Annotated in this window: 767 protein-coding genes, 15 tRNA genes, 3 rRNA genes, 1 other RNA gene, 5 pseudogenes and 2 riboswitches (2 of these 793 cut by a window edge); of the genes and pseudogenes, 445 read left to right on the forward strand and 346 right to left on the reverse strand. The window is 71.1% G+C overall.

Going from position 1 to position 922,746, the window contains the following annotated elements:
• Positions 1-235 carry the final stretch of an amidohydrolase family protein gene (locus tag OG522_RS21645; protein ID WP_329464647.1) on the forward strand. The gene continues 986 nt to the left of window position 1, outside the view, so 235 of the gene's 1,221 nt are visible here — the last part of the coding sequence; the start codon falls outside the window, past its left edge; its stop codon occupies positions 233-235.
• On the opposite strand, the gene OG522_RS21650 is transcribed toward OG522_RS21645, so the two are convergent.
• The gene (locus OG522_RS21650; RefSeq protein WP_329464648.1) at positions 232-909 is read right to left on the reverse strand and encodes a rhomboid family intramembrane serine protease; all 678 of its coding nucleotides are present in this window, start codon (positions 907-909) and stop codon (positions 232-234) included. The two genes, OG522_RS21645 and OG522_RS21650, sit on opposite strands and share 4 nt — an antisense overlap.
• Positions 910-1,191: 282 nt before the next feature.
• On the opposite strand from OG522_RS21650, the gene OG522_RS21655 reads away from it, so the two are divergent.
• The 5 genes from OG522_RS21655 (at position 1,192) to OG522_RS21675 (ending at position 8,091) form a co-directional block, all read left to right on the forward strand.
• Complete coding sequence (locus OG522_RS21655) at positions 1,192-2,139, forward strand: LLM class F420-dependent oxidoreductase (protein WP_329464649.1); 948 nt, start codon at positions 1,192-1,194, stop codon at positions 2,137-2,139.
• Between the two features lie 9 nt (positions 2,140-2,148).
• Positions 2,149-2,934 carry an SDR family NAD(P)-dependent oxidoreductase gene (locus OG522_RS21660; protein ID WP_329464650.1) on the forward strand — a complete coding sequence of 262 codons (786 nt, stop codon included), beginning with the start codon at positions 2,149-2,151 and terminating at the stop codon, positions 2,932-2,934.
• Between the two features lie 202 nt (positions 2,935-3,136).
• Positions 3,137-4,264 carry an LLM class flavin-dependent oxidoreductase gene (locus tag OG522_RS21665; RefSeq protein ID WP_329464651.1) on the forward strand — a complete coding sequence of 376 codons (1,128 nt, stop codon included), beginning with the start codon at positions 3,137-3,139 and terminating at the stop codon, positions 4,262-4,264.
• 630 nt (positions 4,265-4,894) lie between these two features.
• Positions 4,895-6,634 carry an N-acyl-D-amino-acid deacylase family protein gene (locus OG522_RS21670; RefSeq protein ID WP_329464652.1) on the forward strand — a complete coding sequence of 580 codons (1,740 nt, stop codon included), beginning with the start codon at positions 4,895-4,897 and terminating at the stop codon, positions 6,632-6,634.
• A complete protein-coding gene (locus OG522_RS21675) occupies positions 6,631-8,091 on the forward strand; it encodes an aldehyde dehydrogenase family protein (protein ID WP_329464653.1) in 1,461 nt (486 codons plus the stop codon). The genes OG522_RS21670 and OG522_RS21675 overlap by 4 nt, the downstream gene beginning before the upstream one ends.
• Before the next feature lie 92 nt (positions 8,092-8,183).
• Here the strand turns inward: OG522_RS21675 and OG522_RS21680 are convergent, their stop codons facing one another.
• The 4 genes from OG522_RS21680 to OG522_RS21695 all read right to left on the reverse strand — a co-directional run bounded on the left by OG522_RS21680 (position 8,184) and on the right by OG522_RS21695 (position 11,636).
• Complete coding sequence (locus OG522_RS21680) at positions 8,184-8,510, reverse strand: putative quinol monooxygenase (protein WP_329464654.1); 327 nt, start codon at positions 8,508-8,510, stop codon at positions 8,184-8,186.
• Between the two features lie 138 nt (positions 8,511-8,648).
• The gene (locus OG522_RS21685; protein WP_329464655.1) at positions 8,649-9,392 is read right to left on the reverse strand and encodes an IclR family transcriptional regulator; all 744 of its coding nucleotides are present in this window, start codon (positions 9,390-9,392) and stop codon (positions 8,649-8,651) included.
• A gap of 22 nt (positions 9,393-9,414) precedes the next feature.
• Complete coding sequence (locus OG522_RS21690; protein ID WP_329464656.1) at positions 9,415-10,029, reverse strand: Uma2 family endonuclease; 615 nt, start codon at positions 10,027-10,029, stop codon at positions 9,415-9,417.
• Positions 10,030-10,100: 71 nt separating this feature from the next.
• Complete coding sequence (locus OG522_RS21695; protein ID WP_329464657.1) at positions 10,101-11,636, reverse strand: CehA/McbA family metallohydrolase; 1,536 nt, start codon at positions 11,634-11,636, stop codon at positions 10,101-10,103.
• 249 nt (positions 11,637-11,885) lie between these two features.
• On the opposite strand from OG522_RS21695, the gene OG522_RS21700 reads away from it, so the two are divergent.
• Positions 11,886-12,722 (forward strand): LLM class F420-dependent oxidoreductase, encoded by an 837-nt coding sequence (locus tag OG522_RS21700; RefSeq protein WP_329464658.1) that lies wholly within the window; start codon positions 11,886-11,888, stop codon positions 12,720-12,722.
• Positions 12,723-12,770: 48 nt separating this feature from the next.
• On the opposite strand, the gene OG522_RS21705 is transcribed toward OG522_RS21700, so the two are convergent.
• Positions 12,771-14,468 carry a CocE/NonD family hydrolase gene (locus tag OG522_RS21705; protein WP_329464659.1) on the reverse strand — a complete coding sequence of 566 codons (1,698 nt, stop codon included), beginning with the start codon at positions 14,466-14,468 and terminating at the stop codon, positions 12,771-12,773.
• Positions 14,469-14,707: 239 nt separating this feature from the next.
• Here OG522_RS21705 and OG522_RS21710 point away from each other — a divergent pair, with 239 nt between their 5' ends.
• The 4 genes from OG522_RS21710 (at position 14,708) to OG522_RS21725 (ending at position 21,752) form a co-directional block, all read left to right on the forward strand.
• Positions 14,708-17,347: a bifunctional FO biosynthesis protein CofGH gene (locus tag OG522_RS21710; RefSeq protein ID WP_329464660.1), complete on the forward strand. Its 2,640-nt coding sequence runs from the start codon at positions 14,708-14,710 to the stop codon at positions 17,345-17,347.
• A gap of 74 nt (positions 17,348-17,421) precedes the next feature.
• A complete protein-coding gene (locus OG522_RS21715; protein WP_329464661.1) occupies positions 17,422-19,929 on the forward strand; it encodes a tetratricopeptide repeat protein in 2,508 nt (835 codons plus the stop codon).
• Positions 19,930-20,126: 197 nt separating this feature from the next.
• Positions 20,127-21,251, forward strand: coding sequence for an ADP-ribosylglycohydrolase family protein (locus OG522_RS21720; protein ID WP_329464662.1), 1,125 nt, complete (start codon positions 20,127-20,129; stop codon positions 21,249-21,251).
• A gap of 81 nt (positions 21,252-21,332) precedes the next feature.
• Positions 21,333-21,752, forward strand: coding sequence for a hypothetical protein (locus tag OG522_RS21725; protein ID WP_329464663.1), 420 nt, complete (start codon positions 21,333-21,335; stop codon positions 21,750-21,752).
• A 115-nt stretch (positions 21,753-21,867) separates the two neighbouring features.
• Here the strand turns inward: OG522_RS21725 and OG522_RS21730 are convergent, their stop codons facing one another.
• Both OG522_RS21730 and OG522_RS21735 read right to left on the reverse strand, forming a co-directional pair.
• Positions 21,868-23,442 (reverse strand): sodium:solute symporter family protein, encoded by a 1,575-nt coding sequence (locus tag OG522_RS21730; RefSeq protein WP_329464664.1) that lies wholly within the window; start codon positions 23,440-23,442, stop codon positions 21,868-21,870.
• A 422-nt stretch (positions 23,443-23,864) separates the two neighbouring features.
• Complete coding sequence (locus OG522_RS21735; protein ID WP_329464665.1) at positions 23,865-24,647, reverse strand: SDR family oxidoreductase; 783 nt, start codon at positions 24,645-24,647, stop codon at positions 23,865-23,867.
• Positions 24,648-24,728: 81 nt separating this feature from the next.
• Here OG522_RS21735 and OG522_RS21740 point away from each other — a divergent pair, with 81 nt between their 5' ends.
• Complete coding sequence (locus OG522_RS21740; protein WP_329464666.1) at positions 24,729-25,568, forward strand: hypothetical protein; 840 nt, start codon at positions 24,729-24,731, stop codon at positions 25,566-25,568.
• Between the two features lie 108 nt (positions 25,569-25,676).
• Here OG522_RS21740 and OG522_RS21745 read toward each other — a convergent pair whose 3' ends face one another.
• The 3 genes from OG522_RS21745 to OG522_RS21755 all read right to left on the reverse strand — a co-directional run bounded on the left by OG522_RS21745 (position 25,677) and on the right by OG522_RS21755 (position 27,886).
• A complete protein-coding gene (locus OG522_RS21745) occupies positions 25,677-25,880 on the reverse strand; it encodes a DUF397 domain-containing protein (RefSeq protein WP_329464667.1) in 204 nt (67 codons plus the stop codon).
• 168 nt (positions 25,881-26,048) lie between these two features.
• The gene (locus OG522_RS21750; protein ID WP_329464668.1) at positions 26,049-26,918 is read right to left on the reverse strand and encodes a helix-turn-helix domain-containing protein; all 870 of its coding nucleotides are present in this window, start codon (positions 26,916-26,918) and stop codon (positions 26,049-26,051) included.
• 212 nt (positions 26,919-27,130) lie between these two features.
• Entirely contained in the window at positions 27,131-27,886 is a 756-nt protein-coding gene (locus OG522_RS21755; protein ID WP_329464669.1) for a GOLPH3/VPS74 family protein, read from the reverse strand.
• A gap of 156 nt (positions 27,887-28,042) precedes the next feature.
• Between OG522_RS21755 and OG522_RS21760 the strand changes: the two genes are divergently transcribed.
• From OG522_RS21760 to OG522_RS21780, 5 genes are all read left to right on the forward strand, one after another.
• Entirely contained in the window at positions 28,043-31,102 is a 3,060-nt protein-coding gene (locus OG522_RS21760; protein WP_329464670.1) for a D-alanyl-D-alanine carboxypeptidase, read from the forward strand.
• A gap of 217 nt (positions 31,103-31,319) precedes the next feature.
• On the forward strand, positions 31,320-33,110 hold the full coding sequence (locus OG522_RS21765; protein ID WP_443074727.1) for an MFS transporter: 1,791 nt from the start codon (positions 31,320-31,322) through the stop codon (positions 33,108-33,110).
• A 205-nt stretch (positions 33,111-33,315) separates the two neighbouring features.
• Entirely contained in the window at positions 33,316-34,227 is a 912-nt protein-coding gene (locus tag OG522_RS21770) for an MBL fold metallo-hydrolase (protein ID WP_329464671.1), read from the forward strand.
• 109 nt (positions 34,228-34,336) lie between these two features.
• The gene (locus OG522_RS21775) at positions 34,337-34,840 is read left to right on the forward strand and encodes a potassium channel family protein (protein WP_329464672.1); all 504 of its coding nucleotides are present in this window, start codon (positions 34,337-34,339) and stop codon (positions 34,838-34,840) included.
• Positions 34,841-35,003: 163 nt separating this feature from the next.
• A complete protein-coding gene (locus OG522_RS21780; RefSeq protein ID WP_329464673.1) occupies positions 35,004-36,350 on the forward strand; it encodes a chloride channel protein in 1,347 nt (448 codons plus the stop codon).
• 174 nt (positions 36,351-36,524) lie between these two features.
• On the opposite strand, the gene OG522_RS21785 is transcribed toward OG522_RS21780, so the two are convergent.
• The 14 genes from OG522_RS21785 to OG522_RS21850 form a co-directional block, all read right to left on the reverse strand.
• Positions 36,525-36,806, reverse strand: coding sequence for a hypothetical protein (locus OG522_RS21785; RefSeq protein ID WP_329464674.1), 282 nt, complete (start codon positions 36,804-36,806; stop codon positions 36,525-36,527).
• Positions 36,807-37,116: 310 nt separating this feature from the next.
• A complete protein-coding gene (locus OG522_RS21790; protein ID WP_329464675.1) occupies positions 37,117-37,506 on the reverse strand; it encodes an SHOCT domain-containing protein in 390 nt (129 codons plus the stop codon).
• Between the two features lie 59 nt (positions 37,507-37,565).
• Positions 37,566-37,913 carry a carboxymuconolactone decarboxylase family protein gene (locus tag OG522_RS21795; protein ID WP_329464676.1) on the reverse strand — a complete coding sequence of 116 codons (348 nt, stop codon included), beginning with the start codon at positions 37,911-37,913 and terminating at the stop codon, positions 37,566-37,568.
• A 460-nt stretch (positions 37,914-38,373) separates the two neighbouring features.
• Positions 38,374-38,449: transfer RNA gene (locus OG522_RS21800), tRNA-Arg, on the reverse strand.
• A 56-nt stretch (positions 38,450-38,505) separates the two neighbouring features.
• On the reverse strand, positions 38,506-39,150 hold the full coding sequence (locus OG522_RS21805; RefSeq protein ID WP_329464677.1) for an NAD(P)H-binding protein: 645 nt from the start codon (positions 39,148-39,150) through the stop codon (positions 38,506-38,508).
• 73 nt (positions 39,151-39,223) lie between these two features.
• On the reverse strand, positions 39,224-40,207 hold the full coding sequence (locus OG522_RS21810; RefSeq protein ID WP_329464678.1) for an aldo/keto reductase: 984 nt from the start codon (positions 40,205-40,207) through the stop codon (positions 39,224-39,226).
• Positions 40,208-40,286: 79 nt separating this feature from the next.
• Positions 40,287-40,721 (reverse strand): MaoC family dehydratase, encoded by a 435-nt coding sequence (locus OG522_RS21815; protein ID WP_329464679.1) that lies wholly within the window; start codon positions 40,719-40,721, stop codon positions 40,287-40,289.
• Between the two features lie 5 nt (positions 40,722-40,726).
• A complete protein-coding gene (locus OG522_RS21820; RefSeq protein ID WP_329464680.1) occupies positions 40,727-41,179 on the reverse strand; it encodes an FAS1-like dehydratase domain-containing protein in 453 nt (150 codons plus the stop codon).
• Positions 41,180-41,301: 122 nt separating this feature from the next.
• Complete coding sequence (locus OG522_RS21825; protein WP_329464681.1) at positions 41,302-42,387, reverse strand: hypothetical protein; 1,086 nt, start codon at positions 42,385-42,387, stop codon at positions 41,302-41,304.
• Positions 42,388-42,589: 202 nt separating this feature from the next.
• Entirely contained in the window at positions 42,590-44,344 is a 1,755-nt protein-coding gene (locus OG522_RS21830) for an acetyl/propionyl/methylcrotonyl-CoA carboxylase subunit alpha (protein ID WP_329464683.1), read from the reverse strand.
• Positions 44,345-44,682: 338 nt separating this feature from the next.
• Positions 44,683-45,519, reverse strand: coding sequence for an AfsR/SARP family transcriptional regulator (locus OG522_RS21835; RefSeq protein WP_329464684.1), 837 nt, complete (start codon positions 45,517-45,519; stop codon positions 44,683-44,685).
• Between the two features lie 108 nt (positions 45,520-45,627).
• Positions 45,628-46,500 carry a 4'-phosphopantetheinyl transferase family protein gene (locus tag OG522_RS21840; protein WP_329464685.1) on the reverse strand — a complete coding sequence of 291 codons (873 nt, stop codon included), beginning with the start codon at positions 46,498-46,500 and terminating at the stop codon, positions 45,628-45,630.
• Between the two features lie 199 nt (positions 46,501-46,699).
• A complete protein-coding gene (locus OG522_RS21845) occupies positions 46,700-48,289 on the reverse strand; it encodes an MFS transporter (protein WP_329464686.1) in 1,590 nt (529 codons plus the stop codon).
• A gap of 170 nt (positions 48,290-48,459) precedes the next feature.
• Positions 48,460-49,743 carry an alpha/beta hydrolase gene (locus OG522_RS21850; protein WP_329464687.1) on the reverse strand — a complete coding sequence of 428 codons (1,284 nt, stop codon included), beginning with the start codon at positions 49,741-49,743 and terminating at the stop codon, positions 48,460-48,462.
• 170 nt (positions 49,744-49,913) lie between these two features.
• Here OG522_RS21850 and OG522_RS21855 point away from each other — a divergent pair, with 170 nt between their 5' ends.
• Complete coding sequence (locus OG522_RS21855) at positions 49,914-50,498, forward strand: TetR/AcrR family transcriptional regulator (RefSeq protein WP_329464688.1); 585 nt, start codon at positions 49,914-49,916, stop codon at positions 50,496-50,498.
• A 103-nt stretch (positions 50,499-50,601) separates the two neighbouring features.
• On the opposite strand, the gene OG522_RS21860 is transcribed toward OG522_RS21855, so the two are convergent.
• The 4 genes from OG522_RS21860 to OG522_RS21875 form a co-directional block, all read right to left on the reverse strand.
• A complete protein-coding gene (locus OG522_RS21860) occupies positions 50,602-51,051 on the reverse strand; it encodes an ester cyclase (RefSeq protein WP_329464689.1) in 450 nt (149 codons plus the stop codon).
• Positions 51,052-51,148: 97 nt separating this feature from the next.
• Entirely contained in the window at positions 51,149-51,853 is a 705-nt protein-coding gene (gene fabG, locus OG522_RS21865; RefSeq protein ID WP_329464690.1) for a 3-oxoacyl-ACP reductase FabG, read from the reverse strand.
• A gap of 42 nt (positions 51,854-51,895) precedes the next feature.
• On the reverse strand, positions 51,896-52,558 hold the full coding sequence (locus OG522_RS21870) for an HAD-IA family hydrolase (RefSeq protein WP_329464691.1): 663 nt from the start codon (positions 52,556-52,558) through the stop codon (positions 51,896-51,898).
• Complete coding sequence (locus tag OG522_RS21875; protein WP_329464692.1) at positions 52,555-53,556, reverse strand: ScbA/BarX family gamma-butyrolactone biosynthesis protein; 1,002 nt, start codon at positions 53,554-53,556, stop codon at positions 52,555-52,557. Before OG522_RS21875 ends, OG522_RS21870 begins: the two co-directional genes overlap by 4 nt.
• Before the next feature lie 346 nt (positions 53,557-53,902).
• Between OG522_RS21875 and OG522_RS21880 the strand changes: the two genes are divergently transcribed.
• Positions 53,903-55,447, forward strand: coding sequence for an acyl-CoA carboxylase subunit beta (locus OG522_RS21880; protein ID WP_329464693.1), 1,545 nt, complete (start codon positions 53,903-53,905; stop codon positions 55,445-55,447).
• Positions 55,448-55,473: 26 nt separating this feature from the next.
• On the forward strand, positions 55,474-55,677 hold the full coding sequence (locus OG522_RS21885; RefSeq protein WP_329464694.1) for an acyl-CoA carboxylase subunit epsilon: 204 nt from the start codon (positions 55,474-55,476) through the stop codon (positions 55,675-55,677).
• A gap of 83 nt (positions 55,678-55,760) precedes the next feature.
• On the opposite strand, the gene OG522_RS21890 is transcribed toward OG522_RS21885, so the two are convergent.
• The gene (locus tag OG522_RS21890; protein ID WP_329464695.1) at positions 55,761-56,801 is read right to left on the reverse strand and encodes a ketoacyl-ACP synthase III family protein; all 1,041 of its coding nucleotides are present in this window, start codon (positions 56,799-56,801) and stop codon (positions 55,761-55,763) included.
• 335 nt (positions 56,802-57,136) lie between these two features.
• Here OG522_RS21890 and OG522_RS21895 point away from each other — a divergent pair, with 335 nt between their 5' ends.
• From OG522_RS21895 to OG522_RS21905, 3 genes are read left to right on the forward strand one after another with little or no spacing between them, the layout of a single operon-like run.
• Positions 57,137-57,415 carry an acyl carrier protein gene (locus tag OG522_RS21895; RefSeq protein WP_329464696.1) on the forward strand — a complete coding sequence of 93 codons (279 nt, stop codon included), beginning with the start codon at positions 57,137-57,139 and terminating at the stop codon, positions 57,413-57,415.
• Positions 57,408-58,631, forward strand: a complete 1,224-nt coding sequence (locus tag OG522_RS21900) for a beta-ketoacyl-[acyl-carrier-protein] synthase family protein (protein WP_329464697.1) — start codon at positions 57,408-57,410, stop codon at positions 58,629-58,631. The genes OG522_RS21895 and OG522_RS21900 overlap by 8 nt, the downstream gene beginning before the upstream one ends.
• The gene (locus tag OG522_RS21905; protein WP_329464698.1) at positions 58,628-59,755 is read left to right on the forward strand and encodes a beta-ketoacyl synthase N-terminal-like domain-containing protein; all 1,128 of its coding nucleotides are present in this window, start codon (positions 58,628-58,630) and stop codon (positions 59,753-59,755) included. The genes OG522_RS21900 and OG522_RS21905 overlap by 4 nt, the downstream gene beginning before the upstream one ends.
• Here OG522_RS21905 and OG522_RS21910 read toward each other — a convergent pair.
• Both OG522_RS21910 and OG522_RS21915 read right to left on the reverse strand, forming a co-directional pair.
• Positions 59,741-60,457 (reverse strand): response regulator transcription factor, encoded by a 717-nt coding sequence (locus OG522_RS21910; RefSeq protein ID WP_329464699.1) that lies wholly within the window; start codon positions 60,455-60,457, stop codon positions 59,741-59,743. The genes OG522_RS21905 and OG522_RS21910 overlap by 15 nt on opposite strands.
• A gap of 14 nt (positions 60,458-60,471) precedes the next feature.
• Positions 60,472-61,545 (reverse strand): sensor histidine kinase, encoded by a 1,074-nt coding sequence (locus tag OG522_RS21915; RefSeq protein ID WP_329464700.1) that lies wholly within the window; start codon positions 61,543-61,545, stop codon positions 60,472-60,474.
• 354 nt (positions 61,546-61,899) lie between these two features.
• On the opposite strand from OG522_RS21915, the gene OG522_RS21920 reads away from it, so the two are divergent.
• On the forward strand, positions 61,900-62,523 hold the full coding sequence (locus OG522_RS21920; RefSeq protein ID WP_329464701.1) for a TetR/AcrR family transcriptional regulator: 624 nt from the start codon (positions 61,900-61,902) through the stop codon (positions 62,521-62,523).
• Positions 62,524-62,562: 39 nt separating this feature from the next.
• Here the strand turns inward: OG522_RS21920 and OG522_RS21925 are convergent, their stop codons facing one another.
• Entirely contained in the window at positions 62,563-63,225 is a 663-nt protein-coding gene (locus OG522_RS21925; RefSeq protein ID WP_329464702.1) for a ScbR family autoregulator-binding transcription factor, read from the reverse strand.
• Between the two features lie 132 nt (positions 63,226-63,357).
• Between OG522_RS21925 and OG522_RS21930 the strand changes: the two genes are divergently transcribed.
• Complete coding sequence (locus OG522_RS21930) at positions 63,358-64,341, forward strand: ScbA/BarX family gamma-butyrolactone biosynthesis protein (RefSeq protein ID WP_329464703.1); 984 nt, start codon at positions 63,358-63,360, stop codon at positions 64,339-64,341.
• Between the two features lie 21 nt (positions 64,342-64,362).
• Positions 64,363-65,292: an NAD-dependent epimerase/dehydratase family protein gene (locus OG522_RS21935; RefSeq protein WP_329464704.1), complete on the forward strand. Its 930-nt coding sequence runs from the start codon at positions 64,363-64,365 to the stop codon at positions 65,290-65,292.
• A gap of 21 nt (positions 65,293-65,313) precedes the next feature.
• Here the strand turns inward: OG522_RS21935 and OG522_RS21940 are convergent, their stop codons facing one another.
• On the reverse strand, positions 65,314-66,873 hold the full coding sequence (locus OG522_RS21940; protein WP_329464705.1) for an FAD-dependent monooxygenase: 1,560 nt from the start codon (positions 66,871-66,873) through the stop codon (positions 65,314-65,316).
• A gap of 155 nt (positions 66,874-67,028) precedes the next feature.
• Between OG522_RS21940 and OG522_RS21945 the strand changes: the two genes are divergently transcribed.
• Genes OG522_RS21945 through OG522_RS21955 form a run of 3 tightly spaced genes read left to right on the forward strand, consistent with a single transcriptional unit; the run spans position 67,029 to position 69,758 of the window.
• Positions 67,029-68,324 carry an alpha/beta hydrolase gene (locus OG522_RS21945; protein WP_329464706.1) on the forward strand — a complete coding sequence of 432 codons (1,296 nt, stop codon included), beginning with the start codon at positions 67,029-67,031 and terminating at the stop codon, positions 68,322-68,324.
• Between the two features lie 37 nt (positions 68,325-68,361).
• The gene (locus tag OG522_RS21950; RefSeq protein ID WP_329464707.1) at positions 68,362-68,754 is read left to right on the forward strand and encodes a PPOX class F420-dependent oxidoreductase; all 393 of its coding nucleotides are present in this window, start codon (positions 68,362-68,364) and stop codon (positions 68,752-68,754) included.
• Positions 68,755-68,759: 5 nt separating this feature from the next.
• The gene (locus OG522_RS21955; RefSeq protein ID WP_329464708.1) at positions 68,760-69,758 is read left to right on the forward strand and encodes an acyl-CoA thioesterase; all 999 of its coding nucleotides are present in this window, start codon (positions 68,760-68,762) and stop codon (positions 69,756-69,758) included.
• Positions 69,759-69,766: 8 nt separating this feature from the next.
• Here OG522_RS21955 and OG522_RS21960 read toward each other — a convergent pair whose 3' ends face one another.
• Positions 69,767-70,972 carry a L,D-transpeptidase gene (locus OG522_RS21960; RefSeq protein ID WP_329464709.1) on the reverse strand — a complete coding sequence of 402 codons (1,206 nt, stop codon included), beginning with the start codon at positions 70,970-70,972 and terminating at the stop codon, positions 69,767-69,769.
• Positions 70,973-71,097: 125 nt separating this feature from the next.
• On the opposite strand from OG522_RS21960, the gene OG522_RS21965 reads away from it, so the two are divergent.
• Positions 71,098-72,168: an LCP family protein gene (locus OG522_RS21965; RefSeq protein WP_329464710.1), complete on the forward strand. Its 1,071-nt coding sequence runs from the start codon at positions 71,098-71,100 to the stop codon at positions 72,166-72,168.
• 116 nt (positions 72,169-72,284) lie between these two features.
• Positions 72,285-73,976: a class I adenylate-forming enzyme family protein gene (locus OG522_RS21970; protein WP_329464711.1), complete on the forward strand. Its 1,692-nt coding sequence runs from the start codon at positions 72,285-72,287 to the stop codon at positions 73,974-73,976.
• A gap of 21 nt (positions 73,977-73,997) precedes the next feature.
• On the opposite strand, the gene OG522_RS21975 is transcribed toward OG522_RS21970, so the two are convergent.
• Positions 73,998-75,305, reverse strand: coding sequence for a M6 family metalloprotease domain-containing protein (locus OG522_RS21975; RefSeq protein ID WP_329467674.1), 1,308 nt, complete (start codon positions 75,303-75,305; stop codon positions 73,998-74,000).
• Between the two features lie 371 nt (positions 75,306-75,676).
• On the opposite strand from OG522_RS21975, the gene OG522_RS21980 reads away from it, so the two are divergent.
• Positions 75,677-76,327: a TetR/AcrR family transcriptional regulator gene (locus tag OG522_RS21980; RefSeq protein WP_329464712.1), complete on the forward strand. Its 651-nt coding sequence runs from the start codon at positions 75,677-75,679 to the stop codon at positions 76,325-76,327.
• 95 nt (positions 76,328-76,422) lie between these two features.
• Positions 76,423-77,970 carry an MFS transporter gene (locus tag OG522_RS21985; RefSeq protein WP_329464713.1) on the forward strand — a complete coding sequence of 516 codons (1,548 nt, stop codon included), beginning with the start codon at positions 76,423-76,425 and terminating at the stop codon, positions 77,968-77,970.
• A gap of 49 nt (positions 77,971-78,019) precedes the next feature.
• On the opposite strand, the gene OG522_RS21990 is transcribed toward OG522_RS21985, so the two are convergent.
• Entirely contained in the window at positions 78,020-78,511 is a 492-nt protein-coding gene (locus tag OG522_RS21990) for a MarR family winged helix-turn-helix transcriptional regulator (protein ID WP_329464714.1), read from the reverse strand.
• A gap of 173 nt (positions 78,512-78,684) precedes the next feature.
• On the opposite strand from OG522_RS21990, the gene OG522_RS21995 reads away from it, so the two are divergent.
• The gene (locus OG522_RS21995) at positions 78,685-79,470 is read left to right on the forward strand and encodes a dioxygenase family protein (protein WP_329464715.1); all 786 of its coding nucleotides are present in this window, start codon (positions 78,685-78,687) and stop codon (positions 79,468-79,470) included.
• Positions 79,471-79,509: 39 nt separating this feature from the next.
• Here the strand turns inward: OG522_RS21995 and OG522_RS22000 are convergent, their stop codons facing one another.
• Positions 79,510-80,025 (reverse strand): GNAT family N-acetyltransferase, encoded by a 516-nt coding sequence (locus tag OG522_RS22000; RefSeq protein ID WP_443074728.1) that lies wholly within the window; start codon positions 80,023-80,025, stop codon positions 79,510-79,512.
• Positions 80,026-80,194: 169 nt separating this feature from the next.
• Here OG522_RS22000 and OG522_RS22005 point away from each other — a divergent pair, with 169 nt between their 5' ends.
• A complete protein-coding gene (locus OG522_RS22005; RefSeq protein ID WP_329464717.1) occupies positions 80,195-81,193 on the forward strand; it encodes a sigma-70 family RNA polymerase sigma factor in 999 nt (332 codons plus the stop codon).
• Between the two features lie 107 nt (positions 81,194-81,300).
• Here OG522_RS22005 and OG522_RS22010 read toward each other — a convergent pair whose 3' ends face one another.
• A complete protein-coding gene (locus OG522_RS22010; protein WP_329464718.1) occupies positions 81,301-82,290 on the reverse strand; it encodes a helix-turn-helix transcriptional regulator in 990 nt (329 codons plus the stop codon).
• Between the two features lie 63 nt (positions 82,291-82,353).
• Between OG522_RS22010 and OG522_RS22015 the strand changes: the two genes are divergently transcribed.
• The 5 genes from OG522_RS22015 (at position 82,354) to OG522_RS22035 (ending at position 88,838) form a co-directional block, all read left to right on the forward strand.
• Complete coding sequence (locus OG522_RS22015; protein WP_329464719.1) at positions 82,354-83,883, forward strand: MFS transporter; 1,530 nt, start codon at positions 82,354-82,356, stop codon at positions 83,881-83,883.
• 214 nt (positions 83,884-84,097) lie between these two features.
• Positions 84,098-84,859 carry a DeoR/GlpR family DNA-binding transcription regulator gene (locus OG522_RS22020; protein ID WP_329464720.1) on the forward strand — a complete coding sequence of 254 codons (762 nt, stop codon included), beginning with the start codon at positions 84,098-84,100 and terminating at the stop codon, positions 84,857-84,859.
• On the forward strand, positions 84,859-85,806 hold the full coding sequence (pfkB, locus tag OG522_RS22025; protein WP_329467675.1) for a 1-phosphofructokinase: 948 nt from the start codon (positions 84,859-84,861) through the stop codon (positions 85,804-85,806). Before OG522_RS22020 ends, pfkB begins: the two co-directional genes overlap by 1 nt.
• A 37-nt stretch (positions 85,807-85,843) precedes the next feature.
• On the forward strand, positions 85,844-87,979 hold the full coding sequence (locus OG522_RS22030; protein WP_329464722.1) for a PTS fructose transporter subunit IIABC: 2,136 nt from the start codon (positions 85,844-85,846) through the stop codon (positions 87,977-87,979).
• 604 nt (positions 87,980-88,583) lie between these two features.
• A complete protein-coding gene (locus OG522_RS22035) occupies positions 88,584-88,838 on the forward strand; it encodes a hypothetical protein (RefSeq protein ID WP_329464723.1) in 255 nt (84 codons plus the stop codon).
• A gap of 52 nt (positions 88,839-88,890) precedes the next feature.
• Here the strand turns inward: OG522_RS22035 and OG522_RS22040 are convergent, their stop codons facing one another.
• The 7 genes from OG522_RS22040 to OG522_RS22070 all read right to left on the reverse strand — a co-directional run bounded on the left by OG522_RS22040 (position 88,891) and on the right by OG522_RS22070 (position 98,393).
• A complete protein-coding gene (locus OG522_RS22040) occupies positions 88,891-89,811 on the reverse strand; it encodes a DUF6227 family protein (protein WP_329464724.1) in 921 nt (306 codons plus the stop codon).
• Between the two features lie 158 nt (positions 89,812-89,969).
• Entirely contained in the window at positions 89,970-91,268 is a 1,299-nt protein-coding gene (locus OG522_RS22045; protein WP_329464725.1) for a L,D-transpeptidase, read from the reverse strand.
• A gap of 113 nt (positions 91,269-91,381) precedes the next feature.
• Positions 91,382-92,398, reverse strand: coding sequence for a P1 family peptidase (locus OG522_RS22050; protein ID WP_329464726.1), 1,017 nt, complete (start codon positions 92,396-92,398; stop codon positions 91,382-91,384).
• A gap of 28 nt (positions 92,399-92,426) precedes the next feature.
• Complete coding sequence (locus OG522_RS22055; protein ID WP_329464727.1) at positions 92,427-93,305, reverse strand: SDR family oxidoreductase; 879 nt, start codon at positions 93,303-93,305, stop codon at positions 92,427-92,429.
• A 201-nt stretch (positions 93,306-93,506) separates the two neighbouring features.
• Positions 93,507-96,173 (reverse strand): BTAD domain-containing putative transcriptional regulator, encoded by a 2,667-nt coding sequence (locus OG522_RS22060; RefSeq protein WP_329464728.1) that lies wholly within the window; start codon positions 96,171-96,173, stop codon positions 93,507-93,509.
• Positions 96,174-96,249: 76 nt separating this feature from the next.
• Positions 96,250-97,410: a low temperature requirement protein A gene (locus tag OG522_RS22065; RefSeq protein ID WP_329464729.1), complete on the reverse strand. Its 1,161-nt coding sequence runs from the start codon at positions 97,408-97,410 to the stop codon at positions 96,250-96,252.
• 344 nt (positions 97,411-97,754) lie between these two features.
• Entirely contained in the window at positions 97,755-98,393 is a 639-nt protein-coding gene (locus OG522_RS22070; RefSeq protein WP_329464730.1) for a class I SAM-dependent DNA methyltransferase, read from the reverse strand.
• 303 nt (positions 98,394-98,696) lie between these two features.
• Between OG522_RS22070 and OG522_RS22075 the strand changes: the two genes are divergently transcribed.
• The 7 genes from OG522_RS22075 (at position 98,697) to OG522_RS22105 (ending at position 104,536) form a co-directional block, all read left to right on the forward strand.
• On the forward strand, positions 98,697-98,834 hold the full coding sequence (locus tag OG522_RS22075; protein ID WP_443074729.1) for an ester cyclase: 138 nt from the start codon (positions 98,697-98,699) through the stop codon (positions 98,832-98,834).
• A 120-nt stretch (positions 98,835-98,954) separates the two neighbouring features.
• Positions 98,955-100,067, forward strand: a complete 1,113-nt coding sequence (locus OG522_RS22080) for an MFS transporter (RefSeq protein ID WP_443074730.1) — start codon at positions 98,955-98,957, stop codon at positions 100,065-100,067.
• Positions 100,064-102,364 (forward strand): molybdopterin oxidoreductase family protein, encoded by a 2,301-nt coding sequence (locus OG522_RS22085; RefSeq protein ID WP_329464732.1) that lies wholly within the window; start codon positions 100,064-100,066, stop codon positions 102,362-102,364. The genes OG522_RS22080 and OG522_RS22085 overlap by 4 nt, the downstream gene beginning before the upstream one ends.
• Positions 102,365-102,372: 8 nt before the next feature.
• Complete coding sequence (locus tag OG522_RS22090; RefSeq protein WP_329464733.1) at positions 102,373-102,975, forward strand: 4Fe-4S dicluster domain-containing protein; 603 nt, start codon at positions 102,373-102,375, stop codon at positions 102,973-102,975.
• Positions 102,972-103,622, forward strand: coding sequence for a QcrA and Rieske domain-containing protein (locus OG522_RS22095; RefSeq protein ID WP_329464734.1), 651 nt, complete (start codon positions 102,972-102,974; stop codon positions 103,620-103,622). Before OG522_RS22090 ends, OG522_RS22095 begins: the two co-directional genes overlap by 4 nt.
• A 182-nt stretch (positions 103,623-103,804) precedes the next feature.
• A complete protein-coding gene (locus OG522_RS22100; protein ID WP_329467677.1) occupies positions 103,805-104,152 on the forward strand; it encodes a hypothetical protein in 348 nt (115 codons plus the stop codon).
• 180 nt (positions 104,153-104,332) lie between these two features.
• Positions 104,333-104,536, forward strand: a complete 204-nt coding sequence (locus tag OG522_RS22105; RefSeq protein WP_329464735.1) for a hypothetical protein — start codon at positions 104,333-104,335, stop codon at positions 104,534-104,536.
• Between the two features lie 134 nt (positions 104,537-104,670).
• On the opposite strand, the gene mscL is transcribed toward OG522_RS22105, so the two are convergent.
• The 6 genes from mscL to OG522_RS22135 all read right to left on the reverse strand — a co-directional run bounded on the left by mscL (position 104,671) and on the right by OG522_RS22135 (position 110,606).
• The gene (mscL, locus tag OG522_RS22110; protein WP_329467678.1) at positions 104,671-105,144 is read right to left on the reverse strand and encodes a large conductance mechanosensitive channel protein MscL; all 474 of its coding nucleotides are present in this window, start codon (positions 105,142-105,144) and stop codon (positions 104,671-104,673) included.
• A 123-nt stretch (positions 105,145-105,267) separates the two neighbouring features.
• Positions 105,268-105,885 carry an RcpC/CpaB family pilus assembly protein gene (locus OG522_RS22115; RefSeq protein WP_329464736.1) on the reverse strand — a complete coding sequence of 206 codons (618 nt, stop codon included), beginning with the start codon at positions 105,883-105,885 and terminating at the stop codon, positions 105,268-105,270.
• A gap of 307 nt (positions 105,886-106,192) precedes the next feature.
• On the reverse strand, positions 106,193-107,026 hold the full coding sequence (locus OG522_RS22120) for an S-methyl-5'-thioadenosine phosphorylase (protein ID WP_329464737.1): 834 nt from the start codon (positions 107,024-107,026) through the stop codon (positions 106,193-106,195).
• Positions 107,027-107,102: 76 nt separating this feature from the next.
• Positions 107,103-107,408 carry an FmdB family zinc ribbon protein gene (locus tag OG522_RS22125; RefSeq protein ID WP_329464738.1) on the reverse strand — a complete coding sequence of 102 codons (306 nt, stop codon included), beginning with the start codon at positions 107,406-107,408 and terminating at the stop codon, positions 107,103-107,105.
• A 68-nt stretch (positions 107,409-107,476) separates the two neighbouring features.
• Positions 107,477-108,748, reverse strand: coding sequence for an MFS transporter (locus tag OG522_RS22130; RefSeq protein ID WP_329464739.1), 1,272 nt, complete (start codon positions 108,746-108,748; stop codon positions 107,477-107,479).
• 274 nt (positions 108,749-109,022) lie between these two features.
• The gene (locus tag OG522_RS22135) at positions 109,023-110,606 is read right to left on the reverse strand and encodes a potassium/proton antiporter (RefSeq protein WP_329467679.1); all 1,584 of its coding nucleotides are present in this window, start codon (positions 110,604-110,606) and stop codon (positions 109,023-109,025) included.
• A gap of 240 nt (positions 110,607-110,846) precedes the next feature.
• Here OG522_RS22135 and OG522_RS22140 point away from each other — a divergent pair, with 240 nt between their 5' ends.
• Positions 110,847-113,600: a penicillin acylase family protein gene (locus tag OG522_RS22140; RefSeq protein ID WP_329464740.1), complete on the forward strand. Its 2,754-nt coding sequence runs from the start codon at positions 110,847-110,849 to the stop codon at positions 113,598-113,600.
• Positions 113,601-113,652: 52 nt separating this feature from the next.
• Here the strand turns inward: OG522_RS22140 and OG522_RS22145 are convergent, their stop codons facing one another.
• The gene (locus OG522_RS22145) at positions 113,653-114,246 is read right to left on the reverse strand and encodes a 5-formyltetrahydrofolate cyclo-ligase (protein WP_329464741.1); all 594 of its coding nucleotides are present in this window, start codon (positions 114,244-114,246) and stop codon (positions 113,653-113,655) included.
• 93 nt (positions 114,247-114,339) lie between these two features.
• Between OG522_RS22145 and galU the strand changes: the two genes are divergently transcribed.
• The 7 genes from galU (at position 114,340) to OG522_RS22180 (ending at position 119,837) form a co-directional block, all read left to right on the forward strand.
• Positions 114,340-115,242 carry a UTP--glucose-1-phosphate uridylyltransferase GalU gene (galU, locus tag OG522_RS22150; protein ID WP_329464742.1) on the forward strand — a complete coding sequence of 301 codons (903 nt, stop codon included), beginning with the start codon at positions 114,340-114,342 and terminating at the stop codon, positions 115,240-115,242.
• Between the two features lie 6 nt (positions 115,243-115,248).
• A complete protein-coding gene (gene glp / locus OG522_RS22155) occupies positions 115,249-116,550 on the forward strand; it encodes a molybdotransferase-like divisome protein Glp (RefSeq protein WP_329464743.1) in 1,302 nt (433 codons plus the stop codon).
• A 59-nt stretch (positions 116,551-116,609) separates the two neighbouring features.
• Complete coding sequence (moaC, locus tag OG522_RS22160) at positions 116,610-117,113, forward strand: cyclic pyranopterin monophosphate synthase MoaC (RefSeq protein WP_329464744.1); 504 nt, start codon at positions 116,610-116,612, stop codon at positions 117,111-117,113.
• A 92-nt stretch (positions 117,114-117,205) separates the two neighbouring features.
• On the forward strand, positions 117,206-117,712 hold the full coding sequence (locus tag OG522_RS22165) for a MogA/MoaB family molybdenum cofactor biosynthesis protein (protein ID WP_329467680.1): 507 nt from the start codon (positions 117,206-117,208) through the stop codon (positions 117,710-117,712).
• Positions 117,709-118,341, forward strand: coding sequence for a GNAT family N-acetyltransferase (locus OG522_RS22170; RefSeq protein WP_329467681.1), 633 nt, complete (start codon positions 117,709-117,711; stop codon positions 118,339-118,341). The genes OG522_RS22165 and OG522_RS22170 overlap by 4 nt, the downstream gene beginning before the upstream one ends.
• 147 nt (positions 118,342-118,488) lie before the next feature.
• Positions 118,489-119,688, forward strand: coding sequence for a divisome protein SepX/GlpR (gene sepX / locus OG522_RS22175; protein ID WP_329464745.1), 1,200 nt, complete (start codon positions 118,489-118,491; stop codon positions 119,686-119,688).
• A gap of 75 nt (positions 119,689-119,763) precedes the next feature.
• Positions 119,764-119,837, forward strand: a tRNA-Ala gene (locus OG522_RS22180).
• Between the two features lie 87 nt (positions 119,838-119,924).
• On the opposite strand, the gene OG522_RS22185 is transcribed toward OG522_RS22180, so the two are convergent.
• Positions 119,925-120,419 carry a GNAT family N-acetyltransferase gene (locus OG522_RS22185; protein ID WP_443074731.1) on the reverse strand — a complete coding sequence of 165 codons (495 nt, stop codon included), beginning with the start codon at positions 120,417-120,419 and terminating at the stop codon, positions 119,925-119,927.
• Between the two features lie 49 nt (positions 120,420-120,468).
• Here OG522_RS22185 and OG522_RS22190 point away from each other — a divergent pair, with 49 nt between their 5' ends.
• Entirely contained in the window at positions 120,469-121,272 is an 804-nt protein-coding gene (locus OG522_RS22190) for an exodeoxyribonuclease III (protein ID WP_329464747.1), read from the forward strand.
• A gap of 110 nt (positions 121,273-121,382) precedes the next feature.
• Here OG522_RS22190 and OG522_RS22195 read toward each other — a convergent pair whose 3' ends face one another.
• Positions 121,383-122,003, reverse strand: coding sequence for a MerR family transcriptional regulator (locus tag OG522_RS22195; protein WP_329467682.1), 621 nt, complete (start codon positions 122,001-122,003; stop codon positions 121,383-121,385).
• A 205-nt stretch (positions 122,004-122,208) separates the two neighbouring features.
• On the opposite strand from OG522_RS22195, the gene OG522_RS22200 reads away from it, so the two are divergent.
• Genes OG522_RS22200 through OG522_RS22210 form a run of 3 tightly spaced genes read left to right on the forward strand, consistent with a single transcriptional unit; the run spans position 122,209 to position 125,554 of the window.
• Complete coding sequence (locus OG522_RS22200) at positions 122,209-123,732, forward strand: flavin-containing monooxygenase (RefSeq protein WP_329464748.1); 1,524 nt, start codon at positions 122,209-122,211, stop codon at positions 123,730-123,732.
• Entirely contained in the window at positions 123,729-124,667 is a 939-nt protein-coding gene (locus tag OG522_RS22205) for an alpha/beta fold hydrolase (RefSeq protein WP_329464749.1), read from the forward strand. The genes OG522_RS22200 and OG522_RS22205 overlap by 4 nt, the downstream gene beginning before the upstream one ends.
• Positions 124,664-125,554, forward strand: coding sequence for an SDR family oxidoreductase (locus OG522_RS22210; RefSeq protein WP_329464750.1), 891 nt, complete (start codon positions 124,664-124,666; stop codon positions 125,552-125,554). Before OG522_RS22205 ends, OG522_RS22210 begins: the two co-directional genes overlap by 4 nt.
• Before the next feature lie 37 nt (positions 125,555-125,591).
• Here OG522_RS22210 and OG522_RS22215 read toward each other — a convergent pair whose 3' ends face one another.
• Positions 125,592-128,852: a S41 family peptidase gene (locus tag OG522_RS22215; RefSeq protein WP_329464751.1), complete on the reverse strand. Its 3,261-nt coding sequence runs from the start codon at positions 128,850-128,852 to the stop codon at positions 125,592-125,594.
• A gap of 174 nt (positions 128,853-129,026) precedes the next feature.
• Here OG522_RS22215 and OG522_RS22220 point away from each other — a divergent pair, with 174 nt between their 5' ends.
• The gene (locus OG522_RS22220) at positions 129,027-129,602 is read left to right on the forward strand and encodes a TetR/AcrR family transcriptional regulator (protein WP_329464752.1); all 576 of its coding nucleotides are present in this window, start codon (positions 129,027-129,029) and stop codon (positions 129,600-129,602) included.
• Between the two features lie 121 nt (positions 129,603-129,723).
• Positions 129,724-131,955, forward strand: coding sequence for an MMPL family transporter (locus tag OG522_RS22225; protein ID WP_329464753.1), 2,232 nt, complete (start codon positions 129,724-129,726; stop codon positions 131,953-131,955).
• Positions 131,956-132,132: 177 nt separating this feature from the next.
• On the opposite strand, the gene OG522_RS22230 is transcribed toward OG522_RS22225, so the two are convergent.
• On the reverse strand, positions 132,133-132,534 hold the full coding sequence (locus OG522_RS22230; RefSeq protein WP_329464754.1) for an SsgA family sporulation/cell division regulator: 402 nt from the start codon (positions 132,532-132,534) through the stop codon (positions 132,133-132,135).
• Positions 132,535-132,743: 209 nt separating this feature from the next.
• Between OG522_RS22230 and OG522_RS22235 the strand changes: the two genes are divergently transcribed.
• From OG522_RS22235 to OG522_RS22255, 5 genes are all read left to right on the forward strand, one after another.
• Complete coding sequence (locus OG522_RS22235) at positions 132,744-133,790, forward strand: energy-coupling factor ABC transporter permease (protein WP_329464755.1); 1,047 nt, start codon at positions 132,744-132,746, stop codon at positions 133,788-133,790.
• Between the two features lies 1 nt (position 133,791).
• Entirely contained in the window at positions 133,792-134,553 is a 762-nt protein-coding gene (gene cbiQ / locus OG522_RS22240) for a cobalt ECF transporter T component CbiQ (protein ID WP_329464756.1), read from the forward strand.
• Complete coding sequence (locus OG522_RS22245) at positions 134,550-135,338, forward strand: energy-coupling factor ABC transporter ATP-binding protein (protein WP_329464757.1); 789 nt, start codon at positions 134,550-134,552, stop codon at positions 135,336-135,338. The genes cbiQ and OG522_RS22245 overlap by 4 nt, the downstream gene beginning before the upstream one ends.
• Positions 135,339-135,619: 281 nt before the next feature.
• Entirely contained in the window at positions 135,620-136,804 is a 1,185-nt protein-coding gene (locus OG522_RS22250) for a serine hydrolase domain-containing protein (RefSeq protein WP_329467683.1), read from the forward strand.
• A complete protein-coding gene (locus OG522_RS22255) occupies positions 136,801-137,583 on the forward strand; it encodes an SDR family NAD(P)-dependent oxidoreductase (RefSeq protein WP_329464758.1) in 783 nt (260 codons plus the stop codon). Before OG522_RS22250 ends, OG522_RS22255 begins: the two co-directional genes overlap by 4 nt.
• 156 nt (positions 137,584-137,739) lie before the next feature.
• Here OG522_RS22255 and OG522_RS22260 read toward each other — a convergent pair whose 3' ends face one another.
• Both OG522_RS22260 and OG522_RS22265 read right to left on the reverse strand, forming a co-directional pair.
• Entirely contained in the window at positions 137,740-139,380 is a 1,641-nt protein-coding gene (locus OG522_RS22260) for a penicillin-binding transpeptidase domain-containing protein (protein WP_329464759.1), read from the reverse strand.
• A gap of 134 nt (positions 139,381-139,514) precedes the next feature.
• Complete coding sequence (locus OG522_RS22265) at positions 139,515-141,332, reverse strand: dolichyl-phosphate-mannose--protein mannosyltransferase (RefSeq protein ID WP_329464760.1); 1,818 nt, start codon at positions 141,330-141,332, stop codon at positions 139,515-139,517.
• Between the two features lie 76 nt (positions 141,333-141,408).
• Here OG522_RS22265 and rsmI point away from each other — a divergent pair, with 76 nt between their 5' ends.
• The 10 genes from rsmI to OG522_RS22315 all read left to right on the forward strand — a co-directional run bounded on the left by rsmI (position 141,409) and on the right by OG522_RS22315 (position 154,122).
• A complete protein-coding gene (rsmI, locus tag OG522_RS22270) occupies positions 141,409-142,296 on the forward strand; it encodes a 16S rRNA (cytidine(1402)-2'-O)-methyltransferase (protein ID WP_329464761.1) in 888 nt (295 codons plus the stop codon).
• 192 nt (positions 142,297-142,488) lie between these two features.
• Positions 142,489-142,842: a hypothetical protein gene (locus OG522_RS22275; protein ID WP_329464762.1), complete on the forward strand. Its 354-nt coding sequence runs from the start codon at positions 142,489-142,491 to the stop codon at positions 142,840-142,842.
• A 33-nt stretch (positions 142,843-142,875) separates the two neighbouring features.
• Complete coding sequence (locus OG522_RS22280; protein WP_329464763.1) at positions 142,876-143,802, forward strand: TatD family hydrolase; 927 nt, start codon at positions 142,876-142,878, stop codon at positions 143,800-143,802.
• A 136-nt stretch (positions 143,803-143,938) separates the two neighbouring features.
• Positions 143,939-145,357, forward strand: coding sequence for a ubiquitin-like domain-containing protein (locus OG522_RS22285; RefSeq protein ID WP_443074732.1), 1,419 nt, complete (start codon positions 143,939-143,941; stop codon positions 145,355-145,357).
• Entirely contained in the window at positions 145,354-146,214 is an 861-nt protein-coding gene (gene rsmA, locus OG522_RS22290; protein WP_329464764.1) for a 16S rRNA (adenine(1518)-N(6)/adenine(1519)-N(6))-dimethyltransferase RsmA, read from the forward strand. Before OG522_RS22285 ends, rsmA begins: the two co-directional genes overlap by 4 nt.
• Positions 146,215-146,381: 167 nt before the next feature.
• Positions 146,382-147,284 (forward strand): 4-(cytidine 5'-diphospho)-2-C-methyl-D-erythritol kinase, encoded by a 903-nt coding sequence (locus OG522_RS22295; RefSeq protein WP_329464765.1) that lies wholly within the window; start codon positions 146,382-146,384, stop codon positions 147,282-147,284.
• Positions 147,285-147,481: 197 nt separating this feature from the next.
• Positions 147,482-149,287, forward strand: coding sequence for an ABC-F family ATP-binding cassette domain-containing protein (locus OG522_RS22300; protein WP_329464766.1), 1,806 nt, complete (start codon positions 147,482-147,484; stop codon positions 149,285-149,287).
• A 315-nt stretch (positions 149,288-149,602) separates the two neighbouring features.
• Positions 149,603-151,279, forward strand: coding sequence for an outer membrane protein assembly factor BamB family protein (locus OG522_RS22305; protein ID WP_329464767.1), 1,677 nt, complete (start codon positions 149,603-149,605; stop codon positions 151,277-151,279).
• Between the two features lie 46 nt (positions 151,280-151,325).
• Positions 151,326-153,161 (forward strand): outer membrane protein assembly factor BamB family protein, encoded by a 1,836-nt coding sequence (locus OG522_RS22310; protein WP_329464768.1) that lies wholly within the window; start codon positions 151,326-151,328, stop codon positions 153,159-153,161.
• Positions 153,162-153,432: 271 nt separating this feature from the next.
• A complete protein-coding gene (locus tag OG522_RS22315; RefSeq protein WP_329464770.1) occupies positions 153,433-154,122 on the forward strand; it encodes a helix-turn-helix transcriptional regulator in 690 nt (229 codons plus the stop codon).
• Between the two features lie 31 nt (positions 154,123-154,153).
• Here the strand turns inward: OG522_RS22315 and OG522_RS22320 are convergent, their stop codons facing one another.
• Positions 154,154-154,444, reverse strand: coding sequence for a hypothetical protein (locus tag OG522_RS22320; protein WP_329464771.1), 291 nt, complete (start codon positions 154,442-154,444; stop codon positions 154,154-154,156).
• A 15-nt stretch (positions 154,445-154,459) separates the two neighbouring features.
• Positions 154,460-156,130, reverse strand: a complete 1,671-nt coding sequence (locus OG522_RS22325; RefSeq protein WP_329464772.1) for a sodium:solute symporter family protein — start codon at positions 156,128-156,130, stop codon at positions 154,460-154,462.
• Between the two features lie 240 nt (positions 156,131-156,370).
• Here OG522_RS22325 and galT point away from each other — a divergent pair, with 240 nt between their 5' ends.
• Genes galT through galK form a run of 3 tightly spaced genes read left to right on the forward strand, consistent with a single transcriptional unit; the run spans position 156,371 to position 159,544 of the window.
• Positions 156,371-157,426, forward strand: a complete 1,056-nt coding sequence (galT, locus tag OG522_RS22330) for a galactose-1-phosphate uridylyltransferase (protein ID WP_329464773.1) — start codon at positions 156,371-156,373, stop codon at positions 157,424-157,426.
• Positions 157,423-158,391: a UDP-glucose 4-epimerase GalE gene (gene galE / locus OG522_RS22335; protein WP_329464774.1), complete on the forward strand. Its 969-nt coding sequence runs from the start codon at positions 157,423-157,425 to the stop codon at positions 158,389-158,391. The genes galT and galE (OG522_RS22335) overlap by 4 nt, the downstream gene beginning before the upstream one ends.
• Complete coding sequence (gene galK / locus OG522_RS22340) at positions 158,384-159,544, forward strand: galactokinase (protein WP_329464775.1); 1,161 nt, start codon at positions 158,384-158,386, stop codon at positions 159,542-159,544. Before galE (OG522_RS22335) ends, galK begins: the two co-directional genes overlap by 8 nt.
• 33 nt (positions 159,545-159,577) lie before the next feature.
• Here the strand turns inward: galK and OG522_RS22345 are convergent, their stop codons facing one another.
• The gene (locus tag OG522_RS22345; RefSeq protein ID WP_329464776.1) at positions 159,578-160,018 is read right to left on the reverse strand and encodes a GNAT family N-acetyltransferase; all 441 of its coding nucleotides are present in this window, start codon (positions 160,016-160,018) and stop codon (positions 159,578-159,580) included.
• Between the two features lie 264 nt (positions 160,019-160,282).
• Here OG522_RS22345 and OG522_RS22350 point away from each other — a divergent pair, with 264 nt between their 5' ends.
• The gene (locus tag OG522_RS22350) at positions 160,283-161,050 is read left to right on the forward strand and encodes a response regulator transcription factor (protein ID WP_329464777.1); all 768 of its coding nucleotides are present in this window, start codon (positions 160,283-160,285) and stop codon (positions 161,048-161,050) included.
• Here OG522_RS22350 and tamR read toward each other — a convergent pair.
• Entirely contained in the window at positions 161,009-161,506 is a 498-nt protein-coding gene (gene tamR / locus OG522_RS22355) for a MarR family transcriptional regulator TamR (RefSeq protein ID WP_329464778.1), read from the reverse strand. The genes OG522_RS22350 and tamR overlap by 42 nt on opposite strands.
• Positions 161,507-161,636: 130 nt before the next feature.
• Here tamR and OG522_RS22360 point away from each other — a divergent pair, with 130 nt between their 5' ends.
• Together OG522_RS22360 and OG522_RS22365 are read left to right on the forward strand one after the other, a co-directional pair.
• Positions 161,637-162,494, forward strand: coding sequence for a trans-aconitate 2-methyltransferase (locus OG522_RS22360; protein ID WP_329464779.1), 858 nt, complete (start codon positions 161,637-161,639; stop codon positions 162,492-162,494).
• 4 nt (positions 162,495-162,498) lie between these two features.
• On the forward strand, positions 162,499-162,864 hold the full coding sequence (locus OG522_RS22365) for a VOC family protein (RefSeq protein WP_329464780.1): 366 nt from the start codon (positions 162,499-162,501) through the stop codon (positions 162,862-162,864).
• Positions 162,865-162,950: 86 nt separating this feature from the next.
• Here OG522_RS22365 and OG522_RS22370 read toward each other — a convergent pair whose 3' ends face one another.
• From OG522_RS22370 to OG522_RS22380, 3 genes are all read right to left on the reverse strand, one after another.
• Positions 162,951-164,684, reverse strand: coding sequence for an FG-GAP-like repeat-containing protein (locus OG522_RS22370; RefSeq protein ID WP_329464781.1), 1,734 nt, complete (start codon positions 164,682-164,684; stop codon positions 162,951-162,953).
• A 273-nt stretch (positions 164,685-164,957) separates the two neighbouring features.
• Positions 164,958-165,695, reverse strand: a complete 738-nt coding sequence (locus OG522_RS22375; protein ID WP_329464782.1) for a TetR/AcrR family transcriptional regulator — start codon at positions 165,693-165,695, stop codon at positions 164,958-164,960.
• Entirely contained in the window at positions 165,692-166,687 is a 996-nt protein-coding gene (locus OG522_RS22380; protein WP_329464783.1) for an acyl-CoA desaturase, read from the reverse strand. The genes OG522_RS22375 and OG522_RS22380 overlap by 4 nt, the downstream gene beginning before the upstream one ends.
• A gap of 218 nt (positions 166,688-166,905) precedes the next feature.
• Here OG522_RS22380 and ppc point away from each other — a divergent pair, with 218 nt between their 5' ends.
• Positions 166,906-169,635, forward strand: a complete 2,730-nt coding sequence (gene ppc, locus OG522_RS22385) for a phosphoenolpyruvate carboxylase (RefSeq protein WP_329464784.1) — start codon at positions 166,906-166,908, stop codon at positions 169,633-169,635.
• 130 nt (positions 169,636-169,765) lie between these two features.
• On the opposite strand, the gene OG522_RS22390 is transcribed toward ppc, so the two are convergent.
• From OG522_RS22390 to OG522_RS22400, 3 genes are all read right to left on the reverse strand, one after another.
• Positions 169,766-170,233, reverse strand: coding sequence for a hypothetical protein (locus OG522_RS22390; RefSeq protein WP_329464785.1), 468 nt, complete (start codon positions 170,231-170,233; stop codon positions 169,766-169,768).
• Between the two features lie 66 nt (positions 170,234-170,299).
• Positions 170,300-170,893 (reverse strand): aminoacyl-tRNA hydrolase, encoded by a 594-nt coding sequence (pth, locus tag OG522_RS22395; RefSeq protein WP_329467685.1) that lies wholly within the window; start codon positions 170,891-170,893, stop codon positions 170,300-170,302.
• A gap of 125 nt (positions 170,894-171,018) precedes the next feature.
• On the reverse strand, positions 171,019-171,603 hold the full coding sequence (locus tag OG522_RS22400) for a 50S ribosomal protein L25/general stress protein Ctc (protein WP_329464786.1): 585 nt from the start codon (positions 171,601-171,603) through the stop codon (positions 171,019-171,021).
• Between the two features lie 236 nt (positions 171,604-171,839).
• Between OG522_RS22400 and OG522_RS22405 the strand changes: the two genes are divergently transcribed.
• Entirely contained in the window at positions 171,840-172,790 is a 951-nt protein-coding gene (locus OG522_RS22405) for a LysR family transcriptional regulator (protein ID WP_329464787.1), read from the forward strand.
• On the forward strand, positions 172,787-173,674 hold the full coding sequence (locus tag OG522_RS22410) for a serine hydrolase (RefSeq protein WP_329464788.1): 888 nt from the start codon (positions 172,787-172,789) through the stop codon (positions 173,672-173,674). The genes OG522_RS22405 and OG522_RS22410 overlap by 4 nt, the downstream gene beginning before the upstream one ends.
• Before the next feature lie 147 nt (positions 173,675-173,821).
• On the opposite strand, the gene OG522_RS22415 is transcribed toward OG522_RS22410, so the two are convergent.
• The 4 genes from OG522_RS22415 to OG522_RS22430 all read right to left on the reverse strand — a co-directional run bounded on the left by OG522_RS22415 (position 173,822) and on the right by OG522_RS22430 (position 177,453).
• Positions 173,822-174,796, reverse strand: coding sequence for a ribose-phosphate diphosphokinase (locus tag OG522_RS22415; protein WP_114039280.1), 975 nt, complete (start codon positions 174,794-174,796; stop codon positions 173,822-173,824).
• Positions 174,797-174,911: 115 nt separating this feature from the next.
• Positions 174,912-176,360, reverse strand: coding sequence for a bifunctional UDP-N-acetylglucosamine diphosphorylase/glucosamine-1-phosphate N-acetyltransferase GlmU (gene glmU, locus OG522_RS22420; protein WP_329464789.1), 1,449 nt, complete (start codon positions 176,358-176,360; stop codon positions 174,912-174,914).
• Positions 176,361-176,491: 131 nt separating this feature from the next.
• Positions 176,492-176,563 (reverse strand) — tRNA-Gln (locus tag OG522_RS22425).
• Positions 176,564-176,592: 29 nt separating this feature from the next.
• Complete coding sequence (locus tag OG522_RS22430) at positions 176,593-177,453, reverse strand: hypothetical protein (protein ID WP_329464790.1); 861 nt, start codon at positions 177,451-177,453, stop codon at positions 176,593-176,595.
• A 165-nt stretch (positions 177,454-177,618) separates the two neighbouring features.
• Here OG522_RS22430 and OG522_RS22435 point away from each other — a divergent pair, with 165 nt between their 5' ends.
• Positions 177,619-178,929 carry a sensor histidine kinase gene (locus tag OG522_RS22435; protein WP_329464791.1) on the forward strand — a complete coding sequence of 437 codons (1,311 nt, stop codon included), beginning with the start codon at positions 177,619-177,621 and terminating at the stop codon, positions 178,927-178,929.
• A 437-nt stretch (positions 178,930-179,366) separates the two neighbouring features.
• Here OG522_RS22435 and OG522_RS22440 read toward each other — a convergent pair whose 3' ends face one another.
• Positions 179,367-179,855: an SUKH-3 domain-containing protein gene (locus OG522_RS22440; RefSeq protein WP_329464792.1), complete on the reverse strand. Its 489-nt coding sequence runs from the start codon at positions 179,853-179,855 to the stop codon at positions 179,367-179,369.
• Positions 179,856-179,913: 58 nt separating this feature from the next.
• Entirely contained in the window at positions 179,914-180,423 is a 510-nt protein-coding gene (locus OG522_RS22445; RefSeq protein ID WP_329464793.1) for a YwqJ-related putative deaminase, read from the reverse strand.
• A gap of 248 nt (positions 180,424-180,671) precedes the next feature.
• Here OG522_RS22445 and OG522_RS22450 point away from each other — a divergent pair, with 248 nt between their 5' ends.
• The 3 genes from OG522_RS22450 (at position 180,672) to OG522_RS22460 (ending at position 185,485) form a co-directional block, all read left to right on the forward strand.
• Positions 180,672-181,658: an SMI1/KNR4 family protein gene (locus OG522_RS22450; protein WP_329464794.1), complete on the forward strand. Its 987-nt coding sequence runs from the start codon at positions 180,672-180,674 to the stop codon at positions 181,656-181,658.
• Positions 181,659-181,666: 8 nt separating this feature from the next.
• The gene (locus OG522_RS22455; RefSeq protein ID WP_329464795.1) at positions 181,667-184,387 is read left to right on the forward strand and encodes an SUKH-4 family immunity protein; all 2,721 of its coding nucleotides are present in this window, start codon (positions 181,667-181,669) and stop codon (positions 184,385-184,387) included.
• A 213-nt stretch (positions 184,388-184,600) separates the two neighbouring features.
• Entirely contained in the window at positions 184,601-185,485 is an 885-nt protein-coding gene (locus OG522_RS22460; RefSeq protein WP_329464796.1) for a cellulose-binding protein, read from the forward strand.
• A 176-nt stretch (positions 185,486-185,661) separates the two neighbouring features.
• On the opposite strand, the gene OG522_RS22465 is transcribed toward OG522_RS22460, so the two are convergent.
• A complete protein-coding gene (locus tag OG522_RS22465; protein ID WP_329464797.1) occupies positions 185,662-187,224 on the reverse strand; it encodes an MFS transporter in 1,563 nt (520 codons plus the stop codon).
• A 352-nt stretch (positions 187,225-187,576) separates the two neighbouring features.
• Here OG522_RS22465 and OG522_RS22470 point away from each other — a divergent pair, with 352 nt between their 5' ends.
• Both OG522_RS22470 and OG522_RS22475 read left to right on the forward strand, forming a co-directional pair.
• Entirely contained in the window at positions 187,577-188,365 is a 789-nt protein-coding gene (locus tag OG522_RS22470; protein ID WP_329464798.1) for an ABC transporter ATP-binding protein, read from the forward strand.
• A complete protein-coding gene (locus OG522_RS22475) occupies positions 188,362-190,938 on the forward strand; it encodes an ABC transporter permease (RefSeq protein WP_329464799.1) in 2,577 nt (858 codons plus the stop codon). The genes OG522_RS22470 and OG522_RS22475 overlap by 4 nt, the downstream gene beginning before the upstream one ends.
• Positions 190,939-191,023: 85 nt before the next feature.
• On the opposite strand, the gene OG522_RS22480 is transcribed toward OG522_RS22475, so the two are convergent.
• From OG522_RS22480 to OG522_RS22490, 3 genes are read right to left on the reverse strand one after another with little or no spacing between them, the layout of a single operon-like run.
• Positions 191,024-192,460 (reverse strand): DUF2079 domain-containing protein, encoded by a 1,437-nt coding sequence (locus OG522_RS22480; RefSeq protein ID WP_443074733.1) that lies wholly within the window; start codon positions 192,458-192,460, stop codon positions 191,024-191,026.
• Positions 192,461-192,475: 15 nt separating this feature from the next.
• Positions 192,476-192,943 (reverse strand): hypothetical protein, encoded by a 468-nt coding sequence (locus OG522_RS22485; RefSeq protein WP_329464800.1) that lies wholly within the window; start codon positions 192,941-192,943, stop codon positions 192,476-192,478.
• Positions 192,936-193,427, reverse strand: a complete 492-nt coding sequence (locus tag OG522_RS22490) for a SigE family RNA polymerase sigma factor (RefSeq protein ID WP_329464801.1) — start codon at positions 193,425-193,427, stop codon at positions 192,936-192,938. Before OG522_RS22490 ends, OG522_RS22485 begins: the two co-directional genes overlap by 8 nt.
• A 331-nt stretch (positions 193,428-193,758) precedes the next feature.
• On the opposite strand from OG522_RS22490, the gene mfd reads away from it, so the two are divergent.
• Together mfd and OG522_RS22500 are read left to right on the forward strand one after the other, a co-directional pair.
• Positions 193,759-197,292 carry a transcription-repair coupling factor gene (gene mfd / locus OG522_RS22495; RefSeq protein WP_329464802.1) on the forward strand — a complete coding sequence of 1,178 codons (3,534 nt, stop codon included), beginning with the start codon at positions 193,759-193,761 and terminating at the stop codon, positions 197,290-197,292.
• 236 nt (positions 197,293-197,528) lie between these two features.
• Entirely contained in the window at positions 197,529-198,212 is a 684-nt protein-coding gene (locus OG522_RS22500; protein ID WP_329464803.1) for an HNH endonuclease family protein, read from the forward strand.
• Positions 198,213-198,246: 34 nt separating this feature from the next.
• Here the strand turns inward: OG522_RS22500 and OG522_RS22505 are convergent, their stop codons facing one another.
• Positions 198,247-198,972, reverse strand: a complete 726-nt coding sequence (locus OG522_RS22505) for a hypothetical protein (protein WP_329464804.1) — start codon at positions 198,970-198,972, stop codon at positions 198,247-198,249.
• 233 nt (positions 198,973-199,205) lie between these two features.
• Here OG522_RS22505 and OG522_RS22510 point away from each other — a divergent pair, with 233 nt between their 5' ends.
• The 3 genes from OG522_RS22510 to OG522_RS22520 all read left to right on the forward strand — a co-directional run bounded on the left by OG522_RS22510 (position 199,206) and on the right by OG522_RS22520 (position 203,607).
• Entirely contained in the window at positions 199,206-201,275 is a 2,070-nt protein-coding gene (locus tag OG522_RS22510; RefSeq protein ID WP_329464805.1) for an N-6 DNA methylase, read from the forward strand.
• 197 nt (positions 201,276-201,472) lie between these two features.
• On the forward strand, positions 201,473-202,063 hold the full coding sequence (locus OG522_RS22515) for a hypothetical protein (RefSeq protein ID WP_329464806.1): 591 nt from the start codon (positions 201,473-201,475) through the stop codon (positions 202,061-202,063).
• Positions 202,060-203,607, forward strand: coding sequence for a serine/threonine-protein kinase (locus OG522_RS22520; RefSeq protein WP_329464807.1), 1,548 nt, complete (start codon positions 202,060-202,062; stop codon positions 203,605-203,607). Before OG522_RS22515 ends, OG522_RS22520 begins: the two co-directional genes overlap by 4 nt.
• 151 nt (positions 203,608-203,758) lie before the next feature.
• Here the strand turns inward: OG522_RS22520 and OG522_RS22525 are convergent, their stop codons facing one another.
• The gene (locus tag OG522_RS22525; RefSeq protein WP_329464808.1) at positions 203,759-206,260 is read right to left on the reverse strand and encodes a YfhO family protein; all 2,502 of its coding nucleotides are present in this window, start codon (positions 206,258-206,260) and stop codon (positions 203,759-203,761) included.
• A gap of 248 nt (positions 206,261-206,508) precedes the next feature.
• Here OG522_RS22525 and OG522_RS22530 point away from each other — a divergent pair, with 248 nt between their 5' ends.
• A complete protein-coding gene (locus OG522_RS22530) occupies positions 206,509-207,186 on the forward strand; it encodes a SurA N-terminal domain-containing protein (protein WP_329464809.1) in 678 nt (225 codons plus the stop codon).
• A 20-nt stretch (positions 207,187-207,206) separates the two neighbouring features.
• Positions 207,207-208,166, forward strand: coding sequence for a nucleoside triphosphate pyrophosphohydrolase (locus tag OG522_RS22535; protein ID WP_329464810.1), 960 nt, complete (start codon positions 207,207-207,209; stop codon positions 208,164-208,166).
• A 72-nt stretch (positions 208,167-208,238) separates the two neighbouring features.
• Here OG522_RS22535 and OG522_RS22540 read toward each other — a convergent pair whose 3' ends face one another.
• Positions 208,239-208,628 carry a cupin domain-containing protein gene (locus OG522_RS22540; RefSeq protein ID WP_329464811.1) on the reverse strand — a complete coding sequence of 130 codons (390 nt, stop codon included), beginning with the start codon at positions 208,626-208,628 and terminating at the stop codon, positions 208,239-208,241.
• A gap of 72 nt (positions 208,629-208,700) precedes the next feature.
• The gene (locus tag OG522_RS22545) at positions 208,701-209,597 is read right to left on the reverse strand and encodes an alpha/beta hydrolase (RefSeq protein ID WP_329464812.1); all 897 of its coding nucleotides are present in this window, start codon (positions 209,595-209,597) and stop codon (positions 208,701-208,703) included.
• 97 nt (positions 209,598-209,694) lie between these two features.
• Here OG522_RS22545 and OG522_RS22550 point away from each other — a divergent pair, with 97 nt between their 5' ends.
• The 10 genes from OG522_RS22550 to OG522_RS22595 all read left to right on the forward strand — a co-directional run bounded on the left by OG522_RS22550 (position 209,695) and on the right by OG522_RS22595 (position 221,366).
• Positions 209,695-210,729 (forward strand): helix-turn-helix domain-containing protein, encoded by a 1,035-nt coding sequence (locus OG522_RS22550; RefSeq protein WP_329464813.1) that lies wholly within the window; start codon positions 209,695-209,697, stop codon positions 210,727-210,729.
• A 236-nt stretch (positions 210,730-210,965) separates the two neighbouring features.
• Positions 210,966-212,228, forward strand: a complete 1,263-nt coding sequence (locus OG522_RS22555; protein ID WP_329464814.1) for a cytochrome P450 family protein — start codon at positions 210,966-210,968, stop codon at positions 212,226-212,228.
• A gap of 118 nt (positions 212,229-212,346) precedes the next feature.
• A complete protein-coding gene (locus OG522_RS22560) occupies positions 212,347-213,345 on the forward strand; it encodes a transglycosylase family protein (protein WP_329464815.1) in 999 nt (332 codons plus the stop codon).
• Positions 213,346-213,602: 257 nt separating this feature from the next.
• A riboswitch (cyclic di-AMP (ydaO/yuaA leader) is annotated at positions 213,603-213,767 on the forward strand.
• A 3-nt stretch (positions 213,768-213,770) separates the two neighbouring features.
• Complete coding sequence (locus tag OG522_RS22565) at positions 213,771-214,469, forward strand: transglycosylase family protein (RefSeq protein WP_329464816.1); 699 nt, start codon at positions 213,771-213,773, stop codon at positions 214,467-214,469.
• Positions 214,470-214,727: 258 nt separating this feature from the next.
• The gene (gene eno, locus OG522_RS22570) at positions 214,728-216,014 is read left to right on the forward strand and encodes a phosphopyruvate hydratase (protein WP_329464817.1); all 1,287 of its coding nucleotides are present in this window, start codon (positions 214,728-214,730) and stop codon (positions 216,012-216,014) included.
• 100 nt (positions 216,015-216,114) lie between these two features.
• Entirely contained in the window at positions 216,115-216,603 is a 489-nt protein-coding gene (locus tag OG522_RS22575) for an FtsB family cell division protein (protein ID WP_329464818.1), read from the forward strand.
• A 30-nt stretch (positions 216,604-216,633) separates the two neighbouring features.
• The gene (locus OG522_RS22580; protein ID WP_329464819.1) at positions 216,634-217,167 is read left to right on the forward strand and encodes a DUF501 domain-containing protein; all 534 of its coding nucleotides are present in this window, start codon (positions 216,634-216,636) and stop codon (positions 217,165-217,167) included.
• Positions 217,164-218,078, forward strand: coding sequence for a Ppx/GppA phosphatase family protein (locus OG522_RS22585; protein ID WP_329464820.1), 915 nt, complete (start codon positions 217,164-217,166; stop codon positions 218,076-218,078). Before OG522_RS22580 ends, OG522_RS22585 begins: the two co-directional genes overlap by 4 nt.
• Positions 218,079-218,448: 370 nt before the next feature.
• The gene (locus OG522_RS22590) at positions 218,449-219,846 is read left to right on the forward strand and encodes an NAD(P)/FAD-dependent oxidoreductase (protein ID WP_329464821.1); all 1,398 of its coding nucleotides are present in this window, start codon (positions 218,449-218,451) and stop codon (positions 219,844-219,846) included.
• 227 nt (positions 219,847-220,073) lie between these two features.
• Positions 220,074-221,366: a cyclopropane-fatty-acyl-phospholipid synthase family protein gene (locus tag OG522_RS22595; protein ID WP_329464822.1), complete on the forward strand. Its 1,293-nt coding sequence runs from the start codon at positions 220,074-220,076 to the stop codon at positions 221,364-221,366.
• An 89-nt stretch (positions 221,367-221,455) separates the two neighbouring features.
• Here OG522_RS22595 and OG522_RS22600 read toward each other — a convergent pair whose 3' ends face one another.
• Positions 221,456-223,987 carry an ABC transporter permease gene (locus tag OG522_RS22600; protein ID WP_329464823.1) on the reverse strand — a complete coding sequence of 844 codons (2,532 nt, stop codon included), beginning with the start codon at positions 223,985-223,987 and terminating at the stop codon, positions 221,456-221,458.
• Between the two features lie 99 nt (positions 223,988-224,086).
• Positions 224,087-224,857 (reverse strand): ABC transporter ATP-binding protein, encoded by a 771-nt coding sequence (locus tag OG522_RS22605; RefSeq protein ID WP_329464824.1) that lies wholly within the window; start codon positions 224,855-224,857, stop codon positions 224,087-224,089.
• A gap of 477 nt (positions 224,858-225,334) precedes the next feature.
• Between OG522_RS22605 and OG522_RS22610 the strand changes: the two genes are divergently transcribed.
• A tRNA-Leu gene (locus tag OG522_RS22610) sits at positions 225,335-225,416 on the forward strand.
• A 157-nt stretch (positions 225,417-225,573) separates the two neighbouring features.
• The gene (locus tag OG522_RS22615) at positions 225,574-226,443 is read left to right on the forward strand and encodes a Bax inhibitor-1/YccA family protein (RefSeq protein WP_329464825.1); all 870 of its coding nucleotides are present in this window, start codon (positions 225,574-225,576) and stop codon (positions 226,441-226,443) included.
• Between the two features lie 63 nt (positions 226,444-226,506).
• Here OG522_RS22615 and OG522_RS22620 read toward each other — a convergent pair whose 3' ends face one another.
• From OG522_RS22620 to OG522_RS22630, 3 genes are all read right to left on the reverse strand, one after another.
• Positions 226,507-227,703, reverse strand: a complete 1,197-nt coding sequence (locus OG522_RS22620) for a glycoside hydrolase family 64 protein (RefSeq protein WP_329464826.1) — start codon at positions 227,701-227,703, stop codon at positions 226,507-226,509.
• 17 nt (positions 227,704-227,720) lie between these two features.
• Positions 227,721-229,118 carry a glycoside hydrolase family 16 protein gene (locus OG522_RS22625; protein ID WP_329464827.1) on the reverse strand — a complete coding sequence of 466 codons (1,398 nt, stop codon included), beginning with the start codon at positions 229,116-229,118 and terminating at the stop codon, positions 227,721-227,723.
• Between the two features lie 256 nt (positions 229,119-229,374).
• Positions 229,375-229,605: a DUF4287 domain-containing protein gene (locus OG522_RS22630; protein ID WP_329464828.1), complete on the reverse strand. Its 231-nt coding sequence runs from the start codon at positions 229,603-229,605 to the stop codon at positions 229,375-229,377.
• A gap of 100 nt (positions 229,606-229,705) precedes the next feature.
• Here OG522_RS22630 and OG522_RS22635 point away from each other — a divergent pair, with 100 nt between their 5' ends.
• The gene (locus OG522_RS22635) at positions 229,706-230,032 is read left to right on the forward strand and encodes a hypothetical protein (protein ID WP_329464829.1); all 327 of its coding nucleotides are present in this window, start codon (positions 229,706-229,708) and stop codon (positions 230,030-230,032) included.
• 15 nt (positions 230,033-230,047) lie between these two features.
• Here the strand turns inward: OG522_RS22635 and OG522_RS22640 are convergent, their stop codons facing one another.
• The 3 genes from OG522_RS22640 to OG522_RS22650 all read right to left on the reverse strand — a co-directional run bounded on the left by OG522_RS22640 (position 230,048) and on the right by OG522_RS22650 (position 233,499).
• The gene (locus tag OG522_RS22640) at positions 230,048-230,833 is read right to left on the reverse strand and encodes a hypothetical protein (protein WP_329467687.1); all 786 of its coding nucleotides are present in this window, start codon (positions 230,831-230,833) and stop codon (positions 230,048-230,050) included.
• A 313-nt stretch (positions 230,834-231,146) separates the two neighbouring features.
• Positions 231,147-232,367, reverse strand: a complete 1,221-nt coding sequence (locus OG522_RS22645) for an acetyl-CoA C-acetyltransferase (protein ID WP_329464830.1) — start codon at positions 232,365-232,367, stop codon at positions 231,147-231,149.
• Positions 232,368-232,512: 145 nt separating this feature from the next.
• Positions 232,513-233,499, reverse strand: coding sequence for an SGNH/GDSL hydrolase family protein (locus tag OG522_RS22650; protein ID WP_329467688.1), 987 nt, complete (start codon positions 233,497-233,499; stop codon positions 232,513-232,515).
• 163 nt (positions 233,500-233,662) lie between these two features.
• Here OG522_RS22650 and OG522_RS22655 point away from each other — a divergent pair, with 163 nt between their 5' ends.
• A complete protein-coding gene (locus tag OG522_RS22655; RefSeq protein ID WP_329464831.1) occupies positions 233,663-235,051 on the forward strand; it encodes a cystathionine beta-synthase in 1,389 nt (462 codons plus the stop codon).
• Between the two features lie 349 nt (positions 235,052-235,400).
• Here OG522_RS22655 and OG522_RS22660 read toward each other — a convergent pair whose 3' ends face one another.
• Positions 235,401-235,847 carry a hypothetical protein gene (locus OG522_RS22660; RefSeq protein WP_329464832.1) on the reverse strand — a complete coding sequence of 149 codons (447 nt, stop codon included), beginning with the start codon at positions 235,845-235,847 and terminating at the stop codon, positions 235,401-235,403.
• A gap of 345 nt (positions 235,848-236,192) precedes the next feature.
• On the opposite strand from OG522_RS22660, the gene OG522_RS22665 reads away from it, so the two are divergent.
• Positions 236,193-237,032, forward strand: a complete 840-nt coding sequence (locus OG522_RS22665; protein WP_329464833.1) for a MurR/RpiR family transcriptional regulator — start codon at positions 236,193-236,195, stop codon at positions 237,030-237,032.
• A 125-nt stretch (positions 237,033-237,157) separates the two neighbouring features.
• Positions 237,158-237,724, forward strand: a complete 567-nt coding sequence (locus tag OG522_RS22670; RefSeq protein ID WP_329464834.1) for a hypothetical protein — start codon at positions 237,158-237,160, stop codon at positions 237,722-237,724.
• An 11-nt stretch (positions 237,725-237,735) separates the two neighbouring features.
• Here OG522_RS22670 and OG522_RS22675 read toward each other — a convergent pair whose 3' ends face one another.
• Positions 237,736-239,133 carry a diaminopimelate decarboxylase gene (locus tag OG522_RS22675; protein WP_329464835.1) on the reverse strand — a complete coding sequence of 466 codons (1,398 nt, stop codon included), beginning with the start codon at positions 239,131-239,133 and terminating at the stop codon, positions 237,736-237,738.
• 113 nt (positions 239,134-239,246) lie between these two features.
• Here OG522_RS22675 and hutU point away from each other — a divergent pair, with 113 nt between their 5' ends.
• The 4 genes from hutU (at position 239,247) to hutI (ending at position 244,890) form a co-directional block, all read left to right on the forward strand.
• On the forward strand, positions 239,247-240,911 hold the full coding sequence (gene hutU, locus OG522_RS22680; RefSeq protein ID WP_329464836.1) for a urocanate hydratase: 1,665 nt from the start codon (positions 239,247-239,249) through the stop codon (positions 240,909-240,911).
• 95 nt (positions 240,912-241,006) lie between these two features.
• Positions 241,007-242,197 (forward strand): allantoate amidohydrolase, encoded by a 1,191-nt coding sequence (locus OG522_RS22685; RefSeq protein WP_329467689.1) that lies wholly within the window; start codon positions 241,007-241,009, stop codon positions 242,195-242,197.
• Positions 242,188-243,525 carry a formimidoylglutamate deiminase gene (locus tag OG522_RS22690; protein WP_329464837.1) on the forward strand — a complete coding sequence of 446 codons (1,338 nt, stop codon included), beginning with the start codon at positions 242,188-242,190 and terminating at the stop codon, positions 243,523-243,525. Before OG522_RS22685 ends, OG522_RS22690 begins: the two co-directional genes overlap by 10 nt.
• A gap of 198 nt (positions 243,526-243,723) precedes the next feature.
• On the forward strand, positions 243,724-244,890 hold the full coding sequence (gene hutI / locus OG522_RS22695; protein WP_329464838.1) for an imidazolonepropionase: 1,167 nt from the start codon (positions 243,724-243,726) through the stop codon (positions 244,888-244,890).
• 94 nt (positions 244,891-244,984) lie between these two features.
• Here the strand turns inward: hutI and OG522_RS22700 are convergent, their stop codons facing one another.
• Positions 244,985-245,281 (reverse strand): hypothetical protein, encoded by a 297-nt coding sequence (locus OG522_RS22700; RefSeq protein ID WP_329464839.1) that lies wholly within the window; start codon positions 245,279-245,281, stop codon positions 244,985-244,987.
• A 273-nt stretch (positions 245,282-245,554) separates the two neighbouring features.
• Between OG522_RS22700 and OG522_RS22705 the strand changes: the two genes are divergently transcribed.
• The 6 genes from OG522_RS22705 (at position 245,555) to OG522_RS22730 (ending at position 252,564) form a co-directional block, all read left to right on the forward strand.
• Positions 245,555-246,625, forward strand: a complete 1,071-nt coding sequence (locus OG522_RS22705) for a GNAT family N-acetyltransferase (RefSeq protein WP_329464840.1) — start codon at positions 245,555-245,557, stop codon at positions 246,623-246,625.
• 128 nt (positions 246,626-246,753) lie between these two features.
• Positions 246,754-248,007, forward strand: coding sequence for a glycosyltransferase (locus OG522_RS22710; RefSeq protein WP_329467690.1), 1,254 nt, complete (start codon positions 246,754-246,756; stop codon positions 248,005-248,007).
• Positions 248,004-248,807 carry a polysaccharide deacetylase family protein gene (locus OG522_RS22715; RefSeq protein WP_329464841.1) on the forward strand — a complete coding sequence of 268 codons (804 nt, stop codon included), beginning with the start codon at positions 248,004-248,006 and terminating at the stop codon, positions 248,805-248,807. The genes OG522_RS22710 and OG522_RS22715 overlap by 4 nt, the downstream gene beginning before the upstream one ends.
• Before the next feature lie 126 nt (positions 248,808-248,933).
• The gene (locus OG522_RS22720) at positions 248,934-250,853 is read left to right on the forward strand and encodes a hypothetical protein (protein ID WP_329464842.1); all 1,920 of its coding nucleotides are present in this window, start codon (positions 248,934-248,936) and stop codon (positions 250,851-250,853) included.
• Between the two features lie 203 nt (positions 250,854-251,056).
• Positions 251,057-251,455 (forward strand): hypothetical protein, encoded by a 399-nt coding sequence (locus OG522_RS22725; protein WP_329464843.1) that lies wholly within the window; start codon positions 251,057-251,059, stop codon positions 251,453-251,455.
• Positions 251,452-252,564 (forward strand): glycoside hydrolase family 26 protein, encoded by a 1,113-nt coding sequence (locus OG522_RS22730; protein WP_329464844.1) that lies wholly within the window; start codon positions 251,452-251,454, stop codon positions 252,562-252,564. Before OG522_RS22725 ends, OG522_RS22730 begins: the two co-directional genes overlap by 4 nt.
• Here OG522_RS22730 and OG522_RS22735 read toward each other — a convergent pair.
• The 3 genes from OG522_RS22735 to OG522_RS22745 form a co-directional block, all read right to left on the reverse strand.
• Complete coding sequence (locus tag OG522_RS22735; protein WP_443074839.1) at positions 252,539-254,620, reverse strand: lipopolysaccharide biosynthesis protein; 2,082 nt, start codon at positions 254,618-254,620, stop codon at positions 252,539-252,541. The genes OG522_RS22730 and OG522_RS22735 overlap by 26 nt on opposite strands.
• A gap of 97 nt (positions 254,621-254,717) precedes the next feature.
• Positions 254,718-255,902 (reverse strand): DegT/DnrJ/EryC1/StrS family aminotransferase, encoded by a 1,185-nt coding sequence (locus tag OG522_RS22740; RefSeq protein ID WP_329464845.1) that lies wholly within the window; start codon positions 255,900-255,902, stop codon positions 254,718-254,720.
• Positions 255,903-256,019: 117 nt separating this feature from the next.
• A complete protein-coding gene (locus OG522_RS22745; protein WP_329464846.1) occupies positions 256,020-256,913 on the reverse strand; it encodes an RNA polymerase sigma factor SigF in 894 nt (297 codons plus the stop codon).
• 244 nt (positions 256,914-257,157) lie between these two features.
• Here OG522_RS22745 and OG522_RS22750 point away from each other — a divergent pair, with 244 nt between their 5' ends.
• The 6 genes from OG522_RS22750 to OG522_RS22775 all read left to right on the forward strand — a co-directional run bounded on the left by OG522_RS22750 (position 257,158) and on the right by OG522_RS22775 (position 262,482).
• Positions 257,158-257,526 (forward strand): STAS domain-containing protein, encoded by a 369-nt coding sequence (locus tag OG522_RS22750; RefSeq protein ID WP_329467692.1) that lies wholly within the window; start codon positions 257,158-257,160, stop codon positions 257,524-257,526.
• A 64-nt stretch (positions 257,527-257,590) separates the two neighbouring features.
• Positions 257,591-258,100: an ATP-binding protein gene (locus tag OG522_RS22755; protein ID WP_329464847.1), complete on the forward strand. Its 510-nt coding sequence runs from the start codon at positions 257,591-257,593 to the stop codon at positions 258,098-258,100.
• A gap of 180 nt (positions 258,101-258,280) precedes the next feature.
• Positions 258,281-258,940: a peptidase gene (locus tag OG522_RS22760; protein WP_329464848.1), complete on the forward strand. Its 660-nt coding sequence runs from the start codon at positions 258,281-258,283 to the stop codon at positions 258,938-258,940.
• Positions 258,941-258,995: 55 nt separating this feature from the next.
• Positions 258,996-259,928 (forward strand): hypothetical protein, encoded by a 933-nt coding sequence (locus tag OG522_RS22765; protein WP_329464849.1) that lies wholly within the window; start codon positions 258,996-258,998, stop codon positions 259,926-259,928.
• 59 nt (positions 259,929-259,987) lie between these two features.
• Positions 259,988-261,043: a hypothetical protein gene (locus OG522_RS22770; protein WP_329467693.1), complete on the forward strand. Its 1,056-nt coding sequence runs from the start codon at positions 259,988-259,990 to the stop codon at positions 261,041-261,043.
• A 14-nt stretch (positions 261,044-261,057) separates the two neighbouring features.
• On the forward strand, positions 261,058-262,482 hold the full coding sequence (locus tag OG522_RS22775) for a hypothetical protein (RefSeq protein ID WP_329467694.1): 1,425 nt from the start codon (positions 261,058-261,060) through the stop codon (positions 262,480-262,482).
• Positions 262,483-262,572: 90 nt separating this feature from the next.
• On the opposite strand, the gene OG522_RS22780 is transcribed toward OG522_RS22775, so the two are convergent.
• Positions 262,573-264,072: a peptide MFS transporter gene (locus OG522_RS22780; protein ID WP_329464850.1), complete on the reverse strand. Its 1,500-nt coding sequence runs from the start codon at positions 264,070-264,072 to the stop codon at positions 262,573-262,575.
• Positions 264,073-264,539: 467 nt separating this feature from the next.
• Here OG522_RS22780 and OG522_RS22785 point away from each other — a divergent pair, with 467 nt between their 5' ends.
• Entirely contained in the window at positions 264,540-265,217 is a 678-nt protein-coding gene (locus tag OG522_RS22785) for a response regulator transcription factor (RefSeq protein ID WP_053725082.1), read from the forward strand.
• Positions 265,218-265,230: 13 nt separating this feature from the next.
• Positions 265,231-266,502 (forward strand): ATP-binding protein, encoded by a 1,272-nt coding sequence (locus OG522_RS22790; protein WP_329464851.1) that lies wholly within the window; start codon positions 265,231-265,233, stop codon positions 266,500-266,502.
• Between the two features lie 48 nt (positions 266,503-266,550).
• On the opposite strand, the gene OG522_RS22795 is transcribed toward OG522_RS22790, so the two are convergent.
• Entirely contained in the window at positions 266,551-267,081 is a 531-nt protein-coding gene (locus OG522_RS22795) for a GtrA family protein (RefSeq protein WP_329464852.1), read from the reverse strand.
• A gap of 85 nt (positions 267,082-267,166) precedes the next feature.
• On the opposite strand from OG522_RS22795, the gene OG522_RS22800 reads away from it, so the two are divergent.
• From OG522_RS22800 to OG522_RS22815, 4 genes are all read left to right on the forward strand, one after another.
• Positions 267,167-268,378 (forward strand): 5-(carboxyamino)imidazole ribonucleotide synthase, encoded by a 1,212-nt coding sequence (locus OG522_RS22800; protein ID WP_329464853.1) that lies wholly within the window; start codon positions 267,167-267,169, stop codon positions 268,376-268,378.
• Positions 268,375-268,914 (forward strand): 5-(carboxyamino)imidazole ribonucleotide mutase, encoded by a 540-nt coding sequence (gene purE / locus OG522_RS22805; protein ID WP_329464854.1) that lies wholly within the window; start codon positions 268,375-268,377, stop codon positions 268,912-268,914. Before OG522_RS22800 ends, purE begins: the two co-directional genes overlap by 4 nt.
• Before the next feature lie 5 nt (positions 268,915-268,919).
• Positions 268,920-270,104 carry a dipeptidase gene (locus OG522_RS22810; protein ID WP_329464855.1) on the forward strand — a complete coding sequence of 395 codons (1,185 nt, stop codon included), beginning with the start codon at positions 268,920-268,922 and terminating at the stop codon, positions 270,102-270,104.
• A gap of 445 nt (positions 270,105-270,549) precedes the next feature.
• A complete protein-coding gene (locus OG522_RS22815; RefSeq protein ID WP_329464856.1) occupies positions 270,550-271,692 on the forward strand; it encodes a dipeptidase in 1,143 nt (380 codons plus the stop codon).
• Here the strand turns inward: OG522_RS22815 and OG522_RS22820 are convergent.
• Positions 271,689-273,014, reverse strand: a complete 1,326-nt coding sequence (locus tag OG522_RS22820) for a UDP-glucose dehydrogenase family protein (protein ID WP_329464857.1) — start codon at positions 273,012-273,014, stop codon at positions 271,689-271,691. The two genes, OG522_RS22815 and OG522_RS22820, sit on opposite strands and share 4 nt — an antisense overlap.
• A gap of 194 nt (positions 273,015-273,208) precedes the next feature.
• Between OG522_RS22820 and OG522_RS22825 the strand changes: the two genes are divergently transcribed.
• Positions 273,209-274,393, forward strand: coding sequence for an acyl-CoA dehydrogenase family protein (locus tag OG522_RS22825; RefSeq protein ID WP_329464858.1), 1,185 nt, complete (start codon positions 273,209-273,211; stop codon positions 274,391-274,393).
• 72 nt (positions 274,394-274,465) lie between these two features.
• Here OG522_RS22825 and OG522_RS22830 read toward each other — a convergent pair whose 3' ends face one another.
• Positions 274,466-275,791: an LCP family protein gene (locus OG522_RS22830; RefSeq protein WP_329464859.1), complete on the reverse strand. Its 1,326-nt coding sequence runs from the start codon at positions 275,789-275,791 to the stop codon at positions 274,466-274,468.
• 117 nt (positions 275,792-275,908) lie between these two features.
• Here OG522_RS22830 and OG522_RS22835 point away from each other — a divergent pair, with 117 nt between their 5' ends.
• On the forward strand, positions 275,909-276,433 hold the full coding sequence (locus OG522_RS22835) for an acyl-CoA thioesterase (RefSeq protein WP_329464860.1): 525 nt from the start codon (positions 275,909-275,911) through the stop codon (positions 276,431-276,433).
• 48 nt (positions 276,434-276,481) lie between these two features.
• Here the strand turns inward: OG522_RS22835 and OG522_RS22840 are convergent, their stop codons facing one another.
• Positions 276,482-277,969: an LCP family protein gene (locus OG522_RS22840; RefSeq protein WP_443074734.1), complete on the reverse strand. Its 1,488-nt coding sequence runs from the start codon at positions 277,967-277,969 to the stop codon at positions 276,482-276,484.
• A 119-nt stretch (positions 277,970-278,088) separates the two neighbouring features.
• Between OG522_RS22840 and OG522_RS22845 the strand changes: the two genes are divergently transcribed.
• Positions 278,089-279,105, forward strand: coding sequence for a glycosyltransferase family 2 protein (locus OG522_RS22845; RefSeq protein ID WP_329464861.1), 1,017 nt, complete (start codon positions 278,089-278,091; stop codon positions 279,103-279,105).
• A gap of 113 nt (positions 279,106-279,218) precedes the next feature.
• Here OG522_RS22845 and OG522_RS22850 read toward each other — a convergent pair whose 3' ends face one another.
• From OG522_RS22850 to OG522_RS22865, 4 genes are all read right to left on the reverse strand, one after another.
• Positions 279,219-280,985, reverse strand: a complete 1,767-nt coding sequence (locus tag OG522_RS22850; protein WP_329464862.1) for an LCP family protein — start codon at positions 280,983-280,985, stop codon at positions 279,219-279,221.
• Positions 280,986-281,043: 58 nt separating this feature from the next.
• Positions 281,044-282,774 carry an LCP family protein gene (locus OG522_RS22855; RefSeq protein WP_329464863.1) on the reverse strand — a complete coding sequence of 577 codons (1,731 nt, stop codon included), beginning with the start codon at positions 282,772-282,774 and terminating at the stop codon, positions 281,044-281,046.
• Between the two features lie 218 nt (positions 282,775-282,992).
• Positions 282,993-284,384, reverse strand: a complete 1,392-nt coding sequence (locus OG522_RS22860; protein WP_443074735.1) for an LCP family protein — start codon at positions 284,382-284,384, stop codon at positions 282,993-282,995.
• A gap of 195 nt (positions 284,385-284,579) precedes the next feature.
• Complete coding sequence (locus OG522_RS22865; RefSeq protein ID WP_329464865.1) at positions 284,580-285,332, reverse strand: TIGR03089 family protein; 753 nt, start codon at positions 285,330-285,332, stop codon at positions 284,580-284,582.
• A gap of 129 nt (positions 285,333-285,461) precedes the next feature.
• Here OG522_RS22865 and OG522_RS22870 point away from each other — a divergent pair, with 129 nt between their 5' ends.
• From OG522_RS22870 to OG522_RS22880, 3 genes are all read left to right on the forward strand, one after another.
• Positions 285,462-286,739, forward strand: a complete 1,278-nt coding sequence (locus OG522_RS22870) for a peptidoglycan recognition protein family protein (RefSeq protein ID WP_329464866.1) — start codon at positions 285,462-285,464, stop codon at positions 286,737-286,739.
• A 108-nt stretch (positions 286,740-286,847) separates the two neighbouring features.
• Positions 286,848-287,930, forward strand: a complete 1,083-nt coding sequence (locus OG522_RS22875) for an NDP-sugar synthase (RefSeq protein WP_329464867.1) — start codon at positions 286,848-286,850, stop codon at positions 287,928-287,930.
• Positions 287,931-288,086: 156 nt separating this feature from the next.
• The gene (locus OG522_RS22880; RefSeq protein ID WP_329464868.1) at positions 288,087-289,055 is read left to right on the forward strand and encodes a DNA-3-methyladenine glycosylase family protein; all 969 of its coding nucleotides are present in this window, start codon (positions 288,087-288,089) and stop codon (positions 289,053-289,055) included.
• Between the two features lie 6 nt (positions 289,056-289,061).
• On the opposite strand, the gene OG522_RS22885 is transcribed toward OG522_RS22880, so the two are convergent.
• From OG522_RS22885 to OG522_RS22895, 3 genes are all read right to left on the reverse strand, one after another.
• Complete coding sequence (locus tag OG522_RS22885; RefSeq protein WP_329464869.1) at positions 289,062-290,354, reverse strand: coenzyme F420-0:L-glutamate ligase; 1,293 nt, start codon at positions 290,352-290,354, stop codon at positions 289,062-289,064.
• Positions 290,351-291,307 carry a 2-phospho-L-lactate transferase gene (cofD, locus tag OG522_RS22890; protein WP_329464870.1) on the reverse strand — a complete coding sequence of 319 codons (957 nt, stop codon included), beginning with the start codon at positions 291,305-291,307 and terminating at the stop codon, positions 290,351-290,353. The genes OG522_RS22885 and cofD overlap by 4 nt, the downstream gene beginning before the upstream one ends.
• A gap of 63 nt (positions 291,308-291,370) precedes the next feature.
• Positions 291,371-291,913 (reverse strand): cysteine dioxygenase, encoded by a 543-nt coding sequence (locus tag OG522_RS22895; RefSeq protein WP_329464871.1) that lies wholly within the window; start codon positions 291,911-291,913, stop codon positions 291,371-291,373.
• Positions 291,914-292,625: 712 nt separating this feature from the next.
• Here OG522_RS22895 and OG522_RS22900 point away from each other — a divergent pair.
• The 3 genes from OG522_RS22900 (at position 292,626) to OG522_RS22910 (ending at position 298,565) form a co-directional block, all read left to right on the forward strand.
• Positions 292,626-292,889, forward strand: coding sequence for a WhiB family transcriptional regulator (locus OG522_RS22900; protein WP_053723761.1), 264 nt, complete (start codon positions 292,626-292,628; stop codon positions 292,887-292,889).
• Between the two features lie 265 nt (positions 292,890-293,154).
• Positions 293,155-297,003: a glycosyltransferase gene (locus tag OG522_RS22905; RefSeq protein ID WP_329464873.1), complete on the forward strand. Its 3,849-nt coding sequence runs from the start codon at positions 293,155-293,157 to the stop codon at positions 297,001-297,003.
• Positions 297,000-298,565: a DUF5719 family protein gene (locus OG522_RS22910; RefSeq protein ID WP_329464874.1), complete on the forward strand. Its 1,566-nt coding sequence runs from the start codon at positions 297,000-297,002 to the stop codon at positions 298,563-298,565. The genes OG522_RS22905 and OG522_RS22910 overlap by 4 nt, the downstream gene beginning before the upstream one ends.
• Positions 298,566-298,583: 18 nt before the next feature.
• Here OG522_RS22910 and OG522_RS22915 read toward each other — a convergent pair whose 3' ends face one another.
• A complete protein-coding gene (locus OG522_RS22915; RefSeq protein WP_329467696.1) occupies positions 298,584-299,060 on the reverse strand; it encodes a metallopeptidase family protein in 477 nt (158 codons plus the stop codon).
• A gap of 274 nt (positions 299,061-299,334) precedes the next feature.
• Between OG522_RS22915 and OG522_RS22920 the strand changes: the two genes are divergently transcribed.
• From OG522_RS22920 to OG522_RS22945, 6 genes are all read left to right on the forward strand, one after another.
• A complete protein-coding gene (locus OG522_RS22920; protein WP_329464875.1) occupies positions 299,335-299,754 on the forward strand; it encodes a DUF3499 domain-containing protein in 420 nt (139 codons plus the stop codon).
• Between the two features lie 191 nt (positions 299,755-299,945).
• Entirely contained in the window at positions 299,946-301,307 is a 1,362-nt protein-coding gene (locus OG522_RS22925) for a phosphomannomutase/phosphoglucomutase (protein ID WP_329464876.1), read from the forward strand.
• 213 nt (positions 301,308-301,520) lie between these two features.
• Positions 301,521-301,703, forward strand: coding sequence for a Trm112 family protein (locus OG522_RS22930; RefSeq protein ID WP_329464877.1), 183 nt, complete (start codon positions 301,521-301,523; stop codon positions 301,701-301,703).
• Between the two features lie 59 nt (positions 301,704-301,762).
• Positions 301,763-302,890 (forward strand): SIS domain-containing protein, encoded by a 1,128-nt coding sequence (locus OG522_RS22935; RefSeq protein ID WP_329464878.1) that lies wholly within the window; start codon positions 301,763-301,765, stop codon positions 302,888-302,890.
• 116 nt (positions 302,891-303,006) lie between these two features.
• Positions 303,007-304,173, forward strand: a complete 1,167-nt coding sequence (manA, locus tag OG522_RS22940; RefSeq protein ID WP_329464879.1) for a mannose-6-phosphate isomerase, class I — start codon at positions 303,007-303,009, stop codon at positions 304,171-304,173.
• 81 nt (positions 304,174-304,254) lie between these two features.
• Positions 304,255-305,214 (forward strand): cation diffusion facilitator family transporter, encoded by a 960-nt coding sequence (locus OG522_RS22945; RefSeq protein ID WP_329464880.1) that lies wholly within the window; start codon positions 304,255-304,257, stop codon positions 305,212-305,214.
• A 60-nt stretch (positions 305,215-305,274) separates the two neighbouring features.
• On the opposite strand, the gene OG522_RS22950 is transcribed toward OG522_RS22945, so the two are convergent.
• A complete protein-coding gene (locus tag OG522_RS22950; RefSeq protein ID WP_329464881.1) occupies positions 305,275-307,455 on the reverse strand; it encodes a fructose-specific PTS transporter subunit EIIC in 2,181 nt (726 codons plus the stop codon).
• 387 nt (positions 307,456-307,842) lie between these two features.
• Between OG522_RS22950 and ahcY the strand changes: the two genes are divergently transcribed.
• Both ahcY and OG522_RS22960 read left to right on the forward strand, forming a co-directional pair.
• Positions 307,843-309,306 carry an adenosylhomocysteinase gene (ahcY, locus tag OG522_RS22955; protein WP_329464882.1) on the forward strand — a complete coding sequence of 488 codons (1,464 nt, stop codon included), beginning with the start codon at positions 307,843-307,845 and terminating at the stop codon, positions 309,304-309,306.
• 1,206 nt (positions 309,307-310,512) lie between these two features.
• Positions 310,513-311,133: a hypothetical protein gene (locus OG522_RS22960; RefSeq protein WP_329464883.1), complete on the forward strand. Its 621-nt coding sequence runs from the start codon at positions 310,513-310,515 to the stop codon at positions 311,131-311,133.
• 56 nt (positions 311,134-311,189) lie between these two features.
• Here the strand turns inward: OG522_RS22960 and OG522_RS22965 are convergent, their stop codons facing one another.
• Positions 311,190-312,386: an RDD family protein gene (locus tag OG522_RS22965; RefSeq protein ID WP_329464884.1), complete on the reverse strand. Its 1,197-nt coding sequence runs from the start codon at positions 312,384-312,386 to the stop codon at positions 311,190-311,192.
• A 127-nt stretch (positions 312,387-312,513) separates the two neighbouring features.
• On the opposite strand from OG522_RS22965, the gene OG522_RS22970 reads away from it, so the two are divergent.
• The 4 genes from OG522_RS22970 to rrf all read left to right on the forward strand — a co-directional run bounded on the left by OG522_RS22970 (position 312,514) and on the right by rrf (position 319,285).
• Entirely contained in the window at positions 312,514-313,521 is a 1,008-nt protein-coding gene (locus tag OG522_RS22970; protein ID WP_329467697.1) for a stage II sporulation protein M, read from the forward strand.
• A 608-nt stretch (positions 313,522-314,129) separates the two neighbouring features.
• Positions 314,130-315,655, forward strand: a 16S ribosomal RNA gene (locus OG522_RS22975).
• 300 nt (positions 315,656-315,955) lie between these two features.
• A 23S ribosomal RNA gene (locus OG522_RS22980) occupies positions 315,956-319,080 on the forward strand.
• Between the two features lie 88 nt (positions 319,081-319,168).
• Positions 319,169-319,285, forward strand: a 5S ribosomal RNA gene (gene rrf, locus OG522_RS22985).
• Together the 16S, 23S and 5S rRNA genes form the textbook arrangement of a ribosomal RNA operon.
• Positions 319,286-319,398: 113 nt before the next feature.
• Here rrf and OG522_RS22990 read toward each other — a convergent pair.
• Genes OG522_RS22990 through OG522_RS23010 form a run of 5 tightly spaced genes read right to left on the reverse strand, consistent with a single transcriptional unit; the run spans position 319,399 to position 324,820 of the window.
• Positions 319,399-320,709 carry a DUF58 domain-containing protein gene (locus tag OG522_RS22990; RefSeq protein ID WP_329464885.1) on the reverse strand — a complete coding sequence of 437 codons (1,311 nt, stop codon included), beginning with the start codon at positions 320,707-320,709 and terminating at the stop codon, positions 319,399-319,401.
• Positions 320,710-320,717: 8 nt separating this feature from the next.
• Positions 320,718-321,701 (reverse strand): AAA family ATPase, encoded by a 984-nt coding sequence (locus OG522_RS22995; RefSeq protein WP_329464886.1) that lies wholly within the window; start codon positions 321,699-321,701, stop codon positions 320,718-320,720.
• Complete coding sequence (locus OG522_RS23000; protein ID WP_329464887.1) at positions 321,698-322,882, reverse strand: DUF4350 domain-containing protein; 1,185 nt, start codon at positions 322,880-322,882, stop codon at positions 321,698-321,700. Before OG522_RS23000 ends, OG522_RS22995 begins: the two co-directional genes overlap by 4 nt.
• Positions 322,879-323,574 carry a DUF4129 domain-containing protein gene (locus OG522_RS23005; protein ID WP_443074736.1) on the reverse strand — a complete coding sequence of 232 codons (696 nt, stop codon included), beginning with the start codon at positions 323,572-323,574 and terminating at the stop codon, positions 322,879-322,881. Before OG522_RS23005 ends, OG522_RS23000 begins: the two co-directional genes overlap by 4 nt.
• A 4-nt stretch (positions 323,575-323,578) precedes the next feature.
• Positions 323,579-324,820 (reverse strand): hypothetical protein, encoded by a 1,242-nt coding sequence (locus tag OG522_RS23010; RefSeq protein WP_329464888.1) that lies wholly within the window; start codon positions 324,818-324,820, stop codon positions 323,579-323,581.
• Positions 324,821-324,983: 163 nt separating this feature from the next.
• Between OG522_RS23010 and mtnA the strand changes: the two genes are divergently transcribed.
• From mtnA to OG522_RS23045, 7 genes are all read left to right on the forward strand, one after another.
• The gene (mtnA, locus tag OG522_RS23015) at positions 324,984-326,132 is read left to right on the forward strand and encodes an S-methyl-5-thioribose-1-phosphate isomerase (protein ID WP_329464889.1); all 1,149 of its coding nucleotides are present in this window, start codon (positions 324,984-324,986) and stop codon (positions 326,130-326,132) included.
• Between the two features lie 4 nt (positions 326,133-326,136).
• Positions 326,137-326,826, forward strand: a complete 690-nt coding sequence (mtrA, locus tag OG522_RS23020; RefSeq protein ID WP_189389435.1) for a two-component system response regulator MtrA — start codon at positions 326,137-326,139, stop codon at positions 326,824-326,826.
• 1 nt (position 326,827) lies between these two features.
• Entirely contained in the window at positions 326,828-328,813 is a 1,986-nt protein-coding gene (mtrB, locus tag OG522_RS23025) for an MtrAB system histidine kinase MtrB (RefSeq protein WP_329464890.1), read from the forward strand.
• On the forward strand, positions 328,803-330,728 hold the full coding sequence (locus OG522_RS23030) for an LpqB family beta-propeller domain-containing protein (protein WP_329464891.1): 1,926 nt from the start codon (positions 328,803-328,805) through the stop codon (positions 330,726-330,728). Before mtrB ends, OG522_RS23030 begins: the two co-directional genes overlap by 11 nt.
• Before the next feature lie 56 nt (positions 330,729-330,784).
• Positions 330,785-331,588 carry a ComF family protein gene (locus tag OG522_RS23035; RefSeq protein WP_329464892.1) on the forward strand — a complete coding sequence of 268 codons (804 nt, stop codon included), beginning with the start codon at positions 330,785-330,787 and terminating at the stop codon, positions 331,586-331,588.
• Positions 331,589-331,902: 314 nt separating this feature from the next.
• A complete protein-coding gene (gene hpf, locus OG522_RS23040) occupies positions 331,903-332,592 on the forward strand; it encodes a ribosome hibernation-promoting factor, HPF/YfiA family (protein WP_366421783.1) in 690 nt (229 codons plus the stop codon).
• Between the two features lie 248 nt (positions 332,593-332,840).
• The gene (locus OG522_RS23045; RefSeq protein WP_329464894.1) at positions 332,841-333,599 is read left to right on the forward strand and encodes a response regulator transcription factor; all 759 of its coding nucleotides are present in this window, start codon (positions 332,841-332,843) and stop codon (positions 333,597-333,599) included.
• On the opposite strand, the gene OG522_RS23050 is transcribed toward OG522_RS23045, so the two are convergent.
• Both OG522_RS23050 and OG522_RS23055 read right to left on the reverse strand, forming a co-directional pair.
• Complete coding sequence (locus OG522_RS23050; RefSeq protein WP_329464895.1) at positions 333,592-334,758, reverse strand: winged helix-turn-helix domain-containing protein; 1,167 nt, start codon at positions 334,756-334,758, stop codon at positions 333,592-333,594. The two genes, OG522_RS23045 and OG522_RS23050, sit on opposite strands and share 8 nt — an antisense overlap.
• A gap of 70 nt (positions 334,759-334,828) precedes the next feature.
• A complete protein-coding gene (locus OG522_RS23055) occupies positions 334,829-335,401 on the reverse strand; it encodes a GNAT family N-acetyltransferase (protein ID WP_329464896.1) in 573 nt (190 codons plus the stop codon).
• Positions 335,402-335,599: 198 nt separating this feature from the next.
• Here OG522_RS23055 and secA point away from each other — a divergent pair, with 198 nt between their 5' ends.
• Complete coding sequence (gene secA / locus OG522_RS23060) at positions 335,600-338,422, forward strand: preprotein translocase subunit SecA (RefSeq protein ID WP_329464897.1); 2,823 nt, start codon at positions 335,600-335,602, stop codon at positions 338,420-338,422.
• Positions 338,423-338,475: 53 nt separating this feature from the next.
• On the opposite strand, the gene OG522_RS23065 is transcribed toward secA, so the two are convergent.
• A complete protein-coding gene (locus OG522_RS23065) occupies positions 338,476-338,883 on the reverse strand; it encodes an Rv3235 family protein (RefSeq protein WP_329464898.1) in 408 nt (135 codons plus the stop codon).
• A gap of 277 nt (positions 338,884-339,160) precedes the next feature.
• Here OG522_RS23065 and OG522_RS23070 point away from each other — a divergent pair, with 277 nt between their 5' ends.
• Both OG522_RS23070 and OG522_RS23075 read left to right on the forward strand, forming a co-directional pair.
• Positions 339,161-339,667, forward strand: coding sequence for a DUF6912 family protein (locus tag OG522_RS23070; RefSeq protein WP_329464899.1), 507 nt, complete (start codon positions 339,161-339,163; stop codon positions 339,665-339,667).
• A 56-nt stretch (positions 339,668-339,723) separates the two neighbouring features.
• Entirely contained in the window at positions 339,724-340,419 is a 696-nt protein-coding gene (locus tag OG522_RS23075; RefSeq protein ID WP_329464900.1) for an HAD family hydrolase, read from the forward strand.
• Between the two features lie 117 nt (positions 340,420-340,536).
• On the opposite strand, the gene OG522_RS23080 is transcribed toward OG522_RS23075, so the two are convergent.
• On the reverse strand, positions 340,537-341,103 hold the full coding sequence (locus tag OG522_RS23080) for a DJ-1/PfpI family protein (RefSeq protein WP_329464901.1): 567 nt from the start codon (positions 341,101-341,103) through the stop codon (positions 340,537-340,539).
• Between the two features lie 495 nt (positions 341,104-341,598).
• Here OG522_RS23080 and OG522_RS23085 point away from each other — a divergent pair, with 495 nt between their 5' ends.
• Positions 341,599-346,572 (forward strand): NAD-glutamate dehydrogenase, encoded by a 4,974-nt coding sequence (locus OG522_RS23085; RefSeq protein ID WP_329464902.1) that lies wholly within the window; start codon positions 341,599-341,601, stop codon positions 346,570-346,572.
• 87 nt (positions 346,573-346,659) lie between these two features.
• Here OG522_RS23085 and OG522_RS23090 read toward each other — a convergent pair whose 3' ends face one another.
• From OG522_RS23090 to OG522_RS23100, 3 genes are all read right to left on the reverse strand, one after another.
• Positions 346,660-347,973, reverse strand: coding sequence for a glycosyltransferase family 87 protein (locus OG522_RS23090; RefSeq protein WP_329464903.1), 1,314 nt, complete (start codon positions 347,971-347,973; stop codon positions 346,660-346,662).
• A 75-nt stretch (positions 347,974-348,048) separates the two neighbouring features.
• A complete protein-coding gene (locus tag OG522_RS23095) occupies positions 348,049-348,846 on the reverse strand; it encodes an ABC transporter ATP-binding protein (protein WP_329467699.1) in 798 nt (265 codons plus the stop codon).
• Between the two features lie 4 nt (positions 348,847-348,850).
• Complete coding sequence (locus OG522_RS23100) at positions 348,851-349,759, reverse strand: ABC transporter permease (RefSeq protein ID WP_388436425.1); 909 nt, start codon at positions 349,757-349,759, stop codon at positions 348,851-348,853.
• A gap of 197 nt (positions 349,760-349,956) precedes the next feature.
• Between OG522_RS23100 and OG522_RS23105 the strand changes: the two genes are divergently transcribed.
• Positions 349,957-350,586 (forward strand): TetR/AcrR family transcriptional regulator, encoded by a 630-nt coding sequence (locus OG522_RS23105; protein WP_329464904.1) that lies wholly within the window; start codon positions 349,957-349,959, stop codon positions 350,584-350,586.
• 403 nt (positions 350,587-350,989) lie between these two features.
• Here the strand turns inward: OG522_RS23105 and OG522_RS23110 are convergent, their stop codons facing one another.
• From OG522_RS23110 to OG522_RS23125, 4 genes are all read right to left on the reverse strand, one after another.
• Positions 350,990-353,233 (reverse strand): bifunctional glycosyltransferase/CDP-glycerol:glycerophosphate glycerophosphotransferase, encoded by a 2,244-nt coding sequence (locus OG522_RS23110; protein WP_329464905.1) that lies wholly within the window; start codon positions 353,231-353,233, stop codon positions 350,990-350,992.
• 179 nt (positions 353,234-353,412) lie between these two features.
• Positions 353,413-354,309, reverse strand: coding sequence for a carbohydrate ABC transporter permease (locus OG522_RS23115; protein WP_329464906.1), 897 nt, complete (start codon positions 354,307-354,309; stop codon positions 353,413-353,415).
• Between the two features lie 132 nt (positions 354,310-354,441).
• Positions 354,442-355,794: a carbohydrate ABC transporter permease gene (locus OG522_RS23120; protein WP_329464907.1), complete on the reverse strand. Its 1,353-nt coding sequence runs from the start codon at positions 355,792-355,794 to the stop codon at positions 354,442-354,444.
• 7 nt (positions 355,795-355,801) lie between these two features.
• Positions 355,802-357,217: an ABC transporter substrate-binding protein gene (locus OG522_RS23125; protein WP_329464908.1), complete on the reverse strand. Its 1,416-nt coding sequence runs from the start codon at positions 357,215-357,217 to the stop codon at positions 355,802-355,804.
• A gap of 251 nt (positions 357,218-357,468) precedes the next feature.
• On the opposite strand from OG522_RS23125, the gene OG522_RS23130 reads away from it, so the two are divergent.
• On the forward strand, positions 357,469-358,344 hold the full coding sequence (locus tag OG522_RS23130) for an NmrA family NAD(P)-binding protein (protein WP_329464909.1): 876 nt from the start codon (positions 357,469-357,471) through the stop codon (positions 358,342-358,344).
• A gap of 55 nt (positions 358,345-358,399) precedes the next feature.
• On the opposite strand, the gene OG522_RS23135 is transcribed toward OG522_RS23130, so the two are convergent.
• Positions 358,400-361,570: an FtsK/SpoIIIE domain-containing protein gene (locus OG522_RS23135; RefSeq protein WP_329464910.1), complete on the reverse strand. Its 3,171-nt coding sequence runs from the start codon at positions 361,568-361,570 to the stop codon at positions 358,400-358,402.
• A gap of 426 nt (positions 361,571-361,996) precedes the next feature.
• Between OG522_RS23135 and OG522_RS23140 the strand changes: the two genes are divergently transcribed.
• From OG522_RS23140 to OG522_RS23155, 4 genes are all read left to right on the forward strand, one after another.
• Positions 361,997-363,661 (forward strand): serine/threonine-protein kinase, encoded by a 1,665-nt coding sequence (locus OG522_RS23140; protein WP_329464911.1) that lies wholly within the window; start codon positions 361,997-361,999, stop codon positions 363,659-363,661.
• Positions 363,662-363,803: 142 nt separating this feature from the next.
• Positions 363,804-365,048 (forward strand): serine/threonine-protein kinase, encoded by a 1,245-nt coding sequence (locus tag OG522_RS23145; RefSeq protein WP_329464912.1) that lies wholly within the window; start codon positions 363,804-363,806, stop codon positions 365,046-365,048.
• A gap of 60 nt (positions 365,049-365,108) precedes the next feature.
• Entirely contained in the window at positions 365,109-366,215 is a 1,107-nt protein-coding gene (prfB, locus tag OG522_RS23150) for a peptide chain release factor 2 (protein ID WP_329464913.1), read from the forward strand.
• A gap of 383 nt (positions 366,216-366,598) precedes the next feature.
• Positions 366,599-367,585, forward strand: coding sequence for a hypothetical protein (locus OG522_RS23155; RefSeq protein WP_329464914.1), 987 nt, complete (start codon positions 366,599-366,601; stop codon positions 367,583-367,585).
• A gap of 101 nt (positions 367,586-367,686) precedes the next feature.
• Here the strand turns inward: OG522_RS23155 and OG522_RS23160 are convergent, their stop codons facing one another.
• Positions 367,687-367,881 (reverse strand): hypothetical protein, encoded by a 195-nt coding sequence (locus OG522_RS23160; RefSeq protein WP_329464915.1) that lies wholly within the window; start codon positions 367,879-367,881, stop codon positions 367,687-367,689.
• 263 nt (positions 367,882-368,144) lie between these two features.
• Between OG522_RS23160 and ftsE the strand changes: the two genes are divergently transcribed.
• The 5 genes from ftsE (at position 368,145) to ssrA (ending at position 372,074) form a co-directional block, all read left to right on the forward strand.
• On the forward strand, positions 368,145-368,834 hold the full coding sequence (ftsE, locus tag OG522_RS23165; protein ID WP_053727228.1) for a cell division ATP-binding protein FtsE: 690 nt from the start codon (positions 368,145-368,147) through the stop codon (positions 368,832-368,834).
• Positions 368,835-368,880: 46 nt separating this feature from the next.
• A complete protein-coding gene (gene ftsX / locus OG522_RS23170; protein ID WP_329464916.1) occupies positions 368,881-369,798 on the forward strand; it encodes a permease-like cell division protein FtsX in 918 nt (305 codons plus the stop codon).
• Between the two features lie 79 nt (positions 369,799-369,877).
• Positions 369,878-371,065 carry a S41 family peptidase gene (locus tag OG522_RS23175; RefSeq protein ID WP_329464917.1) on the forward strand — a complete coding sequence of 396 codons (1,188 nt, stop codon included), beginning with the start codon at positions 369,878-369,880 and terminating at the stop codon, positions 371,063-371,065.
• Positions 371,066-371,099: 34 nt separating this feature from the next.
• Complete coding sequence (gene smpB, locus OG522_RS23180) at positions 371,100-371,627, forward strand: SsrA-binding protein SmpB (RefSeq protein ID WP_329464918.1); 528 nt, start codon at positions 371,100-371,102, stop codon at positions 371,625-371,627.
• Positions 371,628-371,704: 77 nt separating this feature from the next.
• Positions 371,705-372,074: a transfer-messenger RNA gene (gene ssrA, locus OG522_RS23185) on the forward strand.
• A gap of 66 nt (positions 372,075-372,140) precedes the next feature.
• On the opposite strand, the gene OG522_RS23190 is transcribed toward ssrA, so the two are convergent.
• Both OG522_RS23190 and OG522_RS23195 read right to left on the reverse strand, forming a co-directional pair.
• Positions 372,141-372,560 carry a hypothetical protein gene (locus OG522_RS23190; protein ID WP_329464919.1) on the reverse strand — a complete coding sequence of 140 codons (420 nt, stop codon included), beginning with the start codon at positions 372,558-372,560 and terminating at the stop codon, positions 372,141-372,143.
• A 57-nt stretch (positions 372,561-372,617) separates the two neighbouring features.
• Positions 372,618-373,856, reverse strand: a complete 1,239-nt coding sequence (locus OG522_RS23195) for an MFS transporter (protein WP_443074737.1) — start codon at positions 373,854-373,856, stop codon at positions 372,618-372,620.
• Between the two features lie 88 nt (positions 373,857-373,944).
• Here OG522_RS23195 and OG522_RS23200 point away from each other — a divergent pair, with 88 nt between their 5' ends.
• The 13 genes from OG522_RS23200 to OG522_RS23260 all read left to right on the forward strand — a co-directional run bounded on the left by OG522_RS23200 (position 373,945) and on the right by OG522_RS23260 (position 389,861).
• Positions 373,945-374,931 (forward strand): LysR family transcriptional regulator, encoded by a 987-nt coding sequence (locus OG522_RS23200; protein WP_329464921.1) that lies wholly within the window; start codon positions 373,945-373,947, stop codon positions 374,929-374,931.
• Between the two features lie 176 nt (positions 374,932-375,107).
• On the forward strand, positions 375,108-375,893 hold the full coding sequence (locus tag OG522_RS23205; RefSeq protein ID WP_329464922.1) for a hypothetical protein: 786 nt from the start codon (positions 375,108-375,110) through the stop codon (positions 375,891-375,893).
• 161 nt (positions 375,894-376,054) lie between these two features.
• The gene (locus OG522_RS23210; protein WP_329467701.1) at positions 376,055-378,169 is read left to right on the forward strand and encodes a bifunctional polysaccharide deacetylase/glycosyltransferase family 2 protein; all 2,115 of its coding nucleotides are present in this window, start codon (positions 376,055-376,057) and stop codon (positions 378,167-378,169) included.
• Positions 378,166-379,323, forward strand: coding sequence for an acyltransferase family protein (locus tag OG522_RS23215; RefSeq protein ID WP_329464923.1), 1,158 nt, complete (start codon positions 378,166-378,168; stop codon positions 379,321-379,323). The genes OG522_RS23210 and OG522_RS23215 overlap by 4 nt, the downstream gene beginning before the upstream one ends.
• A gap of 143 nt (positions 379,324-379,466) precedes the next feature.
• Positions 379,467-380,804, forward strand: a complete 1,338-nt coding sequence (locus OG522_RS23220) for a nitrate/nitrite transporter (RefSeq protein ID WP_329467702.1) — start codon at positions 379,467-379,469, stop codon at positions 380,802-380,804.
• 105 nt (positions 380,805-380,909) lie between these two features.
• Positions 380,910-382,064, forward strand: a complete 1,155-nt coding sequence (locus OG522_RS23225; protein ID WP_329464924.1) for a uroporphyrinogen-III synthase — start codon at positions 380,910-380,912, stop codon at positions 382,062-382,064.
• 47 nt (positions 382,065-382,111) lie between these two features.
• On the forward strand, positions 382,112-382,621 hold the full coding sequence (locus tag OG522_RS23230) for a GNAT family N-acetyltransferase (protein ID WP_329464925.1): 510 nt from the start codon (positions 382,112-382,114) through the stop codon (positions 382,619-382,621).
• Between the two features lie 101 nt (positions 382,622-382,722).
• Positions 382,723-383,283 (forward strand): CGNR zinc finger domain-containing protein, encoded by a 561-nt coding sequence (locus tag OG522_RS23235; protein WP_329464926.1) that lies wholly within the window; start codon positions 382,723-382,725, stop codon positions 383,281-383,283.
• 169 nt (positions 383,284-383,452) lie between these two features.
• On the forward strand, positions 383,453-384,040 hold the full coding sequence (locus OG522_RS23240; RefSeq protein ID WP_329467703.1) for a sigma-70 family RNA polymerase sigma factor: 588 nt from the start codon (positions 383,453-383,455) through the stop codon (positions 384,038-384,040).
• Complete coding sequence (locus tag OG522_RS23245) at positions 384,037-384,798, forward strand: anti-sigma factor family protein (RefSeq protein WP_329464927.1); 762 nt, start codon at positions 384,037-384,039, stop codon at positions 384,796-384,798. The genes OG522_RS23240 and OG522_RS23245 overlap by 4 nt, the downstream gene beginning before the upstream one ends.
• Before the next feature lie 117 nt (positions 384,799-384,915).
• The gene (locus OG522_RS23250; protein WP_443074738.1) at positions 384,916-387,309 is read left to right on the forward strand and encodes a HelD family protein; all 2,394 of its coding nucleotides are present in this window, start codon (positions 384,916-384,918) and stop codon (positions 387,307-387,309) included.
• Between the two features lie 464 nt (positions 387,310-387,773).
• Positions 387,774-389,207: an NAD-dependent malic enzyme gene (locus tag OG522_RS23255; RefSeq protein ID WP_329464929.1), complete on the forward strand. Its 1,434-nt coding sequence runs from the start codon at positions 387,774-387,776 to the stop codon at positions 389,205-389,207.
• Positions 389,208-389,579: 372 nt separating this feature from the next.
• Positions 389,580-389,861 (forward strand): HU family DNA-binding protein, encoded by a 282-nt coding sequence (locus OG522_RS23260; RefSeq protein WP_003968811.1) that lies wholly within the window; start codon positions 389,580-389,582, stop codon positions 389,859-389,861.
• 191 nt (positions 389,862-390,052) lie between these two features.
• Here OG522_RS23260 and murA read toward each other — a convergent pair whose 3' ends face one another.
• Positions 390,053-391,393 carry a UDP-N-acetylglucosamine 1-carboxyvinyltransferase gene (murA, locus tag OG522_RS23265; protein WP_329464930.1) on the reverse strand — a complete coding sequence of 447 codons (1,341 nt, stop codon included), beginning with the start codon at positions 391,391-391,393 and terminating at the stop codon, positions 390,053-390,055.
• Between the two features lie 308 nt (positions 391,394-391,701).
• Between murA and OG522_RS23270 the strand changes: the two genes are divergently transcribed.
• The 6 genes from OG522_RS23270 to OG522_RS23295 all read left to right on the forward strand — a co-directional run bounded on the left by OG522_RS23270 (position 391,702) and on the right by OG522_RS23295 (position 399,747).
• On the forward strand, positions 391,702-392,262 hold the full coding sequence (locus OG522_RS23270; RefSeq protein ID WP_053727200.1) for a YqgE/AlgH family protein: 561 nt from the start codon (positions 391,702-391,704) through the stop codon (positions 392,260-392,262).
• A 55-nt stretch (positions 392,263-392,317) separates the two neighbouring features.
• Complete coding sequence (locus OG522_RS23275; protein ID WP_078966510.1) at positions 392,318-392,605, forward strand: DUF3039 domain-containing protein; 288 nt, start codon at positions 392,318-392,320, stop codon at positions 392,603-392,605.
• Between the two features lie 326 nt (positions 392,606-392,931).
• Positions 392,932-394,593 carry a beta-N-acetylhexosaminidase gene (locus OG522_RS23280; protein WP_329464931.1) on the forward strand — a complete coding sequence of 554 codons (1,662 nt, stop codon included), beginning with the start codon at positions 392,932-392,934 and terminating at the stop codon, positions 394,591-394,593.
• 323 nt (positions 394,594-394,916) lie between these two features.
• A complete protein-coding gene (locus OG522_RS23285) occupies positions 394,917-395,816 on the forward strand; it encodes an FAD binding domain-containing protein (RefSeq protein WP_329464932.1) in 900 nt (299 codons plus the stop codon).
• The gene (locus OG522_RS23290) at positions 395,813-397,435 is read left to right on the forward strand and encodes a (2Fe-2S)-binding protein (RefSeq protein ID WP_329464933.1); all 1,623 of its coding nucleotides are present in this window, start codon (positions 395,813-395,815) and stop codon (positions 397,433-397,435) included. Before OG522_RS23285 ends, OG522_RS23290 begins: the two co-directional genes overlap by 4 nt.
• A complete protein-coding gene (locus OG522_RS23295; RefSeq protein WP_329464934.1) occupies positions 397,432-399,747 on the forward strand; it encodes a xanthine dehydrogenase family protein molybdopterin-binding subunit in 2,316 nt (771 codons plus the stop codon). The genes OG522_RS23290 and OG522_RS23295 overlap by 4 nt, the downstream gene beginning before the upstream one ends.
• A 67-nt stretch (positions 399,748-399,814) precedes the next feature.
• On the opposite strand, the gene OG522_RS23300 is transcribed toward OG522_RS23295, so the two are convergent.
• Positions 399,815-399,886, reverse strand: a tRNA-Cys gene (locus OG522_RS23300).
• Between the two features lie 286 nt (positions 399,887-400,172).
• Here OG522_RS23300 and OG522_RS23305 point away from each other — a divergent pair.
• The 5 genes from OG522_RS23305 (at position 400,173) to OG522_RS23325 (ending at position 404,671) form a co-directional block, all read left to right on the forward strand.
• Complete coding sequence (locus OG522_RS23305; protein ID WP_329464935.1) at positions 400,173-400,370, forward strand: plasmid mobilization protein; 198 nt, start codon at positions 400,173-400,175, stop codon at positions 400,368-400,370.
• Positions 400,370-400,738, forward strand: a complete 369-nt coding sequence (locus OG522_RS23310) for a type II toxin-antitoxin system death-on-curing family toxin (protein ID WP_329464936.1) — start codon at positions 400,370-400,372, stop codon at positions 400,736-400,738. The genes OG522_RS23305 and OG522_RS23310 overlap by 1 nt, the downstream gene beginning before the upstream one ends.
• 136 nt (positions 400,739-400,874) lie before the next feature.
• On the forward strand, positions 400,875-402,701 hold the full coding sequence (locus OG522_RS23315; RefSeq protein WP_329464937.1) for a DEAD/DEAH box helicase: 1,827 nt from the start codon (positions 400,875-400,877) through the stop codon (positions 402,699-402,701).
• Positions 402,702-403,184: 483 nt separating this feature from the next.
• Positions 403,185-403,826, forward strand: a complete 642-nt coding sequence (locus OG522_RS23320; protein ID WP_329464938.1) for an IclR family transcriptional regulator — start codon at positions 403,185-403,187, stop codon at positions 403,824-403,826.
• Positions 403,827-403,882: 56 nt separating this feature from the next.
• A complete protein-coding gene (locus OG522_RS23325; RefSeq protein ID WP_329464939.1) occupies positions 403,883-404,671 on the forward strand; it encodes a S16 family serine protease in 789 nt (262 codons plus the stop codon).
• Here OG522_RS23325 and OG522_RS23330 read toward each other — a convergent pair.
• From OG522_RS23330 to OG522_RS23345, 4 genes are all read right to left on the reverse strand, one after another.
• On the reverse strand, positions 404,604-405,914 hold the full coding sequence (locus tag OG522_RS23330; protein WP_329464940.1) for an MFS transporter: 1,311 nt from the start codon (positions 405,912-405,914) through the stop codon (positions 404,604-404,606). The genes OG522_RS23325 and OG522_RS23330 overlap by 68 nt on opposite strands.
• Positions 405,911-406,087 (reverse strand): hypothetical protein, encoded by a 177-nt coding sequence (locus OG522_RS23335; protein ID WP_329464941.1) that lies wholly within the window; start codon positions 406,085-406,087, stop codon positions 405,911-405,913. The genes OG522_RS23330 and OG522_RS23335 overlap by 4 nt, the downstream gene beginning before the upstream one ends.
• Positions 406,088-406,100: 13 nt before the next feature.
• Positions 406,101-406,721, reverse strand: coding sequence for an ArsR/SmtB family transcription factor (locus OG522_RS23340; RefSeq protein ID WP_329464942.1), 621 nt, complete (start codon positions 406,719-406,721; stop codon positions 406,101-406,103).
• Positions 406,722-406,872: 151 nt separating this feature from the next.
• Positions 406,873-407,358 (reverse strand): Lrp/AsnC family transcriptional regulator, encoded by a 486-nt coding sequence (locus OG522_RS23345; protein WP_329464943.1) that lies wholly within the window; start codon positions 407,356-407,358, stop codon positions 406,873-406,875.
• Between the two features lie 121 nt (positions 407,359-407,479).
• Between OG522_RS23345 and hppD the strand changes: the two genes are divergently transcribed.
• On the forward strand, positions 407,480-408,622 hold the full coding sequence (gene hppD / locus OG522_RS23350; RefSeq protein WP_329464944.1) for a 4-hydroxyphenylpyruvate dioxygenase: 1,143 nt from the start codon (positions 407,480-407,482) through the stop codon (positions 408,620-408,622).
• Positions 408,623-408,718: 96 nt separating this feature from the next.
• On the opposite strand, the gene OG522_RS23355 is transcribed toward hppD, so the two are convergent.
• Positions 408,719-410,353: a tetratricopeptide repeat protein gene (locus OG522_RS23355; protein WP_329464945.1), complete on the reverse strand. Its 1,635-nt coding sequence runs from the start codon at positions 410,351-410,353 to the stop codon at positions 408,719-408,721.
• 97 nt (positions 410,354-410,450) lie between these two features.
• Here OG522_RS23355 and OG522_RS23360 point away from each other — a divergent pair, with 97 nt between their 5' ends.
• A complete protein-coding gene (locus OG522_RS23360) occupies positions 410,451-411,818 on the forward strand; it encodes an FAD-binding oxidoreductase (protein ID WP_329464946.1) in 1,368 nt (455 codons plus the stop codon).
• 10 nt (positions 411,819-411,828) lie between these two features.
• Here OG522_RS23360 and OG522_RS23365 read toward each other — a convergent pair whose 3' ends face one another.
• A complete protein-coding gene (locus tag OG522_RS23365; protein ID WP_329464947.1) occupies positions 411,829-412,320 on the reverse strand; it encodes an SsgA family sporulation/cell division regulator in 492 nt (163 codons plus the stop codon).
• 259 nt (positions 412,321-412,579) lie between these two features.
• Positions 412,580-413,746 (reverse strand): glycosyltransferase family 39 protein, encoded by a 1,167-nt coding sequence (locus tag OG522_RS23370; protein ID WP_443074739.1) that lies wholly within the window; start codon positions 413,744-413,746, stop codon positions 412,580-412,582.
• 299 nt (positions 413,747-414,045) lie between these two features.
• Here OG522_RS23370 and OG522_RS23375 point away from each other — a divergent pair, with 299 nt between their 5' ends.
• Positions 414,046-415,497: an RDD family protein gene (locus OG522_RS23375; protein ID WP_329464948.1), complete on the forward strand. Its 1,452-nt coding sequence runs from the start codon at positions 414,046-414,048 to the stop codon at positions 415,495-415,497.
• A 113-nt stretch (positions 415,498-415,610) separates the two neighbouring features.
• Positions 415,611-416,405 (forward strand): RDD family protein, encoded by a 795-nt coding sequence (locus OG522_RS23380; protein ID WP_329464949.1) that lies wholly within the window; start codon positions 415,611-415,613, stop codon positions 416,403-416,405.
• Here OG522_RS23380 and OG522_RS23385 read toward each other — a convergent pair.
• Positions 416,391-416,723 carry a hypothetical protein gene (locus tag OG522_RS23385; protein WP_329464950.1) on the reverse strand — a complete coding sequence of 111 codons (333 nt, stop codon included), beginning with the start codon at positions 416,721-416,723 and terminating at the stop codon, positions 416,391-416,393. The two genes, OG522_RS23380 and OG522_RS23385, sit on opposite strands and share 15 nt — an antisense overlap.
• 421 nt (positions 416,724-417,144) lie before the next feature.
• On the opposite strand from OG522_RS23385, the gene OG522_RS23390 reads away from it, so the two are divergent.
• Both OG522_RS23390 and OG522_RS23395 read left to right on the forward strand, forming a co-directional pair.
• Entirely contained in the window at positions 417,145-419,535 is a 2,391-nt protein-coding gene (locus tag OG522_RS23390; RefSeq protein ID WP_329464951.1) for an immune inhibitor A domain-containing protein, read from the forward strand.
• A gap of 136 nt (positions 419,536-419,671) precedes the next feature.
• Entirely contained in the window at positions 419,672-419,974 is a 303-nt protein-coding gene (locus tag OG522_RS23395) for a hypothetical protein (RefSeq protein WP_329464952.1), read from the forward strand.
• Between the two features lie 43 nt (positions 419,975-420,017).
• Here OG522_RS23395 and OG522_RS23400 read toward each other — a convergent pair whose 3' ends face one another.
• Positions 420,018-420,605: an isochorismatase family protein gene (locus tag OG522_RS23400; protein WP_329464953.1), complete on the reverse strand. Its 588-nt coding sequence runs from the start codon at positions 420,603-420,605 to the stop codon at positions 420,018-420,020.
• A 116-nt stretch (positions 420,606-420,721) separates the two neighbouring features.
• Entirely contained in the window at positions 420,722-422,050 is a 1,329-nt protein-coding gene (locus tag OG522_RS23405; RefSeq protein ID WP_329464954.1) for a nicotinate phosphoribosyltransferase, read from the reverse strand.
• A gap of 282 nt (positions 422,051-422,332) precedes the next feature.
• Between OG522_RS23405 and clpS the strand changes: the two genes are divergently transcribed.
• The 7 genes from clpS (at position 422,333) to OG522_RS23440 (ending at position 427,117) form a co-directional block, all read left to right on the forward strand.
• Positions 422,333-422,638, forward strand: coding sequence for an ATP-dependent Clp protease adapter ClpS (gene clpS, locus OG522_RS23410; protein ID WP_053729472.1), 306 nt, complete (start codon positions 422,333-422,335; stop codon positions 422,636-422,638).
• Positions 422,638-423,219 (forward strand): DUF2017 domain-containing protein, encoded by a 582-nt coding sequence (locus tag OG522_RS23415; RefSeq protein ID WP_329464955.1) that lies wholly within the window; start codon positions 422,638-422,640, stop codon positions 423,217-423,219. Before clpS ends, OG522_RS23415 begins: the two co-directional genes overlap by 1 nt.
• A gap of 320 nt (positions 423,220-423,539) precedes the next feature.
• Positions 423,540-425,003: an amino acid permease gene (locus OG522_RS23420; RefSeq protein WP_329464956.1), complete on the forward strand. Its 1,464-nt coding sequence runs from the start codon at positions 423,540-423,542 to the stop codon at positions 425,001-425,003.
• An 85-nt stretch (positions 425,004-425,088) separates the two neighbouring features.
• Positions 425,089-425,511 (forward strand): M67 family metallopeptidase, encoded by a 423-nt coding sequence (locus tag OG522_RS23425; RefSeq protein WP_329464957.1) that lies wholly within the window; start codon positions 425,089-425,091, stop codon positions 425,509-425,511.
• A gap of 133 nt (positions 425,512-425,644) precedes the next feature.
• Entirely contained in the window at positions 425,645-425,773 is a 129-nt protein-coding gene (locus OG522_RS23430; RefSeq protein WP_329464958.1) for a putative leader peptide, read from the forward strand.
• A 113-nt stretch (positions 425,774-425,886) separates the two neighbouring features.
• The gene (locus OG522_RS23435) at positions 425,887-426,165 is read left to right on the forward strand and encodes a MoaD/ThiS family protein (RefSeq protein ID WP_329464959.1); all 279 of its coding nucleotides are present in this window, start codon (positions 425,887-425,889) and stop codon (positions 426,163-426,165) included.
• Position 426,166: 1 nt separating this feature from the next.
• Entirely contained in the window at positions 426,167-427,117 is a 951-nt protein-coding gene (locus OG522_RS23440) for a PLP-dependent cysteine synthase family protein (RefSeq protein WP_329464960.1), read from the forward strand.
• A gap of 19 nt (positions 427,118-427,136) precedes the next feature.
• Here OG522_RS23440 and OG522_RS23445 read toward each other — a convergent pair whose 3' ends face one another.
• Complete coding sequence (locus tag OG522_RS23445; protein WP_329464961.1) at positions 427,137-427,598, reverse strand: type II toxin-antitoxin system PemK/MazF family toxin; 462 nt, start codon at positions 427,596-427,598, stop codon at positions 427,137-427,139.
• A 233-nt stretch (positions 427,599-427,831) separates the two neighbouring features.
• Here OG522_RS23445 and OG522_RS23450 point away from each other — a divergent pair, with 233 nt between their 5' ends.
• Positions 427,832-428,584: an MBL fold metallo-hydrolase gene (locus tag OG522_RS23450; protein WP_329464962.1), complete on the forward strand. Its 753-nt coding sequence runs from the start codon at positions 427,832-427,834 to the stop codon at positions 428,582-428,584.
• Positions 428,585-428,651: 67 nt separating this feature from the next.
• Here OG522_RS23450 and OG522_RS23455 read toward each other — a convergent pair whose 3' ends face one another.
• Both OG522_RS23455 and OG522_RS23460 read right to left on the reverse strand, forming a co-directional pair.
• Positions 428,652-429,914 (reverse strand): PTS transporter subunit EIIC, encoded by a 1,263-nt coding sequence (locus OG522_RS23455; RefSeq protein ID WP_329464963.1) that lies wholly within the window; start codon positions 429,912-429,914, stop codon positions 428,652-428,654.
• Between the two features lie 290 nt (positions 429,915-430,204).
• Complete coding sequence (locus OG522_RS23460) at positions 430,205-431,500, reverse strand: PTS transporter subunit EIIC (protein WP_329464964.1); 1,296 nt, start codon at positions 431,498-431,500, stop codon at positions 430,205-430,207.
• 173 nt (positions 431,501-431,673) lie between these two features.
• On the opposite strand from OG522_RS23460, the gene OG522_RS23465 reads away from it, so the two are divergent.
• The 4 genes from OG522_RS23465 (at position 431,674) to rdgB (ending at position 434,220) form a co-directional block, all read left to right on the forward strand.
• Positions 431,674-431,967: a PTS glucose/sucrose transporter subunit IIB gene (locus OG522_RS23465; RefSeq protein ID WP_329464965.1), complete on the forward strand. Its 294-nt coding sequence runs from the start codon at positions 431,674-431,676 to the stop codon at positions 431,965-431,967.
• A 269-nt stretch (positions 431,968-432,236) separates the two neighbouring features.
• Complete coding sequence (gene rph, locus OG522_RS23470; RefSeq protein WP_329464966.1) at positions 432,237-432,974, forward strand: ribonuclease PH; 738 nt, start codon at positions 432,237-432,239, stop codon at positions 432,972-432,974.
• Positions 432,975-433,079: 105 nt separating this feature from the next.
• Positions 433,080-433,454 (forward strand): hypothetical protein, encoded by a 375-nt coding sequence (locus OG522_RS23475; protein WP_329464967.1) that lies wholly within the window; start codon positions 433,080-433,082, stop codon positions 433,452-433,454.
• 163 nt (positions 433,455-433,617) lie between these two features.
• Positions 433,618-434,220, forward strand: a complete 603-nt coding sequence (gene rdgB, locus OG522_RS23480) for an RdgB/HAM1 family non-canonical purine NTP pyrophosphatase (RefSeq protein ID WP_329464968.1) — start codon at positions 433,618-433,620, stop codon at positions 434,218-434,220.
• A 58-nt stretch (positions 434,221-434,278) separates the two neighbouring features.
• Here rdgB and OG522_RS23485 read toward each other — a convergent pair.
• The 4 genes from OG522_RS23485 to bcp all read right to left on the reverse strand — a co-directional run bounded on the left by OG522_RS23485 (position 434,279) and on the right by bcp (position 436,332).
• Positions 434,279-434,363: transfer RNA gene (locus tag OG522_RS23485), tRNA-Leu, on the reverse strand.
• 58 nt (positions 434,364-434,421) lie between these two features.
• On the reverse strand, positions 434,422-435,072 hold the full coding sequence (locus tag OG522_RS23490) for an HNH endonuclease (protein WP_329464969.1): 651 nt from the start codon (positions 435,070-435,072) through the stop codon (positions 434,422-434,424).
• Entirely contained in the window at positions 435,069-435,731 is a 663-nt protein-coding gene (locus OG522_RS23495) for an HNH endonuclease (RefSeq protein WP_329464970.1), read from the reverse strand. The genes OG522_RS23490 and OG522_RS23495 overlap by 4 nt, the downstream gene beginning before the upstream one ends.
• A gap of 133 nt (positions 435,732-435,864) precedes the next feature.
• On the reverse strand, positions 435,865-436,332 hold the full coding sequence (gene bcp / locus OG522_RS23500; RefSeq protein WP_329464971.1) for a thioredoxin-dependent thiol peroxidase: 468 nt from the start codon (positions 436,330-436,332) through the stop codon (positions 435,865-435,867).
• Between the two features lie 104 nt (positions 436,333-436,436).
• Between bcp and OG522_RS23505 the strand changes: the two genes are divergently transcribed.
• The 3 genes from OG522_RS23505 to OG522_RS23515 all read left to right on the forward strand — a co-directional run bounded on the left by OG522_RS23505 (position 436,437) and on the right by OG522_RS23515 (position 437,664).
• Positions 436,437-436,787: a DUF3618 domain-containing protein gene (locus OG522_RS23505; protein ID WP_329464972.1), complete on the forward strand. Its 351-nt coding sequence runs from the start codon at positions 436,437-436,439 to the stop codon at positions 436,785-436,787.
• A 43-nt stretch (positions 436,788-436,830) separates the two neighbouring features.
• Complete coding sequence (locus OG522_RS23510) at positions 436,831-437,163, forward strand: GroES family chaperonin (protein ID WP_329464973.1); 333 nt, start codon at positions 436,831-436,833, stop codon at positions 437,161-437,163.
• 83 nt (positions 437,164-437,246) lie between these two features.
• A riboswitch (guanidine-III (ykkC-III) riboswitch) is annotated at positions 437,247-437,311 on the forward strand.
• 32 nt (positions 437,312-437,343) lie between these two features.
• On the forward strand, positions 437,344-437,664 hold the full coding sequence (locus OG522_RS23515) for a DMT family transporter (protein WP_329464974.1): 321 nt from the start codon (positions 437,344-437,346) through the stop codon (positions 437,662-437,664).
• Positions 437,665-437,847: 183 nt separating this feature from the next.
• Here the strand turns inward: OG522_RS23515 and OG522_RS23520 are convergent, their stop codons facing one another.
• Positions 437,848-440,367, reverse strand: coding sequence for a transglycosylase domain-containing protein (locus tag OG522_RS23520; RefSeq protein ID WP_329464975.1), 2,520 nt, complete (start codon positions 440,365-440,367; stop codon positions 437,848-437,850).
• A 260-nt stretch (positions 440,368-440,627) separates the two neighbouring features.
• On the opposite strand from OG522_RS23520, the gene OG522_RS23525 reads away from it, so the two are divergent.
• From OG522_RS23525 to OG522_RS23540, 4 genes are all read left to right on the forward strand, one after another.
• Complete coding sequence (locus OG522_RS23525) at positions 440,628-441,428, forward strand: ABC transporter permease (protein WP_329464976.1); 801 nt, start codon at positions 440,628-440,630, stop codon at positions 441,426-441,428.
• Between the two features lie 220 nt (positions 441,429-441,648).
• Positions 441,649-442,449 (forward strand): ABC transporter permease, encoded by an 801-nt coding sequence (locus tag OG522_RS23530; RefSeq protein WP_329467705.1) that lies wholly within the window; start codon positions 441,649-441,651, stop codon positions 442,447-442,449.
• A gap of 3 nt (positions 442,450-442,452) precedes the next feature.
• Positions 442,453-443,412 (forward strand): ABC transporter ATP-binding protein, encoded by a 960-nt coding sequence (locus tag OG522_RS23535; protein ID WP_329464977.1) that lies wholly within the window; start codon positions 442,453-442,455, stop codon positions 443,410-443,412.
• A 43-nt stretch (positions 443,413-443,455) separates the two neighbouring features.
• Entirely contained in the window at positions 443,456-444,106 is a 651-nt protein-coding gene (locus OG522_RS23540; protein WP_329467706.1) for a DUF1707 SHOCT-like domain-containing protein, read from the forward strand.
• A 355-nt stretch (positions 444,107-444,461) separates the two neighbouring features.
• Here the strand turns inward: OG522_RS23540 and OG522_RS23545 are convergent, their stop codons facing one another.
• The gene (locus OG522_RS23545; protein ID WP_329464978.1) at positions 444,462-445,715 is read right to left on the reverse strand and encodes a GDSL-type esterase/lipase family protein; all 1,254 of its coding nucleotides are present in this window, start codon (positions 445,713-445,715) and stop codon (positions 444,462-444,464) included.
• A 260-nt stretch (positions 445,716-445,975) separates the two neighbouring features.
• On the opposite strand from OG522_RS23545, the gene OG522_RS23550 reads away from it, so the two are divergent.
• Entirely contained in the window at positions 445,976-447,322 is a 1,347-nt protein-coding gene (locus tag OG522_RS23550; protein WP_329464979.1) for a DUF445 domain-containing protein, read from the forward strand.
• 425 nt (positions 447,323-447,747) lie between these two features.
• Here the strand turns inward: OG522_RS23550 and OG522_RS23555 are convergent, their stop codons facing one another.
• From OG522_RS23555 to OG522_RS23565, 3 genes are all read right to left on the reverse strand, one after another.
• Positions 447,748-448,050, reverse strand: a complete 303-nt coding sequence (locus OG522_RS23555) for a hypothetical protein (RefSeq protein WP_329464980.1) — start codon at positions 448,048-448,050, stop codon at positions 447,748-447,750.
• Positions 448,051-448,222: 172 nt separating this feature from the next.
• Entirely contained in the window at positions 448,223-448,516 is a 294-nt protein-coding gene (locus OG522_RS23560) for a hypothetical protein (RefSeq protein WP_329464981.1), read from the reverse strand.
• 233 nt (positions 448,517-448,749) lie between these two features.
• Positions 448,750-449,457, reverse strand: coding sequence for a hypothetical protein (locus OG522_RS23565; protein ID WP_329464982.1), 708 nt, complete (start codon positions 449,455-449,457; stop codon positions 448,750-448,752).
• A 796-nt stretch (positions 449,458-450,253) separates the two neighbouring features.
• Here OG522_RS23565 and OG522_RS23570 point away from each other — a divergent pair.
• The 4 genes from OG522_RS23570 (at position 450,254) to OG522_RS23585 (ending at position 455,502) form a co-directional block, all read left to right on the forward strand.
• Entirely contained in the window at positions 450,254-450,943 is a 690-nt protein-coding gene (locus OG522_RS23570; protein WP_329467707.1) for a hypothetical protein, read from the forward strand.
• Positions 450,944-451,017: 74 nt separating this feature from the next.
• Positions 451,018-452,427 (forward strand): transcriptional regulator, encoded by a 1,410-nt coding sequence (locus OG522_RS23575; protein WP_329464983.1) that lies wholly within the window; start codon positions 451,018-451,020, stop codon positions 452,425-452,427.
• 6 nt (positions 452,428-452,433) lie between these two features.
• Positions 452,434-454,269 carry a DEAD/DEAH box helicase gene (locus OG522_RS23580; protein ID WP_329464984.1) on the forward strand — a complete coding sequence of 612 codons (1,836 nt, stop codon included), beginning with the start codon at positions 452,434-452,436 and terminating at the stop codon, positions 454,267-454,269.
• 174 nt (positions 454,270-454,443) lie between these two features.
• Positions 454,444-455,502 (forward strand): DNA cytosine methyltransferase, encoded by a 1,059-nt coding sequence (locus tag OG522_RS23585; protein ID WP_329464985.1) that lies wholly within the window; start codon positions 454,444-454,446, stop codon positions 455,500-455,502.
• Between the two features lie 4 nt (positions 455,503-455,506).
• Here the strand turns inward: OG522_RS23585 and OG522_RS23590 are convergent, their stop codons facing one another.
• Positions 455,507-455,959, reverse strand: coding sequence for a very short patch repair endonuclease (locus tag OG522_RS23590; protein ID WP_329464986.1), 453 nt, complete (start codon positions 455,957-455,959; stop codon positions 455,507-455,509).
• A gap of 546 nt (positions 455,960-456,505) precedes the next feature.
• Here OG522_RS23590 and OG522_RS23595 point away from each other — a divergent pair.
• The gene (locus OG522_RS23595) at positions 456,506-456,994 is read left to right on the forward strand and encodes a hypothetical protein (RefSeq protein ID WP_329464987.1); all 489 of its coding nucleotides are present in this window, start codon (positions 456,506-456,508) and stop codon (positions 456,992-456,994) included.
• Between the two features lie 60 nt (positions 456,995-457,054).
• Here the strand turns inward: OG522_RS23595 and OG522_RS23600 are convergent, their stop codons facing one another.
• Both OG522_RS23600 and OG522_RS23605 read right to left on the reverse strand, forming a co-directional pair.
• Complete coding sequence (locus OG522_RS23600) at positions 457,055-458,017, reverse strand: NaeI family type II restriction endonuclease (RefSeq protein ID WP_329464988.1); 963 nt, start codon at positions 458,015-458,017, stop codon at positions 457,055-457,057.
• A gap of 52 nt (positions 458,018-458,069) precedes the next feature.
• Positions 458,070-459,083 carry an SEC-C domain-containing protein gene (locus OG522_RS23605; RefSeq protein WP_329464989.1) on the reverse strand — a complete coding sequence of 338 codons (1,014 nt, stop codon included), beginning with the start codon at positions 459,081-459,083 and terminating at the stop codon, positions 458,070-458,072.
• A 116-nt stretch (positions 459,084-459,199) separates the two neighbouring features.
• On the opposite strand from OG522_RS23605, the gene OG522_RS23610 reads away from it, so the two are divergent.
• The 3 genes from OG522_RS23610 to OG522_RS23620 are packed head-to-tail and all read left to right on the forward strand — an operon-like array spanning position 459,200 to position 461,708.
• Positions 459,200-459,979: a class E sortase gene (locus tag OG522_RS23610; protein WP_329464990.1), complete on the forward strand. Its 780-nt coding sequence runs from the start codon at positions 459,200-459,202 to the stop codon at positions 459,977-459,979.
• Between the two features lie 9 nt (positions 459,980-459,988).
• Positions 459,989-460,228 carry a DUF3311 domain-containing protein gene (locus OG522_RS23615; protein WP_329464991.1) on the forward strand — a complete coding sequence of 80 codons (240 nt, stop codon included), beginning with the start codon at positions 459,989-459,991 and terminating at the stop codon, positions 460,226-460,228.
• Complete coding sequence (locus tag OG522_RS23620; protein WP_329464992.1) at positions 460,221-461,708, forward strand: sodium:solute symporter family protein; 1,488 nt, start codon at positions 460,221-460,223, stop codon at positions 461,706-461,708. The genes OG522_RS23615 and OG522_RS23620 overlap by 8 nt, the downstream gene beginning before the upstream one ends.
• A 102-nt stretch (positions 461,709-461,810) precedes the next feature.
• On the opposite strand, the gene OG522_RS23625 is transcribed toward OG522_RS23620, so the two are convergent.
• Positions 461,811-463,193 (reverse strand): MFS transporter, encoded by a 1,383-nt coding sequence (locus OG522_RS23625; protein WP_329464993.1) that lies wholly within the window; start codon positions 463,191-463,193, stop codon positions 461,811-461,813.
• Between the two features lie 162 nt (positions 463,194-463,355).
• On the opposite strand from OG522_RS23625, the gene OG522_RS23630 reads away from it, so the two are divergent.
• The 4 genes from OG522_RS23630 to OG522_RS23645 all read left to right on the forward strand — a co-directional run bounded on the left by OG522_RS23630 (position 463,356) and on the right by OG522_RS23645 (position 466,327).
• Complete coding sequence (locus tag OG522_RS23630) at positions 463,356-463,898, forward strand: winged helix-turn-helix transcriptional regulator (RefSeq protein WP_329464994.1); 543 nt, start codon at positions 463,356-463,358, stop codon at positions 463,896-463,898.
• Positions 463,899-464,143: 245 nt separating this feature from the next.
• Complete coding sequence (locus OG522_RS23635; protein WP_329464995.1) at positions 464,144-464,467, forward strand: DUF6412 domain-containing protein; 324 nt, start codon at positions 464,144-464,146, stop codon at positions 464,465-464,467.
• Between the two features lie 83 nt (positions 464,468-464,550).
• Positions 464,551-465,318, forward strand: a complete 768-nt coding sequence (locus tag OG522_RS23640; RefSeq protein ID WP_329464996.1) for a YidC/Oxa1 family membrane protein insertase — start codon at positions 464,551-464,553, stop codon at positions 465,316-465,318.
• Positions 465,319-465,469: 151 nt separating this feature from the next.
• Positions 465,470-466,327, forward strand: a complete 858-nt coding sequence (locus tag OG522_RS23645; protein ID WP_329464997.1) for a fumarylacetoacetate hydrolase family protein — start codon at positions 465,470-465,472, stop codon at positions 466,325-466,327.
• Between the two features lie 118 nt (positions 466,328-466,445).
• On the opposite strand, the gene OG522_RS23650 is transcribed toward OG522_RS23645, so the two are convergent.
• Both OG522_RS23650 and OG522_RS23655 read right to left on the reverse strand, forming a co-directional pair.
• Positions 466,446-466,895: a heme-degrading domain-containing protein gene (locus OG522_RS23650; RefSeq protein WP_329467708.1), complete on the reverse strand. Its 450-nt coding sequence runs from the start codon at positions 466,893-466,895 to the stop codon at positions 466,446-466,448.
• A gap of 113 nt (positions 466,896-467,008) precedes the next feature.
• Positions 467,009-468,106, reverse strand: coding sequence for a Gfo/Idh/MocA family oxidoreductase (locus OG522_RS23655; protein ID WP_329464998.1), 1,098 nt, complete (start codon positions 468,104-468,106; stop codon positions 467,009-467,011).
• A 56-nt stretch (positions 468,107-468,162) separates the two neighbouring features.
• Between OG522_RS23655 and OG522_RS23660 the strand changes: the two genes are divergently transcribed.
• The 15 genes from OG522_RS23660 to OG522_RS23730 all read left to right on the forward strand — a co-directional run bounded on the left by OG522_RS23660 (position 468,163) and on the right by OG522_RS23730 (position 483,000).
• Positions 468,163-469,263, forward strand: coding sequence for an ROK family transcriptional regulator (locus OG522_RS23660; protein ID WP_329464999.1), 1,101 nt, complete (start codon positions 468,163-468,165; stop codon positions 469,261-469,263).
• A 301-nt stretch (positions 469,264-469,564) separates the two neighbouring features.
• The gene (locus OG522_RS23665; protein ID WP_329465000.1) at positions 469,565-470,356 is read left to right on the forward strand and encodes a hypothetical protein; all 792 of its coding nucleotides are present in this window, start codon (positions 469,565-469,567) and stop codon (positions 470,354-470,356) included.
• Positions 470,357-470,569: 213 nt separating this feature from the next.
• A complete protein-coding gene (locus tag OG522_RS23670) occupies positions 470,570-471,331 on the forward strand; it encodes a GntR family transcriptional regulator (RefSeq protein ID WP_329467709.1) in 762 nt (253 codons plus the stop codon).
• Positions 471,332-471,468: 137 nt separating this feature from the next.
• Complete coding sequence (locus OG522_RS23675) at positions 471,469-472,599, forward strand: TIGR03364 family FAD-dependent oxidoreductase (protein WP_329467710.1); 1,131 nt, start codon at positions 471,469-471,471, stop codon at positions 472,597-472,599.
• 14 nt (positions 472,600-472,613) lie between these two features.
• Positions 472,614-473,309: a phosphonatase-like hydrolase gene (locus tag OG522_RS23680; RefSeq protein WP_329465001.1), complete on the forward strand. Its 696-nt coding sequence runs from the start codon at positions 472,614-472,616 to the stop codon at positions 473,307-473,309.
• Positions 473,306-474,364 carry an ABC transporter ATP-binding protein gene (locus OG522_RS23685; protein WP_329465002.1) on the forward strand — a complete coding sequence of 353 codons (1,059 nt, stop codon included), beginning with the start codon at positions 473,306-473,308 and terminating at the stop codon, positions 474,362-474,364. The genes OG522_RS23680 and OG522_RS23685 overlap by 4 nt, the downstream gene beginning before the upstream one ends.
• The gene (locus OG522_RS23690) at positions 474,357-475,229 is read left to right on the forward strand and encodes a 2-aminoethylphosphonate ABC transporter permease subunit (protein WP_329465003.1); all 873 of its coding nucleotides are present in this window, start codon (positions 474,357-474,359) and stop codon (positions 475,227-475,229) included. Before OG522_RS23685 ends, OG522_RS23690 begins: the two co-directional genes overlap by 8 nt.
• The gene (locus OG522_RS23695) at positions 475,216-476,013 is read left to right on the forward strand and encodes an ABC transporter permease (protein ID WP_329465004.1); all 798 of its coding nucleotides are present in this window, start codon (positions 475,216-475,218) and stop codon (positions 476,011-476,013) included. The genes OG522_RS23690 and OG522_RS23695 overlap by 14 nt, the downstream gene beginning before the upstream one ends.
• A 38-nt stretch (positions 476,014-476,051) precedes the next feature.
• Entirely contained in the window at positions 476,052-477,128 is a 1,077-nt protein-coding gene (locus tag OG522_RS23700) for a 2-aminoethylphosphonate ABC transporter substrate-binding protein (protein ID WP_329465005.1), read from the forward strand.
• Between the two features lie 126 nt (positions 477,129-477,254).
• Positions 477,255-478,034, forward strand: coding sequence for an HAD-IIA family hydrolase (locus tag OG522_RS23705; RefSeq protein ID WP_100578538.1), 780 nt, complete (start codon positions 477,255-477,257; stop codon positions 478,032-478,034).
• A 77-nt stretch (positions 478,035-478,111) separates the two neighbouring features.
• A complete protein-coding gene (locus OG522_RS23710; protein WP_329465006.1) occupies positions 478,112-478,732 on the forward strand; it encodes a hypothetical protein in 621 nt (206 codons plus the stop codon).
• Between the two features lies 1 nt (position 478,733).
• Positions 478,734-479,417: a class F sortase gene (locus OG522_RS23715; protein ID WP_329465007.1), complete on the forward strand. Its 684-nt coding sequence runs from the start codon at positions 478,734-478,736 to the stop codon at positions 479,415-479,417.
• A 338-nt stretch (positions 479,418-479,755) separates the two neighbouring features.
• The gene (locus tag OG522_RS23720) at positions 479,756-480,781 is read left to right on the forward strand and encodes a glycoside hydrolase family 6 protein (protein ID WP_329465008.1); all 1,026 of its coding nucleotides are present in this window, start codon (positions 479,756-479,758) and stop codon (positions 480,779-480,781) included.
• A 168-nt stretch (positions 480,782-480,949) separates the two neighbouring features.
• Positions 480,950-481,855: a hypothetical protein gene (locus tag OG522_RS23725; RefSeq protein ID WP_329465009.1), complete on the forward strand. Its 906-nt coding sequence runs from the start codon at positions 480,950-480,952 to the stop codon at positions 481,853-481,855.
• 125 nt (positions 481,856-481,980) lie between these two features.
• Complete coding sequence (locus OG522_RS23730) at positions 481,981-483,000, forward strand: hypothetical protein (RefSeq protein WP_329465010.1); 1,020 nt, start codon at positions 481,981-481,983, stop codon at positions 482,998-483,000.
• Here the strand turns inward: OG522_RS23730 and OG522_RS23735 are convergent.
• A tRNA-Lys gene (locus OG522_RS23735) sits at positions 482,966-483,039 on the reverse strand. The genes OG522_RS23730 and OG522_RS23735 overlap by 35 nt on opposite strands.
• Positions 483,040-483,232: 193 nt before the next feature.
• On the opposite strand from OG522_RS23735, the gene OG522_RS23740 reads away from it, so the two are divergent.
• The 4 genes from OG522_RS23740 to OG522_RS23755 all read left to right on the forward strand — a co-directional run bounded on the left by OG522_RS23740 (position 483,233) and on the right by OG522_RS23755 (position 489,374).
• Positions 483,233-485,155, forward strand: a complete 1,923-nt coding sequence (locus OG522_RS23740) for a peptidoglycan-binding protein (protein WP_329465011.1) — start codon at positions 483,233-483,235, stop codon at positions 485,153-485,155.
• A gap of 1,070 nt (positions 485,156-486,225) precedes the next feature.
• Positions 486,226-487,323, forward strand: coding sequence for an SPFH domain-containing protein (locus OG522_RS23745; RefSeq protein ID WP_329465012.1), 1,098 nt, complete (start codon positions 486,226-486,228; stop codon positions 487,321-487,323).
• Positions 487,324-487,756: 433 nt separating this feature from the next.
• Positions 487,757-488,356: a lytic polysaccharide monooxygenase auxiliary activity family 9 protein gene (locus OG522_RS23750; protein ID WP_329465013.1), complete on the forward strand. Its 600-nt coding sequence runs from the start codon at positions 487,757-487,759 to the stop codon at positions 488,354-488,356.
• Positions 488,357-488,471: 115 nt separating this feature from the next.
• Positions 488,472-489,374, forward strand: coding sequence for an SGNH/GDSL hydrolase family protein (locus OG522_RS23755; protein WP_329465014.1), 903 nt, complete (start codon positions 488,472-488,474; stop codon positions 489,372-489,374).
• On the opposite strand, the gene OG522_RS23760 is transcribed toward OG522_RS23755, so the two are convergent.
• Positions 489,371-490,894 carry an MFS transporter gene (locus OG522_RS23760; protein ID WP_329465015.1) on the reverse strand — a complete coding sequence of 508 codons (1,524 nt, stop codon included), beginning with the start codon at positions 490,892-490,894 and terminating at the stop codon, positions 489,371-489,373. The two genes, OG522_RS23755 and OG522_RS23760, sit on opposite strands and share 4 nt — an antisense overlap.
• A 386-nt stretch (positions 490,895-491,280) precedes the next feature.
• On the opposite strand from OG522_RS23760, the gene OG522_RS23765 reads away from it, so the two are divergent.
• Positions 491,281-491,754, forward strand: coding sequence for a hypothetical protein (locus OG522_RS23765; protein ID WP_329465016.1), 474 nt, complete (start codon positions 491,281-491,283; stop codon positions 491,752-491,754).
• 37 nt (positions 491,755-491,791) lie between these two features.
• Here the strand turns inward: OG522_RS23765 and OG522_RS23770 are convergent.
• Together OG522_RS23770 and OG522_RS23775 are read right to left on the reverse strand one after the other, a co-directional pair.
• Positions 491,792-492,639 (reverse strand): annotated as a pseudogene (locus tag OG522_RS23770) (helix-turn-helix domain-containing protein).
• Between the two features lie 22 nt (positions 492,640-492,661).
• Positions 492,662-493,415 (reverse strand): annotated as a pseudogene (locus OG522_RS23775) (DUF6879 family protein).
• 175 nt (positions 493,416-493,590) lie between these two features.
• Here OG522_RS23775 and OG522_RS23780 point away from each other — a divergent pair.
• Positions 493,591-493,803, forward strand: a complete 213-nt coding sequence (locus OG522_RS23780; protein ID WP_329465017.1) for a hypothetical protein — start codon at positions 493,591-493,593, stop codon at positions 493,801-493,803.
• Positions 493,804-493,842: 39 nt separating this feature from the next.
• Positions 493,843-494,061 carry a hypothetical protein gene (locus OG522_RS23785; protein WP_329465018.1) on the forward strand — a complete coding sequence of 73 codons (219 nt, stop codon included), beginning with the start codon at positions 493,843-493,845 and terminating at the stop codon, positions 494,059-494,061.
• Here the strand turns inward: OG522_RS23785 and OG522_RS23790 are convergent.
• From OG522_RS23790 to OG522_RS23820, 7 genes are all read right to left on the reverse strand, one after another.
• Positions 494,027-494,100: transfer RNA gene (locus OG522_RS23790), tRNA-Lys, on the reverse strand. The two genes, OG522_RS23785 and OG522_RS23790, sit on opposite strands and share 35 nt — an antisense overlap.
• Positions 494,101-494,173: 73 nt before the next feature.
• On the reverse strand, positions 494,174-494,932 hold the full coding sequence (locus tag OG522_RS23795; RefSeq protein ID WP_329465019.1) for an IclR family transcriptional regulator: 759 nt from the start codon (positions 494,930-494,932) through the stop codon (positions 494,174-494,176).
• 212 nt (positions 494,933-495,144) lie between these two features.
• Positions 495,145-495,906 carry an amino acid ABC transporter ATP-binding protein gene (locus tag OG522_RS23800; protein WP_329467711.1) on the reverse strand — a complete coding sequence of 254 codons (762 nt, stop codon included), beginning with the start codon at positions 495,904-495,906 and terminating at the stop codon, positions 495,145-495,147.
• Between the two features lie 142 nt (positions 495,907-496,048).
• On the reverse strand, positions 496,049-496,699 hold the full coding sequence (gene ehuD / locus OG522_RS23805; RefSeq protein ID WP_329465020.1) for an ectoine/hydroxyectoine ABC transporter permease subunit EhuD: 651 nt from the start codon (positions 496,697-496,699) through the stop codon (positions 496,049-496,051).
• Positions 496,696-497,352, reverse strand: a complete 657-nt coding sequence (ehuC, locus tag OG522_RS23810; RefSeq protein ID WP_329465022.1) for an ectoine/hydroxyectoine ABC transporter permease subunit EhuC — start codon at positions 497,350-497,352, stop codon at positions 496,696-496,698. Before ehuC ends, ehuD begins: the two co-directional genes overlap by 4 nt.
• The gene (gene ehuB, locus OG522_RS23815) at positions 497,349-498,227 is read right to left on the reverse strand and encodes an ectoine/hydroxyectoine ABC transporter substrate-binding protein EhuB (RefSeq protein ID WP_329465023.1); all 879 of its coding nucleotides are present in this window, start codon (positions 498,225-498,227) and stop codon (positions 497,349-497,351) included. The genes ehuC and ehuB overlap by 4 nt, the downstream gene beginning before the upstream one ends.
• Before the next feature lie 69 nt (positions 498,228-498,296).
• The gene (locus tag OG522_RS23820; RefSeq protein WP_329465024.1) at positions 498,297-499,694 is read right to left on the reverse strand and encodes an amidase; all 1,398 of its coding nucleotides are present in this window, start codon (positions 499,692-499,694) and stop codon (positions 498,297-498,299) included.
• Positions 499,695-499,810: 116 nt separating this feature from the next.
• On the opposite strand from OG522_RS23820, the gene OG522_RS23825 reads away from it, so the two are divergent.
• Together OG522_RS23825 and OG522_RS23830 are read left to right on the forward strand one after the other, a co-directional pair.
• Positions 499,811-500,905, forward strand: a complete 1,095-nt coding sequence (locus OG522_RS23825) for an LLM class flavin-dependent oxidoreductase (RefSeq protein ID WP_329465025.1) — start codon at positions 499,811-499,813, stop codon at positions 500,903-500,905.
• Between the two features lie 525 nt (positions 500,906-501,430).
• Positions 501,431-503,131 carry a glycosyl hydrolase family 18 protein gene (locus tag OG522_RS23830; protein ID WP_329465026.1) on the forward strand — a complete coding sequence of 567 codons (1,701 nt, stop codon included), beginning with the start codon at positions 501,431-501,433 and terminating at the stop codon, positions 503,129-503,131.
• A gap of 67 nt (positions 503,132-503,198) precedes the next feature.
• Here OG522_RS23830 and OG522_RS23835 read toward each other — a convergent pair whose 3' ends face one another.
• Positions 503,199-505,205: an EAL domain-containing protein gene (locus OG522_RS23835; protein ID WP_443074740.1), complete on the reverse strand. Its 2,007-nt coding sequence runs from the start codon at positions 505,203-505,205 to the stop codon at positions 503,199-503,201.
• Positions 505,206-505,544: 339 nt separating this feature from the next.
• Here OG522_RS23835 and OG522_RS23840 point away from each other — a divergent pair, with 339 nt between their 5' ends.
• The gene (locus OG522_RS23840) at positions 505,545-506,816 is read left to right on the forward strand and encodes a M6 family metalloprotease domain-containing protein (protein ID WP_329465027.1); all 1,272 of its coding nucleotides are present in this window, start codon (positions 505,545-505,547) and stop codon (positions 506,814-506,816) included.
• A 106-nt stretch (positions 506,817-506,922) separates the two neighbouring features.
• On the opposite strand, the gene OG522_RS23845 is transcribed toward OG522_RS23840, so the two are convergent.
• From OG522_RS23845 to OG522_RS23875, 7 genes are all read right to left on the reverse strand, one after another.
• Positions 506,923-506,996: transfer RNA gene (locus OG522_RS23845), tRNA-Lys, on the reverse strand.
• Positions 506,987-507,682: a bifunctional DNA primase/polymerase gene (locus OG522_RS23850; protein ID WP_329465028.1), complete on the reverse strand. Its 696-nt coding sequence runs from the start codon at positions 507,680-507,682 to the stop codon at positions 506,987-506,989. The genes OG522_RS23845 and OG522_RS23850 overlap by 10 nt, the downstream gene beginning before the upstream one ends.
• Positions 507,683-508,084: 402 nt before the next feature.
• Positions 508,085-508,435: a hypothetical protein gene (locus OG522_RS23855; protein ID WP_329465029.1), complete on the reverse strand. Its 351-nt coding sequence runs from the start codon at positions 508,433-508,435 to the stop codon at positions 508,085-508,087.
• Positions 508,436-508,581: 146 nt separating this feature from the next.
• On the reverse strand, positions 508,582-509,913 hold the full coding sequence (locus OG522_RS23860; RefSeq protein ID WP_329465030.1) for an AAA domain-containing protein: 1,332 nt from the start codon (positions 509,911-509,913) through the stop codon (positions 508,582-508,584).
• Complete coding sequence (locus tag OG522_RS23865; RefSeq protein ID WP_329465031.1) at positions 509,910-511,532, reverse strand: hypothetical protein; 1,623 nt, start codon at positions 511,530-511,532, stop codon at positions 509,910-509,912. Before OG522_RS23865 ends, OG522_RS23860 begins: the two co-directional genes overlap by 4 nt.
• A 91-nt stretch (positions 511,533-511,623) precedes the next feature.
• Complete coding sequence (locus tag OG522_RS23870) at positions 511,624-512,772, reverse strand: hypothetical protein (protein WP_329465032.1); 1,149 nt, start codon at positions 512,770-512,772, stop codon at positions 511,624-511,626.
• The gene (locus OG522_RS23875) at positions 512,693-513,580 is read right to left on the reverse strand and encodes a phosphatase PAP2 family protein (protein ID WP_329465033.1); all 888 of its coding nucleotides are present in this window, start codon (positions 513,578-513,580) and stop codon (positions 512,693-512,695) included. Before OG522_RS23875 ends, OG522_RS23870 begins: the two co-directional genes overlap by 80 nt.
• A 206-nt stretch (positions 513,581-513,786) precedes the next feature.
• Between OG522_RS23875 and OG522_RS23880 the strand changes: the two genes are divergently transcribed.
• Positions 513,787-514,392, forward strand: a complete 606-nt coding sequence (locus tag OG522_RS23880) for a histidine phosphatase family protein (RefSeq protein WP_329465034.1) — start codon at positions 513,787-513,789, stop codon at positions 514,390-514,392.
• A 160-nt stretch (positions 514,393-514,552) separates the two neighbouring features.
• Here OG522_RS23880 and OG522_RS23885 read toward each other — a convergent pair whose 3' ends face one another.
• Positions 514,553-515,977, reverse strand: coding sequence for a tetratricopeptide repeat protein (locus tag OG522_RS23885; protein WP_366341866.1), 1,425 nt, complete (start codon positions 515,975-515,977; stop codon positions 514,553-514,555).
• A gap of 231 nt (positions 515,978-516,208) precedes the next feature.
• On the opposite strand from OG522_RS23885, the gene OG522_RS23890 reads away from it, so the two are divergent.
• Both OG522_RS23890 and OG522_RS23895 read left to right on the forward strand, forming a co-directional pair.
• Entirely contained in the window at positions 516,209-516,688 is a 480-nt protein-coding gene (locus tag OG522_RS23890) for a hypothetical protein (protein ID WP_443074741.1), read from the forward strand.
• Positions 516,689-516,757: 69 nt separating this feature from the next.
• Complete coding sequence (locus tag OG522_RS23895) at positions 516,758-517,615, forward strand: spermidine synthase (RefSeq protein ID WP_329465036.1); 858 nt, start codon at positions 516,758-516,760, stop codon at positions 517,613-517,615.
• Between the two features lie 9 nt (positions 517,616-517,624).
• Here OG522_RS23895 and OG522_RS23900 read toward each other — a convergent pair whose 3' ends face one another.
• The gene (locus tag OG522_RS23900) at positions 517,625-518,182 is read right to left on the reverse strand and encodes a hypothetical protein (RefSeq protein ID WP_329465038.1); all 558 of its coding nucleotides are present in this window, start codon (positions 518,180-518,182) and stop codon (positions 517,625-517,627) included.
• A 99-nt stretch (positions 518,183-518,281) separates the two neighbouring features.
• Between OG522_RS23900 and OG522_RS23905 the strand changes: the two genes are divergently transcribed.
• Both OG522_RS23905 and OG522_RS23910 read left to right on the forward strand, forming a co-directional pair.
• On the forward strand, positions 518,282-518,971 hold the full coding sequence (locus tag OG522_RS23905; protein WP_329465039.1) for a response regulator transcription factor: 690 nt from the start codon (positions 518,282-518,284) through the stop codon (positions 518,969-518,971).
• Positions 518,968-520,359: a sensor histidine kinase gene (locus tag OG522_RS23910; protein ID WP_329465040.1), complete on the forward strand. Its 1,392-nt coding sequence runs from the start codon at positions 518,968-518,970 to the stop codon at positions 520,357-520,359. Before OG522_RS23905 ends, OG522_RS23910 begins: the two co-directional genes overlap by 4 nt.
• Positions 520,360-521,153: 794 nt before the next feature.
• On the opposite strand, the gene OG522_RS23915 is transcribed toward OG522_RS23910, so the two are convergent.
• Positions 521,154-521,660, reverse strand: a complete 507-nt coding sequence (locus tag OG522_RS23915) for a hypothetical protein (RefSeq protein WP_329465041.1) — start codon at positions 521,658-521,660, stop codon at positions 521,154-521,156.
• Positions 521,661-521,863: 203 nt separating this feature from the next.
• Positions 521,864-522,148, reverse strand: coding sequence for a hypothetical protein (locus OG522_RS23920; protein WP_329465042.1), 285 nt, complete (start codon positions 522,146-522,148; stop codon positions 521,864-521,866).
• A 336-nt stretch (positions 522,149-522,484) separates the two neighbouring features.
• On the opposite strand from OG522_RS23920, the gene OG522_RS23925 reads away from it, so the two are divergent.
• The gene (locus tag OG522_RS23925) at positions 522,485-523,687 is read left to right on the forward strand and encodes a helix-turn-helix transcriptional regulator (protein ID WP_329465043.1); all 1,203 of its coding nucleotides are present in this window, start codon (positions 522,485-522,487) and stop codon (positions 523,685-523,687) included.
• A 69-nt stretch (positions 523,688-523,756) separates the two neighbouring features.
• On the opposite strand, the gene OG522_RS23930 is transcribed toward OG522_RS23925, so the two are convergent.
• Positions 523,757-524,014: a hypothetical protein gene (locus OG522_RS23930; RefSeq protein ID WP_329465044.1), complete on the reverse strand. Its 258-nt coding sequence runs from the start codon at positions 524,012-524,014 to the stop codon at positions 523,757-523,759.
• Positions 524,015-524,214: 200 nt separating this feature from the next.
• Here OG522_RS23930 and OG522_RS23935 point away from each other — a divergent pair, with 200 nt between their 5' ends.
• Complete coding sequence (locus OG522_RS23935) at positions 524,215-525,696, forward strand: cellulose binding domain-containing protein (protein WP_329465045.1); 1,482 nt, start codon at positions 524,215-524,217, stop codon at positions 525,694-525,696.
• A gap of 42 nt (positions 525,697-525,738) precedes the next feature.
• Here OG522_RS23935 and OG522_RS23940 read toward each other — a convergent pair whose 3' ends face one another.
• The 6 genes from OG522_RS23940 to OG522_RS23965 are packed head-to-tail and all read right to left on the reverse strand — an operon-like array spanning position 525,739 to position 531,339.
• Complete coding sequence (locus OG522_RS23940) at positions 525,739-525,915, reverse strand: hypothetical protein (RefSeq protein WP_329465046.1); 177 nt, start codon at positions 525,913-525,915, stop codon at positions 525,739-525,741.
• On the reverse strand, positions 525,912-526,679 hold the full coding sequence (locus tag OG522_RS23945) for a MerR family transcriptional regulator (RefSeq protein ID WP_329465047.1): 768 nt from the start codon (positions 526,677-526,679) through the stop codon (positions 525,912-525,914). Before OG522_RS23945 ends, OG522_RS23940 begins: the two co-directional genes overlap by 4 nt.
• A gap of 33 nt (positions 526,680-526,712) precedes the next feature.
• On the reverse strand, positions 526,713-528,128 hold the full coding sequence (locus OG522_RS23950; RefSeq protein WP_329465048.1) for a GH1 family beta-glucosidase: 1,416 nt from the start codon (positions 528,126-528,128) through the stop codon (positions 526,713-526,715).
• 39 nt (positions 528,129-528,167) lie between these two features.
• The gene (locus OG522_RS23955; protein WP_329467714.1) at positions 528,168-529,049 is read right to left on the reverse strand and encodes a carbohydrate ABC transporter permease; all 882 of its coding nucleotides are present in this window, start codon (positions 529,047-529,049) and stop codon (positions 528,168-528,170) included.
• Positions 529,007-530,002 (reverse strand): carbohydrate ABC transporter permease, encoded by a 996-nt coding sequence (locus OG522_RS23960; protein WP_329465049.1) that lies wholly within the window; start codon positions 530,000-530,002, stop codon positions 529,007-529,009. Before OG522_RS23960 ends, OG522_RS23955 begins: the two co-directional genes overlap by 43 nt.
• A 2-nt stretch (positions 530,003-530,004) precedes the next feature.
• Positions 530,005-531,339: an ABC transporter substrate-binding protein gene (locus tag OG522_RS23965; protein WP_329465050.1), complete on the reverse strand. Its 1,335-nt coding sequence runs from the start codon at positions 531,337-531,339 to the stop codon at positions 530,005-530,007.
• Between the two features lie 234 nt (positions 531,340-531,573).
• On the opposite strand from OG522_RS23965, the gene OG522_RS23970 reads away from it, so the two are divergent.
• Positions 531,574-532,611, forward strand: a complete 1,038-nt coding sequence (locus tag OG522_RS23970) for a LacI family DNA-binding transcriptional regulator (protein WP_329465051.1) — start codon at positions 531,574-531,576, stop codon at positions 532,609-532,611.
• 114 nt (positions 532,612-532,725) lie between these two features.
• On the opposite strand, the gene OG522_RS23975 is transcribed toward OG522_RS23970, so the two are convergent.
• From OG522_RS23975 to OG522_RS23990, 4 genes are all read right to left on the reverse strand, one after another.
• Positions 532,726-532,798 (reverse strand) — tRNA-His (locus OG522_RS23975).
• 133 nt (positions 532,799-532,931) lie between these two features.
• Entirely contained in the window at positions 532,932-533,534 is a 603-nt protein-coding gene (orn, locus tag OG522_RS23980) for an oligoribonuclease (RefSeq protein ID WP_329465052.1), read from the reverse strand.
• 10 nt (positions 533,535-533,544) lie between these two features.
• A complete protein-coding gene (locus tag OG522_RS23985; RefSeq protein WP_329465053.1) occupies positions 533,545-534,795 on the reverse strand; it encodes a helix-turn-helix domain-containing protein in 1,251 nt (416 codons plus the stop codon).
• A gap of 387 nt (positions 534,796-535,182) precedes the next feature.
• Positions 535,183-535,503: a hypothetical protein gene (locus tag OG522_RS23990; protein WP_329465054.1), complete on the reverse strand. Its 321-nt coding sequence runs from the start codon at positions 535,501-535,503 to the stop codon at positions 535,183-535,185.
• A 433-nt stretch (positions 535,504-535,936) separates the two neighbouring features.
• Here OG522_RS23990 and OG522_RS23995 point away from each other — a divergent pair, with 433 nt between their 5' ends.
• Both OG522_RS23995 and OG522_RS24000 read left to right on the forward strand, forming a co-directional pair.
• Positions 535,937-536,458, forward strand: coding sequence for a universal stress protein (locus OG522_RS23995; protein ID WP_329465055.1), 522 nt, complete (start codon positions 535,937-535,939; stop codon positions 536,456-536,458).
• 165 nt (positions 536,459-536,623) lie between these two features.
• The gene (locus OG522_RS24000) at positions 536,624-537,193 is read left to right on the forward strand and encodes a GPR1/FUN34/YaaH family transporter (protein ID WP_329465056.1); all 570 of its coding nucleotides are present in this window, start codon (positions 536,624-536,626) and stop codon (positions 537,191-537,193) included.
• 124 nt (positions 537,194-537,317) lie between these two features.
• Here the strand turns inward: OG522_RS24000 and glmS are convergent, their stop codons facing one another.
• Positions 537,318-539,135, reverse strand: a complete 1,818-nt coding sequence (glmS, locus tag OG522_RS24005) for a glutamine--fructose-6-phosphate transaminase (isomerizing) (RefSeq protein ID WP_329465057.1) — start codon at positions 539,133-539,135, stop codon at positions 537,318-537,320.
• Between the two features lie 56 nt (positions 539,136-539,191).
• On the reverse strand, positions 539,192-539,473 hold the full coding sequence (locus tag OG522_RS24010; protein ID WP_329465058.1) for a hypothetical protein: 282 nt from the start codon (positions 539,471-539,473) through the stop codon (positions 539,192-539,194).
• Positions 539,474-539,730: 257 nt separating this feature from the next.
• Between OG522_RS24010 and OG522_RS24015 the strand changes: the two genes are divergently transcribed.
• Entirely contained in the window at positions 539,731-541,326 is a 1,596-nt protein-coding gene (locus OG522_RS24015; protein ID WP_329465059.1) for a beta-N-acetylhexosaminidase, read from the forward strand.
• 67 nt (positions 541,327-541,393) lie between these two features.
• Here OG522_RS24015 and OG522_RS24020 read toward each other — a convergent pair whose 3' ends face one another.
• The 12 genes from OG522_RS24020 to OG522_RS24075 all read right to left on the reverse strand — a co-directional run bounded on the left by OG522_RS24020 (position 541,394) and on the right by OG522_RS24075 (position 555,607).
• Positions 541,394-543,205 carry an IucA/IucC family protein gene (locus OG522_RS24020; RefSeq protein WP_329465060.1) on the reverse strand — a complete coding sequence of 604 codons (1,812 nt, stop codon included), beginning with the start codon at positions 543,203-543,205 and terminating at the stop codon, positions 541,394-541,396.
• Entirely contained in the window at positions 543,202-543,759 is a 558-nt protein-coding gene (locus OG522_RS24025; RefSeq protein WP_329465061.1) for a GNAT family N-acetyltransferase, read from the reverse strand. The genes OG522_RS24020 and OG522_RS24025 overlap by 4 nt, the downstream gene beginning before the upstream one ends.
• Positions 543,756-545,051 carry a lysine N(6)-hydroxylase/L-ornithine N(5)-oxygenase family protein gene (locus tag OG522_RS24030; protein WP_329465062.1) on the reverse strand — a complete coding sequence of 432 codons (1,296 nt, stop codon included), beginning with the start codon at positions 545,049-545,051 and terminating at the stop codon, positions 543,756-543,758. Before OG522_RS24030 ends, OG522_RS24025 begins: the two co-directional genes overlap by 4 nt.
• Positions 545,035-546,483, reverse strand: a complete 1,449-nt coding sequence (locus OG522_RS24035) for a pyridoxal phosphate-dependent decarboxylase family protein (RefSeq protein WP_329465063.1) — start codon at positions 546,481-546,483, stop codon at positions 545,035-545,037. The genes OG522_RS24030 and OG522_RS24035 overlap by 17 nt, the downstream gene beginning before the upstream one ends.
• A 227-nt stretch (positions 546,484-546,710) precedes the next feature.
• Complete coding sequence (locus tag OG522_RS24040) at positions 546,711-547,550, reverse strand: siderophore-interacting protein (protein WP_329465064.1); 840 nt, start codon at positions 547,548-547,550, stop codon at positions 546,711-546,713.
• Positions 547,551-547,552: 2 nt separating this feature from the next.
• On the reverse strand, positions 547,553-548,581 hold the full coding sequence (locus OG522_RS24045) for an ABC transporter substrate-binding protein (RefSeq protein WP_329465065.1): 1,029 nt from the start codon (positions 548,579-548,581) through the stop codon (positions 547,553-547,555).
• A gap of 111 nt (positions 548,582-548,692) precedes the next feature.
• Positions 548,693-549,337, reverse strand: a complete 645-nt coding sequence (locus OG522_RS24050) for a GNAT family N-acetyltransferase (protein WP_329465066.1) — start codon at positions 549,335-549,337, stop codon at positions 548,693-548,695.
• 44 nt (positions 549,338-549,381) lie between these two features.
• Complete coding sequence (locus tag OG522_RS24055; RefSeq protein ID WP_329465067.1) at positions 549,382-549,579, reverse strand: hypothetical protein; 198 nt, start codon at positions 549,577-549,579, stop codon at positions 549,382-549,384.
• Positions 549,580-549,838: 259 nt separating this feature from the next.
• On the reverse strand, positions 549,839-550,999 hold the full coding sequence (locus OG522_RS24060; RefSeq protein WP_329465068.1) for an acyl-CoA dehydrogenase family protein: 1,161 nt from the start codon (positions 550,997-550,999) through the stop codon (positions 549,839-549,841).
• 2 nt (positions 551,000-551,001) lie between these two features.
• Positions 551,002-551,937, reverse strand: a complete 936-nt coding sequence (locus OG522_RS24065) for a hydroxymethylglutaryl-CoA lyase (protein ID WP_329465069.1) — start codon at positions 551,935-551,937, stop codon at positions 551,002-551,004.
• Entirely contained in the window at positions 551,934-553,895 is a 1,962-nt protein-coding gene (locus tag OG522_RS24070) for an ATP-binding protein (RefSeq protein ID WP_329465070.1), read from the reverse strand. Before OG522_RS24070 ends, OG522_RS24065 begins: the two co-directional genes overlap by 4 nt.
• Before the next feature lie 74 nt (positions 553,896-553,969).
• On the reverse strand, positions 553,970-555,607 hold the full coding sequence (locus tag OG522_RS24075; protein ID WP_329465071.1) for a carboxyl transferase domain-containing protein: 1,638 nt from the start codon (positions 555,605-555,607) through the stop codon (positions 553,970-553,972).
• A gap of 118 nt (positions 555,608-555,725) precedes the next feature.
• Between OG522_RS24075 and OG522_RS24080 the strand changes: the two genes are divergently transcribed.
• Together OG522_RS24080 and OG522_RS24085 are read left to right on the forward strand one after the other, a co-directional pair.
• Positions 555,726-556,322: an SACE_7040 family transcriptional regulator gene (locus OG522_RS24080; RefSeq protein WP_329465072.1), complete on the forward strand. Its 597-nt coding sequence runs from the start codon at positions 555,726-555,728 to the stop codon at positions 556,320-556,322.
• Between the two features lie 89 nt (positions 556,323-556,411).
• Positions 556,412-557,182, forward strand: a complete 771-nt coding sequence (locus tag OG522_RS24085) for a phosphatase (RefSeq protein ID WP_329465074.1) — start codon at positions 556,412-556,414, stop codon at positions 557,180-557,182.
• Positions 557,183-557,444: 262 nt separating this feature from the next.
• On the opposite strand, the gene tesB is transcribed toward OG522_RS24085, so the two are convergent.
• The 3 genes from tesB to OG522_RS24100 all read right to left on the reverse strand — a co-directional run bounded on the left by tesB (position 557,445) and on the right by OG522_RS24100 (position 561,188).
• Positions 557,445-558,323, reverse strand: a complete 879-nt coding sequence (gene tesB / locus OG522_RS24090) for an acyl-CoA thioesterase II (protein ID WP_329465075.1) — start codon at positions 558,321-558,323, stop codon at positions 557,445-557,447.
• Between the two features lie 33 nt (positions 558,324-558,356).
• Complete coding sequence (locus OG522_RS24095) at positions 558,357-559,514, reverse strand: acyl-CoA dehydrogenase family protein (protein ID WP_329465076.1); 1,158 nt, start codon at positions 559,512-559,514, stop codon at positions 558,357-558,359.
• 63 nt (positions 559,515-559,577) lie between these two features.
• Positions 559,578-561,188, reverse strand: coding sequence for a PucR family transcriptional regulator ligand-binding domain-containing protein (locus OG522_RS24100; RefSeq protein WP_443074840.1), 1,611 nt, complete (start codon positions 561,186-561,188; stop codon positions 559,578-559,580).
• Positions 561,189-561,385: 197 nt separating this feature from the next.
• Here OG522_RS24100 and speB point away from each other — a divergent pair, with 197 nt between their 5' ends.
• The 5 genes from speB to OG522_RS24125 all read left to right on the forward strand — a co-directional run bounded on the left by speB (position 561,386) and on the right by OG522_RS24125 (position 569,909).
• Positions 561,386-562,354 carry an agmatinase gene (gene speB / locus OG522_RS24105; protein WP_053724308.1) on the forward strand — a complete coding sequence of 323 codons (969 nt, stop codon included), beginning with the start codon at positions 561,386-561,388 and terminating at the stop codon, positions 562,352-562,354.
• The gene (locus tag OG522_RS24110) at positions 562,354-564,024 is read left to right on the forward strand and encodes a thiamine pyrophosphate-binding protein (RefSeq protein WP_329465078.1); all 1,671 of its coding nucleotides are present in this window, start codon (positions 562,354-562,356) and stop codon (positions 564,022-564,024) included. The genes speB and OG522_RS24110 overlap by 1 nt, the downstream gene beginning before the upstream one ends.
• Positions 564,025-564,111: 87 nt before the next feature.
• On the forward strand, positions 564,112-567,918 hold the full coding sequence (locus OG522_RS24115; RefSeq protein ID WP_329465079.1) for an ABC transporter ATP-binding protein: 3,807 nt from the start codon (positions 564,112-564,114) through the stop codon (positions 567,916-567,918).
• 80 nt (positions 567,919-567,998) lie between these two features.
• Positions 567,999-568,391 carry a hypothetical protein gene (locus OG522_RS24120; RefSeq protein ID WP_329465080.1) on the forward strand — a complete coding sequence of 131 codons (393 nt, stop codon included), beginning with the start codon at positions 567,999-568,001 and terminating at the stop codon, positions 568,389-568,391.
• 111 nt (positions 568,392-568,502) lie between these two features.
• Positions 568,503-569,909, forward strand: coding sequence for a S28 family serine protease (locus tag OG522_RS24125; RefSeq protein ID WP_329465081.1), 1,407 nt, complete (start codon positions 568,503-568,505; stop codon positions 569,907-569,909).
• 48 nt (positions 569,910-569,957) lie between these two features.
• Here the strand turns inward: OG522_RS24125 and OG522_RS24130 are convergent, their stop codons facing one another.
• The 4 genes from OG522_RS24130 to OG522_RS24145 form a co-directional block, all read right to left on the reverse strand.
• Positions 569,958-570,689: a hypothetical protein gene (locus tag OG522_RS24130; protein ID WP_329465082.1), complete on the reverse strand. Its 732-nt coding sequence runs from the start codon at positions 570,687-570,689 to the stop codon at positions 569,958-569,960.
• Between the two features lie 129 nt (positions 570,690-570,818).
• Complete coding sequence (locus OG522_RS24135; RefSeq protein ID WP_329465083.1) at positions 570,819-572,672, reverse strand: glycoside hydrolase family 3 protein; 1,854 nt, start codon at positions 572,670-572,672, stop codon at positions 570,819-570,821.
• A 527-nt stretch (positions 572,673-573,199) separates the two neighbouring features.
• On the reverse strand, positions 573,200-573,655 hold the full coding sequence (locus OG522_RS24140; protein WP_329465084.1) for a carboxymuconolactone decarboxylase family protein: 456 nt from the start codon (positions 573,653-573,655) through the stop codon (positions 573,200-573,202).
• Between the two features lie 247 nt (positions 573,656-573,902).
• Complete coding sequence (locus OG522_RS24145) at positions 573,903-574,124, reverse strand: hypothetical protein (protein ID WP_329465085.1); 222 nt, start codon at positions 574,122-574,124, stop codon at positions 573,903-573,905.
• 113 nt (positions 574,125-574,237) lie between these two features.
• On the opposite strand from OG522_RS24145, the gene OG522_RS24150 reads away from it, so the two are divergent.
• Positions 574,238-575,068, forward strand: coding sequence for a helix-turn-helix domain-containing protein (locus OG522_RS24150; protein WP_329465086.1), 831 nt, complete (start codon positions 574,238-574,240; stop codon positions 575,066-575,068).
• A complete protein-coding gene (locus tag OG522_RS24155) occupies positions 575,049-575,351 on the forward strand; it encodes a DUF397 domain-containing protein (protein WP_329465087.1) in 303 nt (100 codons plus the stop codon). Before OG522_RS24150 ends, OG522_RS24155 begins: the two co-directional genes overlap by 20 nt.
• On the opposite strand, the gene OG522_RS24160 is transcribed toward OG522_RS24155, so the two are convergent.
• Positions 575,341-576,246, reverse strand: a complete 906-nt coding sequence (locus OG522_RS24160; RefSeq protein ID WP_329465088.1) for a LysR family transcriptional regulator — start codon at positions 576,244-576,246, stop codon at positions 575,341-575,343. The genes OG522_RS24155 and OG522_RS24160 overlap by 11 nt on opposite strands.
• Positions 576,247-576,344: 98 nt before the next feature.
• On the opposite strand from OG522_RS24160, the gene OG522_RS24165 reads away from it, so the two are divergent.
• On the forward strand, positions 576,345-577,319 hold the full coding sequence (locus tag OG522_RS24165; RefSeq protein WP_329465089.1) for an EamA family transporter: 975 nt from the start codon (positions 576,345-576,347) through the stop codon (positions 577,317-577,319).
• Here OG522_RS24165 and OG522_RS24170 read toward each other — a convergent pair.
• The 4 genes and pseudogenes from OG522_RS24170 to OG522_RS24185 form a co-directional block, all read right to left on the reverse strand.
• Positions 577,279-577,971 (reverse strand): annotated as a pseudogene (locus tag OG522_RS24170) (sugar phosphate isomerase/epimerase family protein); the annotation flags it as partial. The gene OG522_RS24165 and the pseudogene OG522_RS24170 overlap by 41 nt on opposite strands.
• A 169-nt stretch (positions 577,972-578,140) precedes the next feature.
• The gene (locus OG522_RS24175; RefSeq protein WP_329467715.1) at positions 578,141-578,938 is read right to left on the reverse strand and encodes a sugar phosphate isomerase/epimerase family protein; all 798 of its coding nucleotides are present in this window, start codon (positions 578,936-578,938) and stop codon (positions 578,141-578,143) included.
• Between the two features lie 50 nt (positions 578,939-578,988).
• Positions 578,989-580,158 (reverse strand): dihydrodipicolinate synthase family protein, encoded by a 1,170-nt coding sequence (locus OG522_RS24180; RefSeq protein ID WP_329465090.1) that lies wholly within the window; start codon positions 580,156-580,158, stop codon positions 578,989-578,991.
• The gene (locus OG522_RS24185) at positions 580,155-581,309 is read right to left on the reverse strand and encodes a Gfo/Idh/MocA family protein (RefSeq protein WP_329465091.1); all 1,155 of its coding nucleotides are present in this window, start codon (positions 581,307-581,309) and stop codon (positions 580,155-580,157) included. Before OG522_RS24185 ends, OG522_RS24180 begins: the two co-directional genes overlap by 4 nt.
• A gap of 184 nt (positions 581,310-581,493) precedes the next feature.
• On the opposite strand from OG522_RS24185, the gene OG522_RS24190 reads away from it, so the two are divergent.
• Positions 581,494-582,534 (forward strand): LacI family DNA-binding transcriptional regulator, encoded by a 1,041-nt coding sequence (locus OG522_RS24190; protein WP_329465092.1) that lies wholly within the window; start codon positions 581,494-581,496, stop codon positions 582,532-582,534.
• 126 nt (positions 582,535-582,660) lie between these two features.
• Here OG522_RS24190 and OG522_RS24195 read toward each other — a convergent pair whose 3' ends face one another.
• Positions 582,661-583,152 carry a MarR family winged helix-turn-helix transcriptional regulator gene (locus tag OG522_RS24195; RefSeq protein WP_329465093.1) on the reverse strand — a complete coding sequence of 164 codons (492 nt, stop codon included), beginning with the start codon at positions 583,150-583,152 and terminating at the stop codon, positions 582,661-582,663.
• A 70-nt stretch (positions 583,153-583,222) separates the two neighbouring features.
• On the opposite strand from OG522_RS24195, the gene OG522_RS24200 reads away from it, so the two are divergent.
• A complete protein-coding gene (locus OG522_RS24200) occupies positions 583,223-584,254 on the forward strand; it encodes an alpha/beta hydrolase (RefSeq protein ID WP_329465094.1) in 1,032 nt (343 codons plus the stop codon).
• A gap of 67 nt (positions 584,255-584,321) precedes the next feature.
• Here OG522_RS24200 and OG522_RS24205 read toward each other — a convergent pair whose 3' ends face one another.
• Complete coding sequence (locus OG522_RS24205; protein WP_329465095.1) at positions 584,322-585,434, reverse strand: CapA family protein; 1,113 nt, start codon at positions 585,432-585,434, stop codon at positions 584,322-584,324.
• Between the two features lie 742 nt (positions 585,435-586,176).
• Here OG522_RS24205 and recD2 point away from each other — a divergent pair.
• Together recD2 and OG522_RS24215 are read left to right on the forward strand one after the other, a co-directional pair.
• Positions 586,177-588,399: an SF1B family DNA helicase RecD2 gene (gene recD2, locus OG522_RS24210; RefSeq protein ID WP_329465096.1), complete on the forward strand. Its 2,223-nt coding sequence runs from the start codon at positions 586,177-586,179 to the stop codon at positions 588,397-588,399.
• A gap of 179 nt (positions 588,400-588,578) precedes the next feature.
• A complete protein-coding gene (locus OG522_RS24215; protein WP_329465097.1) occupies positions 588,579-589,877 on the forward strand; it encodes a citrate synthase in 1,299 nt (432 codons plus the stop codon).
• Positions 589,878-590,238: 361 nt separating this feature from the next.
• On the opposite strand, the gene OG522_RS24220 is transcribed toward OG522_RS24215, so the two are convergent.
• The 4 genes from OG522_RS24220 to OG522_RS24235 form a co-directional block, all read right to left on the reverse strand.
• Complete coding sequence (locus tag OG522_RS24220; protein ID WP_329465098.1) at positions 590,239-592,548, reverse strand: heavy metal translocating P-type ATPase; 2,310 nt, start codon at positions 592,546-592,548, stop codon at positions 590,239-590,241.
• A 2-nt stretch (positions 592,549-592,550) separates the two neighbouring features.
• The gene (locus OG522_RS24225) at positions 592,551-592,796 is read right to left on the reverse strand and encodes a heavy-metal-associated domain-containing protein (protein WP_329465099.1); all 246 of its coding nucleotides are present in this window, start codon (positions 592,794-592,796) and stop codon (positions 592,551-592,553) included.
• Between the two features lie 162 nt (positions 592,797-592,958).
• Entirely contained in the window at positions 592,959-593,162 is a 204-nt protein-coding gene (locus OG522_RS24230; RefSeq protein ID WP_329465100.1) for a helix-turn-helix transcriptional regulator, read from the reverse strand.
• 296 nt (positions 593,163-593,458) lie between these two features.
• Positions 593,459-594,361, reverse strand: coding sequence for a sugar phosphate isomerase/epimerase family protein (locus OG522_RS24235; protein WP_329465101.1), 903 nt, complete (start codon positions 594,359-594,361; stop codon positions 593,459-593,461).
• A gap of 133 nt (positions 594,362-594,494) precedes the next feature.
• On the opposite strand from OG522_RS24235, the gene iolC reads away from it, so the two are divergent.
• From iolC to mmsA, 5 genes are read left to right on the forward strand one after another with little or no spacing between them, the layout of a single operon-like run.
• A complete protein-coding gene (iolC, locus tag OG522_RS24240) occupies positions 594,495-595,514 on the forward strand; it encodes a 5-dehydro-2-deoxygluconokinase (RefSeq protein ID WP_329465102.1) in 1,020 nt (339 codons plus the stop codon).
• On the forward strand, positions 595,511-596,398 hold the full coding sequence (locus tag OG522_RS24245) for a Cgl0159 family (beta/alpha)8-fold protein (RefSeq protein ID WP_329465103.1): 888 nt from the start codon (positions 595,511-595,513) through the stop codon (positions 596,396-596,398). Before iolC ends, OG522_RS24245 begins: the two co-directional genes overlap by 4 nt.
• Before the next feature lie 16 nt (positions 596,399-596,414).
• Positions 596,415-597,230, forward strand: coding sequence for a 5-deoxy-glucuronate isomerase (iolB, locus tag OG522_RS24250; protein ID WP_329465104.1), 816 nt, complete (start codon positions 596,415-596,417; stop codon positions 597,228-597,230).
• Entirely contained in the window at positions 597,221-599,110 is a 1,890-nt protein-coding gene (iolD, locus tag OG522_RS24255) for a 3D-(3,5/4)-trihydroxycyclohexane-1,2-dione acylhydrolase (decyclizing) (RefSeq protein ID WP_329467716.1), read from the forward strand. Before iolB ends, iolD begins: the two co-directional genes overlap by 10 nt.
• A gap of 14 nt (positions 599,111-599,124) precedes the next feature.
• On the forward strand, positions 599,125-600,627 hold the full coding sequence (mmsA, locus tag OG522_RS24260) for a CoA-acylating methylmalonate-semialdehyde dehydrogenase (RefSeq protein ID WP_329465105.1): 1,503 nt from the start codon (positions 599,125-599,127) through the stop codon (positions 600,625-600,627).
• Positions 600,628-600,746: 119 nt separating this feature from the next.
• On the opposite strand, the gene OG522_RS24265 is transcribed toward mmsA, so the two are convergent.
• The gene (locus OG522_RS24265) at positions 600,747-601,451 is read right to left on the reverse strand and encodes a CTP synthase C-terminal region-related (seleno)protein (RefSeq protein ID WP_329465106.1); all 705 of its coding nucleotides are present in this window, start codon (positions 601,449-601,451) and stop codon (positions 600,747-600,749) included.
• Positions 601,452-601,544: 93 nt separating this feature from the next.
• On the opposite strand from OG522_RS24265, the gene OG522_RS24270 reads away from it, so the two are divergent.
• The 3 genes from OG522_RS24270 to OG522_RS24280 all read left to right on the forward strand — a co-directional run bounded on the left by OG522_RS24270 (position 601,545) and on the right by OG522_RS24280 (position 604,966).
• Positions 601,545-602,429: a LysR family transcriptional regulator gene (locus OG522_RS24270; RefSeq protein WP_329465107.1), complete on the forward strand. Its 885-nt coding sequence runs from the start codon at positions 601,545-601,547 to the stop codon at positions 602,427-602,429.
• Positions 602,430-602,742: 313 nt separating this feature from the next.
• Positions 602,743-604,149, forward strand: coding sequence for an APC family permease (locus OG522_RS24275; RefSeq protein WP_329465108.1), 1,407 nt, complete (start codon positions 602,743-602,745; stop codon positions 604,147-604,149).
• Between the two features lie 22 nt (positions 604,150-604,171).
• Complete coding sequence (locus OG522_RS24280) at positions 604,172-604,966, forward strand: maleylpyruvate isomerase family mycothiol-dependent enzyme (protein ID WP_329465109.1); 795 nt, start codon at positions 604,172-604,174, stop codon at positions 604,964-604,966.
• 23 nt (positions 604,967-604,989) lie between these two features.
• On the opposite strand, the gene OG522_RS24285 is transcribed toward OG522_RS24280, so the two are convergent.
• Positions 604,990-605,445: a GNAT family N-acetyltransferase gene (locus OG522_RS24285; protein WP_329465110.1), complete on the reverse strand. Its 456-nt coding sequence runs from the start codon at positions 605,443-605,445 to the stop codon at positions 604,990-604,992.
• A 151-nt stretch (positions 605,446-605,596) separates the two neighbouring features.
• On the opposite strand from OG522_RS24285, the gene OG522_RS24290 reads away from it, so the two are divergent.
• Both OG522_RS24290 and OG522_RS24295 read left to right on the forward strand, forming a co-directional pair.
• Positions 605,597-608,218, forward strand: coding sequence for an alpha/beta fold hydrolase (locus OG522_RS24290; RefSeq protein WP_329465111.1), 2,622 nt, complete (start codon positions 605,597-605,599; stop codon positions 608,216-608,218).
• Positions 608,215-609,084 carry an ABC transporter permease gene (locus OG522_RS24295; protein ID WP_329465112.1) on the forward strand — a complete coding sequence of 290 codons (870 nt, stop codon included), beginning with the start codon at positions 608,215-608,217 and terminating at the stop codon, positions 609,082-609,084. The genes OG522_RS24290 and OG522_RS24295 overlap by 4 nt, the downstream gene beginning before the upstream one ends.
• 78 nt (positions 609,085-609,162) lie before the next feature.
• Here the strand turns inward: OG522_RS24295 and OG522_RS24300 are convergent, their stop codons facing one another.
• Positions 609,163-610,437 carry an aminotransferase class I/II-fold pyridoxal phosphate-dependent enzyme gene (locus tag OG522_RS24300; RefSeq protein ID WP_329465113.1) on the reverse strand — a complete coding sequence of 425 codons (1,275 nt, stop codon included), beginning with the start codon at positions 610,435-610,437 and terminating at the stop codon, positions 609,163-609,165.
• Between the two features lie 252 nt (positions 610,438-610,689).
• On the opposite strand from OG522_RS24300, the gene OG522_RS24305 reads away from it, so the two are divergent.
• Positions 610,690-610,959: a hypothetical protein gene (locus tag OG522_RS24305; protein WP_329465114.1), complete on the forward strand. Its 270-nt coding sequence runs from the start codon at positions 610,690-610,692 to the stop codon at positions 610,957-610,959.
• A gap of 34 nt (positions 610,960-610,993) precedes the next feature.
• Here the strand turns inward: OG522_RS24305 and OG522_RS24310 are convergent, their stop codons facing one another.
• The 3 genes from OG522_RS24310 to OG522_RS24320 form a co-directional block, all read right to left on the reverse strand.
• Entirely contained in the window at positions 610,994-613,429 is a 2,436-nt protein-coding gene (locus OG522_RS24310) for an ATP-binding protein (RefSeq protein ID WP_329465115.1), read from the reverse strand.
• An 87-nt stretch (positions 613,430-613,516) separates the two neighbouring features.
• Positions 613,517-615,406 carry a hypothetical protein gene (locus OG522_RS24315; protein WP_329465116.1) on the reverse strand — a complete coding sequence of 630 codons (1,890 nt, stop codon included), beginning with the start codon at positions 615,404-615,406 and terminating at the stop codon, positions 613,517-613,519.
• Between the two features lie 396 nt (positions 615,407-615,802).
• A tRNA-Arg gene (locus OG522_RS24320) sits at positions 615,803-615,875 on the reverse strand.
• A 367-nt stretch (positions 615,876-616,242) separates the two neighbouring features.
• Between OG522_RS24320 and OG522_RS24325 the strand changes: the two genes are divergently transcribed.
• From OG522_RS24325 to OG522_RS24355, 7 genes are all read left to right on the forward strand, one after another.
• The gene (locus tag OG522_RS24325) at positions 616,243-617,847 is read left to right on the forward strand and encodes a dynamin family protein (RefSeq protein WP_329465117.1); all 1,605 of its coding nucleotides are present in this window, start codon (positions 616,243-616,245) and stop codon (positions 617,845-617,847) included.
• On the forward strand, positions 617,844-619,565 hold the full coding sequence (locus tag OG522_RS24330) for a GTPase (protein ID WP_329465118.1): 1,722 nt from the start codon (positions 617,844-617,846) through the stop codon (positions 619,563-619,565). The genes OG522_RS24325 and OG522_RS24330 overlap by 4 nt, the downstream gene beginning before the upstream one ends.
• Positions 619,566-619,899: 334 nt before the next feature.
• Positions 619,900-620,400, forward strand: a complete 501-nt coding sequence (locus OG522_RS24335; protein ID WP_329465119.1) for a single-stranded DNA-binding protein — start codon at positions 619,900-619,902, stop codon at positions 620,398-620,400.
• Positions 620,401-620,705: 305 nt separating this feature from the next.
• Positions 620,706-622,109, forward strand: a complete 1,404-nt coding sequence (locus OG522_RS24340) for a thioester domain-containing protein (protein WP_329465120.1) — start codon at positions 620,706-620,708, stop codon at positions 622,107-622,109.
• Between the two features lie 316 nt (positions 622,110-622,425).
• Complete coding sequence (gene ettA / locus OG522_RS24345) at positions 622,426-624,090, forward strand: energy-dependent translational throttle protein EttA (RefSeq protein ID WP_329465121.1); 1,665 nt, start codon at positions 622,426-622,428, stop codon at positions 624,088-624,090.
• Positions 624,091-624,096: 6 nt separating this feature from the next.
• Positions 624,097-624,549, forward strand: a complete 453-nt coding sequence (locus OG522_RS24350) for an acyl-CoA thioesterase (RefSeq protein WP_329465122.1) — start codon at positions 624,097-624,099, stop codon at positions 624,547-624,549.
• Positions 624,546-625,238: a hypothetical protein gene (locus OG522_RS24355; protein WP_329465123.1), complete on the forward strand. Its 693-nt coding sequence runs from the start codon at positions 624,546-624,548 to the stop codon at positions 625,236-625,238. The genes OG522_RS24350 and OG522_RS24355 overlap by 4 nt, the downstream gene beginning before the upstream one ends.
• Positions 625,239-625,247: 9 nt before the next feature.
• Here OG522_RS24355 and OG522_RS24360 read toward each other — a convergent pair whose 3' ends face one another.
• Positions 625,248-625,652 (reverse strand): globin, encoded by a 405-nt coding sequence (locus tag OG522_RS24360; RefSeq protein WP_329467717.1) that lies wholly within the window; start codon positions 625,650-625,652, stop codon positions 625,248-625,250.
• 139 nt (positions 625,653-625,791) lie between these two features.
• Here OG522_RS24360 and OG522_RS24365 point away from each other — a divergent pair, with 139 nt between their 5' ends.
• Positions 625,792-626,775, forward strand: coding sequence for a methyltransferase domain-containing protein (locus OG522_RS24365; protein ID WP_329465124.1), 984 nt, complete (start codon positions 625,792-625,794; stop codon positions 626,773-626,775).
• On the opposite strand, the gene OG522_RS24370 is transcribed toward OG522_RS24365, so the two are convergent.
• From OG522_RS24370 to OG522_RS24440, 15 genes are all read right to left on the reverse strand, one after another.
• Positions 626,756-628,102 (reverse strand): FHA domain-containing protein, encoded by a 1,347-nt coding sequence (locus tag OG522_RS24370; protein WP_329465125.1) that lies wholly within the window; start codon positions 628,100-628,102, stop codon positions 626,756-626,758. The genes OG522_RS24365 and OG522_RS24370 overlap by 20 nt on opposite strands.
• A 126-nt stretch (positions 628,103-628,228) precedes the next feature.
• Positions 628,229-629,584, reverse strand: coding sequence for a vWA domain-containing protein (locus OG522_RS24375; RefSeq protein ID WP_329465126.1), 1,356 nt, complete (start codon positions 629,582-629,584; stop codon positions 628,229-628,231).
• Positions 629,585-629,658: 74 nt separating this feature from the next.
• Entirely contained in the window at positions 629,659-630,969 is a 1,311-nt protein-coding gene (locus tag OG522_RS24380) for a protein phosphatase 2C domain-containing protein (protein ID WP_329465127.1), read from the reverse strand.
• Between the two features lie 2 nt (positions 630,970-630,971).
• A complete protein-coding gene (locus OG522_RS24385; protein ID WP_329467718.1) occupies positions 630,972-633,521 on the reverse strand; it encodes a serine/threonine-protein kinase in 2,550 nt (849 codons plus the stop codon).
• Positions 633,522-633,571: 50 nt separating this feature from the next.
• Entirely contained in the window at positions 633,572-634,849 is a 1,278-nt protein-coding gene (locus tag OG522_RS24390) for a hypothetical protein (protein WP_329465128.1), read from the reverse strand.
• Positions 634,850-634,941: 92 nt separating this feature from the next.
• Positions 634,942-636,000: a glutamate ABC transporter substrate-binding protein gene (locus OG522_RS24395; RefSeq protein ID WP_443074841.1), complete on the reverse strand. Its 1,059-nt coding sequence runs from the start codon at positions 635,998-636,000 to the stop codon at positions 634,942-634,944.
• Positions 636,001-636,059: 59 nt separating this feature from the next.
• A complete protein-coding gene (locus OG522_RS24400) occupies positions 636,060-637,484 on the reverse strand; it encodes a hypothetical protein (RefSeq protein WP_443074742.1) in 1,425 nt (474 codons plus the stop codon).
• A gap of 298 nt (positions 637,485-637,782) precedes the next feature.
• On the reverse strand, positions 637,783-638,757 hold the full coding sequence (locus OG522_RS24405) for an N-acetylglucosamine kinase (RefSeq protein WP_329467721.1): 975 nt from the start codon (positions 638,755-638,757) through the stop codon (positions 637,783-637,785).
• Complete coding sequence (locus OG522_RS24410) at positions 638,754-640,061, reverse strand: 6-phospho-beta-glucosidase (protein ID WP_329465129.1); 1,308 nt, start codon at positions 640,059-640,061, stop codon at positions 638,754-638,756. Before OG522_RS24410 ends, OG522_RS24405 begins: the two co-directional genes overlap by 4 nt.
• Before the next feature lie 5 nt (positions 640,062-640,066).
• Entirely contained in the window at positions 640,067-640,945 is an 879-nt protein-coding gene (locus tag OG522_RS24415) for a carbohydrate ABC transporter permease (RefSeq protein ID WP_329465130.1), read from the reverse strand.
• A gap of 1 nt (position 640,946) precedes the next feature.
• Positions 640,947-641,891: a carbohydrate ABC transporter permease gene (locus OG522_RS24420; RefSeq protein ID WP_329465131.1), complete on the reverse strand. Its 945-nt coding sequence runs from the start codon at positions 641,889-641,891 to the stop codon at positions 640,947-640,949.
• A 7-nt stretch (positions 641,892-641,898) separates the two neighbouring features.
• On the reverse strand, positions 641,899-643,236 hold the full coding sequence (locus OG522_RS24425; RefSeq protein ID WP_329465132.1) for an ABC transporter substrate-binding protein: 1,338 nt from the start codon (positions 643,234-643,236) through the stop codon (positions 641,899-641,901).
• Positions 643,237-643,285: 49 nt separating this feature from the next.
• Positions 643,286-644,446, reverse strand: coding sequence for an ROK family transcriptional regulator (locus OG522_RS24430; protein WP_443074743.1), 1,161 nt, complete (start codon positions 644,444-644,446; stop codon positions 643,286-643,288).
• A 197-nt stretch (positions 644,447-644,643) separates the two neighbouring features.
• Positions 644,644-644,835 carry a DUF397 domain-containing protein gene (locus OG522_RS24435; RefSeq protein ID WP_329465134.1) on the reverse strand — a complete coding sequence of 64 codons (192 nt, stop codon included), beginning with the start codon at positions 644,833-644,835 and terminating at the stop codon, positions 644,644-644,646.
• Between the two features lie 2 nt (positions 644,836-644,837).
• Entirely contained in the window at positions 644,838-645,710 is an 873-nt protein-coding gene (locus OG522_RS24440) for a helix-turn-helix domain-containing protein (RefSeq protein ID WP_329465135.1), read from the reverse strand.
• Positions 645,711-645,929: 219 nt separating this feature from the next.
• On the opposite strand from OG522_RS24440, the gene OG522_RS24445 reads away from it, so the two are divergent.
• A complete protein-coding gene (locus OG522_RS24445) occupies positions 645,930-646,457 on the forward strand; it encodes an ATP-binding protein (protein ID WP_329465136.1) in 528 nt (175 codons plus the stop codon).
• 72 nt (positions 646,458-646,529) lie between these two features.
• On the opposite strand, the gene OG522_RS24450 is transcribed toward OG522_RS24445, so the two are convergent.
• Positions 646,530-647,597 carry a mechanosensitive ion channel family protein gene (locus tag OG522_RS24450; RefSeq protein WP_329465137.1) on the reverse strand — a complete coding sequence of 356 codons (1,068 nt, stop codon included), beginning with the start codon at positions 647,595-647,597 and terminating at the stop codon, positions 646,530-646,532.
• Positions 647,598-647,849: 252 nt separating this feature from the next.
• Here OG522_RS24450 and OG522_RS24455 point away from each other — a divergent pair, with 252 nt between their 5' ends.
• From OG522_RS24455 to OG522_RS24470, 4 genes are all read left to right on the forward strand, one after another.
• Positions 647,850-648,386 (forward strand): HNH endonuclease, encoded by a 537-nt coding sequence (locus OG522_RS24455; protein ID WP_329465138.1) that lies wholly within the window; start codon positions 647,850-647,852, stop codon positions 648,384-648,386.
• Positions 648,387-648,802: 416 nt separating this feature from the next.
• Entirely contained in the window at positions 648,803-648,946 is a 144-nt protein-coding gene (locus OG522_RS24460) for a hypothetical protein (RefSeq protein WP_329467896.1), read from the forward strand.
• Positions 648,947-648,950: 4 nt separating this feature from the next.
• The gene (gene malQ / locus OG522_RS24465; RefSeq protein ID WP_329465139.1) at positions 648,951-650,996 is read left to right on the forward strand and encodes a 4-alpha-glucanotransferase; all 2,046 of its coding nucleotides are present in this window, start codon (positions 648,951-648,953) and stop codon (positions 650,994-650,996) included.
• Positions 650,997-651,064: 68 nt separating this feature from the next.
• Complete coding sequence (locus OG522_RS24470) at positions 651,065-651,304, forward strand: hypothetical protein (protein ID WP_329465140.1); 240 nt, start codon at positions 651,065-651,067, stop codon at positions 651,302-651,304.
• A gap of 297 nt (positions 651,305-651,601) precedes the next feature.
• Here OG522_RS24470 and OG522_RS24475 read toward each other — a convergent pair whose 3' ends face one another.
• A complete protein-coding gene (locus OG522_RS24475) occupies positions 651,602-652,090 on the reverse strand; it encodes a MarR family winged helix-turn-helix transcriptional regulator (protein ID WP_329467722.1) in 489 nt (162 codons plus the stop codon).
• Positions 652,091-652,307: 217 nt separating this feature from the next.
• On the opposite strand from OG522_RS24475, the gene OG522_RS24480 reads away from it, so the two are divergent.
• From OG522_RS24480 to OG522_RS24495, 4 genes are all read left to right on the forward strand, one after another.
• Entirely contained in the window at positions 652,308-653,594 is a 1,287-nt protein-coding gene (locus OG522_RS24480) for an MFS transporter (protein WP_329465141.1), read from the forward strand.
• Positions 653,595-653,739: 145 nt separating this feature from the next.
• Complete coding sequence (locus OG522_RS24485) at positions 653,740-654,696, forward strand: EamA family transporter (protein ID WP_329465142.1); 957 nt, start codon at positions 653,740-653,742, stop codon at positions 654,694-654,696.
• 37 nt (positions 654,697-654,733) lie between these two features.
• Positions 654,734-655,657 (forward strand): DMT family transporter, encoded by a 924-nt coding sequence (locus OG522_RS24490; RefSeq protein ID WP_443074744.1) that lies wholly within the window; start codon positions 654,734-654,736, stop codon positions 655,655-655,657.
• Between the two features lie 35 nt (positions 655,658-655,692).
• Positions 655,693-656,604, forward strand: coding sequence for a LysR family transcriptional regulator (locus OG522_RS24495; protein WP_329465143.1), 912 nt, complete (start codon positions 655,693-655,695; stop codon positions 656,602-656,604).
• Positions 656,605-656,612: 8 nt separating this feature from the next.
• Here the strand turns inward: OG522_RS24495 and OG522_RS24500 are convergent, their stop codons facing one another.
• Positions 656,613-657,518 (reverse strand): aldo/keto reductase, encoded by a 906-nt coding sequence (locus tag OG522_RS24500; RefSeq protein ID WP_329465144.1) that lies wholly within the window; start codon positions 657,516-657,518, stop codon positions 656,613-656,615.
• 166 nt (positions 657,519-657,684) lie between these two features.
• Between OG522_RS24500 and alc the strand changes: the two genes are divergently transcribed.
• On the forward strand, positions 657,685-658,842 hold the full coding sequence (gene alc, locus OG522_RS24505) for an allantoicase (RefSeq protein ID WP_329465145.1): 1,158 nt from the start codon (positions 657,685-657,687) through the stop codon (positions 658,840-658,842).
• Between the two features lie 318 nt (positions 658,843-659,160).
• On the opposite strand, the gene pepN (OG522_RS24510) is transcribed toward alc, so the two are convergent.
• Complete coding sequence (gene pepN / locus OG522_RS24510) at positions 659,161-661,734, reverse strand: aminopeptidase N (protein ID WP_329465146.1); 2,574 nt, start codon at positions 661,732-661,734, stop codon at positions 659,161-659,163.
• Between the two features lie 133 nt (positions 661,735-661,867).
• Between pepN (OG522_RS24510) and OG522_RS24515 the strand changes: the two genes are divergently transcribed.
• Positions 661,868-662,368 carry a DUF1203 domain-containing protein gene (locus OG522_RS24515; RefSeq protein ID WP_329465147.1) on the forward strand — a complete coding sequence of 167 codons (501 nt, stop codon included), beginning with the start codon at positions 661,868-661,870 and terminating at the stop codon, positions 662,366-662,368.
• A gap of 127 nt (positions 662,369-662,495) precedes the next feature.
• Here the strand turns inward: OG522_RS24515 and OG522_RS24520 are convergent, their stop codons facing one another.
• Together OG522_RS24520 and OG522_RS24525 are read right to left on the reverse strand one after the other, a co-directional pair.
• Positions 662,496-663,512 carry an aspartate-semialdehyde dehydrogenase gene (locus tag OG522_RS24520; RefSeq protein WP_329465148.1) on the reverse strand — a complete coding sequence of 339 codons (1,017 nt, stop codon included), beginning with the start codon at positions 663,510-663,512 and terminating at the stop codon, positions 662,496-662,498.
• Between the two features lie 334 nt (positions 663,513-663,846).
• Positions 663,847-667,179: a S8 family serine peptidase gene (locus OG522_RS24525; RefSeq protein ID WP_329465149.1), complete on the reverse strand. Its 3,333-nt coding sequence runs from the start codon at positions 667,177-667,179 to the stop codon at positions 663,847-663,849.
• A gap of 230 nt (positions 667,180-667,409) precedes the next feature.
• On the opposite strand from OG522_RS24525, the gene OG522_RS24530 reads away from it, so the two are divergent.
• Entirely contained in the window at positions 667,410-667,880 is a 471-nt protein-coding gene (locus OG522_RS24530) for an NUDIX hydrolase (RefSeq protein WP_329465150.1), read from the forward strand.
• Between the two features lie 52 nt (positions 667,881-667,932).
• On the opposite strand, the gene OG522_RS24535 is transcribed toward OG522_RS24530, so the two are convergent.
• Together OG522_RS24535 and pepN (OG522_RS24540) are read right to left on the reverse strand one after the other, a co-directional pair.
• The gene (locus OG522_RS24535) at positions 667,933-669,003 is read right to left on the reverse strand and encodes a hypothetical protein (RefSeq protein ID WP_329465151.1); all 1,071 of its coding nucleotides are present in this window, start codon (positions 669,001-669,003) and stop codon (positions 667,933-667,935) included.
• 136 nt (positions 669,004-669,139) lie between these two features.
• On the reverse strand, positions 669,140-671,710 hold the full coding sequence (pepN, locus tag OG522_RS24540) for an aminopeptidase N (RefSeq protein ID WP_329465152.1): 2,571 nt from the start codon (positions 671,708-671,710) through the stop codon (positions 669,140-669,142).
• A gap of 187 nt (positions 671,711-671,897) precedes the next feature.
• Between pepN (OG522_RS24540) and OG522_RS24545 the strand changes: the two genes are divergently transcribed.
• Positions 671,898-672,548, forward strand: a complete 651-nt coding sequence (locus OG522_RS24545; RefSeq protein WP_329465153.1) for a DsbA family protein — start codon at positions 671,898-671,900, stop codon at positions 672,546-672,548.
• 249 nt (positions 672,549-672,797) lie between these two features.
• On the opposite strand, the gene OG522_RS24550 is transcribed toward OG522_RS24545, so the two are convergent.
• The 3 genes from OG522_RS24550 to OG522_RS24560 form a co-directional block, all read right to left on the reverse strand.
• Positions 672,798-673,439 (reverse strand): superoxide dismutase, encoded by a 642-nt coding sequence (locus OG522_RS24550; protein ID WP_329465154.1) that lies wholly within the window; start codon positions 673,437-673,439, stop codon positions 672,798-672,800.
• Positions 673,440-673,601: 162 nt separating this feature from the next.
• Positions 673,602-675,011: an amino acid permease gene (locus tag OG522_RS24555; RefSeq protein ID WP_329465156.1), complete on the reverse strand. Its 1,410-nt coding sequence runs from the start codon at positions 675,009-675,011 to the stop codon at positions 673,602-673,604.
• A gap of 151 nt (positions 675,012-675,162) precedes the next feature.
• A complete protein-coding gene (locus OG522_RS24560) occupies positions 675,163-676,530 on the reverse strand; it encodes an amino acid permease (RefSeq protein WP_329465157.1) in 1,368 nt (455 codons plus the stop codon).
• Between the two features lie 258 nt (positions 676,531-676,788).
• Here OG522_RS24560 and OG522_RS24565 point away from each other — a divergent pair, with 258 nt between their 5' ends.
• Positions 676,789-677,376, forward strand: a complete 588-nt coding sequence (locus OG522_RS24565) for a biotin transporter BioY (RefSeq protein ID WP_329465158.1) — start codon at positions 676,789-676,791, stop codon at positions 677,374-677,376.
• Positions 677,377-677,460: 84 nt separating this feature from the next.
• Here OG522_RS24565 and OG522_RS24570 read toward each other — a convergent pair whose 3' ends face one another.
• Both OG522_RS24570 and OG522_RS24575 read right to left on the reverse strand, forming a co-directional pair.
• Positions 677,461-678,702: an FAD-binding oxidoreductase gene (locus tag OG522_RS24570; RefSeq protein WP_329465159.1), complete on the reverse strand. Its 1,242-nt coding sequence runs from the start codon at positions 678,700-678,702 to the stop codon at positions 677,461-677,463.
• Between the two features lie 181 nt (positions 678,703-678,883).
• Positions 678,884-679,696: an LPXTG cell wall anchor domain-containing protein gene (locus tag OG522_RS24575; protein ID WP_329465160.1), complete on the reverse strand. Its 813-nt coding sequence runs from the start codon at positions 679,694-679,696 to the stop codon at positions 678,884-678,886.
• A gap of 205 nt (positions 679,697-679,901) precedes the next feature.
• Between OG522_RS24575 and OG522_RS24580 the strand changes: the two genes are divergently transcribed.
• Complete coding sequence (locus tag OG522_RS24580; protein WP_443074745.1) at positions 679,902-681,401, forward strand: serine/threonine-protein kinase; 1,500 nt, start codon at positions 679,902-679,904, stop codon at positions 681,399-681,401.
• Here OG522_RS24580 and OG522_RS24585 read toward each other — a convergent pair.
• Positions 681,365-682,840, reverse strand: coding sequence for an amino acid permease (locus OG522_RS24585; RefSeq protein WP_329465162.1), 1,476 nt, complete (start codon positions 682,838-682,840; stop codon positions 681,365-681,367). The two genes, OG522_RS24580 and OG522_RS24585, sit on opposite strands and share 37 nt — an antisense overlap.
• Before the next feature lie 183 nt (positions 682,841-683,023).
• Here OG522_RS24585 and OG522_RS24590 point away from each other — a divergent pair, with 183 nt between their 5' ends.
• Both OG522_RS24590 and OG522_RS24595 read left to right on the forward strand, forming a co-directional pair.
• Entirely contained in the window at positions 683,024-683,512 is a 489-nt protein-coding gene (locus OG522_RS24590) for a ribose-5-phosphate isomerase (protein WP_329465163.1), read from the forward strand.
• Positions 683,513-683,521: 9 nt separating this feature from the next.
• Positions 683,522-684,331 carry an Fpg/Nei family DNA glycosylase gene (locus OG522_RS24595; RefSeq protein WP_329465164.1) on the forward strand — a complete coding sequence of 270 codons (810 nt, stop codon included), beginning with the start codon at positions 683,522-683,524 and terminating at the stop codon, positions 684,329-684,331.
• Positions 684,332-684,353: 22 nt separating this feature from the next.
• On the opposite strand, the gene OG522_RS24600 is transcribed toward OG522_RS24595, so the two are convergent.
• Entirely contained in the window at positions 684,354-685,583 is a 1,230-nt protein-coding gene (locus OG522_RS24600) for a GNAT family N-acetyltransferase (RefSeq protein WP_329465165.1), read from the reverse strand.
• A 141-nt stretch (positions 685,584-685,724) separates the two neighbouring features.
• Between OG522_RS24600 and OG522_RS24605 the strand changes: the two genes are divergently transcribed.
• From OG522_RS24605 to OG522_RS24615, 3 genes are all read left to right on the forward strand, one after another.
• Positions 685,725-686,870, forward strand: a complete 1,146-nt coding sequence (locus OG522_RS24605) for a PP2C family protein-serine/threonine phosphatase (protein ID WP_329465166.1) — start codon at positions 685,725-685,727, stop codon at positions 686,868-686,870.
• A 94-nt stretch (positions 686,871-686,964) separates the two neighbouring features.
• Positions 686,965-687,444 carry an HD domain-containing protein gene (locus OG522_RS24610; protein WP_329465167.1) on the forward strand — a complete coding sequence of 160 codons (480 nt, stop codon included), beginning with the start codon at positions 686,965-686,967 and terminating at the stop codon, positions 687,442-687,444.
• A 130-nt stretch (positions 687,445-687,574) separates the two neighbouring features.
• Positions 687,575-687,769 carry a hypothetical protein gene (locus OG522_RS24615; protein WP_329465168.1) on the forward strand — a complete coding sequence of 65 codons (195 nt, stop codon included), beginning with the start codon at positions 687,575-687,577 and terminating at the stop codon, positions 687,767-687,769.
• 109 nt (positions 687,770-687,878) lie between these two features.
• Here the strand turns inward: OG522_RS24615 and OG522_RS24620 are convergent.
• Positions 687,879-687,949, reverse strand: a tRNA-Gly gene (locus OG522_RS24620).
• Positions 687,950-688,188: 239 nt separating this feature from the next.
• Here OG522_RS24620 and OG522_RS24625 point away from each other — a divergent pair.
• From OG522_RS24625 to OG522_RS24650, 6 genes are all read left to right on the forward strand, one after another.
• Positions 688,189-688,265: transfer RNA gene (locus tag OG522_RS24625), tRNA-Pro, on the forward strand.
• 213 nt (positions 688,266-688,478) lie between these two features.
• Positions 688,479-689,873, forward strand: a complete 1,395-nt coding sequence (tig, locus tag OG522_RS24630; protein WP_329465169.1) for a trigger factor — start codon at positions 688,479-688,481, stop codon at positions 689,871-689,873.
• A gap of 255 nt (positions 689,874-690,128) precedes the next feature.
• Positions 690,129-690,737, forward strand: coding sequence for an ATP-dependent Clp protease proteolytic subunit (locus tag OG522_RS24635; RefSeq protein ID WP_329467724.1), 609 nt, complete (start codon positions 690,129-690,131; stop codon positions 690,735-690,737).
• 46 nt (positions 690,738-690,783) lie between these two features.
• On the forward strand, positions 690,784-691,467 hold the full coding sequence (locus OG522_RS24640; RefSeq protein ID WP_329467725.1) for an ATP-dependent Clp protease proteolytic subunit: 684 nt from the start codon (positions 690,784-690,786) through the stop codon (positions 691,465-691,467).
• Positions 691,468-691,643: 176 nt separating this feature from the next.
• Entirely contained in the window at positions 691,644-692,936 is a 1,293-nt protein-coding gene (clpX, locus tag OG522_RS24645) for an ATP-dependent Clp protease ATP-binding subunit ClpX (RefSeq protein WP_161254410.1), read from the forward strand.
• 672 nt (positions 692,937-693,608) lie between these two features.
• Positions 693,609-694,703 (forward strand): IS630 family transposase, encoded by a 1,095-nt coding sequence (locus OG522_RS24650; protein ID WP_329460845.1) that lies wholly within the window; start codon positions 693,609-693,611, stop codon positions 694,701-694,703.
• A gap of 340 nt (positions 694,704-695,043) precedes the next feature.
• On the opposite strand, the gene OG522_RS24655 is transcribed toward OG522_RS24650, so the two are convergent.
• The gene (locus tag OG522_RS24655; protein ID WP_329465170.1) at positions 695,044-696,018 is read right to left on the reverse strand and encodes a hypothetical protein; all 975 of its coding nucleotides are present in this window, start codon (positions 696,016-696,018) and stop codon (positions 695,044-695,046) included.
• A gap of 87 nt (positions 696,019-696,105) precedes the next feature.
• Complete coding sequence (gene tnpA / locus OG522_RS24660; RefSeq protein WP_329465171.1) at positions 696,106-696,702, reverse strand: IS200/IS605 family transposase; 597 nt, start codon at positions 696,700-696,702, stop codon at positions 696,106-696,108.
• Between the two features lie 83 nt (positions 696,703-696,785).
• On the opposite strand from tnpA, the gene OG522_RS24665 reads away from it, so the two are divergent.
• From OG522_RS24665 to OG522_RS24675, 3 genes are all read left to right on the forward strand, one after another.
• A complete protein-coding gene (locus tag OG522_RS24665; protein ID WP_329465172.1) occupies positions 696,786-698,174 on the forward strand; it encodes an RNA-guided endonuclease InsQ/TnpB family protein in 1,389 nt (462 codons plus the stop codon).
• Positions 698,175-698,200: 26 nt separating this feature from the next.
• Positions 698,201-700,825 (forward strand): valine--tRNA ligase, encoded by a 2,625-nt coding sequence (locus OG522_RS24670; RefSeq protein WP_329465173.1) that lies wholly within the window; start codon positions 698,201-698,203, stop codon positions 700,823-700,825.
• Between the two features lie 188 nt (positions 700,826-701,013).
• The gene (locus tag OG522_RS24675) at positions 701,014-702,177 is read left to right on the forward strand and encodes a sensor histidine kinase (protein WP_329465174.1); all 1,164 of its coding nucleotides are present in this window, start codon (positions 701,014-701,016) and stop codon (positions 702,175-702,177) included.
• Positions 702,178-702,397: 220 nt separating this feature from the next.
• Here the strand turns inward: OG522_RS24675 and OG522_RS24680 are convergent, their stop codons facing one another.
• Positions 702,398-703,405, reverse strand: a complete 1,008-nt coding sequence (locus OG522_RS24680; protein WP_329465175.1) for a rod shape-determining protein — start codon at positions 703,403-703,405, stop codon at positions 702,398-702,400.
• A gap of 102 nt (positions 703,406-703,507) precedes the next feature.
• Here OG522_RS24680 and folC point away from each other — a divergent pair, with 102 nt between their 5' ends.
• The 17 genes from folC to galE (OG522_RS24765) all read left to right on the forward strand — a co-directional run bounded on the left by folC (position 703,508) and on the right by galE (OG522_RS24765) (position 726,970).
• Positions 703,508-705,052, forward strand: coding sequence for a bifunctional tetrahydrofolate synthase/dihydrofolate synthase (gene folC / locus OG522_RS24685; protein ID WP_329465176.1), 1,545 nt, complete (start codon positions 703,508-703,510; stop codon positions 705,050-705,052).
• A gap of 4 nt (positions 705,053-705,056) precedes the next feature.
• Entirely contained in the window at positions 705,057-705,404 is a 348-nt protein-coding gene (locus OG522_RS24690; RefSeq protein ID WP_329465177.1) for a DUF4233 domain-containing protein, read from the forward strand.
• Between the two features lie 128 nt (positions 705,405-705,532).
• Positions 705,533-705,946, forward strand: coding sequence for a nucleoside-diphosphate kinase (ndk, locus tag OG522_RS24695; protein WP_329465178.1), 414 nt, complete (start codon positions 705,533-705,535; stop codon positions 705,944-705,946).
• A 266-nt stretch (positions 705,947-706,212) separates the two neighbouring features.
• Entirely contained in the window at positions 706,213-707,232 is a 1,020-nt protein-coding gene (locus tag OG522_RS24700) for a rod shape-determining protein (RefSeq protein WP_053727412.1), read from the forward strand.
• Positions 707,233-707,351: 119 nt separating this feature from the next.
• Entirely contained in the window at positions 707,352-708,476 is a 1,125-nt protein-coding gene (gene mreC, locus OG522_RS24705; RefSeq protein ID WP_329465179.1) for a rod shape-determining protein MreC, read from the forward strand.
• Between the two features lie 12 nt (positions 708,477-708,488).
• Positions 708,489-709,163: a rod shape-determining protein MreD gene (gene mreD, locus OG522_RS24710; RefSeq protein WP_329465180.1), complete on the forward strand. Its 675-nt coding sequence runs from the start codon at positions 708,489-708,491 to the stop codon at positions 709,161-709,163.
• Between the two features lie 19 nt (positions 709,164-709,182).
• Entirely contained in the window at positions 709,183-711,411 is a 2,229-nt protein-coding gene (gene mrdA, locus OG522_RS24715; protein WP_329465181.1) for a penicillin-binding protein 2, read from the forward strand.
• Between the two features lie 4 nt (positions 711,412-711,415).
• The gene (gene rodA, locus OG522_RS24720) at positions 711,416-712,606 is read left to right on the forward strand and encodes a rod shape-determining protein RodA (RefSeq protein WP_329465182.1); all 1,191 of its coding nucleotides are present in this window, start codon (positions 711,416-711,418) and stop codon (positions 712,604-712,606) included.
• A 91-nt stretch (positions 712,607-712,697) separates the two neighbouring features.
• Positions 712,698-714,242 carry a CYTH and CHAD domain-containing protein gene (locus OG522_RS24725; protein ID WP_329465183.1) on the forward strand — a complete coding sequence of 515 codons (1,545 nt, stop codon included), beginning with the start codon at positions 712,698-712,700 and terminating at the stop codon, positions 714,240-714,242.
• Positions 714,243-714,324: 82 nt separating this feature from the next.
• Entirely contained in the window at positions 714,325-716,250 is a 1,926-nt protein-coding gene (locus tag OG522_RS24730; RefSeq protein WP_329465184.1) for a TIGR03960 family B12-binding radical SAM protein, read from the forward strand.
• 351 nt (positions 716,251-716,601) lie between these two features.
• Positions 716,602-717,453, forward strand: coding sequence for a TIGR03936 family radical SAM-associated protein (locus OG522_RS24735; RefSeq protein ID WP_329465185.1), 852 nt, complete (start codon positions 716,602-716,604; stop codon positions 717,451-717,453).
• Positions 717,454-717,691: 238 nt separating this feature from the next.
• Positions 717,692-721,741, forward strand: a complete 4,050-nt coding sequence (locus OG522_RS24740) for an Rne/Rng family ribonuclease (protein ID WP_329465186.1) — start codon at positions 717,692-717,694, stop codon at positions 721,739-721,741.
• 381 nt (positions 721,742-722,122) lie between these two features.
• The gene (gene rplU / locus OG522_RS24745) at positions 722,123-722,443 is read left to right on the forward strand and encodes a 50S ribosomal protein L21 (protein WP_114036861.1); all 321 of its coding nucleotides are present in this window, start codon (positions 722,123-722,125) and stop codon (positions 722,441-722,443) included.
• Positions 722,444-722,457: 14 nt separating this feature from the next.
• A complete protein-coding gene (gene rpmA, locus OG522_RS24750; protein ID WP_267053230.1) occupies positions 722,458-722,712 on the forward strand; it encodes a 50S ribosomal protein L27 in 255 nt (84 codons plus the stop codon).
• A 142-nt stretch (positions 722,713-722,854) separates the two neighbouring features.
• Complete coding sequence (gene obgE, locus OG522_RS24755; protein WP_329465187.1) at positions 722,855-724,294, forward strand: GTPase ObgE; 1,440 nt, start codon at positions 722,855-722,857, stop codon at positions 724,292-724,294.
• A 53-nt stretch (positions 724,295-724,347) separates the two neighbouring features.
• Positions 724,348-725,970 (forward strand): glycosyltransferase family 2 protein, encoded by a 1,623-nt coding sequence (locus OG522_RS24760; protein ID WP_329465188.1) that lies wholly within the window; start codon positions 724,348-724,350, stop codon positions 725,968-725,970.
• Between the two features lie 16 nt (positions 725,971-725,986).
• Positions 725,987-726,970 (forward strand): UDP-glucose 4-epimerase GalE, encoded by a 984-nt coding sequence (gene galE / locus OG522_RS24765; protein WP_329465189.1) that lies wholly within the window; start codon positions 725,987-725,989, stop codon positions 726,968-726,970.
• Between the two features lie 62 nt (positions 726,971-727,032).
• On the opposite strand, the gene OG522_RS24770 is transcribed toward galE (OG522_RS24765), so the two are convergent.
• The 3 genes from OG522_RS24770 to OG522_RS24780 are packed head-to-tail and all read right to left on the reverse strand — an operon-like array spanning position 727,033 to position 732,614.
• Positions 727,033-728,556, reverse strand: a complete 1,524-nt coding sequence (locus OG522_RS24770; protein ID WP_329465190.1) for a DUF6056 family protein — start codon at positions 728,554-728,556, stop codon at positions 727,033-727,035.
• 24 nt (positions 728,557-728,580) lie between these two features.
• On the reverse strand, positions 728,581-729,747 hold the full coding sequence (locus tag OG522_RS24775) for a glycosyltransferase (RefSeq protein ID WP_329465191.1): 1,167 nt from the start codon (positions 729,745-729,747) through the stop codon (positions 728,581-728,583).
• Positions 729,744-732,614 carry a bifunctional glycosyltransferase/CDP-glycerol:glycerophosphate glycerophosphotransferase gene (locus OG522_RS24780; RefSeq protein WP_329465192.1) on the reverse strand — a complete coding sequence of 957 codons (2,871 nt, stop codon included), beginning with the start codon at positions 732,612-732,614 and terminating at the stop codon, positions 729,744-729,746. Before OG522_RS24780 ends, OG522_RS24775 begins: the two co-directional genes overlap by 4 nt.
• Positions 732,615-732,835: 221 nt before the next feature.
• Here OG522_RS24780 and OG522_RS24785 point away from each other — a divergent pair, with 221 nt between their 5' ends.
• The 3 genes from OG522_RS24785 to OG522_RS24795 are packed head-to-tail and all read left to right on the forward strand — an operon-like array spanning position 732,836 to position 736,817.
• Positions 732,836-735,397 carry a YfhO family protein gene (locus tag OG522_RS24785; RefSeq protein ID WP_329465193.1) on the forward strand — a complete coding sequence of 854 codons (2,562 nt, stop codon included), beginning with the start codon at positions 732,836-732,838 and terminating at the stop codon, positions 735,395-735,397.
• Positions 735,398-735,399: 2 nt separating this feature from the next.
• Entirely contained in the window at positions 735,400-736,389 is a 990-nt protein-coding gene (locus OG522_RS24790; protein WP_329467726.1) for a glycosyltransferase family 2 protein, read from the forward strand.
• Positions 736,389-736,817, forward strand: coding sequence for a GtrA family protein (locus tag OG522_RS24795; RefSeq protein ID WP_329465194.1), 429 nt, complete (start codon positions 736,389-736,391; stop codon positions 736,815-736,817). The genes OG522_RS24790 and OG522_RS24795 overlap by 1 nt, the downstream gene beginning before the upstream one ends.
• 102 nt (positions 736,818-736,919) lie before the next feature.
• Here the strand turns inward: OG522_RS24795 and OG522_RS24800 are convergent, their stop codons facing one another.
• Positions 736,920-739,127 carry a PIG-L family deacetylase gene (locus tag OG522_RS24800; RefSeq protein ID WP_329465195.1) on the reverse strand — a complete coding sequence of 736 codons (2,208 nt, stop codon included), beginning with the start codon at positions 739,125-739,127 and terminating at the stop codon, positions 736,920-736,922.
• Positions 739,128-739,434: 307 nt separating this feature from the next.
• On the opposite strand from OG522_RS24800, the gene proB reads away from it, so the two are divergent.
• The 5 genes and pseudogenes from proB to OG522_RS24825 all read left to right on the forward strand — a co-directional run bounded on the left by proB (position 739,435) and on the right by OG522_RS24825 (position 744,699).
• Positions 739,435-740,562, forward strand: coding sequence for a glutamate 5-kinase (gene proB / locus OG522_RS24805; protein ID WP_329465196.1), 1,128 nt, complete (start codon positions 739,435-739,437; stop codon positions 740,560-740,562).
• Between the two features lie 151 nt (positions 740,563-740,713).
• Positions 740,714-741,172: a hypothetical protein gene (locus OG522_RS24810; protein ID WP_329465197.1), complete on the forward strand. Its 459-nt coding sequence runs from the start codon at positions 740,714-740,716 to the stop codon at positions 741,170-741,172.
• A 70-nt stretch (positions 741,173-741,242) separates the two neighbouring features.
• Entirely contained in the window at positions 741,243-742,556 is a 1,314-nt protein-coding gene (locus OG522_RS24815) for a glutamate-5-semialdehyde dehydrogenase (protein WP_329465198.1), read from the forward strand.
• A 157-nt stretch (positions 742,557-742,713) separates the two neighbouring features.
• Positions 742,714-743,265, forward strand: a pseudogene (locus tag OG522_RS24820) (SCO2584 family spore wall biosynthesis protein); the annotation flags it as partial.
• Positions 743,266-743,619: 354 nt separating this feature from the next.
• Positions 743,620-744,699, forward strand: coding sequence for an SCO2583 family membrane protein (locus tag OG522_RS24825; protein ID WP_329465199.1), 1,080 nt, complete (start codon positions 743,620-743,622; stop codon positions 744,697-744,699).
• Between the two features lie 19 nt (positions 744,700-744,718).
• Here OG522_RS24825 and OG522_RS24830 read toward each other — a convergent pair whose 3' ends face one another.
• Positions 744,719-745,825 carry a M48 family metallopeptidase gene (locus OG522_RS24830; protein WP_329465200.1) on the reverse strand — a complete coding sequence of 369 codons (1,107 nt, stop codon included), beginning with the start codon at positions 745,823-745,825 and terminating at the stop codon, positions 744,719-744,721.
• Positions 745,826-745,935: 110 nt separating this feature from the next.
• On the opposite strand from OG522_RS24830, the gene OG522_RS24835 reads away from it, so the two are divergent.
• The 9 genes from OG522_RS24835 (at position 745,936) to OG522_RS24875 (ending at position 750,792) form a co-directional block, all read left to right on the forward strand.
• Positions 745,936-746,100, forward strand: a complete 165-nt coding sequence (locus OG522_RS24835) for a hypothetical protein (RefSeq protein ID WP_329465201.1) — start codon at positions 745,936-745,938, stop codon at positions 746,098-746,100.
• Positions 746,101-746,181: 81 nt separating this feature from the next.
• Entirely contained in the window at positions 746,182-746,346 is a 165-nt protein-coding gene (locus tag OG522_RS24840) for a hypothetical protein (protein WP_329465202.1), read from the forward strand.
• 37 nt (positions 746,347-746,383) lie between these two features.
• The gene (nadD, locus tag OG522_RS24845) at positions 746,384-747,001 is read left to right on the forward strand and encodes a nicotinate-nucleotide adenylyltransferase (protein ID WP_329465203.1); all 618 of its coding nucleotides are present in this window, start codon (positions 746,384-746,386) and stop codon (positions 746,999-747,001) included.
• Positions 747,002-747,047: 46 nt separating this feature from the next.
• Entirely contained in the window at positions 747,048-748,709 is a 1,662-nt protein-coding gene (locus tag OG522_RS24850; protein ID WP_329465204.1) for an LCP family protein, read from the forward strand.
• A gap of 142 nt (positions 748,710-748,851) precedes the next feature.
• Positions 748,852-749,292, forward strand: coding sequence for a ribosome silencing factor (rsfS, locus tag OG522_RS24855; RefSeq protein WP_329465205.1), 441 nt, complete (start codon positions 748,852-748,854; stop codon positions 749,290-749,292).
• Positions 749,289-749,945, forward strand: a complete 657-nt coding sequence (locus OG522_RS24860) for a histidine phosphatase family protein (RefSeq protein ID WP_329467727.1) — start codon at positions 749,289-749,291, stop codon at positions 749,943-749,945. The genes rsfS and OG522_RS24860 overlap by 4 nt, the downstream gene beginning before the upstream one ends.
• 104 nt (positions 749,946-750,049) lie before the next feature.
• Positions 750,050-750,122, forward strand: a tRNA-Ala gene (locus tag OG522_RS24865).
• Between the two features lie 263 nt (positions 750,123-750,385).
• Positions 750,386-750,556: a hypothetical protein gene (locus OG522_RS24870; RefSeq protein ID WP_329465206.1), complete on the forward strand. Its 171-nt coding sequence runs from the start codon at positions 750,386-750,388 to the stop codon at positions 750,554-750,556.
• Positions 750,557-750,558: 2 nt separating this feature from the next.
• Complete coding sequence (locus OG522_RS24875; protein ID WP_053726163.1) at positions 750,559-750,792, forward strand: hypothetical protein; 234 nt, start codon at positions 750,559-750,561, stop codon at positions 750,790-750,792.
• Here the strand turns inward: OG522_RS24875 and OG522_RS24880 are convergent.
• Positions 750,686-751,960 (reverse strand): annotated as a pseudogene (locus tag OG522_RS24880) (glycosyltransferase 87 family protein); the annotation flags it as partial. The gene OG522_RS24875 and the pseudogene OG522_RS24880 overlap by 107 nt on opposite strands.
• A gap of 116 nt (positions 751,961-752,076) precedes the next feature.
• On the opposite strand from OG522_RS24880, the gene OG522_RS24885 reads away from it, so the two are divergent.
• Positions 752,077-752,149 (forward strand) — tRNA-Ala (locus OG522_RS24885).
• 84 nt (positions 752,150-752,233) lie between these two features.
• On the opposite strand, the gene OG522_RS24890 is transcribed toward OG522_RS24885, so the two are convergent.
• Positions 752,234-753,793 (reverse strand): NADH-ubiquinone oxidoreductase-F iron-sulfur binding region domain-containing protein, encoded by a 1,560-nt coding sequence (locus OG522_RS24890; protein ID WP_329465207.1) that lies wholly within the window; start codon positions 753,791-753,793, stop codon positions 752,234-752,236.
• A gap of 28 nt (positions 753,794-753,821) precedes the next feature.
• Entirely contained in the window at positions 753,822-755,003 is a 1,182-nt protein-coding gene (locus tag OG522_RS24895; RefSeq protein WP_329465208.1) for a hypothetical protein, read from the reverse strand.
• Positions 755,004-755,375: 372 nt separating this feature from the next.
• Between OG522_RS24895 and leuS the strand changes: the two genes are divergently transcribed.
• From leuS to OG522_RS24925, 6 genes are all read left to right on the forward strand, one after another.
• Positions 755,376-758,249 (forward strand): leucine--tRNA ligase, encoded by a 2,874-nt coding sequence (leuS, locus tag OG522_RS24900; protein WP_329465209.1) that lies wholly within the window; start codon positions 755,376-755,378, stop codon positions 758,247-758,249.
• Positions 758,250-758,370: 121 nt separating this feature from the next.
• Positions 758,371-759,108 (forward strand): hypothetical protein, encoded by a 738-nt coding sequence (locus OG522_RS24905; RefSeq protein WP_329465210.1) that lies wholly within the window; start codon positions 758,371-758,373, stop codon positions 759,106-759,108.
• 68 nt (positions 759,109-759,176) lie between these two features.
• Positions 759,177-760,022, forward strand: a complete 846-nt coding sequence (locus OG522_RS24910) for a DegV family protein (protein WP_329465211.1) — start codon at positions 759,177-759,179, stop codon at positions 760,020-760,022.
• Between the two features lie 140 nt (positions 760,023-760,162).
• Positions 760,163-761,260, forward strand: a complete 1,098-nt coding sequence (locus OG522_RS24915) for a ComEA family DNA-binding protein (RefSeq protein WP_329465212.1) — start codon at positions 760,163-760,165, stop codon at positions 761,258-761,260.
• Between the two features lie 329 nt (positions 761,261-761,589).
• Entirely contained in the window at positions 761,590-764,379 is a 2,790-nt protein-coding gene (locus tag OG522_RS24920) for a ComEC/Rec2 family competence protein (protein ID WP_329465213.1), read from the forward strand.
• Positions 764,380-764,997: 618 nt separating this feature from the next.
• Positions 764,998-765,882 (forward strand): YceI family protein, encoded by an 885-nt coding sequence (locus tag OG522_RS24925; RefSeq protein WP_443074746.1) that lies wholly within the window; start codon positions 764,998-765,000, stop codon positions 765,880-765,882.
• Between the two features lie 25 nt (positions 765,883-765,907).
• Here the strand turns inward: OG522_RS24925 and OG522_RS24930 are convergent, their stop codons facing one another.
• Positions 765,908-766,156 (reverse strand): hypothetical protein, encoded by a 249-nt coding sequence (locus OG522_RS24930; RefSeq protein WP_329465214.1) that lies wholly within the window; start codon positions 766,154-766,156, stop codon positions 765,908-765,910.
• Positions 766,157-766,235: 79 nt separating this feature from the next.
• Between OG522_RS24930 and holA the strand changes: the two genes are divergently transcribed.
• Positions 766,236-767,222 carry a DNA polymerase III subunit delta gene (gene holA, locus OG522_RS24935; protein ID WP_329465215.1) on the forward strand — a complete coding sequence of 329 codons (987 nt, stop codon included), beginning with the start codon at positions 766,236-766,238 and terminating at the stop codon, positions 767,220-767,222.
• Between the two features lie 492 nt (positions 767,223-767,714).
• Here the strand turns inward: holA and OG522_RS24940 are convergent, their stop codons facing one another.
• From OG522_RS24940 to OG522_RS24965, 6 genes are read right to left on the reverse strand one after another with little or no spacing between them, the layout of a single operon-like run.
• Complete coding sequence (locus tag OG522_RS24940; protein WP_329465216.1) at positions 767,715-767,900, reverse strand: acyl-CoA carboxylase epsilon subunit; 186 nt, start codon at positions 767,898-767,900, stop codon at positions 767,715-767,717.
• 9 nt (positions 767,901-767,909) lie between these two features.
• Positions 767,910-769,490 (reverse strand): acyl-CoA carboxylase subunit beta, encoded by a 1,581-nt coding sequence (locus OG522_RS24945; protein ID WP_329465217.1) that lies wholly within the window; start codon positions 769,488-769,490, stop codon positions 767,910-767,912.
• 44 nt (positions 769,491-769,534) lie between these two features.
• Entirely contained in the window at positions 769,535-770,521 is a 987-nt protein-coding gene (locus tag OG522_RS24950) for a Gfo/Idh/MocA family protein (protein ID WP_329465218.1), read from the reverse strand.
• On the reverse strand, positions 770,514-771,971 hold the full coding sequence (locus OG522_RS24955) for an NDP-hexose 2,3-dehydratase family protein (RefSeq protein ID WP_329465219.1): 1,458 nt from the start codon (positions 771,969-771,971) through the stop codon (positions 770,514-770,516). Before OG522_RS24955 ends, OG522_RS24950 begins: the two co-directional genes overlap by 8 nt.
• A 53-nt stretch (positions 771,972-772,024) precedes the next feature.
• Positions 772,025-773,326 carry a lipopolysaccharide biosynthesis protein RfbH gene (gene rfbH, locus OG522_RS24960; protein WP_329465220.1) on the reverse strand — a complete coding sequence of 434 codons (1,302 nt, stop codon included), beginning with the start codon at positions 773,324-773,326 and terminating at the stop codon, positions 772,025-772,027.
• A 39-nt stretch (positions 773,327-773,365) separates the two neighbouring features.
• Entirely contained in the window at positions 773,366-774,391 is a 1,026-nt protein-coding gene (locus tag OG522_RS24965; RefSeq protein ID WP_329465221.1) for an NAD-dependent epimerase/dehydratase family protein, read from the reverse strand.
• 122 nt (positions 774,392-774,513) lie between these two features.
• Between OG522_RS24965 and OG522_RS24970 the strand changes: the two genes are divergently transcribed.
• Complete coding sequence (locus tag OG522_RS24970; RefSeq protein WP_329465222.1) at positions 774,514-775,137, forward strand: dTDP-4-dehydrorhamnose 3,5-epimerase family protein; 624 nt, start codon at positions 774,514-774,516, stop codon at positions 775,135-775,137.
• A 153-nt stretch (positions 775,138-775,290) separates the two neighbouring features.
• On the opposite strand, the gene OG522_RS24975 is transcribed toward OG522_RS24970, so the two are convergent.
• The 5 genes from OG522_RS24975 to OG522_RS24995 form a co-directional block, all read right to left on the reverse strand.
• The gene (locus OG522_RS24975; RefSeq protein WP_329465223.1) at positions 775,291-776,895 is read right to left on the reverse strand and encodes an FAD-dependent oxidoreductase; all 1,605 of its coding nucleotides are present in this window, start codon (positions 776,893-776,895) and stop codon (positions 775,291-775,293) included.
• Positions 776,892-777,926 carry a dTDP-glucose 4,6-dehydratase gene (gene rfbB, locus OG522_RS24980; RefSeq protein WP_329465224.1) on the reverse strand — a complete coding sequence of 345 codons (1,035 nt, stop codon included), beginning with the start codon at positions 777,924-777,926 and terminating at the stop codon, positions 776,892-776,894. The genes OG522_RS24975 and rfbB overlap by 4 nt, the downstream gene beginning before the upstream one ends.
• Entirely contained in the window at positions 777,923-778,990 is a 1,068-nt protein-coding gene (locus tag OG522_RS24985; RefSeq protein WP_329465225.1) for a glucose-1-phosphate thymidylyltransferase, read from the reverse strand. The genes rfbB and OG522_RS24985 overlap by 4 nt, the downstream gene beginning before the upstream one ends.
• A 109-nt stretch (positions 778,991-779,099) precedes the next feature.
• Complete coding sequence (gene ssuE / locus OG522_RS24990; protein ID WP_329465226.1) at positions 779,100-779,675, reverse strand: NADPH-dependent FMN reductase; 576 nt, start codon at positions 779,673-779,675, stop codon at positions 779,100-779,102.
• A 338-nt stretch (positions 779,676-780,013) separates the two neighbouring features.
• Entirely contained in the window at positions 780,014-781,156 is a 1,143-nt protein-coding gene (locus OG522_RS24995) for a MupA/Atu3671 family FMN-dependent luciferase-like monooxygenase (RefSeq protein ID WP_329465227.1), read from the reverse strand.
• Positions 781,157-781,548: 392 nt separating this feature from the next.
• On the opposite strand from OG522_RS24995, the gene OG522_RS25000 reads away from it, so the two are divergent.
• Together OG522_RS25000 and OG522_RS25005 are read left to right on the forward strand one after the other, a co-directional pair.
• Positions 781,549-783,072 carry a class I adenylate-forming enzyme family protein gene (locus OG522_RS25000; RefSeq protein WP_329465228.1) on the forward strand — a complete coding sequence of 508 codons (1,524 nt, stop codon included), beginning with the start codon at positions 781,549-781,551 and terminating at the stop codon, positions 783,070-783,072.
• A 38-nt stretch (positions 783,073-783,110) separates the two neighbouring features.
• Entirely contained in the window at positions 783,111-783,380 is a 270-nt protein-coding gene (locus OG522_RS25005) for a phosphopantetheine-binding protein (protein ID WP_329465229.1), read from the forward strand.
• 322 nt (positions 783,381-783,702) lie between these two features.
• On the opposite strand, the gene OG522_RS25010 is transcribed toward OG522_RS25005, so the two are convergent.
• The 10 genes from OG522_RS25010 to OG522_RS25055 form a co-directional block, all read right to left on the reverse strand.
• Positions 783,703-784,866 carry a nucleotide disphospho-sugar-binding domain-containing protein gene (locus tag OG522_RS25010; protein WP_329465230.1) on the reverse strand — a complete coding sequence of 388 codons (1,164 nt, stop codon included), beginning with the start codon at positions 784,864-784,866 and terminating at the stop codon, positions 783,703-783,705.
• A complete protein-coding gene (locus tag OG522_RS25015; RefSeq protein WP_329465231.1) occupies positions 784,754-786,517 on the reverse strand; it encodes an MFS transporter in 1,764 nt (587 codons plus the stop codon). The genes OG522_RS25010 and OG522_RS25015 overlap by 113 nt, the downstream gene beginning before the upstream one ends.
• Complete coding sequence (locus OG522_RS25020; RefSeq protein WP_329465232.1) at positions 786,514-787,683, reverse strand: nucleotide disphospho-sugar-binding domain-containing protein; 1,170 nt, start codon at positions 787,681-787,683, stop codon at positions 786,514-786,516. The genes OG522_RS25015 and OG522_RS25020 overlap by 4 nt, the downstream gene beginning before the upstream one ends.
• The gene (locus tag OG522_RS25025; protein WP_329465233.1) at positions 787,671-788,837 is read right to left on the reverse strand and encodes a nucleotide disphospho-sugar-binding domain-containing protein; all 1,167 of its coding nucleotides are present in this window, start codon (positions 788,835-788,837) and stop codon (positions 787,671-787,673) included. Before OG522_RS25025 ends, OG522_RS25020 begins: the two co-directional genes overlap by 13 nt.
• Positions 788,825-791,968: an amino acid adenylation domain-containing protein gene (locus OG522_RS25030; protein ID WP_329465234.1), complete on the reverse strand. Its 3,144-nt coding sequence runs from the start codon at positions 791,966-791,968 to the stop codon at positions 788,825-788,827. Before OG522_RS25030 ends, OG522_RS25025 begins: the two co-directional genes overlap by 13 nt.
• Complete coding sequence (locus tag OG522_RS25035) at positions 791,965-793,167, reverse strand: nucleotide disphospho-sugar-binding domain-containing protein (protein ID WP_329465235.1); 1,203 nt, start codon at positions 793,165-793,167, stop codon at positions 791,965-791,967. Before OG522_RS25035 ends, OG522_RS25030 begins: the two co-directional genes overlap by 4 nt.
• A gap of 139 nt (positions 793,168-793,306) precedes the next feature.
• Positions 793,307-794,020: an ABC transporter permease gene (locus OG522_RS25040; protein WP_053726133.1), complete on the reverse strand. Its 714-nt coding sequence runs from the start codon at positions 794,018-794,020 to the stop codon at positions 793,307-793,309.
• Entirely contained in the window at positions 794,020-794,946 is a 927-nt protein-coding gene (locus OG522_RS25045) for an ABC transporter ATP-binding protein (protein WP_329465237.1), read from the reverse strand. The genes OG522_RS25040 and OG522_RS25045 overlap by 1 nt, the downstream gene beginning before the upstream one ends.
• 43 nt (positions 794,947-794,989) lie before the next feature.
• Positions 794,990-796,156: a nucleotide disphospho-sugar-binding domain-containing protein gene (locus tag OG522_RS25050; RefSeq protein WP_329465238.1), complete on the reverse strand. Its 1,167-nt coding sequence runs from the start codon at positions 796,154-796,156 to the stop codon at positions 794,990-794,992.
• Entirely contained in the window at positions 796,144-797,343 is a 1,200-nt protein-coding gene (locus OG522_RS25055) for a glycosyltransferase (protein WP_329465239.1), read from the reverse strand. The genes OG522_RS25050 and OG522_RS25055 overlap by 13 nt, the downstream gene beginning before the upstream one ends.
• 215 nt (positions 797,344-797,558) lie before the next feature.
• On the opposite strand from OG522_RS25055, the gene OG522_RS25060 reads away from it, so the two are divergent.
• The 3 genes from OG522_RS25060 (at position 797,559) to OG522_RS25070 (ending at position 800,160) form a co-directional block, all read left to right on the forward strand.
• Positions 797,559-798,623, forward strand: a complete 1,065-nt coding sequence (locus OG522_RS25060) for a ketoacyl-ACP synthase III family protein (RefSeq protein WP_329465240.1) — start codon at positions 797,559-797,561, stop codon at positions 798,621-798,623.
• A gap of 34 nt (positions 798,624-798,657) precedes the next feature.
• Positions 798,658-799,419 carry an NAD-dependent epimerase/dehydratase family protein gene (locus tag OG522_RS25065; protein WP_329465241.1) on the forward strand — a complete coding sequence of 254 codons (762 nt, stop codon included), beginning with the start codon at positions 798,658-798,660 and terminating at the stop codon, positions 799,417-799,419.
• Positions 799,420-799,488: 69 nt separating this feature from the next.
• A complete protein-coding gene (locus OG522_RS25070; RefSeq protein ID WP_329465242.1) occupies positions 799,489-800,160 on the forward strand; it encodes an antibiotic biosynthesis monooxygenase in 672 nt (223 codons plus the stop codon).
• A 74-nt stretch (positions 800,161-800,234) separates the two neighbouring features.
• On the opposite strand, the gene OG522_RS25075 is transcribed toward OG522_RS25070, so the two are convergent.
• Genes OG522_RS25075 through OG522_RS25100 form a run of 6 tightly spaced genes read right to left on the reverse strand, consistent with a single transcriptional unit; the run spans position 800,235 to position 806,716 of the window.
• Complete coding sequence (locus tag OG522_RS25075) at positions 800,235-801,497, reverse strand: FAD-dependent monooxygenase (protein ID WP_329465243.1); 1,263 nt, start codon at positions 801,495-801,497, stop codon at positions 800,235-800,237.
• Positions 801,494-802,324: an SRPBCC family protein gene (locus tag OG522_RS25080; protein WP_329465244.1), complete on the reverse strand. Its 831-nt coding sequence runs from the start codon at positions 802,322-802,324 to the stop codon at positions 801,494-801,496. The genes OG522_RS25075 and OG522_RS25080 overlap by 4 nt, the downstream gene beginning before the upstream one ends.
• 11 nt (positions 802,325-802,335) lie before the next feature.
• Positions 802,336-803,364 (reverse strand): aldo/keto reductase, encoded by a 1,029-nt coding sequence (locus OG522_RS25085; protein WP_329465245.1) that lies wholly within the window; start codon positions 803,362-803,364, stop codon positions 802,336-802,338.
• Positions 803,365-803,407: 43 nt separating this feature from the next.
• Positions 803,408-804,931: a class I adenylate-forming enzyme family protein gene (locus tag OG522_RS25090; RefSeq protein ID WP_329465246.1), complete on the reverse strand. Its 1,524-nt coding sequence runs from the start codon at positions 804,929-804,931 to the stop codon at positions 803,408-803,410.
• Positions 804,924-805,874, reverse strand: coding sequence for an aromatase/cyclase (locus OG522_RS25095; protein ID WP_329465247.1), 951 nt, complete (start codon positions 805,872-805,874; stop codon positions 804,924-804,926). Before OG522_RS25095 ends, OG522_RS25090 begins: the two co-directional genes overlap by 8 nt.
• 44 nt (positions 805,875-805,918) lie before the next feature.
• Positions 805,919-806,716 (reverse strand): SDR family NAD(P)-dependent oxidoreductase, encoded by a 798-nt coding sequence (locus tag OG522_RS25100; protein WP_329465248.1) that lies wholly within the window; start codon positions 806,714-806,716, stop codon positions 805,919-805,921.
• Positions 806,717-806,882: 166 nt separating this feature from the next.
• On the opposite strand from OG522_RS25100, the gene OG522_RS25105 reads away from it, so the two are divergent.
• Positions 806,883-807,326, forward strand: coding sequence for a nuclear transport factor 2 family protein (locus tag OG522_RS25105; RefSeq protein WP_329465249.1), 444 nt, complete (start codon positions 806,883-806,885; stop codon positions 807,324-807,326).
• Positions 807,327-807,574: 248 nt separating this feature from the next.
• Here the strand turns inward: OG522_RS25105 and OG522_RS25110 are convergent, their stop codons facing one another.
• Positions 807,575-808,507 (reverse strand): LysR family transcriptional regulator, encoded by a 933-nt coding sequence (locus tag OG522_RS25110; protein ID WP_329465250.1) that lies wholly within the window; start codon positions 808,505-808,507, stop codon positions 807,575-807,577.
• Positions 808,508-808,624: 117 nt separating this feature from the next.
• Here OG522_RS25110 and OG522_RS25115 point away from each other — a divergent pair, with 117 nt between their 5' ends.
• Positions 808,625-809,470: an alpha/beta hydrolase gene (locus tag OG522_RS25115; RefSeq protein WP_329465251.1), complete on the forward strand. Its 846-nt coding sequence runs from the start codon at positions 808,625-808,627 to the stop codon at positions 809,468-809,470.
• Between the two features lie 64 nt (positions 809,471-809,534).
• Here OG522_RS25115 and OG522_RS25120 read toward each other — a convergent pair whose 3' ends face one another.
• The 6 genes from OG522_RS25120 to OG522_RS25145 form a co-directional block, all read right to left on the reverse strand.
• A complete protein-coding gene (locus tag OG522_RS25120; protein ID WP_329465252.1) occupies positions 809,535-809,789 on the reverse strand; it encodes an acyl carrier protein in 255 nt (84 codons plus the stop codon).
• Between the two features lie 40 nt (positions 809,790-809,829).
• Positions 809,830-811,077, reverse strand: a complete 1,248-nt coding sequence (locus OG522_RS25125; RefSeq protein ID WP_329465253.1) for a ketosynthase chain-length factor — start codon at positions 811,075-811,077, stop codon at positions 809,830-809,832.
• Positions 811,074-812,345, reverse strand: a complete 1,272-nt coding sequence (locus tag OG522_RS25130; RefSeq protein WP_329465254.1) for a beta-ketoacyl-[acyl-carrier-protein] synthase family protein — start codon at positions 812,343-812,345, stop codon at positions 811,074-811,076. The genes OG522_RS25125 and OG522_RS25130 overlap by 4 nt, the downstream gene beginning before the upstream one ends.
• A gap of 60 nt (positions 812,346-812,405) precedes the next feature.
• The gene (locus tag OG522_RS25135) at positions 812,406-813,245 is read right to left on the reverse strand and encodes a thioesterase II family protein (protein ID WP_329465255.1); all 840 of its coding nucleotides are present in this window, start codon (positions 813,243-813,245) and stop codon (positions 812,406-812,408) included.
• A complete protein-coding gene (locus OG522_RS25140; protein ID WP_329465256.1) occupies positions 813,242-814,012 on the reverse strand; it encodes a cyclase family protein in 771 nt (256 codons plus the stop codon). The genes OG522_RS25135 and OG522_RS25140 overlap by 4 nt, the downstream gene beginning before the upstream one ends.
• Before the next feature lie 156 nt (positions 814,013-814,168).
• Positions 814,169-814,987 (reverse strand): AfsR/SARP family transcriptional regulator, encoded by an 819-nt coding sequence (locus OG522_RS25145; protein WP_329465257.1) that lies wholly within the window; start codon positions 814,985-814,987, stop codon positions 814,169-814,171.
• A gap of 301 nt (positions 814,988-815,288) precedes the next feature.
• Here OG522_RS25145 and OG522_RS25150 point away from each other — a divergent pair, with 301 nt between their 5' ends.
• The 5 genes from OG522_RS25150 (at position 815,289) to OG522_RS25170 (ending at position 823,376) form a co-directional block, all read left to right on the forward strand.
• Positions 815,289-815,450: a hypothetical protein gene (locus OG522_RS25150; RefSeq protein WP_329465258.1), complete on the forward strand. Its 162-nt coding sequence runs from the start codon at positions 815,289-815,291 to the stop codon at positions 815,448-815,450.
• A complete protein-coding gene (locus OG522_RS25155) occupies positions 815,450-817,747 on the forward strand; it encodes a TOMM precursor leader peptide-binding protein (RefSeq protein ID WP_443074747.1) in 2,298 nt (765 codons plus the stop codon). Before OG522_RS25150 ends, OG522_RS25155 begins: the two co-directional genes overlap by 1 nt.
• 84 nt (positions 817,748-817,831) lie before the next feature.
• Positions 817,832-818,476: a hypothetical protein gene (locus OG522_RS25160; protein ID WP_329465260.1), complete on the forward strand. Its 645-nt coding sequence runs from the start codon at positions 817,832-817,834 to the stop codon at positions 818,474-818,476.
• Positions 818,477-818,595: 119 nt separating this feature from the next.
• Positions 818,596-820,950 carry a sensor histidine kinase gene (locus OG522_RS25165; protein ID WP_329465261.1) on the forward strand — a complete coding sequence of 785 codons (2,355 nt, stop codon included), beginning with the start codon at positions 818,596-818,598 and terminating at the stop codon, positions 820,948-820,950.
• 53 nt (positions 820,951-821,003) lie between these two features.
• Complete coding sequence (locus OG522_RS25170; RefSeq protein WP_329465262.1) at positions 821,004-823,376, forward strand: sensor histidine kinase; 2,373 nt, start codon at positions 821,004-821,006, stop codon at positions 823,374-823,376.
• 235 nt (positions 823,377-823,611) lie between these two features.
• On the opposite strand, the gene OG522_RS25175 is transcribed toward OG522_RS25170, so the two are convergent.
• Positions 823,612-824,226, reverse strand: coding sequence for a response regulator transcription factor (locus OG522_RS25175; RefSeq protein WP_329465263.1), 615 nt, complete (start codon positions 824,224-824,226; stop codon positions 823,612-823,614).
• A gap of 270 nt (positions 824,227-824,496) precedes the next feature.
• Here OG522_RS25175 and OG522_RS25180 point away from each other — a divergent pair, with 270 nt between their 5' ends.
• The 4 genes from OG522_RS25180 (at position 824,497) to OG522_RS25195 (ending at position 829,209) form a co-directional block, all read left to right on the forward strand.
• The gene (locus OG522_RS25180; protein WP_329465264.1) at positions 824,497-824,823 is read left to right on the forward strand and encodes a DUF6059 family protein; all 327 of its coding nucleotides are present in this window, start codon (positions 824,497-824,499) and stop codon (positions 824,821-824,823) included.
• Positions 824,824-824,925: 102 nt separating this feature from the next.
• Positions 824,926-826,641 carry a fatty acyl-AMP ligase gene (locus OG522_RS25185; protein WP_329465265.1) on the forward strand — a complete coding sequence of 572 codons (1,716 nt, stop codon included), beginning with the start codon at positions 824,926-824,928 and terminating at the stop codon, positions 826,639-826,641.
• Positions 826,642-826,645: 4 nt separating this feature from the next.
• On the forward strand, positions 826,646-828,379 hold the full coding sequence (locus tag OG522_RS25190; RefSeq protein WP_329465266.1) for an acyl-CoA dehydrogenase: 1,734 nt from the start codon (positions 826,646-826,648) through the stop codon (positions 828,377-828,379).
• Positions 828,376-829,209 (forward strand): 4'-phosphopantetheinyl transferase family protein, encoded by an 834-nt coding sequence (locus tag OG522_RS25195; RefSeq protein WP_329465267.1) that lies wholly within the window; start codon positions 828,376-828,378, stop codon positions 829,207-829,209. Before OG522_RS25190 ends, OG522_RS25195 begins: the two co-directional genes overlap by 4 nt.
• Before the next feature lie 209 nt (positions 829,210-829,418).
• On the opposite strand, the gene rpsT is transcribed toward OG522_RS25195, so the two are convergent.
• A complete protein-coding gene (rpsT, locus tag OG522_RS25200; protein WP_329465268.1) occupies positions 829,419-829,685 on the reverse strand; it encodes a 30S ribosomal protein S20 in 267 nt (88 codons plus the stop codon).
• Positions 829,686-829,911: 226 nt separating this feature from the next.
• Here rpsT and lepA point away from each other — a divergent pair, with 226 nt between their 5' ends.
• Together lepA and OG522_RS25210 are read left to right on the forward strand one after the other, a co-directional pair.
• Positions 829,912-831,777 carry a translation elongation factor 4 gene (gene lepA, locus OG522_RS25205; RefSeq protein WP_329465269.1) on the forward strand — a complete coding sequence of 622 codons (1,866 nt, stop codon included), beginning with the start codon at positions 829,912-829,914 and terminating at the stop codon, positions 831,775-831,777.
• 235 nt (positions 831,778-832,012) lie between these two features.
• Positions 832,013-833,896, forward strand: a complete 1,884-nt coding sequence (locus OG522_RS25210) for an AMP-dependent synthetase/ligase (protein ID WP_329465270.1) — start codon at positions 832,013-832,015, stop codon at positions 833,894-833,896.
• Between the two features lie 9 nt (positions 833,897-833,905).
• Here OG522_RS25210 and OG522_RS25215 read toward each other — a convergent pair whose 3' ends face one another.
• Both OG522_RS25215 and OG522_RS25220 read right to left on the reverse strand, forming a co-directional pair.
• Positions 833,906-834,490: a response regulator gene (locus tag OG522_RS25215; protein WP_329465271.1), complete on the reverse strand. Its 585-nt coding sequence runs from the start codon at positions 834,488-834,490 to the stop codon at positions 833,906-833,908.
• The gene (locus OG522_RS25220) at positions 834,487-838,572 is read right to left on the reverse strand and encodes a HAMP domain-containing protein (protein WP_443074842.1); all 4,086 of its coding nucleotides are present in this window, start codon (positions 838,570-838,572) and stop codon (positions 834,487-834,489) included. The genes OG522_RS25215 and OG522_RS25220 overlap by 4 nt, the downstream gene beginning before the upstream one ends.
• A gap of 92 nt (positions 838,573-838,664) precedes the next feature.
• Between OG522_RS25220 and OG522_RS25225 the strand changes: the two genes are divergently transcribed.
• Together OG522_RS25225 and hemW are read left to right on the forward strand one after the other, a co-directional pair.
• Positions 838,665-840,779 carry a SpoIIE family protein phosphatase gene (locus OG522_RS25225; RefSeq protein WP_443074748.1) on the forward strand — a complete coding sequence of 705 codons (2,115 nt, stop codon included), beginning with the start codon at positions 838,665-838,667 and terminating at the stop codon, positions 840,777-840,779.
• A gap of 28 nt (positions 840,780-840,807) precedes the next feature.
• Positions 840,808-842,040, forward strand: a complete 1,233-nt coding sequence (gene hemW / locus OG522_RS25230; RefSeq protein ID WP_329465274.1) for a radical SAM family heme chaperone HemW — start codon at positions 840,808-840,810, stop codon at positions 842,038-842,040.
• Between the two features lie 135 nt (positions 842,041-842,175).
• Here the strand turns inward: hemW and OG522_RS25235 are convergent, their stop codons facing one another.
• Both OG522_RS25235 and OG522_RS25240 read right to left on the reverse strand, forming a co-directional pair.
• Entirely contained in the window at positions 842,176-842,994 is an 819-nt protein-coding gene (locus OG522_RS25235; RefSeq protein ID WP_329465275.1) for a DUF3097 domain-containing protein, read from the reverse strand.
• A gap of 138 nt (positions 842,995-843,132) precedes the next feature.
• Positions 843,133-843,855: an MBL fold metallo-hydrolase gene (locus tag OG522_RS25240; protein WP_329465276.1), complete on the reverse strand. Its 723-nt coding sequence runs from the start codon at positions 843,853-843,855 to the stop codon at positions 843,133-843,135.
• A 156-nt stretch (positions 843,856-844,011) separates the two neighbouring features.
• Between OG522_RS25240 and hrcA the strand changes: the two genes are divergently transcribed.
• From hrcA to OG522_RS25280, 8 genes are all read left to right on the forward strand, one after another.
• A complete protein-coding gene (gene hrcA / locus OG522_RS25245) occupies positions 844,012-845,031 on the forward strand; it encodes a heat-inducible transcriptional repressor HrcA (protein WP_329465277.1) in 1,020 nt (339 codons plus the stop codon).
• The gene (dnaJ, locus tag OG522_RS25250) at positions 845,032-846,168 is read left to right on the forward strand and encodes a molecular chaperone DnaJ (protein ID WP_114035367.1); all 1,137 of its coding nucleotides are present in this window, start codon (positions 845,032-845,034) and stop codon (positions 846,166-846,168) included.
• A 180-nt stretch (positions 846,169-846,348) separates the two neighbouring features.
• Complete coding sequence (locus OG522_RS25255) at positions 846,349-847,440, forward strand: nitronate monooxygenase (protein ID WP_329465278.1); 1,092 nt, start codon at positions 846,349-846,351, stop codon at positions 847,438-847,440.
• Positions 847,437-848,180 carry a 16S rRNA (uracil(1498)-N(3))-methyltransferase gene (locus OG522_RS25260; RefSeq protein ID WP_329465279.1) on the forward strand — a complete coding sequence of 248 codons (744 nt, stop codon included), beginning with the start codon at positions 847,437-847,439 and terminating at the stop codon, positions 848,178-848,180. The genes OG522_RS25255 and OG522_RS25260 overlap by 4 nt, the downstream gene beginning before the upstream one ends.
• Positions 848,181-848,465: 285 nt before the next feature.
• Positions 848,466-848,969, forward strand: coding sequence for a hypothetical protein (locus OG522_RS25265; RefSeq protein ID WP_329465280.1), 504 nt, complete (start codon positions 848,466-848,468; stop codon positions 848,967-848,969).
• A 322-nt stretch (positions 848,970-849,291) separates the two neighbouring features.
• Positions 849,292-849,651: a histidine triad nucleotide-binding protein gene (locus tag OG522_RS25270; protein ID WP_329465281.1), complete on the forward strand. Its 360-nt coding sequence runs from the start codon at positions 849,292-849,294 to the stop codon at positions 849,649-849,651.
• Positions 849,652-849,692: 41 nt separating this feature from the next.
• The gene (locus OG522_RS25275; protein WP_329465282.1) at positions 849,693-850,604 is read left to right on the forward strand and encodes a ribonuclease Z; all 912 of its coding nucleotides are present in this window, start codon (positions 849,693-849,695) and stop codon (positions 850,602-850,604) included.
• 50 nt (positions 850,605-850,654) lie between these two features.
• Positions 850,655-851,653 (forward strand): adenosine deaminase, encoded by a 999-nt coding sequence (locus OG522_RS25280; RefSeq protein ID WP_329465284.1) that lies wholly within the window; start codon positions 850,655-850,657, stop codon positions 851,651-851,653.
• A 78-nt stretch (positions 851,654-851,731) separates the two neighbouring features.
• On the opposite strand, the gene OG522_RS25285 is transcribed toward OG522_RS25280, so the two are convergent.
• A complete protein-coding gene (locus OG522_RS25285) occupies positions 851,732-853,033 on the reverse strand; it encodes an MFS transporter (RefSeq protein WP_329465285.1) in 1,302 nt (433 codons plus the stop codon).
• Positions 853,034-853,328: 295 nt separating this feature from the next.
• On the opposite strand from OG522_RS25285, the gene OG522_RS25290 reads away from it, so the two are divergent.
• The 6 genes from OG522_RS25290 to OG522_RS25315 all read left to right on the forward strand — a co-directional run bounded on the left by OG522_RS25290 (position 853,329) and on the right by OG522_RS25315 (position 860,346).
• Positions 853,329-854,648: a glucarate dehydratase family protein gene (locus OG522_RS25290; protein ID WP_329465286.1), complete on the forward strand. Its 1,320-nt coding sequence runs from the start codon at positions 853,329-853,331 to the stop codon at positions 854,646-854,648.
• A 231-nt stretch (positions 854,649-854,879) separates the two neighbouring features.
• Positions 854,880-855,929 (forward strand): carbohydrate kinase family protein, encoded by a 1,050-nt coding sequence (locus tag OG522_RS25295; RefSeq protein WP_329467729.1) that lies wholly within the window; start codon positions 854,880-854,882, stop codon positions 855,927-855,929.
• 146 nt (positions 855,930-856,075) lie between these two features.
• Positions 856,076-858,190: a PhoH family protein gene (locus OG522_RS25300; protein ID WP_329465287.1), complete on the forward strand. Its 2,115-nt coding sequence runs from the start codon at positions 856,076-856,078 to the stop codon at positions 858,188-858,190.
• Positions 858,191-858,203: 13 nt separating this feature from the next.
• A complete protein-coding gene (gene ybeY, locus OG522_RS25305) occupies positions 858,204-858,704 on the forward strand; it encodes an rRNA maturation RNase YbeY (protein WP_329465288.1) in 501 nt (166 codons plus the stop codon).
• Positions 858,701-859,996 carry a hemolysin family protein gene (locus OG522_RS25310; RefSeq protein ID WP_329465289.1) on the forward strand — a complete coding sequence of 432 codons (1,296 nt, stop codon included), beginning with the start codon at positions 858,701-858,703 and terminating at the stop codon, positions 859,994-859,996. The genes ybeY and OG522_RS25310 overlap by 4 nt, the downstream gene beginning before the upstream one ends.
• Positions 859,993-860,346 carry an MmcQ/YjbR family DNA-binding protein gene (locus OG522_RS25315; protein WP_329465290.1) on the forward strand — a complete coding sequence of 118 codons (354 nt, stop codon included), beginning with the start codon at positions 859,993-859,995 and terminating at the stop codon, positions 860,344-860,346. The genes OG522_RS25310 and OG522_RS25315 overlap by 4 nt, the downstream gene beginning before the upstream one ends.
• A 4-nt stretch (positions 860,347-860,350) precedes the next feature.
• On the opposite strand, the gene OG522_RS25320 is transcribed toward OG522_RS25315, so the two are convergent.
• Entirely contained in the window at positions 860,351-861,784 is a 1,434-nt protein-coding gene (locus OG522_RS25320; RefSeq protein WP_329465291.1) for an MFS transporter, read from the reverse strand.
• 140 nt (positions 861,785-861,924) lie between these two features.
• On the opposite strand from OG522_RS25320, the gene OG522_RS25325 reads away from it, so the two are divergent.
• The 7 genes from OG522_RS25325 to era all read left to right on the forward strand — a co-directional run bounded on the left by OG522_RS25325 (position 861,925) and on the right by era (position 868,572).
• Complete coding sequence (locus tag OG522_RS25325; RefSeq protein ID WP_329467730.1) at positions 861,925-862,746, forward strand: helix-turn-helix transcriptional regulator; 822 nt, start codon at positions 861,925-861,927, stop codon at positions 862,744-862,746.
• Positions 862,747-862,792: 46 nt separating this feature from the next.
• Positions 862,793-863,137 carry a cytidine deaminase gene (locus tag OG522_RS25330; RefSeq protein WP_329465292.1) on the forward strand — a complete coding sequence of 115 codons (345 nt, stop codon included), beginning with the start codon at positions 862,793-862,795 and terminating at the stop codon, positions 863,135-863,137.
• A gap of 468 nt (positions 863,138-863,605) precedes the next feature.
• Positions 863,606-864,091, forward strand: a complete 486-nt coding sequence (locus OG522_RS25335; RefSeq protein WP_329465293.1) for a hypothetical protein — start codon at positions 863,606-863,608, stop codon at positions 864,089-864,091.
• Between the two features lie 237 nt (positions 864,092-864,328).
• The gene (locus OG522_RS25340; RefSeq protein WP_329465294.1) at positions 864,329-865,648 is read left to right on the forward strand and encodes a beta-xylosidase; all 1,320 of its coding nucleotides are present in this window, start codon (positions 864,329-864,331) and stop codon (positions 865,646-865,648) included.
• A 56-nt stretch (positions 865,649-865,704) separates the two neighbouring features.
• On the forward strand, positions 865,705-866,652 hold the full coding sequence (locus tag OG522_RS25345; protein ID WP_329465295.1) for a WxL protein peptidoglycan domain-containing protein: 948 nt from the start codon (positions 865,705-865,707) through the stop codon (positions 866,650-866,652).
• A 28-nt stretch (positions 866,653-866,680) separates the two neighbouring features.
• A complete protein-coding gene (locus OG522_RS25350) occupies positions 866,681-867,469 on the forward strand; it encodes a hypothetical protein (protein WP_329465296.1) in 789 nt (262 codons plus the stop codon).
• A gap of 149 nt (positions 867,470-867,618) precedes the next feature.
• Complete coding sequence (gene era / locus OG522_RS25355; RefSeq protein WP_329465297.1) at positions 867,619-868,572, forward strand: GTPase Era; 954 nt, start codon at positions 867,619-867,621, stop codon at positions 868,570-868,572.
• An 18-nt stretch (positions 868,573-868,590) separates the two neighbouring features.
• On the opposite strand, the gene OG522_RS25360 is transcribed toward era, so the two are convergent.
• Complete coding sequence (locus OG522_RS25360) at positions 868,591-869,403, reverse strand: GNAT family N-acetyltransferase (protein ID WP_443074843.1); 813 nt, start codon at positions 869,401-869,403, stop codon at positions 868,591-868,593.
• 70 nt (positions 869,404-869,473) lie between these two features.
• Positions 869,474-869,740 (reverse strand): protealysin inhibitor emfourin, encoded by a 267-nt coding sequence (locus OG522_RS25365; RefSeq protein WP_329465299.1) that lies wholly within the window; start codon positions 869,738-869,740, stop codon positions 869,474-869,476.
• Positions 869,741-870,077: 337 nt separating this feature from the next.
• Here OG522_RS25365 and leuA point away from each other — a divergent pair, with 337 nt between their 5' ends.
• Both leuA and OG522_RS25375 read left to right on the forward strand, forming a co-directional pair.
• Entirely contained in the window at positions 870,078-871,838 is a 1,761-nt protein-coding gene (gene leuA, locus OG522_RS25370) for a 2-isopropylmalate synthase (protein WP_329465300.1), read from the forward strand.
• A gap of 180 nt (positions 871,839-872,018) precedes the next feature.
• Positions 872,019-872,765, forward strand: coding sequence for a TerB family tellurite resistance protein (locus tag OG522_RS25375; protein ID WP_443074749.1), 747 nt, complete (start codon positions 872,019-872,021; stop codon positions 872,763-872,765).
• A gap of 91 nt (positions 872,766-872,856) precedes the next feature.
• On the opposite strand, the gene OG522_RS25380 is transcribed toward OG522_RS25375, so the two are convergent.
• Entirely contained in the window at positions 872,857-873,555 is a 699-nt protein-coding gene (locus OG522_RS25380; RefSeq protein ID WP_329465301.1) for a hypothetical protein, read from the reverse strand.
• Between the two features lie 300 nt (positions 873,556-873,855).
• Between OG522_RS25380 and recO the strand changes: the two genes are divergently transcribed.
• A complete protein-coding gene (recO, locus tag OG522_RS25385; protein ID WP_329465302.1) occupies positions 873,856-874,605 on the forward strand; it encodes a DNA repair protein RecO in 750 nt (249 codons plus the stop codon).
• Positions 874,606-874,627: 22 nt separating this feature from the next.
• Positions 874,628-875,473 (forward strand): isoprenyl transferase, encoded by an 846-nt coding sequence (locus tag OG522_RS25390; RefSeq protein WP_329465303.1) that lies wholly within the window; start codon positions 874,628-874,630, stop codon positions 875,471-875,473.
• Between the two features lie 97 nt (positions 875,474-875,570).
• On the opposite strand, the gene OG522_RS25395 is transcribed toward OG522_RS25390, so the two are convergent.
• Genes OG522_RS25395 through OG522_RS25410 form a run of 4 tightly spaced genes read right to left on the reverse strand, consistent with a single transcriptional unit; the run spans position 875,571 to position 878,759 of the window.
• Entirely contained in the window at positions 875,571-876,008 is a 438-nt protein-coding gene (locus OG522_RS25395; RefSeq protein WP_329465304.1) for a Fur family transcriptional regulator, read from the reverse strand.
• Positions 876,009-876,067: 59 nt separating this feature from the next.
• Complete coding sequence (locus OG522_RS25400; RefSeq protein ID WP_329467732.1) at positions 876,068-876,970, reverse strand: metal ABC transporter permease; 903 nt, start codon at positions 876,968-876,970, stop codon at positions 876,068-876,070.
• Positions 876,971-876,975: 5 nt separating this feature from the next.
• Positions 876,976-877,734 carry a metal ABC transporter ATP-binding protein gene (locus OG522_RS25405; RefSeq protein WP_329465305.1) on the reverse strand — a complete coding sequence of 253 codons (759 nt, stop codon included), beginning with the start codon at positions 877,732-877,734 and terminating at the stop codon, positions 876,976-876,978.
• Positions 877,735-877,766: 32 nt separating this feature from the next.
• Positions 877,767-878,759 (reverse strand): metal ABC transporter substrate-binding protein, encoded by a 993-nt coding sequence (locus tag OG522_RS25410; protein WP_329465306.1) that lies wholly within the window; start codon positions 878,757-878,759, stop codon positions 877,767-877,769.
• Between the two features lie 172 nt (positions 878,760-878,931).
• Here OG522_RS25410 and OG522_RS25415 point away from each other — a divergent pair, with 172 nt between their 5' ends.
• Entirely contained in the window at positions 878,932-880,314 is a 1,383-nt protein-coding gene (locus OG522_RS25415; protein WP_329465307.1) for a glycine--tRNA ligase, read from the forward strand.
• A 162-nt stretch (positions 880,315-880,476) separates the two neighbouring features.
• Here the strand turns inward: OG522_RS25415 and OG522_RS25420 are convergent, their stop codons facing one another.
• Positions 880,477-880,902, reverse strand: a complete 426-nt coding sequence (locus tag OG522_RS25420; protein WP_329465308.1) for a hypothetical protein — start codon at positions 880,900-880,902, stop codon at positions 880,477-880,479.
• A gap of 177 nt (positions 880,903-881,079) precedes the next feature.
• Between OG522_RS25420 and OG522_RS25425 the strand changes: the two genes are divergently transcribed.
• From OG522_RS25425 to OG522_RS25435, 3 genes are read left to right on the forward strand one after another with little or no spacing between them, the layout of a single operon-like run.
• Positions 881,080-882,327, forward strand: a complete 1,248-nt coding sequence (locus OG522_RS25425; RefSeq protein WP_329465309.1) for a sensor histidine kinase — start codon at positions 881,080-881,082, stop codon at positions 882,325-882,327.
• A complete protein-coding gene (locus OG522_RS25430) occupies positions 882,315-882,971 on the forward strand; it encodes a response regulator transcription factor (RefSeq protein ID WP_329465310.1) in 657 nt (218 codons plus the stop codon). Before OG522_RS25425 ends, OG522_RS25430 begins: the two co-directional genes overlap by 13 nt.
• Positions 882,968-883,807 carry a DUF4097 family beta strand repeat-containing protein gene (locus tag OG522_RS25435; protein WP_329465311.1) on the forward strand — a complete coding sequence of 280 codons (840 nt, stop codon included), beginning with the start codon at positions 882,968-882,970 and terminating at the stop codon, positions 883,805-883,807. The genes OG522_RS25430 and OG522_RS25435 overlap by 4 nt, the downstream gene beginning before the upstream one ends.
• Positions 883,808-883,864: 57 nt before the next feature.
• Here the strand turns inward: OG522_RS25435 and OG522_RS25440 are convergent, their stop codons facing one another.
• Both OG522_RS25440 and OG522_RS25445 read right to left on the reverse strand, forming a co-directional pair.
• Positions 883,865-884,461 carry a TetR/AcrR family transcriptional regulator gene (locus OG522_RS25440; RefSeq protein ID WP_329465312.1) on the reverse strand — a complete coding sequence of 199 codons (597 nt, stop codon included), beginning with the start codon at positions 884,459-884,461 and terminating at the stop codon, positions 883,865-883,867.
• 92 nt (positions 884,462-884,553) lie between these two features.
• Complete coding sequence (locus OG522_RS25445) at positions 884,554-885,558, reverse strand: aldo/keto reductase (protein ID WP_329465313.1); 1,005 nt, start codon at positions 885,556-885,558, stop codon at positions 884,554-884,556.
• A gap of 180 nt (positions 885,559-885,738) precedes the next feature.
• Here OG522_RS25445 and OG522_RS25450 point away from each other — a divergent pair, with 180 nt between their 5' ends.
• Complete coding sequence (locus tag OG522_RS25450; protein WP_329465314.1) at positions 885,739-885,921, forward strand: DUF6243 family protein; 183 nt, start codon at positions 885,739-885,741, stop codon at positions 885,919-885,921.
• A gap of 101 nt (positions 885,922-886,022) precedes the next feature.
• Here the strand turns inward: OG522_RS25450 and OG522_RS25455 are convergent, their stop codons facing one another.
• Positions 886,023-887,399 (reverse strand): MFS transporter, encoded by a 1,377-nt coding sequence (locus OG522_RS25455; RefSeq protein ID WP_329465315.1) that lies wholly within the window; start codon positions 887,397-887,399, stop codon positions 886,023-886,025.
• A gap of 183 nt (positions 887,400-887,582) precedes the next feature.
• Between OG522_RS25455 and OG522_RS25460 the strand changes: the two genes are divergently transcribed.
• Positions 887,583-888,458, forward strand: a complete 876-nt coding sequence (locus tag OG522_RS25460) for an MmyB family transcriptional regulator (RefSeq protein WP_329465316.1) — start codon at positions 887,583-887,585, stop codon at positions 888,456-888,458.
• Here OG522_RS25460 and OG522_RS25465 read toward each other — a convergent pair.
• Entirely contained in the window at positions 888,431-889,891 is a 1,461-nt protein-coding gene (locus OG522_RS25465) for an MFS transporter (RefSeq protein ID WP_329465317.1), read from the reverse strand. The two genes, OG522_RS25460 and OG522_RS25465, sit on opposite strands and share 28 nt — an antisense overlap.
• Before the next feature lie 125 nt (positions 889,892-890,016).
• Between OG522_RS25465 and dusB the strand changes: the two genes are divergently transcribed.
• The 3 genes from dusB (at position 890,017) to OG522_RS25480 (ending at position 895,886) form a co-directional block, all read left to right on the forward strand.
• The gene (gene dusB, locus OG522_RS25470; protein ID WP_382799415.1) at positions 890,017-891,162 is read left to right on the forward strand and encodes a tRNA dihydrouridine synthase DusB; all 1,146 of its coding nucleotides are present in this window, start codon (positions 890,017-890,019) and stop codon (positions 891,160-891,162) included.
• 411 nt (positions 891,163-891,573) lie between these two features.
• On the forward strand, positions 891,574-894,297 hold the full coding sequence (gene ppdK / locus OG522_RS25475; protein WP_329465318.1) for a pyruvate, phosphate dikinase: 2,724 nt from the start codon (positions 891,574-891,576) through the stop codon (positions 894,295-894,297).
• A gap of 557 nt (positions 894,298-894,854) precedes the next feature.
• Positions 894,855-895,886, forward strand: coding sequence for an ArsR/SmtB family transcription factor (locus OG522_RS25480; protein WP_329465319.1), 1,032 nt, complete (start codon positions 894,855-894,857; stop codon positions 895,884-895,886).
• On the opposite strand, the gene OG522_RS25485 is transcribed toward OG522_RS25480, so the two are convergent.
• The 4 genes from OG522_RS25485 to OG522_RS25500 form a co-directional block, all read right to left on the reverse strand.
• Positions 895,844-896,710, reverse strand: coding sequence for a carbohydrate ABC transporter permease (locus OG522_RS25485; RefSeq protein ID WP_329465320.1), 867 nt, complete (start codon positions 896,708-896,710; stop codon positions 895,844-895,846). The genes OG522_RS25480 and OG522_RS25485 overlap by 43 nt on opposite strands.
• The gene (locus OG522_RS25490) at positions 896,710-897,654 is read right to left on the reverse strand and encodes a carbohydrate ABC transporter permease (RefSeq protein ID WP_329465321.1); all 945 of its coding nucleotides are present in this window, start codon (positions 897,652-897,654) and stop codon (positions 896,710-896,712) included. The genes OG522_RS25485 and OG522_RS25490 overlap by 1 nt, the downstream gene beginning before the upstream one ends.
• 5 nt (positions 897,655-897,659) lie before the next feature.
• Positions 897,660-898,913, reverse strand: coding sequence for an ABC transporter substrate-binding protein (locus OG522_RS25495; protein WP_329465322.1), 1,254 nt, complete (start codon positions 898,911-898,913; stop codon positions 897,660-897,662).
• 111 nt (positions 898,914-899,024) lie between these two features.
• Positions 899,025-900,923 carry an APC family permease gene (locus tag OG522_RS25500; RefSeq protein ID WP_329465323.1) on the reverse strand — a complete coding sequence of 633 codons (1,899 nt, stop codon included), beginning with the start codon at positions 900,921-900,923 and terminating at the stop codon, positions 899,025-899,027.
• A 281-nt stretch (positions 900,924-901,204) separates the two neighbouring features.
• Here OG522_RS25500 and OG522_RS25505 point away from each other — a divergent pair, with 281 nt between their 5' ends.
• On the forward strand, positions 901,205-901,609 hold the full coding sequence (locus OG522_RS25505) for a VOC family protein (protein WP_329465324.1): 405 nt from the start codon (positions 901,205-901,207) through the stop codon (positions 901,607-901,609).
• Between the two features lie 3 nt (positions 901,610-901,612).
• On the opposite strand, the gene OG522_RS25510 is transcribed toward OG522_RS25505, so the two are convergent.
• The 7 genes from OG522_RS25510 to OG522_RS25540 form a co-directional block, all read right to left on the reverse strand.
• On the reverse strand, positions 901,613-902,536 hold the full coding sequence (locus OG522_RS25510; protein ID WP_329465325.1) for an oxidoreductase: 924 nt from the start codon (positions 902,534-902,536) through the stop codon (positions 901,613-901,615).
• 134 nt (positions 902,537-902,670) lie between these two features.
• Positions 902,671-903,009, reverse strand: a complete 339-nt coding sequence (gene nirD, locus OG522_RS25515; protein ID WP_329465326.1) for a nitrite reductase small subunit NirD — start codon at positions 903,007-903,009, stop codon at positions 902,671-902,673.
• Positions 903,006-905,474 (reverse strand): nitrite reductase large subunit NirB, encoded by a 2,469-nt coding sequence (gene nirB / locus OG522_RS25520; protein ID WP_329467734.1) that lies wholly within the window; start codon positions 905,472-905,474, stop codon positions 903,006-903,008. Before nirB ends, nirD begins: the two co-directional genes overlap by 4 nt.
• Positions 905,475-905,520: 46 nt before the next feature.
• Positions 905,521-906,693, reverse strand: coding sequence for an NAD(P)/FAD-dependent oxidoreductase (locus OG522_RS25525; protein WP_329465327.1), 1,173 nt, complete (start codon positions 906,691-906,693; stop codon positions 905,521-905,523).
• A gap of 149 nt (positions 906,694-906,842) precedes the next feature.
• Positions 906,843-907,499 carry a class F sortase gene (locus tag OG522_RS25530; protein ID WP_329467735.1) on the reverse strand — a complete coding sequence of 219 codons (657 nt, stop codon included), beginning with the start codon at positions 907,497-907,499 and terminating at the stop codon, positions 906,843-906,845.
• 45 nt (positions 907,500-907,544) lie between these two features.
• On the reverse strand, positions 907,545-908,351 hold the full coding sequence (locus OG522_RS25535) for a hypothetical protein (RefSeq protein WP_329467897.1): 807 nt from the start codon (positions 908,349-908,351) through the stop codon (positions 907,545-907,547).
• A gap of 209 nt (positions 908,352-908,560) precedes the next feature.
• Complete coding sequence (locus OG522_RS25540; protein WP_329465328.1) at positions 908,561-909,340, reverse strand: aminotransferase class IV; 780 nt, start codon at positions 909,338-909,340, stop codon at positions 908,561-908,563.
• Between the two features lie 70 nt (positions 909,341-909,410).
• Between OG522_RS25540 and OG522_RS25545 the strand changes: the two genes are divergently transcribed.
• The 3 genes from OG522_RS25545 (at position 909,411) to OG522_RS25555 (ending at position 910,974) form a co-directional block, all read left to right on the forward strand.
• Complete coding sequence (locus tag OG522_RS25545) at positions 909,411-910,010, forward strand: NADPH-dependent FMN reductase (RefSeq protein WP_329465329.1); 600 nt, start codon at positions 909,411-909,413, stop codon at positions 910,008-910,010.
• A 188-nt stretch (positions 910,011-910,198) separates the two neighbouring features.
• The gene (cutA, locus tag OG522_RS25550; protein WP_329465330.1) at positions 910,199-910,528 is read left to right on the forward strand and encodes a divalent-cation tolerance protein CutA; all 330 of its coding nucleotides are present in this window, start codon (positions 910,199-910,201) and stop codon (positions 910,526-910,528) included.
• Positions 910,525-910,974, forward strand: a complete 450-nt coding sequence (locus tag OG522_RS25555) for a gamma-glutamylcyclotransferase family protein (RefSeq protein ID WP_329465331.1) — start codon at positions 910,525-910,527, stop codon at positions 910,972-910,974. The genes cutA and OG522_RS25555 overlap by 4 nt, the downstream gene beginning before the upstream one ends.
• Here the strand turns inward: OG522_RS25555 and OG522_RS25560 are convergent.
• Both OG522_RS25560 and OG522_RS25565 read right to left on the reverse strand, forming a co-directional pair.
• On the reverse strand, positions 910,937-913,042 hold the full coding sequence (locus OG522_RS25560) for a molybdopterin oxidoreductase family protein (protein WP_329465332.1): 2,106 nt from the start codon (positions 913,040-913,042) through the stop codon (positions 910,937-910,939). The two genes, OG522_RS25555 and OG522_RS25560, sit on opposite strands and share 38 nt — an antisense overlap.
• Before the next feature lie 122 nt (positions 913,043-913,164).
• Positions 913,165-913,845: a SanA/YdcF family protein gene (locus tag OG522_RS25565; RefSeq protein WP_329465333.1), complete on the reverse strand. Its 681-nt coding sequence runs from the start codon at positions 913,843-913,845 to the stop codon at positions 913,165-913,167.
• Between the two features lie 457 nt (positions 913,846-914,302).
• Here OG522_RS25565 and OG522_RS25570 point away from each other — a divergent pair, with 457 nt between their 5' ends.
• From OG522_RS25570 to OG522_RS25590, 5 genes are all read left to right on the forward strand, one after another.
• On the forward strand, positions 914,303-915,253 hold the full coding sequence (locus OG522_RS25570) for a sirohydrochlorin chelatase (protein ID WP_329465334.1): 951 nt from the start codon (positions 914,303-914,305) through the stop codon (positions 915,251-915,253).
• Between the two features lie 71 nt (positions 915,254-915,324).
• Positions 915,325-916,605, forward strand: a complete 1,281-nt coding sequence (locus OG522_RS25575) for a deoxyguanosinetriphosphate triphosphohydrolase (RefSeq protein WP_329465336.1) — start codon at positions 915,325-915,327, stop codon at positions 916,603-916,605.
• 100 nt (positions 916,606-916,705) lie between these two features.
• Positions 916,706-917,968, forward strand: a complete 1,263-nt coding sequence (locus tag OG522_RS25580) for an NAD(P)/FAD-dependent oxidoreductase (RefSeq protein ID WP_329465337.1) — start codon at positions 916,706-916,708, stop codon at positions 917,966-917,968.
• 28 nt (positions 917,969-917,996) lie between these two features.
• The gene (gene dnaG / locus OG522_RS25585) at positions 917,997-919,889 is read left to right on the forward strand and encodes a DNA primase (protein ID WP_329465338.1); all 1,893 of its coding nucleotides are present in this window, start codon (positions 917,997-917,999) and stop codon (positions 919,887-919,889) included.
• Between the two features lie 323 nt (positions 919,890-920,212).
• Positions 920,213-921,295, forward strand: a complete 1,083-nt coding sequence (locus tag OG522_RS25590) for an RNA polymerase sigma factor (protein ID WP_443074750.1) — start codon at positions 920,213-920,215, stop codon at positions 921,293-921,295.
• A gap of 51 nt (positions 921,296-921,346) precedes the next feature.
• Here OG522_RS25590 and OG522_RS25595 read toward each other — a convergent pair whose 3' ends face one another.
• Positions 921,347-922,746 carry the 3' portion of an ABC transporter ATP-binding protein gene (locus OG522_RS25595; RefSeq protein ID WP_329465339.1) on the reverse strand. It continues 580 nt past the right edge of the window, so the window shows 1,400 of its 1,980 coding nt (coding positions 581-1,980); its start codon lies beyond the right edge, outside the window — the gene reads right to left on this strand; the stop codon is at positions 921,347-921,349.

A 922,746-nucleotide genomic window follows, 5' to 3' on the forward strand; every position in this document is an offset into this window, starting at 1 on the left:
CTTCGGCTGCTTCTTCGACGACGCGTTCGGGCTGCGCAACCTGGACGCCATCGGGGCGGGGAACGTCCTGTACGAGACCGACTACCCGCACTCCGACTCCACCTGGCCCAAGTCCAAGGAGGTCGGCGAGGCGCAGATGGGGCATCTGGCGCCGGACGTGGTGGACCGGATCGTCCGGGGCAACGCGATCGGGCTGCTGGGACTCACGGGCGAGGGGCTGTGGCCGGGGCGCTAGCCCGCCGCCCGGCTTTCCCACGGGCGGGGTTGGTGCCCGGGGACGACCAGCACGGCAACCGCGCCGATCACGCAGCCGGTCAGGACGCCCACGCCGTGGTTGTTGCTCAGCGCGCACAGGATGAGCCCGGCGACCGGGACGAGGAGGGGCAGGAGCCGGGCGGCGGGCGTCGCGGCGCGCAGCGTCCGTGCGACGGCGAGCGCGCCGACCAGGCCGCACAGGGCCACCGAGTCGCCGCCGCCGGTCACGCTCCAGCCCGCCATGCTCACCGCCTGGGCCGCGACCCCGCTCACCAGGAACACCAGCGGCATCAGGACCGGCCCGAGCAGCCGCTGGGCGACCGGGGCGACGACCACCGCCGCCGCCAGGTTGAAGGTCAGTTGGGGCCAGCCGGAGGTCTGCACAAGGAGTGCGGTCACCGCCCGCCACCAGGGTGCGCCGGGCTCGCGCTGGAGGTGATCCATGACGGAGGGGGCCACGGTCTGCACGACGGCCATCGCGGCCATCGCGGCGATCACCGCTACCGCGGCCCACGGCACCGGGCGCCGCCACAGGATGCGCAGCAGTTCGACGGGGCTGACGCGGCGGCCGCCGGCCTCAGCCTGGATGATCTTTGTGCCGGGCACCACGACGGCTGCCGCGCAGCAGTAGAGGATCACCATGTGGAGGGTCATGGCCCCAGGCTGCCAGGGCCGAGGGCCGGTCGGCAGGGAGGGGTGTGGTGAGCGGACGGTGACATTCGTCCCGGCCGCCGAAGCGCCGGACCGCCGGACCCCTGGGCGGTGACGCGTGTCCCAGCCGCCGAACCGCGCGCCGCTGTTGAGGTCGGCTTGCCCCGGTGTCATTAGTCAGGCCGGAACGCCCGCCGCGCACCCCTTGCCTGACGATACGTCAGCTACGACGATGGGTCCGCCAACCGTTGGTGACGGATCGTCAGATCAGGGTGAGGCGGGCGCATGGTGCGGATACTGCCGGACGGGCGACTGGTGTACGGGATGCAGCTTCCCGTGCAGTCTCAGAGCACCATCTACGCGGAGGGCTGGGAGGCTGCGGCGGGGCCCGGGGACCTGGCCGAGATCGCGCGGGCCGCCGACCGGGGCGGGTTCGCCTACATCGCGTGCTGCGAACACATCGCGATCCCGCGCCGCCTCGCCGGACCCATGGGCACGGTCTGGTACGACCCGGTCGCGACCCTCGCCTTCCTGGCGGGGATCACCGAACGCGTGCGGCTGATGAGTCATGTCGCGGTCGTCGGTCTGCGCCACCCCCTGATCACCGCCAAGCAGTACGCGACCTTGGACCACCTCAGCGGCGGGCGGCTGATCCTGGGGGTGGGCGCCGGTCACGTACAGGAGGAGTTCGAGGCGGTCGGGGCGGACTTCGCGGGGCGCGGGCCGGTCCTGGACGAGACGGTCGACGCGCTGCGGGCCGCGCTGGGGGCCGAGGAGTACCCCGAGTTCCAGGGCGAGCGGTTCTCCTTCAGCGGGCTCGGCCAGCGGCCCCGGCCGGCGCAGCAGCGCGTCCCGCTCTGGGTGGGCGGGTCCTCGCCCGCCGCAGTCCGCAGGGCCGCGCTGCGTGGCGACGGCTGGCTGCCGCAGGGCGACCCGAGGGACCGGCTCCCGGCCCAGATAGCCAGGGTGAGGGCGCTCCGCGAGGAGGCCGGGGTGGCGGAGCCCATCGTGATCGGCGCGATCACCGAGGCGCTGTACGTCGGTGAGCCCGGCTGGGAGACCGGCCGCCGCACCCTCACCGGCAAGCCCGAGGCCCTCGCCGAGTCGCTGCGCGCGTACGGCGCGATGGGCGTCGACCAGATCCAGGTGCGGTTCCGCTCCCGGGGGCGCGACGAACTCATCGACCAGATGGCCGCGTTCGGGGCCGATGTCGGCCCGTACCTCAACGACTAGGAGTCCAGCATGGGCAAGCTCGACGGGCGGGTCGTCCTCATCACCGGCGGGGCGCGTGGGCAGGGCGAGCAGGAGGCACGGCTGTTCGTGGCCGAAGGCGCACAGGTCGTCATAGCGGACGTGCTCGATGAACAAGGGGAGGCCCTGGCGAAGGAGTTGGGGCAGGACGCCGCCCGCTTCGTGCACCTGGACGTGAGCCGGGAGGAGGAGTGGGTGGCTGGGGTCGGGGCCGCCAAGGATGCCTTCGGGAAGATCGACGGACTGGTCAACAACGCGGGGATCCTTCGTTTCAACGCGCTCGTCGACACCCCGTTGGACGAGTTCATGCAGGTCGTCCAGGTCAACCAGGTCGGCTGCTTCCTCGGCATCAAGACGGTGGCGCCCGAGATCGGCGCGGCGGGCGGCGGCACCATCGTCAACACCGCCTCGTACACGGCGATGACCGGCATGAGCGCGGTGGGGACGTACGCGGCCACCAAGCACGCGATCCTCGGGCTCACCCGGGTCGCCTCACTGGAACTCGCGCACCTGAAGATCCGGGTCAACGCGGTGTGCCCGGGGGCCATCGACACCCCGATGTCCAACCCGGCCCAGCTCGACCCGACCGCCGACCCCGCCGAGACCTCGGCGGCTCTGGACGCGCTCTACCAGAAGCTCGTGCCGCTGGGCCGGGTCGGCAGGCCCGAGGAGGTGGCGGCGCTCGCGCTGTTCCTGTCCGCCGAGGACTCCTCGTACATCACCGGCCAGCCCTTCGTGATCGACGGGGGGTGGCTGGCGGGGGTGGCGTTGTTCTGACTGCCTGTCAGGTATGGGTTCGTCGGGTATTGACGGTCCCCCCGGCCGGTGGAACAGTCGACGCATCACAAACTGACGGGTCGTCAGAAATGGGAGCCCGTGGTTTTCGGCGGCTCGCGATTCGCACGAGCCTCACGATCCCCGTGACGCCATGACCCCGTGACCCCTGTGACTCCCGTGAAGGACGCGAAGGAGAAGTCCCTTGGAATTCGGACTCTTTGTGCAGGGATACGTGCCCGCCGCACGGTCCGCGGTCGACCCCGAGGCGGAGCACAAGGCGCTGATGGAGGAGACCCAGTACGTCATCCAGGCCGACAAGTCCGGCTTCAAGTACGCCTGGGCCTCCGAGCACCACTTCCTGGAGGAGTACTCGCACCTGTCGGCCAACGAGGTCTTCCTCGGCTACCTCGCCCACGCCACCGAGCGCATCCACCTCGGCTCGGGCATCTTCAATCCGCTGGCCCAGGTCAACCACCCCGTGAAGGTCGCGGAGAAGGTGGCGATGCTGGACCACCTGTCCGAGGGCCGCTTCGAGTTCGGGTCCGGGCGGGGGGCGGGGTCCCATGAAATCCTCGGGTTCATACCTGGTGTGACGGACATGAACTACACCAAGGAGATCTGGGAGGAGACCATCGCGGAGTTCCCCAAGATGTGGCTCCAGGAGGAGTACCCGGGCTTCCAGGGCAAGCACTGGTCGCTTCCGCCGCGGAAGATCTTCCCCAAGCCGTACGGGAAGTCCCACCCGGCCATGTGGTACGCCGCCGGGTCGCCGTCCTCGTACGCGATGGCGGCGAAGAAGGGGCTCGGGGTGCTCGGCTTCTCCGTGCAGAAGGTCTCCGACATGGAGTGGGTCCTGGAGCAGTACAAGACGGCCGTCCAGGAGGCGGAGCCGGTGGGCGACTTCGTCAACGACAACGTGATGGTCACGTCGACCGCCATCTGTGCGCCCACGCATGACGAGGCGGTCCAAATCGCCGTGAACGGTGGGCTCAACCGGCTCCAGTCGCTCGTGTTCCGCTACCACGACACGTTCCCGCGACCGGAGGGGATTCCGGAGTGGCCCGAGACCCTGCCCGAGTACAACGCGGAGATCATCGAGCTGCTGATCGCGGAGGAGCTGATGATCTGCGGGGATCCGGACGAGGTCACCGCGCAGTGCAAGCGGTGGGAGGCGGCGGGGGCAGACCAGTTGTCGTTCGGGCTGCCGATCGGGGTGCCGTTCGAGGAGACGATGCGGTCGATTCGGCTGATCGGGGAGCATGTGATTCCGCGGATCGATACGGATCCGGTTCACCGTACGTCCCGCTTCCGGGCGGCGTCGGGGGGCTGACCGCCGAGCACCCCCGCCTCCCTCTTGGGGCTCCGCCCCTCGAACCCCGGCGGGGGGTTGTTCGCCGGGTGCGGGCTGTCCGTGGCTGGTCGCGCAGTTCCTCGCGCCCCTTTTGGGGCTTCGCCCCTTGAGCCTTCGGGGGAGGGTTGTTTGCCGGGTGCGGGTCGTTTGTGGCTGGTCGCGCAGTTCCTCGCGCCCCTTTTGGGGGTTGGCACCTCCCCCGCCTTGAGGGCCGGGGGCGCATGGCGGGCTGGGGGTGGAGCGCCGGGCGGGGCTGTGTTGTCAGGGGCGCGGGGAACTGCGCGCTCAGCCACGCGCGGCCCGCGGACGCACTCGTAGCCCCTCGCGGGGTCTGGGGCGGCAGCCCCGGAAGGCCCAGCACCTTCCATGCCGAGCGACGGGTGGGCGGGTGGGCAAACCCCCGAAGAGACGCGGGGCGGTGTCTTCCCGGACCGCCGCCCCGTCACCGGCCCCGGCCGGAGGCCATCGCGGCGGCCCCCGGCCGGGGCACACCCGCGTACCGGAACGGCCGGGCCGGGGCACACCCGCGTACCGGAACGGCCGGGCCGGGGCACACCCGCGTACCGGGACAGGGGCGCATCCGCCAACCAGGACAGGAAAGGGACCGCCATGCTCGACCATCTCATCGCCGGGGCCACCCTCGTGGACGGGACCGGTGAGCCGGGCCGGCTTGCCGATGTCGGGATCCGGGGCGGCCGGATCGCCCTGGTCGCCGAACCCGGCACCGTCACCGAGGACACCCGCACCCGCGAGGACGCCACCGGACTCGTCCTCGCCCCCGGCTTCGTCGACCCGCACACCCACTACGACGCCCAGCTCTTCTGGGACCCGTACGCCACGCCCTCCATGAACCACGGCGTCACCACCGTCGCCGGCGGCAACTGCGGATTCACCCTCGCCCCACTCAACCCGGCCCGTCCCGAGGACGCCGACTACACCCGCCGCATGATGTCCAAGGTCGAGGGCATGTCCCTCAAAGCCCTTGAGGAGGGCGTCAGTTGGGGATGGTCATCCTTCGGTGAGTACCTGTCCGCTCTCGACGGGCGCATTGCCGTCAACGCCGGGTTCATGGTCGGGCACTGCGCGCTGCGGCGGCACGTCATGGGGCCGGACGCCGTCGGCGGGCAGCCCACCCCCGCACAGCTCGACGCCATGCTCGCCCTCCTCCACGACGCCATGGACGCCGGGGCCTGGGGGCTCTCCACCACCCAGTCCTCCACCCATTCGGACGGGGACGGGAAACCCGTAGCCTCCCGGCACGCCCGGCCCGCCGAACTGCTCGCGCTCAGCCGGGCGGTCGGCGAGCACGAGGGCACCCAGCTCGAAGCCATCGTCGCCGGGTGTCTGGATCAGTTCGGGGACGAGGAGATCGACCTGCTCGTCGAGATGAGCGCCGCGGCGGGGCGGCCGCTCAACTGGAACGTCCTCACCATCGACGCCGCCGTACCCGAGCGCGTACCGCGCCAGCTCGTCCCCAGTGAGCGCGCCCGCAAGGCCGGTGGCCGGATCGTCGCCCTCACGATGCCGATCCTCACTCCCATGAACATGTCGCTCGGCACCTTCTGCGCGCTCAACCTCATCCCGGGGTGGGGGGAGATACTCGCCCTGCCCGTGGCCGAACGCATCGCCAAGTTGCGGGACCCCGCCGTACGGGCCGAGATGCTGCGCCGGGCCGGCAGCAAGGAAGCCGGGATCTTCCGCCGGCTCGCCAACTTCGGACGGTACGTCATCGGCGATACGTACAGCCCCGAGAACGCGGGCCTGTCCGGCCGGGTCGTGGGCGACATCGCCACCGAACGGGGGCTCGACCCCTTCCACTGCCTGGTCGAGATCTGCGCCAACGACCAACTCCGTACGGTCCTTTGGCCCATGCCCACCGACAACGACCCCGCCACCTGGGCGCTGCGGCGTGAGACGTGGGAGCACGAGGACGTGCTGCTCGGCGGGTCCGACGCGGGGGCGCACCTGGACCGGATGTGCGGGGCCCCGTACACCACGCGGTTCCTCGGCGACTGCCTGCGCGGCCGCAAGCTCGTTCCGCTGGAGCGGGCCGTGAAGATGCTCACCGACGACCCCGCCCGGCTGTTCGGGCTCAGGGAGCGGGGGCGCGTCGAGGCGGGGTGGCACGCGGACCTCGTCCTCTTCGACCCCGCGCGCATCGAGGCCGGGCCCGCCACCCTCGTCCACGACCTGCCCGGCGACAGTCCCCGGCTCGACTCCAAGGCCCTCGGGATCGTCTCGGTCCGGGTCAACGGCGTCGAGACGATCCGCGACGACCGGGTGACGGGGGCCGTGCCCGGCACGGTGCTCCGCTCCGGGCGCGACACCAGGACGGTGAGCACCAAGTGAGCGACGAAGAAAGGAAGTTGTTCATCGGCGGGTCGTGGGTCGAGCCCGACGGCGGGCACTATCCCGTGCTCGATCCCGCCACCGAGGGCGTGGTCGGGCACGCGCCCGAGGCCAGTCGTGAGCAGGTGTACCAGGCCGCCGCGGCCGCCCGGGAAGCCTTCGGGCGCTGGTCCCGTACGCGTCCCGAGGAGCGGGCCACCATCCTCGACCGGGCCGCCGACCTCATGCAGCGCGACTTCGCCCCGAACGCCGACCTCGCCCGCGCCGAGACCGGCGCCACCACCGCCACCGCGCGCGACATGCAGGTCGCGGTCGGCATCTCGCGGTTCCGGAGGTACGCCAAGGGCGCCCTGGAGCCGGTGGAGCAGGCCGTCGCGCCCCAGATCAACGAGGCGGGGCCGATGGGGAAGGCCGGTGTCTTCGGGGCGCTGGCGGTGCGGCAGCCGGTGGGGGTGGTCACCTGCATCACCTCGTACAACAACCCCTGGGCCAACCCGGCGGGCAAGGTCGCGCCCGCGCTCGCCATGGGGAACACGGTCGTGGTCAAACCCGCCCCGCAGGATCCGCTGTCCGTTTTCAGGATGGCCGAGGCCCTGGAGGAGGCCGGGGTGCCGGGCGGGGTCGTGAACGTCGTCAGCGGGTCGGCGCCCGCCGTCGGGGAGGCGGCCGTCGACTCGCCGGACGTCGACATGGTGAGCTTCACCGGCAGTACCGCCGTGGGGCAGCGGATCGCCGAGGTGTGCGGGCGGCACATGAAGCGGCAGCTGATGGAGCTGGGCGGCAAGGGCGCGGCACTCGTCTTCGACGACGCCGACCTCGACTCGGCGACGCTGGGCATCGGCACGACGTTCGCCTTCTACAGCGGGCAGATCTGCACCGCGCCGACTCGCGTCCTGGTGCAGCGCGCCGTGCACGACCAGCTGATCGACAAGCTCACCGGGTACCTCGGCTTCATGAAGGTGGGGGACCCGGCGGCGCGGGGCACGGTGGTGGGGCCGGTGATCTCCGCCGCGCACCGCGACCGCATCGAGGCGTACGTCGAGCTGGGACGAAAAGAGGGCGCCCAGGTCGTGGCCGGTGGCCAACGCCCGGCGTTCTCGCGGGGGTTCTACGTCGCCCCGACCCTCCTCGCCGAGTGCACCAACGACATGCGGGTGGTGCGCGAGGAGATCTTCGGCCCGGTCGTGGTGGTCGTCCCCTTCGATGACGAGGAGGAGGGCGTCGCGCTGGCCAACGACAGCGAGTACGGGCTGATCGACTACGTCTGGTCCGGCGACGTGGCACGGGCCTTCCGGGTCGCCCGCCGGCTGCGCGCGGGCGGGGTCGGCGTCAACACCGTCGGCCGCAACATGGAGGCGCCGTTCGGCGGCTTCAAGAAGAGCGGGGTGGGACGCGACGTCGGCTCGTACGCGCTGCACGCGTACAGCGAACTCCAGTCGATCGTCTGGCCCGGCTGAGCGGACTTGTGGAAGCCCGGTACGGTACCTGGCCCTGACGGGGTGGGCCCCCGTCGGGCCGCCGCCCGCGAACGGCACTTCCCGCGTGGTGCTCAGTCGCGCGGCTGGAGCTCGGCCATCCGGCTCCAACCCCCGCCCGGCACCTCGACGTTGATGATTTCCGGGGTGCTGGCGATGGCGCCGGCCATCGCCGCCATGCCCGCCCGGAAGTGGTCGGAGTCGACGTGCGCCGCGCCCGCGGCCGAGTCGGCGAAGGCTTCGAGGAGGGTGTACCGGGTGGGGTCGTCCACGCTGCGCGACCAGTCGTAGAAGAGGTTGCCCGGCTCGGCGCGGGTGGCCCGGGTGAAATCGTCCACGATGGCCAGCCAGTCGTCGGCATGCTCGGGACGGACGGTGAACCTGACAGCGATGAAGATCATGCCCCCTACGGTGCGGGCGGGGTGGGAGCGCTGCAAGCGGGGGTGGCCCGGATTCCGAGGGGGTCGGAACGGGGGGCCCGGGACCACTCAGGCTCCCGGATTCCGAGGGGTCGGAACAGGAGCCCGGCCCGAAACCGCTCAGACCGTGGCCGCCAGCTCCGTCGCCGCCCGGGTCACCGCCGACCGGATCGCGCCGTGCCGTCCGCGGAACTCGGCGGTCTCCAGCGACACCGACAGGGCATGGACCGTGCCGTCCGCGCGCGGTCCCGGCAGGGCCACCGCGAGGCACGTGTAGGCCGGGTCCGCCTCGCCGATCGACACCGCGAAGCCCTGTCCCCGCACCCGGGTCAGCTCGGCCTCGAAACGGTCGGCGGCGGTGATCGTACGGTCGGTGAACCTGGCCATGCCGTGATCGGCGAGGTAGCGGCGCCGCACCGGCCGGGGGAGCCCGGCGAGCAGCGCCTTGCCGTGGGCGGTGGCGTGGGCGCGGAGCTCGGGGCCGGGGCTGAAGGGGTCGGCGGTGTCGGTGACGGGGGCGGTGCTGTCGACCACGGTGATCAGGCCGCCGCGGTACGCCGTGTAGTAGGCCTGGGCCCCGGTGGCCCGGCGCAGCCGCGGCAGGAGCTCGCCGACGCCCGGGGCGGGCCGCAGATGCCGCTGGAAGGACCGGTGCAGGGCGGGCACCCGCGGTCCGGGCGCGTACCCCTGGGGCGTCCGTGTGAGATGCCCGCGCGCGGTGAGCGGCCCGAGCAGGTGATAGACGGTCGACAGGGAACACCCCACCCGCCGGGCGATCGCCTTCGCCCCGACCGGCCCCGGCGCGTCGGCCACGGCATCCAGGATCGCGAGCGCACGGTCGACGGACTGGGGGGTGGTGGTCATGGACCGAGGGTAGGGGCGCCGGTCACTCCCGGGGGAATTCGTCCGTCGAGATGGTGAGGCCGAGGACTGTGCCCGTGAGGTCGAGGTCGTTGCCGAAGGGCACCCTGAGCTCGCTGACGTAGTCGCCTTTCTTGGGCTGGGTGTAGACGTGGCACTTGCCCTGATACGGGTCGGCGATCAGGTAGACCGGGATCTCGGCCGTCGCGTACGCGATCCGCTTGGGGTGGTAGTCGTTGTGGCCGGTGCCCTTCGAGACGACCTCGGCGACGAACTCGACGTCGTTGTGGACGAAGCGCCGCGCGCCGTGCTCGACCGACGCCTCGGACACCAGCGTGATGTCGGAGCAGAAGCCGTTGAGGTGGCCGGGGTAGTCGATCCGGACGTCGGAGAGGATTCGTTTCCGGGGGAACTTCGTCCTCAATTGTTCGAAGATGTCCGCAATGATGTCCCAGTGGATGCTCCGTTGCGGCGTCATGAAGATGCCCCCCTCGACAATGTCGATCCGGTAACCGTCGGGGGCGGTCTTCTCCAGCCACTTGAACAGTGCGTCGAGCGTGTGCTCGCTGTTCCTGTGCTCGGCCATCTCGATCCTGTCGTCGGTCCCGTCGTCCGTGATCCGGTCGTCGACAACGGTCATCGTGGCGCTCCTCCCCGGCCGTCTCTCGAACGAACACGGCCGCGCAGTACAACGATACGCACGCAGCCGCGTCACGCCGGGTGGTGATCGCCCAGGAACACCGGGTTGGTGAACGCCGTCAGCGGGCCCGGGAAGCCCTGGACGGCCGGGGCGTGGCGGACCTCGGCGCGTATGTACGCCGCGTTGGCCGGGGTGGTCCGCCACTGCGCCGTGCCCGTGCCCGAGGCGGGGAGCTGGGTGGTGTACCGGGTGCCCTGGTCGGTGACGAAGGACGCCGTGCAGCCGGGGGCGCCGGTGACCTCCAGGCGGGCCGTCACCGGCTCGTCCGGTTCGGCCCGCAGGCGTTCGCCGATTCCCGCGTGCCGGCCGTGGCCGCCGATGACCGAGAACGACACCGACACCGCCGCGGACTCCGCCACGTACGAGCGGCCCGCCTTCAGGCCCGCCTGGATCGCCTCCCGGGTCAGGTCGTCGGCGAGGACGACGGTCTGGGGGCCGCCGACGCGGTCCGGGTCGCGGTGCGCGTCGCTGTTGCCCATCGCCGGGAGCCACGGCCTGCCCGAACGTGCCGACAGCGCAAGGGAGTTGTCCCATTCCAGCAGGGACACCTCGTCGTCCGGGGTGTACGGGCCGTTCCACACCTCCACCGCGTCCGCGTCGCCGAAGCCGAACTTCCAGTTGCAGCCGACGCAGGTGGCGTGCGGATGGGCCGGGACGACAATGCCGCCCGCCCGGTGGACCTCGCGCGCGAAGTGGCCGAAGCGGTTGTCGCGGGCCCGGTAGCGCCAGTCGACGAAGGTGCCTCCCTCCATGCCGAGCGCCACCACGTGGCCGTTGCGGGTGGTGATCTCCTCGCCCGTCATGATGAGGAGGTCGTCGCCCCACAGGCCCTGCCACGCCCGGTGCGCCGAACTCGTGTTGTGCTCCGAGGTGTTGATGAAGTCCAGGCCCGCCGCGCGCGCGAGCGCCGCGATCCGGTCCGGGGTGCGCCCGCCGTCGGAGTGCACCGAGTGCAGGTGGCAGTCGCCCCGGTACCAGGCCCGGCCCCGTCCCTTGGCGCGCGGCGGCGGGTAGACGGGCTTCGGGGTCGGTGACGGCGCGCCGTACTTCAGCGTGATCGTCACCGTGTACGCCAGCCCCTGCGGGGCGACCGTGTACGGGCCGAGGGCGATGTGCCAGGTCCCGGCGCGCAGCGGGCCCGGCAGATAGCCCGGGGTCGCGTCGTCGGCGCGTACGAAGAACTCGGTGCGCGCCCCGCCCGACCAGCCTCGGAACCCCGCCCCACCGAGCGCCGTGCCGCGCTCGTCGAAGATGCCGATGTCGAGGGCGTTGCCCTGCGTGCCGGTCGGCACGGGCGGCTTCTCGTAGCTGTAGGAGACCGCCAACTCCCTTACGCCATCAGGGACTTCGAGCGGCAGGTACACGAAGTCGGGGGCGCCCGGCGGCAGGGTGCCGCGCACTGTCTTCGTCTCGTCGGCGCGGCCGGTGCCCGTGTTGGCGCCGCCTTCCGCGTTCGCGAAGTTCACGGTTCCCAAGGTAAGGGCGGCGGCCGCGCCCGTCACGATGAGTCCTCGTCTGCCGATGGATCCGGATCCGTTCTCGGTCATGACCAGAGCTCCCGGTGCGTTCGAGTGGATGCGAGGGGAAGAGGTGAGGTGCGGTGTCCGCTTGCTCCCCGAGCCGTTCCCGCTCACTCCCGGGGCCTTGCCTGCTTACTGTCGTACCCCTGTGTGAACGCGGGGAGTCGCCGAGTTGAGCATCCCTCGCGGTGGCCGGCGCCGGTGAGCGTGCCTTGCGGTCGCGGGGCGCTGGGGATAGGAAGTGATCCCACCGCAGACCGACCGGAAGGTATGCCGATGCGCATCGCCACCACGATCTTCCTGACCGACGAGACGATCACACCCGTCCGCATCGCCCGGGAGCTGGAGCAGCGCGGATTCTCTGGGCTCTATCTGCCGGAGCACACCCACATTCCGGTCGAGCGGGTCACCCCGTACCCGGCCGGCGGTGAGCTGCCGCGCGAGTACGGCCGCACCCTCGACCCGTTCGTCGCCCTCGGCCAGGCCGCCGCGGTGACCGAGGACCTGCACCTCGGGACCGGGATCACGCTGATCGCCCAGCACGATCCGATCGACCTGGCCAAGCAGATCGCCACCCTCGACCACCTCTCCGGCGGGCGCTTCACGCTCGGGTGCGGCTACGGCTGGAACAAGGAGGAGGCCGCCGACCACGGCGTCGAGTGGTCGGCCCGGCGCGACCTCACCCGCGATCGCGTCGCGCTGATGCGCGCCCTGTGGGCGGCCGAACCCACCGCCTACGAGGGCGAGTTCGGGTCGGTGAAGGCGTCGTACGCCCATCCCAAGCCGGTGCGCGGCGGCGCCCCGCGCATTTTGGTCGGCGGGGCCGCCGGGCCGAAGCTGTTCGCGCACATCGCCGAGTACGCCGACGGCTGGCTGCCGATCGGCGGGCGCGGCCTCTCCGAGTCGCTGCCGGTGCTGCGGCGGGTGTGGGAGGAGGCAGGGCGCGCGCCGGGGGACCTCCAGGTCGTTCCGTACGCGGTGCTGCCCGCCCCCGGCAAACTGGCGCACTACGCGGATCTCGGCATCGAGGAGGTCGTCCTCCAGCTGCCGTCGGCCGATGAGCGGGGGGTGCTCAAGGCCCTCGACGAGTACGGACCGTACGTGCGGCCGTGAAGCCGGGGGCGGCCCCGGTGCGCCGGGCCGCCCCCCTTTCGACGTGCCTCAGCTCAGCGGGAGTTCCAGGTAGGACGGGTCCTCGTCGGGCGAGGTGACCGTGATGGCGCCGGGCGGCTGGGCGGCGGGACCGTAGAACGGGTCCACCGAGTCGAGGACCAGCATCAGGCGGTGCCCCGCCCGCACGTCGTACCCGGTGGCCTGGAGCGCGATGTCGACGGTGACCGGTGCGTCGGGGTCACCGTCCCGGACGGTGTACGGCGCGTGCGTGATGATGCGGGCGATGCCGAGCGCGTTCACGTCGAAGAGGTACGCCACGAACGTCGAGTCCGGCGCGCTCGGCGCGACCGTCACCCGCAGCCGCGGCACGCCCCGCAACTGGTGCCGCGACGGCAGCGGCGCAGTCGACCACACCCCGGCGTCGTTCCGGTCGATCCGGCCCGTCCGGTACGTCTTGGGCAGCCCGGCCAGCTCGGCGTACCCGGTGAGCAGGATGGCGTCCGCGACGGTCGCGGGGGTGTCGGTGCCGGTGGTGAACGTGGTGCGCCAGCCGTTGCCGGGCTTGTCCAGGAGCCCGCCGTCCTGGGCGCCCTCGGCGGGCCCGGTGAGGTAGAAGCGCTCGGGGTCGCCGGTGGCCGCGTGCCAGCTGGGCCTGGACTCCAGCGTCCGGCTCCACATGATCTCGCTGACGACCTGGTCCTCGGCACCGGAGTCGGCGTCGAAGACGGCCGCCGCCTCCGCCTCGGAGCCGTCGTCGGCCGCTTCGAGCAGATGGTGGTCGAACCAGCGGTGCGCGTCCTGCCAGATCCGGTTGGGCAGCCCCAGGATGCCGGTCATCTCCGGCCCTGAATGGTCGCCGACCGACAGGAGCAGCCGCTTGGGGCCGCTCAGCGCGTTGAACATCTTCAGCGTCTGGTTGGTCGGGAACAGCGTCTCGTGCCAGGCGTTCGCGAACAGCACGGGCACCTGGCGCCGGTTGAGCTTGTCGACCCGGTGGTACGGCGAGCGCGAGGCCGCCCACCTCAGCGTCTCCGCCACGTTCCGGTTGGCCAGTACGTCGTCGAAGGCCTGCTGGGTGCGCGCGCTGAGCCGGGCGGTCTTCGCCGCGTCGAGCAGCGTCCGCACGGCGGCGACGTGCCGGGTGTCGTTCTCGTAGAACGCCTCGCCCAGATCGCCCCAGGTGCTGAGCGCGACCACCGCGTGCACCCGGCTGTCCTCGGCGGCGACCAGCTGGCTGATGCCGGAGCCGTACGAGTCGCCGAGGAAGCCGATCCTGCCGATCGCGCCGGGACCGCCGGCCTGGGCGATCAGGTAGTCCAGCGCCCGGATGCCGTCGGCGATGTCCGCCTCGCCGGCCACCTCGACCTCGCCGCCGGACTCGCCGAACCCCCGCGCGGTGTAGGCCAGTACGTGGTAGCCGCGGCGGGCGAAGCGCAGCGCCTGGATCGCGTAGACGGTCCAGCCCTGCTTGGCCCACGGCGAGGGCATCACGATCAGCGGGTGCGGTCCGGGGCCGTTGTGCAGCCATAAGGCGGCGTCGAGTTCGACACCGCCGTCGCCCGGCACGCCCACGCCGTCCAGGAAGGTCGCCGCCTTGCGCGCCTCGGTCACCTCGGCCGCCCGCGCGGGGGCGAGCCGCGAGGTGTCGCCGGTGCGCAGCGCCTCCACGACCTGTGCGAGCGCCGCTTCGTCCAGTTCCGGGTAGAGGCTCACCGCTGCGGCCGGCTGTTGTCCGTTTGAAGTCACGTCGGTCCCATTCCACTTCGTCGACTTGCACGGGTGTCGCGCTCGGGCCCGGAGCGACTCCCAGTATCGAGGTGAACGCACTCCGTATTGATGCCCTTTGGAGGTGATTGGCCGGAAACGCACGGCGGCGCGGGAAGGGTGGGCCTCGCGGGGCGGGGACGCTGTGCGCCGCCCGGCCCGGCGCCTGGTGGCAGGCGGTGCCCGCCGCGCGGTCAAACGCACGCTCGTATCCTCGGGGGATGACTTCCAGCGCGCAGCCCCCGCAGGCAGAAGGACCCGGCCCCGCCCCGCAGTCCTTCGCCGCCCCGACCGCCAACTCGATGCGGCGCGCGCTGAAACGCGCCAGGGACGGCGTGGCGCTGGACGTCGCCGAGGCCGCCGTGCTGCTCCAGGCCCGCGGCGCCGACCTCGCCGACCTCACCGGGTCCGCCGCGCGGGTGCGCGACGCGGGCCTGGCGGCCGCGGGCCGGCCCGGGGTCATCACCTACTCCAAGAGCGTGTTCATCCCGCTCACCCGGCTGTGCCGGGACAAGTGCCACTACTGCACCTTCGTCACCGTGCCCGGCAAGCTGCGCCGGGCCGGGCACGGGATGTTCATGTCCCCCGACGAGGTGCTCGACATCGCCCGCAAGGGCGCCGAACTCGGCTGCAAGGAAGCCCTGATCACGCTCGGCGACAAGCCCGAGGACCGCTGGCCCGAGGCCCGCGAGTGGCTGGACGCGCACGGCTACGACGACACCATCGCGTACGTGCGCGCCATGTCGATCCGCATCCTGGAGGAGACGGGACTGCTCCCGCACCTCAACCCGGGGGTCCTGTCCTGGACCGACTTCCAGCGCCTCAAGCCGGTCGCTCCCTCCATGGGCATGATGCTGGAGACGACCGCGACCCGCCTGTGGTCCGAGCCGGGCGGCCCGCACCACGGCTCCCCTGACAAGGAACCCGCCGTGCGGCTGCGGGTCCTTGAGGACGCGGGCCGCTCGTCGGTGCCGTTCACCAGCGGTCTGCTGATCGGCATCGGCGAGACGTACGAGGAGCGCGCCGACTCGCTGTTCGCGCTGCGCCGCATCGCGCGCTCGTACCACGGCATCCAGGAACTGATCATCCAGAACTTCCGCGCCAAGCCGGACACGGCGATGCGCGGCATGCCCGACGCCGAGCTCGACGACCTGGTGGCGACGGTCGCGGTGGCCCGGCACATCATGGGCCCCGCCGCCTGCCTCCAGGCGCCGCCGAACCTGGTCGCGGGGGAATACGCGCGGCTGATCGGCGCGGGGATCGACGACTGGGGCGGGGTCTCCCCGGTCACCATCGACCACGTGAACCCGGAGCGCCCGTGGCCCCGGATCGAGGAACTGGCGGACCGCTCGAAGGAGGCGGGCTTCTCGCTGCGTGAACGGCTGTGCATCTACCCGGAGTTCGTGCAGCGCGGCGAGCCGTGGCTGGACCCCCGGCTGCTGCCGCACCTGCGCGCCCTCGCGGACCCCGAGACTGGCCTGGCGAACGAGGCGGCCGAGGTCCGGGGCCTGCCCTGGCAGGAGCCCGACGAGGGGTTCGAGGCGTCCGGCCGCACCGATCTGCACCACACCATCGACACCGAGGGCCGCACTTCGGACCGCCGCGAGGACTTCGACTCCGTGTACGGAGACTGGGGCGCGCTGCGCGAGGCCGCGGCCCCGGGCATGGTCCCCTCGCGCATCGACGCCGACGTGCGCCACGCGCTCGCGGTGGCCGCCGACGACCCGACGAAACTGACCGACGCGGAGGCGCTCGCGCTGCTGCACGCGGACGGCGAGGCCTTGGACGCGCTGTGCCACGTCGCCGACGACCTGCGCAAGTCGGTGGTGGGCGACGACGTGACGTACATCGTCACGCGGAACATCAACTTCACCAACGTCTGCTACACCGGCTGCCGCTTCTGCGCGTTCGCGCAGCGCCGCACGGACGCGGACGCGTACACGCTGTCCCTGTCGCAGGTCGCCGACCGGGCCGAACAGGCCTGGGAAGTAGGGGCGGTCGAGGTCTGCATGCAGGGCGGCATCCACCCCGACCTGCCGGGCACGGCGTACTTCGACATCGCGAAGGCGGTGAAGGAGCGGGTGCCCGGCATGCACGTGCACGCCTTCTCGCCGATGGAGGTCGTGAACGGCGCGACCCGCACCGGCCTGTCGATCCGGGAGTGGCTGACGGCGGCGAAGGAAGCGGGCCTGGACTCGATCCCGGGGACGGCGGCGGAGATCCTGGACGACGAGGTCCGCTGGATCCTGACCAAGGGCAAGCTGCCGACGGCCACCTGGATCGAGGTCGTCAAGACCGCCCACGAACTGGGCATCCGCTCCTCGTCCACGATGATGTACGGACACGTCGACCAGCCCCGCCACTGGCTGGGCCACTTCCGCACGCTGGCCGGCATCCAGCAGGCCGCGCTCTCCAACAACGTGGCCGGCTTCACGGAGTTCGTGACGCTGCCCTTCATCCACACCAACGCCCCTGTCTACCTGGCGGGCATCGCGCGCCCCGGCCCCACGGCCCGCGACAACAGGGCGGTGACGGCGATGGCCCGCCTCCTGCTGCACCCCCACATCCCCAACATCCAGACCAGCTGGGTGAAGCTGGGTCAGGAGGGCGCGGCCGAGATGCTGCGCTCGGGCGCGAACGACCTGGGCGGCACCCTGATGGAGGAGACCATCTCCCGGATGGCGGGCTCCAGTTACGGCTCCTACCGTTCCATCAAGGACCTCGTGGCCATCGCGGACACGGCGGGCCGCCCGTCGCGCCCCCGCACTACGCTGTACGGGGCGGTGCCGGCGGAGCGGGTGGCCGCGGCCCACACCTCGGACGGCCACCTGCCGGAACTGCTGCCGGTGCTTGGGGACTGAGGCCGTCCGCCCAGGCCCCCTGGCGCCGCCCGATATGGTCGAAGGGGGCTGGGCCGAGGGGGAGGGGTTCGGGCGTGCAGGCTTCGATGCAGGAGCTCATCCGGCGGCGCAAGCGGGCCGGATTCGTGGGGCGGCGGGGTGAACTCGCCGCCTTCCAGCGGAACTTCGACGTTCCCGTGGACGACGAGCAGCACCGCTTCGTCTACTCCGTGCACGGCAACGCCGGGGTCGGCAAGACCTTCCTGGTACGGGAGCTGGAGCAGGCGGCCCGGGAGCGCGGGGCGGTGACCGCGTACACCGACGAGGGCGTCAACAGCGTGCCCGAGGCGCTGGGCGCCATCGGCGCGCACTTCGCGCGCCAGGGGCACCCGCTCAAGGCCCTCGACCGGATCCTGGCCACCTACCGCCAGCGTCGGTACGAGGCCGAGGCGGCCGGCGCCGGACCGGGCCCGGGTCCCTCGGCCGGGGCCGTCGTCGCCGCGCAGGCGGGCCTTGCCGGAATCGGGCTCGTACCCGGGGTGGGGGCGCTCGCCGGAGCCGTCGATCCAGCCCAACTCGCCCAGGGCGCCGACCGGTTGAGGGCAGCGCTCAGTGCGCGGCTCGGACGCCAGGAGGACGTGCAGCTGGTCCTCGACCCGCTGCGCGTGCTCACCCCCGTGTTCGTGGAGGAGCTGGGGCGCGTCGCCGCCCAGGTGCCGTGGGTGGCCCTCTTCTTCGACACGTACGAACTCACCGGCGCCTTCCTCGACGGCTGGCTGCGCGACCTGGTCTCCACCGACCGCTACGGCGGCCTTCCCGCCAACACCGTCCTGACGCTGTCGGGGCAGGGCCGGCACGACCCGTTGCGCTGGCCCGCCGCCGCGGACTTCGTTGCCGATCTGCCCCTGGAGCCCTTCACCGAGGACGAGGCGCGCCAACTCCTGGCCGCCAAAGGGGTGGTGGAGGAGGACGTCGTACGGGATGTCCTGCGGCTCTCCGGGCGGCTCCCGGTGCTGGTCAGCACGCTGGCGGGCAGCCGGCCCGCGACGCCGGGCGACATCGGCGACCCGAGCGCCACGGCGGTGGAGCGGTTCCTGAAGTGGGAGCCCGACCCGGTACGCAGGGCCGCCGCGCTCGAAGGGGCGCTGCCCAGGCGACTGGACGAGGACGTGTTCCGCGCGGCCGTCTCCGGCGACGCGGCCGGGCTGTTCGGCTGGCTGCGGTCGCTGCCGTTCGTCCGGGACCAGGGCGGCCGGATCAAGTACCACGAGGTCGTCCGCGCCCCCATGCAGCGCCTCCAGCGCACGTCCTCGCCGCAACGCTGGCGGGCCGGACACCAGCGGCTCGCCGCCTGGTACGCGCGGGAGCGGGCCGCGGCCGAGGGCGCTTCCGGCGAGCGCTGGCGCGACGAGGCGTGGCGCGAGCCGCGTCTGGAGGAGCTCTACCACCGGCTGTGCGCCGACCCGGCGGGCACCTTCGGCGAGGTCCTGCGTGACGGCATCGCCGCCTGCCGCCAGGGCACGGTCACCGCCCGCCGCTGGGCGCGGGTGATCGCGGACGCGGGCGAGGACGCCAACCGTGAGCCGCTGCGCACATGGGGCACCGCGTGCCTGGCCGCGCTCGCGGCCGAACGCGGCCAGTGCGTCGACGTCCTCGGCATGATGCTGGCCCGCCCCGAACTCACCGACGACGACCGGGTCGCGGTGCACGTCGCCCGTGCCTGGGGCCACTTCAGGGCCGAGGCGTACGAGGAGGCGCTCGCGGACCACCGGCGGGCCCTCACCCTGCACCCGCGCAGCGCCGACGCGCACCACGGGCGGGCGGTGCTGCACCGGGCCCTCGGCGACCACGCGGCGGCGCTCGCCGACCTCGACCGGCTCGAAGAGCTGGAGCCGGGGCTGCCCCGCGCACCGCGCGAACGCGGCGAGACCCACCGGCGTGCGGGCCGCTACGAGGAGGCCGTCGCCGAACTCGGCCGCGCCCTCGCGCTCGACCCGGCAGATGCCTTGACCCTGGGCAGCCGAGGCCAGGCATTGGCCCAACTCGACCGTCCCACCGAGGCGTTGGAGGACTTCGACCGGGCGCTGGCCATCGACCCCGACTACGGGTGGGCACTGGTGCGCCGGGCCCATGTGCGGGCCCTGCGCGGCGACACGGAGGGCGCGCTCGCCGACCTCGACCGGGCCGAGCGGCTCTCGCCGTCGTGGGCGTGGGTGCTCGGCGAGCGCGGTCTCGTGTACCGGTTCGCGGGGCGTTTCGAGGAGGCCGTCGAGCAGTTCGGGCGGGCGCTGCGCCTCGATCCCGGGTACGCGTGGGCGCTGGGTAGCCGGGCGGTGGCCCTCGCGGAACTGGGGCGCGTCACCGAGGCGCTGGCCGACCTGGACCGGGCGGTCGAGATGGTGCCGGGGTACGTGTGGGCCTACCAGCAGCGGGCCCGGCTGCACCGGTCGCTCGGCCGCGAGGAGCATGCGCTGGCCGACCTCGCCCGCGCCGAGCGGGCGGGGCACGCCCAGGGCATCCCCTCCGGGCCGCCCCCCGCCGACGAGGGCGGCCCCCGCCACCCGACCGCCCCGCCGGAGCCGGGGCCCGGCCCGAGGGGCTGAGCGCTCGGGAAGGCTGCTCGTGCCCCCGAGTTCTCGGCTTCGCCCGAACAGCGGGACCTCAGCGCGGCGGAGCCGCACGATGTCACAGCCCCGCGCCCCCCTGGCAGGGCGCGAGTGCCGCGGACTCCAGCAGCTGAGCAACGCTGATCAATTTGCCCTCTTAAACGGGCGCATCCGTTCAGGTACCGTGCTGCCGCATGAGCGCAGCAGCCGGAGCCGGAGGACCCGTTTGGGGTCGGGCCGAGCAACAGGACTTCCGTAGCCGGGTGCGGGGTTGTCTGCTCGGCGGGGCCATCGGGGACGCGCTCGGCGCGGGCGTCGCCCCGCTCGACCTCGGTGAGATCCGCGAGCGGTACGGACCCCAGGGGCTGGGCGACCTGGTGCCCGCGTACGGCCGCGCGGGCGCCGTCACCGCCGCCACCCAGCTCACCCTGTTCACCGTCGACGGGCTCATACGCGCCCAGGTGCGCCGCGACACCGGCGCCTGGCACCCGCCCACCGATGTGCACCGCGCCCATCTGCGGTGGGCCGCGACCCAGCGCGAATGGGGCCCCGACGAGCGCCGCGAGGACAACGGCTGGCTGGCGCGCGAGGAGTGGCTCTACGCCCGCCGCGACCCCGCCAAGGCCGCCCTCGCCGGGCTCGGCGACGACACCATGGGCACTCTGGAGCAGCCCAAGAACCCGGGCGCCGACGACCCGGCGGCGCTGACCCGCTCGGCACCCTTCGGGCTGCTCGTCGGGTGGGAGCCGCAGCTCGTGCTCCAGCTCGCCGTGGAGTGCGCGACCCAGACCCACGGCGACCCGTCGGCCTATCTGTCGGCGGGCGCGCTCGCCGTCATCGTCCATGGACTGGCCCGGGGCGAGTCCATGGACGGCGCCGTCCAGCGGGCGCTTGCGCAGCTCGCCCTGCGCCCCGGGCACCAGCGGGTCAGCGAGGCGCTCAAGCACGCGCTCGGCGCCGTACGCCAGGGCATGCCCAGCCCGTCCCTGGTCGCCACGCTCGGCACCGGGCACACCGCCGCCGAGGCCCTCGCGATCGCCGTGTACTGCGCGCTGGTCGGTGAGGACATCCGGCACGGGCTGCTGCTCGCGGTGAACCACGACGGCCCCTCGCAGGCCACCGGCTCCGTCTGCGGGAGCCTGCTCGGCGCGATGCACGGCGAGACCGCGCTGCCGCCCGCCTGGCTTGCCCAGCTCGAAGGCCGCTCGACGCTGCTGGAACTCGCCGACGACTTCGCGATGGAGATGACCCAGGGCCCCGCTCTGCACGGTCCCGCCGTCAACACGGCGAGCTGGCTGCTCCGCTATCCGAGGGGTTGAAACCACCTATTCGGGCGGATCCCCGGCCCCAGGTCCGCGTATACCTCGCGCGCGCACGCGCGGTCCGCAAGGGTCGTCGCCATGACCCCCCTCCCCGCGGTCCGCACCCGGGCCGCCCGCTGGTTCACCGCGCCGATGATCGCGCTCGCACTGCTCGGTACCGGCGCGGGCACCTCGGTCGCCGCCCCGGCCGACGACTCCGACCTCCCGCAGTACGTGCAGGGCGAGAACGAGCCCGCCTTCACCGACCCCTCGGCCGGCCAGAGCCAGGACGACCTGCCGCCATACGACGCCCAGCACGCGCAGCAGGCCGTTGACGACATGGTGATGGGCGAGAACGCCGACGCCGAGGGCCAGCACTACCCGCCCGGCGACGACGGCCAGAAGGACGGCTCCGCATGGCTGGGCCCGCACCGCGACGCCGCCTACCCGCCCGAGGGCGGCGACGGAGCGGACCAGCCCTCGCCGCACCCCCCGGGCGATCCGCAGATCGTCGGCTGAACCCGCACAGCGCGGCGGCCCGCGCCCGAAGGGCTTTTGTTCCGGTGGTCGTCGCACCAACGACCACTGGAAAGCACCGGGGGGCAGGCGGGCCGTCGCCCCCGTACTCGTCGGCTCAGTCCGTCGCCGCCACCTTCGCTTCCCCGGCCTCCGGCCGGCCCGGCACGGACGCCGCGGCCGGGGCCGAACTCCCACCGCCTTCATCGGAGTTGATGCTGGCGAGCAGCGCGTCCCGCTCCGGGGTGTCCTCCGGTTTGAGCAGGCCGATCACGACGTACAGGACGAGTGAGATCGCCAGCGGCACCGACACCTGCCACTGCAGGGCCACCCCGGTCTTCTGCGAGCCGTCCAGGTTGTAGTTGACGAAGAAGAACGCGAGCAGTCCCGCTGCCCAGCTGGTGAGCGCCGCCGTCGGACCGGACTTCCGGAACGTCTTGAGCATGCCCAGCATGAACGGGATGGCGATCGGACCCATGAGCCCGGCCACCCACTTGATCACGACGGTGATGATGTCCTTGAAGGCGGGCGAGTTGACCTGCGTGGCGATCGTCATCGACAGACCGAGGAAGACCAGTGTCGACAGGCGCGCCGCGAGAAGCCCCGAGCGCGAGGTCCAGGCGCGGGCCGACTTCGAGAGCACCGGCGCGATGTCCCGGGTGAAGACCGCCGAGATGGCGTTCGCGTCCGAGGAGCACATGGCCATGGTGTGCGAGAAGAAGCCGACGACGACCAGGCCGAGCATGCCGTGCGGCAGCAGCGATTCGGTCATCAGCGCGTACGCGTCCGAACCGTCCGGCTTCTTCGCGTGGACCAGGAGGGGGGCGCACCACATGGGGAAGAACAGCACGGTCGGCCACACCGCCCACAGGATCGCCGAGAGCCGGGCCGAACGGGTCGCCGAGCGCGCCGAGTCGGTGGCCATGTAGCGCTGGGCCTGGTTCCACATGCCGCCGTTGTACTCGAAGGTCTTGATGAACAGGAACGCCAGCAGGAAGGTGACGGTGTACGGCCCGGCCGTGGCGTGGGCGTGCGCGCTGGGCAGCTTGTCCCAGACCGTCCACAGGGTGGCGAAGCCGTCCAGCTTGCCCATGACGGCGATCAGCATCGCGAGTCCGGCGAGCAACTGGATGATGAACTGGCCCAGTTCGGTCAGGGCGTCGGCCCACAGACCGCCGACCGTGCAGTAGATCGCGGTGATGCAGCCCGTGATGAAGATGCCCTGGGTGATGGTGATGCCGGTGAAGACCGACAACAGGGTGGCGATCGCGGCCCACTTGGCGCCCACGTCGACGATCTTGAGCAGCAGTCCGGACCAGGCGAGGGCCTGCTGGGTGGAGACGTTGTAGCGGTTCTTGAGGTATTCGAGCGGCGAGGCGACGTGCAGCCGTGAGCGCAGCCGGTTGAGCCGGGGCGCGAAGAGCTTGGCGCCGACCCCGATGCCGACGGCGATCGGGAACGACCAGGTGACGAAGGAGGTGACGCCGTACTGGTAGGCGATGCCCGCGTAGCCGGTGAACATCACCGCGCTGTAGCCGGACATGTGGTGCGAGATGCCGGACAGCCACCACGGCATCCGGCCGCCGGCCGTGAAGAAGTCGGAGACGTTGTCGACCCGCTTGTGGGACCAGACGCCGATCGCGACCATCACGCCGAAGTAACCGATGAGCACGGCCCAGTCGAGACTGTTCATGTGCCCCCTCCCAGGGGTCCGCCTTGTGAACGTCAATGAAGTCGGAAGCTCTTCGTCAGCACGTCCGGTTCAGTAACGCCCCGTGCGGGAGCGGGACTTGGGGGATTGAACCTCTTGCCGGAGAGGATGGTCAAGACATTCGAGGGTCATGGATATGAACGCAGGTCAGGAAGTCGAACGATTTTGCCTTCCCTTTGCTTCTGGGGGTGTTGTCGCGCACGCGACCGGAGTCACACGATGAGCGGGCCCTTCGTCGCACTCCGCACAGAAACGAACGACCGCACGGGATGCGGGTCCCGTGCGGCCGGAAGGTCAGGTCCAACAGTGCTGTGTTTACCCGGGAGTTGGTGAGTCGCGGTGCCCGGCACGGGCGCCGGGACCTGTGACATGACCAGGTGGACGTCCGCCCCCGGCGGACCGGCTCAGCTCATCAACTCGCCCGCGTTCACCAGCAGGGACTGCCCGGTGATGGACCGGGCCCGGTCGCAGGCGAGGAAGACCACCGCCTCGGCCACGTCGCCGTCCGTGGCCAGCTCCGGCAGGGCCATCCGCTCGGTGAGCCGGGCGAGCACCTCCTCCTCGGGCACGCCGTCGGTCTGCGCGGTGAACTGGACGTACGCCTGCACCGGCGGGCCCCACATCCAGCCCGGCAGCACGGTGTTGACCCGGATCCGGTCCGGTCCGAGCTCGCGCGCCATCGAGTACATGGCCGAGGTCAGCGCGCCCTTCGAGGCCGCGTACGCCGCCTGCCGCACCTGCGAGGGCGCCGCCACCGCCGACTGCGTACCGATGATGACGACGGAGCCGCCGCGCCGCTTGAGTGCGGGCAGGCAGGCCCGGGTCATGCGGAGCGTGCCGAGCAGGTTCACGTCGATGACCTGCTGCCAGGTGGCGAAGTCCGCGTCCTGGAGGCCGCCGAAGTAGCTGTCCCAGGCCGCCACGTGCACGACCGCGTCGATCCCCCCGAAGCGCTCGGCCGCGAGCGCGGCGAGCGCCTCGCACTGGCCCTCGTCCGTGATGTCGGTCGCCAGGTACGCGGTGTGGGCGCCGTCCGGGTCGATCTCGGCCGCGGACTTGGCGAGGTTGGCCTCCGTGCGGGCGCCGAGGACCGCGTTGCCCCCGTCGCGCACGACGGCCGCGGCGACCTGGTGCCCGAGACCGGCCCCGACGCCGGACACGATGACGGTCTTCCCACTCAGCAACATCCGGTCGCCTCCCGGCTCTGGCACATCTTCTGACGGGGCGTCAGAGTAGGTCCGTCCGGTGGCCAAGGGAAGGGATGCGGCATGGCGGAGGACACACGGCCCGAGGTGTACGCGGAGCTGGCGTCGGTGGGGCCCTACGGGGTGCGCCCGGGGCACGCGCTGATCACCATGGTGGAGCCGCACCCGGGCCACGAGTACGCGTACAACCGCTGGTACGAGGACGACCACTACTACGCCGGTGCGATGGCCATGCCCTGGATGTACGCGGGGCGACGCTGGGTCGCCACCCGCGAACTCCAGGAGCTGCGCTACCCGGAGAAGTCCGCGGTCGCCCAGCCGGTGGGCGCCGGGTGCTACCTCTCCACGTACTGGGTCACCCAGGGCCGCTACGACGAGCACATGAAGTGGACCGTCGGCATCAACAAGCGCCTCAACCGCGACGGCCGGGTCTACCAGGACCGCACCCACGTCTTCACCGCCTTCCAGGACCACGAGGCGACCGTCTACCGGGACGGCGCCGCGGGCCCCCGCGACTACCACGCCCTGGACCATCCCTACGCCGGGCTGGTGTTGGAGGTCGTCGACGCCGAAAGCGTCGAGCAAAGGACCGAGTTGCTGAAATGGCTGCGCTCGCGCCATCTGCCGCGGCGGCTCGCCGGCGGCCCGGCCGCGATGGTGACGGTCTTCCGGCCCACCCCGCTGCCCGGCGACCGCATGACGTACGTGAAACAGGTGGAGGGCGTCGACACCCGCCTCACGCTGCTCTGGTTCCTCGAACGGGACCCGCGGGAGGTCTGGGCGGACCGCTTCACCGGGCTCGACACCCTGGTGGCCGGAACCGGCCTGGGGAAGGTGGAGTTGGTGGCACCGTTCATCCCGACCGTGCCGGGTACCGACCGCTACGTGGACCAACTGCGCTGACCGGAAACCGACATGGCCGAGCCCCCTCGGCCGGGACGGCGAACCAGTCGAGAGGGCTCTTTCGGTGCTGCTGGTGTGCGGTTGCTATCGCGCCCGCTGCTGCGCTGGTCAGCTGAGGGAGTCCCGGGTCACCTCGGCCACGAACGCGGTCCACGCGCCGGGGGCGAAGGAGATCGAGGGCCCCTCGCAGACTTTCGAGTCGCGCACCGCGATGGCGTGGGTCTCGGGTGACTTGACCTCAACGCATGCGCCGTTTCCGGTGGAGTACGAGGACTTGGTCCAGGTGTCCGTGGCGCCCTGAAGAATTGGCATGTTCGCTCCGGTCTTTGCCAGTTGGGTCTTTCTCGGCCAGCGGTGTTCGTTGGCGTGATCGACGCTACTCGCAGGTTCCGGGGTGTGCGGCGGCCATTCACTCGACCGGATGGCATATTCCGGCGGGGACTTCCACCGCGGTACGGGTGGGGTGTACGGTGCCGCACTTCACTCCGCGGAGCCCCTGGCGTACTCCTTGGCGATCTCGGTAATGAATTCCCGGGTCTGGTCCACATTCAGCGCCTGTGCCCGCAGATGCTCGTACATCACGCTGTATTTCTGGACATCATTCGCCTTTTCCAGATACAGGTCGCTGGTGACGCCTTCGATGTAAACGACGCTGGAGTCCGAGGCGTCCGGGAATTCCAGAATGGCGTATTGGCCGTTGATGCCCGGATGCGCGCCCATGCTGAACGGCAGTACCTGGACGGTGACATGGGGCAGTTGCGACTGCTGGATGAGGTGCTCCAGCTGCTCGATCATCAGCTGCCGGTCGCCGATCACGCGGCGCAGCGCCGCCTCGTCGATGACCACCCACAGCCGCAGCGGATTGTCCTGCGCCTGCACTCTCTCCTGCCGCCTCACCCTGACGCTGACCCGTTTCTCGACGTCGGTCGGCGCTGTCTCCGGAAGCGCCCCCGCGATCAGGGATTCGGCGTACTGACGGGTCTGGAGCAGCCCCGGCACGACCTGCGGATCGTAGACGCGCAGGCTCGCCGCGTCCGTCTCCAGGCCGATGTAGACGCTGTACGGGATGTCGCCGAAGGCGTGCCACCAGCCTTGCTGGCGGGAGTCCTTGGCCATCTGCATCAGCGAATCGACGATGCGGTGGTCGTCGACCTCGTACACCCCGCACAGATCGCGGACATCGCGCTGGCTGATGGACCGACGGCCGTTCTCCAAGCGGCTGATCTTCGACTGGGACACCAGCAGGCGTTCGGCGACCTCTTCGGCCGTCATGCCTTTCAGCTCGCGGAGTCTGCGCAGCTCCTGGCCCAGTCGGCGCCGCCTGACGGTGGGATTGACGTTGGACGCCACGGGTAACGCACCTCCGACTCACGGCTGTTCAATTCTTTCGCTCAGCAGACTGCCACCAATATCCGGGCGCGCGCTGGAAAATAGCGACACACAGCGACAACGCGAACGCGCGGGGCTGATGTGTCAGCCCCGCGCGTTCATGGTGCGGCTCCCGAACCGGGTCGGAGGGGACGTCGGTGCGGCGTTCGGTGCGACTGGTGGTGCGGGTCCTGCTAGTGGTGCACCACGGCTCGGGCCATCGTCCCGTGATGCGGCTGCATCGAGACGGCGGCCGCCACCGCATGGCGGCTTCCGCCGCTCGGCGCCGCGGCGGCGGGGCCGTTGCCGTTACGGCGCGGTTGAGCGGCCGCGCCGTTCTGGACGTCCATCACGGCGTGCGCGACGAGACCGCCCATCGGGTCGTGCCTGATCAGGTCCCTTAGCCGGGAGCGCGATGAACGCCCCTCGTTGCCGGGGTAGAGGTGCTTGCCGAGCCCGACTGCGTGGGCCAGCGCGGCAAGCGCCGCGGTCCGCGGGTCCGGCGGTACGCCGGTGCGGATCGCACTGTCCAGCCGGGCCCTGATGTCCCGGCTGATCGCCGTGTCCGTCGCTTGGTAGCGAGTCGTCGGCAGCACTCCGCACATCTGGCCCGATACGGCATGCACCATGCCGCACCTCTCCAGGTGCGCGAGGTAAATCTGGCGGAGCCCCAGGCGGGGTCCGCCGATCCAGTGGACGGCCCGTACCGGGCTGCCGCGCCTGCGCAGCAGTTCCAGTGCGGAGTCCAAGGTCGGATCTCCTGTCGGCCGTGCCATCACCACGGCGATACGATCCCCATCTGGGGCTATCCGTCCTGCCAGAGCCAGCTCCACTAGCTGTGCTCCGGCGAGGCCGAGGTCGAGCGACTGCGGCTGCGCTGTGGTGCCCGTGGCCGGGTCCAGAGCGAGCAGCAACAGCTCTTCCGGAATAGTTCTGCGGCTCCTGCCCATCCATGCCTCCCCGCGTGGATGAATGACAGGGTGACCCCTCTCACATTCATCTGTCGAGAGCGCCTGGTTGGTTCGTACGGGAACCGACAGGTATGTCGTTCTCGTCTAGCCGGGGGGTCCTGCCCGACACACAGGACACTGGTACATGGTTCGGACATGGTCCGGACCTACGTCGGCGGCGCCACGGGGCGCCTGGAGGAGGCATCGGTGGCGGGCGAGTCCCCCGACAAGTCGGAGCAGAAGCAGTCGTCGGGGGAGACGACTCGCAGTGAACGCGATCCGCGTCTCACACTCTCCGCGGCTTCGTCCCCTTCCGGCAAGGGGGAGGACGGCGCGGCGGCGGCCGGCGGTTCCGCATCCGCGTCGGGTTCTGGTTCTGGATCCGGCCCCGCCGGGTCCGGGTCCGCTCATGGTTCCGGTCGTGGTTCCGAAGCCACGGCCGGGGCGGGTGCCGTGGACCAGGCGACGGCGGTCTTCCGGGCCCCGCGCCAGGAGGACGGCGACTCCCGGCTCCGCGCGGCGGTGGCGGCGTGGGTCGACCAGGAGGCGGACGGAGGGGGCGACTCCGCGGTCGCGGCGAAGGCCGAGGGCGTGAAGGCCGAGCCCGCCACGCCGGAGGATGTCGCGGACAGCGGGGGTGCGAAGCCTGAGGCTGCCGAGCCGGAGGGTGCGGCGGCTGGGGCCGACGCGCCTGAGCGGGCTGTGGAGGGTGCGGCAGCTGGGGCTGACGCGCCTGAGCCCGTGGCTGCCGGGGGCGGGACGCCGGACGATGGGGCGCCGAAGGGTGGAACGCCGGGTTCGCGGAGCGCTGCCAAGGGGGCGGCGCCGGAAGACCCGGACGCGTTGTCGTCGCGCGCTGAAAAGAGCCCGGCTGCCGAGCCGAAGAGCGCCGCCAAGGGCGGGGCGCCCGAGAGCCCGGCCGCCGAGCCGGAGAGCGCGGCCGATGGTGGGGCGCCCGAGACCCCGGCCGCAGAACCGCAGGATGCCGCCAAGGGCGGCGCCCCCCAGTCGGAGACCCGTGGGCGCGGGGCCGCCGAGTCGGAGGACGGCTCCCGGGGCGGGGGCGCGAGACGCGAGGCGCCGCAGGCGCCCGCCAAGGCTGCCCCGGCGATGGACGATGCCGCTGAACCCGCCGCCCCCAAGTCCGGCGCCGCTAAGCCCGGCGTTGCTGAGGCAAGCAGCGACGCCAAGTCGACCGGCGACGCCACTGCCACCGATGCTGCCCGCACCACGGGCACGGGCAGCGACGCGAAGTCGACCGGGGCCGCCACCGACGTCGCCCCCACCGCCGGCACGGGCGCCGACAGCGACGCCAAGTCCACCGGCACCGACACCCCCGCACCCGGCTCCAGAGGCACCTCCTGGGGTGCCAAGCAGAGCCCCGCCACGGGTAGCGGAACAGATCAGCCCAGCCCCGCCGGAGGCAGTGGCAGCGGGACCGATCGGCCCAGCTCGGCCGGAGACAGCGGCAGCGGAATCGATCCGTCCGCCCCTGCCGACGGCAGCGGCGGCGTACATCGGCCCAGCCCCGCCGAAGGCGGCAGTAGCGGAACCGCTCAGTCCAGCCCCGCCGAAGGCGGCACTCGCGGAACCGATCAGCCCAGCCCCGCCACCGGCAGTCGCGGAACCGATAAACCCAGCACCACCAGCGGCAATCGCGGGGTCGATCAGCCGACCACCGCGTTCAAGGCCGTCGCGCCGCCCGCCGTCGATCAGCCGACGGCGATGCTCAAGCTGCCCTCGCCCAAGCGGGAGGCCCCCGCCGAGCGTGCGAGCCAGTTCGTGCCGCTGCGGACCGACGACGCGGGCGCGGGGACGGACGCACCCGTCCGGCAGCCCGGCGCTCCGAAGATCACTCCGCCGCCGGTCGTCGCGCCTCCCCAGGCGATGCCCGAGCACGCCGAGCGGACCAAGCAGCAGCCCCTGCCGCCGAAGCCCCCGCTCGACCTGCTCGCCGAGCTGACGAACACCCCGCCCCCGCCGCAGACCCCGGTCCGCACCACGGTGCGGCGGTTCAAGATATGGACCCCGCTGGTTCTGCTGCTGCTCGTCGTGTTTGCGGTCGTACAGATCGTGCGCCCGCTTCCGTCGCCGCGGCTGGCCCTCACCTCGTCGGCCACGTACACCTTCGCCGGTGACGCGCTCGGGCTGCCGTGGCCGGCCGAGGGGCAGTCGGCGGTCTCGGTGGACGGCGTGGGCAGCCTCGGTACGCACGGGGAGCAGAAGCCCGCCCCGCTGGCGAGTGTGGCCAAGACGATGACGGCGTACGTGATCCTCAAGGAGCACCCGATCTCCGGGAAGCAGGAGGGCCCGAAGATCACCGTCGACCAGCAGGCCGAGGACGACGCGAAGAAGCCCGACGAGTCGACGGCGCCGATCCGTAAGGACCAGCAGTTCACCGAGAAGCAGATGCTCGAACTGCTGATGATCCCGTCCGGCAACAACGCCGCCCGCCTGCTGGCCCGTTGGGACGCCGGGAACGAGGAGGCGTTCATCGCCAAGATGAACGCCACGGCCAAGGAACTGGGCATGACCAGCTCCACGTACACCGACCCGAGCGGTCTGAAGGAGACCACGGTCTCCACGCCGACCGACCAGCTCAAGCTGGCCCAGGCCGTCATGCAGAACGACGTGTTCCGCGGCATCGTCAATACGCCCCAGATCAAGATCCCGGGCATCCCCACGACGATCTACAACAACAACACGATCCTGCTCAAGCCGGGTGTCAGCGGTATCAAGACCGGCTCGTCGACCCCGGCCGGCGGCAATCTGCTGTGGGCGGCCGACACGGTCGTCGACGGCAAGAACCAGCGGATCTACGGCATAGTCATGGGCCAGCACACCGGCACCACCCTCGACAGCAAGCTGAAGGCCGCGATCAACAACAGCTACACGCTGATCCAGGCCGTCCAGAAGGCCGTCACCTCGGCGACCGTCGTCAAGAAGGGCGATGTCGTCGGATACGTCGACAACGGGCTCGGCGGCAAGACCCCCCTCGTCGCGGCCAAGGACCTCAAGGCCATCGGCTGGCCGGGTCTGAAGGTCGACGTGACGATCGGCGACGGCGGCAAGGCCGTGCCGCACTCGGCGAAGGCCGGCACCGTCGTGGGCGAGCTGTCCATCGGTTCGGGCCCCGGCCGCCAGACCGCGCCGGTCGAACTGGGCAGCGCCATGGCCGAGCCCGGGATCGGGGACAAACTCACCCGACTGGGCTGACCGGCCCCGGCCGCACGGAGCCCGCCCCGCAGGCCGGGGCGGGCCCCCGTGCTAGCTTCGGGCAACTCGGGGCGTCAGGACGGCGTCCTTGGACTGGGGCAGAATCGAGCCCTCCCGGTGATGGAAGTGCGGGCCGACCGGGCGGCCCCACGCGGACGCGGGCAGTCGCACGCGTCCGCGCATGTCAGGTGAGAGAGCGTGAGGCGGGAGAGCCGCAGTGACCACCGCTGATCCGACGCCCACCCGCGCCGACAGCACCACGATCGTCCCCGAGCCCAAGGGGCGAATACGTCTGGGCCCCGACTCGTGGCCGATGCGCCACCCCGTCGCCTTCGTGGCGGCGGTCGCGGCCGTCACCCACATCCTGTGGTTCTTCCTTCTCGCCAACAGCGGCGGTGACCTCGCGGCCCAGGACGCCTGGTCCGAGTTCGTCGGCCGCCACCCGGAGTCCGCGTACAACCTCGCCTGGTACGGCGGGATGCACCCGGTCTCCTACAGCGTCGTCTCGCCGTATCTGATGTCGGTCCTCGGTGTCCGTACGACGATGATGATCGCCGGGACCGGCTCGGCCGCGCTGACCGCGCTGATCCTGGTGCGGGTGAAGGCCGTCCGCAATCCGCTGGCCTGCTCGTTCGCCGCGCTGTTCGCCTTCCTGTGCAACGCCGTGTCGGGCCGGGTGACCTTCGGGCTCGGCACGATGTTCGCGCTGGGCGCGGTGGCCGCGGTGTTCTGCTGGCCGCGCAACCGGCGCGAGAACCGCTGGTCGAAGGCGGCCGTCGCAGCGCCGTGCGCCGCGCTCGCCACCGCGAGCAGCCCGGTCGCCGGGCTGTTCCTCGGCGTCGTCGCGGCCGCGCTGTTCCTGAACAAGCGCCGGCCGGGCGCGTACGCCATCGGCCTGCCACCGGTCGCGGTGGTCGCCCTGTCGGCGTGGCTGTTCCCCTTCTCCGGTACGCAGCCGATGTCGCTGGCCACCACCTCGCTGCCGTTCCTGTACGCGGTCCTGGTGCTCGTCCTCGTACCGAAGGACTGGCGCTCCGTCCGCACGGCCGCGCTGGTGTACGGCGTCGGCGTGCTGCTGTGCTTCGCGATCCACTCGCAGATCGGGTCCAACGTCACCCGGCTCGCGATGCTGTTCGGCGGCGTGGTGCTGCTCGCCGCACTGCCGTACATGGTGCCGAGGTCGCGCAAGTGGTACGCCCTGGTACTGGCCTTCGTCGGTCTGAACGTGTGGATCGGCTTCAAGTCGGCCGAGGACATCGTGCGCACCGCGCCCGCCGCGTCCTGGGCGCGCGATCTGGCGCCGCTGGTCGACCAGTTGCAGCGGGTCGACGCGGAGACCGGCCGGGTCGAGGTGGTCCCCGCCTCCAGCCACCGCGAGGCCTCGGCGTTCACGCCGTACGTGAACCTCGCCCGCGGCTGGAACCGGCAGGCCGACATGCAGCGCAACCCGCTGTTCTACGACGACACCCTGGACTCGGCGAGCTACCGCGCATGGCTGCACCGCTGGGCCGTCCGCTACGTGGTGCTGCCGATGGGCCCCGCGGACCAGAACGGCGACATCAAGGAGGCCAAGCTCATCCAGCAGGGCCAGCCGTATCTGAAGCCGGTGTGGTCCAACGAGCACTGGAAGCTGTACGCGGTCGACAGCCCGACCCCGCTCGCCGACCCGCCGGCCACCGTCAAGCACGCGGGCGAGGGCGAGCTGACCGTGGAGGTCCGCTCGCCGGGCAAGGTGCTGATCCGCGTCCCGTACTCGCCGTGGCTGAAACTCGTCGACGACAAGGGCAAGGGCGTGGAGCCGCCGCAGGAGACGGCCGAGTCCAAGCTCCGCGGCCACGGCCCGAAGTCGTTCACCAACGTGAACGGCTGCCTGCGCAAAGCCCCGCAGGACGGCTCGGGCGACGAATGGACCGAACTCCTCGCCCCGAAGCCCGGCACGTACCGGGTGGCGGCCCCGTACAGCATCCCCCGCGGGACGGGCTGCCCGACGGAGCTCGGGGGCTCGTAAAGCCCGCGCCCCAATGGGCGTGGGGGCGCGGACGATGGCCTCGGGTGTGCGGGGTTGCGGCACGTGGCGTCGGGCGCGGGGGTGCGGTGCGGACCTTGGCCTCGGGCGTGCGGGGTTGCAGGGGCATGGTGTCGGGGCGCGCGGGGCCGCGGGGCGTGTGAGAGTGGTGCGGGGGCCGGTATCCGCCCAGCACCGAGGGACCGACATGCCAGAGCAGACGACGCCGCCCCCGTCTCCGCCCCTGTCGTACGAGGTCTTCGTCGCGGACGGGGTGCCGCGGACGGACGGGATGCGGCTGCCGGACGGCGACCCGATCGTCTCATCGCCCGTCTCGTCCACCCTGATCCACGGCGAGCGCGACGCCGTCCTGGTGGACCCGCCGCTGGCCCGCGGCCAGATCGCGCAGGTCGCCGAGGGCGTGGAGCGCTCCGGCAAGCGGCTCGCGTACGTGTACATCACGCACGGCCATGGGGACCACTGGTTCGGCACGGCGGCGCTGCTCGACAGGTTCGGGGAGCCCGACACCGTCGTGTACGCGACCGGGGGCACGATCCGGAAGATGCGCGAGGAACTCGCGGGCAAGGACAGGGGGTTGGCGAAGACGTACCCGGACATCCCCGAGCACACCCCGATCCTCGCCGGGCCCGTACCGTCCGAGGGCTTCCGCCTGGAGGGCCACCTCATCGAGGCGGTCGAGACGGGCCACACCGACACCGACGGCACCTCCGCCCTGCACGTGCCGTCGATCGGCCTGGTAGTCGCCGGGGACGTCGTCTACAACGGGGTGCACCAGAGGTTGTCGGAGGGCGGCCTCCAGGCGTGGCACGACAACATCGAGAAGATCGCCGCGCTGAACCCGCGCCATGTGGTGGCGGGCCACAAGAACAAGGCCCTGCCGGACGACCCGAAGATCCTGGACGAGACCCGCGCCTACCTGCGCGACGCCATCCGCCTCCTGGCGTCCGGGCCGACCCCGGAGGAGTTCTACGAGGAGATGCTGAAACTCCACGGCGAGCGCCTCAACCCGGGGCCGCTCTGGTGCAGCACGGTGGAGCTGCTGGGCCGAGCGAGGGACGCGAAGCCCGAGCCCGCACCGTCGGGCCTCGAAACCGCGTGAGTACGACCTACGTGCGTGCGCCCGTGGTGACGTGATGACGAGACCCCGGCAGGCCGACCGTTTCCGCGCGTCCCCTCGGCGACTGCTGTTCTCGATGGTCCGATCCTCGGTGACCGTGGGCCTGTGGCTTGTTGTCTATTACCTGGTGCCGCTGGACCACGGCATCGGCATCGGTACAGCGGTCGCGCTGGTCGTAAGCCTCGTGCTTTTCGCAGGTGTGGTCGTCTGGCAGGTTCGAACCGTCACGAGATCCGCACACCCCCGGCTACGCGCCATCGAGACGCTGGCCACCGCCGGGCCGATCTTCCTGGTCATCTTCTCGGCGGCCTATGTGCTTCTGGCCAAGAACCAAGCCGGCTCTTTCACGGAAACGTTGGGGCGCACTGATGCCTTGTATTTCACCGTCACCGTGTTCGCGACGGTGGGCTTCGGAGACATCGCCCCGGTGACCGGGGCGGCACGGGTCCTGACCATGGTGCAGATGCTGGCCGACGTGATTCTGGTGGGAATGGTTGCGCGGATCCTTCTCGGCGCGGTCCGGATCGCGGAAGATGTCCGGTCGGCCGACTCCGGCGAGCCACCGGGCTCGGAAGGTCCGGTCGGTCAAGGGTGACGCGTCGGGTTTACCCGCATGGGCCGTGTCGGAATGCCCGCATGGGAACGGCGTGCCAGGCTCGGAACAGCGCCTGTCGTATCAGGTGGCGGAGCGTTCCAGGTTCGCTGATCGCGGCCCGTGAGAGCCCCAACGAGGTCCGCATCGCGAGGAGGCACTGCGCATGCCGGTCGACAGGACTGGACCCAAGACCCCGTCACCGTCGGACCCGCTGACTCTTCTGCGGAGCCGCGCGTACCTGATGCTTCTGGTGCTGTCCGCGCTGATCGGCGTGCCGGTGTCCGCGGCGGCGTTCGGCTTCCTCGCGCTGGTCGGCGAACTTCAGCCCTTGATCTACACGGATCTGCCCACGTCGCTGGGGTTCGACGGAACGCCACCGTGGTGGCCGTTGCCGCTGCTCGCCGTAGGAGGGCTTCTTACGGCACTGACGATCAAGTATCTGCCGGGGCACGGCGGTCATGAGCCGACAGCCGGGTTCAAGGCCGGCGGCCCGCCCACGCCCATCGAGCTGCCCGGCATCTTCCTCGCCGCTCTGGCGACGCTCTGCTTCGCCGCCGTCCTCGGACCCGAGGCTCCTCTCCTGGCGCTCGGCGGCGGGCTCGGCGCCGGCGCAGTGCGGATGGTCAAACGGAACCCCCCGGAGCAGGCGAGCGCGGTGTTGGGCGCGGCGGGCAGTTTTGCCGCCATCAGCTCGCTGCTGGGATCACCCCTGCTCGGAGCGTTCCTCCTGATGGAAGCCTCGGGGCTGGGTGGGCCGATGATGGCGATGGTGTTGGTGCCCGGCCTGCTGGCTGCGGGCATCGGCGCACTCATCTTCGTCGGGCTGGGATCCTGGACCGGGCTGGGCACCTACTCGCTGGCACTGAACCACGTCCCCAAGGCCACGCACCCGACAGCGGCAGAATTCGGCTGGGCTCTGGTCATCGGACTGTCAGCCGCCGTCGTGGGAGTGGGAATCAGATGGCTCGCCGTCCGGCTCAAGACGCACGTCGACAGGCGACGGGTGCCGGCCACGGTGGTCATGGGCCTAGTCGTGGCGGGGCTGGCGATCGGCTACGCGGAGGGCACTGGCAAAGCAGCGACCGACGTGTTGTATTCGGGGCAGACGGCGCTGGATCCACTCCTCACGCACAGCGCCGCGTATTCGGTGGGAGCGTTGTCGCTGCTGGTGCTGTGCAAGGGCCTGGCCTATGGCGCATCGCTCAGTAGTTTCAGAGGAGGCCCGATCTTTCCCTCGATGTTCGTGGGAGCGGCGGGCGGCATCCTGTTCTCCCACCTGCCAGGGCTGAGCCTGGTCGCGGGGTTCGCGATGGGTATCGGAGCGATGAGCGCCGCAATGCTGGGGCTTCCGATGGTCTCCGTCCTGCTTGCCACGCTGCTGATCGGAGCGGAGGGGCTCACGGTCATGCCGCTGGTGATCGTCACGGTCGTGGTCACGTACGTCGCGACGGCGAAGCTGACGCCTCCTCCCCCGGAGCCGAGGGAAGGGCCGGGGCCGCGTCGGCAGTAGCCGTGAGCTCGCTGAGGGAGCCCGCCCGTCTGTTTGCCGCGAGCCTGGGGTGCCGGCTGGGTCGTCCCCCAGAACGAGGCGAGACTTGCGGGCGGTCGGGGCCTGGATCCGGAACCCTGGGCATCCCTGCACCCACCGGGCCCGGGACCCGGTGGGCGGAGAGGATTCGCCGGACTACCGGGCGAGCGGCCCGTTCTGGGCGTCGGACGCGGACTGCCACGCCCGCAAACCCGCTCGGGACGCCTCTTTGGCCTGCTGCCACTTCGCGGCCGCCTGCTGGGTCGGGGGCACGTCCATGTCGCGGATCATGCGCCGGCCTGCGGTGAACACGGCCATGACCCCGATGGCCATGCCCGCGCTCGCCAACACGGCCCCGGCCGCGGTGAGCACGGCGCCGATCCTGACGAGCCGGGTGTCGATGTCGATCGTCCGATGGGACTGCTGGTGATGGTGCATAACTCCACCATCCATCCGAGGGAACCGCCCCGCATCCCGACTGACGGCTCAGGCCGCCGTTCGTGATTTCCGGTCCACCGGCTTGGTCCTGCTGATCCTCTTCGCGGCCTGCTCTCGCTGTTGTCCGTCGTCGCGGTCCGGGCGAACAGCATCGGCGGGACACGGACCGTGATGTCGCCACGGTGGGGCCGCTCGCCTCCGATCCCGATGCGCATCGCCTGGGTGCGGTCGGGCGGTTCGTGCACCGCTTCAAATGGTGGGTCGGGACCGCGGTCTTGGCCGTCGCCGCGATCGTCCTGGTCACCTGGAACTACCCGACCACGATGGTCGTGGTGTGGACCACGGTGATCGTGCTGGTGGGCTTCGCGGTCCGTTGGTTTCCTGGACACCGGCTCCGCACCGACGACCGACTCCCATGCAGCCGCCGCTTCCCTGACGTATCGCCAGGGAAGCGGTCGCGTGCGCCGCCGGCGGTGGTCTCGCGGATGTGGTCGTCGAACGCCTGCTGACGGGCTTGGACATGCTGCCTCTCGTGCTCGTCCATGTCCTTGCCGCGGGCCAGGACATGGACGAGCACGCCGAGGAAGGGGAGCACGACTACGAAGACGAGCCCCCCTGCCTTGCCCATTCCGCTGAGCGTGTCGTCCCGGAAGATGTCACCGATACAGCGAAAGAGCAGGACGAACCACAGGATCCACATGGTCGTCCAGAAGACCCCGAGAACCGGGTAGTCGTAGGCCAGGTTCGTGTGAGCGCTTCTTATTCCTCGCCTTCGTCGGGCAGGGTCAGACCGAAGGCTTCGCCGATATTGCGGGCGGCGGACACCACGCGGGCGCTGCCGACCACGGGGGCGACCGCCACGAGGACGCCCTGGATCTTCTCCACGGGCACGCCGAGTTCTTCGGCGGCGCCGACGTTGAGCAGGTACGAGGCGGGGGAGGCGTCCATGGCCACCAGCGCCGCGATACGCGCCAGCAGGTACGTCTCCGGGTCCAGCCCCGACCGCTCGAACGTGTCGAGCGTCATCTGGACAAGCGTTTCGAACACGGGGGCGTCCGCCTCGGCGAGGGCGCTGACACCACCTGTCCCGGTTGTTTCGGCTGCCATGATCCGGCTCCTTCTTCAGAGGGTGTGGTGCTGCTGTTCCTGGAGAACTCCATTTGAGCCCCGCCTGCCTGAAGTGGCATGACCCGCAGCGGGTGATTTTGGTTTTTCCGGGGTCGGCGGGCGGCACCGGCGAGGCGTCGTCACCGCCCACGCGGATGCCGTCCCCGACGACGCAGAAGCAACCGGGCTGGGTGACGATGTCGTCGCTGCCCACCTCCTGGCCGTCCACGCAGAGGGTGAGGGTGCCCGCAGCGCCGGGCATCGCGAGGTCGGGCATCGCGGGGTCGGCACTGCGGCCGCCCGCTGTGGCCCGGAGGCCGTGCCGGATGATGCTGATCCGTTGGGGGCGTTATGCGGGAGATCAACTCCCCATCCGCTCACGCAAACGGCCCCGGACGAGGAGTCCGAGGCCGAGTAGGGCCCTCCCGAGGGAGGAAGCCCAGTTCAGAGCTGTAACGCGTGGTGCCCCCGGCAGGATTCGAACCTGCGACACCCGCTTTAGGAGAGCGGTGCTCTATCCCCTGAGCTACGGAGGCGTGCTGCCGATGGCAGACGTGGACAGGGTAGCGGATGTGCGGGTGGGGGTGTGGGGTCAGGTCAGGGAGTGGAGGGCTTCGTCCAGGGGGCGGGGGCCGTCCGTCACTTCGAAGGTGCGGTTGTGGGTGGCCGGGACGGTCAGGCTGGCGACGGCCACCGCCGCCAGGTCCGCGCGGGACAGCTGGCCCTCCTCCACCTGCGGGCCCGCCGTGATCCGGCCCCGGGCCGCGCCGTCGTTCAGCCACGGCGGGCGGACCACCGTCCAGGTCAGGCCGGAGTGCATGAGGTGGCCGTCGGCCGCGTCCTTCGCCTCGCCGGTGGCGCGCAGATAGCGGGGCAGGCGGCTCTTGTCGCCGCTGCCCATCATGGACACCTGGATCCAGTGCCGTACGCCCGCGGCCGCCGCCGCGTCGATGGCGGCGACCACGCCCCGGTGGTCGATCAGCTCCGCCTGCTTCTTCGTCATGCTGCGGGTGGCCGCCGCGTTGATGACCGCCTCCGTCGAGGCGAACGCGTTCGCCAGCGCGGCGGGCGTCGGGGCGGCCAGGTCCAGTTCGGCGGTGTCGATTCCGGCGGCCCGCAGCTCGGCGGCGCGCGCCGCGGTCCGCACGACGGCGCGTACGGAGTGGCCCTGCGCCAGGAGTTGCTCGACCACGAGTCGGCCGGTGGCGCCGGTCGCGCCCAGGACGGTGATGTTCATGAGGGTGGGATTCCTTTGTTGGGAGGGGGGATTGGCTCGTGGGTCGGGAGCCGGGGAGTGTGGGGGAGGGCTGTCAGCGGTTCACCGTTGCCATCCGCGCGGCGTCATAGCGCGGCCCCACCACCGACCCCGCCGGAACCGCCCGTTCGATCTCGGTCACCTGCTCCGCCGTCAGCCGCAGGCCCACCGCCGCGAGGTTCTCCTCCAGGTGGCGGCGGCGCTTCGTGCCGGGGATGGGGACCACCTCGGGATCCTGGGCCAGCAGCCAGGCGAGGGCCAGTTGGGCCGGGGTCGCCTCCAGGCGGGTCGCGATGCGGCGCAGGCGGTCGACCAGGGTGAGGTTGGCGGCCAGGCCCGCGCCCCTGAAGCGCGGAGCGTGCCGGCGTACGTCGTCGTCGGCGAACTGCCCCGGATCGGCGATGGCGCCCGTCAGCAGACCGCGCCCCATCGGCGAGTACGCGACGAGGCCGATGCCCAGCTCACGCAGGACCGGCAGTACGTCGCTCTCGATGTCCCGGGTGAACAGCGAGTACTCGTACTGGCCCGCCGTGACCGGATGGACCGCGTGGGCCCTGCGTACCGTGGCGGCGGACGCCTCCGAGATGCCCAGGTGGCGCACCTTGCCCTCGCTCACCAGCTCGGCCAGCGCGCCCCAGGTTTCCTCGACGGGTACGGTCGTGTCGATGCGGTGCTGGTAGTACAGGTCCACGTGGTCCACGCCGAGGCGGCGCAGCGACGCCTCGCAGGCCGAACGGACGTAATCCGGGCGCCCGTTGATGCCCAGCGTCGTACCGTCCGGCGCGCGCTCGATGCCGAACTTCGTGGCAAGCACGACCTCCTCGCGGCGGCGCCCCGCGATGGCCCGGCCGACCAGGGTTTCGTTGGTGAACGGGCCGTACATGTCCGCGGTGTCCAGCAGCGTGACGCCCTGGTCCAGGGCGCGGTGCAGGGTGGCGATCGACTCCGCGTCGTCGCCGGCGCCGTAGAGGTCGCTCATCCCCATGCAGCCGAGGCCCAGCGCGGACACCTTCAGGCCCGAGAGCCGACGCTCGTGCATTCTTCTCCTGTCATACGTGAATGGCCGATGGTGCCGGTCGCCCTGGAGCGACCCGCCGGAGCAGTAACTCGCTTGCTTCTCAGGTCAGTTGGACTACCGCCCTTGCCATGCCCAGGACCTTCTGGCCCTTGCTCGTCGCCGTGATGTCGACGCGTACCGTGCGGGCCTCGTCGTCCAGCTTCGCCGCCACCTTCGCGCTCACTTCGATCAGCGCCCCGGTCTCGTCGTTGGGGACGACGACCGGCTTCGTGAAGCGCACGCCGTATTCGAGGACGGCACCCGGGTCGCCCGCCCAGTCCGTGACCACGCGAGCCGCCTCCGCCATCGTGAACATGCCATGGGCGATGACGTCGGGCAGCCCGACCTCCTTGGCCGCCCGCTCGTTCCAGTGGATCGGGTTGAAGTCGCCGGATGCGCCCGCGTACCGGACCAGGGTCGCGCGGGTCACGGGGAAGGACTGCGGCGGCAGTTGGGTGCCGGGCTCGACGTCCTCGTAACGGATCTTCGCGGTCATCTCCCTCACGCCCCTTCCGCCGCACGCGAGACGAGCTTCATCCAGGCCGTCACCACAAGCTCGCCTCCCTCGGCGTGAACATCGCCGCGTACGCTCAGGACGTCGTTGCCCGCCAGCGTCTCGGCCTTCTCCACGGTCGACGTCACCGTCAGGCGGTCACCCGCGTGGACCGGGCGCCGGTAGGCGAACTTCTGGTCGCCGTGCACCACCCGGCTGAAATCCAGGCCGAGTTCGGGGTCCTCGATGATCTGGCCCGCCGCCGCGAACGTGAGGGCGAAGACGAAGGTGGGCGGCGCGATCACATCGGTGTGCCCGAGTGCCTTGGCGGCCTCCGGGCCGGTGTGGGCGCCGCTCGCGTCCCCGATGGCCGCGGCGAACTCGCGGATCTTCTCGCGGCCGACTTCATAGGGCGCGGTGGGCGGATAGGTCCGCCCCACGAAAGACTGGTCGAGCGCCATACGGCTCGCCACCTCCTGCAAGTCGTCGTACGGACAGGGCGAGGCCGGGGCCGCGGATGGCGTGGCTGGGGGGAGCGTCGCCGTCCGCGGCCCCGGCAACCCCCGTCCTCGGGGGCCGGGGGTCAGAACTTGCGGAGAACGAAGCCGTCGCGGGTCTGGGTGCCGCCGCTGCCGAAGAGGACGTTCACATTGCTGCTCAGCACGTAGTTGCCGGACGGCGTGATCGCCACCGTGGTGGGCGCGGCCTCCGGGGAGGACGTCTTGCTCACCACGCCCGCGCTCTTCCAGCCGTCGTCCGAGCGGAGCTTGAACAGCGCGTCCACACCGGTGGAGCGGATGGTGTTGGTCGCCGCGTACAGCGTGCCGTCCGCGCCCAGCGCCATGCCGTCCGCGCCGACGGGGCGCTCCTTCAGCGCGACCTCGGTGAACTTCCTGGGGTCGTTCAGCGGGACGCGGAAGAGCTGGCCGGTGTCGTAGCGCACCACGATGATGAAGCCCGCCGGGTCGACGACGATGCCGTTGACGCCGACGTTCGGCAGGCCGTTCTCGTCCTTGCCCGCGTCCAGCGCCTTGTCCTGGAGGAACGTCGAGGCGTGCCCGGACGGGGTGACCTTGAAGATCGTGCCGCTGAACGAGTCGGTGACGTACGCGTTGCCCTTGGCGTCCAGCGCGAGGTCGTTGGCCAGGTGCAGGCCGGGAGCCTGGCTGAGCTCGATCCGCTTCTCCAGGGCGCCCGTCTTCAGGTTGAAGATTGCCAGGCCGCCGTAGCGGCCGCGGGTCTCCGGCGTGGAACCGACGCTGAGCAGGGCGTTCGGCCCCGCGTAGACGTCTCCGTACGTGGCGAGAAGGCGGTTGCGGGCGGCGTCCACGCGGATGCCACCCGTCGCGATCAGGCTCGGGTCGCTCACCAGGGTGTGCGGTATGCCGTCGGCGCCCACCGCCGAGATGGTGCCGTAGCGCAGCGAACCGATCAGGAAGGCGTTACGGGTCGGGTCCCAGGTCACGCCCTCGGGGTGGATGGCGTGGCCCACACCCTGGACCACGGGGGGCAGCTGGGTCGCGGCGGCGGCCGCCGCGGGGGCGTGCGGGGCGGGCTGCGGGGTGTGGGCCGACGCGGCCATCGGGAGCATCAGGACGGCGGCGAGGGACAGCGCGCCGGGGACGGCGGCTTTGCGTACGTGGCGCAGCCGGTGTGTGCGGTTCGACATGACAAATCCTCGTGTGGCGTTGGGAGTTGGAGGGGTGGTGCTGGGTGATGTCCGGTGGTCTTGGGTGGTCGTGGTGGACATGCAGACTTTGGGGGTGTGCGCGACGCCGTCGGTCGGGGGTGGCGCGGGCTCGTGCGTGCGGCACCGTCGGGCGTGGCCGTCGCGCAACGCGGTTGGCGCGGGCCCGTGCGTGCGGCAGGCCTCAGCTCTTGATGGCGCAGATCGTGGCGCCCGAGGTGACCGACGCGCCTACCGCCGCGGCCAGCTCCTGCACGGTGCCGGAGCGGTGGGCGTTGAGCGGCTGTTCCATCTTCATGGCTTCGAGGACGACGACGAGGTCGCCTTCGTTGACCTCTTGGCCTTCTTCGACGGCGACCTTGACGATGGTGCCCTGCATGGGTGAGGCGAGGGTGTCGCCGGATGCGGCTGAGCCGGCCTTCTTGGTGGCGCGGCGCTTGGGCTTGGCGCCGCCGGCGGCGGCGGTGCGGGCCAGGGTCATGCCGAGTGAGGACGGCAGGGAGACTTCGAGGCGCTTTCCGCCGACCTCGACGACGACCGTCTCGCGGCCCGGCTCCTCGTCCGTCTCGGCGTCGGCCGGAGCCGTGAACGCCGGGATCTCGTTGACGAATTCGGTTTCGATCCAGCGGGTGTGGATGTGGAAGGGGTCGCTGGTGAAGGCGGGGTCGGTGACGACGGCGCGGTGGAAGGGGATGGCGGTGGCCATGCCTTCGACGGTGAATTCGGCCAGGGCGCGTGCGGCGCGCTGGAGGGCTTGTTCGCGGGTGGCGCCGGTGACGATGAGTTTGGCGAGGAGGGAGTCCCAGGCGGGGCCGATGACGGAGCCGGATTCGACGCCGGTGTCGAGGCGGACGCCGGGGCCGGAGGGCGGGGCGAAGAGGGTGACGGTTCCGGGTGCGGGCAGGAAGCCGCGGCCGGGGTCTTCGCCGTTGATGCGGAACTCGAAGGAGTGGCCGCGCATGGCGGGGTCGTCGTAGCCGAGTTCTTCGCCGTCGGCGATGCGGAACATTTCGCGGACCAGGTCGATGCCGGTGACTTCTTCGGTGACCGGGTGTTCGACCTGGAGGCGGGTGTTGACCTCCAGGAAGGAGATCGTGCCGTCGGCGGCGACGAGGAACTCGACGGTGCCCGCGCCGACGTAGCCGGCTTCCTTGAGGATGGCTTTGGACGCGGCGTACAGCTCTGCGTTCTGGGCTTCTGTCAGGAACGGGGCGGGGGCTTCCTCGACCAGTTTCTGGTGGCGGCGCTGGAGTGAGCAGTCGCGGGTGGAGACGACGACGACGTTGCCGTGGGTGTCGGCCAGGCACTGGGTTTCGACGTGGCGGGGCTTGTCGAGGTAGCGCTCGACGAAGCACTCGCCGCGGCCGAACGCGGCGACGGCTTCGCGGACGGCGGAGTCGTAGAGCTCGGGGACTTCTTCGAGGGTGCGGGCGACTTTGAGGCCGCGGCCGCCGCCGCCGAAGGCGGCCTTGATCGCGATGGGCAGGCCGTGTTCCTGGGCGAACGCGACGACTTCGTCGGCGCCGGAGACGGGGTCGGGGGTTCCGGCGACGAGGGGGGCGCCGGCGCGCTGGGCGATGTGGCGGGCGGCCACCTTGTCGCCGAGGTCGCGGATGGCCTGGGGCGGCGGGCCGATCCAGGTGAGGCCGGCGTCCAGGACGGCCTGGGCGAAGTCGGCGTTCTCGGACAGGAATCCGTAGCCGGGGTGGATGGCGTCCGCGCCGGAGTCGGCCGCGGCCGCGAGGACTTTGGTGATGTCCAGGTAGCTGGCGGCCGGGGTGTCACCGCCCAGGGCGAACGCCTCGTCCGCGGCCCGGACATGCAGTGCATCCCGGTCCGGATCGGCGTAGACGGCTACGCTCGCGATCCCGGCATCCCGGCAGGCTCGGGCAACGCGGACAGCGATTTCGCCACGGTTGGCGATGAGCACCTTGCGCACGACGGCTCCTCAACAAGGGCAGGGCTGTGCAACCCGTACCGGCGATCTCGGACCGGAGGCTGGGGGTTCCTGGTGGTCCTGGTTCTATGAAGGGGCGGGAAGGGGAAGGGAGTTCGGGGCTCCCGGTCGGCACGGCCGCGAGGCTCGGGTGCAGACCATTCTGGTGATGCGGGAAATCGGGGAATGCGGGAAATCGGGGAATGCGGGAAATCGGGGAATGCGGGAAGTTCGGGGAATGTGGGAAATCTGCGGGCCCTGGGAATGCGGGCATCCCCTGGGAAGTCCCGGGAATCCGGTGTTGTCTCCGGAGTGGCCTCCGATGGGTCTCCGGTGGCGCTTCAGGAGGCGTGGGGGAGCCGGCTGATGGCCTGTGGGGGGCGCGAACCTGGGTTCGCCGCGATGGCGAGGCTTTCGCCGTCGATGCCGGAGAGAATGGCCCGCTGCATGTGCTGAAGGGCGGGCGACGGGTCGAGTCCGAGTTCTTCCTGGAGAATGGCCCGGAGTTCCTGATAGGCGTGCAGGGCGTCACCCCTGCGGCCGCAGCGGTACAGCGCGGTGATGAGCTGGCCGTGCAGCCATTCGTTCAGCGGGTGTCTGCTGACCAGGCTTCTGAGTTCCGCGGCGACGTGGCCGTGCTGGCCCAGCTGCATGTCGGCGCCGATCCGCTGCTGGAGCACCCTCATGTACAGCTCCTCCAGGTGCTGGACGTGCTGGTTGAGCACCGGGCCGCAGATGACATCGGTCAGCGCGTCCCCGCTCCAGGTGTCCAGGGCGAGCGAGAGAAGGCGTGAACCCTCCCTCAGCTCACCGGAGTTGAGCTGGGTTTCGCCTTGGCGGGCGAGCCGCTGGAAGACTTCCGCGTCGACCTGCTCGGGCACCGCGCGCAGGACGTAACCGGTGGCGGAGGTGTCTATCAGATCCGGCGGAATGGTGCCGCCGATCTCCTGCTTCAGGATCTGCCGGAGATGGTAGATGTGGGTGCGTACGGTCGACAGGGCGGTTTTCGGGGGTTCCTTTCCCCACAGTTCGTCCACCAGGGGGCCGTGGGAAACGACGGAGCCGGGCTGGAGAATCAGCAGGGACAGCAATTGCCGGACCTTCGGACCGCGTGGAGCGGAAAGGACCTTTCCGTTGTACTTGATCTCCAGAGGTCCGAGAACCTTGAACTGAAGCACCGTCCCCCCAGGTGGAGTTGAGTTGAATCTCAGCATCGCGCCGGCCGTGCGGGGAAGACATTTCCACGGGGTCGGGGGGCAGTACAAGGAAACGGGACGAAGGTTGATTCAGGCCACGTCGAACGATGTGGGGCGCGTGGGAATGAACTCCTCCGTTTCTATCAGGGCGGCGAAGGATCCGCTGCCCCGCGCCGCGTCTTTGGCTTGTTCTGTCACGGTCCTTGTCGCGGCCTCTGTCACGGCTGGCGCCAGGGTTTCGGGCAGCGCTTCAGGCAGGGCATCAGGCAGGGCTTCTGTCAGGACCGCGACCGAGGTCAGGACGTATCCGCCGGACAGGAGCTGCACCCAGCCGGTAAGGCGGTGCCGGTCCGGGAGCAGGCCCGTGGGCAGGCCGACGCTCAACTCGCCGTGTCTGACGCGTAGTTCGACGTCGTGGAAGACGGGGTCGCGCGGGCTGAGGCCGGACAGCGCCTTGTAGATGGCCTCCTTGGCGGAGAACAGCACCGACAGACGGCTCTCGGGGCGGCGGGCCCGCGCGATCCACTCGCGTTCGCGCGGGGTGCAAACCAGCCGCGCCGCGCCCCGGCTCAGCCGGTCGGTGCGCTCCAGATCGATGCCGGTGGCGACGACCGCGGGGTTGGTGCTGGCGATGCACACCCCGATGTGGCCGGTGCAGTGGCTGATGGAGCCGCGTACGCCCGTCGGGAAGAGCGGGCGGCGCCCGGCGCGCAGGACGGGGCCTTCGGTGCCGAGGGCGGCCAGGGCGCGGGCCGCCGCGAGCCGTCCGGCGACGAAGTCGGGCCGCTGGCCGCTCGGGAGCGCGCCGAGGAGCCGCTCCTCCTCGGGGTGCAGCGCGACGGCCGTGTCCGGTGTCGGCTGGAGCAGGGCGATGGCCGTGCCGGGCAGCGGGCCGGGCTGGATCAGACCGGGGGCGAGGGGTCTGAGAGCGGTCGTCGGGGCGGAGTGCAGGGTGCTCGGCATGGGTTCTCCCGCGGAGGCGAAGGACCTGAGACGTCGGCGCTGATGGCTGGGAAGGGGCAGGGGGCGCTGGGTTCGGTGGGCTGGGGGCATCGGCGGGCTGTGGGGCCTCAGGGCCTGAAACCGCCTGTCGCCCGGTGCTGGGGTGCACCGGGCGATCAGGACCGTCGTACGGGGGAGGTCGTACGGGCGGAGTTGGGGGTCAGACCGTCGCGTCGGCGGGGGTGCGGTCGGCGGTCTCTCCGGCCGGCTCGGCGGCGGGCTGGGCGTCCGGGCGGTCCGTCAGGATCAGGTGCAGGACGACCGCGCTGACGATGCAGATGGCGGCGGCACCCCACAGGACGATCTGGAAGCCGTCGCTGTAGCCCTGGCCGAGGAAGTCGGTGAAGGCGTCGCGGCTGCCGGCCGGGGCCTTGGCGACCGGGGCGTCCAGGTTGCCGCTGGTCACGCTGTCGGTGACGGCGCGGGCGTCGAGGCCGGTGCCCTGGGTGAAGCGGTCGAGCCCGCCGGAGATGCGGCCCTGGACCAGCGAGACGAGGGCGGCGACCATGCCGGCCACGGCGACCGCTTCGCTGGCGAGGCGGATGGTGTTGAACATGCCGCTCGCCATGCCGACCTTGGTGGGCGAGACGGTGCTGACGGCGGCGCCGTCCATCAGGCCGTAGATCAGGCCGATGCCGATGCCGATCAGCAGGAGCGGTCCGGCCAGGCCGAGCAGGCTGATGCCGGGGTGGATGACGGTCAGCCAGGCGAGGCCGACGGCGACCAGGACCAGGCTGCTGCTCAGGACGGTGCGCATGGACACACCGGCCTGGACGAGGCGTCCGGCGACCAGCGGGAAGGCGAGCACCGGGGCGGTCAGCAGCAGCATCGTGAGTCCGGCGCCGCTGTCGGTGAGCCCGTTGGCGCCGACCAGGTAGGACGGCAGCAGGACCATCAGGCCGACGAAGCCGAAGGAGACGGCGGTGGCGAGCAGGTTGACGGCCATAAAGCGGGGTTCGGCGAACAGCGACAGGTCGAACATGGGGTGCCGCTGGCGGCGCTCCACGAAGACGAAGGCGGCGAGCATCACGACGCATCCGGCGAACAGCGCGAGCACCGCGGTGCCGCCCCAGCCCCACTGCGGGCCCTCGATGATGGCGAGGGTGAAGAAGAACAGGGCCAGTGTGAAGGTGACGGTGCCCGCCCAGTCGACGGCGTTGGCGTCGGGGTCCTTGGACTCCTGGATCAGTCCCATGCCGAGCATGGACAGGACGGCGATCACGAACTGGACCCAGAAGATCGAGCGCCAGCCGAGCCCGGAGACCAGCAGGCCGGAGGTGGTCGGGCCGATCGCCAGACCGGCGCCGATGGTGACACCGACGTAGGCGAAGGCCTTGGTGCGGGCCGCGCCCTGGAACATGTTCGCCATGACGGACACACCGGCCGTCATCATGGCGGCGGCGGCGACACCGGCGATGCCGCGGGCCACGTCGAGGATCACGGCGCTGGAGGCGAGCGCGCCGACCAGGGCGGAGACGCCGTAGAGGCCCACGCCGAAGGCGAACACCCGCTTGCGGCCGATGCGGTCGGCGATCGATCCGGCCGCCATCATGAAGCTGGCCGCGGTGACGTTGTAGGCGTTGACGACCCACTGCAGCGGTACGACACCGGCGTGCAGGTCGTTGCCGATCGCGGGCAGGGCGACCGGGGCGCTGCTGAGGCCGTACGGAACGATGAACACGGCCAGGCACAGGGCGAAGATGGTGAGGCCCGCGCGGGGCGGTGCCTCCGGGGTGGCGACGGCAGCCATCGAAGGTCTCCTTGGTCGAGCGGTCGTGACGTGGGTGGCGGGGCGGTGCGAACGCCGGGTGGGGAGGGGTGGCAGGGGTACGGGGGTTGCCCCCTGCCACCCCCGTTCATGGGGGGCTTGCGCCCCGGTCGACGAGGGCTCGCGCCCGGTCAACTGGTTTTCGCGTACGGTCAGTTGGCGCGTCGCGGCAGGTCGCCCAGGAAGTGCGACAGGGTCTGGAGGAAGCGGTTGTCCTCCCAGCGGGCGTACACGATGTCCTGGTGGGTCAGAGCCGGGTCGGAGTGCAGGGAGAGCTGCGGGATCCGGCTGCCGGCCGTGACCGTCGCGGCGGCCTGCCCGGTGGTGCCGTTGGTCAGGCCCGACTGGAACGTGTAGAGCGGTACGTCGATGTCCTTGCCGTGCGGCAGGCGCAGGCCGAGCATTTCGGTGAGGTCGTTCTCGGCGAAGTCGATGGCCGCGACGAGGTCGAGCATCACGCGGTTGAGCGTGTACCAGACCCAGGCGCCGGGCCGCGGGCCCGCGAACGCGTCGGCCACGGTGGCCAGTTGGACCGGGCCGCCGTCGATCCAGGCGCCGGAGTCGGCGAGCCGGCCGGCGTTCACTGAGTACGAGGGGTGGGCGTGCGTGGCGTCCACGAGCCAGCCGAGCAGACCGGCGTTGGTGAGCTTGCGGTCGGTGCGGACGGCCTCGGGCAGGCGGTCGGCGAGGACCGCGGGGCCGTCGGGGTCGGCGAGCGCGTGCTGGGCGGCGAGCTGGAAGAAGACGGCGGCCGACTCGGGGCGGTCGCCCAGGCCGATGGTGGTGCTGGTGAAGTCCTCGAAGACGGCACCGCCCTCGATCGCGGCGAGCCAGCCCTTGGCGGCCTCGATCGGCAGGTCGAACTCCATGCCCGCGCCCGAGTAGGCGTTGTGCACGCCGCCGTCGACCACGGCGAGGCCCGCGAGGTCGCGGTAGCCGGGTGTGCCGTCGAAGTCCCAGGCCGCGTACAGGAGCGCGATGCTGGCACCGACGGACACACCGCCGAGGACGACCTCGCGCCGTCCGCCGTCGGAGGCGGCCATGACCACCCGGCGCAGGTCCTCGACGAGGACTTCGAGGCCCCACTGCGCGGCGTACAGGGACTCGGTGGGCTCCTGCACCTGGTAGTGGCCGCCTAGGTAGTACTCGGTGGCCTGCTCGGGGGCGTCGGCGAAGGCGGAGAGGTCGGCGAGGTTCTGCTCGCGGCGGTCGACGGCCCATACCTGGAGGTCGTCAGAGGCCCCGGCGAGGCTGCGGGCGGTGTGCTTGAAGACGCCCGCGCCGCCTTCGCGGCCGCCCAGCAGGACCAGCACCCGGCGGGCGTTCGTGCGGCCGATCTTGAGGACGCCGACCTGCTGCGCGTGGGCGGGGCCGGCGGCCTGGACACCCTGCACGAGCTCGTACGACTCGATCCAGTCCTGCTGGTCCTGCGTCATAACCATCCACTCCTCGGTAGTTGCAAGTTCTCGTCGACTCGCAACATCAATGTACCGAAGAAATCTGTAGTTGCAACATCAGTGATGCAAGTTCCCCTCCGTATTGCTACTTTGGTGTAACCTGGACCAGGAAATAGGCGCATCAGGCAACGGGAGAGGCGGGTCACGACGTGACGCAGACAACGAGAGAGCGGCCGCTGCGCGCCGACGCCGAGCGGACCGTGCGGAACATCCTGGAAGTGGCCGAGCGCGTGCTCGGCGAGGACCCGACGGCGAGCCTCGGGCAGATCGCCACGGCCGCCGGTGTCGCCCGCACCACGCTGCACCGGCGGTTCGCCTCCCGTGAGGCGCTCATCGACGCGATGGCCGCGCACGCCTTCCGGCAGGTCGAGGAGGCGATCGATGTCGGCCGCCCGGAGACCGCGCCCCCGATGGTGGCGCTGCACCAGATCACCGCGAACGTGATCCAGATCAAGAGCGGCTGGCGCTACACCGTCGGCCAGCCGCAGCTGCGCGAGCCGTCCGCCGTCGCCGCGCACGAGCGCATCTTCGCCAAGGGGCATCTGCTGCTCGAACGGGCCCAGCAGGCAGGCCTGTTGCGGCCGGACGCCGATCTGTCGTGGGCGCGGCGCGTCTACCACGCCCTCATCGAGCAGGCCATCATCGAGTCCGCGGAGAACGCCACCGACCCGGACACGCTCGCGGCGGCCGTGGTCGACACGTTGCTCAACGGCCTTGGTCCCGTTAAGTCCTGACGAGTCATCAGGCTCTGAGCACGCAAAAAGCGAGGGTGGTATCCGCACATGCGGATACCGCCCTCGCTGCGTCCCGTCGCCGGGAGCGGATCAAGCGTTCACATCAGGCCGTCGGGGCCGGCTTGGGGGCGCCCTTCAGCGGCTTGTCCCAGGCGCCGATCTGGCGGAACAGCTCCAGGTCGTCGCGGACCGCCCAGTGCTCGGCCACCTGGCCGTCGGCGATCCGGTAGACGTGCAGGTGCTGGACCCGCACCGACTTGCCGGTCGCCGGAACGCCCATGAAGTCCGTGACGTGCCGGCCGGTGAAGATCAGGCGCAGCAGCGCCCGGTCGCCCTTGGCGAACGAGTCGACGATCTCCCAGCGGGCGTCCTCCCAGACGCTGCGCATCCAGCGCGCGGTGTTCGCGTAGGCCTCGGGGCCGCGGGGCGAGCCCTCGGGGGCCTCGTGGTCGATGAAGTCCTCGGCTACCAGGCGCCGGGCCACCTCGTCGTCCCCGTCGTTGAAGATCTTGCCCATGTCCACGGCGATCTGCAGAACTTCTTCGTCCGTCATGGCGGACTCCTTCTGTGTGTTGTGGTGTGCGGAGGTAGGGGGTACTTGAGCCGCGCGGCAGAGCAACTGCCGTACTGTGCAAGGAAGTTGATGAGCTCTACTGGCCCATGCCGATGCCGCCGCCGACCGGGAGTGCGGCGCCGGTGACGTAGGCGGCTCCGTCGCCGGCCAGGAACCGGACGACCTCGGCGACCTCCTCGGGGGTGCCGGTGCGCTTCAGCGGGGTCTGGGCGAGCAGCTGGGCGCGCCGCTTGTCGGTGACGGCCTGGATCATGTCGGTCTCGATCAGGCCGGGCGTGACCATGTTGACGGTGATGTTGCGCGAGCCGAGTTCCCAGGCCAGCGAGCGGGTCAGGCCGAGCATGCCGGACTTGGAGGCGGCGTAGTTGGACTGCCCGGGTGAGCCGAGGAAGCCCATGATCGAGGAGACGAAGACGATCCGCCCCCACTTGGCACTGATCATGGAGCGCGAGACCAGCCGGGCCATCCGGAAGGAGCCGACGAGGTTGGTCTGGATGACGTCGTCGAAGTCCTCGTCGCGCATCATCGGCGCCAGGGCGTCGCGGGTGATGCCCGCGTTGGCGACGAGTACCCCGACCGGCCCGAACTGGGCCTCGACCTCGGCCACCGCGCGGCGCGAGGACTCCGGGTCGGTGACGTCGCAACGGACGCCGAACAGCCCCTCGGGCGGCTCGCCGGACCGGTGGGTGATGGCGACCTTGTCCCCGGCCTCGGCGAAGGCGCGGGCGATGGTCAGGCCGATTCCGCGGTTGCCGCCGGTGACCAGAACGGTGCGTGACATGGGTGGGTGTTCTCCTGTTTCGGACGCGGTGCGGACGCTGGTTCAGACGGCGGGCAGGACCGGCTCGGCCGGTCGCGCGAGGTACCGGGCCAGCTCGGCCGCGGCCGTATCGGCGTCGGTGAAGTGGACGGCCTGCCAGCCGGCGGCCTCGGCGCCCGCGCAGTTGGCGGCGATGTCGTCGACGAGCAGGCACTCGCCGGGGGCGACGCCCGCCAGTTCGGCGGCCGCCTCGAAGATCCGGCGCTCCGGCTTGCGCGCGCCGACCTCGAAGGACAGGACGAGCCCGTCGAAGAGGCCCTCGGGCGCCACCATCCGGCGCCACAGCGGGTCCCAGGCGGGCGGCATGTTCGACAGCATGCCGACGAATACACCCGTGCCGCGCAGCGCGCGCAGGTGGCCGAGCCAGGCCTCGTTGGTGGCGCGGCCGTCGAACCAGCGCTGCCCGAACCCGGTGAGGTCGGTGTCGACCCCGTCGGCCGCCAGCTGGGCGTTCATCCGCTCCACCCACTCCGGCTCGCTGAGCAGCGGGGTGTCGAGGGGGGCCATCAGGTCGACGCCGAACGGTTCGGCGACCGCCGCCATCGCCCGGCGCATCGCGTCGGCCGGAATGTCGTTCTGGCGGCAGAAGGCGTGCAGGTCGTCGTTGATCGGCGGAGTGAGGACGCCGCCGAAGTCGGTCCATACGGCGCGTACGGCGGTGCTCACAGGGCCTCCCCGGCCGGCGCGGGTGCCGCGGCGAACGACAGCGTGATCTCGCCGACCGAGACGTCGTCCTGGCGGAAGTCGACGGTGAAGGCGGCCGGCTGCCCGGCGCCCGAAGCGGCCCCGAGCGGGCGGGCGGTGGCGACGAGCGGCACGTCGAGTTCGGCGAAGCGCGTGAAGGTCGCCGAGCAACTGGTCACGGCCGCGCCGGTGGGCGCCCCGGCCAGATGGGCGAGCTGGCGGGCCGCCTCGGTGATGACCATCGCGGGTATGTGGTCGTAGGTGTGGTCGAACAGGCTGCTGTTCTCGAAGCGCGGCTCGACCTGCGCGGAAACGGTGCCCCCGGAGTGCCGCGGCTCGCCGAGGACGACGTTGGCCGGGTTGCGCCGGCCCACGTCGGCCGCGTCGGCGGGGTGGCTGCGCAGTACCGGGCCGAGGTCCTCGGTGAGCGGCGGCACCGACTTGCGCTGGAGGAAGCGGAGCTTGGCGTAGTCCTCGCTCTTCGCCGCGCCGACGTCGATCCGGGACCGGGCGACGACCTTGTCGCCGACCCGCAGTACGGCCTCGGAGTCCACCCCGAGCAGCCGGCCGCCGCGCCCTTCGCGGCGCACGACCCTGCCGGTCAGGTGCAGCTCCCCGGGACGGCCACCGGGAGCGAGCGCGTCCAGGTCCTCGATCTCGATGGACCAGTTGCTGACGAGGAAGGCCGTCTTGGCCGGGATGTCGAGCTGCCGGTGCGAGGCGGCGGTGCCGGCCTGCCGGGCGGCTTCGAGCAGCAGCAGGAAGTCGTACGTCACCGGCGTACGCAGGTGATCGCTGAAGTAGGCGTGCCCGAGGGGGAGTTGGGCGCCCGCCACATAGGTCTCGCGGCCCGTTCGCAGGAGGTCCGTGACCAGCACCTCCGACACCGCTGCCCGGTGCACCAGCGAACGTTCGATGGTGCGGGTGAAGGTCGGTACGGGATCCAGCTCCGGCGGAGCGGTGTCGCTCGGCGTTGTCATGCAGGAAACTCCTCTGTCGGCGCCGCCTGCGGCGGTCCGTGAATAAGGGGCTCGGCCCCGGCACGGGGCTGCCGCAATGCTCCCCGGCGCACATGGAAGTCCCGTGAAATTCATATGGAACTGCCCGGCAGCACAATTGCGGCGCCCAATCGGCGACCTTTTAGTTTACTTTCATGGCGCGCATACACCCTGTTGGTTCGCAGAATCTCCGGGAGCCGTATTTCCGATCGCTCCGCCGTTCCATGCATGGGAGTGCACTTCGATGACCGCTTTGGACGACCGTCCCCTCGCTGTGTCCTTGACGTCTTCGGCGTCTGTGGCGCCGGCCCCGCAGCCGCCTTCCGGTATGGAGGCGCGGACGGCCGAGCTGCTGCGGCTGCGGCAGTCCGTGCGCGGCGGGCCGGGGCCCAAGGCCACCGAAGCACAGCACGCCCGCGGCAAGATGACCGTCCACGAGCGCCTTGAGACGCTGTTCGACGAGGGGACGTTCGTCGAGATCGAGGGGCTGCGCCGGCACCGCGCCAGCGGCTTCGGCCTGGAGGACCGCCGACCGCACAGCGACGGCGTCGTCATCGGCTGGGGGCGCGTGCACGGGCGTACCGTCTTCGCCTTCGGGCACGACTTCCGGATCTTCGGCGGCTCGCTCGGCGAGTCCCACGCGGAGAAGATCCACAAGATCATGGACATGGCCGAGGCGGCCGGCGCCCCCCTGGTGAGCCTCAACGACGGCGCGGGCGCCCGCATCCAGGAAGGCGTCTCGGCGCTGGCCGGCTACGGCGGCATCTTCCGCCGCAATGTGCGCTGCTCCGGGGTGATCCCGCAGATCAGCGTGATGCTCGGGCCGTGCGCGGGCGGCGCCACCTACTCCCCGGCCCTCACCGACTTCGTCTTCATGGTGCGCGGCATCTCCCAGATGTTCATCACCGGACCCGATGTGGTGGAGGCCGTCACCGGCGAGAAGGTCAGCCACGAGGAGCTCGGCGGCGCCGACCTGCACGCCGCGGTCTCGGGCGCCGCGGCCTTCGCCTACGACGACGAGGCCTCCTGCCTGGAGGACGTGCGCTACCTCATCTCCCTGCTGCCCGCCAACAACAAGGAGCTGCCGCCGGCCGCCGCACCGGCGTCCCGCCTGAACACCCTGGACGAGGAACTGCTGCGCATGGTGCCGGCCGACCCGAACCAGCCGTACGACATGCGCGAGGTGATCGGACGGCTCGTCGACGACGGCGAGTTCCTGGAGGTCCACGAGCAGTGGGCGCCGAACCTGCTGTGCGTGCTCGCCCGCATCGACGGGCAGACCGTCGGGCTCATCGCCAACCAGCCCCGCCACCTGGCCGGCGTCCTCGACATCGAGGCGTCGCAGAAGGGCGCCTCGTTCATCCAGACCTGCGACGCGTTCAACATCCCGCTGGTGACCCTGGTGGACGTGCCGGGCTTCCTGCCGGGCACCGCCCAGGAGCACGGCGGCATCATCCGCCACGGCGCGAAACTCCTGTACGCGTACTGCAACGCGACGGTGCCCCGGGTGCAGGTCATCCTGCGCAAGGCCTACGGCGGCGCGTACATCGTGATGGACTCCCGCTCCATCGGCTGCGACCTGTCGTTCGCCTGGCCCACCAACGAGATCGCCGTGATGGGTGCCGAGGGCGCGGTCAACGTCATCCACCGGCGCGCGGTCGCCGCGTCCGACGACCCGGAGGCCACCCGCAGGGAGCTGACCGAGGAGTACCGGGACGCGCTGATGCACCCGTACTACGCGGCCGAGCGCGGCCTGGTCGACGACGTGATCGACCCGCGCACCACCCGGACCGTACTCGCCGAGGCACTGCGGGTGCTGCGCACCAAGCAGGAGCAGCTCGTGCCGCGCAAGCACGGCAACCCCCCGATGTAGTACCGGAGTTGAGAGAGGAAGCCGCGATGGACACCCAACCCTTCGCCCGGCCGGCCCTGCGCGTGCTTAGGGGCGAGCCCACCGGGGAGGAGCTGGCCGCGCTGACCGTGGTCATGCTGAGCCGCGCCGCCCCGCAGCCCGCCGAGACCGCGGCGCCCGCCCCGGCGCGGGGCCGCTGGCGTCCCGCCGTGCACCACCCGGCGGGAGCGTGGCGGACCGTACCGCAGTAGTAGACGTATCGGCCGTGGGGGCCGGCTCCGGCACCGAAACGGTGCGGAGCCGGCCCCCACGGCCGACCGCTTTCGTGGGTACGTCAGTCGCGCCCGGGTGCCTCGACCACCGCGCACGACCAGGTGAAGCCCGCCCCCGCGTTGAGCAGCAGACCGATCTGGCCGGGGGCGAGCGCGGAGCGGCGGACGACCTCGCTGAGCCCGGCCGGCAGGTCGCCGGTGCCCAGGTGGCCGGTCTCGCGGCCCCAGTCCACGGTGGGGGCGGCGACCAGTTCGCGCAGGACCGGGTTCCAGGCGCTCTCCAGGGTCTTGCGGCCGAGCCGGGGCAGCAGGACGAAGCGGATGCGCGGGTCGTCGGCGGCGAGGTCGGCGTCCCGGAGCGCGCCGGTCACCACGTGCCGGATCATGTCGTCGTTCACCTTGTTGAACGGTTCGATGCCGTTCTCGCGCAGGTAGACCCGTTTGGTGCGGCGCATGTCGACCATCGGCGAGTTGTCCCGGGGCAGCTCGGCGAACGGGTCGGCGCCGCGGTGCATCTCCTCCAGGTGCGGGGCGGCCGCGGTGTGCAGGGAGCGCAGCAGCAGCGGATCGCCCGCCGCGGCCGGCTGGCGCAGCACCACGGCGGTGGCCGCGTCCCCGTAGGCGGCGCCGTAGTCGCTGCGCCACCGGTCGAAGCCCGGCGCGCCGAACCGGTCGGCCGTCGTCACCAGCGCTCGGCGCTCCCCGGGCTCCAACGACAGCCGGGCGACGGCGAGTTCGAGGGCGGCCGCCCCGCCGTTGCAGATCTGCTGGATGCCCACCGGCACCGTGTCGTGCGCGCCGATCTGGTGCGCTATGTAGTGGGCCGGCGACCACAGGTCGTGGCCCTGGTAGTGCATCCAGGCGTGGCAGAGCAGCGCGAGGCCGGCCGCCGGGACGCCGCCGCTGCGCAGCGCGGAACGCGCCGCGAGCACCGCCATCTCCGGCGCCGACTCGCCGTCCGCGACCGGTAGTCGGGGGTGGCCGAGGTCGCGGGCCGCACGTGCCTCGACCCGCTGCTCGGCCACCGCGCACACGGCACTGTCACGCCCGTGCGGCAGCCACACGGCTGCCGCGGCGATACCCACTGGCACAGGCGGTCTCATGGGTGTTGGCCCCCTCACATCCGGCAGCGGGACGGTCCCGTCGCGGATTCTGATTCTCATCCGCGCAAATCGAATGCACATGAAAAGTGCATGGAAGTTGAGGCGGAATCAGCCAATCGGGGTTCTCCGGGGCCGGTCCGTTGTGGCAGCATCCTTTCGCAGAGGAAGTCGGCACCCGTTATTCCGGTCGCCTCCCGGCGGCCCGCAACGGCCTCCTATATTCATCCCGTACACCGCCGCGGCTGTTCTTTCCTTGCCGTGTTCCGCGGTCGGCGAAATGACATCACCAAGCAGAAGGCAGCCGAAATCGCGGCTGCCCAGTGAAGGGAAAAGAAATGTCGGAAAACCTGGCCGCATCCCTGTCGGCGGACCTGCGCACCCGTGTGCGGGACATCGTGGCCGACGTCCTGGAGGTGTCGGCCGAGGAGGTCGGCGAGCACCACAGCTTCGCGGACGACTTCGACGCCGACTCGCTGCTGATCATCGAGATGTTCTCCCGCTTCGAGCGGCAGCTGGGCATCGAGATCCCGCAGGAGGAGCTCGTCGACCTGGACGACCTGGCCTCGGCGTACGCCCTGATCGCCCGCCACACCAAAGCGGTCGCCGGTGTCTGAGTCCGGGCTGCGCCGGGTCGTGGTGACCGGTCTCGGTGCGGTGAGCAGCCTCGGCATCGGCGCCGGGGCGTTCACCGCGGCCGTCCGCGCCGGGCGCAGCGGAATCTCCGAGATCCAGTCGTTCGACACCGAGGGCTTCGAGCACACCCAGGCCGGCGAGGTGCACGACTTCCGGCCCCAGGACCACCTGGACCGGCTGCCGCTCGCCGAGTGGGGCCGCAGCAGCCAGTTCGCCGCGGCCGCAGCCAAGTTGGCCGCCCAGGACGCCGGTTGGGACCCTGAGGCCCTCTCAGCCGCCCGCGCGGGCAGCGCCATGGGCACCACCAACGGCGAGGCCCGGGTCTTCCAGGAGCTGACCGAGCAGTGGCTGGAGCGCGGGCCCGACGGGATCGACGGGGATCTCGCCGCCCAGGCCTCCGCCGACCGCATCGCGGCGGCCGTCAACACCGAACTGCGGCTGCGCGGTGAGGCGCAGACCTTCGGCACCGCCTGCTCGGCGAGCAACTACGCCATCGGGTACGGCTTCGACGTGATCCGCTCCGGCGCGGCCGACGTCATGCTGGTCGGCGGCGCCGACGCGGTGAACCGCGCCACCCACGCGGGCTTCCACCGCCTGGGCGCCATCGCCCCGGATTTGTGCCGTCCCTTCGACGAGCACCGCGGCGGCATCATGACCGCCGAGGGCGGCGCCGCCCTGCTGCTCGAATCGTGGGAGAGCGCCCGGTCCCGCGGGGCCCGCATGTACGCGGAAGTGCTCGGCTACGGCATCACGTGCGACGCCAAGCACCCCACCCAGCCCGACCGGGGCGGCATCGCCGAGTGCATCCGCCGCGCCCACCGCAGCGCCGGGGTCAAGCCCGACGAGGTCGACTACGTGTGCGCGCACGGCACCGGCACGGCGGCGAACGACTCCACCGAAGTCGCCGCGGTGCGCGAGGTGTTCGGCGAGCGCGTCCCGGCCATCAGCTCCATCAAGTCGATGCTCGGCCACACCATGGGCGCCGCCAGCGGCTTCGGCGCGCTGGCCTGCTGCATGGCTCTGTACGAGGGCTTCCTGCCGCCGACCGCGACGGTGCGCGAGGTGGACCCGGCCCTCGGCCCCGACCTGGACTGTGTTCCGGGGACGGCCCGCGCCGCCCGGCCGAAGATCGTGGAGAACCACGGCTTCGCGTTCGGCGGGAACAACGCCATCGTGATGCTGGGGAGGCCCGAATGAGCAGCAGCGTCGCACCCGCCCCGGTGCGGATCACCGGCTACGGGGTGCTGAGCGCCGCCGGGATCGGCGGCAAGGCCCTGTACGAGGCGCTCCGTTCGGGATCGCTGCCGGCCGGCGACGGCGGCGCGGCGGCGCTCGGCGGCAAGGCGGCCCCGCCGCTTGAGCTGCTGGGCGTCCCGGACTTCGACGCCCGCGAGCACCTCGGCCGCAAGGGGCTGAGCGCCCTGAGCCGGACCAGCACCCTGGGCATGACGGCGAGCGAGTTCGCGCTCGACAGCCTTCCGGGGCTGATCGACCCGGCGGAGCGCGCCGACACCGGGGTGGTGCTCGGCACCAGCACCGGCAGCGCCCGCGCGTTCTCGGAGTTCTTCCAGGACACCTACGAGCAGCAGCGCCCCTACCTGGTGAGCCCGTCCCTCTTCCCGGGGCTGCTGCTCAACCACTGCGCGAGCCAGGTGGCGATGCGGCACTCCTTCACCGGCGTCAACGCGAGCCTGGCCGGCGGCCGGATCTCCAGCCTGTCCGCGCTGCGTTACGCCCGCAACATCCTGGTCAACGGCCGGGCGAAGCGGCTGCTGACCGGCGGCGTGGAGGAGCTCAGCGCGCACTCCGCCTGGGCCTGGCACCACAGCGGGGTACTGGGTGATGGCGCGGTCCTGGGCGAGGGCAGTGCCGTCTTCGTCCTGGAACACAGCACGTCCGGCGATGCCGCGCTGGCCGAACTCGCTTCCTGCGAGGTCGCGTTCAGCCCGGCCGAAGACGGACCGCTCGCGGTCGCGGCGGCGCTGGCGCGCTGCGTCGAGGACGCGCTCGGTGCCGCGGGCGCGGCGCCCGGGGACATCTCCGTGGTCTCCGCGGGCGCCACCGGCGGGCGGGGCTGGACCGCGGTGGAGTCCCGCGGCCGGCACCGCGCGCTCGCCGGGCACGCCCCCGAGGTGCTGCGCGTGCAGGACGTCCTGGGCGAGACCTACAGCGCGAGCGGTGCGCTCCAGCTGGCTGCGCTGCTCGCCCACTGGGAGGCGGGTGACGCGGCCGGGGCCGGCGCGTGGGGCCTTGTCACCTCGGTGGGCAGCGACGGCTCGGTGGCGGCCGCGGTGCTGCGCCGCCCGTCAGCCACCGGATGAGCCAACTCCCGTACCGATGACGGCCGTTGGCCCGTGGATCAGTTCACGGGCCGACGGCCGCTGTCGTGCGGAGGGCATGGTGGGCGAGGGGATCAGCGAGGCCTGTACCGCCTTGTTGACCGCGTCGAGCCGCGACACCGCGCCCAACTTGCGGAACACGCTGTGCAGATGGCGCTTGACCGTGCCCTCGGTGATGTCCAGGGCGTCGGCTATCTGGCGGTTGCTCATCGCGGTCGCCGCTCGCGCGAGCACCTGGTGCTCCCGGCGCGACAACGGCTCGTCCCCGGTGGCGGGCGCGGCGGTGGACGGCACCAGGACCGTCGTCTGGTGGTCGTCCGCCATCGCCCGCGACAGCGCCACCAGCAGCGCCTTGCGGTCGATGCCCTTGTGCAGGACGCCCCGGGCGCCCGCGGCCAGGAGCTGGTCCACCGCATGCGGTTCGGCGTACGCGGACAGGAACAGGACCCGGGTGCGCGGTGCCACCCGCAGGACGCCGCGTACCGTGCCCGGCCCGTGGTTGCTCGGCATCTGGAGGTCCAGCAGGAGCAGGTCCGGCTGGTGCGCGGCGGCGCACCGGACGGCTTCGGCGCCGTCGCACGCGTACCCCACCACCGTCATCGAGGGCTGGGCGTTGAGCAGTTCGCCCAGTGCCTCGCGGAACAGGGCGTGGTCGTCGGCGACGACGATGCGGGTGGCAGGCATGGCAGGCGTCCTTGTCAGAGTCGAGTGCCCAGGGGCAGATGGATCTCGATGCGGGTGCCGCCGCCGGGGCCGTTCAGGATGCGCAGCCGGCCGCCGAGGTCCTCCACCCGCTCGGTCATGGAGCGGAGCCCGTGCCCGGCGTCGCCGGTGAGGCCGGTGCCGTCGTCCTCGACCCGCGCGTACAGCCAGCGCCGGGTGGTGCGCACGGTGACCTCGACCTGGCCGGCCGCGGCGTGCGCGAAACAGTTGCGCAGGGCCTCGCGCAGGACGAGGAACAGCTCGCGGCGGCAGCGTTCGGAGGCGGCGCTCTCGTCCCCGGTCACCGCGACGGTGACTCGCGCGGTGGGCGCGGCGTCCGCGAGGAACGCCTCGATCGCCTCGCGGACGGGCGGGGTGCGCCCCTGCTCGCGCAGGCCGCCGATCAGTGAGCGGTTCTCCCGCACCGCCTCGCCCAGCGCCTTCTTCGCCGCGGCGAGGTGCGCGGGGCCGTTGCCGGGGTCGTCCTCGCTCAGCTCGATCCGGTGCAGGGCCACCGCGAGGGCGTTGCCGAGTTCGTCGTGGAGCTGACGGGCGAGCCTGCGCCGCTCGCTCCAGCCGTGGTCGCCCTGCCAGAACGGGACGCCGGTGGTGCGCATGACATCGCCGAGGGTCCGTACCAGCGTCATCGCGTCGTGGTGCGGGGCGCCGCCTTCGACCGCGTGCGCCAGCGCGCATTCGAGCAGGAGGGAGGCAGCCGCGACCAGATGGTGCGGCGAGGCGTCGCCCGCCGGGGGCAGCTCCGGCGCGCTGGCGCCGTGCGGTGCCCCGAAGTCCTCGGCGTGGGCCAGCACATGACGTGCGAACGCGGTGAGCGCGGCGCGCAGATCGGGCACCTCGCGATCGGCCGGCAGCAGCGCGCTGGGCAGCGCCGCCCCGAACCGGTCCAGGATCGCCTCGCCTTCGCCCTTCAGGAGTACGGGGGCCGGCGCGGCTTGGTGGGTGAGCGGGGCCGGGGCGGTCGCGGCGTGGCGGGGCCGCGACGGACCGGGCCGCTGGGCCGCCCGCGCGAGTCCCTCCTGGAGGGCCTCCGCGAACCTGCCTGTGGCCACGGCACCCAGGACTCCTCCTGGGGCCGGCTGACGCACGGTGCGGGTCGAGCTATCCATCGGACTCCCTCAACGCTCATGTCCCACTGGGTAGCACCGACGATAACAAACAGACTTGTCTGGTTGTCAACTGGCCGCCTTCGGTGTCTCGCTATTCGGCTCCTGGGGTCCGTGGAGCCTACGTTGCTGCTCCCACCTGCTCTTTTGTTGGGTGTGGGGAAGTGTATGCAAGTGAAGAGTCGCCAGCCGATCGATGGGTGGCGAGCGAGATGCGTGGACGGTTTGGCGGCGTAAACAGACAGGGTTGTATGGTGTGGGGACGCTTTCGCCGTGACCCGGAAGGACAGGTGCCGCGCCATGCAGAAGCGCGCCGAGCAGACCCGTCAGGCGCTCATCCGCGCCACCGCCGAACTCATCGCCGACGGCGGGGTGCACGACGCCGGACTGGTCGGCATCTGCCGCAGCGCGGGCGTCAGCCGAGGCGCGCTCTATCACCACTTCCCGACCAAGGAATCGCTGGCGGCGGCCGTGTACGAGCAGGCGCGCACCGAGGTCGCCGGGCTGCTCGCCGCGGCCTTCGCGGATCGGGCGCCGGGAGCGGCGGCCGCGCGGTTCAGCTCCGCGCTCGTCACCGCGCTGCGGGAGGTCCCCACCGTACGGGCGGGCATGCGGCTCGGACCGGACGGCTCGACCGGGCCCACGCGGCTGCGCGAGGAGGTGCTCGGGCTCGTCCACCGCGAGGTGATCGGGCGCTGCCTGGACGGCCGGGAAGTTGCGGCCCGCGATCTGGCCGATCTGGCGGTCGTCGTGACGGCCGGTCTGGAATCCCTCGGCCGCACGGACGGGGCGTGGTGGCAGGGTGAGGCGTCGGACCGCATCTGGGGCATGCTCCGGCCGCTGTTCGGCCGGTCCGCTGCCGAGTCGAACCCGGTGGACCAGGTGGACCAGGTGGTCAACTCGCCCGAAGCGCAGGCGAGTTGAGGCACCGTCCCCCGTGCTGGCTGGACCGGGCCCCGCGCGCTAGGCGGCGGGTTCCACCCCGGATGCGGCGGGCCGTGCACCGGGCGGACCGGCCGGCCGGGTGGGCGGCATGGTCCGCAGCCGTCCGAGCATGCCGGGCGTCGCGATGCCCGGCAGCAGGAACCGCCACATCACCGAGACGCGCTCCAGCAGGTCCTGGCGTCCCGTGTAGACCTGCGAGATCAGCTGGAGGCCGGTGAAGGCCCCCACGATGAACTGGGTGATCTCGTCCAGGTCCACGCCCGGCAGCAGTTCACCCTGCCGGGCCGCGCCGCTCAGCAGCGCGTGGATCGCCTCGGCCGAGCGCTGATACGGGGTGCGGGCCGGCGCCGTGAACGACGTCTGCTCGACCGTGAGCCGCACACTGGCCCGCAGCACCGGATCGCTCTGGAGGCGGCGGGCGAACTCCATCGTGAGATCGATGGCCGCCTGTAGCTGTACGTCCTGCGGTGGCACCACGAGCGCTTCGCTCTGGGCGGCCACCAGTGCCGCCGCGATCGCCTCCTTGGACGGGAAGTGGTGGTAGAGGGCGCCCCTCGTCAGCCCGCTGAGGGCGAGGATGTCGTTGGTGCTCGCGGCGTCGTACCCCCGCTCGTCGAAGACGCGCGCCGCCGCCTCCAAGATCGTCTGCCGGGACCGGGTCCCGCGTTCCTGCTGTCCCATCTAAGTCCTCGATACCTTTGAAACCGAACTGACCTGTCTGTATCTTACTGGTTGCAGGTGATCATTAGCCAGCGCAGCCGGTGACTGACGTGCAGTCTTTCACCCTGCCCGCGAAGAGACAGGCCTCCTTGCATGCAGCGCAGTTCGAGCACCCTGATACCCACTGGTCACAACGCCTTTCTGGCCCCCGGGCCGGTCATCGTCCGCCAGCCCGCCGCGTCCGCGCGAGGGCTCACCACGACTGTTCCGCGCGAGTACGTGCACCGCGCCGCAGTCTCCGAAGTGCTCCTCACCAACTGGAAAACAGACAAGTCTGATTGCTTTTTGGTCAATGCTCAGTGGCCGCGCGGACACGCCCTCTTCGCGCCGACCGCCGACCACCAGGACCCGCTGCTGCTGGTCGAATCCGTGCGCCAGGTGGGGGCGCTGCTCGCCCACACCGAGTACGACGTGCCGTTCGGCCACCAGTTCCTGATGTGGAACATGTCCTTCTCCGCGCTGCCCGAAGCGCTCAGCGTGGGACCGACGCCGACCGAGGTCGAACTCCGCACCACCTGCCACGACATCGTGCGCCGCGGAAAGCAGCTCATGAGCATGGCGTACCACGTCAGCGTGGAGCGTGACGGGCTGCCGCTTGCGGTCGCCGAGGCGCGGTTCAGCTGCACCAGCCCGGCCGTCTACCGCAGGCTGCGCGGCGAACGCCCCACCACCACCGCCCTCGCCCTTCCGGTGGGCATCGCCCCCGGAAGCGTCGGACGGCCCGGATCCCGCGACGTGGTGCTCGCCGCGACGGGGGCCGGCACCCCCCTGCGCTGGCAGTTGCGGGTCGACACCTCGCACCCGATCTTCTTCGACCACCCCGTCGATCACGTGCCCGGCATGGTGCTCATCGAGTCCGCCCGCCAGGCCGCGTACGCCGCGACCGGGCTGACCGACGCCCTGCCCGTCCAGCTCGACAGCACCTTCACGCGCTACGCCGAACTCGACGCGCCCTGCTGGATCGAGGCCGAGCCGGGCCGGCCCGACGCGGCTGGAATCATTCCCGTACGCATCACCGGAACCCAGCGCGACGAGACCGTCTTCACGGCCACCGTCGGACTCCGCCCGCTCGTCTGAACCACCCCGGGAGACCGCCGCATGCCCACTGTCATGATCACCGGTGCCGGTGGCTTCATCGGCCGCCGCGTCACCCGCCAGGCTCGCAGCCTGGGCCTCCCCCTGAGGCTGCTGGCCCACCGCAGCCCCGTCGCCGCGGGCGCCCCCCACGTCCACAGCGTCTCGGCCGACCTCGCCGAACCCGGCTCGCTGCACGGCCTGTGCGAGGGAGTCGACATCCTGCTGCACTGCGCCTCACGGATCGGCGGTGACGCGCAGGACTGCGAGGCCGTCAACGCCCGCGGCACCGCCGCCCTCATGGCGGAGGCCGGGCGCGCCGGGGTGTCCCGCATCGTCTACCTGAGCACCGCCTCTGTCTACGGGCGCGGCACCTTCCGCCGCGCCAGGCCCGAGGACCTCGGCCGCGCCCCGGTGTCGGTCACCTCGCGCACCCGTGCCGCGGCCGAGGACGCCGTACTCGCGGCCGGCGGCACCGTGCTGCGGCCGCACCTGGTCTACGGAGCGGGCGACAGGTGGGTCGCCCCCACCCTGGCCCGCCTCCTGCGCACCCTGCCGGGCACCGTCGAGGGGTGGCCCGCGCTGGTCTCCGCCATCGCCGTCGACGACCTGGCGCGGGCCGTGGTGGCGAGCGGGCTCGCCCCCGCCGAGCGGCTGACGGCGTCGGTCTACCACGCCAACCACCCGCTGCCGGTGCCCTGGCACGCCCTGCTGAAGGCGGTCGCGGCCACCGCGGGCGTCCCCTGGCCCACGGCCGACCTCAGCTATCCGCAGGCGTGCGCGGTCCTCGCCGAACGGGGCCGCTCCGCGCACGACCTGGACATGATGGTCACCGACCACTGGTTCGACAGCGAACCCCTCTGGGCCGACCTGGGCTGCGACGCGGGCCCCGGTTTCGAGGAGCGTTTCCCCGAACACACCTCCTGGTACCGGGAGTTGCTGCACGCGGCGTGAGAGCCGGGAGTCGGAACCCGCTCACCGCCGAGTGCCGCGCACGATCCGCTCGACAACGCCGTCGGGGCGGATCAGCACGGCCAGCGGTCCGCGCACCCGCGTGCCGCGGTGCGCGGCGCCCGCCGGATCAAGGACCAGTCGCACCCCGTCGGCCGCCCCGGCCGCGGGGCTGCGGCGCGTCACGACCCGCAGCCACCGCTCGGAGCCGGCGCCCCGGCGCCGGCTGTCGCGGCCGGTGGCGAGCAGCCGTTCCACCTCGCCGGAGCGGGCGGCGGAGGCCGCGTCGGACGCCAGGACGAGCAGGACCGTACGCCCCTCGGTCAGCAAGTCGTGGACGTGGACGGGGCGTTGACCGGGCCCGCTGCCCAGCGGCAGGTCCGGCACGCGCCGCCCCGGCACGATCCGCCCCGCCGCGGGCCCGTGTCCAGGGTGGGTGTGGTGGAACTGCGCCATCCGCGGCGGGGCGAGCCGGCCGAGCAGCCCGCTGTGCTGACCGGCGGCCAGCGCCGTGTCCCGCAGCCTTCCGCGCCAACCGCCCAGCATCCACATCCGGGTCTGGCGGTCGGTGTCGGACACCACCGACGCGGCCACCCGGCGCCGCTCCCGCTCCCACCGGTCGACCTCGTGATCCACCCGGTCGGCGCCGGGCAGCGCGAGCCGCCAGGCCAGCGCGTGGGCGTCCTCCACCGCGGTGTTGAGCCCCTGGCCGCCAGCCGGGCTGTGGATGTGGGCCGCGTCCCCGGCGAGCAGCACCCGGCCCATTCGGAAGCGGTCGGCCCGGCGCGCGTGCACCCGGAAGATCCCGGTGCGGGACGACCCCGTCATCCGCAGCGGCACGGCACAGCGCTCGTCCGCCGCTTCCTGGAGCACCCGCAACGGGTCGTCCGACTCCGCGAACTCCCGCACCCCGGCGAACACCCGGTAGCCCCCGCCCGGCAGACCGACCACCACCAGGACGCCGCGGCTCGTCATGAAGTAGTGCGCCTCGTCGTGCGCGAGCGAGGTCTCGCACGGGCCGTCGGCGAGCAGGAAGGTCTGCGGATAGGTGAGCCCGGCGAATCCGATGCCGGCCAGCTCGCGCACCGTACTGTGCGCGCCGTCGCAGCCCACCACCCACGAGGCGGCCAGGTGTTCCGGCCCGTCCGGCGTGTCCAGCGTGGCGCGAACACCGCCGCCCCGCTGGTCGAGGCCGGTGAGGGTGCGGCCGAACTCGACTTCCCCGCCCAGGCGTTGGAAGGCTTCGCGCAGCACCGCCTCGGTCTGCTCCTGGGGCAGCGAGAGGGGCGTGGCGAAGCGCGATCCCGCGAGTTGGCCGAAGCCGATGCGGGCGACCCGGCGGCCTTCGGAGTAGTAGTTCGCGGCGGGCAGCGCGACCGAGCGTGCCAGGACCTCATCGGCCACCCCGAGCCGACGGAACACTTCCAGCGTGCGCGGCCACAGCACGATCGCCTTGGCGTGCGGATGCGGCCGGTCCTCCCGGTCGACGATCCGTACCGGCATATTGCGCCTGAGCAGTTCGATTCCCAGGGTCAGGCCCGTGGGACCGGCACCGACAATCAGGGTCTGTGGTGAATGCTGCACGCCCGGCTCCGTCTCCTCGTGAGGCATTCGAACTCCCTGAAGCTATGCGGGAAATCCGCGATACGGCAAGGAATTCAATTCAGCTTTTATTTCACTTCCATCGTGGAGTGTGAGGCTCTGGGGCAATTGCCGAGCCGACCGCCAGGAGAGAGTCCGTGACCATGGGAGACGCCCTGCGGGCCCCCGCAGCATCCAGTACCGCTTTCCCGGCGGCCGAACCGCGCGAGACCTACGGGCCGGTGGCCGGCGGCCACGGCGCCCGCCTCCTGAGGATCGGCGCGGACGACGCCCGCCGCGTGCTGGTCGTCGTGCCGCCGCGCGGCTACGGCGCCAACGTGTTCCTGCCCGTCGCCCGCGACCTGGTCCGCGCGCTGCCCGACCTCCAGGTCTGGGCCGTGGACCGCCGCCAGCAGCAGCTGGCCGACCTCGGCGGCTTCGCCGGGGACCTCGCCACGGCCCGCACCTATTACCTCCAGGGCCGCCACCGCAAGGCCGCCGCCGACACGGCCGGGGCCGCCGGGTGGGGACTCGCCGAGCTGCTCGACGACGTACGCCTGGCGGTGCGCGAAGCCGGCGCCGGCGGACGGCAGGTCATCCTCGGCGGGCACTCCCTGGGCGGGCTCACCGCACTCGCGTACGCGGCCTGGGACTTCGACGGGCGGCGCGGCGCCGAGGACCTCGCCGGGCTGATGGTCCTGGACGGCGGCCCCTACCACGCCTACCGCGGCGCGGGCATCCCCACCGGCATCACCCTGGACCAGGCCCGCGTCGCGCTCGCCGGCATCGAGGGCGGCGCGGTGTTCGAGGAGGGCATGAGCGCGGCGCTCGGCCTGGGTGACGAACCCGAGGCCGGCGCCGTCTGGTGGCAGCTCGCCGCGCGGCACGCGCTCGCCGACCCGCACGGCCCGGCCGAACTGGCCCACGCGCTGCCGGACGCCTTCGCCATCGGCCGCCCGCTCACCAACGCCGGCCTGTTCGGGCTGATCGCCGACACGCTCGCCCCGCAGCTCGGCCACGCCATCCAGTCCGGCCGGCTCACCGACACCGGCGACTGGCTCGACCTGGGCCCGAGCCCGCTGGCCCGGATCGCCCAGGCGTACGCGGGCGACAGCGAGCGCTCCGCGCGCGAGTGGTATTCGCCCAGCCGCGCCATGCTCGACTACCACGGCGTGATCGGCTTCGCCGACTCGGAGGTGGCCCGCCTCCTCGGGCTGCGGCTCTGGCACACCCACGCCCTCGACGTGCCGGTCTACGTGTTCGAGTCGAATTTCGCGAGGGGCACGGTCGGCGAGGCGGCCAGGGAGCTGGCGAAGAACACCAGAATTCCGAGCCTCGCGCTGCACAGCGATTTCTCGATGCTGCACCAGGACATTCTGTTCGCCGTCCCGGAAAGGAATTCCTTCCTGAAGACCGCGGTTCCGTTCGTGGAATCCGTGACCGCCCGTTCCTGAGCTGCGCGTTACCACCGTCGAAGGAGGAGTGCTTTCCGTGTCCGTCATTCCCGAAAGCCATCAGGACCTGCTTGAGAGGCCCCTGTTCGTGCACCTGGCCACCGTCCGCCCGGACGGCATGCCGCAGTCGAACCCGATGTGGGCGCGCTGGGACGGCGAGCTCCTGTGGTTCAGCAGCACCACCACCCGCCGCAAGTTCCGCAACATCAGCGCCGAGCCGAGGGTGTCGGTGTCCGTCAACGACCCCGAGCAGCCCTACCGCTACCTCGAACTGCGCGGGGTGGTCGAGCGCGTCGAGCCGGACCCGGACTGCCGCCTGTTCGTCCGGCTCGCCGACCGCTACGGGCGCGAACTCGGCGGACAGCTCCCGGGGGACGCCCCCCACCGCGTCGCCATCGCGGTCCGCCCCCTGCACACGACCTCCCAGTGACCGTCATGACCCTGACTCCCACGCTCCCCGCCGCCCCCGTGTGGCCGCTCGCCGAGCTGATGACCCTGGACGAGACCGGCCCCGACACCTTCCGCGGCCGGCTCACCCCGCCCTCCGCCATGCCCACCGTGTTCGGCGGGCAGATCGTGGCCCAGGCGCTCGCCGCGGCCGGCCGCACCGTGGCCCCGGGCCGCGAACCCCACTCGCTGCACGGCTACTTCCTCTTCCCCGGCGATGCCGCGGTACCGCTCACGTACCGCGTGGAACGGGTGCGCGACGGCCACTCCTTCACCAACCGGCGCGTCGTCGCCGTGCAGCACGACCGGGCCGACCGTGAGGTCTTCCACCTGACGGTGTCCTTCCAGCGCGCGAGTGCCCTGCGCGACCTGGACCACCAGACGCCGATGCCCGCCGCGCCCGCCCCCGAGACCCTGGCCGCCGCCTCCGAAGTGCCGCCCGCGCACGTGCACCCCGCGGTCATCCAGCGCCTGCGCGAGGCACGGCACGCCATCGACGTGCGGTACGTGTACGACGCCCCGTTCCCGGGCGCCACCGACCGGGACCGGCCCGCCACCCGCGTCTGGTTCCGCACCCGGCACGCCCCGGACGGCCCCGGCGCGCAGCGGCACCTGCTGCACCAGTGCCTCGTCGCCTACCTGTCCGACCTGACCCTGCTGGACGCCGCCTCGCCCTACCACCGCACCGGCCAGCGCGCGGACGGCAGGGGAGTGGCCGTCAGCCTCGACCACGCGATGTGGTTCCACCGCCCGCTGCGCGCGGACGAGTGGCTGCTCTACGAGCAGCAGAGCCCGTCCGCCTCGAACGGCCGGGGCCTGGTGCACGCCAGGATCTACACCGCCGACGGCCGCCTGGCCGCCTCGGTCGTGCAGGAGGGCGTGATCAGGCTGCGCGCCTCCGGCCGTCGGCCGATGCCGGAACTCGACCCCTACGAAGCGGACATCGATCCGTTCAGCTGGGCGGTCGCCAAGCCCGAGACGGACTGAGCGGCACCTCAGGCGCCCGCGCTGCCCGCTGTCCAGGCCGGCCAATCCATGTTCCAGCCGCCCAGCCCGTTGTCCGGCGCGACCGTGCCGCCTCCCGTGGAGTTGCGCACGATCACGATGTCGCCGGGCAGCGAGTTGGCGTAGAACCAGGCGGCGGAGGTGTCGGCATCGCCGCCGCCCTGGGCGTCCTGGAGGCCTATGCAGCCGTGGCTGGTGGCGTCGGCGCCGAAGGTCTGGGGCGAGGCCCAGTAGTTGCCGTGGATGAAGGTGCCCGAGTCGGTGAGCCGCTGGGCGTGCGGCACGTCGGGGATGTCGTACTCGTCACCGAGACCGACGGTGGTGCTGTTCATCTTGGTCTGCCGGGACTGCTCGGTGATGACCATCGTGCCGTTGTACGTGGCGTACTTGGGCTGCCCGGTGGAGACCGGCACCGTCCTGAGGGTGGCGCCGTTCTGCTGGACGGTCATCCGCTGGCCGGCCGCGTCCACGGTTGAGATCTGCTCGCGGCCCACCGTGAAGGCGAACGACCTGTCCTGAACTCCGTATATTCCCTTGGCCAGTTCGAGCCCGTCGAAGTCGAAGTCGACGCTCACCCTGGACCCCGGCCGCCAGTACTCCTGCGGGCGGAAGTCGATGCGCCGGTCGCCGAACCAGTGGCCGACGGCCTGCTGGCCGCCGGTGGAGGTGATCTTCACGGCGTGCTCGGCGGCCCGGCGGTCGGTCACCGGCTTGTCGAACCGGAAGGAGACCTCCATGCCGACGCCGACGGTGGTGTTGTCCTCGGGGGTGTAGAAGGCGATCGTCGAATTGGCCGGGGCGACGGTCGTGAAGCGCGTGGTCGTCACCGCGACGCGCCCGTCCGGATCCTTCGCCTCGGCCGTCAGGGTGTACGCGGTGCCCCGGGCCAGATTCGCCGAGGGGTGCCAGGACTTCCCCGCCGTCAGCGTCCCCGGTATCGCCTTTCCGCCTTGGGCCAGAAGAGTGACGGAGGTGAAGACGCCGTCCGCGACGCTCGCCGTGACGTCCTTGACGGTGATGCCGACATGGCCGGCGCCGTCCTTGGGCGTGGTGGTGATCCGCGCTCGCGACACCGTCGGGCTCGGGCTCGGCGCCGGGCTCGTGCCGCCGCCCGACGAGCAGCCGCCCAGGGCCAGCACGGCCATGGCGAACAGGGCCAGGAGTGCTGCGGCACTCGTGCGGTTTCCTCTCAACACGTACCTCTCCCCTCGGCGGCCGAAGGTGCCCGTTCTGCGGGGTTATGACCCTTTCTTGTAGTGTGCGGACATCCCTGTGTGTACGCATGCGGGGGTCCGGGGCACCGAGGGACGGGAGTCGATGCATGGCGTACGCACCCCGCGGCCGACGGATACCCCGGATCGGCCGGCGCACCCGCATCGCGCTCTGCTCGCTCGCCGCGGTGCTGCTGCTCCTGGCCGGTCTCGGGGCGTACACCCTGCACCGGTTGAGCAGGAACATCTCCAGCGTCGACCTCGGCTCGCTGCTCACGCCCGCCGCCTCCGCCACCTCCGACCTCAACATCCTGGTCGTCGGCTCCGATTCGCGGGCCGGGAAGAATGCGGCGCGGGCCGGCGGCGGCGACGACACCGGGCGCTCCGACACCACCCTGCTGCTCCATCTGTACCGGGGCCGCAAGAAGGCCGCGCTCATCAGCATCCCGCGCGACACCATCGTCGACCGCCCCGCCTGCACCACCGCCACCGGGCGCAAACTGCCCGGGAGCGAAGGGGTGATGTTCAACTCGGTGTACGAACTGGGCGGCTCCCCCTGCGAGGTCGCCGCGGTCGAGAAGCTCGGCGGCGGGCTGCGGATCAACCACTACGTCGAGGTCGGCTTCAACGGGTTCGCCGAGCTGGTCGACGCGCTCGGCGGCACCGGGATCACCCTCACCCGGCCCATCATCGACAAGGAGAGCGGTCTGCGCCTGCCGGCCGGCCACCACCACCTCGACGGCCAGCAGGCCCTCGATCTCGTCCGCACCCGGTACGGCGTCGGCGACGGCAGCGACCTGGGCCGCATCCAGCTCCAGCACCAGTTCCTGACGGCGCTGATCAGCAGGGTCTCCGGCCGCAGCCTGCTGACCGATCCGGACCGGCTGTTCGCGGTCGCCGACACCGCCACCAAGTCCCTGACGACGGACTCCACCCTCGCCCGGGTCGGTGACCTCGCCTCGCTGGCGTACTCGATGCGGGGGATCGGCGCGAAGGACGTCCAGATGGTCACCCTACCCACGCAGCTGGACCAGGCCGACGAGGACCGGCTCGTGCCCGACCCGGCCCGGGGTGCCCAGGTGTGGGGCGCCCTGAAGGCCGACCGTCCGGTCCCGGACACGGCGACCCGCGGCACCGCGTCGGACCCCAACGGCATCGGCGACGTGGTGAACCCCGGCTGAACGCCGCGACGCGCGGCCGACCCGTGTAGTTGCGCAATACATGAACCTTGACGGTCGCGGAGCCGTGGCAATAGCGTCCTGAGCCACGGGGGCCGGACGTTCTGGAGGGGCTTGGGTTGCCTGCGACACAGCCGCACACCGAACCAGCCGGCGCCGAGGCGCTGCTGACCGCGCCCGGGGCGCCGTTCGCCGTCGTCCGCGCACCGAGCGGTTCCCGCGAGTACGCCACCGGGCCGCGCACCCTGCGCGAGTTCGCCGAGACGGTCTGGGCCTTCGGCGACAGCCCCTTCCTGGTGGCCGAGAGCGGCACGTACACCTACGCCGAGTTCTTCGCCGCGGCCTGCGCACTCGCCCGACGGCTCACCGCGACCTACGGGCTGCGCCCCGGCGACCGGGCCGTCATCGCGATGCGCAACCACCCCGAGTGGCAAGTCTCCTTCTGGGCGGCCCAGTTGGCGGGAGTGGTCGCGGTGCCGCTGAACGCCTGGTGGACCACGGAGGAGTTCGCGTACGCGCTGGACGACTGCACCCCGAAGGCGCTGCTGGTCGACGGAGAGCGACTGGAGCAGGTGGCCGGCTGGGCCGGTACGCACGGCGTGCGCGGCATGGTCGTCCACCACACCGGGGCGCTGCCCGACGGGTTCGAGCGGTACGAGGACCTCGACGAGCTCACCGCGCCCGACCCCCACGCGGGACCGCCCGCGGTGGACGTCGACCCGGCGGCCGACGCCACCATCATCTACACCTCCGGCACCACAGGGCGCCCCAAGGGAGCCGTCGCCACCCAGCTCGCGCAGGCCGGGGCCGTCATGAACCCCCGCTTCCAGGCCGCCATGTCACTGCTCGGCCGGGGCCTGGTGCCGGGGCAGGGGCCCACCCCGGTCACCCTCATGACCTTTCCGTTCTTCCACGTGGCCGCGTTCACCTCGGTGTACGCGGCGATGGCGGCCGGCGGCTCGCTCGTCCTGATGCGCAAGTGGGACGCGGACCGCGCCCTCGCACTCATCCGGGACCACCGGGTCACCCACTTCGCGGGCGTCCCCGCCACCGCCCTTCAACTGCTGGCCGCCGCCGAGGAGTCGGGGGACGGCCTGGAGAGCCTGACCGCGCTCAACACCGGCGGCGCCGCGGCCCCGCCCGGCCTGGTGGGCGGACTCACCGCGCGGTACGGCCCGCGCATCGAGCCGCGCAACGGGTACGGGCTGACCGAGACGAGCGGCGGAGTACTCGCCAACTTCGGTGACCAGTACCGGAGTTGGCCGGACAGTGTGGGGCGGCCCACGCCCGTGACGGAGGTGCGGATCGCCGGGCCCGACGGTGCGGCGCTCGCCGATGGCGAGGTCGGTGAACTGTGGCTGCGCGGCCAGTCGTTGATCCGGGGCTACTGGAACGACCCGGCGGCCACCGAACTCGCCTTCCAGGAAGGCTGGTTCAGGACCGGAGACCTCGCGGTGGCGTGCGAGGGACGGGTCGCCGTCGTGGACCGGATCAAGGACATGGTGATCCGGGGCGGCGAGAACGTGTACTGCGTGGAGGTCGAGGCGGTGCTCCACGACCACCCCGAGGTGCTCGACGCGGCGGTGTTCGGCGTGCCGCACGCGGTGCTGGGCGAGGAGGTGGCGGCGGTGGTGCAGGTGCGGGCGGCCGCCCCGGTCACCCCGGCCGACCTGCGCGCCCACGTCGCCACGTCGCTGGCCGCTTTCAAGGTCCCGGCGCACGTGGTGCTGCGGCAGGACGCGCTGCCGCGGAACGCGACGGGGAAGGTGCTGAAGAGGGAGCTGCGGAGCGAAGTGAGCCGCCCGGCCTGAGCTTTGCCCTTCGCGGCGTTCTCAGCTCCTCGTGACCCGCACGTGATAGTTCCCCATCCCGTCCACCCCGGTCACCGCGATCCGGACCCCGTTCGCGTGGTCCACGAACGTCTCGCCCGTCGCGTACGGCGCGTCGGAGAGCTCCGCGTTGACGTTGGGGCGGCGGGTGCAGCCGCCGCTGCCGGGCTGGCTGTCGGAGATGGTGACCGGGCCCCGGCCGGTGTCCACCGCGGCGTCGACGCGGTAGACCAGCACGCCGGGTTTGCAGACGGCCTCGTCGTTGCCGGACCGGGTGCGCACCTCCATCGCGTACCCGCTCTCCTTCGTCACCGGCACGAAGACCAGCTTGGGGCCGCCGTTCACGGACAGCGGGGTGAGGACGTACTGGCTCGCCCCGCTCTCGGTCGCGCACGCCACCTGGCTGTCGTCGAGCCAGCCCAGCTTCCACTTGTGCCAGCCGAGCATGTCGTTGTTGGCGCCCCAGTCCTCGGACATGATGTCCCAGTGCCCGACGGCGCTGCCGCCCTGCGTGGTGTAGAGGTCGGGCAGTCCGAAGACGTGGCCGTTCTCGTGCGGCAGCACCCGGTAGCCGGTCTCGCCGTACGAGCCGGAGCCGTCGTCCTGGCGGCTGTAGACGAACGAGGTGTTGGCCAGCGGCACGCCGTCGGCGCGGGGCGCCTCCTCGTTGCCGGAGAACGTCACCGACAGGACGCTGTCGAGCGCCGAGGGCCCAGCGTTCGGCGTGACCAGGACGTTCACCATGTCGTACTGGGAGAAGTTCACCCGCGCCCCGGCCGCCGTGATCATGTCCTGCACGAGCCGGTGGTAGCCGGGTTCGTAGGGGGAGCCGCGGTCGATCCCGTACGCCGTGAAGGACTTCGGCATCCTGAGCCAGGTGGGGATCGGGGTGTCGGGGCGGTAGTCGAGGCGGCCGTAGGAGGCGTTGCGGAACCAGGTGGCGGTCTGCGGGAAGAACTCGTTGTACCGGCCGAGCGCGGAGCCGGTGCCCGGTGCGTCCGGGAAGTCGATCATGAGCGTGAGGGCGCGGACGACGCCGGTGGAGTGCGCGTAGCCCGGTGCGGTCGGTACGCCCTCCGACATCTGCACGCCGAGCACGGTGGGGATCCGGCAGGGGCCGAGCGAGGAGTCCCCGGGGGCGGACACGGGGCCGGCGTTGGCGCGGGTGGCCGTCGAAAGAGTGGTGGAGCCGGCGGTCAGCGCGGCGAGCGCGAGGGAGGTGAGCGCGGCGCCGAGGAAGGTGGTCCGGCGCCGGGTGGGTATCCGGCGTCCTGGCGCCCGAGCCGGGCGGGACTGGCTGACGTCCTGCATGCGCACGCGCTCGCCTTCGGGGACGCGACAGTAGGCCGGTTCCTCACTGCGCTCGTCTGATCACCCTGTGTCCGGCCTGTCGGAGGCGCGCGCTGGGTAGCCCAAATGTGGGTATGTCGCGATATCGCGATAGGTGACCCAGGTCACATCGAACCTGGGAAATAACCGGGGAAGGTTTCCCCGTTTGAACACGTGTCCCCGCGAAACGGGGAGTGCTTCCCCGCTTGGGTCAGGTCCCGGGCGGACACCCCGGGGTCGACCGGTCCGACCGGCCCCGATCCGCAGAGCCCTTTACGAGTCCGTAGCAGCCTTACGGGCCCGTGGAAGAACCCGTACCAGCCTTACGAGTCCGCATAACAAGGAGCGAAGTCGTGAAGACCGCAACCGTCGCCGCGCAGCCGCGCCGTACCCCGCGCCCGCGGGCCGACGCCCTGCGCAACCGGGAGCGGATCATCGCCGCCGCACGCGAGATGTTCGTCGAGTACGGCGCCGAGGTGCCGCTCGACGAGATCGCCCGCCGGGCAGGAGTGGGCAACGCCACGATCTACCGCCACTTCGCCGACCGCTCCGAGCTCATTACCAGCGTCGTCCTGTCCGTCATGGACCGGGTCTCGGCTCGGGCGGAGGCGGCCGCCGCCGAGGAGTTGGACCCCTTCGCCGCGCTGCGCCGGTTCGTGCACGCGGCGGCCGACGAGCGGATCGGGGCGCTGTGCCCGATGCTCTCCGACACCTTCGACGGGGACCACGCGGAGCTGCACGCGGCCCGCGAACGCCTCGAACGGGATGTGGAGGGGCTCATGCACCGGGCCCGTACGGCCGGCCGGCTGCGCGCCGACGTCGCCGTCGGTGACCTCATGGTCGCCCTCTCCCAGCTGACCCGGCCGCTCCCGGGCACCGGCTGCCTCGACATCGACCAGTTCATCCACCGCCACCTGCAGCTGTTCCTCGACGGGCTTCAGGCCCCGGCGCGGTCCGAGCTGCCGGGCAGTGCGGCGACCCTCGACGACCTCCGGAAGAGTTGATCGCCTCCTTACCTCAACTCCCCGTTCACACAACGTAGTTCAACTTAGTTACAGCACACTTACTCGGTAATCCGCGTCCCAAGGTGGCTACCCCCATGGCAAAAACAGACCAGCTCTCGCTGTCGAAGACAGCCGAGCTCTCCGCTCCCGACCCCAGTCGCTGGAAGGCGCTCGCCTTCATAGCCCTGGCCCAGCTGATGGTCGTGCTCGATGCGACCATCGTGAACATCGCGCTGCCCTCCGCCCAGCACGCGCTGCACATCAGTGACGCCAACAAGCAGTGGGTCATCACGGCCTACGCCCTCGCCTTCGGCGGGCTGCTCCTGTTCGGCGGCCGGATCGCCGACCTGTGGGGCCGCAAGCGCACCTTCGTCGTCGGCCTGCTCGGCTTCGCCGCGGCCTCCGCGCTCGGCGGCGCCGCCACCGGAGAGGCGATGCTGCTCGGCTCGCGCGCGCTTCAGGGCGCCTTCGGCGCGCTGCTCGCGCCGGCCGCCCTCTCGCTGCTCGCGGTGATGTTCACCGACGCCAAGGAGCGCGCCAAGGCCTTCGGCATCTACGGTGCGATCGCCGGTGGCGGTGGCGCGGTGGGCCTGATCCTCGGCGGCTTCCTCACCGAGTACCTGAACTGGCGCTGGACCTTCTTCGTGAACATCCCGTTCGCGATCGTCGCGGCCGGCGGCGCCTACTTCGTCATCCGTGAGCCCGCCGGCACGCGCAACCGCTCGCGCCTCGACATCCCCGGCGTCGTCCTGTCCACCCTCGGCCTCGTCGCCCTGGTGTACGGCTTCACCCGCGCCGAGTCGGCCGGCTGGTCGGACGCGCTGACCATCTCGATGTTCATCGCCTCGGCCGTGCTGCTGTCCGCCTTCGTCTTCACCGAGGCCAAGGTCCGCCACCCGCTGCTGCCCCTGCGCGTCATCGCCAACCGCAACCGCGGAGGCGTCTACCTCTCGCTCGGCCTCGCGATCATCGCGATGTTCGGCCTGTTCCTCTTCCTGACCTACTACCTCCAGGTCGTGAAGGGCTACTCGCCGGTCAAGACGGGCTTCGCGTTCCTGCCCATGATCGCGGGCATGATCACCGGATCCACCCAGATCGGCGCCCGCCTGATGACCCGGGTCCCGCCGCGCCTGCTGATGGGCCCCGGCTTCCTGACCGCCGCCACCGGCATGCTGATCCTGACCCAGCTGGACGTCTCGACCTCGTACGGCACGGTGATCTTCCCGGCGCAGATCCTGCTCGGCCTCGGCATGGGTACGGCCTTCATGCCCGCCATGTCGCTCGCCACCATCGGCGTCGAGCCGCGTGACGCGGGTGTCGCCTCCGCGATGGTCAACACCTCGCAGCAGGTCGGCGGCGCGATCGGCACCGCCCTGCTCAACACCATCGCCGCCTCGGCGACCACGGCGTACGTCACCGGCCACCTGGCGCTCGGCGCCACCAACCCGGAGCTTTTGAAGCTTCAGGCCATGGTGCACGGCTTCACCGCCGCCATCTGGTGGGCGGTCGGCATCCTGGTGACCGCCGCCGTCATCGCCGTCACCTTCATCAACACCGGCCGCCCCGGCGGCGGTTCGGTCGCCGGATCGAGCACCGGCGGGGACATCGAGGACGAGGTCCGCATCCCGGTGGTCGCCCACTGACCCCCCGGTAGCACCCCGGACGCACGACCTGCCCTGGCTCCGCTGATCCTCAGCGGAGCCAGGGCAGGTCCGCTTTGGCGTCCGCGGGCTGGAGACCCTGGGCCATCACCCGCATGATCTCGCCGAGCTGGTTCACCTGCTGCGGGGTCAGCCGGTCGAACATCGCCTGCCGCACGGCGGTCACGTGCCCCGGTGCGGCCCGCTCCAGGACCCCCAAGCCCGCCTCCGTCAGCGTCGCCAGCTGGCCCCGCTTGTCCGAGGGGCAGTCCTCGCGCCGCACCCACCCGTTCTTCTCCAGGCGCGCTATCGCGTGCGAGAGCCGCGAGCGGGTGATCTTGGCGCTCTTCGCCAGCTCGGTCATCCGCATCCGGTGCCGCGGTGCCTGCGACAGCTGGACGAGCAGCCCGTAATAGATGTGGGGCATCCCGGCGTCGCGCTGGAGCTGGCGGTCGAGGTGGTCTTCGAGGAGCGTGGTGGCGTGGAGGTAGGCGCGCCAGGTGCGCTGCTCCTCGTCGCTGAGCCAGTTGGGTGCCGTGGTCATGCATCTACTGTACGGACGCTTCTTGAAAGTTGAACTAACTGGGTTTAGAGTGGAGCGCAAGATGAACTTGAGAGTTCAAGCAATGACCTGACCGGCAGGAGCGACCGGCAGCTGACCGCAGGATCGGTCGGCCGCAGTCCGGCCGGCCCAGTGAGTGACCCGGAGAGTCCGCCATGACCGTCGCCCGCCCGGAGCGCATGCCCGCCCTTTACCTCTCCCACGGCGCCCCGCCGCTCGCCGACGACCCCGTCTGGCCCGGCGAGCTGGCCGCGTGGTCCGCGGAGCTGCCCCGCCCCGCGTCGATCCTGATGGTCTCCGCACACTGGGAGGAGGCCCCACTCGCCCTCGGTGCCACCGAGACCGTACCCCTGGTCCACGACTTCTGGGGCTTCCCCGAGCGCTACTACCAGGTACGGTACGCCGCCCCCGGCGCCCCCGAACTCGCCGACTCCGTACGCGCGTTGCTGCGCGCGCCCGGCATGCCGGTCCAGGACATCGGGGACCGCGGGCTCGACCACGGCGCGTACGTCCCGCTCGTGGAGATGTTCCCCGACGCCGACATCCCGGTCCTCCAGGTCTCCATGCCGACGCTCGACCCCCGCGAGCTGTACTCCATCGGCCGCAAGCTGGCACCGCTGCGCGACGAGGGCGTGCTGATCGTCGGCAGCGGCTTCTTCACGCACAACCTGGCCGCGCTGCGCCACACCGGCGGCCAGGTGCCCAGCTGGTCGGCCGAGTTCGACGACTGGGGTGCCCGCGCGCTGGCCGCCGCCGACGTCGATGCCCTGCTCGACTTCCAGCACAAGGCCCCCGCCGGCCGCCTCGCCCACCCCCGCACCGAGCACTTCGCCCCGCTGTTCGTGACGATGGGCGCGAGCGAGGGCGAGGCGGGCGGGGTGCGCAGCGTCATCGACGGGTTCTGGATGGGCCTCGCGAAGAGGTCGGTGCAGTACGGCTGAACGGGGCCGCGGGGTGCGGGAGTTGAGCGGCCATCGGCGCTAGTGGCCGCCGAGCTCCTTCTCGTACCAGGCCACGTCCCAGTAGCGGCCGAACTTGCGGCCCACCTCCCGGTAGGTGCCGACATGGGTGAAGCCGAAGCGTTCGTGCAGCCGTATCGAGGCCTCGTTCGGCAGCGCGATCCCCGCGTACGCGCGGTGCAGGTCCTCGCCCGCCAGCGCCTCGAACAGCGAGCGGTACAGGAGCGTGCCGACGCCCCTGCCCAGCGCCTCGGGCGCGCAGTACACGCTCAGCTCGACGGACGTGGCGTAGGCGGCCTTCGGGCGAAAGGGGCTGCTCGTCGCATAGCCCAGAACGCGGCCCCGGCCGACAAATCGGTCATCGTGAGCAACCAGAAGGCGGTGCGGGCCGTCTTCAGGGTGGGAGTGCAACCACGGACGGCGCTGTTCGGCGGTGACGGCGGTGGTGTCGAACGTGATGGCGGTCTCACGGATGAAGTGGTTGTAAATGTCCGTGAGTGCCCCCAGATCGGCCTCCACACCGGGCCTGACCTGCACGTCTGTACGTTCCTGTGGCACCTGTTCCCCTCCCGTGGCCGGACAGGGTACTGCATGATCACAAAAATCGATGGACAGGACGGGAATTCTGTCCGGATTCCAGCCGTTGTTTCCATCGGATGCAGGGCACCCGGGAGGGTGTCGCGACCCACTCAGCAAGGGAGCACGCATGGCAACCCGCGCCGTCGCCCGCCGACAGTCCGCCTCTCGCGGTTCGGATTCGGGGAGCAGTGTTCGCGCCGTCAGCGGTGAGATCGCCGACCGCGACCTGGTCGGTATGTACCTCGACGAAATCGCGCGCACGCCGTTGCTCGACGCCGCCAAGGAGGTCGAGCTGTCCCAGACCATCGAGGCCGGTGTGTACGCACGCCAGATCCTCGACGGCGAGGTGGACAGCAAGGCAGCAGGCGCCTCGCACGAAGAACTGGAGGCGCTGTACGCCGCCGGTGAGCGCGCCAAGGACCTCTTCATCCGATCCAACCTCCGTCTCGTCGTCGCCGTCGCCCGCCGCTACCCGAGGGCGGGTCTTCCGCTCCTCGACCTCATCCAGGAGGGCAACGCGGGCCTGGTGCGCGCGGTCGAGAAGTTCGACTACGCCAAGGGCTTCAAGTTCTCCACGTACGCGACCTGGTGGATCCGCCAGGCCATCACCCGCTCCATCGCCGACCAGTCCCGCACCATCCGCCTCCCCGTCCACCTGGTGGAGGAGCTGGGCCGCATCCGCCGGGTCCAGCGCGAGTTCAACCGGGAGAACGGCCGCGAACCCGAGCACACGGAGATCGCCGCGGAGCTGGGCTCCACGCCCGAGCGCGTCGGGGACGTGCTCGACTGGGCGCGCGACCCGGTCTCCCTCAACATGCCGGTCGACGACCAGGGCGAGACCCAGTTCGGCGACCTCCTGGAGGACACCTCCGCGGTGTCGCCCGAGCAGTCGGTCCTGACGCTGCTGCGCAGCGAGGAGCTGGACGACCTGATCGGCAAGCTCGACCAGCGCACCGCCTCGATCATCAAGATGCGTTACGGCATTGACGACGGTCGGGAGCGTACGCTGACAGAGGTGGGCAAAGAGCACGGACTGACCCGTGAGCGGATCCGCCAGATCGAGAAGCACGCACTGCTCGAACTGAAGAAGATGGCCCGCGACACGGGCTTCGACGCGGCGGCGTAAGCCCCGCCCCCAGAGCGAGTCCCGGCACCCTCCCCCCCCGGTGTCGGGACTCCCGGCCCCGGCACCTTCCCCCCCCTGGTGTCGGGGCCCCCTTCGTTGCCCGCTCTTCATTCCCCGCGCGATGGCCCGTGCGCGGTCGCGCGGGTGAGGCGCTCGCCCAGGTCGTGCAGATAACTCGTCATCGCCTGCGGCCCGTTGACCGTGAACTCGCAGTCCACCAGGGCGAGCCGCAGCGCCACCCACTCCAGGGAGTCGGTGCAGGTGGTGCGCAGCCGGCAGCGCCCCGCGTCCAGCGGCTGCGGCGCGCCGAGCGAGGAGGGCAGCCGGGCGGTCACGAAGTCCGCCGGCGCCTCGAAGGTCACGTCCACCTCCAGGACGGGCTGGAGCCGGTTCATCGAGGTGCGGACGAACTCCGCCGCGTTCGCCTCGGGCAGCTCGCGCGGTGCGAAGCGGGCGCCGGTCGCGAACGGCTCGGCGACCCGGTCCACCCGGAACGTACGCCAGTCCCCGCGCTCCACGTCGTACGCCACCAGGTACCACCGGCGCCCCGTCGACACCAGGCGGTACGGCTCGGCCAGGCGCTTGGTGCGCGTACCGTCCCCCGACACGTAGGAGAAGCGCAGCCGTTCCTGGCCGGTGACGGCGGAGGCCAGTGTGGTCAGGGTGTGCGGGTCGACGCTCGCGCCGTCCCCGCGCCAGGGGCCGGTCAGCGGCATCGTCGCCGCCTGGAGGCTCGCGACGCGGTGGCGCAGCCGGGACGGCAGGACCTGCTCCAGTTTGGCGAGCGCCCGCACCGAGGCCTCGTCCACGCCGTCCACGGCGTGCCCGGCGCCCGCGCGCAGGCCGACCGCGATCGCCACCGCCTCCTCGTCGTCCAGGACCAGCGGCGGCATCGCCTTGCCCGCGACCAGGCGGTAGCCGCCCTCGGCGCCCCGCGCCGCCTGCACCGGATAGCCGAGCTCGCGCAGCCGGTCGATGTCGCGCCGCACCGTACGCCGCGACACGCCGAGCCGCTCGGCGAGCTCGCCGCCGGGCCACTCGCGCGGAGTCTGGAGCAGGGAGAGCAGATGCAGCAGCCGTGCCGGGGTGTCGGTCATGTCATCCAGGATGGCCCCCCAATGCGGACACAGGCTGACCTATATGCCTTCTAACTTCTTCTCATGACCTCCACAGCGACCAGCAGTACCCCAGAGACCGCGGCGGTTGCCGCAGCAGACCGCCGACGGTGGTTCGCCCTGGCCATCGTGATGACCGCGGCCTTCATGGACCTGGTCGACGTCACGATCGTCAACATCGCCATCCCGTCCATCCAGAAGGACACCGGGGCGAGCTTCTCCTCGATCCAGTGGATAACGGCCGGTTACGCCCTGGCGTTCGCCGCGGGCCTGATCACCGGCGGCCGCCTCGGCGACATCCACGGCCGCAAGAAGCTCTTCCTCATCGGCATCGGCGGCTTCACGCTCGCCTCCGCGCTGTGCGGATTCGCCGCCAACCCGGAGATGCTGGTCGCCTCGCGCATCCTCCAGGGCGCGATGGCCGCCATGATGGTGCCGCAGGTCCTCTCGATCGTCCACGCCACCTTCCCCGCCCACGAGCGCGGCAAGGTCTTCGGCCTGTTCGGCGCTGTCGTCGGCCTCGGCGCGGTCTCCGGGCCGCTGCTCGGCGCGCTGCTCACCGAGTGGAACCTGTTCGGTCTTGAGTGGCGTCCGATCTTCCTGATCAACCTGCCGGTCGGCATCGCGGGCCTGATCCTCGGCACCAAGTTCATCACCGAGTCCAAGGCCCCCAAGGCCCTCAAGCTCGACCTCGTCGGCGTGATCCTGGTGAGCCTCGGCCTGCTGATGCTGCTCTACCCGCTGACCCGCGGCCGCGAGCTCGGCTGGCCGCTGTGGGGCTACCTCTCGATGGCGGGCAGCGTCCTGGTCTTCGCCGGACTGATCGCCTACGAGCGGATGAAGGCGCAGCGCGACGGCTCCCCGCTCATAGAACTGTCGCTGTTCAAGGTGAAGAGCTTCGCGGCGGGCATCGCCGTGCAGGCCACCTTCGGCGTCGGCCTCGGCATCTTCTTCCTGGTGTGGACCCTCTACATGCAGATCGGCCTCGGCTGGAGCGCCCTGCGCGCAGGACTGACCGGGGTGCCGTTCTCGATCGCCGTCTCGGTGGCGGCCGGCATGTCCGTGCAGAAGCTCGTCCCGCGCTTCGGCCGCAAGGTCCTCCAGGCCGGCGCCCTGACCATGGTCGCCGGACTGCTGATCTACATCTGGGAGGCCCACCACTACGGCATGGGCATCGCCTCCTGGCAGATGGCGCTGCCGCTGGTCGTGATGGGTCTCGGCATGGGACTGATCGTCGCCCCGCTCACCGACGCGGTGCTCTCGGAGGTCCCCAAGGAGCACTCGGGTTCGGCATCGGGCCTGATCAACACCGTGCAGCAGATGGGCAACGCGCTCGGCCTCGGCCTGGTCTCGGTCGTCTTCTTCGGTTCGATCGGCGACGACCTCGTGCCGCCGCAGCTGAACCGGGCGTTCGTGGACGGCTTCCAGCACTCGCTCTGGTACGTCGCCGGAGTCCTCGCGGTGATCTTCCTGGTGATGTTCGCGCTGCCGGCCCGCCCCCAGCAGCACGTGGAGGGCGCGGGGGACGAGGCGGAGCTGCTCGACCTCACGAAGGAGCCGGAGCCGGTCGGCTGAGCCACCACTCCCCGGCGACGGCCCCGCACCTTTCGAGGCGCGGGGCCGTCGCTTTACCGTCCGGTGCGCGGGGCGACGCGTCCGGCCGACGGGATGCGCGGACCCGAAGCCCGTTTGTGTCTGCACAATGCCCGAATCTGTTTACATCGGCGAAGGCTGACCGTAACCTGGCGGCGCAACCACAGGTTCGGGCACGGAACGGACGTAGACAGATATGTACGCACCGGAGCGGCAGCAGGAGATCCTGCGGATCGCGCGCGAGAGCGGGCGGGTGGACGTCCTCTCGCTCGCCGAGACGTTCCAGGTCACCGCCGAGACCGTACGGCGCGATCTGAAGGCGCTGGACCGGGCCGGTCTGGTCCGCCGGGTGCACGGCGGGGCCATCCCGGCCGGACGGCTCGACTTCGAGCCCGACCTCGCCGAGCGGGAGTCCACCGCCGCCGACGAGAAGGACCGCATCGTGCGCGCCGCGCTCGCCGAACTCCCCGCCGAGGGCAGCGTCATCCTCGACGCCGGATCGACCATCGCCCGGCTAGCCGCCGAGCTCCCCCTGGACAGCGGGCTCACCCTGGTCACCCACGCCCTGCCCGTCGCCGCCCGGCTCGCCGACCACCCCGCCATCGACCTGCACCTCGTCGGCGGCCGGGTCCGCCACCGCACACGCGCCGCCGTCGACGCCTGGGCGCTGCGCGCCTACGGCGAGATCCGCGCCGACGTCGCCTTCCTCGGCACCAACGGCTTCGGCGTGGCCCACGGCCTCACCACCCCCGACCTCGCCGAGGCCGCCGTCAAGCGGGCCGCCATCGCCGCCGCCCGGCGCGTGGTGCTGCTCGCCGACTCCGCCAAGCACGGCCAGGAGCACTTCGCCCGCTTCGGCGACATGGCCGACGTGGACGTCCTCATCACCGACTCGGGGCTCAGCCCGCACGACGCGGCCGCCATCGAGGCCGCAGGCACGGAAGTTGTACGCGCATGATGATCCTCACCGTCACCCCCAACCCCAGCCTCGACCGCACCTACGAGGTGCCCGGCCTGGTGCGCGGCGACGTGCTGCGCGCCACCGGCGAGCGCATGGACCCCGGCGGCAAGGGAGTGAACGTGTCCCGCGCCGTCGCCGCAGCCGGGCACCGCACGGTGGCCGTCCTGCCGCTCGGCGGCGCACCCGGCGCGCTGGTCGCCGAACTCCTCGGCGACCAGGGCATCGAGGTCGCCAGGGTCCCCGTCGCCGGGCACACCCGCTCCAACATCGCGGTCGCCGAACCGGACGGCACCCTGACGAAGATCAACGCACCGGGTCCCGAACTCACCGCCGCCGAAAGCGAGTTGCTGCTCGACGCGGTGCGCCGCCACTCCGGGCGGGCCGACTGGATCGCCTGCTGCGGCAGCCTGCCGCGCGGCCTGGCACCGCAGTGGTACGCCGACCTCGTCGCCCGCGCCCATGCCGCTGGAGCCAAGGTCGCCCTCGACACCTCCGGACCCTCCCTCCTGGCCGCCCTGCGCGAGCGCCCCGATGTGGTCAAGCCCAACGCCGAGGAACTCGCCCAGGCCGTCGGCCACCCCCTCGCCACCATCGGCGACGCGGTCAAAGCAGCCGAAGAAGTGCGGGAGTTGGGCGCCGGAGCCGTCCTCGCGAGCCTCGGCGCCGACGGGCAACTGCTCGTCACCGCCTCCGGTACGTACTTCGGGCAGGCCCCCGTCGCCACCGTACGCAGCAACGTGGGAGCCGGTGACGCCTCGCTCGCCGGGTTCCTCGCGGCGGGCGGCGAAGGCCCCGGGGCACTCTCCGCCGCCGTCGCCCACGGCGCCGCCGCCGTCCAGCTGCCCGGCAGCGTGATGCCCGCGCCCGGCGACCTCGACCTGGCGGCGGTCACCGTCACCTCCGCCGTCCCCCTCGACCGGGCCCTCACGGAACCGGCGTCATGATCCCCGCCCACCCCCTCTGCGCGCAAAGGAGCCCGCGATGAGCCAGATGATCACCGCGGAACTGGTCGACCTCGAACTCGACCTGGCCGCCAACTCCAAGGAGGCGGCGGCCCGTTCGCTCGCCGAGCGGATGGTCGCCCTCGGCCGCGTCAGCGACCTCGAAGGCTTCCTCGCCGACGTGGCCGCCCGCGAGGCCCAGATGCCGACCGGCCTGGACGGCGGCATCGGCATCCCGCACTGCCGCAGCGCGCACGTCACCGAACCGACCCTCGCCTTCGGCCGCAGCGCCGCCGGAATCGACTTCGGGGCGCCGGACGGCCCGGCCGACCTCATCTTCCTCATCGCGGCCCCGGCGGGCGCGGACGACGCCCATCTGACGATCCTGTCGAGCCTGGCCCGCCAGCTGATGGACACCGACTTCACGACCGCGCTGCGCTCGGTGTCCACCGCGGCTCAGGCGGCGGCGCTGATCGCGGGAGAAGCGGCGGAACCGGAGACGCCGCAGACCCCAAAGATCCCGGGTGGCTCGGACACCCCGGACACCCCGGACACCCCGGACACCCCGGACACCCCGGAGATCCAGGGCGGTTCGCAGACCCCGCAGACACCGGGGGCCCCAGAGATCCAGGGCAGCTCGCAGACCTCGCAGACCTCGGACACCGCGGAGATCCAGGACCTCACGGAGACGCCCACCCCTGAAGCTCGTCCGTTCCGGATCGTGGCCGTCACCTCCTGTCCCACCGGCATCGCCCACACCTATATGGCGGCGGAGTCACTGGAGAAGGCAGGGCATGCCGAGGGCGTGGAGGTGGTCGTCGAGACGCAGGGCTCGGCAGGGTTCACCCGGCTCGACCCGGCGGTCATCGCGGCGGCCGACGGCGTGGTCTTCGCGCACGACGTGCCCGTACGGGACAAGGAGCGCTTCGCCGGTAAACCCACCGTCGACGTCGGCGTGAAGGCGGGCATCAACCGGCCCGCCCAGCTGATCGCCGAGGTGCGCGAGAAGGCGGCCCGCGGCGACATCACCGCGGCGGGCACCAGGCCCTCTCCCGTGGAGGCGGCCGGGGAGCCGGGCGAGGGCTACGGCACCAAGCTCCGCAAGTGGCTGATGTCCGGCGTCAGTTACATGGTGCCGTTCGTCGCCGCGGGCGGTCTGCTCATCGCGCTCGGCTTCGCCATCGGCGGCTACAAGATCAACGAGGCGCCCTCCGTCATGGAGCACTTCGTCTGGACCGACGCCACCAGCTGGGCCGCGCTGCTCTTCCAGGTCGGCGGGCTCGCCTTCGGCTTCCTCGTGCCGGTCCTGGCGGGCTACATCGCGTACGGCATGGCGGACCGGCCCGGCCTGGTGCCCGGCTTCGTCGGCGGCGCGATAGCCGTCACCATCAAGGCGGGCTTCCTCGGCGGCCTCGCCGCGGGTCTGATCGCGGGCGCCGTGGTGATGGCGATCCAGAAGGCGCGGATCCCGGCGCCGCTGCGCGGCATCATGCCGGTGGTGGTGATCCCGCTGGTCTCCTCGGCGCTCGTCGGCTTCCTGATGTTCCTGGTCATAGGCGCGCCGATCGCCAAGCTCCAGTCCGCGCTGACCAGTTGGCTCAACGGGCTCTCCGGCGCCAACGCGATCACCCTCGGCGTGGTCCTGGGCCTGATGATGTGCTTCGACCTGGGCGGCCCGCTCAACAAAGTGGCGTACACCTTCGCGGTCGGCGGGCTCGCCGCCGGGACCGACGGCAGCTTCAAGGTGATGGCGGCCGTGATGGCCGCGGGCATGGTCCCGCCGCTGGCGATGGCGCTCGCGACGACCGTACGGGGCAGCCTGTTCACCCGTACCGAGCGGGAGAACGGCAAGGCGGCCTGGGTGCTTGGGGCGTCCTTCATCACCGAGGGCGCGATCCCGTTCGCCGCGGCCGACCCGCTCCGGGTCATCCCGTCGGCGATGGCGGGTGGCGCGGTCACCGGCGCCCTGTCGATGGCTTTCGGCTGCACGCTGCGGGCGCCGCACGGCGGCATCTTCGTGATCCCGCTGATCGGCAACGCGTTCCTGTACCTGCTGGCGATCGCGGCGGGCACGGCGGTGAGCGCGAGCCTGGTCGTCCTCCTCAAGGGCCTGCGCGGGCAGTCCGCGGACCCCGCCCCGGCGATGCCGGAGCCGAAGGTCGCGGTGGCCGCCTGAACGACCCCGGCGACACAGGAGCCCCGGTCCTTCGGTGGGCCGGGGCTTCCGCGTGCCTGCGGCGGCGCGGAGTCAGGACTTGGGCAGGGTGTTGAGGTACGGCGTGCCGCCGGCGTAGAAACCGTCCACCGCCTTCTGGACCTCCGGCAGGGGACACCGCCTGACCTGCCTGGTAGTAGAGCCAGTTGACCTTCATGTCCCAGGAGCGCGGGCCCTTGAACGGAAGGTCGACGAGCCACGCGCTGAAGTGGATGCCGGTGCGCTCGCGCGGGAAGTACTTGCTGCCGCTGCTGAACAGTTCACGGCCGTCGATGGAGTAGGTGACCTTTCCATCGCGGACCTGCCAGCGCTTGGCGGTGAGCGCCGGGTCCTCGGGCCCGCTGTAGCGGAAGCTGTCGAACGCCGTGTCACCGGCCACGTACATGGCGTCCATCAGGCGGCGCCGCCGGGACCGCCGGGTCGCCGGGGGCTGACCCGCGGCTCCTGTCGGCTCCTGTCGCCTTGTGTCGGCTCCTGTCTGGCATGGCGTGACTTGTACCACTTGGGGACCAAAGTCCTGACAGACTCTGCCGTAAGCCCCGGCCCGTGTTGTCTACTGGGGCGCGTGGCTCAGAACATCACGATCATTCAGCAGATAGGCCTTTCCGTGCTCGCCGCGGCGAGTGTCGCCTGGGTCGTCGGCCTGGTCCGCATCCTGCGTCGCGAGCGCGCCGACCGGGCCGAGTGGCGTGCGATGCGCACCCTGCGGGCGGTGGGACGGCAGGCCGGGCCGCCCGCGCAGGAGGCCGTGGCGCTCACCCAGGCGGAGCGGGACGCGTTCGCGGGCCTCATCCGCCAGCTCGACCCCCGCCGTTCCTGACCCGACGAGGCCCGACGAGGCCCGTCGAGTCCCGGGAGAGGCCTCTTCGGCCTCAACTCACGCGGGCGCGGCGCTCCATGGCGGTACGGGCCGCCTGCTCGGTCGCGTACACCTCGCACATGTGGCGGCCGTCCGGAGTCGCCGTGTGCTCGACCTCCCACAGGCTCAGCTCGCTGCCGTCGAGCAGCAGGAACGCGTGCTCGTACAGTACGAACCCGGCGTCGCGGCCCGCCGCGTGGCAGTGGCTGCCGAACGCCTGGGTGATCTGGTGCGCGTGCGCGGAGCGCAGCCGCCGCGCGGTGTGCTCGCCGGGGCGGTCCGGGTTCTCGGCGCGGCGCAGCAGCCGGCGCGCGTGGTCCGCCGAGTCGTCCGGGGCGTAGAGGCGGGGGAGTGGGGCGGCGCTCAGCGCGGCGAGCAGCGCGAGGTCGCTGCCGGGGCCGGTGCCGAGCGAGGCGCCGTCCGGCTCGGTGAGGACATCGGGGCCGAACCCGGCCTCCCAGCCCCCTTCGAAGTCCGCGAGCGAGCCGGAGGCGTCGGCACTACCGAACTCGCCGCCTCCACGGCGGAGTTCGTCCGCCACTCGGGTCGACTCCGGCGGCAGCGCCCGGCCGTGCAGGCGTGCCGCGGCGATGTGGGCGTCCTCCTCGGCCGCGTACACCTCATGGGCGTACTCGCGGCCGTCGTGGTGGGCCAGCTCCCACAGGGTGATGGTGCTGCCGTCCAGGAGGAGGTAGCAGTGCCGGTACGTCTCGCGGCTCAGGCGGTGGCCGGCCGGGCCCTGCGCTGAGGTGTGCAGCGAGGAGTGCAGCGACGTGGTGTGCGCCAGGGCCGAGTCGAGGCGTTCGATCAGTTCGTCGGGGAGGTCGAACGAGTTCAGCGCGCGCCCGAGTAGGCCGGTCAGCTGCTCCTCGACCGACTCGCCGCCGGTCCCTCGCTCGCCCTCGCCGCCACTCTGGTTGGGCACATTGCGCACCAAGGCTTCTCCCGGCCGTCGCTGTTGGTCACGTAGAAGGTGCTCAACGTAGCCCCTGATCGCGGTTCGCGCAGCGGGCATGGCCGAAAATTTCTCCGGCCGGCGCCTCGCGGTGGAGGGGCCGGCCGGAGAAGTCGCCGCAGGGCAGCGGCGGTTGGTCAGGAGGTGCTGTCCGCCGTCCACTGCGCCCAGGGCAGGTTCCAGCCGTTCAGACCGTTGTCCGGTGCGATGGTCTTGTCCGGCGAGCCCTTCACGACGACCACGTCACCGATCAGGCTGTGGTCGAACATCCACTTGGCCGGAGTGTCGCCGGCGGCGCCCTTCACGTCCTTCATGCCGACGCAGCCGTGGCTGGTGCCGTCGTTGCCGAACACCGACGGGTCGCCCCAGTAGTTGCCGTGGATGAAGGTGCCCGAGGTGGACAGGCGCATCGCGTGCGGCACGTCCTTGATGTCGTACTCGCCGCCGAAGCCCACGCTGTCACCGTTCATGCGGGTCTGGGTGAACTTCTCCGAGATCACCATCTGCCCGTTGTAGGTGGGGTGTTCGGAGCTTCCGGTCGACACCGGAATCGTCTTGATGGTCTTGCCGTCCTGCTGAACGGTCATCTCCTGCGTCTTCACGTCGACGGTGGAGACCTGGTTGCGGCCGATGGTGAAGTTGACTTCCTTCGACTGCACGCCGTAGATGCCCTTGGCGCCCTCCACCTTGTCCAGGTCGATCTTCATCGTCACCTTGGACCCGGCCTTCCAGTACTCCTCGGGGCGGAAGTCGAGGCGCTGCGAGTTGAACCAGTGCCCGACGACCTGCTGCCCGCTGCTGCTGGTCACCGTGATGTGGGAGAGGACGTCCTTCTTGTTGGTGATGTCCTTGTTGAAGTTGAAGGACACCGGCATGCCGACACCGACCGTGGAGCCGTCGTCGGGGGTGTAGTTGGCGATGAAGCTGTCCTTCGCCGAAACGGTGGAGAACTGCGAGTTCTCCGTCGCGGCCCGGCCCTTGTCGTCCTTGCCGTTCGCGGTGATCTTGTACTGGGTGCCGCGCTCGACCTTGCCGGCCGGCTTCCAGGAGAGCCCGTCGGCCGCGAGCGCGCCGGGCACCGCCTTGCCGCCCTGCACCTCGGTCATCGTCACGTCGGACAGCTTGCCGCCCTCCGCCTTGACGGTGACGTCGTTGATGGAGGCGTTGGTCGAGCCGTCCTTCGCGGAGATGGTGATCTTCAGCGTCGAGGCGTCCTTGGCGGCCGAGGCGTCCGTGCCCTTGCCGTCCTTGGAGCTGTCGCTCGCCTTCGCGTCGCCGCTGCAAGCGGTCAGGGCGAGCGCGCCGACCAGCAGGCCGGCCGCTCCGGCGATCAGCCGGGCGCGGCGCCGGGCAAGCGGACGCGCGGGGCGCGGGATGCTGAACTGCTGAGGCTGCGCTGCGTAGTCCGACGCCGGCGGTGTCACGGGCTGCTCCATGTCTGCGTGATGTACTGCGGGATAAAATCCAGTACGTGCATAGAGCACCCAAATGGGTGAATGGTTGCGGGAATCGGGTGTGAGGCCCCTCACATCCGAGGTGTTACGAGGTCTCAACTCCCGTACAGATCCCCATAAGAGGGAAAAGTTCCCCCGGGTCCCTCGATGCTTTCGGCGGCCCGCACCGCCCGCACGATCGCCTGCGCCACGACATCCGCCCCGGCGGCCAGAACGTGGTTCACCTCCTCGGGGCCCAGCGCCGCCTCGGCGCCGGCGTTGTGGGTGCCGGTCGCCAGCGCGAACACCGTGTCCCCGTCGTGCATCAGGTGGACGGGGCGGATCGCGCGGGCCAGCCCGTCGTGTGAGGTCCCGGCGAGCTTCTGGGCCTGTGGCCTGCTGAGCCGGGCGTCGGTGGCCACCACCGCGAGCGTGGTGTTGAGCGGCGGCAGCCCGCTCGTCGCGCGCGCCCGCGCCAACCGCTCAAGCGCCGCCAAGTGAACGTCACGGGAGGGGAGTTGGACGGGCCCCGCCCCGTACTCCCCGTACAGCACCCCGTTCGCCGGGTCGACGGCCGAGCCGACCGCGTTCGCGACGACGAGCGCACCCACCGTCGCACCCGAGGCGAGCGTGACGCTCGCCGTGCCGACGCCGCCCTTGAGCCCGCCGACCACCGCCCCGGTCCCCGCGCCCACGCTGCCCTCGCCGACCTCGGTGCCGGCCGCCTCCACGGCCGCCCGGCCCACCGAAGCATCGGGCCTGGCCCGCCAGTCGCCGCCGCGACCCAGATCGAACACGCAGGCCGCGGGCACCACCGGCACCACCTGGTGCGGCTCGGGCCCCACCCGGACCCCGCGTTCATGCTCTTCCAGCCAGGCCATCACCCCGGCCGCCGCGTCGAGTCCGTACGCACTGCCGCCGGTCAGCACCACGGCGTCGATGCGCTCGACGACGTTCTTCGGGTCCAGCGCGTCGGTCTCCCGCGTACCGGGGCCGCCCCCGCGCACGTCGACCGCCGCGACGGCGCCGCCGATCGGGGCGAGCACGACGGTCGTACCGCTCAGCGCGTCCGGTCCGGGAACGGCCGCGTGACCGACCCGGAACCCGGGCACATCGGCGAGGGAGCTCTTCATAACCCCCATCCCTACCACGCCGGTTCGGTCAGAACTTCGGTCCGAGATAGGTGCCGCCCGTGGCGTCGAGCACGTGCCCGGTGACCCAGCGTCCGTCGTCCGAGGCGAGGAACGCGACCGGTCCCGCGATGTCGTCGGGCTGCCCGATCCACGGCATCGCCTGGCCCTTCAGCATCATCGCCTCCATCTCCGGTGACGAGCGCAGAAAGGCGCGGGTCCGGTCGGTCTCGGTCGGCCCCGGCGCGACCGTATTGACGGTGATCCGCCGCGCCCCCGCCTCGTTCGCCAGCGTCCGCGTGAACGTCTCCATCGCGCCCTTCGTCATCGCGTACGCCAACTCCTCGCCGAGCGCGATCCGGGTCACGGCGGAACCGATGTTGATGATCCGCCCACCGTCGCGCAGGCTCGGCAGCAGCTTTTGTACGAGGAAGAACGGCGCTCGTACGTTCACCGCGAAGAGCCGGTCGAAGAGGTCGGGCCCCGTCGCGCCGAAGGGCCGGTGCGCACCGCCCAGGGCGGCGTTGTTCACGAGGACGTCGAGCGACTCCTCGCCGGTGTGGGCGCGCAGCCCGCTGCGCACGGCGTCGGCGAGCCGCTCGACACCCTCGACGCTTCCCAGGTCGGCGCCGACGGCGAAGGCCCGCCCGCCGTTCGCCACGATCGCGTCCACGGTCTGCTGGGCGGCGGCGCCGTCGTTCCCGTAGTGGACCACCACGAGCGCCCCTTCGCCGCCGAGCCGCAACGCGATGCCCCGCCCGATCCCCCGAGAGGCCCCGGTGACGAGCGCGGTCTTGCCGCGCAGTGTGAGGGGGAGGGCGGGGAGGGTGGGGGTCGTGTGGTCGGGCGTGGGGCGGTTGCACATGGTGTGGTCGGGTGTGGTGCCGTCGGACGTGATGTGGTCGGACATGGTGATGCTCCCCTGTGTGGTGGCCGGTGCGGTGTCGGAGGTGGGCCGCTTCCGTGGACTGCCTCCGTGGACTGGCTCCGCGGTCTGCGCCGGGCTCTCCCGCCCGGCGAGAACGACTCTCGCCGGGGCCGCTGACCGCTCGCGCACCGCGCGCTGACCGGGGGACGGGGTACCGTCAGCGGGCGACCCCGCGTGTGGCTGTCACCTGATGACCCCCGCCCGTCGTGCCGCGGTCCGCGCCCACTCCCGCTCCTGCTGCCCGCCCGCCAAGTCGCCCATCGCTTCCAGGAGTTCGGCCCGCTGGACGTGCAGGTCGGCGATGTCCTCCCAGACGCCGATCTCCCGGAACAGCGCCAGTGCCTCGCCGGTGCGGGCCAGCGCGGTTTCCCGGTCGCCCTGGGCGGCGAGGACTGCGGCCAGTCCTGTCAGGGTGGTTGCCGTGCCCCAGCGTTCACCCAGCTCGCGGAAGGCGCTGAGCGCCGCCGACAGATCGCGCGAAGCCTCCTCGACGCGGGAGTGGAAGAGGTGCAGATGCCCCGCGCCCGCGCGGGCGAGCGCCTGCGACCAGGGGTCGTCGCCGGTCAGCTCGGGCCGCTCGGCCGCGGCCGACGGGCCCGCCGAGATCGCCCACAGGAACGCGGTGAACGGCTGCCGGAACGCCCGGTCCCGCTGAGCCACGATCCGCCCGGCCCGCGCCAGGTCCGCCCCGGACGCGGCTCCGCCCGCCCCAGCCGCCAGCACACACAGCACGTACTCCTCCTCGAACCCCTCCGGTACGCGGCCGTCGAGGGCACGCAGCATGTCGGCGGCGACGGGGGCCACGTCCCCGCGCAGGCCTCGCAGCCACCAGAAGGAGGACAGGGCGGCGATGAGGCGGAGGGCGCGGGGGTGGTCTGCCCCGTCCGCCGATCCGGCCACCCCGACAGACCTGACCAGCGCCGCCCGAAGGTTCGCGTGCTCCGCGGAAAGCCGCTCCAGCCACCGGAGTTGACCTGATGACCGCAGCTCCGGGTCGGCCATCTCGGCCAGGTCGAGGAAGTGTGCAGTGTGGGCTCGGGCCGTCAACTCGCGTTCGAGGAACGGCAGTTGCTTGGCAGCGTACGCCCGGATCGTCTCCAGCATGCGGTACCGGCCCTGTCCTGCCTCCACCAGTGACTTGTCGCAGAGGGAGGCGAGCAGGTCGTCCGCGTCGGGGCCCGCGCCGCAGACCAGAGCGGCCGCCTCCGCTGTCGCGCCGCCCGCGAAGACGGTCAGCTGTGCCGCGAACTCCCGCTCCCGATCACTCAGCAGCGACCAGCTCCACTCGACCACCGCGCGAAGGGTGCGGTGCCGGGCGGGCTTGGTGCGGTCGCCGCGCGACAGGAGCCCGAAGCGGTCGTCCAGGCGGCTCGCGATCTCGGACAGCGGCAGCTGCCTCAGCCGGGCCGCCGCCAGCTCGATCGCCAGCGGGAGGCCGTCCAGATCCGTGCAAATGCGTTGCAGGAGTGGGGAGTTGGGGCCATCCGGGGTGAAGCCCGGCTGGACCGCCGTCGCCCGATCAGTGAAGAGGCGTACGGCCGATGCTGTGGCTAGGGAGCCGAGCGGGCGCAGGGACTCACCAGTTATGCCGAGCGCTTCGCGGCTGGTGGCCAGGATGCGCAGACCGGGGCAGCGGGAGAGCAGTCGGTGGGCGAGGAGGGCGGCCTCCTCGATGATCTGCTCACAGTTGTCAAGGACGAGGAGCAGGTTGCGGTCCTGGAGCGCGGTGACGAGGGCTGCCTCCGCATCGCCGCCGCTGGGGCCAGTGCGGGTGTGGGTGGGGGTGTGGGTGTCCGCGTCTGTTTCGGTGCCGGTGCCGGTGCCTGTACCTGTGCGGGTGCCGGTGCCCGTCCCGGTACCAGTGCCGGCAAGGGGGCCGGTGTCGCGGAGGCCGAGGGCGGTGCGGACGGCGGAGACCGCCCCGGTCGCGGACGTCAGGTCGACGAAGCACACCTCGCCGGGCAGCCGCGCCGCGGCCTCCAGGGCGAGCCTGGTCTTGCCGGCGCCGCCCGTCCCGATCAGCGTGACGAGGCGCGACGCCCCCAACAGGGCGATCAGGGCGGTCAGTTCGTCGTCACGGCCGACGAACGACGTCAGCTGGGCGGGGAGCCGGGACGAGGGCGGCGGGGGAGACTGCTCGCCGCGCAGGATGGACAGGTGCACGGCCGCGAGCTCGGGGGACGGGTCGGTGCCGAGTTCCCCGGCCAGCAGCTCGCGGGCCCGCTCGTACTCGGCAAGCGCCTCGGCCGGCCGCCCGGCACGCCGCAGGGCCCGCATCAGCTGACCCCGCAGCCGTTCCCGCAGGGGATGCGCCGCCACCGCCTCGCGCAGCCACCCCAGCAGCTCGGCCGGGTCGGTGCCCAGGGCGAGTTCGGCCTCGGCCCGCTCCTCGACGGCGGCCGCCCGCAGCTCCTCCAGGCGGGCGCTCTGCGCGGCGGCGAACGGAGCGTCCGCCACGTCCACGAGCGCGGGCCCGCGCCACAGTCCCAGCGCCTCGCGAAGGAGTACCGCCGCACGCCCCGCATCGCCCGCCTCCCGGGCCCGCGCGCCGTCCCTGGCCAGCCGTTCGAAGCGGAGTACGTCCACGTCGTCCGGGTCGGCCGCGAGGCGGTATCCGGCCGGGCCGTGCTCGATGGCCAGGGTCCTGCGCAGCCGGGAGACCTGCGACTGAAGGGCGTTGGTGGCCCCGACCGGCGGCTCGTCCCCGTACAGCGCGTCCACGAGCCGGCCGGCCGGGACCGTCCGCCCGGCGTTCAGTAGCAGGAACGCGAGCAGCGAGCGCAGACGCGCCCCGGCGGGGACGGCTTCGGGGCCTTCGATGCGGAGCGGCCCCAGCAGGAAATAGCGCATGCGGCCGATTCTGGCCCACGAGGCCGGACGCGTCCCCCTTCGCCGGGCGGTCCCGACGGGATGAGGGAGCGGGTCCTCAGGCCGGGCCGGTCCGCTCCGGCCGACGACCCTTCAGCGTCACCCCCACCGCCACGGTCAGCGCCGCCACACCACCCGCCAGCGGCACCGCCGCACGGCCCGCGAACGTACACAGCAGAATCACCAACGCGGCCACCGGCAGCGTCAGTTGCTGGGCGAGGCCCTGCTTGAAGTGGCGGGAGTGCAGCAGCCACACCGTCAGCATGAACAGCGAGGCCGGGACCGTCACGGCCGAGGCGGCCGCCGCCGTCGAGATGTGGGCCTTGCCGACGGTCTGCTCGACCGCGACCTCGATGCCCGCGCCGATCGCGGCGGCTGACGCGAGCACCACATAGTGGCCGTAACCCCACACGAAACCCTGCCGGTTGGAGGAGAGGTGGTGGTGAATGGGGACGGCGAAGTAGATCCACCAGGCCGCGAACACGATCAACAACCCGCCCGCCGCCAGCGGCAGCAGATCGCCCAGCTCGTCGTGCTCGTCGAGCGCCTCCTGTACGGCGATGGTGGCCGCGGACACCGTCTCGCCCAGCACGATCAGCGTGAACAGGCCGTACCGCTCGGCGATGTGGTGCGGATGCCAGCTGGTACTGCGCCGCTGTTCGGCGATCACCGGCACGGACAACTCGGCGAGTACCAGCAGGGGGAACACCCAGCTGCGGGCCGACTCCGGCACGAACAGCATGCCGACCCAGCCGAGCTGGCACACCACGATGCCCGCCGCGTACCGCAGACACACCTGGCGTTCGGCGCGGTCCCGGCAGGACGCGGCGGCCCGCAGCCACTGGCTGGTCATCGCGAGCCGCATCACCACGTACCCGATGACAGAGATCGTGAAATCGTGGTCGTCGAAGGCGCGGGGCACCCCGGCGGCGAGGATCAGCACACCGGTGATCTGGACGAGCGTCACGACTCGGTACAGGGTGTCGTCGGTGTCGTACGCCGAGGCGAACCACGTGAAGTTCATCCACGCCCACCAAATGGCGAAGAACACGGCCGCGTACCCGGCGAGGCCGGCGCCCACGTGCCCCTCCGCGAGCGCGTGGACGAGCCGGGCGCCGGCCTGGGCGACGGCGACGACGAAACAGAGATCGAAGAACAGCTCCAGCGGAGTCGAGGCGCGGTGTGCCTCGTGCCGGCTGCGTGCGGTCATGCGTGGCATGCGCCCAGCACACCAGACACACCGGCACGCCGGACGACGAACACTTGCGGCCGGGGGGATTCGTACCGGTTCAGCACAAGGGGCGGCGGGCGAGCCGTGCGCCCGGCGGTGCGGGCCGCTGGGGGTGGTGGCAGCTACTGGGACCGCCTGCCGCTACCGCCTGCCCCTGCTGCTACCCCCTGCCGCTACCGGTACAGCCTGCTGCCGCCGCTTGCCGCTGCCGCTTGCCGCTGTTGTTGCCGTCTGCCGCCTACTGCCTGCCGCTGCCGGTATAGCCCGTCGCCGTCGCCGTCGCCGTCGCCGTCGCCGCCGCTACCGCCTACCGCTACCGCCTACCGCTACCGCTACCGCTTGCGCATCAGCAGGTGGCCGCGCCGGAACCGCTCTCCTTCGCGGGGCTCGCGCAGCATCCGTCCGACTTCCGCGAAGCCCGCCTCGCGTGCCAGTGCGGCCAGGTCGTCGATCGGCCACCGGTAGGCCGTCGTCACCTTGTGGTCGAACGCCGTCACCGGATCGCCCTCGGACTCGAAGAAGGCGAGCAGAAGGTGGCCGCCCGGAGCCAGCAAGCGACCGAACTCGTCTATGTACGACGGTATTTCGTGCGGCGGGGTGTGGATGACCGAGTACCAGGACGCGATGCCGGCCAGTGTGCCGGCGGCCAGGTCCAAGGCGTCCATCGAAACCACTTCGAAGCGCAGGTCCGGGTAGGCCCGGCGGGCCAGATCGATCATCACCGGCGACAGGTCGACGCCGAAGACGTCCAGCCCCAGGTCCCGCAAGTGCGCCGTCACATGGCCGGGGCCGCACCCCAGCTCGGCGACAGGCCCGGCGCCCGCCGTCCGTACGGAATCGGCGAACGCCGCAAGCATCGCGCGGTCCAGCGGCAACTCGGCGTACGCGTCGCGGAAGAGCTCCGCGTAGAGGACGGCGACGGCGTCGTACGCATCGGCTGTGGCAGTGAGATGGGAGGGGGATTCAGTCACAGGGGCCGACACTAGCCCCCCGTCCCGGCGCCCCGGGGCGTCTCGTTCTCGCCGTCCTGGGGCTCGTCCCGGCAGTTCCGAGGAGGCCTGGCCTCGTGCCGCGACTATGCCTGCCTTCGCGATCCGAGGGGGCCCGGCCTCGCGGCCAGAGGGGGCCGCCCGTCGCGGCGCGAGGGAGATCTGGTCTTGCCCCCTGAGGGAGGCGGCGGGGTACCTCGCCCCCTGAGAGGACCCGGCCTCGCGGTCCGAGGGGGCCCAGCCTCGCGACCTGAAACGCTCGTGACCCGGCTGACGGCCCGTGGAGTGCACGAGAAGGACCTTCCCGGCATCCCCGCCACAGGCAAGCCGGTGGAGACAACCGCGGCGGTGATCCACCGCATCGAGAACGGCCGGCTCGTCGAGAAGTGTTCGGAAAGGGATCTTGTCCGCCTCCTTCAGTAGTTTGATGTCATGCCGACGCCCGATGGGGATGCCGGCTAGGCCCGTTGTCTCCGGGTGCGCCCTCACCCTGTTGACCACTAAAACAGGTGGTAGATACTGGAATGTCCCTAACGTGATGGGGTGACCGAGCCGCCCGCACCCCTCACCGCCCCACCGGACGCCTCCTCCCCGGCCGTGCCGCCGCCGGTCACCGCCGCCGCACCCGCCCCGCCTTCCGTAGCGCTGCGCGCGTCGCTGGCCGGCACAGCCATCTCCCTCCTTCTCGTTCTGGCCATCGTGTTCGGCAGCCGGCTGCTCAAGGACTTCGACTCCGCGCTCCTTCCGTACGCGGTCGCCACCGTGTTCCTGGCCTTCGGCGTCGCTTACCGCTACACCGTTTGGATCTCCTCTCCCGGCGCCCGCCGCCTCTTCAAACAGGGCTGGCGCAGCCTGTTCTCGGCCGCGAACTTCCGCCAGGCGCCCACCGCCCTGCCGAGGATGATCGCCACCTATCTCGGCTTCCAGAAGTTCCTCGGCGCCCGTTCGCACGCCCGCTGGGCCGCGCATCAGCTGATCTTCTGGGGCTGCCTCCTGGCCGCCGCGATCACGTTTCCGCTCACCTGGGGCTGGTTCACGTTCACCGGTGACTCCGGTGCCGGACCCGGGTACGAGATGCGGATCTGGGGGTTCAAGATCCTTGGCTTCGACTCGCTGAGCCTCGCGGGATGGCTGATGTTCCACGGCCTGGACATCGCCGCGGTCCTGGTGATCCCCGGCGCCTCGTACTTCCTGTGGCGGCGGATGAAGGACCGCGGGGCCATCACCGGCCAGCGCTTCGGCTATGACCTCGTCCCGCTGATCGCGCTGATCGTCATCTCCGTGACGGGGCTCCTCCTCACCTTCTCGTCGATCTTCCTGCACGGCGGCGGCTACCAGTTCCTGGCGGTCCTGCACATGGTGTCGGTGGTGTTCACGCTGATCTACATCCCGTTCGGGAAGTTCTTCCACATCGTGCAGCGGCCCGCCGCGGTCGGCATGCAGCTCTTCAAGTACACGGGCCGCCAGGACGAGCAGGTGTTCGTCTGCAAGCGCTGCGGCGAGCCCATCGACACCGCCCCGTACGTCGAGAACCTGCGGGGCACCATGCGCGACCTGAAGCTCGACTTCGACGCCTGGGCCGCGTACTGCCCGCGCTGCAAGCGGGTCCTGCGCGGCTCCGCATACCTCGGCCACGTCAAGAAGGGCTTCAAGTGAGCAGCCGGTCCCTTCCGCTCGACCCCTCGATCGCCCCGCCCGGCACCCGCAACTTCCGCGACGCGGGCGGCATCCCCGCCGACCAGTGGCACGCCGACCAGAACGGCGAGACCCTCGTCCCCACCCACTGCTGCTTCTGCGGTGTGCAGTGCGGGATGTATCTGCGCGTCAACAGGGCGGGCAAGGTGTTCGGCGTCGAGCCCCGCGACCACGACATCAACCGGATGCGGCTGTGCCCCAAAGGCATCAACGCCTACCAGCAGGTCAACCACCCCGACCGGCTGACCGCCCCGCTGATGCGCCGCTCTCGCGACGAGCCGTTCCGCGAGGCCTCCTGGGAGGAGGCGCTGGACTTCACGGTCGCCGAGATCCGCCGCATCCAGGGTGCCCACGGCAACGACGCCTTCGGGCTGCTCGGCGGGGCCAGCCTGTTCTCCGAAAAGACTTACCTGGTCGGCAAGTTCGGCCGGGTCGCCCTCAAGACGCGGCACGTCGACTACAACGGCCGGCTGTGCATGGTGTCCGCCGCCGGCGCCAACAAGCTCGCCTTCGGGATCGACCGGGCGGGCAATCCGTTCTCCGACATCCTCCTCACCGACTGTCTGCTGATCGCCGGGTCCAACGTCGGGGAGTGCTTCCCCGTCATGACCCAGTACCTGTGGGGCGCCCGGGACCGCGGTGCCACCCTCATCGTGGTCGACCCGCGCGAGACGGCCGTCGCGCGCACCGCCGACATCCACGTCGCCCTCAAGCCCGGCACCGACGCCGCCTTCTTCAATGCCGTACTGAACGTCGTCATCAGCGAGGGGCTCACCGACGAGCAGTTCCTCGCCGAGCACACCACCGGCTGGGACGAGGTGCGCTCCACCGTCGCCTCCTACACCCCCGAGCGGGCCGCGGACATCTGCGGCATCCCCGCCTCCCAGGTCGTCCAGGTCGCCCGGACCTTCGCGGGCGCTCGCCGGGCGATGGCCTGGCACGCTCGGGGCATCGAGCACCATTCGCAGGGCGTCGAGAACTGCCTGACCGTCATCAACCTGTGTGCGGCCACCGGCAACCTCGGTAAACCCGGCGCCGGTTACGGCACCATCACCGGCCAGGGCAACGGCCAGGGCGGCCGGGAGCACGGCCAGAAGGCCGACCTGCTGCCCGGCGGACGGTCGATCACGGACCCGGAGCACCGGCGCCAGATCTGCGAGATCTGGGGGATCGAGGAGTCCGAACTCCCGTCGGCAGGCACCTCGATGATGGAAATGGTCTGGCAGATGCAGCGGCAGGAGATCCGCGGCCTGATCGGCATCTGCAACAACCCCTTCGTCTCCCTCCCCAACTACGCGACGGTCAAGGCCGGTTACGACTGTCTGGAGTTCCACGCTCAATTCGATTTCTTCCTCTCCGAGACGGCGGCCAACGCGCACGTCGTCTTCCCCGTCACCACCTGGGCCGAGGACGAGGGCGTGATGGCGAATGCCGAGGCCAGGGTGGTCAAGCACAACAAGGCGCAGGAGCCGCCCGGCGGGGTGCGCACCGACACCTGGGTGATGTGCCAGCTGGCTCAACGCCTGGGAGTGGGAGACAAGTTCGTCTTCCCGGGCTCGCGTGAGGTGTTCGAGGAGCTGCGGATCGCGTCGGCCGGGACGGTCAACGACTACTACGGCATCACCTACGAACGCCTGGAGGAGAGCGGCGGTATCTCCTGGCCCTGCCCCTCCACCGACCATCCCGGCACGCCCCGCCTCTTCGAGGACGGGCAGACCTTCCACCCGGACCGCAAGGTGCACATGCAGGTCGTGGAATGGCATCCGCCGATGGACCCGTACGACGAAGAGCACCCGATGTCGCTGACCACGGGCCGGACGGTGGCGCACTTCCTGTCCGGGAACCAGACCCGCCGGCTCGGCGCGCTGGTCGAGCAGACTCCGCGTCCCTGGGTGGAGATCCACCCCTCGCACGGCTTCCGCAACGGTGCCCCGGTCCGTGTCGTCACCCGGCGCGGCAGCGGGGTCTTTCCCGCTCTGGTCACCGAAGCCATCCGCCCCGACACGGTGTTCATCCCGTACCACTGGCCCGTTCCGACGGCCGCCAACGCGCTCACCATCGATGCCCTCGACCCCCGTTCCAAGATTCCCGAGTACAAGGTGTGTGCCTGCCGCATCGAGGCCGCCGAGCGGATCGACGAGGTGCCGGCGCCGCCGACCGGTCCGGGGCGGCAGGCGTATCCGGCCGCCCAGGTCTCGCGCACCGACCCCCTGCCGCCCACGTCGCCGCAGGGTCGTGGCACCGCGGAGAGGAGCTGACGCTCGCCGTGATGGGCAGAACGATCTTCATCGACCCGGGGCGCTGCATCGGCTGCCAGGCGTGTGTGTCCGCCTGCCGCGAGTGCGACTCGCACCGCGGGAAGTCCATGATCCATCTCGACTATCCCGACGAGGGCCATTCCGTAGCCTCCCTTCCCACTGTCTGTATGCACTGCGAGGACCCGGTCGCGCCGTGCGCCGAGGTCTGCCCGGCCGACGCGATCCTGGTGACCGCGGACGGTGTGGTGCAGCAGGCCGACACCACCCGCTGCATCGGCTGCGCGAACTGCGTCAACGCCTGCCCCTTCGGCGTACCGAAGATCGACCTCCAGGCGAAGCTTCAGATGAAGTGCAACCTCTGCTACGACCGCACCGCCTACGGCCTTGCCCCCATGTGCGCCACGGTCTGCCCGACCGGTGCGCTGTTCTACGGAACGTTGGAGGAGCTCCAGGCCGAGCGCCCCGGCGTCCAGGTCGCCGACTCCTTCACGTTCGGCGATGTCGTCGTCTCTACGGGCGTGGCGATGGTCGTGCCCGCCGACAAGGTCCAGTGGCCGGTGCCCGGCGGCCTGCCGATCGTCGAGGTCAACGGGAAGGACGTCGCCCGATGAGCGTCACCGATCAGCCGCCGCCCGCCCCCGACCCCGCCGCCGACCCGGCCCAGGCCGCCCTCCACGACCGCATCGCCGCCGATTCCCTCACCACCCGCCGTGACTACCTGCGCATCGTCGCCACCGTCTCCGGTGGCCTGGCCGTCGGCGGGATCGCCGTGGCCGGCGGTGTGCTGCACCGGCACGGCGACAGCGACGCCCCGCCCGACGCCAAGCGGGTCGCGCTCACGCTGGCCCCCGGCGAGTCAATCGCCTTCCGCTTCCCCGGCGACGACGACCGCGCGGTAGCCGTCCGCCTCAAGGACGGCACCCTCGTCGGCTACTCCGCCGTGTGTACGCATCTGGCCTGCGGGGTGCTGTGGCGCGAGGAACGCGGCAGCGAGGGCGAGTTGTACTGCCCCTGCCACGAAGGGGTCTTCGACGCACGCACCGGGGAGGTCACCGCCGGCCCGCCGCCGCGCCCACTTCCCAGGGTGCTGCTCGTCGAGGAGGCCGACGGCGGCGTCTGGGCGGTGGCCACGGCGCGCTCCGGCGAGAGCGTCGAGCACGCCATGTGCCGACAGTTCGCCGACAAGCCCGGTATGGCGGCCCGTATCGGCTGTCCCGGTGCGAACGGCAAGGTGGCGGAGAGGAGTACACGGACATGAGCACCGACGGATATACGGGACCCGGCTCGGGCGGCAGCCCCGACCCCGACCGCCCCGGTCCCTACCGCTTCGGCCCGCGCGCCCGTGGGCTCATCGGCCGGGGGCCCGGGGGCGACTCGCGGTCCCGGGTCGGCCCGCGTCCGGGGCGGGCCGCGGATTCGGCCCGCGGCCCCGCTGTTCCCCTGCGGCCCTCGTACACCCCCGGCTCCGCACAACCCCGGCTCAACCGGCCGGTGCACGAGCGCTATCCGCAGATCCGGGCGACCAGCGGCTATGGCGATCCCCGGATCCGGCACACCGGTCCCGGGCCGGGCGCGGGCAGTGAGCAGGAGCCGGAGCGGTCCTCGAAGCTGACGGCCCGGCTCGTCCTCGCGATCACCGTCGTCATCGGCCAGCTCTGGGGCCTGACCGTGGTGGTCAACGAGTGGATGAAGGGCAACACCGGGACCGGCTGGTGGGGCGCCGGATTCCTCGCCCTGTCGTTCCTGGCGGTCCTCGGCCTCTGGGCGCTCGACCCCGAGGACCGCTGACGGGGTGCCGGGGGCGGGGGGCTGGGCCTCGGGGGTGGGGGGCTCGTCCTCGGGGATTGGGTGCTCGACCCTGGGGGCCGCTGACTGGACTCCGGGGGCGGGTGGCGCGGCCCCGAGGACCGCTGACGGGGTCGCTGACCGGGGCGTGTGCGCCGCTGGCGTCCGCCGTACCCTTGAGGCATGAGCACCGCCCCCGCCCCCGGACCGCGCGACCGGGAACCAGCGCCCAAGGAGCAGTCCAAGCCGACGCTGATCTTCGATGATCCGCTGGACCAGCAATCGGCGGACGACACGGACCGTGGGTGGGGCGAGCGGCCCGCTTCGGCCGGCAGCGCCGCGGACTTGGCACGCTTCCTGGACGAGAAGCCGCCCCACCACATCTGAGCCGTGCCGCCCCGTCACATCTGAGCCGTGCCGCCCCGTCACATCTGACGGAAAGTGGGTCCGGGGCGCGGGGCCCGCGCCGGTCATTGGACGGGCACGGGAGGGGCGAGGCGTCGGCGCCGTGTCGCCCGGCGCTAGGAGTTCGCTGGGCTCGTTGGGCCCGTGGGGCCCGAGTCGCGCTGGGCGATCAGGACGTCGCGGATCTCCTTCAGCACTTCCAGCTCGCTGATCTCCATGGTTTCGTGCACACTTTCCACCACCTTGTCGTGCGCGGCACGCCGGGCCAGAAACTTTGCCATCGGCAGCACCATCAGGAAGTAGACGACGGCGGCGGTGATGAGGAAGCCGAGGACCGCGCTCAGCACCCCGCCCCAGAGGATCTGGATGCCGGAGTCGCTGGTGCAGGGACCCTTCAGACAGGAGCTGTAGCTCTCCAGAGCCTTGGTGCCGAACGCGCCGACCAGCGGATTGATCACACCCTTCACGACCGAGTTCACGATGTTGGTGAACGCGGCGCCGATGACCACCGCGACAGCCAGATCGATCACATTGCCGCGCATCAGGAAGGCCTTGAAGCCGGCCAGTACGCCTGTCTTGTCCTCGCTCACCAATGAGCCTTTCTTCGTATGTGCAGGGGGCAGCGCAAACTCCTGCGCCACCTTGGGCAGCGGGCCGCCGCGCTGTCCAATCCGCATACGTAGACGGGGGACTTGACCGTTCGGCCGTACGAATCAGCACAAGGTCACCGCCAGTCGGGACGCGGCGCCCGCGCCGGCCAGCGCCGTGGCGACTTCCCGGGGTACGGCGAGCAGGACGAGCGCGCCCGCCTCCGAGGACGTGCCGCCCACTTCCGGCGACGTGCCGCCTACTTGCGAGGATGCGCCGCTTTGGTCGGAAGGCGTACTGCGGCGACCCGGAACTGCCTTCACCCGCACGCCCGTTGCCACCACACGGGCTTGGCCCGTGCCGCCCGACGGGGAGGTGGCGGACGCGATCACGTCCACCCGGTCGCCGGGGCGCAGCAGCCGCACGGCGTCGGCGTCCGCGATCCGTACCGGCGCCGACACCATCGCAGGCGGCCGCGCGGGCCCGCGCTCCCTTGACGCAGGGGCGGCGACGGTGTGCGGGCGCTCTGCCGCCTGCGTGCTGGAGACGGCCAGGGCCGCGGCCGTCACGGCGAGACCGGCCGCCACGGCCCGCCGTCGTCTGAGCAACGCGCGCCGCAGCCGCTGCCGGCTTCCGCGTACCCGCAGCGGAGGGAAGACCGGCACCCCGCCGGGTTCGGGCGCCAGTACAGGAGGCAGGTAGGGAAGGGGGCGGGGAGCGGGTGATGCGGGGGTTGTGGACATGGTGGTCACTGCCGATCGTGAGGAGCGAGTGCTGCTCGGACGTTTCCCACGATCGCCTGCCCGGCGGGATCCTGCTGGGGCCTGTGGATCACCAGCCCTGTGTGGACAACTCGCTCACCCGGAAGGGGAGTTCAGCCCCGCTGCCCTGGTCCGCACGGCCCTGGTCCGCGCTGCCCTCGTCCGCACTGCCCGTGCACGGAGGCCGGATTCGGCCCCAGCGGGAAGCCCCCGGCGGAAAGCCCCTTGGCGGAGCCCCCGCCCCCGGCGCTCCCCACGTTCCCCCCCCCGGTACCCCCGCATCGCTTCCTCACGGCAGTTCGATGCCCAGCTCCCACCCGTCGTGTGCCCGCGCGCACAGGCAGTCGCGGTCCTCGGCCGTCGGGAGGGCCGCGACCGCGTCGAACAGGACCTCGCGCAGGCGCGCCACGTTCTCGCCGAAGACCCTGAGGACCTCCGCGTGTGAGACGCCCTCGCCGCTCTCGGCACCCGCGTCCAGGTCGGTCACCAGGGACAACGAGGTGTAGCAGACCCCCAGTTCCCGGGCGAGGACGGCCTCGGGGTGCCCGGTCATGCCGACCACCGACCAGCCCATCGCCGCGTGCCACTGCGATTCGGCGCGGGTCGAGAAGCGGGGGCCCTCGATGACGACCATCGTGCCGCCGTCCACGGCGTCCCAGCCGCGCCCCGCCGCCGCGCTCAGCGCCGCCTTGCGGCCATCGGGGCAGTACGGGTCGGCGAATGTGGTGTGCACGACGTTGGGGACCGAGCCGTCGGGCAGCGGCAGCCCGTCGAAGAAGGTCTGGGTGCGCGCCTTCGTACGGTCGACCAACTGGTCCGGTACGAGCAGAGTGCCCGGCCCGTACTCCTGGCGCAGGCCGCCCACCGCGCACGGTCCGAGGACCTGGCGCGCGCCGACCGAGCGCAGCGCCCAGAGGTTGGCGCGGTAGTTGATGCGGTGCGGCGGCAAGTGGTGGCCGCGGCCGTGGCGGGGGAGGAAGGCCACCCGGCGGCCGGCGATCTCGCCGAGGAAGAGTGAGTCGCTGGGGGCGCCATAGGGAGTGTCCACCTGGACCTCGGTGACGTCCTCCAGGAACGAGTAGAAGCCCGAGCCGCCGATGACGCCGATCTCTGCGTTAGCCATGCCGGTCACATTAACTGGGGCCTCACATGCCAGAACCCCCGCCGTCGTGACGGCGGGGGTTCTGTGCGGCTTGGGGTCAGGCGGCCGGGCTCGCGCTGGACGAGGCCGAGCCGGAGCTCGACGAAGAGGCGGCCGGCTTCGAGTCCGAACTCGACGAACTGGACGACTTCGCCGCCGACGACGCGGGCGAGCTGCTGGACGACGCGCCGCGACTGTCGTTGCGGTAGAAGCCGGATCCCTTGAAGACGATGCCGACCGCCGAGAACACCTTCTTCAGGCGTCCGTCGCAGTTCGGGCATACGGTCAGGGCGTCATCGGTGAACTTCTGCACCGCCTCGAGGCCCTCGCCGCACTCGGTGCACTGGTACTGGTAGGTCGGCACTTGTCTTCCTCCTGGCACTCTCACTCGATGAGTGCTAACGACGGTCCATAGTGACGTATTCCCGGGAATCAGTCCACCGTGACGGGGACACGGTGACCCACGCCACGCGCCACGGTACGTGCCTGGGCGCGCGGAGCGAGCCGCGAGCGCAGTGCGAGCAGCGTGACCAGGGCCAGCGCCGTGCCCCCCAGCGGCACCAGGAATCCGGCGGTCGAACCGTGGGCGTCGGTCAGGCGACCGGCCACCGTGACGGCGGCGGCCTGGCCCAGCGCGACCGCGCCCGTCAGCCAGGTGAACGCCTCGGTACGCGAGGTGGCCGGGACCAGCGTCTCGACCAGCGTGTAGCCGCTGATCAGGGCGGGCGCGATGCACAGGCCGACGATCAGGCCGAGGCCGCCGAGCAGCAGGGCGGAGTGCGCCGCCCACAGTCCGGAGGCCGCCAGGGTCAGCGCCGCGTATCCGGCGATCAGCCGGGTGCGGGGCGCGGACTTCCAGGCGACGGCGCCGCAGACGATGCCCGCCAGCATGTTTCCGGCGGCGAAGATGCCGTAGAGGACGCCGTTGATGCCGGGGTTGCCGATCTCTTCAGCGAACGCGGTGAGCGAAACCTGCATGCCGCCGAAGACCGCACCGATGCCGAGGAAGGCCATCGCCAGGACGCGTACGCCCGGGATGGACAGCGCGGAGGTGTGCTCGGCCTGCTCGTGCTCGGCGGCGCTGCGCACCGGGGGCTGGGTGGTGCGCCGGGCGGCGAACAGCAGGCCGCCGACGAGGGTCAGCGACGCCTCGGCGATCAGTCCGGCCGCCGGGTGCACGCTCGTGCACAGGGCGGTCGCGAGGACCGGGCCGATGACGAAGGTGAACTCGTCGGTCACCGACTCGAAGGCCGCGGCGGTCGCCATCAGGGGCGAGCCGTCGAGCTTGTTCGCCCAGCGGGCCCGCACCATGGGGCCGACCTGCGGCACCGAGGCGCCGGTGGGCACGGCCGCGATGAACAGCGCCCACAGGGGGGCGCCGGCCAGGGCCAGGGCGGTCAGCACGGACACGGAGGCCGCGTGGACAAGGACGCCGGGCACCAGGACCGCGCGCTGCCCGAAGCGGTCCGCGAGCTTGCCGCTCTGCGGGGCGAACAGGGCCATGGACACGCCGGTGAAGGCGGCAACGGCGCCGGCGCCGCCGTAGGAGCCGGTGGTGTGCTGGACGAGCAGCAGGATGCCGATGGTGAGCATCGCGAAGGGCTGCCGGGCCGCGAAGCCGGGCAGGAGGAAGGACAGTGCGCCAGGTGTGCGCAGAAGCTGCCCGTAACCGGGCCGCTTGTCAGAAGTGACCGTGGATGCCACGGCCCCTTGCCTTTCTGCCGCCTGGTAGCGCGCCCCATGCACGTATTTGTGGGTGCGGGCGTTGCCGAGAGCTGTCCTCTTGCGCGGATCTGCGGTAGATGCCGGGGGCTACTGCGGGGAGCTCCCGACCGCCATACGGTCGCGCCAGCTCTGCGTCAGGCAGAGTTGGTCGATCAGTGGTGTGCCTTCATGATACAGAGTTTTGGCACCCCGTGCCTAGGATTCAGTACGGAGTGCCAACTTTGGGCCTGTGATTATTCGGTCGTCACGCGGCTTAATGGGCTGTTCGTCTGGGCTTAGCATTCTTTGCGGGGTCGGTCACCACGGTGCCGGTGCCCAGCCAGCCGGCCAGCTTGCCGCCCTGGCCGACCGCGCGCAGCCGCGCCTCGGCCGCGTCCCGTACCGGATCGGTCGCGACCACCAGGAGCTCGTCGCCGCGCCGCAGCACGGTCGTGGGTCCCGGCACGAAGCTCTTGCCGTCGCGCACCACCAGGGTGACCGCGGCGCCCGGCGGCATCCTCAGCTCGTGCACCTCGACGCCGTGCATCCTCGACTTCGGCGGGATGGTCACGGACAGCAGATGGCCGCGCAGCCGCTCCAGCGGGGCGGACTCGACGCCCAGGTCGGCGGCCTCGTCGGCGTCGGAGAGCTGGAGCTTGCGGGCCACCCACGGCAGCGTCGGTCCCTGGACCAGGGTGTAGACGACGACCAGGATGAAGACGATGTTGAAGACCTTCTTGCTGCCCTCGATCCCGGAGACCATCGGGATCGTGGCGAGGATGATCGGCACGGCGCCGCGCAGGCCCGCCCACGACATCAGGGCCTTCTCCTGCCACGGAATCCTGAACGGCAACAGGCTGAGCAGTACTTCGAGCGGCCTGGCCACCATGGTCAGGACGAGGCCGATGATCACGGCCGGCCAGAAGTCGGCGGCCAGGTTGTGCGGGGTGACCAGCAGGCCCAGCAGGACGAACATGCCGATCTGGGCGATCCAGCCGAGCCCGTCGGCGAAACCGCGGGTGGCCGGCCAGTGGGGGAGCTTGGCGTTGCCGAGCACCATGGAGGCCAGGTACACGGCGAGGAAGCCGGAGCCGTGGGCCAACGCGCCGGCGGCGTACGCGCTCACGGCGATCGCCATGACGGCGATCGGGTAGAGGCCGGAGGCGGGTAGCGCCACATGGCGCAGTCCGTACGATCCGAGCCAGCCCACCGCGAGGCCGATCGAGGCGCCGATGGCCAGCTCCAGGGCTATCTTCCCGACGAGCAGGTACCAGGAGTCGACCGGTCCGGGCGTGGAGAAGGCGACGACCAGGATGACCACGGGGGCGTCGTTGAAGCCGGACTCGGCCTCCAGGACGCCGGTTATGCGCGAGGGCAGCGGCACCTTGCGCAGGACGGAGAAGACGGCCGCGGCATCCGTGGAGGACACCACCGCGCCGATGATGAGCGCCTGCCGCCACTCCAGGCCCACCAGATAGTGCGCGCCCGCCGCCGTGACCCCCACGCTCACCGCGACGCCGACGAGCGACAGCACCACGGCCGCCGGCAACGCCGGTTTGATCTCCTTCCACTTGGTGCCCAGGCCGCCCTCGGCCAGGATCACCACCAGTGCGGCATAGCCGATCACCTGCGTCAGTTCGGCGTTGTCGAACTTGACGTTGAAGATGCCGTCCTGCCCGATGGCGATCCCGATCCCGAGATACAGGAGCAGGCTGGGGAGCCCGCTGCGGGAGGAGATGCGCACCGCCGCGACGGCGATGAGCAGGACGAGCGAGCAGATGAGCAGGAGTTCGTTGAGCTGGTGGACAGTCAGTGGCCGATCCTTCCCCTCAGACGCCGTTGGGCGCCCCCTGAAAATCGTGCATCCCGGGGCGCCGGGCGCGCATCCGGGGAGCTCCCTCGGGCGCACCTGGTGAAACGTTCCGCCACCCAAGGTACTTCGTTACCTTACCTAATCTTTGACGCTTTCTTTACGCGAGAGGCCAATTGGTTCGGCGGGCGGGCACGCCAACCCAGACACCGCGTCCGGGGCTGTCAGCGGCTGCGCCTATGGTTGCTCCCAGCACTCCTGGACCACCCTGCCCCGCGAAGGACAGCGATGCCCGCCACCACAACCGCCCCTTCCGCCGCTACGACGGCCGGCAAGACGAGCAGGAAGAGGGGGCGCCGCCTGAGGCTGTTCGTGCTCGTCCTGGTGCTGGCGCTCGTCGCGGGTGTCGCCTACGGCGCGTACTGGGGAGTGAGCACCGTGCGTGCGTCCTTCCCACAGACCACCGGCACCATCAAGCTCCCGGGCCTGACCGGTCAGGTCGAGGTCAAGCGCGACGACTACGGCGTCCCGCAGATCTACGCCGACAGCGACGCGGACCTGTTCATGGCCCAGGGCTACGTCCAGGCGCAGGACCGCTTCTGGGAGATGGACGTCCGCCGCCACCTGACGTCGGGCCGCCTCTCGGAGATGTTCGGCAGCAGCCAGGTCGACACCGATGCCTTCCTGCGCACGCTGGGCTGGCGCAAGGTCGCACAGCAGGAGTACGACAGCAAGCTGTCCCCCGCCACGAAGCAGTACCTCCAGGCGTACTCGGCGGGGGTGAACGCGTATCTCAAGGGCAAGGACGGTAAGGACATCTCCGTCGAGTACGCGGCTCTCGGCTTCACCAACGACTACGCGCCCGAGGCCTGGTCGCCCGTCGACTCGGTGGCCTGGCTCAAGGCGATGGCCTGGGACCTGCGCGGCAACATGCAGGACGAGATCGACCGCGCGCTGATGACCAGCCGGCTCAGCTCCCAGCAGATCAAGGACCTGTACCCGGCGTACCCTTCCGCCACCCACCGCCCCATCGTCGACGAGGGCTCGTACAACAAGGCCACCGGGAAGTTCGACCCCCAGCGGCCCGCCGCGGGCGGTGACGGCGCCTCCGCGACGGCCCAGGGCGCGCTCCAGGGCATGCAGAGCCAGCTCTCCTCGCTCTCCGACACCCTCGACAAGATCCCGGCACTGCTCGGCCCCAGCGGCAGCGGGATCGGATCCAACTCCTGGGTGGTGTCCGGCAAGTACACGACGACCGGCATGCCACTGCTCGCCAACGACCCGCACCTCGCGCCGATGATGCCCTCGCTCTGGTACCAGATGGGTCTGCACTGCCGGACCGTCTCCAGCAAGTGCAACTACGACGTCGCGGGCTACACCTTCTCGGGCATGCCCGGCGTGATCATCGGTCACAACCAGGACGTCTCCTGGGGCTTCACCAACCTCGGCGCCGACGTGACCGACCTCTACCTGGAGAAGATCTCCGGCTCCAACTACCTCTACGACAACCAGGAGAAGCCGCTCGCCACGCGCGAGGAGGTCATCAAGGTGGCCGGCGGGCCGAGCAAGACCATCACGATCCGCGAGACCAACAACGGCCCGCTGGTCTCCGACCGCGACGACGAGCTGGAGAAGGTCGGCCAGAAGGCGCCCGTGAACACGGCGGCCCCCGACCGCGGCAGCGGCTACGCGGTCTCCCTGAAGTGGACCGCGCTGGATCCCGGCAAGTCCATGGACGCCGTCCTCGCGCTCGACCGGGCGAGCGACTTCAAGTCGTTCCGGTCCGCCGCCAAGGACTTCGACGTCCCTTCGCAGAACCTGATCTACGCCGACACCAAGGGCAACATCGGCTACCAGGCGCCGGGGAAGATCCCGGTGCGCGCGGACGGCGTGGACGGCACGATGCCCGCCCCCGGCTGGGACTCCAAGTACACGTGGAAGAAGGGCTACATCCCCTTCGAGGCGCTGCCCTACGAGTACAACCCGTCGCGCGGCTTCATCGTCACCGCCAACCAGGCCGTGATCGACGACAAGAAGTACCCGTTCCTGATCACCAAGGACTGGGGGTACGGCACCCGTAGCCAGCGGATCAACGACCTCATCGAGTCGAAGATCAAGGGCGGCGGAAAGATTTCCACCGAGGACATGCAGAAGATGCAGATGGACAACAGCAGCGAGATCGCCGCGCTGCTGACGCCCGCCCTGCTCAAGATCGACGTGTCGGATCCCTCCGTCCGCGAGGCCCAGAAGCTCCTCGAAGGCTGGGACTACACCCAGGAGAACGACTCGGCGGCCGCCGCCTACTTCAACGCGGTGTGGCGCAACGTCCTGAAGCTGGCGTTCGGCAACAAGCTGCCCAAGGAGCTGCGTCCCAAGGGCGAGTGCCTGTACGTGGCTCCGCCGGCCGGCACCGGCCCGGTCGACGACCCCAACCAGAAGGTCCAGGAGTGCGGCGAGCGCGACGGCGACTCGACGCAGCCGGACGGCGGCGACCGCTGGTTCGAGGTCGTCCGCAAGATCTTCAATGACCAGAACAACAGCTGGTGGCAGTCGCCCCAGACCCGTCTGGACAAGGCGACCACCACCCGCGACCAGCTGCTGGCGCGCGCCATGAAGGACGCCCGCTGGGAGTTGACCGCCAAGCTCGGCAAGGACACCACGACGTGGAGCTGGGGCCGGCTGCACCAGCTGATGCTGAAGAACCAGACCCTCGGCAAGGAGGGTCCCGGCTTCCTGCAGTTCATCCTCAACCGCGGCCCGTGGAACCTGGGCGGCGGCGAGGCCGCCGTCAACGCCACCGGCTGGAACGCGGCGAGCGGTGACTACGGCGTGACCTGGGTGCCGTCGATGCGGATGATCGTCAACCTCAAGGACTTCGACAAGTCCAAGTGGATCAACCTGACGGGAGCCTCCGGCCACGCCTACAGCGCGCACTACTCGGACCAGACCGAGAAGTGGGCCAAGGGCCAGCTGCTCGACTGGTCGTTCGGCTCGAAGGCGGTCGACGGCTCGACCGTGGACACGCTGAAGCTCACGCCGTAGCGCGGAAAGCGGACAAGCCGTCGTACCAAGCGCAAGCAGTGGTACGCGGGCTTCACGCGCCGAAGCGCGTCACCCCGTAGGGGGTGACGGCAGCCTGCACGGGGTGGTCGTGCGGTTCCTCGGGGACCCGCGCGACCACCTCGTTCGCGTAGAGGAGCACCACCAGGGCGGGCGCCTTCCCGCAGGCGTCGATGCGGGCGAGCACCCGGTCGTAGGAGCCGCCGCCCCGGCCGAGCCGCATCCCGCGGGCGTCCACGGCGAGGCCGGGCAGCAGCACGGTGTCCGCGGCGGTCACCGCGTCGGGGCCCAGGCGCGCGCCGTCCGGTTCGAGCAGCCCGCGCCCGGCCGCCACCAGGTGCTCGGGCCCCTCGTAGGCGGCCCAGTCCAGGTCGTTGTCCGCGAGCAGCACCGGAAGCAGCACCCGTACCCCCCGGCCGCGCAGCGCGTCGATGAGGGCGCGGGTGTCCGGTTCGCGGCCCACCGAGACGTACGCCGCCACCGTTGTCGCCCGCGCGAGTTCCGGCAGCGCGAGGGCCTGGCCCGCCAGTGCGCGGGCCGAAGCGCGCAGGTCGTCGTCGCCCAGCCGCCTCCTCGCGTCGAGGAGGCCGCGCCGCAGGAGCGCCTTCTCGGTCGTCTGATCACTCACCGTGTTTCTGTAATCCCCTCAAATGCGCGGGTAAGAGAGCGAATTCACCGGAGGATCATCTTGCGCACATACCCAGCGGATAGGGTGCCCGGCATGAATCAGTCGCCCCCTCGGATCACCAAGGCTGTCATCCCCGCCGCCGGGCTCGGCACCCGGTTCCTTCCGGCCACCAAGGCCACGCCGAAGGAGATGCTGCCGGTGGTGGACAAGCCGGCCATCCAGTACGTGGTGGAGGAGGCGGTGGCGGCGGGTCTGTCGGACGTGCTCATGGTCACCGGCCGCAACAAGCGTCCCCTGGAGGACCACTTCGACCGGAACTACGAGCTGGAGTCTGCGCTGACCCGCAAGGGCGACGCCGACCGGCTCGCCAAGGTGCAGGAGTCCAGCGACCTCGCGACGATGCACTACGTACGCCAGGGAGACCCGCGGGGGCTCGGGCACGCGGTGCTGTGCGCGGCCCCGCACGTCGGCAGCCAGCCGTTCGCGGTGCTCCTCGGCGACGACCTGATCGACGCCCGCGACCCGTTGCTGTCGCGGATGGTGGACATCCAGGAGCGCCAGGGCGGCAGTGTGGTCGCGCTCCTGGAGGTCGACCCCGAGCAGATCCACCTCTATGGCTGCGCGGCCGTCGAAACCACCGCCGAGAGTGATGTCGTCCGCGTCACCGGCCTGGTCGAGAAGCCGGACGCCGCCGAGGCGCCCTCCAACCTCGCGGTCATCGGCCGCTACGTCCTGGACCCGGCCGTCTTCGACGTGCTGCGCACCACCGAGCCCGGCCGCGGCGGCGAGATCCAGCTCACCGACGCCCTCCAGCAGCTCGCCGTGGACGAGTCGATCGGCGGCCCGGTGCACGGCGTCGTCTTCAAGGGCCGTCGCTATGACACCGGCGATCGCGGAGACTATCTGCGAGCCATTGTCAGACTGGCGTGCGAACGTGAAGACCTGGGCCCGGACTTCAAGACCTGGCTTCGCCGGTACGTCACCGAGGAGATGTAGGCACCCGTGAGCAACCCGATCTGGTCGGTGGACGAGCACCTGGGCGACATCCTCGCCGCGGTCAGGCCGCTCGAACCCATCGAGCTGCAACTGCCCGACGCCCAGGGCTGCGTCCTGGTCGAGGACGTCATGGTGCCCGTCGCCCTGCCGCCCTTCGACAACAGCTCGATGGACGGCTACGCGGTGCGCACCGTCGATGTCGAGGGCGCCAGCGAGGAGTTCCCCGCGGTACTCACCGTGATCGGCGACGTCGCGGCGGGCAGTGGCCAACTGCCCAGCGTGGGCCCCGGCCAGGCCGCCCGGATCATGACCGGCGCCCCGCTGCCGCCCGGCGCCGAGGCCGTCGTCCCCGTCGAATGGACCGACGGCGGCACCGGCGGGGGAGCCGCCACCACCATGCGCCCGGCCGGCCGTGCTCCCGAAGGGGCGAGCGGCGAGGTCCGGGTGCACCGCGCCGTGAAGGCGCGCGCCCACGTCCGCGCCCGCGGCAGCGACGTCCAGGCCGGCGACCTCGCCCTGCGCGCGGGCACCGTGCTCGGCCCGCCCCAGATCGGTCTGCTCGCCGCGATCGGCCGCGGCACCGTCACCGTACGGCCGCGCCCGCGCGTGGTGGTGCTCTCCACCGGGAGCGAACTGATGCAGCCCGGCGAGGAGTTGGGCCAGGGGCAGATCTACGACTCCAACAGCTTCGCCCTCGCGGCGGCCGCGCGCGACGCGGGAGCCATCGCCTACCGGGTCGGCGCGGTCACCGACGACGCCGCGGTCCTGCGCGACACCATCGAGGACCAGCTGATCCGCGCCGACCTCCTGGTCACCACCGGCGGGGTCAGCGTGGGGGCGTACGACGTCGTCAAAGAGGCCCTGTCCTCGGTCGGCGACGAGGACGAGGCGGGCAGCGGCATCGACTTCCGCAAGCTGAAGATGCAGCCCGGAAAGCCGCAGGGCTTCGGCTCGATCGGTCCCGACCACACCCCGCTGCTCGCCCTGCCCGGCAACCCGGTGTCCTCGTACGTCTCCTTCGAGCTGTTCGTACGGCCTGCGATCCGCGCCCTGATGGGGCTTCAGGACGTGCACCGGCCCACGGTGCGCGCGTCTTTGAAGGCCGACGAGGCGCTCGCCTCGCCCGCCGACCGGCGCCAGTTCCTGCGGGGCACCTACGACGCGGAGTCGGGCACCGTCAGTCCGGTCGGCGGCACCGGGTCGCACCTGATCGCGGCCCTCGCGCAGGCCGACTGCCTGATCGTGATCCCCGAGGACACCACCTCGGCGGAGCCGGGAAGCGAGGTCGAGGTGGTCCTGCTCGGCTGAGGGGCCGCGGGTGGGGGTACGGTGTCTGCCCACAGAAGCCGTACCGGGAGCGCCACCGAATGAGTACGACGCAAGGCAGGCTCACGCACATCGATGAGGCGGGCGCGGCCCGCATGGTCGACGTCTCCGCCAAGGACGTCACCGCCCGCACCGCCCGCGCGAGCGGCCGCGTGCTCGTCTCGCCGCGTGTCGTGGAACTCTTGCGCGGCGAGGGCGTTCCCAAGGGAGACGCACTGGCCACCGCGCGTATCGCCGGCATCATGGGCGCCAAGCGCACCCCGGACCTCATCCCGCTGTGCCACCCCCTCGCGGTGTCCGGCGTGAAGCTGGACCTGGCGGTCGCCGACGACGCGGTGGAGATCCTCGCGACGGTCAAGACCACCGACCGCACGGGCGTCGAGATGGAGGCGCTGACCGCGGTGTCCGTGGCAGCGCTCACCGTCGTCGACATGATCAAGGCGGTCGACAAGGCCGCCGTCATCACCGACATCCGGGTCGAGGAGAAGACCGGCGGCAAGTCCGGCGACTGGCACCGGCCGGGCACCGAGGCGGCCGACGCGTGAGCGCCGCCCGGCAGGACGCCCCGACGCCGCCGAGGCCGGGCCCGCAGGCCGCCGCGCCCTTCCCCGAGGGCGGCGAGTCGCTCGGCCAGGCCCTGCGCGCGCCGTACGCGGCTCTTGTGGTGACGGCCTCCAACCGCGCCGCCGCCGGTGTGTACGCGGACAAGGGCGGTCCGCTGCTCGCCGAAGGCCTGGCCGCCATCGGCTTCGCCGTGGACGGTCCGCTGGTCGTGCCCGACGGCGACCCCGTGGGGCAGGCGCTGCGCGCCGGAGCCGCCGCCGGGTACGACGTGATCGTCACCACCGGCGGCACCGGCATCTCGCCCACCGACCGCACGCCCGACGCCACCCGTGACGTCATCGACTACGAGGTGCCCGGCATCCCCGAGGCCATCCGCGCCGAGGGCCTGGCCAAGGTCCCCACCGCCGCCCTCTCGCGCGGCCTGGCGGGAGTGGCCGGCGGGCGCACCCTGATCGTCAACCTGCCGGGCTCCACCGGCGGTGTACGCGACGGACTCGCCGTCCTTGAGCGGATCCTGGTGCACGCCGTCGACCAGATCCGCGGCGGCGACCACCCGAGACCCGCGGGGAGCCCGAGCTGAACGTTCCTTCCTGGCCGGTCGAGCTGGCGGAGGGCGATGTGGTCCTCCGCCCCATAAAGCTGCGCGACCAGCGGGCCTGGCGCGAGGTCAACCGGCGCAACCGCGACTGGCTGCGGCCCTGGGAGGCGACGGTGCCGCCGCCCGCGCCCGGCGCGCCCTTCGCCCAGCGTCCCACCTACCGGCAGATGGTCCGCCATCTGCGTGCCGAGGCCAACGCGGGCCGCATGCTGCCGTTCGTCATCGAGTACCAGGGCCGTCTGGTGGGCCAGTTGACGGTCGCCGGGATCACCTGGGGCTCGATGTGCTCGGGCCACGTCGGGTACTGGGTCGACAGCGACGTGGCGGGCCGCGGGGTGATGCCGACGGCCGTCGCCCTCGCCGTCGACCACTGCTTCCGCACGGTCGGCCTGCACCGCATGGAGGTCTGCATCCGCCCCGAGAACGGGCCGAGCCGCCGGGTGGTGGAAAAGCTCGGCTTCCGCGAGGAGGGCCTGCGCCCGCGCTACCTCCATATCGACGGAGCCTGGCGCGACCACCTGGTGTACGCGCTCACCGCCGAGGAGGTCCCCGACGGGCTCCTCTCGCGATGGCGCCGGGCCCGGCAGTCACACCCCGGGGAAATGAAATAGACGTTCGAATTCCATCGCTATTCGATCCCTTCACCCCCTCGAACGATCTGAAGAATCACAAAAAAAGCCGGTGATATCAGCCAGATCGTGCGACACACCGGCTCAATTGGCGTATCCCCGCGCGCCGGTCCCTCTACGGTGTGGTGTGTGAGCAGCAGCGGCCTCATCTACGCAGTCATCGTCGGGGCCTGGGCCGCCTACTTGGTGCCGATGTGGCTCCGCAGGCAGGACGAGCTCAACGAGGCCCGACCGACGGAACGCTTCAGTACCGCCATCCGGCTGTTGTCCGGACGGTCGGCCATGGAGCGCCGGTACGCCAAGGAGCTGCGGCAGCGGGCCGCCGAAGAGGCGGCGTCCGAGCCGGGATCCACGGTTGCCCCGGACGCCCTGACGGAACCCCTGGCAGCCCCGGGGGAGTCCGCGGGCGCCCGGGACTTCGCCGTGCCCCAGCCCCGCGCCCAGCGCCCGGCCCGTCCGGAGCACCCGGAACACCACGCCCACTCGGAGCACCAGGGGCGCCGCGAGCATCAGGCCGACGACGAGTCCCGGCGCGAACGCCTCGCGAACCGTGAGCACCCCACCCACCGCGAACGCCCCACGAACGGCGGCCGCGCCGCGAACGCCGCCTCGGCGGAGCGGGCCCGGCGCGCCCAGCGCAGCGCGGTGCTGGCCCGGCGTCGGCGCACCACCGTGGTGCTCTTCCTCGCCTTCACGCTGGGCGCGATCGTCGCGGCGGTCGGCGGGCTCGGTTTCCTGTGGGCACCGGCCATCCCGGCCGTCCTGCTCAGCGCGTACATCGTGCATCTGCGGATCCAGGAGCGGCGGCGCTTCGCCTTCACCATGGACCGCCGGCGCGCCGAGGTCGCGGCCCAGCGACTGCGCGAGAGCAGGCCGCGCACCAGGGCCGCCGCGCCCGGCGCCGAGCCCGACGACGAATCGGAGCCCCACCAGTCGGCGCCCGTCCCCGAACCCGCGCCCGCCCCGGCCGTCTCCCCGCAGGAGGCCGGACGGCGCGCGCTGGTCGAGCAGACCGACCACGCCGAGTGGGTCGACCAACAGCGCGAGCTCGGGCCCGAGCGCGGTGACAGCTGGGAGCCGGTGCCGGTCCCGCTGCCGACGTACGTGACCGCGCCGGTAGCCCCCCGCGCCACCGGCAGCATCGACCTCGGCGCCCCGGACACCTGGTCCTCGGCCCGCTCCTCGACCGTCGACCCCGCCCCGGCCGCGCCGACCGGGCCCGCCGCCGAGCCGCCGCCCCAGCGCCGCCGGCCGGGCCCAAGTCGCCGCCGGACCCCGCTCTTCGACCAGTACGAGGACGAGGACCGGCCCCGCGCCGCCAACGAGTGAGCCGTCTCTCGCTGACCAGCGAGGAACGGATTTCCAAGCACTCCGATCGGGGTGCTAAGGTTTCACTCGTTGCAAGGGCCTGTGGCGCAGTCCGGTAGCGCACCTCGTTCGCATCGAGGGGGTCAGGGGTTCGAATCCCCTCAGGTCCACAACACGACGGAATCCCGTCCGATCAATCGATCGGACGGGATTTCGCCGTTTCCGGGGGCAGTTGGGACGTCCTCCGGCCCCCGCCGTCACGAATGTCCGAGGGGCTTGGCGAAGCAGCGGCTGGAGTCGTGGTTGCGGTAGTGGCCGAACTTCTCGCAGGGTTCGTAGCCCGTCGATCTGTAGAGCGCTATGGCCTCCGGCTGTTTGTCGCCGGTCTCCAGGACCATGCGGATACGCCCGGCCGCGCGGGCGTCGTCCTCCAGGGCGGCGAGGATGCGGCGAGCCAGGCCCAGGCCGCGCGCTTCGGGGACGACGTACATCCGCTTGAGCTCCGCGTCGCCGTCGCGGTAGTTCTCCGAGTTCGTCTCCTGGCCGCGCCAGCCGCCGGTGGCGACCGGGCGCCCCTCGGTGTCGTAGGCGATCAGGTACAGGCCGCGCGGCGGTACGAACATCGTGGCGTCGAGCGGTGTGACATCGCCCTCGTCCTCGTAGCGCTCGGCGTATTCGAGCTGGACCTGGTCGTTGAGCTTGACGGCGTCGGGGTGGTCGTAGCGGACCTGGCGGATAAGCATGCGCACCATCGTACGTGTATGCAGCCGCTGGGGTGGGCGGGCTGGGTAGGGTGCCGGGATGCTCACTGTTACCTCTGTGAATGTAAACGGGCTGCGGGCCGCCGCCAAGAAGGGTTTCGTGGAGTGGCTCGGGGGGACCGGGGCCGATGTGGTCTGCCTGCAGGAAGTGCGGGCCGAGCCCCACCAGCTTCCTGCCGAGGCGGGGGCGCCCGAGGGCTGGCACGTCGTGCACGCGCCCGCCGCCGCGAAGGGCCGGGCCGGTGTGTCGCTGCTCACCCGTCGCGAGCCGGAGCGGGTGCGGATCGGGTTCGGGAGCGCGGAGTTCGACGGCAGTGGGCGTTACGTCGAGGCGGACCTGCCCGGTGTGACCGTGGCCTCGCTCTACCTCCCCTCCGGCGAGGTCGGCACCGAGCGCCAGGACGAGAAGATCCGTTTCATGGCCGAGTTCCTCCCGTATCTGCGGGAACTGCGCGAGAAGGCCGCCGCCGACGGGCGCGAGGTCGTGGTGTGCGGCGACTGGAACATCGCCCACCAGGAGGCCGACCTCAAGAACTGGCGCGGCAACAAGAAGAACTCGGGCTTCCTGCCCGAGGAGCGCGAGTGGCTCACGCAGGTCTTCGACACGGCGGACGGCGGCTACGTCGACGTGATGCGCGCGCTGCACCCCGACATGGAGGGCCCGTACTCGTGGTGGTCCTACCGGGGCCGCGCCTTCGACAACGACACGGGCTGGCGGATCGACTACCAGGTGGCGACGGAGGGTCTCGCCCGGCGCGCGGTGAAGGGGCTGGTGGAGCGGGCAGCCAGCCACGGGGAGCGGTGGAGCGACCATGCTCCGGTGACCGTCGTGTACGAGATGTAGGGCTACGAGGTGGGGCCGTGAGGTGTGCGGCCGCGAGATGTAGGGCTACGAGATGTGGGGCCGCGAGATGTGGGCCCGCGAGATGTGGCGCGCGCCCCGCTCCGGACCTTTCAGGCCTCCCCCGACAGGTGGCGGTCCAGTGCCAGGGACAGTTCCGCGTCCACCACCGCCTTCGCCAGCGGGCGCATGCGTTCCGCGTCGGTGCCCGGGGTGTGGGTGTGGAGCAGGGTGGTGAACAGGGCGGCCAGGGCGTCGGCGTGGTCCCTCACCTCGCGGGCCGCCGACAGGACCGCGGCCAGCGGGACGCCCTCGCGCACCAGGGCGGACGAGACGTCCAGGAGGCGGCGGCTGATGTGGATGATCTCTTCGCCGGAGACCGTGAGGTAGCCGAGGTCCAGCGCGGCCGCCAGGTTCTCCGGGGTGACCTCGCCCGCGAAGTGGTCGGCCAGCGCCTCGGGGGTGAGGCGGACCGGCGTCTCCTCGGTGGGCTCGACCAGGCCGAGCGCCTCCCCCGCGTCGCGGCCCGACTCGAACGCGGAGGTCAGGTCGGCGATGCCGGACAGCGTGTGGCCCCGCTCCAGGAGGGCGGAGATGGTGCGCAGGCGTGCCAGGTGGTGGTCGTCGTACCAGGCGATCCGGCCCTCGCGGCGGGGCGGTGGGATCAGGCCGCGCTCGCGGTAGAAGCGCAGGGTGCGTTCGGTGATCCCGGCCTTCTCGGCCAGCTCCGACATGCGGTACTCGCGGGTGCCTTCGCTTGCATGTGCCTGATCTTCTGCCACGGCGTCAGCCTATGCGGTGGCCGCGGCCGCGGGGGCCGCGTTGTACCGGCGGTAACTTCCGGGCCCGCACCCCTACCGCTCGGTATGGGACTGCTCTACTCTCCCAACAATGCCAGTGATTGCTGGCAGAGTTGTGACCGACCGTGGAGGCGGTGGCATGGCCCAGCACGAGCATGTACGAGTGGCGGTGATCGGGTCGGGGTTCGGCGGGCTCGGGGCGGCGGTCCGGCTGCGCCGCGAGGGGATCACCGACTTCGTCGTCCTGGAGCGGGCCGGCTCGGTCGGCGGCACCTGGCGCGACAACAGTTACCCGGGGTGCGCCTGCGACGTCCCCTCGCACCTGTACTCGTTCTCCTTCGCGCCCAACCCGGACTGGCCCCGTACCTTCTCCGGGCAGCGGCACATCCGCGCCTATCTCGACCACGTCGCCGACACCTTCGGGCTGCGCCCGCACATCCGCCTCGACCATGAGGTGACCGTGATGCGATGGGACGCCGAGCAGTTGTGGTGGAAGATCGAGACGGCGAACGGCGCCGTACTGACCGCCGATGTCGTGGTGTCCGCCACCGGGCCGCTCTCCGACCCCAAGACGCCCGACATCCCCGGCCTCGCCGACTTCCCCGGCCAGGTGTTCCACTCCGCGCGCTGGGACCACGACTACGACCTGCGCGGCAAGCGCGTCGCCATGATCGGCACCGGCGCCTCGGCCATCCAGATCGTGCCCGCCATCCAGCCGCGGGTCGACCGGCTGACGCTCTTCCAGCGCACCCCGCCGTGGGTCATGCCGCGTATGGACCGTGCGATCACGGGAGTTGAGCGCTGGCTGCACCGCCAGCTGCCCTTCACCGGCGCCGCCCGGCGCCAACTCCTGTGGGGGATAAGGGAGTTGCAGGTCAGCGCGTTCACCAAGCGGCCCAATGAGCTCGGGCTCGTCGAGTCGCTCGCCAAGGCCAACATGGCCCGCGCCATCAAGGACCCGGCGCTGCGCGCCAAGCTGACCCCCGACTACCGGATCGGCTGCAAGCGGATCCTGCTGTCGAGCACGTACTATCCGGCGCTCGCCGAGCCCAACGTGGACGTCGTCGCCTCCGGGCTCGCCGAAGTGCGCGGCTCCACCCTCGTCGCCGCCGACGGCACCGAGACCGAGGTCGACGCGATCATCTTCGGCACCGGGTTCCACGTCACCGACATGCCGATCGCCGACCGGGTCGTCGGCGGCGACGGACACACGCTCGCCGATGCCTGGAAGGGCGGCATGCAGTCGCTGCGCGGCGCGACCGCGGCCGGATTCCCCAACTGGATGACCATCATCGGGCCCAACACCGGCCTCGGGAACTCCTCCATGATCTTGATGATCGAGTCCCAGCTCAGTTATATGGCCGACTACCTGCGGCAGTTGAACGTGCTCGGCGGCAAGGTCGCGCTCGCCGCCCGCCCCTCCGCCGTCGGCGCCTGGAACCGTCGGGTGCAGGAACGCATGAAGCGGACCGTGTGGAACACCGGCGGCTGCACCAGCTGGTACCTCGACGCGAGCGGCCGCAACACCACCATCTGGCCGGGCACCACCAGCGAGTTCCGCCGCGCGACCCGCGAGGTGGACCTCGGGGAGTACGAGGTCGTACGGGCCCGCCCCGCCGAGGGCGCGGCGGACGCGGCCGGCGAGCAGGCGGTGTCGGCATGAGCCGCGACAGCGCCAGGCCTGGCGGGGTGTACGCCCCGCCCGTCGCCGACCGCGAACTGACCGCGCTGTCCGCCGACGGCGCCCCGTTGCACGTCGAGGTGCACGGCCCCGCCGACGCGCCCGCCGTCGTCCTGGCGCACGGCTGGACCTGCTCGACCGCGTTCTGGGCCGCGCAGATCCGGGCGCTGGCGGGGGAGTGCCGGGTGATCGCCTACGACCAGCGCGGCCACGGTCGTACGGCCGCCGCCGGGGTCTGCTCGACCGACGTGCTCGCCGATGACCTCGAAGCGGTGCTCGCCGCGACGCTCGCGCCCGGCGAGCGGGCGGTCGTCGCCGGGCACTCCATGGGCGGCATGACACTGATGGCGGCCGCCGCACGCCCCGGCTTCCGGGCGCACGCGGCGGCGGCCCTGCTGTGCAGCACGGGCAGCTCGCACCTGGTCGCCGAGGCGCGGGTGGTGCCGCTGCGGGCCGGGGCGGCGCGGACCTGGCTCACCCGGCAGATCCTGGGCTCCGGCGCGCCGCTGGGCCCCGTCACCCCGCTCGCCAAGAAGGTCCTGCGGTACGCGACGATGGGGCGCGGCGCCGCGCCGGAGCGGGTCGAGGCGTGTGCCCGCATCGTCCATGCGTGCCCGCGCGGGGCGCGACAGGACTGGTCGCGCGTCCTGGCCGATCTCGAACTCGACGTACTGGTAGGGGAGTTGAGGGTGCCCGCCGCCGTCGTGGCCGGGACCGAGGACCGGCTCACGCCGCCCGTGCACGCCCGGCGGCTCGCGGCCGCGCTGCCCGACTGCCGCTCGCTCGACATACTGACCGGCGTCGGGCACATGACGCCCATCGAGGCGCCCGAATTCATCACCGAGAAGATCCACGAGCTGGTGCGCACGCATCTCGTCGCCCCGGCCGCCGTCGACGCCGAGGAGAGTGCCGCATGAGCAGGGTCAGTCTGGAAGGCCAGGTCGCCGTCGTCACCGGCGCGGCGCGGGGCGTCGGCGAACTCCTCGCGCGCAAGCTGTCGGCGCGCGGCGCCAAGGTCGCCCTCGTCGGACTCGAACCCGACGAGCTGAAGCGGGTCGCGGCCCGGCTGCACACCGAGGCCGATTCCTGGTACGCGGACGTCACCGACCACGAGGCGATGGCGCGGGTGGCGGCGGAGGTCAAGGAGCGGTTCGGGAAGGTCGACATCGTCGTCGCCAACGCGGGGGTCGCCTCCGGCGGCCCGTTCGTCGACTCCGACCCGGACGCGTGGCGCCGCGTCATCGAGGTCAACCTGATCGGCGGGGCGGTCACGGCGCGCGCGTTCCTGCCGGTCCTGATGGAGTCGCGCGGGTACCTCCTCCAGATCGCCTCGCTCGCGGCGATCACTCCCGCGCCGATGATGACGGCGTACTGCGCGTCCAAGTCCGGGGTCGAGGCCTTCGCCCACAGCCTGCGGGCCGAAGTCGGCTACAAGGGGGTGCGGGTCGGGGTGGGCTATCTGTCCTGGACCGACACGGACATGGTGCGCGGCGCCGACCAGGACGACGTGATGCGCGAGCTCAGGTCGAGGCTGCCGTGGCCGTCCAACCGCACCTATCCGCTCGGACCGGCCGTCGACCGGATCGTCGCGGGGATCGAACGGCGCTCGTCGCACGTGTACGCGCAGTGGTGGCTGCGGGGGATGCAGTCCGTGCGGGGGTATCTGCCCGCGGTGATCGGGGCGGTGGGGGCGCGGGAGATGCGGCGCTTCGAGCCGCGGCTCGCCTCGGTCGGCCGGGGGCTGGTCGGCGCGGGCGGCGCGGCGGACGAGGAGGCGCGGGGCGCCGGGGCCGGCCGGCCCTGAGCCGCCCCGCCCTTTCCCGGCGCCCTCCGGCGGGTCCTCAGGAGCGCTCCCTCGGCGGCAGCTTCGGGCGCTGGCGGTTGGGGGTGGTCGTGTAGCCCGGCGGGGTGGACGCGGGGTGGGTGGTCAGGAGCTCAAGTGCCAGGCACACCGCGTCGTCCAGCACCGCGTGGCGCCCCTCCGCCCAGTCCAGCGGAGTGCGCAGGACCTCCAGGTCCGGCTCCACGCCGTGGTTCTCCACGGACCACCCGTACTCGTCGAACCAGGCCGCGTTCATCGGCACCGTGATCACCGTGCCGTCGCCCAGGGTGTGGCGGCCCGTCATGCCCACCACGCCGCCCCACGTGCGCTGGCCCACCACCGGGCCCAGCTTCAGGAGACGGAAGGCCGCGGTGATCATGTCGCCGTCCGATGACGTCGCCTCGTCGGCCAGGGCGACCACCGGACCCCGGGGAGCGTTCGAGGCGTACGAGACCGGCTGGGCGTTGCGCGTCAGGTCCCAGCCCAGGATGCGGCGGGTCAGCTTCTCCACCACCAGCTCGCTGATGTGGCCGCCCGCGTTTCCGCGGACGTCCACGATCAGGGCGGGGCGGCTCACCTCCAGACGCCGGTCCCGGTTGAACTGGGCCCAGCCCGAGCCGCCCATGTCCGGGATGTGCAGGTATCCGCACTTGCCGCCGCTCAACTCCCGTACCACCTCGCGGCGTTTGGCCACCCAGTCCTGGTAGCGCAGCGGGCGTTCGTCCACCAGCGGGACCACCGCCACCCGCCGTGAGTGGCCCTCGCCCTCCGCGGGCCGGAAGGTCAGCTCGACCGTCGTGCCGCCGGTGCCCGCGAGGAGGGGGTAGGGGCCGGCCACGGGGTCGACCGGGCGGCCGTCGACGTGGGTGAGGGCCGCGCCCTCCCGGATGCCCGAACCCGCCAGTGGGGAACGCGCCTTGGAGTCGGATGAGTCGCCGGGCAGGATGCGCCGGATCACCCAACTCCCGTCACGGCAGACCAGATTGGCGCCGAGCAGGCCTTGAGCGCGCTGGTAGTGCGGCGGCCCCTCGTTGCGGCGGGCGGCCGTGACGTAGGCGTGCGAGGTGCCCAGTTCGCCGAGCACCTCGCGCAGCAGGTCGCCGAACTCGTCGGGGGAGGCGACCCGTTCGACCAGCGGGCGGTACTGGTCGAGGACGGCCGGCCAGTCGATGCCGCACATCTTCGGCTCCCAGAAGTACGCGCGGATGATGCGGCCCGCCTCGTCGTAGGCCTGGCTCCACTCCAGGGCCGGATCGACCTCGTGCAGGACGCGGCGCAGGTCCACGTAGACGGTGGAGTCGCTGTCGCCCGACTCGGTGGCGGGCACCGCACGCAGCTCGCCCTCGTCGACCACGACCAGGCGGCTGCCGTCGCCGCTGACCGCGAAGTAGTCGAGGTGGTCCACCAGTTCGGTCTTGCGCGCCTTGGAGATGTTGAAGTGCTCCAGGGTCGGGCGGCCCGAGGTGTCGGCCGGATTGGCGAAGGTCTCGCCGAGCGCGCCCGAGATGGGCCAGCGCAGCCAGACCAGGCCGCCGCCGGAGACCGGGTGCAGCGCGGAGTACTTGGAGGCGGCGACGGGGAACGGCGTGACCCGGCTCTCCAGGCCCTCCACCTCCACCGTCACCGTGCCGTCGCCCGATTCGTCCAGCGGTTCGAGGCCGCCCGCCGCGGGCCGGCCGTCCGGTGACAGCGCGAACGGCGAGGGCGTCGCCGAGGACAGCGGGACCAGATAGGGCCGGCAGCCCAGCGGGAACGACAGGTCCCCGGTGTGCACGTCGTACACCGGGTCGAAGCCGCGCCAGGACAGGAACGCCAGATAGCGGCCGTCGCTGGTGAACACCGGGTTCTCGTCTTCGAAGCGGCCGTTGGTGACGTCCACGATGGTGCGCGCGCCCGGACCCGAGATGCGGGCCATCTTGATCTCCCGCAGCGAGCGGCCGATGCCCGGATGTGACCAGGTCAGCCAGGCGCCGTCGGGCGAGAAGGCGAGGTCGCGGACCGGGCCGTTGAGCGAGCGGATCAGCTCGGTGACCTCACCGGTGGACTCCTCCGTCGCGTCGATGAGCAGCAGGCGGCCGTCGTTCGCGGCGATGGCCAGGCGTTCGCCGTCGGGGTCGGACACCATTTCCTGCACCCGGCCGAGCTGACCCGCCGCCAGCCGTCGCGGGGCGCGCTCGCCGCTGGCCCGCGGCAGATAGGCGATCTCCACCGCGTCCTCGCCGTCCGCGTCGGTGACGTACGCGACCTGACCGCCGCTGCCCAGCATCTCCGGCATCCGCACCCGTACCCCGGGGGTGTCCGCGATGGTGCGGGCCGGGCCGTCGCGGTGGGTGAGCCAGTACAGGCTGCCGCGCACCACGACGGCGCTGGCCCGGCCCGTGGTGTCGACGGACAGCGCGTCCACGTTGTTGGCGGCCGGCACCTGGTAGACGCGCCGCCCGGCGCGGGGCCCGCCCAGGCGCACCTCCAGCTTGCGCGGCGCCGAGTCGGGGGTGAGGGCGTCCACGATCCACAGGTCGCCCGCGCACTGGTAGACCACCCGGCGGCCGTCGCTTGAGGCGTGCCGGGCGTAGAACGCGTCGTGGTCGGTGTGCCGGATCAGGTCGCTGCCGTCGGGCAGGCAGGAGTACAGGTTGCCCACGCCCTCGTGGTCGGAGAGGAAGGCGATGCGGCCGTCCACGAACATCGGCGCGTCCAGGTGGCCGCCGAGGTCGGGCAGCAGCCGCTTGCCGTGCAGCCACAGGCGGCCGGTGGCCCCGCCGCGGTAGCGCTTCCAGGCGGCGGGCTCGTGCGGCGGCTTTCCGGTGAGCAGCAGGGTGCGCCGCTCGCCGTCGACGTCGGTGACGGCGATGTCGGACACCGGGCCCCAGGGGAGCTTGCCGCCGGGGGAGCCGTCGGTGGGCAGGCTGTAGGCCCAGGAGAAGTACGAGAACGGCTGGCCGTGGGAGGACACCGCGAGGATGTGGCCGTCGGGCGTCCAGCCGCACACCCGGGTGTCGGACGAGCCCCAGTAGCCGAGCCGCCGGGCCGGGCCGCCGGTCACCGGGGCCAGGTGGATCTCCGGATCGAGGCTGCGCCAGGTCGTGTACGCGATCTGGCGGCCGTCGGGCGAGAAGCGGGGGTGGCCGATCTTGGTGCGGTCGACCGTGACCCGCCAGGCGCGGGAGGGACTGTGCCCGGCGGGCGCCAGCGGGGCGACCCACAGGTCGTCCTCGGCGGCGAAGCACAGCAAGTCGGCGTGCAGATGCGGGAACCGGAGGTACGCGGCGTCGTCACTCACCCCCCAATGCTTTCCGCGGGAGGGGGGCGCGGCAACTTGTGGGAGGGGTTTATTCCGTTCCGCCGGGCTCTTATTCCGTTTTGACACCTGTGGTCGAGAACACAAGCGAAACGGTTTCGTTTCGCTTGTGGGCAGGGTTACCTTCGTACGGTACGCACAGGAAGGAGGCCGGTCATGGCGGGAAGACTCACCGCGGAACGCGCGGGGGAACTCTACGAAGCCGTGCTCGACCTGCTGCGCGAGGTCGGCTACGACGCCCTCACCATGGACGCCGTCGCCACCCGCACCCGCTCCAGCAAGGCCACCCTCTACCGCCAGTGGGGGAGCAAGCCCGAGCTGGTCGCGCGGGCGTTGCGGCACAACAAGCCGGTCACGCTCGCGGAGATCGACACCGGCTCGCTGCGCGGCGACTTCCACGAGCTGGTCGCCCGCGAGGACGACTGTCAGATGGAGAAGGACTCCGCGCTGATGCGGGGTCTGATGCGGGCCGTCCACGACCATCCCGAACTCCACAGGGCGCTGCGTGAAGTGCTGATCGAACCGGAGATCACCGGTCTCGACGCGCTGCTGCGGCGCGCCGTCGAGCGCGGCGAGGTCCGGGCCGACAACCTCGCCCTGTCCTATGTCGTACACATGCTGGTCGGCGCTTTCGTCGCCCGGCAGCTCATCGAGGACCGGCCGGTGGACAAGGCCTTCCTCGTCGACTACATCGACGCCGTGGTCCTCCCCGCCCTCGGCGACCCCCGCTAGGCGCACCCCCGCCCGGCCTCCCCGCGCAGTACCTGCCCCACCTGACGTACGCCGCTCTCGTCGTCGGGCTGGATTCCCATGCCCTGCTGGTTCCATACGACTTGACCGGGAGTACGCCCTCGTGGCCACGTTCCTCTACCGCCTAGGCAGGTTCGCCTTCCGGCGCCGCCGCTACGTCGCCCTGGTGTGGGTGGCGCTGCTCGCCCTCGCCGGGTTCGGCGCCGCCTCCGCGACCACCGCCACCTCCTCCTCGTTCTCGATCCCGGGCACCGAGGCGCAGCGCGCCTTCGACCTGCTCAAGGAGCGCTTCCCGAACGCCACCGCGGACGGCGCCACCGCCCGCATCGTCTTCAAGGCGCCCGCGGGCCAGAAGATGGCCGACAAGCCCAACAAGGACGCGGTCGAGAAGACCATCGCGAACCTGAAGGCGGGCTCCGACCAGGTCGACAAGGTCACCGACCCGTTCAAGGCCAACGCCGTCTCCAAGAACGGCCAGGGCCCGATCGCGTACGTCCAGGTGTCGTACAAGGCCAACGCGATGCAGTTGACCGACGACACCCGCGACGCGCTCAAGAAGAGCGGTGACGCGGCCAAGTCGGCCGGGCTGACCGTGGAGATCGGCGGTGACGCGCTCCAGGCGATGCCGGAGACCGGGGCCGGTGAGATCGTCGGCGTGGTCATCGCGGGCCTCGTCCTGGTGGTCACCTTCGGCTCGCTCGTGGCGGCGGGACTCCCGCTGCTCACCGCGCTCATCGGCGTCGGCATCGGCGTCTCCACCATCACCGCGCTCGCCAACGTCCTCGACCTCGGGTCCACCACCTCCACGCTCGCGATGATGATCGGGCTCGCGGTCGGCATCGACTACGCGCTGTTCATCGTCTCCCGCTACCGGGCCGAGCTCGCCGAGGGCAGGGAGCGCGAGGAGGCCGCCGGACGGGCCGTGGGAACGGCTGGCTCGGCCGTGGTGTTCGCCGGTCTGACCGTGGTCATCGCGCTGGTCGGCCTCGCCGTCGTCAACATCCCGATGCTCACCAAGATGGGCGCGGCAGCCGCCGGCACGGTCGTCATCGCCGTCCTCATCGCGCTCACTCTCATCCCGGCGCTGCTCGGCTTTGCCGGCAAGCGGGTGCTCGGCCGCAAGGCCCGCAAGGCGCACGAGCGGGGCGAGCGGGTCGCCGAGGGCAAGCCGAACATGGGCACCCGCTGGGCGAGCTTCGTGCTGCGCAAGCCGGTCTGGGTGCTGCTCGTCGGCGTCCTCGGCCTCGGCGCCATCGCGCTGCCCGCCGGCTCGCTCCAGATGGGGCTGCCGGACGACGGCTCGCAGCCGACCTCCACCACCCAGCGCCGCGCCTACGACACGCTGTCGGAGGGCTTCGGGCCGGGCTTCAACGGGCCGCTCATGGTCGTCGTCGACGGCAAGGGCAGCAAGAACCCGCAGGCCGCGGCCAACAAGACGGTCGACGCGATCAAGAAGCTGCCGGACGTGGGTCCGGTGCTCCCGCCCGCGTTCAACAAGGACACGGGCAACGACACGGCGACCATCACGGTCATACCGAAGTCCAAGCCGTCCTCCACCCAGACCGAGGACCTCGTCCACTCGATCCGGGACACCGGCGCGGCGCTCAAGGCGGACACCGGGGCGAAGCTCCTGGTCACCGGCTCGACCGCGATGAACATCGACTTCTCGCAGAAGATGAACGACGCGCTGCTGCCCTACCTGGCACTCGTCGTCGGCCTCGCCTTCCTGCTCCTGATGGTGGTCTTCCGCTCGGTCCTGGTGCCCCTGAAGGCGGCGCTCGGCTTCCTGCTCTCGGTGGTCGCGGCCCTCGGCGCCGTCGTCGCGGTCTTCCAGTGGGGCTGGCTGGGCTCGCTGTTCGGCGTGCAGCAGACCGGCCCGATCATGTCGATGATGCCGATCTTCATGGTGGGCGTGGTCTTCGGTCTGGCGATGGACTACGAGGTCTTCCTCGTCACGCGGATGCGCGAGGCGTACGTCCACGGCGAGCGGCCGGGCCAGGCGATCGTCACCGGGTTCAAGCACGGCGCCCGGGTGGTCACCGCGGCCGCGGTGATCATGATCGCGGTGTTCTCCGGCTTCATCGGCTCCAGCGAGCAGATGATCAAGATGATCGGCTTCGGCCTGGCCACCGCGGTCTTCTTCGACGCGTTCATCGTCCGCATGGCGATCGTGCCCGCGGTGCTCGCGCTGCTCGGCGCGAAGGCCTGGTGGCTGCCGCGCTGGCTGGACCGGGTACTGCCGAACGTCGATGTCGAGGGCGAGGGCCTGCGCAAGCAGGACAGTGCCGAGCACGGCGGCGACGACGCCGACCGGCGCGAACTGGTGCGGGTCTGATCCCCGCCCCCTGATCGCCGGGGCCGCCCGATAGGAGCGGCGGAGGGCCCCGGCCGACGCCAACGGCCTGTGGGGACGGGTCCGCTGGCGCCCCTTGGCCCCCCGTGCGTGCTGCGCACGGGGGGCCTCCGCATGGGCCGAGCCCGTTCGGACCCGGACTCTCGGGCTATCGGACGCTCAGGACGTGCCTGCCGGATGCGGGGCGGCTCCGGCGTCGGTCGCGTATGTGTGCCGCAGGAAGCGGACCAGCGGAGAGCTGTCGAACTGGACCACGTCCACTCCGTCGCGCGAGTGGAATTCCAGGACCGTCTGGGCCCGGCCGCACGGCCAGACCTCCACGTCGCCGCGGCGGGCGGGCGCGCGCAGCCCCGATTCGAGCAGGTCGCGCGGGAAGGTCCACTCGGTGCCGCCGGGGAAGGCGAAGCAGACCGCCCCGGGGGAGTCGTCGGGGTCGTAGCGCAGGGCCACCGGGACGGGGCCCGACGGTGGGGCGTCGGTGACGAACCGGGCGCGGGCGTGGTCCTCGACGGGGTGAGCCGCGGGATGGCCCTCGGCGTGGTTCTCGGTGGCGGGGGACATCGCTCGCTCCTCACGCTGGGTACTGCCTGACATCAATTCGCGTCATTAGTCTCTAATGTCCCATATTTTCCTGATGAGGCCTCCGTGAAACGGCTTGGCACCTGTCGCTCGGCCGCTCTTGCAAGGTGTTCGCAACAGGGCACTATCATCAAACGGTTCTGCGCAAGCCGCGCAGGGAAGAGGACGCCACGGGAAATCGGAGTCCACCCATGCACGTACCCGATGGATTCATCAACGCACCTGTATCGGCGGTCACAGGTGTCGTCGCCGCCTCGGCCATCGCCGTGAGCCTGCGCGGGGCGCGACGCGAACTGGACGAGAAGACCGCGCCGCTCGCCGGGCTCGTCGCCGCGTTCATCTTCGCCGTACAGATGCTGAACTTCCCCGTCGCGGCCGGCACCAGCGGCCACCTGCTCGGCGGCGCGCTCGCCGCGATCCTCGTCGGCCCCTACACCGGTGTGCTGTGCGTCTCGGTGGTCCTGCTCATGCAGGGCATCCTCTTCGCCGACGGCGGGCTCACCGCGCTCGGCGTCAACATCACCGACATGGCGATCACCACCACCGTCGTCGCCTACGCCCTCTTCCGCGGCCTGGTGAAGGTGCTGCCCCGCACCCGCCGCTCGCTGACCGCCGCCTCCTTCGTGGCGGCCCTGCTCTCCGTCCCGGCCGCCGCCCTCGTCTTCACCGCGATCTACGCGCTCGGCGGCACCACCGACGTACCCATCACCAAGGTGCTCACCGCGATGGTCGGCGTGCACGTCCTCATCGGCATCGGCGAGGCCGTGATCACCGCGCTGACGGTCGGCGCCGTCATCGCCGTACGGCCCGACCTCGTGCACGGGGCGCGCGGACTGACCGCGCCGCTCAAACTGAGGGTCGGCGGCGAACTCGTCGACGCGCCCGCCGCCGTCCCGGCCGCCGCCCGCTCCGGCTCCACCAAGAAGGTCTGGGGCATCGGCATCCTCGCCGCGCTGCTGCTCGCCGGATTCGTCTCCTTCTACGCCTCGGCCAGCCCCGACGGCCTGGAGAAGGTCGCCCACGACAAGGGCATCGACGCCAAGACCACCCACCACGCCGCCGCCGACTCGCCGCTCGCCGGCTACTCGGTCAGGGACATCGGCGACGCCCGCCTGTCCGGCGGCCTCGCCGGAGTGATCGGCGTCGGCGTCACCGTCGCCGTGGGCAGCGGCGTGTTCTGGACCGTCCGCAGGCGCCGTACGGACACCATTCCCGAGCGCACCCCGGAAGCGGTCTGACATGGGAGCGGGGCATTCCCACCGGCTCTACCGGCACGGCCACTCGCCCGTCCACGCGCTGCCGCCGCACTGCAAGCTCGCCGCGGTCTTCCTCTTCGTGGTCGTCGTGGTGTCCACACCCCGCGAGGCGATGTGGGCCTTCGCGCTGTACGCCGTGCTGCTCGCCCTCGTGGCGGCCGCGGCCCGCATCCCGGCCGGCTATCTGCTGAAGCGGCTGCTCATCGAGATCCCGTTCGTGGCGTTCGCGGTGCTCATGCCGTTCGTGGTGCCCGGCGAGCAGGTGCGTGTGCTCGGCCTGTCGCTCAGCGAGAGCGGGCTGTGGGGCGCCTGGAACGTCCTGGCCAAGGGAACCCTCGGGGTGGCCGCCTCCGTGATCCTCGCCTCCACCACCGAACTCCGCGCCCTGCTGCTCGGCCTGCAACGCCTCAAACTGCCGCCGCTCCTCGTCCAGATCGCGTCCTTCATGATCCGGTACGGGGACGTGATCACCGACGAGATGCGGCGGATGTCCATCGCCCGCCGCTCGCGCGGTTTCGAGGCGCGGGGCGTGCGCTCCTGGGGCGTCCTCGCCAAATCGGCGGGCGCGCTCTTCATCCGCTCCTACGAACGCGGCGAACGCGTCCATCTCGCGATGGTCAGCCGCGGCTACGCCGGGGCCATGCCGGTGATCGACGAGGTGACGGCGACCCGCGCCCAGTGGTCGCAGGCCGTCGCCCTCCCCGTGACGGCGCTCGCCGTCTGTCTGCTTGGGTGGATCCTGTGACTGCTGCGACCCCTGCGACCGCTCCCTCGCTCGACGTGTCGGGGCTCGCTTTCGCCTACCCCGATGGCCACCAGGCGCTGTTCGGCGTCGACCTGACCGTGGCGCGCGGCGAGCGGGTCGCGCTGCTCGGGCCCAACGGCGCGGGCAAGACCACGCTGGTGCTCCACCTCAACGGCATCCTCGAAGGCGGCGCCGGGTCGGTGACCGTCGCCGGCCTGCCCGTCGCCAGGAAGAACCTCGCCGAGATCCGGCGCCGGGTCGGCATCGTCTTCCAGGACCCCGACGACCAGCTCTTCATGCCGACCGTCCGCGAGGACGTCGCCTTCGGCCCGGCGGCGTCCGGGATGCGCGGGGCACAGCTTGAGGAACGGGTGCGGTCCGCGCTCGCGCAGGTGGGGATGGCCGAGTACGCGGACCGGCCACCGCACCACCTGTCCTTCGGGCAGCGGCGCCGGGTCGCCGTCGCGACGGTGCTCGCGATGTCGCCGGAGATCCTGGTCCTGGACGAACCCTCCTCCAACCTCGACCCGGCCTCGCGCCGCGAACTCGCCGACATTCTGCGGGGGTTGGATGTCACGGTGCTGATGGTCACGCACGACCTGCCGTACGCGCTGGAGCTGTGCGAGCGGGCGGTGATCCTCAGTGAGGGGGTCATCGCGGCGGACGGGGCGACGGTGGATGTGCTGTGCGACGAGGCGCTGATGCGCGCGCACCGCCTTGAACTGCCGTTCGGCTTCGACCCGGCGTCTACGCGTGCGGTTCCCCTGCGGGGTGCGGGCGGGTAACGCTGGGGCACGTCGGGGGCGCTTTGCGACTCCCAGCGGCCCCGTCGCTGGGGCCGTTTGCGTCCCGGTCCGCCTTCGCCCGTCCGCCGTGGGTGGTTGCTCGCGCAGTTCCTCGCGCCCCTGACCCCCGGTTTCGGCCCGCATGGGCATCTTCAGCCCGTCCGGCGTTTGAGGACGAGCGCCCTTCAGGCGGGAACGGGGTCTGGGGCGGAGCCCCAGGGGACCCTGGTCGGGCACCATGGTGGGGGGTGCCGGTGGGGCCCCCGCATGGTTGGGAGCGGATCGTGGTTGACGTACAGGGCGCCGTGGCACCGGGGTACGAGCCGGTGAGGGACGCCTTCGTGCGGAACTTCGAGCAGCGCGGCGAACGCGGGGCGGCCGTGGCCGTCTACCGCGACGGGCGCAAGGTCGTCGACCTGTGGGCCGGTACGAAGAACGTAGACGGCGCTGGCGCCAACGGCGGCACCGCCCCCTGGGCGGTCGATACCGCCCAGATCGTGCGCTCGGCCACCAAGGGCGTGGCCGCCGCCGTGCCCCTGATCCTGCACCAGCGCGGTCGGCTCGACCTCGATGCCCCGGTGTCGACATATTGGCCCGAGTTCAAGGCCCACGGCAAGGAACGCACTCTGGTGCGGCACCTGCTGTCGCACCGGGCCGGCGTGCCCGCCCTGGACCGCCCGCTGACCCCCGCCGAGGCCGTCGACGGCGAGTCGGGCCCGGCGGCCGTCGCCGCGCAGCCCCCGTTCTGGGCGCCCGGCACCGCGCACGGCTACCACGCGCAGACCTACAGCTGGCTGCTGGGCGAGCTGGTCCGGCGCGTCACCGGGCGCACCATCGGCCGCTGGGTCGCCGAGGAGATAGCCGGGCCGCTCGGGCTGGACTTCTGGCTCGGGGTGCCGGATGAGGAGGCGCACCGGGTGGGCCGGGTCGGCCCGGTCGAGGCGCCCGAGGGCGGCGACGGCGGGCTGCGGCTGCGGCCCAAGCGGAGCGTCGCCGAGGCGTACCGGGATCCCCAGTCGCTGACCCGGCGTGCGTTCGGGGCGATCGATCCGCTGCCGGACGAGAACGACCCCGCCTATCGCGCCGCCGAACTACCCGCCTCCGCGGGCATCGCCACGGCCCGCGCGCTGGCCCGTTTCTACGCCGCAACGCTGGGTGAAGTGGACGGCGGGGCACGGCTGTTCGCGCCCGCGACGCTCACCCTGGCCCGCACCGAGGAGAGTTCGGGTCCCGACCGCGTCCTGGTCGTCAACACCCGCTTCGGACTCGGCTACATGCTGCACGGCCCCGCGTCGCCGCTGCTGGCCCCCGGCTCCTTCGGGCACCCCGGCCGCGGGGGCTCGCTCGGGTTCGCGGATCCCGAGTCGGGTGTCGCGTTCGGGTACGTGACCAACGGGCTCCAGAAGGGCGTCACCGCCGATCCCCGTGCCCAGGCCCTGGTGCGGGCGGTACGTTCGGCCCTATGACGCATCCGCAGACGGCACGCTTCGCAGGGCACGCGGTACTGATCACCGGCGCGGGGCGCGGCATCGGCGCCGCGACCGCCCGCAGATTCGCCGCCGAGGGCGCCCAAGTCCTCGTCACCGACGCGGACTTGGGGCGGGCGACCGCGACCGCCGCCGACTTGAAGAGCGCCCTCGCCCTGCGGTGCGACGTCTCCGACCGTGCCTCGGTCGAGGCCGCCGTCGCCTACGCCGTCGCAGAGTTCGGGCGGCTCGACATCCTGGTCAACAACGCCCATTCGTGCCACCCCGACACCCCGCTCCTGGAGGACCAGGGCGACGAGGAGTGGGCCCGCGACCTCGACGTCAGCCTCACCGGCGCGTTCCGCTGCGCCCGCGCCGCCCTTCCCTTCCTCGCCGCGTCCGGCCGGGGCGCGATCGTCAGCATCGGCTCGGTCAACGGTGAGCAGGACTTCGGCAACCACGCCTACAGCGCGGCCAAGGCGGGCCTCGCCTCGCTGACCCGTACGCTCGCCGGGGACGCGGCGCCGCGGGGCGTGCGGGTCAATCTGGTGCAGCCCGGCACGGTGCGCACGCCGGGCTGGGACGGCCGCGAGGCCCACCTCGACAGGCTGGCCCGTGTCTACCCGCTCGGCCGGGTCGGCGAGCCCGAGGACATCGCGGCAGCCGTCGCGTTCCTGGCCTCCGCGGACGCGTCCTGGATCACGGGTACGACGCTGCGGGTCGACGGAGGCCTGCTGGCGGTCAACACGGTCTTCCAACAGGCGGTCAACGACAACTGAAGCAGCCCCGTTCCGCGGGTGCCCCGAGCTCATCGCCCGCACGCCAGTGCCGGGGCACGGGGCACGGGGCACGGGGCACGGGGCACGGGGCACGCGAGGTTGTTCACGGGCCCGCGGGCCACGCCCAGGCCGCGGCACCCAGCCTGCCCGCCGTCCCTACCCCGCGCGCAGTACCTGCGCCACGATGGGGCCCGCCGCGTCGCCGCCGTGGCCGCCGGACTGGACGAGGGCGGCCGCGGCGAGCCCGTTGCCGTAGCCGGTGAACCAGCTGTTGGCCTTGCCCTGTTGGTCGACCTCCGCCGAGCCCGTCTTGGCGCCCTTGGGGCCGGGGACGCCGGACATCGCCTTCACGGCCGTGCCCTCGCCGACGGTCGCCGCGCGCATCATCTGCTGGAGCTGTGCGGCGACGGAGCCGGGCAGCGGCTGGGCGGTGGCCAGTTCGCGCCCGTCCAGGTCCTTCGGTACGAGGATCGGCTGGTGGAAGCCGCCGTTGATCACCGTGGCGGCGACGGAGGCCAGGTCGAGCGGGCTCATCTGGACCTTGCCCTGCCCGATGTAGGAGGCGGCCGTCTCCACGCCGGAGGACTCGGGCACGCTGCCGTCGAAGGACTGCACACCGCCGAGCTTCCAGTTGTTCTGGCCGAGGCCGTAGTAGTCGCGGGCCGTCTGGCCGAGTGCGGTTCCGGCGACGCCCTTCGCGGTGAGCGGCTTGACCGGCTTGATGAACGCGGTGTTGCAGGACCTGGCGAAGGCCCGGGTGAGAGTGGCGTCCGTGAGCGAGAAGTCGTCGAGGTTGTGGAAGGTGTAGCCCTCCCACGCGACGGTCGAGGGGCATTCCGCCTTCTCGTTCGCCCCGCCCACGCCGTTGTTCATGATCATCGTGGCGGTGATGATCTTCATCGTGGAGCCCGGCGCGATGGCGGCCTGTAGCGACGCCGGGAACTTGTCCGTGCGGTTGTCCGCGATCGCCCGGATCTCGCCGGTGGCCGGCTTGATGGCGACCACCGACGACTCGCCGAAGCCCTTGACCGCCTTCTCCGCCGCCGCCTGCACGTCCGCGTCCAGCGTCGTCTTCAGCTTGCCGGGGGTGCCCTTTTGAAGGGTGACCAGCGTGCGGGCCGGGGTGCCGTTGCCCTGGATCTGGAGCTCGATGCCCGCGGTGCCGTTCACCTTGGCGCCGTACTTCGCGCGCAGCGCGTCCAGGACCGGGCCGAGCGAAGGGTACTGCTCCTTGGTCAGCGGGCGGTCCTGGTCGTCGACGGCCTGGATCTCGGGGTTCTGCGCCGCGCCCGTCACCAGCCGTTCGCCCGCCTTCAGCTGCGGGTACAGCACCGCAGGCTGCCAGTCCACGAGCGGCTTGTGCGTGGACTCGCCCCGTACGACGGTCAGTTGTGAGGCGTACGACAGCGGAGCCGTCCTGCCCTGGAAGGAGACGTCGGCCTTCACCGTGTACGGCACGACCGCCCCGTTCGGCGCGCCCGCGGTGACCGTCACGTTGGTGATGTGCGCCTCGTCGCGGAAGCCGGACAGCGCGGTGGCCGCTGTCGACTGGTTGTTGGTCAGGGCGGCGGCCCCCGCCGCGTCGCCCTTGGCCCAGGCGTCCAGGAAGCCCGTGGACGCCTGTTTGACCTCGTCCGCGCTCAGCGGCCCGGTCCGGGCCGGCGCCCCTTGTGTCTGCGTCCCACCGGACTTGCTGTCACCGCCACCGCCCACCAGCGCGTAGCCCCCGTACGCGACACCGCCCGTGGCCACCACGAACACTCCGCCGACGATGGCGACCTTCGCTCCACTGCGCATCCCGCAGTCCCCTCCCCAGGAGTCCCCCCGAACCCTTTGAACGTGTTCAAGGGGTTACTTGGGGGTGACTCTACGGGACCGCAGTGACAGCGGGGCCGGACGTTGTCCGAACGGTTATCGGAACGCGACCGGCCTCACACCCACGTGTCCAGCCACATCCGGCTCCGCCAGGAGTCGAGCGGAATCGGCATGCCCGTGAAGATCGGCCAGAAGTAGATGAAGTTCCAGATGATGAGCAGCACGAGCACGCCTGCCCCGATCGACCCGACCGCGCGCCGCCTTTCCCCGGGGGCGAGCCCCGGCTCCACTGGAGCGGCTGCGCCGCGCGCCATATGTGGTGGCCCGATGATCGCGCCGATCATCATCGCCACCGCCAGGCACAGGAACGGCACGAACACGACCGCGTAGAAGAAGAAGATCGTCCGCTCCTGGTACATGAACCAGGGCAGGTACCCGGCCGCGATGCCGCAGGCGATCGCCCCGGCCCGCCAGTCGCGCCGGAAGAGCCAGCGCCACAGGACGTAGAGGATCGCGAAGCAGGCCGCCCACCAAAGCAGCGGGGTGCCGAGCGCGAGGACCTCCGAGGCGCACTTGCCGCCCGCGTCCGAGGGGCAGCCGCCGGTGCCGGGGTTCGGGCTCTCGTAGTAGTACGAGACGGGCCGGCCCAGGACGATCCAGCTCCACGGGTTCGACTGGTAGGTGTGGCCCTCGGTGAGGCCGACGTGGAAGCTGTAGACCTCGGTCTCGTAGTGCCAGAAGCTGCGCAGCGCCGCCGGAACCCAGCTCATGTCGAATTGCGGCAGGTGGTTGATGGTGCCGATGACCGGCAGCTTGATGTGGTCGGGGGACAGGCCCGCCCGGCCGTCCGCCCAGTGCCGCCCGTACCCCTTGTCGGTCACGAACCAGCCCGTCCACGACACCATGTATGTGGCGATGGCCACCGGCACCGTCGAGAGGAACGCCCAGAACGCGTCCCGGCGCAGGACCGCCCGGTAGGGGGAGACCGCGCCCGCCGTGCGCCGGGCGCCCGCGTCCCACAGCACGGCCATGACACAGAAGAAGACCAGGATGTAGAGGCCGTTCCACTTGGTGCCGCAGGCCAGGCCCAGCATGAGCCCGGCCCCGATCCGCCAGGGACGCGGGCCGAACCTGAGCGTCGCGGCGATGTGCGCGTCGGGGCGCAGCTCGCCGTCCTCGCCCTCGGGCAGCGCCGCCGCGAGTCTGGCCCGGGTGCGGTCGCGGTCGACCAGGAGGCAGCCGAAGGCGGCGACCACGAAGAACATCAGCACGGTGTCGAGCAGCGCGGTGCGGCTCATCACGAAGTGCAGCCCGTCCACCGCGAGGAGCGTGCCCGCCAGACAGCCCAGGAACGTCGAGCGGAACAGGCGCCGCCCGATCCGGCAGAGCAGCAGAACGGACAGCGTGCCGAGCACCGCGACCATGAACCGCCAGCCGAACGGTGTGAAGCCGAACATCTTCTCGCCGATGCCGATGAGGTACTTGCCCACCGGCGGATGCACCACGTAGCCGGGCGCCGTCGGCACCGAGATGAGGTCCGGGTTGGCGAGGATCGACTTGTCGATGTCCTTGGGCCAGTCGCCCTCGTAGCCGTGGTTGATGAGCGCCCAGGCGTCCTTGGCGTAGTACGTCTCGTCGAATATCACCGCGTGCGGCGCGCCCAGGTGCCAGAACCGCATGAGGCCGGCGACCAGTGTCACCAGGAGCGGCCCGGCCCACGCCGAGACGCGCACGATGCGCGCCGCCGCCACCGGGGAGAGCCCCAGCACCGTCCAGAGCTGGCCGGAGGGCTGGGTGAAGGGCGGCACGAGGCGTTCGCGCAGCCCCGTTCGCGGCCGCGGGGCATGGCCGAATCGGCGCATGCGCAGCTGCCAGGAGGGCGGTTCTTCCCCGGCGTCATGGCCCGGCAGGGTCGGTGGCGCAGTACTGGTCACCGCGCCATCGTAGGGAACGGGGCTGTGCGAGTCCCGCCCCCGGGCCCGGCGGCTGTCGGCTCGCGGGGCTGCGAGGATGGTTCGTGTGACCGGAACACTCGTACTCGCAGGCACCCCCATCGGCGACACCGCGGACGCCCCGCCCCGGCTCGCCGCCGAACTGGAACGGGCCGACGTCGTCGCCGCCGAGGACACCCGGCGCCTGCGCCGGCTCACCCAGGCCCTCGGCGTGCACACCCAGGGCCGGGTCGTGTCCTACTTCGAGGGCAACGAGTCGGCGCGCACGCCCGAACTCGTCGAAGCCCTGGAAGGCGGCGCCCGAGTGCTGCTCGTCACCGACGCGGGCATGCCGTCGGTCTCCGACCCCGGATACCGCCTGGTCGCGGCTTGCGTCGAGAAGGACATCAAGGTGACGGCCGTACCGGGCCCCTCCGCGGTGCTCACCGCGCTCGCCCTGTCCGGGCTTCCCGTCGACCGCTTCTGCTTCGAGGGATTCCTGCCCCGCAAGGCGGGCGAGCGGCTGGGGAGGCTGCGCGAGGTCGCCGACGAGCGGCGCACCCTTGTCTACTTCGAGGCCCCGCACCGCCTGGACGACACCCTCGCCGCGATGGCCGAGGTGTTCGGCGCCGAGCGCAGGGCCGCGGTGTGCCGGGAGCTGACCAAGACGTACGAGGAGGTCAAGCGCGGGCCGCTGAAGGACCTCGCGCAGTGGGCGGCGGAGGGGGTGCGGGGCGAGATCACCGTGGTGGTCGAGGGCGCGCCCGAGACCGGCCCGGCCGACCTCGACGCCGCCGAGCTGGTCAGACGCGTACAGGTCCGTGAGGAGGCGGGGGAGCGGCGCAAGGAGGCCATCGTGGCCGTCGCCGTCGAGACGGGTCTACCCAAGCGCGAGGTCTTCGACGCGGTGGTGGCGGCAAAGAATGCGGCACGTCAGGGCCCTGTGGACGGTAAAGGACTATCGTAAAAAGTAAAACGCAGGCCGCGCACCAGGGCGGGCAAAAGGACGCAGCCCTAGGAAAGGCCAAGACCGCGCCAACTCTCGACAGCCCCTGATGCGTTTTGGCAGCGAAAGGCGTCTCCTGGATCGGGGACGCTTTCGCCCCCGCTCGCAAGAGCGCTCGCAAGAGCTTGTCCAGCGGACAAGAGGAGCCGGCACATGAGTGAGATCGCTGAGACCACGGCACACGAGGCGTATGCCTTCGCGTGCATGAGGTGTGGATACGGCTGGGAGCAGGCGTACGAAATAGAGCACCACACAGACGCCAGTGGCCAGGCATTCGTCGTATACAAGGCCGACGGGGACAGGGTTCCCTCCCCGCTCTCCGCCCCCACCTGCCTCAATTGCGGCGGCCACGTGGTGCGCATCATGCGCGCCGGGCGCGTCTCCACCGCACAGCAGTGGCTCAAGGACCACGAATCGAAGCCGGCCCCGTCCGAGCAGCAGGGCGGTGTGAAGCCCGAGCACCACTGGCACCTGTCCGACCTTCTGCATCCCTTCCACCGCAAGTGACCAGGGGCGCGCGCTTTTCGTAGGATCGGGCGCATGAGCGCCGCCAAGTCCCGCCCGTCGCCCGACCACCGCCCCTCAACGACGGGCTCCGCCCGGCACCTTTCTGTCGCGCCGCCGCTGCCCGAACCGCTCGCGGTGGCGGTGGCCGATTCCCACACCCACCTGGACATGCAGGACAGCACCGTCGAGGAGGCCCTGGAGAAGGCCGCCGCCGTCGGTGTCACCACTGTCGTCCAGGTGGGCTGTGACGTGAAGGGCTCCCAGTGGGCGGCCGACATCGCCGAGGCGTACCCGAACGTGCACGCCGCCGTCGCCCTGCACCCCAACGAAGCCCCCCGCATCGTGCACGGCGACCCCGACGGCTGGTCGCGGCAAGGCGCCCGCGGCGCCGGCGGCGACGGCGCGCTCGACGAGGCGCTCGCCGAGATCGAGCGGCTCGCGGCGCTCGACTGGGTGAAGGCCGTCGGCGAGACCGGCCTGGACGACTACCGCACCGGCCCCGAGGGCAGGGCCGCCCAGGAACGGTCCTTCCGGGCGCACATCGAGATCGCCAAGCGGCGGGGCAAGGCCCTCGTCATCCACGATCGCGAGGCGCACGCCGATGTGCTCCGCATTCTGCGGGAGGAAGGCGCCCCCGAACGTACCGTCTTCCACTGTTATTCAGGCGACGCGGAAATGGCCGAACTCTGCGCGAAATCCGGCTACTTCATGTCCTTCGCGGGAAACGTGACCTTCAAGAACGCCCAGCCGCTGCGCGACGCGCTCGCCGTCGCCCCGCCGGAACTCGTACTCGTCGAGACGGATGCGCCCTTCCTCACACCGGCGCCCTACCGCGGACGGCCCAATGCGCCGTATCTCATTCCGGTCACGGTACGGGCCATGGCGGCCGTCAAGGGGATCGCCGAAGAGACGCTGGCCGCGGCGATCGCGGACAACACCGCGCGCGCGTTTGATTACTGACCGATAACAGAATCCGGCCACCTTGAGGCGGCGTACAGGGTAGCGGTACGACGCTGCGTAGTCGAACCGCTTTGGAGAGTGACCGGCGCTCCGCTATTGTCCCGGCCCGCACCATCGGACCGGACCCTGGAGCGTCGTGAGCAATTCGCAGGGCAGTCACCGTGCCGTACGCGGCAGTCACCGGGCCGCGAGCGCCACGGCAACGCCCCCCTTCGGCTTCCAGTCGTTCGGCCACGACGACTACGCGCCCCCGTACGCCGACGGTGAAGCGCGGTACGGCGAAGCGCGGTACGACGGGACGAGGTATGACGGGGCCCGCACCGGCGACGCCCACATCGCCGAGACCCACATCGCCCCGGCCCCGTTTCCCGGGCCCCGTACGGCGCCGGCGCCCCCGGGGGCGGGCGGCGGGGGGCGGGCCGGGTCGCGCCGGGCGGCGCGGCGGCGCCGGGCACGGGGCGGGCCGGACGCGCTGCGCCGCCTCGTTCCGCAGGCCCTGGTCGTCGCGTTCCTCGCCGGGGGCACCTCCGCCTTCGTCGTCAGCGACAAGGCGGTCAGGCTCACCGTCGACGGCGTCCCGCGCTCCATGCACACCTTCGCGGGCAGCGTCGATGAACTCCTCGCCGACGAGCACGTTCCGGTCGGCGCGCACGACCTCGTCGCGCCGGGCCCCGGTGCCGAGCTCGTCGGAGGCGACGAGGTGGTGGTCCGCTACGGCCGCCCCGTCCAGCTCACCCTCGACGGGCAGCGCCGCCAGGCGTGGACGACCGCCCGCACCGTCGAAGGCGCGCTGCGCCAGCTCGGCGTGCGTGCCGAGGGCGCCCATCTGTCGGTGGCCCGCTCCCTGGAGATCGGCCGCGCGGGGCTCGCCCTGGACGTACGCACCGAACGCTCGGTGACCTTCCTCGCCGACGGCCGTCAGCGCACCATCCGCACCAACGCCGCCACCGTCACCGAGGCCGCCCAGGAGGCCGGGATCACCCTCCAGGGCCAGGACACCACCTCCGTGCCGCCGACCTCCTTCCCGCGCGACGGGCAGACCGTCACCGTCATGCGGATCACCGGCACGAGGGAGGTGCGCGAGGAGCAGATCGCCTTCGACACCGAGAAGACGAAGGACAGCACCCTGTTCAAGGGCACCCAGGTCGTGGTCCGGCAGGGGCAGTCCGGCGTCCGGAAGGTCACCTACGCGCTGCGGACCGTCAACGGCGTCAAGCAGAAGCCGAAGAAGATCTCCGAGGAGATCGTCCGCGAACCGGTCACCCAGCAGATCAAGGTCGGCACCAAGGCGCTGCCCGCCTCGGTCGGCGGCGCCGACCACCTCGACTGGGGCAGCCTCGCGCACTGCGAGTCCGGCGGGCGCCCCGGAGCCCTCGATCCGTCGGGCACCTACGGCGGGCTCTACCAGTTCGACGCGGGCACCTGGCACGCGCTCGGCGGCAGCGGGCGGCCCGAGCAGGCACCCGCGGGGGAGCAGACGTTCCGGGCGAAGAAGCTCTTCGTGAAGCGGGGGGCGAGCCCGTGGCCGCACTGCGGCCGTAGGCTGTATCGGTGAGCACCACTGAGCCCGACGCACTCCTCGGCCCCGCCGACATCCGTGAACTGGCCGCAGCGCTGGGCGTACGCCCCACCAAGCAGCGCGGCCAGAACTTCGTCATCGACGCCAATACGGTCCGCCGGATCGTGCGGACGGCGGAGGTGCGCCCCGACGACGTGGTGGTGGAGGTCGGCCCCGGGCTCGGCTCGCTGACGCTGGCGCTGCTGGAGGCGGCGGACCGGGTGGTCGCGGTCGAGATCGACGACGTATTGGCCGGTGCGCTGCCCGCGACGGTCACCGCCCGCATGCCCGCGCGGGCGCACCGCTTCGCCCTGGTCCACTGCGACGCCATGGCCGTCCAGGAACTGCCCGGCCCCGCGCCGACCGCGCTGGTCGCCAACCTCCCGTACAACGTGGCGGTCCCCGTCCTGCTGCACATGCTGGACCGCTTCCCGACGATCGAGCGCACCCTCGTCATGGTGCAGGCCGAGGTCGCCGACCGGCTGGCCGCCAAGCCCGGCAACAAGGTGTACGGGGTGCCGTCGGTCAAGGCCAACTGGTACGCGGACGTCAAGCGGGCCGGGTCCATCGGACGCAACGTGTTCTGGCCCGCGCCGAACGTCGACTCGGGTCTGGTGTCGCTGGTGCGGCGCGCTTCCCCGGTCGTGACGACGGCCTCCAAGTCCGAGGTGTTCGCGGTGGTCGACGCGGCGTTCGCGCAGCGCCGCAAGACCCTGCGGGCGGCGCTGTCCGGCTGGGCGGGTTCCCCCGCCGCGGCGGAGGCGGCGCTGGTCGCGGCCGGCGTCTCGCCGCAGGCGCGCGGGGAGGCACTGACGGTGGAGGAGTTCGCGGCGATCGCGGAGAACCGGCCCTAGTTCCCTCGCCCCTTCCCGCTGTGACACCCGGCGCGGGTGGAGGTTCGACCGCGGGCCCTGCGCGGCTGGTCGCACAGCTCCCCGCGCCCCTGGCCAGTGCCCAGCCGCGCCGCCCCGCCCACTGGCCCGTGGGGGAAAATGGGGCGGCCCGCACCCGAAGGAGCCCCGTGACCCCCCGCACCGTCACCGTCCGCGTCCCCGCCAAGGTCAACGCCCAGCTGGGCGTTGGACCCGCCCGCCCCGACGGCTTCCACGACCTCGCCAACGTCTTCCTCGCGGTCGGTCTGTACGACACCGTCACGGTGACCCCCGCCGAAGAGCTCCGCATCACCTGCGCGGGCCCGGATGCCGCCCAGGTCCCCCTGGACCGTACGAACCTGGCGGCCCGCGCGGCCGAGCTCCTCGCCGCCCGGCACGGCATCGACCCCCGCGTGCACATCCACATCGCCAAGGACATCCCCGTCGCGGGCGGCATGGCGGGCGGCAGCGCGGACGGTGCGGGCGCGCTGCTCGCCTGCGACGCGCTGTGGGGCACCAGCGCCTCCCGGGCCGAACTCCTCGACATCTGCGCCGAGTTGGGCAGCGACGTACCGTTCAGCCTGGTCGGCGGGGCGGCGCTCGGTACCGGGCGCGGCGAGCGGCTGACCCCGCTGGAGGTCGGCGGCACCTTCCACTGGGTGTTCGCCGTCGCCGACGGCGGGCTCTCCACCCCCGCGGTCTACCGCGAGTTCGACCGGCTGACCCCGGACGCCGCAGACCCCGTCGCCTCCCCGGCCCTGCTCGACGCACTGCGTACGGGGGACGCGAAGGCCCTCGCGGGCGCCCTCTCCAACGACCTCCAGGCGGCCGCGCTCTCCCTGCGCCCCTCGCTCGCGGACACCCTCGCGGCGGGCATGGCGGCAGGCGCGCTCGCCGCCCTGGTCTCGGGCTCGGGCCCGACCACGGCCTTCCTCTGCGCCGACCCGGAGTCGGCCCGCACGGTGGCGGCCGCCCTCACCACCTCCGCGACCTGCCGCACCGCCAGAGTGGCCCCGTCACCGGCCCCGGGGGCGACGGTGCTGGCGGTCTGAGGTCACAGTTCGCCGATCGCGGTGAGGTCGATGTCGATGTCGTACGGCCTGCCGACCTTGAGCCGGTCGCGGTACCTGCCGGACCTCGGATCAACCCCCGCCCGATCCCCTGGTCCCCCGATCCGGCCACCGAACACCGCCCGGCCGCCCGTGGCGACTACCCTGGACGACGATCCATCCCCCTGCTCAGGAGTGAAATGGCCGTCAATCTGGTCAATGTCGAGGCAGTCAGCAAGGTGTACGGCACCCGTGCCCTGCTCGACGGAGTGTCCCTCGGCGTCTCCGAGGGAGACCGGATCGGCGTCGTCGGGCGCAACGGGGACGGCAAGACCACGCTGATCCGGATGCTCGCCCAGCTCGAAGAGCCGGACACCGGACGGGTCACGCACGTCGGCGGGCTGCGGCTCGGCGTGCTCACCCAGCACGACTCGCTCGACCCCGAGGCCACCATCCGGCACGAGGTCATCGGCGACCTCGCCGACCACGAGTGGGCCGGCAACGCCAAGATCCGCGACGTGCTCACCGGCCTGTTCGGCGGGCTCGACCTGCCCGGATTCGCGCAGGGCCTCGACACCGTCATCGCCCCGCTGTCCGGTGGCGAGCGGCGCCGCATCGCGCTCGCCAAGCTGCTCATCGGCGAGCCCGACCTCATCGTCCTGGACGAGCCGACCAACCACCTCGACGTGGAAGGCATCTCCTGGCTGGCCCGCCACCTCCAGGCCCGCCGCTCCGCCCTCGTCTGCGTCACCCACGACCGCTGGTTCCTCGACCAGGTCTGCACCCGCATGTGGGACGTGCAGCGCGGCTCGGTCTTCGAGTACGAGGGCGGCTACTCCGACTACGTCTTCGCCCGCGCCGAGCGCGAGCGGATCGCGGCGACGGAGGAGGTCAAGCGGCAGAACCTGATGCGCAAGGAGCTCGCCTGGCTGCGCCGCGGCGCACCGGCCCGCACCTCCAAACCGCGCTACCGCATCGAGGCCGCGAACGAGCTGATCGCCGACGTGCCACCGCCGCGCGACACCAGCGAGCTCATGAAGTTCGCGGGCGCCCGGCTCGGCAAGACCGTCTTCGACCTGGAGGACGTGACCGTCCAGGCGGGCGAGAAGCTACTCCTCAAGCACCTGACCTGGCAGCTCGGCCCCGGCGACCGCATCGGCCTGGTCGGCGTGAACGGCGCGGGCAAGACCTCGCTGCTCCGTGTGCTCACCGAGGCCTGGCGCACCGCGGGCGAGGCGCAGCCGGTGGCCGGCAAGGTCGTCGTCGGCAAGACCGTGAAGCTCGCCTACCTCTCCCAGGACGTCGCCGAACTCCCGCCCGCCCTGCGGGTGTTGGAGGCCGTCCAGCAGATTCGCGACCGCGTCGACCTCGGCAAGGGCCGCGAGATGACGGCCGGTCAGCTCTGCGAACAGTTCGGCTTCTCCAAGGAGAAGCAGTGGACCCCGGTCGGTGACCTCTCCGGTGGTGAGCGGCGCCGCCTCCAACTGCTGCGCCTGCTCATGGACGAGCCCAACGTGCTCTTCCTGGACGAGCCCACCAACGACCTCGACATCGAGACGCTGACCCAGCTCGAAGACCTCCTCGACGGCTGGCCCGGCTCCATGGTCGTCATCTCCCACGACCGGTTCTTCGTCGAGCGCACCACCGACCACGTGTGGGCCCTGCTGGGCGACGCCACGCTGCGGATGCTGCCGCGCGGCATCGACGAGTACCTGGAGCGGCGGGCGCGGATGATCGAGTCCGCCCAGCCCGTCGCCGCCGCGCCCGCCGCCAAGTCCGCGCCCGCCGTCTCGGCCCAGGACGCCCGCGCCGCGAAGAAGGAACTCCAGAAGGTCGAGCGGCAGCTGAACAAGATCTCCGACCGTGAGACCAGTCTGCACGCGCAAATCGCCGATAACGCCACGGACTTCGGGAAGGTGGCCAAACTGGATGCCGAGCTGCGCGAACTGATCACCGAGCGCGACGAGTTGGAGATGCGCTGGCTCGAACTGGCCGAGGAGGCCTGAGGCATACGCGTACGAACGTCTTGCGGCGCTCGCGTAGAGACGGCGTACAGAGTCAGTAACGGCGGCATCACGGGCCGGTTCTCCCTTGGGAACAGGGGCGGACCGGCCCGTGGTGCGCGGTGCTCCGAGTGATAGAAAGTAGCTCCGTTCGATTGACGTAAAGACGCAAAGACGCAAATTCGGGGGTATCTCGCTGTGACCCAGCCGCCCAGTTCGCAGCCGCCGCAGGGGGGCTTCGGAGCACCGCAGGACCAGCCGCAGGGACCCCCTGCCCAGCCGCAGGGGCCGCCGCCCCAGCCGCCGCAGATGCCGGCCATGCCGCCCGCGCCCCCGGGGCAGCCGCCGCAGACGCCGCCGGCCGGCGCTCCCGGCTACGGCTACCCGCAGCCTCCCGCGCCGCTGCCGGGCTACGGCTACCCGCAGGCCGCGGGCCAGCCCCCCACGCAGGCCAACCCCTACGCGCAGACCCAGCAGGGCGGTTACGGCTACCCGGGCCAGCCGGCCTACCCCGGCGCCCCGGCGGGGCCGCCCGGCGGTGGCGGCAAGAACCCGTTCAAGGGCAAGCCCGCGATGATCGTGGCCGCGGCGGTCGCGGGCCTCCTGGTCATCGCGGGCGGCGTGTACTTCGCGACGAGCGGCAGCGACAAGAAGCCCGCCACCGCCAAGAGCCACGGCCCGACCCCCACCGGCTCCGCCTCGGTCGACGAGGGTGACGGCAAGGGCGACGGACGCACCGACAGCACCGACATCAACTCCGGTGCCAAGCCCGGCGACGCGAAGGCCTGGCTGCACGAGAACGAGACCCCGCTGACCCAGGACGGCGCCGAGCAGTACGGCCCCTGGATCCTCGGCGACACCGTCGTCAAGGCCATGTACAAGGAGGTCGTCGGCTACGCGGCGGCCGACGGCAAGCAGAAGTGGTCGGTGCCGCTCGACACCCCCATCTGCGGCGCCCCGCACAACCCGACCGCGGACGGAAAGATCGTCTTCGGTGTCCTGGAGAACAACACCAAGGACGCCAAGTGCAACACCATGCAGATGGTGGACCTGGCCGCGGGCAAGATCGGCTGGAAGGCGCCGGTGCCGTCCGAGGGCGCCTTCGACATCATGGTCAGCTTCGACATGGCGATCAGCGGGAACACCGTGGCGCTGGCCCGGATGGGCGGCGCGAGCGGCTTCTCCGTCACCGACGGCAAGAAGCTGTTCGGTACCCCCAAGACCGGCAACTGCAGCGCCGACGCGTTCGCCGGCGGTCCCAAGCTGATCACCGTCGGCAGCTGCACCGACCCCAACGACACCAGCATGGACGCGCCGGAGTCGGACCTGCTCCAGGAGCTCGACCCGGCCACCGGCAAGGCCAAGTGGAACTTCCAGTACGGCAAGGGCTGGTCGATCCGCCGCATCTACTCGATGGATCCGCTGGTCGTGTACGCGACCAACAAGGACAAGAAGACGTGGAACATCTCCACGTACACCGCCGACGGCAAGCTCCGCTCGCAGGTCGACTCCAAGTCGTCGCTCACCGCGCAGTGCAGCGGCTTCGGCATCGTCGACCGCCAGCTCCAGGACTGCTGGGGCACGGCCGCCGACGCCAACACCCTCTACATCGCCACCGACGGCAAGGACAGCGGTGAACTCGGGGTGGGCCAGAGCAACGAGGTGGTGGCCGTCGACCTCGGCACCGGCAAGGAGAAGTGGCACGCCGCAGCGCCCAAGGGCCGCCTGATGCAGCCGCTGGCCGTCGAGGGCGGCAAGCTCACGCTGTACGTCCAGCCCGGCGTGGAGGAGGCGGCCGCGATCGCCTCGCTGCCGCTGACCGGCGGCACCCCGCAGATCACCATGCAGAGCCCGTCGTCGGCCGCCAGTACCGAACGCAACTTCTTCAGCCCCCGCCTGGCGTGGGCGGGCGGACGCGTCTTCATCCTCAACGACAGGGTGAAGAGCCCCAAGGGCGACGAGAAGGACAACTCGATGCTGTCCTTCGGCAAGTGACGCCCCAACTCCCCGCTCCCGCCTTCCAGTCAGAGGTCCCGACGCCATGAGCCAGCCACCCCAGCCACCCCAGCCTCCCCAGCAGCCCAACGGCGCGCCCCAGGGTTTCGGCGCGCCCCAGGAGCCCCCGGCCGGCGGCTTCGGCGCGCCCACTCCGCCGCCGCCCAACTCCCCGCCGCCCAGCGCTCCCCCGAGCACCCCGGCCCCCGCGGGCCCGCCCGCCTACGGCTACCCGCAGGCACCGGGCACCCCGCCGCCGGCCGGCGCTCCCGGCTACGGCTACCCGCAGACCCCGCCGCAGCAGCCCGGCTACGGCTACCCCGCCCAGCCCGGCGGCCAGCCCGGCTACGGCTATCCGACCCAGCAGGCCGCCCAGCCGGCCCCGCAGTACGGCGCGCCGGGCGCGCCCGCACCCGGCGGGCAGCCCGGCGGCAAGAAGCCGAACACCCAGCTGACGATCATCATCGCGGCGGTCGTCGCGGTGGCCCTGATCGTCGGCGGCGGCATCTGGTACGCCACCGGCAAGGACGGCGGCAAGAGCGACGCCAAGACGGGCGACACCGGCGGCGCCAAGGGCGACGCGGGCGGCAGCACCGGTGGCGGCGGCAAGGAGAAGGTCCCCGCCAACACCGCCGCCCATGTGCTGTTCCAGACGCCCCAGCCCAAGGTCACCGACCTCACCTCGGTGCACGGCTCCTGGCTCACCGACAAGGTGTACGTCAAGTCCGGCGTCAAGCAGATCGTCGGCTACGACCCCGCCAAGGGCACCCAGCTCTGGACGCTTCCGCTGACCGGCAACGTCTGCGAGTCGACCCCGCACGTCTCGGCCGACGGCAAGACCGCGTTCGCCTTCGAGAGCATGGAGGCCGGCGGCAAGTACGCCTCCTGCACCGAGGTCGCCGGCCTCGACCTGAACACCGGCAAGCTGCTGTGGCAGGCCGACATCAAGGGCGCCAACGGCGACCGCAAGACCCGGTTCGACGAAGTCACCCTCGGCGCGGGCACGGTCGCCGCGGGCGGCCTCGACGGCGGCGCGGCCTGGGACGTGGCCACCGGCAAGGAACTGTGGAAGCCCACCACCACCGCCGACCAGTGCAAGGACGTCGGCTACGGCGGCGGTGACGCGCTCGTGGCCGTCCGCAAGTGCGGCGACATCGACCACCCCACCATCAACGTGCAGCCGCTCGATCCGAAGACCGGTCAGCCCATCTCCACGTACAAGATGCTGCCGGGCATCGACTACGCCCACATCGTCTCGACCAAGCCCCTGGTGCTGGCCGCCGATGTCGGTGACACCGCGGGCGACGGCAGCGGCATCTCGGACTTCTTCTCCGTCGACGACAAGACCGGAAAGCTGCTCGCGCGCATCCCGGCCCCCGGCGCCAAGTACTCGGCCAGCTGCGACAGCACCTCCGTCGAGAAGTGCTCCATGGTCACGGCCGGCAACGGCAGGCTGTACGTGCCGACCGAGGAGCACGACAACGCGGCCGCCGGCTCCAGCTCGCTCGGCCGCACCAACGAGATCGTCGCCTTCGACCTCGCCACCGGCCAGCCGGTGCCCGGCAGGGCGGACGCCGGCGACGGCTACACGCTGTACCCGCTGCGCATGGACGGCAACAACGTCATCGCGTACAAGGACGCCCCGTACGACAAGGGCAGCCAGGTCGTCACCATCGACGGCGGCAGCCTCAAGTCGACGCTGCTCCTGGAGAACCCGGCGGACCGGGCGGTGCGGGACGCGTTGACCTCGTTCTCGGCGAAGTACTCCGAGATCCTCTACGGTCAGGGCCGCCTGTACATGGGCGCGACGCTCCTCAGCAAGCCGTACTCGGCCAGCGACAGCGACAAGAAGTTCCTGTTCATGGCGACCGGCACCGGCTGAGCCGTGCCAAGTGCGGGGCCCCGGCGGCGAGTCGTCTCTCGCCGCCGGGGCCTTCGTCGTTGGCCGCCCGCGTTCGGGCGTACTTCCTCAACCCGGCCTGAATAGCGGAGAATTCGGCATTCTGGGGGCTTCTCCCCGGTAAGGGGCGCGCGGCGTCGAACAAGCGTGTAGCTTGCCGGGGCAAGAGGGCCGGGGGCCGGGGGGTCCGCGTGCGGTGCCCTTGGCCCGGGAAGAGCTTGGGGAAGGGCCCAGGGGGATGGGGGGTAGCTCGATGGGCGTGCGGCTCATGGTGGTCGACGACCACCGGCTCCTCGCCGAGGCACTGGCCTCGGCGCTGAAACTGCGCGGGCACCGGGTGCTCGCGGCGACCGCTCCGGTGGCCGGGGCCGCCGAGCTGGTGGTGAGCCGGGCGCCCGAGGTGTGCCTGCTCGGCACCGCCGGGCCGGCCGAACCGGGGGTCTTCGACCCGATCGTACGGATCAAACGCGAGCGGCCGCAGGTCGCCGTGGTGGTGCTCGGCCCGGTGCCGAGCCCGCGCGGGATCGCGGCGGCGTTCGCGGCGGGGGCGTCCGGTTACGTACGCCACGACGAGCGCATAGAGGGCGTCGAGCGGGCCATGGTCAAGGCCAGGGCCGGCGAGGCGGCGGTCGCGCCGCAGCTCCTCCAGGGCGCCTTCGCCGAACTCCTCAACCCGGCCGCCCAGCCCGACGACGAGGGCCAGCGCCTGCTCCAGATGCTGACCCCGCGCGAGGTGGAGGTCCTGGTGCGGGTCGCCGACGGCGAGGACACCCGGCTGATCGCGGCGGGCATGAGCATCGCCCCGTCCACCGCACGCACCCACGTCCAGCGGGTGCTGATGAAGCTCGGCGTGGGCTCCCGCCTGGAGGCCGCGGCGCTCGCCGCCCGCACCGGCCTCCTCGACCGAGCCAGCCATCCCATGCCCCCACCCCCAACCCCGTAGCCGCGCCCCCACCAGAGCCTCGGCAGACCGCTCAACCCCGCGAGGGCTCGCCCTCGTCGGGTGCGGGCGGCGCCATCGGCCGCAGTTTCAGCCAGACCAGGAAGAACACCCCGAGGACCAGCATCCCCAACCCCGTCCAGAGGTTGATGTTGATCCCCTGCGCCTTCTTCAGATCCGCGTCGGAGGCGAAGACCCCCGCGCCGCCGACGATCACCCCGTACAGGGTGAACAGGCCGCCGATGATCCGGCGGATGTCGAAGAGCCGGGCCGCCGTGGCCGACTTCTGCTCCAACTCGGAGACTTCGCGCTGTAGTTCGGACATGTCGGGGCCTCCGGGTCAGAACGAGTAGGGGACGTAGCAGAGCGCGGCCAGCACGATCGCGGCCCAGCCGAGCAGGGCGGGCCTGCGGTACCAGGCGCCGTCGCCCTCGGCGGGCGGCTCCTCGACGCCGGGCGACTTCGTCCCGTACACGAGACCCGCCAGCTCGGCCGCGGGCTTCGGCGCCGTGAACAGCGTGACCACCACCATCACCACCGCGCCCGCCACGAACCCGACGATCGCGGAGACGAAGTTGGCGCCCTGGTCGGTCGGGATCGAGATGACGCCCTGCTTGTAGATCCAGAAGTAGTTGACCATCGCGGCCGAGGTGCCCGCGAACAGGCCCCACACCCCGGACTTCACCGACGCCCGCTTCCAGAACATGCCGATGACGAAGACCACGAACATCGGCACGTTGAAGAAGGAGAACAGGGTCTGGAGGTAGCCCATGATGTTGGAGAACGAGGACGCGATGAACGCCGTGCCGATCGAGGCGAGCACACCGATCGCGGTGATCAGCCGCCCGAACCGCAGGTAATACGCGTCCGGCCGGTCCTTCTTCACGTACTTGGCCCAGATGTCGTACGTGAACACCGTGTTGAAGGACGACACGTTCGCCGCCATGCCGGCCATGAACGCGGCGAGCAGACCGGTCACCGCGATGCCGAGCACGCCGTTGGGCAGCAGTTCCTGCATGAGCAGCGGGATCGCGTCGTTGTACGTGAAGCCGGAGCCCGCGGTGCCGATCTTCGGTACCAGCACCGCCGCCACCAGGCCCGGGATCATCACCAGGAAGACGATGAACATCTTCGGGAACGCGGCGATCAGCGGGGTCCGCCGGGCGGCGCTCAGGTTCTTCGCGGACAGTGCCCGCTGCACCTCGGCGAAGTTCGTCGTCCAGTAGCCGAAGGACAGCACGAAGCCGAGACCGAGCACGATGGTGAGCCAGTTGGCGCCCAGCGGGTTGGCCTCGCCGATGCCGGTGCCGCCCCACGCGGACAGGAAGTTGTCGCCGTGGCTGGCCTTGAGGGACCCGGTCAGGCCGTCCCAGCCGCCGACCCGCTTCAGGCCGAGCAGCGTCAGCGGTATGAGGGCGGCCAGGATCACGAAGAACTGGAGCACCTCGTTGTAGATCGCCGAGGAGAGCCCGCCGATGGTGATGTAGGCGAGCACGAAGAGACCGGCGACGACGATCGCCACCCACTGCGGCCAGCCGAGCAGCGCCTCCACGACGATCGACAGCGCGTACAGGTTGACGCCCGCGATCAGTACGGCGGCGAAGGCGAACAGCGCCGAGGCGAGCAGGTGCGCCGACCTGTCGAAGCGCTGGAGCAGGAACTCCGGTACGGAGCGGACCTTCGAGCCGTAGTAGAAGGGCATCATCACCAGGCCCAGGAAGACCATGGCGGGGATCGCGCCTATCCAGTACCAGTGGACGACCGCCACGCCGTACTGGGCGCCGGTGGCGGACATGCCCAGGATCTCGGTGGCGCCGAGGTTGGCGGCGACGAACGCGAGCCCGGTGACCCAGGCCGGCAGCGACCGGCCCGACAGGAAGAAGTCGAGGCTGGTCTTCACGCTGGCGCGGGCGGCGAAGCCGATGCCCAGGACGACGATGAAGTAGATCGCCAGAATCGTGTAGTCGAGCCCGTTGGTGGGGAGCCGTAGCCCCGCGGCCAGGTATTGCATGCGTACTCGCTTCGTCGCGCTTACTGATCCGGACCGGAACCTACGCCTCGATGTTCAGAAACTGAACAGTTTTGATGAGATTGTTTGTTGGATTGTGATCGAGCGCGCGTCATGACCCGGTGGTCCGCGGGACCGGCCGGTGATCGGTGCGGCTGAGGGCAACCGCGTGCACACCCATTGACGGAGCCTGTTGGCTTGTGGTTTGTTGTGTTTGGTTCTGTTGGATGGTGGAGGTTGCAGGTGAAGAAGACGTCGACCCGGCTCGCCGACGGTCGTGAGCTGCTCTACTACGACTTGCGCGACGACCGGGTGCGGGACGAGGTGGATCCGCGCCCGCTCGACGCGGTGTCGACCGCCTCCGAGATCCGCCGCGACCCGCTGCTCGGCGACGCGGTGGCCATCGCCTCCCACCGCCAGGGCCGCATCTACCACCCGCCCGCCGACGAGTGCCCGCTGTGCCCCTCGCGCGACGGACGCCAGAGCGAGATCCCGGCCCCCGACTACGACGTCGTCGTCTTCGAGAACCGCTTCCCCTCGCTCGCCGGCGACTCCGGCCGCTGCGAAGTCGTCTGCTTCACCCCCGACCACGACGCGTCCTTCGCCGACCTCACCGAGGAACAGGCCGCGCTCGTCCTGGAGGTGTGGACCGACCGGACCGCCGAACTCGCCGAACTCCCGCAGGTGGAGCAGGTGTTCTGCTTCGAGAACCGGGGCGCCGAGATCGGCGTCACCCTCGGCCACCCGCACGGCCAGATCTACGGCTACCCCTTCACCACCCCCCGCACCGCCCTCATGCTCCGCTCGCTCGCCGAACACCGCGAGCGCACCGGCGGCCGCAACCTCTTCGAGGACGTGGTCGCGCGCGAGCTCGCCGACGGCGAACGGGTGATCCTTGAGGGCGAACACTGGGTGGCGTTCGTGCCCTACGCCGCGCACTGGCCCTACGAGGTCCACCTGCATCCCAAGCGGCGCGTCCCGGACCTGCGGGCCCTCGGTGACGGCGCCCGCACAGAGTTCCCACAGGTCTATCTGGAACTCTTGCGGCGCTTCGACCGGATCTTCGGCCCCGACGAGCCGCCCACCCCCTACATCGCCGCCTGGCACCAGGCGCCGTTCCGGGGGCAGGGGGCCGTCGACCGTGCCCAGTTCGGGCTCCATCTTGAGCTTTTCACCATCCGACGCACTTCCGGCAAGCTGAAGTTTCTCGCGGGCTCCGAATCCGGTATGAGCGTGTTCATCAACGACGTGCCGCCGGAGGCCGCGGCCGAGCGACTGCGAGAGGTGGCCAGTAAATGAGCAAGTACCTGGTGACGGGCGGTGCGGGATACGTGGGCAGCGTGGTGGCGGCCCACCTGGTCGAGGCCGGCCACGACGTGACCGTCCTGGACGACCTGTCCACCGGCTTCGCCGAGGCCGTCCCCTCCGGTGCCGCGTTCATCGAAGGCCGCGTCCAGGACGCCGCGAAGTGGCTGGACAACACCTTCGACGCGGTCCTCCACTTCGCCGCGTTCTCGCAGGTCGGCGAGTCGGTGGCGCATCCGGAGAAGTACTGGACGAACAACGTCGGCGGCACCATGGCCCTACTGGCCGCGATGCGCGGCGCCGGGGTCCGCACGCTGATCTTCTCCTCCACGGCGGCCACCTACGGCGAACCGGTCGCGACCCCGATCACCGAGACCGACCCGACGGCCCCGACCAGCCCGTACGGAGCCTCCAAGCTCGCGGTGGACCACATGATCGCGGGGGAGTGCGCCGCCCACGGCCTGGCGGCGGTGTCGCTGCGCTACTTCAACGTGGCGGGCGCGTACGGCAGCTGCGGCGAACGCCACGCCCCGGAATCCCATCTGATCCCGCTGGTGCTGCAAGTGGCGCTCGGGCAGCGCGATTCCATCTCGATCTACGGCGACGACTACCCCACCCCCGACGGCACCTGCGTACGGGACTACATCCACGTGGCGGATTTGGCCCAGGCGCACCTGCTGGCGCTGGCGGCGGCCGTCGCGGGCGAGCACCTGGTCTGCAACCTGGGCAACGGCAACGGGTTCTCGGTCCGCGAGGTCGTCGAGACCGTCCGCAAGGTGACCGGCCACACCGTCCCCGAGGTCGTCGCGGCCCGCCGCGCCGGCGACCCGGCGGTCCTGGTGGCCTCCGCGTCGCGCGCCCACGAACGCCTGGGCTGGCAGCCGTCCCGCGCGGACCTCGCGGGGATCGTGGCGGACGCGTGGGCGTTCGCGAGGAGAGCGGAGCACGCGGGTGAATGACACGACGGTGGCCGAAGTGGCGGCGTCCTTCCGTGAGTTGTACGGAGCCGGGCCGCAGGGGGTGTGGGCGGCGCCGGGCCGGGTCAACCTCATCGGCGAGTACACCGACTTCAACGAGGGCTTCGTCATGCCGCTCGCGCTGCCGCACACGGCCCTCGCGGCGGTGTCCCGGCGCACGGACGGGGTGCTCAGGCTGCACTCGGCGGACATCCAGGGCCCCGTGGTCGAGCTGCGCGTGGACGAGCTGGAGCCGCGCTCCGGGTCGGGCTGGGCGGCGTACCCGGCCGGAGTGGTGTGGGCGCTGCGCGCCGCGGGCCACGCGGTGACCGGCGCCGACATCCACCTGACGTCGGCGGTGCCGACGGGCGCGGGCCTGTCGTCCTCGGCGGCCCTGGAGGTGGTGACCGCGCTCGCCCTGCGCGACCTGTACGAACTGCCGCTGACCATGGCCCAGTTGGCAGCCCTGGCCCAGCGGGCGGAGAACGAGTTCGTCGGCGTCCCGTGCGGAATCATGGACCAGACGGCGTCGGCGTGCTGCACCGAGGGCCATGTGCTGCACCTGGACGCCCGCGACCTGACGAGGCATCAGATCCCCTTCGACCTGCCCGCGCAGGGGCTGCGGCTGCTGGTCGTCGACACCCGCGTGAAGCACGCACTGGGAGACGGCGCGTACGCGCAGCGGCGCGCCGGTTGTGAGCAGGGCGCGCGGGAGCTGGGTGTACGGACCCTGCGCGACGTGTCCGCCGCACAACTTCCCGATGCGCTGGCTGAGCTGTCCTCCCCGACGGTGCGCGACTACGTACGGCACGTGGTGAGCGACAACGAGCGGGTCGCGCGGGTCGCGGCGCTGCTGGCGGCGGGCGACGTCCGCGCGGTGGGCCCGGTCCTCACCGAGGGCCACGCCTCCCTGCGGGACGACCTGCGGGTGTCCTGCGCGGAGCTCGACCTGGTGGTCGACACCGCGGTGGCCGCCGGGGCGCTGGGTGCGCGGATGACGGGCGGCGGGTTCGGGGGCTCGGCGATCGTCCTCCTCGACGAGCCGGCGCTTGGCCCCGTCTCCAAGGCCCTGACCTCGGCGTTCGAGCATGCGGACCTGGCCGCGCCACGGCTGTTCGAGGCGGTGCCGTCGGCGGGGGCGCGGCGCTTGGCGTGAGGGCGGGCTTCGACCCGCGCGACGAGCCCCGGCTCACCCCAGCCGCTTAGTGAGCGTGTACTCCGTCACCCCCGGCGGATAGTCCGGGACCTCGCCCACGATGTCGTAACCCCGGCTCCGGTAGAAGCCCGGCGCCTGGAAGTCCCACGTCTCCAGGCGGGCCCAGCCGCAGCCCCGCTCGGCGCGGGCCAGCTCCTCCGCGCGGGCCAGGAGCCGTGTGCCGAGCCCCGCCGTGCGCAGCGCGCCCGACACCCACAACAGGTCGATGTGGAGCCACCCGGCCCAGGTGCGCCCCGTCAGCCCCCCGGCCATGGCGCCGTCCTCGTCCAACGCCCAGACGTGGAGCGGGAGTTCCCGCTCGCCCGGCCCGCGCAGCGCCCGCAGCACCGGCGAGCGCTCGGTATTGGTGTCGCGCAGCCGCCGCGCGAGCAACGCCTGGCGCTCCTTGTCCACTTCTGTCTCGATACGAAACATGGAACTCACCCTAAACATCCGCACACGCCGCGTAGCGGTCCGGATGCCATCAGTTCTGCAAAGTGCCTTCCGCTCTCGCCCCGCAGCCCTACGCTGATGCACAGCACCGGTGGGGGCCGGTGTTGATCAGGGGGCGAGACAGTCGGGTACGTCGCCCGGGGCGGGGTAATACTCAGTGCACGGCGGCGGCCGTGTTGACTCTGGGGACCCGATTCCGGGCGCCGTACCCGTACCGGTCCGTCCCCCGACACATGGGGGTGTCACTTGGTACGTGTCCGAGTTCTCGTGGTGGACGACCATCGCATCTTCGCCGAGTCGCTCGCCGCGGCCCTGGCCGCCGAGCCCGACGTGGACGTCGCCGCGGCCGGCAGCGGCCCCGCCGCGCTGCGCTGCCTGGAGCGGGGTGCCTCCGAGGGCCGCAGGTTCGACGTCATGCTCGTGGACGCGGACCTGGGGACATCGGCGACCGTGCCGGTGGCCCGCGCGGTGCCCGACGGCGGTGGCGCGGACGGCCTGGTGGACGGCATCTCGCTGGTCGCGGGCGTGCGTTCGGGCCAGCCCGCGGTGCGTACCGTCGTACTCGCCGAGAAGGACGACCCGCGCCGCGCCGCCCTCGCCCTCCAGGCCGGCGCGTGCGGCTGGGTCGCCAAGGACTGCTCGCTGCAACGGCTGCTCGCCGTGATCCGGGGCGTACTGCGTGACGAGACGCACCTGCCGCCCGCGCTGCTCACGGGCGTCCTGCGGGAGCTGACCGCCGCGCGCAAGCACCGCACGGATTCCGAGCGGCTGGTGGAGTCGCTCACCCCGCGCGAGCGCGAGGTGCTGCGCTGCATGGTGGCGGGGCTCGGCCGCAAGGCGGTCGCCGAGCGGTTGTTCCTGTCGCCGCACACGGTGCGCACCCATATGCAGAACGTCCTGGGCAAGCTGGGCGTGCACTCCACGCTGGCGGCCGTCGCGCTGGCCCGCCGGGCCGGGGTGGGGCCGGTCGACCTAGCCGGGGATGTTGTCGAACGGGGCGGTCAACTGGCGTAGCAGCGCGGCCAGTTCGCCCCGCTGGTTGCGGCTGAGCTCGCCGAGGATGGCCCGTTCCTGCTCCAGGAGTCCCGCGAGCGCCTGGTCGGCCCGGTCGCGCCCCTCGGGCGTGAGCCGGACCAGTACTCCGCGCCGGTCGCTGGGGTCGGGCAGCCGCTCGACCAGGCCCTTCTTGGCGAGCCGGTCGATGCGGTTGGTCATCGTGCCCGACGTGACCAGGGTCTGGGTCAACAGCTGCCCCGGGGACAGCTGGTAGGGGGCGCCCGCGCGCCGCAGCGACGTCAGGACGTCGAACTCCCACGGCTCCAGATTGTGCTCGGCGAACGCGATCCTGCGGGCCCGGTCGAGATGGCGGGCGAGCCTGCTGACACGGCTGAGCACCTCGAGTGGTTCCACGTCGAGGTCCGGGCGCTCTCGGCGCCATGCTGCGACCAGTCGGTCGACCTCGTCCTCCATGTCGATCAGTGTAGAGGGTCTGTCGACATGAAGTCTCTTGACGTCAAGATATATATCCAGCCACCATTGGGCAGGGAGGGGCCGGAGCCTGGTTCGTTTCGGCCAGCCGTACCTGCAAGGGGGCTCGAACATGCATTCCGAACCACTGACGCCCACATCGCCACCGGGGCCACCGGTCTGGGATCCGCAGCAGTATCTGCGGCACGCCGGCCACCGCACCCGCCCGTTCCTCGACCTGCTCACCCGGATACCGCAGCTCCCCGCGACCGGCGGCCTCTCGCCCCGGATCGCCGACCTCGGCTGCGGCCCCGGCAACGTCACCGTCCGCCTCGCCGACCGCTGGCCCGACGCCCGGATCACCGGCTTCGACCTGTCGCCGCAGATGCTCGCCCAGGCCGACAAGGACCACGGCGGCACAACGTCCGGCGGCGGCTGGCTCGACTTCCAACTCACCGACGCCACGCACTGGGTACCCACCGAGCCGTACGACCTGATCGTCTCCAACGCGGCCCTTCAGTGGATCCCCAACCACTCCGAGTCGTTCGCCGCCTGGATCGACGGCCTCGCCCCCGGCGGCACCCTCGCCTTCCAGGTCCCCGGAAACTTCACCTCGCCCAGCCACGCCATCCTCGCCGAACTCTGCGAATCCCCGCGCTGGCGCACCCGCCTGGGCGACCACGGCCGCCGCTATGTCTACATCCTGGAACCCGCCGACTACCTCATGCGCCTGTCCGACCTCGGCTGCGAGACCGACGTCTGGGAGACCGTCTACTCCCAGCTGCTCCCAGGCCAGGACCCGGTCCTCGACTGGGTCAAGGGCACGGCCCTGCGCCCCGTGCTCACCGCCCTCGACGGGGACCAGCCGGCCATCGCCGCCTTCCTCGCCGAATACCGCGACCGGCTCCGCGAGGCCTACCCACCCGGCCCGCACGGCACGGTCTTCCCGTTCCGGCGCATCTTCGCCGTCGCCAGAAAGAAGGAGCGCTGACCCGATGCTCGCCGCCGTCGACCATGTACAGCTCGCCGCCCCGCCGGGCAGTGAGCCGCAGTTGAGAACGTATTACGAAGAGGTGCTCGGCATGACCGAGATCCCCAAGCCCCCGGTGCTTGCGGCCCGTGGCGGCTGCTGGTTCCAGTACGGCCCGGTCCAGCTCCACGTGGGCATCGAAGAGGACTTCCGCCCGGCCAGGAAGGCCCATCCCGGGCTGCGCGTGATCGCGATCGAGGCGTACGCGCGCAGGCTGCGCGAACGCGGCGCGCAGGTCGTCTGGGACGACAACCTCCCGGGACACCGGCGGTTCTACTCCGAGGACCCGGTGGGCAACCGGCTGGAGTTCCTGGAGCCGGTGGCGGGGTGAACGCGGGAGTGCCCCGCTCCCTTCGCGAGGAAGGGAGCGGGGCACTGCGCGTGCTGCCGAAGATCCGCCGGCCTGCTGCCGGGGGCCTAGTAGATGCCGTTGTACGTGTTCCAGCCGGCGCCCAGGCTCACGCGCTCCTTGAAGGTGCCCGTGCCGTTGGCGTCGTAGCGCCAGGCGGTGCCCGAGCCGTCGACGCCGATCACGTCGGCGCGGCCGTCACCGGTCATGTCGCCCGGGACCGCCAGCTTGTTGTAGCCGTTCCAGCCGCCGCCGAGGTCGATGCGGTTGCCGAAGCCGGGCGTGGACTTGCCCGGGTACATGAACAGGTGGCCGTTGTCGTCCCGGGCCAGCAGGTCCGCGATGCCGTCGCCGTTGACGTCGCCGGCGCCGACGAGCTTGTTGAACCCGTTCCAGCCCGCGCCCAGGTCGACGCGGTTGTAGAACCCGGTGCCCAGGCCGTTACCGGGGTACAGGTACAGGTGCCCGTTGGTGCCGCGCGCCAGCAGGTCGCCGTTGCCCTCACCGGTGAGGTCGCCGACCCCGGCGAGCGCGTTGAAGGAGTCCCAGCCGGCGCCGAGGTCGCTGTCCCCGATGTGGAGGTGCCCGTCGGGGTCGACCACGAGCAGGGTGCCCCAGCGGTCGCTGGTGATCAGCGAGGAGGTGTAGGTGAGGGCGCTCGCCGGAGCACCGGTCCAGTCGCCCGCGCTGCCGAGCAGCCTGCGGTCGGCGAAGGTGCCGTCGCCCTTGGCCCAGTAGTAGTAGAGCGAGCCGTGGGCGCCGTCGAGCGCCATCATGTCGGCCTTGCCGTAGGACGGGTTGCCGCCGCTGTTGGCCAGCGTCGCCGCGCTCCAGCCGCCGCCCATCTTCGAGCGGTCGCTGAGGCCGCCCCTGGTGTTGGGGGCGTAGAACCACAGGGTGCCGGAGGCGTCGCGCGCCACGAGGTCGGCGTAGCCCGAGGTGTCGTCGACGCTGATGATCTGGCTGTAGATGCCCCAGCCGAAACCGATCTTGACCGGGTCCTTCAGCGGGGCTGCGGCGTTGCCGGAGCCCGGGTAGAAGTACAGGTCGCCGCCGGGCGTGCGGGCCACGACGTCGGCGATGCCGTCGGCGTTCATGTCACTGGCGCCGACGAGCTGGTCGTAGATGCCCCAGCCGCTGCCGATCTTGATCCGGTCGCCGAACGGGCTGCCGGTGACCGAGCCGGTTCCCGGGTACAGGTACAGGTCGCCCGACGGCGTACGGGCCATCAGGTCGGGCTTGCCGTCGCCGGTGACATCACCGGGGGAGAACAGCTTGTTATAGGCGTTCCAGCCGCCGCTCGACCAGGACAGCGAGCCCGTGCTGACCGAGAGGCTGTCATTGCCCTGCGCGTCCTTGACGGGCGTGCCCGAAAGCCCGCTGTAGAGCGAGAGCTGGCCGGCCGGTGACAGGACGAGCATTTCCGGGTTGCCGTCGCCGTCGAGGTCGCCGGGCTCGATCAGGTCCTTGAAGGCACCGTAGTTGTTGGGCACCTCGGGGTTCTGCGTGAACTTCCAGGGCTCCAGGTAGAGCCGGTCGTTCGACTCCCGTACGAGAAGGTCGCTCCGGCCGTCCTTGTCCAGGTCGAAGCGGGGCTTCGAGGGCACGGCCGACGTGCCGGCATAGGCGGACTTGCGCTGCGGGAGCTTCGCCGACGGCTGGCCGGCGGGCTTAGCGGGCTTGGCCACCGAGGGCGGGGTGGCGGGCCGGGTGTCGGCCGAAGCCGGGCCGGCGAGCAGCATGCCCGCCGACAGGACGAGGGCGGTGCAGGCCGCGAGGCGGCTCGCGCGCTTGGTGCGCACTGCGGACAAGATTCCCCCCATGGGAATAAACGATTGGAGCCGGGGAGAACGGGTTCGCTGCGTATTCGTCGTCGCATGGGCGCGCGGAAATGAGGCGCGGCACAGACCGTGGCGGCACAAGGGGCCGACGCGGATCGGGGCACGCGAGGAATGGCGAAAATCCCCCCCGGGATGGTGTGTGAAGACTACCGCCGATTCTTGTGCGGTTGAAGTGAAAATTACGGCCGATGTGCAACCGCTGTGCGAACGGTATGAGACGGGTATGTCCGGGAATCAGCTTTTGCGATGCCCGATCAGCCGCGGTTTCGCCTCAAGTCCGTCCAAACCGTGCCAGGCCAGATTCACCAGGTGTGCCGCGACTTCCGCCTTCTTCGGCTTGCGGACGTCCAGCCACCACTGCCCGGTCAGCGCCACCATCCCGACCAGTGCCTGCGCGTACAACGGCGCCAGTTTGGCATCGAAACCGCGGGCCTTGAACTCCAGGCCCAGAATGTCCTCGACCTGAGTCGCGATGTCGGAGATGAGTGACGCGAAGGTGCCGGTCGACTGGGCGACGGGGGAATCGCGCACCAGAATGCGGAATCCGTCCGTATTCGTCTCGATGTAGTCGAGCAGGGCGAATGCGGCCTGCTCCAGGAGTTCTCGCGGGTGGCCCGCGGTGAGGGCGCCCGTCACGAGGTCGAGAAGCGACCGCATTTCCCGGTCCACGACGACCGCGTACAAACCCTCCTTGCCGCCGAAGTGCTCGTACACCACCGGCTTGGAGACCCCGGCCTTCGCCGCGATCTCCTCGACCGAGGTCCCCTCGAACCCGCGCTCCGCGAAGAGCGTGCGACCGATGTCCAGCAATTGCTCCCGGCGCTCGGCCCCGGTCATCCGGGTCCGCCGGGCCCGCCTCGGCTTCTCGGCCGGGGCGGACCCCGATGAGGAGCGGGAAGAAGCCGCAGCTGCGGAGCGGGAGGAACCAGTGGTGCTGGTGGTGCTGGAGTCGGTCGCCACGTCGTCCATCATGCCGCCTCGGCGGCCTCGTCCTTGCGCCGGGAGGGAGAGCCCTCGTTCCGCTTGGAGTCGAGACGGGCCGCGCTCGGCCAGCGCACGTCGTACGCCAGACCCAGCTGCTCGCACCAGCGGATGATGCGGGCGCTGGAGTCGAGCTGCCCGCGCAGCACGCCGTGCCGCGCCGACGTCGGGTCCGCGTGATGCAGGTTGTGCCAGGACTCGCCGCACGACAGCACCGCAAGCCACCACACGTTTCCGCTGCGGTCACGGGACTTGAAGGGACGCTTGCCCACCGCGTGGCAGATCGAGTTGATCGACCACGTCACATGGTGCAGCAGCGCCACCCGCACCAGCGAGCCCCAGAAGAACGCCGTGAACGCGCCCCACCACGACCAGGTGACCAGACCGCCGACCAGCGGTGGAATCGTCAGCGACAGAGCCGTCCACAGGACGAAGTCCCGCGAGATCCGCCGGATCGCCGGATCGGCGAGCAGATCCGGCGCGTACTTGTCCTGCGGAGTCTGCTCCTCGTCGAACATCCAGGCGATGTGCGCCCACCACAGCCCCTTCATCAGGGCCGGCAGCGTCTCGCCGAAACGCCACGGCGAATGCGGATCGCCCTCGGCGTCCGAGAACTTGTGGTGCCGGCGGTGGTCGGCCACCCAGCGCACCAGTGGCCCTTCCACCGCCATCGAACCCGCCACGGCCAGCGCGATGCGCAGCGGCCGCTTCGCCTTGAACGAACCATGCGTGAAATAGCGGTGGAAACCGATCGTGACGCCGTGGCAGCCCAGGTAGTACATGAAGACCAGCAGGCCCACATCGAGCCAGCTGAGCCCCCAGCCCCAGGCCAGCGGCACCGCCGCGAGGAGAGCCGCGAACGGTACGACGATGAAGAACAACAGGGCGATCTGTTCGATGGAGCGTTTGCTCTCGCCACCGAGCGTCGCGGGCGGCTGGGGAGGTCCGTCCGGCGACTTGAGCAGATCGGGAGATGTGGTCATGGGGAGTACCCCCGGCAGGGTGAGGTAAACGAGCGGAGTCGCCTGGCTACGGGTCCGTAACCTACGGCAACGTAAGTATGGCAGCGCCGTGACGCGGGACAAGAGCCCGTGGACGGCGGGGCGTGGACGGACACCTATCCTGGGTGTCGTCGGACAGCGCGGTCCGCAGCCTCCAGTACCCCTCCAGACGTGCTCAAACACTGCAAGGAGCCGCACCTGTGAGCAGTGCCGACCAGACTCCCGCCGCCAGCAACGAGCTGCGCGCCGACATCCGCCGACTGGGTGACCTCCTGGGCGAGACCCTCGTCCGACAGGAGGGCCCCGAGCTCCTGGAGCTCGTCGAGCGGGTCCGCGCCCTCACCCGGACCGACGGCGAAGCCGCCGCCGAGCTGCTCGGCGGCACCGAAGTGGAGACCGCCGCCAAGCTGGTGCGCGCCTTCTCCACCTACTTCCACCTCGCGAACGTGACCGAGCAGGTCCACCGGGGCCGCGAACTGCGCGCCCACCGCGCCACCGAAGGCTCCCTGCTCGCCCGGACCGCCGACATGCTCAAGGACGGCGACCCCGAACACGTCCGCCAGAGTGTCAAGAACCTCAACGTGCGGCCGGTCTTCACCGCCCACCCCACCGAGGCCGCCCGGCGCTCCGTCCTCAACAAGCTGCGCCGCATCGCCGAACTCCTCGAAACCCCGGTCATCGAGTCCGACCGCCGCCGCCTGGACCTGCGGCTGGCCGAGAACATCGACCTGATCTGGCAGACCGACGAGCTCCGCGTCGTACGCCCCGAACCGGCCGACGAGGCCCGCAACGCCATCTACTACCTGGACGAGCTCCACGCGGGCGCCGTCGGCGACGTCCTCGAAGACCTCGCCGCCGAACTGGAGCGGGTCGGCATCGATCTGCCCGCCGGCACCCGCCCCCTCACCTTCGGTACCTGGATCGGCGGCGACCGCGACGGCAACCCCAACGTCACACCCGCCGTGACCTGGGACGTTCTGATCCTCCAGCACGAGCACGGCATCAACGACGCGCTCGACATGATCGACCACCTGCGCGGACTGCTCTCCAACTCCATCCGGTACGCCGGCGCCACCGAAGAGCTGCTCTCCTCGCTCCAGGCCGACCTCGAAGCGCTGCCCGAGATCAGCCCCCGCTACAAGCGCCTCAACGCCGAGGAGCCCTACCGCCTCAAGGCGACCGCGATCCGCCAGAAGCTCGTCCACACCAAGGACCGCCTCGCCAACGGCACCCCCCACCAGGTGGGCCGCGACTACCTCGGCACGGCCGAACTGCTCGCCGACCTCACCCTGATCCAGACCTCCCTGCGCGAGCACCGCGGCGCCCTGTTCGCCGACGGCCGCATGGACCGTACGATCCGGACCCTGGCCGCGTTCGGCCTCCAGCTCGCCACCATGGACGTCCGCGAACACGCCGACGCCCACCACCACGCGCTCGGCCAGCTCTTCGACCGGCTCGGCGAGGAGTCCTGGCGCTACCAGGACATGCCGCGCGACTACCGGCAAAAGCTCCTCGCCAAGGAACTCCGCTCGCGTCGCCCGCTCGCCCCCACCCCCGCCCCGCTGGACGCGGCCGGACACAAGACCCTCGGCGTCTTCAACACCATCACCGAAGCCTTCGAGCGGTTCGGCCCCGAGGTCATCGAGTCGTACATCATCTCGATGTGCCAGGGCGCCGACGACGTGTTCGCCGCGGCGGTGCTGGCCCGTGAGGCCGGCCTCATCGACCTGCACGGCGGCTGGGCCAAGATCGGCATCGTGCCGCTCCTGGAGACCACCGACGAGCTGCGCGCCGCCGACGTCATCCTCGACGACATGCTCGCCGACCCCTCCTACCGGCGCCTGGTGTCGCTGCGCGGCGACGTCCAGGAAGTCATGCTGGGCTACTCCGACTCCTCCAAGTTCGGCGGCATCACCACCAGCCAGTGGGAGATCCACCGCGCCCAGCGCCGGCTGCGCGACGTCGCCCACCGCTACGGCGTGCGCCTTCGCCTCTTCCACGGCCGCGGCGGCACCGTCGGCCGCGGCGGCGGCCCCTCCCACGACGCCATCCTCGCCCAGCCCTGGGGCACCCTGGAGGGCGAGATCAAGGTGACCGAGCAGGGCGAGGTCATCTCCGACAAGTACCTCATCCCGTCCCTGGCCAGGGAGAACCTCGAACTCACCGTCGCGGCCACCCTCCAGGCCTCCGCCCTGCACACCGCGCCCCGCCAGTCCGACGAGGCGCTGGCCCGCTGGGACGCGGCGATGGACACGGTCTCCGAGGCGGCCCACGGCGCGTACCGCAAGCTGGTCGAGGACCCTGACCTGCCCGCGTACTTCTTCGCCTCCACCCCCGTCGACCAGCTCGCCGAACTGCACCTCGGCTCGCGGCCCTCGCGCCGCCCGGACTCGGGTGCGGGCCTGGACGGGCTGCGCGCGATCCCCTGGGTGTTCGGCTGGACCCAGTCCAGGCAGATCGTGCCCGGCTGGTACGGAGTGGGCTCGGGGCTGCGCGCCCTGCGCGAGGCCGGGCTCGACACCGTGCTCGACGAGATGAGCGAACGCTGGCACTTCTTCCAGAACTTCATCTCCAACGTCGAGATGACGCTCGCGAAGACCGATCTGCGGATCGCCCGCCACTACGTCGACACCCTCGTCCCCGACGAGCTCAAGCACGTCTTCGCCGACATCGAGGCCGAGCACGAGCTGACGGTGCGGGAGGTCCTGCGGGTCACCGGGCGCTCGGAGCTGCTCGGGGCGCATCCGGTGCTCCAGCAGACCTTCGCGATCCGTGACGCCTACCTGGACCCGATCTCGTATCTCCAGGTCGCGCTGCTCGCGCGGCAGCGGTCGGCGGCCGATCGGGGCGAGGCCCCCGATCCGCTGCTGTCGCGGGCACTGCTGCTCACCGTGAACGGTGTGGCCGCGGGGCTGCGCAACACCGGCTGACCCTTCCCCACCCCGCCCCTTCCCGAGCCCCTCCGGGGGAACGGGAGGGGGCGCGGTGCTTCTGGGGCTCCGCCCCGGCAGCCACGCGACGAGCCGCGCACGGCCTGCGGACGAAGGCGGGGCCGCAGCGCTACAGCGCGATGAACGCCGCCGCCATCGCGGCCGCCCCCACCAGCCCCGTCGCCCACGCCGTGCGCGGCATCCGCAGGCCGCCGCCGATGATCAGGGCCGCCAGCAGCAGTGCGCCGGCCAGGGGAAGCCAGGCGTACAGAACGCCCGCCGTGTCGCTGCGCACCGCCTCGTCCGTGCCCGGTTTGACGACCACCGCCAGCTGCTCGCCGCGCCGCGCCGCGACCGACTCGGTGATCGTCATGTGGGAGTGCGGCGCCGAGCCCGCCGAGGGCTGGTAGCGGCCGGTGCACAGGTCGTCCGCGCACCCCGTCACCGCCAGCGTCCCGTGGTCGCGGCCCTTCGCCAGGAGCACGTGCTGGGCGGTGCCCCACGACGACCAGAACCCGGCGGCCAGGAGCAGCGCGGCGACCAGGGCCATCGCGGTCCGCCGCACAAACAGCAGGAAGGTTCGGCTCCGCTTCGTCATGGGGCGCGATCCTGGCGGGTCCGGATGCGCTCGGTCAACCTCAAGCCAACGGTTGGGGAGGGCTTGTCAGGAGTTGTACGTCGACTGGGCCCGCTCCAGGCCCTCGATGACCAGCGCCTCCACCGCGTCCGCCGCCCGGTCCACCAAGTAACCCAGCTCCTTGCGCTCCGCCGAGGAGAAGTCCTTCAGAACGAAGTCCGCCACCTGCATCCGGCCCGGCGGGCGCCCGATGCCGAACCGCACCCGGTGGTAGTCCGCCCCCAGCGACTTGGTGATCGACTTCAGACCGTTGTGCCCGTTGTCCCCACCGCCCAGCTTCAGCCTCAACACCCCGTAGTCGATGTCCAGTTCGTCATGGACGGCGACGATGTTGGCGACCGGGACCTTGTAGAAGTCACGCAGCGCCGTCACCGGGCCGCCCGACAGGTTCATGTACGACATCGGCTTCGCGAGCACCACCCGCCGGTTGAAGGGGCCGGGCGGACCGATCCGCCCCTCCACCACCTGCGCCCGCGACTTGTGCGCCTTGAACCTCCCGCCGATGCGCTCCGCGAGCAGATCGGCCACCATGAACCCGACGTTGTGCCGGTTCGCGGCGTACTCCGGACCCGGATTGCCCAGGCCCACGATCAGCCAGGGGGCGTTCGCGTCGGTCGTCATGTCGGTCGCCATGGGGGCTGCGTCTCCTCAGTTGCGTACACAGGAAAACGGGGCGGCGGGCCAAGTGTGGCCCGCCGCCCCGTCGAAGTCCGTGCCCGGCACGGAACTCAGGCAGAGCGTGCGGCTCAGGCCTCGGCGCCCTCGGCCTCGGCGTCGGCAGCCGGCTCCTCGGCCTGCGCGGCCAGGATCTGGATGACGACGGCCTCGGGGTCGGTGGCCAGGGTGGTGCCGGACGGCAGCGCGATGTCCTTCGCGAGGATCGCGGCGCCGGCCTCAAGGCCCGCGATGGAGACGGTGACGGAGGTCGGGATGTGGGTGGCCTCGGTCTCGACGGAGAGCGTGTTCAGCACGTTCTCGACCAGGAAGCTGCCCGGGGCCAGGTCGCCCTCGGTCTCCACGGCGACCTCGACGGTGACCTTCTCGCCCTTCTTGACGAGCAGCAGGTCGACGTGGACCAGGTAGCCCTTGATGGCGTCACGCTGGACGGCCTTCGGGATCGCCAGCTCGGTCTTGCCGTCGAGGTCCAGGGACAGCAGGACGTTCGGCGTACGCAGCGCGAGCAGCAGGTCGTGGCCCGGCAGGGTCACGTGGACCGGCTCGGTGCCGTGACCGTAGATGACACCGGGAACCTTGTTCTCACGGCGGATGCTGCGGGCGGCGCCCTTGCCGAAGCTGGAACGGACGTCGGCGGCGAGCTTGACCTCGGACATGTGCACTCCTCGTAGAAGGTGAACCAAAAAATGGTGGTCACCCGGCCACGACTGGCCTGCTACGAAGAGCGCGTCGATAACGGACCGCCGTACCTCAGGTACGGCCTCCCTCGCCGAGCAACTTGCCCAGACTACCCGGCGACCCCGCGACGGCCCAATTGGATCAACGGTGGGCCCACTGGCCGCGTGCCCTTATGAGATCGGCTTCCATAGCCAGTCGCCTATCCTTGCCGGTCATGGACCTGCTGCTGCACCTCAGGTACTTCCGCACCGTCGCCGAGGAACAACACTTCGGCCGCGCCGCCGAACGCCTGCGCGTCGCGCAGCCCTCCCTCTCCCAGCGCATCCAGCGCCTGGAACGCGAACTCGGCGTCCGCCTCTTCGACCGCGGCCGCACCGGCGCCACCCTCACCCCCGCCGGACGCCTCGTCCTCGCCGAGACCGACCCCCTCCTCGACGCCGCCGACCGCCTGCGCACCCTCGTCGGCCGCGTCCAGGGCGGCGCCGCGGGCACCCTGCGCGCCGCCGTCCCACCCCAGCTCGGCGGCGCCACCATCGCCGCCCTCCTCACCGCCTACCGCGACCGCAGCCCCGGCGGCGAACTCGACCTCCGCGAACTCAGCACCGCCGAGCAGACCGCCGAACTCACCGCCGGAACCCTCGATGCCGGCATCGTCCGCCACCCCTGCCCCGCCACCGGCCTCGGCTTCGGCCCCCAACTCCACCAGCCGCTCGGCGCCCTCATCGCCGACGACGACCCCCTCGCCCAGCACCCCGAGATCGACGTACGCCAGCTCAACGGCCGCGAACTCGTCCTCTTCCCCCGCGCGAGCGCCCCCGCCCTCCACGACGAAACCCTCACCGCCTGCACCCGCCACGGCTGCACCCCCACCGCGGTACGCGAAGTCGCCGGCCTCGAATTCACCCGCGCCCTCGTCCTGTCCGGCACCCACGTCACAGCCCTCCTGCCCAAGCCGCCGCCCGAACCCGGCACCACCTGGCGCCCCCTGCACGCCAACCCCCTCACCTGGCGCACCTCCACCGCCTGGCCCGCCGGACGCGACGGACCCGCCGTCCGCCTGTTCACCGAAGCCGCCCACGACGTCCTGCGCGACCACGCCGGACTCATCCCCACCGCCCCCGGGCGGCGCCTGTTCCCCCGCCCCGCATCGGAGTTCCCGCTGTGAACAGCCAGGCACGCGGCCGCATCACCGCCGCCTTCACCGACGCCGGAACCACCGGAGCGCTGCACGCCATCGACATCGACACCGGCGCCGCCCTCTCCCTCGCCGCCGACACCCCCGTCTCCACCGCCAGCGTCCACAAGCTGTGCCTCATCGCCACCCTCTACCGCGAAGCCGCCGCCGGACGCCTCGACCCCACCACCCCCGTCGACATCCCCGCAGCCGGCCGCGCACCCGGACCCACCGGCCTCGCCGTCATGCGCGACGCCGCCCGGCTCTCCCTGCGCGACCTCGCCTCCCTCGCCGTCGCCGTCAGCGACAACGCCGCCGCCGACCTCCTCTGGGCCCACCTCGGCCTCGACACCGTCAACGCCACCATGGCCGCCCTCGGACTGCGCCGCACCATCGCCGTCCACAACCAGGCCGACCTGTACGCCGCGATGGTCGCCGACACCGGAGACACCGGCCCCGCCGCCCTCGTCGAGCCCGCCGCCGTCGCCCGCCTCAGCGTCCTCGACCCCGCCCGCACCAACCGCTCCACCCCCAAGGAGATCGCCACCCTCCTCAGCGCCATCTGGCGCGACGAAGTGTGCGCCGGACCCTGGGGCGAGGAACTCCGCGCCGTCCTCGGCGTCCAGACCTGGAGCCACCGCCTCGCCTCCGGCTTCCCCTACGACGACGTACGCGTCAGCGGCAAGACCGGCACCCTGCCCACGCTGCGCCACGAAGCCGCAGTCGTCGAATACCCCGACGGCGGGCGCTACGCCATCGCCGTCTTCACCCGCGCCGCGTCCACGGCGGCGACGCTCCCGGCGGCCGATGCGGCGGTCGGGCGGGCCGCGCGGATCGCGGTCGACGCACTACGAAGCCGGTCAGGCACCGCATGACCCCGCGCCACCCCCAACCCCGCGCCCGCCCACGGACCGTGGGCGGGCGCTCGCGCAGTTCCCCGCGCCCCTGGCCGGGTTGGTGCCGGGCATGAGGAAGGGCCGCGCCGACGGTGTCGGCGCGGCCCTTCCCAGTACAGCTACTCGCTAGTTCTCCTCGAAGAGACTCGTCACCGAGCCGTCCTCGAAGACCTCGCGCACCGCGCGGGCGATCGACGGAGCGATCGACAGCACCGTGATCTTGTCGAGCTCCAGGTCCGACGGGTCCGGCAACGTGTTCGTGAACACGAACTCGCTCACCTTGGAGTTCTTCAGCCGGTCCGCCGCAGGACCCGACAGGATGCCGTGCGTGGCCGTCACGATGACGTCCTCCGCGCCGTGCGCGAACAGCGCGTCGGCGGCGGCGCAGATCGTGCCACCCGTGTCGATCATGTCGTCGACCAGGACACAGACCCGGCCCTTCACGTCACCGACGACCTCGTGCACCGTCACCGTGTTCGCGACGTCCTTGTCACGGCGCTTGTGCACGATCGCCAGCGGCGCGTCCAGACGGTCGCACCAGCGGTCGGCGACCCGGACCCGGCCCGCGTCCGGCGAGACGATCGTCAGCTTCGAGCGGTCGACCTTCGCGCCCACGTAGTCCGCGAGGACCGGCAGCGCGGTCAGGTGGTCCACCGGACCATCGAAGAAGCCCTGGATCTGGTCCGTGTGCAGATCGACCGTGAGGATGCGGTCCGCACCCGCGGTCTTCAGCAGATCGGCCACCAGCCGCGCCGAGATCGGCTCACGGCCCTTGTGCTTCTTGTCCTGACGGGCATAGCCGTAGGACGGAATGATCACGGTGATGGATCGCGCCGAGGCCCGCTTCAGGGCGTCGATCATGATCAACTGCTCCATGATCCACTTATTGATCGGAGCCGTGTGGCTCTGGATCAGGAAGCAGTCCGCACCACGGGCCGACTCCTGGAAACGAACGTAGATCTCACCGTTCGCGAAGTCGAAGGCCTTCGTCGGCACGAGGCCCACACCCAACTGGTGCGCAACCTCCTCGGCCAGCTCGGGGTGGGCGCGGCCGGAGAAGAGCATCAGCTTCTTCTCGCCGGTCGTCTTGATCCCGGTCACAGCACAGTCTCCTCAGACGTGTTCGATGCTGCTGCGCCCGCGCGGTCCCTGTGCAGCGAGCCAGCCGAATATGTGCACTATCACGGTACGCCGTGAAAGACGCACCCGAATCCGGTCAGATCTCCCCACCCGACTGCTCGGCCGCAGCCTGAGCAGCCTGCGCGGCAGCACTTCCCGGACGCTTACGCTCCACCCAACCCTCGATATTCCGCTGCTGGCCCCGGGCGACGGCCAGCGAACCCGGCGGCACATCCTTCGTGATCACCGACCCCGCAGCGGTATACGCACCGTCCCCCACTGTGACAGGAGCAACAAACATGTTGTCCGACCCCGTCTTGCAGTGTGAGCCGATCGTCGTGTGGTGCTTGGCCTCACCGTCGTAATTCACGAACACACTGGCCGCACCGATGTTCGTGAACTCACCGATCGTCGCGTCCCCCACATACGACAGATGCGGAACCTTCGTCCCCTCACCGATCGTCGCGTTCTTCGTCTCCACATACGTACCGATCTTGGCCTTCACACCAAGCCGCGTACCCGGCCGCAGATAGGCGAACGGACCGACCGTCGCACCGTCCCCGACCTCGGAGTCGTACGACACCGCGTTGTCGACCCGCGCGTCCCTGCCGACAATCGTGTTCGTCAGACGCGAGTTGGGACCCACCTCGGCACCGGAACCCAGACGAGTCGTACCCAGCAGCTGCGTACCCGGAAGCACCACGGCATCCTGCTCGAACGTCACCTGCACATCCACGAACGTCGACGCCGGATCCACCACCGTCACACCCGCGAGCATCGCCCGCTCCAGCAACCGGTCGTTCAACAACCGACGCGCCTGCGCCAACTGCACCCGGTTGTTGATCCCCAGGATCTCCCGGAAATCCGCCGCCAGCGACGCACCCACCCGATGCCCCGCCTCCCGCAGAATCCCCAGCACATCAGTCAGGTACTCCTCACCCTGACTGTTGTCCGTCCGCACCTTGCCCAGCGCATCCGCCAACAGCGCGCCGTCGAACGCGAACACACCCGAATTGATCTCACGGATCGCGCGCTGCGCCTCGCTCGCGTCCTTGTGCTCGACGATCGCGGTGACCGCACCCGAGGCGTCGTCCCGCACGATGCGGCCGTAGCCGGTCGAGTCGGCGACCTCGGCGGTCAGCACGGTGACCGCGTTGCGGTCCGACTCGTGCGTACGGGTCAGCTCCGCCAGCGTCGCGCCGGTCAGCAGCGGGGTGTCGCCGCACACCACGACGACCGTGCCCTCTATGGTCTGGCCCAGCTCCTCCAGCGCCATCCGGACGGCGTGCCCGGTCCCGTTCTGCTCGTACTGGACGGCGGTGCGCACGCCGGCGTCGATCGCGCCGAGGTGGGCCGAGACCTGCTCGCGGGCGTGGCCCACGACCACGACGAGGTGCTCGGGGTCGAGCTCGCGGGCGGCTGCCACGACGTGGCCGACGAGCGAGCGCCCGCAGATCTCGTGCAGAACCTTGGGAGTGGCCGACTTCATGCGGGTGCCCTCACCCGCGGCGAGGACGACGACGGCGGCCGGGCGGGTTGCGCTCACGGAGGTGCCCTTCGGCTTCGGGGGGTGGACACCCGAAGGATACCGGGGGGTTTCGCGGATGAAATCGGGGTGGGGGCGGGGGAAAACACGATGGGTCCTGACTGGGACAGTCAGGACCCGAACCCAATAAGCTCCCCTGCCAGGACTCGAACCTGGAACAAAGCATCCAAAGTGCCACGTGTTGCCGATTACACCACAGGGGATAGCTAACTGGGCCAAATCGGACAGTTTCCTAGTTGGTTCCAGCTGCGGCCCCTACTATGCCGCACCACCACCCTTCGATGCGACGGTACAGATCAGCACTTTGCTGGACATCGATGACGAGGCAACCTCGGTACGTCTCGCCCACGTTCTTGCGGACCGTCTTCGGGTTGTGCCGCTTCAGGGTTGTCTTGCCGAAGAGGGCTACGTCCGCCTGGACGAGATCCGCCCAGTACTGCTCGGCTCCCTGGATGTCGGCCGACTCGTGGATCATGAGGCGGAACTTCAGGTGGTGGGCCTCGACGCCGACCAGGCGCAGCCAGTGCAGGTAGACCGTGATCATGTTGGGGTCGCTGTTCACGAAGGTCACCCGCTCCCTGCGGGTGTGCGGCTTGTCCTTGGTGCCCTCCGCCCAGTAGAGGCCGACGCCGAGCAGGAACAACTCGCGGTCGGTCATGGTGCCGACGTCGGCTGCGGCCTCCTGCTTCGTCATTTGGCGCTGTTCCTCGCGGTGCTGGAGTCTGACTTCCCAGCCGCGCTTGGCGATGGCCGACGCCTCTTCCGGGGTACGGATACGGCCCGGCTTGGGGAGGTCTCGTACCCACAGGGATATCGAGCTCTTCGAGCAGCCGAGCTCCACCTGGATCTGGTCGTACGTCATGCCCTGCGCGCGGAGCTCTCGGGCGCGGTTGCGGAGGTCGTCCTTGGCGTTGGGGCGCTTGGTCCACTCCGGGGCGGGTTCGCCGTTCAGGAGGCGGTTGAGGAGGTCGTTGTTGTCGACGAACAGGCGGTCGCGGATCTGGCGGCGGCTGAGCCCCTCGCGGCGCAGGGCGATCGCCTGCTCGCGCAGGCCCTCGAAGTCGGCGTATTTGCCGGGTGTGTTCGATGTCATACGGACACGCTCGTCCGGAATGCGGATGTCCGCTCGAATAAGCGCTCGATTCACTACATCGTGGGATGAACGCCGGTTCCTGGCGTGTTCGGTGGGATTTCGTGCCGCGTACGTCGGGCGAAAGCCGAAGGAAAATCGTTCGCCCCCGCCCGTAGTCTGGGAGCCATGACCACAACGGGGGCTTACCAGGAAGCCGCGGGGTTGACCTCCCGTGGCTGGTGGTGGTGGGAACGCAGGCGCAGTGCCGTATTGGACGTCCTGCTCGGGGTGTTGTCCGCGCTGGAGTGCGCGGTGGAGGGCGTGGGTTTCGCCAGGGACGCCGGGCTGCCCGTGCCGGCCGGGGTGCTGCTCGGGCTGGTGTCGGGGGCTTCGCTGGTGGCGCGGCGTCGGTGGCCGATCGCCGTGGTGCTGATTTCGATCGCGGTGACGCCGGCCAGCATGGGTTTCATGCTGAGCGTGGTGGGTCTGTACACGCTGGCCGCTTCGGAGGTGCCGCGCCGGATCACGGCGGCGCTTGCGGGGATGTCGGGGGCGGGGACGTTCATCGTGACGTTCGTGCGGATGCATCAGAGCGTGGCGCGGGGTGATTACGACCCGGGGCGTTGGTACGTGCCGCTGGTGTCGGTGGTGATGTCGTTCGGGATCACGGGTCCGCCGCTTTTGTACGGGCTCTATATAGGGGCGCGGCGCCGGTTGATGGAGTCATTGCGGGAGCGGGCGGATTCGTTGGAGCGGGAGCTTTCGCTGCTCGCGGACCGGGCCGAGGAGCGGGCGGAGTGGGCGCGTACGGAGGAGCGGACGCGGATCGCCCGGGAGATGCATGACGTGGTGGCGCACCGGGTGTCGTTGATGGTGGTGCATGCGGCGGCGTTGCAGGCGGTGGCGCGCAAGGATCCGGAGAAGGCCGTCAAGAACGCGGCTCTGGTTGGTGACATGGGGCGCCAGGCGTTGACGGAGTTGCGGGAGATGCTCGGGGTGTTGCGGGCGGATCCTGTGGCGGTGCGGGTGGAGCCGGTGCCTCTGGTCGCGGTGGCGGTGGCGGCGGCCGCTGCTGCGGCGGCCGCGGAGGAGGGTCCGTGTCTGGCGGATGTGGAGGCGTTGGTGGGGCAGTCCCGGGAGGCCGGGATGGTGGTGGAGCTGATGGTGCAGGGGGAGGCGCGGGGGTATGACGCGCTGGTGGAGCAGACGGCGTACCGGGTGATCCAGGAGGCGCTGACCAATGTGCACAAGCATGCGGCGGGCGCGAAGGTGATGGTGCGTCTGGCGCATAGGGAGGCCGAGGTGGCGATGCAGGTGGAGAACGGGCCTGCGGACGGTGTCACGGCGGATGCGGGGTTGCCCAGTGGTGGCAACGGTCTGGTGGGGATGCGGGAGCGGGTGACGGCGCTCGGCGGGGTGTTCGTGTCGGGGGCGACGGATGCGGGTGGGTTCCGGGTGTCGGCGGTGCTGCCGGACCGGGCGTCGGTGGTCTCGTAGCCCCCTGCTGGGGCTCCGTCCCAGACCCCGGGGTGTTTTCACACCCGCCCGCCCGTGCGAGGGGTTGGATGGTTCAGCTTTTGGGGCTCCACCCCAGCCCTCTGAGGGGGTGCCCAGCCTGAACGGCGCTCGCCCTCAACCCCCGGACAGGCCGAGCCCACCGTGCGGCCCGGCACCGACTCTGCCAGGGGCGCGGGGAACTGGGCGTGAGGCGACCGCGGCTCGCACCCGAAGGCGGTGTTGGGGGCGCGGGGAACTGGGCGTGAGGCGACCGCGGCTCGCACCCGAAGGCGGTGTTGGGGGCGCGGGGAACTGCGCGAGAGGCGACCGCGGTCCGCACCCGACGGCCGGATTGGGGGCACGGTCCGCACCCGAAGGCCGAGTTGGGAGCGGGCCGCACCCGAAGGCAGGGCGCGGGGCCTGGGCGGGCGGCCCGGTCAGGCTGAGGTGAGGCGGATGGGCTGGGTGCCGGTGATGAGGGTGTTGAGCGCGTGGTCGATGTCGGACCCGAGGTACCAGTCGCCGGTGTGGTCGAGCGCGTAGACGCGACCTTCGGCGTCGATGGCGAGAACGGCTTGGTGGTCGCCTTCTTCGCCGAGGGGCGCGATGTCGGTTTCGAGGGCGCGGCCGAGGTCGGCGAGGGTGCGGGCGAGGTGGAGGCCCGCGAGGGGGTCGAAGCGCAGGGCGGCGGGGGCGTTGCGGCGGCCGGGGCCGGGTGCCGTGAGGTTGAGGCCGCCGAATTCGGCCCAGGCTTCGACGGCGGCGGGGAAGACGGTGTGGCGGTGGCCGGCGGGTGAGGTGTGGCCGCGCAGGACGTCGGCCCAGGCTTCGGCCTGGCGGATGTCCCAGCGGCCGGGTTGCCAGCCGGCGGTGCGCAGGGCGGCGTCGACGGGGACGGGGAAGCGGGTGGTGGAGACGTCCGGCATCGGCCGCGGCCTTTCCGTGTGGGGGCTGGCTCTTTCAGGGTTCGGCGGGGTTGGGCTTTTAGGGTTCGACGCTGCGTACCCCGAAGTGGGCGAGCAGCACGGTGCAGGAGCGGCAGGGTGGCGCATAGCTGCCGTGGAGGGGGTCGCCGTCTTCGCGGATGCGGCGGGCGGTGAGTTTGGCGTGTTTGAGGGCGCGGCGGGCTTCGCCGTGGGTGAGCGGTTTGCGCTGGGCGCGTTTGGAGCGGGTGGTCTCGACGCTGGTCAGGTGTCGGGAGAGCAGGATCGCTTCGGGGCAGCGGCCGGTGAAGCGTTCGCGTTGGCCGCTGGTGAGGGTGTCGAGGTAGTCCTGCACGAGGGGGTGCAGGACGGGGGGCTGTTCGCCCTTTCCGGCGGTGCAGGTGAGGGTTTCGCCGCGGACGGAGAGTGCGGCGGCAACGGCGGGGAGGATGCCGTCGCGGCGGTGGCGCAGTAAGGGCGCGGTAGTGGTGGTGCTCCACCTGAGGCGTGGATCGCCCGGTGTCTCACTTATCGCGTTTGTGGCGGATGTTTCGCCTGGTGCGGTGTGCATGGTGCTGTGTCCCTCCCACTGCCCGCGGCTGTAGCCGCACGTGTCAGCGCCCCCGAGTTGCGGGGACAGCCTGCCAAATGCGGCCGCCGGTACGGAAGCTGGGGCGTGGAAACCCGCGCGTCGCAGGCGCAGGGTGATGCGGGTGTGACGGTTGGTGATCGATGTGCGGGGCCGGTCGTGGGTATTGCCCCACCGCATAGTCTGGTCCTCATTAGCCAGACGCCAGCACGCAGCAGGGGGCAACCGCCATGACGACAGGTCGGCTCGGGCAGCATGCCGCGCCACCGAACGCGGCCTATGCCGGGCAGGTCGTGCATTTCCCGGACCCGGTCCGGGCATCCCGGCATCCCAGAGGGGTGCGGATGGATGAGAACGGCTTCCCGGATTTCTCGGCGTACGCCCGTGCGGCGGCGGAGATCGCGGAGCCGCCCGAGGGTTTCGGGGTGGACGAGCTCCGGTTGACCGACTACGTGTCGGCGAACGCGGCGTTGTCGGCCGCGGGCCACGAGCTGTGGGACACGATCGGTCCGGTGGCGACTCCGCACGGCTGGACCTGGCACCACGTGCCGGGTGGCCGGCGTCTTGAGCTGGTGCCGGTCGAGGTGAAGGCGCTGTTGCGTCATTACGGCGGTCTGGCGACGGCGCCGGTCGAGCACGACAAGCGCGGTACGCGTCCGTTGCAGGAGACGCGGCCGGCGCATTTCGGTCTGCCGAAGGGTTCGGTGTCGGTGTCGGAGTCCCAACTCCTGGGTGTGGAGGAGGACTTGGGGTACCGGCTGCCGGGTGCCTACCGTTCGTTCCTGAAGGCCGCGGGCGGGTGTGCCCCGGTGGGCGCGGCGCTCGACGCGGAGCTGGGGCTGCTGGTGGACCAGCCGTTCTTCACGGTGCGTGAGGAGGCGGCGGTCAATGATCTGGTGTACGTCAACAAGTGTCTGCGGGACCATCTCACCAAGGACTACCTGGGTGTCGCCTTCGTGCAGGGCGGTCTGCTCGCGGTGAAGGTGAGGGGGTCGGCGACCGGTTCGGTGTGGTTCTGCGCGTACGACGACGCACGGGACCGGGACGGGCTGAGCGTGGCCGAGCGGGTGGAGCAGTTGCTGCTGCCGTGCGGCGACGACTTCGACGGGTTCCTGGCGCGTCTGGCGGGCAATCCGCCGGAGCTGGAGACGGTGGCGAACCTGATGGTGGACGGTGGCTTCGCGCGTGCCGTCGAGACGACCTCGGTAGGGGAGTGAGCCGGCCGATGGTGACTTTCGCTCAGGCGCAGGAGCGCGCGGACGAGTGGATCAACGGCGATGTGCCCGCGTATCAGCACCGGGAGGTGCGGGTGCGGGAGTTCGAGCTGGGTTTCGTGGTGTGGGCCGAGGACCGGGAGAACGGTCCTTCGGGCGGTGGCGGGGCGCAGCGGCTGGTGATCGCCCGGGACAGTGGTGAGGCGACGTTGTGGCCGGGTCTGCCGGTGGGTGAGGTGATCCGCCGGTACGAGGAGGAGTACGGGGTGCCCGAGGACGCGCCGCCGGTGCCCGAGGCTCCGGCGCGGGTTGATCTGAACCAGACGTCGTTCCTGCTGAGTCCGCCGGAGTGGCTTCAGGAGGCGGCGGACAAGCTGGGGATCCCGGACCGGCGGCGCGAGAGCGCTGCGGCGTCGGGCGGGGCCGGGGGTGCGGCCGCGCCTTCGGCGTCCGTGCCGTCCGCTTCCTCGCCCGCGGCGCCGGTCGCCGGTGGTTCCGGCGGGACGGCGTGGCCCGCGCCCGCCGCCGCGCAGGGGACGCCTGCCGGGGGTACGCCTTGGGCGGGTACGGACACCAACGCCGGTTCGGAGGACGGTTCGGTTCCGTTGCCCGCGACGGTGTTCGCGCCGTCGCTTTCGGGTTCGGACGAGGACGACGCGCCGCCGCCGAGGGCGCTGCCGGAGGCCAAGACCGCGTTGATCGCGGGTGGCAGCCAGTTGCCGCCGACGGCGCTCGCGCCGGCGCTCGACCCGCAGGGCGGGCCGGTGCCGGGTGGGCCCGCGGCCGGTGCGCCCGCGGCTGCCGCGCCCGCCGGGTCCGCGGGTCCCGCCGGGGCTCCGGGGGAGATCGCGGATGCCTCCACCAGCAAGGCGGTGGGGCCGCCGCCGGGTGTGGGGGCTCAGCGGGGCGCGGGTTCGACGACTCCGCCGCCGGTTGCGCCGGGTACGCCCGGCGCGCGGCCGCCCGCCGCGCCGCTGCCGGGTTCGACGCCGCCGCCGGGTGCGCCGGCCGGTGGTTACCTGCCGACGCAACTGGTGTCGCACCTGGGCCCCGGGGGCCCGCAGCCGCCCGCTTCGCCGACGCCGCCGCCCTCGCAGGGCGGGGTCCACCATGCGGCGACGATGTTCGCCGACCCGAGTCAGATGGGTCCGGGTGGCCCTGGTGCTCCGGGTGCGCCGATGCCTCCCGGTACGCCTGGTGCTCCGGGTGGTCCGGGAGCTCCGGGTGCGCCCATGCCGCCTGGCGCTCCGGGAGCCCCCGGTGCTCCGGTGCCGCCGGGGCCTCCTGGTTCGCCGGGTACGCCGCCCGGTGGTGTGCATCAGGCCGCCACGATGTTGGCGGGGCCCGCGCAGATGGGTCCTGGTGGTCCGGGTGCTCCGATGCCTCCCGGTCCGCCGGGTGCTCCGGGCGCGCCTGGTGCTCCGATGCCTCCGGGTCCGCCTGGTGCTCCGGGTGCTCCGGGTGCGCCGATGCCGCCCGGTCCGCAGGGAGCCCCGGGTGCGCCGATGCCTCCGGGTCCGCCCGGAGCCCCCGGTGCGCCGATGCCTCCGGGGCCTCCTGGTTCGCCTGGTTCGCCGGGTGCGCCGCCCGGTGGTGTGCATCAGGCCGCCACGATGTTGGCGGGGCCCGCGCAGATGGGTCCTGGTGGTCCGGGTGCTCCGATGCCTCCCGGTCCGCCCGGTATGCCGCCGGGTGGGCCCGTACCGCAGGCGCAGCCGCCCGCGTACGGCTATCCGCAGCAGCCCCCGACCGGGCTGCCGACGGTCGGTCCGGGGTATCAGGCCGTGCTGCGCTACCGGGCGCCCGACGGGTCCGAGCAGCAGCTCATCCGGCGTTCGGCGCCCGGCACTCCGCATCCGGAGTGGCAGATCTTCCATGAGCTGCGGGCGATGAACGTGCCCGCGGACCATGTCCTGGAGCTGCACACGGAGTTGGAGTCGTGCGAGCTGCCGGGCGGTTACTGTGCGCGGATGATCCGCGAGCAGTGGCCGCAGGTGCGGATCACGAACGTGGCTCCGTACGGCAAGGACCATGCCTCGCGCCGTCAGGGCGTCCAGCATCTGCTCACCCACCAGGGCGAGTTGGCGCAGGTCGCCGACGGTCCTGCCAGGCCGCAGCCGGTGCGGGCGCCGCTGGGTCCGGTGCAGCCGGTGCCGCCGCTGCCGCCGGAGGGTGTGGCGCACGAGCTGGCGGGTGCGTTCGGTCCGCAGGGCGTGTTCCGTTTCGATCAGCGGGCGGTGTCGCGTCAGGGTGTGCCGGAGGCCGTGGCGGTGACGCTGGTGTGGGCGGGTCTGCCGGTGGACTTCGGGCCGTTCTTCTGGGCGCAGGCCGTGCCCGGTCAGCCGGTGCCGACCCTGGCGGAGCTCGCGCAGCAGCGCGGTGTGCAGCCGGCCGCGGACGCGGGTTCGTACCTGGTGATGGGCTCGGACTTCGGGCGGGCGATCTGTGTCCAGTACGGGACCGCGAACATCGTGGCGGTGCCGGTGGAGGCGGGGCCGGGCGGTCAGTCGGTGCCGCCGCAGTTCGTGAACTCGGGGCTGCCGGAGTTCGTACGGTCGCTCGCGCTGCTCGGCCGGATGTGGCGGCTGCGGTTCGGGCTGAACCCCGAGCAGGCGGGGCGCTGGACGGTCGATTTCCAGTCGCAGCTCGCGGCGCTCGACCCGGCGGCGCTGGCGTCGCCGGAGAGCTGGTGGTCGGTGCTGCTCGAACAGATGTGGGACGGGCTGCTCTGACGTCTGCCCGTTGATGGGGCCGGGGCGCTTGCCGTGTGATCGCGGTGGGCGCCCCGGTCGTTTCCGGGCGCGATCGCGCGTTCTGATGCGGGTGGGCGCATCCTTGAGCGTGGCGGCTGGGCGGAGTGTCGCGGTATGGGCAGTTCGCTTCGGCCGCCGGATTGCCGGGGCGCCGGGTTGCCGGTCGTGGGCGCGGGAGAAGGGGCTTGAGGGATGAGCGCAGCATCGATGCCGCCGTTCGGGGCGGCCCGGGGTCGCGGCTACCGCCCCGAGCAGGTCGACCGTGTGCTCGCCGGGCTCGGGCGGGAGCGGGACGCGGCCCGGGAGCGGGCGGAGCAACTCGGCTCGCTGGTGGGGGAGTTGGAGGCCGAGCTGGCCGGGCTGCGTGAGCGGGTCGCCGGGCTCGCCCCGCAGACGTACGAGGACCTGGGAAGCCAGGCCGGGGCGCTGTTCGCGCTGGTGGTGGAGGAGGCCGAGGAGGTGCGGGCCGCGGCCGTGGAGGATTCGGCGGCTGCGGCGCGGGCCGCCGAGGAGGCGGGGCGAGCGGCCAAGGACGCGGCGCGGGCGCACGCCGAGGCGGTGCTCGCCGATGCCGAGGCGTACGCCCGGCAGGTGCTGCACACCGCGCGCGCCGAGGCGGACGAGCTGCGGCGTGCGGCCGGCGCCGATGCCGAGGAGCAGCGGGCGCAGGCGGTGGCCGAACTGGACGGGACGCGTCGGCGCTGCGAGGCGGTGCTGGCCGGGCAGGAGCGGGAGCAGGCGGAGACGTTGGAGGCAGCCGAGCGTGAACTGGCCTCCTCCGAGGCCGAGTTGACGAACCGTCACGATGAGCTGCTGGGCGTCGCCGAGGGTCGCCTGGACGAGGCGCGCCGTGCGTATGCGGAGACCGAGGAGAACGCCCGCCACGGCCAGGAGGACGCGGAGGCGCGCGGCGCCGAACTGCTGGCGCGGGCGCGGGTGGACGAGGAACGGATCGCCCGCGAGACGGAGCGGGTCCTGCGGGAACACACCGAGGCGTCCGAGGAGGTGCGGGCCCACTTGGCCCACGTGAGGGCGAGCCTGGCAGCACTGACGGGCCGAAGCACACCAGAGGACTGAACGCACCGGGCGGGCTGTGCGAAGCGGTGATGCCGGGCGCCGGGTGCGATGCGGTGGTGCCGGGTTCGCCCACCGCTGGGCGTGCGGGGCAGGGGGGGGGTGCTGCGTAACCGCGTTGGCTCCTGCGGCCTGGCGCAATGGCCTCGTCCGCTCATCGCCGCGCTTTCGTGCTTCCGTTATTTCCCCGGTGGTTCCGGCGGCAGGATCGGGAAGCGGCGGGGGGCCAGGAAGAGCAGGACCAGTAGGGCGAGGACGGCGGCCGCGGCGGCGCCGAGGTAGACGTGGTCCACCGCGGCGGCCACGGACCGGCGCAGGTAGTCGGCGGCCTGGGCCGTCAGGTCCGTGGGGTGTTGCAGGGCGCGGGAGGCCGCGTCGAGGTCGCCGGGGAGGCCGGGGACCGGGGCGTGGGCGAGGCGGGCGGCGATGGTGGTGTTGGCGACCGCGCCGAACAGGGCCGCGCCGAGCGACTGGCCGACCTGGCGGCAGAACAGTACGGACGCGGTGGTGGTGCCGCGTTCGGACCAGCCGACGGTGGACTGCACGCCGACGATCAGGGGGAGTTGGCAGAGGCCGAGCGCGGCGCCGAGGAGCAGCATGATCAGGGCGGGCTGCCAGGCGTGGCCGGGGAAGGGCAGCAGGGGGAAGGCGACCAGGATCAGGGTGGCGAGGGTGACGCCGGTGATGGCGGTGTCGCGAAAGCCGATGCGGTTGTAGACGCGGCTGGAGAAGGCGGCCGATATGGGCCAGCTCAGGGTCATCACGGACAGGACGAAGCCCGCCGCGGTCGGGTTGAGGCCGAGGACGGACTGGGCGTAGGTGGGCAGGAAGACGGTCGGGGCGACCATGAGCAGGCCGAGTGCGCCGAGGGCCAGGTTGACGGCGGCGATGGTGCGCCGGCGCCACACCCAGCCGGGTATGACGGGTTCGGCGGCGCGGCGTTCCACGTACACGGTCAGTGCGGCGAGTGCGGCGCTGGCGGCGAAGAGGGCGAGTGAGGGCGCGGAGAGCCACGGCCAGGCGACGCCGCCCTGGACGACTCCGGTGAGCAGCAGGGCGCCGGTGGCGAAGACGCACAGGGCGCCGGCCCAGTCGGTCTTCGGGCGGGTGGTGGGGGTGCGGCGGGCGGGTTCGGTCAGGTGCCGGGCGATCAGCCACAGCGCGGCGGCTCCGACGGGCACGTTGATGAGGAAGATCCAGCGCCAGTCGGCGTAGCTGGCGAGGAGTCCGCCGAGGGCGGGACCGGCGACGGAGGAGGTCGCCCAGACCGTGGACAACTTGGCCTGGATCCTGGGGCGTTCCTTGAGCGGGTACAGGTCGGCGGCGATGGTCTGGACGGTGCCCTGGAGGGCGCCGCCGCCGAGGCCCTGCACGATGCGGAAGGCGATGAGCGCGGCCATGTTCCAGGCGAAGGCGCACAGGACGGATCCGGTGAGGAAGACGATGATCCCGGCGATCAGTACGGGTTTGCGGCCGAAGGTGTCGGAGAGCTTGCCGTAGACGGGCAGGGTGACGGTGACGGCGAGCAGGTAGCCGGAGAACAGCCAGGAGAAGACGGCGAATCCGCCGAGTTCGCCGACGATCTGGGGGACGGCGGTCGACACGATGGTGCCGTCGAGGGCGGCCAGGGCCATGCCCAGCATGAGGGCCGCGACGACTGGGCCACGCCCGCGTGCGGGGACGGCCGGTGGTGTCGCGCCGCATGCCGCCTCGGCGCCCGGGGTTTCGTCGGAGACGCTCACCAAGATCCCTTCACTGTGCACGCATCTGCTCGGGCACACCTTCTCACCCCGGCCCTGAGCGGCGGCAGGGTGGCGTCGGGGGTGGAGGCCCCTGCGGGTCGGGGTCGTTCCACGGGTGGAGACCCCTAAGGGGCGGTCCCTACTTGGGGGCAGGGGTCCGTCGTCCCGGCGGAGGACGTGGACGCGGGGGCGTGTTCCTTACGGTGGTCTTACGTCGCCTCCGCGGCCGTGGGGTGGGGAAAACCCCACCTCGAAGCGGGTGACGGGCCCCCCATGTGCGGGACCCGTCGAGCCGGGAGACTCAAGGCGTACGTCAGCACGACTGGCTGGAATTCGACCAAGGAGAATTACCGTGACAACGGCTGTGACCATTCCCAGGCACGGGGACACTGGAGGGCGTACGGCGGTCGCGGCACGGGCGCGCCAGGTTGTGAAGGCGTACGGGTCGGGCGAGACGCGGGTGGTGGCCCTCGACCACGTCGACGTCGACATATCCCGCGGCCAGTTCACCGCGATCATGGGCCCGTCCGGCTCCGGCAAGTCCACGCTGATGCACTGTCTGGCCGGGCTCGACACGGTGACCGGCGGCCAGATCTACCTGGACGAGACCGAGATCACCGGCCTGAAGGACAAGAAGCTCACGCAGCTGCGCCGGGACCGGATCGGCTTCATCTTCCAGGCGTTCAACCTCCTGCCGACGCTGAACGCGCTGGAGAACATCACGCTGCCGATGGACATCGCGGGCCGCAAGCCCGATGCCCAGTGGCTGGAGCGGGTGGTGGAGACGGTGGGTCTGGCGGGGCGGCTCAAGCACCGGCCGACCCAGCTCTCCGGCGGCCAGCAGCAACGCGTCGCCGTGGCACGGGCGTTGGCGGCCCGTCCGGAGATCATCTTCGGTGACGAGCCGACCGGAAACCTGGACTCGCGGGCCGGTGCCGAAGTGCTCGGCTTCCTGCGCCAGTCCGTGGACGAGCTGGGCCAGACCATCGTGATGGTCACCCACGACCCGGTGGCCGCCTCCTACGCGGACCGGGTGCTCTACCTCGCCGACGGCAGGATCGTGGACGAGATGTTCCGCCCGACCGCCGACGCCGTACTCGACCGCATGAAGGACTTCGACGCGCGGGGGCGGACGTCGTGACCGTGTTCAAGACCTCGATGCGCAACTTCCTCGCGCACAAGGGACGGATGGCGCTCTCCGCCGTCGCGGTCCTGCTGTCGGTGGCGTTCGTGTGCGGCACGCTGGTGTTCACCGACACCATGAACACCACCTTCGACAAGCTGTTCGCGGCGACCGCCTCCGATGTGACGGTCAGCCCCAAATCGGTCGACGACAAGGGCGCCCCCTCACGGACGGGCAGGCCGGAAGCGCTGCCCGCCTCGGTGGTCGCCCAGGTCGCGAAGGTGCCGGGCGTGCAAAAGGCCGAGGGCTCGGTCGGCAGCTCCAGCATCACGGTCGTCAACGCCAAGAACGAGAACATGGGTTCCTCCAGCGGCGCCCCGACCATCGCCGGAAACTGGACCGACAACGACCTCAAGGCGATGGAGATCACCTCGGGCCGGGCCCCGCGCGGGCCGGCCGAGATGATGGTCGACGCCGACACCGCCGACAAGCACCACCTCAGGATCGGTGACGAGCTGCGCACCATCGCCGTCACCGGCGACTTCACCGCGAAGATCACCGGCATCGCCACCTTCAAGGTGACCAACCCCGGTGCCGCGATCGTCTATTTCGACACCGCGACCGCGCAGCGGGAACTCCTGGGCGCCACCGGCCAGTTCACCGCCGTGAACGTGACCGCGGCGAGCGGGGTGAGCGATGCGCAGCTCAAGCAGAACGTGGCGGCCGCGCTCGGCGCGGGTCCGTACAAGCTGCAGACGGCGAAGGAAGCCGCCGACGCCAACCGCTCCGACGTCGGCTCCTTCCTCGACGTGATGAAGTACGCGATGCTCGGCTTCGCCGGGATCGCCTTCCTCGTCGGCATCTTCCTGATCATCAACACGTTCTCGATGCTGGTCGCCCAGCGCACCCGCGAGATCGGCCTGATGCGCGCCATCGGCTCCAGCCGCAAGCAGGTCAACCGCTCGGTGCTGCTTGAGGCGCTGCTGCTCGGCGTGTTCGGCTCGATCCTCGGGGTGGGCGCGGGCGTCGGTCTCGCGGTCGGCCTGATGAAGCTGATGGGCTCCATGGGAATGGAGCTGTCCACCAGCGACCTCACCGTGAAGTGGACGACGCCGGTGATCGGTCTGGTCCTCGGTGTCGTGGTGACGGTCGTCGCGGCCTACGTGCCGGCCCGGCGGGCCGGGAAGATCTCCCCGATGGCCGCACTGCGCGACGCGGGCACCCCGGCCGACGGCAGGGCCGGCGTGGTCCGGGCCGTCATCGGTCTGGTGCTGACCGGCGCGGGCCTCGCGGCGCTGCTCGGCGCCGCCAACTCCGCCCAGGCGTCGGCCGGTTCGGGCCTGCTCGGCCTCGGTGTCGTACTCACCCTGATCGGCTTCGTGGTGGTCGGTCCGCTGCTCGCGGGCGGAGTGGTGCGGGTCATCAGCGCACTGGTGCTGCGCTTCTTCGGGCCGGTCGGGCGGATGGCCGAGCGCAACGCGTTGCGCAACCCGCGGCGTACCGGCGCGACCGGCGCGGCCCTGATGATCGGCCTGGCCCTGGTGGCCTGCCTGTCGGTGGTCGGCTCCTCGATGGTGGCCTCCGCCACCGACGAGCTCGACAAGTCGGTCGGCGCGGACTTCATCGTGTCCTCCGGCACCGGCCAGCCGATCGTCCCCAAGGCCGCCGACGCCCTGAAGCGGACCCCGGGCATCGCGCACGTCACCAACTACAAGTCGGTGGACGCCAAACTGACCGCCCCCGACGGCAAGGCCCAGGACGACCAGGTCACCGCCGCCGACCCCACCTATCAGCAGGACCTGCGGCGCAAGACCGTCGGCGGCGACCTGGCGGCGGCCTACGGCCCGAACGCCATGTCGGTCGGCGACACCTACGCCAAGGCGCACGGCATCAAGGTCGGCGACACGATGACCGTCGCCTTCAAGGCGGGCCGGACGGCGCGGCTGAAGGTCGCGGCGATCACCTCGGACGACACCAACGTCGACAAGGGCGCGATGTACACCAACATCACGACCGTCGCGAACTACCTTCCGGCCGACAAGATGCCCAAGAACATGCTGATGTTCGCCAAGGCCGAGGACGGCAAGGCGAAGGACGCCTACGCCTCGCTGAAGGAGTCGCTGAAGGCGTATCCGCAGTACAAGGTGCAGAACCAGGCCGACTTCAAGCAGGACCTGAAGGACCAGATCGGCCAGCTCCTGAACATCGTGTACGGACTGCTCGCCCTCGCGATCATCGTCGCGGTGCTCGGCGTGGTGAACACGCTGGCCCTGTCGGTGGTCGAGCGGACCAGGGAGATCGGCCTGATGCGTGCGATCGGCCTCTCGCGCCGCCAGCTGCGCCGCATGATCCGCCTGGAGTCGGTGGTGATCGCCCTGTTCGGCGCGCTGCTCGGCCTCGGGCTCGGCATGGGCTGGGGCGCCACCGCGCAGAAGCTGCTCGCCCTGGAGGGCATGGGCATCCTGGAGATCCCCTGGCCGACCATCCTCACCGTGTTCGTGGCCTCGGCGTTCGTGGGTCTGTTCGCCGCGCTGATCCCGGCCTTCCGGGCGGGACGGATGAACGTCCTGAACGCGATCGCCAGCGAGTAGCCCCCGCGGCCGTCGTCTGTCGCGCGGTGCCCGCGCCCCCCGCCGGGGCGCGGGCACCGCGATGCGCCGCCGTAAGCCCGCTCCGTCAGGCCTGAAGGCGCAGCACCACGTATCCCGCCGCCACCCCGGTGACCGTGTAACGGGCGCCGGGGTGCAGCGTTCTCGCGTACTGCACGGGGTCGCCCGCCCAGCCGTCGCCGTTGTCGAGCGCGATGTAGCGCGGGGTCACCTGGCGGGTGTCGCCCACCCAGAAGACCCGGCAGCGAGAGGTGAGCCGGGCGATCGGCCCGACGTCCGCCTCCACCGTCGCCCCGTCCGGGATCCGGTCCAACAGGCGCTCCACGGCGGCCACTTGGGGACTTCTGCGGTACGTGTCCGGCTCGGTCAGCGCCGCGAGCGGCAGTGAGGGCGTCAGGGCCAGTGCCGCGGTCGCCGCGCAGACCGGCAGGTTGCGGCCGTACGAACGCAGCCAGGGGCGCGGACTGTGGCGGGCGCGGGCCGCCGCGTCGGCGAGCGCGAGCGCGAGGACGGGCATCAGGACCGCGCTGTAGTGCCAGTCAGTGGACCAGTAGTGGTCGTCCGACGACAGGAAGCGCCAGCCGATGGTGGGCAGCGCGGCCAGCAGCAGCGGGGAGCGCAGCGCGAGCAGGCCGGTGGTGGGCAGCAGGATCCAGATCAGGGTGCGGAGCTTGGTGTCCCCGGCGGCCAGCGGTCCCGCGCCGTCCATCTTGCTCCAGTAGTCGTACGTGTCCGCCGAGTTGAAGGCCGGTATGACGGCGGTGAAGGTGACCAGGGCGGCCACCGCCCCGAACGCGGCCACGACCATGGCCCACCGCACGGCGCGCGGCGAGGCGCGCCGGGCCCGCACCGCGACGACGACAGCGAGCGCGGCGGTCGTCAGACCCAGGTCCTCCTTCACCACGACCAGCGGCAGCGCGTACAGGAGGGCCGCGCGCCGCCGTTCGCGCAGCACCGCCTCAAGGGAGAAGGCGATGAGCGGGACCGCGAAGCAGATCTCGTGGAAGTCGAAGTCGGCCGCGCGCTGCATCCCCCACGACAGGCCGAACGCGACGCCGACCGCGAAACCCGGGCCGCGCCCGAGCAGCCGTGCCGCGGCGCGGGTCACCGGGATCGCGGCCAGCGCGAACAGCGCGGACTGGGCGACGAGCAGGGTGACGGGGCTGGGGAACAGCCGGTAGGCGGGGGCGAGCAGCGCGGTGACCGGGCTGAAGTGGTCGCCGAGGATGTTGGTGCCGGGCCCCTTCAGATCGGCGACGGGCGCCTGGAAGTGGGCGTAGGCGCGGACCACCTGCTCGAAGATTCCCAGGTCCCAGGAGAGCGTCTGCATCCGCCGGTAGCGGAGTACGGACAGCGCGGTGTACGCGATGAACAGTGCGGCGGCGAGCAGATACGGGTCGGCTGCCCGCCGCCGGAGTATTCGGCCGGGCAGCCGGGCCCGCCGGGCGGGCTCCTCGCCGGTCTGCTGCGGGGATGGGGGCGCGGTGAGCAGCGCTCCGGACACGTGCGGCTCCTTGGCTCAGCGGGTGGGGGCGGTCGAGGTGAGGGCGGCGGAGGGTGAGGAGCTCGGCAGGGCGGGGAAAGTGGGGTCGGGGGAGGGGCCGTTGGGGGAGCCGCGGCCGGTGAGTGGGCTCGGGGTGCCTCTCGAAGGGGAGGCGGACCCGGAGGCGGAGTCGGAGATCTCCGGCACGGCCGAGGCCGGTGACGGCTCGGAGTGGTGGAGGGCGGGCGAGCCCCCGGTGGGGGTGGACGCGGGCAGCGCCGGGGCACTCTGCTGGAGGCGCAGGCCCGCGGCGCCGCCCCCGGCGAGCACGCACACCGCGCACGCGGCGAGCGCGGCGAGGTTGCGGCGGCGGCGCCGCAGTCCGCGGGCCGCGACGCGTTCGGCGGGCTCGGGCACGATGCCTCGGCCGCCCGCGTCGGCGGCCCGCTTCAGTGCGCGGGCCAGGGACTCCTCGTCCCGGCGGAAGCCGTGGAAGTCAGACACCGTGTTCCTCCTCCAAGAGGCGGGGCGCGAGGGCGGCCCGAGCGCGCGACAGGTGGGTCTTGACGGTGCCGGCGGAGATGCCCGTCTCGTGTGCGACCTGGTCCACGCTCAGGTCGCACACGTAGTGCAGTACGGCGACGCGGCGCTGGCGGTCGGAGAGCCCGCGCAGGGCGTCGACCATGGCGACGGTGCCGGGGTCGGGCTCGGGGTCGGTTGGCCGGGCGCCGTGGCTGTGCCGCCGCCAGGCCTCGGCGGTCCTGCGGCCGCGCCGCCACCGGCTCACGGCGAGCCGCCACGCCACGGTCCGCACCCAGGCATCCGGCCCTGCCCCGGCGTCCAGGCGGGCCCGGCGGCCCCACGCCCGCACGAACGCCTCCTGGACGACGTCCTGGGCCTCCTGTAGATCGCCGGTCATCAGATAGACCTGCCCGACCAGCGGTTTTACGGAGTGAGCGTAGAACTCCTCGAACTCCTCGTCGGTCAATGCGGCTCCCGTGCCTGAATGGGTCTCACGGGGTATACGCCCCCTACCCCCAGTCTGGTTGACAGCCACCCTCAAGTTTTTTCCCGGCAGTGGGTAACGGAGCCGATGAGAGGCGCGGGGAACTGCGCGAGCAACCGTGGACGGTCGGCAGTGGGCGGCGGAGCCGATTGCAGGGGCGCCGGTCGGCAGTCGGCAGGAAGTGGGGCCGGGGCACAGCCCCGGGGGCGATCGGGACGGCGGGTGTCAGCGGGGCGTCGTACGCTGGAAGCCCCCGGCCCGTCAGACGTGTCGGGCGGTTCGCGTTGCCCACTCCCCGGGATGGATGCCCTTCATGAGCCTGCACGGTCTGCTGGACGCCGTTGTACGAGACCCCGCGCTCGCCGAAGCGGTGAAGGCCGCCACCGACGGCCACCGGATGCACGTCGACCTGGTCGGCCCGCCCGCCGCCCGCCCCTTCGCGGTGGCGGCCCTGGCGCGCGAGGCAGGGCGCCCGGTGCTCGCGGTGACCGCGACCGGACGCGAGGCGGAGGACCTGGCGGCCGCGCTCCGCTCGCTGCTGCCCCCGGACGAGGTCGTCGAGTACCCCTCGTGGGAGACGCTGCCGCACGAACGCCTCTCGCCGCGCAGCGACACCGTGGGCCGCAGGCTCGCCGTGCTGCGCCGCCTCGCGCACCCGCGCGGCGACGACCCGTCGGCGGGCCCGGTCGCCGTCGTGGTCGCGCCGATCCGGTCCGTACTACAGCCTCAGGTGAAGGGCCTCGGGGATCTGGAGCCCGTCGCGCTGCGCAGCGGGCAGTCCGCCGACCTCAACGACATCGTCGAGGGCCTCGCGGCAGCGGCGTACGCCCGCGTCGAACTCGTGGAGAAGCGCGGCGAGTTCGCGGTCCGCGGCGGCATCCTGGACGTGTTCCCGCCCACCGAGGAGCACCCGCTGCGCGTGGAGTTCTGGGGTGACGACGTCGAGGAGATCCGCTACTTCAAGGTCGCCGACCAGCGCTCCCTGGAAGTCGCCGAGCACGGCCTGTGGGCGCCGCCCTGCCGTGAGCTGCTGCTCACCGACGACGTGCGCACCCGGGCCGCGGCCCTCGCCGAGGAGCACCCGGAGCTCGGCGAACTGCTCGGCAAGATCGCTGAGGGGATCGCGGTGGAGGGCATGGAGTCCCTCGCCCCGGTCCTCGTCGACGACATGGAGCTGCTGATCGACGTGCTGCCGAAGGGGTCGATGGCCGTCGTATGCGACCCGGAGCGGGTGCGTACCCGGGCGGCCGACCTGGTGGCGACCAGCCAGGAGTTCCTCCAGGCGTCCTGGGCGGCGAGCGCCGGCGGAGGCACGGCGCCCATCGACGTGGACGCGGCCTCCCTGTGGGGCATCGCGGACGTCCGCGAGCGGGCCCGCGAGCTCGGCATGATGTGGTGGTCGGTCTCCCCGTTCGCCGCGGACGACGCCGACCTTGACGACGACACCCTCAAGCTCGGCATGCACGCGCCCGAGACGTACCGCGGCGACACCCAGCGCGCGCTCGCCGACACCAAGCGGTGGCTCGCCGACGGCTGGCGCACGGTGTACGTGACCGAGGGCCAGGGCCCGGCGTCTCGCACGGTCGAGGTCCTCGGCGGCGAGGGCATCGCGGCCCGGCTCGACACGGACCTCGCCGAGTTGACGCCCTCGGTCGTGCAAGTGGCGTGCGGCGCCATCGACTTCGGGTTCATCGAGCCGGCGCTCAAGCTCGCCGTCCTGACCGAGACCGACCTCACCGGCCAGCGCACCGCCACCAAGGACCTGGGCCGCATGCCGGCCCGGCGCCGCAAGACCATCGACCCGCTCACCCTGGAGGTGGGCGACTACATCGTGCACGAGCAGCACGGGGTGGGCCGTTACATCGAGATGGTGCAGCGCACCGTGCAGAACGCGACCCGCGAGTACCTCCTCGTGGAGTACGCGCCCGCCAAGCGCGGCCAGCCCGGCGACCGTCTCTATATCCCCACCGACCAGCTGGAGCAGGTCACCAAGTACGTCGGTGGCGAGGCGCCCACCCTGCACCGGCTCGGCGGCGCCGACTGGACCAAGACCAAGGCGCGCGCCAAGAAGGCCGTCAAGGAGATCGCCGCCGACCTCATCAGGCTGTACAGCGCGCGCATGGCCGCGCCCGGCCACGCCTTCGGCGCGGACACCCCCTGGCAGCGCGAGCTGGAGGACGCGTTCCCGTACGCGGAGACCCCCGACCAGCTCTCCACGATCGCCGAGGTCAAGGAGGACATGGAGAAGACGGTCCCGATGGACCGGCTGATCTGCGGCGACGTCGGCTACGGAAAGACGGAGATCGCGGTGCGGGCCGCGTTCAAGGCGGTCCAGGACGGCAAGCAGGTCGCCGTCCTGGTCCCGACGACGCTCCTCGTGCAGCAGCACTTCGGCACCTTCACCGAGCGCTACGCCCAATTCCCGGTGGTAGTACGGGCGTTGAGCCGATTCCAGTCCGACACCGAGGCGAAGGCGACGCTGGAAGGCCTGCGGGACGGCTCCGTCGACCTGGTCATCGGTACGCACCGCCTGTTCTCCTCGGAGACCAAGTTCAAGGACCTGGGCCTGGTCATCGTGGACGAGGAGCAGCGCTTCGGCGTCGAGCACAAGGAGCAGCTGAAGAAGCTCCGCGCCAACGTGGACGTGCTGACGATGTCGGCGACTCCCATTCCCCGTACGCTCGAAATGGCCGTGACGGGCATCCGTGAGATGTCCACGATCACCACCCCGCCGGAGGAGCGCCACCCTGTGCTCACCTTCGTCGGACCGTACGAGGAGAAGCAGATCGGCGCCGCGATCCGGCGTGAACTGCTGCGCGAGGGCCAGGTCTTCTACATCCACAACCGGGTCGAGTCGATCGACCGGGCGGCCGCGCGGCTGCGCGAGATCGTGCCCGAGGCGCGCATCCAGACCGCGCACGGGCAGATGGGCGAGTCCCAGCTGGAACAGGTCGTGGTCGACTTCTGGGAGAAGAAGTTCGACGTGCTGGTCTCCACGACGATCGTGGAGTCGGGCATCGACATCTCGAACGCGAACACGCTGATCGTGGAGCGTGGCGACAACTTCGGCCTCTCGCAGTTGCACCAGCTGCGCGGCCGCGTCGGCCGTGGCCGCGAGCGGGGCTACTCCTACTTCCTGTATCCGCCGGAGAAGCCGCTGACCGAGACCGCGCACGAGCGGCTCGCCACCATCGCCCAGCACACCGAGATGGGCGCGGGCATGTACGTGGCGATGAAGGACCTGGAGATCCGCGGCGCGGGCAACCTGCTCGGCGGCGAGCAGTCCGGGCACATCGCGGGCGTCGGCTTCGACCTGTACGTACGCATGGTGGGCGAGGCGGTGGCCGACTACCGGGCGCAGATGGACGGCACCAGCGAGGAGGAGGCGCCGCTCGAAGTCAAGATCGAGCTGCCGGTCGACGCGCACGTCCCGCACGACTATGCGCCCGGCGAGCGCCTCCGCCTCCAGGCCTACCGGGCGATCGCCTCGGCCAACTCCGAACAGGACGTCAAGGCGGTCCGCGAGGAGCTCACCGACCGGTACGGCAAGCTGCCCGAGCCGGTCGAGAACCTGCTCCTGGTCGCGGGTCTGCGCATGCTGGCGCGGGCCTGCGGGGTCGGCGAGATCGTGCTCCAGGGCGCCAACATCCGCTTCGCGCCGGTGGAGTTGAGGGAGTCGCAGGAGCTGCGCCTCAAGCGCCTGTACCCGCGTACGGTCATCAAGGCGCCCACCCGGCAGATCCTGGTGCCCCGGCCGACCGCCGGGAAGATCGGAGGGAAGCCGGTGGTGGGGCGGGAACTGCTCGCGTGGACGGGCGAGTTCCTCACCACGATCCTGGGCTCCTGACCAACTCCGGCCCCACCGGTGTGAGGGCGGGCGGCGTCGCGACGATGCCGCCCGCCCTCGTGGTGTCCGCCGGGGTGTTCCGAGGTGCGACCCGCGCCCGGTCCCGTGCGCCGGTCGCAGTGTGGTGATCAAGGCCGGGCGGCTGTCCCTTTCGGGACCATTGTCCGGCGGCCCGCCGGGTAGGACTACCTAGGATTACGAGGTTCCGCCAACTCCTGCCAGGACGGCTCGCCTTGATGCGTACCTATCGAATCGCCCTCCCAGCAACCGCTCTCGCGGCCTGCCTCGTCCTCACCGGATGCGGTGGCGGCGACGCCAAGAAGGGGCCGAGCGGCGCGCCCGGCCCCACGGGCGCGGCGGGTTCCGCGCTCGCCGCCGTCGACTCGCTCACCGTCAAGGGGCGGGCGCCGAAGACCGGTTACAGCCGCGACCAGTTCGGCAAGGGCTGGACCGACACCGACCACAACGGCTGCCAGACCCGCGAGGACATACTCAAGCGGGACCTCAAGGACGTGAAGTACAAGGACAAGTGCGACGTGGCGTCCGGGACGCTCGTCCACGACCCGTACACAGGGGAGGCCATCCAGTTCCAGCGCGGCGCCAGCAAGATCGACATCGATCATGTGGTGGCGCTGTCGGACGCCTGGCAGAAGGGCGCCCAGCAGTGGGACAAGGACAAGCGGACCCGGTTCGCCAACGATCCGCTCAATCTGATCGCGGTCGACGCGAGCGCGAATCGCCGCAAGAGCGACGGTGACGCGGCGACCTGGCTGCCGCCCTACACGGCGTACCGCTGTACGTACGTGGCGGACCAGGTGGCCGTGAAGAAGAAGTACGGCGTGTGGCTGACGGACGCCGAGAAGACCGCCATGAAGACGGTCCTGGGCACCTGCCCCACCCAGCAGCTCCCGGCGGGCTGAGTCGCCGGGAGTGGTGGCGGTACGTCAGGGGCTCTCAGCCCGCGGCGATGGAGGACTTCGGCGGGGCGACCGCGTGGACCGGCTGGCCGAAGCGCGAGAAGGTCAGCGTGCCAGGGCTGTCGCCGCCCACGGTGACCATCTTGAGGAGGTACGGCTTGCCGGTGGTCGCCACGTCCATGGTGAAGCTCTCGGCGCCGTCCTTCTCGGTGAGCACGATCGCGGGGACGCCGTCGACCTTGGTGGTCGCGCCCTTGCGAGCCTCGGTGTCCTCGTCGGGGAAGCCGCCGATGAAGTTCTTCAGGTCGCAGATGGACGCCAGGTCCTTGGCGTCGGCGGACGTGGTGTTGGACTTGGTCCACTTGCCGCCCTGGCCGCTCGGCCGCAGGTAGACGATCTTGCCGGTCTTGATCATGCCGATGTCGTCCTTGCCCTCCCCGACGGTTCCGGTGCAGTCGCCCTTGGCGTCCAACATCAGGTCCAGCTTGGTGTTGCCCTCCTTCGGGTCGTTGATGTTCGCGTTCAGGTGCAGCGAGGTGGCCTGACGGGTGGCCTTGAGGGCGTTGGTGAATATCTGGCCGCCAGTAAGGTCCGCGTACGGGGCCTCGGGTGCGCCGGCCGGGCTCGCGGAGGCGGTCGACTGGGCGGTGGCGGACTCCTTCACGGAGCTGGGGGCGGCGCCGGCGCCGCCGCCCGAACAGGCCGTCAGGGCCGTGGCGGCACAGACGAACAGGGCGCTGGTGGCGATGGTGCGGCGGCGCATGGCGTGAACTCCCCCTGGGGGCGGTAGTGCTGGGCGGGGTGAAGCGATGGACGGCGGGCGGCCCTGGGCTTTGTGGCGCCGGGCACGGGTGAACCGTCGCGCCACATCAGAGCAGAGCTTGTGAACCGAGTCAACGTGGTTCACCTGATCTTGACCATTCACGGGCCGCAAGGGGTGTTGTGGGAGTTGTTCGGTAGGCTCGGCGACACAAGGCGACGAGGGGAGCGGGCCAAGTGCCGGAGCACGCAGCGGAGGTGACCGCGGCCGGGATCGCCCGGCTCGCGGGGGTGGGGCGCGCGGCCGTCAGCAACTGGCGGCGCCGCCACGGTGACTTCCCAAGGCCCGTCGGCGGCACCGACACCAGTCCCTCCTTCGCCCTGACCGAGGTCGAACAGTGGCTGCGCGACCAGGGCAAGCTCGCCGAAGTCCCGCTGAGCGAACGGGTCTGGCAGCACGTGGTGAGCCATCCCGCCGGTCCTGTGACCGCTCTGGCGCACGCGGGTTGCGCCCTGCTCGCCGTACGCGACCGGGCCGAGCGGTGGCACGAGCTGGCCGCCCTCGACGACGTGCGGCTGACCGGGCGGCTGCCGGGGCTGGTGGACGAGGTCCTGGAGGAACGGTTCGGCCGGGACGGCCGGGACGGCGGTGTTCACACCCGCTCGGTCGGCGCCGCCGAACTCGCCCCCTCCACCGCCCTGGTGCGCCAAGTCGCCGAACTCGCCGCCGAATCCGGTGCGCGCGAGGCCTTCGAGTTCCTGCTCGGCCGCCACCTCGACGCCAACCCGCGGCAGTACACGCTCACCCCGCAGGGCCCCGCCGAGCTGATGGCCGCGCTCGCCGGGCCCGCGGCCACCGTTCTCGACCCGGCCTGCGGCACCGGCACCCTGCTCGGTGCGCTGCCCGCGGCCACCGCCCTGCACGGCCAGGACGCCGACCCCGACCTGGCCGCACTCACCGGACTGCGGCTCGCGCTCGCCGGTCGCGCCGCCCTGCGCACCGCCGCCGCCGACTCGCTGCGCGCCGACGCCTTCCCGCACCTGGCCGCCGACGCGGTGCTGTGCCATCCGCCGTTCAACGAGCGCGCCTGGGGCCACGACGAACTGGCCTACGACCCGCGCTGGGAGTACGGCCTGCCCGCCCGCACCGAATCCGAACTCGCCTGGGTGCAGCACGCGTTGGCCCGGCTGCGCGACGGCGGCACCGCCGTCCTGCTGATGCCGCCCGCCGCCGCCTCCCGCCGCTCGGGCCGCCGCATCCGCGCCGACCTGCTGCGCCGCGGCGCCCTGCGCGCGGTCGTCGCGCTGCCCGCGGGAGCGGCGCCGCCCTACGGCATCCCCCTGCATCTGTGGGTGCTGCGGCGGCCGGGCGCCGCCACGCGGCCCGCCCCCGAACTGCTGCTGGTCGACACCTCCGGCATCGAGGGCCTCGCGGTGGACGGCGGCCGGGACAAGCTGCCCTGGCCCGCGCTCACCCGCGCCGTGCTCGACGCCTGGACCGCCTTCGACCGCGACGGCACGGCGGCCGCACAGCCCGGGGCCAGCCGGTGCGTCCCGATCATCGACCTGCTTGACGACGACGTCGACCTGGCCCCGGCCCGCCATCTGCCGCCGCCCGCCGCCGAAGGCGGCACCGCCGCACTCGACGCCGTACGCGAACGCCTCGGCGCCACCCTGCGGCAGGCCGCCGAGCTGACCCCGCCGCCCGCCGGGCCCGTCCCCGCCGGTGGTGCCCGCCGTCCGCTCACCACCGTCGGCGAACTCGCCCGTGCGGGCGGGCTGTTGCTGCGCTCCGGCGGCTCGGGCACCGCGCCCGTCGACCACCCGGCCCCCGCCGTCCTCACCGAGCACGACGTGCTGGCCGGCACCACTCCCTCGGGCGTCCTGCCCGAGGGCCCCGCCGAGGAGGCGGTGCTCACCGAACCCGGCGACGTCGTGGTGCCGGTGCTCGGCGGCGGGGCCGTCGCCCGGGTCGTGGACGCGGCTACCGCGGGCGCCGCCCTCGGCCGCAACCTCCAGCTCCTGCGGCCCGAACCCACCGCCCTCGACCCCTGGTTCCTGGCCGGGTTCCTGCGCGGCACGGCCAACAACCGCCAGGCCAGCAGCCACGCCACCACCGCCTCCCGGCTCGATGTGCGCAGGCTGCAACTGCCCCGGCTGCCGCTCGCCGAACAGCGCCGCTACGGGGAACGGTTCCGGGCGCTCGCCGAGTTCGAGGACGCGCTGCGCCTCGTGAGCAGGCTGGGTGAACAGCTCGTCCAGGGCCTGCACGACGGTCTGACGGACGGCAGCGTCGGACCCGGCTGACGGCTTTCGGGCACCGGGCCATCGGGTCCGGCCGACCGCCCCGGGGTCGAGGCCGCCGGGTTCGGGTGGCGCCCGGCCGGGGCCCGGGATGTCCGGTCCGAGTGACGGTTGGATACCGGCAAGGGCATCCCCGGGACCACCGTCAGAGGCGGTGTATACGCTCATGTTCCTGACCCGTCCCAGTTCCAGGAGCAGCAATGCACGGCCCCGGCTATGGCCCGCCGCAGCCCCGACCTTCCGGGGCGGCGACGGTCGTGCTGCGCGTGCTGTTCGCACTGCTGCCGCTCGTCAGCTTCGGCCTGCTGTCGTGGACCGCTCTGCTGCGTCTCGCGATCGTGACCCGGCGGGGCGCGCACTGGGCGCTGTTCTGGGCCCAACTGACCGTGTATGTCGTCTTCTTCACCTTCGTCGGCATGGCCCCCGACGACAACGACTGGCGGATGAACGTCGGGATGATCGGCCTGCTCACGCTCGCCGTGGCCAGCACCGCGTTCTACCTGTACGCCGACATCCGCCACGGTGCGCGCCCGTCGGCCCCGACGGGCCCCTACGGCATGCCCGCGGGATACGGGCCGCCGCACATACCGCACACCACGGCTCCGCAGTTCGGGCCGTACGCCAATCCTTACGCCGAAACCCCGGCCCCGCACTGGCCCCCGGTCCCCGCGCCCTCGCAGCCGCACGGCCCGGCCGGTCCCCGGATCGACCGGGTCCGCGCCGAACTGGATGAGCTGTCGCAGTACCTGCGCAAGGAGAGCGGGGACAGCGGCGAGGGCGGCCACCGGTGACCGCGGGACGCGTCGTCGCCGGACGCTACGAGCTGGCGACGCTCCTCGGGCAGGGCGGCATGGGCCAGGTGTGGACGGCGTACGACCAGCGCCTGGACCGCCGGGTGGCGGTGAAACTGCTGCGGCCCGACCGGATGGCGGGCGCGGGAGCCGCCGGCGACGCGGACGAGCTGCGGCGCCGCTTCGTGCGCGAGTGCCGGGTGACCGCGCAGGTCGACCACCCCGGTCTCGTCACCGTGTACGACGCGGGCGGCGACGGCGACGACCTGTACCTCGTCATGCAGTACGTCGAGGGCGCCGACCTCGCCGACCACCTCGCCGAGCACGACCCGTACCCCTGGCCGTGGACGGTGGCCGTCGCCGCCCAGCTGTGCGCGGTGCTCTCGGCGGTGCACGCGGTGCCGATCGTCCACCGCGACCTCAAGCCGCGCAACGTGATGGTGAGGCCGGACGGCACGGTCACCGTCCTCGACCTCGGTGTCGCCTCCGTCGTGGACTCCGACACGACCCGCCTCACCCACACCGGCTCGCCCATCGGCTCCCCGGCCTACATGGCGCCCGAGCAGGCGATGGGCGGTGCGGTCGGCCCGGCCACCGACCTGTACGCGCTCGGCGTGCTGCTCCACGAACTGCTCAGCGGGGACGTCCCGTTCGCGGGTTCCACCGCGCTCGGCGTCCTGCACCGCCACCTGTACGAGCCGCCGCTGCCGCTGCGCAGGCTGCGTCCCGAGGTGCCCGCGGCCCTCGAAGCGCTCGTGCTGCGCCTGCTCGCCAAGGACCCGCAGGCCAGACCTGGTTCCGCGCAGGAGGTGTACGAGACGTTGGCACCGTTGCTCCCGGTGCGGGGCGGCGCCGGGCCCTCGGGCCCGCTCGATCCGACCCGGCCGTTCCTGCGCCCGCACGCACCCTGGCCGGATCGCGCAGCCACCCCCGCGCCCGCCGCCGTCCCGCCGCCCGTGGCACCGCCGCTACCGCCGCGCCCCGACGTGGCGGGGGCGGTCGACGAGGCGAAGCGGCTGCTCGGCGAGGGCCGGATCACCCAGGCCGTCGACATCCTCGGCTCGATCCTGCCCGCCGCCGCGGCCGAGCACGGCGAGGCCTCGCCCGTGGTCCGCATCCTGCGCAAGCAGTACGCGGCGACGCTGATGGACGACGGCCAGTACCGGCGCGCGCTGCCCGAGCTGCGCCGGCTCGCCGACGACCGGGCGGCGCAGGCGGGCCCCGCCGATCCGCAGGCCCTGGAGTTCCGCCACGACGCGGCCCAGTGTCTGGAGCAGCTCGGCGAGACGGCCGCGGCCCTTGCCGAATACCGAGCGGTGCTGCCCGGCTTCGAGGCGCAGTACGCGGCGACCGACCCGTCCCGCCCGTTCGGCATCCGCCACCGCATCGGCCACCTGCTGCTCGCCGTCGGCGACCACGCGGCGGGCCACCAGCAGCTTCAGACGCTGCTGTGGGATGCGGAGCGGGTGTACGGGGTGCAGCACCCGTTCCCGACGGAACTCCGTCGGGGCTTGGCCCGCCAGCGGGAGGTCCGGGGCGCGTAACGCCCCGCTCCGCGGAGGTCGGTTCGCTTCTGGGTGCGGACCCGGGTCTGGTCGTTGGCGCAGTTCCCCGCGCCCCCGAACCCGTCGTCGTCCGCGGGCCGCGTGGGCCCGTCCTTGTCCGAAGGGCGGGGGCCGGGGCGGAGGCCCGGGGCTAGGGGCTGGGCGCAGTCCAACGACGCCGGCGGAGGGGGTCGGGGAGGGGCGGGGTGGGGAATCTGCGGCGTAGTGGGGCCCAGGCCGCCACGGCCGCCAGCGCGAGCAGGGCCGCCCCGCCCGCCAGGGAGCCCGAACGCAGGCCCGGTGGGCGGAAGTCGCACTCCACCGTGTGGGCCCCACCGGTCAGCGGGACGGCGACCAGGCCCAGGTAGTCGGCGGCGGGAGCCGCCCCCGCACCGTTCACGCGGCAGGTCCAGCCCGCGATGCGGGGCATCGCGAACACCGCCGTGCCCCCCGCCCCGGCGGGGAGTTCGGCGCGTACCGAGCTGTCCGAGACGGAGACCTTCGTGGCGCCCGTCGTGCGCAGCCGCTCCACGGCCCGGTTCAGGGCCGCCCGGTCCAGACAGCCGAGTTCCGCGTCGCGGTCGGCGGGGGTCAGTGTGATGTGCGAGGCGCGGCCCGGCCCGGCCGAGGTGCCGAACGGGATCAGCGGGGCGCGGCGGCTGGGCGCGCCGCCGCGCATCTCGACGGGCGGCCCGTCGCCCAGGCGGGCGCTGCCGAAGTGTTCCGGCGCCCACAGGAAGATCTCGGTCCCGGCGGGGCAGCCCTGTGCGAGGGTGCGCGTCGTGTAGACCCGCGCGCCGAGCAGGAGTTCCTGGTTGCGGAACGGGTTGCCGCCGTACGCGGGTTGCGGTGCGGGCGGCCGGACCGTGACCAGGGGCGGGGTCGCGGCGGCCCGGACCAGCGAGGGGTCGCCGCCCTTCTGGGCGACCCGCACCCGCGCGCCCACCGAGAAGATCGCGTCGGTCACCGGGTTGTCCAGGCTTTGCAGCGCCCGCCCGCGCGAGGTCCAGCCGCCGCCGAGCGCGGTCATCGTACGGTTGAGGACTTCCGGGGTGAGGCTGGAGTAGTAGGCGCCGCCCTCGCCGCCGAGCAGCAGCGGGTCGTTGTTGGTGATCTGTCGCTGGCCCGGGTCGGTGCGGTGGGCGGGCCAGCCGGACGCCTCCGCCTCCAGCGCGGACCGCGCCGTGTGTTCGGGGCCCCAGGTGGGATAGCCGTCCATCCGCGCGGCCCGCTGCTGGTCCCCGTACGCCGCCGTCACGCCCGCCTGCGCGATCTGCGCCCCCGCCAGCAGGACGAGTGCCGCGATCGCCGGCCCGCGCCGGCCGCGCCGCATCAGGAGCAGCCCGCAGCCCGCCGCCACCAGGCCCAGCGCGAACAGCGGGTACGTCCACGCCGAGATCAGTTCGCTGAAGGCCGCGCCCAGCGCGATGAGCGCGAGCACACCGCCCCCGCCGAGCAGCGCCCGGCGCCCGGGGATTCCGTACGACAGGCAGATCCAGGCGGCGATCACCAGGAGGCCGCACAGCACGAACGTCTGGCGGTAGGGGCTGCCGTTGGGGGTGACGAAGGCGTGCCAGGCCAGGTGGGTCGGCTTCCACTGGAAGGAGAGGGCGACGGCCAGGGTGAGGCCGGTCCACGCGTAGCGCTCGCGGCGCGGGACGGCGCGGTGGAAGGCGAGCGCGCAGGCGAGCAGCAGCGCGCCGGTGCCGAGGAAGACGGCGGGGGAGGAGAAGGAGTAGGTGCCGGGCAGGGTGCGGGCCAGGTAGTCCGGCCAGGACACCGGCGCGAACTCCCGCACCCAGCCCGGATGCGCGTGCTTCGTACCCAGATAGATGGTGAACAGGAGCGGCGCCGAGAGGCCGATGCCGATCGTGAACGAGCGCGTGGCACGCAGCACCGCCCTTACCCGGCCGCGCCCGTCCGTGTCGCGGTCCACGTACAGAAGGAGGAGCAGGACGAGTCCGGCGCCGATCGTCGCCATGTACGCGGTGTAGAAGTTGGCGACCCAGGCGAGCGCCACGACCAGTGGGCCGAGCACCGGTCGCCGCCCGGTCCTGGCCCACTGGCCGACCAGGCACAGCAGCGGGAAGGCGATCAGGCCGTCCAGCCACATCGGGTTGTACGTCGACTCCAGGACCGACCAGCCGCACAGCGCGTACGCGGCGCCGAGCACCCCCGCCACCCAGCCGTGCCGGGCCGCCGGTCGCAGCATCGGCAGCAGCACCGTCATCGCGACGGCCGCGGCCGCCATCTTCAGCACGGTGATCACGTAGACGGCGAGGTCGATCCGGTCGCGCGGGAACACCCCGACGAGCAGCGCGAAGGGGCTGCTCAGATACGTGCCGAGGTCGGGCAGGAACGAAGTGCCGTACCCGGACTGCCAGTTGAGGAGCAGGCCGCCCTGGGCGCGGCCGTGCAGCAGGTCCCACAGGTGCTCGTGGAAGGGGATGAACTGGTTGCCCAGATCGTTGATGCTGCGGGTGTGGCGCTGGAGAAAGCCCAGCGGGATCACCCCGGCGACGGCGTCCGCGCCGCACACCGCGACCAGGGTGATCAGTGCGGAGAGGGCGGCGGCGCGGGTGCGGGGCCGGCGGGCGGGCGCGATCCGCACCGGTGCCACCGTCGGGGCGGGGGCGGCTTCGAGGGTCGGCATCGAGGTCCTTTGCTGTGCGCTGCCGTCGAATATGCCGGACCCCCCGGGGCAACGCAGCGGCCCGGGGCCTCAGTTCACGCAATGGACGGCGTGGCTTCACCCGGCTTCACCCCCGCGACCGATGGGGGTTGCGAATCGTTGGGCGAATCAGTGGCCCCGGCCACGCCGACTGCCTAACATCGATCACCGCAAGGTCTTAGCAAGGTTCGTCGCCACGCCGCACGTATCTGCTCCGCCGGGAGGCTCCTTTGCACCGCCGTCGTCGTACCGCGCTCTCCGTCTCCGTCGCCCTGCTCGCCGCGAGCCCGCTCCTCGCGGCCTGTGGCAGTACGGCCCACCCGGGGGCCGCGGCCGTCGTCGGGGGGCAGCGGATCGAGGTGTCCGCACTTCAGGCCGAGGTCAAGGACGTACGGACGGCCCAGCAGAAGTCCCCGCAGTCCGCGCAGCTGATCAAGGACTCGGGTCAGCTCGGCAAGGTGAAGCTCAGCAACATGATCTTCGATCGGGTCCTCGCGCACGCCGCCGAACAGGCCGGGGTGAGCGTGAGCCGCAAGGAGATCCAGGACGCGCGGGCCGCGATGGTCCAGCAGACGGGCGGCGAGGACCAGCTGCGCGAGCAGGCGCTGACCAACGGCGGGCTCGCCCCCGACCAGATCGACGCCTACGTCCAGCGTCAGGTCACCGAACAGAAGCTGGCCGCCGCGATCGGCGCCCGCACCCAGCAGGACCTGCTGCCCGCGCTGGTCAAGGCGTCCAAGGACCTCGGCGTGGACGTGAACCCGCGCTACGGCAGCTGGAACGCCGGTCAGATCCAGCTCGCCGACTACCAGCCCCCCTGGATCGCCAGGGCCAAGCAGGCCGCGCCGCCCCAGACCGCCCCCGGCGAGCAGCAGGACGCCCCACCGGACTCGGCTTCGACCGGCTGAGCGGGAGGTAGGTTCGACGGGTGAATGCTGCTCAAGAGCCCGGCCGAATCGTTCTGCTCACCGCGAGCCACCGGGTCGCCCCCGGCCTCCTGTCCTGGCCCGCGTGGCAGACCCTGCGCGCCGCCGACCTCGTGCTGTGCCCCGACGCCGGGCATCCGCAGCTGCCGTATCTGCGCGAGGCCGGCGTGCCGGTGGAGATCTCGGCGCCGGACGCGCGGGAACTGGTCGAGGCCTGCCTGGGCGGTCGCACCGTCGTCGTGCTGCCCTCCGGCGAGGGCGACAGCCGCCTGACGGACGGCCTCGCCCGCCTCGCCGGCTCCGGCCGGGTGCAGATGCCGGATCTGGAACTGCTGCCCGGCTCCTACGACCTGCCGGGCGCCCGCCTCCTCGACCTCGTCCAGGTCATGGACCGCATCCGGCGCGAGTGCCCCTGGTCCTCGCAGCAGACCCACAAGGGTCTCGCCAAGTACGCCCTTGAAGAGGCGTACGAACTGGTCGAGGCGGTGGAGGAGGGCGACCGCGACGAGCTGCGCGAGGAGCTCGGCGACGTGCTGCTCCAGGTCGTCTTCCACGCCAGGATCGCCGAGGAGGACGCGCAGGCGCCGTTCTCCGTCGACGACGTGGCGGGCGGCATCGTCGAGAAGCTGGTCCACCGGCATCCCCACGTCTTCGGCGACGAGAGTGCCCAGACACCCGAGGAGGTCAAGGAGCACTGGCTGCGGATGAAGGCGGTCGAGAAGCAGCGCGCCTCGGTGACCGACGGCGTCCCCCTCGGCCAGCCCGCCCTGGCCCTGGCCGCGAAGCTGTCCGCCCGCACCAGGACCGCGGGGCTCGCGGTTCCGCTGCCGTCCGGGGAGGGCGTGGGCTACCGGCTGCTGGCGCTGGCGACCGAGGCGGAGGCCGCGGGGGTCGACCCGGAGGCGGCGTTGCGCGCCGCGGCGCGGTCGTACCGGGAGGCGATCCGGGCGGCGGAGGCGTAGGCCCCGCCCCCCCCGTCGGCCCGCGGCCCCCTGTCGGCCCGCGGTCGGCGTACGCCACATTCGGCGGAGCGCTCAGCCTTCGGTCCGCTTCTCCAGGTGGCTGCCGCGGGGCAGGGTGATGACCAGGAGGTCGCCGGGGGCGTCGAGTGCGATGCGGTGCCAGCGTCCGCGCGGCACGATGACCGCCGTCCCGGCCGCGACCTTGACCTCCTCCTCTTCCTCTCCCTCTGCTTCCGGCCGGAAGCAGAGGCGTATCGCGCCGGTGAGGCAGGCGACGACCTCGTCGGCCGAGGGGTGGACCTCCCAGTGATCGGCGTGGACGTCGGCGCCCGTCTCGACGTGGAACGCCATCACCTGCCAGCCCTCGCCCGACGGGTCGAACTTCCGCGGCTCGGCGTTCGCCCGGCCGTCCTGGTGGAGGTGGATGAAGGAGCCGAAGAGGTCGATCGGCATGACGGTCATGGCTGGTTGTCCTTTCCGGGGTGGACGATCATCGGCGGGCCGGGAGCGCGGTGCGGCCGGGCCGCGGCCACCTCACTCGGCCAGGGCACGGCTCAGGGCGTCGGTGAGTTCGGCGATCTGCCGCTGGGAGACGGCGGCGGACAGGATGGCCTGCGACCCGTGGAAGGTGCCGGGCCACTGGTGCAGTTCGACCGGTACTCCCGCTTGGAGCAGGCGTAGCGCGTAGTCGATGCCTTCGTCGCGGTTCGGGCAGAACTCCGCGGTGGCGATGTAGGCGGGCGGCAGGCCGGACAGGTCGGTGGCGCGGGCCGCCGCGGCGTACGGCGAGGCGGGCGTGGCGCCCAGATAGTGCCGCCAGCTTGAGGTGACCTTGCCGCGGGTCAGCCAGGGCGTGTCCGTGAAGTTCCGCCCCGACCACGTCTCCTGCCGGTCGTCGAGCTGGGGCTGGTTGAGCAGCTGGAAGTGGATCGGCGGGCCCTGCTCGGCGCGCGTGCGCAACGCGACCGCGGCCGCGAGCCCGGCCCCGGCGCTGTGGCCCCCGACGGCGATCCGCTCCGGGTCGACGCCGAACTCGGCCGCGTGCCCGGCCGTCCAGGCCAGTGCCGCGCAGGCGTCGTCCAGGGCGGCCGGGAACCGGTTCTCGGGCGCGCGGCGGTAGCCCACCGAGACGAGCACCGCACCCGACCTTTCGGCGATCCGGGCGGCCCACGGATGCTCGGTGTCCAGGTCGCCCATCACATAGCCGCCGCCGTGCAGCCAGACGATGGCGCCCCGCGCCCGGTGCGGGCGGTAGACGCGCACCGCCACGTCCGGATCGCCCGCCACCGTGCGGTCCTCGATGTCCAGGCCCGTGGTGTCCGGGGCGGGCGCCGCCATGGCGAGCTCGGCGAGGCCCTGGCGCGCGGATACGGGGTCGGACAGGTCCGCCTTGGGGAACAGCGGGATGAATGCTTCCAGTTCGGGGTCCATGCAGACCATCCTCACGGCCGCCGCCGCCCCGGGTCATCCGCCATCCGTCGGCCATCGGGCCCCGATCGCGCGCCGATCGGCGCCTATCCTCGGGGGCATGGAGGCACTCGTCATGCGGCTGTCGCACCTGGACGCACAGGCCGAAGGCGCGTTACGCGTCGTCATGTTCTACGACACGCTGATGCGCCGCCGGGTGGACCTTCCGGCGCTCGCGCGGGCCTCGGCGGCGCTGGCCGACTGCGTGGCCGGGATCCGGCTCCACGACCCGGGCCGGGCGATCCGCATGTCGCCCGAGGGCAGGGAGGCGACCGAGGAGTCGTCGCCCCCCTCCACCCGGGTGCCGGTCACGCTCGACGACGAGGAGATCGGCACGGTGTGGCTGGAGCGCCCCGGCCCGGCCGGGCGGCTGGACGAACTGCTCCTCGAACGGCTGGCCATCGCCACCGCCGCGGTCGTCGAGCGGTACGGGCCGACCCGCACCACCATGGCCGACCCCGCCCTGGTCGAGCTGGTGATCAGCGCCGACAGTGACGAGGCGGCCAGAGCGAGGGCGCTGCGGCTGCTGGGCTTCGCCGCCGGCGAGCCGGTGCGTGTCGTCGCCGTACGCTCCCGGCTTCCGCTCGACCGGCTCGCCCTCCTGCTGTGCCCGGCGCGCCCGGTGAAGGCGGCGCCGCTCGCCGAGGTGGGCGTCGTCCTGGCCGCCACGGTGGATCCGGCCCGGTTTCCGGCGGACGTACGCGCGGGGATCGGCGCCGCCGACAGCCCCGACCGGTCCTGGCGCGAGGCCCGTACCGCGCTCCGCTTCACCACCCCGCGCCGGCCCGTCGTCCACTACGAGGGCCTGGGGGCGCTGGCGCTGCTCGCGCAGGTGCCCCGCCAGGCCGCGCGGGACAACGCCGACGTGGCCGCGATAGCCCGCATCGCCCACAGCGCGGACGACCTGGAGACCCTGGACACCTACTGCGCCGCCGGCTCCCTGCGCCGGGCCGCCGATCTCCTGCACCTGCATCACAGCAGCGTCGCCCGCCGACTCGAACAGATCGAGAGGACGCTGGGCATCGAACTCACCGAGCCCACCGGCCTGTTGAGGGCCCGGCTGGCCCTCGCGGCGTGGCGGCTGCTCGACGACTGAGGCCCGCGAGCGGCCGGGCCCCGGGTCGGGCTCCGGGCCGGCGGCCCTCGTGCAAACGGGGGCCCTCGTGCAAACGGCGGCGCCGCCGTACGGGCTCCGGGCCGGACTCTCGTGCACACGAAGCCGCCGTACGGGCCCCCCGCCGAGCCCAGGGCCGGGGCTCTGGCCCACCCCGCGCACACGGCGCCGCCGTCCGGGCCCGCGCCGCGAACAAGGCGGCGGATACTGTCGAGGGCATGTCCGACCAGTCGCCCGCCGCGCCCGCCCCCGAACTCTTCACCTGGGAGTTCGCCACCGATCCGTACCCCGCCTACGCGTGGCTGCGCGAGCACGCGCCGGTGCACCGCACCAAGCTGCCGAGCGGTGTCGAGGCCTGGCTGGTGACGCGGTACGGGGACGCCAAGCAGGCGCTCGCCGACCCGCGGCTCTCCAAGAACCCCGCACACCACGACGAGCCGGCCCACGCCAAGGGCAAGACGGGCATTCCGGGCGAGCGCAAGGCCGAGCTGATGACGCATCTGCTCAACATCGACCCGCCGGACCACACCCGGCTCAGGCGCCTGGTGTCGAAGGCGTTCACCCCGCGCACGGTGGCCCAATTCGCGCCGCGCGTCCAGGAGTTGACCGACCAGCTCATCGACGCGTTCGCGGCGAACGGGGAGGCCGACCTCATCCACGACTTCGCCTTCCCGCTCCCCATCTACGCCATCTGCGATCTGCTCGGCGTACCGCGCGAGGACCAGGACGACTTCCGCGACTGGGCGGGCATGATGATCCGGCACGGCGGCGGCCCGCGCGGCGGCGTCGCCCGCTCGGTGAAGAAGATGCGCGACTACCTCGCCGAGCTCATCCACAAGAAGCGCGAGAACCCCGGTGACGACCTCATCTCCGCGCTCATCGAGGCCAGCGACCACGGTGAGCACCTCACCGAGGGCGAGGCCGCCGCGATGGCCTTCATCCTGCTGTTCGCCGGGTTCGAGACGACCGTCAACCTCATCGGCAACGGTGTGTACGCCCTGTTGCGCAACCCCGGGCAGCGCGAGCGGCTCCAGGACTCGATCGGCGCGGGGGAGAGCGGGCTCCTGGAGACCGGCATCGAGGAACTCCTGCGCTACGACGGCCCGGTCGAGCTTGCGACGTGGCGGTTCGCCACCGAGGCGCTGAGCATCGGCGGGCAGCGCATCGCGGCCGGTGACCCGGTGCTCGTGGTGCTCGCCGCCGCCGACCGCGACCCCGAGCGCTTCGCCGACCCGGACACCCTCGACCTCGGCCGCACGGACAACCAGCACCTCGGATACGGCCACGGGATCCACTACTGCCTCGGCGCTCCGCTCGCCCGGCTCGAAGGCCGCACCGCACTTGAGACCCTGCTGCGGCGCCTCCCTGACCTGCGGCTCGCGGCGGATCCTACCGATTTGCGCTGGCGCGGCGGACTCATCATGCGCGGACTGCGCACCCTGCCCGTGGAGTTCACACCGCCAAGCGGCGCCTCGATCTGACGAACCGTCAAGACTGTGACTTTTACGTGATCGCGGGTGCATCGACTTGTGACAGACGTTCGAGTACGGCTACGTTCACCGTTCATTCGGCTCAGCAGTCACACGGAAGGCCTCATTCATGCGCTCCGGGAATGGACGGCATCGTCGGCCCCGCCAGGCACCCGCTCTCGTCGTCGCGGCAGGGGTGACCGGCTCGGCCATCGCTCTTCCCCTGCTCGCCGCGACCGGCGCGAACGCCGCGGACGCGAGCACCTGGAACCAGGTGGCGACCTGTGAGTCCGGCGGCATGTGGAGCGCGGACTTCGGCAACGGCCTCTACGGTGGTCTCCAGTTCTCGCAGACCACCTGGGAGACGTACGGCGGTACGGACTACGCCCAGCGCGCCGACCTCGCCAGCCGGGCCCAGCAGATAGCCGTCGCCGAGAAGGTCCTCGCGGCTCAGGGCCCCAAGGCCTTCGGAAGCTGCGCCGACGGGATCACCAAGGGCGGCGCCGCGGCCGACGTCGACCCGGGCCTGCCCGCGACGCCGGACCCGGCCGACACCCCCCTGCTGCCCACCACCCCGGCGACCAAGACGCCCGGCACCGCGCCGACTCCCACGACGCCCACCGGCTCCGCCACTCCCACGCCGGGCGGCACGCCGACGGCCGACCCCGCCAAGCCCGCGACGCCCCCCGCGTCCACCCCGGCGAGCCCCGGCAAGCACCGCGGGGCGCCCTCGCCGGAGGAGGGCTCGGGCGCGACGCCGGGCCCGACCGGCTCGACCGCCCCGACCGGTCAGCCCGCCCCGACCGGTAAGCCCGCTCCGACGGGTCAGAGCGATTCGGGCAGTTCGTCCGACAGCCGTGACGCGGGGCGCGCCTCGCGAGGTGACGGGTCCTCACGTGATGTCGGCAACACCCCGGCGGCCAACGGCGACTACACCGTCCGCCCCGGCGACAGCCTCTCGGCCATCGCCACCGCGAACAAGATCCAGGGCGGTTGGCCCGCGCTCTACCACGCCAACGAGCACCTGATCGGTACCGACCCGAATCTCATCCTGCCTGGCCAGAGCCTGGACCTGAAGGCCGCGGCGGCGGCGGTGGCCACCCCGAACTCGGTACCGAAACAGGGGTAGTTCGAGGGCGTATGTCCGTTCTGTGCAAGTGAGATATGGGTCTCTTCGTCTCAACTGGCCCACCCCGCCTGCCCGGTCCGTCCGCCCCGCCCCCGACCTGCGGAAACGCCCCTTCCATTTCGGCGAGTAGGGGCGTTTTCTCCCCGATGGGCGTCTTTGAACATTGGCGGGGCGTGTGTTTTCGTCGGAACCGCTCGTCACCGCGAGCCCCGTCGACCGAGCACGCCGAATCCTGCCGTCGGCCGACGGGAACAGTCGACGCTTATGCGCCGTAGGCAGGAGCGGGGGACCCAAGGTAAGTGCCGGGCCCGGCAGTTGACGCTGTCGGCCGGCTTGGGGTGAAGACGGGCGCACCATCGCTCGGCCGGGCAGCTCACGCCCGAACCCGACAGCTCACCTCGCAGGCGTCGGTGAGGAGAACCTCCATGCTGCTTTCCGGCAAGGGCAAGCACCGTCGCCCGTCCAAGGCCGTCCGTGTCGTCACGCTGGCCGGCGTCACCGGTGCCGCTGTCGCCGCCCCGCTGATGGCCGCGGGCAACGCCTCCGCCGCCTCCGTCTCCACCTGGGACGCGGTCGCCCAGTGCGAGTCCGGCGGCAACTGGTCCATCAACACCGGCAACGGCTACTACGGCGGCCTGCAGTTCTCGCAGTCCTCCTGGGCCGCCGCCGGCGGCACCCAGTACGCCTCGCGCGCCGACCTGGCCACCAAGGGCCAGCAGATAGCCACCGCTGAGAAGCTGCTCGCGATTCAGGGTCCGGGCGCCTGGTCCTGCGCCGGTGCCGGCAACCTGACCTCCGGCGGCAGCAAGGCCGACGTGGACACCTCCGGTTCCTCGTCGTCCTCCAAGTCCACCAAGTCCGCTGAGACCTCGAAGCCGCAGGCCAAGCCGCAGCAGAAGTCGCAGCGCACCCAGTCCGCGCCCGAGGCCAGCCGCAGCGAGCAGCGCTCCGAGCCGGTCAAGCAGGGCAACGGCGAGTACACCGTCAAGGCCGGCGACACCCTCGGCCAGATCGCTTCCGCCAACGGCACCAAGGGTGGCTGGCAGAAGCTGTTCGAGCTGAACAAGGACATCGTCAAGGACGCCAACCTGATCTTCCCGGGCCAGAAGCTCCACCTGAGCTGAGCCCGACCCGGCCCCAAGTCCCCCCGGCCCGGCGCGCATTCCCCCGTACGCGCCGGGCCGGGGTTTCGCTGTTACCTGGCAGTAGCCTTGTGGCCCTTTGACCCGGAATCAGGGTCCTTGGGCCCTTTTTCGTCCCAGGAGGCGGGCACTCGGCTGGCCGGAGCCCCGGAGCCGGTTAGGCTCTTGTCGCAAGGCCGCAGCGACCCTGTGCGGCGCTGCACCCCTTGCGTCACATCTAGCGTCACATCCCAGAAGGAGATGCTCGTGCCGTCCATCGACGTCGTCGTAGCCCGGGAAATCCTGGACTCCCGAGGCAACCCCACGGTCGAGGTCGAGGTCGGCCTCGACGACGGCAGCACCGGCCGTGCTGCAGTTCCGTCCGGCGCCTCCACCGGTGCCTTCGAGGCCATCGAGCTTCGCGACGGTGACCCCAACCGCTACGGCGGCAAGGGTGTCGAGAAGGCCGTCCTCGCCGTCATCGAGCAGATCGGCCCGGAGCTCGTCGGCTACGACGCCACCGAGCAGCGCCTGATCGACCAGGCCATGTTCGACCTGGACGCCACCGACAACAAGGGCTCGCTCGGCGCCAACGCCATCCTCGGCGTCTCCCTCGCCGTCGCGCACGCCGCCTCCGAGGCCAGCGACCTGCCGCTGTTCCGCTACCTGGGCGGCCCGAACGCGCACCTGCTGCCCGTTCCGATGATGAACATCCTCAACGGTGGCTCCCACGCCGACTCCAACGTCGACATCCAGGAGTTCATGATCGCCCCGATCGGCGCGGAGTCCTTCTCCGAGGCCCTTCGCTGGGGCGCCGAGGTCTACCACACGCTCAAGGGCGTCCTGAAGCGCAAGGGCCTGTCCACCGGCCTCGGCGACGAGGGCGGCTTCGCGCCGAACCTGGAGTCCAACCGCGCCGCCCTTGACCTCATCCTTGAGGCCATCAAGGAGGCCGGCTACGCCCCGGGCAAGGACATCGCGCTCGCGCTCGACGTCGCCGCGTCCGAGTTCTACAAGGACGGCAAGTACGAGTTCGAGGGCAAGTCCCGCTCGGCCGCCGAGATGACCGAGTACTACGAGGAGCTCGTCGCCTCCTACCCGCTGGTCTCCATCGAAGACCCGCTGTTCGAGGACGACTGGGCCGGCTGGAACACCATCACCTCGCGTCTGGGCTCCAAGGTCCAGATCGTCGGTGACGACCTGTTCGTCACCAACCCCGAGCGCCTGTCGCGCGGCATCGAGGAGGGCTCCGCCAACGCCCTGCTCGTCAAGGTCAACCAGATCGGTTCGCTGACCGAGACCCTGGACGCCGTCGAGATGGCCCAGCGCAACGGCTTCAAGTGCATGATGTCCCACCGCTCCGGCGAGACCGAGGACGTCACCATCGCCGACCTCGCCGTCGCGGTGAACTGCGGCCAGATCAAGACCGGCGCCCCGGCCCGCTCGGACCGCGTCGCCAAGTACAACCAGCTGCTGCGCATCGAGGAGATCCTCGACGACGCCGCGGTGTACGCGGGCCGCAGCGCCTTCCCGCGCTTCAAGGGCTGAGGGCCAAGAGTCAACCCCTAGCCAGTCGTCCGTACGTCCCCGCACTCGGTCCCGTACCGTGTCCGGGGACGTACGTGTGTGACGGGGAAACGGGAGAGCGATGGCCAAGGGCGCCAAGGAGAAGGACCGCGACCGGTTCTCCACCGCCGCCAGGATCAAGGTGATCGGCGAGCAGACCGCAGCCCGCGTCTACCGTTCGCAGACCAAGCGGCAGGCCCGGCGCTCCCGGCTCACCGGCCGGGCGGCGCTGCTCGCCCTCGTGCTGTGCTCGCTGATCGTGGCACTCGCCTACCCCATGCGGCAGTACGTCTCCCAACGGGCCGACATCTCCGAACAGCAGCGCAAGGCCGCCGATGCCCAGCGGGCGGTCGAGCAACTGCGCGACGAGAAGGCGCGGCTCCAGGACGACGCGTACATCAAGCGCCTCGCCCGCGAGCACCTGCACATGCAGTTCCCGGGCGAGACCAGCTTCACCGTGGTCGACCCCGACGCGGCGAAGAGCCGCCGCGACGACAAGGGCGCGACCGGCCGCGCCTGGCACTCGAACCTCTGGGACGGCGTCGACAACGCCGACCGTTCCGCCAACTGATCACTGCTAGCGATAGAGACTGACCCAGGCATGGAAACGCCCCCGCCCCAGACCGAACGCACCGAGCCCACCGACGCGGACATCGCGGCCTTCAAGCAGCAGCTCGGCCGCCCGCCGCGCGGCCTGCGCGCGATCGCGCACCGCTGCCCCTGCGGCAACCCGGACGTCGTCGAGACGGCCCCGCGTCTGGAGGACGGCACGCCGTTCCCGACGACGTACTACCTGACGTGCCCGCGCGCCGCCTCGGCGATCGGCACCCTTGAAGCCAACGGCGTCATGAAGGAGATGACGGAGCGCCTCGCGAGCGACCCGGAGCTGGCCGCGGCCTACCGTGCGGCCCACGAGGACTACATCGCGCGCCGCGACGCCATCGACGTCCTGGAGGGCTTCCCGAGCGCGGGCGGCATGCCGGACCGAGTGAAGTGCCTGCACGTCCTGGTCGGCCACTCGCTGGCCGCGGGCCCCGGCGTGAACCCGCTGGGCGACGAGGCCATCGCGATGCTCCCCCAGTGGTGGGCGAAGGGCCCGTGCGTGACGCCCTGCGGCGAGGAGGAGCAGAAGTGACGCGCGTCGCCGCCATCGACTGCGGTACGAACTCGATCCGGCTTCTCGTCGCCGACGCCGACCCCGCCACCGGTGAGATCACCGACCTGGACCGGCGCATGATCATCGTGCGCCTGGGCCAGGGCGTGGACCGGACCGGTCGGCTCGCCCCCGAGGCGCTGGAGCGGACCTTCGCCGCGTGCCGCGAGTACGCCGCGGTGATCAAGGAGCTCGGCGCCGAGCGCATCCGGTTCGTGGCGACCTCCGCGTCCCGCGACGCCGAGAACCGGGACGACTTCGTGCGCGGCGTCCTGGACATCCTGGGCGTCGAGCCGGAGGTGATCTCCGGCGACCAGGAGGCCGCCTTCTCCTTCACTGGCGCCACCAAGGAACTGGACGGCGACGGCGAGTACTTGGTGGTCGACATCGGCGGCGGCTCCACCGAGTTCGTCGTCGGTTCCGGTCACGTCGAGGCGGCCCGCTCCGTGGATGTCGGCTGTGTGCGGATGACCGAGCGCCACCACCCCGGCGACCCGGCGACGCCCGAGCAGATCGCCGCCATGCGGGCCGACATCGACGCCGCGCTCGACCTCGCCGAGCAGAGCGTGCCGCTGCGCGAGCCGCGCACCCTGGTCGGCCTCGCGGGTTCGGTGACGACGATCGCCGGGATCGCGCTGGGCCTCACCGAGTACGACTCGGCCGCCATCCACCACGCGCGCATCCCTTTCGAGAAGGTCGCCGAGATCACCGGGCGGCTGCTCGCCTCCACCCACGAGGAGCGGACCCGCATCCCCGTGCTGCATCCGGGCCGCGTCGATGTGATCGCCGCCGGCGCGCTGGTTCTGCTGGCGGTCATGGAGCGGACCGGGGCCCGCGAGGTCGTGGTCAGCGAGCACGACATTCTGGACGGAATCGCCTGGTCGGTCGCCTGATCGCGGCCCGGCGAGGGGCTTTGGGGCACACCGCGCGAGAAACTTCGTGAAGTTCTTCACAAGGAATTTGGGCCCGAGGGTCGAGGATTGTGGTCTCAGGACCGCTTTCCGAGGCCCAAGGGCCCCTTCCGCGCGTAATCCAGACGGTGGTTGACGCGTTACGCCTGTGTTTCCCACGGCAGTGGTCCACCCTCGCCCTAGGCGGTGCGGGCCAGTTCAGGAGGGGTGAACAACGTTCTCCCCCACGCCGTGGTTCCCTCTGTACACCATGACCTCGATCACGTGGGCCGCGCAGTGTAGCAGAGGGGTTGGTGAACCTTGTGAAGGGGCGCACGAGCAGGGGTGTCCGGGCAGGTGGATACTCGATGGCATGAGCACCACGGAGCGTCCCAGGATCCTCGTAGTAGGTGGCGGGTACGTAGGCCTGTACGCAGCGCGACGCATTCTGAAGAAGATGCGTTACGCGGAAGCGACCGTCACGGTCGTCGACCCGCGCTCGTACATGACGTACCAGCCCTTCCTCCCCGAAGCCGCCGCAGGCAGCATCTCGCCGCGCCACGTCGTCGTCCCGCTGCGACGCGTCGTGCGCGGAGCCGAGGTGCTCACCGGCCGGGTCACCAGCATCGACCAGGACCGCAAGGTCGCCACGGTCGCGCCGCTCGTCGGCGAGGCCTACGAGCTGCCCTTCGACTACCTGGTCATCGCGATGGGTGCGGTCTCCCGCACCTTCCCGATCCCCGGCCTCGCCGAGCAGGGCATCGGCATGAAGGGCGTGGAAGAGGCCATCGGCCTGCGCAACCACGTCCTGGAGCAGCTCGACAAGGCTGACTCCACGACCGACGAGGACGTCCGCCGCAAGGCGCTGACCTTCGTCTTCGTGGGTGGCGGCTTCGCCGGCGCGGAGACCATCGGCGAGGTGGAGGACATGGCCCGCGACGCGGCCAAGTACTACACCAACGTCAAGCGCGAGGACATGCGCTTCGTCCTGGTCGACGCCGCTGACAAGATCCTTCCCGAGGTCGGCCCGGAGCTCGGCCGCTGGGGCAAGGAGCACCTGGAGAGCCGCGGCATCGAGATCTACCTCTCGACGTCGATGGACTCCTGCGTGGACGGCCACGTCGTGCTGAAGAACGGCCTTGAGGTCGACTCCAACACGATCGTGTGGACGGCGGGCGTCAAGCCCAACCCGGCCCTGTCCCGCTTCGGCCTCCCGCTCGGCCCGCGCGGCCACGTGGACGCCCAGCCGACCCTCCAGGTCACCGGCACCGACTACATCTGGGCCGCCGGCGACAACGCCCAGGTCCCGGACCTCGCCGCGATCAAGGCCGGCGTCCCGGCCGAGCGCGCCTGGTGCCCGCCGAACGCCCAGCACGCGCTGCGTCAGGCCAAGGTCCTGGGCGACAACGTGGTCTCCGGCATGCGGGGCTTCCCGCAGAAGGAGTACTCGCACGCCAACAAGGGTGCGGTGGCGGGCCTCGGCCTCCACAAGGGCGTCGCGATGATCGTCATGGGCAAGATGAAGATCAAGCTCAAGGGCCGTCTCGCCTGGTACATGCACCGTGGCTACCACGGTCTGGCCGTGCCGACCTGGAACCGCAAGATCCGCGTCGTGGCCGACTGGACGCTCGGGATGTTCCTCAAGCGCGAGGTCGTCTCCCTCGGTGCGATGGAGAGCCCGCGCGAGGAGTTCTACGAGGCGGCCAAGCCCGCCCCGGCTCCCGCGGCCCAGGCCGAGGACAAGTCGGCGGCGAAGGCCAAGGCCTCCTGACGCCTCGTCACCAAGCAGTGCCCGAAGGGGCCGTCCGCCATCCGTGGTGCGGGCGGCCCCTTCGGCATGCCGGGCCCGCATCCATGCTTCCATGATCGGTTCTCGGCCAGGAAGATGGTGAATGCAGCCACTCTCGTGCGTCGAGGCGCGGTAGCGGGATTGTCCCGCATCCGGGCACTGTTGAGCGGGGTGCTGGGACATTTCTGCGAGGTACGGAGGTGTGCACCATGGCCGATGCCGCGCTGCGGCTGACCGCTCTTGCCGAGGGACTGCTGGGAGAGGCCCTCCCGGTCCGGATCCGCGCCTGGGACGGCAGCGAGGCGGGCCCGCCCGGCGCTCCGGTTCTCGTCGTACGCCACCGGCGCGCGCTGCGCCGTCTGCTGTGGAAGCCGGGCGAACTCGGCCTGGCCCGCGCCTGGGTGGCCGGCGAGATCGACATAGAGGGAGACCTGTACCACGGCCTCGGGCTGCTCGCGGGGCTGATCTGGGAACGGGATGGCGAGCCCAAGGAGGCCGTCCACCCGGTGCGCGACCCGAGGCTGCGCGCCGCCGCCAAGGCGCTGCTCAAGCTGGGCGGCGTCCTGCCCCCACCGGCCCCGCCCGCCGAGGAGATGCGGCGCCGCAGCGGCCCCCTGCACACCAAGCGCCGCGACAAGGAGGCGATCAGCCACCACTACGACGTCGGCAACGACTTCTACGAACTGGTCCTCGGCCCGTCGATGGTCTACTCGTGCGCGTACTGGGAGAGCCCCGAAGGCACCCTGGAGGATGCCCAGCGCGACAAGCTCGACCTGGTGTGCCGCAAGCTGGGGCTCACGGAGGGCGACCGGCTGCTCGACGTCGGCTGCGGCTGGGGCTCGATGGCCATGCACGCGGCCCGCGAGTACGGCGCCCATGTCGTCGGCATCACGCTCTCGGGCGAACAGGCGGCGTACGCCCGCAAGCGGATCGCCGAGGCGGGGCTCACCGACCGGATCGAGATCCGCGTCCAGGACTACCGGGACGTGCGCGACGGGCCGTTCGACGCGATCTCCTCCATCGGCATGGCCGAGCACGTCGGCTCGGTGCGCTACCGGGAGTACGCGGACACTCTGTACGCCCTGCTCAAGGAGGGCGGCCGGCTGCTCAACCACCAGATCGCCCGGCGCCCCGAGCGGGACGAATCGGCTTACCACGTCGACGAGTTCATCGACGCGTACGTCTTCCCCGACGGCGAGCTCGCCCCGCTCGGGCGGACCCTGGCCACGCTGGAGGACGCGGGGTTCGAGGCCCGCGACGTCGAACCGATCCGGGAGCACTACGCCCTGACGCTGCGTCACTGGGTGGCCAACCTGGAGTCCGACTGGGCGCGCGCGGTGCGCTGCACCAGCCCCGGGCGGGCCCGGATCTGGCGGCTCTACATGGCGGCCTCCGCGCTCTCCTTCGAACGCAACCGGATCGGGGTCAATCAGATCCTCGCGGTGAAGACCCCGGTGAGCGGCGCCTCGGGGATGCCGCTGCGGGCCCGCACCTGGAACTGAGCGCGGGCAGCGCCGTGTGCTGACGCCGAGGGGCCCCCGGAGATCTCCGGGGGCCCCTCAACTGCCTTCAGGCGATGGCTGGTTGACCGCTACTCGGTCTTGATCGCGGTCAGCATGTTCAGCTTCGCCGCGCTGCGGGCCGGCCACATGGCGGCGAGCACGCCCACCAGGGCTGCCAGGAGCAGGAAGATGCCGATCCGGTCCCACGGGATGACCAGGGCGTAGTTCGGGACGGACTTCTTGATGGTCTGCCCGATGGCCCAGGCGAGGAAGGAGCCGAGGCCGACGCCGATGACCGCGCCGAACACCGAGATGACCACGGCCTCCAGGCGGATCATGCGCTTGACCTTGCGGCGGTCCAGGCCGATCGCCCGCAGCATGCCGATCTCCTGCTGGCGCTCGAAGACCGACATCGCGAGGGTGTTGACGACACCGAGGACCGCGATGATCAGGGCCATCGCGAGCAGCCCGTACATGATGTTGAGCAGCGTGTTGATCATGCCGCCGAACTCGTTGCGGATGTCCTGCTGGTCCATGATGCTGATCGCCGGGTTGTCCCCGAGCGCGCTGACCAGGGCCTTCTCGTTGGCGCTGGTGGCGCCGCCGTCCATCTTGACGAAGATCTGCGGGATGTGGGGCTTGGTCTCGTGCGGGTTGAGCACGGTGGTCGGGGCGAGCACCGAGTCCAGGAAGTCGTTCTTCTTGAACGTCGCGCCGATCGTGAGCCGGCCCTTCTTCTTGTCCTGGAACTCGACGGTGACCTGGGAGCCGGGCTTCCAGCCGTGCTGGGCGGCGGTCTTGTCGTCGACGGCTATCTGCCCCTGGCCGAGGGTGGCGAGGGAGCCGGACACCGGCTCGACGTTGATGACCTTCTCGATGTCGCCCGGCGTCACGCCGGCCACCGTCTGGCCGTCTCCGTCGAGCTGGAAGTACGAGGACTCCTTGGGGGAGACCGCCGAGACACCCGGGGCCTTGCGCAGCGCGGCGAGGACGTCCTTGTCGAGCCCGGATCCCCTGGCCGCCATCTGGACCATGTAGTCGGCCTTGATGTTGTCCGTGGTCATCTTGTCCATGGCCGTGCCCAGCGTGACGCCGAGCACCGAGAGGCCGGTGACCAGGGTCAGCCCGATGGCGAGCGCGGAGGCGGTGGCGCCGGTGCGGCGCGGGTTGCGCACCGCGTTCTGGCTGGCCAGCTTGCCGGAGACGCCGAAGATCTTGCTCAGTGCGGGCCGGACGAGGGCGATGACCGGCCGGGAGAGCAGCGGGATCAGGATGATGACACCGACCAGCGCCAGGAAGGCGCCGATCCCGATGAGTATCTTGCCGTCCTTGCCCGCGGCGGCACCGGCCATGATCGCGGCCGCACCGCCGAGGGTGATGACACCGCCGATGGAGTTCCGTACGACCAGGGACTTGGTGGTGGCCACGCCGTGCACGCTGTTCATCGCCGCCACCGGCGGGATCTTGGCGGCGCGCCAGGCGGGCAGCAGGGCGGCGATGAGGGTGACGAAGATTCCGACGGCGAGTGCGGCGATCACCGGGGTGGCGGAGATGATCAGCGGGCCGTCCGGCAGCTTGGCGCCGAAGCTGCTCATCGCGGACCGCAGTCCGGTCGCGAGACCCAGGCCCAGCGCGAAGCCGATCGCGGAGGCGATCGTGCCGACCACCAGGGCCTCGGCGAGCACCGAGCGGCGGACCTGGCCGCGCGAGGCGCCGACGGCACGCATCAGGGCGAGCTCGCGGGTGCGCTGGGCGACCAGCATGGTGAACGTGTTGGAGATCAGGAAGATGCCGACGAACAGGGCGATGGCGGCGAAGGCGAGCAGCGTCTGGTTGAGGCCGCTGAGGCCCTGCTCGATGTCCCGGGCCTCCTGGTCGGCGAGCTCCTGGCCGGTCTTGGCGTGCGCGTCCCTCGGGAGCAGCGGCGTGACCTCGGTGAGGATCTTCTGCGCGTCGGCGCCGGGGGTGGCGGCCACGCTCACGGTCTGGAAGAAGCCCGGCTTGAGGTAGAGCTGCTGGGCGACCGGGGTGTCGAACAGGACGAGGCTGCCGCCCGCGTTGACCGCGCCGTCCTGGGTGGTGAAGATGCCGGTCAACTTGTACTGCTTGACCGGCCCGTTGGTGGCGACCCGCACGAGGTCGCCCACGTGGTACTCGCCCTTGGTGGCGGTGTCCTTGTCGAGGGCTATCTGGTCGTCCCGCACCGGGCCCGAGCCCTGGGCGAAGGTGTACGCCGGGTCCTTGCCGTCCTTGCCGGGGGCGAAGTTGCCGCCCTTGTTGGCCCAGCCCTGGCCGATCAGCCTGCCGTCGGTGCCGGCCACACCGGCGAAGCCCTCCACCCGGCCGGTGGCCGAGGCCACGCCGTCGAGCTGCCCGATCTTCTGAAGGGTCTGCTTGCTGACCCCGGGGTCGCTTTCGGCGTCGTCAAGGCTGCCGTACGAGGTGATGGCGACGGCCACCTTGTCGTAGCTCTTGGACGACTGCTTGCGGAAGGCGTTGCCGAGGGTGTCGGTGAACACGAGAGTGCCGGACACGAAGGCGACGCCGAGCATGACGGCGAGCACCGTCATCAGCAGCCGGGCCTTGTGCGCGAGCACATTGCGCAGGGCGGTTTTGAACATGGGGTTTCTCAGTCCTGGGTGATCGTGGGCGCACCGGGCGCGGGGGCTCGGCGTCAACGGGCGAAGGCGGGCTGGGGGCGGGGCCCCAGCGGCTCCAGGTCAGCTGGTGCGGCCCTTCGCGTCGAACGCCTTCATCCGGTCCAGCACCCCATCCGCGCTCGGCCGGAGCATCTCGTCCACGATCCGCCCGTCGGCGAGGAATATGACGCGGTCGGCGTAGGAGGCGGCGACCGGGTCGTGGGTCACCATGACGACGGTCTGCCCGAGTTCGCGTACCGAATTGCGCAGGAAGCCGAGCACTTCCGCGCCGGAGCGCGAGTCCAGGTTTCCGGTCGGCTCGTCACCGAAGATGATCTCCGGCTGGGAGGCGAGCGCACGGGCCACGGCGACGCGCTGCTGCTGGCCGCCGGAGAGCTGGGTCGGGCGGTGGCCGAGCCGGTCGGACAGGCCCACCATCGCGATGACCTGGTCCAGCCACTGCTTGTCGGGCTTGCGGCCCGCGATGTCCATCGGCAGCGTGATGTTCTCCAGCGCGGTCAGCGTGGGCAGCAGGTTGAACGCCTGGAAGATGAAGCCGATCTTGTCGCGGCGCAGCTGCGTGAGCTGCTTGTCCTTGAGCGAGCTCAGTTCGGTCTCACCGATGCGGACCGAGCCGGAGCTGAACGAGTCGAGGCCCGCGACGCAGTGCATCAGCGTCGACTTGCCGGAGCCCGAGGGGCCCATGATCGCGGTGAACTCGCCCTGGCGGAAGTCGACCGTGACCCGCTCCAGGGCGACCACCTGGGTCTCGCCCGTGCCGTAGACCTTCGACAGTTCGACGGCGCGGGCGGCCACCGCGGTCGCGCGGTGTGCGGTGGGGGTGGTGGTCACGGAGGTACTCCTGTCGCAGCAGCTTTCGGGGACTTCTCCATCCTCTCCGCCGCCCGGCGCCCGATCGTCAGTCCCTGTGCCCGTTTCGCGGGCAGTCCTGAGTCGGACGGGCCGCCCCCGCCGTCCTCCTGAGGTATGACGGCGCCCCTGAGACGCAAGCGGGGCCCCGCCGGAAACCTGGCGGCGCGGTATTCACCCTCCAGTGGGAATCCGCTCGCGCTCGACCGGGGTCCGACAGCGTGGGGTGGAGGTGATCCAGGGCGTCTGGAGGCATCGAGTTTCCGTCATTCCACACCCGTGTTCCGGTGCGCCCCCGACGCCCTGCCAACCGCCTGTGGCATGTGCCACCACTGCCCCGAGCTGTGCTGACGCACCCTCAGGCGTCAATAAAATAAGACAACATCGGATGGTTGTTCCGCTGTTCGGGGGATGCGTCGGGCTAGGCTCGTCCCGCGAAACGCGGAGCCGCGCGCCCTGGCCCGGATGGTGGAATGCAGACACGGCGAGCTTAAACCTCGCTGGCCTTCGGGCCGTGCCGGTTCAAGTCCGGCTCCGGGCACATCGTCGGATTCCGGCGGCCCCCGCGCGTCGGGCCGTCGGACCCTTGCACCCCCCTCTTCCACAGGTGAAGATCCTCCCTGAGCAGTACGACGGTTCCTTTGCGTGCCCATTACCCTGGACGGCAAGGCCGCGCTCGGCGGCCATGGAGGAGTGAGATGAGGAGCAGCAACCCGGTCTTCTCGCGACGGGGGTTCAGCCGCGACAACGGCTATGCGGGCTTCAACACCGCGCCGCAGGCCGGGGGCAACCCCTACGCGCAGGCACCCGCGAACCCGTACGCGACGAACCCGTACGCCCAGCAGGACACGCGGTACGGCGCCCCGCAGGCGCCGGCGCGCTCCGGTGTGATGACGATCGACGACGTCGTCACGCGGACAGCGATGACGCTCGGCACGGTCGTCGCCGGCGCCGTCGTCGCATGGCTCGCGCTGCCTGTCGACCAGGCCAACATCGGCAAGTCGTACGGCATCGCGATCGGTGCCGGGCTGGTCGCGTTCGTCCTGGCGATGATCCAGTCCTTCAAGCGCAAGCCGGTTCCCGCGCTGATCCTCGGGTACGCCGCCCTGGAGGGCGTCTTCCTCGGCGTGATCAGCTCCGCCGTCACGAGCTATGTGTCGGCGGGCGCGGTCCCGCAGGCGGTGCTCGGCACCATGGCGGTCTTCGCCGGTGTGCTCATCGCGTACAAGACGCGGCTGATCCGGGTCAACCGGCGCTTCGTCGGCTTCGTCATGGCGGCCGCGATCGGCTTCGTCCTGCTGATGCTGGTCAACATGCTGTTCTCCGTCTTCGGCGGCGGTGACGGCCTCGGCTTCCGCAGCGGCGGCCTCGGCATCCTCTTCGGGATCATCGGGATCATCCTCGGCGCCTGCTTCCTGGCCATCGACTTCAAGCAGGTCGAGGACGGGATCACCTACGGCGCTCCGCGCGAGGAGTCCTGGCTGGCTGCCTTCGGCCTCACCATGACCCTGGTGTGGATCTACATGGAGGCGCTGCGGCTGATCTCCATCCTGCAGGGCAACGACTGACGCGCTGCGGCACGACCCTGCGAGGGCCCGCTCCCGGGATTCGGGGGCGGGCCCTCGCCCGTGTTACCAGCCGATCGTCAGCGTCAGATCCGTCGGCGGGCTCGCGTTGCCCAGGATCTGGACCGAGGACTGGTCGAAGATGTCGTCGTACGGGAAGCCGTAGGCCCGGCCGTCCAGGCCCACCGTGTGGAAGAACGCCGCGTAGTCGTTCTTCGGCGCCGAACCGCGGTAGTACGCGGACGGGGTGTGCCAGAGCGAGGTGTCCTGGGCCACGCCCCGGTTGAACGCGGCGCACAGCTCCGCGCCGAGCCGCTTCTCCGTGTCGCTGCCCGAGGCGAGCGCCCCCGAGCAGGCCATGACCTCGCGCGAGGTCGGTTTGCGCAGGGTGAAGGGGCCGGCGCCGTTGCGGGTGAAGGTCAGGGTGTCGCCCGCGACACGCCCGGAGAACGTCTCGCCCGGCAGGTTCAGGACGAAGGGGTGGGAGGCGTAGTAGCTCCAGGTCTCCTCGACGGTCGCGGTCAGGTGGTTTGCCGGGAAGCCGGCGGCCGAGCGCGGGGCCACGATCCGGTAGGCGTTCCGCAACGGCTGGAAGGCCGCCCCGACGCTGGACGCGTACGCCGACATGACCTCGGCGCGGGACTTGGTAATGCCCCGGGTGGTGTCGTAGCCGCTGGAGGTCTGGCGCAGCCGGGCCGTCATCGGGAAGCCGAACTGGTCGACCTGGGTGGTGTTCCCGCCGTACGCCGCCTGCCCGTTGACGAAGGTGTACTCGTACCAGTCGTAGTAGACGTCGTTGTTGGGGTCCGACGGGTTGTTCGGGTCGGGGCCGCCCCAGCCCTGGTCGTCGGGCGAGACGGGGACGTAGAGCGGCGAGCCGAGCGAGAGGTAGACGCGTCCGCCGCGGATCGACGACGGCGATGGCACCCGGCCGCCCGCCTGGGCCGCCGTGAACGACATGTTCGGGTAGTTGACGCCGTTCTTGGTCAGGTGGCCGGGCGCGTTCGCGTCCAGGTGGTTGATGTGGGCGGTGCTGCCGTCGGGCCGCAGGTACGACCACTGGCCGGGGGTGACCTGGCCGAGCACCGTGAGGTAGATCTGCGCGTCGGCGTACGCGCCGTGGGTGTTGTTCCGGATGACGATCGGGAAGCCTGCCGCGGTGGCCCGGGGGGAGTCGGCGGCCGTCGCCGTGCCGCCGCCCGCGCCGAGGAAGAGCAGGGCGCCGGCGGTCGCCGCCGCGAGGAGGAGCCGTACGGTCTTCATGACTGCTCGCCCCCTCATCAGTGGCCGAAGTCGAACCAGTTGACGTTCACGAAGTCGGCGCTCTGGCCGCTGCTGAAGGTCAGGTAGACGTCGTGGGTGCCGGTGACGCCGCTGATGTTGGCCGGGACCGTGCGCCAGCTCTGCCAGCCGCCCGTGTTGGCGACGGCGAAGCTGCCGACGGGGGCGCTGCTCGGGCTGTCGAGACGTACCTCCACCAGACCACTGACCCCGCCGGCCGCACCGCTCGCGACCCGCGCGTTGAACTGGCGGGCCGCCGTGGTGCCGAAGTCGATGCCTTTGTAGAGCGCCCAGTCGCCGTTGGCGACGCTGCCGATGTCCTTGCCGCCGCCGCTGTCGGTGGTGGTCTCCGTCGTCACACCGGACTGCTGGTCGTAGGACTCGGCCTGGATGGGGCCGTACGCGTCCCGGCCGCCCGGAGGCTGCGAGGTGGGCGGCGTCGAGCCGGAGCCCGATGCCTGCTGCACGGTGACGTAGTCGACCACCAGGGCGTGGCCCGGCTGGGTGTCCGCGTCGGGCCCGCCGCCGAAGGCGCCCGGGAAACCGCCGCCCATGGCGACGTTCAGAATGACGAAGTAGCCGTGGTTGGTGGCGTTCGCCCAGGTCGTCGCGTCGACCTGATTCTGGTTCACCGTATGGAAGTTGACGCCGTCCAGATAGAAGCGCATCTGCTCGGTGGCGCCCGAGCGGTCCCATTCGACGGCGTAGGTGTGGAAGCCGCCCTGGCAGGTGCTTCCCGCGCAGGCGTGCTGGCCGCCGATGCCGGTGGTCTCGTTGCAGGGGCCGCCGGGGCTGGTGCCGCAGTGCATGGTCGACCAGTTGTTGTTGAGGCCCTGGACGTTCTCCATGATGTCCAGCTCGCCTATGCCGGGCCAGTTCCAGTAGTTGCCGCGGAAGGGCGCGCCCAGCGCCCAGAACGCGGGCCAGTAGCCCTTGGCGGCGGCGCCCGTCACGTCCGGCATCTGAAGGCGGGCCTCGATCCGGAGCTTGCCGCCGGCCGGGGGCTGGAAGTCGGTGCGCTTGGTCTCGATGCGGCCCGAGGTCCAGTTGCCCGCGGCGTCCCGCTGCGGGGTGATGCGCAGGTTCCCGGCGCCGTCGAGCGCGACGTTGCTGGTGGACGAGGTCATGGTCTCGATCTCGCCGGTGCCGAAGCCCGCCGGGCCGCCGGGGTAGCTGGTGCCGGTCGTGTACTGCCAGTTCGCGGTGTTAACTCCCGAGCCGGCCGGGCCGTTGAAGTCGTCGGTGAAGACGGTGGACCAGCCCGCCGGGGGCGGCGGGGCGGAGGCGCTGGCGGGCAGGGTGACGACCGCGGCGGCGGCCGCCGCGAGGCCGAGCGCGGAGAGCACGGCGATCACGGCTCGCCCGGCGGGGCTTCGTCGGTGGGGTGTCGGGCGCATGGGGGTGCCTCTCTCAGTCTCTCTCGGGGTGGGGGAAGGAGACTTTGAGAGCGCTCTTGAGAGCGCTCTCAAAGGCAGGCTGCGCCGACACTGTGCTCCCCGTCATCCGGAGCGTCAAGAGGTAAAGCAGTGAAAGCCCTTGAGGGAAAGGCGAGTTCACCTACTGAAGGCGTGGAGCGCGAGGCGGGGGTCCGGGCAGCGTTTCGCCCCGCCGGCCGGTGGCCGACGGGGCGAACGAGCGGACTTCCTCCGGTTGCTAGAGCAGGCGGCGCGCGGCCCGCCTCAGGTCGTACTCATGGATGATCGCCTTGGCGTGGCCGTAGGCGAGGTCGTGCTCGCTCCGCAGCCAGCTGACCTTCTCGTCGAAGCGGCAGAGGGAGGGGCCTTCCTCGACGGTGCGCAGCCAGTCGGACACTTCACGACCGGTGCAATGGGGGATGCGGGAGAGCAGGTTGCGATGGGTCTCTTCGGAGAAGACTTGGGACATCGGCGCCTCCGGAGGCATTGCGCGTACTGGTCCTTCACTGCACCGTGCCTCAGGGTTCGCGTATTGGCAACAGTGCGGGGGAGGCGCGTAGGGTCGCGGCGTGCTTGATGTGAACCCCTTGATCCTGGCCGTCGACCGCTTCGCCGACCGGCTCCGTGCCGCTCCCGAGAGCCGTCTGCGCCGCGGCGCGGCGGCCGAAGGGCTCGCGCTGGCAAGGGAGTTGGCGGTGCGGGCACAGCGGATCGAGGGCCCGGCGGGCGAGCCGCTGCTCATGCCGGACGCCGGCGTTTTCGCTGTGGCCGATCAAGTGGCCGTCGCCGGACGGGATCTGGCGGAGGCGCTGCGTACGGCGACGGCCCCGCCCGGCGGGGAGCCGGACGGGGCCGTGGAGCTGGTGGAAGCCGCGGGGGAGCGGGCCTTCGGTTAGCCGGTCGGGGGCGGTTCAGAGCGAGGCGATGACCCGGTCGGCGAGGATGTAGACGCTCTCCTCGCCGCACGAGAACGTCAGCGCGTAGGCGCCCGACACTCCGGAGCCGCCGAGCAGGACCGGCGCGTCGCCCGCGTCGAGGGCCTCGGCGAGGCGCTCCGCGGTCTCGCGGTGGCCCGGCGTCATGCAGAGCGTGGTGCCGTCGGTGAAGACGTACACGTCGAGCGTGCCGAGCGGCCCGGGGCGTACGTCCGCGAGTGCGGTACGGGCCTCGGCCAACTCCTCCAGGCGGGAGACGGTGGCCTCGTGGTCCGCGACGACCGGCGTCTGGACCGGCACGAAGTCGGGGTGCGAGGGGTGGCGGCGGCGGGCCGCGGCGAGCTCGGGAGAGTCCTCGGGGAACTCCTCCACCGTCTCAAGGGCCTCGGCCTCCAGGCCCGCGAAGTCCGCCTGGCGCGGCATGAAGAACGCGGCGTCCTCGCCGAGCCCCGCGAGTCCGCCGAGCATCGAGGAGGGGGCGTCGGCGGCGTCCCTGGCCTCCTGGGCGGCCCAGAAGGCCCGCGCCTCGGCCAGCTCCCGCTCCCGCTCCTCGGCGAGCGCCTCGGCCACGGCAGCGCGTATTTCGGCGGCCGGGGTCGCGCCCGAGCGGGACTGCGGTGGCACGGTGGCGGTGCGGTCGGTGCGGCGTTCGGCACGGGCGTCTGCCAGGTCTTCGCGCAGAGCCGCGACCTGCTTGCGCAGCCCGTGGGCAGCGTGCAGGGCAGCGGCGCCCACGGCCGTGGCAGCGGCCGTGGTCAGCAGCAGGGCAAGAGGCATGGCGCTCACTGACTTACTCCCGGATTCAAACGATTCCCCGACTTCCTACCTCAGCTTGTCGTGGGTCCGCTCCCGCTGTCAGTGCATTACGTCACGAAATGGACAGGTCTTTTGGGCACGTGTACCCGGGCAAACAGTTCCTGACCTGCGGTATTCCCTCTCCCCCAGGAGATACGTCACATCCTGGGGGAGATTCGGTCACGGTTAGGACGCGGCACGGTTGGCTGTGCGTTGCCTGTGGGACGCATGCGCGCTGGTCAGCGGGGCCGCGCGCGTTCAACCCTTGGTGACGGACGCGTCAGCTGAGGCGCTCGATGACCATGGCCATGCCCTGGCCGCCGCCCACGCACATCGTCTCCAGACCGAACTGCTTGTCGTGGAACTGGAGGCTGTTGATGAGCGTGCCGGTGATCCGGGCGCCCGTCATGCCGAAGGGGTGGCCCACCGCGATGGCGCCGCCGTTGACGTTCAGCTTGTCCAGCGGGATGCCGAGGTCCTGATAGGACGGGATGACCTGGGCGGCGAAGGCCTCGTTGATCTCGAACAGGTCGATGTCGTCGACCGTGAGCCCGGCGCGCTTGAGGGCCTGGCGGGACGCCTCGACCGGGCCGAGCCCCATGATCTCGGGCGACAGACCCGTGACGCCGGTGGAGACGATCCGGGCCAGCGGGGTCAGACCGAGCTCGCGGGCCTTGGTGTCGCTCATGATCACCAGGGCGGCGGCACCGTCGTTCAGCGGGCAGCAGTTGGCGGCGGTGACGAGTCCGTCCGGACGGAAGACCGGCTTGAGGCCCTGGACGCCCTCGACGGTGACGCCCGCGCGCGGCCCGTCGTCCTTACTGACGACGGTCCCGTCCGGGGTGGTGACCGGGGTGATCTCCCGCTCCCAGAAGCCGTTCTTGATGGCTTCCTCGGCGAGGTTCTGCGACCGCACGCCGAACTCGTCCATCTCCTGGCGCGAGATGCCCTTGAGGCGGGCCAGGTTCTCGGCGGTCTGGCCCATCGCGATGTACGCGTCCGGGATCAGGCCGTCTTCGCGCGGGTCGTGCCAGCTCGCGCCCTCGGACTGCGCGACGGCGGCGGTGCGCGCCTCGGCGTCCGCGAAGAGCGGGTTGTGGGTGTCCGGCAGACCGTCGGAGGAGCCCTTGACGGACCGGGACACCATCTCGACGCCGGCGGAGATGAACACGTCGCCCTCGCCCGCCTTGATGGCGTGCAGGGCCATGCGGGAGGTCTGGAGCGAGGAGGAGCAGTACCGGGTGATCGTGCAGCCGGGGAGGTGGTCCATGCCCATCTGCACGGCCACGATCCGGCCCAGGTTGTGGCCCTGCTCGCCGCCGGGCAGGCCACAGCCGAGCATGAGGTCGTCGATGTCGCGGGGGTCGAGACCGGGCACCTTGGCGAGGGCGGCCTCGATGATCGTGGCGGTCAGATCGTCCGGGCGCAGGTCCTTGAGGGAGCCCTTGAAGGCGCGGCCGATGGGGGAACGGGCGGCAGAGACGATCACGGCTTCGGGCATCACGGCTCCAGGGGGCTGAGAAGTGCAGGGCTCTTGGGAAGTTACCCGTACGTAGTGGATTGGTCATCCGGGGTGCCGTGTGATGCGGGACTCTTTTCTAAGCGGTTGCTCAGGGCGGGTTGGGCGAACCCGCCCAGGGGCGCCGCTAAGGGCCCGACGGCGTGCCGTGCGGGGTCGGTTCCGACGGGGCGGGCAGGCGCCGGCGCCTGCGGTGCTTGAGGAGGGCCCATGGCGCGCGGGCCGCGGTGACCTCCGTGCCCGCCTGGGCCGCCGCCGCGGACGCCGCCTTCGCCACCGGCAGGATGTCCTCGTCCCGCGAGGCGTCGGGGTGGTCGGACTCCGGCCACAGGCCGAGCGAGGCGCACAGCGTGGGCAGCACGGCCATCGCCGCGGTCGCGTACCCCTCGGCCGACGGGTGGTAGTTGTCGGGCCCGAACAGCTCCCGCGGGTTCGCCTCGAACTCCGGGCCGAGCAGATGGCCGAGCGACACGGTGCGGCCCCCCTGCTCCACCACCACGATCGTCTGCGCCGCCGCGAGCTGCCGCGAGACCCGCCGGGCCAGCCAGCGCAGCGGCTGGTAGACGGGCTCGATGGTGCCGAGGTCGGGGCAGGTCCCGACGACCACTTCGGCCCCGGCGGTGCGCAGCCGGCGCACTGCCGTGGACAGGTAGCGCACGGAAGCCGTCGCCGCCATCCGCGAGGTGACGTCGTTCGCGCCGATCATGATCACGCAGACGTCGGGGAGGCGGTCCGGGTCGTCGAGCAGGAGCGAGACCTGGCGCTCCAGGTCGTCCGAGCGGGCGCCGGGCTGTGCCACGTTCCGCAGCGTGACCATGCGTTCGGCGACCGCCGCGAGCCCCGCGGCCAGCAGTGCGGCCGGGGTCTGCCCCGCTCGGCGGACCCCCTGGCCGGCCGCCGTGGAGTCGCCCAGCATGCCGAACCTGATCGGCGGCGTACCGTCGGCGAAGGCGGTTCCGTACAGCCCGTCGGAGCTGGGGGCCTGCGGGGATCCGCTGCCCACCGAGCGTTTCGCGAGCGCCAGCTCGGCCAGGACGACGCCGACCGCGGCCCCGGCCAGCAGTCCGATGCCGCCGCCGCCGAACGCCGCGCCCGTCGCGATCCGCCGCGCCACCCTGGCTCTCGACAGAGTCCCGGCCACTGCCACCTCCTAGCGTCGCAGTCGTACACCACCTAACTGCCCGGTAGCGGGTGTCGCTCAATCCAGCGCCGAGGTGAACACCCCCGTCGCACTCCGCATACGCTGGCAGCACCTAATCGGAGACCCGGAGACAACGGTGCGATTCCACGACTCGATGATCAGCCTCGTAGGCAACACCCCGCTGGTGAGGCTCAACAGTGTGACCCAGGGCATCCAGGCGACGGTCCTGGCCAAGGTCGAGTACTTCAACCCGGGCGGCTCGGTGAAGGACCGGATCGCCGTCCGCATGATCGAGGCGGCCGAGCAGTCCGGCGCGCTCAAGCCCGGCGGCACGATCGTCGAGCCCACCAGTGGCAACACGGGTGTGGGCCTGGCCATCGTGGCCCAGCAGAAGGGCTACAAGTGCATCTTCGTCTGCCCTGACAAGGTCTCCACGGACAAGATCAACGTGCTGCGGGCGTACGGCGCCGAGGTCGTGGTCTGCCCGACGGCGGTCGACCCGGAGCACCCGGACTCGTACTACAACGTCTCGGACCGGCTGGTTCGCGAGACGCCCGGGGCCTGGAAGCCGGACCAGTACAGCAACCCGAACAACCCCCGTTCGCACTACGAGACCACCGGTCCCGAGCTGTGGGAGCAGACGGAGGGGAAGATCACCCACTTCGTCGCGGGCGTCGGCACCGGCGGCACCATCTCCGGCACCGGCCGCTACCTCAAGGAGGCGAGCGACGGCAAGGTGAAGATCGTCGGCGCCGACCCGGAGGGCTCCGTCTACAGCGGCGGCTCCGGCCGCCCGTACCTGGTGGAGGGCGTCGGCGAGGACTTCTGGCCGACCGCCTACGACCAGAGCGTCACGGACGAGATCGTCGCGGTGTCCGACAAGGACTCCTTCCAGATGACCCGGCGCCTCGCCAAGGAGGAGGGCCTGCTCGTCGGCGGCTCCTGCGGCATGGCCGTGGTGGCCGCGCTGAAGGTCGCCGAGGGCCTCGGCCCCGACGACGTGGTGGTCGTGCTCCTGCCGGACTCCGGCCGTGGCTACCTCTCGAAGATCTTCAACGACGAGTGGATGGCGGACTACGGCTTCCTGGAGGAGGCGGGCCCCTCGGCGCGCGTCTCCGACGTGCTCGGCTTCAAGGAGGCCGGCCACCTGCCCTCGCTCGTGCACATGCACCCCGAGGAGACGGTCGGCGAGGCCATCGAGGTGCTGCGCGAGTACGGCGTCTCGCAGATGCCGATCGTGAAGCCGGGCGCGGGGCACCCCGATGTGATGGCCGCCGAGGTCATCGGCTCGGTGGTCGAACGCGAGCTGCTCGACGCCCTGTTCACCCAGCGTGCCTCGCTCGGTGACGCGCTGGAGAAGCACATGAGCGCGCCGCTGCCGCAGGTCGGCTCGGGCGAGCCGGTCGCCGACCTGATGTCCGTGCTCGGCAAGGCGGACGCGGCGATCGTGCTCGTCGAGGGCAAGCCGACCGGTGTGGTCAGCCGCCAGGACCTGCTGGCTTTCCTGGCCCGCACCGCGCAGTAACTCCCGCGCGGGTGGCCCGAGTCGGCGAAGTCGTGGAACTGGTACGAGCGCGACATGTGCGCGCAGCACCCGCTTAACACGGCGCGGGCACAGTGGTGGATGTCGGCAGGGGGACCCGGGCAGGTGAACCCGGCCGACACCACCAGCGGCGTCAAGGAACTTCCGGAGCGGCTCCCGGACTTCCCCGGACGCCCAGGACGCGGAGACCGGAACTGACCCGGACCGTGTCCCTCGCGGGGACCGCCGTCGTCCCGCCCCCCGGGCAACCGGGGGTGTGGCGGTCCCCGCGATCACTTCTTCCGCCGCCGCCCGCCGCCCACCGCTCGTCGGCGGCGCCCGGCGCTGCGGCTCAGTCGTCCCGGTTCGTGCGGCGCAGGCGGCCCAGCCACGGCCAGGCGTGCGCGGCGTGCACGGCGTTGACGCCGACGATGCCGAGCCAGGTGACCACGAGGCCGCTGAGGCCCGCGTTGACCGCGCCGATCGCGGAGAGCGGCGTCGCGAGGATCAGCGAGACCATGGCGAAGCCGAAGCGCTCGCCGAAACTGTTCTCCGAGTCGCTCCGGGACGGGCGGCCGCCACGCGCCACCACCATCTGCTGCTCGGCGAGCTGCCGCCTGATGCGCCGGTCCACCGAGCCGTCGACCCGCTGCTCGACCTTCTCCAGGAAGGAGTCGACCAGCGCGGACTCGTACTCGGGCCCGAGCTCGCGGCGGGCCTGGAGGGTGGCGTCGAGTTCCTTCTTGAGCTCAGCGTCGCCCAGCGGGCTGGACCTGAGCTCCGTGTCACGGGCGTCCATGGAGTTCACGGTACGGAGCCGGGAGCGCGTCCGCAGTGGTGCTATCCCCCGTATTCCTCCCTGGTGCCGGCACGAGCAAGAGCGCCGGTGCGGGGCGGTGCAGGGTTGCTCGGCTGTATATCGTCATGCAGAGTTCTGGGTGACTGAATAGCTTGTCCATGGCTCGTACGCGGGTCTGTGGTCCGGTGTCCGGGAAGGGTGGTTTTCGCGCGTGTTGTCGTCCCACCCCCTGGACGCCTCGGGGGATTCACCGTCCGGCCCGGCCGCGGTCGGTCACTCTGTACCTTCCCGGGCGGCCGCACTGCTCGACCAGTTCACGGACCTGTACGTATGAAGGGGGACGGCATGAGCGACAGCCCTGCCGCACGGCTCCAACTGCTCTTCGAGGGACGCCGGTTGACCCCGACCCAGCGGCGGATCGCGCACTGCATGGTGCGCCGCGCGGCCGACGTGCCGTTCCTGTCCAGTGTCGAGCTCGCCGAACTCGCCGGAGTCAGCCAGCCGTCGGTGACCCGGTTCGCGGTCGCCCTCGGCTTCGACGGCTACCCGGCGCTCCGCCGCCACCTGCGCGAAGTGGCTCCGGTCGCCACCGGCGAACCCGCGCAGAGCACGTACAACGAGTACCAGCAGGCGGTGCGGGCCGAGATCGAGAACCTCCAGCACCTGGCCGGGCTGCTCGCCGATCCGCGCCCGGTCGAGCAGGCGGGGCGGCTGCTCGCCGCGTCCCGGCCGCTGCCCGTGCTCGGTCTGCGCGCGGCCTCCTCGCAGGCCCGCGGCTTCGCCTACTTCGCGGCCAAGGTCCACCCCGATGTGCGCCTGCTCGACGAGGGCGGCACGATGCTGGCCGACCGGATCGACGCGGCGCTGCGGGCCGGGGCCTCGGCGCTGCTGTGCTTCGCGCTGCCGCGGCACCCCCGGGAGGTCGTCGAGGCGCTCGGGTACGCGCAGTCCGCCGGGCTCACCGTGGTCACGGTCGCGGACTCGGCGTTCGCGCCGGTTGCCAAGTACAGCGACCTCCTGATCCCGGCGGCCGTGGGGACCGGGCTCGCCTTCGACACGGCGTGCGCGCCGATGCTGCTCGGCCGGGTCCTCCTGGAGGCCATGTGCGACGACCTGCCGGACGCGCAGGCACGCCTGGAGGAGTTCGACGCGAAGGCCGCCGCGCGCGGCCTGTTCGTGGAGTAGCCCTCATACGGCTCGGGTGCCGCTCTGCGGATTAGCCCTCATGCGGCTCGGGTGCCGCTCTCACCGTGCGTTCAGATTTTCCCGTTAGCCTCCGCGCCAGGATTTCGACGGCACGGAGGTGGAGCGTGGGTCGCGGAGCGCAGGCGCTGGCGCGGGTGGCGGTGATCGTGCGGGCCGGGGCGGCTCCGCTGTGGTGGCTGGGCCTGCTGGCCGCAGGTGTCGGGGCGGCGCTGCCGCTGAGTCTCACCGGACGCAGGATCGGGCTGCTCGCGGGCGCGGCGCTGTTCGTCGTCGCGGCCGCCGTGGTGTTCCTGGCCCGGCGCCGCCGCTACACGCACTTCGCCGGGGCCGCCTCCCGCGCCGCCAAGGCGGACTTCCTCCAGGCCCGCTCCGTGACCGTACGCACCTGGCGCCGGGCTTGGCGCTGGTGGCTGCTGCTCGCCTTCCTCGCGGCGCTGGGCTCCGGCTTCGCGCTGCCCGGCGCGGCCGGCCTGCTGATGGCGGGCGCCGGGGCGGGGCTGTGGCTGAAGGCCGCCTGGCTCGGCCGCCTGGAACGCTCCGCCGACGCACTGCTGTGGATCCGCACGGACTGGGTGCCCAAGGGGCAGCCGGTCGGCAAGCTGGTACGGGGCTTTCGGACGACCGGGCTCGGCGCGGGCGACGCCGAGCCCGGCGGGGCCCGGCGCCACTGACCCCCCGGGCCTCAGGCGCCGTCGGCGAGCAGGGCGTCCGCGTGTCCGCCGCCCGCCTCGGCGACCAGGTCCGAGATCGGCTGCGGGGTGCGCACGGTGGCGAAGCGGACGCCCTCCGCGTCCCCGGTGAATCCGTAAATCCCGGGCCGGGCAAGGGAGTTGTAGGAGTAGTGGTGGGCGAAGTAGTACGCCCCGGTGTCAAGGACTCCCGCGTAGTCGCCCTGGTCGAGCAGCGGCAGCGGGCGGTTCTCGGCGAGCAGGTCGCCCGCGAAGCAGGCCGGGCCCGCGATGTCCTGGGCGACGGCCGGACCCGTCTTGGGGCGGCCCTTCGCGTCGTACGCCTCGATCCGCAGCGGCCAGGAGGCGGGCGCGTACACGGTGCGGGCGGCGATCTGCACCCCGGCGTGGGTGACCGCGATGGGGCGCCCGCCCGAGGTCTTGGCGTACTCGACCCGGGCGAGGACCGTGCCGTGCTTGGCGAGCAGTGAGCGGCCGAACTCGGTCACCAGGGCGTACCGCCCGTCGAACAGGCCCGGCACCTCGTCCTTCAGGAGCTGTGCGTAGGCGGCGTACGTCGGCGTCTCCTCGTCGGAGGCGAAGTTGACCGGAAGGCCGCCGCCGATGTCGAGCGTGTCGACCTGGCGCCGCCCGGCCGCCGCGTTGATCTCCTCGGCGAGTTCGTAGACCGCCCGGACGCCTTGGGCCATGAGGGGGAGCGCCACGCCCTGCGAGCCGGAGTGCGTGTGCGCCCGGGTCAGCCAGGGACGCTCGGCATAGGCGCGCACGACCCACTCCCGGGCGCCCTCGTCGAGCAGCGCCACTCCGAACTTGGAGGTGGCCGTCGCCGTGGACAGCGCCTCGATGGACCCGGCGCCGAGCTGCGGGTTGACCCGCAGCCCCACCGGCGAGGAGGGCCGCGCCGACCCCACGAGCGCGTCCAGGCGGGACAGCTCCTGGGGGTTGTCGGCGTTGACGGCGATGCCCAAGGCGAGCGCTTCGCGCAGCTCGGCGGGGGTCTTGGCGGGGGAGTCGAGCACGGTGTCGGCGGGCGGCACCCCGGCGGCCGTGGCCAGCGCCAGTTCGCCGGGGCTCGCGACCTCGGCGCCCAGGCCCTCGGCGTGCAGCAGCCGCAGGACCGGGACCAGCGGGCAGGCCTTCACGGCGAAGGCGTGCAGTACGGGCGCGTCGGTCACGGCGGCGAAGGCGTCCCGCAGGGCGGCCGCGCTCGTGCGGATGCCGGTGGTGTCGAGGAGGGCGACGATGGGGACGTCGGGCCCCGCAAGGCCCTGTTCGACAGCTGCCCGTACGGCCTGCTCGCGGCGCTGCGCCGCCGCTGACGCTGTGCCGGTCACCGCCGATGTCGCCGGTGATGCTGTGCGGGCCGCCGCGGACCGTGCCTGGGAAGTCATGTGATCCAGCCAATCACCGGGTGGAGGGATGTGCAGAGCCACCGTCTATTGACTAGTTCTATTCAGTAACCCAGGATGTGAATATCTGGATCAGGTCACGAGGAGGCATCGCCATGTCAGGACCCCGCCCCGTACGGGCACCGCGCGGTACGGAACTGAGCGCCCTGGGATGGCAGCAGGAAGCCGCGCTGCGCATGCTCCAGAACAACCTCGACCCCGAGGTCGCCGAGCACCCCGACAAGCTCGTCGTCTACGGCGGCACCGGCAAGGCCGCCCGCGACTGGCGCTCCTTCGACGCCATGGTGCGTACGCTCAGGACCCTCAAGCAGGACGAGACGATGCTCGTCCAGTCCGGCCGCCCGGTCGGCGTGATGCAGACCCACGAGTGGGCGCCGCGCGTCCTGATCGCCAACTCCAACCTGGTCGGCGACTGGGCGAACTGGGAGGAGTTCCGCCGCCTGGAGCAGCTGGGCCTGACCATGTACGGCCAGATGACGGCCGGCTCCTGGATCTACATCGGCACCCAGGGCATCCTCCAGGGCACGTACGAGACGTTCGCGGCCGTCGCCGCGAAGAAGTTCAACGGCACCCTCGCCGGCACCATCACCCTCACCGCCGGTCTCGGCGGCATGGGCGGCGCCCAGCCGCTCGCCGTCACCATGAACGACGGCGTCGCCATCTGCATCGACGTCGACCCGCGTGCCATCGAGCGCCGCATCGAGCACCGCTACCTGGACGTGCGCGCCGACTCCGTCGAGCACGCGCTCCAGCTGGCCGTCGAGGCGCGCGACGCCCGCAAGCCGCTCTCCATCGGCCTGCTCGGCAACGCGGCCGAGCTGCTCCCGCGCATGCTCGCCGAGGGCGCCCCCATCGACATCGTGACCGACCAGACCTCGGCCCACGACCCGCTGTCCTATCTGCCGGTGGGCGTCGAGTTCGACGACATGGCGGCGTACGCGGCCAAGGACCCGGCCGGCTTCACCACCCGGGCCCGCGAGTCGATGGCCCGGCACGTCGAAGCCATGGTCGGCTTCATGGACGCGGGCTCCGAGGTCTTCGACTACGGCAACTCCATCCGTGGCGAGGCCCAACTCGCCGGTTACGAGCGGGCGTTCGCCTTCCCCGGGTTCGTGCCCGCCTACATCCGCCCGCTCTTCTGCGAGGGCAAGGGCCCGTTCCGCTGGGCCGCGCTGTCCGGCGAGGCATCGGACATCCACAAGACCGACAAGGCGATGCTCGAACTCTTCCCGGAGAACGAGTCCCTGCACCGCTGGATCAAGATGGCGGGGGAGCGGGTCCACTTCCAGGGCCTGCCCGCCCGCATCTGCTGGCTCGGCTACGGCGAGCGCGACAAGGCCGGCGAGCGCTTCAACGACATGGTCGCCAGCGGTGAACTGGCGGCGCCGCTGGCCATCGGCCGCGACCACCTCGACTGCGGTTCGGTGGCCTCCCCCTACCGCGAGACCGAGGCGATGCTCGACGGCTCCGACGCGATCGCAGACTGGCCGCTCCTGAACGCCATGGTCAACGTGGCCTCCGGCGCGTCCTGGGTCTCCATCCACCACGGTGGCGGGGTCGGCATGGGCCGCTCCATCCACGCCGGGCAGGTGTCGGTGGCCGACGGCACGAAGCTGGCGGGCGAGAAGATCCGCCGCGTCCTGACGAACGACCCCGGGATGGGCGTCATCCGGCACGTCGACGCCGGGTACGACATCGCGGAGCGGGTGGCCGACGACAAGGGCGTTCGCGTGCCGATGCGGGAGGGTGAGGGCGAGTGAGCTCCGCCTCCCCCACTCCGGACGCCCGCCCCGCCGGCACCGACCCCACCAGGGCGCGGAAGGGGTCGGGCGGGGAGCAGCCCTCCTTCCAGGAGATGTGGCGAGACCTCGCGCCCATCGGGCGCGACGCCGACACCCGGGGCTACCGGCGCTACGCCTGGACCGCGGCGGACGCCGACTGCCGTGCCTGGTTCCAGGCGCAGGCCGCCGCCCGCGACCTCACCTACGAGGTCGACGGGAACGGAAACCAGTGGGCCTGGGCCGGAGACCCGGCGGCCGGCGACGCGGTGGTCACCGGGTCGCACCTCGACTCCGTGCCCGACGGCGGCGCCTTCGACGGCCCCCTCGGCGTCGTGTCCTCCTTCGCCGCACTCGACGAACTCAGGCGCCGGGGAGTGGAGTTCACCAGGCCGGTCGCCATCACCAACTTCGGCGACGAGGAAGGCGCCCGGTTCGGGCTCGCCTGCGTGGGGTCGCGCCTGACCGCCGGACAGCTCACCGTCGAGGCCGCGCACCGGTTGCGCGACACCGACGGGATCAGCCTCCCGCAGGCCATGGAGCGGGCCGGGTACGACCCGGACGCCATCGGCCCCGACCCGGGGCGGCTCGCCCGCATCGGCGCGTTCGTGGAGCTGCACGTCGAGCAGGGCCGCGCGCTCGACCTGAGCGGGGACGCCGTCGGCATCGCCTCGGCCATCTGGCCGCACGGGCGGTGGCGGTTCGACTTCGCGGGTGAGGCCAACCACGCCGGCACCACCCGCCTCGTCGACCGGCGCGACCCCATGCTGACGTATGCCGAGACCGTCCTCGCCGCCCGGCGCGAGGCCGAACTCGCGGGCGCCGTCGCCACGTTCGGCAAGATCTCCTGCGAGCCCAACGGCGTCAACGCGGTCCCGTCCCTGGTGCGCGGCTGGCTCGACTCGCGCGCCGCCGACCAGGACACCCTGGACACCGTCGTCGCCGCGATCGAGCGGGCCGCGAAGGAGCGGGCCGAGCGGGACGGGATCGACCTGAGCGTGGTGCGGGAGTCCTTCACCCCCGTGGTGGAGTTCGAGCACGCGCTGCGGGACGAGATCGGCAAGATCCTCGGCGGCGGCACCCCCGTCCTGGGAACCGGCGCCGGACACGACGCCGGAATCCTGTCGGGCTCGATCCCGACCGCCATGCTGTTCGTGCGCAACCCCTCCGGCGTTTCGCACTCCCCGGCCGAGTTCGCCGGCGAGGACGACTGCGTGGCCGGGGTGCTCGCACTCGCCGACGTACTGGAGGGCCTGGCGTGCAGGTGACGTACTGGCTGGAGCACGCCTGGATCGATCCCGAGGTCGAGCCGGGCGTGGTGGTCGACGTGGCGGACGGCGGCCGGATCGCCGCCGTGCGCACCGGAGTCGAGCAGCCGCCGCCCGGCGCCGTCGCACTGCGCGGGTTCACAGTGCCCGGTCTCGCCAACGCCCACTCGCACGCCTTCCACCGGGCCCTGCGCTCCACCGTGCAGGTCGGCTCCGGGACCTTCTGGACCTGGCGCGAGGTCATGTACCAGGTCGCGTCCCGGCTCACCCCGGACTCGTACCACGCGCTCGCGCGCGCCGTGTACGCGGAGATGGCGCTCGCCGGGGTCACCGCCGTCGGCGAGTTCCACTACCTCCACCACGCGCCGGGCGGCACCCCGTACGACGACCCCAACGCGATGGGCGAGGCGCTGATCGCCGCGGCCGCCGAGGCGGGCATCCGCATCACCCTGCTCGACACCGCCTACCTCTCCTCGGGCTTCGGAGCCGCCCCGAACCAGCACCAGCTCCGCTTCTCCGATGGCACCGCCGAGGCCTGGGCGGAACGCTGCTCGGCTCTCAAGGAGCGGGGCCACGCCAGGATCGGCGCGGCCATCCACTCCGTACGGGCCGTCCCCGCAGGGGAGTTGAGCACGGTCGCCCAATGGGCCGAGGCGCGGCGGGCCCCGCTGCATGTGCACCTCTCCGAGCAGACGGCGGAGAACGACGCCTGCCTCGACGCCTACGGTCTGACGCCCACCCAGCTGCTCAGGGAGCACGGGGTGCTGGGGCCGCGCACCACCGGCGTCCACAACACGCACCTGACGGACGGGGACATCTCGCTGCTCGGCTCCACCGGTACGGGCACCTGTATGTGCCCCACCACCGAACGCGACCTCGCGGACGGCATCGGTCCCGCGCTCGCCCTCCAGCGGGCCGGCTCCCCCCTCTCGCTCGGCAGCGACAGCCATGCCGTGATCGACATCCTGGAGGAGGCGCGGGCGATGGAGCTGAACGAGCGGCTCCGTACGCGGACCCGCGGGCACTGGACGGCGGCGGCGCTGCTGCGGGCCGCCACCGTCGACGGGCAGGCGGCCCTGGGCTGGCACGAGGCGGGCCGCATCCAAACCGGTGCCCTCGCCGACCTCACCACGATCGCGCTGGACTCCGTCCGTACGGCGGGGGCGGTGCCTCGGCTGGCCGCGGAGACGGCGGTGTTCGCGGCGTCGGCGGCGGACGTGCGGCAGGTGGTGGTGGGCGGCCGTCAGGTGGTGCGGGACGGGTCCCACGCCCTGATACCCGACGTGGCGTCGGCCCTGTCCGAAGCGATCGCCTCCCTGAGACCGTAGATTCCCCCCGGTTGCTGGGGCTCCGCCCGGGCCCCGTTCGCGCCTTGAGGGCGCTCGTCCTCAATCTCCCCCAAGGCCTTAAGGGCCAGGGGGACCCCCATGACGGGCTGATGATGCCGACCCGGACCAGCACCGGTCCTGCCAGGGGCGCGGGGAACTGCGCGACCAGCCACGCACGGCCCGCAGCGAAAGGAACCCATGCGCGCCACCCTCGTACACAACATCGCCTCCCTCGTCACCAACGACCCCGAGAAGGGAGACGGCCCCCTCGGCCTCATTCGCGACGCCGCCCTCGTCGTCGAAGACGGCAAGGTCGCCTGGGTGGGGCCCGCCCAGGCCGCCCCGCCCACCGACGACGCCCACGACGCACAGGCCCGCGCCGTGATCCCCGGCTTCGTGGACTCCCACTCGCACCTCGTCTTCGCGGGCGACCGCACCCAGGAGTTCAACGCCCGCATGTCCGGTCAGGCATACGCCGCCGGCGGCATCCGCACCACCGTCGCCGCCACCCGGGCCGCGTCCGACGAGCAGCTGAGCGCCAACGTCGCCCGGTACATCGCCGAGGCGCTGCACCAGGGCACCACCACCCAGGAGACCAAGTCCGGCTACGGCCTGACCGTCGCCGACGAGGCCCGCGCGCTGCGCATCGCGGCCGGGCACACCGACGAGGTCACCTACCTCGGCGCGCACATCCTTGCCCCCGAGTACGCCGACGACCCGGCCGGTTACGTCGAGCTGGTCACCGGTGAGATGCTCAACGCTTGTGCCCCGTACGCCCGTTGGGTCGACGTCTTCTGCGAGAAGGGCGCCTTCGACGGCGACCAGGCGCGCGCGATCCTCACCGCGGGCAAGGCCGCCGGGCTGCTGCCGCGCGTCCACGCCAACCAGCTGACGTACGGGCCCGGCGTGCAGCTCGCCGTCGAGTTGGAGGCCGCGTCCGCCGACCACTGCACCCACCTCACCGACGCCGACGTGGACGCCCTCGCCAACAGCGCGACGGTCGCGACCCTGCTGCCCGGCGCCGAGTTCTCCACCCGGGCTCAATGGCCGGACGCCAGGCGGCTGTTGGACGCGGGCGCCACGGTCGCCCTGTCCACCGACTGCAACCCGGGGTCCTCCTTCACGTCCTCGATGCCGTTCTGCATCGCGCTCGCCGTACGGGACATGAAGATGACGCCGGACGAGGCGATCTGGTCGGCGACCGCGGGCGGCGCGGCCGCGCTGCGCCGCACCGACATCGGCCGCCTCACTCCCGGCGCCCGCGCCGACCTGGCGTTCCTGGACGCGCCCTCGCACGTCCACCTCGCCTACCGGCCCGGTGTTCCGCTGGTCAGCGAGGTCTGGCGGGCGGGCCGCCCGGTCTGACCGGGAACCCCACGCCGCCGCGGCCCGCCGTTCCTCAAGAGCGCAGGCCCTCGGGATCAGCCCTCAAGCGCTCAGGCCGCCGCGGCCCGCCCGCTCAGGACGCCAGTTTCTCGATCTCCGCCGTGTCGCCCGCCGCGAGCAGACCGAAGAGCCGCAGCACCTCGTCCCTGGACACCCCCGACAGCTGGCGCGGAGCCGTGTCGGGGTCGTCCAGGTTCTCCCACAGCAGCCACAGCAGCTCGCCGCTCGGGAACGCGCTCAGTGACCAGCCGTTCTCGTGGGTCAGCGAGACATCGGGGTGTTCGTCGTCGGCGTCGGCGAGGCCGTCCAGGATCGTGCGCATGGTCGCTTCGTCGGGCTCGTCGACCGAGGCGCCCGACAGATCGGTCATGAAGTAGCTCATACCGTGCATTAGCTCATGCCCGCCCCACCACGCGTACGCCCGGCCCCGGCCGTCCCACCCGTCACCGGGGCCAAGAACCGGCCAAAGCGACGACGACGTACCAACCTTCACCGTATGGTCACAAACTCCGGGACGGTACCTACCGCCGGGTGAAATCGCCCGGTACCGTCCAGATCAGCGGGGCTCGGGGGAGACCGGGGGGTCGAGTTGAGCAGTCTGCGCGGGAGCGGCGCCGCCCAGGGCGCACGGGGACGCATACGAGTGGTGAGACCCGGCGATCTGGGCGCCGGGGAACTGGAAGCGTGGCGGGAGCTGCGGGCCAAGTCCGGCGCGCCGGCGAATCCCTTCATGGAGCCCGAGTTCACCCTGGCGGTCGGCCGGGTGCGGTCCTCGGCGCGGGTGGCCGTGGTGTACGAGGGGGCCGAGCCCGCCGCCTTCTTCCCGTACGAGAAGGGGAAGGTGGGGCAGGGGCGGGCCATCGGGTTCGGGGTATCGGACTGCCAGGGCATCGTCGGGCGCCCCGAAATCGCTCTGGATCAGGGCGAGTTGCTGCGCTCCTGCGGTCTGTCGTCCTGGGAGTTCGACAACCTGGAGGCAGGCCAGTCGCTGTTCGCGCCGGACGCGGCCGCCTCGTACGCCTCCTTCGTCATCGACGTGGGGGCCGGTTACGCCGCCTACGAAACGACCCTGCGGCAGCAGTCGCCGAAGTTCTTCAAGACGACCACCGCCAAGGAGCGCAGGCTGGGGCGGCAGGCGGGGGAGGTCCGGTTCGTCTTCGACGAGCGGGACCCGGCGGCGCTCGCACAGCTCATGGAGTGGAAGTCCGCGCAGTACCGCCGCACCGGGCGGCGCGACCGGTTCGCGCAGGACTGGATCAACACCCTGGTGCAGCAGCTCGCCCACACCCGCGCGCCCGGCTGCTCGGGGCTGCTCTCCGTGCTGTACGTCGCGGACCAGCCGGTCGCCGCCCACTTCGGGCTCCGCTCGGCCACGGTCCTGGCCTGCTGGTTCCCGGCGTACGACCCGGAGTTCGCGAAGTACTCGCCGGGTCTGGTGCTCCATCTGCGGATGGCCGAGGCCGCGGCGGCCGAGGGCATCGGGATGCTGGACCTCGGACGGGGCGCCGCCGAGTACAAGGACGCGCTGAAGACCGGCGAGATACCGGTGTACGAGGGGGCGTCCACCCGGCCCGGGGCGGGCGCGGTGCTGCACTGGATCGGGCGCGAGCCGTCCCGCCGGGCGCACGGATTCGTACGGGACCGGCCGCGGCTCGCCGAGCTCGCGCAGCGCGGCCTCAAACAGGCCGGGCGGTTGCGCGGCGTCGGAAAGTAGCCCCCGCGCGGGGCACGGCCACAGGACGGACCCGGAGCACGGGGGGAAACGCAGTGTCGGACAGGTCGCAGACGTCGCACGGCCCGGAGGCTCAGAGCCTCGTGCGGCAGCAGGGCATCAGCCGGGGCATCAGCGTGGGGGAGCTGGACCTCGACGGTCTGGACGGGGGTGTCCTGTCTCTGACGCCCGCGCCGGGCGGGCCGCCGGTCGGCCACGGCGAGGTGTACGTCCTGGTCAGGCTGCGGGGGCGGCCGGTCGGGACGGTGATCGAGCAGGTCCGGGAGGGCGACGACGCGGCCGAGGTGCTGGCCGGGGCGGCCCGCAAGCAGCTCACCGGGTTCGTGCCCGAGGAGCGGCCCGCGCCCGGTGTGGCGCTGCCGCGCGCGAGCGTCGTCGTCGCCACCCGGGAACGCGCGAGCCAACTCGCCCGCGCCCTGGACTCGTTGCTCGGTCAGGACCACCCCGACCACGAGATCCTCGTCGTCGACAACAACCCCGCCACCGACCAGACCCGCGAACTGGTCGAGCGGCGCTACGCCCCGCTCGGCGTGCGCTACCTGACCGAACCCGTGCCGGGTCTGGCCGCCGCCCACAACCGGGGCGTCGCCGCCGCGCACGGCGAGATCATCGCGTTCACCGACGACGACGTGATCGCCGACCGGCGCTGGCTCTCCTCGCTGGCCGCGCTTTTCGCCCAGGACCCCCGACTCGGCTGCGCCACCGGCCTCATCCTGCCCGCCCGGCTGACCACTCCCGCCCAGATCCTGCTGGAGAGCCACGGCGGCTTCACCAAGGGCTTCGCACCCCGCCACTTCGACCCGCGCAGACCGCCCGCCGACGAACCGCTGTTCCCGTTCACGGCGGGAAGGTTCGGCTCGGGCGCCAACATGGCGTTCCGGGCCGCGGCGCTGCGCGCGGTCGGCGGCTTCGACCCGGCGACCGGCACCGGTACCCCGGCCCGCGGCGGCGACGACCTGTACGCCTTCGCCCGGATCGTCGTGGCCGGCCACCGGCTCAGCTACACGCCCGAGGCGCTGGTGTGGCACCACCACCGCGAGACCTGGCAGGACCTGGAGAACCAGGCGTACGGATACGGCGCCGGGCTCACCGCCTACCTCACCGCGATCATCGCGCGACGCCCGGCGCTGCTGCCCGCGCTGCTCGCCCGGGTGCCGCGCGGCATCGCGCACGCGCTCGCCATCAGCGCCCATCGCGACGCCGGCGAGCAGTCCGTACCCGGCGAGCACGGCTCGCAGAGCTACCCCTGGCCGCGCTCGCTGTCCCGCCTGGAGCGCCGGGGCATGCTGTACGGGCCGCTCGGCTATCTGCGCGCCCGGCGCCGGGTGCGCGGCCACCGGCTGCCCTGGCAGGTGGCCCGATGAGCGGCCGGGCCGCCCGCATCCCGGTGCTCCTGTACCACGCGGTGATGGACGACCCGCCGGACTGGATCGCCGAATTCACCGTCACACCAAGGCAGTTCGCGGACCAGCTCGACGTCATCCGCGACAGTGGGCGTACGCCGGTGACCATCAGCGCGCTCGCCGCGCACCTCGCCGGGCGGGCCCCGCTGCCGCCCCGGCCCGTCGTGCTCACCTTCGACGACGGGTTCGCCGACCTGCCGGGGAGCACCGCCGAGGCGCTCGCCGAGCGTGCCGTGCCCGCCACCGCCTATCTGACCACCGGCGCGATCACGCCCGGCCGCCGCAGCCTGCTGCCGCCCGCCCCGATGATGAGCCTCGACCAGGCGAAGCTCCTGGAGGAGTACGGCCTCGAAGTCGGCGGGCACACCATCTCGCACCCGCAGCTCGACACGCTGACGCCCAGCGCCCTCAAGCGTGAACTCGTGGAGTCCAAGGCTGTGTTGGAGGACGCGCTCGGCCACCGGATCGATCATCTCGCCTATCCGCACGGCTACAACAGCCGCGCCGTGCGCACGGCCGCGCGCGCCGCCGGGTACGAGACGGCGGTGGCGGTACGGCACGCGCTCAGCTCGGAGCGCGACGAGGCGTACCGCATCGCCCGGCTCATCCTGCGCCGCGGTCACACCCTCGCCGACGTCGGGGCATGGATGCGCGGGGAGGGGGCGCGCGCGGCGCCGTACAACGACTCGCTGCGGACGGTCGGCTGGCGCCTGTACCGGCGGACCAGGGCCGCCGTGAAAGGGCCGGTGTTCGCGGGCTAGCGCCCGCGGGAGCGGTCTGCGGTGTAGCCACACAGACGCGAAGAGTGTTCTTATACTTCGCTCAAGGGGACAGCCAGGGGACAGCGGCGTGACGGCCGCGACCACATCTGTGGGGGGAGTCGCACTGTGCAACAACGTGTGCCCGCGCCGGCCCGGGGGAGCAAGCGACGGCCCCCCGGCGGCACGGCCCGACAGCAGGCGGCCGACGGGCCCGTGAAGGGCGCCCCGCGACGCTGGTCGGGACCCGATCTGATACAGCCTCAAATCCTGTTCACCTGGCTGCCGTTGGCGCTCGCGGCCGCGTTATGGGCGTACTCGCTGCCGCACATCGACTACCGCCACATGGGCGACTGGGGCCTGCTCGACAAGCTGCCCGCCGCCTTCTGCGTGTCCCTCGCCGTCCTGACCGGCGGCTTCGTCGTCAGCCTGCGGCGGGCGGGCACCGCGCCCTGGTGGCCGGGGCTCTACAGCGTGGCCCTGCTCTTCGCGCTGAAGGCGCCCACCGCGATCCTGTACGACTCGGTGCGCTACCCCTGGTCCTCCAAGCACGACGCGGTGGTCAACCACCTTCTCGCCAACCAGGAGCTGCGGCCGGGCGTACCGCTGTCCGGCAACATGGCGGCGTACGACCAGTGGCCCGGCTTCTTCACGCTCAACGCCGGTCTGGTGCGCGCCTTCGGCGTGGACACCGCGGCCTCCTACCTCAACTGGGCCTCGCTGTTCTACGGCGTCGTCCTGATCCCGGTGCTCGTCCTGATCTACCGCACCTTCGCCGAGGACTGGCGGCTGGTGTGGACCGGCGTATGGATCTTCGAGGTCGCCAACTGGGTCGGCCAGGACTACTTCTCGCCGCAGGGCATGGCGCTGATCCTGCACCTGGCGGTGCTCGCCGTGGTGTTCCGGCACTTCGTACGCCCGGGGGCCGCCGGCGAGCTGCGGTCGCGGGCCAACCTCGACCCGGCCGCGGCCAGCGTCCCGCCGCCCACCACGGGGCGCCAGCGAGCCGTCTGCATCACCATCCTCGCGCCGATGATCGCCGCCATCAACTTCACCCACCAGCTCACCCCGGTGATGCTGTGCGTCGCCCTGGTCGCCCTCAACCTGACCCGGCGCTACCGAAACCCCGGGCTGCTCGTCGTCACGGCCGTCATCATGCTGATCTGGGACGTCACGATGGGGCGCCCGCTGTTCGTGGAGACGCTCGCCTCCCTGAAGGAGTCGGTGGGCAACCTCCTCAACAACTCGCGCGCCGGATACGCGGGTCAACTCACCGGCCCCGGACCGGTGTTGCAGGGCCGCGCCGATGTCGTCATGGTGCTGGTGATCGCCGCTCTCGCGGCGGTCGCCGTCGTCCTGCGGCGCAAGCTGGTCAAGAGCGCACTGCCGCTGCTGCTGGTGTCGGTGGCGCCGGTGCCACTGTTCGCCGTCAACGACTACGGCGGCGAAATGCTCTTCAGGGTCTACCTGTTCGGGCTGCCCGGTGCCGCGTTCTTCGCCGCCGCGGCCCTGGTGCCGGCGGCGGCCGGGCAGGGCGAGGGGCGGATCAGACCCGTGGTGCGCCAACGGGTCGCGGCCGTCGCGCTGCCGGTGGTGCTCGCCCTGCTCGTCGCCGGGTTCATCCCCGCCTACTACGGCAAGGAGCGCATGTACTACACGCCGCCCGCCGAGACGGCGATGGTGACCAAGGTGCTCGACAACGCGCCCAAGGGCTCGATGATCCTCGCCGTCACCGGCTCCTTCCCGCAGTCGCTGCACCGCTACGACCAGCTGGAGCACTGGTACGTGGCGGAACAGGAGGAGCCGCAGAACGCGATCATGCTGCGGGATCCGGTGGGCTACCTGGAGCCCCAACTACCCAAGGACGGGCGGCCGGTGTACTTCATCCTCACGCGCACGCAGGACATCTACACGGCGGGGGAGGGGCTGCTCCCCGCAGGCGGCTTCCAGCAGCTCAAGTCCAAGCTCAAGGCTTCGCCGAGGTTCCGGGTGATCGACGAAAGCGCGTACGGAACGGTGTTGCAGTACGTGGCACCGCCCACCCGCTGATCGTCCCCGATCGCCGGACAGGCTGGTTGTGCCCGTTGCCGGGATCGCCCCGCCAGGGGCGCGGGGAACTGCGCGATCAAGCCCGCACGGTCCGCGGCCGAAGGGGGGCCAGGGGCGCGGGGAACTGCGCGATCAGCCCCACACGGTCCGCAGTCGAGTAACGACACACACTCACCACCCCCGATGACCCGGAGGTCGTCGCAATGACCCTCAACCAGACCCACATCAGAGTCACCGTCGCACTCTCCGGCTGGCTCGCGCTCGCGGCATCCGCACTGCCGAGCCCGAGCCCCGCCCGCTGGATCCCGGTACTGATCTTCGTCGTCCTCGGCCCCGGCTTCGCGCTGCTCTACCCGCAGCCCGACACCCTGCGGCCGGGGGCCCGCCTGGAGGCGCTGGCGCTCGCCGCGCCGCTCAGCCTGTCGTTCGGGGCGCTCGTGTCCACCTGCCTCTTCCTCGTGCACGGCTTCTCCGCGACCGCCTTCCTGATCTCGCTGGCCGCCTTCTCGACCGTGGCCTGCGCCTTCCCCGGGCTGCCGTTGCCGGCCGCGACCCGGGGCGCCGTCGAGCGCACCCGCGCCAAACCCGGGGCCGGACGGTGATCCGGTTACGGGGGCGCCGCGGCTTCGTCCCCGTCGTGGTGATCCTCGCGGCCGGGCTGATCGCCGGGCTCGGTATCTGGCTCGCCCAGCCGGAGAAGCGATCCGGGGCCCCCGGGTGGGACGCGCTGCCCGCCGACGCGGCTTCGGGCCCCGCGCCGGCCGGCCGGTGCGCACCCTCGGCGACGCTGGTTCCGCCGTGCGGGGCCTGGTGGGGCGCGTACGTCCCGTACGCGAAGAACGGCTCCCTGAAGGACGCCGTGCACGGCTTCGAGTCCCGGATCGGGCGCAGGATCGATCTGCTGTACACCTACCACGACATGTCCAGCACACCACTCGACGGTGAGCTGCTGACCCCCGACGAGCAGGAGCTCGGCCGGGACCGGATGCTCATGCTGGCCTGGGAGTCCACCGTCTGGCGCAAGCCGCACCACGAGGGATACACGGAGGACCAGCTGGGCTGGGCCAAGCTTGCCTCGGGCGCGTACGACGAGGAGATCATTGATCCGCAGGCGCGCCGCATCAAGGCGTACGGGAAGCGGATCTTCTTCTCCTTCGACCAGGAGGTCGACGCCCGCACCCCGGACGCGGGGACACCCGAGGAGTACGTGGCCGCCTACCGCCACCTGCACGACCGGTTCAGGGAACTCGGTGTGGACAACGTGGTGTGGGTGTGGACGGTGTCGGGCTATCTGCCCAACGGCGAGCTGTTCAAGCGGCTGTATCCCGGCGACGACTACGTCGACTGGATCGGCATGGACCAGTACAACTACTACCTCTGCCACAAGACCACCGACTGGCAGAGCTTCGCGGACAGTCAGAAGCCCACCTACGACTGGCTGCGGGCGAACGTCTCCGACCGCAAGCCGATCATGCTCTCCGAGTTCGCCACCGCACCCGATCCGAGCCGGCCGCAACGGGCCGGGCAGTGGTACGAGCAGGTGCCCGGCGTCGCGAAGAGCGCCCTGCCGGACGCGAAGGCGCTGGTGATGTGGGACCGGTCGGTGCCGGGCAAGGACTGCGATCTGACGGTCAACTCCGGTTCCGCGCTCGCCGGTTACAGGCGCGCCGGTTCGGACGCCTACTTCAGGCAGCCCGTTCCCGGTCGCTGAACCAGCGGTGGATCAGGGCGGCCGCCGCGGCCGCGCACAGCCCGGCGAAGACGGGCAGCGCGACCGCGGCGAACGTCCCCTGTGCCGCCCAGCCCACGACCGCGAGCACCCACACCGCGACCGAGGTGACCCGCCAGTGCGCGCCGACCGCGCGCAGGGCCACCGTCGCCAGCGCCAGGCACAGCAGTTGCAGGGCCGTCGGCAGCCAGCGCGCCACCCCGCCCGGGTCGGCGAACCCGGCGGTCTCGGCGAGGAACCGGACCAGCTGGGCGTGCCAGGGGCCGGACACCGGATCGGGCGGTACGCCGAGGATGACCGGCGCGGTGTGCAGCCCGGCGACGGTCACCCAGAGACCGGCCACGAGCAGCCCCGGGCACGGCCGGTACAGCGACACCGCCGCGCTGCACACCACGATGAGCAGCACCCCCGCGGTCAGGCTGACCGGCGGCAGGGCGTGCAGGAGGCCGGTGCCGTTGAGGTGGGCGCCGGGGGTGTCCTCGGCCCGCGACAGCGGCACCCAGAACAGTCCCGCCGCCAGGCCGAGCAGCAGCCACAGCGCGGTCGTCAGGAGTGACTCGTCGCTCTCGCGGGCCGCCGGATCGGGCAGGGTGCGCAGGTGCAGGGTGGTCGCGAAGCCCTGTTCGGGGTGGGCGCCGGGCACGTACACGGGGATGCCGAGGGCGGGGGTCGCGGTGTCCATGCCGCCGCGCAGATACGCGGTCTGGGTGGCCCAGCGCGTGCCGTACTCCTGGGCCTCCTCGGTTCGGGCGGCCTGCGCCCGCCGGGCCCAACTGGTGCCGTACTCCTCGGACTTGGGCCTGCCGGGGGTGCGGATCGTGGCGCGGCCCGCGAGCGCGCCGCGCAGTCCCGGTACGCAGCACAGCGCCATCACGCTCATCGCGCACAGCTGTGCCCAGCCCGCGCCGGAGATGCCGAACCTGCCGAGCAGCACCGCTGCGCTGCCCAGCACCAGGGTGCACATCGCGCCCTGGAGGATCGCCAGCATGCCGGTGCGGCCCTGGACGCGAAGGACCCCGATGTACAGCTCGACGGCGACCCGCGGGATCGCGGCGGCGGCCAGCAACTGGAGGACCAGCGTGCCGTGTTGGGCGTAGTCGCCGCCGAAGGGGCCGAGGATCCGGCGGGCGAACAGGATGAGGAAGAGCACGACCGGGATCAGCAGCAGCGCCATCCGGCGCAGCGCCCCGCGCACCCCGTCGGCGAGCTTGTCCGGGCTGTGCGAGGAGTGCGCGGTCAGCGAGGAGGCCATGTTCGTGGCCATGAACTCCATGGTTCCGCCGACCGTGTACGCGATGAAGAAGAAGCCGTTCTGCGCGGCGGGGAAGCGCACCGCGACCATCACCGGAAGCAGGTTGATCATCGCGAGCGAGAACAGCGCTCCGACCGAGTCGCCGGCCAGGAAACGGCCGATCTCGCGCAGCTCGGGCACCGGCCGGTCCCGGTCGGCGGCCGCCTGCGCGGGGATCAGCCTGCGGAAGATCAGCCAGCCCAGCGGCAGGATGGACAGCACCATGGCCGCCGCCCAGGAGACGAAGACGCCGAGCGCGAGACTCGCGCAGGCGGCGAGCAGGAGCAGCTTGCCGAGCGAGAACACGGCGTTGCCGACCGGCACCCAGATCGCCTTGCGCAGACCGGTCAGGACGCCGTCCTGAAGGGTGAGGATCGCCCAGGCCACCGCCGACACCGTGAAGACCGCCCCGGTGGTGAGCCCGGCCAGTGGCGCGTAGGAGGGCCCCCACAGCGGCAGCGTGAACAGGAAGACGACGGACGCGACGGCCACCACGGCGGTGCTCGCCACATAGGCGCGCAGCACGAGCGGACCGGTGGAGCGACCGGCCCGCGGTATGTAGCGGACCACCGCGCCGATCATGGTGGTGGCGGTGATGGAGGCGAGCAGCTTCATCGCGGCGATGGCGGCCGAGCCCTGCCCGACCGCCTCCTCGCTGTAGTAGCGGGCCGCGACCAGCCAGAAGCCGAGGCCGAGGGCGGCCGAGACGGCGGTGGAGAGCATCAGGGCGTAGGCGTTGCGGAACATCGAGTCCCCGCCGCCGTCGCCGGTGGTGGGGGGCGGGCCGTGGGTGACGGCCCGGTCGGACGGCACGGCGGTGTCCTCGATCTCGGTTCTGGCCGTGTCAGACACCTGCGGGGCCGCCCCTCGCGGGCTGGATGCCCGCCTCGTGCAGCACCTTGATGGTGCGCTCGGCCTTCAACGGGTCGACGGGCAGCGCGTGGTGGGCGAACCAGCGCCCGGCGTCCGGCGCGGGGGAGGGGTCGGTGAAGGCCGCGCCCGCGTAGTCGTCGAGCGGAGGGTCGTACAGGTAGCCCACGGTGATCCGCTCGCGGGCGAGTGCGGCACGGGCCGCGTCCCGGTCCTCGACGAGCAGCGGCACCCGGAACAACGGCTGCACACGACCCGGCTTCGGCCGCGCCCACTCGGTGGCGAGCAGCCTTTCGGCGCCCGTGCGGTGCGCGTCGAGGACGGCGTCGAGGCGGCTCAACTTCCGTGCGATCCGCCCGAGTCGCAGCCTTCCCCCGCTCGCCCGGTAGTCGTGCATGTCGACCCGTACCCAGGAGTGGAAGGCCGCCAGGCCCGGCGCCGTGTCGAGGGCGCGGCGCAGGTCGCCGGGGCGCAGTGCCATCCGGATGTCCTCGCGCTCCTGCTGCCCGAGCATCCTGAGCACCGCCCAGGCGGCGGGCGCCAGGCGCAGTCCGCGCACCGTCGCCTCGGCGTACGGCCGGGCCCAGTAGGCGAGTTCGGCGCTCGCCCGGGGCGGGGTGAGCAGTTCGTCGCGGGCCTTGGCGAGGGCCTCGCGCAGGCCCGGGTCGGCCGGCGCGAGGAAGCCGCCCGCCTTGGCCGCGGTGTGCTTGGAGAGGCTGAAGACGGCGGCCTCGCCGTAGCCGCCGACCTTGCGGCCGGCCGCCTCGCTGCCGATGGCGTGGGCGGCGTCCTCGATGAGCGGGATCCCCAACTCCTCGCATCTGGCGCGCAGTTCGGGTGCCGGGTCGGGGTTGCCGTACAGATTGGTGGTGAGGACGCCGGACAGCTGGGGCCACAGGGAGTCGGGCACAGCGGCCAGGTCGATGGATCCGTCGTGCGGATCGAGCGGCGCCTGCACGGGCCGCAGACCGGCGGCGAGCACCACGAAGAAGATGACGTCGTCGTTGACCGGCGACATCAGGACCCGGCCGCCCGGCGGGCACCAGTGCCTGAGCGCCAGGTAGAGACCGAGCCGGCAGGACGGCACATAGAGGCACTCACGCCCCAGCCGTTCGCGCATCAGCCCTTCGAGCTCGTCGTACGCCGTGAAGTACGCCATGAAGTCCCCCCAGACCCCCGCATCCCCAGCGCTCAATGTGACCCAGTGCGCACCGCTTCGTCAACAATGCGGAAGGGCCCGCCCCAGAACGGAGCGGGCCCTTCGCACGGGTGTGCGTCACTCCACGACGGTCAGCCCCTTGCGGAGCTTGCGCAGGGTGCGCGAGAGCAGCCGGGAGACGTGCATCTGCGAGATGCCGAGCTCCTCACCGATCTCGGACTGCGTCATGTTGGCGACGAAGCGCAACGAGAGGATCTTCCGGTCCCTGGAGGGGAGTTCGGCGATCAGCGGCTTCAGCGACTCGATGTACTCGACGCCTTCGAGGTCGTGGTCCTCGTAGCCGATCCGGTCGGTGAGCGCGCCCTCGGAGTCGTCCTCCTCGGGCTGGGCGTCGAGCGAGCTCGCGGTGTACGCGTTGCTCGCCGCCATGCCCTCGACGACTTCTTCCTTCGTGATGCCGAGGCGTTCGGCGAGCTCGCCCACCGTCGCCGAGCGGTCCAGCTGCTGGGCGAGCTCGTCGCCCGCCTTGGCCAGGTCGAGCCGGAGTTCCTGCAACCTGCGCGGGACCCGTACGGACCAGGAGGTGTCACGGAAGAAGCGCTTGATCTCGCCGACGATGGTCGGCATCGCGAAGGTGGGGAACTCCACGCCGCGGTCGAACTCGAACCGGTCGATCGCCTTGATCAGACCTATGGTTCCGACCTGGATGATGTCCTCCATCGGCTCGCTGCGGGAGCGGAAGCGCGATGCGGCGAACTTGACCAGTGCGAGGTTCAGTTCGACCAGGGTGTTGCGCACGTACGCGTGCTCGTGGGTGCCCTCTTCGAGCGTGTCGAGACGGGCGAAGAGCGTCTTCGACAGGGCCCGCGCGTCGACGGGGCCGACCTCGGTGAAGGGCGGGATCTCGGGAAGTCCCTCAAGTCCCTCGGGCTCGTACGGTCGTTCCTGTGGGGGGATGTGCGGTGCGTGCTTGATCGACGTATCGTGCGATTCGTCGAGCCGGGGTGACATGGGGTCTCCTCCATCGTTCTCGGCATATGGCTGCCGATGCCCATACGTGTTCCGCGGTGTGCGGCGCCTCCGTGGCCGGTCGTGTTGAATAGCTGTCCCTACTACCCCTACCCGCTTTATGTAGCCGTGTGCAAGGCTCATTTGTGCATATATGTCCGGTTTAGGGGGAAGTTCGAGTTCCGGATCGCGTAGGGAAGGCGTAGTGTTCTTGGGAAGTTACGACGAATCGGCGAAGAGGGACGGCATGGACCGCGGCACGGTCGGCAGCACCAACAGGGGCCGGCTCAGGGTCGGAGTCCGCACCGAGGGGCACAGTGAGGTGCTGACCCCGGCGGGTGAGCTGGATCACCATACCGCGGACCTGCTCAGGGAACCGATGGAAGCCGCGATCGCCGCAGGGCGCACGCGGCTCGTCGTCGACTGCTCGCAGCTGGAATTCTGCGACTCCACCGGACTGAACGTCCTGCTCGGCGCCCGCCTCAAGGCGGAGGAGCTCGGCGGCGGGGTCCACCTGGTGGCGATGCAGCCGGTGGTGGCGCGAGTATTCGAGATCACGGGGGCGGAAGCGGTCTTCACCGTGCATGATTCGCTCGATACCGCTCTGTGTGACTGACCCCGATTCGTCCGGGCAGGAGAGCACACTGAAGACGTTGGCGAATCGGTGAGGTGAAGCGCTGATGAGCACCACCCGGGAGCAGACGCCGGGCGACCGTGGACCCGAGTCCCACGACGCCGGGCCCGCTGCCGTTCCGTCGGAAGCCGACGGCGCGGCCGCTGTCCCGTCCGCGCGCGTCCTCGCGCTGAACGGGGCGAGCGGCATCGTCCCCCTCGCCCGCGACTTCACCCGGCAGGCGCTCTACGACTGGGGGTGGCTTCCGGCGTCGAGCGCCGAGAGCCGGGCCGCCGCCGAGGACGTCCTGCTCGTCGTCTCCGAGCTGGTCACCAACGCCTGTCTGCACGCCGAGGGCCCCGAAGGGCTGAGGGTCTCGCGCACCGCGAAGGTGCTGCGCCTGGAGGTCAGCGACCTCGGTGCGGGCCAGCCCGCACCGCGCACCCCGCACCGCGCGGGGCGGCCGGGTGGGCACGGCATGTTCATCGTGCAGCGGCTGTGCCTCGACTGGGGCGTGATACGCACGCCGGGCGTGGCCGGCAAGACGGTCTGGGCGGAACTCGCGGCACCCGCGTAACTCCTGTTCTAACTCCTGTTCACGGTTACCGGCGGTACGGACCGCCGGTCCATCGGCATGTCCACAGATCGATCCGCCCTGTTGTGTGTCTTCCCTCGACAAGGCCCCGGGCGTACCTTGAGCGCCCAATCTGATGTGCCGTCAGTAACTTGGCGGCCTCCGGCATAAGGGGAATTCGAGGTGTCGTACCAGAAGAGGACAGCTCTCGCGCTGGCGACCGCGGTGGCGGGCTCGGTGGTGCTGATCACCGCCCCGCAGGCCCAGGCCTCCGTCGTGGACGTCAACTACAACTGCCAGACCCCGATCGGCGCGAAGAGCGCGGTGTCGCCGATCGACATCAAGGCGGTCAAGAGCGGCAGTTCCTACAAGGTCACCATGTCCTTCCAGAAGGGCGTCTCCTCCAGCCCGGTCGCGCTCGGCTCGGGCGCGATGAACCCGAGCGCGGTGATCAACCTGGGCGGCGCCGACAAGGGCACCGTCTCGGTCACGGGCCCGGCCAACTCCGCGGAGATCCCCGCCAACACCCCCATCAAGATCAGCGACCTGTCGGGCAGCTACGTCCCGAAGGCCAACGGCAAGGTCACCTTCACCGCCGGCATCCTCACCATCAAGGCGCTGGGCACCACCACGACCTGCACTCCCGGCAACAGCCCCGGCCCCTCCCTGGAACTGGACGTCACCGGCGCGAGCGCGTCCGCCGGCGGTTCCGGCGGCCCGGCCGCCCTCCCCAAGACCGGCCCCCTCGACTCGGCCGTCGCCCTCGGCACGCTCGGCGGCACCGTGGTCCTGGTCGGCGCGGCCGGAGTGCTGTGGCTGACCCGGCGCAATCAGCGGGTCTGACCCTTCATCTCGTACGCCCCCGACCGGGAACCCCCTCGCACCCGAGGAGCCGCCGATGCGTTCGATCCGCCTGGCCCTACCGGCCACGGCCCTGCTGCTGTGCGCGTTACCGGCGCCCGCCGCGCAGGCCGCACCGGCCACGGGCGGGGACTGGACCGCCGCGCCCGCATCCGGCGGCGGGACCCGCCCCAGCACCGACGGCAGGCCCTACTTCTATCTGGAGGGCGCCCCCGGCGCGGTCCTGGAGGACAAGGTCTCGCTGAGCAACCCGTCCGGCACGCCCGTGACCCTGAAACTGCGCGGCGCGGCCGCCTACAACACCGCGAACGGGTCCTTCGCCGCGCGCGAGGCCCCCGACCCGTGGATCGAGCTCGCCGCCCCCGAGGTGAAGATCCCGCCGCACACCCGCGCCGACGTGCCGTTCGCGGTCACCGTCCCGGCCGGTGCGCAGCCCGGCGACCACCCCGCCGCCCTCGTCGCCGCGGCAACCGGTCGCGAGGTCGGCGTGCGCCTGCAACTCCGCGTCGCGGGGCCCACGTTGAGCGCGCTGACCGTCGAGTCCGTACGCCTCGACAAGGGCCGTCGCCTCATCCGCTACGCCCTGGTCAACCGGGGCAACGCCACCCTGGCGCCGCGGCTCGCGCTGCACGCCGACGGGGTGTTCGGCCGGGTCGTTGACCGCCCCGCCAGGACCCTGCCCGTCGAGCTGCTGCCCGGTCAGCGCGTCGAGCTGACCGAACCCTGGCCGCACCCGCCCGCCCTCGACCGGGTCACCGTCCGCCTCGACGTCACCGCCGACGGTGCGGCCCGCTCCACCGCCGCGGCGACGGCCACCTTCCTGCCGTGGGGCGCGGTCGCCGGGACCGGCCTCGTACTGCTCGGCGGCGCGGCCGCCGTCCTGCGGCTCGTGCGGCGCGGACGCCGGGCCACGACCCCCGAAGTACCCGCACCAGAACACGAGTTGGCGCAGACAGGAGCTCTTCGGTGAAGCCACACCTGAGGCGCGCGGCCCTCGCCCTGCTGCTGGTCGGCCTCCTCGCGCCGGCGATGGCCGGGCCCTCGTACGCCGCCCCGGTGGGCCCCGCGCGCAGTGTCGCGCTCTCCCAGGCCGAGGCCGCCAAGGGAGCCGACATCACGGTCACCGGCAAGGGCTGGCGGCCCGGCGCTCTGCTCATGCTGTTGGTGTGCGGGCAGTCCACCCCCGACCTGGGGGTCATCGGCGGCACCAACTCCTGCTCCAACGCCGACGGCCAGGCCGTCACCACCGACGCCAAGGGCTCCTTCAGCAAGGTGCTCCCGGCCGCGCCGCCGCCCAAGCCGTGCCCATGCGTCGTCCACGTGGCCACCGTGCAGGGTGAACAGGCCGTCGTGGACACCGAGTTGAAGATCACCGGGCACCCGGTGGCGCCGCTGCCCGACCAGAGCGGTCAGGGCAAGCTCGCGGTGCTCGCCGAGCCCCGTCTCGACGGCAGCGGCTCCCTGCTGACCTGGTTCGGCGCGCCGCCCGCTCGCACCCTGGTCTTCACCGTCGGCAACCTCGGCTCCGCCCCCGTCAAGGACCCGGTCTTCCAACTCGGCACCGCCCACGGCGTGTTCGCCCCGCAGTGGGAGGACCGGCAGTGGAAGGGCACCGTCCAGCCCGGCCAGAAGGCCGAGGTCAAGCTCGACTTCGAGCTGTCGGCCGGAGCCCACGGCGACTACCAGGTCTCGATCCAGTACGCGAAGAAGCTGCTCGCCACCGAGCCGTGGGGGGTGGACCGGCCGTGGGGCGTCACCCTCTTCTGGATCCTGCTCTGCCTGGTGGTGCCCGCCGCGGTCTTCCGCATCGGCATGGCCGTGGTGGACCGGCTGCGCCCGCGCGAGGGCCATCGCGTCAACCCCGGCCGCCACCGCGGCGTAGGGCTGCGCGAAGTCGCCCTGAAAGTGCCGAAGTTGGCCCGCGGCCCCGGCGTCACAGCGCCCGCGCCGCCGGCCGAGCCGGAGCCACCCGCGACCGCTCCGCCCCCGACCACGGCCGCGCTGCCGTGGTTCACCCCCGACTCCGCACCGTCCGAGAACCACCCCACCCGTTTCAACCGCCCCACGACGAAGGGAAATTCGTGACCACGCAACGGAGGATGAGCGCGGCCGGTCTCGCGCTGATGCTCGGCGGCGCGGGGATCATGCTGGCCGCAGGCCCCGCACAAGCAGCCGAAGTCTCGTACGCCACTGAGTGCATACCGCCGTCCATCTCCGGTCTGCCGCCGGTCGAGGGAACGACGAAGGTGCAGATCACCGCGCCTGCCACGGCCAAGGTGGGCGACGAGGTGGACGTCGTCTGGAAGTTCACCCAGGCCGCGTCGAACAATCCGAACGTCCTGGACCTCAACAAGGACGTGGTCCAGCCGACCGGCACCCTGAAGGCGGCGGGCGCGCAGAGCGCCGACATCGCCATGAAGGGCCCGCGGCAGAACCCGCCCATCCCCAAGAACAGTCCGATGATCCTGCCGGACATGACGGCCAAGCTGAAGCTGACCAAGGCGGGCGACGTCACGCTGACGCCCGACGCGTACAACATCAACGTCAACCAGATCATGTCGACGGACACCAAGTGCACGCCCAAGGCGACGGTCGGAGTCGGCGCGACGATCAAGGTGACGGACGCGGGGGGCACCTCAGGGGGCACCTCGGGGGGTTCGACCACCGGGGGCACGACCGGTGGTTCGACGGCCGGGGGATCCACGAGCGGCGGGTCCACCTCGGGCGGCACGGCGACCGGCGGCTCGGCGACCGGCGGGTCCACCACCGGGGGCACCGCGACCGGCGGCTCGACCACCGGGGGCACCGCGACCGGCGGCTCGACCACCGGGGGCTCCACCTCCGGCGGCACGACCGGTGGCAGCGGTGGCCAGAGCGACTTTCCCGGCAAGGAAGTCGCCGTCGACTTCGCCTGCCAGTCGCCCGGACCGGCCGCCATCCAGTCCAAGGTGACGATCAACGCCAAGAAGAACGGCGGGAGTTACGACCTCACCGTCAAGACCGCCAAGGGCGTCATGAACAGCCCCGCCGACCTTCCGGCGGGCGCGCTCAAGCCGTCCATGCAGGTCACCGTCGGCGGCGCCGACAAGGGCTCGGTGGCGGTCACCGGTCCCGCCAACCCCGACCCGATCAAGTCGGGGGCGCCGGTGAGCCTCACCGACATGACGGGCAGCTACAAGCCCGGCGCCTCCGGCAAGTCCACGCTGAGCCCCGGAGACCTGTCCATCGACGTCACCCTGGGCGGCGCGCCGATCCACATCCCGTGCAAGGTCTCGGGTTCGGCGCCGGTCTCCCTCGAACTGGACACGGCGGCCCAGCCGGGCGGCGCGGCCGGTGGCACCGGTTCGTCGGGCTCCGCCACCACCTCCGGTACGTCGGGCTCCTCCTCCGGCGGCCTCGCCCAGACCGGCGCGAGCGACAACGGCGCCCTGCGCGCCCTCGGCCTGGTCGCCGGCACGGTGATCCTGCTGGGCGGCGCGATCTTCACCTTCACGCCGTGGAAGCGGCTGCGGGGGACGCGCTGAGCGCTCGCCCCTTCAGGGCGCGGTACTCGGCAACGACGAAGGGCCGCCGCACCGGATCGGTGCGGCGGCCCTTCGGCTGAGCGGGCGGTGCTAGTGAACGCCACCCATGAGCGGCTTGACCTTCTTGCGGAACATGAAGATCGCGACACCCGCGAGGACAGCGAGCCCGCCCTGGCTCGCGAACCAGTACGAGGAGTCGGTCGGCGCGCCGATCAGCTGGAGCAGCGCGATGACCGAGTCGCCGGCCGTGACGGCCAGGAACCAGACGCCCATCATCTGGGAGGCGTACTTCTCCGGCGCCAGCTTCGTGGTCAGCGAGAGCCCGACCGGGGAGAGCGTGAGCTCACCGACGGTCTGGATCAGGTAGACGGCACACAGCCACAGCGGGGTGACCTTGACGCCGCCGGAGGAGGCGCCCTGCGCCAGCATCATCACGAAGAACGAGAGGCCGATGAGCGTGAGGCCGAAGGCGAACTTCGACAGCGTGCTCGGCTCCTTGCGGCGCTTGTTCGTGTACACCCAGAGCCAGGCGAAGACCGGCGCCAGGGCCATCACGTACAGCGGGTTCAGGGACTGGAACCAGCTGGACGGGAAGTCGAGGCCGAACAGGCTGTTGGAGGTGTTGTCCTGCGCGAACACGCTCAGCGTCGAGCCGGTCTGGTCGTAGATGCCCCAGAAGACGGCCGCGGCGACGAAGAACCAGACGTACGCCGACATGCGGGACTGCGAGACCTGGTCGAGGTCCTTGTCGCGCTTGATGCGCAGCAGGTACCAGGCCGGGATGACGAGGCCCGCGATGGTCAGCGGCCACATCGCCCAGTCGACCGAGAAGTGACCCGAGACGGCGAGGGCGCCGTACGCGACGACCGCCACGCCCAGCCAGATCAGGGCCTTCTTGATGATCGCGGCGCGCTCGGCACCGGACATCGGCGTCGGGACGACGTCGCTCTCCGCCGACATGTGGCGGGTACCGAGGAAGAAGAACAGCAGGCCCAGTGCCATACCCACACCGGCGAGGGCGAAGCCGAAGTGCCAGTTGACCTTCTGGCCGACGGTGCCGATGGTCAGCGGCGCGGCGAAGGCACCGAGGTTGATGCCCATGTAGAAGACCGTGAAGCCACCGTCGCGACGCGGGTCGTTCTTGTCCGGGTACAGGTGGCCGACCATCGTGGAGATGTTGGCCTTGAGGAGACCGGAGCCGAGCGCGATGGCCGCCAGGCCGATGAAGAACGAGATCTCGACCGGCACGGCGAGGAGGAAGTGGCCGATCATGATGATCGTGCCGCCGATGGCGACGGTCTTGCGGGCACCCCAGGCACGGTCGGCGAGCCAGCCGCCCGGCAGGGCGAGCAGGTACACCATCGCGTTGTACACGGAGTAGATCGCGGTGGCCGTGGCCATGTTGAAGCCGAGCCCGCCCTGGGACGCCGGGGCGACCAGGTAGAGCACGAGCAGGGCCCGCATGCCGTAGAAGCTGTAGCGCTCCCACATCTCCGTCATGAAGAGGTTGGCCAGGCCGCGGGGGTGGCCGAGGAAGGTCTTCTCGGTGCCAGTTGTGCTGGCGGAGTCCTTCGTCAGGCTGGACGCCATGGTCGATCCTTGCTTGCTCGGGACGCGCGCTTCGTGAGCGTTGGGTCGCGCCCGGTGGGGGAAAGCCGGCACCGGCATGGGAACTGTCCCCCCAACGCCCATGGGGTCCGCTCCGTGGGGGAGGCGGTAAGGACAGACCACACCGGGATCCACGCCCCGTGCGCATCTTCGCGCAGGGGCCCGGCCCGTAGGTCATTCACTGATCTCAAGACCGGCAAAGCCGATCTTGTGCAGATAAAGAGACCCTTGGCGCACCAAGCAGGCCAAAGGTCTCGAGTAGTGCTATAGGCGTTGGGACACCATACGTCACCAGAGTGCGGCATATGGAAGGACTTGAGAGATGGATCACAGGCATCCGTGGAACCAGTGGCACTGATTCGAAGGTGTTCAACAAGATCACATCGCATACCCACGGGGTGGGTGGATCACCTCACGCATTGTCGCCGCCGCGGACTACCATCACCCCCATGACCCGTGTACTGCTCGCCGAGGACGACGCGTCCATCTCGGAGCCACTGGCCCGCGCCCTGCGCAGGGAGGGTTACGAGGTCGAGGTGCGCGAGGACGGCCCGACCGCCCTCGACGCCGGACTACAGGGGGGTGCCGACCTGGTCGTGCTCGACCTGGGGCTCCCCGGCATGGACGGCCTCGAAGTCGCCCGGAGGCTGCGCTCCGAGGGACACACCGTCCCCATCCTCGTGCTGACCGCCCGCGCCGACGAGGTGGACACCGTCGTCGGCCTGGACGCCGGCGCCGACGACTACGTGACCAAGCCGTTCCGGCTCGCCGAACTGCTCGCCCGGGTCCGGGCGCTGCTGCGGCGCGGCGCCACCGAGCCGGTGCCCCAGCCCGCCACCCACGGCGTGCGGATCGACGTCGAGTCGCACCGCGCCTGGATGGGCGACGAGGAGCTCCAGCTCACCGCCAAGGAGTTCGACCTGCTGCGGGTCCTGGTGCGGGACGCGGGCCGGGTCGTCACCCGCGACCAGCTGATGCGCGAGGTCTGGGACACCACCTGGTGGTCCTCGACCAAGACGCTCGACATGCACATCTCGTGGCTGCGCAAGAAGCTCGGCGACGACGCCGCCAACCCCCGGTACATCGCCACCGTGCGCGGTGTCGGTTTCCGCTTCGAGAAGAGCTAGAGCCCCGCCGAGCATGCGCCGTCGACTGATCAACTCCACCCTCGCGGTCGTGCTCGTGGTGATCGCGGTCTTCGGCGTCTCCCTCGTCATCGTCGAGACGCGGACCATCAGCAGCAGCGCCCAGGAGAGCGTGAACTCCGAGGCACTGCGGCTGGTCTCCGTGGTCGACAGCCGCACCCTGGCGAACGAGACGGTCAACTCCCAGGTCCTGAACGAGCAGATCGACCCCAAGCGGTACGCCCGCATCTCGATCCCCGGCCGCCCGGCCATCGAGATCGGCCAGAAGCCCGAGGACTCCGTGATCCGCGGCACCGCCGAGGGCGAGCGCGGCGAGTCCGTCCTGGTCGAGGAGTCCCGCTCCACGGTCACCAAGGAGGTCGGCCGCACGCTTTTGATCATCGGCGCGGTGGCCCTGCTCGCCATCGTCTCCGCGGTGCTCCTCGCCGTACGCCAGGCGAACAAGCTGGCCTCCCCGCTCACCGACCTCGCCGAGACCGCCGAGCGGCTCGGATCGGGTGACCCGCGCCCGCGCCACAAGCGGTACGGGGTGCCCGAGCTCGACCGGGTCGCCGATGTGCTCGACGCTTCCGCCGACCGGATCGGCCGGATGCTCACCGCCGAGCGCAGGCTCGCCGCGGACGCCTCGCACCAGTTGCGCACGCCGCTGACCGCGCTCTCCATGCGACTGGAGGAGATCGCCCTCACCGACGACCTCGACACGGTCAAGGAAGAGGCGACCATCGCGCTCACCCAGGTCGAGCGGCTCACCGACGTGGTGGAGCGCCTGCTCACCAACAGCCGTGATCCGCGCACCGGTTCGGCCGTCGTGTTCTCCCTGGACGAGGTCGTCAAGCAGCAGCTGGAGGAGTGGCGCCCGGCCTACCGCAGCGCGGGCCGCGCGATCGTGCGCTCGGGGAAGACGGGTCTGAAGGCGGTCGGCACCCCGGGCGCGGTCGCCCAGGTGCTCGCCGCGCTGATCGAGAACTCGCTGATGCACGGCGGCGGCACCGTCGCGGTACGCACCCGCGTCACCGGCAACCAGGCCGTGGTCGAGGTCACCGACGAGGGCCCCGGTGTGCCGCCCGACCTCGGGGCGCGGATCTTCGAGCGGACCATCAGCGGCCGCAACTCCACGGGCATCGGCCTCGCGGTCGCCCGCGATCTGGCGGAGGCCGACGGCGGCCGGCTCGAAATGCTCCAGCAGCAGCCGGCGGTGTTCGCGCTGTTCCTCAGCCGGGAGGCGCGGGGGCGCCGGGATGCGCCGCAGTCCACGACGATCCGCTGAGGGTCCCGCCCGAGCCGAGGGCTCCCGCCTAGGGCTCAGCGCGCGTGGTCAGCGCTTGGCGGCGGGGACGGGGGGTCGGTGGGAGTCGCTCGGGGAGCCGCCGCGGGAGTCGAGAAACGATTCCGCCGTCTGTACGGCCTCCCGGACGGGCAGCGCCTTGAAGACCCAGGTGCGGTAGGACCAGAACCGGAACAGCGTGCCGAGCCCGATGCCGAGGAACTTGAAGAAGTTGTTCTGCCACGGGCTGTTCCAGCCGAAGCCGTACGTCGCCGCGTACAGGATGCCGTTCTCGATCACCGCGCCGACCACGCTGAACAGCAGGAACAGGGTCAGCTCGCGGGCCCGGCCGCTCTTCTCGCGGTCGCGGTAGGCGAAGTAGCGAAAGCCCACGTAGTTGAAGGCGATCGCGATGCCGGTCGCCAGCAGGCTGGCCCGGACCACCTGGAGGTCGGTGGCGTGCCGCAACAGGTTGAAGGCGCCCATGTTCACGAGCACCCCGAGACCACCGACGGCGCCGAACTTCGCGACCTCGCGGACGAGCAGTCGCAGTCGCGTGGGAAACGCGTCCTGTGCACTCATGGTGATCGCCCAGCCCCGTCCGAGTCGGTGTGCTTGTCGTGCCAGTCAACCCGCCCATGCTAACCACCGCCCCTGAGCAACGCCCGTGGGCACCCGGGAACGCCCGGGGCACCCCGGGCCCTGCGGGCTCGCCGGGGACGGCGGATACCCTGGGGGTGTGACGTTCCCGGTAGTCGGCATGGTCGGCGGCGGTCAGCTCGCCCGCATGACCCACGAGGCGGGCATCCCCCTCGGCATCAGATTCAAGCTCCTCAGTGACACCCCCCAGGACTCGGCGGCCCAGGTGGTGAGCGAGGTCGTCGTCGGCGACTATCGCGACCTGGACACGCTGCGTGACTTCGCGCGCGGCTGTGACGTGATCACTTTCGATCACGAGCACGTACCCACCGAGCACCTGCGGGCCCTGGAAGCGGACGGCATCGTCGTCCGCCCGGGGCCCGACGCGTTGGTGCACGCCCACGACAAGGGGGTGATGCGCGCCAGGCTCTCGCAGATCGGCGCGCCCTGCCCCCGGCACCGCATCGTGGCGGATCCGTCCGACGTCTCGGCCTTCGCGGCCGAGGGCGCGGGCTTCCCCGTCATCCTCAAGACGGTGGTGGGCGGCTACGACGGCAAGGGCGTGTGGTTCGTACGCTCCGAGGCGGACGCGGCCGACGCCTTCAAGGCGGGGGTCGCGGTGCTCGCCGAGGAGAAGGTGGACTTCGTGCGGGAGCTGGCGGCCAACGTCGTGCGCTCGCCGCACGGCCAGGCGGTGGCGTACCCCGTCGTCGAGTCCATCCAGGTCGACGGCGTGTGCGACACCGTGATCGCGCCCGCCCCCGACCTCGACGGCGAACTGGCGGGCGAGGCCCAGCAGCTCGCGCTGCGGATCGCCGCCGAACTGGGCGTCGTCGGCCACCTCGCGGTCGAGCTCTTCGAGACGCGCGACGGCCGCATCCTGGTCAACGAACTGGCGATGCGCCCGCACAACTCGGGCCACTGGACCCAGGACGGCGCGATCACCTCGCAGTTCGCCAACCACGTCCGTGCCGTCCTCGACCTCCCTCTGGGCGACCCGCGCCCGAGGTCGAAGTGGACCGTCATGTGCAACGTGCTCGGCGGCGACTACCCCGACATGTACTACGCGTATCTGCACTGCATGGCGCGCGACCCCCAGCTCAAGATCCACATGTACGGCAAGGACGTGAAGCCCGGCCGCAAGGTGGGTCACGTCAACACCTACGGCGACGATCTCGCGGAGGTCCGCGAGCGGGCCCGCCACGCGGCCGACTACCTCAGAGGAACGATCACCGAATGAGCAGCGCTCCCGTCAACGGCCCCCTCGTCGGCATCGTCATGGGCTCCGACTCCGACTGGCCGGTCATGGAGGCCGCCGCCAAGGCGCTGGACGAGTTCGAGATCCGCTACGAGGTCGATGTCGTCTCCGCGCACCGGATGCCGCGCGAGATGATCGCGTACGGCGAGGACGCCGCGGGCCGCGGCCTGAAGGCGATCATCGCGGGCGCGGGCGGCGCCGCCCACCTGCCCGGCATGCTCGCCTCGGTCACCCCGCTGCCCGTCATCGGCGTCCCCGTCCCGCTCAAGTACCTGGACGGCATGGACTCGCTGCTCTCCATCGTGCAGATGCCCGCGGGCGTCCCGGTGGCCACCGTCTCGGTCGGCGGCGCACGCAACGCGGGTCTGCTCGCGGCCCGCATCCTGGCGACGCAGGACCCCGAACTCCTGGTGCGCATGCGGGAGTTCCAGCAGGAGCTCAACGACCAGGCGACGGAGAAGGGCAAGCGGCTGCGCACGAAGGTCGAGGGTTCGGGCGCGTTCGGATTCGGAAAGTGAGTGCCATGACTCCTCTCGATGAAGCCCGCGCGCTGCTCGCCCGCCACCCCGTCGTCGACGGCCACAACGACCTGCCCTGGGCGCTGCGCAAGAAGGCCGGCTACGACCTCGACCGCTGCGACCTGGCGACCGACCTGACCGGCCACACCCACACCGACCTGGGGCGGCTGCGATCGGGCGGGGTCGGCGCGCAGTTCTGGTCCGTGTACGTCCGTACCGACCTGGCGGGCGACGAGGCGGTCAGCGCGACCCTGGAGCAGATCGACTGCGTCGACCAGATGCTGGCGCGCTACCCCGGCGACCTGGCGCCCGCGCTCACCGCGGACGACATGGAGGCGGCCCGCGCCGAGGGCCGCATCGCCTCCCTCAAGGGCGCCGAGGGCGGCCACTCCATCAACAACTCCCTCGCCACACTGCGGGCGTTGTACGCGCTCGGCGTGCGCTACATGACGCTGACCCACAACGACAACATCGCCTGGGCGGACTCGGCGACGGACGAACCGGGCGTGGGCGGCCTCTCGGCCTTCGGACACGAGGTCGTCCGCGAGATGAACCGCATGGGCATGCTGGTCGACCTCTCGCACGTGGCGGCGACGACGATGCGGGCGGCGCTTGCCACCTCGGAGGCGCCGGTGATCTTCTCGCACTCCTCGGCGCGGGCGATCTGCGACCACCCGCGCAACGTGCCGGACGACGTGCTGGCCCAGCTGCCGTCGAACGGCGGGGTGGCGATGGTGACCTTCGTACCGAAGTTCATCCTGCCCGCGGCGGTGGCCTGGACCCAGGCCGCCGACGAGAACCTGCGCGCGCACGGGCTGCACCACCTCGACACCTCGCCCGAGGCGATGAAGCTCCACGAGGCCTTCGAGTCGGTGAACCCGCGCCCCATCGCGACGGCTGCCACGGTCGCGGACCACCTGGACCACATGCGCGAGGTGGCGGGCGTCGACCACATCGGCATCGGCGGCGACTACGACGGCACGGCGTTCACCCCCGCGGGCCTGGACGACGTGTCCGGCTACCCGAACCTGCTCGCCGAACTCCTCACCCGGGGCTGGTCCTCCGCCGACCTGGCGAAGCTGACGTGGCAGAACGCGGTACGGGTGCTGCGGGACGCGGAGTCGGTCTCGGGGGAGCTGCGCGCCCGGCGCGGCCCGTCGAACGCGACCCTGTCCCAGCTGGACGGCTGACCCCCCACCCCGGGGGCCGGGCCCCCGGGCCCCGCCCCCCCCGGGGGCCGCCTTTCTGAGCGCGGACCGCTCCCGACGGTGCGGGGTGTGTTCGCGCAGTTCCTCGCGCCCCTGGTTGGCCGTCGTTCGGCTGCCAGTCGTGGGTGGCCGTTCGCGCGGTTCCTCGCGCCCCTGATTGGTAGTCGTTCGGCTCCCGACCGTGTGGGGTTGCTCGCGCGGTTCCTCGCGCCCCTGGTTCTGGCGGGGTGGGAAATCTAGCCCCTCCGGCGTTTGAGGAGCGGGGTCCCGGGGGGAGCCCTGGGATGCCGGGCTCGCAACCCCCGGAGGGTCTCGGGAAGGGGCGGGGTGGGGGAAGTCCCCCGAACGCCCCGCCCGCCGCGACCCGCACCGCACGGCGTGACACGGTGGTGACACCTGCCGTCACCGCCGATACCGGGAGCCCGTCATGGCAGATCTGCAGGACGACCCCCAGGACACCCCGGGGGTCGGCGAACTCGACGCGCCCGCCCCGGCCGCGCCGCCGGACTCGGACGCGGGCCCCGCCCCCGCGCCCGCACCGGAACACGGCGACGACCTCCGTCGCGCCCGCACCCTGCTGGCCGCCCACCCCGTGGCCGACGGCCACAACACCCTGGCACGGGCGCTGGCGCTGACCCCCTGGCAGGATCTGGAGGCCGGCGAGAGCTCCCTCGACACGGACATCCCGCGACTGCGGGCCGGCGGCGTCGGCGCGCAGTTCTGGGCGCTGACCGCCGAGGACGACGGCACCGAGCCGGTCGCCGGCACCCTCGAACGCCTCGACCGCATCCGCTCGCTGATCGCCGCCTACCCGGAGGGCCTGCGGCTCGCGCTGTCCGGCGGCGACCTCTCCGACGCCCGCAACTGCGGCCGCATCGCCTCGTTCCTCGGCCCGGTCGCCGCCCATGCGCTCGGTGATTCGCTGGGTACGCTGCGGTCCCTCCACCTCCTGGGGGTGCGGGCCCTTTCGCTCACCCCGGGCACCAGCTGGACCGAGCCGGGACTCAGCCGCTTCGGGCTGGAAGTCGTGCGGGAGGCCAACCGGCTCGGCGTACTGCTCGACCTCTGCGGTGCCACCCCCGGCACCTGGCGCCGCACCCTCGGCACCTCCCGGGCCCCCGTGCTGCTCTCCCGTTCGGCGGCGGCCTCCCTCACCCCGCACCCGCTGAACGCCACGGACGACCTGCTCGCCGCGATCGGCGCGCACCACGGCGTGTGCCTGGTGAGCTTCGCGCCGGAGCAGATCGAGCGGACCGGCAAGGCCGTGTCCGTCAGCGACGTGGCCGACCACATCGAGCGGGTGCGCGACGTGGCCGGGCCGGGCAACGTGGGTCTGTCGGGAACGTACGGGCTGATCACGGGCGCGCCGCGCACCCCGGGCCTCGAAGACGCCTCCTGCTATCCGATCCTGATCGCGGAGCTACTCGGCCGCGGTTGGACCGATCCCGAGGTGGCGGCCCTGACCTGGGAGAACCTTGCCCGGGTGGTCCGGGACGCGGAGTTCGCCGCCCGCGCCACGCGGGGCGGCGCGTCCAGCGCCACCCTTGAGGAGCTGGACGGCCCCGGCTAGGCGCGCGGACGGCCCATCGCGCGGTAGGTCCAGCCCGCGTCCCGCCACTTGGCGGGGTCGAGCGCGTTGCGGCCGTCCAGGATTATCCGCGACGAGGCGGCCGTGGCGAGCTCGGCCGGGTCGAGGTCGCGGAACTCGCGCCACTCCGTCAGGTGCAGCACCACATCGGCGCCGCGCACGGCCTCCAGCGCACTCGGCGCGTACCCGAGCGTCGGGAAGACGCGGCGGGCGTTGTCCATGCCCTTCGGGTCGTACACCGTGACCTGCCCGCCCTGGAGGTGGATCTGCCCGGCGACGTTCAGCGCGGGGGAGTCCCGTACGTCGTCGGAGTCGGGCTTGAAGGTGGCGCCGAGCACGGCGACCCGCTTGCCGAGGAAGGTCTCGCCGCCCACCGCCTCGCGGGCCAGCTCCACCATGTGGCCGCGGCGGCGCATGTTGACCGAGTCGACCTCGCGCAGGAACGTCAGCGCCTGGTCGGCGCCGAGCTCACCGGCCCGCGCCATGAACGCCCGGATGTCCTTGGGCAGGCAGCCGCCGCCGAAGCCGATGCCGGCCCGCAGGAACTTCTTCCCGATGCGCTCGTCGTGGCCGATGGCCTCGGCCAGCTTCACCACGTCGCCGTCGGCGGCCTCGCACACCTCGGCCATGGCGTTGATGAACGAGATCTTGGTGGCGAGGAAGGAGTTGGCCGCGGTCTTGACCAGTTCGGCGGTCGGGAAGTCGGTCACCACGAACGGCGAGCCCGCGCCGATGGGGCCCGCGTACACCTCGCGAAGCAGCTTCTCGGCGCGCTCGCTCTCCACGCCGACCACGAGCCGGTCCGGGTGCAGGGTGTCGTCGACGGCGAAGCCCTCGCGCAGGAACTCGGGGTTCCACGCCAGCTCCACGCCCTCGGGGAGGTCCTCGGCCAGCCGGGCCGCCGAGCCGACCGGCACCGTCGACTTGCCCACGACGAGCGCGCCGTCCCGCAGGTGCGGTGCCAGCGAGGCGAAGGCGGCATCGACGTACGACATGTCGCACGCGTACTCGCCGTGCTTCTGCGGCGTGTTCACACAGACGAAGTGCACGTCGCCGAACGCGCCGACCTCCTCCCAGGAGGTGGTGAACCGCAGCCGCCCGCTGGAGCCGTCCAGGCCCGCGACGTGCTTGGCCAGCAGTTCCTCAAGACCGGGCTCGTACATGGGGACGCGTCCGCGCGCGAGCATCTCGATCTTCTCGGGGACCACGTCAAGGCCCAGCACCTCGAACCCCAGCTCCGCCATGGCCGCGGCATGGGTGGCTCCGAGGTATCCGGTGCCGATCACAGTGATCTTGAGGGCCATGCGGTGCTCCTGGAAGTGCGGCTCGGGAGGCGGGCTCGGGCGTACGGGCGACAAACGCGCTGCCCGAGCATAGTCGGGCCCCGCAGGACCCCCCTTTCCGGGCTGTCGCCAAGCTCACGTATGCCTGGGGCCGCCCTGGCCTCTAAAATTAGGTTACTTAACGGTAGTTAGCGTCGCTTGGGGAGTGAGAGACCGTGGCCGGAACGGCTGGAAACGCAGGACACACGGGCAACTCGGAGTTCGACCTGTACCGCCCGTCCGAGGAGCACGACATGCTCCGCGACGCCATCCGCTCGCTCGCCGAGGCCAAGATCGGCCCGTACGCGGCCGAGGTCGACGAGCAGGCCCGCTTCCCCCGGGAGGCGCTCGACGCGCTCGTCGCCAATGACCTGCACGCCGTGCACGTGCCGGAGGAGTACGGCGGCGCCGGCGCCGACGCGCTCGCGACGGTGATCGTGATCGAGGAGGTCGCGCGGGTCTGCGCCTCCTCCTCGCTCATCCCGGCCGTGAACAAGCTCGGCTCGCTCCCGGTGATCCTCTCCGGCTCCGAGGAGCTGAAGAAGAAGTACCTGGGCCCGCTGGCCAAGGGCGAGGGCATGTTCTCGTACTGCCTCTCCGAGCCGGACGCGGGCTCGGACGCGGCGGGCATGAAGACGAAGGCCGTCCGCGACGGCGACTTCTGGGTCCTCAACGGCGTGAAGCGCTGGATCACCAACGCCGGTGAGAGCGAGTACTACACGGTGATGGCCGTGACCGACCCCGAGAAGCGCTCGAAGGGCATCAGCGCCTTCGTCGTGGAGAAGTCGGACGAGGGCGTCTCCTTCGGCGCCCCCGAGAAGAAGCTCGGCATCAAGGGCTCCCCGACCCGCGAGGTCTACCTCGACAATGTGCGCATCCCGGCCGACCGCATGATCGGCGAGGAGGGCACCGGCTTCGCCACGGCGATGAAGACCCTGGACCACACCCGCATCACGATCGCGGCCCAGGCCCTCGGCATCGCACAGGGGGCCCTGGACTACGCCAAGGGCTACGTCCAGGAGCGCAAGCAGTTCGGCAAGGCGATCGCCGAGTTCCAGGGCGTCCAGTTCATGCTGGCCGACATGGCCATGAAGCTGGAGGCCGCCCGCCAGCTCACCTACGCGGCCGCCGCCAAGTCCGAGCGCCTCGACGGCGACCTGACGTTCTTCGGCGCCGCCGCCAAGTGCTTCGCCTCCGACGTGGCGATGGAGATCACCACCGACGCGGTCCAGCTGCTCGGCGGCTACGGCTACACCCGCGACTACCCGGTCGAGCGCATGATGCGCGACGCGAAGATCACCCAGATCTACGAAGGCACCAACCAGGTCCAGCGGATCGTGATGTCGCGCAACCTGCCGTAGTTCCAAGGCAGTTGAAAGGGCCTGCCCCCGGCGGAACCGGGGGCAGGCCCTTTCGCGTGGTGGCCGCGGTGGCTACTTGACCGTGACCTTGTCGTCGTTCTTCAGCTCGTTCACCAGCTGGGTGACCTTCGGCTTGTCCCACAGCAGGGACGTCTGCGGGCCGTCGCCCGCCACCGGCATGTTCATCGAGATGCCGTCGCCGCTCGTGATGCCCTTCATCGCCCAGAACATGTCGGCCAGGTCGAACAGGCCCATGTCCTTGTCCACGATCAGGGTGTCCAGGCCCGCGCCCATCACCGGGTACAGCTTGAAGGGGTTCAGGACCGTCGACGGGGTCGCCGTCTGGCTGGCCAGGGCGGACAGGAACTTCTGCTGGTTCTTGGTGCGCTCCAGGTCGCCGGCGGCGTACCCGTGCCGGTTGCGCACGAAGGCGAGGGCCTGCTGACCGTTGAGGGTCTGCTTGCCCTTCTTGAAGTCCGCGCCGGAGTCCTTGTCCTTGATGTCCTGCGGGATGTCGAGCTCCACACCGCCCACCGCGTCCACGATGTTCGCGAACCCCGCGAAGCCGATCTCCGCGTAGTGGTCGATGTGCAGTCCGGTGTTCGCCTCGACGGTGCGGACCAGCAGTTCGGGGCCGTCGATGGAGAACGCCGCGTTCAGCTTGTCCTTGCCCTTGGACGGGAAGGACTTTCCGGAGTCCGAGCCCTTGAAGCTGGGGATCGTCACCCACGAGTCGCGCGGCAGCGAGACCATCGTGTTCCCGTTGTCGCCGACGTGCAGCAGGATCATCGAGTCGGTCCGCTTGCCCTCGGCCGAGCCGGTGTGCAGCTTCTTCTTCTCGTCGGCGGACATGCCGTCGCGGGAGTCGGAGCCGACGATCAGGTAGTTGGTGCCCTTGCCGGTCTCGGGGCGGTCGATGACCTTGGAGAGGTCGACCTCGCGGCGCACCTTGGAGTCGGCCCAGAAGTAGGTGCCGACCGAGGTGGCCACCACGGCGACCACCAGGACCAGCGCGCCGATGGTGATGCGCTTGCGCCAGTTCGGCGCGGCCCCGGGCCGCCCGCCACCGCCGCGCCGCGGCCCCTCGGGCCCGCCGGGCCCGCCCGGACCCCGGCCGGCCGGGCTGCCGTAGACGTGACCCTCGCTGTACCCGCTGTCATACGAGCCGGGCCCGGGGACCCGGGGGGCGCCTTGGCCGTACTGCTGCCCGCCGTAGCCGTCGTCGTACCCGGGTTGCTGGGGCACCGGGCGCTGCGGCGGGTGCGTGGGTGCGGGCCGCTGGACGTGGCGCATCCGGCGCGCGCCCTCGGGCCGCGCGGCAGAGCTGCCGCGGCCGTAGGCGTCGCGGTCACCGTTTCCGCGGGCGTTGCCGTCGAGGGCGTCGGGCCATTCGTTCATGCGGTCCAGCATGCACGGCACGGTCCGGCCGCTGACAGGGCGGGTGGGAATTCGGGGCAGGGCTGTTGCAATGCTGATGCAATGAGCGGGGGCGCGTAGGCCGCATAAAGTGAACGCATGACTGATCTTCCGGGCAAGCCGACCTCGGCCTCCCGAACCACCCTGAGCCACATCATGACCACCCATGACACCAATCTCCTCGGCACGGTGCACGGCGGTGTGATCATGAAGCTGGTGGACGACGCCGCGGGTGCGGTCGCCGGGCGCCACTCGGGCGGCCCGGCCGTCACCGCGTCCATGGACGAGATGGCGTTCCTGCTGCCGGTCAGGGTCGGCGACCTGGTGCATGTGAAGGCGCAGGTCAACTGGACCGGCCGGTCCTCGATGGAGGTCGGCGTACGGGTCCTTGCCGAGCGCTGGAACGAGTCGACCCCGGCCCAGCAGGTCGGCTCCGCCTACCTCGTCTTCGCCGCCGTGGACGCCGACGGCAAGCCCCGCCGGGTGCCGCCGGTGATCCCGGAGACCGAGCGCGACGAGCGCCGCTACCAGGAGGCCCAGATCCGCCGCACCCACCGGCTCGCCCGGCGCCGCGCGATCATGGACCTGCGTGAGAAGCGGTCGGCCGAGGGCCTGGACGACTGACCTCGGGGCCCCGGCCGGCGAGGGCTCGCCGGGCAGCCGCCCGGGGCCTCAGGGGCAGACCACCTGGTCCCCGGTCACCGTGCCGAAGTCACCCTGCGGCGGCTCCTGCGCCCGCACCGGGACGACGTCCTTGAAGTCGGCGCCCGCTGTCACCTTCATCCTGGCGCCGAGCCCCTTGACCGGGTGCAGCTCGCTGCCCGGCAGCGCGATCGAGAGCGACCGCGCCGAGCGGTCCCAGCGCGGGTCGTACTCGATCAGGGTGCGGCGCATCTCCAGGTTCGTGCTGGCCAGCGGGGTGCCGGTGGTCTTGAAGCCGGTGGCGTGCAGCGCGTCGTCGACGCGGCGGCCGAGCCCGTCGGTGCGGGTTCCGTTGTAGACCTGCACGTTGATCTGCTCGGGTGCCACCTCCACCATCGCGCCCGATCCCCGGTGCGGCGGCTTCGCGTCCTTGACGCTCGGCTGCGCGGCCTTCGGCCCGCTCCGCCCGGTCAGCGACTTGTCGTCGCGCAGCAGCCGGAACAGCTTCTTCGCCTTGGCGTCGTCCCACTTCACCGTCGAGCCGATGCCCTTGACCGGGAAGCTGAGCTGCCCGAGCGGCACGGTCGTGAAGTCCGACGACGAGGGGGAGAAGCCCTTCATCGCCGAGCCGAACGACAGCATCTCCTCGATCCCGAAGCCCTCGTCGGCGCGTACCGAGGACAGCAGGGACGAGGCGACCTCGCGGAACTTCACCGGGTTCAGGAGCACCCCGTTGCTCGTCGCCTTGGAGATCAGCGCCGCCAGGAAGCGCTGCTGGCGCTGCATCCGGCCGAGGTCGGCGGCCCCGTCGATGTGCCGGGAGCGTACGTACTGGAGCGCCTCGCCGCCGTTCAGCTGATGGGTGCCCGCGGCGAGGTCGAGCCCGGTGTAGGAGTCCTTCATCGGGCGGACCGTGCAGATCTGCACCCCGCCCACCACGTCGACCGTCTTCATGAAGCTGGTGAAGTCGACCTCCAGATAGTGGTCGATCTTCAGCCCGGTCATATTCTCGATGGTGCTCACCGTCAGCGCGGGGCCGCCCTCGGCGTACGCCGCGTTCAGCTTCAGCGGGTGCTGGGGGTGGTGCTGGCCGGTGGCCTCGTCGGTGTGCTCGGGGACCTCGGCGTACGAATCGCGCGGCAGGCTCACCACGCTGACCCGGCGCCGGTCCGCCGAGACGTGCACCATCATGATCGTGTCGGTGCAGTGGCAGGGCGCCCCGCCGAGCCGGTACTTCTGCTTCTCCTCCGGCGTGATCTTGTCCCGGCCGTCGGTGCCGACGAGCAGGATGTTGGTGCCGTGACCGCCCTGCGGCCGGTTCTTCATGTCCCGGAACGGGTCCACCCGGCCGATCCCGCCGTCCAGACCGGTCACCACCGCGTGCCCCACGCCGCCCGCGCCGAGCACCAGGACGGACAGCGTGGTCGCCAGGCGCATCCCCCAGCGGGGCCGCTCGTCCTGCTGTCGGCTGCGGGGAGCAACGCTGCGGGCGGGGCGCGGGCGGGGCGGCGTGGGCACGGGGACCTCCGCGGGTGACAGGGGGATCTTGAGCACCGTAGGCCCATACGATCAGCTACCCCGTGCACCGCCCGGCCGCCGCGCGACCGTGTCCCCCATTCGCGGTAACGTGACCACCGATGAACGCCACGCCTGCTGTTTCCGTGATCATGCCGGTCCTCAATGAGGAGCGGCATCTGCGCAACTCGGTCCGTCACATCCTGGAACAGGAGTACGCGGGCGAGATGGAGGTGGTGATCGCGCTCGGCCCGTCCACGGACCGCACCGACGAGATCGCCGCCGAGCTGGTGCGCGAAGACCCCCGCGTCCACACCGTCCCCAATCCCACCGGGCGTACGCCGGCGGCCCTGAACGCGGCCATCAAGGCTTCCCGCCACCCGATCGTGGTACGCGTCGACGGCCACGGCATGCTCTCGCCGAACTACATCGCCACCGCCGTACGCCTCCTGGAGGAGAGCGGTGCGCAGAACGTCGGCGGCATCATGCACGCCGAGGGCGAGAACGCCTGGGAGGACGCGGTCGCGGCCGCGATGACCTCGAAGATCGGCGTCGGCAACGCGGCCTTCCACACCGGAGGCGAGGCCGGGCCCGCGGAGACCGTGTACCTGGGTGTCTTCCGCCGCGAGGCCCTGGAGCAACAGGGCGGCTACAACGAGGAGTTCATCCGCGCCCAGGACTGGGAGCTGAACTTCCGGATCCGGGAGGCCGGCGGCCTCATCTGGTTCTCGCCCGAGCTCAAGGTCCAGTACCGGCCCCGCCCGTCGGTGAAGGCGCTGGCCAAGCAGTACAAGGACTACGGGCGTTGGCGCCATGTGGTGGCCCGCTACCACGAGGGCTCCATCAACCTGCGCTACCTCGCGCCGCCGACGGCCGTCTGCGCGATCGCCGCCGGCGTCGTGGTGGGCGCGCTGGTGACGCCGTGGGGGCTCGTGGTTCCGGCCGGCTATCTGGCCGCGATCGTCGCGGGCTCCGTCCCGGCGGGCAAGGGACTCTCCCTCAAGGCCCGTGCCCAGATCCCGGTGGCGCTCGCCACCATGCACATGTCGTGGGGCTACGGCTTCCTGACCAGCCCGAAGGCGCTGGCGAAGAAGGTCATCGCGAGCCGCCGTCCGGCGGTGCGGACCACATCCGTGTGACCCGCCACGAACTGACCGCCACGAACTGACCCGCCCGAATTGCCCCGTACGAACGTGAAGGGGGCGCCCGGTGCCGAAAGCACCGGGCGCCCCCTTTCCCGTAGGCGGGCGGACTAGAAGCGGTAGGGCGCGTACACGTCCATGCAGGCGCCCTTGTCGGCTCCGTTGACCGTCTCGGTGTCCTTGAGCGGGTCGCTCGCCTTGGGATCCTGCTTCGGGTAGCTGTCGCCGCTGCGCCAGTCGGCGCCGACCACCAGGGTCAGACTCTTGACGTCGGAGGCCTTGACCGCGGAGGCGGGCAGGCCGAGCGCCGTGGCGATCGACTCCGCGTCCGCCTTGCCCTGCGCGCCCGAAGCCTGGGGGTAGTCGACCTCACTGGCGGAGGCGGGGTTGCTGGAACCCGTGTCGGCCTTCTTGAAGCCCTTGGCCTTGAGGGCGTTGACCACCTCGGTGGCCCGGCCCTTGGCGGCGACGCGGCCGCCCGTGCCGGTGCCGTTGACCACGGTCACCGCGAGCGAGTCGGCGCTTGCCGCGGCCGGCCCCTTGGAGGGCGCGGCGGCAGGCTTGCCGTCGCTCTTGCCGTCCAGCGGCTTGTCGTCCCGCAGCAGCGCCCACAGCGCGTCGGCCTTGGCCTTGTCCGGCACCACGTGGGCATCCGGGTCCTTGGGGTCGGGCAGGCGCGGCATGGTCAGCATGTTGATGCGGTCCATGGGGATGTCCTTGAGCTCCATCCCCAGGTCGAACAGCTTCTTGACGTTGAGCTCCGAGGACACCTGGAGCGCCTTGACCGCGGTTTCGGCGATGCCCATCAGGCGGCCCGTGTCGGTGAACGCGTTCTGGTCCTTGAGGTTGCGGATCACCGAGTTCATGTACATGTGCTGGGCTTCGGAGCGGCCGATGTCGCTGCCGAAGGCGTGCCGGGTGCGCAGCCACTGGAGGGCCTGCTCGCCCTTCACCGTGTGGTTGCCCGCGGTGAGGTGCAGACCCGAGCCGCCCTTCTGGAGCTTCGTGGGGTGGTCGTCGATGTTCTGCTTCACGCAGACGTCGGCGCCGCCCACCGCGTCCGAGATGGCCACGACACCGGCGAAGTCGACCATCATCCAGTGGTCGATGTAGATGCCGGTCAGCTTCTCCCAGGTGTCCAGGACACAGCCCGCCCCGCCGCGCCCGAGCGCCTCGTTGATGATGGCGTTCGTGGGCGGGTTGACCTTGTTCTTCACGGTGTCCTTGCACTCGGGCACGTCCACCCGAGTGTCGCGCGGGATGCTCACGACCGAGGCGTTCTTGCGGTCGGCCGAGACGTGCAGCAGCATCTGTACGTCCGCGTGCGCGTCGCCGTCCCGGATGTCCTTGCCGCCGCCGAGCTTGACGTTGTCGTCCGAGGCCCGGCTGTCCGAGCCGATGAGCAGGATGTTCAACGGCGTCTGGCCGTCGGCGTTCGGCGCGGTCTTCTTGGCGTCGCTGCCGCCCGCACTGCGGTCGCCCTTGCGGATGCTGTTGTTCAGGTGCTGGTAGTACAGGTAACCGGCGCTGGCCGTCCCGAGTATGAGGACCGCGAGCGTGATCGCGGTCCATCTCAGTATTCGGTGCTTGCGTTTGCCGCGTTTGCGGCGCCCGCCCCTTCGGTGCCCGGTGCCCGCCGCGGAACCGGGGCCGCCGCCCTTGCCGGGCCCGTCCTTCGACGCGCCGGAGTCGTCCTTGGACTCGCCGGACCGCGCGGGCTCCGTGGCACCGTCGGATCCCGAATGACCCGAGGATCCCGCGGCCGTGCCGGACGCCTCGGACGCGTCGTCCCCGTACAGGCTCTCGTCCCAGCCGAGTTCGCCCGCGTGCTCCACGCGGCCGGGTGTCCCCTCCCCGCGCACGCTGTTCTTGCCCACCCCAAAACCCCCCTGTCGTTCAGACTCCCCCCGGGCCCGGACGGGCCGTGAGTGTCCGTTACTTGGCGCACACCGACTTGTCGGCTTCGACCTTCTGAATGCCCTCCGGCGCCTTGGCCGGAGCGGCGATGGGTGTTCCCGCCTGCTTGAAGTCGGGGCCGAGGGTCAGCACCATGGCCTCCTTGCCCACGGCGTCCTTCGTGCCCGGCTTCAGGGCCGAGGCCGGCAGGCCGAACAGGTCCGCGAGCTTGCGGGCCTGGTCCGCCTGGTTCGGCGCGTACGCGAGGACCGTCGCGGGCACCTTGGCCGGCGCGTTCGAGCCGTTGCTCGACTTGAGTACGCCCTCCTGGTTCTGCAGCCAGGTGACCACCGTGCCCGCAGAACCGGCCTCCGCACCCCCGTTGAGCACGGTGACCCGTACGTCGGACGACTTGGCGCGCGGGCCGTTGAGGCGGGCGGCCTCCTCGGCGGCGGCCGCGCTCTTGGCGTCCGCCTCCTTCTTCTTGACCTCGGTCAGCGAGGTGTCGGAGCGCATCATCGCGAACAGCGCGTCGGCCTTCGTCGGGTCGGGCACGACCGTGATGTGCTTCTTGCCCTCGGCCGGGTTGTCGATCACCGGCAGCGTGGTGAAGGTGATGTTCTTCGCGTCGATCTTGCCGAGCACCTGGGCGAGGTCGGTCAGCTTCTTGATGCTGCCTATCCCGGAGTCGACCGTGAGCGCCTTGGTCGCCGCGTCCGCGAGACCGTACATCTTGGTCGGGCTGCCCAGGGTGTCGTCCGACTTCATCTGCCGGATCATCGAACTCAGGAACTGCTGCTGCTGCTTGATCCGGGAGAGGTCGCTCTCGTCGCCGAAGCTGTGCCGGGTCCGTACGAACGCGAGGGCCTGCTCGCCCTTGACGACGCTCTCACCGGCCGGGAGCTTCAGATGCGACTTGGGGTCGTTCACCGGCTTGGTGAGGCAGACCTTGACGCCGCCGACGGCCGTCGACAGCTCCTTGACGGCGTTGAAGTCCGCCATCATGAAGTGGTCGACGTTGAGACCGGTGAGCTGCTTGACCGTACGCATCGTGCAGCCCGGGTCGCGGCCCTCCTGGCCCAGGCTGGTGTTGAAGCGCACCTTCCGCTCGGCCCGGACCGTCTTGGTGGTGCCGTCCTGCTGCTTCGTCGGGCAGTCGGGGACGTCGATGATCATGTCGCGCGGGATGGACATCGCGGTCGCGTTGGTCCGGTCCGCGGAGACGTGGAAGAGGATGTTGGTGTCGGCGTGGCCCTCGCTGCCGGCGTCGCCGTAGCCGTCGTTGCCCTTGCCGGTGCGCTTGTCGGTGCCGATGACGAGGATGTTGAACGCCCCGTCCGGCACCGAGCTCTTGCTGCCCGCGTCACCCACGTCGACGGTGTTCAGATTGCCGTTGAAGTGCTGGTAGAGCCAGTAGGCACCGCCCGCGCCGACGACGAGGACGAAGCCCATCACCCCGCCCGTCCACAGCAGCGCCTTCTTCTTGCGGGGCGCCTTGGGCTTGCGCTTGCGGCGGCCCTGGCCGTCGGCGGACGCCTCGGGGGGCTTTTCGCCCCGGCGGTTGCGCTGCTCCGGCACCTCGCGGCGCCCGGAGCGGCCGGACGGGGCCTTTCTTCTGCTGGATGCGGTGCCGCCGGACCGGGAGGGGCCGGAATCCGACTGCGTACCGGAAGGATTCAGTCGCAATTCGTAATTGCCGGTTTCCGGGTTGAGAACCCACTGGTCGGCGGGGTCGACCTCGTCGGCCCGCCCACGGCTCTGCGCATCCACGGTCGCTTCTGTCCTCCGTCGGTGCCGAGTCGCTTCCCCCAAAGCGCTCAATCATTCGCTCCTGCAGTGCGCGGCCCGCTGGCCACTCGCACCGGATCGCGTCACACTATCTGGCCAGTTCAGCCAAGAGCGACGGCCGTGACAAATTCCACGCCCTTTACAACCGGGCATTTGGCCTCAATCCGTAGACCGGCGCGGGCATTTCCTCGGTCGGGTGCCTAACCGCACATGCCCGAGGCCGCGGTGGTCCCCGCATAGGTGGGCGCGGGAGACGGGCTCGGCGAGGGGTCCGGATCGTCCGGCTTGTCGCCGTCGGATCCGGCGCCGCCCTTGTTGCCCGCGTTGGTCTTCGCGCCATCCGCGGGGACGGCCACCTTGACCGGAAGATCCTCCCGCAATTGCTGGAACAGCCGGTCCGCGTCCGGCTGTACGAGCTCGTCGCGGTTCTGGTCGTACGCGTAGGCCTGACGCGGAACCGTGAGGAACTGGACGTTCTCGGTCGGAATGTCGCGCATCGACCGCACCAGGTCGTACAGGTCCCGCAGGGTGTTCAGGCCGGCATCCGTAGTGATCGACTTGGTCGCCGCGTCCAGGACCGGATAGAGCCGCGTCGGGTTGAGCAGCACGCCGTTGCTCTGCACCTTCTTGACCAGCGAACCGAGGAACTGCTGTTGGCGGTCCATGCGTTGGGTGTCGCTGCCGTCGCCGATGCCGTGCCGGGAGCGTACGAAGCCGAGTGCCTGCTCGCCGTGCAGGATCTGGCGTCCGGCGGGGAGCTTCACATGGGCCTGCTGGTCGTCGACGGGCTCCTTCAGGCACACCTCCACGCCGTCCACCGCGTCGACCATGTCCTTGAACCCGTTGAAGTCGATGACCATGTGGTGGTCGACGCGCACCCGGGTCATCTTCTCGACCGTACGGATCGAGCAGGCCGCGCCGCCGAACTCGAACGCCCAGTTGAACTGGGCGAATTGCTCGTTGGTGCGGGTGCCGTCCGGTCTGCCGCAGCCGGGGATGTCCACCATCAGGTCACGCGGCAGCGAGACGGCGGTTGCGCTGCGCCGGTCGGCGGCCAGGTGCAGCAGGATCGTGGTGTCCGAGCGCTGGGCGCCGCCGTCGTCCCTGCCGTACCTGGAGTTGCTGCCCGCGCGCGAGTCCGAGCCGATGAGCAGCACGTTCTCCGCGCCGCGCACGAGGGAGGCGGGCCGCTCCCGCTCGTACTCCTCCAGTTCGTGTGCGGCGGAGGTGTCGGTGTGGATGTTGCCGTCGAGCTTCTTGTAGAGCCACCAGCCGGTCCCGGCGGCGGCGAGCACGGCGACGGAGAGGCCGAGCGCGGTCCAACGCAGCCATCGGCGGCCCTTCTTGACCCCGCCGACGGCCTCCGGCTCCGCGTCCGCGTCCGTTCCGGCGTCGATACCGCTGTCGCTGTCGCTGTCGCTGTCGCTTTTGCCGTCGTCCGTGGCCGTGGCCTGTGCGTCCGGTTCCCCGTCGGCGTCGGTGTCGGCGTCCGCGTCGTCCGTGGTCGCCGGTTCCGTGTCGGTGCCCGGCGGTGGCTGCTCGTCCCCGGGCCGGTGCTCCGGTTCGGGGGGCGTGCCAGCACTGTCGGTCACGTCGGCGTCCATCCTTCACGGCCTTCATGGCCATCGGGCCGTCACGGGTCGGCGGCGCGCCGGCCCGCCGGGCACCCCGGTGGACGACCGCATCGCGCGTGGTTGTGCGTACGGTCGATCATGTACCGGGGTGGGCGGCGGGGCCCGGGGGCTCGGCGTTCAGTGGGCCACAAGGGTGGAGATCGGTACCGGCCCCTACAGCGAGCGGTGGGTGACGCGCTCGCTCTCGGCGCGCTTCTCCAGCCCGCCGTCGGCCAGTTGAGCCAGGTTGCGGCACAGGACGACGGAGCCGCCCGAGGCGAGCGGCGCGTACAGCCCGTGGGCCAGACCGCGCCAGCTGTCGTACGAGAGCGCCGAGAGCAGCCTCGCACCGGCGCCGAGGCCGAGCGCCGCGGCCTCCTCGCGGGCCCGTGCCACGAGTTCGGCGGCGCTCATGTCGATCCCGTCGACGGTGAGGGCGGGACCTGCCGGGTCGACGGGCGCGTACGGCGCGAACCGGTCGCCCTGGCTCGGCACCTCGACGGCGTAGTCCACGAAGCCGGCGGGCGGTTGCGGGAAGCGGCCGCCGAGCGGGCGTAGCGCGAGCGCCACCCGCTCACCGGTGCAGGCGCGGGCCTCCTCCAGTGTGTCGGGGCCGCTGACCACGAGGTCGGCTTCGGCCGCCGCGCCGCCGATCTCGACGGCCACGCCCACCGAGTGGCAGGCCATCAGCCACACGGCGCTCTGCCAGTGCGCGGGCAGCAGCAGCGCGAGCCGGTCGCCGGGCGAGGCGGCGAGATCGCCCTGGAGCAGATTCGCGGTCTTGGCCACCCAATTGGCGAAGGTGGCGACGGACAGTTCCACCCGCTCGCCGGTGGCGTCGTCGTAGAAGGTGATGAAGGGGCGGCCCGGGTCCGCGGCGAGCGCGGATCGCAGCAGGTCGGCAGGGGTGCGGTCGCTGGCGTTCACACGGGCAAGGCTACGGGGCGCGCCCGTGTGGCACCGGCACCGGTGGGCCGGGTGCGTACACCGGTTTGGCCGACGGGCCGTCAGTTCCGCAATGGACAGATTTGTACAAGTATGTCCACCATCGTCTGCATGCGTAGCTTCCTCGCCTCTTCGATCGGCGTCGCCACTGTCGCGGCGCTCGCCCTCCCTCTGGCGGCCACGGCGCCCGTAGCGGTGGCGTCCTCCTCCGCCGCCGAACCCGCGGGCTCCACCCAGTCGCTGCCCCTGACTCCGCTGGACGCGGACCGCTCGGGGGCCGGCGGCACCCAAGAGGGCCTGGCACAACGGGAGGTGAAGCCGTTCTCCCTGGTCGGTGTGGTCTGGGACGACGTGCGGGACGAACTGCACGGCAGCGTCCAGGTCCGCACCCGGGCCCGCGCGGGCGGCGCCTGGTCCGCCTGGCAGGACCTGGAAACCCACAACCACGACCACGCCGCCGACCCGGGCACCGCCGAGGCCGGGGGCGCCCCACACGGCTCCACCGCCCCGCTGTGGGTGGGCGACTCGGACGCCGTCGAGGCCCGGGTGAGCGCCGAACCGGCCGAAGGGGAACGCGCCGCCGCGCCGCTCCCCGCCGGTCTGCGCCTGGATCTCGTCGACCCCGGCGCGGGCCCCGCGGGCGAGGACGAATCCGAGAACTCCCCCGCCGGGCAGGGCCCCACCGTCCTGCCCGCGCTCGACAAGGCCGCGAGCGAGGCCGAGGCGGCGGAGGTGTCCGAGGCGTCCGAGGGGCTCGGCGCCGGATCGCGGGCCCGCCCGTACGTCGGGGCGCGGCCGCGCATCATCACCCGCCGGGGCTGGGGCGCCGACGAGCGGCTGCGCGAGAAGGGCTTCGTCTACACCAAGAGCGTCAAGGTCGCCTTCGTCCACCACACCGCGTCGGGCAACGGATACAGCTGCGCCCAGGCGCCCTCCGTCCTGCGCAGTATCTACCGCTACCACGTCAAGAGCAGCGGCTGGCGGGACATCGGCTACAACTTCGCCGTCGACAAGTGCGGAAACATCTACGAAGGCCGCGCCGGGGGTGTGGCCAAGGCCGTCATGGGCGCGCACACTCTCGGTTTCAACACCAACAGCACGGGCATCGCGGTCCTTGGCACGTACAACAACACCAACCCGTCGGCCGCCGCCCTCAAAGCCATCGAAAAGCTCGCCGCCTGGAAGCTCGGACTGTACGGAGTGAACCCGGCGGGCAGGAGCACGCTGGTCTCGGGCGGCGGCAACCGCTACAAGAAGGGGCGCAGCGTCAGGCTCAACGCCATCTCCGGTCACCGCGACGGGTTCTCGACCGACTGCCCGGGGGCGCGCCTGTACAGCAGGCTCGGCACGGCCCGCGTCTCCGCGGCGCACTACCAGGGCCGGCGCTGACCGGGCCGCATGAGCATCCGGACAGTCTGCATACACTGGCCGGCCGGGAGTTCCGCCGGAACGCGACGGAATCCGAAGGCCGGCCCCAGCAGGAAGCAGAGACGACAGGTGACAGAAGCGATCCTCCTGGTCGGCGGCAAGGGCACGAGGCTGCGCCCGCTCACGGTGAACACCCCGAAGCCGATGGTTCCGGCGGCCGGGGTCCCGTTCCTCACCCACCAACTGGCCCGCGCCCACGCGGCGGGCGTCGACCACATCGTCCTGGCCACCTCCTACCTGGCCGAGGTGTTCGAGCCGTACTTCGGCGACGGCTCCGCGCTCGGCCTCAGCATCGAGTACGTGACGGAGGACGAGCCGCTCGGCACCGGCGGCGCCATCCGCAACGTGGCGTCCAGACTGACCTCGGGCCCCGACGACCCGGTGCTGATCTTCAACGGCGACATCCTGACGGGCTTGGACATCAGGGCGCTGGTCGACACCCACAGCTCGTCCGGTGCGGACGTCTCCCTGCATCTGACCCGGGTCGAGGACCCGAGGGCGTTCGGCCTCGTTCCCACGGATCCGACCGGGCGGGTCACGGCCTTCCTGGAGAAGCCGCAGACCCCCGAGGAGATCGTCACCGACCAGATCAACGCGGGGGCGTACGTGTTCCGCCGCTCGGTGATCGACGACATCCCGGCGGGCCGGCCCGTCTCGGTGGAGCGGGAGACCTTCCCCGGCCTGCTGGCCGGGGGCGCGCACCTCCAGGGCATGGTGGATTCGACGTACTGGCTGGACCTGGGTACCCCGCAGGCCTTCGTCCGCGGCTCGGCCGACCTGGTGCTCGGCCGGGCCCCCTCCCCGGCGGTCCCCGGCCGCTGCGGCGACCGCCTCGTCCTGCCGACGGCGACGGTCGCGCCCGACGCGAAGCTGACGGGCGGCACGGTGGTGGGCCACGGTGCGGTGGTCGGCGAGGGCGCGCGGATCACGGGCAGCACGATCCTGTCCGACGCGGTGATCGAACCGGGCGCGGTGATCACGGACTCGCTGGTGGGAGCCGGGGCGCGCATCGGCGCGCGGACGATCCTGGCCGGAGCGGTCGTGGGCGACGGCGCGCGGGTGGGTCCCGACAACGAGCTCCGCCACGGTGTCAGGGTCTGGTGCGACACCGTGCTCCCGGCGGGCGCCGTGCGCTTCTCCTCGGACCAGTAGCCCCGCGCCGGGCGGGGGTCCGTCGTCCGCAGACCGAGCGGGGTGCTCGCGCGGTTCCCCGCGACGAGCGCCCGCGAGGCGCGAACGGGGTCTGGGGGCCGGGGGCCCCGGCACTCGGGCGCCCCGGGCGGGGAAGGGACCCCGTACCCTCGAAGGGTGGCAGGACGATTCACCCCCCGCACCAGCAGCCGCGCCGGCATCCCCGCACCGCGCCCGGCGGCACAGTCGCGGATCTGGGCCCCGAGCAAGGGCCCCCTCGACCTCGCCCTCACGCTGACGCCCCTCAGGCGCGGCCCCGCCGACCCCACCTTCCGCACCACCGCCGACGGCGCGGTCTGGCGCACCTCGCGCACTCCGGCCGGGCCCGCCACCCTGCGGGTGACCGCCCGCGAGGGCGTGGCGCACGCCGATGCGTGGGGGCCGGGCGCTCAGTGGATGCTGGACCAACTCCCGGCGATGCTGGGGGAGTTGGACGACTTCGATGACTTCGAGCCCCGCCACCGCCTCGTCGCCGAGACACACCGCGCCCGCCCCGGCCTGCGCCTGACCCGTACCGGTCTGGTGCTGGAATCCCTGATCCCGTCGATCCTGGAGCAGAAGGTCACCGCGGACGAGGCCTACCGCGCCTGGCGGCTCCTGGTGCGCAAGTACGGCGAGCCCGCCCCGGGTGCGCCCGAGGGCATGCACGTCATGCCCGAACCCCGGACCTGGGCGCTGATCCCGTCCTGGGAGTGGCATCGCGCCGGGGTCGACTCCAAGAGGTCGGCGACGATCCTGCGCGCGGTACGGGTGGCCCGCCGGATGGAGGAGGCGGTGGCGATGGCCCCGCGAGCCGCCGCCGAACGCCTCGAACTCATCCCCGGCATCGGCCCGTGGACATCGGCCGAAGCCCTCCAACGGGCCATCGGGGCAGCCGACTTGGTGACAGTCGGCGACCTCCACCTGCCCGGCATCATCGGCCACGCCCTCGCGGGCAACCGCCATGCCGACGACGCCGAGATGCTGTCACTGCTCGAACCGTACGCGGGCCAGCGCCACCGGGCCGCCCGCCTGATCCTGCTGAGCGGACGGACCCCGCCCCGCCGCGCGCCGCGCATGCAGCCCCGTAACATCGCGGCGCTGTAGGGGAGTTCAGCGCACCTCGATGAAGTCCGAAGCCTCCCGCGCCGGCCGCTCCTTGGCAGGCTGAGCCGCGTGGCCCACGGCCACCGCCCCCATGGGGTCCCAACCCGCGGGCAGATCAAGGCAGTCGCGTACCACGTCGCGGCAGAACATCGTCGAGGACACCCAGGCCGAGCCCAGGCGTTCGCCGGCCAGGGCGACCAGGAAGTTCTGGACGCCGGCGCCCGCCGCGACCACGAACATCTCGCGCTCGGCACCGTCGCGGCGGGCATCGCCGTAGGTGTGTGAGCCGTCCATCACCAGGCAGGGAACGACCAAGTACGGTGCGGCGCGCAGGACGTCGCCGCGGGCCACGCGCTTGGCGATGGACTCCTCGGACTTCTCGTCGCGGCGCAGGTCCTCGATCCAGGCGTCCCGCATCGCGTCGAGCAGCCGGGTGCGCGACTCGGGCGATTCGAGCAGGACGAAGCGCCAGGGCGTCGTGTGGTGCGGGGCCGGGGCGGTCACCGCCGCCTCCACCGCGCGCCGCACGGCGCCCGGGTCGACGGGCTCGGCCGTGAAGGCCCGCACCGTACGCCGCTGGGTGACCGCCTCCCGGACCGCCTCCGAGGTGCCGAGGCGGAACATGTCGTCCGCCGGGGCGCGGACCATCTCGCGGGCCGAGCCCTCGCCCGCCAGGTGCGCCAGCCCCCGGACCACGGCGACCGGGAGACCGCCGGCCTTGCCCTTCACCAGGTCGCCCGCCGCGGCCAGTTCGTCGGCGTGCGAGATCACCGTCGCGCTCAGCGGGTTGCCGTGCGCGTCCGTGCCGCCGCGCAGATCGTCCAGGACCCGTACGCCACTCGCGCCGATCGCCACGTCGGTCAGGCCGCTGCGCCACGGGCGCCCGAAGGTGTCCGTCACGATCACGCCGACCTCGACGCCGAGCGCGTCGCGCAGCCCGGCGCGGATCGCGGCCGCCGAGGCGTCCGGATCCTCGGGCAGCAGCAGCACGGTGCCGGCCCGGGTGTTGGAGGCGTCGACGCCCGCCGCGGCCATGACCAGGCCCTGGCGGTTCTCGACGATGCGCAGGGCGCCGCGGCGGGCCACCACCCGTACCGTCTCCGTGTCTATGGCCGCCTCGCGGTCGGCGGCCTCCACGATGCGGCCCTCCGCCTTGGAGACGATCTTCGAGGTGACGAGCAGGATGTCGCCGTCGGCGAGATCGGGCGCGGCCGTCGCTATCAGCTTCGCGAGGTCGTCACCCGCCTGGATCTCCGGCAGTCCGGGGACCGCCCACACCCGGAAGGAAGGAGCGTTCACGCGCGGACCTCCTCGGCCAGCGTCAGCGCCTCGCGGGCCATCGCGGTCGTCGCCTCCAGGTCCGTCATCATCAGCGGCACGGCGCGGCAGCGGATGCCCGCCTCCTCGACGCGGGCGACCGAGGCGGCATCGACCGTGTCGATGAGCCAGCCGTCGAGCAGGCCCGAGCCGTAGTGCTCGGCCACCGCCGCCGCCGTGGACTCGACGCCGACCGCCGCGAGCACCTTGTCCGCCATGCCGCGCACCGGCGCGTCACCGACGATGGGAGAGAGGCCGACCACCGGCACGCCCGCCTCCGCGATCGCCTCGCGGATGCCGGGTACGGCCAGGATCGTGCCGACCGAGACGACCGGGTTGGACGGCGGGAAGAGGATGACGTCGGCCGCGGCGATCGCTTCGAGGACGCCGGGCGCGGGCTTGGCCTGCTCGGCGCCGACCGGGACCACTGCCTGCGCGTCCACGGAGGCGCGCAGCCTCACCCAGTACTCCTGGAAGTGGATCGCCCTGCGCTCGCCGTCCAGGTCGACGGCGACATGGGTCTCCACCCGGTCGTCGGACATCGGGATGAGGCGGACGCCGGGCTGCCAGCGGGCGCACAGCGCCTCGGTGACGGCGCTCAGCGAGTAGCCCGCGCCCAGCATCTGCGTACGGACGATGTGGGTCGCGAAGTCGCGGTCGCCGAGTCCGAACCACTCGGGTCCCACGCCGTACGCCGCGAGCTCCTCCTTGACCTTGAAGGTCTCGTCGGTACGCCCCCAGCCCTGCTCCTCGTTGATGCCACCGCCCAGGGTGTACATCACGGTGTCGAGGTCGGGGCAGACCTTCAGGCCGAACAGATGGATGTCGTCACCGGTGTTGCCGATGACGGTGATGTCCGCGTCGGGGGCGGCGGACTTCAGACCACGGAGGAAGCGGGCACCACCGATGCCGCCTGCCAAGACCACAATGCGCATGCAGACAGTCTGTCAGGCGGAGCCTGTCCGCTGGGGGGCGGTGGTCGGGCGACGGGTGGGGTGTCAGGCGGGTACGACATCCTGGGCCGCCGGGGCGGACTGGCTGGGGTGCATCGGCATGTCGGTCAGGCCCGGGTAGTAGACGTGCAGGCTGACGGCCGGCTCCAGGGAGTCGTTGACGACCTCGTGGACGTAGCCCGGCGCGAAGACCCGTTGGGACCCGGAGGTCAGGGTGCCTGCGCCGCGCTCGGTGCGCTCGGTCAACTCGCCGTCCAGGACGGTCAGCACGCCCGAGGAGGCGCCGTGGTCGTGGGCGCCGCTGCCCTGGCCGGGCACCCAGGACAGCAGCCAGACCTCGTAGCCGATTGGGGCCTCCCCTGCTCGAGTGGAGCCGAGAGCTTGGGGAACCGTGCGCAGCCGGTGGTACCAGCGCGAGGTCGCGTCGTACTGGACGAGGTGGGCCCACTGGGAGCGGTCGGCGGCGATGGAGCGGGCGAGGCCCGCGAACTCGGCGACCGTCACGGGGTGCGGGCGGGCGGGCTGCAGGAGGTGCTGGACCTCAAGGATGTCGCCGGCGATCTGGAGGTCGCTGTGGCTGCTGTTCATGGTGCGGGGGTTCCTCGGCAGAAGTGCTGGGGTGTCGCAGATGAGGTGTCTCGGTGGAGACGGCGGCCGCCGCTGGCGCGTGGGCGTCTCAGGGGAGGCGGGGGGAGAAGCTGGATCGCACGGGGAAGAGGTGCGGGATCAACAGCTGGAACAGCAACAGCGGGCCTGGACAGCGCTGCGGAACCCACGGATGTGGGTCGCTCGGTGCACTGTGGTCGCTGACATGCAGTCCAGGAGAACGGGTCGGCGGTGTCGTTGTCAACCCAATGCCCGATTTGGCGGCATTGTTTCACCTCATCCGGTTACTGGGGTGGGAGAAAGGTTTGTGCAGTCGCGGGGCGGGAGATGTGGCGCAACAACAGGCCATTCAAACGCCGTCGCCTTCTCGTGATCCGAATGTGATCCCGACCGCTTTCCGGGTAGGGGCGCAACAAGATCAACACTCGCCTCGTCCTCCTCTGTAGTCGCAGTCGAGCGGGAGCCGAGTGGGAGTCGGCGGAAGGTGTCGGCGCGGGCCGATGATGTGTGTGACGTTTTTGCCGATTTGCACACTTTCCGCATAGCCTTGGTTCCGCAGGGTGAATACGGGGCCCAATAGCAGATCTCGGCTTGACTCGCCCGGATCCACACACTTGTAATTTCACTCGTGTCGTTCGCCCGGATTCGGTGACGGCAACATCACGGGGCAGTAAAAGACAGACGAGGGGCGCATATGACCGAGCTGTTTCAGGAACTGCTGGTCGACGAGGCCGAAGAGGAGCTCGGCTGGCAGGAACGGGCACTCTGCGCCCAGACCGACCCCGAATCCTTCTTCCCCGAGAAGGGCGGCTCCACCAGGGAGGCCAAGAAGGTCTGCCTCGCCTGTGAAGTCCGCTCCGAATGCCTTGAGTACGCCCTCGCCAACGACGAGCGGTTCGGTATCTGGGGCGGCTTGTCCGAGCGGGAGCGCCGACGTCTGAAGAAGGCCGCCGTCTGAAGGTCCGGCGAAAGGTCGCCACCCGAGGAAGGCCGCCGTCCGACCCGCGGCGGCTCGCTCGGGTGCCCAAACCGCCCAACTCCGTACACAACCAACGGTCCGTCCCCTGTGCCCAGTCCGCAGGCGGCGGACCGTTTGTGCGGCAGCCGTTAGGGTGGGGCGCTGTCCACGGCACTCCGGTCACGTCAGAGCCCGTCTCGCACCGCCGGCCGCGCCGACCGCAGTCAGCACAGCAGCCTTCCGGGGCGGAGGGGCCCGTACCTCGATGTCCGTGCACAGCCAGTCGACGGCCCCGTACGAGGCGGCCGCGACTCCCGAATTCCCCCGACACGTCGTCACCGCCGTCCTCGTCTCGCACGACGGCGCACGCTGGCTCCCCGACGTCCTGGCCGGACTCCTCGGCCAGGAACGCCCCGTGCAGAACGCGTACGCCGCCGACACCGGCAGCGCCGACGACTCCGCCCGCCTGGTCACCGAGGCCCTCGGCGCCGAACGCGTCCTGCACCTCGCCCGCCGCACCGGTTTCGGCGCCGCCGTCGAGGAGGCCGCCCGCACCGCACCGGTGCTCGGCCCCGAGGAACTGCCCTATCTGAAGCGCCCCAGCGGCTGGGACCCGGTCTCGCGCAGCTGGCGCGACGACAGCTACGACCTGCCCGAACTCCCGCACGGCGAGCCCGTGCAGTGGCTCTGGCTGCTCCACGACGACTGCGCGCCCGCGCCCGACGCGCTCGCCGAACTGCTGCGCGTCGCCGACGCCGACGAGCACGCCGCGATCGTCGGACCCAAGCTGCGCGGCTGGTACGACCGCAAGCAACTACTCGAAGTCGGTGTCTCCATCGCCCACAGCGGGCGCCGCTGGACCGGCCTCGACCGGCGCGAACAGGACCAGGGCCAGCACGACCAGGTCCGCCCCGTGCTGTCGGTGTCCTCGGCGGGCATGCTGATCCGCCGCGACGTGTGGGACCAACTCGGCGGCTTCGACCGCAGACTGCCCCTGATGCGCGACGACGTCGACTTGTGCTGGCGCGCGCACACCGCCGGACACTCCGTCCTGATCGCCCCGGACGCGGTGGTCCGCCACGCCGAGGCGGCCGCCCGCGAACGGCGCGCCGTCGACTGCGCCGGACGCTCCGCCGTCGACCCGCACCGGGTCGACAAGGCCGGCGCCGTCTACACCATGCTCGTCAACTCCCGTGCCGCGCTGCTCCCGTACGTACTTCTGCGCATCGTGATCGGCACCCTCCTGCGGACCGTCGCCTATCTGGTGGGCAAGGTCCCCGGGCAGGCCATGGACGAGGTCATGGGCCTCTTCGGCACGCTGCTGCGCCCCGGGCGGATCCTCGCCGGGCGGCGCGCCCGCGGCAAGAGCGCCATCGAGGCCGCCGAACTGCGGCCCCTGTTCCCGCCGCCCGGCGCCACCATCCGCGCCACCGTCGAATCCGTCGCGAGCAGCCTGGGGGCCGGCAGTGAGGACTCCGGAGGCTCCCGGCACGGCGTCGTCGAGTCCGGACCCGGTGGCGACGACGCCGACTTCCTGGAGATCGAGCAGTTCGCCCGGCTGAAGAAGATCGCCCGCAAACCGGCACCGGTCCTCTTCGCGCTGCTGCTGCTCGTCTCGCTGGTCGCCTGCCGCAACCTGCTCGGCGGCGGCGCGCTCATGGGCGGCGCCCTGCTGCCGGCCCCCGCCCACGTCGGCGACCTGTGGAGCCGCTACGCCGACGCCTGGCACCCGGTCGGCACCGGCGGCACCCAGACCGCACCGCCCTATCTGGCGATCATCGCCGCGCTGTCCGCGCTCTGCTTCGGCTCGACCGGCTTCGCCCTGACCCTGCTGCTCGTCTGCTCGGTCCCGCTGGCCGGACTCACCGCGTACTTCGCCTCGCGCCCGCTCGTCGGGTCCCGCCAGCTGCGCGCCTGGGCGGCCATCGCCTACGCCTTCCTGCCCGCCGCCACCGGCGCACTCGCCGCCGGCCGGCTCGGCACCGCCGTCCTCGCCGTCCTGCTGCCGCCGATCGCCCGCGCCGCGGTGTCCGCCGCCGGGTTCCGGGGCGACGGCGGCCGCGGCAGCTGGCGCGCCACCTGGGCGTACGCGCTGTTTCTGACCATCGCCATGGCGTTCACCCCGGTCGTCTGGCCGATCGCGGTGCTGCTCGGCATCGGCGTGCTCGTGCTGCGCCGGGGTGACATCGCCGCGTACGGGCCGCGCTTCCTGGCCGCCGTCGGCACCCCGCTCCTCATGCTCGCGCCCTGGTCGCTCTCCCTGCTCACCGGCCCGTCCGGCTTCCTCAAGGAGGCGGGCCTCGCCTACGGGGACGGCTCGGCCGGCGCGCTCGACCTGCTCGGGGCCAGTCCCGGCGGCCCCAAGACGGTCGGCGGGCTGCTGCTCATCGGCTTCGTCGCGGCGGCGCTCGCGGCGCTGCTGCGCACCGACCGCGGGTTCGCCATCCGCACCGCCTGGGCGGTCGCGCTCATCGGATTCCTCTTCGCGATCCTGACCAACCGCAGTGCCTGGGCGGGCCCGGCGACGCTCGTGTACGGGCTCGCGCTGCTAGCCGCCGCCGTGCTCGGGGCCGAACACGGCCGGACCCGCGTCGCCGGGCACGGCTTCGGCTGGCGCCAGCCCGTCGCCGCGCTGATCGCGCTCGCTGCCGCGCTCGGTCCCGTGTACTCCGCGGCCCACTGGATGATCGGCGGCGCCGACGGCCCGCTGGGGCGCCGCGACCCGGCGCAGGTACCGGCGTTCGTCGCCGAGGAGAGCGGCACCCGCGACCAGGCCCGCACCCTGGTGCTCGGCGGCACCTCGCCCGCCAAGGTCGCGTACACGCTGGTACGGGGCTCGGGCGGACAGCTCGGCGATGCCGAACTCGCCGCGTCCGGCGGCGACGACGCCCGGCTCGGCAAGGTCGTGTCGAACCTCGTCGCGGGCTCCGGCGCCGACCAGTCCAGCCAGCTCAGCGGCTTCGCCGTGCGCTATGTGCTGGTCCGCGACGGCGCGCCCCGCGAGTTCGCGCGCACCCTGGACGCGACGCCCGGACTCAGCCGGCTCAGCCAACTCGACGGCAGCGCCCTGTGGCGGGTGGACCGTCAGGTCGCGCGCGCCGTGATCGTCCCGGCGAACGGCGGCGGGACGCTGCCGGTCGCCGCCGATCCCGTCGACGTCCACACCACGATCCCGGCGGGCGAGGCGGGCCGCGTGCTGCGGATCGCCGACAAGGCCGCCCCCGGCTGGACCGCCACCCTCGACGGCAAGTCGCTCAAGAAGACCACCGTCGACGGCTGGGCCCAGGGCTTCGAACTGCCCGCCGGGGCCGGCAAGCTCGACCTGACCTACGACACCCCGTTCACCCGCACCGCGTGGATCTGGGCCCAGGTGGGTCTTGCGGTCGTCCTGCTCGTGCTCGCCCTCCCGGGCCGCCGCCGCGAGATGGACGACGACCTGCCCGAGCCGGAAACCGCGGCCCCGGCCGCCGTCCCCGCGCAGCCGGTCGCGGGCGAGGGCCGCCGGGCCCGCAGACTTCGCGCCCAGGCCGAGGCCGAGACCCCCGCCGACGAGCAGGGCACCCCGCTCGCCGAGGTGCCGCAGCAGCCCGCGTACGGGGAGTGGGACGCCCCGCAGTACGCCGCCTCACCGGCCGACCCGGACCACGCACAGCACGACCCGCAGCCGTACGACCCGTACCAGCAGCAGTACCCCGGCTACCAGCCCGCGCAGTACCCCGAGGGCCAGTACCCCGAAGGCCAGTACTCGGACGGGCAATACGGCCAGGACGCGGACCCCGGCTACCCCGAAGTCCCGCCCTCCGACGGCCAGTTCACCGACGGGCAGTACGTCCAGGGTGCGCATCCCGGCGGCCAGTACGACGCGCAGTACCCCCAAGTCCCGCAGCACGATGGCCAGTTCGCCGAGGGGCAGTACGCCGATGGCCAGGCGGGCGGGGCCCACGAGGGCCAGTACCCGGCCGGGCACGGCCAGGGGCACTATCCGGCCGACCCCTACCAGCAGCCGCAGGCACATCCGTTGCCGCCGGACGGCCAGTACGACCCGTACGGCTACGGATACCCGCCCGAGCAGCCCGAGCAGCAGCCGCACCGCCCCGACGGGAGCCAGCAGTGAAGCGCACCACCCTCTCCCTCGCGGCGGGAGCCGTCGCGCTCGCCGCACTGACCGGCTTCGCCTCGCTCACCGTGCCGGGCCCCCCGGCGCAGACCGGCGCGCAGTCCGCGGCGCGACAGCCCGTCGAGCGCTCCAGCCTCCTCTGCCCGGCGCCCAGCAACTCCGACCTCGCCCAGACGACGTACACCGCGTTCACGCCGAAGGGCGACGCCGGGGGCAAGCCGGGCACCGCGACGCTGACATCGGCGGCGCCGCCGCCCGCCGACAGCGGTGGGGCCGGCCCGTCGTCCCCGCCCGCCAAGGGCAAGGACGGCAAGGCGTCCAGCAAGCCCAAGCCCGCCTCCGACACGCCCGCGCCCGGCAAGCCGGTCGTCACCCTGAAGGAACCGGGCAAGCCGGCCGCCGCCACCGCGTCCGGCGGCGACGCGCCCGCCCTCACCGGCTCCGCCGACGGGGCGCTCGCGCCGGGCTGGGCAGCCCAGCAGACCACTCAGATCACCGGCGGCGTCGGGCGCGCCCTGCTCGGGACCAACTGCACGGCGCCGGACGCCGACTTCTGGTTCCCCGGGGCGTCCACGGCCAAGGACCGCCAGGACTACGTCCATCTGACCAATCCGGACGACACCGCGGCCGTCGCCGACATCGAGCTGTTCGGCAAGGACGGCGCCATCAAGGCGGACATCGGTGAGGGGATCACGGTCCCCGCGAAATCGAGCGTGCCTGTTCTCCTCTCCACTCTGACCGGCACGGTGGCCGACGACCTGACGGTCCACGTCAGCACCCGGGCGGGCCGGGTCGGCGCGGTCGTCCAGGCCACCGACGCGAAGGCGGGCGCGGACTGGCTGCCCGCCTCGGCGGACCCGGCCGCCTCCCAGGTGCTTCCGGGCATCCCGGGCGACGCCACCGACGTACGCCTGATCGTCCACGCCAAGGGCACGGACGACGCGGACCTCAAGGTGAAGCTGTCGGGCAAGGGGGGCAGCTTCACCCCGGTGGGGCTCGACTCCGTCCACGTGAAGTCGGGGATGACGGCGTCGTTTGATTTGAAGAACGTCATGAGGGGCGACGCGGGTTCCCTTCTGCTCAGCCCTGTTTCGGACGGTGGCACTCCGGTTGTCGCGGCGCTGCGCGTGGTCCGGGGGACCGGCGACAAGCAGGAGATCGGCTTCATCCCGGCGGCCGGGCAGGTCGGCACCCGCGCGACGGTCACCGACAACCGCGACAAGGCCTCCACGCTGGTCCTGACCGCCACAGGCACCAAGGACGCCACGGTGAAGGTCAGCTCGTCCGCGGGCACCGAGGGCGGCGAGCCGCAGTCCAAGTCGTACACCGTGAAGGCCGGGACGACCCTCGCCGTCGACCCGCCCGTCCCGACGGGTCTGAAGGGTTCGTACGCGCTGACGGTGGAGCCCGATCCGAGCGGCGGCCCGGTCTACGCGGCGCGCACGCTGGCCATCGCGCAGGACGGCGTGCCGATGTTCACGGTGCAGACCCTGACCGATGACAAGGGCATGGTCGCCGTACCGGGTTCGGCCCAGGACCTCTCGGTCCTGGAGAAGTAAGAGCCGCCGGGACCGGCGTCAGTCCTGCCCGTAGCGGGGGTCGACCGACTCCGGTGCCAGGCCCAGGAGTTCGGCGACCTGCTCGACCACGACCTCGTGAACGAGCAGGGCGCGCTCGTCCCGGTTCTTGGTGCGAATCTCGACCGGCCTGCGGTAGACCAGGATCCGCGCGGGGTGCTCCTTGCCGGCCGGGACCGCGCGGCCCAGCGGCACCGCCTCGTCGCTCCAGGCCGCCAGATCGCCGTCGTCCCCCGGACCGGGGGACTCCCTGAACGGCACGTCGGTGACCAGGAACTCGACCTCGGCCAGCTGCGGCCAGCGTCGCTCAAGGCGCTCCACGGAGTCGAGCACGAGATCGCGGAAGGTCTCCGCCCGGCTGGCCGAGAGCGGCACCTGGGGCGGTGCCACGGGTCCGCGCATGCCACGGCCGTGGCGGTCGCGGCGCCGCGGCCCCGAACGGGAGCCAGTACCTTCGGCTGAACTGGAACTGTCCATCACTGACGCAGCGTAGCCCTCCGGACGCGATGACGATCGCGCCGACGGCTCCGCGGAGCACATGTCGCCGGATGACCGTTTCGGACAGCTGAAAGATCGATTACCGGCCCGCCGGGGGCCGGGTATTTCACATCGTTTGACCGAAATCTTCCCAAGTGGCGGTCGGCAAAAGGCCGGTCACTGCCCGTGGTCCCCATGTTCCCGTGCAGGTCAGCGCAGTTGCTCAGGAAGCCGCTGTGCCCGAGCTCACACCGCGACACGGGGGAGGGACCTGGTGGAGAGTCGTCGCGGCCCGGTCAAGAGTGCGGTACCGTCCAACGTCGTGAGCCCTGTACGTCGCTGTTCGCGCACCGCGTGCGGCCGCCCTGCCGTCGCGACACTGACGTACGTCTACGCGGACTCGACCGCAGTTCTCGGTCCGCTCGCCACCTACGCCGAGCCCCACTGCTACGACCTGTGCGCCGAGCACAGCGAGCGCCTCACCGCGCCCCGCGGCTGGGAGGTCGTCCGGCTGACCGACGCTTCCGCGCCGGCCCGGCCCAGCGGTGACGACCTGGAAGCGCTCGCCAACGCCGTACGAGAAGCGGCCAGGCCCCAGGAGCGCGCCGCCGAAGCGGGCGGAGCGCGGGCGGCCGACCCGATGGAGGTCGGGCGCCGCGGCCACCTGCGCGTGCTGCGCTCGCCCGAATCCTGACCCCCACACCCTTCGCCCGAATCCTGACCCGAGCCCTTCGCCCGGCCAACCCCGGCGTGTTCCGGCCGAGTTGGCCGGTCGTCTCCGAGTCCACCGGAGCTGTGGCTGCCGCACAGGTGGCGGCGGGTAGTTTGGGAACCGGTCGGCGTCCCGCGGAGGGCGCCGTCGACGACATCAGGGAAGGTTGGGCCGTGGCTGCTGATCTGTCGCAGATCGTGAAGGCGTACGACGTCCGCGGAGTGGTGCCGGATCAGTGGGACGAGTCCCTTGCCGAGCTGTTCGGCGCCGCTTTCGTCCGCGTGACGCAGGCGGACGCGATCGTCGTCGGCCACGACATGCGGCCCTCCTCGCCCGGCCTCTCGGCGGCCTTCGCGCGCGGCGCGGCCGCCCTGGGCGCCGACGTCACACTGATCGGCCTGTGCTCCACGGACCAGCTGTACTACGCCTCCGGCGCCCTGGACCTGCCCGGCGCGATGTTCACCGCCTCGCACAACCCGGCCCAGTACAACGGCATCAAGATGTGCCGGGCGGGCGCCGCGCCGGTCGGCCAGGACACCGGCCTCTCCGAGATCCGCGAACTGGCCGAGCAGTGGTCGCAGCAGGGCGCCCCCGCCCCGGCGGCGACCGCGGGCACGATCAGCGAGCGCGAGACGTTGACGGACTACGCGGCCCATCTCAAGTCCCTCGTCGACCTCTCCGCCATCCGCCCCCTGAAGGTCGTGGTCGACGCGGGCAACGGCATGGGCGGCCACACCGTGCCCACCGTGTTCGAGGGCCTGCCGCTCGACCTGGTCCCGATGTACTTCGAGCTGGACGGCACCTTCCCCAACCACGAGGCCAACCCGCTCGACCCGGCGAACATCGTGGACCTCCAGGCCCGTGTGCTCGCCGAGGGCGCCGACCTGGGCCTCGCCTTCGACGGCGACGCCGACCGCTGCTTCGTCGTGGACGAGCGGGGCGAGCCCGTCTCGCCCTCCGCGATCACCGCCCTGGTCGCGGCCCGTGAACTCGCCCGCCACCCCGGCGGCACCGTGATCCACAACCTGATCACCTCCTGGTCAGTCCCCGAGGTGGTCCGCGAGAACGGCGGCACGCCCGTCCGCACCCGGGTCGGCCACTCCTTCATCAAGCAGGAGATGGCGGCCACCGGAGCGATCTTCGGCGGCGAGCACTCCGCGCACTACTACTTCGCCGACTTCTGGAACGCGGACACCGGCATGCTGGCCGCGCTCCACGTGCTTGCCGCGCTCGGCGGCCAGGCGGGCACGCTCTCCGCCCTGGTGGCCCAGTACGACCGCTACACGGGCTCGGGCGAGATCAACTCCACGGTCGAGGACCAGTCGGCCCGCGCGGCCGCGGTCCGCGCCGCCTACGAGAGCCAGGAAGGCCTCGCCCTGGACGAGCTCGACGGGCTGACCGTCACCGCCGCCGACTGGTGGTTCAACCTCCGCGCCTCCAACACCGAGCCCCTGCTGCGACTGAACGTCGAAGCGAGGGACGAGCAGACGATGGCGAAGATCCGCGACGAGGTCCTGGCGATCGTACGGGGCTGACGGACGAGGGCGCCGGGGCGCGGGGGCGGCTCCGGCGCTTCTCGGCGGCGCCGGGTGAAGGCCGTGCGCCGGGGCCCCGCCCCCGCCCCGGCCGTGAATCCGCTCCCTTCACCGGGCACGCACCGCGCCCACCCCGGCGGTAGGCTGACCTGGCCCAACCTCCGTGCACTGCGAGTGCGCGGACCAGAACGACGCCATGCCGAAGGGATTCCCATGCCGCTCGAAGCCGGCCTCCTCGAGATCCTCGCCTGCCCGGCCTGCCACGCCCCGCTCAGCGACGCGACCTCGGCACAAGAGCCCGAGCTGATCTGCACCGGCAAGGACTGCGGGCTGGCCTACCCGGTGCGCGACGGCATCCCGGTCCTCCTGGTGGACGAGGCCCGCCGCCCCGCGTAACAGGCACCCGCCGCGCGCACGCCCGGTAAACCGCCAAGTAGAGCCGGAGGCCCACCCCCATGCTCGATGAGTCGCTGCTCGACGTACCGGACGCCCTCGCCAGGGCCGACCGCCGTGGACTGCTGCGCGGCGCGGCGGAGGCGGGCGCCCGCGTCCGCACCGCGGCCCGGCACGCCGTTGAGGCGGGCATCGCGGAGCTGAAACCGGAGGGCCGGCCCCGGTCCGTACTGATCGCGGGCCCCGGTACCGCGGCGGCCGGAGTGGCCGACCTGATCACCGCGCTGGCGGGCGCCTCGGCGCCGGTCACCCGCCTGGAATCCACCGGCGTCGCGCCCGCCGCGGGCGCGCTGCGCTGGAGCCTGCCGGGCTGGGCGGGCTCCGTCGATCTGCTGCTCATCACCACCACCGACGGTACCGAGCCCGGCCTCGCCCTCCTCGCCGAGCAGGCGTACCGGCGGGGCTGCAACGTCGTCGCGGTCGCCCCGCAGCGCTCCCCGCTCGCGGAGGCCGTGGACGGGGTGCACGGCCTGGTCGTACCGATGGCGTCGGCCCCCTTCGAGCCCGACGAGGCCGAGACGTCGGCCGCCAGCCCCAGCGCGCTGTGGTCCCTGTTCACCCCGTTGCTCGCGCTCCTGGACCGCGTCGGCCTGCTGAGCGCACCGCCGGAGACGATCGAGAAGGTGGCCGCCCGCCTGGACCGCACCGCCGAACGCTGCGGGCCGGCGATCGCGACGTACAGCAACCCCGCCAAGACGCTGGCCACCGAACTCACCGAGTCGCTGCCGCTGATCTGGACGGAAGGCGGGGCCGCGGCTGCCGTCGGACGCCGGTTCGCCGCAGTGCTCGCCGAGCTGTCGGGCCACCCGGCGCTCGCCGCCGAACTCCCCGAGGCGCTGCCCGCCCACGGCGTGCTGCTCGCGGGCTCCCTCGCGGCCGGCGCCGACCCCGACGACTTCTTCCGCGACCGCGTGGAGGAGCCGGAACGGCTGCACGCACGGGTCGTCCTGCTGCGCGACCGCCCCGTGGGCGGCCTCTCCGCCGCCCCCGCCGCCCGCGAACTCGCACTGAGCCACGACGCTCCGATCAGCGAACTCGAACCCGAGGAGGGCAACGAGCTCGAATGCCTCGCCGAGCTCCTCGCCATCACCGATTTCGCGACGGTGTACCTGACCATCTCCTCAAGCTGACGCACCGCCCGCCCTCGCGGTCGGTCGGGGGCTCGCCCTTCCTCCCGAACCCTTCCGAAACCTCTCCCGAGGCCTCCTTGGAGGGAATCCGGAAGCCGAAAGAGAACACAGGACTCATGGACCGTCTCACCAACACCATCCGTCCCTACGCCTGGGGCTCCACCACCCTCATCCCGGGCCTCCTCGGTATCGCCCCCAGCGGCGAGCCCCAGGCCGAGATGTGGATGGGCGCGCACCCCGGAGCCCCCTCCCGCCTCGACCGCGGTTCAGGGGCGACATCGTTGTCAGAGGTGATCGCGGCCGACCCGGCACGGGAGTTGGGCCGTGCGGTCGTGGCCAGGTTCGGTCCCCGTCTCCCCTTCCTCCTCAAGGTCCTCGCGGCCGGCGCCCCGCTCTCCCTCCAGGTCCACCCCGACCTCGCGCAGGCGAAGCGGGGGTACGAGGCCGAGGAGCGGGCCGGGGTCCCCATCGACGCACCGCACCGCAACTACAAGGACGCCAATCACAAGCCCGAACTGATCTGTGCGCTCACGCCGTTCGAGGGCCTGTGCGGCTTCAGTACGCCGGAGGAGGCCGCCCGGACCATGGCCGCCCTGGAGGTCGACTCGCTCAAGCCGTACGTCGACCTGCTGCGCGCCCATCCCGTCGAGGCGGCCCTGCGCGAGGTCCTCACCGCCGTACTGACCGCCGACCGCGAGGAGATGGCGACGACGGTGGCCGAGACGGCGGCCGCCTGCGACCACCTGGGGGGCGCGCAGTACGCCGCGTACGCCTCCCTCGCGCACCACTTCCCCGGCGATCCGGGCGTCCTCGCGGCGATGCTCCTCAACTACGTCCAACTCCAGCCCGGCGAAGCCCTGTTCCTCGGCGCCGGTGTCCCGCACGCGTACCTCAGCGGAATGGGCGTGGAGATCATGGCCAATTCCGACAACGTCCTTCGTTGCGGTCTGACGCCCAAACACGTCGACGTGCCCGAACTGCTCCAGGTCGTACGCTTCGAGCCGACCGACCCCGGCGTACTGCGCCCCGAGGCGTCGGCGACGGAGGAGGAGCTGTACGAGACCCCGATCGACGAGTTCCGGCTGTCCCGTTTCGTACGGGCCGAAGGCGCGGCCCCCACCGAACTGACCGCCGCCACCCCGCAGATCGTCCTCTGCACGACGGGTAGCCCCTCGCTCGGGGGATTGACACTGGCGCCCGGCGAAGCCGTCTTCGTACCGGCCGAGGAGACGGCCCAGCTCTCCGGTAAGGGAACGGTGTTTCGCGCCACGGTGGTTGCCTGATGTAACAATGTCCGCCGCCGGGGATCCGGCGTCGGCCGGTCACCGGCAGAGGGCAACCGACGAAGGGAACATGGCAACTCCATGAGCGCGTCAGGCGGAACCAGGGCGATCGTGGCGGCGCTCAGCGCCAACGTCGCCATCGCGGTAGCGAAGTTCGTGGCGTTCCTGTTCAGCGGCTCGTCGTCGATGCTGGCGGAGAGCGTCCACTCGCTCGCCGACTCCGGTAACCAGGGCCTGCTGCTGCTCGGCGGCAAGAAGGCCAAGCGCGAGGCGACGCCCCAACACCCCTTCGGCTACGGCCGCGAGCGCTACGTCTACGCGTTCCTGGTCTCGATCGTGCTGTTCTCGGTCGGTGGCATGTTCGCCGTCTACGAGGGCTACGAGAAGATCAAGCACCCGCACCCGATTGAGGCCTGGTACTGGCCGGTCGGCGTGCTGGTCTTCGCGATCATCGCCGAGGGCTTCTCGTTCCGTACGGCGATCAAGGAGTCGAACGTCACCCGGGGCGAGCTCTCCTGGCAGGAGTTCATCCGCCGCGCGAAGGCCCCCGAGCTCCCCGTCGTCCTCCTGGAGGACTTCGGCGCCCTGATCGGCCTGGCGCTCGCCCTCGCGGGCGTCGGCATCGCACTGGCCACGGGCGACGGCGTCTGGGACGGCATCGGCACGCTGTGCATCGGCATCCTGCTGATCCTCATCGCTCTCATCCTGGCGGCGGAGACCAAGTCGCTGCTGCTCGGCGAGGCGGCCGGCACGGACGAGGTGGAGAAGATCAAGGCGGCGATCGTGGACGGCGACACGGTGACCTCCGTGATCCACATGCGCACGCTCCACCTGGGCCCGGAGGAACTCCTGGTGGCCGCGAAGATCGCCGTCCAGCACGACGACACGGCGGAAGAGGTGGCTGCGGCCATCAACGCCGCGGAGTCCCGCATCAGGGAGGCGGTTCCGATCGCCAGGGTGATCTACCTGGAGCCCGACATCTTCAGCGCAGCGGAGGCAGCAGCGGGCCCGGACCCGATGGCCACACCTGGGGGCCGCTGAGCGCAGCCCCACCCCGGAGGCGCTCGGGAAGGGGCGGGGAGAAGATCCCCGCCCCGCCGCCTACTGAATCTCCCGCAGCACCTCCAAAACCGCCGCCTCGTCCGCCGCCCCCGCCAACCGCCCCCGGAACGCCGTATCCATCAACTTCTGCGACAACAGCGCCAGAATCCGCAGATGCTCGTCCCCCGCGGCGGCCTCCGGCACGGAAATCATGAAGATGAGCCTGGCCCTGGTCCCGTCCACGGACCCCCACTCGATCCCTTCCGCGGACCGCGCGAAGCCCACGACCGGAGCGGACACCGCATCCGTCTTGGCATGAGGAATGGCGATCTCCTCGCCGAGCCCGGTCGTCCCCTGCGCCTCCCGCGCGAGCGCGACCCGTACGAGCTCATCGACATCCCGTACGTTCCCGGTCGCGCCCAGCATCTCGGCCATCTCCCGGATCGCCGCCCGCTTCTCCCGTGCGGCGAGCTCGACCCTGACGGTCCGTGCGGTGAGATACCCGGCCAGCACCTCCGGCAACGCCTGCCCGGACGGACCGGCACCGGCACGGTCAGTCGTGGCGGTTGCGATGCTGGCGCCGGAACTTTCATCGGCATCGGCACCAGCACCGGCGCTGTCGGCGGCACCGCCAGCAGCGGTGGCACGGGCAGCGGCACCGGCACCGGCACTGTCAACGGCAGCAGCACCAGTACCAGCACTGTCACCGGCGCTCCCAGCACCACCATTAGCCCCGTCGCCAACACCACCGCTGTCCACCCCCACCGGCACCGGCTCAGGTACCAGCGCAGCCGGCGCCTCCCGCCGACCCCGTTCCCGCCGCGACTTGACGTCGATCAGCGCGTTCGTGGTCAGCGCGGTGACAGCGGTACCCATGGCGATGGCCAGGAAGAACATCGCCGCTCCACTCACCGCGCCGAACAACGACACGATCGGCCCACCGTGCGGAACCGAGTCCTCCACCCCGGCCATCCCCGCGACCGCACCAGCCACCGCACCGCCGAGCATGTTCGCGGGAATGACCTGGGCAGGCCGCGCCGCCGCGAACGGAATCGCACCTTCGGAGATGCCGAAGAAGCCCATGAACAGCGCCGCGATACCGGTCTCCCGCTCCTGCTCGCTGTAGAGCTTGCGGCGCAGCAGCGTGGCCAGACCCTGGCCGAGCGGCATGACCGGGATGGCCGCGGCGGCCATGCCCATGACGGCGTTGTTCGTACCGATCAAGCCGACCCCGACGAGGAACGCCGTCTTGTTGACCGGCCCGCCCATGTCGAAAGCGATCATCACCCCGATGAGCGCGCCCAGCACGATCGCACTCGACCCCGTCATGCCGTTCAGCCAGCTCGTCAGGTGTGTGAACACCCAGGAGATGGGCCGGCCGATGACGTAGACGTAGAACATCCCGAGCGCCAGCGTCGACACGATCGGGATCACGATGATCGGCATGATCGGCTGGACGAACTTCGGAACCTTCACCTTCCGGATCCACCGCACCAGATAACCGGCCAGGAACCCGGTGGCGATCGCCCCGAGGAAGCCGGCGTTCGCATCGGCGCCGTAGATGTCCATGCCGTCGTACGCCAGGAACCCGCCGATCATGCCCGGTACGAGCGCCGGCCGGTCACCCAGGGCGAAGGCTATGTAGCCGGAGAAGATCGGCAGCATCAGCTTGAAGCCGAGCCCGCCGAGGGTGTTGACGTAAAACCAGAACGTCCCCTTGTCGAACTCGATGCCCTTCGGGGTGCTGTGACCACCCAGCGCGATCGACACGGCGAGCAGCAGACCGCCGACCACCACGAACGGGATCATGTGCGAGACGCCGTTCATCAGCGCCTTGTACGCGGCACTGCGCTCCTTGCCGCCACCGCTCCCGGCACTGCCTCCGGAGGCGCCGCCGCCCCGGTGTACGGGAGCGTCCTGCACCTGCTCGATGAGCTGCGCGGGGCGGTGAATCCCGTCGGCCACCGGCACGCTCAGGACCCTCTTGCCCGCGAACCGATCCAGCGTGACGTCCTTGTCGGCCGCGATGATGATCCCGTCAGCATCTCTGACATCGTTGTCAGTCAGTACGTTCTCGGCCCCGATGGACCCCTGCGTCTCCACCTTCATCTCGATGCCGAGTTCCGTCGCTGCCTGGGCCAGCTTCTCGGCGGCCATATAGGTGTGGGCGATACCGGTCGGACAGGCGGTCACCGCGAGCAGCTTCAACTTCCGCTGCCCACTGCTGGCCGGACTGATCACTGGGGTCTCCTAACGCTTCGCGCCTCATCGCGCAGCTCTCCTAGGGTCAGCTCGTTCCCGAGCCGGACCGGCCCATGCGTCCACCATCGGCCGAGAACCGGATCGGAAGTCCGTTAGGCCTGAATTGCCTGGATCGTGGTCCCTGCTTCCGGCCGATACCCGCGACCGGGCGGGCTGGGGCCTGCTCGGCCGATCGGTGTAGATTCGTGACCAGAGCCAGACGTCGCTGCTGATGGCGGTCGGTCGGTCCTGTGTGGACCCGGCCGAGGGAGAGAGGGCCTCCGACGGACTGCGTTGCGAGCGCGTTCGGGCACTCCCATGCCCATCGCCGCGCCCGCGGACCAGCCGTACCCACCCTCGCCACCAACCCACGAGGAGCAGCCCGCCATGACGACTGACGCCACCGGCGCCGGCCAGGACTTCAAGGTCGCCGACCTCTCCCTCGCCGCCTTCGGCCGCAAGGAGATCACCCTCGCCGAGCACGAGATGCCCGGTCTGATGTCGATCCGCAAGGAGTACGCCGCCACGCAGCCGCTGGCCGGCGCCCGCGTCACCGGTTCCCTGCACATGACCGTGCAGACCGCCGTGCTGATCGAGACCCTGGTCGCCCTCGGCGCCGAGGTCCGCTGGGCCTCCTGCAACATCTTCTCGACCCAGGACCACGCGGCCGCCGCCATCGCGGTCGGCCCGCACGGCACCCCCGACGCCCCCGCCGGCGTCCCGGTCTTCGCCTGGAAGGGCGAGACCCTTGAGGAGTACTGGTGGTGCACGGAGCAGGCGCTGACCTGGCCGAACACCCCCACCGGCGGCCCGAACATGATCCTGGACGACGGCGGCGACGCCACCCTCCTGGTGCACAAGGGCGTCGAGTTCGAGAAGGCCCGCGCGGCCCCGGACCCCTCGACCGCGGACTCCGAGGAGTACGCCCACATCCTCACGCTCCTGAACCGCACGCTGGGCGAGAACCCCCAGAAGTGGACCCAGCTCTCCTCCGAGATCCGTGGCGTGACGGAGGAGACCACGACCGGTGTCCACCGCCTGTACGAGATGCACCGTGACGGCACCCTGCTGTTCCCGGCGATCAACGTGAACGACGCCGTGACGAAGTCGAAGTTCGACAACAAGTACGGCTGCCGCCACTCCCTGATCGACGGCATCAACCGCGCCACCGATGTCCTCATCGGCGGCAAGACCGCGGTCGTGTGCGGCTACGGCGACGTCGGCAAGGGCTGCGCCGAGTCCCTGCGCGGCCAGGGCGCCCGCGTGATCATCACCGAGATCGACCCGATCTGCGCCCTTCAGGCGGCGATGGACGGCTACCAGGTCACGACCCTGGATGAGGTCGTCGACAAGGCGGACATCTTCGTCACCACGACCGGCAACAAGGACATCATCATGGCCGCCGACATGGCCAAGATGAAGCACCAGGCGATCGTCGGGAACATCGGCCACTTCGACAACGAGATCGACATGGCCGGCCTGGCCAAGATCCCGGGCATCGTCAAGGACGAGGTCAAGCCCCAGGTGCACACCTGGACCTTCCCCGACGGCAAGGTGCTGATCGTCCTCTCCGAGGGCCGCCTGCTGAACCTCGGCAACGCGACCGGTCACCCCTCCTTCGTCATGTCGAACTCCTTCGCGGACCAGACGCTGGCCCAGATCGAGCTGTTCACCAAGCCGTCGGAGTACCCGACCGACGTCTACGTGCTGCCCAAGCACCTCGACGAGAAGGTCGCCCGCCTCCACCTGGACGCCCTCGGCGTCAAGCTCACCGAACTCCGCCCCGAGCAGGCCGCGTACATCGGCGTCGACGTCTCAGGCCCCTTCAAGCCGGACCACTACCGCTACTGAGCCCCGGGGGCCGCGGACGCCCAGGGTTGACTTGGTGCCTGAGCTCGGGCGCCGCTGAATCTGGGTGTCGCGGACGTTCGGGGATGGCTTGGTGCCTGAGTTCGGGCGCTGCTGAGTCTGGGCGTCGCGGACGCCCTGGCTTGGTTGGTGCCGTAGCTTGGCGCCCGTGGACGCTGGGCTGGACGGCGCTTGAGCCTGGCGTCCGCGGAAGCCTTGGTCTGATCGGTGCCTGAGCATGAGGCTGCTGAGTCTGGGCGTCGTGGTCGCTCCGGGTTGGCTGGGTAGCTGAGCTCGGGCGCCGCTGATCTCGGGACCGTGGACGCCCCCAGGGTTGACCGGTGCCTGAGCCTTGTTTACGCGGACGCTGGGCTGGACGGCGCGTGAGTCTGGGGACTGCGGAAGCCCTGGGTTGACCGGTGCCTGAGCTTGGGCGTCGCGGATGCCCAGGGTCGCTCTGGTACTTGAGCCCGGGGCCCCGCGTCCCGGGCGCGCCAGGATGCCTCACTCAGCTTTGAGAGCCCAGGCGTTGAGGGCAGCATCCTCGTTGGCCGTTGGCCGTTGGCCGTTGGCCGTTGGCCGTTGGCCGTTGGCCGTTGGCCGCGGTCGCGGCTGGGGCTTGACGGGCGCGGGCATCCGGGGTCGGTTGCCTGGCGTCTGCGTTCCGAGGAGCGCAGACGCCAGGCAACGCCCAGGCACCCCGGTGTCGACGCCGCTGCGGAGCGCGGCACCCGGGCACCTATTTCGCGGAGCAACGCCCCCGGGACAACTGGCGAGTGCCCCGAGCCCCCGGAGCCGCCAGCGCCTTGTGGCGGAGGCCGTGCATGCCCCCAAGAGCCTGCTGCTGGCACGCTGGGTCGCGGTGCTTGGCGCGAGAAGTGCACGCCCCAGACCGAATGAGTGCCACGCCGCGCCAGCGCCCGCACCGCTCCAGCGCCCTAAGCCCCTCAAACCGACGTCACGCGGCGGCAGCCACCCCGCAGTCCTGAAGCCCAGGGCCCAGCTCCGCCAAAACCCACGGGCGTAGGCTCATCGGCACCAGAGCCATATGCGACAGAGCCAACGGTCCTCAGGCCCGTCGGTCGGTCCCGGGCAAGCCCCCGCACCCCCGTGTCGGGGGCTTGCCCAGTACCGCTCCCACCGAGTCAGCACTCACCGAGTTCTGCGCTCACCCAGTCAGCGCTCGCCTCCCGAGAACCCCGAGATCCCATGCCCCGCGGCCGATATTCGCTTCACGATCCCCACGACCACACCCCTCTCGGTGAAGAACACTTCCACTGCGCCCCCGGCCCTTCCGGCTGGCGCTACGTCTCCCAGCTCACCACCCCCTCCGGAGACCACGCAGGCTCCGTAGACCTCGCACTCGACGAGCTCGGCCGCCCCATCCGGCTCGAACTGCATGCCGCAAGCTGGCAGGTACGGGGTGCCGCGCTCGACGGCGTCACCTGGGTCCGTACCTCCCCCTCAGCGACCCACGCCACCGAAGGCAATGTCCGCGCCCACGCCTTCGCCGGCAGCTCCCCGGCATTCCTCGTCGCCACCTCCCGTCTGCTCCGCCTCACCCCCCAGTCCCCGACGACGCGCGTCCGCCTCGTCGCGTTCACGGACCCGGTCCTCGCCCCCCGGACGATCGACCAGTCCTGGGCCCTGATGAGAAGTGAAGCGCACGCCACTGACAACGGCCCCCTGACCGTGGACGAATACCAGGTCAGCGCGCTGGACACCGGGGAGCAGTACACCGTCCACATCGCCGGCGACGTGGTCCTCGCCGCCCCGGGCATCGAGCTGGAAGCCCTGGAATCCCCGCCCTCGGCCTTCCCCGCGTCCTAGCCCCGCGCCGTACCAAACCGGCTCGACGTCGGGCACTCCCGAGTACGTTCGTGCTGCTAACTCGGCGGCGCGAACCCTGTCGAACGCCCCGGCGGCACCGCACGGCCTGCCCGCGCCCGGGAATCCGCGGGCACAGCGGCATCGGAAGCGGCGGGTTGCCCCAACCCGGAGCCCGTCCCCGCTGCCACACCGGAGTCCGTGGGGGCAGCGCCCGACACTGCGCCAGAACCTGGATCAGAAGCCGGGCCAACAACCGGGCCCGGAACAGCGCGGGGAACGCCCATCGGCCCTGAGTAGGCCCCCTGATACGGACCCGGGCCTGCCCCCGGTCCAGAAACCGGCCCTGTCTCCCATCCCAGCCCCGCCCCCGGGCCCGAGCCAGAAACCGGGCCGTGGCCAGAAACCGGACCCTGCCCAGAAACCGAACCCGGGCCAGAAACCAAAATCGGCCCCGGCCCCCGCCCCGGCTCCCAGTTCGGAACCCCCGCCGGGGCCCCGCTCCCCGCCCCTCCGAACACCCTCCGAGCATCCCGAGCCTGACGCTCGCTCACCACGCCCGCGAGATAGGCCGCCGGCGGCACGCCCTCCGGAGCCGGGGCCCCCGTACAGGCCACCAGGTCCTCGGCCAGCCGGACCGCCATCGTCCAGCTCACCTGCGGATCGAGTTGCCCCATCCGCATCAGGTACTGGCGCACTGCCAGCCAGAGCCCGTCCGGCACCCGTGACAGGTCCAGCCCCGCGAATCGGCCCACCAGCCACGGCGGTGGCGGCGGCACCGCCGCGGCCCACCCCGAAGACACCCGCTCCCGTACGACCAGCGTCCCCGCGAACACATCACCGATCCGCCGCCCGCGCTCCGAGACCAGCGACGCGATACAAGCCACCACGCCGAGCGTCAGCAGAATCTCGATGACCCCCATGGCCCCACGTACCAGCGCATGCCGGAACCGGATCGGTCCGCCGTCGTCCCGCACCACCCGCAGCCCGCACGCCAGCTTTCCGAGCGACCGGCCATGTGACAGCGTCTCGACCGCGATGGGCGCCCCTACGAGCACCAGCACGAACAAGGCCACGGCGATGGCCGCCTGGGCAGCGGGGTCCAACGAAGCAGTGGCGAACAACATCGCCAACGAGACCAATATGTACGCGGCCCACACCACGGCCAGATCGATCACCAGCGCCAGCGCCCGACTCGGCAACCGCGCAGCGCGCAGCCCCAGTACGACGGCATCCCCCGTGACCAGCGCGCTCACCGATACCCCACCCTTCGCAGACGACGGCCTTCCAAACCCCTCAGACGTGTCAGTCTGCCAAGCTGGCCCGCAGCGCGCCGCAGTAGTACGGACCGTACGCACCCAGTGCCTGGAGCAGCAGCAGACCATGGACCTCGACGTCTTCGTGACCGCCCACCACGCGGAGTGGGACCGCCTCGAACACCTCCTGCACCGCGGTCGCCGCCTTACGGGCGCCGAGGCGGACGAGTTGGTGACGCTCTACCAGCGCACATCCACCCACCTTTCGCAGATACAGTCCACGGCCCCGGACCCCCTGCTCACGGCCCGGCTGACGCAACTGGTGGCTCGGGCACGCGCCACCGTCACCGGCACCCGCCGCGCGAGCTGGCGTGACGCTGCTCGCTTCCTGACCGCGGGCTTCCCCGCGGCCGTGTACCGCTCCCGTCACTGGTGGATCCCGGCGGCACTGGTCTCCATAGCCCTGGCCGCGGTCATCGGTTGCTGGATCAGCACCCACCCCGAGGTGCAGTCCGCGATCGCCGCTCCCGACGACCTCCGCCGGATGACACGGCCGGGCGGGGAATACGAGACGTACTACTCCAGCCATCCCGCCGCGTCCTTCGCGGCCCAGGTTTGGACGAACAACGCCCAGGCCACCGCGATGTGTCTGGTCCTGGGAGCGTTCCTCGGCATTCCGGTCCTGTGGATCCTCTTCCTCAACATGCTCAACCTGGGCGTCGGCATCGGCCTCATGGCCTCGGTCGGCCGCCTCGACACCTTCCTCGGACTGGTCCTCCCGCACGGCCTTCTGGAGCTGACCGCGGTATTCGTAGCCGCCGGTACGGGCATGCGCCTAGGCTGGACGGTCATCGACCCCGGCCCACGGTCCCGCCGAGCAGCACTCGCCGAACGGGGACGCGCAGCTGTAGGTATGGCCATCGGCCTGGCCGTGGTCCTGTTCGTCTCCGGCATACTCGAAGGCTTCGTCACCCCCTCAGGCCTTCCCACCTGGGCCCGAATCGCCATCGGCCTCACCGCCGAGCTGACCTTCCTTGTGTACGTGTACGTTCTCGGCGGCCGAGCTGCACGCGCAGGCGAGGCGGGCGACGTGGCGGAAGCCGACCGCAGCGCCGAGGTTCCCGCGGCCGCGTGATGTGCGCACGCCCCCTCTGACCTGCTAGTGTCCTCTTCGCCCACAAAAACCGTTGACACGGTCGCTGCGGGGAGGTAGATTCAAACGGTTGCCACGGACTGGACAAGCTCGTGAGCACCGGATAGTCTTTATCTCGCTCCGATCAGAAATTCGATTTCCGATCGATGAGCCATTTCGATTCAAAGCCTCGAAGTCAATGAAGCCGATTCGGTCGGCTGAAATGCTTCTGATAGAGTCGGAATCACCGAAAAGGGAAACGCGAAAGCGAATTAACGGATCGGTAGCCCGCTCCAGCGGGTGGCAGACACGGAAATCGGATCTGCTAAGCTGGAAACACGAAATACCGAAGGGAAGCGCCCGGAGGAAAGCCCGAGAGGGTGAGTACAAAGGAAGCGTCCGTTCCTTGAGAACTCAACAGCGTGCCAAAAGTCAACGCCAGATTGACAACCCCGTATCCGTTTCGGCGGATCGAGGTTCCTTTGAAAAGTCCTGTTCCGCTCTTGTGGTGGGCAGGCAACAACACAGCGAGGACGCTGTGGACGACCGGCCTTATTCCGGCATGGTCGTCCCGCTCTTACGTGATGTGTGCACCCGATATCGGGTAAACATTCATGGAGAGTTTGATCCTGGCTCAGGACGAACGCTGGCGGCGTGCTTAACACATGCAAGTCGAACGATGAAGCCCTTCGGGGTGGATTAGTGGCGAACGGGTGAGTAACACGTGGGCAATCTGCCCTTCACTCTGGGACAAGCCCTGGAAACGGGGTCTAATACCGGATAACACTCCTCAGGGCATCTTGGGGGGTTAAAAGCTCCGGCGGTGAAGGATGAGCCCGCGGCCTATCAGCTTGTTGGTGGGGTGATGGCCTACCAAGGCGACGACGGGTAGCCGGCCTGAGAGGGCGACCGGCCACACTGGGACTGAGACACGGCCCAGACTCCTACGGGAGGCAGCAGTGGGGAATATTGCACAATGGGCGAAAGCCTGATGCAGCGACGCCGCGTGAGGGATGACGGCCTTCGGGTTGTAAACCTCTTTCAGCAGGGAAGAAGCGAAAGTGACGGTACCTGCAGAAGAAGCGCCGGCTAACTACGTGCCAGCAGCCGCGGTAATACGTAGGGCGCAAGCGTTGTCCGGAATTATTGGGCGTAAAGAGCTCGTAGGCGGCTTGTCACGTCGGATGTGAAAGCCCGGGGCTTAACCCCGGGTCTGCATTCGATACGGGCTAGCTAGAGTGTGGTAGGGGAGATCGGAATTCCTGGTGTAGCGGTGAAATGCGCAGATATCAGGAGGAACACCGGTGGCGAAGGCGGATCTCTGGGCCATTACTGACGCTGAGGAGCGAAAGCGTGGGGAGCGAACAGGATTAGATACCCTGGTAGTCCACGCCGTAAACGTTGGGAACTAGGTGTTGGCGACATTCCACGTCGTCGGTGCCGCAGCTAACGCATTAAGTTCCCCGCCTGGGGAGTACGGCCGCAAGGCTAAAACTCAAAGGAATTGACGGGGGCCCGCACAAGCAGCGGAGCATGTGGCTTAATTCGACGCAACGCGAAGAACCTTACCAAGGCTTGACATATACCGGAAACGGCTAGAGATAGTCGCCCCCTTGTGGTCGGTATACAGGTGGTGCATGGCTGTCGTCAGCTCGTGTCGTGAGATGTTGGGTTAAGTCCCGCAACGAGCGCAACCCTTGTTCTGTGTTGCCAGCATGCCCTTCGGGGTGATGGGGACTCACAGGAGACTGCCGGGGTCAACTCGGAGGAAGGTGGGGACGACGTCAAGTCATCATGCCCCTTATGTCTTGGGCTGCACACGTGCTACAATGGCCGGTACAAAGAGCTGCGATGCCGTGAGGCGGAGCGAATCTCAAAAAGCCGGTCTCAGTTCGGATTGGGGTCTGCAACTCGACCCCATGAAGTCGGAGTTGCTAGTAATCGCAGATCAGCATTGCTGCGGTGAATACGTTCCCGGGCCTTGTACACACCGCCCGTCACGTCACGAAAGTCGGTAACACCCGAAGCCGGTGGCCCAACCCCTTGTGGGAGGGAGCTGTCGAAGGTGGGACTGGCGATTGGGACGAAGTCGTAACAAGGTAGCCGTACCGGAAGGTGCGGCTGGATCACCTCCTTTCTAAGGAGCATTTCTTACCAGGTTCGCCTGGTCAGAGGCCATTTCGTCGGCAAACGTCCGGCGGTGGCTCGCTCATGGGTGGAACGTTGACTATTCGGCACGGTTCTTGAGGGTCACTAGTACTGCTTCGGCGTGGAACGTGAACCAGGAGGACCGGGCCGGGCACGCTGTTGGGTATCTGAAGGCACGGGCTTTGCCTGTTGGTCTTCGGTCGCCGGCCCCAGTGAACTCCACTGCATGGTGGGGGTGATGGGTGGCTGGTCGTTGTTTGAGAACTGCACAGTGGACGCGAGCATCTGTGGCCAAGTTTTTAAGGGCGCACGGTGGATGCCTTGGCACCAGGAACCGATGAAGGACGTGGGAGGCCACGATAGTCCCCGGGGAGCCGTCAACCAGGCTTTGATCCGGGGGTTTCCGAATGGGGAAACCCGGCAGTCGTCATGGGCTGTCACCCATACCTGAACACATAGGGTATGTGGAGGGAACGAGGGGAAGTGAAACATCTCAGTACCCTCAGGAAGAGAAAACAACCGTGATTCCGGGAGTAGTGGCGAGCGAAACCGGATGAGGCCAAACCGTATGCGTGTGATACCCGGCAGGGGTTGCGCATGCGGGGTTGTGGGATCTCTCTTTCACAGTCTGCCGGCTGTGAGGCGAGTCAGAAACCGTTGGTGTAGGCGAAGGACATGCGAAAGGTCCGGCGTAGAGGGTAAGACCCCCGTAGCTGAAACATCAACGGCTCGTTTGAGAGACACCCAAGTAGCACGGGGCCCGAGAAATCCCGTGTGAATCTGGCGGGACCACCCGCTAAGCCTAAATATTCCCTGGTGACCGATAGCGGATAGTACCGTGAGGGAATGGTGAAAAGTACCGCGGGAGCGGAGTGAAATAGTACCTGAAACCGTGTGCCTACAAGCCGTGGGAGCGTCGCTGTATGTGCTTGCACATACAGTCGTGACTGCGTGCCTTTTGAAGAATGAGCCTGCGAGTTAGCGGTGTGTAGCGAGGTTAACCCGTGTGGGGAAGCCGTAGCGAAAGCGAGTCCGAATAGGGCGTTTGAGTTGCACGCTCTAGACCCGAAGCGGAGTGATCTAGCCATGGGCAGGTTGAAGCGGCTGTAAGAGGTCGTGGAGGACCGAACCCACCAGGGTTGAAAACCTGGGGGATGACCTGTGGTTAGGGGTGAAAGGCCAATCAAACTCCGTGATAGCTGGTTCTCCCCGAAATGCATTTAGGTGCAGCGTCGTGTGTTTCTTGCCGGAGGTAGAGCACTGGATAGGCGATGGGCCCTACCGGGTTACTGACCTTAGCCAAACTCCGAATGCCGGTAAGTGAGAGCGCGGCAGTGAGACTGTGGGGGATAAGCTCCATGGTCGAGAGGGAAACAGCCCAGAGCATCGACTAAGGCCCCTAAGCGTACGCTAAGTGGGAAAGGATGTGGAGTCGCAGAGACAACCAGGAGGTTGGCTTAGAAGCAGCCACCCTTGAAAGAGTGCGTAATAGCTCACTGGTCAAGTGATTCCGCGCCGACAATGTAGCGGGGCTCAAGCGTACCGCCGAAGTCGTGTCATTCCAGCACATACCTCTAACGGGGGCTGGGATGGGTAGGGGAGCGTCGTGTGCCGGGTGAAGCTGCAGCGGAAGCTAGTGGTGGACGGTTCACGAGTGAGAATGCAGGCATGAGTAGCGATACACACGTGAGAAACGTGTGCGCCGATTGACTAAGGGTTCCTGGGTCAAGCTGATCTGCCCAGGGTAAGTCGGGACCTAAGGCGAGGCCGACAGGCGTAGTCGATGGACAACCGGTTGATATTCCGGTACCCGCTTTGAAACGCCCAATATCGAATCAGACGATGCTAAGCCCGTGAAGCCGCCCTGATCTCTTCGGAGTTGAGGGGAGTGGTGGAGCCGGTGACCCGGATCTGTAGTAGGTAAGCGATGGGGTGACGCAGGAAGGTAGTCCAGCCCGGGCGGTGGTTGTCCCGGGGTAAGGGTGTAGGACGTTGTCTAGGCAAATCCGGACAACACATAGTCTGAGACCTGATGCCGAGCCGATTGTGGTGAAGTGGATGATCCTATGCTGTCGAGAAAAGCCTCTAGCGAGTTTCATGGCGGCCCGTACCCTAAACCGACTCAGGTGGTCAGGTAGAGAATACCGAGGCGTTCGGGTGAACTATGGTTAAGGAACTCGGCAAAATGCCCCCGTAACTTCGGGAGAAGGGGGGCCATCACTGGTGATCCGATTTACTCGGTGAGCTGGGGGTGGCCGCAGAGACCAGCGAGAAGCGACTGTTTACTAAAAACACAGGTCCGTGCGAAGCCGTAAGGCGATGTATACGGACTGACGCCTGCCCGGTGCTGGAACGTTAAGGGGACCGGTTAGTGATCTTTCGGGGTTGCGAAGCTGAGAACTTAAGCGCCAGTAAACGGCGGTGGTAACTATAACCATCCTAAGGTAGCGAAATTCCTTGTCGGGTAAGTTCCGACCTGCACGAATGGCGTAACGACTTCTCGACTGTCTCAACCATAGGCCCGGTGAAATTGCACTACGAGTAAAGATGCTCGTTTCGCGCAGCAGGACGGAAAGACCCCGGGACCTTTACTACAGTTTGATATTGGTGTTCGGTTCGGCTTGTGTAGGATAGGTGGGAGACTTTGAAGCGGCCACGCCAGTGGTTGTGGAGTCGTCGTTGAAATACCACTCTGGTCGTGCTGGATGTCTAACCTCGGTCCGTGATCCGGATCAGGGACAGTGTCTGATGGGTAGTTTAACTGGGGCGGTTGCCTCCTAAAGAGTAACGGAGGCGCCCAAAGGTTCCCTCAGCCTGGTTGGCAATCAGGTGTTGAGTGTAAGTGCACAAGGGAGCTTGACTGTGAGACCGACGGGTCGAGCAGGGACGAAAGTCGGGACTAGTGATCCGGCGGTGGCTTGTGGAAGCGCCGTCGCTCAACGGATAAAAGGTACCCCGGGGATAACAGGCTGATCTTCCCCAAGAGTCCATATCGACGGGATGGTTTGGCACCTCGATGTCGGCTCGTCGCATCCTGGGGCTGGAGTCGGTCCCAAGGGTTGGGCTGTTCGCCCATTAAAGCGGTACGCGAGCTGGGTTTAGAACGTCGTGAGACAGTTCGGTCCCTATCCGCTGCGCGCGCAGGAACATTGAGAAGGGCTGTCCCTAGTACGAGAGGACCGGGACGGACGAACCTCTGGTGTGCCAGTTGTCCTGCCAAGGGCATGGCTGGTTGGCTACGTTCGGAAAGGATAACCGCTGAAAGCATCTAAGCGGGAAGCCTGCTTCGAGATGAGTGTTCCCACCTCCTTGAGAGGGTAAGGCTCCCAGTAGACGACTGGGTTGATAGGCCAGATGTGGAAGCCTCGTAAGGGGTGGAGCTGACTGGTACTAATAGGCCGAGGGCTTGTCCTCAGTTGCTCGCGTCCACTGTGTTTGTTCTGAAGCAATGAACAGCTGTCAGAGCCCCTGCTTGGGGTTCCGGTGTTCAACTTCATAGTGTTTCGGTGGTCATAGCGTTAGGGAAACGCCCGGTTACATTCCGAACCCGGAAGCTAAGCCTTTCAGCGCCGATGGTACTGCAGGGGGGACCCTGTGGGAGAGTAGGACGCCGCCGAACAATTTTTGGGGAAAGCCCCGCATCATGATTCCTTCGGGATCACGGTGCGGGGCTTTTCTGCGTTTACAGGGGGTTCGTTGGAAGAAGGCGGAGCCTTCAATTCAACCCCCTTCCTACAGCCGACCTCCGGCCTTCAGTTCCAGGTAGGTATCTGCCAGGGCCGGGGCTAGTTCGTCCGGGATGGCGTCGACCACTGTGGCGCCCTGGCGCCTCAGCATTTCGGCGGTACGCAGACGCTGTTCCTGGGTCTTGCCAGCCGCAGCGGCGTCATAGACCGCTTCGACTGTGCCGCGCCCGGCTGACATCTGTTGGATATGGGGATCAGCCACCGAGGCGACCAACACCGTGTGCCGTCTGGTGAGCTGGGGAAGTATCGGGAGTAGCCCCTCCTCGACCGGCGCTGCGTCAAGAGTGGTCAGCAGGACGATCAGAGAACGGCGGGGCGCGTGTTTCAGGGCGGCTGCGCTGAGGCCTCGTGTGTCCGTCTCCACCAGTGCGGGTTCGAGCGGGGCCATGGCGTTGACGAGTGCGGGCAGGAGTTCACCCGCTGCGCGGCCCTGGACCTGGGCGCGTACCCGGCGGTCGTACGCGAGGAGGTCGACCCGGTCGCCCGCTCGTGAAGCCAGGGCGGCGAGCAGCAGGGCAGCGTCCATGGACGCGTCCAGCCGGGGAACGTCACCGACGCGGCCGGCCGAGGTCCGACCCGTGTCGAGGACGACCAGGATGTGGCGGTCGCGCTCCGGGCGCCAGGTTCGTACGGCGACGATTCCCTGCCGGGCGGTGGCCCGCCAGTCGATCGAGCGGGTGTCATCGCCGGGGACATAGGCGCGGAGGCTGTCGAATTCCGTGCCTTCGCCGCGGGTCAACACGCTGGTTCGGCCGTCGAGTTCACGGAGTCGGGCCAGCCGGGACGGCAGGTGCCTGCGGCTCGTGAAGGGCGGGAGAACCCGGACGGTCCAGGGGGCTTGGTGGCTGCCTTGCCTGGCGGCCAGGCCGAGGGGACCGTACGAGCGGATCGTGATGCGGTCTGCTCTGCGGTCGCCGCGGCGGGTCGGCCGCAGAGCTGTGGATAGGCGACGTCGTTCGCCCGCCGGGATCGTCAACCGGTGCCGCGATGCTGTCTGTTCGGCTCCGGAGGGCCAACTGCTGGGCGGCCAGGCGTCCCTGAGCTGGGCACGGAGGCGGCGGTTCGACGGGTTGGTGACGGTGAGGACGACCTCTACGGCGCCCCCGAGTCGAACTGACGTGTCACCGCTTCGAGTGAACTGAAGCTTCCGCACTGGCGCGGCGCATGCGTAGTCGCACAGAATTGCGAGGGCAAGGGGAGCATTGACTGCCAGCATGCCGGCCCAGCTCGGGGCGAAGACGCCGAGCGGGATGGAGCCGAGGGCGGCCAGGAGTGCGGAGCGTCCGGTGAGGGCCATGGGTCGCCTCAGCGGGGCACAGGGACGTGGGCGAGGACCGAAGTGATGACGGAGTCGGCGGTGACGCCCTCCATCTCGGCTTCGGGACGCAGTTGGATGCGGTGGCGAAGTGTGGGGAGTGCCAGGGCTTTCACATCGTCAGGAATGACGTAATCCCGGCCGGTGAGCCAGGCCCAGGCCCGAGCCGTGGACAGCAGGGCGGTGGCGCCTCGCGGGGAGACCCCGAGGCTGAGCGAGGGGGACTCACGCGTGGCACGACAGATATCGACGACATAGCCGGTGATCTCGGCGGAGACCGAGGTCTTGGCGACGGCGGCGCGGGCGGCTTCGAGATCGGCGGGGCCGGCCACGGGGCGTACGCCTGCGGCCTTCAGGTCACGAGGGTTGAACCCGTCCGCGTGGCGAGCCAGCACGTCTATCTCGTCCTGGCGTGAGGGCAGAGGGACGGTCAACTTCAGCAGAAATCGGTCCAGTTGGGCCTCGGGCAGTGGATACGTGCCCTCGTATTCGACAGGGTTCTGGGTCGCGGCCACCAGGAACGGATCGGGCAGGAGGCGGGGGGTGCCGTCGACCGTGACCTGACGTTCCTCCATGGCTTCGAGGAGGGAGGACTGGGTCTTGGGCGGGGTGCGGTTGATCTCGTCTGCGAGCAGCAGGTTGGTGAAGACAGGACCGGGTTGGAAGGAGAACTCGGCGGTGCGGGCGTCGTAGATGAGCGAGCCCGTGACGTCGCTCGGCATCAGATCGGGGGTGAACTGGACGCGCTTGGTGTCGAGTTCGAGGGAGGCCGCCAGTGCCCGCACCAGGAGGGTCTTGGCGACGCCCGGCACTCCTTCGAGCAGTACGTGACCGCGGCAGAGGAGGGCGACGACGAGGCCGGTGACGGCGGAGTCCTGGCCGACCACGGCCTTGGCGATCTCGGCGCGCAGAGCTTCCAGGGAAGCGCGGGCGCTCTCCGGGTTCGCTGCGGTCTCCGGGGTGCGGTCGCTCATGAAGTGCGTACCTCTCTTTCGAGGGCGTCCAGTTCGTCCGCGAGGCGGACAAGTGCGGCGTCGTCGGCCGGTGTCGGGCCGAACAGCAAGGAGTGGGGGTCATGTCCGGCGTCGGGGAGCCGGGCCGAGACAGCGGGGACGAGTAGTTCGGCGGATTGCGCCGCCGAGGCGGGCATGCCGAGAAGAGGGGCCAGCCGGGCGCGGGTAGCCGAGCGGAGTGCTTCGGCGGCACGGTCGCGTGCCTTTGCCTTGCCGTAGAGGCGGGCACGGCCTTCGGTGGCCTCGGACGCGCGAATGACGACGGGGAGTTGCTCGGTGACGAGAGGGCCGAGTCGGCGGGCGCGCCAGATGGCGGCGAGCACGGCGGCCAGGGCGAGTTGGAGGGTGGCCCAGCGCCATCCGGGCGGGATCAGGGCGAAGAAGGAGCGTTGGCCGCCGTCGGTGGCTGACACATCACCCAGCGAGGGGAGGTACCAGACGAGATGAGGACGAGTACCGAGCAGTTGGAGTGCGAGGGAGGCGTTGCCCTCCTCGTTGAGGCGGTGGTTGAAGAGGATGTCGGGGCCACCGAGCAGAACGGTGTCGCCCTGGCCTCGGGCCGTGGTGCGGAGCAGTGTGGGCAGGCCGTCGGCCAGGTAGCAGCCCTCGGCGGTGTGGCCGTCGGTGGAGTAGCGGACGCCGCCGGTGTCGGCGCGGCCGGCGCGGGTCGCGGCGGGCTGGGCGCAGGCGGGGTCGCGCGGCTTCACGGAGACGGACGGCTCAGCGCGTACCCCGGGGGCGAGGACGTCGAGGGACGGCGGGCCGGGCGCGATGAGGACCGTACGACCGTCCGACTCGGCGGTGGCAGTGCGCAGTTGGTGCTGCTGTTTCTCCGTCAGGAGGTCGGGGAGCGTGACCAGGATGGTGGTGTCGGGGCCGGCGTCCGTCGTGGCCTCATCGAGCGTGGTGGCCACGCGCGTGGAGACCCCCTGGCTCTTGAGGAGTTGGGCAACGGCGCGGCTGCCGTTCTGGTCCGGGGAGCGCGGGTCGAGGCTGCCGTGCTGGGAGTTGGAGTGCATGGCGGCGAGTGCGACACCGGCCGTGATCAGGAGGCCGAAGGCAAGGAGCAGGCCGCGGGTACGGGTCCACAGGTGGCGCGGCGTGGCCGAGATGGACGTGGCGGAGGTCCTGGCGGCGGTCATCCGGCGGCCCTGCGGGCCGCGTCGCTGAAGGCGGGCTTGGTGTGTTCGAGTTCCCGGTCGAGGTCGCGCAACCCCAGATACGCCACTTCGTCGGCGGTGCGCCCGCCGTATGTGACGTCGTCGAAGGTGCGGGCCGCAGCGCGGAGCCGGTCCGCCTGGCGGGGCAGGGGGCGGCCGGCTTCGGCGGCTGCCTCGTCGGCGGTGCGGCCGGGGCGGGGATCCAGCAGGGCGCGTTCCTCCAGCGAGCGGACGATGGCGCGCATCCGCTCCTGGACGGCCTCGTTCCAGCGGCCGGCGTCGGCGTGGGTCTCGGCCGCGGCCCGGTGTTCGGCGGCGCTGCGCGGACGGTCCCCGAACAGGGTTCCGCCCGAGGCGGCGGTCCGCCGCGGGGTGCCGAGCCGCCACCAGAGGGCGGCGATCAGAGCGAGGACGACGAGGACGATCACGACCAGGCCGAGCGGGCCGCCGGGGGTCGCGCCGGATGCCGAGTCGAAGAGCGAACCGACCCAGTCCCAGAACTTGTCGAGCGCCCGCTGGAGCAGGCTCGGGTCGTTCTGGTGGTACGCGGGGTCGGTCAGTTCGCGCCGGGCGGCCTCGCGGGCCGGGTCGCGAGGAATGTCCACCGGCGGTGTGCCGGATGCGCCGTTCAGCAGTCGTGCCGTGATGAAGCTGAAGCCCCCCGCTTCTGACACTGCATCAGCTCCCGGGCGTCTCGTAGCCGGGGACGCCTGCCGCACGGGCGAGTTCGAGGTCGAGGGCCTCGCGGCGGATGCGCTGGTCTATGTAGAGCAGGACACTCACGCCGGCGGCGATGGGGTAGGTGATGGCCGAGGCGATCACGGCCCCGATGCCCGAGATGATCAGGTAGGACCAGCCGAACTCGGTGCCGGACCCGTTGACGATGTCACTGAAGGTGCTGCTGTCCACGGCCATCGCGATGGCCGAGAACGGGAGCACGACGATCATCGAGACGATGGTCACCAGGATCGACGTCAGCAGTGTGATGCCGAAGATGCGCCACCAGGAGCCGTTGACGAGTTTGGTGGAGCGGCGCAGGGACTGGACGATGCTCTGCCGTTCCAGCATCAGGGCCGGCGAAGCGAGGCTGAAGCGGACGTACAGCCACAGCGTGACCACGGACGCTGCGAGACCGCCGAGCACAGCGAGTGCCGCGCCACCGTTTCCGCCGAGCAGCACCCCGGGAAGGACGCCGACGGCCATGATCGCGGCGAACATGACGAGCAGGAGGCTGAGCAGGCCGAGAAGACTCAGCAGACGCGGGCGGGCCTCGGTCCAGGCGTCGCCCAGGCTCACCGGGCGACCGAGGACGGAACGGCTGACCACGATCGTGAGCACGGCTGTCGTGAACAGTGTCGCGAGCTGGCCGATGATCAGAGGCGGAGTCAGATCGAGCAGGCTGGACTGCATGGCGTCGACGGCCTGGTGGAGCGCTTGGCTGCCGGTGGCGTTCGGGTCGACCGAGGCCGGGGTGGGCAGAATGAAGCGCCGGGCGAGGATCTGCGCGAGCTGAGAGATGACCGCGACGGTCAGACTCAGACCGAGGACCGTCCGCCAGTGGGCGCGTGCGGTGGAGACCGCGCCGTCCAGGATCTCGCCCACGCTCAGCGGTCGCAGCGGGATGACGCCCGGCTTGGCGGCAGGCGGGCGGCCGTAGTTCTGGTTCCAGTTGGTGCCCGGGGGCTGTCCCGGGCCCTGGCCCCAGCCGCCGTGGCCCGGCTGGGGACCCCAGCCGGGTGTCGGCGGGGGCGGCGTCGGGCCGGCGCCCGGCGAGGACCACTGGCCGGCCGGAGGCTGCTCCTGCGACCACTTCGAGGCGGCACGGGCCCGGTCGGAGGGCTCGGGCTGCGCGGGTGCGCCGGAGTCGTCGCCGTCGGAGGGGGCCGATCCGGGCGAGGCCCAGCCCGGAGAGTCGTTCACGGTGGTCCACCTCGTGGATTGGTCGCGGTACCGGCTGCGCGCGCCGGTTCCTTCGGGTTGGCTGCCATCGTGCCATCGTGCCATGGGGACCGGGACCGCGGACCGGCCCCGGTATCTCGTTGGGACCTTCAATTGTCGGTGGCTCACGGGGCAGACTGGGCGGATGGCTGATCAGGACGCACGAACCACGATGGAGCCCGGCCCCACGGGACTGCCTTCGCTGCGCTGGGACGAGCCGCCGGAGGGGCCCGTTCTGGTCCTCCTCGACCAGACCCGGCTGCCCGCCGAGGAGGTGGAGCTCGTCTGCACGGATGTGCCGGGACTGGTGGGCGCCATCCAGACGCTGGCCGTACGGGGCGCCCCGCTGCTCGGCATCGCCGGGGCGTACGGGGTGGCGCTGGCCGCGGCACGCGGGTACGACGTGGACGAGGCGGCGGCACTTCTCGCGGGAGCCCGGCCCACCGCGGTCAACCTCGGCTACGGGGTGCGGCTGGCGACCGGGGCGTACCGCGCGGCGGTCGAGAAGGGCTCGGGGCCGGTGGAGGCCGGGGGTGCGGCGCTGGCCGCCGCCAAGGAACTGCACCGGGCCGACGCCGAGGGCAGCGCGCGGATGGCCAGGCACGGCCTCGCGCTCCTGGACGAACTGCTGCCGGGCGGCAGCCACCGCATCCTCACACACTGCAACACCGGCAGACTGGTCTCCGGTGGTGAGGGCACCGCCTTCGCGGTGGCGCTGGCCGCTCACCGGGCGGGCAACCTGCGGAGGCTGTGGGTGGGCGAGACACGGCCGCTGCTGCAGGGGGCGCGGCTGACCGCGTACGAAGCGGCGAGCAGCGGGATGGCGTACAGCCTGCTCAGCGACAACGCGGCCGGGTCGCTGTTCGCGGCCGGTGAGGTGGACGCCGTACTCGTCGGCGCCGACCGGATCGCCGCCGACGGCTCCGTGGCGAACAAGGTGGGTAGCTATCCGCTGGCGGTGCTCGCCAAGTACCACCACGTGCCGTTCGTCGTGGTCGCGCCGGTCACCACGGTGGATCTGGACACTCCCGACGGTGCGTCGATCGAGGTCGAGCAGCGGCCCGGCCAAGAGGTGACGGAGTTCACTCCGCCGCAGGTTCCGGGGGCCCGCTGGGGGGCCGGTTCCGGCCTCGCGGTGGCCCCCCTGGGGACGCAGGCGTACAACCCCGCCTTCGATGTGACACCGCCCGAACTGGTCACGGCGATCGTCACGGAGGAAGGTGTGCTGTCCCCGGTGACAGGCGGCGGGCTGAGGGAGCTGTGGGCCAGGTCACGCCAGGTAACGATTAGCTAATGGGATGATGACGTTTATGAAGGGACGCGTCCTTGTCGTCGACGACGACACCGCACTGGCCGAGATGCTCGGCATTGTGTTGCGTGGAGAAGGTTTTGAGCCGTCGTTCGTAGCGGATGGCGACAAGGCACTGGCGGCATTCCGTGACGCCAAGCCCGACCTGGTGCTGCTCGATCTCATGCTGCCCGGACGGGACGGCATCGAGGTCTGCAGGCTGATCAGGGCCGAGTCGGGTGTGCCGATCGTCATGCTCACCGCGAAGAGCGACACCGTGGACGTGGTGGTCGGCCTGGAGTCCGGGGCCGATGACTACATCGTGAAGCCGTTCAAGCCGAAGGAGCTGGTCGCCCGGATCCGGGCCCGGCTTCGCAGGTCGGAGGAGCCGGCGCCCGAGCAGCTCGCGATAGGCGATCTGGTGATCGACGTCGCCGGGCACTCGGTGAAGCGGGACGGGCAGTCGATCGCCCTGACCCCGCTGGAGTTCGATCTGCTGGTCGCGCTGGCCCGCAAGCCGTGGCAGGTGTTCACTCGTGAGGTACTCCTCGAACAGGTCTGGGGCTACCGGCACGCGGCGGACACCCGCCTGGTGAACGTGCACGTCCAGCGGCTTCGTTCGAAGGTGGAGAAGGACCCCGAGCGGCCGGAGATCGTGGTGACCGTACGCGGGGTCGGATACAAGGCAGGACCGAGCTGAGATGACCCAAGAAGCTGGGCGCAAGACGTCCTGGGGCGGCCGGTTGCTCCAGGACGGAGCGCCCGGCGGTCCGGTGCTGCGCCTCGTCGCGCGCTGGGTGCGGCGGCCGCTGCTGCCCGCCGTGCGGCTGTGGCGGCGCAACATCCAGCTGCGGGTGGTCGCGGCCACGCTGCTGATGTCGCTGGGTGTGGTCGTGCTGCTCGGCTTCGTGGTCATCGGGTCGGTACGCAACGGCCTGCTCGAAACCAAGGAGAAGGCGGCCGAGAGCCAGTCCGCGGGCGGCTTCGCGGTGGCGAAGGACAAGGCCGGCACGCCCGTCTCGGCCGGCGACGACTCCACCGGGGGCGGCCGGGGCTCCGGCTCCTCGGTGAGCTGGCGCAACGACCTGGTGACCCAGCTGGCGAGCAGCGGCCAGGGCGCGTTCTACGTCGTCGCACTGGGCTCGGCCTCGTCCGACTCGGACTCCGCGTCCAGCAACCGGGGCCCGCGCGCCTCCGGCTATGTGGACCCCCGTGCGAGCGTTCCGCAGAGCCTGCGGGACAGCGTCGACGAGGGGACCGGCGCGTTCAAGACGTACACCTCGATCAAGTTCACCGACGGCCAGGACGCCGAGCCCGGTCTCGTGGTGGGCACCCGTCTCAAGGACGTCGACGGGCAGTCCTACCAGCTCTACTACCTCTTCCCGCTGGTGCAGGAGGAGAAGTCGCTCACCCTCGTCAAGACGACGCTGGCGACCGCCGGGCTCTTCGTCGTGGTGCTGCTCGGGGCGATCGCCTGGCTTGTGGTGCGGCAGGTGGTGACCCCTGTCCGGATGGCGGCCGGAGTCGCCGAACGGCTCTCGACCGGTGTGCTCAGAGAACGCATGAAGGTCACCGGAGAGGACGACATCGCCCGGCTCGGCGAGGCCTTCAACAAGATGGCGCAGAACCTCCAGGTCAAGATCAACCAGTTGGAGGAGCTGTCGCGCATGCAGCGGCGGTTCGTCTCCGACGTCTCCCACGAGCTGCGCACTCCGCTGACGACCGTACGGATGGCAGCGGATGTCATCCATGAGGCGCGGGTCGACTTCGATCCGGTGACGGCGCGCTCGGCCGAGCTCCTCGCCGGGCAGCTCGACCGTTTCGAGTCACTGCTCGCCGACCTGCTGGAAATCAGCCGCTTCGACGCCGGTGCGGCAGCCCTGGAAGCCGAGCCGATAGACCTGCGGGAAGTCGTGCGCCGGGTGATCGAGGGCGCCGAGCCGCTGGCCGAGCGCAAGGGCACCCGGATACGGGTGGTCGGCGACGAGCAGCCGGTGGTCGCCGAGGCCGATGCCCGGCGTGTGGAGCGGGTGCTGCGCAACCTGGTCGTCAACGCCGTCGAGCACGGCGACGGCAAGGACGTGGTGGTGCGGCTCGCGGCGGCGGGCGGCGCCGTGGCGGTCGCCGTGCGCGACTACGGGGTGGGGCTCAAACCCGGCGAGGCGACCCGGGTGTTCAACCGGTTCTGGCGGGCCGATCCGGCGCGCGCCCGCACCACCGGTGGTACCGGCCTCGGCCTGTCCATCGCCGTCGAGGACGCGCGGCTGCACGCCGGCTGGCTGCAGGCCTGGGGCGAGCCGGGCGGGGGCTCACAGTTCCGGCTGACCCTGCCGCGCACCGTGGACGAGCCGCTGCGCGGCTCGCCGATACCGCTGGAGCCGGAGGACTCGCGGGCCGCCCGCGAGCGCGCCAGGGCAGAGGCGGGGCCCGAGCAGGCCCAGGGCAACCGGCTCTCCACCGTGCCGACGCCGCGACTGGACCGCTCCACGCTGCCCGTGCCGCCCACCGCCCCGGTGCGTCCGCGCACCTCGGGCCCGGCGGCGAGCCCAGCGGGGCTGCCCGGCGGGGGCGGGGCCCGCGTGGTGGCCCGGCTCGGCGACGGGGAAACGGCCGCACGGCCCGCCGTAGAGCGCCCGGAACAGCTGGCCGAAGTGTCTGACCAGGAAGGATCGGCCCGTGGGCGCTGAGCGCGGGAGGGGCCTCGGCAAGCTGCTGCGGGCGGCGGTCGTGCTGGGGAGCGGGGCGGTGCTGGTGTCGGGCTGCGCGTCCATGCCGAGCAGCGGTGATGTGCACGGCGTCTCGGCGTCCCAACGGGCCGATTCGCAGGTGCAGGTGTACGCTGTGCCGCCGCGGCCGGGCGCCGATCCTAACGAGATCGTCTCGGGCTTCCTGGAGGCGATGACCAGCGACGATCCGCAGTTCGCGATGGCCCGGCAGTATTTGACCGCCAAAGCCGCGCGGGAATGGGAGCCGAGCCAGGTCACCGTCCTCGCCAACGGCCCCGACCCGCAGCCCAACCGGTCCAGCGACCGGGGTGCGGACTCGGCCGGCTTCACCTTCACGGTGTCCGGCAAACCGGTCGCCGTCGTCGACAAGCAGCACGCCTACCAGCCGGCCAAGCCGCAGGACACGTACAACCAGACGATCCACCTGGTGCGGCAGAGCGGCCAGGACGGGACGGGCAAGGAGTGGCGAATCGACGCGCTGCCGGAGGGGCTGTTGCTCGGACAGTCCGACTTCCAGCGCATCTACCGCTCCGTCAACACGTACTACTTCGCTGCGGGCCAGGACCGGCTCGTCGCCGATCCGGTGTACCTGCGCCAGCGCAATGACCCCGAGACGCAGATGAACCTGGTCACCCAGACGGTGCAGTCGGTCCTGGACGGGCCGACCAACTGGCTGAAACCGGTGGTCACTTCGAAGTTTCCCTCCGGTACGGAACTGAAGAGCGACACCGAATCGCTTGCCCTGGACGATCGCAACGCGCTGAAGGTTCCGCTGAACGAGCGGGCCTCGAACGCCGATGAGGCGCAGTGCAAGCGGATGGCGGCCCAACTCCTTTTCACGCTGCGGGATCTGACGACCACTCGGGTCAGTCAGGTGGAGCTGGACCGGGCCAACGGGTCCCAGCTCTGTGTGCTCAGCGGCGACCAGGCGGACACCTACGCGCCCGACCGCATGTCGACACGTCCCGGCCAGTACTTCGTGGACGCCGGCGGTCATGTGGCGCGCATGCGGGCCGACGCCGTCGGCTCGGACGGCTCCAGTGGCTCCACCGACTCGCCCAGCGCCACCGACGGGTCGGACACCCCGGTGGTGACCGAGCAGGTGCCGGGCCCCTTCGGCAAGGGCGAGCAGCAGATGCGTACAGTCGCCGTCTCGCGGGACGAGAAGCGGGCAGCCGGGGTGTCGGCGGACGGAAAGTCCCTGTTCGTGGCCCCGCTCGCGGCCGGCGCCGAACTGGCGCGGACGCCGGTGACCAGCGACGACAAGGACGCGAAGGACGGCGGTCTCTCGGCGCCCAGCTGGGACGGCCGCGGCGACCTGTGGGTGGCCGACCGGAACCCGGCCAAGTCGCGGCTGCTGCGCCTGGCGCAGGGCGCCGGGGAGCCCCAGACGGTTGACGTCGCGGGTCTGGGCGGCGGCCGTATCGAGCAGGTGCGGATGTCGGCGGACGGCGTGCGGGTCGCGCTGCTCGTGTCCGAGGGGGGCCGTACGACGTTGCGGATCGGGCGGATCGGGCGGGTCGAGCGGACCGGCGACGGCGACAAGAGCGTGGTGTCGGTGGTCGAACTGCGGGCCGGGGCGCCGCAGATGGAGGACGTGACCGCCGTGTCCTGGGCGGGGCGCAGCCGCCTCGTCGTGGTCGGCAAGGAGTTCGGCGGGGTGTCCCAGCAACTGCGCTATGTGCAGACGGACGGTTCGACCTCGGCGTCCGGCACGTTGCCGAGCGTCAACAAGGTCACGGACGTCGCGGCCACGGACGACGACCGCATGCCGCTGGTGGCGCATTCGCAGGAGGACGGCATCGTCCGGCTGCCGCCCGGCGCGAACTGGCGGACGGCCGTCAAGAAGGGCTCTGCGCCCGCCTATCCGGGGTAGCCGGGCGGTTGTCCACAGGAGTGGCCGGGGTTCGCGCACCTTGGGACAGTGGAGGCATGCGGGGGTGGTGGCAGGAGTTCTCCGGCCTTGTGCTGCCGACCGCGTGCGGCGGCTGCGGCAGGCCGCGTACGGCGCTGTGCGAGCGGTGCCGGGTGGCGCTGCTCGGTGCGCCCGCGCGCCGGGTGCGGCCGGCGCCGGAGCCTGCCGGGCTGCCCGCGGTGTACGCGGCGGCGCCGTACCAGGATGCCGTGCGGGCGGTGCTGCTCGGGCACAAGGAGCGGGGCGCCCTGGGCCTTGCCGGGGTGCTCGGGCAGGCGCTGGCGGGCGCGGTGCGGGCTGCCGCGGCGCCTGGTCGCCAGGGGCCGTTGCTGCTGGTGCCGGTTCCTTCCTCGCGGCGCGCGGTACGGGCCCGCGGGCATGACGCGGCGCGCCGGATGGCGTTGGCCGCCGCCTGTGAGCTGCGGCGCACGGGCACGGACGCCCGGGTGGTCGCGGTCCTGCGGCAGCGCCGCGCGATGGCCGACCAGGCGGGGCTGAGCGCCCCGCAGCGGCTCGCGAATCTGTCCGGGGCTCTGGTGGTAGCAGGTGCTGGCGCGAGGCTTCTGGCGGGCGGCCGTGTGGTGCTGGTGGACGATCTGATGACGACGGGGGCGTCACTGGTGGAGGCGGCGCGGGCGATCCGTTGCGCGGCGATGCCCACGGATGGATGCCCGGGGCAAGGGATTCCGGGATTTCCCCCTACTGGGGCATCGCCGCACCGGGCAGGGGTAGGCGCCGTATTGCGGGACGGAGCCAGTCCGGGCCCGTCGGCCGCGGTCGTCGCGGCCACTCCGGAATCCTTCGGAATAAATCGGAACTGACTGAGAAGTTGCATCGTTGCAGGTAGTGAGAGGGTAAAAACGCCTGAGTGGAGGTACGTGCGAGTAGCGGGTGCCGACACCTGGCCGGGCGAGCTATGTTCGGTTGTGAGGAATGGCGAAAGCCCGTTCACTTGATGCACGGCTGAGCTTCGGCGCGTTGTCACTTACCCCCGACTTTGTGGGGTGGGGATCTTCTCGACGGGGGAGGAGGAGGTGATACGTCACCGAGTCCGACGCCCCGGCACTCACCGGGGTCTGGTGCAAAAGGGAGCAGCTCCGCACTGATGCGGAGCGATCCGGGAACGGAGTTCTGCGTGGACATCGTCGTCAAGGGCCGCAAGACCGAGGTGCCCGAGCGGTTCCGCAAGCACGTGGCCGAGAAGCTGAAGCTGGACAAGATCCAGAAGCTCGACGGCAAGGTAATCAGCCTCGACGTCGAGGTGTCCAAGGAACACAACCCGCGGCAGGCGGACCGTTCGGACCGGGTGGAGATCACGCTTCACTCGCGGGGACCCGTGATCCGCGCGGAGGCGGCGGCAGCAGATCCGTACGCGGCGCTCGACCTGGCGACCGGCAAGCTGGAGGCGCGGCTGCGCAAGCAGCACGACAAGCGCTACACCCGCCGGGGCAACGGCCGGCTCTCGGCCGCAGAGGTCATCGATGTCGTGCCGGGTGTGGCGCAGTTGAACGGAAGCGGCGAGCCTATGGGCGGTTCGAAGGAAGAGGGCATCCCCACCACCAGGATCGGCTCGCTCGAAGTACAAGGCGAAGGACCGCTGGTGGTTCGCGAGAAGACCCACGTCGCAGCCCCGATGACGCTCGACCAGGCGCTCTACGAGATGGAGCTGGTCGGGCACGACTTCTACCTGTTCGTCGACTCGGAGACCAAGCACCCCAGTGTCGTCTACCGGCGGCACGCCTACGACTACGGCGTCATCCACCTGGAGTCCGACCCGCTCGCAGGTGAGGACGCGAGCGGTGCGGGCGGTGCCCTCGGCGGCTGAGGCGGCCGGGAAGGACCACGGACAATCCGTCGGCCGGCGCGCTGAACGTTCGCGGACCGCGCCCGTACCACCGGCTGAAGGTGCCCCTGGAGCCCTTGTGCGCCCCCAGGGGCATCACGGTGCGACCACTGGATCACCTTTCTGTCGGCCGGGCATGAAATCATGGCGTCGCACGCCAACCGCAGCTCCCTGGAGCGTGGTTGGTGCCGCGACACCAACTCGGGCCACGGCCTTCAGGGGGAGGAACGATGGCGGACAGCTTCGGGCCGGTGCACGACGGTTCATACGCCGACAGCCCGAACGACCGGGAGAGCGGTGGCGGCATGGACGTGGGGGCGTCCCGCAAGGAGCCGATCCGGGTCCTGGTGGTGGACGACCACGCCCTCTTCCGCCGGGGCCTTGAGATCGTGCTGGCGGCCGAGGAGGACATCCAGGTCGTCGGCGAGGCCGGGGACGGGGCCGAGGCCGTGGACAAGGCGGCCGACCTGCTACCGGACATCGTGCTGATGGACGTACGGATGCCCCGGCGCGGCGGCATCGAGGCCTGCACCTCCATCAAGGAGGTGGCCCCCAGCGCGAAGATCATCATGTTGACGATCAGCGACGAGGAGGCCGACCTCTACGACGCGATCAAGGCGGGGGCAACGGGTTATCTCCTCAAGGAGATCTCCACCGACGAGGTGGCCACCGCCATTCGCGCGGTGGCCGACGGGCAGTCGCAGATCAGCCCCTCGATGGCTTCCAAGCTGCTGACCGAGTTCAAGTCGATGATCCAGCGCACCGACGAGCGGCGCCTGGTGCCCGCGCCCCGGCTCACCGACCGTGAGCTGGAGGTCCTCAAACTAGTGGCCACCGGGATGAACAACCGCGACATCGCGAAGGAGTTGTTCATCTCCGAGAACACCGTCAAGAACCACGTGCGCAACATCCTGGAGAAGCTGCAGCTGCACTCCAGGATGGAGGCGGTGGTCTACGCGATGCGCGAGAAGATCCTCGAGATCAGGTAGCCAGCGCCGACGTCAGCGCCGCCGCCTCCTGCGGCGTCCCGGCCCGTTCGATCCGTACGGAGTCGCAGCCCACCCACGTGGCGGCCTCCAACAGGGCCTGGGCCATGGGTCGTACGGCCTTCGCCGATGCCAGGGAGACCTGCTTGGCCACCAGGGTGCGACCCTCGCGCGCCGGGTCGACCCGGCCGATCAGCCGGCCGCCCGAGAGCAGCGGCATCGCGAAGTACCCGTGGATCCGCTTGGGCTTGGGGACGTAGGCCTCAAGGCGGTGGGTGAAGCCGAAGACGCGCTCGGTGCGGGCGCGTTCCCAGACCAGCGAGTCGAACGGCGAGAGCAGCGTGGTGCGGTGGCGGCCGCGCGGCACGGTGGCCAGCGCCTGCGGATCGGCCCAGGCGGGCTTGTCCCACCCCTGCACGGTCACCGGGACCAGACCCGAATCGGCGACCACCGCGTCGAACTGCTCGCCCTTGATGCGGTGGTAGTCCGCGATGTCCGCGCGGGTGCCCACCCCCAGCGACTGCCCGGCCAGCCGTACCAGGCGGCGCAGGCACTCCGCGTCGTCCAGTCCGTCGTGCAGCAGCGCGTCCGGAATGGCCCGCTCGGCCAGGTCGTACACCCGCTTCCAGCCGCGCCGCTCGGTGCACACCACCTCGCCGTACATCAGCGCCCGCTCGACGGCGACCTTCGACGCCGACCAGTCCCACCACTCGCCCTTGTTCTTGGCGCCGCCCAGGTCCGTCGCGGTGAGCGGGCCCTCGGCGCGCAGCTGCTTGATCACCTGCTCGTAGGCGCCGTCCGGCAGGTCGTGGTGCCAGTGCGGCCGGCATCGGTAGGCGCGGCGGCGGAAGGCGAAGTGCGGCCACTCCTCCACGGGCAGGACGCAGGCCGCGTGCGACCAGTACTCGAAGGAGTGGCCGTCGCTCCAGTACGCCTCCTCGACCGCCTTGCGGCCTACGGCGCCGAGGCGGGCGTACGGGATCAGTTCGTGCGAGCGGGCGAGCACGGAGATGGTGTCGAGCTGGACCGCGCCCAGGTGGCGCAGGACCCCGCGCACCCCGCCCCGGCGGTCGGGCGCACCGAGGAACCCCTGGGCCCGCAGGGCTATCCGGCGGGCCTCGTCGGCGGAGAGTTCGGCGGCGGGAGGCGGCAGGCTCGTCATGTTCCGCACGATAGTGGCCGCCACTGACAATGCGGGGTGACGATCGGATCCGCCGGTGCGGAAGTGAGGGTCAGCTCTGCGCGGGCAGGTGGGGGAGTACGCCCGGCAGGCCCATGTCCGAGGGGAGCAGGGCGCCGAGCCAGCTGTCCAGGCGGGTGCCCCGGTGCAGGGCCGCCGAGCGCAGCGTGCCCTCCATGGTGAAACCGGCCCTCAGGGCCACCGCGCGGGAGGCCTCGTTGCCGACCACGGCCCGCCACTCCAGTCGGTCGACGGCGGCGTGCTCGAAGGCCCAGCGGGCGGCCGCGGACGCCGCCTCCGTCATGTAGCCGTTGCCGCGGTGCTCCTTGACCGCCCAGAAGCCCAGCTCCGCGAGGCCCGGACCGCGCCGCGTCACGCTGATCACGGCGACCAGGGCCGTGTCGTCCGCGGTAAGTACCGCGAAGGTGTAGTCGGTGTCGTTGCGCCAGCCGTCCGGGCCGAAGTTCGAGGTGAAGCTCTCCGCGTGCTCGCGCAGGTACGGGGAGGGGACCGTGGTCCAGCGCTGGATGTCGGGATCCTGACAAGCCGCGTAGGTGGCGTCCGCGTGCTCGGGGCCGACGGGGCGCAGCAGCAGACGTTCGGTGGTGAGAGTGACGGGCTCCATCGGCCGATTCTGCGCGCGGGCGGCCCGGGGAGCCAACTCATTTCGCCGCCCGCCCGGCACCTTCGGCGGGTCCTGTCCGTTGTCGTAACGGCAGACCTCCCGGCGCGGCCGGGTCCTCGCATACGATGACCGTTGCTGTACCCACATCCCATAGCCACTCGACCGCGCCAGGCCCGACCGGCAAGGAGACCAACCCCCGTGTCCGTCCTCTCAAAGATCATGCGTGCAGGCGAAGGCAAGATCCTGCGCAAGCTGCACCGCATCGCGGACCAGGTCAACTCCATCGAAGAGGACTTCGTCAACCTCTCCGACGCCGAGCTGCGTGCCCTCACCGACGAATACAAGGAGCGGTACGCGGACGGCGAGAGCCTGGACGACCTGCTCCCCGAAGCCTTCGCGACCGTGCGCGAGGCGGCCAAGCGCGTCCTTGGCCAGCGTCACTACGACGTCCAGATGATGGGCGGCGCCGCGCTGCACCTCGGCTATGTCGCCGAGATGAAGACCGGTGAGGGCAAGACCCTCGTCGGTACGCTGCCGGCGTACCTCAACGCGCTGTCCGGCAAGGGCGTGCACCTGATCACGGTGAACGACTACCTGGCCGAGCGCGACTCCGAAATGATGGGCCGGGTGCACAAGTTCCTCGGTCTCGAGGTCGGTTGCATCCTTGCCAACATGTCGCCCGCCGAGCGTCGCGCCATGTACAACTGCGACATCACGTACGGCACGAACAACGAGTTCGGCTTCGACTACCTCCGCGACAACATGGCGTGGTCCCAGGACGAGCTCGTCCAGCGCGGCCACAACTTCGCGATCGTCGACGAGGTCGACTCGATCCTGGTCGACGAGGCCCGTACGCCGCTGATCATCTCCGGCCCGGCCGACCAGGCCACCAAGTGGTACGGCGACTTCGCCAAGCTGGTGACGCGCCTCACCAAGGGCGAGGCGGGCAACCCGCTCAAGGGCATCGAGGAGACCGGCGACTACGAGGTCGACGAGAAGAAGCGCACCGTCGCCATCCACGAGTCGGGCGTCGCCAAGGTCGAGGACTGGCTGGGCATCGACAACCTCTACGAGTCGGTGAACACCCCGCTCGTCGGTTACCTGAACAACGCCATCAAGGCCAAGGAACTGTTCAAGAACGACAAGGACTACGTCGTCATCGACGGCGAAGTCATGATCGTCGACGAGCACACCGGCCGTATCCTCGCCGGCCGCCGCTACAACGAGGGCATGCACCAGGCGATCGAGGCGAAGGAAGGGGTGGACATCAAGGACGAGAACCAGACGCTCGCCACGATCACCCTGCAGAACTTCTTCCGCCTCTACTCCAAGCTCTCCGGCATGACCGGTACGGCGATGACCGAGGCCGCCGAGTTCCACCAGATCTACAAGCTGGGCGTCGTGCCGATCCCGACGAACAGGCCCATGGTCCGCAAGGACCAGTCGGACCTGATCTACCGCACCGAGGTCGCCAAGTTCGACGCGGTCGTGGACGACATCGCCGAAAAGCACGAGAAGGGCCAGCCGATCCTGGTCGGCACCACCTCGGTCGAGAAGTCCGAGTACCTCTCGCAGCAGCTCTCCAAGCGCGGCATCCAGCACGAGGTGCTCAACGCCAAGCAGCACGACCGTGAGGCGATCATCGTCGCCCAGGCCGGCCGCAAGGGCGCCGTCACCGTCGCCACCAACATGGCCGGACGAGGCACCGACATCAAGCTCGGCGGCAACCCCGACGACCTCGCCGAGGCGGAGCTGCGCCAGGCGGGCCTCGACCCGGTGGAGCACGTCGAGGAGTGGGCCGCGGCGCTGCCCGCCGCCCTGGAGAAGGCCGAGCAGGCCGTCAAGGCCGAGTTCGAAGAGGTCAAGGAGCTCGGCGGCCTGTACGTCCTTGGCACCGAGCGGCACGAGTCGCGGCGCATCGACAACCAGCTGCGCGGTCGCTCCGGCCGTCAGGGCGACCCGGGCGAGTCCCGCTTCTACCTGTCGCTCGGCGACGACCTGATGCGCCTGTTCAAGGCCCAGATGGTCGAGCGCGTGATGTCGATGGCCAACGTTCCGGACGACGTGCCGATCGAGAACAAGATGGTGACGCGCGCCATCGCGTCGGCCCAGTCGCAGGTCGAGCAGCAGAACTTCGAGACGCGCAAGAACGTTCTGAAGTACGACGAGGTGCTCAACCGCCAGCGCGAGGTCATCTACGGCGAGCGCCGCCGTGTCCTGGAGGGCGAGGACCTGCACGAGCAGGTGAAGCACTTCATGGACGACACGATCGACGCCTACATCCAGGCGGAGACCGTCGAGGGCTTCGCCGAGGAGTGGGACCTGGACCGGCTGTGGGGCGCCTTCAAGCAGCTCTACCCGGTGAAGGTCACCGTGGAGGAGCTGGAGGAGGCGGCGGGCGACCGGGCGGGCATCACGGCCGAGTTCATCGCCGAGTCCGTCAAGGACGACATCTACGCGCAGTACGCCGAGCGCGAGGAGCAGCTCGGCGCCGACATCATGCGCGAGCTGGAGCGCCGCGTCGTGCTCTCGGTCCTGGACCGCAAGTGGCGCGAGCACCTCTACGAGATGGACTACCTCCAGGAGGGCATCGGCCTGCGGGCCATGGCGCAGAAGGACCCGCTGGTCGAGTACCAGCGCGAGGGCTTCGACATGTTCAACGCCATGATGGAGGGCATCAAGGAGGAGTCGGTCGGCTACCTGTTCAACCTGGAGGTCCAGGTCGAGCAGCAGGTCGAGGAGGTCCCGGTCGAGGACTCCGCGCCCGCCGAGGCGACCTCGCCCAACAGGGAGGACGCCATTCCGGCCGCGCGTCCCGAGATCCGCGCGAAGGGCCTGGACGCCCCGCAGCGCCCGGACCGGCTGCACTTCTCGGCGCCGACGGTGGACGGCGAGGGCGGCGTGGTCGAGGGCGACTTCGACAACGGTGACGAGCCGGCCCGCTCGGAGGCGGACGGCATGACGCGCGCCGAGCGCCGCAAGGCCCAGAAGAGCACGGGCGGCCGTCGCCGCAAGAAGTAACCGGCGGCGGTACGTCATCGAGGGGCCCGGCACCGAGGTGCCGGGCCCCTCGGCTATGCCGGGACGCGTTCGCCGCCGAGCTCGACGGCCGCGCAGCGCCAGCGCAGATCGGCGCCCTGCTCCAGCCTGAAGGCCATGGCGCGCACCTGCTCGCCGGCCGCGATGCAGGCGGCCGCTTCCACGATCCCGCGGTCCAGTGGGGCGGCACGGCAGGAGCGGACGACGGGACGGGTGCCGCGGGTGCGGAAGGGCGTGCGTGGGGCGAGGCGCACCAACTGCTCGTAGGCGTCTCCCACAGTCAGACCCAGCATCCAGTGCACCGGCCGTTCGCCGCTGAGCACCGCGAGCAGTTTCTGCGCGAACAGGTCGTGCGGCGTCAGGCGCTGCGGCCGCCGGGTTCCGGTGCTGCTGGGCCTGCGCTGGTCGCCGCGTCCCGCGGGCCCGGTCGTGGTCCTGCTCATGGCTGGCGCCCCCTTCGATACCAGTGGGTAACTTCTGTTGGGGATCTTGTACGGGGGCGGCGGAAGCGGCCGCAAGGTCCGTACCGGTGGCCGACGGGGGCGTACGGATTCACCTATCCGGATGAATGGTTACTGGGTCTTCCCAGGTGGGGGCGTTTCAGGCCGGCCCGGCGTGGGCGGGTGCCCGACGGACACCGGCAGCTCGAAGGGGGACTCCCGCGCGTATCCTGAAGCCGTCTTGCGACCGGATGAGACGACGAGAAGAGAGCGGTCTGTCATGCGCGTGTACGTACCCCTGACGATCTCCGGTCTTGCGACGGCGCACGGTGCGGGAGAGCTCGGCCCCGCGCCGCTCACCGCGTACGCCGTCACCCCCGGACTGCGCGAGTGGTACGTCTCCGACGACATCGAGGAGCTGGAGTACGCGGCGCTCAGCCGGGCCGCCGCCGCCTCGCTGCGGCTGCTCGCCGGGGAGCCGGGCACGGCCCGGCGCCGCGTCGTGATCGCCGCGGACGTGCCGGACGGAACCGCGAGCGCCGATCCCGACCGCGGTCTGGACGCGAGCTCGCTGGGCGAGGTGCGCATCACCGCCCCGGTGGCGCTGGCCAAGGCCGCCGCCGTGCACGTGGACGCCGAGGACGCGGTGGCCGACGTGACGGCCGCCGTGGACGCGCTCGGCGCGGCCGACCACGGCGACGACGACGCGCAGTTCACGGTGGACGGCGCCGAGGACCACGAACTGCTGTGGTTCGGCGTGCAGGAGATCCCCAACCTGATCGCCTGACCTGCTGGTTCTTCGGCCCGGGGTCCGTTGTCAGTGCCGGTGGGTACCGTTCTTGCATGGGGAACGGCAGGCAGTGCACGGGGAAGCGCCCGGCTCATCTGGTCTGGGACTGGAACGGGACACTGCTCGATGACAACACGGCGGTCATCGAGGCGACCAACGCCGCCTTCGCGGAGCTCGGCCTGGAGCCGATCACGCTGGAGCGCTACCGCGAGCTGTACTGCGTGCCCATTCCCCGCTTCTACCAGCGCCTGATGGGGCGGCTGCCCACCGACGCCGAGTGGCTGCTCATGGACGCGGCCTTCCACCGGCAGTACTGGGCGCGGGCGGATCGCTGCGGGCTCACCGAGGGCGCGGCCGAGCTCCTCGCCGCGCGCCGGGCCGCCGGGCTGAGCCAGTCACTGCTGTCCATGGCACCCCACGAGCACTTGGTGCCGATCGTGCGGCGGCACGGCATCACCGAGCACTTCATACGCGTCGACGGACGCACCGGGCCCTCGCACGGCAGCAAGGCGGAGCACATGGTGCGCCACCTGACCGCGCTGCGGGTCACCGACGCGGGGATATCCGGGGAGCGGGTCGTGGTCATCGGCGACGCGGTGGACGACGCGGTGGCGGCGGCCGCGGTGGGGGCGGCGGCGGTGCTGTTCACCGGGGGGTCGCACAGTCGGGCGAGCCTTGTGGTGGCCGGGGTGCCGGTTGTCGACTCGCTCGCGGAAGCCGTTGCCGTGGCGGAGGAACTGGTGGGCTGACCAGCGGTGGTGCGAGGACCCGGGGTGCTGCCCCGGACCCCCGCTCCGCAATCGCCTGGGGCTGGATTTCGCCGACCGGGTCCGGCCGGGTCCGGCACCGGTCCGGCGGGATGACGGTTACGTCACCGGCGCCTTCGACCGCAGCACCGTCAGGAACTCCCGCATCCAGCTGGAGTGGTCCGGCCACGCCCTCGCCGAGACCAGCGTGCCGTCCACCACCGTCTCCGCGTCCTGGAAGGTCGCACCCGCCGTCTGCATGTCCGGCTCAAGGGCCGGGTACGCGGTGACGCGGCGCCCGGCCAGGCCGCCGATCGCGGCGGTGAGCAGCGGACCGTGGCAGATCTGGGCGACCGGCTTGTCGGTGTCGAAGAAGGCCTTGAGGATCTTCCGCAGCTCCGGGTCGTTGCGGAGGTACTCGGGGGCCCGGCCGCCGGGGATCACCAGTGCGACGTACTGGCCGGGGTCGACTTCCGTGAACGCGAGGTCGGCCGGCCAGGTGTAGCCGGGCTTCTCGGTGTATGTGTCGAAGCCGGGCTCGAAGTCGTGGACCACGAACCGGAGCTTCTTGCGGGCGGGGGCCGCGATGTGGACCTCGTACCCCTCCTCTCGCAGGCGCTGGTACGGATAGAGCACCTCAAGGGACTCGGCGGCGTCGCCGGTCACGATCAGGATCTTGGCTGCCATGGCTGCACTCCCTCACCGGGGCCGCAGCCCCGAAGAACTCAAAGCTCCAACGAACCGAAGGCTCGAAGGAACTGGAGGCCGATCGCACATGCGGATTCCGTACCGGTCAACGTGCCCGCGCGGCGCCGGTTTGCCAAGAGGGCTCGTTGTGGCCGCCGCTTTCTGTCCAGACTGTCCAACTTCTGGCCCAACGTTTGTACACATGAGGCTCGTGACGGTGCGGGGGTCAAGAGCGATAGCCTTGTCCCGTGATCAGCGCGATATGCCGCGGAGGCACTGACGCCTCTGCCCTGCGCCCGGAGCACCACCGTGCCCGGGTAGTCGCTGATTCCCTCCACCCGGAATCAAGGCGCGAGGCCACAAAATTGGCCGGTATGCGCCCGGGTATCTCTCATCGCGGCATAGCGTCGACACCGACCGGACACCCCGCGTCGTGGCGTTGCGTCGCTTCTTTCCCCTACGTCACGCAACGGCGCGCGACAGGAGCCAGAGGACATGCAGACCAAGCTGGACGAAGCCAAGGCCGAGCTGCTCGCACGGGCGGCCCGGGTAGCTGAGAACAGCCCGGTCGGGGGGCCCGGCGGCCTGGGGGCAGACCCCCGGACCGATCGGGCAGCCGCGACCGGGTCCACGAGCGGGGCGGGCCCTGACCAGGGCAGCGTGCTCGGGTACCTCCAGCGCTATTACCTGCACACCGCACCCGAGGACCTCGCCGACCGTGACCCGGTCGATGTCTTCGGCGCAGCTCTCTCCCACTACCGGCTCGCGGAGAACCGGCCGCAGGGCACCGCCAACGTCCGGGTGCACACCCCGACGGTCGAGGAGAACGGCTGGACCTGCAGCCACTCCGTGGTCGAGGTCGTCACCGACGACATGCCCTTCCTGGTCGACTCGGTCACCAACGAGCTGTCCCGGCAGAACCGCGGCATCCACGTAGTGATCCACCCGCAGGTCGTCGTACGCCGCGACCTGACCGGCAAGCTCATCGAGGTGCTGGACACCGGCGCCCAGACCGCCGAGCTGCCGCACGACGCGCTCACCGAGTCCTGGATCCACGTCGAGATCGACCGCGAGACCGACCGCGCCGACCTGAAGCAGATCACCGCCGATCTGCTCCGCGTCCTGTCCGACGTACGGGAAGCCGTCGAGGACTGGGAGAAGATGCGCGACGCCGCGCTGCGCATCGCCGACGAGCTGCCCAAGGAGCCGAAGGCCGGCGACCTGGACGAGCAGGACGTCGAAGAGGCCCGCGAGCTGCTGCGCTGGCTCTCCACCGACCACTTCACCTTCCTCGGCTACCGCGAGTACCAGCTCACCGACGACGACTCCCTGGCCGCCGTCCCCGGCACCGGTCTCGGCATCCTGCGCTCCGACCCGCATCACGGCGAGGACGACGGGCACCCCGTCTCCCCCTCCTTCAGCCGGCTGCCCGCCGACGCCCGCGCCAAGGCCCGCGAGCACAAGATCCTGGTGCTGACCAAGGCCAACAGCCGAGCCACCGTGCACCGGCCGTCCTACCTCGACTACGTCGGCGTGAAGAAGTTCGACGAGCAGGGCAACGTCGTCGGCGAGCGCCGCTTCCTCGGCCTGTTCTCCTCGGCCGCGTACACCGAGTCCGTGCGCCGCGTGCCGGTGGTGCGCCGCAAGGTGGACGAGGTGCTGCGGGGCGCCGGGTTCTCGCCCAACAGCCACGACGGCCGCGACCTGCTCCAGATCCTGGAGACCTACCCGCGCGACGAGATCTTCCAGACCCCGGCCGACCAGCTGCGCTCCATCGTGACCTCGGTCCTGTACCTCCAGGAGCGGCGCCGCCTGCGCCTGTACCTGCGTCAGGACGAGTACGGCCGCTACTACTCGGCGCTGATCTACCTGCCGCGCGACCGCTACACCACGGGCGTACGGCTGCGGCTCATCGACATCCTCAAGGAGGAGCTCGGCGGCATCAGCGTCGACTTCACCGCCTGGAACACCGAGTCGATCCTGTCGCGGCTGCACTTCGTGGTCCGCGTCCCGGCCGGCACCGAGCTCGCCGAGCTCACCGACGCCGACTCCGAGCGCATCGAGGCCCGCCTGGTGGAGGCCGCCCGCTCCTGGGCCGACGGCTTCTCCGACGCGCTGACCGCCGAGTGCGGCGAGGAGCGCGCCGCCGAGCTGCTGCGCCGCTACGGGCACGCCTTCCCCGAGGGCTACAAGGCCGACCACTCGCCGCGCGCCGCCGTCGCCGACCTCGTCCACCTGGAACAACTCACCCACGGGCGCAATGACTTCGCGCTCTCCCTGTACGAGCCGGTGGGTGCGGCTCCCGGCGAGCGCCGCTTCAAGATCTACCGGATCGGCGAGCAGGTCTCCCTTTCCGCGGTGCTCCCCGTGCTCCAGCGCCTCGGCGTGGAGGTCACCGACGAGCGCCCCTACGAGCTGCGCTGCGCGGACCGCACGCACGCCTGGATCTACGACTTCGGCCTGCGCATGCCGAAGAAGACCAACGGCAGCGGCGACTACCTCGCCGACGACGCCCGCGAGCGCTTCCAGGAGGCCTTCGCCGCCACCTGGACCGGCGCCGCGGAGAACGACGGCTTCAACTCCCTCGTACTGCGGGCCGGGCTCAACTGGCGCCAGGCGATGGTGCTGCGCGCGTACGCCAAGTACCTGCGCCAGGCCGGTTCGACGTTCAGCCAGGACTACATGGAGGACACCCTCCGCGACAACGTCCACACCACCCGGCTGCTGGTCTCGCTCTTCGAGGCGAGGCTCTCGCCGGACCGCCAGAAGGCCGGCACCGAGCTGATCGACGGGCTCCTCGAAGAGCTCGACGGAGCGCTCGACCAGGTGGCGAGTCTGGACGAGGACCGCATCCTGCGCTCCTTCCTGACCGTCATCAAGGCGACGCTGCGGACCAACTTCTGGCAGAAGACGGCCGAGGGCACCCCCCACGCGTACGTCTCGATGAAGTTCGACCCGCAGATGATCCCCGACCTCCCGGCGCCCCGCCCGGCGTTCGAGATCTGGGTGTACTCGCCGCGCGTGGAGGGCGTCCACCTGCGCTTCGGCAAGGTCGCCCGCGGAGGGCTGCGCTGGTCCGACCGGCGTGAGGACTTCCGCACCGAGATCCTCGGCCTGGTCAAGGCGCAGATGGTGAAGAACACCGTCATCGTGCCGGTCGGCGCCAAGGGCGGCTTCGTCGCCAAGCAGCTCCCGGACCCGTCGGTGGACCGCGACGCGTGGCTGGCCGAGGGCATCGCGAGCTACAAGACGTTCATCTCGGCGCTGCTCGACATCACCGACAACCTGGTCGCGGGCGAGGTCGTCCCGCCGGCCGGCGTGGTGCGCCACGACGAGGACGACACCTACCTGGTGGTCGCCGCCGACAAGGGCACCGCGACGTTCTCGGACATCGCCAACGACGTGGCGATCAGCTACGACTTCTGGCTGGGCGACGCCTTCGCCTCCGGCGGCTCCGCCGGATACGACCACAAGGGCATGGGCATCACCGCCCGCGGCGCCTGGGAGTCCGTCGAGCGGCACTTCCGTGAGCTCGGCCACGACACCCAGAGCGAGGACTTCACGGTCGTCGGTGTCGGTGACATGTCGGGTGACGTGTTCGGCAACGGCATGCTGCTCTCCGAGCACATCCGCCTGGTCGCGGCCTTCGACCACCGGCACATCTTCATCGACCCGAAGCCGGACGCGGCCGTCTCCTACGCCGAGCGCCGCCGCCTGTTCGACCTGCCGCGCTCCAGCTGGGCCGACTACAACAAGGAACTGCTCTCGGCGGGCGGCGGCATCCACCCCCGTACCGCCAAGTCGATCCCGCTGAACGCGCACATCCGCGAGGCCCTCGGCATCGAGGCCGGCGTCACCAAGCTGACCCCGGCCGAGCTGATGCAGGCGATCCTCAAGTCGCCGGTCGACCTGCTGTGGAACGGCGGCATCGGTACGTACGTGAAGTCGTCCGCGGAGTCGAACGCGGACGTCGGCGACAAGGCCAACGACGCGATCCGCGTCAACGGCGATGACCTGCGGGTCAAGGTCGTCGGCGAGGGCGGCAACCTGGGCCTGACCCAGCTCGGCCGCATCGAGTTCGACCGCAAGGGCGGCAAGGTCAACACCGACGCCATCGACAACAGCGCGGGCGTGGACACCTCCGACCACGAGGTGAACATCAAGATCCTGCTCAACGGTCTGGTCACGGACGGCGACATGACCGTCAAGCAGCGCAACAAGATCCTCGCCGCGATGACCGACGAGGTCGGGGAGCTGGTTCTGCGCAACAACTACGCGCAGAACACCGCGCTGGCCAACGCGGTCGCCCAGTCCCCCTCGCTGCTCCACGCCCACCAGCGCTTCATGCGGCGTCTGGGCCGCGACGGACACCTGGACCGGGCGCTCGAATTCCTGCCCAACGACCGCCAGATCCGTGAACTCCTCAACAGCGGGCGGGGGTTGAGCCAGCCCGAGCTCGCGGTGCTGCTCGCCTACACCAAGATCACGGTGGCCGACGAGCTGATCCACACGGTGCTTCCGGACGACCCGCACCTGGCCAAGCTGCTGCACGCCTACTTCCCGCGGCAGCTCCGCGAGAAGTTCACCGAGGCCGTCGACGGGCACCCGCTGCGCCGCGAGATCATCACGACGGTGCTGGTCAACGACACCGTCAACATCGGTGGCTCGACCTTCCTGCACCGGCTGCGCGAGGAGACCGGGGCATCGCTCGAAGAGATCGTGCGGGCGCATGCAGCGGCCCGCGAGATCTTCGGCGTGAACGCCGTGTGGGACGCCGTGGAGGCGCTCGACAACAAGGTCGACGCCGCGGTCCAGACCCGCATCCGGCTGCACTCGCGCCGCCTGGTCGAGCGCGGCACCCGCTGGCTGCTCAACAACCGGCCGCAGCCGCTCCAGATCGCCGAGACCATCGAGGACTTCTCGACCGGTGTGGCACAGGTCTGGGACGCGCTCGCGGATCTGCTCAAGGGCGCCGACCTGGAGTGGCACCAGGGCATCCTGGACGAGCTGACCGGCGCGGGCGTCCCCGAGGAGCTCGCGCGGCGGGTCGCCGGGTTCTCCTCGGTCTTCCCGGCGCTCGACATCGTGGCCATCGCGGCCCGTACTGGCCAGGAGCCGCTCCAGGTCGCCGAGGTCTACTACGACCTGGCCGACCGGCTGCGGATCACCCAGCTCCTCGACCGGATCATCGAGCTGCCGCGGGCCGACCGCTGGCAGTCGATGGCCCGCGCCGCCATCCGCGAGGACCTGTTCGCGGCCCACGCCGGGCTCACCCAGGACGTCCTGTCGGCGGGCAACGGCACCTCCTCGCCCGAGCAGCGTTTCAAGGCGTGGGAGGAGCAGAACGCGGCGATCCTGGGCCGCGCCCGCACCACCCTGGAGGAGATCCAGTCCTCCGACGCGTTCGACCTGGCGAACCTGTCCGTGGCCATGCGGACGATGCGGACGCTGCTGCGCACGCATAGCTAGCGCGTGCGTGGCTGAGCGCGGGGGCCGGGTCGGCATCCACGGGGCCTTGCTCAAGGTACCCGGGGCGCTGCCCCGGCCCCCCGCTCCTCAAGCGCCGGAGGGGCTTGATCTCCGGCGCTCGGGGTTTGAGAACGACCCGGTCGCGGACGCCGTGACGGTGGCTGTCCACAGCCTGTGGCAGGACAGCAGTGCGGCGGTGAGCAGCAGGGTGTTGCGCGCGGCCATGATCCCGGTGCCCAGGGGTGTTCCCGCCATGACCTCGGCGTACAGGCAGGGGAAGGCGAGGGCGCTCAACGCGGCGGCGGGGAGCAGGAGTTGGGCGACCGGGCGCTGGGTGGTCCGGTTCGAGGTGAGGCAGACGCCGGCCAGGCCGAGCAGCCAGACCAGGTACTGGGGGCTGATCACCCGGCTGGTCACGGTGAACAGCAGCACCGCGCACAGCGCCGCGTCCAGTGGCACGGCCACCGTCCAGCGGCGGGCGCGCAGCCGCCAGTACAGCAGCCAGCAGAAGGCGACGCCGGTCAGCGCCAGGCTGATCGTGGCGAGCGCGGACACGTACCGGCCGGTGAACTCCATGGCCCCGTACCGGTAGACGACCCGGCCGGGGTGGCCCGAGACCAGGTGGGCCAGCTGGAGCGCGGTGCCGGCGAGGGATTCGATCTGGATGCCGCGGCCGCCCTGCTGGCGGGCGAAGTCCAGGGTGTGGCTGAACAAGAGGGCGAGCACCGCGAGCAGCGCGGCCGCCGCACCGAGCGCGCCGAGCAGGGCGCGGCGGGCGGTGCGGCCGGGCGGGGCGCCGATGAGGGCCAGCAGCGGCCACACCTTGACCAGGGCGCCGAGCCCCGCGAGTACGCCGCCGAGTCGGGGCCGCCGGCGCAGCGCGAGCAGGGCGCCCACCGCGAGGGCGGTGACCTCCACGTCGTAGCGGCCGTACGGGATGTTCAGCAGCAGCGGGAGGCCGCCCACCCACAGCCACGCCCCGGCCGTCCTGCCGCCGGGCCGGGCGCCGGACCGCGCCAGCATCAGGGCGATCAGCGCGTCGCAGCCGAGGGTGAGGGCGGTGAACGCCTGGAAGAACGTGAGGAAGGGGACGAGCGCGGGGGCCAGGATCACCGCTCCCGCGCCGGGCGGGTACTGCCAGGTCGGGTCCCCGAAGGGGAAGCTGCCCGCGCTGAGCTGCTCGTACCAGCGGTGGTAGAGGACGGAGACCTCTCCGGCCACCCCGCCGACGCCGAGCCGGTCGCGGAGCAGGAGGTGGAGCATGAGCGCGCGGGTGGCGAGCCAGCCGCAGGCGAGCGCGGCGTGCCGGGTGCGGCGGCCGCGGGCGCCCGGATCGGGCGCGGTCGCCGGGGCGGGGATGCGGACCCGCTGAGGTGGCTGGGGCAGCTGGGAGGGCGTCATCTCGGGGAAGTGTATGCACCCTTTGTCCCGATCGTGCGGGACGCCGCGACGGCGCCCCGGACCGGGCCGTGCCCGCTACTTCTTCTTCGTGAACTGCTCGTACGCCGCGATGACCTCGGCCGTCGGGCCGTCCATCCGCAGCGTGCCGGACTCCAGCCAGAGCGTCCGCTCGCAGGTCTCCCTGATCGAGGCGTTGCTGTGGCTGACCAGGAAGACGGTGCCCGCCTCCTTGCGCAGCTCGTTGATGCGCTCCTGGCTGCGCCGCTGGAAGCTGGCGTCGCCGGTGGCCAGGGCCTCGTCGATGAGCAGGACGTCGTGATCCTTGGCGGCCGCGATGGAGAAGCGGAGCCGGGCGCCCATGCCGGAGGAGTACGTGCGCATGGGGAGCGAGATGAAGTCGCCCTTCTCGTTGATCCCGGAGAACTCGACGATGTCGTCGTAGCGGTCCCGGACCTCCTCGCGGGACATGCCCATGGCGAGGCCGCCGAGGGTGACGTTGCGCTCGCCGGTCAGATCGCTCATCAGGGCCGCGTTCACCCCGAGCAGGGAGGGCTGGCCCTGGGTGTAGATCTTGCCCCGGGCGGTCGGCAGCAGGCCCGCGACCGCCTTGAGCAGGGTCGACTTGCCCGAGCCGTTGGAGCCGATCAGGCCGATCGCCTCGCCCCGGCGGGCCACGAAGCTGACGCCCTTGACCGCGTGCACCTCGCGCATGCCGGGGGTCTCCTTGCGGGAGACGATCCGGTTGAGCGCGGCGGTGGCCCCGCCCTTGCCCTTGGTGCCGGTGCCGTTGACCTTGTAGATGACGTGCACGTCATCGGCGATCACGGTCGGGGTGCCGAGGCTCGCCGTGGTGGCGTCCGCTTCCCGCGTCATGGTGTCAGCCACGTCCGTACTGCTCCTCTGCCTTCCAGAAGTAGATGAAGCCCGCGGCCAGCGCGACGAACGCCCAGCCGGCGGCCACTGCCCACACGTGCGGGGGCAGCTTGTTGGCGTGGAAGCTCTTGATCATCGCGAACCGGACCAGGTCGATGTAGACCGCGGCCGGGTTGAGCCCGAGCAACTGGGCCACCAGGTGGTTCATCTTCTTGAGCTGCGGGCCCAGGTTCCACATCACGCCGGACATGTACATCCAGGTGCGCAGGATGAACGGCATCACCTGGGCGACGTCCGGGGTCTTGGCGGTGATCCGGGCCATCACCAGGGACAGGCCCGTGTTGAACATCGACTGCAGGACCAGCGCCGGGATCAGCAGCAGCCACGAGACGCCGGGCAGCTGGCCGAAGCACATGATGATGATCGCCAGCGCGGCCAGCGAGAACAGCAGCTGCTGGAGTTGCTGGAGGGCGAGCGAGACGGGCAGCGAGGCGCGCGGGAAGTGCAGCGCCCGCACCAGACCGATGTTGCCGGTGATCGCCCGGGTGCCGGCCATGATCGAGTTGGCCGTGAAGGTCCAGATGAAGACGCCGGTGACCAGCCACGGGATGTAGTCCGGTGTGCTGCTCTTGTTGCCCATCAGGATGCCGAAGATGAAGTAGTACACCGCCGCGTTCAGCAGCGGCGTCATCAGCTGCCAGATCTGTCCCAGCTTCGCCTCGCTGTACTGCGCGGTCAGCTTGGCGGTGGCGAACGCGGTGATGAAGTGGCGCCGGGCCCACAGCTGCCGCACGTACTCCGGGAGCGTCGGGCGGGCGCCGCTGACCTTCAGGCCGTACTTCGCGGCCAGCTCGGCCGGGGTGAGGGCCTGCTCGCCGGTGTATCCGGCGGACTGCGCGCGCGGCGCCGGAATGGAGTCCGAGGGTGCTGCGGTCTCGCGCGCAGCTGCGGTCTGGCTCACAACGGTCGCTTTCGGCTGGGGTGCCCCGGGAGGCTTCCCGGAGCAGGATCGGCACGGTCGATGGGACGGACCCGTATCGTCGCTACGGGGAGAGTAGGACGGCCTGACGTCGCAACGCAACCGTGTCGTCGCAACGCTATGCTCAAGCCATGACCAAGACCGACCCGGAGACCCCCGCGAATCGCCCGCCGAGGCGCCGCGCCCCGGCCGGTGCCGCCGTGCTGCGCGAGGACGTGACGGACGCCATCCGGGCGGCCGTCTTCGCGGAGCTCGCCGCGGTCGGCTTCGCCCGGATGTCGATCGAGGGCATCGCGCGCCGTGCGGGGGTCGGTAAGACCGCGGTCTACCGGCGCTGGAAGTCCAAGCTCAGCCTGGTCCTCGACCTGGTGTCGGCCTTCGCGGAACAGGGCCTTCCGGTGCCGCACACCGGCTCTCTGTACGGGGACATCCGCGCGCTGCTGGCGGTCGCCTCGCTCGCCCTGCGCCATCCGATCGCCTCGCAGGTCATCCCGGACCTGCTGGTCGAGTCCGTACGCCATCCGGAGATCGCGGACGCGATCAAAGCCGCGCTGCTCGACGGGCAGCAGGGGGTGGCGGCGGTCGTGGTGCGGGAGGCGGTCGAGCGCGGCGAGCTGCCCGCGTCGGCTGATCCCGACCGGGCGCTCGACCTGATCGTGGGTCCGCTGTACTGGCGTCTCGTGGTGGTCAAGGGGCCGCTGCCGAAGGGGTACCTGGACGATCTGGCGCTGGCCGCGGTTGCTGCGCTCAAGGCGGTCTGAGCGCGGGGCGTTGTCCGGCTTGCCCGTCGTGGGCGGCCGGTTTGCGCAGTTCCCCGCGCCCCTCAGGGGGTTTGTGCCGCCCCCGTGCCCCCGGCTGGGTTCTGGGGGTGGGTGTTCGGTGCCCGTCGTACGTGGCGATCGCGCAGTTCCTCGCGCCCCTGAGCGGGGTTTTGTGCCGCCCCCCTGCGCCCTCGGCTCGACTCGGGGCGGTCGTTGTTCGGCTGTCGGGTCGTGCGTGGCCGGTCGCGCAGTTCCTGGCGCCCCCTGGCAGGGTTTCGCCAGCTCCCCCGTGCCCCCGGCTGGGTTCTGGGGGTGGGTGTTCGGGTGCCCGTCGTACGTGGCGATCGCGCAGTTCCTCGCGCCCCCTCAGGGGGTTTGTGCCCCCCCCCGCTAGGCAGTCTCCTCAGTGGGGGGCTTGGGAGTTGGCTTTTGGTGGGGCGAATTCCGGGGTGCGGGCTCGTTGTTCGGGCAGGTTGGCGATGGCGGTGCCCGTCTCGCCGAGGAAGACGCGGCGTACCACGCGTTCCGCGGCGTGGCCGTCGTCGTACGGGCAGAAGCGGGAGCGGAACGCGGAGCGCAGCTGGGCCGAGCGGGAGCCGCGCCAGTGGCCGGTGGTGAAGATGTCGACCAGTTCGTCCTCGGTGCGGGCGACCGCGCCCGGCGGGCAGGAGCGCAGGTCGAAGTAGGTGCCGCGGGCCGCCTCGTACGCCTCGCGGTCGTCGTCGAGGATGACGACCGGCCGGTCGAGATGGGCGTAGTCGAACATCAGGGAGGAGTAGTCGGTGACGAGCGCGTCGGAGATCAGGCAGAGCTCCTCGATGGAGGGGTGGCCCGTGACGTCCAGGACGCCCGGCAGCGGCACCCCGCTCAACGGGGCGCCGTAGGCGAAGTGGGCACGGACCAACACGAAGAACTCCGGGCCGAGCATCCGGCCGAGCCGCTCCAGGTCGAGCGGCAGGTGCTGGCGGCGGCTGTAGTCGCGGTACGTCGGTGCGTACAGGATGACGGTCGACCGGCCCGGGACGCCCAGCTGTCCGCGTAGCCGGGCGGTGTCGGCGGGCGTGGCGCGGCACAGCGCGTCGTTGCGCGGGCTGCCGTATTCGAGCGTGGTGTACGCGGCCGGGAAGGCGCGCTCCCCGGTGAGGGTGGCGTGGCGGTTGGCCGACAGGGCGAAGTCCCACTTGTCGGCGTCCGCGAGCAGCCGGGCGAAGTCGGTGGAGCGTGCGACCGGCGGGCGGTCCGCCAGGTCGAGGCCCACCGTCTTGAGCGGGGTTCCGTGGTGGGTCTGGAGCAGGATCTGCCCCGGCCGTTTGACCAGCCGATGGTCGAACTCCACGTTGTTCACGAGGTACTTGGCCCGTGCGAGGGCGGTGAAGTACCCGAAGCCGTCCGGTCGCAGCCGACGGGTGGCCGCGGGCACGGTGGCGTCGTGCTCGGGCGTGGTGATCCAGGCGGTCCGCACCCGGGGCACGAGTTCGCGGACCTTCGCCTCGATGGCGGCCGGGCTGCACGCGTAGCCGCGGTGCCAGTACGCGGCGAACACCGCCAGGTCGTCGCGGACGGGCAGCCGCAGCTGGACGCGGTAGTGCAGCCGCAGCGCGGCCGAGCGCGCCGGGCGCAGCAGCGCGGCGGCGAGCGCCCTGGTGCGGGTCCGCACGGTGCGGATCCCCCTGAGCACGCGATACGTGCGGTACGTACCGAAACGGACTCCGGCGTAGCGAAGACCCGCCGCGCCCGGAATCCGGTGGCGGCCGTAGTGGGCGCGGGCCAGTCGGAAGAACTCGGCACGGGTGCGTGCGGGGAGTCCGGGCGCGGCAAGCACGGTGGCGGACGCGGCGGCGAAGTGGTCGGCCATCCTGCGGACGAGCACCGGCCGCCAACTCGCCAGCTCCGGGCGGGAGTCGACGAAGGCGAAGACGCGGTCGTACTGGGGGAAGAGGTCGAAGTGGCGGCCGGGGTCGGTGGCGGGGGTGCGGCGCAGGCGGTGGTGCACGCAGGCCCGCTCCAGCGTGCTGAGCGAACCGGCCGCGAGGAGCGCCGCGTACGTCCAGGAGGTGTCCGTGCGCGGGCCGGGCGCGAAGGCGAGGCGCTCGCGGTCGAGGAACTCGCGCTTGTACGCCTTGGTCCAGGCCGGGGCCGGCTGCCTCAACAGGGCGGGCCGCTCGGTCAGTTGGAAGGCGGCGGGGCCGGACTCGGTCAGGTGGTCCGGAAGCGGAAGCCGCTCGGTCTCGCCCGACCAGTGGGTGCGGGCGTGGCCGAAGACCAGGACGTCGGGGTCGCCGGAGGCGTCGAGCCGGTCGGCGATGTCGCGCAGGGCGTGCGGGGCCAGGGTGTCGTCTCCGTCGAGGAACAGCACGTAGTCACCGGTGGCGCGGGCGAGTCCGGCGTTGCGTGCGGGCCCGGGGCCCTGGCCCGGGTCGGCCGGATCGGCGGGCAGGTGCACGGCGACGACCCGGGGGTCGCGGGCGGCGAACTCGTCGATGATCTCGCCGCAGGAGTCGGGGGAGCCGGCGTCGACCGCGATCACTTCGAGATCGAACGCGGGGCTCTCGTCACTCTCGTACGTCTGACTCAGTACCGATTCCAGACAAGCGTGCAGATACGCCTGGAGCCTGTACGCGGGCACGACAACGCTGAACCGGGGCAACGGACATCCTGGGGGCGTGAAAGGACACGGGCGGATGGCCCGTGAACGTCCCACCCGGCGGCCGGGTTACGCCGCAGGTGCCGTCCGGCGTAGTCGCGCGATCAGGCCCTTGACGTCGCGCCATGCCGAAGCGCGGATGTGATCGTTCGATCGTACGGTCAAGTCCCCTGCGCGTACGGTCACTTCACGGCGCCCGCCATCACCCCCGAGACGAACTGTCGCTGGAAGGCGAAGAAGACGGCGAGCGGGATGACCATCGAGACGAAGGCGCCCGGGGCCAGCACGTCGATGTTGTTGCCGAACTGGCGGACCTGCTGTTGCAGCGCCACCGTGATCGGCGGGTGTTTGGAGTCGGCGAAGATCAGCGCGACCAGCATGTCGTTCCAGACCCACAGGAACTGGAAGATGCCGAGCGAGGCGATCGCCGGTCCGCCCAGCGGCATCACGACCCGGGTGAAGAGCCGGATCTCGCCCGCGCCGTCGAGCCGGGCCGCTTCGAGCAGTTCCCTCGGGATCTCCGCGAAGAAGTTGCGCAGCAGGAAGATCGCGAAGGGCAGCCCGAAGGCGACGTGGAAGACGATCACGCCGAACGTCGTCTCGAAGATCCCGATCTGCCCGAACAGCTTGGCCACCGGCACGAGGGCGACCTGCACCGGCACGACGAGCAGGCTCACCACGACCATGAACCACCAGTCGCGGCCCGGGAAGTCCATCCACGCGAAGGCGTAGCCGGCGAACGAGCCGATGACGACGACCAGGACGGTCGCCGGAACGGTGATCAGGACGGTGGAGAGCAGGGAGTTGGTGATCGTGCTGTTGTCGAGCAGGCTCGTGTAGTTGTGGAAGGTGAGCCTGGACGGGTCGGCGAAGGTCTTCCACCAGCCGGTCGAGGCGATGTCGGCGGGGCTGCGCAGCGAGGAGAGCAGCAGTCCCACGGTCGGCATCAGCCACAACAGACCCACCAGGATCAGAGAGACCCGCAGCGCGCCGCCGCCCGCCCGCGAGGCGATGCGAGCGGGAAGCGACCGCCTGGCCCTGACGATCCCATCGGCACCGGTCGCGGTGGTCGTCGTCATCGCTTGGCCCCCCGCCTCGTCCGCCGAACGGTCATCGCCTGGCCTCCCTGCGCATGCGCCGGATGTTGCTGTGCTGTCCCGGGGGGCGACCCCCGGGCCCCCGGCAGGGGGCGGTCGCGGTGCGCGGTGCGGTCATCGCTTGGCCTCCCTGCGCATGCGCCGGATGTTGAAGAGCATCACCGGGATCACGAGGAGCAGCAGCAGGACGGCGATCGCGCTGCCTATGCCCAGGTCCGCCTCGGTGCCGAAGGAGGAGCGGTAGAGCTGGAGGGCGAGGACGTTCGCGTCGGCCTGGCTGGACCCGGGCGCGATGATGAAGACCAGGTCGAAGATCTTCAGGACGTTGATCATCAAGGTGACGAGGACGACCGCGAGCACCGGCGCGAGCAGGGGGACGGTCACCCGGCGGAACACCTGCCACTCGTTCGCGCCGTCCACCCGCGCGGCTTCCAGCAGTTCGCGCGGCAGCCCCGCGAGCCCGGCCGCGATGAGCACCATCGCGAACCCCGCCCACATCCAGATGTACGAGCCGATGATGGCCGGGGTCACAAGGGTCGGGCCGAGCCATTCGACGCCGTTGTACGGCTCGTGGAAGTTGCTTTGCGGGAGCCGCAGTTGAGCCCCGTCGGCGCTTGCCGGGAGGGCGAAGGTGCCGTCCGCGCCGGCGGTGGCGGAGGCGACGACCTTGGTGTCCTTGACGGCCTCGATCTTCATGCCCTTGAGGCCGAGCTCCTTGGCGTCGATGACGTTGGGACGGCCTCCGCCGCCCTTGGTGAAGTCGAGCCAGACCGTGCCGGTGACCTTGCCCGGCTGGCTCCTGGCGGCCTTCGCCGGCGCGGCCGAGGTCGGCATCTTCTCGGCGAGAACCCCGACCAGCGGGAGCAGCACGGGCTGCCCCGCGTGCACGGTGGCCTTGGTGACGAACGTCCCGCCGCCCCCGTCCTTCAGCGGCGCGGCGGGCAGCGGATGCGCCTTCGGATAGCCCGCAGATTCGGAGAACGTGTCGTGCACGCCCACCCACACGGCGTTGGCGACCCCGCGAGCCGGGTCCTGCTCGTACACCAGCCGGAAGATGATGCCCGCGGCGAGCATGGAGATCGCCATCGGCATGAAGACGATGAGCTTGAACGCCGTTCCCCAGCTCACCCGTTCGGTCAGTACGGCGAAGATCAGGCCGAGCACGGTGGCGACGGTCGGGGCGCAGATCACCCAGATCGCGTTGTTCTTCACCGCGGTCCGGATGGTGTGGTCGGTGAACAGGGTCTTGTAGTTGTCGAATCCGGCGAACGAATGGCCGGACTGATCGAAGAACGACCGATAGACCGAAAACCCGATCGGATACACGACGAGCGCACCGAGCAGGACCAGCGCGGGCAGCAGGAACGCGGCCGCGATCCACGTGCGGGTGCCGGTCACGCTCTTGACGTTGCCGGGCGCGGGAGGCGTGGCGGGAGGCGGGGCGCCTGCCGCCGTCGCGGTTGTCATCGCCGGGTCAGTTCTTGAACGCCGCGGCCGCGTCGGCCTCCAGCTTGGACTGGGTGCCCGCGATGTCGGCCGGGTTCTTCAGGAAGTCCTGGAGGTCCTTCCACTCGCCCTTGCCGGGGGTGCCGCCGAAGGACTGCGGAGCCTGGTCCGACATGTCGAAGCGCACGTTGTCACCGGCCGCGATCAGTGACTTGGCGATATCGCGCTGCACGTCGTTGGGGTAGGCCCCGAAGTCGAGGGCCTTGTTGGGCGAGACGAAGCCGCCGGCCTTGGCCCAGATCCGCGCGGCGTCGGTGGACGCGAGCCAAGTGAGCAATGCCTGGGCGCCCTTGGTGTCCTTCAGGGCGACGGCCGCGTCGCCGCCCGTCACCACCGGGGCCTTGTCACCCACGGCGGGGAACGGGAACGACTTGGCGTCGGTGCCGATCTTGGCGGAGGTCTGCGCGATGTTGACGGCCGCGAAGTCGCCCTCGAACACCATGCCCGCCTTGGGCTGGTCGCCGCCGGTGAAGGTCTGGGTGACGGAGGCGGGGAACTCGGTCTGGAGCGCGCCGTTCGCGCCGCCCGCGATGAGGTTCGGCTTGCCGAAGAGCTGGGCCAGGGTGGTCAGCGCGTCCTTCACGGACGGATCGGTCCACTTGATCGCGTGCTTGGCGAGCTGGTCGTACTTCTCCGGTCCGGCCTGGGACAGGTAGACGTTCTCGAACCAGTCCGTGAGGGTCCAGCCGTCCGCGCCGCCGACGGACACGGGGGTCACGCCGGACGCCGAGATGGTGTCGGCGGTGGCCAGGAAGTTCTTCCACGTCGTGGGCACCGTGGCGCCCGCGTTCTGGAAGACCTTGGTGTTGTACCAGACCAGGGACTTGTTGGCGGCCTTGAAGTAGACGCCGTACTGGGTGCCGCCGACCGACCCCAGGTCCTTCCAGACCTTGGAGTAGTTGGCGTCGAGCTGGGCCTTCGCCTCGGCACCGACCGGCTTGGCCCACTTCTTCTCCACGGCCTGCTGGATCGCGCCGACCTGGGGGAGCATCGCCACGTCGGGTGGACTGCCACCGGCAATCTTCGTGCCGAGGAAGTTGACGATGGGGTCCTGGGCGGGCACGAAGGTGACGGTCGCCCCGGTCCGCGCCTCGAACTCCTTGAGCACCTTCACGAAGTTGTCCTGCTCGGGCCCGGTCCACACCGCGGCGACCTCGATCTTCTCCCCGTTGAGCTTGGGGAGTTGCACGCCTGCGGCGGGCGCGGAGCCGGAGGCGCTGCTCGTGGGCGCGGCCTTCTTCCCGTCCCCGCTGCCGCATCCGGCCGCTGCGAGGGCGAGGGCACCGATGGACACGGCGGTGATGAGGGTGCGCGTGTGGCCCGGTGGCGTGGTGGTGCGCCTGGTGGTGCCGGTGGTGGTGCGGTGTGTACGAGTGCTGCGCATGCGTGCCCCGTCTCTCCCGTGCGCGTACGAACCGCCGCGCCCGGTGACGCAGGCGCCGCCGCTCTCGTCCCGTGCGACAGTCCTACGCCCGGCGCGAGGTGGCCGCAAGTCCGCGTTCGCCGCGAACTCGGCGATCGTAATGGGCTTGTGACGTTGGGTCGGGCCGGGCGGGCGTTGGTCGAAGTGCGGGGAGTCGGGCCCGCTCTTAGGGTGCGTAAGGAGGGGGGCGGGGCCTACGAAGGGAGCTGTCGGTGACCATCGTTGTCACAACACCCACGGGGCACGTGGGATCGAGGGTGGTGCGGCTGCTGATCCAGGCGGGCGTCCGCCCGCGGGTACTTGTACGGGATCCGGAGCGCCTGGCGGCAGCGACGCGCGGCCACCTCGACGTGCGGCGCGGCGACCTCGCCGACGCCGCCTTCGTGCGCGAGGCGACGGCCGGTGCGCGCACCGTCTTCTGGGTCGACCCCACGCCTCACACGGCCGAGGACCCGATCGGGACGACGGAGCGCACCGCCGCCGCCCTGGCCGACGCGGCCGGCGCCGGGGACGTGGCACGGATCGTGTTCCTGAGCAGTGTGGGCGCGGAGAAGCGCCACGGCATGGGGCACATCGACGGCCTGGCCAGGGTCGAGCAGCTCTTCGACGCCACCGGCGCCGATGTTCTCCATCTGCGGTGCGGCTACTTCTTCACCAACCTCCTGCTCAGCCTGGACGAGCTGCGCCAAGGCGTGCTGACGACCGCCGCCGACCCCGATGGACCCATGGCATGGGTCGACCCCCGCGACATCGGCGAGGTGGTGGCGGCCCGGCTGCTCAACGAGGAGTGGAAGGGCCGGGTGGTCCAGGCCGTCCACGGCCCCGAGGACCTGACGTTCACCCGGGTCGCGGAAATCCTCACCGGCGCACTGGGCCGGCCGGTCCGGCTCCGCCCCGTCACCGACGACGACGTGCGCTCACAGCTGGGCTCGGCGGGTCTGCCCCCGAAGGCGGTGGAGGGCATCGTCGGCATGCTCGCCGGAACCCGCGGCCTGGCGCGCGAGCAACCCCGCGACTCGACCACGACAACACCCACCCCGCTGAGCGCTTGGGCGTACGCACAACTCCGGCCGCTGCTGGCGGAGTGAGGGCCGGGAAGCAGGCGCGGAGCCACCCCGGCCCGCTCGGCCGACCCCGTGCCCCCTATCCCAGCGGAGCCACCCGTTCCGCGTTGACCAGGGACGCCGCGCGGTCCAGTGCGCTCGCCAGGAGGGCCAAGTCGGTGGGGCCGTTGCCGAGTTCGCGTACGGGGCGGCGGGCCGGCGGGTCGCCCATCCGCTCCCACTCCAGGACCACCACCGTCGGCCGCAGCGTGGCGGTACGGGGTATGCGCCCCGTGACCCGCCCGCCCTGGAACGGCACGGACTGTCCGTCCGGCTGGTGCAGCCGCCCCCGGCCCGGCGACGGCTCGTCCGGCGAGGGGGACGCGGGCGGCGGGTCGAGGACGACCCGGTGCCGGGCGCCCCGGGCCAGCTCGGTGTCGGCCGTGCGGTCGGGCCGGGCCGTGGCCGCCACCAGATGCACCCCGAGCCGCTCGCCGTCGCGGGCCACCGCCTCCAGGGCCCGCACGACCGAGCCCGCGGCCGGCCGGCCGGGACTGCCGAGCGCGGGCGCGACCAGCGCGTCCAGGTCGTCGACGAGGACGACCAGGCGGGGCAGCGAGGGCCCGGCGTCGGCCTGGCTGCGCGAGACCGGCCGCAGCCGCAACGTGCTGCTGCCGGGTGCGTCGAGGTCGCCCCGGCTCTCCGCGGCGGGCGGCTGACGCTGTCCGACCAGCCGCCCGGAGACCTCCCGCTGCGTGTGCCACTGAGCGAAGCCGAGCCCGTCGAGCAGCTCGGCCCGGCGCTTCAGCTCCCCGCCGAGCGCCTGCGCGAACTCCCGCATCCGTACCGGATCGGAAGCGATCAAGTGGGTTGATACGTGCGGCAGTTCGGTGCAGGGGCGCAGCCCCTCCCCGCGCTCGCCGCCCGCGCCGTCGACCAGGATCAGACCGAGCCGGTCCGGCCGGGCGCCCGCCGCGAGCGAGGCGGCGACGGCACGCAGCAACTCGGTGCGACCACTGCCGGCCGGCCCCTCCACGAGGAGGTGCGGGCCGTCGGACGCGAGGTCCACGCCGACCGGGCCGTGCGGCCCGGTGCCGAGCACCACCGCCCCATCCGGAGCGGATTCCCAACGGGCCATCAGGGATGCGGGAGTGGCCCGCGCGAGCCCCAACTCGTCCAGAAGCCTTGATGATTGAGGCAGCGAGGACGCGAGCCGCCCGGTGGCGGCGCCGCCCTCGCCGGTGCGCAGGGGGGCGAGCGCGCGGGCGAACCGCTCGGCCCAGGGGCGCGAGACCGCGTCCACCGCGGCCACCGTGCCGTACCCCGCGGGCCGTCCGCCCGCGATGCGCACCAGCCGCAGCGCCGTCGCCACATCGCCGCTGAGCAGCGCCACCGCCCCGCACTCACGGAAGGCGAGCGAAGCCGCGCACGCCGTCTCGTACGTCTCCTCGACGGGCGAGGCCGCGGACGCCGGCGGGGCCTCGGCGAGGCACAGCAGATGGATGCCGGCGGCCGAGCCCGCCGCCGCGAGCCGCGCGATGCTCTCGCGCAGCGGCGCCGAACCGGGGTCGCCGTCCACGACGACGACCGTGTACGGGCCGGTGTGGCGGGCGGCCGCCTCGGCCACCGCGGACCGGTCCGCCGAGGCCCAGCCGGGGCCCAGCGGGCCCGCGTCGAGCCTCCTGGCCAGCTCCGCGGTGCGTGCCGTCGCCTGGTCGCGGTCGTAGGCGAGGAGCAGCCGGCAGTCCTGGCCGTGTGCCGGGCGGACCTGGGGCAGCCAGCCCAGCCAGTCCCACTCGGCGGTGCGCGCCTGGAGGCCGCGCGACCGGTCCGTACTGATGAGGACGATCTCCAGGGTGGTCGGCGCGTGCAGCGCGGCGAGCTGGGCGACGGCCGAGCGGGCGAGCCCGGCCAGCCGGTCGCGCGGCCCCGCGAGCCCGAGCGAGCCGACCTCGCGCAGACCCACCGTGACCGGCACGGCCGCCAGTTCACCCCGGTCCGCCGTGCCGACCCGGATGGCGAGCGCCTCCGGGTGACCCGGCTCCCGCTCCCACAGCCTGGGCCCCGGGCCCAGCGCGGTGAGCAGCAGCGCGGCCGGATCGGGCCAGCTCTCGGGCAGCGGCTCGGCTGGGGGCCGCCACTGCTCGGCGGGCGCCTGCTCGGGCACCGCCTCACCCCGGCCGCCGGTCAGCCGCCGGGCCCAGGCGCCTATCCCGCCGCGCCGCCGTCCGCCGTCCGCCGGGTCCGCCCGCGCGTGCTGGGGCTCGTCCGGATACGGGCGCAGGCTCTCGGGCAGCCGGGTGCCGTGCGACGGGGTGCCCTGACGCCTGCTCGGCCGCCCCGCCTCCGGCCCGCCGTCCGGTCCCTCGTACCCGTACGCCGAGGGCGCGCCCGGCACGTCGAACCCGGCCCCGTGCGTCTCCTCGTGCGAGCGCGGACCCGCGGGGCCCGTCGACGTACCCGAAGGAGCCGGTCGCCCGTTGAACGGCGCGGGTGGCGCACCGAACGGCGAGGGTGGCGGCGGCTGCGCGGTGCCGAAGGAATGGACCGTGTCTCCGGACGGGTCTGCCAACTGCCGTACGGGAGCGCCCAGTTCGGGGTGACGGGCGGGTGGCGCCGGGTTCGGGGTCACCCGGAGGTGGCCCTCGCCGTCCGGCTTCGTCGCCAGGGACGGCTCCGCTTCGGGGCCGCCGGCACAGAGCCGCAGCGCCGATTCGCCGATCCGCAGCAGGGCGCCCGGTGCGAGACGGACCGGGCTCGGGCCGATCTCCGTGCCGTCGATGCGGGTGCCGTTGGTGGAGTTGAGGTCGGCGACGCTGACGCGGCCGTCCTCGCCGACCGTCACCTCGCAGTGCCTGCGCGACACGTCCGGATCGTCCAGCGGCACGTCGGACTCGATGGAGCGGCCGATCGCGACCCGGCCGCCGTGCAGCAGATGGACTCCGCCCGCGTCCGGACCCGCGACCACGTGGAGCCGGGCCGGGGCCGGGCCGTCGTGGGCGGGCTCGTCCGCGGCCGGGGTCGCCAGGGAGAGCACCGCGCCGTCCAGCAGGGGCGGCTCGCCGAGAATGCGGCGCTGTGCGTCGAGCCGTTCTCGTCCCGCGAACAGCACCACGGACGCGCCCGAGACCTCCGAGCCGCAGGCGGCCGAGGCCAGGCCGGACGCGACGGCCGCGAGTGCCGTCCCCGCCGGGGCGGTGACGAGCACGTCGCAGGCGCGCGCCGCAGCGTGGCCGCTGCGCGGCGCGAGGACGGTCAGCCGGATCTGCATCGCCTCGGCGGTCCCTTCTGCGCGGGGGTACCGAGAGGGGGAGCAGCCCTGTGATTCCCCCCACCCGGCACACAATTCGTGCTGGGGGCATCCTCGCACCTGCCACTGACAACACGCCCGTCGCCCACCTCGAATTGATCTTGAATGGTCGGCTCGCGACGCAAATGTGGACGGAAAAGTGGCTGGTTACGACCGAGTGCGGCATTCGCGAGGATGCCGGGCACGGCCGTTCGGCAACCTTCCGTGCGAAGACAGCGTCTTGTCCGAGAAGCAACCGTGTTTTCCCTGTCTTCCCTGAGAAGCATGAGAAGACCGTGAACAACCTGGTGGCGCCGATGGCAGGACCCGCCGGCGATGTCGGGGGCGGCACTAGAGTGGGCCGGAAACCCCCACAGCAAGTGAAGCGAGCAGCAGGGAGCGCATGACGTGCGGCCGGTAGGCAGCAAGTACCTGCTCGAGGAGCCGCTCGGACGCGGCGCCACGGGCACCGTCTGGCGAGCCCGCCAGCGCGAGACCGCGGGTTCCGAGGCATCCGTCGCGGGCCAGCCGGGCGAAACCGTCGCCATCAAGGTCCTGAAGGAAGAGCTCGCCAACGACGCGGACGTGGTGATGCGCTTTTTGCGCGAGCGCTCCGTCCTGCTGCGGCTGCGCCACGACAACATCGTGCGCACCCGCGACCTGGTCGTCGAGGGCGATCTGCTCGCCCTGGTCATGGACCTGATCGACGGCCCGGACCTGCACCGCTACATCCGTGAGAACGGCCCGCTCACCCCGGTCGCCGCCGCGCTGCTCACCGCGCAGATCGCGGACGCGCTCGCCGCGAGCCACGCCGACGGCGTCGTCCACCGCGACCTGAAGCCCGCCAACGTCCTGCTGGACGAGCGCGACGGCGCGATGCACCCGATGCTCACCGACTTCGGCATCGCGCGCCTCGCCGACTCTCCGGGCCTGACCCGCACGCACGAGTTCGTGGGCACCCCCGCGTATGTGGCGCCGGAGTCGGCCGAAGGCCGCCCGCAGACCTCCGCCGTCGACATCTACGGCGCCGGAATCCTGCTGTACGAGCTGGTCACCGGCCGTCCGCCGTTCGCGGGCGGCACCGCGCTCGAAGTCCTCCACCGCCACCTGAGCGAGGAGCCGCGCCGCCCCACCACCGTGCCGGGCCCGCTGTGGACGGTCATCGAGCGCTGCCTCAGCAAGGACCCGGACCGCCGGCCGAGCGCCGAGAACCTGGCACGCGGCCTGCGCGTTGTCGCGTCCGGCATCGGCGTCCACTCCACCCCGGCGCAGGTCGAGGCGGCCGACGGCGTGGGCGCCCTGCTCGCGCCCGATCCGGCCCCGGCGCCCGTGCCCGAGGTCCCGGGCGCGGCCGACCCCACCCAGGTGCTGCCGAGCAACGCGGCCTCGTACGACCCGGCCGCGCGCACCTCGGTCCTGCCGCAGACCGGCCAGGGCTCGCGGGGCGCCGCCGACCCGACGGCCGTGATGCCGCCGGTGCCGCCGGGTCAGCCGCCGCGGCCGGAGGACCCGCACCCCTGGCAGTCCCAGCTCCAGGCGGCCCGCGACCGCAACGAGCAGACCCAGCTCGGCAGGCTGTCCCCCGACGAGGACCCGCTGCGCCGCCGCCCGCACCGCCAGCAGCAGCCCCCGCAGGGCTACGGCCGGCAGGGTCAGCAGGGCTACGGTCAGCAGCCGCCGCAGGGCTATGGCGGGCAGCGCCCGCCCCAGCGCCAGCAGTACGCGCCGCCGCCGCAGCCCTACCAGCAGCAGCCCCAGCAGTACGCGCCGCAGCCCCAGCAGTACGCGCCCCCGCAGCCTCCGCCGCAGCCGCAGGCCCCGGCGCGCGAGCCCCGGGAGCCGCGTGAGCCGCGCCGGCGCAGTCCGAACCGGATGCGGATCCCGGGTCTGGGCTGTCTGAAGGGCTGTCTTTTCACCGTCGTGCTGCTCTTCGTCGCGGGCTGGCTGATCTGGGAGCTCACCCCGCTCCAGGACTGGGTCGCCCAGGGCAAGAGCTACTGGCAGGCGATCGGTGACGGGATTTCGACGGTATCCGGCTGGATCAAGAGCATCGGCAACGCCGGAAAGCAGTGATCTCGGGCCGGTGAACGGCCCGGCCGGGACGCGACTTCGTGGATTTGTCGACTTCCAGAGGGTGATTTCGGCGCCAGAAGTGAAGGTTGGCGTCCCGGCCGCGTAGCCTCAGCGTGCACAGCCAGCCGCTGAGGGAGCAGTCTTGGCACGGAATATCGGCAGCCGGTACACCGCCCACCAGATCCTGGGCCGCGGCAGCGCCGGCACGGTGTGGCTCGGCGACGGCCCCGAGGGCCCCGTCGCCATCAAGCTGCTGCGCGAGGACCTGGCCGCCGATCAGGAGCTGGTCGGCCGCTTCGTCCAGGAGCGCACCGCCCTGCTCGGCCTCGACCACCCCAACGTGGTGGGCGTACGCGATCTGGTGGTGGACGGAAACGACCTCGCCCTGGTCATGGACCTGATCCGGGGCACCGACGTCCGCACCCGCCTCGACCGCGAGCGCCGGCTCGCCCCCGAAGCGGCCGTCGCCATCGCGGCGGACGTCGCCGACGGACTCGCCGCGGCCCACGCGGCGGGCATCGTGCACCGGGACGTCAAGCCGGAGAACATCCTTCTGGACATGCAGGGCCCGCTGGGCCCCGGCGGCGCCCACCCCGCGCTCCTCACCGACTTCGGCGTCGCCAAGCTCATCGACACCCCGCGCCGCACCAAGGCGACGCGGATCATCGGCACCCCGGACTACCTCGCGCCGGAGATCGTCGAGGGCCTCCCGCCGCGCGCCGCGGTCGACATCTACGCCCTCGCGACGGTGCTCTACGAACTGCTCGCCGGGTTCACGCCGTTCGGCGGCGGCCACCCCGGCGCGGTGCTGCGCCGCCATGTGACCGAGACCGTGGTGCCGCTGCCCGGCATCCCCGACGAGCTGTGGCAGCTGATCGTCCAGTGCCTGGCCAAGGCCCCGGCCTCCCGGCTGCGCGCCTCCGAACTCTCGGTCCGGCTGCGCGAACTGCTCCCCCTGGTCGCGGGCATGCCCCCGCTGGACGTGGACGAGCCGGACGCCGAGGGAGCCGAGGACGAGGAGGCCTACGAGGACCCGTACCCGACGGTCCCCACCACCCCCCGCCGCGGCGCGGTCCCCCTGGTGCCCGGGGCGCAGCACGACTCCGCCAACCGCGACACCCACACCAGCATGCGGGTGCCAGGACCCGACGAGCTGGCCGGCGGTCCGCTGGGCACCGCCCGCGCGCCCCGCCCCTCGGGCGCCCCGCGTCCCGGCTCGGCTCGCCACCGAGCCGACCAGGTCCGCAAGCGCCGCCTGGTCCTGACGACGGCCGCGGTCGCGCTGGCGGCAGCCGTCGGCGTGGGCGGCTGGCTGGCACTGAGTGACCGCTCCGACACACAGCACCCGCCGCAGGACACCAGGAACTCGGCGCCGGTCGTCCCCTAGGGCGGCCCGTGAAAGGGCGGCCCGGGGAACGCCGGAGCGCGCAGCCGTTACGCTGGACCCGTGGCAGTCGTCGATGTATCCGAAGAGCTGAAGTCCCTCTCCTCGACCATGGGGTCGATCGAGGCCGTCCTGGACCTCGACAAGATGCGGGCGGACATCGCCGTGCTTGAGGAGCAGGCGGCCGCCCCGTCCCTGTGGGACGACCCGGAGGTGGCGCAGAAGATCACCAGCAAGCTTTCGCACCTCCAGGCGGAGCTGCGCAAGACCGAGGCCCTGCGCGGCCGGATCGACGACCTCGCGGTGCTCTTCGAGCTCGCCGAGGAGATGGACGACCCGGACACCCGCACCGAGGCCGAGGCCGAGCTGGAGTCCGTGCGCAAGGCGCTGGACGAGATGGAGGTCCGTACCCTCCTGTCCGGCGAGTACGACGCCCGCGAGGCGCTGGTCAACATCCGCGCCGAGGCCGGCGGCGTCGACGCCTCCGACTTCGCCGAGCGCCTCCAGCGGATGTACCTGCGCTGGGCCGAGCGGCACGGCTACAAGACCGAGGTGTACGAGACCTCGTACGCGGAAGAGGCCGGCATCAAGTCGACCACCTTCGTCGTCAGCTCGCCCTACGCCTACGGCACGCTCTCGGTGGAGCAGGGCACGCACCGCCTGGTCCGCATCTCGCCCTTCGACAACCAGGGCCGCCGCCAGACGTCCTTCGCGGGCGTCGAGGTGCTGCCGGTCGTCGAGCAGTCCGACCACGTCGAGATCGACGAGTCGGAACTGCGCATCGACGTGTACCGCGCGTCGGGCCCCGGCGGCCAGGGCGTCAACACCACGGACTCCGCGGTCCGCATCACGCACGTGCCCACCGGCATCGTCGTCTCCTGCCAGAACGAGCGCTCGCAGATCCAGAACAAGGCGAGCGCCATGAACGTCCTCCAGGCCAAGCTCCTTGAGCGCCGCCGCCAGGAGGAGCAGGCGCTGATGGACTCCCTCAAGGGCGACGGCGGCAACTCCTGGGGCAACCAGATGCGTTCGTACGTCCTGCACCCCTACCAGATGGTCAAGGACCTGCGCACCGAGTTCGAGGTCGGCAACCCGCAGGCGGTCCTCGACGGCGAGATCGACGGCTTCCTGGAAGCGGGCATCCGCTGGCGCAAGCAGCAGGAGAAGTAGTCCCGTTACGCAACCGGCGACGCCGGGTCCCGGAAAAGGGGCCCGGCGTCGTCGCGTACCGGCGGCTCGACCCGGCGGGCCGAATTCGCTGACGCAAGCGGGGACATGGGCGACTCGGCGCTTTGTCGACATCGGAACTGGGCTGCGGGAAGGGCCAGTTCCGGTCTTCTGTCACAGTCGTATTCTCGTACGCCAGGCAAGTGGGGTGATTCCGGGCATCGCGTACGCAACGACCTTGACGCCATCTTTAAAACTGGCAAAGCTAACACGCGGCATGCGTAATTCTGGGGCGCGTGTGACAGGGGAGGGGCCCCATTGCTCCCCCGGCGTTGCCGCCCCGGACGCTGCTCCATGACGAGACAGCTACTGGGGGTAGCAAGCAGATGACCAAGAACACGCGGCTCCGCGTCGCGCGGATAGCAGCCGGTGCGGTGATTGCCGCCGGCGCGTCCCTGACCGCGGCGGGTGCGGCCCAGGCCGTCGGCGGCGAGTCCGTCAACAGCGGGACCACCAACAAGGCGGCCTTCGACGCGCCTTGTGACAACCCCACCTCTCCGATCTGCCTCACCACGGGCGGCACGGGTTCCTCCGGCGACACGTCCACCGGCACGTCCGGTGACACCACGTCGGGCACCACGGGTTCCACGACCTCGGGTACGACGGGTTCCACCACGTCGGGCACGTCCGGTGACACCACGTCGGGCACGACGGGTTCCACGACCTCGGGCACGACGGGTTCCACGACCTCGGGCACGACGGGTTCCACGACGTCGGGCACGACGGGTTCCACGACCTCGGGCACCACGGGTTCCACGACCTCGGGCACGACGGGTTCCACCACGTCGGGTACGACCGGTTCCACGACGTCGGGTACGACCGGTTCCACGACGTCGGGCACCACGGGTTCCACCACGTCGGGTACGACGGGTTCCACCACGTCGGGCACCACGGGTTCCACGACCTCGGGCACGACGGGTTCCACCACGTCGGGTACGACCGGTTCCACGACGTCGGGCACCACGGGTTCCACGACCTCGGGTACCACCGGTTCCACCACGTCCGGCACCACGGGTTCCACGACCTCGGGCACGACCGGTGACACCACCTCGGGCACCACGGGCTCGACCGGAAGCACCGGCTCCACCGGTTCGACCGGCAGCACCGGCTCCACCGCCACCTCCGGCAACACCGGCACCAACCCCGACACCCTCGGGTCGCAGCCGGTCGAGCAGGGCAAGCAGAAGGAGCAGCTGGCCGCCACCGGTGCGGGCGGGACCACGTTCCTGCTGCTCGGCGCCGCGACCATGATCGCGGGTGGCGTCGGCTTCCGCTTCATGCCGCGTCTGGTCAAGGGTCGTAACGTCGCGTAAGGGGTAGGCGCCAAAGGGTCCGCAACGGGCCCGGCAGCGCACGGGAGGGCCCCGGGTGCCATGAGGCGCCCGGGGCCCTCTTACGTGGACGTAACCGCTGTTCAGACGGTCTGGTGGGCCAGCAGTGCCAGCGCTCCCACCAGCACGATCAGCATGGTCACCAGCGCCGCCGGGCTCAGCGAGCCCCACGGGTTGGTCTCCTGCTGCAAGCGCTCCCGGTTCGCCCGGCAGACCCGGCAGCGGCCCTCACTCACGGGCGCCGCGCAGTTGGCGCACACCAATCGGTCATAGGTCATGCGCTCTCCTCCTCCCGCGCGGCGGAGCCGGCGCATAAAGCCTCAACCCGCTATCTCTCCGCTCAACGCTCAGGGAAACGCAACCGTTCCCCCTACCACTGTGCCAGGTCCCGCGCGTTTCGGCGCGCCCCGCCTGATTCATCCCGGTCCCGCACCCGTACTCCAAGGGACATAAGGGGCATCCCCGGACGGGGCCTGCGCGGCCGAGGCCGGTTCGCGTAAGGTCACGCACACCTATACTCCCGGCCGACCCGTGGTGCACCGTGATCCGATTCGACAATGTCTCCAAGACCTATCCCAAGCAGAACCGACCAGCCCTGCGGGAAGTCTCCCTCGACATCGAGAAGGGGGAGTTCGTCTTCCTCGTCGGCTCGTCCGGTTCCGGGAAGTCGACCTTCCTGAGGCTCGTCCTGCGAGAAGAGCGCGCCAGCCATGGGCAGGTGCACGTGCTCGGCAAGGACCTGGCCCGGCTCTCCAACTGGAAGGTGCCGCACATGCGGCGCCAACTGGGCACGGTCTTCCAGGACTTCCGGCTGCTCCCCAACAAGACCGTCGCGGAGAACGTCGCGTTCGCCCAGGAGGTCATCGGCAAGCCGCGCGGCGAGATCCGCAAGGCCGTGCCGCAGGTGCTCGACCTCGTCGGGCTCGGCGGCAAGGAGGACCGCAGGCCCGGTGAGCTCTCCGGTGGTGAGCAGCAGCGCGTGGCCATCGCGCGCGCCTTCGTCAACCGGCCCATGCTGCTCATCGCGGACGAGCCGACCGGCAACCTCGACCCGCAGACCTCCGTCGGCATCATGAAGCTGCTCGACCGGATCAACCGGACCGGCACCACCGTAATCATGGCGACCCACGACCAGAACATCGTCGACCAGATGCGCAAGCGCGTCATCGAGCTGGAGTCCGGCCGCCTCGTACGCGACCAGGCGCGCGGCGTCTACGGCTACCAGCACTGAGCGCCGTAGAGCACTCGTCGAGCACTGAAAGGCTGAAATCGTCGCCATGCGCGCTCAGTTCGTTCTCTCGGAGATCGGGGTCGGTCTCCGCCGCAACCTGACCATGACGATCGCCGTCGTCGTCTCCGTCGCCCTCTCGCTGGCCCTGTTCGGCGGGACGCTGCTGATGCGGGACCAGGTCAACAGCATGAAGGACTACTGGTACGACAAGGTCAACGTCTCCCTCTTCCTGTGCAACAAGGCGGACGCCGAGAGCGTCACCCGGTGCGCCAAGGGGGCCGTGACGGCCCAGCAGAAGAAGGACATCGAGGCCGACCTCAAGAAGCTCGACATCGTCCAGAGCGTGGTGTACGAGTCGCAGGACGAGGCGTACAAGCACTACAAGGACCAGTACGGCAGCACCCCGATGGCCAGTTCCATCACGCCCGACCAGATGCCCGAGTCCTTCCGTGTCAAGCTCAAGGACCCGCAGAAGTACAAGGTGGTCGCGACCGCCTTCGCGGGCCGCGACGGCATCGAGTCGGTGCAGGACCAGCGCGGCACCCTGGACACCCTCTTCAAGATCCTCAACGGCATGAACGCGGCGGCCCTCGCGGTCATGTCGATCATGCTGATCGTCGCCGTGATGCTGATCGTGAACACCGTGCGGGTCTCGGCGTTCAGCCGCCGCCGCGAGACCGGCATCATGCGCCTGGTGGGCGCGTCCAGCTTCTACATCCAGGCGCCGTTCATCATGGAGGCCGCGTTCGCCGGGCTGCTCGGCGGCATCGGGGCGGCCGCACTCCTCGTCCTCGCGCGGTACTTCATAATCGATCACGGCATGTCGCTGGCGCAGAACCTGAGCCTCATCAAGTTCATCGGCTGGAACGCCGTGTTGGCGAAACTCCCGCTGGTGCTCGCCTCCAGCGTCCTGATGCCCGCGGTGGCGGCCTTCCTCGCGCTCCGCAAGTACCTCAAGGTCTGACCCCTCGTGTGACGTAAGCCCGGGCGCCGTAGGAGCAACACCCCCTACGGCGCCCGAGGTGTGTCCTAGACTCGGCGCCATGTCGGGTCCGGACTTCTGTCCCAAGTCCCGTGGCGTGCGCCGCGGGACGGCTTTGGCCTTGGTGTTCGCGGGTGTTCTCGCGGGCGCCGCCGCGACCGACTGCCTGCCGCGCGCCGAGCGCGGCCCCGCCGCGTTACCGGCCGCCGCCGCCCTCGGCCCGAACGAAGGGCGCCCGGTCCGCGACGCGGACCGCACCGCCGAGGAGGTGTCGCGGGCCGCCGCGCGTGCCGAGGCCGACGGCAAGTCCCCCGTCCGCGCCGCCGAGGAGGCAGTGGGGCGCAGCGGAGACCGCTGGGGCGCGGTGTACGACAAGGCGCAGTACGAGCAGTACGCGGCCTCCCTCGACGGCCGCTACACCGGCGTCGGACTCTGGGTCGGGCGCACCGGCGACGGGCGGATCGAGGTCACCCGGGTGCAGAGCGGTGGGCCCGCGGCCCGCGCGGGCATCGAAGCGGGCGACGTCCTGCGCGCCGTCGACGGATGGGCCACCGGCGGACAGCCCGTCACGGAGGTGGTCGCCCGGCTGCGCGGCGACGCGGCCGGCAGCAAGGTCGCCGTCTCGCTGCGGCGCGGCACCCGCGACTGGAGCCGCACGCTCGACCGGGCGGTCCTCGACACCGAGGACGTCACCGTGCAGAACCTCTCCGCCAAGGCCGTGATGATCAAGGTGGCGGCCTTCACCACCGGCTCGGGCGAGCGGGTGCGGGCCGCGGTGAGCCGGGCCCCCAAGGCCGCCGGGATCCTGCTCGACCTGCGCGGCAACAGCGGCGGTCTGGTCACCGAGGCCACCGCTGCGGCCTCCGCCTTCCTCGATGGCGGCCTGGTCGCCACGTACGACGTGCACGGCAAGCAGCGGGCGCTGTACGCGGCCGCCGGCCAGAGCACCGCGAGGCCCGTGGTCGTGCTGATCGACGGCGGCACCATGAGCGCGGCCGAACTGCTCACGGGCGCGCTTCAGGACCGCGGCAGAGCGGTCACGGTCGGCTCGCGCACCTTCGGCAAGGGCTCGGTGCAGATGCCCACCGGCCTGGCGGGCGGCTCGGTCGCCGAGCTGACCGTCGGCCACTACCGCACCCCCGCGGGCCACGGCCTCGACGGCCAGGGCATCACCCCCGACGTGCCGGTCACCGACCGGCCGCTCCAGCACGCCGAGACGGTCCTGAGCGGCCTGGGCGGCGCGTCGTAAACCGCTTGCGCGGTAGTGAGAAAATGGCCGCACTATGGCTAAGAACACGGGCAAGGACAAAGAGAAGGACAGCAAGCGCAAGCTCGTCGCGCAGAACAAGAAGGCACGGCACGACTACCTCATCATCGACACCTACGAGTGCGGTCTGGTGCTGACCGGCACCGAGGTGAAGTCGCTGCGCCAGGGCCGGGCCTCGCTGGTCGACGGGTTCGTGCAGATCGACGGGGGCGAGGCCTGGCTGCACAACGTGCACGTCCCGGAGTACGCCCAGGGGACCTGGACGAACCACAGTGCGCGGCGCAAGCGGAAGCTGCTCCTGCACCGGGCCGAGATCGACAAGCTGGAGTCGAAGACGGGGGAGTCGGGTCACACGATCGTGCCCCTCGCGCTCTACTTCAAGGACGGCCGGGCCAAGATCGAGATCGCCCTGGCGAAGGGCAAGAAGGAGTACGACAAGCGGCAGACGCTGCGCGAGAAGCAGGACCGGCGCGAGACGGACCGGGCCATCTCGGCGGTCAAGCGGAAGGAGCGGGCCAGCCTGCGGCAGCACCGAGCGGAATAGGCTGGCACCCTCGGCCGTTGGTCACGTACGATGGGCCGTGCACCTCACAGCGGGTGCGCGTTTTGAAAAAACAACATGGGGATGATCGGTTTCGACAGCGGATGTCGAAGCAGGGGAAGCGTGTCGAGGAAGCGGCAATGATCTCGTAAACCATATGTCGCAAACAATAATCGCCAACACCAAGCGCGATTCCTTCGCCCTCGCTGCCTAAGTAGCGACTTGCGAAGTGTCAGCCCGGGGCTGTTCCCGACCCGGATCCTGGCATCAGCTAGGGAACTAAACTTCTGGACCCGGTCACGGGATCCAGAAGGAAATCAAACAGTGACTGGGCCCGTCGGCGACTTGTTCGCGTGATTGCCGGGGCCGAGAAAATCGCAGCGAACTGCACACGGAGAAGCCCTGTTTTTGCACCGTTGGACGCGGGTTCGATTCCCGCCATCTCCACAATTCCCATGTTATTGATTGCACAGACGAAGGCCCCGCTGCTCCGGCAGCGGGGCCTTCGTCTGTGCGTCAGGCGACGGGCCGGCCGGTCAGCATGCCGAGGAGCTGGTCCATCTCGTTGCGCCAGATACGGTGGACGTTCATCCGGGTCGGCTTCGCCTGGCCGGGCAGCTGGCAGCGGAACGAGCTCCACAGGGTGTTCCGCTTCACCTCGCCGATCATCTGCATCGCCTCGGCCGGCGGGATGGCGAAGACGATCTCCTGCGGGCGGTTGCTCATCCGGCTGGCCCGGTGCAGCAGCACGGCCTGCTGGGTCACGGTGATGAAGTAGTACGTCAGGAACGCCTGGCCTATGACGCCGAGCATGCTCATCAACCAGACGCTGGGGCCCGCTATCGCCTGGATCGTGACGATCGGGCGGTCCTGCGGGTTGGCCTGCATGATCGCCTCGGCGACCTGCTGCTGGATGGTCGACTTCTTCATGGCCATGGGAATGGGCCTTTCCTGGTACGTGACGTACCCAAGCGGAGGGGGACGCCCCGCTTCTCATCGGGGCGGTGCAGAGTACCGCCCGTTTCCCCAGGCGCACACCACCAGGGCGAGGGCCGCCGCGCAGACTGGGACGAAGTAGCCCACCGCGGCGCCCACTTGCTCGATGACCTGGCCGCCGGCCGCCGAACCGGCCGCGATGCCGCCGAGGATCGCGGTGACGGCGAGGGTCATGCCCTCGTTCAACTGGCCCTCGGGGGTGAGGCGCTGGACCAGCGTCATGCCGGTCACCATCGTGGGCGCGGTGGCGGCGCCCGCGCACAGCAGCGCGATCGCGAGCACGATAAGCGAGCCGGTGGTCCACGCCGCGATCAGCGGCAGGCACATCAGCGCCGCCATAGCCGCGACGCAGCGAAGGAGTCGTCGGGGCACGCTCCGGGCCGGCCGCGCCGACCCGTACAGGAGCCCGGCCGTGCACGATCCGGCCGCCTGGAGGGCGAGCACCGGGCCCGCCGCCGCGGCGTGGCCGAGCCCAGTGGCGTACGCGATCGTCACCACCTCCAGCGAGCCGAACACGGCGCCGGCGGCGAGGAAGACCGCGAGCAGCGGGGCGAACCCCCTGGAGCGGACGGGGGACTTGGCCGATGTCGCACGCGGTGCGGCGGGCGGCTCGGTCGCGCGCTGGGCGGCGAAGAGCAGCACGCCCGTCATCAGCAGGGCCGCGCCCACGAGGGTGCCGGCCTCGGGGAAGAGGGCCGAGCAGAGGAACGCGGCGGCGACCGGGCCCAGCATGAAGCAGAACTCGTCGGCGGCCTGCTCGAAGGAGTTGGCGGTGTGCAGCAGGGGTGGGTCGTTCCGGTGCAGATGGGCCCAGCGGGCGCGCGACATGCCGCCGGTGTTGGGGGTGGTGGCGGTCGCGGCGTACGCGGCGAACAGGGTCCAGTCCGGGGCGCCGAGGTGCACGCACAGGAGCAGTCCGAGCGAGCCGAGGACCGCGACCACCGTGGCCGGTACGGCGATTCGGGCCTGGCCGTAGCGGTCGACGAGCCGGGCAGTGTACGGGGCGACCAAGGCCGTGGCGGCGAGCCCGGTCGCGGTGACCCCACCGGCCAGGGCGTACGAGCCGCGCGCCCCCGCGATCATGATGACGGCGCTGACGCCGAACATGCCCATGGGCAGCCGGGCGATGAGGTTGCCGGTGGTGAAGGCGAGGGCGCCGGGCGTGCGGAACAGGCGTATGTACGGGTTCGGGCGGCGGGTGAGGGCGGTGGATCTCGGCATGCCCCGAATCCTCATGGGCCCCTCCCGGCGGGGTCCAACACCTGGTCAGTGCCCATTCACGCACCCTTGTTGTCAACGCCCGTGCGGGTGTTGACTGCCGGGCGTGCCCCACGACACGGACCCCCGGCTGCTGCGCGCCTTCGTCGCGACCGCCGAGGAACTGCACTTCACCCGCGCCGCCGCCCGGCTGTTCGTCGCGCAGCAGGCGCTGAGCCGTGACATCCGGCGCCTGGAACGGGAGTTGGGTTGCGAGCTCTTCGTCCGCACCACCCGCGCGGTGTCCCTGACGGCGGACGGTGCGCGGCTGCTGCCGCACGCCCGGCGGGTGCTCGCCGCCCACGACGAACTCCGCGCGGCCTGGGCGGACACCGGCGCCGCGCGCCCGCTGCTCGTCGACGTCTCGGCGCCCGTCGGCACCGGGCAGCTGGTGCTCGCCGCGGCCCGTGAACAGGCCCCGGGCGTCGAGTTCGTGGCCCGGTACATCAGCGGACTCACCGGGGCCGCCGCCGAGATCCTCGCCGGTCGGCTGGACGTCTCCTTCGGCCGGGTGGCCGGGCTCGACCCGGCGGTGCTCGCGGGGCTCGCCCACCAGCCGGTGCGCTACGAGCGGATGGCGGTGCTGCTGCCCGAGGAGCACCGGCTCGCGGGGCTCGCCGAGGTGCCCCTGGACGCGCTCGCGGGGGAGACGCTGTACGTGGCGGCGGGCAATCCGGCCACCGCCGAGTGGACCGATCTCGCCGAGCGGCTCTTCGCCGGGCGCGGCATCCGGGCGGCGGCGCCGTTCCCCGGGATCGCGGGGGAGGAGGAGTTCGTGCGGGTGGTGCGCAAGCACGGCTGGTCGGTCCTGGCCAGCACCGAGTTCATGACGGTCCCCGGCATGGTGGTACGCCCGTTGACCGCTCCGGTACCGCTGGCGCCGGTCTCCCTGGTGTGGCGCCGGGGGCTGACCCACCCCGGGGTGGCCGCGCTGCGCCGGGTCGCGGCGACGGCCGCGTCCGAGCACCGCTGGCTGGAAAGACCCGCCGACAGCTGGCTCCCTGCGACCGACATGTCCCTGATGGTGGGCAATGCCCCGCATGTGGGGCGCTGACGGTGAACTTCACGCGATACGTGGCCACATGTCTCAGGCTCGTGCGCTACATTCATCGCCCGGGTGCGGCGGGATAGTGGGGGCGCGTGGAACGGGTGGGATTGCCCCGTTCCAGGAGGCGCTGTCCGGGAGTCGTGCGCGCTACCCGCGAACACATTCAGGGAGTGCGTACGGAAATGGACAGTCGGATACCGGGCGGGCAGGGTGGACAACTCAGTGACGCCCGGCCAGCAGACAAGCGCGAACCGCGCGACGCGACGATGCAACTCGGCGTCTTCGCACACCAGTTGATCAAGTCGGTGCCGGTCCAGCGGACCACGGCCGCGGACGCCACCCAGGCCACGGCCTCCAAAGTGCCTGCGGCCACACCCACCGCGACGCTGCCGAACGTATGGGCCCCGACCGAGGCCGGTGCCCCGAACGTCCCGGCCGCCACGCCCGCCGCGCCGCCCGCGGATGGTCAGCCCTCGGGTCCGGGCACCACCCAGGCCATCCCGGTCTTGGCCTCCGTGCCCACCGCGCCGCCGGTGAACTCGGCCCAGCAGGGCAGCGACGGGCCCGTGTTCGTCGACGCCAGCGGACGGCGCGGCAAGAAGGTGCGGTGGCTCGGCTGGGTCTTCGGTCTCGCCTGTACGGGATTCGCGGTGGCCCTCGTCGGCTCCCTGCTCGGCGGCAGCGCCCGCGCTCCCGGTCTGACGCTGCCCGAAGGCGGCAAGGCCGGCGCCGTGTCGGCATCGCCCGACGCCCCCGCCCCGCAGGCCCCCAAGGTGCCGGCGAAGAGCAGCGCCGCCCCCTCGCACGGCGCGTCCAAGGCGCCCGTGCACAAGGCCTCCCCGCCGGCCCACGCACCGAGCGGCAGCCCGCACCACAGCCCGACCGGGAAGACCTCCCCGAGCGCCAGTGCCTCCCACAAGCCGTCCGCACGGGCGGCCTCCCCCTCCCCGGGCAAGACCCGCATCTAAGTCCCCGCTGGTCCGGGCCGCGCCACAGCGCGGCCGCGGACACCGGCCCTGAGCACCAACCCCGTACGGCATCCACCGCGTACCGGCCCGAAGGCGTAACGACACCTCCCATGAGAACCACCCAGGCCAAGCCGCGGGCCCCGCGGCGCAAGCGGCTGCCCATGCGGTACCTGCTGCCGCTGCTGCTCCTCGTCGCGCTCGTCGCCATGCTCATGCTGCGCGGCTATGTGCACAGCGAGATCTCCGCCGACCACCGGGTCCGCGATCCCGCGCCCACCGACAAGGTGCCCGACAAGATCATCGACGGCGGCCCGGTCATCGACGCGCGCAAGCCCGGCCATCCGGTCAGCCTTCAGGTCCCGGACCACAAGCTGGTGCTCACCTTCGACGACGGCCCGGACCCCACCTGGACGCCGAAGGTGCTCGACGAGCTGAAGAAGTACCACGCCCACGCGGTCTTCTTCGTGACCGGGACGAACGCCTCGCGCTACCCGGACCTCATCAAGCGCATGGTCGCCGAGGGCCACGAGGTCGGCCTGCACACCTTCAACCACCCCGACCTGTCCTACCAGTCGAAGTCCCGGATCGACCGCGAGCTCTCGGAGAACCAGCTCGCGCTCGCGGGCGCCGCCGGCGTCCACAGCTCGCTGTTCCGGCCGCCGTACTCCTCCTTCGCAGACGCGATGGACAACGACACCTGGCCGGTCGTCCAGTACGTCGGCAGCCGGGGCTACGTCGTGGCGCTCGACTCCACCGACAGCGAGGACTGGCAGCGGCCGGGGGTGAAGAAGATCATCCACAACGCCACCCCGGAGGACAACAAGGGCGCCATCGTCCTGATGCACGACTTCGGCGGCGACCGCTCGCAGACCGTGGCCGCGCTCGACAAGTTCCTGCCGGACATGCAGGAGTCGGGCTACACCTTCGTCAACCTGACCGACGCGTTGGGCGCGCCGAGCGCGCTCACCCCGGTCAGCGGCTGGGACCTGTGGAAGGGCAAGGCGTTCGTCGGTGCCGTCCAGGTCGCCGAGCACACCACCGACGTCCTGGTCGTCGGTCTCGCCATCGTCGGCATCCTGGTCTTCGTCCGCTTCGGCCTGATGCTGGTGCTGTCGTTCGTACACGCCCGCAAGGTCCGCAAACGCGACTTCCAGTGGGGAGCGCCGGTCACCGAACCGGTCTCGGTACTCGTTCCCGCGTACAACGAACGCGAATGCATCGCCAATACCGTTCGTTCGCTCATGGCCAGCGATCATCCGATCGAAGTGATCGTCATCGACGACGGTTCGACCGACGGCACCGCCGACATCGTGGAGGCGATGGGGCTGCCCAACGTGCGGGTGGTGCGTCAGGAGAACGCGGGCAAGCCCGCCGCCCTCAACAACGGCATCGCGCACGCCCGTTACGAGATCGTCGTGATGATGGACGGCGACACCGTCTTCGAGCCGACCACCGTGGGCGAACTCGTGCAGCCCTTCGGCAACATCCGCATCGGCGCGGTCGCGGGCAACGCCAAGGTCGGCAACCGGGACTCGCTCATCGGCGCCTGGCAGCACATCGAGTACGTGATGGGCTTCAACCTCGACCGCCGCATGTACGACCTGCTCGGCATCATGCCCACCATCCCCGGCGCGATCGGCGCCTTCCGCCGCCAGGCCCTGGAGCGGGTCGGCGGCATGAGCGAGGACACCCTCGCCGAGGACACCGACATCACGATGGCGATCCACCGTGACGGCTGGCGGGTGGTCTACGCCGAGAACGCCCGCGCCTGGACCGAGGCCCCCGAGTCCGTCCAGCAGTTGTGGTCCCAGCGCTACCGCTGGTCGTACGGCACGATGCAGGCGATCTGGAAGCACCGCGGCGCCGTCAAGGACCGCGGCCCCTCGGGCCGCTTCGGCCGCGTCGGACTCCCGCTGGTCGCCGCGTTCATGGTGCTCGCGCCGCTGCTCGCGCCGCTGATCGACATCTTCCTGCTGTACGGGATCGTGTTCGGCAAGACCGAGCAGACGATCCTGGCCTGGCTCGGCGTCCTGCTGATCCAGGGGATCTGCGCCGCCTACGCCTTCCGGCTCGACAAGGAACGCCTGACCCATCTGCTGTCGCTGCCGCTCCAGCAGGTCATGTACCGGCAGTTGATGTACGTCGTGCTGCTCCAGTCCTGGATCACCGCGGTGACCGGCGGCCGGCTGCGCTGGCAGAAGCTGCGCCGCACCGGCGCGGTCGAGGCGCCCGGCAACCCGGCGGCCCGCGCCGGCGAGCAAAGGCCCGCGGTATGACCTCGTACGTGGAGGTTCCGGGAGCGGCCGCCGGGCCCTCCGCCCCGCCGCCCAGGCCGCCCGCCCGCGACCGCTACTTCGACTTCCTGCGCGCGCTGGCCCTGTTCCGGGTGGTGCTCTACCACCTGATGGGCTGGGCCTGGCTGCCGCTCGCCTTCCCGTCCATGGGCGTGATGTTCGCGCTCGCCGGAAACCTGATGGCCCGCTCGCTCAAGCGGCCCGCCGTACAGGTCGTCCGGGGCCGCCTGCGCCGGCTCCTGCCGCCGATGTGGCTGCTCGGCGCGGTCGGCATCACCGGCATGCTCGCCCAGGGCTGGGGACCCGACAGCGACGGGCACCCCGCCTGGTGGTGGGGGCACCTGTTGTTCTGGGTGCTCCCGCTCAGCGACCCGCCGTACGCGGCCGGTCTGCCCGGCATCCACGGCGTGCTCGGCGACAACTGGGGTGCCAACCTCGCCGAACCGCTCTGGTACCTGCGCGCCTACCTGTGGTTCGTGCTGCTCTCGCCGCTCTTCCGCACGCTGCTGCGGCGCACGGCCTGGCCGACGATCCTCGCGCCGGTCGCCCTGTCCGCGCTCCTGGAGTTCGTGAACCTCGGGCTGCCCCAGCGCATCGACTCCGCGCTCACCGACTTCGCCACCTTCGGCGCCTGCTGGATCCTCGGCATGGCCCGCCAGGAGGGCGTCCTGAGGCGGCTGCCGAACTACCTGGTGCCCTCGCTCGCCCCGTTCGTGATGGCCGCGGGCTACTGGTGGGCGGTGCACGGCGGGTTCTCGATCACCGGCGACACCGAGCTCGACTCGATCCCGCTGGCGCAGACCCTGTGGTCGCTCGGCGCGGTGCTCCTGCTGCTGCACATCAGCCCCTCGTGGGCCCAGTGGCCGGCCCCGCTGCGCCGCTGGGACCGCCTGATCACCCTGCTCAACTCCCGCGCCGTGACGATCTACCTGTGGCACAACCTGTGCATCCTGGTCGCCGCGACGCTGTGGGACGACCTGTGGAGCATCGACGCGCTGGCGGGCGCCGCGAAGTTCCTCAACAGCTCGTGGCCGGTACTCGCCGTGACCTGGATCCTCATCGGCCTGTGCGTGCTCGGCGTCGGCTGGGTCGAGGACGTGGCGGCCAAGCGGCGCCCCAGGCTCTGGCCCGCCTGACACCATCCGGCGGCGGCGGTCTCACCGCCGCCGCCCGGCACCCGTGAAGACAAGGTTGCACCCCGGTCACCCGGCGGCACGCGGCCGAAACCCCCCGTCCCTACGGTCGCTTCCACAAGACGCGAACCGACCGTGGAGGCATGATGGCTGGCCGTTGGATCGAGCGGTGGGAGCCGGAGGACGACACCTTCTGGAAGGAGACCGGCGAGCGCGTCGCCCGCCGCAACCTGTACCTGTCCGTGTTCAGCGAACACGTCGGATTCTCCATCTGGACCCTGTGGTCGGTGATGGTGCTCTTCATGGGGCCCGCCTACGGCGTGGACCCCGCGGGCAAGTTCTTCCTGATCTCCATGGCGACGCTCGTCGGTGCCCTCGCCCGCATCCCCTACACGTTCGCCGTGGCCCGCTTCGGCGGCCGCAACTGGACCGTCTTCAGCGCCCTGCTGCTGCTCGTGCCGACCGTCGCCGCCTACCTGGCGATGGAGCCCGGCACCTCGTACACCACCTTCCTCCTGGTCGCCGCCCTCGCCGGGATCGGCGGCGGCAACTTCGCCTCCTCGATGACCAACATCAACGCCTTCTTCCCGCTGCGCAAGAAGGGCTGGGCGCTGGGGCTCAACGCGGGCGGCGGCAACGTCGGCGTGCCGGTGGTGCAACTCGTCGGGCTGCTCGTCATCTCCACCGCCGGCGCCACCCACCCGCGCATCGTGCTCGCCGTCTACCTGCCGCTGATCGTGCTCGCCGCGCTCGGCGCCGCCCTGCGGATGGACAACCTGGCGCCGGTGCGCAACGACACCGGCGCCGCCAAGGAGGCGCTGCGGGACGGGCACACCTGGATCATGGCGCTGCTGTACGTCGGCACCTTCGGCTCCTTCATCGGCTACAGCTTCGCCTTCGGCCTCGTTCTGCAGACCCAGTTCGGGCGCACCCCCCTGCAAGCCGCCTCGCTCACCTTCATCGGACCGCTGCTCGGCTCCGTGATCCGGCCCGTCGGCGGCCGGCTCGCCGACCGGTACGGCGGCGCCCGCATCACCCTGTGGAACTTCGCCGCGATGGCCGCCGCCACCTCGGTCGTCCTGTACGCCTCCGTCCAGAAGTCGCTGCCGGTCTTCCTCACCGGGTTCATCGCCCTGTTCGTCCTCAGCGGGCTCGGCAACGGCTCCACGTACAAGATGATCCCCGGCATCTTCCAGGCCAAGGCGCTGGCGCGCGGGCTCGTGGGGGAGGCCGCCGCGGCCCACGGCCGCAGGCTCTCGGGGGCCGCCATGGGCCTGATCGGGGCGGTGGGCGCGCTCGGCGGGCTCGCCATCAACCTCGCCTTCCGGCAGTCCTTCCAGACCGCGGGCACCGGCACCACCGCCTTCGCGGCCTTCCTCGGCTGCTACGCGGTGTGCTTCACCGTGACCTGGGCGGTATACGTGCGCCGGCCCGCCGAAGCCGTCTCCGCCACCGCACCCGCGCCCGCCTACGCCGAAGTGTGATCCTTGCCGGCGGGGCGTGACGTAACAGCAGGGAAACCAAGGTGAACCGCGCACGTCACGCCCCGTTGGCAGGCTCGGTCGTCACCGCACCACCCCTGGAGAGTCATGTCCGCAGAACCAGAAGGGGCCGGGCCGCACGGACCCCTGGCCGGGTTCACCGTCGGCGTCACCGCCGCCCGCCGCGCCGAGGAGCTCACCGCGCTGCTCACCCGGCGCGGAGCCGCGGTGGTGCACGCACCCGCCCTGCGCATCGTGCCGCTCGCCGACGACAGTGAACTCCTGGACGCCACCAGGGAGTTGATCGCCAAGGTCCCCGACACGGTGGTCGCCACCACCGCCATCGGGTTCCGCGGCTGGATCGAGGCGGCCGACGGCTGGGGGATCGGCGACGCGCTCCTCACGACGCTCCAGGGCGTCGAACTGCTCGCGCGCGGGCCCAAGGTCAAGGGGGCCGTGCGGGCCGCGGGTCTCACCGAGCAGTGGTCGCCGTCCTCGGAGTCGATGGCCGAGGTGCTCGACCGGCTGCTCGCCGAGGGCGTCGCGGGGCGGCGGATCGCCATCCAGCTGCACGGTGAGCCGCTGCCGGGCTTCGTGGAGTCGCTGCGCGCCGGCGGCGCGGAGGTCATCGGGGTGCCGGTCTACCGGTGGATGCCGCCGGAGGACATCGCGCCCCTCGACCGGCTCCTGGACGCGGCGCTCTCGCGCGGCCTGGACGCGCTCACCTTCACCAGCGCCCCGGCCGCCGCCTCCCTGCTGTCGCGAGCCGAGGAGCGCGGCATGCTCGCCGAACTCCTCGGCGCGCTCCACCACGACGTGCTGCCGGTCTGCGTCGGCCCGGTCACCGCGCTGCCGTTGCAGGCCCGCGGTGTACCGGCACTCGCCCCCGAACGCTTCCGCCTCGGTCCGCTGGTGCAGCTCCTGTGCACCGAACTCCCGGCCCGCTCAAGGGTGTTGCCGCTGGCCGGCCACCGCGTCGAGATCCGCGGTCACGCCGTCCTGGTGGACGGCGACCTGCGCCCGGTCCCACCGGCCGGAATGGCCCTCCTTCGGACCCTGTCCAGGCGCCCCGGCTGGGTGGTCCCGCGCGCCGAACTGCTCCGCGCGCTGCCGGGCTCGGGCACCGACGAACACGCGGTGGAGACGGCGATGACCAGGCTCCGCACGGCACTTGGCGCCCCCCGCCTCATCCAGACGGTGGTCAAGCGCGGCTACCGGCTGTCCCTCGACGCGGCGGCCGACGCCAAGTACTCGGACGGCTGAGCGACCGCCGGGCCCGCCGCGGGGCCTGCGCCGTTTACCGTACGGACATGATCACGATTCGCCCCGCGGTCCTCGACGACGCGGCCGCCCTCGCCGCCGCCCTGCTGCGCAACCGGGAGCACATGCGGCCCTGGGAGCCGCACCGGGCCGATGCCTTCTACACGGCCGCCGGCCAGGCGGAGCGGCTCTCGGATGTGGGGGCGCACCGACTCGTCTGTGCCGACGGCGACCGGATCGTCGGGCTCGCCACGCTGTCCGGGGTCGCGCTCGGGCCGTTCTGCAGCGCGAGCCTCGGGTACTGGGTCGACGCCGAGTACACCGGCCGGGGCCTGGCCACCCGTGCCGTCGAGGAGACCTGCCGGCTGGCGCTCGACCGGCTCGGACTGCACCGCGTCGAGGCGGGCACCGTGCCGCACAACACCGCCTCCCAGCGCGTCCTGCGCAAGACCGGCTTCGAGGAGTTCGGACTCGCTCCGCGCTATCTGCACATCGACGGCGAGTGGCGCGACCACCGCCTCTTCCAGCGGATCCTGCACGACGGGCCGCCCGCACGGTGACCGCCCGGCCAACCGGCCGGTAGGAGGGGTTCCGGGGGCGGCCCGCGGCGGGCACTCTGGGGGGTGGCACTCACCGGTAACCCCTAGGCGGTGACAGGCGCATGGTGCGGTTCGACTCGGGGCGGATCTGTCTGGATCTGCTGGCGACCGGGGCGTACGAGAGAGAACAGCTCGACAGCACCGCACAGTTGGGTCAATGGCTGCTGCGGGCCGGCCTGGTCCCCCGCGGCACGCCGCTCACCCGACTCGACGGCGACTGGCCGGCCCGGTTCATCGAACTGCGCTACTGCATCGGCCAGTTGGTCATGGCCGAGCTGAATGGACCGGTCGGCGGCGCGCCCGCCGCACTCGACCGGGTCAACGCGCTCGCCGCCGCCGCACCCCCGGGCGTACGTGCGATCCGGGGCGCCGACGGCGGACTCGTACGCACCCTGAGCCGCGCCCCCGAATGCGGCGCGCTGCTCGCCGCCGTCGCCCGCGACGCCGTCGACCTGCTCACCGACCCCGAGGCGCGGGCCCGGCTGCGCCAGTGCGAGGGCGACAACTGCCGGCTGCTGTATCTGGACACCTCGCGGGGCCGGCGGCGCCGCTGGTGTTCCAGCGAGGTGTGCGGGAACCGGGAGCGGGTCGCCCGCCACCGGCGCCGCGTCGCCGCGCTCTGAGCGGACCCCGCTCCGCGGGCCCGAGCCCGATCAGGACCGAGCCCGAACAGCCCCGGGTCCGCCGGGCACGGGTCTGAGCAGGCCGGAGAAAGAAAAACCCGCCGCTTTTGAATGGTTCCCGTCAACCATCCGTATGGGGAGGTGTACCGGCGCGCAGCCGCACGCCGGAATGGTCTCGACCTGGAGGTGCCGGTTGCGCAAGGATGCCGCCGTGGCCGATGACCGCCCACTCGGGGCCCGGCACCGCTCCGTGCCCGACGAGGAGCTGATGAGGGCGCTGTACCGCGAACACGCGGGACCGCTGCTCGCGTACGTCATGCGCCTGGTCGCGGGGGACCGCCAGCGCGCCGAGGACGTCGTGCAGGAAACGCTCATCCGTGCCTGGAAGAACGCCGGTCAGCTCAACCGGGCCACCGGTTCGGTCCGCCCCTGGCTGGTGACGGTCGCGCGCCGCATCGTCATCGACGCCCACCGCAGCCGGCAGGCCCGGCCGCAGGAGGTCGATCCGTCGCCGCTGGAGGTCATGCCCGCGGAGGACGAGATCGACAAGGCGTTGTGGCTGATGACCCTCTCCGACGCGCTCGACGACCTGACCCCGGCCCACCGGGAGGCGCTGGTCGAGACGTACTTCAAGGGCCGTACGGTCAATGAGGCGGCCCAGGCGCTGGGCGTACCCAGCGGGACCGTGCGGTCCCGGGTGTTCTACGCACTGCGCTCCATGAAACTCGCACTGGAGGAACGGGGGGTGACGGCATGACGACCGGGGAATTCGCCGAGGGCTCGCTGCACGAGGCGGTCGGCGCTTACGCGCTCGGCATCCTCGACGACGCCGAGGCCACCGCCTTCGAGGCGCACCTCGCCGGCTGCGAGCTGTGCGCCGCGGAACTCGACGCCCTCGCGGGCATGGAACCGATGCTGGCCACCCTGAAGGAGTTCCCGGGCCCCGCCGCCCAGCCGCTGCGGCCGGTCCCGCCCGGGATGACCGAGGCCCTGATCGGCCAGGTCGCGGCCCAGCGCGTCAAGCGCCGCAAGCGCGCCACGTATCTGCTCGCGGCCGCGGCCGCGCTGATCTTCGGGGGACCGGCGGTCGCCGTCGTGGTGGCCTCCGAGGACACCGGCACCCACCAGAGCGCCGAGGCGCACCCGACCAGCCCCGCCGAGGACGCCTTCTTCAACCACATGAGCCAGAAGGTCTCGGCCACCGACCCGGCGACCCAGGTCACCGCGACCGTGGGCACCGAGGCCAAGGCCTGGGGCACCCACACCGTCCTGGAGCTGAAGAACGTCAAGGGCCCGCTGAAGTGCAGCCTGATCGCGGTCGCCAAGAACGGCGAGCAGGAGACGGTGACGTCCTGGGCCGTGCCGAACTGGGGCTACGGCATCAAGGACAGCCCGCACCCGTCGGCGAAGTACCCGCTGTACGTGCACGGCGGCACCGCGCTGAACCGCGACCAGATCGACCACTTCGAGGTCCGTACGTTCGACGGGAAGGCCCTCGTGGACGTCCCGGCGTGAGCCGCGCCCGGCCCCCCTCGTCCCGACATGCGGTCGGACGCCGAATTGTGGCCTGACACAGGGTCCCCCGTCGCGTACGGTTGACGGCTGCCCAATGCACGTCAGAAGGGGGCCTCGGTGGCCGCGCAGGATGCCGCTGTCGATTCCGCTGCCGGTACCTCCGAATCCGCTGTGGATTCGGTCCGGGAACGCGAAATCGCTGGGGAACAGGTACATCTCGACCAGGTGTACCGCCGCCTGGAGGAGAAGATCCACGAGGCGGAGTTCCTGATGAACGACGCCGCCAAGCGCGGTCAGGTCGGAACGCCCGGCGCACTCGCCGAACGCGACGCCCAGGTCTTCCGGGCGGGGGTCCACCTCAACCGGCTCAACAACGAGTTCGAGGACTTCCTCTTCGGCCGGATCGACCTGCTGCTCGGCAAGGACGGCAAGAAGGGCCCGGACGGCGCGTACACCTCGGTCGATCCGGCCGAGGACGCCGTGCGCCCCGACGGCACGGCCGACATCGCGGAAACCCTCCACATCGGCCGGATCGGCGTGCTGGACGCCGACTACTCGCCGCTGGTCATCGACTGGCGGGCACCGGCCGCGGCGCCGTTCTACCGCTCGACGCCGGTCGACCCCGGCCGGGTCGTACGCCGCCGGGTCATCCGGTCCAAGGGCCGCAAGGTGCTCGGCGTCGAGGACGACCTGATGCGCCCCGAGCTCAAGGCGACCCTGGACGGCGCCGAGCTGCCCGTCATCGGCGACGGCGCGCTGATGGCGGCGCTCGGCCAGGCCCGCAGCCACACCATGCGGGACATCGTGGCCTCCATCCAGGCCGAACAGGACCTGGTGATCCGCGCCCCGGCCGCCTCCGTGACGTACGTCGAGGGCGGCCCCGGCACCGGCAAGACCGCCGTCGCGCTGCACCGCGCGGCCTATCTGCTCTACCAGGACCGGCGCCGCTACGCGGGCGGCATCCTGATCGTCTCGCCGACCCCGCTGCTCGTGGCGTACACCGAGGGCGTGCTGCCCTCGCTCGGCGAGGAGGGCCAGGTCGCGATCCGTGCGGTCGGCAACCTCGTGGACGGCGCGGAGGCGACCGAGTACGACGACCCCGCGGTCGCCCGCATCAAGGGTTCCTCGCGGATGCTCCACGTGCTGCGCAAGGCCGCCAGGGGCGCCCTGGAAGGCCCTGGGGAGAACAGCGGTCGCTCCAGACGCCGCGGCGGCCGCCAGCTCGCCCTCGGCGAGGAGGCGCCCGCCCCCCAGCCCGGACGGCGGCTTCGGGTCGTCGCGTTCGGCGCCCGCATCGAGCTGGAGGCGGACGAACTGCGCCACATCCGCCAGAGCGTGCTCGGCGGCACCGCGCCCGTCAACCTGCTGCGCCCGCGCGCCCGCAGGCTGCTGCTCGACGCGTTGTGGGCCAAGTCCGGCGCGGCCGGGCGCCACACCGACCCGGAACTCGCCGCCGAACTGCGCTCCTCCTTCGACGACGACATCTCCTCCGAGGACAGCTTCATCGCCTTCCTCGACGCGTGGTGGCCGGAGCTCACCCCGCGCGGGGTGCTCGCCGCGATGGCCGACGAGCGGCGCCTCGCGCGCTGGGCCCGGCGCACCCTCAACCAGGGCGAGGTGCGCCGTCTCGCCCGCTCGCTGGCCCGGACCGCCGAGGGCGCCTTCTCGGTGCACGACGTGGCGCTCCTGGACGAGTTGGAGACGCTGCTCGGCGCCCCGGCGAGGCCGCGCAGGAAGCGCGAGTACGACCCGCTGGACGCGCTCACCGGCCTCGAAGAGCTGATGCCGCAGCGCGAGGAGAGCCAGCGCGAGCGCGCGGAGCGGCTCGCCCAGGAGCGCACCGAGTACGCGCACGTCATCGTGGACGAGGCGCAGGACCTGACACCCATGCAGTGGCGGATGGTCGGCCGCCGCGGCCGCACCGCAACCTGGACGGTGGTCGGCGACCCCGCCCAGTCCTCGTGGTCCGACCCGGACGAGGCGGCCGAGGCCCGCGACGAGGCGCTGGGCAGCCGCCCGCGCCGCCGCTTCGAGCTCACGGTGAACTACCGCAACCCGGCCGAGATCGCCGAACTGGCCGCCAAGGTACTGGAGTTGGCGATGCCGGGCATGAAGTCCCCGGCCGCGGTCCGCTCGACGGGGGTGGAGCCGCGGTTCGCCCCCGTGCGCGACGGGGACCTCGCCCGGTCCGTACGGGAGGAGGCGGCGCGGCTGCTCGACCAGGTGGACGGCACGGTCGGCGTCGTCGTCGCGATGCGGCGCCGCGACCAGGCTGCGCGCTGGCTGGCGGGGCTCGGGGAGCGCGTCGTGGCGCTGGGCAGCCTGGAGGCGAAGGGCCTGGAGTACGACGCCACCGTTGTCGTGTCCCCGGCGGAGATCGCGGACGAGTCTCCGGCCGGACTGCGGGTCCTGTACGTGGCGCTGACCCGGGCGACCCAGCAGCTCACGGTCATCTCCGGCGAGCGCGACGAGCCCGACGCGGACGGGGTGCCGGACCTTCTGCGCGATTGAATGTGAGTCAACACGCGATGCGGGGATCACTTCCCGGGGTGGTTTGTTAGCCTGGGTGTGGCACCGGCTCGATCCAAGCCCCCGGGCCCAACCTTAGTCGCTTAGAGCGACCACTTGCCGCGAGGCGAGCATGGCGGGTCGGTGTCATTAACGTGAGCGACAGGCCCACGTCATCTGCGGATGGCGTGGGCCTGTTGTTGTTGGTGGAAGGTGGGCGGGGCCGTCGGTCCCTCGTCGGTCAATCCTCGGTCCGTCCTTGGTCCGTCCTCGGTCACTCATCGGTCCGGATCGGCGGCAGGGGCTTCCGTCGGACTGTCAATTTCTCGTATGGTGGAAATTACTTTCCGAAAAAGGGCGCCCATTATCGGCTACCAGCCAGTAGGTGCGACCATCGGATAGCGCCGCCTTGCGCCACAGCCGGGCGGCGCTGGCAACGAAGCTAGGGAAAGCAGAGGAACCCGGTCATGGCAACGGCGCCCAGCGTCTCGTACTCGATGACGGCCCGGCTGGAGGTCCCCGCGAGCGGGACCGCGGTCAGCCAGCTCACCACGGCCGTGGAGTCCTCCGGAGGCTCGGTCACCGGCCTCGACGTGACCGCCTCCGGCCACGAGAAGCTGCGCATCGACGTCACCATCGCGGCGACCTCGACCGCGCACGCGGACGAGATCGTCGACAAGCTCCGCTCGGTCGAGGGCGTCGAGGTCGGCAAGGTCTCCGACCGTACGTTCCTGATGCACCTCGGCGGCAAGATCGAGATGGCGTCCAAGCACCCCATCCGCAACCGTGACGACCTCTCGATGATCTACACCCCGGGCGTGGCCCGCGTGTGCATGGCGATCGCCGAGAACCCCGAGGACGCCCGCCGCCTCACCATCAAGCGCAACTCCGTCGCAGTCGTGACGGACGGCTCCGCGGTACTCGGCCTCGGCAACATCGGCCCGATGGCCGCGCTGCCCGTCATGGAGGGCAAGGCCGCCCTCTTCAAGCGCTTCGCCGGCATCGACGCCTGGCCGATCTGCCTGGACACCCAGGACACCGACGCCATCGTCGAGATCGTCAAGGCGATCGCCCCCGGCTTCGCGGGCATCAACCTCGAAGACATCTCCGCGCCCCGCTGCTTCGAGATCGAGGCCCGGCTGCGCGAGGCCCTCGACATCCCCGTCTTCCACGACGACCAGCACGGCACCGCGATCGTGGTGCTCGCCTCGCTGACCAACGCACTGCGCGTGGTGGGCAAGGGAATTGGGGACGTACGCGTCGTCATGTCCGGCGCCGGCGCGGCCGGTACGGCCATCCTCAAGCTGCTGCTCGCCGCCGGTGTCAAGAACGCCGTCGTCGCCGACATCCACGGCGTCGTGCACGCGGGCCGCGCCGACCTGGTCGACGCGAGCCCCGAGTCGGCGCTGCGCTGGATCGCCGACAACACCAACCCCGAGGGTCTGACCGGCACCCTCAAGGAGGCCGTCGTCGGCGCCGACGTCTTCATCGGCGTCTCCGCCCCGAACGTCCTGAACGGCGACGACGTGGCCGCCATGGCCGACGGCGCGATCGTGTTCGCGCTCGCGAACCCGGACCCCGAGGTCGACCCCGCAATCGCCCGCCAGACCGCGGCAGTTGTGGCCACCGGCCGCTCGGACTTCCCCAACCAGATCAACAACGTGCTGGTCTTCCCGGGCGTCTTCCGGGGCCTGCTGGACGCTCAGTCCCGCACTGTCAACACCGAGATGATGCTGGCCGCCGCGGGCGCGCTCGCGGACGTCGTGGCGGAGAACGAGCTCAACGCGAACTACATCATCCCGTCGGTCTTCAACGACAAGGTCGCCGGGGCCGTCGCGGGAGCCGTGCGCAACGCCGCCAAGTCCGCCGGCGCCACTGTGACGGGCCCCACGTCGGTCTGAGCTCCGGCGCGTCGCGGGATGCGGGCCAAGTAACGCCCCCTTAGGGTGGCGGACCATGACCCGCATCCGCGCCGGCAGCCTCCCGGGACTCCTCGGGGGGTCTCTCCACGCAGTGCATACGGAGTCGACGGAGCGTCACCCTGTCGAGGCAGGGGCGCTTTTCGTGTGACTCGGTGTGACTCGGGAGGGTGCCGGATTGGCTTTCCCGCCACAGGTGGGGGCAGGATGCTCCCCCAAGGACTTCGTCCAGGGGGAACCCCCAGGACACGAGGAACGTGAGAACGGACCCGGGTCCGGGGGCTGTCCGAGGGCCCTGGCAGCATCGGCTTCGATCTCACGCCTCACAGGCAAGAAGAACACGGGAGTAACAACATGAACCGCAGTGAGCTGGTGGCCGCGCTGGCCGACCGCGCCGAGGTGACCCGCAAGGACGCCGACGCCGTGCTGGCCGCTCTCGCCGAGACCGTCGGCGAGATCGTCGCCAAGGGCGACGAGAAGGTCACCATCCCCGGCTTCCTGACCTTCGAGCGCACCCACCGTGCCGCTCGTACCGCTCGTAACCCGCAGACCGGCGACCCGATCAACATCCCGGCCGGTTACAGCGTGAAGGTCTCCGCGGGCTCGAAGCTCAAGGAAGCCGCCAAGGGCAAGTAAGCGTCCTTCGCTCTGCAAGGTCGCTTAGCAGCAACACTGAGGGCGGCCACCCTGTCTCCACAGGGTGGCCGCCCTTTGCGTTGCGCCAGGAACCCCGGCTGCGGACCGTGCGTGGCTGGTCGCGCAGTTCCCCGCGCCCCTGACAGCGCTGGTGCCGGCCCGCAGGGGTCTGGGGCGAAGTCCCAGCAGGGTTAGACCAACGAACCGTTCGGAAGCTCGACCTTGGCCCCCAGGCTCTCCAGCTTCTCCATGAAGTTCTCGTAGCCGCGGTTGATCAGGTCGATGCCGTGGACGCGCGAGGTGCCCTGCGCCGCCAGGGCCGCGATCAGGTACGAGAAGCCGCCCCGGAGGTCCGGGATGACCAGATCGGCGCCCTGGAGCTTGGTGGGGCCGCTCACGACCGCGGAGTGCAGGAAGTTGCGCTGGCCGAAGCGGCAGTCCGAGCTGCCCAGGCACTCGCGGTACAGCTGGATGTGCGCGCCCATCTGGTTCAGGGCCGAGGTGAAGCCGAGCCGGGACTCGTACACCGTCTCGTGGACGATGGACAGGCCGGTGGCCTGCGTGAGGGCGACGACCAGCGGCTGCTGCCAGTCGGTCTGGAAACCCGGGTGCACGTCCGTTTCGAGGGCGATGGACTTGAGCGAGCCGCCGGGGTGCCAGAAGCGGATGCCCTCGTCGTCGATCTCGAAGGCGCCGCCGACCTTCCGGTAGGTGTTCAGGAACGTCATCATCGAGCGCTGCTGGGCGCCGCGGACGTAGATGTTGCCTTCGGTCGCCAGCGCGGCGGACGCCCAGGAGGCGGCCTCCAGACGGTCCGAGAGGGCGCGGTGGGTGTAGCCGCCGAGGCTGTCGACACCGGTGACGCGGATGGTCCGGTCGGTGTCCATGGCGATGATCGCGCCCATCTTCTGCAGCACGCAGATGAGGTCCTCGATCTCCGGCTCGACCGCGGCGTTGGAGAGTTCGGTCACGCCCTCCGCGAGTACGGCGGTCAGCAGCACCTGCTCGGTCGCGCCGACCGACGGGTACGGCAGCGTGATCTTGCAGCCGCGAAGCCGCTGCGGGGCCTCCAGGTACTGGCCGTCCGCGCGCTTCTCGATGGTCGCGCCGAACTGGCGGAGCACCTCGAAATGGAAGTCGATGGGCCGGCCGCCGATGTCGCAGCCGCCGAGGCCCGGGATGAAGGCGTGGCCGAGCCGGTGGAGCAGCGGGCCGCACAGCAGGATCGGAATCCGCGAGGAACCCGCGTGCGCGTCGATGTCGGCGACGTTGGCGGACTCGACGTGGGAGGGGTCGAGGATCAGCTCGCCCGGCTCCTCGCCGGGGCGCACCGTCACGCCGTGCAGCTGCAACAGGCCCCGTACGACGCGGACGTCGCGGATGTCGGGCACGTTGCGCAGTCTGCTCGGGCCGCTGCCGAGCAGCGCGGCGACCATCGCCTTCGGCACGAGGTTCTTCGCGCCGCGGACGCGGATCTCGCCCGTGAGCGGGGTGCCGCCGTGGACAAGCAGTACATCGTCTGTGCCGGTCATGAATCTCGCGTTCCGGAGTGGTCGGGCAAGGGGCAGGGGTAAAGGGTAAGGGGCTTTCACCCCTGCCCCATAAGGCCAAGGACGGTTCACGTGTGTAATGAATTCGCTACAGCACGCTCCGCGCAGGGACTCCTGCGGAGGGTCACCGGGCGCCTCCCGGCGCCGGGGCGCGGATCGCGGGGCTCAAAAACGCCGTGCGCCCCATTGCTGCCGTGCGCCCATCCGTCACCCTGCCACCGCCCCCCAACGACGCGCTTGGCGCGGCACCTTGTCTCCCGTACGGGCCGGTTATGCGGGATCATGTCGGCATGACCGAGGTGTCCTCGCTCACAGGGCGGCTGCTCGTCGCCACTCCCGCCCTCGCGGACCCGAACTTCGACCGGGCGGTGGTGCTGCTCCTCGACCACGACGAGGAGGGCACGCTCGGCGTGGTCCTCAACCGGCCGACACCGGTCGGTGTCGGCGACATCCTGGAATCCTGGGCGGGCCTCGCGGGCGAACCCGGGGTGGTGTTCCAGGGCGGTCCCGTATCGCTGGACTCGGCCCTCGGCGTGGCCGTGATCCCGGGCGACGAGGGCCCGCTGGGCTGGCGGCGGGTGTACGGGGCGATCGGCCTGGTCGACCTGGAGGCCCCGCCGGAACTGCTCGCCGCGGCGCTCGGCTCGCTGCGGATCTTCGCCGGGTACGCGGGCTGGGGGCCGGGGCAGCTGGAGGACGAACTGACGGACGGCGCCTGGTACGTGGTCGAGTCGGAGCCCGGCGACGTCTCGTCCCCGGAGCCGGAGAGCCTGTGGCGGGCGGTGCTGCGCCGCCAGCGCAGCGAGCTCGCGATGGTCGCCACCTACCCGGACGATCCCTCGCTCAACTGACGCCCCGGCGACACCCTGCCGCCCAATCCGGTTGCTTTCAGTACCCTTGGTGGTCATGAGCACTCTTGAGCCCGAGCGCGGGGCAGGTACGGGGACCCTCGTAGAGCCGACACCCCAGGTGTCGAACGGCGACGGCGACCACGAGCGCTTCGCCCACTACGTCCAGAAGGACAAGATCATGGCGAGCGCGCTCGACGGTACGCCCGTCGTCGCGCTCTGCGGCAAGGTCTGGGTGCCGGGGCGCGACCCGAAGAAGTACCCGGTCTGCCCGATGTGCAAGGAGATCTACGAGTCCATGGGCGCCGGTGGCGACAAGGACAAGGGCGGCAAGGACAAGAAGTAGGTCCGGGACCAGCGGTAGGTCCGGGAGCTGCGGCAGGCCCGGACAGGTGGTAGGTCCGGACGGGCGGTGGTTGGCCACCGCGGAACGGCCCCCGGGGTGTGCGTCACGCACACCCCGGGGGCCGTTCCGCGTGTGCGGGGTTGTCCAGACCTCTTGCCGCGGGCTTTGCCCGCGCCATAGCCTCCTCCGTGTTGCGCAGTATGCGAAACGCTCGTTGCGTATGTTGCAACGATCGGGGGTCACTCCACCCCGGAGGGTCTCGGGAAGGGGCGGGGTGGGGAAGGACAAAGCCGCACCCCCGCGTCGCCGCACGAAAGGACATCCCGATGGACCTCGACAGCCTCATCCCCGCGCCCACCACCATCCGCACCGACGGCCCCGCCCCCGCCCACCGCCGCCTCGCCCCCCACACCACCCTCCACACCGCCCCCGGCACCGAAGCCCTCGCGAGCCTGCTTCGAGGGACGATCGGCGCGGCGACCGGACTCGCGCTGCCCGACGGTGACGCCGAGCCGCACAGCATCGTGCTGCGCGTCAGCCCCGAGGTCGCCGGGCGGCACGGTCCGGAGGGCTACCGGCTCTCGACGGACGGCTCCGTCGACGACGTCGCCGTACTCATCGAGGGCGGCACCGCGGCCGGCGTGTTCCGCGGCATGCAGACGCTCCGCCAACTGCTCGGCCCCGACGCCTTCCGGCGCGCCCCGCTGGAGAGCGGGCGGGCCTGGGAGCTGCCCGAGGTCACCGTCGAGGACGGCCCCCGCTTCGGCTGGCGAGGGCTCATGCTCGACGTCTCACGGCACTTCATGCCGAAGGACGGCGTGCTGCGCTATCTCGACCTCATCGCCGCCCACAAGCTCAACGTCTTCCACTTCCACCTCACCGACGACCAGGGCTGGCGGATCGAGATCAAGCGCTACCCCAAGCTCACCGAGGTCGGCGCGTGGCGCAGCCGTACCAAGTGGGGACACCGCGCGTCGCCGCTGTGGGACGAGAAGCCGCACGGGGGTTACTACACCCAGGACGACATCCGCGAGATCGTCGCGTACGCCGCCGAGCGGCACATCCGCGTCGTCCCCGAGATCGACATCCCGGGCCACTCGCAGGCCGCCATCGCCGCGTACCCCGAACTCGGCAACACCGATGTCATCGACACCGCCTCTCTCGGCGTCTGGGACACCTGGGGCGTCAATCCGAACGTACTCGCCCCCACTGACAACACCCTCCGCTTCTACGAAGGGGTGTTGGAGGAGGTGCTTGAGCTGTTCCCCGAGGACACCTCGCCGTTCATCCACATCGGCGGCGACGAGTGCCCCAAGGAGCAATGGCAGAAGTCGGACGTCGCGCAAAGCCGCATCCGTGAGCTCGGGCTCGCCGGCGAGAACGAGCTCCAGTCCTGGATCATCCGGCACTTCGACACCTGGCTCAGCGTCCGCGGGCGCCGCCTCATCGGCTGGGACGAGATCCTGGAGGGCGGCCTCGCCCCCGGCGCGGCCGTGTCCTCCTGGCGCGGCTACGGCGCCGGGATCGCCGCCGCCGAGGCCGGCCACGACGTCGTCATGTGCCCCGAGCAGCACGTGTATCTGGACCACCGTCAGGCCGGCGGAGAGAACGAACCCATGCCCATCGGGTACGTACGGACCCTGGAGGACGTCTACCGCTTCGAGCCCGTGCCGCCGCGGCTCACCCCCGAGGCGGCGGCCCGTGTGCTGGGCGCCCAGGCCAATGTGTGGACCGAGGTGATGGAGAACCAGGCCCGCGTCGACTACCAGGTGTTCCCCCGTCTCGCCGCTTTCGCCGAGGTGGCCTGGAGCGCCCTGCCCGCGCCCGCCGACCGGGACTTCGCAGCCTTCGAACGCCGAATGACCGCCCACTACCGGCGCCTTGACGCGCTCGGCGTCGACTACCGGCCGCCCACCGGTCCGTTGCCGTGGCAGCAGCGCCCCGGAGTGATCGGACGCCCGATCGAGGGGGCGCCCCCAAACAGGTGAGCCCGGCGCCAAGGCGGTGCCCGGCGGCCGTCGCTCTGGGAACCTTGCCCCCGGCCACGGCCGCCCCGCCCGTCTGGAGGGCACCGTGGCCACCCCCGGCGTGCGGAACACGGCGTACCGCATAAGTCGTACAAGGCTTGTGAAACCGGAACATTCCCCAGGTCGGGGACGGAAGTGTGCTTCGTGGACCCTCCCGTCGGCCGGTCCGGAAGATGTGCCAGAGTTGCCACGTCCGGGTTGTGAGCACGTACGGTACGGCCATCAGCAGGTGGCTACAGACGGCACAGTCGGTACGGCCGGGACACCGGGAAGGGGCAGCTGGGTTGACCACGCACGCACCGCAGGCGACGCAGTCGGTGACGCTGCCGGCCTCGCTCGACGAGGCCGTGGCGGCTCTCGCGGCCATGCCTGCCGCCGTGCCCGTCGCGGGCGGAACCGATCTGATGACGGCCGTGAACCGGGGCCTGCTGCGCCCCGCGGGCCTGGTCGGACTCGGCCGGATCAACGAGATCCGCGGCTGGCAGTACCAGGACGGCCACGCCCTCCTCGGCGCCGGTCTCACCCACGCCCGGATGGGGCGCCCGGATTTCGCGGCGCTCATCCCGGCGCTCGCGGCGGCCGCGCGCGCCGCCGGGCCCCCGCAGATCCGCAACGCCGGCACCCTCGGCGGCAACATCGCCTCCGCCGCCCCGACCGGCGACGCGCTGCCCGTGCTCGCCGCGCTCGAAGCCACCCTCGTCATCGCGGGCCCCGAAGGAGTCCGGCGTGAGATTCCCGTGTCGCACCTCCTGGCCGGCCGGGACCTGCTCGCTCCGGCCGAGTTGATCGGGTACGTCCGGGTGCCGCTGCTGCACGCCCCGCAGGTCTTCCTCAAGGCGACCGGGCGCACCGGCCCCGGCCGCGCCACCGCGTCGGTCGCCGTCGTCCTCGACCCGGCCCGGCGCGGCGTGCGCTGCGCGGTCGGCGCCATCGCGCCGATGCCGCTGCGGCCCCTGGAGGCCGAGGGCTGGATCGCCTCGCTGATCGACTGGGACGGCGAGCGCGCGGCCCTCGCGCCGGAGGCGCTGGGCGCGTTCGGCGAGTACGTGGCCGCCGCGTGCATCCCGGACCCGGAGCCCGGCGCGGACGGGACACCGGCCCCGCCGCTCTCGCCCGCCGTACTGCACCTGCGGCGCACGGTCGCCGCGCTGGCCCGACGAGCGCTGGGGAGGGCACTGTCGTGACCGACCGCACCAACGACCACGAGCGCGAGAACGAGCACGGCTACGGCCAAGTGCCCCGGCACGGCGGCTGGGAGCCGGTTCCGCACGGTGGCGAGTACGAGCCCGACGCCACCGCCTTCGTGCAGCTGCCCCCGGACATGGACCTGATGGGCGCCCCGCTGGCGGCGCCCGGCCACGGATACGTACCGCCGATGATCGTGCCGCTCACCCCGGCCGCGGCGACGGATCCGGCGTCGACCGGCATCTGGCGCCTCCCGGCCGAACTGACCGAGCAGGGCGCGTCCGGCACCGATCCGGTGCAGGGCGCGCAGACGGTGGTGTGGCCGGAGCCCGCCGCGTCGGCTCCCACCCCCGCGACCCCGTCCGAGCCCGCGCACGACCCGACCGCGACGGCGCAGTGGAACTTCGCCGACGAGCCCTCGCTCGCGGGCACCGGCCAGTGGACGATCCCCGTCGCCGAGGGCGAACTCCCGGAGGAATCGGGCGAGTTCACCACCTCCTCGCTGATCGAGCAGTGGGGCTCGACACCGCCCGCCACCCTGCCCGGCGGCGCGCCCGCGCCCTGGGCCAACCAGCTTCCCGAGCCGGAGCCCGAGCCGGAGCCCGTCCAGGAAGCGGCTCCCGCGCCCGCCGCCGAGTTTCCGGACGAACGAGATGTAACGGACGTACGAGGCGGACGGGACGGGCAGGGCGCATCGGCGGCAGCACCGCCAAAAGCTCCGGACGTGCCGGGCCTGTCGGTCGTACCGGACCCGGTGGACCCGGCGACGCGGGCCGACGCGGCACCGGCCGCCGCCCTCCCCCTTCCCGAGCCCGAGCCCGAAGGCGGCCCTGCCGCCCTGCCCGGCCCGCAGCCCGTGACGGGACCGGAGGCGCCGCAAGCACCACAGGCGCCGACCGCCGTCGAGGCTGCCGCGCCCGATCCGGTGGCCGAGGAGCCCGTCTCCGCGACCGCGGACTCGATCGCGGCCGAGGGGGCCGAAGCGACCGAAGCCCCCGGGCCGGCCTCCGGCACGCAGTCCCTGCCCGCTCCCGACCTCGAACACCCCCGCGCCTCCTACGTGTTGCGGGTCAACGGCGCCGACCGGCCCGTCACCGAGGCCTGGGTCGGCGAGTCGCTGCTCTACGTGCTGCGCGAGCGCCTCGGCCTCGCGGGAGCCAAGGACGGCTGCTCGCAGGGTGAGTGCGGGGCCTGCAACGTCCAGGTGGACGGGCGGCTCGTCGCCTCCTGCCTGGTGCCCGCGGCGACCGCCGCGGGCAGTGAGGTCCGTACCGTCGAGGGACTCGCCACCGACGGCGAACCCTCCGACGTCCAGCGGGCGTTGGCCGAGAGCGGCGCCGTGCAGTGCGGCTTCTGCATCCCCGGCATGGCCATGACCGTCCACGACCTGCTCGAAGGCAACCACGCTCCCACCGAGCTGGAGACCCGCCAGGCGCTCTGCGGCAACCTGTGCCGCTGCTCCGGCTACCGTGGCGTGCTCGACGCGGTGAAGGACGTCGTGGCGGGCCGCGAGGCGGCCGGGGCGGCCCACGCCGAAGAGGCCCGCATTCCGCACCAGGCACCCCCCGGGGCCGGCAGCGCCAGGTCCCCGCACACGCACGACGGAGGCATGGCGTGAGCAACGACGCAGCCACCGCGACGGTCGACGGCGCCACCCCGGTGGCGGGGCCGGAGCAGCCGCCCGCGCACGGCATCGGCGCGCCGCTCGCGCCCGCCGACGCGCGGGCCAAGACCGAGGGCACCTTCCCGTACGCGGCCGACCTGTGGGCCGAGGGCCTGCTGTGGGCGGCGGTCCTGCGCGCCCCGCACGCGTACGCCCGCATCGTGTCCATCGACACCTCGGCCGCCGCCGCCATGCCCGGCGTACGGGCCGTGGTGACCCATGCCGACGTGCCGGGCGACCCGGCGTTCGGGCGCCGCATCGCCGACCGGCCCGTCTTCGCGGCCGAGTTCGTACGCCACCACGGCGAGCCCATCGCCGCCGTGGCCGCCGACCACCCCGACACCGCTCGCCTCGCGGCCGCCGCGATCGCGGTCGAGTACGAGGTGCTCGAACCGGTCACCGACCCGGAGAAGGCGTTTGCGGCTGAGCCGCTGCACCCCGACGGCAACCTGGTCCGCCACATCCCGCTCCAGTTCGGCGACCCGGAGATCACCGGTGACGTCGTGGTGGAGGGCCTGTACCGGATCGGCCGCCAGGACCCGGCGCCGATCGGCGCCGAAGCGGGCCTCGCGGTGCCCCGGCCCGACGGCGGCGTCGAGCTGTACACCGCGTCCACCGACCCGCACACCGACCGCGATCTGGCCGCCGCCTGCTTCGGCCTGGAGCCGGACCGGGTGAAGGTCGTCGTCACCGGCGTGCCCGGCGCGACCGGCGACCGCGAGGACCTCGGCTTCCAACTCCCGCTGGGGCTACTGGCGTTGAAGACGGGCTGCCCGGTCAAGCTGACCGCGACCCGCGAGGAGTCGTTCCTCGGCCACGCCCACCGTCACCCCACGCTGCTTCGCTACCGCCACCACGCGGACGCCGAGGGCCGCCTCGTCAAGGTCGAGGCGCAGATCCTGCTCGACGCGGGCGCCTACGCCGAGGCCTCCTCCGAATCGCTGGCCGCCGCCGTCGCGTTCGCGTGCGGCCCCTACGTCGTGCCGCACGCCTTCGTCGAGGGGTGGGCGGTGCGCACCAACAACCCGCCGTCCGGGCACGTCCGGGGCGAGGGCGCGATGCAGGTGTGCGCGGCCTACGAAGGCCAAATGGACAAGCTGGCGACGAAGTTGGGCATGGACCCGGCCGAGCTGCGGTTGCGCAACGTGCTCGCGACCGGCGACCTGCTGCCCACCGGCCAGACGGTGACCTGCCCGGCCCCGGTCGCCGAACTCCTGGGCGCGGTAAGGGACTTCCCGCTTCCCGTGCTGCCGAAGGACGCGCCCGAGGACGACTGGCTGCTGCCGGGCGGACCCGAGGGCGCGGGCGAGCCGGGTGCCGTCCGCCGCGGCGTGGGCTACGCGCTCGGCATGGTCCACATGCTCGGCGCCGAGGGCACCGACGAGGTCTCCACGGCCACGGTCAAGGTCCACGACGGGGTTGCCACGGTCATCTGCGCGGCCGTCGAGACCGGCCAGGGCTTCACCACCCTGGCCCGCCAGATCGTCCAGGAGACCCTGGGCATCGAAGAGGTCCACGTGGCGCCCGTCGACACCGACCAGCCCCCGGCGGGCCCCGCCACGCACGGCCGCCACACCTGGGTGTCGGGCGGCGCGGTGGAGCGTGCGGCCAAGATGGTCCGCACCCAGCTGCTCCAGCCCCTGGCGCACAAGTTCGGCATGTCGACCGAGCTGCTCCAGATCGCCGACGGCAAGATCACGTCGTACGACGGCGTGCTGTCGACCACCGTCACCGAGGCGATGGACGGCAAGGAGCTCTGGGCCACCGCGCAGTGCCGACCGCACCCCACCGAGCCGCTGGACGAGACGGGCCAGGGCGACGCGTTCGTGGGCCTGGCGTTCTGCGCGATTCGCGCGGTGGTCGACGTGGACATCGAGCTCGGCTCGGTGCGCGTGGTCGAACTCGCCGTCGCCCAGGACGTCGGCCGCGTCCTGAACCCCCGTCAGCTCGCGGCCCGCATCGAGGCGGGCGTCACGCAGGGCGTGGGCGCCGCCCTGACCGAGAACCTGCGCACCGTACGCGGCCGGATCCGCCACCCCGACCTCACCGGCTACGCGCTGCCCACCTCCCTGGACACCCCCGACATCCGCATCGTGAAGCTGGTCGAGGAGCGGGACGTGGTGGCCCCGTTCGGCGCGAAGGCGGCGAGCGCGGTCCCGGTCGTCACCTCCCCGGCCGCCATCGCCTCCGCGGTCCGCGCCGCGACGGGCCGCCCGGTCAACCGCCTCCCGATCCGCCCGCAGGCGGCGGTGGCCCAGCAGCCGTAGCCCAACGGCCAACAGGGCGGACCCCGTTGAGGAGTCCGCCCTGCTGGTGCCCCACGCGGGGCCGCGGAGACCGTGGCGGGAATCGAACCCGCGTAACTCGCTTTGCAGGCGAGCCCCTGAACCACTCGGGCACACGGTCATGTGCTGGTGCGTCGCGACGACCGTAGGCCGGGGCGCGGGGGAGAGGGAAGGGAAACCGGCGGGCCGCAACGCGACTGCCATGTGGCGTTCACGGTCGTACGACCGTCGACCGAGCCCGAGACGCCCTCGCCTTCTCCGCTTCTTCTTGACGAGCCTGTTCGCCATGGTCGTGGCCGGCCAGCGGACCGACCGCCGCGGACCGCTCGGGGCGCTCGCCGTCGCCGGCATGGGCGTGGGCGGGAACCCGTATGACACCGCGCGGTACCACGCGGTACCGTCGCCCCATGGCTGGTCTCAACGTCAGGTTCACCGAAGAAGAGCTCACTGCCCTGCGCGAGCGCGCGGAGGCCGAGGGAAGCAGCATGCAGGCCTTCGTGCACGAAGCGGTCATGCGGGCCATCAACGAACGCTCCCGGCTGTTCAACGAGGCGGCCGACCACGTGCTGAAGGCCAGCGCCGAGCTGAACCGGAGGCTCGCCTGATGCACTACCTCACGCTGCCCGAGCTGCTCGGTCTCGCGCAGCGGCTTGAGGCCGACGAAGTGCGCGACTACGGGCTCCTCGACTCGGCCCTGGCGCGCCCACAGTCCAGCGTGTTCGGTCAGGACGCCTATCCGGACGTCTGGCAGAAGGCGGCGTCCCTCATGGAGTCGCTGGCGCGCAATCACGGCCTCGTGGACGGGAACAAGCGCATCGCCTGGTACGCGACCTGGGTGTTCCTGCACCTGAACGGCCATCGGCTCGACGCGGACTTCGACGTGGACGAAGCGGAGCGGTTCGTCCTTGACGTCTGCCAGGGCATGCTCGACGTCCCCAAGACCGCCGAGCAGCTGCCGCGCTTCGCACGCTGAACCGCCCGGCCTGCTCGCGCTGTGAAGCGGGTCTCAACCCGGGCCCGCCCGGGGGCGTTCCGCCGGGGTCGGCCGGCGCGCGCCGGTAGGGTGGCCCGGTTGTCGTACGTAAGGCAGCCCCGCCGGGTCCGCCCGGATGCCCGTGACCCCGTACACCGAGAGACCCGAACCGGAGACCGTGACTACTACCGCCTCCCACCACCTCTCACCCGCCTTCCCCGGCCGGGCCCCCTGGGGCACCGCCAACAAGCTGCGCGCCTGGCAGCAGGGCGCCCTGGAGAGGTACGTCCAGGAGCAGCCGCGCGACTTCCTCGCCGTCGCGACGCCCGGCGCCGGCAAGACGACCTTCGCGCTGACGCTCGCGTCCTGGCTGCTGCACCACCACGTGGTGCAGCAGATCACCGTCGTCGCGCCGACCGAGCACCTCAAGAAGCAGTGGGCGGACGCGGCGGCCCGCGTCGGCATCAAGCTCGACCCGGACTACAGCGCCGGCCCGCTCAGCAGGGAGTACCACGGCGTAGCCGTCACCTACGCCGGTGTCGGCGTGCGCCCGATGCTGCACCGCAACCGCTGCGAGCAGCGCAAGACCCTGGTGATCCTCGATGAGATCCACCACGCCGGTGACTCGAAGTCCTGGGGTGAAGCCTGTCTGGAGGCCTTCGACCCGGCCACCCGGCGGCTCGCGCTCACCGGCACCCCCTTCCGCTCCGACACCAACCCGATCCCCTTCGTCACGTACGAGGAGGGCAACGACGGCATCCGGCGGTCCTCCGCCGACTACACCTACGGCTACGGCAACGCGCTCGCCGACGGCGTGGTGCGGCCCGTCATATTCATGAGCTACAGCGGCAACATGCGCTGGCGCACCAAGGCCGGTGACGAGATCGCCGCCCGGCTCGGCGAGCCCATGACGAAGGACGCCATCTCGCAGGCCTGGCGCACCGCGCTCGATCCGCGCGGCGACTGGATGCCCAACGTGCTCCGGGCCGCCGACCAGCGGCTCACCGAAGTCAGGAAGGCCATCCCGGACGCCGGCGCCCTCGTCATCGCCTCCGACCAGGACTCCGCCCGCGCCTACGCCAAGCTGATCCGCGAGATCACCGGCAGCAGGGCGACCGTGGTGCTCTCCGACGACACCGGAGCGTCCAAGCGGATCGATGAGTTCAGCGAGGGCGACGACCGCTGGATGGTCGCCGTCCGCATGGTGTCCGAGGGCGTCGACGTGCCCCGGCTCGCCGTCGGCGTGTACGCCACCACCATTTCGACCCCGCTCTTCTTCGCCCAGGCCGTCGGCCGTTTCGTACGTTCCAGGCGGCGCGGCGAGACCGCGTCCGTTTTCCTCCCCACCATTCCCATGCTCCTCGGCTTCGCCAACGAGATGGAGGTCGAGCGCGACCACGTGCTCGACAAACCGAAGAAGGACGGGGAGGAAGACCCGTACGCCGAGTCCGAGCAGGAAATGGACGACGCGAACAAGCAGCAGGACGAGGACACCGGGGAGCAGGACATGCTTCCCTTCGAGGCTCTCGAATCCGATGCCGTCTTCGACCGGGTCATGTACAACGGTGCCGAATTCGGCATGCAGGCCCACCCGGGAAGCGAGGAGGAGCAGGACTACCTCGGCATTCCGGGCCTCCTTGAACCCGACCAGGTACAGATGCTGCTGCAGAAGCGCCAGGCCAGGCAGATCGCGCACAGCCGCCAGAAGCCGGCCGAGCAGGCCGACCTCCTGGAGATGCCGGCCGAGCGGCGGCCGGTCGTCTCGCACAAGGAACTGCTCGAACTCCGCAAGTCGCTGAACACGATGGTCGGCGCGTACGTCCACCAGAGCGGCAAGCCGCACGGCGTCATCCACACCGAGCTGCGCCGGGTCTGCGGCGGGCCGCCGAGCGCGGAGGCCACGGCCGGCCAGCTGCGCGAGCGCATCAAGAAGGTCCAGGAGTGGGCCACCCGCATGAAGTAGCACCGCGTACGGAAACGGGGCCCGGTGTGCGTTTTCCGGGCCCCGTTTGCGTTCCCGGAGGAACGGGACGCGTACGAGGACCGGCCCCCACGGACGGCCCCCGGACGACCGCCACAGTAATGTCCCGGTAAATCCGTGCCGACCGCCCAAGGTCCCGGGTGACTCGGACTTTGGTCCCGAAGGTGATCGAACAGGGACCAAATTCGATGTTTGAGGCGCCTATTCGCCTCGCTGCCGGGCCCACTTTTGCTCATTGCGCGGGACGGGGAATTCCGCTCACGCCCGGATTCTGGACGAGGTCTTCCGCTGAGCGGTGTCCGCTCGCTACTGTCCCCGCCATGCAAACGCCCCGTGGCAGCGTCGCCTCGGAGCGCAGCCGGTGCCATGGCCTGCCGGCGGCCTCTCCGCGCGTCGCCAACGGGACCGGTGGCGACGACGCCGTGAGAAAGCCGCCAGCGACTCACCACTTAAGGAGTGGGCGTCGTGACCGCGGAGACCTCCCAGACCCTCGATCGGGGACTACGTGTCCTCAAGCTGCTCGCCGACACCGACCACGGTCTGACGGTCACCGAGTTGTCGAACAAACTCGGCGTCAACCGGACGGTCGTCTACCGTCTGCTCGCCACCCTGGAGCAGCACGCCCTCGTACGACGTGACCTGGGCGGCCGCGCCCGGGTGGGGCTCGGCGTGCTGCGCCTGGGCCGCCAGGTGCACCCGCTGGTGCGCGAGGCCGCGCTGCCCGCGCTGCGGTCGCTCGCCGAGGACATAGGCGCCACGGCGCACCTCACCCTGGTCGACGGCCCGGACGCGCTCGCCGTGGCCGTGGTCGAGCCGACCTGGACCGACTACCACGTGGCCTACCGGGCCGGGTTCCGCCACCCGCTGGACCGGGGCGCGGCGGGCCGGGCGATCCTCGCGGCCCGCCAGAGCGGCGGGTCCGAACCCGGCTTCACCCTGACCCACGGCGAGCTGGAGGCCGGGGCGAGCGGCGCCGCGGCCCCGCTGGTCGGGGTCACCGGGATAGAGGGCAGCGTCGGCGTGGTGATGCTCGCCGACGCGGTGCCCGAGCGGGTGGGGCCCCGGGTGGTGGACGCCGCCAAGGAAGTCGCCGACGCCCTGCGCTGACGTGCGATCCGCCGGGCGCCCCGGGGCCGGAGGGGGCGTACGGATAGATTGGAGCCGTGCTCACTCGTCACTCCCGCCTCCGTAACCTTGCCGTAGGCGCCGCGCCGGTCGTGGCGCTGCTCGCCGTGGCCTGCTTCGCGCCGCTGCCGTTCGCGGTGGCCCAGCCGGGGCCGACCGCGAACGTGCTGGGCGACGACGGCGGCAAGCCGGTGATCACGATCTCCGGCGCGCCCACCCGCCCCACCAGCGGGCAGCTGCGGATGACCACCATCGAGGCGACCGGCCCCAAGGCCGACGTCGGCATCTCCCAGGTCGTCGACGGCTGGCTGCGCACCGACCGGGCCGTCATGCCGCGCGACTCGGTCTATCCGGGCGGCGGCAGCGAGAAGCAGATCTCCGAGCACAACCAGGCGGAGATGAAGCAGTCGCAGGACGCCGCCGCCGTCGCGGCCCTCGGCTACCTCGGCCTCAGCCCCGACAAGGTGAAGGTCGACCTGAACCTCGCGGACGTCGGCGGGCCGAGCGCCGGTCTGCTCTTCACCCTCGGCATCATCGACAAGCTGAACGGCGACGGCTCGGGCGGCGACCTGACCGGCGGCCGCAACATCGCCGGTACCGGGACGATCACCGGCGGGGGCAAGGTGGGCGCGGTCGGCGGCGTGGCCCTGAAGACCCAGGCCGCCGCCCGGGACGGCGCGACCGTCTTCCTCGTACCGAAGGAGGAGTGCTCGGACGCGCGCTCCGAACTGCCCAAGGGCTTGCGGCTGATCCCGGTGACTACGCTGAAGGGCGCGGTGTCCGCACTCCAGGCGCTGCACAAGAGCGCCCCGGTCCCGTCCTGCTGACGTCGTTGGCGTCCATGTCCTGCCAGGCCGGCAGGACGAGCGGGCTCAGCGTCGCCAGCAGGTACACCCCGCCGACCGCGAGCAGTGCGCCGCGCAGCCCCGCGCCCTCCACGAGGAAGCCCGCCGCGAGCGAGCCGAGCGGCATCGCCAGTTCGCAGCCCGCCGTGAGCACCCCGGCGACCCGGCTGCGCAGTTCGTCGGGCACCTTCTCGTAGATCACCGTCGTCAGGATCGGGTTGAGCGCGCCGCCCGCGAGTCCGGCCACCACCATCGTGACCGCCAGCGGCAGGGTGGTTCCGGTCAGCGCGGCGACCGCGTAGCGGGGCGCCCCGCACAGCAGGACGCAGACCGAGAAGACCGTACGGCGCGAGAAGCGGTGGCCGACCAGGCCGTACAGGAGCGCGCCGCACAGCCCGCCGGCCCCGAACAGTGCTGAAAGCAGGCCGAGTTGGGAGGCACCGCCCAGGTCTCGTTCGGCGTGGACCGGGAGCAGCACGGCGCCCCAGCCCTGGTCGGTGCCGTTCATCAGCATCACCATGGCGACCACCGCGAGCAGCAGCCGGGTGCGCGCCAAGTAGGCGTATCCCGCGCGCAGTTCGGTCTTGTACGTACGCAGTGAGACGGGCGGCGCGTCGTGGTGGGGCCGGGCCGCGCGCACCCCGCGCAGGCCCCACGCGACGAGCAGCGCGGAGATGGCGAAGGTGGCGCCGTCCACGAGGAGTACGGACTCGGCGCCCATCAGCGCGATGAGGACCCCGGCCAGGGCCGCGCCGGTCATCCGGGCGCCGCGCGAGACGGCGTCGTACACGCTGGCCGCGCGCGAAAGAGTCGTACCGCACTGGCGGGCGAGGTCCGGCAGGAGGACGTAGCGGGCGGTGACGCCGGGGGTGTGGGCGAGTCCGCCGAGCGCCATCAGGGCGCACAGCATCCAGAACTCCAGGAGTCCGGCGCGGTGCAGGAGCGGGATCGCGGCGACCGCCAATCCGCATACGACATCGGATCCGACGGAGATGCGGCGGCGGCCGACGCGGTCGATGACCGGGCCGCCGATCAGCGCCGAGACGACGATCGGCAGCGTCGCGCAGAAGGCGACCACGCCCGCCCTGCCCGCGCTGCCCGTGGTCTGGAGCACGAACCACGGGACGCCGATGAGGGTCAGTGAACTCCCCGTCGCGGAAACGGCGTTGGCGGTCAGTACGGCGGCGAAAGGCCTTCGGTCGCGGTGTCCCCCCGGGCCGCTCATGCGAAGCGGGCTGCTCGGCGCGGTGGCTGCTGAGTCAGACGCAGCCCCAACTCGACCAGTATCCAACCGAGTCGGGTACGCAGGCGGTGTTCGCGGGGGAGCACGGGGCGGGCGGCCGCTTCGAGTTCGGCGGTGCGCAGGCGGTGCAGCAGGAGGTGGGTATCGGGGTGCACGGCGATGGTCCCTTCAGCGGGTTTGGGAAGAGCGCGGGAAGGAGTGCAGATGGACGCGGACCTGGGCGGTGTCGGCGCCCTCGGCCGGTTCCGGGGTGATGGTGCGGTACGTCTCGATGACGGCGTGCAACTTCTCGCTGAGTTCGTGCAGTTGGGCCGCCGTGAGGTTCAGCGTGAAGTCGCTCAGGTCGCCGCTGGTGGCCCACGGTTCCGGCCAGTCGTGCTTGGTGCCGAGCCAGGTCGCCAGTTCCTGGGTGTGGATGTTGGCGATCTCGTGCATGAACAGGTCGGCCGCGCCCCGCACCTCCGGGTCCGTGCTGGTGTGCAGGTCCTCGGCGAACGAGGTGCCGTTGTGCGCGGCCTTCCACCAGCGTTCGCGGCCCTTGCCGCGCTCCGCGTCGTCCTCGACGAAGCCGTGCGCGGCGAGCTGGCGCAGGTGGTAGCTGGTGGCGCCGCTCGACTCGTTGAGCCGCTCGGCCAGTTGGGAGGCGGTGGCCGGGCCGTCGTGGCGCAGCGACTTCAGGAGCCGGATGCGCAGGGGATGGGCGAGGCCCCGCAGGGAGCGGGCGTCCAGGACACGCTCCCCGGACGCGTTCTCGGGGGGCTTGCCGCCGGGCTGCTTGTTCTCGGGCATGGCTTCACCGTAGCCGTGCAAAGAGAGTGTTGCAACGCTTTCTTTGCATCAACTTCTTTGCATGGGTTCCTTTGCATCGTGTTCTTTGCAGCACCGCCGCACCCGGCACCGGCCCGGCCCTCCCCGATGCGGCTCACCTGCCCGGCCCGGGTCAGGCGCTGCCGGGGGCCGGGTCCTTGGCCGCCTGCTCCACCAGCGGGATGATCCGCAGCGGGACCGGGTTCTCCATGACGATCGCCGTGGAGGCCCGGACGATGCCCTCGAAACCGACGACCCGGTCGATCACGCGCTGGAGATCCGCGTTGGAGCGGGCCACCAGACGGCACAGCATGTCGCCGTGCCCGGTGGTCGTGTGCAGTTCAAGGACCTCGGGCACGGAGGCCAAATGGGCGCGTACGTCGACCCCCTGGCCCTGTTTGATCTCCAGGGTGGCGAAGGCGGTCACCGGGTAGCCGAGGGCGGCCGGATCGACATCGGGCCCGAAGCCGCGAATGACCCCGTTCGACTGGAGACGGTCCAGACGCGCCTGGACCGTGCCGCGCGCCACCCCGAGCCGCCGGGACGCCTCAAGGACCCCGATCCGCGGCTCGCGCGCGAGCAGCACGATCAGACGGCCGTCCAAATGATCGATCGACATCGCAGCCTCCGGATGGTCATGATGTACAGAACGCCCTCTCATCCTGGCCATTAACTGCACAGGTTGACCAGTGAAATCGCGAACTATTGCGCAGCTTGCCGGACAGAGGGACTCTGCCGCCATGACTGAGACCCTCCATCACACCCCGGAATCCGCGCGACAGGCCGACCCCTTCCCGGTCAAGGGCATGGACGCGGTCGTCTTCGCCGTCGGCAACGCCAAGCAGGCCGCGCACTACTACTCCACGGCCTTCGGCATGAAGCTGGTCGCCTACTCGGGACCCGAGAACGGCAGCCGCGAGACCGCCAGCTACGTCCTGACCAGCGGCGCCGCCCGCTTCGTGTTCACCTCCGTCATCAAGACCGCCACCGACCGGGGCCGCTTCCTCGCCGAGCACGTCGCCGAGCACGGCGACGGCGTGGTGGACCTCGCGATCGAGGTGCCGGACGCGCGGGCCGCGTACAAGTACGCCACCGAGCACGGCGCCACCGGCCTGGAGGAGCCGCACGACGTCAGCGACGAGCACGGCACGGTCGTCCTCGCCGCCATCGCCACCTACGGCAAGACCCGGCACACGCTGGTCGAGCGCTCCGGCTACACCGGCCCCTACCTGCCCGGCTTCGTCGCCGCCGAGCCGATGGTGGAGACCCCCAAGCGCTTCTTCCAGGCGATCGACCACTGCGTCGGCAACGTCGAGCTCGGCAAGATGAACGAGTGGGTGGCGTTCTACAACAACGTCATGGGCTTCACCAACATGAAGGAGTTCGTGGGCGACGACATCGCCACCGAGTACTCCGCGCTCATGTCGAAGGTCGTCGCCGACGGCACCCTCAAGGTGAAGTTCCCGCTCAACGAGCCGGCCATCGCCAAGAAGAAGTCGCAGATCGACGAGTACCTGGAGTTCTACGGCGGCCCCGGCGTCCAGCACATCGCGCTGGCCACCAACGACATCGTCGCCTCGGTGAAGGCCATGCGGGCCGCCGGCGTGCAGTTCCTGGACACCCCCGACTCGTACTACGACACCCTCGGTGAGTGGGCCGGCGAGACCCGGGTGCCGGTCGAGACGCTGCGTGAGCTGAAGATCCTGGTCGACCGCGACGAGGACGGCTATCTGCTCCAGATCTTCACCAAGCCGGTCCAGGACCGCCCGACTGTCTTCTTCGAGATGATCGAGCGGCACGGTTCGATGGGCTTCGGCAAGGGCAACTTCAAGGCGCTCTTCGAGGCGATCGAGCGCGAGCAGGAGAAGCGCGGCAACCTCTGACCTGCAACTGGTCACACCAGCACGGTAATTGAGTTACCGTCATTAGTCTGCGGCCCCACGGACCTGACCCGTGGGGCCGCAGCACGTGGCCGGTCCTCAGCCGCGCCGGTGCGAGGGCTTGGAAGGCCTGGTCTTGCGGGGCCTGCCGGGACGGCGGCCCGTGTTCGAGTTCGACGAACTCGACGAGGAGTAGCCGGAGTTGCCGCCGGAGTCGGAGCTTTCGGAGCCCGCCTGGGCGGCGGCCGCCACATGGCCGTACATGTCCTTCGGACCGCCCTCCGGCGGCTCGCCGAGCGCCGCGAGCGCCTCCTTCGCCTGCGGCGCGAGCACCACGGAGAAGTACGGGTTGGTGAGCAGCGCGTCCTGAAGGCGGCGCCGGGCCGGAGCCGACTGTCCGAGCGCCCGCTCGATCATCCCCTGGTGGTAGGAGAACAGGGCGTTGCGCTCCCCGGATTCGGTGGCCTTCTTCGCGTGCGCCAGCCCGTCCTCCAGGTCGCCGGCCCGGTACATCGCCCACGCCAGAGCGTCCTCCGCGGCCGGGCTCGGATGCGCCCTCCACTCCGCTTCGAGCCGCTCCACCGCGGTCGGCGCCGATCCGTGGTCGGCCTCGAACCGGCCGAGCACCAAAGCGTCGTCCACCCCGTTGACGCCGTCCCGCGCGGTCAGCTCGCGCAGCTTGTCGAACCAGGTCCGGGCGTCGCCGTCCAGGCCCTGCGACTCGTACAACTCGCCCAGTTCCAGGACGTATTCGGGCCGCGGGAGGTGACTGATCGCCGCCAGGTAGTCGCGCTGGGCGTCCGTCTTGCGGCCGAGCGTCGCCTCGGCCCTGGCCCGGCCCGCCAGCGCCGCGTGGGCGGCGGGATCGGTACGCAGCGCCGCCTCGTACTGCGCAAGCGCCCCCTGCGGTTCGCCCCGCTCCCATGCCAGATCGCCCAGCGCCACCAGAGCGGCCGCCTTCTGCGGAGCCGATACGGCGTGCCCGACCGCCTCTTCGAGCAGCGCCGACGCGTCCTCGCGCCAGCCGCGCTCCCGGTACACCTCGGCCGCCCGCGTCAACGAGGCCGCGCCGCCGCGCAGATCGAGCAGTTGCTCCACCGCCTTGGCCGCGCCCTTCGCGTCACCGAGTCCGCTGTACGCCTCGATCAGCGCGGGGTACAGCGTCCAGCGGCCCGCCGCGCGGGCGCGCACCCCCTCGGCCAGCGTGCGCGCCGCCGCGTAGTCGTGCCGGGCGTTGGCGAGCGCCGCGAGCCCGATCTCCGCGTCCATGCTGTCCTTGCCGCCCTTCGGCCGCACCTCAAGGGAGCGCCGCAGCGCCCACTCGGCGCGCGGGTAGTACGACGGGTCGGCGGCCCGCGTACCCCGCTCCAGATACGCCGAGCCGAGCACCGCCCAGGACGCGTCGTCCCCCGGGTGGGTGCGCACCCAGGCGGCCCGGTCCGAGATCAGCGCCGTCAGATCGCCGACCGAGGCGGGCGCCCCCGCGGTCACCGCCGTCAGGGCCCGCGCCACCGGGCCCGGGGCGGGCGGCGGCGCCTTCGGCCCCGTGCCGTCGGGCATGATCAGCAGCACGCCGCCGACCAGCACGGCCGCGGCCAGTGCCACCAGGACGGCGCGCTTCAGGACCGGCACCGGGCCCGGCTGCCGCGCGGTCCGCTGGGCCGCGGCGGAGGCCGACAGCCAGGCCGCCCGGCGCGCCGCGTCCGTGTCCTGTTCGGTCTTAGCGATCTCCATGGCGCTCACTGTGCGTCAATATGAAGAGCGCACCGGGCCCGCCCGCCCGAGGCGGGAAAGGGTTCACACCGATGGCCCCGGATGCCAGGCTGAGGGAATGGACGATCTTCTCGAACGGCTGCGTGAGGAACTCCCGGCGGACGCCGTCATCACCGACCCCGACATCACCGGCTCCTACGCTCACGACATGGCGAGCTTCTGCGCGGCCGGCCGGCCGGCGGTGGTCGTGCTGCCCCGCACGGTCGAACAGGTCCAGCACGTCATGCGCACGGCGACGGCGCTGCGCGTGCCCGTCGTCCCGCAGGGCGCCCGCACCGGCCTGTCCGGCGCGGCCAACGCGAGCGAGGGCTGCATCGTCCTCTCGCTCGTCAAGATGGACCGCGTCCTGGAGATCAGCCCCGTCGACCGGGTCGCCGTCGTGGAACCCGGCGTCGTCAACGCCGTACTGTCGCGCCAAGTCGCCGAACTGGGGCTCTACTACCCGCCGGACCCCTCCAGTTGGGAGATGTGCACCATCGGCGGGAACGTCGGCACCGCGTCCGGCGGTCTGTGCTGCGTGAAGTACGGGGTGACCGCGGAGTACGTCCTCGGCCTTGAGGTCGTGCTCGCCGACGGGCGGCTCATGAGCACCGGCCGGCGCACCGCCAAGGGCGTCGCCGGATACGACCTGACCCGGCTGTTCGTCGGCTCCGAGGGCAGCCTCGGGATCGTCGTCAAGGCGGTGCTCGCACTCAGGCCCGCGCCGCCGCGGCAGCTCGCGCTGGCCGCCGAGTTCGCCTCGGCGTCCAACGCCTGCGCCGCCGTCGTACGGATCATGGAGCGCGGCCACACCCCGTCGCTGCTCGAACTCATGGACCGCACCACCGTCCAGGCCGTCAACCGCATGGCGAACATGGGGCTGCCCGACAGTACGGAGGCGCTGCTGCTCGCCGCCTTCGACACCCCCGACGCGGCCGCCGACCTCGCGGCCGTGGGCGAGCTGTGCACCGCCGCCGGCGCCACCGAGGTGGTCCCGGCCGAGGACGCCGCGGAATCTGAACTCCTGCTCCAGGCGCGGCGGTTGTCCCTCACTGCCCTCGAAACGATCAAATCGGCCACGATGATCGACGACGTGTGCGTTCCGCGGTCGAAGCTCGCGGCGATGCTCGAAGGAACGGCGTCGATCGCCGCCAAGTACGACCTGACCATCGGGGTCTGCGCGCACGCCGGTGACGGCAACACGCACCCCGTGGTCTGCTTCGACACCGCCGACCAGGACGAGTCGCGGCGCGCCCGCGAGTCGTTCGACGAGATCATGGCGCTGGGTCTGGAGCTCGGCGGCACCATCACCGGCGAACACGGCGTCGGCGTACTGAAGAAGGAGTGGCTGGCCCGCGAACTCGGGCCGGTGGGAGTCGAGATGCAGCGCGCGGTCAAGCACGCCTTCGACCCGCTGGGTCTGCTGAATCCGGGCAAGCTCTTCTGAGCCCGCCGTCTCACGCGCCCTCCTCCGGCCGGGACTCGTCGCCGGGCCAGGGGTCGCGCAGCCACAGGTCGTCGGCGCGGCCGCGGCCGACGGTGGGCGCGAGCAACTCGGCGAGACCGTCGTCGATGCCGAGCTGCTCGGTCTCGGAGCCCGGCGGCACCACCCGCAGCGTCCGCTCCAGCCACGCCGACACCTGCGCGGACGGTGCTTCGAGCAGCGCGTCGCCGTCCGGCGAGCTGAGCGCCATCAGGATCACGCTGCGGCCCTCGACCTTGGTCGGCCAGATCCGAACATCTCCGTGGCCGCACGGCCGGAACACCCCCTCGACCAGGAGCTCCCGGGAGAAGGTCCAGTTGACGGGGGTCTCGGAGCCGATGTGGAAGGTGACGTGCACGGCGTAGGGGTCGTCCGTGCGGTAGGTGAGCCGGGCGGGTACGGGGATGCTGCGCTCGGGCGACAGCACCAGTTTGAGCTCCAGTTCGCGTTCCACCACGGTGTGCATGAGGGCCTCTCTTTCCTTGCCGTACGGCGTTCGTACGAGGGCCCGGGAGCGGGCCGTACAGGGTGAGAGCGCGGTCCCCCGCGGTCATGACGCGACTTCGGGAAGTTTTTTCTGAAGAAATTTCCGGCGAGCCACGGCCCGGCCCGGCGGCCGGGGGTCCGGTCGGCCCGGTGGCCGGAGGCCAGGCGGTCACGGGGCTGCCGGTCACGGGGTCAGGCTGTCGACCGGGCGTTCCTCGGCGGGGCCCCTCGGTCTCGCCTCACGGTGGGCCCGAACCGTTGAGCCAGCTCGCCCCGTACACCGCCGAGCCCAGCGCGAGGACGGCGAGGACGCCTACCGAGCGCGCCGTACGCACCCGCGCGAGCGCCACCGCCACCGGCAGCAGCAGCGGGAAGGCGGGCAGCAGCAGCCGGGGCTTGGAGCCGAAGTAGCCCGAGGAGCACAGCGCCAGCACCAGGACGATTCCGGTATAGACGAGCAGCGCGACCGGCTGGCGCTGCCGCACGCACACCACGTACGCCCCCAACGCGAGCGCGGTTCCGGCGATCAGGCCGAGACCGGCCAGCACGACGGGCCAGCCGCCGAGGTGCTCCACGATGAACTCCCCGTACGCGAGGCCCCCGTCGAAGCCGTTGCCCCAGGTGGCCTGCACGTCGAGATAGCCCAGCGGGCTGCCCCGGCGCAGCCCCACCCACAGCACGTAGCCCGCCGCGCCGAGCGGGGCGAGCACGGCCCCGGCGACCATCCGCGCACCGATGTGCCGGGTGCGCCGCGCCTCGACGGCGGCCGCCGCCCACAGCGCGGCGGCGACCGCGAGCCCCACCGGCCGGGTCAGTCCGGCCAGCGACGCGAGCAGCCCGGCCTCGACCCAGCGGTGGCGCAGCACCGCGTACAGCGCCCAGGCGGACAGCGCGACGAACAGGGCCTCGCTGTACGCCATCGACTGCACGATCCCCACCGGCACCGCCGCCCACAGCGTCACGAGCAAGAGCCCCACCCGGTGGCCATGGAGGTGATGCCCCGTCAGGTAGATGCCCCAGGCGGCCGCCAGGCCCGCGACCGCGCTGACCAGCAGCCCCGCGTCGGCCGGCCCCAGCGGGCTCACCGCGGCGACCCCCTTCTCCAGCCAGGGAAGCAGCGGGAAGAACGCGAGGTCGGACAGGACCCGGCCGTCCGGCGCGGTCAGTGTGAAGTCGTAGCCGAAATCGGCGACCCGCACGTACCAGAGCGAGTCCCAGCGCGCGGACAACAGCGCGTGGGCGTCCTTTCCGGCGATACGGGACCACAGTGCGAGGGCGAGCAGGCCGAGCGCGCGGACCGCCGCGAAGGCCGCGACGGCCGTCCACGCCCGGCGAAGTGCGGGAGCCGCTTCCGTCAGTCCGCCGGCCGGTTCGCGGCAACCGGTTCGACCTGACCCCACGCGCATCGTCCACTCACTTTCCTGACCGGCCGGGCCGGGCACCCGTTCGGTGCGCCACGACTGTACGCACTGGTGGGAGCCGGTGCGCACCTCGAAGGGATCTTGGCCGCGGGCCCCGCGCCCCCGGCCGCGACGCGCCACCCGCCGTCGCTCGTACGCGGGCTTACTCCGCGGCTTCTTCCAACCGGCCCCGGGTTCTTCGTTAATGTCCTCCTGGGACAAGCGGAAGCGCCGGCTCGGCGGCAGGGTCGGGCGGCGCGCCGCGGCAGAGATCAAGTGTGCTGGATCGGAACGGAGTTGGGGACATGGCGACGGTTCCTCCTGACGGCGGCGGGAGCGTAGCCGGGGAAGGCTATTACCCGGACCCCTCCATTCCCGGATATGTCCGGTACTGGAACGGGGTCTCCTGGGTGCCCGGCACGAGCCGGCCCGCCCCGCGCCCGGGGGAGGCGCCGCCCACCCCGCCGCCGGGCGCCGCCCCCGCACCGGCCCCGGCCCTCGCCTCCGCTCCGCCGCCGGTGGCGCCCGCCGAGGAGACGGGCCCGGTCTTCCTGGACGAGCCCGAAGAAGACCGCGCACCTGCCGCGCGGGGGCAGGGCGACCGGCCGCAGCCCGCCTGGCACGCGGACGCCGCCCACCAGTCCGGCTTCGGCGGCGACCAGGACCGCCGGGTCTCCTGGGGCCGCCCGGTCGACCCGCGCGGGCTGCCCGACGCGGTCGACCCGCGCCGGCTGCCCGACCCACGGCGGCCCGAGACGGCCCAGCCCGCCGCCTCGGCCCCGCACCACCAGCAGCTCACGGGGTCCGCGCCGCCCCCAGCCGTCGGCCCGGCGCCCGCGCGGGCCGCGCTGCCCGCCCCGGCCGAACCGGCCCGGCCGCTCCCGACGGGCTACCACGACGGCTCGCGGCCGGCGCCCGGACACGCGCCCGCACCGACTTCCGTACCGGGGCCCGCACCGGCTCAGGCGCCGGCTCCCGTACAACCACCCATCCCGGCACAGTCGCAGCCGCAGGCCCAGCCGTACGTACCGCCGTATCCGCAACCACAGCAGGTGCAGCCGCGGTCGCAGCCCTATCCACAGCCGCCCGCCCAGCCCGCGCAGCCGGGCCCCGCCGTGCCAAGCTCGCCGATGACCGCCGGGCCCGGGGGAGGAGCCGCGTCCTGGGCGCAGCAGGTGCACCAGCTCGCCCAGCCGGATCCGCAGGAACCGGTGGTGCCGTGGAAGCCGCCGGTCGCCGACCCGTTCCTCCAGGCCGCCCAGGCGCAGGCCTCGGCCCGGCCCGCCGCGCTCGGCCGGCGCCTCGTCGCGCGGCTCGTGGACACCGTGCTGCTCGGCGCGCTCGTCGGGGGCCTCGCGGTGCCGCTGATCACGAAGGCCGGGGACCACATCCAGGACAAGGTCGACGCGGCCAAGCTGTCGGGGCGGACGGTCACCGTCTACCTCCTCGACGCCACCACCGCGGGCTACTTCGGCATCGTCCTCGGCGCCTTCCTGATCCTCGGCGTGCTGTACGAGGCGCTGCCCACCGCCAAGTGGGGCCGCACCCTCGGCAAGAGGCTGTGCGGGGTGCAGGTGCGCGGCATCGAGTCGTACGAGCCGCCGACGTTCGGTCAGGCGCTGCGCCGCTGGCTGCTCTACGGGGTGCTCGGTCTGCTCGCGGTCGGTGTGGTCAACGTCGTGTGGTGCCTGTTCGACCGGCCGTGGCGTCAGTGTTGGCACGACAAGGCGGCCCGTACCTTCGTCGCGCAGGGTTAGGGGACGGGCGAACCGGATTCCGCCTCCCCCCGGTGGCGGAATCCGGCCTCTCACCTCCCCCGAACGGCGCCCGTACCGTTGCGGGCGCCTCGCGCGCGCGGTGCACTACGGCCATGAGTACCGATCAGCCGCCGCCCGATCAGCCGTCCGAGAACGACCCGTTCCTCAAGAAGCCGTCGGAACCTCCACGCAGCGGCTCTCCCTACGGCGGATCGCAGCCGCCGCCCGCCGGACCGCCCGGCGATTCTCCCCACGGTTCCGGCCCGCCGTCCGGGGGCGGGGGCCCTTACGGCACGCCGCCTCCTCCTGGCGGCGGGGGCCCTTACGGCGGTCCGCCTCCCCCCGGTGGCGGATCGCCGTACGGCAGCGGCCCGACACCGCCGTCCGACCCCTACGGGGGCGGGTACGGCGGTGTCGATCCGCTGGCCGGAATGCCGCCGCTCGCCGACTACGGCAAGCGGTTCTTGGCCCGCTTCATCGACTTCCTCATCATCGCGATCCCGCTCGGCCTGATCGAATGGGCGACCAGCAACCGGATCGTCATCTCCACCAACAGCAGCGACTCCGGCACCCAGGTGATCAGCAAGGCGTACTCCGGCAGCGGGCTGCTCTGGCTGTTGATCTCGCTCGCCGCCTACATCGGCTACGACACCCTGATGGTGTCGAAGTCCGGCCAGACCCTCGGCAAGAAGTGGTTCGGGCTCAGGGTCGCGATGCTCAACGACGGCAGCGTGCCCACCACCAACGCCTCACTCGCCCGCGCCGCCGTGCTGTGGGCGCCGTTCGTGCTCTGCTGCTACTGCCTGTGGGACATCATCCTGATCATCACGATCGTGGTGGACAAGCCGTACCGGCAGGGCTGGCACGACAAGGCCGGCAAGACGGTGGTGGTCTCAACCACGCAGTGAGTGCTCGCGCCTGGGCTGCCGCTGGGCGCGGGGGCCCGGGACGCTCAGCGCGGCGGAGGTCTCGACGACGGCCGCACGGCTCGCGGGTGCCGGGGTACCGGCGGCCCGCCCCGTGCGGTCGTCGGCGTCCGTACGGGCGCGGCGGGGCAGTGGCATCGGCACCGTGACGGCGACGAGCAGGCCGAGCAGCAGCGCGGCGAGCACTATGACCGCGACTCCCACCCCCGACTCGGTTCGCGAGAGCAGCAGCATGGCGACGGTCGAGAAGACGACGGTGGCCGAACCGTAGGAGAGCTGTGCGGCAGTGGGACGCGGCATGGCGTTATCCGTCCTGGTGGTTCGGATAGGGGGTGAGCCTTTCGACCGTTCTCAACCGGCCGCCCTGGCAACCGGATCGCACTGTCAAGCGACTCTACGACGGTCCATGCCCGAGCGGAACTGTTGGTAAGCGTGACCTAACCCACGGTGCCGGAGCACGGGGGGCGCACGGAGTCATTCCGCAACGCGGCGCCGTCCGCATGCCGAGACGCGCGCACCGGTTGTCACCGTATATGGGCAGGGAGTTGACGTCCGGATACCGGAAGTCGCCTTCTGCATAATGTACTTGGCACGAACAAGTCAAGATCTGTCTTTTCTTTGGTAACTCCGGTCCAATGTCGTCACTTGAGACGCGTGTCGAGCACCGGAGCCAGCCCCTCACCCCCCGGTTCCTGCCGGCCGCGGGGGAGGAAAACATCAAGTGACCAGCAGCAGGAGGGCGGCCAGAGCCGCTGCCGTGCTCGTGGCGCTCGCCACGGTCGGCGCCACGGGCTCGGCGTTCGCCACCGCCCAGGCGGACTCGAAGGCTCCGAAGGCCGTCGTACGCCAGGACCCGTCCACGGCCAACGGCCAGGAGCACAACCTCAAGGGCCCGTTCAGCGACCAGCAGGCCCAGCAGCGCCAGGCGGCGCTGGAGCAGGTCATCTCCGGCAAGAAGAAGGTCGAGAAGAAGAACGGCTCCGACGTCGTCAAGCTCGACGACAACAAGTACGTCGAGCTCGGCCGGCAGAAGACCGACAAGATATTCACGATCCTGGTCGAGTTCGGCGACCAGGTCGACAACACCACCATGTACGACCCGGACGGCCCCGACGGGCCCAAGCCGCCGCAGCCCAAGTACGGGGGCACCCCCGGCCCGGCGCACAACCAGATAGCCAAGCCCGACCGGGCGAAGGACAACTCGACCGCCTGGCAGGCGGACTACAACCAGAAGCACTACCAGGACCTGTACTTCGGTTCCGGCCAGGGCGTCAACTCGCTGAAGACGTACTACGAGAAGACCTCGTCGGGTCGCTACTCGGTCGACGGCCAGGTCACCGACTGGGTCAAGATCCCGTACAACGAGGCCCGGTACGGCTCCAACTACTGCGGTCAGACCAACTGCTCCAACGTGTGGGACACCGTCCGTGACGGCGTCAACGCCTGGGTCGCCGACCAGAAGGCCAAGGGCCAGACCGACGCGGAGATCAAGGCGACCCTGAGTCAGTACGACCAGTGGGACCGCAACGACTACAACAACAACGGCAACTTCAACGAGCCGGACGGCTACATCGATCACTTCCAGATCGTGCACGCCGGCGAGGACGAGTCGGCCGGCGGCGGCGCGCAGGGCACCAACGCCCTGTGGGCGCACCGCTGGTACGCGTACGGCACGGACGCCGGCAAGACCGGCCCGGCGAACAACAAGGCCGGCGGTACGCAGATCGGTGACACCGGGATGTGGGTCGGCGACTACACGATGCAGCCGGAGAACGGCGGCCTCGGCGTCTTCGCCCACGAGTACGGCCACGACCTCGGTCTGCCGGACCTCTACGACACCACCAACACCGCCGAGAACTCGGTCGGTTTCTGGTCCCTGATGTCGGCGGGTTCCTGGCTCGGCACCGGCAAGGACTCCATCGGTGACCTTCCCGGCGACATGACCGCCTGGGACAAGCTCCAGCTCGGCTGGCTCAACGCCGAGACGGTGAAGGCCGGTTCGGACAAGACGGTCAAGCTGGGTGTCTCCGAGTACAACACCAACGACAAACAGGCGTTGGTGGTCGAGTTGCCCAAGAAGGAAGTCACCACCACCGTCACGAAGCCCGTCGAGGGCTCCAAGCAGTGGTGGAGCGGGATGGGTGACAACCTCAACAACACCCTGACCCGCCCGCTCGACCTGACCGGCAAGTCCAAGGCGTCCCTGGACCTCTCGGGCTGGTGGGACATCGAGAAGGACTACGACTTCCTGTACACCGAGGTCTCCACGGACAGCGGCGCCACCTGGAACGCGATCGACGGCACCGCCGACGGCAAGGCCATCACCCGCGACTCCAGCAACAAGCCAGCCCTGACCGACGCCTCCGGCGCGTACAAGAAGCTGTCCTTCCCGCTCGACCAGTACGCGGGCCAGAAGATCCAGCTCCGCTTCCGCTACCAGACGGACGGCGGCGCGGGCGGCAAGGGCTTCACCGCCGACGCGATCACCGTGACCGCGGACGGCGCGGCGATCGTCACCGACGGTGCCGAGGGCGACGACAACGGCTGGACGGCGAAGAACTTCTCCCGCATCGGCGAGTCCTTCAGCAACGACTACCCGCAGTACTACATCGCCGAGAACCGCCAGTACGTCTCGTACGACCAGACCCTCAAGGTCGGCCCGTACAACTTCGGCTTCTCGGCGACCCGTCCCAGCTGGGTCGAGCACTACCCGTACCAGAAGGGCCTGCTCATCTGGCTCTGGGACACCTCCCAGAAGGACAACAACGTCTCGGCCCACCTGGGCCAGGGCCTGATCCTGCCGGTGGACGCGCACTCCAAGCCGCTCAAGTGGGCCGACGGCACGCTCCTTCGCAACAAGGTCCAGCCCTTCGACGCGCCGTTCAGCTGGTACCCGACGGACTCTTTCACGCTGCACAAGGCCGACGTCCCGACGAAGATCAACTCCCAGATGGGTGTCCCGATCTTCGACGACCACTTCGGTACGTACTGGTCCGCGGAGAACCCGACCGGAAGCGTCAAGGTTCCTGACACCAAGACCCGGATCTCGATCGTCAACCAGCCGCTGGACGGCTCGACGATGACCGTGAAGGTCGGCCGCTCCATCAAGTAATTCTCAAAACCGCAGGTCAAGCCATGATCGGCCGTCGCCCACTAGCGGGGCGGCGGCCGGTCGTGTTTAGGTGCGTCCTACGAGTCCTTATTGACAGCGAGTCCAACGCGTCGTCTTACAGGGGGAGTGGTCCGGCATGCCCGGCGGAGGTTTCTGCAAGTTGCCCGGCGGCAGTGTCGTGGTCGCGCTCACACTGCCGAACCCGGCGGCACCCGGCACGAACGTGCGGGTCCTGGTGCACGCGGTCAACCGCGCCCGAGCCCTGACCAGGCTGCGCAACCTGGGCCTGCGCGCCGTCTACCTGCGCGGCAACACCGAGCCGCCGACCCTGGACGAGATCACCGCCGTCCTCCACCACCCCGACGGCCTGCTGTGGCGCACCACCCCGGAGGCCACGGCGGAAGAGCTCTGGCACCCGATACGAGCGCTGCTGAGGTAGTGACCGGCTCCGCCGACCACCCCGCGGGCAGGGCCCAGGGTCCCTACAGGACGGGTTTGCCCGACAGTTCCACCCCGGCGGCCCGCATCTCATCGAGCGCCCGCGAGGTGGTGGCCTCGGACACCCCGGCCGTGAGGTCGAGCAGCACATGCGTCACGAACCCCGCGCGCACCGCGTCCAGCGCGGTGGCCCGCACGCAGTGGTCCGTGGCGATCCCCACCACGTCGACCTCGGCGACCTGACGGGCCCGCAGCCAGTCGGCCAGCGAGACCCCGTTCTCGTCAAGACCCTCGAAGCCGCTGTACGCCGCGGCGTACGCCCCCTTGTCGAAGACCGCGTCGATCGCCCCGCAGGCGACCGCCGGCGCGAAGTTGGGGTGGAAGCCCACGCCCTCGGTACCGGCGACGCAGTGCACCGGCCAGGAGTGCTCGAAGTCGGGGGTGTCCGAGAAGTGGGTGCCCGGGTCTATGTGGTGGTCACGCGTGGCCACCACGTGACGGTAGGCGGACCCGGCCGCCTGGCCCACCAGGTCCGTGATCGCGGCGGCGACGTCCGCGCCGCCCGCGACCGCGAGTGAGCCGCCCTCACAGAAATCGTTCTGGACGTCCACGACGATCAAGGCGCGGTGCATGTCGGCTGTCCTTCGGTCTGCGGGCCCCGTGGTCAGGGAGGGCTGTTCTTCGAGCGTAGAGACTTCGCCCCGCGCGCGGCAGGGGGCAAAGGGGGGCGGAAACCCGGTGGCACCGCTCAGAGGTACTCGGTCGGGATGACCGGCTCGCCGCGCGACAGCTGGCTCGCGGACATCGGCAGTGCGGCCAGCGCGTCGATGTGGCGCCGGCGGGCGGTCTCCAGTGGTTCGCGGGCCACGACGGTGCCGCCCTTGACGAGCTCGACCAGGAGCTGGCGGTCGGCGAGCGAGGTGGGCACCGCCCCGGTGCCGATGACCTCGGCCTCGGCGATCCCGTACGCGTCTGAGCGGCGCGCGGCCCATTTGCGGCCGCCCACCGAGGACTTCGCGCCGAGCGACTTCTTGGCGACCGCCTCCAGTGGGGCCTTCGGGTCGGCGGACTGCGCGCGGGCGACCAGCTTGTAGACCATGGAGCAGGTCGGGTGCCCGGAGCCGGTGACCAGCTGGGTGCCGACCCCGTACGCGTCCACGGGAGCCGCGGCGAGCGAGGCGATGGCGTACTCGTCGAGGTCGGAGGTGACCACGATCTTGGTGTTGGCCGCGCCGAGCTCGTCGAGCTGCTGGCGCACCCGGTGGGCGACCAGGAGCAGGTCGCCGGAGTCGATGCGGACCGCGCCGAGCTCGGGCCCGGCGATCTCGACGGCCGCCCTGACCGCCTCGGCGACGTCGTAGGTGTCGACCAGGAGCGTGGTGCCGCTGCCGAGCGAGTCGACCTGGGCCCGGAAGGCGTCCCGCTCGCTGTCGTGGAGCAGGGTGAAGGCGTGCGCGCTGGTGCCGACGGTCGGGATGCCGTAGCGGAAACCGGCCGCGAGGTCGGAGGTGGTGCTGAAGCCGCCGACGTAGGCGGCCCGAGCGGAGGCGACCGCGGACAGCTCGTGGGTGCGGCGCGCGCCCATCTCGATGAGCGGGCGCCCGCCCGCGGCGGCCGACATCCGCGAGGCGGCGGCGGCGATCGCGGAGTCGTGGTTGAGGATCGAGAGGATCACGGTCTCCAGGAGCACGCACTCGGCGAAGGAGCCCTCCACGCGCAGGATCGGCGAACCCGGGAAGTAGACCTCGCCCTCCGGGTAGCCCCAGATGTCCCCGCTGAAGCGGTAGGAGGCCAGCCAGCGCAGGGTGGGCTCGTCCACTATGCGCCGCTCGCGCAGGAAGCCCAGCACGCCCGCGTCGAAGCGGAAGTTCTCGACGGCGTCCAGGACCCGGCCGGTGCCCCCGACCACGCCGTACCGGCGGCCCTCGGGCAGCCGGCGGGTGAAGACCTCGAAGACCGAGCGCCGCTCGGCGGTCCCGGCCTTCAGCGCCGCCTGGAGCATCGTGAACTCGTACTGGTCGGTGAAGAGCGCTGTCGACGGCACATCCACCGGCAGCCCAAGGTCCGCAGCGTTCACAACGAGCTACCTCGCACTTTCGTCCGGGCCGAGCCCGGTTCGGCCGGGAAATCCGGGGGCTGCCCCGGGAGATGGGGCATGAGGGGATGCTACTCGAATACTCGTCACTCTGACGATTTCTAGGGGCCTGTTTGTGCGATGACCGGCCCCGGGTGGCAGCATGGAGGCCGTGGCTGTGTTTTCCGGCGGGCGACCCCGGGCCCCCCGGCAGAAGAGGTGCTGTGGTTTCCGAGGGGCCGACCCCCGGATCCCCGGCAGAGAAGACAAAGGTTGCCCAGCGTCGTGAGTGTTGCCCCCGTAGAGATCGAACGCCCCGAGTCGGCGGAGTCGAGCCGGCCCGTCGCCGAACCCGATGTGCCCTGGGTGACGCTCGTCCACAACGACCCCGTCAACCTGATGAGCTACGTGCAGTACGTCTTCCAGTCCTACTTCGGCTACTCCAAGGACAAGGCCCACAAGCTGATGCTCGACGTGCACCACAAGGGCCGGGCCGTGGTCTCCAGCGGCAGCCGCGAGGAAATGGAACGCGATGTGCAGGCGATGCACGGCTACGGGCTCTGGGCGACGCTGACGCAGGACCGCGGCTGATGGCCGGGCACTTCGAACCCCTGCCCCGCGGCGGCGCGGCCGTCGCGCTCGACGAGGTCGAGATCGCGATCCTGCGCTCGCTGGCGGTCCAGCTGCTCGAACTCATCGGCCCCGGTGACGAACCGGCCGAGGACGCCGACCCGCTCGCCGCGCTGTTCGCCGAGGGTCCGAGCGAGCCGCCCGCCGACCCGGCACTGGCCCGCCTCTTCCCCGAGGCGTACGCGAGCGAGGAGAGCGATGAACTGCGGGCCAAATCAGCCGAGTTCAGGCGTTTCACCGAGAACGACCTGCGCTCGCGCAAGCGCGCCGACGCGCTCGCGGTGGTCCACGGGCTCGACGCGCTGACGCCCAAGGGCGACGGCGGGGCGGTCCTGAAGCTGACCGCCGAGGACTCGCGGCACTGGCTGGGCGCGCTCAACGACCTGCGGCTGACCATCGGCACCCGCCTGGAGATCACCGACGAGGACGAGAGCGGCGAGCTGTACCGGCTGCCGGACGACGATCCGCGCAAGCCGATGGTGATGGCCTATCTCTGGCTGGGTGTGCTGCAAGAGACACTCATCGAAACGCTCATGCCCTGACTGGGCGACCAGGAGATGGCCGTTCGCTCAGCGGACGCTCAAATCCGTATAACGATCCCATCACCGCATCGACCTACTTTGCGATGCCAAGGGAAATTTGTCCGCTTCTTCCTGTGGGGTGCGCCACAGCGACGGATGTGGATCACCCATAAGCCCGTGATAAATCTTCACGACCACCCGGGGACGCCACCCATGTTCCCCGGGGGCGCTTCGACCGGCTGACCGCCGGCGGCACTCCATCCACATCCGGGGGGATCAGGACCTGATCCGCCGCTTCGCGACCGAGGCGGGCGGGTCAGCATGGAGAAAGGCGCACCACCATGACCTCAGCGCAGGTCGACCAGCACGGAGACCGTCCTGCCGGCAATGAGGCCGCGGGGACCGCCCACGGACCGGGCGAGGGCACGGGCGAGGGATATCAGCGGGGCCTCGGGGCCCGGCAGATCCAGATGATCGCGATCGGCGGTGCCATCGGCACCGGCCTCTTCCTCGGCGCGGGCAAGGCCATCTCGAAGGCCGGCCCCAGCCTCATCCTGGCCTACGCCATCGCCGGCCTGGTCATCTTCTTCATCATGCGCGCCCTCGGCGAGCTGCTCATGTACCGCCCGGTGTCCGGCTCCTTCTCGGAGTACGCCCGCGAGTTCGTCGGCCCGTTCTGGGGCTTCGTCACCGGCTGGACGTACTGGCTCTTCTGGGTCGTCACCGGCATCACCGAAGTCACCGCGGCCGCTCAGTACATGTCCTTCTGGACTCACAACAGCGTCCCGCAATGGGCCTACGCGCTGATCTTCACGCTCATCCTGTACGCCGTGAACCTCATCTCCGTGAAGCTCTTCGGTGAGCTGGAGTTCTGGTTCTCCATGGTCAAGGTCACCGCCATCGTCGGCATGATCCTGATCTGCGCCGGCATCCTCACCATGGGCTTCTCCGACGCCGCGGACACCGCCACCGTCGCCAACCTCTGGAACGACGGCGGTTTCTTCCCCAAGGGCATCGGCGGCACGCTGATGACCCTCCAGATCGTCATGTTCGCCTTCCTCGCCGTCGAGCTGGTCGGCGTGACCGCCGGCGAGTCCAAGGACCCCGAGAAGACGCTGCCCAAGGCCATCAATACCGTGCCGTGGCGCATCGCCGTCTTCTACATCGGCGCCCTGATCATGATCCTCTCGGTCGTCCCGTGGCACGAGTTCCAGCCGGGCGTCAGCCCCTTCGTCGCCGCCTTCGAGAAGATGGGCCTCGGCGTCGGCGCCGCGATCGTCAACTTCGTCGTGCTGACCGCCGCGCTCTCCTCCTGCAACTCCGGCATGTACTCCACCGGCCGCATGCTGCGCGACCTCGCGCTCAACGGCCAGGGCCCCAAGGCCTTCACCAAGCTGACCAAGAGCGGCACCCCGCTGGTCGGCACCACGGTCTCCGCCGCCCTGATGCTGGTCGGCGTCTGGATCAACTACGTCGCCCCCGGCAAGGCCTTCGACTACGTCGTCTCCTTCGCCACCATCTCCGGCATGTGGGCCTGGATCATGATCCTGGTCTGCCAGATCCGCTACCGCGCCAAGTCCGACCGCGGCGAACTGCCGGAGTCGACCTTCCGCGCCCCCGGCGCCCCGTACACCAGCTGGTTCGCGCTGCTCTTCATCGGCATGGTCATCGTGATGATGGGCATCGACAAGGACTCCCGCGTCTCGCTGTACTGCGCGCCGCTGTGGGGTCTCATCCTGGGCGTCTCCTACCTGGTCCTGAAGGCCAAGAACCCGGAGAACAAGGCGTTCGCGAAGCGCAGCTGACGCTCTGACCAGCGGCTTCTCATCATGCGGGCCGTTCCGTATCGACACTCGATACGGAACGGCCCGTCTGCTTATCCTTGCCGACATGCTGACCATCACCCAGGCCCTGTACGACCAGCTCGTGGCGCACGCCCGCGCCGACCACCCCGACGAGGCGTGCGGTGTGGTCGCTGGCCCGGCGGGCACCGGCCGCGCCGAGCGCTTCATCCCGATGCTGAACGCGGCCCGCTCGCCCACGTTCTACGAGTTCGACTCCCAGGACCTGCTCAAGCTGTACCGCGAGATGGACGACCGCGACGAGGAGCCGGTGATCGTCTACCACTCCCACACGGCGACCGAGGCCTACCCCTCGCGCACCGACGTGACGTACGCGAACGAGCCCGGCGCGCACTACGTCCTGGTCTCGACGGCCGACACCGACGGGGCCGGGGAGTTCCAGTTCCGCTCGTACCGCATCGTGGACGGTGTGATCACGGAAGAAGAGGTCAAGGTCGTCGAGGCGTACTGACGGTAGGTCACCCGGACGTCCGTCACCGGCGGGGTGCGCGTCGAGGTGGCCCGAGACCACATCCTGAGCGGGTTCGGTCCGGGATGTGAGATCACACTCCGGGAAGCAGAGCGGGAATCTATACGATGACCCCATGGTTGCGAACGACGTGAGCGACAAGACGCCGAGCAGCGGCCCCGCCCTGCTGCTCGTGGCGCGGCTGCACGTCGACCTGTGCCGTCTCGCCAGCGCGATCTGTACGGCCCGCGCAGCCGCCGTCTGACCGCCGCGCGCCACCCGCACCAACGCACCACCGCACGCCCCGGGCGTGCGGCGCGCGGACCCGAGCCCGAGCCGCGCCCACCTGCCTCTCCCTTTCGACCAGGAGCACACGCCATGGCCATCGAGGTCCGCATCCCGACCATCCTCCGCACCTACACCGATGGCGCCAAGGCCGTCGAGGCCAGCGGCGCCACCCTTGCCGAGCTCTTCACCGACCTCGACGCCCGCCACACCGGCATCCGCGAGCGCATCGTGGACGGCGACAACCTGCGCCGCTTCGTGAACGTCTACCTCAACGACGAGGACGTCCGCTTCCTCGACGGCATCAACACCGCGCTGGCCGACGGCGACAACGTCACGATCCTGCCCGCCGTCGCGGGAGGATCCGTCTGACATGCGCTACGACTCCCCGCTCGCCGCGGTCGGCGACACCCCGCTGGTCCGCCTCCCGCGCCTGTCCCCCTCCGCGGACGTGCGGATCTGGGCCAAGCTGGAGGACCGCAACCCGACCGGTTCGATCAAGGACCGGCCGGCTCTGCACATGGTCGAACAGGCCGAGAAGGACGGCCGGTTGACCCCCGGCTGCACCATTCTCGAACCCACCAGCGGCAACACCGGCATCTCGCTCGCGATGGCCGCGAAGCTCAAGGGCTACCGCATCGTGTGCGTGATGCCGGAGAACACCTCCCAGGAGCGCCGCGACCTGCTCGCGATGTGGGGAGCGGAGATCGTGTCCTCCCCGGCGGCGGGCGGCTCCAACACGGCCGTACGGGTCGCCAAGGAGCTGGCCGAACAGAACCCGTCCTGGGTGATGCTCTACCAGTACGGAAACCCGGACAACGCGGGCGCCCACTACGCCACCACGGGCCCGGAGATCCTCACCGACCTGCCCTCCATCACGCACTTCGTGGCGGGCCTTGGCACCACCGGAACGCTGATGGGCGTCGGCCGCTACCTGCGCGAGAACGTCCCCGGCATCAAGATCGTCGCGGCCGAGCCCCGCTACGACGACCTCGTGTACGGCCTGCGCAACCTGGACGAGGGCTTCGTACCGGAGCTGTACGACGCCTCCGTGCTGACCACCCGCTTCTCGGTCGGCTCGGCCGACGCGGTGACGCGCACCCGTGAACTCCTCCAGCAGGAGGGCATCTTCGCGGGCGTCTCCACGGGCGCCGCCCTGCACGCGGCCATCGGGGTCGGCAAGAAGGCCGTCAAGGCGGGGGAGTCGGCGGACATCGTCTTCGTCGTCGCCGACGGCGGCTGGAAGTACCTGTCGACCGGCGTCTACACCGCGCCGACGACCGAGGCCGCGATCGAAACCCTGCACGGCCAGCTCTGGGCCTGACGGGTCGTGGGACCGGCCGTCACCGCGCCAGGTGGCGGACCTGGTCCCACAGGGCCGGGTCCACCACGCCCACCCGGCGGCGGAACGCCCACACCCCGACCTCGCGCAGCTCGTCGGTCTCCAGGAAGCTGGGCCGTCCGTGGGCGTCGGCGACCGTGCCGGGCGGCAGCGGAATCACCCCGGCCCGCTCGTCGTGGTACTTGCTGGTGATCTTCGCGACGGTCACCGCGTCGCCCCGCACCCGCAGCACCAGACAGGGCCGGTCCTTGCCACCCGGAGCATCCTCGTAGGGCACCTCGGCCCACCAGATCTCCCCGGCCCGGGGTTCGCGTGCCGGACCCGTGCGGGTCCCGGACGGGCGGGCCGGCGGCCTGGTCCGGCCGCCCGGGCGACGGCGAGAGCGCCCGCGGCCGTCCATGGCGGCCGCGACCAGCGCGAGAGCCACCACGGCCGCGAGCGCCAGCCACCACGAGGTGTCCATATCCCAGACGTTACCGGCGCACCACCCACCGCGCGCGCTCCAGGCAAACACCATCCGAACCGGTGACAGCACAGGTGAGTTCCCCCACAACGGCCCGCCACAAAGGAGCGACGGGCCTTGTGGCGCCTTACGCTCGTCGCACCGCAGCCCTCCCCGCGGCCGCCCCGCACCGCCCGTCCGCACCCTCTACGACAGGCTTCGCCTGGCCCCTCTGTTCCGGAGGTTCACGCTCCATGAAGCTCACCGTCGTCGGCTGCTCCGGGTCGTTCCCGTCCGCGGAATCGGCCTGCTCCAGCTACCTCGTCGAAGCAGACGGCTTCAGGCTGCTGCTCGACATGGGCAACGGGGCCCTCGGTGAGCTGCAACGTCACATCGGCCTGTACGACCTCGACGCGATCTTCCTGTCGCATCTGCACGCCGACCACTGCATCGACATGTGCGGCTACTTCGTCGCCCGTTACTACCGCCACGAGGGCGGCCGCTGCGCGCCGATGCCGGTGTACGCGCCGGAGGGCGCCGAACAGCGCCTCACCACCGCCTACGCCGACACCCCGTCGCCCTCCTCCATGAGCGAGGTCTTCGACTTCCACACCCTGAAGCCGGGCTCCTTCGACATCGGCCCCTTCTCGGTGCGTACGGAACGGGTGTGCCACCCGGTCGAGGCGTACGCCATCCGCGTCGAGCACGGCGGCCGCGCCCTCACGTACTCCGGCGACACCGGGCCCTGCGCCGCGCTCGGCGAACTGGCCGCCGGAGCGGACCTGTTCCTGTGCGAGGCGTCGTTCACGTACGGCAAGGAGGACATCCCGGGGCTGCACCTCAACGGCCGCGAGGCCGGCGAGCACGCGGCCCGTGCGGGGGCCGGGCGCCTGGTCCTGACCCACATCCCGCCGTGGACCGATGCCGAGGTCACCCTGGCGGACGCCCGCGCGGCCTACTCGGGCCCGGTGGAACTGGCGGCGCCGGGCGCGGTGTACGAGATCTGACCCGCTCATGCGAAAGGCCCCGGAACCGTGCGGTTCCGGGGCCTTCGTGCGCTGGGGCTGCCGAGGCCTACGCCTTCGTCAGGTCCTCGATCTCCTCCTCGGGCTCGCGGCCCGGGGTCGGAATGTTGAACTTGGTGATCGCGAAGCGGAAGACGACGTAGTAGATCACCGCGAAGACCAGGCCGATCGGGATGATCAGCCACGGCTGGGTGGCGAACTTCCAGTTGAGCACGTAGTCGATCGCACCGGCCGAGAAGGTGAAGCCGTGGTGCACGCCGAGCGCCCAGGTCACGGCCATCGAGACGGCGGTCAGCACGGCGTGGATCACGTAGAGGACCGGCGCGATAAACATGAACGCGAACTCGATCGGCTCGGTGATGCCGGTGACGAACGAGGTCAGCGCGAGCGACATCATCATGCCGCCGACGACCTTGCGGCGCTCGGGGCGGGCGCAGTGCGTGATGGCGAGGGCCACGGCGGGCAGGGCGAACATCATGATCGGGAAGAAGCCCGTCATGAACTGACCGGCCGTGGGGTCACCGTGCATGAAGCGCTGGATGTCGCCGTGCCAGGCGGTACCGGACGGGTCGGTGTAGGTACCGATCTCCTGCCAGGCGACCGTGTTCACGAACTGGTGCATGCCGACCGGCAGCAGCGCGCGGTTGACCACACCGAAGATGCCGGCGCCGACGGCGCCCAGACCGGTCATCCACTGGCCGAACGACGTGATGGCGTCACCGATCGGGCCCCAGATCAGGCCGAAGAGCACACCCATCGCGGTGCCGATGAACGCCATGAGGATCGGGACCAGCCGGCGGCCGTTGAAGAAGCCGAGCCAGTCCACCAGCTTGGTGCGGTGGAACCGCTGCCACACCACGGCCGATATGAGGCCCATGACGATGCCGCCGAGGACCTTCGGGTCGTTGTAGACCGGAGCGACGTCGACGCCCTTGTTCTCCACTGTGTTGATGACGGCGTCGTGGACGGGGAACGCGGTCAGCACGTTCTTGTAGACCAGGAAGCCGACGAGGGCCGCCAGCGCGGTCGAGCCGTCGGCCTTCTTCGCGAAGCCGATCGCGACACCGATGCAGAACAGCAGCGGCATGTTGGAGAAGACCGCGTCACCGGCGGTCATGAAGACCTTGGCGACCGTGTTCCAGCCGAGGCCGTCCTTGCCGAAGACATCGTCCTGACCGAGCCGGAGCAGAATGCCCGCGGCCGGCAGCACGGCGATCGGCAGCTGTAGGCTGCGGCCGACCTTCTGCAGGCCCTGGAACAGGCCGGAGCCCCGCTTCTTAGCGGGCGCCGCCTTAGCGGTGGCCGTACTCATCAACATCCTCCAGTTGGCAAGGCGCCGCCCGGGGACATGGGAAAATACGGGGGGACGGCGGCGTCTCGGGGGCACGCGGTCGAGCCCGCGTGGTCTACACCATTGAGTGGTGTAGACCAGTTTTAGCACGGTGAGGGTTAGATAAGGAACCTTCGTTTTTTGTGTTCTGGGCCATACCCGAGCAATACGGACGAAGGTGTGGAACCGGCGCACGAAATGGCCCCTGGACCAAAGAGTCCAAGGGCCTGGGGCCGGGCCCCGAAGGGCCCGCCGAACAGGGAGAAAAGGGGCTACGCCTTGGTGTTCTCCCGCTCCAGTTCGTCCCCCTCCGGCTCCCGCCCCGGTGTCGGCAGGTTGAACTTGGTGATCGCGAAGCGGAACACCGCGTAGTAGACGACGGCGAAGCAGAGGCCGACCGGAATGATCAGCCAGGGTTTCGTCGCCAAGGGCCAGTTGATGACGTAGTCGATCAGCCCGGCCGAGAAGCTGAAGCCGTCCTTGATGCCGAGCCCCCAACTCACCGCCATCGAAACGCCGGTGAGGATCGCGTGGATCACGTAGAGCAGCGGCGCGATGAAGAGGAAGGAGTACTCGATCGGCTCGGTGATGCCGGTGACGAGCGAGGTCAGGCCGACCGAGAGCATCATGCCGCCCACCTCCTTGCGCCGGTGCGGCCTGGCGCAGTGCGCGATCGCGAGGGCCGCCGCCGGCAGGGCGAACATCATGATCGGGAAGAAGCCGGTCTGGAACTGCCCGGCCGTCGGGTCGCCGGCGAGGAACCGCGGGATGTCGCCGTGCACGATCGTGCCGTCCGGCCTGGTGAAGGCCCCGAACTGGAACCAGATGAAGGTGTTCAGGAACTGGTGCAGTCCGATCACCAGCAAGGCGCGGTTGGCGATACCGAAGATGCCCGAACCGGCCGCGCCGAGATCCACGAGCCACTTGCTGAAGCCGGTCAGCGAGTCACCGACCGGCGGCCAGACCCACAGGCACAGCACCGAGAACACGACCGCGACCCCGGCCATGATGATCGGCACGAGCCGTCGTCCGTTGAAGAAGCCGAGCCAGTCGACCAGCTTCGTACGGTGAAAGCGCTGCCAGAAGTACGCGGTCATCAGGCCCATCACGATGCCGCCGAAGACGCCCGGATTCTGGTACGTGGCCAGGACCGCTGAGCCGTCCTTGGCGACACAGGCGCCGGCCGTCAGCGTCGTACCGGCGGCGCAGGCCTTCGGGAACTGGAGGAGCACCCCGTAGTAGACGAGGAAACCGGCGACTGCTGCGAGCGCGGTCGAGCCGTCGGCCTTCTTGGCCATGCCGATCGCGACGCCGACGCAGAACAGCATCGGTAGTCCGAGTGAGCCGTTGAGCAGTGCGCCGCCCGCGCCCGCGAACACCTTGGCCACGTTGTTCCAGCCGAGTCCGGTCTTGCCGAACATGTCGTCCTGGCCGAGCCGGTTGAGGATGCCGGCCGCGGGCAGCACGGCGATCGGGAGCTGGAGGCTGCGGCCCATCTTCTGCAGTCCCTGGAACGCCCCGTTCCACCACTTGGGCTGCGGTGCCGCGGCCGCGCTGTCGGCGCTCATGGCAACCTCCTGGCTCGCGGGAACAGGCCGGTCCGGACGGGCTGTTGCACACTGGTGTAGACCAGTTGCGGTATCGTCCGGAGTGGCCCCCGTGCGGGCATGGCTCCGGTGATCGCCATCCTTGGCCAGTGCGGATGCGCTCGCGCGCATAGCTGATCCAAACGTGGGTTACCGTGACAAAGCGGACCTACCGTGGGCCGACACAGCGTTCTTCGAAGAACCAGGAGAGACACATGGCCAGCAAGGCTGAGAAGATCGTCGCCGGCCTCGGCGGTATCGAGAACATCGAAGAAGTCGAAGGCTGCATCACCCGCCTGCGCACCGAGGTCATCGACCCGAGCAAGGTCGACGAAGCCGCGCTGAAGGCGGCCGGCGCCCACGGCGTCGTCAAGATGGGCACCGCCATCCAGGTCGTCATCGGCACCGACGCCGACCCGATCGCCGCCGACATCGAAGACATGATGTGAGTCGCTGACCCACCCCGCACAGGCCGGCCCCCCGGGACCGGCCTTTCGCGTATGTGCGGGAATCGGACTTTCGCCTCCGGGCGGGGGGCCTTTCGCGTACGCGGGGAACCGCCCTTTCGCCTCCCCGCGGGACGGCCCCTTGGCCTACCCGCGGACATCACCTCGCCTTCGCGCGGACACCACGACGTCGCGCGGCCCATGTGGCTGGGCCATCACCTCGCGCGTACGCACGGAGACCGCCTCCACAGCCATCCCCTAGGCTCATGGCCATGTCTCGAATCGACGGCCGCACCCCCGAACAGCTCCGCCCAGTCACCATCGAACGTGGATGGAGCAAGCACGCCGAGGGCTCCGTCCTCATCTCCTTCGGCGACACCAAGGTCTTCTGCACCGCCTCCGTCACAGAAGGCGTCCCGCGCTGGCGCAAGGGCAGCGGCGAAGGCTGGGTCACCGCCGAGTACTCGATGCTGCCCCGCGCCACCAACACCCGCGGCGACCGCGAATCCGTCCGCGGCAAGATCGGCGGCCGCACCCACGAGATCTCGCGCCTCATCGGCCGCTCGCTGCGCGCCGTCATCGACTACAAGGCCCTCGGCGAGAACACCATCGTCCTGGACTGCGACGTCCTCCAGGCCGACGGCGGCACCCGCACCGCCGCCATCACCGGCGCCTACGTCGCCCTCGCCGACGCCATCACCTGGGCCCAGACCAAGAAGCTCGTCAAGGCCAACCGCCAGCCCCTCACCGGCACCGTCTCCGCCGTCTCCGTCGGCATCGTGGACGGAGTCCCCCTCCTCGACCTCTGCTACGAGGAGGACGTCCGCGCCGAGACCGACATGAACGTCGTCTGCACCGGCGACGGCCGCTTCGTGGAGGTCCAGGGCACCGCCGAGGCCGAGCCCTTCGACCGCAAGGAACTCAACGCCCTCCTCGACCTCGCCACCGGCGGCTGCGCCGACCTCGAAGCCCTCCAACTGCGCGCCCTGGCCGCGCTGTCGGGAGAGTAAAGACGCAACCAAGGGGAACGCTCCCCGCGTCATTACGAGTACGGGCGTACGGGCCAACCGTGCGCCCGTCCGTAACTTCCGGCACACCCGGGGAGGACCCGAACGATGCGCCGTAACGTGCTCGCCGTTGCCACCGCCGTGGTTGCCCTTGCCGTCACCACGGGATGCGGCGCCGTCGACAAGGCGATCGACTGCGTCAAGACCGCGGACGCCATAGGCAACAGCGTCGACAACCTCGGCAAGGCGGTCGGCAACGCCGCGGACAACCCCGCGCAGGCCGATCAGGCACTCAACGACATCGACAAAGAACTGTCGTCCCTGAAGAACAAGACCGGCAACGCCGACCTGTCCAAAGCCGTGGACGACCTCAACAATGCGGTGGGCAACGTCCGTTCGGCCATGAAGAACGGCGACAACACCCCGGACATCAGCGGCGTCACGAACGCGGCCAAGGAAATCGGCAAGGTCTGCACACCCTGACAGCGAGCGCCGCCCGCCCCGCACGTGGGCGCCGCCCCCGGCCCGGCTGCCCGGTGACGCGCGGCACGCGCGCGGGCATCGGCCACGGACGTGGGCCCTCACCCCGCGCGCGGGCGTCGGCCACGGACGTGGGGCCTCACCCGTCCCACGGGATACTGGGCCCATGACCCGCCTGATCCTCGCCACCCGCAACGCCGGCAAAATCACCGAACTCCACGCCATCCTCGCCGCCGCCGGGCTGCCCCACGAACTCGTCGGCGCCGACGCCTACCCCGAGATCCCCGACGTCAAGGAAACCGGCGTCACCTTCGCCGAGAACGCCCTCCTCAAGGCGCACGCCCTGGCCCAGGCGACCGGCCTGCCCGCCATCGCCGACGACTCCGGCCTCTGCGTGGACGTCCTCAACGGCGCCCCCGGCATCTTCTCCGCCCGCTGGTCCGGAACCCACGGCAACGATCAGGCCAACCTGGACCTGCTCCTGGCCCAGCTCTCCGACATCGCCGACGAACACCGCGGAGCCCACTTCGCCTGCGCCGCGGCCCTGGCCCTCCCGGACGGCACGGAGCGCGTGGTCGAAGGCCGCCTCCTGGGCACCCTGCGCCACACCCCCGCCGGCACGGGCGGCTTCGGCTACGACCCGATCCTCCAGCCGGAGGGCGAGACGCGGACGTGCGCGGAGCTGTCGGCGGAGGAGAAGAACTCGATCAGCCACCGGGGTCAGGCGTTCCGGGCGCTGGTACCGGTGGTGCGGGAGTTGTTGGGCTGAGGGGGCCCAAATGAAAACGGCCTGCGCATCGGTCCTTCGATGCGCAGGCCGTTCGCTGTGCGGCGGAAGGGATTCGAACCCTCAAGCCGTTTCACGGGCCACAGATCCTAAGTCTGCTGTGTCGCCAGCTGCACCACCGCCGCCAGTCGCCTGCCATAGTACCGGGGTGGACAATCGATGGCAGGCCCGGTCGGAGCGGGATCAGCTGCGAGGGCTGCCTCCGCGGCACCATGTGCCGGTGATCGCGTGGCAGTTGGGACATAGGAGTCGGAGGTTTTCCGCCCGATCGTCGCTCCAGTCGCCGTTGATGTGATCGACCTCCAGTGTCATCGGCCTCCCCTGCCACTCGGGAGCTGTGCCGCACCCCGCGCACGCCTGAACCACGCCGATCTCATACAGCGCGCGACGTAGCGTCGCCGCTTGGCTGCGCCGACCGCGGTCGTGCTTCACCAATACCTCTTCGGGAGCTTTGGCGCGTATCGGCCCGAGCCTGCCCCGTTGATGTGCCTGCCCCAGAAAGTGAGAGGTGTCGATGTGGTCCTCTGCGGTCCACTGCCGCAGCAACCTGCGCTGTTGGCCGTTGTCCGGGTGACCCAGGCGTCGCAGCGTATCTGCGATGCTGATCGAGTCCCGTACTGCTTGCCGCAGTGCTGTAGGAGTGGGCCGAGGGCGCCTGCCGCTTGGCTCAAAGTGCGAGATGTCGATGCCGAATCGCTCGAAGCGCTGCCGGAGATAGCGAGGCAGTCGCTCGTAGGGCTTGGTGCCGAAGAAGACGATGACCTCGTCGATGTCCCCGCATGACTTCGCCGCTTCGACGAGTCGCTCACGCGTGTATCCCGCGGCCGAGTTCATTTCGCGCTCGCCCGTCCGCCCTTGCTCCGGCCACGGTAAGTATCCGTGGTGGAGTGGCAGTTGGGACACAGGAGCCGGAGGTTTTCCGCCCGGTTGTCGCGCCAGTTGCCGTCGATGTGGTCGACCTCAAGCGGTAGCGGATGTCCTTGCCAGGTGGCTCCGATGCCGCACAGCTCACAGCGCTCACTGATGCCGAGCTCCAGGAGCGCCCTCTTGAGGTGGGCGCCGGGCACCCGTTGGGCGTGCGCGGAGTGGTCCTCTCGCAGAATGTTTTCTGGAGCCCGTCGACGACGGTTGTTCCGCATCCTCTCGGTGTGCGCAGGGGGCCCGAAGTGCGACGTGTCGATGCCGTACGCCGTGATGCGGCGGCTGATGTTCGTGTGATGACCGCCGACCACGTCGATCCCCAGCCTCCGCAGGACCTCACACACACTGGTCGAGGCCGCGACCGCCGGTTCAAGAACCTCTCGAGTCCACCGGACCCCTTCACGCTCGAAGTGAGCGGTCGATATGCCCAGCTTCCGCATGCGCTCGCGTATGTACCGCCGCGACCCGCCCTTCGGGTCTACCACCCCCAGCTTGGTCAGCGTCTCCGACAGGGTCCGGGACGAGGCGGCCGCCTCATCCAGCCTCTCCGGGGTGTACGGGCTCGTGCCCATGCCTTCCTCCGTCCCGGCCGCGCGTTCGCGACCTCGCACGGAGTAACGAACCGAATTCCGGACAGTCACACCCGAAATGCGGAACGGCCCATGCCGGTTGGGCAGAGGCCGTCCCGGTGGAGGCGGGGGGAACTCAGATGCCCAGGTCCTTGATGATCTTCGCGACGTGGCCCGTCGCCTTGACGTTGTACAGGGCGCGTTCCACGTTGCCCTCCTCGTCCACGACCACCGTGGAGCGGATGACCCCGGTCACCGTCTTGCCGTACAGCTTCTTCTCGCCGTACGCCCCGTACGCCTCCAGGACCTCCTTCGACGGGTCGCCGACCAGCGTGACCTTCAGGGACTCCTTCTCGCGGAACTTCGCCAGCTTCTCCGGCTTGTCGGGGGAGACGCCGATGACGTCGTACCCGGCACCGGCCAGCAGCTCCAGGTTGTCCGTGAAGTCGCAGGCCTGCTTCGTGCAGCCGGGGGTCAGGGCGGCGGGGTAGAAGTACACGATGACCTTGCGGCCCTTGTGGGCGGCGAGCGAGACGTCGTTGCCGTCGGCGTCGGGCAGGGTGAAGGCGGGGGCGGGGTCGCCGGGCTGAAGGCGCTCGCTCATGGGGGTTCCTCCGGAAGGGCCGAGGGTGTGGCGTACACCGACAGAGCCTAATGGGGGCCTGTGACAGTGGATCGGCGGCGGAACTGACAGACTGTGGATGACGGATGACCCCACAGACCACCGGAGGCGGCGCAGTGTCGGATGCCAGGACCCCTGCGCAGATCGAGGCGGACATCAGGAGCCGGCGGGACCAGCTCGCGGTGACCCTCGACGAGATCGGGGTGCGGCTGCACCCGTCGACGATCGTTGGTGACGCCAAGGCCAGGCTCGCCTCGGCCGTGGACCACACCGCGGGCCGGGCGTACGTCGCGGTGAACCGTACGGTGAACGACGTGAAGGCGCAGTTCGTGTCCGAGGAGGGCGCGCCCCGCATCGAGCGGATCGTGCCGGTCGCGCTGGTGGCCGTCGGTCTCGTCGGGCTCCTGGCCCTTTCGGTGAAGAGGCGTCGGGCCTGACCCTTGGGCGGACGCCCGGCGCCGGGGCGGGTAGGTTCGACCCGTGAGCGAGAACACCCACGACAAGCTGCCCATCCGGATGCTGCACGATCGCGTGCTCGTACGGTCAGACACCCCCGAGGGCGAACGGCGTTCGGGCGGCGGCATCCTCATTCCGGCGACCGCCGCCGTCGGTAAACGGCTGGCCTGGGCCGAGGTGGTCGCGGTCGGCCAGAACGTCCGCACCGTGGTGCCCGGCGACCGCGTTCTGTACGACCCCGAGGACCGCGCCGAGGTCGAGGTGCGGGGCGTGGCGTACGTCCTGATGCGTGAGCGCGATCTCCACGCGGTCGCCTCCGAGCGGGTGTCCGAGGACTCCACCGGGCTGTATCTGTAAACCCCGTCGCGACAGGCCGTCGAGCCTGTCGTTCCTGTAGCGCGAAGGGCTGGTGACCGTCGTCACCAGCCCTTTTTGCATGCGCTTTGCTATCGTGGTGGGACCCCGACGAGACGCGTCGTACCGGGTCAGGACAAGACGACGCACCCCGTATGTGTTCGCGTCGTCGGAGGTGCCGTCATGGCCTGGGTCCTGCTCGTTGTCGCCGGTCTGCTCGAAGTGGGCTGGTCGATCGGGATGAAGTACACCGACGGGTTCACCCGTCCGGTACCGAGTGTGCTCACCGGCGCCGGGATCGCCGCTTCCATGCTGCTGCTGTCGCAGGCCGCCAAGACGCTGCCGATCGGCACGGCGTACGGCGTGTGGGTCGGTATCGGCGCGGCCGGTGCGGCAGTGCTCGGCATGGTGGTGCTCGGCGAGCCCGCCACCGCCGCCCGGATCTTCTTCGTGTGCCTGCTGCTCATCGCCGTGGTGGGCCTGAAAGCAACCAGCGGCCACTGACACGCCAGGGGTCTGGCTGGGGCACGGTGGCGCCGCCGTCTTGGCCGGGCTGCCGCCGGACCCGCGGCCCGGCCGGGATCTGACGCGCCAGCGGCGTGGCCGGGGCCACGGCCGTGCCGGCGTCTGTGGCCGGGCTGCTGCCGGATCCGCGGCCTGGCCGTGCCACTGCCGCATCAGCGGGTCCTAACCGCCCCTGGGGCCGCGGGTTCTGTTGCCTACGCCTGTCGTGGCGCCGCCCGTTCCGGCCGTCGTGCCCGTGTCCGTGCCGGTGCCCGTGGTGCCACCGTTGTCGGTGCCGCCTCCGTTGGTGGCGCCGCCCTGGGTCTGACCCTGCGTCTGCCCTTGGGTCTGACCTTGCGTCTGACCTTGGTTCTGGCCACCGCCGTTGGTGGTGCCTCCGCCGTTGTCCGCGCCGCCCTGGGTCTGGCCTTGGGTCTGCCCCTGCGTCTGCCCCTGGTTCTGGCCTTGTGTCTGGCCCTGGTTGCCGCCACCGGTCTGGCCCCCGTTCTGCCCCTGCGTCTGCCCCTGCGTCTGGCCTTGGTCCTGGCCCTGTGTCTGGCCCGCGTTGCTGCCGGGCTGCTGCGACGGCGACTGGAACGGGTTCGGGTTCGTCGGCTCGACCGGGATGTTCGCGCCGTCCTGGAGTTCCAGGTCGAAGTCCTTGGCCTCGCTGCCCTGGAGGGCGTCCTTGGTGTACTGGGCCCAGATCTCGGCGGGTGGCCCGCCGCCGTTCATGCGGGGGACGCCGAGTGCCCCGTACAGCGGCTGCTGCACCGCCGTGTCGGGATCGGCGCCCATCACCGCGACGACGGTGGCGAGGTCGGGGGTGTAGCCCGCGAACCAGGCGGCTTTGTCCTGCTCGGCCGTGCCGGTCTTGCCCGCCGCGGGGCGCCCCGCGCCCTGCGCCGCCGTGCCGGTGCCGCCCTCGACGACGCTCTGCAGCATGGACGTCGTGGTGTCGGCGGCCTCGCGGCTGACGGCCTGCTTGCTGTCCTGGGAGGGCAGTTCGGTCTTCTCGCCGTCCTTGGTGACCGATTCGACCATCGTGTACGTGCCGTGCTGTCCGTGGCCCGCGAGCGTGGCGTACGCCTGGGTCATGTCGAGCACGCTCGCCGTCGCCGGGCCGAGCGCGATGGAGGGGGTGGCGGTCAGGTCGGGGGTGTCGGCGGGGAGGCCGAGGTCGATCGCGGTCTGCTTGACCTTGGCGGGGCCCACGTCGACGGCCATCTGCGCGTACACCGCGTTGACGGACTTGTCGGTGGCCGTGCGCACGGTGATCAGCCCGTACGAGGCGTCGTCCTCGTTGGCGGGGGCGTAGGTGCCGCCGGCCCAGCCCTGCACGGGGCGTTTGTTGGTGCCGTCGTAGACCGTGTTCGGGGTGATGGTCCGGCCGTCCTGGGTCTTCGAGCCGTTGACGACGGCGGAGGTGAAGACGAACGGCTTGAAGGTGGAGCCCACTTGGAAGTCGCGCCGCGTCGCGTTGTTGACGTACTGCTTGGTGTAGTCGACGCCCCCGTACATCGCGAGGACCTTGCCGGTCGCGGGATCGATGGAGGCGCCGCCGACGCGGACGTTGCGATCGGCCTTGCGGTCGGTGCTCAGCTTGGAGTTGACCTTGTCGTCGACGGCCTTCACGAAGGCGTCTTCCTTGTCCTGCTGGATCGTGGTGGTGATCCGGTAGCCGCCGGTGGCCAGGGTGTTCTCGTCAATGATCTTGTTGGTGGTGAGGTAGTCCTTGACGGCCTCGACGATATAGCCGCGCTGGCCGCCGAGCCCGGCCCGGGGTTTGACCTTGCCGGGTGTGGGGAAGGTGGTCGCGGCCCGCTCGGCGGGGCCGAGCCACTTCTTCTTGACCATGCCGTCGAGTACGTAGTTCCAGCGGGCCAGCGCCTGCGGCTTGTTCTGCGGGTGGGCGATCACGTCATACGCGCTGGGGGAGTTGAGCAGGGAGGCGAGGTAGGCGCCCTCGGCGGTGGTGAGCTTCTCGACGTCCTTGCCGTAGTAGGCCTGGGACGCGGCCTGGATGCCGTAGGCGTTGCGCCCGAAGTAGCTGGTGTTCAGGTAGCCCGCGAGGATGTCCTCCTTGGTCTCCTCGCGGTTCAGCTTGATCGCGATGAAGAACTCCTTCACCTTGCGGGTGACGGTCTGTTCCTGGCCGAGGTAGTAGTTCTTGACGTACTGCTGGGTGATGGTCGAGCCGCCCTGGGTGCCTTTGCCGGTAAGGGTGTTCCAGGCGGCGCGAACCATGGCCTTGGGGTCCACGGCCCGCTCGGAGTAGAAGTCCCGGTCCTCGGCGGCCAGTACGGCGTGCTGGACGCTGAGCGGGATCTGCGCGAGGGAGACGTTCTCGCGGTTGACCTCGCCGTCGGAGGCGAGCTGGGTTCCGTCGGCGTACAGGAAGACGTTGGACTGCGCGGTCGCACCGGCATTGGCGGGCGGGATCGACACCAGCATGTAGCCGGCGAGGAAGCCGCCGATGAGGAGCAGCGCGCAGAGCAGGAACAGGCCGAGCACCAGCCGCCAGCCGGGCACGAAGCGGCGCCATCCGGTGCGCTCGGGCCGCTGCTGTTTGCCCGCGCCGCCTGGGCCGCCCGCGGTGGCGGGCCCCGGCCCGAAGGGGGCGGCGGTGAGGTCCCGGGGTGCCCAGTTCCGCGGCGTCCGGGGTCCGGGGTGTGGTGGCTCCGGCTGCTCGTCGTCGCTCATGTCTCTCCGGCCATCGTCTCTCGGGTCGTGTGCGGGGGTGCTGTGCGCGGTGTCGTACGGGTCTCTATGGGGCTGTATCAGCCGTATCAGCCGTATCAGTTGTATCGGCTGCATCAGAGGTATCGGCCGTATTGGCTGTTTCGGCTGATACGCGCGGTAAGGACATAGTGCATGCCCGGCCCCGGAAATTCCGTCGCGAAGGGCCGCGGAGCTGGACTAGGCTCCAGCGCTTTGGCCTATGGAGCGGTGAGGGGGCGGGCGTGCGGTTGTACGGGGTCGTGGCCGCGGGTGGGTTCCGGCGCTATACGACGTACCGGGTCGCCACCGCGGCAGGGGTTTTCACCAACACTGTCTTCGGCGTCATCGTGGCGTACACCTATATAGCGCTGTGGAACGAGCGCCCCCACCTGGGTGGCTACGACCAGTCCCAGGCGCTGACCTATGTGTGGATCAGCCAGGCCATGCTCATGACGGTCAGCCTGTTCGGCGGTGGCTTCGCGGACGAGTTCGTGGAACGCATCCGTACGGGTGACATCGCGATCGACCTCTACCGTCCGGCCGACCTCCAGCTGTGGTGGCTGTCCGCCGATCTGGGCCGGGCCCTGTTCCACTTCCTGGGGCGCGGCATCGTCCCCCTCGCGTTCGGCGCGCTCGTCTTCGACCTCGCGCTGCCCGCGAACCCGCTGACCTGGCTGGCGTTCCTGGTCGCGGTCCTGTTCGGGGTGGTGGTGAGCTTCGCGCTGCGCTTCCTGGTGGCGCTCAGCGCGTTCTGGCTGCTCGACGGGGCGGGCGTCACCTCGCTGGTGTCCATCGCAGGCATGTTCTTCTCCGGGATGCTGCTGCCGCTGACCGCCTTCCCCGGCCTGCTCGGCGAGGTGGCCCGGGTACTGCCGTGGTCCTCGCTGCTCCAGATCCCGGCGGACGTCCTGATGGGCCGGCACCAGGGCTGGGGCCTGCTCGGCGCGTATGGATTCCAACTCGGCTGGGCGACAGTGCTGTTGGGCGCCGGTCGGCTGCTCCAGTCCGCGGCGGTACGGAGGGTGGTGGTGCAGGGTGGCTGAACTCCACGACGACCAGGGCCTTGGCGGGCGGGCGTCGCTTGACGGGGCCGGGGGCATCGACGGGCGCGTGTCGCTCGATGGTGCTGCGGGCGACAACGGGCAGGCCTTGCTCGACGGTGCCCGGGGGCTCGGGGGGCGGGCTTCGCGACACGGTGCCGAGGACGACAACGGGCGGGCGCCGCTCCACGGTGCCGAGGGGTTCGACGAGCGGGCGCCCACGCTGGGCGGCTTTGCCGCGTACCGTCTGGTGGCCGCCATGTGGATCCGTTCCACCCTCGCCTACCGGGCGTCGTTCTTGATGATGCTGACCGGCAACTTCCTGGTGACCGCGTTCGACTTCGTCGTGATCGCGCTGATGTTCTCGCAGGTCCGCTCGCTCGGCGGGTACTCGTTCGCCGAAGTGGCGTTCCTGTACGGCACCTCCACCACCGCTTTCGGGTTCGCAAACGCGGTGATGGGCTCCATCGACAAGCTGGGCGCGCGGGTCCGCGACGGCACGCTCGACACCCTGCTCGTGCGCCCGGCACCGGTCCTCGCCCAGGTCGCCGCCGACCGGTTCGGAATGCAGCGCCTGGGGCGGCTGCTCCAGGGCGTCCTGGTCCTGGCCGGTTCACTGGTGGCCCTGGACCTGCACTGGACGGTACTGAAGGTGCTGCTGGTGCCGGTGATGCTGCTGAGCGGGTCCGCGATCTTCGCCGCGGTGTTCGTGGCGGGCGCGGCCTTCCAGTTCCGGGCGCAGGACGCCGCCGAGGTGCAGAACGCCTTCACCTACGGCGGCCAGACCCTGCTCCAGTACCCACCGACGGTGTTCGCCAAGGACATGGTGTGGAGCGCCACCTTCGTCCTGCCGCTGGCCTTCGTCAACTGGCTGCCCGCCCTCTATGTGCTCGGCCGGCCCTATCCGCTGGATCTGCCCGGCTGGCTCGCCCTCACACCGCCGCTGGTCGCGGCCGGCTGCCTCGCGCTGTCCGGCCTCGCCTGGCGGGCGGGAATCCGTTCGTACCGCAGCACGGGGAGTTGACCGATGGACCTCATCGAAGTCGACGGCGTCGAGAAGGTCTTCGACGTACGCCGCAGGACCGGCCGGTTCCGCCGGGAGAAACGTCAGGTCAGGGCCGTCGACGGGATCAGCTTCACGGTGCCGCGCGGCGAGATGGTCGGCTACATCGGCCCCAACGGTGCCGGAAAGTCCACCACCATCAAGATGCTGACGGGCATCCTCACTCCGAGCGGCGGCCGCCTGCGCGTCGCGGGCCTCGACCCCTCCCGTGAGCGTACGAAAATGGCCCAGCGCATCGGCGTCGTCTTCGGCCAACGCACCACCCTGTGGTGGGACTTGCCGCTGTACGACTCCTACCGGCTGGCCCACCGCATGTACCGCATCCCCGACAAGCGCTTCCGCGAGAACCTGGACCGCTGCGTCGAACTCCTCGATCTGGCAAGCCTGTTGGATGTGCCGGTACGTCAACTCTCGCTCGGCCAGCGCATGCGCGGCGACATCGCGGCGGCGCTGCTGCACGATCCGGACGTCCTGTACCTGGACGAGCCGACGATCGGCCTCGACGTCATCAGCAAGGCGAAGGTCCGGCAGTTCCTGCGCGACCTGAACGCGGAGCGCGCCACGACCGTCCTGCTCACCACGCACGACCTGACCGACATCGAGCAGCTCTGCCGACGCGTGATGGTGATCGACCACGGACGCCTGATGTACGACGGAGCGCTCGCCGGACTGCACGAGGCGGGCGAGAGCGAACGCACCCTGGTGGTGGACCTGGCGCACGAACTCCCGCCCGTGGAGGCCGAAGGCGCCCGCGTGGTCAAGGTCGAGGGCCCCCGCCAGTGGCTCGCCTTCCCGGCTTCCGCGTCCGCCGCGCCGCTCGTCGCGCACATCGCGCAGGCGTACCCGCTGGTGGACCTGTCGGTCCGGGAGCCGGACATCGAGGCCGTCATCGCGCGAATGTACGACGATCGCGGCCTTCACTAGTCTTTGCCACATGACGAGTGAACCAACGGGTGGGCTGCCGGAGATGCGGGCTTCGGACGCGGAGCGGGAGCGGGTCGCCGAGTCGCTGCGGGACGCGATGGCGGAGGGCCGACTCGACATGGACGAGTTCGAGCATCGCCTGGAAGCCGCGTACAAGGCGCGTACGCATGGGGAGTTGGAGCCGCTCGTCCGCGATCTTCCCGCTCCTGGCAGCGTGGTGGCACCGGTTGCGCCCGTGGCCAGGCGCCCCGAGGACGAAACCGACGTCCACTGGCCCTCCCGGATCGGCCACCAGCCCACCTCCAAGGGCGGGTTCGCCCTCTGGAGCGGCTTCTCCCGCAAGGGCACCTGGACGGTGGCGCGGAAGTTCACCGCGTTCGCGATGTGGGGCGGTGGCCACGTCGACCTGCGCGAGGCCCGCTTCGAGGACCGCGAGACGGTGCTCCGCCTCTTCACGATCATGGGCGGCATCGGCGTGACCGTACCGCCCGAACTGAACGTCCGCGTCAAGGGATTCGGCATCATGGGCGGCGTTGACGGCAACAAGGCCACCGGCGAAGGCACCCCGGGCTCCCCGAACGTCACGATCGTGGCGTACGCGCTGATGGGCGGGATCGGGGTGGACCGAAAGATGCGGAAGGCACAGAAGGAGCGGCTGAGGCTGGAGAAGAAGGAGCGCAAGCAACTGGACTGAGCGGCCGTAAGCGCACCCGCTCACGCGGACCGGGGCTCGTACCGACACCGACTCACCCGGGCCCGCACCGACTCACCCGGGCCCGCACCGACTCACCCGGGCCCGCACCGACTCACCCGGGCTCGCACCGACTCACCCGGGCCCGCACCGACTCACCCGGACTGGACCGGCACACCCGGACCGCACCGACTCACCCGGACCGCACCGGCACACCCGGACTGGACCGGCACACCCGGACTGGACCGGCACACCCGGACTGGACCGGCACACCCGGACCGGCACACCTGGACCGGCTCACCCGGACCGGACCGGCACCCGCACCGATACCAGGCCGTACAGGCACCCGGCCCTCCCTTTACAACGCTCCCAAATCCACCGCCCTCCCGATGGCGCGATACCCCGCGTCCCCGGGATGCAGCCGGTCCCCGCAGTCGTACGGCCCCCGCAGGGTCATCGGCGCATAGGGATCCCGAAGCGCGCGATCTATGTCGATGACCCCGTCGTAAACCTCGCCACCCCGAATCGCGGAGTTGACCTCCCCGCGAATCCCCTGCACCGCCGCCGTGCAGGCAGGCAGCCCTCCGCACGGACCGAGCGTGGTGCCCAGCACGGTCACTCCCCGCGCGTGCCCCAGCCGTACCAGCTCCCGCATTCCGGCCAGGAGCGCGGACGCGTCCCGCCGCTCGTCGCTGAGCAGGTCGTTGATGCCGAGTTCCACGATGACCGTCCGCACCCCCGCCCGCCCGAGCGCGTCGCGCTGAAAACGGTCGAGCCCGCTCGGTCCGGAGATCCAGCCGGGCCGCCCGAGCAGCGCGTTCCCGCTGATCCCGGCGTTCAGCACGGCCCTGGGCGCCGCCCCGCCCCGCGCGAGTTCGGCGCGCTGTCCCTTGAGCCGCCCGGCCAGGACGTCGGTCCAGCGGCGGTTGGCATCCGGGGTGGAACCGACCCCGTCGGTTATCGAGTCGCCGAACACGACGACGCTGCCGGACGCCGCGCCGGGCCCCTGCACATCGACGGCGGTGACGTACTGCCAGAACCGGGTCGGCTGCGCGAACTCCCCGGGATCGGCGGCCCGGTCGACCTCGCCCGGCGCGACGTACGAGGTCTGCTGCGCGCCGGGATGCCAGGACGCGGGCCCGGCGGCGTACACGGTCACGTAGAGATCGGATGCGGCGGGCACCTCGAAGGCCAAGGGGTCGCTGACGGTCTGCCCGCCAGCGGGTATGGAGGTCCGAGCGCGCCCGCTGAAGGTCAGCGTCCGCATGGTCCGGCCGGGGTCGGCGGCGGTGGCGATCGTGGCGTGGCGGAGGTCGAGCGGCACGTCCCCGAACAGATTGGAAAGGGTGACGCGGGCCCGCTTCCCGCCGAGCGAGGTGTGCACGACATTGCGTACGGTCCGGGCCGACGCGGCCCCGGGCTCGACGCCGACGGGGGCGGAGTACCAGGTCCCGGCCCAGGCGCCGCCGTCGTCACCGGCGCCGGCCCCGGCCCGCACGGGCCCGGCCACGACGCAGAGGGCGACGGCGAGCAGCGTCACCACCGCGAGCAGCGCCACGCGCTCCGCGTGCGACCGGAGGGTCCGGAGCGTCCGGTACGTCCGCATGGACATGATCCGAATGTACGGAGCGCGAGCCGGCGGGGCCACGCGAACGGGTGGCGGGCGGGGCCCAGGGGAACTCATCGGGCACGCCATGAGTACTTCAGTAGAGGGGGATGGCACGTGATGTGAGGTGGCCGCTTCGGGCGAGGCGGAGGGGCAGGCAGAACAATTGCGTACGGAACCGATCGAGGCCGTACGAGACTGATGCCGTACGAGACTGATCGAGACTGATCGGGGCGGGCACGGACACGCGCGGACAGGTGGAGCGAATGGACCGTACGAGAACAGGGGCCGAGGCGGAGGCGGAGGCCGGGGTGGTGGCGGAGGCGGCAGCGCGTCGGCCGCTGTCCTCTCCCTTCGCCTATACGGCGGCGGACGAGGAGAAGCGCAGGGGCGTGCGCCGCATGAAGGCGACCGCCACGGGCCTGCTGCTCTTCGTCGCGGTCGTGTTCGCGCTGGCCACCTGGGCGGACCGGTCGGGCGCGGGGGCCTGGGCCGGATACGTGGCGGCGGCGGCCGAGGCGGGCATGGTGGGCGCGCTGGCCGACTGGTTCGCGGTGACGGCCCTGTTCCGCCGCCCGCTGGGCCTGCCGATCCCGCACACGGCGATCATCCAGAACAAGAAGGACCAGTTCGGTGCCACGCTCGGCTCCTTCGTGGGGGAGAACTTCCTGTCCACGGCGGTGGTCCGCACCCGGCTCCAGGCCCTCGGTATCGGCCGCCGCCTCGGCACCTGGCTTGCCGAGCCCGAACACGCCGACCGGGTGACGTCGGAGCTGGCCACGGCCCTGCGCGGGGCCCTGACGGTGCTCAGGGACTCCGACGTCCAGGCGGTGGTGGGTGAGGCCATCACGCGCCGGGCGGACGCGGCGGAGATCGGGCCCGGCGTGGGCAAGGCACTGGAGAAGATCGTCGCCGACGGCAGCCACCGCAAGGCGGTCGACCTGGTCTGCGTACGGGCCCACGACTGGCTGGTGCTGCACGGTGACTCGGTGATGGACGCGGTGCAGGGCGGGGCCCCGGGCTGGACCCCGCGCTTCGTGGACCGCAAGGTCGGCGAGCGCGTCTACAAGGAGCTGCTGCGCTTCGTGACCGAGATGCGCGACATGCCGATGCATCCGGCGCGCGGCGCCCTGGACCGCTTCCTGGCCGACTTCGCGGCCGACCTCCAGTCGGACACTGAGACCCGCACCAGGGTGGAACGCTTCAAGTCGGAGATACTGGCGCGCCCCGAGGTCCAGGACATCATCGCCTCGGCGTGGGCCTCCGTCCGGGGAATGATCATCGCGGCGGCGGAGGACGAACACAGCGAGCTGCGCCTGCGCGCGCGGGCGTCCCTGCTGTCCTTGGGCACCCGCCTGTCCACGGACCCCCGCCTCCAGTCGAAACTGGACGGCTGGCTGGAGGACGCGGCGGCATACGTGGTCTCGACATACCGCACCGAGATCACGTCCCTGATCACGGACACGGTGGCGTCATGGGACGCGAACGACACCTCGCGCAAGATCGAGGCGAACATCGGCCGCGACCTGCAGTTCATCAGGATCAACGGAACGGTGGTGGGTGCGATGGCGGGTTTGCTGATCTACGCGGTGTCGCACGCGCTGGGCGGGTGAGGGGCCCTCGCGGGGCGTGCGGGGCGGGTGAGAGGCCCCGGCCGGGTGCGCTGCGGGCTCGCAGGGTGCCGCTGGGGAGCCGCCCTCGCCGGGTGCCGCTGCGGGTGAGGGGTTTCCGCGCGGCACGTGCTGGGAGGCTGAGGGGCCCTCGCCGGGCGGGCTGAAAGGGCGGAGTCCCGAGGGGCGGGCGCTGGGCGCAAGGCGGGCGCCTTCGGAGGCCGCTCTCCGGCGGGGTGCGAGCCCCACCCTGCGTACTCCTCTATCAACAAGGCGGTTACTCCCGCCGGGCGCACGACCGAATTCCCTGTCCCTGCCGTACGGCCATGCGCCCGACCACTGCGGGGAGTTGCCCCTATGTACGGACGCGAGCAGCCGCCTGCTCAACGACCCAGGAAATTTCTCGGCCCGCCCCCACAGGGACCTGCTTAGCGGGCGTTGCGGGTGACGGCCCAGGAGGCCACGGCGACGGCTCCGGCCACGCCGAACACGGAGGGCCAGGCGCCGACCTTCTTGGCCAGCGGATGCGACCCGGCGAAGGCGGCGACGTAGGCGGCGCTGAGCCCGATGGCCGCCTTGGTCCCGGCGGCCTGCTGCCACTGCTTCGCGGCGAGCGCCCCGGCCGCAGCCAGCGCGACCCCACCGAGCGGCCGCTTCTTGGTCCACCGGGCCACCCCATACCCCCCGATGAGCCCGCCGGCAGCAATCGCAGTCGCGGGAACCTTCGCCATGGTTTGCCTCCTGAAGTGCGGTTTCCTTGAGGCTAGCGGGCGAGGGTGGGGCCGGTTGGCGGGGGGTCTGGGCGCGTGGGGTGCCTTTGAGTCCGGTGGCAGGGCTGGGCCCGCTGCCGGGTGTCTGACAGGTAGAAGGCACCTGGCGCGCCACGCGACTTCGTAGGTGACGCTACTGGTGGCGCCGGTTCCAGGTTCCCCAGACCATAGCGGCGATGCACAGAACAACCAGCGCCCACAGGTGGTGGGGGTCGTGCGGCGCCCGGCCCGAGATGATGGCGTAGCTGAGCGCACTGGCTCCGGGCGTCGAGGCGTACTGCGGAAATGCGGTACTCAGCGAGTTGGGCTCCAGAACCCTCACAGGCAGGGCGGGCGGATGGCGACGCTCCGGGCGGGCCGGCGGTACGACCGTCGGCGCGTGTTCCTCGGGGACGGTGTTCTCCTGCGGCGTGTCATTCTTGGTCATAGCGTCCTCCCTCTGTGCATGCGGTTGGAAATACGGGCGCGGTACCCGCTGCTCTGTGCGTCTGGAAACCTCGGAGCAGCGGGTCACTCTTTGCCCAGGACCACACAGCAGACATCGGCGGGGCGCCTGCTGCGTGACGTGAGTGGGGCGTTTGGCCACCTCTGGCGCGGCGTGTTGACGGTCCTTGAACTGCCCGCGCAGGGGCGGTTGCTGTGTCGGTGTGGCCGGGCACGTCAGTTGATGCGCTGGATGGCAGCCGCCACCAGCGCGGCGGCGTCACCGTGGCGCTGTGCTTCCAGGAGGGAAGCGATGATCCGGAGGATGTCTTCCGAGCCCCGTTCTGAGGCACTCGCCAGGACGGCATCAGCCGCTTCCGTCTCGTGAGCAACGGTGTAAGCAGCCACCACGTCCCGGATCTCTGCCGGTGTATGTGTCTGACCGATATGCCAGAACAAGGAGAAAGCGTCGCTTTCCCTCCCGGCCTTCAGATACCGGATGGCGTCATCAGCCGCAGGAGTGGCCGTCCGGGCGCTGCCACTTGGTGGCGCGGAGGACGTACCTCTCTGGCGGCGTCGTGCCGTCTGGAGGCGGGCCAGTTGGAGACGCACGGCGTCGCTTCCCAGCCCCTGTTTCGACACCAAGGCTGCCCGTCGGGCCTCCAGCAGGTGCTCCAAAGAGGGCAGGCCCCCCTCATCTCCGGTGCGGCAGGCGACTGCGATGTCCCGGAGGCGTGCAAGCACCGACTCTGTCGGTACGACCTGGCCGTGGAGATAGGACGACAGCGCTGAGGGGGCTGTCGGAACCTCGCTGGCAATGGCGCGGTGGCTGCGGAATGCCTCAAGGGCTCGCTCGCATAACGTCCGGATCATGAGAGCGCATTCGCGCTCTTCAGGTGAGAGATTATCGCAGAAATCGGCAGATATCTTCCCTCGGAGGGGCATTGGACCTCTATTCCTTGTAGGCAGAGCAGGCCGCTCTGCCGTCTGCTTTGCGTTACATGTCACGGGTGTCACGATGCGTGGGGTGCCCGGGGGCATCCTTTTCGTGCCCTGTCGTGATCATTAAGCTGCTGCCTGATCGGGAAAGTCAACTCATTCCTGTTCGGATGTATGAGATCAGTGGATTCGCCGCGTCTCCTGTTACGGTTCTTTCTCGTGTGGTATATAGCTGCAGCGAGGAAGTGGAATCCTTGCCTCCGTTGTTCTTTGTCGTGCTATGCCGCCGTATCTCCACGGCGGCATAGCGTGCATGGCTGAAACAGAGGACGGGAAGTGGCCGATTTGTGCTCCTTTTAGGGGTGAACTTGTCGGCGGCCGTCCCGTCGCCGATGTGGGGCAGGAGCTTGCCGGTCGCCGACAAGACGGCCGCCGGTGCACTCCTGTAGTCCGCTTCTCCGCAGGAACGCCAGTTCGCGCAGCAGATTCACTGTTCACGGAGTCGCGGCCAGCTCGGCGGCGGAGAGTCGTGCGAAGTTGCCGGTCGGCAGAGCGGGCGGGCGGCGAGGATCGAATATGCGGGATGCTCTGCCCCGATATATCCGTATTCCGTGCCACTGGAAGGCGCCGCATCGCTGCCACTACAGGGCGCTCTCGGATAGTCAATAGTTCCGTGTTCGCAGATCGGTGAACAGTATTTGGCGATGTGGAGTTGCAGAGATTGCCTGGCGTGGTGATGAATAGGGGAAGCCCTAGGGTGTCTGCGATCTATGTTCTGGCGCTGTTCTGGAAGGTGGCTGTCATGGTGTTGCCGTCATGGACGGACGAAAAATTTGGCACCATGAAACGAGCCGGTCTCTGGCTTGTTACCGTCATCGGTGAGGGAAGCGTCTTCACGAAGGATGAACTGCGGCAGGCCTTTCCGGGGGTCTCGCAGATTGACCGCCGGATGCGTGATCTGCGAGATCATGGGTGGCAGATCGACACCAACCGCGAGGACGTCACCCTGGAGCCCTTTGAGCAGCGCTTTGTCCGGCAAGGGGAGCCGGTGTGGGAGCCGGGCAAGGGGCGTACCAAATCGGCTGTGCCGATCACAGCAACGCAGCGCCGCGACATCATGACCAAGGACGGCAACTTCTGCAGGTCCTGTGGCATCTCAGGCGGCCAGACCTATGCCGGCACCTACGAGTTCGCGCAGTTGGATATCGCACGTCGGCAGGTACGTCAGCCCGATGGTGCGCTGAAGGTGGAGCTGGTAACCGAGTGCAATCGGTGTCGAGTCGGAGGTCGTCAGCTCACCGCTGACCCTGCCGAACTCCTTGCCCACGTACGCCAACTCGGCCGGCTTGAGCGGCGCGTTCTGGCCGGCTGGATCGCCGACGACCGGCGGCCGTTTAGCACGGTGGAGCGGCTGTGGGCTGACTACCGGTCGCTCCCGGAGGAGTCCCGGGCCAAGGTCCGGCAAGTGCTGGAAGCGGAAGGTACTGACTAATCGGGGCCGTTCGGGGAGTGGCCGCTTCGGTCTCCCGCTCGTCTGTTCATTGCTTCGAGCTGAGAAAGAGAGACATGAGCAAGGACTTCGGAAGGCCTCCGCAGGCAGAGGAGAACCAGGAGCTGGTCCGCCAGCGACTGGCGGAGACCGGGGGTGCGTCTGGTGCGCGGGAAACGCTGACTGTCGAGTGGCGGGGTGTTCCTCTCCACGTCGAAGTGATCAACATGCCGGTGGCTTCCCTCTACTACAACCCCGGTACGCACCGTGTCAGGGCCCAGCGCAGCTACGACCCAGTGCGGGACCGTCAGCTAGATGGGGATCCCTGGAGCACAGGCAGCCAGGCGTACCTTCACCATTTGCTGAAGGCGTTGCCGGCCGATCCGTCGAAGGAAGACCCGGACTACCAAGTTCTGCGCGAAAGCCTGCAGGAGTTCAAGCAGACCGATCCGGGTCTCATTACTCGCGACGGAGTCCTGGTCAACGGCAACACCCGCCGGGCTGCGCTCGCGGAATTGGGGGTCGCGCACATCCGGGTTGGTGTGCTGCCCGATTCCTGCACCTGGGCTGACGTCGATGCGGTTGAACTGTCCCTCCAGCTGCGGCGAGATCACCGTCGTGAGTACTCGTACGTCAACCGGCTGCTCGCCATCGATGAGCAGTTCAGCCTGGGGCGGCAGCCCGCCGACATCGCACGGGACTTCCGCATCAGGACGGCTACATGCGAGCAGGACCTCTGGATCCTGACGTGCCTTCGCGACCTGATCGAGCGGAGCCGGGACGGGGACGTGGCGCTGCGGCTGCTTGACTTTGAAGATCACCAAGAAAAGCTGCGTGAGCTGCACCGACGCTACGTCAAGGAGTCAGCTGTCAGCAGAGAGAACGCTGACCTCCTCAAGGAGAGCCGGCTGGCCGCGATCCTCCTCGGGTTCTCCAAGACTGACGTGCGTCTCATCGAGCCAGACTTCAAAGCGAGGTACCTCGACAAGCGCCTTCCTGAAGAGTTGAAGCCCGCTACAGCTGCTTCAGCTGTGGCGATCCCCGGCCTTGGCCGGACGGTAGCGGCGGCCGATCCCAAGGTCGGGGCTGCGAAGGCGCTGACTGACTCTGTGCTCAGGGCCAAGGCCATCGAAGGGGCGGCCGAGGGGGTTACGGCGCACCGGCTCACCACTGCCACTACCACCTTCCGGGTGGCCCGCGAGGCAGTCGAGCGCGCGTTGGAGCCTGCCGGCAGGGACGCCCGGGTCCGTAAGCGGAAGCAAGCTGCGTCGGACCGGATCAATGACGCGTGTCAGGATCTCGAGGAGGGCGTGACGGATCTGGTGATGTCTCGTGCGTCTCGCAGCGTGGATGAGGAAGCCCTCGATGAAGCACTGATCAAACTGCGTGACACCCTCGGCAAGCTGGCAGTGCAGTGCGCTCGTAGTATCTCCGAGCCTGGGGAGGGCACCGCCTGGCTGCTCGAAGCGATGCGTCAGAGGGAATGAGGATTGATGACTGCTGGTGGGGAACCGTCTCTGAGCATCGGGTTCGACGTGACCCGGACCAAGGCGGTCCTCCGCGTCGGCCCTGGGCACCAGCAGGATCTTGCTCAACTGGCCGCCCGCTTTCCGGCAACCGGACAGCGCGAGCTGCTGACAACGGAGATTGCGCTCGATGACTTCCTGGTGGGACTCGATGCCCTGGGGTCGTGGCCCTCGCCGCAAGATGTTGAGTGGGAGGAAGCCCTAGCCGAGCTCGTAGGTCATGTGCTCGATGATGCGGAGAGCGCCGAGCGGTCACTTCATGACGGGGGCCCTGACAGTCGCGCTGCGGTTACCGAGGACGAGGTCGAAGCCCTCCTGGGGCCGGGATGGCGGGCGGGGCTCACCCCATTCCAGCGACGTGACATCGCGTATCTGCTGTCGATGCGCCATGGTGCGAACTTCAGCGTGCCAGGTGCGGGCAAGACCCGCGTTGCGCTTGCTGTTTATGCGGCTCTGCGGGAGCGCGGGGAGGTCAGCCGCCTCTTGGTCGTGAGTCCGAAGGCGGCCTACGAGACCTGGAACTTTGAGACCGCGGAGTGCTTCGGGGAACCGTTGCCCACGGAAGTGATGGGCAGACGGCCCACAGTGGGTACCGAGGTGTTGATCGTGAACTACGAGCGCCTGGACCGGTCGCTGCCTACCCTCACCTCATGGCTGAGGGCTGCTCCCTCGATGATCATCCTGGACGAAGCGCACAGAATGAAGCTCGGCGTGCAGGGAACGTACGGCAGTGCCTGTATGGCTCTGGGCCCCCTCGCCCGCAGGCGGTTGATTCTCACCGGCACACCAGCCCCCAACGGTGCCCGCGATCTGGAGAATCTGCTGTCATTCGTCTGGCCGGGCCATGGGCGGCGCGTCGTGACGCGTGCAGTGGCGGGCGGAGACCTGGCTTACGCCAGCAATGTGCTCCGACCGCTGTTCACCCGGACGACGAAGCGTGAGCTGGGACTGCCGCCGGTCGAGACGAAGATCAGGTACGTCCAGCTGCCTCCCCTTCATCGCGAGATTTACGACGCGCTAGTGGGCAGGTTTACTGCCCGCGCCGAAGCCTCCCGCGACGACTTCGACGTGCTCGGAAAAGCACTGCTGCGCTTGCTTATGGCTGCGACCAGCCCCGCCCTCCTCAGTGTGGGAGCGAGCCGGTATGAGGCGCTCTCATACCGAGTGCCGCCGTTGGAGATACCGCAAGGCGACTCCCTCTACGAGCTTCTGCATGGCCTGCCGCAGTACGAGCTGTCGCCGAAGTACGCGGAGACGTTGAGCTTGGTAGCGGCCAATGCCGCTCTTGGCCGCAAGACGCTGGTGTGGACGACGTTCGTCCGAAGTCTGACCACGATGGAACGGATGTTCGCCGACTATCAGCCGGCGGTGGTCCACGGCGCCACTCCCGACAGAGAAGAGCAGATCAGGCGCTTCCGCGAGGATCCTGATTGCCTCGTACTGCTCTCCAACCCGGCCACCCTGGGAGAAGGAATCAGCCTCCACCACGTCTGTCACGACGCTGTCTACGTGGACCGGGACTTCATGGCTGGAAGATTCCTTCAGAGCTTGGACCGTATCCACCGGTTGGGTCTCGCCCCGGACACGGAGACTCGGGTAACCGTCCTCGCAGTAAGCGACACGATCGACGAGGCAGTCGCGAAGCGGCTGGAGGAAAAGGTCGCTTTCATGGGGAAAATTCTGGACGACCCGTCCGTGCATCAGCTCGCCGACCTGCAAGAGGAGCCAGCTGTCGCCGGCGGCATGGATGCGCTGGACATCCAGGCCCTGCTGGGACACATGAAGGCACGCGCCCGCGGCTGAGAAGCCCCTCATCGTGCAGGGGTGGCGATATCCGCCTGGGCAACAAGGCATGTTCAGGGAACGTTGCGGCGTGCGGCAAACTAGGGCTGGTCTCGTTGTCAGTGGGGTCTGTCACCCTCTGTGATGGTGGATTGCTCGTAGTGTCCACTGTTGTCGACCGGAAAGTGAGGGGACATGGTCCGCGCGAATGAGCTCAGGTATTCGTCGGTGGAGATCTGTGCTGGAGCGGGGGGGCAAGCTGTTGGGCTGCACCAGGCCGGTTTCAAGCACGTAGCGCTGATCGAGATCGACAAGGATGCATGCCAGACGCTGAGAGCCAACACCAGCGAAGAGGCTGAGTGGGCAGGCTGCAGGGTCATCCAGGCTGACCTCAGGGCATTCGACTCGAAGGAGCTAGGGCTCCAGCCCGGCGAACTGGACTTGCTCGCTGGTGGCGTTCCCTGCCCGCCTTTCTCCTCGGCCGGCAAGCAGCTGGGGCGTGATGATGAGCGAGACCTCTTCCCCACGATGCTGGACCTTGTTGATCAGCTGGAGCCGAAGGCCGTAATGATCGAGAACGTTCGCGGGCTGGTGGATCCCAAGTTCGCTGACTATCGCGCAGAGATCATTAAGCGACTTGAGTCCCTGGGGTACGAGCAGTGCTACTGGGAGGTGCTGGAGGCGAAAAGGTACGGCGTTCCTCAACTGCGCCCCCGGGCCATCCTGGTCGCGATGAAGCCTGAGTACGCCAAGTACTTTGAGCACGCGAAGCCTGAGCCCGCCCGTGAAGTCAGCGTGGGCGAGGCCCTGCACGACACCATGCGTGAGCGGTTCGACGCAGTTGCTGATGATCCGCGGGCCGAGAAGGCCTTCAAGGACTGGTACGAGAAGGCTCTCGAAGGGGTGGCTCCGACTCTGGTCGGCGGTTCCAAGAAGCACGGGGGCGCCGATCTCGGGCCTACCAGGGCGAAGCGGTCCTGGGCGGACCTCGGCGTGTGCGGCCTCGGGGTGGCAAACGACCCCGAGGATATGAAGGACAAGGAGCGCGACCTCTTCGCGGCGGCCGGCCCCAAGCTCACGGTGCGCCAGGCTGGAATTATTCAGGGGTTCCCTGAGGAGTGGAACTTTACTGGCCGGAAGACTGCCGCGTACCGGCAGGTCGGAAATGCTTTCCCTCCGCCAGTTGCAAGGGCTGTTGGTGAGCAGATTTACGCGGCATTCGAAGCAGCGGCGCAGGCTGCGAAAGGAAAGTAGCCGTTCATAGGCTTCCCGTGTGTTTCAAGCGGCTTACGGTGGCCGCAATTTGTACCGCGCACTGTTCAGGTGATTCGTGTTCCCAGAACCGAAGTACCGTCCATCCGGCTGCCCGCAGTTGCTCGTCAGTATCGCGGTCCCGGTTCATGTTGCCAGCAACCTTGTCTGACCAGTACCCAGAATTTGTTTTCGGGGGGACGTAGTGCTCCGGGCATCCGTGCCAGTAGCAACCGTCGATGAAGACGGCTACCTTTGCCGAGCGGAAAACCATATCGGCGGTCCTGCGGAGACCCGGCAGGGGTTTCGCTGAAACTCGGTAGCGAAGCCCCTGGGCATGCACAAGTCGGCGAATGAGTCGCTCGGGCTTGGTGTCCCTGCTCCGGATCGCTTGCATGTTGCGCCGCCGCCCGGCCGAGGAGGCCCATGAGCCGGGGGGCGGGTTCCATTCGCCTGTCATGTTTGGCGACTCACCTCCTCGAATTCTTCAGCCTGCGAGGCGCCCCTGTGGTGCGCTTGAGCACCATCATGAGACATCGGGGCAGCAGCAGGACGGCCAGCCGCCTGGGGCATGGAGCCCACGCCAGACTACCCAAGGTGACACCTCGTCCCTCCCAGCCTGCTGTGCTCAGCAAGGACCGCCAACTAGGTTGTCCTGGACAGGGGTTGACGACAAGAGCGCGGGTGGTGGCAGGTGACGGCGGGCGAGACGTCGGCGGAGGATGTGCTGCGACAGTTCTGCAGGTCGGCGCGGACGCGCCACATGTATGAAGCCTGGAGGTCGGAGAAGCGCCGTCGTGAGGTGGTGCCCATCGTGCTCAATCATCGTGTGCGTACGGTCTACAGGCTGCAAAGAGCTGACGTGACCGGCGTCTGCAGGCGGACTGAGCACGCGCTCGGAGACGTGAGGCGACATGACGGCGAGTCCGTGCGGTCGATAGTGGACTGGCACCCGGACTTTGCTTTTACGCATATGTTTCACATATGCATGGAACGACGAGGTGTCTTGCCGACTTACCAGGAATTTCGGCAATTCTGCAAAAATGACCATCTTGGGCGTGCGATGCTCGCCGACCCGGCGCGGGCTAAAGTCCGTGAGGCTGTAATGGCTGGTGCCTCTGATGCCTTGGCGCGGGCGGCCATGCGCTGGCGCGTCGGGAACGCTTACTACAGCTTCCTGCGTGAGGTCTATACCGTTGTAGAGCTGCGGTTCCGGGGGGTCGAACTTCAGGTGCACCCACTGGCGGATGCTTTGTTTCGCGTGGACTGCTGGACTGAAAACACAGCCGTTAGTCTGCATGTGGAAAACGCGAAGTATCGCAACGGGCCGAGTCAGGGGCGGAAGATCCCTACAGGCCGACTTTTAGCCGACCTGCAGCCGCCGATCGATTTCAAAGACATCGCATTGAAACCTGCGTCTGTGTTCGGTAGCGTTCATCTTCCCGTATCGGCCCAGTTAGACGACACGGCTGCGGCGTTATCGCGGGGGCGATGAGGCAGCAGCCCGCTTCCCTCTTCCGCCTTGTCCCGGGCAGGCAAAGCAGCCCCGGGCAAACTATTTAGTGTGGCTGGGGAGGGAAGGTGCCTTTTGTGGGGCGTGTGCCGGTTTGGCCACAATCCAGCGTCGTCCGTCCAGGACCACGCTGGGGAGCGAAGCCTCCTCAAGGCTGGCTTCGGCCACGCGGACACTGACGAATTCTCCCTCCATCGGCACGGGGAGGTGGAGCTGGGCGGCAACCCGCTTATGGCTGTCGTAGTCGCCCATGATCAAGATGCCTTCCTGCTGGAGGGAGGATCTGGACCCTCCGTTACCTCGTACGCGCTTCATGTAGTCCTTCTGCTGAGCGAGGGTCCGGACGACATTGCGCCCGATGCGTCGCTGCTGAGCCCGCCGGAACAGTTCGTTCAGCCGGGCCTGTCCCGAGGAGTGTGCGAAGACAGCCTTGCGGTCGGTCTCGTCCATGTGCAACAAGACGTTTTCCGGTAGCTCAGCGCCGTGCCAGAGCCAGAGGATTTTGTTCCGGTGTTCGGCCTTGACGGTCAACTTCAAGTCGCGATTGTTCCCCTTGTTGAGCCACTCCGGAAGTATCCGGAGGAGGCCGGCGCTCCAGCGGCTCGTGTAGTCATCCGCCCAGACAAGCAGGCACAGATGGCCCACGGCCTCGGGAGGGATCATCCAGCCGCCAAACTGCTGCGAATACTTGCAGTCGACGTCGGAGCCCGCGATCTCATAGTCCATGTCCGTACCATCATTGAACTTGAACTCGCGCTGGAGGTTGATCTCGACGACGGTGCCGGCATGGGTCTTCTCGGTTTTGAAGAGCGTTTTCCAGTCGTACCGGCCGGTGACTTCACCGTTGAGCAGCTGATCGATCGTGTCGCGGAGCACTGTCGCGAAGCGCTGCCCTGTGGGATCGATTTCGCAGAGATGAGCGTAGACAGCTTCCAGTGCAGGGTCTTTCTGCAGCAGGAGCTGGGACTGCATGTTGGCTGCTGCGGATACGTCGATCGGGAGCAACGAGCGGCCCTTCGCTAGGCGGTGACGTTCTAAGGCGGGGGGCAGGGCGGCGCTACTCGACCCCGTGACAGTCCCCATAGTTGACCCCCGACCCGCACCAGCAGTCCGCCCCCCTGCCCGGCGGCCACGCCACTGCGCGGCCTCGGGCGGCCAGCGTCGTCGCGTATTGCGGGAGGAGGTCGGCGTTGGACGGGGAGGAGTACTCCGAGGCTGCGAAGGCCTCGTACGAGGGGATCGTGCCTGTCACGATGCCCAGGTTGGCGGTGCCGGTGGCCGCCAGTTCGCGCAGGGACGCTTCGATGTCCAGCAAGTGGGCGGCGTGCGTGGGGTATTCGGATTGCAGCTCCGGGTACGTCCTGAGGAGTTCGTCCAGTTCCGGTTCCGGCCAGTGCAGGACCGCCACCGGGAACGGGCGGGACAGGGCGGCCCGGTAGCTGCCCAACTCCGCTCTCAGGCGGGCGAGTTCCGCCTGGAGTTCGGCCGGGTCCTCCGAGCCCAGGGACCACAGGCGCTTCGGGTCGTGGAGTTCGTCCAGGGAGATCGGCGCGGTGTGCAGCTCGTCGGCCAGGGTGTCCCAGGTGTCGTGGGGCAGGGCGAGCAGGCGGCGTACCCGGTGGCGCGTGGTCAGGAGGGACTGCGTGCTGTACGGGATCGCCGTCGAGTCGACGGCCACCTCCGCAACTCCCAGCAGGGTCAGCGCAGTTGTCAGTGAGGCGTGGGCCAGGTCGAGTTCGTCGTGGGACTCCAGGGTCTCCGCGACGATCTCCCACGCCGCCGGGTCCAGCGGCGCGGCCTGGCGGATGCCGTCGATGATCGCGCGGGCCTCCGGCTCGTGGCCGTACTCCCACAGGTTCGCCGCCTTGAACGCCTTCACCAGATGGGGGTGATCCACCTGAGAGGCCAGCAGGCGGTCGTAGAGCGTGGTGGCCCGGGGGCGGTCTCCGGCGAGTTCCAGATGGGCCGCGGCCTGTAGGAGCAGCGGCTCGTGGTCCTCCGGGTACTGCGTCGCGGTGCGCAGCAGACGCTCGGCTTCGGCAGTGTGATCGGCAGGCGTGTCGGGGCGCATGAGGGACACCGTACTGCTGTACGGGGGCCCGGCGGAGGGCGCTTCCGGTCCTGGCGGTTCGAGTCCGCTCCGTCGCGGGCCTGGTGAGTTGCGGCCGGGGCCCCTACCCTGCGCGCGTGCGCAGAGCGATACCGGTGGTGGTGCGGGGCGGGCGCGGGCGGCGGGCGTGGGCGGCCCGGGGGTTGTGGGCCGGCGCCGAGCTCGCCGTGACGTTCGGGCTCGTGGTGCTGCTGCTCGTCGCGCACCAGCTGTGGTGGACCAACCGGGAGGCCCGTGCGGAGGCCGGGCGGACCGTTCACTCCCTGGAGCGGGAGTGGGGAGCTGATACTCCCCTGCCGTCGGCGGCGCCTCCCGACGAGCAGGTCGGCGCCCGGAGCGCCCCGGCAGGTACTCCGCGTGCTTCCGGTGGCAAGCCGGCTGGGGCCGCGAAGGCCGCGCCCCGCTGGGAGCAGGCGTACGCCGTGATCCGGATCCCGCGGATCGGGATCACCGCGCCCATCGCCGAGGGCATCAGCAAGGCCGGGGTCCTCGACAAGGGGTACGTCGGGCACTACGTGCAGAGCGCGCAGCCGGGGCAGACCGGGAACTTCGCGCTCGCCGGCCATCGCAACACCCACGGAGAGCCGTTCCGCTACATCAACCAGTTGAGGGCCGGGGACCAAGTGATCGTCGAGACGCGGGACACCGTCTATACGTACGTCGTTGACTCCACCTTGCCGCAGACCTCCTCCGGCGACAGCGGGACCATAGCGGCCGTGCCCCACAGTGAGGTCAAGCCCTCGTACGGGTACAGCACGCCTGGGCGCTACATCACCCTCACTACCTGCACGCCGGAGTTCACCTCCACCTACCGGCTGGTCGTGTGGGGCAAGTTGACGCAGAGCCGACCGCGTTAGCGTTCGGGGATGCGTCGTCGAATTCATGTGCTCTGGCTGGGGGTGCCCTACGTTCTGTATCTGGGGGCGCTGCCCCTCGTGAACCGGGTGCGGCCCGTCGTGTTCGGGCTGCCGTTCCTGTTCCTGTGGCTGCTCATCGCGACACTGTTCACTCCCCTCGCCATCTGGATGACCTGGCGAGGGGACCAGCGGCTCAGGCAGCGACAAGACGCGCGGGGCGGGGAAGCGCTGGGGGCGCGCGATGAGTGACGCCGCTGTCGCCACCACTATTTTCGCTGTCTTCATGGTGGCCACCGTTGTTCTCGGGCTCCTGGCCGTACGCGGCCGTGCGGGCGCGGGCGGCGGGCTCACCGAATGGTCCGTCGGCGGTCGGAGCCTTGGGACCGTGTTCATCTGGGTGCTGATGGCGGGCGAGAGCTACACCAGCTTCAGCTACCTGGGCGCCGCGGGCTGGGGCTACAACTACGGCGCTCCCGTGCTCTATGTGGTCGCCTATCTGTCGTGCGGCTACGCGGTGGGCTATGTGGTCGGGCCCATGTTGTGGGCCCACGCGCGGCGGCACGGACTTGTGGGGATCACCGACATGGTGGCCCACCGCTATGGGCGGCCCTGGGTCGGAGCGCTCGTCGCGCTCCTCGCGACCGTCTTCCTGCTGCCGTACATCCAGTTGCAGATCACCGGCATGGGCGTCGTCGTCTCGACCATCTCCTACGGTGCGCTCTCGCTCAACTGGGGCTATTTCATTGCTTTCGCGGTCACCACCGGCTTCGTCGTCGTCAGCGGGCTGCGCGGCAGCGCCTGGGTGTCCGTACTCAAGGACGTGCTCGTCATCGCCACCCTGGCCTTCCTCGCGATCTATGTGCCCCAGCACTACTTCGGCGGGTACGGGGACTTCCTCGACCGGGTGGTCAGTGAGAAGCGGGACTGGGTCACGCTGCCGGGGCACGGCGGGGCCTTCGGGCAGGCGTGGTTCGCCACCACCTCCGTGCTCAACTCCCTCACCATCGTCATCTTCCCGACCACCGTCGCCGGATACCTCGGCGCCCGCAACGCCGACGTCCTGCGGCGCAACGCCATGCTGCTGCCCGCGTACAACGTGCTGCTCTTCGTGCCGATGCTGCTCGGGATGGCGGCGCTGTTCGTCGTGCCGGGGCTGGCCGGCGCCGATTCCAACCTGGCGCTCTTCAGGCTGGTCGTGGACTCGCTGCCCGCGTGGACCGTGGGGGTCGTCGGGGTGGCGGCGGCTCTCTCCTCCATTGTTCCGATGGCCGTGTTCATGCTGGTCATCGGCACCATGTGGGGGCGCAGCGTGCTCTCGCTCGTGCCCCGGCTGCGGGAGCGGCAGAAGGCGGCGTCGCAGGTCGTCGTGGTCGTCGCGGGGGCGCTCGCCCTGCTCATGACGTACACCGTGCCCAACACGCTCGTACGCCTCTCCCTCATCTCGTACGAAGGGATGGCGCAGCTCCTGCCGATGCTGCTGCTCGGCCTGGTGTGGCGGAGGGTGACCTTGACGGGCGGGCTCGCCGGGCTGGCCGTGGGGGTCGCGATGGTGTGCTGGTTCGTGTTCAGCGACCGTGACCCCGTGTGGGGGGTCAACGCCGGGGTCATCGCCCTCGGCGTCAACCTCCTTGTGGCGGTGGCGGTTTCATACGTAGGGCCCAAGGGGGTAGTGGTGGCCGACGACATGCTGGCCCGCGATCCCATTCACGAGGAGCGCGTGCGGGGGTGAGTGCGGGTGGTCCGTGAGGAGTGCGCGCATGGCGCCGCCGGGGAAGAGTGCGTACGGGTGTGAGTCCGGCGGCGGCCGAGCCGCTGCCTCAGTCGCGTGGCGCTATACCTCGCGGCGTGAGCGCAGGGTCAGCGTCAGGGCCCCGGCCACCACCGCGAGGGCCGCCGACACCACGATCACCGTGTCCGGTCCTGCCGGAGCCAGGGCGATCGTCAGGGCGACGCCCGCCGACGAACCGATGTAGCGGGCCGTGTTGTTGGCGCCCGAGCCCATCGCCGCCCGCTCCGGCGGGACCGATTCGACGGCGAGGCGGGGGAGCGCGGCGTTGAGCAGGCCGCTGCCTGTGCCCGCGACCAGCAGGCCGGGTACCAGGCGCGGCAGCGGGCCGGAGGCGAGGGCGCCCAGCATCGCCAGGACCCCGGCCGCGTGCAGGGCGAAGCCGATGGCGAGTTGGTGGCGGGCGGCGATTCGGCCGCCGAGGCGCCTGGCCTGGAGCGCCACCACGAACGCGGTGCCCGACCACAGGACGAACAGCCAGGCCGCGTTCATCGGTGAGGTGCCGAGCAACTGGGCCAGCAGGGCGGGCAGATAGCTGAAGAAGCCGATGACGGCGAGGCCGGTGAACAGGGCGCCCGCCGAGGAGGCCAGGAACTCCGCGCGGCGGAAGAGCGCCAGATCGATCATGGGGGTGGCCGCGCGGCGCTCCACGACGACGAAGGCGGTCGTGAGAGCGGCCGCGGCCAGCAGCAGGGCGAGCACCGGCGGGCGCAGCCAGCCGTCGCGGCCCAGGGTCAGCGCGCCGATCAGGGCGGTGAACGCGAGGCCCAGGGTGACCGCCGCCGGTACGTCGGGGCGGCCGCCGCGAGGCGAGCGGGACTCCGACAGGGCGCGCAGCGCGAATCCCCCGGTGATCAGCGCGGGTACGGCCAGAACGGCGTACACCAGGCGCCAGTTGAAGGTGGCCAGGCCGCCGGCGAGGAGGGGGCCGACGGCGATGCCCGCGCTGACGAAGGCGCCCCACACTCCGGTGGCCCGGATGCGTGCGGCGCCCACAGGGAAGGCGGCGACCAGCAGGCCGAGACTGCTCGCGAGGATGGCGGCCGAGGCCATGCCTTGCGCGATCCGGGCGAGGGTGAAGGCCAGTGTGGTGGGAGCCAGCGCGCCCAGCGCCATGGTGATGCCGAGGGCGAGGGTGCCAATCAGGAAGACCCGGCGGCGGCCGTGGTCGTCGGCGAGGCTGCCCGCGATGAGGAGCAGTGCGGCGAGACCGAGCGGGGCGCCGTTGAGCAGCCAGGCCTGGGCGGAGAGCGCGGTGTGGAACGACGCGGTCATGCCGGGCAGCGTCAGCATCGGGGCCGTGTAGTTCATCAGCGCCACGGCGGTGGCGGCGCTGGTGACGGCAAGGGTGGCGCCGGGCCGGGCGCCGCCCGACGCGGTCGCCTGCGGGGGCTGGGTCGTGCCGGTGGTGCGTGCTGCCTGCGTCATGGCGTCCCTCGGGGGAATCGGCGGGAGGTCAGGGGCGGGGGTGGGCGAGGAAGGTCGCGGTGGGCGCGACGTGTGGCTTGTTGGTTCAGTGAATGAACTCGCTATACGGCGACCCTAGCACTCAAGGTTCGGTCAGTGAACCTGTGTCCGTAGACTGGAGGCATGGCTCTCGGCAAGGACTACGACTACGCGGCACAGGAGTGCTCCATCGCCCGCGCGCTGGAGATCGTCGGGGAACGCTGGACGCTGCTCGTGGTGCGCGACGCGCTCTATGGGGTGCGGCGCTACAACGACTTCCTGGTGCACCTCAAGATCCCGCGGGCCGTGCTCGCCGCGCGCCTCCAGTCCCTCACCGAGGCCGGAGTCCTGGAGAAGCGGCGCTATCAGGAATCGCCGCCGCGCGACGAGTACGTACCGACCGCGCTCGGTCTCGCGCTCTGGCCGGCGCTGCGTGCGCTCGGGCTGTGGGGGCGGGCCTTCAATCCGGACGCGCGGCCGAAGCGGACCTTCCACCACGTGGAGTGCGGGACCGAGCTCGGGGCGTACGGGGAGTGCGGTAGCTGCGGGCGGATGATCGCGCCGGGGGACGTCGAGATGCGGCCGGGACCCGGGCTCGGGCCCGCCGAGGATCCGGTCAGCCGGGCCCTGCGGGCGCCGAGGCGACTGCTGGAGCCCCTGGAGCTCCAGCCCCGCGATTCCGCCTAAGGCGCGTTGAGGCTTCAGGCTTTCCGGCCCTGAGCTCTTGAGGCTGCGGGGCTGCGGGGCTGTGGGGCCGTGGGGCCGTGGGGCTGCGGGGTTCTGAGGTTCGGCTCTGCGATTCCTCTTGCGCTTCGGCCCCGCGAGGGAGGTCGGCCCGGGGGCTGGACGGTCTTCGGGTCTGCTGGGCCGTCGTGTATAACGGCTGGAGGGAAATCCGTCGGCCGGCAAGGAACGAGCAAGGGGAGGGAAGCATGAGCGGTGCACTCGCGCGTGGCGCTCGGCTGACCCGGCCGCTGCTCGGTCTCTTCCTGTTCCTGCTCGCCCAGGGTGTCCTCATCGAGGGCGGCTCGCTGTCCGCCGCCGTCGCGCTCGCCGCGACCGCCGCCGCCGGCTCCGCGCTCGCCGTGTGCGCGACCCTCGCGTCCCGGGCGGTGCCCCAGGTGCCGCGCACCCGGGTGCGTACTGCGATCCGCGACCGGGAACGGCGTACCGCCTTCCTGCCGCAGCGCGATCCCGACGCCTCCGGGCGGCCACGGCCCCGAGCACCCGGTCGTCTCGTCCCGACGGCCGCGTAGGGGCACCTCCCACTTCTGCTCCTCCCGGCTCGTCACGCCGACATTCCTGTCATTCCTGACGAGACGCCCCGGAGGGCTTCCGCATGTTCACGTCCCTTTTCAGCGCTGTCGCGAGCCTCGCCGAGCACCTCGCCGCCCTGCTCGAACCGGTCTTCCACGGTGCTTCGACGGCTGCCGCGATCGTGCTTTTCACTGCTCTTGTACGTCTCGCTGTGCACCCACTGTCGCGCCAGGCAGCACGGGGTCAGAAGGCGCAGGCCAAATTGCGGCCGCAGATGGCCGCGCTGCGCGAGAAGCACGGCAAGGACAGCAAGGCGCTCCAGAAGGCGGTCATGGAGCTGCACGCCGCGGAGAAGGTGTCGCCGCTGTCGGGCTGCCTGCCCAGCCTGCTCCAGATGCCCGCGTTCTTCCTGCTCTACCACCTGTTCTCCAGCAAGCAGATCGGCGGGAAGGCGAACGGGCTGCTCGACCACACCCTCTTCGCCGCGCCGCTCGGCGGGAACTGGACCCAGGCGCTCGCGGACGGTGGGGCCTTCGGGGCGCGTGGGCTCGTGTACCTGGTGCTGTTCGCGATCGTCGCGGCCGTGGCCACCTTCAACTACCGGCGGATGAAGCGTCAGATGGCGGCCACGCCGGTCGTGGCGCCCGCGGGGCAGGATGCGATGCCCGGCATGGCGGCGATGAGCAAGTTCATGCCGCTGCTGTCCTTCGCGACGCTGTTCACCGTCGCGGTGGTGCCGCTCGCGGCCGCGCTGTACGTCGTGACCAGCACCACCTGGACCGCCGTCGAGCGGGCCTTCCTCTACAAGGACATGCTGCCCGCGCCCGCCGCGCTGGCGACCGCGGCCTGAGCGCTTCTCGGGGCATAGCAGCTCGGCTCTGGTTACGGTCCAGTTTGTGAACGGGGTCTTGCGGAGTGGACGTACACCTTGGAGGATCGAATGATCCTCCGATGGCCGCTACCCATCGGCCGGGCCCCGCTCGACCAAAGGGAGACTGACCATGAAGCTGCTGCGCGTAGGCAACGCCGGTGAAGAGCGCCCCGCGCTGCTGGATGCCGACGGAACCCTGCGGGACCTGTCCGGCCTCGTGACGGACATCGACGGCGAGCTGCTCGCCGACGAGTTCGCACTGGACCGGATACGGGCCGCGGCGGACACCGGCGTGCTGCCCGCGCTCGACGACGCCGGAGCACGCGTCGGGCCGCCGGTGGCGCGGATCGGCAAGGTCGTGTGCATCGGGCTGAACTACCACGACCACGCCGAGGAGACGGGCGCGGCGATCCCCGCCGAGCCGGTCGTCTTCTTCAAGGCGGCGGACACGGTGGTCGGGCCGCACGACACGGTGCTCATTCCGCGCAAGTCCGTGAAGACGGACTGGGAGGTCGAGCTCGCCATCGTCATCGGGCGCACCGCGCGGTACGTGGCGGACGACGAGGACCCGCTGGCGTACGTCGCCGGGTACGCGGTGTCGCACGACGTCTCCGAGCGGGAGTTCCAGATCGAGCGCGGCGGCACGTGGGACAAGGGAAAGAACTGCGAGACGTTCAACCCGTTCGGGCCGTGGCTGGTCACCCGGGACGAGGTGCCCGACCCGCAGGCGCTGTCGCTCAGGCTCTGGGTCAACGGGGAGCTGAAGCAGGACGGGTCGACGTCGCGGCAGATCTTCCCCGTCGCGGAGGTCGTGCGGTACGTCAGCCAGTTCATGACGCTGTACCCGGGGGACGTCATCAACACGGGTACGCCTGCCGGGGTGGCCATGGGGCAGGCGGAGCCGAAGCCGTATCTGCGGGCGGGGGATGTCGTGGAGCTGGAGATTTCCGGACTGGGACGGCAGCGGCAGGCGCTCAAGTCCGCTTAGCGGGGCGGGGTGGGGGGGCCTGGGTCTGCGGTCCGTTGCCTTTCCCACCCGCCCCGGGCGGGGTTGGTGGGCTTGGGCCTGCGCCCCTTGTCCTTCCCGCCCGCCCTGGATCGCGGGCTCAGCCTTCGCCGCGGTTCATCAGCTGCTCCAGCGCCCGCGTGACCAGGGCGTGGTCCTCGGCCTGAGGCAGGCCGGAGACCGTGGCCGTTCCCACGACCCCGACACCCTTCACCGTCACCGGGTACGAACCCCCGTGCGCGGCGAAGGCGTCCGGGTCCAGGCGGGACGACTCCTCGAACGTCGTGCCCTTGGCCCGGAAGCGGGCGCCGACCAGGAGCGAGGGCGCCGCGTAGCGTTCGGCGACGCGGCGCTTGCGGTCGATCCAGGCGTCGTTGTCGGCGCTGGAGCCGGGCAGCGCGCAGCGGAACGCCTGCCGGGTGCCGTGCCGTACGTCGATGGTGACCGGCGCCCCGCGTTCCACGGCGAGCTCGCGCAGCAGCACGCCGAGCGCCCAGGCGTCATCGAGCGTGAACTCGCCCAGCACCAGCCGCCGTTGCTCGGCCTCCAGCTCGGCGACGGTGGCTGGGACGACGGGACCGCCCTCCGCTCCGGTGCTGCCGGCCGCACAGGCCGGGACGCCGGGCCCGCTGCCACCCCCGTGCGCCGCCGTCTCCCGCGCCCTCACAGCGAGAGCTCCACCGTCATGCCCTCGCGGGCCGAGCGGCGGGCCGCTTCCAGGACGTCCAGGGCGGCCGCGGCCTCGTGGGCGGTGACCGGGGGTTCGCCGCCTTCGCGCAGGGCCTTCACGATCGCGGCGTAGTACGCCGGGTAGTCGCCGGGCAGCGTCTCCAGCGGGCGGCCGCCGCCGGTCAGCGGGGACTCGCCGCAGCCGACCCGGCCCCACACGGATTCGGGCTCCACGCCCCACGGTCCGCCGCTCGAAGGGCGCCTGCCCTCGCGCAGTGCGGTCTCCTGCGGGTCCAAGCCGTACTTCACATAACCGGCGGCCGAGCCCAACACCCTGAAACGTGGGCCGAGTTGGGCGGTCGTCGCGCTCACGTACAGGTGTGAGCGGACGCCGCTCGCGTGCGTGATCGCGATGAAGGTGTCGTCGTCGGCCTGGGCGCCGGGGCGGCGTACATCGGCCTCCGCGTAGACGCGCAGCGCCGGGCCGAACAGTACGAGCGCCTGGTCCACGACGTGGCTGCCCAGGTCGTACAGCAGGCCGCCGATCTCCGCGGGGTCGCCGGACTCGCGCCAGCCGCCCTTGGGCTGCGGGCGCCACCGCTCGAAGCGCGACTCGAAACGCTGGACCTCGCCGAGCTCGCCGTCCGCGAGCAAGCTCCGCAGGGTCAGGAAGTCGTTGTCCCAGCGGCGGTTCTGGAAGACCGAGAGCAGCAGGCCGCGCGCCTCGGCGAGGGCCGCGAGGCCGCGCGCCTCGGCCGCCGTGCCCGCCAGCGGCTTGTCGACGACGACCGGAAGGCCGGCCTTCAGGGCGTCCGTGGCGATCGGGACGTGGGTCTTGTTCGGCGAGGCGATCACCACCAGGTCGATACCGGCGTCGTACAACTCCTCGGGCGAGTCCACCACGCGCAGGCCCTCGCCGTACTCGGCGCGCGCCTGCGCCTGGCGCTCGGGGTTCGAGGTGGCCACGGTGTCCAGGACGAGGCCGTCGGTCGCGGCGATCAGCGGCGCGTGGAAGACGGAGCCCGCCAGGCCGAAGCCCACGAGTCCCACGCGAAGGTCAGCGGTCTGGTGAGCGTTCCTGGGATCCTTCATGTCACCCACTTAAGCAACGCTGTTGCCAAAGTGCAAGCAAGAGGGACAATGGGTCGGTGAACAGGAGCAATACGGGTGCGAACCTGCCGGCACTGCGCAGCCACAACGCCGCGCTCGTCCTCGGCCTGCTGCGGGCCGCGGGCGAGGACGGCATCAGCCGGCTGGAGCTCGCCGAGCGCACCGGGCTCACCCCGCAGGCGGTCAGCAAGATCACCGGGCGGCTCCGGGACGAGGGCACCGCCACCGAGGCGGGCCGCCGCGCCTCCACCGGCGGCAAACCGCGCACCGTGCTCAAGCTGGTGCCGTCCGCCGCGCACGCCATCGGCCTCCATCTGGACCGCGACGAGCTGACCGCGGTCCTCGTCGACCTCGCGGGCACCCTGGTCGGCGCCAGGACCGTGCCGCTCGACCTCGGCGCGGAGCCGTCGTCGGTGGTCGAGGCGGCGGCCGCCGAGGCACAGGCGCTGGTCGGCGGGCGCCGCGTGCTCGGGGTCGGCGTCGCCATGCCGGGTCCGCTCGACCACGACAGCGGGGTGCTGCACCGCGTCACCGGCTTCCCGCACTGGAACGGCTTCCCGCTGCGCGACGCGCTCGCCGAGCGGCTCGGCCGCAAGGTGGTCCTGGACAAGGACACCAACGCCGCCGCTCTCGGTCTCGCCCTGCGCGACTCGGCCCCGGCGGGCTCGTTCGCGTACCTCCACCTCGGTACGGGGCTCGGCGCGGGCCTCGTGCTCGGCGGCGCCGTCCACCGCGGCGCCCGGACCGGCGCGGGCGAGTTCGGCCACCAGACGATCCTGCTCGGCGGGCCCGCGTGCGGCTGCGGCGGGCGCGGCTGCATCGAGGCGCTGTGCCTGGCCGCGGTCGCCCGCGGGGACATCGCGGCGGCGGCCCGCTTCCTCGGCGTGGGCGCCGCCAACCTCGTCGGGCTGCTCGACATCGATCGGGTCATGCTCGGCGGCCGCACGGTCGCCGCCGACCAGGAGACGTTCGTACGCGGAGTGTCCGCCGTGATCGAGGAGCGCGCCCGGCGCGGCGGCGCCCCCGAGATCCCGGTCCACGCTGCCGGGGGCGGCCCGCACGCCGTCGCGGAAGGCGCGGCCCAACTCGTCCTGCTCCCGGTGTTCGGCCGCGCGCATGAGGCGGCGCCCCACGGTTAGGACGTCCATGGGGGCTCGGCGCATGGTGTCGCTGCCCGCGTGAGGGGCAGGGGAGTGTGCTCGCGCCACGCCCGCGCGCCGGATACCCCCGCACCGCCACGCCCGTGCCCGTACGACGGCCCGATATTGGGCTGATAGGGCGGACTTGTCCGGCTCGTCCGGGCGTACCGGGACGTGGCGTGCCGGGCCGGGTACCCCGTACGTGGCAGGGTCGCGGGCCACGACCGCGTTCGTCCGGACGGTGCCGACCCGGGGTTCAGCCGGACGCCGACCGCCCGCCCGCGAGCAGCAAAGGCCCCTCATGCGACTGCGCACCGCCCTCGCCACCGCGGTGGCCGCCGTCACGATCGTCCCGTTCGCGGCAGCGGCCGCGGCCGACGGCGGAGGCGGCGCGCCTGCCGGGTGGCACGATGTCGCGCCGCGCAAGGCGGTCGTCGCCACCCTGCCCGCCGCCCGCCCGCTCGCCGTCCACCTGCCCGTCTGCGGCAGTAAAACCGGAGCCGAGTTTCCGCTCGCCACCAAGATCCACGGGGGGCCCGCCGAGTACCGGGCCGGTGACGGGGCCCAGAGCTGGTACCTCGACCTCACCAACATCTCCCACGAGGCCTGCGACAGCATTCACCCGGTCCTCGTCCTCGTCGACCGTGACCGCACCCTCAAGAACTCGCAGCTCCAGATGGAGTTCTCGGACCCGGCCACCGGCCACAAGCACCCGGTGACGTTCGTCAGGACCGACGAGGACGAGCACATCGGCGTCTTCGACGACGGCTTTCCGGGGTTCGTGATCGGCGCGGGCGAGACCCTCACCGTCGAGGTGCGGCTCGGCTTCGCCGCCGACACCGTGCCCGGCCCGATCACCGCGAACGCCGCGATCGTGCAGCGCCGGGGCAGCAACGGACAGTGGGTGGGGGACTCCGGCGACTACCGCTTCGACGTGGTGGACGAAGGGGACCTGCTGCACCGGATCGACAACGAGCTCGCCACGACCGGCCGGGGCAGCGGACTCGCCCGCATCGGGCTCGCCGCCGGCGTCCTCCTGCTCATCGGCGGCGCCCTGGTGGCGGCCGCCCGCCGCCGCTCGCCGCGTCGCTGACCAGGCAACCGAGCACCCCGCCCGTTCACATCCGCATGCGAGCATCGCCCCGTGGAAAACCCGAACGACACCCCAACCGGCGCCCCGCACGATCCCCGGTACTCCCCGAACCCGAACCCTCCGAGCGGCGCCCCGCCCTCCCCGACCGGCGTCCCGCACGAGCCTTCGCCGGAACGCCCGCGCGAACCCCCGCACCGCGTCAGGAGCGACTCCCTGTCCGGCTATCCCGAGAACCAGGCCCCCGGCGCTCCCATCCGTTCCGGTATTCCGGATCACGGGCGCATCCCCAAGTACTACGCCGTCAAGGCCCAAGTGGCGCTGCTCATCGAGGAGTTGGGAGAGGGCGGGCTGCTGCCCACCGAACGTGACCTGGCCCTGCGCTACGAAGTCGCACGGGAGACGGTCCGCCAGGCGCTGCGCGAGTTGCTGCTCGAAGGGAGGCTGCGCCGACAGGGGCGCGGCACCGTGGTGGCGGGCGCGAAACTGGAGCAGCCGCTCTCGCTCGCCAGTTACACCGAGGGCGTACGCCGGCAGGGCCGGACGCCCGGACGGCACCTCATCGGCCTCGAACGCTTCCCCTGCCCGCCCGCGCTCGCCGCCGAGACCGGGCTCCGGCGGGGCGAGCCGGTCTGGCACATGGAGCGCGTGCTGCTCGCCGACGACGAGCGCGTCGGCTTGGAGAGCACGTACGCCGCGGTGGCCCGCATGCCGGACCTGGAGCGGGAGTTCACCCCCGACTCCTCCTTCTACGCCTACCTCCGCGACCGGCTCGGCCTCACCCTCGGCGAGGTCGACGAGCGCATCGAGACCGTCCTCGCCACCCCGCGCGAGGCCCTGCTCATCGGCACGCCGCCGGCGCTGCCGATGCTGCTCATCCACCGCATCTCACGCGACGCCGAGGGCCGCCCCCTCGAACGGGTCCGCACGCTCTACCGCGGCGACCGCTTCTCCTTCACGACCCGCATCGGTCAGTAGCCCCGCCGATCGTCCGCGCATAAGGTGGTCTTTGATCACAGAAACATAACGGGTCTAGTCCAAGCTTGATGGCCCGTTCACCGTCCCGTTGCCGTCCGGACCGGTGCGGGACACCCTCCCCGAGGAGCGTGACCGCCGTGAGAGTCATCGTCGTTGGAGCCGGCGTGGTGGGAACCATGCACGCCTGGCACGCAGTGGAACGCGGCCACGAGGTCGTACAGATCGAGCGCGAGAGCGAGGCGCGCGGGGCCTCCCTCCGCAACTTCGGCCAGATATGGGTCAGCGGCCGGGCGGGCGGCGAGGAGCTGGACACCGCGCTGCGGGCCCGCGAACTGTGGGAGGGCATCGGCGAGCGGGTCCCCCGGATCGGCTTCCGGCCCAACGGCTCCCTCACGCCCGTCCGGGGCGAGCTCGAACTCGCCGTCGCCGAGGCCGCGTTGGCCCGTGAGGACGCCGCAGCCCGCGGCTACAAGCTCCTCACCGCCGACGAGGCCCGCACCCTCAACCCGGCCCTGCGCGGCGACTTCACCGCCGCCCTGTGGTGCGAACGCGATGCCGCGGTCGAGCCCCGTACCGCCCAACTGGCCCTCAAATCCGAACTGTTGAAGTCCGGCCGGTACACGTTCCTGGGTGGCAGGGAAGTCCGCGAGGTCGTCGAAGGCGCACAGGGCGGCGCGGTCCGCGACGACCGCGGCGACGTGCACACCGGCGACGTCGTCGTCCTGTGTACGGGGGCCTGGCTCGGCGGCCTGGTCCGCGAACTCGTGCCCGATCTGCCGGTGCGCCGGGTCCGCCTCCAGATGATGCAGACCGCGCCGCTCGGCGAGCCGCTCGCCACCTCCGTCGCCGACGCCGACAGCTTCCGCTACTACCCGGCGTACGCGGGAACGGCCCTCGACGCGCTCAATGCCGGGCAGGCGCAGGAGGCGACCGCCGCCTCGCACAAGATGCAGCTCCTCATGGTGCAGCGCGAGGACGGCGGGCTCACCATCGGCGACACCCACGAATACGAGCACCCCTTCGCCTTCGACGTCCTGGAGGAGCCGTACGAGCACCTCGCCCGGGTGGTCGAGTCCTTCCTCGGCCGGCCGCTCCCCAAGGTCGAACGCCGCTGGGCCGGGGTGTACGCGCAGTGCACCGACACCTCGCGCGTCGTGCACCGCCAGCAGGTGCGGGACGGGGTGTGGCTGGTGACCGGACCTGGCGGCCGCGGCATGACCTGCTCGCCGGCGATCGCCGAGAAGACCGCCGACGAGCTGGGCTGGTAAGGGAGTTGAGCACGATGAACGCGTACAACCTGGTGGTCCTCGACATGGCGGGCACCACCGTCGCCGACGGCGGGCTCGTCGAGCGGGCCTTCGCGAGTGCGGCCGGACGCCTCGGCGTCGAGCCCGGCTCGGCCGAGCACGCCACCATGCTCGACTACGTACGGGCCACCATGGGCGAGTCCAAGATCTCCGTCTTCCGTCACCTCTTCGGCGACGAGACGAAGGCGCAGCGCGCCAACGCGGCCTTCGAGGAGGCGTACGGCGAGCTGGTCGACGGCGGTCTCATCGCCCCGATTCCCGGTGCCCGCACGGCGGTTGAGCAGTTGCAGTCCGAGGGGCACACCGTCGTCCTGACCACCGGATTCGCCCGCGTCACCCAGGACGCCATCCTCGACGCGCTCGGCTGGCGGGACCTCGTCGCACTCACCCTGTGCCCCGCCGACGCGGGGGGCCGCGGCCGCCCCTACCCCGACATGGTGCTCAGCGCCTTCCTGCGTACCGGCGCGGTCGACTCGGTGCGCGACATGGCGGTGGCCGGTGACACCTCGTACGACATGCTCGGCGGCGTCCGGTCCGGGGCGGGCGTCGTCGCGGGCGTGCTGACCGGCGCCCACGACAAGGGGGCCCTCACCGCGGCGGGGGCCACCCACGTCATCGACTCGATCGCCCAACTGCCCGGCCTCATAACGGAGTTGGAGAGCCGGCGGTGACGGGCCGCAGTGGCATCCGCTTCGACGGCGTGACCGTCGCCTACCACGGCACCACGGTCCTGGACTCGCTCGACCTGACCGTCGAACCCGGCGAGGTCATGGCCCTGCTCGGCCCCTCCGGGTCGGGCAAGACCACCGCGCTGCGTGCCGTCGCCGGGTTCGTCCAGCCGGTCCGCGGCCGGGTGTTCATCGGCGACCGCGACGTGACGGGCCTGCCGCCGTACCGGCGCGGCATCGGCATGGTCGTCCAGCAGTACGCCCTGTTCCCGCACATGCGGGTCGAGGACAACGTCGCGTTCGGGATGCGGGCGCGGAAGGTCCCCAAGGGCGAGATACCGGCGCGGGTCGCCGACGCACTCGCCATGACCGGCATGGACGCCTACGCCAGGCGCTATCCGCGCGAGCTCTCCGGCGGCCAGCAGCAGCGCGTCGCCATCGCCCGCGCGCTCGCCATCCGCCCCGACGTCCTCCTGCTCGACGAGCCGCTCTCCGCGCTCGACGCGCAGCTCCGCTCCGGCATGCTGACCGAACTGGCCCGCCTGCACCGCGAGTTGCCCGACGTCTCCATCCTGTACGTCACCCACGACCAGGTGGAGGCGCTCACCCTGGCGGACCGTATCGCCGTCATGGACAAGGCCCGCCTCCAGGACTGCGGAACCCCCGAGGACCTGTACCGCAGGCCGCGTACGGAGTTCACGGCGTCGTTCGTCGGCAACGCGAACCTGCTTCCGGTGCGGGTGGGGTCGGGGTCGGTGCTGTTCGGGGACACCGAGCTGTCGGTCGCCACCGATTCGGCGGCGTGGGGGGCGATGGCCACGCTGTGCGTGCGGCCGCACCTGGTCGGGCTCGGGCACGGGCCCAACGCGCTGCGGGGACGGATCGCGGAGGTGCAGTGGCGGGGATCCACGCATCGGCTGTACGTCGATGTCGCCGGGCACCGGGTCAAGGCGGATCTGCGGGAGCTGCGGGTGCCGCCGGTGCTGGGCGAGGAAGTCACCCTGCACTTCGCCGGTGAGGACGCGGTGCTGCTCGGCGCGGGGGTGGGCCATGACTAGGCGCCGCACGCCGGAGCCGGCCGGGCACGCGCCCGGCGCCGGGCGTCAACTGCCCAGCTCCGTATGGGCGTTGCCGCCCGTCGTCGTGCTGGCCGCGGTCTTCCTCTACCCCCTCGCCCTCGTCGTGCGGCAGTCCCTCTCCCCGGACTCCGGCGGAACCTCCCTCCAGCCCTACGCCGACGTCTTCGCGTCGTCCGCGTTCCGGGAGGCGCTGTGGACCACCGTCTGGCTGGCGGTCGCGGCGACCGCCGGGTGCCTCGTGCTCGGGTTCGTGCTCGCGCTCGTGATCGCGTTCGTGCCGTTTCCCGGCGGGAAGGCCGTCGCCAGGTTCATCGACGTGTTCCTGTCCTTTCCCTCCTTCCTCATCACGCTCGCCCTGCTCTTCGTCTACGGCACGGTCGGCATGGCCAACGGGCTGTGGACCGACGTGACCGGCGCGCCCAGCGCGCCCTTCCAGTTCCTGACCACGCCCTGGGGCGTGCTCCTCGCGGAGGTCACGTACTTCACGCCCTTCGTGATGCGCCCGCTGCTCGCCGCGTTCTCCCAACTGGACACCGCCCAGCTGGAAGTGGCGTCCTCGCTCGGAGCGCGGCCGGTCCGCATCGTACGGTGGGTGATCCTGCCCGAGGCGCTGCCCGCGCTCGCGGCCGGCGGCGCGCTCGTCCTGGTGATGTGTCTCAACGAGTTCGGCATCGTGCTGTTCACCGGCGCGAAGGGCGTCACCACGCTGCCGATGCTCGTCTACAGCAAGGCGATCCTGGAGTCCGACTACCCGGCCGCCTGTGTCGTCGCCGTCGTCAACATAGCGATCTCCGTCGGCCTGTACGGCCTCTACCGGGTGGTGAGCCGTCGTGCTGGTGCATAGCCGGGGCGGCCGCCGGGCCACCTGGACCGTGTTCTTCGTCCTGTTCCTGCCCCTGTTCGCGCTGCCGTTCCTGGTGATCCTGACGGCGTCGTTCGCGACCAGCTGGTCGGGGGCCTTCCCCTCCGGGTTCACCGCCTCCCACTACGGCGCGGCGACCACCGGCGACTCCCTCCAGGCGCTCACCACCAGCCTGGTGACCGCGCTGGCGGCCAGCGTCCTCGCGCTGACCGTGGGGTCGTGGGCGGCGCTGGCCGCGGCCGCTCTGAAGAAGCGCGGCCGGCGGTTCGTGGACGCGCTGTTCGTGCTGCCGGTCGCCGTACCGTCGGTGGTCGTGGGTCTCGCGGTCCTCGTCGCGTTCTCCAAGCCGCCCGTCCTGCTCAACGGCACCCGCTGGATCGTGATCCTGGCGCACACCGTTCTTGTCATGGCGTTCGCCCACCAGTCGGTTTCGGCCGCCATCCTTCGTCTCGACCCGATGTACGAACAGGCCGCGGCCTGTCTCGGAGCCTCGCCCTCATACGTCCTGTGGCGCGTGAAGCTGCCGCTCCTGCTGCCGTCCCTGACCGCGGCGGCAGGGCTCTGCTTCGCGCTGTCCATGGGCGAGTTGAGCGCCACGATGATGCTCTACCCGCCCGACTGGACGCCGCTGCCGGTGCAGATCTTCGCGGCCACCGACCGTGGCTCCCTCTTCACCGGCGCGGCCGTCGCCGTGGTGCTCATGGGAACGACGCTGCTCGTCCTGCTCGCCGTCTCCCGCATCCGTACCAAAGCCTCCTTCCGCTGACCAGTCGCTGACCAGGAACTTCAGGAGTTCGAAACGCCATGCCCAGAAACAGCGCCCAGGCATTCAAGCCGATCGCCGCCGTCACCGGCAGCCTCGTACTCGCCGCCACCCTCTCCGCGTGCTCGGGCGGCGCAAGCGCCGACTCCGACGCGAAGACCGTCACGGTGTACAGCGCCGACGGCCTCAAGGGCGAGAAGGGCGACGGCTGGTACGACCAGGTCTTCAAGGACTTCGAGGCGACGACCGGCATCAAGGTCAAGTACGTCGAGGGCGGCTCCGGCGAGATGGTGCAGCGCGCCACCCGCGAGAAGTCCAACACCCAGGCCGACCTCCTGATCACCCTGCCGCCGTTCATCCAGCAGGCCGACGGCAAGGGGCTGCTCCAGAAGTACGTCCCCGCCGGCGCGGACAAGGTCGGCGGCGGCGACAAGTCGCCCGACGGCAAGTGGACTTCGGTCGTCGACAACTACTTCGGGTTCATCTACAACAAGAAGGACCTGAAGCAGGCCCCCAAGAACTGGGAGGACCTGCTGGGCGCCCCCTACAAGAACAAGATCCAGTACTCCACGCCGGGCGTCGCGGGCGACGGCACCGCGGTCGTCATCAAGGCGATGCACGACTTCGGCGGAAAGGAGGCCGCCATGGAGTACCTGCGCAAGCTCCAGGCCAACAACGTCGGTCCGTCCGCCTCCACCGGGAAGCTCGCGCCCAAGGTCGACAAGGGCGAACTGCTCGTCGCCAACGGTGATGTACAGATGAACTACGCCCAGTCCAAGACCATGCCCAACCTCGGCATCTGGTTCCCGGGCACCGCGAGCGGCACCAGGCCCTCCTCCTTCGGACTGCCGTACGCGGCCGGGCTCGTCAGCAACGCCCCGCACAGCGAGAACGGCAAGAAGCTCCTCGACTACATGCTGAGCGAGCAGGCGCAGAAGCAGGTCAGCGAGATCGGCGGCGGTTTCTCCGCGCGCGGCGACATCAAGGCCACCGACGCCAACGCGGTCGCGCTCGGCAAGCTGATGCAGGGCATCGACGTCTTCCAGCCCGACTGGATGGACATCGCCAAGAACCTGCCCACGTACGTCGACGCCTGGAAGACGGCCACCGGCAGCTGAGGCGAGGGCACCGGGCCCGGCGGGGTCAAGATCCCCGATTCGTGGCTAGGCTGGGGGCGTCGGACGCGCACAGCGCGGTGCCCCGGCGTCCCCAGCTCACCGTTGAACGCAGGAGAGTCCGCACCCATGGCAGAGCGCAAGCCGATCGAATCCTGGCTCACCGACATGGACGGTGTCCTCATCCACGAGGGCACTCCGATCCCCGGTGCGGACGCCTTCCTCAAGACGCTCAAGGAGTCGGGCCGCCCCTTCCTCGTCCTGACCAACAACTCGATCTACACCCCGCGCGATCTGCACGCCCGCCTGATGCGCATGGGCCTGGACGTGCCGGTCGAGAACATCTGGACCTCGGCGCTCGCCACCGCGAAGTTCCTCGACGACCAGCGGCCCGGCGGCACCGCGTACGTCATCGGCGAGGCGGGCCTGACCACCGCGCTGCACGACATCGGGTACGTCCTGACCGACCACGAGCCCGATTACGTGGTCCTGGGCGAGACCCGTACGTACAGCTTCGAGGCGCTCACCAAGGCGATCCGGCTCATCAACGCGGGGGCCCGGTTCATCTGCACCAACCCGGACGAGACCGGCCCGAGCCAGGAGGGCCCGCTGCCCGCCACCGGCGCGGTCGCGGCCCTGATCACCAAGGCGACCGGCAAGAAGCCGTACTTCGCGGGCAAGCCCAACCCGCTGATGATGCGCACCGGCCTCAACGCGATCGGCGCGCACTCCGAGACGAGCGCCATGATCGGCGACCGGATGGACACGGACGTCCTCGCGGGACTGGAGGCCGGCATGCAGACGTTCCTGGTCCTGACCGGTCTGACCCGGCCCGAGGACGTGGAGTCGTACCCCTTCCGCCCGTCCAAGATCGTCGACTCGATCGCCGACCTGGTGAAGCTGGTCTAGTCCGTACGGCGCAGCCGCCACGCCCTCGGGATGCGGAATGCCACGGTGCGCGTGAATCTCAGTGCAGGAGGTTCACGATGCGCAACCGCTCCATCACACTCTGCACGGCCGTGGCGGCCGCCGCCCTGACCGTGCTGCCCGCGTCCCCCGCGGTGGCCGAGTCCGAGCCGCACGGGTCGGTGACGGTGACACCGGGGACCGCCGCTCCCGGAGCGGAGGTGGATCTGCGGGTCAGCGTCTGTGGCGGCCACGAGGCCGTCGGCACCTCGGACGCCTTCGCGTCGGAGGCCCGCTTCACGTCCGGCCGCGACGGCGGCCTGTTCGCACAGGTCCGGATCCGCTCCGACGCCCAGTCGCGCGACTACGACATCTGGGTCCACTGCAGGGACAGCTCCGGCAAGGCGAGCGGTCGGATCACCATCGTCCACGGCGGCGACCGCGACCAAGGCCGCGATCAGGACCAAGGCCGCGATCAGGACCACGGCCGCGATCAGGACCAAGGCCGCGACCACGACTCCCACGCCACCCCGTTCCGTCCCGTGCACGCGGGCGGCGGCGGCGCGGCCCCCCTCGCGTCCAGCGAAGCGCGCGAAGAGGGCCCCGGCACCAAGCATGCGGTGATCGGACTCGTGCTCGCGGCCGTCGCGGCGCTCACCTTCGCGGGACGCAGCCTGCGGCGCCGGCGCGGCGGCGGCTGAGATGTCCTCGGCACCCGGCGGCGGGCGGTTGGTCACCGGCCTGGCCTGGGCCGTGCTGCTGCTCGGCCTGTGGCTGTGGGGCCGGGACGCCACCGGTGGCTCGGGCGCCGGCTCGGCGCCCGTCACCGGCGACATCGCGGCCGTGGGCCGACCGCTGGGCGTGCCGATGCCGCCCGCACACGGCCCGGTGAGGGGCGCGACGCCACAGCGCGTCGAGATCCCCGCCATAGGCGTCGCCGCGCCGGTCGTCCCGCGCGGTCTGGACTCGGACGACGCCATAGACCCGCCGCCGTACTCCAAGCCCGGCACGGTCGGCTGGTTCGGCAGCGGAACCCGGCCGGGCGAGGCGGGCGCGGCCCTCCTCGTCGGCCACGTGGACACCGAGAGCAAGCCGGCCGTGTTCTACGGGCTGAGCGCGGTCCGCCCCGGCCAGCACGTCAAGGTGACCGGAACCGGCGGCACGGTCGCCGAGTTCACCATCGACGACGTCCAGGTCTTCGCCCGGAACCACTTCGACGCCAAAAAGGTGTACGGGCCCAGGAAACCGGGCCGCGCCGAACTCCGCCTGATCACCTGCGGCGGATCGTACGACCGCACCACGAAGGCGTACACCGCGAACGTGGTCGTCTCGGCCTATCTGACCGACGCGAGGGAACCGGCCCCTTCGAAGCCGGCGAAGTCCTGAGCACGGCGCCCGGCGGGCCGCGTCCGCAGCGGAGGCCGCCGGCGGGTACCTGGCCCGGCCGACGGCCCGCTCCCCCCGGAGCCGCTGACCGGGCTGGTCCTCGACCGCGGGTGCACGGGCTGCGGGAGAAGCCCTGCCCTTGTGCGGGAGGTTCCATGGGGTCCGGAGGTCGTGAGGCGGCCGGGGTAGCGGACGACGGCACCACTGTAGAACCGGCGGGCGGGCCCGGCCTAGGTCCGGTTGGCGCCAAGTCACCTTATGCGTATGCCGAGTTGACAGGGCATCGTGCCCGGCGGGGCGGCGGTGACCGACCGCTCGGCGCGGCCAAGGGAGCGGATATGTACGGGAGTCGGGGACCTCGCCGGGTGCGGGCGGGCACGCTGGTCGCGGTCGCGGCCCTGCTCGCCGCGGGGTGCGGCGGCCCCGGCGAGCCGCCCGCGCCGACCGCGAGCCCCGTCCCCTCCGGCCCGCCGCACCAGCCGAAATCCGCCGGCCCGTTCTGGGTCGACCCGGACACCAGCGCGGCCCGCCAACTGGCCGCGTACACGCGGTCGGGCGACGGCCCGAACGCGGCGCTCATCAGGAAGATCGCCGAGCAGCCCACGGGGGAGTGGATCGGCGGCGACCACCCCGAGCCGATCGTGCGGGGCTACACCGAGGCCGCCGCGAAGGCCGACCGCACCGCGCTGCTCGTCGTCTACAACATCCCGCACCGCGACTGCGGCCAGTTCTCCCGGGGCGGCGCCGCCGACGCCGCCGCGTACCGCGCGTGGGTCGACCAGGTGGCGCGCGGCATCGGCGTGCGCCCCGCGGTGGTCGTCCTCGAACCGGACGCCATCTTGCACCTGGTCGACGGCTGCACCCCGCAGGCGTTCCACGAGGAGCGGTACGCGCTCCTGAAGGAGGCCGTGCAGCGGCTCAAGCGGCAGCCGTCGGTGAAGGTGTACGTGGACGCGGGCAACGCGGGGTGGCAGTCCCCGGACGCCCTCGACGACCCGCTGCGCCGCGCCGGCATCGAGAGCGCCGACGGCTTCGCGGTCAACGTGTCCAACTTCCAGACGACGCGGGCGAGCCGGGAGTTCGGGACGCGCCTGTCGCGGAAGGTCGGCGGCAAGCACTTCGTGATCGACACGAGCCGCAACGGCAACGGCCCCTACACCCAGGGCGACCCGGCGGAGAACTGGTGCAACCCGCCGGGCCGGGCGCTCGGCGAACCCCCGACGGCGAACACGGGGGGCGGGCCGGTCGACGCGTACGTCTGGGCGAAGCGGCCGGGCGAATCGGACGGCCCGTGCAAGGGCGGCCCGCAGGCGGGCCAGTGGTGGCCGGAGTACGCGCTGGCCCTGGCGGCCAACTCCCGCTGACCCGCTCCGCGGGCTCCGCGGCCTCCGCAGGCGACGGGATCGCGTCCACCGGGTGACGCCCGGAGGCGGACGGATCACGCCCGCCTCCGGGCGGCAGGCGGACCGTTCTCGCCGCGGTGGACCTCGCCTCAGCAGGAAGCATGTCGAAACACGCAATATTCTCCGTATATGGCCCCTTTGCGTACTCGGCCCATCGTCTTGGCGGTCGTCCTCGGCCTTTGCGCGGTGCTCGGCATCGTCTGGCTGGTCAGATCCGCCACCATCAGCGGTCAGAACACCGCCGGTGAGGGAACGAACAGCTCGTCGTCCACCGCGAGCGGCACCGGCAGCCCCGGGGGTCGCACGCCGGACAACGGCGGGACCAGCTCCGGGGCGACCGGGAGCGGCACCGGCAGCCCCGGTGGTCGTACGCCGGACAACGGAGGGGCCAGCTCCGGGGCCACCTCGCAGGGCGCGGCGACACCGGGCAGCACTACTCCAGGTGGAGGTGGCCGTCGCGCCATCCACGTCAACGGCGTACGCCTCGACGGCAATCGCGATGACAGCGGCTGTCTGACCGTCATCAACAAGACGAGCACGGCCGCAATGATCGACAGCGTCTCCTTCGAGGTCGCCGACGGACCGGCCAGACCGGCGGTCCGTTCCGACGACGCCGCGCACTGCTCACCCACCGGCGATCCCGCGTGCCGCGCCCTCCATCTGGTCGAGGGCAGGCAGTGCCTCGCGGGGGCCGTCCTGCCCGCGGACGCCCCGGACGGGGAGTACACGGTCACGGCCGTTGTCCACTACACCTACGTATGTGACAACACGGAGAACTCGCCGTGCAGCGAAGTGCCGGACTGGGGCGGTCCACCACCGACCCCGCAGGCCCCTGTGCAGATCAGCGGATCGAGTTCCACCCACGTTCCCCAGCTGACGATGGTCGTCGGCGGGACGGATACCAGCCCTTCGCCGGACTCCTCCTCCCCGTCCGGCACTTCGCCCGTCCCCGCCTCCCCGTCGTCGCACGCCGGCTCGGCTTTCCGGCATCCCTCACCCCCGACGAACACCTCGTCAGCCCCGGGCCAGAGCTGATGGCCGAGGAGGATTCGCCGTCCGAGCCGCCGCGCGCGTCGTCCGCCCCGGAACCGGATGGGGATTCCGGGGCCGATGAAGGCCGGTCATCCGTCTCGGTCCGGGTTCGCCAGCTCGCGCAGGCGATGGGCCCGACGACGCTGGCGACCGCGTTGCTGATCTACTTCGGCTACGTCGCCACGCGCGCGCGGTACGACTACTTCGGCGTGCCCCTGGACATGACCGGCCTGTCCAACCAGGACTTGATGCTGCAAGGCCTGGAGGTGGTCTATGTCCCGGCGGCCATGCTCTTCCTCGGCATCCTGACCTTCGTCGGAATCCACGCCCTCGTGCAGTGGCTGCTGTCCCGCGACACGGAAGCCGTCGGCGCGTTCGCCGGCAACGCCCTGTTGGCGTACTTCATCATCTTCGTCGGTGTCCTGCTCATTGCCAGGGCGCTCATCGGCATGTTCCTCCAGGACTCCAGCACCAGCGTGGTCATCGGCGCCACGCCGCTGTCACTCGCCTTCGGGCCCGCGGCCGTGGGATACGGCGTCTGGGTCTACGGCCAGCAGCGCGGGCGCCCGTTGTTGTCGCAGCGCCTGGCCCGAAATGGCGCGATGTGTGGTGTCGGGCTGTTCGTAGCCGGACTGTTCTGGGCGTCCACCGAGCTGGCCTGGGCGTACGGCACGGGGCGGGGCGAGGAGGATGCCGGGCGGCTCGCCGATCGACCTGAGGTCGTGGTCGAAACCAAGGAGCCGCTGGACACCCTGCCCACCGGGATCACCGCGACCCGGCTCGGCACGGCCGGGGAGGGCGATGTCGTCTACCGTCACCGTTACGCGGGCTTCCGGCTGTTGCTGGCGTCCGGCGGACGGCTGTTCCTGGTCACCCCGGACTGGGTGCTCGGTCGGGACCGGACGATCGTTCTCCCCTACGACGACATCCGGGTCCAGCTCCTGCCCCGGAAGAGACTGGTCGCGGGACGAACGCGGCAACCGCTGCCTTACCAACCGCCGGGGAAACGCCCTGGGTTGAGACCGGGGGAGCCGTTGGGCCCATCGCGGGCATCCGACCCCGAAAACGACCAAGGGCGTCCTCCCCGAAGGGAGAACGCCCAGGTCACAGACGTGCGCCGCCAGGGACTCGAACCCCGGACCCGCTGATTAAGAGTCAGCTGCTCTAACCAACTGAGCTAGCGGCGCCTGCTGACTCGGAGAACTTTACCGGACTCTCGAGGGTGGTTTTGACCAGCGCCACGCTGTCAGATGTTCGTTTCATTCGCATCAATCGGTCAAAATGCGACTTGTTATGACCATTAGGACAGTGTGGTCCGTGCAGCAGCACGGAAAAGACCTTCGAAGTCTCCGACAGCAGGACGAGCGGGAGGGGAAGCGCATGGCAGCCAGCACCGCGGGGCCGGTGTTCGAGGACTACGAGCCCACCGGTCAGTGCGGCTGCGCCGGGTGCGCGGACTGGCGGCGGCTGCGACTGCGGCCGGTGCGTGACGGCGGCCACCCCGCCGCCAACGGCGGCGCCCGCCGCGCCCTGGTGGCGGCCACCGCGGCCGGGATGGTGCTCGGCGGTGGATCGGCGGCGGCAGCCGCCGAAGCCCCGCCGCCGCCCAGGGGTGGGGGTGCCAGTACGGCTGCGGACCCTGGGCCGTCCAGGGGTGCGGGTGCGAGGACGGCTGCCGAGCCTGGGGACCTCAGGGGCGCGGGTGCGAGCACGGCCGCGGACCCCGGGGCCCTCAGGGGTGGGGGTGTCAGCGCGGCCGCCGACCCCAGGTCGCTCAGGGGCGCGGGTGCCAGGACGGCCGCCGAGCCCGAGCCCTCCAGGGGTGCGGGTGCCAGCACAGCCGTCGACCCCGGGCCGCCCACCGAGCAGGGCAGCCAGAGCGGGCTGCACGGCGCGCCCGGCCATTCCGCGCACTCCGACCCGCAGAAGCTGAAGCCGCTCACCCGGGCCGAGATCATCAAACGAGCCAAGACCTGGGTCGCGGCCGCGGTCCCGTACAACATGGACGAGTACTGGTCGGACGGGTACCGGCAGGACTGCTCCGGCTATGTGTCCATGGCGTGGGACCTCGGCACCAACGAGTGGACGGGGAGCCTCGCGGACTTCGGGGTGCGCACGACGAAGGACGAGCTCCAGCCCGGCGACATGCTGCTCTTCCACAACCCGACCAACCCCACCAAGGGCTCCCACGTGGTGCTCTTCGGCGGCTGGACCGACTACACGCACAACTACTACACGGCTTACGAGCAGACCCCGCCCGGCACTCGCACGCAGGCCACCCCGTACGCGTACTGGAAGAACTCCGCCAGTTACGTGCCCTACCGCTACAAGGCGGTGGTCGCCGACACCAACGGCGGGGGAGCCGCCACGGCTGGTGACGCGTTCCCCGGCGCGGCGAGTTTCGGACCCGGCGCGAACAACGCCTACGTCACCCGGCTCGGGCAGATGCTGATCAAGCGCGGCGGCGCCCGCTTCTACACGTCGGGGCCCGGACCCCGGTGGAGCACGGCCGACCTGAACGCCACCCGCGCCTTCCAACAAGCCCAGGGCTGGACCGGGGCGGAGGCCGACGGCATCCCCGGCCCGGCGACCTGGACCCTGCTCGTAAAGGGCGGCGGCAAGGACATCCCCCCTGCCCCCCCGAGCCCGGCGACGGCTCCCGGTACGGGTACGGCTCCCGGTACGGGTACGGCCACGTCCCCGCCTAAGTCTTCGGCGACGGCCACGGCTCCGGTCACGTCTCCGCCCACGGGTACGGCGACGGCTCCGCCCACGGGTACGGCGACGGCTCCGGTTACGGGTACGGCTACGAGTCCGCCCAAGTCTCCGGCGACGGCTCCGGGTACGGGTGTGGGTACGGCTCCGGCTACGAGTCCGCCCACCAGCCCGGCTACGTCTCCGGCTACTGGTTCGACTACGGGTGCGGCCACCAGCCCGGCCACGAGCCCGCCCACCGGGGCGGCCACCAGTCCGGTCGCCGGTCCGGTCGTGCGTCCGGCACCTGGTCCGATCCTGCGCCCGGCGATGCTTCCGGCGCTGGGTCCGGTCGGCGTCCAGGCGGCCCGGCTCGGCTACCCCGGCATGAACTTCTTCCGACCCGGCCAGGACAACGCCTACGTCACCCTGCTCGGCCGCCGACTCGTGGAGAAGGGCTTCGGGAGGTACTTCACCTCGGAGCCCGGGGCGCGGTGGAGCGAGGAGGACCGGCGCAACGTCGAGGCCTTCCAGCGGGCCCAGGGCTGGAGCGGCGGTGAGGCCGACGGCTACCCCGGGCCCGAGACGTGGCGACGACTCTTCGCATGATGGAGGAACAGACGAGCATGCAGATCCCCACCCCTGCCCCTAACCCGACCCCGCCCGTCCCGGACGGAGCCGAGCCACGCCGTGCCTCGGTACTCCCCCCTACCCCAACCCTGCCTGTCGCGGACGGAGTTGAGCCGCCCCGCGCCTCGGCGTCTGGCCTGTTCGTCGCGGATGGGGCTGAGTTGCCCCGTGCCTCGGCGCCCGCGTCGGCGTCTGGGCTGCCCGTTCCGGATGGAGCCGAGTCACCCCGCGGCCCAGCCCCCGCCCCAGCGCCCGCATCCGCGTATGAGTCGGCGTCCGGCTCCGTGGCCGTGCCGACGTCCACGCCCACGTCCGCGTCGGCGTCCATGTCGGCGTCGGGCTCGGCGTCCACCTCCCTGTCCGTGCCAGCGCTCGCGTCCCCATCTGCCCCGGTATCCGTGCCAGCGCTCGCGTCCCCATCTGCCCCGGTATCCGTGCCAGCGGCGCCCCCTGCATCCGGATCCGTGTCCGGAGCCGTCGTGCCCGGGTCCGTGCCTCCGGTTTCCTCCGCGTCCCGGCCTCCGGCCGTTCCCGCATCTGCGTTCGGGGGCCCGCCAGCGGGCGCATCCGGATCCGCATCCGTGCCAGCGGCGGCATCCGCGTCGGGATCCGTCCCCGCGCCCGGGTTCGCGCCCGGGTTCGTGCCAGGGGCTGCCCCTGCATCCGCATCCGCGTCCGGAGCGGTCCCCGCGCCGGGGTCCGTGCCTCCGGTTGCCTCCGCGTCCCGGCCTCCGGCCGTCCTCCCATCCTCATCCGGATCCGTGCCAGCGGCCACATCCGCACCCGGATCCATGTCCGGATCTGTACCCGCGCCCGCGCACACATCCATGCCAGCGGCCAGCCCCGCGTCCCGGCCCCCGGCCGTCCCCGCGCCCACAACCGTGCCAGCGGCCAGCCCCGCGTCCCGGCCCCCGGCCGTCCCCGCGCCCACAACCGTGCCAGCGGCGGCCTCCGCATCCGCCTCCGCATCCACATGCGTCCCCGCCCCCGCATCCGCCCCCGCATCCGCGCCAGCCTCCGCCCCGACCCCCGCGGACGCCGGGCGGCGGGTGGCCGTCCTTCAGGGGGATGACACCGCTGAGATTCCGGTCCATCTGCTGTTCCGCGACGACGCCGGACCGAAGCCGGTCGTCGCCGCCCCGGTCCTGGCGGCTCCCCGTCCAGGGCCGGTGCACCCCCGGACCCCGCAGCAGGCGAGGCCGTGGCCCACCATCGCGGTTCCGGCCCGGCCCGTCACTCCGGTCGACCCGCGGGTATCGGAGTACCCGGGCCCGGTGCTGCCCGGCCGGGCAGCGGTCGTCGCCGGGCTGCTCGCGATCGCCGTCTGCGCGGTGGTGATCTGGTGGACGGGCGTCCTGCCCGAGCCCGTCACCACGGCGCTGCGGCTGCCCTCGTTCCCGTACGCCGGAATCCGCGTCGAGCAATGGGCGCTGCTCGTGCTCGGCGCGGCCGCGGTGGTGCTCGCCTTCGGCGGGCTCGGGCGCGGCCGGGTCGGCTGCGCCTGGGTGCTCTCGCTGTGCGGGGAGTACCGCGGGAGCGTGCGGCGCACCGGGCTCGTGTGGATGAGCCCGCTGCTGCTGCGCCGCCGGGTCGACGTGCGGCTGCGGCACTGGCGCAGCGAGCCGCTGCGCGTGGTCGACGCCGACGGCACGGCGCTGCGGGTGGTGGTCCTGGTGGTGTGGCGGATCAGGGACACCGCGCGGGCCACGCTCGCCGTCGCCGACCACGAGCGGTATCTGCGTGAGCAGGTGGAGGCGGCGACGGCCCGCGTGCTCTCGCAGCTCCCGGCCGACGCCTTCCACGACGACACGCCCACCCTCCGGAACGCGGAGGCGGTAGGTGACGCGCTGACCCGGACGCTGAAGTCGGAGGCGCAGCCGGTCGGCATCGAGGTGTACTCGGCGCAGCCGACCCTGATCGAGTACGCGCCCGAGGTGGCGGCGGCGATGCACCGGCAGCGGGTCGCGGCGATCGACACCCGGCACCGGGACTCGGTGCTGACCTCGGTGGTGGACGCGGTGGACGACACCGTGCACCGACTGACCTCGCGGGGCCTGGTGGAACTCGACGACTACGAACGCAAGGCCCTGGTGAGGGACCTGACGGTCGCTTTCTACACGGGCCGCGGTTCGGGGGAGCGCGGCTGAGCGGCCGGGGTCTGGGGCGGGGGCGTCGTTGCGGCGGTGACCGCCGAGGTGGCTGGCGTCCAGCACCGGACGCCGTTCCGGTGGTGACCGTCGGCGTGGCCGAGGCCCGGAGCCGGACGCCGTTCCGGTGGTGACCGCCGACGTGGCCGGGGTCTGGGGCCGGGCCGCGGTTCGGGGGAAGGCGGCTGAGCGGCCGAGGCCCAGGACCGGGACGCCGTCCCGGCGGTGACCGCCGAGGTGGCCGGCGTCCACCACCCGGCGCCGTTCCGGCCGGCATCGCCGACATCGCCGACTCCACCGGCACCTCCCTCCGCCGGTCTGGACACGCTCAACTCCCGTCAATATATTGGGACTTGGTCTAGACCGGAACATGAAATGCCGCACGCGTGCAGCTCCATCCCCAGAACTCCCCCACGTTCTCAGGAGTGTCAGCATGCGAAAGAAGCAGCGGCTCGGTGCCGCCGTGGTCGGGCTCGCCGTCGTCGGCGCGTCCATGCTCGCCACCGGCAGTGCGAGCAGCCACGGCTACACCGACCAGCCCATCAGCCGCCAGAAGCTCTGCGCCAACGGTACGGTCGCCGACTGCGGTGACATCCAGTGGGAGCCGCAGTCCGTCGAGGGCCCCAAGGGCTTCCCGGCGGCCGGGCCCGCCGACGGCACGATCTGCGCGGGGGGCAACAGCCGGTTCGCCCAGCTGGACGATCCGCGTGGCGGTACGGGCTGGCCCACCACGAAACTGACGGGCGGTCAGACGTATACGTTCCGCTGGCAGTTCACCGCCCGGCACGCGACCACGGACTTCCGCTACTACCTCACCAAACAGGGCTGGGACCCGAGCCGACAACTCACCCGGGCCGCGCTCGACACCCGGCCCTTCCTGGTCGTGCCCTACGGCGGCAAGCAGCCCCCGGCAACCCTGTCGCACCAGGGAACCATCCCCACCGGGCGCACCGGCCACCAGATGATCCTCGCCGTGTGGACGATCGCGGACACGGGCAACGCGTTCTACGCCTGCTCGGACGTCCGGTTCTGACGCCGGGCCCGGACCGGCCGAGATAAGGGGCGGGGCGGAGTATCCGCAGACGCGGGCGGGTGAATCTTCGGCAAGGGTCCCCCGACACCCCGCCCCGCAATGGGTGGATGGGCGCGTGAACCCTCGCCTCCTCCTCACGGCCCTCGCCGCCACCTGCGCCCTCGTCGTCACGCCGACCCCCGCCACCGCGGACCCTCACTTCCACGAGTACGTCGCCCTCGGTGACTCCTGGTCCGCCGACGTCACCGTCCTCGGCATCGACCGCACCTACGCCCCCACCGGCTGTGCCCAGAGCACCTGGAACTACCCGAAGCAGGTCGCCGCCCGGCTGCACGTACCCGTGTTCCGGGACGCGACGTGCGGCGGCGCCACCACCGCCGAGATGACCGCCCCGCAGGACGTGGGCCGCGTACCGCTGCTCGCGGACGGGGTGAACCCGGCCCAGTTCGACCGGCTGACCCGCACCACCGACCTGGTCACCCTCGGCATCGGCGGCAATGACGTGGGGCTCGGGACCGCCGTCCTGGACTGCCTCAACCAGCTGCCGGCTCCGCTGGGCACCCCGTGCCGGACCAGGTTCACGGGCCCCGAGGGCCAGGATCTGATGTCGCAGCAGATCGCCGCCGCCAAGCCCCGGATCACCGCCGCGCTCGCGGGCATCCGGCAGCGCTCGCCGAAGGCCACGGTCCTGGTGGTCGACTATCTGGCGGGCGTCTCCGCCGACCGGGGCTGCTTTCCGACGGTGCCGATCCTCGACCAGGACCTGACCTGGCTCGGCGCCCGCCTGAGGGAGTTGAACGGCATGCTCGCCACCGCCGCCAAGGAGAGCGGGGCCGAATTCGTCGACACCTACCGCGGCAGTGTCGGACACGACGTCTGCGAGCCGGCGGGGAAGAGGTGGGTGGAGGGACTCACTCCTGTGTCCACCGACCCGCCGGGCCCCGCCGTCCCGTTCCACCCCAACCGCCTCGGCGCCGACCACCAGGCCGAAACCGTGCTGGACACGCTGGGCGGTTAGCTCTGTGAAGCGGGGGCCTGTGAGGCCGGCCCCCGCAGCATCCCCGCCGCCAGCACCGCCGCGATCAGCAGGATCAGCGTGCCGCCGACCGCCGCGTACCGCATGCCGTGCACGAAGGCCTCCTGGGCGAGCCCGGCCAGGGTGCGGTCGGCGGTGGCGAGGGCCGCGCCCAGAGTTTCGCGGGCGGCGGCCGGCGCGGCGGGCGGCATGTCGGCGCGGTAGACCGCGGTGCCGATCGAGCCGAGCACCGCCATGCCGAGCGCCCCGCCGAACTCCTGCCCCGTTTCGAGCAGCGAAGCCGCCGAGCCCGCCTTCTCGGCCGGGGCCGAGGCCAGCGCCATGTCGGAGACAAGCGCCATCACCGTCACGATGCCCATGCCGATGACCGCCGCACCGGCAAGCACCGTCCACAGCGAATCGGTGCCGGCCAGCGCCACGAGCCCGTACCCGGCGGCGGCGATCGCGAAGCCCGCCGCGATGACGTAGGCCCGGTTCACCCTCTGTGCCACGGCCGTCGCGGTGGGGGCGGCGACCGCGACGGCGAGGGAGGGAGCCACGCTCCACAGCGCGGCCCGCATCGTGCTCATGTCGAGCACCGACTGGAGGTACTGGGTGGTGAAGAAGGCCGAGCCCATCATCGCGAAGGAGGCGATGGTGTTGAGCGAGATCGCGGCGCCGAAGCCGCGGCCGGGGCGGAACAGTTCGCGGCTGATCATCGCCTCGCGCCGGGTGAGCTGACGGCGTACGAAGACCGTGCCGAGCAGCAGGCCCACCACGACACACACCGCGCTCTTCACGGTGAAGCCGTCGGCCGCGAACTCCTTCAGGCCGTAGACCGCCGGCAGCACCGCGCCCATCGACAGCGGCACGCTCAGCAGGTCGAACGTCCCCGGTGCCGGGTCCTTGAACTCCGGTACGAGCACCGGCGCCAGGACGAGCAGCAGCACCATCGCGGGCACGTTGACCAGGAAGACGGAGCCCCACCACAGGTGTTCCAGCATGATCCCGCTCAGCACCGAGCCGAGCGCGATCCCGCCCGCCATGGCGCCCGACCAGATGCCGATCGCCTGCCCACGCTGCTTGTCGTCGCGGAACATGTTCCGGACCAGGCCCATGGTGGAGGGCATCAGAGTGGCCCCGCCGATGCCGAGCAGCGCCCGTGCGGCGATGAGCATCTCGGCGCTGGTGGCGTACGCGGCGCCCACCGAGGCGATCCCGAAGGCGGCGGCGCCGAACAGGAGCAGTTTGCGCCGGCCGATCCGGTCGCCGAGAGAGCCCATCGTGATCAGCAGTCCGGCCAGCGCGAAGGCGTACACATCGATGATCCACAGCTGCTGGGTGGCCGAGGGGTCGAGCCGGCGGCTGATGGAGGGGAGCGCGAAGTAGAGGACGGAGACGTCCATCGAGACCAGGAGGAGGGGCAACAGGAGGACGACGAAGGCGGTCCACTCCCTGCGCCCGGCACGAAGGCTGCCCGCCTCGCCGGTGGTGCTCACTGCGGTGCTCGTCGAGTTCGTCATGGTGGCGAATGTACGGGCGTCTTAAACGTCTGTCTAGTACGAGTGTGTAAAACAACCGTCTGGATATCTCGGCCTGCCCTTCCGGGCCTCCGGGCGCACGAAAGAGCCCAAGGCGCGACCTCCGTCGACCGGTAGCTCATTTCCGCGGCCCACTGGTCGAGACCTGTGGAAGTGAGCTACGCGTAGAGATGGTCAGGTGAGGGGGCGTAGGAGCTTAAAAGAGGTATGTAGTCCGGTTTCTGGGGAACTGCCCGCTGCCTCATGCCGTGTGGATGGCTGAAGAGGATCCGTCGGCTGTGGCGAAGGGACAAGCGATGGCCACGACATCTCCGCGTCCGGGCAGACGGAGGCGGCACAAGACACGGAATGCGGTGATCGTTGCCGCGGTGATCACGGCGAGCGGCACCGTGATCGCAGCGGTGGTGGGAGGCTGGTTCAGCACCAAGTCGCACTCCGCCTCCGGGGCGCCCGACTCGTCGTGCAAGGGGGACCGCATGGAGATCTCCGCGCCCTCGAAAGTCGGCGGGGTCTTCGACATGCACGTGGACGTGCACTGTGCGCCCAAGGCGGACCACACGTACAAACTCATCGCCGAACTGCACGGTGTGGGCACGAAGGGCACCGAGCACAACATCTACTGCCCCCGGATGGACATCGACCCGGCGGTGGACTCCAGGACGTACCGGTTGGACATCAGCACATCCCCCGTCAACTCGGTTCGGACCCTGTACGTGATCAGCGTGGATCCGAGCCAATCGCGACAACTGGGGGAGAACACCGTGACGGACGACTGCCTTGAGTCCCTGCCGAAGGACGCGGACACGGTGTCCAACACCATTCAGGTCGCGCGTAACTACTGAGGCTCAAGCGGCTCTGTGAGGAATCGGTCGTGATCTATCAGATCTTGATGCTGTGACGCACTCGGCTGATCACCTTCTGAGCGTCCGGGCCGAATACTGCGCTTTCGCTGAGTGCCGCCCAAATGCGTTGGTACAGGGCGAGACTGTCGGCGTCGTCCAGCCAGAGCTCGGCGTGCCAGTCCTCGGTCACTACGAGCCGGTCGTCGAAGATCCAGAATGCATTCGCGGGCGGAAGCTTGAGGGCGGCCTCCCACGGCACGATCCCAAGATGGACAGTGTCCATGCCCACGATGCCCAGCAGCCGGTCGAGTTGAGCGACCAGAACGGCGGGAGGGCAGATCTGGGCCCGTAGCGCCCCCTCCCACATCAGCAGATTCAGCCGCTTACCCGGACGGTACAACCACTCCTGCCGTCGCATGCGGGCTCGTACCGCATCTTCTGCGTCTCGGGGCGAGTTCTGTAGGGCGGCGTAGTTCTCGAAGATGTGTCGGGCGTAGTCGGCGGTCTGGAGCATCCCGCTAACACCAAAGCTCTCCCAGGCATGGAGCGTGCTGGGTCGTCCACCAGGGTGTTCCACGTGTCTTGCACCGGACGGTGTCCTGCCGCGAGTTGCCGCCGCCATGACCGGATGTGGCTCTCGAAGCCCTTCAACCGGCCGTGCAACTCGTCGAAGGCGCCGCCCTGGCCTGTGGCCTCGGCCCCAGCCCGGAGGTCTTCGGCTGTCGGAGTCTGTCGGCCGTTCTCCAGCTTGCTGATCTTGGACTGCGGCCAGCCGAGCTGCTGAGCCAACGCCGTACCGGTGAGAGGGCCGTAAGGGCTCTCGACCCGGAGTCCCCGGAGCCTGCGACCGAGGTCCTCGCGTGCCTTTTGATAGTCCGTGCTCACCGGTACCTGTTCCGTCTGCTCGTTAGGCGTCTGCGTCCAGCCCGGTCGCGAACTCCTTGTACGGAACGGCGTGATGCCATGCGGCATCCCGGGCCACGGAGTAGCGGACGACCTCCGCCGGCTCAGTGATCAGCTCGACGTCGATGAGCTGATCGTCGTCATCGAACGGTAGGAGAGCCACGAGCCGGCTGTCGAACAACCAGAAGTCTTCGGCGGGGAGTTGGGATCGTTCGGCACCCGTCCGCCACAGGTTGCGGATGTCCTCGCCCAGGGCGCTATTCCGCTTGGCGTTGTCGAGCAGGTAGAGCTGACCGGTGGTCGGCGGCTGGTCCACGATGCGCACCCGCTCGACTCGCTTGCCCTGTGCCGTCTGCGCTCGGATCAGTCCGCAGTACGGGTCCTGCGGATCCCACTCCGCGGTGCCGGTCTCCAGGAACTGCCGGTAGGTGTCGGTGGCCTCGTCACTGGCATACCGGCGGCGCGTTTCCAGCCGCCAAGCCGTGTGCTTGAACGTACGAAACAGGTTCTCGAACTCATCGCGGTCGATGATCCTCGCCTGCCAGGTGGCGTCTTTCGGCGCCCAGTCCACCAGTAGCTCACGTGGCACGATCACCGCGACCTCACCCTCCGACAGGTGCTGGAGCTGAGCCACGTCCTCCGGGTCGGTCAGTGGCGGCCCATGAACGACTACCTCCCGACTGTCCAGGTCCTCATGCACCGACGGGGCATCCCGTGCCCCCGCTGCCGGTGCCGTTGAAGCGCAACCTACGTGCCATGCGATCCACCCCTCGTCTCCTCGGAGAAGCCGTGAGGGACAGGGTGGCCGTGGCTACGGGGGAATGTCGAGGCATTCTGGGATGGCCTCGGAGAATAATCAAGAATATTCGCATGGCCGCTTGGCTCGGTCTTCTTACGGTCGTATCCCGAGTCACGGAGCGGCGAGGAGACACGATGGCAGGCACGCGTCACAAGACCACCCAGGAAGCACCAGTCGCACTCCCTCTGGGGTTTGCGGCCTGGCTGCTGGACTGCGCACCTGCTCCCGGCTGCAAGGTGTGCGCCGCGAACTGGAAGCAGCTCAACGCAGCCAAGGACGACGGTGAACTCGCGAAGGCCGCGAGGCACGCGACGGAGATTCGCGATCACGCCTCGGGGGCCCACTGAGGTGAGTGGAACGACAGCGGTACCTGTGCCGTCTGGCAGATGACGTGCGTGCACGCCTCGGTGCTGCCGGAGATCACGCGCCAGGCCGCCGAAGCCGCTGCCGGGCTCGTGCCGCAGTCGCCCGTCGTGCAGGCGGACGACGGCGCCTGCCGCTCACCGGCATCCGGCCCCGAAAACGACCAAGGGCGTCCTCCCCGAAGGGAGAACGCCCAGGTCACAGACGTGCGCCGCCAGGGACTCGAACCCCGGACCCGCTGATTAAGAGTCAGCTGCTCTAACCAACTGAGCTAGCGGCGCTTGCTGACAGAGAAAATACTACCTGGTCCCGCGGGGTGCTCCTGACCACCCCGGACCCGGCGGGCGCCGCTGGTCAGATGGCCAGGGAGAGCACCACCGGGGCAGCCCGGCGGTTGAGGGTTTCGGCTGCCGCGCGCAGGCGGTGGGCGTGTTCGATCGGCAGTGACAGGGCCAGGCAGCCGACGGCCGAGCCGGCCGTCAGCGGTACGGCCGCGCAGACCGTGCCGACCGCGTACTCCTGGAGGTCGAGCACCGGCACCGTGGCCGGCTGGCTGTCGAGCTTGGAGAACAGCACCCGCTCGTTGGTGATCGTCCGCGAGGTGAGCCGGGCGATCTTGTGGCGGGACAGGTGGTCCCGGCGGCCGTTCTGGTCCAGCTGGGTCAGCAGGCATTTGCCGACCGCGCTCGCGTGCGCCGCGGATTTGAAGTCGACCCACTCGTTCACCTTCGGCGCGCGTGGCCCGTCGGCGTACTGGGTGATCTTGACCTCGCCGTCGATGTACCGGCTGATGTAGACCGCCGCGCCCACCGAGTCGCGCAGCGACATCAGGGTGGACTGGAGCTTGGTCTCCAGGGCCTGCTGGCGGGCGGCGCCGGAGCCGAGCAGGACGCTTGAGTCGCCGATGACATAGGCGCCGTCGGCCACCTGCTCGACATAGCCCTCGCGCCGCAGCATGAGGAGCATGGACGTCAGGTGGGCCGGGGGAAGCCCGGTTTCACGGGCGATCTGGACATCGGTCACGCCCCCGCCGTGCTTGGAGATCGCCTCCAGCACACGGAGGACGTAGTGCACCGAATGGAACGGCGCGGTCGGCTCTGGCTTCAGCGCCACGGTTTCCCCCTAGCAGGTCGAGACTGCGAAGGTGGCAGGTCTGCCGTTCCACGATAGCTGCCAAGTACCGTTTTCGGTGGGGGTGTTGACAACTTTGGTGGCGCGTATCAGTGCCCTACGCTGGGACGCGCCACCGTGGCATATGCCAGGGTCATGATCTGGGGGCGTGCGGATGGCTGGATGGTGAGGTCAGCGTCGTGCACGGCGCGTGGTCACGCGATTGCGCCCAGGAACTCGCGCGTCCGTTCGTGCTCCGGATCGCCGAAGATCTTCTCGGGCGGACCCGCCTCGATGACCTTGCCCGAGTCGAACATCATCACCTCGTCGGAGATGTCCCGCGCGAAGCTCATCTCGTGCGTGACGCAGAGCATGGTGATGTCGGTCGTACGGGCGATGTCGCGCAGCAGATCGAGCACCCCGGCGACCAGTTCCGGGTCGAGCGCGGAGGTCACCTCGTCCAGGAGCAGCACCTGCGGGCGCATCGCGAGGGCCCGCGCGATGGCCACCCGCTGCTGCTGACCGCCGGACAACTGCGACGGCTTCGCGTCGCGCTTGTCGCCCAGGCCCACCAGGTCGAGCAGTTCGCGTGCCCGTACCTCGGCCTCGTCGGGGGAGAGGCCGAGCACCCGGACCGGTGCCTCGGTGATGTTGCGCAGCACGCTCATGTTGGGGAACAGGTTGAACTGCTGGAACACCATCCCGATCTTCTTCCGGGCCTCCCGGCGCTCCTTCTCGCCGGCCGGGTAGAGCCGGGTGCCGTTGACCTGGATGATCCCCGAGTCCGGCCGCTCCAGGGTCATGAGCAGCCGCAGGATCGTGGTCTTGCCGGAGCCCGACGGACCGATCAGGGTGACGTGCCGGCCCTTGCGGGCGCTGAAACAGAGGTCGTCAAGGACGGTGTTGTCGCCGAAGCGCTTGGTGACGTTCTCGAAGCGGATCAGCTCGGTGGCGGTGTTCTGCACGGGCGTCTCGATCCCGGAGTCATCGGTTGGGGTACCGCCGAGCGGGGTCTCAGCGGTTTGGGCTCCCCCGACCTGGGTCTCATCGGTCTGGGATTCGTCGGTCTCGGTCTCAGCGACCGAAGTCTCAGCGGTCTGGGCTTCGTCGGTCTGGGATTCAGCGGACAAGGCGGCGCTCCAGGGCTCGTACGAACAGCGAAGCCGGATAGGCGATGAGGATGAAGGCGACACCGACGACGGTCAGCGGCTCGGTGTACTGGAAGGTGCTGGCCCCCGCCAGGCGCGACTGCTGGAGCATTTCCAGGACGCTGATTCCGGCGAGCAGCGGAGTGTCCTTCAGCATGGAGATCACGTAATTGCCGAGCGCGGGCGCGATACGGCGGACCGCCTGCGGAAGGATCACCGCGAACCAGGTGCGGTGCGCGGGCAGGCTCAGCGCGGTCGCGGCCTCCCACTGGCCCTTGGGCACGGCGTCGATGCCGGCGCGGTAGACCTGCGCGGTGTACGTCGAGTAGTGCAGGCCGATGGCGAGGACGCCGGTGGTCAGGGCCGAGAACTTCAAGCCCCACTCCGGCAGCACGAAGAACAGGAAGAACAGCTGCACCAGCAGGGGCGTGGTGCGGATGAACTCCGTGATCAGGTTGACCGGCCAGCGGACGAAGCGGGTCGGGGCACGGAAGGCCAGCGCCCACACCAGGCCCAGACTGAACGAGATGAGCGAGCCGAGCGCCAGGACCTGAAGCGTGGTGAGCACGCCGTCCCAGAAGCGCGGCATGAAGTCCCAGACGGCGGACCAGTCCCAATTCACTTGGCCACCCCCAGATTCGCCTTGGTGCGGCGTTCAAGTGCCTTCATTCCGCGGGTGATCGCGAAGGCGAGGACGAAGTAGATGACGAGGGTGATCGTGTAGATCTCCGCGCTGTCCTGGGTCGCGAGCCGCACCAGGTACGCCGCGAAGGACACGTCACCCACGCCGAGCAGGGAGACCAGGGCGGTTCCCTTCAGCAGCTCGACGAGGAGGTTGCAGAACGGCGGGATCATCTCCGGCACCGCCTGCGGAAGCAGTACGAGACGCGTCCGCTGCCAGGGCGTGAGGCTCAGCGCGATGCCCGCCTCACGCTGGGCGGGGGGCACGGCGTTCAGCGCGCCGCGCACGATTTCCGCGCCGTACGCCCCGTACGAGAGGCCGAGCGCGAGCACCGCCGCCCACATCGGGACCAGCTGCCAGCCCGCGAGCGGGGGCAGCACGAAGAACAGCCAGAACATCAGCACCAGGGCCGAGGTCCCGCGGAAGATCTCCGTGTAGGCGGCCGCGAGGAAGCGGACCAGGCGCGAGCGGTGGGTGCGGGCCAGGCCGATGCCGAAGGCGACCGCGGCGGCGAGCGCGGCGCTGTACACGGTCAGCTGGATGGTGACCCAGATTCCCGGCAGCACCCAGTGCTGCCACAGTCCCGCCGTCATCGGCACAACTCCTTGGCGGTCAGGGTGGTCATCTCGGCCTGGGTGAAGCCGAAGGGACGCAGGATGCGGAAGAGCTCGCCGCTCTGCTTCATGCGGTGGATCTCGGTGTTGAAGGCGTCGCGCAGCGGGCCGTCGGTGGGCCGGAAGGCGAAGCCGCCGCCGTCGATCTTCTTCTTGCCGTCCACGACGGCCGCGAACGGCTCGGTGGCCTCGGCCTTCGAGCTCTTCTTCACGACCTCCCGCACGGTGAGGGCGGTGCCCGCGAAGACGTCGACGCGGCCGGACTCCACGGCGTTCAGTCCCGCCACCTGGTCCTGGAGGATGACGATGTCCTGCTCGGGGTAGCCGGCGGCGGTCGCGTAGCCGATCTCGGCGTAGCCGGTACCGGTCGCGAACCGCGCCTTGGCGCGAACCACGTCCTGGTAGGTGTGCAGGCCCTTCGGATTGCCCTTGCGGACTATGAACGCGTCCAGCATCTGGTACTCGGGGTCCGCGAAGAGGACCTGTGCGCAGCGGTCCTTGTTGATGTACATCCCGGCCGAGACGACGTCGAACTGCTGGGAGTTGAGCCCGGGGATCAGCGAGGAGAAGTCGGTGGCCACGGGCTGTACGCGGTCGATGCCGAGCCGCTTGAAGATCACCTTGGCGAGTTCGGGGGCCTCGCCGGTGAACTCGCCCTGGTCGTTCACGTACCCGTACGGGACTTCGCCCGCGATGCCCAGGCGTACGGTGCCGCGGGACTTGAGGCGGACCAGCGCGTTGCCCTCAGGCACACGTGAGCAGGCGGCGGCGCCGGTCAGGGCGACGGCGGCGGCCCCGGCGAGCAGGGTGCGCCGGGGTATGGGGGGTCTCGGTCGTGAGGTAGCTCGAGCCATGGCGGCGCGGCTACCCAGCCTCACGCGCCCCATGCCCCCGACTTTGAACGCCGGGGGCGGCTGGTTCTGCTAGCCGCTGGTACCGGAAATCGCTGCCGCTGCCCTCAGGAGCACCTCCTCCCCGCCCCGCGCCGCGACCAGCTGTACTCCCACCGGCAGGCCGCCGCCGTCCGTGCCGGCGGGGACGGTAGCGGCCGGCTGCTGGGTCAGGTTGAAGGGGTAGGTGAAGGGGGTCCAGGACGTCCAGCGGTGCGGGGAGGTGCCGAGCGGGGTCTCGCGGCCCGCCTCGAACGCGGTGATCGGCAGCGTCGGCGTCACCAGCACGTCGTACCGCAGGTGGAAGCGGGCCATCCGCCGGCCCACCTCCTGCGCGGCCATCTGCGCGGCCAGCAGATCGAGGGCGGAGAGCCGGGCCCCGCGTGCCGCGATCTCCCGCAGGCCCGGGTCGAGCAACTCACGTTGTTGTACGGGGAGTTGGTCGACCCTCCGGGCGGCTCCCGCGTTCCACAGGGTGTGGAACGTCTCCACCGGATCCGCGAAGTCCGGGTCCGCCTCCTCCACGTACCCGCCGAGGCCGGCGAGACGGGTCACCGCGGACCGTACCGCCGCCGCGACCTCGGCACCCACCGCCACCTGCCCGCCGAACGAGGCGGAGTAGGCGATGCGCAGGCCCTTCACGCCGGCTGCCGCGTCCTCGGTGAGGGCCGCCGCGTACGAGCGGGCCGGGGGCGCGAGCGCGGTGGGGTCCCGCCAGTCCGCGCCGCTGAGGACGTCCAGGAGCAGTGCCGCGTCGGCCGCGTCCCGGGCGATGGGGCCCGCGTGCGACAGGGTGCCGAACGCGCTCGCCGGGTGCAGCGGCACCCGGCCGTACGTCGGCTTGAGGCCGAAGACGCCGCAGAACGACGCCGGGATGCGGATCGAGCCGCCGCCGTCCGTGCCGACCGACAGCGGCCCCGCCCCGACCGCCACCGCCACCGCGCTGCCCCCGCTGGAGCCGCCCGCGGTGCGCGTCGGGTCGTACGGGTTGCGGGTGACCCCGGTGAGCGGGGAGTCCGTGACGCCCTTCCAGCCGAACTCGGGGGTGGTCGTCTTGCCGACGAGCACCGCGCCGTGCTCGCGCAGCCGGGCCACCGAGGGGGCGTCCTCGTTCCAACTTCCCTCTTCTGAAGTCGAGTTGGAGCCATACCGGGTTGGTCCGCCCGCCTGGAGGAGCAGGTCCTTCACCGACACCGGCACCCCGTCGAGCAGGCCGCACGGCTCTCCGGCCCGCCACCGCTCCTCGGCGGCGCGGGCCTGGGCCAGGGCCGGTTCCGTATCGACCCGTACGAACGCGTTCAGGCGGGGCTGGACCGCCTCGATCCGGGCCAGTACGGCCCGGGTCGCCTCGACCGGCGAGAAGGTGCCGGCCCGGTAACCGGCGAGAAGTTGACGTGCCGTCAGGTCGATGAGTTCGCTCGGCTCAGTCATGACCGGTGTCGTACCCACCTTTGCGCCCGGTCACGTGGCCGCCCGGGATACGTACCGCCGGGAATAAAACGGAGAGTGCCTCCTGTTCTGTCCCGCGGAAGGGCAATGCGTACGTCATGAACTGGAGGACATGGGCCGTGGACGTGGATGCGATTCGTGGGGTGGCGGCCGGCAACGCGCCCGTGCCGCTGTCGGTGCTCGACCTGGTCACGGTCGGCAGTGGGTACACGGCGCACCGTGCCCTGAAGACGAGCGTGGAGATCGCGCGGCTCGCCGAGCGGCGCGGGTTCCACCGCCACTGGGTCGCCGAGCACCACTCCATGCCCGGTGTCGCCTCGTCCTCGCCCGCCGTGATCCTCGCCCACCTCGCCGCCCACACCGAGCGCATCCGGCTCGGTTCGGGCGGGGTGATGCTGCCCAACCACGCGCCGCTGGTGATCGCCGAGCAGTTCGGCACCCTGGAGGCGCTGGCCCCGGGCCGGGTCGACCTCGGGCTCGGCCGGGCGCCCGGCACGGACGGCGCGACGGCCGCGGCCCTGCGCCGCAGCGACCGGCTGAACGAGGGCGCCGACGACTTTCCGCAGCAGCTCGCCGAGCTGACGCGGTTCCTCGACGACGACTTTCCCGACGGGCACCCCTACGCCCGCATCCACGCGGTACCCGGCCCCGTGCAGGGCCCGGCCGCCCGGCCGCCGATCTGGCTGCTCGGCTCGTCCGGCTTCAGTGCCCGCCTCGCCGGCACGCTCGGGCTCCCGTTCGCCTTCGCGCACCACTTCTCGGCCGCCAACACCGTTCCGGCCCTGGACCTCTACCGCGACTCGTTCCGGCCGTCCTCGGTGCTGGCCGAGCCCTACGCGCTGATCGGCGTCTCCGCGCTGGCCGCCGACGACGAGCGCGAGGCGCGCCGCCAGACCCTGACCAACGCGCTCTCGATGGTCCGGCTGCGCACCGGGCGGCCCGGTCTCGTGCCGACGCCGGATGAGGCCGAGGCGTACCAATTCAGCGCGCTGGAGCGGGAGTTCGTGGACAGCTGGCTCGCCAACGTCATCTCCGGGACGGCCGACGAGGTGCGCACCGGCCTGGACGACCTCCAGAAGCGGACCGGTGCGGATGAGCTGATGATCACGGCCAATGCGCATGGGCCGGGGGCCCGTTTGCGCTCCTACGAACTGATCGCCGACGCATACGCTCTGCCCAGCCTCGCCGCCTAACGCCCACCCTCTGGCGGCTCTGGGGGTCAGGGTCAACCCCTTGGGGGCGCGGGGAACTGCGCGACCTGCCCGAGATGAGCGGCAGCCGACTTGATCGGTGCGGAAGCGCTTGGTTTCCGTGGGTGGTTCGGTCGGGTGCGGGCCGGTGGGGCTTGGTCGCGCAGTTCCCCGCGCCCCTGGGTGGGCTGGGGTTGTGGGGTCGGGTGCCTGTCGCCGTGGCTGGGGGCGCAGTTCCGCGCGCGCCTGGCGGGGTTGGGGGCGAGGGGGCGTTGGTAAAAGGTGGGGCGGTTGGGGGGAGTGGTTCAGGCTTGTGGGGCGGTGCGCTTCGGCCGGGTATCGCCAGTGCGGACTGGGGACAGGGGGCGCCGGGGGCCCCAACTCGGGGGCTGACGAGGGGTTTTCTCGTCGAATTGGTCTAGTCCTCAATTTGGTTCAGACCATTGACGCGGCCGGGATTCGATCGCTATCACTTCCCCAACCGCCCCTGCGCGCATCCCCCGCGCCCATCCCCCCCCGGAGGTCGTCTTGCACCCCCGCAGACCCCTTGTTGCCGCCCTGAGTACCGCAGTGCTCGCCGCCGGCGCCCTGGCCGCCTTCGCGGGCCTGGGCACCGCCTCGGCCGCGACCACCCAGAGCGTCGCCGCGCCGTCGACCGGCGGCGTGAAGATCGCGTACTACGACCAGTGGAGCGTGTACGGGAACGCCTTCTACCCCAAGCACCTCGACACCCGGGGCATCGCGGGCAAACTGGACGTCCTCAACTACTCGTTCGGCAACATCGACCCCACCAACCTCACCTGTTTCGAGGCGAACAAGGCGGCGGGCGACGACAACAACCCCAACGCCGGTGACGGGGCGGGCGATTCGTTCGCCGACTACCAGAAGTCTTTCTCGGCGGCCGACAGCGTCAACGGCACCGCCGACACCTGGAACCAGCCGATCGTGGGCGTCTTCAACCAGTTCAAGGAGCTGAAGGCGAAGTACCCCAAGCTGAAGATCAACATCTCGATCGGCGGCTGGACGTACTCCAAGTACTTCCACGACGCGGCCCTCACCGACGCCGGCCGCAAGAAGTTCGTCTCGTCCTGCATCAACCAGTACATCGCCGGCAACCTGCCGGTCGACGGCGGGTACGGCGGCGCGGGCGCGGCGGCCGGGATCTTCGACGGCGTCGACATCGACTGGGAGTACCCGGGCTCGCCCGACGGCCACCTCGGCAACCACTACGGCGCCGAGGACAAGGCCAACTACACCGCTCTGCTCGCCGAGTTCCGCTCGCAGCTGGACGCGTACGGAGCCGCGCACGGCGGCAAGCACTACCTCCTGACGGCGGCGCTCCCGGCCGGCCAGGACAAGATCAAGAACATCGAGACGGACAAGATCGGCGCGTCCCTCGACTACGCCAACATCATGACGTACGACATGCACGGCGCCTGGAACGCGACCGGTCCGACCTACCACCAGTCCCCGCTGGTCTCGCCCGCGAACGACCCGACGGACGTGATCAAGCCCGGCGCCCAGAAGTACTCGATCTCCAACGCGATCGACTCCTGGATCGACGGCAATGCCGCCTACGGCATCGCGGGCGGCTTCCCCGCCAACAAGATCACGCTGGGGTACGAGTTCTACTACCGGGGCTGGAAGGGCGTACCCGCCGGATCCGCGAACGGCCTCGCCCAGACCGCGACCGGCCCGTCCAACGCCCGGCCCACCAGCCAGGTCGCGGGGACCGCGCTCTACAAGGAGCTCGGCGGCATCGTGGACAACCCGGCCACCACGTTCTGGGACCCGGACGCGAAGGCTTCGTACTTCTACAAGGACGGCGAGTTCTTCACCGGCCTCGACAAGCAGTCCATCCAGGCCCGCGCGGACTACGCGCACCAGCGGGGGCTGGCCGGCGCGATGATGTACAGCCTGCTCGGCCTCGACGACAGCACCACGCTGCTCAACTACATCGTGGACGCGGTCGGTTCGTCCCCCTCCTCCTCCCCGGACCCGACGCCGACCGCGACGAACTCCCCGTCGCCGACCCCGACGGCCACCAGCAGCCCGACCCCGGCCCCCGGCGGCTGCACCGCGACGGCGTGGGACAAGTCGGCCCCGTACGTCGGTGGTACGCAGGTCTCCTACGGCGGCCACACCTGGAAGGCCAAGTGGTGGACGCAGGGCGAGCAGCCCGGCACCACCGGCGAGTGGGGCGTCTGGCAGGACCTCGGCGCCTGCTGATCCCTCCCGCGAACGCGCGAACGGCCGCCCCTGGTCACGAAGGGGCGGCCGTTCCCGTATCCGGAACTCACACCTTCTGGGGGCTCGGCGCGATCATCTGGGAGATCCGGTCCGGCGGGACCGCCCGGGAGTAGAGCCAGCCCTGGCCGGTGTCGCAGCCGATCCGGCCGAGCCGGGCCGCCTGTTCGGCGGTCTCCACGCACTCGGCGGTGACGGTCAGGCCGAGCCGGTGAGCGAGCTGGACCAGCGCCTCGACAATGGTCTCGTCGGCCGGATTGGGGTGGGCGCCGCCCTCGTCGTACTGGAAGCCGCGCACGAACGACCCGTCCAGCTTGAGGACGGAGACGGGCAGCCGGCTCAGGTAGGCCAGGTTGGAGTAGCCCGTGCCGAAGTCGTCGATGGCGATGCGCACGCCCATGTCGGACAGCGCCTGAAGGGCCTGGAGCGGGCGGCCCGCCGACCCCATCACGGCGGACTCGGTCAGCTCCAACTGGAGCAGATGAGGCGGCAGTTGGGTCTCCGCGAGGATCTCCGCGACATCCGCCACCAGGTCGGAGTCCCACACCTGGCGCACCGCCACGTTCACGCTGACGAAGACCGGCGGCACGTCGGGGTGCTCGATCTGCCAGCGCCGGGCCTGCCGGCACGCGGTGCGCAGCACCCAGCGGCCGAGCTGCACGACCGAGCCGTCTTCTTCTGCAATTCCGATGAACCGATTCGGCGGAAGTGTGCCGAACTGTGGATGGTTCCAGCGCACCAGCGCCTCCACCCCGTGCACCACTTGGTCGGCCATGCCCACCAGCGGCTGGTACTCCAGGACGAACTCGCCGCGGTCCACGGCGGGGCGCAGACTGGAGGACAGCGCCTGCCGGGTCATCCGGTGGGCGTTGCGCTCGGGGTCGAAGAGCGTCCAGCGAGCCTTCCCGTCGGCCTTCGCCCAGTACAGCGTGGTGTCCGCGGCCTGCATCAGACCGGTCGCCGTGGTGCCGGCGCTGGCCCGCTCCACCACCCCGATCGACGCGGACACCGAAAGCCGCTGGCCCGCCAGGTCGAACGGCTGCTGAAGCGCCTCCAGTACGGAACGGGCCAGCTCGGCGAGTTGCTCCGTACCCGTCGAGTCCTCGACCAGGACGGCGAACTCGTCGCCGCCGAGCCGCGCCACCAGATGGCCGCCGCTGCGCGCGTACCCCAACTGGTCGGCGCACTCGGTGAGCCGGGCCGCGACCGCGCTGAGCAGCCGGTCCCCGACCCGGTGGCCCAGCGTGTCGTTGACCGCCTTGAACCCGTCCAGGTCGAGGTAGCAGATCCCGATCCGGCCGGTGCCGCCGTGGCCGTACGCCGATGTCTCCAGGGCGCTGTTCAGCCGCTCGAAGAACAGCGTGCGGTTGGGCAGCCGGGTCACCGGGTCGTGCATCTGGAGGTGGCGAAGGCGGGCCTGGAGCTCGCGGCGGTCGCTGATGTCCGCGATCGAGAGCAGCACGCTGGATCCGCCCGGCACGGGGGCGACGGTGACCTCCGCCCAGAGCGAGTGCCCGTCGGGGTGCTTGAGGCGGCGGGTGCAGCGGAACCGGGTGCGGGCGCCGCGCAGCACTTCGCGGTAGGCGTGCCAGGTGCGGTTGTCGGCGGCCAGATCGACCAGGCCCGCGGCCTCCTGCTCCCGCAGGGCCGCCGGGTCGGTGCCCAGGAGGTCGGCGAGCGCCGTGTTCGCGGCGACGACGGCGCCCTCCCGGTTCAGGACCGCCATCGCGAGGTGGGCGGCGTTGAACGCGGCCTGGTAGTCCCGCAGTTCGGACGCGCCGCGCCCGGCGGCGTGGGGTCCGTCGCCCGCGGCCTGCTGGGCACGGGCTTCGGCGAGCAGTTCGGCGGCGCGCTCGGCGAGGGATCCGCCGCGCTGCCGGGCGGGGGAGCCCGGTGCGGGCTCGGCCTGATCCGGTGGACGCTCGGGCGGGGGGTTTTCGGCGCGTTCGGGAGGGCGCTCGGTCACGGCGCCCGCGATCCGGTCAGTATGACGCTCTGTGACGGGCGGCCGGACGGTTCCGGGCCCTGGACCCGCTCCTTCGGAGGTTCCGCTCACCGCTCGCTCCCGCAGTGCAATCGAGTTGTACAGAGGTGGTACGGAGGTGGCCGGGGACTTCGGCCGGGGTGACGACAGCCGCTCCCAGGCTGAAACCACGCAGGAAAGTGTGCCGATCATAGAGGCTGCCGCGAGGCGCGATCCAGCTCTGTCGTCGTGATCAAGAGCACCCGGAGTCCCGTACCGATCGTTGGCCGATCGTTTCTGCGCGGGTGTGGCCGGGCTCCGGCCCCCGGTGACCGTTCGTGACTTTCTGTAAGTCGTCGGGGTGTCGGGTCCTCACTCGTCTGGGGCAGGTGAACAGGGCATATCTGAATAAACCTGCACAAAGTGGGTGGGATGTCCCGCATTCCCCTCCCGGAGGTCGACGTGCAGCGTCAGCAGACACCCGGGGGAGTGGAGCGTGTCCGGCTGCGCAGTGCCGCGGCGGCGCTCACCTCCCTCATGGCGCTCGCCGCCATCTCGCTGGTGTCGGGTCCCGCCGTGGCGTCGAACTCCGCGGTGCCGTGCGCCCTGGCGCGCACGCCCGCCCATCACTCGCTCGGCCTCGACACCTGGAACTCCTCCTACCTGCGCCCCGTCCGCACCCTCAACGCGGTGATGGTCTTCCTGTCCTTCCCGGACTCCCGCCCGATCACCGAACCGAAGGACCTCGCCGCCGACTACTTCCCCGCCACCAGCCGCTTCTTCGACCAGGCCTCGTACGGGAAGTTCCGCCTGAACGCGGAGCCGCAGCGGCGCTGGGTGCGCATGCCGGCCGCGTCGACCTCGTACCGCATAGAGCGTGACTGGGACCCCGACCAGCGCACCCGCTACCTCCAGGACGCGATCCGCGCGGCCGATCCGACGACGGACTTCTCGAAGTACGACATCGTCTACCTGGTGGCCGACCCGGACGCGCCGGGCGTCGACTCCGACGCCACGAAGGTCGTCAACTTCGACCGGCCGATGCGCGCGGACGGCCGTGACATCAGGCGGGTGGTGACCGTCTTCGAGCACCATCCACCGGACCGCAACGTGCTCGCCCACGAGACCGGACACGTCTTCGACCTGCCCGACCTCTACCACCGGCCGCAGGACGGCAAGGCCGGCGACTGGGACACCTATGTCGGCGACTGGGATGTGATGGGCAGTCAGTTCGGTACGGCGCCCGATCTGTTCGGCTGGCAGAAGTGGAAGCTCGGCTGGCTGGACCGGCAGGAGGTCGCCTGTGTCATGGGCGACGGGACCAGCCGGATCACCCTGGAACCGCTGTCCGCCTCCCCCGCGAAGGCGGGCACCGCGGGCAGGCGCCTCGCGGTGGTACGCACCGGTGAGGACCGTGCGATCGCGATCGAGGTACGGGTCTCCTCGGGCCTCGACCACGCGAGCTGCAAGGAAGGCCTGCTGGTCTACCGGGTCCGCAGCGGCTCGGCTTCGGGCGGCGGCCCGGTCGAGGTGTTCGACGCGCATCCGAACACCGAGGCGTGCTGGGAGAAATCGGTGTACCCGCCGCTCGCGGACGCGCCGGTGGAGCTCGGCGAGACGTTCACGGTGCCGGGCGAGGGTGTCAAGATCGAGGCCGAGGGGCGGTCGAAGTCGGGCGCCTGGACGGTCAAGATCTCCCACTGACCGACGGGGCGACGGACCGCCTGACCCACTGCCCGGCTCGCGGGCCGCGCCCCGGCCCCGCGACACGAAGAAGCCCCTCGCTTTCGCGAGGGGCTTCTTCCGTCTGTGCGCCGCCAGGGACTCGAACCCCGGACCCGCTGATTAAGAGTCAGCTGCTCTAACCAACTGAGCTAGCGGCGCCTGCTGACGTCGTAGACATTAGCACCCTGATCGGCGGGAGGAAAAATCGATTTCCGGGGAGGGTCCGAGGGCCCGCTCTTCGCCGCCCGGACGCAGGCCCAGAGCAGGACGTCGGGTCCCGGGAGCCAGGGGCGGCGGGTGTCGGGGGCCACCAGCCAGCGAGCCGCGCCGCTGTTCTCGGGCTCGGGTCCGAGCAGGGCCGGGACGGTGACCGCGTCGCCCGCGCCGTGGCAGAGCAGCGGAGGGACCGGGACGTCGGCGCCGTGCCACTCCTCCCACTCCAGGAGCGAGGGCAGCCGCTGCGCGGTGCCGGGGGTGGCGAACAGCAGCATCCGGCCGCGGTGCACGGCGACCGGGCCCGAGCCGGGGCCCTCTGACCAGAGGCGGTCCAGGATGCGGCGCCCGAACATCGACGGGACGTTGACCACGTCGAAGACCGAGCCGCAGGGCAGCACACCGGGGGCCGTCGGCCGAGCCTCCCAGAGAGCGAGGGTGCTGCGCGGGTGGCTGGCCGCGGACGACAGCCAGGCCGCGCCCTCCGCCGAGACCTCGCCGATCTGATGGCGCCCCTCGTCGCGCAGGACCCGGAAGACGTCGAACGCGTCGGCGCCCGCGCGCTCGCCGCCGCAGTGCCCTGCCGCGCGGGCCGCGTCGCCCACCTTCTGCCAAACGCTGCTGCTGCTCATGCCTCTACGTCTACCGGCTGACTACGTTCCGTTTCGGCGGCTTGGCGGAAACCAGGACACGGCAGGCACCGAGGGCGTATCTTGCGCCCCGGTATATGCCGGGGGCGCGTGGCCACGGGGGGTGCGCCGGCCGGTGGGGGTTCGTGCCGGGGGCGTGTGGTGGTGTGGCTGTCGGTGCGGGTCCGCGCCAGGGCGTGGGGTAGCGCGGCTTTCGGCGGGGGTTCGTGGCGGGCGTGGGGCGGCTGTCGGTGGCGGCGGGCGTCGCGGGCGTGGAGTGGTGGGCCGGGCGGTGCGGGTTCGCGCCGGGGCCGTGGGGCGGTGCGGCTTTCGGCGGGGGCTGGTGCCGGGGCCCGGGAGCGGCTTTCGGCGGGGCTTCGTGCTGGGGCGTGGGGTGTGAGCCTCTCAGTGCGGGTCCGTGCCGCGCAGCAGGTCGCGGCCGAACTCGATCATCTTCTTCGCGTAGTCCTCGGTCCATTCGGCTCGGGCTGCCACGTCGGCGGGGGTCAGCCGGTCGAAGCGGCGCGGGTCGGCGAGCTGGGCCGCCGCGACCGCCTGGAACTCGACCGCACGGTCCGCCGCGGCCCGGAAGGCGAGGGCGAGTTCGGTGGCGCGCGAGAGCAGCGCTCCGGGGTCCGCGATGGACTCCAGGTCGAAGAAGTGCTCCGGGTCGGCGGTGGCCTCGGAAGGCTCGAAGAGAAGCGGTGCGGGCCTCAGCCGCGGCCTCTTCTCCACATTCCGCTCGTGCTCCGGCATGTCTGTCCTCCCAGCAAAGACGCTCACGGTCCGGACGCCCGGACCACCGTCCATTCTCCCCGCCCCGCGCAAGGGGGCGCCGGGCCCCCGGCGCCGGCCAAGTGCGCCGAGAGCGCCCGGCGCGCGCCGCCACGCGTGGGCGCCGGTCAGGGGCGCCAGAGCACCCGGTGTTCCTCCAGGTGGGACAGCACCGCGTGATTCGCCTCCCAGCCGTCCGGGAACTTCACGGTCACGCCCAGCTGGACCGGCTCCGTCGACGGATGGTCGTCCAGGAGGTCGGTGACGCCCGCACGGCAGACCACGATGCACGCGTGCCGGTGGCGCGAGGCCAGCACGCACAGGCGGCCCGTCTCCAGATGGAAGGCGGTCGCGTCGGGGCGGCCGGAGAGCGGGTGGAGGACGACCGTCACGTCGAACTCCCTGCCCTGGAGCCGGTTCGCGGTGTCGACGGCGACCCCGCTCACCCCGACGTCCGCGAGCGCCGCCCGGATCGCGGCCGCCTGGTCGCGGTGCGCGGTGCCGACCGCGATCCGGGCCGCGGTGAGCGGCACGGGCTGTGGCGAACGTTCGCTGGTCGCGGCGCCGCCCCGGTCCAGAAGGCGGCGTACGACCTCGGCGACCGCGTGGACCGCTTCCGGGTCGGTGCGCGGGGTGTGCCGGGCGGGCAGTTCGAGCAGGGCCCAGCCCGACTCGGCCGCCTCGTCAAGCGCGCGGTCCGGCGCCGAGCCGTCGGAGGGGACGCCGAAGGCTAGGTGCCGGTCGCCGTGGCCGGTGCCGCTGCGGAACGGGGTGAACGGATAGAACGCGTCCGAGACGAGCGGCGCCGCCGACGCCGGGAGCCGCCACGAGACCGGCAGGCGGTGCTGCGGCAGCTCCGGGTTGTGCGCGAGCAGCGTCGAGACCGCGCTCGCCGACGGGTCGTACGACAGGCCCGCCCACTGCTCGGCGTCCGCGATCGCGAACGGGTCGAGCTGGCCCGGGTCACCCACGAACAGCGCCCGCTCGAAGAGCCCGGCGACCGCGAGCAGCGCGTCGGAGCGCATCTGGTACGCCTCGTCCACGATCGCGTGCCGCCACGGCTCGACGTCCTTCACATGTGCCCACTTCGCGGCCGTGGAGATCACCACGTCCAGGCCCGCCAGATCACCCGCCTTCGACGACTTGCGTACGGTGTCAAGCTCGTCGAGCGCCTTGTCGTACGGGTCCGCGTCGCTGCTGTGCAGTCGGCCGAGCGGCAGGTCGGGGGCCTGCTCGGCGAGGCGTACCACCAGGTCGTCCACCTGGGAGTTGGTCTGGGCGACCACCATCAACGGGCGCCCCGCAGCGGCCAGTTCAAGCGCCGCGCGCACCACGAGCGTGGACTTGCCCGCGCCGGGCGGCGAGTCCACGACGACGCCGCGGGCCGAGCCGTGCAGGGTGTCGGCGAGGATCGCGTCGGTGGCCTCGGCCGCGGCCGCGCCCGGGTCGAAGGCGGTCACAGGATGTCCTCGGGGGTCAGCGGATCGGGCTGTTCGGCGGCGCCGCCCGGGGGACCGCCGTGCGTCCAGGGGGTGGCCTCCGGGTCGGGCAGCTTCGGGGCGCCGCGCTGCTCGTGCTCGAACAGCGTCCAGCAGAGCCGGTCGCCCTTGTCCGGCACGGAGCCGGGCGCCGGGTCCCTGCTCCGGCCCATCTTGTCCAGCAGCCGCAGGACCAGCACGCCCTCGGACTCGTACGTCACGAACTCGGCCTTCTGCGCCTTCTGGGGGCTGCCGTCCAGGGTGCGGAACACCTTCGTGCCCTCGGCGAGGTGCGGGGTGTCGTCGGTGCGCAGGGTGACGAGCGGACGGGGGCTCGGCCGCTTGGACTGCGACCACTCCTGGACGACCTCGACCACCTCGCCCACGAAGGCCTCGCCCGCGAGTCTGCGGCCCGCCATCACCAGCGGATCGTCCAGCGCCTCGCCCGCCTCCAGTTCGGCCTGAGCGCGCTCGCGCCGCAGCAGCTTGGTGGCGGCGGTCACCGCGTCGTCGCGGCGCGGCTGCGGCGGCTCGCCCGCGGCGATCCGGTCCCGTTGACCGGTGAACGACCAGCGGTCGCTGGTCCAGCGCGCCGCCGCCCGCTCGCCCTCGGGGAGCTCCCGCAGCAGGTCGAGGGCGCGCCACACCGCCGACCAGGTGGGCATCAGCTGCTCGGCCAGCAGTCGGCGGATCTCCCGCTCCGCGGCGGTCAGTTGGCCCAGCCACTCGTCCGCGGCCATGCCGTCCTCGGCCGCGTGGAGCGCCTGGCGGGCCCGGTCGTAGCGCTCCACGGCGGGGGCGAGCAGGCGGTTGTCGAACGCCGGGTCGGTGGCCGGACCGGCCGGCGGGCACAGCAGCTGGCCGGCCGCGTCCCGTTCCAGTTCGGCCTGGAGCGCGGCCTGCGCGCCGGATTCACCGGCGGGCGGGTCGATCCAGGCGAGCAGCGCGCCCAGGTGCTGGTCCTCCAGGCTGGACTGGCCGGTCGCCCAGTGCCGGTTGAGGAGATCGGTGGCGGCGAGCAGCAGCGCGGCCCCGGGCGTGCGGGCGCGCTCGCCGTAGTGCGTGAACCAGCGGCCCAGCAGCGGGACCCGGGGCGGCGCCGGATGGGGCGTGTCGGGGTCCTGCTCGGCGGTGCGGCGGAACCGCATCGAGCGGCCCAGGAGCCGTACGAAGTCGATACCGGCCCGCCCGGGGACGATCAACTGCGGAGCGTCCTCGCACAGTTCGACCTCGACCTTGGCCTTCTTGCCGGTCTCGGCATCGGTTTCTCCCCCCGCCTTCGGTTGGGAGGTGTCCGTGCGCTCGACCAGCTCGACGCGGTCGGCGTACGCGTCCAGATACGGCAGTACGGCGTCGGCCAGGTCGGCCAGGAACGTGAACCGCAGGTCGCGGTCGCGGGGCTGGGGGACCACGAGCAGCGTCGGGGCCGCGCGGTCGGTGCCGACGAGCGCGCCGAGCGGGGCGCCCGCCTCGCCTGCCGTGGTGAGCGGCACGAAGACCAGGGGGTGCTCGGAGAGGTGGCGGTGGCGGACGCCGGCCAGCGGCTGGGCCCGTCCGGTCTCGACGGCCTCCAGCCGGGCCAGCGTGGTGATCAATGACACCGGGCGGCCTCCGGGGTGGCGCGCCGGGCGAGAGGAGGCTCGGCGAGGACGACCGCGCTGGGCACGGCCGCGCTCAGCGCTCGGGATTCACTCAGGACGGGCATGCGATCGCCTCCCTGCGCAGGGCCGCCGCGCGGCGTACCGCGGCGACCGTCGGATCGTCGGGGTCGCCCGATGCTCCGCGGGCCGCCGACAGGACCTCGCCGATCGTGACCAGGCCGCCGAGCTCGCCCCGCAGACTCCGGCCGAGCGCCGTCACCGCGCCCTCGGCGCGAGCCCGCTCGCGGCAGTGGAAGGCCAGCTCGCAGGCGGCCAGACACTCCGGCGCGTACACCGCGGGCACCGCCTCGACCGCGGCCGCCAGCGCGTCGCCGCTCTGGCCGTCGAGGTCGAAGGTGGTACCGGGGGGCAGGGCATCCGCGATGTCCTCGATACGGGCAAGACGTGTCAACTGGCGCCGGGTGACCGACAGTTGCTTGCGTACGTCGACCACGGAGGCGGTCGGCAGGTTGGAGAAGTCCTTGGGGCAGACCAGCAGTACCGAGTGGTCCACGGCGGCTCGGCCGGTGGCGGCGGCGACCCGTTCGAGGGCCAGTACGTAGACCGCCGACTGGCGGGCGGCCGCGCCCACCTTCGACGGGTCGGCCGCCGCGTCGATCATGGGGAACGACTTGATCTCGACGACCGTCCAGCGGCCGTCGGGGTGCACCACCACCGCGTCCGGCTCCAGATAGGCGGGGGAGCCCGCCACGTCCAGGGCCAGCATCGGATGGTCGAGGAAGGCCCAGTGCCCGGCGGCGGTGGCCTCCCGCAGGGCGAGGGCGGTGCGGGCCGCGCGGCCCTCGGGGCCGGCCGCCGCGAGATCGGGGGCGAGCACGTCGCACGGCGGCTGTGAGCCCGCGCCCATCCGCTCGTGCAGCAGGCGCAGCAGCTCGGTGCCGCCGTCGCCCTTCACCTTCGCCTCGAAGGCGTTGCCCCGCATGAACGCGAACTGGGACTGGCCGAACGCGGCCGACGGTGAGCCGATCGCCTCGGCGAGCGCGCCCTTGTCCACCCCGGCGCCGTCGAGCAGGGCGCGTCTGCGGCAGCCCGGGTTCGCGGCGAGGGCCGCGAGCGCGCGTGCGTCCAGCGGACGGGCCGGGACGGTCGGCCCGCGCAGCTCAGCGAGCCGGCGACGCAGCGCCGTCGTCGGCTTCCGCGGGGGTGGTGGAGGGGGCCCGCTGCCCAGGGATTCGCTCACCCGGGGAAGTCTCGCATCCACCACTGACAATCGGGGCGCCCGTGGCGGAAGAGGCGGGCGCGAAGCGGGCCCCCAGGCGGGCCGTGAGCCGCAGCAAGGGCCGTGAGAGCAGCAGGCCGACGCCCATCACGGCGACACCGGCGAGCGCGTCGAGGAGGTAGTGGTTGGCGGTGCCCATCACCACGAACGTGATGAGCAGCGGGTAGGCGACCGCCGCGACCTTGGCCGGCTTGTTGCCGCCGAACCGCCACAGCATCACCCCGCACCACAGCGCCCACCCCACGTGCAGGCTGGGCATCGCGGCGAACTGGTTGGTCATCCCGCCAAGACCGCGCGGCGCGCTCGCGTCGGCGCCCCACCAGCCGTACGAGCCGTACTGCGCCATCGTGTCGGTGAAGCCGTGCACCGGGGCGAGGAGGCGGGGCGGGCAGGTCGGCAGGAAGGTGAAGCCGATCAGGCCGAGCATGGTGGAGGTCATCAGCCAGCCGCGCGCGGCCCGGTACTGCCCCGGGCGGCGGCGGAACAGCCAGACCAGGACGGCCGGGGTGACCAGGTAGTGCAGGGAGGCGTACACGAAGTCGGCGGGTATGCCCAGCGCCGGGGTGCGCGTGAAGAGCCGGTTGAGCGGATGCTCCAGGTTGATGTGGAGCGCCTGCTCGATGCGCAGGATGTCCAGACCGTGGGCGACGGCCAGCGGCTCGTCTCCGCGTACGATCAGCCGTCCCAGGGAGTAGACCCCGTACACGAGCGCCAGGAGCGGGAGTTCGGTCCACCAGCGCGGTCGCGTGGCGTGGAGCGGCGGCTGCATCCGGAAGGTTCCCCCAATTGGTCCTCGGACTGCCCTCAGGGGGCCTCTGGGTCTTTGACGTGCGTTCAACCGTACGGTGTAAGCGATTGCGTTCGCGCAGCACCCCGGCGTACCGGTCAGACGCCGGGATCCGGCCACGGGTTGCCTCGGGCGGTACGCGATGATGGTCACTGGCACTTTTCGTATGGAATCAGGAGATATGACCCATGGCAGCCGCCGCACCGCGCATTCTGCTGGCCCGGCACGGGCAGACCCAGTGGTCGCTCGTGGGCAAGCACACCGGCCGGACCGACATTCCGCTCCTTGAAGAGGGCCGTCGCGGCGCGAAGCTGCTCGGTGAGCGGCTGCACCGGGGGCCGTGGGGCGGGCTGCCGGGCGTCGAGGTCCGTACCAGCCCGCTGGTGCGCGCCGCCGAGACGTGTGAGCTCGCCGGGTTCGGTGAGCGGGCCGAGCCGTGGGACGCGCTGATGGAGTTCGACTACGGCGCCTACGAGGGCATGGCTCCGGCCGAGATCCAGGCCGTCCGGCCCGGCTGGTTCATCTGGCGCGACGGGGTGCCGGACGGGGAGACCCTCGCCCAGGTCTCCGCGCGGGCGGACGAAGTGGTCGACTGGGCGCGCTCGGCGGGGCGCGACGTGCTGGTCTTCGCGCACGGGCACATCCTGCGGTCCATCGCCGCGCGCTGGCTGGGCGAGGACATCTCCTTCGCCGCCCGCATCCGCCTGGACCCGACGTCGCTGTCGGTCCTGGGATGGGCGTACGGGGACCCGGCGCTGGAGCGCTGGAACGACACGGGCCACTTGGAGCCGTAACCCCCGCCCCCGGGGGCCCGCCCCCGGGCCCCCGCTCCTCAATCGCCGGAGGGGCTGGGGCGTTGTCGCAAGGGGACCGAGAGGTGCGGCCGTGCTGCTGGGCCCTGGCCCGCGGTGGGCCCATCGCGCTGGGCGGGGGAGTCCTCTTGCGGGGGCGGGGTTATACGGCTGCCGTTGCCCGCCGCTCCAGGAAGCACGCCACCTCCGGCGACGCCCGGTGCGGGGCCAGGATGCGGGACGTGTCGGCCAGCATCGCCTGGACGCGGGTCGACTGGACCTGGTTCAGAAGGTCCAGGACCTGGTGGCCGACCGCCGCGGACTCCGCGGGCGCCCCCGCCCGCGCGAGGTCGTCGGCCAGCTCGGCCCGGTACAGCGCCAGGTTCCGCGCGAAGTGCGGATCCTGCGCCGTCGCCGCCCGGTGGGCGTGGCGCGCCGCCCGCGACCACTCGCCGAGCGTCGACCAGCACTGCGCCTGGAGCATCTCAAGCTCGGCCTCCACGAAGAAGGTCATCCACTCCGGATCGGCCTCGCAGGCACCCCGCGCGAACTGGCTGTGCGCCCGAGCGAGCGACTCCTCGCAGGCCGAGCGGTCGCCGAGCCCCGCCCAGCCCCCGGCCTCGCGCAGCGCGAGCAGGGACAGCAGCCGGGGCGAGGCCACCAGGCGGGCCGCGCGCTCGCCCGCCTGCGCCGCCCGCATCGCCTCGCGCGGGCGGCCCATGTCCCGGGCCAGGAACGACATGTTGCAGAAGGCGTGTGCCTCCAGACCCGGATCGCCCGCGAGCCGAGCCGTGGCGAGCGCCTCCGCGTAGTGCGAGCGCGCCTCCTCGAAGCGGCCCGAGTCGTGCGCCAACCAGCCGACGGAGATGGCCAGTTCACCCGCCCCGGTGTGCAGCCGCTCATGCGTAGAGCGCCGGGCCGCACCTGCTTCGAGCAGGGCGTACGCGGTCCGCAGGGGCTGTGCGGCGCGCTGGTAGAGGCCGTCCGCGCCATGCCGGTCGTCCAGCAGCCTGATCCTTCGCACCGCCTCCTCGACGGCGTTCACCTCTGCCTCGCCGACGCGCCGGGCGGGATGCACGGGCGCCGGGCCGAGACCCAGTGAGACGGTCGCCACCGCGGCGGTGGAACCCGTCATGAATGCGCGACGCAGCACGTCGCTCTCCTCGTGGTTCTGGAAGTTCTGATGGTCGGACGGTTGGTGGTGCGGTTTGCCCTGCCAGGACACGAGGCGGATCGGGGGCGTACCGGGAACCGCGCGCGCCCCGCGGCCCCGTACCGTCTCCCTTGCCGAGAACCCCAAGTCCGCCAGGGTCAAACCCGGGAACATGTGCCGGAAGACCCTTTCGTACGCGTAGTTGGGGCAGCGGATCTCGCCGTTCTCCACGCGTCCGATGTAGCGGGCGTCGCAGGCGACCTGCTCGCCGATCTCGCGGGCGGCCCGGCGGACCGCGGCCGCGAACTCACCCGGCGAGCGTGCGCCCCGCAACTGCCGGAAAGAGGTGTTGGGTTCCCGTGTGAGGGGGCGCCGCGCCTGCGGGTCTTCCGCGTTCGCCCGGGGATCTGCCTGGGGATCTGATGACGGCGCCATGGCTCGACAGCTCTCTCTGGCGGGGTGATGCGGAGCAAGAACGTACCTGCTGCGGAGTGGCGTTCACACGGCGTTTGCCTACAAACCGGATATCTCATCCCCGATCCGCCATGAAATGCCATCCTTTGCGGCGGCGTGCCGCCGTTCCCCTTGACGCGCAAGGGCGTTGAACCATGCGGAGAGCGCCATACACCGCAGAAACGCGGAGGGCTTGCCTTGTTGGAGGACTGCGTGGACACCGACACCGACATCGACATCACCGGCTCCCGAACGCAGACGACGACCGCCCGTCATCCGCACGCACCTCAGGCGAGCGTCCCGCCGTCCTGCTCGCGCGTTGAGGAGCCCTGCGACCTGGTGACCGTGCCCGCCCGGCAGGGCCTGGAGGCCGTCGACATCATCCGGCGCGGCACCGCGGCGGCGGCCGTCGGCCCGGTCCTGCACGACGGGACCTGCGACACCCTCGGCTTCCTGGTGCCGCCGGGCACCGCCGCGGCCTGGGACGTGCCGGGCAGCGCCTGTACGGAGACCGACGGCCGCGGCCTGCGCATCACGGGCCTGCCCGCCGCGCCCCCCGTCACCGGCTCGGGGTGGCTGCTCCCGCCGGACACCGCCGAGGTCACCGACCCGGGCCTGCTCCGCGAGGCCCTCGGCGAGGCGGCCCGGATGATCGAGGCCGCGGACGGTATTCGCGAGGCCGAGGGGCGCTAGCGCAGGGGCTCGTTCTGCCCCCGGGGGCTCGGGAAGGCGGTGCCCGCCGGCACGGTCGATAATGGCCGGATGGCGAAAAGCAGCAGGCGGCGCGGGCCCGAGCCCGTGGTCGAGACCGTGGACGGCGGTCTCGCGGAGCTCATACCCGACCGGGACCGGACCGGCGGGTGGACCCTGCTGCTCGACGGCGCACCGCAGTCCCACGTCGACCTCGACGCCCCGCAGCGTCTGACCTTCGAGTACCAGCGGCGCCTCGGCCACGTCATCGACCTCGCCGCGCCGCCCGGCCGGGCGCTGAACGTGCTGCACCTCGGCGGCGGTGCCTTCACCCTGGCCCGCTACATCGCGGCCACCCGCCCCCGCTCCACCCAGCAGATAGTCGAGCTCGACGCCGCGCTGGTCCAGCTCGTGCGCCGCGAGCTGCCGCTCGACCCCGGGGCCCGGATCCGGGTGCGGAGCGGGGACGCGCGGGCCGGGCTCGCCAAGCTCCCCGACGACTGGGCCGACCTCGTCATCGCGGACGTGTTCAGCGGTGCGCGCACCCCCGCGCATCTGACCAGCACCGAGTTCCTGGCGGACGTACGCAGGGTGCTGAAGCCGGGCGGAACGTACGCCGCGAACCTCGCCGACGGGCCGCCGCTCGCGCATCTGCGGGGCCAGATCGCCACCGCCGCCGGGGTCTTCCCCGAGCTCGCGCTCGCCGCCGATCCGACGGTGCTGCGCGGCAAACGGTTCGGGAACGCGGTGCTCGTCGGCTCGGCCGTGGCGCTGCCGGTCGCCGAGCTGACCCGGCGGATCGCGGGCGACCCACACCCCGGACGCGTCCAGCACGGACGGGAGCTCGCCGACTTCACCGGCGGGGCGACCGCGGTGAGCGACGCGAGCGCGAAGCCCTCGCCCGCCCCGCCGGCCGGGGCCTTCCGGTGAGCCCGCCGGTCAGGTGTTGTTGATCTCCACCATGGGCGGGTGGCCGTTCCAGGTGCAGAAGACCGAGACGGTCTCGGTGCCGCGGGTGAACGTGACCCGGATCCACTCCGGCTGGATCCAGCGCTGCATCTGCCAGCCCGAGGCGGGCGTCGCCGAGACCAGTTGGGCCGACCTGTCGCCGAGGTCGAAGACGACCCGGCCGCCCGACACGTTGTAGCCCTTCACGGTGCCGGAGTTGGCCGGGTCCTCCGAAGTGGCGGGCGGCGAGGGCGACTTGGCGTCTGACGACGGGGATCGGCTGCCCGACGGCTGCCCGTCCCCGGGGCTCTTCGACGCCTTCTGCGTTGCGGAGGCCGACGGTGCGGCCGGGGTCTGCCTGGGGCGCTGGGTCGACGACGACAGCGGCCGGGTGTTCTGCGCGGTGTGCACGTCGCCGCTGATCGGCAGGGCGCGGGGCGGGTCGTACGCCGTCCCCGCCATCACCGTGTGGACACCCCACCAGGAGAGCGTGACCGCCGCGCCCGTGGCGAGCGACCATGCCAAACCGTGTACGAGTCCTCTGTGCATCCGGGCCATACTGCACCACGAGCCCCAGCCGTGTCCCGCCCCGCCCGTCCGCACTCCCACCAGGGACCCGGATCCTCCCGATGGCGTACGGTGCGGCCCATGGCAAGTGTGCTCGTGGTCGAGGACGACCAGTTTGTCCGCTCCGCCCTCATCCGCCACCTCACCGAGGCCTCCCACACCGTACGGAGCGTCGGCACGGCACTGGAGGCGCTGCGCGAAGTGGCCCATTTCCGGTTCGACCTGGTCATCCTGGACCTCGGGCTGCCCGATCTGGACGGGTCCGAGGCGCTGAAGATGCTGCGCGGCATCACCGACGTACCGGTGATCATCGCGACCGCGCGGGACGACGAGACGGAGATCGTGCGGCTGCTCAACGACGGTGCGGACGACTACCTCACCAAGCCGTTCTCCGTGGAGCACCTCTCCGCGCGGATGGCCGCCGTGCTGCGCCGGGCGCGTGCCACGGCCGGGGCCGAGCCTCCGTCGCGGGTCCTCCAGGTCGGCGGGCTCCGCGTCGACCCGCTGCGCCGGCAGGCCGAACTCGACGGCGCCCAGCTCGATCTGACCCGGCGCGAGTTCGACCTGCTCGCCTTCCTGGCCGGGCGGCCCGGTGTGGTCGTGCCGCGCAAGGAGCTGCTCGCCGAGGTGTGGCAGCAGTCCTACGGCGACGACCAGACCATCGACGTCCATCTGTCCTGGCTGCGGCGGAAGTTGGGGGAGACCGCGGCCCGGCCGCGCTATCTGCACACCCTGCGGGGCGTGGGCGTGAAGCTGGAGCCCCCGAGGTGAGGTGGGCGCTGGTCCGGGTGTGCCTCGCGGTCACCGTGATGGTCGTGGTCGCCTTCGCGGTGCCGCTCGGCATGGTCATCAAGGAGATGGCCCGCGACCGGGCGTTCTCCAACGCCGAACGGCAGGCCGCGGCGATCGGGCCGACGCTGTCCATCACCACCGAGCGCGATGCCCTGGAACGGGCCGTCGCCTCCACCCAGTTCGGCGCCGAGGACCGGATGGCCCTGCACGTCCCGGCGGACCCGGCGGTGGCCGGCAGCACGCCCGTGGAGATCGGCAGGCGGCGGGCCGCGGAGAAGGACCTGGAAGCCACCCGGAAGATCATCAAGGCCTCCATCACGGACGTGCCGGGCGGCTCCGCGCTGCTCCAGCCGACCGCGTTGAGCTCCGGCCAGATCGCGATCGTCGAGGTCTTCGTGCCGGAGGCCGAGGTCACCAACGGTGTGGCGACGGCCTGGCTGGTCCTGGCCGGTGTCGGCATCGGCCTGATCATCGGGTCGGTGGCGGTCGCCGACCGGCTCGGGGTGCGCATGGTCCAGCCGGCCCAGCGGCTCGCGGGCGCGGCGCAGGACCTGGGCGAGGGGAAGCTCGGGGCGCGGGTCCCCGAGGAGGGGCCCACCGAACTACGCTCGGCCGCCGTCGCCTTCAACTCGATGGCCGACCAGGTGGTCCAACTTCTCGCCAACGAACGGGAGTTGGCCGCCGACCTCTCGCACCGGCTGCGTACGCCGCTCACCGTCCTGCGGCTGAACGCGGCCTCCCTCGGGGACGGGCCCGCGGCCGAGCAGACCCGGGCGGCGGTCGAGCAGCTGGAGCGCGAGGTCGACACCATCATCCGCACGGCCCGGGACGCCAAGCCCCAGACACAGCCCGCCGGCGCGGGCGCGGGCTGCGACGCCAGCGAGGTCATCCTGGAGCGGATGGCGTTCTGGTCGGCCCTTGCCGAGGACGAGGGGCGCGAGGTGCGGCTGGCGGGCGTGGACCGGCCGGTACGCATCCCGGTGGCCCGGCCCGATCTGGTGGCGGTGCTCGACGCGCTGCTCGGCAACGTGTTCCGGCACACGCCGGAGGGCACGGCGTTCTCGGTCGACGTCCACAACGGGGAGGACGCGGTGATCGTGCTGGTCTCCGACGCGGGGCCGGGGATCTCCGATCCCCGGGCGGCGCTGGCCCGGGGCAACAGCGGGGGCCGTCCCGGGTCTACGGGGCTCGGGCTCGACATCGTCCGCCGGGTCGCGGAGTCGACGGGTGGCGACGTCCGGATCGGGCATTCCGTCCTGGGCGGGACGGAGGTCCGCCTCTGGATCGGGCTCGGGGTTACGCCGCCGGGCCGGCGCGGGCATCGGGTGCGGGGGCGGGGCCGAGCCCGTCGGGGGGCGGACGCCTGATCCCCGCTCGGCGGGCGGGCGCCCTAGGGCTCCGCCCCAGACCCCGTTCGCGCCTTAAGGGCGCTCGCCCTCAAACGGAGGGCTGAAATGCTCCGGTGCCGGCCGGCACGGACGCTGCCAGGGGCGCGGGGAACTGCGCGACAGGCCACGGCGGCCCGCAGCCGATCCGACTCCCCCCCCCGGAGGGTCCAGGGAAGCCCCGATGCTCGTAAGTAGGTGTTCTGGAGAGTACGGCCTGGTCAGGACACAAGAAAGCCCCGTCCGGCACTGTGGCCGAACGGGGCTGGTTCCTGTCTGGGACTGATCTACGAGCAGAACGACGACTTCACGGCGGTCACGATGTTCGCGGCCTGGTCGTCAGTGAGGCTCGGCACCGTGCCGCCCTCGTACCGGCTCGCGCTGCGCGGCATCCGGCGAAGGCACCGAAGCTCGGTAGCCCTTGGACGGAACGGCGGAAGCCCGCTCACCTTCGCCGAGGGCAGATGAGCGGGCCGCGCTACTAGCTCAGCCTTCCGACGAGTTGCAAGAAGCACACCCGACGTTGAAGGGCTTGCCTGTCTCAGGGTCGACTGTGAGGGTCGCTCCGAGACCGTGCGGGCAGAATCGACGGGGGCGCCTTCCGGGGCGCTTTTCGACCCGAAGACGCTGCCAGCTTGCCAGCAGCTTGCTGTACCGAGGGTCATCCCACCTGTGGGGCGCTCCGCCTTCTTCGCTCACTGCGGTTCCTTCCTGACGGACCGTGGTCAACTGTAGAGCGGTAGCCGCAAGTTGGGGGTGCGGCTGCCGCTGGTCACTCAGACGGTTTGCGGTGCCGCACAGTTGGACCCGCCGTCGGTGCACTCGCTGTGCATGCAATCGGCGGACACCAGTACCTCCCCCTGCGTTTCCTTGGCCCACAGGTACAGGTCCGGTACGTACCCCGCACGTTCGATGGCGCTCAGCGTCCGGATCACCGTTGCGTCGTCGTGTTGCTTTGTCGCCGGGGTCTCCGGTACGTGGTGGACGAACTTCCCGAGATCGTCCGTCAGGCGTTGATAGGTGCGCGTGTCCTGGATCAGGGCGTGCCATCCCTCGTCGACGATCCGTGAGGGCCGAAGGGTCAGTCCGGGCGTCTTGTTGCCTGCCGCTGCTGCCACGAACTTGAGGGCTTCATCAACGATTCGCCCTGCCAGCGATTCGCTGATGTCGGCGTTGGCGCGCTGCACCAGGCGCACGGCACCTTCGAAGCTCTCATCTGCGATCAGTTGCCGGGCACTCGGCTTGAGGTCGCCGGTTGGCGCCAACTCGCTGAGAACGGACATCGGGTTGCCTTCCCTTCGATGGGTTGGTTGGACCGTTCCGGTCCCGTAGCGGAGCCTGCGTACGGGACCGGAGCGGGGCTTAGGTGGGTGTGGCGGGCCGCTTCCGGCGTCTCCGTTTCACGGGACGTGCGTCCGAGCGGGGACTCGCCCCGAACCCCCGGCCGGGACGGACGACTCGTCGTGACCTCACCGGGGCCGGGAACCTATGGGGCCGCGCGTTCGTGCTGCGGCTCCTGGGGAGACGGCGGCGGGATCTCCTGCTTCCCCTCGTCCAGCTCCAGGCGGCGCACAAGTGCCACGTCTTCAAAGGTCCGGGCGAACGTGGGGTGTCCGGACAGGCCCGTGTGCGTCATCATCGCCAGATCGGCGGCCTTGAGGTCTGACGTAGCGGCCAGCGTCCATAGGCAGGCACTGTCAAGACAGCGAGCCGAGACGGTGATCTCTCCGTGCGGGTGCGTGCCGATGGAGTGCTTTACCGGCCGGATCACGCCGCGGGGGGTTCTCACAGTCCCGACCTCACAGGGCGAGTCCACACGCGCGCCTGCCAGACTTCGGCGTCAGTCGGCGGGCGGAGCCTGCTCGGCGGGGCGGCCCACTCGGCACCCCCACCCGGCGGCACGAGGTACACGCTGCCTTTGAACAGGCGACGTACTTCCCCGATCCGCCTGTCTGCCGTGTCTACTGCATAACCACCCATCGTGGGCGACCAGTTGTCGGCCATCGCTTCTCGCCGTCCCCTCGAACGTCGTAAGCCTTGATCGTGCTGCCGCGAGGGAATGCCGACTAGCGGCCCGTGTAGGCCAACTGTCGGCCAGACTGGGCACATGTCGGGGGACATGGGGGCCAACATCCGGCGCGAGCGGAAACAGCACGGATGGAGCCAGGCACGCCTAGCGCGGGAGGTCTGCCGAGTCGCCGGGGTTCAGGGCGAACCGGTCGGCCGCCAAGAGGTCAGCCGATGGGAAACAGGGAAGCGCACGCCCCGCGAGTGGTTGCCGTCCATCGCTGACGCTCTCGGCGTGCCCGTGGATGCGCTCACAGCGCCGCAGCCGCCCGCTGAACCTCCGTTGCCGACGCTCGCTGACTATTTGCCTGCCGATGATCCGCTAGCACCCCTCATCACCCGCACTGGGCGACGCATCGGCATGGAGCAGGTAGGCGACTTGCAACAGCGCGTGCACGGCCTACGGCTAGCCGATGATGTTCTAGCCGGTGGCGACCTGATCCGTCCCGCGCTCCGCGAACTCCGATCGGCCGTGAAGCTTTACCGGGAAGGCAGCCACAGCGGAGAGGTGGGCCGCGAACTCCTGCGCCAGATTGGCGAGTTGGGGCAGATCGCCGGATGGATCGCGAGCGACGCCGGGCAGTACAGCGAGGCGGAACAGATCTACCGACTAGGACTCAGCGCCGCGAGGCAGGCAGCGGATCACACCTTGGCCGGGAACCTCGCCGGGTCGCTGGCATACCAACTCAGCAATACTGGAAGGGAAGCTGAGGGGATCCAGCTCGCCCGCGCCGCTCTCGACGTGGCCGGAACAGACGCACCGGCCAAGGCTCGCGCGCTGTACCTCGACCGGACGGCATGGGCGCACACCAAGGCCGGTGAAGTTCAGCCTGCCATTCGGGCACTGGGAGAGGCCAATGAGGCGCTGAGTCAGCACAGCAAAGGAAGCGAGGCACCGGCCTACCTGTATTGGGTTGACTCCGGCGAACTACAGGTCATGGAGGCCCGTGTCTACACGGAGCTACGCCGACCACTCCGCGCCGTTCCGCTGCTCCGGGATGTACTCAGCCGATACGACGCGACCCACACGCGGGAGCTTGCCCTGTACCTGTCGTGGCTCGCCGTCGCCCTCTCTGATGCCAACGAACCCGAGGAGGCGGTAACCGTCGCCGAACGCGTGATCTCACTTTCCGCCGACGTGGCCAGCGAACGAACAGCAGAGCGTGTGCGAATCGTGCTCGCGCGCCTGGAAGAGTTCCACGACATTCCAGACGTCCGAGCACTGCTCGACGGCGCCGCATAAACGCAGGAAGCCCCCGCACTCGTCGTCCCTTCTGCGAGGGATGACGAGCGCGGGGGCTAAGTGGTGTGATCAGCCGACGAGGACGTTGGTCAGCCGTGCGGCGGCCTTCCCGCCAAGCAGGGCGAGGCCGCAATAGAAGTCGATGCGAGTGCGGTATACGGGCTTGTCGTGAGTTTCGCCAAGGTCGGTGGCCTGCACGCCACTGTTGGTCAGACCACTCACTCCGGCGTCGGCCTCGGTGCGTCCGAAGCGTACGGCGTAGATGTCGCCGGTCTGCTTACCGCCCGTTCCGGCCCTCAGCCGGAGCAGGTCGGTACGAACAACCACAGGGTTCGCAGTGCACCTGTGACGGCCAGAGGAAGCGGTGGGGTGAGGAAAGGACTCCGGGCTTAACCTCCCCCCATCCCATCCTTAAGCCGACCCTAAGATCCTCAACCCCCGTCCTGAACTGGGCATTTGTCCGGTTCCGCATCGCTAGCGTGCTGCCGCACCCCCGAATTCCCCCGCAACGCAGAGGCAGGCACGGCATGGGCAGCAGTACGCACCGGCGCAGGGCGAGCGGCAAGACCAAGGTGATCGGCGGCCTCGTCGCCGCGGCGGTCGCCGGCGGCGGAGCCTTCGCGCTCACCGGCACCGCGCAGGCCGCCTCGGTCGGCGCGGCCTACACCAAGACCAGCAGCTGGACCGGCGGCTACACCGGCCAGTACGTCATCACCAACGACACCGGCAAGACCCTCACCGACTGGACGCTGGAGTTCGACCTCCCCGCCGGCACCGCGCTCTCCTCCCTGTGGAACGGTGACCAGACCGTCAAGGGGCAGCACGTCACGGTGAAGCCCGCGAGCTGGGACAGGAGCGGGCTCGCCCCCGGCAAGTCGGCGACCGTCGGCTTCGTCACCACAGCCAGTGGCAGCGCGGGCGACCCGACCGGCTGTCTCATCAACCAGGAGAAGTGCTCCGTCGACACCGGCGCCACCCCGCAGCCCAGCGGCCGCCCCACCCAGGCGCCCACCCCCAAGCCCTCCCAGTCGGCGACCGCCAAACCGACCGCCAAGCCGTCCGGGTCCGCCACCGCGACGCCCACCCCCGGCAAGCCGTCCGGCGGCGGCACCGCGAGCGGGGCCGGGTTCGCCCCGTACGTGGACACCTCGCTCTACCCGGCGTACGACCTCGTGGACACGGCCGACAAGACCGGCGTCAAGCAGTTCAACCTCGCCTTCGTGACCTCTGGCGGCGGCTGCGCCCCGCTGTGGGGCGGCGTCACCGACCTGCCGGGTGACAAGGTCGCCGGGCAGATCGGCGCGCTGCGCGCCAAGGGCGGCGACGTGCGGGTGTCCTTCGGTGGCGCGTCCGGCTCCGAGCTGGGCCTGGTGTGCAAGAGCGCCGACGAGCTGGCCGCCGCGTACGGCAAGGTCATCGACGCGTACAAGCTCACCAAGGTCGACTTCGACATCGAGGGCGCGGCCCTGCCCGACACCGCCGCCAACACCCGACGCGCGCAGGCCATCGCCAAACTCCAGCAGTCGCACCCCGGCCTCGACGTCTCCTTCACGCTGCCCGTGATGCCGGAGGGGCTGACCCAGCCCGGCGTCGACCTGGTGGCCGACGCCAAGAAGAACGGGGTCAAGGTCTCCGCCGTCAACGTCATGGCGATGGACTACGGGCCCTCCTACAGTGGTGACATGGGCGACTACGCGATCCAGGCGGCGACCGCGACCCAGGCTCAGATCAAGGGAGTTCTGGGCCTGTCGGACGGCGCCGCGTGGAAGGCCGTCGCCGTCACGCCGATGATCGGCGTCAATGACGTCAACGTCGAGACGTTCACCGTCGCCGACGCCACCAAGCTCGTGGACTTCGCGAAGTCCAAGGGCCTCGGCTGGCTCGCGATGTGGTCGGGCGCGCGTGACAAGCAGTGCTCGGGTGGCGCCAAGAACTCCGCCGACCCGACCTGCTCCTCGATAGTCCAGGAACCGCTGGCCTTCACGAAGGCCTTCGGCGCCTACAAGTAACCCCCGGCAGAAAGCCCCAACTGCCTTACGTCCCGGCCGGGTTCACCCACCCTTCCGGGACGTAAGGCGTCCGCCCGACCGGATCGCGAGCGCCAGTACGCCGACCGCGACCGTCACCGCGAGCACCACGCCCCACGGCGGCACCCCGAAGGCGGCGAGCAGGGCGGTCAGCGGCACGGTCACGATCAGCGGCAGCACCGAGTACGCGTTCATCCTCATCGCCCCGCTCCTTCGCGGGCCGCGTCCAGGTAGTCCGAGAGGCCGTCCCACTGGCCGGGGCGGACCGAGGCGTCCCCGGACAGCGCCGCCGGATCCGCGCGCCAGGCGGCCCGTACACCGGTGGAGATCGTCCGGTCGCCGCCGCTGAACAGCGCGCTCAGCTCGTCCATCCGGGCCGCCAGTTTGCGTACGCGCGGATCGGTCGGCGGGGCGCCGCAGAGCCTCAACTCCTCGGCACGCCGATACAGTTGGGGCCACTCGACCTCCAGCAGATAGTGCGCGGCCGGGCCGAGTGCCGCGCTCCGGGCGCCCAGGGCCCGTACCTGGTCGTCGTCCAGGTGGCGGCGGAGCGCCTGTTCGGCCCCGGGGCCCGTGGCGCCGGTGGCGCGCAGCGCGTCGAGGACCGCCGAGGTGGTCGGCGCTCTGCCGTCGGCGACCTCCGCCTCGATGTGCAGGAGCCGCTCCCGCAGAGTGGTGAGCGCGGCGATGTGCGCCTCGACGCATCCGCGGTGGTCGCGCAGGACCCGGGTCGGGTCGACCCCGGATTCCAGGCACACGGCGATGGTGTCCAGGTCAAGGCCCAGACCGCGCAGGGCCAGCACCTGGTAGAGCCGGGCGATGTCGTCCTCGGTGTACTCCCGGTGGCTCCCCGCGGTGCGGCGCGAGGGGGAGAGCAGGCCGATGGTGTCCCAGTGGTGCAGGGTGCGGACGGTGAGCCCGCTGGCCGCGGCCAGCGGTCCCACCTTCCAGGTGGTCTCCGTCATGGCTCCACCTTGCATCCTCACGTGGCGTGAGGTTCAAGCCCCGGGCGGCGCCGGGGGCAGCTCGTTCGCACGGGCCACCTCGGCGTACCAGTGCGCGCTCGACTTCGGGGTGCGGGCCAGGGTCTCGTAGTCCACGTACACCGCGCCGAAGCGCTTGCCGTACCCGTACGACCACTCGAAGTTGTCCATCAGCGACCACAGGTAGTAGCCCCGCACGTCAGCGCCCTCCTCGATCGCCCGGCGCACCATGTCGAGGTGGCCGTGCAGATAGCGGATGCGGTCGGCGTCGTGCACCGTGCCGTCGGGGCCCGGCTTGTCGTCGCAGGCCGCCCCGTTCTCGGTGACCAGGAGCGGCAGGCCGGGCGCCTCCCGGGTGTAGCGGAGCAGCAGGTCGTACAGGCCCGAGGGGTCGATGGTCCAGCCCATCACGGTGCGCTCGCCCGGCGGCTGGTGGAAGGCGACGGAGGCGGCGCCCGGCCACGGCGAGTGCGCGCTCGCGCCGTGGCCGTCGGCGCGGGGGCCCGCGGCGTCCGGGTTGGCCGCGGACACCAGGGCCGTCGTGTAGTAGTTGAGGCCGAGCGCGTCCAGTGGCTGGTGGATCGCGCGCAGATCCCCGTCGTGCACGAAGGACCAGTCGGTGACGGCGGCGGTGTCGGCGAACAGGTGCCGGGGGTAGGCGCCGTGCAGCATCGGCCCGTGGAAGACGCCGTTGGCGAGGTCGTCGATCCTGCGCACCGCGGCCAGGTCCGCCGGGTCCTGCGAAAGGGGCCTGACCACAGCCGAGTTGAGGCTCACCGCGATCTGGTTGCGGGCGGGCATCGCGGAGCGCAGCGCCGAAGTCGCCCGCCCGTGCGCGAGGTTGAGGTGGTGGGCGGCGCGCAGGGAAGCGGCCGGATCGGTCCGCCCCGGCGCGTGCACCCCGGAGGCGTAGCCGAGGAACGCGCTGCACCAGGGCTCGTTGAGGGTGATCCACCGCTCCACGCGGTCGCCGAGCGCGGCGCCGACGAGCGCCGCGTAGTCGGCGAAGCGCGAGGCGGTGTCCCGGGCCGGCCAGCCGCCGGCGTCCTCCAGCTCCTGCGGCAGGTCCCAGTGGTAGAGGGTGAGCGCGGGCGCGATGCCGTGATCGAGGAGCTCGTCGACCAGGCGCCGGTAGAAGTCCAGGCCGAGCTGGACGGCGGGCCCGCGCCCGGTGGGCTGCACCCGCGACCAGGAGACCGAGAAGCGGTACGAGGTGACGCCGAGCTCCGCCATCAGCGCGACGTCCTCGCGCCAGCGGTGGTAATGGTCCACCGCGACGTCACCGGTGTCGCCGTCGGCGACCTTGCCCGGGGTGTGGCTGAAGGTGTCCCAGATCGACGGGGTGCGGCCGTCCTCCCGTACCGCCCCTTCGATCTGGTAGGCGGAGGTGGCGGCGCCCCAGAGGAAGCCGGGCGGAAAGCGGTCGGACATATGACACTCCCAACGTGCTGACGAATGACGGGACTTGACCTAGCCCTTGACCGCGCCCTGCATGATGCCGCCCACGATCTGGCGCCCGAACAGGACGAACGCGAGCAACAGCGGCAGCGTGCCGAGCAGGGCGCCGGCCATGATGACCGACTGGTCGGGGATGTAGCCGCGGCCCAGCCCGGTGAGGGCGACCTGCACCGTGGGGCTGCCGTTCTGGGTCAGCGCGATGATCGGCCAGAAGAAGTCGTTCCAGGCCATCACGAAGGTCAGCATCCCGAGCACGGCCATGGCGGGCCGGGCGACCGGGAACACGATGTGCCACACCACCCGCCAACTGCTCGCGCCGTCCACCCGGGCGGCCTCTATCAGCTCGGTGGGCAGCGCCTCCACGAGGTACTGCCGCATGAAGAACACCCCGAACGCGCTGACCAGGGTGGGCAGGATGACGGCCTGGAGCTGGTCGGTCCAGGACAGCTTGGCGACCATCATGTACAGCGGTACGACGCTGAGCTGCGGCGGCACCATCATCGTGCCGATCACCAGGACCAGCAGCAGGTTCTTGAAGCGGAAGCGCAGCTTGGCGAAGGCGAACCCGGCGAGCGTGGAGAAGAACACCGTGCCCGCCGCGATCGAGCCCGCCACGATGGTCGTGTTGAGCAGGGCCGTGCCCATGTTGGCGTCGGTCCAGGCGATCTGGAGGTTCTTGAACAGGTTGCCGCCGAACCAGAACGGCGGGGGCGTCTGCGCGAGGCGGGTGTTGGTGCGGGACGCGGCGATCGCCGTCCAGATCAGCGGGAAGAGCGATCCGGCGGTGAACACGATGAGGACGGCGTAGGTGAGGCGGCCGCCGTGCAGCTGGCGGCCGGCACGCTGGGCGGTCAACTGGTCATCCCCTTGCGCAACTTGTGGGAGACGAGCCAGTTCACCGCGCCGATGAGGAGCAGGATCAGGAACATCGCCCAGGCGATCGCCGAGGCCCGGCCCAGGTGCAGGTTCACCCAGCCCTGTTCGTACAGGTACAGGCCCAGCGTCTGGAACTGGTGGTCCGAGCCGCCGGTGGCCCCGGCGGCGCCGTTGAACAGGAGCGGCTCGCCGAACAGCTGGGTCGCGCCGATCGTCGAGACGACCGCCGTGAACAGGATCGTCGGCCGCAGCGACGGGATCGTCACATGGACGAACTGCTGCCACCGCGAGGCCCCGTCGAGCGCGGCCGACTCGTACAGGTCGGCCGGCACGGCCTGCATGGCGGCCAGGTAGATCAGCGCGTTGTAGCCGGTCCACCGCCAGACGACGATGGTGGATACGGCGAGCTGCGAGCTCCACCCGCCGTTCTGCCAGTCGACGTGGTCGAAACCCACCAGGCCGAGCGCCCAGTTGACCATCCCGTAGTCGCGCCCGAAGAGCAGCACGAACACCAGCGTCGCGGCCGCCACACTCGTCGCGTACGGGGTCAGCACGGCGACCCGGAAGAACATCGAGGCGCGCAGCCGGTAGTTGAGCAGGTGCGCGATGCCGAGCGCGATGAGCAGCTGCGGCACGGTCGAGAGGACCCCGATGGTGAAGGTGTTTCGCAGCGCGTTCCAGAAGAAGTCGTCCGACAACAGCCGCGAGAAGTTGCGCAGGCCCACCCACGTCATGTCGTTCGGCGAGGTCAGCTCGACCTGGTGCAGCGAGGCCCAGCCGGTGTACAGCAGCGGGAAGAGGCCGAACGCGGCGAAGAACACGAAGAAGGGCGTGATGAAGGCGTACGGACTCCAGCGCACATCGCGCCGGTAGCGGCGGCTGCGCCGCTCCTCGCCGCGGGCGCGGGCCGGGGCCGTACCCTCCTGCCCGGGACTGGGGGAGGGCACGGCGGCCGTGGTGTCGCTCGCCATCGTCACTGGTCCAGCGCGTTGTCGATCGCCTTCACGGCGGCGTCCCAGCCCTGCTGCGGCGACTTGCCCTTCTGCTCGACCTGGAGCATGCCGATGTCGGTGAGGTTCTGCTGGATGATCTGGTCCTTCGGGCCGAGGAACTGCACCGGGGTGCCCTCGGCGGCCTGCGCGAAGATCTGGCCGATGGGCGCGTTGCCGAAGTAGGCGTGCTTGGCGCCGGCGACCGCGGGCAGCCCGTACGCCGCCTTGGCGCTGGGGAAGCTGCCGCGCTTTTCGAACAGGACGGCCTGCTGGGCGGGCGCGGTCAGCCAGGCGGCGAGCTTGGCGGCCTCCGCCTTGTGCTGACTGGCCGACGGCACCGTGAGGAAGGAGCCGCCCCAGTTGGAGGGCTTGGGCGCGGCGGCCACGTCCCACTGGTCCTTGCCGGCGGCGCCCGCCTTGTCCTGGATGTAGCCGAGCATCCAGGCCGGGCAGGACACGGTGGCGAAGGAGGCGTTGGCGAAGCCCTGGTCCCAGGTCGGCTGGAACTGCTGGAGCTTGGCGGTCAGGCCGTCGGCCGCGAACGCGGTCGCGGTGTCCCAGGCCTGCTTGACGGCCGGGTTGGACTTGTAGACGACCTTGCCGTCGGCGTCGTAGTAGCGGGTGGCGCTGGACCCGGTGATCGAGTTCAGCACGCCGGAGGCGGAGTCCACGAAGGCGGCGCCCGCGGGGGCCTTCGCCTTGTACTGCCGCCCCACCGCCAGGTACTTGTTCCAGTCGCCCGCCCACAGCTTGCCCACGGCCTCGCGGTCGGTGGGCAGACCGGCCTTGGCGAACAGGTCCTTGCGGTAACAGATGCCGGTCGGCCCGATGTCGGTGCCGAGGCCGACCGTCTTGCTGTCCTTGGTGGTGGCCTCGGCCCACTTCCACGGCAGGAAGTCGTCCTTGTTCACGCCGGACACCTTGGACAGGTCCTCCAGCTTGCCGCTCTGGGTCGCGGTGACCTCGGCGATGTTGCTGACCTCGACGGCCTGGATGTCGGCGAGCCCGCTGCCGGAGCCGAGGTGGGTCAACAGCTGCGGATAGTAGTTCTCGTTCCGTTCGATCGAGGTCTGCTTGATCTCGATGTCCGGGTGGAGCTTCATATACGCGTCGTAGAGTCCGGCCTCCTTCAGGCCGAAGGCGCCGAAGACACCGACCGTGAGGGTGGTCTTCGCGCCGCCCCCGCCGCCCTGCGCCGACGAGCCGCCGCCCGGATCCTTGCCGTCGGCGGCGCAGCCGGCGAGTAGCCCGGTGCCGAGCGCGGCCACGGCCGCCAGGGCCGCCAGTCGTCTGCTGATGCGTGTACGCGTGCGCATGTGCTTCCTCCAACTGTCGTCCGGGCCAAGCCGTTTGAGGCGCGTCGCCGCGGGCGGAAGGTATGCGAAAGGTGTAGGGGTCCTCTAGTGTGGGAGCGCTCCCAGCCGTGATGTGTTGAAGGGTTGCGGCTACCTGTCGGAGTGTCAAGGGACCGCGCGATGACAGTTGTTGGCCTTCCTCGACCGGCCCGTGCTGTTACGTTCACCGGAGATCGGCGCGTTGGGGAGGCAGACATGGCGGCAGCTCGCACGGTCCGGGGCCGGGGCCGGAGCGCGGGACGGCCCACCCTCGAAGAGGTGGCGGCCAGAGCAGGGGTGGGCCGGGGCACGGTGTCCCGGGTGATCAACGGCTCGCCGCGGGTCAGTGACGAGACCCGCGCCGCCGTGCAGGCGGCCGTCGCCGAACTGGGCTACGTCCCCAACCGCGCGGCCCGCGCCCTGGCCGCCAACCGTACCGACGCGATCGCCCTGGTCGTCCCCGAGCCCGAGGCGCGCTTCTTCGCGGAGCCGTACTTCTCCGACATAGTGCGCGGGGTGGGCGCGGCGCTCGCCGACACCGAGATGCAGTTGCTGCTCACCCTGGTCGGCGGCGACCGCGAGCGCCGCCGACTGGCCCAGTACCTGGCCTCCCACCGGGTCGACGGCGTCCTGTTGGTCTCGGTCCACGCGGACGATCCGTTGCCCGAGTTGTTGGAGCAACTCGACATTCCGGTGGTCATCAGCGGCCGCCGCCGCGAGGACGAGCCGCTCGCCTCGGTCGACTCCGACAACTTCGAGGGCGCCCGCACCGCCGTTGCCCACCTGCTCGCCCGGGGCCGGCGCACCATAGCCACCATCACCGGGCCGCTCGACGTGTACGGAGCCCGCTGCCGCCTCGACGGCTACCGCGCCGCCCTCGCCGAGGCGGGCCTCGGCGAACTGGCCGCGCAGGCCGACTTCACGGAGGAGGGCGGCCGGCGCGCGATGACCGAACTCCTCGCCCGCTGCCCGGCGCTGGACGCGGTGTTCGCCGCCTCCGACGTCATGGCCTCCGGCGCCCGTCAGGTCCTGCGCGAACACGGCCGCCGCGTCCCCGAGGACATAGCCCTGATCGGCTTCGACGACTCGGCGATAGCCCGCCACATGGACCCGCCCCTGACGAGCGTGCGCCAGCCGATCGAAGAAATGGGCCGAGCGATGGCAGAGCTCCTCCTGACCCAGATCTCCACCCCCGACCCGGGCCGCCGACGCCTGGTGCTGCCCACGGAACTCGTGGTGCGGGCGTCTTCGTAGGAGACCCGCCGGGGCAATGCCGCGGCGGGGCACGCGCCCGGCCGGGGCTGTTCACCGAGCGGGAACGCGAAGAGGGCCCGATCCGTTTTCACGAATCGGGCCCTCTTCGATCAGGGTGAGTAACGGGACTCGAACCCGCGACATCCTGGACCACAACCAGGTGCTCTACCAGCTGAGCTATACCCACCATGCATGACCGGACTGTTGTGGTCTTGGGAAGTCCCTGGGGGCTTCCCTACCGGCCGAGAAAAAGTGTACAGGGTCCGGGAGGGTGCTCGCGCACATGTTTCGCGGCACCCTCCCGGGCCCCTCGCGCAGCGCTACTCCGCAGGCAGGACGTGCTTTGCCGCGATGGCCTTCGCGGCGTCCGAGTCCGGGCCGGGCTGCGGGACGAAGATCGCCTCGCGGTAGTAGCGGAGCTCCGCGATGGATTCGCGGATGTCCGCCAGCGCCCGGTGGTTGCCGTTCTTGTCGGGGCTGTTGAAGTACGCCCGCGGGTACCAGCGGCGGGCGAGCTCCTTCACGGAGGAGACGTCCACGATCCGGTAGTGGAGGTGGGACTCCAGGCTCGGCATGTCCCGCAGCAGGAAGCCCCGGTCGGTACCGACCGAGTTTCCGCACAGCGGCGCCTTGCCCGGCTCCTTGACGTGCTCACGTACGTACGCCAGGACCTGCGCCTCGGCGTCCGCCAGCGTGGTGCCGCCGGCCAGCTCGTCGAGGAGCCCGGAGGCGGTGTGCATGGTGCGCACCACCTCCGGCATGGTCTCCAGCGCGGCGTCCGGGGGACGGATCACGATGTCCACCCCTTCACCGAGTACGTTCAGCTCCGAGTCGGTGACCAGTGCGGCCACCTCGATAAGTGCGTCGTCCGCCAGCGAGAGCCCGGTCATCTCGCAGTCGATCCACACCATGCGGTCGTTCATGTGTCCCACCCTACGGGGCACTCCGCTGGCCGGGCAGACTCGGACGACCGCCGGTGTAGCCGGACGCGTACAGGTCGGAGCTGGGTTTCCCCTGCTCCGACGGGGCGTGCGAGCTCGCCCCGGGACCCAGCACGGCACCGGCCGCCGCAGGCCGCCGGACCTGTGGCAGCGCCTGGGGCGCGATGGCCTCGGCCACCGCGGCCGGCATCGGCATCGCGACACCGCCACCCACCGGCTCCGGCTGTGGGCGCCGGGCCCGGTACGCCGCCCGGTAGGACGCCGGGGACGAGCCGAGCTGGCGGCGGAAGTGCCCGCGCAGCGCGACCGGGGAGCGGAAGCCGCAGCGGCCCGCCACCTCGTCCACGGAGTAGTCGGACGTCTCCAGCAGGCGCTGGGCCTGAAGGACCCGCTGAGTGATCAGCCACTGGAGCGGGGCCGATCCGGTCAGCGAGCGGAAACGGCGGTCGAAGGTACGGCGGCTCATGTACGCCCGCGCGGCCAGGGTCTCCACGTCGAACTGCTCGTGGAGGTGCTCCAGTGCCCAGGCGACGACCTCGGCCAGCGGATCGGAGCCGATCTCCTCAGGTAAAGACCTGTCGAGATAGCGCTCCTGGCCACCGCTGCGGCGCGGCGGTACGACGAGTCGGCGAGCCAGTGCGCCGGCCGCCTCACTGCCGTGGTCCGTCCGCACGATGTGCAGGCAGAGATCGATTCCGGCCGCCGTTCCGGCCGATGTGAGGACGTCTCCGTCGTCGACGAAGAGCTCCCTCGGATCCACGTGTACGGATGGATACCGTTTGGCCAGTGTCGGCGCGTACATCCAGTGCGTCGTCGCCGGTCGGCCGTCCAGCAGGCCGGCCGCGGCGAGCACGAACGCCCCGGTGCACAGACCGACGATTCTTGCCCCCTCCTCGTGAGCCCGGCGCAGCGCGTCGAGCGCCGCGGCCGGTGGCGGCGAGGTGATGGAACGCCACGCGGGCACCACCACCGTTCCCGCCCTGCTGATCGCTTCCAGACCGTAGGGCGCGGTGAGTTCGAGTCCCCCTGTGGTCCGCAGGGGTCCTTCCTCACCGGCGCACACCAGTAGTCGGTAACGCGGAACTCCCGCGTCCTGTCGGTCGATTCCGAACACGGAGAGCGGAATGGAACTTTCGAAGATGGGGCCGCCGCTGAACAGCAGTACGGCGACGACTTCCCGGCGTCGGCGGCCGGCCAGCTTCTTCGTGGTCTCCGGTGATGCGGCAGCGGAGTCCTGGCTCATGGCGCTAAGCCCCCCTCGGTGTTCGCGGCTCCCCGTTCTTGTCGGGCTTGTCGCTCCTGCACTTTTCCCCTCGGTTTTGCACGAGTCCCCAGCCTTCGATACGCATGATCGAATCTACTGTGTCCCGTGGCGCCGGCGTGACAAGTCCGGCACCCAGCGCTATGTCGACAAGGCAACTTGGCGCGAAGCATTCGATCACGAAGCGTTTCACCCGCGGGGGCCCGCAGGGAAGTGCGCCTCATAGGGATGGCCCGTACCCGTATGGTGCAAGCGGCCCCAATGGTCCTTTCCTCCCTGGTGGCAAGGGGGTTGACAGGCCATTTCGCCAAGGGATCCGGCACGGGGGGAAGTTGGCTGAAAACATATGGGTGCAGGCGTACGAAAGCCTCAGCCTCCCGGTGTCCATCCCCCGCTGTGGCGCCCGCCGCGGCGCCCTCGTGGAGCCATCCGGCCGTGCCGTCCGGACGCCGGAAGCGACCGCTGCGCGAGCTCTCTGGCGGCCGCCCGCTCGGACTGGCGCAGGAGTAGCCGGCACGCCGTGGTCACGGCCGCCAGGCCCACCGCGGAGCCGGCCGCCCCGGCGAACGAGGCACCGTAGACCACGAGCACGACCGGCACGAGGAAGCAGCTGAACGCCGCCCATCGCACGACCTCGCTCGCCGTGTCGGCGGGGTTCGCGGCACTGGCCGAGAGTGGTTCTGTGTTCACGGACCGGTTGGTACGTACGGTTTCAGCCGCGGGCGGCGGCCCGGACGCCCGGTGGCGGGGGCCGGACGGAGGGGAGAGCCGGGCGACCGGGGGAGCGGGCACGGGGAAGCTGCTTCCTGATCGGTGTCGGGGATCCGCGTGCCTAACGCGACAGGGTCCGGTCCGGTCACTGGAAGATCATCGGTCCGGGTCCGGAACCGGCCGCCAGGACTGCTGTAGCGGCCACCGGGCATTGCCATCCGGGGCGGGCTCGTGCATGCTCCGGGGAACGCCGAGTAGGTTCGGCGGGCTCTGGGCAGGAGAGGAGTGTCGCCGTACCCTTGGGGGTATGGGCTTGGGAAGATGATTCCCGGACACAGCCTCGCCGCCGACTCGTTGTTGATCTCTTGTCCCCGCTGTCCCCCGACTGAGGACCTCCTTCGCCGAGACACCCATGGCCGGTCACGAATACTCCGAACCCGCGGACCGCAAGCAGGTAGCCGACCCCGCGTCGGCCCTCGAGGCGGCGACAGAACCACGTCACTCCTGCGATCCCGCATTCCGCCACGGCGTCGTCGTCGGTTTCGACGGCTCGACGTCCAGTGAGCGCGCGCTGGCCTACGCCATTGGCATGGCCAAGCGGTCGGGCTCCGGCCTGATCATCGTCCATGTGGCGAACCGGCTGCCCACCACGGTGTGGGCGGGCTGCGAGCCGCCGGTCTTCGTGGACGTGCCGGACCACCGCACCGAGGTGCTCGGCCTCGAACTCGCCTGCGCGGACTACCTCGCCGAGGTCCCCTGGATCCTGGTCGAGCGCGGCGGCGACATCTGCCACGAACTGGAAGAAGTCGGGCGAGAGTACGCGGCGGACGCGATCGTCGTCGGCTCCACGCACGGCCTCGTCGGGCGGATCTTCGGCTCCGTCGCGGGCCGCCTCGCGCGCCGCGCCCAGCGCCCGGTCGTCGTCATCCCGTAATCGGTCGTTGTCCCGGTTGAGACCCGGTCGACGTTTGACTGATGAGGCGTCAACTTCCTTTGCCCGTAAGCGAATCTACCAGCGCGTAGGGGTGGATTGTGCCCTTGTGAAGGGTAGGTGAGGCTTGCTGGGAAGCAGCACAACTGCACATGAAGGGAGCCCGCCGTGGACAACGAAGTCTCCGCCGGAAGCACCACCTCCACGCTCGGTCACCTCGCCCTCGGACTCACCCTGCTGGCCTTCGGCATCGGCACCACCCGCGTGATCGACGGCGTGACCGTGGCCGACGCGGTCTCGATCGCGACCTACGTCGGCGGCATCGGCCTGTTCGTCCTCGGCGTCCTCGCCTTCCGCGAGCACGACGCGTTCACCGGCACCGCCTTCGCGGGCCTGGGCGCCTTCTGGTTCACCTGGGCCGCGGGCGCGCAGACCAAGTTCTCGGCCAACGCCTCGGGTCTCTTCCTGGTTCTCTTCGCGCTCCTGGCGCTGAGTCTGGCCGCGGGCTCGGCGGGCGGCGGGCTCTTCAGGCAGGGCACGTACGGCCTGCTCTTCTTGGCTCTCGTGGTGCTGGCCGTCGGCCAGTTCGCCGACAGTTCGGTGCTCACCAGGGCCGCGGGCTGGCTCGCCGCCGTCGCGGGCGCCGTGGCCTGGTACGGAGCGACGGCCTCGCTCGCCAAATGGCCGACCGCGATGCCCCGACGCGCTGCCGGCCGGGGAGTGACGGCCACCGGCTGAACGGCAGCCGCGCGCCGGCGGTTGGGCAGCGCCGGCACACAGGAGGGCGACCCCCGCCGGGCCGGCGGGGGTCGCCCTTCGTGCTGCGTACGGACGTGTCCCGACGGGGACGCGTGCCTACTGGCTACTCCACGGTGACGGACTTGGCCAGGTTGCGCGGCTTGTCGATGTCGCGGCCCATCGCCAGCGCCGTGTGGTACGCGAAGAGCTGGAGCGGGATGCCCATGAGGATCGGGTCCAGCTCGTCCTCGTTCTTCGGCACGACGATGGTGTGGTCGGCCTTCTCCTGGTTCTGGTGCGCGACCGCGAGGATGCGGCCGCTGCGGGCCTTGATCTCCTCCAGTGCGGCGCGGTTCTTCTCCAGGAGGTCGTCGTTGGGGACGATCGCGATCGTCGGCAGCGCGGGCTCGATCAGCGCGAGCGGGCCGTGCTTCAGCTCGGAGGCGGGGTAGGCCTCGGCGTGGATGTAGGAGATCTCCTTGAGCTTCAGGGAGGCCTCCAGGGCGACCGGGTAGCCGCGCACGCGCCCGATGAACATCATCGACTGGGCGCCCGCGTACTCCTGGGCCAGCTTCTCGATCTCCGGCTCCATGGCCAGGATCTCCTCGATCTGGCCGGGCAGCTTGCGCAGGCCCTCGATGATCCGCTTGCCGTCGGCCACCGACAGGTCGCGGATCCGGCCGAGGTGCAGGGCGAGCAGCGAGAAGGCGACGACCGTGTTGGTGAAGCACTTGGTGGAGACGACGCAGACCTCGGGGCCGGCGTGCACATAGGTGCCGCCGTCGGCCTCGCGGGCGATCGCGGAGCCGACCACGTTCACGACGCCGAGCACGCGGGCGCCCTTGCGCTTGAGCTCCTGCACCGCCGCGAGCACGTCGTACGTCTCACCCGACTGGGAGACCGCGATGTACAGGGTGTCGGGGTCCACGACCGGGTTGCGGTAGCGGAACTCGGAGGCCGGCTCGGCGTCCGCGGGGATGCGGGCCAGCTCCTCGATGAGGCCGGCGCCGATGAGGCCGGCGTGGTACGAGGTGCCGCAGCCGAGGATCTTGATGCGGCGCACGCCACGAGCCTCGCGGGCGTCCAGGTTCAGGCCACCGAGGTGCACGGTCGAGAACCGGTCGTCGATGCGGCCGCGCAGCACGCGGTCGACGGCCTCGGCCTGCTCGCTCATCTCCTTGTGCATGTACGTGTCGTGGCCGCCCATGTCGAAGGAGGCGGCCTCCCACTCGACGGTCTCGGGGGTGGCGTTGGTGAGCGTGCCCGAGGTCGTGTACGTCCGGAAGTCGTCGGCCTTCAGGGTCGCCATCTCGCCGTCGTTGAGGGTGACGACCTGGCGGGTGTGGGCGATCAGCGCGGCGACGTCGGAGGCGACGAGCATCTCCTTCTCGCCAATGCCGAGGATGACCGGGGAGCCGTTGCGGGCGACCACGATGCGGTCGGCGAAGTCGGCGTGCATCACGGCGATGCCGTAGGTGCCCTCGATGACCTTGAGCGCCTCGCGGACCTTCTCCTCCAGGGAGTCGGCCAGGGAGCGGGCGATGAGGTGGGTGATGACCTCGGTGTCGGTCTCGGAGGCGAAGACGACGCCCTCGGCCTCCAGCTTGCCGCGCAGGTCGGCCGCGTTGTCGACGATGCCGTTGTGGACGACGGCGACCTTGTTCTCGGGGTCGAGGTGCGGGTGCGAGTTCAGGTCGGAGGGGGCGCCGTGGGTGGCCCAGCGGGTGTGCGCGATGCCGGTCGTGCCGGTGAAGCGCTTGGGGACGCGGGCTTCCAGGTCGCGGACGCGGCCCTTGGCCTTGACCATCTTCAGGGCCCCGGACTTGGGGGTGTTGACGACCATGCCCGCGGAGTCGTAGCCCCGGTACTCCAGCCGCGCCAGGCCTTCCAGCAGCAGCGGAGCAACATCACGCTTACCGATATAACCGACGATTCCGCACATAGAGTCTCTGCCCCTCCATCGATGTACACAAGTTCCTGCGGTGCCGCGAAGCCTGCTCAGCCGTAGACGATGCGGCGCAGCTGCCGGAGCGAGAGCTCCGGTGGCGCCACGGCGCGGTGCGGCAGCTCGGCCGCGATCCGCTCGAAGATCTCCGCGTTCACGGCCCCACCGGACTGCAGTTCACGGTGGCGCCGACGGACGAATTCCTCGTACGTCTCGTCGAAGTACGCCAGCACGTCGAGGATCACCCGGGCCGCCTCACCGCGCTGGAGCGCGGTGCTGCGCACCAGGTGGTCTACGAGGTCGTCGTGTGACGACGGGCTGCGGCGTTCGAGCACCCGTCGATATTGCGGGGAATCGGGGCCGTACGCAAGAATCCTGCCCGAATCCGGGCAGGATTCGCATGATCACGGTCATGGTCTGGACCAGAGTGATCAGGTCCTGGCTCCCTGGACGCTCCAGGGCCGCCTGGGCCGTCCCGGCTGTGACGGGTCTCCACCTTGACCACGGCCGTGACCCCGGGTCCCATGGAGAGTGTTCGGTTGCACAGGCTCTCACCCCCCACAGTCGCGTGACCCCCCGAAGGGACCCGCTTGTGAGACAGAGACGACAGCACAGGACACTCGCCCGGCTCCTCGGCTCGCTGGTCCTGGTGGCAGCCGCCGGGCTCACCAGCATCGGGGCCTCCGCGCCGCCCTCCGCGGCGGGCGCGCCCCGCCCCCTGGGCCAGATCGTCCCGGCGCCCGCCTCCGTCACCGCGGGCGGCTCCGCCTACACGATCGGCTCGGCCACCGTGATCCGTGTCGCCGCGGGCTCGCCCGAAACCCAGCGGATCGGCGACTACCTGGCGGCCGTGCTGCGCCCCTCCACCGGGTACGCGCTGCCGGTCACCGGCGGCGCGGGCGCCGACGGGATCCGGCTGCTGCTCGGCGCGGGCGACAAGGCCCTGGGTGACGAGGGCTACCGGCTCACCTCAAGCAACGGCGCCGTCACCGTCACCGCCAACCAACCGGCCGGGCTCTTCCACGGCGTACAGACCCTGCGGCAGCTGCTGCCCGCGGCCGTGGAGAAGAAGGGGAAGCAGCCCGGTCCCTGGAAGATCGCGGGCGGCACGATCACCGACTGGCCGCGCTATGCCTACCGGGGCGCGATGCTCGACGTCTCGCGACACTTCTTCGGCGTCGACCAGGTCAAGCGCTACATCGACCAGCTCGCCCTCTACAAGATCAACACGCTGCATCTGCACCTCAGCGACGACCAGGGCTGGCGGATCGCCGTCGACTCCTGGCCGAGGCTCGCCGGCTACGGCGGCCAGACGCAGGTGGGCGGCGGCAAGGGCGGCTCCTACACCAAGGCCGACTACCAGGCGATCATCGCCTACGCCTCCGCCCACTATCTGCGGGTCGTCCCCGAGATCGACACGCCGGGCCACACCAACGCGGCCCTCGCCTCGTACGCCGAGCTCAACTGCAACGGCGTCGCGCCCCCGCTGTACACGGGCACCAACGTCGGCTTCAGTTCGCTGTGCGTGGCGAAGGCGGTGACGTACAAGTTCCTCGACGACGTGGTGCGCGAGATCGCCGCGATGACGCCCGGTCCCTACCTCCACATCGGCGGCGACGAGGCGCACTCCACGCCGCACTCCGACTATGTCGCCTTCATGGACAAGGTGCAGCCCATTGTCCAGAAGTACGGCAAGACCGTGATGGCCTGGCACGAGATCACCGGGGCCACCCCGGTGCAGGGCGCGATCGCCCAGTACTGGGGCACGCTCGGCAACGAGGCGCAGGTCGCCGCCGCCGCCAAGGCCGGCACCAAGCTGGTGATGTCGCCCGCGAACCACGCCTACCTCGACATGAAGTACGACGCGAAGTCTCCGCTCGGCACGAGCTGGGCCGGGTACGTCGACGTCGACAAGTCGTACGCGTGGGATCCGGCCACCTTCGTGAAGGGGGTGCCGGCGGGGGCCGTGCTCGGCGTCGAGGCGCCGATCTGGTCGGAGACGCTGACCAACAGCTCGCAGATCGAGTACATGGCGTTTCCGCGGCTGCCGGGGATCGCGGAGATCGGGTGGTCGCCGGTGTCCACGCACGACTGGGCGTCGTACAAGGTGCGGCTGGCCCAGCAGGGCCCGAGGTTCACCGCGCTGGGCATCAACTACTACCGCTCGCCGGTGGTGCCCTGGGTGTGAGTTCTCCCGCGGTCCTCGAACGCCGGACGGGTCGCATGCGCCCGCCCGGCGTTCGGCAGCGGGCGGGCTAGCCCGCGATCGGGTTGCGCAACGTGCCCACCAGCTGGAGCGCCCCCGCGGGGTCGGCCAGGTCGACCATCTGGCGGTTGTCGCGGAGCTGGAGGCGGTTGAGGCAGGAAAGGGCGAAATCGTGCGCGAAGAGGTCGAACTGCTTGAAGGCGTCGGCCAGTTCGGGCCTGGCGGCCTGGTACGACCGTACACAGTTGGCCACCTCCGCCCAGAACGCGGACTCCTCAAGGACCCCTTCGGTGACCAGCGCCGCGTTCAGGAAGCGGAAGAAGCAGTCGAAGACGTCCGTGAAGACGGACAGGAGCTTCATGTCCTCGGGCACGTCCGCGCGGATGCGCTCCACGGCCGGCGGGAGCACCGCGTCCGGGTCCATCACCGCGATCTCCTCGGCGATGTCCTTGAAGATCGCCCGCGACACCGTGCCGTCCTCGGCGAGGACGAGGATCACGTTCTCGCCGTGCGGCATGAAGACCAGGTCGTAGGCGTAGAAGGCGTGCAGGACGGGGACCAGGTACGCCTCCAGGTAGCCGCGCAGCCACTCGGTGGGGGTGCGGCCCGACTCGGCGATCAGGGCGCCCGCGAAGGACGCGCCGGTGTGGTCGGTGTGGAGCAGCGAGGCCATCGTGGCCAGCCGCTCGCCCGGCTCAAGGGACGGCACGGGGCTCTCGCGCCACAGCGCGGCCAGCATCTTGCGGTAGGGCGAGTACCGGTCGGTGGCCCGCTCGTACTGCTCGTGGTGGTACCCGATCGCCGCCCGCTCGCGGATGATGGAGAACCGGGCCGCGCGGAACGTCTCGTCGGCCGCGATCACCCCCGCCAGCCAGTCGTTGATGGCGGGCGTCGCCTCCATGTACGCGGCCGAAAGCCCGCGCATGAAGCCCATGTTGAGGACGGAGAGAGCCGTCTTGACGTAGTGCTTGGCCGGGTCGCTGGTGTTGAAGAAGGTGCGGATCGACTGCTGGGCCAGGTAGTCGTCGTCGCCCTCGCCGAGCAGCACCAGGCGCTCCTGGGCGATCTCGGCGGCGAAGGTGACCGACAGCTTGTTCCACCACTGCCAGGGGTGCACCGGCAGCAGGAGGAAGTCGTCCGCGTCCAGACCGCGTTCGGCCAGCCGAGCGGCGAACCGGTCCAGGGTGTCCTGGCCGAGTTCGGCGCGCATCAGCGCCTCGTGATCCAGGCCCGCGCCTGCCGTGAAGGTGGCGCGGTCGCGGCGGGCCGCCAGCCAGATCAACCGGACCGGGCTCGCGGTCTCCGGGGCGTACGAGAGGTACTCGTGGACGCCGAAGCCGAGCCGTCCGTTGTTGGCCACGAAGCAGGGGTGGCCCTCGGTCATGCCCGTCTCGACGGCCTGGAAGCCGGACCGGGCGAGCTCGGCGGAGGTGATCTCCGGCTTGGTCAGTTTGTACGCGGTGCCGGAGAGGGTGGAGGAGATCTCCTCCAGGTACACCGGCAGGATCTCGTCGCTCAGACCGAGCGCGGTGCGCATCTCGATGAAGAAGTCGAGTGCGTCGAGCGGGAGTTGGCCCTCGCGGCCGTGTCGCGATATGGACTCGGCGAACACCTGCCAGTGGTCGAGGGCGAAGCGGGACGCGGTGAAGCGGTACTCGACGCGGCCGTCGTCGCTCCGGACGCGAAACGCGGTCTCCCCCGGTCGAGCGCGGCCGGGACCTCGGGAAAGGCCGTCGCCGAGCGGCTCGGGCGTGAGCAGCCGCTCGTGGGCGAACTCGGCGAGTGCCTTGCGGATCAGCAGCCGGTTGGCCTCGGCCCAGCGCGCGGGGTTGAGGTGGGCGACCGCGGTCTCGGTGGTCATCGGGCTGCCGCCTCTCCGGCTCGCGCCGTACGGAACTGCTCTCGGGTGCAGAAGGACAGGTAGGCGTCCTTCTCGGGCTTGGCGATCCGTTTGGCGATCTCGAAGCCGACGGCCGCGTTGAGGACGTGCACCGCCTCGTTGCGCACGTCCGGTTCGACGACGACGCGCTCGGTGGCCGGGTCGGCGAACAGTTCCCGCATCACGGCGGTGATGACGGCCCGCGTGAAGCCGTGCACCGGGGTCTGGGTCGGGGCGACCAGGAAGTGCATGCCGACGTCGCCCGGCAGCGGCTCGTACAGGCCGACGAGTTCGACGTGCGCCGGGTCGTAGCGCTCCATGAGGAAGGCGGGCTCGCCGTCGTGGAGGCCGATGAAGGCGTGGTGGTGGGGGTGCGCGGCTATCGCCATGTACTCGCGCTCGACGTCCTGGAGCTTCGCGTCCTGCATCAGCCAGAACGCGGCCTTGGGGTGGGTCACCCAGGAGTGGACGAGCTCGGCGTCGGACAGGGTGTCGAGCGGCCGGAAGGCGAACGGGCCGGAGGCGGGGGTGTTCATATGGCGAACTCCTGGAAGGCGATGGACTTCTCGACCGGGTAGTACGCGCGGCCGAGCAGCTCGCCGATGATGTACGCGTTGCGGTAGGCGCCCATGCCCAGGTCGGGCGAGGTGATGGAGTGGGTGTGCACGCCGGCGTTCTGGAGGAAGACGCCGTGGCCGGTGGTGTCGATGGAGTAGTTGCGGGCCACGTCGAAGCGCCCGCGGCCGTCGCGCCGCAGTCTGGCGGAGACGGGCTTCAGGAACTCCGGCTCGGCGTACTGGTAGCCGGTGGCGAGCACCAGGCCCTCGGTGGTGAGGGTGTAGTCCTTCTCCTGCTCCTCCTGGCGCAGACCGAGCGTGTATGTACCCCTGGTGGCGTCGTAACTCGTCGCCTTCAAAGCCGAGTTGGTGAGCAGTCGGGTGGGGACGGGGCCCTTGAGGTTCTTCTGGTAGAGCAGATCGAAGATGGCGTCGATCAGCTCCGAGTCGATCCCCTTGAAGAGCCCCTTCTGCGTCGCTTCGAGCCGGTAGCGGGTGGCCTCGGGCAGTGCGTGGAAGTAGTCGATGTACTCCGGAGACGTCATCTCCAGGGTCAGCTTGGTGTATTCCAGCGGGAAGAACCGGGGCGAGCGCGTCACCCAGTTCAGCCGGTAGCCGTGGACGTCGATCTCGGAGAGCAGGTCGTAGTAGATCTCGGCGGCGGACTGTCCCGAGCCGACGAGCGTGATCGACTCCTTGGCCTGGAGGGCCTCCTTGTGCTCCAGATAACGGGAGTTGTGCAGGAGGTCGCCGCCCAGGCCCCGGCAGGGCTCGGGGATGTGCGGCGGGGTGCCGGTGCCGAGGACGAGGCAGCGGGCGCGGAAGGTCTCGCCGGTGGTGGTAGCCACGGCGTACAGCTCGCTCCCCTCGTCGTACGTCACCGACGCGACGCTCTGGCTGAAGCGGACGGAGCTCAGCTTCCCGGCGGCCCAGCGGCAGTAGTCGTTGTACTCGGTGCGCAGCGGATAGAAGTTCTCGCGGATGTAGAACGAGTACAACCGCCCTGATTCCTTCAGGTAGTTGAGGAAGGAGTACGGCGAGGTCGGGTCGGCCAGGGTGACCAGGTCGGAGAGGAACGGGGTCTGGAGGTGGGCGCCTTCGAGGAACATCCCGGAGTGCCACTCGAAGTCCGGCTTGGTCTCCAGGAAGAGGCCGGTCAGCTCGGCTATGGGCTCGGTGAGGCAGGCGAGGCCGAGGTTGAAGGGGCCGAGCCCGATCCCGATGAAGTCGTACGCCTCGGACGGGCCGGGGGCTTCAGGACGCGTGGACAAGGTTCTCTCCCAGGTACTGCTCGGCGTGGCCGGCGATCAGATCGAGGACGGCGGCGATGTCGGTGACGCTCGTCTCGGGGTTGAGCAAGGTGAACTTCAGGTACTGGCGGCCGCCGGACTTGGTCCCGGCGACGACCGCCTCGCCGGACGCGAAGAGCGCCTTGCGGGCGTAGAGGTTGGCGCGGTCGATCTCGGCGGGCGAGGTGACGGCGTTGGGGACGTAGCGGAAGACGAGGGTGGACAGGCAGGGCCGCACGACGACGTCGTACCGGGGGTCCCCTGCGAGCAATTCCCAGCCCTGCTCAGCCAGTTCACACACCTCGTCGAAGAGCGCGCCCACCCCGTCGGCGCCCATGGTGCGCAGGGTCATCCACAGCTTGAGGGCGTCGAAGCGGCGGGTGGTCTGGAGCGACTTGTCCACCTGGTTGGGGATGCGCTCCTCGGCGGCGCGGCGCGGGTTGAGGTAGTCGGCGTGGTAGGTGGCGTGGCGCAGCGTGGCCCCGTCGCGGACCAGCACGGCGCTCGAACTGACCGGCTGGAAGAAGGACTTGTGGTAGTCGACGGTCACGGAGTCGGCGCGTTCGATGCCGTCGAGCAGGGTGCGGCGGGCGGGGGTGGGGGAGGCGAGCAGGCCGCATCCGTAGGCGGCGTCCACGTGCATCCAGGTGTCGTACTGGGCGCAGAGCTCGGCGATGCCGGGCAGCGGGTCGATGGAGCCGAAGTCGGTGGTGCCGGCGGTGGCGACGACCGCCATGGGGACGTTGCCCTCGCTGACGCAGCGCTCCAGGGCGCGGGCGAGCCCGACGCTCTGCATGCGCTTGGCGTGGTCGGTGGGGACGGCGATCACGGCATCGCGGCCGAGGCCGAGGAGCTGGGCGGACTTCTGCACGCTGAAGTGGCTGCACTCGGAGGCGAAGATGCGCAGTTTCGCGAGGTCGGCGGTCTTGGCCTCCTCGCGGGCCAGGAGCAGCGCCTGGAGGTTGGACTGGGTGCCGCCGCTGGTGAACACGCCGTCGGCGGCGGGTCCGAACCCGATCCGGCCGTTGGTCCAGTCGATGAGGCGCCGCTCGATGAGGGTGCCGCCGGCGCTCTGGTCCCAGGTGTCCAGGGAGGAGTTGACGGCGGAGAGCACCGCCTCGCCGAGCACCGCCGGGATGACGACGGGGCAGTTGAGGTGGGCGAGGTAGCGGGGGTGGTGGAAGTAGACGGCGTCGCGGAGGTAGACGTCCTCCAGCTCGTCCAGGACGGCGGAGGTGTCGTTGAGGGGGGTGTCGAGGTCGATGGCGTCGATGAGCGGCGCGAGGTCGTCGACGCCCGCTCCGGTGAACGGCCGCCGGGTCGTGGCGAGTTTGGTCGCCACCCGCTCGACCCCTTCGGTCACGGAGCGACGGTAGTGCTCCGCGGTGGTGTCGTTGAGCAGGTGCGAGCGCATGCGGGTGTCCTCCCGGATCGGGGGTGCGGGCCCTCCGGACTGGAAGGAATGGGGCGAGGGCCGCGATCTCGAAGTGAGGTTAGCCTAACCTAACTAGCGACCTCAATCCGGGGGCAGCCCTCTTTGGCCATTCACCCGCTCGTTGGGGCGGGTTGAACGAAGCCCTTCAGGGGGCCGGGCCGACCAACCGCGATCCGCGGGCGGGCCCGGAAGTGCCCGGAGGCGCGCTACGCCGCCGCGCGGAGTTCGTCCTCCGAACGGCCGCGGCGCCAGTAGCCGACGAAGGTGACCCGGGCCCGGTCGATGCCTCGCTCGTTCACGAAGTGCCGCCGCAGCGAACGCACTTCGGATGCCTCGCCCGCGATCCATACGTAGGGGGAGGCCCCGGGCAGGGTCGCGGCACCGATGGAGCCCAGTGCGGACGAACCCGTCAGCCACGTCACCTCGGCGGCGGCCCGGGTCGGCAGGGCCAGGCGGTCGCCTTCGTGGGGGACCGAGAGCCAGATGTGCGCCGGGGTCCCGGCCGGGAGCCATTCGAGGATGGCAGCCGTGGCCGGCAGGGCGGTCTCGTCGGCCCAGATGACCACGGAGTCGGTCCCGGCGGGCGGCCGGAAGCGTACCGCCGTGTTGTCCTCAATCGCCGGTCCCAGCACGGTCACCCGCGCCCCCGGCCGCACCGAGCCCGCCCAGCGGCAGGCGGGCCCGCCGTCGGCGTGCAGGGCGAAGTCGATGTCGATCTCGCCGGGTCCGCCGTCGGGGCCGCGGCGCTGCGCGCGGACCGTGTACGAACGCATCACGGCCCGCACGTCGTCGGGCAGCCCGCGGTAGGCGCCCCACCAGTTCTCGGCGCAGTCGGCCGACGGGAGTACGGGGGCCTCCTGGCCGGGGTGCGGCAGGAAGAGCGACAGGCTCTGGTCGCGGCCCCCGGCGGCGAAGGACGCGAGGTCCTCGCCGCCGGAGCCGGTGAAGGTGACCCGCGTCAGCGACGGGCCGAGCCGCCGGGCCCGAACCACGCGCAGGTCGAAGAGACGGAAGGGGGCGGTGGTGGTCCCGGCGGGTGTCGGCACGGTCAGGCGACCTTCTTCGCGTTCTCGATGGCCTGTGCGAGCGCGTCGACGATCGGGGCGACCCGCGCGTAGGAGTAGATCGGCTCGGTCAGGCGCGGCACGACCTGATGGGCCTTGACGGCGGGCAGCCGGCCCCAGGTGGGCTTGTTGCCGAGGTCGCCGGGCTGGAGGGTGCCGGTGCGGTTGTCCATCAGGATCAGATCCGCCGGGTACTTGGCGACGTTCTCCCAGCTGAGCGATTCGAAGAAGCCCTGCGCGTCGACCTTCGGGGTGACGAACTGGACGCCGAGCTCCTGGAAGTACCGGGTGTCACAGCTCCGCTTGGCCTCGGAGACGTAGAACAGGTCGGGGCTCGCGGAGCCCAGCAGGACCCTGATGCCCGGGTTGGCCTTGGCGGCGGCGCGCAGCCGCGCGGAGGCTTTCTCGAAGGCGGCCTTGGCGGCGGTCACCTTGGGTGCGTTCAGGTCGGCGCCAAGGGACTTGGCGAGGTCCGCGCGGCGCTGTAGAGCGGTGGGCATGCTCTGGTCGGCCGCCCACAGGGCGGCGCTGGGGGCGAGCTTGAGGATCTTGTCCTTGCTGTTGTCGGGCACGTACCAGAGGACGTCCTTCTGCCACATGTCGGTGAGCAGCACGTCGGGCTGGAGCGCCGCGTACTTCTCGACGCTGAACTCGCCGTAGGTGTTGCCGATGATCTCGACCTCGCTGATGTCGAGGCCTCCGGCCTGCACATCGGCCTTGCCATCCTTGGTCTTCGTCGGCCCGAACACGCCCTTGACCTGGATCCCGTAGTCGAAGAGGGCGGCCGCGGTACCGGTGTACGCGACGATGTTCTTCGGCATGGACTTGGTCCGGGCCGTCTGGCCGCGGTCGTCCTTGAAGGACCAGGGCCCGGACTTGGCGGCCGCCTGGTCCCCACTCGCCGTGCCGTCCTTCTTGCCGCCGCAGGCGGTCAGCGCCGCCCCGATCCCGAGGGCCCCGCCCATGGCCAGCAGGCTGCGACGGGTGGGCAGGGACGCTCGGGCAAAGGGCATGACGGGTCCGCTTTCATACGTACGACGCGCCGGGGACCGGCCACCGGCTGGGTGCGAACATAGGTTAGCCTAACCTCATTAGCTGTCCAGTGGCCGCCCGCCCGCCGGGGTCTACGCGCCGAACATCGCCCGGCACCCCTCAAGCCCCTCCAGGCGCACGTCGACGGTGCGGTGGCGCGTCCAGTCGGCCCGGTCCAGACGCAGGCGTTGGAGGGTGACTGCCCGGTCTTGGACGACGACGGTCCGCAGGCCGTCGGGGCGGTAGCCGAGACGGCGCGAGACGCCGAGCGAACGCGGGTTGTCGCTCATCGCGGCCGACACCGCGCTGCGGGCGTCGAGCCCGGCGAACGCCAAGTGCAGTGCGGCCGCCCGCATTTCGGTCCCGATGCCCCGGCCCTGGTGGGCGAGGCCGAGCCAGGAACCCGTCTCGACCTCGCGGCTCACCGCGAAGCCGGTCGCCCACACGTCCTGCCGCCCGACCACGGCGCCCTCGTGCAGTACGGCCAGGCTCAGCGCCCACTCGCCCGGCGACCAGTTCGCGACGGTGCCCAGGACGTGCTGGTAGACCGCCCGGCCGCGGTCGGTGGGGGAGCCGTCGGTCCAGGGGACGGTGAACGGCATCCGGTCCGGCTCGTGCACTCCGTCCGCCGCCACCTGGGCGAGGTCGGCCAGCAACTCCGGGTCCGGCAGGCGCAGTTCGAGGCGCGGGGTCAGGATGCGGAGGCCGTACGGGGGCCACCAGGCGTCGGGTTCCATGGACCCACCGTGCCGGGCGGCCCCACGTCTGTCGAACGAATTGGTCACCGCCCCAGCAGCGAGGCCTGTCGGCTCAGCGGTGCGTAGGTGAACCGCACCTTGTGCGAGGGGCTCGGCTCGTACGTTCGCAGGCAGGCGGAGCAGTGCCAGTGCCAGCGGTCGGCGGCGCCCGGGGCGGTGGTGGAGGTGTCCTTCCACAGCGCGGGGCGGCCGGGACAGTTCGGGCAGTGGGGCGGGGTCACCCTGACAGGGTGCGGCCCGGGGCGCGCGGCCGCCGGTCCGACGCGGCGGCGCCACTCCATCGGGGGACCCTGGCCGACCGTGCGATGCGGCGGGGGCGGGTCCGGGGCGGGTGCGGGAAGGGGAGGGGGCGGAGCCACCTCGCGATGCGAAGGGGCCGGGTCTCGCCCGCCGCGAAAGGGGCGGCCGGACGCGGGTGCTCCGTACAGCGCGGCGGGGCCGGGTCTGTCGCGACCCGGCCCCGCCCAACCCCATCAACTCCTACGCGGGCAGACCCAGTTCACGTGCGATCAGCATCCGCTGCACCTCGCTCGTGCCCTCGCCGATCTCCAGGATCTTGGAGTCGCGCCACATGCGGGCCACCGGGTACTCGTTCATGAAGCCGTAGCCGCCGAAGATCTGCGTGCCCTCGCGCGCGTTGTCGACCGCCACCGTCGAGGAGTACAGCTTCGCGAGCGCCGCCTCCTTCTTGAACGGCTCGCCGTGCACCAGACGGGACGCGGCGTCGCGCCAGCCGACCCGCGCCATGTGGGCCCGCAGCTCCATGTCGGCGATCTTGAACTGGATGGCCTGGTTCTCGCCGATCGGCCGCCCGAACGCGTGCCGCTCCTTGGCGTACTTCACCGACTCGTCCACACACCCCTGCGCGAGCCCGGTCGCGAGCGCCGAGATGGCGATGCGGCCCTCGTCCAGGATGCGCAGGAACTGGGCGTAGCCGCGGCCCTCTTCGCCGAGCAGGTTCGCCACCGGGACGCGTACGTCCGAGAAGGCCAGCTCACGGGTGTCCGAGGCGTTCCAGCCGACCTTCGAGTACGGGGCCGCGACCGTGAAGCCCGGCGTGCCGGACGGGACGATGATCGAGGAGATCAGCGGGCGGCCGTCCTCCTTGCGGCCGGTGACCGCGGTGACGGTGACCAGGCCCGTGATGTCCGTACCGGAGTTGGTGATGAAGCACTTCGAGCCGTTGATGACCCACTCGTCGCCGTCGCGCACCGCCGTGGTCCGGGTGCCGCCCGCGTCCGAGCCGCAGTCCGGCTCGGTCAGGCCGAACGCGCCCAGCATCTCGCCCGAGCACAGCTTCGGCAGCCACTCCCGCTTCTGCTCCTCCGTGCCGAACCGGAAGATCGGCATCGCGCCCAGCGAGACGCCCGCCTCCAGGGTGATGGCCACCGACGAGTCGACGCGGGCCAGCTCCTCCAGGGCGATGCCGAGCGCGAGGTAGTCGCCGCCCATGCCCCCGTACTCCTCGGGGAAGGGCAGCCCGAACAGGCCCATGCGGCCCATCTCGCGGACGATCTCGTACGGGAACTCGTGGCGCTCGTAGAAGTCGCCGATCTTCGGGGCGATGACGTCGTGCGCGAACTCCTCGACGGTACGGCGGAGTTCCTCGTGCTCGGAGGTGAGACGGTGGTCGAGGGGCATGGCTACGACTCCTGGTGGGAGAGGGCACGCACGGTGCGGGAGGGGCTGGGGCGGCCCAGCTGTCCGGCCATCCACACGCTGGTGGCGGTGAGCTGGCCGAGGTCGACCCCGGTGTCGATACCGAGGCCCTGGAGCATCCACACGAGGTCTTCGGTGGCGAGGTTTCCGGTGGCGGACTTGGCGTAGGGGCAGCCGCCGAGGCCGCCGGCCGAGGCGTCCACGGTGCTCACCCCGTGCTGGAGGGCGGCGAGCGTGTTGGACAGCGCCTGGCCGTAGGTGTCGTGGAAGTGCACCCCGATGGCGCTGGTCGGCACGCCCTCCTCGTTGAGCTCGGCGAGCAGTGCCTGGACGTGGGCGGGCGTGGCCACGCCGATGGTGTCGCCCAGGCTCAGTTCGTCGCAGCCCATGTCCATCAGGGCCTTGGAGACCCGCACCACCTGGTGCACCGGCACCGCGCCTTCCCAGGGGTCGCCGAAGCACATCGACAGATAGCCCCGCACCTGCGCCCGGTCGGCCTTGGCGCGGGCGACGACCGGCTCGAACATGGCGAGCGACTCGTCCACGGTGCGGTTCAGGTTGGCCTTGGCGAACGACTCGGTGGCGCTGGCGAACACCGCGATCCGGTCGACGCCGAGCGCGAGCGCCCGGTCCAGGCCCCGCTCGTTCGGTACGAGGACGGGGAGCGCCACCCCGTCCAGGTCGCCGAGCATCGGGAACAGGGCTTCCGCGTCCGCGAGTTGGGGCACCCACTTGGGGTGCACGAAGCTCGTCGCCTCGATGGTGGTCAGGCCCGCCGCGGCCAAGCGGTGCACGAACTCGGCCTTGACCTCGGTCGCCACGACCGACTTCTCGTTCTGCAGCCCGTCGCGCGCCCCGACCTCGTGGATGCGGACACGGGCCGGGAGGTCCTGCGCCGGTACGACCATGGGGAGGGTCATGAGGTCTCCTCGGAGGAGTCGGCGGTGGTGTCCTCGGTGGCCGGGGTGACGACGGCCAGCACCTGGTCCATGGCCACGGTCGAGCCCGGGGTGACGTCGAGCTCGGTGACCGTGCCCGCGTGCGGGGCGGAGATGACGTGCTCCATCTTCATCGCCTCGACCACCAACAGGCTCTGCCCGGCGACCACTTCGTCCCCGACGGACACCTTGACCACGGTGACCGTGCCGGGCATGGGCGCGGCCAGGGTGTCGGCGCCGCCATGGGTCCTGCCGCTGAGGGCGGCCTCCACGGGGTCGTGATCGGTGACGTGCCAGCTGTCGCCGTCCCGGCCGAGCCAGTGCCCGGCACGGTGGAAGGTGTGGGTCAGGCCGTCCAGTTCCACGGTGACCCGGTCCGGGCCGAGGTCCGCCGCCGGGCGCGCGGCATGCGTGACGGGCTCCAGCCCCGGTACGCGCAGGGAGAGGACCAGCGGCGCCGCCTCGCCGCCCATCCGCCAGCCGCTCGGCACCGAGAACGGATCCGTCCAGCCGGCCGGGGTGGGCCGCAGCGCGTCGAGCCGTACCGCCGCGGCGGCCGCGTACACCTCGTCCGGTACGCCGTCCGGCACGAGGGAATCCGCCTCACGCTCGACCAGGCCCGTGTCCAACTCGCCCGCCACCACGGCCGGATGGGCCAGCAGGCGGCGCAGGAACCCTGCGTTGGTGGGTACGCCGAGGGTCACCGTGTCGGCCAGCGCCGCGCGCAGCTTGCGCAGCGCCGTCGCCCGGTCGGGTCCGTACGCGATGACCTTGGACAGCATCGGGTCGTACAGGCTGCCGACCTCGGTGCCGGGCGAGAGGCCCGAGTCGGTGCGGACGCCGTCGCCCTGCGGCTCGCGGAGCGCGAGGACCGTGCCGCCGGACGGCAGGAAGCCGCGCGAAGGGTCCTCGGCGCAGATGCGGGCCTCGATGGCGTGGCCGGTGAGGGTGACGTCCTTCTGCTCGTGGGGGAGTTGCTCGCCCGCGGCCACCCTGAGCTGCCACTCCACCAGGTCGAGGCCGGTGACGAGCTCGGTCACCGGGTGCTCGACCTGGAGGCGGGTGTTCATCTCCATGAAGTAGTACGAGGAGGGGTCGCTGCCCGGCACGATGAACTCGACCGTGCCCGCGCCCGAGTATCCGCAGGAGCGGGCCGCCTGGACGGCCGCCTCACCCATCGCGGAGCGGGTCGCCTCGTCGAGCAGGACGCTGGGCGCCTCCTCGATGATCTTCTGGTGGCGGCGCTGGAGCGAGCACTCGCGTTCGCCGAGGTGGATCACGTTTCCGTGGCCGTCGGCCAGGACCTGGATCTCGATGTGGCGCGGGCGGTCGATCCACCGCTCCACGAGCAGGGTGTCGTCACCGAAGGAGGCGCGGGCCTCGCGGCGGGCGGCCGCGATCTCGTCGCCGAGCAGCGCCTCGTCGCGGACCAGGCGCATGCCCTTGCCGCCGCCGCCCGCGCTCGGCTTGAGGAGCACGGGCATGCCGATCTCCCGTGCGGCGTCGGCCAGTTGACCATCCGTCAGGCCGCTGCCCGAGGAGCCGGGGACCACCGGCACCCCGGCCGTCTGCACGGTCTCCTTGGCGCGGATCTTGTCGCCCATCAGGGAGATCGCGTCGGCGCTCGGCCCGATGAAGACCAGGCCGGCCTCGGCGCAGGCGTGGGCGAACGCCGCGTTCTCGGCGAGGAAGCCGTAGCCCGGGTGGACGGCCTGCGCGCCGGTGCGCCGCGCCGCTTCGATGAGGCGGTCGGCGCGCAGATAGCTCTCGGAGGCGGCCGCGGGACCGATCCGTACCGCCGTGTCCGCCTCGCGGACATGGCGGGCGTCCGCGTCCGCGTCGCTGAACACGGCGACCGAGCGGACGCCGAGCCGGCGCAGGGTGCGGATGACGCGGACGGCGATCTCGCCCCGGTTGGCGACGAGCACTGTCGTGAACATGGGAGCCCTCAACGTAGAAGTCGGCATGGACGTCGTAGGAGTCGACGTGGACGTCGTCACATCGCTCATGTCCGTCACATCCGGAAGACGCCGAAGCCGGGGTCGGCGAGCGGGGCGTTGGCGCAGGCGGTCAGGGCGAGCCCGAGGACCTGGCGGGTGTCCACCGGGTCGATCACCCCGTCGTCCCACAGCCGGGCGGTCGCGTAGTAGGCGTTGCCCTGGGTCTCGTACTGCTCGCGGATGGGAGCCTTGAAGGCCTCCTCGTCCTCGGCGCTCCAGTCGTCGCCCAACTGGTCGCGCTTGACGGTCGCGAGGACCGAGGCGGCCTGCTCGCCGCCCATCACCGAGATCTTGGCGTTGGGCCACATCCACAGGAAGCGGGGGCTGTAGGCCCGCCCGCACATCGAGTAGTTGCCCGCGCCGTAGGAGCCGCCGACGACGACCGTCAGCTTCGGCACGCGGGTGCAGGCGACCGCCGTCACCATCTTCGCGCCGTGCTTGGCGATGCCACCCGCCTCGTAGTCACGGCCGACCATGAAGCCCGAGATGTTCTGGAGGAACACCAGTGGGATGCCGCGCTGGTCGCACAGCTCGATGAAGTGGGCGCCCTTCTGGGCGGATTCGGAGAACAGGATGCCGTTGTTGGCGACGATCCCGACCGGGTGGCCGTGGATCCGCGCGAACCCGGTGACCAGGGTCTGCCCGAACTCCGACTTGAACTCCTGGAAGCGCGAGCCGTCCACGACCCGGGCGATGACCTCCCGTACGTCGTAGGGCGTGCGCGAGTCGACGGGCACGGCGCCGTAGAGCCCGAACGGGTCGGCCTTCGGCTCCTCGACGGGCTCGACGGACCACGGGAGCGGGCCGCGCTCGGGGAGCGTGGCGACGATGTTGCGGACGATCCTGAGCGCGTGCGCGTCGTCCTCCGCGAGGTGGTCGGTGACGCCGGAGACGCGGGAGTGGACCTCGCCGCCGCCGAGCTCCTCGGCCGTGACGACCTCGCCGGTCGCCGCCTTCACCAGCGGGGGGCCGCCGAGGAAGATCGTGCCCTGGTTGCGGACGATCACGGCCTCGTCGCTCATCGCGGGAACGTACGCCCCGCCGGCCGTGCAGGAACCGAGGACGGCGGCGATCTGCGGGATGCCCGCGCCGGACATCCGGGCCTGGTTGTAGAAGATCCGCCCGAAGTGCTCGCGGTCGGGGAAGACCTCGTCCTGCATGGGCAGGAACGCGCCGCCCGAGTCGACGAGGTAGAGACAGGGGAGGCGGTTTTCGAGCGCCACCTCCTGGGCCCGCAGGTGCTTCTTGACCGTCATCGGGTAGTACGTGCCGCCCTTGACCGTGGCGTCGTTGGCGACGATCACGCACTCGCGGCCGCTGACCCGTCCGATCCCGGCGATCACCCCGGCGGCGGGGGCCTGCCCGCCGTACATCCCCTCGGCGGCGAGCGGCGCCAGCTCCAGGAAGGGCGAGCCGGGGTCGAGCAGGGCGTCCACCCGGTCCCTCGGCAACAGCTTGCCGCGCGCGACGTGCCGCTGACGGGACCGCTCGCCGCCGCCGAGCCGGGCCGCCGCGAGCCTGGCCCGCAGCTCCTCGCCCAGCTGGTGGTGCGCCGCCTCGTTGGCCCGCCAGGCCTCGGAGGCGGGATCGTCCCCCAAGGACTCCGTCCAGGGGGTACCCCCAGCACTCCCCAGGACCGGTGCCTGCTGCATCGTGTCGAGCCCCCTTGCCCGTACGCCTACGCCGCCAAGTCAACGAAAAGGTTAATGACCGTTAACTCGTTTCGCTCAGGTTAACGAGCGCTAACCCCATTGTCTAGAATGACTTCTCATGAGCACCCGCACCGACGCCCCGACCCGCCGCGAGCAGATCCTGCGCGAGGCCGCCCGCCTCTTCGCCGAACGCGGGTTCCACGGCGTCGGCGTGGACGAGATAGGGGCCGCGGTCGGCATCAGCGGCCCCGGGCTGTACCGGCACTTCGCGGGCAAGGACGCGATGCTCGCCGAACTGCTCGTCGGGATCAGCGGGCGGCTGTACGACGGCGGGCGCAAGCGGGTCGCCGAGGCGGCGGGCGACCCCGAGCGGCTGCTCGGCTCGCTCATCGACGGCCACATCGACTTCGCCCTGGACGACCGGGCACTGATCACCCTGCACGACCGCGAACTCGACCGGCTGCGCGACAGCGACCGCAAACTGGTGCGCCAGCTCCAGCGGCAGTACGTCGAGCTGTGGGTCGGCGTGGTGCGCGAGCTGTATCCGCCGGTCGCGGAGGCGCAGGTGCGCGGCGCGGTGCACGCGGTGTTCGGCCTGCTCAACTCGACGCCGCACCTCGGCTCGCACGGCGCGGGACTTCCGGGGCGGGCGGCCACCGAGGAACTGCTGCGCCGTCTGGCGCACGGGGCCTTCGCCGCGCTGGACGCGCACTGAGCGCGCCCTGGCGCCGGCGCCGGCCGCGCCTGCGTCCGCTGCGCGGAACACCGCGGCCGCCGACGGCGCCCGCGGGGCAGAATGGCCGCATGCCGATACCCAGCCGAGCCGCCCTTGTCGACCACCTGGTCCGCACCCGTATCGCGGGTGAGGTCGCCACTCCCCGCGACAACAACCTCTCCCACTACCGCAAGCTCGCCAACGGCGACCGCCACTACTGGCTGGGCCTGGAGCTGGGCGACCGCTGGACCGACGAGCAGGACGTGCTGGCCGTGATGGCGGAGCGCTGCGGCGTCGTGGACGATCCCGGGCACCGCACCGGCCAGGACACCATCGACCCCGAGCTGACCGTGGACGGTCTGGAGCGGATGGCGGCGCGGCTGCGCAAGGCGGCGGCGGGGCGGGAGCGGGTGCTGTTCGCGACCGGGCACCCGGGCGCGCTCATCGACGTACACAGCCGTGTCGCCGCCGGGCTGCGTGCGGCGGGCTGCGAGATCGTACGGATTCCGGGCGGGCTCACCGCGGACGAGGGGTACGTCGTGCAGTTCGCGGATGTCGCCGTCTTCGAGCGGGGCGCGAGCCTGTGGCACACCCACTCGCCGGAGCCGATGCGGGCGATCCTGGCGGGCCTGGACACCCCGCCGGACCTCGTGGTCGCCGACCACGGCTGGGCGGGGTGCGCGGGTCAGCTCGGCGTGGACGCGATGGGGTACGCGGACAGCAACGACCCCGCGCTGTTCATCGGCGAGGCCGAAGGGACGCTCCAGGTGACGGTCCCGCTGGACGACCACGTCCTGGACCCGCGCTCGTACGAGCCGATGACGGCCTACCTGCTGGACGCGGCAGCCCTGACCCCCTGACCCCTGGGGCTCCGGCCCAGACCCCGTACCGCACCTCAACGGCGCCCGCCCTCAACCGCCGGACGGGCTAGGCATGCCTACGCCGCCCAGCCCCGAGCAGCTAAAGGGCGCGGGGAACTGCGCGAGATGCGACCACGGTCCGCGGACCGAAGGGTTTTGGGGGCGCGGGGAACTGCGCGAGTAACCATGCACGGTCCGCAGGCGAATGCGGGTCAGGGGCGCGGGGAAGTGCGCGGCAGGCCGTCCCCCGGCGCCCCCGGGGTCATCCGCGGCGCGGGACGCGGACGACGCCCTCCTGGATGACGGTGATCGCGAGGCGGCCGTCCTGCGTGTAGATGCGGGCCTGACCGAGCCCGCGCCCGCCGGACGCCGACGGCGACTCCTGGTCGTACAGCAGCCATTCGTCGGCCCGGAACGGCCGGTGGAACCACATCGCGTGGTCGAGCGAGGCGCCCACCACGTCGCCGACCGCCCAGCCGCCGCGCCCGTGGGCCAGCAGCACCGAGTCGAGCAGCGTCATGTCGGAGACGTACGTTGCCAGGCACACGTGGAGGAGCGGGTCGTCCGCCAGCTTGCCGTTGGTGCGGAACCAGACCTGCGAGCGGGGCTCGCGCGGAGTGCCCACGCTGCCCCACGGCGGCGCGTCCACGTACCGCAGGTCGACGGCCGCGCGGGCCTCCAGCATGCGGTCCACCACGCCCTCGTCCAGGAAGGCGTCCGCGTAGCGCGGCAGCATCTCGGCGGCCGTCGGCAGCGACTCCGGGTCCGGCGCCGGCGGCATGTCGGCCTGGTGCTCCATGCCCTCCTCGTACGTCTGGAACGACGCGGAGAGGTGGAAGATCGGCTGCCCGTGCTGGATGGCGACGACGCGGCGGGTGGTGAACGAGGCGCCGTCGCGGATGCGGTCGACCGTGTAGACTATCGGCGCGGCCGGGTCGCCCATGCGCAGGAAGTACGCGTGCAGCGAGTGGGCCGTCCGGTCGGCGGGGACGGTGCGGCCCGCGGCGACGAGCGCCTGGGCGGCCACCTGACCGCCGAAGACGCGGGGGACGACCGCCGAGCGGGAGTGCCCCCGGAAGATGTCCTCCTCGATCCGCTCCAGGTCGAGCAGATCGAGGAGGCTCTCAAGTGCCTGATGCATGAAGGTAGTTGTACAGGTCGGCGGTGACCGGCCCTACAGTCCCATGTCCTTGGCGATGATCGACTTCATGATCTCGCTGGTGCCGCCGTAGATGCGGTTCACGCGGTTGTCGGCGTACAGCCGGGCGATCGGGTACTCGTTCATGAAGCCGTAGCCGCCGTGCAGCTGGAGGCAGCGGTCGATGACGCGGTGCGCGACCTCGGTGCAGAACAGCTTCGCGGAGGCGGCCTCGGCCGGGGTCAGCTCGCCGGCGTCCAGCGCCTCAAGGGCGCGGTCGGCGACCGCCTCGGCGGCGTCCACCTCGGCCTGGCAGGCGGCCAGTTCGAACTTGGTGTTCTGGAAGGAGGCGACCGTCTTGCCGAAGACGGTGCGGTCCTGCACGTACTCCTTGGCGAACCGGACGGCGGCCTTGGCCTGCGCGTAGGCGCCGAACGCGATGCCCCAGCGCTCGGAGGCGAGGTTGTGGCCGAGGTAGTAGAAGCCCTTGTTCTCCTCGCCCAGGAGGTCCTCGACCGGAACCTTGACGTCGACGAACGCCAGCTCGGCGGTGTCCGAGGTCTTCAGGCCCAGCTTGTCGAGCTTGCGGCCCACCGAGTAGCCCTCGGCCTTGGTGTCCACGGCGAACAGCGAGATGCCGTGGCGGCGGTCCTCGGCGGTGGGCGCGGCGGTACGGGCGCAGACGATCACGCGGTCGGCGTGCACGCCGCCGGTGATGAAGGTCTTGGCGCCGTTGAGGACGTAGTGCGAGCCGTCATCGGAGAGCTTGGCGGTGGTCTTCATGCCCGCGAGGTCGGAGCCGGTGCCCGGCTCGGTCATCGCAAGCGCCCACATCTCCTCGCCGGTGACGAACTTCGGCAGGAAGCGCTTCTTCTGCTCGTCGGAGGCGAGCATCTTTATGTAGGGAAGGCCGAGCAGCACGTGCACGCCGGAGCCGCCGAACTGGACGCCCGCGCGAGCCGTCTCCTCGTACATCACGGCCTCGAACTTGTACGAGTCGATGCCGGCGCCGCCGAACTCCTCGTCCACGCGGATGCCGAAGACGCCCAGGTCGGCCAGCTTGGAGTAGAACTCGCGCGGCACGATGCCCGCGGCGAACCACTCGTCGTAGACGGGGACGACCTCGGCCTCGATGAAGGCGCGCAGGGTCTCCCGGAACGCCTCGTGGTCCTCGTTGAAAACGGTACGGCGCACGGACGCCCTCCTCGACTGGCAGTTGGCTAAGCGCTTGCTCAGGTTGAATATCGAAGTTACCCGTCAGTCACTCGGCTGTCCAGAGTGAGCCTCAGCACTTCTGAGTGCCAGCCACAGTTCCGTGCGTACGTCCATGTCGTCGAGATCGGCACCGAGCAGCGCCGCGCAGCGGCCGATCCGCTGCCGCACGGTGTTGCGGTGCACCCCGAGCGCGACGGCTGTACGGTCCCAACTGCCATGCAGCGAAAGCCAGTTGCGCAGGGTGGTACGCAGTGGGTCGCTGAGCGGGGCGAGCAGTTCACCGGCGTAGGCGGCGGCCTCCGCGGGGTCGAGCAGGGCCGTGAACCCGGCCGGGCGGTGCCGGGCGAGCGGGGCCCGGGTCGCCTCCGCGCGGGCCAGGGCGCGGGCGGCCTGGCGGTCGGCGACCGCGAGCCCGTCGAGCGCGGCGGGGGCGCTGACGCCGAGGGTCCAGCCGGGGTGCGGGGTGACCTCGCGGTCGGCCGGAACGAGGGCCCGTACGGTCGGCCCGGCCGTGTCGATGAGCGGGGTTCCCAGGTCGGGCGGGGTGCCCGTGCCCCGGGCGTGCACGACCACCCAGGGCCCCGCCCCGAGCGGCGCTCCGGCCTCTTCGGGCGCGGCGCCGAGCATCATCCGCACCAGCGCGGCCGAACGGGCGGCCTCGTCCGCGCCCTGCCGCTCCGCGGTGAGCAGGGTGAGGAGTACGGCCGCGACGCCGGCGATGGTGTGGTCGCCGGGGGCACGCTGCGGGGCGGCGAGGGCGAGGGCCAGGCGGCGGGGGCCGGTGAGGGCATAGGCGGTGAGGTGGGTGCCGTCGACGGTATCGGTGGCGGTGAGGGCGTGCGCCGCCGGTGATCCGGCTTGTTGCCGGGTGGGCGCAGGGCTCCGCTGCTCCTCGGGCATCTCCAGCCCCTCCCGCGTATGCGGAGCGGGGGTCTGGGGGCACAGCCCCCGGCCCGCCGGACGGTCCGGGGCCGACGAACCATCCGCCACAGGCTTCGGAGGCTTTCGGGAAGGGGCGGGGCGGGGAAGATCCGCCGAAGGCGCCACCACCCCCACCAGCCCCCGCAGCGCCGCCCACGCCGGGCCCGACGGCTCACGCCCCGCCGCGTACGGCACCGACCCCTCCGGCGTCACCAGCGACGCCCACCCTCCGAGCCGTCCCGCCAGCACCCGCAGCACCGCCCCCACCGGATCGGGGCGGGACGCCGCCGTGGCGAGGGCCCGCTGCGCCTCGCTCACCCGCCGCAGCTCGTCCTCGCGCGCCCGCGCCATGAGCAGCCACACCGCACGGGCCACCCCCGAGAACGTCGTGCGGGGCGGCACCTCAAGCAGCGGAAGCCCGTGCCGTTCGCACGCCGCGACCAGTGCGGACGGCACCTCCTCGTACACCGGTGCCACCCCGAAGCCCAGCGCCGCCGCCCCGGCCGCCACGACCCGGGACACGTAGCGCTCCGGGTCGCCGAGCTGGACGCCCGCCGTCATGAGGAGCTCCCCGCCGAGCAGATACGGGTAGGGGTCGGCCATCTCCGAGGTGTGCACCCAGCGGATCTCGGCGTCCGGCGGCCCGGCGATCCGGTGCAGCCCGAGCTCGGCGCGGGCGAGCAGCGCGCCGAGGGTGATGGGCGGTGTGGGCGGAGCGGTCGGGTCCGGCATGGTGGACGATCCATCCATCGGCAGCGTGATAAGTGGAGGAAACGTACACTTCAGTGTGGCTGACCGGCCACCTAAGGTCGTGCCGACCGGTGGTCGCGCAAGGGGTGGACAGCCCCGCGCGCAGCCGGACCGGGCCGGCCCCGACGTCCTGCCGGCCCGCGGTCGCCACAACACGCCGAAAACGAAGGGCACTTCACATGAGCAGCAACGAAACGCCGCGCGGTCCGATCGACTCGTCCCGCATCCCGCGGTACGCCGGACCCGCGACCTTCGCCCGGCTGCCCCGCCTCGACGAGGTCGGCACCGCCGATGTCGCCGTCGTCGGCGTGCCCTTCGACTCCGGGGTCTCCTACCGGCCCGGCGCCCGCTTCGGCGGCAACGCCATCCGCGAGGCCTCGCGCCTGCTGCGCCCGTACAACCCCGCCCAGGACGCCTCGCCCTTCGCGCTCGCCCAGGTCGCCGACGCCGGCGACATCGCGGCCAACCCGTTCAACATCAACGAGGCCGTCGAGACGATCGAGGCCGCTGCCGATGACCTCCTGGGGACCGGCGCCCGGATGATGACGCTCGGCGGCGACCACACCATCGCGCTGCCGCTGCTCCGCTCGGTCGCCAAGAAGCACGGCCCGGTGGCCCTGCTCCACTTCGACGCGCACCTCGACACCTGGGACACCTACTTCGGCGCCGAGTACACCCACGGCACCCCGTTCCGCCGCGCGGTCGAGGAGGGCATCCTCGACACCGAGGCGCTCTCCCACGTCGGCACCCGCGGCCCGCTGTACGGCAAGCAGGACCTGACCGACGACGAGAAGATGGGCTTCGGCATCGTCACCTCCGCCGACGTCTACCGGCGCGGCGCCGACGAGGTCGCCGACCAGCTCCGCCAGCGCATCGGCGACCGCCCGCTGTACATCTCCATCGACATCGACTGCCTCGACCCGGCCCACGCGCCCGGCACCGGCACCCCCGAGGCCGGCGGCATGACCTCGCGCGAACTCCTCGAAATCCTGCGGGGCCTGGCCTCCTGCAACCTGGTGTCCGCCGACGTCGTGGAGGTCGCCCCGGCCTACGACCACGCCGAGATCACCAGCGTCGCCGCCTCGCACACCGCGTACGAGCTCACCACGATCATGTCCCGCCAGATCGCGGCGTCCCGGACCGCCTGATGACCCACGACCACGACATCGTCCTGCGCCCCACCGCGGCGCAGACCGCGGCCGCGCTGAACCCTCCGCCCGGCCGCACCGGCGGTGACCTGGTCGTGGAGACGCTGGCCGGGCTCGGCGCGACCACCGTGTTCGGGCTGCCCGGCCAGCACGCGCTCGCCGTGTTCGACGCGCTGCGCCGCGCGGACCTGGCGTACGTCGGGCTGCGCATCGAGAACAACGCCGCGTTCGCGGCCGACGCGTACGGCCGGGTCACCGGCGAGGCCGCCCCGCTGCTGCTCTCGACCGGCCCCGGCGCGCTGACCGCGCTGGCCGCGCTCCAGGAGGCGGCGGCCGCCTCCTCCCCGGTCCTCGCGATCTCAAGTCAGGTGCCCACGGCGGGACTTGGCGGCGGACGCCATGGCCATCTGCACGAGCTGCGCGACCAGCAGGCGTCCTTCCGCGACGTCGTGAAGTCCGTGCACACCGCGCGCAGCCAGTCCCAGATTCCCTCGGCGATCGCGGCGGCCTGGGAGTCTGCGCTGACCGCCCCGCACGGACCGGTCTGGGTGGAGATCCCGCAGGACGTCCTCGCCGCCGAGACGGCCCTGCCCGTCGTCACGGCCCTCGACGCCTACCCCGAGGACCTGCTGCCGCGCCCCGAACTGACCGCCGTGGCAGCCGAGTTGCTGGCGAACGCGGCCCGCCCGGTGATCATCGCCGGGGGCGGAGTCGTACGCGCCGACGCCTCGGGCAAGCTGCGCGCGCTCGCCGAGAAACTGGACGCGCCGGTCGTGACCACCTTCGGCGGCAAGGGCGCCTTCCCCTGGGAGCATCCGCTCTCGCTCCAGTCCTGGCTGGAGGACCGCCACACCACCGACTTCCTGGAGGACGCGGACGTCCTGCTCGTGGTCGGCTCCGGGCTCGGCGAGCTGTCGTCGAACTACCACACCTTCAGCCCGCGCGGCCGGATCATCCAGATCGAGGCCGACCTCGGCAAACTGGAGTCCAACCACCCGGCGCTCGGCATCCACGCGGACGCCCGCACCGCCCTCCAGGCCCTGCTCGAAACGGTCCCGGAGCGTACGGACACGACAGCGGCCGAGCGGGTACGGACCGTCCTGGCGAAGGTCCGCGCCCGTATCGACGGCCAGGACCTGCGCGCCGAGCAGGACATCCTGGCCGCCGTCCACGCGGCGCTCCCCGCCCACACCCCCAGCTTCTGGGACATGACGATCCTCGCGTACTGGGCCTGGTCAGCCTGGCCCGGCGCCATGCACTCGGCGCAGGGCGCCGGGGGCCTGGGCTACGGCTTCCCGGCGGCGCTCGGCGCGGCCGTCGCCGACCCGAGCCGCCCGGTCCTCGCGGTCTCCGGCGACGGCGGAGCGATGTACTCCCTCGCGGAACTTGCCACCGCGAAGCAGTACGGCCTGCCGGTCACCTGGCTGATCGTCGACGACGGCGGCTACGGCATCCTGCGCGAGTACATGACGGACGCCTACGGCGAGGCCACGGCCACCGAACTCACCCGCCCCGACTTCGTCGCCCTCGCCGAATCCTTCGGCGTCCCGGCGACCCGGACGAGCCCGGACACCCTGACCTCCGACCTGTCCAAGGCACTGGCCACCCCCGGCCCCTCGGTCGTCGTGCTGCCCGCCCTCCTGAAGATGTTCGCGCCGACGCACCTGTGACACGGGCCCCCATTGTTGCGCCGGGATGAAATCCGCAGGCCCGCGTGTTGGGCCTTGCGGTAGGGCTGCGACAAACGGGAGGCACCAGTGGCGTCGGCTGAGCGGGCTGCGGAGCAGGGGTGGGCACGCAGGCTCACCGGGTACGCCTGGCGGTACCGGCGCAATGTGCTCCTCGCGCTGGGGTCGTCGCTCGGCGGCATGGCCGTCATGGCGCTCGTCCCGCTGGTCACCAAGGTGGTCATCGACGACGTCATCGGACGCCACACGCGCTCGCTCGCCGTCTGGACCGGGCTGCTCATAGCCGCCGCCGTCGTGGTGTACGGGCTCACCTACATCCGGCGGTACTACGGAGGGCGCCTGGCCCTCGACGTCCAGCACGACCTGCGCACCGAGATGTACCGCACGATCACCCGGCTCGACGGGCGCCGCCAGGACGAGCTGTCCACCGGCCAGGTCGTCGGGCGCGCTACCAGCGACCTCCAGCTGATCCAGGGCCTGCTCTTCATGCTGCCGATGACCATCGGCAACGTCCTGCTCTTCGTGATCTCACTCGTGATCATGGCCTGGCTCTCGCCGCTGCTCACCCTCGTCGCCCTCGCCGTCGCGCCCGCCCTCTGGTTCATCGCCAAGCGCAGCCGCACCCGCCTGTTCCCCGCCACCTGGTACGCCCAGGGCCAGGCCGCCGCCGTCGCCGGGGTCGTCGACGGCGCCGTGTCCGGGGTCCGGGTCGTCAAGGGCTTCGGCCAGGAGGACCAGGAGATCGGCAAGCTCCGCGAGGTCGGCCGCAGGCTCTTCGCCGGGCGCCTTCGCACCATCAAGCTGAACTCCCGCTACACCCCGGCCCTCCAGGCCGTCCCCGCCCTCGGCCAAGTGGCCATGCTGGCGCTCGGCGGCTGGCTCGCCACCCGCGGCGAGATCACCCTGGGCACCTTCGTCGCCTTCTCCACCTACCTCGCCCAGCTCGTCGGCCCGGTCCGGATGCTCGCCATGGTGCTCACCGTCGGCCAGCAGGCCCGCGCCGGCGTCGAGCGCGTCCTGGAACTCATCGACACCGAGCCCTCCATCGAGGACGGCACCAAGGAGCTGCCGGCCGACGCCCCGGCGACGGTCGAGTTCGACGGCGTGAGCTTCGGGTACGACGCGGAGCGGCCCGTCCTGGACGGGTTCTCGCTCGACATCCGGCCCGGCGAGACGGTCGCCGTGGTCGGCTCGTCCGGCTCCGGGAAATCCACCGTCTCGCTGCTCCTGCCGCGCTTCTACGACGTCTCGCGCGGCGCCGTCCTGGTCGGCGGCCACGACGTGCGCGAACTGACCCTCTCCTCGCTGCGGGCCGCCATCGGACTCGTACCGGAGGACTCCTTCCTCTTCTCCGACACCGTCCGCGCCAACATCGCGTACGGAAAGCCGGACGCCACCCAGGAAGAGATCGAGAAGGCAGCGCGCTCCGCCCAGGCCGACGGGTTCATCGCCGAGCTGCCGCAGGGCTACGACACCACCGTCGGCGAACACGGGCTCACCCTGTCCGGCGGCCAGCGCCAGCGCATGGCGCTGGCCCGCGCGATCCTCACCGATCCCCGCCTGCTGGTCCTGGACGACGCGACGTCGGCCGTCGACGCCCGCGTCGAGCACGAGATCCACGAGGCGCTGAAGTCGGTCATGGCGGGCCGCACCACCCTCCTCATCGCGCACCGCCGCTCCACTCTCGGCCTCGCCGACCGCATCGCCGTCCTCGACGGCGGCCGCCTCGCCGCGATCGGCACTCACGAGGAGCTCCAGCGCGACAGCGCCCTCTACCGCCGCCTGCTCACCGACCCCGACGAACTCGGCGGCGTCTCGCCCGGCCACACCCCGCTCGCCCCCGCCCTGGAGGACGACGACCACTGGGTACGGGACGAACTCGACGCCGAGTACGACGCCGAGCGCGGCATCACCCCGCCGCTGTGGGTGAGGGAGGAGAAGGCGGAGTCCGCCGCCCCCGGTGGCATGCCCGCCACTCCCGAACTGCTGGCCCAGGTCGAGGCGTTGCCGCCCGCCACCGACACCCCCGGCATAGACGAGGCGAAGGCCGTCCAGGCCGAGGACTCCTACGGTCTGCGCCGACTCCTGCGAGGCTTCGGCCTTCCCCTCCTTGTCAGCCTCCTCCTCGTCGCCATCGACGCCGGGATGTCGCTGATCCTGCCGGTCCTCATCAGGCACGGCATCGACCAGGGCGTCACCCGGCTCGCGCTCGGAGCGGTCTGGGCCGCCGCGGGGCTCGCGCTGGTCAGTGTCGCCGTCCAGTGGCTCGCCCAGACCGGCGAGACCCGGATGACCGGCCGCACCGGCGAACGCGTCCTCTACACCCTGCGCCTGAAGATCTTCTCCCAGCTCCAGCGGCTCGGACTCGACTACTACGAGCGGGAGTTGACGGGCCGGATCATGACCCGGATGACGACGGACGTGGACGCGCTGTCCACGTTCCTCCAGACCGGACTGGTCACCGCCTTCGTCTCCGTCGTCACCTTCTTCGGCATCATGGTGGCGCTCCTCGTCATCGACGTCGAGCTCGCCCTCGTCGTCTTCGCGACGCTGCCGTTGCTGATCGTCGGCACCTACTTCTTCCGCAAGAAGAGCGTGCAGGCCTACGAACTCGCCCGCGAGCGGGTCAGCGTCGTCAACGCCGACCTCCAGGAGTCGGTGTCCGGCCTTCGCATCGTGCAGGCCTTCCGCCGCGAGCACGACGGGGCCGAACGGTTCGCCGGACGCAGCGACCACTACCGGCAGGCCCGGGTGCGCGGCCAGTGGCTGATATCGGTCTACTTCCCGTTCGTGCAACTGCTCTCGTCGGTGGCCGCGGCGTCCGTACTGATCGTGGGCGCGGGCCGGGTCGACAACGGCACGCTCACCACCGGCGCCCTCGTCGCCTACCTGCTGTACATCGACCTGTTCTTCGCCCCCGTACAGCAGCTCTCCCAGGTCTTCGACGGCTACCAGCAGGCGGCCGTCTCGCTCAAGCGGATCCAGGAGCTGCTCCAGGAGAAGACTTCCACGGCCGCCGCCGCCGAACCGCTCGACGTCCTGTCGCTGCGCGGCGAGATCGCCTTCGAGGACGTCGACTTCGCGTACGGGGCCGACGAGGAGGCGCTGTCCGGGGTGGACCTGCGCATACCCGCCGGGCAGACCGTCGCCTTTGTCGGCGAGACCGGCGCCGGGAAGTCCACCCTGGTCAAGCTGGTCGCCCGTTTCTACGATCCGACGGGCGGCCGGGTCACCGCCGACGGCACCGACCTGCGCGACCTCGACATCACCGCCTACCGGCACCGACTCGGCGTCGTCCCGCAGGAGGCGTACCTCTTCGAGGGCACGGTCCGCGACGCCATCGCCTACGGCCGCCCCGACGCCACCGACGCCCAGGTGGAGGCCGCGGCCCGCGCGGTCGGCGCCCACGACATGATCGCCACCCTGGAGGGCGGCTACCTGCACGAGGTCGCCGAGCGCGGACGCAACCTGTCCGCCGGACAGCGCCAGTTGATCGCGCTGGCCCGCGCCGAGCTGGTGGACCCGGACATCCTGCTCCTGGACGAGGCGACCGCGGCCCTCGACCTGGCCACCGAGGTTGCGGTCAACCGGGCTGCACAGGCACGGGCCACCGACCTTCCCCAAGCTCTCCACTTCGTTCGAGCAGGGGAGACCCCATCCACCGGCCGCCGCACCACCCTCGTCGTCGCCCACCGCCTGACCACGGCGGCCCGCGCGGACCGGGTGGTCGTGATGGACCACGGCCGGGTCGCCGAGGACGGCACCCACGACGAGCTGCTTGCCCTGGACGGCCGGTACGCGCGCCTGTGGCGCACCTTCATCGGCCAGGACGAGGAGCTGGACGAGGACGAGGGCGAGTCGGTGGCCGCTCTCTGAGATCCACCGCTTTCCGAGAACCATCGGGCGGCCGTATGCGTCCACCCCCACATACGCTCATGTGGCGGAAGGATGAAAGCGTGTTCGGTGGGGTGGCAAACAGGGGGCTCGGCGGGACCGCGCTGGCCGTGCTCGCGGTGGCGGGCGGGCTCGTGGTGTTCGGCCCGGCGAGCGGCAGCGCGGACGCGGCGGCCGCGTGCGCGGGGCGGCCGGTGAAGACGGTCGGGTTCAGCACGGGGGAGCTGCGGCTGTACAAGGGCAACGGGTACGCGTGCGCGGTGACCGTCGCCGACAACCCGGGCCCCCGCCGCCAGATGTCCGTGACCATCCAGGCTCGTGGCGGCGCCCCGGCCCGTGACGCGGGCAGCTATACGAAACTGGCGGGCCCGATCACCGTGCACTCCGGCAGCCGCTGCGTGCGGGCCACCGGGGCGATAGCCGGGGCGTCGGCGGACAGCGGCTGGGTCTGCTGAGCGTCCGGGCACTCTCTGTGAAGGTCAACTGGGTCTGGCGGGGCCGGTGTTGCCCCGGCTAGGTTCACGGGGCACGTTCCGTGCCCACAGGGGCCTCACAGGGGAGGGTGAATGCGCAAGGCGCTCAGATGGCTGTTGTCGCTCGTCGTGCTGATAGGCACGATGACCGCGGCGGGAGCCACAGCCCACGCGGCCACCGCCGCAGAGCCGGACATCAAGGACCGCATCCTGGCGATACCCGGGATCAGTCTGATCGAGGAGAAGCCGTACAGCGGCTACCGCTACTTCGTGCTGAGCTTCACCCAGCAGGTCGACCACCGCAACCCGTACAGCCGTGCCACCTTCCAGCAGCGGATCACCCTGCTGCACAAGGACACCGACCGGCCCACGGTCATGTACACCAGCGGCTACGACGTCTCCACCACGCCCAGCCGCACCGAGCCGACGCAGATCGTCGACGGCAACCAGGTCTCCGTCGAGTACCGGTTCTTCCCGCTGTCGCGGCCGCAGCCCGCCGACTGGTCCAAGGACGACATCTGGCAGGCGGCCAGCGACCAGCACGCGATATTCGAGGCCCTCAAGCCGGTTTACACCAAGAACTGGCTGACCACCGGAGCCTCGAAGGGCGGCATGACCGCCACGTACTACAAGCGCTTCTACCCGCACGACATGAACGGCGTCGTCGCGTACGTGGCCCCCGACGACGTGGTGAACAACGAGGATTCGGCCTACGACCGGTTCTTCAAGACCGTCGGCACCAAGGAGTGCCGCGACAAGCTGGAGGGCGTGCAGCGCGAGGCGCTCGTGCGCCGGGCGCCGCTGGAGAAGAAGTATCAGGAGTACGCGGCCGCCAACGGCTACACCTTCAACACGGTCGGCACCCTCGACAAGGCGTACGAGGCCGTCGTGCTCGACTACGTGTGGGGTTTTTGGCAGTACCACCTGCTCGCCGAGTGCTCCAAGATCCCGGCTGACTCGGCGCACGCCAGTGACCAGGCGATCTGGGACTCGATCGACACGTTCTCCGGGTTCTCCTTCTACACCGACCAGGGCCTTGCCCCGTACACGGCGTACTACTACCAGGCCGGTACGCAGCTCGGCTCGCCCACCATCAAGCAGCCCTGGCTCGGCAATCTGAGCCGGTACGGCTACCAGCCGCCGCGCAACTTCGTGCCGCGCGACATACCGATGCGGTTCCAGCCCTGGGCGATGGCGGACGTCGACCACTGGGTGCGGCACAGCGCCGACCACATGCTGTACGTCTACGGGCAGAACGACCCGTGGGGCGCGGAGCGGTTCTCCTTCGGGGCGGGGGCGCGCGACTCCCACGTCTACACGGTGGCGGGCGGCAACCACGGCTCGAAGGTCTCGATGCTGACCGCCCCCGAGAAGGCGCAGGCAACGGCCTCCATCCTCCGCTGGGCGGGCCTGACGGACGCCCCCGCCAAGCCCCAGGCGTCCTTCGACGCGAGGCTGGACGCGCAGGGCGTGGACAGGGAGCCCACCCTGCACCCGTAGGGGCCGGGGGCTCTGGCCCCAGTTCGGGAAGGGGAGGGGCGGGAGGGTTCAGACGCGCCGCGCGCACCCCACCGCCCCTTTCCCGCCCGTCAGTTGGACGTACAGGGCGGTCGACGCCGGGCAGGCCGGGCGGCGGGCCACCGCCGAAACCACCTTGAACTGCGGCGCGTTGACCCCCGACCCGTCACAGGCCGTCTCCTTCACCAGCTCCGCGCCCGCGTCGTACACACAGTCCCCGACCACCGTGTAGGGCCCACCCCCGGCCCCCGGATCCCCGGGATGCGGCGCCTCCAGGTTCCGCATGCAGGCGTACCCCCGCGCCACGGAACCGCCTCCGCCCTCCGCCGCCGGCGGGCTCTCGGCCACGTACAGCACGAAGTCCGTGTTGAGCGGGCACGCCACAGCCGCCCCTTTCGCCGCAGTGCCGTCGCGCCGCACCAGCACCCGCGCCGTGGCCCGTTCACTGGTGCACGCCACGTCGTGGAAGTCCTTGGTGTCGCCCACCACTCCCTCGCGCGAGGCACAGTGCCCGGTGGCGAGGAACGCCGCCGCGTAGGGAGACGATCCCGGCGAGGAGGCGGCTGAAGACGACGACGAAGGAGCAGGTGAAGACGACGACGAAGAGGCGGGCGAAGAGGACGACGAGGGCGACACGTTCGCGAGTTTGCCCTCCGCCGCCGATCCGCCCGCCGCGTTCTGGCACGCCGTGGCGAACCCCAGCGGCACGAGCAGCGCCAGGCACGCCGCCAGAGCATGCCGCCGCAAACGGTACGTACGCATACGACCCCCCAGATCCCCCCGGATACCCCCGGATACCCCCCAAGCGTGACCCGCCGGAGCGGGAACGCGCCAGGTGTCCGGGGGGTTTGCGCCCGATGGAGGGAGCGCGCGGGGGGCGGCTGCGTACGCCTAGTACGACAGCCCGTGGCCGATCGGGTACAGCACCTGCGTCGGGTCGTCGGCGCGGGGGACGGCCACCGGGAGGCGGCCGCGCGGCTGGGCCCGGCCCGCCAACACCCGTGCCGCGGCCCGGAGTTCGACATCGGTCCAGGAGTAGGTGGCGAGCGAGGCGGTGTATCCGCTGAGGTAGGCGATGTCGTACGGGTTGCGGATCGCCAGGTGCACGACCGGCACACCGCTCGCCCCGAGTGCGGCGACGAGCCGGCTCTGGGCGCCGCCCGGCCCCGCGTCGTACGTGCCGACGATCACCGCGTCGTGCCCCGCCGCCGCCGCGACCGCCGCGTCGATCTGCGCCTGCGACGGCAGTGTGCCGGTGGGCAACACCGTGGTGCGGAACCCGAGTTCGGCGAAGGCCTGCGCGAGCACGCTGGTGGGCGGCCCCGTCGTGCCCGACGGCGAGGCGGGGTCGGCGCCGACGATCAGGAGGTGGCGGTGGCTGCGCCGGGAGAGCGGAAGGAGCCGGTGCGGATCGGCGAGCAGGGTGGTGGTGCGCTCGGCGATCGCGTCGGCGGCCGCGAGGTGATCCCGGGTGCCGACGGCGCGGTCCACGCCCCGGGCGGTGACGTAGGGGCGGGCGAACAGCCCGCGCCTGTCCTTGAGGCGCAGGATGCGGAGGATCGATTCGTCGAGCCGGGCCTCGGTGAGCTCGCCGCTGTCCACGGCCGCGCGCACCCCGTGCCAGGCCACGTCCAGGTTCGGCGGGTCGAGCAGCTGGTCGACGCCCGCCTTGAGGGCGAGCACGGGCACCCGGTCGTCGCCGTACTTGTCGCGGACGCCCTTCATGCCGAGCGAGTCGGTGATGACGACCCCGTCGAAGCCGAGCTGTTCGCGCAGGATGCCGGTCAGGATGGGGTGCGAGAGCGTCGCCGGGTCGTTGCTCGGGTCGAGCGCCGGGAACTGGATGTGGGCTGTCATGATCGCGTCGATCCCGGCTGCGATGGCGGCTTTGAACGGCGGCGCGTCGAGCCGCTCCCACTGCTCGCGGGTGTGGGTGATGACCGGAATCCCGGTGTGGCTGTCGACGCTGGTGTCGCCGTGCCCGGGGAAGTGTTTGGCGGTGGCCGCGACGGAGGACTCCTGGTAGCCGCGCACCTCGGCCGCCACCATGCGGGCCACCGCGGCGGGATCGGCGCCGAAGGAGCGTACGCCGATGACGGGGTTGGCCGGGTTGATGTTGACGTCGGCGTCGGGGGAGTAGTCCTGGCGGATGCCGATCGCCGCGAGCTCGGCACCCGAGATGCGGCCCAGCGTGCGGGCGTCGCGTTCCGAGCCGCCCGCGCCGAGGGCCATCGCGCCCGGGAAGAGCGTGGCGGGCTTGCCGACGCGGCAGACGATGCCGTGCTCCTGGTCGGTGGCGATGAGCAGCGGCAGCGGCGTGCGCTGGGCGAGCCCGGCCGCCTGGATGCCGTTCGACAGGTCGGCGATCTGGTGCGGATCGCGGGTGTTGTGCGCCCAGGTGAAGTAGATGATGCCGCCGACGTGGTACTTGGCGATCAGCTCGGCGGCGTCGCGCACACCGATCTCGCGGAGGTTGGCGTCGATGTCGGCCTGGTCGGGGGCGGTCGCGGAGTGCCCGTAGACCCGCATGACGAAGAGCTGCCCGATCTTCTCCTCGACGGACATCCGGGCGATGACCGCACGAAGGCGAGTGTCGGTGGCTCTGCCTGCGGTTACTTCGCCCTCTTCGACTCCTACGGCTTCTTCGTCGGCGGCGTACGCGGGGAGCTGGGGACCGAGTGCGGCTATGGCGGCCGCTGCGGCGGTGGTGGTGAGGAGGCTGCGTCTTGAGGTGCGGTGCTGCACGTGCACTCCTTCCGGCGGTGTACCCAGGGAAGTGGAAGAAACTTCCAAGCCGAAGCGATATCCGGAAAGTTATTGCCAGTCAAGGGTATGCGCGCGAAGCCGTCACCGGTGTGGCGTGGGGAGCCGCCGGTGGCGTGGCGCGGGAGGCGTCACGGGTATGGCGCGGGAAGGCGGGCGTATGCGGATGATGCCGCCACCGGCGCATTGCGGAAGGGGCGCACCGGTGGCGGCGGGCTGCCGGCCGCAGGCGGCTGGAGAGGGGAGTCGGCGATCACGGGCCAGCAGCGAGGGCCGACACCGCTCTGCGGAGACTCACCGGCAGCGCGGAGGTTGGACGGGGATGGGCCTGAGAGGGTTCCTCCCGGGTCGCCAATTCCGCTGAATGGTAAGGGAGTTGAAGTTGGCCCGAGCGGGGTCGGCCGGAAAGGCTGCTGGCACGTCGTGACCGGCGGCGGCCGCCTGCCGGTGGGCAGGCGGCCGATCCCGGCGCTCGCGGCGTGCGCCTCAGGGCTTTGCGCGGCCGCCCGCTACCACGTTGCCCCGGCGACCTGACGGGTCGTGGCGTTGAGCCGGTTGAAGAGGTTGGTCACGCCGATCATGAGGACGATGGCAGCCAGCTGCTTCTCGTCGTAGTGGCGCGCGGCTTCGTCCCACACCTCGTCCGGCACCGCGTCGGCGCGGTCGGCGAGCCGGGTGGACGCCTCGGCCAGCGCGAGTGCCGCCCGCTCGGCGTCGCTGAAGAACGGCGCCTCCCTCCACGCCACGACCGTGGTCAGCTTGTCCTCGCTCACGCCGTGTTTGCGGGAGCTGGCGATCCCGCCGAAGACGCACGGCGCGCAACCGTTGATCTGGCTGGCGCGCAGGTGCACCAGCTCCATGGTCGACTCGGGCACCCCGCCCTGCTTGGCGGCGTTCAGCAGATCGAGGATCGGCTTCATCGCGCCGGGGAGGACCTGAGCGGGGTTCGTCATACGTGCCTGCATGGCTGCGACTCCTGTGCCGTAAGGGCTGCTTCGTTTCGCTTTCACTGCCCTGACACGCGGCGCGGCGGATGTGTGACAGCTCGGCCGAAACTTTTTTCGCGTCACTCCTCCCCGCGGCGCGGACCCGGGCAAGGCGGGCACCGCCACGCCGACTCCAGCGGCCCCGCGTCGCGTGCCGGCGGCATCACGTACGGCTCCCACGTCCGCCCACCGTCCCGCGACACCCGCAATGACAGCGCCGGGCCCGCTACCAGTGCCCCCCATGCCGGACCGCCTTCTCCGTCAGCCATGCGCGTACCTGCCCTTCCTCCCGCGCGGAGGCGGTACGCAGATCGCGCGCGGCGATCGTCGCGACGAAGTGCACGAACCGGACCCGTCGCCACTCACCGTCCGTACCGATCACCTTGCCGGGTCCGTACACATCGGTCCCGGTGTGGGCGACATAGGCCCCCACGGCGTGCGCTCCCATGCGACTGCCTCTCACTGCGTGTGGTGTTCCGCTTACAGCGTGGGGTTACGTTCCGTACGCTGAACAGTGCACGGAGCGTGACAACGGAGCCTGCAAGTAAGGGAGTTGGTGTCGTGGCGATCGAGGACAACCCCGAATCCCGCACCAAGTACGGCGAGGAACTCAGGGCCAAGCGGGAGGCGGCCGGGTTCACACAGGAAGAGCTCAGCCAGCGTGCGGTCATGTCGCGCACGCACATCGCCCACATCGAGGCGGGGAGGCGGCGCCCGGACGTCGCCGATGCGCGACGGCTGGACGGGGTGCTGGGCACGGGCGGTTTTTTTGAGCGGTTCCTGCCGACGCTGGATGGGCGGAAGGTCGCTGAACACTTCGCGGAGGCCTTGGAGTTCGAGGGCCAGGCGACCGTGATCCGTGACTACGCCGCCAAGTTGGTGCCGGGCATCCTTCAGACGGAGGCCTACGCGCGCGAAGTGCTCAGTTCCGGCGCATTCCCGAAGAGTGGTGAAGAGCGCGACAGGATGCTCAGCACGCGACTTGCCCGCGCCCACGTCCTCTCCAACTTCCACTCGCCCGTGGTGTGGTCGTTGCTGGATGAGGCAGTACTCCGACGTTGCATTGGCGGTGCCGCCGTGATGTGCGAACAGCTGCGGCACATCGTCGCGTTGGGTGAGAGTCGCCGCATCCGCCTGCACGTACTCCCCTTCGACACGGGGTTCCACGCATTGCTGGAGGGCATCGTTTCGCTCATGTGGTTCGAAGCGCTCCCGCCGATCGCCTACGTGGAAGGGTTGCGGACGGGCAGGGTGTGGGAACTTCCGTCCGTAGTACGGGAATGTCAGGTGGCTTACGATCACGCCCTAGGCGACGCGCTGTCGCACCGTAAGTCCCTGGCGCTGATCAGGTCCGTCGCGGAGGATTACGAGCATGAAGCGCAGCAGCAATGAGCAGACCATTCCGGACGCGTCGGCGCTGTCAGGCTGGCGGAGGTCTTCCTACAGTGGCGGAACGAGTGGTGACTGCCTCGAAGTCAGCGAGGCGTACGCGACCTGGCGTAAGTCCAGCTACAGCGGGGAAAGCGGAGGCGACTGCCTGGAGTTCAGCGACAGCTGCTCGGCCTGCATACCCGTGCGGGACAGCAAGAACCCGACCGGGCCCGCCGTGGTGTTCGGGCCGACGGCGTGGACGTCCTTCGTGGACGGGGTCAAGGGCGGGGCGCTCAGCCGCTGAGGGAATCCCACGCTTCCCGGAGGGTGTGCACCGTCGCCGTGATCGCTGGGCGGCGGGCCGCCCCCGTGCGCCACAACGCGTACAGGCGGCGGGTCGGGACGGGCTCCAGGCGTAGAGCCGTCACGCCCTCGGGGAGGGCGCCCCGGCCGAGGCGCGGAACCAGAGCGATGCCCAAACCGGCGGCCACCAGGGCGAGTTGGGTGTGGTACTCGGCGGCCTGGTGGCGTAGTTCGGGTTCGTGGCCGCCGGCGCGCAGGGTGCGGACGAGCCAGTCGTGGCAGACCGAGCCCGGCGGCTGGCAGATCCAGGGCTCGTGGGCGAGGTCGGCGCGGCGGACGACCCGGCGGGACGCCAGGGGGTGGCCTGCCGGGACCAGGATGTCGCAGTGGTCGTCGCCGATGGCGGCGTGCTCGACGCCCTCGGGCGCGGGCAGCGGCGCGATGTCCCAGTCGTGGGTGACGGCCAGATCGATGACGCCCTTGGCCACGAGGTCGACGGAGACGTGCGGGTCCACCTCCGACAACTGCGTGTGCAGGGAGGGGTGTTCACGGGCCAGGGCGGCGAGTGCGGCGGGGAGCAGGCCCCGGGCCGCCGTCGCGAACGCGCCCACCGTGAGGCGTCCGGTGGGCAGACCGCGCCGCTCTTCGAGCGTGGTCTCCGTGCGTTCCACGATGGCCAGCAACTCCCTTGCGGCAGCTGCGAGATGGAGCGCGTCCTCGGTGAGCGCGATGCCCCGGCCCCGGCGTTCCAGGAGGGTCGTACGGGTCTCCCGTTCCAGCTTGGTGATCTGCTGGGAGATCGCGGACGGGGTGTAGCCGAGCGCGGCGGCAGCGGCGGCGACCGAGCCGTGGACGTGGACCGCGTGCAGCGCGCGCAGCCGGGCCAGATCGAGCAAAGGAAGCCTCCCCGGACCTCTGGATTAAGCAGTGCTTCATCCCATCATCAATGAATCCGCGCTGGTGCTGAATGGTCGGTGGCGGTGATCCTCGACGCATGCGTCCCGTACACATCGCGCTCGCCGTGCTCGTCACCGCTGTCTGGGGGGTCAACTTCGTCGTCATCGACGTCGGACTCGGCCACTTCCCGCCCCTGCTCTTCTCCGCCCTGCGCTTCCTGGTCGCGGCGCTGCCCGCCGTGTTCTTCGTGGGGCGGCCCAAGGTCGCCTGGAAGTGGATCGTGGCGGTGGGCCTGGTGCTGGGGGTGGCGAAGTTCGGGCTGCTGTTCATCGGGATGAGTCAGGGGATGCCGGCCGGTCTGTCCTCCCTCGTGCTCCAGGTGCAGGCCGTGTTCACGGCGGTCGTGGCCATGGCGGTACTGGGTGAACGACTGGGCGGAGTAAGGCTGTTGGGGATGGGCGTGGCGCTGGCCGGCATCGTGGTGGCGGGGGTGGACGAGGGGTCGGGCGGCCCGCTGCTCGCCTTCGCGCTGACGGTGGGCGCGGCCGCGTGCTGGGGCGTGTCCAACGTCCTGACCCGCAAGGCCGCCCCGCCCGACGCGCTGAACTTCATGGTGTGGGTGTCGGTCGTCCCGGTACTCCCGCTGCTCGCCCTGTCCCTCCTCTTCGAGGGCCCGGCCCGAGATGCCGAGGCGCTGACGGGATTCGACTGGAGCGGCGCGGGGGCGCTGGTGTACGTGGCGTGGATCAGTACGGTGTTCGGCTTCGGAGCGTGGGGGATGCTGCTACGCCGCTATCCGGCGTCGTCCGTGGCACCGTTCAGCCTGCTGGTGCCGGTGTTCGGGATGTCATCGGCCGCGCTGCTCCTGGGGGAGTCGGTAACGCCGCTGCGGTGGTGCGCGGCGGCGCTCCTGGTGGGCGGGGTCGCCCTCACGTCCCTGCGGTCAGCCGCTCCACGTGCTTTCGGCCTGCCGCGAGGAGGCCTGGCAGTGGAGCGGCCCCGGGATACCAGCGCTTCTCGTACTCCCAGCACACCCAGCCGTCCGGCGGCAGCAGCGACAGACACGCACTGAGCGGCAGGACGCCGGTGCCGAGGGGGAGGGGCGTGGTGTCCTCGGCGGACGCGATGTCCTTGACCTGGGTGTAGCCGAGGTGGGGGGCGAGTGCGGCGAAGGATTCCGCCGGGGTCTCGCCGCCGAGCCAGGTGTGCATGACGTCCCAGAGGGCGCCGATGCTCCGCTCGCTCACGCGGTCGAGGAGGGCGGCCGTGGCCGCGCCGGTGCGGTGCGAATCGTGGGTTTCGAGGAGGGTGCGTACGTTGTTGTCCGCCGCCAACCGCGCTGCTTCTCGGAGCTGCTGTGCCGCTGTGTCGTCGGCGGCCGCGGTGTCGTCGCCGCCGGGGAAGACGCGGACGTACTGGCCGCCCAGGTCGTGGGCGAGCCGGATGAGCCCTGCCAGCTCGCCGGGGGGCAGGGGTTGGGCCACCCTGGCGTATCCGGCGACGGCCAGGATCTCGATGCCGTGGTCGGCGAACTGCGCTGCCGTTGCCGCCCGTTCGCGCATCCCGATGCCGGTGTGTACGGGTTCCTCCGGGTGGGCGCGGAGTTCCACGCCGTGGTAGCCCGCGTCTGCGACGAGGCGGGCGACATCGGCGATCGGCATGCCGGGCAGGCCGAGGGTGGAGATGGCGAACTTCATGGTGCGTCCTTTCGACGGCGGATCCATCCCCACCCCGCCCCTTCCCGGTACCTCGGGGGAACCGCGCGAGCGGCCACGCACGGTTCCGGTCCGCAGTCCTGGCGGAACTGGAAGGTTTTGGAGAGGGGCGAGACCCGCGGCTGGCCGAGTTCCTGGCGGAAGCCGCGGCTGGCCGAGTTCCTGGCGGAAGCCGCGGCTAGCCGAGTACCTGGCGGAAACGGCGGAGTGTTTCACCCAGCAGGGTGGGGCCGTCGGTCGCCCACAGTTCCTCGTTGAACAGCTCGACCTCGATCGGACCCGAATAGCCCGCCGACTCGACGAGCGACACCCACCACGCCAGGTCGACCGAACCCTCCCCCAACTGCCCGCGCCCGTTCAGCACGCCCGCCGGCAACGGCGTGACCCAGTCCGCCAGTTGGAAGGCGTGCAGGCGCCCCTGTGCCCCCGCCCGAGCCACGGCCGCCGCCGCTGTGTCGTCCCACCACACGTGGTACGTATCCACCACCACCCCCACCTGCGAGGCAGGAAAGCGTTCGGCCAGCGACAGCGCCTGGTCCAGGGTGGACACCACACACCGATCCGCCGCGAACATGGGATGCAGCGGCTCGATGGCGAGCCGGACGCCCCGCCCGGCGGCATACGGCCCCAGCGAGCCCAGCGCGTCGGCGATCCGCTCCCGCGCCCCCGCCAGGTCCTTCGAACCGGCCGGAAGCCCACCCGAGACCAGCACCAGCGTGTCGGTGCCCAGCGCCGCCGCCTCGTTGATCGCCGCGCAGTTGTCGGCCAGCGCGGCGGCCCGCCCGGCCGGGTCGATCGCGGTGAGGAAGCCGCCGCGGCACAGGGTGGTGACATCAAGGCCCGCGGCCCGCACCAGCTTCGCCGTCGCCTCCACCCCGTACTCCGCCACCGGCTCCCGCCACAGCCCCACCCCCCGCACCCCGAGGCGCCCACACGCCTCCACCAGCTCCGGCAGGGAGAGCTGCTTGACGGTCATCTGGTTGATGCTGAACCGGCAGGGAGCACGGCCCCCGGCGGACGGGTTCGTCACGGTGATACTCCGTACACGTTCAGGAGGGACCTCATGCGGGACTCGGCCAGCGCCGGGTCCGGGAACAGGCCGAGCCCGTCGGCGAGTTCGTAGGCGTACGCCAGGTGCGGCAGTGAGCGCGCCGACTGGAGTCCGCCGACCATCGTGAAGTGCGACTGGTGGCCCGCCAGCCAGGCCAGGAAGACCACACCGGTCTTGTAGAACCGGGTCGGGTTCCGGAAGAGGTGCCGGGACAGCTCGACGGTGGGGCCAAGGAGGCGGACGAAGCCCTGTGCGTCACCCGTGTCGAGGATCCGTACCGCCTCCGCGGCCAGCGGTCCCAACGGGTCGAAGATCCCCAACAGGGCGTGGCTGAAGCCCTGTTCGTCCCCCGCGATCAACTCGGGGTAGTTGAAGTCGTCGCCCGTGTAGCACTTCACGCCGTCCGGGAGGCGACGCCTGAGCTCCACCTCGCGGCGGGCGTCGAGCAGCGACACCTTGATGCCGTCGACCTTGCCGGGGTGCGCGGCGATGACCTCCAGGAACGTCTCCGTCGCCGTGTCGAGGTCGGCCGAGCCCCAGTACCCGTCGAGCGCCGGGTCGAACATCGGGCCCAGCCAGTGCAGGATCACCGGCTCGGCGGCCTGGCGGAGCAGGTCGCCGTAGACCGCGAGGTAGTCCTCGGGGCCGCGGGCCGCCGCCGCGAGGGCGCGCGAGGCCATCAGGATCGCCTGCGCGCCGACCCCCTCGACCAGCGCGAGCTGCTCCTCGTAGGCGGCCCTCACCTCGGCGAGCCCGCCGCCCGCAGGCCGTTCCGTGCCCACCAGCTGATCCGTGCCGACCCCGCACGCGATGCGTCCCCCAACTGACCGCGCTTCCGCGGCACTTCGGCGGATCAGCTCGGCGGCGGCGGCCCAGTCCAGGCCCATGCCACGCTGCGCGGTGTCCATCGCCTCCGCGACGCCGAGGCCGTGCGACCACAGGTGGCGGCGGAAGGAGAGCGTCGCGTCCCAGTCGACGGCGGCGGCGGAGTCCGGCGACACGTCCGCGTACGGGTCGGCGACCACGTGCGCGGCCGAGAAGACCGTACGGGAGGTCGGCGGCGCACCCGGCGCGACAGTAAGCGGTGTCATGCGCGGCCGGTATGTCCTCGTCGTGCCGTCCGGGTTCGGCAGCAGCAGGGTCACAGCGCGACCTCCGGCACGTCGAGCCGGCGGCCCTCGGCGGCGGAGCGCAGCCCGAGCTCGGCGAGCTGTACGCCGCGCGCGCCGGCGAGCAGGTCCCAGCGGTACGGCTCGTCCAGCGCGACGTGCCGCAGGAACAGCTCCCACTGCGCCTTGAACCCGTTGTCGAACGTGTCGTTGTCGGGCACCTCCTGCCACTGCTCGCGGAAGGACTCGGTGGCCGGGAGATCGGGGTTCCAGACCGGCTTCGGAGTCGAACCACGGTGCTGGACACGGCAGTTGCGCAACCCCGCGACGGCCGATCCCTCGGTGCCGTCCACCTGGAACTCGACGAGTTCCTCGCGGTTGACCCGTACCGCCCAGGAGGAGTTGATCTGCGCGACCGTGCCGCCCTCCAGCTGGAAGATCCCGTACGCGGCGTCGTCCGCCGTCGCCTCGTACGGCTTGCCCTGCTCGTCCCAGCGCCGCGGGATGTGCGTGGCGGTGTGCGCGGTCACGGAGGTCACCCGGCCGAACAGCTCGTGCAGGACGTACTCCCAGTGCGGGAACATGTCCACGACGATCCCGCCGCCGTCCTCGGAGCGGTAGTTCCACGACGGGCGCTGCGCCGACTGCCAGTCGCCCTCGAAGACCCAGTAGCCGAACTCGCCGCGCACCGACAGGATCCGGCCGAAGAAGCCGCCGTCGATCAGGCGCTTCAGCTTCAGCAGGCCCGGCAGGAAGAGCTTGTCCTGGACGACGCCGTGCTTGATGCCGGCGGAGCGGGCGAGCCGGGCCAGTCGCAGCGCGCCCTCGACGCCGGTGGCCGTCGGCTTCTCGGTGTAGACGTGCTTTCCGGCCGCGATCGCCTTGGTGATCGCCTCTTGGCGGGCGGACGTCACCTGGGCGTCGAAGTAGATGTCGACAGCGGGGTCGGCCAGGACCGAGTCGAGGTCGGTGCTCCACGCGGTCAGGCCGTGCCGCTCGGCCATCGCCCGCAGCGCGTGTTCGCGCCGCCCCACCAGGATCGGCTCGGGCCACAGCGCGGTGCCGTCCCCGAGATCGAGACCGCCCTGCTCGCGGATGGCGAGGAGGGAGCGTACGAGGTGCTGGCGGTAACCCATGCGTCCGGTGACGCCGTTCATGGCGATCCGCACGGTCCTGAGTGCCGTCATGTGATCCCTCCGGGGCTGCGCTGAGTCTGTGGCAGTCGATGTAGAGAGCGTCGAGGACGTTCGACAGTGGGGAATCGGGACAGCGAGATAGCAAGCGCTTTCTACAGGGCAGGACGCTAGCCTGCGCACAGCGCCTCGGACAAGAGGCTGAAAGCGGGAACGGCCGAACGGCTCGGAGGCAGAGATGACAACGACCCTGGCGGATGTGGCAGCCCGCGCCCGGGTGTCGCCGGCTACCGTCTCGCGCGTCCTCAACGGCAACTACCCGGTCGCCGCGGCCACCCGCGAACGGGTGCTGCGCGCCGTGGACGAGCTGGACTACGTCCTGAACGGCCCCGCGAGTTCGCTCGCCGCGGCCACCTCCGACCTGGTCGGCATACTCGTCAACGACATCGCCGACCCGTTCTTCGGGATCATGGCGGGCGCGGCCCAGTCCGCGATCGGCGAGGAGCGCGGCGCCCGCGAGAAGCTGTCCGTCATCTGCAACACCGGGGGCTCGCCGGAGCGCGAACTCACCTATCTGACCCTGCTCCAGCGCCAGCGCGCGGCCGCCGTCATCCTGACCGGCGGCGCCCTGGAGAACCCCGATCACACGGCGGCCGTCGGCGCGAAACTCGCGCGGCTCGCCGATGCCGGTACCCGGATCGTGCTGTGCGGCCGGCCGCCGCTGCCCGGCGACAGCGTCACCGCGACCCTCGCCTTCGACAACCGGGGCGGCAGCAGGCGCCTGGCCGAGCACCTCATCGGCCTCGGTCACCGGCGGATCGGTTACGTCGCCGGGCCTCCCGAGCGCACCACGACCCGGCACCGTCTGGAAGGACACCGCTCCGCCCTGGAGGCCGCCGGGCTCCGCCTGGACCACCTCACGGTGCACAGCTCGTACGACCGCCGCTCCGGATATGACGCCACCCTTGAACTCCTGCGCCGGGAACCGGAGTTGACGGCCGTGGTGGCCGCCAACGACACAGTGGCCCTCGGCGCCTGCGCGGCGCTGCGCGACCGCGGGCTCCGCATCCCCGAGGACGTCTCGGTCGCCGGGTTCGTGGACCTGCCGTTCAGCGCGGACGCGGTGCCCGCGCTCACGACCGTACGGCTGCCGCTGTACGAGGCGGGCGTACGGGCGGGCCGCCTGGCCCTCGGCGCGGAGGCGGTCCCGCCGGGCGGAATCGCCACGGTGCACGGGGAGTTGATCGTCCGGCGCTCCACGGCGGCGCCCCGGGGGTAGGGGGCTTTCCGGGGGTAGGTGGGGTGGGTCTGGGGTGGCGGCCCGACGCTGGTGGCGGCCTGGCCGCTTGGTGGTTGGTGGGGGCCGCGGTGGCGCCCCGGGTGGGGGCGCTTTCCGGGGTGTGGTTCAGCCGGTGGGTGTGCCGGTCTGGTCGCGTTCCAGTGCCGAGCGGAGTTCCGCGAGGGCCTGCGCGACGGGCTGGAGCGGGGAGGTCTTGAGTCCGTCCGCGAGCAGCTCGGCCAGCCGTTCGGTGAAGGTCGCCTTCGCAGCCTCGGCCAGCTCCACGCCGTCGTCGGTCAGCGCGAGCAAGGACGAGCGGCGATCCGCCGGGTTCGGCTGCCGGACCACCCAGCCCTGCTTCTCCAGCCGGTCGATGCCCTTGCTGGTCGCGCCGATGCCGATGGCGAACTCGGCGGCGAGGTCCGCCACTCGCGACCCGGGGTGGTCGTGGAGATGGCTCAGGAACTCGTACTGCGACAGGACGATCCCGTGTCGCTCGCGAACGCTGTCGCTCAGCGCGTTGTAGAGACGCGTCTCGCACCGGACGAGGTCGGAGAAGAACGCGGGGAGGTCCACGGCGCCGCCCTCCGCTGCTTCCCGTTGAGATTTAGATGCCATGGCATATAGTGTAGTGGAATCTACTTACGCCGGTATCGGCGGGTGCGACTGCGAGCGGTGGGGGTTCGGCATGAGCAAGGAACAGCGTACGAAGATCGACGCAATGCTGCGGCAATGGCGGCCCGCGGGGCCCCAGCCGGTCGCGGCGATGCGCGCCGGGTTCAGCGTGATGATGGCGGAAATGATCGTCCCGGCGGGCATCCGCACCACGGAGACGGAACTCGGAGGCCGTCCCGCGCTGCTGGTGGAGCGGGCCGAGGGGGACGGCGGGCGGGACGCGGTCGGCGGGGCGGGTGTGGGGCATGGCTCGTACGGGGGTGGCGGTCCGCGTGCCGCGACCATCCTTTATTTCCATGGCGGCGGCTTTGTCTTCGGCTCACCCCGGACCGCGTTGTCGCTGACGGGGAGTCTGGTGGCCAGGACCGGGTTCCGGGCCTTCTCCGTGGACTACCGGCTGGCCCCCGAGCACCCCTTCCCGGCCGCGATCGACGACACGCTGAACGCCTACCGCGCGCTACTGGACAGCGGGCAGGACCCTTCGGCGATCGTGTTCGCCGGGGACTCCGCGGGCGGCGGCCTCGCCGTGACGACCGCGCTGGCCGCCCGGGACGCGGGTCTTCCGCTGCCCGCCGGGATCCTCGGGTTCTCCGCCGGGCTCGACGCCACCCGGACGGGGCGGAGTATGGACACCAAGGCGGGCGTCGACCCGATCTTCACGCGCGAAGGCCTGGATCACACCGGAGCGATGTACGTCGCGGGGCAGGACCCGCACCAGCCCCTGCTCAGCCCGGCCGTCCTCGCCGACCTGACCGGGTTCCCGCCGATGCTCCTCCAGGTGGGCACCAACGAAATGCTCCTGGACGACTCGACACGCCTGGCCGCGCGGGCTGAGGCGGCCGGGGTGGACGTGGTCCTCGACGTCACCGCCGGTGTGCCGCACGTGTTCCAGGCGTACACCGGTGTTCTCGACGAGGCCGACGAGGCGCTGGACCGGGCGGCGCTGTTTCTGGTGCAGCGGGTCCGTGCGGGTGGGGCAGGCGGTGCGGACCGCGTAGGCGCTGCGGGTCGTGCGGGCCGGTTGGCTTTGGTGACCACGGGCTGAACGTGGGTCGCACCCTCCGCCTGCCCGAGCGGTCGCCCGCGGATGCCGGGTCGGCTGCCGCCGATCGCTAACGGGGGCCCTGGGTCAGGGACGTGCACTTGCGCAGGGAGTCGAGGCGGTCGGTGACGGCCTTCGCCTGCGCGCCCTGCTGGGGCATCGGGACGCCCCGGTTGTCGACCACGGCCGGGGTGAAGGCCTGCTTGACGACCTTGCCGTGGGTGATGGTGAGGGTGGCTATGCCGCTGTCGTTGGAGCGGGGGTAGGGGGAGGTGCCGTACCAAAGCAGGTTCCCCAGGCCGTAGTTGACGTACGAGGTGCCCAGCATGCCGGAGCCGAGCATCACGTGGGCGTGGGTGCCAACCACGGCGGTCGCGCCCGCCGCCGCCAACTTCGCGGCGATGGACTTCTGTTCGGGGCCGGGGCAGCTCTGGCCCTCGGTGCCCCAGTGCAGGTAGACCACGACGACATCGGCCTCGGCCTTCGCCTTCTTGACCGCCGCGACCAGCTTGGCCTGGTCGAGCGCGGAGGCGATCCCCGGCTTCTTCGGCCCGGCGCGGAACTTGTCGTTGGTCAGGTCCTGCACCTGGCTCGCCGCGACGACCGCGAGCTTCACCCCGCGGATCTCCTTGACGTACGGGCGGTACGCCTCGGCTTCGTTCGCCCCGATGCCGAGTACGGGGATGGGGGCGTTGTGCACCGCGTCGAGAGTGTCGGCGAGGCCCGCAGGCCCGTAGTCGACGGCGTGGTTGTTGGCCATCGACACCGCGTCCACGCCGGACTTCTGGAGCGCGGTCAAGGCGGTGGGCGGGGTGCGGAAGTGGTACTTCTTCGGCTCCTCGGAGCCGCGTGTCGTGATCGCGGTCTCCAGGTTGACCATCGCGAAGTCGGCGGTCGCGACGGTGCGGGATATCGGGCCGAGGGCCGGGTCGGCCGGGGTGCCGTTGATGCGGGGCGCGGTGCGCTCGGTGAAGTGCACGTCGCCGCCGAAGGCGAGGGTGATGGTGCCGGGCGGGAGGTCCGGGGTGGGCCCGGCGGTGACGTCCGGCTCGGCGGCCGCGACCGGGTTCGCGGAGGCGGGCGGAGCGGGCTTGCCGGAGGCGGGGGCGGTCGAGCACCCCGCGGAGGTCAGCAGGGCGGCGAGGACCAGCACGGATGCCTGGGCGGCGGCGGGGCGGGGCATCGGCCCAGGGTATTCGTGCGGGTGTGCGAGTCGGTTGGGGAGGGTGTGCTTGCCCACCCGCCCGCCCGTTCTGCCCGCTCACGAGGCTGAGCGACCGGTGGGTGGTTGAGGCTTCGCCGGCGGCTGCCGGGCCGGTGGGTGGTGCGGGCGCCTGCGGCGGGCCGGTCGGGTGGATGGCGCGGCTGTCCGCGGTGGGGCGGCCGGGTGGGTGGTGCGGTTGCTTGCGGCGGGACGCCCGGGGTGGTGCGGGCGGCCGCCCGTTGGTGGTCGCTCAACCTCACGCCTGGATTCCGGAAAAATTACTGCCCGCAGTCGTGCAACCCTTCCGCGGTGACGGAGGTCTAAGTGGCGTCAGGGCTTCAGGGGAGGGATCCGGGGGGATTTCGGGAAGCGCTGACAGGGAGGGAAATCAGCGGGGCCCGGTCGACGGACCGGGCCCCCTTGAGTTCGCCCCGCCGTACGGGGCCACCATCGCCGCCGGGTCCGCCGGGTCCGCCGGGTCCGCCGGGTCCGCCGGGTCCGCCGGGTCCGCCGGGCCGCGCTCGCTCCACCCGGCCACCCCGGGTCCAGCCGGCCACCCCAGCGCCCGCCCGGCATGCTCGGCCACGTATCAGCGCAAGCCGCGCAAGCCGCGCAAACCATTCAAGCCGCGCAAGCCGCTCCGTCCGCTCCGTTCGTTCGCGTAGTCCCGACTGCCCCTGCACCGGACCGTGTTGTCACACCTGGGCGGTAGCGTCGGGGTATGTCCAATGAGTCGGGTGCGGCGGTGCTGGAGGGGGTCCTTGAGCGGATCACGTACGCCAACGAGGAGAGCGGCTATACCGTCGCGCGCGTCGACACCGGCCGGGGCGGCGGTGACCTTCTGACGGTGGTCGGCTCGCTGCTCGGCGCGCAGCCGGGCGAGTCGCTGCGCATGGAGGGCCGCTGGGGGTCGCACCCCCAGTACGGCAAGCAGTTCACGGTGGAGAACTACACGACCGTCCTGCCCGCCACCATCCAGGGCATCCGCCGCTACCTCGGCTCCGGCCTCATCAAGGGCATCGGCCCCCGTATCGCCGACCGGATCACCGAGCACTTCGGCGTGGACACCCTCGACATCATCGAGAAGGAGCCGAAGCGGCTGGTCGAGGTGCCGGGGCTCGGGCCGAAGCGTACGAAGATGATCGGCGCCGCCTGGGAGGAGCAGAAGGCCATCAAGGAGGTCATGGTCTTCCTCCAGGGCGTCGGCGTCTCCACTTCCATCGCCGTGCGCATCTACAAGAAGTACGGCGACGCGTCGATCTCCGTCGTCAAGAACCAGCCCTACCGGCTCGCCGCCGACGTCTGGGGCATCGGCTTCCTCACCGCCGACCGCATCGCCCAGGCCGTCGGCATCCCGCACGACAGCCCGGAGCGCGTCAAGGCGGGCCTGCAGTACGCGCTGTCCCAGTCCACCGACCAGGGTCACTGCTTTCTGCCCGAGGAGCGACTGATCGCCGACTCGGTGAAGCTGCTCCAGGTCGACACCGGTCTCGTCATCGAGTGCCTGGCCGATCTCGTCGCCGAGGAGGGCGCCGTCCGGGAGAAGGTGCCGGGGCCGGACGGGGGCGAGCCCGTCACGGCCGTCTACCTCGTGCCGTTCCACCGCGCCGAACTCTCCCTCGCCGCCCAGGTCGGCCGGTTGCTGCGGACCAGCGAGGACCGCATGCCGGGGTTCGGCGACGTCGACTGGGACAAGGCGCTCGGCTGGCTTGCCGGGCGGACCGGGGCCGAGCTCGCGCCCGAGCAGCAGGAAGCCGTCAAACTGGCCCTGACCAGCAAGGTCGCCGTGCTCACCGGCGGCCCCGGCTGCGGCAAGTCCTTCACGGTTCGCTCCGTGGTGGAGCTGGCCCGCGCCAAGAAGGCCAAGGTGGTGCTCGCCGCGCCGACCGGCCGGGCCGCCAAGCGCCTGGCCGAGCTGACCGGCGCGGAGGCCTCCACCGTGCACCGCCTGCTCGAACTGAAACCGGGCGGCGACGCGGCGTACGACAAGGACCGGCCGCTCGACGCCGACCTCGTCGTCGTGGACGAGGCGTCCATGCTCGACCTGCTGCTCGCCAACAAGCTCGTGAAGGCGGTGGCGCCCGGCGCCCATCTGCTGATGGTCGGCGACGTCGACCAGTTGCCGTCGGTCGGCGCGGGAGAGGTGCTGCGCGATCTGCTCGCCGAGGGCGGGCCGGTGCCGAACGTGCGGCTGACCCGGATCTTCCGGCAGGCCCAGCAGTCCGGTGTCGTCACCAACGCCCACCGCATCAACTCCGGTACACAGCCGCTCACTTCGGGCCTCGATGACTTCTTCCTCTTCGTGGCGGAGGAGACGGAGGACGCGGGGCGGCTCACCGTGGACGTGGCCGCCCGCCGCATCCCGGCGAAGTTCGGGCTCGACCCGCGCCGCGACATCCAGGTGCTCGCCCCCATGCACCGCGGGCCGGCCGGCGCCGGCACCCTCAACGGCCTTCTCCAGCAGGCCATCACACCCGCCAGGCCCGACCTCCCGGAGAAGAGATTCGGTGGAAGAGTCTTCCGCGTGGGCGACAAGGTCACCCAGATTCGCAACAATTACGAGAAGGGCAAGAACGGCGTCTTCAACGGCACCGTCGGCGTGGTCACTTCGCTCAACCTGGACGACCAGCGGCTGACGGTGCTGACCGACGAGGACGAGGAGGTGCCGTACGACTTCGACGAGCTGGACGAGCTGGCGCACGCGTACGCGGTGACGATCCACCGCTCCCAGGGCAGCGAGTACCCGGCGGTGGTCATCCCCGTCACCACCGGCGCCTGGATGATGCTCCAGCGCAACCTGCTCTACACGGCGGTGACCCGAGCCAAGAAGCTCGTCGTCCTGGTGGGGTCCCGCAAGGCGATCGGCCAGGCGGTGCGTACCGTTTCCGCAGGCAGACGCTTTACCGCACTCGCTCACCGGCTGGCAGGGGGCACTTTGGTGTGAAACGTCACCCCGGACTTTCCTAACTGGGGCGAACGGGGCAGGATGAGCAGGTTGACGGCACTGAGTGCCGTGAATAAGCCCAATGGGCGACCCCGAGTGCACTCTGCTGAGCCAAATGGGGGATGGTAGAGACAGTCAGGGCACCTCGAAGAAGAGGCACTACGTCGGTGAGGGATGACGTGAGCGAGAACGCGAACAACGCTGTAGTACTGCGGTTCGGCGATGGCGAGTACACCTACCCGGTGATCGACAGCACCGTCGGCGACAAGGGCTTCGACATCGGGAAGCTCCGAGCCCAGACCGGTCTGGTCACCCTCGACAGCGGATACGGCAACACCGCCGCCTATAAATCCGCCATTACCTACCTGGACGGCGAGCAGGGCATCCTGCGCTACCGCGGGTACCCGATCGAGCAGCTCGCCGAGCGCTCCACGTTCGTGGAGGTCGCGTACCTGCTGATCAACGGCGAGCTGCCGACCGTGGACCAGCTCTCCAGCTTCAAGAGCGAGATCACGCAGCACACGCTGCTGCACGAGGACGTCAAGCGGTTCTTCGACGGCTTCCCGCGCGACGCCCACCCGATGGCGATGCTGTCCTCGGTGGTCTCCGCACTGTCCACCTTCTACCAGGACAGCCACAACCCGTTCGACGAGAAGCAGCGCAACCTCTCCACGATCCGGCTGCTCGCCAAGCTGCCGACCATCGCGGCGTACGCGTACAAGAAGTCGATCGGCCACCCCTTCGTCTACCCGCGCAACGACCTCGGCTACGTCGAGAACTTCCTGCGCATGACGTTCTCCGTGCCGGCGCAGGAGTACGAGCTGGACCCGGTCGTCGTCTCGGCGCTCGACAAGCTGCTCATCCTGCACGCGGACCACGAGCAGAACTGCTCGACCTCCACCGTGCGTCTGGTCGGCTCGTCGCAGGCGAACATGTTCGCCTCCATCTCCGCCGGTATCAGCGCCCTGTGGGGCCCCCTGCACGGCGGCGCCAACCAGTCCGTCCTGGAGATGCTGGAAGGCATCCAGGCCAACGGTGGCGACGTGGACTCCTTCATCCGCAAGGTGAAGAACAAGGAGGACGGCGTCCGCCTGATGGGCTTCGGCCACCGGGTGTACAAGTCCTTCGACCCGCGCGCGAAGATTATCAAGGCCGCGGCGCACGACGTCCTCTCCGCGCTCGGCAAGTCCGACGAGCTGCTCGACATCGCGCTGAAGCTCGAAGAGCACGCGCTGAGCGACGACTACTTCGTCTCGCGCAACCTGTACCCGAACGTGGACTTCTACACGGGTCTGATCTACCGCGCCATGGGCTTCCCGACCGAGATGTTCACGGTCCTGTTCGCGCTCGGGCGCCTGCCGGGCTGGATCGCCCAGTGGCACGAGATGATCAAGGAGCCGGGATCCCGCATCGGCCGCCCGCGCCAGATCTACACGGGCGAAGTGCTGCGCGACTTCGTGCCGGTCGAGGGTCGCTGACCCGGATTGCTGGGGGTCCGGGAGGTCGCTGACCCTCGGGCCCACGCGGGTTGAGAAGGAAGAAGCGCCCCGCTGCCGATCCCCCCACGGGTCGGCAGTCGGGGCGCTTCCCATTTCCCGGTGCGGATTCCCCCCACGGGATCCGAGCCGGGGGTCTAGGCGGTCTGCCGGGGTACGTACCAGTCGGGTGGGCCGCTCAAAGCTCCCCGATGTACGTGCCCCGGCCAACGCGTTGCCTGGAACGTCCCCCAAGACATTCCATGGACGTCCCCCAAGACATCCGTGGCATCGCCCACTTAGACTCCCGACCCCTCCCGATGGTTACCTCAAAACCTCTGTGATCTAGATCTCTTTGTGGAGGTCAGGTGAAGGAACGCAACCGTAGGCTGTTGGTTACCACGAACACCGACGAGAGCGCCATAGCCCCGCCCGCGATCATCGGGTTCAGCAGGCCCGCGGCGGCCAGCGGCACCGCGGCCACGTTGTAGCCGAATGCCCAGAAAAGGTTGCCTTTGATGGTGGCCAGGGTTCGCCGGGACAGCCGGATCGCATCGGCGGCAACCCGCAGGTCACCGCGTACGAGCGTGAGATCGCCCGCCTCGATCGCCGCGTCCGTGCCGGTGCCCATGGCCAGCCCCAGATCGGCGACGGCGAGAGCGGCCGCGTCGTTGACGCCGTCCCCCACCATGGCGACCGTGCGGCCCTGCGCCCGGAGGTGCTCGACCACGGCGGCCTTGTCCTCGGGCAGGACATCCGCGTACACATCGGCCTCCGCGATGCCGACCTGCGCGGCCACCGACTCGGCGACCGCCCGGTGGTCACCGGTGAGCAGCACCGGCGCGAGGCCCAGCGACCGGAGCCGGGCGACGGCCTCCGCGCTGGTCTCCTTCACCGTGTCCGACACGGTGAGCACGCCCCGGGCCACCCCGTCCCACGCGACGACGACGGCCGTACGCCCCTGGTCCTCGGCGGCGCTCTTGGCCGCGGCGAGCTCGGGCGGCAGACCAAGCGCGGCGTCCCGGCCCACGTACACCCGGTGGCCCTCGACGACGCCCTCCGCGCCCCGGCCCGGCAGCGAACGGAAGTCCTCGGCGACGGGCAGGACCCCGGCCCGGTCCTCGGCGCCGGCGGCGATCGCGCGGGCGATGGGATGCTCGGAGGAGTGCTCCAACGCCCCTGCCAGGCGCAGGAGTTGCTTCTCGTCGGTGCCCTGTGCGGGGTGGATCTCGTACAGGCTCATGCGGCCGGTGGTGACCGTTCCCGTCTTGTCGAGCACGACGGTGTCGATCCGGCGGGTCGACTCCAGCACCTCCGGCCCCTTGATCAGGATGCCGAGCTGGGCTCCCCGGCCCGTGCCGACCATCAGGGCGGTCGGGGTGGCCAGGCCAAGGGCGCACGGGCAAGCGATGATCAGGACGGCGACGGCCGCGGTGAAGGCGGCGGTGGCGTCGCCGGTGACCAGCAGCCAACCGGCCAGGGTGGCCGACGCGATCAGGAGCACCACCGGCACGAACACGGCGGCGATGCGGTCGGCGAGGCGCTGGACCTGGGCCTTGCCGTTCTGGGCGTCCTCCACCAAGCGGGCCATGCGGGCGAGCTGGGTGTCCGCTCCGACGCGGGTCGCCTCGATCACCAGGCGGCCGCCCACGTTCACGGTCGCGCCGGTCACCGGGTCGCCGACGCTCACGTCCACCGGGACGGACTCCCCGGTCAGCATCGAGACGTCGACGGCCGATGCGCCCTCCACGACGACGCCGTCGGTGGCCACCTTCTCGCCGGGGCGTACGACGAAACGGTCGCCGGTACGCAACTGGCTCACCGGGACGCGCACTTCGGCCCCGTCGCGCCGCACGGCCACGTCCTTGGCGCCCAGCTCCATCAACTCGCGCAGCGCGGCACCGGACTTCCGCTTGGCGCGGGCCTCCAGATACCGGCCCAGCAGGATGAACGTGACGACGCCCGAGGCGACTTCGAGGTAGATCGTGCCGCCGGCGTCGGTGCGGTTCGCGGTGAACTCGAAGGAGTGGCGCATGCCCGGCGTCCCGGCCGTCCCGAAGAACAGGGCCCACAGGGACCAGCCGAACGCGGCGAGGGTGCCGGTGGAGACGAGAGTGTCCATCGTGGCGGCGCCGTGGCGCAGGCTGGTCCATGCGGCACGGTGGAACGGCAGGCCGCCCCAGACCACGGCCGGAGCGGCCAGGGTGAGGGAGAGCCACTGCCAGTTGTCGAACTGGAGCGCCGGGATCATCGCCAGTACGACGACGGGCACGGACAGGACGGCCGACACGGTGAGGCGCTGCCGGAGCGCGGCGACCGAATCGGTGGCCGCGTCCCCCGGCCGCCGCTCCTCGGGCGCCGCGGAGGCTGGAATTTCGCCGGGCGCGACCGGATCGCGGTCCGCGGACGGAGATCCGGGGTCACGGGCGGAGCCCAGGGGCCCAAGGGGCTCCAGGGGCTCGGCCGTGTACCCCGTTCTCACCACCGTCGTGATCAGGTCCGGTACGGCCACCGCGGTGTCGAAGGTGACCCGCGCCTTCTCCGTCGCATAGTTGACCGTCGCCTCCACCCCCGGCATCCGGTTCAGCTTCTTCTCGATGCGGGCCGCGCAGGACGCGCAGGTCATCCCGCCGATGGCGAGCTCGATCCGCTGAACGGAGCCGGGGGTTTGCATGGTCAGGCCAGGCCGACGAGTTCGAAGCCCGCCTCGTCGATCGCCGCGCGTACCGCCTCCTCGTCGAGGGGGGCGGCCGAGATCACGGTGACCTCGCCGGTGGAGGCGACGGCCTTCACCGAGGTGACGCCCTCGATCTCGGAGATCTCGCCGGACACCGCCCCCTCGCAGTGACCGCAGCTCATGCCGGAGACCTTGTAGACGGTGGTGACGTCGGTCGCGGCGGGGGTCTGGGTCTCGGCAGTCATGGCGTTCTCCTCTTCGCGGGCTTACGGATCCATGGTGCATCAGGGAGCCGGAAGAAAACCGTGCGCCCCGAGGGTCTCCACTGTATACCCCCTGGGGGTACATGGCGACTATCGGATGCCGCGTGGCTCGCTTCGGCGCACTGACAGCGACCCGCCGCCCGCTCAGTCCCCTCCTCTGCGGCCGCGGTTGCCGGGGCGGCGGGCGACCCACACCCGGATCGTGTCCGCGAACCAGTACGGCTTGCCGTTCTCGATGAGGTCGGGGGCGGGCAGGAGCCCGTGTTTTCGATAGGAGCGAACCGTGTCCGGCTGTACCCGGATGTGCGCGGCGATCTCCTTGTACGACCAGAGCCTTCGGTCGGTCATGAGGGGCACCTCCCTGCGTGCGCCGCAGCGGCGGCCTGAAGGTCGTCGGGGGAGCCGCGGCGTGAACGCTTGGCGATCACTGAGCCTGTGCCCGCTCAACGACAGAGAGTGATGCGAGGGGAGCGCCTGTTGGCCGTCTGTGACGCAAGCCCCGCGTAATGGAGACATGTGTGACGAGAGCGGGAACCTTGTAACAGGCGTGATGAAGAGGGGGGTTGGGGCAAACGGGTGAGCTCGGCCATCGCCCGCGAGGCCCGCGCGCACCGGCCCGGCCGGCGGCGATGCCGAGCGGCGGGTCAGGCCCCGCAGGAACGGAGGAAGGCGCGGGTGCGCTCGGCGACGGGCAGCGGCCGGTCCGGCTCGCACGGGTACATGTCCTGCTCGACGATCGCGAACAGGTTGACGTCCAGGGCCTGGGCGGCCGCCAGTACGGGTTCGAGGGCGGGCACCCCCGACGGCGGTTCGCACATCACGCCGCGGGCGACCGCGGGCCCGAACGGCAGCTCCTCGGCGCGCACCTGGGCCAGCACCTCGGGATCGACCTGCTTGAGGTGGAGGTAGCCGATCCGCTCCCCGTACGTCTCGATCAGCTTCACGCTGTCGCCGCCGCAGTAGGCGTAGTGCCCGGTGTCCAGGCACAGGTTCACCAGGTCCGGGTCGGTGGCGTCCAGGAAGCGGGCCACGTTCTCCTCGCTGTCGATGTGCGTGTCGGCGTGCGGGTGCACCACGATCCGCAGGCCGAACAGGTCCCGCAGCTCGCGGGCGAGGCGCTCGGTCTGACCGGCCAGATCACGCCACTGCGTGGCGGTCAGGGTGCTGTCCTCCAGAACCGCGCCGGTCTTGTCGTCGCGCCAGAAGGACGGGATGACGACGAGGTGTCCGGCGCCGGTGGCCCGGGTCAGCGCGGCCACCTCGGACACGTGCGCCCAGGTCTTGTCCCAGACCGCGGGGCCGTGGTGCAGCCCGGTGAAGACGGTCCCGGCGGAGACCCGCAGCTCGCGCTTGCCCGTCTCCTCGGCGAGCCGCACGGGATCGGTGGGGAGATAGCCGTACGGTCCGAGCTCGATCCATCCGTAGCCCGCCTCCGCGACCTCGTCCAGGAAGCGCTGCCAAGGGACTTGGCGGGGGTCGTCGGGGAACCAGACGCCCCAGGAGTCGGGGGCCGAGCCGATCCGGATGCGGGTCTTCGCCGTCGTCATGGGGGCCAGCCTTCCGGGGGCGCCGGACGAGTGTCAAGGCGACGTCCGAATGTAAGGACAAAAGATTGACAGGGTGGGGAGGAGGCCGCTAGACCTGGGGGCACCGGCGACCCGGCGACCCGAGGGGACGTGCATGGACGAGGCTCCGTATGGCACTGCGTACGACCTGATCACGATGGGCCGGATCGGGGTCGACCTCTACCCCCTCCAGACCGGGGTGTCGCTGGCGCGGGTCACCTCGTTCGGCAAGTTCCTCGGCGGCTCCCCCTCCAACGTGGCCGTCGCCGCGGCCCGGCTCGGCCGCCGCACCGCCCTCATCACCCGCACCGGGCGCGACCCCTTCGGCGAGTACCTCCGTACGGAACTCGGCGAGTTCGGGGTGGACGCGCGCTGGGTCACGTCCGTGGACGGGCTGCCCACGCCGGTCACCTTCTGCGAGGTGTTTCCACCGGACGACTTCCCGCTGTACTTCTACCGGTTGCCGAAGGCGCCGGATCTGGAGGTGCGGGAAGGGGAGTTGGACCTTGCCGCGATCCGGGCGGCGCGGATCTTCTGGGTGACCGGTACCGGGCTGTGCGCCGATCCCAGCCGCACGGCGACGCTGGCGGCGCTGCGGGCACGATCCGATTCCTTGAACTCCTCCCAGGACCTCGCGCAGGGGGGACGCCCAGAGACTGGATCCGCGCCGATCACCGTGTTCGATCTCGACTGGCGGCCCATGTTCTGGGACGGCGACGCCCCGGGACCCCACTACCGCGAGGCCCTGCGCCACGCCACCGTCGCCGTGGGCAACGTCGACGAGTGCGAGGTGGCCACCGGCATCCGGGAGCCGCGGGCCGCGGCCGAGGCGCTGCTGGCCGCCGGCGTCGAGCTCGCCGTCGTCAAGCAGGGGCCCAAGGGCGTGCTCGCCCTGCACCGCGACGGCACCGTCGCCGAGGTGCCGCCCGTACCGGTCGACGTGGTCAACGGGCTCGGCGCGGGCGACGCGTTCGGCGGGGCGCTGTGTCACGGGCTGCTCGCGGGCTGGGAGTTGGAGCGCGTGATGCGGTACGCGAACGCCGCCGGGGCCATCGTGGCGTCCCGGCTCGCCTGCTCCTCCGCGATGCCGTACCCCGCCGAGGTCGAGCGCGTCCTGGAAGGCGGCCGGGCATGACCGCGGACACCGGGCCCGCCCAGCTCGCCCTGATCCGGGCCCGCCACCCCGAGGCCGTCGCCGAGGCGGCCGCCCGGCGCGCCCGCAGACCGCTGCTGCGCGGCGACGGCGCGCGGCTGATGGTGATCGCCGCCGACCATCCGGCCCGGGGCGCGCTCGGCGTCGGCGCCAACGGGCTCGCCATGGCCGACCGGGGCGACCTCCTGGACCGGCTTCGCCTCGCGCTTTCGCGGCCCGGCGTCGACGGAGTGCTCGCCAGCGCCGACATCCTGGAGGACCTGCTGCTGCTCGGCGCCCTTGAGGACAAGGTCGTGGTCGGCTCGATGAACCGTGGTGGACTCGCCGGGGCCGCCTTCGAACTGGACGACCGGTTCACCGGCCACCGCGCCCAGGACCTTGACCGGCTCGGTTTCGACGCGGGCAAACTGCTGCTCAGGATTGACTACGAGGACCCCGGCTCGCTCACCACGCTGCACGCGGCCGCCCGCGCCGTCGACGAGATGGCCGAGCGTCAACTCCCGGTGTTCGTCGAGCCGTTCATCTGCCGTCGGCAGGGCGGCCGGATCCGCAACGACCTGTCCGCCGAGGCCGTCACCCGGTCCATCGCCATCGCCTCGGGCCTGGCCGGCACCTCCGCGTACACCTGGCTGAAGGTGCCCGTCACCGAGAACCCCGACGACATGGCCGCGGTCATGGCCACCAGTACGCTGCCCGCGGTGCTGCTCGGCGGCGACATAGGGGACGACCAGGACGCCGCCTTCGAGAAGTGGCGCGGAGCGCTTCAGCTGCCCACCGTGCAGGGACTGGTGGCGGGCCGCTCGCTGCTCTATCCGGCCGACGGCGATGTGGCGGCGGCCGTCGATACCGCCGTCGGACTGCTGTAGGGGGTAGTGATCGGACATGGATCACCAGGAACTGCTCGTACGGGCCGGGTCCGCCGCCCGGGACGCGTACGCCGTCGACATCGACCCCGGGCGGGCCGGCTGGAGCTACTCCTGCCTGCGGGTGCTCGAACTGCCGCCCGGCGGCTCGCACCTGCTGGCCGCCGGCGACAGCGAGTGGCTCGTGGTGCCGCTCAGCGGCGGCTGCATTGTGCACACCGACGACACGACCGTCGAACTGCTCGGCAGGAAGAGCGTGTTCGAGGGCGCCACCGACTTCGCCTATGTGCCGCGTGACGCGCACACCCAGATCGCCTCCGGCGCGGGCGGCCGTTTCGCGCTGGCAGGAGCGCGGTGCGAGCGACGACTCCCCGCTCGCCACGGCCCCGCGCCGGAGGTGCCCGTCGAAACCCGGGGCACCGGGAACTGTTCCCGTACGGTGCGCAACTTCGCCTCCGCCGACGCCTTCGTATGCGACCGGCTGATCGCCGTGGAGGTGATCACGCCCGGCGGCAACTGGTCCTCGTACCCGCCACACAAGCACGACGAACGGCGGCCGGGCCGCGAGAGCGAGCTGGAGGAGATCTACTACTTCGAGTTCGAGCGCCCGGACGGCTACGGCTACCAGCGCGTCTCGCCGTCCCGCGAAAACGGCGCCGAGCTGCTCGCCGAGGTCCGCACCGGCGACGCGGTCCTCGTGCCCAACGGCTGGCACGGGCCCTCGATCGCCCAGCCGGGCAACGCCATGTACTACCTGAACGTCATGGCGGGACCCGGGCAGGAACGGGAGTGGAAGATCTCCTTCCACCCTGATCACGTGGAGGGATACCGGTGACCGCTACGACGCGTCGACTCACCACCGCGCAGGCGCTGATCGCCTTCCTGGCCCGCCAGTACACCTCGCGCGACGGCGTCAACCACCGCCTGATCGCAGCCACTTGGGGCATCTTCGGGCACGGGAACGTCGCCGGGGTCGGGCAGGCGCTGCTCGAATCCGGGCCGGACAACATGCCGTACCTCCAGGGCCGCAACGAGCAGGCCATGGTGCACGCGGCCGTCGGCTACGCCCGCCAGCGCGACCGGCTCTCCGCGCACGCCGTGACCACCTCGATCGGCCCCGGCGCCACCAACCTGGTCACGGGCGCGGCGCTGGCCACCGTCAACCACATCCCGGTGCTGCTCCTGCCAGGCGACACCTTCGCCAGCCGTCCCGCCGACCCGGTGCTCCAGCAGCTCGAAGTCCCGTACGCGGGCGATGTGTCGGTCAACGACTGCCTGCGCCCGGTGTCCCGTTACTTCGACCGCGTGGCCCGCCCCGAGGCGCTGATCCCGGCCGCACTGAACGCGATGAGCGTGCTCACCGACCCGGCGAACACGGGCGCGGTGACCCTCGCACTGCCGCAGGACGTCCAGGCGGAGGCGTACGACTGGCCGGAGGACTTCTTCCGGGAGCGGGTCTGGCCGATCCGCTCTCCGGCCGTCGACCCCGATGAACTGACCCTGGCAGTAAGGGAGTTGCAGGAAGCCGCCCGTCCCCTGATCGTCGTCGGCGGAGGGGTCCGGCACGCCGGTGCTCAGGAAGTCCTCGGCCGGCTCGCCGAGGACACCGGCATCCCGGTGGCGAGCACCCAGGCGGGCAAGGGTGCCCTCGATCACGACCATCCCCGTGATGTCGGCGGCATCGGCCACACCGGCACGGCCGCCGCCGACGAACTGGCCCGCGGTGCCGATGTGGTGCTCGGCGTCGGCACCCGCTGGACCGACTTCACCACCGCCTCCTCGACCCTGTTCCAGAACCCCGCCGTCCGCTTCATCAACCTCAACATCAGGCCCGCCGACGCGCACAAGATGGGCGGTCGGCAACTGGTCGGCGACGCCCGCACCGGACTGACCGCGCTGCACGAGGCGCTGCGAGGCCACCGCGTACCGGCCTCATACGAGGCCGAGTGCGCGCGGCTCAAGACGGCGTGGGAAGCGCGGGTCGGTGCCGCCTACGCGGCGGCATCCGACGACGCCCGCCCCACCCAGGCTCAAGTCCTCGGCGCACTCGACACGTTGGTCACCGGGGACGACATCCTGATCAACGCGGCGGGGTCGCTCCCCGGCGACCTGCACAAACTGTGGCGGACCCGCTCGCGCGACCAGTACCACGTCGAATACGGCTACTCGTGCATGGGCTACGAGATCCCGGCGGCCATCGGCGTCGCCCTCGCGGCACCCGGGCGGCCGGTATGGGCGCTGGTCGGCGACGGTACGTATCTGATGAATCCCACCGAGATCGTCACCGCGGTGCAGGAGAACATCCCCATCAAGGTGGTGATCCTCCAGAACTACGGGTACGCCTCGATCGGCGGGCTCTCGGACGCGGTGGGGGGTGAGCGGTTCGGCACGGCGTACCGGTTCCGCGCGGCGGACGGGACGTACGGCGGCGATCCGCTGCCCGTCGACCTGGCGGCCAACGCGGCCTCGCTCGGGATGCGGGTCCTGCGCCCCAAAACCGTGCGTGACCTGCGAGAAGCCCTGGCCCAAGCACGTCAGGCCGACGTGCCCACATGTGTCTACGTGGAGACCGAAACGCCCGACACTGTGTCGGGGCCGCCCCCGGCCCAGGCATGGTGGGATGTGCCCGTGGCCGAGACAGCGACCCGAACGTCGGCGGTCGAGGCCCGCGAGGAGTACGAACGGCACGTCACCGCCCGACGCCGCCATCTGTGAAGGAGCACTTGGACATGACGAAGACCGTCAACCACTGGATCGGTGGCAAGGCCGTCGAGGGCACGTCGGGCAACTTCGGCCCGGTGACCGACCCGGCCACCGGAGCGGTCACCACACAGGTCGCCTTCGCGTCGGTGGAGGAGGTGGACCAGGCCGTGGCCACCGCCAAGGCGGCGTACGCGACCTGGGGCACGTCCTCGCTGGCCCAGCGCACCACCGTGCTGTTCACGTTCCGGGCGCTGCTCGACGCCAACCGGGACGCCATCGCCGAGCTGATCACCGCCGAGCACGGCAAGGTGCACTCGGACGCGCTGGGTGAGGTGGCGCGCGGCCTGGAGATCGTCGACCTGGCCTGCGGCATCACCACTCAGCTCAAGGGCGAGCTGTCCACCCAGGTCTCCAGCCGGGTGGACGTGGCCTCCATCCGCCAGCCGCTGGGCGTCGTCGCGGGCATCACGCCGTTCAACTTCCCGGCGATGGTGCCGATGTGGATGTTCCCGCTTGCCATCGCGTGCGGCAACACCTTCATCCTGAAGCCATCGGAGAAGGACCCGTCGGCGTCGCTGAAGATCGCGGAACTGCTCGCCGAGGCGGGCCTTCCGGACGGCGTCTTCAACGTCGTGCACGGCGACAAGGTGGCGGTGGACGCGCTGCTCGCCCACCCGGACGTGGCCGCAGTCTCCTTCGTCGGCTCGACGCCGATCGCCCGCTACATCCACACCACCGCCTCCGCGAACGGCAAGCGGGTGCAGGCGCTCGGCGGCGCCAAGAACCACATGCTGGTGCTGCCGGACGCCGACCTGGACGCGGCCGCCGACGCGGCCGTCTCGGCGGCGTACGGCTCGGCGGGCGAGCGCTGCATGGCGATCTCCGCCGTCGTGGCGGTGGGTGCCATCGGCGACGAGCTGGTGGAGAAGATCCGCGAGCGCGCCGAGAAGATCAAGATCGGCCCCGGCAACGACCCGTCCTCCGAGATGGGCCCGCTGATCACCGCGGCCCACCGGGACAAGGTCGCCTCGTACGTCGCGGGCGCCGCCGCCCAGGGCTCCACCGTCGTCCTCGACGGGTCCGACTACACCGTCCCCGGCTTCGAGAACGGCCACTGGATCGGCCTGTCCCTCCTGGACCACGTGCCGACCTCGGCCGACGCCTACCGGGACGAGATCTTCGGCCCGGTCCTGTGCGTGCTGCGCGCCGAGACGTACGAGGAGGGCCTGGCGCTGATCAACGCCTCGCCGTTCGGCAACGGCACCGCGATCTTCACCCGGGACGGGGGCGCTGCCCGCCGCTTCCAGCTGGAGGTCGAGGCCGGCATGGTCGGCGTGAACGTGCCGATCCCGGTGCCGGTGGGCTACCACTCCTTCGGTGGCTGGAAGGACTCGCTCTTCGGCGACCACCACATCTACGGCAACGACGGCACGCACTTCTACACCCGCGGCAAGGTCGTCACCACCCGCTGGCCGGACCCCGCCGACGGCCCGTCGGGCGTGGACCTGGGCTTCCCGCGCAACCACTGAGACGGGGCGGGTCGCGCGCGGCCCGCCAAGCGCTCAGCCCCGCCCCCCGCGCCCCAACGGGCTGGCCCACCGCGCACCCGGAACCGTGCACGCGTGGAGGTACGCCAACACCAGGCGCCTCATCGCGACTGTGCGTGGTGGACGGCCGCGGCGGCCAGACCGCGGATCAGGGGGTGCGGGCGGGTGCCGTCGCCGGAGAGCTCCGGCTGGAACAGCGTCGCCAGGAAGAAGGGGTGGCGGGGCAGCTCGGCGATGCGGACCTCGCCGTCGCCGTCCGTGCCCGAGAAGACCAGACCGTGGGCGCGCAGGACGTCCACGTGCCGCGCGCTCGCACCGTAGTTGCAGTGGTAGCGCTCCAAGCTCCGCTCGGCGCCCAGGAGTTGGGCCGCCCGGGAGCCCGGCGTCACCAGGATCTCCCCCTCGTGGCCGACCAGTGAGCAGGCCAGCGGCACGATGACCGGGTCCTCGGTGCCCGGGGTGTTCTCGGCATGGCTCGCCTCGTGCAGGGCGCACACGTTCCGCGCGTACTCCAGGAGCGCGTGCTGGAAGCCGCCGCACGTGCCGAGGAACGGGATGTTCTCCTCGCGCGCGGTGCGCACCGCGGCGAGCGCACCCGCCTCGCTGCGGTAGGGGCTGCCGGGCAGCACCCACACCGCGTCGAAGCCCCCGACGCCGTGCGTCTCGGCCTCCTCGGTCGGGATCCAGTACGCGTCCAGGTCGAGCCCCTCGCGGTCGCGCAGGGCCTCCAGGAGGAGCGGCACGCGGGTGTGGGAGCGGACGTCGGGCGAGCGGTCGCCCACCAGGGCGATACGGGTCGTTGTCATGGGAGCAGCCTGGCGCCCCCACCATCATCACGTCCAACGATGATTCATGCATCCGGCATTAGCGATGCTGATGCACAAGCGATACTGACGCTCATGGACCCGCATCTGCTGCGCACCTTCGTCGCCGTCGCCGAGCACGGCTCGTTCTCCGCCGCCGCCTCCTCGCTCGGCTACACCCAGTCCGCCGTCTCGCAGCACATCGCGGCGCTCGAAGCCGACCTCGGTGCCGCGCTGCTCTCGCGCCGCCCGGTCAAGGCCACCGAGGCGGGGGAGCGGCTCATGGAGCACGCCCGGCCGCTGCTCCTGCGCCTGGAGGCGGCGCGCGCCGACATCGCCGGGCTCAAGCAGGTCCGGCCCTCGCGCCTCACGCTCGCCTGCATGCCCGCGGCGCTGACCCCGGCCCTCGCGGACGCCCTCGCCGCCGTACGCCGCGAGGTCCCCGGGCTCGCGGCGACCACCGTGCGGGTGCTCGGCCGCGACGAGGTGGTCCGGGCCGTCGTGACCGGCGGGGCCGACCTCGGTCTCGTCTGCGGCGCCGCCGCCCCCAGCGACCCGCTGCCGCTGCCCGACGCGGGGCCGATGATCACCCTGGGGATCGCCGAGGAGCCCCTCGCCGTGCTGCTCCCGGCCGGCCACCCCCTCGCGGGCCGCCCCGCACTGCGCCTGGCCGACCTCGCCGACGCCCGCTGGATCGACGCCCCGGACACCGCCGTCCCCCTCGCCCGGCTCCGCAGCGCCGCGCACAGCGACGGTTTCCGGGCCCAAGTGGCGTACAGCGGAACGGACTTGAGGGGGCTCGGCGCGCTCGTCGCGGCCGGGCACGGTCTGGTCGCCCTCGGGCTCGGCGCGGCCGACGGGCTTCCGGGCGCGGTGGGCGTACGGGTCTCGGTGCCGCGCCTGGTGCACCGTACGGAGATCATCCACCCGCGCGGCCCGGCCAAGCCCGTGCCGGACCTCGTCGCCGCGCTGGGCGGCTGAGCGGGCCGCGCGCCGCGCCGGAGCCGTCCGCACTGCGGACGTCGCGAAAAGTTAAGGACAAACTTCCGCGCGGGCGCTGCGGTTCCCGCACCGCCCGATCGTCATGTCTTGGCGCGTCCTTAACGCCGAAATTCGGGGTTTAGCCGTGCCGGATCTTCGGATTCCGCAGGAGAACAGCTATTGACCTGCGGTTCTCCGGGGGATTCCATGACGTCCACCCGGGAGCCACCGAACCACTTTCACCACTCCGCCCATGGAGGCGATACCGCTCCCGCGCATCGGACACCGCACCAGTCGATCGGAACCGCACACGATGACGGAAACGCTCAGCGCCCCCCAGGCGCTCGCCCCCGCGACCGGCCCCTCCCCCCAGCAGGCACAGAAGCTCAAGCGTTCCATCGGCGTCGTGGGGGGCACCCTCCTCACGCTGTCCTGCGTGACACCCGCCTCCACCCTGTTCGTGGTCGTGCCCGATCTCTTCGCCACCCTCGGCACCTACACCGCCCTCACCATCGCGATCGGCTCGCTGCTCTGTATCGCCGTGGCGTTCTGCTACTCGGAGCTGGGCACCCTCATCCCCAGCGCGGGCGGCGAGTACGCCATGGTGTCCACGATGGCCGGACGGCTCGCCGGCTGGCTGGTGTTCGTCCTCTCGCTGCTCGTCGTGATGATCGTGCCGCCCGTCATCGCCATGGGCACCGCCGACTACCTCTCGCCGATCGTCCACATCCCGGCGCCCGTCGCGGGGGCCGCGGTGATGCTGCTCGCCACCCTGGCCGGCCTGCTCGACCTGCGCGCCAACGCCTGGATCACCGGCATCTTCCTGGTCCTCGAAGTCATCGCCGCCGGAGTCGTCGCGGTCCTCGGCTTCTCCCACAGCGAGCGCGGCGCCGCCTCACTGGTGCACGGCTCGGTGGCCGGTTCGGGCGGCGCCCCCTCGACGGTCACCACGATGATGGTGATCTCCGGACTCGCCATCGCCCTCTTCATCACGCAGGGCTTCTCGACCGCCGTCTACCTCTCGGAGGAGCTGGAGCACCCGCGGCGCAACGTCGCCCGGACCGTTCTCGCCACCCTCGCCATCTCAACCGCCGTGATCCTGGTGCCCGTTGTCGCCATCACCATGGGCGCCCCCGACCTCTCGGCCCTCACCGGCGGCGACATCAGCAGCATGGTCACCGCCTGGTCGAACTCCGCCGTCGGCACCTTCGTCAGTCTCTGCGTGGCTCTCGCGATCATCAACGCGGGCATCGTCATGGTCATCCAGAACTCCCGGGTCCTGTTCGCCTCCGCCCGCGACAAGGCCTGGCCCGAGCCCGTCAACCGGGGCCTGTCCCGGCTCGGCCGGTTCGGTTCCCCGTGGGTCGCCACCCTCCTCGTCGGCATCCCCGGGGCCGGTCTGTGCTTCGTCAACCTCGACACCCTGTACGGCGTCACCGGAGTCTCCGTCACCGGCATGTACCTGCTCGTCGCCGTCGCCGCCCTGCTCTGCCGACGCGGCTCGCACAAGGACGTCCCCGCCTGGCGCATGCCGCTGTGGCCCACCGTCCCGGTGCTGCTCATCGCGGTGCTCGCCTACATCCTGACCCAGCAGGAGACCGAGTACCTGCTGTGGACCGGAGGCATCGTCGCGGTGGCCACGCTGTACTGGGTGCTGTACCTGCGGCCGCGCCGCGCGACCCGGTGGCTGGTCAGCATTCCGGAGGATGCGCAGGCCTGAGGCGCTGCCTAGGGTGGCGCCCATGACTGAAACGGACGCCACCCCATACCTGGACCACGCCGTCTACTGTGATGAAATCCTGCGCCAGACAGCCGAGTTGAGGTCCCACCTGAGCGGTGCGGACCTCTCCGTCACGGTGCCGACCTGTCCCGAGTGGGACCTGCGCAAGCTCGCGCTGCACGTGGGCGGCGCCCATCGCTGGGTCGCCGAGATCGTACGGACCAAGGCCACGGCCGCCATAGCGCCGGAGCAGGTTCCGGGCCGCGAGCCGGTGAGTGACGAACCGGCGGCGCTGGACGCCTGGTTGGCCGAGGGCGCCGAACTGTGCGCCGGTGCCCTGCGGGACTCCGGCGCCGACGCGCCGACCTGGACCTGGGTGGGGGAGACGACCACCGCGTTCTGGGCGCGGCGGATGGCCCACGAGACCGCCGTCCACCGCGCCGACGTCGCGGGCGCCACCGGCGCCGAGTACCGGCTGGCGCCCGAGCTCGCGGCCGACGCCATCGACGAATGGCTCGGCATCATCGGCTTCATCCAGACCGCCCGGGGCGGCAAGGAGGCGGACGCACTCCGCGCCGGCGGCCGGACGATCCACCTGCACGCCACGAACGCCCCCGGCGCCGAGTGGATCATCGAACTCGCGGACGAGGGCGTCACCTGGCGCCGCGCGCACGAGAAGGCGACGGTCGCCCTGCGCGGCCCGCTCACCGACGTGATGCGCGTCTTCTACCGCAGGCTGCCCGCCACCACCCCGTCCGTCGAGGTCCTCGGCGACGCGGACGTCCTCGACCAGTGGCTGGCCGCGACGGCGTTCTGAGCCCCGTCAACGACCCGGCGCGGTCACTCCCAAGCCCAGGTCAGCATCGCGAAGTGGCCCTCGTCCCGCGCGCCCGCCGAGTGGTACGTGGCGAGCGCCGGGTCGTTGTCGGTGTCCACACCCACCCACATGTCGTAGCACCCCCGAGCACGCGCGGCCGCCGCCAGTTCCTCGACCAGAGCACGGCCGATGCCCCGGCGGCGGTGGCGGGCGGCCACGGCCAGTTCGTACAGGCACATCTCGGTGCCCTTGTCGGGGTGGAGCATCTCGATGCCGGAGACGAAACCCACCGGGCCGCCGCCGACGTACGCGATGAGCATCAGATGGCCCGGCGCGGCCAGGAAGCGGGCCGCCCACTCCTCGCGTGCCGGCGCGTCGAACAGGTGCTGTGCGGCGATCAACTCGGCCGTGGAGGTGGCGCGGCGGATCTCGTACGGTGGTGCCGCCCCGCGCTCATCCGTCTCACGCGCTCCCGTCACCCCGGGCCCTTTCTTCTCACCCGGGTCTTCCACCTGGGCGCTCCCTACTCCCGCTGCGGTACACGACGGGGCGACCGTACTCCCCGGGTACAGCGGACACCTCCACCCACCGGCAGCTTCGGATGTCCGACCCGGCGCATACGGTTGGGGGATGGAGATCAGCATCCGCAGACGCCGTTGGCGGGTGGCCGCGGGGGCGGCCGCCCTCGCAGCCCTGGCCGGCGCCGGCGTCTGGAGCGCGGCCGGCGCCGTGGGCGCCCCCGCCGTGCACCGCGAGGACCAGGTGCTCGACATGCCCGGCGCGAAGATCGACACCTCGTTCTTCACGGCGGGCAGCGGCCACGACAAGCGGCCCGCCGTGCTGATCGGGCACGGCTTCGGCGGCAGCAAGAACGAGGTGAAGGGCCAGGCCGAGCAGCTCGCGCGCGACGGGTACGCGGTCATGACCTGGTCCGCGCGCGGCTTCGGCTCCTCGACCGGGCAGATCGGGCTCAACGACCCGCAGTTCGAGGTCAAGGACGTCTCGCGGCTGATCGACTGGCTGGCCAAGCGCCCCGAAGTGAAGCTGGACGCGCCGGGCGACCCGCGCGTCGGCGTGACCGGGGTGTCCTACGGCGGGGCGATCTCGCTGCTCGCCGCCGGGTACGACAAACGGGTCGACGCGATCGCGCCGGAGATGACGTACTGGAACCTGTCGGACGTCTTCTTCCCCAACGGGGTCTACAAGAAGCTCTGGGCGGGGATCTTCGTGTCCACGGCAGGCGGCTGCAAGGCGTTCGATCCGCAGCTGTGCGCGATGTACGAGCGGGTCGCCAGTGCCGGGCAGCCGGACGAGGCGGCCGAGAAGCTCCTTTCGGCCAAGAGCCCGTCGGCCGTCGGCGACCGCATCAAGGTGCCCGCGCTCATCATGCAGGGCCAGACCGACTCGCTGTTCCCGCTCGGCCAGGCCGACGCCATGGAGCGGCGGATCGCCGCCAACGGCGCGCCGGTCTCCGTCGACTGGATCGCGGGCGGCCACGACGGCGGCGACCGCGAAACCGGCCGCGCCCAAGCCCGCGTCACCCAGTGGTTCGACCGGTACCTGAAGAACGACAAGAGCGCCGACGCCGGTCCCGCGTTCCGCGTGACCCGCACCGGAGGCGTCAACTCCACTGATGGAACAGCCCAGTTGAGGGGTGCGAGCAGCGGCAACTACCCCGGCCTTGAGAGCGGGCGGCGCACCATCGCGCTCACCGGCCGCGAGCAGAGCTTCGACAACCCGCCGGGCGGCGCGCCACCGGCGATCTCCGCCGTGCCGGGCCTCGGAGCGGGCCTGTCCGGCCTGTCATCGCTCGGCGCCGGCCTCTCCCTCGACTTCCCCGGCCAGTACGCGAAGTTCGACTCCGCACCCCTGGCGACCGGCGTCACCGTCACCGGCTCGCCGACCGTCAAGGTCACCGTGAAGTCCAGCGGCGACGACGCCGTGCTGTTCGGGAAGGTGTACGACGTCGGCCCCGACGGCAAGCAGCAGGTGCTGCCCGCACAGCTCGTCTCCCCGGTCCGGATCGACGGCGCCAAGGGCGCAAAGACCGTCGAACTGACCCTGCCCGCCGTCGACCACACCGTCGAGGCGGGCCACCGGCTGCGCCTCGTGCTGGCAGCCACCGACCTCGGCTTCGCCTCCCCGGCCGCGCCCGCCACGTACACCGTGTCCCTGGCCGGCGGCGGGCTGAGCGTGCCGACCGTACCCGCGGCGCGGACCGCGTCGGCGGCGCTGCCCTGGTGGGTGTGGGGCCTGCCGCTCGCCGGGGCCGTCATCGGCGCGGCCCTCCTCGTCACCCGCCGCACGCACACCCCGGCGCCCGATCCGGCACTGGCCCAAGTGCCGCTCCAGATCACCGACTTGACCAAGAAGTACGCGAAGTCCAGCGACCGGTACGCCGTGCGCGAGCTCTCCTTCCGCGTCGAAAAGGGCCAGGTGCTCGGTCTGCTCGGGCCCAACGGAGCGGGCAAGACCACCACCCTGCGCATGCTGATGGGCCTGATCCGGCCCGACGGTGGCGAGATCCGGGTCTTCGGCCACGCGATCCGGCCCGGCTCGCCCGTCCTGTCCCGGGTCGGCGCGTTCGTCGAGGGCGCGGGCTTCCTGCCGCACCTGTCGGGCCGCGAGAACCTGGAGCTGTACTGGCGGGCCACCGGCCGCCCCGCCCAGGACTCCCGCATCGAGGAGGCCCTGGAGATCGCGGGCCTCGGCGACGCGCTCCAGCGCGCGGTCCGTACGTACTCGCAGGGCATGCGGCAGCGGCTCGCCATCGCCCAGGCCATGCTCGGCATGCCGGACCTGCTGATCCTGGACGAGCCGACCAACGGTCTCGACCCGCCGCAGATCCGCGAGATGCGGGACGTGATGATCCGCTACGCGGCGGGCGGGCGCACCGTGATCGTCTCCAGCCACCTGCTGTCCGAGGTCGAGCAGTCCTGCACGCACCTGGTGGTGATGGACCGCGGCCGGCTCGTCCAGGCCGGACCGGTCGCCGAGATCACCGGCGGAAGCGACACGCTGCTCGTCACCACCGCCGAGGCGGTCGCCGGGCCCGTCGTGGACAAGGTGGCCGCGCTGCCCGGCATCGGCTCGGCGGTGCGCACCGACGAGGGCCTTCTGGTACGCCTCGAAGGGGCGACACCGGCCGGTCTCATCACCGAACTGGTGCGCCTGGACGTGCCGTTGACCGGCGTCGGCCCGCACCGCCGCCTGGAGGACGCGTTCCTCACCCTGATCGGAGGGTCCGCATGACCACGCTGACGGAGATCCCGGCGGGCGAGACAGCACCGGGCTACCGGGCCCGGCGCACCCTGCCGCTGCGCGTCGAGGCGGTGCGCCAGCTGAAGCGGCGGCGCACCCTGGTCATGGGAGCGGTGCTCGGCGCGCTGCCGTTCGTCCTGGTCGTCGCGTTCGCGATCGGCGGCAGCCCGAGCAGCCGCAACGGCCGGATCACCCTCATGGACACGGCGACCGCGTCCGGCGCCAACTTCGCGGCGACCTGCCTGTTCGTCTCGGCGGGCTTCCTGCTCGTGGTGCCGGTGGCGCTGTTCTGCGGGGACACCGTGGCTTCCGAGGCGAGCTGGTCCTCGCTGCGCTACCTGCTCGCGGCGCCAGTGCCCCGGGCCCGGCTGCTGTGGTCCAAGCTGACGGTGGCGCTCGGGTTCAGCGCGGCGGCCATCGTGCTGCTGCCGCTGGTCGCGCTCGCGGTCGGCACGACGGCCTACGGCTGGGGCCCGCTCCAGATCCCGGCCGGCGGCGCGCTCGGCGCGGGCGACGCGCTGCCGAGACTCGCCATCGCGGTGGCCTTCGTCTTCGTGTCCCAACTGGTCACCGCCGGGCTGGCGTTCTGGCTGTCCACCCGTACGGACGCCCCGCTGGGCGCGGTCGGCGGCGCGGTCGGCCTGACCATCGTCGGCAACGTACTGGACGCGGTGACGGCGCTCGGCGACTGGCGGGACTTCCTCCCCGCCCACTGGCAGTTCGCCTGGGCCGACGCGCTCCAGCCCCACCTGGAGTGGGGCGGCATGCTGAAGGGCTCGGCGGTCTCGGTGGCCTACGCGCTGGTGCTGTTCGCGCTCGCGTTCCGTGGGTTCGCGCGCAAGGACATCGTGTCGTAGCCCCGGATGCGCGGAGGCCGCCTTCGAGCCCCGCTTCACAGGGTGCTCGAAGGCGGCCGGGCCGCGATGCGCAGTGGATCAGACCGCGGCGCTGAGCTTCTCGTACCCCACGAGCCGTACGCAGGCGGTCAGACCCAGGATCGCCTGCTCCAGCTCGGCCAGGCCCGGGTAGCTCGGCGCGATGCGGATGGTGGCGTCGCGCGGATCGCTGCCGTACGGGTGCGTCGCGCCGGCCGGGGTCAGGGCGACACCCGCCGCCGCGGCCCGCGCCACGACCTCCTTGGCACAGCCCTCCGGCACCTCCAGGGTGATGAAGTAGCCGCCTTCGGGGGTCGTCCAGGTGGCGAGGCCGGTGCCGCCGAGCTCGCTGTCGAAGATCCGCCGAACCGTCTCGAACTTCGGCTGGAGCAGGGCGCGCTGGCGCTCCATGTGGGCCCGCACGCCGTCCGCGTCGCGCAGGAACAGGACGTGGCGCAGCTGGTTGACCTTGTCCGGGCCGATCGAGCGCTTGGAGTTGTTGGCGAGCAGCCACTGCACGTTGGCGGGCGACGAACCGAAGAAGGCGACGCCCGCGCCCGCGGCCGTGATCTTGGAGGTGGAGCCGAAGACGAACGCGCGGTCCGCGTGACCGGCCGCCGCGCAGGAACCGAGCAGATCGGCGATCTCGACGGGCCGGTCGGTGAGGTGGTGGGCGGCGTAGGCGTTGTCCCAGAAGATCCGGAAGTCGGGGGCGGCGGTCGTCATGCGGGCCAGCCGCGCCACGGTCTCGTCGCTGTAGCTGACGCCGCTCGGGTTGCTGTACTTCGGCACGCACCAGATGCCCTTGATGCCCGCGTCCTCGGCAACGAGCCGCTCGACGACGTCCATGTCCGGGCCCTCGTCGGTCATCGGAACCGGAATCATCTCGATGCCGAACCGCTCGCAGAGTGAGAAGTGCCGGTCGTAGCCGGGCACGGGGCACAGGAAGGCCAGCCGCTCCTGGTCGACCCAGTGCGAGTCGGCACCCGGCAGGACACTCAGCATGGCGTGCACGAGGCAGTCGTGCATGAGCTCCAGGCTGGAGTTGCCGGCGGCGAGCAGCTGCGGGACGGGCACCTGGAGGACCTCGGCGAAGATCTCCCGAAGCTCCACGAGACCTTGCAGCCCCCCGTAATTGCGTACGTCCGTGCCGTCCGCGGAGGTGTACCGGCCGCCGGGCAGGCTGAGCAGGTCCTCGGAGAGGTCGAGCTGCTCGGGCGAGGGCTTGCCGCGCGTGAGATCGAGCTTGAGGCCACGGGCCGCCAGCGCCGCGTAGTCCTGCCGGGCCTGGTCGAGCAGCCCGGCCAGGGCGTCGGGGCTCAGCTCGGTGGTCATGGTGTTTCCTCTCGCGGGGCCGCGCCTGCGGGGAACGGCATGGATGGGTGCGCCCTGCCGAGCTTACAAACCCACCCCTGAACCCGGGACGACCGGCTTCCGGGGACACCCGCGGAAGTGACGCCCATCACGAGCCCCGCAGCACGGGCAGCGCGGCGGCGTCACCCCGCGTGGGGCGGGCTGGCGCGGGGCCTCACCCGTCTCCATCCCGGTCGCCCTGGGCGAGGCGCGCACGCCACCGGTGCTGAGGCGATGGCCTTCGGCTCCACGGGCTTCGTGGTCGGCAGCATGGTCGGTTCGGCGCTGGGGAACTCCGCCCGGCGACGTCAGGCGCAGGCCAACGCGCAGCCCCGCTGGGTCGCGGACGGCCACGGAGAGGTCACCGTCACCGACCGGCGAGTGGATGGTGGAGCGGAGGTACCCGAAACGGCGCGAGAGCGGGAGGAACTGCTGCGCAGCCAGCTCTTCGTCGCCATGACCCGGGCTCGTGACGTGCTGTGGTTGGGCAGCGTTGCCCGATAGGGGCAGCGTACGGTCAGAGGAGCGTACGGGCTCGTCAGTCGGTGGCGTGCAGGCGGGCGCGCAGGTTTTCGATGAGGGTGGGTGGGCTGCCCATCTCCTGGTGGATGGTGAGGGCCCTCGTCAGGTCGTCGCGCAGCCGGGAGCGGTCCGCGCCGGGGCGCGTGGCGATGGCTGCCAGGTCGAGCAGGGCTTCGGCCTCGTACGCGTACGCCTGCTGCTCGCGCAGTGTCCGAGCCCCCTCCCGCAGCATGGCGGCGGCCTCATCGGTCCGGCCCAAGTGGTCGAGGGCGCGGCCGAGCGCCAGGGTGGCCCTGGCCGCCATGCGGTGATCGGGGTCGGGCAGGGACAACAGGTCCGTACGGGCCTGCCGGAGCGTGGCCAGCGCGTCGGCCGACTCGCCCTGCGCGTCCTGCGCGCGGCCGAGGAAGAAAGCCGCGATAGCCGCGCCGCGCGGCTCTTCGCCACGCACGTTCAGTTCCCTTGAGCGTCGGTACGCCGCGATCGCGCGGGACGGGTCGAACTGGTCCCAGTAGCGGCCGGAGAACTCCCGCACGGACGCCTGTAGCACCAGGTCACCGGCCACTTCCGCACAGGCCAGCGCGACCTCCAGCTCCCGGTGCGCCGCGTCATGCTCACCCAGGTCCATGAGGGGGCGGGAGAGCAGGCTGCGCAGTCGTGCCTCGGCTGCCGGGGCGACGGCGGCCGCCGCGTAACCGGCACCCAGCTCCAGCGACTCCTGCCAGTCACCGAGGTGGCGATGGTGCAGGAACAGTACGGTGAAGCCCTCCGCGAGCTGCCAGCCCGGCGTGTACAGCCGGTACTCGCCGGCCGCACGCAGGACCGCCATGATGTTGGCGCGCTCGGCCTCCAGCCAGTCCAGGGGCTTTCGGCCGCTCTGCGCGGCGAACGGGTCCGTCCGCCCGGCCAGCAGGGAGCGGAGGTCGGCGACGCGCGTCCGGTCGGCACGCACGGCGCGGTCGGCGAACGCCGTGAGGGCCAGGTAGTGCGTCAGCACGCGCCGCACGACCGCGGGCCCGGCGTCGGACGGCTCCTCGGCCGCCGCGCGCTCGCGGGCATGCAGCCGCACCAGGCCGTGGAACCGGTAGCGGCGGTCCTGCGCCGTTTCCAGCAGGCTCATGTCCTCCAGTACGTCGAGAAGCAGCTGGGCGGCCACCACGTCGGTTCCCAGGGCGGCCGCGGCCGTCGCCGCGTCGAAGGACCGGCCCGGGATCCAGCCGAGCAGCCGGTAGCCGTGTGCCAGCTCCGGCGTCAGCTGTCGATACGAGGAGTCGAAGACGGCGGACACCGGGGACTCGCCTCCCACGCGGAGGGCCGTCAACCGCCGTTCCTCGTCGCGGAGTTCGGCGGCGAGCGCGGACAGAGTGAGGTGGCGGTCGGTCAGCAGCCGGGCCGCGGCGACGTGCAGGGCGACCGGGAGCCCGGAGCACAGGTCGGCCACCTGCCGTGCCGCGTCCGGGTCGGCGGCGATCCGCGCCTCGCCGCACCGAGCGGCCAGCAGAAGCAGCGCGGCCTGCGGCGTGAGCGGTTCAAGGGGCAGCGGGCGTGCTCCGTCGACCGAGAGCTCGCCGAGCTTCGCGGTGCTCGTGGCGAGTACGACACTGCCGGCGCCGTGCGGAATCAGCGCCCGTACCTGCGCGGGTGCGGTCACGTCGTCAAGGACGAGCAGTACCCGCAGCTCAGAGGTCCGGTCGCGGAAGAGCGCGCATCGCTCCTCAAGTGACGATGGCAGGCGGGTGTCCTGGACGCCGAGGGAGCGCAGGCAGTGACCAACGGCGTCGAGCACGTCCGCCCCGGCCTCCGACCGGCCGCGCAGCGCCGCGAAGTCGACGTAGAGCCGGCCGTCGGGGAAGTTCCGGCGCATCGCGTGTGCCCAGTGCCGGGCGAGGGCGGTCTTTCCGACTCCGGGCGGCCCGGCGAGTACGCGGACGTCGACGTGCGAGGCGTCGGCGGGTGCCGACGAGTCGCCGAGGTCGGCCAGCTCGGCGGTCCGGTTGACGAACCGGGTCCGCAGGGCGGGGACTTCTGACGGTGGGCCGGACGCGCGCACGGCCGGAGGCGCGCCGAAGGTGACCCCGGACAAGGCGGTGGCCGCGGCCGGGGACGCCGGGAAGGAGGTGTCCCGGTCGCGTTCCCCGTCCAACTCGCGCAGCAGGTCGACCAGTTCGGCTGCCGTCGCGGAGCCCTCCTGGAGGGAGTGGCGCAGCCTGCGCCGCAGCCGGTCGGTGGCGTCGCCGAGCGCGTACTGGTCATCCGCTCGCAGGGCCGCCGCCAACTGCTCGACGGCGGAACGGAGTTCCTCGTCGCCCGCCTCGGTGCCGTCCTGCTGCCGACGACGGTTGAACAGGCGGCTGATGAGACCCCGCGCCTGCGTCCACGCCTCTGTGACAGCGAGCCCGATCACCGTGCTCGTAGCCCCCGAAGCGGCGAGCGCCACCACCTCGACTCCCACCGGGCCCCCTTCACGGACGTGTTGATGACCACCGTAGAGGGATCGGGGGGACGTCGGTAGTACGGAACTTGGACGGTTGTCCGGGTATCACCCGTCCAGATGCCCCGCAGCGCGGAGCGTCAGGCGGATGGAAGGGAGTCCGCGGGGCTCGTCGCGCGGGTCACCGACGCGCACGGTCACCGAGCCCTCGCCGGGCGTGCGGCCGTCCCGCAGGCAGGCGTAGAGCGCGGCGGCGGCGAACGCGGGATCGGCCGGACCGGAGTCGGCCGAGACCAGCATGGTCGCTCCGTGACGCCGGCCCACCAGGCTCTCTCCCGAAGCCAGCGCGGTTGCGGCCAGCAGACTCCCGGGCCACCGTGCCAGCGTGTCCCGCACCCAGCGCAGGGCGTCCGCCGAGGATGGCGCAGGGGTGGAACCCAGCAGAACCGAGGCACTCTCCGTCAGGCGCCGGTCGCGTTCCCGGTCCGGACACACCGTGAGATGCACGAAGGTCCCGGCCTCCTCGGACAGTTCGGCGGCCACGGTGCAGGGGAAACGCCGGACGTCCACGGTGGTCCGGCTGACGGGTGCGGGGTTGGTGGGGGTGGGGGCTGGGTTGATGGGGGTGGGCTCGGGGCCGGTGGCGGTCGGGGCGGGGCAGGTGTGGGTGGGTCCGGGGTTGATGTCCGCGGATCCGGCGTCGATGCCGGTCGGCGCGGGGGCGGTGTCCGTGGGGCCGGGAGCGCTGACGCGGGTGACCACCATCCATGCGGTGACCGTCGTCGCCGGATTCTCCGGCACCGTGAGGGTGAGAGGCCCTGGCGGCGGTGCGGTCGTCGGCGGTTCCAGGCGGAGCAGGTCGTAGAGGGCGGTACGCAGCCGGGCGAGCGCGGTGCCGGGCTCGGTGAAGGCTCGGGCGGCCACCGAGGCGTACTGGTCGGGCTTGTGGGTCCGTATGACGTCTTCGATCTGCCGCAGTGCGCTCCGCCCGGGGCCGAACCGGGGGGCGGTCCGGGCGAGATCGGCGCCGGCGGTGCCGGGTACCGCGTCGTTCCCGTACGCGGCCAGGGCCAGCGGCTTGTCGAGCGAGGCGCCGTACAGCGTCACCGAGCCGTGGTCGCCGATGACGACGTCGGCGGCCACCAGTGCGGGGCGCCAGTCGTGAACGGGCGGCATCAGGAGCAGACCGGCATCGAGGGCGTCGGCCTGGAGGGTCCGGACGTGCCAGGCGCCGTGCGCCGACCACACGTTGGGATGCAGGACCAGGCCGACCCGGTACTCGTCCCAGGGCAGTTCGGCGAGGAGTCGCGCGGGCAGCTGCGGGTCCCGGCCGATGAGGGAGGTGGGGCCCCACGTCGAACTCACCAGCACCAGGCGCTGGTGGTCCGCGACGCCCAGCGCCCGCCGGTAGTCGTCGCGCCGGTCCGCGCTGACGAGCAGTTCGTCGAGACAGGGGTCTCCGACGAGCAGGGTGTGTCCGGCGGTCTTCGGATGCGAGGCGAGCAGCTGCCGCTCCTGCTCCGGGTGTGACACGGCGATCCAGGCCCGCCCCGCTTCGAGGAGCGCGTCGGGTACGACGCCCGAGAGGCGGCTGCGCGAGGAGCGGGAGTCCGGCACGTACTTCTGGAACCCGATGCCGTGCGGGAGTACCAGTACCGGGCAGTTCCCTTCCGGAACCTCGATGTTCTCGCTCGCGCTGAGAATCAGGTCGGGGGCGATGTGCGGCAGCTGGCCCCACGGCATGACGCGGCAACCGGAATCGTGGAGCAGATCGAGGGAGCCGTCGCCAAAGGCCGAGGTCGGGTCGTGCGCGAACACCACCGTCACCCGGGAGTCCCCGCGCAGCAGCGCGGGCAGCACCTCAAGGACACGGATGGTCGAGGTGAGAGTGCGGGCGGCGACGACGAGCGTGCGCTCACCGGGGAACGTGCTCCAGCGGTGGGCGCCGTCCCCCACCGGAACGCGCAGGAACGGGATGTCAGCGATACGCGCGGCCACCCCGGCCCCCCTCGCGCTCAGCGCCGGTTACGCGGTTCGCGGTTCGCGGTTCGCGGTTCGCGGTTCGCGGTTCGCGGTTCGCGGTTCGCGGTTCGCGGTTCGCGGTTCGCGGTTCGCGGTTCGCGGTTCGCGGTTCGCGGTTCGCGGTTCGCGGTTCGCGGCCATTCGCGCTAGCGCATCTCACCCTCTTCGGCAACCTCTCTGGTGTGTGCCGGCCCATACGACGGGCGTGTACCCAGGATATGGCGGGCCGCTCGCGAGGCCGCGTCGGCGGCGGAGGAGGGGCGGCGAGGACCCGCAGAGGCCTTACGCCCGCTCTACGCCGCGCCCGCTAGCCTGCTCCGATCAGCAAAAAGGCCCTCCCGAAGGAGGGCCGGACGCTCGGCTGCACATGAGCGCCCCCGGCAGGACTCGAACCTGCGGCCAAGCGCTTAGAAGGCGCCTGCTCTATCCACTGAGCTACGGGGGCCGGATCGTGGCCTCGGCGGCCTGGAGCCCCGGGCGGACAGGGCGGCGGGTCCGGGAACGGTTCCCGGGCCGTTGACCTTGCCCGGGACAAGGATAGGGCTCCTGTCACCTCGTCCCGGTTGCTTCACCTGCGTGGCACGATGTGGAGGTTCGGTGAAGCGAACCGATAATCGCAGGCAGGTGCGAATCGTGCAGCGCTTTTGACGCTTGCGGCGCAGGGTGTTGTGCACTCGTTATGCCCGCGTCCCGCTCATCCCTTGTGTCCCATCTGTCCGTCCGGTATGCCCTGGCGGCGGATGGACGCGCGCGGAAGTGGCCATACGCTTCAAAAAGGCGCCAAAGTTGGGCATTCTTCGCATGTGGTGACCTTGGACGTACGGCCTCAGCTCATCGACGCACTCTCCGCCCTGCGCGACAGTGTCGCCGCCGTGCGCCTCCCACTGCCGCTGCCGGGTGCCCCACGCGCCCGGCAGACGCGCAGTGAGCTGCTCGCACAGCTCGACGACTATCTGCTGCCCCGGCTCCGAGACCCCGAAGCCCCGTTGCTCGCGGTGATCGGCGGTTCGACCGGGGCGGGGAAGTCGACCCTCGTCAACTCCCTTGTGGGGCGCCGGGTCAGCGAGGCGGGCGTGCTGCGGCCCACCACGCGGACGCCCGTGCTGGTCTGCCACCCCGACGACAAGGACTGGTTCGCCGGGCCGCGCGTACTGCCCGAACTCACCCGCGTATGGCTGCCGCAGCAGCAGGAGGACGCCGAGGGAGGCGGGCTGCCCGGTGGGGACGACATGGGTGCGGTACGTGTCGAGACCGTCGCCACGCTGCCCCGCGGGCTCGCGCTGCTGGACGCCCCCGACATCGACTCACTGGTCGTCAGCAACCGCATCCTGGCCGCCGAACTCATCTGCGCCGCCGACGTGTGGGTCATGGTCACCACCGCCTCCCGGTACGCCGACGCGGTGCCCTGGCACCTGCTGCGTACCGCCAAGGAGTACGACGCGTCGCTCGTCACCGTGCTCGACCGGGTGCCGCACCAGGTGCTCGCCGAAGTCTCCCGGCAGTACGCGGCGTTGCTCACCAAGGCCGGGCTCGGGGAGGTGCCGCGGTTCACGGTGCCCGAGCTGCCCGAGTCAGCGGGAGCCTCGCACGGGCTGCTGCCCGGCAGCGCCGTCGCCCCGCTGCTCGCCTGGCTCACCCACCGCAGCAAGGATCCGGCGGCCCGTCAGCAGGCCGTGGCCCGCACCGCCTCCGGCGCGATCGAATCGCTCAACGCGCGGATGCCCGAGCTCGCTTCGGCCGTCGCAGCGCAGTACGCGGCGGCCGTACGCCTCACCGGCGCGGTCGAGGACGCGTACGCCAAGGAGGGTGCCCGGGTGCACCGGCGGTTGCGGGCGGGCGAGGTGCTCGCCGGGGACGCGCTCACCCGCTGGCGTGCCCATCCGGGCGGCGCCTCCTCCGCGGAGCTGCTCGACGCCCTCGTGGACAGCCTCGCCGAGTTGCTGCGCTGCGCGGCCGCCGCCGCCGACGAGCGGGTCCGGGACGCCTGGGCGCGCGAGCCCGCCGCGGGGCGCTTCGTCGGCGCCGTACGCCACGAGGACCCCGAGGACCGGATCGGGCTCGCCGTGCGGCGCTGGCGCAGGGTGCTCGAAGAGCTCGCCGAGGAGGAAGTGCGGGAGATGGAACGGTCCCTGGCACCCGACCCGGAGACCGTGGCGGCCCTGCTCGCCGCGGCCCTGCTCGGCGGCAAGCGAGCCCGCCGGGCCGGTGAGCGGCTCGCCGAGCGGATCGGCGCCCAGGGCGCGCTGCGGCTGCGCGACAAGGGCGGCGAGCTGATCGCCACGTACATCGACCAAGTGCTCGGCGCCGAACGGGAGCGGCGGCTCGCGCCGCTGGACGAGCTGGAGGTAACGCCCGAGCCGCAGGCCGGGCTGATCGCCGCGCTGTCCGTGGTGCAGAGGGAGAGGAGAGCGGCATGACACAGGAGGTCGACGACCGCTGGGACGACGGGCTGATCCGGCGGCGCGCCGCCGAACCCGGCGAGGTGACGGAAGTGTCCCTTCCGGGCGAGGAGGACCCGCAGGACGCCGCGGAGAACGCCTACGAGCCCATCGGCGGGCCGTACGTCGGTGCGCTGCGGGGCCGTCTGGACGCGCTCAGCGAGCTGATCGGACTGTCCCGCACCCGTCTCGACGGCGGGAAGCTCGCGGAGGCGGGGCGAGTGCTCGACGAGGCGTCGGCACGGCAGCGCCTTTCCTCGCGGCACACCGTCGTCGCTGTCGCGGGCGCCACCGGAAGCGGCAAGTCCACTCTCTTCAACTCCCTTGCAAAAAGCCAGATTTCGGACACCGGGCTGCGCCGGCCCACCACCGGGGCGCCCATCGCGTGCAGTTGGACCGACGGCGCCGCAGGCCTGCTCGACCGGCTCGGGATCCCCGGCAGGCTGCGCCGACGGCCCATCGACAGCCCGGACAGCGACCTGGAGGGCCTGGTCCTGGTCGATCTGCCGGACCTCGACTCGGCGGTCGTCTCGCACCGCCACGCCGCCGACCGGGTCCTCGCGCTCGTGGACGCGATCGTGTGGGTCGTGGACCCCGAGAAGTACGCGGACGCCGTGCTCCACGAGCGCTACCTGCGCCCGCTGGCGGGCCACGCGGAGGTCAGCTTCGTCGTGCTCAACCAGGTGGACCGGCTGCCCGGCGACGCCGCCGACCAGGTGCTCGACGATCTGCGCCGACTGCTCGACGAGGACGGCATGGCGCTCGGCGAACACGGCGAGCCCGGTGCCTCGGTGCTCGCCGTGTCCGCGCTGACCGGAGAGGGTGTCGGCGAACTGCGCGAACAACTCGGCCGGTTCGTGCAGGAACGCGGCGCGGCGGCCCGCCGGCTCTCCGCCGACGTGGACACCGCCGCCGCCGAACTGCGTCCGCTGTACGTCGCGGACGGCCGGGCCGGCCTCGGCGAACGGGCCCGCCAGGACTTCGCGGACCGCCTGGCCACGGCGGTCGGAGCCTGCGCGGCGGGCGAGGCGGCCGAACGCGAGTGGCGGCGCAACGCCAGCCGTGCGTGCGGGACGCCGTGGCTGCGACTGTGGCGCTGGTACGACCAGATTCGCGTCCCGGCACTGCAGCGGCCGCGCCCCGACGCTCGGGCCGAGGAACAGGTCACCGCGCGCCAACGGGTCGAGCAGGCGGTCCGTACGGTCGCCGACGAGGCCTCGGCGGGGCTGCCCGCGCCCTGGGCGCAGGCCGTGCGCGAGGCCGCGGTGCGGGGCGCCGACGGGCTTCCCGAGGCCCTGGACGAGCTCGCGGCACGGGAGGAACAGGAGCGCGGCACCTCACCCCGGCCCCCGTGGTGGCCGGCCGCCGTGCTGGCCCAGATGCTCATGACCGGCGTTCAGATCGTGGGCGGACTATGGCTTTTCGGCCAGATCATCGGGGTGCTCGCGCCGGGTCTGATCGTGCCCGCGCTGGTGATGCTGGGCGGGATCGTGGGCGGGCCGCTGGTCGAGTGGGCGTGCGCGGTGGCGGCCCGCGGCCCGGGGCGGCGCTACGGGCAGGAGGCCGAACGCAGACTCCGCGAGGCCGCGGCGGCCTGCGGCCGGGCCAAGGTCCTCGACCCGGTGGCCACGGAGCTGCTGCGGTATCGCGAGGTGCGCGAGCAGTACGCGGTGGTGGTGGGGGCGGGGGCGCGGTGAGGGGGTCCTGGTGAGGGGGCTCGGCGGAGGGGCCTTGGTCAAGGGGGACTGGTGGAGGGGGGGGCTTGGTGACGGGCGTCAGGGTGAGCGGGCGCGGGGGCGGGCCCGGGTGAACGGGTTGTCCACAACCGGGCGGTAGTCCACAGGCTTCGGCACAGACTCCCCGTCCGGTCCAGCATGGAGATCGACGGCGCAAGGGTTCGATCGACGGCCGGACCGGACGGGGTTCTTCCTTGCGCTCGGCGAAACGCAGGTTCGCGCGGTCCAAGAGTCGTACGGGTTGTAAGGGTTCTTCGAGTTGTACGAGTTGGTCGAGGCACGGGGGTTGAGGGCAGTGAACGACACGATGGTGACGCTGGTCGGCAATGTGGCGACGCAGGTGGAGTGGCGGGAGTCGGCGACCGGCGGGGTGGCGAGGTTCCGGCTCGCGGTGACCGCGCGCCGCTTCGACCGGGAGAAGCAGTGCTGGGTGGACGGCGCCACCAGCTTCTACACGGTGTGGGCGGCGCGAACGCTCGGGATGAACCTGACGGGCTCGGTGTCGATCGGTGAACCGCTGGTGGTGCACGGGCGTTTGAAGGTGCGGGACGAGGAGTGCAAGGAGGGTCCGCGCTGGTTCTCGGCCGACGTCGACGCGGTGGCCGTCGGACACGACATGTCACGGGGAACCACGGTGTTCCGACGGGTGTTCAAGGGCGAGGCGAGCCCGGCCGAACGGGCCAGGACGCAGAGGGCGGAGGGCGCTGCGCCGCCGGGAAGTGAACCGGCGGCATCGGGTGGACTCCCGTCGGTGGTATGGGAGTCGGCGCCGACCGCCGAACCGGTGGGCACGTAGGGCGTCGGCTGCTTGAGGAGAGCCGGACGGACACGGAGCGGAGTCGTGCCGCGACGGGCGTCCGAAACTCCCCTTCTGTACCGGTGATTTATCGATACAGCTGGCTTGAATGCGTAGCCTCGGATAACGATTCTGAATCAGAATGGTTATCTGATGTCTTGGCGGCGGATCGTTGACTTCCGTATCCCTAGGATTCCCGCGTACTCACGGGGCACTTGAGTCTGCCGGCGAGGCACTTCCCCCAACGCGCACCCTCCGTGCACGCGCACCACCTTGCGAAAGAGCCTCGCCCGAAGGGGAATTCTGTGTTTTCAGCCGTTCACGGGCCTTCTGCCCGCAAGCGGGGTGCTCTGCGCCTCGCCACTGCCATAGCCGTCTCGGGACTCGTCGCGGCCGGTGCGATCGCCGGCGCCGGTGCGGCCGTCGCGGACACGCCTGACCAGCAGGGCCAGGGCGGCGCCACCGCCACCATCCAGGGCCTGGAGGAGGGCTCGTACGACCAGGCCGTCATCCACGGCAACGGCCGCGACGAGAAGGTCTCCGCCGGTCTGTTCCGGATGAACGTCGACGGTGGCGGCACGCTGCGCACGTACTGCATCGACATCCACAACCCGACGCAGACCGAGGCCAAGTACAACGAGACGCCGTGGAGCGGCACCTCGCTGAACAGCAACAAGGACGCCGGGAAGATCCGCTGGATCCTTGAGCACTCCTACCCTCAGGTCAACGATCTCGACAAGCTGGCCAAGGCCGCGGGCATCACGGACAAGCTCAACAACGGCCTCGCGGCCGCCGGTACCCAGGTCGCCATCTGGCGCTACTCGGACGGCGCCAACGTCGAAGCCACCAACAAGAACGCCGAAGCGCTCGCGGACTGGCTGTTCAAGAGCGCGCAGAACGTCGCGGAGCCCACGGCCTCGCTGACGCTGGACAACGCGTCGGTGGCCGGCAAGGCCGGCCAGAAGCTCGGCCCGGTCACGGTGCACACCAATGCCGACAAGGTGACGGTCGCCGCTTCCGAGGAGCTCAAGGCCGCCGGGGTCAAGGTCGTCAACAAGGCGGGGCAGACCGTAAGCACCGCCGCCAACGGTGCCCAGCTCTTCTTCGACGTGCCCGCCACCGCCCAGCCGGGCACGGGCTCGCTGCGCCTCCAGGCCACCACCCAGGTGCCGGTCGGCCGCGCGTTCGCCAGTGAGTCCAAGAGCCAGACGCAGATCCTGGCCGGTTCCAGCGACTCGACGGTCAACGCCGTCGCGAAGGTGACCTGGGCCAAGCAGGGTGCGATTCCGGCCGTTTCGGTGAAGAAGGACTGCGCCAAGGGCGGCGTGGACATCACCGTCACCAACAAGGGCGACGAGGCCTACCCGGTGACCGTCGGTGGCAAGACCATCGCGACGATCCCGGCCGGTGGCTCGAAGACCGTGCTGTTCCCCGTCGAGGAGGACCAGAAGTACGACTTCACCATCGCCGGTCAGCACTTCTCCGGCGTCCTTGACTGCAAGACCGCCGGTTCCGGTACGCCCACCCCGTCCTCGAAGCCCAGCCCCGCCTCGGCCGGTGGCAGCTCGACCGGGACCACCGGCACCAACCTGGCCGAGACCGGCAGCTCCAGCGCCACCCCGATGATCGCCGGTGCGGCCGTCGTCCTGGTGCTGCTCGGCGGCGGCGCGGTGTTCTTCCTCCGCAAGAAGAAGGCGGCCGGTCAGTAAGCAGTCCGCTCAACACAGAGTGACCGCCCGCTGACGGGCAACGGCCCCGGTACGCCTCGCGTACCGGGGCCGTTCCTGTCGGGGCGCGGTGCTGCTCGCCCGAAGGCGGGGCGAGTTGACGCCGTGGGGCCGGACGGCTGAACAGTGGAGCCGATCCCGCAGGCCTGGCGGCGACAGTCGGTGACGGGGCAACTACCGGCGGGGGCGCCGGACGTCCAGGTCGCGGGCCCCGGGCGATACGGGTTTCCCCCGGGGGGTAGCCGTCAGGCAAGATGGGGTGTATCTGCCCACCCATCGATCTGCCGGACGGTTTCTCTTGGCTGAGTACATCTACACCATGCGCAAGACGCGCAAGGCGCACGGCGACAAGGTGATTCTCGATGACGTCACCCTGAGCTTCCTTCCCGGCGCGAAGATCGGTGTGGTCGGCCCCAACGGTGCCGGTAAGTCCACCGTTCTCAAGATCATGGCGGGCCTTGAGCAGCCCTCCAACGGCGACGCCTTCCTGTCGCCCGGCTACAGCGTCGGCATCCTCATGCAGGAGCCCCAGCTCGACGAGTCCAAGACCGTACTGGAGAACGTCCAGGACGGCGCCGCCGAGATTATGGGCAAGCTCAAGCGCTTCAACGAGGTCGCCGAGCTCATGGCGACCGACTACTCCGACGCGCTCATGGACGAGATGGGCAAGCTCCAGGAGGACCTGGACCACGCCAACGCCTGGGACCTGGACGCCCAGCTGGAGCAGGCCATGGACGCACTGGGCTGCCCGCCCGGCGACTGGCCCGTGGTCAACCTCTCCGGTGGCGAGAAGCGCCGCGTGGCGCTCTGCAAGCTGCTCATCGAGGCGCCGGACCTCCTGCTGCTCGACGAGCCCACCAACCACCTCGACGCCGAGTCGGTGAACTGGCTGGAGCAGCACCTCTCGAAGTACGCGGGCGCCGTGGTCGCCGTCACCCACGACCGGTACTTCCTGAACAACGTCGCCGAGTGGATCCTGGAGCTCGACCGCGGCCGCGCCATCCCGTACGAGGGCAACTACTCCACGTACCTGGACAAGAAGGCGTCCCGCCTGAAGGTCGAGGGCCGCAAGGACGAGAAGCGCGCCAAGCGGCTCAAGGAAGAGCTGGAGTGGGTGCGGTCCAACGCCAAGGGGCGTCAGACCAAGTCCAAGGCGCGTCTGGCCCGCTACGAGGAGATGGCCGCCGAAGCCGACAAGATGCGGAAGCTGGACTTCGAGGAGATCCAGATCCCGCCGGGTCCGCGCCTCGGCTCCATCGTCGTGGAGGTCAACAACCTCTCCAAGGCCTTCGGCGACAAGGTCCTCATCGACGACCTGAGCTTCACGCTGCCGCGCAACGGCATCGTGGGCGTCATCGGCCCGAACGGCGCCGGCAAGACCACGCTCTTCAAGATGATCCAGGGCCTGGAGACGCCGGACTCCGGATCCGTCAAGATCGGCGAGACCGTCAAGATCTCGTACGTCGACCAGAGCCGCGCCAACATCGACCCGAAGAAGACGCTGTGGGCCGTCGTCTCCGACGAGCTCGACTACATCAACGTCGGCCAGGTCGAGATGCCGTCGCGCGCGTACGTCAGCGCCTTCGGCTTCAAGGGCCCGGACCAGCAGAAGCCCGCGGGTGTGCTCTCCGGCGGTGAGCGCAACCGTCTCAACCTGGCGCTGACGCTCAAGGAGGGCGGCAACCTGCTGCTCCTCGACGAGCCCACCAACGACCTGGACGTCGAGACGCTGTCCTCGCTTGAGAACGCGCTCCTGGAGTTCCCCGGTGCCGCGGTCGTGATCTCCCACGACCGCTGGTTCCTGGACCGAGTGGCCACGCACATCCTCGCCTACGAGGGCGAGTCCAAGTGGTACTGGTTCGAGGGCAACTTCGAGTCGTACGAGAAGAACAAGATCGAGCGTCTGGGCGCCGACGCGGCTCGCCCGCACCGCGCCACGTACAAGAAGCTCACCCGGGGCTGAGTGACCGTGGCCCGTCATATCTACCACTGCCCGCTGCGCTGGTCGGACATGGATGCCTTCGGGCACGTCAACAACGCGGTCTTCGTCCGGTACCTGGAGGAAGCCCGCATCGACTTCATGTTCCGGCTGGCGCCGGGCGACGGCTCGCCGTCGTTCCAGGGCGGGTCCGTGGTGGCCCGTCACGAGATCGACTACAAGCGGCCGCTGGTGCACCGGCACGAGCCGGTGATCATCGAGTCGTGGGTGACGAAGATCGGCGCGGCGTCCCTGACGATCTCGTACGAGATCAAGGACCCGGGGGAGGGCGGCCAGGTGTACGTCTCGGCGTCCACCATCGTGGTGCCCTTCGACCTGGCGGCGGGGCGGCCGCGGCGCATCACCGCCGAGGAGAAGGCCTTCCTCCAGAAGTACGTGGACGACGGCACCCTGGGTGCCGGAGCGGAGCGGGCCGCGGCATGAACGCCGTGCTGCGGTTCGCCGATGCCAGGGAGGTGGCGGATCTCGCCGCCTTCCTCGGCAGGCTGATCCACTACGACCGGGCCGCCGCGGTACGGCTCCAGGCGGGCGGCGGGGCGCTGGCCGTCTTCGGCCGGCCGCCGTCGTTCGAGGTGCTCGCCATCCGCACGGCCCGGCTCCAGGACGAGTCCGTCGCGCTGGACGTGACGGTCTCCGCGGGCGAGCTCCTGGAGTCCCTCGACGAGACGGCCTCCACCGCCCGGGTCCCGGCGGCCGTCACCGGCCCGCCGTGGGCCGGGGTGCTGCCGCCGCGCGGCGGCTGGCAGCCGGTGCCGGGGCTGCCGGAACCCGAAGCGATCCGGGGCGCAATCGCGGCAGCCGTCGCCGAGTTCCGGGCCCGGGACGAGGCGTTGCCCGAGGAGCGGCGCAGCCGGGCCGAGCGCGAGCGGATCGGGCGTGAGATCTGGTCCCGGACGCTCGGCTCGACCGAACTGCCGCTGCGGGCCGTGCACGCGGCACAGTCGCTCGGCTTCCTCAGGCCCGTGCGGGTGCTCGCCCCGGCGGGCGCGCCGACCGGGCCCGACCCGGTGGCGCTCCTCGCCTCGGGGCCGTGGCTGCGGCTGCGCACCCCGTACGGTTCCGTCGCGGTACGCCGCGCGGGGCTCGGTGCTCTTGCGGTCAGCCCGGCCTGAAACAGGCTGTCAGCCCTCCGAGTTGACCATCGACGCGGCCGCGTACGTCAGGTAGTTCCACAGCGTCTGCTCGTGCTCCGGCGACAGGCCGAGGCCGTCGACCGCGGTCCGCATGTGACGCAGCCAGGCGTCGTGTGCGGCCCGGTCGACCGTGAAGGGTGCGTGCCGCATCCGCAGCCGCGGGTGGCCCCGGCCGTCGCTGTAGGTGCGCGGGCCGCCCCAGTACTGCATCAGGAACAGGGCGAGCCGCTCCTCGGCCGGGCCCAGGTCCTCCTCCGGGTACATCGGCCGCAGCAGCGGGTCGTCGCCGACGCCCTGGTAGAAGAGGTGGACGAGCCGCCGGAAGGTCTGCTCGCCGCCGACCTGCTCGTAGAAGGTCTGCTCCTGAAGCGTGCCGCGCGGAATCTCGGTCACGGTGAACACCCTCGCATTGTCATTCGGCCTGCCCCACTGCCGGTGGTCCGGCACCCCTCCATGGTCTCAGACCCGGTGGCCGAAGACCGGGGGCGTAGGACCACTCGCCTCCCGCGCTGCGGCGCAGCACAGTGGACGTATGAGTGCGGAGAGCGCGGACCGGGCACTGAGGCGGGCCCTGGTGCGCGAGATCGTGGACGGCGGGGCGCTCGCGGACCCGGCCTGGCGGGCCGCGTTCGAGTCGGTGCCGCGCCATCTCTTCGTGCCGTACTACTACGAGAGCGCCCTGGGCGGCTACGAACGGCTGTGGGGCGAGGACCCCGACCCCGGGCGGCGCGAACGCTGGCTGGCCGGGGCCTACGCCGACGTCCCGCTGGCCACCCGGATGCGCGACGGTGACCTCGTCTCCTCCAGCAGCCAGCCCTCGCTGATGGCCCGCATGCTGGAGGCCCTGGATATCCGGGACGGCGACCGGGTCCTGGAGATCGGCGCCGGGACCGGATACAACGCGGCGCTGCTCGCCCACCGGCTCGGCGACGACCTCGTGACCACCGTCGATCTGGACCCCGAGATCACCGAGTCCGCGCGGACCCATCTGGCCGCGGCCGGGTACCGGCCCGCCGTGATCACCGGGGACGGGGCGCGCGGCTGTCCTTCGCGGGCGCCCTTCGACCGCGTCGTGGCGACCTGCACGGTGGGCTCGGTGCCGCACGACTGGGCGGCCCAGTGCCGGGCGGGCGCGGTGATCCTGGCCCCGCTCGCGACCGGCCTCATCCGGCTGCGGGTGAGCGAGCCCGGCCGCGCCGAGGGCCGCTTCCTGCACACGCCCGCCTACTTCGTGCCGTTGCGCGGTACGGGATGGCAGGCGCGGCGGGCCCCCTACTCGGGCGGGCTGCCGCGCGAGACCGTGGCGAACGAGCTGTTCCGCTTCCTGCTCGAACTGACGGCGGGCAGCCTCGACCCGTACGAGGCGTACGCGCTGTGGCGGCGCGAGCAGCGGCCCCCACGCGAGCGGTTCGGGGTGACGCTGGACGGCACCGCCCAGTGGGCGTGGCTGGACGATCCGCAGGGGCCCTACACCTGGCCCCTGCGGGATACGCCGTTCAGCCGCGCCGGACCGTGATGGTCGTCCAGGCGCCCACGTGCACCCGGTCGCCGTCCTGTAGCGGCACCGGAACGTACGGCTGGATGGGCTCCGCGCCGCCGTTGATCGTGGTGCCGTTGGTCGAGTTCTGGTCGACCACCGCCCAAGTGCCGTCCGGCTGCTGGACGAGCACCGCGTGCTGGTGCGAGACGCCCGGGTCCTCGGGCGGCACCGACAGGTCGATGTCGGGGGCCTCGCCCGTGGAGTGCCGGCGGCGGCCGATGGTGATCTGGTTGCCGGACAGCGGGCGCTGCTGCTCGGGCGAGTACGCGGGCAGGTTGAGCCCGGCCGCCTCGGGGCCGCTGCGCTGCATCATCGCCAGGAAGTAGTCCCGGTCCGGGCCGATGGTGATGGCCCACGCGGCCGGCGCGGGCGGCGGAACGGCCTGCGGCCAGTCGTCGCCGCCCTGAGCCGGGCCGCCCTGAGCCGGGCCGCCCTGAGCCGGACCGCCCTGAGCCGGACCGTTGTGCGGCCAGTCGTCGTCGCTCCGGGCAGGGACGGCCTGCTGCGGCCAGTCGTCGTTGCCCTGGGCGGGACCGCCCTGAGCAGGGCCGCCCTGAGCGGGACCCGTCCGCGGCCAGTCGTCGGCGCCCTGGGCCGGTGCGGTCTGCTGACGCGCGCCCTGTGCCTCCTGGGACGGCGGCGGCAGCATCCAGTCGTCCTCGCCCTGCGGCTGCGGCACTTGCGGCTGCGGCGGCGCGGGCGGCGGGGGCTGCTGGAAGGCGGGCGGCGGCGGAGGCGGACCGCCCTGACCGCCGCCGAAGGCGGGCGGGGGCGGGGGCGGCGGCTGGAAGGCGTTCGGCGGCTGCTGCGCGGGACGCGGCGAGGGATCGGCGGCCAGCGGCTCGGCGGGCCGGTTCACCTGCGAGGGCCGCGAGCTCTGGTACTCGAACGGATCGCGCGGCGCGGGCGGCGGCGGGCCCTGCTGGAAGGCGGGCGGCAGATTCAGGCCGGGAACAGGGCTGGGACCGGGACCGGGGCCCGGAGCGGGGCGGGGACCGTTCGCCGGGCCAGGGCCGGGGCCGGGCTGCGGCATCGGCTGCTGCGGGGCCAGCGGGGTGTACGAGGTCGCCGTGTTGGTGAGGAAGTTCCAGCGGCACTCCTCGCAGAAGGGCGCCCCGGCCTCGCGGGGGGTGCGGCACTGCGGGCAGAGCTCCGCCTGAGCGGTGGCGCTCGGGTCCCCGGGCCCCGGGAAGCCGTACGCGGGCGGAGGCGGGGGAGGCGGCGGCACGGCACCCATGCGATGGCCGCAGATCTCGCACCAGTCGTCGGAACCCGACTGGTGTCCGTTCGGGCAGGTCGGCATGGAGTCGCTTCCCCCTCTCATCGTCCGGCCCGGCGGGCCGCAAGCTGTCGGTAGTTCTGGTGGTTCTGGGTGGATCTCGGGTAGCGCTGCTTCGATGCTTCTTGTTCGCTTCTTGCTACCGCTTTGCTACTTCTTGACGCGAACGGTCTTGGTGGAGCGCGTTTCGAGGGTCATCTCGTCCGCTTCCGCGACCTTCGCCTTCAGTCGCACAGTACCGGTCGCCTCGTCCACCACGTCCACCACCTTCGCAAGCAGTTTCGCAGTATCCGCGTTCCCCGAGGCGGCGGCCAGCTGCACCGCGCGGCCCAGCTTCGCGGTCGCACCGTCGACATCGCCCGACTTGCGGGCATCCAGACCCTGTTGGATGACTTGTGCCAGTTCGGCCTGGCCCGTGTAGTGCGCGACCTGGGGGTTGATGGAGGTGGAGGCCGCCATGTCGTCGGTCCACACCGCCCGCACCAGACCCTGCGACAGCGTCTGCGCCGGACCGCCCTCGCGGTCGGGGACGACGAGCGAGACGCGTGCGGCGAGCATCTCCTGGCCGATTTGGGCCTGGGGGACCTGCACGCACACGTGGTAGTCGCGGGACTCGTCTCCCCATGAGCCCGTCGGGTAGTCCCCGGCGCGCGCCCCGCTCTGAGTGCGACGGTCCGTCAAGTCCTCGACGGTGGGCGCGACTTGCTTGACGAACTTGATCTCCACGCCGACCGGGTTCCACAGCCGCAGCGCGACGTCCGCGACCTCCTTGCCCATCGCGTTCTCCATCATCTGCGTGAAGTCCGCGGCCAGGTTGGCCGGATCCGCGACGATGTCCGCGGTGCCGAGCAGCGCGGAGGCGATGCCGGTGACCTCCTTGACCTCCCAGTCGGTCCCCACGCCCCGGGCGTCGCAGGTGAACCGCCCGGCACAGGCCTGGAGCGCGGCTTGCAGGTCCTCGGGCGACTCGTGCTCGTTGCGGCCGTCGGTGAGCAGGATGCCGTGCCGGATGGGGGCGTCGGCGGCCCCGAGCAGCCGGTCGGCGAGCCGCAGCCAGGTGCCGATGGCGGTGCCGCCGCCCGCGCTCAGCTTGCGCAGCGCCTCCTTGGCCTCGGCCCGGCTCTTCGCGTCGGCGGTGGCGAGGCGGCCGTTGCCCGGGTAGACCTCGCGGGCCAGGTGCGTACCGCCGACGACCGCGAAGGCGACCCCGTCGCGCAGGGTGTCGATCGCGGCGGCCGTCGCGTCCCTGGCGTTGCGCATCTTGGTCGGCGGATAGTCCATCGAGCCCGAGCAGTCCACCATGATCACCACCGCTGCGGCGGGGGACTGGCCCGGTATGGAGGAAGGCGAGGCCGCGGCCCCCGTGAAGGGAACGCCGAGGGTGCCGCCGCCCGTGGACGTCACGGTGACGATCGCGTTGACCTCGCGGCCGCCCTCCGGCAGGAACTCGTTCTGATACACCTCGACGGAGAACTGCGGCACGGTGGACTTGGAGAAATTGGCCATCGGAAAGGGCTCCTTGAGGCTCCATGGACCCGAAGTGAAGGAAGTGAGCGAAGTGGCGCAATAGGGGCGTCGGCCTAGTTGTAGGCGGATCCTGCCCCTTGCGGCTCCACCGCGAACGGCAGCACGGCCACTGTTACGTTGTCGTGGCCCCCGCCGTCCAGGGCGTGCCCGACCAGCACCTGGGCGCTGTGCAGTGGGCGCTCGGCGGCGTCCGGCGGAATGACACGGGCCATTTCCTCCGCGGCCTCGGCGTAGTTCCACAGGCCGTCCGTGCAGACGACCACCACACCGGAGCGGTCCGGTTTGAACGAGGCCGTGTGCGGGTCCAGTTCGTACGCGTCCGCGCCCAGCCAGCCCGTGATGGCGTGGGCCCTTTCGTCGGCGTACGCCTCGGCCTCGCTCATCAGGCGGGCCGCCACCATCTGCGCGGCCCAGGAGTCGTCCTCGGTGAGCCGGGCGGGCGCGGTCCTGCGGTCGTCGGGCACCCAGTACGCCCGGCTGTCGCCGACCCAGCCGACCACCAGCAGACCGCCCGCCGAGACCGCCCCCACCAGGGTGCAGGCGGGCGAGTTCTGATGCCGGTGCGGATCCTGCTCGGCGGCTGAACTGGCATCACCAGCAAGGGAGTTGACCGCTTCGGCGGCGGCCAGGATCGCCTCGTGCATCGCCTGCTGCGGGTGTGTGCCCTGCGGCAGCGCCGCGAGCAGCGACTCGTTGGCGGCGTTCGCCGCGGCCTCGGACGCCTCGTCGGGGCGGGTCGCCGATGACACCCCGTCGCAGACGATCGCCACGACGGCGGGGGAGCCGTCGGGCAGCGCCGTCGTGGACAGCGCGAAGGAGTCCTCGTTGCGGTGGTGGCGCAGCCCCCGGTCGCTGACCGCGCAGACCGAGCCGAGTTCCTGCTCCATGTGGTCGCGCTCGCGCGGCTGGGCGTGCCCGCAGTTCTCGCAGTAGCCGTCGTCGTCCACCCGGCCGGCCCGGCAGGCCACGCACACCTTGGTACCGGCCGCGGGCCTGGCGACATGGGTGTCCGGGGTCGGCTCCACGGCCCGCGGGTCGGGTGCGGACGGCGCGAACCCCTCGGGCCGCTCCTCGCCCGCACCGGGCGCCTCGAACGGCGGCTGCACCGTGGGCAGTTGACCGCCGCCCGAGTCCGTTCCCGGCAGGTCCGTCGGCAGTTGTACGGGTGCGGGCTGCCCGGCGCTGTCCGCCTCGCGGGCGGCCGGCCAGTCGGGATCATCCGTGCCCAGGACGATCGTCGGGTGGTCCTGCGGCGGCTCGGGCACGGCCGACAGGTCGTACCCGCAGGCCCCGCAGAACAGGTCACCCGGCTCCAGTGGCTCCTCGCAGCCGGGGCAGGCGGCGAGCTGATGCGTCTGCGACATCGTCACACCCAGGTCCGTGGGCGGAATCGGTTGGCCCGTTCCACCAGGTCGATCCTTTCCTCGCCACGCTGTGCGAGCCGGGCGAGCACCCGGTACGAACGTTCCAGACCGAAGCGCAGGCCCCGCTCGTCGACTTCGCTGCCGAGCAGTGCGGTCTTCGCCTGCCCGGCGCCGGTGCTCCCCGACAGTACCCAGTCCAGGGCGGTGCCCAGGACCTCGGTCGCCAGCTGTTCACGTCGTACGGCGTCGAGACCGAACGCGTCGAGCGCCTCGATCTGCGCGGCGGCCGCCCGCAGGTCGTCGATCAGCGGGTCGTGCGGCGCGCGGCTGCGCAGCCGCGCCCGGACCGCGGCGACCCGCGCCGCCGTGTAGTGGATCGAGGCCTCGGGTACCGACTCCAGGGTCCGTACGGCGCTGACGCGGTCCCCGGCGGCGAGTTGCACCCGGGCCAGGCCGAAGGCGGCGCTGACGTAGCTCGGATCGGTCGTCCACACCAGGCGGTAGTACTCGGCGGCGTTGTCGAGCTGGCCGAGCACCTCCGCGCACACCCCGAGCGCCAGCTTGGGGGCCGGCTCGCCGGGGAACGCGTCGTAGATCGCGTCGAAGGACAGCGCCGCGTTCTCGTTGTCGCCCGCGGCCAGCGAGGCCAGGCCCCGGTACCAGACCACCCGCCAGTCGTCGGGGTGGTCGTGCTCCAGGGACTCCAGTGCCTTGGCGACGGACACCCGCTCGTCCATGTCGAGCCGGGCCCGCAGCTCGCGCAGCCTCAGCTCGATGGAGTGGGCCGGGGCCGAGCGCAGGGCTGCGATCAGTTCGGCGGGCGCCGCGGCCATCAGGCCCGCGAGGAAACCGGCGTTGGGGTCGCTCGCCGCCACGTGCGGCACCGGCAGCGCGAGCGAGGTGGCACGCGCGTCCAGGGGCGCGAGCAGGGGCACCGCCGCGTGCTGACCGCCGCCGGCCGGGGCTTGGGCGCGCGGCAGCGGAATCGCGGGCTGGGTCGGTGCGTGGCCGGGGTTGGGCGCGAGGGCGGGCAGCGGTGGCGCCGTGGCCACGACGGCCGCCGCGGTCGGGGCCGTCGCTGCCGCCAGGGCCCTGCGGCCGCGTCTGCCGACCGGCGCCACCCGCGCCCCGAGCCGCGAGGCGTCCCCCCTCAGCTCCGCGAACAACTTGGTGTCCGTGACGCGCAGTTCGGTGCCGAACAGCGTCGAGAGGGCGGGCCTTGGCTGTCCGGTCTGGAGCGCCACGACCTCCCGCAGCACGCCCGTGAGCTGCTCCGCCATCTCCTGCGCGGAGGCGAACCGGCGCGCCGGGTCCGGGTCGGTGGCCCGGACCAGGAACCGGTAGAACGACTCGTACCTGCGGAACACCTCGATGGTGTCGGGGTCCGGCAGGCTGTCCGCGTACACATTCGTGTAGCCCTGGAAGTCGAAGGTCAGCACGGCGAGCGTGCGCGCCACCGTGTACAGGTCGGAGGCGGTCGAGGGGCCGAGCTCGGCGACCTCCGGGGCCTGGTAGCCGACCGTGCCGTAGATCGCCGACTCGTCGTCGTCCATGCGGCGCACCGCGCCCATGTCGATCAGCTTCAGCTGGTCCTCGGTCTGGATCGCGTTGTCGACCTTGAAGTCGCAGTACAGCAGGTTGCGGCTGTGCAGGTGACCGAGCGCCTCCAGGGCCTCGATCCCGTACGCGCAGGCCTGCTCGATGGGCAGCGGATCGCGCCTGCCCTCGCTGGTGCGGCGCTCGTTGGCGATCTCCTTCAGCGATTTGCCGCCGACGTACTCCATGACGATGTAGCCGTCGAGCGAACCGGTCCGCTGGTCGAGGTGCTCCACGAAGTTGTAGATCCGCACGATGTTGGAGTGCTCGATCTCGGCCAGGAAGCGTCGCTCGGAGATCGCCGCCGCCATCGCGTCCTGGTCGCCGGTGTCGAGCAGGCCCTTGAGCACCACCCAGCGGTCGGAGACCGCCCGGTCGACGGCGAGGTAGACCCAGCCGAGGCCGCCGTGTGCCAGGCAGCCCACCACCTCGTACTGGCCGTGCACGATGTCACCCGTGTGCAGCTTCGGTACGAAGGAGTACGGATGGCCGCACTTGGTGCAGAACCCCTCGGTGCGCCCCGGCCGATCACCGCGCGCACGGCCCACCTGCGCCCCGCAGTCCGATCGCGAGCAGAATCGCTTCCGCTCGGGGACCTCGGGGTGTTCCATCACCGCCGAGCGTGGGTCGGGGCGCGGCACCTCGGGCACCGACACCAGGCCCGCGCCGAGCCGGCTGCGCGCGGAGGAGCCGGCCGCCGCGCCCGAACTGCGCACCGACACCGACCGGGCCCGCGTGCTCGCGCCCGTCAGCGACGAGAGCCGCCCCGACACCGAACGCCGCGAGGTCGAGGACCGCGAGGACCGCGAGGAACTGCGCGAGGAGGAGCGCGAGGACTGCGAGGCCGAGCGGTGGCCGCCGCCGGTGATCCCGGTCGGCGGCGACGACACCATGCCCGTCGGCGAGACGACGGGAGCGAGCCCGCACGTGTCGCAGTACAGCTCACCGCCGCCCATGTCCTCGTACGAGCCCTCGCAACCTGGGCGCTGGCACTGGGTGTTCTCGCTCACGAATCCCCCCTCAGGTCATCGGGCCCGGCCTTACGCGGGACCAGTACGTCGGCGGCCGCCCGCTGGTAGCGGAGCACCGCCTGCTCTGCGACGCGCAGATCGCAGGGCGCCGACCACAGCATCCGGCGGGCCGCGTCGTAGCGCTCGATCAGGAGCGGGTCCTCGGCCATGCCGTGCCGGGCGACCTTCGCCTTGTACGCGTCGAGGCGCCCGCGCAGCTCCGCGCGGACCGCCAGCGGCGCGGTGACCGCCGTCAACGACTCGCGAGCGCGCAGCAGTTCGTCCTCGGCCTCCTGTTCCAGGGATTCGAGCAGCGGCGAAAGCCGGTGCCACTGCGAATGTCTGCGGTACTCGGCGGCGGTGGCCAGCTGTTCCTGGAGCACGATCGAGGGGCCGCTCACGGCGGGCACCTCACTCGCGGCGATCTTCGCGAGGACCTCGCCGCGCGCCGACCGGGCCTCGGCCAGTGTGCGGTCCGCCCGCGACAGTACGTCCCGCAGCCGGACCAGACGCTGCTCGGCATCCTGACGAACCGTCAGAACGGCGTCGATCTCCCGGCGTACGTCCTCCAGGGCGCGCGCCGCCCGGTCGTAGCGTCCGGTGTCGGGACGGCCGCCGCCCGGTGCGGAGCTGCCCGGCGCGGGCACCCAGAACGCCAGCGGGTCCGACACCACCTGGGCGCGCAGCTCGGTCAGCTCCGCCGTGATCGACTCCAGGTCGTCGCCGGAGGGGTGCTCGCCGGGGCGGACGCCCACCGAGTGCGCGAGCCCCCGGGTGCGGTGCAGTTCGGCGGCCAGCAGGTCTATCCGGGCGGGCAGCGCCGACCACACCGCGTCGGCGGCGACCACCAGGTCCAGCGAGTGCGCGTACAGCTCGTTCATCCGGTTCACCAGCTCGGCCAGCGTGAACCGCTCGGTCAGCCGGGCCGGGCCGGTCAGCGTCGGGGCGTTGTGCAGCGCCGCGCCGGCCAGCGTGACCGACTCGCCGCGCAGCCGCTCGGTCAGCTCCGCCAGATCGTCCCGGGTGGGCCAGCGGCGCCTGGCGCGCAGCTCGCGCACGGACTCAAGGGCCGCCGTGTAGGCGTCGAAGTACGCCCACAGCAGGGAGATCGACTGCTCGGTGGCCGCCCAGCGCTCCTTGGTGACCCCGGTCAGCCCCGCGCCTTCGAGAAGCCGGCGCCCGGCATGGTCCTGGAGGGCGAGCAGCGAGGTCTCGATGGCCTCGTGCTCGGCGTCGAGGCGGGCCAGCGCACGGTCCACCTCGTCCCGGTCCATGACCTGCTCCGGGGGTCCCCCGGTGGAGCTGGGGGAGGATCCCGCGCCCATCGATCACGTCTCCGCTCTGTGGTTCGCCGTCATGAACTCGCTCATCCCGCCCGGTACTTGGGGGCGGGGGGACCGGATATGCCGGGCAGGTCGGCGGCGAGCCACTTGCGGTACGCCGTCATCCACGGGCTGTTGTCCCCGCCGTTGCGATAGTCCACCAGAACCTGGTTGATCCGCTGCACGAGGTCGCTGTTGCCGAGCTTGACGGCGGCGCCGTAGTACTCGGTGGTGAACGGGCTGCCCTTCAGCTGCACCGCCGGGTCCTGCGCGGCCTGCCCGGCGGCCAGGGCGTTGTCGGTGACGACCGCGTCCACCAGGTTCTGCTGGAGCCGGACCAGGCAGTCCAGCTGGTTGGGGACCGTGAAGTCCTGGTAGTCCGCGCCGTGCGCGTCGGCCTTCAGCGCGTCGAAGGCGGTGGAGCCCGCCGCCACACAGACCCGCTTGCCCCGCAGCGAGTCGTCGAAGCCCGTGATGGCGGAGGCCTTGGGCGCGAGCACCTGCTGGCCCGCCTCGAAGTACGCGGTGGAGAACGACGCCTGCTTGATGCGGGTGCAGTTGACGGTCATGGTCCGCACGACCACGTCGACCGTGCCGTTCTGGAGCGCGGGGATGCGCTGACTGGTCGGGATGGCACGGTAGATGACCGCGTTCTCGTCGCCCAGGATGTTCTTCGCGATCGCCTTCACCAGGTCGATGTCGAAGCCTTCGAGGGTGCCCGTCGCAGGGTTGCGGTACCCCCAGCGGAAGCTGTTCTGGTCGACGCCCGCGATCAGTTTGCCGCGCTGCTTGATGGCGTCGATATTCGGCCCGCCCGCCGACGAAGGGGCCAGGCTCGCCTCCGGGTCCTTGCAGCTGTCGGCCTTGGCCTGCACGCCCTGCGCGTATCCGGGGCCCGCGAGGGTGGGCGGGGTGTCGTCCCCGCCGTGCCGGGTCAGCGGGATCAGCGCCGAGGCGGCGACCGCAAGGGCGAGCGCCATCCCGGCCACCCCGCCCCAGCCACGCAGCCGCCCGGCGCCGCGCCGCGCCGCGCGGCGGGCGGGGCCACCGGAGGCGTCCGTGCCGGGGGCGGCCGGATCCGCCGAGCCCTTCGTGTCGCCCATCGCGACCCCTCTCGCCCATCCGCCGCCGACGGCGCGTCCGTTGCCGCTGTCCATGCCGCTCACCTGTACTCCGCGAGGCGGCGGCTGATGCCGAGGCCGGCGCCCGCCGCGGCGAGCACCGCGAGGACCGCCGCGCCCACCGGCAGACCGGTCAGCGCGTCGCGGCCGTCGGTGGCGGCGGTGGTGAACTCCTGCTGCTCGTGGGCGAGCGCCGAATCGAGGGCCGCGTCCACCTTGTCGAAGCACTCCCCGGTGGAGCCCGTCGCGCCGATCACCTGTTTCAGGGCGCCGTCGTAGTCACCGCTGTCGTCCGTCCTGCGGGCCGTCGCGTGCCGGTCCTGCCACGCGGCCATGTCCGCCTGGGCGCTCTTGACCGGTGTGGCTCCCGCGCCGTCGTCCGCGAGGTGGGCCGCGTCGCCGAGCTTCGCGTTCAGCGTCTTCATCTCCGAGGTGAACTCGGCCTCGTACAGGTCCTTGCCGTCCTGGGTGAGCACCGCGCCCCGGGCGACCAGCGTCAGGTTCTCGTTGGCGCGGGCCTGGAGCGAGCTGATCCGGGCGTCGTTGAGCACCTTCAGCGACTCCTGTCCGTGCGAGCGCGAGGTGGACAGGTCGGCCGCGGCCACCGCGTGCCCCACCACCAGCCACAGCACCACCACCGTGGAGGCGGCGGTCGCGGCGAGCAGCCCGTGGTTGAACACCCGGTTGGTACGGAGGTAGTTGCGCCGCTGGGACCAGACGAGGCCGCCGAGCGCCACCAGGCCCAGCACCGTCGCCGCGTAGGGCCAGGTGTCGGCCTGTCCGTAGTCCTCGTACAGGCGGTCGGTCTCCGCCTCGTACAGCTTCTGGGCGGCGGGCAGCAGCTCGGTGGTCATCTTCTGGTTGGCGAAGCGCAGATAGGCGCCGCCGACCGGGAAGCCCTGCCGGTTGTTGGCCCTGGCCTGCTCGACCAGGCCGTTGTAGACCGGGAGCTGCTCGTTGATCTTGGCTATCTGCTGGGCGGAATCGGCCGAACCCGAGGTGTTCGCGGCCGCCTTGACGAGCAGGCGGGACGCGGTGGCGATGTCCGTGTCGTACCGCTTGCGCACGTCGAGGGGCTCCTGGCCGCCCGCCAGGAAGCCGCTCGCGGCGGCCGTGTCGGCGTCGGCGAGGGAGCGGTAGATGGACGCCGCGTCGGCGCTCAGCGGCTGACTGCGGCTGACCACGTCGTCCGCGGCGGCCGAGCGGTCGGAGATCTCCCAGGCGGTGATGCCGCCGAACGCGACGACGAGAACGGCCACGACCGTACCGATGATCCACAGGCGGCCGGGCTCGGTGGTCGCGGCGGCGCGCAGCCGCCCGCGGGTCTCGGCCCAGCTCTCGCCGAGCCCCCGGCCCCGTTCGAGCAGGGGAGACCCCACCCGGCGGGTGCCCGGCCGCGGCTGCGCCGGCACCTGAGCCGCTGGCTGCCGCGACTCCGGTTCGCGCACGTTCGGCGGATTCACCACCTGACCTCCCCCTCGGTCGCTGCGTAGGCAGTATGGCCGCAGGGACCGACAACCATCCAGGGTTGTGTGGATCTTGTTACCTGCCGCGCTACGCCCAGGGGGGTGTCCGCACACCCCATGACCCCTTGCCCTGCCTCCCCACCATGTATACGCGGTCCAGATCCATTCGGTTCCCTTCGGCCCCCGACGGCCGCGGCCGAGCACGTGGCGTGCTGCGTCGTGGCGCGGCCGCGGACCGCCCCCGGCCGGTCGCGCGGAACACCGAACCCGGTCGGGCGCCGTACCGCGGCGGACGTCCCTAGGCGTACTGCGCGCGCAGCCGGGCGTAGGCCGGCTCCGGGGCCGCCACCTGGTCCAGGCCCAGAAGCCCCGCACCCAGCACGGGAGATGTGGTCACCACCAGCGGCACCGCCTTGGGCGCCCTGACCGCGAGAAGTTCGCGTACGCCGTCGTCGAGGCGGGGATGGCGGGCGGCCAGCACGCTGCCGCCGAGCAGCACCGGCGCCGCCACGTCGAGCAGGTCGAGCCGGCCGAGGGCGACCACTGCCAGGGCCACGATCTCCTCGGCCTGCCGGTCGACGAGGGAGCGCGCCACCTCGTCTCCGGCCGCCGCCACCGCGAACAGCACCGGGGCGAGCTCGTGCCGGCGCGCGAGGGGGATCTTCTCCAGGTGCAGCGCCTCGATCAGCTCGTACATCGAGCCGAGGCCGAAGTGGGCGGGCAGGGCCGCCGCCAGCGCGGTCGGCTCGCCGCGGCCGTCCTCGGCTCGGGCCGCGAAGAACAGGGCCTCCTCGGCGAGCCCGCCGCCCCCGCCCCAGTCGCCGGAGATCTTCCCGATCGCGGGGAAGCGGGCGGTGCGCCCGTCGGGTGTCATGCCGACGCAGTTGATGCCCGCGCCGCACACCACCGCGACCCCGCACGGCTCGGCGCCGCTGGGCAGCCCGGCGCGCAGGATCGCGAAGGTGTCGTTGTGCACCCGCACGGAGTCCCCCCAGCCGCGCGCCCGCAGGGCCGCCGCCAACTCCCTTTCCTCGATGGGCAGATCGGCGTTGGCCAGACAGGCCGAGACGTGCTCGACCCGCAGCGCCTCGGTGATCCCGGAGGCGAGGTAGGCCTCCTCCACCGTGGTGGCCAGCATGTGCATGGCCACCTCCACGCCCACCGACGGCGGCCGGAAGCCGCCGCCCCTTGCGGTGCCGAGCACCGTCCCGTCCGCTCCGATCAGTGCCACATCGGTCTTGCTGTTGCCGGCGTCGATCGCCAGCACACTCATGCCCACGCGAGGTGCTCCCGGTTGTGCTCGATCAGCCGGTCGGTGAGCCCGTCGGCGTATTCGTACTGCCCGACCAGCGGGTGGGCGAGCAGCGCCCGGAACACCCGGTCGCGCCCGCCGCGCAGGGCGGCCTCCAGGGCGAGGTCCTCATAGGCGGTGACGTGCGCGATCAACCCGGCGTACAACGGATCGAGTTCGGGCACCGGCAGCGGGACGGCGCCGTCGCGGTCCACCCGGGCCGGCACCTCGATGACGGCGTCGTCGGCGAGGAAGGGCAGGGTTTTGTTGTTGCGGGTGTTCACGACCTGCACCGGGCTGCCCCCGTTGCCGAGCAGGGACGCCGCGAGGTCGACGGCCGCCTCCGAGTAGAAGGCGCCGCCGCGCTTGGCGAGCAGCTCGGGCTTCTCGTCGAGCGCCGGGTCGCCGTACATGGTGAGCAACTTCCGCTCCATGGCTGCGACTTCGGCGGCCCGGGACGGCTTGGTGGCGAGCTCGCGCACCACCTCGTCGTGGGCGTAGAAGTACCGCAGGTAGTAGGAGGGGACCACGCCGAGCCGGTCGAGCACCTGGCGGGGGAGCCTCAGGTCGTCGGCGATGGTGTCGCCGTGCTCGGCGAGGAGCTTCGGCAGGACGTTCTCCCCGGCCGGGCCGCCCAGTCGCACCCCCAGCTCCCACGTCAGATGGTTGAGGCCGATGTGGTCCAAGTGGACCTCGGCGGGCGCCACTTGGAGCAGGGCGGCGAACTTGCGCTGGAGGCCGATGGCCACGTTGCACAGGCCGACCGCCTTGTGCCCGGCCTGGAGCAGGGCGCGGGTCACGATGCCCACCGGGTTGGTGAAGTCGATGATCCAGGCGTCCGGGCTGGCGCGGCGCACCCGCTCGGCGATGTCCAGGACGACCGGCACGGTCCGCAGCGCCTTGGCCAGGCCCCCCGCGCCCGTCGTCTCCTGGCCCACGCATCCGCACTCAAGGGGCCACGTCTCGTCCCGCTGGCGCGCCGCCTGACCGCCGACGCGCAGCTGGAGCAGCACCGCGTCCGCGCCCTCGACGCCCGCGTCCAGGTCCGAGGTGGTGACGATCTTCCCCGGGTGGCCCTGCTTGGCGAAGATCCGCCGGGCGAGCCCGCCCACCAGCTCCAGGCGGTCGGCCGCCGGGTCGACCAGAACGAGTTCACCGATCGGCAGGGTGTCCCGCAACCGGGCGAAACCGTCGATGAGTTCGGGGGTGTACGTGGACCCGCCCCCCACTACCGCGATCTTCTTCGGCCGGGGGTTCGGGGGGTGTACTCCGATTGACTGCGGCATCCAGATCAGCCCTTCACTCCGGTCAGTGTGACGCCCTCGACGAAAGCCTTCTGTGCGAAGAAGAAGACGAGGATCACGGGGGCCATGACGAGAACGGTCGCGGCCATGGTCAGGTTCCAGTCGGTATGGTGCGCGCTCTTGAAGGACTCCAGGCCGTAGCTCAGCGTCCAGGACGCCGGCGTGTCGGACGCATAGATCTGCGGTCCGAAGTAGTCGTTCCAGGCGTAGAAGAACTGGAACAGCGCGACGGCGGCGATGCCGGGGCGCGCCATCGGCAGCACCACCTTGACGAGCGTCCTGAGCTCCCCGCACCCGTCGACCTTCGCGGCGTCCAGGTACTCGCCCGGAATGGTCATCAGGAACTGCCGCAGCAGGAAGATGGTGAACGCGTCGCCGAACGCCAGTGGGATGATCAGCGGCCACAGCGTGCCGGACAGGTCCAGCTGCTTGGCCCAGAACAGGTACATCGGGATGATGATCACCTGCGGCGGCAGCATCATCATCGAGATGACCAGCATCAGCGACAGGTTGCGGCCGCGGAAGCGGAACTTGGCGAGCGCGTAGGCCACGGGCACCGACGACACCACGCTCAGGACGGTGCCGAGACCCGCGTAGAGCAGCGTGTTCCGCCACCAGGTCAAGAAGCCCGGAGTGTCGAACACCTTGCGGTAGTTGGACCACGCCCAGTGGTGCGGGATCAGGTCCCGGGTGAGCGTCTGCTGATCGTCCATCAGCGAGGTCAGCAGCAGGAAGACGAAGGGCAGTACGAAGAACAGCGCGGCCGCCACCCCGAGCGAGTGCACCGCGATCCACTGGAGCAGGGCCTTGCGGCGGGCCACCTTGGCCGCCGGGGTGACCACCGGCGCGTCGAGGGCGTACGTCATGTCACTCACCTGCCTGGATGAGCCCGCCGCGGCGCTTCATGAGCAGCGCCGTGAAGGCCATGGAGAGGGCGAACAGGACCAGCGCGACCACACACGCGGAGCCGTAGTCGAAGCGCTGGAAGCCCAGGTTGTAGACGAGCTGGGGCAGCGTCAGCGTCGACTTGTCGGGGTAACCGGGCTCGAACTGCTGGCCGGAGTTGCCCATGTTCCCGGAGGCGACCTTGCCCGCCACCAGCGGCTGGGTGTAGCACTGCATCGCCTGGATGACCCCGGTGACCACGGCGAACATCACGATCGGCGAGATGTTCGGCAGGGTGACGTAGCGGAACCGCTGCCAGGGCGAGGCCCCGTCCAGCTCGGCGGCCTCGTACTGCTCCTTGGGTACGTCAAGCAGCGCGGCCATGAAGATGACCATGAGGTCGCCGACGCCCCACACCGCGAGCAGGGTGAGCGCGGGCTTGGACCAGGAGGGGTCGGTGAACCAGTTCGGGGCCGGGATGCCGAGGTCGCCCAGGAGCGAATTGACCGGCCCCGTACCGGGGTTGAGCAGGAAGACGAAGCCGAGGGTCGCGGCGACCGGAGGGGCGAGGTAGGGCAGGTAGAACAGCGTGCGGAAGACGCCCACGCCGGTCTTGATCTTGGTGATGAGCATGCCCACGCCGAGCCCGAACACCACCCGGCAGGCGACCATCACGACCACCAGCCACAGCGTGTTGCGCAGGGCCGGCCAGAACAGCGGGTAGTCGTTGAAGACGTACGACCAGTTCTTGAGGCCGTCGAAGGTGGGCGCGGTGAATCCGTCGTACTGGGTGAAGGAGAAGTAGACCGTGGAGATCAGCGGGTAGGCGAAGAAGACGCTGAAGCCGATCAGCCACGGTGACAGGAAGGCCAGGGTGCGCAGCGCCGAGCGGCGGTGCTTGGCGCGCAGTGTGTACGTAGAGCTCATGGCGCGGCTACTTCGCCTGCGCGATCGCGGCGTCGATCTCCTGCGCGGTCTTGGCGAGCCCCGCCTTGATGTCGCCCTGCTTGCCGCTCTCGACGTCGTAGCCGAGGTTTTGCAGCGACACCAGGTACTGGCCGCCGTTGACGGAGGCCGGGGTGGTGGTGGAGTACTGGTTCTGCGCGATGTCCAGGAAGGTCTTGAAGCGTGGGTCGATCTGGAGCTTGGGCGACTTGAGGGCCTCGAAGGTGGACGGCACGTTGTGGATCGCGTTGGCGAAGTTGACCACCGCGTCGGTGTTGGTGGTCATGAACTTGACCAGTTCCCAGGCCGCTTGCTGCTTCTTCGAGGTCGCGGCGATGCCCGCGATCGTGCCGGTCAGATAGCCCTTGCCGTACGTGGCCTTCTGGTCGTCCGGGACGGGCAGCGGGGCCACCCCGATGTCGAACTTGGACTTGCTGGCCAACGCCATGCCCAGGCGCCACTCGCCGTCCATCGACATCGCGAGCTGGCCGGTGTTGAACGGGTTGGTGTTGCCGTCCTCCGCGCCGAAGGAGGAGCGGAACTTCTCCAGCTTGGTGAAGCCGCCGAGGTCGTCGACGAGCTGCTTCTGGAAGGCGAGGCCCTTCTCGAAGGCCGGGTCCTTGGCGATGTTCGACTTGCCGCTCGCGTCGAAGTACGTCGGCGACCACTGCGCGAGGTAGTGCTCGGTCGTCGTCTCGTAGGCGTGGTAGTCCGGCATGAAGCCGAGCTGCTCGAAGGAGTCGCCCTTGGGCTTGGTCAGCGTCTTGGCGTCCGCCTCGAACTCCGACCAGGTCGTGGGAGGCCCGTCGATCCCGGCCGCCTTGAAGGCGTCCTTGTTGTAGTAGAGGGCGTAGGAGTCGCCGAGCAGCGGCAGCGTGCAGCGCTTGCCGTCGAACTGGGTGTACTCGTTCATGGTCTTCGGGAACGTCTTCGCCGGGTCGATGCCGTCCTTCTTCAGGAACGGGGTGAGGTCGGCGAAGGCGTTGGAGGAGCAGAACTTGCCGACGTTGTTCGTGGTGAACGACGACACCACGTCCGGGGAGCTGGAGCCGCCCGCGCGCAGCGCCTGGTTGATCTTGTCGTCGTTGATGTCGCCGACGACCTTGACGTGGATGTTGGGGTGCGCCTTCTGGAAGGCGTCCACGTCGGCCTGGATGGCCTTGACCTCGTTGGGCGCGCTCCACCCGTGCCAGAAGGTGATCGTCGTGTCCTTGGACGCGTCGTCGTTCGCACTGGAGCTGCTCTGGCCCGTGCAGGCGGAGGCGAACAGGGCTATGGAGGCGGTCGCGGCCAGTGCGACGGCCGACTTCCGGCGGAATGCGGGCATGGCGGTGTCTCCCGACGAGGGGTGGAGGGGGCGAGGTGTGGCGGGTGGTTCAGCGGGCGGTGTCGAAGACCTCGTCGCGCGTGGTGGCGAGCGCGGACTCCAACGCACCGCGCAGTACGGGGAGTTGGGTAACCTCGCCGACGACGAGCCGGGGCCGGGAGGCGGCCAGCTCGCTCAGTTCGGCCTGGACGAGCTCGCGCAGCGGCTCGCCTCCGGCGGAGATCAAAGCGCCGGACAGCACCACGAGTTGGGGGTCGAGCACGGCGACCATGGAGGCGAGTCCGGTCGCGAGTCCGGTGGCGAAGGCTTCGAGGAGCCTGCGGTCGGGGCCGTCGGTGGCCGCGGCGCCCCGGGCGATCAGGACGGCGGCCACCTCATTGGCGGGCCCGCCCGGGACGTCAGCGACCCCGAGCTCCCGGGCCAGCCGCGGCACCGCCTGCCCGCCGGCCAGCTCCTGGAAGCCGCCCGAGTTCGCCTTCGTGACATGGCGTACGAGGGGAGCGCCGGGCACCGGCAGGAAGCCGACCTCGCCCGCGCCGCCGGTGAAGCCGCGGTGCAGCCGCCCGCCGATGACGAGCGCGGCACCGAGGCCGCCCTGATTCCAGAGCAGTACGAAGTCGTCGTGGCCGCGGGCCGCGCCCAGGCGCTGCTCGGCGATGGCGACCAGGTTCACGTCGTTCTCGTACTCGACGGGCATCGGCAGCGCCGCGGCGAGCTCGTCGAGCAGGGTGGGGGAGTGCCAGCCCGGCAGGTGGGAGGCGTAGCGCAGCCGGCCGGTGCCGGGGTCGAAGGCGCCCGGGGTGCCGATCACGACCCGGTGCACATCGGCCCGTGCGAGCCCGGCGGCCTTGACCGCGCCGTCGAGCGCGTCGGTCACCTGCCGCACCACGGATTCGGCGCGCCGCCCGGGGGTGGCGACCTCGAACTCCCCGACGACAGCTCCCGCCACGTCGGCGACGGCGGCCCGGATGCGCTCGGGCGTCACATCGAGCCCCGCCACATGGGCGGCGTGCGCGTTGACCGCGTAGAGCTGGGCGTTGGGTCCGGGGCGCCCCGCGGTCGTGCCGGTGGCGACGACGAGCCCGGCCGCCTCAAGACGTGCGAGCAGCTGCGAGGCGGTCGGCTTGGAGAGCCCGGTGAGCTTGCCGATGCGGGTCCGCGAGAGCGGGCCGTGCTCCAGGAGCAGGTCGAGCGCGGCCCGGTCGTTCATGGCGCGGAGTACGCGCGGGGTTCCCGGGGTAGTGCTACCGGCCACAACAGATCCCCCTGCCCTTAGGGCGCCCGCTTCCCCACACCACTGTTAGGAAAGTTTCCTATTTGATAGGGGGAAACGTAGGACGCGGGTCAGTAGCACGTCAATGGCCTGGGGCTCGGCGGCTACCAAAGCGTTACCTCGCGGGGGCGGGCTCAGCTGGGCGGGGTGCTGCCGGTGACCCCGCCGATGAATGTCGCCCAGGCGGCGGGGGTCAGGCGGAGTGTGGCGCCGCCGGGGGACTTGGAGTCCTGGATGGCTACGGTGTCGGGGATGTTGAGGGCGACTTCTATGCACTCGCCTCCCGAACTGCTGTAGCTGGACTTCCTGAAGTCGAAGGCGGTCACGTCTACAGCTCCTTGCGGATGGTGTCGATCAGTACGGCGGAGTCGTGCTGGGCCAGGCTGAGCCGGGCGGTGCGGTCGAAGAAGGTGCTGTACACGGCGCTTTCTTCCGGGTTCTCCACCCATACCGTAGTAGCGATGGTGTCGACATGGACGACGTCGACCGCCTCCGCTTCCGTGAACGAGACGATGTTGAAGGCTCCTGTTACGCAGGGGTGTCCTCCGGTGCGGAAGGGCAGCACTTGGAGGCGTACGTTCGGCAGTTTCGCGACGTCGAGGAGCTGCCCCAGCTGGGCTCGCATGACGGCGGGCCCGCCGACGAGTTGACGCAGCGCGGCCTCCCACACCACCGCGTACACCTGGAGCGGCTTGTCTCCGCCCAGGCGGGACTGGCGCTTCATGCGGACTTCGACGATGCGCTCGATCTCGTCGGGGTCCTCCCAGACGCCGTCGCTGACGGCGAGCGAGCGCGCGTACTCGGCTGTCTGGAACAGGCCTGGAATCAGCGCGAGTTGCCAGGTGCGTACGCGGTTGGCGACGTCCTCCATGGCGATGTACTCGGCGAGCGCGCCCGCGTTCGGGGAGTGCTGCCACCAGCCTTTGGCTTTGCGGCGTTCCCGGTCGAGCCGGGCCAACTCAAGTAGCCGGGCAACCGCCTTGGGGTCGTCCAGGCCGTAGAACTCGCTCAGCACCCGGATGTCGGGGTCCCGCATCGGCACCCACCCGCGCTCCATCTTCACGATCTTCGTGCCGGTGGCGCTGATGACATGAGCCGCCTGCTGCTGCGTCTTGCCCGCGCCGTCCCGTAGGCGCAGGAGTTCCCCACCGAGCCGCCGCCCCAGGACAGTTGACGTCCGATTCCCCTGATCTCCTCGCATCACACGCACAGTGTGGCCCCGGCCGTCACGGCCAGTCGACCACTCTCACTCTCTCGGGAAGATATTCCCCGTTCTGCTTGAACCTAGAGCGTGCGCGCCGCTACGGTCAGTGCTCAGCCGCCTACTCGGCGGAGCCAGTTGACGGAAGTGCACCGCCCCGCCCCGCGCGGATGCGACATCGCCACCGTCGCCCCGACCCGCACAAGGAGGTGCGTGTCCATGGAGGAGCGCAAGCAGGTGCCCCCGTACGAGGACTGCCTCGACTACACCCCCACCGCCCGCAGCGTCAGCCTGGCCCGCCGTCGTACCGCCAGGCTGGTCACCGCCTGGGGGCACCCCGAACTCGCGGGTGACGCGGCGCTGCTGGTCAGCGAGTTGGCGACCAACGCTCTGCTGCACGGGTGCCTGCGGGACCGGCTGTTCCGGGTGCGGATCGCGCTCGACGCCACCGCACTCCGCGTCGAGGTCACCGACCCGCGCGGGGAATCGGTGCCGAGCCCGCGCGCGGCGGCGGACGACGAACAGTTCGGGCGGGGGCTGCTGCTCGTCGGGGCACTGGCCGACCGCTGGGGGACCGAGCCGCGTACGGTCGGCAAGACGGTGTACGCGGAACTCTCGATCAGGGCGCGCAAAGATGACGACGGGCCGGTCACCCGCAGGCCCGAGCTCACCGTGCCCGCTCTCCGGCAGGCCGTCGCCACCGGCGCAGCGGCCCGGCTGCCGGAGTTCTTCGAAGAGCTCGGCTGAGCGGACCTGGGGGCGGGAAAGGCCGAGGGGCGCCCGGCCGGTCATCGGCAGGGCGCCCCTCAGAGGTCTCGCTTACTTCGACAGGTTCGGATTCGGGATCGGGATCGGCGTCGTCGCCAGGGACTGGGGGGACGTCGGGTTGGCCAGGGCCGAGGGGGCGGCCGCGGCGGCCGAGGTGTCCGCGGCCGGCGGCTCCTCCGCGAGCGGCAGGCCACCCACGATGCGGATGCCCGCGGCGTCCAGGGCCACCTTGATCCGCCAGCGCAGCTCGCGCTCCACGCTCAGCGCCTTGCCCGGCATGGTCTTCGCCGAGACGCGCACCACCATCGAGTCAAGGAGCACCTCGTCCAGACCGAGGATCTCCACCGGGCCCCACAGACGCTCGTTCCACGGCTCTTCCTTCGCCATGGAGTCGGTCGCCTCGCCGATCACCGTACGCAGCCGCTCCAGGTCCTCGGATGCCCGGACCCGGACGTCCACACCGGCCGTCGCCCAGCCCTGGGACAGGTTTCCGATGCGCTTGATCTCGCCGTTGCGCACGTACCAGATCTCGCCGTCCGCGCCGCGCAGCTTGGTCACGCGCAGGCCGACCTCGATCACCTCGCCGGAGGCCACCCCCGCGTCGATCGAGTCGCCGACGCCGTACTGGTCCTCAAGGATCATGAACACACCGGACAGGAAGTCGGTGACCAGGTTGCGCGCGCCGAAACCGATCGCCACGCCCGCCACACCCGCCGAAGCGAGCAGCGGGGCCAGGTCGATGTTCAGGACGCCGAGGACCATCAGGGCGGCCGTGCCCATGATGAGGAAGGACGCCACCGAGCGCAGCACCGAGCCGATGGCCTCCGAGCGCTGGCGGCGGCGCTCGGCGTTCACCAGGAGCCCGCCGAGCGCGGTGCCCTCGACGGCCTGGGCGCTGCGGTTCATCCGGTCGATCAGCTTGGTCAGGGCGCGCCGGACCAGGACTCTCAGGACCGAGGCGATGACGATGATCAGGAGGATGCGGAATCCGACGTACAGCCACGTCGACCAGTTCTGCTCGACCCAGCCCGCGGCCTCGGTGGCCGACTTCTGGGCGTCTTGGAGCGTCGCGGGTGTGGGCGGCGGCGATCCGTCGGCCAGGACGGCGGACCAGTTCACGGCAGGAACCTCCAGCAGTGCGGCGCCGGTGAAGGCGGTGGCAGACCCACCACACTAACGGGGCAAGAGGTGTGCTCCGTTGACGTGTTCGGGGGAGAGGGCCCCCGGGCGGGGGAAAGAATGGGGGTGTGGTCGAAAACACTTCGAGCCCGTTACCTGGACGTGGTGGCGCTTCGACCAGCCATGAGGAGAGACTGGAGAGCAGATCGTCCCGGCGCGAGCCACGCGCCGCCGGCGTAATAGGAGGCACCCGTGCCGCATGTCCTGGTCCTCAATGCGTCGTACGAGCCCCTCGGCGTCGTACCGCTCCGCCGCGCGCTCGTCCTGGTCCTCGAAAACAAGGCCGTCAGCCTTGAGGAGTCCGGCGCCTTCATGCATAGCGCGACCCGTGCCGTCGCGGCGCCCAGCGTCGTGCGGCTCAAGAGATTCGTACGGGTCCCCTACCGGGGGCCCGTTCCGCTGACCCGTCGTGCCCTGTTCGCGAGGGACGGCGGCCGCTGTATGTACTGCGGTGGCGTCGCAACCAGCGTCGATCACGTCATCCCGCGCAGCCGTGGCGGCCAGCACGCCTGGGAGAACGTCGTCGCCGCCTGCCGGCGCTGCAACCACGTCAAAGCGGACCGCCACCTCATGGAACTCGGCTGGCGCCTTCGCCACCAGCCCGCCCCGCCCAGCGGCCTCGCCTGGCGGATCATCGGCACCGGCCACCGCGACCCGCGCTGGCTGCCCTACCTCCAGCCCTTCGGCGCGGACGACGCCCTGGCCAGGATCGACGGCATCTCCGCCTAGCGCACGGACGCCGGGTCCCGTCCACGCTGTCTTCACCCTCCCGGTCGGGGATCAGCCGCCCCGGCGACGGCGTACGCCTCCAGCGATCACAGCGGGTAGCCCGCCGAGGCCGCTCGTTTCATCCCCCGGACCTGGATGAAACGAGCGGCCTGCTCGTCCATAGCGGGCGGCCCGCTCGTCCATGCGGACGCTCGCGCGGCCACCCCTGGACTCGCCTACCGTCGCCGCCGTACGCCCGCTACGTAGGCCACGAGCCCACCAACCGTCTGCCGAGGGCGTCCGTGCGAGGGGTCGGGGTGTCTGATATGCCTGGTGTGATGGACGTGGTACGAGCTTGTGCACGGCGGAACGTCTGGCGGGCCGTCCGCTGGGTAGGGCATCTCTGTCCCTGCCGCCCACCGAAACTGGAGGCCCCCGTGGTCGCCCCCGCCCCCGAGCAACCGCTGACCAGCGAACCCCCCATGGCCGACGCCGAGCCGCTGATCAGTGAACCCCCGATGTCCGACGTGGCCCCGCTGACCAGCGAGCCGACGCCGGTGGCCGCGGTCGCCGGGTTCTGAGGCGATGACCCTGGCCGGGCTCGCCGCCCACCACGGCGTGGCCACCTCGTACTCTCCGTCGGCGGGCGTCACCGTCGATGTGCCGGACGCCACAGTGGTCGCGGTGCTGGCCGCGCTCGGAGTCGACGCCTCCACGCCGGACGAGGTGCGCCGGGCGCTCGCCGCCGCCGAAGCGGCCGAGGCGGACCGGTTGCTGCCCCCGACGCTGGTGCGCTGGGGCGAAGGGCCGGGGACGGCGCTGCCCGACGGGCTGACCGTCATCGGCACCCCGCTGGATCAACTACCCCTGGGCGTGCACCAGTTGGAGGTGCGCCACCAGGACGGGCGCAGCGCGTCCACGACGCTCGTCGTCGCGCCGGAAGGCGTGCCGCAACCCCCGGGCCGCACGCACGGCTTCCTCGTCCAGCTCTACTCGCTGCTGTCCGCCCGCTCCTGGGGCATGGGCGACCTCGGCGACCTCGCGGAGCTCGCCAGCTGGTCGGGTCGCACGCTCGGCTCCGGATTCGTGCAGGTCAACCCGCTGCACGCGGCCGTCCCCGGCACCCCGACCGACCCGTCCCCCTACCGCCCCTCGTCCCGCCGCTTCCCCGACCCGGTGCACCTGCGCATCGAGGACATCCCCGAGTACGCCTACGCCACCGGGCGCGAAGGCCTCGACGAGGCGGCCGTACGTGCCTCGGCGCTGCGTCAATCCGTGCTGGCCAAAGGGGAGTTGATCGACCGGAACGCGGTGTGGGAGGCCAAGCGGGAGGCCCTCGAAGTCCTGTACCGGGTGCCGCTCGCTCCCGGGCGCCGGGCCGCCTACTGCGACTTCCTCGCCGGACAGGGGCAGGCCCTGGAGGACCACGCCACGTGGTGCGCGCTCGCCGAGCGGTACGGGCCTGCCTGGCGCCGCTGGCCCCAGGGGCTGCGCGACCCGAGGTCCGCCGAGACCGCGCGGGCCCGCCGTGAGCTCATCGACCGCGTCGACTTCCACTGCTGGCTCGCCTGGCTCACCGACACCCAGCTCGCCGCGGCTCAGCGCGCGGCGCGAGAGGCGGGCATGGCGGTCGGCCTGGTCCACGACCTCGCGGTCGGGGCGCACCCGGAGGGCGCCGACGCCTGGGCCCAGCAGGACGCCTTCGCGCCCGGCATGTCGATCGGGGCGCCACCGGACGCCTTCAACGCGCGTGGCCAGGACTGGGGCCTGCCGCCCTGGCGCCCCGACGTGCTCGCCGCCTCCGGCTACGCCCCCTACCGCGGACTGCTCCAGGGCCTCCTGCGGCACGCGGGCGCCCTGCGCATCGACCACGTGATGGGTCTGTTCCGCCTCTGGTGGGTGCCCGAGGGTCATCCGCCGACCGACGGTACGTACGTCCACTACGACGCACAGGCGATGCTCGCCGTCCTTGCCCTGGAGGCGCACCGCGCGGGTGCGGTCGTCATAGGGGAGGACCTGGGCACGGTCGAACCCGGCGTGCGCGAGGCGCTGGCCGAGCGGGGCGTGCTCGGCACCTCGGTGCTCTGGTTCGAACGCGACTGGGCCGGCAGCGGACGGCCGCTGCCCCCCGAGGACTGGCGGCCCGGCTGCGTCGCCACGGCCACCACCCACGACCTGCCGTCCACCGCGGCCCGCCTCACCGGCGAACACGTCGAACTCCGCCACCGGCTCGGCCTGCTCACGACCCCGCTCGACCAGGAGCGGAACGCCGCGGGCACCGAGGTGGGGGAGTGGCTGGGCTACCTCGAACGGCTCGGGCTGCTGCCCGATGCCCCCGGTGACGAGGAGGCCGAGATCCGCGCGGTCTACCGCTTCCTGCTGCGCACCCCGGCCCGGATGGTCGGCGTCTGGCTGCCCGACGCGGTCGGCGACCGGCGGCCGCAGAACCTGCCGGGCACGTGGGACCAGTACCCCAACTGGCGCCTGCCGGTGGCCGGGCCCGACGGTCAGCCGCTCACCCTGGAGCAGATCGTCGGTTCACCGCGGCTGCACGCGCTGATGCGGATCTTCCCGCGTCCGGAACGCGGGGCGCGGCTGGGCGCGGAGCCGGGGGCCGGGGCCGGGGTGTGACCGGGGGGCGGAGCCCCGTACGGCACCCCGGGCGCGCGGCCCACATAGGGGTTCGCTACGTTTGCTTCGTGGACAAGAAGAACGCCCTGCGCGCCGGCGCCGTAGCAGCCGGTACGACGCTGATGATGCTGCTCATGTCGTCCCCGGCGCTTGCGCTCACGCGCGATGACGGTGACGACCCGGGCCCGGGTCTGAGCGTGATCCAGACCATCGGCCTGTTCGTCATCCTGCCGATCGCCCTGTTCGCGGTGATCGCCGGACTGGTGATGGTGCTGGACAAGTCCCGGAAGACGCCCGAGAAGGCGTAGCGGCTCCCGCTTCAGGGAGCCCGGTTTTCCCACCCGCCCGCCCGCTCAGCCCCCACCGGAGCCAAGCAGCCGGGCGGGCAAACCCCGTTCCCCGGAACTCCGGGCTGCCAGGGGCGCTGAACCCCGCACGGTCGGCGGCCGACACGGCACCTGTCCAGGGGCGCGAGCAACCCCGCACGGTCGGCGGCCGACACGGCACGCTCCCCAGGGGCGCGGGGAACTGCGCAAGTAACCACCCACGGTCGGCGGCCGACATCGCACCCGACCGGCGCCGCGAGCCCCGCGCCCGCCCCGCGCTCAATGCGCCGCCAGCAACTTCCTTAGCAGCGCCGACAGTTGAGCCGTCTCGCCCTCGTCCAGGGCGGACGTCAGGACCTCCGTCTGGGCGGCAAGCCCCGCCGTCACGGACTCGTCCACCAGCTTCAGCCCCTTCTCCGTCAGGCTCACGCGTAGCCCCCGCCGGTCGTTCGGGTCGGGGCTGCGGCTCAGCAGGCCCGCCTTTTCCAGCTTGTCCAGACGGCCCGTCATGCCCCCCGTGGTGAGCATCAGCGTCGCCGAGAGCTGGCGCGGTGACAGCGTGTACGGCTCGCCCGAGCGCCGCAGCGTCGCGATGACGTCGAACTCCCCGCGCCCGATGCCGAACTTCGCGTACTCCTTGTCCATCCGGTCGCCCATCGCCCGCGCGATCCGGTAGATCCGCCCGTACACCGCCATCGGGGCCGTCTCCAGGTCCGGGCGGACCTCCGCCCACTGCGCGGTGATCGCGTCCACCGCGTCCGCAGGCATGGTCTCGGCGGGTGTCACCACGGGCGCCCCGGGCGTCACGGACGTCTCGGGCTGCGCGGATGTCCTTGCTCCAGTCATGGCCCCAGTATCCGAAGCCCTTGGGTCGGACGCAAGAAAGTTGCTTGACGGAAAGTAGCTTAGGGGTAAGCTACTTCTTGCCAAGCAACCTTCCCGGCCTGGTCGCCCGCCCCGCCGCCTCGTCATCCCGGAGCCCAGCATGCGTACGTTCCGCCGCCGTACCCGCACCCCGCGCATAGCCGGGGAACGCCGCATGCTCCTCGCCATGGCGGTCGACGCGACCGGCTCCGGAATGTATGTGCCGTTCAGCCTCGTCTTCTTCCGGCACGTCACCGGACTGCCCTTCGCCACCGTCGGCCTCGTGCTCACCGCCGTGGGGCTGCTGGGCCTCGGCGCGCTGCCGCTGGCCGGAGCCGCCGTCGACCGGTACGGGGCACACCGGGTGCAGCTCTTCCTGTACGGGGTGCGGGGCACGGGCTTCCTCCTCTACCCCTTCGCCCACTCGCTGCCCGCCTTCGCCGCCGTCGCCCTGGCCACCGCCTTCGGTGACCGTGCCTTCCCCGCCGTACAGCAGTCGCTGATCGGTGAGGTCGCCCGGGGCGCCGACCGGGACCGGCTCCAGGCCTCCTCGCGCGCCCTGCGCAACGGCGGGCTCGGCGCGGGCGCGCTCATCGCCTCGCTGATCGTCGCCCTCGCGGGGGACGCGGGCTTCACGGCGGCGGCGTGGTTGAACGCGGCCAGCTTCGCGTTCGCGGCCCTCCTGATGCGGGCCGTCCGCACCGAGCGGCAGGCCCCCGCCGAAGGCGCGGCCCGCCCGACCGCCGGCTACCGCCAGGTCTTCACCGACCGCCCCTTCCTCGCCCTCACCGGCGCCAACTTCCTCAACGCGCTGGGGTATTCGGCCCTGTCCGTCCTGTTCCCGCTCTACATCAGCACCTGGCTGCACGGCCCCCAGGCCATCACCGGCGCCGCGTTCACGCTCAACACCGTGATGTGTGCGGCGGGCGGGGTCGTGGTCGCCGCCCGGGTCCGGGGGCGCGGGGCCCGCCGTACCCGCTCCGCGGCCCTCGGCTCGCTGCTCTTCGCCTCCGCCTTCGCCGCGCAGGTCGTGCTCGGTACGGTCCGGCCCGGCTCGGGGCTCGTCCTCGGCGGTGCGCTGCTCGTGATCGTCGTGCTCTACACGCTGGGCGAACTCGTCCACAGCCCCTCCGCCGGGGCGCTGTCGGTGGCGGCCGCGCCCGAGGCGGTGCGGGGACGCTACCTGGCGGCCTACCAGCTGTCCTGGTCGCTCGCCTCGGCCGTCGCGCCCTCGTTCTTCACGGCGCTGATCGCGGTGGACGGGCGGTTGCCCTGGGCGGTGCTCGTCGGTACGTCCGTGCTGGCGGCGGGGGTCGTGGTGCGGCTGGAGCGGGTGCTGCCGGGAGGCGCGGTGCGGGTCGCTGCGCGGGGGAGGGCGGCGGGGGCGGTGCTGGTGGCCGCGCGCTGAGTCCTTCGCCACTGCGCCCCTCGCCGAGACCCCCACGGGGCTACCGGCGGGTGCGGGCCGGTCGTCCCGGGGCTCCGCCCCGCACCCCGCTCCTCAGACTCCCCAACACACGAGTCGGACTCCCCAACACACGAGAGGCCACCCCATGAACCGCAGCCGTCTCACCACCGTCGCCTTCACCGCGCTCGCGCCCGCCTCCTGGGGGTCCACGTACTTCGTCACCACCCAATTCCTGCCCGCCGACCGGCCGTTGTTCACCGGCATGATGCGGGCGCTGCCAGCCGGGCTCGCTCTGCTCGCGCTGACCAGACGGCTGCCCAGCGGCGCCTGGTGGTGGAAGTCGGCGGTGCTCGGCGCGCTCAACATCGGGGCGTTCTTCCCGCTGCTCTTCCTCTCCGCGTACCGGCTGCCCGGCGGCATGGCCGCGGTCATCGGGTCGGTCGGCCCGCTCTGGGTGGCGGGGCTCGCCGCCGTCTTCCTCGGTGAGAAGCCCACCGCGCGCACGCTGCTCACCGGCATCGCCGCGGCCCTCGGCGTGAGCCTCGTGGTCCTCCAAGCGGCCGGGGCCTTCGACGCGATCGGGGTGATCGCCGCGCTGGGGTCCTCCGCCTCGATGTCCGCGGGGACCGTGTTCACCAAGCGGTGGGGGCGCCCCGAGGGAGTCGGGCCGCTCGCCCTGACCGGCTGGCAACTCACCGCGGGCGGGCTGCTCATCGCGCCGGTCGCCTTCTTCGCGGAGGGGGCGCCGCCCGCCCTCGACGGGCGCAACCTCGCCGGGTACGCCTACCTCGCCCTGGTGAACACGGCCGTCGCGTACTGGCTCTGGTTCCGCGGCATCGGCCGGATGACCGCGACCTCGGTTACCTTCCTCGGCCCGCTCTCCCCGATCACCGCCGCCGTCATCGGCTGGGTGGCGCTCGGCCAGTCGCTCGCTTGGGTGCAGCTGCTCGGGATGGCCATCGCCTTTGGCGCCACGCTCGCCGGACAGGCCGCCCCGAAGAAGCCGACAGTGGCCGCAGGGCGCGCACCATCATTCAGTTCTGCTAAAGATAATGAGCTGGAACTTTCGATGGACGCGATGGGTTCTGCGGTGCGACGGTAGGGCACATCCCGCCCCGCCGCCCCGAAACGGAGTCATCGTGACCGTCCTGGACCGAGTCAGCAGCACACCGCGCGCCACCGCGGCCAAGAGGGCGGGGCAGGCCTCCGGGCTCGGCCTCGTGCTCGCGGCCGTCGCGACGGTCGTCTGGTCCGGGAGCTTCGTCGCCTCCCGGGCCCTGCACGACTCGGTGCCGCCGGTGCAGGCCGCCTTCTGGCGCTGGCTGATCGCGATCGCCGCGGTCGCCCCCCTCGCCGCCCGTGAGGCCTGGCGCCAACGCGCCCTGATCCGCCGCCACTTGGGGTTCCTCACGGTGGCCTCGCTGCTCGGCATCACCGTGTACAACACCCTCGTCAACCAGGCCGGAACCTCCACCACGGCCGGCAACATGGGCATGATCATGGCCGCCTCGCCGGTCCTGATGGCCGTCCACGAACGGCTCACCGGCGCCCGGCTCGGTGCGCGCCGCACCGTGGGACTGCTCATCGCCTGCGCCGGAGTGCTCCTCCTGGTCAGCAAGGGCTCGCTCGATCTCGCCCTCGCCCCCGGCGATCTCTGGATGGTCGCGGCCGCCGTCAGCTTCGCCTCGTACAGCGTGCTGCTGCGGCGCCGCCCTGCCGAACTCGGCGGACTCGCCTTCCTGTTCACCACCTTCGTACTCGGCGCGCTCATGCTGGCTCCCGCGTACGGAGCGAGCCTCGCGGTCCAGGGCGGCTTCGCCGCGACGCCCGCGACGGTCGGCCCGCTCGTCTACGTCGGCGTGCTGTCCTCCGCCGTCGCCTTCTTCGCCTGGAACAAGGCGATCTCCCTGATCGGCGCCGCCCGCGCCGGAGTCGTCTACTACCTCCAGCCCGTCTGTGTGGCCCTGCTCTCCTTCGCCCTGCTCGGTGAGGCGACCGGCCCGATGCAGCTGGTGTGCATGGCGCTGATCCTCGGCGGTGTCGTCCTCGGATCGCGCAGGTGAACGGCCCCCTCGGGGGCGCCGGTATGTTGCGTCCCATGAGCGAGTGGGACATCAAGAAGCTGTACATCCTGCGGACCCTGCGCGAGCAGGGCACCGTCACCGCGACCGCCGAGGTGCTGCTCATGACGCCCTCGGCGGTCTCGCAGCAGCTGTCCAACCTCGCCAAGCAGCTCGGCGTACCGCTGCTCGAAGCGCACGGCCGGCGGGTCCGCCTCACCGACGCCGCCCATCTCGTACTCCGCCACGCCGAAGTCGTCTTCGCCCAACTGGAGCGTGCGGACGCCGAGTTGGCGGGATACCTCAAGGGCGAGGCGGGCGAGGTGCGGATCGGGGCGTTCTCCACCGCGGTGCCCGCGCTCGTCGTACCGGCCGTACAGCAGTTGCGCCGCAGCCATCCCGCCCTTGAGGTACGGGTGCGGGAGGCGGAGGCGGCCGAGGCGTACGAGCTGCTCTCGGCCGGGTCGGTCGACCTCGCGCTCTCCCTCGCCGCGCACGCCCCGAGCGCCCGGGACCCCAAGTTCGCGCTCGTACCCCTGCTCACCGACCCGCTCGACGTGGCCCTGCCCGCGGGGCATCCGCTCGCCGCCGAACCGGGCCTCAGGCTCGCCGACCTCGCGCACGAACCGTGGATCTACGGCGGCAGCGGCCCCTGGTCCCAGATCACCACGGCGGCCTGCGAGGCGGCGGGCTTCGTACCGGAACAGGCGCACAGCGCCGCCGGGTGGACCGCGATCCTGGCCATGGTGGAGGCCGGGATGGGCGTCGCCCTGGTACCGCGGATGGCGGCGGCGGACCGCCGCGCGGGGGTGGTGACGCGGATACTCAGCGCGGACCAGCCCCGACGCCACGTGGTGGCGGCCGTGCGGCGAGGGGCGGAGGACGGCCCCGCCCTGGCCCGGGTCCTGGCGGCGCTGCGCGAGGCCGCGAACGTACGCCCCGCGGGTTAGGAAAGGCCTCAGGACGCGTGCGGCGCGGCCAGGCGGGCCAGCTCCTTTTCGGTCAGGCGCAGCCCACCCGCGGCCACGTTGTCGAGCAGGTGGTCCGGGTTCCCGGTGCCCGGGATGGCCAGCACGTGCGGGCCGCGGCTCAGCGTCCACGCGAGGCGGACCTGCGCCGCGCTCACCCCGTGCGCCCGCGCGACGGCCAGCACCTCCTCGCTGTCCGTGCCGCTCGCGCCGCCCTCGCGCCCGGCCCCCGCGATCGCGTAGAACGGCACGAACGCGATGCCCCGCTCACCACAGAGCCGCAGCATCTCCTCCTGCGCGGCGGGCGCGCCGATCCCGTACGGGTTCTGTACGCAGACCACGGGCGCGATGGCCAGCGCCTCGGCGAGGTGGCCGACTCCGACGTTGGACAGGCCCAGGTGGCGGATGAGTCCGGCCTCGCGCAGTTCGGCAAGCGCGCCGAAGCGCTCCGCGATCGAATCGGAGCCGACGATGCGCAGGTTGACCACGTCGAGGTGGTCGCGGCCGAGCTGGCGCAGGTTCTCCTCGACCTGACCGCGCAGCTCCGCGGGCGTCCTGGCGTGCGTCCCCCACTCGCCGGTGGGGACCCTGGTGGGCCCGACCTTCGTCGTGATCACGAGGTCGTCCGCGTACGGGGCGAGCGCCCGGTTGATGAGCTCGTTGGCCGAACGCAGCGGGGAGAAGTAGAACGCGGCGGTGTCGATGTGGTTCACGCCCAGCTCAACTGCCCGTCGCAGTACGGCAATTGATCGCTCCCGATCGCTCGGTACGGCGTCGGCGCGCAACGCGGCGCCCTGCTGGGGCAGGCGCATCGCGCCGAAGCCGATCCGGTTGACGGTGAGGTCGCCGAGCTGCCAGGTGCCCGCGGTGGCCGCGGTGATCGTCTGTGAGGTCATGCCGGGAGTCTGACAGGGGGCGCGGGCCGGGCCGCGAGCTGGCAGCAAACTGCCATCGGGGCCCCGGCTCCTCGCTTGTCCCTCCGCATGTCCTTTCAGTATCCCTGAAAGGACTGTGCGGAAACTTTCGATGGACGTGAGCTGTGGGGCGGGCGAGAGTCGGGGCATGACTTCCGACACCGAGACCCGCGAGAACGCGGCGGCCACACAGGACCCGCACGCCAACGACGCCGCGCCCTACGGCGGTGGCGACCCGTACGCCGACTACCGCTGCGGTGACTTCGCCTTCACCGACCTCGTCGACCTCGCCGACCGCCGGCTCGGCGCCGGAGTCATCGCCGCCAACGACGAGTTCTTCGCCGAGCGCGAGAACCTCCTGGTCCGCGAGCGGGCCGTCTTCGACCCCGAGCACTTCGGGCACAAGGGCAAGATCATGGACGGCTGGGAGACCCGCCGTCGGCGCGGCGCGGACGCCGATCGTGATGGCGGCTTCCCCGCGCCCGAGGACCACGACTGGGCGCTGGTACGGCTCGGCGCCCCCGGCGTGATCAAGGGGATCGTGGTCGACACCGCGCACTTCCGGGGCAACTACCCGCAGCGAATATCCGTACAGGCCACGGCGGTTGAGGGCACGCCCAGCCCCGAGCAGCTGCTCGCCGAGGACGTGAAGTGGGACGAGATCGTCCCGCCGACCGCGGTGCGCGGCCACGCCGAGAACGGCTTCGAGATCACCACCGGCCGCCGCTACACCCACATCCGGCTCTGTCAGCACCCCGACGGCGGCGTCGCCCGCCTGCGCGTGCACGGCGAGGTCGTACCGGACCCGGAGTGGCTCGACACGCTGGGCACGATCGACCTCGTGGCGGTCGTCAACGGCGGTACGTACGAGGAGGCGTCCGACAAGTTCTACTCCTCGCCCACGCAGATCATCCTGCCCGGCACGTCCCGGAAGATGGACGACGGCTGGGAGAACCGGCGCCGCCGGGTCCGCGACACCAATGACTGGGTGCGGTTCCGCCTCGTCGCCCAGGGTGCGATCCGTGCCGTCGAGATCGACACGGCGTACCTGAAGGGGAACTCGGCGGGGTGGATCGCGCTGAGCGGGCGCAACGGTGAGACGGGGGAGTGGTTCGAGATCATCCCGCGCACGCGCCTACAGCCCGACACCCTGCACCGCTTCCGCCTCCCCGCGCACGCGGTGGCGACCCACGTCCGCCTGGACGCCTTCCCCGACGGCGGGGTGGCCCGCATGCGCCTGCACGGCACGCTGACGGAGCGGGGCGCGGCGGAACTGCGCCGCCGCCACACGGAGTTGACCGGCTGACCCCGGTCCCTCCCCCTCACTCCCGCCCGGCGGAACGGCTGCGCGTACGACGCCCGTCCGCCGGGCGGTCTTCATTTCCCCACCCCGCCCCTTCCCGAAAGCCTCCGGCGGGTGGGAGAGCCTGTGCGGCCCGGTGAGCACGGGGCTCCGCCCCGAACCCCGCTCCGCCGGCGCGGAGTAACTCCCTTGCATGACAGGCCGTTTGGCGGTCATTGCCCCGCATGGGGCTGTCCATCTCCGCGGGGCGCAGCGCAAGGGTGTTCGAGGCCGTCGTGAGTGGGGCGCGGCCCATGGAAAGGCCGCGCCCCACTCACTCCGCTACGCGGACGCCGCCGCGTCCGCCGTCTGGGCTCGCAGGGCGCGTTCCACTCCCGCGCGGGACTCCGAGATCAGGCGGCGCAGGGCCGCGTTCGGCTCGGCGGTGGACAGCCATGCGTCCGTCGCGTCCAGGGTTTCCTGGGAGACCAGCAGCGCCGGGTACAGGCCCACCGCGATCTGCTGGGCGATCTCGTGCGAGCGGGAATCCCACACGCCCTTGACCGCCGCGAAGAACTTCTCGGTGTAGGGGGCGAGGAGCTCGCGCTGGTCGGGCTGGACGAAGCCGCCGATCACCGCTTCCTGGACCGCGTTGGGGAGGGTGTCCGCCTCCACCACCGAGGCCCACGCCTCCGCCTTCGCCTCCGGCGTCGGCCGCGCGGCCCGTGCGGTCGCCGCGTGGCGCTCGCCCGCGGCCGTGCGGTCGCGCTCCAGCTCCGCCGCGATCTCCGCCTCGTCGAGCTCACCCGTCGCCGCGAGGCGCTCCACGAACGTCCAGCGCAGCTCGGTGTCCACGGCGAGGCCCTCGATGACCTCCGAACCCGTCAACAGGCCCTGGAGCAGGTCCAGTTGCTGCGGGGTGCGGGCGGTCGCCGCGAAGGCGCGGGCCCAGGCCAGCTGGTGGTCGCTGCCCGGCTCGGACGTGCGCAGGTGCGCCAGCGTCGCCTCGGTCCACTGGGTCAGGCCCGCGTCCCGCCACTCCGGCGCCGCGTACAGGTCGATCGCCAGCTTCACCTGGCGGTGCAGGGACTGCACCACACCGATGTCGGACTCCTTGGCGATGCCCGACAGGACCAGCGCCAGGTAGTCGCGCGTGGCGAGTTCGCCGTCGCGGGTCATGTCCCAGGCCGAGGCCCAGCACAGGGCGCGCGGCAGGGACTCGGTGAAGTCGCCCAGGTGCTCGGTGACGACCCGCAGTGACTCCTCGTCCAGGCGCACCTTGGCGTACGAGAGGTCGTCGTCGTTGAGGAGGACGACCGCCGGGCGCCGGGTGCCCTCGGGCAGCGGAACCTCGGTGCGGGCGCCGTCCACGTCCAGCTCGATCCGGTTCGTGCGGACCAGCTTGCCCGCCTCGTCCAGGTCGTAGAAGCCGATGGCGATGCGGTGCGGGCGCAGCGTCGGCTCGCCCTTCGCGCCGGTCGGCAGCGCCGGAGCCTCCTGGAGGACGGTGAAGGACGTGATGGTCCCGGCCTCGTCGACGGAGAGCTCGGGGCGCAGGATGTTGATGCCCGCCGTCTCCAGCCACGCCGTCGACCAGGTCCTCAGGTCGCGGCCCGACGTCTTCTCCAGCGCGCCCAGCAGATCGGACAGGCGCGTGTTGCCGAACGCGTGCGCCTTGAAGTAGGCCTGCACGCCCTGGAAGAACGCGTCCATGCCGACGTACGCGACCAGCTGCTTCAGCACCGACGCGCCCTTGGCGTACGTGATGCCGTCGAAGTTGACCAGGACGTCGTCCAGGTCGCGGATGTCCGCCATGATCGGGTGCGTGGAGGGAAGCTGGTCCTGCCGGTAGGCCCACGTCTTCATCGAGTTGGCGAACGTGGTCCACGAGTGCGGCCACTTCGAACCCTCGGCGTACGCCTGGCAGGCGATCGAGGTGTAGGTGGCGAACGACTCGTTCAGCCAGAGGTCGTTCCACCACTCCATCGTCACCAGGTCGCCGAACCACATGTGGGCGAGCTCGTGCAGGATGGTCTCGGCACGCACCTCGTAGGCGGCGTCCGTCACCTTGGAGCGGAAGACGTACTGGTCGCGGATGGTGACCGCGCCCGCGTTCTCCATCGCGCCCGCGTTGAACTCCGGCACGAAGAGCTGGTCGTACTTGGCGAACGGGTAGGCGTAGTCGAACTTCTCCTGGAACCAGTCGAAGCCCTGCCGGGTCACGTCGAAGATCGCGTCCGAATCCAGGAACTCGGCGAGCGAGGGGCGGCAGTAGATGCCGAGCGGGACGCTCTGCCCGTCCTTCTCGTAGCTGCTGTGCACCGAGTGGTACGGGCCCACGATCAGCGCGGTGATGTACGAGGAGATGCGCGGCGTCGGCTCGAACACCCAGAGGTCGTCCTTGGGCTCCGGGGTCGGCGAGTTGGAGATCACCGACCAGCCGGTCGGAGCCTTCACGGTGAACTGGAAGGCCGCCTTCAGGTCCGGCTGTTCGAACGAGGCGAAGACGCGGCGCGCGTCCGGCACCTCGAACTGCGTGTAGAGATAGGCCTGTTGGTCCACCGGGTCCACGAAACGGTGCAGGCCCTCACCGGTGTTGGTGTACGCGCAGTCCGCGATCACCGTGAGTTCGTTCGGGCCCGCTTCGAGCCCGGTCAGGGCGATCCGCGAGTCGGCGAACACGGCGGCCGCGTCCAGCGCGGTCCCGTTCAGGACGACCTCGTGCACGGTCGGTGCCACCAGGTCGATGAAGGTCTCCGCGCCGGCCTCGGCGGAATCGAAGCGCACGGTGGTGACGGACCGGAAGGTCCCTCCCTCCTGCGCGCCGCTCAGGTCGAGCTCGATCGCGTACGAGTCAACGGTGAGCAGGGCGGCCCGCCGCTGCGCCTCTTCACGGGTCAGATTCGTGCCAGGCACCCGGTCATCTCCTTCAGATGCTTTGAGTTCCATCAGATCGTGACGATCCGGCCATCCTTTCACGCAGGATGCGCGCAGCGCGATGTCCGTTTTCCGCCGGAGAACGGGCCCCCGCGCGCCCACGCTGGTTGCCATGACGACCTACACCGCACGCCCCATCGAGCCCCTCGTACTGAAGCAGTTGCGCGACACCGACGACGCCGGGCGGCCCTGCGTCCCGTACATCGACCACGAGGGCGGTGACCCGCTGCGGTGCTGCCTGCGGCCCATAGCGCCGGGGGAGCGGGTCGCCCTCGTCTCGTACGCCCCGCTGCGGCGCTGGGCCGAGGAGACGTCGGCCAAGCCCGGCGCCTACGACGAGCAGGGGCCGGTCTTCATCCACGCCGACGAGTGCGCGGGCCCCTCCGGGGAGGGCGACGACTACCCCTTCACGCGGCCGGGGGCGATCCGGGTTCTGCGGCGCTACAGCCGCGCCGGGCACATCCTCGGAGGCCGGCTCCTCGAATTCCCCGAGGCCGCGGCGGAGGGCTTCGACGCCGCCCTCGACGATGCCTTCTCCGACCCGGAGGTCGCCCTTGTCCACGTGCGGGCAGTGGAGTACGGCTGCTTCCAGTTCGAGGTGCGCAAGCCCTGATGTTCGGCTGCGGACCGTGCGTGGCCGGTCGCGCGGTTCCCCGCGCCCCTTGCGGGGCGCAGCCCCCAGGGCGCGGGGAACCGCGTCGGCAACCGACGACGGCGCGCAGCCAGCGACTGAAGGGTGCTCAGCCCTTCAGCTCGGCGGCAACCAGCTCGGCGATCTGGACGGCGTTCAGCGCGGCGCCCTTGCGGAGGTTGTCGTTGGACATGAACAGCGCGAGGCCGTTCTCCACGGTCTCGTCGACCCGGATGCGGCCCACGTACGAGGCGTCCTTGCCCGCCGCCTGGAGCGGGGTCGGGATCTCCGAGAGCTCGACGCCCGGGGCGTTGCCCAGCAGCTCGTAGGCGCGCTGCACACTGATCGGGCGCTCGAAGCGGGCGTTGACCTGGAGCGAGTGGCCCGAGAAGACCGGGACGCGGACGCACGTGCCGGAGACCTTCAGCTCCGGGATCTCCAGGATCTTGCGGGACTCGTTGCGGAGCTTCTGCTCCTCGTCGGTCTCGAAGGAGCCGTCGTCCACGATGCTGCCCGCGAGGGGGAGCACGTTGAAGGCGATGGGGCGCTTGTAGACGCCGGGCTCGGGGAACTCGACCGCGCCGCCGTCGAAGGTCAGCTGGTCGGCGGTCTCGGTGACCTTGCGGGCCTGGGTGTGCAGCTCGGCGACGCCCGCCAGGCCCGAGCCGGAGACGGCCTGGTAGGTGGTGGCGACCATCGCGGTCAGGCCGGCCTCCTCGTGGAGGGGACGCAGCACCGGCATCGCGGCCATCGTGGTGCAGTTCGGGTTGGCGATGATCCCCTTGGGGCGATCCTTGATCGCGTGCGGGTTGACCTCGGAGACCACCAGCGGGACCTCGGGGTGGCCACGCCAGGCGGAGGAGTTGTCGATCACGACGGGGCCCTGGGAGGCGACCTTCTCGGCCAGGGCGCGCGAGGTGGCGCCGCCCGCCGAGAACAGCACGATGTCCAGGCCCGTGTAGTCGGCGGTGGACGCGTCCTCGACGGTCACGCCGTCCAGGACGGTGCCCGCGGAGCGCGCGGAGGCGAACAGGCGCAGCTCGTCGAGCGGGAAGGCCCGCTCGGCGAGGATCTTGCGCATGACCGATCCGACCTGCCCGGTGGCTCCGACGATTCCGACCCTCACGGTGACTCCTTAGTGCACATGTACGGCTCCGGCGCACCCATGATGCGTCGGCTCCCGGCGGACTTGTCCAATCCATTGTCCGGGGTGTGGGACGGCTGCCCACTTGTGGCAAGACCATGGCATCCGTGTTGCGTCCGGCCCGAAATGCCCCATGGGGCCGTTTTTGCTGGCTACGGTCCCGGAAACCCGGCCGATCACCGGCCGCGCCGCACCGTGCCCCGGAGGATTTCCCGTCCGCCGTGACCCGAGTTCGCCGACGCCCTGACCCCGGACAGCGAAGAGCGGGGCGGGTGCTCGCGATGAGCGCCCGCCCCGCCGTATCGCCCGCGCGGTGTTACTGCGTGACCTTCTCGATGATCACGCTGCCGGTGCCCGCGGCCGTGCCGCGCTCGTTCACCAGCTGCACGGTGCCGAAGAACTGGCGCCCCTCGGGCGCCGCGGCCGCCGCGACGACATCCGCCGTCACCTGCGCGGACGCACCGCCCGCGAGCTTCACGGACGCGTTCTCATCGACCTTCACGGTGCCGAGCGAGGGCGCGAAGTACACGTCCTTGTAGGCGTACGTCGTCGAGCCGGACGGGACCGCGTAGCCCGCCACCTGGATCGTGTACGTGCCCGCGGCCGGCTTGACCAGGCTGACCGACTCGTCCGAGCTGCTGGTCGTGGACTTGCCGACGGTCTTGCCGCTCTGGTCCAGGACGTACAGGTCGAGGTCGGCGCCCGGGTCGGACGTGCCGCCGATCGAGACGTCCAGGCGCTCCACACCGGCGCCGATGGTGACCGTACTGGTCTGCGTCTCACCGGGCTTGATGGTCGGCGTGGCGACCTTCGCGGAGCCCAGCGAGCCGCCCTTCAGCTTCCCGTCGAGAGCGGCGAAGCCGTTGGCGACGGTCCACTTGACGGGGGCCGCGGTGGAGACCTTGGCCTCCGGCACCGTCTGAGTGGCCGGGTCGAAGGTGACGCCGAGCACCGAGACGTCCAGCTTGAAGGAGTTGTCCAGGTACGGCGACGTACGCCGCGCCTCGACCTCGATCTCCCAGACGCCGGCCTGCGGGTTCGCGTACGAGCGCAGGTCCGGGCGGCAGGTGTTGGCTGGGTTGTCGTAGTTCGGGTAGCAGCTCGGCGTCGCGGTGGTGTCGAGGGCCACACCGTAGGGGTGGATCGAGATGAAGCGGGTCTGGCTGCCGGAGCGCAGCGCGCCCATGCGGACTTCCAGGTTCTTCGCGCCCGCCGGGACGGTCAGGAAGTACGACTTGGTGGAGTTGCGCTGCACCGTCGAGGAGGCCGTGAAGGTGTAGCCGGGCCCGGCGACCGGGGTCGCGACGATGACCGTGGCCATGATCTGCTGGTCGACGCCGACCGTCTTGGGGTCGTCGACCTGGAGGATCGCGCTGTGCACGCCGCCGGACCTGGGCTGCGCCTGCACCTTGACGGTGACGGCCTTGCCGAGCGGCAGGCTCACCTCGTCGCCGCCCAGCACCTTGAACGTGCCGTCGTCGTTCTTGAACGACAGCTTGTGCCGGACGTTCTGGTCCGGGCCAGTGGTGCGGGTGACGGTGACGTCGTACGTCTTCTTCTGTCCGGTCTTCAGGCCGCTCTCGCGGTCGTAGATGCCGGTGCCGACGTTCGGCGTCTTCAGTGCGGAGCCGAGCACGCTGGAGACCGGGGCCGTGACCGTGTACTCGTGGGCCGGAGCCCGCTTCTTCGCGGACTGCTTGATCGCGTCCCAGGCGCCCACGATGTTGATGAGGCCGGCGCCCTCCTGGTAGGCCTGAACGCCCTTGATGTGCTTGGCCGTTGAGGTGAGCGCGGTGCGCAGGTCGGCCGGCGGCAGGTCGATGCCCTGCTCCTTGGCGGCGGACAGCAGCAGCGCCGAGGCGCCGGCGGCCTGCGGGGAGGCCATCGAGGTGCCCTGGAGCATCGAGTAGCCGGCCGGCAGGGCGTAGCCCGCCTCCTTGACCGGGCTGCCGGGCAGCCAGGTCTGGGTGGAGTTGATGGCCGCGCCGGGGGCGGTGAGGGTCGGCGTGAAGCCGCCGTCCTCACGCGGGCCGCGCGAGGAGAACGGCATCATCTGGTAGTCCGTGGACACCCCGGAGCCGTAGTTGGCGGCCCAGGTCTCCTTGGAGATGCTCGCCCCGACGGAGATGACGTGGTCGGCGAGGCCGGGGTCACCGATGGTGTTGACGCCCGGCCCGTCGTTGCCGGCCGAGATGACCAGCTGGACGCCGTAGGTGTCGATGAGGCGCTTGTAGAGCTCGGCGCGCGCGTTGTTGCCGTCGTTGAGCGCGGGCAGGCCGCCGATCGACATGTTGACGATGTCGACGTGGCGGTTGGTGACCAGGTCGATCATGCCCTCGGTCAGCGCGATGTTGGTACAGCCGCCGTCCCAGTTGCAGGCGCGCGAGGAGACGATCTTCGCGCCGGGCGCGGCCCCGCTCATCTTGCCGCCGAACAGGCCGTTGGCGGAGGTGATGCCCGCGACGTGGGTGCCGTGCTCGGACTCGATCACGCCGATGTTGACGTAGTCGGAGGTGTGTCCGGCCGCGTCGTACGCCACGTTCTTGCGTATCTCGACGGTGAACGGGATGCGCTTGTCGGCGCCCGTGATCGGGTCCGTCTTGTTCTCGCCGAAGTAGCCGACCTGAAAGCCGTCCTTGTACGGCTTCATCGGCTCGTCGTCCGAGAAGTCGTGGTTGTTGTTCAGGTCCACACGGACGGTCTGGGCGACCGGGTCGTAGAGGACGCCCCAGCTGTCGGTGGTGTCGCCGTCCCGGTTGAGGTCACCGGCCGCGTCGCCGCCCGCGGTGGCCTTCTCCGAGAAGGTGGCGAAGTCGTACGACCCCGCCGGGGCCGTCCACGTTTTGCCGCCGGCGGTGAACGTGGGCCCGGACACCGCCGAGTTGGCGCGTAGCCAGGTGCCGTCGTTGTCCTGCACCGGATCGGTCGAGGTGACCCAGTCGACGATCTTGCGCTCGCCGGTGGTGGTCTTCTGGAGCGCCGGGTGACCGATGTCGACACCCGAGTCCAGGATGCCGATGGTGACCCCGCGGCCGTCCGCCTGGGGGTGCTGCTTCACGAAGTCGACCGCGCCCGTCTCGAAGTTCGGGTTGTACGGGTTCTTCGCGGGCGTGTCCTTGCCGGGTGCCGGGTAGCTGCCCGAAGTACGCAGCCGCGGTGCGGACTTCGAGGTATCGCCCGAGGGGGTCGGGTCGTCCAGCTGGATGTCCTGCTTGAGGTCGATGCCGTGCACCGAGGGCAGCTTCGCGGCCGCCTTGAGCGCCGCCTCGGCCCGTGCCATGGGCAGCGTGGCCCGCACGTAGCCGAGCTTGTCGTCCTGCTTGCCCACGGTCGCCCCCGCGACCGCGCCGAACTGCTTGCTGACGTCGGAGGTGGCGCCGGGCTGGGTGGCCACCATCACGGTGACCGTCTTGTCGCCCTTGGCCTGTGCCTCGGCGAGCTGCTGCTCGTCGGCCTTGCCGAGCTTGTCCTCGGCGGTCTTGGCCGGAGCGGTCTTCACCGGCGGCGCGGCCGACGGGCCGTCGCCGCCTCGCGCGGCGAAGGCCGGTGCGGCGCCCGCCGTGACGAGCGCGGTCACCAGACCGGCCGCGGCGGCTATTCGGGCCGTGCGTCTCGCCCCGGGTATGGAGCGCGGGGAGTCAGTGGTCATTCAGCATCCCTGGTATGTGGGTAAGGATCCGGCGGTGCGAAGTCGGTTCGCATTTCGGTGCCGGATGACCGCTGAGCATGGCCTATGTATCAGTTGTTTGTGGAGAGTTGACCGTTACGTGATGTGAACATGGCGTATTCCCGCCACCGCGCCCCACCCGCCACGGGGCGCGCGCCGGATCGTCGCGTCGGAACCCCGCGCCCGCGCGCCGCGCCCCGTAACCTCACTGGATGAACAAGGAGTTGCGGGTGGCGGCCTACGCCGTATGCGTACGGGAAACGGCCGGTGTGCAGGAGATCCTGCTGGCCCGCTGGGTCGGCAGGGACGGCGCCAAGCGGTGGACGCTGCCGGGCGGCGGCATGGACCACGGCGAGGACCCCATCGACACGGTGGTGCGCGAGGCCGACGAGGAGACCGGGTACGCCGTCGAGCCGGTCCGGCTGCTCGGCATCGACTCGATCAACCGCCGCTACCCGCGCAAACTGGGCATGTTCGCCGACTTCCAGGGTCTGCGCATCGTGTACGAGGGCCGGATCACCGGCGGTGAACTGCGCCACGAGACCAACGGCTCCACCGACCTGGCCGCCTGGCACCCCCTCGCCGAGGTGACCGCGCTCGACCGGGTCGAACTCGTCGACACCGGCGTGGAGTTGTGGCGTTCCCGGCCGCTGCTGGGCCGGGTGTCGGTTCCCCGAGGCTGACCGCGGGCGGCGGGCCGTTCCCCTCCTGAAGGCCCGCCGCCCGCGGCCCGCCTCAGCGGGGCAGTACCACCACGTAGGCGGCGGGCTCCCGTTCGGTGGAGGCCATCAACGCGGTGCGCACCACGGTCGCCTGCTGCTCAAGAGCCTCGCGCAGCTTCCTCGGCGTGATGTGGACGACGGTGATCCCGAGCCGCTCCAGCGTCTCGCGCTTGCGCGCGTACTCCGACCATTCCCCCCGTTCCCGGCTCCGCTCGAACAGGGCGGACCCCGTGTCGTCGTCCTGGCGCGGCGCCCGGGTGTCCAGCTCCACCGCCACCGCCTGGTCGGGCCAGTACGCGTCGAGGCCGCCCAGGTGCGGGCCCCCCGGAAGGCGCAGGTCCACGTTCCACAGCGGGTCCGGAAGACCGTGCTCGCGCACCATCGTGTAGAGCCGCTCCTCGGCGATCGAGCGCCCCTCGGCGAGCAGCGCGTCCACAGCGTCCACGACATGGGGCCGGCCCAGCAGCCTGGCCTGCGTCAACTCCCCTACGATCGCTGCCGGTTCGGTGTGTCCGCAGCGCACCGCCTCGGTGAGGAGGCGGCGTACCGCCTGGGCGTCGGAGAGCGTGGCGACCGCGTCGGCGAGTGCCCGCGGCACCGGCGCCACCGGCACCCCGGTGATCATCTCGGCGGCGGGCATCACCTGGGCCCGCACCAACTGGACACAGCCTGTGGAGCGCAGCCGCCGGGAGCGCGGCACCAGGATCTCGATCCGGTCGAGCGAGAGCAGCGGGGGAGCGGAGGAGAACCGGTGCAGCGCGAGCGCCGCGAGCCCGGTGACGATCGCCTGCGGCGCCGCGGCGCGGGCCTGGCCCTGCGTCGGGACGGCCTTGGTGCGCCCGGCCGCCGGCCACCCCGCGTACAGCAGCGCGGCGTGCAGCCGCTCCTCGCTGGTGGCCGGGCCGGGGTGCAGCACGTACACCCCCGGAAGCAGTTGCTGCCAGGGGCCGCCGGGCCGGCACTGGGCGGCGGTCCGGGCGGTCGAAACCCCGTGCGCACGCAGCTGGTTGGCGGAGAGTACACGCCGCTGGACATCGGTGAGGTGGCTCAGGGGGCGGGGGGAGAGCGGGGTGTTGTGGTTCATGCTCCGGGGTTTCCCGCAGCCGGACCGCCCGCTAACCGCTGTTACACGGCCGTCGACAAATCAGGACAACCCCGTCCTAAAGTACGGGCGTTCGACTGCCGATCAGGGGGCCCCGTGCGGGCCCCCCGACCGACCCTCAGCGTGCGGCGGCCGCCGCCGCGTCGCAGGCCTGGCCGCGCAGTGAGCGCGCCAGGTCGTCACGGGCTTCCAGGACCAGGCGGCGCAGCGCCGGGGCCGCGTCCTGGTGCCCGGTCAGCCACGCGTCGGTCGCGGCCAGCGTCCGCTCGTCGCCCTGGAGCCCGGGGAAGAGGCCCTTGACGATGTCCATGCCGATCTGGATGGACCGCTCGGCCCACACCCGCTCGATCGCCTCGAAGTACTTCGGGGCGTACGGGGCGATCAACTCCCGCTGCGAGGAGTGGCCGAAGCCCGCGATGGTCGCCTCGACGAGCGCGTTCGAGAGCGCGTCCGACTCCACCACCTGGGCCCAGGCCTGTGCCTTGACCGCCTCCGAGGGGCGCGCCGCCAGGCAGCGCACCTGGTGGCGCTTGCCGGACGCCGTGTCGTCGCGGGCCAGTTCGCCGTCGATGTCCGACTCGTAGGCGATGCCGTGCGAGGCCAGCGGTTCGAGCAGCGCCCAGCGCAGCTCCTGGTCGACGTCGAGCCCGTCGATCTTCGCCGAGCCCGCGAGCAGCCCCTTCAGGAGCTGGAAGTCGGCTTCGGTGGTGGCCGTCGCCGCGAAGAACCGGGCCCAGGTCAGCTGGTGCTGGCTGCCCGGCTCGGCGAGCCGCAGCTCGTGCAGGGCGCCCTCGGCGAGCAGCCGGCCGCCCTCCTCGCGCCACTCGGGCGCCGCGTAGTGGACGATCGCCGACTGTGCCCAGGCGTGCAGCATCTGGAGCACGCCGATGTCCGACTCGCGGCCCGCGTGCGCGAGGACCAGGGAGATGAAGTCGCGGGCCGGCATCAGCGCGTCCCGCGTCAGGTTCCACAGCGCGGACCAGCACAGGGCGCGCGCGAGGGGGTCGGTGATGTCGCCGAGGTGGGCGCGCAGGGTGGCGAGTGAGCCCTCCTCGAAGCGGATCTTGCAGTAGGTCAGGTCGTCGTCGTTGACCAGGATCAGATCGGGTCGCTCGGATCCGGCGAGGCCGTCGATGACGGTGCGCGCGCCCTCGACGTCGGCCTCGGCGCGGGCGTAGCGCACCAGGCCGCCGGCCTCGTTGCGGTAGAGCCCGACCGCGACGCGGTGCGGGCGCGGCTCGTCGCCCTCCTGGAGCACGGCGAGCTCGGTGATGCGGTCGGCGGCGTCGTAAGTGACCACCGGCGTAAGGGAGTTGACTCCGGCCGTCTGGAGCCAGGACCGCGACCAGGTGGCCATGTCGCGCCCCGAGACCTCCTCCAGGACCGAAAGCAGGTCGCCCAGGCGGGTGTTGCCGTAGGCGTGCCGCTTGAAGTAGCGCCGCGCGCCTTCGAGGAAGTCGTCGCGGCCGACGTAGGCGACGAGCTGCTTGAGGACGGCCGCGCCCTTGGCGTACGTGATCCCGTCGAAGTTGAGCTTGGCGTCCTCCAGGTCACGGATGTCGGCCGTGATCGGGTGCGTGGACGGCAGCTGGTCGGCGCGGTACGCCCACGCCTTGCGGTTGTTGGCGAAGGTCACCCAGCTGTTGGTGAAGCGCGTCGCCTCGGCCAGCGAGAACGAGCCCATGAAGTCCGCGAAGGACTCCTTCAGCCACAGGTCGTCCCACCACACCATGGTGACCAGGTCGCCGAACCACATGTGCGCCATCTCGTGCAGGATGACGTTGGCCCGGCGCTCGTAGGCGGCCTGCGTCACCTTGCCGCGGTAGATGTACTCCTCGCGGAAGGTCACCAGACCCGGGTTCTCCATCGCGCCCAGGTTGTACTCGGGCACGAACGCCTGGTCGTACTTCCCGAACGGGTACGGGAAGTCGAAGTTCTCGTGGAAGAAGTCCAGGCCCTGCTTGGTGACCAGGAAGACGTCGTCGGAGTCGAAGTGCTTGGCGAGCCCCTTGCGGCACATGGCGCCGAGCGGGATCTCCAGCGTGCGGCCGTCTTCGAAGGTGCGCGTGTAGGAGTCCGTGACGTAGTGGTACGGACCCGCGACAACGCACGTGATGTACGTCGAGATCGGCTCGGTCACCGCGAAGCGCCAGCGTCCGTCCGGCTCCTGGCCGCCCGCGCCGTTGGACCACACCGTCCAGCCCTCGGGGGCCAGCGCCTCGAAGACGAAGGGGGCCTTGAGGTCGGGCTGTTCGAAGTTGGCGAAGACGCGGCGCGAGTCGGCGGGCTCGTACTGCGTGTAGAGGTAGACCTCGCCGTCCTCCGGGTCGACGAAGCGGTGCATGCCCTCGCCGGTCCTGCTGTACGCGCACTGGGCGTCGACCACGAGGACGTTCTCCTCGGCCAGGTCGTCGAGCGCGATCCGGTTGCCGTCGAAGACCTCGGCCGGGTCGAGCGCGCGGCCGTTCAGCGTCACCGCGGTCACCGAGGGGGCGATCAGATCGGCGAACGTCGAGGCGCCGGGCCGCGCCGAGCGGAACCGGATGGTCGTCAGCGAGCGGAAGGTGCGGGGCCTGTCCGGGGCGTCCCCGACCGCGGACCGCAGGTCCAGGGCCACTTCATAGCCCTCGACGGACAGCAGCTCGGCCCGCTCGCGGGCCTCGTCGCGGGACAGATTCTCACCGGGCACGGGCACTCCTTCGTGTCTCGTTCGAATGGCTTCGATCCTCCCATGCCGGTCGGGCGGCGACCGAGGGGAATGTTCGAGCCGGGGGGTGGGGGGCGGAATGCTTTCGGCCACCGCCGGTGTTGCGCCGTACAGAAGGCTTGGTTGCCCGACGCCGGCCGACGTTGCCCGACATTGCCCGAGGAGAGACATGCCCGAGTCCGCCAAGACCCCCGTCGACTTCTGGTTCGACCCGCTGTGCCCGTGGGCCTGGATGACCTCGCGCTGGATGCTGGAGGTCGAGAAGGTCCGCGACGTGGAGGTCCGCTGGCACGTGATGAGTCTCGCGGTGCTGAACGAGGACCGGCTGGACGAGCTCCCCGAGCAGTACGCCGAGAACATGCGGCCCGGCGGCAAGGCCTGGGGCCCGGTGCGCGTGGTCATCGCCGCCCGGGAGCTGCACGGCGACGAGGTGGTGGGCAAGCTGTACACGGCGCTCGGCACCCGCTTCCACAACGAGGGCCTGGGCGTGACCCGCGACGCCATCGCCGCCGCCCTCAAGGACGTGGACCTGCCCGCCGAGCTCATCGACTACGCGGACCGGGACACCTACGACGTCCAGCTGCGGGCCTCCCACAAGGAGGGCATAGAGAAGGTCGGCCAGGACGTCGGCACCCCGGTCATCGCCGTGCCGGGCGCGGACGGCGAGCAGATCGCCTTCTTCGGCCCGGTCGTCACCCCCGCCCCGCAGGGCGAGGCCGCGGCGAAGCTGTGGGACGGCACGCTGCTGGTGGCCGCCACCCCCGGCTTCTACGAGATCAAGCGCAGCCGCACGGTGGGCCCGGACTTCAGCAACCTCTGAGCCCCGGCGGGACCTCTGGGTACCGGCAGGGAAAGGCCCCCGCGAGTCACGTCCTCGCGGGGGCCTTCCTGCATCCGCCTGCCGTCGTGAAGGGTGAGAAGACGATCACGAGGCAGGACGTTCTGAGCGGCCACGTGGAGCCCGGGGGCGCAAGCGCCCCGAAGGGGGGCGGGGCTGCGCCGCGTGGGCGCCACCGGCCAGCTGCGGCCCGCGGCGAACCGGCCGCACTTCCCGCGGGCGTTCGGCGACCTACGGGGCGAGCAGCAGGGTGTTCCCCGCCTGCTTCGCGGCCGCGTAACGCTTCGCCACGTCCTGCCAGTTGACGACCCGCCACATGGCCTCGATGAAGTCGACCTTCTGGTTCCTGTACTGGAGGTAGAAGGCGTGCTCCCAGGCGTCGAAGACCAGGACCGGGGTCGAGCCCTGGCCCACGTTGCCCTGGTGGTCGTAGATCTGCTCGACCACGAGGCGGCCGCTGATCGGCTCGTAGGCCAGGACGCCCCAGCCCGATCCCTGAGTCGTCGCCGCGGCCTTGGTCAGCTGGGCCTTGAACTTGGCGAAGGAACCGAAGGATTCGGCGATGGCGTCGGCCAGCTCGCCGGTGCCGTCCTTGTCCAGGGGCTCGCCGCCGCCGTCACCCGTCATGTTGTGCCAGTAGATCGAGTGCAGGATGTGGCCGGAGAGGTGGAACGCGAGGTTCTTCTCCAGGCCGTTGATCGAGCCCCAGGCATCCGTGTCGCGGGCCTGGGCGAGCTGCTCCAGAGTGTCGTTCGCGCCCTTCACGTACGCCGCGTGGTGCTTGTCGTGGTGCAGCTCGATGATCTCGGGGCTGATGACCGGTTCGAGCGCCGCGTAGTCGTACGGAAGTTCAGGAAGCGTGTAAATGGCCATGTCCGAGCCCTCCGACTGATCACTGCGAATTCTTATTGCAACCAATGTGCAAGTGCACGCTATCAGCAGCAATGCGGCTGTGCAGCTCAGGGTGGGCTCAGCGAAAAGTCCTGCGTCCCGAGGCCTAGTGCCTTGGGACGCAGGACTGTTGAGCGGGTTCGGTCAGGCTTCCAGCGGGGGCCGGGTGGAGGTGCGCTGGCGGACGTAGCCGATCACGGCGAGGACCACGGTGAGGCCGCCCGTGTAGTAGAGCTGCACCCGGGTGCCGTCCTCGCGGGCCATCAGTACGAAGATCACCGCCATGCCGAGCAGTGCGATCCAGGTGAGCCACGGGTACAGCCACATCTTCACGACGAGCTTCTCGGGCGCCTCACGCTCGATGCGGCGGCGCAGCAGCAACTGGGCGGCGGCGATGAAGAACCAGACGACCAGGATGATGGCGCCGATGGTGTTCAGGAGCCATTGGAAGATGTCGTCGGGGCGCCAGTAGCTGAGCAGCACGCACACGAAGCCGAACGCGGAGGAGGTGAGCACCGCGACCCGCGGCACCCCGCCCGAGACCTTCCCGAGCACCTTCGGGCCCTGGCCGCGCGAGACCAGCGAACCGGCCATGCGGGAGGCGCCGTAGATGTTCGCGTTCATCGCCGAGAGCAGGGCGACCAGGATCACGACGTTCATGATGTCGCCGGCGTGCGGGATGCCCAAGTAGTCCAGCGTGGCGACGTAGGGGCCCTTGGTGGCGATGTCCTTGGCGGTCCACGGCAGCAGCGTGACGACGACCGTCATCGAGCCGACGTAGAAGATCGCGATCCGCCACATCGCGGTGCGCACGGCCTTCGCGACGCCCTGGACGGGGTGTTCGGACTCGGCCGCGGCGATGGTGACCGTCTCCAGGCCGCCGTACGCGAAGACGGAGGCGAGCAGTCCGACGATCAGGCCGTCGCTGCCGTTGGGCATGAAGCCGCCCTGGCCGGTGAGGTTGGTGAGCCCCGGCGCGTGGGTGTCCGGCAGCACGCCGACGATCGCGAGGACGCCGATGGCCAGGAACAGGACGATCGCGCCGATCTTCAGCGCGGCGAACCAGAACTCGAACTCGCCGAAGTTCTTCACGGCCGCGAGGTTGGTGGTGCAGAACAGCAGCATGAACACGGCCACAAGTGCCCACTCCGGGACGCCCGGCAGCCAGCCGTGCACGATGCCGGCCGCGCCGATGCCCTCCAGGCCGACGGCCACGCACAGCAGGAACCAGAAGGCCCAGCCCGCTGTGAACCCGGCCCACGGCCCCATCGCCCGCTCGGCGTGCACCGAGAACGAGCCCGAGGCGGGGTTGGCGGCCGACATCTCGCCCAGCATGCGCATCACGAGCATGACCAGGGCGCCGGATATCGCATAGGCGAGGATGATCGAGGGTCCGGCCGCGGCGATCGCGGTGCCGGACCCGACGAAGAGCCCGGCGCCGATGACCCCGCCGAGGGCGATCATCGAGAGATGGCGCTGCTTGAGACCGTGGGTGAGCGGTGAGTCGGTCTGCGGCCGGCTGTCGTTCGGCGCGGTCGCGGTTGTCCGAGACATGGGCATGCCCTGTTCAGTAGCTGATCCACCGGGTCGGCGGCGCGGAGCCCACAGTCTCTGTGCGGCTCCGCTCAGAGGGAACACCAGCCCGCTATGCGGACACCCGACTCACACAGCGTGAAGAAGCCCGTGCGGTTTGTTTACGTGAATTTCACACGCGGCGCGTGCGCAACTCCCGTATCCCTGCCACCACGAGCACCGCCGCCGTCGCCCCGGCCGACCACAACAGCTGCGGCCGGGCGGTGTCGTCGAACAGCATCAGCACGAGCACCGCCGCCATCGCGACGAGCGCCGCCCAGGTGAGATGGGGGAAGGCCCACATCTTCAGGGTCAGCCGCTGCGGTGCCTCACGCTCGATGCGGCGGCGCAGCCGCAGCTGCGAGACGGCGATCAGCGCCCACACGAACAGCAGCACCGCGCCGACCGCGTTGAGCATGTAGAGGAACACCGAGTCCGGCCACTTCAGGTTCAGGAGCACGGAGACGAACCCGAAGGCCACCGACGCGAGCACCGCCCGGCGCGGCACCCCGCCGCCCGACACCTTCAACAGTCCCCGTGGCGCCTCGCCCCGCTCGGCGAGCGAGAAGATCATGCGCGATGAGCCGTACAGATTGGCGTTGAGGGCGGAGAGCAGCGCCACGAACACCACGATGCTCATGATCTGCCCGGCCGACGGAATGCCGATCGAGTCGAGCACGGCGACGTACGGGCTCTGGCCCGGCTTCATCGACGTCCACGGCAGGAGCGTCACGATGACCAGCATCGAGCCCACGTAGAAGAAGAGGATGCGCCACACCGCGCTGCGCACCGCGCGGCCCACCGCGCGCGCCGGGTCGTCGGACTCCGCCGCGGCGATCGTGACGACCTCCAGGCCGCCGAACGCGAAGATCACCGCCAGCACCCCGGAGACCACGCCGCTCCACCCGGCGGGCAGGAAGCCGCCCCGCCCGGTCAGGTTGGACATCCCGACCGCCGACGTGTCGGGCAGCACCCCGAAGACCGCGAGCAGTCCGAGCACCAGGAACGCGACGATCGCGAAGACCTTCAGGGCGGCGAACCAGAACTCGAACTCGCCGAAGTTCTTCACCGCGGCCAGGTTGGCGCCGGTGAACACCACCATGAAGATCAGCACCCAGGCCCACTGCGGCACCCCCGGCGCCCACCCGTTCGCGATCTTCGCGGCGCCGGTCGCCTCCACGGCGAGCACCACCACGAGCAGGAACCAGTACAGCCAGCCCACGCTGAACCCGGCCCAGCGGCCGAGCGCCCGCTCCGCGTGCACCGAGAACGAGCCCGACGCGGGCATCGCCGCCGACATCTCGCCCAGCATCCGCATCACCAGCATCGCGATCGCACCCGCGATCAAATACGAGACGACGATGCCCGGACCCGCCACCGCGATCCCGGCACCCGAGCCCACGAAGAGCCCCGCGCCGATCACCCCACCGAGGCCGAGCATGGTCAGATGGCGCTGCTTCAGCCCATGGGAGAGGGGCTCCGCGGGCAAGGAGTCGTGCATGGTGCTCGTAACTTTCGGTTTATGGGGAACCTACAGTCTCGCCGAGTCGCGGCTCCTGGCGCAAAAGGGTTACTCGACACCATCGCCGCAGTGACGAGGGTCACGCCGGGCAGTGCATGAATCCCGGGCTTTGTGCAGATCCCACCAAGGCCCCAACGCACGCTTTGTGGGCGGCTGCTGGTGATCCAGTGAGATTCAGTGGGCTAACGTCACGGTGTCCCAGCACGTCCCGTCACCCACACCTGCCGGAGAGTTCCGATGAGCACTGTGTCCGCCGCCGCCCCCCGCACCGGATCGGTACTCGCCGACCTGCTGCCGGCCTCCCGCACCAAGGACATCGCGCTCGTCGTCGGCGGCGCCGCGCTCACCGGCGTCGCCGCGCAGATCGCCGTGCACATCCCGGGCACGCCCGTGCCGGTCACCGGCCAGACCTTCGCCGCGCTGCTCGTCGGCGCGGGCCTCGGCGCCGGCCGCGGCTTCCTCTCGCTCGCGCTGTACGCCCTGGTCGGCATGGCCGGGGTGCCGTGGTTCGCGAACGGCTCCGCCGGCGCGGGCGGCGCCTCGTTCGGCTACGTCCTCGGCATGCTGCTCGCCGCCACGGTCGTCGGCGCACTGGCCCGCCGCGGGGCCGACCGTTCCGTGCTGCGTACCGCGGGGACGATGGTGCTGGGCTCGGCGGTCATCTACGCGGTGGGTGTGCCCTACCTGGCGGCGTCGACGGGGATGTCGCTGAGCGCCGCGGTCGCCGCGGGCCTGACGCCGTTCCTGCTGGGCGACACGCTCAAGGCGGCGCTGGCGATGGGGCTGCTGCCCGCGGCGTGGAAGCTGATCGCCCGCCGAGGCTGAGGCACCGGGAATTCCGGCCCCGGACCCGCCCCGAGCCCTGAAGGGCCAGGGGCCGATGAGGGAGCTGGATCTTGTGAGCCAGGGCTACGTCGGAACCACGTTGTAGTTGTTGCTCCTGAAGAGGTTCGCCGGGTCGCGCAGCGACTTCAACGCGGCGAGCCTCTTCTCGTTGTCCTCGCCGTACAGGCCCTTGGTCCCGCCGAACTCCGCGTCGCCGAACGTGAAGTTGAGTGAGCGGCCCAGGGTCCACGGGGCCAGGGAGCCCAGCACCTCCTGATGGAGGGCGCGTACGCCGGGGAGTTGGTCCTTGGCGAACGGGGTCAGCACGCGCAGCAGGAACTCCGCCGTGCGGTGCGGCACCGCGTTCGGCGCGGGCTTCGCCAGCGCGCCGCCCAGGTGGTTGAGCTGCACCACGCACATCGTGGGCGCCTCGGCGCCGGTCAGCCGCAGCGCCCGGGACAGCGCCGCCGCGGTGACCCCGCGCAGCATCGCGCCGTTGCCGTAATAGGGGTGCGCGTGCTCGGGGTCGCGGTGGATGGACGGCGACTGGGCATACGCCATCTCCCGCAGGTCGTCCGTGAGCGCGGGCCCGATCGCCCGCAGCGGCGCCACGAGCCGCTCGCCCTCCTCGGCGCTCCCGGTGAACGCCACTCGCACGCTCACCACGTACCGCCCGCGCACCGGCGCCGGGGCCCACTCCGCGTCCGGCCACTGGATGGCCTGGAGCGAGGAGGTCAGGCCGTCGGGGACCGTCGCGGTCCAGCGCAGGTACTCCTCCAGTACGCGCTCGCCGAACAGCTCCCCGTCGAAGCCGAGCTGACCTCCGTACAGCCGGGCCACCGGGACCAGGGCCGTCTCAAGGGCGGTCACCACGCCGAGGTTGGCCCCGCCGCCGAGCAGCCCCCAGAAGAGCTCGGGGTCGCTGACCGCCGTCACCTCGCGCAGTGCGCCGTCCGCGGTGACGACCTCCAGGGCCCGCACGTGATCGGCCGCGTACCCGAACTCCCGTGCCAGGATGCCCAGTCCACCGCCCAGCGTGTAGCCGACCGCGCCCACGCTCGGCGCCGAGCCGTTCAGTGGGGCGAGCCCGTGCGGGACGGCCGCGGCGACGACCTGCCCCCAGGACACCCCGGCGCTCAGGCGCACCGTGCGGCGCCCGGCGTCGACGGTCAGGGAGTCCATGCGGCGGGTGGTGATGAGCACCCCGCCCGCGGTGGCCCCCACCAGCCCGTGCCCGGTGGCGTGCACCCCGACCGGGAGCCCGCGCTCGGCGGCGTACCGCACGGCACTCTGCACGTCCGCGGCGCTCTCGGCGGCGAAGACCACGGCGGGGCGCTGGGCGAACCCGAGCTGATATCCGGCCAGCTCGCTCTGGTAGCCGCTGTCGCCGGGGTGGAACGTCTACACGGGAAGCCCTCCGTCTGTCTGCTTGCTGGACATGGGGAGAGCTTCCCGCGAATACCTGACATCGGCCGTCAGGTATGGAATGTCGCGAGCGGTGGGTCCGTCAGGTCCTCGTGGACATCCGGCCGCGGCCCCGGGTCGTCCACCACAGCCCCGTGCCCCCGGCGATCAGGAACAGCACCCCGGCCGCGGCGAGCGGCAGCACGCCGTCGTTGAGGCCGGTTTTGGGCAGCTGCGGCGGCGGCGTGGGCGACGAGGGAGCGGGACCGGTCGGCGTGGCGGTCGGTGGGGGCGTGGCCGTGCCCGACGGCGTGGCCGTGCCCGAGGGCGGGGGCGCCGGCACGTTGTCGGTGCCGAGCAGCAGCGGGGTGTCCGGCGCGTTGGGCGTCGGCCTCGTTGTCCCGAACGGCACCGGGCCCTGCTGCCACAGCACCTTCTCGCCGCTCCCCTCGGTCACCGGCAGGCAGATCCGGCCGGTCTTCGACAGGTCGTACGTCGCCGAGACGGTGTACGACCGCGCCTTCCCGGGCGCCAGAGCGGGGATCGCGCAGGCGAATCCGCTGTTGGTGCCCGGCGCCAGCTTCTTCTTCGGGACCGGCGCACACCCCGCGACGCCCGTGATCCTCATGCCGTCCAGGCCGAGGACGGTCAGGGTGATCCGGCCGGTGGACCCGCTCCCGTGGTTGACGACCTTGGCGGTGAGCGTGGTGCGGCCCGTGGAGTTGTGCACCTTGATCGTCGACGGCAGCTCGGTGGAGATCTTCAGATCGGGCGGCGCGCTCGGTCCCGGTGTCCCGCCCTGGCTGCTGCCAGGAGTCGGCCCGGCGGCCAGGGCGGCGCCCGCGCCGAACGGAATTATCAGCAGTGCCGCGCATACGGAGGCGAAAAGAGATCCATTGTTTTTTCGAACGTGCATTTCCCCATCCCCCTCACCCGTAGTGGGTGCGTCTCTGCGCAGAAGGGTCCCACAAGATTTCCGCCAATTATGCTGTGATGGTGTCACCGTAGTGAATCAGTCCTGGTCACAGCGGGTACCGAGGGGGCGGTTGGTCATGCTGGGAACGCCGGGGCTATTGGTCGCTGGACGCTACCGCCTATGCGAAACAATTGGTCAGGGAGGAATGGGGCGGGTGTGGCGGGCGGCGGACGAGATACTCGACCGGCAGGTCGCCGTAAAAGAAATGCGCATCGATGAACTGGACGCGGAGGACAGCCGCGTCCGGCGCGAGCGCAGTCTGCGCGAGGCCCGCGCCACCGCCCGGATCGACCACCCCAATGTGGTCCGGGTCTACGACGTGGTGGCCGAGGAGAGCGACCGGCTCTGGATCGTGATGGAGCTGGTCGAGGCCCGCTCGCTGGACAAGCTCCTGGTCGAGGACGGCCCCGTGGAGCCGCGCGAGGCCGCCCGCATCGGGCTCGGCCTCGCGGCGGCCCTCGTGCAGGTGCACGCGGTGGGCGTGCTGCACCGCGACATCAAACCGGGCAACGTGCTGCTCGGCCCCGGCGGCCGGGTCGTGCTCACCGACTTCGGCATCGCCGCCATCCAGGACGCCGCCGCGCTCACCGTGGTCGGCATGCTGGTCGGCTCCCCGGACTACATGGCGCCCGAGCGGGTCAGCGGCAAACCGCAGGGCCCGGCCTCCGACCTCTGGTCGCTCGGCGCGACCCTGTGCGCGGCGGTCGGCGGCCGCTCCCCGTTCGCCCGCGCGACCACCCTCGCCACCCTGCACGCCGTGCTCCACGAGGAGCCCGAACTCCCGGCGGCGGCGGGCCCGTTGACCGCGCTGCTCACCGCGCTCCTGGCCAAGGACCCGGATCGCCGGCCGTCCCTCGGTGAGCTCACCACCCGTCTGGCGCCGATCGCCGCATCCCCGACCGTGCCGCCGGCGCCGCATCCGCCCACCCTGACGGCGCCCGGCCAGGCGCCGCCCTGGCCGGATCCGGTCGCACCCGGTGAGCTGCCGCCCCACCCAAGGGAGTTGGCGCAGCCACCCGAACCCGTACGGCAGGAACCCGGGCCATCCGCCCGGCACCGGCGCCGCACGGTGGTCCTGGCCGCGGTGGCCGTCGTGGTGGCGGCCGTGACCGCCGTCCTGATCGCCACCACCGCCGACCGGCACGGCGGAGGCACCGCGAGCGGCTCGGCCGGGGTGACGCCGCCGACCGTGGCCGGCACCTCGCGCGCGCCCTCGCCGACCCTGCCGCCCGGCTCCCTGGACGAGACCGGCTTCGCCTGGACACCGCCCAAGGGCTGGACCCGTACCGCCAAGAGCCCCTCCAACGTGCACTACCACGCGCCGGGCGGACAACAAGAGATCGCCGCCTCGTACGCACTCGTACGCGGCGGCGATCTCATGACCCAGTGGCAGGAGGCCGAGGCGGGCTCCCACGACGTGCCGGGCTACCGGAAGATCCGGCTCGACCGGACGACCTTCCACGGGCAGCCCGCCATCATCTGGGACTACGACTTCACCCAGAACGGCGTCCCCTGGAAGGCCCGCCAGATCGGCTTCGACGAAGGCGGCAAGTCGTACCAGGTCAACACCTGGTACGAGGCCGACACGGAGTCGGCCGCCCGCGCCGCCTACGACGCGGTGACCTCGTCGTTCACCCCGCTCTGAGCGCGGCTCGCCAGGACCTTCTCCTTGACGACGGCGATCACGATGACGATCGCCGCGACCAGGAGCGACAGGAGCACCTGCTCGCGCCCGGACTTGTCGAACAGCATGTAGACGAGGACGAAGGTGATCATCCCGGCCGTCAGCCAGGTGAGGTAGGGGAAGCCCCACATCTTCACGGTCAGCTTCTCCGGCGCCTCGCGCAGGATGATCCCGCGCATCCGCAGCTGGGTGAAGCAGATCACCAGCCACACGAACAGGGCGACCGCGCCGGAGGAGTTGAGCAGGAACGCGAAGACGGTGTCCGGCCACTTGTAGTTGAAGAAGACGGCGACGAAGCCGAACACGACCGAGCTCAGGATCGCGACCCGCGGCACGCCCCGCCCGTTGGTGCGCGCGAAGGAGCGCGGCGCGTCCCCGCGCTCACCGAGCGAGAACGCCATCCGGGAGGCCGTGTACAGACCGGAGTTGAGGCAGGAGAGCACCGCGGTCAGCACGATCACGTTCATGATCTGGTCGGCGTGCGGGATGCCGATCGTCTTGAGGGCCGCCACGTAGGAGCCGTCGGCGACGATCGAGGGGTCGCTCCACTTCAGGAGGGTCAGCACGATGAAGATCGAACCGAGGTAGAAGACCGCGATCCGCCAGATCACGCTGTTGGTGGCCTTGGTCACGGCGCGGCGCGGGTCCTCGGACTCGCCGGCGGCCAGCGTCACGATCTCGCTGCCCATGAAGGAGAAGACGACCATCAGCACACCGGTGAGGACCGCCCCGTATCCCTTGGGGAAGAATCCGCCGGCGTCCGTGAGGTGCGCGAAGCCCGCGCCGGGGTTGTTCGAGCCCGGCAGCACGCCGAACACCGCGAGCAGCCCGATGACCACGAAGGCGCCGATCGCGACGACCTTGATCCCGGCGAACCAGAACTCGAACTCACCGTACGAGGACACCGAGGCGAGGTTGGTGGCGGTCAGCACGAGCATCACGATCAGCGCCCAGCCCCACTGCGGGACCCCCGGCACCCAGGTGTGCAGGATCTTCGCGCCGGCCGTCGCCTCGACCGCGAGCACCACGACCCAGAAGAACCAGTACAGCCAGCCGATCGAGAACCCGGCCCAGCGGCCGAGCGCACGGTCGGCGTACGCCGAGAACGAGCCCGACGACGGGCGGGCGGCGGCCATCTCGCCGAGCATCCGCATCACGAAGACGACCATCACGCCGACGAGTGCGTACGAGAGCAGAATGGCTGGGCCGGCCGCGGCGATACCGGAACCGGAACCCACGAAGAGGCCGGCGCCGATCACGCCACCGATGGCGATCATGGACAGATGACGGTTCTTGAGACCCGCCTGGAGGCCGTTGTGGGGGCCGCCGGGGGAGGTCGAACCGGAACCGGGGTCGCCCGGGAGGCTGTCTTCCTTGGCGACGGTCGGCTGGGAGGTCATGGACGGTTCCTTACGTCTTCGGAGCACTCGGGTCACGAGCCCGTGCATTGAAACCCGGACCGGTTCGGGACGGAAGACCTGAATCCGGATCGTTGTACGAGGACGAAGGACCCCCGGCGCGGGGGGCCGAAGTCCCGCCCCCGGTTCCCCCTGCCCAGCCCCGCGCATGCCACACTCGGGAGCATGCGCGTGTACCTCGGTTCCGACCATGCCGGCTACGAACTCAAGAACCACCTCGTCGAGTGGCTCACGGCCCACGGCCACGAGCCCGTGGACTGCGGTCCGCACATCTACGACGCCCAGGACGACTACCCGCCGTTCTGTCTGCGTGCCGCCGAGAAGACGGCCGCCGACCCCAACTCGCTCGGCATCGTGATCGGCGGCTCCGGCAACGGCGAGCAGATCGCCGCGAACAAGGTCAAGGGCGTCCGCGCCGCGCTGGCCTGGAGCGAGCAGACCGCGGCGCTCGGCCGCGAGCACAACAACGCCAACGTGATCTCGGTCGGCGGCCGGATGCACACCCAGGAAGAGGCGACCAAGTTCGTTGAGATCTTCCTGAACACCCCGTACTCGGGTGAGGCACGCCACACCCGCCGCATCGACATGCTCACCGAGTACGAGACCACCGGCAAGCTCCCCGAGATCCCGGCCCACCACCCGCAGCAGGGCTGATCGCCGCTCATGCCCGAAGGGCACACCATCCACCGGCTGGCCGCCGACCACGACCTGATGTTCGGCGGCCGGCCGCTGCGTGCCACCAGCCCGCAGGGCAAGTTCTCCGACGGCGCCTGTCTGGTCGACGGCCAGGCGCTGGAGAGCGCCGAGGCGCACGGCAAGCACCTGTTCCTCGGCTTCGGACCGTCCGGCTGGATCCACATCCACCTGGGCCTGTTCGGCAAGTACGCCCTCGGTGACGCACCGGCCCCGCCGCCCACCGACACCGTGCGGCTGCGCCTGGTGAACGACGACGCGTACGCGGACCTGCGCGGACCGACCACCTGCGCCCTCATCACCGACGGCGAGAAGCGGGCGATACACCAGCGGCTCGGCCCCGACCCGCTGCGCGCGGCCGACACCGGCGAGCGGGCCTGGCAGCGCGTCTCGCGCAGCCGCACCACCGTCGCCGCCCTGCTCATGGACCAGAAGGTCGTCGCGGGCGTCGGCAACGTCTACCGAGCCGAAGTCCTCTTCCGGCACGGCATCGACCCCTACCGCCTGGGCAAGGACCTCACGCGCGCCGAGTGGCACGCCATCTGGGGCGACCTCGCTGAGCTGATGCGCGAGGGCGTCCGGCTCGACCGCATCGACACCGTCCGCCCCGAGCACACCCCCGAGGCGATGGGCCGCCCGCCGCGCGTGGACGACCACGGCGGCGAGGTCTACGTCTACCGCCGAGCCCACCAGCCCTGCCACATCTGTGGCGGCGAGATCCGCACCGCCGATCTCGCCGCCCGCAATCTCTTCTGGTGCCCCGGCTGCCAGCAGCGGTGACACCGCCGCCGGGACGGCCTCGTCAGAAGCCGTGCGGCAGCCAGGGCGCGCGCTCGCTGCCGAACGCCGTCGAGGCCTCGGCGAGCGCCCCCTGGCGCAGCTCGCGCACCCGGCCCGCACCCGCGAGTGCGCAAAGGGTGGTCCCGCCGAGATAGGCGGCCCCCAACTCCTTTACGGACAGCGCCAGTTCGGCCGCCTCGTCGGTCCGTACGCAGGACGCTCCCTTGGTGTCACCGGTGAGCCGCCAGCGGCCCGAGTTCCAGGGGCAGAACGCGTCCTCGACGTCCAGGACCACGTCGACGGGCGCCGCGTACGTCCGCGCCTCAAGCGCCGCGCAGACATCCACCAGCCGAACGTGCAGGGCATCGCGCAGCCGCACGCCGCACCGGCGCACATCGGAGACGAGGTGCTGGAACGGGTCGTCGGCCGGCCGGCTCTTCACCACCAGCGTGGACGTCAGGTCGAGGTCGAAGAGGTACTGCCACAACGCCGCGTGCGCCGCCGGGTCCACCGCCTCCAGATCGGCCAGCGACACCGTGCCGGCCACCCCCGTCGGCTCACTGGTCACCGAGACGCGGTAGCGCGCGTAGCCGACGAGCTCCCCGTCGCGCTCCGCGAGCACGCACTGCAGCGGCGAGCCGCCACCCCGCTGGGACGCCGGGTCCAGCGTCACCATGCGGTCCCAGCCCGGCTGCCTGGCCAGCATGCCGGGCCGGCCCGGCACCAGGCGCGCGTACAGCGCCTCGCACCGGGCCAGCGACTCGTCCACCTTCGCGTACCGCAGCCGCACCCCGTCCGAGCCCTGCGGAAGAGCCAGCCGGACCCGCGCCGTGTCTATCTCGGCGGACAGCGAGAGCGTGCCGATGCCGTACCCGAACCGCCCGTAGATCGCCGGCTCGGAGGCCGTCAGGACAGCGAGCGCCTCGCCCCGTTCCCGTACGTCGTCAAGCTGGCGCCGCATCATCGAGGTGAGGATCCCGCGGCGACGATGGGTGCCCATCACACCGACCCCGGTCACCCCCGCGGCCGGCACCACGGCCCCGCCCGGCACACTGATCCGGAACGGGAAAGTGCTGGTGGCAGCCACGCACACCGCGCCGTCCCACACCGCGATCGAACGCTCCGGATCGATCAGCTCGCGCCACAGTTCCAGTTCCTCCGGGGCATCCGGCAGGCCTCCGAACGCCACCACGATGGCCGCGTACCACTCGTCCCACTCGGCCGGGTCCAACACCCGCAGCTGCGTCGTCATGGGCCCATCCCTACCAGGGGGCGCCACCGGCGGGCGACACGTTTTCCCCCGCCCCGCCCGACGCGGTTTCCCCCACCCCGCCCGACCCGGTCCACGGGGTCACCTGCACACAGCGCCACCGGCTGGATAGGGTCCTCGGCAATGGCACGTGCTACGAGAGCGGACTCGTTCACCGCCCGGTGGCGCAAGGCGCTGCACCGGGTCCGCACCGCGGTGCGCAAATCCGGCGTCGACTACTTCCGCGGTGACGGCTCCGACTGGATCGCCCTGATCGGTCTGCTGCTCACCATCCCGGCCATCACGTGCGCCACCCTCCTCGCCCCGGCGTGGTGCGCGCCCACGGCCCTGGTCCTGCCGATCGTGGCGGGCGGCCTCCTGCTGCGGCCGGCCAACCTGCTCGGCCTGTACGCGGCGGCCGCGACCGCCCTGATCGTGGAGTCGGTGGAGCTCGGCCCGTACACGGCAGGACTGGACCGGGTCACCCCGGGCGCCGTCCTCGTGGTGGGCGCCTGCGGACTCTTCGGCCTGCTCATCGCCCAGTTCCGGGCCCGCGTCGGCGTGCCCTGGCGGCGCGGCGGCACCATGCTCTTCGACCTGCGCGAACGCATCCGCGTCCAGAGCGCGCTGCCGCGCCTGCCCAAGGGCTGGCACCGCGAGATGGCGCTGCGTCCGGCGGGCGGCCAGTCCTTCTCCGGCGACTTCGTGGTCGCCGCCCGCACCGGCGGCGGCCGCACCCTGGAGATCGTCCTCACCGACGTCTCCGGCAAGGGCATGGACGCGGGCTCCCGCGCCCTGCTGCTCTCCGGCGCCTTCGGCGGCCTCCTCGGCTCGCTGCCCCCGCACGCCTTCCTGCCCGCGGCCAACGGCTACCTGCTGCGCCAGGACTGGGACGAGGGCTTCGCCACCGCCATCCACCTGGTCCTGGACCTCGACTCGGGGGACTACCAGCTCCTCTCGGCCGGCCACCCCCCGGCCCTCCAGCTCCACGCGGGCTCGGGCCGCTGGCAGGAACAGTCGGCCGAAGGCCCGCTGCTCGGCGTCTACGACGGCGCCGAATTCCACGCCACCAAGGGCTCGCTCGCCCCCGGCGACGTCCTGATGCTCTTCACGGACGGCCTGGTGGAGACCTCCGAACGCGACATCGCCGAGGGCATGGACCGGCTGACCGGCGAGGCCGACCGGTACGTGACGACGGGTTTCGCCGGGGCGGCCTGGCACCTCATCGAGGCGGTGGCGAAGGACGTCAACGACGACAGGGCGCTGCTGCTGATCAGCCGCGAGGCCTAGTCGGGGGAGCGGCCCCGGCTGCGCGAGCAGAACGTGCCGCTGGGGCCGGGGTGCGCCAGGGCGACGGCGAGGGCCCCGCCGTACAGTCGAGCCCATGCCGAGCCGCACCCTTTCCCTCCCCGAAGTCGAAGCCATCGCCCGCGCGGCCCACGAAGGCCAGACCGACAAGGCGGGCCGCCCGTACGCCGAGCACCTCGCGGCGGTGGCCGAGGGTGTCCGGGTGCGGGGCGGCAGCGACGACCAGATCAAAGCGGCGTGGTTGCACGACGCGATCGAGGACGACGCACTGTCCGCCGAGTGGCTGGATTCCGCCGAACTTCCGTACTCCGTAAAGGCGTTGGTGCTCGCACTGACCAAACGGCCGGGCGAGGAACCGGCGTTGTACGCGCAGCGCGTCCTGGCCACCGAGGGCGCGCTCCTGATCAAGGAGTCCGACCTGGCACACAACGCGGATCCGGCCCGCCTGGCCCTCCTGGACGAGCCGACCCGGACCCGCCTGGAGGCCAAGTACCGCGAGGCGCGCCGCCTGCTCGGCCTGGCCGAACCGCCGCAATCCGACGCGCGGTTGGCCTGATCCTTACGATGGCGATCCGCCACCGGGGAACAACCACAGGGGTGTTGGTGGCACGATGGACCTGGCGGGGGTGTGCGTGACATGCCCCCGGGCCGGCAAGGGCGGACCGACCAAGGGTGTGTGATCAGTTGTGGCCATTTCGCTGTCAGTGGTGGTGCTGTTGGCGGTCATCCTCGTGGTGCTGATCCGCGGCGGCTCCATCAAGGCCGGCCCAGCCATCGTCGCGATACTTTTCGGCTTCTTCCTGGCCTCGACGGGCATGGCCCCGTCGATCCAGCGATTCCTGAACTCGATAGCGGACACGATCAACCAGATCAAGTTCTGACCCTCCCCGAGCGGAGGGGCCCGCCGTCCACGGACGCCCGAGCATCCCGGAACGCGATCGGGGCCGGTCGAAGGGATACATCCCTTCGACCGGCCCCGAGTCGCAACAGAGCGGGCGACGGGAATCGAACCCGCGTAGCTAGTTTGGAAGACTAGGGCTCTACCATTGAGCTACGCCCGCAAGCACCGCGCCGCAGGTCATGGTGACCGCGGCACGTAGAGCATCGTAGCGGGTCACACCCCGCACGTGCACACCGCGTCCCCGGTGGCGGGCGCACGGCCGCGCGACCCGCGCGCAGCGGGGCCGCCCGCGGCCCCGTCGGCAAGGCCAACGCCCGCCAATCGGTGAAGCCGTCGCCGTCCCGGCGGTAAAGCTGCCGACGTACCGGCCGCGGGCATGTACCCTACGTGTCGCACCGACGGGGTGTGGCGCAGCTTGGTAGCGCGTCCGCTTTGGGAGCGGAAGGCCGTGGGTTCAAATCCCGCCACCCCGACCAGCGTCACTGACATTCGCCACCACCGGCGTCCGGCATCGACGGACGGTCCGGTTCTCCGGGCACAAGATCACATTGTGGGCGGCATCCCGCTTGCGGTTACTATGCAAGCTGCGTGCCCGTGTGTCTGATCAATCTGATGTACCGGGCCCGATCCGCCGGGACCGTCGGTCTGGGCAGAACCCCCAAAGAAGTCAGCCACAAGGAGACCGAACCGTGAAGAGCGCCGTGGAGACCCTGAACCCGACTCGGGTTCGGCTCACTGTCGAGGTGCCCTTCGAGGAGCTCAAGGACAGCCTCGACGCGGCGTACAAGAAGATCAACCAGCAGGTCACGGTCAAGGGCTTCCGTAAGGGCAAGATCCCGGCCCGAGTGATCGACCAGCGGTTCGGTCGTGGCGCCGTGCTCGAAGAGGCCGTCAATGACGCGCTTCCGAAGTTCTACACCGAGGCGATCAACGAGGCGGAGCTGAACCCGCTGGGTCAGCCCGAGGTCGACATCACCGAGCTGAAGGACGGCGAGACGCTGAACTTCACCGCCGAGGTCGACATCCGCCCGGCCATCGAGATCCCGGACTACTCCGGCATCGAGGTCACCGTGGACGCCGTCGAGGTCAGCGACGAGGACGTCGAGAAGTCCGTGGAGCAGCTCCGCGAGCGCTTCGCCTCGACCTCCCCCGTCGAGCGCGCCGCCGAGGACGGCGACGTCGTGACGATCGACCTGCAGGCCAAGGTCGACGGCGAGGTCCTGGAGGACGGCGTGGCCGAGGGTGTCTCGTACACCATCGGTTCCGGCGAGCTCCTCGAAGGCATCGACGACGCCGTCAAGGGCCTGGAGGCCGGTGGCGAGGCCACCTTCACCTCCGAGCTCAAGGGCGGCTCGGCCGAGGGCAAGGAGGCCGAGGTCACCGTCAAGGTCACCCAGGTCGCCGCCCGTGAACTGCCCGCCCTGGACGACGACTTCGCGCAGCTCGCGTCGGAGTTCGACACCCTGGACGAGCTCAAGGCCGACAGCCGCAAGCGCCTTGAGAACATGAAGCAGTACGACCAGGCCACCCAGGCCCAGGAGCGCGTCCTGGACGAGCTCCTGAAGCTGGCCGAGGTCCCGATCCCCGAGAAGCTCCTCGCGGACGAGATCCAGACCCGCAAGCACAACCTCGAGCACCACCAGCTCGGCCAGATGGGCATCGACCTCGCCAAGTACCTGGAGATCCAGGGCAAGACCGAGGAAGAGTTCACCGCCGAGACCGAGGAGCAGGCGGTCAAGGGCATCAAGACCCAGTTCATCCTTGACGAGCTCGTCAACAAGGAGAAGCTGAACGTCAACCAGGAGGAGCTCACCGAGCACCTCATGCGGCGTGCGGCGTCCTCCGGCATGAGCCCGGACCAGTTCGCCCAGGCCGTCGTCGAGGGCGGCCAGGTGCCGATGCTCGTCGGCGAGGTCGCCCGCGGCAAGGCGCTGGCCGTCGTGGTCGAGGCCGCCAAGGTCACCGACACCAACGGTGAGGTCGTCGACCTCGAGGACGACGAGGACGAGGTCGCCGAGGCCGTCGTCGCCGCCGCCGAGGGCGAGGCCGTCGAGGCCGACTCCGCGGAGAAGACCGAGGCCTGATCCTCACCCCGATCCACGAAGGAGGGCCCGTGCGCAGTCGCGTACGGGCCCTCCTTCGTATGTAATTCCGGTTCAACCACCTTGCGCTCCGAGCGAACAGTTCGGGAACCGGGATGGCGTTGTCCCACCTGCGCGTTAGGGTCCATGAATACGAAGGTGGTGGAGTCTGGCGAGCCGGAGTCCGCGCCCTCGGAACGAAGACGCTGAGACGGCCGAAGCCGTCAGAGACGAGCAGGTGGATACGTGACGAATCTGATGCCTTACGCCGCCGGTGAGCCGTCCCTCGGTGGTGGCCTCGGTGACCAGGTCTACAGCCGACTGCTCAACGACCGCATCATCTTCCTCGGCCAGCAGGTCGACGACGAGATCGCCAACAAGATCACTGCCCAGATGCTCCTCCTGGCCGCTGCCGACCAGGACAAGGACATCTACCTCTACATCAACAGCCCCGGTGGCTCGGTGACGGCGGGCATGGCGGTCTACGACACCATGCAGTACATCCAGAACGACGTCGTCACCATCGGCATGGGCATGGCCGCCTCGATGGGCCAGTTCCTGCTGACCGGCGGCACCGCGGGCAAGCGCTTCGCGCTCCCCAACACCGACATCCTGATGCACCAGGGCTCCGCCGGCATCGGTGGTACGGCCTCCGACATCAAGATCCAGGCCGAGTACCTGATCCGGACGAAGAAGCGCATGGCCGAGATCACCGCCGCGCACTCCGGCCAGACCGTCGAGACGATCATCCGCGACGGCGACCGCGACCGCTGGTACACGGCGGAGGAGGCCAAGAACTACGGCCTCATCGACGAGATCATCTCCGCTGCCTCGGGCGTTCCGGGCGGCGGTGGCACCGGGGCCTGAGCCCCCGGCCCGCACCGCTTCCCCTGCCCACTTGAACGCCACCAGGATGGTGAACACCCCAATGAGCAACTTCAACTCGGCCAACGCCGCAGGCCTCTACACCGGCCCGCAGGTCGACAACCGCTACATCGTCCCGCGCTTCGTCGAGCGCACCTCGCAGGGCGTGCGCGAGTACGACCCGTACGCGAAGCTCTTCGAGGAGCGCGTGATCTTCCTCGGCGTGCAGATCGACGACGCGTCCGCCAACGACGTGATGGCGCAGCTGCTGTGCCTGGAGTCGATGGACCCGGACCGCGACATCTCGATCTACATCAACAGCCCGGGTGGATCCTTCACCGCACTGACGGCGATCTACGACACCATGCAGTTCGTGAAGCCCGACATCCAGACGGTCTGCATGGGCCAGGCGGCCTCGGCCGCCGCGGTCCTGCTGGCCGCCGGTACGCCGGGCAAGCGCATGGCGCTTCCGAACGCCCGCGTCCTGATCCACCAGCCCTCGGGCGGCACCGGCCGCGAGCAGCTCTCCGACCTGGAGATCGCGGCCAACGAGATCCTCCGGATGCGTAAGCAGCTGGAGGACCTGCTGGCCAAGCACTCGACCACGCCGATCGAAAAGATCCGCGACGACATCGAGCGCGACAAGATCCTCACGGCCGAGGACGCGCTGGCGTACGGCCTGGTCGACCAGATCGTTTCGACCCGCAAGACGACGTCCGCCGCGGCGGCCTGAACCGCTTCGGCGCCCTCGGCGCGGTCCACGGAGAAGTGAACCGCGCCAAGGGGGGCCCGAACGGGGGGCTCGGCAAGGTACCGTCGGTAGGGGGTCTGGGGGCGTCCCCCCGGAAAACGCAGTAGGCACCAGGAGGCGGCGCACATGGCGTCTCCCAGGCGAAGGGGAAGCACCTCGTGGCACGCATCGGTGACGGCGGCGACCTGCTCAAGTGCTCGTTCTGCGGAAAGAGCCAGAAGCAGGTGAAGAAGCTCATCGCAGGCCCCGGGGTGTACATCTGCGACGAGTGCATCGACCTCTGCAACGAGATCATCGAGGAGGAACTCGCCGAGTCCTCCGAGGTGCGGTGGGAGGAACTTCCCAAACCGCGCGAGATCTACGAGTTCCTTGAGGGGTACGTCGTCGGGCAGGAGCCCGCGAAGAAGGCCCTCTCGGTGGCGGTCTACAACCACTACAAGCGGGTCCAGGCCGGTGAGAACGGCGGCGGCACGGGCCGCGACGACGCGATCGAGCTCGCCAAGTCCAACATCCTGCTGCTCGGCCCCACCGGCTCCGGCAAGACGCTGCTCGCCCAGACGCTGGCGCGCATGCTCAACGTCCCGTTCGCCATCGCCGACGCCACGGCGCTGACGGAGGCCGGCTATGTCGGCGAGGACGTCGAGAACATCCTGCTCAAGCTGATCCAGGCCGCCGACTACGACGTCAAGAAGGCCGAGACCGGGATCATCTACATCGACGAGATCGACAAGGTGGCTCGCAAGAGCGAGAACCCGTCGATCACGCGCGATGTGTCCGGCGAAGGCGTCCAGCAGGCCCTGCTCAAGATCCTCGAAGGCACGACGGCCTCGGTCCCGCCCCAGGGCGGCCGCAAGCACCCGCACCAGGAATTCATCCAGATCGACACGACGAACGTGCTGTTCATCGTGGGCGGCGCCTTCGCGGGCCTGGAGAAGATCATCGAGTCCCGGGCCGGCGCCAAGGGCATCGGCTTCGGAGCGACCATCCGCTCCAAGCGCGAGATCGAGGCCAGCGACCAGTTCCAGGAGGTCATGCCGGAGGACCTGGTGAAGTTCGGGATGATCCCCGAGTTCATCGGCCGCCTGCCCGTCCTCACCTCGGTCCACAACCTCGACCGCGAAGCGCTCCTCCAGATCCTGGTCGAGCCGCGCAACGCGCTGGTCAAGCAGTACCAGCGCCTGTTCGAACTCGACGGCGTGGAGCTGGACTTCGACCGCCCGGCCCTGGAGGCCATCGCCGACCAGGCCATCCTGCGCGGCACCGGCGCGCGCGGCCTGCGCGCCATCATGGAGGAAGTCCTCCAGTCGGTGATGTACGAGGTCCCGTCCCGCAAGGACGTCGCCCGCGTCGTCATCACCGCGGACGTCGTCCGCAACAACGTCAACCCGACGCTGGTCCCGCGCGAGCCCCGCATCGTGAAGAACGACGGCCGGCACGAGAAGAGCGCGTAGCGCTGCGCCGGCGTATGCACGACGAAGGGGCGCCCGGTCAAGGAAGTTGACCGGGCGCCCCTCCGTCGTGCTCTATGCGGCTAGCTACACGAGGAATTTCATGCCCGCGGGCAAATAATGACTGGCATGGCGAGCGTGCAGTTCAAGCCATTCTCTCGGCTCGCCTTGGTGCCCGATTCCTCGCATGATCTAATTGGCTGCCGCGGGCCAATAACTAATCGCGAATGGAGTGTTCTGATGCCTCGTCCGAAATTCGGCCGCTTTGTTTCAGTGCTTTGCCTGGCTGTAGCAGCTGCCGCAGTGCCACTGGCAACCGCCACGCCAGCATCGGCTGACGCGGACGCTTGCGCTGCTCAGATTGCCGGTTATGGCTATCCTGTGGGGCCGAAAACGAGAGATGCCTGTGCCCAGGCTAAGGATCCGGGATCGCTAATGCCTAATCCGCGGTGTATGGATTTGTTGGAGAACGCGGGTGTGCCTTGGGCTGCACGCTTTAGCGCATGCAATTTGGCGTAATGCCGCACGGCATCGCGAAACGTAGTTGTCGTTGATGGAGCTTCCTGTTGGGCAGCCCGCGCGCATCCAGCACTCTGCCTCTCGAAGAGGCGGGCGCTCTAGTGTCTCGTGATTCCGTCGGCATTACTTGATCTTGTGTGACTCGTTGCTCCCGGCATGGAGCTTTCCGTGGAACAGGCCGCCGAGTTGCGGGAGTTGGCGAACAGTCGGGACGTGCCCGCCGATGTGGCCACCCGGGCCCGGATCGTGCTGTGGTCCGGTGAGGGGCGCCGGCGCAAGGACATTGCCGAACTGCTCGGGGTGTCATTGCCGACCGTGGACCGCTGGAGGACCCGTTACGCCGAGCGCGGGCTCGCCGGGCTGGAGGGCGACTGTCCGGGCGGGGCGCGCGAGCAGGTGCCGACGCGGGTCCGGGCGCGGGTGATCGCATTGACGCGCATGACGCCGCCGGTCGGCACCGGTCTTTCGCATTGGTCGACGCGGGAGTTGGCGAAGTATCTGAAGCGGACCGAGAACGTCACCGTGTCCTGGCACTACATCGCAAAGGTCTGGCGCGAGGAGAACCTCAAACCGCATCGCAAGGGCACCTTCAAGATTTCGAAGGATCCCGCGTTCGCGGACAAGGTCGCTGATGTCGTCGGCCTCTACCTGGCTCCGCCCGGTGGCGCGGTGGTGCTCTCGGTGGATGAGAAGACGCAGATCCAGGCGCTGGACCGGACCCAGCCGGTGCTGCCGGTGACCTTCGCAGCCACCGAGAAGCGCACCCACGACTATGTCCGGCACGGCACCACGAACCTGTTCGCCGCACTCAACGTCGCCACGGGCGAAGTGACCGGCGAGTGCAGGCCGAGCCGGAACGCCGTGAACTTCCTGGCCTTCCTCAAGAAGGTGGTGAAACCGCATGCGGACAAGGAGATTCATGTCGTCCTGGACAACCTCTCCACGCACACCACGCCGGAGGTGAAGGCATGGCTGACCAACAATCAGCACGTCCACTTCCACTTCACCCCCGTCGGCTCTTCCTGGATCAACCAGATCGAGACCTGGTTCGGAATCCTGACCCGCCAGTCGATCCGCCGCGGCACATTCTCCAGCGTGAACGTCCTGATCAAGCAGATCCGCGACTACATCGACTCCTGGAACTCCGAGGCCAAACCCTTTACTTGGACCGCAACCACCGACGAGATCCTCACGAAGGTCCGACTCGTCCAGACCAGCATCAAGAAGCTCGTCGCAAACAACTCCAAGTGACACAAACGGGATCACGAGACACTAGGGGGCTTGACCTTCCGGGAGGTGCCTGGCGGCGCTGGTTGGCCGGGGGCCGTGGCGGCAGTACGCCGAGGGGCAGCCGCAACTAGCCTCCGTCGGGGGTGAGGTGACGAAGTAACAGTCGTGTCCGCGTGCCCTAGTCCCGCGGGAGCTGACCGCGCACTTTGATGCCCCTTCCCTGTAATGGCACGGCGCCGCGGGCCAACGATCGGTCGGCGGTAGCTAGGACCCGGCACGGTGGCGCAGAATGCAGGGGGGCGCTCCGCCAGACTGGTCGGCGGGGCGCCCCTCTTGATCGATCCTTGTGCTACGTCTCGGGCTACTTCTTGACGCGCGCGGTGTTGTAGAGCTTCGCGGCGAGGTCGGCGACCTGGTTGGTGGGCATGGTCGTGCCACCCGTGCCCATCATCTGCTGGATGTCGACGGCCTCCACGATGCCGACGGTGCTGTAGTCGGACCAGATGCAGATCGGAATCTGCGCGGAGCTGGGTCCCTTGGCCGTGCCGCTGGTGTCGGTCACCTTGGCGTTCTGACACTTCATGAGGGCACCGCTGAAACCGGCCGGCTTCACCGCCGTGGGTGTGCCGACCAGCTCCATCTTCGTCTTGTCGTCCGACGAACTGGAAGCCTTGTCCTCGTCGCTGCCCTTCTGCAACTTCTGGAAGGCGGCGTCAAGGGTCTTCGCCGGGTCGCTGATGTCGCCGTAAACGCCGTTGAGCAGCAGCATCTTGGCCATCATCGGATTGCTGGAGTCACCCGACTTGTAGCTTCCGGACGTCGAGTGGGGGTCCTTGACTCCCATCGCCTCGGTCGCCGCCTTGTCCTTGTCCGACATCGGCTTGTCCTCGGCGGACTTGGAGGTGTCTTTCTTGTAGTCGGCCACCGCGGCCGGGGCCACCAGCTTGTAGCCCTTGGTGCTCGCGGAGACGTCGCCGTTGCCGCCACCCTTCGTCAGGAACCAGACGCCGCCGCCGATGACCGCGACCGCAACGACGACCGCCGTGATGATGACGCCGGTCTTCTTCTTCGGCGGGGCCGGGGGCATGGGCTGCATCGGGGCGCCGTACGGGGGCTGCTGGGGCTGCTGCTGCGGGTAGCCGTAGGGCTGCTGCGGCGGCTGCTGCCCATACGGGCCGGGCTGCTGCGGCGGCACGCCCTGCGGCGCCTGCTGTGGGTAGCCGTAGCCGGGCTGCTGCGGAGCGGGCTGGCCGTAAGGCTGCTGCGGCGGCTGCTGGCCGTACGGACCGGGCTGCTGAGGCTGGCCACCGTACGGGCCCGGCTGGTTGTAGCTCATTGCTGGGTTCCCCCTAGGAATGCTTATCCGATCCGGACATCCTGACTGACAGGGGGGTGGCCCGCACTAGCCGGGGTCGGTTGATGTCTAGCTGTTGATGACTTGTTCCTGTTCCCGCACGTACTCGTCGATCCGGCCGGAGGGATCGGTTCCGGTGGAGGCCACGAAGTATGAAGGGGCCCAGACCTGCGACGCTCCGCTCTGGCGAAGGGCACGTTCAGAGGCGGCTCTGAGCTTCCTGGCCAGGTCGGAGGCGGCGAGGGCAGCTGGATAGCGGACTGTGGCACGAATGTGGTCGGGCGCCCCTGCGAAGCCCTCGATCTCAGCATCGGCTGCCCGAGCAGCCTCCCTCAGGGAGTGCTCCGCCAGGCGCAGCATCTCAGCAGTCAGCAGTGCCCGACGGTGCAGGGTGACGAAAGCGATGCGCGCCGCCAGGTCGTGGAACGAGGTGTCGGATCGCCGCGGTGTGGCCTCAATGCGCTGTTGCGGGCGCCGCCGCGGCCTCTTCGCGGGATGCTCCGCCCGCCACGCGTCGAGCTCGGCGGACAGCCAGGTCGGCGTCCGCCCGATGCGTTCGGGTTCAGGGAAGCCGTTCTGCGGCCGTGAGTTGAGTACGTAGACGGCCTGGACCGAAATACCCAGGTGATCGGAGGCCTGCGCTGGGGTGAGTCGGGCTGCTGACATGGTTCTCACCGTATGCCAGACAAGTTGAACTTATCTATGTAGCGTGATCCGTGTCCGTTGATGGCTGAGCCGGAGGTGGGGTTGTGGGTCGCAGGTCTGTCAGTTCGGCGGATGCCGGACGCAAGTACCGTCTGTACCCGACCCCGGCGCAGGCCGAGCGCTTGCAGCGCTGGGGCCACACCTGTCGTGCCGTGTGGAACCTCGCTCTTGAGCAGCGGATCTATGTGTACCGACAGCGGGGCCGGTGCCTGCGGGCCGATGAGCAATGCCGCTACCTGACGCAGGCGCGGCGCGACCTCGACTGGATCGGGGAGCTGCCCTCTCAGGCGCTGCAGCAGATCCTTCGCCATCTCGACCGGGCCTACGACAATTTCTGGAATATGAATCATTCCGCCCGATTCCCCCGGTTTAAGAAGCGATCCGCGCGGCTCTCCATCCCCCTTCCCGGTCAGGCAGTTCGTGTGGCGCGGGTCAATCAGAAGTGGGCTCTCGTCCGGATACCGAAGCTCGGCGAGGTCAAGGTCCGGCTGTCCCGTGTCCTCGGGGGCGAGGTCCGGAACGCGACGGTTCGCACGGATGCCTCCGGGCGCTGGTACATCAGCTTCGCCGTGTGCACGCGCAATCAGGCAGCCCCTGCCAACGAACTGCCGCCGGTCGGCGTCGACTTCGGGGTCAAGCAGTCTGCCTTTCTCTCCGACGAAGCCCTGCCGCGGCTCATGCCGCCGTCTCTCACCGTCGGGGAGCGTCGGCGGCTGGAAGGCCTGGAGCGGCGGAAGGCGCGGCAGATGCGTCACGCGCGTAGGCACCGGGGTGGTGTGTACGGCACACGCTTGCGGCGGACCTTGCGGGAGATCGCCCGTATCAAGGCCGGCCAGGCCCGTCGACGGCTGGACTTCACGCACAAGCTCACTACCGACCTGGCCAAGAACCACGGCTTGGTCGCGGTCGAGGACCTGCGGGTGAAGGCCATGACGAAGAAGGCCGAGGGTGGTGGGGATGCTCCCCGGTGCCACGCCTCGCGCAAAGCGGGCCTCAATCGCGGCATCCTCGACAACCTTCCGGGGGAGCGGCGACGTCAGCTCGCCTACAAATGCCCGATGTACGGGTCGGTGCTGGTCGCCGTGGAAGCCGCAGGCACCTCACAGACGTGCCGGGTCTGCCACCACCGCGACCCGGCGTCCCGAAGCGACCGGGACACCTTCCGCTGCACCAACTGCGGACACGTGGACGACGCCGACCACAACGCCGCCGCGGTGACACTCCATCGCGCGCTCCGCACACCGGCGGGCGCAGCCTTTGCCGCGGGGTATCGCGGTGAACAGCACGCACCGACCGGCCGCACCCGACCGGTCATGCCCGGCAGCAGAACCGGGCGCACGCGTGAACCCCTCGCGTTTCCAATCGTTGGAAGCGAGGAATCCTCGCAGGCCACTGCGGGGAGGATGCCAACAAACATTCCCGTTTCATCGTGAGCTGCCCTCGCCCCTAAACTGACCCCGTGACCGAGAACACTCAGCAGCAGAATCCAGCGCCCATCACCGAACTGCCGACCCAGTACGCGCCGGCCGAGGTAGAGGGGAAGCTGTACGAGCGCTGGGTAGAGCGCGGTTACTTCACCGCTGACGCGGCGTCCGACAAGGACCCGTACACCATCGTCATTCCGCCGCCCAACGTCACCGGCGCGCTGCACCTCGGGCACGCCTTCCAGGTCACGCTCATGGACGCCCTCACCCGCCGCAAGCGGATGCAGGGGTACGAGACGCTGTGGCTGCCCGGCATGGACCACGCGGGCATCGCCACCCAGAACAAGGTCGAGCAGCAGCTCGCCGAGGAGGGCAAGTCCCGGCAGGACCTGGGGCGGGAGGTGTTCACCGAGCGGGTCTGGCAGTGGAAGGGCGAGTACGGCGGCCGGATCCTGGGCCAGCTCAAGCGGCTGGGCGCCGGGCTCGACTGGTCGCGCGAGCGGTTCACCATGGACGAGGGGCTCTCCAGGGCCGTCCAGACCATCTTCAAGAACCTGTACGACGACGAGCTCATCTACCGCGCCGAGCGCATCATCAACTGGTGCCCGCGCTGCCTGACCGCCATCTCGGACATCGAGGTGGAGTACCAGGAGGACGCGGGCGAGCTGGTCTCGCTGAAGTACGGGGAGGGGGACGACACGCTCGTCGTCGCCACCACCCGTGCCGAGACGATGCTGGGTGACACCGCGATCGCCGTCCACCCCGACGACGAGCGTTACCAGCACCTCATCGGCAAGCTCATCAAGCTGCCGCTCACCAACCGTTCCATCCCGGTCGTCGCGGACGCCCACGTCGACCCCGAGTTCGGCACCGGCTGCGTCAAGGTGACCCCGGCGCACGACCCGAACGACTTCGCCATCGGGCAGCGGCACGGTCTTGAGTCGATCACCGTCATGGACGAGCGCGGCATCATCACGGTCCCGGGGCCCTTCCAGGGGCTCGACCGCTACGAGGCGCGCTCGGCGATCGTCGGCGCGCTCAAGGAGCAGGGCCGCATCGTCGCCGAGAAGCGCCCGTACATGCACTCGGTCGGCCACTGCTCGCGCTGCAAGACGACCGTCGAGCCGCGTCTGTCGATGCAGTGGTGGGTCAAGGTCGGCCCGCTCGCGCAGGCTGCCGGTGACGCGGTCCGCGACGGCCGGGTCAAGATCCACCCCGAGGACATGTCGAAGCGGTACTTCGACTGGGTCGACAACATGCACGACTGGTGCATCTCGCGCCAGCTGTGGTGGGGCCACCGCATCCCGATCTGGTACGGCCCGGAGGGTCAGGTCGTCTGCGTCGGACCCGACGACGAGGTTCCGACCGGTGAGGGCTGGCGCCAGGACCCCGACGTCCTCGACACCTGGTTCTCGTCCGGTCTGTGGCCGTTCTCCACGCTGGGCTGGCCGGAGCAGACGCCGGACCTGGACAAGTTCTACTCGACCGACGTCCTGCTCACCGGTCACGACATCATCTTCTTCTGGGTCGCCCGGATGATGATGTTCGGCCTGTACGCGATGGACGGTGAAGTCCCGTTCAAGACGGTCGCGTTGACCGGTCTGGTCCGCGACGAGTTCGGCAAGAAGATGTCGAAGTCCAACCCGAACGCGGTCGACCCGCTGGACTGGATGGACAACTACGGCTCGGACGCGGTGCGTTTCACGCTCGCCAAGGGTGCCAACCCGGGTGCGGACGTCCCGATCGGCGAGGACTGGGTCCAGGCGTCCCGCAACTTCGCCAACAAGATCTGGAACGCGACCCGCTTCGCGCTGATGAACGGTGCCACGGTCGAGGGTGAACTCCCGCCCGTGGAGCGGCTGTCGGCGACCGACCGCTGGATCCTGTCCCGGCTGAACAAGACGGTGGCCGAGGTCGACGCGTACTACGAGGACTACCAGTTCGCGAAGCTCAGCGAGTCGCTCTACCACTTCGCGTGGGACGAGGTCTTCGACTGGTACGTCGAGCTGTCGAAGACGACGTTCTTCGCGGGCGGTGAGCAGGCCCAGGTCTCCGGCCGGGTCCTCGGTGAGGTCCTCGACGTGATGCTGCGGGTTCTGCACCCGATCGTCCCGTTCGTCACGGACACGCTGTGGACGACGCTGACCGGCGGCGAGTCGCTGGTCGTCGCGGACTGGCCGAAGGACAGTGGCTTCCGCGACGAGGCCGCCGAGCGCGAGATCGAGCTGGTCCAGCAGGTCGTCACCGAGGTCCGCCGGTTCCGTTCCGACCAGGGGCTCCAGCCCGGCCAGAAGGTCCCGGCCGAGCTGACCCTGACCGGCACCGCGCTGGCCCCGCACGAGGCGGCCATCCGTCAGCTCCTCCGTCTCCAGCCGGCCGGCGAGGGCTTCCACGCCACCGCCTCGTTGCCGGTCGCGGGCGCGACGGTGGCTCTCGACCTGTCCGGCACCATCGACGTCGAGGCCGAGCGCAAGCGCCTGGCCAAGGACCTCGGTGCGGCCGAGAAGGAGAAGGCGGACGCGAACAAGAAGCTCGGCAACGAGGCCTTCCTCGCGAAGGCCCCGGACAACGTGGTCGACAAGATCCGTACGCGGCTCGCCAAGGCGGAGGCCGACATCGAGCGGATCACCAACCAGATCGCGAACCTGCCGCAGGGCTGAGCTCGTCCGAAGGGGCCCCCGGAGCACGCCGCTCCGGGGGCCTTTCGCGTACGGGGCGACCGGGCCCGGGATCTCGGTGGGCGCCCGGGGGAGGAGGGGGAACGGTCCGGCGCCGCGTGCGACATATCACTACATGTGGGCCATTCGGCTGGGGGATTCAGGCCGAAAGACCTTGGATGATGGAGGGCATGCAGACCACGCCCGCCACCTCCGCGCTGCGCCGCGCGCCGGCGGCGGCGCGCGCCCTGTGCGCGCGCTGGGTGGGCGAGGAGCGCGCCCTGGACGTGCTGATCGCGCTGAGCTGCTTCGGTCTGATGGTCCTGGACGTGCCGGGCCTGGCCAAGGCCGACAACTCCCTCAACAGCTACACCGCGCCTCCGGTCCTCGCGCTGGGCGCCGCCACCCTGCTCTTCCGACGCCGCTGGCCGTGGCTGCCGTACGTGGTGGCGCTCGGCTATCTGGGCTGGCTGCACCAGCTGAACCTGGTGCAGTTCGCGCTGTACTCGCTCGGCCGCTTCCGGGGCCGGCGGGCGGCGGTGCTCGCCACCATCGGCTACATCGCGGTCGCCTACGTCCTGTTCAACCTGCCGGGCTGGCCCGACAGCCGGGGCGAGACGCTCAGCTCGTTCCTGGCGATCGTGGTTCCTGTGGGGGTGCTCGCCTCCGGGGTCGGCATCTCGGCCTACCGGCACGACCTCGTCCGCGAACTGGAGGTCCAGCGCGGCCGGACCGCGGCCCTCCAGGCGGTGCAGGCCGAGCGGGTCTCGGTGGCCAGGGACGTGCACGACATGGTGGGCCGCGAGCTGACGATGCTCGCGGTGCGCTCCGAGGTGCTCGCCATCCGGGCCAGGAACGAGCCGCACCACAAGGACTTCGAGGAACTCGCCGACACCGCGCGACGGGCCCACCTCATGCTGAACGAGATCATCGTGCGCCGGGCGGATGAACGCACCGCCACGCCCGGCCTCGACGGCTTGGCCGCGCTGGCCGAGGAGAGCCGCGGCGCGGGCACCCCGGTCGGCCTCGACATCGCGGCCGCCGCCCACCGGCTGTCCCCGCTGCGGCAGGCCGCGGTCTACCGAGTGGTCCAGGAATGCCTGACCAACGCGGTCAAGCACGCCCAGGGCGAGCCGGTCTCGGTGACGATCCGGCTCGCGGACGGCAACCTCGTCGTCACCGTGCTCAATCCGCTGCCCGCCTCGGCCCCGGTGAAGGAGCCGGTGTCCACGGGGACCGGCACCTTCTCGATGCGGGAGCGGGTGGAGTCCATGGGCGGCACCCTCACCACGACCCGGACCGGCACCACGTACGAGGTGAGGGCCACGCTTCCGGCCGGGACCCGGAGCGGGTGACCGGGCGGCGCGTCCAGGCCCGGTGGCCGGGTCCGCGTGACGGGGGGCGTGCTCTGGCTTGGTGGGCCGGGTCCGCGTGACGGCGCGGCGTGCCCTCGGCTCGGTGGGCCGGGTCCGCGTGACGGCGCGGCGTGCCCTCGGCTCGGTGGGCCGGGTCCGCCTGACGGGGCGGGCGCGCCCCAGCCCGGTGTGCCAGCCCGCCCGGGAAGGCCCAGCCTCGCTACCCGCCGGCCAGCACCCGCTGCAACTGGTCGAAGTCCTCCACGCACTTGCCCGAGCCGAGCACCACGCAGTCCAGCGGCTCCTGTGCGACGAACGCCGCGATGCCCGTCGCCGACGCGATCCGCAGATCCAGGCCCGGCAGCAGCGCGCCGCCGCCCGTCAGCACGATGCCGTGCTCCATCACGTCGCCGGACAGCTCCGGCGGGCACTCCTCCAGGGTGACCTTCACCGCCGCGATGATCGACTCGACCGGCTCGTTGAGCGCGGCGCGCACCTCACCTGCCGTGAGCTGGAGCGTCTTGGGCAGGCCGCCCACCTTCTGGCGGCCCCGGACGGTGAACGTCCGCTCCTCCAGCTCGTCGTCACCCGGCACCGGCCAGGCCGACCCGATCGCGCACTTGACGTCCTCGGCGGTGCGCTCGCCTATGAGCAGCGCGTGCTCCTTGCGTACGTAGTCGGTGATGGCGGTGTCCAGGCGGTCGCCGCCCACCCGCAGGGACTGCGAGGTGACGATGCCGCCGAGCGAGATCACGGCGACCTCGGTGGTGCCTCCGCCGATGTCCACCACCATCGAACCGCGCGGCTCCGACACCGGGAGCCCGGCCCCGATCGCCGCCGCCATCGGCTCCTCGATGAGGTGCACGGCCTTGGCGCCGGCCCGCCGGGCGGCGTGCACGATCGCGCGCCGCTCCACCGGGGTCACCCCGCTCGGCACGCACACCACCATGCGGGTGCGGGGGCGGCGCCCCGGCACGGCCTTCTTCACGAAGTGGCGGATCATCTCCTCCGCCGCCTCGTAGTCGCTGATCACGCCGTCCCGCAGCGGCCGGATCGCGGTGATCGAACCGGGTGTGCGGCCGATGGTCTCCTTTGCCTGGGTGCCGACGGCCAGCGCGGTGCGACCGCCCTCCTTCATCGCCACCACGGACGGCTCGTTGAGCACGATGCCCTGCCCGCGGGCGTACAGCAGGGTGTTGGCGGTCCCGAGGTCGATCCCTATGTCCATGATCGCCAAGTTTGCCCGGAGAGTCTGTGGGCCCCGGGGGCCGAACGTCCCGAAAGGGGCGGGTCCAAGGTCCTGTCGGTGCCCCTCCGTAGACTGGTTCCTGTGACCGAGCAGCCCGACCGCAGTGAAGCCGATGACTTCGACGGAATCGTCGAAGCCGAAACCAATCTTCCCCAAGATCTCGAAGCAGCTCGATCAGGGGAGACCCCAACCCCCGACCTGGCGGTGATCGAGGCCGGCAGCCGCACCTTGCGCGCGCACGGCGGTCTGCCCCAGGGCGAGGCCGTCCCCGCCCGGCCCGCCGACCCCGAGGTGGACGCGGCGCTGCGCGCGGTCGAGACCGAACTCGCGGGCCGCTGGGGCGAGACCAAGCTGGAGCCGTCCGTCAGTCGCATCGCCGCCCTGATGGACGTCCTCGGTGAGCCGCAGCGCGCCTACCCGACGATCCACATCACCGGCACCAACGGCAAGACGTCCACCGCCCGCATGATCGAGGCACTGCTCGGCGCCTTCGAGCTCCGTACCGGCCGCTACACCTCGCCGCACGTCCAGTCGATCACCGAGCGCATCAGCCTGGACGGTCTGCCGATCCCCGCCGAGCGCTTCGTCGAGACCTACGAGGACATCAAGCCGTACGTCGAGATGGTGGACGCCAAGGAGGAGTTCCGCCTCTCCTTCTTCGAGGTCCTCACCGGCATGGCGTACGCGGCCTTCGCGGACGCCCCGGTGGACGTGGCCGTCGTGGAGGTCGGCATGGGCGGCTCGTGGGACGCGACGAACGTGATCGACGCGGGCGTCGCCGTCGTCACCCCCATCGACCTCGACCACACCGACCGCCTCGGCAACACGCCCGCCGAGATCGCCGTCGAGAAGTCCGGGATCATCAAGCAGGGCGCGACCGTGATCCTGGCCCAGCAGCCCGTCGACGCGGCCCAGGTCATGCTGAAGAAGGCCGTCGAGGCCGATGCGACGGTGGCCCGCGAGGGCATGGAGTTCGGCATCGTCGCCCGCGAGGTCGCCGTCGGCGGCCAGCTCCTGACGCTGCGCGGGCTCGGCGGCGAGTACGAGGAGGTCTTCCTCCCGCTGTACGGGGCCCACATGGCGCACAACGCGGCGGTGGCGCTCGCCGCGGTCGAGGCCTTCTTCGGTATCGGCTCGCAGCACGCCCGGCCGCTGGACATCGACACCGTCCGCAAGGCGTTCGCCTCCGTGGTCTCGCCGGGGCGCCTTGAGGTGGTGCGCCGCTCGCCCACCGTCGTCCTGGACGCCGCGCACAACCCGGCGGGCGCGCGCGCCACCGCCGACGGACTCACCGAGGCCTTCGGCTTCTCGCGCCTGATCGGCGTGGTCGCCGCCAGCGCCGACAAGGACGTCAAGGGCCTGCTCGAAGCGTTCGAGCCGGTCTTCGCCGAGGTCGTCGTCACCGCCAACACCTCGATGCGCTCAATGGACGTGGACGAGCTGGCAGCGCTGGCCGTCGAGGTGTTCGGCGATGAGCGGGTCGTGGTCGAGCCGCGTCTGGACGACGCGATCGAAGCGGCCATCACCCTGGCCGAGGAGGAGGACGAGTACGCGGGCGCGGGCGTCCTCGTCACCGGCTCCGTGTTCACGGTCGGCGACGCCCGGCTGCTGCTGAAGAGGGGCTGAGCCGATGCGTACGCTCTGCGCGTCCACCCTGATCGGTGAATTCTTCGTCATCGCCTTCGCCGGGCTCGTCGCGATGAAGGACCCGGACCTCACGTCCGCCACGGTGTGGACGGTGTGCGGCATCGGCATGCTGTTCTCGGTGCTGCTCTGCGGGATGCTGGGCCGGCGCGGCGGGGTCGAGCTCGGCTGGGCGCTCCAGATCGCCCTGATCGCGAGCGGTTTCGCCGTGCCGATGATGTTCTTCATGGGCCTGATGTTCGCGGCGCTGTGGTGGGCCTCGGTGCACTTCGGGCGCAAGATCGACGAGGCGAAGGCGAGGTTCGCGGCGCAGGCGGAGGCCCAGCCGCAGTAGGGCGGCGCGTGGGGCCGGGCGGGTGACGGGCGCGGAACGCCGTACCGGCAGGTCCGGGTGCCACCCGTTCAGCCCCACCCGGTAGCCTCGGCACACCGCACACGTATGCCTGCAAGGAGCCGCACACCATGACCGAGCGCACCCTCGTCCTGCTCAAGCCCGACACCGTTCGCCGTGGCCTGATCGGCGAGGTGATCAGCCGTATCGAGCGCAAGGCCGGCTGGACCATCTCCGCGCTGGAGCTGCGCTCCCTGGATCAGGACACCCTGGAACAGCACTACGGCGAGCACAAGGGCAAGCCCTTCTACGAGCCGCTGGTCGCCTTCATGGCGTCCGGTCCGGTCGTCGCCCTGGTGGTCGAGGGTGAGCGCGTCATCGAGGGCGTACGCCAGTTGGCGGGTCCCACCGACCCGATCGCGGCGGCCCCCGGTTCGATCCGTGGCGACTTCGGAACCATCGTCCGGGAGAACCTCATCCACGCCTCGGACTCCGCGGAGTCCGCGGAGCGAGAACTGAAGATCTTCTTCCCGGGCCGCAGCTGAGCGTTTCTGACGAGATGTCAGCCATATAGCGCTCATGACCTGGGGCGACCGAAGGAATTTCGGTCGCCCTGCGGCATATGCGGGCCGACTTCGGGAACGCATCGCCCCGACACGACGTCACCATTACTGAGGTGGACCACCGCGCCGTGTCCGTGCAGGCCGGACTACGATGGGGCCTCACGCTCACAGCACCCACCTCGCCGACCTGAGAAGCCGTCAACGCTCGATTAGGGAAGGCCGGACGCATCCTCATGGGGAGCAACAAAATGTCGTTCATCGGCCGTGACATGGCTGTCGACCTCGGGACCGCCAACACGCTGGTGTACGTCAGGGGCCGCGGAATCGTCCTGAACGAGCCGTCCGTGGTCGCGATCAACACCAACACCGGCGGCATCCTGGCGGTCGGCGCCGAGGCCAAGAAGATGATCGGCCGTACGCCGGGCAACATCGTCGCCGTACGGCCGCTGAAGGATGGCGTGATCGCCGACTTCGAGATCACCGAGCGGATGCTCCGCTACTTCATCCTGAAGATCCACAAGCGCCGCTACCTGGCCCGCCCGCGTGTGGTGGTCTGTGTGCCCTCCGGCATCACGGGAGTGGAGCGCCGCGCCGTCATCGAGGCCTCGACGCAGGCCGGTGCCCGCCAGGTGCACATCATCGAGGAGCCCATGGCCGCGGCCATCGGCTCGGGCCTGCCGGTCCACGAGGCCACCGGGAACATGGTGGTCGACATCGGCGGCGGCACCACCGAGGTCGCCGTGATCTCGCTCGGCGGAATCGTCACCGCGCAGTCCATCCGGGTGGCGGGCGACGAGCTCGACAACGCGATCATCCAGCACATCAAGAAGGAGTACTCCCTCCTTCTCGGTGAGCGGACCGCGGAACAGATCAAGATCACGATCGGTTCGGCGTACGACCTCGACAAGGACGAGCACACCGAGATCCGCGGCCGAGACCTCGTCTCCGGACTGCCGAAGACCGTCGTGATCTCCGCCGCCGAGGTGCGCAAGGCGATCGAGGAGCCCGTCAACGCGATCGTCGACGCCGTCAAGACCACGCTGGACAAGTGCCCGCCGGAGCTCTCCGGAGACATCATGGACCGCGGCATCGTCCTCACCGGCGGCGGCGCCCTGCTGCGCGGTCTGGACGAGCGGCTGCGCCGCGAGACCGGCATGCCGATCCACATCGCCGAGGACCCGCTGGACTCCGTGGCCCTCGGGTCCGGCAAGTGCGTGGAGGAGTTCGAGGCCCTCCAGCAGGTTCTCGACGCGCAGCCCCGCAGATAGCTCCGGGGCCTGCTGTCCGCCGTATGGGTCACTGCCAACCCGTACGGCGGATCGTTGATATACAGATCGAAGAGATCTTGTAGATCCACATTCCTACGAGGAAGGCACGGCCGCCGCACGTGAGGGACACACGAGAGAGCCGGCTGCTCCTGGTGCTGCTGATCGCCGTCGCATTCGCGCTGATCACGGTCGATATCAGAGGCGGGGAGAACTCACCGGTGGACGGCGCCCGGCAGGCCGCCGCCACCGTCTTCGGCCCCGTCGAGAACGCAGTCGCGGCCGCCGTCGACCCGATCGGCAACGCGATCGGCGCGGTACGCGACTCGGGCAAGCGGCACGACAGGATCTCCACCCTGCAGGCCGAGAACGAGGCGCTGCGCCAGAAACTCGGCAGCGACGCCCGCAACCGCTCCCGGCTGGGCCAGCTCGACGCGATGCTGAAGACGGCGGGCGAGGGCCAGTACACCATCAAGGCCGCCCAGGTCGTCGCCATAGGAGCGGCCCAGGGCTTCTCCTGGACCGTCACCATCGACGCCGGATCCAACGACGGCATCAAGCGCGACATGACCGTGCTCAACGGCGAGGGCCTGGTCGGCCGGGTCACCACCGTGGGGCCCTCCACCGCGACCGTGCTGCTCGCCAACGACCCCGACTTCACCGTCGGCACCCGCATGGAGAAGAGCGACGAACTGGGCTTCGCCACCGGCCACGGCGACCGGCCGCTGTCGGTGCAGCTGCTCAACGGCAAGGCCAAGGTCAACCCGGGCGACCGTCTGGTGACTTTCGGATCCCAGGCCGACAAGCCGTTCGTGCCGGGCGTCCCGGTCGGTGAGGTCGTCAAGGTCGACCCCTCCGGCGGCGACCTGACCCGCACGATCTACGTCCGCCCGTTCGTCGGCTTCACCAAGCTCGACATCGTCGGCGTCGTCGTCGAGGCCCCGCGCACCGACCCCCGCGACCAGGTGCTGCCCGCCAAGCCGCAGCCCACCCCGACGCCCACGGTCACCGTCACGGCCAGCCCGCCCGCCAGCCCCAACGCCCAGGGCAGCGCCAACCCCAGCGCGAACGCGAACAACGATCAGGCCGCGAACGCGAGCCCCAACGCGAACGCGAACGCCAACCCCAGCGCGAACGCCAACCCCAGCGCGAACGCGAATCCCAACACCAACACCAACGCGAACGCCAATCCGCCTCCGAATCCCAACGGCAACGCCAACGCCAACAATGCCGACGGCGAGCAGTAGGAGCTGATCCAGATGCGTCTCAACAGGGTCCTCCTCTCCGCCGCCCTGATCGTCGTCGCCCTCGTCATCCAGGTGAGCGTCTTCGCCCGCCTCCAACTCCCCGGCGCCGTACCGGACTTGATGCTCCTCACCGTCCTCGGCCTGGCCCTCGTGTACGGACACGTCGGCGGCGCCTTCGTCGGCTTCGGCGCGGGACTGCTCGCCGACCTCGCGCCGCCCGCCGACCACGCGGCCGGGCGCTACGCCCTGGTCCTGTGCGTGATCGGCTACCTTGCGGGGCTCGCCAAACCCGACCACGGCCGGCTGCGCTCGGCCGTCGGCCCGATGGTGGTGGTGGTCGGCGCGGCCATCGGCTCGACACTGCTGTACGCGCTGGTAGGCGCGCTCGTCGGGGACACCGCGGCCCGCCATGTCGGCCTGCTCAGCCTGCTGTTCACGGCGGCCGTCTACGACCTGCTGCTCGCACCGTTCACGGTGCCGCTGATCATGGCGATCGCCCGGCGGGCCGAGAACGACCCGCTCGTCGAGACCACCGCCAACGGCAACCCCAGGAGCAACATCACCTCCGGCTGGCTCTCCGGCGGCACCGGCCTGCGCATCGGCAACCAGCGCGGCGGGCTCCGGCTGAAGGCCGCCAAGAACAGAGCGGCCCGAGCCGGCCGCATCAAGGGCGTCAAGCGACTGTGAACCAGGGGGTCGTCACCGCATGAGCAACATCCCCGAGACGGGCCGCACCCCCCGGGTGCAGATCCGGCTCGTCATCATCCAGGTCCTGGTCTTCTCGCTCCTGCTGACGCTGGGCGGACGCCTGTGGTACCTCCAGATCCGCAACGGCAAGGAGTACACGGACGAGGCGAAGAACAACCACGTACAACAGGTCGTCCAGCCCGCGGTGCGCGGCTCCATCCTGGACGCCCGCGGCGTCCCGCTCGCCGACAACGAGACCCGCCTCGTCGTCTCCGCCTCGCGCACCGACCTCAGCAAGATGCCCGATCGGGGCAAGGCCGTCCTGACCCGGCTCGCAGCCGTGCTCGGCATGAAGCCGCAGGACGTCATGGACAAGGTCAGGCTCTGCGACGCCAAGACCCCCAAGCCCTGCTGGAACGGCTCGCCCTACCAGCCGATCCCGGTCACCGACGAAGCCACCACCCAGCAAGCCCTGCAGATCCGCGAACGCTCCGAGGACTTCCCCGGCATCACCGCGGACCCCACCGCCGTACGCCGCTACCCCGCGCCCGGCAAGGCCAACACCGCCCAGGTGCTCGGCTACCTCTCGCCCGTCACCGACGACGAGATCACCAAGGCGAAGGACACCGACTCGCCCTACCTGCGCTCCGACCAGGTCGGCCGCTCCGGCCTTGAGCGCACGTACGACAGGCAACTGCGCGGCAAGGCCGGGATCACCCGGTACGAGGTGGACAACCTCGGCCGGGTCATCGGCCAGGCGGAGAGCGACAAGGCGCAGCCCGGCTCCAACGTCATCACGTCGATAGACGCACGCGTGCAGGCGGTCGCCGAGTACGAGCTGAACAACGCGATGGTCGAAGCCCGCAAGCAGTTCGACAAGATCACCAACGAGAACTACAAGGCGGACTCCGGCGCCGTCATCGTGATGGAGGCCAAGACCGGCCGGATCGTCGCCATGGCATCCGCGCCGACGTACGACCCGAACGTCTGGGTCGGCGGCATCTCCGCCAAGGACTACCAGCAGCTCACCGGCAAGGACGGCGACTACCCGCTGCTGAACCGGGCCATACAGGGTCAGGCCGCGCCCGGCTCGACCTTCAAGGTGGTCTCCACGGCCGCCGCGGTCGAGGCCGGCTACAAGTGGGACGGCGGCTACCCCTGCACCAGCTCGTACTCCGTGGGTGGACAAGTCTTCAAGAACTTCGAGGGCGAGAGCTTCGGTCCCATCTCGCTGGGCCGCGCCCTTGAGGTGTCCTGCGACACCGTCTTCTACGGGCTCGCCGACAACGAGTGGAAGAAGGACGGCGGGATCAACCCCAAGGAGGGGCAGCCCAAGGACTTCTTCTACAAGGCCGCCCACCAGTTCGGCCTCGGCAAGCCCACCGGCGTGGACCTGCCCAACGAGGTCACCGGCCGCGTCCCGGACCGCCAGTGGAAGGAGAGCTACTTCAAGGCCAACAAGGACGCCTGGTGCAGGACCGGTAAGAAGGACGGCAGTTACGTCGAGAAGATCGCGTACGAGAACTGCCTCGAAGGCAACAAGATGCGCGAGGGCGACGCGATCAACTACTCCATCGGCCAGGGCGACACCCTCGTCACCCCGATCCAGGAGGCCATGATCTACGGGGCGATCGCCAACGGCGGCACCGTGCACGCGCCGACCATCGGCAAGGCGATCGTCAGCGCCGACGGCAAGTCCGTGCAGGAGATCACGCCGAAGGTCAACGGCAAGCTGCCGGTCTCCCAGGCCACCCTCGACGGCTTCAACAAGGCCCTCGCGGGCGTCGTCACCGGCGGTACCGCCGCCTGGAAGTTCCAGGGCTGGCCGCAGGACAAGATCGAGCTGCACGCCAAGACCGGTACCGCCGAGGTCTACGGCAAGCAGACCACGTCCTGGCTCGCCACCTACTCCAAGGACTACACGGTCGTCATGACGATCGCCCAGGCCGGTACGGGTTCCGGCGCCTCAGGTGAGGCCGTGCGCAAGATCTACGAGGCGATGTACGGCGTCGACGACGCCGGCCACCAGGACCTCAAGCGCGCCATGCTGCCGCAGCCCGAGCAGTCCCTGCCCAAGATCCAGGCCGACGGCTCCATCGACGCGCCGACCGTCGCCGCCTACGACCCGAACGCCGGCAAGACCAAGGACAAGACACAGCCCGACGGTCAGCCGCAGCCCAATGGCCAGCCGCAGCCCAGCAACAGCCCGGCCACCAACGTCGACAACCGCAACCCACGGAGGGACTAGCGCCATGGCAGGCTTCTCCGTCCAGCGGTACGCCCCCGAGCGCGGCGCCCTCGCCAAGCTCACGGCGCGCGACTCCGTGCTGCGCAGGCTCGACTGGCCGCTGCTCCTGTCGGCCCTCGCGCTCTGCCTCATCGGCTCGCTCCTGGTGTGGTCCGCCACCCGCAACCGCACCGCCATCAACCAGGGCGACCCGTACTTCTTCCTGATCCGGCACATCGTGAACGCCGGCATCGGACTCTGCCTGATGGTCGGCACCATCTGGCTCGGGCACCGCACCCTGCGCGGTGCCGTGCCCATCCTGTACGGGCTCTCCATCCTGATGCTGCTCGCGGTGCTCTCGCCGCTCGGCGCCACCGTCAACGGCGCGCACTCCTGGATCGTGCTCGGCGGCGGATTCTCCCTCCAGCCGTCCGAGTTCGCCAAGATCGCGATCATCCTGTGCATGGCGATGCTGCTGGCCGCCCGGGTGGACGCCGGTGACCAGCTCCATCCGGACCACCGCACCGTCGTCAAGTCGCTCGGCATCGCGGTGATCCCGATCGGCTGCATCATGCTGATGCCCGACCTCGGCTCCACCATGGTCATCGTGGTGATCATCCTCGGCGTGCTGCTGTCCTCCGGGGCATCCAACCGCTGGATCTTCGGGCTGCTCGGCGCCGGCGTGATCGGCGCGATCCTGGTCGCCACGCTCGGGATACTGGACAAGTACCAGATCAACCGCTTCGCCGCGTTCGCCAACCCCAAGCTCGACCCGGCCGGCGTCGGCTACAACACCGGCCAGGCCAGGATCGCCATCGGCTCCGGCGGCCTGACCGGCACCGGGCTCTTCAAGGGCTCCCAGACCACCGGGCAGTTCGTCCCCGAACAGCAGACGGACTTCGTCTTCACGGTCGCCGGAGAGGAACTCGGCTTCGTCGGAGCGGGCCTGATCATCGTGCTGATCGGCGTCATCCTGTGGCGCGCCTGCCGCATCGCCCGCGAGACCACCGAGCTGTACGGCACCATCGTGGCGGCCGGCATCATCGCCTGGTTCGCCTTCCAGTCCTTCGAGAACATCGGCATGACGCTCGGCATCATGCCGGTGGCCGGTATCCCACTGCCCTTCGTCTCCTACGGAGGCTCCTCCATGTTCGCGGTGTGGGTGGCCATAGGGCTGCTCCAGTCGATCCGGGTGCAGCGCCCGATAACGGCATAACGAGCGCACGACGCGAGCACGCCGGACCGGCCGGAGAAATGGCTGGTCCGGCGTACTGCCGTCCACCGTCGAACACGTCTAGATTCTGGTCATGGCGGACACGAAGCGCGAGATCGAGCGGAAATTCGAGTTCACACCGGCCGACGCGGAGACGGCGCAGCTCCCCGACCTGACCCGAGTGGCGGGCATCGACAAGGTCGCCGGCCAGGGCGTCGCCGAACTCGACGCCGTCTACTACGACACCGACGACCTGCGCCTGGACGCCGCCTCGGTCACCCTGCGCCGCAGAACGGGCGGATCCGACGCCGGCTGGCACCTGAAGTTCCCAGTGGCCGCGAGCGTCCGCGACGAGATCCGCGCCCCGCTCTCCGACCGCCTCCCGCGCTCGCTGGCCGCCCTGCTGCGCTCCCGCGTCCGCGGGGCCCAACTCGTCCCCGTCGTACGGCTGTTGTCCTCCCGCGACGTACGCCACCTGCTCGCCGAGGACGGCTCGCTGCTCGCCGAACTCAGCATCGACACCGTCCGTGCCGAAGGGCTGCGCGCCGGGTCCTCGACGGCCGCCTGGACCGAGATCGAGGTCGAACTCGCCGACGGCGTCCACGACCAGAGCATCCTGGACCGGGTGGAGACCCGGCTACGCGAGGCGGGCATCCACCCCGCGGCCAGCCCCTCCAAGGTCGCCCGCGCCCTGCACGAGACGGCGCCGCCGAACTCCCCGAAGCCGGCCCCCCACACCACCGCGCCCGCCGAAGGCACCGCGGGCGCCCACGTGCTCGCCTTCCTGCGCACCCAGCGCGACGCCCTGGTCGCACTCGACCCGGCCGTCCGCCGCGAACTGCCCGACTCCGTGCACCAGATGCGCGTCGCCACCCGCCGGCTGCGCAGCGCGTTCAAGACGTACGCCGCAGTCGTCGACCGGACGGTGAGCGACCCCCTGGGCGACGAGCTCAAGTGGCTCGCCGCCGAACTCGGCGTCGACCGCGACCAGGAAGTCCTCGCCCAGCGCCTCAAGACCCGCATCGACGCGCTGCCCCGCACCCTGCTGCTCGGGCCCGTGCGCGGCCGGCTGCGCATCTGGACCGTGTCCCGCCGCACCGGCTCCCGCCGCACCACCATCGCCGTCCTCGACAGCAAGCGATACCTGCGGCTGCTCGACGCTCTCGACGCGCTGCTCGCGGCCCCGCCGCTGCTCCCTGCAGCGGACCGGCCCGTTTGCGGCGTACTCGTCAAAGCGGTCCTCAAGGACTACGACCGGCTCGCGGGCCGCGTCCGCACCGCGCTCGACCTCGCACCTGGTCACGACCGGGACGTCGCCCTGCACGAGGCCCGCAAGGCCGCCAAGCGTGCCCGGTACGCCGCCGAGGCCGCGGCCGCCGCCCTCGGCAGGCCCGCCGAGAAGTTCGCGAAGCGGATGAAGGCCGTGCAGAACGTGCTCGGCGACCATCAGGACAGCGTGGTCGCCCGCGACTCCCTGCGGACCCTGGCCGCCCAGGCCCACGCGGCCGGAGAGTCCGCGTTCACCTGGGGACTGTTGTACGGGCAGGAGGAGGCAGCGGCCGCCGAGGACGAGCGTGAACTGCCCGTGGTCTGGGCCCGCGCGGCCAAGGCGAAGCTCAGGCGGAGGCTGGGCGCCTGACCGGGGCCGTTCGGCGGGAAGGGGCGGCCCCGGCTCGGGTTACGCTTGAGAGTCGCCCCCCGCCAGCCACGAAGGTCCGGAGATGTCTGCCGAATCGGTCTTCCCACAGCTCGAAGCTCTGCTCCCGCATGTGCAGAAGCCCATCCAGTACGTCGGCGGTGAGCTGAACTCCACCGTCAAGGACTGGGACAGCACGGACGTCCGCTGGGCGCTCATGTACCCGGACGCGTACGAGGTGGGCCTGCCCAACCAGGGCGTCATGATCCTCTACGAGGTACTGAACGAGCGCGAGGGCGTCCTCGCCGAGCGCACGTACAGCGTGTGGCCGGACATGGAAGCACTCATGCGCGAGCACCAGGTGCCCCAGTTCACGGTGGACTCGCACCGCCCGCTGAAGGCGTTCGACGTCTTCGGGCTCAGCTTCTCCACCGAGCTCGGCTACACCAACATGCTCACCGCGCTCGACCTGGCGGGCATCCCGCTGGAGGCCAAGGACCGCACGGTCGACGACCCGATCGTCCTCGCGGGCGGCCACGCGGCCTTCAACCCCGAGCCGATCGCGGACTTCATCGACTGCGCCGTCATCGGCGACGGCGAGCAGGCCGTGCTCGACATGACCGAGATCGTCCGCGGCTGGAAGGCCGAGGGCCGCCCCGGCGGGCGCGAGGAGGTCCTGTTCCGCCTCGCGAAGACCGGTTCGGTGTACGTCCCCGGCTTCTACGACGTGGAGTACCTGGCCGACGGCCGCATCGCCCGTGTCGTACCGAACAAGTCGGGCGTGCCCTGGCGGGTGTCCAAGCACACCGTCATGGACCTCGACGAGTGGCCCTACCCCAAGCAGCCCCTGGTCCCGCTCGCCGAGACCGTCCACGAGCGGATGTCCGTGGAGATCTTCCGCGGCTGCACCCGCGGCTGCCGTTTCTGCCAGGCCGGCATGATCACGCGCCCCGTGCGGGAGCGAAGCATCACCGGCATCGGCGAGATGGTCGAGAAGGGCCTGAAGGCGACGGGCTTCGAGGAGGTCGGCCTGCTGTCGCTGTCCTCCGCGGACCACTCCGAGATCGGCGACATCGCCAAGGGCCTCGCGGACCGCTACACCGAGGACAAGATCGGCCTGTCGCTGCCCTCCACCCGTGTGGACGCCTTCAACGTCGACCTCGCCAACGAGCTGACCAGGAACGGCCGTCGCTCGGGTCTCACCTTCGCCCCCGAGGGCGGCTCCGAGCGCATGCGCAAGGTCATCAACAAGATGGTCTCGGAAGAGGACCTGATCCGTACCGTCGCGACCGCGTACGGCAACGGCTGGCGCCAGGTCAAGCTGTACTTCATGTGCGGCCTGCCCACCGAGACCGACGACGACGTCCTCCAGATCGCCGACATGGCGATGAACGTGATCCAGAAGGGCCGCGAGGTCTCGGGTCAGAACGACATCCGCTGCACCGTCTCGATCGGCGGATTCGTCCCGAAGCCGCACACCCCCTTCCAGTGGGCCCCGCAGCTGAGCGCCGAGGACACCGACGCGCGTCTGACCAAGCTGCGCGACAAGATCCGCGGCGACAAGAAGTACGGCCGCTCCATCGGCTTCCGCTACCACGACGGCAAGCCCGGCATCGTCGAGGGCCTGCTCTCACGCGGCGACCGCCGCGTCGGCGCCGTCATCCGCGCCGTCTACGAGGACGGCGGCCGCTTCGACGGCTGGCGTGAGCACTTCAGCTACGACCGCTGGATGGCCTGCGCCGAGAAGACCCTGCCCGCCTTCGGCGTGGACGTCGACTGGTACACCACCCGCGAGCGCACCTACGAGGAGGTCCTGCCCTGGGACCACCTCGACTCGGGCCTCGACAAGGACTGGCTCTGGGAGGACTGGCAGGACTCGCTCGACGAGACCGAGGTCGAGGACTGCCGCTGGACGCCGTGCTTCGACTGCGGGGTGTGTCCGCAGATGGACACGTCCATCCAGATCGGGCCTACGGGCAAGAAGCTGCTCCCGCTCTCGGTCGTCAAGTAGCCGCTTGACCACACGAAGGGCCCCCGCCCGGACGGCGGGGGCCCTTCGTGCGTGCGCCCCGGCCGGGTGATCGTGGCGGTCCTGATTGACGTCGTTGATCAGCACGGTGGGCGGGCCGGGAACCTGGGTGGTGGCGGGCGCGTACTCTGGGTAGTACAACTACTGCCTCCGGCGCGGTGCCCGCCCCCGAGATCTCCTTCCGTACGACGGAGGGATGAGCCGGGCGGCGAACGGCCCGCGACCGGAGGGGCCCCCACAGGACGGTGGGCGGCGCCTACCGCGCCCGCCCCGCACCGAGGAGAAGAACCACTGGGCAAGCGACAGCCCGAAGGCCCGCCGCCCGCACCTGCGGTGCAGCGCATCCGACTGCGCTACACCAAGCGCGGCCGCCTCCGGTTCACCAGCCACCGTGACTTCCAGCGCGCCTTCGAGCGGGCCCTGCGCCGCGCCGAGGTGCCCATGGCGTACTCGGCGGGCTTCACCCCGCACCCCAAGGTGTCGTACGCGAACGCCGCACCCACCGGCGTCGGCTCCGAGGCCGAATACCTGGAGATCGCGCTCACCGCGCAGCGCGACCCCGAGAAACTGCGCGCCCTGCTCGACGAGTCGCTGCCCACCGGCCTCGACATCGTGGACGCGGTCGAGGTGCGTACCTCCGGTCTCGCCGACCGGCTGACCGCCTCCGTATGGGAGCTCCGGCTCGACGGGGTGACCGTCGAAGCCGCCGGGAAGGCCGTGGCCACGTTCCTGGCCGCCGAGGCCGTCGAGGTCCAGCGCAAGACCAAGAACGGCATGCGCACCTTCGACACCCGGGGCGCCGTCGCCGAACTCCAGGCGCTCGCTCCGCAGGCCGACACGGCCGGCTCCGCCGCCGCTACGCCGGTCGATAGGCCGGTGGGCGACGCCTGTGCGATACTGCGGCTGGTAGTGCGGCACCTGACACCTGCCGTGCGACCCGACGACGTCCTGTCCGGTCTCCAAGCTGTGGCCGACCTGGCGCCGCCGGTCCCCGCAGCGGTGACCAGGCTGGCGCAGGGGCTCTTCGACGAGGAGTCCGGCACGGTGACCGACCCGCTCGCGCCCGACCGCGAGGCAGCCCCGGCCGCACCACCATTCCCCAAGTTCTCGGCTTCGCTCGAACTGGGGGAGACCCCAATCGCCGGGACCGCCACCGCAGAGGTGCCGGAAGGTCCCGCCGCGTAAGGGCAGTCGTTGTAGCGCAGCCCTGGCACTCGGGAGCCACCTGGGTCGGGCCGCGCACTGACCTAAAAGACTTTCGCCAGGCCGTGCGTACATCGCGCAGGGAACCGGCGAGCCAGACATAACAGCTCCCGTGCGGCGCCCGCGCCCCGGACGGCGGCACCCGCGCACATCACGCGGTACGTGCCGCCGGACCGGAAACAGGCGCGGCGCCCGGGAGCGTGACGGGAGCTACGCCCGCATGCTTGAGCAGAACGAACCCGGTACGGCCGGGGACACCACCACCAACGACCAGAACAGCCCCAGCGACACGCTGCCGCCGCGCCGCAGGCGCCGCGCTGCCTCGCGTCCCGCGGGCCCGCCGGTGGGCACGCAGAACGCGGAGTCCACCGAGCAGAGCCCGGCGCAGACCGCTGACGCGGCAGCGCCGGTGGCCGCCGAGGCCTCCGCCGAGGAGGCCCCCGCGCCGCGCACCCGCCGCCGCGCCACCCGCAAGGCCACGGCTCCGGCCGGTGCGCCCGCCGCGGAGGCCACGGAGAGCGCCGAGTCGGCTCCGGTCGCGGCCGAAGCCGCTGGATCCGCCGCCGAGGAGACTCCGGCGCCGCGTGCCCGCCGTCGTGCGACGCGCAAGGCCACGGCTCCGGTCGGCTCGCCTGCCGCCGCCGAAGTGGCCGAGGCGACCGAGACGCCTGCCCCGGCCGAGGCCGCTGCCTCCGACGACACCGAGGCCGCCCCCGCGCCGCGTGCCCGCCGCCGCGCCACCCGCAAGGCGACCGCCCCGGCCGGCGCGCCCAAGGCCGCCGATGAGGCGATCGAGGTCGCCCAGGCGACGGCGCCGGTCGTCGCGCCCGAGAGCGCCGAGGAAGCCGCCGCCGAGGAGACCGCCGCCCCCGCGCCGCGGACCCGTCGCCGGGCGACCCGCAAGGCGACCGCCCCGCAGACCACCGTCGCGGCCCCGGCCGTCGCCGAAGCAGCCGAGCCCGAAGCGCTCGAAGGTCCCGAAGAGACCGAAGAGCTCGAAGAGACCGAGGAAGCCGCCGAGGCCGTCGCCGAGGTCCCGGTCCCGCAGGACGAGGCCCCGCGCGGCCGCACCCGCCGCCGTGCCACCCGCCAGGCGACCGCCCCGGCCGGTGCGCCCAAGGCCGCCGCCGAGGAGCCCTTCGAGGCCGCGGCCCCCGCCGCCGAGCCCTCCGAGGACGAGGCCCCGCGCGGCCGCACCCGCCGCCGCGCCGCCCGGCCCGCGTCCGCCCCGCAGTTCACCCCGGTCGAGCCCGAGCCGCAGCCGGCGGCGCAGGCCGAGACCGAGGAGCCCGCCACCGGCGGCCGCTCCCGCCGCCGTGCCACGCGCCCCGCCGTCGCCGTCTTCCAGGCCCCGGTCTTCACCGAGCCGATGTTCCAGACCCCGGAGACCGCCGCTGCCGCCGCTGCCGCCGCGCGCGTCGAGGAGCCGGCCGAGGCCGAGGACGCCGCCGTCGAGGCCGCCGAACCGGTCGCCGCCGAGCCGCAGGGTCGCGCCCGCCGCCGCCGTCGCCGTGGCGAGAGCGCCGAGCCGGTGCTCGACAAGGCCGCGGAGGAGCCGGCCGAGGAGCACGTGGAGGAGGCCGCCGAGGCCGAGGCCGACGCGGAGTCCGAGGACTCCGACGACGACCGCCCCTCGCGCCGCCGTCGCCGTGGCGGCCGTCGCCGCCGCCGCGGCGAGTCCGCCGAGGCGGAGGACGCCGCGGAGGAGCAGGCCTACGAGCCGGCCGAGCAGAGCGAGACCGAGCCGGACGAAGAGGACGACGAGCACGAGTCCGAGCACGAGGACGACGGCACCCCGTCCGCGGCCGGCACCAGCAGCAGCCGTCGCCGGCGCCGCCGCCGTCGCCGCAGCGGCGACGCGGGCCCCGAGGCCGAGCAGGGCGCCGACGACCCGGAGCGCACGGTCGTCAAGGTCCGCGAGCCGCGCCCGGCCCGCGAGCGCGCCGAGGCCGCTCCGTCCACCTCCTCCGACGAGGTCCAGTCCATCAAGGGCTCGACGCGTCTGGAGGCGAAGAAGCAGCGCCGCCGCGAGGGCCGCGAGCAGGGCCGCCGCCGCGTCCCGATCATCACCGAGGCGGAGTTCCTGGCCCGCCGCGAGGCCGTCGAGCGCGTCATGGTCGTCCGCCAGAGCGGCGAGCGCACCCAGATCGGCGTCCTGGAAGACAACGTGCTCGTCGAGCACTACGTCAACAAGGAGCAGGCCACCTCGTACGTCGGCAACGTCTACCTGGGCAAGGTCCAGAACGTACTGCCGTCCATGGAGGCCGCGTTCGTCGACATCGGCAAGGGCCGCAACGCCGTCCTGTACGCCGGTGAGGTCAACTTCGAGTCGCTCGGCATGGGCAACGGCCCGCGCCGCATCGAGGCCGCCCTCAAGTCCGGCCAGTCGGTGCTCGTCCAGGTCACCAAGGACCCGATCGGCCACAAGGGCGCCCGCCTGACCAGCCAGGTCTCGCTGCCCGGCCGCTACCTGGTGTACGTGCCCGAGGGCTCGATGACCGGCATCAGCCGCAAGCTGCCCGACACCGAGCGCGCGCGTCTGAAGACCATCCTCAAGAAGATCGTCCCCGAGGACGCGGGCGTCATCGTGCGCACCGCGGCCGAAGGCGCGAGCGAGGACGAGCTGCGTCGTGACGTCGAGCGGCTCCAGGAGCAGTGGGCCGAGATCCAGAAGAAGGCCAACCAGATCTCGACGTCCTCGCCGTCGCTGCTCTACGGCGAGCCGGACATGACCGTCCGGGTCGTCCGCGACATCTTCAACGAGGACTTCACCAAGGTCATCGTCAGCGGTGACGAGGCCTGGGAGACCATCCACGGGTACGTCTCGCACGTCGCGCCCGACCTGGCCGACCGGCTGTCCCGGTGGACCAGCGAGGTCGACGTCTTCGCGACGTACCGGATCGACGAGCAGCTGGCGAAGGCCCTGGACCGCAAGGTCTGGCTGCCGTCCGGCGGCTCGCTGGTGATCGACAAGACCGAGGCGATGATCGTCGTCGACGTCAACACCGGCAAGTTCACCGGTCAGGGCGGCAACCTCGAAGAGACCGTGACGAGGAACAACCTCGAAGCGGCCGAGGAGATCGTGCGTCAGCTGAGGCTGCGCGACCTGGGCGGCATCGTCGTCATCGACTTCATCGACATGGTCCTGGAGTCCAACCGCGACCTGGTCCTGCGCCGTCTGCTCGAATGCCTGGGCCGCGACCGCACCAAGCACCAGGTGGCCGAGGTCACGTCGCTCGGCCTGGTCCAGATGACCCGCAAGCGGGTCGGCCAGGGCCTGTTGGAGTCGTTCTCCGAGACCTGCGTCCACTGCAACGGGCGCGGCGTGATCGTGCACATGGAGCAGCCGACCAGCGCCGGCAACGGTGCGGGCAAGCGCCCCAAGAAGCGCGGCCGCGGCGGCGCCGAGCACGACCAGCACGTCCACGAGCACGAGGCCGTCGAGTCGGTCGAGTCGGTCGAGTCCGTGGATGTCGAGTCCGAGGCCGAGGTCGCCGCCGAGGTCGCGGCGCCCGTCGCGCTGGCCGAGCCGGAGTTCGTACCCGACGAGGAGCTGTACAGCAGCGTCGCCGAGGCGGAGGCCGCGGCTCGTGGCGGGCGCTCCCGCCGCCGGGCCACCCGCAGGGCATCGGCCCCGGCCGGTGCGCCCCGTGCGGCGGCCGCCGAGGCCCCGGCCGCCGCGGTCGAGGAGCCCGAGGCTCCGCAGGCGGTCACGGTCGCGTCGTTCATCGAGGACGACGCCCCGCGCGGCCGCACCCGCCGCCGCGCCACCCGCAAGGTGTCCGCCCCGGCGGGCGCGCCGAAGCAGGCCGTCGCCGAGCCGGTGGTGGTCGTGACGGAGACCGAGCCGAAGGCGGAGGAGCCCGCCGAGCGGGAGCCCGTCGCCGAGCCTGTCGTCGAGGAGGCGCCGGTCGCCGCCCCGCCGCGGGCCCGCCGCCGGGCGACCCGCAAGGCCACGGCCCCGGCCGGTTCGCCGTCGGGTGGCGAGGACGCGGCGATCGTCGTGGTCGCCGCCGAGCCCGCCGAGTCCGAGGCTCCGGTCGCGGAGCCCGCCGAGTCCGAGGCCCCGTCCGCCGAGGAGGCCGCTCCGGCCAAGAAGGCGGCCCGCAAGACCGCCAAGAAGGCCACCGCGAAGAAGGCCGCCACCAAGAAGACGGCGGCCAAGAAGACCGCGGCGAAGAAGACGACCGCCAAGAAGGCCGCGGCCAAGAAGACGACCGCGGCGGCCGAGCAGCAGCAGTCGGGCGTTTCGGCATCGGCCGACAGCTGACCGAGAGCCCTCGCCCAGCCGACGTACACCCAGCGGTAGTTGGCTGACGTACGGCCAAGGAGCCCGTCCCCGGAACACCGGGGGCGGGCTCCGTCGTACCGTGCGATCAGCAAAGCCGTCATCCCCGCCGCCGGGCTCGGCATCCGGGTCCTTCCGGCCACCAAGGCGCCGAAGCGGCTGCGTGGGTTTGGTCACGCAGGAGTGCGGGTAACAAGGCCGGTTTGACCCACCACGCCCGGCCCCGTAGCCTTGACCCTCGGCGTGTTTATATACGCGCCTGCCCCTGAGCACCTCACCTCCCGGTCCGCCGGGGGAGGCCCCCTGCTTTCCTGCGGGAGGGCTGGCTTCAAGGGTTCCGTATCGAGCGAGAGAGAGATCCGCGTGTACGCCATCGTGCGCAGCGGTGGTCGCCAGCACAAGGTTGCTGTCGGCGACATCGTTGAGGTTGACAAGATTTCCACTGCCAAGGTTGGCGACACGGTCGAGCTCTCGACCCTGCTCGTTGTCGACGGCGACGCTGTGACCAGCGACCCGTGGGTGCTGGCCGGCATCAAGGTCACCGCCGAGGTCGTGGACCACCACAAGGGTGCCAAGATCGACATCCTTCGGTACAAGAACAAGACCGGCTACCGCCGTCGCCAGGGCCACCGCCAGCAGTACACGGCGATCAAGGTCACCGGCATCCCCACGGCTGCGAAGTAAGGGACTGAGGAGACATGGCACACAAGAAGGGCGCATCGTCCACTCGGAACGGTCGCGACTCCAACGCTCAGCGGCTCGGCGTCAAGCGCTTCGGCGGCCAGACCGTCAACGCCGGTGAGATCCTGGTCCGCCAGCGCGGCACCCACTTCCACCCGGGTGCGGGCGTCGGTCGCGGTGGCGACGACACCCTGTTCGCGCTGCAGGCCGGTGCGGTGCAGTTCGGCACCCACCGTGGCCGCAAGGTCGTGAACATCGTTCCGGCTGCCTGATCACCAGGCACTCGTAGAGCGGTTTCAGCGGAGGCGGACCTCACTTCCCCCACGGGAAGCGGGTCCGCCTTTCGCGTGTTACTAGATAGACAATCCGTACACTCCCGGCCCTGGGCCGGGAGCACCCCCAGGAGGCACACCCATGACCACCTTCGTGGACCGCGTCGAGCTGCACGTCGCCGCGGGTAACGGAGGCCACGGCTGCGCCTCCGTTCACCGTGAGAAGTTCAAGCCGCTCGGCGGCCCGGACGGCGGCAACGGCGGCCGTGGCGGCGACGTCATCCTGGTCGTCGACCAGTCCGTGACGACCCTCCTCGAATACCACCACTCGCCGCACCGCAAGGCCACCAACGGCAAGCCCGGCGAGGGCGGCAACCGCTCCGGCAAGGACGGCCAGGACCTGATCCTGCCCGTGCCGGACGGCACCGTCGTCCTGGACAAGAAGGGCAACGTGCTCGCCGACCTCGTCGGAGAGGGCACCACCTTCATCGCCGCCGAAGGCGGCCGCGGCGGCCTCGGCAACGCGGCGCTCGCCTCCGCCCGCCGCAAGGCCCCCGGATTCGCGCTGCTCGGCGTGCCGGGCGCGGACGGCGACATCGTCCTGGAACTCAAGACCGTCGCCGACGTCGCCCTGGTGGGCTACCCGAGCGCCGGAAAGTCCTCGCTGATCTCCGTCCTCTCGGCCGCCAAGCCGAAGATCGCGGACTACCCGTTCACCACCCTGGTCCCCAACCTGGGCGTGGTCACCGCCGGCTCGACCGTGTACACCATCGCGGACGTCCCCGGTCTGATCCCCGGCGCCAGCCAGGGCAAGGGCCTGGGCCTGGAGTTCCTGCGGCACGTCGAGCGCTGCTCGGTCCTCGTGCACGTCCTGGACACCGCGACCCTTGAGTCCGAGCGCGACCCGGTCTCCGACCTCGACATCATCGAGGAGGAGCTCAAGCAGTACGGCGGCCTCGACGACCGCCCGCGCATCGTCGTCCTCAACAAGATCGACATCCCGGACGGCAAGGAGCTCGCGGACATGATCCGCCCCGAGCTCGAAGAGCGCGGCTACCAGGTCTTCGAGGCCTCCGCGGTCGCCCGTACGGGCCTGAAGGAGCTGTCCTTCGCGCTCGCCGGGATCGTCGCCGAGGCACGCGCCGCCAAGCCGAAGGAGGAGGCGACCCGCATCGTCATCCGCCCGAAGGCCGTTGACGACGCCGGCTTCACCGTCGTCTTCGACGAGGCGAACGAGGTCTACCGGGTGCGCGGCGAGAAGCCGGAGCGCTGGGTGCGCCAGACCGACTTCAACATCGACGAGGCCGTCGGCTACCTCGCGGACCGCCTCAGCCGCCTCGGCGTCGAGGACGCCCTGCTGAAGGCCGGCGCCCACGCGGGTGACGGCGTTGCGATCGGGCCCGAGGACAACGCGGTCGTCTTCGACTGGGAGCCGACGATGATGGCCGGCGCCGAGATGCTGGGCCGCCGAGGCGAGGACCACCGCTTCGAGGCGCCGCGTCCCGCCGCCCAGCGACGCCGGGACCGCGGAGCCGAGCGCGACGAGGCGGACCAGGAGTTCAAGGAGTTCGGGCCCTTCTAGGCCCGCCTGCGAGGCCGGGCGGGCGCTTTTCGGGGCTCCCGTAGGATTCACGGGTGAGCCAGAGCCCCACCATCCCGCCCGGCCCGGCCGGCGTCAGCGTCGTCGTCATCGCCTACAACGACGCCGAGCTGGTCGGTGACGCCGTCCGGTCCGCCCTCGCGCAGGGCCCGGCCGTCACCGAGGTCGTGGCCGTCGACGACTGCTCCAGCGACGCCACCGCGGCCGTCCTTGAGGAACTCGCCGCCGCCGAGCCCCGGCTGACGGTGGTGCGCCGCACCGACAACAGCGGCGGCTGCGGAACTCCCCGCAACGACGGCATCGCCGCCGCCACCGCCCCCTACGTCATGTTCCTGGACAGCGACGACGTCCTGCCCCCCGGAGCCGTCGCGGCGCTGCTCGCCACCGCCGAGGAGCACGGCAGCGAAGTGACCGTGGGCCGGGCCGTGCGCCGCGAACTGCCCGCCGGCCGCGACGTGCCCTGGCAGCCCGGCCTGTACCGGGAAGCGGCCGTGTACGAGTCGCCCGAGGCCGAGCCGAAGCTGCTGCACGACACCCTGTGCGTCAACAAGCTCTACCGCCGCGACTTTCTGAATGACCGTCAACTACGGTTCCCCGACGGCAAGTTCACATACGAGGACTTCGTCTTCACGGCCCGCGTGTACGCCGCCGCGCCCCGCGTCGCCGTCGTGCCGCAGCTCGTCTACGTCTGGCACGTGCGCCGCGCCGCCGCCCAGGTCTCCATCTCGCTGGCCCGCAAGGACATCGCGAACTGGCAGGCGCGCATCGCCGCCCACACCCGGGCCGTCGAGGCGCTGCGGGCCGCCGACCGCAAGGCGCTCGCCGCCGCCTGCCGCACCAAGTTCATCGACTACGACCTGTGCCTGTACCTGCGCGAACTGCGCGTGCGCGACGCCGGGTACCAGGGCGACTGGTGGCGGCTGACCCGCGACTACCTCGCCGCCTTCGAAGCCGCCGAAGTGGCCGCGGCCGCCGCCCCGGCCCGCTGGGCGGCCGCGGTGGTGCTCGCCGCCGAAGCCCCCCGCGACCTCGACCGGCTCTCCCAGCTCGCCGCCGACCCGGCCCGCCTGACCCCGCCGTACGCCACCGCCGAATCCGGCCCGGTCTGGGCGGACGACCTGGGCGTGGCGCTGGACGGACTCGACGTCCTGCCCGCCGACCGGCTGCCGCTCACCGTCGACGCCACCCTGCTGCCCGGCCGGCGCGGCATCCTCAAGCTGCGCGTGCACGAGCTGTACGGGCGCCTCGGCGCCCTGACGAGCGCCGACGTCGAGTTCGTGCCCAGGGACGGCGGCGACAGCGCCCTGACCCTCACCGCGCCGATGGTCGCGGGCGACGGCGGCTGGAGCGGGCAGGTGCCCGTGACGCTCGCGAGGCTGGCCGCGGCGGGCGGCCGCGGCACCCAGATCTGGGACCTGAGGGTCCGCCTGAACACCCCCACCGGCTCCGGCCCGCACACCACGCTCCGGGCGCAGCCCTCCGGGCTGCGGCGCACGGCCGTCCCCGGCAGCCGGTACGGTGTTCTGCTGGTGCAGCCGTACCGGACGTCGAGCGGTTCGCTCGCGGTGCGGCTCGCACCCGGAGTGCAGGGGGCCATCGGGGTGGTCGGCGGCAAGCTGCGCCGACTGACCCGGACAGCCCGATCAACGCGACGATGAGGACGTGGACGCGCATATGACTTTTCTGATCACTGGCGGCGCCGGATACATCGGCTCCCACGTCGTGCGGGCCATGACGGCTGCGGGCGAGCGGGTCGTCGTCCTCGACGACCTGTCCACGGGCGACGCGGCCCGCCTGCCGCAGGGCGTGCCGCTGGTGGTCGGCTCGGTCCTGGACCGCGAGCTGCTCGACCGCACCCTCACCGACCACGCGGTCACCGGCGTGGTGCACCTGGCCGGCAAGAAGCAGGTCGGCGAGTCCGTCGAGATCCCGCTGCACTACTACCGGGAGAACGTGTTCGGCCTCACCGTGCTCCTGGAGGCCGTCGCCGACGCGGGCGTGCGCACCTTCCTGTTCTCCTCGTCCGCTTCGGTGTACGGCATGCCCGACGTCGACCTGGTCACCGAGGACACCCCGTGCCTGCCGATGAGCCCGTACGGCGAGACCAAGCTGGCAGGTGAGTGGCTGGTGCGCGCGGCCGGCAAGGCGCACGGCATCGCCACCGGCTGCCTGCGCTACTTCAACGTGGCGGGCACCGCCACCCCCGAACTCGCCGACACCGGCATCTTCAACCTCGTGCCGATGGTGTTCGAGAAGCTGGAGGACGGCGAGCCGCCGCGCATCTTCGGCGACGACTACGAGACCTCCGACGGCACCTGCGTGCGCGACTACATCCACGTCGAGGACCTCGCCGACGCCCACCTGGCCGCCGCCCGCAAGCTCGCCGAGTCCGCGAAGGCAGGCGAGTACGGTGACCTCACCGTCAACATCGGCCGCGGCGAAGGCGTTTCGGTGCGCGAGATGGTCGACCTGATCAACGAGATCAGCGGCCGCGCCATCGCCCCCGAGGTCCACCCGCGGCGCGCGGGCGACCCGGCGCGCGTCGTCGCCTCGGCCGACCGCATCGCCGCCGAGCTGGGCTGGAAGGCCCACCACGACGTGCGCTCGATGATCTCCTCGGCGTGGGCGGGCTGGCGCCACCACCGCGACGCCGTCTGAATACCGCGTACAACGAGAAGGGGCACCCCGCTCGCGGGGTGCCCCTTCTCGTTGCCGGACTGCTACGGCTTGTGGATGCGGTCCACGCCGTAGTACTTCGAGGTGCACTGGGCGACCCAGTCACGCTTGTAGTTCTTGGTGAAGAACGGCTCGGCGAGCGAACCGATGTACATCGGCTTGTACTCCACGTCCGTCTCGCCCTTGGCGATCTCGGAGCGGATCTTCGTGTTCTGCTTGTCCCACGCGATGCTGCGGTACACCGTCGAGACGGCCAGCTTCTGCACCGAGGGCACCAGCGCCGCCGTCGCCGACAGCGCGAACGCGCCGACGAGCAGTGTCGCCACCACCGGCACCGCGCGCGGCAGACGGCGCTCGATGATGTGGCGCCCGGCCCAGTGGCCGAGCAGCACACCGTAGCCGCACAGCGCGATCACCAGCGGGATCATGAAGTTCATCCAGGTACGGGCGTACGTCCAGCCCGTCGGCCCGTAGCCGTCGCGCAGCGCGTACGCCACGAGCAGCGTGCACAGCGCGATCAGCGGAACCGGAAGGATCGCGATCACGCGCATCATCACGGCCGGCGGACGCGAGACGGCGGGCGACTCCCGGCGCGGCGCCAGGAACGCGACGGCCAGGCCCAGGAGCAGACCGGCGGCCACGGCACCCAGGTAGATCCACTGGTGCAGGATCGTGTCCCAGATGTGGAAGTAGTCCTTGAGGACGTCCCCGACGCTCATCTTCGTCGGCGGGGTCTGCGCCCGGCGCCAGCGGGCACCCGGCGAGGTGTACAGGAAGGCGAGGCCGATCACGGCCGCCGCGCAGTACACCGCCGACCACGTGAACGGATACCAGCTCTTGGCCACGCGCAGACGCGGCAGGCACACCAGCGCGGCCGTGCCGACCAGTACGCAACTGACCACCGTGAACGGCTCGCTGAGCGTGCCGATCGCGAAGCCCACCACACCGGTCAGCACCAGGGCGGTGTTGCGCAGCGACTTGCGGCCGGTGCGGAACGCCCAGATCCCGAACAGCAGCGCCCACAGGGCGATGATGAACGGCATCGTGTGCGAGATGGTCGCCGGGGTCCAGAGCAGCACCTGGTAGGAGCGGGTGCCGGCGAAGAACAGCAGGGCTTCGAGGACCATCGTCACGGCGACGAGCAGCAGCAGCGGAGCCCTCATCCCGAACAGCCGCAGGATCTCGCGGCCGAGCAGCACCAGGCCCACGCCCATGGTGACCACCAGGATCACGGGCAGCACCTTGATGCCGAACAGGCCGTCCGAGTAGATGATCCCGCTCAGGAAGGCGTTGGTGACGCGGCCGTTCTGGGTGTTGTAGAAGTCGGACGTGATGCCGAAGACACCCATGTCCCGCGACTTCCAGGCCGCGCACCAGTCGTCGGACGTCGGCCGCACATAGAGGCCGAGGAAGGCGCCGACGGACAGGAGGACGCCGGTCGCGGCGGTGATTATGCCGGCGGTCCACAGCAGAGCTCTACGAGCCCCCGACCGCTCGGAGCGGTCGCCGGTGGAGCTTGGCGCCTGGGCCGCACTGTCATCGGCGGCCACAGTGGTCGATGAGTTCATGATTCCAGGGGGTCTCGGGGGCGGTCAGCGCTGGAGCAGGTCGAAAAGCGACTCCCAGCGGCGGACGATCTCCTCGGTCCGATACCGCTGGATGTTCTCGCGGGCCGCCTCACCGAGACGGTCGCGCAGTTCCTGGTCGGCGATGAGGCTGCCCAGGCGGCGGGCGAAGACGTGCGTGTTGCCGGGGGGCGCGAGCAGGCCGTCCTCGCCGTCCCGGATGATCTCGTGGATGCCGGGGGCGACGTCGAAGGCGACACACGGCACGGCCGTCGCCATCGCCTCCATCAGCGACAGCGGGAAGCCCTCGCCGCGGGAGGCCAGCGTGAAGACCGAGCCGTCGCGCAGCGCGCCCGCAGGGTCGTCGGTGCGGCCCATCCACTCCACCGAACCGTCCAGGCCGAGCTCGGTGCACTGCTTGCGCAGCGCCTGCTCGTCGGAGCCCGAACCGTAGATCCGCAGCGTCCAATCGGGGTGCACCGGAGCCACCTCGGACCAGGCGTCAAGGAGCAGGTCGGTGCCCTTCTCCTCGTGCAGCCGGCCGATGCTGACCACGTGCTTCTCAGTGCGCGGCGAGGGCACCTCGGGGAAGAACGGCAGCGGGTTGGGCATGAAGCCCACGTTGTCCAGGCGCTGGAGCGCCCACAGGTCGGCGTCCTCGCGGGTCAGCGCGAGCATCCGGTCGACGTCCTGGTAGAACCGCTTGACGCGGGCGAAGCGCGAGGACTTGCGGCACGTCTCGTACGACTCGTGCGTCATGCCGATGACGGTCAGGCCCGAGGTGTCGGCGAGCGCCACCCACTCCATCGCCCACACCTGCGTGACGATCACGACCGCACCCGGCCGGGCCTGCTGGAACAGCCGGGTCATCTTCGCGGCCTGCTCGTGCATGCCCGCGGTGCGGGCGGCCCGGCGCCGGTGCTCGGCGACGTTCAGCCTGCCCTTGAGGCCGCCCGAACGGCCGCCCGACGGCGGGTGCACGTCGTACAGCGTCGTCGTCGCGTACGGCAGGTCGTCGTCCAGCTCGTGCTCCACCGTCGGCGGAGTGATGCCGATGACGTGGACCGTGTTGCCGCGCTCCACGAACAGGCGGGCCATCTGGTGCGACCACGTGGTCACGCCGCCCAGTTCGTTGACGGCGTTGGAGACGAAAAAGATGTCACGGCCGCCGTCCGTGGCGGTCACTTCAGTCACTTACCGCTCCCGGGAGTGAAGAACTTGGCAACGATCTGCTGGGCCGCGGTGCCCTTGTCGTACTCACCGAACTCGGTGGCGAAGCGTTCGCGCGCACCGGCGTAGTCGCAGTCCACCGCCTTGAGGCCGTCCACCACCGCGAACAGCTCGCTCTGAGTGGCCACCACCGGCCCCGGCGCCTTGTCCCGCAGATCGAAGTAGGTGCCGCGGGTCTCGTCCGCGTACTCCTCGTAGTCGTACGCGAAGAAGATCATGGGACGGTCGAGCAGAGCATAGTCGAACATCAGCGACGAATAGTCGGTGATCAGACCGTCGGCCAGGGCAAGCAGCGGGGTGATGTCGTGGCCCTGCGACACGTCGATGACCTTGCCGCGCACCGACGGCGGAAGCACCACCTGGTTGAGGTAGTGCGAGCGGATCAGCAGGGTGTAGCGGTCGCCGAAGCGCTCCGCGAACTCCTCGACGTCAAAGGGCAGTTCGAACTTCTTGACCGCGCCCGACTCCAGGGCCCGGAACGTCGGCGCGTACAGCAGCACCGTCTTGTCCGCGTCGATGCCCAGCTGTTCGGCGATCGGGCCGCGGACCCGCTCACCGGTGTCGGCCTCCTGCTCCCGCGCCGTGACCAGCGCGTCGTTGCGCGGGTAGCCGGCGCGCAGCAGCACCTCGTCACGCAGCCGGAAGCCGCTGGCCAGGGTGCGCACATCGTGCTCGGAGCGGATCAGGAAGTGGTCGAAGCGGTCCAGGACCTTCTGGTGGGTGGCCTGGCCCGCCCGGTTGAGGAGCTTCATCTGCGGCACGTCGAAGCCCATCCGCTTGAGCGCGCTGCCGTGCCAGGTCTGGATGTAGGTGGTGCCCGCACGCTTGGTCAGCTTCATCGGGAAGCCCTGGTTGTCGATCCAGAACTCGGCCTGCGCCAGCGCCCGCAGATACGGGTAGCTCCACCGCTTGACCAGCGTGGCGTCCTTGGGGAAGCCCGTCGGCTTGGGGCCGTCGTAGGACCACACCGCCTCGAACTGCACGCCCTGACGGCGCATCTCGTCGTAGATCGCCTTCGGACTGTCGCTGAACTGCTTGCCCATGTGGCTCTCGAAGACCACCAGACCCTTGCGGATCGGCAGCTTGGAGAAGACCTCGTGGTACACGCGGATCTTGGTGTCGCCCGAGCTGAGGTCCTTCTTCGCCTTGCGGGCCTTGCGCAGACCCTTCTTGGCCATCGAAGCGGCCTTGCTCTGCAGCGCCTCGCCGATCAGCTCCTGGGTACGGACGGTGGCCTGGCCCTCGGCGGTCAGCAGGTAGGACAGATTGCCCTTCGCCGAGATCTCCGGCACCAGACGGTCGGCGACCAGGCGGGTCAGCCGCGGCCGGATGCGCAGCGGCCGCGCCGCCTCCAGCTCGATGCGGCCGGCACCCAGGCGCGTCGAGACCTGCTCGCCGTCGACGCTCAGGTTCACCCACACGTCCCAGACCACGTCGATGATGCCGAGCGGCCGCAGCTTGCGCGCGAGGTCCGCCTGAGCCGTCCAGTCCAGCGTCTGGCCCGAGTGCACCACAGAGGTCAGCGGGAACTTGAACGACTGAAGGCTGGCGCGGCGGGCCCGGAACTCCAGCGTGCCGCCCAGCTTGGCCTCGGGACGGATCCGGCCCAGCGGATTGACCACCGCGCCGCCGAGCCGCACCTTGCCGCGCCCGTCGTCGGCGTACGAGGTGAGCCGGTTGCCCAGGGCGAGCTGAGCCAGCGGGCGGGTGTGGTAGCCGAGCCCCGTCACATCCAGGAGCCTGGCCCCCTCGGGAGTGTCGAGGTGCTCGCCGCACCAGTAGATCCGGCCGTCCCGCTCGATCAGCGGCGACGTCACCGTGTTGCGGCGGATCAGCGCGTCCACGGCGGGCAGCAGGTTGTCCCAGTCGCCCTGCTGGAGCAGATAGGAGCAGATCGCCTGGATCGGCAGCACACTGTCGTACGCCTCGGGGGAGAGGTCCGCCAGGTACTCGCGCGACAGCTCGGCGAACTCCGCCCGGTACTCCTCGTCGCGGTGCGGCAGGTCCCGCAGGTGCAGCACCAGGTCGTGCTTGAGGAACTTGACGTCCTTGGCGAGCCGCAGCCCGTGCAGGTCGTTGCGCTCCAGGAGCGCCTCGATCCGCCGGTGGATCTCCAGGCGGTGCTCGTAGTTGGTCATCTCGTGACGCCGGTTGGTGACCGACTTCACGGCCGCCTTCTCGTGCACGTTCCAGAAATAGACCTGGTTGGGGATGAGGGTGATGCGGCTCGCGGCGAGATAGGCCTCGGCGATGAACATCAGGTCCTCGTAGAACATGCCCTTGGGGAAGCGCAGGTCATTGTCGACGAGGAAGTCGCGGCGGTAGCACTTGTTGGTGGAGAGGGTGTCCCAGACGAACAGGTCCGGAAGCTCGGTGATCGACTCCAGGGTCCGCGTGGTCTTGTAGAGCCACGGGTACCACTCGGTGCGCTTGGTGGTGCGGGTGCCCTGCGTCAGCCGTACACAAAGACCGGAAACGATGTCTGCCTGCGTTTCCTCGGCCGCCTCCAGCATGTTCCGGCAGGCGTTGTGCTCCAGCACGTCGTCGCTGTCCAGGAACATGATGTAGCGGCCGGTGGCGTGCCCGATGCCCACATTGCGCGGTTCACCGCCGGCGCCACTGTTCTCGGGCAGCTGGAATGCGCGCACGCGGCCCGGATGAGAAGCTTCCAGTGCTTGGGCGACCTCGAAGGAACCGTCGGTGCTGCAGTCGTCGACGATCACGACCTCGACGCTGTTCAACGTCTGGTCCAAGACCGATTGGACAGCCGTCGGCAGGCGATCTGCGTCGTTGTAAACGATGGCGATCACGGAGACGTCAGGCACTGGCACCTCAATCCACTTGTTCTACTCGCAGGCGCTTCAACGCTACCTGGTATTCGCAGCGTGCTCTGCAGCCGCCCGGTCGGACCCGGCCGCGAGGCAAAAGGGACATAGTCAGGGCTGTCGTGCTCTGTCACCCGAATGTGTGGCGCATAAGCAACCTTCGTGCGCCCCTGACGCTCTCAGTACAGAAGCCGAGCCGATCCGAGTCCAGCGCACAAGGAGCCAGGGTGCTGAAAACCTCACTCCGCCCGGCCGCCGGGCGCCAGGCCGCCGCACCGGCCGGGCCCGCGCGGCCCGGCGCCCGGTGGATCGCGCCGCTCGCGTCCGCGCTCGGCGCGATGGGCGCGTACTGCCTGGCCACCGCCGCCCGGGGCACCTACCCCTTCGGCGGGCGCTCGCGGGCCGTCAACGACCTCGGCAACCAGTTCGTACCGTTCCACGCCCATCTGTGGGACCTCGTGCACGGCCAGGGCGGCGGCGACCTCCTGTTCAACTGGAACAGCGGCTACGGAGTCCCCTTCCTCGCCGACTTCCTCACCTACCTGATGAACCCCTTCTCCTGGCTCGTCGTGCTCTTCTCGCGCGAGGGCACCGAACTGGGCGTCTTCCTCGTGACTCTGCTCAGCATCGGCCTCGGCACCGCCCTGATGACCGTGTTCCTGGGACGACTGCGGCCCGGATCGCCCTGGCTGCGCGCCGTCCTCGCCGTCGGATACGGGATGAGCGGCTGGACCACCTACGACGGCTGGTCCGACCCCATGTGGCTGTGGGGCCTCGTCTCGTTCCCCCTCATCGGCATCGCCACCGACTGGTGCCTGCAACGGCGCCGCTGGCCGACCGCCACGCTCCTGGTCGCCGCCTGCTGGGCCGGGAACTTCTACACCGCCGCCATGGCCACCCTCGGCATGGGCCTGATCCTGATGGTGCGGCTGCTGCTGGACGCGCGGCCGGCCCGCGACAAGGGCCGCGCCCTGCTGCGCGCGCTCACCGCCACCACCACCGGCATCCTGCTCGCCGCCCCCGTCGTCACCGTCCCGTACCTGGCCAGCCGCGCCGCCCAGCCCCCGCCCGACGCCGTCTGGGACGGGCCGCCCGACGTCCGCGACTACCTCGCCCACCTGCTGCCCGGCGGCTACTACACCAGCACGCCCCGCATCTGCGTCGGCGTCCTCGCCCTGCTGCTCGTCCTCACCTTCCCCTTCATGGGCAAGGTGGCCCGCCGCGAACGCGCCGCCTGGTGCGCGCTCGCCGTACTCGTCGCGCTCTCCTACACCTGGCGGCCCACCGTCCTGCTGTGGCACGGCCTGGCCCTACCCAACGGCAGCCCCTACCGGGCCGCCATAGCCCTCACCGCGATCCTCGTCTCGATCGCCTGGCTCGCCCTGGCGCAGCGGCCGAGCCCCCGCGAACTGCTCCTGGGCAGCGGCCTGTTGGCGCTGCTGCTCGCCGTGGCCGCCGGCAGCCGCTACGTCTCGCCGGGCACCTGGATCCTCACCCCGGCCGCACTCGCCGCATCCGCCGGGCTGCTCTGCCTGCTGCACCGCCACGGACCGCGCACCGCGCTGCTGTCCGCACTGGCCTGCACGGTCCTGCTCGGCACCGCGGGCGCCGCCTACAGCGTCAGCGAGATCCGCGACCGCCAGCCCTTCTGGCAACCCAAGACCACCCTCGACGCCAACGCGCTGGCCGCCCGCGAGGTGGTACGCGCCCACGACACCTGGCCGACCGGGCGCAGCGAGACCGGGCCGCACGAGTTCGCCGACAACGACCCGCTGCTCCTGGGCGCCCAGGGCGCCTCGTACTACAGCAGCTACGTGCCCGCCCGGACCGCGCAGACGCTGCACGACCTCGGCGCCGGGTGGGAGATAGGCGGACGCCACCTGCTCGCCTTCACCGACCCGGTGGGCCGCGCCATCATGGGCGTCACCAGCCACCTGGAGAGCTCGGCCGGCGCCCCGCACGGATTCACCCAGGTCTTCCAGCCGGCGCCGCCCGTCGTCACCCTGCGCCCGCCCGGCACGCCCCTGGACACCGCCGTCCCCGACCCCTCCGTCTTCGCCCGCCGCAACCGGGTGCTCGGCGCCCCCGTCTACAGCGTCCCCGCCCTCACCCCGGCGCAGGGCCCCAGGCCCCCCGCGTCCCCCGAAACCGCAGCCGGTGCCGCCCTGCACCTGGCGGGCGGCCGGACGACCGCCTTCACCGCCCGCTGCGCCCCCGGCACCGCCGCCGACCTCTACGCCCCCTGGTACGCCGGGACCGTGCGGGCACTGGGCGCCACCCTGACCCCCGACCCCCTGCGGCCCATGGCCAACCCCGGCCTGCAAACGCTGGGTACCGTCCCGGCCGCCGGCACGTTCACCGTGACCTTCGACTCCGCCCGCACCCAGGACATCCCCCGCACGCCGGTCGGCTGCCTCGATCGTGGGACACTCGACAAGGTGGTCGCCACCCTGAAGACCACCGCTCCGGCCCGGATCACGGCCGGCGGCCACTCGATCGACGCCGCCTTCCGTCCGGGCACCACCGGCACAGCCGTCATCGCGGTCCCCGCGGTCGACGGCTGGCGCTGCCAGGTGGACGGCGGGGCGGCGAAAACCCCCGGTACGCTCGGTGGCCTGATCGCCGTGCGACTGGGCGGGGGTGGCTCCCGCGTCGCGTGCTCGTACCATACTCCCGGGCTGAAACCCGGACTGGTCGTGAGCGGTCTGGCCCTGGCCACCCTGCTCGCCGTCGCCATCGGTGGGGCGCTCCGCACCCGCACCCGCCGCTCCTCTACTGGAAAGCACTGATGATGAAGCTGTCGGTCGTCGTCCCCTGTTACAACGAAGAAGCGGTCATCGACCAATTCGACGCCAAGACCCGCAGCGTGCTCGACACCCTCGCGATCGAGTACGAGATCTGCTACGTGGACGACGGCAGCCGCGACAAGACGCTCATGCACCTGCGGGCGATCGCCGAAAAGCACCCCGACGCCACCCGCTACGTCTCCTTCAGCCGCAACTTCGGCAAGGAGGCCGGCATGCTCGCCGGGCTGCGCGAGGCCACCGGCGACGCCGTGGTGATCATGGACGCCGACCTCCAGCACCCGCCGGAGCTCATCGAGCGGATGCTGGACCTCTACCAGCTCGGCCACGACCAGATCATCGCCCGCCGCACCCGCGAAGGCGACAAGAAGGTCCGCTCGGCCCTGAGCCGCATCTACTACCGCGCGGTCAACAAGTGGGTCGACGTCGAACTCACCGACGGCGTGGGCGACTTCCGCATGCTGTCGCGACCCGCCGTGGACGCGCTGCTCTCGCTCGGCGAGTACAACCGCTTCTCCAAGGGCCTGTTCTCCTGGATCGGCTTCGACACCGTCACCTTCGACTACCAGAACGCCCAGCGCGAGGCCGGCGAGACCAAGTGGAAGTTCGGCTCCCTGCTGAACTACGGCATGGACGGCCTGATCTCCTTCAACAACAAGCCGCTGCGCCTGGCGATCTGGCTCGGCATCCTGCTCGCCGGTGTCGGCGCGGCCTACGCCCTGTGGATCACCGTCGCCGCCATCGCCTACGGCGTCAGCACCCCCGGATACGTCACCCTCGTCGCGATCATCGTCGGTCTCGGCGGCGTCCAGATGGTGATGCTGGGCCTGATCGGCGAGTACATCGGCCGCATCTACTACGAGACCAAGCGCCGCCCGCACTTCCTGGTCAAGGAGGCGCACGGCTTCCCGGGCGAGCGCGAGGGCGTCGAGCGGCGCGAGGTGCGGCGCAACGACCAGCCCCACAAGGTGATCTGATGCCCAGTCAACTCGGACAGGTGATCCGCTTCGGCTTCGTCGGCGGCGTCAACACCTGCACCTTCTACGCCTTCTACTGGCCGCTGCTGCACCTGGCGAAGCTGCCGTACTTCGTGGCGTACACCATCGCCTTCCTGCTCAGCATGGTCGGCTCGTTCTTCCTGAACACCTACTTCACCTACCGAACCAAGCCGAGCTGGAAGAAGTTCCTGCTCTTCCCGCTCACCAACGTCACCAACTTCGTGGTGCAGAGCGCCGGCCTGTTCGCGCTGGTGCACTGGGCCGGGATGAACAAGACGATCGCCCCGCTGGTCGCCGCCGTCGTCGCGATCCCGTTCACCTACCTGCTGTCCCGACGGATCCTGGTCCCCAAGCACCAGGACAGCGGCGAGTCGGCGCCGGTCGCGCCGAAGATCCCGGTGAAGTAGGCGAACGAAGAACGGCGCGAGGGGGCGGACACCACTGGTGTCCGCCCCCTCGCGCCGTTGTGCGCGGCCCAGCGGGTACGCACTGCACCTCCACGAAGGCGCTCAGACGCGGCTGCCCACGCTGTCCTTCGCCGCCACCGCCCACTCGCCGAACCGGGCACCCGGCCCGGTCTGGCGGGACGCGTACAACTGACCATCGGTGCCGATCACCGTGAGCACGCCCCGGCCCGACGCATCCTGCGCCGCACCCGGTATGCCCACGAACTGCACACCCGGAACCTCCCAGGCGTCCGGCGCCGACGACTCCCGCGAGGACGGCACCACCCGCCCCTGGTCGTCCCGGGCCGCCAGAACCAGACTCCCGCCGCTCCCGCCGAACCGGGCCGCCGAGACCCGCCCGTAACCGCCGATCGGGGCGCGCCGCACCACCGACCAGGCCGCACCGGAACCCTTCGGCGACGCCATCGCCACCTGAGCGGTACCGGCCAGCCGGTACACCGCCGACACCCCGCCCCGGCCGTCCGCGACCAGACTCACCGCGCTGCCCGACGGAGTAAGCCCCGTCGGCGCCGACAGCTTCGGCACCTCGCCCGGCGCCGCCGACACCCAGTGCAGCAGCGTCTTGGCGATCGGAGCCACCACATGCAGCAGCCCCGCCGAATCGACCAGCGCGTCCATCCCCTCCACCACCAGCGGATGCGGAGGCTGCTTGCCCGGCGGATGATCAAGAAGCTGCCAGGGCCCCCAGTCCTTGCCGCCCGCACCGCTGCGCAGCGCGATGTCGCCCGCCCAGTTCCGCGCCAGCACATGCACCGTGCCGTCCGGGGCGACCGCGGTCGCCGGATAGCCCGTCTCCAGCGACTTGTCGCCGGACGCGTCCGGCGTACCCAGCGACGACCACGCGCCGAACTTCGGCACCCCGTCGGCGCCGACACCGCTCTGCACGGCGCACACCAGCTCCTTGTGGTGCTTTTGCCCCTTGAACGGCAGCACCGTACGCGTCGCGAACAGCTGAAGCGTTCCGTCCGGGTGCCGTACCACCTCCACCTGCGGATCCAGCGGGCCACCCGCGCTGCCCACCACATCGAACGGACCGGCCCACGGGCCCTTGCCCGCCGTCCGCTCCACCCAGCAGCGCACCGCGCCGCTCAGCACCGCGAACGCCGCGAGCCGACCGTCCTTCAGCGGCGCGACCCAGCGCGAGGTGCCCGGCGTACGCGTACGGGTGCCGCGCGCCCAGCCGGCCCCGCCCGCCTTCAGCCCGTTCGGCCCCACCTTGAGGTCGCCGCAGCCCGAAGGATCCCCGCAGTCCCGGTGGTCGACCCAGCCGTACGCGTTCAGCAACTGCGCCGTGCGCCGGGTCGTCGCCGCGTCCAGGGACGGCGGGGTGTAGTTCGTGGGATAGCCGAAGTAGTTCGTCACCGACGCCGGACGGCCCTTGCCCGCACCCCAGAAACGCTCCATCGCGGCCTGCATGAAACGCGCCGACGCGGTGTGGTCCTGATGGTCCAGATAGCTCAGCCCGCGCAGTATCGTCGGCGCGCTCATCATCGCCACCGTCTCCCGCGGCGCGTGCAGCGGAGTGGGATCCAGGGTCCGTATCACCGTCGGATTGACCCGCGCGATCGCCGCGACCAGCGCGTCGGTCAGCTGATCACGCGTATAGGCGCGCGGCATCCGCACCGTACTGCCCGTACCCGGCAGCGTCGGCAACTGCTCGATCGCGCCCAGCCACAGCCCGCGCATGCTCACCGGACGCGGCACGCTCACATAGCGCGCCTCGCACAGCCCCATGTAGATCAGCTGGCAGTGCGGCGCCGCCTGCAGATAGTGCAACTCCGAATGGAACCCCGGCAGCAACTCCACCGGCTCCACCGACCACGGACTGTTGTCATCACCCGTCGCCATCAGCGCGTGCGCCGCGCGCAGCCCGTTGATCCTCGCTCGGGCGAACCCCGGCCGGTCCGTCGGCAGCGTCTTGAACTGCGGAGTCTTCGGCGCCGCGTTGCGCCCGTCCGACTCACCGCTGGTCATGCACACCGTCACCGAAAGGGCGCCGCTGCGGATCGACTGCTCCAGATCCGGATTCATGAAGTAAATGCCGTCATCTGCATGCGCGATCACATGCAGATACGCCTGCCCGGACCCCGCCGACGCCGGCTTCCCCGTCGTCGTACCCGCCGAAGGACCCTGCACCCCCGACCCGCCGCGCGGTGCCAGCCACTGCCATCCGCCGTACGCGAGAGGCGCCGCCACAAGCCCGCCACCGGCGACCTGCAACAGACGTCTACGAGACGGTGACGACGGCATCCGACACGCTCCTAGCTGCGTCCATGTGCGCCGAGTTCCACCGGGCGCCCACCATGGAAGTAGTTCGACTGGTCATCAGGAGGGAGGGCGAAGCAGCTCCGGAGGTTTCACTTCCGACGCTAAATTTGCCCGCCTGGTATGAAACCGCACGGTAAGCGCATGTGTGTTTCAGCACCCCACCAGGTCAGGACTTCCCCAGTTTTCATACTATTTCGGCGTTAAAGGCTCTCTGCGCGGTCCCTGTGAGCTTGTCCGCCGATTGGAACTTCCAAGCGCCAACCACCGGTCCTGACATAGATTTCACCGTGTGACAGTGGCAAGGCAGCAGGTGGCACAGGCCCGCAGAATCGTCGTCAAGATCGGTTCCTCCTCACTCACCACCGCCTCCGGCGGACTCGACGCGGACCGGGTCGACGCCCTCGTCGACGTTCTCGCCAAGGCCCGCAGCGGCGGAGAGAAGGACATCGTCCTCGTCTCCTCCGGCGCCATCGCCGCCGGACTCGCCCCCCTCGGACTGCGCCGCCGCCCCAAAGACCTCGCCCGCCAGCAAGCCGCCGCCAGCGTCGGCCAAGGCCTCCTCGTCGCCCGCTACACCGCCTCCTTCGCCCGCTACGGCGTACGCGTCGGACAGGTCCTGCTCACCACCGACGACACCAGCCGCCGCGCCCACTACCGCAACGCCTACCGCACCCTCGACCAACTCCTCACCATGGGCGCGCTACCCGTCGTCAACGAGAACGACACCGTCGCCACCGACGAGATCCGATTCGGCGACAACGACCGCCTGGCCGCCCTCGTCGCCCACCTCGTCCGCGCCGACCTGCTCGTCCTGCTCTCCGACGTCGACGGCCTCTACGACGGCGACCCCTCCCAACCCGGCACCACCCGCATCGACGAAGTACACGGCCAGGACGACATCGCCCACGTCCAGATCGGCAGCGCCGGCAAGGCCGGAGTCGGCACCGGAGGCATGGTCACCAAGGTCGAAGCCGCCCGCATCGCCGCCGCCGCCGGCATCCCCGTCGTCCTCACCTCCGCCAGCCAAGCCGCCGACGCCCTCGCCGGCCGCGCCACCGGCACCCACTTCCACCGCACCGGCCGCCGCTCCGCCGACCGGCTCCTCTGGCTCGCCCACGCCTCCACCCCCCAAGGCGCCCTCATCCTCGACGACGGAGCCGTACGCGCCATCGTCGACGGCCACAAATCCCTGCTCCCCGCCGGAATCGCCGCCGTCGAGGGCGAGTTCGCCGCCGGCGACCCCGTAGAACTCCGCGACCCCCACGGCCGTGCCATCGCCCGCGGCCTCGTCAACTTCGACGCCAGGGAAATCCCCCAACTCCTCGGCCGCTCCACCCACGACCTCGCCAAGGAACTCGGCCCCGGCTACGAACGCGAGGTCGTACACAGAGACGATCTGGTCGTCCTACACCCCTGAAACGGCTGAAAGTCCAGCCATAAGACAGACACCTTCAGGAAAACCACCCCGCGCCCGCCCTCGGACTGGTCAACTTTGAAGCGGGAGAACGCGCGCACCGAAGCCGCGCGATACCGCACCGGATCGCACACACCAGCACAGGAGGCCGCCGGTGAGACGAGCGCGCCCGGGGGCGGCGCCCCGAGGGACGACGGCTGAGCGGACCCTGACCAGTGTGGGGACGGGGGCCGACATCGAACACAGAGAGCTGCCCGAAGAGCCCGGGGACACCCCCAGGCTCTGGCACATCACACTCAGCGTCTCGGGAGCCGAGGCCCCGCTGAAAGAGGTCCGGCGCGGCCTCGAACAGCTCGCCCACGACCACCCCTTCCTGCTGACCAGCAGATACGCCGACAACCACGCCGAAATCCGCTACTGGGAAGAAGCCCGCGACCTCCACGACGCCGCCGCCGTCGCGCTGCGCCTGTGGGGCGAACACCGCTCCACCGCCAAACTGCCGCCCTGGGAGATCGTCGGCCTCGAAGTCATCGACCGCGAGACCTACCACCAACGACTCGCCGAAGGCTACGGCCCACCACCGGCCGCACCCGTCGGCGTCCACCCGTTCTGACCCCGCCCCCGCCGTCTCGCGGAGTGAAATCCGGGCGGAACGCCCACCCGCCGCGCATTACGCTGCCAACATGGCTTCGCTCTCCTCGTCCTCGTCGTCCTCATCGCCGTACTCCCCGTACGACAACATGTCGCCGGTCACTCAGACCGCCTACCGGGCGCGCTCCGCCGCCGCCGAGATCGCGCCACTTCCGCGCGCGGTCAAGGACGAGGTGCTGCTCGCGATCGCGGACGCGCTCGAAGTACGGACCAGCGAGATCGTCGAGGCCAACGCGCTCGACATCGCCAAGGCACGCGAGGCCGGCACCAGCGAGACCGTCATCGACCGGCTCACCCTCACCCCCGAGCGGATCCGCGCCATCGCCTCCGACGTCCGCGACGTGGCCGCCCTGCCCGACCCCGTCGGCGAAGTCGTCCGCGGCTCCACCCTGCCCAACGGCATCGACCTGCGCCAGGTCCGCGTCCCGCTCGGCGTCGTCGGCATCATCTACGAAGCCCGCCCCAACGTGACCGTGGACGCCGCCGCACTCTGCCTCAAGTCCGGCAACGCCGTACTGCTGCGCGGCTCATCCTCCGCCTACGCCTCCAACACCGCCCTGGTACGCGTCCTGCGCGACGCCGTCGGCGGCGCCGGCCTGCCCGCCGACGCCGTCCAGCTCGTACCCGGCCAATCCCGCGACTCCGTAAGCGAGTTGATGCGCGCCCGCGGCCTGGTCGACGTCCTCATCCCGCGCGGCGGCGCCTCCCTGATCCGCACCGTCGTCGAGCAGTCCACCGTCCCCGTCATCGAGACCGGTACCGGCAACTGCCACGTCTACGTGGACGCCGAAGCCGACCTCGACATGGCCGTCGCCATCCTCATCAACTCCAAGGCGCAGCGCCCCTCGGTCTGCAACTCCGCCGAGACCCTCCTCGTCCACCAGGACATCGCCGACGCCTTCCTGCCGCGCGCCCTGGACGCACTGGCCGAGGCCGGCGTCACCGTCCACGCCGACGAGCGGGTGCAGGCCTACGCCGGTGCCTCCAAGGCCACCGTCGTCGCGGCCACCGTCGAGGACTGGGAGACCGAGTACCTCTCGTACGACATCGCCGCCGCCGTGGTCGACTCCCTCGACGCCGCCGTCGCCCACATCCGGCTGTGGACCTCCGGGCACACCGAGGCCATCGTCACCACCTCGCAGGCCGCGGCCCGCCGATTCACCCAGTTGGTCGACTCCACGACCGTCGCCGTCAACGCCTCCACCCGCTTCACCGACGGAGGCCAGTTCGGATTCGGCGCCGAGATCGGCATCTCCACCCAGAAACTGCACGCCCGCGGCCCCATGGGCCTGCCGGAACTGACCTCCACGAAGTACATCGTGACGGGTGACGGTCACGTCCGGTGAGCATCAGTCGCTTGGGGTAAGCGCCGGTTGCGCACGGTAGAGGGCGGTAACTCCCCGGCGGGAAAGGCGAGTTCGCGCACTCTGCGACATGGCCGCCAAGGCCCCCGAGTTCGGTCACTCCCTGCCCAAAACGTGCGCCCCGGGCTACCCTGGGCACGTGCCGGACGACGTAGGGGGCGAGCCGTTTGTGAACGGCTGGGAGCCCGACGACGACCGCGGAGGCGCGGACGATGACTTCGCCTCCGTGGTGTTCGACGAGGACTTCGTACGGGCCGCCGAGATCCACGAGCCCAGCGCCGTGGAACGACTCCTCGCCGCCGCCCAGGCCCGCGCCGAAGCCGAGGCCGCCCGCGCCCGCGCAGGCGCCGGAGCCCCCGACGAAGACCCATACGACGACGCGTACGGGCCGTACGTCCCCGGCCGCGACCCCGGCGACCTCTACGGACCCGGCCTGTACATCGGCGCCGAGGCGGGCCCCTACGGCCGGCACGGCGGCGCCCTGCGCCCCTACCGCGGCACCGCCCGCTGGCACCGCCCCGTCGCCTGGCTGCTCGCCGTGGTGATGGGCATCGGCATGATCGCCCTCGCCTTCTCGGCCGTCTACCGGGGCACCTCCTCCAGCCGCGACGAAAAGGCCCCGCCACCGGCCACCAGCAACGTGGACACGGGCGGCACGAGCAGCCCCGCGCCGGATACCCCGGGCGCCGCGAGCAACGTGCACACCGGGGCTACGAGCGAACTCGGCTCGGGCACCTGGGGCGGCGCGGGCGTCCCGGGAGGAGCCGGAACCGGTCGGTCTGGCGGTTCGGGATCCGGAGGCCGAGATGGATCCGGCGTATCCGGCGTATCCGGCAGTCGCGGTGGACCGTCGGCTTCGGCGGAATTCGGGGCGCCGGCGGGTTTGGCTGCTGCCCGGATGCCTTAGGGGGCCTCCCCCCCGCCCCCTCCCCGCCCCACCCGCCCCCGCCCCTGAGCAGCCCCTTGAACGGCCGCGCGGAAACTCGTCGGAACTTGTCGCGTACCAGCGCGTTTACCAATCCCTCACCAGACCTACCCTGAAGGTATGGCAGGGCGTGGAGAGCCACCCGAGGGGACACCGGAGGGCCTCCCCGGCGGAGGTGAGGACGAGTACCGGTCCGTCGTCTTCGACGAATCGTTCGTGCGAGCTGCCCGTCTCCAGGAGTTCTCCGCCCAGGAACGCATGGGCGGCCAGTCGCGGGCCGTACGCTCCCGCCCGAGCTGGTTCTTCAGAGCCACCTCCAAACCGGCCATCGCGTTGGTCCTGCTGCTTCTCATAGCCTTCAGCACCGCCATCTACATGGGCATCCGCCACCCGTACCAGCCGCCGGCCGTCAGCCACCCCGAGCCGCTGCGCATGACCGTGGTCCCACTGGCCCCGCAGGGCCCGGTGCCGGGTGGTGACGCCGAGCAGCTCTTCGCGCACAGTCCGGCCGCCCAGTTCCGCGTCGGCGCCGCAGGGATCAACCTCCCGTCGGGGTCGAAAACCCCCCACTTCTCCGAGGGCCAGGTGATGGCGGCCCTGTCCATCGCCAAGGACTACCTCGTCAGCTCGTCCCTGGACCCCGATGTCCTCACCGGCGGCGCGGTCCGCCAGGTCCGGGTGCTGCTCGACCCCGACCTGATGGCCCAGTTCGACCAGAGCGTCGCCACACCGGCCGACGACGGACGGCACTCCGCGACGGGCTGGCTGGTGCGCTTCGACCCCGCCAAGGTGGCCCTGGCCGATCCCCGGATCCGGGTTCACGGTTCGATGAGCTACTCGGAGCCCGGTCCGGAAGCGCTCGACGTCACCGCGGATTACGTCTTCGTGTACGCCCTGCGCCCCGTCGGGGACGGCCCGCACACCGCCGACGCCTCGCTGTTCACGGTCCGCCGCGAGCTGCACTTCCGGCTCGACCGGGACGACCTGCGGCTGAGCCGGACGGAGCTTCAGGTCAGCACCGTGGAGGCCGGTCCGCAGGCCTGCTCGGCCGATGTCTCGGCCCAGCTGCGGCCGCTCCTCGCCGGGGAGCGGGCCAGTGCGCAGGGTCCGGCCGGGACCGACCCGTACGCGACCGGTCCCGCCGCCGAGGCCCTGTGCGGAACGCTGGCCACGAGCGCCCAGCCGTCACCCTCGGGCTGAGTTCAGCGGTCCTCCGCCCTCATCCCTCCTCGTGGCCGTTCTGCTCCGGCTTGCCGTCAGAGGGGTCGCTGTCCGGGCCCGACGGCTTGTCCGACGGGCGCGCGCTCTTGCCCGTGAACGTGTCGCGGAGCTTGCCGCCCAGGTCCGCCGTGCCCCCGGCGATGTCGCCGACCAGCTTCATCAGCGGATCCTTGCTGCTCTTGACCGAGTCCGCGTACGAAGCCGCGGACTGCCGGAAGGAGTCGCTGACCGAGGTGTCCTTGTCCTCGTCGCGGCGCGGGTAGTGACCGTCCATGACCCGCTGGTAGTCGCGGGTCTCGGACCACTTCTTCAGTTCGGCGGCGCGCACCGTGGTGAAGGGGTGGGAGCGGGGCAGCACATTGAGGATCTTCAGCACGGAGTCGCGCAGGTCGCCGCCCCTCTCGTACTCCTCGGCCTGCTCAAGGAACGCGTCCACGTTCATCTCGTGCAGATGGTTGCCACCGGCTATCTTCATCAGCCCGCGCATCGAGGCTTGCAGATCCTGGCCCACCAGGAGCCCGGCCCGGTCCGCGGACAGCTCCGACTTGCGGAACCATTCGCGCAGCGCCGTGACGATCGCCGTGATCGCGACGTTGCCCAGCGGAATCCAGGCGGCCTTGAGGGCGAGGCTGGTGAGGAAGAGCAGGATGGTGCGGTAGACGGAGTGGCCGGAGAGGGCGTGGCCCACCTCGTGGCCGATGACCGCCTGCATCTCCTCCTCGTCGAGGAGCTCGACGAGGCCCGTCGTCACCACGATGATCGGCTCGTCGATGCCGATGCACATCGCGTTGGGCTGCGGATTCTGAGTGACGTACATCGAGGGGACCTTCTCCAGGTCCAGGATGTAACAGGCGTCCCGCAGCATGGCGTTGAGGTGCGCGAACTGGGCGTCGCTGACCCGCACCGAATCGGAGAGGAACAGCAGTCTGAGGCTGCGCTCGGGCAGCAGCCCGCTCAGCGCTTTGAAGACGGTGTCGAAGCCGGACAGCTTGCGCAGTGCGACCAGCGCCGAGCGGTCCGCGGGGTGTTCGTAGGTCCGGGAGGAGATCCCGGGGAACCTGCGCCGCTGCCTGCTCGGCACGTTGTCGTTGATGTCTTCGCTCATGGGTGCCCCCTGTCGTTCGAGTGGTCGGCTCGTCCCCCTGACGACATCCACACTAGGCGGTGGGGCTACCGTGGCTCGGGGGCCTGTGGATAACTTCGAGGAGACCTGCCATGCCGGACGTCGTCACCGTTCTCGCTGCCGCATCCGACCACCAAGGACTGGGCAGCCTGCTGCGGATCCTGCTGCTCGGCTCGATGGTCGGGGCGGCCCTGCTGGCATGGCTGCTGCTGCGGGGATACCGGTCGAACGGTGACGACGACAGCAACAACGACTGAGTCGGCGTGAGCGTGCCCGGGGCGCCCGCATACGATGTGCGCGAAGTGTCCGCCCCGACTCCCGGATAGGTCCTGCCGAAGATGAGCCTCCACAGCACCGCCGCCAACCTGGTCTCGCTCGCCGAAGGCGCCGAGCACGGTGGCGGAAACCACGAAAGCCTGCAGCCCTGGATGACGGGCGGTGGCGCGCTGCTCATCCTGCTGGTCCTGCTCTGGATCACCACCCGGTTCAACCGCGACCGCTGAGTCGGGGCCGTCAGCCGGGCCAGTAGGCTCTGCACGCATGGGAGAGCAGGAAGTGCCTACCGGTCCGGTCAAGCGACGCATCGGCGTGATGGGCGGAACGTTTGATCCGATCCATCACGGACACCTCGTGGCCGCCAGTGAGGTGGCCTCGCAGTTCCATCTGGACGAGGTCGTCTTCGTACCGACCGGGCAGCCGTGGCAGAAGAGCCACAAGCTGGTCTCCCCGGCCGAGGACCGCTATCTGATGACGGTCATCGCCACCGCGTCCAACCCGCAGTTCTCGGTCAGCCGCATCGACATCGACCGCGGCGGGGCGACGTACACCATCGACACCCTGCGCGACCTGCGCGACCGCAACAGCGACGCGGATCTCTTCTTCATCACCGGCGCGGACGCGCTCGCCCAGATCCTCACCTGGCGGGACGCCGAGGAACTGTTCTCGCTGGCCCACTTCATTGGCGTGACCCGGCCGGGTCACCTGCTGACGGACGACGGGCTGCCCGAGGGCGGCGTTTCCCTGGTGGAGGTCCCGGCGCTGGCGATCTCGTCGACGGATTGCCGGGCGAGGGTCGCGCAGGGCGATCCGGTCTGGTATCTGGTTCCGGACGGTGTGGTGCGCTACATCGACAAGCGCCAGCTGTATCGCGGCGAGTGAGACCAGTAGGACCGCCTGTACCTCGGCGAGTGAGAGAAGGCCACCGGTGAACGACCGCCAGTACGACCCGTACGCGCCGCAGGTGCAACTGGTCGGGTACGACGAGTACGGCCGGCCGGTGTACCAGCAGGTGCAGCCGCAGCAGCAGACGTACGACCCCTATGCCCAGCCCCAGGAACCCCAGCAGCCTCAACAACAGGGGTACGGCCACGACGCGCAGTACGTCCCGCAGCAGTCGGCGTACGACCCCTACGCACAGCAACAGCCCCACCAGCCCCAGCAGTTTCCGCAGCAGGACTACGGATACGACTACGGCACCGCCCAGCAGCCGGCCGTTCAGGCGCCTCCCGCGCCGCAACAGGCGCCGGAGCCCGAGGCCGTGCCCGTGGTTCCCCAGCAGCGGCGGGACGAGGGCGGCGACAGGGGCGAAAGCGGTGAACGGGACTACCGCACCGAGCAGTTCTCGTTCATCGAGGAGCCCGACGAGGACTCCGAAGACGTCATCGACTGGCTGAAGTTCACCGAGAGCCGCAGCGAGCGGCGTGAAGAGGCCAAGCGGCGCGGCCGCAACCGCATCGTGGCGCTCGTGGTGGCGCTCGCCCTGGTGGCCGTGGGCGGTGTCGGCTACCTCTGGTACGCCGGAAAGCTGCCCTTCCTCTCGTCCTCCTCGGACACGAAGAAGGGCGCCACCGCGGCCGGTCCGCAAAAGCGCGACGTGATCGAAGTCGATCTGCACAACACCAAGTCGGGCGGCACCTCCACGGCGCTGCTCGTCAACAACGCGACCACGCAACAGGGCACCACCGTCCTGCTGCCCAACTCGCTCTCCGTCCCCAACGACGACGGCAGCCGCACCACCCTGGGCAAGTCCGTGGGCGCGGACGGCTCCGCGGGCACCCGCGACTCGATCTCCAGTCTGCTCGGCACCAAGATCACCGGTACCTGGCGCCTGGACACCCCGTACCTGGAGAACCTCGTCGACCTCGTCGGCAACATCGACATCAGTACGGATGTCGATGTCCCCGCCGCCAAGCAGGGCGGCGACCCGGTGGTGAAGAAGGGCGACGACCAGACGCTCTCCGGTCCCATGGCCGTCGCCTACGCCACCTACAAGGGTCCCGGCGAGGCGGACACCAAGCAGCTCCAGCGGTTCGGAGCGGTGATGTACGGGGTGCTGCGGAAGATCTCCGACGATCCGAAGGCGGCCACCGTCACCGTTCAGACGCTCGCGCAGATCCTCGACCCCTCCCTGCCGGAGAGCGACCTCGGCGCCTCCCTGGCCAAGCTCGCCGAGCACGCCAAGACCGGCGCGTACAAGACGGCGGTCCTTCCCGTGCAGAGCGACGGCTCGCTCAGCCAGCAGGCGAGCGACAGCGTGGTCAAGGACATCCTGGGTGGCCAGGTCGGCGGCGGCGTCGACAAGGGCACGGCGGTGCGGGTCGGTGTCAAGAACGCCAGCGGCAACGCTAAGGCCACCGAAGCCGCCAGGATCACCCTGGTCAACGGCGGCTATGCGTTCATCGACGCCGGAAACACCACGACCGAGGCGGTTTCACAGGTCCTGTACGGAGATCCGGCGCAGAAGGCGAAGGCCATCGAGGTCGCCAAGACACTGGGTCTCGCGGACAGCGCGGTCAAACAGGGCAAGGCGGCCGCCAACTCCGACGTGTCGGTCGTCATCGGCAAGGACTACAAGCTCCAGCAGTGACGGCAAGCGCCTGAGCTCCCTCAGCAGAGGCTGCGAGCTCGTGCTGTCAGGGCCCCGGCGGTCATGCCGTCGGGGCTGTCGGTGGTCCGTGAGATCCTGGAAATTGATCTGATCCGATCTGACCGCCGACGAAAGCCTGCTTGTGACCGCCACGGACCGTTCCATCGAGCTCATCACCGCCGCCGCTCAGGCGGCCGCCGACCGGCTCGCGCACGACATCATCGCGTACGACGTCAGTGACGTGCTGTCGATCACCGACGCCTTCCTGCTCGCCTCCGCGCCCAACGACCGCCAGGTCAAGTCGATCGTCGACGAGATCGAAGAGCGGCTGAACAAGGAGCTCGGCGCCAAGCCGGTGCGCCGTGAGGGCGACCGCGACGCCCGCTGGATCCTGCTCGACTACGTCGACATCGTCGTCCACGTCCAGCACAGCGAGGAGCGCGTCTTCTACGCCCTCGAGCGCCTGTGGAAGGACTGCCCCGAGCTGCCGCTGCCCGACGACGCCATGAAGACCCGTGGCAAGGCCGCCGAGCACGCCGCGCTGACCGGCGCCCCCGACGAGACGGACGGTGAGCTGAACTGAACGGCACCACCAAGGGCGGCCGGGGCCGCCGCATAGTCCTGTGGCGGCACGGCCAGACGGCCTGGAACCTGGAGCGCCGCTTCCAGGGCTCCACCGATATCGAGCTGACCGAGAGCGGCCTCGGCCAGGCGCACCGGGCGGCGCGGCTGCTCGCCGCGCTGCGGCCCGACGCGATCGTCTCCTCCGACCTCCAGCGGGCCGCCGCGACCGCCGCCGAGCTGGCGGCCGTCACGAGCCTGCCGGTCGAGCACGACTCGGGCCTGCGCGAGACGTACGCGGGTGCCTGGCAGGGTCTCACGCACGAGGAGATCGTCGCCCAGTACGGCGAGCAGTACGCCGCGTGGAAACGCGGCGAGCCGGTGCGCCGGGGCGGCGGTGAACTGGAGACCGAGGTCGCCGACCGGGCCGCCCCGGTCGTGCTGCGCCACGCCGACAAGCTGCCCGACGGCGGCACCCTCGTCGTGGTCAGCCACGGCGGCACCATCCGCACCACCATCGGCCGACTGCTCGGTCTGGAGGCGCACCACTGGGAGGGCCTGGGCGGCCTCACCAACTGCTGCTGGTCCGTCCTCGGCGAGGGCGCGCGCGGCTGGCGCCTGCTTGAGCACAACGCCGGCACACTCCCCGAGCCGGTTCTCGGCGACGACGTCTAGCCGCTGCTCAGCGGCGGTGCCGACCGGATTTCACTTTCCGGCAGGTCACAGGCTAAAGTTCTTCTTGTTCGCAGCGCGGGAGCGCAGGAAACAAAGCGAACAGCGGGGCTATAGCTCAGTTGGTAGAGCGCCTGCATGGCATGCAGGAGGTCAGGAGTTCAATTCTCCTTAGCTCCACAATCGGATCCCGTCCCCTCGTGGGGGCGGGATCTTCTTGTTGCTACCGCGCCAGGAGGGTGGCGCGCCGCGGTTGTTCGTCCCGTACCGGGGCGCACGCGTCCGCCGGACGCGCCGTGGCCGTGCTCTCTCACGCCGACCGGACGGGCGCGCCGGGCACCGTGGCTGGTCTCGTACGGCGACAGCACTGACCCTCTTGCGAGGGCATGGCAGAATCGGGACGGCCGGAGGGGGACGACGGACCGAACGGGAGGGAGTGCGCGATGCCCGCGAGTCGCGAAGAATTCCCGGAACCGCCCGGCGGTCCGAAGAGGGCGGAGCCCAGCGCCCGCCTGAGCTGCCCCTCCTGCGGTTCCTCCCACGTCGCCCAGATGCTCGGCGACAACGGCGGAGTGTCCTACGTGTGCACGGCCTGCGGCCACAGCTGGAGCTGAACATGGGTGCACACAGGCGGAAATGTGACTGGTGCGGCAGCGGTACGCCCATCGTCAGGGACATGGATCCGGTCAACACCGACTACCAGTACTGGTGCGAGGAATGCGCGCGGGCGCTGATCATAAAGGGCGACCCGATCGAGACGTATCGGGAACTCGAAGGCGAGCCGATCTACGGCCGTCTCCTTGAGGCGCACTGCACCCTGAAGCGGTTCTACTCGTTCGCCACGGCCTGAGCGCGGCCAGCACCAAGAACGCCGCCCCGGCCAGTGGATAGAGGGCCGAAAGCGCCATCTGCCCGGCGCTCTGGGCGAGTTCGGGCCGGGCCGGACCGTGTGGGACCCACCACAGGGCGTACGAACAAAAGACGGCGCCCATCAGCGCCCAGCGCGAGCGCTCTGCGGCGAGCAGCACGACCACCGGTACGCACCACACCCAGTGGTGCGACCAGGAGACCGGGCTGACGAGCAGCGCCGTCACCGCGCACGCCGTGGCCGCCCAGGCCCGCTCCCCGCGCAGCTCGGCGCGTACGGCGACGGCGAGGCCCAGGGTCGCGGTGGCGGCCGCTGCGACTGTCCACCACAGGCCCGGCTCGCCGGTGTGCAGCAGCCGGGCGAGCACTCCGCGCAGCGACTGGTTCGCGGTGTCCTCGGCGTGGCCGACCCGGCCCGCCTCGAACACCATCGACGTCCAAAAGCGCTGCGAGTCGTACGGGAGCACCATGGCCGCGCTCGCCGTGGCGGTCCAGAACACCGCGGCGGCCCTAATACTCATGCTCAGCGGAAAGTTCCCGGCACTGCCCCTGGTGCGCACGACGGCGGTGATCAGCAGGAACAGTGCGAACAGGGCGGGCGTGAGCTTCACTGCGGCGGCGAGGCCGATGCCGGTGCCCGCCCAGCGGTGGCCCGGTCTGCGGGTGAGGTCCCAGAGCACCACGACGGCGAGCAGCAGATTGATCTGGCCGTAGCGCAGCGTGGTCCACACCGGCTCGCACCAGACGGCGAGCGCGGCGATCCACAGGGCCGCGCCGGGGCGGTGGGAGCCCACGAGCCGCAGCGACAGCTGGGCCAGGGCGATGAGTAGCACGAGGTTGGCGGCGGTCGCGAGGTTCCGCATCGCGGGGACGCCCAGCAGCGTGAGCGGCGTGAACAGCAGCGCGGCGAACGGCGGGTAGGTCGTGGGAAGCCGGGCCGTGGTCGCACGCATCGCGTAGAGGTCGGCGCCGGCCCGCACGGTCTGGCCTTCGGCGCGGTAGACCATCAGGTCGATCATCGAGACCGCGACGGCCCGCTGAGCGGCCCAGAAGACCGCGAAGGAGAGCAGGCAGAGAGCGGCGGCGAGCGGTACGGAACGGCGGGCGGAGCCGAAGCGGGTGGCGGTGTGCGCGAGCACCTTCACGGTCACGAAGACGGACGTTACCGTCCTTGTCCGTACAGAACGGAAACCGATTTGGTGAAGCACCGGGGTGACCGTGTAATGTTCTCGATGTCGCCGCGGGAAACGGGGCGGCGAGAAAACAAGGGGCTATAGCTCAGTTGGTAGAGCGCCTGCATGGCATGCAGGAGGTCAGGAGTTCAATTCTCCTTAGCTCCACAGTAAAGAAGGCGGGCCATCCGATTCGGATGGCCCGCCTTCTTCTTGTGCCTCCCTTCAGGCCGCCAAAATGATCAGAACCGATCAACTCCGGCCGCTGCCAAGGGCCTTGCGACTGATCTGGGGGAGCGCGGCCGGAGCCTGTTCGATCCGGAGCGCGAGCGCGGGGCAGCGGCGCACGGCACGTTGGGCGCGCCCGCGCAGATGCATCGGCACGGTGGCGTCGGCGACCAGGGGATAGCCGTCGGGGCCGAGACGGATCAGCTCGGGCACGATGTCCGCGCAGAGCCCATGACCCTCGCACAGCGTCCAGTCGACCAGCACCTTCTCGCCACTGGGCACGCCCTCCTCGCGGTAGCCGGGGCCGGGCAGCGGCAGTACGCCCAGGGTCGGCCGGCCGCAGCCGCCGGCCAGCACATGGGCCGCCAGATCGTCCGTGAATGCCGCCAGCGTCGACGCGAGGAAGCGGGCCGAGCCGTCCGGATGCTTGCAGGCGCCCCGGCCCTTCACCGCCCGCGTCACCTCGCGCAGCGCCTCAAGTGCCGCCGGGCCGCCGCCGTTCAGCACGTCCGCCAGCCCGCCCGCGGCGGCCGGCAGGCCCAGCCTGCACGGACCGCACTGGCCCGCCGTCTCGGCCGCCAGCCAGTTCGTGACCCGCAGGGCCTCGCCGAGCGCACAGGTCTCCGTGCCGATCGGCAGGATCGCGCCCGCCCCCAGGGACCCGCCGAGCGCGGACAGCGAGGCGCGCGAGACCGCCGCGTCATGGGCGGCCACCGAATCCAGCCAACTGCCGTGATAGCCACCGGTCAGTACGCCCTGGGGCAGCGAGGGCGCACCGGCCAGCTGGAGGACGTACCGCAGCGGTACCCCCGTGGGGACCTCCACCACCATCGGGCGGGCGACCGCTCCCGAGAGCGTGAGCAGGACCGTGCCGGGTTCGGTGGACTCGCCGGTGTTGCAGAAGCGGCGCGGGCCGAGGCGGGCGGCCACCGCGAGTTGGGCGTACGTCTCCGCGTTGGACAGCAGTGTCGGAGCGCCGCCGACACCCGACTCGGCGGCGCGCTCACGACGGCCCGGAGGGAGGGCTGGGCCGCCGTCCGCGGCCCGGATCACCGCGGAGGCCTCGCCGGAGACCATGCGCTCGGGAGTGCGCACCACACGCGCACGCAAGGCGGAACCGCGCTTGTCGGTGAGGCCCCGTTCGGCGAAGGCCGCCCGGATGGAGGCCTCCGTGGAGTCGCGGGTGACCGCGACGACCAGGGTGCGGGCGCCGAGCGCCTCGGCGGCGAGCAGCGCACCGTCCAGGACGAGGTGGGGGGCCCGGCACACCAGGACGGTGTCCTTGCGGCAGGCGGGCTCGCCCTCGCTCGCGTTGACGACGACGACCGGACGTATGCCGCGCCTGATCGCGGCGGAGGCGACCGCACGCAGTTTGCGGCCGAACGGGAAACCGGCGCCGCCGCGGCCCGTGAGGGCGATGTCGTCGGCGAGTTGGGACAGACGCTCGCCGTTGACCGGCTCCAGCGGGCCGTGCACCTTGAGGTGCATCGGCAGGGCCAGGCGCTCGACGAGATCGAAGCCCGAGGTCAGATGGGGCAGGCCGACGACGCGGACCTCGGGGACGTCGGGGAGGGGCGTGTTCATGGTCGTACTCCTGCTGTTGCGGGCGCCGTCACGGGCGTTCTTCGGGGGCGGGGCCCGGCACGGGGTGCCAGGGCTCACCGGCCGCCGGCGGCTGATAGGGCGCGGACTGCACGGGCGAGTGCAGCGGCTCGGGCGGGCGCGGCGAAGGCGCGGGCCAGCGGGGTGCCGGGGGAGCGGGCGGAGCCAGGGAGACCGCGCGGTAGGCCGCCGAAATGCCGGTGCCCGCATCGGCGCGTACGTCCTGCGCGGAGGCACGGAAGCGGGGCAGCGCCTCGTGCGGGGGCTCGTACAGGGCGGGAGTCTCGCGCGGTGCCTCTTCGAGGGCTTCGTACGGAGGCTGGCGGGGGACTTCGTGGGGAGGCCGCACACCACGTAGTGATTGCGTCGACCGCGCCTCATAAGAGGGCTGCGCGTCGTAGGCCGACGGCTCCTCGAAGATGGGCGGCTCGGTAGGCCGCGGCGGTACGGCCGCAGTCTCGGCGGGCTCGCTCCCCGCACGCGGCCGGACGAGGGCGAGACGCTCGGCCAGCCTGCGCTTCACCGGCCTGGGCAGCGCGCGTACGGTGAGCGCGCCCGCCACCCCCGCAAGGCACAGGCAGTACATCGTGACCACCCAGCCGGCCGGCGGGCGTCCCGCGTACAGGCCGTGCAGCAGCGCCGAGCACCAGGCCGGGTAGGCGAGCATGTGGACCGCGCGCCAGCGCCCGGCGACGCGGCCCGGAGTGGCGAAGGCACTGCGCATCGCGCCCGTGGCGGCCGCGACGACCATCAGGATCCCGGCGAGCGAGCCGAAACCGATCAGCCCGGACGAACCGGTGACGCCGAGCCCGAAGGGGACGATGGCGCCGAGCAGGCTCACGTGGCCCAGCGCGATCTTGACGGTGACGTGCAGCAGGAGGAAGCCGATCGAGGCGACGGCGGTCGCACGGTGGACGGCCTGCGCCATCAGGCGGTGACGCGGAGTGAGCAGCAGGCGGTCGGTGGCGAGCAGTCCCCAGGCGACCGAGGCAGTCAGCGAGACCAGCGACAGGACGCCGGTGGTGAAGTCCAGCGCGGCGCGCAGGCCCGCGGAGGAGAGGAGCGCGATGGGGGGTATGAGCAGTGCGGCGAGGCCGAGCGCGGCGGCGGAAAGGCCGCCTTTGCGGGGCGGGCGGCCCCGGGCGGGGCTCTTGAGCAGACGGTGCGGGTTGAGCGGATTGCGAGGTTTCATGGTGGGGCGACTCCGAATGGTTCGGCAAAGCGGTCCCGTGGCGGCATGCTAGGTCGCCCCATACCAGCCAGTACGAGGTTTGAGTTGTTGCCCCAGAAGAGGGGGGTACGCGGAGTAACCTCTTCCGGACGGCTCCGGCCGGTACTCCGTGCGGGCCTTGCGGCGCCTGCGGTACCCTGACGCCATGCGTGCCGTACGCCTTCTGCTTAGCGAGCCGCGCTGAACACTCCCGACCGATGAAGAGATCCGGTCGGACTCGGCGCGGCGCCCCCTCCTGTGCGAGGGGTTTTTTCGTTTGGCGATTCGATGGGCGGGTCGACGGACGAACGCTCGTAACCGCTGGCAGAGACGATCGATGGAGCTTTGAGGATCATGAGCGAGACGAATACCGCTGCCGCCGCAGAGACGGCCGCGCCGCACCGCTACACGGCGGCCATGGCCGCCGACATCGAGGCACGCTGGCAGGACTTCTGGGACGCCGACGGCACCTACGCGGCGCCGAACCCGACCGGTGACCTGGCCGGCGACCCGGCGGTCGTCGCCCGGCCCAAGAAGTTCATCATGGACATGTTCCCGTACCCCTCGGGCGCGGGTCTGCACGTCGGCCACCCGCTGGGCTACATCGCCACCGACGTCTACGCCCGCCACCAGCGCATGACCGGCCACAACGTGCTGCACACCCTGGGCTTCGACGCCTTCGGCCTGCCCGCCGAGCAGTACGCGGTGCAGACGGGCACCCACCCGAGGGCCTCCACCGAGGCCAACATGGCGAACATGAAGTCCCAGCTGCGCCGGCTGGGCCTGGGTCACGACAAGCGCCGCTCCTTCGCGACGATCGACCCCGAGTACTACAAGTGGACCCAGTGGATCTTCCTGCAGATCTTCAACTCCTGGTACGACACCGAGGAGAAGAGGGCCCGCCCGATCGCCGAGCTGGTCACCGCGTTCGAGAACGGCTCCCGCGAGGTCCCCGGCGGCCGTGACTGGGCCGCGCTGAGCGCCGCCGAGCGCTCCGAGGTGCTGGGCGGCTACCGCCTGGCGTACGCCTCGGACGCGCCCGTCAACTGGTGCCCCGGCCTGGGTACCGTGCTGGCCAACGAGGAAGTCACCGCCGACGGCCGCTCCGAGCGCGGCAACTTCCCCGTCTTCAAGGCCAAGCTGCGCCAGTGGAACATGCGCATCACCGCCTACGCGGACCGCCTGCTCGACGACCTGGACGCGCTGGACTGGCCCGAGGCCATCAAGCTCCAGCAGCGCAACTGGATCGGCCGCTCCGAGGGCGCCCGCGTCGACTTCGCGGTCGGCGAGGGCGACGCGATCACCGTCTTCACGACCCGTCAGGACACCTTGTTCGGCGCCACCTACATGGTGCTGGCGCCCGAGCACGAGCTGGTCGACACCATCGTCCCGGCCGCCTGGCCCGAGGGCACCCACGAGGTGTGGACCGGCGGACACGCCAACCCGGCCGAGGCCGTCGCCAAGTACCGCGCGTTCGCCGCGTCCAAGTCGGACGTGGAGCGCCAGGCCGACGCCAAGGAGAAGACCGGCGTCTTCACCGGCGCGTACGCCCTCAATCCCGTCAGCGGCGAAAAAGTTCCCGTCTTCATCGCCGACTATGTGCTGATGGGCTACGGCACCGGCGCGATCATGGCCGTACCGGCGCACGACAGCCGTGACTTCGCCTTCGCACGCGCCTTCGAGCTGCCCATGCGCTGTGTCGTTGAGCCCTCGGACGACCGCGGCACCGACGCCTCCACGTGGGAGGACGCGTTCGCCTCTTATGAGGCGGCGCTGGTCAACTCCGCCAACGACGCGATCTCCCTGGACGGCCTGCACGTGGTCGAGGCCAAGGCGAAGATCACCGACTGGCTGGCCGAGCGCGGCATCGGCGAGGGCACCGTCAACTTCCGCCTGCGCGACTGGCTGTTCAGCCGCCAGCGCTACTGGGGCGAGCCCTTCCCGATCGTCTACGACGAGGATGGCGTGGCCCACTCGCTGCCCGAGTCCATGCTGCCGCTGGAACTGCCGGAGGTCGACGACTACTCGCCGCGCACCTTCGACCCGGACGACGCCGACACCTCGCCGGAGACCCCGCTCTCCCGCAACGAGGACTGGGTCAACGTCGAGCTGGACCTGGGCGACGGCGTCAAGAAGTACCGCCGCGAGACCAACACCATGCCCAACTGGGCCGGTTCCTGCTGGTACGAGCTGCGCTACCTGGACCCGCACAACAGCGACAAGCTGGTCGACCCGGCCATCGAGCAGTACTGGATGGGCCCGCGCGAAGGCCAGCCGACCGGCGGCGTCGACCTGTACGTCGGCGGCGCCGAGCACGCCGTGCTGCACCTGCTGTACGCGCGCTTCTGGTCCAAGGTGCTGTTCGACCTGGGACACATCTCCTCGGCCGAGCCGTTCCACAAGCTGTACAACCAGGGCATGATCCAGGCGTACGTCTACCGGGACAGCCGCGGCTTCCCGGTGCCGGCCACCGAGGTCGAGGAGCGCGACGGCAAGTTCTTCTTCGAGGGCGAGCCCGTCAAGCGCGAACTGGGCAAGATGGGCAAGTCCCTGAAGAACGCGGTCACTCCGGACGAGATCTGCACCGAGTACGGCGCCGACACGCTGCGCCTGTACGAGATGGCGATGGGTCCGCTGGACGTCTCGCGCCCCTGGGACACGCGTGCGGTCGTGGGCCAGTACCGGCTGCTGCAGCGCCTGTGGCGCAACATCGTCGACGAGACGACCGGTGAGGTCACCGTGACCGACGCCGAGCCCGACGAGGCGACCCTGCGTGCGCTGCACAAGGCCATCGACGGGGCCGGCGCCGACCTGGCGGGGCTGCGCTTCAACACCGCCATCGCCAAGATCACCGAGCTGAACAACCACCTGACCAAGGCGGGCGGCCCGCTGTCGCGCCCGGTCGCCGAACAGCTGGTGCTGCTGATCGCGCCGCTGGCCCCGCACATCGCCGAGGAGCTGTGGCGCAAGCTGGGCCACACCGACTCGGTCGTGCACCGCGACTTCCCGGTCGCCGACCCCGCGTACGTCGTGGACGAGGCCGTGACCTGCGTCGTCCAGGTCAAGGGCAAGGTCAAGGCCCGTCTGGAGGTGCCGCCGGCCATCTCCGACACGGAGCTGGAGAAGCTGGCCCTTGCCGACGATGCCGTCGTCGCGGCGCTGGGTGGCGCGGGCATCCGCAAGGTGATCGTGCGGGCGCCGAAGCTGGTGAACATCGTCCCCGAGTAACGGCCGAAACGGCACTGAGGGCTTTCCCCTACGGGCAGGTTGGGGGTTCCGATGGAACCCACGGCCTGCCCGCTCCGTTTACGGTGGAGGGGAGGATGCCGAACCGACCGAGGGGACGTTCATGGAAGCCGCGATCCTGATCATGGCGCTGCTGTTCGTCGCCTTCGTGGTGCTGGGCGTGTATATGACGGTCAAGGCGGTCGGCGCCGCCAAGCGCGGAGTGGAGCGTACGGTCACGCAGGCCCGCAGAACCGTCGAGGACACCACGCTGCGCGCCAGGAGCGTGGGACAGGCGGGTGTGGCCGGCGAGCTCGCCCAGCTGCGCCTGTCGCTGCGCACCTCGATGCGGGCCACACAGGACGCACTGCACGCGGGGGTGGCCGAGGACGAGTCCCTCAAGGAGTCGCTGGCCCTGTTCGAGCGGCTCAGCGGGCACGGCCATGAGCTGGACGACGACCTCAAGCGCCTGGAGCGGGAGCCCGACAAGCGGCGGATCGCGGAGCGGATGCCCGATCTCCGCGAGCGCACCCAGCGCATCACACACTCGGCGGACTCGCTGCGCTGGGCGGCGCGGGACCGGGCCCAGCAGTTCGCCGACGACGAGCTCGCCTCGCTCAGCGAGCAGATCGAAATGGAGTCGGGAGCCCTGCGCCACTGGTCGACGAAGGGGCCCACGACGGGCGCCCCGGCGAACGACTCCGCTTCCTGGTCGGACCTTTCGGGGACCCGACCGTCCCCGGAGGGCGCGGCCCAGCCCCGTGCCGAGCCGCCCGCCGAGGCCCCTCGGTCACTGGACGCGGCCGAGCCGCCCAAGACGTACCCGTGGCAGAAGACCCGCCGCCCCGAGACGACCACCTGAGACCCGAACTGATCATTCCATCGGGCCGGGCTGCCGTACCGCGGCGTCGGCGGGGTAACCTCCCGCTCATGTCCCGCCATGTCGCGATCGTCACCGATTCAACGGCCTACCTGCCGCCGCAGACGATGGAGCGGCACAGCATCACCGCGGTGCCGCTGACCGTCGTTCTCGGCGACCGGGCGCTGGAGGAGGGCACCGAGATCTCGGCCCGCTCGCTGGCGCTGGCCCTGCAGAAACGACGCTCCGTCACCACCTCGCGGCCCAGCCCGGAGGTGTTCGCGGCCCACTACCGGGCGGTGGCCGCCGCGGGTGCGACCGGCATCGTCTCGCTCCACCTGTCCTCCGAGTTCTCCGGCACGTATGACGCGGCCGTGCTGGCAGCGAAGGAAGCCCCCGTTCCGGTGCGGGTGGTCGACACCGGCATGGTCGCGATGGCGCTCGGCTTCTGCGCGCTGGCCGCGGCCCAGGTCGCCGACGCGGGTGGCCCACTGGACGAGGCGGTGGCGGCGGCGGAGAAGCGGGCCGCCGAGACCTCCGCCTACTTCTACGTCGACACCCTGGACTACCTGCGGCGCGGCGGCCGCATCGGCGCGGCGCAGGCACTGCTCGGTTCGGCCCTGGCGGTCAAGCCGCTGCTCCAGCTGAACGGCGGCCGGATCGAAATGCTGGAGAAGGTACGCACCGCGTCGAAGGCCATCGCCCGGCTTGAGGAGATCGTGGTCGACCGGGCCGGGAGCAGCCCGGTCGACATCGCCGTCCACCATCTCGCGGCCCCGGACCGCGCCGCAGCTCTGGCCGAACGGCTGCGGGAACGGGTGCCGGGCCTGGTCGACCTGCACATGAGCGAGGTCGGAGCGGTGATCGGAGCGCATACGGGACCGGGTCTGCTGGGGGCCATCGTGTCGCCGCGCTGAGCGGGCGGGGAAAAGGACGGCCCGCCGAGCTTGCCGGAACTCACTCTCACGAGTGACCGAGATATCCACAACTGGCTTGCTGTCCACGGGAATTGAGGCTCTTCGGCGGGTTCGGGCGGATGTGCCTAACGTCTCGTGACATGGCTATCCGATCACCACGCACCGCTACGAGCGGACCGGGCCGGGCCTCCGGTTCGGACGGCCGGGTCCGCCGAGGGCCCGGTCACCGCAGCCGTCCTGTCCGGACCCCGGTCCCCGTACTGGCCGCGCGCAAGCGTGCGGACGCGCTGTTGCGACCACCCCCGACGGGCACGGCGGACCCGCCGCACGAACCACCCGTCTCGCCGACCCTGCGGGTCCTCGGGCGGTTCGCGCTCGCACCGCCGCCCGTACGTGAGCCGCGCGAGGCGCATGAGGAGGCAGCTCCCACCACACCGATGGATTCTCCGTTCCCAGGCGTATGGGAGCGGGCGCGGGCGGCAGTGCGCGAACGGCTGCCGCTCTGGGCACAGTCGAGGTTCGGTCTCGCGCCGCGGAGCCTGGCTGCGCTGTGCGTGGTCCTGGCCATCGCGGCGGGATTCGCCGTGCACCACTTCTGGGCCGGTCGCCCACAGCCCGTACGGGCTCCCGATCTGACCGACGGCCCGGCGCTGGAGGCGACGGCGAGTCCGGGCAACACTTCGGGCCGCGGATTTGGCGGCGCTTCGGGCGGCGGTTCGGGGCGAGGCGCGAGAGCCGGAGCAACGCCCCAGCCGGTGGCGAACGCGGCGCCGTCGCCGGCCGGAGCGCTCGTGGTGGACGTCGGCGGGAAAGTGCTGCGGCCGGGGGTCTACCGGCTGCCCACCGGATCGCGTGTCACCGATGCGCTGACCGCGGCCGGGGGCGTGCGCGAAGGCGCGGATCTGACAGGGGTCAACCGGGCGCGGCTGCTGACGGACGGCGAGCAGGTCCTGGTCGGAGTGCCCGGCGCGGTGGTGCCACCCGGACCGGGCGCCGGCGCCCGGTCGGCGTCCGGCACCGGTTCCGGCACCGCAGGCGGCTCGAACGGACCGGTCAGTCTCAACACCGCGTCGGTGGAGCAACTGGACGGGCTGCCCGGCGTCGGCCCCGTACTGGCACAGCACATCGCCGACTACCGCGCCCAGCACGGAGGCTTCCGCTCGGTCGATGAACTGCGCGAAGTCAACGGCATCGGCGTCCGCAAGTTCAACGACCTGCAACCACTGGTGCGGCTGTGAACCGGCGGGGGGCTGGAGGCGGACCGCGTGGGGTGGATGTGGATGGCGCGAGGGACGTCGCGGCCGGCGTCGCCGGTGTGAACCGGCCGGGGGTTGGCCTGGGAACCCGTGGTGCGGGTGGGGATGGCCTGGCGGGTGGAGTCGCCTTCCGTGGCGCGGGTGTGGATGGAGTGGGGGACGGAGCTGGAACCCATGACGCGGGTTCGGATGGTCGGGGGGACGGAGCTGGAATTCGTGGTGTCGGTGTGGACGGCCTGGCGGGCGGGGGCGCGGTCTGTGGCGTGGGCGCTGACAGGCGGGGAGACCGAGCCACGACCTCTCCTGTGGCGGTGGCTCGGCCGGAGGTCCACACGGAGTCGGGCCACCGGTTGGGCGCGGCGAACCCGTATCGGGAGGGTCCCGCCGACCTGCGCCTGGTCGGCCCCGCCCTCGGAGCCTGGGGCGGCACGGCTGCGGCACTGAACGCTTCGGGGAAGTCGGCGAGTTGGGGTGCCGCGCTGTGCCTCGCTGGGGCGGGGATGCTGGTGGCGCCGGTCGCCCGGCGGGCGCTGGCGCGGTGGATCGAGGACGTGCGGGCCCGCCGGCGCGCCCTGGACAGGGAGAGATCGAGGGAAGCAAATGCGGCTGGTGCGGCTCCAGTTGACGACGCCGCGACTGCCGGGGTCTGGAAATATCGGGGCGCGGTGGCCGGGGTGTTGGTCTGTACGGCGGCAGGCGTCCTGGCCGGTGGACTGCATGCGGCCGAGGCCCGACGCGGGCCGTTGCCAGGTCTCGCGCGGGAATTCGCGCAGGCCACAGTGGAGCTGGTGGTCACGGCCGACCCGCGACCCACCAAGTCCCCGGGCTGGGGCGGCGCCTCGGTGGTGGTGGAAGCGGAAGTGGAGCGGGTCTTCGGGCCGGACGGGAGAGCCGGTCCGGTCCGTGCCGCCCCCGGAGGCCCGCAGCGCGCCGAACGAGGCGGCGCATTCGTCCTCGGGCGGGAGCGAGGCGTTTCGTCCGTGCTCGGTCAAGAGCGAGGCCGCGCGTCCGTCGTGCTCGGCCCAGAGTGGGGCCGCGCATTCGTCCTCGGGCGTGATCGAGGCCTCTCGTCCGTGCCCGAGCAAGAGCGAGGTCCGGCGTCCGGCCTCGGGGAAAACGGGGAAGACGAGGGAGGCGAGCGGGTTCGTACGCCGGTGCTCGTGTTCGCGCCTGCCGGCTGGCGGGGGCTTTTGCCCTCGACTCGGGTGCGCGTGGCGGCTCGGCTTTCGCCAGGTGACGGTGGCATCGCCGCCGTTCTGAAGGTGCCGAACGGGCCGCCGGACATCATCGGGCCCCCAACTGCCATGCAGCGCATGGCCGGTGAGCTGCGGGCCGGGCTGCGGAAGGCTACTGAAGGGGTTGCGCCGGACGCTCGGGCGCTGCTGCCCGGACTGGTCGTCGGCGACACGTCGCGGGTCACACCCGACTTGCGTGCGGCCTTCGAGGCGACCGACCTCATGCACCTCATGGCCGTATCAGGCAGTAATTTGGCGATCATTTTGGCCCTGTTGATCGGGTCTCCGGGGCGCGCGCTGCTGGCCGAGCGGGGTGGCCTCGCGCCGCGCCTCGGGATCTCGCTGCGGGGCACCGCCTGGCTCGGCGGGATACTCACACTCGCCTTCGTCGTGGTGTGCCGACCGGAGCCGAGCGTATTGCGCGCGGCTGCCTGCGGACTTGTCACCCTGCTGGCCATCGGCACGGGGCGGCGCAGATCGCTGATCCCGGCGCTGGCCGCCGCCGTACTGCTCCTGGTGCTGTACGCACCGGAGTTGGCCCGCAGTTACGGGTTCCTCCTCTCGGTGCTTGCCACCGGGGCGCTGCTCACGATCGCGCCGGGGTGGAGTGCGGCACTGCGGCGGCGCGGGGTGCCGGACAGGCTCGCGGAAGTGCTGGCCGCGGCGGCAGCTGCGCAGGCAGTGTGCGCGCCGGTCGTAGCGGTGTTCGCCGCGCGGATCAGCCTGGTGGCCGTGCCGTGCAACCTGCTGGCCGAACCGGCGGTGGCGCTGGCGACGATCGCGGGGTTCGCCGCACTGGCCGTGGCGCCGATCGCGATGCCCGCCGCCGAACTCCTTGCCTGGTGCGCGAGTTGGCCCACGAGCTGGATCGCCCAGGTCGCCCGTAGGGGAGCGGCTCTGCCCGGCGCGGAGTCGGGGTGGCCGGGCGGCTGGCTTGGCGGAGCACTGCTCGCCGTCGCCACCGGGGTGGCGGTGCTCGGAGCCAGGCGGCTGCCGCGCCACCCCTGGCTGGCCGCCGCGCTCGCCCTGCTCCTGCTGCTCGTCGTGCTGCGGCCCGCCCCGCTCACCAGGATCGTCACCGGTTGGCCCCCGCCGGGCTGGTCGTACGCCATGTGCGATGTGGGGCAGGGCGATGCCACGGTGCTGGCGGCCGGCGCGGGGGCGGCGGTGGTGATCGACACCGGGCCCGAGCCCGGCCCGGTCGACCGCTGTCTGCACGAACTCGGGGTGACGCGGATCCCGCTGGTACTGCTCACCCACTTCCACGCCGACCACGTGGGGGGTCTGGCAGGGGTGTTGCGGGGGAGGTCGGTCGGGTTGATCGAAACGACGGGGTTCGCGGAGCCACCCGATCAGGCGGCGTTCGTGCGGCGGACCGCGGCGGCGGACCGGGTGCCGTTGGTGGTGGCCGGGTACGGGGAGCGGCGGGCTGTGGGCGGTCTTTCGTGGGAGGTGCTGTGGCCGCCGCCCACGCCGGGCCCGGTGCCGGACGGGCCGAACGACGCGAGCGTCACGCTGCTCGTGCGTACCGCAGGTGGACTGACCCTGCTGCTGCCCGGGGATCTCGAACCACCCTCCCAGCAAGGCCTGTTGAGGAACAATCCGGGGCTGGCGCGGGTGGACGTTCTGAAGGTCGCCCATCACGGCTCCGCGCATCAGGACCTCGCGCTGCTCAGGACCGTACGCCCGAGGCTCGCGCTGATCTCGGTGGGCCGGGGCAACAGATACGGGCACCCGGCTCCGGGCACGGTCGCCGTCCTGCGGGCCCAGGGTGCGGTGGTCCTGCGCACGGACACGGACGGGGCGATCGCCGTCACGGGCGCGGGCAGTGCGCTGCGAGCGGTGCCGCGGGGGCGCGGCCCGTGACGGCGCGGTGAGCTGGTGGAGCGGGGTTCGGATGCACATGCGGTGGATGGCGCTCGACCCCTGGCGCCCGGCCCGCCGGGCGACCTGTCACGAACCGGCGGAGAGGCACGAGGCGGGGTTCACCGGAGAGGGGGGTCCACCGGAGGGAGGGGCGCAACCGGGGGGCTGGAGGGAAGGGGGCCACCGGGGGAAGGGGTCCACCGGAGGGAGAGGGGGGTAGGGACCCGGGCGTCCCCGTCTCTTTCGAGGCGGGGCCCGTACGTCCTGCTTGCGCTGCTCGCGGCGGCGTGCCGGCTCGTGTGTCGTCATGTCCCGCTACGCTGACGGGTGTTGGGGGACGGCTGCCTCGGGCGGGGGACGCAGGTCCCACGGGGTTGAGCGTGGCGTGGCGAGGGTGGATCGGGGCCTGCGCGGGGCGGGTAAGTGGAACGGCCAATTCGGGCCTCTGGTGACAGGTGCCGCAAGAGCACACACGCACCGCGTTTGCCTCGAACGGCACAACAGTGATCGAATGCGTCTTCGTCAAGGGGCCGCAGACCTGCTGTGGCGAGGACGGACAAGGATGTCTGCCCCCAGCGCGGCCCGGTAGATCCTTCTTCGCACGGGGGTGCGTGCACAGTGTTCAGCCGCTGGTTCGGCAAGAGCTCGACCGGTTCTCCGCTCCGTACCGGCCCCCTGGCCGGGCTCGCGGTTCCGCCGACCGCGGGCGTGCTCAGCTGTCGGGTGCTCGACCCGGTCAGCGAGCCCGTTCAGCAGGCCGAGTTCGTGATCAGCGACACCTCGGGCCGGAAGATCGTGGGCGGGGAGACCGACCCGTTCGGGACGGTGGTCACAACGGTTCCGGCGGGGGAGTACCGGCTGGCCGTCACGGCCGAGGGGTACACGCCGTTCCACGGCAACGCCACGGTCGCCGCGAGCGGGCTCGCCGCGCTCGGCGACCTCACGCTCCAGGTCGCCGCCCCGCCGACGCTGCCGGACCCCGGCGAGTGGGAGCTGGACCCGACGCACTCTCAGATCGGCTTCACCGCGAGCCACATCGGACTGGCCCGCATCCACGGCCGGTTCAACACCTTCGCGGGAGCCATCCGGATCGGGGAGCGCATGGAGGGATCGGCGATGCACGTCATCATTGACACCGCCTCCATCGACACGGGCGTCCGGATGCGCGACGACCATCTGCGGTCCGGCGACTTCCTGGACGTCGGGAACTACCCGACGATGGAGTTCTACAGCGACCGGTTCGTGCACCGGGGCGGTAGCCGGTGGGCGATCATCGGCGGGCTCACCCTGCACGGAGTGAGCCGCACGGTGACACTCGACACGCAGTACCTGGGCCTGGGAACCGGGCTCGGCGGCGAGACCCGGGGCGCCTGCCGGGCCAGTACCGAACTGCACCGCGAGGATTTCACGCTCACCTGGCAGACCATGCTGGCGCGTGGCATCGCGGCCATCGGATCCTCGATCTCGATCGACCTCGACATCCAGGTCGTGCCGAAGAGCTGAAGCGTACGGCGGGCGGACGCGCGGGTCAGGGGGCTTCCAGCCAGCCGTCGTGCCCGGCGGCCAGGTCATCCAGGGCCGTCGGGTCCAGGCGGGCGGCCGCATCCTCCACGACGACCAGCCACTGGGCGTCCTCGGCGTCGTCCTCGCCGGCCAGGGCGTCGCGTACCAACTGGGGCTCCTCGGCGAGGCCGAAGAGGGTGGCCAGCTCGGTGGCCACCTCTTCGGCGGCGTCGCGGTCCGGGAGTACGAGTACGTGTCGGGTCACATCGTTCACCTGCCCATTATCCGGTACGGGGGTGGCCGGGCAGGGAGCGGGCCGGGACTGTCAGTGGCCCGTGGGATGCTGGAAGGCGATGGCCACCAGGAAGAATTCCACCGACGATCCGCTCGCCCCCGTCACGCTCGCCGTGGGCCAGGAGGACCTGCTGCTCGACCGCGCCGTGCAGCAGGTGGTGGCGGCCGCTCGGGCCGCCGACTCCGACACCGATGTGCGTGACCTGACCTCCGACCAGTTGCAGCCCGGCACGCTGGCCGAGCTGACCAGCCCGTCGCTCTTCGCCGAGCGGAAGGTCGTGGTCGTACGCAACGCGCAGGATCTGTCCGCGGACACGATCAAGGACGTGAAGGCGTACCTCGACGCGCCTGCCGAAGAGATCACCCTGGTGCTGCTCCACGCCGGCGCCGCCAAGGGCAAGGGGCTGCTCGACGCGGCGCGGAAGGCGGGGGCGCGGGAGGTCGCGTGCCCCAAGACCACGAAGCCGGCCGAACGGCTCACCTTCGTACGGCAGGAGTTCCGGGCGCTGGGGCGGTCGGCCACGCCCGAGGCCTGCCAGGCGCTCGTCGACTCCATCGGCAGCGATCTGCGCGAGCTGGCCTCCGCGGTGTCCCAGCTGTGTGCGGACGTGGAGGGAACGATCGACGAGGCGGTCGTCGGGCGGTACTACACGGGGCGGGCCGAGGCATCCAGCTTCACCGTCGCGGACCGGGCGGTGGAGGGGCGGGCCGCGGAAGCCCTCGAAGCACTGCGGTGGTCGTTGTCGACGGGGGTCGCGCCCGTCATGATCACCAGCGCGCTCGCGCAAGGGGTGCGGGCGATCGGGAAGCTGTCGTCCGCGCGGGGTGGGCGACCGGCCGATCTCGCACGGGAGTTGGGGATGCCGCCGTGGAAGATCGACCGGGTGCGGCAGCAGATGCGGGGGTGGACGCCGGACGGGGTTTCGTTGGCTCTGCGAGCCGTGGCTGAGGCGGATGCGGGGGTGAAGGGTGGGGGGGATGACCCCGAGTACGCCCTGGAGAAGGCCGTCGTCGCGATTGCCCGTGCCGCGAGGTCGGGGCGCTAGCGCCCTGGCCCGCCCCGCCGTTTGACCTGGGCTTCGCCCCGGGCCCCTTGTTCCGGGCTTCGCCCCGGGACGCCTTGGCGTGGGCTTCGCACAGGGACCCGTCGTTCGGGGCTTCGCCCCGGGGCCCCTTGGTCTGGCCTTCACCCAAGGACCCATTGTTCGGGGCTTCGCCCTGCCCCCTCGGGTTCGTCGACTGCGGGTTGTGGGTGGTTGGTCGCGCAGTTCCCCGCGCCCCTGAAGGGCCTGGGCTCCGCCCGGCCCCCAAGGCGCCCCGGCCACCAGACCGGCACCCCCCCGCGCCCCTGAAGGGCCTGGGCTCCGCCCCGCCCTCAAGGCGACCCGGCCACCAGACCAGCGCCCCCCGCCCCAGGGCGCCCCGGCCACCAGACCAGCGCCCCCCGCCCCGGGGCACCCCGGCCACCACACCAGCGCCTCCCGCCCCCTCACCGCACCGGAACACCCGCTCGCCTGGTTAGGGTGGGCCGTGGTTGCTCACGCTGCTCGGCGCCAGCTCACTGGGGGGTTGTATGGCTGGCGGCGCCAGGGGGCCAGGGGGATTACGGGGGCCAGGGCTGCGGACGGGGCGGCTGCCAGGGCGGCCAGGACTGCTGTCAGGACGGCCAGTTCGGTGTCCGTGGGGGTGCCCTTCACGACTCGGAACAGCGGTTCAGATGACACTCTCGCTCCTCACTGTGGGGGATTACCGTGCTTGCGGGACGGCAGATCGGCGTGTTTCGTGCGCAGCATGGCGAGTGCGGCGGACAGGACGGCCCGGGTCTCGGCCGGGTCGATGACGTCGTCCACCAGGCCCCGCTCGGCCGCGTAGTACGGGTGCATCAGTTCGGATTTGTACGCCGCGATCTTCTCCGCACGGACCGCCTCCGGATCCTGCGAACTCGCGATCTCCCGGCGGAAGATGACGTTGGCGGCGCCCTCGGCGCCCATCACGGCGATCTCGTTGGTCGGCCAGGCGTAAGTGAGGTCGGCGCCGATGGACTGGGAGTCCATGACGATGTACGCGCCGCCGTAGGCCTTGCGCAGGATGAGCGAGATCCGCGGCACCGTCGCGTTGCAGTACGCGTACAGCAGCTTCGCTCCGTGGCGGATGATGCCGCCGTGCTCCTGGGAGACGCCCGGCAGGAAGCCCGGCACGTCGACCATGGTCAGCAGCGGGATGTTGAAGGCGTCACAGAGCTGGACGAAGCGGGCGGCCTTCTCGGAGGCCTCGATGTCCAGGACACCGGCCAGGAACTGCGGCTGGTTGGCCAGGATGCCCACCACCCGGCCGTCGATCCGGGCCAGCGCGCAGATGATGTTCCGTGCCCAGTGTTCGTGGATTTCGAGCAGGTCGCCGTGGTCGACGATCTCCTCCAGGACCTTGCGCATGTCGTACGGGCGGTTGCCGTCCGCCGGCACCAGGTCGAGGAGCACGTCGTTGCGGCGGTCGGCCGGGTCGTCGCCGGGCGGCAGCGCCGGAGGCATCTCCCGGTTGTTCGACGGCAGCATCGAGATCAGGTAGCGGACCTCGGCCAGGCAGGTCTCCTCGTCGTCGTGGACGAAGTGGGCCACGCCCGAGACGCCCGCGTGGACGTCCGCGCCGCCCAGGCCGTTCTGGGTGATCTCCTCGCCCGTCACCGCCTGCACCACGTCGGGGCCGGTGATGAACATCTGCGAGGTTTCCCGGATCATGAAGACGAAGTCCGTGAGGGCGGGGCTGTAGGCCGCGCCGCCCGCGCACGGGCCGAGCATGACGCTGATCTGGGGGATCACGCCCGAGGCTCGGGTGTTGCGCTGGAAGATGCCGCCGTACCCGGCGAGCGCGGAGACGCCCTCCTGGATGCGGGCGCCCGCGCCGTCGTTCAGCGAGACCAGCGGGGCACCGGCCGCGATGGCCATGTCCATGATCTTGTGGATCTTCGTGGCGTGGGCCTCGCCCAGGGCGCCGCCGAAGATCCGGAAGTCGTGGGCGTACACGAAGACCGTACGACCCTCCACCGTGCCCCAGCCGGTGATCACACCGTCCGTGTACGGCTTCTTCGCCTCCAGACCGAAACCCGTCGCCCGGTGCCGGCGCAGCTGCTCCACCTCACGGAACGAGCCCGGGTCCAGGAGCAGGTCGATGCGCTCGCGCGCGGTCAGCTTGCCCTTGGCGCGCTGGGCCTCGGTCGCCTGCTCGCTTGGCCCGAGCCTGGCCTGCTCGCGCAGGTCGTGCAGTTCGGCGACCCGCACGGCCGCGATCTGTGGCGGCGGCTGTTCGGTCACGGTCATGTTCGGCCCCCTCTTGTCACGCACTTCTTGTTACGCACTTCTTGTCACCCGTTGCCCTGGTGGGTCGCCCGCGCCCGCACCGCGTCGAGCAGACTCGCCTGTTCCAGGCACTCCCCGGCGTCCGGCGACCGGCCGGCACCTGAGCGGACCGCGCGCACGAACGCCTGGACGGTCGCGGCGACTTGGTCGTGCGGGGCCAGCATCAGTTCACGCGGCCCGTGCGCGTCGGTGATCCACACCGCCGGCTTGTGGTCGGCGGGAGGCGTGAACGCCGGCTCGACCCGGATCCGCCCCTGACTGCCCCACAGTTCGTACGCCGAGCGGTACGCGTGCTCCATGCCGAAGGCCAGCTGGCCGAGCACCCCCGAAGGGGAGCGGACCAGCACGGCGCCCGAGGTCTCCACCGCCGAGCCGTCCGTGTGCTCAAGGGCGGCGCCGACGATCTCCAGGCCCGCGCCGAGGAAGTACAGCGCCGCCCGCACCGGGTAGTAGCCGACGTCGAGCAGGGCGCCGCCGCCGAGTTCGGGGCGATGCCTGATGTTCCCCGCGGGCAGTGCGGGGATCGCGAACGCGGCGCTGAACGCCCGGAGTTGACCGATCGCGCCGCTCGACACCAGCTCCCGTACGACCGAGTGCTGGGGGTGATGGACGAACATGACGTTCTCCATCAGCACCAGGCCCGAGGCGCGCGCCAGGTCGAGCAGCGCCTCGGTGGTCGGCCGGTCGGCGGTGAGCGGCTTCTCGGCCAGGACGTGCTTGCCCGCGCGCAGCGCCCGGCCCGCCCACTCGGCGTGCAGAGAGATGGGCAGCGGGACGTAGACGGCGTCCACGTCGTCCCGTTCCAGGACCGCGTCGTAGGACTCGACCGGCGCGCAGCCGAACTGGGCCGCCACCTCCCGAGCGCGGGTGCCGTCCCGGCTGGCCACTGCCGTCAGCTCGACGTCGGGGTCCGCCGCCATGGCGGGCAGCACCCGTCGGCGGGCGATGTCGGCGGTGCCGAGGACGGCGATGCGCAGGGGTCGTTCAGTCATCCGTCTGATGTCCCATGGCGTTGAGGCAGGCGAGGAGCGTCCTGGCCTGCACATTGACGTAGTGTCCGTGTTTGATCAACGCCGTGAGCTGTCCGATCGTTACCCACTGATAGCCGGTCGGTGGCTCGATGGGTGCGTCGTGTTCGTCCGCCTCGATGACCAGATAGCGGTTCTCGGCGTACAGGAACCGGCCGCCCTCCTCCGAGTGGATGGCGTCGTAGCGGATGCGCTCGGGCGCCGCGTCCAGCACGAGGTCCAGGAATGGCGGGCGGACCTGGAGGCCCTCGAAGTTGTCCGGGGAGCACTGCACGGTGGGGGCCAGTTCGACGGTGTCGAGGAAGCCGCCCTCGACCTTGGCGTTGGCCAGGACGTGCAGCACGCCGTCGAAGGAACGCGTCAGGAAGGCCGCGATGCCCCGGCTGCACGGCTCGATCAGGGGCTGGGTCCAGCTGGTCACCTCGCGGTTGCCGGCCTGCACCTCGACCGCCACCACGTTGAACCAGCGGCCGTCGTCCTTGCCGATGCGCGCCTCGTCGCGGGTCCAGCCGGGCACCTCGTCCAGCGGTATGCGGTCGGCCTGCACGTCGTAGCGCGAGCGCTCACAGGTGAACCAGGACAACAGGTCGACGTCCGTGAGCAGGGCGCCCGCCCGGGGGTCGCGGGAGCGGGCCAGAGACTGGCTGAAATCGTCCCCTCGCACGGCGCCCGCGCCGAAAGCGGGCAGACAGGCCAGGACGGTACGCGAGTCCATGTTCACCAGGTTGTCCTGGTGCAGGAGTTCAAAGATCTGACTGAGCGTCAGCCAGCAGAAGTCCTCGTCGAGCGGGACGTCGCCGTCCACCTCGACGATCATGTTGCGGTTGCTCTTGTGGTAGAACCACGAGCCGTGCTCGGACTGGAGCACATCGGCCAGGACGCGGCCCCGCTCGGCGCCCGTGAAGTACTCGATGTACTTCACGTCGGTGCCCTTGTGAACCTTGGTGTAGTTGCTGCGGGTGGCCTGCACGGTCGGGGAGAGCTGGAGCAGATTGCGGTTGCCCGGCTCCATCTTGGCCTGCATCAGGAAGTGCAGTACGCCGTCGAACTCCTTCACCAGGATGCCGAGGATGCCCACCTCGGGCTGCTTGATGATGGGCTGGTACCACTCCTTGTGGGGTCCGTCATCGGTCGTGACGTGCAGCCCCTCCACGCTGAAGAAGCGCCCGCTGGAGTGCACCAGGTTGCCGGTGTCCGGCTCGAAGGACCAGCCGCGCAGCTTGGAAAACGGGATGCGCTCGATGTGGAAGCGGCCCGCCTTCCTGCGCTCGGCGAACCAGTGGTGGAACCCCCCGGTGGTCAGGAGCCCGGCGGTGCTGGCCGCGGACGCCGCGATCCGGTCGGCGACCGACACCGGCTCGCGGGGCTGGACCACCGGCTGAAGCTCAGTCAGCTCCGCAAGTGTCGACGACATGTACGCTCTCTCCTCGTCAAGTTGCCTGTGGTGGCGGGGTGTTGGGCGGACCGTCACCAACCGGCGACGAAGTCCCGGATCGAGTTCGTCATGAAGTCGGTGTGCTCGTCGGTGAGCCCGGGGTAGACGCCGATCCAGAAGGTCTGCTCGGTGATGATGTCGGAGTTGGTGAGGTCGCCCACGATCCGGTGCGGGGCGTCCACGTAGGCGGGCTGACGGGTGAGGTTTCCGGCGAACAGGTTGCGTGTTCCGATCTTGCGCTCCTCCAGGAAGTTCACCAACTCCTTGCGCCGGAAGGGCGCGTCGGGGTCGACAGTGATCACGAAGCCGAACCAGCTGGGCTCGCTGCCGAGGGTCGCCTCCGGCAGGATCAGGTGCGGCACGCCCTCCAGGCCCTCCCGCAGGCGCTGCCAGTTGTGGCGCCGGGCGGCGGTGAAGTCGTCGACCTTGTCGAGCTGGGTCAGGCCGAGCGCGGCCTGGAGGTCGGTGGCCTTCAGGTTGTAGCCGATGTGCGAGTAGATGTACTTGTGGTCGTAGCCCGCCGGCAGGGTGCCCAGCTGGTACTGGAAGCGCTTGAAGCAGCGGTCGCTCTCGCCCGGCTCGCACCAGCAGTCCCGGCCCCAGTCGCGCAGCGACTCCACGATGCGGGCCAGCGCCAGGTTCGAGGTCAGCACACAGCCGCCCTCGCCCATCGTCAGGTGGTGCGCCGGGTAGAAGCTGACCGTCGTCAAGTCGCCGAAAGTACCGGTGAGTTGACCGTTGTAGAGCGAGCCGACCGCGTCGCAGTTGTCCTCGATGAGGAAGAGGTCGTTCTCCTCGGCGATCTGCGCGACCTCGGCGACCTCGAACGGGTTGCCGAGCGCGTGCGCGACCATGATGGCCCGCGTCCTCGGACCGACGGCGGCCTTGATGCGCTCCGCGGTCGTGTTGTACGTCTTCAGCTCGACGTCCACGAAGACCGGGATGAGGCCGTTCTGCAGGATCGGGTTGACGGTGGTCGGGAAGCCCGCGGCCACCGTGATGACCTCGTCGCCCGGCTTGAGGGCGCGGTCCTCCAGGTGCGGCGAGGTGAGCGCCGACATGGCGAGCAGGTTGGCCGAGGAACCGGAGTTCACCAGGTGGGCCTTGCGCCGCTTCATGTAGCGGGCGAACCGGGACTCGAACTTGCGCGAGCTGGTGCCGGCGGCTATCCGCATGTCAAGGGCCGCCTCCACCAGGGCCACCCGGTCGGCCGGCTCCAGGACCGCGCCGGACGGCCAGATCTCGCTGACCCCCGGCACGAACTCGCGGGACGGCTCCTTCTCCAGGTGGTACTCCCGTACAGAATCGAGAATCCGTGCCTTGGTGTCACTCATCTTGGCTGCCTCCATGGTCGTCAGTTCGGCACGAAGCCCTCAGCGGTGATCCGACGCGGCCATCGTCGTGCGGGCGACTTGAAGGGCACTGGACAACGACTCGCGATGGGCCGCGTGGCGGGCGTGGGCCAGCAGATCGCGCAGCGAATCGTCCAGGCTGCGCAGCGGCCGCCAGCCGAGCAGTTCCTTCGCGAGCCCGATGTCCATGCACTGCCACTCGGCCTCGGGCGGCCGCCCACCCGCGCCCGGCGCCTCGACGATCTCGGCGGCCGCGCCCGCCAGTTCGGTCAGTCGCACCACCAGGCTGCGGACCGAAGTCGCCTGCCCGCCACCGATGTTGAGGACCCGGCCGCAGACCTCGGAGCGGGCCGCGGCAAGCGCCGCATCGGCCACGTCGCGTACGTCCACGAAGTCGCGGTGGGCGAGCAGCGGGGCGAGCCGCAGCGGCTCGGCGGCCGAGGTGGCGAGATGGTGCGCCACCATGCCGAGCAGACTGGCCCGGTGGGTGCCGGGCCCCGACACGTTCGAGACGCGCAGCACGAGCCCGTCCGCCTCGCCCGCCGCCGCGGCGTCGAGCAGCGCACGGGCCCCGGCCAGCTTCGAGCGGCCGTACGGGGTGACCGGCGCGGTCGGGATGTCCTCGGTGATGCCCGTGCGCGGAACGGGGCCGTACTCGTGCACCGAACCGAGCTGGACCAGCCGCGGCCGGCGGTCGAGCAGTGCGGTCGCGGCCACCAGGTGCCGCACCAGGTCGGCGTTGGCGCGCGCCATGTCGTCCTCGGTGGCCTGCCACACCGCGCCCGCCGCGTTCACCACAACCCCCGCGCCACACTCAGCGAGCAGCTGCGCGATCCGGCCCGGCTCGGCGCCCACGATGTCAAGGGGGATGATTTCATGGGGAGTTGGCTCGTTCCGGGCGGCTCTGGCGACGCCGGTCACCCTCCAGCCCGCGGCGCCGAACACCTCGCAGACGTGCCGGCCCACGAACCCCGTGGCGCCGAGCACCACCACCGACCCGGCCCCACCGCCACCTCTGCCGCCTGCTCTTCGGTCGTTCACCGACACCGGTCCTACCTCCTGGTCGCGCGGTTTGAGCGGCACTGTGACCGGTGGCGCTCGGGGACCGCTGGACAGGTGGTCATGCGGCGCTACCGGGACTTGAGTCGGGGCGCCTACCGTCCGGGGCCATGAGGATCGAAGAGACCGCCGTACCGGACGCGTACCGCATCATGCCTAAGCTGCTGACGGACTCCCGCGGCAGTTTCCACGAGTCGTACAGATACGACCTGCTCGCCGCCGAGACCGGGCACGAGTTCGTGCCGCGCCAGGTCAACTACTCGGCCTCCTCGCGCAACACGGTGCGCGGGCTGCACGGGGTGGCCATCCCGCCGGGCCAGGCCAAGCTGGTCAGCTGTGTGCGCGGGGCGCTGCTCGATGTGGTGGTGGACGTACGGGTCGGCTCACCCACCTTCGGCCGGCACACCACCACCGTCCTCGGCGCGGACAACGGGCGGGCCGTGTTCGTGGCGGAGGGGCTCGCGCACGGGTTCGTGGCGCTGACCGACGACACGTGCATCAGCTATCTCTGCTCCACGGAGTACGTGCCGGGTACGCAGCTCGATCTGCGGGCGTTCGATCCGGAGCTCGGGCTGCCGTGGGCGCGGTGGCTCACGGGTGAGCCGGTGCTGTCGGAGAAGGATGCGGCGGCGCCTACGGTGGGTGAGGCTGCTGAGCTCGGGTTGCTGCCCACGTATGCGCAGTGTCTCTCCCTTTACGGGAGGGGTTCTGAGGGTGCGCGGCACGCCGCCTAGCCGCTTCCGCCGGTCGGTTTTCGGCTGCGGACCGTAGGGGCTGGGCGCGCAGTTCCCCGCGCCCCTGTAGGTGACCCGGCGCCGGAGGCCTCGGCGCACACACCACTTGGGCCCGTCCCCGGAGACTTCCGGGGGCGGGCCCAAGTCGTGTTCTCAGTGCGTCAGTTGACGGGATTCTGCCGGGTGGATTCCCAATGAGGTCAGTGCGTTCGACGGGGACTCCTTTGCTGTGCCTCTCGCGGCCAGGTAGCCGTCGGGGCGGATCAGGAGCCAGGTGCCCTCGGGGGCGCCCAGGTCGGTGGACAGGTGGCCGGCCGGGTCGGACAGGGTGTCCGGGCCGGGGGTGTTGACCGTGCGGACGCGGATGGAAGGGCCGTAGCGGACCTCGGGGGGCTCGCCGAAGGTGAGCAACAGCCATTGCGGGCGCTGGAGTTCGGAGATCATCTCCTGCCAGCCGGGGCTGGTGGCCAGGACCGGCGCCGTCACCCGGGCGACCCGCTCACCGGGGCGCACCCCGGTCGAGGGGGCCGAGGCGTGAGCCAGCGGACCCGCCCCGTAGCCGAGGCCGAGCGCCGACATGCCGCCCATGATCTTGCGCTGGATGCGGCCCTTGACGGGCGGCAGCGAGCGCAGCACCGTGAACGCGGCGCGCAGCGCGGCCGCCGCCCTGCGGCTCTTGAGCTGGACCAGCATCGTCGCCATCCGGGTGGTGCGCAGCAACTCCGCACCCACCGGCACCCGTTCGTCGCTGTAGGTGTCCAGGAGGGACTCCGGTGCCTCGCCGCGCAGGACCGTGGCCAGCTTCCAGGACAGGTTCACCGCGTCCTGGACGCCGGTGTTCATGCCCTGGCCGGAGGCCGGGCTGTGGACGTGCGCCGCGTCACCGGCGAGCAGTACCCGGCCCGTGCGCATCTGGCCGATCATGCGCTGCTGGATGGTGAACACCGAGACCCAGGACGGCGATTCGACGACGGCCGGCTTGCCCGTACCGGTGCTGATCTTCGCCGAGAAGCGCCGGGCCACCATCGCGTCGTCGCCGCCGTAGGACGTCTCCGCGGTGTCGAGCAGGCGCCACTTGCCGGGCTCGGGGAACGGCACCATCATCACGGTGCCGGTGGGCGTGCGCATCCAGTGGATGCTGTCCTTCGGCAGGTCGCAGTGGACGGTCGCGTCCGCGATGAGCCAGGTCTCGCTCGACTCTCCCTCCAGCTTCAGGCCGAGCTGCTTGCGGATGGTGCTGTGGCCGCCGTCCGTGCCGACCAGCCAGTCGGCCGCGACGGCCTCGGTGTGCCCGTCGGTGTGGACGAGGCGGGCCCGCACGCCGTCGGTGCCGTGGTCCTCGAACTCTTCGAGGCGTACGCCCCATTCGACCTCGACGCCGCGGCGGGACACCGCGTCCCTCAGCACTTCCTCGGTGATGACCTGGTCGACCATCAGCGTGAACGGGAAGCGGGTGGGCAGCCGGCTGTAGTCCGTGTCGAAGCGGATCAGACGGCGGCCGTTCTGGTGCAGCGTGAAGTGCTCCACCCGCTGGCCGCGCGGCAGCAGCTCGTCCAGGATGCCCATCTGGTCGTACGTCTCAAGGGTGCGGGCGTGCGTGGCGAGCGCCCGGCTGGTGGTGGCGGGGCCCGCCGCCGCGTCCACGAGCCGGACCCGCACGCCGTGCCGGGCCAGCTCGTGGGCGGCGCTGAGCCCGACCGGCCCGGCGCCCACGACCAGCACCTGAGGTGCGGGCGCCGTTTCGCTGGGCAGTGTCACTTCTGGCCCTCCTGCGGCGCGTGCTTGACCGCCTTCCACCAGCCCGGGTTGTCGCGGTACCAGGCGGCGGTCTCGGCGAGCCCGTCCTCGAAGGAGATGCGCGGGGCGTAACCGAGCTCCTCGGCGATCTTGGCCTCGCTGAGCGAGTAGCGCAGGTCGTGGCCCTTGCGGTCGGCGACCCGGACCACCTTCGACCAGTCGTTGCCGGTCAGCTCAAGGAGGCGCTCGGTGATCTGGCGGTTCGTCTGCTCGTTGCCGCCGCCCACGTTGTAGATCTCGCCCGCCCGGCCGCGCTCCAGGACGAGCTGGATGGCGCGGCAGTGGTCGTCGACGTGCAGCCACTCGCGGATGTTGGCGCCCTCCCCGTACAGCGGGACCGTCTCGCCTTCGAGGAGGTTGGTGACGAAGCGCGGGATCAGCTTCTCGGGGTGCTGGTAGGGCCCGTAGTTGTTGGAGCAGCGGGTGATGGACACGTTCAGGCCGTGGGTGCGCCAGTAGGCGCGGGTGATGAGGTCCGAGCCCGCCTTGGAGGCCGCGTACGGGGAGTTGGGAAGCAGCGGCCACTCCTCGGTCCAGGAGCCCTCGTCGATGGAGCCGTACACCTCGTCGGTGGAGACGTGCACGACGCGCTGGACGCCGGCACGCAGCGCCGCCTCCATGACGTTCTGGGTGCCACCGACGTTGGTGGCGATGAACTCGGCGGCCGACTCAAGCGAGCGGTCCACGTGGGACTCGGCCGCGAAGTGGACGACCGCGTCGTGGCCCGGGAACAGCTCCAGGAGCAGCGGCAGGTCGCAGATGTCGCCCTGGACGAAGGTGAGCCGGGGGTGCGAGGCCGGGAGGTTCTCGCGGTTGCCCGCGTAGGTCAGTTTGTCGAGGACGGTGACTTCGGCGTTCTCGTACCCTTCGTAGCCGCCCTGAAGGAGGGTGCGTACGTAGTGCGAGCCGATGAAGCCCGCGCCGCCGGTGACCAGGATCTTGTTCATGCCGCTCTTCTTCGTCGGGGCCGGGTTGGGGTCGGTGGTGGTCATGCCGCGACCTCCACGCGGGTGTGGTCGCCGACCACCAGGCGGTGGTGGCGGTTGGCCAGGTCGATGCCGGTGACCGCGGCGGACCGGCCGAGCAGGGAGCCGTGCAGGCCCCGCACCGCCGAGATCGTCGCGCCGTCCAGGGCGATCGAGTAGTCGAGGTGGGTGCCGGACAGGACGCAGTCGCGGCCGATGGAGGTGTGCGGTCCGACGTGGCTGTCCTCAAGGACCGTGCCCGCGCCGATCACGACGGGGCCCTCCACGAAGGAGCGGGTGATCTTGGCGCCGGGCTCGACGACGACCGCGCCGATCAGCACGCTCTGGTCGTCGACGTCGCCCTCCACGCGGCGCTCGATGCCGTCGAGCAGCATCTGGTTGCACTCCAGTACGTCCTCGACGCGGCCGGTGTCCTTCCAGTACCCCGAGTACTCCTGGGCCCGGACGGTGGCGCCACTGGTCACCAGCCACTGGATGGCGTCGGTGATCTCCAGCTCGCCGCGCGCGCTCGGCACGATCGAGTCGACGGCCTCGTGGATGGCCGGGGTGAAGAAGTAGACGCCGATCAGCGCCAGGTTGGAGCGCGGCACCGGCGGCTTCTCCACCAGCCGCTCCACCACGCCGGTCGCGTCGACCTCGGCCACACCGAAGGCGCGCGGGTCCTCGACCTGGGCGACGAGCACCTGCGCGGCCGGGCGCAGCGCGTGGAACTCGGCGGCGGCCTCGGCGATGCCCTCGGGAAGCATGTTGTCGCCGAGGTACATCACGAAGTCGTCGTCGCCGAGGAAGTCCTGGGCGAGCTGCACGCACTGGGCCAGGCCCTTGGGGCTCTCCTGCGGGATGTACGTGATCTCGACGCCGAGCCGGGAGCCGTCGCCGAGCGCCTCGGCTATCTCCTCGACGTGGTTGCCGACGATGATGCCGATCTCGGTGACACCGAGGTCGCGGATGTTGTCCAGCACCCGCTCCAGGACGGGCTTGTTGGCGATCGGGATGAGCTGCTTGGGCATGGAGTAGCTGAACGGGCGCAGTCGGCTACCCGTACCGCCGCTCAGAACCAGAGCCTTCATGGGGTCCTCTTCCGTCGTGGGTCAGTCGCGGTTCGGTCGTGCTTCGGTCGTGCTTCAGTCGTGGTCGACACATCAACAGGCTTAGGGCTGGCAGGAGTTGCGTACGGGCTCAGGCTGCGGGAACCAGCCGGACGGTCCGGGCCGGACCCTCCGCGAGGCTCTCCACCAGCTCGGCGAACGTGTCGGTGGCCCCGTGCAGCAGGGCGAGCGTGTCGGGTTCGAGGCCGGCGAAGCCGCCCGGCCCCTTGCGGATGCCGCCGGCGTGCACGAAGAAGCTCTCCGCGACCGCCTTCGGCTTCATCGACATCAGGACCGGGCGCAGCCCGTAGTCCAGGGCCAGGACGTGGGCGAGCGAGCCGCCGGTGGCCAGCGGCAGCACGACCTTGCCCTCAAGGGCGAACTGCGGCAGTACGTCAAGGAACGACTTGAGCAGTCCCGAACAGCCCGCCTTGTAGACGGGGGTGGCCAGGACGATGGCGTCGGCCCTCGCGAACCGGGCCGCGGCGTCCGCCAGTTGGGGATGGTCCACCTCGGCCCGCAGGAGTTCGGCCGCGGGCAGGGTGCGCACGGCAAGCGTCTCCACGCGGTGCCCGCGGCCGGCGAGCCGGTCCGCCGCGAGGGTGAGGACCTGGTGGGTGCTGGAGACCGGCGACGGACTGCCGGAGACGGCGAGGATCGTCGGCATGGGACAACCTCCTGAGAAAGGATAAGGAGAGGCTTGTGCGGGGGTGAGGGGCCCTCGGGCGCCGCCCGGGGCGGATGTCCGATATCCACTGGGCGCAGTGCCGGGGGACGGGGCGGCTGGTTGGGCACCCGTGCCGGTCGTGACGGGTGGCGGTCCGTCCGGCGGTGGCAGGCGGCGGGCTGGGCCTGCGTGTCGACTGCGGCAGGTGGTCGGCCGGGGCCCGCGCCGGCGGCGGGCGGATGGCTGATTGAGGACTCCCCGGCGGCCGTGGCAGGTGGCTGGTCGGCCTGCGCGCCGCCCGTGACAGGTGGCGCCGGGGCCCGGCCGCGCCATTCGGGTCAGGCGGCCAGGACCCGTTCGGCCGGGGTCGAGGCCTCGCGGTGGACGGCGGCGAGCCGTTCCAGGGAGGCGAGCACCAGCTCCGGGTCGGCGACGAAGTCCACCAGGCAGGCGATCTCGTCCACCCCGGCCGCACGCACCCGGCGGGCGGTCTCGGTGCACTCCTCGACCGAGCCGATCAGCGAGTTCCCGGACAGGTACCGGTTGACGCCCAGTTCGGCGAGCTTGCGCTGGGCGCTCACCGCGGAGAGCACCTCGCGGCCCTGCTTGTTGCCGCTCATCCGGCCGCCGGCCTCGACGGCAAGGGCCTCCAGGTCGATGGCGGAGAGCAGATAGTCGCGCAGGCTGCCGCCGCCCACCTCGCGGGCCTCGGCCGCGTCGTCCGCGACGTAGGTGTGCATCATCACGGTGATCTTGCCGGGGCCCTCCCAGCCTGCCTCGGCGCGCGCCGTCCGATACAGCGCGATCTTGTCGGAGAGTGACTCGACGTCCTGGTTCTCCAGATGGGTCAGGACGTTGCAGCCGAGCCGGCCCGCCTCTCGGAAGGTGGCTTCGCTGCGCGATGCGGTCACCCACACCGACAGGTCGTCCTGCACCGGGCGCGGGAAGACGGGCAGCGTGGTCTCGGCGCCCAGCGGGTTGGGGCCGGTCCAGTGCCCGGTGCGCCAAGCCGTCCGGATGTCCGTCACATCCCTGATCATCTGCTCGCGCCGGGTCTCGTACTTCTCCGGCGCGATCACGAAGTCGTTGACGTTCCAGCCGGAGCCCACCGAGATCGCGACCCGGCCGCCCGAGATGCCGTCCACCATCGCGAAGTCCTCCACGATGCGGGCGGCCGGGTGCAGCGGCGTCACGACGCTGCCGGCCCGGATCTGGATGCGGCTGGTCACCGCGGCGATGGCCGCCGAGGTCACCGCGGGGTTGGGGAAGGCGCCGCCGAACCGGTGGAAGTGCCGCTCGGGCGTCGATACGAAACCGAAGCCCAGCTCGTCGGCGCGGCGGGCCGCGTCCAGCATCAAACGGTAGGTCTCCTCTGCCCGGTCGCCGACCGCGGCGAAGAAGAAGACACCGAAGTCCAGCCGCCGCTCACCTGCCGAGCCGTCCGCACCCTGACCGCCGGTCTGCCGGGAATCCGCGTTCATTTAGCGCTGCCTCCTTCCCCGTCGGACGTCGTCGCGGCGGGGTCGTCACCATGGGGGCTTGCTGCCCGGCGACACCATGGGGCGGCCTCCTCGCACCGGACTTGAGTCCCGGGCAGGCCAAGAACACTCCAGCACGGCTCAAGTCCCCAGCGAGTACGACCCGTTGTCATTGATCGAGCGAAATCCGAGGACGGCTCGACGTCTGGGGCGCGGTAACTCCCACCCTGTTAAGGGGCGCGGGGAACCGCGCGCCCAGCCACGGACGGAGCCGCAGCCGAACAACGACGCTCCCCGCACAGCTCCCGGCGTCCACCGGCGCTCCAGGGTGGCCCGAGAGCACCCCCTCACGCTCGGGTGACCAACATCCGTTCCGATGACCACGAGGTTGCTGGATGACGACTCAGACGCTGGTTGCCGCGGACACCGGCACCGATACCGTCCCCGGACTGCTCGCGGCGGCCGTGGCCGCCCGGCCCGACGCCCCCGCGGTGCGCGATGCCTCGGGCGTGTGGACCTATGCGGAACTGGACGCCTGGTCACGGGCGTACGCCGACTGGCTCACCGCCCAGGGCGTGGGTCACGCGGACCGGATCCTGGTCCGCGTCGGCAACACCCGGGAATTCACCGCCCTGATGTTCGGCGCGCTGCGCCGGGGCATCGCCTTCGTCCCCGTCAACCCGGCGATGAAGCGCTTCCACCTGAACACCGTCGTACCGGACTGCGAGCCGGTCCTGGTGATCGGTGAGGATGCCCAGGACACCGCGGTTCTGAGGGAGTTGACGGACCGTCCGGTCTTCGGACTCGACGAGGTGCGGCGCGGCGCCGAGGCGCTGTACGACGCCGCGCCCGCCGTGGCCGACGAGCGGCCCGTCGCCCCCGACGACCTGGGCCTGCTCATCTACACCTCGGGCTCCACCTCGGCGCCCAAGGCCGTGGTGAGCACCCACGCCCCCATCGTCTTCGCCGCCCGCGCGATCCAGGCCCGGCTGAACTACCGCGAGGACGACGTCGTCCTGGTCGCGGTGCCGGTCTCCTTCGACTACGGGCTCTACCAGATCCTGCTGTCCGTGATCGCCGGCGCCCAGGTGGTGCTCACCTCGCCGGAGGGCCACGTACGGCTGCTCGGCACGCTCCACGAGCACCGGGTCACCGTCGTTCCGCTGGTGCCCTCGCTCGGCGAGATGCTGCTCACGCTGTCGAAGCGGGACCGCCGCGAGGCGCCGCCCGTGCGGCTGTTCACCAACACCGGGGCCGCGCTGACCGGGCCCGTCATCGCCCAGCTGCGGGCCGCGTTCCCGCAGGCGCAGGTGTCGCCGATGTTCGGCACCACCGAGTGCAAGCGCATCACCGTGCTCGAACCGGACGGCGACATCGCACGCCCCGGCTCGGTCGGACGCGCCCTCGACGGCACCGAGGTGCTGATCCTGGACGACGACGGCCGGCTCCTGCCGCCCGGCACCGTCGGCGAGATCTGCGTACGCGGACCGCACGTCATGACCGGCTACTGGCGCGCCCCGGAGCAGACCGCGCCGCGGTTCCGCCCCGACCCGGTGACCGGCGAGGTCACCCTGCACACCGGCGACTACGGGCACCTCGACACCGACGGGCACCTCTACTTCGAGGGCCGCCGCGACGACCTGTTCAAGCGCAAGGGCGTCCGCATGGGCACCCTGGAGATCGAGACGGCCGCCCTGGACATCCGGGGCGTCACGGCCGCCGCCGCCCTGGCTCCCTCCGAGGGCCACGACCTCACCCTGTACGCCGTCACCGAGCTGACGGCCGACGAGGTGCTCGCGCAGCTGACCGAACGCCTGGAGGCCGCCAAGGTCCCGGCCGCCTGCCACCTGCTGGACGAGCTCCCGCTCACCCCGAACGGCAAGACCGACAAGCAGCGGCTGCGCCGCGAACAGAAGTGACCCGTTCCCGAGTCAGTACCCCGTAAGGAGAACCCGCCATGACCACCGCTGACGTTCAGTGGGACGCCGACTTCGAGAAGCTGCTGACCTCGGTCCTGCCGCGCAGCACGGCCTCCGGCCCGCTCGCCCCGTCCCTCGACCTCAAGTCCGTGGGCCTCGACTCGATGGCCACCATCGAACTCCTGGTCCGACTGGAGGACGAGTACGACGTGGAGTTCCCCGAGGCCACCCTCACGGGCGCGACCTTCGCGACGCCGGCCGCGCTCTGGGCGGTACTGGCCGCCCAGCGCACCGCCGCCCACGCCTGACCGCTCCACCACGAGTTTCCGCCGCACCATCCAACCCCCCCCATCAACACAAGTCCTCAGGAGGACACCACCATGAGCCACCTCATCATCGGCCTCGCCGTCACCGTCGTCGTCTGCCTCGTCGTCAAGTTCGGCGGCGACGCCCTGAAGAAGCGCCGCGGCTGACCTTCCCGGCAGCACCCCGAAGGGGCCCACCGACCCATGTGGTCGGTGGGCCCCTTCGCGTGCCCCCTGCCGGTGCGGAGTCCGGGCACGGGCGTGGGCGCCCACGCCGAAGGGCCCCTGCCGGAGCAAGGGCCCTGTGTTGTACGCCGGTTGTCGCTCAGGCCGCCAACCGCTCCAGGTCCTCCACGACCCGGGCCGGGCTCGGCATTTCCGCCATGTCGGCGCGCAGCTCCTGCGCGCACTTGAGGTGGCGGGCGTCGTCCAGGACGTCCCGGAGCGCCTCGCGGATCTGGGCGGGGTCGTTCTGCGGGGCCGCCTCGCCGAGTACCCGGGCGGCGCCGGCCGCGGCGAGCAGTTCGGCCGAGGCGAACTGGTCGACGATCTGCGGCAGCACCAGCTGCGGGAGGCCGAACGAGCACGAGGTGAGGGTCGTGTTGGCGCCGCCGTGGTGGATCACGGCGTCGCAGTCGCGCAGGAACAGGTTCAGCGGGACCGGCTCCACCACCCTGACATTGGTGGGGAGTTGACCGAAGCCCTCGTGGAAGGCGGCGTCCGCGGTCACCACTGCCTCGACGTCGTCCATACCCTCGAAGGCCGCGATGATCGAGCGGTACAGACCGGTGCCGTTGAGCACCAGCGTCTGGCGGCCCAGGCACACCACGACCCGGCGCACCCCGTCGGCGGCCGGCTCCCGCAGCCACGCGGGCGCGGTGCCGACGCCGTTGAACGGCACGTAGCCGATCGGGACGCCCGGCGCCGCGCTCGGGTGGTGCAGCGCGGGCGGACACGGGTCGAGCAGCAGATCCGGGTCGGGCAGCCCGTCGAGACCGAGCCGCTCGGCCGTCCCGTACAGGAAGTTGCGGGCCGAGGCGCGCGAGGGGCCGCTCAGCGGGTCGACGCCCCAGCGGTGCTGCACGCACGGGATGCCGAGGGCGCCCGCGACGAGCTGGCCCGCCAGCTCCATCTGCTCCGAGACGATCAGGTCGGGCTGCCAGTCGCGCGCGAAGTCCAGGTAGGGGCTGACCAGGTAGCGGGCGTGGGTCTCCCACAGCTTGGTGGCGCCCGCCATCTTCTCCGGCGGAGTCGGGCCCATCAGCTCCAACGGCCGTACGCCATCGGGGAGATGGCGCTGGAGGACGTCGAGGCCGTGGAAGCGGTCGCCGATGTCGACGGCCGATATCCCCGCCGCGCGGGCCGCGTCGGTGACGTCAGGCTGCGCGGCGACCAGCACCTCGTGACCCGCTCCCATCAGCGCCCAGGCCAGCGGCACCATGGGGGTGAAGTGCGTGGGGAAGGGGGTGCTCAGCATCAGTACGCGCATCTTCGTCGTCCTCCTCGGACTGTGGGGCGGCCTCTTGGGCGGGTTCTTGGGCGGTGGCGTCGGCGGGCTCTTCGGCGGACGTGCCGTCGGCCTGCCCGTCGGCCGCGGTGTTCACGTCGACGTCCCTCATGAGCAGGGCGGTCACGAGCGCGAGGAGCAGCAGCCCGGCGGCCGTCAGGAGCAGCGTGCCGGTGGCGTGCGCGAAGGCGTCCGTCACCACGTGGCGGCGGGCCGGGTCGAGCCCGGCGAGCTGCGCGGCGGCGGCGTCCGGATCCTTGACGCCCGAGGCGTCGGCGGCCGAGGCGAAACGGGAGCTCAGGACCGCGCCGAGGACGGTGCCGCCGATGGTGGTGCCCAGCATGGTGGCGAACCGCGAGGTCGTGGTCACCACGCCCAACTGGTCGGCGGGCGCGGCTGATTGGGTCATGAACAGCGCGATCTGGGTCACTCCGCCGAGGCCCACGCCGAGCAGCAGGAGCAGCGCGTCGAACTGCCAGACCGGCCCGTCGGCCACGGTCAGGCCGAGGCCGGCCACCGCGACCGTCGCCGTGGCCGTGGTGGCGACCAGGACCGCCTTGCACCTACCGGTCCGCGCGATGATCTTGCCCCAGCCGATGAAGACCAGGACCACGCCGACGGCGAGCGGGATCAGATGCAGCCCCACCGCGTCGAGCGAGACACCCTTGACGATGTTCAGGTAGTTGATGAGGAACACCGGCAGCGACAGCAGTGCGAAGCCGCCCGCGAACTGGAGGATCGCGGCGGGCCGGAACACCTTGTCCTTGAACAGCGTGAGCGGCATCAGCGGATCGGCCGCCTTCAGCTGGCGCGCCACGAACGCGCCGGCCATCAGCAACCCGCCGTAGAAGTAGGGCAGCACCGGTCCCGAGAACGAGTGCTGGTCCCCGTACGCCTTGACGCCGAGCAGCAGCGCGCAGGTGGCGGCCGCGATCAGCACCGAGCCCAGGATGTCGACCTTCTGCCGGGTGCCCTTCACCGGGAGCCGCAGCGCCCAGGCCACCCCGGCGAGCGCGAGCCCGGCGAGCGGCACGTTGAGCAGGAAGATCCAGCGCCAGGACAGGTTCTCGCTCAGCGGGCCGCCGATCATGGGCCCGGCGATGAGGCCGGCGGCGATGAGCGCGCCGCCCGCGTTGGAGCGCCCGGCCCGGGACTTGGGCGGGTACAACGTGGCGATCACGATCAGCGTCATGCTCATCAGGCCGCCGCCGCCGAGCCCCTGCACCGCGCGGAAGACGATGAGCTGGGTGAGCGAGTGCGCGGTCGCGCACAGTGCGGAACCCGCGAGGAACGCGGCGAGCGCGCCGAGGTAGATGCGGCGCGGACCGTAGCTGTCGCTGAGCCTGCCGTACAGCGGCTGGGCCGCCGTGGCGGCGAGCAGGTAGGCGGTGATCAGCCAGGGGAAGCGGTCGATTCCGTGGGCGGGGTCGAGGTCGCGCACGATCGGCAGGACGGCCGAGGAGATGATCGAACCGTCGAGCAGGGCCAGCGTCATCGTGGCCATCGCGCACACGATGAAGACCAGGACCTGGATGTCGGTCATGCCGTGCGGATTGGGCTTCTTCCCTTCTTTCGCGCCCGTCGGGTCCGTGGTGTCCTTCGCGTCCTCGGCGGCGGCCGTCTGCGCACTCATGCCGTGACCTCCTGACGCAGCGTCAACTGCTCTAGTTCCGCCGCCACTTCACCCGCCGACGGCATGGCCTCGATCTGCTCGCGGAGGTGAGCGGCGCCCGCGCGGTGGCCCGGCTCCTCCAGGAGGGTGCGGACGGCCGAGACAAGCCCGGCCCCGTCGTTCTGCAACTCGGCCGAGTCCAGCGTCAGCCCCGCGCCGGCGGCGGCGATCCGGTCGCCGGCGACGAACGCCTCGCCGAGCTGGGGCAGCACCAGCTGGGGGATGCCGAGCGCGGCCGCGCCCAGGGTGGAGCCGGGCCCGCCGTGGTGCACCACGAGGTCGGCGCCGGGAAACAGCAGCCCGGGTGCTCGCTCGGCGGTGTACGTCATGCCCGCGGGCAGCGTGCCGATCGCGGCGCGGTGTGCGGGGGCCGCGGAGACGACCGCCTCCACACCGCCCACCTCGGCCAGCGCGTCGAGGAGCCGGCGCAGCAGCGGAGCGCCGCCGAGGTCGAGGGTGTACCCGCCGAGCGCCACCGCGACCCGGTGTCCGGGCGGCGCGGTGTACGTCCAGGGCGTGCCGTCCCCGGTGTGCGGCTCGGGGCGGATGGGGATGGCGGGCGGGGCGTCGGGGGCGGCGAGTGCGGGCGGCGCGGGATCCAGGACCAGGTCCGGCGCGGGTACGCGGTCGAGGCCGAGCCGCTCGCACAGCGGGCCGAGCCACATCCGCGTCTGGCCGAGCATGAACTCACTGGTGGGGGCCACGCCCCAGCGGTGCCAGACGCTCGGGACGCCGAGCACCTTGGCGATGACGGCTCCCGCGTAGTCCATGTGCTCGGAGACCACGAGGTCGGGTCGCCACTCGTGGGCGAGTTCCAGGTAGTCGTACAGGAAGTACGGGGCGTGGTTGCGCCACATCTGGGCGGCGCCGTCGATCTGCTGGGCCGGCGGCCGGCCCAGCACCTCGATGGGGCGCAGGCCCTCGGGGCGCCGGCCCCGGCGCAGCTCGGCGTAGTGGAAGGCCTCGCCGAAGGTGGCGGTCGCCAGGCCCGCGGCCCCGGCGGGCCCGGTGACGTCGGGCTGTCCGGCGACCAGCACCTGGTGCCCCGCGCCGGTGAGCGCCCGGATCAGGGGCAGCATGGGCAGGAAGTGGGTGTCGACGGGGGTGCTGATGATCAGTACGCGCATCGGAGGTTCTCCAGGTCACGGACGACGGCGGCGGGGCTGGGCATGGCGGCCATGGTCTCGGCGAGGACGGTGGCGCCCTTCGCGATCCGCTCGTCGGCGAGCAGGGTGCGCACGGCCTCGGCCACCTGGGCCGGATCGTTCTGGGCGTCGGCCGTGCGCAGGGTCAGACCGGCGTCGGCGGCGGCCAGCAGGTCGCCGCCCTCGAACTGGTCGACCAGCTGCGGCATGATCAGCTGCGGGACGCCGAAACTCGCCACGGCGAGCAGGGTGTTGGCGCCGCCGTGGGTGACCACCGCGTCGGTCTTGTCGAGGAAGCCGTTGAGCGGCGTCGGCGGGATGATGGTGACGTTGGACGGGATGGTGCCGAGCTCGTCGACGAACTCCTGTTGCACGGTCATCACCGCGTCGGTCTCGGGCAGGTCACCGAAGGCCTGGACGATGCCGCGGAACATCGGGAGCCCGCCGAGCGAGATGGTCTGGCGGCCCATGGTCACGCAGACCCGCGGCTTGTCGCCCCGTTCGCGCAGCCAACCGGGCACCGGACCGGTGCCGTTGAACGGGACGTGGCGGATCGGCGCACCGGCGGGCGCGCCCGCCACGAGCAGCTGCGGCGGAGCCGGGTCGAGCAGCAGATCGGGCCGGGGAAGACCGCCCTCGATGCCGAGCCGCTCGCACATGCCCTGGAGCAGGTCCTCGGCGGTGGCCCGCATCAGATGGCTCATCGGGTCGACGCCCCAGCGGTGCGAGACCACCGGAATCCTGTGCACGCCGCCGATCAGGCACGCGGCCCAGTCGAAGATCTCCGAGATCACCAGGTCCGGCTTGAACTGGCGGGCGACTTCGAGGTACTTGGGCGCCATGTAGCGGGTGTGCAGCACCCACACCCGGGAGCCGATCATGGTCATCTTCGGGGTGAGCGGCCCGACGACCTCGATGGGCCGCTTGTTCGGCGGCAGCGGCGGGCTGAGCAGGTCCCTGCCGAAGAACTGCCGTCCCACGGTGACCGTGTTGAGGCCCGCCGAACGGGCCATCGGGATGATGTCGGGCTGTCCGGCGACCAGGACCTCGTGCCCGGCGCCGCGCAGCGCCCAGGCCAGCGGCACCATGCAGGTGAAGTGGGTGGACTCTGGGCTGCTCAGGATCAGTACACGCATGAGGTGTCCTTGGATGTGGTGGGAGCGGCGGAGGCTTCGGGGCCGCGGCGCAGTCCCTCGGTGTACGCGGTCACCACCCGGTCCGCGATCTCGGCCGGGATCCGGTCGGTGCGTACGGAGGCGGTGATCAGGGCGCCGTCCGCGGTGGTGCGGACGTCCAGCTCCAGCTCGGTGAACATGGTGGGTGCGCCGATGCGGGACAACTCGGCGGTGCAGCCCGCGAGTTCGAGCCTTGGGTCGGGGTCGTCCTGCATCAGGAAGCTCGGCATCGGCCGCAGCGACTCGCCGCCGCCGGTGAGGACCACGGTGCGGGCCAGCTGGGCGCCGCCGGTCTCCTGGGCGGCGAGCGCCTCGTCGACACGCGTCACGGCCTGCTCAAGGAGCCCGCCGTCGGCGTCCTTGTGCGGCGGCCAGAACCGCAGGAACAGAAGGTCGACCCGGCAGCTGACGGCGGAGGCGAGCACCTCGCTGCCGCGGCGGGCCACCGGGACCTTGACCGCGATGTCGGGCTGTCCGGTCAAGTCCCGCAGGACCAGGCCGAATTGTGCGGCCAGCATCGCGAAGCGGGTGGTGCCGAGCGAGCGGGCCCGCTCGTCCCAGCGGGCGAGCTCCGCGTGGGTCACGGTGCGCGAAGGAGAGTACCCGGGCCCGGCGTTGAGGCTGTTGTCGACCCGGCCCGGCAGTTCCAGGGGCTCCTGGAGCTCCAGGTGGTCCTCCCAGTACTCCTGCTGCGCCGCCAGGTCCACGCGGGAGATCACCCTGCGGTGGTCGGCGGACACCTCGGCCAGGCCCCCGGCCGGTGCGGGGAACTCGGGTGCGCGGCCCGCGAGCCGGGCGGCGTAGGAGAGCGACAGATCGCCCGCGAGCACCGTCTCGGACGCGCCGTCGAACGCCACGTGGTGGGCGACCAGGCCGAACAGCGTGCGGGAGGTGTCCTCGGCGCGGACGACCGCGCACCGCCACACCTGGGCGTCGCGGACGGCGAGCGGGGTGAGGGCCGCGGCCAGCCACGTGGTGGCCGCGGCCTGTTCGTCGGCGGCGTCCGCGATGCGGATCACCTCGGCGGGGGCCGGCTGCTCGGGCACCACCGCGTACCCGATCTCGTTGTCGCGGATCAGGTACCGGGAGTGCAGGGCCTGGTGGCGCAGATGGACGTCGCCGACCGCTGCCTGGAGCGCGTCGAGGTCGACCGCTCCCTCGATCCACCAGGTCATCCGGCAGAGCCCGCCGAGGCCGTCCTTGTCGTGGGCGGCGGCGAACAGGAAGCCGGACTGCTCGGGCGGCAGCAGGATCTCGCCGGGCTCCAGGCCCGGCACCGGGGCCTCGGCCGTGGCGGAGCGCGCGGTGGCGTCCAGCCACTGGGCGAGCCGGCGCACGGTCGGCGTGCGGAAGATCTGCGAGGGCTGCACGGCCGCGCCGAGCACCGCGTCTAGGTGCTGGCACAGCCGGGCCGCTTCGAGCGAGCTGCCGCCGAGCTCGAAGAACGAGACGTCGCCCGGCACCCGTTCGGTGTCGAGTACGGCGCGGAACCCGTCGGCGACCAGTGCCGCGGTGCCCTCGAACGCCTCGGCGGGCGCCTCGATGCGGTCGTGCTCCGCGCGGACCCGCGCGGCCAGCTCCCGCCGGTCGATCTTCCCGTTCGCCAACTGCGGGAACTGTTCCAGGAGTTGGACGCGTCGCGGCACCAGGTACTCCGGCAACAGCTCGGTGAGCCGCTCGCGCAGCTCCTGGGGCCCGGTGCCGCCCTCGCCGCGCGTGTAGAACAGCGCGAGCCCGTAGTACGAACCGTCGGGCTTGGGTATCGGCACGACCGCGGCGCCGGTCACCGTGGCCACCCGCTCCACGGTGCGCTCCACCTCGGCCGGCTCGATCCGGTGCCCCCGGATCTTGATCTGGCGGTCGCCGCGGCCGGTGTAGTGGAACACCCCTTCCGCCGACCGGTTCCCCAAGTCACCTGTCCGGTACAGGCGTTGGCGTACCCCGTCGATCTCGACGTCGACGAAGACCGCCCCGGTCAGCTCGGGGTCGCCGAGGTAGCCGCGGGCCAGCCCCGAGCCGCCCAGGCACAGCTCGCCGGTCTCGCCCGGCGCGCACACCCGGGTGCCGTCCAGGACGTACACATCGGTGTGCGCGAGGGCGTGGCCGAGCGGGATGCCGGCCGGGTCGTCGCAGTCCTCGGGCCGCACCTCGTGCCCGGTGACGACGGCCCCGCACTCGACGGGCCCGTACACATTGAGCAGCCGGATGCCGGGGTGCGCGGCGAGGAAGCTCCGCACCCGGGTCGGGGCGGCCCGCTCGCCGCCGATGGACAGCCACTTCATCCCGGCGAAGGCGCCCACGTCCGTGGTGACCAGCATGTTGAACAGCTGGGTCGTCATGAACGCGGCGTTCACGCCGTCCTCGGCGATCAGCGCGCGCAGGGTGCGCGGCACGAGCACCGTCTCGTCGAGCAGTACGGTCCGGCCGCCGGTGAGCAGCATGCTCCAGCAGTCCAGGGTGAAGCCGTCCCAGGTCGGGGGAGCGGTCTGCGGCATCACGGTGCCGGGGCCCAGCTCGGCGTAGAAGTCGCCGTCGAACAGGCGCACCGCGTTCTCGTGGGTGGACACCACGCCCTTGGGGTTGCCGGTGGAGCCCGAGGTGAAGAACACCGAGCACGCGTCGGTACCGCTCACCGCGACCGGCGCGGGGGTCAGCCCGCGGGCCGCGGTGACGGTCAGGTCCTCGGCCGGCGGTGTCCACACCGGCACCGACCAGGCGCCGTCCACGGTGGTCACCAGGAGCGGCGCGCCCAGCTGGCCGATCACTCCTTCGAGCCGGTCGACGGGCCACCGGGGGTCCAGGTACGAATAGCCGGCCCCGCACTTGAACAGCGCCAGCAGCACCGCGATCAGCGGGGTGCCGCGCTCCATGAGCACCGGAACCAGCTGCCCGCGGCGCACGCCGTGGGCCTGCAACAGCGCCGCGTAACCGTCGGACGCGGCGTCCAGCTCGCGATAGGAGACGCCGACCGCGCGGTGGGAGACGGCGATCGCCTCGGGGAAGCGGCGGGCCGCGTCCTGGAACAGGCCGTGCATCGTCTCGCCCCGCACGAAGCGGCTCGTGCCCGTCGTGGGCTCAAGGAGTACGGTCATCGTCTTGCTGTCTCCTCAGGTGTGGGAACGTCCGTGTGACCGGCTCGTACGCACTCCTCCAGGAAGCCCACGAGCTGGTCGGGGGTGGGCATCGAGTCGATCTCGGCGCGCATGGCCCCGGACCGCTCCCGGTAGGAGGACCGGGAGAGCAGGTCCTGGACGGCCGCGCCGACCGCGCCCTCCTCGGCGCCGGCGGGCAGCGCGGTACCCGCGCCGGACGCGCGCACCAGATCGGACCAGTGCTCCTGGAAGGCGTTGCGCGGCAGGAGCAGCTGCGGCAGGCCGTGGGTGACGGCGATGAGACCGCTGCCGACGCCGCCGTGGTGGACCAGCGCGTCGCAGTGCGCGAGCAGCACGTCGAGCGGGAACGACTCGACCATCCGTACGCCGTCGGGGAGTTGACCGGTGTTGGCGGCCTGCTCGGGGGTGACCGCGAGGACGACATCGGTGTCCAGGGCGAGCAGCGAGCGCACCACCTGGTCGCGTACCTCGTCCAGGGCGGTGGTGGTGACGCCGCCGGTGACACAGACCAGCGGCCGGCCCGAGGAGCGTTCGGCCCGCAGCCACCCGGGCAGCGCGGCCGGCCCCGCGAACGGAACGTAACGCATGTTGGCGCGGCGCACCCCGTGCGGCGGGCGCAGTCCCGGCGGGCACGGATCGATCCACACCGAGGGGCCGACGACCGGTTCGGCGCCGAAGCGCTCGAAGAGCTTCGCGTAGGAGGGGCGAAGGTCCGCCTCGCTCTCGCAGTGCACGCCGAGCGAGACGCCCCAGGTGTGGCCGACCGCCGGAACCTTGATCGCGGCGGCGGCCACCAGACCCGCGGCGGCCGCCGTGTCGTGCACCACGATGTCCGGGCGCCAGAAGCGGGCGAAGTCCACGAGGTCGTCGGTGAGGGTGTCGGCGACGGCGACCATCTTCTCGATGAGCGCCTCGCTCAGATCGGCGTCGAGTACGGCCACCGACTCGGCGGCCGCCTTCAACCGCCCGGGGCCGAGGCCGAGTTGACGGGCCGCGACCTCTGCGGTGGCGGCCTCGTCGCCGACGGGCACGGCCACCAGGCCGGCCCGGGTGACCGGGGCCACGCACTGGGGCCGCACCGCCACCCGCACCTCGTGGCCCGCAAGGCGGCAGGCCCAGGCGAGCGGGATGATCCAGGGGACATGGGCCGGGCCGTGCCCCACGAACAACACGCGCATTCAGTTGCCTCACTCCATCGCGTACGGTCAGTGGCAGGGCAAGGGTGGAGGCACCCGCTCGAATGCGACTCGCGTCCGGTACGAACACGAAAGTGCCCGCGGGGAGTTGACCCCACGGGCACTTCGGATGCGGTACGGATCAGGCGCGGCGGCCGCCCCTGCGGTAGGCGAAGGCGGCGAAGGCCGCGAGCAGCGCCGTCCACAGGGCGAGCACACCGAGCCCGGTGCCGCTCGGCGCGGAGTTGGCGGCCGCGTCCCAGGACAGCTGGGCGTAGCGGTAGACCGGGGTCTCCTTCGACAGCGGCTGGAGCCACTGCGGCAGGCTGTCGGTCGGCATCATCAGACCGCCCAGCAGCGTCAGCGTCAGGTACGAGACGGTGCCGGCGATCTGCGCGAGCTGCGCCTTGAACAGGTAGCCGATGCCGATGCCGAGCATCGCGAGCGGGGCGATGCCGACCCACAGCAGCAGGAAGATCTCCAGCCAGGTGCCGGGCGAGAGGTCGACGCCGCGGTAGAACTTGCCGATCAGGCCGATGACCACGATCGGCAGGATGCCCAGGCACGTGGCGACGGCGCCGCGGGCGATGACGACCTGCACGGGCGAGAGCGGGGTGAGCCGCAGCTGGCGCAGCCAGCCGAGCGCCCGGTCCTCGGCGATGCCGGTGCCGTTGGTGATGACCACGCCGAGCGCGCCGAACGCCGCCGCGCCGACCATGGCCCGCACCAGGGACTCCTGGTCGGGGCCACCGCCCGCGAGGGTGACGTACAGGCCGACCGGCATGATGAGGCTCATCATGAGGTAGCCGCCATTGCGGACCAGCCGCAGGATTTCGAGGCGGATGTAACCGAGCATCAGTTGGTCCGTCCTTCCGGGGCGGGCGCGTGGCGCGACTGGTGGGTGAGGGCGATGAAGGCCTCCTCCAGGCCCACGCCCGAGACCTCCAGGTCGGTGAAGGCGTCGGCGCGCGACAGCGCGTGCACCGTCGAGTCGGAGTCGCTGGTGCGCAGGTGGACGCGGCCGCCGCGGAACTCCACGGAGCTGACGCCCGGCAGCAGGTCGAAGCCGTTCTGGCCGGTGCGCGGCACGAAGCTGACCGTGCGGCCCTCGATCATGGACTTGATCTGCGAGGTGGTGCCGTCGGCGACCACCCGGCCCGAGGCGATGACCACGACGCGGTCCGCGCTGTCGTCGGCCTCTTCGAGGTAGTGCGTCGAGAACAGCACGGTGTTGCCGCGCTCGGCGTACCGCTGCATCGCGGCCCACAGCTCGCGCCGCGACTCCACGTCGAGAGCGGCGGTCGGCTCGTCGAGCACCACCAGGTCCGGGTCGCCGGCCAGCGCGAGCGCGAAGCGCACCCGCTGGGCCTGGCCGCCGGAGAGCCGGTCCACATTGCGGCCCGCGATCTTGGTGAGCTCGGCGAGCTCCAGGACCTCGTTCAGCGGCAGCGGCTTGCGGTAGGTCTGGCGCACGAAGTCGACCAGCTCGCGCACCGAGACCCGGGGAATCATCTTCCCCTCCTGGAGCATGGCTCCCAAGTGCCCGGCGCGCATGGCGAGTTCGGGCTTCTTGCCGAAGACCTCGATGGTGCCCTGGTCCGGCGGGAAGAGCCCGAGGAGCATGTTGATGGTGGTGGACTTGCCGGCGCCGTTGGGGCCGAGGAGGGCGACCGTCTCACCGCGCCCGATCGTCAGATCGATCCCGTCGACGGCGCGGACGCTGCCGTACTCCTTGACTACACCCTTGAAGACGACCGCGGGCGGGCCGTGCTGTTCTGCCATGGGGGGTGGCACCTGTTCCCTTTCCTGTGTGAGTGAGCGCATGTCAGATCAGCCCTTCCAAGGTGTGGACCAGCTCTGTGGGGCCTGGCAGGCATTCGATCTCCGCGCGTACGTCGAGCGCGGCCTTGCGATGGCGTTCGTCTTCGAGGAGACCGGTGAGGGCCTCCCGGACGAGCCGGGGGTCGTGCTGCTCGGCCTCGGTGGCGAGGCTGAGCCCGGATCCGGACTCCTGGACGAGCCGGCCGGTGGTCTGGAGGAACGGCTTGTCGCCGGGCAGCACCAGCTGCGGCACCGCCGAGGCGAAGGACGTCATGCTGGTCCCGCTGCCGCCGTGGTGGACGGCGAGGGCCGTGTGGCGCATCACCGGACCGATCGGGAAGCGGTCGACGACCTTGACCGAGGACGGGATCCCGGCGAGCGCCGAGTGGTACTGGGCGTCGATCGGGAACAACACGTCCACGCCCTGCTCGGTGCAGGCGTCCAGGACGTGCCGGAAGCCCAGCGGCAGTTCGCCGGTCTCGGCGAGCACCCGGCCGTGCCACATGCCCAGGCACAGCAGCGCCCGCGGCCGCTCGGGCCGCATGACCGCCCAGTCGGGCAGTTCGGCGGTGCCGCAGTACGGGATGTACCGCGACAGCAGGCCCGGGGTGTTGTCGCCCTCGGGGAGCAGCGAGGCCGGGCTCGGGTCGATGACGAGGGCCGGGTCGGGGAAGCCGTCGGCCCCGAACTCGACGCACAGATTGTGGAGTTGGACTTTGGCGCGGCGAAGCAGCGGGCTGGTGAAGTCGTCCGGACCCCAGCGGTGGATGATGCCGGGCACACCGAGCGCGCCGGCGACGACAAGGCCGCCGAACTCCACCGGGTCGGTCATCACCAGATCCGGCTCCCAGGCGCGGCCGAGGGTGACCAGGTCGTCGATGTAGCCGCCGAGCCGGGTGCGCCAGCGCTCGCCGACCGCGTCCCACTCGGAGTCCGCACGGCGGTCCATGCCGGCCCGGTCGGGCATCGCCACGGCGCCGGGCCGGGTCAGCCGCTGGCGGGTCTCGCCGCCGCCGACCAGGCGGGTGTCGAGCCCCGCGGCGGACGCGAACTTCACGAGCTCGGCATCCCCGGCCACCAGCACCTGGTGCCCGGCCGCCCGCAGTGCCCAGGTCAGCGGCACCATCGGCACGATGTGGCTGGGGACCAGAGCCGTCACTAGGACGCGCATGTCTCCTCCTGGACGGTCGCGGCTACGAGTTCTTCGAGGTCGCTCACCAGCTGCTCCACCGGCGGGCAGGCGAGGATGGAGCGCCGCACGGCCGCCGCGCGCAGCCGGAACGAGGGCTCGGTGAGCAGCCGGTCCAGCGCTTCGGTGACCGTCTCGGCGGTGACCCAGTACGCGGGCAGGTTGATGCCGCTGCCGGCCTCGGCGACGTGCTCGGCCGAGTTGGGCTGGTCGTCGTACATCGGCGTGACGAGCATCGGCGTACCGCTGCGCAGGCCCTCGCGGATGCTGCTGTGGCCGCCGTGTGTGATGAACACGTCCGCGGCTTCCAGGAGCACGTCCTGCGGGACCCACTCGTTGAGCAACCGCACGTGCTCCGGAACCGCGCCGAACTCCTGCGGGTCGCGGCCCACGCCGATCGAGACGAGAGCCGTGCAGTCGACGGCGGAGACCGCCTCGATCACCGCGTGCAGCACCTCGTCGGACTTCCACGGCATGTTCGGCGCCATCGTCCCGATGGACGCGTACACCACCGGCTTGTCCTCGGGCAGTTCGGCCAGCCACGGCAGCACCTTGTCGTCGCTGCGGTACGGGACGGTCTGGCGGTAGTGGCGCAGGGTGCGCGGGTCCAGGTCGTCGCCGGTGCAGCAGGCCGGGAGCCAGCTGACGAGCAGGTGCTCGTAAGCGGAGTTGTCCGCCGGCTTCTGCGGCAGCCCGAGTTCGGCGCGCAGCTTGTTGAGCGGGGCGTGCGTCACGGCGGGCGGCAGCAGATGGGTCGAGCCGCCGGCCACCGCGACGTGCGGGATGCCGAGCGCCTCGGCGGCGAGCAGGCCGCCCATCTCCTCGCCCTCGCGGACGATCAGGTCGGGCTTCCAGTCGGCGGCGATGTCGAGGATGTCGCGGGCCGCGGCCAGCGAGGGCGGTCCGAGCACACACTCCACGAGCCCGTCCTCGTACGCCTCCTGGTCGCCCCGGAACAGCGGGAGCGCGATCGCCTCGATGCAGAAGGGGTCCTTGGCCCAGTCGAACCCGGCCGGGAAGAAGTCGAGCCCGTAGCTCTCGCTCTCCTCGCGCATGGACTCGTCGTCGGCCACCGCGACGGTGTGCCCGGCGCGAACGGCGGCCTGGGCCAGCGGGATCAACAGGCGCAGATGGGACTTGCCCGCATGGGCGGTGAACAGGATGCGCACGGCGGGTCTCCGATTGGGGGTGGGGGCGGTCCGGCGGGGCCGCCCGTTGGTCATGCACCAGAGCGTGACCGCCTCCGCTCGAATCGGACTTGAGCGCTCCTCGGCCGGAGCTTCCCGTGCCGCACTCAAGTCCGATTCGAGAGGCGGTGGCGACCTTGGGCGCATGCCGTATGCCCGAAGGAACCGACCGAACCGCCGAACAGGGGAGTAGCTGGATGCGCTGGAACGAGATCTATGTCGCCTCGCTCGGCAGCTGGCTGCCGGAGCCCGTCCCGGTGGCCGAGGCCGTCGCGGCCGGGGAGTGCGGCCAGGAGTGGATCGATGACTTCGGGTACGAGTCCGTGCGGATCGCCCGCGAGAGTGAGGAGGAGGGCTGGACGGCGCCGCCGGACATGGCCGTCGCCGCCGGCCGCACCGCCCACGAGCGCTCCGGCCTGAAGAAGTCCGCGTACTCCCTGCTGCTGCACGGCAGCACCTGGTTCCAGGGCCTGGACATCTGGCCCGCCGCGTCCTACATCGCCAAGCGGACCGTCGGCGCCACGGTGCCCGGCCTCGATGTGCAGCAGCGCTGCAACATCGGCGTCAGCGGCCTCGACCTGGCCGCCGCCCACCTGAAGGCCGGCTACGGCAAGGGCAGCGCGGTCATGCTCACCACCGCCGACCGCTTCGGCGGCCCCGGCGCCAACCGCTGGCAGCTGCGGCACGGCAACGCCTACGCGGACGGCGCGACCGCCACCATCCTGTCCACCGAGGGCGGTTTCGCCCGGCTGGTGGCCACCGCGACCGTCGCCGACAACTCTCTTGAGCCGATGGCCCGCGGCGACGAGGAGTTCGGCCCGGTCTCGCGCGCCGCCGAGCGGCAGATCGACCTCACCGTACGCGGCGACGCCCACAAGGCCGTCAGCGACGAGACGATGACCAACATCCGCTTCGGCAAGGTGATGCAGGAGGCCAAGCAGGCCGTCCTGGACGACGCCGGGCTTGAGATCGACGACATCGCGTACGTCATCATCCCCTCCACCGGCCGCATCCAGGGCCCCTTCCAGATCCACCACCTGCTGGGCGTGGACGAGTCGGAGACCACCTGGGAGTTCGCCCGCCGCAGCGGCCACATCGGCGCCGGCGACTGGGCCGCGGGCCTCGAAGACCTCTTGCTCACCGGCCGGTTGACGCCCGGCGACCACGTGATGCTCTACGGCGGCGGAGCGGGCTACACCATCACCACCGCCGTACTGGAAATCCTGGAGATCCCGGCCTGGGCCGAGCCGGCCGCGGCCTGAACGAGCCGCCCACCACAAGGAGTTGGCACATCCCATGGAGATAGTCGGCAGGGGCTTCCTGGCCGGACACCTGGCAGGCATCGCCGAGCACCACCGGGACGTGGTGGCGCTGGCCGCCGGGGTCTCGGCCGCCGGGGACATCCCGCCCGAGCAGTACACCCGGGAGTCCAAGCGCCTGTACGAGGTGCTGCGGCACTGCGAGAAGACCGGCAGACGCCTGGTGTTCTTCTCCACGGCGTCCGCCGGGATGTACTCGGTCCCCGACGCCTCGCCCGGCCGCGAGGACGGCCCGGTCTACCCGGCCACCCCGTACGGCCGGCACAAGCTGTCGCTCGAAGCGGTCGTCAAGTCCTCGGACGTCGAGTACCTGATCCTGCGCCTGTCGCACGTCGTCGGCTTCAACCAGCCCGCCCATCAGCTACTGCCCGCGCTGGTACGACAGTTGGTGAGCGGCAGTATCCAGGTCCACCGCGGCGCGCAGCGCGATCTCATCGACGTCGAGGACGTCATCAAGATCGTGCACACGCTGCTCGTCGACGGCCGCACCCGGGACGTCGTCAACGTCGCGTCGGGCCACGCCCCGCGCATCGAGGACGTCGTCGCGCACATGGAGCACCTGCTCGGCACCCGCGCCGAGAAGACCTACGTGGAGGCGTCCGGCGCCCAGCCGGTCTCCATCGACAAGCTCTGCCGTCTCGTGCCGCCGGTGTACGGGCTCGGCTTCGGCCCCGACTACTACCGGGGCGTCCTCGACAAGTACGTGCACGCCTACGCGCACCAGCCGGTCGGCGCGTAACCCAGCTCGTTCGAGCACCCGCGCAAGAACCCGTTCACGAACCCATTCAGGAATCGGAAGGCCACACCCATGAGCGAGAACAGCCCCGTCGTCGCCGTCGCCCACTTCGTCCTCAAGGACAAGCACAAGGCGAAGGGCGCCGAGTTCGAGAAGGCGTACCTCAAGTACAAGGAGGCCGTCGCCGCCAAGGACGGTCTGCTGCGCACCGCGCTGCTCCGCGGCATCAAGGAGCCCGACAACTTCGTCATCCTCACCTGGTGGCGGGACGCCGACGCGCACCGCACGGTGGTCGGTGACTGGCAGTTCTTCACCGCGGTCAGCAGCCGCTTCGTCTACCTCGCCGCCATCACCAGCGTGCACGGCCCGGTGCTCGCCGGCCAGAGCGCGGCCGACGGACTCGGCGAGCTCGCGGTGCCGTCCGCGGACGCGGCGGTCGCGCTGACCACGTTCACCCTGCGCGAGGGCGCCGACCAGCAGGCCTTCGAGGCCTCCTTCCTCGGCCACCTCGCCTTCGTGAAGGGTCACGACGGCTTCCTCGGACACCAGTTGGTGCACTCCAACCGTGAGACCGGCGCCTACGTCAACATCGGCTGGTGGAGCGGCCCGCAGTCCTACCTGCCGGTCCTCAAGAGCCCGGAGATGGCCGCCGACGCCAAGACCATGGCCGTGCACGCCGAGGTCAAGGGCGGCCTCTACAAGGCGGTCGTCGACTCGGCCCGCACCGAGGTCGCAGCCGTCTGAGCACCGCTGAAGCACCACACACCAAAGGCGGGCCGGGTCTTCAAGACCCGGCCCGCCTTTCGTGTTCCCCGTGTTCAGCGGCCGGTGAACAGCCCCTCGGCCACCTCGATCGACGGGTTGCCGAACGCGATGGTGCGCAGCACCTTGCGGTACAGCGGCGTGTGCTTGACGACGGCCGCCAGTTTCGGGCGCACCCGCGTGGAGAACGTGCCCGTCGACAGCATCGCCTTGGACTGGATGCCCTGGAGCCGCATCATCGTCGCGATGTCCGGAGCCCGGCGCGCCTCGAAACGCGACAGGAGCGCCGCGCTCGCGTCGCCCCGCCCGACCGACTCCACGAGCAGCGGGTGCAGCACCACCGCGTCCTGAACCGACAGGTTGATGCCCTGCGCGCCGATCGGGCTGTGCGTGTGCGCCGCGTCGCCGATCAGGACCAGGCCGTCGGCGGCCCAGCGCTCGGCCCGGCCGGAGAACACGTCAAGCAGGCTCAGATCACGCAGCGAGGTGATCTGCTCGCCGATGAGGTCCGCATAGGCGGGCACCGCCTTCGCCAGCTGCGCCTTGACGTGATCGAGACCCTGCGCGACGACGTCCTTGTAGCCCCCGTGCGGCAGGGTCCAGCCGACCTGGATCCGGTCCGGCCAGGACCCGTACGCGAGCACCGGGCTGGTGCCCGCGCTCCTGAACACCCTGACGTCATGGGCCTCTTGGGGCTGGTTGCTGGTCAGTTTGAACCACAGCACGTCCTGGTCGAAGGCCTCGCTGCGGCCCGCCTCGATCCCGGCCAGCCGGCGCACCTTGGAGAACCGCCCGTCGGCGCCGACCACGACCTTGCTGTGGAAGACGTGCCCGTCGGCGGCGGCCCCGGTGACCCGGCCCCGCTCGTCGCGCAGCAGCGCGTTGACGCGGCAGCCGTCCACGTACTCGAAGTCGGTGAACTCGGCGCAGTGCAGCAGGAGTTCGGTGAGCAGGTGCGACTGGGGGATGGACAGGAGGTGGTCGTAGGGGGCCGGAAGCGCGCGGTAGTCGATGTCGAGCAGCACCCGGTCCTGCTCCACCAGCCGGAAGCGGTCGTGCTCGTGGCAGCCGCGCGCACGGGCGCCGTCGAGCACCCCGAGCCGGTCCAGGACCGTCATCGCGCCCGGCTGGAGGATCTCGCCGCGGAACTCCCGCTGGTGCGAGCGCGAGCGCTCCACCACGGTCACCCGCACCCCGGACTTCAGCAGCAGCAGCGCCAGGGTGAGACCGGCGGGGCCCGCCCCGACGATGCACACGTCACTGCGGTGCTCCTCGTCGGCGCGGGCCCCGGCACGGACCTCTTCGGCGGCGGCGGTCATCGCTGCCCGGCCGACGCGAGCGCCGACCGCACGTCCGTGGTGGCCAGTTCGAGCAACCGGTCGCGTCCGGTGGATGCCACCGCCAGCACGTCCGCGGTCACCCGGACCCCGCCCGTCACCTCGGTCAGGCGCCACCGCCGCCGGTAGAGCTCGGCCGGCGAGGGCGGCGTGAGCAGCTTCTGGACCAGGGTGTGCCCGGCGTGCTCGATCTGCACGGTGGGGATGCCGTCCTGGCTGCCGAACCAGGCGCTCTGCGCGCCGTCGCGCCGCGGCAGCGCGGCCATGAGCCGTGCGTACACCGAGGCCGGGGAGCCGGGGAGCACGGTGCTGTCCTCGACCCGGATGACGTCGCCGGTCAGCGAACCGGGCTGCTCCGTCTTGGACTTGAGGGTGCGCATCTGGAGACCGCCGTGCCGGTCGAGCTCGCCGGCGGTGTCCTCGGGGTCGGCGTCGGTGGTGAACCAGTGCCCGGACACCACCTGGCAGCCGCCGTCGGGGCGGGACAGGAAGTCCCAGGTGCCGCCGAGCTCCTTGATCGGGCCCACCGAGCCCTGCTGCACGAAGTCCATGCGCAGCGCCACCGGGTCCAGGGTGCGCCGGGAGGTCCAGATGCGCAGACCACCCTCGGGTCCCGGACGCACCGCCCAGAACTTCACCTCGTCGTCATGGCCGTCCTGGGTGACGACCTCGGTGTGCGCGATCCAGGGGTAGAGCAGCGGCCAGTCGGCGACATTTGTCAGCGCGCGGTAGACCAGGTCCGCCGGGGCGTCGATGTCGATTCCGGCGCGCGTGCGGTGGATCTCCCGGTCGGTGGTGGAAGTGCTCACAGCGGTACCTCTCAGAGGGTGGCGGGGGAGGGAGCGGCGGCCTTCGCCCGGAGCATCCGGCTCAGGGTCAGCCCGGGGTCGGTGACCACGACGGGCCCGAGCGCGGCGTCGATGCGGCCGAGCAGCTCGGGGTCGAGCACGGCCTCGGCGGCCGCGAGGTTGCGGCCGATCTGCTCGGGCGCGGAGGCGCCGATCACGGCCGTGGCGACCTGGGCGTTCTGAAGTACCCAGGCCAGGGCGAGTTGAGGCATCGTCAGGTTCGTGTCGTCAGCCAGCTCGGCCACGCGGGCGACGGCGCTGAGCACCTCGTCCGACAGGAAGCGGTAGCGCTGGATCGAGACGTCGCCGCCCTTGGCGGCCACCGCCCGGGACCCCGCGGGCGGCTGCCGGCCCGGCTGGTACTTTCCGGTCAGTACGCCACCGGCCAGCGGCGACCAGACCATCTGCCCGATGCCGAGCGGCGCGCACGCCGGGACGACCTCGGCCTCGATGACCCGCCACAGCATCGAGTACTGCGGCTGGTTGGAGACCAGCTCGATGCCCAGCTCGCGGGCGAGGTGCGCGGCCCGCTCGATCTCGTCGGCGGCCCACTCCGAGACACCGACGTAGCGGATCTTGCCCGCGGCCACGGCGTCCGCGAACGCCCGCATGGTGTCTTCGAGCGGCGTCGAGTCGTCGTACAGGTGCGCCTGGTACAGGTCGATGTGCCCGGTGCCGAGGCGGCGCAGCGAGGCGTCCAGGCTCTCGGCGATCCGGGCCGGCGACAGCGCGCCGGGACCCGGCCCGCCGCCCCTGCCCACCTTGGTGCAGATCACCACGGAGTCCCGGTCGACGCCCGCGAGGGCCCGGCCGAGGTGCTCCTCGGCCCGGCCCTGCGCATACGCGTCGGCGGTGTCGAACGTGGTGATGCCCGCGTCAAGGGCGGCCCGTACGCAGGCGGAGGCGGCCCGGTCGTCCAGCTGGTTGCCCGCGGTCAGCGAGTTCCCGAACGCGACCCGGCTGACCACCGGTCCCGAGGCACCGAGACGGCGGTACTCCATGGTGAATCCCTTCTGTTCCCCGGGGCGGGCCCGCCGCCCCGGCTCAGCCCGCGACGGGCTGACGGCTGGTCAACCGCTCGGCCAGGAGCCGCCGTTGGATCTTTCCGTTGCCCGAGCGGGGAATGACGTCGAGGGTCATGGCGTCCCGTATGTGCTGGTAGTACGGCAGCGCCTCGTTGGCCCGGTCCACGATCTCCGCGAGTTCTTCCTCGCGCGCCCCGGCGAGGACCACCAGGGCGCCCGCGACCGCGCCGTGCGCGGCGTCCGCCACCTCGACCACGACGACGTCCGCGACCCGCGCGTCGCGGCGCAGCACCCGCTCCACGTCCGAGGGGGCGACCAGGAAGTTGTCGCACTTGAAGACGTCTTTCAGGCGGTCGACCAGGAACAGCCGGCCGTCCGCGTCGATCCGGCCGACGTCGCCGGTGCTCAGCCAGCCGTCCGGCTCCAGGCCGGTGCCGTCGGGCCCGCCCGCGTAGCCCTGCATCACCTGAGGGCCGCGCAGCTGCACCTCGCCGACGCCGCCCACCGCGAGCACCGCCCGCGAGTCGATGTCCACGACCCGGCACTCGGTCCCGGCGACCGGCGTGCCGACCGAGCCGTGCACCGGCTGGTCGGGGTCGTCGCTGTGGGTCAGCGGGGAGGTCTCGGCGAGCCCGTACCCCTGGAAGACCGGGACGCCGAACCGCTTGGACAGGCGGCGGGCGGCCGGTACCGGAAGGCCGGAGCCGCCCGAGGCGATCCGGCGCACCGTCGTCATCGAGACGGAGTCCAGGTCCGGGTCGGCCGCGAGCCGGGCCAGCCGGACCGGCAGGCTGTACAGGATCGTGGCGCCATGCCGGTTCGCGGTCATCAGCGCGGCGTACGGCTCCGGCGCTGCGCACAGCACCTGTGTGGCGCCCGCCGCGATCGCCGAGTTGAGGTGCATCGGGTGATAGGTCGGCAGATGGTTCAGGGTGACCGCCTCGCCGTCGAGGCGGTGCGCCTGGGCGATCTGCGCGGCGTTCACCGTCACGTTGCGGTGGCTGAGCCGGACCGCCTTGGGGCGGCCGGTGGTGCCACTGGTGAACTGGAGAGCGGCGGTGTCGCCGGGGCCCTTGGCGTGGGCGGCCGGCGGGGCGTCGCAGGTGAGCCGGGCCAGACCGTCCGTGCCCGCGCCGATCAGCACGACCTCGCGCAGCTCGGGCAGCCGGTCGCGGACCTGCTCCAGGCGCGCGTTCAGGGCCGGGTCGAGCAGCACGACGCTCGCCCCGCCGAGACCGAGCACGTGCGCCAGGTCGTCCTCGCGCAGCAGCGGGTTGACCACCGCGACGGTGTGCCCGGCCCGCACGGCCGCGTAGTACGCGACCGCGAAGTCGGGGTGCAGCACGGAGCCCACCGCGACGACCGACGGCTCGGGCGCCAGGGCCTGGAGGGCTGCCGCCACGACGGTCACCCGGGCGTCCAGGGTGGCGTAGTCCAGCTCGGTGTCGTCGGTGACGATCGCACGGCGCTCGGGATGGGCGGACGCGGCCCGCGAAAGCAGCTGGTCGAGGCGGTCCGGCAGCTCGGGCAGGGTGTCAGCCACGGAGCGCCTCCGCGTAACTGCGGGCCAGCTTCAGGGTGTTGGTGGAGTTGGTGGACAGCGCGCGGTGCACATAGGCGCGGGCGTCGGCCACGGTCTTGCCCTCGCCGAGGTACTTCTCGATGGTGTCGGTCCGCAGCGTGACCGTGTGCCGGGAGGTGACATCGACGCCGCCGCCCGCCGCGACGATGGTCCAGCGACCGGTATGGGCGGTCATCAGACCGGGCACGGTGGTCTGCTTGTAGACGATGCGGTCCGGGGCGAAGACCACGCGGATCGACTCGGTGGTGTGCACCGAACCGTCGGCGGTGCTGGTGTCCATCGCCATCACCTGCACACCCGGTTCGTCCTCGGTGAGGTCCAGGCGCGCCACGTGCGGCAGGCGCTCGGGCCACAGGTCGGCCCGGTTCAGGAAGTCGAACACGTCGGCGCCGTCGGCGTCCATGTGGACGGTGTCGTCGAAGGTGAAGACGAGCTCATCCAACTCGGCGTGCCGCTCGGCGAGTTCCTTGATGTTGTTCAGCTCGGTCGCGCTGTTGCGGTCCACGGCCGCGTTGATCCAGTCCACCGACTCGGGGGCGTCGCCGACGGCCTCGAAGTCGTGGTGCAGTTCGAGCAGCGAGGTCCCGGCGTCAACGGGGGAGACCACCCAGGCGCCGCCCATGCCGGCCACCGGCGGCGCCGAGACCTCCTGGCGGAAGTCGACGCGCAGGCGCTCAGCGTCAAAGGTGCGGCGCGAGACCCAGGTCTTGACGGCGCCGTTCGCGGTCGCCCAGATGCGGATGCGCTCCGAACCCGCGTCCTGCTCCAGGTGCTCGACGTGCACATTGGGGCCGAAGTACTGCGGCCACTTGGTGACATCGGCGACGATCCCGTACACGACCTCGGCGGGGGCGGCGACGGCGACGCTGTGGAGGGTGTGGTGCTTCGTTCCGGTCACGGACACGGGAAATTCCTTATCTGCTGGGGGAGTTGAGGTGATCCGTCGGCTCAGAAGTTGCCGAGGCCGCCGCAGACGTTGAGCGCCTGCGCGGTGATCGAGGCCGCGGTGTCGGTGGCCAGGTAGCCGACCAGACCGGCGACCTCCTCGGGGGTCGAGTAGCGGCCCAGCGGGATCTTCGAGGTGAACTTGGCGAGGATCGCGTCCTCGGAGGTGTCGTACGCCTCGGCGTAGCCCTGCCGCACGCGCTGTGCCATCGGCGTCTCGACGTAGCCGGGGCAGACCGCGTTCACGGTGATCCCGGTCGGCGCGAGCTCGTTGCCGAGCGCCTTGGTGAAGCCGACCACGCCGTGCTTGGAGGCGGAGTACGGGGCGCCGAGGACCACGCCCTGCTTGCCCGCCGTGGAGGCGATGTTGATGACCCGGCCCCAGCCGCGCTCGCGCATGCCGCCGACGTTGAGCACCTCGCGGGTCACCCGGAACACGCTGTTCAAGTTGGTGTCGATGACGTCGTCCCACACCTCGTCGGAGACGTCGGCGGTCACGCCGCCGCCGCTGCGGCCGGCGTTGTTGACCACGACGTCGACACGGCCGTACGCGGTGACGGCGGCGGCCACGAGCTCCTTGACGGACTCGGCGCTGCGGACGTCGGCGGTCGCGCCGGAGACCTCAAGGCCCTCCTCGCGGAGCTCCTTGACCGTGAGCTCCACGGACTCGGCGCCGCGCGCGCAGATGAACACCGCGAGCCCGGCCTGGCCCAGCGCCCGCGCCGACGCCAGCCCGATCCCGCTGGTCGCCCCGGTGATGAGCGCGACCCGGCGCTCGCTCGTGTCCTTGGGCTGAGTCATACGAATCTCCTCGAATGAGTTGGTGTACGCGCCCCAAAGTGCCGAGCCCCACTCGAACGGGTATCGAGCGGGGCTGGAAGCTCCGTCCCCCAGCACGCCCCCAGCCGGGTTCGAGTGGGGGGCGTGATGGTGGGGCAGCAGGAAGATCCAGGAGGAGAGGACCCCCATGAGCGTCACCGAGCTGCCGCAGGCCGCCACCACCGCCGGTCTGTACACGGAGATCCAGCAGTTCTACGCGCAGCAGATGCATCTGCTCGACGACGGCCGGGTAGAGGAGTGGGCCCACACCTTCACCACGGACGGCGTGTTCGCCGCCAACGCGCAGCCGGTGCCCGCGGTCGGGCGCGAGGCCATCACCGCGGCCGCGGCCGCCGCCACCGAGGCGTACGCCAAGGCCGGCGTCCAGCGCCGCCACTGGCTGGGCATGGTCTCGGTCGAGGGCGTCGACGGCGACGTCGTGAACGCCCGCTGCTACGCACTGGTCATCGAGACGCCGCGCGGCGGCCGCCCCGAGATCAAGGCGAGCACGCTGTGTGTGGACCGGGTGGTCCGCGTCGGTGGTACGTGGCAGATCGAGGACCGCCAGATCACCCGGGACGACCTGATCTGACCGCGCGGCCCCGCCCCCCCCCAGACAGTGTCCGCACGCAATCCCCCGGCGTGCGGGCACTTTGGCGTGCGCAGGGGGTGGGTTCGCTTTCGGCTGCGGGCCGTGGTTGGTTGCTCGCGCAGTTCCTCGTGCCCCTGACCCCGCTTTCGGGTGCGGGCTGTGGTTGGTTGCCGGCGCGGCGGGCACGAGCGAGTCCCGGAACGTTGCGCCGGTGCGCGCGCATGTGAAGGGATGACCGGCCGACCGGGTCAAGTGTGGTGCTGGAGCCGGTCGTTGAGTGCGGCGCCGACGTCGGGGCAGGTCTTCCGGATGATGTCGAGGAAGGCGCGCAGCACCGGGGAGTGATCGCGGCCCGCGAAGGACAGGACGAGATCGGGCAGGGGAGTGCGCGGGGTCACTTCACAGAACCGCACTCCCGGACGCGGGACCGCCCTCATGCGGGACGGCCCCAGGCCGACGCCCACGCCCGAGGCGGCGAGGCCGATGATCGTGTGCACATCCCTCGCGACGGTCGCGCCGCCGAGGGCCGATGAGTCCGTGCCCAGCAGGGTGCGTAGTCCGGCGACTACGGCGGGCTCGTCCTCGCCGGCCGACACGATCAGTGGCTGTCGTCGCAACTGGTCGGCCGTTACCGATGATTGACCCGCGAACGGGTGCGCCGTACTCACCACAGCGATCACGTGGTCGCGTCCGATCGGGACGGACACGAGATGCTCGGCTCCGGCGCCCCGTGGCGGGCCGAGGGTGAGGGCCATGTCCAGCTCCCCGGCGACGAGAGCTGAGCTGCTGCGGCTGGTCGCCATCTCGTGCAGTTCCAGTCTCACGTCGGGCCGTTCACGGCCGAACCGGCTCAGGACGCCCGGCAGCGGGTCGAGCAGTGCCGAGGCGATGAAGCCGAGGCGCAGACGTCCCGTCTCGCCGCGCGCGGCCCGGCCCGCATCGACCGTGGCCGCCGCGATCTCGTCGAGCGCCCGGCGTGCCCGCGCGAGGAACGCCTCACCGGCGGCGGTCGGGAACACCCCCTGACGTGTGCGGTCGAACAGCCGGGCCCCGACCTCGCGCTCCAGGTCGGCGATCTGCTTGGACAGCGGCGGCTGCGCGATGCCCAGCTCGCCGGCCGCCCGGCCGAAGTGTTCGTGCTCGGCGAGGGCGACCGCGTACCGCAGGTGTCGCGCTTCCATGACTCGCCCTCCATCCCGTCGATCCCATCGGCTGCGGACGAGACCTCAAAGGTATCGCCATGCCACTTACCAGATCTAAGAGTGGATGGCGCTGTGGTTCCGGTCTGGAATGGAGCCATGAAGAACGCATCTCCGACCGACACCGTCTTCGTTCTCGTGCACGGCGCCTGGCACAGCTCCGGACAGTGGGCGGCGACGCAGCGCGCGCTGGCCGGACTGGGCGCCGCGAGCCTGGCCGTCGACATGCCGGGGCACGGCTTCGACGCACCCCTGCCCACCGGATACCTGCTGCCCGGCCAGCCGGGCCTGCTGACCGAGAAGTCGCGGCTCGCCCCCCTGACGATGGACGACTGTGCCGAGGCGGTACTGAGCGTCCTGCGCCAGGTACGTCACCATCGCACTGTCGTCCTCGTCGCGCACAGCGCGGGCGGCGGTCCCGCGTCCCTGGCCGCGGAGCGGGCGCCCGAGCTGGTGGACCGGATCGTCTACCTGTCCGCGTTCGTCCCGGGCGGGCGGCCGCGGTTCTTCGACTACCTGGGCTCACCCGAGAACGCCACCGCGCTGGGCCGGAACCTGCACCTCGGCGACCCCGAGGCCCTGGGCGCCGTACGGATCAATCCGCTCTCACCGGATCCCGCCTACCTCGACGAACTGCGGGAAACCCACTACCACGACACCCCGCTGGACCGCTTCGACCGGTGGCGGTCCGCGCTGAGCCCTGATCTGCCCCTGGCGATCCCGACGGCTCCGGTCACCCTGACCGCGGCACGGTGGGGACGAATTCCACGAACTTTCCTGCGCTGCGCCGAGGACCGGGCGCTGGCACCGGCCGCGCAGGACCTGATGATCGCGGAAGCCGACCGGGCCTTCCCCGGCAACCCGTTCACTGTGCACACCCTGCCCGGCAGCCACAGCCCGTTCGCAGCCCGGCCGGGCGAGCTGGCCGCGGTCCTCGCCTCGTGAGAACGCGAACGGCCGCCACACCCCACGAAGGGGTGGGCAGCCGTCGTGCGGGTGAGCCCGGAACCTACGCCGCCTGCGTCGCAGACATGCACTCGTTGATGAACTCCAGCAGTAGCCGAGGCGTGGACGCCTCCGCCACCGTGTCGTCCGACAGCTGTATCCGGTAGTCCCGCTCGATGACGCCCGTCACCTGAAGGATCGCGAGCGAGTCGTAGCCCAGGTCGTCGAACGGCACGTCCAGGACGTCCCCGTCCAGGTCGATCCCCTCGCCGACACCCGCGCACTCACGAAGCAGCGTGGTCAGTTCCTTGAGATTCATGAAGGTCGCCTCTCTCAATCCTCAATGACAACAATGGAGTTCAGTTCGCCGTGGTCACGACGGCCGCGGCGTTGAAGCCGCCGGTCCCGCGGGCCAGGACGAGTGCGGTGCGGACCGGGCCGCGCCGGGCCTCGGTGACCAGGTCGAGCGCGTCGGCCGCGACCGGGGAGGTGACATTGACGGTCGGCGGGATCACCGCGTCCCGGATGGAGAGCAGCGCCGCCGCCAGGTCGAGCGAGGCGCCACCGGCAGAGAGCCGGCCCGTCATGGTCTTGGGGGCCGTCACGGGCACACCGCGCGGGCCGAACAGGGCGGTCAGCGCCGCCTCCTCCTGGCGGTCGAGCTCGGGCACCCCGGACGCGTCGGCGAAGACGACATCCACGTCGGATGCGGTCAACCCGGCCTCAGCGAGAGCGAGTTCGGCCGCCCGGCGAAGGCCCGGCTCACCGCCGCGGCCCGGCGCCGGGTCGAAGGTGGCGGCGTAACCGGCGAGCTGTCCGTAGATCCGGGCGCCGCGCTCGCGGGCCGCCTCGGCGTCCTCCAGGACGAGGATGGCGCCACCCTCCCCGGCGACGTAACCGCTGGCCTCGCTGTCGAACGGCAGGAAGGCGCGCCGCGGGTCGGCGACCGAACTCATCCGGCCGCCGGCGAGCTGCGCGGTCCAGCCCCACGGACAGACCGCGCCGTCCACGCCGCCGGTGACGATGAGCTTGCTGCCCTTGCGCAGCTGGCGCCGGGCCTGGGCCACCGCGTCGAGGCCGCCCGCCTGCTCGGTGACCAGGACGCCGCTGGGCCCGCGAAGCCCGTGCCGGATGGAGATCTGGCCGGTGTTGACGGCGTAGAACCAGGCGTACGACTGGTATGCGGAGACGTACTGGCCGCCCTTGCTCCACAGCGCCTGCAACTCGCGCTGGCCGAACTCGAAGCCGCCCGCGGACGCCGCGGTGACCGCGCCCGCCGAGTACTCCGGCAGCTCGGCCGGGTCCGCGCCCGAGTCCTCCAGGGCCTCCTTGGCCGCGGTGAGCGCGAGGCGCGTCATGTGGTCGGTCTGCGGAAGCAGCCGACTCGGGATGTGCTCCGCGGCCTCGAAGCCGGGCACCTCGCCCGCGAGGGTCGCCGGGTAGCCCGACGCGTCGAAGCGGGAGACCGGGCGGATCCCGCTCTCGCCGGCGACGGTCGCCCGCCACCAGACGTCCGTACCAAGGCCGTTGGGGGCGGTGACACCGATCCCGGTGAACACCGCGGTGCCGGAGCGCACCGCCGCCCGTTCCAGCAGCTCGCTCGTCATGCCGTCTTCCTCCGCTCGGGCTTGGTGAGCACGATCGCGCTCTGGAATCCGCCGAAACCGCTGCCCACGCTCAGGACCGTGTTGATCTCGCGCTCGCGGGCGTGGATCGGCGTGTAGTCGAGGTCGCACTTGGGGTCGGCCTCGTGCAGGTTCGCGGTCGGCGGCACCATTCCGTGCTCGATCGCCAGCGCGGACGCGGCGATCTCCAGGGAGCCGATGGCGCCGAGCGAGTGCCCGATCATCGACTTGATGGAGGACACCGGCGTCTTGTACGCGTGGTCGCCGAGGCTCCGCTTGAACGCGGCGGTCTCGTGCCGGTCGTTCTGCAGGGTGCCCGAGCCGTGCGCGTTGATGTAGTCGATGTCGGTGCCCGGGATGCCGGCCTCTTCCAGCGCCGCGCCGATGGCCACGGCCATCTCGGCGCCGTCGGCACGCAGCCCCGTCATGTTGTACGCGTTGGAGCGCGAGGCGAACCCGGCGATCTCGGCGTAGATGTGCGCGCCGCGCGCCACGGCCTGCTCGTACTCCTCCAGGACGAACACCGCGCTGCCCTCGCCGAGCACGAAGCCGTTGCGGGACTTGTCGAAGGGCCGTGAGGCGGTCTCCGGCTCGTCGTTGCGGTTCGACGTGGCCTTGATGGCGTCGAAGCAGGCGACCGAGATCGGCGAGATCGGCGCCTCGGTGGCCCCGGCGATCATCACGTCGGCGCTGCCCTCGCGGATCAGCTCGACGGCGTGGCCGACCGAGTCCAGGCCCGAGGTGCAGCCGGTGGAGACCACGGCCGTGGGGCCCTGCGCGCCGAACTCCCACGCCACCTCGGCCGCGAACGAGCTGGGCACGAAGTAGTCGTACAGGTGCGGCACGGCCCGCTCGTGGTCGACCAGCCACTCGGCGCCGTTGTTGCTGACCGCCGCGTACTCGTAGTCGAGCCCGGTGGTCGCGCCGACCGCGCTGCCGATGGTCACGCCGGTGCGGAACGGGTCGATGCCCGCCATGTCCAGACCGCTGTCGGTGACCGCCTCACGGGCGCCGACCAGCGCGAACTGGGCGGCTCTGTCGAGACGTCCGGCCTGCTCCTCGGTAAGACCCTGGGCGACCGGGTCGAAGTCCACCTCGGCGGCGATCTTCGACCGGAAGGCCGAGGCGTCGAAGAGGGTCACGGCCCTGGTCGCGGTGCGGCCCGCGGTCAGCAGGGACCAGTACTCCTTGGTGCCGACGCCCCCGGGGGCGACCACACCGATTCCGGTGATGACTACGCGTCGGCTCACCTGTCCCCCTCGTTGGGCTGGGCCTGGGGGTGCGCCCCGGGAATGTGCAGCACGGCTGCGTCACCTCTCTGATAGGTCCGCTGTGAGATCCGCTGTTGGCAGGAGTCTCGTCCCGCCCTCTTGACGCCCGCTCGACTCGACGTCGTACTCCGCCTTGAGCGAGTCCCGCAGCTCAAGGGCCACCTTGCGCAGCAGCTCGGGCACGACCTGCTCGCGTACGAAGAAGTGGCCGCCGGGCAGCGTCTGGAGCCGGAAGCGGGTCACCGAGTAGTCGGCCCACTCGGCCACCTCCCACAGCGGCGCGATCGGATCGTCCCGCCCGGCCAGCGCCATCAGCGGGGTGCCCACCGCCTTGTCGGCGTTGGCCTGGCACAGTGCCTCGCCCAGGTGCAGATCGTCGCGGAGCGCCGGGATGACCTGGCGCTGCCACAGCGAACGGTCCCGCCCGGCCGCCTCGGGCGGCGCCGCCTCCAAGTCGACCAGCAGGTCGATGAGTTCGTGGTCGGGAAGACGCGCCCCGCGCAGCAGGGTGTTGCGCAGATGCGGCGGCGGTACGGCGCCGATCACCAGGCGGGCCGGCGGCAGCAGCCCGTCGTCCTCCAGGGTCCGGGTCAGCGCGTGCGCGACGAGGCCGCCGAGGCTGTGCCCGTACAGGAGATAGGGCCGGTCGAGCAGTGGAGTGATCAACTCCCTTAGTTCATCCATGAGTTCGGTGGCGTCGGTGATGCGCGCCTCCTTGGCGCGCGGGCCGCGGCCGGGCAGCAGCACCGGCACCACCTCGGCCGTGTCGCCGAGGATCTTCTGCCACTTGGCGAAGGAGGAGATCCCGGCGCCCGCGTGGTGGAAGCAGAACAGCCAGGGCGTCACGGTGTCCTCGCCGACCGCGGTGTCGGATCTCATTCGTCGATCAGGGCGACGGCCCGGGTCCAGCCCGCCCCCGCTCCGGCGATCTTCACGGGGAAGCAGGACACCCGGAAGCCGTGCGTGGGCAGCGTGTCGAGCTGGGCGAGCCGCTCCACCTGGCAGTACTCGCGGCGCCGTCCTGCGAAGTGCGCGGGCCACAGGACCGACTTGTCGCCGGTCTCCTGGAAGGTGCGGATCATGTGTCCGAAGGGCGCGTCCAGGCTCCAGGCGTCGGTGCCGATGACGCGTACGCCGAGGTCGAGCAAGAAGTCGGTGGCGGCGCCGTCGAGCCCCGCGAAGTCGGTGAAGTACCGTGGCGTGCCGGCGTGTTGTGAAGCTCCGGTGTGCAGCATGACGATGTCGAGCGGCTGCGGTACGTATCCGATCTCGGCGATCTGCTTCTCGACGCGCTCGACGCCGATGGCGCCGATGCCGACGTCGCTCACGTCGAGCACCACGGCCGGGCGCAGGAACCAGTCGAGCGGCATCTCGTCGATGTGCCGGGGCCGCCCGTAGTCACCGACCGAGCCGTAGTGCGAGGGCGCGTCCACGTGCGTGCCCGTGTGGCTGGTCAGGGTGAGGGTGTCCAGGGACAGGAGTTCGCCCCCGGGCAGGTCGGCCGGGTCGAATTCGAGCCCGAAGTGCTCCTTCATCTCCGCCGCCATGTGCGCGGCGCCCTCGGCGGGCGTCATGATCTCGTGGACGATCGGGTCCGGTTCCCAGCCGGCCGCGTCCACGGGCGACGACAGATCGATGACTCGCAAGGTAACCCCCAGTGTCGTTGGCGACGTTCGGGGGCACTGTGCGTCGATCGCCTAGAGGCCGGATCGAGCCACGCACGCGTCGGACCCCGCCCTGTGGGGGGAGAGGGCGGGGTCCGGACGCGTTGCTGCCGGGCGGTCGGGCCGCCCGTGCGCCGCTCAGGCGGCGAAGAGGTCGAGCACCGGGCGACGCCCGGCCAGGTGTGAGTCGAGTGCCGGGTCGCCGGCGAGCACCGCGCGGTGCAGGTGCTGGAGCCGCGCCGAGGGGTCGAGCCCCAGCTCGTCGGCGAGCCCGCGCCGCAGGTTCTGGAACACGTCGAGCGCCTGCCACTGCCGGCCGGACCGGTACAGCGCCACCATGCACTGGGCGTGCAGGCCCTCGTGCAGCGGGTGACGGGCCGTCAGAGAGGTGAGCTCGGCGAGCAGTTGCATGTGCCGCCCGAGCCGCAGATCGGAGTCGATCCGCTGTTCAAGGACACCGAGCCGGCTCTCCTCAAGACGGACGAGCTCGATCTCCAGGAGCGGGCCGAGACGGACGTCCACCAGGGCCGGCCCGCGCCACATGCCGAGCGCGTCGCGGTAGAGCGCGGCGGCGCTCTCGTCGTCACCGCGCTCGGCGGCACCGCGCCCGGTCGCCACCAGGCGGTCGTACTCGTGCACGTCCACCGCGCCCGGCGTCACTTCGAGGAGGTAACCACCGTGCCGGGTGGCCAGCACCTCACGTGCGGTGTACGGGCTGTCCGGGCCGAGCGCGTTCGCGATGAGGCGACGCAGCTGAAGGATGTACGTCTGGAGCGTGGTGAGGGCGCTGCGCGGCATGTCCGCCCCCCAGATCTCCTCCATCAGCGTCGGAACGGGCATGACCTGGTTGGCGTACACCGACAGGAGCGCCAGTATCTGCCGGGGCTTGCCGGCGCTCGGGACGACCGAAGTGCCGCCCGACTCGGCCATGAGCGGACCGAGAACCTTGATCTCCATGGGATTCCTCCGGGGTCGGATCTGCCGGATGACCCGATGGTTTTCGGACCCGGCTCCAAGCACCCTCAAAAGCTGTCACCCGGGCCCGGCTTACGGCAGTGCCGGGCTCCTGAACCCGGCATGTGAGTGTCCTGGGCACGAGTATGAAAGTTTCATGTGCATCCCGTGACCGCGGCACTGGGGCGGATTCGGCCCACCCGGCAGAGTTCTGGACGTCGGCCCGACCGGGAGTCGAGAGCCGACGGCTAGGGGGGTCAGGTCCCCCTGGGTCTACCAGGCTGCTAGTCAAAGGGTGAACCTCATGAACGCGAACATCCTCCGCCCCGTCTCCGGCAACGACGACCTCGTGATCGAGGAGTTCGGACAGCAGGTCTGCGTCAACCTCATGGCACCCGCTCTGCCTTGCTGGTTGGCGGCGCAGGGTCAGGTCTCGGCCGTCGACGCCGCTCGCCTCGCTGCCTGATGGGGGCCGTGCGGGCCGCCGCCGCCCCGCTCGTCGGGTTCAAGCCGCACCTGCGGGTCGAGCAGGTGCCCGGTGAAGCGGTGTACTTGATTTCCGACCAGCGGGTGACCGCACTGCACGGTGAGCAGATAGCCCGCCTCGTCCCGCTCCTCGACGGCACCAGACCCCTGGAGCGCATAGCGAGAGACGCCGCGGACGCGCTTCCCGCCGGACAGGCCGCCCGGCTGGTGTCCCGGCTGACCGGCGCCGGACTGCTCACGGGGTGCGGGGAACACCCTCTGGCCCCAGGAGAGTCGGCCGAGCAGGCTTACTGGGAGGCCGCCGGGTTGGACGGCGCGGTAGCGCTCAACTCCCGTACTCGGCAGACTGTTTCGGTGCTCGCGGTCGGCGGCGGCGACGCCACGGAACTGACCGCGTGCCTGACCGCCGCTGGACTTGCGACGCCCGAGGCCGGCGCCGAACGTGCGGCCGCTCTCACGGTGGTCCTCTGCGACGACTACCTCGACCCCGCGCTCGCCGTCGTGGACGCCGAGTTCCGTGCGGCAGGACGACGCTGGCTGCCGGTGAAGTCCGAAGGCACCGAGGTGTGGATCGGCCCCTTCTTCGGCGACGTCGACGGGCCCTGCTGGTCCTGCCTGGCCGAACGCCTGTGGCGGTCGCGCCCGGTGGAAGCCCATGTCCAGCGCATGCTGGGCCGCTCGGGCCCGGTACCCCGGCCCTCCTGCACGCTGCCCGCCGCGCGCCTGGCCGCCCTTCAGCTGGCAGGCCTCGAAGCCGCCAAGTGGCTCGCCGGTTACCGGCATCCGAGTCAGCAGGCTCTGCGCACGCTGGACGGACTCGCCCTCGCCGGTGAACTCCACCCCGTCGTGCGCCGGCCGCAGTGCGCCACCTGCGGCGAGCCCGGCATGACCGCCGCCCAGGTGGAGGCGCCGGTGGTGCTGGGCTCCCGAATCAAGCGGGACACTGGCGGCAACGGACACCGCAGCCTCACTCCCCGCCAGTTCCTCGACCGGTTCGGCCACCTGGTGGATCCGGTCACCGGGCTCGTGCGCGGCATCACCCGGAACGAGTGCGGACCCGAGTTCTTCAACTCCTTCTCGGCGGGCCTCAACCCGGCCGCGGGCGCCCAGGGCATCGGTGCCATCCGGGGCGGTCTGCGTGCCGCCTGCGGTGGCAAGGGCGCGACCGAGATCCAGGCCAGGGTCAGCGCGCTGGCCGAGGCACTCGAACGCCACTCCGGCCACTTCGAGGGTGGCGAGGCCACGGTCCGCGGCAGCTACCGCGAGCTGGCCGCCGACGCCGTCCACCCGAACACCGTCCAGCTCTACGCCGAGCGGCAGTATGCCGAGCGCGCCGACTGGAACGCGAACCACGCGCCCTTCCAGCACGTCGCCGACCCCTTCGACGAGGAGGCACCGACCGACTGGACGCCGCTGTGGTCGGTGACCGAGCAGCGGCACAAGCTGCTGCCTACCGCGTTGCTCTACTACGGCGTGCCCCAGCCGGCCGGCGCCGCCGGCTGTCTGGCCACCTCCAACGGCACCGCCGCCGGAGGCACACTGGAAGACGCCGTGCTCCAGGGCTTCCTCGAACTCGTGGAGCGCGACGCGCTCGCCCTGTGGTGGTACAACCGCACCCGTCACCCCGCCGTGGACCTCGACGCCTTCGACGACCCGTGGATCACCGAACTGCGGCGCGTGCACGCCTCGTTGGACCGCGAGGTGTGGGTGCTCGACCTCACCGCCGACCTCGGCATCCCGGTGATGGCCGCACTGTCGCGGCGTACGGACGCCGAACCGGGGCAGGCGGAGCACATCATGTTCGGCTTCGGCGCGCACTTCGACCCGGCGATCGCGCTGCGCCGCGCCCTGACCGAGCTCAACCAGATGATGCCGCACGTGGTCGCCCCCGACGGCAGCGTGTCCCGCGCGGCCGCCGACGACGTGGACGTCCACGAGTGGCTTCGTACGGGCAGGGTCGCGGACCACCCCTACCTGTTCCCGGCCGACCTCCCGCCGACCGGCCCCGCCACCCACCCCTACACCCCGCACGACGATCTGCACGAGGACATCGAGATGGTCGTGGCACTCCTGCGGAACAGGTCCTTGGAACTGCTCGTCCTCGACCAGACGCGGCCGGACGTCGGACTGCCGGTGGTCAAGGTGGTGGTGCCCGGACTCAGACCGCACTGGGCCCGCTACGCCCCCGGACGCCTCTTCGACGTCCCCGTACAGCTCGGCAGACTGGCCGCGCCTACCTCGTACGAGAGCCTTAACCCCGTGCCGCTCTTCCTCTGACGACGAGGAGCACGAACGGCACGGACTGTGCACCCAAGCACCAACCACGCGAACACCACATCCTGCAGGTGGAAGGACCCTCTCATGCGCATCGACCGCCTCGCGGCCCGGGACCTCGGCGAGTTCTGGTCGCTGCGCGAGGACGTCATGGTCCTGCCCGGCCCCAGCATGGTGCTGCGCACTCCCTGGGGGGAGCTCCGTCTGGAGCGTCCGGGGCTGCTGCTGCGCGAGGCGCTGCACCGGATGCAGCTCGGCCCGGTGTCGCTGGGCAACGTGGTGCCCGGCTTCCCGGGGTACGACGTGCCCGAGGGGGAGTGGAACGACGCCTCGCGGGAACTGCTCGACGCCCTGGACTCCCTCCAGCACCTCATCGTGCGCCACTTGTCGCTCGGGGCCTCTCCGCTGCTGAGCGTGGTCCCGCTGTCTCCGGACGCCAGGTTCTGTCTGCCACCGGTCGCACCCGGCGCCGAATGCCGGCTGTCTTCGGACGTCGTGCTGCGCGGCACGGGCCACGATCCCGTTCTCGCGTACGAGGGCGCTGACCACCGGGTGGAACTGCACGGGCCCGATGCCTCCCGGCTGCTTCTGCATCTGCGGGGTGCCTACAGCGATTTTCAGTCACCATTCGACGGGTCGCTGTCCGAGGAGGTGGTGCGGGCGGCCCGGTCGTATACGGCGGCCGCCGGGATGCTCGCCATCGACGACGCGAAAGGCGGGGCCCGCCTGTGAGAACCGGTCGAGCACTACAGATCCGTGCGCTGGATTACCTATGATCCCGTTCGAGACGTGCTTCTGACCGGGCATCGTTGAACCATGGGGGACACTTGAGGACAGCAACGGTCGGCTCAGTGGATGGGGACTCCGCTGATGCCGTCAGTCAGGAGCTACCGCCGCGCAAGGCGATAGCCATAACCGCAGTCGTGCTGATCGGCTTCTTCGTCATCGACGGCTCGTTCGTCTGGGCGGAGCGCCCACCGGTGTGGCAGAGTGCGATAGCCGTGCTCGCCTTCGCCGCGATCATGGGGCTGCAACTCGGCCATTCCTTTCCGCGGCTCTTTCCAGGGCTCACCCAAGTCCGGTATGCGGCCTGGGTGTTCCAGATTCTGCCCAGCTATCTGCCGCTGCTGCTCTTCGGCAAGGCCTGGGGCGGGATGTCGGAATTCCTCGCGGCCTCGGCGGTGCTGGTGTTCCCGGCGGCGACGGGCTGGGCACTGTTCTCCGCGGTGATCGCAGCCGATCTCGTGGAATTCCATCACTACGGACTCGCCTGGGGCGATGTCCTGTACGCGTCTGTCGAAGCGATCCTCATCCCGCTCGTCGTCATCGGACTCTCCCGGATGTCCGAGATGATCAGCCAGTTGCATCGCTCGCGGGCCGAACTCTCGCGCCTCGCCGTCGCCGCCGAGCGGCTGCGGTTCGCCCGCGATCTCCACGACGTGCTGGGCTTCAGCCTCTCCGCGATCACGCTCAAGTGCGAGCTCGCCTACCGTCTGTTCACCGAGGCCCCGGCGAAGGCGCAGGACGAGCTCACCGACATTCTGAGTACGTCGCGCAAGGCGCTCGCCGATGTGCGTTCGGTCAGCCGTGGCTACCGGGAGATGTCCCTGTGGGGGGAGGCGGACGCGGCTGTCTCGATGCTGGGCGCGGCCGGTATCCGTACCACGGTGCACATCGAGCGAACCGAGTTGCCGGGCGTGGTGGACACCATGCTGGCAACGGTTTTGCGTGAGGGTCTGACCAACCTGCTGCGGCACAGCAAGGCCGAACAGTGCCGGATCACCGTCGAACGCGACGGAAACAACGTTGCCTTCACGCTGGCCAACGACGGAGTCCGCTCCGGGCGGCCGGCCAAGGGCGGCCCGGCCGGCGGGCTCGCCGCGCTGGAGGAGCGGGTCCGGCTCGTCGGCGGCACGCTGGCCCACCACGCCGACGACGGCTGGTACCGGCTGCACGTGACCGTCCCGTTGCCGGACGGGGGCACACCGGCGGTCGGCTCGCTGCCCGCGGTCTCCTGCGCGGACGACCTGGAGCAGCCCCCCGCGATCCGCCCGCGCGGAGCCGCGCACCTCGACGTGGCGCCCCGCGATGCCAGCACGATCACGCTGGCGGTGGTGGTCGGCTACTTCCTGGCCTGTTCGGCGGAGGGCTGGTCCTTCGCCCCGGGGGGCGGTTTCCCCTACGGCGTGGAGCTGTGCCTGCTCTCCCTCCTCGGGCTCCAACTCGCCGAATCGTTCCACTGGCGGTTCTCCTGGGCCGCACGGTGGCGATCGGGGCTGCGGTACTGGGCGCTCGGCCTCCAGGCGGTCTTCCAGTTCGTGCCCTTCCTGGTCTTCGGCCGCGCCTGGCCGGGCATCCCCGGCTTTCTGGCCGGCTCGGTACTCCTCGTGCTGCCCGCGGCGGCCGCCTGGCCCGCACTCCTGATCGTCACCGCGGCCAGCGACGCCGCCCTGTACGCGTCCGGGGTGCCGTTCCAGGACGTCATCTACGAGACCGCGTACACGCCGATCTGCGCCCTAGTGGTCTTCGGCCTCTCCCGCATGGCGCAGCTCGCCTCCGAGCTGCATCGCTCCCGGACCGAGATCGCCCGCCTCGCGGTCACGACGGAGCGCCTGCGTTTCGCGCGTGACCTGCATGATCTGCTCGGGTTCAGTCTTTCCGCGATCACGCTCAAGTGCGAGCTGGTGCGCCGGCTCGCGCAGAGTCGGCCGGTGCAGGCGCAGGAGGAGCTGACCGAGGTACTTCAGATCGCGCGCCAGGCGCTGGCCGATGTGCGCACGGTGGCCGAGGGGCGGCAGCGGATGAGTCTGACCGCCGAGGCCGCGAACGCCACCGCGATGCTGGCCGGGGTGGGCATCCGCGCGACGGTGGACACCGACTGCGGTGAACTGCCCGGCGACGTCGACACGGTGCTGGCGACCATGCTGCGCGAGGGCCTGACGAACATGCTGCGGCACAGCAAGGCCGCCCACTGCGAGATCACCGCGGAGCGCACCGCCGCCGGGGTGTGTCTGCGGCTGGTCAATGACGGGGTGGTGGGCGGCTGCGCGGACGCCGGGCTCGGCTCCAAGGTCAACGGCGGTAGCGGGATCGGGAACCTGACCACCCGGGTCAACGCGGTGAACGGCCGCCTGGTCGCGGGGGCGCGGCCGGACGGCAGGTTCGAGCTGAAGGCAGAGGTCGAACTGCTCACGGCCATCGCCTGATTGACCGCACGACGCACCACCCACAATCGAAGATGCAAGCTCATGGGGGAGACTTGAGGACCGATGCAGTCGGCCGCGCGCGCGGGGAGCGCGTGGCACCGGCGGGCCGTGCGCTGCCACGGCACCGGGCGATCGTGATCACCACGGGGGTGCTGCTGGGATTCTTCGTGATCGACGGCTCGTTCGTGTGGTTCGAGCACCCGCCGCTGTGGCAGTGCGCCACCGCCGTGCTCGGCTTCGCCGCGATCCTGGCCCTACAGATCAGCCACTCGTTCCCGAGCCTGTTCCCCCGGCTGTCCCGGTACCGGTACGCGACGTGGGGGCTCCAGGGGCTGCTCGCGTATCTGCCGATCGGTCTCTTCGGCGTCGGCTGGGGCGGCATGACGGCGTTCTTCACGGCCTCGGCCGCCCTGGTGTTCCCGCCCGCGGTCGGCTGGCCGCTGTTCTGCTTCGGGTTCGCCGGGGACTTGGCGGTGTTCGCCCACTTCGAGACCGGGTGGAGCTATGTCGCGTACGCCGGTGTCGAGGCGTTACTCATTCCGCTGACCGTCATCGGGCTCTCCCGGATGTCCGACATGATCGTGAAACTGCAACGCTCCCGGGAAGAGCTCTCCCGGCTCGCGGTGGCTGGTGAACGGCTGCGGTTCGCACGGGACTTGCACGACGTGGTGGGCTTCGGCCTGTCGGCCGTCGCCCTCAAGTGCGAGCTCGCCCACCGGCTCCTGGAGCGGGCGCCGGCCAGGGCGCAGGACGAGCTCGCCGAGGTTCTGCGCACCTCGCGCAAGGCGCTCGCCGACGTGCGCGCGGTGAGCCGCGGCTACCGTGAGATGTCGCTGTCCGGCGAGGCACAGGCCGCGGTCCCGATGCTGTCGGCGGCGGGCATCCGCATGTCGCTCACCTTCGACGAGGCGGAGCTGCCGCGGCCGGTGGACACGGTGCTCGCCGCCGTACTGCGCGAGGGCCTGACGAACATGCTGCGGCACAGCAAGGCCGAGTGGTGCGAGCTCCGGGCCGAACGCCAGGGCGCCGCCGTCGTCGTCGCGCTCGTCAACGACGGCCTCGGGCGCGGACGTTCGGCCAAGAGCGGCACCGACGGCGCGCTGTCCGCGCTGGGCGAGCGGGTCACCTCGCTCGGCGGCACGCTCGCCCACGGGCCCGACGGCCGGGGCCGGTTCCACCTGCGGGCCGTCGTGCCGCTGCCCGACGGCGCCGGGCAGCGGGCGGACGCGTGCCCCGCGCGGGCCATCGACGCCGATGACGCCGAGCAGCCGGTGGTGCAGCCGCGCGGCCTGGGCCACCGGGACATGGTGCCGCGGGCCGCCGCGGCCATCACCTTCGCGGTCCTGGTGGGCTACTTCCTGGCGTACTCGGTGCTCTCGCTCTCCTTCGAACTTCCGCTCCTGCGGTCGGTGGCGCTCATGCTCTGCCTGTCCGCCATGCTGCTGGTCCAGCTCGCGGTCTCGTTCCAGTGGCGCCTGGCCTGGGCGGCGCGCAGGCCGTGGCTGGTGCGCCAGGGTGCGTTCTGCGCGCTGGTACTGCTCCAGGTCGGGCCACCCCTGTTCCTGGGCCGGACCTGTCTGGGGATGCCGGGTTTCCTGGCCGGGACGGCGCTCCTGGTGCTGCCCACCACGGTCGCCTGGCCGGTGTTCGCCGTGGTCGTGGCCGGCGGCGACCTCTCGCTCCAGCTGGCCGACGGGTCCCTCCAGGACCTGATCTACCAGAGCGCCTACACCCCGATCTGCGGCGTCGTCGTCTTCGGCCTGTCGCGGATGGCGCAGCTCGCTTCCGAACTGCACCGCTCCCGTACCGAGATCGCCCGCCTTGCCGTGACCACGGAGCGCCTGCGTTTCGCCCGTGACCTGCACGATCTGCTCGGGTTCAGCCTGTCCGCGATCACCCTCAAGTGCGAGCTGGTACGCCGACTCGCGACGAGCAGGCCCGCGCAGGCGCGCCAGGAGCTCACCGAGGTGCTCGGCATCGCCCGCGAGGCGCTCGCCGATGTGCGCACGGTGGCGAGCGGCAGTTTGCGGATGTGCCTGACAGCCGAGGCGGAGCACGCCACCGCGATGCTCGCGGGTGTCGGGATCCGCGCCACCGTTCGGATGGACTGCGGTGAACTGCCCGGCGAGGTGGAGACGGTGCTCGCGACGACGCTGCGCGAGGGTCTGACCAACATGCTGCGGCACAGCAGGGCCGAGCACTGCGAGATCACCGCCGAGCGGGCGGCGGGCGGGGTGCGGCTGCGCCTGGTCAACGACGGGGCGCAGGGGTTCGGCGAACCCGCCCTCGGCTCGCGCACCCATGGCGGCAGCGGCATCGGGAACCTGACGACGCGCGTCGAAGCGGTCAACGGCCGGCTCACGGCGGGGCCGCGGCCCGACGGCCGTTTCGAGCTCAGGGCAGAGGTCGAACTGCTCGCGGCGTAAGAGCCGTACGAGAGGTGTCGTACGGGGTTCTGTGCGAGCGGTGCCGTACAAGCGGTTCTGCGCGAGAGGTGTCGTGCGAGCGGTGCCGTACGAGAGGGCGAAGGCCGAGGCGCGCAGGCTCTGCGAGCGGGCGGGTCGAAGCCCCGAGTCCTGCGAGCGGGCGGAGCCGAAGCCCTACCGACGCGGCGAAGAAACGTTTTGTCCGGGGCTGATGCGGCAGCCCCGGGCCCGCTCCTCAGACCGAGTGCAGCCAGCCCGCCTCGCGCGCGATGCGGATCGCGTCGACGCGGTTACGCGCGTTGAGTTTGCTGACGGCCGAGGTCAGATAGTTGCGTACGGTGCCCGACGACAGGTGCAGCCGGGCGGCGATCTGGCCGGCCTCCATGCCCTCCGAGGCGAACTGGAGCACCTCCCGCTCGCGGTCGGTGAGCGGGGAGGGGCCGGAGTCGAGCGTGGCGAGGGCCAGCTGGGGGTCGATCACGCGCTCGCCCGCCGCCACCTTGCGGATCGCGGCGCACAGGCTGTCCGGATCGGAGTCCTTCGGCAGAAAACCCGAGACGTGCGCGGCCAGCGCCCGTCTGAGGTTGCCGGGTCTGCCGAGGCTGGTGAGGATCAGGGTGCGGCACTGCGGCACCGAGGTGTGCAGTCCGGCGGCGGCGGTGATGCCGTCGGTGCCGGGCAGGTCGATGTCCAGGACGGCGACGTCCGGCCGCATGGCCATCGCGGTCGGCACGATGTCCGTACCCGACGACAGTTCCGCGACCACTTCCAGATCCGGCTCCAGCTCAATGAGCGACACCAATGCCTTGCGCAGCATATGCATGTCTTCGGCAATCAGAACTCGCACCATGGTGCCCCCCGTTGTGCTGGATCATGGGTCGTTTGCTAGCGATTATGCAATAGCCGACCCCTGCGACTCCGGGCTGAGACTAACCCGGCACATGCCGTTTCCGGACCGGTACGTGTAGTTGCGCACCCGCGCCTTTCAGCCAGTACCCGAGCAGGGCTCAAGTGGCCGCTCCCATCCTCCCTGCACCCAGGTGCCGCCCCGGCAGCCGGGGCGAAGGGAGAGGTGACGTGAACATGAACGGACGCCGCAGCTCGGAAGGTGTTCTCTGACATGGCGGGCGCGAAGAACCCGGACGTTCCGGACCGCTCCGGGCGCCGCCCCAAGGGCTCCTGGCGCCGGGTCGTCGGCCGCTTCCTGCGACCGGTGGGCGAAGCGCTCATGGTCCACGGCGGCGTCGACCTGTATCTGACCGCGGCCGACGGCAACCGGGCCCGGCTGCACTCGCTCGACAGCGGCTTCCGCCTGATGCTGCGCACCGACGCGGACGGGCCGCCACCGGGCCACCCCGAACGGCTGCGCCCCGACGTGCCGCTGACCCGCCAGGAGCTGACGCTCCTACAGGACCTCCTGAACGAGGTGCCCGGACACAGAAGATGAGCGGCCCCGCGCCCGCACCACAGTTGATCTTCAAGTACCCGTCAAGGGCCGACGCGCAGAGTAGGAGGACCAACCATCCGTCCGAGCACCAGGGAGCAGAGGATGACCCCAGCGAAGAGCTTCACGCAGGCACTGGCGGCGCGGTTCGCCGCCGGCGCCGCCAAGACCGCTCTGCTCTGCCTGGACGGTGAGGGACACGCCGACGGCCGCACCTACCGGGAACTCGACGTGCGGGCCAGGTCCGTCGCGGCCGCGCTGCTGCGCCGCCGCGCGGTCGGCGCACCCGTCCTGATCTCCATGGACGGCGGCCCGCACGCCGTCGCCGCCCTCCTCGGCTGCCTGTACGCGGGCGCCGTCGCGGTGCCCGTGCCGCCCCCGGACGCCTCCCGCGCCGCGGCCGAACGCACCGCCGCGATCGCCGCCGAGACCGATGCCGCCATCGTGCTCACCGCGTCCGCGCACGCCCCCGAACTCTCCCGGCGCCTCGCGGCCGCCGGACGCTCCTCGGTGGTGTGCCTGGCCGTCGACTGCCTGCCCGACGACGGCGACGACTGGCAGCCGCCCGCCGTGGACGCCGGCGCGACCGCGCTCATCCAGTACACCTCCGGATCGACCGCCGCCCCGCGCGGCGTCCAGGTCACCCACGCCAACCTCCTCGCCACCATGGAGTCGCTGCGCACCGCGCTCGGTACCGACGAGCACGCCCGTATCGGCGGCTGGCTCCCGCTCCACCACGACCTCGGCCTGATCGGCCAGTTGCTGCACCCGCTCTGGCTCGGCGCCACCGCCGTCCTCATGCCCCAGCACCTGTTCGCGACCGCCCCGGTGCGCTGGCTGCACGAGGTGGCCCGGCACCGCGTCACCGTCACCGCCGCACCGGACTCCGCGTACGCCCGCTGCCTGGCCGAGGCCACCGACGACGACCTCGCGGGCCTGGACCTGAGCGCGCTGGCCACCGCCGTCAACGCCTCGGAGCCGGTGTCCGCCGTCACCCTCGCCGCCTTCGCCCGCCGCTTCGCCGCGGCCGGTCTGCGCCCCGGCGCGCTCGTCACCGGATACGGGCTCGCCGAGGCCACCCTCCTGGTCAGCCTCACCGACCGGCGCTCGCCCGCGCCTGCCACCGTGTCCGCCGAAGGCCTGGACCGTGGCGAGTTGACCCCGCCCGAGCCGGGCCGCCCGGTGCGCACCCTGGCCGGCTGCGGACCCGCGCGGGGCGTCACCGTACGCATCGTTGATCCGGAGAGCTCGGCCGCCCTGGCCGACGGCTCGGTCGGCGAGATCTGGGTGCGCGGCGAGGCCGTGGCCGCCGGGTACTGGCGGCGCCCGCTGGAGAGCGCCGCCGTCTTCGGCCACGCCACGTCATCGGGCGAGCGCGGCTTCCTGCGCACCGGCGACCTCGGCGCGCTGCGCGACGGCGAGCTCTACCTCACCGGCCGCATCAAGGACGCCCTCCTCGTGGACGGCCGCACCCTGCACCCGCAGGAGGCCGAGCGCCAACTCGCCCGGTCCGGTGCCCCGTTCGGCTCCGCCGTCGTCCTGTCCGCGCCCGCCGAACGCGAGGAGATCGTCGCCATCCAGGAGATCCGCGGCGCCGGCTGGAGCCGTGGCCAGCTCGCCGACCTCGCCGAACGGGTCCGCGGCTGTCTGCACGACGAGTTCGGCGCGTCCCTTGGCGGCGTGGTCCTGGTCCGCCCCGGCACCGTGCGCCGCACCACCAGCGGCAAGGTCCGCCGCTCGCTGATGCGCGAGCTGTACCTGCGCGGCGAACTGCGCCCGCTGTACGCGTCCGCGCCGCCCTACACCCCGGAAGGGGGCTGAGCCCATGCCCGACACCGCCGTCCGGGTCGCCGCCCCGGACGTACGCCGCCGTGCCGAGCGGCTCGAATTCCGCTTCGGCGACCCCTGCGACCCGGCGAACCCGCTGGGCTTCTCGGCCCTGCTCGCCGCCGACGGCGACGGTGAACTCCTCGCCGCCGCCGAGGAGTTGCTTGACGGCGAGGGCTTCGGCGCCGAGCTCGTGCCGGTCGCGCTCGGGGGGCGGCTGCGTGACGCCGACCAGCTGATGCGCATGCTGCGACCGGTGTTCCGCCGCGACGTCGCCCTCGCCTTCGGCTACGGCATCACCTCGCTGTTCGCGGCCGCCCCGGTGTTCGCCGCGGGCTGCGCGAGCCAGCGCGAGAGCGTGGCCCGCCTGCTCGCCTCGGGCGGCCGGGCGGCCATCGTGCACCGCTCGCTCGCCCACGGCACCGCGATGCTGCGCGGCGAACTCACCGCCATGCAGTACTCCGACGGCTACGTCCTGGACGGCCGCAAGGACGTCGTCATCAACGCCGAACGCGCGGGCGCCATCGTCGCCTACGTCCGCACCGACCCGGCCCCGGGCCCCGCGTCCCACTCGGTGTTCCTGCTCGACCCCGGCCAACTCCCGCCCGACGGCGTGCGGTTGCTACGCCGCCGCCCCACCACGGGCATGCGGGGCTGCCGCTTCGCCGGGTACGAGTTCGACGAGTGCGAGGTACCGGGCGGCGCGCTGGTCGGTGAACCCGGCGCGGGCGTCCGCCTTTCCCTGCGCACCTTCCAGCTCAACCGCACCCTGATCACCGGCGCGGTGCTCGCCTCGGTGGACACCGTGCTGCGCGCCGCGGTGCGGGCCGCGCTCGCCGGTGGCACCCTCGGCAGACGCCAACGCGGCGTGCTCGCCGGGGTGTTCGCCGATCTCCTCGCGGGCGACGCCATGGCCACCGCCGTGCTGCGCGCGCTGTCCCTGCTGCCCGGCGCCGCCCATCTGGCCGCCGCCGAACTCAAGTACCTCGTACCGGATCTGCTCAGGGACGACCTGGAGGAGCTGGCCACCGTGCTCGGCGCCGGCGGCTACAGCCGCGACACCGACCAGGGCATGCTCGGCAAGCTGCTCCGCGATCTGCCGGCCGCCGGCCTCGGCCACGCCGGAACCGCCTCCTGTCAGGCCGTGGTGATCCCCCAACTGCCGCTTTTGGCAAGGGACTTCTGGGGTCGGGAGGCCGAACCGCCCGCCGCCCTTTTCCGCACCGCCGAACCCGTGCCCCACCTCGACCTCGGCGGTCTCGAAGTCGCGGGCGGCGGCGACTTCCTGGCCGCCTCCCTCACCGCGTGCGCCGGCCGCCTCGCCGACTCCCGTGACGAGGACCCGTACGCGAACGTGCTCCGTACGATGGCCGCCGCTTTCCACGCCGATCTGCTCGCCGTGCGCGAGGCCTGCCTCGGCATCGAACCCGGCGACCGGGCCGCCCTCGCGAGCCCCGCCACCGCCGCGCTCGCCGACCGCCACTCCGTACTGTCCGCGGCCGGCGCGGCCCTCGCCACCTGGGAGCACCACCGCCCCACCGCCACCTTCCTCGCCGATCCCGCCTGGCTGGTGCTCGCCCTGCACCGCTACGGGCGCCGCCTGGGCCTCACTCTTCCTCCGCCGCCACCGGACTGCGTCGACCGGGTCGCGGAGGAGCTGCTGGCACGTTTCCGCGCCGGCCGCAGTTTCGATCTTCACGACGCGCCTCTGGCGGAAGCAGGTACCCCATGAGCCCCCTCAAAAGGACGGGCATCGCCGAACCCCTTCTGATGCCGGGACCGGACAGCCCCTGGAGCAGAGTGCGGCAGTCGATGGCCTGGCACGGCCATGTGGTGGTCCACGCGAGCTGGCGGGACTGGCTGCCGGCGGCCGTCGCCGACCCCCAGTTGCGCCCGCTGCTCGGCGCCCGCGACTGGCATCGCCTCAACAACCTCCCCGACCCCGAGGCCCGCGACCGCTTCGCGGCCTCCCGGCTGCTGGTCAAATACACCGCGGGCGCGGCCCTGCAAACCCCGCCCGAGACCGTGGAGCTCGCCTCCAAGGCGGGCGGGCGCCCCTATCTGCGCGGCTGCGACCAGATCGAGGTCAGCCTCAGCCACACCGGGGACCTGCTGGTGGTGGGCCTCAACCGGCGCGGCCGGGTCGGCGTCGACACCGAGCTCGCCGACCGCCGCATCCAGTACTCCGCGGTCCAGCGCCATCTGTGCACCCCCGCCGAGCGCCGCTGGCTCGGCGCGCTGGACGAGGCCGAGCAGCAGCGCCGCCTGGTGCGCACCTGGACGCTGAAGGAGGCGTACACCAAGGCGCTCGGCCAGGGCATGCGGATGGGCTTCACCCAGTTCGGCTTCGACGCGGACGCCACCACCCTGCTCACCCCGCAGGGGGAGCCCGCCTCGCACGGCGAGTGGGCGTTCTCCACCTTCGAACTGGACGGCGGTTATCTGGTGGGCGTCGCCTGCCACGACACGGGCCTCCAGGACGAGGGCGACACCGCGGTCGCGACCATGCTCGACGAGGGTTTCCTCGGCGAGGTCGTCGATCTGGTCGGCCGCGCCCGCTGAACGGCCGCGCCCGCTGAACGGCCCGCGGGCAGCACGAAGGCCCCGTTCCGTCCTGGGGAAGGACGGGAACGGGGCCTTCGTGTTACTTCTGGGTAGCGCCGCGCCCGCGTGGCGAACGCGTCCGCGCGCGGCACTGAGCTGCCGTCCGGGAGCGGTAGAGGGGCCGCTGGATCCCGTCGGGCGGGTCGATCAGATGAAGCGGTTGAGTCTTAGCCCTGGAGGGCGGCAACCTTGTGCGCCAGCGCCGACTTCTTGTTGGCGGCGGCGTTCTTGTGGATGACGCCCTTGCTGACGGCCTTGTCGAGCTTCTTGGAGGCCTCGCGAGCGGCCACGGTGGCCTTCTCGAGGTCACCGGCCGCGACAGCCTCGCGAGCCTTGCGGATCGCGGTCTTGAGCGAGGACTTGACGGCCTTGTTGCGCAGGCGCGCCTTCTCGTTCGTCTTGTTCCGCTTGATCTGGGACTTGATGTTCGCCACGAAAGAGCCTTTGCAGGTTCGATGATTCGATCTTAGGTCGCGCCCCGCCGCCACAAGGGTGACGAGACACAGCTGTCCACGTTACCAGCCGCCCCCCGACCAGCCCAAACCGAGCACAGGCCCGCAGGCGTGGGACCATAGAGGCTGCTACTTACGTATCGAACCGTCGTCGACCCGAGACGAGGCGCCGCGATTCGACCGCGCGTCTCAAGAATCAGGACCCTGCGTGCCCGCGACTCCTCCCAACGTGCCCGAGCCGAGCCGTACCGACCCGGCGCTGATCCGCAACTTCTGCATCATCGCGCACATCGACCACGGCAAGTCGACCCTTGCCGACCGGATGCTCCAGCTGACCGGCGTGGTCGACCAGCGGCAGATGCGCTCCCAGTACCTCGACCGGATGGACATCGAGCGCGAGCGCGGCATCACGATCAAGAGCCAGGCGGTCCGGCTGCCGTGGGCCCCCACCGAAGGCCCCGACCAGGGCCGGGCCCACATCCTGAACATGATCGACACTCCGGGCCACGTGGACTTCACGTACGAGGTGTCCCGCTCGCTCGCCGCCTGCGAGGGCACCGTCCTGCTGGTGGACGCGGCCCAGGGCATCGAGGCGCAGACGCTGGCCAACCTGTACCTCGCGATGGAGAACGACCTCACCATCGTCCCGGTGCTCAACAAGATCGACCTGCCGGCCGCCCAGCCGGAGAAGTTCTCCGAGGAGCTCGCGAACCTCATCGGCTGCCAGCCCGAGGACGTGCTCAAGGTCTCCGCGAAGACCGGCGTCGGCGTGGACGCGCTCCTGGACCGGGTGGTCCGCGACGTGCCCGCCCCGGTCGGCGTGGCCGACGCGCCGGCCCGCGCGATGATCTTCGACTCCGTCTACGACTCGTACCGCGGTGTCGTCACCTACGTCCGAGTGGTCGACGGCCAGCTCAACAAGCGCGAGCGCATCCGCATGATGTCGACCGGCGCCACCCACGAGCTCCTTGAGATCGGCGTCTCGTCCCCCGAGATGACCCCGGCCGACGGCATCGGCGTCGGCGAGGTGGGCTACATCATCACCGGCGTGAAGGACGTCCGTCAGTCCAAGGTCGGTGACACCATCACCAGCCTGCACAACGGCGCCACCGAAGCGCTCGGCGGTTACAAGGACCCGAAGCCGATGGTCTTCTCCGGTCTGTATCCGCTGGACGGCTCGGACTACCCGGACCTGCGCGAAGCCCTCGACAAGCTCCAGCTCAACGACGCCGCCCTGGTGTACGAGCCGGAGACCTCGGCCGCGCTCGGCTTCGGCTTCCGCGTCGGCTTCCTCGGCCTGCTGCACCTGGACGTGATCCGCGAGCGCCTGGAGCGCGAGTTCAACCTCGACCTGATCGCGACCGCGCCCAACGTGGTCTACCGGGTCGTCCTGGAGGACGGCAAGGAGGTCACGGTCACCAACCCGAGCGAGTTCCCCGAGGGCAAGATCTCGGACGTGTACGAGCCGGTCGTACGGGCCACCATCCTCGCGCCGTCGGAGTTCATCGGCTCGATCATGGAGCTCTGCCAGACCCGCCGCGGCACCCTGCTCGGCATGGACTACCTCTCCGAGGACCGGGTCGAGATCCGCTACACCCTGCCGCTCGCGGAGATCGTCTTCGACTTCTTCGACCAGCTGAAGTCCAAGACGCGCGGTTACGCCTCGCTCGACTACGAGCCCACCGGCGAGCAGGCCGCGAGCCTGGTCAAGGTCGACATCCTGCTGCACGGCGACAAGGTCGACGCGTTCTCCGCCGTCTGCCACAAGGACGCGGCCTACGCCTACGGCGTGCGCCTGGTCGCCAAGCTGCGCGAGCTCATCCCGCGCCAGGCCTTCGAGGTGCCCGTCCAGGCGGCGATCGGCTCCCGGGTCATCGCCCGCGAGACGATCCGCGCCATCCGCAAGGACGTCCTCGCCAAGTGCTACGGCGGCGACATCTCGCGTAAGCGCAAGCTGCTCGAAAAGCAGAAGGAGGGCAAGAAGCGGATGAAGATGGTGGGCTCCGTGGAGGTCCCCCAGGAGGCCTTCATCGCCGTGCTCTCCAGCGACGACTCGGGCGGTAAGAAGAAGTAGTACGCCCGCGATCACCGGCTCTTCGCACCACCGCCACAACGGACCCCCGCGCCTTCGCACGGGGGTCCGTTCGTTATGAAACTACTGTTCATTGCCCCTTACGCACCGGGCGGAGGCGCTCTACTCTGATCACGGCCCGATGGTTACTCGCCAGTTAAACAAGCGTCGGAAGCCAGAGAGCACTCGGACCACCAGCAGTCGTGCAGCCTTGCCGCAGGCCAGCCCGGAGGACGTCGTGAGCGACACACAGACCTTGATCGAGAACCGGCCGCCGTCCGTGGCGGCCCTCTTCGTCCAGCGCGTGGACGCCACGCCGGACGCGGAGGCCTACCGCTACCCGGTGGTGGCCGCGGGCCACGTCCCCGACGAGTGGAAGTCGCTGAGCTGGGCCCAGGCCGCCGAACGCGTCTACGCGATCGCCGCGGGCCTCGCCGACCTCGGCGTGCGGGCCGAGGAGCGGGTCGCGCTCGCCTCCTCCACCCGGGTCGAGTGGATCCTGGCCGACCTCGGGGTGATGTGCGCGGGTGCCGCCACGACCACGATCTACCCCTCCACCAACGCCGAGGAGTCGGCGTTCATCCTGGCCGACTCCGAGAGCCGGGTGCTGATCGCGGAGGACGCCGCCCAGCTGGCCAAGGCCCGCGAGCGCCGGGCCGAGCTGCCGCACCTGAAGCACGTCGTGGTCCTCGACCCGGTGGGTGCCGGGCCCGCCGAGGGCGACCCGGAGGGCTGGGTGCTCAGCCTCGCCGAGCTGGAAGCACGCGGCGCCGCCCATCTGGAGAAGCACCCCGAGGCGGTCAAGGAGCGGATCGCGGCCATCACCGCCGACCAGCTCGCCACCCTCATCTACACCTCCGGCACCACGGGCAAGCCCAAGGGCGTACGGCTGCCGCACGACAACTGGTCGTACATGGCCAAGGCGACCGTCGCGACCGGTCTGATCACCAGCGAGGACGTGCAGTACCTCTGGCTGCCGCTCGCGCACGTCTTCGGCAAGGTGCTGACCTCCGGCCAGATCGAGGCCGGCCACGTGACGGCGGTCGACGGCCGGATCGACAAGATCATCGAGAATCTGCCGGTGGTCCAGCCGACCTACATGGCAGCGGTGCCCCGCATCTTCGAAAAGGTCTACAACGGCGTCGCGGGCAAGGCCCGCGAGGGCGGCGGGGCCAAGTACAAGATCTTCCAGTGGGCGGCCGGGGTGGCCCGCGAGTACGCGAAGGTCAGCCAGGACAACTTCCGCCGCACCGGGCGGCCCGGAGCGCCCTTCGCCCTCGCAGCCAAGCACAAGGTCGCGGACGCGCTGGTGTACAGCAAGATCCGTGAGGCGTTCGGCGGGCGGCTGCGGGCCTGTGTCTCCGGCTCGGCGGCGCTCGCGCCCGAGATCGGCTTCTTCTTCGCCGGCGCCGGCATCCACATCCTGGAGGGCTACGGCCTCACCGAGTCCTCGGCCGCCTCCTTCGTCAACCCGGGCGAGGCCTACCGCACCGGCACCGTCGGCAAGCCGCTGCCCGGCACCGAGGTGCGGATCGCGGACGACGGCGAGATCCTGCTGCGCAGCCCCGGCATCATGCAGGGCTACCACGGGCTGCCCGAGAAGACCGCCGAAGTCCTGGAGCCCGACGGCTGGTTCCACACCGGCGACATCGGCGAGCTGTCCGCCGACGGCTACCTGCGCATCACCGACCGCAAGAAGGACCTCATCAAGACGTCGGGCGGCAAGTACATCGCGCCGGCCGAGGTCGAGGGCCAGTTCAAGGCGGTCTGCCCGTTCGTCTCCAACATCCTGGTGCACGGTGCCGACCGGAACTTCTGCACCGCCCTGATCTCCCTGGACGAACCGACGATCCTCGGCTGGGCCAAGGAGCAGGGCATCGCGGGTTCGTACGCCGACGTCGTGGCGGCCCCGCGCACGGCGGAGCTCATCGAGGGCTATGTGGCCCGTCTCAACGAGGGGCTCCAGCGCTGGCAGACGATCAAGAAGTTCCGGCTCCTTCCGCGCGACCTGGACGTGGAGCACGGCGAGCTGACCCCCAGTCTGAAGCTGAAGCGACCGGTGGTGGAGCGCGAGTACCGCCCGCTGATCGAGGAGATGTACGCGGGCTCACGCGAGGCCTGAGCGGGCCGTTCACGGGGTGCTGCGAGCCCGCCCGAGGGCACGCAGCGCGTCGTGAAGGCGAGCCATCCGGTGGCGCAGCTCCGCCACCTCGCCCAGCTCTCCCCGGGCCAGCTGCTCCTCGATCGCGGTGAGCCGCTCGGCGATCTCGTCGAACCGGCGCTGCTCGTCCGTCAGCATCCGCTCCAACTGCCGGTTCTTACGGTGCAGTTCGAGGAAGACGTTCACCTTGGCGCGCAGCACCCAGGGGTCGAAGGGCTTGGTGAGGAAGTCCGCCGCGCCCGTCGCGTACCCGCGGAAGGCGTAGCCGTCGTCGTCGCTGCCGGTCAGGAAGATGATCGGCACGTTCTTCGTCTGGTCGAGCCGCTTGATGTTCGAGGCGGTCTCGAAGCCGTCCATGCCCGGCATCCGCACGTCGAGCAGGACCACCGCGAACTTCTGCCGCAGCAGCGCCTTCATCGCCTCCTCGCCCGAACGGGCCCGTACCAAAGGCTCGTTGAGGGAGCCGAGGACGGCCTCCAGGGCGATCAGGTTGTCCTCCATGTCGTCGACGAGGAGGATGCTCGCACCATCGTGGAATGGTGCCCGAGTGCTCATGCCCGGTCGCCTCGCGGGCTCGGTGAGGCGGCTTCCCTTTCCCCGGTGTCGCTGCGCTGCTCGGGGACGGGCGGGGTTTCGTCGTCCTGCGCCGGGCCCTCGGGGTCCAGAAGGGCGCAGACCACGCTGAGCAGCCGGTCCACGTCGACGGGCTTGGGCACGTAGTCGTTGGCGCCCTGGGCTATCGACTTCTCGCGGTCGCCGGGCATCGCCTTCGCGGTGAGCGCGATGATCGGCAGATCGGTCCACAGCGGGCTGCGCCGGATCGCCTCGATCGTCTCGTAGCCGTCCATCTCCGGCATCATGATGTCCATCAGGATGAGCTCGATGTCCGGGTTGCGCTCCAGGATCTCGATGCCCTCCCGTCCGTTCTCCGCGTACAGGACCGGCATGCCGACGCGGCCCAGGACATGGGTGAGCGCGAAGACGTTGCGGATGTCGTCGTCGACGATCAACACCCGCCGCCCCGGCAGGACTTGACCGGCCCGGCCGCCCTTCCACTGCTCCAGCCTGGTGGCGGTGGGCCAGCCGTCGTCCTGGTCGGGCAGCAGTACGTGCTCGCTGGTGAACCGGTCGGAGCCGTCGAGGGTGAGCGCCGGGTCGGACTGCTCGGCGTCGCCGGGCAAGTGCCCCGGATAGAGGACGGGGACGTACAGGGTGAAGGTGGAGCCGCGGCCCAACTCGCTCTCGGCGGCGATGCGGCCGCCCAGCAGCCTGGCGATCTCACGGCTGATGGACAGGCCGAGGCCGGTGCCGCCGTACTTGCGGTTGGTGGTGCCGTCGGCCTGTTGGAACGCCTCGAAGATCACCGGGAGTTTCTCATGCGCGATGCCGATGCCGGTGTCCTTGACGACGAAGGCCACCTGGTCCTCGCCGCCGTGCGCCGCCGCGCCGGCCGCGTTCCTGACGCGCTTGACGCGCAGCTCCACCCGGCCCGAGGAGGTGAACTTGATCGCGTTGGACAGCAGGTTGCGCAGGATCTGCTGGAGGCGCTGTTCGTCGCAGTACATCTCGCGCGGCACGTCCTCACCCACGGCCACGTCGAAGGCGAGACCGCGATCGAGGGTGATGGGGCGGAAGGTGGCGTGGACGTAGTCGAGCACCTTGATCAGCGGGAGCTTCTTGGGGCGGACGTCCATGCGCCCCGCCTCGATCTTCGACAGGTCGAGGATGTCGTTGATCAGTTGCAGCAGGTCCGAGCCGGAGCGATGGATCGTGGACGCGAACTGCACCTCCTGCTCGGACAGATGGGCATCCGGGTTGTCGGCGAGCAGCCGGGCGAGGATGAGCAGCGAGTTGAGCGGGGTGCGCAGCTCGTGGGACATGTTCGCCAGGAACTCCGACTTGTACTGGGAGCTGGTCGCGAGCAGGGCCGCCTTCTCCTCCAGCTCGGCGTTCGAGCGCTGCAACTCGGCCTGTTGGCGCTGGAGTTCGTCGGAACGCTCCTGGAGCTGGACCGCCAGCCGCTGGGACTCGCTGAGCAGCGACTCCGTACGGGAGTTGGCGATGATGGTGTTGATCGCGACGCCGATGGTGTTCACGAACTGGTCGAAGAAGGCCAGGTGGACGTCCGAGAAGCGGGAGAAGGACGCCAGCTCGATGACGCCGAGCAGCTTGTCCTCGAAGAGGATCGGGATGATGACGACGCTGGCGGGCGAGGCCTCGCCGAGCCCCGAGTTGATCTTGATGTAGTCCGGTGGGGCCTCTTCGAGCAGGATCCGCTTCTTCTCCAGGGCCGCCTGCCGGACCAGGCCGTGCCCCGGCATGCCGGTGGTGTCCACCGTGGCGCCCTGCGCCGAGCCGTACCCGGCGATGAAGGCCAGCCCCTTGGTGGCGCTGGTGATCCGCGAGGGCGCGCCCTCGCTGTCGGGGTCGGCGAGGAAGAACGCGCCGTACTGGGCGTTCACCAGCGGCGTCAGCTCGCGAAGGATCAGGTCGGCGACCTCCATCAGGTCCCGGTGACCCTGCATGAGCCCCGCCAGGCGGGCCAGGTTGGACTCCAGCCAGTCCTTGGCGCGGGTCGTCTCGCGCAGATTGGACACCATCAGGTTGATGTTGTCCTTCAGCTCGGAGACCTCGCCCCGGGTCTCCACGGTGATCGAACGCGACATGTCGCCCTGGGCGACCGCCGAGGCGACCTCGGCGATCGCGCGGACCTGGGTGGTGAGGTTCAGGGCCAGCTCGTTGACGTTGGTCGTCAGGCGCTTCCACGTCCCGTACACGCCCTCGACCCGGGCCTGGCCGCCGAGCTGACCCTCCGAGCCCACCTCGCGGGCCACCCGGGTGACCTCGGAGGAGAACGACGACAGCGTGTCCACCATGGTGTTGATGGTGGTCTTCAGCTCCAGGATCTCGCCGCGCGCGTCCACGTCGATCTTCTTCGACAGGTCGCCCTGGGCCACCGCCGTGGCGACCTGGGCGATGTTGCGGACCTGGGAGGTCAGGTTGTCCGCCATGTAGTTGACGTTGTCGGTGAGGTCCTTCCACACACCGGAAACCCCGAGCACCTGGGCGCGCCCGCCGAGCCGGCCGTCCGTGCCGACCTCGCGCGCCACCCTGGTCACCTCGTCGGCGAAGGCGCGCAACTGCTCCACCATCGTGTTGACCGTGTCCTTGAGTTCCAGGATCTCGCCCCGCGCGTCCACCGTGATCTTCTTCGACAGGTCGCCGTTGGCGACGGCGGTGGTGACCTGGGCAATGTTGCGGACCTGGGAGGTCAGGTTGGAGGCCATGAAGTTGACGTTGTCGGTGAGGTCCTTCCAGACCCCGGAGACCCCGCGCACCTGGGCCTGACCGCCGAGGTTTCCTTCGGTGCCGACCTCGCGGGCGACCCTCGTGACCTCGTCGGCGAAGGCGGAGAGCTGGTCGACCATGGTGTTGATGGTCGACTTGAGCTCCAGGATCTCGCCCTTGGCCTCCACCGTGATCTTCTTGCCGAGGTCGCCCTGGGCCACGGCGGTCGACACCAGGGCGATGTTGCGGACCTGTGAAGTGAGGTTGTCCGCCATGAAGTTGACGTTCTCGGTGAGGTCCTTCCAGACGCCCGACACCCCGCGCACCTGGGCCCGGCCGCCGAGGTTTCCTTCGGTGCCGACCTCGCGGGCGACCCTCGTGACCTCGTCGGCGAAGGCGGAGAGCTGGTCGACCATGGTGTTGATGGTGGACTTCAGCTCCAGGATCTCGCCCTGCGCGTCGACGGTGATCTTCTGGGACAGGTCGCCGTTGGCGACGGCGGTGGTGACCTGGGCGATGTTGCGGACCTGGGAGGTCAGGTTGGAGGCCATGAAGTTGACGTTGTCGGTGAGGTTCTTCCAGACCCCGGATACGCCCCGCACCTGGGCCCGGCCGCCCAGTTGACCTTCGGTGCCGACCTCGCGGGCCACGCGCGTGACCTCGTCGGCGAAGGCGGACAGCTGGTCCACCATCGTGTTCACGGTCAGCTTCAGTTCGAGCAGCTCGCCCGTCGCCTCGACCGTCACCGTACGCGTCAGATCGCCCCGCGCCACCGCCGTGGTCACCGCCGCGATGTCGCGTACCTGCGCGGTCAGCCGCGAAGCCATGGTGTTCACGGCTTCCGTGACATCGCGCCAACTCCCGCTCAGACCCTGCACCTTGGCCCGGCCGCCGAGCCGCCCCTCGGTACCGACCTCGCGGGCCACCCGGGTCACCTCGCCGGTGAACAGGGACAGCTGGTCGACCATCTTGTTGACGGCCCGGCCGAGCCTGCGCAGATCGCCGCGCAACTGCCGGTTCCCGTCGTGCAGATCGACCCGCTGGGTCAGATCGCCGCCCGCCACCGCGTCCAGGACACGCGTCGCGTTCGCCGCAGGCACCACCAGGGCGTCGAGCAGGGTGTTCGCGTGCCCGATGTCGGCGGTCCAGGCGCCCTGCCCGGGACTGGCCGTGAGCCGCTCGTCGAGCCGTCCGTGCCGGACCACCTCGCGGCGCACCCGCATCAGCTCGTCGGTGAAGTGCTGGTTGCGCACGGCCACTTGGTTGAACAGCGCCGCCAGCTCGGCCGGCAGCCCCTCGTGGACCTCCTGGAGCCGCACCCGGAAGTCGCCGTCGCGCAGAGCCGTCATGGCCGCGAGCAGCGGGCGGAGCTCCGAAGCCCGGACCCAGCCGTCGTCTGCCGACGGCATAGCACTGTCTCTGTTCATGTGGGCCCACTTCGATGACTCGGCTCCAATGGGCCCGCTCAGTCTGTCACTGTCCCGATGCTGTGAGCGGTGCAATGCGAGAACCCGTCAGGAGCGGCATCGTGGGATCCTTTCCAGGGCCGCGGGAGGGCCCGAACCGCCTGGTCCCGCCGCCCGGCTCCGACGAGCCGGGCGAAGCCGAGGCGCTGTCCGACGTATCCGCCGCGCCGGGACCGCGGGCATCCGCCCAGGCCTGCCCGACCGGTCCCGCCGCGCCAGGACCGCGGGCCGCCGCCGACGCCTGCCCGACCGCCCGCACCAGTCTGCCCGGCGACGCGCTCGCCCCCGGCGCCGCCCGGCGCTTCATCAGGGCCGTGCTCGCCGACTGGGCCGGGCTCGGCCCGTCCGCCGCTGGTCAAGTCCCGCCGATATCCGTCGAGTTCGGGTCCGAGGCGGCTGTCGTCGTCAATGAACTCGTCACCAACGCGGTCGTCCACGCGGGCACCACGGTCGAGCTGCTGTGCCGTCTGGAGAGCGGCGGCGCCACGGAACCCGCCGCTCTCGTCATCGAGGTCTGCGACCACCACCCCTCCCGTGCGGTACGCGGCGCACCGCGGCGGGCCCGCGAGGATCTCACCGCGTACGAGTCCGGGCGCGGCCTGCACATCGTCGCCGCCCTCGCCGAATGCTGGGGGGTCACGTACCGCACCGGGCGCAAAACCGTCTGGGCCCGCCTCCGCGTCGACGTCGGCGAGCCTTCGGAACCGCGACGAGGCCACCGCGACGAAGTGCTCCAACGCGGCCTGCACGCCGCCGGGATACTGGCCCCCGCCCCTTGCCGCGCCCCACGTGGTCCCGACCGGGACTGGATCCACCGAGGCGCGCTCTCCTTCCTCGCCGAGGCCTCCGACCTGCTGGCCGGACAGTTCGACGAGGACCTGATCGCGGCGCTCGCCGGACAGCTCCTGGTGCCCCGGCTCGCCGACTGGTGCGCCATCTGGCTCGACGAGGAAGCGGGCGGCCCGCTTCTCGCGCCCCGCCTGGCCCGGGTCTGGCACGCGAAGGAGGCGGCCATCGAACCGCTGCGGGCCGCCGTCGAGAAGGAACCGCCGAGGCTGCCCGCCGCCGCGCGCGGCGGGCCGGTGCCGATGCCCTGGCCTGCGGCCGCCGAACTCGGCACGGACGGCGCCGCGTTGGCGTACCGCCTGGTCGCGGGCGGTCGCGACGTGGGCGCCCTGCTCATCGGCCGCGCCGGCGTGACGCACATCCCCGGCGAGATCACCGGCCTGATCGAGGACTTCGTGCGCCGGGTGGCCCTCGCGATCGGCGCGGCCCGCAAGTACACCCGGCAGGCCACCATCAGCAGGGTGCTCCAGCGCGGCCTGCTGCCCAGCCGGGTCGCCGAGATCCCCGGCATCGACAGCGCCTTCGTGTACGAGCCGAGCAACGAGGCACTGGCGGGCGGCGACTTCTACGACGTGTTCCCCGGCACCGACGGACGCTGGTGCTTCGTGCTCGGCGACGTCCAGGGCAGCGGCCCCGAGGCCGCCGTGGTGACCGGCCTCGCCCGGCCCTGGCTGCGGCTGCTCGCCCGCGAGGGGTACGCGGTGCACGAGGTGCTCAACCGGCTCAACCAGCTGCTAGTGGACGACGCCACCGAGGCGGCCGGGGCGGCGGTCCACCTCGCGACGGCGGGGCCCGCAGCGGAGGCCGACGGCCCGCAGTCCCGCTTCCTCTCCCTGCTGTACGGCGAGCTGGTGCCGGACGCCGGCGGCGGCTCGGTGCGCTGCACCCTGGCCAGCGCCGGACATCCGCTGCCCCTGCTGCTGCGGCCCGACGGCTCGGTGCGGGCGGCCGCGGTCCCGCAGATCCTGCTCGGCGTCATCGAGGGGGCGCGCTACGAGAGCGAGAGCCTCGACCTGACCCCCGGCGACACCCTGCTGTGCGTGACGGACGGGGTGACCGAGCGGCGCTCGGGACCGCGCCTGTTCGACGACGCCGACGGGCTCGCCGTGGTCCTGGCCGGGTGCGCCGGCCTGCCCGCGGCCGCGGTGGCGGGGCGGATCAAGCAGGCGGTGTACGAGTTCGGCGACACCCCGCCCGCCGACGACCTGGCGCTGCTCGTGCTCCGGATCGGGGCCGGGCGATGAAGCCCCGCGCGTGCCGGACAATGGGGGCATGCCTTCCGTACTGCCCGATGGTGAGCCCATGCCCGAGGACGGGTCACTGCCCCGCCATGCCCTGGAGGGCGCCGGGGAGCGGCCGCTCGGGTTCTACCTGCACGTTCCGTACTGCGCGACGCGCTGCGGCTACTGCGACTTCAACACGTACACGGCCAGTGAGCTGGTGGGCAAGGGCGGCGTCCTCGCCTCCCGCGACAACTACGCCGACATGGTCGTCGAGGAGATCCGTCTCGCCCGCAAGGTGCTCGCCGACGACCCGCGACCGGTGCGCACCGTGTTCGTCGGCGGCGGCACGCCCACCCTGCTCGCCGCGGGCGACCTGGTGCGGATGCTCGCGGCGGTACGCGACGAGTTCGGCCTGGCGAAGGACGCGGAGGTCACGACCGAGGCGAACCCCGAGTCGGTGGACCCCGCGTATCTGGCCGAGCTGCGGGCCGGCGGCTTCAACCGGGTCTCCTTCGGCATGCAGAGCGCCCGTCAGCACGTCCTGAAGGTCCTGGACCGCACCCACACGCCCGGCCGCCCCGAGGCGTGCGTCGCCGAGGCGCGGGCGGCGGGCTTCGAGCACGTCAACCTGGACCTGATCTACGGCACCCCGGGTGAGAGCGACGAGGACTGGCGGGCCTCGCTCGCGGCGGCCGTCGGCGCCGGCCCCGACCACATCAGCGCGTACGCCCTGATCGTGGAGGAGGGCACCCAGCTCGCCCGGCGGATCCGGCGCGGCGAGGTGCCGATGACGGACGACGACGAGCACGCGGACCGCTACCTCATCGCCGACGAGGTGCTGTCGGCCGCCGGGTTCGACTGGTACGAGGTGTCGAACTGGGCCACCACCGGGGCCGGCCGCTGCCTGCACAACGAGCTGTACTGGCGCGGCGCCGACTGGTGGGGCGCCGGTCCGGGCGCGCACAGCCACGTGGGCGGGGTGCGCTGGTGGAACGTGAAGCACCCGGGCGCGTACGCGGCGGCGCTGGCGGCGGGGCGCTCGCCGGGCGCGGGCCGGGAGGTCCTGGCCGCGGAGGACCGCCGGGTGGAACGCATCCTCCTGGAACTCCGCCTGCGCGAGGGCTGCCCCCTGACCCTGCTGCACCCGGCGGGCCTGGCGGCGGCGCGGCGCGCGGAGGAGGAGGGGCTGCTTGACGCGGCGTCCTTCGCGGCGGGGCGGGCCGTTCTGACCCTGCGCGGTCGGCTTTTGGCGGATGCGGTGGTTCGGGACCTGGTGGACTGAGCGGGGCGGGGGTGGCTGCTCGCGCAGTTCCCCGCGCCACTAACCCCGCCTTCGGCCTCGGGCCGTGCGTGGCTCTCGCGCAGTTCCCCGCGCCCCTTAAGTAGCCCGTTTTCGGCCTCGGGGCGTGGGGGAGGGCTACGGCGCGGTCACGAAGTCGATCAGGTGCTCCACCGAGCCCAGCAGCGACGGATCCAGGTCCTTGTACGACCGCACCTTCGACAGGACGTGCTGCCACGCGGCGCCCGTGTTCTCCGGCCAGCCAAGCGCCCGGCAAACGCCCGTCTTCCAGTCCTCGCCGCGCGGCACCCGCGGCCACCCCGCGATGCCCACCGAGGACGGTTTCACCGCCTCCCACACGTCGATGTACGGGTGGCCGACGATCAGAACGTCCGCGTCCGTCACCGACGCCGCGATGCGGGACTCCTTCGAGCCCGGGACCAGGTGGTCCACCAGGACACCGAGGCGGGCGTCCGGGCCGGGGGAGAACTCGGCGACGATCGCCGGGAGGTCGTCGATGCCCTCCAGGTACTCCACGACCACGCCCTCGATGCGCAGGTCGTCGCCCCACACCTTCTCCACCAGTTCCGCGTCGTGGCGGCCCTCGACATAGATCCGGCCCGCCCGCGCGACCCGGGCCCGCGCGCCCGGTACCGCCAGCGATCCGGACGCGGTGCGGGCGGTGCGGGCCGGGGCGGCCGCGGAGGGGCGTACGAGCGTGACCACCTTGCCCTCAAGAAGGAAGCCGCGGGGCGCGAGCGGGAAGACGCGGTGCTTGCCGAAACGGTCCTCCAGGGTGACCGTCGGCCCCTCGGCCGTCTTCTCGCAGCGGACCACGGCTCCGCAGAACCCGGTGGAGACCTCCTCCACGACGAGATCGGCCTCGGCGGCGACCTCGGGCGCGGGGGTCTGCTTCTTCTTCCAGGGGGGCGTCAGGTCAGGGCTGTAGCTGCGCATGGCCTCATTATTCGGGGCGGTTGGGCGAGGGGCGCTTGCGGCCGGGGGTCCGGGGGTTGACCCCCGGGGGATGCAGCCAGGGGGGGCGTGAGATCGGGGCTGTATCTGCGCATTCGCATGACAATACGGCTGAGCGGGCTACGACATGCCGAATCTCGCGGCGAGTTGGTCGCGCTGGGCGCGCACGAACGCCGCGTCCACCGCCGCCCCGTGCCCGGGTACGTACACCGCGTCCTCGCCGCCCAGCGAGAGCAGCCGGTCCAGGGCGGCCGGCCAGCGCGAGACCACCGCGTCGGGCCCCGCCTGCGGCTCGCCCGACTCCTCGACCAGGTCGCCGCAGAAGACGACCTCGGGCCACCCGCCACTCGCGGGGACCAGGACCGCGAGGTCGTGCCCGCTGTGACCGGGCCCCACGTTGGCGAGCAGCACCTGGCGGCCGCCCAGGTCAAGGGTCCACTCCCCGCACACCGCGTGGTGCGGCCGGACCAGCACGTCGGCGGCCTCGGCGGCCGCTTCGTCGGACACGCCCTGGCTCACCGCGTCGGCGCGCATCTCGTCGCCGTCCAGGGCGCGCTCGATCCCGACCGCTCCGTACACCTCGGCGCCGGCGAAGACCGCCGTGCCCAGGACGTGGTCGAAGTGCGGATGGCTGAGTGCGATGTGGGTCACTCTGCGGCCGAACAGGGCCTCCGCCTGGGCCCGGAGTTCGGCGCCCTCCTGAAGGGTCGAGCCCGTGTCGTAAAGGAGGAGTCCGTGCTCTCCGGCGACGAGTCCGGCCGTGGCGTCCCAGCCGGGCAGGCGTCTGCGGCCCACTCCGTCACCCAGCCGCTCCCAGCCGAAGTCTTCCCAACTGACGTCCATGACGCGACGCTATCCGCAATCGGCCGGTGACGTCGCACGGTAGCGTGGTCGGCCGCCCTTGCTAGGGGCGTACCGGTCGGCCGTACACTGGCCGGGGGATTGCTGGCACTCGAAGACAGTGAGTGCCAAAACGGACGGCAACTGGAGGTGTGCGCGGTGCTCAGTGAACGCAGGCTCGAGGTGTTGCGCGCCATCGTCCAGGACTATGTCGGCACCGAGGAGCCGGTGGGGTCCAAGGCCCTGACCGAGCGGCACGCACTGGGCGTCTCGCCGGCGACCGTACGCAACGACATGGCCGTACTGGAGGAGGAGGGCTTCATCGCCCAACCCCACACCAGCGCCGGCCGGATCCCGACCGACAAGGGCTACCGGCTCTTCGTCGACCGGCTCGCGGGCGTCAAGCCCCTGTCGTCGCCCGAGCGCCGGGCGATCCAGAACTTCCTGGACAGCGCCGTCGACCTGGACGACGTCGTCGCCCGTACGGTGCGGCTGCTCGCGCAGCTGACCCGGCAGGTGGCGGTCGTGCAGTACCCGTCGCTGACCCGCTCGACCGTGCGTCATGTGGAGCTTCTCTCACTCGCCCCGGCCCGGCTGATGCTGGTGCTGATCACCGACACCGGGCGGGTCGAGCAGCGCATGGTCGACTGCCCGGCGCCGTTCGGCGAGGCCTCGCTCGCGGACCTGCGGGCCCGGCTCAACGCACGGGTGGTGGGACGCCGCTTCGCGGACGTACCGCAGCTGGTGCAGGACCTGCCGGAGTCCTTTGAACCGGAGGACCGAGGAACCGTTTCGACGGTCCTCGCCACCCTCCTCGAAACCCTGGTCGAAGAGACCGAGGAGCGGCTGATGATCGGCGGCACCGCCAATCTCACCCGCTTCGGACACGACTTCCCGCTGACCATCCGGCCGGTGCTGGAGGCACTTGAGGAGCAGGTCGTGCTCCTCAAGCTGCTCGGCGAGGCCAAGGAATCAGGCATGACCGTACGCATCGGGCACGAGAACAACGCCCATGAAGGACTGAACTCCACGTCCGTCGTATCGGTCGGCTACGGTTCCGGCGGCGAGGCGGTCGCCAAACTCGGCGTGGTCGGACCGACCCGCATGGATTACCCCGGAACGATGGGAGCGGTACGCGCAGTGGCACGTTACGTCGGACAGATCCTGGCGGAGTCGTAAGTGGCCACGGACTACTACGCCGTACTCGGCGTGCGCCGCGACGCATCACAGGACGAGATCAAGAAGGCCTTCCGCAGGCTGGCCCGCGAACTCCACCCGGATGTGAATCCGGACCCGAAGACGCAGGAGCGCTTCAAGGAGATCAACGCCGCCTACGAGGTCCTCTCCGACCCGCAGAAGAAGCAGGTCTACGACCTCGGCGGCGATCCGCTGTCGTCGTCGGGCGGCGGCGGGGCCGGAGGCTTCGGAGCCGGTGGCTTCGGCAACTTCTCGGACATCATGGACGCCTTCTTCGGCACGGCGTCGCAGCGCGGACCGCGCTCGCGCACCCGCCGCGGCCAGGACGCCATGATCCGCCTGGAGATCGACCTCAACGAGGCGGCCTTCGGCACCACCAAGGAGATCCAGGTCGACACCGCAGTGGTGTGTACGACCTGTTCGGGCGAGGGCGCCGCTCCCGGTACATCCGCGCAGACCTGTGACATGTGCCGTGGCCGCGGCGAGGTGTCCCAGGTCACCCGGTCCTTCCTGGGCCAGGTCATGACCTCGCGCCCGTGCCCCCAGTGCCAGGGCTTCGGCACCGTGGTCCCCACCCCGTGCCCGGAGTGCGCGGGCGACGGCCGCATCCGGTCGCGCCGCACCCTCACGGTGAAGATCCCGGCCGGTGTCGACAACGGCACCCGGATCCAGCTCGCGGGCGAGGGCGAGGTCGGCCCCGGCGGCGGCCCTGCCGGCGACTTGTACGTGGAGATCCACGAGCTGCCGCACGACGTGTTCCAGCGCCGCGGCGACGATCTGCACTGCACGGTCACCATCCCCATGACGGCGGCGTCGCTCGGCACGAAGGTGCCGCTCCAGACGCTCGACGGCATGGAGGAGGTGGACATCCGGCCGGGCACCCAGTCCGGCCAGTCCATCCCGCTGCACGGCCGCGGCATCACGCATCTGCGCGGCGGCGGCCGGGGCGACCTCATCGTCCACGTCGAGGTCCTGACCCCGAGCAAGCTCGACCCCCAGCAGGAGGACCTGCTGCGCCAGCTGGCGAAACTCCGCGGTGAGGAACGCCCCACGGGCCAGTTCCAGCCCGGCCAGCAGGGGCTGTTCTCGCGTCTGAAGGACGCGTTCAACGGGCGCTGAGCCGACAACGAAGAGGGGCCGGGGTACAACACCCCGGCCCCTCTTCGTGCTCCGGGGGTCCGGGGGGCTCCGGGGCTCCGGGAGTAAGAACCGGACGCCGTCGACGAGGGTGGCCGACCTCACGACCCCGGGCGGAAGAGGCGATTCGGTGCGAGAGCCCCCACATGGCACCATGCGAGCATGGCTTTGACCGATCTCTGCCGGTATCCGATCGTGCAGGCGCCCATGGCGGGCGGCGCCTCCGGTCCGGCACTGGCCGCAGCCGTCTCCGAGGCCGGCGGGCTCGGATTCCTGGCCGCCGGGTACAAGACCGCCGACGGCATGTACGAGGAGATCAAGCAGGTGCGCGGGCTGACGAACCAGCCCTTCGGAGTCAACCTGTTCATGCCCCAGGACCCGCACACCGACCCCGCCGCCATCGAGGTCTACCGCCATCAGCTGGCCGGCGAGGCCTCCTGGTACGAGACCCCGCTGGGCGACGCCGACGCCGGGGGCGACGACAACTACGAGGCCAAGCTGGCGATCCTGCGCGAGGACCCGGTGCCGGTGGTGTCCTTCACCTTCGGCTGTCCCGAGCGCGCGGTGTTCGACGCCTTCGCGAAGGCCGGTACGTACACGATCGTCACCGTGACCACCCCCGAGGAGGCCCAGGCCGCACAGTGGGCCGGGGCGGACGCGGTGTGTGTGCAAGGCGTCGAGGCGGGCGGCCACCAGGGCACCTACCATGACGATCCGCAGACCGGCGGGGCGGCCATCGGACTGCTCACCCTGATCGCACTCGTCAAGGAGACGGTCCAGCTGCCGATCGTCGCGGCGGGCGGCCTGATGCGCGGCGCGCAGATCGCGGCGGTCCTTGCGGCGGGCGCGGAAGCGGCGCAGCTCGGCACGGCGTTCCTGGTCTGCCCGGAGTCGGGCGCGAACGTCCTGCACAAGCAGGCGATGACCAACCCCCTTTTCGTGCGCACGGAGTTGACGAGGGCGTTCTCGGGGCGGCCCGCGCGCGGCCTGGTGAACCGTTTCATGCGGGAGCACGGGCCCTACGCCCCCGCCGCCTATCCCCAGGTGCACCAGCTCACCGCGGGCCTGCGCAAGGCCGCGGCCGGGGCCGGTGATGCCCAGGGCATGGCGCTCTGGGCCGGGCAGGGCCACCGGCTCGCCCGGGAGCTTCCGGCCGCGCGCCTTGTCGAGGTGCTGGTCGGCGAACTCGACGCCGCGGGCGCCGAGTTGACCGCGACACTGCAGAATCTGAGGAACATGAGGAGTACGCCATGACCGCCCCGGTCTTCGTCGTCGACAAGGTGCCCGGCGGCGGCGAGTTCGTCCTGGACGGGGCGGAGGGCAGGCACGCCGTCTCCGTCAAGCGGCTGCGCGCGGACGAGGAGGTGACCCTGACCGACGGCGCCGGGAACTGGGCGGACGCCGTGGTGGTGGCGGCCGAGGGCAAGGACCGCCTGACCGTGCGGATCACCGGGTGTGAGACCGAGGACGAGCCCGCGGTACGAATCACCGTGGTGCAGGCGTTGCCCAAGGGTGACCGGGGCGAGGTCGCCGTGGAGACGATGACCGAGACGGGTGTCGACGCGATCGTGCCGTGGCAGGCCGCGCGCTGCATCACCCAGTGGAAGGGCGAGCGCGGCCTCAAGTCCCTTGCGAAATGGCGCAGTACGGCCCGGGAGGCGGGCAAGCAGTCGCGCCGGGTGCGCTTCGTGGACGTACGCGAGGCGATGACCACCAAGCAGGTGGCGGCGCTGCTGGCAGGCGCCGACCTGGCGGTGGTCCTGCACGAGGACCCCGCCCACACCTCGGGTGCCCTGGCCACGGCCGACCTGCCCGAGCGCGGCGAGATCGTCCTGGTGGTGGGCCCGGAGGGGGGTGTCTCTCCGGAGGAACTGGCCACGTTCACCGACGCCGGCGCGAAACCGTACCGGCTGGGCAGCAGCGTGCTGCGCACGTCGACGGCGGGCACGGTGGCGGCGGCCCTGCTGATGGGACGTACGGGGCGCTGGTCGTAGCGCCGGAGGCGCCCGCGGGGTGACGAGGCCCCGCGGGGTGAAGTGGCCCCGGCGGCAGTGAAGAGGGCGTGGCGGGGAAGTGGCGTCGGCGGGTGAAGAAGGCCCGGCCGGGGGACGAAGTGGCGCCTGCGGGCGAAACCCGGGCTCTCATGGGGCCCTCTCGCCGCCTGGGCCCCGGGGGAGTTCGCGGAACGGAGACCCGTGCCGCCCGGCGCACCCGGGACGGACGGGAGTTGGCCGCAAGGGGTCTACCGCGCGCGGGGCCACGCTGGCACCCTGACCCTCATGGGGGCAACGAGATCGCACCGCTCGGTACTCGCGCTGGCCGCCGCGGCCCTGACGACGGCGGGAGTGGCGGCCTGCGACCCCGTCGGCGGGCTCGACTCCGCCACCGTCGCGATCACCACGGACCAGACCGCGACCACCGCCCTGGAACACCAGCACGTAAACGTGCAGTGGCTGACCTGCAACGCGAACCTCAACGGCGCCGCCGGCGCGACCCCTTCGGCGGGCAGCACCACCAAGCAGGTCGCCGATGTCAGCTGCCAGGGCGAGACCAAGGACGGCAAGCGGATCACCGTCGACGGAAGGGTCACGCAGGAGGTCCAGGGCCGCTGTGTCAAGGGCGACCTGACGGCCAAGGTCGCAGGCAGGACCGTCTTCCGCGTCAGTGCCCTGGGCAATTGCGACGCCCCCGCCCCGACCACGGGCCCCTCGGCCCCCGGCCCGCGCGGCAACCCCACGGTCACGGTGACCGTCACGGTGACGGAGTCCTTCCGCGGCAAGTAGCCCCGACCCGGGGCACATCGCACCCCCTCGCCCTATGGCGGGTGGCTCGCGATCCGGGCCATACGGCCCCCTCCGCCTTCTTGTCGGGGGCCCCGACCCGGGCACATCGGCACCCTTCTCGCTTCATGGCGGGCGGCCCGACCCGGGCACATCGGCCCCCTCGCCTCATGGTGCGAAGCCCATGGCGGACGACCCCGGCGTCCGGCACACCGCCCCCGGCGCGCCCGGTCGAGCGTGTCGAGCAGGGGGCGCGGGCGCCGGGTGGGCGCGAAGCTCAGTAGCATGCGGTCAACTGATCGACGCGACGTAGGAGGACTGGACCGTGGCCGGAGAGCCGCAGGCCGACTGCCTGTTCTGCAAGATCGTCTCGGGCGATGTCCCGGCGACCGTGGTCCGGGAGACCGAGACGACCGTTGCCTTCCGCGACATCAACCCCCAGGCGCCGACCCACGTCCTGGTCATTCCCAAGGTCCACTACCCGGACGCCGCCGCGCTCGCCGCCGCCGAACCGGCGGTCCTCGTGGACGTGGTGCGCGAGGCCGGGGAGGTCGCCCACGAGGACAAGGTGGACGGGACCGGCTACCGGGTCGTCTTCAACACCGGCAGCGGCGCCGGGCAGACCGTCTTCCACGCCCATGCGCACGTCCTGGGCGGCCGCGGCCTCCAGTGGCCGCCCGGCTAGCGGGGCGCACAGGCAACCACCGGACGAACAGGCGATCAACCGTGTCCGTACGTGAATTGGTGGTGCTCGGCACCGCCAGCCAGGTTCCCACCCGGCACCGAAACCACAACGGCTATCTGCTGCGCTGGGACGGCGAGGGCATCCTCTTCGACCCCGGCGAGGGCACCCAGCGGCAGATGCTGCGGGCTGGGGTCGCAGCCCACGACATCAACCGGATCTGCGTCACACACTTCCACGGCGACCATTCGCTGGGCCTGGCCGGGGTGATTCAGCGGATCAACCTCGACCGGGTCCCGCACCCCGTCACCGCGCACTACCCGCTCAGCGGCGAGCACTTCTTCGAGCGACTGCGGTACGCCACCGCCTACCGCGAGTCCGTGCAGCTCGTGCAGCAGCCGGTCGCGGGCGACAGGGCGGTGCCGGCCACGACGGCCTCGTACACCCTGGAGGCCCGCAGGCTGTCGCATCCCGTCGAGTCGTACGGCTACCGGATCGTCGAACCGGACGGCCGGCGGATACTGCCCGCGCTGCTCGCCGAGCGCGGCATCAAAGGCCCCGACGTGGGGCGCCTCCAGCGCGAGGGCGAGCTGAACGGCGTCACCCTGGACGAGGTGAGCGAGATCCGGCGCGGGCAGCGGTTCGCGTTCGTCATGGACACCCGGCTCTGCGCGGGCGTGACCGAGCTCGCGGACGGCTGCGACATGCTGGTCATCGAGTCGACCTTCCTCGACGGTGACCTCCAACTGGCCGAGGATCACGGTCACTTGACGGCGGGTCAGGCGGGTGCGGTGGCCCGTGACGCCGGTGTGCGCCACCTCGTCCTCACCCATTTCTCGCAGCGGTACTCCGACCCCGAGGAGTTCGAGCGGCAGGCACGCGCCGCCGGATTCGAGGGCGAACTGACCGTCGCCGCCGACCTGGTACGGGTCCCGCTGCCAAAACGCACCCCCTAGCCCCACCCCCTTGCTCCACCCCCTGGCCCCACCCCCTGGAAAGTCCCCCCATGCCCCTCCCCAAGGCCGAACTCCACCTCCACATCGAAGGCACCCTCGAACCAGAGCTGGCCTTCGAGCTGGCCGCGCGCAACGGCATCGAGCTGCCGTACGCCGACACCGAGGCGCTGCGCAAGGCGTACCTCTTCGAGGACCTGCAGTCCTTCCTCAACCTGTACTACTCGCTGATGACGGTGCTGCGGACCGAGGACGACTTCGCGGCGCTCGCCGACGCGTATCTGACCCGGGCCGCCGCGCAGGGCGTGCGGCACGCCGAGATCTTCTTCGACCCGCAGGCGCACATCGCGCGCGGAGTGGCGATGGGCACGGTGGTGGAGGGCCTGTGGCGGGCCCTGTCCACCAGCGAGGAGCGCCACGGCGTCTCCACCCGGCTCATCCTCTGCTTCCTGCGGGACGAGTCCGCGGAGTCGGCGATGCTCACGCTGGAGGCGGCGCGGCCGTACCTGGACCGGATCACGGCGGTCGGGCTCGACTCGGCGGAGGTCGGCCACCCGCCGGCCAAGTTCCGCGAGGTGTACGAGGCGGCGGCCGCGCTCGGGCTGCGGCGGGTCGCGCACGCGGGGGAGGAGGGGCCACCGGAGTACATCACGGAGGCGCTGGACCTCCTCGGGGTCGAGCGCGTCGACCACGGCTTGCGAGCCCTGGAGGACCCGGCGCTGGTCGCCCGCCTGTCCCGCGACCGGATCCCGCTGACGTTGTGCCCGCTGTCGAACGTCCGCCTGCGGGCCGTCGACACGCTGGAGGAGCATCCGCTGCCCGCGATGATGGAGGCGGGCCTGCTGTGCACGGTCAACTCCGACGACCCGGCGTATTTCGGGGGCTATGTCGGCGACGCGTTCCACGCGGTGCACGAGACGCTGGGTCTCGACCGGGAGCGCCTGAGGGAACTGGCGAGGAACTCCTTCGAGGCGTCGTTCCTGGAGGACGCGGAGGGGCTGCGGGAGCGGTACCTGGCGGAGGTGGAGGCGTACGACTTCGACGCGGAGTAGCTCCGCGGGGTGGGGCGCGGAGGGTGCGGGGGTGCGGGGGTGCCCCGCGCCCCCGCACCCTTTGATCGGGTAAGGGAATCAGGACGCCAGGACCTTGCGGCGGCGCCTGGCTCGTGAGCCGATCGGGATCTCCGCCACCTCCTGCTCGGGCACACCGATCTGCGGCAGCAGCGCTGACGACGCCCCCGCCCGCCCGGCGACCACCGCCGCCGGCGCACCACCGCGCCGCCGAATGGACCCGGGAACCAGTGGCCGTCCAGCCGTGTGCAGCGCCACCGCGGCCATCGGCGCCGCGATCAGGAGCAGCAGCGCGCACAGCACGAGCCCCATCACCCGGTACCCCGCGTACTGCGACAGCAGGCTGCCGGTGACCGGCCCGCAGGCCACCCCCAGCGAGGACGCCGACCCGGCGAGCACCGCCCAGCGCCCGCGGGGGTCGAGCGAGGCGGACAGCCCGATCAGGTAGGACAGCACGACCGGGTAGAAGACGTTCCAGAGGATCTCGCCGCTCGCGAACGACACGAGCCCGTGCGCCGACGAACTCGCCACGATGCAGCACGCGATGACCGCCGTACCCGCCCCGATCGGCACCGCCCGGCCGAGCCGGGCCCCGAGTGCCCCCGCGCCGAGCACCCCGAGCAGCCCCGCGCCGAGCGCCACCGCGAAGACCATGCCCACGGTGACCTCGCTCAGACCGGCCTGGGTGAGCCCGATCCGCCCGCTCACTCCCCACAGCGCGTTCTGCGCGAGCGACCAGCAGAGCATCGTCACGGCCAGCACCGTGCCGGAACGGCGGTGCGGGAGATCGGCGCCCACCGCCTCCACCGGACGGCTCGCGGCGCCGTACGCACCCGGAAGCCGCCCCGCGGCCGGCCATACCAGCGCCGCCACCACCGCGATCGCGGCCAGCGGGGTCGCGTGGCCGCCGCCGAGGTGCGGGATCGTCAGATAGAGCGCGCCCGCGGTGGCGGAGACCGAGAGCAGCCCCAGCGTGGACGCCCGGTGCGGGTCGCGCTGGGCGGCGATGCCGGCCGCGGCCACCGCCGTCGCCGTGCCCGAGCCGAGGCCGCCGACGATCGCGCCCGCGACGACGAGCGGGACGAGGGTGGTCAGCGCGGCGGCACCGTACCCGGTGATCGCGAGGAGCAGGCCGAGTCTGGCGAGGCGGCGCGGCCCGTGCCGCTCGACCTGCGAGGCCAGCGTGAAGCCGGCCGTCGCCGAGCTCAACAGCAGGGTGGAGCCGACCAGTCCGGCCGCGGCGGGAGAGAGTCCAAGGCCCGCCGAGAGACGGCCGACGACGGTGGGAAGGAGGTATGCGGCGAGGTAGCCGGCGGTGAAGACGGCGACCAGGGGCCAGGCGGCACGAGGGCGTGCGGACATGGGCGTTCCAAGGAACAGTGCCCGTGGGGCAGGGAGGTCAAAGAGGGGGGATGCGCCCGGTGTTGTGTGGAACGCGGCCCAATTTGTATCAAGCGCCCCGAGTGCGCGAAAAGCCGAGAGGGTGTGATCTGGGTCACGTTTCGTTTGGGGTGGATTCCCGTCGGGTAGACGAGCGAATTTCATGCGGGGGAAGGGAGTTGGGGCGACCCGGCCGGGGTCCCGGACTCTTGACGTCGTCGCGTTCACATACCTAGTCTTCATTTCTATGGATGGACAATCGAATGAGTGGGACGGCATGCCGCGTACCGGCGCGCAGAGGTCATGGGCCCGCCGGATCGCCGAGGTGCGCCTCACTCCCGTCCTCATCTCCGACCCCCCGCTCCTCAACGTCCAGGGCGTGCACCAGCCCTACACCCCCCGGCTGGTGGTCGAGGTTGTCACCGCCGACGGGGTGACCGGGCTCGGCGAGACATACGGCGACACGAAGTACCTCGAACTCGCCCGCCCCTATGCCGCCGCCCTGGTCGGTCACGACATCGCCGATCTCAACCAGTTGTTCACGCTAGTGAACAAGATCGGAGTCGATGGCTCCCGGGTCGACACCTCGGTCGACGTGGGCGGGCTGCGTGGCGTCCAGACCGCCGACAAGCTGCGCCTGTCCGTGGCCTCCGCCTTCGAGGTGGCCTGCCTGGACGCGCTCGGCAAGATCCAGGGCGTGCCCGTGCACACGCTGCTCGGCGGCAAGGTGCGCGACAGCGTGGAGTACAGCGCCTACCTCTTCTACCGCTGGGCCGAACACCCGGGCGGCGCCGGGCAGAAGGACGGCTGGGGCGCGGCCCTGGACCCGGCCGGGATCGTTGAGCAGGCCCGCCGCTTCGTGCGCGAGCACGGCTTTCGCTCCTTCAAGCTCAAGGGCGGTGTCTTCCCGCCCGAGCAGGAGGTGGCCGCGATCCGCGCGCTGGCCGAGGCCTTCCCCGGCCACCCGCTCCGGCTCGACCCCAACGGCGGCTGGACCCCGCGGACCTCGCTCCGGGTCGCCGCCGACCTCGCGGACGTACTCGAATACCTGGAGGACCCGGCGCCGGGCACGCCCGCGATGGCCGAGGTGTCACGGGGTACGTCGGTCCCGCTCGCCACCAACATGTGCGTGACGACCTTCCCGGAGATCAGGGAGGCGTTCTCGACCGACGCCGTCCAGGTGGTCCTGTCCGACCACCACTACTGGGGCGGGCTGCGCAACACGCGTGAACTCGCCGCGATCTGCCGGGTGTTCGGGGTGGGCCTGTCCATGCACTCCAACACCCACATGGGGATCAGCCTCGCCGCGATGACCCACGTGGCGGCGACCGTCCCCAACCTCGACTACGCCTGCGACAGCCACTACCCCTGGCAGACGGAGGACGTGATCACCGCCCGCCACACCTTCCGCTCGGGCCGCCTGCCCGTCGGTGACGCCCCCGGCCTCGGCGTCGAACTCGACCGGGAGGCCCTCGCCCGCCTGAACCGGCGCTGGCTGGACGACGACGGTGCGCTGCGGGACCGCGACGACGCGGCGGCGATGCGCAGGGCGCCGGGACACGAGCACTGGACGACTCCGGCGCTGCCGCGCTGGTAGGGAGGCCGGAGCGCCGGGCGGGCCGCCGCGCGCGTACATCGGGCAGACTTGCCAGATCTGTACGCGAACGGAGAGCCCGCCGTGACCACACCACCCAGCAGAGAGCAGCCGCCCCGCCACTCGCACCACACGTACTCCCCGGCCGGTTCCGCGGACGAACGTCAGCACCTCGCGGGCACCGACACGCCCGCCGAGCGGCGGCCGTCCTCCCGCCTCGACCCGCTCGACGGGCTGCGCGACCCGCGCGACCCGCCCTGCGACGTCTTCCTGACCGGCACGGTCTTCCTCGACATCATCTTCACCGGGCTCGACTCGGCCCCGGTGCGCGGCACCGAGTCCTGGGCGCGCGGCATGGGGTCGAGCCCCGGTGGCGTCGCCAACATGGCGACCGCGCTCGCCCGCCTCGGCCTGCGCACCTCGCTGGCCGCGGCCTTCGGCGACGACCACTACGGCGAATACTGCTGGGACGCGCTCGAACAGGGCGAGGGCATCGACCTGTCCCTGTCGCGCACCGTGCCCGGCTGGCACTCGCCGGTCACCGTCTCCATGGCGTACGAGGGCGAACGCACGATGGTCTCGCACGGCCACGAGGCCCCCCACGAGCTCTCCGCGCCCAGCTGCCCGCCCCGCGCCCGAGCCGCGGTCGCCTCCCTGGAGCCCGGCCGCCACGAGGAGTGGATCGCGGACGCCGCGCGAACCGGTGCGCGGATCTTCGCGGACGTGGGCTGGGACGACACCGGCCGCTGGGACCTGGCGGGCCTCGCCGACCTCGAACACTGCGAGGCGTTCCTGCCCAACGCGGCCGAGGCGATGCGCTACACCCGTACCGACTGCCCGCGGGCCGCCGCCCGAGCCCTGGCCGACAAGGTGCCGCTCGCGGTGGTCACGCTGGGGCCCGAGGGGGCGTACGCGGTGGACGGGGCGAGCGGAGAGACCGCCGACGTGCCCGCGATCGCCGTCGAGGCGCTCGATCCGACCGGGGCGGGCGATGTGTTCGTCGCGGGGTTCGTCACCGGCACCCTGGCCGGCTGGCCGCTCGCGGACCGGCTCGCCTTCGCGGGGCTCACGGCCGCGCTGTCGGTCCAGGAGTTCGGGGGCTCGCTGTCGGCGCCGGGGTGGGCGGAGATCGCGGGGTGGTGGGAGCGGATCCGCACCTACGAGGCCCAGGACCCCTCGGCCCTGCGCCGCTACGCCTTCCTGACCGACCTCCTGCCGGGCGCGGCCCGAACCTGGCCACTGCGCAGGGCGGTCCCCACGATCGGCTTCCGCCGCCCCGCCTGATGCCGCCCGGCCTGATGCCGCCCCCCAGACCGGGGTGGAAAACCCCTCGGCGTGCCACGCGGCAAGTCGTACGCTTGGGTATCCAGAGGCTCTCGAGCAGCGAGAACCCTGCAACGGGAGGTATGTGCAGGCCACAGAGCCGGCCCATGACTCAGACACCCACACACCCGCAGGCGCACGCCCAGATCACCATCCCGGCCAAGCACCCCATGGTGACCATCCTGGGTTCGAGCGATTCCTTGCTGCGCGTGATCGAAACGGCCTTCCCGTCGGCCGACATCCACGTACGGGGCAATCTGATCAGCGCTGTGGGAGAGGCGACGGAAGTCGCCCTCATCCAGCGCCTGTTCGACGAGATGATGCTGGTGCTCCGCACCGGGCAGCCGATGACGGAGGACGCAGTGGAACGCTCGATCGCCATGCTCCGGGCGAACGGTGGGGCAAACGGCGGTGACGGCAACGGTCACCACGAGACGCCCGCCGAAGTGCTCACCCAGAACATCCTCTCCAGCCGCGGCCGCACCATCCGCCCCAAGACCCTCAACCAGAAGCGGTACGTCGACGCGATCGACAAGCACACGATCGTGTTCGGCATCGGTCCCGCGGGCACCGGCAAGACCTATCTCGCCATGGCCAAGGCGGTCCAGGCCCTGCAGTCCAAGCAGGTCACCCGGATCATCCTGACCAGGCCGGCCGTGGAGGCCGGCGAGCGGCTCGGCTTCCTGCCCGGCACGCTCTACGAGAAGATCGACCCGTATCTGCGCCCGCTCTACGACGCCCTGCACGACATGCTCGACCCGGACTCGATCCCGCGGCTGATGGCGGCGGGGACGATCGAGGTGGCGCCGCTGGCGTATATGCGCGGCCGCTCGCAGCCCGTCTTCACGAACGTCCTCACGCCAGACGGGTGGCGCCCCATCGGGGACCTTCAGGTGGGCGACCTGGTCATCGGGTCCAACGGCGAGCCGACCCCCGTCCTCGGCGTGTACCCGCAGGGTGAGAAGGACATCTACCGCGTCTCGGCCCAGGACGGTTCGTGGACGCTGTGCTGCGGCGAGCACCTGTGGACGGTCAGGACGCGCGACGACAAGCGCCGCGACAAGCCGTGGAGGGTCCTGGAAACCCAGGAGATGATCGGGAACCTGCGTGCGGCCCATGCCCGGCGGTTCGAGTTGCCGATGCTCACCGCGCCGGTCAGCTTCCCGGAGCGCGAAGTACCCATGGACCCGTATGCGCTAGGACTGCTCCTCGGTGACGGTTGCCTGACGGGATCCACCACTCCGTCCTTCGCCACCGAGGACGCCGAGCTCGCTCAGGCGTTGGAGGCTGCCCTCCCGGGAGTCTCCGTCCGGCACAAGGGCGGCCCCGACTACGTTCTCAACAGGGTGAAGTCGCCCGGCGGCGTGGTGACCCTGGAGAACCCGGTGACCGGCATGCTTCGCGAGCTGGATTTGGTCGGCACTCGCGCGCACTCCAAGTTCGTGCCGAACGACTATCTGTACAACACGGCAGAGGTCCGCCTTGCTGTCCTCCAGGGCCTGCTCGACTCCGACGGCGGCCCCGTCACGCAGAACGACCGCACATGCCGCATCCAGTACTCGACCGCATCGATCGTCCTGCGGGACGACGTCATTGCGCTCGTCCAGTCCCTGGGCGGTGTCGCCTACACCCGGCGCCGACCGGCCGAGGGGCGGAAGCAGGGCAGTGCCCTGGCCGCCCACCGATACGACTCCCACGTTGTCGACATCCGTCTCCCCGAAGGCATCGAGCCCTTCCGCCTCGCTCGCAAGCGCGATGCGTACCACGCGGCCGGAGGCGGCGGGCGTCCGATGCGTTTCATCGACGCGATCGAGCCCGCAGGCCGCGAGGAGGCGGTCTGCATCCAGGTGGCGGCGGAGGACTCGCTGTATGTCACGCAGGACTACCTGCTGACGCACAACACGCTCAACGACGCGTTCATCATCCTCGACGAGGCGCAGAACACCAGCGCCGAGCAGATGAAGATGTTCCTCACCAGGCTCGGCTTCGATTCGAAGATCGTCATCACCGGCGACGTCACCCAGGTCGACCTCCCGAACGGGACGAAGAGCGGTCTGCGCCAGGTCCAGGACATCCTGGACGGCGTGGATGACGTGCACTTCTCCCGGCTCACCTCGCAGGATGTCGTACGGCACAAGCTCGTCGGCCGTATCGTCGACGCGTACGAGAGGTACGACAGCCGGCCGGACCAGAACGGTCAGGGCGGCCGAAACGGGAAGTAGAGCAGAGCGCACCATGTCGATCGACGTCAACAACGAGTCCGGAACCGAGGTCGACGAGCAGGCGATCCTCGACATCGCCCGCTACGCGCTCACGCGGATGCGGATCCACCCGCTCTCCGAACTCTCGGTGATCGTCGTGGACGCCGAGGCCATGGAGCAGCTGCACATCCAGTGGATGGACCTGCCGGGCCCCACCGATGTCATGTCCTTCCCGATGGACGAGCTGCGGCCGCCGACGAAGGACGACGACGCGGAGCCCCCGCAGGGGCTCCTCGGTGACATCGTCCTGTGCCCCGAGGTCGCCAAGCAGCAGGGCGAGGACGCCGAGACGCGGCACTCCATGGACGAGGAGCTCCAACTCCTCACCGTCCACGGGGTGTTGCACCTGCTCGGCTACGACCACGAGGAGCCGGACGAGAAGGCCGAGATGTTCGGTCTCCAGGCGGCGATCGTCGACGGCTGGCGCGCGGAGAAGGGCCTGACGGGTCCCTCCCCGGCGCCGACCGTCTCATGACCGGGCAGCTGATCGCGGGGGCCGTCGCGCTGGTTGTCGTCGCCTGGCTGGCGGCCTGCGCCGAGGCGGGCATCGCCCGCATCTCCTCCTTCCGCGCGGACGAGGCGGTGCGCACCGGCCGGCGCGGCAGCGCCAGGCTCGCCGAGATCGCCGCCGACCCCACGCGCTACCTCAACGTGGCCCTGCTCGTCCGGGTCGCCTGCGAGATGGCGGCGGGGGTCCTCGTCACGTACGTGTGCCTCAACGAGTTCGGCGAGACCTGGACCGCGCTGCTCGTCGCGATCGCGGTGATGGTCCTCGTCTCGTACGTCGCCGTCGGCGTCTCGCCCCGCACCATCGGGCGCCAGCACCCGCTGAACACCGCGACGGTGGCCGCGTACGTGCTGCTGCCGCTGGCCAGGATCATGGGGCCGATCCCGCAGCTCCTGATCCTGCTCGGCAATGCGCTGACCCCCGGAAAGGGCTTCCGCAAGGGCCCGTTCGCCTCCGAGGCGGAGCTGCGGGCGATGGTCGACCTCGCCGAGCAGGAGTCGCTGATCGAGGACGACGAGCGCCGGATGGTGCACTCGGTGTTCGAGCTGGGCGACACCCTGGTGCGCGAGGTCATGGTGCCGCGCACCGACCTCGTCTGCATCGAGCGGTACAAGACGATCCGCCAGGCCCTCACCCTCGCGCTGCGCTCGGGCTTCTCGCGCATCCCGGTGACCGGCGAGAACGAGGACGACGTCGTCGGGATCGTCTACTTGAAGGACCTGGTGCGCAAGACGCACATCAACCGGGACTCCGAGGCCGACCTGGTGTCCACCGCGATGCGGCCCGCCGCCTTCGTGCCCGACACCAAGAACGCCGGTGACCTGCTGCGCGAGATGCAGCAGCAGCGCAGCCACGTTGCGGTCGTCATCGACGAGTACGGCGGCACCGCGGGCATCGTCACCATCGAGGACATCCTGGAGGAGATCGTCGGCGAGATCACCGACGAGTACGACCGCGAACTGCCGCCGGTGACCGAGCTGGCGGACGGCTGCTTCCGGGTCACCGCCCGGCTCGACATCGGCGACCTGGGCGAGCTGTTCGGGTTCGACGAGTTCGACGACGAGGATGTCGAGACGGTCGGCGGGCTGCTCGCCAAATCGCTCGGCAGGGTGCCGATCGCGGGTGCGTCGGCGGTGGTGGAGCTGCCGGACGGCCGGGAGCTGCGGCTGACCGCCGAGTCCCCGGCCGGTCGCCGCAACAAGATCGTCACCGTGTTGGTGGAGCCGTCGAAGGCCGGAGAGAAGGAGGGCGCGGAGTGACACCGCAGCAACTGAGGGCGTTCTGCCTGGAGTTCAACGCGACGACCGAGGAGTTTCCGTTCAACCCGGAGACCTCGGTCTTCAAGGTGCTCGGGAAGGTGTTCGCGCTGAGCGCCCTTGACGGGAAGCCGCTCAGCGTCAACCTCAAGTGCGACCCGGACGACGCGGTCAGGCTGCGCGAGGAGCACGCGGCGATCGTGCCCGGCTACCACATGAACAAGCGGCACTGGAACACCGTGAACGTGGCCGAGCTCCCGGACCGGCTGGTCCGGGAGCTCATCGAGGACTCGTACGACCTGGTGGTCGCCGGTCTGCCGAAGGCCGAGCGGCTCCGGCTCGACCGGGCCTGACTCCTCAAGCCCGTGCGCGGCCGCGCAGGCCGAGACCGATCAGGGCGGCGGCCGCGATCACGATCACCGCGTCGATCGCGAGCACCGTACGCACTCCGTCGAACAGCGAGGCCTGCGTGGTGGCGAGCACGCCGAGCAGCGGGATGCCGACGGTCAGGCCGACCTGCTGGGTGGTGGTGACGAGCCCGGTCGCCAGGCCCTGCTCCTCGTTCGGGACACCGCTGGTCACGGTCACGCCGTACGAGATGATCGCCCCGAGGTGGCACATGCTGGCCAGCGAGACGGCGACGGTGGCGAGCAGGGCGCCCGAGTCGGTGCCCAGACCCAGGAGGGCGCCGACGAACAGGCCCTGGCCGAGCAGCGAGGCGACCAGTACGCGCCGGGAGCCGAAGCGGCCGATGAGCTTGGCGGCGTAGGAGCCGGCGAAGGCCGAGGCGACGCCCTGGATGCCGAAGATCAGGCCGGTCTCGAAGGACGACAGGCCCAGGGTCTCCTGGAGGTAGAGGGTCAGGACGAAGACGACCGTCGACATCATCGAGAAGGTGACCAGGCCGCCCAGGTTGCCCCAGGCGACCGTGCGGCGCTTGAGCATCGGCAGCGAGACCAGCGGGGCCTGCGCCTTCGACTCGACGACCACGAAGGCGGCCAGCAGAGCGAGGCCCGCGAGCAGGGTGCCCCACACGTCCACGCCGCCGAAGCCGCGCTGGGCCGCCGTCGACAGGGCGTAGATCACCGCGAGCAGACCGCCGGTGACGGTGACGGCGCCGGGCACGTCCAGGCGCGGCCGCTCGGGGGTGCGGGACTCGGGCAGCAGGCCGGGGGCGAGGGCAAGCACGATCGCCGCGAAGGCCACGAGCAGGCCCATCGTGGAGCGCCAGCCCAGGGTGTCGGTCATGACGCCGCCCAGGACCATGCCCGTGGTGTAGCCGAGCGACAGCAGCGTTCCGGAGATGCCCAGCGCCTTGTCGCGCAGCGGTCCCTCGGGGAACGTCGTGGTCAGCAGTGACATGCCGGTCGGCACGATGACCGCGGCACCCAGGCCCTGGAGGGCGCGCCCGGTCAGGAAGGACGCGGGGCTCCAGGCGAGGGTGGCGAGCAGCGAGGCAGCGCCGAACACCGCGAGGCCGGTCAGGAACAGCTTCTTGCGGCCGAAGAGGTCGGCCGCGCGGCCGAAGAGCAGCAGGAAGCCGCCCGAGGGCAGCGCGAACGCTGTGACCGCCCACTGGAGCGCGGACTGGTTCAGACCCAGGTCCTTGCCGAGCGCCGGCAGCGCCACGTTCAGTACGGAGAAGTCGAGCGCCACCATGAACTGGGCGGCGCAGAGCACGAACAGGACCAGTCTGGCCCGGCCGCTGAGCCGGGCGCCTTCGGAGGAGTCCCGCAAGGAGGGGGCCGCCGTGTCGGGCCCGGTGATTGTCGTCTGGGTATCGATCGCCATGGCCACTACCTTCGCGGCCCGGGAATGCCCGTGGAGAGTGGGAACTTATCCTGTTGCTGGCACCACCAGGCAGCCGACAGGGGGAGTTCGTGGCTACACCGATCGACCAGCACCGCCGGAGCGAACTGCGCGAGTTCCTGATGAGCAGGCGGGCCCGGATCACCCCGGCCCAGGCCGGGCTGCCCGACGGCGGGGCCCGCCGCCGCACCCCGGGGCTGCGCCGCGAGGAGGTCGCCGTGCTCGCCGGGGTGGGCGTCTCCTGGTACCAGTGGCTGGAGCAGGGCCGGGACATCACCGTGTCGCCGCAGGTCCTGGAGGCGGTCGGCCGGGTGCTCCAGCTGACCAGCGCCGAGCGCCGCCACCTGTACGTCCTGGCCGGGCTCAACCCGCCGGCGCCCGAGGTCGACCCGGCCAACACCAACATGTGCCAGGGCCTGCAACGCCTGATCGACGCGTGGATGCCGTTCCCCGCGCACATCATGGACGCGTACTGGAACACCGTGATGTACAACGACGCGGCTGCCCTGGTGCTGGGGATGCGGCCGGAGATCGTGCAGAACTGCCTGCTCGCGTTCTTCACCGACCCCATCTACCGGGCCCGCTCCAAGCGGTGGGAGGAGATCGCCTGCAACGTCGTCGCCCAGTTCCGGGCGGCCTGCTCGGAACGGCCCGAGGACGACGGGTTCCGCGCGATCGTGGCGGAGGCGAAGGAGCGCAGCCCCGAGTTCGCGGAGCTGTGGGAGCGGCGCGACATCCAGCCCGGCGGGCAGCTCCAGAAAGAGATGGAGCACCCGGTCGTCGGCACCCTGCACGTCGAGTCGACCCAACTGCGCGTCCCGGCCCGCCCGGACCTGGTGATCGTCCTGCACACCCCGCTGCCGAACACCGACACCGCCGAGAAACTGGAGTGGCTCACCTCGCCGGAGGGCAGGCGCGGCTCCATGTACCCGATCGCCGGCTGACCGGCCGGTGCGCCGCTGTTGCGGCCCCACTCCTTATGCTCGGGGCATGACTGAGAGCACCGAACTCGACCCCGAGGACCGCAAGATCATCACGCTCGCGCGCAGCGCACGGGCCCGCAACGGCGTGGCCGAGGGTGCCGCTGTGCGCGACGAGACCGGGCGCACCTACGTCGCGGGCACGGTCGAGCTGGCCTCGCTGAAACTCTCCGCGCTGCGGACCGCCGTCGCGATGGCCGTGGCCAGCGGTGCGAAGTCCCTGGAGGCGGCGGCCGTGGTGACCGGGGCGGGGCAGCCCACGGACGCGGACCTCGCGGCGGTACGGGACCTGGGCGGGCCGGACACCCCGGTGCTGCTCGCGGGCCCGGACGGCGAGCTGAGGGACACCTTCTGAGCTGAGCAACGGCCTCGCCGCACGCTCACGCCCCGAAGCGGCGTGCGGAACCGGGTGGGCAACCGCGTGGGCAACCCCGCACGGTTCGCGGCCGACCCGGCGCCCGGCCGGGGCGGCCTCAGGCAGGACTCTTAACAATCAACGCGGCACCCCTTGTAATCCACAGCCGCCCGCGCATCAATGGACGACAGTCGATCCGACGGTCCGTCAGATTCGCGGGCGGACCGGCACGGGGTGCAGAGCCGCAGCCCCGCGCCGGGGAGCGCCCGGTGGGTCGGGGCCGAGCCGGCCCGTGACCCACCGGGCGCACCCCAGGTCGGACGCGCTCCCTCCGCGCAGTCACGCAGCCCCTGTTTCGCCATGCCCGCACGCCCGCGCACCCGTGCACGTGGGCTGCCGGGGACTGCCGCGCGGTCGTGTGTCGATGATGCGGCAGACGATCAACTCCCTGTAAAGGGAAGGGGAATCATGCGTAGGAGCACCCTCAGGCCGGTCGCGCGGGCCGCACTCGCCGCAGGGGCGGTGGCCGTGGCGGGCCTCGCCTTCGCGCCGGGCGCCGCCGCCGTCTCGCCCGGCTCGGCGACCGCCACGTACGACTGCGGGAGCTGGGGCGGTGGCAGTGCCACGCTCACCGCGACCCAGAGCGGCACGGCCGCCACCATCACGCTGACCTCGGCCGTCACCACACCGGTCGCCGTCGGCGCCAACCAGATCAGCGCGAACCTGACCCTCGCCAAGGGCGCCGGGGGCACCACCGTGTTCAGCGGCACGGCCAACCCCGCGCTGAGCGCGGGCGACCCGGTCACGATGGGCCCGCTGAACGGGACCGTCGCCTCGGGCGACAGCCTGGATTCGTACTTCGGCGGTACCGCCCTGTCGATGACGATCTTCGGGATCACGGTGAACTGCGACGCGACGACCTCGCAGGCGCCGGGGCCGTTCGTCTTCGACTGACCCCGCCGGGTGGAGCCACCCATCGCGGAGCGAGCCGGTGCCGTCCCGGGCGGTACCGGCTTTCGTGTGTGCGTGCCCTCACCAAGTGGCGTGAAATGCCAGGATCTTGACAGTATCTGATGGGTCATCAGTTATTGCGGCGGGATTCCATTGACTTCTTTTCGGCCCCGGCCGTCAATGGCTCCCTGCCGGCGCAGCCGAGCCGCGCTGTGCCACTCAAGGAAGGGGGGCAAGCCCATGTCCGAACGCCGAAGACGGCGTCTGGCCGCCGTATTGGGGGCGGTCGCGCTCGCCGCGGGGACCGGCGTGCTCGCCGCACCCGCGAACGCCCTGGCCGCGACGCCCGTCGACTTCGCCACGCACTGCATCCCGCCCGCCATCGCCGGAATCCCGCCGATCGACGGCACCACGAACGCGACCATCACCGTCGACAACGCGGCACCGAAGGTCGGCGACAAGGTCACCGTCACCTACACGGTGAACAAGCCCGCCGCCAGCAACCCCGTCGACATCGCCCTGCCCGCAGACATCATGACCCCGACCGGAAAGGTCGTCCTGGCGGGCGCCCAAGCCGGCACCGTGGACGTCGCGGGCCCGAAGAAGAACGACCCGGTGCCCGGAAAGGGCGCGTTCCCGGCGTTCTCCATGAGCGGCAGTTTCACCGCCACCAAGGCCGGCGCGATCACCCTGTCGCCCGGCGACTACAACATCCACACCAGCTACGTCATGGAGCTGGACACGCCCTGCACCGTCACCAACCCGCCCGCCCCCGTCTCCGGGACGGTCAACGCCACGGACGGCGGCGGCCAGGTCAACCAGCGCGCGATCACGGCCACCCCGGCCGCGGGCAACGCCGGTGACCGCACGACGGTGACCGGGTCCAAGTTCACCCCCAACGCGGACGTCACCGTCGCGGGCTGGAACGGCACCGCCACCACCGCCGACAAGATCACCTTCAAATCGGATGCCAACGGCGGCTTCACCGCCCGGCCGGCGATCACGGACCCGGCGACCACCGGGATCGTGGCCTACGAAGGGGCGGCCTGGAACCCGGCGAACGGCGCGGGCCCGGTGGCGTACAAGGTCAACAGCGGACCGCCACCGACCGGACCGAGCCAGAAGCTCAACTCGACCATCAACGCGGGTACGTTGGCGATGTCCCAGGCCGGTGACTCCGTCGCTCTCGGCGCGGTCGACTTCGGCAAGGGCGGCGCCTCCACCGGCGATCTGAAGACGGTGACGGTCCAGGACTTCCGCGGTGGCCCCGCGGGCTGGTCCCTGACCGGCAAGGTCACCGCCTTCACCGGCCCCGGCGGCTCCATCGACGCGGGCAGACTCAGCTGGACCCCGGCCTGTGCCACCAAGTCCGGCTCCCCGTCCGTGTGTGCCGCGGGCTCGGCCGGAGCCGTGGGCAGCGCGGGCGCGACCCTCGCCTCGACCCCGAACGCGGCGCTCACCGGCGGCGAGTTCACCGTTGACGCGAAGCTCTCGCTCGACGTCCCGGCGTTCACCGCCCCGGGTGCCTACAGCGGCGTACTGACCCTCACCCTCACCTAGTCCACCGTGGGCCGGGCGCGCACCCGCCCGCCCACCCGTCCCCGGGGGTCCGCACCGTGCGCAAGCTGTACGCACTCCTCCTCGCGGCCGGGCTCGTGCTCCTGTTCGCGCCCGCCGCCCGCGCCGCCGACAACGGCAGCTGGTCCGTCTTCCCCGCCACCTCGGGCACCGCCCAGCGGCCGTACTTCTACCTCTTCGCCGACCCCGGCGCCACCCTCGCCGACCGGGTGAGCGTCGCCAACAAGACCTCGGCGCCGCTGACCTTCCGGCTGTACGGGGCCGACGCGTACAACACCGAGCGTGACGGTGGTTTCGCCGTCCGTAGCGAGGCGGAGAAGCAGACCGGGGTGGGTGTCTGGGTGAAACCGGCCCAGAACAAGATCACTGTCCCCGCGAACTCCTCCGTCACCGTCCCGTTCACCCTCGCCGTGCCGCCGGACGCCGAGCCCGGGGACCACGTGGGCGCCCTGGTCGCGCTGGACGACCGGGTGGCGCCGGGCACGGCCGCCGCCGGTAAGGTCGCCGTCGGCATCCAGCAGGCCGTGGGCGCCCGGGTCTATCTGCGCGTCGGCGGCCCGACCGTCCCCGCGCTGGCCGTCGAGGACGTCTCGCTCTCCCAGCACCGCCCGCTGGTCCCGGGCACGGGGGAGGGCCGCACCGACATCACGTACACCCTGCACAACCGCGGCAACGTCACCCTCAACCCGAAGGTCGTCCTGAAGGCGACCGGCCTCTTCGGCCGTACGCTGCTCAGCCGCGATCTGACCAGGATCCCCGCCGAACTGCTGCCGGGCCAGAAGGTCGAGCTCACCGAGGCCTGGCACGGTTCGCCCCAACTCGACTGGGGGGACGTCAAGTTGACGGCCAGCGCCAAGGACGCCCACGGCTCCGCGGCCGCCTCCTTCTTCGCGCTGCCGTGGCTCGCCGCCGCGGTGCTCCTCGCCGCGGCCCTGGCCTTGGGCGCCCACCGGGTCGTACGCCGACGTATCGTGGCCCGGTCATGACACGTACGGCAGGTGAGGGGCAACCGTCATGCAGACGGGGCGCAGGGAAAAGCTGACGGGGTACGCGGCCGGGCTGGTGGCGCTGGTCGCGGTGGCCGGATGCAACGGCTCGGGCGGCGCGGCGCAGAGCAGTCCCGCGGCGGCGCGGGGTGCCGAGAAGCCCCCCGCGGCCGGTGGCAGCCCCTTCACCAAGGCGCAGACCGACGCGGCGCTGCTCACCGTCAAGGACCTCGGCGCGGGCTGGGAGGACGACTACGACGAGTCGGCGCCCAGTCCCTCCGGCGACACCCAGGTCGACGGCGACAACTCGGACGTGGGCGCCGAGGGGGGCGCGGACGGCGCGAACAGCGCGCAGTGCGACGCGTACATGGAGACCTGGAGCGGGCCCAAGGAGGGCCAGGACAAGGCCAGTTCGGACCACGAGTACGCGAAGACCGGCGGCACCGAGCACATCGGGTTCAAGGTCGTCGCCTACCCGTCCGTCGAGGCGGCGGCCAAGGCGGTCGCCGACGCGCGGGCGCTGCCCGCCGCCTGTGACGGGGGCTCGCTGGACTTCAACTGGGGCGGCCCGGAGAAGAGCGACGTCAAGCAGCAGCCCGTCGCGAAGCTGGGCGACGAGTCCGCGGGCATCCGCATCACGGCCCCGCTCGCCTCGGTCCCCGGGACCGAGCTGCACATGCAGATCCTTTCGGTGCGGTTGGGGGCGAACGTCTCCACGGTGACCTTCGCCGCGCAGACTCCCTCGGACCCGGCGCTCCTCCCGGCTCTGCTCCAGAAGGCCGCGGACCGCCTCCACAGCGTGTCCCAGAGCTCCTAGCCCCGCCCCTGGCCGATGGCGCCCGGTGTCTTCGCCCGGCCGCCGCCGGATGCGGTTCGCCCCGTGCGAAGGCGCCGGGTTGGCGGGGTCGGGGCGGGCCGGGCGAGGGGCTGGACGGCGCAGGGCCCGGGATCGGGGAGAATGGCGGCATGAGCGCTCGTACCCCTGCCGCCGGCACTGCCGCCGAGACCACCCACCGGGCCGGCTTCGCCTGCTTCGTCGGTCGCCCCAACGCGGGCAAGTCCACCCTCACGAACGCTCTCGTCGGGCAGAAGGTGGCGATCACCTCCAACCGCCCGCAGACCACCAGGCACACCGTGCGCGGCATCGTGCACCGGCCGGAGGCCCAGCTGATCCTGGTCGACACCCCCGGCCTGCACAAGCCGCGCACCTTGCTCGGTGAGCGCCTCAACGACGTCGTCCGTACCACCTGGGCCGAGGTCGACGTGATCGGCTTCTGCCTGCCCGCCGACCAGAAGCTCGGACCGGGCGACAAGTTCATCGCCAAGGAGCTCGCGGGGATCAGGAAGACCCCCAAGATCGCGATCATCACCAAGACCGACCTGGTCGACTCCAAGACCCTCGCCGAGCAGCTCATCGCCGTGGACCAGCTCGGCAAGGAGCTGGGCTTCGAATGGGCGCAGATCGTGCCGGTCTCGGCGGTCGGCGACAAGCAGGTCCAGCTCGTGGCCGACCTGCTCATCCCGATGCTGCCCGAGAGCCCGCCGCTCTACCCGGAGGGTGACCTCACCGACGAGCCCGAGCAGGTGATGGTCGCCGAGCTGATCCGCGAGGCCGCCCTCGAAGGCGTACGAGACGAGCTCCCGCACTCCATCGCCGTGGTCGTCGAGGAAATGATTCCGCGCGAGGACCGGCCCGCGGACAAGCCGCTCCTGGACATCCACGCCAACGTCTACATCGAGCGCCCCAGCCAGAAGGGCATCATCATCGGCCCCAAGGGCAAGCGCCTGAAGGAGGTCGGCATGAAGTCCCGCAAGCACATCGAGGCCCTCCTCGGTACGCCGGTCTTCCTCGACCTGCACGTCAAGGTGGCCAAGGACTGGCAGCGCGACCCCAAGCAGCTGCGCAAGCTCGGCTTCTGAACCCCGGCGCCGGGCCCGTCAGTCCTCGGCGGGTCCGGCGATCAGAGCGGTGCCGGCCGGACGGAAGCCCAGCGTGGCGTACATCCGGGCCACGTCCTCATCGCCCGCCGACAGGAACACCGTCCGGACGCCCCGGGCGCGGGCGTCGGCGATCAGAGCCGCCGTCACCGCGCGGCCCAGACCCCTGCGGCGGCCCGACGGCAGGGTGCCGAGACCGGCGATCTCGGTGACCGGACCCACCGGGTTGTGCATGCCCGAGCAGAGCGGCAGACCGTCCGCGAAGGCCGCCGCCACGCCCGAGCGGCCCGCGCGGATGCGGTCGGCGACCTGTTCGGCCCGGCCGTCACCGGCGCGGGCGGTGATCTCGGCGGCCAGCTCGGAAGGCCCCGCCGGGCCGACGGCCGTACCGGGCGCGGCGAACGCCAGATGGGGCACGACCAGCGCGGCGTGCAGCAGCGGATCGGCCGCGTCCAGAATCCGTACCAGGGGATGCGGCTCCGCGGCGGGTGCCTCGGGGTCCAGCACCATCAGCGGGTGTTCGTGCACCGCCAGGCCCGACTCCTCGACCGCCACGCGCAGGGCGGGGCTCACCTCGGCGACCCATTCGAACGCCTCGGGCACGCCCAGTTCGCGCTGGCGGGCCCGCACCGCGTCCACATCGGCCGCCGTCACCGGACCGGAGTGGCCCGCGGCCGGCCGGGCGTAGAAGGGCCAGCCCGCTCCTTCCCGTACGAACAGACTCAACGGACCGAAGTCCTCGACGCGGGCCGAACTCCTGGGCACGGCGTCGTAGTAGCGCTCGATCTCGTCGAGTGAGGTGGGGGCAGGCATCGTCATGGGGTGCATCACATCAGGAGGCCGGTGCGGTCGCACCCGGATTTCCTGGCCCCTCGGCGGCGCCCTACGCGCCCTCTTTCAACACCCTTGAGATCAGCTCGCGTTGGGCATCGGTCAGGTGCGGGTCCGCGCAGTACACCGTCCGGCGGTCCACCGTGATCTCGTAGTGGAAGCCGTCCGGCACGCCCCGCGGCGGCTCGGCGTGGCCCGCGGCGAGTGCGACCTCGGCGAGCGTCTCCCATTCGGCGGCATCGAGCCTGCCCGAGGTGTCGATCTCGGCCCGGCGTTCGATGCCGGCGAATCCTCCTGAGCGGCGCACCTGGATCAGCATGGCTCCTGTCTAGCAGCCCCGGCCCGCCACGTCAGGACCGCACATCGAGCCGACGGGCGCGGCTGCCGACATGAAGGCGGCGACATGGCCGTGTGCCGACAAGGGCGTATGAGGTATACGTCACCTTTTGTCCGATACGAAGGTGTCGTCCCGCATACTGATACGGGACCGGCGCTCCCGGCTCCCCTCGGCTAGGCTGCGGCATCATGCGTTTCGGGCTGCTTCTCCTTAGCTGCCGCGGTGAGGGCCTGTAGTCGTAGGCCGACCCCCTCCCCGCGGGATCTGGTGCTGCGCGACAGTCGGCTGTCCCCCTGCTGGACCCGAGGAGCCCTACGCAATGTCTGAGACGACCTTCGGCCGCCCCACTCCGGTCACCAACGCCACCCAGATGCAGAAGCCGTCCGGGATGCCGATCCACAAGTACGGTCAGTACGACGCCGTGGACATCCCCGACCGCACCTGGCCCGAGGGCCGCATCACCAAGGCCCCGCGCTGGCTGTCCACCGATCTGCGCGACGGCAACCAGGCGCTGATCGACCCGATGAGCCCGGCCCGCAAGCGCGAGATGTTCGACCTGCTGGTGCGCATGGGCTACAAGGAGATCGAGGTCGGCTTCCCCTCGTCCGGCGAGACCGACTTCAACTTCGTACGCTCCATCATCGAAGAGGGCGCGATCCCCGAGGACGTGACGATCTCCGTCCTGACCCAGGCCCGCGAAGAGCTGATCGAGCGCACCGTGGAGTCCCTGCGCGGCGCCCACCGGGCGACGGTCCACCTGTACAACGCCACCGCTCCCACCTTCCGCCGGGTCGTCTTCCGCGGCACGAAGGAGCAGGTCAAGCAGATCGCGGTGGACGGCACGCGGCTGGTCATGGAGTACGCGGACAAGATCCTGGGGGAGGAGACGATCTTCGGCTACCAGTACAGCCCGGAGATCTTCACCGACACCGAGCTGGACTTCGCCCTGGAGGTCTGCGAGGCGGTGTGCGACGTCTGGCAGCCCCAGGAGGGCCGCGAGATCATCCTCAACCTGCCCGCCACGGTGGAGCGTTCGACCCCCTCGACGCACGCGGACCGCTTCGAGTGGATGAGCCGCAACCTGTCGCGCCGCGAGCACGTGTGCCTGTCCGTGCACCCGCACAACGACCGCGGTACGGCGGTGGCGGCGGCCGAGCTGGCGATCATGGCCGGGGCTGACCGCATCGAGGGCTGCCTGTTCGGCCAGGGCGAGCGGACCGGCAACGTGGACCTGGTCACCCTGGGCATGAACCTGTTCAGCCAGGGCGTGGACCCCCAGATCGACTTCTCCCAGATCGACGAGATCCGCCGCACCTCCGAGTACTGCAACCAGATGGAGGTCCACCCGCGCCATCCCTACGCGGGCGACCTGGTCTACACCGCCTTCTCCGGCTCCCACCAGGACGCCATCAAGAAGGGCTTCGACGCGATGGAGGCGGATGCCGCCGCCGCGGGCAAGACGGTGGACGAGATCGAATGGGCGGTCCCGTACCTGCCCATCGACCCGAAGGACGTCGGCCGCTCCTACGAGGCGGTCATCCGGGTCAACTCGCAGTCCGGCAAGGGCGGCATCGCGTACGTCCTGAAGAACGACCACAAGCTGGACCTGCCGCGCCGGATGCAGATCGAGTTCTCGAAGATCATCCAGCAGAAGACCGATTCGGAGGGCGGCGAGGTCACGCCGACCGCGATCTGGTCGGTCTTCCAGGACGAGTACCTGCCCAACCCCGACAACCCGTGGGGCCGCATCCAGCTGCGTTCCGGCCAGACGACGACGGACAAGGACGGCCGCGACACCCTGACGGTGGAGGCGGTCGTGGACGGCGTCGACACGGTGCTGACCGGCACGGGCAACGGCCCGATCTCCGCCTTCTTCGAGGCCCTGGCCGCGACCGGGGTGGACGCGCGGCTGCTGGACTACCAGGAGCACACGATGAGCGAGGGCGCGTCCGCGCAGGCCGCGTCGTACATCGAGTGCGCGATCGACGGTGCGGTGCTGTGGGGCATCGGCATCGACGCGAACACGACACGGGCATCCCTGAAGGCGGTCATCTCGGCGGTCAACCGGGCGTCCCGCTAACGGCACCGTGGTGAGGGCTGCCCCCCGGGGCAGCCCTTTCCCCCGAAGATCCCTCCCCGCACTGTCACAATCGCGCCATCCACCCCCCTCTCCCTCTCCCGGGGTGCTGACGTCACATCATGGATGTGGCTAACATCACGTCAACGCGGCAACGTTGCCGGAGCGTTACGGAGGTGCGCGGTGCGGCCAGCACAGGGACAGAACGGTACGAACCTGAGCACCGGTACGCAGTCCGGTCTGCCGACCGGCGTCGGAGCCCGCCTCTGGTCCGTCCGCACCGTATGGCGCACCGTGGGCGACGGCGAGTTCTTCTGCCCCGACTGCGGCGGCGACCGCAACTACCAGCGCCGCACCGGCCGCAGACGCCTCACCGTCCTCGGCGTCCCGCTCGCCACCCGCGGCACCGCGGGCCCGGTCGTCGAATGCGCCGCCTGCCAGGGCCACTTCGGTACGGAAACCCTGGACCACCCCACCACGACCCGCTTCTCGGCCATGCTCCGTGACGCCGTGCACACCGTCGCCCTCGCCGTCCTCGCCGCGGGCGGCACCTCGTCCCGTACGGTCACCGCCACCGCCGTCGCCACTGTGCGGGCCGCCGGATTCGAGGACTGCACCGAGGAACAGCTCGTCGCCCTCATCGAGGCGCTGGCCGCCGACACCGGCCGCTTCCTCGCCGCCCCGCCCGACGAGGCCGACCCCTGCGGCGCCGCCCTCGCCATCGAACTCCACGAGGCGCTGGAGCCGCTCGCCCCGCACCTCGCTCCCGCCGGCCGCGAGTCCATCCTGCTCCAGGGTGCGCGCATCGCCCTCGCGGACGGCCCCTACAGCCCGGCCGAACGCGAGGTCCTCACCACCGTCGGCGGCGCGCTGTCGCTCTGCGCGGACGACACGGCCCGCCTTCTCGCCGCGGCCCGCACACCGTCCTAGCCCTTCAGCTCGTCCTCGCACCTCGCAGGCTCGCCAGCCGCTCGAAGTGGTTGGTGTCGCCGACCGAGCCCGGCCATGGGCCGTACGCCGCTCAGGACCCGTCGGTGGGCTGGATGAAGGAGTCCCCGCCCGGACCCGTCTCCTGGCCGCCGCGCGCGGCCTTGGACGGGACGGGAGCGGGCGGCAGCGGGGCCAGCTCCGTGCCGTTCCAGTGCAGGGTGGTGGTCGACTGGCGGTCCCGGCTGCCGGTCGGCTCGGTGACCACGAGATCCTGGCCCAGGGTGTCCGCGGTGAGTCCGGGGCGCCCCGCGTATTCGAGGACGGCGTGCGCCTGCTCGCCCACGGCGGTGTAGACCCAGAGGATGGTGCGACCCAAGTCGTCGTAGGCGAGGACGAGTTCACGCCGTCCATCACCCGTGAGGTCGGCGTACGCGGGCGGCCGCAGCCGGCACGAGGAGCCGTCCGGGCAGTCCTTGAGGCCGCTCTGCACCGCCCGGTCGGTGGCGGGGTCGGCGGCCAGCAGCCGCACCCCGTCGACCCGGGAGAAGTCCCCGTCGGGCACGGCGATCCCCGGCACGGGTTCACGGGCATGGAAGCCCTGGCCGGGCCGGCTGGGCGCGACGGCCGGAGTGCGGTCGGGCCAGAGCGGGGAGGCGGACACCGAGGAGGCGGGGGTGGGGGCCGGACCGTCGTCGCGTACGCCCTCGCCCGCCGAGCAGCCCGCGAGCGCCAGCAGGGCGACCGCGCAGGCCGCCGCGCGGGCACGGCGGCCGGTCGTGGGCAGCGGCATTCCGGTCCGTCCAGGTGGAGTGGGAGCGTCGGTACGCAGGGAAGGGAGTCCTGCTGGCGCAATGGTGCCCCATCCGTCTGTGCGAACGCCGTGAACCACCCCGCCCGCCGCCGCCGTCCGCCCCCGGAGCTCTTGAACGGCAAGGGCGCGGGGCGCCGGCGTGATCCGTGCCACTGCCGCGGCCCTGCCCGGATCCGGGCCCTCGCGCCGTGCCCGGTGCCCCGTGCAGGACAATGGGCGCATGAGTCTGTTCCGTGACGACGGCATCGCGCCGCGCCCCCACCGGCGCGGGGGTGCGCGATGAGTCTTTTCCGGGACGACGGGGTGGTCCTGCGGACGCAGAAGCTCGGCGAGGCCGACCGCATCATCACGCTGCTCACGCGCGGGCACGGGCGGGTGCGGGCGGTGGCTCGGGGGGTGCGGCGGACCAAGTCCAAGTTCGGGGCGCGGCTCGAACCGTTCTCGCACGTCGACGTGCAGTTCTTCGCGCGCGGCAGCGAGCTCGTCGGGCGCGGGCTCCCGCTGTGCACGCAGAGCGAGACCATCGCTCCGTACGGTGGTGGAATCGTTTCCGACTACGCTCGCTACACCGCCGGTACGGCCATGCTGGAGACCGCCGAACGGTTCACCGACAACGAGGGCGAACCGGCCGTGCAGCAGTACCTGCTCCTGGTGGGCGGTCTGCGTACCCTCGCCCGCGGCGAGCACGCCCCGCACCTCATCCTGGACGCCTTCCTGCTGCGCTCCCTCGCCGTGAACGGATACGCCCCGAGTTTCGACGATTGCGCGAAATGCGGCATCCACGGCCCCAACCGCTTCTTCTCCGTGGCCGGCGGCGGCGTGGTGTGCGGTGACTGCCGCGTACCCGGCAGCGTCGTACCCTCTGCGGAGGCCATCGGACTGCTCAGCGCGCTGCTCACGGGGGACTGGGAGACGGCGGACGCGAGCGAGCCGAGGCATGTGCGGGAGGGAAGCGGGCTCGTATCGGCCTATCTGCACTGGCACTTGGAGCGCGGCCTGCGCTCGCTGCGGTACGTAGAGAAAACCTGAGCACCTAGGGAGAGAGCTCCACATGGCAGTACGCGGAATCCTGGGCGGGCGGTCCCGGCGCGACTACAAGACCCCCGAGCCCCACCCCTCGGGCGCGGTGCCGCCGAAGATCCCGGCCGAACTGGTGCCGAACCACGTCGCCTGCGTCATGGACGGCAACGGTCGCTGGGCCAAGGAGCGCGGGCTTCCGCGCACCGAGGGGCACAAGGTCGGCGAGGGCGTCGTCCTCGACGTGCTCAAGGGCTGTCTCGAGATGGGCGTCAAGAACCTCTCCCTGTACGCCTTCTCGACCGAGAACTGGAAGCGCTCGCCCGAAGAGGTCCGCTTCCTGATGAACTTCAACCGCGATGTCATCCGCCGTCGGCGGGATGAGATGGACGAACTGGGCATCCGGATCCGGTGGGTGGGCCGCATGCCCAAGATGTGGAAGTCGGTCGTCCAGGAGCTCCAGGTCGCCCAGGAGCAGACCGTCGGCAACGACGCCATGACGCTCTACTTCTGCGTCAACTACGGTGGCCGCGCCGAGGTCGCGGACGCGGCGCAGGCCATCGCGCGCGACGTCGCGGCCGGGAAGCTCGACCCGTCGAAGGTCAATGAGAAGACGTTCGCGAAGTACCTGTACTACCCGGACATGCCGGACGTCGATCTGTTCCTGCGGCCCAGTGGCGAGCAGCGCACCTCCAACTACCTGATCTGGCAGTCGAGTTACGCCGAGATGGTGTTCCAGGACGTGCTGTGGCCGGACTTCGACCGTCGCGACCTGTGGCGGGCCTGCCTGGAGTTCGCCTCCCGCGACCGGCGCTTCGGCGGTGCCATCCCGAACGAGGCGCTGGCCGCGCTGGACAAGAGCGGCGACCTGCCCCGGTAGCGGCGCGGGTCACGACAGAGCGGCGACACCGCGGTGTCGCCGCTCCGTCCGAAGCCCCTTGGCGGGTCGCCCGAAGGGGGCTGGAGGGGGAAACCCCCTACGAGCCCCCGGGGTTGGCGCACGCCGCGCATGTGCCGAAGATTTCCACCGTGTGGGCCACGTTCACATAGCCGTGCGCCGACGCGATCGACTCCGCCCACTTCTCCACGGCCGGCCCCTCGACCTCCACCGCCTTGCCGCACACCCGGCACACCAGGTGATGGTGGTGGTCGCCCGAGGAGCAGCGCCGGTACACCGACTCTCCGTCGTTCGTGCGCAGCACATCCACCTCGCCCGCGTCCGCGAGGGACTGGAGGGTGCGGTAGACGGTGGTCAGGCCTACCGAGTCACCCCGGTGCTTGAGCATGTCGTGCAGCTCCTGCGCGCTGCGGAACTCGTCCACCTCGTCCAGCGCCGCCGCCACCGCGGCACGCTGCCGGGTCGACCGGCCTCGTACGGGGGCGGTATTCGATCCACCGAGTGGCGCTGTCGTCACAGGTGCCTCCTAGCCTTGACCCGTACAAACCTTCCTCGGGCCATTGTGCCAGCTCCCGCTCAGGCCGTGACCTCGCCGGCCGGAGCCTTTGCCGGGGCGGGCACGTCGAGGCCGCACTCGCCCTCGGCCTGCGCGGCCGCCCCGGCCCGCGCCCGTCGCCTGGCGAGCGGGGTCGCCAGCGCCGTCAGGACGATGAAGATCGCGATGGTGAAGAGCACGATGACGGCGCCCGGCGGTACGTCCTGGTAGTACGTGACCACCGTGCCGCTCAGCGTCACCGTCACCCCGATCGCCACCGCGATGGCGAAGGTCAGCGCGAAGCTGCGGGACAGCTGCTGGGCGGCCGCGACCGGCACCACCATCAGTGCGCTCACCAGCAGCAGGCCGACCACCCGCATCGCCACGGTCACCGTGACCGCCGCCGTGACGGCCGTCAGAAGGTTCAGGGCGCGCACCGGCAGACCCGTCACCCGTGCGAACTCCTCGTCCTGGCTGACCGCGAACAGCTGCCGCCGCAGGCCGACCGTGACCATGAGCACGAACGCCGCGAGGAAGCCGATCGCCCACACGTCGGACGGCGAGACCGTGGACAGGGAGCCGAAGAGGTAGGAGCTCAGGTTGGCCGTCGAGCCGCCCGGCGCGAGGTTGATGAAGAGCACACCGCCCGCCATGCCGCCGTAGAACAGCATGGCCAGCGCGATGTCGCCGCGCGTCTTGCCGTACCAGCGGATCAGTTCCATCGTGACCGCGCCGAGCACGGAGATGAGCGTGGCCATCCATACCGGTGAGGTGGACAGCAGGAAGCCGAGGCCCACGCCCGTCATCGCCACATGGCCGATGCCGTCGCCCATCAGGGCCTGGCGGCGCTGGACGAGGTAGATGCCGACGGCGGGCGCGGTGATCCCGACGAGGACCGCGGCGATCAACGCCCGTTGCATGAAGGGGGAGTTCAGGAGTTCCATCATGATCAGCTCAGCAGTCCCGTGCGTACCGGCTCGGCGGCCGTGTGCGGATGTACGTGGTCGTGGCCGGGCAGAGCGTGCTGTCCCACGGCCTTCGGCGGCGGTCCGTCGTGCGCGACACAACCGTCGCGCAGCACCACCGCCCGGTCGATCAGCGGCTCAAGGGGGCCCAGTTCGTGCAGGACGAGCAGGACGGACGCACCCGCGGCGACCTGTTCGCGCAGGGTGGCCGCGAGGATCTCCTGGCTCTCGATGTCGACGCCCGCCATCGGCTCGTCCATGATCAGGAGCTCCGGCTCGGCCGCCAACGCCCGTGCTATCAGGACGCGTTGGTGCTGGCCGCCCGATAGGGCGTCCACGGAGTCCTTCACCCGGTCGGCCAGGCCTACCGCGGCGATCGCCCGGTCGACGGCCTCGCGGTCGGTCCTGCGCAGAATTCCGAAGCGGGTCCGCGACAGGCGCCCGGAGGAGACGACCTCGCGGATCGTGGCGGGCACCCCGCCCGCGGCGGTGGTGCGCTGCGGTACGTAGCCGACCCGCCCCCAGTCGCGAAAGCGGCGCCGCGGGGTTCCGAAGATCTCCACCGAGCCGCCGCTGACCGGCACCTGCCCGATGATCGTCCGTATCGCGGTGGACTTGCCCGAGCCGTTCGCGCCGAGCAGTGCGACGACCTCGCCGCGGTGGACGGCCAGGTCGATGCCGCGCAGGACCGGGCGCGAGCCGAGCTCGGCCGTCACCTTGGTGAGCGATATGACGGGCTCCATGACAGGTGCCTCCAATGCGGAAGGGCGGATGGTCACTTGGTGCCGAGTGCCGTCGTGAGGGCCGTGAGGTTGGACCGCATCACCGAGAAGTAGTCGGTGCCCTTCGACTTGTCGGTGATGCCCTCAAGGGGGTCGAGCACATCAGTCCTGAGGGCGGCGTCCGACGCCAGGGTCTTGGCGGTCTTGTCGCTGACCAGCGTTTCGTAGAAGACGGTCGAGACGCCGTCGGCCTTCGCCATCTTCTGGAGGTCCTTGATCCGGGCCGGGCTCGGCTCGGACTCGGGGTCGAGGCCGTTGATGGCCTCCTCGGTCAGCCCGTAGCGCTCGGCGAGGTAGCCGAAGGCGGCGTGGGTGGTGATGAAGACCCGCGACTTCAGGGCCTTGTTCTTCAGGGCGTCGGCGTACTCCTTGTCGAGGCCGCCGAGCTTGGTCACCACGGCGTCGGTGTTCTTCTTGTAGTCCGCCGCGTGGGCCGGGTCGGCCTTCGCCAGGGCCGCGCCGACGCCCTTGGCGACCTCTGCGTACTTCACCGGGTCCAGCCAGATGTGCGGGTCGTCGCCGGGCCTCGCGTGGCTGTGGCCGTCGTGGCTCTCATCGCCGGTGGTGTGGTCGTGTGCGGCGGCGTGCCCGCCCACTTCGTTGCCGTGCCGCTCCATCGTCGTGAGCGCGGACACGTCGATCTTCGTCTTGAGGTCGGCCTGCTTGACGGCCGCGTCGACCGCGGGCTGGAGCCCCTTGAGGTAGACGACGGCGTCGGCGTCGTTGAGCTGCGCGGTCTGCTTGGCGCTGATCTCCAGGTCGTGCGGCTCCACACCCGGCTTCGTCAGGTTGGAGACCGAGACGTGGCTCCCGCCGATCTGCTCAGCCAGGAACTGCATCGGGTAGAACGACGCCACCACGTCCAGCTTGCCGTCGCCGTTCTTCTTGCCCGCCGCGGCGCCCGAGCCGCACGCCGTGAGGGCGGTGAGGCCGAGGAGGACGGCGCAGGGGAGCGCGACCGCCGGTATGAGGCGTCGTATGTTCATGACATCCATTTTCATCAAAGATGGAAACGGTTGTCAATAATCGGGACCGGAGCCCCGTCGACGGGCCTCGCGCGGTATCCGATTTGATAGAGGGGGTGCGGCCGCCGCTAATCTGAGACCTTCGCCGTTACCGCTTAGTCCCCCTGTTCGTCGTCGTAATGAAGAGAGCACCGTGGCCGCCGACAAGATCGACACCATCGTCAACCTGAGCAAGCGCCGTGGCTTCGTCTACCCGTGCAGTGAGATCTACGGAGGCCAGAAGGCCGCCTGGGACTACGGGCCGCTGGGTGTCGAGCTGAAGGAGAACCTGAAGCGCCAGTGGTGGCGCTACATGGTCACCTCGCGCGAGGACGTCGTCGGCATCGACTCGTCGGTGATCCTGGCCTCCGAGGTCTGGGAGGCCTCCGGCCACGTCGCCACCTTCACCGACCCGCTCACCGAGTGCACCTCCTGCCACAAGCGCTTCCGCGCGGACCACCTGGAAGAGGCGTACGAGGAGAAGCACGGCAAGGCCCCCGAGAACGGCCTCGCCGACCTCAACTGCCCCAACTGCGGCAACAAGGGCACCTTCACCGAGCCCAAGAGCTTCTCGGGCCTGCTCTCCACCCACCTCGGCCCGACCCAGGACACCGGCTCGGTCGCCTACCTGCGCCCCGAGACCGCGCAGGGCATCTTCACCAACTTCGGCCAGGTTCAGCAGACTTCCCGCAAGAAGCCGCCGTTCGGCATCGCGCAGATGGGCAAGTCCTTCCGCAACGAGATCACGCCGGGCAACTTCATCTTCCGCACCCGCGAGTTCGAGCAGATGGAGATGGAGTTCTTCGTCAAGCCCGGCGAGGACGAGCAGTGGCAGGAATACTGGATGGAGCAGCGCTGGAACTGGTACACGGGCCTCGGCCTGCGTGAAGAGAACATGCGCTGGTACGAGCACCCGGCGGAGAAGCTCTCGCACTACTCCAAGCGCACCGCCGACATCGAGTACCGCTTCAGCTTCGGCGGCAGCGAGTGGGGCGAGCTGGAGGGCGTGGCCAACCGGACCGACTACGACCTGAACGCGCACTCCAAGGCCTCCGGCCACGACCTCTCCTACTTCGACCAGGAGGCCGGCGAGCGCTGGACGCCGTACGTCATCGAGCCCGCAGCCGGTGTCGGCCGCGCGATGCTGGCGTTCCTGCTCGACGCGTACAGCGAGGACGAGGCCCCCAACGCCAAGGGCGTCATGGAGAAGCGCGCCGTGATGCGCCTCGACCCGCGCCTGGCTCCCGTCAAGGTCGCCGTCCTGCCGCTGTCCCGCAACCCGCAGCTCTCGCCGAAGGCCAAGGGCCTCGCGGCCGACCTGCGGCAGAACTGGAACATCGAGTTCGACGACGCGGGCGCGATCGGTCGCCGCTACCGTCGCCAGGACGAGATCGGTACGCCGTTCTGTGTGACCGTCGACTTCGACACGCTCGACGACAACGCGGTGACCGTGCGCGAGCGGGACACGATGGCCCAGGAGCGGGTGTCCCTGGACCAGATCCAGCAGTACCTCGGCAGCAGGCTGCTCGGCTGCTAAGGGGGTTCACCTCCGGAGGCTTTGCCCCCGGACCCCCGTGATGTTCGTTCGTCTGCGGGCGGGTCGTGGCTGGTCGCGCAGTTGCCCGCGCCCCTTCTTGCGGCATCGCGAAGCCCCGGGTCCTTCAGGAGCCCGGGGCTTCTGCCGTGCCTGGTAAGGGAGTTACGGCTTGCGCAGGGCAACCGCCGCACAGAGCGCCGCCATCGGCAGCTCCGCCGCCAGCGCCAGGGTGAGGGCGGTGGCCAGCTCGCTGCCCGGGGCCGCCGTCGTCACGTCGAACCAGGCGTCCATCACCAGGAGCGCCGCCGTCGCCGCGGCGACCTGCGCGACCCGCGGGTCGTTCCTCCGCAGCAGCACACCCGTGCCGGTCAGGCCCACCGCGAGCAGCGCGTCCAGACCGATCCACGCCGTCGACCAGTTGGAGACCTCGGTGGTCTGCGGCATCGTCTTGGCGAGCACCACCATCCACGGCACCAGCGCCACCCCGGCACCGGTGAGGACCGTCGCGAGGCGCGGCCGGCGCCGCAGCACTCCCCAAGTGCCCGCGACGGTACGGGACGTACGGATCTGCGGGGCGACCAGAGTCATGGCGGCGGGCTCCTTCCGGCCCGGCGGTCCATCCGTCCGAGCACAGCAACAAGACTCGCCTCAACAGCGGCCGAGGTCAGTAACGCGGCTGTCCGAACCGGGGGTGGTGCTGGCTATACCCCCGGCCGGGCAGCAGGGTGATGGCAGCGCTCCGACCAGCCCAACTACGCTGTGCACATGGCAACTCCCGGGCCGCTGCGGCGCGCGTACCACTGGACCGCCGCGCACGCACCGTGGTCGGCGTGGGCCTGGCGCAACACCACCCTCGTGGTGGCCGCCGTACCCCTGTCGGTGCCCAGCGCGCTCGCTCTCGCCTACACGTTCTCCAACCCCAAGCACATCTTCAGGATGCTGGCCTTCGTGCTTGTGCTGTGCCCGCTGCTCACCGCGCTCCAGCGCAGCCGCTTCTGGTCGCTCACCGGCCATGACATCCCGCAGATCCAGTGGGCCGAACGCTGGTACCGCTGGCGCGGGTTGGTCGCGAGACTGCGCGCCGAGTCGACCTGGCGGCAGTACGGCTACCACCTGGTGATCTCCCCGCTCGCCGCGGTCGGCGGCGCCCTGGTCGTGCTCGGCTGGGTCGCCGGGGCCGTCCTGGCCCTCTTCTACTCCTGGGTGTGGGCGCTGCCCGAGGAGTACCGGCCCATGGGCTGGACCAAGGCCTTCGACGTGATGACGGTGTGCGGCGTCCTGCTGCTGATCGCCATGCCCTGGTTCGCGGCCCTCGTCGCGGGGCTTGACGCCCGCGCCGCCACCGTCCTGCTCGGCCCCAACCGGGCCAAGGAACTGGAACGCCGGGTCGAGGACCTCGCCGAGAGCCGGGCCGACATCCTGGACGCCGCCGACCTGGAGCGGCGCCGCATCGAGCGGGACCTGCACGACGGCGCCCAGCAGCGCCTGGTCTCCCTCGCCATGAACCTCGGCATCGCCCGCGCCACCCTCACCGATCTGCCGCCCGAAGCACGGGCCGTCATCGACGAGGCGCACCGCGAGGCGAAGGAAGCCATCGAGGAACTCAGCAACCTGGTACGCGGGCTGCACCCGGCCGTCCTGGAGGACCGCGGCCTTGACGCCGCGATCTCCGGCATCGCGGCCCGCGCCCCCTTCCCCGTCGAACTCACGGTGGCGCTGGCCCAACGGCCCTCGCCCACCGTCGAGGCCGTCGCCTACTTCGTCGTCTCCGAAACCCTCGCCAACGTCGCCAAGCACGCCCGTGCGACGCGCTGTTCCGTCCAGGTCCGCCGCCGCGCCGAACTCCTGACGATCACCGTCAGCGACAACGGGGTGGGCGGCGCCGACCCGGCGGCCGGCACCGGACTGCTCGGTCTGCGCAAGCGCGTAGGGTCGGTCGACGGAACCATCAGGATCAACAGCCCCCTCGGGGGCCCGACCGTCATCACTGTGGAGCTGCCGTGCGGGCTGTGATCGCCGAGGATTCGGTGCTGTTGCGGATAGGACTCGTCAAGGTCCTGGAAATGGCCGGGTTCGAGGTCGCCGCCGAGGCCGGGGACGCCGAGAGCCTGCTCACGGCCGTCGAGGAACACCGGCCCACACTGGCGCTCGTCGACGTCCGGATGCCGCCGGGCTTCACGGACGAGGGCGTCCGCGCCGCCCTGATGATTCGTCAGCAATGGCCGGGGACCGCGGTGTTGCTGCTCTCGCAGTACGTCGAGGAGCGGTACGCGGCGGATCTGCTCGCCACCCAGACCGGCGGCATCGGCTACCTGCTGAAGCAACGGGTCGCCGACGTCGAGGAGTTCGTGGACGCCCTCAAGCGCGTCGCGGCCGGCGGCACCGCGCTGGACCCGCAGGTCGTCGCCCAGCTGCTGCTTCGCCGCGGCGGCGGTCCCGACCCGCTGGAACGCCTCACCCCGCGCGAACGCGAAGTCCTCGCGTTGATGGCCGAAGGCCGCTCCAACGCCGGGATCGCCGCCGAACTCGTCGTCAGCGAGAGCGCGGTGGCCAAGCACATCAACAACATCTTCGCCAAGCTGGACCTGCCGGTCGCCGACGGCGACCACCGCCGGGTCCTCGCCGTCCTGCGCTTCCTGGACGGCGGACCGTCGTGACCGCGACCGAGCAGCGCGGGGCGGCCGGGCCGAGGGGGACCGCCGAGCGCCCCCGCCACCGCGCGGCCTGGACCATCACGGCGATCTTCGCCGCGTTGTTCGTCGTGGCGCCCTTCGGGGGCTCGGTCCTGGCCGACGCCCTCAGCCGGACCGAAGAGTACGAGAGTCCCGGCAACCACGTGCGCCATCCGGTCTCCGCCGTCGAGGTGGACGCCGGGTCCGCCCAGATCACCGTCACCCCCGGCGCAGACAACGAGGTGGCGATGGGTGGTCGGCTCACCTGGTCGATGAAGCGCCCCAAGGTCGAGCGGCAGTGGGACGGCGACACCCTCAAGGTGCACACCCGGTGCAACGGTTTCGTGGACACCTACCTCCAGAACTGCTCGATCGAGCTCAACCTGACCGTCCCCGCCGGGGTCCGCCTGAAGGTGGTCGGCGGCTCCGGCGAGATCAAGGTCCGCGACCTGGCCGGACCGGTCGACATCAAGGGCGGCTCCGGCCGCATCAAGGTGCGCGGACTCAAGGGCACGGTCAAGGCCTCGGTCGGCTCCGGTGAACTCGAAGCCGCTCAACTCGCCTCATCCGAAGCCGACTTGAGGGCGGGATCCGGTACCGTCGACGCCGACTTCACCGTTCCGCCGCACCGCGTGAAGGCCTTGGCCGGATCGGGCGCCGTCTCGCTCACCGTGCCGGGGCCAACCCGCTACCGGGTCGAGGGGGGATCGGGATCGGGGGGTCGCAGCATCCAGCAGGAACTGACCGACGACAACTCGGACCGGGTCCTCGACGTCAGCAGCGGCTCCGGATCGGTGACGGTCGGCTACCCGGGCTGGTGACCCGGGGGCCGGCTGGGCGGGGCAAGAGGGGCGGGTCCGTGACATCGTGCGGGGCGCTCACCTCTTCAACCCCCGCAACAGCAGATCCACCACCGCCCCGAACTCCTCCCCGATGGACGGGCGCGACCACTCCGCCGCGTACACCGGGTCGTGGAAGCGGCCGGTGGCGTCGAACACGGCCCGCGCCGAGACGGCGGGCGACTCGTACGGGATGGTGAACTCGCCCCGGGAGACGCCGAGTTGGATGATCTCGCGGAGCTGGTCCACCAGCTCCGCGATGTGCTCCTCCACGACCCGGCTGTTCTCCCGCAGCAATACCTCGTACGTCTGGAACAGCTCCGGATCGTCGCCCGCCTTGTGCAGCTTGGCCTGGAACAGCTCGCTCAGCCACAGGTGCAGCACATCGGCCGACGCCAGGTCCTCGCGGGTCGCGATGGCGCGCAGCAGGTCCGTCGAACGGTTCAGCCACCGCTCGGTCACCGCCTCGCGCAGCGCGGCCTTCGTACGGAAGTGGCGGTAGACACTGCCGTGGCTCACGCCGAGCTGGCGCGCGACGTCGACGACCGTGGCCTTCGCCGGTCCGTGGCGGCGCAGCACCTCCTCGGTCGCGACCAGGATGCGCTCGGCGGTCAGTGGTTCCGTACTCATGGCCATGACGTTACCTGCCCCTCAGGACGGCCGGCCGGGCCCGTGGACAACTGTCCGGCCAGGCAGAACGAGGCCGTAAGCGGCCCATGCCCGTGGGCTCAGTGCTCGCTGTCCAGGTGGGCCATCTGGGCCGCGGGGTAGCGGTCGCCCGCGGCCGCGCCGGCCGGCACCGCGGCCTCGATCGCAGCGAGGTCGTCGGCGCTGAGGTCCACGTCCAGCGCGCCGAGCGCCTCGGTCAGCCGGTCCCGGCGGCGCGCGCCGACCAGCGGCACGATGTCCTCACCGCGCGAGAGCACCCAGGCGATGGCGATCTGCGCGACCGAGACGCCCTTCTGCTCGGCGATCTTCCGCAGCGCCTCGACCAGACCGAGGTTGTGCCGGAGGTTCTCGCCCTGGAAGCGCGGGCTCATGCCGCGGAAGTCGCCCGCGGCCAGCTGCCGGTCCGGCGAGAAGTGCCCGCTGATGAGACCGCGCGAGAGGACCCCGTACGCGGTGACACCGATGCCGAGCTCGCGGGCGGTCGGCAGGATCTCGTCCTCGATGCCGCGCGAGATCAGCGAGTACTCGATCTGGAGGTCCGAGATCGGGGTCACCGCGGCGGCCCGGCGCAGGGTGGCCGCGCCGACCTCGGAGAGCCCGACGTGGCGTACGTGGCCGGCTTCGACCAGCTCGGCGATGGCGCCGACGGTCTCCTCGATCGGCACGTTCTCGTCGACCCGGGCGATCCGGTAGACGTCGATGTGGTCGACGCCGAGGCGCTGGAGGGAGTACGCGGCGAAGTTCTTGACCGCGGCCGGCCGGCCGTCGTACCCGGACCAGCCGCCCTCCGGGTCGCGCAGGGCACCGAACTTGACGCTGGTCAGCGCCCGCTCGCGGGCCGCGGCGGGGGCGCTGCGCAGCGCTTCGCCGATCAGCATCTCGTTGTGGCCCATCGCGTAGAAGTCGCCGGTGTCGAGAAGTGTGACGCCGGCGTCGAGCGCGGCATGGATCGTGGCGATGGACTCGCCGCGGTCCGCCGTTCCGTACAGCGCGGACATGCCCATGCAGCCGAGTCCGAGTGCGGAGGTGCGGGGGCCGGTGGTGCCGAGGGTGCGGGTTCGCATGAGGGCTCCTTGGAGTGGGGTGTGACTCCATCACCATGACATGACAGATGACAGATTTCAATATCTGTCATCTGTTAATTGTCATCTGTCTCGGTGTCATGGTGTCGGGCATGACGTCGGCCTCGTCGGCACCGGGAAAATTGGTACGAGCACCCTCCTTTCTCCGGGTACCGTCGCCCCATGGCTAAGAGGAACAACCTGCTCGGTGTCGGTGGACAGCGAAAGAAGGTGTCTCGCAACGGAGACCAGGGCTCGGTCCAGGGGAGCGCGGTCGACCGGAAGGCGGCCGTGGACAAGAAGGAGGAGCTGCTGCGCAAGATGCGCGAGCGCGCCAACCCCACGGCGGAGTCGAGCGAGAGCTGATCCGAAGACGGCGAAGGGCCCGGACCGTGCCACTGGCACCTGGTCCGGGCCCTTCGCCGTACCGCTCACCCTCCCCGGGCGGGGCGCCGAAGCGCGGGCTCTCACCGCATGACACGCGGCAGCCGCAGGCTCAGCAGAGCCGTCAGCGCGATCATGCCGAGCTGCACGAGGAGCGTGATGACGAGCGCGTCGCGCATGCCCATCGTTGGTGCGAGGGCCAGGAAGAGACTGCCGAGGGTGGCGACGCCGAGGGCGAGCGCCGACTGCTGGGTGGTGACCACCACTCCGCTGCCCACCCCGGCCCGGTCGGCCGGTACGTCGGAGAGCATCAGCCGGATGAGGACCGGCAGTTGGAGACCCTGGCCCAGTCCGGCGATGGCGACGCCGGGGGCGAGTTCGGTGATCGTCAGGCCCGACCAGTCGCGCCACACCGTGAGCGCGATGAGGGCCACGCCCACCGCCTGGAGCACCCCGCCCGCCGTCACGATCCGGGTGCCGAACCGGCCGATGAGCCGGGGCCCGGCGAGCGAGGCGGCGAAGAAGGCGAGCGCCATCGGCACCAGGGCGAGACCGGCGGCCACCGGCCCCATCCGCAGGCCCTGCTGCAACACCACGGCGATCACGAACATGAAGCCGCTGAAGCCGATCGAGAACGGCAGCACCAGGACCAGACCGCGCCGCAGCGAATGCAGTTCGAGCAGGCTCGGCGGCACCAGCGGAGTCTGCCCGCGCCGGTCCGCACCCCGCTCCACCATGAAGAATGCGACAGCCGCGAAGGGGAACACGGCAAGCGAGACCCAGGTCCACAGCGGCCAGCCCGCCGCCCGCCCCTCGGTCAGCGGAAGCAGCAGCGAGACGAGGGAGACCGCGAGGAGCAGCGTGCCGGGCACGTCGATGCCGGCCGGGCGTTCCGAGCGGGTCTCCGGAACCGTACGGGCCGTGAGGAACAGGCCGAGGACGGCGACCGGCACGTTCACCAGGAACACCGAGCGCCAGCCGGAGCCGGCCACATCGGCCGCGACCAGTACGCCGCCGAGTATCTGGCCGGCCACCATGGACAGGCCCGCGGTCGCCCCGTACAGGCTCATCGCCCTGGCCCGGCGCGGGCCCTGGGTGGTGGCCTGGATGGTGGCGAGCACCTGCGGCATCATCAGTGCGGCCGCGGCACCCTGTGCCACCCGCGCCCCGACCAGCGTCCAGGCGGTGGGCGCGAGGCCGCAGGCGAGTGAGGTGAGGCCGAAGGCCGCCATCCCGATCAGGAACAGCCGGCGCCGGCCCGCCATGTCGCCGAGGCGTCCGCCGAGCACGAGCAGGACGGCGTAGGCGACGCCGTATCCGGCCACGACCAGCTCCAGCATGGCCGGGCCCGCCGCGAGGTCGCTGTCCATCGAGGGCAGCGCGACATTGACGATGAAGAAGTCGATCAGCGGGAGTGCCGCGCCGAGCAGTACCGTGAACAGCCCGAGCGGGCCGATCACTGCCCCATGTTGGGTGACAGGGACCGAAGTTGTGGAAGGGTGGGAGATCGTCCGTACCGTTGTTTCACTCACGGGTAAGACGATCCTCCACTGCTCAGCCTGGTACCAGAGTCTCCTTATCCTGGTAGAACCACTACCTGGCAACCGGCTGACAACCCCTCGCCGGTGGGGCACCCTGAAGTCATGACCACTGTGGCCCCGGCGAGCGATGTCCGCCGCCATGAGCTGGCGGAATTCCTGCGCAGCCGACGCGAACGCATCACCCCCGAGCAGGTCGGCCTCCCACGCGGCAGGCGCCGGCGCACCCCGGGCCTGCGCCGCGAGGAGGTCGCCCAGCTCTCCGCCGTCGGTGTCACCTGGTACACCTGGCTGGAGCAGGCCCGCGACATCCAGGTTTCTCCGCAGGTCCTGGACGCGCTGGCGCGCGCCCTGCTGCTCGACTCCAGCGAGCGCAGCCACCTCTTCGCGCTGGCGGGCGCGCTCGACCCGGCGCCGAACACGGCCTGCCCGAGCGTGACCCCGGCGCTGCGCGCGATGCTCGACCAGCTGGGGCCGATTCCGGCCTGCGTCCAGAACAGCCGGTACGACATCCTCGCGTACAACAAGACCTACGGGCGGCTGCTCTGCGATCTCGACGCGCTGCCGCCCGAGGACCGCAACTGCCTGTGGCTGGCCTTCACCAACGACGACTGGCGGGGCTCGGTCGTCGACGTCGCCGAGACGAACCGGGTGATGGCCGCCAAGTTCCGCGCCTCGATGGCCGAGCACCTCGCCGAGCCGGCCTGGAAGGCGCTGCTGGCCCGGCTTGAGAACGCCTCGCCGGAGTTCCGCGAGATCTGGGCCCGGCACGAGGTGGTCGGCCAGAGCGGCAAGCTGAAGTACCTGCGCAACACGCACGTCGGCCTGCTGTACGTGGAGCACAGCAATCTGTGGCTCGGCCCGTCGGCGGGTCCGCGCCTTGTGACCTACGTGCCGGTGGACGAGGAGAGCCGCCAACGCCTGGAAGAACTCCAGGAGTTGGCGGAATCCGGTCAGGCGTTGGCGTCCGCGGGGGTCTGAGCGACCGGGGCCCGATGACGTTCGGCGGCGCGCAGCGCCGAGGCGCGCGCCCACCGCCCGCTGGTCGCGAGGCCCACGCACAGCACGCTCAGACCGCAGCCCGTGATGATCCACCAGGCGGGCCGGGCCGCCCCGGCGAAGGCGTCGGCGTACCCGCCGGACGCGACGCCCGCCATGCCGCCCGCGAGCACCGCGCCGATCACCGCGACCCCCAGGGTCTGGCCGATCTGGCGGCTGGTGGAGGCGACCGCGGCGGCCACGCCGGCCTGGGAGCGGGGCATTCCGGAGACGGCGGTGTTGGTGATGGGCGCGTTCACCATGCCGAAGCCGAGGCCGAACAGGACGTACCCGGTGAACAGCAGAGCCGTGGTGCGCTGCGCGTCGAAGGCCGCGAACAGCACCCCGCTGGTGGCCATCGCGATCCCCGCGATCAGCAGGGAAAGACGCGGCCCCCGGCTGCCGACCAGACGCCCCGACAGCGGCGCGCAGACGAAGGTGAGCGCGGCCATCGGCAGCATGTAGAGCCCGGCGTTCAGCGCGCTCAGGCCGCGGGCGTTTTGGAGGTACAGGGTGTTGAGGAAGAGGAACCCGCTGAGCGCGGCGAACGCCGACACCGCTATGACGGTGGCGCCGCTGAACGGGGCGCTGCGGAAGAAGCGCAGGTCGATGAGGGGTTCGGTGCGCCGGGGCTCGTACAGCAGGAGCCCCGCGAGCGCGGCCAGCGCGATCACGACGAAGACCACGATCTGCGGCGAGTCCCATCCGGAGCCGGGCGCCTCGATGATCGCGTACGTCAGTGAGCCGAGCAGTGCGATGACCAGGAGCTGGCCGACCGGGTCCGGGCGGCGCTGCTTGGGCGCGCGCGACTCGGGGATGTAGCGCCAGGTCAGGAAGAGGGCGAGCAGGCCGACCGGCAGGTTGAGCCAGAAGATCGAGCGCCAGCCGACCGACTCGACCAGGACGCCGCCGACGATCGGGCCCGCGGCCATCGATATGCCGACGACACCGCCCCAGACGCCGATGGCGCGGGCGCGCTCGCGGGGGTCGGTGAAGGTGTTGGTGATGATCGACATGGCCACCGGGTTGAGCATCGAGCCACCGACCGCCTGCACCATCCGGAAGGCCACCAGGGAGTCCAGATTGGGGGCCAGCGAGCAGAGTACGGAGCCGATGGTGAACAGGACGAGGCCCGCCTTGAAGACCCTGCGCCGGCCGATCCGGTCGGCGGTGGAGCCCGACAGCATCAGGAGCGAGGCGAGGACGAGGGTGTACGCGTCGATCGTCCACTGCATGCCGGAGACGCCGGCGTGCAGTTCCTTCTGCATGGAGGGGAGGGCAACGTTGAGGACGGTGTTGTCGAGGCTGACGATCAGCAGGCTCATGCAGCAGATCGCCAGGATGAGCATCCGTCGGCGGTGGGTCGGCTCGGGCATGGCTTCGATAGTACGCCTAACTAATGAACAGCTGTCGATGCGGCCCTGGTGGTGACGATCCCGGTATCCGCGGCACCGGTCTTCGCGCGCCCGTTGTCCACAGCCCCCGAGGGGGCACTGTCGGCATGCGCGACAATGAACAGATGACCACGCTCTCCATCGGCCCGTACACCGTGCAGCCGCCCGTGGTGCTCGCACCCATGGCCGGCATCACCAACGCTCCGTTCCGCACCCTGTGCCGCGAGTTCAGCGGCGGCAAGGGACTGTTCGTCAGCGAGATGATCACGACGCGGGCGCTGGTCGAGCGCAACGAGAAGACCATGCAGCTCATCCACTTCGACAAGACCGAGACCCCGCGCTCGATCCAGCTCTACGGTGTGGACCCGGTCACCGTCGGCAAGGCCGTCCGCATGATCGTGGACGAGGACCTGGCCGACCACATCGACCTCAACTTCGGTTGCCCGGTGCCCAAGGTGACCCGCAAGGGCGGCGGCTCGGCCCTGCCCTACAAGCGGCCGCTGCTGCGCGCGATCCTGCACGAGGCGGTGTCGGGCGCCGGGGACCTGCCGGTCACCATGAAGATGCGCAAAGGCATCGACGACGACCACATCACCTTCCTGGACGCCGGCCGGATCGCCGTCGAGGAGGGCGTCACGGCGATCGCCCTGCACGGGCGCACCGCCGCCCAGCACTACGGCGGCACCGCCGACTGGGACGCCATCGCGCGCCTCAAGGAGCACGTCCCGGAGATCCCGGTGCTCGGCAACGGCGACATCTGGTCCGCCGAGGACGCGCTGCGCATGGTCAAGGAGACCGGTTGCGACGGCGTGGTGGTCGGCCGTGGCTGCCTGGGGCGGCCCTGGCTGTTCGGCGACCTGGTGGCCGCGTTCGAGGGCGCGGATTCGTTCGCGCGGCCCACGCTGCGCACGGTGTCCGAGGTGATGCTGCGGCACGCGACGCTGCTCGGCGAGTGGATCGGCGACGAGACCCGCGGTGTGATCGACTTCCGCAAGCACGTGGCCTGGTACCTCAAGGGGTTCTCGGTCGGCTCGCAGCTGCGCAAGAGCCTGGCGATCACCTCGTCCCTGGACGAGCTGGGCGCTCAGTTGAGCGAGCTGGATCTGGAGCAGCCGTGGCCCGACGGCGCGGACGGCCCGCGCGGCAGAACGTCCGGAAACAACCGGGTCGTCCTGCCCGACGGCTGGCTGAAGGACCCCTATGACTGCTCCGGGATCAGCATGGAAGCCGAGCTCGACACCTCGGGCGGCTGATCCGGGACCGGTCCGGACCTGTCCACGCGGCCGTCCGAAGGCTGGAATTCCGCTGGATTGACCGCGTGATTCTCGCCACCCCTGATAGGGGTTGCGCTCAGATGAGCACTTTACGCGTGGTTGCACCTCTGAAAGGGGTGGCACTCAGTGCCACCCCTTCTGTGTTCAAGTAGTGAACTCATATGTCGAGAGAGATGCTCAGGTGAGCGGGATATGGGGCTTCCTTTGTCTTTTCCCTTCAAGTGGTGAAGGGATGGTCCGGGCCTTCGTTACGCGCCAGTCACTTTCGATCTGGTGGCGGACGGGTGGTTAAGCCCCCGTGACGCGCAAGTGGACGTACCCAGACACCTTCGATCTGGGTATGTTCCTCGCCGTCAGGGCAGCCACCGCGGATTCGAGGAGTCGAGACCCGTGTCGGAAGACAAAGACCTCCAGCACACCCAGAAGTTCGTCTACGACTTCACCGAGGGGAACAGGGACCTCAAGGACCTTCTCGGCGGGAAGGGCGCGAACCTCGCCGAGATGACCAACCTCGGTCTCCCGGTGCCGCCCGGGTTCACGATCACCACCGAGGCGTGCAAGGTCTACCTCGACAGCGGTGACGAGCCCGCCGAGCTGCGCGACGAGGTGAGTGCACACCTCGACGCCCTCCAGCAGACGATGGGCAAGAAACTCGGTCAGGCCGACGACCCGCTCCTGGTCTCCGTCCGCTCCGGCGCCAAGTTCTCGATGCCCGGCATGATGGACACCGTCCTCAACATCGGGCTCTCCGACGCCTCCGTGACGGGCCTCGCCCAGCAGGCCGGCGACGAGCGCTTCGCCTGGGACTCCTACCGCCGCCTCATCCAGATGTTCGGCAAGACCGTGCTCGGCGTGGACGGCGACCTCTTCGAGGAGGCCCTCGACGAGGCCAAGGCCGCCAAGAAGGTCACCGTCGACACCGACCTCGACGCGGGCGACCTGAAGAAGCTGGTCAAGCAGTTCAAGAAGATCGTCAAGGCCGAGGCCGGGCGAGACTTCCCGCAGGACCCGCGCGAGCAGATGGACCTCGCGATCCGCTCGGTCTTCGAGTCGTGGAACACCGACCGCGCCAAGCTCTACCGCCGCCAGGAGCGCATCCCGGGCGACCTGGGGACCGCGGTCAACATTTGCTCGATGGTCTTCGGCAACCTCGGCCCGGACTCCGGCACCGGCGTCGCGTTCACCCGCGACCCCGCCTCCGGCCACCAGGGCGTGTACGGCGACTACCTCCAGAACGCGCAGGGCGAGGACGTGGTCGCGGGCATCCGCAACACCGTGCCGCTCGCCGAGCTGGAGTCGATCGACAAGAAGTCGTACGACCAGCTCATGCAGATCATGGAGACCCTGGAGACGCACTACAAGGATCTCTGCGACATCGAGTTCACCATCGAGCGCGGCCAGCTGTGGATGCTCCAGACCCGCGTCGGCAAGCGCACCGCCGGGGCCGCGTTCCGGATCGCCACACAGCTCGTGGACCAGGGCCTGATCGACGAGGCCGAGGCGCTCCAGCGCGTCAACGGCGCCCAGCTCGCCCAGCTGATGTTCCCGCGCTTCGACGGCGCGGCCAAGAGCGACCTCATCGGCCGGGGCATCGCGGCCTCGCCCGGCGCGGCCGTCGGCAAGGCGGTCTTCGACTCGTACACCGCCGTGAAGTGGTCGCGCTCCGGCGAGAAGGTCATCCTGATCCGCCGCGAGACCAACCCCGACGACCTGGACGGCATGATCGCCTCCGAGGGGATCCTGACCTCGCGCGGCGGCAAGACCTCGCACGCCGCCGTCGTCGCCCGCGGCATGGGCAAGACCTGTGTCTGCGGCGCCGAGGAGCTGGAGGTCGACACCAAGCGCCGCCGCATGACCACCCAGGCGGGCACCGTCATCGAAGAGGGCGACGTCGTCTCCATCGACGGCTCCACCGGCAAGGTCTACCTCGGTGAGGTCCCGGTCGTGCCGTCACCCGTGGTCGAGTACTTCGAGGGCCGCATGCACGCGGGTGCCGACGACGCCGACGAGCTGGTCGCCGCCGTGCACCGGATCATGGCGTACGCCGACCGAGTACGCCGCCTGCGCGTACGGGCCAACGCCGACAACGCCGAAGACGCCCTGCGCGCGCGGCGGTTCGGCGCCCAGGGCATCGGCCTGTGCCGCACCGAGCACATGTTCCTCGGCGAGCGGCGCGAGATGGTCGAGCGGCTCATCCTCGCCGACACCGAGGACGAGCGCGAAGAGGCACTCAGTGCCCTGCTCCCGCTCCAGAAGAAGGACTTCGTCGAGCTGTTCGAGGCGATGGACGGGCTCCCGGTCACCGTCCGCCTCCTCGACCCGCCGCTGCACGAGTTCCTGCCCGACATCACCGAGCTGTCGGTCCGCGTCGCGCTCGCCGAGTCCCGCAAGGACGCCAACGAGAACGACCTGCGCCTGCTCCAGGCCGTGCACAAGTTGCACGAGCAGAACCCGATGCTCGGTCTGCGCGGCGTACGCCTCGGCCTCGTCATCCCGGGTCTGTTCGCCATGCAGGTGCGGGCGATCGCCGAGGCGGCCGCCGAGCGCAAGAACGCCAAGGGCGACCCGCGCGCCGAGATCATGATCCCGCTGGTCGGCACCGTCCAGGAGCTGGAGATCGTCCGCGAGGAGGCCGACCAGGTCATCGCCGAGGTCGAGGCCGCCACCGGCACCGAGCTCAAGCTGACCATCGGCACCATGATCGAGCTGCCCCGTGCCGCTCTGACGGCCGGTCAGATCGCCGAGGCCGCCCAGTTCTTCAGCTTCGGCACCAACGACCTCACGCAGACGGTCTGGGGCTTCTCCCGCGACGACGTGGAGGCCAGCTTCTTCACCGCGTACCTGGAGAAGGGCATCTTCGGGGTCTCGCCGTTCGAGACCATCGACAAGGACGGCGTCGGCTCGCTCGTGCGCTCCGCCGTGCAGGCCGGCCGCGCGACCCGCCCCGACCTGAAGCTCGGCGTCTGCGGCGAGCACGGCGGCGACCCCGAGTCGGTGCACTTCTTCCACGAGGTGGGCCTGGACTACGTGTCCTGCTCGCCGTTCCGCATCCCCGTCGCCCGCCTCGAAGCGGGCCGGGCGGCCGCGGAATCCAAGGGCAGCGACTCCCGCTGAGACCCCGGAGCCGCCGCCGGGTCCCCGACCCTCAACACCGATCCGGCGGCGGCTTCGGAACACCAAGAAGGGGCGGCACCCTGTGCGGGGGTGCCGCCCCTTTTGCTGTCCCGCCGCGCCCTCCGGAAGGCGGTAAGCGTTCGCCGACTGCGAGGGCTGTACGCGCCGCAGGTGTGCGAGCGCTTAATTCCTGTTGAATGGCGGACATTTAACGGGGTAGTGGCCGGAAATGCAGAGTGCGGTTCACGGATCCCCACCCGTGAACCGCACTCTGTCAACCGCGTCGAGCACGGAGCCGCCACCTACGCCCACCGCCGCCAGAGCCTGTGAAGCCCCCCACGGTCTTCGCAGAATCTTTCCGGTTGGCTCGGTGTCGTGCCCGACGAGGTACAGCTTTCCTTCCCCGGGGGCCCGTCCGCGAGGCCTTTCAACTGTGGCTGAAAGGCCCGTGGTCACGGGCAGTGACGGGAGGCATACTCAGTCGAGTCGGGCGGGGGATCAATTGCGGCTGCAACACAAGGCAACAAGTTGCAACACACTGGACAGGTGGGGTTTCCGTGCTGCGCATTCATTTCACCGGCGAAGATCTGGCCCGGCTCCGTATGGCGCCGGGTCCTGACACGCTGTGGGAAACGATTCTCAGCTTTCATCGCTTAAGGGACCGGCGGGGTGCCTCGGTATTCGGCGAATGGCGACAGGAAACTCGGGCCCGGTTGAGCGGGGAAACGCGATTGCTCTCCGCAATCGTTCCGTGTCGGGGGTATTTCCCAGACTTCCTTACGCCGCCGCGGGGTCCGCATTCCCTGGAATCCGGTCTGGAGCGAATCCGGGAGACCGAACCCGAACGGCTGAACGAGGAACTCTCCCGGCTGCCCGGCGGCCGTCCGGCCACCGGCTGGGGGGCCGCGCTCGCCGAGGGGGCGAACGGTCAACTCGGACGCCTCGCCGATGTGTTGGGCGCCTACCACCAGGCGGCAGTCTCCCCGTACTGGGCGCACATACAGACCCGCGTCGACGCCGACCGGGCGGCCCGCGGCCGGGCGCTGCTGGACGGCGGTGCGGGCGAACTCCTCGCCTCGTTGCCGCCGATGCTGCGCTGGCGCGACCCCGTCCTGGAGGCCGACTATCCGGTGGACCGCGAACTGCACCTGGACGGACGGGGGTTGCTGCTCCAGCCGTCGTTCTTCTGCCGCCGCACCCCGGTCGCCCTCCAGGACCCGAAGCTGCCGCCGGTGCTCGTCTACCCGGTGACGCACACCCAGGCCCCGTACGAGTCCCCGCCGGGCCCCGAACGCGCGTCCTCGCTCGGCCGACTGGTCGGTCACACCCGCTCCAGCGTGCTCCAGTCCATCGGGAACGGCTGCACCACCAGTGAACTCGCCCGCAGGGCAGGCGTGTCGCTCGCCTCCGCCAGCCAGCACGCCGGCGTCCTGCGCGACGCCGGCCTCCTGGTCACGCTGCGGCACGGCAACTCCGTATTGCATACGCTGACCCCGCTCGGCTCCGCGCTGCTGTGCGGGGGGCCGCCACGCGGGCCGCAGCGCCGTCAGTCGTCGATCCCCGAGCGCTCCACGCCGGCCACGATGTAGCGCTGGAGCAGCAGGAAGACCAGGACCAGCGGGACGATCGAGACGGCCGCCGCGACGAACAGCTCGTGCAGGTGGACCACTTGGGCGGTGGTGAAGGTGGAGAGGGCGACCTGCACCGTCCAGGAGTCCCGGTCCTGGCCGATGACCAGCGGCCACAGAAAGGAATTCCAGGCACCGATGAACACAATGGTCCCTACGGCCGCGAAGACCGGACGCGCATTGGGCACGACGATCCTCCAGTAGGTACGCCAATAGCCGAGTCCGTCGACGCGGGCCGCATCCTCAAGCTCTTGTGGAAATCCCGTGAAGTACTGGCGGAGGACGAAGCACGCGAAGCCGGAGAACAGGGTGGGGACGATCAGGCCGCGCAAGCTCGACACCCACCCGAGGGAGGAAACGAGAACGAAACTTGGTACGAACGTGACCGCCGCGGGAACCATCAGCGTCCCGATCACCGCGTAGAAGACCTGGTTGGCGAAGCGGTAGGGGATGCGGGCGAGACCGTACCCGGCGAGCGAGGCGAACAGCAGGGTGCCGACGGTCGTGGCGACGGCGATCAGCGCCGAGTTGAGCAGCGAGCGGGCCATCGGGACCGCCGGGTCGTCGAAGAGCTCGCGCACGTTCGACCAGTGCAGGGTGGCGGGGAAGAACGTCCACTCCGGCGAGGTGATGTCCTGCTCGGCGGCCAGGCCGTTGCGGACCAGGAGGTAGAAGGGGACCAGGAACAGCAGGGCGAGGGCGACGAGGATCACCCGGCGCAGGGCCCGCCCCGCGCGTACCAGGGCGTCCTCGGGCCCGGAACCGGTCCGGCTCGGGGTGGTCATCAGTCGGCCTCCTTCCTGCCCAGGCCGAACCAGCGGGCCTGAAACACCGTTACCACCGCGATGATCAGCGCGAGGATCACCGCGCCCGCGCTGCCCATCCCGAGGTTCTGCCCCTGACCGAGCGCGGTGTAGTAGAGGTAGACCAGCGGCGGGCGGGCGTAGGGCGGATAGCCGCGGGCGTCCGAGAGCAGGTTGTAGAACTCGTCGAAGGCCTGGAAGGCGTTGATGACCAGCAGCAGCACCACCGCGATCGAGGTGGTGCGCAGCTGCGGGAAGGTGATGTGGCGGAACACCTGCCAGCCGGGCCGTGCGCCGTCGACGGCGGCCGCCTCGTACAGGCGGGGGCTGATCCGCTGGAGCCCGGCGAGGAACAGGATCATGTAGAACCCGGCCTGGAGCCACAGGCGTACGGTCACGATGACCAGCCAGTACCAGGGCGGATGGGTCGTGGAGAGCCAGGCCGTCTGGTCGGCGCCGAACCAGCCGAGCACGGTGTTCGCGAGCCCGAACCGCACCCCGCTGAAGATCGACAGCTTCCAGATCAGCGCGGCCACCACGTACGAGCAGGCGGCGGGCAGGAAGAACACCGAGCGGAAGAAGGCCTGGAAGCGGCGGGTCCGGTTCACCATCAGCGCGAGACCGAGCGCGAGCGCGTACGTCGCGGGCACGATGAACAGCGAGAACACCGCGAAGGTGGCCAGGCTGGAGGTGAAGGCGCCGTCGCGCAGCATCGCCGTGTAGTTGCCGAAGCCCACGAAGTCGGTCGGCGAGACCGTGTTGTGGGCGTCGAAGAAGCTGAGGTAGACGCTCCACAGCAGGGGGACGTAGGTGAACAGGGCGAGGCCGGCGGCGAAGGGACCGACGAAGATCCAGAACCAGAGGGTGGTGTCCGAAACGCGTCGTGGCCGGCGGGCCGTCGGCCGCCGCGTCGTGGGTCGTCGCATCGCCGTCAGCGCTTCTTCACCCGCTGGAGTTCGTCGTTGGTCCTGCGGACCACGGACTTCAGCTCGTTGTCAGGGCTGGCGCCGTCCTTGATGATCCGGCTCAGCGCGTCCTGGTACGCGGTCTGGAGCGTCGGCGTCCACAGCAGCGGCTGCGCGTAGCCGTGCTCCGTCGCGTACGTCACCACATCGGCCGCCGCGCCCTCGCGCAACTTGGCCGCCTTCTTGGCGAGCGAGAGCCGGGCCGGGATGTGGAAGCCGTAGGAGAGCGCGAAGTCCTCCTGGAAATCGGTCCGTTCCACCCACAGCCACTTCAGATAGGCCTTCGCCTCGGCCTGGTGCTTCGAGCGCGTCGACACGGCCGCCGCGTACGCGCCGACCGGGACCGAGGGCTTCGCGTTCGGACCGTCCTTCGGGAAGGGCAGCACACCGAAGTCGGCGCCCAGCGCCTTCTGTACGGTGGGCAGCGCCCACAGCCCCGACCACTGCATCGCCGTGAGCCCCTGGATGAACGCCGACGGGTCCGACCAGTCGGCGGGCGCACCCAGCAGCAGCGACTTGTCGGCGTACAGCCGGTGCAGCTTGCCGAGGGTGCGGGCGGCCGAGGGATCGTCGAAGCCCGCCCGGCCGTCGTCGGTGACCAGGCTCAGCCCGGCGGCGTACAGCGGCGTACCGCCGAGGACGCCGGCCCCGCCGTCGTTGCCGAGGAAGAGCCCCTTGACCTTGTCGCGCGTCAACGCCTTGGCCGCGTCCACGAGTTCGTCGAGCGTGCCGGGCGGCTGGACGCCCGCGGCGGCCAGGAGGCTCTTTCGGTAGTAGAGGAACTGCGTGTCGATGACCTGCGGGATGCCCCAGATCTTCCCGCCGTACGTCTTCGGCGCGAGCACCGCCGGATTGAAGTCGTCCTTCACCCCGTCGAACAGGGCGGTGAGATCGGCGACCTGGCCGCCCTGGATCTGGTCCAGGGTCGGCCCGTTGACCTCGAAGGCGTCCGGGCCCGCGTCGGTGAGCAGCGCGGCCGCGGTCTGCTGGTCGTAATTGCCGGGCCGCCACTGAACGTTGACCTTGGCCTTGTCGTACGCGGCCGCGTACCGGCGCACCGCGGCCTCGGTTCCGGTCTCGCCGTACTGGTGGTACCAGTGGTCGAGCGTGATCTTCCCGTCCGCTGAACTACCGTTGTTCCGGCCGGTGTTGGAACCGCATGCGGTAAGCAGGCCGAGTGCGGCCCCGGTGCCGAGCAGTGTCCGACGGCTGATCGTCATGGCGTACGCCCCCTGTTCGTCATCCCGCTGTACGGCTCAACGATCAACCATGCGGCGTGATTACGACAGTGATATTGCGGCGTTGTGTCAACCCGCCGGATCGGCCGGTTTTCAGGCCTCGCGACGGGTGGCGGGCGGGCCGAGCCGGAAGCGCAGCCGGCAGATCACCGCGTCGGTGTCCTTGCGGACGGCGTGGGCGAGGACGGCGCCGCGCTGGTTCTGGAGCACCCGCTGCCAGATGTGCGCGGGCTCCACCTCCGGTATCAGTACGGTGACGCGGGTGCGCGGATGGTAGGTGTGGACGCGGCCCACGTACTCGGCGACCGGGCGGCCCAGGCTGCGGTGCTGGGAGGTCAGCTCGACCAGCTCGACGCCCGGGTTCCACAGCTCCCAGTCGCGCCGCAGTGCCTGCGTGGCGCGCCGGTCGTCCTCGTCGGGGTGGCTGACGGTCACGGCCCGCACCTCGTCGCCCAGGGAGACGGCGGCGTTCAGCGCTTCGCAGGTCAGCCGGGACAGTCCGGCAAGGCCTGAAGGGCCCGGCAGGTGGCCCCCCGAGACCGGCACGATCACCAACGACCGGTCGCGGCGCGGGGGTTCGGGCACCCGGTCGAGCCCGAGCCGCTCACCGATGCGCCCGTACGCCCGGTGGACGGCCTCGAAGACGAGAACGAGCAGGGGCAGCGCGATGACCAGCAGCCAGGCGCCGTCGGTGAACTTGGTGGCGGTGACCACGACCGCCGCGATGCCGGTGAGCAGGGCACCGAAGCCGTTGAGCAGAGCCTTCCAGCGCCAACCGGGGGAGTCCTCGCCGCGCCAGTGGATCACCATGCCGGTCTGGCAGATGGTGAAGCCGACGAAGACGCCGATCGCGAACAGCGGGACCAGGGTGTTGGTGTCGCCGCCAGAGAAGACCAGCAGGGCCGCGGAGGCGGCGGCAAGGGCGAGCACCCCGTGCCGGTGCACCTGGCGGTCAGCCTTGAGGCCGAAGACGTGCGGCAGGTAGTTGTCGCGGGCGAGCAGCGACATGAGGACGGGCAGCCCGCCGAAGGAGGTGTTCGCGGCCAGCGCGAGCAGGACGACGGTGGCGAACTGCACCACGTAGAAAGCCCAGTTGTGACCCAGTGACGCGTCCGCGAGCTGGGCGAGCACGGTGACGCCCTCGACCGGCTGGAGGTGGAAGCGGCCGATGAGCACGGACAGGCCGATCAGCATCACCGCGAGCAGCGCGCCCAGCGCCACCTCGGTGCGCTGGGCTCGCTTGGCCGCCGGGGCGCGGAAGGCCGGCACCGCGTTGGCGACGGCCTCCACGCCGGTCAGCGCGGAACACCCGGACGCGAAGGCCTTGAGCAGCAGCAGTGCGCCGACGCCGGTGGCGTTCTGGGCGAGCACGGAGGCGTGCCCGTCGGCGGTGTACGTGGAGAGGGGGGCCGACCGGAACAGACCGACGACGACGATCGCGAGGATCGAGGCGATGAAAACGGCGGTCGGAATGATGAAGGCCTTCGCCGAGTCCACGATGCCGCGCAGGTTGACGGTCGTGACCAGGACCAGCACACCGAGGCAGATGAGCAGCCGGTCGCCGTAGAGCCCGGGGAAGGCGGAGGTCAGCGCGGCCACCCCGGCCGTCACGGACACGGCCACGTTCAGTACGTAGTCGAGGATCAGCGAGGCGGCGGCGACCAGGCCGGCGCGGGCGCCCAGATGGCGGCGGGCCACTGCGTAGGAGCCGCCACCGTTGGGGAAGGCCGCGATCACCTGCCGGTAGGAGGCGACGAGAACCGCGAGCAGGGCGGCGATGGCGAGCGTCACGGGAAGGGTGAAGCCGAGCCCGTGGGCACCGGCCGTGGCGAGCACCAGGACGACAGCCTCCGGCCCGTACGCCACGGAGGCCATCGCGTCCAGGGAGAGCGCGGCAAGGCCCTGGGTGGCGGTGAGCCGGTGCCGCTCGGCCGCTCCGGGAGGTTCTTCGGGGGCCGCGTCGCTGACGGCGGCCTTCGACGTGGTGAGCATGGGCCCCAGCGTGCGATGGCCCGCTACTCCGTCCGGCTCCCCTTGGCGCCCTCTTGTCGCAGGCAGGCCGCATCCATACGGCATCTTGACGAGGGCGCTCCCGCGGCGGCGAAACGTACCGCCGGAACGTCCCACCGGGGCGCACCCTCCCCCCTCACGCGAGCAGGAGGCGGGGTGGGGAAACGCCGCCGAAAAAAGATCCGGCGCGGCGATGAGTCTTCGCGCGGCCCGTCGTCTACCCCTCGTAAGCGACACCACGCACACCCACGAGGGAGCCCGACATGCCCACCATGATCTTCGTCAATCTGCCGGTGAAGGACCTGGACCGCTCCAAGGACTTCTTCGGCAAGCTGGGCTACTCGTTCAACCCCCAGTTCACCGACGAGAACGCCGGCTGCCTGGTCATCAGCGACACCATCTACGCCATGCTGCTGACCGAGCCCTTCTTCAACAACTTCACCAAGCGGCAGATCGCCGACACCGCGACGACCGTCGAGTCGATCGTCTGCCTCACCGCGGACAGCCGCGAGGACGTCGACCGCCTCGTCGACACCGCCCTGGCCGCGGGCGGCTCGCCCGCCGGGGACACCATGGAGCAGGGGCCGATGTACGGCCGCTCCTTCCTGGACCCGGACGGCCACCACTGGGAGGTCATGTACATGGACCCGGCGGCGGTCAACGCCTGAGCCTCAGGGCGCCTCGTACCGCACGCCGGTGAGCTCCTCGGAAGCCGTCCACAGGCGTTCACCGGCGACGTCGTTCAGCGTCCACGTGGCCCGCCAGGACCTGGCGGGCGCGCCGCGCCACATCATCAGGGACGGGCCCGTGAACGAGTCGGGCCGCACCCCCGCAGCGGTCGCCGCGTACAGCGTGGGCAGCGCCCCGGCCTCGGCGGGCTGGGCCACGAGTCGGTTGCCGAACTCGACGATCCGCTCGGCACGGCGGCGGCCCTCCATGCGTACGCCCCGGGTCTGGAGGTTGGTCGCGGCGTAGCCGGGGTGCGCGGCCGCCGCGACGATGTCCGATCCCTCGGCCGCCAGCCGCCGCGCCAGCTCGTGAACGAAGAGCAGGTTGGCGGTCTTGGACCGGGCGTAGGCGATCCAACGCCGGTAGTGGCGCTCGCTGTTGAGGTCACGGAGATCGATGTTGGCCAGTGCGTGCATCCCGCTGGACACGCTGATCACCCGCGCCGCCCCGGCCGCCCGCAGCCGGGGGAGCAGCAGCCCGGTCAGTGCGAAGTGCCCGAGGTGGTTGACGCCGAACTGCGTCTCGAACCCGTCGGCGGTGTGGCCGTACGGGAGTGCCATCACTCCCGCGTTGTTCACGAGCAGGTCGAGCCGCTCGTACGGGAAGGTGCTCGCGAACTCGCGTACGGAGCCGAGGTCGGCCAGGTCGAGCCGCCTGAACTCGGCCTCGGCGCCGGGGACGCCACCTCTGATGTGGGCCTCGGCTTCCTTGCCGCGCTCCTCGCTGCGACAGGCGAGCACCACCCGCGCGCCGCGGCGGGCCAGTTCCCGCGCCGCGACCAGACCGATGCCGCTGTTCGCCCCGGTGACGACGGCCGTGCGGCCGCTCTGGTCCGGGATGTCCTGAGCACTCCAACCCTGCGCCATACCCCCACCGTACCGCCCGGTATGCCAGGTGTGCGTGGTGTGGTGCGACAAGTGTGTCTCAGGCGGCCCGGCCGAGCGGCTGGGCCGCCTCCACGCGGACCGCTCGCCCGGCCCCGCTCCCGCCGGGTGGCGGATCAGCGGGAATGGTCGGTCAGGTAGACGTCGACGGCTTGCGCCTCGTCGTCCAGGCAGCGTCCGGTTTCCAGATCGAAGCGGTGTTTGAGGAGCGGCGAGGCGACATAGGGGCGGCCCTCCGGTGTCGCACCGAGCAGGCCGCGCGAGAGGACGTAGGCGCCGGTGAACGGGTCGCGGTTGTCGATCGCGTACGTACGGCCGCGCCGGTCGGTGAAGACGGCGGCCTGGCGGCCGTCCGGGAGCAGGGCCGCGACCCCGCGGCCCGGGGTGAGTCGGGTGGTCTCGCAGACCGCGAACCAGCCGTGGTCCAGCTTGAGTTGGAGCATCGTCGTCGTCATCGGGTGGCTCCCAGAGTGAGGAGGGGGAGTTCGGGCTTGATCTGGTCGCGCTCGGGGACGAACCGGACCGAGGGGTCGGGTGTTCCGGGCGCGTTGACGAAGGACACGAACCGGGCGAGGCGCTCCGGATCGTCCAGGGTCTCGGCCCACTCGTCGCGGTAGCCCGCCACGTGCGCGGCCATCAGGGCCTCCAGCTCGGCGCAGATGCCGAGCGAGTCGTCGACCACGACGTCCTTGACGTGGCCGAGGCCGCCCTCGATCCGCTCCAGCCACACCGAGGTGCGCTCCAGGCGGTCGGCGGTGCGGATGTAGAACATCAGGAACCTGTCGATCAGGCGGACGAGTTCCTCGTCGCTCAGGTCCTGGGCCAGCAGGTCGGCGTGGCGGGGGCTGGCGCCGCCGTTGCCGCCGACGTACAGGTTCCAGCCGTTGGCGGTGGCGATCACGCCGAAGTCCTTCGACTGGGCCTCGGCGCATTCGCGGGCGCAGCCGGAGACCGCCGACTTCAGCTTGTGCGGCGAGCGCAGCCCCCGGTAGCGCAGCTCCAGGTCGATCGCCATCCGCACCGAGTCCTGCACCCCGTAGCGGCACCAGGTCTGCCCCACACACGACTTGACCGTGCGCAGCGCCTTGCCGTACGCGTGCCCGGATTCGAAGCCGGCGTCCACCAACCTGGTCCAGATGGAGGGGAGTTGGTCGACCCGGGCGCCGAAGAGGTCGATTCGCTGACCGCCGGTGATCTTCGTGTAGAGGCCGAAGTCCCGGGCCACCTCGCCGATCACGATGAGCTTCTCGGGGGTGATCTCCCCGCCCGGGACGCGCGGCACGATCGAATAGGAGCCGTTGCGCTGCAAGTTGGCCAGGAAGTGGTCGTTGGTGTCCTGGAGGGCCGCCTGCTCGCCGTCCAGGATGTGGCCGTTGCCGAGCGCGGCCAGGATCGAGGCGACGGCGGGCTTGCAGATCTCGCAGCCCTCGCCGCCCCGAGCCGCCTCGCGGCCGTACCGGTCGAGGAGCTCGGTGTAGGAGGCGATGCGCAGGGCGAGCGCGATCTCGTACAGCTCCTGGCGGGTCTGTGCGAAGCAGCCGCACAGGCCGCCGTCGCCCGACTCGGGCAGCAGCAGTCCGATGGTCTTGACGCAACTGCCGCAGCCGGTACCGGCCTTGGTGCAGCGCTTGACCTCGGGCAGTGTCGAGCAGGCGGTGATGGCGCCCTTGGTGACGTTGTGGCAGGAGCAGATCACCGCGTCGTCGGGCAGCGCGTCGGGGCCGAGCGCGGCCGGCGCGCCGAGCCCGGCCGGCAGGACCAGCTGCTCGGGGGAGACCGGCGGAACGTGCCCGGTCAGCGGGCGCAGCATGCCGTACGCGTCCGCGTCGCCGACCAGGACGCCGCCGAGCAGCGCGCCCTCGGGCGACATGACCAGCTTCTTGTAGATCCCGGAACGCGAGTCGGAGTACACCACGTCCAGGCAGCCCGCGGCCGAGCCGTGCGCGTCGCCGAACGACGCCACGTCGACGCCGAGCAGCTTGAGCTTGGTCGACAAGTCGGCCCCGGTGAAGGCGCGTTCGGCGGTCGCCGCGATAGTGTCGGCCGCCGTCTCGGCCATTTCGTAACCGGGCGCGACCAGGCCGTACACCCGGCCGTCGGCGGCCAGCGCGCACTCGCCGATCGCGAACACCGCGGGGTCCTCGGTGCGGCACTGCTCGTCCACCACGATGCCGCCGCGCTCGCCGATCGCGAGCCCGCAGTCGCGGGCCAGCTGGTCGCGGGGGCGGACACCGGCGGAGAAGACCACCAGGTCGGTCGACAGGTGCGAGCCGTCGGACAGCTTCATGCCGTCGACGCGGCCCTCCTCGCCGGCCGTGATCTCCTGGGTGCCGACGCCGGTGTGCACGGTGAGGCCCATGTCCTCAATGGTGCGCAGCAGTGCGGCCCCGCCGCCCTCGTCCACCTGCACCGGCATCAGCCGCGGCGCGAACTCCACGATGTGCGTGTCGAGGCCGATCCCGCGCAGCGCGCCGGCCGCCTCCAGACCGAGCAGTCCGCCGCCGACCACCGCGCCGGTCGTCGCCGTCTTCGCGTACTCCTCGATGGCGAGCAGGTCCTCGATCGTGCGGTAGACGAAACAGCCGTCGGCGTCCTTGCCGGGCACCGGCGGCACGAACGGGTAGGAGCCGGTGGCCAGGACGAGCGTGTCGTACGCGAAGGTCCGCCCCGAACGCGCGGTGACCGTGCGCGCGGCCCGGTCCACGGCCTCGGCCGGGTCGTCCACGTACAGCTCTATGCCGTAGCGGTCGATGAAACCGTCCGGTACCAGGCTCAGTTCGTCGGGGGTCGTTCCCTCGAAGTAGGAGGTGAGGTGGACGCGGTCGTAGGCGGGGCGGGGCTCCTCGCACAGCACGACCACCCGCGCCCGCTCGGTCGCGCCGCGCTCGGCGAGCGCCTCCAGGAAGCGCTGGCCGACCATGCCGTGGCCGACGACCACGATCGTGGAAAGGGTTTCGGTGGGCACGTCAGGAACCTCCGTCGTGGGTGAGCAGGTGGAGCAGGGGTGCGTCCGGTAGGGGCTCGTCGCCCTCCCAGGTCCGGGCGAGCGCCCCGACCGCGCCGAGATCGCCGAGGAGTACGCCGCCGACCAGCCGGCCGCCGCGCACGACGACCTTGCGGTAGGCGCCCCGGGTCGCGTCCGCGAGCTGGGCCACGTCGTCGCCGGGGCGGGGTGTGGGCTCGCCGAACGCGGCGAGGTCCAGGGGGCGCGGGCCGCCCAGGGTGAGCCGGGTCAGCCCGCGGGTGCCGGGGTAGCGGCCGCGGCCGGTGGCGAAGAACTCGCCCAGCGCGTCGGCCTGTTCGAGTGCCGGGCCCGCGAGTCCGTACACCGATCCGCGGTGCTCGGCGCAGTCACCGACGGCGTGGATGTGGGGGTCGGAGGTGCGCAGCTGGTCGTCGACGACCACGCCGCGCCGGACGTCGAGCCCGGCGTCCAGCGCCAGGCCGGTACGGGGGCGGACCCCGCAGGCCAGCACGACGAGCTCGGCGGTCAGGACGAATCCGTCGGCGAGCTCGACATCGGTGCCGCGGGGACCGGTCAAACCGCGCACCCGGCACTCGGTGTGCACCTCGACGCCGAGCAGTTCCAGATGACTGCGCACGAGCGCCGAAGCGGCCACATCGAGCTGACGCTCCATCAGGCGCTCGCCCTGCTGGGCGAGTACGACCTGTGCGCCGCGCTCGGCGAGCGCGCGGGCCGCCATCACACCGAGCAGCCCGCCGCCGATGACCACGGCAGGGGTGCCGTCGCCGGCCTTCTCGCGCAGGGCGAGCGCGTCGTCCAGGGTGCGGAAGGGGTGCACGCCCTCGGGCAGGCGGCCGTCGCGCAGGCCTCTGAGCGGCGGGAGCACCGGGTTCGAGCCGGTCGCCAGCACGAGCCGTCCGTACGGGACGGCGCTGCCGTCGTCGCAGTGCACCACGCGGGCCGCGCGGTCGATCCGCACCGCCCGGACGCCGCGCCGCACCGCGACCGGGGGCAGGGCTATCACCTCGGGCCCGTACCGCCCGGCGAGCACCTCCGCGAGGAGCACCCGGTTGTACGGTGCGTGGGTCTCCTCGCCGATGACGGTCACCGGGACATGCCGGGCCAGGCGGGCACCCGCTGTGCCGCCGCCGATCACCACGATGTCCGTACTCATGTGCCCAGCGTGCGCGGCGGCTGTTACCCGGCCGCATCCCGCCGATTACCACGGGGGAACCTTGCGCTCAGCGGGGCGCGGGGCGGGGTGTGAGGGGTCGCCCCCGCCGGGGAGCTGGGCGGCATGGGTCTCGCGCCCCTCCGAGCGCTTCAGGAGGCTGGTGCTGCGGGGGGCCGGACGGTGGTCAGATGGGCGTAGACCACTACGTTGCCCCGGTAGCCGGTCTTCTTCTCGAAGCCGCCGCCGCAGGTGATCAGGCGTAGCTCCGGGCGCGCGGCGGCGCCGTAGACCTTCGTGTCCGGGAACGCGTCGTTCTCGTACACCTCGACCGCGTCGACGTCGAACACCGCGGTGCGGCCGTCCTTGCGGGCCACCTCAACCCGGCTGCCCTTCTTCAGCGCGCCGAGCGCGTAGAAGACGGCCGGGCCGCGCGAGTCATCGACGTGGCCCGCCATCACCGAGGTGCCCCGCACCCCCGGCGCGGTGCCGTCCTTGTACCAGCCGGCCACGTTCGTGTTCCCCGGAGGCGGTACGTCCAGGCTGCCGTCCGGGCCGAGCCCGAGCGGCAGCACGGGCGCGTCGACGCGGATCGAGGGGATCTTGACGCGTACGGGTTCCGAGGGCGGCAGGCCCTCGGCCGGCGGTGCGGACGCGACGGCGGGACCGCCGGGGACGGCCGCCGCCCAGCCGGTACGTTCCGGTGCCGAGCCCGCCGCGAACGCCTCCGCAGCCGACGGTTGCGGGGGTTCCACCGACTCGAAGCCCCGCTCGATCAGCCAGAGTCCGACGAAGGCGGCGATCACCATCAGCCAGCCCGCGTTGCGCCGCGCGGTCTGGGCCGACAAGGGCGGTCAGCCCCGGCCCTGCGCGCCGCTCGCCCGGCGACGCAGCAGCCAGGTGCCGCCCACGGCAGCCGCGGCCAGAACCGCCACGCCTGCCGCGATCTCGGTGGTGTCGGGTCCGATGCTGCCGCCGACCCCGGTCTTCACGTGGCCCCGCGGGTCGTTGCCCCGTCCGCTGGTGTCGTGGTCGTGCTGGTTGTTTCCGGGCCGGGTCTTGTCCTGGTCTCGCGGGTCGTTGCCCCGTCCGCCGGTGTCGTGGTCGTGCTGGTCGCCCCCGGGCCGGGTCTTGTCCTGGTCCCGTGGGTCGTTGCCCCGTCCGCCGGTGTCGTGGTCGTGCTGGTTGTTTCCGGGCCGGGTCTTGTCCTGGTCTCGCGGGTCGTTGCCCCATGCGCTGGTGTCGTGGTCGCGCTGGTCGCCCCCGGGCCAGGTCTTGTCGCGGTCCCGCGCGTTGTGGTCGCCGTCCCCGGCGACCGGCAGCCGGGTCTCGACGACTTTGCCGTTCTCGCAGTTCACGCTGTTGGGGAAGCCGCCCGGCCGGGCGTGCGACGGCACCTCGAACTGCCCGGCGAGCACCTCCTTCGGCGGGGAGGCCGTCATCTGGAAGTCGCCCGCGCCGAGGGCGTTCGCGTCCCCGGCGGCCCGCGAGCCGGACCCGCAGGCGGTGGTGTTCGCGGTCACCGTCGTACCGGGCGGGGCGCTCGCCGGCCAGAGTTCCGGCGAACCGGACCTGTCGTTGCCGGCGTACGCGAGGGAATCGGCGCCCAGCGCGGCGACGGTCGCCAGCAGGGCACTGGTCACGAGTCGAGCAGTACGCATGGGTCCTCCGGGAACGGAGCGGCATGGGGCTACTGCCTACGACCTAAGTGCGGAACCCCGTGCAGCGCCCTTCGGCGGGGGACGAAAGAGTGACGGAGAGCGGGCCGGACGGGTGATCGTCACCAGGCGGGCTGGCAGGCGGCCGGGTCCGGTGACGGGGGCAGCGACTGACCAACGCCAGCCGTCGGCCCTCGCCATCCCCTGCGCCCTCAGATGGCATCCCAGGGTGCCTCCTCGTACGCGCGCCACACCACCTTCATCAGCTCCGCGTCCACCGCGAACTCGCGCTCGTCGATGCGGCCGACCGGTGCGATGCCGCGGGAGTTGGTGACGAAGGCCGCGGTGTACGCGCCGAGGCCGTCCAGGGTCACCTCGCGGCGGGTCGACTTCAGGCGGTACTCGGCCAGGCGCGGTTCGAGCACCGCCATGGTGACGCCGAGCAGCGCGGGACGGTTCGGCCAGACCACTGAACTGCCATCCCAGAAGGCGATGTTGGTGATCGCGCCCTCGGCGACCACGCCGCCGGGCCCGGTCAGCAGGGCCTCGGTGAAACCCCGGCTTTCGGCGAGCCGGCGGTAGTAGGCCTGGGCGAAGCCGCCGAGGTGTTTGACGTGGGCGACCGGACGCTCGTACGGCACGGACAGCAGGGACTGGGTGGTGGGCTGCATGTCCTGGGGATCGCGGACGGTCACCATCGCGGTGGGCGCATCCTCAGGCCCGTACACATGGACCCGTACCGCCGCGTCGGAGCAGCCGGACGCGGTGAGGGCCTGCCGCACCAGTGCGCGTACCCGGTCGCCGTCGAGCCCCGGGCCGAACAGTTCGCGGGTGGCCCGGTCGAGGCGGCTGAGGTGGTGGGCCAGACCGCGGACCCGGCCGTCGCGGACCTGCATGGCGGTGAAGTGTCCGTAGCCGCCGGTCAGCGCGGGAATGAGGAGGTTCTCGGCGTCGGCGGGTCGGCCGTCGATCTCGACGTACGGGAGTGTCATGGGCTTCAAGATAGTTGGCCGTCCGAAGCCACTTGACCTCAAGCGGGCTTGAGGTTGGAAGCTTCTCGCCATGGACATCACCACGGCCGAGAAGGCCCCTCTCAAGCTCACCGTTGTCGTCGCCTCCAACCGCGAGGGCCGGTTCGCCCCGGTCGTCGCCGACTGGTTCCTCGCCCGTACCCGCGAGCACTCCGGGTTCGACGTCGAGGTGCTCGACCTGGCCGAGGCCGAGCTGCCCACCACCATTTCGCACAGCCCGTCGCCCGCCGTGGCGGCCCAGCTCTCCGTCATCACGCCGAAACTGGCCGGTGCTGACGCCTTTGTCGTGGTCACCCCCGAGTACAACCACTCCTTTCCCGCCTCGCTCAAGAACCTCATCGACTGGCACTACGTCCAGTGGCAGGCCAAGCCGGTCGGCTTCGTCTCGTACGGCGGGATCTCCGGCGGTCTGCGGGCGGTCGAGCAACTGCGGCAGGTCTACGCCGAGATGCACGCCGTCACCGTGCGGGACACGGTGAGCTTCCACAACGCGCACGGCCTCTTCGACGAGGACGGCGAGCACCGCGAGCCCTCGCAGGCCGACGCCGCCGCGAAGAAGATGCTGGACCAGGTGGCGTGGTGGGCGCACGCCCTGCGGGACGCCAAGGAGGTCCACCCGTACGCCGGTTGAGCGCGACGGGGGCGCCGGGCGGCCGGGCGCGGTCATCGGCCCCGGGGGCGGGGCGTCAGGGCGACCGGGACATCAGGTAACGGTCGTGCGTACGCTCCGTCCCAGCCGGTGGGTTCAGGACCGAGGGCCCGGCCGGAGCGATCTTCACATCCCGGCCGCACCCGGCCGAACGACCGAGGGAGGCAGCCGTGACACCGGCCGGACCACTGACCGTGCAGACCACGACCGACAGCGCGGACAAGGCCGCGGCGCTGGCCCGCGGCGCGGTGGAAGCCCGCCTCGCCGCCTGCGCGCAGATCGCGGGCCCCGTCACCTCCGTCTACCGGTGGGCGGGCAACATCGAGACGGCGCAGGAATGGCAGGTCCTCTTCAAGACCACCGCCGCCCGCTACCCCGACCTGGAGCGCCACCTCCTGGCGGCCCACGACTACGAGACGCCCGAGATCATCGCGACCGAGGTGGTGGCGGGCAGCGCCGCCTACCTGTCCTGGATCACGGCCGAGACGGCCGCCGGATGAGCCCCGCCCCCGAGCCCGCGCTGCCCTTCTTCGTGTACGGCACGCTCCGCCCCGGCCAGCGCTACCACCAGCGCTTCCTGTGCGGCCGTACGGTGTCCGAGCGCCCGGCGCTGCTGCCTGGCGCCCTCCTGTACGACGGCCCCGGCTATCCGTACGCCGTGGCGGGAGACGGCACGATCACCGGCACCCTCATCGATGTCGCTCCCGCCGATCACGCCGAACTCCTCGCCGAACTCGACGAGTTGGAGGACCACTTCGGGCCCGGACACCCCCGCAACACCTACGACCGGCTGGTGCGGGAGGTGCTCGTCGACGGGCGGACCGTGCGGTCCTGGGTCTATCTGGCCGCTCCCCGGCTCGACCGCGAGCTGCGCGCAAGCGGCACACTGATCCCCGGCGGCGACTGGCTCAGCCGGTCCGCTCCACCCGCACCGCGCACACCTTGAACTCCGGCATCTTCGACACCGGGTCGAGCGCCGGGTTCGTCAGGTTGTTGGCCCGGCCCTCGCCCGCCCAGTGGAACGGCATGAAGACGGTGTCCGACCGGATGGCGCCGGTGACCCGCGCCGGGGCGGTGGCCCGCCCGCGCCGTGAGGTCACCGTCACCCGATCGCCGTCGGCCACCCCGATCCGGGCGGCGAGCAGCGGGTGCATCTCGACGTAGGCGCCGGGGGCGGCCGTGTTCAGTTCGGGGACGCGCCGGGTCTGCGCGCCCGACTGGTACTGGGCGAGGACCCGGCCCGTCGTGAGCACCACCGGGTAGTCGGCGTCGGTCTCCTCGTCCGGGCCCCGGTGCGTGACCTCCACGAACCTGGCCCGGCCGTCCTCGGTCGCGAACCGGTCGAGGAACAGCCGGGGCGTGCCCGGATGCCCCTCCTCGGGGCACGGCCAGAACACCCCGTCCTCGGCATCGATGCGGGCGTAGCTGATGCCCGAGTAGTCCGCGGCCCCGCCGGCCGAGGCCCGCCGCAGCTCCTCGAACACCTCCTCCGGATCGACCGGGAACCCCTTCGCAGCGGAGTCCGAACCAAGCGCCTCCGCAAGGGAGTTGAGGACCTCCAGATCGCTTCGTACGCCCGCCGGGGGTGTGAGGGCGGCCCGCCGGAGCAGCACCCGCCCCTCCAGATTGGTCGTGGTGCCCGTCTCCTCCGCCCACTGCGTCACCGGAAGCACCACGTCCGCGAGTTCGGCGGTCTCCGAGAGCACCACGTCGGCGACGGCCAGGAAGTCCAACTCCCGCAGCCTGCCCTCCACATGGGAGGCGCGCGGCGCCGACACCACCGGATTCGACCCCATGACGAGCAGCGCCTTCACCTCGCCGCCCAGCGCGTCCAGGAGTTCGTACGCGCTGCGCCCGGGGCCCGGCAGCGAGTCCGGGTCGACGCCCCACACCCCGGCCACATGGGCCCGCGCAGCCGGGTCGGTCAGCTTGCGGTAGCCGGGCAACTGGTCTGCCTTCTGGCCGTGTTCGCGGCCGCCCTGCCCGTTGCCCTGGCCGGTGAGACAGCCGTACCCGGACAGCGGGCGGCCCGCCCGGCCGGTCGCCAGGCAGAAGTTGATCCACGCGCCGACCGTGTCGGTGCCCTTGGCGTGCTGCTCGGCACCGCGCGCGGTCAGCACCATCGCGTCCGGCGCGTCACAGAACAGGGCAACGGCTTCCCGGAGTTGGGGCACCGGCACCCCCGTTATCCGCTCCACCTGCTCCGGCCAGTGCGCCATCGCCCCCGCCCGCGCCGTCTCCCAGCCCGCCGTCCGCTCCCGGATGAACTCCTCGTCCGCGCGCCCCTCGGCCACCACCAGGTGCAGCAGACCGAGCGCCAGGGCCAGGTCGGTGCCGGGCCGGGGCGCCAGGTGCAGGTCGGCCTGCTCGGCGGTCTTCGTCCTGCGCGGATCGATGACGATCAACTTGCCGCCGTTCTCCCGCAGTTCGCGCAGATAGCGCAGGGCGGGCGGCATGGTCTCGGCGAGGTTCGAGCCCGCCAGGATCACACAGCCGGTCCGGGCCACGTCCGCCAGCGGAAACGGCATCCCCCGGTCCACGCCGAAGGCCCGCTGGTGGGCCGCGGCCGCCGACGACATGCAGAACCGTCCGTTGTAGTCGATCTGCGAGGTCCCGAGCACCACCCGGGCGAACTTCCCCAGCGCGTACGCCTTCTCGTTGGTCAGCCCGCCGCCGCCGAACACCCCGACCGCGTCGGCCCCGTACTCCTGCCGCACACCGCCGAGGCCCTGGGCGACCCGGCCCAGCGCCTCCTCCCAGGTGGCCGGTTCGAGCCTGCCGGTGGCGGGGCGCCGGATCAGCGGACCGGTCAGCCGGGCCCCGGGGGAGAGCAGCGCGGGCGCGGTGCGCCCCTTGCCGCAGAGCGCGCCCCGGTTCACCGGGAAGTCCCGCTCGACCACGTCGAGGCCGCCGTCCGCACCGGGCGCGACCCGCAGCCCCATGCCGCACTGGAGCGAGCAGTACGGGCAGTGGGTGGCGGTCACGTCGGAGGGAGCCGGAGTGTCGAGGAGCATGCCCGTCAGTGTGGGACGGCCGTGTTACGCCCGCCCCCGCCCGCCGGTTACGCGCCGGGTGCGGCGACCTCATCGCGGCGCTCGGGGTGCCGTGAGGGGAGGCGCGCCCATCGGAGCCCCGGTCAGCCCGCCAACGCGCGGGCGACCCCCGGCTCCTTGGGACCGAGGAAGGTCGGGTCGGGACGGAACGCCGCGTCCACCGCGGCCTTCTCCGCCGCGAACACCTCCCGCACCCCGCCGTAGTACCAGGTCACGTCGTGCGCGGCATCGACACCGACGCCGTACGACGTGATGCCCGCGGCCTCGCACAGGGCGACGGCGCGGCGGATGTGGAAGCCCTGGCTCACCAGGACGGCCCGGTCCACGCCGAAGATCTTCTTGGCCCGGGTGCAGGAGTCCCAGGTGTCGAAGCCCGCGAAATCGCTGACCACCCGCTGGTCCGGCACGCCGTGCTGGACGAGATAGCCGCGCATCGCGTCGGGCTCGTCGTACTCGGTACGGCTGTTGTCGCCGGTGACCAGGACCGCCTTCACCTTGCCCGCCCGGTACAACTGCACGGCCGCGTCGAGACGGTTGGCGAGGTACGTCGACGGCTTGCCGTCCCACAGGCCCGCCCCGAACACCACGGCGACCCCGGACGCCGGGGCGTCGGCCACCGTGCCGATCCGGTCGGCGGTGGCGGCGTACACCCAGGCGGCGGGCGTCAGCGCGAGCACGCACCCGGCCACGACGCCCCGCACGAGCCGTCGTCGGCCGGCCCGGGTGCGCGGCAGACGCGGTCGCTTCAGTCGGATGCGCGGCACGTGGCTCCCCCTGCTGATCTCCGTCGGTGTACGACGGGATGGACGCGGCGCCCGGCACGCCGGTTCGCCGCACGCCCACATCCGCACAGCTCTGTGACACGGCCACGTCCATCGCGCATCCGGCCCCCGCCCCGCGAGGCGGTCGTCCGCGGACCGCGGGATCCGTGGGCCGCGGCTTCCGCGAGCCGCGCGACCCGGCGCGCGAGCCGGGGCAGGCGGCGCCGAGTGCGGCGAGGAGCCCGGCCGCCGATGCGGCGCGGACCGCGGGATCCGTGGGGCGCCTCCGTCCGGCCCGGTCCGGGCCCTGCCGCCGACCGCCGCACGCGGTCCACCTGGTCACGAGCGGCGCACCCCCGACCCCCCCCGCACCCCCGCGCCGCCGTCCCCGTGAGGCCGTGGAAAACACCCGTCACCGGCGCGCAACGGCCCGGCAACGTACGCCCGGCAGGATCGGTCCATGACGGAGACGGATCACATCCCCGCGGAGACGGAGACGAGCCAGTCCCCGCCCTTCGACAGCACTGCCCAGCTCCTCACCCGCATCACGGCCCAACTGGGCAGCCAGCTCAGCCGCGTACGACTGAACGGAACCCCCGCCCCGATGCCCTCAACCGGCCGCCCCGCCCTCGTCGCCGTCGCCCACGGCAGCCGCGACCCCGGCGCGCTGCGGACGGTCACCGCTCTCCTCGACCGGGTCCGCGAGCTGCGGCCCGGCCTCGACGTCCGCCTCGGCCACATCGAGATCGACCGCCCGCTGCTCACCGACACGCTGGCCACCCTGCGCGGAGAGGCCGTCGTGGTGCCGCTGCTGCTGAGCCGGGGCCACCACGTCAAGCACGACATACCCCGGGCGCTGGCCACCGCGGGCAGCCATCTACGCACCTGGACCGCGCCCCCGCTCGGCCCGCACCCCCTGCTCGTCGAGGCGCTGTACGGGCGCCTCATGGAGGCGGGCTGGCACCTCGACGCCCGTACCCTGCGCGGCGCCGGGGTGGTGCTGGCCGCCGCCGGGTCCCGCGACCCCGACTCGGCCGCCGACATCCGCCGCACCGCCCGGCTGCTCAGCGAACGCCTCGGCGGAATCCCGGTCCTGCCCGCCTACGCCTCCGCCGCCTCGCCCAGCGTGCCCGAGGCGCTGCACGCACTCGCCGCGCGCGGCAGGAACCGGATCGCGATCGCCTCCCATTTCACCGCCCCGGGACGTTTCGCGGCGCAGAGCGCGGCCAAGGCGCCGTGGCTCGCGGCCGCACCCCTGGGGGCGCACCCGGCCATGGCCCGGCTCGTCCTGCACCGGTACGAACAGGCGCTGACGCGCGCGGCGTCACCGGCGGGCGGCGGCCTTGCGCCCGTCGCGGTCGAAGAGCTCGCGGTCGAAGCTCTCGCGGCCGAAGGGCGACGGGCTGCCTGAGGGCGGGTCCGAGGGCGATACCCGACGGCCACTTGAGTCCGCTTGTCAGTGACTGCGTTTACTGTCGGTGCATGGAGTTCTACGCCGAGGCCGACACTGAACGGTGGGCCGCCGAGCCCGACAAGCGGCCCGGCCGCACCGCCTTCCAGCGCGACCGCGCGCGGGTGCTGCACTCGGGGGCGCTGCGCCGCCTCTCGGGCAAGACGCAGGTCGTCACGCCCGGCTCGCGGAGCCAGGCCTGGGACGCCAGCCCGCGCACCCGCCTCACGCACTCGCTGGAGTGCGCCCAGGTCGGCCGCGAACTCGGCGCCGCCCTCGGCTGCGACCCGGACCTCGTGGAAGCCGCCTGCCTCGCCCACGACATGGGCCACCCGCCGTTCGGGCACAACGGCGAACAGGCGCTCAACGACTTCGCCAAGGACATCGGCGGCTTCGAGGGCAACGCCCAGTCGCTGCGCCTGCTCACCCGCCTCGAACCGAAGCGCTTCGTGCGCTCCTCGGTCACCGGAAGCCCCGTCAGCGTCGGTCTCAACCTCACCCGCGCCGCCCTGGACGCCGCCACCAAGTACCCCTGGGCACGTGGCGGCCACCCCACCGACCCGGCCTCCGTGAAGTTCGGGGTGTACGAGGACGACCTGCCGGTCTTCGAGTGGGTCCGGGAGGGCGCCACCCCCTACCTCAAGTGCTTCGAGGCCCAGGTCATGGACTGGTCCGACGACGTGGCGTACTCGGTGCACGACTTCGAGGACGGTCTGCACGCCGGCCACGTCGACCCGCGCGCCCTCTTCTCCGAGGCCGAGCGAGCCGACATCTGGCGCGTCGCCATCGGCAGGTACGTCCCCGCGGACACCGACCCGCAGGAGCTGACCGAGGCGCTGGAGCGGCTGCTCGCCCAGGAGTGGTGGCCGCGCGGCTACAACGGCTCGGCGGTCGCCCAGGCCCGCCTCAAGGACGCCACCAGCCAGCTCATCGGCCGGTTCTGCCTGGCCGCCGAGGCAGCCACCCGCGCCGCGTTCGGCACCGGGCCCCTCATCCGGTACGGGGCGGAGCTGGTCGTCCCGCGCGAGACCCGCACCGAATGCGCCGTCCTCAAGGCCGTCGCCGACCGCTATGTGATGCAGCGCGACGAGCAGGAAAGGCTCCGCGCCGACCAGCGCGTCGTGCTCGCCGAACTCGCCGAGGCGCTGACCGCCCGAGCCCCCTTCGACGGCCTGGACCCGCAGTTCCGCGCCCTGTACGACGAGGCCGACGACGACCGCACCAAGAAGCGCGTGATCGTCGACCAGATCGCCTCGCTCACCGACGCGGCAGCCCGCTCCCTGCACTCCAGACTCACCGTGCACCACCGGTAATCCAGGCCGACCCGACGCCCCAACGGAGCAAGCCCCCTTCCCCCATCACGCTCCGTGCGGGACGCTCGCACATGGCGGCAGCGCAACAAGGAGGCATCAAGTGGTCGACGCAGATCGGACATTCGTCATCGTCGGAGGCGGTCTCGCGGGGGCGAAAGCCGCCGAGACCCTCCGCTCCGAGGGCTTCAACGGGCGGGTGATCCTCATCGGCGACGAACGCGAGCACCCCTACGAACGGCCGCCCCTGTCCAAGGGGTTCCTGGCCGGCAAGGAGGAGCGCGACAGCGTCTTCGTGCACGAACCCGCCTGGTACGCGCAGGCCGACATCGAGCTCCACCTCGGCCAGCCCGTCACCGCCATCGACCGCGCCGCCAAGACGGTACAGCTCGGTGACGCCACCCTCATCCAGTACGACCGGCTGCTGCTGGCCACCGGCGCCGAGCCGCGCCGCCTGGACGTCCCCGGCACGGACCTGGCGGGTGTCCACCACCTGCGCCGCCTGTCCCACGCCGAGCGGCTCAAGCACGTCCTGAAGGCGCTCGGCCGCGACAACGGCCACCTCGTGATCTCGGGCGCCGGCTGGATCGGCCTGGAAGTCGCGGCCGCGGCCCGCGGATACGGGGCGGAAGTCACCATCGTCGAGCCGGAGCCCACCCCGCTGCACAACGTGCTCGGCCCCGAGCTCGGCCAGATCTTCGCCGACCTGCACGCCGAGCACGGCGTCCGCTTCCACTTCGGCGCCCGCCTCACCGAGATCGTCGGCCAGGACGGCATGGTTTTGGCCGCCCGCACCGACGACGGCGAGGAGCACCCGGCGCACGACGTGCTGGCCGCGATCGGCGCCGCCCCGCGCGGCTCCCTCGCCGAGATGGCGGGCCTCGCCATGGTCGACCGCGCGCACGGCGGCGGCATCGCCGTGGACAGCTCGCTGCGCACCTCCGACCCGGACATCTTCGCGGCGGGTGACGTGGCCGCCGTCCACCACCCGCTGCTCGAAACCCGGCTGCGCGTCGAACACTGGGCCAACGCGCTCAACGGCGGCCCGGCCGCCGCCCGCGCGATGCTGGACCAGGACGTCACCTACGACCGCGTGCCCTACTTCTTCTCCGACCAGTACGACCTCGGCCTCGAATACTCGGGCTGGGCGCCGCCCGGCTCGTACGACCAGGTGGTGATCCGCGGGGACGCGGGCAAGCGTGAGTTCATCGCGTTCTGGCTGAAGGAGCGCCGGGTGCTCGCCGGGATGAACGTGAACGTGTGGGACGTCACAGAGCCGATCCAGGCCCTGATCCGGGCCGGGACCCAGGTGGACACCGAGGCACTGGCCGACCCGTCGGTCCCGCTCGGCTCCCTCGCTCCGTGATGTCACACCGTCCCCGTAGACTTCATGCGTGGCAGGCAGGATCAACGATGACGACGTGAAGGCGGTCCGGGACGCGGTCCCGATCGACGCCGTCGTGTCCGAGTACCTCCAGCTGCGCAACGCGGGAGGCGGCAACCTCAAGGGCCTGTGTCCCTTTCACGACGAGAAGTCCCCGTCCTTCCAGGTCAGCCCGAGCAAGGGTCTCTTCCACTGCTTCGGCTGCCAGGAAGGCGGCGACACGATCGCCTTCGTCCGGAAGATCGACCACCTGTCGTTCTCCGAGGCGGTCGAGCGGCTCGCCGCCACCGCGGGCATCACGCTGCGGTACGAGGAGGGCGGGTACAACCCGTCGCACCAGCGCGGCGAGCGCATCCGCCTGGTCGAGGCGCACAAGGCCGCCGCCCAGTTCTACATCGAGCAGCTGGGCAGCCCCGAGGCCGAGATCGGCCGCGCCTTCCTCGCGGAGCGCGGCTTCGACCAGGCGGCGGCCGCCCACTTCGGGGTGGGCTACAGCCCGGCGGGCTGGGACCACCTGACGCGCTATCTGCGCGGCAAGGGCTTCAGCGACAAGGAGCTGCTGACCTCGGGCCTGGCCCAGGAGAGCCGCCGCAACCCCATCGACCGCTTCCGCGGCCGCCTGATGTGGCCGATCCGCGACGTGTCCGGCGAGGTCGTCGGCTTCGGCGCGCGCAAGCTGCGCGACGACGACCAGGGCCCGAAGTACCTCAACACCCCCGAGACGCCGATCTACAAGAAGTCGCAGGTCCTGTACGGAATCGACCTGGCCAAGAAGGACATCGCCAAGGCCAGCCGCGCGGTCGTGGTCGAGGGCTACACCGACGTCATGGCCTGCCACCTGGCCGGGGTCACCACCGCCATCGCGACCTGCGGCACGGCCTTCGGCGGCGACCACATCAAGATCCTGCGCCGCCTCCTGATGGACAACGGCTCGGCCCGCGTGATCTTCACTTTCGACGGCGACGCGGCCGGCCAGAAGGCGGCCCTGCGCGCCTTCGAGGACGACCAGAAGTTCGCCGCCGAAACGTACATCGCGATCGCCCCCGACAACATGGACCCCTGCGACCTGCGCCTGGCCAAGGGTGACGAGGCGGTCGCCGACCTGGTCCAACCCCGCACCCCGCTCTTCGAGTTCGCGATCCGCCAGATCGTGCGACGCTACGACCTGGAGACCCCGGCGGGCCGGGCCGCCGCGCTCGACGAGGCGGCGCCGATCGTCGCCCGCATCAAGAACGTCGCCTCCCAGCACGAGGTCGCCGTCCAGCTCGCCGGCATCCTCGGCATCCTGGACACCCAGTTCGTGGTCAAGCGGGTCGCCCAGCTCGCCCGCTGGGCCCGCGACCGCGGCGGCAAGGGCCCCGCCCCCGCCCACCACCGTCAGCAGCAGTACGAGAGCGCCGCCCCCCGGGGCGCCGTCGCAGGCCCCGCGCTGAACCTGCGCAGCCCCGCCCACCGCACCGAACGCGAGCTCCTCAAGCTGGCGTTGCAGCACCCGCACCTGGTGTCCCCGGCCTTCGACGCGTACGGCGCCGACGAATTCACCGCCCCGCCCTACGCCGCGGTCCGCCAGTGCATCCAGGAAGCGGGCGGCGCCACCGACGCCCCCTCCGACTACCTGCCGGCCGTTATGGACTGCGCCCCCAACGACGTGGTGCGCGCCCTGGTCACCGAGCTCGCGGTGGAGGCCATCCACGCCCGCACGGTCGACGAGGCGTACGTCGGCGAGCAGTTGGTGGCCGTGCGCCGCCGGGCCGTCGACCGCCGCCTCCTGGACATCCAGGGCACCCTGGCCCGCCTCGGCCAGAACGGCGACCCGGCCCAACTGGCCGCCGTCCAGAACGAGTTGTGGGTCCTCCAGCAGTACGGCCAGGCCCTGCGAAACAAGGGCGCGGCAGCGCTTTAGGCGCGCCGCACGGGGTACCCGCCGGAGCGGAAGCCGCCGCCCCGGCCGTGGGCCGCGACCGGGGCGGCATATCCGTCCGGGTAATCACCCGGTCACGCACCGGCTTCAAAAAGTCACCGCACGCCCGTCGCGTCGACCATGTGTCGTACCCCACACTGGGTGGCGGTGCCTGAGTCCTCGGAGCGCGGCCCGCCCACCCCTGTCGGTGGGCACCTCACCCCCGCGGATCCGCTCATCGCGTACGGGACGGAAAGCGGTCCGGCCGCCCCCGTCCCGCTGCCGCCCGCCCCCGATCCGGCAGCGATCACCTGGAGGTCGCCCCCGTGCAGACCCAGACCCTGACCGACAACGACGTCGTCACGGCCGTACCGCCGCAGTCGCGGTCCGTGCACCACCCCGAGGCGGAACCGGGCCCGGTCGCAGGTCCCGGCCAGGTCGCCGAGGAAGAGGTCCCCGAACCACCGGACCCCCGGCCGAGCCGCTCGGATACCGGCGGCCCGTCCTCGGACCTCTTTCGCCAGTACCTGCGCGAGATCGGCCGCATCCCGCTGCTCACCGCGGCAGAGGAGGTCGAGCTCGCCCGGCGCGTCGAAGCGGGCCTGTTCGCCGAGGAGAGGCTGAGCACCGCCGTCGACCTGGACTCCCAACTCGCCGTGGACCTCGACAAGTTGGTCGTCATGGGCCGGATGGCCAAGCGCCGGCTCATCGAGGCCAACCTGCGTCTGGTCGTCTCCGTCGCCAAGCGGTACGTGGGGCGCGGGCTCACCATGCTCGACCTGGTCCAGGAAGGAAACCTCGGACTGATCAGGGCCGTCGAGAAGTTCGACTACGCGCGCGGCTACAAGTTCTCCACGTACGCGACATGGTGGATCCGCCAGGCCATGTCGCGCGCGCTCGCCGACCAGGCCCGCACCATCCGCGTCCCCGTCCACGTGGTCGAGCTCATCAACCGCGTGGTGCGCGTCCAGCGCCGGATGCTCCAGGAGCGCGGCTACGAGCCGACGCCCCAAGAGGTCGCCGCCCACCTCGACCTGACGCCGGAACGGGTCGGAGAGGTCCTGCGCCTGGCCCAGGAGCCCGTCTCGCTGCACGCGCCGGTGGGGGAGGAGGACGATGTCGCGCTCGGCGACCTCATCGAGGACGGCGACGCCGCGTCCCCCGTCGAATCCGCCGCCTTCCTGCTGCTGCGCGAACACCTGGAGGCCGTGCTCTCCACGCTCGGCGAGCGCGAACGCAAGGTGGTCCAGCTGCGCTACGGGCTCGCCGACGGGCGCCCCCGCACCCTGGAGGAGATAGGGCGCATCTTCGGCGTGACGCGCGAACGCATCCGCCAGATCGAGTCCAAGACGCTGAACAAACTCCGCGATCACGCGTTCGCGGACCAGCTGCGGGGATATCTGGACTGACGAAGGGCCGGTCCGAAACGAATCCGGTACCGGCCCCAACCGCCTCGCGAATCAGTCGACTTCGGCAACCGCCTGGGCGAACTGGGCGGCGTACAGACGGGCGTAGGCACCCTCCGCCGTCAACAGCTCGTCGTGCGTGCCCTGTTCGACGATCGAGCCGTTCTCCATCACCAGGATGACGTCCGCGTCCCGGATCGTGGAGAGCCGGTGCGCGATGACGAACGAGGTGCGCCCGTGGGCGAGCCGCGCCATCGCCTTCTGGATCAGTACCTCGGTACGGGTGTCGACCGAACTCGTCGCCTCGTCCAGGACCAGGATCACCGGGTCGGACAGGAACGCCCGCGCGATGGTGATCAGCTGCTTCTCGCCCGCGCTGACCCCCGTGCCCTCGTCGTCGATGACGGTGTCGTAACCCTCGGGGAGCGTCCGGATGAAACGGTCCGCGTGGGCCGCCCTGGCCGCCTCCTCGATCTCCTCGCGCGTCACGCCCTCCCGTCGCCCGCCACCACCCTTGCCTGACGCGCTTCGCGCGGCACCTCTTTCTGCCGCGCCGTACGCGATGTTGTCCGCGATCGAGCCGCCGAACAGCCAGGTGTCCTGGAGCACCATGCCGATCCCGGAGCGCAGCTCCTCGCGGGTCATCTTCGCGGCGTCCACCCCGTCCAGGGTGATCCGGCCGCCGGTGACCTCGTAGAACCGCATGAGCAGGTTCACCAGCGTCGTCTTGCCGGCGCCCGTCGGGCCGACGATCGCGACCGTGTGACCGGGCTCCACCGCCAGCGAGAGGTCCTCGATGAGCGGCTTCTCCGGCTCGTAGCGGAACGACACGTTCTCCAGCGCGACCGCGCCGCGCAGCACCTCGGGCCGCTCGGGCGAGGACGCGTCGGGCGCCTGCTCCTCGGCGTCGAGCAGCTCGAAGATCCGCTCGGCCGAGGCGACACCGGACTGCACCAGGTTCGCCATCGAGGCGACCTGGGTGAGCGGCATCGAGAACTGCCGCGAGTACTGGATGAAGGCCTGGACGTCGCCGATGGACAGCGTTCCGGTGGCGACCCGCAGACCGCCGACCACCGCCACCAGGACGTAGTTCAGGTTGGACACGAACATCATCAGCGGCTGCATGACGCCGCTGTTGAACTGCGCCTTGAACGACGCCTCGTACAGCGCGTCGTTCTGCTCGGCGAAGGCGTTCGCCGACTCCTGCTGGCGGCCGAACACCTTCACCAGGGCGTGCCCGGTGTACATCTCCTCGATGTGCGCGTTCAGCTTGCCCGTCGACTTCCACTGCTGGACGAACTGCGGCTGCGACCGCTTGCCGACCTTCGTCGCCACGACCACCGACAACGGCACCGTGACCAGCGCCACGAGCGCGAGCAGGGGCGAGATCCAGAACATCATCACCAGAACGCCGACGATGGTCAGCAGCGAGTTGATGAGCTGGCCCATCGTCT

Source organism: Streptomyces sp. NBC_01431 (assembly GCF_036231355.1).
Taxonomy (GTDB): domain Bacteria; phylum Actinomycetota; class Actinomycetes; order Streptomycetales; family Streptomycetaceae; genus Streptomyces.

Coding starts and splice junctions, on each gene's coding strand:
- OG522_RS25405 (WP_329465305.1), bottom strand. CDS start 877,734: ATGGAGCCCGTCATATCGCTCACCAAGGTGACGGCCGAGCTCGGCTCG.
- OG522_RS22015 (WP_329464719.1), top strand. CDS start 82,354: ATGACCTCCACAGCGACCAGCAGTACCCCAGAGACCGCGGCGGTTGCC.
- OG522_RS21655 (WP_329464649.1), top strand. CDS start 1,192: ATGGTGCGGATACTGCCGGACGGGCGACTGGTGTACGGGATGCAGCTT.
- OG522_RS23205 (WP_329464922.1), top strand. CDS start 375,108: ATGGACAGTCGGATACCGGGCGGGCAGGGTGGACAACTCAGTGACGCC.
- OG522_RS25115 (WP_329465251.1), top strand. CDS start 808,625: ATGAAGAACGCATCTCCGACCGACACCGTCTTCGTTCTCGTGCACGGC.
- OG522_RS24415 (WP_329465130.1), bottom strand. CDS start 640,945: ATGACGTACGCCCTCGACGCGCCGGTGGTCACCCCGGCGGCCAAGGTG.
- OG522_RS24545 (WP_329465153.1), top strand. CDS start 671,898: ATGCCCGAGTCCGCCAAGACCCCCGTCGACTTCTGGTTCGACCCGCTG.
- OG522_RS23395 (WP_329464952.1), top strand. CDS start 419,672: ATGCCCGGCGGAGGTTTCTGCAAGTTGCCCGGCGGCAGTGTCGTGGTC.
- OG522_RS22445 (WP_329464793.1), bottom strand. CDS start 180,423: ATGCACACCGCACCAGGCGAAACATCCGCCACAAACGCGATAAGTGAG.
- OG522_RS23935 (WP_329465045.1), top strand. CDS start 524,215: ATGGGCAGCAGTACGCACCGGCGCAGGGCGAGCGGCAAGACCAAGGTG.
- OG522_RS22205 (WP_329464749.1), top strand. CDS start 123,729: ATGAGCCGCGACAGCGCCAGGCCTGGCGGGGTGTACGCCCCGCCCGTC.
- OG522_RS21910 (WP_329464699.1), bottom strand. CDS start 60,457: ATGCCTGCCACCCGCATCGTCGTCGCCGACGACCACGCCCTGTTCCGC.
- obgE (WP_329465187.1), top strand. CDS start 722,855: ATGACCACCTTCGTGGACCGCGTCGAGCTGCACGTCGCCGCGGGTAAC.
- OG522_RS24830 (WP_329465200.1), bottom strand. CDS start 745,825: ATGAGCGAAGACATCAACGACAACGTGCCGAGCAGGCAGCGGCGCAGG.
- OG522_RS22590 (WP_329464821.1), top strand. CDS start 218,449: ATGAGCACCACGGAGCGTCCCAGGATCCTCGTAGTAGGTGGCGGGTAC.
- OG522_RS21850 (WP_329464687.1), bottom strand. CDS start 49,743: ATGACGCAGGACCAGCAGGACTGGATCGAGTCGTACGAGCTCGTGCAG.
- OG522_RS23620 (WP_329464992.1), top strand. CDS start 460,221: ATGAGTGACGCCGCTGTCGCCACCACTATTTTCGCTGTCTTCATGGTG.
- OG522_RS22685 (WP_329467689.1), top strand. CDS start 241,007: ATGTGGCGAGACCTCGCGCCCATCGGGCGCGACGCCGACACCCGGGGC.
- rodA (WP_329465182.1), top strand. CDS start 711,416: ATGGCAGGCTTCTCCGTCCAGCGGTACGCCCCCGAGCGCGGCGCCCTC.
- OG522_RS24890 (WP_329465207.1), bottom strand. CDS start 753,793: ATGAACACGCCCCTCCCCGACGTCCCCGAGGTCCGCGTCGTCGGCCTG.
- OG522_RS25060 (WP_329465240.1), top strand. CDS start 797,559: ATGCGCTGGAACGAGATCTATGTCGCCTCGCTCGGCAGCTGGCTGCCG.
- OG522_RS23825 (WP_329465025.1), top strand. CDS start 499,811: ATGAACTGGAGGACATGGGCCGTGGACGTGGATGCGATTCGTGGGGTG.
- OG522_RS23045 (WP_329464894.1), top strand. CDS start 332,841: ATGGCGGACAGCTTCGGGCCGGTGCACGACGGTTCATACGCCGACAGC.
- OG522_RS23700 (WP_329465005.1), top strand. CDS start 476,052: ATGCCCAGAAACAGCGCCCAGGCATTCAAGCCGATCGCCGCCGTCACC.
- OG522_RS23895 (WP_329465036.1), top strand. CDS start 516,758: ATGGCGAAAAGCAGCAGGCGGCGCGGGCCCGAGCCCGTGGTCGAGACC.
- OG522_RS25555 (WP_329465331.1), top strand. CDS start 910,525: ATGAGCCCCGCCCCCGAGCCCGCGCTGCCCTTCTTCGTGTACGGCACG.
- OG522_RS23690 (WP_329465003.1), top strand. CDS start 474,357: ATGACTAGGCGCCGCACGCCGGAGCCGGCCGGGCACGCGCCCGGCGCC.
- OG522_RS23640 (WP_329464996.1), top strand. CDS start 464,551: ATGTTCACGTCCCTTTTCAGCGCTGTCGCGAGCCTCGCCGAGCACCTC.
- murA (WP_329464930.1), bottom strand. CDS start 391,393: ATGACCGGCACAGACGATGTACTGCTTGTCCACGGCGGCACCCCGCTC.
- OG522_RS24590 (WP_329465163.1), top strand. CDS start 683,024: ATGCGCGTGTACCTCGGTTCCGACCATGCCGGCTACGAACTCAAGAAC.
- OG522_RS22010 (WP_329464718.1), bottom strand. CDS start 82,290: ATGACCGACACCCCGGCACGGCTGCTGCATCTGCTCTCCCTGCTCCAG.
- pfkB (WP_329467675.1), top strand. CDS start 84,859: ATGATCCTCACCGTCACCCCCAACCCCAGCCTCGACCGCACCTACGAG.
- OG522_RS22625 (WP_329464827.1), bottom strand. CDS start 229,118: ATGCGCCCGACACCCCACCGACGAAGCCCCGCCGGGCGAGCCGTGATC.
- OG522_RS23880 (WP_329465034.1), top strand. CDS start 513,787: ATGGCAGCCGCCGCACCGCGCATTCTGCTGGCCCGGCACGGGCAGACC.
- OG522_RS23215 (WP_329464923.1), top strand. CDS start 378,166: ATGACCTCGTACGTGGAGGTTCCGGGAGCGGCCGCCGGGCCCTCCGCC.
- OG522_RS24905 (WP_329465210.1), top strand. CDS start 758,371: ATGGAAGCCGCGATCCTGATCATGGCGCTGCTGTTCGTCGCCTTCGTG.
- OG522_RS24220 (WP_329465098.1), bottom strand. CDS start 592,548: ATGCAAACCCCCGGCTCCGTTCAGCGGATCGAGCTCGCCATCGGCGGG.
- OG522_RS23820 (WP_329465024.1), bottom strand. CDS start 499,694: ATGACTGAGCCGAGCGAACTCATCGACCTGACGGCACGTCAACTTCTC.
- OG522_RS22230 (WP_329464754.1), bottom strand. CDS start 132,534: ATGTCCCCCGCCACCGAGAACCACGCCGAGGGCCATCCCGCGGCTCAC.
- OG522_RS25390 (WP_329465303.1), top strand. CDS start 874,628: ATGGCAGTACGCGGAATCCTGGGCGGGCGGTCCCGGCGCGACTACAAG.
- OG522_RS22750 (WP_329467692.1), top strand. CDS start 257,158: ATGGACCGCGGCACGGTCGGCAGCACCAACAGGGGCCGGCTCAGGGTC.
- OG522_RS25105 (WP_329465249.1), top strand. CDS start 806,883: ATGAGCGTCACCGAGCTGCCGCAGGCCGCCACCACCGCCGGTCTGTAC.
- OG522_RS25035 (WP_329465235.1), bottom strand. CDS start 793,167: ATGCGCGTGTTGTTCGTGGGGCACGGCCCGGCCCATGTCCCCTGGATC.
- OG522_RS21660 (WP_329464650.1), top strand. CDS start 2,149: ATGGGCAAGCTCGACGGGCGGGTCGTCCTCATCACCGGCGGGGCGCGT.
- OG522_RS21845 (WP_329464686.1), bottom strand. CDS start 48,289: ATGGCTGCCGTCGCCACCCCGGAGGCACCGCCCCGCGCGGGCCTCACC.
- OG522_RS25365 (WP_329465299.1), bottom strand. CDS start 869,740: ATGCTGATCCAGGTGCGCCGCTCAGGAGGATTCGCCGGCATCGAACGC.
- OG522_RS24565 (WP_329465158.1), top strand. CDS start 676,789: ATGAGCACTGTGTCCGCCGCCGCCCCCCGCACCGGATCGGTACTCGCC.
- malQ (WP_329465139.1), top strand. CDS start 648,951: ATGACCCTGGCCGGGCTCGCCGCCCACCACGGCGTGGCCACCTCGTAC.
- OG522_RS22810 (WP_329464855.1), top strand. CDS start 268,920: ATGACTCCTCTCGATGAAGCCCGCGCGCTGCTCGCCCGCCACCCCGTC.
- OG522_RS24395 (WP_443074841.1), bottom strand. CDS start 636,000: ATGGGCGACACGAAGGGCTCGGCGGATCCGGCCGCCCCCGGCACGGAC.
- OG522_RS25545 (WP_329465329.1), top strand. CDS start 909,411: ATGGACATCACCACGGCCGAGAAGGCCCCTCTCAAGCTCACCGTTGTC.
- OG522_RS23730 (WP_329465010.1), top strand. CDS start 481,981: ATGGGCCCGACGACGCTGGCGACCGCGTTGCTGATCTACTTCGGCTAC.
- OG522_RS24080 (WP_329465072.1), top strand. CDS start 555,726: ATGAGCACCCGCACCGACGCCCCGACCCGCCGCGAGCAGATCCTGCGC.
- OG522_RS23875 (WP_329465033.1), bottom strand. CDS start 513,580: ATGCAGCCGCCGCTCCACGCCACGCGACCGCGCTGGTGGACCGAACTC.
- OG522_RS21725 (WP_329464663.1), top strand. CDS start 21,333: ATGACCCCCCTCCCCGCGGTCCGCACCCGGGCCGCCCGCTGGTTCACC.
- OG522_RS24185 (WP_329465091.1), bottom strand. CDS start 581,309: ATGACGGCACTCAGGACCGTGCGGATCGCCATGAACGGCGTCACCGGA.
- OG522_RS23420 (WP_329464956.1), top strand. CDS start 423,540: ATGACCTCAGCGCAGGTCGACCAGCACGGAGACCGTCCTGCCGGCAAT.
- OG522_RS22390 (WP_329464785.1), bottom strand. CDS start 170,233: ATGACGAAGCGGAGCCGAACCTTCCTGCTGTTTGTGCGGCGGACCGCG.
- OG522_RS21995 (WP_329464715.1), top strand. CDS start 78,685: ATGACCGTCGCCCGCCCGGAGCGCATGCCCGCCCTTTACCTCTCCCAC.
- OG522_RS23585 (WP_329464985.1), top strand. CDS start 454,444: ATGGTCCGCGCGAATGAGCTCAGGTATTCGTCGGTGGAGATCTGTGCT.
- rdgB (WP_329464968.1), top strand. CDS start 433,618: ATGACCCGCCTGATCCTCGCCACCCGCAACGCCGGCAAAATCACCGAA.
- OG522_RS22045 (WP_329464725.1), bottom strand. CDS start 91,268: ATGGAGCAGCCCGTGACACCGCCGGCGTCGGACTACGCAGCGCAGCCT.
- OG522_RS24420 (WP_329465131.1), bottom strand. CDS start 641,891: ATGAGCTCTACGTACACACTGCGCGCCAAGCACCGCCGCTCGGCGCTG.
- OG522_RS22595 (WP_329464822.1), top strand. CDS start 220,074: ATGGCCGATGCCGCGCTGCGGCTGACCGCTCTTGCCGAGGGACTGCTG.
- OG522_RS23385 (WP_329464950.1), bottom strand. CDS start 416,723: ATGCCGCGTCCCACTGCCGCACAGCTCTCCTACGGTTCGGCCACCGTC.
- OG522_RS24230 (WP_329465100.1), bottom strand. CDS start 593,162: ATGACCGACCGAAGGCTCTGGTCGTACAAGGAGATCGCCGCGCACATC.
- OG522_RS23120 (WP_329464907.1), bottom strand. CDS start 355,794: ATGACAACCGCGACGGCGGCAGGCGCCCCGCCTCCCGCCACGCCTCCC.
- OG522_RS22515 (WP_329464806.1), top strand. CDS start 201,473: ATGCACGGCCCCGGCTATGGCCCGCCGCAGCCCCGACCTTCCGGGGCG.
- OG522_RS23070 (WP_329464899.1), top strand. CDS start 339,161: ATGCGCGTGTACGTACCCCTGACGATCTCCGGTCTTGCGACGGCGCAC.
- OG522_RS23495 (WP_329464970.1), bottom strand. CDS start 435,731: ATGGGCACGAGCCCGTACACCCCGGAGAGGCTGGATGAGGCGGCCGCC.
- OG522_RS21880 (WP_329464693.1), top strand. CDS start 53,903: ATGGAGGCGCGGACGGCCGAGCTGCTGCGGCTGCGGCAGTCCGTGCGC.
- recO (WP_329465302.1), top strand. CDS start 873,856: ATGAGTCTTTTCCGGGACGACGGGGTGGTCCTGCGGACGCAGAAGCTC.
- OG522_RS24035 (WP_329465063.1), bottom strand. CDS start 546,483: ATGCGCTCGCACCTGCTCAACGACACCACCGCGGAGCACTACCGTCGC.
- OG522_RS23095 (WP_329467699.1), bottom strand. CDS start 348,846: ATGACGCGGGAAGCGGACGCCACCACGGCGAGCCTCGGCACCCCGACC.
- tamR (WP_329464778.1), bottom strand. CDS start 161,506: ATGGAGGACGAGGTCGACCGACTGGTCGCAGCATGGCGCCGAGAGCGC.
- OG522_RS23625 (WP_329464993.1), bottom strand. CDS start 463,193: ATGACGCAGGCAGCACGCACCACCGGCACGACCCAGCCCCCGCAGGCG.
- OG522_RS24225 (WP_329465099.1), bottom strand. CDS start 592,796: ATGACTGCCGAGACCCAGACCCCCGCCGCGACCGACGTCACCACCGTC.
- mfd (WP_329464802.1), top strand. CDS start 193,759: ATGAGCCTGCACGGTCTGCTGGACGCCGTTGTACGAGACCCCGCGCTC.
- cbiQ (WP_329464756.1), top strand. CDS start 133,792: ATGGGAGCGGGGCATTCCCACCGGCTCTACCGGCACGGCCACTCGCCC.
- OG522_RS23460 (WP_329464964.1), bottom strand. CDS start 431,500: ATGAGCGCCGACAGCGCGGCCGCGGCACCGCAGCCCAAGTGGTGGAAC.
- OG522_RS22210 (WP_329464750.1), top strand. CDS start 124,664: ATGAGCAGGGTCAGTCTGGAAGGCCAGGTCGCCGTCGTCACCGGCGCG.
- OG522_RS23710 (WP_329465006.1), top strand. CDS start 478,112: ATGCGCAACCGCTCCATCACACTCTGCACGGCCGTGGCGGCCGCCGCC.
- OG522_RS25065 (WP_329465241.1), top strand. CDS start 798,658: ATGGAGATAGTCGGCAGGGGCTTCCTGGCCGGACACCTGGCAGGCATC.
- OG522_RS22105 (WP_329464735.1), top strand. CDS start 104,333: ATGAGCACCGCCCCCGCCCCCGGACCGCGCGACCGGGAACCAGCGCCC.
- orn (WP_329465052.1), bottom strand. CDS start 533,534: ATGAACGACCGCATGGTGTGGATCGACTGCGAGATGACCGGGCTCTCG.
- OG522_RS22935 (WP_329464878.1), top strand. CDS start 301,763: ATGCTCGATGAGTCGCTGCTCGACGTACCGGACGCCCTCGCCAGGGCC.
- OG522_RS22020 (WP_329464720.1), top strand. CDS start 84,098: ATGTACGCACCGGAGCGGCAGCAGGAGATCCTGCGGATCGCGCGCGAG.
- OG522_RS22755 (WP_329464847.1), top strand. CDS start 257,591: ATGAGCACCACCCGGGAGCAGACGCCGGGCGACCGTGGACCCGAGTCC.
- iolB (WP_329465104.1), top strand. CDS start 596,415: ATGGATCACCAGGAACTGCTCGTACGGGCCGGGTCCGCCGCCCGGGAC.
- ybeY (WP_329465288.1), top strand. CDS start 858,204: ATGTCGATCGACGTCAACAACGAGTCCGGAACCGAGGTCGACGAGCAG.
- OG522_RS25560 (WP_329465332.1), bottom strand. CDS start 913,042: ATGCTCCTCGACACTCCGGCTCCCTCCGACGTGACCGCCACCCACTGC.
- OG522_RS24815 (WP_329465198.1), top strand. CDS start 741,243: ATGGCTTCGCTCTCCTCGTCCTCGTCGTCCTCATCGCCGTACTCCCCG.
- OG522_RS24655 (WP_329465170.1), bottom strand. CDS start 696,018: ATGAGCTACAACCAGCCGGGCCCGTACGGTGGCCAGCCTCAGCAGCCC.
- OG522_RS21755 (WP_329464669.1), bottom strand. CDS start 27,886: ATGGGCAGGAGCCGCAGAACTATTCCGGAAGAGCTGTTGCTGCTCGCT.
- OG522_RS23000 (WP_329464887.1), bottom strand. CDS start 322,882: ATGACCGCCGCCAGGACCTCCGCCACGTCCATCTCGGCCACGCCGCGC.
- tnpA (WP_329465171.1), bottom strand. CDS start 696,702: ATGTCAGCAGCCCGACTCACCCCAGCGCAGGCCTCCGATCACCTGGGT.
- OG522_RS22645 (WP_329464830.1), bottom strand. CDS start 232,367: ATGCCCGAAGCCGTGATCGTCTCTGCCGCCCGTTCCCCCATCGGCCGC.
- OG522_RS22235 (WP_329464755.1), top strand. CDS start 132,744: ATGCACGTACCCGATGGATTCATCAACGCACCTGTATCGGCGGTCACA.
- manA (WP_329464879.1), top strand. CDS start 303,007: ATGGACCGTCTCACCAACACCATCCGTCCCTACGCCTGGGGCTCCACC.
- OG522_RS25070 (WP_329465242.1), top strand. CDS start 799,489: ATGAGCGAGAACAGCCCCGTCGTCGCCGTCGCCCACTTCGTCCTCAAG.
- OG522_RS22665 (WP_329464833.1), top strand. CDS start 236,193: ATGAGCGACAGCCCTGCCGCACGGCTCCAACTGCTCTTCGAGGGACGC.
- OG522_RS23560 (WP_329464981.1), bottom strand. CDS start 448,516: ATGACCAAGAATGACACGCCGCAGGAGAACACCGTCCCCGAGGAACAC.
- OG522_RS24190 (WP_329465092.1), top strand. CDS start 581,494: ATGACAACGACCCTGGCGGATGTGGCAGCCCGCGCCCGGGTGTCGCCG.
- OG522_RS22630 (WP_329464828.1), bottom strand. CDS start 229,605: ATGTCCCAAGTCTTCTCCGAAGAGACCCATCGCAACCTGCTCTCCCGC.
- smpB (WP_329464918.1), top strand. CDS start 371,100: ATGGCTAAGAACACGGGCAAGGACAAAGAGAAGGACAGCAAGCGCAAG.
- OG522_RS22325 (WP_329464772.1), bottom strand. CDS start 156,130: ATGCAATACCTGGCCGCGGGGCTACGGCTCCCCACCAACGGGCTCGAC.
- OG522_RS22255 (WP_329464758.1), top strand. CDS start 136,801: ATGACGCATCCGCAGACGGCACGCTTCGCAGGGCACGCGGTACTGATC.
- OG522_RS23840 (WP_329465027.1), top strand. CDS start 505,545: ATGTCCCGCATTCCCCTCCCGGAGGTCGACGTGCAGCGTCAGCAGACA.
- OG522_RS24330 (WP_329465118.1), top strand. CDS start 617,844: ATGACACAGGAGGTCGACGACCGCTGGGACGACGGGCTGATCCGGCGG.
- OG522_RS25465 (WP_329465317.1), bottom strand. CDS start 889,891: ATGCCCGAGCCGACCCACCGCCGACGGATGCTCATCCTGGCGATCTGC.
- OG522_RS25155 (WP_443074747.1), top strand. CDS start 815,450: ATGGGGGCCGTGCGGGCCGCCGCCGCCCCGCTCGTCGGGTTCAAGCCG.
- OG522_RS25145 (WP_329465257.1), bottom strand. CDS start 814,987: ATGGAGATCAAGGTTCTCGGTCCGCTCATGGCCGAGTCGGGCGGCACT.
- OG522_RS21685 (WP_329464655.1), bottom strand. CDS start 9,392: ATGACCACCACCCCCCAGTCCGTCGACCGTGCGCTCGCGATCCTGGAT.
- OG522_RS24560 (WP_329465157.1), bottom strand. CDS start 676,530: ATGCACGACTCCTTGCCCGCGGAGCCCCTCTCCCATGGGCTGAAGCAG.
- OG522_RS21820 (WP_329464680.1), bottom strand. CDS start 41,179: ATGGCGCTCGACCAGTCTTTCGTGGGGCGGACCTATCCGCCCACCGCG.
- OG522_RS24635 (WP_329467724.1), top strand. CDS start 690,129: ATGCCTTACGCCGCCGGTGAGCCGTCCCTCGGTGGTGGCCTCGGTGAC.
- OG522_RS23760 (WP_329465015.1), bottom strand. CDS start 490,894: ATGACGAACTCGACGAGCACCGCAGTGAGCACCACCGGCGAGGCGGGC.
- OG522_RS25195 (WP_329465267.1), top strand. CDS start 828,376: ATGAGCCCCCTCAAAAGGACGGGCATCGCCGAACCCCTTCTGATGCCG.
- OG522_RS24910 (WP_329465211.1), top strand. CDS start 759,177: ATGTCCCGCCATGTCGCGATCGTCACCGATTCAACGGCCTACCTGCCG.
- OG522_RS21810 (WP_329464678.1), bottom strand. CDS start 40,207: ATGCACGAGCGTCGGCTCTCGGGCCTGAAGGTGTCCGCGCTGGGCCTC.
- OG522_RS22870 (WP_329464866.1), top strand. CDS start 285,462: ATGCGTAGCTTCCTCGCCTCTTCGATCGGCGTCGCCACTGTCGCGGCG.
- OG522_RS22380 (WP_329464783.1), bottom strand. CDS start 166,687: ATGACCACATCTCCCGATCTGCTCAAGTCGCCGGACGGACCTCCCCAG.
- OG522_RS23080 (WP_329464901.1), bottom strand. CDS start 341,103: ATGGCAGCCAAGATCCTGATCGTGACCGGCGACGCCGCCGAGTCCCTT.
- OG522_RS23450 (WP_329464962.1), top strand. CDS start 427,832: ATGAAGCTCACCGTCGTCGGCTGCTCCGGGTCGTTCCCGTCCGCGGAA.
- OG522_RS25000 (WP_329465228.1), top strand. CDS start 781,549: ATGACGACTCAGACGCTGGTTGCCGCGGACACCGGCACCGATACCGTC.
- OG522_RS24085 (WP_329465074.1), top strand. CDS start 556,412: ATGCCGATACCCAGCCGAGCCGCCCTTGTCGACCACCTGGTCCGCACC.
- OG522_RS23490 (WP_329464969.1), bottom strand. CDS start 435,072: ATGAACTCGGCCGCGGGATACACGCGTGAGCGACTCGTCGAAGCGGCG.
- OG522_RS23720 (WP_329465008.1), top strand. CDS start 479,756: ATGTACGGGAGTCGGGGACCTCGCCGGGTGCGGGCGGGCACGCTGGTC.
- OG522_RS23960 (WP_329465049.1), bottom strand. CDS start 530,002: ATGGCGAGCGACACCACGGCCGCCGTGCCCTCCCCCAGTCCCGGGCAG.
- OG522_RS23785 (WP_329465018.1), top strand. CDS start 493,843: ATGACGTGCGTGCACGCCTCGGTGCTGCCGGAGATCACGCGCCAGGCC.
- OG522_RS23370 (WP_443074739.1), bottom strand. CDS start 413,746: ATGCGCGTGGGGTCAGGTCGAACCGGTTGCCGCGAACCGGCCGGCGGA.
- OG522_RS23705 (WP_100578538.1), top strand. CDS start 477,255: ATGGCAGAGCGCAAGCCGATCGAATCCTGGCTCACCGACATGGACGGT.
- OG522_RS24155 (WP_329465087.1), top strand. CDS start 575,049: ATGAAGCGCAGCAGCAATGAGCAGACCATTCCGGACGCGTCGGCGCTG.
- hutU (WP_329464836.1), top strand. CDS start 239,247: ATGTCAGGACCCCGCCCCGTACGGGCACCGCGCGGTACGGAACTGAGC.
- OG522_RS24275 (WP_329465108.1), top strand. CDS start 602,743: ATGACGGAAACGCTCAGCGCCCCCCAGGCGCTCGCCCCCGCGACCGGC.
- OG522_RS22450 (WP_329464794.1), top strand. CDS start 180,672: ATGACGACAGGTCGGCTCGGGCAGCATGCCGCGCCACCGAACGCGGCC.
- OG522_RS22820 (WP_329464857.1), bottom strand. CDS start 273,014: ATGGCCCTCAAGATCACTGTGATCGGCACCGGATACCTCGGAGCCACC.
- OG522_RS24110 (WP_329465078.1), top strand. CDS start 562,354: ATGACCCACGACCACGACATCGTCCTGCGCCCCACCGCGGCGCAGACC.
- OG522_RS21905 (WP_329464698.1), top strand. CDS start 58,628: ATGAGCAGCAGCGTCGCACCCGCCCCGGTGCGGATCACCGGCTACGGG.
- OG522_RS25150 (WP_329465258.1), top strand. CDS start 815,289: ATGAACGCGAACATCCTCCGCCCCGTCTCCGGCAACGACGACCTCGTG.
- OG522_RS24145 (WP_329465085.1), bottom strand. CDS start 574,124: ATGGGAGCGCACGCCGTGGGGGCCTATGTCGCCCACACCGGGACCGAT.
- OG522_RS25540 (WP_329465328.1), bottom strand. CDS start 909,340: ATGACACTCCCGTACGTCGAGATCGACGGCCGACCCGCCGACGCCGAG.
- OG522_RS23195 (WP_443074737.1), bottom strand. CDS start 373,856: ATGAGGATTCGGGGCATGCCGAGATCCACCGCCCTCACCCGCCGCCCG.
- OG522_RS23520 (WP_329464975.1), bottom strand. CDS start 440,367: ATGAGCGACGACGAGCAGCCGGAGCCACCACACCCCGGACCCCGGACG.
- OG522_RS23900 (WP_329465038.1), bottom strand. CDS start 518,182: ATGCACAGAGGACTCGTACACGGTTTGGCATGGTCGCTCGCCACGGGC.
- tesB (WP_329465075.1), bottom strand. CDS start 558,323: ATGCATCAGGCACTTGAGAGCCTCCTCGATCTGCTCGACCTGGAGCGG.
- OG522_RS23235 (WP_329464926.1), top strand. CDS start 382,723: ATGGTGCGGTTCGACTCGGGGCGGATCTGTCTGGATCTGCTGGCGACC.
- OG522_RS23440 (WP_329464960.1), top strand. CDS start 426,167: ATGCGCTACGACTCCCCGCTCGCCGCGGTCGGCGACACCCCGCTGGTC.
- OG522_RS25575 (WP_329465336.1), top strand. CDS start 915,325: ATGGAGTTCTACGCCGAGGCCGACACTGAACGGTGGGCCGCCGAGCCC.
- hutI (WP_329464838.1), top strand. CDS start 243,724: ATGCGCGCCACCCTCGTACACAACATCGCCTCCCTCGTCACCAACGAC.
- OG522_RS23950 (WP_329465048.1), bottom strand. CDS start 528,128: ATGTCCGACCGCTTTCCGCCCGGCTTCCTCTGGGGCGCCGCCACCTCC.
- OG522_RS25125 (WP_329465253.1), bottom strand. CDS start 811,077: ATGACGAGCGAGCTGCTGGAACGGGCGGCGGTGCGCTCCGGCACCGCG.
- OG522_RS23680 (WP_329465001.1), top strand. CDS start 472,614: ATGAACGCGTACAACCTGGTGGTCCTCGACATGGCGGGCACCACCGTC.
- OG522_RS23850 (WP_329465028.1), bottom strand. CDS start 507,682: ATGAGCAGCAGCAGCGTTTGGCAGAAGGTGGGCGACGCGGCCCGCGCG.
- OG522_RS24060 (WP_329465068.1), bottom strand. CDS start 550,999: ATGCCCCTCGACCACCGTCTCACCTCCGAGCACGAGGAACTCCGCCGT.
- OG522_RS25360 (WP_443074843.1), bottom strand. CDS start 869,403: ATGCCTGCCCCCACCTCACTCGACGAGATCGAGCGCTACTACGACGCC.
- OG522_RS23260 (WP_003968811.1), top strand. CDS start 389,580: ATGAACCGCAGTGAGCTGGTGGCCGCGCTGGCCGACCGCGCCGAGGTG.
- OG522_RS25040 (WP_053726133.1), bottom strand. CDS start 794,020: ATGCTCGGTTACATCCGCCTCGAAATCCTGCGGCTGGTCCGCAATGGC.
- OG522_RS24770 (WP_329465190.1), bottom strand. CDS start 728,556: ATGAACTCATCGACCACTGTGGCCGCCGATGACAGTGCGGCCCAGGCG.
- OG522_RS22775 (WP_329467694.1), top strand. CDS start 261,058: ATGAGCGCGGCCGGTCTCGCGCTGATGCTCGGCGGCGCGGGGATCATG.
- OG522_RS25025 (WP_329465233.1), bottom strand. CDS start 788,837: ATGCGTGTACTGATCCTGAGCAGCCCAGAGTCCACCCACTTCACCTGC.
- mmsA (WP_329465105.1), top strand. CDS start 599,125: ATGACGAAGACCGTCAACCACTGGATCGGTGGCAAGGCCGTCGAGGGC.
- OG522_RS22960 (WP_329464883.1), top strand. CDS start 310,513: ATGCCCCGCGGCCGATATTCGCTTCACGATCCCCACGACCACACCCCT.
- OG522_RS21805 (WP_329464677.1), bottom strand. CDS start 39,150: ATGAACATCACCGTCCTGGGCGCGACCGGCGCCACCGGCCGACTCGTG.
- OG522_RS25235 (WP_329465275.1), bottom strand. CDS start 842,994: ATGCGCAGCTACAGCCCTGACCTGACGCCCCCCTGGAAGAAGAAGCAG.
- OG522_RS22905 (WP_329464873.1), top strand. CDS start 293,155: ATGTCCGTGCACAGCCAGTCGACGGCCCCGTACGAGGCGGCCGCGACT.
- OG522_RS23435 (WP_329464959.1), top strand. CDS start 425,887: ATGGCCATCGAGGTCCGCATCCCGACCATCCTCCGCACCTACACCGAT.
- OG522_RS21975 (WP_329467674.1), bottom strand. CDS start 75,305: ATGCAGGACGTCAGCCAGTCCCGCCCGGCTCGGGCGCCAGGACGCCGG.
- OG522_RS23750 (WP_329465013.1), top strand. CDS start 487,757: ATGCGAAAGAAGCAGCGGCTCGGTGCCGCCGTGGTCGGGCTCGCCGTC.
- OG522_RS22060 (WP_329464728.1), bottom strand. CDS start 96,173: ATGCGCTATTTCCTGCTGGGGCCGCTCCGCATCGAAGGCCCCGAAGCC.
- OG522_RS23220 (WP_329467702.1), top strand. CDS start 379,467: ATGGCTGGCCGTTGGATCGAGCGGTGGGAGCCGGAGGACGACACCTTC.
- galU (WP_329464742.1), top strand. CDS start 114,340: ATGAATCAGTCGCCCCCTCGGATCACCAAGGCTGTCATCCCCGCCGCC.
- OG522_RS22565 (WP_329464816.1), top strand. CDS start 213,771: ATGCTGCTTTCCGGCAAGGGCAAGCACCGTCGCCCGTCCAAGGCCGTC.
- OG522_RS23545 (WP_329464978.1), bottom strand. CDS start 445,715: ATGTCCATGCGGACGTACCGGACGCTCCGGACCCTCCGGTCGCACGCG.
- OG522_RS22505 (WP_329464804.1), bottom strand. CDS start 198,972: ATGCGCCGCCGCACCATCGCCACCAGCGCCCTGTTCGTCTGTGCCGCC.
- OG522_RS21745 (WP_329464667.1), bottom strand. CDS start 25,880: ATGCCAATTCTTCAGGGCGCCACGGACACCTGGACCAAGTCCTCGTAC.
- OG522_RS23230 (WP_329464925.1), top strand. CDS start 382,112: ATGATCACGATTCGCCCCGCGGTCCTCGACGACGCGGCCGCCCTCGCC.
- OG522_RS22540 (WP_329464811.1), bottom strand. CDS start 208,628: ATGACCGTCATGCCGATCGACCTCTTCGGCTCCTTCATCCACCTCCAC.
- OG522_RS23565 (WP_329464982.1), bottom strand. CDS start 449,457: ATGCCCCTCCGAGGGAAGATATCTGCCGATTTCTGCGATAATCTCTCA.
- OG522_RS21720 (WP_329464662.1), top strand. CDS start 20,127: ATGAGCGCAGCAGCCGGAGCCGGAGGACCCGTTTGGGGTCGGGCCGAG.
- OG522_RS23905 (WP_329465039.1), top strand. CDS start 518,282: ATGGCAAGTGTGCTCGTGGTCGAGGACGACCAGTTTGTCCGCTCCGCC.
- OG522_RS22560 (WP_329464815.1), top strand. CDS start 212,347: ATGCGCTCCGGGAATGGACGGCATCGTCGGCCCCGCCAGGCACCCGCT.
- OG522_RS22700 (WP_329464839.1), bottom strand. CDS start 245,281: ATGACCGATCTGTCGGGCGCCTCGGTCGACGAGCCCGACGAAGCGACC.
- glmS (WP_329465057.1), bottom strand. CDS start 539,135: ATGTGCGGAATCGTCGGTTATATCGGTAAGCGTGATGTTGCTCCGCTG.
- OG522_RS24950 (WP_329465218.1), bottom strand. CDS start 770,521: ATGACTGAACGACCCCTGCGCATCGCCGTCCTCGGCACCGCCGACATC.
- OG522_RS25255 (WP_329465278.1), top strand. CDS start 846,349: ATGGCTTTGACCGATCTCTGCCGGTATCCGATCGTGCAGGCGCCCATG.
- OG522_RS23050 (WP_329464895.1), bottom strand. CDS start 334,758: ATGACGAGCCTGCCGCCTCCCGCCGCCGAACTCTCCGCCGACGAGGCC.
- OG522_RS24370 (WP_329465125.1), bottom strand. CDS start 628,102: ATGCCGACCTGCCCGAACGGACACCAGTCGGGTTCCGACGACTGGTGC.
- OG522_RS22220 (WP_329464752.1), top strand. CDS start 129,027: ATGGCGGGAAGACTCACCGCGGAACGCGCGGGGGAACTCTACGAAGCC.
- OG522_RS23355 (WP_329464945.1), bottom strand. CDS start 410,353: ATGGAGATCGCTAAGACCGAACAGGACACGGACGCGGCGCGCCGGGCG.
- OG522_RS25310 (WP_329465289.1), top strand. CDS start 858,701: ATGACCGGGCAGCTGATCGCGGGGGCCGTCGCGCTGGTTGTCGTCGCC.
- OG522_RS24065 (WP_329465069.1), bottom strand. CDS start 551,937: ATGACCCTCCCCATGGTCGTACCGGCGCAGGACCTCCCGGCCCGTGTC.
- OG522_RS23055 (WP_329464896.1), bottom strand. CDS start 335,401: ATGGAGCCCGTCACTCTCACCACCGAACGTCTGCTGCTGCGCCCCGTC.
- OG522_RS24100 (WP_443074840.1), bottom strand. CDS start 561,188: ATGCCGGACCCGACCGCTCCGCCCACACCGCCCATCACCCTCGGCGCG.
- OG522_RS24165 (WP_329465089.1), top strand. CDS start 576,345: ATGCGTCCCGTACACATCGCGCTCGCCGTGCTCGTCACCGCTGTCTGG.
- OG522_RS25530 (WP_329467735.1), bottom strand. CDS start 907,499: ATGGTGATCGCCGCCTTCGTCGGACTCTGGCTGATCGAGCGGGGCTTC.
- OG522_RS23655 (WP_329464998.1), bottom strand. CDS start 468,106: ATGAAGGATCCCAGGAACGCTCACCAGACCGCTGACCTTCGCGTGGGA.
- OG522_RS25220 (WP_443074842.1), bottom strand. CDS start 838,572: ATGACGGCTCTGCGCGACGGCGACTTCCGGGTGCGGCTCCAGGAGGTC.
- alc (WP_329465145.1), top strand. CDS start 657,685: ATGACTTCCGACACCGAGACCCGCGAGAACGCGGCGGCCACACAGGAC.
- OG522_RS24650 (WP_329460845.1), top strand. CDS start 693,609: ATGGAGCTTTCCGTGGAACAGGCCGCCGAGTTGCGGGAGTTGGCGAAC.
- OG522_RS23380 (WP_329464949.1), top strand. CDS start 415,611: ATGAGTACCGATCAGCCGCCGCCCGATCAGCCGTCCGAGAACGACCCG.
- mtrA (WP_189389435.1), top strand. CDS start 326,137: ATGATGACGTTTATGAAGGGACGCGTCCTTGTCGTCGACGACGACACC.
- OG522_RS22095 (WP_329464734.1), top strand. CDS start 102,972: ATGAGCGTCACCGATCAGCCGCCGCCCGCCCCCGACCCCGCCGCCGAC.
- OG522_RS25050 (WP_329465238.1), bottom strand. CDS start 796,156: ATGCGCGTCCTAGTGACGGCTCTGGTCCCCAGCCACATCGTGCCGATG.
- ehuB (WP_329465023.1), bottom strand. CDS start 498,227: ATGGCTCGAGCTACCTCACGACCGAGACCCCCCATACCCCGGCGCACC.
- mtnA (WP_329464889.1), top strand. CDS start 324,984: ATGGCTGATCAGGACGCACGAACCACGATGGAGCCCGGCCCCACGGGA.
- OG522_RS22970 (WP_329467697.1), top strand. CDS start 312,514: ATGGACCTCGACGTCTTCGTGACCGCCCACCACGCGGAGTGGGACCGC.
- OG522_RS22430 (WP_329464790.1), bottom strand. CDS start 177,453: ATGACATCGAACACACCCGGCAAATACGCCGACTTCGAGGGCCTGCGC.
- OG522_RS22780 (WP_329464850.1), bottom strand. CDS start 264,072: ATGGCGTCCAGCCTGACGAAGGACTCCGCCAGCACAACTGGCACCGAG.
- OG522_RS24020 (WP_329465060.1), bottom strand. CDS start 543,205: ATGACCACCGAGACCGCGGTCGCCCACCTCAACCCCGCGCGCTGGGCC.
- OG522_RS24295 (WP_329465112.1), top strand. CDS start 608,215: ATGACCACGCTGACGGAGATCCCGGCGGGCGAGACAGCACCGGGCTAC.
- OG522_RS23580 (WP_329464984.1), top strand. CDS start 452,434: ATGACTGCTGGTGGGGAACCGTCTCTGAGCATCGGGTTCGACGTGACC.
- OG522_RS22280 (WP_329464763.1), top strand. CDS start 142,876: ATGAGCGCCGCCAAGTCCCGCCCGTCGCCCGACCACCGCCCCTCAACG.
- OG522_RS24870 (WP_329465206.1), top strand. CDS start 750,386: ATGCCCGCGAGTCGCGAAGAATTCCCGGAACCGCCCGGCGGTCCGAAG.
- OG522_RS21885 (WP_329464694.1), top strand. CDS start 55,474: ATGGACACCCAACCCTTCGCCCGGCCGGCCCTGCGCGTGCTTAGGGGC.
- OG522_RS21785 (WP_329464674.1), bottom strand. CDS start 36,806: ATGCACCATCACCAGCAGTCCCATCGGACGATCGACATCGACACCCGG.
- OG522_RS23855 (WP_329465029.1), bottom strand. CDS start 508,435: ATGCCGGAGCACGAGCGGAATGTGGAGAAGAGGCCGCGGCTGAGGCCC.
- OG522_RS24375 (WP_329465126.1), bottom strand. CDS start 629,584: ATGGCCAATTTCTCCAAGTCCACCGTGCCGCAGTTCTCCGTCGAGGTG.
- OG522_RS24300 (WP_329465113.1), bottom strand. CDS start 610,437: ATGACCACCGAGCTGAGCCCCGACGCCCTGGCCGGGCTGCTCGACCAG.
- OG522_RS22830 (WP_329464859.1), bottom strand. CDS start 275,791: ATGAACGAATGGCCCGACGCCCTCGACGGCAACGCCCGCGGAAACGGT.
- OG522_RS23985 (WP_329465053.1), bottom strand. CDS start 534,795: ATGAGCCAGGACTCCGCTGCCGCATCACCGGAGACCACGAAGAAGCTG.
- ssuE (WP_329465226.1), bottom strand. CDS start 779,675: ATGCCGACGATCCTCGCCGTCTCCGGCAGTCCGTCGCCGGTCTCCAGC.
- OG522_RS24485 (WP_329465142.1), top strand. CDS start 653,740: ATGAACCGCAGCCGTCTCACCACCGTCGCCTTCACCGCGCTCGCGCCC.
- OG522_RS23425 (WP_329464957.1), top strand. CDS start 425,089: ATGCTGACCATCACCCAGGCCCTGTACGACCAGCTCGTGGCGCACGCC.
- OG522_RS22580 (WP_329464819.1), top strand. CDS start 216,634: ATGGAAACGCCCCCGCCCCAGACCGAACGCACCGAGCCCACCGACGCG.
- OG522_RS25120 (WP_329465252.1), bottom strand. CDS start 809,789: ATGAATCTCAAGGAACTGACCACGCTGCTTCGTGAGTGCGCGGGTGTC.
- OG522_RS23210 (WP_329467701.1), top strand. CDS start 376,055: ATGCGGTACCTGCTGCCGCTGCTGCTCCTCGTCGCGCTCGTCGCCATG.
- OG522_RS24440 (WP_329465135.1), bottom strand. CDS start 645,710: ATGCGAGGAGATCAGGGGAATCGGACGTCAACTGTCCTGGGGCGGCGG.
- OG522_RS21965 (WP_329464710.1), top strand. CDS start 71,098: ATGGCGTACGCACCCCGCGGCCGACGGATACCCCGGATCGGCCGGCGC.
- OG522_RS25005 (WP_329465229.1), top strand. CDS start 783,111: ATGACCACCGCTGACGTTCAGTGGGACGCCGACTTCGAGAAGCTGCTG.
- OG522_RS23280 (WP_329464931.1), top strand. CDS start 392,932: ATGGACCTCGACAGCCTCATCCCCGCGCCCACCACCATCCGCACCGAC.
- galE (WP_329464774.1), top strand. CDS start 157,423: ATGAGCAAGTACCTGGTGACGGGCGGTGCGGGATACGTGGGCAGCGTG.
- ehuC (WP_329465022.1), bottom strand. CDS start 497,352: ATGACGGCGGGACTGTGGCAGCACTGGGTGCTGCCGGGAATCTGGGTC.
- OG522_RS25280 (WP_329465284.1), top strand. CDS start 850,655: ATGCCCCTCCCCAAGGCCGAACTCCACCTCCACATCGAAGGCACCCTC.
- OG522_RS24245 (WP_329465103.1), top strand. CDS start 595,511: ATGACCGCGGACACCGGGCCCGCCCAGCTCGCCCTGATCCGGGCCCGC.
- OG522_RS23090 (WP_329464903.1), bottom strand. CDS start 347,973: ATGACGCCCTCCCAGCTGCCCCAGCCACCTCAGCGGGTCCGCATCCCC.
- OG522_RS21790 (WP_329464675.1), bottom strand. CDS start 37,506: ATGTGGATCCTGTGGTTCGTCCTGCTCTTTCGCTGTATCGGTGACATC.
- OG522_RS23065 (WP_329464898.1), bottom strand. CDS start 338,883: ATGAGCAGGACCACGACCGGGCCCGCGGGACGCGGCGACCAGCGCAGG.
- OG522_RS24235 (WP_329465101.1), bottom strand. CDS start 594,361: ATGACGACGGCGAAGACCCGCATCCGGATCGGCTCGGCCCCCGACTCC.
- OG522_RS23400 (WP_329464953.1), bottom strand. CDS start 420,605: ATGCACCGCGCCTTGATCGTCGTGGACGTCCAGAACGATTTCTGTGAG.
- OG522_RS23360 (WP_329464946.1), top strand. CDS start 410,451: ATGGACGATCTTCTCGAACGGCTGCGTGAGGAACTCCCGGCGGACGCC.
- OG522_RS24280 (WP_329465109.1), top strand. CDS start 604,172: ATGACTGAAACGGACGCCACCCCATACCTGGACCACGCCGTCTACTGT.
- OG522_RS22815 (WP_329464856.1), top strand. CDS start 270,550: ATGGCAGATCTGCAGGACGACCCCCAGGACACCCCGGGGGTCGGCGAA.
- OG522_RS22195 (WP_329467682.1), bottom strand. CDS start 122,003: ATGTCGGAGCTGGCCGAGAAGGCCGGGATCACCGAACGCACCCTGCGC.
- OG522_RS25285 (WP_329465285.1), bottom strand. CDS start 853,033: ATGTCCGCACGCCCTCGTGCCGCCTGGCCCCTGGTCGCCGTCTTCACC.
- OG522_RS23085 (WP_329464902.1), top strand. CDS start 341,599: ATGCAGACCAAGCTGGACGAAGCCAAGGCCGAGCTGCTCGCACGGGCG.
- OG522_RS24725 (WP_329465183.1), top strand. CDS start 712,698: ATGGCGGACACGAAGCGCGAGATCGAGCGGAAATTCGAGTTCACACCG.
- OG522_RS23540 (WP_329467706.1), top strand. CDS start 443,456: ATGCGGGCTTCGGACGCGGAGCGGGAGCGGGTCGCCGAGTCGCTGCGG.
- OG522_RS24305 (WP_329465114.1), top strand. CDS start 610,690: ATGGCCTTCGGCTCCACGGGCTTCGTGGTCGGCAGCATGGTCGGTTCG.
- OG522_RS22765 (WP_329464849.1), top strand. CDS start 258,996: ATGCGTTCGATCCGCCTGGCCCTACCGGCCACGGCCCTGCTGCTGTGC.
- OG522_RS24025 (WP_329465061.1), bottom strand. CDS start 543,759: ATGAACACCCCCGCCTCCGGCCCGTTCGCCTTCCGGCCGCTCGACACC.
- OG522_RS22600 (WP_329464823.1), bottom strand. CDS start 223,987: ATGTTCAAAACCGCCCTGCGCAATGTGCTCGCGCACAAGGCCCGGCTG.
- OG522_RS22575 (WP_329464818.1), top strand. CDS start 216,115: ATGGCCAAGGGCGCCAAGGAGAAGGACCGCGACCGGTTCTCCACCGCC.
- OG522_RS22375 (WP_329464782.1), bottom strand. CDS start 165,695: ATGATGGACGACGTGGCGACCGACTCCAGCACCACCAGCACCACTGGT.
- OG522_RS22990 (WP_329464885.1), bottom strand. CDS start 320,709: ATGGCCCTCACCGGACGCTCCGCACTCCTGGCCGCCCTCGGCTCCATC.
- OG522_RS25180 (WP_329465264.1), top strand. CDS start 824,497: ATGGCGGGCGCGAAGAACCCGGACGTTCCGGACCGCTCCGGGCGCCGC.
- OG522_RS24515 (WP_329465147.1), top strand. CDS start 661,868: ATGACGACCTACACCGCACGCCCCATCGAGCCCCTCGTACTGAAGCAG.
- OG522_RS24825 (WP_329465199.1), top strand. CDS start 743,620: ATGGCAGGGCGTGGAGAGCCACCCGAGGGGACACCGGAGGGCCTCCCC.
- OG522_RS24050 (WP_329465066.1), bottom strand. CDS start 549,337: ATGGAACCCGACGCCTGGTGGCCCCCGTACGGCCTCCGCATCCTGACC.
- OG522_RS24595 (WP_329465164.1), top strand. CDS start 683,522: ATGCCCGAAGGGCACACCATCCACCGGCTGGCCGCCGACCACGACCTG.
- ahcY (WP_329464882.1), top strand. CDS start 307,843: ATGACGACTGACGCCACCGGCGCCGGCCAGGACTTCAAGGTCGCCGAC.
- OG522_RS24995 (WP_329465227.1), bottom strand. CDS start 781,156: ATGAACGCGGATTCCCGGCAGACCGGCGGTCAGGGTGCGGACGGCTCG.
- OG522_RS23505 (WP_329464972.1), top strand. CDS start 436,437: ATGACCCCACAGACCACCGGAGGCGGCGCAGTGTCGGATGCCAGGACC.
- hppD (WP_329464944.1), top strand. CDS start 407,480: ATGACTGAGACCCTCCATCACACCCCGGAATCCGCGCGACAGGCCGAC.
- OG522_RS24045 (WP_329465065.1), bottom strand. CDS start 548,581: ATGCCCTTTGCCCGAGCGTCCCTGCCCACCCGTCGCAGCCTGCTGGCC.
- OG522_RS23915 (WP_329465041.1), bottom strand. CDS start 521,660: ATGTCCGTTCTCAGCGAGTTGGCGCCAACCGGCGACCTCAAGCCGAGT.
- OG522_RS21735 (WP_329464665.1), bottom strand. CDS start 24,647: ATGTTGCTGAGTGGGAAGACCGTCATCGTGTCCGGCGTCGGGGCCGGT.
- OG522_RS23035 (WP_329464892.1), top strand. CDS start 330,785: ATGCGGGGGTGGTGGCAGGAGTTCTCCGGCCTTGTGCTGCCGACCGCG.
- OG522_RS25135 (WP_329465255.1), bottom strand. CDS start 813,245: ATGAGATCCGACACCGCGGTCGGCGAGGACACCGTGACGCCCTGGCTG.
- OG522_RS25030 (WP_329465234.1), bottom strand. CDS start 791,968: ATGACCGTACTCCTTGAGCCCACGACGGGCACGAGCCGCTTCGTGCGG.
- mreD (WP_329465180.1), top strand. CDS start 708,489: ATGCGTCTCAACAGGGTCCTCCTCTCCGCCGCCCTGATCGTCGTCGCC.
- OG522_RS23715 (WP_329465007.1), top strand. CDS start 478,734: ATGTCCTCGGCACCCGGCGGCGGGCGGTTGGTCACCGGCCTGGCCTGG.
- OG522_RS22900 (WP_053723761.1), top strand. CDS start 292,626: ATGACCGAGCTGTTTCAGGAACTGCTGGTCGACGAGGCCGAAGAGGAG.
- OG522_RS25300 (WP_329465287.1), top strand. CDS start 856,076: ATGACTCAGACACCCACACACCCGCAGGCGCACGCCCAGATCACCATC.
- nadD (WP_329465203.1), top strand. CDS start 746,384: ATGGGAGAGCAGGAAGTGCCTACCGGTCCGGTCAAGCGACGCATCGGC.
- OG522_RS25225 (WP_443074748.1), top strand. CDS start 838,665: ATGACTCGGCTCCAATGGGCCCGCTCAGTCTGTCACTGTCCCGATGCT.
- OG522_RS22440 (WP_329464792.1), bottom strand. CDS start 179,855: ATGCCGGACGTCTCCACCACCCGCTTCCCCGTCCCCGTCGACGCCGCC.
- OG522_RS24740 (WP_329465186.1), top strand. CDS start 717,692: ATGCTTGAGCAGAACGAACCCGGTACGGCCGGGGACACCACCACCAAC.
- OG522_RS22745 (WP_329464846.1), bottom strand. CDS start 256,913: ATGTCACCCCGGCTCGACGAATCGCACGATACGTCGATCAAGCACGCA.
- OG522_RS24480 (WP_329465141.1), top strand. CDS start 652,308: ATGCGTACGTTCCGCCGCCGTACCCGCACCCCGCGCATAGCCGGGGAA.
- OG522_RS25010 (WP_329465230.1), bottom strand. CDS start 784,866: ATGCGCGTACTGATGCTGAGCACCCCCTTCCCCACGCACTTCACCCCC.
- OG522_RS22615 (WP_329464825.1), top strand. CDS start 225,574: ATGAGGAGCAGCAACCCGGTCTTCTCGCGACGGGGGTTCAGCCGCGAC.
- OG522_RS23105 (WP_329464904.1), top strand. CDS start 349,957: ATGACCAAGACCGACCCGGAGACCCCCGCGAATCGCCCGCCGAGGCGC.
- OG522_RS22200 (WP_329464748.1), top strand. CDS start 122,209: ATGGCCCAGCACGAGCATGTACGAGTGGCGGTGATCGGGTCGGGGTTC.
- OG522_RS22400 (WP_329464786.1), bottom strand. CDS start 171,603: ATGTCCGAGGTCAAGCTCGCCGCCGACGTCCGTTCCAGCTTCGGCAAG.
- OG522_RS23575 (WP_329464983.1), top strand. CDS start 451,018: ATGAGCAAGGACTTCGGAAGGCCTCCGCAGGCAGAGGAGAACCAGGAG.
- OG522_RS24605 (WP_329465166.1), top strand. CDS start 685,725: ATGGCACGTGCTACGAGAGCGGACTCGTTCACCGCCCGGTGGCGCAAG.
- OG522_RS24405 (WP_329467721.1), bottom strand. CDS start 638,757: ATGAGTGTGCTGGCGATCGACGCCGGCAACAGCAAGACCGATGTGGCA.
- OG522_RS22675 (WP_329464835.1), bottom strand. CDS start 239,133: ATGACTTCCCAGGCACGGTCCGCGGCGGCCCGCACAGCATCACCGGCG.
- rfbH (WP_329465220.1), bottom strand. CDS start 773,326: ATGAGTGACACCAAGGCACGGATTCTCGATTCTGTACGGGAGTACCAC.
- OG522_RS24200 (WP_329465094.1), top strand. CDS start 583,223: ATGAGCAAGGAACAGCGTACGAAGATCGACGCAATGCTGCGGCAATGG.
- OG522_RS22275 (WP_329464762.1), top strand. CDS start 142,489: ATGAGTGAGATCGCTGAGACCACGGCACACGAGGCGTATGCCTTCGCG.
- OG522_RS24535 (WP_329465151.1), bottom strand. CDS start 669,003: ATGAACCACAACACCCCGCTCTCCCCCCGCCCCCTGAGCCACCTCACC.
- OG522_RS24690 (WP_329465177.1), top strand. CDS start 705,057: ATGCGTACGCTCTGCGCGTCCACCCTGATCGGTGAATTCTTCGTCATC.
- OG522_RS22740 (WP_329464845.1), bottom strand. CDS start 255,902: ATGGCGTACTTCACGGCGTACGACGAGCTCGAAGGGCTGATGCGCGAA.
- OG522_RS23535 (WP_329464977.1), top strand. CDS start 442,453: ATGGACCTCATCGAAGTCGACGGCGTCGAGAAGGTCTTCGACGTACGC.
- OG522_RS22310 (WP_329464768.1), top strand. CDS start 151,326: ATGAGCCAGCCACCCCAGCCACCCCAGCCTCCCCAGCAGCCCAACGGC.
- OG522_RS22500 (WP_329464803.1), top strand. CDS start 197,529: ATGCGTACCTATCGAATCGCCCTCCCAGCAACCGCTCTCGCGGCCTGC.
- OG522_RS24125 (WP_329465081.1), top strand. CDS start 568,503: ATGCGCAAGGCGCTCAGATGGCTGTTGTCGCTCGTCGTGCTGATAGGC.
- OG522_RS22715 (WP_329464841.1), top strand. CDS start 248,004: ATGAGCGGCCGGGCCGCCCGCATCCCGGTGCTCCTGTACCACGCGGTG.
- OG522_RS23615 (WP_329464991.1), top strand. CDS start 459,989: ATGCGTCGTCGAATTCATGTGCTCTGGCTGGGGGTGCCCTACGTTCTG.
- OG522_RS23605 (WP_329464989.1), bottom strand. CDS start 459,083: ATGCGCCCCGACACGCCTGCCGATCACACTGCCGAAGCCGAGCGTCTG.
- OG522_RS24130 (WP_329465082.1), bottom strand. CDS start 570,689: ATGCGTACGTACCGTTTGCGGCGGCATGCTCTGGCGGCGTGCCTGGCG.
- OG522_RS23375 (WP_329464948.1), top strand. CDS start 414,046: ATGGCGACGGTTCCTCCTGACGGCGGCGGGAGCGTAGCCGGGGAAGGC.
- OG522_RS22360 (WP_329464779.1), top strand. CDS start 161,637: ATGCATTCCGAACCACTGACGCCCACATCGCCACCGGGGCCACCGGTC.
- purE (WP_329464854.1), top strand. CDS start 268,375: ATGAGCAGCGCTCCCGTCAACGGCCCCCTCGTCGGCATCGTCATGGGC.
- OG522_RS22555 (WP_329464814.1), top strand. CDS start 210,966: ATGTCCGACCAGTCGCCCGCCGCGCCCGCCCCCGAACTCTTCACCTGG.
- OG522_RS24800 (WP_329465195.1), bottom strand. CDS start 739,127: ATGCCGTCGTCACCGTCTCGTAGACGTCTGTTGCAGGTCGCCGGTGGC.
- OG522_RS25320 (WP_329465291.1), bottom strand. CDS start 861,784: ATGGCGATCGATACCCAGACGACAATCACCGGGCCCGACACGGCGGCC.
- OG522_RS25020 (WP_329465232.1), bottom strand. CDS start 787,683: ATGCGCGTACTGATCATCAGCACCCCCGTCGACACCCACTTCCTGCCC.
- OG522_RS24600 (WP_329465165.1), bottom strand. CDS start 685,583: ATGACGACGCAGCTGCGGGTGTTGGACCCGGCCGAGTGGGACGAGTGG.
- OG522_RS22795 (WP_329464852.1), bottom strand. CDS start 267,081: ATGAGTGCACAGGACGCGTTTCCCACGCGACTGCGACTGCTCGTCCGC.
- OG522_RS22115 (WP_329464736.1), bottom strand. CDS start 105,885: ATGTCCACAACCCCCGCATCACCCGCTCCCCGCCCCCTTCCCTACCTG.
- OG522_RS24390 (WP_329465128.1), bottom strand. CDS start 634,849: ATGGACCGGGACGAGGTGGACCGTGCGCTGGCCCGCCTCGACGCCGAG.
- OG522_RS24795 (WP_329465194.1), top strand. CDS start 736,389: ATGCCCAGTCAACTCGGACAGGTGATCCGCTTCGGCTTCGTCGGCGGC.
- OG522_RS21690 (WP_329464656.1), bottom strand. CDS start 10,029: ATGACCGTTGTCGACGACCGGATCACGGACGACGGGACCGACGACAGG.
- mtrB (WP_329464890.1), top strand. CDS start 326,828: ATGACCCAAGAAGCTGGGCGCAAGACGTCCTGGGGCGGCCGGTTGCTC.
- OG522_RS24730 (WP_329465184.1), top strand. CDS start 714,325: ATGTCTGCCGAATCGGTCTTCCCACAGCTCGAAGCTCTGCTCCCGCAT.
- OG522_RS21780 (WP_329464673.1), top strand. CDS start 35,004: ATGCCGGTCGACAGGACTGGACCCAAGACCCCGTCACCGTCGGACCCG.
- OG522_RS22345 (WP_329464776.1), bottom strand. CDS start 160,018: ATGTTTCGTATCGAGACAGAAGTGGACAAGGAGCGCCAGGCGTTGCTC.
- OG522_RS21710 (WP_329464660.1), top strand. CDS start 14,708: ATGACTTCCAGCGCGCAGCCCCCGCAGGCAGAAGGACCCGGCCCCGCC.
- OG522_RS25485 (WP_329465320.1), bottom strand. CDS start 896,710: ATGACCACCCCGAGCCGGACCGGTTCCGGGCCCGAGGACGCCCTGGTA.
- OG522_RS25160 (WP_329465260.1), top strand. CDS start 817,832: ATGCGCATCGACCGCCTCGCGGCCCGGGACCTCGGCGAGTTCTGGTCG.
- OG522_RS24355 (WP_329465123.1), top strand. CDS start 624,546: ATGAACGCCGTGCTGCGGTTCGCCGATGCCAGGGAGGTGGCGGATCTC.
- OG522_RS24530 (WP_329465150.1), top strand. CDS start 667,410: ATGAACAAGGAGTTGCGGGTGGCGGCCTACGCCGTATGCGTACGGGAA.
- OG522_RS25450 (WP_329465314.1), top strand. CDS start 885,739: ATGGCTAAGAGGAACAACCTGCTCGGTGTCGGTGGACAGCGAAAGAAG.
- OG522_RS24500 (WP_329465144.1), bottom strand. CDS start 657,518: ATGACCTCACAGACGATCACCGCGGCCACCGCGGGCACCTGGCAGCTC.
- era (WP_329465297.1), top strand. CDS start 867,619: ATGAGCGCTCGTACCCCTGCCGCCGGCACTGCCGCCGAGACCACCCAC.
- OG522_RS22725 (WP_329464843.1), top strand. CDS start 251,057: ATGACCCTCAACCAGACCCACATCAGAGTCACCGTCGCACTCTCCGGC.
- OG522_RS21840 (WP_329464685.1), bottom strand. CDS start 46,500: ATGCCGAGCACCCTGCACTCCGCCCCGACGACCGCTCTCAGACCCCTC.
- OG522_RS24675 (WP_329465174.1), top strand. CDS start 701,014: ATGCAGACCACGCCCGCCACCTCCGCGCTGCGCCGCGCGCCGGCGGCG.
- OG522_RS22895 (WP_329464871.1), bottom strand. CDS start 291,913: ATGAACAGCAGCCACAGCGACCTCCAGATCGCCGGCGACATCCTTGAG.
- OG522_RS21935 (WP_329464704.1), top strand. CDS start 64,363: ATGCCCACTGTCATGATCACCGGTGCCGGTGGCTTCATCGGCCGCCGC.
- OG522_RS21760 (WP_329464670.1), top strand. CDS start 28,043: ATGGTCCGGACCTACGTCGGCGGCGCCACGGGGCGCCTGGAGGAGGCA.
- OG522_RS25015 (WP_329465231.1), bottom strand. CDS start 786,517: ATGAGTGCGCAGACGGCCGCCGCCGAGGACGCGAAGGACACCACGGAC.
- OG522_RS23555 (WP_329464980.1), bottom strand. CDS start 448,050: ATGGCGAAGGTTCCCGCGACTGCGATTGCTGCCGGCGGGCTCATCGGG.
- OG522_RS23445 (WP_329464961.1), bottom strand. CDS start 427,598: ATGGACACCTCGTGGTGGCTGGCGCTCGCGGCCGTGGTGGCTCTCGCG.
- OG522_RS25340 (WP_329465294.1), top strand. CDS start 864,329: ATGTCCGAACGCCGAAGACGGCGTCTGGCCGCCGTATTGGGGGCGGTC.
- OG522_RS23340 (WP_329464942.1), bottom strand. CDS start 406,721: ATGCCCGAGAACAAGCAGCCCGGCGGCAAGCCCCCCGAGAACGCGTCC.
- OG522_RS22365 (WP_329464780.1), top strand. CDS start 162,499: ATGCTCGCCGCCGTCGACCATGTACAGCTCGCCGCCCCGCCGGGCAGT.
- OG522_RS25075 (WP_329465243.1), bottom strand. CDS start 801,497: ATGACCGCCGCCGCCGAAGAGGTCCGTGCCGGGGCCCGCGCCGACGAG.
- rfbB (WP_329465224.1), bottom strand. CDS start 777,926: ATGACCACCACCGACCCCAACCCGGCCCCGACGAAGAAGAGCGGCATG.
- OG522_RS24385 (WP_329467718.1), bottom strand. CDS start 633,521: ATGGGCGGCGGTGAGCTGTACTGCGACACGTGCGGGCTCGCTCCCGTC.
- OG522_RS25425 (WP_329465309.1), top strand. CDS start 881,080: ATGGCAACTCCCGGGCCGCTGCGGCGCGCGTACCACTGGACCGCCGCG.
- OG522_RS22550 (WP_329464813.1), top strand. CDS start 209,695: ATGGAGGCACTCGTCATGCGGCTGTCGCACCTGGACGCACAGGCCGAA.
- recD2 (WP_329465096.1), top strand. CDS start 586,177: ATGTCCAATGAGTCGGGTGCGGCGGTGCTGGAGGGGGTCCTTGAGCGG.
- OG522_RS23125 (WP_329464908.1), bottom strand. CDS start 357,217: ATGCGCAGCACTCGTACACACCGCACCACCACCGGCACCACCAGGCGC.
- OG522_RS21730 (WP_329464664.1), bottom strand. CDS start 23,442: ATGAACAGTCTCGACTGGGCCGTGCTCATCGGTTACTTCGGCGTGATG.
- OG522_RS21990 (WP_329464714.1), bottom strand. CDS start 78,511: ATGACCACGGCACCCAACTGGCTCAGCGACGAGGAGCAGCGCACCTGG.
- OG522_RS21920 (WP_329464701.1), top strand. CDS start 61,900: ATGCAGAAGCGCGCCGAGCAGACCCGTCAGGCGCTCATCCGCGCCACC.
- OG522_RS22120 (WP_329464737.1), bottom strand. CDS start 107,026: ATGGCTAACGCAGAGATCGGCGTCATCGGCGGCTCGGGCTTCTACTCG.
- leuS (WP_329465209.1), top strand. CDS start 755,376: ATGAGCGAGACGAATACCGCTGCCGCCGCAGAGACGGCCGCGCCGCAC.
- OG522_RS25325 (WP_329467730.1), top strand. CDS start 861,925: ATGAGCAGGCGGGCCCGGATCACCCCGGCCCAGGCCGGGCTGCCCGAC.
- OG522_RS24945 (WP_329465217.1), bottom strand. CDS start 769,490: ATGACCGTGACCGAACAGCCGCCGCCACAGATCGCGGCCGTGCGGGTC.
- OG522_RS24680 (WP_329465175.1), bottom strand. CDS start 703,405: ATGGACATAGGGATCGACCTCGGGACCGCCAACACCCTGCTGTACGCC.
- OG522_RS23330 (WP_329464940.1), bottom strand. CDS start 405,914: ATGAGCGGCCCGGGGGGACACCGCGACCGAAGGCCTTTCGCCGCCGTA.
- OG522_RS23345 (WP_329464943.1), bottom strand. CDS start 407,358: ATGTCGATCGATCATTTGGACGGCCGTCTGATCGTGCTGCTCGCGCGC.
- OG522_RS24410 (WP_329465129.1), bottom strand. CDS start 640,061: ATGCCGCAGTCAATCGGAGTACACCCCCCGAACCCCCGGCCGAAGAAG.
- OG522_RS25290 (WP_329465286.1), top strand. CDS start 853,329: ATGCCGCGTACCGGCGCGCAGAGGTCATGGGCCCGCCGGATCGCCGAG.
- OG522_RS24555 (WP_329465156.1), bottom strand. CDS start 675,011: ATGTCTCGGACAACCGCGACCGCGCCGAACGACAGCCGGCCGCAGACC.
- cofD (WP_329464870.1), bottom strand. CDS start 291,307: ATGCGCATTGTGGTCTTGGCAGGCGGCATCGGTGGTGCCCGCTTCCTC.
- OG522_RS22005 (WP_329464717.1), top strand. CDS start 80,195: ATGGCAACCCGCGCCGTCGCCCGCCGACAGTCCGCCTCTCGCGGTTCG.
- OG522_RS22300 (WP_329464766.1), top strand. CDS start 147,482: ATGGCCGTCAATCTGGTCAATGTCGAGGCAGTCAGCAAGGTGTACGGC.
- OG522_RS24140 (WP_329465084.1), bottom strand. CDS start 573,655: ATGCAGGCACGTATGACGAACCCCGCTCAGGTCCTCCCCGGCGCGATG.
- OG522_RS24475 (WP_329467722.1), bottom strand. CDS start 652,090: ATGCCTGCGGACGCGGTGGACGCGATCACCGCGCAGTGGGCGGAGGTC.
- OG522_RS22915 (WP_329467696.1), bottom strand. CDS start 299,060: ATGGACAGTTCCAGTTCAGCCGAAGGTACTGGCTCCCGTTCGGGGCCG.
- nirD (WP_329465326.1), bottom strand. CDS start 903,009: ATGACGACGACGATGCTCCAACTCAAGCTGGACCACGGCTGGTTCGCG.
- OG522_RS25350 (WP_329465296.1), top strand. CDS start 866,681: ATGCAGACGGGGCGCAGGGAAAAGCTGACGGGGTACGCGGCCGGGCTG.
- OG522_RS23630 (WP_329464994.1), top strand. CDS start 463,356: ATGGCTCTCGGCAAGGACTACGACTACGCGGCACAGGAGTGCTCCATC.
- OG522_RS24970 (WP_329465222.1), top strand. CDS start 774,514: ATGAGGATCGAAGAGACCGCCGTACCGGACGCGTACCGCATCATGCCT.
- OG522_RS23665 (WP_329465000.1), top strand. CDS start 469,565: ATGCGACTGCGCACCGCCCTCGCCACCGCGGTGGCCGCCGTCACGATC.
- OG522_RS22065 (WP_329464729.1), bottom strand. CDS start 97,410: ATGCCACGCATGACCGCACGCAGCCGGCACGAGGCACACCGCGCCTCG.
- OG522_RS21925 (WP_329464702.1), bottom strand. CDS start 63,225: ATGGGACAGCAGGAACGCGGGACCCGGTCCCGGCAGACGATCTTGGAG.
- OG522_RS25490 (WP_329465321.1), bottom strand. CDS start 897,654: ATGCGACGACCCACGACGCGGCGGCCGACGGCCCGCCGGCCACGACGC.
- OG522_RS21740 (WP_329464666.1), top strand. CDS start 24,729: ATGGCGGAGGACACACGGCCCGAGGTGTACGCGGAGCTGGCGTCGGTG.
- OG522_RS22525 (WP_329464808.1), bottom strand. CDS start 206,260: ATGCCGACCCTCGAAGCCGCCCCCGCCCCGACGGTGGCACCGGTGCGG.
- OG522_RS23225 (WP_329464924.1), top strand. CDS start 380,910: ATGTCCGCAGAACCAGAAGGGGCCGGGCCGCACGGACCCCTGGCCGGG.
- OG522_RS24985 (WP_329465225.1), bottom strand. CDS start 778,990: ATGAAGGCTCTGGTTCTGAGCGGCGGTACGGGTAGCCGACTGCGCCCG.
- OG522_RS25380 (WP_329465301.1), bottom strand. CDS start 873,555: ATGCCGCTGCCCACGACCGGCCGCCGTGCCCGCGCGGCGGCCTGCGCG.
- OG522_RS23305 (WP_329464935.1), top strand. CDS start 400,173: ATGGCTGGTCTCAACGTCAGGTTCACCGAAGAAGAGCTCACTGCCCTG.
- OG522_RS24550 (WP_329465154.1), bottom strand. CDS start 673,439: ATGGCCATTTACACGCTTCCTGAACTTCCGTACGACTACGCGGCGCTC.
- OG522_RS22140 (WP_329464740.1), top strand. CDS start 110,847: ATGCCCGCCACCACAACCGCCCCTTCCGCCGCTACGACGGCCGGCAAG.
- OG522_RS21680 (WP_329464654.1), bottom strand. CDS start 8,510: ATGATCTTCATCGCTGTCAGGTTCACCGTCCGTCCCGAGCATGCCGAC.
- OG522_RS22405 (WP_329464787.1), top strand. CDS start 171,840: ATGGACCTGCTGCTGCACCTCAGGTACTTCCGCACCGTCGCCGAGGAA.
- hemW (WP_329465274.1), top strand. CDS start 840,808: ATGCCTTCCGTACTGCCCGATGGTGAGCCCATGCCCGAGGACGGGTCA.
- OG522_RS23570 (WP_329467707.1), top strand. CDS start 450,254: ATGGTGTTGCCGTCATGGACGGACGAAAAATTTGGCACCATGAAACGA.
- OG522_RS23965 (WP_329465050.1), bottom strand. CDS start 531,339: ATGCGCACGCGTACACGCATCAGCAGACGACTGGCGGCCCTGGCGGCC.
- OG522_RS23885 (WP_366341866.1), bottom strand. CDS start 515,977: ATGGCGCCGTCATCAGATCCCCAGGCAGATCCCCGGGCGAACGCGGAA.
- OG522_RS24610 (WP_329465167.1), top strand. CDS start 686,965: ATGCCGAGCCGCACCCTTTCCCTCCCCGAAGTCGAAGCCATCGCCCGC.
- OG522_RS22055 (WP_329464727.1), bottom strand. CDS start 93,305: ATGTCCGACCACATCACGTCCGACGGCACCACACCCGACCACACCATG.
- OG522_RS22620 (WP_329464826.1), bottom strand. CDS start 227,703: ATGAAGACCGTACGGCTCCTCCTCGCGGCGGCGACCGCCGGCGCCCTG.
- OG522_RS23415 (WP_329464955.1), top strand. CDS start 422,638: ATGGCCGGGCACTTCGAACCCCTGCCCCGCGGCGGCGCGGCCGTCGCG.
- OG522_RS23995 (WP_329465055.1), top strand. CDS start 535,937: ATGGCCGGTCACGAATACTCCGAACCCGCGGACCGCAAGCAGGTAGCC.
- OG522_RS24365 (WP_329465124.1), top strand. CDS start 625,792: ATGAGTGCGGAGAGCGCGGACCGGGCACTGAGGCGGGCCCTGGTGCGC.
- OG522_RS22945 (WP_329464880.1), top strand. CDS start 304,255: ATGAGCGCGTCAGGCGGAACCAGGGCGATCGTGGCGGCGCTCAGCGCC.
- OG522_RS25500 (WP_329465323.1), bottom strand. CDS start 900,923: ATGCTCACCACGTCGAAGGCCGCCGTCAGCGACGCGGCCCCCGAAGAA.
- OG522_RS23175 (WP_329464917.1), top strand. CDS start 369,878: ATGTCGGGTCCGGACTTCTGTCCCAAGTCCCGTGGCGTGCGCCGCGGG.
- OG522_RS22930 (WP_329464877.1), top strand. CDS start 301,521: ATGCCGCTCGAAGCCGGCCTCCTCGAGATCCTCGCCTGCCCGGCCTGC.
- OG522_RS23190 (WP_329464919.1), bottom strand. CDS start 372,560: ATGGCCATGAAGAAGTCGACCATCCAGCAGCAGGTCGCCGAGGCGATC.
- OG522_RS24075 (WP_329465071.1), bottom strand. CDS start 555,607: ATGCAGCAGGCACCGGTCCTGGGGAGTGCTGGGGGTACCCCCTGGACG.
- OG522_RS23310 (WP_329464936.1), top strand. CDS start 400,370: ATGCACTACCTCACGCTGCCCGAGCTGCTCGGTCTCGCGCAGCGGCTT.
- OG522_RS22455 (WP_329464795.1), top strand. CDS start 181,667: ATGGTGACTTTCGCTCAGGCGCAGGAGCGCGCGGACGAGTGGATCAAC.
- OG522_RS24270 (WP_329465107.1), top strand. CDS start 601,545: ATGGACCCGCATCTGCTGCGCACCTTCGTCGCCGTCGCCGAGCACGGC.
- OG522_RS25175 (WP_329465263.1), bottom strand. CDS start 824,226: ATGGTGCGAGTTCTGATTGCCGAAGACATGCATATGCTGCGCAAGGCA.
- OG522_RS24575 (WP_329465160.1), bottom strand. CDS start 679,696: ATGCACGTTCGAAAAAACAATGGATCTCTTTTCGCCTCCGTATGCGCG.
- OG522_RS25400 (WP_329467732.1), bottom strand. CDS start 876,970: ATGGAACTCCTGAACTCCCCCTTCATGCAACGGGCGTTGATCGCCGCG.
- OG522_RS23075 (WP_329464900.1), top strand. CDS start 339,724: ATGGGGAACGGCAGGCAGTGCACGGGGAAGCGCCCGGCTCATCTGGTC.
- OG522_RS24175 (WP_329467715.1), bottom strand. CDS start 578,938: ATGACCGTCAAGCAGCTCTCCCTGCCGGAGCTGGTGGAGGCGTGTGGG.
- OG522_RS23515 (WP_329464974.1), top strand. CDS start 437,344: ATGGCCTGGGTCCTGCTCGTTGTCGCCGGTCTGCTCGAAGTGGGCTGG.
- OG522_RS25215 (WP_329465271.1), bottom strand. CDS start 834,490: ATGAGCACTCGGGCACCATTCCACGATGGTGCGAGCATCCTCCTCGTC.
- OG522_RS24425 (WP_329465132.1), bottom strand. CDS start 643,236: ATGCCCGCATTCCGCCGGAAGTCGGCCGTCGCACTGGCCGCGACCGCC.
- OG522_RS24790 (WP_329467726.1), top strand. CDS start 735,400: ATGAAGCTGTCGGTCGTCGTCCCCTGTTACAACGAAGAAGCGGTCATC.
- pth (WP_329467685.1), bottom strand. CDS start 170,893: ATGACGACCGACGCGAACGCCCCCTGGCTGATCGTGGGCCTGGGCAAT.
- OG522_RS22845 (WP_329464861.1), top strand. CDS start 278,089: ATGAACGCCACGCCTGCTGTTTCCGTGATCATGCCGGTCCTCAATGAG.
- OG522_RS21770 (WP_329464671.1), top strand. CDS start 33,316: ATGCCAGAGCAGACGACGCCGCCCCCGTCTCCGCCCCTGTCGTACGAG.
- OG522_RS21825 (WP_329464681.1), bottom strand. CDS start 42,387: ATGTCGAACCGCACACACCGGCTGCGCCACGTACGCAAAGCCGCCGTC.
- OG522_RS24495 (WP_329465143.1), top strand. CDS start 655,693: ATGAGCGAGTGGGACATCAAGAAGCTGTACATCCTGCGGACCCTGCGC.
- ndk (WP_329465178.1), top strand. CDS start 705,533: ATGACCGAGCGCACCCTCGTCCTGCTCAAGCCCGACACCGTTCGCCGT.
- OG522_RS25535 (WP_329467897.1), bottom strand. CDS start 908,351: ATGCGTACTGCTCGACTCGTGACCAGTGCCCTGCTGGCGACCGTCGCC.
- OG522_RS23740 (WP_329465011.1), top strand. CDS start 483,233: ATGGCAGCCAGCACCGCGGGGCCGGTGTTCGAGGACTACGAGCCCACC.
- OG522_RS24875 (WP_053726163.1), top strand. CDS start 750,559: ATGGGTGCACACAGGCGGAAATGTGACTGGTGCGGCAGCGGTACGCCC.
- OG522_RS24265 (WP_329465106.1), bottom strand. CDS start 601,451: ATGACAACGACCCGTATCGCCCTGGTGGGCGACCGCTCGCCCGACGTC.
- OG522_RS23940 (WP_329465046.1), bottom strand. CDS start 525,915: ATGAGGATGAACGCGTACTCGGTGCTGCCGCTGATCGTGACCGTGCCG.
- OG522_RS25445 (WP_329465313.1), bottom strand. CDS start 885,558: ATGCGAACCCGCACCCTCGGCACCACCGGCCCCCGCACCTCCGCACTC.
- rph (WP_329464966.1), top strand. CDS start 432,237: ATGTCTCGAATCGACGGCCGCACCCCCGAACAGCTCCGCCCAGTCACC.
- OG522_RS25110 (WP_329465250.1), bottom strand. CDS start 808,507: ATGGAAGCGCGACACCTGCGGTACGCGGTCGCCCTCGCCGAGCACGAA.
- OG522_RS23275 (WP_078966510.1), top strand. CDS start 392,318: ATGAGCACTCTTGAGCCCGAGCGCGGGGCAGGTACGGGGACCCTCGTA.
- OG522_RS22030 (WP_329464722.1), top strand. CDS start 85,844: ATGAGCCAGATGATCACCGCGGAACTGGTCGACCTCGAACTCGACCTG.
- OG522_RS21860 (WP_329464689.1), bottom strand. CDS start 51,051: ATGACGGACGAAGAAGTTCTGCAGATCGCCGTGGACATGGGCAAGATC.
- OG522_RS24070 (WP_329465070.1), bottom strand. CDS start 553,895: ATGTTCACGACAGTGCTCGTCGCCAACCGGGGCGAGATCGCCGTCCGC.
- OG522_RS24290 (WP_329465111.1), top strand. CDS start 605,597: ATGGAGATCAGCATCCGCAGACGCCGTTGGCGGGTGGCCGCGGGGGCG.
- OG522_RS22315 (WP_329464770.1), top strand. CDS start 153,433: ATGGGCGTGCGGCTCATGGTGGTCGACGACCACCGGCTCCTCGCCGAG.
- OG522_RS23315 (WP_329464937.1), top strand. CDS start 400,875: ATGCCCGTGACCCCGTACACCGAGAGACCCGAACCGGAGACCGTGACT.
- OG522_RS24640 (WP_329467725.1), top strand. CDS start 690,784: ATGGTGAACACCCCAATGAGCAACTTCAACTCGGCCAACGCCGCAGGC.
- OG522_RS25100 (WP_329465248.1), bottom strand. CDS start 806,716: ATGACTCAGCCCAAGGACACGAGCGAGCGCCGGGTCGCGCTCATCACC.
- OG522_RS24915 (WP_329465212.1), top strand. CDS start 760,163: ATGGCTATCCGATCACCACGCACCGCTACGAGCGGACCGGGCCGGGCC.
- OG522_RS23645 (WP_329464997.1), top strand. CDS start 465,470: ATGAAGCTGCTGCGCGTAGGCAACGCCGGTGAAGAGCGCCCCGCGCTG.
- OG522_RS23430 (WP_329464958.1), top strand. CDS start 425,645: ATGGTTGCGAACGACGTGAGCGACAAGACGCCGAGCAGCGGCCCCGCC.
- OG522_RS25460 (WP_329465316.1), top strand. CDS start 887,583: ATGACCACTGTGGCCCCGGCGAGCGATGTCCGCCGCCATGAGCTGGCG.
- OG522_RS23635 (WP_329464995.1), top strand. CDS start 464,144: ATGAGCGGTGCACTCGCGCGTGGCGCTCGGCTGACCCGGCCGCTGCTC.
- OG522_RS24525 (WP_329465149.1), bottom strand. CDS start 667,179: ATGACCACTGACTCCCCGCGCTCCATACCCGGGGCGAGACGCACGGCC.
- OG522_RS23245 (WP_329464927.1), top strand. CDS start 384,037: ATGACGACCGGGGAATTCGCCGAGGGCTCGCTGCACGAGGCGGTCGGC.
- OG522_RS21695 (WP_329464657.1), bottom strand. CDS start 11,636: ATGACCGAGAACGGATCCGGATCCATCGGCAGACGAGGACTCATCGTG.
- OG522_RS22785 (WP_053725082.1), top strand. CDS start 264,540: ATGACCCGTGTACTGCTCGCCGAGGACGACGCGTCCATCTCGGAGCCA.
- OG522_RS24585 (WP_329465162.1), bottom strand. CDS start 682,840: ATGACCTCCCAGCCGACCGTCGCCAAGGAAGACAGCCTCCCGGGCGAC.
- OG522_RS23725 (WP_329465009.1), top strand. CDS start 480,950: ATGGCCCCTTTGCGTACTCGGCCCATCGTCTTGGCGGTCGTCCTCGGC.
- OG522_RS23475 (WP_329464967.1), top strand. CDS start 433,080: ATGCGCCGTAACGTGCTCGCCGTTGCCACCGCCGTGGTTGCCCTTGCC.
- leuA (WP_329465300.1), top strand. CDS start 870,078: ATGTCTGAGACGACCTTCGGCCGCCCCACTCCGGTCACCAACGCCACC.
- OG522_RS25440 (WP_329465312.1), bottom strand. CDS start 884,461: ATGGCCATGAGTACGGAACCACTGACCGCCGAGCGCATCCTGGTCGCG.
- OG522_RS21895 (WP_329464696.1), top strand. CDS start 57,137: ATGTCGGAAAACCTGGCCGCATCCCTGTCGGCGGACCTGCGCACCCGT.
- speB (WP_053724308.1), top strand. CDS start 561,386: ATGAGCAGCAACGAAACGCCGCGCGGTCCGATCGACTCGTCCCGCATC.
- OG522_RS25420 (WP_329465308.1), bottom strand. CDS start 880,902: ATGACTCTGGTCGCCCCGCAGATCCGTACGTCCCGTACCGTCGCGGGC.
- bcp (WP_329464971.1), bottom strand. CDS start 436,332: ATGAGCGAGCGCCTTCAGCCCGGCGACCCCGCCCCCGCCTTCACCCTG.
- OG522_RS24445 (WP_329465136.1), top strand. CDS start 645,930: ATGGAGGAGCGCAAGCAGGTGCCCCCGTACGAGGACTGCCTCGACTAC.
- OG522_RS25190 (WP_329465266.1), top strand. CDS start 826,646: ATGCCCGACACCGCCGTCCGGGTCGCCGCCCCGGACGTACGCCGCCGT.
- OG522_RS25045 (WP_329465237.1), bottom strand. CDS start 794,946: ATGGCAGAACAGCACGGCCCGCCCGCGGTCGTCTTCAAGGGTGTAGTC.
- OG522_RS23970 (WP_329465051.1), top strand. CDS start 531,574: ATGGCGGCAGCTCGCACGGTCCGGGGCCGGGGCCGGAGCGCGGGACGG.
- OG522_RS25265 (WP_329465280.1), top strand. CDS start 848,466: ATGGGGGCAACGAGATCGCACCGCTCGGTACTCGCGCTGGCCGCCGCG.
- OG522_RS21795 (WP_329464676.1), bottom strand. CDS start 37,913: ATGGCAGCCGAAACAACCGGGACAGGTGGTGTCAGCGCCCTCGCCGAG.
- OG522_RS22790 (WP_329464851.1), top strand. CDS start 265,231: ATGCGCCGTCGACTGATCAACTCCACCCTCGCGGTCGTGCTCGTGGTG.
- OG522_RS22460 (WP_329464796.1), top strand. CDS start 184,601: ATGAGCGCAGCATCGATGCCGCCGTTCGGGGCGGCCCGGGGTCGCGGC.
- OG522_RS21650 (WP_329464648.1), bottom strand. CDS start 909: ATGACCCTCCACATGGTGATCCTCTACTGCTGCGCGGCAGCCGTCGTG.
- OG522_RS22185 (WP_443074731.1), bottom strand. CDS start 120,419: ATGGTGCGCATGCTTATCCGCCAGGTCCGCTACGACCACCCCGACGCC.
- OG522_RS21700 (WP_329464658.1), top strand. CDS start 11,886: ATGCGCATCGCCACCACGATCTTCCTGACCGACGAGACGATCACACCC.
- OG522_RS23255 (WP_329464929.1), top strand. CDS start 387,774: ATGGCAACGGCGCCCAGCGTCTCGTACTCGATGACGGCCCGGCTGGAG.
- OG522_RS24895 (WP_329465208.1), bottom strand. CDS start 755,003: ATGAAACCTCGCAATCCGCTCAACCCGCACCGTCTGCTCAAGAGCCCC.
- dusB (WP_382799415.1), top strand. CDS start 890,017: ATGCGCGACAATGAACAGATGACCACGCTCTCCATCGGCCCGTACACC.
- OG522_RS24955 (WP_329465219.1), bottom strand. CDS start 771,971: ATGTCGTCGACACTTGCGGAGCTGACTGAGCTTCAGCCGGTGGTCCAG.
- OG522_RS23155 (WP_329464914.1), top strand. CDS start 366,599: ATGACCAAGAACACGCGGCTCCGCGTCGCGCGGATAGCAGCCGGTGCG.
- rsmI (WP_329464761.1), top strand. CDS start 141,409: ATGGTTCGTGTGACCGGAACACTCGTACTCGCAGGCACCCCCATCGGC.
- OG522_RS24430 (WP_443074743.1), bottom strand. CDS start 644,446: ATGAACGACCGGGCCGCGCTCGACCTGCTCCTGGAGCACGGCCCGCTC.
- OG522_RS25495 (WP_329465322.1), bottom strand. CDS start 898,913: ATGACGATCAGCCGTCGGACACTGCTCGGCACCGGGGCCGCACTCGGC.
- OG522_RS23270 (WP_053727200.1), top strand. CDS start 391,702: ATGACCGAGGTGTCCTCGCTCACAGGGCGGCTGCTCGTCGCCACTCCC.
- OG522_RS21670 (WP_329464652.1), top strand. CDS start 4,895: ATGCTCGACCATCTCATCGCCGGGGCCACCCTCGTGGACGGGACCGGT.
- OG522_RS24195 (WP_329465093.1), bottom strand. CDS start 583,152: ATGGCATCTAAATCTCAACGGGAAGCAGCGGAGGGCGGCGCCGTGGAC.
- OG522_RS24835 (WP_329465201.1), top strand. CDS start 745,936: ATGCCGGACGTCGTCACCGTTCTCGCTGCCGCATCCGACCACCAAGGA.
- OG522_RS23240 (WP_329467703.1), top strand. CDS start 383,453: ATGGTCTCGACCTGGAGGTGCCGGTTGCGCAAGGATGCCGCCGTGGCC.
- OG522_RS22190 (WP_329464747.1), top strand. CDS start 120,469: ATGCTCACTGTTACCTCTGTGAATGTAAACGGGCTGCGGGCCGCCGCC.
- mrdA (WP_329465181.1), top strand. CDS start 709,183: ATGAGCAACATCCCCGAGACGGGCCGCACCCCCCGGGTGCAGATCCGG.
- OG522_RS22260 (WP_329464759.1), bottom strand. CDS start 139,380: ATGCGCAGTGGAGCGAAGGTCGCCATCGTCGGCGGAGTGTTCGTGGTG.
- OG522_RS23115 (WP_329464906.1), bottom strand. CDS start 354,309: ATGACGACGACCACCGCGACCGGTGCCGATGGGATCGTCAGGGCCAGG.
- OG522_RS24205 (WP_329465095.1), bottom strand. CDS start 585,434: ATGCCCCGCCCCGCCGCCGCCCAGGCATCCGTGCTGGTCCTCGCCGCC.
- OG522_RS25330 (WP_329465292.1), top strand. CDS start 862,793: ATGACTGAGAGCACCGAACTCGACCCCGAGGACCGCAAGATCATCACG.
- OG522_RS22770 (WP_329467693.1), top strand. CDS start 259,988: ATGGCCGGGCCCTCGTACGCCGCCCCGGTGGGCCCCGCGCGCAGTGTC.
- OG522_RS25240 (WP_329465276.1), bottom strand. CDS start 843,855: ATGGACGTCAGTTGGGAAGACTTCGGCTGGGAGCGGCTGGGTGACGGA.
- OG522_RS23365 (WP_329464947.1), bottom strand. CDS start 412,320: ATGCACACCGTGGTGGAACGCGAACTGGAGCTCAAACTGGTGCTGTCG.
- OG522_RS23135 (WP_329464910.1), bottom strand. CDS start 361,570: ATGCAGATCCGGCTGACCGTCCTCGCGCCGCGCAGCGGCCACGCTGCG.
- OG522_RS23780 (WP_329465017.1), top strand. CDS start 493,591: ATGGCAGGCACGCGTCACAAGACCACCCAGGAAGCACCAGTCGCACTC.
- OG522_RS21875 (WP_329464692.1), bottom strand. CDS start 53,556: ATGACAACGCCGAGCGACACCGCTCCGCCGGAGCTGGATCCCGTACCG.
- OG522_RS25525 (WP_329465327.1), bottom strand. CDS start 906,693: ATGAGTACGGACATCGTGGTGATCGGCGGCGGCACAGCGGGTGCCCGC.
- OG522_RS22435 (WP_329464791.1), top strand. CDS start 177,619: ATGACCACAACGGGGGCTTACCAGGAAGCCGCGGGGTTGACCTCCCGT.
- OG522_RS25085 (WP_329465245.1), bottom strand. CDS start 803,364: ATGGAGTACCGCCGTCTCGGTGCCTCGGGACCGGTGGTCAGCCGGGTC.
- OG522_RS22735 (WP_443074839.1), bottom strand. CDS start 254,620: ATGTTCCGCAACGCCTACGCCCTGATGCTCTCCACCGCCGTCTCGGCC.
- OG522_RS23160 (WP_329464915.1), bottom strand. CDS start 367,881: ATGACCTATGACCGATTGGTGTGCGCCAACTGCGCGGCGCCCGTGAGT.
- OG522_RS22995 (WP_329464886.1), bottom strand. CDS start 321,701: ATGAGCGACCGCACCCCGGAGACCGCAGCGAACCCGGAGAGCGCCCGC.
- OG522_RS25510 (WP_329465325.1), bottom strand. CDS start 902,536: ATGGCGCAGGGTTGGAGTGCTCAGGACATCCCGGACCAGAGCGGCCGC.
- iolC (WP_329465102.1), top strand. CDS start 594,495: ATGGACGAGGCTCCGTATGGCACTGCGTACGACCTGATCACGATGGGC.
- OG522_RS21890 (WP_329464695.1), bottom strand. CDS start 56,801: ATGAGACCGCCTGTGCCAGTGGGTATCGCCGCGGCAGCCGTGTGGCTG.
- OG522_RS22545 (WP_329464812.1), bottom strand. CDS start 209,597: ATGGACCCCGAACTGGAAGCATTCATCCCGCTGTTCCCCAAGGCGGAC.
- OG522_RS25505 (WP_329465324.1), top strand. CDS start 901,205: ATGCCCACCATGATCTTCGTCAATCTGCCGGTGAAGGACCTGGACCGC.
- ftsX (WP_329464916.1), top strand. CDS start 368,881: ATGCGCGCTCAGTTCGTTCTCTCGGAGATCGGGGTCGGTCTCCGCCGC.
- OG522_RS25260 (WP_329465279.1), top strand. CDS start 847,437: ATGACCGCCCCGGTCTTCGTCGTCGACAAGGTGCCCGGCGGCGGCGAG.
- OG522_RS24580 (WP_443074745.1), top strand. CDS start 679,902: ATGGGGCGGGTGTGGCGGGCGGCGGACGAGATACTCGACCGGCAGGTC.
- holA (WP_329465215.1), top strand. CDS start 766,236: ATGGCCACCAGGAAGAATTCCACCGACGATCCGCTCGCCCCCGTCACG.
- OG522_RS21815 (WP_329464679.1), bottom strand. CDS start 40,721: ATGACCGCGAAGATCCGTTACGAGGACGTCGAGCCCGGCACCCAACTG.
- OG522_RS23590 (WP_329464986.1), bottom strand. CDS start 455,959: ATGACAGGCGAATGGAACCCGCCCCCCGGCTCATGGGCCTCCTCGGCC.
- fabG (WP_329464690.1), bottom strand. CDS start 51,853: ATGTCACGCACCGTTCTGGTCACCGGCGGCAACCGCGGAATCGGCCTG.
- OG522_RS22835 (WP_329464860.1), top strand. CDS start 275,909: ATGACTGATCTTCCGGGCAAGCCGACCTCGGCCTCCCGAACCACCCTG.
- OG522_RS25410 (WP_329465306.1), bottom strand. CDS start 878,759: ATGAACATACGACGCCTCATACCGGCGGTCGCGCTCCCCTGCGCCGTC.
- OG522_RS23925 (WP_329465043.1), top strand. CDS start 522,485: ATGTCGGGGGACATGGGGGCCAACATCCGGCGCGAGCGGAAACAGCAC.
- galE (WP_329465189.1), top strand. CDS start 725,987: ATGACTTTTCTGATCACTGGCGGCGCCGGATACATCGGCTCCCACGTC.
- OG522_RS23550 (WP_329464979.1), top strand. CDS start 445,976: ATGGACCGTACGAGAACAGGGGCCGAGGCGGAGGCGGAGGCCGGGGTG.
- OG522_RS24840 (WP_329465202.1), top strand. CDS start 746,182: ATGAGCCTCCACAGCACCGCCGCCAACCTGGTCTCGCTCGCCGAAGGC.
- OG522_RS23455 (WP_329464963.1), bottom strand. CDS start 429,914: ATGAGTACGGCCACCGCTAAGGCGGCGCCCGCTAAGAAGCGGGGCTCC.
- OG522_RS22305 (WP_329464767.1), top strand. CDS start 149,603: ATGCCGCCCGCGCCCCCGGGGCAGCCGCCGCAGACGCCGCCGGCCGGC.
- OG522_RS21930 (WP_329464703.1), top strand. CDS start 63,358: ATGCAGCGCAGTTCGAGCACCCTGATACCCACTGGTCACAACGCCTTT.
- OG522_RS23945 (WP_329465047.1), bottom strand. CDS start 526,679: ATGACGGAGACCACCTGGAAGGTGGGACCGCTGGCCGCGGCCAGCGGG.
- OG522_RS24380 (WP_329465127.1), bottom strand. CDS start 630,969: ATGTCGCAGACGCATCAGCTCGCCGCCTGCCCCGGCTGCGAGGAGCCA.
- OG522_RS24700 (WP_053727412.1), top strand. CDS start 706,213: ATGTCGTTCATCGGCCGTGACATGGCTGTCGACCTCGGGACCGCCAAC.
- OG522_RS22320 (WP_329464771.1), bottom strand. CDS start 154,444: ATGTCCGAACTACAGCGCGAAGTCTCCGAGTTGGAGCAGAAGTCGGCC.
- eno (WP_329464817.1), top strand. CDS start 214,728: ATGCTCGTGCCGTCCATCGACGTCGTCGTAGCCCGGGAAATCCTGGAC.
- OG522_RS25185 (WP_329465265.1), top strand. CDS start 824,926: ATGACCCCAGCGAAGAGCTTCACGCAGGCACTGGCGGCGCGGTTCGCC.
- OG522_RS25570 (WP_329465334.1), top strand. CDS start 914,303: ATGACGGAGACGGATCACATCCCCGCGGAGACGGAGACGAGCCAGTCC.
- OG522_RS21985 (WP_329464713.1), top strand. CDS start 76,423: ATGGCAAAAACAGACCAGCTCTCGCTGTCGAAGACAGCCGAGCTCTCC.
- rpmA (WP_267053230.1), top strand. CDS start 722,458: ATGGCACACAAGAAGGGCGCATCGTCCACTCGGAACGGTCGCGACTCC.
- OG522_RS21955 (WP_329464708.1), top strand. CDS start 68,760: ATGACCCTGACTCCCACGCTCCCCGCCGCCCCCGTGTGGCCGCTCGCC.
- OG522_RS25335 (WP_329465293.1), top strand. CDS start 863,606: ATGCGTAGGAGCACCCTCAGGCCGGTCGCGCGGGCCGCACTCGCCGCA.
- OG522_RS22050 (WP_329464726.1), bottom strand. CDS start 92,398: ATGAAGAGCTCCCTCGCCGATGTGCCCGGGTTCCGGGTCGGTCACGCG.
- OG522_RS22660 (WP_329464832.1), bottom strand. CDS start 235,847: ATGGACGCCCGTGACACGGAGCTCAGGTCCAGCCCGCTGGGCGACGCT.
- nirB (WP_329467734.1), bottom strand. CDS start 905,474: ATGGTCGGCCAGCGCTTCCTGGAGGCGCTCGCCGAGCGCGGCGCGACC.
- moaC (WP_329464744.1), top strand. CDS start 116,610: ATGAGTACGACGCAAGGCAGGCTCACGCACATCGATGAGGCGGGCGCG.